We start from the raw sequence: 919,614 nt of genomic DNA on the forward strand, positions 1-919,614 counted from the left end.
GACTACGGCACTGGCGGCAATCTCATCGAGGTGCCCGTCTACCGGGACCGGGGCAGCGCGCCGTCGGTGCGTGTGCAGCTGGGAGACCAGGACGAGCGGGCGGTGACGGTGACGTCCCTTGCGGACGTCGCGCGGCTGCACCTGGACACCCGCATCGGCGGGATGCTGGCCAAGCAGCTCGCCAGCGTGGCGGTGAAGGCGGGCCTGGCGGCGGGCCTCGGCGCCGCGACCAAGAGCGAGGAGCTGGGCGTGCTGGCCTTCCTCCTGCTCAATGCCGGCAATGCGCCAGACCTGCGCTCCTGGCTTTCCTTGCCCGCTGAGTTCCAGGTGGCGCGCTTCCGGGTGCCGGCGGGGAGCCACACGGTCCGTGTAGAGGCCGGGGGACGGGTGTCGGAGCACACGGTGGACGTGAAGCCGGGCCGGGTGGGGTTGGTGGTGGTGCGGCGCTACTGAGTCGGCGGTTTTGTTGTGGCGGTTTTGTTGTAGGGTGCGCGCCCCATGTCGGTCCTGGCCACGGTGGCCCTCTACTCCCTCATCGTCGTCATCGGCGCGCTGCTTGGCGCGATGGTGGTGTTGTGGAATCAGCGGCCCACGCAGCTGGTCCGCTTCCTCGCCTTCGCCGCGGGCGTCATGCTGGGCGCGGCCTTCTTCCACATGTTGCCGGAGGCGTACGAGGGCGGGGGCTGGTGGGCCTTCGCGCTGGTGCCCGCGGGCTTCGTCTTCCTGCTCGTGCTGGAGCGCTACCTGGTGGCGCACGCGGGTGAGGACCTGCCCGGAGACCACATGTCCGGCAGCGGGCGCTCCCCCGCGCAGGCCGGGCAGGTGCTGGGGCTCACCGCGTTCCTCGGGCTGTCCACGCACACGCTGTTCGACGGCATCGCCCTGGGCTCGGCGGTGGAGGAGGGCGTGGGGTTGATGGCGCTCCTGGCCATCGTCGCGCACAAGGTCCCCTCCGCGCTGTCGCTCGCCTCCATCCTGAAGACGGAGGGGCGCTCGCGAAGCTCCATCCTCCTGCTCTCCGTGCTGTACGGGTTGATGGTGCCGGCGGGAGCGCTGCTGTACTTCGCCTTCGACGCGGTGCTGCGCTTCGAGAGCATGGCGCCCAAGGCGCTGGCCTTCTCCGCGGGCACGTTCCTCTACATCGCCGTGTCGGACCTGCTGCCGCACGTGCATCGACACGGCAAGGACCAGCCGGGCCGCAACGTGCTGGCGCTGTTCGTGGGACTGGCCCTGATGTTCGGGCTCGCGCGGCTGATGGGGCATCCGGCGCACTGAGCCTGCTCGCTCGTGCGCTAAATCCTCGCGCTCCGGAGTTTCGTCACAAACAGTCCTTCGGTGCTCTCTCCACCAAGGAGGGGCCGCACGCGCCTGGGCTGACGGCCGGGCGGACGGTGCCTCGACGGAGGGCCGGAAGCGATGAGCACACCCAGTGGCGTGGCGGAGGGCCCGGGCGGGGTCTCCCTCGGCGCGGGGAATGCCCCCACGCACGCGGGCTCGGAGTTCGAGGACGCGGTGCTCCAGGGCCTCATCCATGGAGGCTCCGCGAGTCCGGTGCCTCTCCCGGGAGACAGGCTGGGAGGCCTGGACGGCCGTCGGTACGAGGTCCTCGGTCTGCTGGGCGGCGGCGGCATGGGGCAGGTGTTTCGCGCGGTGGACCACGAGCTGTGGCGCACGGTGGCGCTGAAGTTCCTTGCCGCGCACCGGGGCCTCGCGACGCCCTCGCTGCTGGCCGCATTGCGCGAGGAGGCGCAGGCGATTGCCCGGCTGGACCACGAGAACATCGTCCGCATCCATGACGTGTCCGCTTGGAACACCGGGACGCTGGCGCAAGGCGAGGAGATGCCGCTGCGAGTGCCCTTCCTGGTGATGGAGTTCCTGGAGGGCGAATCGCTGCAGCGAATGCTGCGCCGGGAGCGACCCGACTTGCGGCGCACGTTGGACCTGATGACGGACGTGGCCGCGGGGCTCGCGCATGCGCATGAGCGGCGCCTGGTGCATCGCGACCTCAAGCCCGCCAACGTCTTCGTGCTCGCGGATGGCAGGGCGAAGCTGCTCGACTTCGGCCTCGCGCGCTCACCGGCCGGACCCGCCCTGGCGCCCGAAGCCGCGCGCGCGGGAACTCCCGCGTACATGGCTCCGGAGCAGTGGCGGGGCGAGCCGACGGACGCGAGGGCCGACGTGTGGGCCGCGGGGCTGTTGCTCTACGAGTTGCTCACCGGCGAGCACCCGCTGCCGCGCTCGAAGGCCGCCGAGCTGCGCCTGCACATCCCTTCCTCCCAACCCATGCCCTCGGTGAGCTGGAGATGCCCCGGGTTGCCGGAGGAACTCGTGCGACTGGTGGCCTCGACGCTGGCGAAGGACCCGGCGGAGCGGCCCGCGAATGGAGGCGAGCTGCTGGAGCGACTGCGCGGCCTGCGTCGGCTGCTGGCGCTGGACGTCAACTCGGCCTCGCGCTCGAGCATCTCCGGTCGTCGCTTGGTGACGCTGGTGTCGTGCCGGCTCGCGCAGGAGCGCGGTGGCATGGAGCGCCTGGACCCGGAGGATTGCAGCGAGTTGGAGGGCGCCTTCCACCAGGGCTGCACGCGCATCATCCACGAGCACGAGGGCGCGATGACGCTCGCGGTGGGCGCGGAGGTGCTCGCGTGCTTCGGTTTCCCCGTGGCGCGCGAGGGGGACTCGGAGCGGGCGGTGCGCGCGGCGCTGCGGCTGCAAGAGGTGCTTCCCGGTGAGCTCGCTGGGCTGGGGCCTCCGGGTGTGGTGGTGAAGGTGGGGCTGCACACGGACCGCGTGGCGTTGGCGGATGCCTCGCCGCTGCTGCACGGCACGGCGCCTCCCATGCAGGGCGAGGCGCCCAAGGTGGCCTCATGGCTGGCCGCGCAGGCAGGGCCCGACGCGGTGCTGCTCACCGAGGGCACGCATGCGCTGGTGAGAGGCCGCATCCGCACGCGCTCACTGGGGGCCTGGGCCTTCGAGGGACTGTCGGGCACGTCATGGCTGGACGTGCATGAAGCGCTGGGAGAGCGGCCGGGCGCGAGCCGGTTCGACCGGGCCCTGGTGGTCGGCGCGTTGTCGCCGTTGGTGGGCCGCGAGAAGGAACTCCAGCGGCTCACGACGTGGCGGGCCGATGCGCTGAGTGGACGCGGCGTGGGCGTCCTGGTGCGAGGGGACGCGGGCATCGGCAAGTCGCGACTCGTTCAGGAGCTGCATGACCGGGAGGCACCGGGGACGAGCACCTGGGCGCGTTGTCAGTGCGGCGTGCGGGGAACGGGCAGCGCCTTCCATCCGCTCATCGACTGGTTCCAGCGCTTCCTGGGCTTCGCCCGCGATGACGCTCCCGAGCGCAAGCTCGCGCGTCTGGTGGAGCGTCTGGGCGTGCTGGGCGTGGACGTGGAGCTCTCGTGTCCGCTCGCTTCGTTCTTGTCGCTGCCTGTTCCGGAAGGCTCGCCCTTCCTGCACCTGTCCGGTGAGCGGCAGCGGGCCGCGGTGATGAAGGCCCTGGTGGAGGTGTTCCGTCACGAGGACGTGCGCAGGCCGGTGGTGCTGGTGGTGGAGGACCTGCACTGGGCGGACCCTTCCACCCTCCAGTTTCTCGGAGTGCTGCTGGAGCGGTTGGAGGGGACTCGCCTGTGTGTGTTGCTCACCGCGCGCCCGGGCGTCACGCAGGTGTGGAGCGAGCGCGCGGCGCTCCAGTTCCTGGACGTGGAGCCCCTGCCTCCCGAGGCCACCGCGGCGCTGGTGCGCGAGGTCGCGGGCCAGCGCGCCCTGACGCCGAAGACGGTGGCGCGACTGGTGTCACGGACTGACGGAGTCCCCCTCTTCGTCGAGGAGCTGACGCGGGTGGTGGTGGAGCAGGAGGCCGTGCGAGGGGACTCGGGCGAGACGCTCTCCGCGGTGCCCGCGGTGTTGCACGAGCTACTCCTCGCGCGCCTGGACCAGCTTCCTCCCCGGCAGCGCTCCCAGGTGCAGCTCGCGGCCACGCTGGGGCGAGAGTTCAACTACGAGACGCTGCGCGCGGTGTCCTTCCTCCGGGAAGACGAACTGGAGCCGGAGCTGGAGCGACTGGAAGAGGCGGGACTGCTCTTCCGGCAGGGCCAGCCGCCATGCACCACGTACGCCTTCCGACACGCGCTCATCCAGGAAGCGGCCTACCAGTCGCTCCTGCGCAGCACGCGCCAGCGCTACCACGGTCGTGTCGTGCAGGTGCTCTCCGAGCAGTTCCCCGAGGTGGTGGAGGAGCAGCCGGAGCTGGTGGCCCACCACGCCACGCTCGCGGGGCTGACTCGGCAGGCGGCAGAGTTCTGGCGAAGCGCGGGTCAGCTCGCGGGCGCGAAGTCGGCCTTCCCGGAGGCCATCAGCCACTACTCGCGGGCGCTGGGGCAACTGGAGCTGTTGCCGCCCTCTCGCGAGCGCGATGAGTTCGACATCGTGCTGCGCGTCGAGCTGGGACAGGCGCTGGTGGCCTCGAAGGGCTTCGGAACGCGCGAGGTGGAGGACGCCTTCACGCGGGCCGCCGCGCTGTGTGACCCGTCTCAGTGCATCCCCACGTCCCTCTTCTGGGGACTGTGGAACATCGCGCTGGTGCGAGGGGATGGTGAAGGCATGGACCGCCTCGCGGAGCTCTTCCGCTGTCAGGGAGACGAGCACGCGGACCTGGAGGCGCGCGTGGTGCTGCACGGCGCGCTCAACAGCCAGGCGTTCTGGCGCGCGGACTACACATCGTGTCGAAGCCATGGCCTGGAGGTGAAGGCCATGCTGGGCCGGGAGGGAGTGGCGGAGCAGCTCGCGCAGATTCGCGGTGGGCGGCTGGGTCATGCCTCCGAGCAGTGCCTGCATGCGCTGATGTACCTGGCGGTGAGCGAGCTGGTGCTGGGGCACACCGACACCGCGCTCGCGACGCAGGCGCAGGCCTTCGCCCTCGCCGAGTCCATGAACCATCCCTATGCCATCGCCACGGTGTCCGTCTTCGGAGCGATGCTGGCGCTGGAGCGTGGAGACCCGGCGACAATGCTGGAGGTGTCAGGGCGGGCCGTGGGCCTCTGTGTCGAGTACGGCTTTCCGTTGCCTCTGGTGGGGAGCATCTGCCTGCACGGGCTCTCCCTGGCGGTCCTCGGAGACGTGGAGGGCGGCATCGCGCGTGTCCACGAGGGAATCGCGTTGATGAACTCGCTGGGCGCGACGCTGCTCCAGGGCGCGTGCCTGACGACGCTGGCTCGCGCATACCTCGCGGGAGGGAAGGTCGACGAGGGGCTGGCCGCCTTGAGTCAGGCGCGGGTCCATGTGGAAGGGCGCGTGGCGCGCCATCCCCTGGCGACGTTGTTGCGAGTCCACGGGCAGCTTTTGTTGCTGCGAGGGGACATGGGCGAGGCGCGCGAGTGCTTCCGACGCTCGCTCGCGGTGGCTCGAGACACGGGCGCGCGACTGCATGAGCTGGGCGCGGCGGTGGAGCTGGCGAGGCTTGCGCGGCACACCGACGAAGCGGCGGAGGCGCGCGTGCTGCTGGAGTCGCTGAAGGAGGTCTTTTCAGGGAGCCAGGCGCTCGCGGATGCCTGGGCCGCGCGTGCGCTGCTGGCGGAGTGGGACTGACGGCTCACGCCGCCGATGACAGCTCGGAGGGCGGGTCGCCGTGGGCGAGACTCCGGGAGACACACTTCAAAAGCTCGGACAGCTCACCGGACTTGCGCAGGAAGACTTCATCCGCGGCGCCAGGTCCACACTCCATGCTGCTGTGGACGATGCGCGGAATGCGGCACAGCCGTTCATCGGTGCGCAGCCTCCCGCAAAGCTCCAGGCCGCTCATTCCCGGCATCATCACGTCGGTGAGGATGAGGTCTGGCTTCAGCGACTGCGCGAGCGACAGGGCCACCTCACCATTCGGCGCGGAGGCGACCTCACAGCCCAGTTCCCCGAGAGCCTCGGTGTAGATTTCGAGGAGGGTCGAATCATCGTCGACGAGGAGGATGAGAGGCATGCGGGTGTCTCGGGGTGAGGCGGCCATGCCGCTGTTCCACTGGGATGGGGACGCGACGACATGGATGTGAATTCATCAGGCCCCTGTGTTCGTCACGATGTCGGTGCAAGCCATTCCATCCGCTCGGAGGTGTGAAGAATGTCGCCGAAGGAACGAGAGGCGCTGGAGCAGAGGATTCGCGAGCGCTGCACCCTGGAGGACACGGCGGGCGCCGTGGAAGCCGCGGTGGAGGGATATGGCCCGGAGATACGAAGACTCCTGGGGACGTTGTTGCGAGAGCCGGAGCAGGCGCGAGAAGCCTTCAGCATCTTCTGCGAGAGCCTGGTGAGGGACCTGCCAGGCTTTCGTTGGGAGAGTACTTTCAGGACGTGGGCCTATCGCGTGGCGCGGAATGTCGCGTACCGGATGGCCACCGCCTTCTCGCCGGGGCGGGAGCGGGTGGCGAGCCGGGAGATGGTCGACCTCATGCACGTCGAGCGTTCAGGCACGGCACCCTGGCTCCAGACCCCTGTGAAGGACCGCTTCCGCTCCTTGCGCGCGCAGTTGGAGCCGGGAGAGCGCAACCTCCTGCTGCTGCGCGTGGACCGTCGGATGTCCTGGCTCGACGTCGCTCGGGAGCTGGGGGGCACCCAGTCCTCGGAGGGGCTCCAGCGGAAGGCGGCCGTCCTTCGCCAACAGTTCAAGAGCCTGAAGGAGCGGCTGCGTGAGCTGGCGCGGGATGACCGTCTGATTTCCAGCGCATAACGCCCGGGGCATGAGGGGACGCCGGCCCCCGCCCGCCTGCCCGCCCTGTCGCTGCGCGAACCGGGGCGCGGGCGCACCCTTGAGGGGACTCGGCCCGAGCGGCGCATGGTGCGCGAGAGGCTCGTGGACCGCGGCGAAAGGGGCCTTGTCATGCTCACCGTGGGCGACCTGATGACCCGGGATGTCGTCACGCTGGAAGAGACCGATGACCTGGTCCGCGTGGATGACCTGCTGAAGCTCAACCACATCCGTCACCTACCGGTGGTGCGCGAGGGACGGCTGGTGGGGTTGGTGAGTCATCGTGACTTGATTCGCGCGTTGGCGCGTCAGCTCGCGATGCATCAGTCGGAGCCCATCTCCGTCGCGCGCATCATGTCACGGGATGTGGAGATGGTGAGGTCGGACCTGCCCGTGCGGGACGGCATCTACAAGCTCCTGGACCACCGCTTCGGTTGTCTTCCGGTGGTGGACAGGGACAGGCGGCTGGTGGGCATCGTCACCGAGGCCGACTTCATGCGCATGGCGGCGCGGCTGCTGGATGCGGCCTCGGCGCGCAGGGATGACTCGGCGGGAGTCTCCGCTCCTTGAACGGGAGGGTGGGCGCATGCATGACGGACACGCCGTCTCAGGTGGTGGTCCGCCCTCCGCGTCGGCGGAAGGCTCGTCGCGACATCACAGCGTATGGGGCTGGCTTCCAGGCGTGGTGCTGCTGGGCGCGTTCATCGCGTTCGTGGTGCTGCGCTTCGGGGAGGAGCGACAGTTCGCCCAGATGCTGAAGCGCGCGCGGCCGGAGTGGCTGCTGGCCGGTGCCGTGCTCCAGGTCTTCTCGTATCTCACGATGGCGGGCTGCTGGCTGGTGACGCTGAGCACGGCGGGGGTGAAGGCGCCGTGGATGCGCACCGCGGGGCTGGCCTTGATGAAGCTCTCTTTCGACCAACTGGTGCCCACGGCGGGGATTGGTGGCTCGGTGGTGGTGATGAAGGGGCTCCAGAAGGAAGGGGCACCCCCTCGGGTGGCGACCGCCGCGCTGCTGGTGGACATGGTGTCCTTCTATGCGGCGCATGCCGTGGCCGTGGTCATCTCCATCCTCATCATCTGGTTCCGCGCGCAGCTCCACGCGGCCATCCTGGGGTTGGCCACGGCGTTCGCCGCGCTCGCTTGCGCGGTGCCTTTCGGAATCCTCTGGTTGACGCGGCACGGAGGCTGGCAGCCACCGCGCTGGGCTCGGCGCATCCCCGGGCTCAGTGGCCTGCTGGAGTCCATCTCCCAGGTTCCGTCCGAGTTGGTGCGCGACAAGTGGCTGCTGGTGCGTGCGAGCGCGTTGCAGTTCGCGACCTTCGTGCTGGATGCGCTCACGCTCTCGTGCATGTTCTTCGCCGTGGGGCACCCGGTGGATTTTCCGGATGTATTCGCCGCGTTCATGCTGGCGACGCTGGTGATGACCCTGAGCATCATCCCGGGAGGGGTGGGGACGTTCGAGGCCACCGCGGTGGGGACGCTGTCCTCGCTGGGAGTGCCCGTGGAGGTGGGGCTCACGGCGGTGATGTTGCTGCGAGGTTTCACCCTGTGGTTGCCGCTGCCGCTGGGCGTGGTGCTGCTGCGTCGGATGCTCGGGGTTCGGCTGCGTGACGCGATGTCGAGTCCGGGGTCCGAGTCGTCGGCCTCGCCCGTGGTGTCGTCAGAACAGCGGACCGCGTGAGGGGCTGACACGCTTTGGCTTGGCTTTCGCCGCGCGGGACCTGAGGATGCGCGCGCCCGAGCGGGCACCCATCCATGGAAAAACGCACTGACTGGTACGAGCACCCGGAGTACTACGAGGCCATCTTCGGCACGGACACCGTGCGGGAGGCGGATTTCCTCCAGGCGCTCAGCGCGCGTCATGGAACGGGAGGCTCGCAGTGGCTGGAGCCCGCGTGTGGCGCGGGACGGTTGGTGGCCGAGGCCGCCAGTCGCGGCATGAAGGTGGCGGGCTACGACATCTCCGAGGCCATGCTCGCGCATGCGCGCAAGCGGCTGACTCCGGCGGAGCGTCGTCGGGTGAAGCTGGCCCCGTCGCGCATGGAGGAGTTCTTCGAGCCCGCGCTGGAGGGGAAGGTGGATGTCGCGCACAACCTTGTCTCCACCTTCCGCTACCTGGATAGCGAGGCTGCGGCGCTCGCGCACTTGAAGGGCACGCGACGGCTGCTCAAGCCCAACGGCATCTATGTGCTCGGCTTCCACCTCACCGACTACTCGCGGAGCGTGCCCGAGCACGAGCGCTGGTTGGGGCGCGTGGGCAAGGACAATGTCGTCTGCAACACCCATGAGGGGCTGCCAGACAGGCGCGCGCGGCGCTCGCCCATGCGCAACCGACTGCGCATCACCGGTCCAGGGAAGGACTGGCTCATCGAGACGACGTGGTTCTTCCGCACGTACGACGCGGCGCAGGCGGGCAAGTTGTTCCGCGATGCGGGGCTGAGCGTGGTGGCCGCGTATGACTTCGACTACGACGTGAGCTCACCCGTGGCACGCGGCAGTCGGCGGCTGGACCGTGTCTTCGTGCTGCGGCCGGATGCAGGCTCGGTGGAGCAGGGGGCTTCCGAGAACGCGCCGGCGCGGAAGGTCGTCGCCGCGGCGAAGAAGCCGGTACCGAAGGTGACTCCGGAGAAGAAGGTGGCTGTGCCGAGGAAGACCTCTCCGGCGCGGAAGGTCGCCGCCGCGGCGAAGAAGCCGGCACCGAAGGTGACTCCGGAGAAGAAGGTGGCTGCGCCGAGGAAGACCTCTCCGGCGCGGAAGGTCGCCGCGACGAAGAAGGTGGCCACTGCGCCGGATGCGACTCCTCCGACGAAGAAGCGGGCCACTGCGCCGGATGCGACTCCTCCGACGAAGAAGCGGGCCACTGCGCCGGATGCGACTCCTCCGACGAAGAAGCCGACCCGCCGACGAAGCTGACTCCGAAGCAGGCACTGGCTTCGTCACGGACGAAGCCACCGGAGCAGGCGCTGAAGCCTTGGCGAATCAAGACCCAGCGGAAGGCTGGGTCTGTGTTCAGGCGTCCGCCCCCGCCTTCGCGAGCACGTAGCAGAGCTCACGCAACGCGGCCCGTCGCATGGAGTCCACGTCCGGGAATCCCTCGTCGCGTGCGGCCTGCTGGATGGGACTTGGAACCATCCGTCCCTGATGCTCCTCGAAGTACCAGGCCCACAGGGCGCCCTCGGTGATGCCCGCGTCCTCCAGGCGTGGCGCTGACAGGCCCGCCTCCGTGAGCACTTGCTCCTTGTCTCGGGCCCTCTGTACCAGCGCGCCGTATTCGCCCGTCAGGCGCAGGTGGTCCGCCAGGTGGCGCAGGACATCCGGCTCGAAGAGGGTCTCCACCCAGCGCACGTGAGACTCGTCGCGCAGCAGGCGCGGGGCATCGTCGACGTACTGCTCCGACTTCCATTGCTCGAACGTCTCGGGGGTGAGCTGCCGCTCCTGCCGCAACGCCTCTTCCGTCGCGCGAAGCTCCGCCATGCCCGGCTCGCGGCCCAGCCGTCGCGCTTCCTCCACGGCGAGCGCACGCGCCATGCTCGACCGTTGCGCCTCCTTCAGCCCGCCACGCAGTCGCAGTTCATCGAGCAGCGCCTCGGACGACACTCCTTCCAGGGGATTCGCCGCGTAGCGCAGCGGCTGTCTGCCCGCGCGCCGCCGTGCCTCTTCCCACGCGTCGGTGTGCTGGAAGGGGAAGCGCGTCTGCTTGGGCGAGAGCCCCGCCTCCATCCGTGCCCGAATCTCGCGCAGCAGCGCCACCGCATCCGCGCGCTTCGCGTCCACACGGCCCCGGGGCAGCCAGGCCTTGAGCGCCTCAAGCTCCGCGCCAGGAAGCCCCTCTTGCGCGGCTCGCGTCAACACCGTGGGCCACACCCGCTCCACGTAGAAGAGGGACTTGGCCAGTTGCTCCAACGCCGCGCGAGTGCTCTCACTCACCACGTCGCCCAACCGAGCCGCCGCCAGCGTGGCGCGGATGTTCACCATCGCCTCGGACAGGGGCCGCCAGTGGTCCTCGGCGCTCGCGTGCGCCACCGCCACCTCGTCATCGTCCTCCAGCACGCCTCGCTGGAAGTCCTCGAAGATGGCGCCGACTCCCTCCATTCCGAAGGACGTCAGCTCCGCGGCGCGCAGCGCGCCCATGCTCGCGGCGCCGAAGACGTGGATGCCTTCCGCCAGGGCCCAGAGGATTTCCTTGTGCCACACGGCGGGCACATGCTCGAAGAAGCCGTCGATGATGCCGATGGCCACCGGCTTCTCCAACGTGGCCCGGTAGACGTCACCCTGTTGCACGGGAGGCAGGTACACCACGTCCAGCTCCTGGCTCGCCTCCTCGGGGCGCAGCGTGGGGCCCGTGAAGATGAACACCTTCATGTCCCATCCCCTCGCATGGCGCGCAGTGCGCGAGGGCCCGGGACATAGCCTGGTGCTTCATGCGTGGGCTCCAGTCCGGGTACCACCACGCGCACCACGGGCAACCCCAGCTCCGGCTTCGTCAGGTCCACCACGACCACTTGTGTCACTCCCGCCGCGCGCACCTTCGCCAGCACCCATTCGAGGTCCTCTTCGAACGTCTCCGCATCCTGATGGGGAGCGTCCTGGAAGCGGCGCACCGGCGCTTCCTCGCGCAGCCGAGTCCGGAGCCGCTCCGCCACCACGCCTTCCCGAGCCTCCTCGTACGCCTTGCGGTGCAGGTCATCCCTCGCCCCGCTGATGCGCGTGAGCCGACTCTGCGCCGCCTCTGTCAGCGCCCGCAGCAGCGCCACGCCCCGCGAGGGGTGACAGCCCATGCCGCCCGCCACAGCCACGGGACGCAAGGGCTCCGACTCCCGGTCGACGATGTAACAGGCGAAGGCGGGCACCCCGACATCGCTCGTCGTCTCCCAGACGCCCACGGCCATGCCCGCGCGCTCATAGGTCTCCAGCACCTCGCGACAGGCCGCGTCGTCCACCGTGCCCAGGTCCAACCGCGTGGCGGCCTGGCTCCGTTCTCCACGCGCGTGCCACAGCGCGGTGGCGTCACGCTCCACCACCTCGCACAACCCATGGAGCGTCGCCTCGAGGACGTGATTCCCCGAGGCCAGCCCGTTGCTGCTCATGAGGAACGCGCCACTTCCGGTGGGAAGCGGTAGCGTGAAGTCGGTGTGCACCATGTCGAACGGCACCCACAGCGGACCGCCGCCGAGCAGGTCCACGCCCTCCACCCAGAGCATGCGCCAGTTGGGATGGAACAGGCTCACCGACAGGCGCGGCAGTCCCGCCACGTCGACCACGGGCGAGCGGAAGCGCAGCTCGTTGTACGTGGCCAGCTTCAGGGGCAGCGAGATGTGCTCGGCATGGTAGCCCTCCACGGACTCCATCACCCCGGACGCCTTCGCCGCCGCGAGCGTGAGGCCCTTGCCCTGGGACACCGCCAGCGAGCGCGCATTGGGCCGCGTCACCATGACGACGGGGATTCCAATCGTGTCCAACCCCGTGACGTTGGCGATGCGGGTGATGCCCAGGACGGGCATGAGGCGTCGCACGCGCTCCAGGGTCTGCTCGGGCGACATCACCCGATGTGTCCCGTGTCGGAACGGCTTGGGCGTCCCGGAGGAGACGGACGGGGAAGTGGAGTCGAGGGCGGCGGTGCGCATCAAGGTTTGGAGTCGGAGAGGCGGGAGGAGGGCGGGCGGGAGACGGGGTCCTGCTGGCCAGCCTTGAGCCGCGTGTCCGGCGAGTAGCTGAGGAGGATGCTGTTGAGGTTGAGCAGGAAGCAGGTGATGGGCTCGGCCCTCCCGCCCACGGGGCTCTCGCTGGTCGTGGCGAGGTTCCGTGGCTCGGGCAGGTTGGCCACCACCGCCTCGTTCTCGACCAGCGTCTTGAGGGCACTGCTCAGGCTCTCGCTATCGATGGAGAGTCTCTCCGCGCTCTGCCACATCTCCGGCTTCACCCAGTAGAGATTCCCATCGGGCGCGTAGATGAGCAGGTCCGACTGGTCCACGATGCACTCCGCGCGAGCCTCGATGGGCGGGAACGTGGCGTCCTTGGGCTTCGGCTGGGCGATGACCCACGAGTGCTTCACGCTGGACACCAGGCCGGTGACTTCCACGACGGACGGGTTGGGCTGGGAGATGGCGATGGAACCATCGCCGGTCTCTACCCGGAAGGTCATCTGGTCCGTCACGTTCTCCAGCTTGTCGGGAGACTGCGTGGGGACGCCCCACACCGAGAGCTTCGTGCTGAAGCCTTCCAGGATGGTCACGCTGTCGGGCTTGAAGAAGAAATACGAGTAAGGGCCTGCCATGCGCACCTCGGGAATGGGCCACGGGCCTTACGCCCGCGACGGGGAAGGAGCACGTCGGTCAATCCGTCACAGATAGCAGAGTCGCAGCGCCGACTCACACGCCTGGCGCAACGTCGCCCGAGCATCCTCCAGGCGCCGTGCGTCCTGGTGCTCCAGGGCTGTCGACAGGGGCTGGGTGAGCGCGTCGGGGAGCCGCTGTTGATGGTGGGCGAGCAGCGCCCGCGCGTGCTCCAGTGCCTCGGTCAGCCGGCCCTGCTCCAGTTCCACGGCGAGCAGGGGCCAGCGCGCCATCCACTGGAAGGGAAACACGAGCGAGAGGGGCTGCCACAGGCGCAGCGCCTCGGTGGCCTCGTCTCGCGAAAGCACGGTGTCCCCGGACCGCGAGGCCACCCACGCCCGGTGGGCATGCGCCGCGCCCTGGTAGTCGGCCATGCCGGAGCGCGTCGCCAGCTCGAGCGTTCGCGCCGTCGTCTCGCTCGCGGCGGACACCTGCCCGCGCAGCCGGAGGATGACGGTGAGATAGCTCAGACACCGCGTCTGCAACGTCACGTCACCCAACCGCTCCGCGCCCTTGAGCGCGTCCTCCATCCACGACTGGGCCTCGTCCAGGGCGCCATGGAAGAGCAACACCATGGCGACCACGCACCGGGCTCCCGCGTGCTCCGCGTCCCCCTCTGCCTCCAACGCGGCTTCCGCGTAGGCCCGGGCGTGGGCCACGGTTTCCGTTGATGCTTGATAGCGCTCGCTGCGCAGTTGCATCTGTACCAGCGAGTTGAAGAAGCGCGCGCGTTGCAGCGGCGTGCCGTGGGCCCTCATCACCGGGCGCACGCCTTCCACCAGGGCCCGCATCTCGTCGAGCTGGGCCAGCCAGTAGTGGACGGTGATTCGCTCGCCCTGCAGTTGCACCCATTCATGCCACCAGGCGGCCTCGACCTGGCCGGGGGCGGAGGAGACGCTGTCGGGCATCGGGCCCAGCTCGGCTTGAGCCTGGGCATAGACGCGCAGCGCTTCCTCGTTTTGATGGTGCGTCTGCAAGGACTTGCCCACCTTCCGCAGCACGTTGGCGCGACGGACGGGCTGGCTCTGCTCAATCCGTGCCAGGGCCTCCAGGAACGCTTGTCGCGCTTCCTCCTGCCGTCCGGTGAGCGCGAGCACCTCGCCCAATCCCTCCCAGACGGCGTCCAGGGCCACCGTGCTCGCGTCCGCGGCGGACGCATCCGCGTTCCGGGTGGACGCCACGGCCTCGCGCACGGCGGACTCGTAGAAGGTGATGGCGTCGCCGTTGGCGTAGGCGGCGCGCGCCGAGTCTCCCGCGCGAGCGAACCACACGCTTGCGCGAGTCGGCACGCCGGCGCGAGACCAGTGGTGGGCCAGTGCCGCGGCCTGGGGCGTGAGGCCCCTCGGCGCCCCCGCCTCGCGCAGCTCCAGGCCCTGGGCGCAGCGGTGGTGCAGCACGCGACGCTGTTCGTCGGCGATGCGGGCGTAGGCGACCTCGCGCAGCTTGTCGTGGACGAAGCGCAGCCGGCCGCCGCCGGACTCCTCGAGGACCTGCCGACGGCGCAGCTCCTCCACCGCCTCCAGCCCCGCGCTCTCCGGCAGCGCGGCGGTGGCGAGCAGCAGCTCACCATCCAGCTCGCGCCCCAGCACCGACGCCACCTCCGCCAGCGCGCGCCCGTCCGCGCCCAGGTCGGACAGCCGGCGCTCGATGAGCTCGGCGATGCTGCCCGGCAGGGGCAGGGGACGGCTGCCCGCGCTGCCTCCTGCTTCGAAGAGCCACTCCCCGGACGGCGCGCGGAAGAGCAGCCCCGCGTCGATGGCGGCGCGCAGATATTCGGCGATGAAGAAGGGGTTGCCGCTCGTCTCGCGCACCAGGGCGTCGACGAAGGGGCCGGGCACCTCGCGCAGCGCCAGCATGCCGCGCACCATCTTCCCCGCGCTGGTGGCGTCCAGCCGGCCCACTTCCACGCGCACCGCGTCCGGCGCGCCCACCACCGCGCGCAGCGCCGCGCCCATCTCGTCCATCCGGTACGTGCCGACGAGCAGCACGGGGCGCGACGCCAGGTGCCGCGCGTCCAGCTCCAGGAGGAAGCTCAGCGTCAGCTCGTCCGCCCACTGGAGGTCGTCCAGCACGAGCAGCAACGGCTGCGCTTCCGCGAAGGCCCGGAGCGTCTCGCGCAGCGCGGCCAGCACCCGGGTGCGTGCCTCTGGAGCAGGCAGGGGCGGGGGCTCGGGTTGCTCTGGCTGGCCAGGGAGTTGGATGAGGGATGGCTCATACGCGGCGAGCACGCGACCGCGCGGGCCGAGCAGGCGCTCCGCTTCGGCGGCGCCGCGCTCATTGCACCGGTCCGCGACGGCCAGGAGCAGCGGACGCAGCGGGTGCAGGGGCGAGGCATGCAGGTCCGCGCCGCCCATGGCCACCGGGACGCACTCGCCCGTCACCACCGTCATGCGCCGCCAGCCGGCTTCCGACGCCAGCTCCAGCGCCAGCCGCGTCTTGCCCGCGCCGCTCTCTCCGCCCAGGAAGACGCGGCCTCCCTGGCCTCGCGCCGCCGAATCCAGCGCCTCCGTCAGCCGTCCCAGCTCTCCGCCGCGCCCGGCCAGGTCCGGACGGTACAGGTAGGCCGGCGTCCGGGGCGTGGTGGCGGCGCCTTCCTCGCCTTCCTCAGCGCCGAGCGCCTCCAGCGCGGACGACACATCCTCCGCGTAACCGGGCCGCTCCTGGGGGCGCTTGGCGAGAAGCCGGAGCACCAGCGCGTCCAGCTCCGCGGGCATCCCCTCCACGCGCAGCGACGGGGGAACGGGCGTCAGGTGCAGGTGCTGGTGCGGCAGCGGCCCCTCGCGGCCGGGGATGAAGGGGGGCCGTCCGGTGAGCTGCTCGTAGAGCATGCACCCCAGGGCGTAGAGGTCCGCGCGGGCGTCCACGTAGTCACCCCGGAGCTGCTCCGGGGCCATGTACGTGTCGCTCCCCACCACGGCGCCGCTCACCTCCAGCGTCTCCCGGCCCCGCGAGCCTCCGAAGCGCGCGGCGATGCCGAAGTCCACCAGCACCGGCGTCCCATCAGGACGCAGAAAGACGTTCTCCGGCTTCAGATCTCGATGCACCAGGCCGTTGGCGTGGAGGAAGGCCAGGGCCGAGCACAACCTCCGCATCAGGGTGAGCGTTGCGTTCAACCGGGACGCAGCCAGTGCGTCGGAAGAGGGGGCGCGAGTCGCCCCACGGAGTGTCTGCCCCCGGAGCAGCTCCATGGCGTACCAGGGCAGTCCGTGTGCCACCCCCTCCGCGACGATGCGTACGACTCCGGGGTGCCTGAGGCGGCGCAACGCATGGATTTCCCGACGGATGCTGGCCAACGGCACCTCGGTGGCCGCACGCACCGTCTTGACGGCCACGGCCTCGCCGGTGGCCGGGTTCCACCCTCGGTAGACGACTCCCATGCCTCCCTGGCCGAGCACCTCGAGCAGCTCGTAGGGACCGATTTTCGCTCCCACGCCGGGCAGCTCTGGGAGCATCGCTGGTGCCGTCATAGGGGCTCCGAGCATAGCGACACCCCCTGGCACGTCCCATCTGCGTCGCATCTGGACGCAGCTGCGTTCCACTTGGACGCGGTTTCGGGCCTCCAGAGCCCCCCTCTCCAGTCAACCCCCTGAAAAGACGTGAAACGGGGTGTTGGCATGAACCACGCATGGTGTTTCCGCGTGGCGTCGCGAGCAACCGGGCGCCCAGCCGTCAGCGAGGTTCGGGAACGCGGAAGGAGGGGCCGCTCCTTCCGCGTTCTTCATCTCCGCTACACTGCCTCCTTCCGAAGCGGCCCTTGGCGGGTACTCTCGGATGGCACCGGACGGAGGCGAGTGGATGCACGAGGAGATGCCGCAGCTCATGAGCGCGCTGCGGGGGGCGAAGGATTTCGAGACGGCCGCGGCCACCACCCTGAAGCGCATGTTGGCCGTAGCCCAGGACGCTGTTGCGTCCAGTCGGTACGCAGCCCGCGCCCGAGTGCTCCGAGGAATCGTCCACCTGCGCCCAGGCGAGGCTTATCGTCGCCTTGCCGCGCTCGATGTGGGAGCAACAGAGATTACGGATGCGAGTGTGGGGACCCCGTTCTTCACCTCGGCCACGGCGTGGCGCGCGGTGGTGGAGCACCGCTGCGCGGTGTCCATCGACGTCAACGTGGGCACGGTGCAGCCGCATGCGCCGGACGCGCCCGTGACGGGTGACCCGGGACTGGCGGGCTTCCACAGCAACGAGAGCCGCCAGCGCTTCCTGGGGCGCCATGCGACGCACGTCTGCGTGCTGCCGCTGCGCACGCCGGGCGGCAGCATCGAGGGGATGATTTCCCTGGAGGCTGACTGTCTGGCGGCGATGGGGCAGGAGTTCGTCTGGCGCGAAGCCGGCGAGCAGCTCCAGTTGCTCGCGGACGTGGCCTCGCCGTACCTCGCGGGGCTGCCGCAGCGTCCGGTGGCCACGCCGGAGGTGGACGAGTACCTGCCCGTGGTGGGCCGCTCCATGGCGGAGCTCCTGCCCATCCTGCGCGTCTTCGCGTTGCAGGATGAGACCATCCTCATCAGCGGCGCGACGGGCGCGGGCAAGTCGCGGCTGGCGCGCTGGTGCCACGAGCGCTCCAACCGTCGCGCCAAGCCCTTCGAGACGTTGGACCTGGTGACGGTGCCCGAGGACCTCCAGATGGCGGAGCTCTTCGGTTGGAAGAAGGGCGCCTTCACCGGCGCGGTGAGGGACGCACCCGGCAGCGTGGCGCGCGCGGATGGCGGCACGCTGTTCATCGACGAAATCGACAAGCTGTCGCTGAAGGCTCAGGCGGGTCTGCTGCATCTGCTGGAGTCGCGCAGCTACCGGCCGTTGGGCGAGGGCACCGGCGAGCGACAGGCGGACGTGCGCTTCATCATCGGCACCAACGCGGACCTGCACGCGGAGGTGCGCGCGGGCCGCTTCCGCGAGGACCTCTACTACCGCGTCAACGTGCTGCCAGTGCGCATGCCGGCCTTGCAGGAGCGCCAGGACGAGATTCCGCTCTGGGCCCAGTACATGGTGAACCGGCGGCACCGCGAGCGCTCCCCCGAGGGCAACGCGCGCGTGACGCAGGACGCGGAGCGACTGCTGGTGGGCAGCTCGTGGCCGGGCAACCTGCGGCAGCTCGACAACATCGTCCGCCGCGCCTACACGCTGGCCATGGTGGAGCACGCCGTCTCCGGTGGAGAGCTGGTGCTCCACGAGAAGCACGTCGCGCGGGCGCTGGACTACGAGCAGGCGCCGGGGAGCAAGCCGCTGCCGGAAGCGCTGCGGGCCGCCGCTCAGGCGTTCGTCGCGGAGGCGCGGCGTCGCAACGCGCCTCTGGACCTGGACCTGGCGGACGCGTTCCGCGGGCTGGTGCTGGGCATGGCCATCCGGCAGGTGGGGCGGGACGACGGCTTCAAGCTGTTGGGCCGCGAGAGCCTGGTGAAGAACCGCAACCACCACAAGGCGCTCAAGCGCGAGCTGGAGAAGGTGGAGGCGCTCTACAAGGCCCTCGGCGAGGAGAGCTCGCCCTTCGCGGACCTCCTGTCCGAGGACGAGGCGGCCTGAGTCCGGCCAGTGGCCCGCGGTACAATCCTCGTCGAGAGGAGCCGTTGCTAGCTTCCGGGTCCACGATGCCCGGGGGTGAACCGTGAAGCTCCTCTCGAACAGCGCCATCGTCACGGGTGGCGCGCAGGGAATCGGTCTGGCTGTCGCCTCGCGCCTCATGCGCGAGGGCACCAGCGTGCTGGTTTTCGGACGAACGGAGACGAAGGTGGCGGACGCCGCCGAGCGCCTCAATCGCGAAGCGGAGGGGCGTGCTCGCGCCGTCCCCTTCGCCGGGGACGTGTGTCGGGCGGAGGACGTCGCGCGCGCCCACGCCTTCGCCACGGAGCAGTTGGGGCTGCCCGGCATCCTGGTGAACAACGCGGGCTCACTCTCCCTGACGCTGCTCGTGGACCTGCCCGAGGAGGAGCTGGACCGCGTGCTCGCGGTGAACCTGAAGGGGCCCTTCCTGATGCTGAAGACGTTCGCCCGCGCGCTCATCGCCGAGAAGCGCGCCGGCGCGGTGGTGAACATCACCTCGGTCTGCCAGGAGGTGGTGACGGAGGGGTTCGCTCACTACTCCGCCTCCAAGGCGGCGCTGGCCCAGCTGTCGCGATCAGCGGCGCTGGAGCTGGGGCGCCATGGCATCCGCGTCAACGTCGTCGCGCCGGGCGCCACCCTCACGCCCGTGGCCGCCGCCTTCATCGACGAGCCGTCGGTGCGCCGCGAGCTGCTCGCGCGCACCCCCCTGGGCCGCGCCCATGGGATGCCCGAGGACGTGGCCCGTGCCGTCACCTTCCTGTGCTCGGAGGAGTCCTCCTGGGTGACGGGAGAGAGCCTCTTCGTGGACGGTGGCAGTCACCTGCGGGGTCTGCACAGCTACTGGGACACGCTGAATCCGCCCCGGTAGCCACCGCCCGAAGCGGGGGCGATTCCCGTCGCGCCTCGCGCCAGCTCGTCACACACGAGCGCCTGGAGCCGGAAGGCCATGCGCGCCTCCTGGATGATTTCGCGCGCCTCGTCCTCTTCCAGCTCCAGCCCGTCGATGCGCGAGTGGAGCCGCACGCGGAACTCCGAGAGCTCCGTCGGCGTGGCCGTGCCGTGGAACAGCGTGCCGCGCGCGTCCTCCAGTTCGAAGGCGTTCGAGATGACTCGCGCGCGCTCCGGCGCGGCGAAGAAGTCCAGCACGCACCGCGCATAGACATGCGCCACGAGCAGATGCGGCGCGTCCTCCGCCACCTCGCGCAGCCGCTCCGCGTGCAGGCGCGTCTCCACGCACGCGAAGGTCTCCGTGCGCGTCTCGCCGCAGAAGTAGGCCAGGTCCGCTTCCAGCGCGCTGGCGCGGCGCAGCTCCGGCATCAGCAGCACGGGCGTCAGCGCGGTGCGGGCCACGCGCGGCAGCACGCTCTCGAACGTCGCGTAGAGCACGTGGAGCTGGCGCAGGTAGCTGACGTAGTGCTGGGCCCGGACGAACTGGCCGTAGATGCCGTCCCAGCTGTCGACGAAGAGGGACTGGAGGAAGACGGAGCGCTCGGCCTGCTCGTGGGCCCGCGCCGTGCCTTCCGTGAGCAACACGGACAGGGGCGCCGCTGTCACACGAGGAGCCGCCGGGGCGGCCGCGTCCGCCTCGCTCTCGCTCAGTCGCCGCACGCGCGCGGACTGCTCCGTGCGCGACACCCTCAGGGTGCCGGTGGCGCTCACTGCTTCCACCCGCCCAGCAGCGAAGGCATCGACTCGGAATCGGACTCCTCGGCGTGGCCCTGCTCCGGCTCATCCAGGTTCTGCAGCGCCTCCGCCATCGTCAGGCCAATGGCGCGGAGGACCTCCTCCTCCACCCGAATCGTCACCGGACCCAGCGCCAGATGGATGTGACCACAGGTGCAGCGCGTCACCTCGGCGCATGGCCCCCGCGCGAGCACTCTCTTGCCGCATCCCTGACCGAGCATCTCGTGTCTCCTTGATTTTGATTTTGATTATCGAAATCAACAAGATGATGCGCGAAACCCGCCCGGGAGTCAATCCCGAGAGGGCGCGGTGGGGTTACGGCGTGTCGGTGGGTGCCACTTCCGTGTCGGTGGGAGACGGTGGCGTGTCGTCGGTGGGGGACGGCGCCATTTCGTTGATGAGAGACGGTGGCGTGTCGTCGGTGGGAGACGCTTCCGGGTCGGGCCCGGCGCCGAGCGGCTGGCGTTGCTCGTCCCTGAGTCCGACGAGGACGCTGGAGCCGTTGGTGGCGGCGCGCAGCTCTCCGTAGCGCGCACGGGCGTAGTGGTCCGCGTGACCTTCCTGGAAGAAGAAGGACTCGGCGCCCAGGCGTGTCCTGCCTTTGCGCGTGCGGTAGCTCAGCTTGAACTCGCCGGGGGCGAGGGGCTGGTCGGGGCTGTCCATGCGCACGAAGCGGCCGACGCCGTGTTCATCCAGCTTGAGCACGAGCAGGCCGGAGCTGGGGCCGTCGAGGCCGTCGACGTTGAGGGCGCGGGTGAGGGCGTAGTCGAGCACCATGTAGTCGCCCTGCATCAACGAGCGAGGGTCTCGAGGGGCCAGCTCCAGCAGCACGGTCTGTCCGGTGGCGAGGACGTGCTCCTTCTGGGCGACGAGGCCGAGCGGAACGAGGAGCGCGAGCGCGAGTCCGACGAAGAAGAGGATTGAACGCATCAGCGTGCCTCCGCCGGCGTGGAGGCCGTGGGGTAGCGCCGTGTGAGGACCCATCTGAGCGCGAGCAGGACGAGCCCACTGCCGGCCAGCGCGATGGCCTTGGCCAGCAGGGTGAGGCCCAGGTCGTAGTAGTACCAGGCGCCCGAGGCGATGAGGAACGCGACGGCGATGCCGAGCAGGATGCTGCTGCGGCGATGGAAGCCGAGCGTGAGCAATCCGACGGCGGCGATGACCGCGGGCGTGTGCGGGGTGATGAGGGCCGTCACGGTGAGGGCGGCGAAGACAGCCGCGCCCGCGACGCCGGTGGGGTCCAGCTCCAGCTCCCTCATGACGTTCCAGGCGGTGAAGAGGGTGATGGTGGTGAGGCCCACGGTGAGGGCGGGGATGGGCAGGGCCGCGCGCTCGAAGAGGAAGGTGCCGATGACGTCGGGCAGGCCCCGCGCGAGGAGCACGAGCGGCAGTCCGCTCGCGAGCGCGAAGGCCGCGGGGCCGACGAGCGCGCCCCGGGGACCGGCGCTCAGGCGCGACTGGAAGAGGAAGAGGCCGTGCGCGAGCGCCGCGCACGCGAGGATGCCGAGGTCCAGTCCCACGCCGCCCAGCGCATCCCAGAGGATGAAGAGCGCGGCGCCGGCCATGTTGAACGTGGCGAGGAAGCGCATGACGGGGTCTGGGAAGGTGACGAGCAACGCCGCGCAGACGATGAAGTGCGCGACGGCGGGGATGATTTCGTCACGGGCCATGAAGGCGATGCCGCTGGTCGTCAGTCCCACGCCGGCCAGAGCCAGGGCGAGGGCGAGCTGCTCCAGGAAGGCGCCCTGGCCCGAGCGTCGGAGGAAGGTGGCGCCGACGCACAGCAGGACGCCGAGGCAGAGGAGGGCGGCCTCTTCCTTGTAGAGGCCGGTGCAGCCGAAGAAGCTCAGCAGGAAGGCGGCGGACACCCAGGCACCGAAGCCGGCGAGGGCTTTGACGAACCAGGGTGTGGCGGTGCTGGAGCGCTGGTGGACCTCCAGGGTGGCGAGCGCGCGGGCCTCGGCGTGCTCGTCGAGCTGGTGCTCGCGTTGGAGTTCCTGGATGACGTGTCGCAGGGAGGGACGCAGGGACATGTCAGGACTCCTCGGTGGCGCCGGTGGCGCGGGCCTCGGCGCGCAGCCAGCTGACGGCGAGCGCGACCTGTCCGATGAGGACGAAGGGAAGGATGAAGAGGGTGAGTTCGTCGGCATCCATGTCGACGATGAGGATGCGGCCCGCGACGGTGGTGATGAGCGTGATGAGGCTGAGCACGCCGATGGTGAGCAGGAACAGCTCACCGCGAAGGTGACGGTGGAGCGCGTATTCGGCGGCGAAGGTCGCGACGAGCAGGGCCAGGGCGACGACGGCGCCGGAGCCGACTTCGGAGGGGATGACGATGAACGCCTTCCCGGCGGCGAGCAGGGGAGCGGTGGTCATCGCCGCGAGCACGCGAGGCATCCACCGGTCCGCGAGCCAGGAGACGCGCAGGTTGGCGAAGTGTTCGTAGGTGGCCCAGGCGAAGCCGTTGAGGAGGCCGAGGGCCACCGCGAGCCAGGTGATGAGGCGATCCGTGTCTCCGAGGACCTGCTGTTGGAACAGGATGAGGCCGGTGTTGGCGAGGATGACGAGCAGCATCCACAGGGGTGGGAAGCGCGACATGGCGACCCACGGGAGGATGAGGACGGCCCACCCGATGAACAGCTCGTATGGGTCCGCGCCCGTCTGGTAGGCCTGTCCGTAGACGGCGAGCAGCGCGCCGACGAGGACGGAGGAGGCGAGCAGGCAGAGCTGGCCCGCGAGTCTGTCGCCTAGCTTGCGAGCGCCCAGCGCGGTGCCGGCGATGGCGGTGGCGATGAGGCCCAGCTTGCCGAAGCGGTGCAGGGCGGCCCAGTTGTAGGCGAAGAAGTAGATGACGCCGGAGAGCACCAGCAGCGCGCCGAGTCCCAGCAGCGTGGACGACACGAAGCGGCGCCAGGCATCGGCGGGAGGCGAGGCGGTGGACAGGTAGAGCGCGCGCTCCAGGTTGGATGGAGGGATGACTCTGGCGTCCGTGAGCGCGCGGAGGCGCTCGGGGGTCGCATCGAGGTCGAGCAGGTCTTTCGGCACGGTCGCGCAGTGTAGCCAAGACGCGGGCGTCACGGGGTGCCGCGCGGGTGGGTTGCGAGCCCCGTCGTGTCCACGAAGGCGCGTGGTAGGTTGCCCGCGTCGCGAGCAGTCGAGGTCGGGTGGTGCCGTTCGGGAGGGAGCGGAGTCCATGTCCCAGGTCTCGTCCGCCGTGCTTCGCGCCGTGGCGTGGTGGGTCTGCGTGTTGCTGGCCGGGTGCTCGACGACGAGCACGGGGCGGCACGAGCGGTCTGGTCGCTACGAGCAGACGGTGGACTCGGCGACGAACGCGTGTCTGCGAAATCCCGCCTGTTACACGCAGGTGGGAGACGATGCCGTGTTGCCGTGGCTGTCGCGCGCCGCTTCGGGGGCGCGGACGGTGGTCGCGACGCTCCGGTTCCTGGAGGCGGCGGAACTCGCCCAGGTCGAGGAGATCCTCGTGGACTGCGCGAAGCGGGCCAACTTCGAGGTGAATGAGCGGATGCTGGGAGAAGGGAAGCGACCGACCCGGGAGTGGTGTGAGAAGGAGGTGCGACGCGATGCCAGGAACAACGTGGTGACGTGGGCGATGGAAATGGGGAGTGCCAAGCACGAGGTCGCACTGGAGTGTGCCCGGGCGCGATTGGGTGAGCGGTTCCCAGGGAGCTTCAGCGTGGAGCCGCGTTATTTCCCGGATGCGAGGACGAGTCAGTTGAGGCTGCTCGAACCAGACGAAGTGAGGCAGTGGCTCGCGGATGGACTGTTCCATCTCCTCGCGGGCACGTTGGTTCCCGATGTCGTGATACACGCGCAAGGGGACCCGCTGAAGATGCAGACTGCCTATGACTTCAAGTTTCCCTGTGCGAGTCCGAGCGAACCATCGTGGAGTCCCTATCCGAGGGGTGGTCCACACTCGACGCAGGACCAGGGGGATGCCTACTTGAGGCTGCTGATGCTGCAGATAAAACCGGCGCGTGTCTCTCCCAGGTGGGGAATCTCACGATGAAACGCGCTCCCAAAATCCGCGCGCATCAGGACGTCGAGGGAGAGCCATTCCTGGTCCTTCGAGACAGCGTGAGCATCTCGTTCTATCTCCAGTGCGAGCACTCGCTGATTTCCCATCGGGTCCGACACGCCTTGGAGGTCTATCTCCGTGCGGTGGGGATGGATGCCTTGGATGAGTTCGACACCCAGAAGGGTGAGTGGGACGTCCTCGACGAAAAGGGATGGGGGCAGGTTGATGAATGGCTGTCGCGTCCCCACTCCGCGCGCATTCATTTGAGAGGCCGCGGAGGAGATGAACTGGCTTTCGGATTCAACTATCTGGGAAAGTCACTGGAGGATCCGCTCGCACGGTCTTGGGGCCTTGTGCCGACCTCAGCGGTGGAGTTCTGGCTGCCCACGGAGTTTCTAGAGGCACAGGGTCCAGAGCGGGTGCGCGCACTGGTATTGGAATTGGCGGAGGGGCTTCCATTCAACTCAGGTGAGGTCGGACTCGCATTCCGGATGCGAGGATGGCTCCAGAGCAATATTCAACCGGTGCGTGCCGCCGCGCTTCGTCATCCTGGCATTGGCCTGTCGGGGATGGATGAACTCACCGACCAATTGGGTGCGCTGATTCGTGGACCTGTCTGGCTCACCTTCTTGGGCTCTCCGGTCCTGGACAAACTGGGAGGAAGCGCGGGGCTCCGCGACCGTTTGACGTTTCCGGGGACCACGGTGCGGGAACTTGATGGCTCACGGGCCATGGTGTCCCTGGGCGAGTGGCCCGAGGCGGGAGACCTGGAGGCCGGAGATAGACTGCCGCACTACCGCGAGCTGGCACGCGTGCTGGAGCCGTGGCTCTACAGACACGAAGGCCCATGGGGCAGCCTCACCCCAGAAGAAATCCGTCGCTGGGAGCGCCGCTTCCTTGATTGACTCGCGACCTTAAGGACACCGCCATGCTCCACGTCGGACGCAGTCGCTACAGTCAATTCGTCGCTCGCTGCCTCCTCGTCTTCACCTGGGGCCTCGTGGGCACGGTCCACGCCCGCTCCGCGCAGTCCGCCGCTCCCGCCATGTCCTCCTCTTCTTCCGTCTCCATCCCCGGCCCCCAGGCGCTCGCGGCGCAGTGGGAACAGGTCCACTCGAAGGCGCTCCCGGTGGCGCCGCTCGTCCGGCACCCCGACGTGGAGCAACACCTCAAGGCCCTCCAGGCCCGCGCTCCCGACTTGTTCCAACTGGAGGTCGCGGGGCACTCGGTGGAAGGGCGCGCACTCTACCACGTCACGCTGGGCACCGGCCCGCGCCACATCCTCCTCTGGTCGCAGATGCACGGCGACGAGCCCACCGCGACCACCGCGCTGCTCGATTTCTTCGAGTATCTCCGCACGCATCGCCAGGAACCGTGGGTCGCGCGGCTGCTCTCCAGCCTCACCCTCCACGCCGTGCCCATGCTCAACCCCGACGGCGCCGAGCGCTTCCAGCGTCGCAATGCCCAGGGCATCGACATCAACCGGGACGCGCTTGCGCTCCAGACGCCCGAGGCCCGCACCCTCAAGTCCCTGCGCGACAAGTTCCAACCCTCCGTCGGCTTCAACCTCCACAACCAGAGCTGGCGTCACGCGGTGGGCGACACCGGTCGCCCCGCCTCCATCTCCCTGCTCGCCCCCGCCTTCGACCGCGCCCGGAGCGACAACCCCGGACGCATCCTCGCGAAGAAGGTCTGCGCGGTGATTCGAGACGCCGTGGAGACGCTCGCGCCCGGGCAGGTCGGCCGCTACGACGACTCCTTCGAGGTGCGTGCCTTCGGCGACAACATGACGCTCTGGGGAACGCCCACCGTCCTCATCGAGACCGGCGCGTGGCTGTCCCTGCCGCCAGACGAGCCCCTGGTCCGCCTCAACTTCGTCGCGCTCGCCACGGCCCTGGATGCCCTGGCGAATGGCCAGGCCGAAAAGGCCGACGTCTCCCGCTACGACTCCATCCCCGAGAACGAGAGCTCCGGCCTCGTCCACCTGCTGCTCAAGGGCGTCGGCATGTTCGGCGCGGACGGCAAGCCCTTCACGGGCGACGTGGGCATCGCCGTCAGTCGCGCCGTGCGCGGCCAGGGAAAGAAGCTCCTGCTCGCGCACGTGGGCAAGGTCGAGGAGCTGGGCGACCTGCGCATCCTCGGTGCGGTCGAGACCGTGGACGGCAAGGGACTCTTCGTCGTGCCGCTGACGGGCAAGGGCGCGAAGCCCGGGGACACGTACCGGCTCACCCGTCCCGCGAAGCAGTCCCTGTCACTGGGCCAGCGCGCGGACCTGATGCTCCTGAAGCCGCTGGAGGCGTCCGACACCTTCCGCATCGAACGCATCATCCGCTTCGACCCCTGAGCCGAGCCGCTACGGAGCTTCCGCCTCCAGGAACGCCTTCAGCTCCGGAAGCACGCGCTCGGGGCGCTCCTGATGAGGGCTGTGCGCCGCGTCCACGCGCAGCAACCTCGCGCGCGGAAATCGCCGCAGGGCCTCCTCGGCGAGCGACAGGGGCAGGACGTCCTCACGCTCACCCCAGATGAGGAGCACGGGGACCTTCACTTCGGCCAGCCGCTCGCGGTGGTGGAACACGGGCCCCGTCAGGGGCACCAGTCGATTGAAGGCCCGCGTCGCCTCGTCACGTCCGCCAGGGGCCGCCACCAGCTCGTACTCCAGCTCCCCGAGCCGCATTCCCAAGGGCGTCGGCACCGGAGGCATCATCCGCGCCCAGGCCCAGGGCCCCAGGGAGCGCGCCAGTCGCTCCGGTCCCGCGCGGAAGAAGACGCGGGCCTTGCGCTCCAGCTCCGGACCCAGCCCCATGCTGTCCACGAGCACCAGCCGCTCCACCGGCACACGAGCCCGCAGGCTCAGCTCCAGCCCCACCAGCCCGCCCAGCGAGTGACCCACCACCGCCACGGGCCCAGGGGCGAGCCGCTCCAGGAGCGCCTCCACCGGGTCGGCGAAGAAACGCACCCCCTCCTCGGCCGAGCGGACGGGGCCCTCTCCAGGGGACGACATCCCGAAGCCCGGCAGGTCCACCGCCAGCACCCGGTGCCCCCGCGCGAGGGCCGTCAGGTACGCGAACCACGTCGAGGCCGCCCCGCCACGCCCGTGGAGGAGCACCACCGTGGGGCCCTGGCCCCCCTCCAGCACCCGCAGCGCGCCCCCTCCAGGCACCCAGTGCACCGTCGCCTTCACCCCGGGGGAGAGCTGTGCCAGCAGGCTGGCCTCCACCGGGCCCGCCGTGGGGGACTTCGCCAGGGGAGAGCCCTTCATGGCCCGTCCTGGGGCCCCACCGGGCCGCGCGGGGTGGTACAGAGGGTGGGGGGCAAGAGGGCCATGGGGTGGAGCCCTCCGGGGGGCCGACTCGGAACTTACTGGAATGCCCGCCCTTCTGCGGTGTTGAGCCCGATACCCGGTCAACCCTAGGCTGCCCGCCGCCAGTCCTTACCGAGGCGTCATGAACACGGACATCCGCGCGCTAAACGAACGCGTGCAGCAGGAAAGCAGCTTCGTCGAGGTCCTCAACCAGGAAACCGGCAAGGTCATCGTCGGCCAGCGCTACATGCTGGAGCGCATCCTCATCGGCTTCTTGTGCAATGGCCACGTGCTGCTGGAAGGCGTGCCCGGTCTCGCCAAGACGCTCACCGTGCGCACCGTGGCGGACGCGCTCAGCGCCAGCTTCATGCGCATCCAGTTCACCCCGGACCTGCTGCCCGCCGACGTGGTGGGCACGATGATCTACAACCAGCAGGCGGCGAACTTCACCGTCCGCAAGGGTCCCATCTTCGCCAACATCGTCCTCGCCGACGAAATCAACCGCGCGCCCGCCAAGGTGCAGTCCGCCCTGCTGGAGGCCATGGCCGAGCGACAGGTGACGATTGGCGACCAGACCTTCGGGCTGCCCTCGCCCTTCCTCGTCCTCGCCACGCAGAACCCCATCGAGCAGGAGGGCACGTATCCGCTGCCCGAAGCGCAGGTGGACCGCTTCATGCTCAAGGTGAAGGTGGGCTACCCCACGCGCGACGAAGAGAAGGTCATCATGGACCGCATGTCCGGTGGCACGACTCCGCGCGCGCAGAAGGTCATCGCGGTGGAGCACCTGATCCGCGCCCGCGAGCTCGTCCACCAAATCTACATGGACGAGAAGGTGAAGGAGTACATCCTCAACGTGGTGTTCGCCACGCGCGAGCCCGGCAAGTACGGCCTCAAGGACCTGGCGGACTACATCCAGTTCGGCGCCTCACCGCGTGCCACCATCTCCCTGGCGCAGGCCGCGCGCGCACATGCCTTCCTGCGCCACCGGGGCTTCGTGACGCCCGAGGACGTCAAGGCCATCGCCTTCGACGTGCTCCGCCACCGCATCGCCATGACGTACGAGGCGGAGGCCGAGGACCTCACCCCGGAGAAAATCATCCAGCGCGTGTTTGATCGCGTCGAAGTTCCCTGACCGCCCGACGAGCGACCCGTGCTGCCCAAGGACCTCATCCGCCGCATCCGCAAGCTGGAGATTCGCACCCGCAAGGTGGTCTCCGACATGCTCGCGGGCCAGTACCACTCGGTCTTCAAGGGCCGGGGCATGGCCTTCTCCGAGGTGCGGCAGTACCAGCCCGGGGATGAGATTCGCATCATCGACTGGAACGTCACCGCGCGCATGAACGAGGCCTACGTCAAGGTCTTCACCGAGGAGCGCGAGCTGACGGTGATGCTCCTCGTGGACGTGTCGGCCTCCAAGGAGTTCGGCTCGCGCGAGCGCACCAAGTCGGAAATCGCCGCCGAGGTCGCCGCGCAGATTGCCTTCAGCGCCATCGCCAATAATGACCGGGTGGGGCTCATCCTCTTCTCGGACAGGGTGGAGAAGGTGGTGCCGCCGCGCAAAGGCCGCACCCATGTACTGCGCCTGGTGAGCGACATCCTCACCTTCCAGCCGGTGGGCAAGGGCACGGACCTGGCGACGGGCCTGACGTACCTGACGCAGGTGGCGAAGCGGAAGGCCGTCACCTTCCTCGTCTCCGACTTCCAGGCGCGCGATTTCGAGAAGCCGCTGCGACTGGTGGGGCGCAAGCACGACCTCGTCCCGGTGGTGGTGGAGGACCCGCTGGAAGAGGCCTTCCCGCGCCTGGGGCTGGTGGAGATGGAGGACCCGGAGACGGGAGACCGCTTCGTCGTGGACACGAGCGACCCGGGCGTGCGCGGACGCTATGCCCGGGCGATGCAGGGCGCGCGCGACGAGCGCCGCAAGCTCTTCAAGAAGCTGGAGTTGGACCACGTGGAGCTGCGGGCCGGAGATGACCACGGCAAGGCGCTCGCGCAGTTCTTCCGCGCGCGGGCCCGGAGGATGGCGGCATGAGCCGGTGCATGGTCCTGCTCGCGGTGCTGCTGTGTCTGGGGACGCTTCCGGCGGGGGCGAAGTCCCAGCCGAATCCCCCGGGCGTGCCCGCGCACGAGGTGACGCAGCCCCTGGACGTGTCGGTGCGCGTGGAGCCGCAGCAGGTGCGCATCGGCGACCCGTTCACCTACCACGTGGTGCTCACGCATCCGAAGGACCACCGCTACGAACTGGCGGTGCCCAAGGAGACGGGCGACTTCGAGTTCCTGGACCAGACGCGTCAGCGCCATGACGGGCCCGACTCGGCCACCACGACGTTCGCGGTGCGCCTGTCCGCCTTCGCGCTGGGCACGGTGCAGGTGCCGCCGCTCGAGTTCGACGTGGCGACGCCGGAGGGGCCGCGTCACTACTCGCTGCCAGGTCGCGAGGTGGAGGTGGCCGCCACGCTGCCCCCGGACGCCGAGGGCAAGGGCGCGGACCTGTTCGACATCCAGCCGCCGCAGGAAGTGCCCATCCGCTCGTGGCGGCTGGTGCTGACGCTGCTGGGCGTGCTCGCCGCGGGCCTGCTGGCCTGGGCGCTCGTGCGCTGGTGGAAGAACCGCCCCAAGCACGTGAACCTGCCGCCGCCCTTGCCCTTGGACGTGCGCACGCGCAAGGCGCTGGACTCGCTCAAGGCGGAGAACCTCCCGGGGCGTGGCCACGTGAAGGACTACTATTTCCGCCTGTCCGAAATCGTCCGAGGGTATCTGGGCGAGCGCTATGGCTTCGAGGCGCTGGAGTGCACCAGCTCGGAGCTGATGACCGCGCTGCGCCGCCTGTCTCCGCTCGGGCTTCCCGAGGACAAGCTGATGCGCTTCGTGTCCGAGTCGGACATGGTGAAGTACGCCCGGGCGGATGCGACGCCCGAGACCTGCCGAGACGCGCTGCTGTTCGGCTACGAACTCATCGACAAGACCTACGTTCCGCCCCCGCCGCCTCAGGCTCCCGCCAATGCCGCCGCTCCCCGCGTTCAATAACCCCGAGGCGCTCTGGGGACTGCTACTCGTGCCGCTCCTGCTGGTGCAGGCCTGGCGGGAGCGTCGCGCTCGCGCGCCCCTGCGCTTCTCCGCGGCGAACGTGTTCGCCCGAAGTGGCAAGGGCCTGCGCACGTACATGTTGCCGCTCTTGCCGCTGTTGCGCGCGGTGGCCGTCGCGGCGGCGGTGTTCGCCATCGCCCGGCCCCAGGTGCGCGACTCTCGCGTGCGGGACTTGTCGGTGGAGGGCATCGACATCGTGGTGGCGTTGGACCTGTCCACCTCCATGGAGGCGGGCGACTTCCGGCCGCAGAACCGCCTGCACGTGGCCAAGGAAGTGCTCAGCGAGTTCATCGCCAACCGGGTGAATGACCGCATCGGCCTGGTTGTCTTCGCGGGCGCGGCGTACACGCAGGCGCCGCTGACGCTGGACTACGGTGTGCTGAAGGAAGTCATCAAGCAGCTGCGCACCCGCGTGCTGGAGGACGGCACCGCCATCGGTGACGCGCTCGCCACGTCGCTCAATCGCCTGCGGGACTCGGAGGCGAAGAGTCGCGTCGTGGTGCTGATTACCGACGGCGACAACAACGCGGGGAAGCTGTCCCCCATCGACTCCGCGCACATGGCGGAGGCGCTCCACGTGCCCATCTACACCATCCTCGTGGGCAAGGGCGGCAAGGTGCCCTTCCCTCAGGGGACGGACCTGTTCGGCAACACCGTGTGGCGCGAGACGGAGATTCCCATCAACCCGGAGCTGATGCAGGACATCGCGGACCGCACGGGCGGCGAGTACTACCGCGCAACGGACCCCGAGGGCCTGCGCCGCGGACTCCAGAAGGTGCTCGACTCGCTGGAGCGCTCCAAGCTGATGGAGGGGGGCGCCTCCGCGACGTACCGTGAGGAGTTCCATCCGTTCCTGCTGGCCGCCTTTGGTCTCGTCGCGCTGGAGTTGCTCCTGCGCGCGACCTTCCTGAGGGTCTTCCCGTGACGCCCGTGGAACCCTGGCGCTTCACCGTGCTCGGCTATCAGGCGGGTATCGCCCAGCCGTTGTTCCTGGGGCTCGTGCTGGTGGGCGTGCTGCTGGGATTGCTCGCGCTCACGCTGTCGCTGAGGCGCCGCTCCCGCGTGCGCGCGGTGCTGCATGAGCGGCACGCCGAGCGCTTCACGCCGGGCATCTCCGTGTGGCGTCCGGCGACGCAGGGCAGCCTGTATGGCCTGGGGCTGGCGCTGTTCGGCTTCGCGTTGGCGCAGCCGCAGTGTGGCACCAAGAGCGAGCTGACGAAGCGGCGTGGCATCGACGTGGTGGTGGCGCTGGATGCGTCCAAGTCCATGCTCGCGCGCGACGTGCAGCCCAGCCGGCTGGAGCGCGCCAAGCTGGAGTTGACGACGCTCCTGGACGAGCTGAAGGGCGACCGCGTGGGACTGGTCGTCTTCGCGGGGGATGCCTTCATCCAGTCGCCGCTGACGTCGGACTACTCGGCGGTGAAGCTGTTCCTGCGCGCGGTGGACCCGGAGGTCATGCCCCAGGGGGGCACCAACGTGGGCGCGGCGCTGCGGCTCGCCCATCAGGTGCTCGAGAACGCGGACCGCGGCTCGAAGGAGCGCGTGGTCGTGCTGTTGTCGGATGGCGAGGACCTGGTCGGCGACGTGGGCGAGGCCACCGACGCGCTGAAGGAAGCGGGCGTCCAGGTGCTGGCGGTGGGCGTGGGCTCCGAGGCTGGCGAGCCCATTCCCGTCTATGACCGGCGCGGCGAGTTCGTGGACTACAAGAAGGACTCGGCCGGAGACACGGTGATTACGCGCCTGGACCGCGCGGGGCTGACGGCCATCGCGGAGGCCACCGGTGGGGCCTTCTTCTTCCAACCGCGCGGCGTGGCGATGAGCCAGGTGGTGGAGCGCATCGACCAGATGCAGAAGAGCGAACTCGAGAGTCGGGTGACGGTCCGCTACGACGAGCGCTTCCAGTCCTTCGCGATTCCCGGGCTGGTGCTGCTCGTGCTGGGGATGATGTTGCTGCCGTCCACGCGCAGGAGGTCGTCGCCATGAGCGCGAGCCTCGAGACACGACGACGTCGCGGCGCGCGACTGCTGGCCTGTGTGGCGTGCCTCGTGCTGCCGCTGTCGGCGCTCGGCGCGGGGCCGCTGGAGAGGGACCATCCACGGGTCCAACAGGGACGCGAGGCGTACCTGGCGGGCCGCTACGAGGACGCGCTGAAGGCGTTCGAGGACGCGAAGAAGGAGCGTCCCAATGACCCGGCGGTGGACTTCAACCGGGGCGACGCGCTGGCGAAGCTGGGCCGGGTGAAGGACGCACAGGAGGTCTTCCGCGGGGTGACGGAGTCCAACCGTCCCGACCTGCGACAGAAGGCCTGGTACAACCTGGGCAACCTCGCCGCGACGACGGGGGACCGGGTGGAGGCGCTGAAGTCCTACCGACGCGCGCTGACCCTGGACCCGCAGGACGTGCAGGCCCGGCACAACTACGAGGTGGTGCTGCGAAACCTTCCTCCGCCGCAGGACAACTCGGCGGATGGCGGCTCGGATGGTGGCGGTGACTCCGGGACGGACGGTGGTCGGCCCGACGGCGGCGAGGACGGCGGCACCAAGGCGGACGGTGGGACTCCCGTGGACGGGGGAACCGACGGAGGCCAGGACGGTGGCGCGGATGGCGGTGCCGACGGGGGTGGTGACGGTGGCGCGGATGGCGGAGGCGACGGTGGCGCGGATGGGGGTGGTGACGGCGGCGCGGATGGTGGGGACGGCGGTCAGGAGGGTCCTCCGCAGAAGGGTGATGGCGGCAGCGACGGTGGCTCCGACGGCGGTCAGGATGAGGGCGAGGGCGACCCGAAGGACGGCGGGACGGATGGGGGCAGCGAGTCGGAGGGTGACGCGGAAGATTCGCGCTCGGATGGTGGAGTGAGTCCATCGGAGCTGGACCGGCAGGAGGCGGAGCGCCTGCTGGATGCGATGAAGCAGAACGAGAAGAATCTCCAGCTCTGGCGTTTCCAGCAGAAGAAGAAGCAGAGGAAGGCCAATGAGAAGGACTGGTAGCAGCGGCCCCGTGGCGGTGCTCGTCGGGCTGGCCCTGCTGGCCTCGGCGCCGGCATGGGCGGCGGGCCTCGAGTTCTACCAGACGGTGAACCGCGAGGAGGTGGGCAGCGAGGACACCTTCCTGCTCACGGTGGTGACGGTGGATGCGCCCGCCGACGCCAAGGTGAAGCTGCCGAGGTCGGACGACTTCGAGGTCGTCAACAGCTCACGCAGCACGCAGCGCTCCGTCTCCTGGTCCGGCGGCGGGCCCGCCAACATCCAGGACGTCACCAAGTACGTGATGGTGATGCGGGCCAATCGCGCGGGGAAGCTGACGATTCCTCCGTCGGAGATGACGACCGCGGGCAAGACGCACCGCACGGACTCCGTGCAGATTGACGTGAAGCCGGGACGGCTGGGGCCTCCACCCGCGCAGTCCGGGCGGCAACAGCGACTGCCGGACCCGTTCGCGAGCATGCCCTCACGCCTGCCGGACCCGTTCGCTGATGAGCCGGAGGACGAGCCCACGATTCCCCGAGGAGACTCGGACCTGTTCCTGCGCTCGAGCCTGGACCGGGACGAAATCTTCGTGGGCGAGCAGGTGACGCTGTCGCTCTACATCTACTCGCGCGTGGACCTGTCCAGCGTGGATGCCGTCACCATGCCCAAGCTGGAGGGCTTCTGGACGGAGGAGGTGGAGAGCCCCACGCAGCTGTCCGGTGAGCAGAAGGTCGTCGACGGTGTGCCGTACCGGGCCTATCTGCTGCGCCGCCGCGCGCTCTTCCCGGTGAAGGCCGGCACGCTGTCCATCTCCGCGGCGGAGGCGGACATCACCACGGGCTTCCTCTTCGCGGGCCACCGCGTGCACCGCGTGTCCAACGGGCTCAAGGTGAAGGTGGCGCCCCTGCCGCCCGGTGCGCCGCAGGGCATGTCCAATGCGAACGTGGGCTCCTGGCGGCTCTCCATGGACGTGTCGCAGACGCGCGTGGAGCTGGGACAGCCCATCACGGTGAAGGTCATCCTGGAGGGCTCGGGCAACGTGAAGAACGTCAACCCGCCGAAGCTCACCGGACCCTCCGCGCTGAAAATCTATGACCCCACGACGACGGACAAGGTGGCGCCGCAGCGCAACCGGGTCCAGGGCCGGCGCGTGGTGGAGTACCTGGTGATGCCGCAGCGCACGGGCACGTTCACGTTGCCCGCGCTGGAGTTTCCCTTCTTCGATGCTCGCGCGCGCTCATACGAGGTCTCGCGCACGGACCCCATCACCCTCACGGTGGAGCCCGCGGCGGGCAGCACGGCGCTGCCGCCCACGTCGTCCGCGCACGTGGCGGACTCGGCCAACGAGCAGAAGAACGTGCTGACGTCCGGTGGCTTGCGGCCGGTGCGCTACCAGGCGCGCTTCGTCGCGCCGTCCGAGCCACCGTGGAAGCGGAGCTTCTTCGTGCCGCTGGTGCTGGCCCCGCTGGGACTGCTCGCGGGCGCGGCGCTCCTGGGCGGCGTGCGAGGCCGCATGGCGACGCGCACCGAGGCGGACAAGGGGCGTCAGCAGGCGAAGGCCGCGCGCAAGCGACTGGTGGAAGCGGAGAAGCTCCAGGCCGGCGCCGATGCGGGGGCCTTCTACACCGAGGTGGAGAAGGCGCTGCATGGCTTCCTGGGCGCGCGGCTGGGCGGCCCGGTGATTGGCCTCACTCGCGAGGCCATCGGTGAGCGCATGACCGTGGCGGGCGTGGCGCAGGAGCGACGTGCCCGGGTGCTGTACGTGCTGGAGGCCTGTGACCTGGGCCGCTATGGCGGTGGAGGTGATGCCGCCGCGCGACAGAAGGTGATGGATGCCGCGGTCGCGGCCATGGAGGGCTGGGCGTGAGCGGGTACTACTCGCCTGAAGAGGCGCAGGACGTCTTCCTGAAGGCCAACGAGGCCTACGCGCGCGAGGACTACGCGGCGGCGCAGGATGGCTACGAGAAGCTCCTCTCGCATGGCCATGGCGGCGCGGACGTCCTCTACAACCTGGGCACGACGCATCTGGCGCGGGGGGACCTGGGCCGCGCGGTGCTCTCGCTGGAGCAGGCGAAGAAGCAGGGCGGCCGCGCGCCGGACCTGGAGGCCAACCTGGCCGTGGCGCGCGCGCGGCAGGTGGACAAGGTGGTGGGAGCCACGGCGGAGGAGGAGTTCCTTCCGCGCGTGACGGCGGCCACGGATGGCACCGTGGTGGCGTGGACCTTCCTGGGCACGTGGGTGGCCGCGCTGCTGCTCCTGCTGGTGTGGCGGTGGCTGAAGCCGGGACGCCGCACGGGCCTGGGCATCGTCGCCGCGCTGCTGTTCACCGTGGCGGTTCCCACGGGCGCGCTGCTGGCCGCGCATGCATGGGTGGACGAGACGGTGCACGAGGCCGTGGTGCTGTCGCCCACGCTGGTGGCTCGGGAGCTGCCGCAGCCTGGCGCCCGCTCCATCTTCGAGGTGCATGCGGGCCTCAAGGTGCGGCTCCTGGAGGAGACGGGCCGCTTCGTGCGCATCCGTCTGCCCAACGGACTGGAAGGCTGGGCCGAGCGCGAGGGCGTGGCGGAAATCTGAGCGTTCCGGCACGCCGGGACGAAACCTGGAAGCGCGCGTGACGCCGGGGGTAGACTCTCTGTAAGGGATGGCGGGTTTTCCTTGGAGGTCTCAGCCCCGTGTTCGAAGTCGAGGCCCTTGTCGGGAAGAACCGACTGGTGGTGCGCATCTGGGGTGATATCGCCAGGGAAGAGGCCCAGCGCGTCGGCGACGCGGCGGTGCGGGCCATCGAGCGGTTGCGCCCGCGGTTCGACCTGCTGTCGGACATGAAGGGCGTGACGTCGTTGGACGCCGAGGCCACGGTGCAACTGCGGCGCATCATGGAGGCCGCGAAGGTCCGGGGTTTCCGTCGCGTGGTGCGGGTGGTGGGCCGCTCCGTCGACACGGCGCTCGTCTTCGAGCGCACCAGTCGTGAGCTGGGCTACGACGCGCACCTCGCCTTCTCGTTGGAGGAGGCGGAGCGCCTGTTGGACAGCGGCAGTCCTTGAGTGACGGGCCGCTCAGCTTCGCTTGCCGGTGAGGCGGGCGAAGAGTCCGGGCTTGCGCTCCTTGCCCTGTCCAGCGGAGGCCGCGGACAGCGCTGCGACCTTCAGGAGATTCTGCTGGAAGACGGTGTTGCCCGGCTCCAGCTCCACGGCGCGCTCCAGCAGTCGGGCCGCCCGGACGTAGTCCTTGCGCTGGTGGACGAGGATGAGGGCCAGCTTGCTGTGGAGCGCGGCGGCTTCGGGGGCGCGGTCGATGCCCTTCGTGAGGACCTCGATGGCGCGGTCCACATGGCCTCCGCGCTCCAGCCGCACCGCGCGCTGGAGGAAGTCTTCCGGCGTCTGGGTGGTGGACACCGGAGCGGGCGCGTCCAGGGGCATGGTGGGGCGCATGGGGCGCGGTGCGCGCTCCGGGGGCGCGGGAGCCAGGGCGGGCGGTGGGCTCGCCGCCGACGGGGGGAACGGCGATGCGGGCAGGGTGGGCACCGAGCTCGCCGTGACGTGAGGGGCCGGTGCGGGACGGCTGGCCACTGGTGGCGCGGCGGTGGCCGGGGCGAGGACTCGGGTCGACCCCCCCAGCCCGCTGGGGGCACTGCGTGTCGCCGGAGGAGGCCCGGTGCGCGCCGTGGCGGGCAAGGGGGGCGGACCGGGGCGTGCGGCGGAGGGGTGCTCCTTCGCGGGCGGAGCAGGGGCTCCCGGGAAGGTGACGTGTTCGGTGAAGCCACTGGCGCGCGGGGCCTGGGCGACGCCGGGGCGAATCGCGCGAGTCGGCTGCGAGGGCGCGCTCGGATGCGACCCGCCAGACGTGGTGGACCTCGTGGGACGTGGAGCGGGAGGTGCGAAGGGCTCCTCGTCGCCGAGCGCCATGGGAGAGAGGTCCTCCTCGGCGCCCAGGGCCATGAGCACGGCGGGACGCTCCCCGGTGAGCGTGGGGACCTCGTCGTCCTGAATCGTGGAGGGCTCTTCGTCGTCGAACGCGGGCGCTTCCGGGGTGAGGAACTCGCTGCCGTCGAGCACGGGAAGCTCGTCGGTCCGGCTTCGTCGTGGAGGGCTGCCAGGCGCGCGGCGCAGCTCCAGCACGCCTCGTTCCAGCAGGGCCTTGAGGACGACCTTCACCTCGATTTCAGGCAGCCGCGCCGCGAGGGCGAGCTGGGGCACCGCGTGGACTCCGTCGACGAAGGACGCGATGTGGGCCTCGAACGGGTGGAGGGGCTGCAACGCGATGTTCAGTCCGGCACGAAGGTGCGGCACGGTGTCCGCGTCCATGGGCACGGTGAATCGCGCGGTGGCCAGGTCCTGCGGCGCGGGCCGCTGGGGCGGCGGCCTGGGCACTTCCATGGTCCTGCTGCGCTGGGGTGGGGAGAGCAGGGCCCGGACGATGGTGGGCTCCGTGACGATGTACTCCCCGCTGGCCTGCTCCGGGTCCAGGAGCAACCCGCAGAACTCACACTGGAAGTCGTCCCCTTCCACCGTGCCCCTGCACTCTGGACATTCTAGTTTTGCGGCCATTTCGGGCCCATCATAGCGCTCCGGGACCCCCATCACCTGACGCCTCGCGGGGAGGGGTGAAAATGGGGGCCCGGGGGGCGCGTCTGGAGGGACAAGGCGGCTTCATCCCCCTGTCAGACTGGCTGATGAGCGGGCGGGCATGGAAGTCAGGCATCCCCTGTCCCGTTGGCTTACGTATGGCTGATGCGTGGTGCTCCACACAAATGATGGAGCAACCCTGGTGCGCGTGGTGTCGGCGGGGCTATACCGCGCGCGGCAGGTGGCACCGGCAGTGGGGGTGGCGCGCCCGCGAATCATCGTCCCTCTGAGGTCCAGAGTCGCGCCGGAGAAACATGGTTGGCATGTCCCAGGCACCCTTCCACATCCTGCTCGTCGAGGATGAACCGGTCATCCGGGAGCTGGTGCGCTCGATGTTGAGCGACGGCACCGTGGAGGTGGTGTGCGCGGCCAACGGGCTGGAGGGACTGAAGCTGGCGCGCAGCCGGACCTTCCACCTCATCCTGATGGATGTGGTGTTGCCGCAGCTGGACGGAATCTCCGCGTGTCGCATCCTGAAGAGCGACCCCGTCACCGCGATGGTGCCGCTCTACATGCTCACCGCGAAGGCGAAGAAGTCGGACATGGAGAGCGCCACGCTGGCGGGCGCGGACGGCTACATCCACAAGCCCTTCCGAGGCGCGGAGCTGATGGCGCTGGTGGAGCGCCTGCGAGTGGCCTCGCCTCGCTCGGAACCGGCCTGAAGCGACGGGGACGGGCCTCCCCGCTCAGGGCAGGCGCGGATGGAGGAAGCGCGCCAGGGCGATGAGGTCGTCCCAGTCGAGCTCACCGAACTCCAGGGCCACGCCGTCCGCTTCCCGGCGGCGGATGGTGCAGGTGGTGACGATTTCCTTGTCCCCGGGCAGCGGCAGGCTGAGCGTCAGCTGGCGCTGGGCATCTCCGGGGTGCGCGAGCAGGAACAGCCCCGCCATGGAGACATCGCGGGCGCGGGCCATGACGGCGCGTCCTGGCAGGAGCACTTTCACGGGGAGGGACGCCTCGACGCGCGGGTGGAAGCGCTCGGCGATATGGGGTCCACCATTGGAAGTGTTCATCGGCTCAGCTCCTCACTGCGACAGGGTGCGACAACTCTGAGGCACCTTGCGTGCGAGGCAAGTTTCCGTCCTCGCGCCGCCGTCCCGTGAGACGGACGCTCCTCCCGGCCCCTGGAGTTTCCCTGGCGCGCGCGACGCGGCCAGGAGCGCGGGATTGCTTGGGTTTTCAGCTGGCACGTCGCCTGAAGAGCCCCCCGCGCAACCCGCCGCCGGAGGCAGCTCTTGGACCCGAACCACCGCAGGCTTCAGTCGCTCAGCATCACCCCCACCATGCCTCGGCAGACGCCGCGCAATGACTTCGGCACGGTGCTGGCGCACGCGGCCCACCAGGTGGTGAGCAAGGGGGCGGGGCTCGTGGGCGGGATGATTCCGTCGGGTCCCATCCTGAGCGCGGCCGTCTCCAGTACGAAGATGGCGGTCTCCTCGGTGGTGCCGATGGGCGCGACGACCACGTCGGCCGCGTCCACGTCAGCGGCGGGAGCCTCGCTGGGGACACCGACGGGCAACGGGGATGCGTGGGACCTGCTGGAGGCGCAGAAGGCGCTCAGCGCGGACGGCCAGAAGTTCAACGCGGCCTATCTGCAGCTCCAGAACGAGATGCAGCGGGAGAGCCGCGAGCACAACGCGGTCTCGAACATCATGAAGGTCCGCCACGACTCGGCGAAGGCCGCCATCAACAACATCCGCTGAGAGGGGCGCGGCGAGCCATGAGCGTGGACAAGGTGGGAGCGGTGAGCGGTGCGGGCCTGGCGTCCGTGGAGCCAGGCCGGGAGCGATTCGACAAGGTGCTGGAGGGTGTCCGAGCCCCCGCGCGCGAGGCGAAGACCTCGGTGACGACGGAAGGCGTGGCGCGTCCGCCCGTCGAGGCCACGAGGGGCGTGGCTCGGGCCGAAGGCGGGGGGACGCAAGCCCCGGCGGGATGTTCGGAGGCGAGGACGGGGACGCGGGTGGACTCCGTCCAGACGGCGCGAGAGCAGCAGGCCGCGCAGGCATTGGAGCGGGTGGGGCAGGCGCAGAAGCGCTTGGACCACATCCTGGCGCTGGCGGAGTCGGGTCGCGACTTCACGCCGGGGGAGCTGCTCTCGTTGCAGGCCCAGGTCTACCGGGCGAGCCAGGAGCTCGACCTCGCCGGCAAGGTTGTCGAGAAGGCGACCGGCGGCGTCAAGCAGGTGCTGCAAACGCAGGTTTGAGGAGCGCGCATGTCTTCGAGTTCCCTCCGCTGTCTGCTCTTCCTGTGGCTCTTGTTCGCCACCGCGTGTCGAGAGCGCATCCAACATGGCCTGGATGAGAGGCAGGCCAACGAGCTGCAGTCCGTGCTCATCGAGCGAGGGCTGGATGCTCGCAAGGTGCCGGAGGCGGGCAAGAAGCCGTCCTGGGCCATCGAAGTCACGGGAGACCAGTCGTCGGACGCGGTGCGTGTCCTCGCGGAGCTGGGGCTGCCGAGGCCCGCGGCGGAAGTGGGCTGTGATGTCTTTGGTGGCAGCGGACTGGTGCGCACGCCGGTGGAGGAGGGCGTCTGCCGGGTGCGCGTGTTGGAGCGGGGCTTGGAGAAGACGCTCCAATCCGTGGAGGGAGTGCTGCTGGCGCGAGTCCACCTGGTGGTGCCTCCCGCGCCACGACCCGGGCAGACAGCGGTGCCATCCAAGGCCTCGGCGATGCTGCGAGTGACGCCGGGCAGTGCGGCGAGGGTGCGTCAGTCCTCGGACGTCTTGAAGGCGCTCCTGGCGGGAGGTGTGGAGGGGCTCTCCTCCGACGCGGTGTCGCTGCTGGTGGACGAGGTGCCCGCGCGCGTGGAGGTGGCTTCGGCGGGTGGCCTGTCTTCCCTGTCCAGGCTGCGGGTACTGCTCGCCGTGCTGGGGGTGTTGGTGACGGGGCTGTCGGGAGCCTTGGTGTGGGCGACGCTGCGGATGCGCCACTACCGGGAGCGGAACGTGGTGCCTGCCGCGCCGCCGGTCCCCGCTCGTCCCGTGCTCTCGGCTGGAGCGGCTCGCAAGGTCGCCTGAGCAAGCGACGGAGAGACTCATCATGGATGCGACACGTGTGGGTCGGGCATCGCGCCCGGCGAGGAAGGGTGTGCCCGTTCCGACCCAGGAGCCGATGCCCGCTCCGGTTCCGAATCCGCTGGCGGAGCAGGCGACGACGATTCGTCGTCAGCCTCCAGCGCTCCCGTTGGAGCGCTATGCGCTGGTGGCATGGGTCCTGGGCCGGGAGCGAGCGGGAGAGCTCCTGGAAGGTTTGGGAACGGAGGCCTTGAAGCGAGCCAAGGCGCATTTGCGGCGCATCGCCGCGCTCCCGTCCGCGCAGCGACAGGCGAAGGTCGCGAAGGAGTTCGGCGAGAGGAGCGACGCGGCGGCGAGGCTGAAGGCCTTGATGGACGAGGTTCCGGAGCTGCTTCGCAAAGAGGTGTTCCGTCGTCTCCCTGCCTATCACCGGACCTTGTTTCCGGGTCGCAAGGTGGAGCCCGTGGACCCACTGGCGCCACCGTTGCTGTCGGCGCTCGCCGAAAGACTCATCCGGGAAGCCACGCGCTGAAGTCCTCGCGTGGCGCCGTCCTGGCCCGTGTACGCGGCATCCCAGGCGCGGATGCCCATTCACTCCAAACCCGCGTCACCACGAGCGCCCCTCCTGGCGGGCGTCGTGCACGAGCGGGGTGTCACCCCTTGCCCTTGGCGAACCTTCGATGAATTCAGAGACAGAGCCCTCCCATTCTCCCGAGCCGCGTCGGCTGCGACGGTTGGGGGCGCGCCGGATGAGTCGGGCGCACGTCGTGCTTTCGCGGCGGCCCCGCGTGGCGAGCCTGGGGCGTGAGGCCCTGGACGAAATCTGCGCGGCGCTGGGCCGGGAGCTGAGTTGCTCGGTGACGGCCGAAGCCCGGTTGCTGGATGCCATGGTCTCACCCGTGAATGGGCTGCAGCGGCCTGCGGTCTTCGTCCTGCTGGAGCTGTCGGCGGTGGGGGGAGTTGCGGTGCTGGAGTTGGAGCCCGCGCTGGCCGTTGCCGCGCTGGAGCGAATCGCCGGCCCGGGTGGCAAGCCGGGAGTGGTGACAGAGCTGGCGAGGCTGGAAGAGGCGACGCTGGCGTATCTGGTGCTAGTGGCGCTCTCCGCTGTGCGCTCCAGGTCGCCGTTGTATCCCGCCCTGGCGCCTCGGCTGTCCGCCGTGACGATGCGACGTGAAGACGTCGTGGCGCGGCTGCGGGGGCGGCAGCCCCTGGTGGGCGTGGAGCTGGATGTTTCGGTGGGGCCGGTGCGTGCGGGAGGGCGGCTGTTGCTGCCCTCACCGGTGTTGCAGTCGGTGTTCCAGGAGTTCCCAGTGGAGCGCGGCACGAGCGTCGCGCCGGAAGTGCTCGCCGCGGCTCTGAAGATGAGGTGCCTCATCGGACAGACGCCCCTGTCGCCCCAGGCGATGGACGCGCTCGCGGTGGGGGATGTCGTTGTCTTTGAAGGCGTGCGTCGGGAGGACACGCGCCTCTTCGGCCCCGGACGGCTGGTGGCCCGGGGCTTCTCGCTCGCGGGGGTGTTTCAGCCCGAGGGTTTCTCGCTGTCCCGTGCGCGCGTCCGCGTGCATTTCCAGGAGTCGAACATGGTGGTGGTGAACGAACGAGGCGAGGGTATTCCGCCGCTTCCCGTGGACGTGGAGGTGGAGTTGACGCGGGTGCTGGTTCCGCTCTCGGAGCTGGCGGCGTTGAAGCCGGGCGTCCTGCTCCCGTTGCACATCAATGCCAGTGAGCCGGTGTTGTTGCGCGTGGGAGACCGGGTGGTGGCGCGCGCGGAGTTGGTGGACCTCGAGGGCGAGGTGGGCGCTCGTGTCCTGGCCCTTTTGCCGTGAGTGAGCACATGAATGTCCGGCGCGCGTCGCTCTCTCCTCGCACGCGCCTTCAAGTCGCGACGCTGCTCGTCCTCGGGTTGGCCTTGCTGGGGCCTCTGGGCGGAGTGTCCGTGGTGTCCACGGCTCGGTGGCTCCTGATTCTGGGGACACTCTGTGGCCTGGGGTGGTGGTGGTTTCGACGGGGGGCCAAGGGGCCCCGCGTGGTGAGTGCCGAGCGGATGCAGGTCATCTCCCGGGCAGGCCTGTCGCCTCGTTGTGGCCTTGCGCTGGTGGAGGTCGAGGGGCGGGGCTTTCTCGTGGCCTTCGGTGATGCGTTCGCGGAGGTCCATCCGCTGCCCGAGCGGGAGGAGGTGCCACGGACCTTCGCCCAGGCGCGGCGACCGCGTCCGGGGCGTGGTCTCCGGAAGGGGATGAACTCATGACGGGCGGCCTGGGAATGCTGGCGCCAGTCATGGCCGTGGCGTCGGAGGGGGCGCTCAGCCAGCAGTCCTATGCGGGAAGCCCGCTGTCGATGATGGGCATGCTGGCGGTGATGTCACTGCTGCCGTTCGCGGTGTTGATGTTGACGAGCTTCTCGAAAATAGCGGTGGTGTTGTCGCTGGCGCGCTCGGCCATGGGAACCCAGCAGGCGCCGCCCACGCTGGTGCTGACGGGACTGGCCGCGGTGCTGACGGGCCACATCATGGCCTCGGTGATGGAGCGGACGTACGACGCGGGGCAACGCGCCTATCAGGAGCTGGAGGCCGGCTCGGGCGTGCGGATTCTCGATGCGGCGGCACAGGTGGCGGAGCCGCTGCGCGGGTTTCTCGTGAAGCATGGCAGCCCCGAGGAACGCGCTCGTTTCGTGGACCTGGCGCGAGAACTGCGTCCCCCGGAGGAAGTGGATGCGGTGCGCGAGACGGACCTCTTCGTCATCATTCCCGCCTTTGTCATCACGGAGTTGAAGGAGGCCTTTCAGATTGGCTTCCTCGTCTTCCTCCCGTTCCTGGTGCTCGACATGGTCATCGCCAATGTGTTGCTCGCGCTGGGGATGCAGACGTTGTCGCCTGGCCAGGTGAGCCTGCCTTTCAAGATTCTTCTCTTCGTGGCCGTGGATGGCTGGTCGCTGCTCGCGCGCGGCCTCATCCTCGGTTACCGGTGACTCGATGACCCAGGATGTGTTGTTGACCCTGGGGCGTGAGGCTTTGCTGTTGATGGTCCTCGCGTCCTTGCCACCCATTGGGGCCAGCCTGTTGGTGGGCTTCCTGTCGAGTCTCTTTCAGGCGACGACGCAGCTTCAGGAGAGCACGCTATCGGTGGTGCCGAAGCTGTGCGCGGCGGTGGTGGCGTTGGTGCTCTCCGGGCCGTGGATCGCCGGGCAGTTGACGCGATTCACACAGCAGCTCCTGATGCTCATCTCCGAGGTGTCGGCGTGAGCCTGGAGCTGCTGCGCGCCCAACTGGAGGCGCTGGGGCCGGACGCGGTCGCCGTGGCGCTGTGTGCCGCACGGCTCCTGCCCGTGGCCTTCCTGTGTCCGCTGTTGGGAGGGCAGGCCACGCCCACCACGGTGCGGCTGGGATTGGTGTTGTCGCTCTCGCTCTTCCTGCGGGCGGAAGGTGGCGTTGGACTGGCGGAGCCCGTGACTTCGTCGCTGGAGTTGGGGGGATGGGTGTTGCGAGAGCTGGCCTACGGGGTGTCGGTGGGGCTGGTCGCGGCGCTGCCGTTCGATGCGGCGCGAATGGGGGGGCGATTCATCGACCTGCTTCGCGGAACGTCCGCGGAGGCCAGCCTTCCGCTGGCGGGGAGTCGGGAGTCGGCCACGGGCGAAGGGCTCTATCATCTGCTGGTGGGACTGGTGACGTCGGGGGCGGTGGCTCCGCTGGTCTTCGGCGCGTTGGTGCGGGGCTTTGGCGTGGTGAAGCTGGGGGCCTTCGTGCCCACGGAAGCGGCGACGTTGCATCTCGTCGTGCTCGCGGGCGGCGCGCTGGCCACGGGACTGGCGGTGGGCGCGCCGATGGCGGCCGCGATGCTGACGGTGGATTGCTTTCTGGCATTGGCATCGCGCGCGGCGCCGCAGGTGAACCTGCAGGAATTGGGGGCTCCGTTGCGAATCCTGGGGGGTGGCGTGGTGCTGTGGTTGGGCATCGGGATGCTGTGTGAGCGACTGCTGGCGGGGGTCCTCTCCACGGAGGGCACGCTCTCCTTGCTGGGGAAGCTGGCCCAATGAGTGGAGAGAAGACGGAGTTGCCGTCGGCCAGACGCCTGCGTGAGGCGCGCCGCAAGGGGCAGATTCCCCGCAGCCGGCTGTTGTCCTCCAGCGCGGTGATGTTGGGGGGCGTGCTCGGGTTCATCTCGGGCGCCCCGGGGATGTTCGAGCGTCTCCAGGAGTGGACGTCGCGGCTGTTCCTGGTGCAGCAGCCGGAGGGCGCCTGGGAGGAAGGGCTCTGGATTTTCGTGCGCCTGAGTGCGCCGGTGCTGGGAGGCGCGTTCGCGGCGTCACTGGCGGTCTCCGTGGCCACCGTGGGATTCGAGGTGAACCCGAGCCACGTGGCGCCGAAGCTGGAGCGCGTCAGCCTCTCCTCCGGACTGAAGCGCCTCTTCAGCGTGAGACCGTTGAAGGAGCTGGGCAAGGCGTTGCTGGTGGTGTGGGTGGTGGCGATTCTTGTCTGGGGCGAGGTGGAGTCGGTGGGGCCGGACGCGCTGCGCACCGCCTGGCTGGCCGGGAGTGAGGGGCTGCCACTCATGCTGGAGCAACTCACGGAGCTGATTCGCCGTGTGGCCTGGGTGCTGCTCGTGCTCGGGGTTGGAGACTACGTGCTCGCCAGGCGGAGCCACCTGCGCGAGCTGATGATGAGTCGCGAGGAGCTGAAGCGCGAGCACAAGGAGAGTGAGGGGGACCCACGGCACAAGGGACAACGTCGGGCCTTGCACCGGCAGCTGGCTCAAGGGGGGCCGGCACGAGGGGTGCAAAAAGCCACTGCGGTGGTGGTCAATCCAACGCATCTGGCGGTCGCGCTTCGCTACGACGCGCGGGAGTGTGAAGCGCCCTACCTCGTCGCGAAAGCCCGGGAGGAGGACGCCTTGATGCTTCGGGAGGAGGCCCAGCGGCTTGGAGTGCCGGTGGTCCGAGACATTCCGTTGGCGAGAAGCCTCATCCACTACGACATCGGGGAGCCCATTCCCGAAGAGCTGTACCAGGCCGCGGCAGTCGTCTTGCGCACGGCGATGGAGTCGCGGGACGCGGACGGTGTCCCCCGGAGACAGACCTCATGAAGGTGTTCGCGAAGTGGTTGGTGAAGGCGCGAAGCTCGTCGGACCTCGTGCTGGCGGTGGCGATGGCGGCGGTGCTGGGGGCGCTCATCATTCCCCTGCCGGCGTGGCTGCTGGACGTGGGGTTGGCGGTGAACCTGGCGGCGGCGGTGGCCTTGCTGGTGGCGTCGTTGAGGGCCAGGGACGCGCTGCAGGTGACGTCATTCCCCTCACTGTTGTTGTTCACCACGCTGTTCCGACTGGCGCTCAATGTCTCGTCCACGCGGCTGGCGCTCGCGGAGGGGCACGCGGGCGAGGTCATCCAGGCGTTTGGTGAGTTCGTCGTCCAAGGAGACTACGTGGTCGGCGGCGTGGTGTTCGCCATCCTCTCGCTGGTCCAGTTCCTGGTGGTGGCGAAGGGCGCGGAGCGTGTCGCGGAGGTGTCCGCGCGCTTCACCCTGGACGCGATGCCGGGCAAGCAGATGTCCATCGACGCGGACCTGCGAGCGGGGGCCATTGACCAGGCCCAGGCACGGAAGCGGCGGAGGGACCTGGAGCGGGAGTCTCAGATGTTCGGCGCCATGGATGGCGCGATGAAGTTCGTGAAGGGAGACGTCATCGCGGGTCTCGTCATCGTCGCGGTGAACCTGCTGGGCGGCTCGCTCATCGGCGTCCTGCAGGGAGGGATGACGTTCTCGGAGGCCGCGTCGACCTTCGCGCTCATCGCCATCGGAGATGGCCTCGTGTCCCAGGTGCCGTCCCTGTGCATCACCGTGGCGGCGGGGCTCGTTGTCACACGGGTGGCGTCGGAGCGAGAGGAGGACTCGCTGGGCTCGGAGATTGGCTCGCAGTTCTTCGGTGAGGCCCGGACGCTCTGGGTCGTGGCGGGATTGTGTGTGGCGCTCGCGTTGATGCCGGGCATGCCGCACCTGACCTTCTTGCTGCTGGCGGCGGGACTGGTGGGACTCGGGCGCGTCCTGCAGCGAGGCCTGCCCCGAGAGGGCGCGGCGACGCGCGGCGGGGATGCGACGGGTTCCAAGGAAGGAGCCGAGGAGAAGGCGGGGGCTGCTCCGGAGAGTGCCGTGGTGCCCGTGGGAGTGTCTCCGCTCACGCTGGACCTCGCGCCGGACCTGACGGTGCTGGCGGAGGCGTCGGCTGGGACCTTCGTGCACCAGACCTTGAACGCCGTGCGCGACGAGCTCTTCTTCGAACTGGGCGTGCGCGTCCCTGGCATCCGGGTGCGGACCCAGGCGGCCTACCTGAGCACCGGTGAGTACCGCATCCTGGTGGACGAGGTGCCGGCGGGAGGCGGGCAGCTGAGTGTGGGCGTGCTCTATGCGATGGCGCCTCCCGACGAACTCGGGTTCCTCCAGGTGAAGGCGGAGGCCGCGGTGGAACCGTCGACGGGCAGGACCATCAGCCGCGTCCCTGAAGCGGGGCGGGGACCCGTGGAACTCGCCCAGGTCCAGGTCCTGCGGCCCGAGGAACTGCTGGCGGACCATCTGAGAGGCGTTTTGCGGAGCCGGGCCGCGGACCTGCTGGGCCTTCAGGATGTCCAGGCGCTGCTGGATGGCCTGGAGACTCGTGCTCCCATGCTGGTGAAGGAAGCGCTGCAGAAAGTCCCTCTGCCGCTGCTGGCGGACGTGCTGCGAAAGCTCCTCCAGGAAGGCGTCAGCATTCGAGACCTGCGAGCCATCCTGGAGGCGCTCGTCTCACCCACCACGGAAGGAGACGCCTCCGCGCTCGCCGAGCGCTGTCGTCAGGCCCTGCGCCGCTACCTCAGTCATAAGTTCGCGCCCACCGGGCCGCTGTATGCGTACCTCGTGGACCCGGAGGTGGAGGAAATCCTGCGGTCCACCGGACCTCGGGGACCCGCGCCAGACCCGGACCGGGTGGCGGAAATCCTGGAAGGCGTCCGACAGGTGGCGACGGGAGGAAGAGCGGTGCTGCTCACCGCGCCAGACGTCCGGCGGTCACTGCGAAGGCTTTGCGAGGGAGCGTTTCCGGAAGTGGCCGTGCTCACCTATGGGGAACTGGACGGCGCCCTTCAGATTCGTCCCATCGGCAGGCTTTCGCCCGTGCCGATGGGGTCCTGAGTCGACTCAGAGGCCCGTGCCGGTGCTGCCGGGGCTCTTGCTCTCCGGGGAGGGCAAGTCGCTCTGGGCCTGCTGGGGGGCGGGACGGTTGACCCGGTCCCTCAGCTCCTTGCCCGTGCGGAAGAGCAGGCCCCGCTTGGGCTTCACCGGGATGACCTGACCCGTCTTCGGGTTGCGTCCCTGGTAGCCCTGGTAGTTCTTCACGTGGAAGGCGCCGAGGCCGCGAATCTCGATGTTCTCACCGCGACAGAGGGCATCCTTCATCGACTCGAAAATCGTCTCGATGGTGGCCTCAGCCTGCTTCTGCGTCACGCCCCGCTTGGCCACGAGGATGTTGATCAGATCGGACTTGAGCATCGGACGCTCCCGCAAACCCGGTGACCCCTTGGCGACAGGGCACTCTGGCCCGTGGTGAATCAGGAAAACATAACAGAACGCGCCGGCACTGCAAGCAGGGTGGACTCCCAACCACCTAGAAACTTTACGGATTTCCGCCTGCCGCCACCTTGGTGGGGGCAGAAGGGGCCGTGTCCGCCAATCCGGGCCGCAAGGGGACCACCAGGTCGGTCCACCGTGTCTGACGCAGGCGCTCGACGCCGAGGCAGTCCGCTTCCTGGAAGAAGTGCTCCACTTGCTCGAAGCCCGCGGCTCGCGGTCCATCCCAGGTATCCGCGCCTCCGGAAATCATCACCCCGTGCACGGCGAGGGTGGTGTCCGCGAGGGTGAGGGAGGCCGGATCCCTTGCGGGCCGCAGTCCTCCCCGGCGTTGGCGCTCCAGCAGCCCCGCGGCCTCCATACGGTCCACGACCTCGTGGACGAGCGACTCGGGGACGCGAAGCCGGGTCGCCAGCTCGCGGGGCGTGGGAGCAGGCCCCCCATCCACCCACGTCAGGGTGGTCTCCTGGGCGATGCGGGAGGCCACCAGCTCATGGGCCCGGGGGTGGGTGCCGAACGCGAAGAGGGAGTCGCGGAAGGCGGTGTGCTCGACGGCGTAGGAGAGCCGCGCGCCGAAGAGCAGCAGCAGCCAGCTTACGTAGACCCAGGCGAGAAAGAGGGGAAGGGCGCTCAGCGAGGCATAGAGCAGGTTGTAGCGGAAGCTCCGTGCGGCGAACTCGGCGTAGAGGGACTTGGCGACCATCCACCCGAGCCCGGCGACGAGTCCTCCCGCGAGGGCGGAGCGCACCCGGACGTGCGCATAGGGCGTCCAGAAGTACAGCATCGTCAGCCCCAGCACCGCGACGAGCGTGGTGCCCAGGGCGATGAAGGCTCCGGGATACGGCAGGCTCTGCAAGACGCCTCGTACCGCCCGGGTCCCCGTGAAGGACGCGGCCAGGAAGATGGGCCCCAGCAGCAACAGGCCGGCGTAGATGAGCAGGCGGATGCCCCACGGGCGCTGGCGGCGGATGCCCCACAGCTCGTTCACCGCGCCGTCGATGTGGCGCAGCAGCGAGCCCGCGGACAGGAGGATGGCCAGGAAGCCGATGCTTCCGATGGCCACGGAGTTGCTCTGGTCGAGGAGCCGGTTGAGCACCGCGGCGGACTTCTCCTGGACGCCTGGTGCGAGCAGCTCGCGGACGACGGAGCGCAGCCGTTCCTCGAAGCGGTCCTGGTGGAAGGCATTCAGCAGGACCAGGCCGACCGTCAGCAGGGGCACCAGCGAGAACATGCTGATGTAGGTGAGGGCGGCCGCGCGAAGCCGGAGGTTCTCTCCCCGAAACCCCTGGCCCACGGTCCTCGCGGCGAGCACGGTGTCCGTCGCGAAGCGGCCCACCGGAGTGCCCTCGATGGGGGCCCAGACGCGCAACGCCCAGGCTCGTGCCCGGTCTCGGGTGTTTCGCAGCCATGAAAGCGGAGTCTGGGCCACGGCCGCTCTCAGGTACGCCAGCCCACGAAGGGGCGCGCCCCTCGAAGGCAGGGGAGAAGGGGGCGGCGACAGGAGGTCTGGAGCGAAGCGGAGATGAGGGTCATCCGGAACGGAAGTGGGGCAGGGACGTCGACGACGCTCCGCGACATGGAGCGGCAAGGCTAGTCAAACCCGAGCCTCCTGGGCCAGCCCACCCCAGTGACGAGGGTGACTGGGGCACACCGCCCGACATCCCCGCCCGGCCCCAAGGGTAGGGCCAGGACGTGAGGCCGCCGCTCACATGGCCCTCGAGTCGGAGGTGAGGTGCCTCGGCCGCGAAGGCGTGGCTCCCGGGGGGCACGACGGAAGACCCGGTGCCAGGTTCGAACCCTGTCACCGACGCGCCGTGGACCTTGGTGGGGGACGGCTCGCCCGGATACCTGGCGCCGGTTTGGCGAGAGGACTCACGGGAGTTCTGGGCGCTGGCCTGGCGAAGCCTTGCGTGAAGACTCCTGCCCGCCTTGAGGCGATGCATCTCGCAAGCGACTGGCTCTGGCGAATGAGACCTTGCTGGCTCTCGAACTCGCCCTGACTGCGAGCGCGGGATGCGCCGCCCTCGAGACAGAGGGCGGCGCCAATCTCAAGCCTCACCCCTCAGCGAGGTGAGGGTTCGATGGGGTGGGGATGCGATGGCATCACCCACTCCACCGTGGAGCATCAGGTCGTGCCGCCCGAGGGGTCTGAGCCGCCCTGACCAGAAGCCGGAGGCGTCGAGCCGCCGCCACCGCTCTCGCCGCCACTTCCTCCGGCCGTACCCTGGCCACCGCCGCGCTCACCGCGACGCTCGCCGCGCTCACCACGTTCGCCGCGCTCCGCACGCTCGCCGCGCTCACCACCGCGGTCGGCACGCTCGCCGCGCTCACCACCACGGTCCGCACGCTCAGCACCACGTTCGCCGCCACGGTCCGCACGCTCGCCGCCGCGCTCAGAACCACGGTCCGCGCGCTCGCCGCCACGGTCCGCGCGCTCGCCGCCGCGCTCACCACCACGTTCGCCGCGCTCGCCGCTCCGGTCTCCGCGAGGACGGTCGCCGCCACGCTCCGGGCGTCGGCCGCCACCGCCACCGCTACCCCCGCCGCCACCGCCACCGCCTCCGCCGCGGTCATCTCGCCGGTCGCCGCCCCGGTCCCTGCCACCACCTCGGCGGTTCTGGTCCTGGCGTCCGAAGCCACCGCTGTCCGGCTTGCGATGCTGCATCGCCAGCTCGCCATCACCCGAGCCCGGTGACGACGCCACCTTGTGCTCCGGCCCCGTGGCCGAGCGTCCGTAGATGTCGTACTGCTCGCGGTGGTAGTTCTGCTGCGCCTTGACCTGGATGGACTTGTTGTAGCGGTCCATCAAGTGCCGCAGCTCGTTGCGCTCCTCGCCCTGGAGCAGGCGCGCCACTTCCGCGTTGCAGTTGATGACCAGCGTGGAGTCCTTGTAGCCCGGCGCCTCCCGGCGAATCTCGCGGAAGATTTCGTACGCCACCGTGGTGGCCGTCTTCACGAAGCCGTTGCCGTCGCAGTACGGGCAGTCCTCGTGCAGCACCCGGCCAATGGACTCGCGCACGCGCTTGCGCGTCATCTCCACGAGGCCCAGCTCGGAGATGCGCAGCACGTTCGTCTTCGCCTTGTCGCGCCCCAGCGCCTCCTGCAGCGACTTGAAGACCTTGTCCCGGTTCTGCGCCTTCTCCATGTCGATGAAGTCGCAGATGATGATGCCGCCGATGTTGCGCAGCCGGAGCTGGTAGACGATCTCCTTGGCCGCCTCGACGTTGATCTTGGTGATGGTCTCCTCGAGGCTCTTCTTGCCGACGTAGCGGCCCGAGTTGACGTCGATGGCGGTGAGCGCCTCGGCCTGATCGATGATGAGGTAGCCGCCGCTCTTCAGCCACACCTTGCGCTGAGTGGCGCGCTGCAGCTCCTGCTCGATGCCGTACGCGTCGAAGACGGTGTCGTCGCCCTCGTGCAGCGCCACCCTGTCCCGCAGCGCCGGGTCCTGCGCCGTGACGAAGCCGAGGATGCGCTCGTACTCCTCACGGTCGTCCACGACGAGCTTCTCCACGTCGTGCGCGAACAAGTCGCGCGTGGCGCGCAGGATGAGGTCCAGGTCCGGATGCAAGAGGCCCGGCCCGCCCCGCTTCTCGTTCTTGCGGACGACCTGGTTCCACACCTCGATGAGGAACCGGATGTCGCTCTCGAGCTTCTCCTGCGGCACGTTCTCCGCCACCGTGCGCACGATGAAGCCCGTCCCGGGCGGCCGCAGCCGGTCCACGATTTCCCGCAGGCGCCGGCGCTCCTTCTCGTTGGAGATGCGGCGGCTGATGCCCACGTGGTCCACCGTGGGCATGAACACCAGCTGACGGCCGGGAATCGAGATGTGCGAGGTGAGGCGCGCGCCCTTCGTGCCGATGGGGTCCTTGGAAATCTGGACCACGACCTCCTGGCCCACCTTCAGCAAGTCCTCGATCTTGTCCGTCCGGCGCTGCTTGACCTTCTCCTTGCCGCCGCCTTCGTCGTGCTTGTCCCGGCGCTTGTCGTCCTGCTTGTGCCGGCCCTTGTCCTTCTCCTTCTCGCGGGCGCGCGGCTCACGCGCCTCCCGGGCCTCGCGCGGGGCGCGGCGCTCTCCGGAGACCTCGGCGGGACGCGCGGCGACGGCCGCCTCCTCACCCGTCGGAGGAGGAATCAGCTCGCTCAGCGCGGTGGCCGCGTGCGGCGGCGGCTCGGGCGGAATCATCGCCACGGCCAGCGCGGTGGCCGTTTCGTCGGAGAGGGGCGTGGACTCGGTGGAAGCCTCGGACGTGCCCTCCGCCGGGGATGCCTCGAGCACCGCGATGGCCACGGACGCCGTCTCCACGACGGGCGCCGCCGGCTCGGCGGACACGGTCACCTCGGTCGCGACCACCGTCACGGTGGCCTCGGCGGTGGCCGCGGGGGCCTCCTCGACGGACTCACCGCCCGGGGCCTCGCTGGGGGCTGACGGCACCTCGATGGACGGCGCGTTCGCCGCCAGCTCCATGATGGTGTCGCGCGGCAGGGACTCGGTGCGGTGGGCCTGGTCCTCACCGGCCAGCTCCGCCGCTTCCGCCTCCACGTCCACGCTCGGACCCGCGTCCCGTGCCGCTTCTTCGGCGGCATCGGCCTCGGACTCGGTGGGCACGTCGGGGGCGTCCTCGTGCTCTCCCTCCGTCAGCTCGAACTGGGCCCGGGCGAAGTCCGGGTCATAGACGACGTCGCTGACGTAGAGGAAAGCGGCCTTCTCCAGGCCGATGTCCACGAAGGCCGCCTGCATGCCGGGGAGCACCCGGACCACGCGGCCCTTGTAGATATTTCCGACGACGCCCTTGTCCTTTTTACGCTCGAGGTAGAACTCCGCGATGTGCCCGTTCTCGACGAGCGCCACGCGGGTCTCCCGACCCGCGGCGTTGATGACGAGGATGCTGCTCATGGACGAATCCTGGACGCGCGCGCGGTAGGGCGGACCTCACCGGACGGGAGGCGGCAAGACGCCGCGCCTCCGAGCACGCTGCGAAGGGAGAGGCGGCCTCCGGTGGCCCTCCAGTCAGGACGGCCTTCCCGGTCTGTCCGGGTACGGCTCGCGTCACGCTGTCGAGGGCCAAGGGGACCACCGCCTGCTCCTCCGAATTTAGTCGCTCCGCTTTGCGACCGGCACCCTGCCGGGCGGAGCCTTGTCTTCAACCGCGTTCGAGGTCCTCCACCACGCGCGTGCCGCCCGCTCCTTCCTTCCACACCCGGTCGGTGCCCTTCAGTGGGTCACCTTGGGGGGGCGACTGGAGCCCCGGCGCAGCCGACGCGCCCGGAGGTATCCGGGAACGCAACCCGTCAAAAATTCACGACTGGGCGTGACCTTCGCCAATGCGGAGTGTCACACAAGCGCCCAGAAACACGGGGAGTTTTCCACGCCCCCGGCACACGTGTAAAGCCGAGAAACGGCATCCATCCACTGTCGGGCAGATGCCGGATGCCTCCCTGGCAGGTTCTCAGGCCTGGGCGGGGGCCTGCTTGCCGCCTGACGGCTTGTCCAGTCGCCCACGCGGCCGGCGCACGAGCCTCAGCCCCGTCCAGGTCGAGTCGATGACGCAGATCTTGTTGTCGACCAGGCCGATATCGAGCGCGGCCTGGCGCACGAAGTCCTCGGAGAGGTTCGTCTTCACGCCCTCGCCGCCGGGCCAGCAGACCCAGATGCCACCGGTGAGGGCCATGGCGCGCGCCAGGGCGGGCAGCCGCTGCACCAGCTCCTGCGCGTCCTGGGAGAAGAAGAGGATGACATCCAGGCCCGTCACCGCGGTGATGAGGAACTCCACCCCGTCCGGCAGCGGATTGAGCTTCTGCACGAAGCCGCGCGGCGGGTTGATGACGGAGACCTTGGAACCGGCCCGGATGCCCAGCATGGCCGGCAGGGATGCCAGCGCGTAGGGCGTCATGATGTGCGCTCCACGATGAAGTGACTGTACTCGCCAGTGGCCTCGCCGTCCGTGCGCCCGACGCTTTCGACACGCGCCTGGGACGGACCCCGGTGACACCAGCGGATGAATTCTTCCATCATTCCAGGCTCACCCTCCACCACCGCCTCCACGGAGCCGTCCGAGCGGTTGCGCACCCAGCCTACGAGACCCAGGCGCGTGGCCTCCACGCGGGCACTCTCCCGGAAGAAGACGCCCTGCACCTTGCCCTGGATGCGCAGCGTTGCCCGCCGCGTGCCGCTCATGGACTGAATGCCTCACCCTCTGACGTCCGTCTGCAACAGCTGCAGGAACGCCTGCTCGTCCAGGATTCTTACCCCGAGTTCCTGGGCCTTCTTCAGCTTGGTGCCGGCATCCTCCCCGGCCACCACGAAATCGGTCTTGCGCGAGACACTTCCGGCCACCTTCCCACCCCGACGCTCCACCTCCTCCTTGGCCTGGTCCCGAGTCATACCTGTCATCGAGCCGGTGAGCACCACCGTCTTTCCGACGAAGGGGCCGCCCGTGCTGACCTGGGGCGGGGCGGGGGAGACCCCGGCGTTGAGCAGGGCGAGGATGGCGTCCCGGTTCTGGGGCTCCTGGAAGAAGGCGTGGATGACCTGGGCCATGACGGGGCCCACATCCTTCACCCGGGTGATGTCGTCCAGTGACGCCTCGAAGAGCTGGCGCACATCCGGGAAGCCTTCCGCGAGCGCCTTGGCCGTCGCGTCGCCCACGTGTCGGATGCCCAGCGCGTAGAGGAAGCGGCGCTGGGTGGTTCCCTTGGAGTGCTCCAGCGACTCCAGGAGGTTGTCCGCGCTCTTGTCGCCCATGCGCTCCAGCGTCAGGAGCTTCTGCTTGGTGAGGCTGTACAGGTCCGCGAAGGTCTTCACGGTGCCGGTGGCCACCAGCTGCGCGGCCAGCTTGTCGCCCAGGCCTTCGATATCCATGGCGATGCGGCTGGCGAAGTGGCGGATCTTCTCCACCAACTGCGCGGGACAGGACGCGCCCGTGCAGCGGATGACCGCGCCGTCCTCGTCCTTCACCGCGGCGGCTCCGCAGACGGGGCAGTGCTTGGGGAACTCGAAGGGCTGGGAGCTCTCCGGGCGCTTGGAGAGCACCGTGGAGACGATCTCCGGAATCACGTCTCCAGCGCGGCGCACGAAGACGGTGTCGCCCTTGCGCACGTCCTTGCGGCGCAACTCGTCTTCGTTGTGCAGCGTGGCGCGCGCCACGGTGACGCCGCCCACCTTCACGGGCTTCAAGTGCGCCACGGGGGTGAGCGCGCCGGTGCGGCCCACCTGGATGCCGATGTCGAGCACCTCCGTGGACTCCTCCTCCGGAGGGAACTTGTAGGCCACCGCCCAGCGGGGGCTCTTGGAGACCTGTCCCAGCCGCTTGCGCTGGTCCTCGTCGTCCACCTTCACCACCATGCCGTCCACCTCGAAGGGCAGCTCATGGCGGCCCTTCAGGGAGGCGTCATAGGCCTTTCGCACGCCGTCGATTCCCTCGGCGCGCACGTAGCGGTTGATGGGCAGGCCCAGCGACTTCAGGTACTCGAGCTTCTCGATGTGGGACTTGAAGGCGGGCACGCCCTCGGTGGGGACGCACTCGTAAAGATAGACGGAGAGGGGGCGCGCGGCCGTCTCCTTCGGGTCCAACTGGCGCAGGCTGCCGGCCGCCGCGTTGCGGGGGTTGGCGAAGAGCGGCTCGCCTTCCTCTTCCCGCTTCTCGTTGAGCTTCCGGAAGTCCGCCTTGCGGATGAAGACCTCGCCGCGCACCTCCAGCATCGCGGGCACCTTCACGTCGTCCAGCGGGAACAGCTCCATGGGCAGGCTGCGGATGGTGCGCAGGTTGCCGGTGACGTCCTCGCCCGTGGTGCCGTCGCCGCGCGTGGCGCCCTGGACGAAGACACCCTTCTCGAAGCGCAGGGCGATGGCGAGTCCGTCCAGCTTGGGCTCACACACGTAGGTGACGCCAGGCTGGCCCAACAGCTTGCGCACGCGCTCGTCGAACTCCACCAGCCCCTCGTCCTCGAAGAGGTTCGCGAGCGAGAGCATGGGGACGCGGTGGACCACCTCGCCGAACTCGTCGGCCGCCTTGCCGCCCACGCGCTGGGTGGGGGAGTCCGGCGTCTGGAGGCTGGGGTGTTTCTCCTCCAGGCCCTGCAGCTCGCGCATCAACGTGTCGTATTGCGCGTCGCTGATCTCCGGCGAGTCGAGCACGTAGTAGCGGTGGTTGTGGTGGGCCAGCTCACGACGGAGCTCGCGGGCTCGTGCTTCTGCGGTCTTGAAGTCGTCCACGGTGGGCGGTCCTTACCCCAAATCGCCCCCTGCGAGGGCGTGTCCAATGCCGCGCAATCTAGAGCGTCCCCCCGACATCGCGTCGAGCCCGTTCCCGGACGTCGGGCCCACCCGCTCGAGGACGCCCTGGCACGTAGGCTGTGAATCGCGCCGGGGGTGAGGGCCCGGGAGGACCTGGCACCCGGGCGTCGTGCGGGGATGCCCGGGATGGCACCTGCGAGGGCTTACGGGCCGCGAAGCAACCTCGCGGGTCCTGGTCCCCGGGTCTGAAGTGTCCCTGGTGACGGTGGAAATGTCTGGCGACGGGCTCCTGTTGCTCCAGGAGGAAGAGTCCGTGCCAAAGGCCTCAAGATGCCTTGACAGGCCAGGAGGGGGTCAATAACGTCCCCGCGCGGTTCATTGGCGCAGGAGTTTCGACGGCGCCATCTCTTCCCCAAACCACCGGCCCGCGCCCGCGCAGTCCCGTTCAGGGATTCCGGTAGGGCTGTCCTCCTGGAAGGTGCTTCCGAGGCCGCGCGGAATCTCCCCCGGCAATCGAGCGTCCGAGTCCTCGGGCACCCCACCAATCCCCAAGCGTTCCAGACATGCGCAAAGCCCGTACTTCGAGAGAGAAGGCCGCCGACGTCGTAGTTCCCGTCGAGGCCGACGACAAGCCCCGTCGCAAGCGCGCGGCGGCGAAGACCGCCGAAAGGGAAGATACCGAGAAGCCCTCCCGCGCCCGCCGCCCCCGCCGCGACGAGGAAGTCAGCGCGGAGCCGGAGGCCGAGGTGAGCGCCGAGCCGCCCCGCCCGGTCCTGACCCCCATTTCCCGTCCCGTTCGCGACGACGACATCCAGGAGGCGCGTCTTTCCTCTGGAGAGGACGATTCGCCGGCGGCCACGCTGCCTCCCGCGCCGGAGGTCCCCGACGCGCCCGCGATCACGGAAGTCAGCCGCGACGGCGCGCCGATGCAGGTCATCAAGCTCAATGACCTGAAGCGGATGAAGATCACGGACCTGTCCAAGATGGCCCACGACGTGGGCATCGAGAACTACCAGGGTCTGAAGAAGCAGGACCTCATCTTCGCGCTGCTCGGCGGCATCGCGGACAAGCGCTTCGAGGTCCACGCCGAAGGCGTGATGGAGATGCTCAGCGACGGCTTCGGCTTCCTGCGCAGCTCCGACAGCGACTACCAGCCCAGCCCGGACGACATCTACGTGTCTCCGTCGCAGGTGCGCAGGTTCAACCTGCGCCCGGGCGACACGGTGACGGGCCCCATCCGCCAGCCCCGCGAGGGCGAGCGCTTCTTCGCGCTCCAGAAGGTGGACAAGGTCAACTTCACGGACCCGATGTCGGACGCGGCGCGCGAGCGCATCCTGTTCGACAACCTCACGCCGTTGTATCCGACGCGCAAGCTCAAGCTGGAGCACGAGTCGTCGGAGATGACCACGCGCATCATCGACATGTTCTGCCCCATCGGTCTGGGACAGCGCTGCCTCATCGTCGCGCCGCCGAAGGCCGGCAAGACGGTGCTGCTGCAGAACATCGCGCACGCCATCAGCCGCAACCACCCGGACGTGTACCTCATCGTGCTGCTCGTGGATGAGCGCCCGGAAGAAGTCACGGACATGGAGCGCAGCGTGCGGGGCGAGGTCGTCTCCTCCACCTTCGACGAGCCCGCCACGCGGCACGTGCAGGTGGCGGAGATGGTCATCGACAAGGCCAAGCGCCTCGTCGAACAGAAGTACGACGTCTGCATCCTGCTCGACTCGATTACCCGTCTGGCGCGCGCCTACAACACGGTGGTTCCCGCGTCCGGAAAGATTCTCTCCGGCGGCGTGGACGCCAACGCGCTGCACAAGCCCAAGCGCTTCTTCGGCGCCGCGCGCAACATCGAGGAAGGCGGCTCGCTGACCATCATCGGCACCGCGCTCATCGACACCGGCAGCCGCATGGACGAAGTCATCTTCGAGGAGTTCAAGGGCACGGGTAACTCCGAAATCGTCCTGGATCGGAAGCTGATGGAGAAGCGCATCTTCCCGACGCTGGACATCAACAAGTCCGGCACGCGCAAGGAAGAATTGCTCTTGTCGCCGGGCGATCTCGTGCGCATCACTGCGCTGCGCCAGGTGCTCCACCCGTTCACTCCCATCGATGCGATGGAGTTCGTGCTCAAGCACATGCGTCCGACGCCGACGAACGCTGACTTCCTCGGCTCGATGAACCGGTAAGCCACCGCCCATCGGAGGGTCCATGTCTCGTCCCATGTTCGTCCGTCTGCTTCCCCTCTTCATCGGGGTGTCACTCGGAGGTGGACTGGGATGCGATGTGGACCCCCTGGGGCCGCTGGATGACGCGCCGCCGGTGCTGTCCGACCGGACCTGCTACTCGGATGACGACTGTGTCGCCAATGCCTGCTGCGGGCTGGGGACCGCCGTCACCCACGCGGATGAAGGCCCGAGCTGTGGCGGTGTGAGCTGCACGGGCGGGTGCCCGGAAGGCTCCATCGACTGTGGCCGCTGCATCCCCTTCTGCCGTGGGGCCCGCTGCGACGCCGCCTGTCAGTGAGGCGACTCCCGCGGCCTCACGCCTTTCGTGCCGCTATGCGGGCTGCGAAGCTGGGGCGGTGACGCCGACCGAACTGGAGTGGGAGCGGCGCATCGCGGAGCTGTGGGCCTCTTTCGAGGGGGCTGCTCCCGGTGACTTCCTCGCCCGCGTGGAAGCGCTCTCGGCGGAGCTGCCGGTGGGGCATCCGCGAGCACTGTTCGAGCGGGCGTCGGCCCACGACTCACTCGGACAGGAAGCGCTGGCCGCGCCGCTGTATCGACAAGCCCTGGCCTCGGGACTGAGTGGCGGCCTGCGGCGCCAGGCCGTGATTCAACTGGCCAGCACGCTGCGCAATCTGGGCGAAGTGCAGGAGAGCGTCGCGCTCCTCACCGCCGAGCGGGCCGCCGGGTCCGATGAACTCGATGACGCCGTGGCCGCGTTCCTCGCGCTGTCGCTCGTGGATGCCGGACGCGAGCGGGAGGCGGTGGGGCTCGCGCTCGGTGCACTGGCGCGTCATCTGCCGCGCTACAACCGCTCTCTCTCGAACTACGCGAAGGCGCTCGCGGGCAGGGCTCCGTAGTCGTCTCGCGCGGGAGACGAAGGGCTCAGGCCGCCGGAGTCCGCTGGCCGGTGACAGTGGCTGGCTCGGAGGAGGGGAGCGTCACCACGGGCTGCGGCTGCGCCTTGAGGCGGGCGTAGTCGAAGCAGGCCACGAGGATGGCGGTGATGGGCACGGCGAAGAGCGCGCCCACGAGGCCAAAGAGTCGTTCTCCCGCGATGAGCGAGAAGGCGACGATGACCGGATGGATGCGCGCGGCCTGCCCCATGATTTTGGGGTTGAGGAAGTACGCCTCCACCGCGTGGATGCCGATGATCCACACCAGGATGGCCAGGCCCTTCTTGAAGCCGTCCGCCATCGCGATGAGGACGATGGGCACCGAACTGAGGATGGTGCCGAAGATGGGGATGAGGCTGAAGAACGTGGCGATGGTGGCCAGCAGGAAGGCGAACTTCACCCCGAAGAGCAGCAGACCCACGAAGGTCAGCGCGCCGTTGACGACGCAGATGGTGACCTGACCCCGCACGACGCCGGACAGCGAGCGGTCGATTCGCTCGGCGAGCTGCCTTGCGTCGTGCGCGTACTCGGCGGGCACCAGGGTGCCGCAGTACCGGCGGATGGCCTGACCGTCGATGGAGAAGAAGGCAGCCACCATCAGCACGAAGAACAGCGTGAAGACGCCCGCGGCGACCCCGGCGATGATGCTGCGGGACACGCTGACGATGTCTCCCAGGTTCTCCTGCACCAGCGACGAGACGCGCTTCACCGTGTCACTCAGCAACTGCTCCAGGTCCAACGCGAGGCTGAAGTGCCCTCCGCCCGCGGCGTCCGCGCCCTCCAGCGCCCGGTTCGAGAGCGCCACGGGAATGCCGTAGTCGCTGAGCCACGCCTCCCCGCGCTGCGCGAGCACCTGCACCTGCTCCGGCGTGAGCGTGTTGGCCAGCGCCATCGTGTCCCGGCTGACGCGCGCCATCTCCCGGTAGAGCTGGGGGACCAGCGCCACCAGGAAGAGATACACGCCGACGAAGAAGCCCGCGTAGATGAGCAGGATGGCCGCCCAGTGGGGGACGTTGCGTCCGGCGACCTTCAGCCGGGTGATGCGAGAGACGAGCGGCTGCACCAGGTACGCGATGAGCGCCGCGCCGGCGAAGGGCATTACCACCGAGCGGAACGTCACCAGGGCCGCCGCTACGACGAGCCAGAGTGCACCCAGGATGAGCAGGCGCTTGCGGCGGTCGGTGGTGGGCGTCGGAGGCGGGGTGTCCAGTGGCTGCAACATGCCTCGGGCTTACGGCAGTGCCCGCGCGCTGACAAGGCCCGGCGTCCCTGGTTCTCGTCCGCCCTCCGAGCCGGGGGGCTGCTCCGGTTCCAAGCGAGCGGAAAGTTCGTGGTCCCAGCTTCCTGACGAGGGGACCGCTCACGACTGCTTGTATCGACTGACTTCAAGCCCGGTCTTCAAGCAGACTTCGAGGGGTATTCCGCTGGCTCAGGAGGGGCGTGGTGGCAGGAAAGACCATCAAGTTGTTCTTCGTGGACGGGGACCCCAGTGGTTTGCGGGTTGCGGACGTCATGAACTGGGCGGGTATCGCCCTGGCCGTTCCGCGAAACCATCTGCCCCAGTTCAAGTCGCGCAAGGAGGCCGTGCGCCCAGGGGTGTACATCCTGCTCGGCGATGACCCGGACGCGGTGGGGGAGGTGCGTGGCTACATCGGTGAGGCCGAAGCGCTGGGTCTGCGGCTCGCCCAGCATGCTCGGGACTCCGCGAAGGAGTGGTGGACGGAGGCCGTGGTCTTCACGTCGAAGGACGGCAACCTCACCAAGGCCCATGCGAAGCACCTGGAACTCGCGCTGCACACGCTCGCCAGCGAGGCGGCTCGGGTCAACCTGACGAATGGCGCCGCTCCTTCGGGCGCCGCGCTCCCCGAGTCGGACCTGGCTGACATGGAAGGCTTCCTCGAATACGTGCGGCTCACGCTTCCCCCGCTGTCTGGACGTGCGGGCCAGATGCTCGAGCCACGGAGTGGGACGCGGACGAGCGGGCCCGAGTTCACCTATTTGGTGCTCAAGGCGCAGGCTCGGATGCGGAGGTCCTCCGAGGGCTATGTCGTGCTGCGCGGTTCGACAGCGGTGCGGAAGCTGTCCGATTCCCTCTCGAAGGGATATCGGGCCATCCGCGAAGGGCTCGTTCGCGATGGCACTCTGACTCTTCGGGAATCCGATGACCTGATGGTCTTCAACTCGGATGCCGTCTTCACCAGCTCCTCGGCGGCAGCGGGAGTGGTCGCCGGCTCTTCCCAGAGCGGCCCCGCTGGGTGGCGACTGCCGGATGGGACGAGCCTGGGTGCCGTCGAGGCCGCTGAACTCGAATAGCCGTCGTCCGTGATGGCTCGGTTCGTTGCTCCTCGACTCGCGATACGAGACGTCGGAAGTCGCGCGTCAGGTCGCTTCCTATTGGCGAGACCTGCTTACGCCTGGGCGCCCTGGGCGAGCCGGAGCTTCGTCTCCAGCTTGTCCAGGCAGATCTGCATCTGTTTGCGTTTGACGCGGCCCTCGGTGGCTTCTCCCAGGCTCAGCATCTGCTCCGTGAGCCAGCGCGCGAGGAACAACAGCGACAGCCGGTCCTCCGGCGCCAGTCCTCGTTCAAGGTAGCGCTTGTTGCGCATGTAGTCGTCGAACGCGTCCGTCTCGTGCATCAGCTCCCACCGCGTCAGTCGCAGCGCTTCGGTGTAGACGACCGGCGCGGGGCGCGGATGAGGCTCGGTGAACAGGGGCGCGAAATGGCCTCCCGTGTCCAGGTCGACCTCTTCCACCGGCGGCGGCCACTTCTGGAGGTCCTGCGCCAGCAGCTTCGCCACCTCCTCCACGAAGTGGTCCATGAGCGGCACGGGCTTCAGGTCGAAGAGGCGGTCCCAGCGCGAGGGCATGTTCCCTCTCTACCTCAAGAGGCGGACGGTGGCAGCGACACGGCGCGCAGACCCTGCGCGCATTCGCCATAACCCGCGACCAGCTCGCGCCGGATGACCTCGTAGACCGCCCGCCGGGTGAGCAGCTCTCCGTGGCCCACGTCGGGAAGTTCGTGGTTGAACACCTGCGGCTGCCCCTCCACGTCCAGCCGCGCCGATGCCCAGGGCGTGACTTCATCCATCTTCGAGTAGAGCGACGCCAGCCGCACGTTCCGCGGAAACGCCCCCATGCGCAGCTGCTTCAGGAACGGCGACAAGGGCGTGAGCTGCCACATGCTGCGGCTGAACCACCCGAGCGTCGCGCACCCCAGGTACGCCAGCCGCGAACCCTTGTGCGGAGTGCCGAGCGTGATGAGGTTGCGCACCCGCGCATCTCCGCCCAGGCGCTTCACGTAATACATGCCGATGAGGCCCCCCTTCGAGTGGCCGACGATGCTCAGCGGCCCCATGTGCGGATAGCGCGTGTACATGCGCTCCACCTTCTCACGCACCTTCCGCGCCAGCGCGTCGATGCCGCACGTGTTGAACCGATCCAACGCCCCGCCCAGGTGGATGGACCAGACGGAATAGCCGTCACGCCGCAGCCGCTGCTCCAGCACCTCGAACACGCGGCGCGTGCTGAAGAAGCCGTAGAGCAACAGCACCGGCCGGGGACAGTGCGTGAAGTCCGTCCTCCGGACGATGTGGTTGGCGCGTGCGTCCAGATGCAGATGGCCCGCGAGGTTTCGCAGTCGTCGTGTCCACCGGCGGTAGTGCGGAACGAGAGGATTCATGGCGCACTCGGTCGGCGCGAGGAGCGCCGTCCGGACACAACCTGTGAATCACGGCCTCTTTCCGCCGGGCTCGCGCGGGGGCCTCAACCCGCGAACGCGTGCTGCTCAACGTCCGGCGTCGGACGGCCCCGGCCCAGCGTCCGGAATTCCACCATCCCCCGTGCCTCCGTCCGTGCCGGCATCCGTCCCACCATCGCCCGGCCCCGTCACGCAGCACGCCGGAACCTTCGCGAAGTACAGCGCCGCCTGGGAGCAGAAGGCGCGGATGTCTCGGTGATGCGCGCCGCAGCCGGTGACGAAGCGGCCGTCCTCGCAGACGGGCTCGGGCGCCGTCGCCGGGTCACACGCCGTCAGGCTCCGCGCGCACACGGCCCGCGAGCGATAGAAGCGCGCGTCGCCCCGGTCTCCCGGCACGACGGTGCAGGTGGTGCCCTGGTCGCACTCCTGGAAGATGGCGCCGGTGGAGCAGGGGCCCACCGTGCAGGCCGTCTCGCAGTTGAGCGCCTCCGAGTCGTCACAACGTGGAGCCTGGGAGCACGGGTCACCGTCCGAGCAGGCGGAGACGAGAAGGGCGAGCAGCAGCGACGGCAGGAAGCGCGGCAAGGGGAGCCTCGAAGGGGGTCAGGTGAAGCGCTCCAGGAAGTTCATCAGGATTCGCCTCCCAGCGGGAGTGGGAGTCAGGCCCGCGAGCAATCGGGGCACCTGCGCACCGGGCGGAATCCCCCGCGCCACGGCCTCCTGCTCCAGTCCCTCCTGACGCGCGTGGATGACGGCGCGCAGGGCGTCCGGCGCCGCTTCCGGGTGGAATTGCACGCCTCGGACCTTCGGGCGGAACGCCAGCGCCTGCGCGGCCGTGTTGGCGTTGCCCGCGAGCACCGTCGCGCCCTCGGGCACCTGGGCGACGATGTCCTCGTGCGTGGCCTGGGCGGCGAAGACCTCCGGCACCCCGTCGAACAGCGCGTCCCGACGCCCCGCCTCGGTGAGCCTCACCTCCACCGTGCCCGTCTCCCGGCCCTGCGGATTTCGCGCCACGTGTCCACCGTACGCACGCGCGAGCAACTGATGACCAAAACACACGCCAAGCACCGGCGTGCCCTTCTCACCGGCCTCCACCATGAAGTCCGCGACGCGCTCCATCCACGGCTCCAACCGCGTCACCGACAGAGGGGAGCCCGTCATCATCACCGCGTCGTACGCATGCGCGTCCCGTGGCAACGGCGCGTCGCGGTGCACCGGGAGGATGTCGAAGCGATGGCCCTCCAGTCCGATGGTGCCCAGGAACCACTGCTCGTAATCACCGACGGTGAGGCGCACGGACTCAGCAGCCTCGCCGGCTTTCAGCAACAAGACGTTCTTCACCACCGCAGGTTGCCGCGTCTGGACGTCATTCCTACCCTGTCGTGCCACCTGTGTTCGCTCCTGGCCAATCTGTCTGGAACGCCCCTGTGCGCCCCGAGGAATCCCCATGCTAGACGCCCGCTCGCTCTCCCCCCGGCTGCCCGTCCTGCAACTGCTCATCGATGGGCAGGGCGTGGACCCCCTCGAAGGGGGCTCGCTCCCGGTGGTGAATCCCGCCACGGGTGAGAAGGTGTGCGATGTCCCCAGCGCCACCGCCGCCGACGTGGACCGCGCGGTGAAAGCCGCCCGTCGCGCCTTCGAGTCCGGCCCGTGGAGCAAGATGTCCGCCCGGGAGCGCGGCAAGCTCATCCGCAAGCTGGCCGACCTGCTGTGGCAGCGCCGCGAGGAGTTCGCGCTCGTCGAGTCGCTCAACAACGGCAAGACGTTCCGCGACGCCGTCCGAGGCGACGTGGCCCCGGGCGCTGGCACGCTCGCGTACTTCGCGGACTGGGCGGACAAGATTCATGGCGAGGTGCTCCCGGTGGACGGCCCCTTCCACACCTACGTGCTCAAGGAGCCGGTGGGCGTGGTGGGCCTCATCGTCCCGTGGAACTACCCCACGTGCATCCTCTGCTGGAAGCTGGGGCCCGCGCTCGCCGCGGGCTGCACGGTGGTGGTGAAGCCCTCCGAGATGACGCCGCTGACGGCGATGAAGCTGGGCGCGCTCGCGCTCGAGGCGGGCTTTCCTCCCGGGGTCCTCAACGTCGTCACCGGCTACGGGGACCCCGCGGGCGAGGCGCTCGCGCGGCACCCGGACGTGGACAAGATTTCCTTCACCGGCTCCGGTCGCACCGCGCGCCGGCTGATGCAGGCGTCGGCGGGCAGCAACCTCAAGAAGCTGACGTTGGAGCTGGGCGGCAAGAGCCCGCAGGTCATCTTCTCCGACGCGGACCTGGAGCGCGCCGTGGAGGCGTGCTTCTGGGGCATCTTCGGCAACAAGGGCGAGACGTGCAACGCGGGCAGCCGCGTGCTCGTGCAGGACGGCATCTACGACGACTTCGTGGCCCGGCTGGCGGACCGCGCGCGCAAGCTGCGCGTCGGAGACCCGTTGGACCCGTCCACGGAAATGGGCGCTCAGGTGAGCCAGAAGCAGCTCGACACCATCCTCGGCTACGTCGAGAGCGGCCGTCAGCAGGGCGCGAAGCTCCTGGCCGGTGGTGAGCGCGACACGGAGAGCGTCAAGGCGAAGGGCTACTTCATGCGGCCCACCATCTTCGGCGACGTGAAGCCGGACATGAAGATTGCCCAGGAGGAGATTTTCGGCCCGGTGCTCAGCTGTCTGCGCTTCCGCGATGACGCGCAGGCGCTGGAGCTGGCCAACGGCACGCTCTACGGCCTGGCCGCCTCGCTGTGGACGCGCGACGTGGCGAAGGCGCACGCGCTGGCTCGCAAGGTGAAGAGCGGCGTGGTGTGGATCAACTGCTTCAACGAGTTCGACGATGCCGCGCCGTTCGGCGGCTACAAGGAGTCCGGCTGGGGCCGCGATTTGTCGCACCACGCGCTGGAGGGCTACCTCCAGTGCAAGGCGGTGTGGACGCGCCTGCCGACGGACACCTGAGCTTTCCCTCACCCCAGGAAGGAAGGTCCCGATGCCGACCCGTCCCAAGGCGAAGGTACTCACGCATCCGACCGTGGCTCGCAGGGCTCGCGCGAAGGAGCGCGGTGGCCCCGTGCGCGGCGCCGCCGTGCCCCGGGACTCGGGCGGCACCGACACGCTCAAGCGCTGGCTCGATGACAACGGCGTGAAGAAGGTGAAGGTCGGCGCCATCGACATCGACGGTGTCTGGCGCGGCAAGTACATCTCCCTGGAGAAGTTCCTGAGCGCCGCCAAGGGCGGCCTGGGCTTCTGCGACGTCGTCTTCGGATGGGATTTGGGCGACGAGCTGCTGGACAACACCCAGGTGACGGGCTGGCACACCGGCTATCCGGATGCGCACGCGACGGTGGACGTGACGACGGGGCGGGTGATTCCGTGGGAGCCCGACACCGCGGCCTTCCTGCTGGACTTCGTCAACCCGGACGGCACGCCCTTCGAGGCCAGTCCCCGGCAGTTGCTCCAGAAAATCGCCGCTCGCGCACGGGAGCAGGGCTACCTGCCTCGCTTCGGCGCCGAGTACGAGTTCTTCATCTTCAAGGAGCAGCCGGACACGCTGAAGCAGAAGGGCTTCCAGGACCTCACGCCGCTGACGCCCGGCATGTTCGGCTACTCGTGGCTGCGCACGTCGCAGAACGCGCCGCTGGTGCATGCGCTCATCGACGGGTGCAACGGCTTCGGCCTCAACATCGAGGGCTTCCACACCGAGACGGGCCCCGGCGTCTTCGAGGCGGCCATCCGCTATGACGATGTGGAGCGCTCCGCGGACAAGGCGGCCCTCTTCAAGACGGTGGTGAAGGAGCTGTGCGCGCGCCAGGGCCTCACCGCGTGCTTCATGGCCAAGGTGAACGCGAAGCTGCCGGGGTGCTCGGGGCACGTGCACCAGTCGCTCTGGGACCTGAAGGGCGAGCACAACCTCTTCCACGAGGAAGGCTCGCCGCACGGCATGAGCCGCCTCATGCGCCACTACATCGGCGGGCAGATAGCGCTGATGCCGGAGTTGACGGCGCTCTACTGGCCCACCATCAACAGCTACAAGCGCAGCGTGGAGAACACCTGGGCGCCCACCACCGCGGCGTGGGGTCTGGAGAACCGCACCTGCGCCGTGCGCGTCATCGGTGAGAACGCCAAGGCGATGCGCATCGAGTACCGCCAGCTCGGCGCGGACATGAACGCGTACATCGGCATGGCGGCGAGCCTGGCCGCGGGCCTGTGGGGCATCGAGAACGAAATCGAGCCGCCCCCCGCGTGCAACTCCAATGCGTACGCGTCCCACGAGGCCGCGCCGCTGCCGCGCAATTTGAGAGATGCCGTGGCCCTGCTCAAGCAGAGCGAACGCGCCCGGGAAATCCTGGGCGAGGGCTTCGTGGACCACTTCGTGCGCACGCGCGAGTGGGAGGTGCGCCAGTACGAGCGCGCCGTCACCAGCTGGGAGTTGGAGCGCTACCTGGAGCTCATCTGATGAGCCCGAGGGAGGAACCCGCGATGAAGCCGTTCGACATTCCCGCTGAGCCCCGTATCACCGAGATGGCGTGGCCCACCCGCATCGTCCTGGGCGCCGGCGCGCTCCAGCGACTGCCCGCCCAGGCGCAACGCTTGAACATGAAGCGCCCGTTGCTGGTGACGGACGCGGGCGTGGTGAAGGCGGGGCTCGCCTCCCGCGTGCTCGAAGTCTTGAAGACGGCGGGCCTGGCGTGCGCCGTCTTCGACGGCGTGGAACCCAACCCCACCGAGAAGGACGTCTTCGCCGGCCTGGAGGTCTATCGCCACAACAAGTGCGATGGACTCATCGCGCTGGGCGGAGGCAGCGCGCTGGACGCGGGCAAGCTGGTGCAACTGCTCACCACCCACGAGCCTCCGCTCAGTCGCTATGACGACGCGAAGGGCGGGGACCAGTACGTGAAGGACGACCTGCCTCCGCTCATCGCCATTCCGACGACGGCGGGCACGGGCTCGGAGGTGGGCCGCTCGGGCGTGGTGACGCTGGCGGACACGGGGCGCAAGACGGTGATTTTCAGCCCGGCCCTGCTGCCTCGCGCCGCCATCGTCGACCCGGAGCTGACGCTGGGGCTTCCTCCCGGCGTCACCGCGGCCACCGGCATGGATGCCTTCACGCACTGCCTGGAGGCGTACCTGGCCAATGGGTTCCATCCGCTGGCGGACGCGGTGGCCATCGACGGCATCCAACGCGTGAGCCGCTCGCTGGTGACCGCGGTGAGGGAAGGCACGGACCTGGCGGCGCGCACGGACATGATGATCGCCGCGATGCAGGGCGCCATGGCCTTCCAGAAGGGACTGGGCGCGTGTCACGCGCTGGCGCATGCGCTGACGCCCATCTCCGGCGTACACCATGGCCTCGCCAACGCCGTCGTGTTGCCGGTGGTGATGGAGTTCAACCGCGCTTCGAGCACGACGCGGCTGGCGCGCGTGGCCGTGGCGATGGGGGATACCTCCAATGCCCGTGAGGACGTGCTCGCGAGCAACGCCATCGACCGGGTGCGCAAGCTCAACGCGGCCATCGGCATCCCCACGCGGCTTCGCGACGTGGGCGTCAAGGAAGAGGACCTGCCGAAGATCGCCGACAAGGCCTTCCAGGACGCCTCGCACCTGAGCAACCCGCGCAAGGTGGTGGAGTCCGACCTGCTGGCCATGGCCCGCGAGGCCTGGTGATTCAGCGTCGTTCCGGGGGAGGCGAGCGCCTCCCTCGGGGTGACGGACCGCTCAGTTGCCCTGGTCCGAGGCCGCCGGCAGGACGCCGGTGGTGCCGCCGTCTCCGAGCACCGTGGCGCCCAGGTCCTTCTCGCTCACCGAGCCAGGGCCGGAGTCGGTGACTTCGCCGTGCGAGCCCACCACCGCGCCGGTCATCTCCGCGGTGCCTTCCTCGGGAACGAAGTCCAGCGTCTCCACGTAGACGCGCCCGGGCAGGCGCAGGTCCATCGCGTTGATGCGCTCCTGGCCGCGCAAGTCATAGAGCTGCTGCGCGACGGGGCCCGCGGGGATGCGGTCGTCGGAGAAGAAGATGTAGACCTTCACCTTCCCCTCCTGCGTGGGGACGCGGAAGCTGGTGTTCGCGATGGGCTTGTTCGAGTCGCACCGGATGGAGCGGTTCTCCCGCGTCAGCGTGAGCTGACGGATGACGCCCTTCTGGGACACCGTGTAGAGCATGCAGTAGGGGAGCTGCCCGGCGGAGGGGATGACCTCCATCGTCGCGGGTCCCGTCTTGCGAATCTGCGCGCGCGTGGGCCGGTCGTCCTTGCTGCCGTTCTGACAACCCGCGCTCATCGCGGCCACTGTGAGCCATGTACTCCAGCGCTTCATGTGTCCCTCCCGGGGGCGTGGAAGAACCACCGTTCGCGGCTCCAGCCTACTGCGAGCCTCGTGCTCCAGGGAGGTCCTGGCGTCCGCTCGCGCACTCTCCGGCGGCCCCAACGACCGCCAGTTCACATCCTCGCTCCAAGGCCTCTCCGACGAGCGCCCGGCCCTCACGGGCGCGCCGCGTCTCAGGGGCCTTGTAATTTACGCAGTGCGTCGAGTGCTTCCTGGAGGCCGACGCCGAGGAAGAGCAGCAGCGTGGCGACGAGCGCGGCGTTGGTGAGCCAGCCATTGCGCAGCGAGCCCACCCAGGCGCGTCGGTTGTTCATCCACAGCAGGGTGGCGGCGAGCAGCGGCATGAACAGTGCGCCGACCACGGCGTAGGCCAACTGCGCGCGCTGGAGCGGCGCCCAGAGCATGGGCAGCGGGACGATGGCGAGCGCGACCAGGTACAGCCGCCATGCGCGGGTGGTGCGCAGGTCCACGGCGGGCCCCGGCGGGCCTTTGCGGTGGATGCGCAGGAAGTCCGCGAAGAGGTAGGGGATGCCCTCCCAGACGCCCAGCAGGCTGGAGAAGACGGCGCCCCAGAAGCCCGCGAGGAACACCCAGTAGCCGGCGGGACCGATGACCGCCTCCAGCCGCGAGGCGAGCAGCGACGCCACCTTCAGGCCGGTGCCCTCCAGGCGCAGCGTCGAGCCGATGATGACCATGGCCGCGCCGAACATCCCCGTCAGCGCGTAGCCCACGGTGAGGTCCGCCTGACAGGTCTTCAAGCCGAGTGGACCCTCGCGGCCCTTCTCTCGAATCCAGTAGCCATACGACAGCATCGTCACCGTGCCGCCCACGCCGCCCAGCAGACCCAGCACCCACACGGTGCTCTTGTCGGGCAGGGAGGGAATCACGAGCCCCCGCGCGGCGGCCGCCCAGTCGGGTTGCGAGGCCACGGCGGTGAAGAGGACCGCGCCGAACATCAGCGCGATGCAGGCCGCCATCAGCTTCTCGAAGAGGCGGAACCCGCCGAGCCCGATGAGCGCGAGGCCGACCAGCGAGTGAATCACGCCCCAGATGCGCCGGGACGTCTCCGGGTCTCCACCCAGCGGCCACAGCGCATCTCCCGCCGCGCCACACGCGGAGATGAGCGCGCCGCCCGTGAAGAAGCTCCAGCCCAGCAGATAGATGAAGAAGACATTGCGCAGGCCCGGGCCCAGCCGCGCCCAGCCCTCCAGCAAGGTGGTGCCGGTGGCGAGCTGCCAGCGCGCGACGCCTTCGTTGAGGAAGCCCTTGAGCACCGAGCCCACGACGGCGGCCCACAAGATGGCCACACCCACGGCCGAGCCTCCCAGGCTCGCGGTGAGCAGGTCTCCCGCGCCCACGCCCGTGGCGGCGACGAGGATGCCGGGCCCGAAGCGAGCCATCAGCCCGGGCCTCGCGGGAGCGGCGGACTGCGCGGAGGAAGGTGCCGGGCTTTCCATGGGGGCCCGAAAGGCTACCACCCCCAGATGAGCGACATCGTCATGGAGCCCGAGCAGTCATGCAGCGGCGGGCGTGGACCGCCTCTCATGCCGAGCTGGGCCTGAATCGTCTTCCACTCGTCGATGAAGGATTGGTGTGCCGTCACCTCCTGGCGAGAGATGACGTGCGTGGCCCCCGGCTCGGCCAGCTTGGTCTGGAGGAACTGGGCCTGCTGGTGGAGCTCGTTCGCCGCGTTCGCGAGCCGCTCGGTGCTCAGGGGGCGAGGATGGGGCAGGTGAGGGTCCTCGGTCGCGTGACACTCCTCGGCGCGCGTCAACAGCTCACCCAGGCTCTCGAAGGTGCTCTGGGAGAACGCGACGCGGACGAAGGTGTTGGGGTGGGTGGACAGCTCGGTCATGGACTCCCGCAATCGCGCCAGCGCGGACCAGCCGAGCCAGACGGACGCTTCCGGGTCCTGGGCCTCCAGATTGACGACCCACTTCGAATGGATGTCCCGCGCGTCCATGCCAACGAGTCTGGCACGACTCCTCAGGCCAGGTCTGGAAGGGCCTGCTCGATGAGGTCCGCGGCGCGTCCCGCGCCCCCCGACTTCTTCGCCGGGGAGCGCGGGCTGATGTCCGCTCAGGGCATGTCGGGGCTCATCCCCGGGCACTTGCCAGGCTTCATCTGGTCCGCCGTCTTGTGGACCTCGCTGCTGAGCTGCTTCTGCTTGGACGGGTCCATCGCGGTGTAGACGATGATGACGCCATCCGGCGTGTCCTGGACACTCGCGCTGGAGGGCATGGTCGGCGCGCCCGCCATGCCGGAGCCACCCATGCCGGTGTCGTCCAGGCCGTCCTGCTCTTCCAGCGGGCTGTCGCCCAGGTCCTCGCGCTGGGCCTCCTGCATGGGCGTCTCCTGCTGCGCGCGCTGGGTGCTCTCCGCCTGCTCGTGGAGCATGGCCCGGCTGCGCTGCTGGAGCTCCGCCACCTGTGTCGGCTCCGGCGTGCTGATGATGAGCGCCACGCCTTCGGGCACGTCCTGGGCGCGGGCCATGGCGCCCGAGACGGACATGGGACAGTTGGGCTCGGAGACGCCCTTGTGGTGTTTGCCATGGTGCTCGTCACCCGGCGGTGGTGGCTGTGGCCCCATGTCAGGGGGGACTGCCTCCGCGGTGGCCGGTGGAGGCGGCTGGGCGGGCGGAGGCTGGGTGCTGGCCTGCGGCTCGGCGCCCTGGGATTGAGAGCCCCGCTTGGAGCAGCCGACCGAGAAGCAGAGCGCCGCGGACACGGCGAGAATCGACGGAAGCCTGGACAGATGCATGTGGAAGTCCCCCCGGGCGTAAGCCCTTCTCGCGGAAGGTGGGCAGGGGGACCGGGCGTCGGCAATGCGACCGCATCCAGGGTCGCCCGGTGGCCCCGCCCGGCGGACGGTGGTGTCTATCCAGGGGGAGACGCGCCCCCAGGCGACCTTCGCCATCGAACACGTCGCCAGAGAAGGCCAGGTGCGGTGGATGGGCCGCGTGATGACTCGCCAACGCGGGTGCGGCTCCTGTCTGCTCGCCTCGTTCATTGCGCAACACGCTGTCTTTCATGTCGGCATCCAAATCCATGGCCACCTCCGTCACATCTGGGTGCGTGCGCGGGCCTCCGGCTGGGAGGCTCGACCGCCATGAAAGGTTTGGTATGAGAAGGCTCGCGGTGCTCGACCTGGATGGGACGCTGACGCCAGACACCCTCGGCGCGTTGCTGGTGAGGGAATTGCTGGCACGAGGTGCCTGCGAGGCTGAGATGGGGCAGGGCTTCCTGTCGGCCCTGGCGCGTCACCGTGCGGGGTGTCAGGACTTCTACACCACCGTCGCTGAAGTCTACCAAGGGCTGGGGCGAGCCGTGGCGGGGGTGGCTGTCTCCAGCGTCGAGCGCGCGGCGGAGGAGGTCTGGGCTCATGCCCAGGGGCGAATGTTTGGCTTCGTACGCCCGCTCGTGCGGATGCTCGAGGCGGAGGGCTTTCTGGTGGCCCTCGTCTCCGGCAGTCCCATCGAGGTCGTCCAGTTGGTGGCCAACGACCTGGGCATCGATGTCTTCCGGGGCGCGGTGATGGGCATCCGGCACAATCGCTACACCGGGCGCGTGCTCCAGGGCCCCGGCCTGATGGGCGGAAAGCCGCGCATCCTCCGGGAGCTGGAGGCGCTTCATGAGGTCTGTCTGGCGGCGTCGCTCGCCATGGGCAACTCACCTTCCGACGGGGAGGTCTTCGGGTTGGTCGGGTTGCCGGTGGCCTTCGAGCCTTCCGATGAGTTGGCGGGACTCGCGGCGCGCAACGGGTGGTGCGTCGTGGACCGGCATGACGTGTTGCGAGTCCTCCTCCGGCTCCTGTCGCGCTCCGCGGGTGGGGAGGATTCTCTCGAGCCCGGGTGAGCGTCGTCTGGGCGTGCCCATGGCGCGTGGCGTTGAGGCGCTGGGTGCCTTTGGGATGAATGGGTTTCCGGGTTGCTATTGCAGTGCGATGGAATGATTGCGTTCGTGGCGTGGTGGTGATCGTCTTTTGCGTGTATGTTTTGTGGGGTGTGCTGCTGTCTGGTTAATGTTCGGCTCTCCCTCACCCAAGGAGAGCGTGATGCGCGGAAGAACTGGCGTCCTGGCGGTGGTGCTGTCGTTTGCGGTGCTGTCGGCCTGTGGTGGTCTCGAGGACACGAGCCCTCCGGAGGATGGGCTGGGCCAGCAGGAGGCGGGCATCGACAGGTGTGGCAATGGCGTCTGCTATGCGTCCGAACTGGATACGTGTCCGCAGGACTGCAATTACCCCGGGTACTGCGGTGACAATCTGTGCCGGGGCCCTGAGGGACAGAACTGCCCGTCGGACTGTACGGGTGGCTGCTTCCTCCCTGAGGAGAGCGACCCGAGGGAGTCCGAGTCGTTCATCGACAGGTGTGGCAATGGCGTCTGCTATGCGTCGGAACTCGGGACGTGTCCCCAGGACTGCAATTACCCCGGGTACTGCGGTGACAATCTGTGCCGGGGCTCTGAGGGTCAGAACTGCCCGTCCGACTGCACCGGTTGCTGACCCTCCAGGAGGGGCTTCGGTATTGCCCGAAGCGCTCCTCGCCGAGCGGGTCCCGTGCTTCCGGCACGGGGCCCGTTGTCCCTACCGTGACTCGGGCCGGACGTAGACGACCACTTGGGGTGTCTCGTCCAGGTACAGGCCCGTCGCCGGCGTGCGCGTGCCGAACGCCTGCCACGTCTGGAACTCGTACTCGCGAAACTCCTGGTGGTACTGGTACGCGACGACGTCCGCGTCGAAGGGACTGCCCACCGCGCGCAAGTCGGGCCGGAGCATGCCGTTGCGCTGGTAGTCGCGGAACGAGCCGCCGTGCACCTCATGCAGGAACAGCCGCGCGCCCGGCTTCGCGTGCTCGTTGATCCACGGCAGCACGCCGGTGACATGGCTGGACCAGAACTGGCGCTGCATCCCCAGCGTCGCCGCGCCCGGCGCGCCTCCCGCGAGTTCCGAGTAGGCCGCCGTCCCGTAGGGGAACACGCGCGCCGAGTACACCAGCGCGGGCGTCAAGAGCAGCGCGAACACGGCCACCGCCACGGAGGCACCTGGCAGCGAGGGCCAGCGGCCCCGGAGTCGCTCCACCAGTGCCTCGCAGCCCCGGGACACGGCCTGCCCTGAGAGCAGTCCCAGGAACACCATGGACGGGAACCAGTGCTTCACCCCGCCGAAGTGCGGCACCTGGGGATGGCTGATGATGAGGATGGACGTCACCGCGTTCACCCCGACGAGCGCCTCGGCCATCGTCAAGGGGCGCACCCAGGCGCGCGTCCGCTCCCACTGCCCCAGCACCACCCGCGCCGCCAGCGCGACGAAGCCCGTCACCATGGGCGCCATGAGGCTGGTGGGCACCGTGAGCGCCGTCTTCACCAGCACGTAGGACAGGGGGAAGGGCGGCTCGCGCAGCAGCGTGCCCAGATAGAACCAGGCGTAGTGGTTGTGCTTCGCGTGGAAGGCCAGGTACCACGCGGTGCGGTCCACCGGCTGGTGCCAGAGGTAGGGCCAGTGCAGGTAGAAGATGATGGGGCCGAGCACCGCCATCGCCGCCACCGGCACCAGCGCCCGCGTCACGGGCGCGCTGACCTTCTCCAGGCCCTTGAGCGTCCACGCGCCGCCCGCCGCGAGGCCCACGAACAGCAGCGTGTGGGGACTGAGCAGCAGGAACTTCTTCTGGAAGCCCTCGCCGCCGCCCAGCGACAGCACGAGCAGCCCGTAGAACACCGCCACCGCGGTGAACAGGCCCACGAAGCGAAGCAGCCACCCGCGCGCCTGGGGCTCACCCTCGCTCGCGGTCCACGCCCTCCACAGTGCGAAGGGCGTCAGCACGAAGGGCAGGAACAGCGCGTTGTGCTTGGCGGCCAGCGCCAGTCCGAAGGCCACGCCGCAGGCGATTCCCCAGCGCGTGTCTTCCAACGCCCGCCAGAAGCAATACACGACGAGCAGCCACAGCGCGGCGACGGGCAGGTCGAAGCACGCCAGCTCCGCGTTGAAGTACTGACGCGGCACCAGCATGAAGGCGAGCGCGGCGAACAACCCGGCCGTGCGCCCATACAGCGCGCTGCCGAACAGGAAGCTCAGCGCGGGCACCAGCGCCGCGAGGGCGAAGGCCGGCAGCCGGAACGCGGTGGCCGAGCGCATCCACCCCAGCGTGTCGTGGAAGAGCAGGTGGCTCAGTCCGAACAGCGTCTTCATCAGCGCGGGGTGCTCGTGGTTGTAGTCCCACGCGCGGACGATGGCCGCGTCCGTCAGCGCCTTCGCCGGTGAGTGGAAGAGCTGCCGGAACCAGCCCGCGTAGCCCTCCGCCGCGGCGAAGTAGACGCTCTCGTCGCGCGTGAAGCCCACCGCGGACTCCGTCCACCACAGCGCCACGAAGGCCAGCGCCCACAGCGCCCACGCCAGTCGCTTCTCATCCCGGGTGGCGGGCCTGCCCATCATCCCTTCACCCCCACCGCCGGCTCCACCGCCAGCACGTCCAGACACACCGCCCGCCGGTCCGGATTCTCCGAGCGGACCCAGACCTTCACGGTGCGCGCCTCGCCCGAGGGCAGGTGGACCTCCGACTTCTTCACGCCCTCCTGGCCCGGCGGTATCGCCACTTCCAACAGACGCGCGCCGCTGGCCGCGTCGTCCACGCCCAGCATGGCCGTGGTCAGCCGCGCGTCCCGGGGAAAGGCGTACTCGAAGATGATGCCGCCCTCCAGCCGCAGGCCCACGTCACCGGGCACGCCGTCCAGCTCCGCCACCAGTCGCTTCGCTCCACCCGGAGCGGGCATCCACAGGCAGCGGCGCGGCTCGTAGAGGATTTCGTGCCACTCCCGCGCGACGTACACGTTGCCGGGGCCCGGGCAGCGGTGCGCCGTTCCATCGAAGGGACACTTCTCGCGCGAGCCGTCGTCGGACTCCAGATACACCCGGGCGCGAGCGACGGCGTCCGCGGCATCGAAGCGGCGCGGCCGGTGACGGCCATTCTCGTAGAGCGTCAGCGACAGCGGCCCCTCGCGGGTGGCGGTGCCCACGGCGCGGCGCTCCGGGAGGAAGCCCGCGAGAAAGGCGGCTTCGTCCGAGCGAGGCAGCTCCGGCTGGCCCAGCACCCAGATGCGCGGATGCGCGGAGAGGTCATCCCGGTCCGAGCCCAGGTAGCCGTAGACGGGCAGGGACGGAGGCAGGAAGAGGCGGGCGCGCTCCGCCCACCAGGGGAAGAGGAGGACGGCGTCACCGGGCCGGGCCTCCGTCTTCAGGCGCTCCGCCACCGCGCGGTAGCTCTCCTCGGAGGGGAGCTTGCCCGGCAGCCGCAGGTGGAAGAGCAGACTCAGGAGCGCGACCAGCAAGAGGCCCCCCAGCTCCACGAGGGGCAGCGCGCGTGTGACGCTAGGACTTCGCAAGGCGAATCTTCTGCTCGCTCTTTTCCCGGCAGAAGGTGCAGAAGATGGGCTCGCCCGAGGAGAACGACGGCGTCCAGGGCGGGTACATCGAGCACCGCGGGTCCAGGCAGTGGTGCAGCTCCCAGAGGTGGCCGAGCTGGTGGAGCGCGTGGCGGGCCACGGGCTTGAAGCCGACCTCCAAATCCTTGTGGGGCAGCAGGGTGATGACGGCGCGGTCCTTGCCCTGGCGCGCGAAGCCCGGGGTGGGCGCCACGCCGCTGGGCAGCTCGCGCTCCTTCAGCTTGCGCGAGGTGAGCAGCAGCACCTTGTCATCCTGGTAGGCGCGAATGCCCTTCACCTGGTCCAGCAGCTTCTCGGCGTCGAGCGGCTCGCCGAGCCCGGGAGGAATCTCCGCGGTGCCGGAGTGCTCGCTGCCCACGCCGAACGCCGTGTAGAGCGTGCGGTTGAGCTTGGCGAGCTGCTTGTCGTCGAAGGGGTCCAGCGTCACGACGCGAATCACGGGGCGTCACCTCGGGGCAAAGGGCCCTCGGGAGGGGGCCATGAGCACCGCCCCCGGGACTCGGGTGTCGACTGTCAGTCCTCGCCACCCTCGGCGGGCTTCGCCTTGGGCGGACGGCCACGCTTCTTGGGAGCGGCGGGTTCGGCGCCCTCCGCCTCGGGCGGCTTGGCCTTGGGCGGACGGCCGCGCTTCTTGGGCGCGGGGGCTTCGGCGCCGGGCGGAGGAGCCTCCGGCTTCGGCTTCGGCGGACGGCCGCGCTTCTTCGGGGCGGCGGGCTCGGCGCCCTCGGCTTCCGCGGGCTTGGCCTTGGGCGGACGGCCGCGCTTCTTGGGCGCGTCTTCGTCGGAGGACTTCTCCTCGGACTCCTCGCCCTCTTCCTCGGAGGAGGTCTCTTCCTCGGACTCGGAGGCCTCGGCCTGCGGCTCCTCGTCGGAGGGCAGGTCCAGGTCTCCGTCGAGCCCCAGCAGGTCGCCATCCAGACCCAGGTCGTCTTCTTCTCCGCGCGCGAACTCGGCGGCGGTGCGCTTGGGGCGCTCGCGACCGGGCGGGAAGAGGACGATGTCGATGGCGTCCTCGGCGTTGACCTCGGCGGTCCCGAGCGCGGCGGCGACCTCCGACACCAGCAGGTGCCGGGCGTTGTCGTACAGCTCGCGCTCCTTGGTGGGCAGGGGCCGCAGCTCGCTGAGGATCTGGAGATCCTTGACGACCTCGGCCAGTCCCAGGATGCCGCCCTGGGTCATCCGGTCCAGGTTGGTGCGAGCGCGCTGCTTCCAGTCCAGGTCGGCCTTGTCACCGTCCGAGCGCAGGAAGGCGAAGACGCTCTTCACGTCCTCGGCATTGGCGACCTTGCGCACGCCGATGGCGACGATCTTGGCCTGGGGCACCATGACGACGGCGCCGTCTTCCTCGCGGCGCATCGTGACGAAGACGAGGCTCTGACCGGCCACGACCTTCGTATCGATGGCGGTGACGCGGCAGACACCCTGATTCGGATAGACGACCCGGTCGCCGACCGCGAGCTGGTTGAGTGACGCGGACCCTTCAGGCATGTCCCCCTCACGGGCAGATGGACGTCAAAGGAGGCCCGGGCTTAACACCGAGTCGCGCTCGACGCCACGAGATTACCGGTGAACCGACGCCGTGCGTTCGCCCGTTCGCTGTGCCTCCAAAAGGATGCCCAGAAGCTCCTTCTGCCGCGCGTCCAGCGCCGCCTCCACCTGCGCCTGCGTCGGCTCCGCTTCCGTGCTCCCTGGCCGCGCATCCACGCGACCGGACAGCCCCACCGTCCCCAGCACCACCGCCCCGACCACGGCCACTGCCACCAGTTTCAACATGTTGAGCCCTCCTTGTCGCTCAGGGTAGGGGGAGGGCCCGGAGGATCAACTTTTCGGCGACAGGCCGCTGCACGGCTGTAGCAACCTGCTAGCGGGTGGGGCGCTCGTTTCGCCGCTCCAGTGGAGCGGTGGGGATGACCTCCAGGAGGAGGGTGCCGGTGTTGTCGGCCAGGTTGTCGTCCGGGAAGGCGAGCTGGAGCCAGGATGCTCCCCTGAGCCGCGAGGGCTGGCCCACTTCCAGGAGCGCCAGGCCACTGGGCGAGCCGTCGGGGCCCTGGTCCGTGCCCACCAGGCCGAGCACCCGTCCCACCGGACCGCCACTCAAGCCCCGCGTCCGGGCGGGCTCGGCCGTGTAGCGCAGCACCACCTCGTAGGTGGTGCCCGGGTCCAACGCGTGGAGGGTGAAGCGGTCCGCGCGCGAGAGCTTCACGGCATGGTGGCGCGCATCCAGTCGGAACGGCGGATGGGTGGGGCCGCCCAATTCCCGCACCCGTACCTGGAGCCCGCCACGGTTGTCGTCGCGACGTGCGTCCAGCGCGAAGACATAGAGGACGGAGGCGTGGCGGATGAGCTGCTCCTCGGGGCCGAGCAGTCCGAAGGACTCGTGCGAGGACAGCTCTCCGTCGCCTTCCAGGAAGTAGCCGGCGTGCTCCACGGCCATCGGTCCACCCAGGGACATCCGTCCTTCGGTGTGCACCAGGTAGGTGCGGGCCGGGTCCAACGGCACGCGCGCGGCGGACGTCACCGGGACGCGGAAGGCGTGGCTCACGGCGGACAGACGAAGGGCTCCGGGGGCCCAGTCCGCGTCCTGGAGCGGAGGGGCATGGGGGGCCCTGGCCGCGGCGAGTGCGGCGGCGCCTGAGGCGGGAGTGTTCAGTCGTGGACGGAGGTGCGCGTGGACGGCGAGGGTGTTTCCCCGCTCGGCGCGCACCACCTGGCTCCACGGCACCATGCCGGGGATGTGGACCTCCAGCAGGTGCTCGCCGTCAGCGGGCAGGTGCGTGAGGAGGGCGGGGGTGACGGAGCCCAGCGTCCTGCCATCCACGCGAATGGTGGCGCCGGGAGGCGAGGAGCTGAGCTCCACGGAGAAGGTGCCGTTGCGCCCCATGGCCATCACCACGAGCGCCACGCCCACGGCGGCCAGCACGGGCGCGCCCAGTGCCACGGCGCGGGGCAGCCGGAAGCCAGGACGGGGTGGAGGGGCGGGGTGGGGCGGCTCGGTGGGGGCCTCGCTCTCCGGGGTGGGACCGGGCACCGCGGGGATGGGCTGGGTGGTGCGCTCGCGCCGGCCCTCGCCGGGCGTCGGGGGACGCGGCGGGGGGATGGACTCGGGCGGCGGGGGGAGTTCGAGCGGGGACGGCTCGTGGACCGTGTGTCGCTCGGAGGGGGCCTTTGCCCAGCGGGCCATCTGCGCGAGGAACTCTCGCGGCAGCAGCACGGGCCGTCCATCCGCCACCAGCTCCGTCTCGAACAGGTAGCCCATGAAGTGGGCCAGCGCGCTGGAGGAGACGTCGGGCGTGGCGGTGTGCAGGTAGCGGGTGAGGGCCTCGGCGAAGGCCTCGGCGGTGGGGTAGCGCTGCTCGCGCTCCACGGCGAGGGCGGTGAGGAGGATGCGCTCCAGGGCTGGAGGGATGTCCGGGGCCAGTTCGCGCGGACGCGGAAAGTCGCCCAGGGCGATTTTGCGCATCACGTCCGGGACGGAGCCCTCGAAGGGCAGTCGCCCGCACAGCGTCTCGTATAGCAGCGTGCCCGCGGCGAAGATGTCCGCGCGGGCGTCCAGCTCCCGGCCCCGGGCCTGCTCCGGGGCGAAGTACGCGTACTTGCCCTTGGCCTCCGCCTCGTCGGACTCGTCGCTGACGCCATCGCTGGCGAGCCGGGCCCGGGCGATGCCGAAGTCCACCAGCTTCACCTGGCCCTCGAAGCTCAGGAGCACGTTCTGCGGGCTGACGTCGCGGTGGATGATGTGCAGCGGACGGCCCCGGTCATCCAGCCGGGTGTGGGCGTAGGCCAGCCCCTTGAGCACCTCCACCGTCACCAGCAGGGCCAGCGGTTGGGGTAGGGTGTGGAGCCCCTTCTCCCGGGCGCGTCGCAGCACGCGTGACAGCGGATGCCCGTCCACCCACTCCATGGCGATGAAGTACTGGCCGCCCACTTCGCCAAAGTCGAAGACCTGGGCGATGTTGCCGTGGCTCAGCCCCGCGGCGATGCGCGCCTCGTTGACGAACATGGAGACGAAGGCGCTCTTGTCCGCGTAGCCCGGCAGGATTTTCTTGATGACGACGGGCTTGGTGACCCCCGCCACCGCCGTCATCCGGGCGCGGTAGATCTCCGCCATGCCGCCCGTCGCGATGCGCTCGAGCAACGTGTACTTGCCGAAATCGAGCCCTTCGGACGGGTGCTCCACGTGTCTTCCGGCTCCTCTGGGCGCACCGGGCCGCTGTGCTGCCCCTCCACGACTCCACGACGCCTCTTGAGGCCCGCGCGAAGCTATCATCAGGGCTCCAGGAACGTTAACACGGGAAAATTCCGTTGAACATGCTCACTCGTCTCTTTGTCCTGGGTGTCTTACTCGGGGGCTCCCACGCGGTGGCGGCGCCCGCGGTGCTGTTGGCGCCGGTGTTGGGGTTGCCCGAGCGCGTCATGCTTCAGGGGCGCGTGCTGAAGGAGGCGCCCTCGGACGGCAGCTCGGCGCTGTCGCGGAACCTGCGGCGACTGGCGGCGCCCAACTGGGAGGGCGCGAAGGTGTCGGTGCGCTTCCAGGGCGTCACCGCCATCGTGACGAGCGGGCACGACGGTGGCTTCGAGGTCACCTTGATGCCGCCCGAGGGAGGCCGCTTCAAGGAGGGCGCTTCCGAGGCGGAGGCGTGGGTGGAGGGCGCCATCACCAGCGCGCGCGTGGAGGTGCTGCCGGCGACGACATCGCTGCTGGTGGTCTCCGACTTCGACGACACGCTGGCGGTGACGCAGGTGACGAAGCCGGCGAAGCTGGTGCAGACGGCGCTGCTGAAGGACTCGGACACGCAGGAGGTGGTGCCGGGCATGGCGGCGCTCTACGGATGCCTGCGGGGGAGCGCCACGTCCTCGGCGTTCGCGCTGGTGAGCGGCTCGCCCGTCCAGTACCTGCCGCGCGTGCGCGGGTTCCTGGAGCGGCACCAGTTCCCGGCGGGCTTTGGCGTGTACCTGCGGGACCTGGGCCCGTCGTCGCTGTCCAACTACAAGCAGCCCATCATCCGCCGCCTGCTCACGCAGTTCCCGCTGCCCGTCGTGCTGGTGGGGGACTCAGGGGAGAAGGACCCGGAGGTCTACGCGCAGATTCGCGAGGAGTTCCCGGGGCGGGTGAAGGCCGTCTACATCCGCGACGCGGGGCGCACGAAGGACGTGAAGCGCTTCCAGGACATGGTGCTGTTCAAGGACGCGCGTGAAGCGGCGGAGCACGCCGTCGGCCTGGGGCTGGCGGACGCGGCCTGTGTGGCGAGTGTGCTGCCGAAGCCCTCCGTGTCGCTGCCGGCCACCGCGGGCCCGACGCCTCCATGACGTTCGTGCCGCGTGTCGCGGAGGTTCGAGGCAGCGAGGGGCGGCGGCGACTCGACTGGCTTCGCCTCGCGACCCGGCGGTGCCTCGATGCGTGCACGCGAATCGTATCTCTCGGTGCTCGACGCCTCGTGGTGCTGCTGTGTCCGCTGCTCGCGGTGGTGGGCTGTCGAGAGGAGAAGGCCGCCGAGCCGCTCCAGTCGCTGAAGCCCGCGCCATTGCCTTCGCTCGCCACGGGAGGGAGTCGAGCGTCCGAGGATGGAGGGCCTGTCGCTCGAGGCGACGTGCCCGAGTCCGCGCCCGTGTATGGCGAGGCGCTGCCGTCCAACGCGTTGCGACTGTCGCTGGCGGGTGAGCAGGTGCGGCTCGGGGGCGAGACGTTCGAGCCCTCGCGTTCGGCGTCCATCGCGCGTCTCGCGGAGCGAGTGAAGGGGCACGAAGTGGTGCTGGTGCCCGACGCGGACACGTTCCTGGCGCAGGTCTCCGAGTTGCTCGCGATGCTGCGGGACTCCGCCGAGACGGTGTGGCTAGCGCATCCGGATGCACCCGTGGCGTATCCGCTGGTCCTGCGTGACGAGGACGGTTTTCGTGTGTGGCTGGCGGAGGTGGCGCCGGGAAAGCTGCGCATCATCCAGCGCGCGGACGGCTTCGAGTTGAGCACCAGCGTGGGCAAGCTCCCGGGTCCCGATGCGAATGGTCCCTCGGTGCCGGTGCGCGAGGGGCGTCAGGACCTGGCGACGTTGCGGCACGGGTTGGGGTTGCTCAAGGGCCGCTTCAAGCAGTCCGAGGACATCTGCCTGGTCCCCTCGTTTGGCACCGAGGTCTCCCAGGCCGCGCGTGCGCTCGGAGCCGTATACACGGCCCCGGGCGAGCCCTTGTTCGACACCCTGTGCCTCGTCTTCCCGACGCCTCCTCGCGTCAGGGACGGGGGCTGACGCTCAGGGCTCGAAGCCGAACAGGAAGAGGTCCGACACGCCGCTCGCCGTCCACGTCTGCGAGCCCACCTGGAGCGTGTCGTGGAAGAGGCCGAGGACCGCGGCGCGGCCGTCCTTGGAGACGGCGACGGTGCCCTCGTCGAGACCGGGAGAGCTGCGGTCCAGGTCGCTGGGGAAGCTTTGTACCCAGCGGCGCTGGCCCTGGATGCGGTCGAACTTCGCGACGTAGACGTTGGCGGCGCTCGACGGGTTGCCGGGCAGCGGGCCCAGGATGCCCAGGTCCGAGCTGCCCGCCTGATAGCCCCCGACGACGGTGACGCCGTCGCGCTCGTCCATGGCGACGCTCTCGATGTCGAAGCCGAAGTTGTACGCCCAGCGCTCCTCGCCATCGCGCGTCCAGGCGACGACGAACGCGTCCTGGTTGATGCCGAGGTTGGCGGTGGAGGTGTGGGTCTGCCCGGCAAAGGTGAAGGTGAACGCGTACGTGCCGACCATCACCACGCGGTTGCCATGGGTGGCCAGGCCAAAGGCGAAGCCCAGCGCGCCGAGCAATCGCCGACGCCAGCGCGGCTGTCCCTCCGGCGAGAGCATGACGAGGTAGGGCTCCGAGGAACTCGTGGCCCCGAGGGCATCGCCGCCCACGAAGAAGTTGCCCTCGCTGTCGGCGGTGGCGGTACGGCCCAGGCTCTGGGTGGTGTCCGTGTCGACGAAGCGCCACAGCCGGGTGCCCTCGGAGTTGTGCTTGAGGAAGGTGAGCCTGGGGCTTCCTTGTGACGTCACGCTGTAGCCACCGATGCCGATGTTGCCGTCGCGGTCGGTCACGAGCGTCTGGACGAAGATGTCGGTGGAGAGGATGGGCCGCAGCCAGAGCAGGCGACCGGTGGCACTGAGCTTCACCAGTTGGAGGCCGTCGCTGAACAGGCTGCTGCCGGGGCTGACGCCGATGGCCTCGACGATGATGATGATGTTGCCCTGTCCGTCCACCGCGTGACGAAGCGCGTAGAGCCCGCTGATGACGCGGATGACACTCGGCTGGCCCTGGGCGTCATGACGAACGAGCGCCAGGGCCCGGTCCGTCGGCCCACCCGGTGCCTGGATGGGGCCCGCCCCTATGTCGATGCTGCCGGTGAAGTTGATGAAGGAGATGAAGCTCCCGTCCTTGCCGGAGGCAATCCGTCCGCTCTCGTCCCCGGGACCGCTGAGCTGATGGGCCCATGAGAGGCCCCCTGCGAGCGGCTCGGCGGCGGTCGACCTCGCGCTGCCCGCGATGACACCCACGACGCACAGCCACGACAACACCTGTGTCCTCATCCTCATGACATCCCCCATTCACAGGAGCCGAAGAGGGCTCCTGATTGAAGTGAGGTCGCATGGGTGGGCACTGTGATTGGCGGGGGCTCGTCCCGCCGAACGTGACTGTTTCTCACGTCACAATCTCCCGGGGCCTGGTGACTCATGGAGACGGCGTGACCGTTCCGCTCAGCGGAACGGTCGTGTGCCACCTCGGTACTGCCTGGCGAAACCGCCGGGCTGAACCCGAGAGAAAAGGGCTGGCCTGCTCGCCACTCCTCCTATGATGCGGCGCTTCATAGCTTGCCAAGGATGGGCCGACTCTCCGCTCGACGGACGTGAGGCCCTTCGCGCATCTGGGAGGTCATCGATGGCCGCAGTGAACGAGCCCGCCGCGTCGAAGGAAATTCCCACCGGAGGGGCCTTCCTCTTCCAGGAGGTCGGCACCTCCCGCTTCGTCACGCCGGAGACCTTCACCGAGGAGCAACGCCTCTTCTTCCGCACGGCGCTCCAGTTCAGCCGCGAGCAGGTGCTGCCCCAGGCGGTGCGAATCGAGCACAAGGACAACGTGCTCTTGCGCGAGCTGCTGCGCCACGCGGGAGAGCTGGGTCTGCTCAGCGTGGACATCCCGGAGGCCTACGGCGGCACGGGCCTGGACAAGACCACGTCGCTCCTGCTCGCGGAGGCGATGAGCCTCAACGGCTCCTGGTCCGTGACGTTCGGCGCGCACACGGGCATCGGCTCGCTGCCCATCGTCTGGTTCGGCAACGCCGCGCAGAAGGCGAAGTACCTGCCCAAGCTGGGCACCGGCGAGTGGGTGGCGGCGTACGCCCTCACGGAGCAGGGCAGCGGCAGTGACGCGCTGGGCGCGAAGACGAAGGCGGTGCGCTCGCCGGACGGCAAGCACTGGATTCTCAACGGCTCCAAGCTCTACATCACCAACGCGGCGTTCGCGGACGTGTTCATCGTCTTCGCCAAGGTGGATGGCGACAAGTTCACCGGCTTCATCGTGGAGAAGGACACCCCGGGCCTCACGGTGGGGCCCGAGGAGCACAAGATGGGCATCCGTGGTTCGTCCACGTGCCCGCTCTACTTCGAGGACGCGCGCGTCCCGGCGGAGAACCTGCTGGGCGAGGTGGGCAAGGGTCACAAGATTGCCTTCAACATCCTCAACTACGGTCGGTTGAAGCTGGGCGCGGGCGTGCTCGGGGGCATGAAGCTCCAGCTCGGCAACGCGCTGCGCTTCGTGCAGGAGCGCAAGCAGTTCGGCACGCCCATCGTCCGCTTCCCGCTGTCGCGCGAGAAGCTGGCTCGCATGGCCGCGCTCATCTACGCGTTGGAGAGCATGACCTACCGCACCACGGGCCTCGTCGACGCGCGCCTCGCCGCTCGCGACAAGTCCGCCCCCGGGTACGAGGGGCATCTGCTGGCCGCCGTGGAGGAGTACGCCATCGAGTCCTCCATCATGAAGGTCTATGGCTCGGAGGCCCTGGGGCAGGTGGTGGACGACGCGGTGCAGTTGCACGGCGGCGCGGGCTACATCGAGGAGTACCCCGTCGAGCGCGCCTACCGCGACGCGCGCATCAACCGCATCTTCGAGGGCACCAACGAAATCAACCGCATGCTCATCACCGGCATGCTCATCAAGCGCGCGGTGAAGGGGGACCTGCCGCTGTTCGCCATGGCGGGCAACGTGGCGGAGGAGCTGTCGCGAGGTGAGAAGCCCCGGGCCCGGACCGACGACGCGCTGGCCCCGCAGGAAGTGGCCGCCGAGGTCGCCAAGCGCCTGGCCCTCCACGGCCTGCGCGTGGCGGCGGAGACGTTCGGTCCGGAACTGGAGCAGCACCAGGAGGTGCTCGCCTCGCTCTCCGACGTGGTGATGGACGCCTTCGCCCTGGACTCGCTGGTGACGCGCACCCGACAGGCGGCGTCCGGCGGAACGTTGGATCCGGTGCGGCTGGCGCTGGTGCGCCTGTTCGCGCTCGACAGCATTCCCCGCGCCTACGACAGGACGCGCCGCGCGCTGTGCGCGACGCTCCAGGGTGACGCGCTGGACAAGGAGCTGAAGCGGCTGGCCACGCAGGACATCTTCACGCCCTACAACCCCGCGGAGCTGCGCGAGACGGTGATGGCCGCCATCGAGTCCGCCGGCGGCTACCCCTTCACGGAGTAGCCAGGCGCCGTCACGGCATCCGCGTCACGGCGTCCATGCCAAAGCTCACCCGCGCCTTCCAGGGCGCGGGGGGCAGCGACTCCAGCGCGAGCAGCGCGTCCAGCCGCTGCTGCATGGGCGCCCGCAGCCGGCCGAACGTGGCGCCGAAGCCGGGCGTCGCCTCGGTGGCGTTCTTCCGGGGCACCGACGACGTCCACACCACCTCGCCGTGCAGGAGCAGCGAGCCGCCCGTCAAATCCATCTCCAGCAGGAAGGGCGTGCCCACGCGCACGTGGCGGGGCAGGGTGGGTGCCATGACCTCCAGCCCCACGCCGCCTCGGGAGATGTCCCGGACCAGGAACGTCGGCGACAGGGGCGTGGCCTCCACCGCGCGCAGGTGCAGCGGGAGCCGGGGAAAGCGCCGCAGCCCCTCCTGCTCCTGGGCGGCGAAGATCCGCTTGAGCACGGCGTCCAGCGCGGTGCGGTCCTCGCTGGCGCCATAACGCACGGTGACCAGGTAGTTGCGCTCCTCGCGGGGCTCCACCTGCACGACTTCGCCCAAGACCTCCACGGGCCGGGGTACCCCTCCGGCATGCAGCTCGAAAGTGAAGCGAGTCCCCAGCGGGAGGCTGCGCCGCGTCTGGAGCGTGGCGCCACCTTGACCCACGCTGCGCGTGTACTCCCCCACCAGGGACTGCGGGCTCTTGTAGGCCACCTTCAGTCGCACGTTCGTGTTCACGGAGCCGTCACTCTGCGCTCTTCCCGGAGGGAGCTCAAGTTTGCCCCCTCCCCACGGGTAGGGCGCCGCGGCGCGCCAAACACCTGACCTTCCAGGTGTGACGGGTTGTCTGGATGTCGGGAACCCACTGGCGGCGTGTTCCAACCTGTTGCGCTTTCTTGACCCCCCCTGGGGGGCCGCGTATGAATGCCGCCCGGTAGTGGCAAGAAGTGGGAAGGAGTGGAGCTTCATCCCCTGAAGGGCTGAAAAGGTGGATCGTCCCCCGTGTTCCGAGGCGTCTATGAGCACCAGATCGACGCGAAGGGGCGGACCAGCCTCCCGGCGAAGCTCCGGGAGACCTTGGTGGGGGCCTATGACGAGCGGCTCATCATCACCACGGCCCTGGACCGGTGCCTCCACGCGTACCCGGTGCGGGAGTGGGAGGCGCTCGAGGCGTCCCTCGCGCGGCGCAATCCGATGGAGCCCGGGGTGAAGACGCTGATGCGCCTGTACGTGGCGAGCGCTCAGGAGTGCCCGTTGGACCGGCTGGGGCGGTTGCTGATTCCGCCGTCGCTGCGGACGTACGCGGGGCTGGAGAAGGACGTGGTGTGGGCGGGGATGGTGAAGGTGATCGAGCTTTGGAGCCGCGAGGGTTGGGCGAAGGCCCAGGAAGAGGCCCGCCAGGAAGCGGCCTCCGCGGACGTGATGAAGGTGCTTTCCGAGCTGCGGCACCAATAGCCGGAAAGTCGACAAAAGGTCGGAGTCCCGAGAGGGTGGCACGCGTATGAATCAGGTTCTGGAGGTCCGGCGGAGGGCGACGAGCGCGCTGGCGGGTGCCGAGCGCGTGGAGACGCTCATGCTGGAGGGCGAGCTGAGCGAGCAGGACCTGCTGAAGCTGTGCGACGAGCTCACCCAGCGCATGCACCGGGGCCTGCGTCAGGTGGTGCTGGACCTGTCCGAGGTAGGGCACCTCAACTACCGGGGCGTCAAGCCGCTGATGGCCCGCGCGGAGGCGTTCCGCCGCACGGGTGGAGACCTGAAGCTGTCTGGACTGTCGCCGTACCTGGCCGCCATCTTCCGCGCGGCCGGCGCGCACGACACGTTTGAAATCTACCCGCACATGAACGACGCCCGCGCCGCGTTTTCACTCGCGCGGGCTCCCTTCGTCTGACCGCGTGGGGGACTTGGACTTCCAGCATCAGACCGTCCTTCTACGTGAAGCCGTGGAGCTGCTGCGGGCCGGAGCGGGCAAGGTGATCATCGACGGCACACTCGGGGGTGGTGGCCACACGGAGGCGCTCCTTGCTCAGGGCGCGTCCGTGGTGGGCGTGGACCGCGACCCGGTGGCGCTCGCCGCCGCCTCCGCCCGCCTGGGGCCCAACCCCCGCTTCCAGGGCCGCGCCGGCAACTTCGCGGACCTGCCCCGCGTGGCCGCGGAGCTGCTGCCGGTGGACGGCGTGTTGGTGGACCTGGGGGTCTCCTCCCCGCAGCTGGATGTGGCCGAGCGCGGCTTCTCCTTCATGAAGGACGGCCCGCTGGACATGCGCATGGGCCCGGACGGCCCCACCGCCGCGGAGCTCATCGCGTCCACGGACGAGTCGGAGCTGGCGCTCATCCTCAAGGAGTACGGCGAGGAGCCCTTTGCCCGGCCCATCGCGCGCGAGCTCAAGCGCGCGCTGCCCACGCGCACGCTGGAGGCCGCCGAGGTGGTGAAGCGCGCGGTGCCCCGCAAGGCGTGGCCCACGCGGATCCACGTCGCCACCCGGACCTTCCAGGCGCTGCGCATGGCGGTGAACCAGGAGCTGGAGGCGCTGGACTCGCTCCTGGCCGCGCTGCCGTCGCTCCTCAAGGTCGGTGGCCGCGCCGCGGTCATCTCCTTCCACTCGCTGGAGGACCGCAAGGTGAAGGAGGGCTTCCGCACGCTGGAGGGCCGCTGCACCTGTCCTCCGGGCCTTCCCATCTGCGTCTGCTCCAGCGTGGGCAACTTCAGCGTGGTGACGAAGAAGGCCGTGGCCGCCTCGGACGAAGAGATTTCGGCCAACCCCCGCTCTCGAAGCGCGCACCTGCGCGTGGTGGAGAAAGTGCGATGAGCAAGGCGTCGTCCTCCCAGCGTGGCTCCGTGTCGTTGACGGGGGTGCTGTTGCACCTGTTGCCCGCCGTCCTCCTGTTCTCCCTCTTCGCCGCGGTGGGCATGCTCCATGTCACCAGCCGGGTGATGGTGGTGGACATGGGCTACCGGCTGTCCCGCGCGGAGGCGGAGAGCCGCTCGCTGACGCGGGACAATGACCGACTCAAGCTGGAGCTGGCCACGCTCAAGGCGCCGGGCCGGCTGGAGCGCGTGGCGCGCGAGCAGCTCGGCATGACGATGCCCGCTGGCAGCGCGGTGGTGTCGCTGTCCTCGGAGAAGCCGGCTCGAGGCAGCGCTTCCGCGTCCGCCCCGTCCCCGTCTCAAGACAAGCCCGGCGTACGCGTGGCGGGCCGTGGAGGTTCGGGCCGGTGAGGGATTTCAAGGCGACACGGGCCCCGGAGTCCAACGCGAAGGGACTGAAGCTGCGTGTGCAGCTCCTGTTCAGTCTCTTCCTGTTGCTCCTGGGTGTCGCCTTCGGTCGGGCCGTGCAGCTGCAGGTCTTCGAGCAGGAGAAGCTGCGCGGAATGGCGCAGGACCAGTACGTCCGCCAGATTGAAATCCCCGCCCGTCGCGGCGACATCTTCGACCGTCGCGGCACGCCCCTGGCCCAGAGCGTGGAGGTGGACTCCATCTGGGTGGATCCATCGATGCTGCCCGACGTGCGTCAGGCCTCGCGCTCGCTGGCCAAGGCGCTGAAGGTGGACGCGGACGAGCTGGGCGCCAGGCTGGCGCGCTCCAAGCGCTTCGCCTGGGTGAAGCGTCAGGCCAAGCCCCAGGAAGTCGCCGCGGTGAAGGCGCTGGGCCTGCCCGGCATGGGCTTCACCAAGGAGCCCAAGCGCTTCTATCCGCAGCGCGAGCTGGGCGCCCACGTGGTGGGCATGGTGGGCATGGACGGCAAGGGCCTGGAGGGCCTGGAGCTGGCCTTCGAGGACGAGCTGTCCGGGCAGAACTCCCGCATGTCGGGCTTCCGCGACGCCAAGGGCCGCAAGCTGCTGGTGCAGGGCGCGTTGGATCCGCTGGAGCGACAGGGCGCCGCCGTCACGCTGACCCTGGACCGGCATCTGCAGTACGTGGCCGAGAAGTCGTTGGCCAAGGCCGTGGAAGAGGCCAAGGGCATCGCCGGCATGGTGGTGGCGTTGGATCCGAAGACGGGGGAGCTGCTGGCGCTGGCCAACCACCCCCGCTTCAACCCGAACACTCCGGAGAGCATCGCTCGCGGAACGGTGCGCAACCGAGGCGCGCTGGACACCTTCGAGCCCGGTTCCACCACCAAGCCCTTCGTGGTGGCCACGGCGCTGGAGGAGAAGTCCATCACCGAGGAGAGCGTCTTCTTCTGCGAGAACGGCGCCTGGCGCGTGGGCCGCCACACCATCAACGACACGCACTCCTACGGGTGGCTGGCGCCCCGGGGCATCCTCCAGGTCTCCTCCAACATCTGCATGGCGAAGATGGCCCAGGTGCTGGGCCGCGAGAAGATGGTGGCCGGCTACCATGCCTTCGGCTTCGCCGAGCGCACGGGCCTGGCCCTGCCGGGCGAGGGCCGGGGTGTCATCCCGTTCCCCAAGGCGGAGGTCTCCCTGGCCACCCAGTCGTTCGGGCAGGGCATGACGGCCACCGCCGTGCAGATTGCGGCGGCCTATGGTGCGCTGGCCAACGATGGCGTGCTGATGCGGCCCTACCTCGTGTCGAAGGTGGTGGACCCCGACGGGGTGGTGCTGCTTGAAAACCGTCCCACCGAGGTCCGCCGGGCGGTTTCCGCGAAGGTGGCCCGGCAGGTGGTGGGCATGCTCGAAAGCGTGGTGGTCAAGGGAGGTACCGCGCCCAAGGCCGCCATGGAGGAGTACCGGGTCGCCGGCAAGACGGGAACCGCCCAGAAGGCGGATCCAGTGGCCCGGGGCTACTCGGACAAGCGGATTGCCTCCTTTGTCGGCATGGTGCCGGCCGAGGATCCGCGCATTGTCATCCTCGTGGTGGTGGACGAACCCAAGACAGACGTGTACGGGGGGCTCGTGGCTGCCCCTGCTTTCAAGGAAATTGCGACCGCTGCCATGGCCCACCTGGCCGTGCCCCCGTCTCGGACGGTGGCACCCGGGGTGGCCATGGCCGCCGCAACCCCCGTGCCTGTCGCGGCGAAGCCGGTGGCGAAGGCCACCGAGCCCGCTCGGCCGGTGTTGGAGGAGGCGGTTTCGGAGAGCCCTGAGGCCGGCACGGTGCGTGTGCCGGACGTCCAGGGCGCCGGAGGTCGCGAGGCCGTGGTGAAGCTGCTCGCCGCGGCACTCGAGCCACAGGTGATGGGCAGTGGACGTGTGGTGTCTCAAACCCCCGCCGCCGGCTCACTGGTGGAGAAGGGGGCCCGGGTGACGCTGGAGCTCGCGACGCGGCAATGAGGCCGCGCTCGTTCCAGGCCCCGCGCTTGCAATTCGTGTGAAGGGGAAGAGATGAAGCTGACGGATGTCCTCGCAGGGTGTGGTGCCGAGCAGACCTCGGGTGGTCGTTCCGCGGTCGACGTCACCGGTGTGACCCAGGACTCGCGGCATGTGAAGCCTGGCGACTTGTTCATCGCCATTCCCGGCACCAAGGAGGATGGTGCCCAGTTCATCGGGGAGGCCGTGTCACGCGGAGCCGTGGCGGTGGTCTCCGAGAAGCCGGTGCCTTCCTCGCAGGTGCCCTTCTTCAAGGTGGGCAGCGCGCGCAAGGCGCTGGCCCTCATCGCCGCGAACTTCCATGGCCGGCCGGCCGACAAGCTGACGTTGCTGGCGGTCACCGGCACCAACGGAAAGACGACGACGTCGTTCCTGTTGGAGGCGATGAGCGCGGCGGCCTACGTGTCCACGGGTGTCATCGGCACGCTGGGCTACAAGTTCGGGGGCAAGACGGTCGAGACGGCCAATACGACGCCGGATCCGCTGGAGCTGCACCGCATCTTCCGGGAGATGGTGGACGCGGGTGTGGAGACGGTGGTGATGGAGGTGTCCAGCCACGCGCTCGCGCAGGAGCGCGTGCACGGGCTGACCTTCAAGGCCGCGGGCTTCAGCAACCTGAGCCGCGACCACCTCGACTACCACAAGGACATGGAGGACTACTTCCAGGCGAAGCGGAAGCTCTTCGCGGAGAACCTGTCCTCCACGGGCGTGGCCGTCGTGAATGGCGACGACACGTATGCCAGCCGCATCTACAACGAGCAGCGCGGTCAGAAGCGCATGGCGTGGAAGTTCAGCCGCACCGGCAATGGTGAGATTTCGGCCTCGGACGTCACCTTCACGCTGGCCGGCATCACCGGCACGCTGAAGACGCCCTCGGGCGACATCGCGCTGAAGAGCAAGCTCTTGGGGCCCCACAACCTGGAGAACATCCTCCTGGCGGTGGGCATCGGCATCGGCGCGGGCTTCTCGCGCAGCGACGTGAAGGTCGGCATCGAGCGGATGACGCCCGTGGCCGGCCGTATGGAGCGCGTGGAGAACTACGGCCCCGCCGGGGCGCCCGCCGTGTTCGTGGACTACGCGCACACCGACGACGCGCTCAAGCGCGCGCTGGAGGCTGCGCGCGCGATGGCCAAGGGCCGCGTCATCACGGTCTTCGGCTGCGGAGGAGACCGGGACAAGGGCAAGCGTCCGTTGATGGGCGCGGTGGCCGCGGAGGCCGCGGACCTGACGGTCATCACCAGCGACAACCCGCGCACGGAGGACCCGGAGGAGATCATCAGCCAGGTGACGTCGGGCGTGGAGAAGGGCGGCCTGCGCCGCATCTCCGCGAACAAGGCGAAGTCGGGCGAGAAGGGCTACCTCGTCGAGGCGGACCGTCGCACCGCCATCGAGCAGGCCATTGCACTGGCGAGCGCGGACGACGTCGTCCTCATCGCTGGCAAGGGCCACGAGACCTACCAGCAGGTGGGCAAGGAGAAGCTCAGCTTCGATGACCGCCAGGCCGCCGCCAAGGCACTGGCGAGCCGCACCGCCGGCTGAGAAGGCTCGCGGACGGGACGCCCCACACCCCTATGGCAGCTCGATTCAGCGACGAAGAGGTGGTGCAGGCGACGGGGGCGACCCGGCTCGGAAGTCCCGGGCCGGCCGCCTTCGAGGCCGTCTGCACCGACACGAGGGCACTCACCCCGGGGTGCCTCTTCGTGGCGCTGGTGGGTGAGCGCTTCGACGCCCACGCGTTCGTGGACGTCGCGGCCAGGGGTGGGGCGGCCGGCGCGGTGGTGGGGCGGGGCCGTGCCCTGCCCGCGCTGCCCGCCGGTTTCACGCTCTACGAAGTCGACGACACGCTGATGGCGTTGGGTGCCCTGGGCCGCCACCACCGTCAGCGCTTCCGCATTCCCATCTGCGCGGTGGGCGGCTCCAACGGGAAGACGACCACCAAGGAGATGGTGGGCGCCATCCTCGCCACGCGGGGCCCGGCGCTGAAGACGGAAGGCAACTTCAACAACGAGGTGGGCGTCCCCCTGACGCTGTTCCGGCTGGAGCCCCAGCACGTGGCGGCGGTCATCGAGGTGGGGATGAACCGGCCCGGCGAAATCCAGCGGCTCACCCGCGTGGTGCGGCCGGACGCGGGCGTCATCACCGTCGTCCAGCCCGAGCACCTGGAGGGGCTGGGCAGCCTTCAGGGCGTGGCGGACGCGGAAGGGGAGATGTTCCAGGAGATGGGGCACGGGACGACGATTGTCGTCAACGCCGATGACCCGCTCATCCCCGCGCAAGCCGAGCGCAGTGAAGCGAACCGGCTGACCTTCGGCCGCGCGGAAGACGCGGACGTGCGGCTGGTGTCGGTGGAGACGAAGGGCCGCGACGGCATGGTGGCCACGGTGCGCCACCTGGGCCGCGAGTGGCCGGTGCGGTTGGGCTTCATCGGTCCGCACAACGCGCAGAACGCGACGGCGGCCTTCGCGGTGGCGCTGGCGCTGGGCTACACGGCGGAGGAGTGCGTGAAGGGGCTGGAGGCGGCGAAGCCGTACGCGCGGCGCCTCAACGTGGTGGACGGGTTGGGGGGCGTGACGGTGATTGACGACTGCTACAACGCGAACCCCGCCTCCATGGACGCGGCGCTGGAGACGCTGGGCACGCTGGTGACGCCCGGGGGCCGCGCGGTGGCGGTGCTGGGCGACATGCTGGAATTGGGCCCGGGCGAGCTGGAAGAGCACGCGCGGCTGGGCGGGCAGGTCGCGAGCAAGGCGGCGCTGGTGGCCTTCTTCGGCCCGCGCTCCGCGGAAGGGTTCAAGCACGCGGGGCTGGGTGGGTCCGCGGCGCATTTCACGGAGGTGGAGCCCCTGGTGGCGTGGTTGACGCCGAGGCTGCGCCCCCACGACGTGGTGCTGGTGAAGGCGAGCCGCGGAATGCGGCTGGAGCGGGTGGTGGCCGCATTGACGGGCACGACCGCATCCTCCGGAGGAAACCACTAGTGCTGTATCTGCTCTACGAGCTCATCCAGAACACGGAAGCGGGGCGGGTTCTCAACTTCCTGCGCTACCCCACCTTCCGCATCATCGCCGCCGGGGTCTTCGCGCTCGTGCTGGGCATGTTGATTGGGCCGCGCCTCATCGCGAGGCTGCGCCTGAAGCAGCACGGACAGAGCAACGTCCGCGAGGACACGCCGGACTCGCATCAGAAGAAGAAGGGCACGCCCACCATGGGTGGCGCGCTCATCCTCATCTGCATCGCCGCGGGCACGCTGCTGTTCGCGGACCTGAAGAGCCGCGCCGTCTGGGTGGTGCTGCTCCTGACGTTCGGCTACGGCTTCATCGGCTTCCTGGACGACTGGCTCAAGCTGTCCAAGCGCAACTCCAAGGGCCTGGCGGGGCGCAAGAAGATGGTGCTGCAGACCGTCTTCTTCCTCATCGCCGTCTTCGGCCTGCTGACGACGTGGACGCAGCCGGATGGCTCGTTCGGCCCCACGCTGCTCATCAACACGCGGCTGACGCTGCCGTTCATCCCGTCCCACTGGTTCAACCTGGACCTGGGCTGGTTCTACGTCGTCTTCGCCTGGATTGTCATCGTGGGCACGTCCAACGCGGTGAACCTCACCGACGGCCTGGATGGGCTCGCGATTGTCCCCACCATCGTCTCCGCGATTACCTTCGCGGTGCTCTGCTACGTCGCGGGCACCACGCTGAGCATCGCGGACTCGGTGACGGTGGGCGGCACGACGAAGCTGGTGGCCACGCCGCTGTGGCAATACCTGGGCATCCTCCAGGTGCCGGGTGGCGCGGAGCTGGCCGTGTTCTGCGCGGCCATCGTCGGCGCGGGCATCTCCTTTCTCTGGTTCAACACGTATCCGGCCTCCGTGTTCATGGGGGACATCGGCTCGCTGGCGCTGGGTGGCGCCCTGGGCGGGCTGGCGGTGCTGTCCAAGAACGAGGTCGTCTCCGCCATCATCCACGGCATCTTCTTCGCGGAGGCGCTGAGCGTGATGATTCAGGTGGCCTCCTTCAAGATGACCGGCAAGCGCGTGTTCAAGATGGCGCCGGTGCACCACCACTTCGAGCTCAAGGGCCTGGCCGAGCCGAAGATCATCGTCCGTTTCTGGATCGTCTCCATCCTCTGTGGTGGCGTGGCGCTCCTGTCGCTCAAGCTGCGCTGATTCTCCCGAGGGGTGGAACATCCATGACGTTCGCGCTGTCCGGGCAGAAGGTGCTGGTGTACGGGCTGGCGAAGAGCGGCGTGGCGGCGCTGCGCTTGTTGTGCCAGCGGGCCGCGCGCGTGACGGCGTTGGACGCCCGGAGTGAGGACGCGCTGGGTGACGTGGCCCGCGAGGTGAAGGCGCTGGGTGCCACGCTCGTCACCGACCCCGCGACGCCGGGCCTCTTGGAATCGCAGTCGCTGGTGGTGGTGAGCCCGGGCGTGCCGCTGGCGCTGCCGGAGCTGCGCGCCGCCGCCGCCGCGGGCGTTCCCATCTGGGGCGAGGTGGAGCTGGCGTGGCGCTTCCTGGAGTCGGTGCCGCTGTTCGGCATCACCGGCACCAACGGGAAGAGCACCACCACGGCGCTCACCGGAGAGCTGTTCGTCCAGGGAAAGAAGCGCACGTTCGTCGGCGGCAACCTGGGCCGGCCCTTCAGCGAGGCCGCGCTGTCCCCCGGAGACTGGGACGCGCTGGTGGTGGAGCTGTCCAGCTTCCAGCTCGAGGGCATCCAGACGCTGCGCCCGCGCGGCGCCGCCATCCTCAACCTCACGGCGGACCACATCGACCGGTACGCGGACCATGGGGCGTACGGCGAGGCCAAGGCCCGCATCTTCCACCACCAGCGAGAGGGCGACTTCGCGGTGGTGAACGCGGACGACGCGGACGTGCTCGCGCTGGCGCGCCAGGCGCGAGTGCCCGTGTACGGCTTCAGCGTCACGGGCAAGCCGGTGGCGGACGCACCGACGCTCGCGGGGCTCGCGGTGGCGGAGGCGGGCGGCTTCCGGCTGGATTTCCAGGGCGAGAAGTACCGGCTCGCCAACCGCGCGCTCAGAGGCGCGCACAACGCGCAGAACGCGATGGCGGCCACGCTGCTGGCGCGGCTGGGCGGCGTCCCGGCCGAGGCGGTGCAGGCGGGACTGGACAGCTACCCGGGCCTGCCGCACCGGCTGGAGAGCGTGCGGGTGTTGGACGGGGTGGAGTGGGTGAACGACTCGAAGGCCACGAACGTGGACTCCGTGCTGGTGGCGCTGCGCGCGTTCCAGGGCGGGCTGTGGCTGATTGCCGGTGGCAAGGGCAAGGGCGCGCCGTACGCGCCCATGGTGGAAGAGGGGCGGGGCAAGGTGAAGGGCGTGCTGACCATCGGCGCGGACTCGGACCTGCTCGCCCGGGCGTACGAGGGGCAGGCGGCGGTGCATGCGTGCGGCACGCTGGCGGCGGCGGTAGCGAAGGCGCGTGAGCTGTCGAAGTCAGGTGACACGGTGCTGCTGTCGCCCGCGTGTGCGTCGTACGATCAGTTCAAGAACTTCGAGGACCGGGGCGACAGTTTCAAGCGCCTGGTCGGAGCGCTGTGACGGCATGAAGACCTCTCCTCCGTCGAATGCTCCCGTGCGGTTCGACCCCATCCTCCTGTGCGCCGTGCTGGGCCTGGTGACGATGGGACTGGTGATGGTGTACTCGGCGAGCGCGGTGCTGGCGCAGGACAAGCTCGGCGACAGCCTCTACTTCTTCAAGCGACAGGTCACCGCGGCGGCCCTGGGCCTGGTGGTGATGGCCGTGGCGATGAAGCTGGGCTGGCGCAAGCTGGCGCGCTGGGCGTATCCGCTGCTGCTCGCGGCGATTGTCCTGCTGGTGCTGGTGGCCATTCCCGGCATCGGCTCCACGGCGGGCGGCGCGCGGCGCTGGATTCGGCTGCCGGGCTTCAGCCTCCAGCCGGCCGAGGTCGCCAAGTTCGCCTGGGTCGTCTACCTGTCCTACTCGCTGGCGAAGAAGCGCGAGAAGGTGGCGACGTTCTCCGTGGGCTTCCTCCCGCATCTGGCGCTCTGCGGCATCCTGGTGATGCTTTGCATGCTCCAGCCCGACTTTGGCAGCAGCGTGCTGCTGGTGTTCATGTTGTTCGTGCTGCTGTTCGCCGCTGGCGCGAAGCTGAGCTACCTGGTCGGCTCCGTGTTGCTCGCGCTGCCGCTGGCGTACGTGGCGATTGCCTCCAGCCCGTATCGCATGAAGCGCATCCTGGCCTTCCTGGACCCGTGGGCGCACCGGCATGACGTGGGCTACCAGGTCGCCGAGTCGCTCATGTCCATCGGCTCCGGCGGCGTGGTGGGCCTGGGCCTGGGCGACGGCCGGCAGAAGCTCTTCTTCCTGCCGGAAGCGCACACAGACTTCATCTTCTCCATCCTCGGCGAGGAGACGGGGTTGATTGGCGTGGGCGTGCTCGTCTCGCTCTACGCCATCGTCCTGTGGCGCGGCGTGCGCGCGAGCCTCGCGGCCGGAGAGACCTTCGGCACGTACCTGGGTTTGGGCTTCACCTCCATCATCGCGTTCCAGGCCACGGTGAACATGTGCGTGGCCATGGGGCTGTTGCCGACCAAGGGCCTGACGCTGCCGTTCGTGTCGTACGGTGGCACGTCGCTGGTGGTGCTGATGGGCGCGGCGGGGGTGCTGCTGTCGCTGAGCGCCAGCGCGCAGGGAGCGCCTCGGAGCGCGCGGGCGGGTTCGGACTTGAGGGAGGTGGCGGCGTGAAGGTGCTCATCGCGGGGGGCGGCACCGGGGGCCATCTCTTCCCGGGCATTGCCCTGGCGGAAGAGGTGGTGACGCGTCACCACGCCAACGAGGTCGTCTTCGTGGGGACCGAGCGGGGCCTGGAGGCGCGCGTGGTTCCGCGCGAGGGCTATCCGCTGGAGCTGGTGAAGGTGCAGGGCCTGAAGGGCAAGGGCTTCTTCTCCCTGCTCAAGGCGCTCTTCGCGCTGCCCCTGGCCTTCATCGAGTCGTTCCGCATCCTCGCCCGGCAAAAGCCGGACGTGGTGGTGGGCGTGGGCGGCTACGCGAGCGGGCCCGTCGTCCTGGCCGCGTGGCTGATGGGCATCCCCACCGCCATCCAGGAGCAGAACGCGCTGCCGGGCCTCACCAACAAGCTGTTGGGCAAGGTGGTGCGGGTGGTCTTCATCGCCTTCGATGAAGCGCGGCGCTTCTTCCCGGAGAAGAAGGTGCAGCTCATCGGCAACCCCATCCGCCGCAAGCTGATGGACAACTACCTGCGCAGCCACGTGGCGCACGAGAACTTCTCGGTGCTCGTCTTCGGCGGCAGCCTGGGCGCGCGGGGCATCAACCAGCGGATGTTGGAGGCGCTCGACTCGCTGGGCGACTTGAAGGAAGGCCTGCGCTTCGTGCACCAGACGGGGAAGAACGACCTGGAGATGGTGCGCAAGGGCTACACGGACAAGGGCTTCCACGCGGACGTGGTGGAGTTCATCGACGACATGTCGAGCGCCTACGCGATGGCGGACCTGGTCATCTGTCGCGCGGGTGCCACCACGCTGGCGGAGCTGACCGTGTGCAAGAAGGCGAGCATCCTGATTCCCTTCCCGCATGCGACGGATGACCACCAGACGGTGAATGCGCGGGCGCTGGTGGACGCGGGCGCGGCGCTGATGTTCCAGGAGTCGGAGCTGACGGGCGCGAAGCTGGCGGAGACGCTGCGGACGCTGAAGTCGCAGCCCGAGCGGCTCAAGGGCATGGAGAAGAAGGCGGCCCTGTTGGGCCGTCCCGAGGCGGCGAAGGAGCTGGCCGACGTGTGTGTGGACCTGATGGTGCAGACCTGGGGCCCCACCGGCCGCGAGCGTCCCACCCCCGAGGCGAAGACGGCACCCAGGAGCAAGTCGTGACGAAGAACAAGCCCCCCAGCCTCTTCAAGACGCGGCACGCCGCGCAGGTGCACTTCGTGGGCATCGGCGGCATCGGCATGAGCGGCATCGCCGAGGTGCTCATCAACCTGGGCTACCGGGTGTCCGGCTCCGACTTGAAGGAGAGCGACATCACCCGGCGCCTGACGCGCATGGGCGCCACCATCTTCGAGGGGCACAAGGCGCAGAACCTCGTGCAGGCGGACGTGGTGGTGATTTCGTCCGCGGTGCGCAAGGACAACCCGGAGGTCGTCACCGCGCGCCAGCGGAAGATTCCCGTCATCCCCCGCGCGGAGATGCTCGCGGAGTTGATGCGGCTGAAGTACTCCGTCGCCGTCGCGGGCAGTCACGGCAAGACGACGACGACGTCCATGGTGGCCACCGTGCTGAGCGCGGCGGGCCTGGACCCGACGGCGGTGGTGGGCGGCAAGGTGAACGTGCTCGACTCCAACGCCAAGCTGGGCAAGAGCGAGCTGATGGTGGTGGAGGCGGACGAGAGCGACGGCAGCTTCCTCAAGCTGCACCCGTCCATCTCCATCGTCACCAACATCGACCCGGAGCACATGGACCACTACGGCTCGCTGGAGGTGCTCCAGACGGCCTTCGTGGAGTTCTGCAACCGGGTGCCCTTCTACGGCCTCAACGTGTTGTGCCTGGACAACCCCAACGTCCAGGCGCTCCTGCCGCGCATCGAGAAGCGCTTCGTCACCTACGGCAGCTCGCACATGGCGGACTACCGCCTGGAGAGCATTGCCCTGGACGGCTTCACCACCACGTTCCATGCGTTCCGCCGCGAGGAGGACCTGGGCGAGTTCCGCGTGCGCATGGTGGGCGCGCACAACGCCTTCAACGCGCTGGCCGTCATCGCGGTGGCGGAGGAGATGGATATCCCCCTGGAGACGGTGCGCACCGCGCTGGCCGAGTTCGGTGGCGTGCAGCGGCGCTTCACCGTGAAGGGCGAGGCCAAGGGCATCACCGTGGTGGACGACTACGCGCACCACCCCACGGAGGTGCTGGCCACGCTGGCGGGCGCCCGGCGCGCCTTCGGTCGCCGCGTGGTGGTGGCCTTCCAGCCGCACCGCTACACGCGCACGCACGACTTGCTGAAGGAGTTCACCACGTCGTTCAACGACGCGGACGTGCTCTTCGTCACCAACGTCTACGCGGCCGGCGAGGAGCCGATTCCGGGCGCCACCGGTGACGCCCTGGCGGACGCCATCCGCGCGCACGGCCACCGCGATGTGACGTTCGTTCCCAAGCGCGCGGACCTGCCGGCGGCGCTGCTGCCCCGGCTGCGCGAGGGAGACCTCGTGTTGACGCTTGGCGCGGGCGATATCACCCACGTGGGGCCGGACCTGCTCGGCCTGCTCGGCAACGCGGCTCCGACGAAGGGCTAGCCGACATGGTGGAAGCGGGCGTGAAGACGGCGCTGGCGGCTCGCGTGGAGCGACTGCCGGATTGCGAAGTGAAGGCCGGCGAGCCGCTGGCTCCGCTCATCAGCGTCCGGGTGGGCGGCGCGGCGGAGGCGCTGGTGCGTCCGCGCTCGCCCGATGCGCTCGTCGCCGTGCTGAAGCTCGCGCGGGACGAGGGCGCGCCCGTGGCCATCCTCGGGGGCGGCGCCAACACGCTGGTGGGTGACGGCGGCGTGCCTGGTGTCACGGTGAAGCTGCCGGGAGACTTGTTCCCCGAGCTCATCGAGGTGGGGCCGGAGGACGGGCTCATCACCCTGGGCGCGGGCGCGGCCATCGTGAAGCTCGTCAACGTGATGCGCGGCCAGGGACTGGTGGGCGCGGAGTTCCTCGCGGGCATCCCCGGGACGCTCGGCGGCGCGGTGTCGATGAACGCGGGCACCAAGAATGGCGAGGCGTTTCGCGTCATCGAGGCGGTGGAGGTCGCCACGCCTGACGGGGTGGGGTGGCTGACGAAGGCGCAGGTGCCGCATGCGTACCGGCACTCGGAGCTTCCGCCCGGGGGCGTGGTGACGCGGGTGCGCTTCCGGCTGCCCAAGGGCGATGTCGCCGCCTCCAAGGTCGCCATGGACGCGGACCTGGGCTACCGCAAGCGGACGCAGCCGTTGAGCCAGCCCAACTTCGGCAGCGTCTTCACCAATCCCCCCGGAGACCATGCCGGGCGGTTGATTGAACTCGTGGGCCTCAAGGGGCACACGCTGGGGCGGGCACAGATTTCGACGCTGCACGCCAACTGGATTGTCAACCTGGGCGGGGCGACCGCCCGGGACGTGCTGGGGCTCATCACGCTGATGCGGACGCGTGTGCAAGAGCATTCCGGTGTCGACATGAAACCCGAAGTCAAACGCGTGGGAGAGTTCCTGCCATGACAGCGAATCGCGGCGCCTTCTCGAAGGACGAACTCAAGAACAAGCGCGTGGGCGTGCTGTACGGCGGCCTGTCGTCCGAGCGCGAGGTGTCCTTGCGCACCGGCGCCGCCGTGGCCGGCGCGCTGCGCTCCCTGGGCTACGACGTGGTGGACATCGACGTGGGCAAGGACCTTCCCGCGCGCCTCATCGCGGAGAAGGTGGACGTGGCGTGGCTGGCGGTGCACGGCCGCTACGGCGAGGACGGCAGCCTCCAGGGCCTGCTGGAGTCCATGTTCATCCCGTACACCGGCAGCGGCGTGCTCGCGTCGGCGATGGCCATGGACAAGGTCTACGCCAAGCTCGTCTTCATCGCCCAGGGCATCCCCACGCCCGCATACCGCGCCTTCGCCGACGAGGCGTCCGCGCTGGCGGCGGGGGACTCGCTGGGGTTCGACTTCCCGGTGGTGGTGAAGCCCAGCCGCGAGGGCAGCAGCGTGGGGGTGCACATCTGCAAGGCGCGCGCGGACTACGACGCCGCCGTGAAGGACGCCGCGAAGTATGCGGGCACCCTCCTGGTGGAGCAGTTCGTCAAGGGACGTGAAGTGCAGGGTGGAGTGTTGGACGATGAGGCCCTGGGCGTCATCGAGGTCCGCGCCGCCCGCGAGTTCTACGACTACGATGCCAAGTACAAGGCGGGCACGGGAACGCAGTACCTCTTCCCCGCACCCCTGCCTCCGGATCAGTATGCACGGGTCAACGAGGTGTGCCTGGGCGCGCACCGGGCCCTGGGCTGTGCGGGGGCTTCGCGCTCGGACGTCATCGTCACCGACGGAGGCGATGTGTTCCTGCTGGAAACAAACACGCTGCCAGGCATGACGGCCACCAGCCTCCTGCCCAAGATTGCCGCAGGACGTGGTATCGACTTCCCAGCCCTGTGCGAGCGCCTGTTGCAAGGCGCATGTCTCAAGGCCTGAGACGGCCTTCCCCCTCGTCAAATCCCCCCTCGATGTCCTGGCCTCTCGTGGGGCCGGGGCGCTACAGCGACGTCGCTGTAGCCAAAAACTGGCGTGGAGATCCATCCGCGCGCAGCATGGGTCCCAGCGTTCCCACCATGGCCTTCGGTCGAAGCAAAAACCGCCGCCGTCAAGACACTGCCCAGCGAAATGAGGCCGTGAAGAGCGTGGTGCGCTCGCAGGGGCCGGGCGTGGTGAAGGTGGTGGCGCTGACGCTGGTGACGGGGCTGCTGGTGTGGGGTGGGGTGGAGCTGCGCCGGTGGGCGCTGGTGTCGCCCCGGTTCGAACTGGCGGCGGTGTCCTTCACCGGCCTGCAGCGCGCGTCGCGTGTGGAGCTGCTGCGCCTGGCGGCTTTGACGAAGGGTCAGAACCTCTGGGCGTTGGATGTAGGGGGGCTGGAGCGGGCCATGCTTCAGCACCCGTGGGTGAAGAAGGTGGACGTGACGCGGCGCTTCCCGAACCGTGTCTCCGTGGAGGTGTCCGAGCACGTCCCGGAGGCGTTGGCGGTGATGGGGGAGCTGTACGTGCTGGACGAAGAGGGCGAGCCCTTCAAGCGGGTGACGCCGGGGGACGGGCTGGATTTGCCGCTCGTCACCGGGGTGGACCGTGAGGGCTACGTGACGGACCCCGCCGTGGCGCGCCAGCGGTTCCAGGCGGCGCTCGAGGTGGCGCGGGCGTACGCGAAGGAATCACCGGGCAAGCCGGAGCGGCTGTCCGAGGTGCGGATGGAGGGGCGGGAGGTGACGCTGGTGGCCGCTTCCGGGCAGGAAGTGCGCCTAGGCGAAGGGAATTCCGAGGTCAAGCTGCAGCGGTTGGGCCGTGTCCGGCGCGAACTGGGCGCCAGGGGGCTTGCAGCGGAGATCATTCACCTGGATAACCGGGCCCGGCCCGGTTGGGTGGCGGTGAAGCTTTCGAGCCCCGTGTCCGAGAGGAACGGGAGCGCGAGGCAGTAAGAGGACGCCCCTTTCACGAGAGTGGGGGGCCTGGGAGGGTTGTCATGGCGAAGCAGAAGTCGGGGGAGATTATTGTCGGCCTCGACATCGGCACGACGAAGATTTGCGCCATCGTCGGGGAGCTGACCGACAGCGGTATCGACATCATCGGTATCGGGACGCATCCGTCGAAGGGGTTGCGCAAGGGCGTGGTGGTCAACATCGAGGCGACCGTCTCCTCCATCCGCCGCGCGATTGAAGAGGCGGAGCTGATGGCGGGCGCGGAGATTTCCCACGTCTACACGGGCATCGCCGGTGGCCACATCAAGGGTTTCAATTCCCAGGGCATCGTGGCGGTCAAGGACAAGGAGGTCCGCGAGGCGGACATCGCGCGCGTCATCGACGCGGCGAAGGCGGTGGCCATCCCCCTGGACCGGGAAGTCATCCACGTCCTGCCCCAGGAGTTCATCATCGATGACCAGGGCGGCATCAAGGAGCCCCTGGGCATGGCGGGCGTGCGCCTGGAGGCCAAGGTGCACATCGTCACGGGCGCCGTCTCCAGCGCGCAGAACATCGTCAAGTGCGCGAACCGGACGGGCCTGAATGTCTCCGACATCGTCCTGCAGCCGCTGGCGAGCGCCGAGGCGGTGCTGGGCGAGGACGAGAAGGAGCTGGGCGTGTGCCTCGTCGACATCGGCGGCGGCACCACGGACATCGCCATCTTCTCTGGCGGCTCCATCGTCCACACGGCGGTGATTGCGCTGGGCGGCAACAACCTCACCAGCGATATCGCCATCGGCCTGCGCACGCCGGCTCACGAGGCCGAGCGCATCAAGCAGAAGTACGGCTGCGCGCTGGCGTCGCTCATCAACAAGGACGACACCCTGGAGGTGCCGAGCGTGGGCGGCCGTCAGCCCCGCGTCCTCGGGCGGCAGATTCTGTGCGAAATCCTGGAGCCGCGCGTGGAGGAGATCTTCCAGCTCGTGCACCGTGAGATTCAGAAGTGCGGCTACGAGGACCTGCTGGCCTCGGGCGTGGTGATTACCGGTGGCTCCACGCTGCTGGCGGGCATGCCGGAACTGGCCGAGGAAGTGCTCGGGCTGCCGGTGCGTCGGGGCATGCCGCGCGGCATCGGCGGGTTGGTGGACGTGGTGAAGAGCCCCATGTACGCGACGGGCGTGGGCCTCGTCGTGTACGGCGCCAAGCACCTGGACCGGCGCATGTTCCGCATCCGCGAAGAGAACGTGTACAAGAAGGTGAAGGGCCGCATGCGCGAGTGGCTCGAGGAAATCTTCTAGCGCCTCGGGACGCATCCGCATCCTGGCGCCACGCGAAGGGGCTCTCCGGAAGGAGGGCCCCTTTTGCTTTTTCGACGGGGCGCGTCACGAACCGGCTCGGACGCCACGGTCTGGGCTGACGCGTCAACGAGGACCCGAGGCCCTGGGTTGACGAGTCAATGCGGGCCCGCAAGGCCCCAGTGGGGTGGGTCATCCGGTCCGGTTTCCAGAATCCGGATCCGTGATTCGGATCCGCTGCTTCGTCTCAGAGGCGACGGGAGGGAGAACCCCCCTGGGCCGAGGTAGGACCAGAAGTGGACGGAGGGTGGCTCCTGGATTGCTATGTGCCGTCGATGCCGCCCGGGCCCCACTTCACTCCGCGCGGCCCAGGCCTATGAAACCGAACCCACAAACTCCTACTTCGCTGGTCGAGTCGCGGCGCGTACGTGCTCGCTTGCCCGCCGTCGGCCTGCTGGCACTCCTGTGTGCCGCGCTGGTGGCGCCTTCCGCCTACGCGTCCGCTGACACCTTCCACCTGGGCGATGGCTCGGATGGAGCGCTCACCGTCAACGCGGCTGGCACCATCGTCAACACCTATACGCGGGTGACGGCGGCGGTTCCCGCCGGCCAGAACTTCGTCACGGTGGCCTCGTCGACGGGCTTCGCGATGAACGACCTGGTGCTGGTGTTTCAGGCAGCGGGCCTCACGGCCCCGACGTCGGGCAGCCAGACGCCCATCGACCTGAACGCTCCCGCCAACGTGGCGGTGGGCCGGTGGCAGTTCGGGCGCGTGCAGGCGCTGACGGCGACGCGCCTCACCTTCACCGCGCCGCTCACGGTGGCCTTCGCGGCCAACACTGGGACGCAGGCCATCCGCGTTCCCGAGTACTCCACGGTGACCGTCAACGCGGCGGGAAGCCTCGTCGCCAGGCCGTGGGATGGCACCACGGGTGGCGTGCTCATCTTCCTGGCCACGGGCGCGGTGAACAACGCGGGCTCCATCTCCGCGACCAACGCGGGCTTCCGCGGCGGCATCTTCTGGAATGGTGCCGGAGATGGCTGCACCGGCATCAACCAGGCCTATCCGGGCGGCGCGCCGAAGGGCGAGGGCGTGGCGCTGGGGAGCTACGACAACACGGACCCCTTCGCGGCGGGAACGACGGGCTACGGCAACATCGCGAACGGCGCGGGCGGCGGTATCTGCCACAACTCGGGTGGCGGCGGTGGTGGCAGCGCGGGGGCGGGTGGCAAGGGCGGCCGCACATGGAGTGGCGATACTCATGCCACGACTGGCGCTCCTGCTCCCTCTCGTGACGTGGGCGGTCTGGGCGGCACGCGCATGGACTTCAGCGCGGTGGACCATCTGCTCTTCGGTGGTGGTGGCGGTGCGGGTCATAGCAACGACGACTTTGGCGGCGGCGGCAGCGCGGCGGGCGGCATCGTGTTCATTCGCGCGGCTTCGCTGGCTGGCGCGGGGACGATTTCCTCCAATGGCGTGGCGGGTGAAAACGCTCGCGAGGATGCCAACGACGCGGCGGGTGGAGGTGGCTCGGGTGGAACGATTTATCTGCGCGTCACGGGTGCGTTGACCTGCGGCAACAACCTGGTGTTGGCGCGCGGCGGTAACGGCGGCAGCACGGTCTTCCCTGAGCACGGCACGGGCGGCGGCGGTGGTGGTGGTCACATCCTGCTCCAGGGCGGCACGATGAATTGCTCCCCCTCCGTCGCGGGGGGCATCCCGGGCACGCAGCCCACGGCGGGCGCTCCGGATGGCCTCACCTACGGCGCCATCGCGGGCAGTCCCGGTGTCATCACCACCCTGGCGGGCCCCTTCGTGACGCCGTCGGCCCCGGTGGTCGTGACGCCCGCCAACGGCTCCACCACGGGCGTGCGTCCTCCCATCACTGGCACTGCGACCCCGAACTCCTCGGTCGTCATCTCCGTGGACGGCGTGGTGCTGGCCACCGTCACGGCGGATGCCGCGGGCAACTTCACGTACACGCCGGTCGTGGACCTGACGACGGGCGTGCACACGGTGAATGCCGTGTCCGTGCTGAACGGCGCCTCGAGCATGGTCAGCAACACCAACACCTTCACGGTGCAGAACGCGCTGCCTCCGCCGGTCGTCGTCACTCCGGCGAACAACGCGGTGCTCACGACCGCGCCAACGCAAATCACTGGCACGGCGTCGGGCGGTGCCACGTCCGTGGTGCTCACGCTCAATGGCGTGACGTACCCGGCCATCGCCGTGACCGGCGGTAACTGGACGTTCCCGATTCCCGTCGCGGTGACGGACGGCGTCTACAACATCTCGGTCGTGTCCCAGGATGCGACCCGTACGAGCACGGCCACGACGTCCACCTTCACGGTGGACACGGCGACGTCGGTGAGTGTCACGACGCCGGCCGAGGGTGCGGTGCTGACCAACGGGGTGGTGACGTACTCGGGAACTGCGGAGCCCGGCGCCTCGGTGGCGGTGGTGGTGGATGGCACCACGGTGGGCACGGTGACGGCGGCGGCGAACGGCACCTGGTCGGTGCCGGTGGCGACGCCGCTGGCGGATGGGCCGCACTCGGTGACGGCGACGGCGACGGATGCCTCGAACCACACCGCGACGGACACGAACACCTTCACGGTGGACACGGGCACGTTCGTGAGCGTGACGACGCCGGCCGAGGGCGCGGTGCTGACCAACGGCGTGGTGACGTACTCGGGTACCGCGGAGCCGGGCTCCACGGTGGTGGTGACTGTCGACGGGAATACGGTGGGCACGGTGACGGCGGCGGCGAATGGCACCTGGTCGGTGCCGGTGGCCGCGGCGCTGGCGGACGGCGCGCACTCGGTGACGGCGACGGCGACGGATGCGCTGAACCACACCGCGACGGACACCAACACCTTCACGGTGGACACGGGCACGTTCGTGAGCGTGACGACGCCGGCCGAGGGTGCGGTGCTGACCGACGGAGTGGTGACGTACTCGGGCACGGGTGAGCCGGGCTCCACGGTGGTGGTGCGTGTCGACGGCGCCACGGTGGGCACTGTGACGGTGCCGGCGAACGGAATCTGGTCGGTGCCCGTGGCCGCGGCGCTGCCGGATGGGCCGCACTCGGTGACGGCGACGGCGACGGATGCGCTGAACCACACCGCGACGGACACCAACGCCTTCACGGTGGATGGGACGACGAACGTGAGCATCACCACGCCGGCGGAAGGCGCGGTGCTGGACGACGGCGCGGTGACGTACTCGGGCACCGCGGAGCCGGGCGCCACCGTGACGGTGGTGGTGGACGGCAATACGGTGGGCACGACGACGGCGGCGGCGAACGGCACCTGGTCGGTGCCGGGCAACTCGTCGCTGGGCGACGGTCCTCACTCGGTGACGGCCACGGCCGAGGACGCGAGCGGCAACACCGCGACGGACACGAACACCTTCACGGTGGACGCGTCGACGAACGTGAGCATCACCACGCCCGCGGATGGCTCGACCATCAGCGACCCGATGGTGACGTACTCGGGTACCGCGGAGCCGGGCGCCACGGTGACGGTGGAAGTGGATGGTACGGTGGTGGGCACGACGACGGCGGCGGCGAACGGCAGCTGGTCGGTGCCGGGCAACTCGTCGCTGGGTGAAGGTCCTCACACGGTGACGGCCACGGCCGAGGACGCGAACGGCAACACCGCGACGGACACGAACACCTTCACGGTGGACACGTCGACGAACGTGAGCATCACCACGCCTGCGGATGGCTCGACCATCAGCGACCCGATGGTGACGTACTCGGGTACGGCGGAGCCGGGCGCCACGGTGACTGTCACCGTGGACGGCACGGTGGTGGGCACGGTGACGGCGGCCGCGAACGGCAGTTGGTCGGTGCCGGGCAACTCGTCGCTGGGCGAAGGTCCCCACACGGTGACGGCCACGGCCGAGGACGCATTCGGCAACACCGCCACGGACACGAACAACTTCACGGTGAACACGTCGACGAACGTGAACATCGCCACGCCGGCGGACGGCTCGACGGTCGGCAACCCCGTGGTGACGTACTCGGGTACGGCCGAAGCGGGCGCCACGGTGACTGTCACGGTGGACGGCACGGTGGTGGGCACGGTGACGGCGGGTGTCGATGGCAGCTGGTCGGTGCCGGTGGCCACGACGCTGACGGACGGCTCGCACACGGTGGTGGCCACCGCCGAGGACGGCGACGGCAACACCGCGACGGACACGAACACCTTCACGGTGGACACGGCCACGACGGTGAGCATCACCACTCCCGCCGAGGGCGCGGTGCTGACTGACGGAGTGGTGACGTACGTGGGGACCGCGGAGCCGGGCGCCACGGTGACTGTCACGGTGGACGGCACGGTGGTGGGCACGGTGACGGCGGCGGCGAACGGCAGCTGGTCCGTGCCGGTGGCGGCGGAGCTGGCGGATGGAGCGCACTCGGTGACGGCCTCGGCGGAAGACGCCCAGGGCAACACCGCGACGGACACCAACGCCTTCACGGTGGACGCCACGACGTCGGTGAGCATCACCACTCCGGCGGAGGGCTCCACGGTGACCAACCCGGTGGTGACGTACTCGGGTACGGCGGAGCCGGGCGCCACGGTGACGGTGGTGGTGGACGGCACCACGGTGGGTACGGCGACGGCGGGTGTCGACGGCAGCTGGTCGGTGCCCGTGACGACGCCGCTGGTCGACGGGCCGCACACGGTGACGGCCACGGCGGAGGATGTGAATGGCAACACCGCCACGGACACGAACACCTTCACGGTGAACTCCGTGCCGGACACGCGCATCACCGCGAGCCCGCCCGTGAACACCGCCAGCACCGACGCGGAGTTCAGCTTCAACTCCGTCACGGGAGACCCACGTGACACCTTCGAGTGCTCGCTCGACGGCGCGGCCTTCACCTCCTGCACCAGCCCCATCAACTTCACGGGCCTGCCCGAGGGAACGCACACCTTCCAGGTGCGCGCGGTGGACGCGGACGGCGACGTGGACCCCACGCCTGCCCACTTCATCTGGTCCATTGGCCTGGATACGGACGGCGACGGCCTGACGGACACGGAGGAGATTGCCATCGGCACGGACCCGAACAACCCGGACACGGACGGCGACGGCGTGTCGGACGGCATCGAGGTGGAAGTGGGCGGGACGGATCCGCTCGACGACGACTCGGATGACGACGGTCTGATGGATGGCACCGAAGACAAGGACCACGACGGCATCGTCGACGCGGACGAGACCGACCCGAACGAGGCGGACACGGACGGCGACGGCATCCAGGACGGCACGGAGCTGGGCCAGACCGTGCCCGAGGGCTCGGACACCGACGCGACGGTCTTCATCCCCGATGCGGACCCGACCACCGTCACCAACCCCCTCAACCCGGACACGGACGGCGGCAGCGTGCGTGACGGCGTGGAGGACGCGAACCACAACGGCCGCATCGACCCGGGCGAGACGGACCCGAACCTGGCCGCGGACGACGTGGACTCCGACCTGGACGGCGTGAGCGACGAGCGCGAAATCGAGCTCGGCATGGATCCGCATGACGCGGACACGGACGACGACGGCGTGCCGGACGGCGATGAGGCCCTCACCGACACGGATGGGGACGGCACCATCGACGCGTTGGATCCGGACAGCGACAACGACGGCATCAACGACGGCACGGAGAGCGGTGTGACGCGGGAGACGGCGCCTCCGGGCACCAACGTCGACTCGCCGAACTTCGAGCCGGACCTGGACCCCACCACCACCACCGACCCGACGAATCCGGACACGGATGGTGACGGCCTGAACGACGGCCGGGAGGACGCGGACCACAACGGCCGCGTGGACGCCACGGAGACGGACCCGAACGACGCCGACACGGACGACGACGACCTGAACGACGGCGTGGAAGTCACGGGTACCAATGCGACGAACCCCCTCAACCCGGACACGGACGGAGACGGCCTGAACGACGGCCGGGAGGACGCCAACCACAACGGTGGCTTCGACAACGGCGAGACGGACCCGAACAACCGCGACACCGACGCCGGTGGTGCGAGCGACGGTGACGAGGTCAACGGGGGCTCCAACCCGCTGAACGGCGATGACGACTTCGTCGTCGTGGGCCGTGGCTGCAGCACGGGCGGGGCGGGCACCTTCGCTCCGCTGGCGCTGCTGTTCCTGGCGCTGCCCCTGTTCGGTCGCCTCCGCCGCGTGGCGGGGCGCTCGTCGCGGGGCGTGGCGGCGGCCGTCGCCGGAGGCCTGGTTCTCGCGGGCACGCTCGCGGCCCAGCCTGCCCATGCGCAGGTGACGACGCCGGGGCCCGTGTCGCAGTCCATCGACGTGCAGCGCTTCAAGCCGGGCCCGGGCGCCGAGGACATCCTCGGCATCCACAGCGCCCGAGTGCAGCGCCACCTGGGGTTGAACCTCGGCCTGTCTCTCAACTACGGGAGCAAGCCGCTCAACTTCCTGGACCCTCGCTCGGACCGGTTCATCACCGCGCTGGTGAGCCGTCAGCTGGGAATCGACCTGATGGGCGCGGTGGGTCTGTTCGACCGCTTCGAAATCGGCGTGATTCTGCCCGTGACGATTCAGGGCTCGGACCCGGCGCCGCAGGTGGACTCGTCCTTCTCGCAGGGCGTGGGCGGCGGTGGTATCGGCGACCTGCGACTGGTTCCGAAGGCGCGCCTGATTGATGGGGAGCGCTTCGGCCTCGCGCTGGCGGTGCCGGTGTCGCTTCCCACGGCGGGTGGCAACGACTTCCTCGGCGGTTCCGGGGTGAGCGTGCAGCCCAAGCTGGTGGCCGAGTACGGCGAGAAGGTCCGCTTCGCCGCCAACGTCGGTGTGGACATCCGCGAGAAGCAGGTGCTGCGCAACCTGACGGCGGGCAATGCGTTCACCTACGGCCTGGGCACGGAGATTCCCTTCACGCTGGGCCGCCTGCCGCTGTCCGCCGAGGCGACGGTGATTGGCGCCATCGGTCTGGACGAGCAGGACACGGAGGAGAGCCCGCTGGAGCTGCTGGCCGCGCTGAAGTACCGCGCGGTGAGCGGTTTCACGGCGCACCTGGGCGGTGGACCGGGCCTCACCCGGGGCTACGGCACGCCGGGCTACCGGCTGCTGGCGGGCTTCGGCTACAGCCCTCCGCCCGAGCCGAAGAAGGCGGCGCCTCCTCCGCCGGTGGACACGGACGGCGACGGCCTCTACGACCCGGACGACAAGTGCCCCACGCAGCCCGAGGACAAGGACGGCTTCGAGGACGCGGATGGCTGCCCGGACCCGGACAATGACCAGGACGGCATCCTCGACGGCGACGACAAGTGCGTGAGCGAGCCGGAGACGAAGAACGGCTTCCAGGACGAGGACGGTTGCCCCGACGAGGCTCCGCCCGTGGACACGGATGGCGACGGCCTCTTCGACCCGGACGACAAGTGCCCGAACCAGCCCGAGGACAAGGACGGCTTCCAGGATGGGGACGGCTGCCCGGACCCGGACAACGACAAGGACGGCATCCCGGACGTCGCGGACAAGTGCCCCAACGAGCCCGAGGTCATCAACGGCGTGGCGGACGAGGACGGCTGCCCCGACAAGGGCAAGGTGAAGGTCCAGGTGGATGGCGAGCGCATCCTCATCCTGGAGAAGGTCTACTTCGCCACGGGCAAGGACATCATCCTCCCGCGCTCCTTCCCGCTGCTGAAGCAGGTGGCCGCGGTGCTGCGCGCCAACCCGCAGGTGGAGCTGCTGCGGGTGGAGGGGCACACGGATGACCAGGGCAACGACGCGTCCAACCTGGACCTGTCCAAGCGCCGCGCCGCCAACGTGCGTGCCTTCCTGGTGAAGGAGGGCATCGACGCCGCCCGCCTGGAGTCGCAGGGCTACGGTGAGACGAAGCCCGTCGACACCAACAAGACGGCGAAGGGCCGCGAGAACAACCGGCGCGTGGAGTTCAACATCGTCCGCATTGGCAAGGTGGAAGTGGAGCGCGTGGCCCCCTGATGTCGTCGCGCCGCCCCGGGCGCCCACCGTGGTACCCCGGGGCTGACAGCCAAAGCCGTTGACGCGAGGGTGGTTCCGGCAAGTCGTCCGGGGCCACCCTCGGTTTTTGATGGGAGGTCCGTCCACCACCCGGAGTCGGGGGCGCGTGACGCTCCGTGAAGACCCTCCACGTGTGTCGTGGAACAGGGGGGAAAGGGGTGGCGCCGATGCGGGGAGACCTGCCAGGGTGCTCCATCCAGCGCGAGTCAAGGGGCGAAGTGGACCCGCCACGCCGCGCTGCCTGCTTTCGGGGCCGCTGCGTAAGTCCGCGTCAGGACTCGGCGCCGCGCCATCCCGCTACATGTGCGTAGCGGAATACTTGCCAAAGATCCGGACTTGCTGATGATTGCGGAGGTTGGAGGCTTGCGCGCTGCATCGCGCGACGCCTGCCGAAAGGACCGCCATGGACCAGTTCGATCAGAACAAGCAGGCCGCCAAGATTCGGGTCGTCGGGGCGGGTGGGGCCGGCTGCAACGCGGTCAACACGATGATTCTGTCCAAGCTGGACCGCGTGGACTTCATCGCCGCCAACACCGATATCCAGGCGTTGGCCGCCAGCAAGGCGCCCACGCGGCTGCAGCTGGGCCAGACGCTGACCAAGGGCCTGGGCGCCGGCGCCAACCCGGAGATGGGCCGCGAGGCCGCGCTGGAGTCGCGAGACCAGATTGCCGCGGTGCTCGAGGGCGCCGACATGGTCTTCGTCACGGCGGGCATGGGCGGCGGCACCGGCACGGGCGCGGCGCCCATCATCGCCGACATTGCCAAGAGCCTGGGTTGCCTCACGGTGGGCGTCGTCACCAAGCCCTTCCTCTTCGAGGGCAACAAGCGCCGCAAGCAGGCCGAGCAGGGCATCGTCGAGCTCAAGGCCGCGGTGGACACGCTCATCACCATTCCGAACCAGCGCCTGCTGTCGCTCTCCAACGAGCCGATGCCGCTCCTGGAGACCTTCAAGCGCGCCGATGAGGTGCTGCTGAATGCCGTGCAGGGCATCAGCGACCTCATCCAGTACCACGGCTACATCAACGTCGACTTCGCCGACGTGAAGACCATCATGAGCGACAAGGGCCTGGCGCTCATGGGCACCGGGCACTCGTCCGGCGACAAGCGCGCGCTCACCGCCATGCAGCAGGCCATCTCCAGCCCGCTGCTGGAGGACGTCTCCATCGACGGCGCCACGGGCCTGCTCATCAACATCACCGGCGGTCGGGACATGACGCTCCAGGAGGTCAACGAGGCGTTGACCCTGGTCCACGACGCGGCGGACAGCGAGGCGGAGATCATCTTCGGCTCGCTCATCGACGACCAGATTCAGGATGAGGTGAAGATCACCATCATCGCCACGGGCTTCGTCCACCGCGACGCGCCCAAGGTGCGCACGGTGACGCCGGTGGTGCAGGTTCCCCTGGCGCGGCCCGCGCAGCAGTCGGTGCTCATCCACAGCGTGCGCGAGGAAGTGGCCAGCCTGGTTCCCGCCAAGAGCGGCGCTTCCCGTCCGCTGGCGGCCGTGGACAACAACAAGTCCGTCAGCAACCGGACCGCCGTGGTGAAGGACTCCGCGCTCCCCCTGGACGAGGACCAGTTCGACATCCCCACCTTCCTGCGCCGCCAGGGGCAGACCGAGCTGCCGTAGCCGTCAGGCGACGCGGGGCTCAGCGGGCGGGCAACCGCGCCACGCTCGCCTCGTCACGCCCGGCCAGCTTGTCCGCGCGGGTGAAGAGGGTGTCCAGCTCTTCATACAGCGCGTCGATGCGCTCCTGCTTGCGGGGCGCCGGAATCACGCCGCCACCGGCCAGCTCCTCCAGCCGGGCACTGGCGCGCTGCAGCAACTGGAGCGCCTTGAGGAGCGACAGCCCTCGGCGCGTACCTTCCTGGGTGAAGAGCGTGCCGCTCTGCGTGAGGGCTTCGAGCGTGCCTCGGACGCTGCGGACGCGGTCCGACTGGCGGGTCCGGTAGAGGTCCAACCGACGCGCGCGGCGAGCGCCATGGAGGTCGACCACGCCAACGCCGGTGCCTGAGGAAGAGGTGGGCTTCACGGTGTGGCAAGGTACGTCATGCCTTTGTAGAGCCGCAAATTTACTGGACTGTAGGGACCTGTTGCACGCCTGCCCGCGCCCTTGTCAGGGAGGGGGGCGGGGGTTAGGTTCGCCGCCCTTCCGCACACGAGGGCACGCGCCATGTTCCAGAAGTTGCTCATCGCCAACCGGGGTGAAATCGCCCGTCGCATCGGCGCGGCGGCCCGGCAGATGGGGCTCAAGACGGTGGCCGTGTACTCGGACCCGGACGCGGAGCTGCCGTTCGTGAAGGAAGCGGACGAGGCCGTGCGCATCGGCCCCGCTCCGGCGAAGGACAGCTACCTGAGCATCCCCGCGATTCTCGAGGCCGCGAAGAAGACGGGCGCCCAGGCCGTGCACCCCGGCTACGGGTTTCTGTCCGAAAACGGAGAGTTCGCCCAGGCGTGCCAGGACGCGGGACTCATCTTCGTGGGTCCGCCGCCGGAGGCCATGGCGCGGATGAAGGACAAGAGCCAGGCGCGCAAGCTGGTGTCCGCGGCGGGCGTCCCGGTGGTGCCCGGCAGCGAGGGTCTGGTGCCGGACGTGGCCACCGCGCTGGCCGAGGCCGAGCGCATCGGCTACCCGGTGTTGTGCAAGGCCGCGGGCGGCGGCGGCGGCATCGGCATGGCGGCGGCGAACAACCCCGCCGAGCTGGAGAAGGTGTTCCGCCAGTGCACGGACCGGGCGAAGTCCGCCTTCGGCCGTGAGGGCGTGTACCTGGAGCGCTACTTCCCCGCGCCGCGCCACATCGAGGTGCAGATTCTGGGAGACCACCACGGCCACCTCATCCACTGCCTGGAGCGCGAGTGCTCCATCCAGCGGCGCCACCAGAAGGTGGTGGAGGAGGCGCCGTCCGTGCTGTTCGCGGACGGGAAGAACGCGGAGCTGGCCCAGACGCTCTTCACCGCGGCCGTGACAGCGGCCAAGACGTTCGGCTACGCCAACGCGGGCACGGTGGAGTTCCTGTACTCGGACGGACAGGTCTACTTCATCGAGATGAACGCGCGGCTCCAGGTGGAGCACCCGGTGACGGAGCTGACCACGGGGCTGGACCTCATCGGCTGGCAGCTGCGCATCGCCGCGGGCGAGCACCTCACGGTGAAGCAGGAGGACGTGAAGCGGCGCGGGGCGGCGCTGGAGTTCCGCATCTACGCGGAGGACCCGGTGAAGTTCTTCCCGTCACCGGGGCCGCTGAAGGTGTTCCAGCCTCCCACGGGCGAGGGCGTGCGCCTGGACGCGGGCTATGCCGAGGGCAACACCGTCACGCCGAACTACGACCCGCTCATCGCCAAGCTCATCATCTCCGGCGCCACGCGCGCGGAGGCGATTGAGCGCTCGGTGATGGCGCTGCAGTCCTTCCGCATCGAAGGCATCAAGACGAACATCCCGCTCCACCTGCGAATCGTTCAGGATGCGGCCTTCAAGGCCGGCGAGCTGGATACGCATTTCCTGGAGCATCACGCGAAGCCGGCGTAGTGGCAGGCTCCAACTTCATCACCCCTTTGGAGGAACGGACTTATGGCGGACGTTGCGGCGCATATCACCGGCACCGTGTGGAAGATCGAGGTGCAGGTCGGCCAGCAAGTCAAAGAGGGCGACACGCTGGTCATCCTCGAGTCCATGAAGATGGAGATGCCGGTGGAGACGACCGAGGCCGGCACCGTGAAGGAGATTCGGTGCAAGGAGGCTCAGTCCGTCAACGAGGGTGATGTCCTCGTGGTGCTCGGGTAGTCGTGGTGGAGCCCTCGGTGGAGGTGGAAGACCGCGAGGGCGGCGTACGGGTGTTGACGCTGTCCAACCCGGCCCGGCGCAACGCGCTGAATGACGCGATGCTGGCCCGGTTGGACGCGGCGCTGGAGCCCGCGCCACATGTGCGGGTGCTGCTGGTGCGGGGCGCGGGCGGTACCTTCTGCGCGGGCTATGACTTGACGCACCTGGGGCCACCGGGTGCGGACGGGCGCCTGCCGGATGACGCGCTGGTGGAGTGTCTGCTCAAGCTGGAGCACCACCCCGCGCCCAGCGTGGCGCTGGTGCAGGGGGCGGCCGTGGGCGCGGGCTTCGACCTGGCGGCCTCGTGCGACTTCCGGGTGGGCGCGCCGGACACCGTCTTCCTCATGCCCCCGGCGAAGCTGGGCATCGTCTACTCGCCGGAGGGCCTGGCGCGGGCGACGCGCCTGGTGGGCCTGTCCCGGGCGAAGCAGCTCTTCCTCACGGCGCGGAAGCTGGATGCGCGTGAGGCGCTGGACTGGGGACTGCTCGACGCGTGCGAGGACGACGCGGAGGCCCAGGCCTTCGCGCTGTGCGCGACGCTCGCGGGCCATGCACCGGGCGCGGTGTCGGGGATGAAGGAGTCCTTCGGGCTGCTGTCGCGGGCGCCACTGCGTGACGCGGAGCAGGCGAGGCTCAGAGCGCTTCGCGCGACGGCGTTTGGGAGCGAGGACGCGAAGGAAGGGCGTGCGGCCTTCCTGGAGAAGCGTCCGCCCCGCTTCACCGGCCGCTAGTCACGCGGCCGGCGAGGCGGTGTCGGGGCTTCAGGTGTCGCCGAACAGCTCGCCCATGCGCAGCTGCAGCGCCGAGGCAATCTTGTAGAGCGACGAGATGGACGCGGAGGACTCCGCGCGTTCAATCTGGGACAGCAGTGACACGGACAGGCCGGTGCGTCGCGCGAGCTGCTTGAGCGTGAGCTCCTGCGTCTTGCGCGCGTCGCGGATGGTGCGACCGATGGCGCGGTGCAGGTCCGCCTCCGGGTCCTGGGACAAGCCCTTCTTCTGGAGGGCGTTGCGGACCGCGGTGATGAACTGCTCCGGCTCCATGGGCTTCTTGACGTAGTCAGAAGCCTGGGCCTTGAGCGAAGCGACCGCCGTATCCACCGTGGGGTACGCGGTGGCGACGATGACGGCAACGTCCGTATCGTACTTGCGGATCAGCTCAAGCACCTCGGTCCCCGACATCTGCGGCATCATCATGTCGAGGATGACGAGGTGGAAGTCGGAACCTCGGAGGATCTCCACTGTCTGCGTGGGGTCCGTCGTGGTCACGACCTCGTAGCCTTCGCGGGTCAGCACCAGCTTGAGGTAGTCGCAGTTGTCCTGCTCGTCATCAACCACCAGGATGCGAATCTGCACAGCGTCTCCTCGCTGCAGGTGAACTTCGTCGAGCTGGGGCTCGGGGAGGGGGCGAGCACGCGCAGCCGATGGGGGGATGGTTCTCCTCCCTGGTTTTACTGCTTTCTGCCGTCGTAGTCTTTCAGTTGTGACTCGACGCCCTTGCGATAGGGATGGTCGGCCGGTGCGAGTTCCAGGAACCTCCGGTAGTGCTTCGCGCCGTCGTCAATCTCGTCGAGCCGGGCTTTGGCGATGCCCAGCATGAGATGGCAGTCGGGGTTCTCTCCATCCAGCTTGGCGCATTGGTCCGCGACGGCGAGCGCCTCTCGGTACTTCTGCTTCTTGATGAGCGCGCCAGCACGCGCCACGAGCTGACCGGTCTGCTCGTTGAGCGCGTCCGCGGCGTTGGCGACAGGCGGGGGCTCTTCCTTCCCGGCGGCCGGCACCGCCGCCGGAGGAGGCTTCGCCCTGGCCGCTTCGAGCTCCTTCAGCTTCGCATCGTACTGGGCCTTCAGCGACGTATACCGCGCGGTATAGAGCTTGGTCTTCGCGCTGGCTTCGAGCGGCGCCTTCGCCTCATCGGGCCTGTTCGCATCCAGCGCCTGCTTGGCCTTGTTGAGTTCGGTCTCGACGACCTCTTCGACGGCCACGTCGTCCAGGAGCGTCTTCGCGTCGCGGGGGTACTTTCCGTCCGCGCCGCGGGTCTTCTCCAGCTCGGCCCGGGCGCCCTTGAAGTCCAGGGCTTCGAACGCCTTGCGCGCCGCGGCCATGAGCTCTTCGGTCGTCGGCTTCACCGGCTCGGGCGGGGTCTCCGGTGGGGCCGTCGTCCCGGTCTGCGCCGTTGGCGGAACCCGGGTGTCCTCGGGCGGCTTCACGGGAGGGGCGGGCGGAGGCTCCACGGGCTGGGTCGGCTGAGCGACCACCGGGTCCTGGATGGGCTGATTGCCCGTGCCCTGCTTGGACATCCAGAACGCGACGCCACCACCGCCCAGGAGCAGGGCGATGAGCCCGGCCACCAGCGGCATCTTCGACATGCCGCCTTCGCTGGCGGGAGCGTCCTCGCCGTCGCCGGCATCCCCCGCGCCCATGAAGCGCAGCTTCACGTGACCCAGCTCGACGATGTCGCCGCTGTTCAGGGTGGCCTGGGCGTAGCTCTCGCCGTTGACGGTCATCCCGTTCGCCGACTGCATGTCGATGACGCGCCACTCACCCGTCGCCTCGCGCACCAGCTTGGCGTGGGTGCGTGACAGCGAACGATGGTCCAACGTGATGTCGTTGTCGTCCGTGCGACCGATGCGCAGCTCGGTCCGGATGCACGCGAACTCCTGGCCCCGCAGCTCGTCCGGGGTCAGCACCACCAGCCGGGGCGCATCCTTTGTATCGATGTCCTCCAACTTCCGGGGCCGGTCGGCCTCGACATGATCCAACCGGATGATGGAGGTCGAGTTCCGCCGCTTGTCCGCGGAGGCTTGGGATGGGGGCGTGTGGTCGTGCTCGTCGCCGTCTCCAGGTGCCTCCTCCTCACTCTCCGAGCGGTCAGGCTCCTCGGGCTCGGCTTCCTGCCGGCGTGTGGGTACCTTGGTGGTGATGGGGCCAACGGCATTCGCGGCGCCCTCGGCCTGGAGTGCCAGGTCGTAGTCGCCAATCTGGATCAGATCGCCCTCACTGAGTGGCGACTGACCAGCGATGCGCTCTCCGTTGATCCGGGTGCCATTATAGCTACCCAGATCCTCCACCACGACATGGCCGTTCAACCGCACCAGTCGTGCGTGACGACGAGACACGTTACGTTCGGTCAGGCGGATGGTGTTTCCCTCCTGACGTCCGATGGTGATCTCGTCGCGCACGAAGGGAACAACGGTCTTGCGCCCCTCGTCGTCTTCGATGATGAGCTTCAGCACGGGTCCGATCCGCGTACAGTCATAGCAGAACGGCCTTTCAACGCACAAGTCATGCATCCCCCTCAAATGACAGGGCTTTCTCCCCAGGAGGCGGGGCAGCCGGGTCTGTTGTCCATCGGTCAATCGGCCGGCCAAGGGAGCGCTCGTCCGATTCCCTGGGTCACCCTGGCCCTCGCGGGGCTCCTGGTGGCTGTCCACGGGGTCCTCGTTGCCCTGGGTCCCGTCGACGTGGACGCGCTGGTGCGTTGGGGCGCGAAGGCGGGGCCGCTGGTGCTCGAGGCGGGGCAGGTCTGGCGGCTCTTGTCGGCCAACCTGCTTCACCGGGATGCGCTGCACCTGGCGCTCAATGTCACCGTGCTGGTGGCGGCGGGGACGGCGCTCGAAAGAGCCTGTCGCCGTCGTGACTATGTCGCGCTGCTCATCGCCACCGGACTGACCACGATGGCGAGTTCACTCGCCTGGTCGGGCGCGGTGAGCGTGGGTGCCTCCGGGCTCGTCTATGGATGCATGGGCGCGCTGCTGGTGCTGGGCCGGCGTCACCGCTCGCGCCCGGGTTTCCGCGTGCGGTGGCTCTCCGGGGAAAGCGCGCTTCCAACGGTGCTCGTGTTTCTCTGGATGGGTTGGACCTCCGTGGGCGTGGACAACGCGGGGCACCTGGGTGGACTGGTGGCCGGGTTGCTGGCGGGAGCGTTCCTGGATCCACGCGATTCCGAGCGGGCCTCTCGGACGAGTCTGGCGAGGCCGCTGGCAGGGGTGCTCGCGGCGCTGTTCGTGGCGGGCGGGGTGGTGATGGAGCGCTCGGGCTGGCGCGTGGAGCGGGACGACGGGTTCGGCGTCGCGGTGGCGATGCCCGAAGGCTGGCGGGGCGAGGTGGACGGGCAGGGACGGAGGACCTTCTCCAATGGATTGCCCGGACTGGGGCGCGCCACGTTCTCCGCGGAGGCCATCGAGGCGGGCGAGCCCGTGGATGGTCTGGCGCAGGCCCGGCACTTCCACGCTGAGACGCTGCCCTTGGGCGCGCCCGGACCCGAGGGGCGGACGTTGTCGGTGCAAGGGCCGTCGCGGACGCTGGTGGGAGGACGTGTCGCGCAGCGGCTGCGCGCGGAGCTCGAAGGGCCCGATGGAGGGCGCCACCTGCTCGCCTTCTTCGTGCCTCGGGGAGAGTGGGTCTACCGCCTCGTCTTCACCTGGCCCGCGCGGTGGCCCGCGTATCAGGAGGTCGTGGGCCGGATGGTGGCGGAGCTGCGCTTCGACGAACCCTCGGTGCTGCGCGAGGCGCGAGGGCGGGCGCTGCTGTCGCCCGGAGCGCCTGGACCTCAGCGGGAGCTGGGCGCGGTGTTGCGGCGGCTGGGGTTGTCGCGGGAGGCCGTCACTCCGCTCGCGGAGGCGGTGCGTTTGTCACCCTCGCACGTGGGCGCTCGGGTGGAGTTCGCACGCGCGCTGCTCGATGCCGGTCGCGTGGAGGAGGGGTGTCATGCGGCGGACGAGGCCCAGGTCTATGGCCCCTCGGACACGGGGGCGCTGGAGGCGGGCGTACGGTGCGAGCTGGCCCGGGGCGCGCTTCCCCGGGCGTTGGAGCGACTGGAAGAGGCGCGACGCGTGGACCCACAGGATGCGCGTCTGCGGGCCGCCGAAGCCGCGCTGAGGACGGTGCTGGAAGCGTCTCCGTCCTCGATTCCCCGAGAGACCTCGAGTCCAACGCCGCGCTGACGCGTTGGCTCCGAGGCCTCCTTCGGGAAGCCGTGGGCTCTGCCCGGCCTCAGTCCTCGTCCTTGAGCAGGAAGTCGTTGTTGATGACCTTGAACGACAGCCTGCCGCCCAGCGTGGGCGAGTGCCGCTCGACGAGCGGGCGGATGACGATGCCCTCCTTGCGGTTCTTCGTGCCCGGGTAGAGGCCCTGGGCGAGCCGCAGGTAGTGCTCCAGTCCCTGGTCGAACGTCCGCGCGGCCTCGCCCGTGACGACGTGCTCCACCGGCACCGTGCGCAGCCCGTGCCGCGCGCAGAACGAGACGAAGTCCGCATGGCCCAGGAACTGTCCCGTCCGGGTGTCATGAACGCTGAAGACGAACAGGTCCACCTCGGCGAGTCCCAGGCGGTTCTTCTGGATGCCGGGGCCACACAGCTCCCCCTGGATGGCGAAGCCCGGAGGCAATGTGGTGTCCAGCGAGTACCGCTTCGCCACGGTCCACGCCCGGTTCGTTCCGGGTCGCAGAGACCAGTTCCGGGAGCATGCCACCAGCGGGCCGTCGAGCGGCTTGAAGAACGTCGCGGAAGTCCCATCCAGCTTCGTCGTCACGAAGAAGTCGTGGCCTCGAAGCTCGTCCAGGACGCCGAGCGCCGACTGCAGGCGGATTTCATCCGTCCTCGGCACCTCGCCCGGGAAGGGCCCGGCCACGTCGCTGCCCTCGGGCGGTGCCGGCTCGTACTTCACGACCCCCAGGCTGTCGCGCACGTCCGTGCCCTCGGGGGGCACCGTGCCCTCCAGGATGGACGTGGGCAGCGCGAGCCCCTGGGACAGCACGCCCCGCAGTCGCGCGGTCTTCACGCGAAAGCTCCGGGCCCTGAGGAACTCCGCCCAGGGCGCGCCCTCCGGAAGCTGGCTGTCGATTTCGAAGAAGACGCACGCGTCACCGGGGGCGAACTCGCCCTTCCTCACCACCACGTCCCAGCCCATCACCCGTGCCTTCAGGATGTTGTCGGCTCCAGGGATGGCCTCCAGGTGGTCGATGCGCTGAATCGAGACGAGCTTTCTCTCCATGACGGGACCTCCCTCCTCGCCACCGGCGAGAGCCGGGGCTCCCGAGCGACGCCCTGGAAGGCTCCGGCTGACGGTGCCTCGATATCAGGAATCCCTGGGCTTCGGGCACGGCGGACTCACCACCGCGCGCTGAAGGCTCGCACCACGATGCCCGCGCCGAGCGTCCACTCGTCACGGCGCGAGAGGCCCGCGTCACCCACGACGTAGCCGCCAGAGAGCCGCAGCGCCACGGGTTGGTCCGCCACGGCGAGGAACACGCGCTCCAGGGAGGCATCGGCGCGGGCGCGGAAGTCCGTTCCACCTTCGAGGCCAAGGGTCCACCCCGCGAGCCCCGAAGCACGCAGGGCCCACAGTCCATCTTCGCTCTCCAGGCCCAGGTCGAACATGAGCGAGGTGAAGGGAGACAGCGCGTGCTCGGTGGTGTCGCCAGCGCGGCGCAGCGTGTGGCTCGCCACCGGGCCGAAGCCGAGCCAGGCGCGCCCGGTCTCCGAGCGCAGCGGGTCGACAAGGAGCCCCATGCGCCCCGTCTCCAGCGTCCACCCCGGACCTTCCCACTCGCGCCGCTCCAGGTGCGCCGCGCGCAGCGCCACCGTCACGTCGAACGGGAAGGGGATGCGCACCGGGCGCGCGGTGGGAATCAGGATGAAGCCTTCTTCCAGGTGGCGACGCAGCAGTCCGTCATAGGCGGTGAAGCCCCAGCCTCGCCGCTCGCCATCCCAGAGGTCCACGCCCAGGAGTCGGTGGTTGGTGAACCAGGGCGTGCCCTTGCTGCGGCTGGTGCGCCCGGTGCGGATGCGCACGCTCGAGTGCAGCGTCAGCGCCCCCACGCCGTCGCGCACCGTCGCGCCCGTGCCCACCACCCAGCCATCCCCGGGGTCGAAGCAGGTGGGAAACGGCTCGCCCCGCGAGTCCGTGGGGAGACACGGGTCCGGTGACGGAGGGCCCGCGCCTGGCGCAGAGGCCAGAAGCAATGCGAGTCCAAGCGCGAGCACGTTCAATCCCGGGCCTTTTCGGCGATGGGCGCGGAGCGGCGCGCGGGGGCCCACAGCGAGAAGCGCAGGCCCGCCGAGGCGGACCACTCCCAGCGCTCCGGCAGGAAGGCGATGTCGTTGCGCCACACCCCGCGCGCGTCCGCCACCAGGCTCAGCGGCTGGTCGTTGATGGCCAGCAGGATGAGCTCGTAACCGGCGGAGAGCCTGAGCCGCTCGGGCCTGAGCGGACGACCCTCCACGGCGCGCGACAGGAGCACCTTCTCCGCCTCCACGCCGAAGCGCAGGTGGTGGAACCCATCCCGGTCCAACGTCAGGTTGCCTTCGAGCGCCGCGCCGGGCACCAACGTGCTGATGCCGTTCTCGTAGTCGCGCTCCGCGGAGGGACCCGCGCGCACGCGCACGTAGGACACCAGGTCTCGCGAATGCCACAGGTCCAGGGTGGCGTGCAGGGTGCCCCAGGTGAGGAACCCACCCCGGGCCTCGCCGCGCTCCAGGTCCTCCACGCGCAGCGTCTCCAGCCACACGCCCAGGTTGATGCTGACGTCGTACCGTCGCGGCTCACCGAAGAAGGTCGTTATCCGGAAGAGCGGCTCATCGCGCTCGACGCTGAAGTCGTAGCGCAGCAGCGAGAAGTCGATGGAGGGCTCGCCGAGCGACAGCTCCGTCTCCAGGAAGTGCAGCCGGTGCAGCCGCTTGCGCGCGGCCAGCTCCAGCGCGATGCCGAAGTCCAGGCGCACGCGGTCCTCGCGCGCCTCGTCGCCGGGCCACAGCGGGCTCCAGGCGCCGCCCAGCCAGACGCGCCGGTGCAGGTCGAAGTTGAACTGCATCACCCGACCGCGCTCGTCGCGATACCAGCCCGGCGGCGCGTCCGCGATGGAGGGCTCCAGCCGGTACGTGCGCAGCTCCTCGTTCGGGACGGGCGCGGCCTCCTCGGGGACGCAGGGACGCACCCGCTCCAGGAAGCGCTCCGTCTCCTGGCCGTCGACATCCAGCTCGCGGCGCGGGGTGATGAGACAGCGACGCTGCTCGTGACTGCACTGCGCGCGCCACTGGCCGGAGGGCACGTTCGGCGTCGGCGGCAGCTCCAGGCACAGCGCGGGCCGCTCCGAGTCCTGGAAGGGCAGCGGCACGGCGGGCGGCTGGATGATGGGTGGCGCGACCTCGGCGGGGGCGACCTCAACGGGGGTAACCTCAGCGGGCGGGCCACCCTCCACCTGCCCCAGGAGCAGGGCACAACCCAACGTCACCGCGGACACGAGCATGGAGCCTCCAAATCTGGACGGGGGCGGGCAATACAAGGCCCGTGCCCCCGCTCGCCCGGCGGGCTCCCTCCATGTGGGCCTCCCACCTTCGTGCAGGCTCCTGCACAATGGCGCGCACGCTGCCTCACGGTGTGCCTCCGGCGGAGGTCGACCGGCGAGGGTGGCGGGGATATAAGGCCGCGTCCTGCCCGTGGTGCGCAGGCAACCGCCCGAAACGACTCAAGGAGCCCTTCACCCGTGGCGAGCGACGGCGAACAGCAGGAACAGCAGCAAGAGCAGACCTTCGCCGAGGCCATTCTCGGCAAGGAGACCTTCTCGGCGCGGTGGATGCAGCGGTGGCTCGCGCTCTCCGCCACCACCCGGGTGGTGTTTTCCACGGCCCTCTTCGCGGGCCTGCTCTTCATCCCCTACCTGGGCGCGGTGGGTTTGTGGGACTGCTGGGAGACCCACTACGGCGAAGTGGCGCGGATGATGATCGTCCGCCGCGACTACCTGTATCCCTTCTGGGAGAACGCCTGGTTCTTCTCCAAGCCGCCGCTGACCATGTGGATGCAGGCGCTGGGCATGCAGGTGGTGGGCACGGTGCGCTCGGGAGGCCAGCTCGGGCTGTACACCGAGTGGGGCATGCGCGTGCCCTTCGTGGCGCTGAGCATCACCGCCGTGACGCTCCTGTCCCTGGCCGTGTCGCGCGTGGTGAACCGCCGCGCGGGCCTGGCCACCGGCTTCGTGCTGGCCACCATGCCGCTGTACTTCCTGCTCACCCGGCAGACGGTGACGGACACGCCGTTCGTCACCACGTTCGTCTGCGCGATGGCGTGCGCGCTCATCGGCCAGCTCGATGACACGACGAAGCACCGCGCCGCCTGGTGGTACGGCTTCTATTTCTTCGCGGGCCTGTCCACGCTGGCCAAGGGCCTGTTGGGCGTGGGTCTGCCCGCCGTCATCCTCGTGCTCTACGCGGCGCTGGCCGTCATGCCCTGGGACGGGCCGAGCCTCGATGCGCACCTGCGCTGGCTGACGGACGGAGGCTTCCGCAAGGACGTCCGAGAGGGCCGCCAGCCCATGCCGGTGCTGTGGGCGCAGATGCACAAGATGCACCTGGGCACGGGCATCCTCGTGTTCTTCGCGGTGGCCGCGCCCTGGTACGTGGTGATGTCCCTCTTCAAGAGCGTGGACGACGAGGGCAAGCTCTTCTGGTACCGCTTCTTCGTTCACGACCACCTCAACCGCCTCACCGCGGGCGTGCACACCACCACGCCGGGTGGCACGTTCATCTACTTCATCGAGCAGGGGGGCTTCGGCATCTTCCCCTGGGTGGCCCTGCTGCCCGGCGCCTTCGCCATCATCGCGAAGCTGAAGCTGCGCTCGGAGAAGAAGGCGGACCACCTGGCCATCATCGCCGTGGTGTGGGTGGCCTTCTCCTTCTGGCTCCTGGCCTCCAGCGCCACCAAGTTCCACCACTACGTCTTCCCCGTCCTGCCCGGCCTCGCGGTCCTCATCGCGCTCTTCATCGACCGGCTCTGGGAAGAGGGCATCTCCGCGCACGCGGTGAGCCTCATCTTCGGCCTGGTCCTCTTCGTCCTCGTCGGCAAGGACCTGGCGGAGAACCCGAAGAACTTCACCGACCTGTTCGTCTACAACTACGACCGGCCCTATCCGCAGGACCTGGTCACCAAGCCCATCGCGTTCTTCTCCCGCGCGCTCTGGACGGGCGACCTCGTCACGCTGGTGCTGCTCGCCTTCGGCGTCTACCTGTCGTTCGAGGCGTTCTCGCCCAAGACGCGTGAGAAGGTGACGCCGGGCTCGCGCGCGGTGGCGCTGCTCATGCTCCTGGGTGGCGCGGCCACGCTGGCCGCGGTGGCGTCCGGCGCGAAGGTGTCCGCGACGGGGCTGGTGGGCGTGGCGGTGGCGGTGGTGGGCGGCTTCCTCGGGTGGCAGTCGCTGCGCCCGAAGACGGAAGGTCGCGCGTCGCTCCAGGCCCTGGCCGCGGTGCTGGCGCTGGCGGGTGTGGTGCTGGCGGTGCGCGGCTTCAAGAATCCCGCGGGTGAGGACTCGCTGCTGCGCTCGCTGTCGGAGCCCGTCAACATCAAGGGTGCGCTGGGCTTCGTCTTCGCGGTGGCGGGCGCCATGGCCGTCGTGGCGACGCTGATGCGGGCGCGGGTGATGTTGTTCGGCACCTTCTGGGTGCTGGCCGCCGGCTTCGCCCTCTGGTTCAACTGGAACCACTGGGTGGACCTGTCCCATCACTGGACGCAGCGAGACCTCTTCTGGCGCTACTACTCGCAGCGGCAGGAAGGCGAGCCCATCGTCGCGTACCTGATGAACTGGCGCGGCGAGACGCTCTACTCCAGCAACACCGTGGAGCAGTACCGCAGCGGTGACTACAACGCGAAGCTGCGCTCGCTCGTCGCGCGGCCCGGACGCGAGTGGGTGCTCGCCGAGCAGAAGATGCTCTCCTCGCTGCGCAGCGCGGTGGGCGCGGACAAGGTCGTCACCCCGGTCGACAAGGACATCAACAACAAGTTCGTCCTGGTGACCATCGATTGAGCGGCATCGACGTCCGGGGTCTGGGCAAGCGCTTCGGCGAACGCGTCGCCGTGGAGGGGCTCACCTTCCACGTGCGGCCCGGTGAGGTGTTTGGCCTGTTGGGGCCCAACGGCGCCGGGAAGACGACGACGGTGCGCATGCTCACCGGTCTGTTGACCCCCAGCGAGGGCGAGGCCGTGGTGTGGGGCCACCGCGCGGACCGCGACGGCGAGGGGCTGCGCAAGGTGGTGGGGCTGCTCACCGAACAGCCCGGTCTCTACGAGCGGCTCACCGCCCGGGAGAACCTGCGCTTCTTCATGAAGCTGCACGAGCTGGACGAGTCCAAGGCGTGGCCGCGCACGCAGCACTACCTGGAGCGCTTCGGACTGGGAGGCCGCGAGGAGGAGCCGGTGGGTGGCTTCTCCAAGGGCATGCGCCAGAAGCTCGCCATCGTCCGCACCCTCGTGCATGACCCGCGCGTCATCTTCCTGGACGAGCCCACCAGCGGCCTGGACCCGGAGTCCGCGCGCACGGTGCGCGACGCTGTCGCGGAGCTGGCATCGGAGGGACGCACGATTGTCCTCTGCTCGCACAACCTCTCGGAGGTGGAGCGGCTGTGCGAGCGCGTCGCGGTGGTGAAGCGGCGGCTGCTCCTGATGGGGCCGGTGCGGGAGCTGCGGCGCTCGGGGCAGTCGCTGGACGTGCGGGTGGACGGTGAGGCGGAGCGCTTCCGCAACGCGCTGACGTCGCTGCCCTTCGCGCCCAACGTGCTGGCCGAGGGCATGCGGCTGCGCGTCATGCTGGAGGACGAGGCCCACGCGCCGGACGTGCTGGCGTGCCTGGTGGGCGCGGGCGCGCGCGTGCACAGCGCGGTGCCGGCGCAGCGTCCCCTGGAAGAGGTGTACCTGGACCTGCTTCGCGAAGAGGGCGCTTGAGCCATGGCATTCCGTCCCCGTCGAGCCCTGGCCGTGTTCTGGAAGGACTTCCTGGACCTGCGCAAGAACGTGGGGCTGCTCGTCTCCATGGCGGTGCTGCCGGCCGTCATGGTGCTGGTGCCCATCGTCGTCGTGTGGACGTACGTCAACACGCCCAACAGGGCCGACCTGCGCAGCGTGGCCCAGTTCTATGACCCCACGCTGCCCTTGGGCGCGAGCGCGGCGCGCTTCCTCATCGACAAGACGCTCACCGACTGGTTCGGGCTGTTCCTCGTCATGCCCGTCTTCGTCCCCATCCTCATCGCGTCCCAGAGCGTCGCGGGCGAGAAGGAGCGGCGCACGCTGGAGCCGCTGCTCGCCTCGCCGGTGACGGCCGCGGAGCTGGTGGCGGGCAAGAGCCTGGCGGCGCTGGTGCCCGCGGTGGTGATTACCTGGGTGGCCTTCATCATCTTCTGCGTGGGCGTGGACATCGTCGCGTGGCCGATGGTGCAGGGGCCCCTGATGCCCAACGCCCTGTGGACCTTCGGCGTGCTGGTGATTGCCCCGCTGTTCGCCTTCTTCGGCAACGGCGTCGCGGTGCTCATCTCCGCGCGGGTGAGCGAGGCCCGCATGGCACAGCAGATTTCGGCCCTGGTCGTCCTGCCGCTCGTCGGCATGGTGGGCGGGCAGGTGGCCGGCGTCCTGAAGGCCGGGCTGGGCTTCTACGCGCTCCAGGGCGCGGTGGTGCTGGTCCTGGACGTGGTGCTCCTCTTCGCCAGCATCCGCCTGCTGGACCGCGAGCGCCTGGTCAGCCGCTGGGGCTGAAGTCTCCCCGGGAGGCCTCCCACCCGTTCACCGGCGGCCATCCTAGGGCCGCCTGGCGGGCGAGCGGCTAGGCAATCGCCAGTGAAACTGGCATCTTCCAGGGAGGGCTGCCGGGCGGAAAGCGGGCGCGCTTTCGTCACGGACGCCATGTTCTTAGAGAGGGTCGGGTGGGGGCGCGGATTTGCCGGCCGCCATGGCGGCCACGGAGGCGCTGACTAGCAATGGGTATCTTCGACACCATCAAGGGTGAGGCGAAGCGCAACTTCATCGCTCGCGCGGACACGGCGAAGGGGGAGATCATCTACAAGTATCCGGAGAACAACATCCGGATGCTCACCCAGCTGACCGTCGACGCCGATGAGGTCGCCCTCTTCGTCAAGGACGGCAAGGTCGAGGGCAAGCTGGGGCCCGGCCGTCACCAGCTCGACTCGAACAACATCCCGTTCCTGTCCGCGCTCGTGGAGAAGTTCACGGGTGGCAACCTCTTCGTCACCGAGGTCTTCTTCGTCTCCGTCCGCGAGTTCGCGGGCGTGAAGTTCGGCGGGCCCATTGGCGACGTTCGGGACCCGGAGACGGGCCTGGGCATCGGCACCATGGTGTACGGCGACTTCTCCATCCGCGTGACGGACCCGGAGAAGCTCGTGGTGGGCCTGGTGGGCATGGGCCGCTCCAGCAACGAGGAGCTGCTGGGCTGGTTCAAGAACCAGGTGCTCAAGGTGACGCGAGATCGCATCGCCGAGCTGCTGGTGAAGAAGCGCTGGCCGCTGCTCGACGTGACGAGCGGTGCGTACACCGAGGAAATCGAGACCGAGGTCATCAGCGGCCTGAAGCCCCACGTGGACGGCTACGGCCTCACCGTGGTGCGGATGGGCAACTTCCACGTCAGCATCAAGGAGGAGGACGAGGGGACGCTGAAGAAGCTCTCCAAGGACGTCGCCTACTCCCGGCTGGCCGGTGGCTTCCAGCAGTACGCGCAGGGCCAGGCGATGCTGGGCGCGGCCGAGGGCATGGCCAAGGGCGGTGACGGCAGCGGCTCCGGCAACGCGCTGGGCGGCATGGGCATGGGCATGGGCTTCGGAATGGCCCAGCAGTTCATGAACCAGCAGGGCCAGCAGCAGCGCCCCCAGGAGCCCGCGCAGCAGGCGGCTCCCGCCGACACGCGCAGCCCCGCGCAGCGCCTGAAGGAAATCAAGGAGCTGAAGGACGCCGGCGTCCTCTCCGACGAGGAGTACAACGCCAAGCGCGCGGAGCTGATGAAGCTCCTGTAGTCCGCTCGGGAGGAAGTCCTCCCCGGCACACCGTCAGGGCCTCCGTCCCCATGTGGGCGGAGGCCCTTCGTGTTTCTAGCGGCCGTCGCCGGTGCCCGCCTTGGGCGGAAGCGTGGGGCCCTGCTGCGTCCCCTGCGGCGCGGTGAACTCCTCCAGGCCCGGAGGCGGCGCGGGCTGGGTGAAGCCCTCCAGGCCGGGCGCCGCGGGGAGGATGCTGTCCTCCACGCCCTCCAGGTTCAGCCGGATGGGCACCTGGAGCGTGGTGCCCAGGCGCAACAGCAGCACGTCGGGTTCGATGCCCTTCTCGCCAATGGCCTCGGCCACCTCGCGCGAGGACAGCCCGTTGCCCTTCGCCCACAGCGCCTTGAGGAACTCACCCGACTGCGGCGCGTGCCACCACGCGGGACCGAAGCGCGCCTTGAGCTGCGCCTGGAGCTGGCCCGCGAGGAACCACGCGCGGAAGCTGTCCGCGGACTGGAAGAAGTCCTCCTGGTCCACCAGGTAGCGCGCGGTGTCCTCATCCGTCATCGGGATGTCGTCGGTGCGCGACATGACCTGGCGGTACAGCTCCTTCGGGTCCACCTCCACGCGCCGGTGCAGCTCCAACTGGTACAGGAGCCGGCCCGCGGCGTGGCGGATGAGGTACAGCTTGTGCGCGCTGGAGGTCGCCAGGTACTGCGAGCGCTGGTCTCCACTGACGCCCGCGTGCTCCTCCAGCCACACCGGGTCCTCCAGCAGGTCCTCGAAGAGCGACGAGTACGCCTCGCCCACCGTGGGGTTGCCCAGCCGCGCCAGCTCGAAGCGCGTCTCCTTGGTGAATGCCGAGTGCAGCGCGTGCCCGAACTCATGCAGCACGCGCGCTTGATGCAACACGCCCGAGCCCGGCTTGAAGGACAGCCGCACATCGTCCGGCACGCGCACCGCCAACGCCAGCGGCCGGGTGTTCTTGCGCGGCAACTCCCGCGCGTCGATTTGAACGTTCTTCAGCTCGGCCAGGTCCAGGCCCATCCCCGACAATGTGCCGTGCGCCTTGAGCAGGGACTCCCCTTTCGGGAAGGCGTCCTCCACCTCGCGCGAGCGGAACAGCCGGGGGATGTCCGCGCGGGTGATGTCCTTGAAGGGCACTCCCAGCTCACGCTGCGCGAGCCGCTCCATCACCAACCGGTACGGCGCCTGCGTGGCCTGGAGGATTTCCTCCGCCAGCACGCTCAACTTGCCCAGGTCCGCCTGCCGCAGCTCGCTGCCGAAGGCCTCGTACGAGGGGAAGCCCAGCTCCTTCACCAGCTCCTCGGCGCGCTCCTCCTTGCGGCGCAGCGTCTGGTTGAGTCGCTCCAGCGGAGGCGTCGCCGCCGTGTACAGCGCCTTGCGCCGCGCCGCGCTCCGCTCGTTGGCGAGCAGTCGCTCCAAATCCCGGTAGCGCAGCTCCTTGCCGTCGACGGTGAAGGTGAGTGACGCCTCCAGGTTGGCGGACGCGTCGTTGTACTCGGCCAGCGCGTGCGACAGGTACTCGCCGGCGAAGTGCGAGTGCAACGCGGTGAGGGCGCGCACCTCGCGCGGGTCCTGCGTGAGTTGCCGCAGCCGGTCCACCTTGCGGATGTTGTCGAGCGTGAAGAGGTCCTCCTGCCCCGCGTACGTCCCGGAGACGTCCACGTGGCGGCCCTCCGTCCAGAACACCCAGACGAGCCGGTGCTGCGCCTCCAGCAACGTCTCCGCTCGCGAGGCCAGCGCGCGCACATCCGTCGTCAGGCGCTGCTCCTCCGTGGGAGGCTGCCGGGAGTCGGCGGGGGGCCCCTTGGGGCAGGCGCTGAGGCAGAGGGCAACAGCGAGGAGGAGGGGAATCCTTGGGTGCATGTCGGGCCTCATGTTACTTCCGCCAGGCCCATGCCCAACCTTTCTCAATGGCGGGCCGCCCGGGGACGCCAGGCCCTCTACTCCGCCCTTCGACGTTTCTTCGTCGCCCAGGGGTATCTGGAGGTGGAGACGCCGTTGCTCATCCCCACGCCGGGAATGGAGCCGCACATCAACGCCTTCGAGGCGGGCTTCATCCCCGAGACGGACGTCGGCACCGCGCGCACCCTCTATCTGCACACCAGCCCCGAATACGCGATGAAGCGTCTGCTCGCCGACGGGGCCGGCCCTCTCTTCCAGCTGTGCAAGGTGTTCCGGAACGGCGAGGTCTCCGCCACGCACAATCCGGAATTCACGATGCTGGAGTTCTACCGGCCCCAGGCGGACTACCACGCCATCATGGCGGACCTGGAAGGCGCGCTTGCTGAAGCGGGGCGCTCCACCACGGAAGGCGAGCCCGGCGCCGACCCGGCCTTCTTCACGCGCACGCCCTACGAGCGCCTGACGGTGCGCGACGCCGTGTTCAAGGCGACGGGCGTGGACATCCGCGTGCACTCGGACGGGCCCTCGCTCAAGCGGGCCGCCGAGGCCGCTGGCGTGCGGACGGGCGACGCGGAGAGCTTCGATGACGTCTTCTTCCACCTCTTCCTGCAACGCGTGGAACTCGGGCTGGGCCACGAGCGGCCCACGTTCCTCATCGAGTACCCGGCGTCCATGGCGGCGCTCTCTCGCTTGAAGCCTGGGGACGCCTCGGTGGCGGAGCGGGTGGAGCTGTACGCGAAGGGCCTGGAGCTCGCGAACGGGTTTTCCGAGCTGACGGACGCAGCCGAGCAGCGGGCGAGGTTGCTCGAGGAACAGGACCTCAGGCGCAAGCTGGGGCGTTCCGTGTATCCTTTGGACGAACGGTTCCTTGACGCAGTAGGTCGAATGCCGCCCTCGGCGGGAATCGCCGTGGGGCTCGACAGAATCCTGATGCTGCTGCTCGGGGTCCAGCGCATCTCGGACGTGCTCCTGTTCCCCGCCCACGAGTTCGTGTGATTCGAGACATCGTCCGGACGGCGTTCGCGGGTGTTTCAGCAGTGGGCCTGACGGGGGTGTTCTCCTCGGTCATCTCCGCGTTGTCGGTGGGAGGCGCGCACCGGGAGGCGGACAAGGCCCTGAGGGTCTGGGCGCGGGGCGTGCTGGCGTCGGCGGGTGTGCGTCACGAGGCGGTGGGGCTGGAGCACATTCCCACGGAGGGCCACGTCGTCTTCGTGTGCAACCACCAGTCGCACTACGACGCGCCGCTGAACATGGCGTACGTGGAGACGCACACGCGCTTCGTGGCGAAGGCGGAGCTGTTCAAGATTCCGGTGTTCGGCGCGGCGCTGCGGCGGGCGGGCAACATCCCCGTGGCGCGCAGCGGCGGCAGTGAGGACCGGGCCCGGTTGGAGGAGGCGGTGACGGCGCTGCGCGAGCGGGTGAGCGTGCTCTTCTACGCCGAGGGCACTCGCAGCGAGGACGGACGGCTGCGGCCGTTCAAGAAGGGGGCCGCGACGCTCGCCATCCAGGCGGGCGTGCCGGTGGTGCCCATGGCGGTGTCGGGGACGCGGCTCATCCTTCCCAAGGGAGGACGGGCGGTGCAGTGGGGCCAGCGCGTGGCGCTGGTGGTGGGCAAGCCCATCCCCACGCAGGGCCTGACGATTGAAGACCGCGACGCGCTCACGGGCGAGCTGGAGGACGCGGTCGCGCAACTCTACTCCGAGGCGTGCAGGCGCTCGGGAGACGTACCCACATGAAGAAGTCAGCACCTCAGAAGTCGTTCGCGGCTCATCCCTGGCACGGCATCACCCCCGGGAACGAGTCTCCTGAAATCGTCACCGCCTATATCGAAATCGTCCCCACGGACGCGGTGAAGTACGAGCTGGACAAGGAGTCAGGCATCTTGAAGCTGGACCGGCCGCAGCGGTTCAGCAGCCAGTGCCCGACGCTGTACGGCTTCATTCCCCAGACGTACTGCGACGAGCTGGTGGCGAAGCGCTGCGCCGAGCGCACGGGCGTGAAGAACATCCAGGGCGATGGGGACCCCATCGACATCTGTGTGCTGACGGAGAAGGTCGTCAGCAATGGCAACCTCCTGGTGCGCGCGGTGCCCATCGGCGGCTTCCGGATGATCGACGGCAACGAGGCGGACGACAAAATCATCGCGGTGCTCGAGTCCGACCTGGTCTACGGAGAGCTGCAGCACATCGCCCAGCTCCCGCGTCCGCTGTTGGACCGTCTCAAGCACTACTTCCTCACCTACAAGCAGATTCCCGGTGAGGGAAAGCGCAGCGTCGAAATCGCGGAGGTCTACGACAGGCCGGAGGCGATGGAGGTCATCCGCCGCAGCATGAAGGACTACGACCGCGTCTACGGGCAGTCTCCCTCGACGCCGGTACGCAGCCGCACGCGTCGCCCCGCTCGGAAGTCTCGCGCGTCCTGAAGTCGAAGCCACGCGCGGAAGCGGGAGTGAGTCCCGCTCCGCGTCGTCGGGCCTCGCCGCTCAGGGCTGGTTCGGGTCCGTGCCGATGCCCTTGAACGGGTTGAAGGTGTACGTCGTGGAGAACTGCGACGCCGGGCTGAAGTAGTAGGCCGCGAGCTTCGCCGGATCATTCGCGATTTCGCCTCGGAGGATGGGGCCGTCGTTCTGGTCATCCCAGCCCCAGGGCGAGTTGGCGGAGTTCGAGCCGCAGTTGCCCGCGACGAGTCCGCAGCCGCCGCTGGTGTCTCCCCGGAACGTCCCATACGAGGAGAACAGCGTGGTGAGCTCCCGCCTCGGCCAGAGCCCCTCCGCGCCGTAGATGTCCACGAGCTTGTAGCGCACGTCGGAGTCCGTGGCGGACGAGGGCTGCTCGGCGAGCGAGAGGGACGGGAAGTACTTCACGCCGTCACCGACGATGTCGTACGCGGGCCACGCCTTGAGGCCATGGCCCTTGGCCTCCTGCGCGGTGATGGGGTGGAGTTGTCCCTCGAATGAGGCCAGCGACAGCGTGCCGTCGAGCGACTCCGAGCCCGAGCCGAGCGGACTGCCCGAGGGCACGAACGAGAAGAAGTCCTTGTGCGCCACCGTCACCGCGCCGACGAGCGCGCCGTACTCGCTGCCATCGCGCTGGATGACGAGCAGCACGCCCTCGCCGTCGTTCTCGTGCTCGGTGTCGAAGATGCTGTCGGACCAGTCTCGCGGGTGGAAGAACGTGTAGAGCAGGTACCAGTGCGTGCTCGTCTCCACCACGGACTGATACGCATGCGCGGAGAGCACGCGCGAGCCGGTGTTGTCCCAGTTGTTCGTCCCGCTCCAATCCCCGTCGAAGTCCACGCGGGTGAGGAAGTCGGACTTGCCGCTGAGCGAGTGCGAGCCCGTCACGTCCACGTCCTGGTAGTGGATGGGTGCCCACCGCTTCGTCAGGGCCGCGCGCGCCGCCGTGGAGCCCACGCCATCGAGCAGCGCCCGCCGCGCCTCTCCGAACGGGTCGTCTTCCGAAGAGCCCTCACCGCAGCCGGGCAGCAACGCGAAGGTCAACGCGACGACAGTGAGGACGAGGACATCGGAAACACGACGGAGGAGCGACGTCATGCGGGCCTGCCTTTCGGGAGGCGGACACTCCATGTCATCCAGGATGGGTTGTGAAGACTGTCTTTCGTGAAGAGCGCGTTAAGCCCGAGTGACCTGGTGGTTCCAGGGGGAGGTCCGTCGGGATGCGCATGAGTTCTTGGTGGGTGGTGCCGTCGATGTTGGGGCTGTCGTCGTTCGCTGGGGCGCAGGTGCCCCAGGCAGGGGTGTCCTCGTTACCCCTGGAGCGGCGGGCGAAGTCGTATGTCGATGAGGTGAGCTATTTTCAGACGGAGGCGGAGTTCCAGGCGTGGTTCGAGCTCCGCGCTCACCTGAGGCAGAACTTCGACGACATCTGTGGCGACACGTTCTGTGAGGGGGACTACGCGAACATCGAGTCCATCGTGTTTCGCTGTTCGGTGGAGACGCGGACGGGTGTCATCGGGCAGTGCCTCTGGGTGTTCGGTGGGAGCGCCGAGGACATCGATTCGCGCACGGGAGTCATCTCCACGCAGACGCGGACATGGGCCTGCAGGAGTCCGCTGGCGCGTAGAACGACGATGGCGAAGCTGCTGACGGCGCTCGCGGGGCCGGAGCCGCTCTACGCGACGTTGCCGGGGACGAGCACGACGCTCTACGACGGCCTGGTGGACTGCCTTTAGGTCGCGCTAGCGAAGCTCGACGAGGCGCACGCGCTTGTAGATGCGCTTGTCCAGGGGCAGGCGCGTGTCGATGAAGCCGAGCGCCTCGTCGAACTCGAAGGTGAAGGTGGGGATGGGCGGGCTGATGGAGATGATCAGCTCGAACTCCCAGAGGCTGACGATGCGCTCGCGGCTCCCCACGGCTTCGGCGGGCGGCGGTGGGAGTTTCTCCGCGGCGGAGCGCACGTCCTTCACCGCCTCCTGGTCCACTTGAGGCTGGTGACTGGGCTCCACGAGCAAGACGTCGAGCAGGCGTCCCTGGCGGTCCTGGACGACGCGGATGAGGGCTCGGCGCGTGGAGCGGAAGCCTTCGCGCATCTTCTCGCGCAGCTCGCTGCGCATGCGCAGGGCCGGGTCTCCCACCGTGCTGGTCGGGCGGCGCTTGTCATCCACGGGCTGGTTGTTCGCGACGAACGCGCCCGAGGAGCCGTAGTTGGCGGCGCGCTCGCTCCAGGCGCGGCCATAGGCGCGACTGCGCTCCATGCCCATGTCGAAGTAGCCCTGGAGGCCGTGCTCCTTCACGGAGCGGTCCGCGTCCCACAAGGCGACCAGCTTCTTGCCGAGCTGGCTGAAGTAGGGATGCACGAGCCCTCGGTCCACCTTGCCGCGCCCCACGCTCTCCGAGACGAGGTCCTCCACGAGCGCCTGGGGCGTGGGGGATTTGCGTGCGTCACGGATTCCCACGTCGGGCGCGGCCGTGGTGTCGCTCAGTCGCATCGGCGCCGCCTGGGTCCGAGCCGCCAGGAGCAGTCGCGAGCCGGAGGACTCCGAGAGTCGCGTGGAGTCCGCGGTCCGCGCCATGCTCTCCGGTGCGAGCGCGAAATCCGTGAGGGCGGTGGAAGAGGGCGCCGCCCGCGGAACATCGTTGGCGAGGAGCGGATTGGCGCGGGGGTTGTCGCTCACGGAGCCACGTGGCGCGTGTTCCCTCGCCAGGTCCATGGGCGGCGATGTATCGGCGAGTGCGTCGCTCGGCACGCGGGGCTCGCGTTCCGGTGCCTGCTGCGCGGCGGCGGACGTGTCGGTTCGCGGGCTGCTCCGCTCATTCTCTCGAGCGAAATCAGCGGGGGATGTATCGGTCCGCGGGCTGCTCGGCTCACTCTCTTGTGCACGCTCGGCGGTGGCGGCCGTATCGGCCAGTGGTGTGGTCGAGGCGTGGGGCGTGCTCTGTCGTGCTCGTTCCGTGGCGGCGGACATCTCTGTCGCCGAGTGGCTCGGTGGAGGAGGCCCACTCTCTTCGGCTCGCGGCGTGGAGTCGGGCGCATGGGGAAGCGTCTTGTCTCCACGTGGGCGCTCAGTGAGCGCCTGCTTGTGCGCGCTCGACGCATTCGGGGGACGTGCCTCGCTCTCCTGTGCCGGGTTCGCCACGGCCGACGAGGTCACCTCCACCTCCACCCATTCCAGCGCGGCGGGGCGGGGGAGGGCTGCCGGTGGCCGCGTGGCTGGAGGCATCCCGTCGACGGCCAGCCACAGCAGCCCGTGCACGGCCACACTGGCCGCGAGCGCGGGGAGCAGGCGTCGGGAGGGGGCCGGCGACATGGACTCTGCTTTTAATCGAGTCGACACGGCACGCCCGGGAAAGCGAGCCAGAAGGGTAGGAAACCCATCATGGCGCGCGTAGTCTCAAGAAACACCGGAGGAAGGCACCCAGGATGGCGACCTCGCTGCTCGCGACGGATGGCTACAAGTTCAGCATGGCGGAGGCCGGCTGGCCGTTGCGCCGGGAGACGTTCTATTACTCACACCGCAAGGGCGGTCTCCAGGTCATGCCCCTGGACCTGGCCGCCTACGTGCGCTCGCTCCTCCCCGAGCCGAAGCCCGAGGACTACGACTTTCTCGCGCGCTACGACTACGAGATGGGCGTGGGCTTCAAGGCCGCCATCCTCCGCAAGGAGAAGCTCTCCATCCGCGCCATTCCGCGCGGCACGCTCTTCTTCCCGCGTGAGCCCATCCTCACCCTCACCGGCCCCTCCGCCCTGGTCTCCTGGGTGGAGCCGCTGCTGCTCCAGCTCAACTTCCGCATCCAGGTCGCCACCCAGGCCCTGATGGACCGGGACGTGCTGGCCCGCGCGCTCGCCCGCGTCACCTGCGAGGAGCAGAAGACCATCGCCCTGGAGACGCTCGACGCGGTCGGCGTCAAGCCCGTGCCCATCACCGTGGACTCGGACGGGTATGCCCAGCGCGTGCGCGCCACCGTCCAGGAACTCGTTGACGTGGTGGAGGACCCCGCGCGCATCTTCGAGGTGGGCCTGCGCGCGGCGACCTGTCTGGGGCAGCACGACATCGCCCTGCGCGCCTGCAAGGACGTGGGCGTGACGCGCACCAGCAACGTGGAGGGCGCGCGCTCGCTGGGGATGATGCCGGTGGGCACCATGGGGCATGAACACATCCAGCGCTACGGCTCGGATGATGCCGCGTTCCGCGCCATGCGCGAGCGCCGCCCCCAGCGCTCCAGCTACCTGCTGGACACCTTCGACACGCTCACCTCGGGCATCCCCGCCGCCTTCCAGCTCATCCGCGAGGACCCGGGCTCCGGCGACTCCATCCGCTTCGACTCCGGCAACAAGAAGCTCCAGTACCTCTACGCCGTGACGCGCGCGCGCGACATGGGCATCAAGCCCGTCAACATCCTCGAGGATGGTCTGGACGCGGAGGCCACTCGCGAGTTCGAGGAGTTGCGGCGACAGGTGGGCTGGGATCCGAGCGCGCAGTTCTACGGCTACGGCGGACACATCGTCGCGCGCACCATGGACTGCCCCTTCACGCGCGACAGGGTGGCCGCCATCTACAAGCTGTCGCAGACGGGCCCCCAGCCGGTGATGAAGTTCGGCAACGAGCTGGCCGAGGGCAAGCAGAGCATCCCCGGCACTCCCGTCCTCTTCCGCCGTCGGCATGGCTCCGGCCCCATTGGCCTCGTGGGCCAGGAAGGCGAGCCGGTGCCGGAGGGCTACTTCCCGCTCATGGAGGCCGAGCCGGAGAAGCCGTCCCTGGTGGGCGCGCTGGAGGCGAGCGCGGAGCCCGCGAAGATTGCCCAGACTCCCGCCACGAAGGCGCTCGTCGAGGAGCTGACGCGGCGTCACTTCCCCAAGGGCCGCTGATACAGGCCCACCCCTGGAGGACCGCATGTCGCTGCCCATCCCCCGCTTCCACGAGGACGCTCGCTCGGGTCAGCTCTACCTGGAGCGCACCGCCGAGGTCGCCGACGAGGCCCGCCGCTATGTCGCCGAGCACGGCGTGCGCCCCGCGCGCGAGGACCGGGTGCGCATCGCCGCCTTCGGTATCGACGTGCAGGTGGCATTCTGCACCCCCGGCGCCAGCCTCTTCGTCCCCGGCGCCGTCGAGGACACCCAGCGCACGCTGCGCTGGCTCTACTCGCACCTCAACCGGGTGACGGAGCTGGTGTTCTCGCTCGACACCCATCGCATCTTTCAAATCTTCCATCCCGCCTGGTGGAAGGACGCGGAGGGACGGCACCCCGCGCCGATGACGCAGGTGTCCGTGGCGGATGTCCGCTCCGGCCGCTGGCGGGCCACGCGCTTTCCGGAAGAGAGCCTGGAGTACTGCGAGCGCCTGGAGGCGCAGGCGCGCTACGTGCTCACCATCTGGCCGTACCATGCGCTGCTCGGGGGACTGAGCCACGCGCTGGTGCCGGCGTTCTACGAGGCGAGCGTGTTCCATGCCCTGGCGCGGGACACGGCCACCCACTTCGAGCTGAAGGGCGAGCACCCGCTCACGGAGAACTACTCCGTGCTCATGCCCGAGGTGACGGAGGTGAAGGGGCAGCGTGTGGGCGAATTCAATACGCGCCTCTTCGAGCGGCTGATGACGTTTGATCGCCTCTACGTCTTCGGTCAGGCCAAGTCGCACTGCGTCCTGTCCACGCTGAGGGACCTCCGGGAGCACATCGAGCGGACGGACCGCTCGAAGATGGGGCGGGTCCACATCCTGGTGGACGCGATGAGCCCGGTGCCCGCGCCGCCGCTGGAGCCGCTTCCGCCCTCGCTGGACTTCCCACGACTGGCGGACGAGGCCATCGAGGAGCTGCGGCGGGCGGGGATGCGGGTGGTGCGCACCACGGAGCCGCTGGACGTTTGAGCCGGACTTCCGGCGTGGGGCGTGCGCCGGGATTCACTCGGTGTGGTAGAATTCCGCCTCCGTCCCCGGCCTGCCGTTGATGGCTTGCCGCTGGTGAAGGGGGAGTCATGTCACGACAGAGCTCACCGGCGTTCTCGCTGAAGGTCGGCCCCCATGGCCCGGACGGGTTGGGCGTGTCGGGTGTCTCCGGCTCCGAGGGCCTCAGCCGGCTGTACGACTTCCGTGTGGACTTCTTCACGGTGGACGCCGAGCCGCTCGAAGTGGCGGAGCTCGTGGGCCAGGACGCCCTGGTGACGTTCTCCGTGCGGGATTTCGCCGCCCGGCACGTTCACGGCTGGGTGCGCGAGGTGGAAGCCCTGGGGATGAAGACGGGGCGCAGGCGTTACCGGGCGCACGTGGTGCCGCGGTTGTGGCGACTGACGCAGGCCCACAAGAGCCGCATCTTCCAGGAGAAGACCGTCCCGGACATCCTCAAGGCGGTGCTGAAGGAGAACGGCATCGAGGTGCGCGCGGCCCTGTCCGCCGCCTATGCGCCGCGCGAGTACTGCGTGCAGTACCGCGAGACGGACTTCGCCTTCCTCAGTCGGCTGATGGAGTGGGAGGGCATCTTCTACTTCTTCGAGCACGCCGAGGACGGGCACACGCTGGTGCTGGGCGACAAGCCGAGCGCGCACGCGCCGCTGCCGCAGGGCAAGGCACTGCCCTTGCGTCCCAGTCTGGGCAAGGCGGTGGTGGAGGAGGAGTACCTCTCCGCGTTGGAAGTGGTGCACCGGCTGCGTCCGGGCGCCGTGCACCTGAAGGACTACGACTTCGAGAAGCCCGCGCTGGATGTCTCCGGAAAGACGGAGGCCGCGGAGGGCGTGACGGCGCTGGAGCTCTACGACTATCCCGCAGGCTACGTGACACCGGGCGTGGGCAAGTCCACGTCGAGCGTGCGCGTGGAGGAGGCCACGGTGGGAGGCCGGACGCTCGCGGGTGACAGCGTGGCGCCTCGGCTGACGCCGGGGTTCCTGCTGGAGGTGGAGCTGTCCGAGGAGGACGTCTTCGCGGGCGAGTACCTGGTCACCGACGTGGTGCACTCGGGCCTGCAGCCGGACGTCTCCGGGGGCAGCGAGTCGCTCCAGGGGCTCTATCGCAACCAGTTCCAGCTCCTGCCCAAGGCGGTGCCCTTCCGGCCGCGCCGCAAGACGCCGCCGCCGCGCATCGCGGGCCTGCAGACGGCCACGGTGGTGGGGCCCTCCGGCGAGGAGATACACACCGACGCGCATGGCCGCGTGAAGGTCCAGTTCCACTGGGACCGCGAGGGCAAGAGGGACGAGAAGGCCTCCTGCTGGGTGCGCGTGGGCCAGCCGTGGGGCGGTCCGGCCTGGGGCGACGTGTGGCTGCCGCGCATCGGTCAGGAGGTGGTGGTGCGCTTCCTGGAAGGCGACCCGGACCGACCGCTGGTGGCGGGCGCCGTCTACAACGGCTCCAACATGGCGCCGTACCCGCTGCCGGACGAGAAGACGAAGAGCACTCGCAAGAGCGCGTCGAGCCCGGGCAGCGACGGCTTCAACGAGGTGCGCGTCGAGGATTCGACGGGCGCGGAGGAGATCTTCACCCACGCGCAGAAGGACGAAGACCTGCTCACGGAGAACAACAAGGACCAGCAGGTCGGTGGGTACGAGTCGCTGCTGGTGAAGAAGGACCGCAAGCGCACGGTGGAGGGGTTCCAGTCGTTGCTGGTGAAGAAGCACGACGTGGCGGTGGTGGAGGGCAACCAGTCGCTGCTGGTGGAGAAGGACCGTGAGAGCACCACGCTCGGGAGCCACGACGAGGCGGTCGACGGCAACCAGGTGATGTCGGTGGGCGGCAACCTCTTCGTGGACGTCTCCAAGGCTTCATCGGAGATGGTGGGCGCGGCGAAGGCCACCACGATTGGCGGAGCGCTGGCGGTGTCCGTCGCGCTGGCCTTGAACGAGGCGACCGGAGGTGTGAAGTCGCTTCAGGTCGGTGCCGCGCACTTCGAGAACGTCATGGGTCACCGCAGCGAGACGGTGGCGGAGAAGACGGAGCGGAAGGTCGGCACCGACTGGAAGACCGAGGTGAAGGGCGGCGCCACGGTGACGGTGGGCAAGGACCTGAAGGAAGAGGTGAAGGGCCTGTTCCAGATTGCCGTCAAGGAGGAGACGACCTTGATGGCCAAGACGTACTCGCTCAAGTCCGACAAGCTCTCCGTCATCGTCAACGGGAACCTGGCGTTGCAGGTGGAGAAGTCCGGCAACGTGAAGCTCTACGCCAAGACGCTCACGCTGGATGGCTCCGAGGTGAAGTTCAAGGGCGCCAAGGTGAAGATGGAGGCGGCGGGTTCGGCGAAGAGCGAGTCCATCAGCCTCAAGGAGATTGGAAAGCTGCCGCCGGCCGAGTCGGGCTCGATGAAAATCAAGATGAAGAGCCGGAGCGGCGGGTCCGTGGAGGGGCGCGAGTTCGAGCTCAAGCTGCCGGATGGCAGTGTCCGCAAGGGCACGCTGGACGGGCAGGGCGGCGCGAAGCTCGACAAGCTGCCGGAAGGTGAGTCCGTGCTGTCGTTCCCGAAACCGCAGGGCTGATTCGCTGGAAGGACCCAACTCGCAATGAGCACACGGCACAAGGTCAAGCAGGGGGAGTGGCTCTCGAAGATTGCTCGGCAGTATGGGTTCGCCAAGTGGCAGGAACTCTGGGACCACCCGGACAACGCGCCCCTGCGCGCGAAGCGGACGAATCCGTTCTGCCTCCAGGTGGATGACGAGGTGGTCATCCCGGAGCTGCCGGGACTCAAGGTCTCCGCGGGCTCCAGCTACAGCTTGCAGGGTGGAGACCCGCCGGACCGCATCCGGCTGGGCATGCGACGGGCGAACGCGCCGCTGGGGCTCAAGCGCTACGAGCTGAAGCTGGGCGAGAAGCTGCTGAAGGGGACGCTCACCTTCCAGGGGCTCCTGGACCAGCCGCTGCCACCGGAAGCGACGGAGGCCACGCTCAAGGTCTGGACCTCCGAGGAGCCCGAGCTGTCGTGTGAGTGGCAGTTGAAGCTGGGCCACCTGGACCCGCTGGATGCGCTCAGTGGCGTGCAGGCGCGACTGGCGAACCTGGGTTGGTACAACGGCCCCATCAACAACGAGCTGACGGAGGACACCCGCACGGCGCTGGCCAGCTTCCAGTTGGCGCTGCTCCTGACTCCCACGGGTGAGCTGAGCAAGGAGACGCTCGAGAGCCTCGCGGACCGGCACGAGCAGAACGGAGGCACGGAGGTCCTGCCGCCGTCCTTCGGGTCGGACGATGACGAGGAGGAAGTCGAGGAGGGTGGAGGCTCACCAGGTGGTGAGTCGTCGGCGGGAGCGGGAGCACCTCCGCCCCCTGCGACGGGTTCGGCGAGTGCGAGTCCGCAAGGTGGTGGTTCGAGCACGGGTGGCTCGGCGAGCGGTACTGGCACGGGTGGCTCGGGCACGACGACGGGCGCGACCGCGCAGAGCGGCACGGGCACGGGTGGCTCGGGCACGACGACGGGCGCGACCGCGCAGAGCGGCACGGGCACGGGTGGCTCGGGCACGACGACGGGCGCGACCGCGCAGAGCGGTACTGGCACGGGTGGCTCGGGCACGACGACCGCCGCGACGGGGCAGACTGGCGGAGGGACCGCGACGGGCGGCGTGGCGACGGGTGGCACGGCTGCCGCCGCCACCGCACAGCAGAGCGCCACTGCCGTGGACACGCACCGCTACGGCGGCTTCGTTCTCCAGCGCAGAGACCGTGACGACCAGCACCGCTGGGGTGGCGCGGTGCAGCCTGTCGCCCAGGGCAACAACGGCGCTCCCACCCTGGTCGCTCCCGGTACTGGCACCGTGGGCAATGCCCTCACCGCGCCCACGCACGTGCTCCGGCTCCAGCGTGACCTGCGCGAGTTGGGCTTCCTCATCGGTGGCACTCCGGACGGCGCCTTCGGACTGGGCACCGACTGGGCCGTGCGCGAGTTCCAGATCTACTCGAAGATGGAGAACGTCGCGCAGGAGGACACCGCCAACACCAGCACCAACTACGTGGAGCGGCTGTCCCAGGTGGCCAACACCCAGATCTACCAGGGCGCGGTCAGCGGCATCGTCAACGACGACACCGAGCAGCGCATCCGTCACTGGCTCACCAATCGTTGGCGCTGCCCCGTCATCGTCCGAGCGATGAACGTGGCGAACGGCAACCCCACCACGGTCTTCCAGGACAACCTCTGGCGGCACGACGACTGCGCCAACACGGCGCCGCGCATCTACGTGCGCGACTTCACCGGCTACTACACGCTGCCCACCGGCCGGAACGAGGACGACCTGCGCGTGCTGGGCACGTACACCACCTATCCCAGCTACGGCGGGCCGGTGAGCATGCCCACCCGACACACGTGGGCGACCTCGGAGTTGCTGCCGTCCAACCTGGTGGGCGTCGCCAACTACAACTCGATGACGGCCTCCCAGCGCTCCACCTACAAAGTGGTCCGCGCCGCCGCCGAGCAGGAGAACCTGGGGTACTTCGACTCGCTCAACGCCTACGACAACGCCTTCATCTCACTGGGGCCGTGTCACTGGACGCTGGGCATCCTCTTCGCCGGCAGCGCCGAGCCCTCCGAGGGTGAGCTGTGCGGCTTCCTCGCCTACCTGCGCTCCAGCAACCAGGCCGCCTTCGAGGAGGCCATCGAGTTCTTCGGCCTGCGCATCGACGAGGACTGGGACGCGGGGGCCGGCAACGGCGCCACGCTCTACAGCAGCAGTGGCAAGAAGTACTCGGGTTGGCCCGCGCAGCAGCGCGACGACGCGACCTGGGCGCGGATGGACGAGACGGAATCGGCGGGCAACTACTACAAGACGTATCACTGGTACTACCGCTTCCAGATGGCGGGACGGACCATCGAAGGATTCCAGCGCGCCATGTGGAACGCGGCCCGCATCCGCCTGCGAGACATCCGCGACACGCCCTGGGGCACGGGTGTGGCCAACGTGGGCACCGGCGCCAACGCGCGTGCTCCGACCGTCGGGGACGTGGCGACGTCCGAGAAGCTCATGGGCATCCTGCTGCGCTGGCACATCTTCCGTCCCGGCCATGTCGCGGCGCAGAACTCCGCGGGGCAGCGGCTGCGCAATGCCTTCACCGCCGCGAAGCAGGCGAACCCCACGCTCAATTGGACCCAAGCCCCCAACCTCTGGACCAACGCGCACGAGACGGCGCTCATCACCCACATTCTCGCGGAAGCCTCCAGCGTGAATGACTCGGTGGACAACGTGGCGAACTGGCCGGGCTGGCTGGGGGGCACGGTGCAGACGACGAATCCGCGCAACTACCAGCTCGCGCTGCCCGCGGGCACCACGCTGTTGTCGACGCGCAACTCGTTCAACTTCGACGTGCCTTGAGTCGCCGGGAGGCGGAGTCGCCCGTCAGGGCTTCTCCGTCTCCGTGGATGCGTCCTGGTAGGTGTCGCCCTGGAAGCGCATCGTCACGCGCTTCGTCGTGGGCGCATCGAGCGTGCCGCCCTTTTCCCGGTGCACCACGTCGCGCCAGCCCTGGGTGCGGGTGTCCAGCGGCTTGAGCTCCAGCGTGTACTCGGGGCCCCAGACGGGGGCGTACCGGTCTCCGCTGCAGTGGACGTAGAGGGCCTGCACGGTGGCGCCATCGCTCCCGGCGTCCGTGGGGAAGACGACGTAGAGGTCCTGCTGGCCACGGCCGTCCAGGTCCACTTCCGCCGCGCGCAGGGCCTTTCCATGGCCAGGGTCCGGCTCCACCTGAAGGGCAGGGCGCGTGCCCTTGCCCACCGTGGTGATGCGGAAGGTCTCATCGCGTGCGCAGGGACCCGATGCGGACGCCGTGGGAGCGGGGCTGCCCGCGCCTGGGGCTGTCGCGGGCGGTGTCGTGGACGCGGGGCTTGGGTTGCCTCCCGTGCCCGGAGCCGTGGTGTTGCCAGTGCTCGCGTTGCCTTTTGTGCCAGTGGCCGGCGTGACTCCGGAGTTCGAGCTTCCGCCCGTGCCCTGCGCCGTCGTGGAGGGAGATGCACTCGTGCCTGGCGCATGGGCCGTGCCGCCAGTTCCCTGACCCATCACCGGAGAATCCGCACGGGAGGGCAAAGCAACTGCTTCTCGAGCCTGGGGCGCGGGGGACGCCGAGGCGGTGCGGAGCGAGCCCTCGGTGCAGGCGGACGCAAGGCATGCTGCGGTAGCGGCGAGCAGGACGTGGCGCATGGCCGTGAAGTGTACCGCTCCCTCCCGTGCGTGTGCAGGCGCGCGCGCCCCATCCCCTTGCCGAGCGCCTCGCGGGCAAGCCCCCTGCGCCACAGGACAGGTCTCCTTGTGCGGCGGCCTACATCCCGGGCGAGGCCGAGACTGTCAGCGACCGGACTTGAGTCGCGCCACCGTCCACCGCGCCACGGCTTCACGGAGCACGTCCGCCGCCGAGGCCCCGGGACGCGCCTGGGTGCTCAGGTCCACCACCGTGTGGAACAAGTCCAACTCCAGCCCCTCATCGCGCTGCACCGAGCCAGCGAACAGCTCCACCGGCGTGCCGTGCTCTCGCGCCAGTCGCGCCAGCCCACCAGGCCCCTTGCCCAGGGACGTCTGCCGGTCGAAGCGGCCCTCGCCCGTGAGCACCACCTCCGCGAGCAACACGCGCCGCTCCAGCCCCAGCGCGCGCGACACCAACTCATACCCGGGCACCAGTCGCGCACCCGCGAGCGCCGTCAGTCCGAAACCGAAGCCGCCAGCGGCGCCCGCACCGGGCCAACCCGCCGCCGTGTCGCCCACCACCCGCGCGAAGTGCGCCAGCGCCGCTTCCAGCGCCTCGACCACCTCCGCGTCCGCGCCCTTCTGCGGACTGAACAGGTGCGCGGCGCCATCCGCCCCGAGCAGCGGCGACGTGACATCCGTGGCACCCATCAACTCCACCTGCCCGAGCCGGGGATGACGCTCCGTCGCATCCACCCGAGCCAGCGCCGCCAGCGCGCCTCCACCCGGCGGCAGCGGGTTGCCGTGCACGTCCAGGAAGCGATAGCCCAACGCCGTCAACGCGCCCGTGCCGCCGTCTGTTGTGGCGCTGCCACCCAGGCCGACGATGAGCCGCTCGCAGCCCGCGTCCAGCGCGGCGCGCATCAGCTCGCCCGTGCCATACGTGGAGGCCCGTCGCGCGTTGCTCGGAGTGGGCTCCATCCGCGTCAGCCCGGACGCCGCCGCCATCTCCACCACCGCGGTGCGGCCATCCTCCAGCAAGGCCCAGTGGGCCTCCACCTGCTGACCCAACGGACCATGCACATGGCACACGCGGCGCTCGCCCCGCGTGCCCGACAGCAGCGCGTCCACCGTGCCAGGGCCACCATCCGCGAGCGGGGCGACATCCAGCACCACCTCGGGCGAGATTTCCCGCACGCCCTTGGCCATGGCCTCGGCGGCTTCCGCGGCCGTGAGGGTGCCCTTGAACTCCTGCGGTGCCACGAGCCAGCGAGGAGAAATCACGGCAGCGACTCCCGACTTTTCATCGGGTGGCTTCGATGACCTGTCGCTCCCTGCATCCGACTTCTCCGCAAGCCCACGCCTCCGCATCCGATTGACGCTGCAATCATTGCCCCGTCAGCGGACGAGTTCACCCTGATACATGCGCTCCTGTTATCAAAACTCCCGAATTGCAACGTTGCCTTGACTCCAAGAGCCGGATTCATCGCAGACCGGGTGCGGGCGCGGTACAGACAGACCCGTCAGGGTGTCTGTCGCGACGCCGCCGAGGCGATTGCCTCCGCGTGCCATTCGAGCAGGGGACGCGGCGCTTTCAGCGTGGCATCCCGGCTCTGGGACACGCGCTCCAGGCGCTCGAGCAGCACGCCCACGGTCTCCGCGGGTTGGCGTGCGGGGCCGCGAATGCGCTCGCAGAAGAACGTGCGGCAGCCGAACGGACGGTCCGCGTACACGGTGCAGCGCTTGCCCGCCGCATCCAGGTAGGGGCACCCGCCGTCCGCGCGGGGTGGGGGCAGGGGACGGCCCTTCGTCAGGAGTTCCCACTCGGGCAGCCACAGCCAGGGCTGGCGGCCCGTCGTGGCCAACTGGCAGCACTCGCCGCTGGCGGAACACGAGAAGGGGACGTAGGCGGCGTCCGCTTGACGGTAGATGGTGCGCACTTCCTTCAGTGCGCGCTCCTTCTCGCGAGTGCCCCCTGGCGCGCGCGAGTCCTCGTCTTCATCCCAGTCCCGGGTCCGCATGGTCAGCGCCGTTGTCTCATGCCACCGGAGCGCGGGTCGATGCGGGGGGCCTCACAGGGCGCGCAGCACGTAACACTTCAGGTAGCGGGTTTCCCGCAGGTTGAGCAGCACGGGGTGGTCCTTGCCGGCGCCACGTCGCTCGATGATCTGCATGCGGCGGCGCGCATCCGCGGCGGCGGAGGCGAGCATGTCCTCGAACGCCTGCTCGTCCACGTGGTACGTGCAGCTCGCGGTGATGAGGATGCCGCCGGGCCGCAACAGCTGCATGGCGCGGAGGTTGATTTCCTTGTAGCCGCGCACCGCGGCGGCGATGGCGTCCTTGTTCTTCGCGAAGGACGGCGGGTCCAGGACGATGGTGTCGAACTTGCGACCCTCGTCCACGGCGTCGCGCAGGAAGTCGAAGGCGTTGGCCACCACGACGTTCAGGTTGGAGAGCTTGTTGGCGGCGGCGTTGTCGCGCAGCTGGGCGGCCGCCAGCTCCGAAATCTCCACCGCCGTGACGCTCTGGGCGCGCGTGGCGAGCTGGAGGGCGAAGCCTCCCACATACGAGAAGCAGTCCAGCGCCTCGCCATGGGCGTACTGCGCGGCGACGACGTGGTTCTCCCGCTGGTCCAGGAACGCGCCCGTCTTCTGGCCCTCGAGCAGGTCCGCGCGCACGCGCACCAAACCCTCGTCGAAGGAGACGGGGCCGGGCGCCTCGCCGCGCAGCATGCCCTTCTCCGGCGTCAGGCCCTCCAGGTGACGCACGCTCACGTCCGAGCGGTTGACGATGCCTTTGGGCTGGAACTGCTCCTGCAGCAGGTCCGCGATGAGCGCCTTGCGCTGCTCCACGGCGGGCACCAGGAACTGGACGCTGAGGTAGTCGCCGTAGCGGTCCACCACGAGGCCCGGAATCCCGTCCGCCTCGCCGTGCATCAGCCGGTACGTCGTCTCGCCCGGGAGCGCGCGGGTGCGCAGGGCCTGCGCGGCCAACAGGCGCTGACGGAAGAAATCGTCGTCCACGGCCACGTCGTCGAAGCTGAGCCAGCGCAGGGAGATCTTCGACTGGCGCGAATAGAACGCCTTGCCGATGAACCAGCCGCGCCCGTCCACCACGCGCACCACCTCGCCGCCGACGAGGCCCGGGTCACCGTTGAGGTCCGCGCGATAAATCCACGGGTGCCCTGCCTGCCAGCGGTCCACGCCCCGGCGCACCAGGGAGACCTGGGGCAGCCCGTCCGGGCCAATCTCGGGGGAGGTCCGGTCCGGGGCGACCTTTTCGGGACGGTGGTGGGGGCGGCCACGGCCCGAACCGTGAGGCGGGGAGGAGGGCCTGCCACCGCGATGGGGGCCAGAAGGGGGCTTGGATGAGGTGGGCATGGCGATTCGCGGCGTATACTCGCAACCCGCGTGAGATACGAGTTGCTCCTACAGACGATGACGCCGGGCATGCCCTACGAGGCGGCGCGGGTGGATGGCCTCCTCTCGCAGAAGCGGGTGACCGTCCGTCCGGACGGCAACCGCCTCTGGCATTTCCAGCACGGCGACGTGGAGGTGGGAGTGCTGCGCGAAGGGGGCCGGGTGGTGGCCACCGAGCTGCGAATCCCCCTCGCCGAGCGCTCGGACCTGGTGCGCGAGGTGGTGGCCGAGGCCGCCCAACTGGCCTCCAAGGCTGGCGCCCGGCTCGTGGACCCCCAATTGGGCCGCTCTCTGGTGGCCTCCGACGAGGGCGTGGTGGCGGACCAGTACATGCGCACGGTGCGCTACGCGGGCGGCGCCTCCGGGATGTCGTCCGAGACGATGGGCGCCTCCTCCTCGTACACGCCGCTGACGACGGAAGGGCCGAGGGGCTTCCAGCCGGGCGCGAAGTTCTTCCTCATCGCCATTGGCGCCTTCTTCTTCCTCTACCTGCTCGTGGACTCGATGCTGTCGGGTCTCGGCGGGCGCTAGGTCCTCCGGGCGGGCATGAAGGCGCCTGCTTGCCCGCAGGGTTGTCCGGCACGAGGGAGCGCTCGGCGTTAGGTTGTGGGCGTGTTCAAGTACTTCCTGCTCGCGCTCATCGTTCCCTTCGTGGAGCTGTACCTCCTGGTCGTCATTGGCCGTGAGGTGGGTTTCCTTCCGACGCTCGGCGTGGTGCTGCTGACGGGTGTGGTGGGCTCGTGGCTCGCCCGTCGCGAGGGCGGCAGGGTGATGCGCCGCTGGCGAGACGCCCTGGCCCGGGGGCAGGTCCCCGAGGAGGGGTTGTTCAGCGGCGCGCTGGTCATGCTCGGCGGCGTGCTGCTGGTGATTCCCGGTGTCCTCACCGACGTGGTGGGCCTGTCGCTGCTCTTGCCGCCCGTGCGGAGGTTCGTGACGGCGCGCCTTCGCCGTGCCGTGGAGCGACGCATGCGCGACGGCTCGCTGCGCGTCACCACCCTCGGAGGCGTGGGCTTTCCGGGGCCATTCCCGGGCGAGCCTTCCCCCCGCGCTCCGTTCCCCGAGTCGTGGACGGACGACGCGGCGAGCCCGTCCGCGCGAATGCGCTCCGGGGCTTCGCGGTCCGAGGTCGACGCGGAGTTCACCGAGGACGAGCCGCGACACTGAGCCGCGCGGCTCGGGGCCTCAGCCTCGCGGACTCATCCGGGCGCTGCTGAGATTGGCCTTCAGCGTGGTGGAGCCCGAGCGCCAGGGGCGGGCCTGGTCCGTCAGCCAGCGGCCGAGCCGGGCCACACCCGCGCAGACCAGCAGCAGGCCGAGTCCCACGCCCAACGCGGCGGGAATCCCCAGCGTGGGGCCCACGCGGCTGGCGAGTCCCGCGATGTCCGCCCAGCCGTACACCACCGGCAGGTGCAGGACATAGAGCCACAGTGACAGCCTGCCCAGGGGCGCCAGCAGCCCGCTGAGTCGAACGGGGGCCAGGTTCACCACCCCCAGCACCATGAGCCCCTGGCCCACGCGGTAGGCCACCATCCACGCGCTCGCGGGGCCCCAGTCGGCCACCGTGAGCTGGGTGAGTCCGAGCACCCCCGCGCCCAACGCCAGCAGCGCCAGGCCCTGGGGCCAGCCCGGCTTCAACAGATGAAGCGCATAGGCTGCGAAGGCCCCCGCGAAGAAGAAGCCCGCCCAGGGGAAGAAGGGGAAGCGGCTGCCCTCGCCACTGCCCAGGAACTGTTGGACCGGCGCGGGCAGCCCCACGCCCAGCCGCCACATCGTCGCGCTCGCCAGCGGGACGGCCACGGCCAGGGTGAACAGGACGAGCGGACGGCCTCCTCGCGCGGGCACGAGCGCGAGGAGCACGGAGCCCACGAGCAGCGCGAAGCCGATGCACTGGAGCGCATCGAAGGCGAAGACGCGCGACAGCATCGCGTCCGACCAGCCCATGTCATGCACCGCCGGCCAGCCGGGCCAGTGCAGGACGTAGCCGAGGAACAACAGCAACAGCGACCGACGGACGCGACGACCGAGCGAGTCGCGCGCGGCATTGGGCTTGGTTCCCAGTGCCGCGACCACGGCCCATCCACTCACGAGGAGGAAGAGGGGCGCGGTGATTCCGCGAAAGCTCCAGTAGTGCTGCACCCAGGGATTCAGGCGAGCTTCGGGCGAGAGCAGCGCGTCCAGCGTATGTCCCAGCACCATGGCGAGGACCGCTAGCCCGCGCGCCCCGTCGAGCCCGGGGTGCCGGTTCGATTGCTGCTGGAAGGTGAACGAGGGGCCGAGTCGTTTCACGCGACCCGGAGCATAGGACGACCCAAGGGCCGCGTCTCGAAAAGGCACGGCTTGACGCAGTCTCTGCCACCCTCCGGGCGAGCCACCTGGACGGTCCGTGGGGTGCTACATGCCTGGGCATGCGGACCCTTTCCAAGCGCCTGGTTGCCCCGCTGCTGCTGTTGTCCACCACGACTCCCGCGCGGGCCGCGTCAGGAGATGACTGGCTGGGCTCCGACAAGCCGAAGCACTTCGCGGCGTGCTTCGTCCTGGCGGGTGTGGGTTATGGCGCGGGCGCGCTTCTCTTCGAGCCGCCCGAGGCGCGCTTGTGGACGGGCGCCGGGCTCGCGCTCGGGGTCGGCGTGGGCAAGGAACTGTACGACCTGGGGCGTGGGACGCGCTTCTCGCTCAAGGACCTGGCGTGGGACGCGGCGGGGACGGCGACGGGTCTGGGCGTGGCGTGGCTGGTTGACCGGCTCGTCTTCGGTCCACCGTCGGGTGTGGACGCGGCGGCGACGCTACGACGGGATGTTCCGCTCGTCGTGCTCGTCCCCGGAGGACGTGGCGTCGGCCCGGGTCGACAGGAGGTCTTCGTCTGGACGCGCGCGCGCTTCGATGAGTCGCAGCAGCTTCTCGCGCTCCATGAGCGGCTCCACCGTCATCAAGGCACTGCCTTGTCGCGCGCCTCCTCCGGTGACGAGCACGGTGACCTGTCCTCGGGGGCACTGCCGCAAGCAGCCGGTGGGCATGACCCGGACGGAGTCGGAGAGCCCTCGCTCGCTCAGCGAGCGCTGGAGCCAGCGCGGCAGCTCGATGCCACTCGACCTGGCGCCGCCGCGCATCAGGCACTTGCGACAGACGAGCACCTCGATGTCCTCGGGCGTCTCGTCCGTCTCCCCAGCGCGTTCATCCCGCATCCATCCTCCTCGTCGTCTTCGGAGCCGGGCACTTCCGCCGCGCGTCATGGCGCGGATGCGCCGCTGCGGAATGACCTGGTCCAGAGGAGGAGGTAGCCGCGCCTCCGCGGCCGCGCAGCCCGGACCCGCATGTCCGTGGAGCGAGGCGGCGAGGGGGCGACCGCTGACGGCGGGGCTGATGGACGCTGAAAGAGGGCGTGGGGTGCGTCATCAAGACGCGGGCGCCACGCGGGAGGTGGACTGGTAGCGTGCCGCCCTGTCCACGCCCCTGGAGTGCCTCATGTCGCGCAATCGGTTCCTGACGCTGCTCACGTTGACCTCGCTCGGCGCGGGTGGGCTGACGGCGTGCGAGCGGAAGCAGGAGGTCGCAGCGCCCGTGCCGGTGGTGGCGCAGGCCGCTCCGAAGCCGAAGGGCCCCAAGCCGATGACGCCCGAGCAGCTCGCGCACTTCTTCCGCCCGCTTCCTCCGGCGAAGGATGCGAAGCCCGCGCCCAAGGACACCGAGGCGCAGGTGATGCTGGGCCGCATGCTCTTCTTCGAGCCGCGCCTGTCGAAGAACCACGACGTCTCCTGCAACACGTGCCACGGCCTGGACACCTACGGCGTGGACAACAAGGCGCTGTCGGACGGGCACAAAGGGCAGAAGGGCACGCGCAACTCGCCCACCGTCTACAACGCGGCGGGCCACATCGCGCAGTTCTGGGATGGGCGGGCGGACACGCTGGAGGCGCAGGCGTCCGGCCCCATCCTGAACCCGGTGGAGATGGCCATGCCGGACGAGCGGCGCGTGGTGGCCACGCTGTCGTCCATTCCCGAGTACGTCACGCGCTTCCGCGACGCGTTTCCCGGGGAGAAGCGGCCGGTGTCACTGACGAACGCCGCGCGCGCCATCGCCGCCTTCGAGCGGGGGCTCACCACGACCTCGCGCTTCGACCGCTTCCTCGCGGGCGAACATGCCGCGCTGACCGAACCGGAGCTGCGCGGCCTCCAGCTCTTTGTCGTCACGGGCTGCACCACGTGCCACAACGGCCCGGCGGTGGGGGGCCTGTCGTTCCAGAAGCTGGGGCTGCTGGAGGACTACCCGGGCCTGACGGACGCGGGCCGGTTCGACGCGACCAAGAACGAGGATGACCGGGGCAAGTTCCGGGTGCCCACGCTGCGTGACGTCGAGCGGACGGGACCGTACCTGCATGACGGCAGCGTGAAGGACCTGCCGACGATGGTGCGACTGATGGCGAAGCACCAGCTGGCGCGGACGCTGACGGACGGGGAGGTGGAGGACCTGGTGGCCTTCCTCACGAGCCTCACGGGGGCGCTGCCGCCCCGAGAGCGCATCGCCGCGCCGCCGCTTCCCCCCAGCACGAAGAAGACGCCCGAGGCAGATCCGTCTTGAAACGTGCTTCCCACCCCGTGCGTTGCTAAACCGCGAGCCCCATGGACCGAATGTTCTTCTACGCCCACTCAGGGCTTCGCTATCTGGTGCTGCTCGCGGGCGTGCTGGCCATCGCCTACTTCGCCTTCGGGTTCGCCACGAAGCGTCCGTTCGACAAGGGCGGACGCATCCTCGGCGCTTCCTTCGCGGGGCTGCTGCACCTCCAGGTGTTGCTCGGCATCCTCGTGCTGGTGACGCGCTTCTATTACCCGGCGCTCATTGGCCACATCGTGATGATGGTGCTGGCCGCCGTCGTCGCGCAGGTGCTCCTCTCGGTCAACCGCCGCCGTCCGCAGCCCGGCTATGCGCTGCCGCTGGTGGGCGTGGGGCTCGCCTTCGTGTTCATCATCGGTGGCATCATGGCCATCGGCCGCGGCGTGTTCACCACCACCGCGATGTGAGCCCGTGCCGCGCGGGTGGAGCAACTCGCTCCCCGCGCGGCTCTTTGTTGCTCGATTCCGCTGGAGGGCGTGCACCGCTCCCAGCCGTGAGCAGGGCTGCTCGTCGGCCCTCCCTGCACGGAGGTGCGAGCGAGCCCTGCCGACCTCTCGTGGCGCGGACGAGGCCTCGATTGGGATGCGCGCACCCTGTCGAGGTGGGAGCTGCTCGTTGCCGGGGCATGCGCACCGGCCCGGTAGGTCGCCGCCTTGGAGGCGTGGCTCGGAGCCCGAGTCCGTTCGTGCCCTGGCAAACGGTGCGTCCGCTCGCGTCAAGTGGCGCAAATGCTGCGCTCCCTTCTCACGATTTCCGGTGCTCCGTGCGGCCCTGAGCCGATGAGCCCCCTGGCCTCCTGGTTGCACTGATGCCGCGTGTGCCGAGCAATGGGCTCGGCTTCCCCGTGAGGAGGGGCACGCAGCAATGCGGACACGTGTGCTGGGAGGATGGCCGCGTCAGGAGCGAACGCTCGTCCCCATCATTCCGCTCCTGGCCATGCTGGCCGCGCCGTCCGCGCTGGCGCAGGCCTCGGGACAGGGCGCGCAGCTCTTCATCCAGCGGTGCGCGACCTGCCACTCGGTGGGCGAGGGCGACCGGATTGGTCCGGACCTGCACGGGGTGCTGGAGCGTCGCGACGAAGCCTGGCTCACCCGTTTCATCAAAAGCCCGGGCGCGCTCATCGACGCGGGAGACCCCGTCGCGGGCGAGCTGCTCGCGAAGTTCAACGGCGTGCGCATGCCGGACCAGTCGTTGTCCGACGCGGAGCGTGCCAGCCTCTTCGCCTTCTTCCGCGAGTGCACACAGAAGGGGACGGGCGGCTGCAAGCCCTCGCCCGCGGAGAAGATGGGCACGGATGCCACGCCCGAGGAAATCGCGCGGGGCCGTCGTCTCTTCGACGGCACCGAGCCACTGACTCACGGAGGCGCCGCCTGCATCGGCTGCCATGACGTGCGTGGCCTGGGCATCGCGGGTGGCGGCACGCTGGGCCCCAACCTCACCTTCGCCTTCGCGCGCATGGGCGAGAAGGGAATGCGGCCCGCGCTCGCGAAGCTGGAGGGGCCGATGATGGGCGCGCTGTATGCGAAGGCGCCGCTCGTCGAGGAGGAGCAATACGTCCTCAAGGCCTACCTCGCGGACGCCTCTCGTGACGGCAGCCGTCCGCGCGCGGACCGCGACTTCTTCTACCTGGGCGTCGTCGGGCTGGTCGCGGCGCTGGGCTTCATCGGGGTGGTCTTCACCACGCCGTTCGCGCGAGGTCACTCGTGAGCGCCGCCCTCCTCTTCTCCTTCGTCCCGTACGCTGCGGCGGGCATCGCGCTCGCGGGCATCATCCGCAAGCTGACGCTGCGTGAGACGCCCGCGCCGGGTTCTCCCTGGACTCCCGCCGGTCGCGCCGTGCTCGCGGGCGCCGCCATCGTCGCGTTCAACCACCTGCTGGGCCTCGCCGCGCCTCGCGCGATGCAGGCCTTCAACGCCTCGCCATCGCGGCTGTTCGCGCTGGAGTCGGTGAGCCTGATCGGCGCGCTGCTGCTGGGCTGGGGCTTGTTCTCCCTGACGCTGCGCCGGGCGCGTGAGGGACAGTGGGGCGCGGCGGTCGCCCTGGGGCTGGTGTTCGCCCAGGTGCTCACGGGCGTGTACGTCGCGGTGTCGCTGCGCTGGGGCTCCGCCTGGTACGTCCACGTGGTGGTGCCGTACCTGCGCTCGGTGCTGGCCTTCCAGCCAGACTCGACGCTGATTCGCGCCGCGCCGCTCGTCTTCCAGGTCCACCTGCTCACGGGTTTTGGCCTGTTGGCGCTGGCGCCCTTCTTCCGGATGAGTCGGGTGACGGCACCGGCGCGCGCTCCCGAGCCAGTCGAGCCTGGGCTGCTCGCCACGCCTCGCGAGGAGACGCCATGAGCCGCGTCTCCTTCCGTGCCCTGGGCTCCGCCGGTGCGCTCGCGGCGTTGAGCCTTGGGGGATGCAGTGGCCCGGTGAACAACCAGCAGGGCCACATGCCCGCGCAGCCGGTGGCCTTCTCCCATGCCGTCCACGCGGGCCAGTACGAGCTGGACTGTCAGTACTGTCACGTGGGCGCGGAGCGCAGTCGTCACGCGGGAGTGCCTTCCGCCAGCGTGTGCATGAACTGCCACACGCAGGTGAAGAAGGACTCGCCGGAGATCCAGAAGGTGGCGGCGGCGGAGGCGGCGAATGCGCCCATCGAGTGGGTGCGGGTCCACCGCCTGCCGGACCACGCCTTCTTCAACCATGCGAGCCACGTCACCGCGGGGCTGAAGTGCCAGACGTGCCACGGCCAGGTCCAGGAGATGGTGCGCGTGGAGCAAGTGGAGCCCATGACCATGGGCTGGTGCCTGGACTGTCACCGCAAGACGTCGACGGAGTCGCTGACCGCGCCAACGCCGTCCGCACCGCGCGCGGGTGAGTTGCTGGCCCTGTCTTCCGGCACGCCTCTTCCCGAGCCGTCCAAATCCCCCCGCATCCTCCGGCCGCCCTCGGATTGCTCGGGCTGCCACCGCTGAGGACCTCTCGCCATGTCCGACACCCTTCCCAAGTACTGGCAGAGCCTGGCCGAACAGGCCACCGACGCCGCGTGGCTCGAGCAGAAGCGCGACGAGTTCCCCGAGGAACTCCCGGTGGGCGTCGCGGCCACGCCACCGGACGCGAGCAGCCGCCGCGACTTCTTCAAGATGATGGGCCTGAGCGCCGCCGCGGCCATGGTGGCCTGTCAGCGCGCGCCGGTGCAGAAGCTCATCCCCTACGTGTCCCGGCCGGACGAAGTCATGCCGGGCACGGCGCTCTGGTACGCGTCCACCTGCGAGGGCTGCTCCGCGCGCTGCGGTCTGCTGCTGAAGACGCGCGACGGTCGTCCTATCAAGGTGGAGGGCAATGACGAGCACCCCGTGTCGCGCGGAGGTGTGTGCGCGGTGGGGCAGGCGTCCGTGCTCTCGCTCTATGACGCGAGCCGCGCGCGGTTTCCTTCGCGCGCCTGCAATCGCGTGTCGTGGAAGGACCTCGATACGGAGGTGAAGACCGGGCTGCGCAAGGCGGCCGAGGAGGGCAAGTCCATCCGGCTGGTGCTGCCGTGGGTGATGGGGCCCACCGCCGAGGCGGGAGTGAAGCACTTCCTGGCCGCGCACCCGCTGGCACGCACGGTGCGGTACGAGCCGCTGGGTGAGCTGGCCGCGATAGGTGATGCCTGGCGCCTCACGCACGGCGCGCGCGTGGTGCCCGACTATCGCTTCGACCGGGCACGGGTCATCGCCAGCTTCGGCGCCGACTTCCTGGGCACGTGGGTGTCGCCGGTGGCCTTCACGCGCCAGTACACCGAGGCGCGCGACGCGGCCGGGCGAAGGTCGATGGCGCGGCACTACCAGATTGAGCCGGTGATGACGCTCACCGGAGCTGCCGCCGACCGTCGTTTCGTGGTGGCACCCTCCGAGGTGACGCTCGTCCTGGGCGACGTGGTTCGCCGGCTCGCGGTGAAGGCGGGGCGTTCCGTCCCGGGTTTGAAGGAACTGCCGGCCTCGCGACTGGAGGAAGCCGCGCTGGACGAGCTTGTCGCCGCCCTGTGGTCGCACCGCACGGAGTCGCTGGTGGTGTGCGGCGGTGACGAGGTGGCGTCGCAGGTGCTGGCTGCGACGGCGAACGTGTTGCTCGGCAATGAAGGCACCACGGTGCTGCCGACGGAGGGCGTGGCGCTGGACGAGCAGGCCCTGTCCTACGGCGAGCTGTTGACCGAGCTGGGCGCGGGGAGCGTGGGCGCGGTGCTCTTCCTCGGCGTCAATCCCGCGCATGCGGACCCACGAGGAGACGCCTTAGGCGCGCTGTTGAAGAGCGTGCCGCTCACCGTGGCGCTCAATGACCGGCTGGATGAGACGGCGCTCCTGACGAAGCTGCATGCCCCGGCCTCCACGCCGCTGGAGTCGTGGGGTGACGCGGAGCCTCGTCGAGGTGTGCTCTCCCTGCGCCAGCCCGCGGTGGCACCGCTGCATGACACCCGGGACGCCGTGGAGTCGCTGTTGAAGTGGGCGGACGCCCCCGTGTCCCATCATGACTTCCTGCGGGCTCGTTGGGAGGTGGAGGTCTTCCCGCACGTCACGCAGGCGGGGCCGTCCTTCGGTGCCTTCTGGGACGACGCGGTCCGCCGAGGTGTCGTAACCCTTCCCCAGGCACCGATGGTGCCGCTGTCCTTCCTCGAGGATGCGCTACCGAAGGTGCTGGCCTCGGTGGCCCGTCCGTCCGTGGAGTGGGAGCTGGTGCTGTTCCCCTCGGTGGCGCTGCGCGACGGAGCGCTCGCGAACAACGCCTGGCTCCACGAGGTTCCGGACCCCATCACCAAGGCGACCTGGGGCAACCCCGCGCTCATCGCGCCCTCACGGGCGAAGGAGCTGGGCCTGCGCGACGGCGACGTGGTGCAGGTGCGCGTGGGCGGCGAGTCGCTGTCCCTGCCCGTGCTGGTGCAAGCGGGGACGCACCCGTCCGCGCTCGGCATCGCGGTGGGCTACGGCCGGACGCGAGCGGGGCGCATCGGCGACGGCGTGGGCACGAATGTCTTCCCGCTGGCGGCGGTGGTGGACGGGCGCGTGCGGCGCTCGGTGCCGGGGGCGACGGTGGTGGGGACGGGGGAGCGGCAGAAGCTGGCGCTCACGCAGACCCACTCGAGCCTGGAGGGACGGCCGCACGTGCGCGAGGCGGAGCTGGCCGCGTTCCTGGCGAATCCGCGCGCGGGCAACGAGGAGCACGGCGGGCATGGTGGCAACGGCGCCCATCCGCTCTCCATCTGGTCCGGCCATGAGTACAAGGGCCACCGGTGGGCGCTGACGGTGGACCTGAGTGCGTGCACGGGCTGCTCGGCGTGCGTGGTGTCGTGCCAGGCGGAGAACAACATCCCCAGCGTGGGCCGCGACGAGGTGCTGCGGCAGCGCGAGATGCACTGGATGCGCATCGACCGGTACTACCAGGGCGACGAGGCGAACCCCCAGGTGGTGCATCAGCCGATGATGTGCCAGCACTGCGAGAACGCGCCGTGCGAGACGGTGTGCCCGGTGCTCGCGACGGTGCACTCCAGCGAGGGGCTCAACCAGCAGGTCTACAACCGCTGCGTGGGCACGCGCTACTGCGCGAACAACTGCCCCACCAAGGTCCGCCGCTTCAACTGGTTCGACTATCCGCACGACGAGCCGCTGGAGCGGATGGTGCTCAACCCGGACGTGGTGGTGCGCAGCCGGGGCGTCATGGAGAAGTGCTCGCTCTGCGTGCAGCGCGTCCAGGAGGGCAAGGCGGAGGCTGTTCGCGAGGGCCGGGCCCTGAAGGACGGCGACATCCAGACGGCCTGTCAGCAGAGCTGCCCCGCGAAGGCCATCCACTTCGGGGACGTGAATGACCCGAACAGCCGAGTAGCGAAGCTGGCGAAGGACGGGCGCGCGTTCCGACTGCTGGAGGAGCTGAACATCGGGCCGTCCATCACCTACCTCACGAAGATCCGGAACACCGGGTCGGGAAGCGGAACATGAGCCAACAGCACCTGTCCCCGCTGCGCGTGCCGCTGGTGACCGAGCCGCGCACCCTGGGCCAGCTCACCGAGGAGATCTGCGCCCCCATGGAGCGCGCGCCCACGTGGAAGTGGTGGGCGGCGTTCGCGACAGCGGTGTCCGTGCTGGGCACGGGCGCGGGAATCGTCGCGTACCAGGTGGGCACCGGCATTGGCGTGTGGGGGTTGAACAAGACCATCGGCTGGGCGTTCGACATCACCAACTTCGTGTTCTGGGTGGGCATTGGCCACGCGGGCACGCTCATCTCCGCCATCCTCTTCCTCTTCCGGCAGAAATGGCGCACCAGCATCAACCGCGCGGCGGAGGCGATGACGCTGTTCGCCGTCATGTGCGCGGCGCTCTTCCCCGTCATCCACATGGGCCGGCCGTGGCTGGCCTTCTGGGTGCTGCCCTACCCGAATACGCGCGGCAGCCTCTGGGTGAACTTCCGCTCGCCGCTGTTGTGGGACGTGTTCGCCATCTCCACGTACTTCACCGTGTCGGCGGTGTTCTGGTACGTGGGCCTGATTCCGGACCTGGCCACGGTGCGTGACAGGTTGAAGGCGGGCGTGAAGAAGGCCGTCTTCAAGGTGCTGTCGCTGGGGTGGACGGGCTCGCACCGGACGTGGAGCCGCTACGAGACGGTGTACCTGCTGCTCGCGGGGCTGGCGACGCCGCTGGTGCTCAGCGTGCACACCATCGTCTCGATGGACTTCGCCACGTCGGTGATTCCCGGCTGGCACACCACCATCTTCCCGCCGTACTTCGTGGCAGGAGCGGTGTTCAGCGGCTTCGCGATGGTGCTGACGCTGATGATCATCACCCGCGTGGTGCTGGGCTACGAGCACCTGATTACGCTGCGCCACCTGGAGAACATGACGAAGGTCATCATCGTCACCGGTGGCCTCGTCTCGCTGGCGTATGCGACGGAGTTCTTCATCGCCTGGTATTCGGGCAATCCGTACGAGCGCTTCGCGTTCATGAACCGCGCGTTCGGCCCCTACGCGTGGGCGTATTGGATCATGGTGACGTGCAACGTGGTGTCGCCGCACCTGTTCTGGTTCAAGAAGATTCGCACGTCGCCCGCGGCCATCTTCGCGCTGTCGTTGGTCATCAACGTGGGCATGTGGTTCGAGCGGTTCGTCATCATTGTCACCAGCCTGCACCGCGACTTCCTGCCCAGCAGTTGGTCCATGTACACGCCGACGATGGTGGAGGTGGGGACCTTCATCGGGACGTTCGGCCTCTTCTTCACCCTGTTCCTGTTGTTCGTGCGCGTGCTGCCCATCATCTCCATCGGCGAGGTGAAGAGTGTCCTGGGCTTCGCCAGGAGCCCTCACGAGCACGCCGAGGCGCATCCCCCGACGCATGCCCCCGCGAGGGACGTGTCGCCGGAGCCCGCGTCGCCCCGACTCAACCCGCCGCTGGCCATCGCCACCCGGAAGGACGTCCCCGTATGAGCGCCCCGGTCCTCATCGGCTATTTCGAGCATGAGGCGCAGGTCCTGGATGCCACCCGCGCGGTGCGCGAGGCGGGCCATGATTTGCGCGACGTGTACACGCCCTACGCGGTGCACGGTCTGGATGACGCGATGGGGCTCCGGCCCAGTCGGCTCACCTGGGTGTGCTTTGGCGCGGGGCTCCTGGGCTGCACGCTTGCCTTGTCACTCCAGCTCTACACCAGCGTGGTGAGCTGGCCGCTCAACGTGGGAGGCAAGCCGTTCAACTCGTTCCCGGCCTTTATCCCCGTGACGTTCGAGCTGACGGTGTTGTTCGCCGCGCTGAGCACGGTGGCGGCGTTCCTGGTGAGGGCCCGGCTGTTTCCCGGGAACAAGCGCCAGACATTGCCCAGGGTGACGGATGACCGGTTCGCCATTGTCATCGCGCCGCGCCAGTCCCCGGAGTCGCTGGAGGCGGCCGAGGACCTGCTGCGCCGGCATGGCGCGGTGGCCACGGACTTGAGGGAGGTGGCGCCGTGAGGAAGACCTGGGTGGGACTGGCGGCGCTGGGGCTGGCCGTCGGTGGCTGTGAGCAGGACGAGACACGGCCGAACTTCGAGTACGCGCCGGACATGGTGGCCTCGGTGCCGTACGACAGCTTCGCGCCCAACCCGAACACGGGGGACGGCAAGACGCTGCTGACTCCGGCGAAGGGCACCGTGCCGCGAGGCCACCTCCCGTTGCACCTGCTCGCCGGACCTGACGCGGCCGAGCGGGCCGGGAGCGAGCTGCGCAATCCGTATCCTTCGTCGCCCGAGGTGGTGGCGCGCGGCCAGACGGCGTTCCTGCGCTACTGCTCGCCATGCCATGGGGCCGGAGGGTTGGGGGATGGTCCGGTGACGGCGCGCTTCCCAATGCCGCCCTCGTTGCTGGCGGAGCACGCGGTGGGACTTCCCGATGGACGCATCTTCCACATCATCACCCATGGGCAGGGATTGATGCCGGCCCACGGCTCGCAGGTGGCGCCGGAGGACCGGTGGAAGCTGGTCCACTACCTCCGCACGCTCCAGAACCCCGCGCGCACGGCGCGCAAGGAGACGCCATGAGCGCCCCTATCGATGCAGTCGCTACCGAGTCGCGGGGTGGCTTCGCGGTCTCGCCCGTCTTCCACCGCGCGGCGCAGGTGGCGGCGGGGGCGGGGCTGGGAGTGCTCGTGCTGGGGCTGGTGCAGGCTCCGGAGCGCGCGCTGTCGAGTCTGCTCACCAGCGGCTTCTACTTCCTGTGCCTGGGGTTGGGCGGCGCGGTGTTCCTCGCGCTGATGTACGTGGCGAACGCGGGGTGGTTCACCGTCTTCAAGCGCATTCCCGAGGCGTTCGCTTCCTACGTGCCCTGGGGCGCGGTGACGATGCTGGCGCTGCTGCCGTTCGTCACGAAGCTGTATCCGTGGGCGAAGCCAGGAGTGATGGAGACGGACCACCTGCTGCATGAGAAGGCGGCCTTCCTCAACGTTCCCTTCTTCGCGATTCGGATGGGGGTGATGTTGGCGGTGTGGGTGGGCTTCACGTGGATGTTGCGGCGCAACTCGCTGCGACAGGATGTGGAGCATGGCGAGCCGTTGACCCGGAAGAACGTGACGGTGTCGGCGGTGTTCCTGGTGCTGTTCTCGCTGACTTTCTGTCTGGCGGCGTTCGACTGGTTGATGAGCCTGGAGCCGCACTGGTTCAGCACCATCTACGCGCTCTACAACGTGGCGGGGCTCTTGAGCTCCAGCGTGTGTGCAATCACCGTGGTGGCGGTGTTGCTGCACCGGGCGGGGGCGCTACCTCGGCTCAACTCCAGTCATCTGCATGACCTGGGCAAGCTGATGTTCGGCTTCGCCACGCTGTGGGCGTACCTGTGGTTCTCGCAGTTCATGCTCATCTGGTACGCGAACATTCCGGAGGAGACGGTCTACTTCATCGCGCGGATGCACGGCGGATGGGAGGTGCCGTTCTATGTGAATGTGGTGTTGAACTGGGCGCTGCCGTTCGTGTTGTTGTTGCCGCGTCCCGCGAAGATGAACCCGACGCACTTGCTACGAGTGGCGGGAGTGCTGCTGGTGGGGCGCTGGTTGGATTTGCAGTTGATGGTGGCGCCCGCGCACCAGCCGGAGGGGCTGACGGTGGGGGTGTATGAGCTGGCGGGGTTGGTGGGGGTGGGGGCGCTGTTCACGCTGGCGGTGACTCGGGCGGTGAGGACGTCGCCGATGTTGCCGGTGGGAGACCCGTACCTGGTGGAGAGCCTGCACCACCACACCTGACGCACGACCCGAGAGAATCAAGTCCGTGGTTGCTGACCCCTTCGGGTCGCGATTCAACGCTCCTGGGCCGAGCCAGTCAGCGAGTACCCCTTGGTCCGGAATCCCGTACCGAAGCGGCCGACGAGCCTGTCCATGTGTTCGGGCGAAACAGGTGACGTGACGACCCCTGTCAGACGCGGCATGCCCTTCGCGCTCACGAGCGCGGCGATGACAGCATCCAGATCGGTTCCCGCGACCTCCTCATCCTGACTCATGACCGTTGCGTCGAAGTCGAGGTGTAGCTCGGTGAGGTTGGGCAAGTCGGCGCGGCCGAGGCTGTCCGCGGTCGTGTGGTTGACCTCCAGCCGGAGCTCGCGCAGGCGCGGCAGGCGCCGACCGACGAGACCTTGCTGCGACGCCGTGAGATCGTTGCTCAGGGTCAGAGACTCGAGTGCGGCGAGAAGCGGAGACCGTCCAAACCCGGTGAGGGTCGTGCTCGAAAGATGGCAGCTCCGTAGGTGCAGGTGGCGCAGAGCGGTCAGGTAGGGAGACGCGATGAGGGACGCGAGCTCGTCATCCTCGACTGCCCAGAGAACGAGGTGCTCGACGGTCGTCATGCGTGCCGAGCCGGCGACCACCGCGGCGGCTCCCGGGACGTCGCCCAGATCGAGATGCGCGACGGCCAGGCGCGGCGACGTGATGAGCGCCGAGAAGCCGGGGCCAGGCAAGGCCGAGTCGCCGGCATCGTCGAAGCCGAGACAGCCCTCGAGATCGAGCCCTCGAAGGCGAGACAGGCTCGAGGCCCGGGCCAGGGCGTGGCAGCCCTCTTCGCCGATCTCGGAACGTGCGAGGTCCAACCAGGCCAACGCGGGCAGGTCGAACAGACGACTGAGCCCCGCCGGGCCGATGCCGACGCGGGGGAGCGTGAGGCTCTCCAGACGCTCGAGACCGGCAGCCGCGAGGAGGTCGGCCAGATCATCACCCACGGGGATGTCACCATCCTGGGCGTCGGGCATCGCGAGGCCGAAGCGGCGCAAGTGGGTCATCTTGCGCCGAGCCAGCGGCTCGTATGCCTCGACCGTGTGGAGCCCGGCGGCCAGCTCGAGTTCGTCCAGGTGATGCAGGAGCGGTGACGCAAGCACCTCGGCTACCCCCGTGACACCGAGCCAGTCGCAGTCGAGGCGCAGCTCAGAGATGTCCCGTAGCCGAGAACACCGAGTGAAGGCGGGCACCAGGTCCTCGGACCCGAAACGCTCGTTGAGCCAGCCGCGATGGATGTCGATCCAGGACTCGGCGACTTCCCTCTTGATGCCGCGAGCCATGCGGCCAGCCAGGACTTCGTCGAGTCGAACGAGCCCCACCACGGACAGACGCGACTCGACGGGGACCTCATCGCGGATCAGCTGCCGCGCGGTGAGCTCAAGGGGCCAGGGCCGTTGGAGCATGGTCGGAAAAGTATTGCCGAATCTGGCGTGGCGGCAAATGGTGATCGCGTGGTCGCGCGACGGTGGAGGCGCCGAGGAAGGAGCGCACACCCGGTTTGGACTGGGCCGGGCAGGCGTGTGTCTGCTGGAGATGAAAGGCTTCTGCGCCGGCTCGGCGTGCGGCTCATGGGCTCCCCGTCAGCGTCCGGACCGTCACGGTGAGGCGGTGGTCCCGAAGCCCACCTCAATCACAGTAGTACGTCGGCGCCAGCTCCAGGACGCGCTGCTCGGCCATGGGGGAGAGCGCGCGCAGTCGTGAGAGGAAGAGTGGCGCCTTCATCCCCATTCCGATGAACCCCCAGACATATGAACGCTCCTGGGACTCGGCCAGGTGCTGGTGTTCCTCCGGGGTGAACGCGCGCCCCACCACCTTCTCAAGCGTCTGGAGATCCAACGCGAGCTGGGCGTTCAACGTCCCCCGCAGGGCCTGGAGCAGCTCTGCGTACTCCGTGAGGGCCGCGTCCAGGGTGTCGGGCTCCCGGGCGAGGATCTTCTGCGCCTCCAGGAAGTCCAGCCGGGTGTGCTGCGCCTCTTCGAGCCAGTGGTGCTTGAGCAGGTTGCAGAACAGCGGATCCAACGTCTCGGTCTTGTTTCCCCGGACCGTCTCCAGATAGTGCTGCTGCGTCATCAACTCCAGGTGCAGGTTGAAGATGAGCACCCCCAGGTTCGACTTCGCCATGATGGCCCGCGCCACTTCGACGTGGTTGTCGAGCAGGGCGGGGACGACCTTGAACCCCCGGGCGAACGCGCTGGTGAAGCGCGCGAAGAGTTGCTGGTGCTTCAGCTCTTCCTCTGTGAAGCGCAGGAGCGCGCGCATGTGTGTCGCGTTCCCGTGCAACTCCAGCCCGGCGCGCTGCGAGGCCAGGGCCACCGCGTACTCCTCCAGGAACAGGAACAGGTGCGCATAGCTGTTGGAGCGGATGTGATTCAGCAGCAGCCGCTCCTCGGCGTTCAGGAAGGGAATGGACTCCGCGCCCGTCAGCTCATCCGAGAGGAACCGACGGCTGAAATCCAGGACGGTGTCTTTGGGCAACAGCTCATCAAGACGCCAGGACACCTTCTCCGAACTCTGGATACAGGATTGATACTCAGTGGTTTGATTTAGCACTTGAAAATAGAACAATTCTCTCCATGGAAAGTCAAGCGTTGGCGACATGGGAGGATTTGCCGCGAAACGTCGGCCTTTTTGATGCCGGTGCGCCCCTTTGGAGGCTTGTTAAATCCCCCTGTGTCAGGGAAGAAGTCGCCTCGGCTGAGTTGCCGGCCTGACCCCTGATTTCAGCGGGGTTGACCAAGACCCACTGGAACCGGCTGGTGGGGGCTTTGGGTCAGAGGCGAGCACTGGCCAACCAACGCGGGCCCATTCAGGGGGAATCGGACGCGTGGGTGAGGGCCTTGCCGTCCTTGGGCGCGGTGAACCGCGCCTCCTCCCGTGTGAAGCGAGACTTCCTGATGGATGAGAAGTCGCCCTTCGTCCGGGAGAAGTCGAGGTCCATGACCACCTCGCCTCCCTTCACGAAGACGAGCAGGCACTCCATTTCAGGGACGTCCCTGGCGCCGGACCAATCAATGCCGAGCCACTTCCGGACCTCTTCCGCGCCCACGTAGGGCGTAAAGATGTGGAAGGTGTCCCAGTCGAAGTCCGTCACCTCCGTCAGGAGGACATCGCCCCCCGTCGCCGAGGCGGCCTGGATGCGCTGCTCCAACTTCGTGGCGAGCGCCGCGCGTTCCTTGCCTTTGCCGCAGCCGCTCATCGCCACGCTGCAAGCGAGCCACATCGTCGCCGCAATCACTGATGTGCCTGTCCATCTTCCGTGTCCGCGCATGCGCGACACTCTAAATGAGGGCTACACCAGGGGGAACGGCGTCTGCGGCATCGAGGCGGGCGCGCGGGAGCACTTCGGCGTGTCCGCCTGTCGGGCCGCGCGCCCGTGGTAACGGGCGGCGGTGGTGACGAGGATTGAAGCGCTGTGTCGTGCGGGAGCGTGAATCGAGACGGTGGGTCAGAAGCAGTCGTTGCCCGGATAGGGCGGGCCGAAGCCGTCGTTCACGCTCTCGACGATGTAGTACTTCACCCTGCCGTAGTAGCTCATGTCGCCCAGGCAGGTCTTGAGATGGGCGCTGTAGTAGGGGTCTCCCGAGCGAATCAGCGTGCCGTCGAGGTAGACGGTGAGCCCGCTGCTGAACGTCCCCATCGCGTCACTCGTGCGCAGGTAGCCGTCGAAGATGTTGTTGCAGAAGGCCTTGATTCCGGAGCCATCGGCGCAGTTGAAGTACTCCTTGACGAACGCCGGACCGAAGCCGGAGCGCTGATAGGCCAGCGTGCCATTGACGTAGATCTGGGTCAGGGAGCCGCCGGTGCTCTGTGTCGACCAATAGCTCGCCAGGGCGGCGGTGCTGGCGAACGGACCGTCCTGCTGGGCCAGGGCAGGGGACGCGACGGACATGGAAAGCACAAACACCGCGAGGAACGCTTTCACAAACACTCTCCTTGGGAAGAACCGAGCGAAATGGGCGTCGGTGTGATGGATGTATAGAGGGGGAGAGGGGAGGGGGGCTCGGCCACCAGCGCACAGGAATTCGGCCGGGAGTGCAGGGGGCCGTCGGACCGGGCGGATAATGTGTGCCTCCTTACCTGGGGTGGCCCATGCGCACAGTCTTCTCCACGGACGCGGTCTCCGAGCGGGAGCGACACGAGTACTGGCAGGAAATGGCGAGCAAGGTGCTCCTGGGACTGCGGACGGAGCGGAAGACGTCCAGTCCCTTCTTCGGGCGGCTCGACCACCACGAAGCAGGGCCGTTGGGGGTGACCTATCTCCATTCCTCGGCCCAGAGTGTTCATCGAGGGGAGACGGAGATCTCCCGTGCCCCCCGGGAGTGCTACTTCCTCTGCATGCAGGTGTCGGGGGTCTGCCGACTGCGCCAGGGGCGTGAGGAGCGGATTTCCCACCCAGGAGACGTGGAGCTCTTCGACGGGACTCGGCCAGGAGAGCTTTCGTTCGACGCGGAATACCGCCGCATCGTCATCGTGGCGCCTTATGCCACGCTGCGGCCACGGCTCTCACACCCAGATGAGATGGTCGGGAGTGTGCTCCACACCCGGGAGGGCGTCGGTGCCCTGGTGTCCGCCTACCTGCGCGCCTTCGCGGAGACGCAGGTCGCCGAGCCCGTCGCGGGCTCTGTCTCGGACAACCTGCTGGAGCTCCTCGCGCTGGCCTTCAACACCCAGGGCCGCGATATCCAGACAAACGCCGCGAGCGTGCGAGAGGCCCGGAGGCACGCCCTGCGTGTCTATGTCGAGCATCACCTCGCGGAGCCATCGCTGAGCCCGGCGACGGTCGCCGCCCGTTTCCGCATGTCCACGCGCTACCTGCATGGGCTGTTCGCGGAGAGCGGTGAGAGCTTCATGCGCTGGGTCCTCTCGCGTCGACTGGCTCGCTGCCGCAAGGCGCTCGAGGACCCGGAGATGGACGCGCGGAGCATCGCGGACATCGCCTTCAGCTGGGGCTTCATGGACCTCACGCACTTCGGCCGCGCCTTCAAGAAGGCCTATGGCAGGACTCCCCGGGACTGGCGCTACGAACAAGCCCGACAGCGGTCATGACATCCGCCGAGAGAGGCGCAGGCTCCTTCCTGGGCGGCGGGTATCCGGCGTGCTTCAATCCTTGTCCCCATGAGCGAGCCCGCCACCCCTCCCGCCCCCCTCCGCGTCGCCCTGTTGGGCTACGGCTTCGCGGGCAAGTCCTTCCACGCTCCGCTGCTGCGCACCGTGGAGGGACTGTCATTGCGTACGGTGGCGTCCAGCCGTCCTGATGACGTCCATGCGGACCTGCCGGATGTGACAGTGATTCCGTCCGCGCGCGATGCGGCCACGCTCCCGGACGTGGACCTGGTCGTGGTGGCGACGCCGAACGAGACCCATGTTCCGCTCACTGAAGCCGCGCTCCGTGCCGGCAAGCACGTCGTCGTCGACAAGCCCTTCACCATTACGTTGGCGGAAGCGCGCGCCCTCTCCGCGCTCGCCCATGAGCGGGGCAGGGTGCTCTCGGTGTTCCATAACCGCCGATGGGACAGTGACTTCCTCGCGCTGAAGGCCCTGCTCACGGATGGCACCCTGGGCCGTGTCACCCATGTCGAATCGCGGTTCGACCGGTTCCGTCCAGAGGTCCGCCAGCGCTGGCGCGAGCAGCCCGTCCCCGGGGCGGGCATCTGGTTCGACCTGGGGCCCCACCTCGTGGACCAGGTCCTTCAACTGTTCGGTCTGCCCGACACCGTGGTGGGGATGCTCGCGGCCCACCGGGACGGCGCGGCCGTGGATGACTGGTGTCAGGTGACCCTTGTGTATCCCCAGCGACACGTGGTCCTCCAGGCCTCGATGCTCATCGCCGGAGGGCTGCCGCGCTTCGCGGTGCATGGCACCCGGGGCTCCTGGCTGAAGTACGGGATGGACCCGCAGGCGGACCGGCTCATCGCGGGCGAACTTCCGGGTGCGTCGGACTGGGGCGAGGACGCTACTCCTGGGCGCGTCATCGTCGGAGGCTCCAGCGAGACCCGGACGACGTCGACGCCCCGTGGGGACTACCGCCAGTTCTATGCGGGCATTCGCGACGCCGTGCGAGGCACCAGGCGCAACCCGGTGACACCCCTGGATGCGGTGGCCGTGGCCGCCGTGCTGGAAGCGGCTGTCCTGTCGTCTCGGACCGGCCGCGCATGCACGCTCGACCTCACCTCGGAAGAGCGAGGCGCCTTCTCCGATGGTTGTGATTTGACGACCAGTTGATGGGGGGCCAACACGGACCTGTTAGGTGAGTTGCTCCTGCAATCCTGTGGGACATGCACCGAGGAGGTTCGTGGATGAGAAGCGCATTCGTGGTGGCTTCAGCCGTGGTGGTCTCGATGGTCGCGTGTGGTGGGGCACCCGGCGACGAGGCACGGGACGCCACCGTCCAGCCGGCTCCGGCAGAGGCTCAGTGGACGGAGGTGGAGCGAGGCGTCTGGGAGCGGCCGAGGGTCGGCGGCGGCCATGAGCGTGTCGGCTTTGGCGTCGAGGGCCTCGAGTACGTGCTGCGGAAGACTCGCGCCGAGCGGGAGTCCCTGCTCAAGCAGGCCCCGCGGTCCTCTGCGGCTCGGCTCGAAGCCAACGCGCGGAGCCTCCATGCCCTGGAGGCCCAGCTCCGCGAGGCCTCTGCTCCAGGGGGCTCGCTGCCTCCTCCCGTCGTGCCGCCCAAGGTCTCCAGCCCACCGGGGCGCGCCGCGAGCTTCGGGCTCGATTTCTGCGGGGGCGTCTTCGAGCCCGACGTCCTCTTCAACAACGCGCCTCACCTGTTGGTGGGTGAAGTCACCGCGAAGGGACGCTGGACGGAGCCGGCGCCTTACGCGACCAACATCAAGACGCTGTACACCTATGTCTACGCGGCGGCCTTGGACATGGGGCCGGGCTACTATGACGAGGACTACAGCATGGAAGGCCCGTTCTCCGGCTCGTGCTGTGCCTCTATCGAGACCTTCGGCGGCATCGCTCCGACCGGGATGGCGTACCTGCTGGGACGGGTCACCATCACCAGCACGCATGGTTGCTCGGACCAGCGGGTCTATGAGGCCACGAGTTACTGAGCGGACGCACCGGGCGCGCGAGCGTCCACTGGACGGGGAGGGGAGTTGCCTGTTCGCCCCGACCCGTCCACCTCCTGCTACGGTGCGCGGCGGATTCCACCGCTCGCCCCCGCGAGCCGAGAGGCACATTTCCTTGAGCACGAAGAAGCCCGGCCGCAATGACCCGTGTCCCTGTGGCAGTGGCAAGAAGTACAAGGCCTGCCACGCCGCCGAGGACCGCACGCGTGCCGCGCCTCCCGCCGATGTTTCCAGTCCGCTCGAAGAGGACTTCCGCGCCGCGATGGAGCTGCTCAAGAACCCGGACGTCGGCGACCTGTCCGCCGCGCTGGACCGAGTGGCCCGCCTGCTGGCCGAGTGGGGCCCCGTGCCCGGCCTGCGCTTCGACGCCGAGTCCTTCGACAAGCACGTGGGTGCGGCCCTCGCGCGCATCTCCGAGGACGAGGTCCTGGACGCGTCGAGCGCGCGTCGGGAGCTGTTGGTGAGCACGGTGAAGGCCCTCGCCACGAAGTCCTTCCTGGAGAAGCTGACGGCCACGCTGCACGGCCGCGCTGGAGAGCCGGGGCGTTCCTCGGAGGACCGGCGAGCCCTTCGCGCGGCCAGCCTGCTCGCCGCCGCGTCGAAGCGGGTGGGCAAGACGCGCATGGAGGACAACCCCGTCCTCGACCTCGTGTTCGACGTCCAGTTCCGCGAGTGGAGCACCCACCACAAGGAGTGGATGGCGAAGTACGAAGCGCTGGCGAGCGGGATGGATGAGGCCTCGCTGTCCGAAGAGGCTCGCAAGGCGCTCCAACAGGCCCGCGAGGGTGATGTGGATGCGCTGGTGGACTACGTGAAGGAAGACCCGGGCCTGGCCGAGCGCATCGTTCGCGAAGCCAAGGAGCGCGCCACCCGCGTCGAGATGAAGCTGCGCGAGCCGTCCACGCCGCCCGTGTTCGCGCCCGAGGAGGAGCTGTGGCTCACCTGTGTCCTCTGGGAGCCAATGCAGGCCCTCAAGGGACTGCCCTCGGACTCAGCGCCCCCGGTGCGCCGCGAGGCGGTGACGGCGCTCCTGCGGGGCGTGAAGGGCGCGCTCGACGAGGAGTTCCTCAAGGGAATGCTGGGGCGCATGCGCGAGAAGGCCCAGGATGCCTCGGTGGATGAGGCCCTGCGTGGCTGGTACGCGGATGCCGCCATCGCCTTCGAGGCCGAGCCCGCGCGCATGTCCCTTGCCGCGCTGCTCACCGCGAGGCAGGAAGCGGCGGGGCGCTCCGCCGAGGAGATGGTGGCGCTGGCGGACCTCAAGGCGCTCACCACCTGGACGCCGGAGAGCTTCGAGCCCTATCGACAGCTCCTGCTTCAGATGGGGCTGCCCGCCTCCGCTGAGCGCATCGCCCGCTGCCAGGAATGGCTGCGGACCCATCCCGTGGAGCTGCGCGCCGCTCCTACGGAATGACGAGTGGCGCTCCGCGCCGGAAGGGACGGGCCTGGGGCCAGGGCCCGTCTGCGAACCTCATCACGTGGAGCCGACGAGCAGCTCCCCGCTGGGACTCACGCGCTTGCCCCAGGCTTCGTGACGTCGAGGCGGCGGCAACACCTGCAGGGGCCCGCCCACCCCAGGCGTCGCGACGTCGAGGCGGCGGTTGCCACTGCGGGGCCTCACCACCCACTCCAGGCTTTGTGATGACGTCGAGGCGGCGAGTGGCTCCCGGTGGAGCCTCGCCAGTCCTCCTCACGGCGTCGAGCCGCTGTCTCCCGGGCTCGACGAATCCGCGGCCAGCATGGCGACGCGCCGTGCGGCCTTGAGCAGCTCGTCGGAGACCGCCGTGCCCGCCGTGGCCTTCGCCAGCGTCAGCGTGCCCACGCACAGCGCATACGTCGCCAGCGCCCGCTCCCGTGCACTGGCGCGCTCATCCGAGGGCAGGTGTCTGGCGAACGTCTCCGCCGTCAGATTCAGCTCATGCGCCAGCGCTTCCTTCAAGTCAGCATCGCCGCGCACCACGTCGGACAGCACGGCGGGCAGGGCGCACACGGGGACCTCCGCGTCCCGGTGGGCCCGCGAGAGGTAGCGCCGCACCAGGTGGCTCAGCCACTCCGCGCCCTTCAGGTCCTCCAGCCCCTGCGGCCAGTCCACGCGCTGTCGGCTCATGATTCGCTGGAGTGATTCGATGAGCAGCGCCTGCTTCGAGCCGAAGTGCGCATAGAAGCCGCCCACCGTCAGGCCCGCCGCGCGCATCACCGTGTCCACGCTCGTCCCCAGGAAGCCCTTCTGGCGGAACAACCCTCCCGCCGCTTCCAGGATTCGCTCGTGCGTGGACTGCTTCTGCTCCGGGGGATGGGGCATCCGAATCTCACCTCGCTGTACACCATTATACACGTCATCGCGTCGCCCGCCGCCCTTTGACGGGGACCGCCCGCCTGCCCGCCGCCTTCACATTGCGACCATATTACGAGCATAATATGGTTGCTTCACACTGGCGGGCGTGGAGCCACCCCGCGAATGGAGGGCTCGTCGATGGATGCCTACATCTTGGATGCGGTCCGTACCCCTCGTGCCCGAGCCAAACCCGGCAAGGGCGCGCTCAGCGGACTGCACCCGCAGGAGTTGCTGGCGCAGACGTTGAAACAGCTTCCGCTGCGCACGGGCGTGGACGTCGCGGACGTGGATGACGTGGTGGTGGGCGTCGTGTCGCAAATCGAGGCGCAGGGCGCGAACGTCGCGCGCAACGCGGTGCTCGCCGCGGGGTGGCCCATCAGCATCCCGGGCTTCAGCCTCAACCGCTTCTGCGGCTCGGGCCTCCAGGCCCTGTCGCTGGCGGCCATGGGGGTGGCGTCTGGCGCCCAGCAACTGGTCGTCGCGGGTGGCGTCGAACAGATGAGTCGCTACGGTCTCAACGCGGATGGCGGCGGAACAGATGGCGGAAACGTCGACCTGCGCCGGCGTTTCTTCCAGGTCCCCCAGGGCATCTCCGCCGACCTCATCGCCACGCTGGAAGGCTTCACCCGGCAGGAACTGGATGCCTTCGGCCTGCGCTCGCAACAGCTCGCCGTGCGAGCCCAGGCAGAGGGACGGTTCCAGCGCGGCCTGTTCCCCGTGAAGCATCCCCAGACGGGAGAGGTGTTGCTGGCGGTGGATGACCACCCACGCGCGGACACGACCGCCGAGAAGCTGGCCACGCTCGCGCCCGCCTTCACCCACCTGGGGGCTCGGGCCGAGGGGCCCGACGGTGAGACGCTGGATGCGCTGGCGCTCCGGGCCTATCCCCGGGCAGGCGCGGTGCGCCACCTGCACACGGCGGGCACCGCGAGTGGTATCGCGGACGGCGCGGGCGCCATCCTCGTGGCGTCGAAGGACTACGTGCGCGCGCACGGCTTGAAGCCGAGGGCTCGCGTGCGGGCCGTCTCCGCCGTGGGCAGTGACCCCGTCCTCATGCTGACGGGGCCGGCGCTCGCGGCGCGCAAGGCGCTGGACTCCGCGGGGCTCAAGGCGCGCGACATCGACCTCTGGGAAATCAACGAGGCGTTCGCGGCGGTGGTGCTACAGACGGCGCGGGCGCTGGAGATCGACCTGGACCAGGTCAACGTCAACGGAGGCGCCATCGCCCTGGGCCACCCGCTGGGCGCGACGGGGAGCATCCTGGTGGGGACCGCCCTGGATGAGCTCGAGCGACGGGGGCAGTCGCTTGCGCTGGTGACGTTGTGCACCAGCGGCGGGCAAGCGGTGGCGGCGATTCTCGAGCGCGGCTGAACCGAACTGGCCGAGCAACATCAACAGCATCATGGGTGTATCTCCCCAGGGGGGACCTGGGGCTCCGGAAGGTGACGTCGAAGGAGTCCCAGTCCCTCAGTGGGCAAGTGACGGCGAGGCCGCGCTGGTCTCCATGAGCGCGGACTTCCGCGCCGGGGTCCGTGCGGCGGTCTCCAGGTCCACCAGGCCCTTCTCGAGCTGCTTGCCGATGAAGGACTCCATGAGTCCGAAGGCCATCATCGCCTTGCCCATGAAGGTGTTCGGACCGGACATGCTCCAGGTGACGCGCGTGCCCTTCTCGACGGCTTCGAGCACGAAGCTCGCCTGGTTGACGGCGGCGAAGGGCTCGATGAACTCCAGACGGATGTCGATGCGCTCACCCGGCTTGCTCTCCAGGATTTCCATCCGGCCCACGCCGATGTTCCGGTTCCCCTTGTACAGGTAGCTGGCGCCGACTCCCTCCACGGGGCCTTCGTACGTGCGCTCCATGTTCGGGTCGACGTTCTCGTAGGGCGACCACTGGCGCCACAGGGAGAAGTTGTTGATGAGCGCGTAGACGGCGTCGGGTGACGCATCGAGTTGCCGCGTCCGGGAGATGTGGAAGCTGTCCGGGCGGGTGGCGATGAAGGCAAGCACGCCGACGATGAGCACAACGACAGCGATACCAATGAGCTTGGCCATGTGAACGACTCCTGATGGGGTGTTGGGAAAAGGGGAGGCTCCGGGGTCTCCGGTCAGCCGCCTCGGTGGGTATGAATCCCGGCTTCAATGCGACGACGAATGGGCTTCGAGGGGATCGACACGACCCCTGTTTTTCCCCATTGGAGACGCGCAACCGGCTGGAACCATTGGCGATTTCGCCGTCGGGAAAATGCCCGGATTAATCCAGGGCCGGCCGCGACATCGCGGTCGGACGGGGTCGCATACCCGGAGCGCGGGTGGGTCATGCCGCGGTGTCGATCCGCCGGTGTCTCGTTCGTCGCGAGGATGGAGCTTCGGCTCATGGCGGAGGGGCACGCCGTCGGATGCGTGCCTTTGGGACCGACGAGGAGATGCGACGATGAGATTCATGCTGCTGCTGAAGGCGAGCCAGGACACCGAGGCGGGAGCGCTCCAGGGCGAGGCACTTACCTCCGAGATGGAGCGCTACAATGAAGCGCTGGTGAGGGCGGGGGTCCTCCTGGATGCGGCGGGCCTTCATCCCAGTTCTCGCGGCGCGCGCATTGATTTCTCACAAGGCAAGCGGACGGTGACGAACGGGCCTTTCACCGAGACGAACGAGCTGATTGCTGGATTCTGGATGATTCAGGTGAAGTCGCGGGAGGAGGCCCTGGAGTGGGCGCGGAGATGTCCGCACCCTGAGGGGAGCGCGGATTCGCGAATCGAGCTGCGCCAGGTGTTCGAGCCGTCTGACTTCCCCACGGAGTCCCAGGAGCCGACGGAGCTGGAGTTGCGCGCGTCGCGCTCGCGGTCCTGAGTCGAAACGTGCTCCACTGAGGGGATTCGCGGGACCGAGGTGGGCACATGAAGGTGGTCGCACTCGTGGAGGTCCCGCCGGACATGCAGGCGGCGGCGATGGCCCTGGCATCCGCGACGGGCATGGCGCCGGCGGAGGCTCGGATGCGTCTGGCGCCGGAGCCGCCCGCGTTGCTCGCGCGGTTGGCGCCGGAGGCGGCGGAGGCGCTGGTGGCGTCGCTCAAGCGCCTGGGGCTGGCGGTGCTCGCGGTGGACGAGCAGGGGCTTGGTCAGGGGCGGGTGGTGGCGCGCCGCGTGACGTTCAACGCGGACACCGTGACGTTCACGTCGCGCGCGGGTGAGTCACTCGACGTGGCGTGGGGCGAGGTGGTCGCGGTCATCCGAGGGGCGAGCTCGGTGCGGACGCAGAGCGAGCACAAGGAGCAGCCGAGCAAGTTGGATGTCGCCAAGGCGTACGGCCTGGCGATTGCCACGCACGGGCTGATGCTGCCTCGGACGGGGGCGAAGACGGTGCGCCAGGAGTCCGAGGAGACGTCGCAGCTCATCTATGTCTTCGCGCGAGAGGGTGGGAGCGCGGTGCTGAGCGAGCACGGGATGGACTACTCCTGCCTGGGGCCCGCGATGCAGCCCTCGCGCATCGCGAACATGACGATGCTCATGCGGATGCTGTGTGAGCGCGCGCCGGACGCCTTCCACGATGAGCGCCTGTTGCGCCTGGGCCGGCGTCCGTTGCCCTTCGTCGTGGCGGATTCGACGCAGATGGCGACAGGCGACGTGTCGGTGCGGCGGGTGAACACGCTGCAGGGCATGGACGTGCTCGCCGAGGTGATGCGTCAGGCCGTCGTCCAGGGGCTGCTGGGCTGACGGCCCCGCCAGGAGGACTCGCCGTGGCGAGACGCCTTCGCCGCCGTCGGGTGAGGCGCGCGAGTCCTATTCGTGTGCGGTCGCCTTCGCGGGGCCTTCGCCGAGCAGCAGTCGCCGGACGATGGGCACGGGCGGGTAGCCGTACGACACCACCGCGTCGTGGAAGCGCTGGAGGGAGAAGTCCTGGCCCCACTGCGCCTTCGCGTCCTCGCGCAGCTCCATGAGCAGCTTCTTGCCCAGTGCGTAGACCAGATAGGTGGGGTCCGACGTTCCCCGGCGGGCCTCGCGCTCCGCGTTTGTCTTCGTCATGAACGCCTCCTCCTCGAACAGCCGCACCGCCTGCTCGTACGTCATGCCGCGCGTGTGCAGGGACAGGCCCGCGACGTAGCGCGCCAGCCGCTGGAGGTAGAGCGCGAGCTGGTTCAGTCGCAGCTTGTCGGCCGCGGGCCCCGAGCGCCCACCGTAGCCCTCGTCGAGCATCATCTGCTCCGTGTAGAGGCCCCAGCCCTCGGAGAACGAGCCCGAGCCCAGCAGGCGCCGCACCTTGGACTCCACCCGGTTCGTCCAGAGGAACTGCACGTAGTGGCCGGGGTATGCCTCATGGATGGAGACGAGCGGCAGCGCATGATGATTGTAGAAGCTCATGTGCTGTTCGGTCTGCTCCGCGTTCCACGTCGGGTCCGGCGGCGTCACGTAGTAGTACGCCTCCGTGGCCTGCTTCTCGAACGGGCCGGGCGTGCTCATGCTCGCGAAGGACAATGAGCGATTGAACGACGGCGTCTCCGCCACCTGCGCGCGGACCTCGCTGGGCACGGTGATGATGCGCTCGCGGATGAGGAACGCTCGAATCTCCTCCAGCGTCGCGGTGGTGCTGGACACCAGCTCCGCGGGCGTGGGGTGCTCCTTGCTCAGCTCCCGGTACACGTCCATGGGCGCCTTGCCAGGCCCCAGTCGTCCGGCCACCTCCCGGAACTGGGTCTGGGTGCGCTTCATCTCCGCCTGCCCCCATGCGAGCAGCGAGTCGATGCTCTCCGTCACGCCCTCCTCGTAGAGCAGCTTCTTGCGATAGGTCTCCTCGCCAATCGCGAAGTTCCCCTGGGAGCGGGGCAGCACGTCCTCACGCAGGAACTGGATGTACGCGTCGATGGCCGCGAGGCAGCGCGCCTGTTCCTTCTGGAACGCCTCGTTCAGCGCTGCATCCTTCACCGGCGCGAAGGCCTGGGGCAGCGTCTGAGCGTAGAGCGACCGGGTGCCCTGGGCCTGCTGGAGGGCAATCTCCGTCCACATCTTCGGCGGGTTCTTCAGCGTCGTCCGCGCCGCCGCGAACAGGTCCGGCACCTTCGCCATGCGGCTCACCGCCGAGCGCATCCGCTGTTCCAGGGGCGCGAAGTCCCGGTTGATGAGCTGGAAGACCGAGACGGAGGCCTGGCTCAGGTACGTGTTGGGGTTGCGCTCCCAGGAGCGCACCTCTTCGGAGTCCAGGATGCGCGCGCGGAAGTGGTTCTCCAGGATGTCGTAGTCGGCCCGGTCCAGGGGCGGCAGCGCGTCGCGGTCCACCGCGGTCGGCAGCGCGGCGAGTCGGCCCTTGAGATACGCGAGGTGGGATGCGCGCTCCTCGGCGGTGAAGCCGCGCAGCTCACCGTCGTAGGTGTGGACGCCCGCGGAGGTGGCTGACAGCGGGAAGCGACGGAACTGCTCGTCGAAGTGCGCGTCCACGAAGGCGCGGAGCGCCACCTGCGCGGGCGTGAGCGCGGCAGCGGCCTGGGAGACCGCCGCGGACGGAGACTCGCTCTGTGTCGGAGGGCGCGAGGTGGTGCAGCTCGCGGACAGCAGCAGCAACGCGGCGAGAGTGCTCGAAGTGCGCGGCGCGGTCATCGTTCCTCGGCGGGCGAAAGAGAAGGTGCCGGGAGCCTCGCCGATGCCACCGCGTGCGACAAGCGCACCCCGACGCATCGCGTGGGGACCGCCGACGCTCAGTGACAGCGCGGTGATGTGTCGACCGCGCGGAAGACGAGCACCGCCGCCGCCATGAGTGGCATGGCCCGACGAAGCAGGAACTCCGAGAGCCGGGGCCGCTTGCTCCACAGCCCTGCTTGAAGCTGTGCGCCGAGCAGCGCCGGAACTCCCCCCAGCGCGAAGGCTCCCATCACCAGCGCGCCACCACCGAACGAACCGCTCGCGAGCGCCACGGTGAGCACGCCGTAGAGCAGGCCACAGGGAAGCAGCGGCGTCACCGCACCCATTGCGCCCGCGCGACCCACCCACGAAAACTTTGCGCTCCAGCGTGAGAGGGCGCCCGCCAGCCGCGAGAGCCCAGGCAGAGGGGGCAGGCGCTTTCCCAGCTCCAGGGCGGAGGCCACGAGCGCCGCCGCCATCAGCCACGGAAGGTACGGACGCGTGGATACCGCGAGCGCGCGTGTGACGCCGCCGCCCAGTGCGCCCAGCGCGCCTCCGACCAGCGCGTACGCCCCCAGGCGAGCACCTTGATAGGCGAGCAGCGCCCGGTGTCGCTCGGGCCCGCGCATCGCCGGGAGCCCCGCGCAGGCGAGCGGCCCACACATGAGGAAGCAGTGAACGCTGCCGGTGAGTCCCACGGTGAGTGCGCCGAGCGCGCCCGCCACCAGCGTTGGCGTTGGAGTCAGCGAGGTCAGCAGCAGCGGAACGTCGATGGGCATGAGCGAGTCCTTCGCAACAGGCATGCCGTTCGCAAGGTGACAGCTCGCATGCCCGACTCCGCGCAAACCCGGCCCCATGTGGCCGTCTGCCTCCACTGTGGCAGCCGCGTGCCGGAGGGCACGGCCTCGCGCGAGTTCTGCTGCGCGGGGTGCGAGGTGGTGCATGGCCTGCTGGTGACGCAGGGGCTGACTCGCTACTACCAGCTCACGGGTGGGAAGACGGCGCCCGCGGCGGAGCCTGCTCGAGGTCGAGGACTCGCGTGGCTGGAGCCCCTGGTGGCCCGCGCGGAGGCCACGCCGAGCGCGCTGTGTTCGCTGGAGCTGGACGTCCAGGGCATCCACTGCGCCGCGTGTGTCTGGTTGATGAACGAGTTGTTCCGCCGTCAGCCCGGTGGGGCGGGGCTCACCGTGGACCCCGCCTTGGGTAAGGCTCGCATGCAGTGGAAGCGCGGGGCCTTCGACGTGGGCGGCTTCCTGCGAATGGTGGAGGGCTTCGGATACCTCTTTGGCCCCAGTCGCAAGCGGCCCGCGCCCGCGAGCCTGGACCTGCCCATCCGCCTGGGCATCTGCGTGGCGCTCTCGATGAACGTGATGTTGTTCTCGGTGAGCTTCTACGTGGGGCTCGCGCCGGAGGATGGAGACGTCTTCCAGCTCTTCACGCGGCTGAGCCTGGGGTTGTCCACGCTCGTCGTCGCCGTCGGCGGATGGCCGTTCTTCCGCTCGGCGTGGCAGGGGCTTCGTCGAGGCGTGCCGCACCTGGACCTGCCCATCGCGTTGGGCATCCTGCTGGTGTTCGGCACCTCGCTGGTGCAGGCCCGGGGAGGACGCGGCGACCTCGCCTACTTCGACACCCTCAACACCTTCGTCACGCTGATGCTGGTGGGACGCTGGCTCCAGCAGCGTGTCCTGGAGCGCAACCGGCGCTTCCTGCTGGAGGACGATGGCGCCGACGGGCTCTTCGTTCGCCGGCAGGAGGGCGAGCGGCTCGCCACCGTGCGTGTGTCCCAGGTCGCCGAGGGTGACCTGCTGGTCATCGCGCCTGGGGACCTGGTGCCAGTGGAGGCGGAGTTGCTCGATGCGAGCGCGCGCGTCTCCACGGACTGGATGACGGGAGAGCCGGATGAGCGCGAGGTGGCCGTGGGGGAAGCGCTGCCCGCGGGTGCCTTCAATGCGGGGCGCGAAGCAGTGCGCGCGAAGGCGCGACAGTCGTTCCAGGACTCGCCGCTGGTGGCGCTGCTGCGCCGCGCGCCGGAGGGCACGAGCCGAGGCGCGGGCCACACGCGCTTCTGGGAGGCGGTGTCGCGGCGGTGGGTGGTGACCGTGCTGGCGGTCTCGGCATTGGGGCTCGTGTTGTGGTGGCCATCGGGGCCCGACAAGGCGCTGGAGGTGGCGGTGGCCCTGCTGGTGGTGACGTGTCCCTGCGCCATCGGCATCGCCACGCCGCTGGCCTATGAGTGGGTGCAGGCGCGCTTGCGCCGTGAGGGCTTCTTCATCCGCTCCACGGACCTGCTGGACCGCCTGCCGCGTGTACGTCAGGTGCTGTTCGACAAGACGGGGACGCTGACGCTCGGGCGGATGGAGCTGGTGGACCGGGCCTCGCTCGACACGCTCACGGAGGAGGCGCGCGACGTGGCCTTCAATCTGGCCTCGCGCAGCAACCATCCGGTGAGTCGGTGTCTCTCGGACTCGCTCTCGCGGATGGGCGCCCGCTTCGTTCCGGAGGCGCGGGTGACGGAGCATCCCGGGCAGGGCCTGGAGTGGGTGCGAGATGGAGTGTCGTGGCGCCTGGGCCGCGCGGACTGGCGCCTCGTGCGAGACAGTATCGCGCCAGGTTCCGCGGGGCATGGCCACGGCGCTGAGTTGTTCGAGGAGGGACTCGGAGAAACTGGCTTCACGTCTCGGCTCGATGCGGGAGACGAGACAGCCTCATCGCAAGCAGGCATTGCGTCGCATGGCTCGGAGAGCGGAGCTCCGGTCCTTCCCCGTGCCCTGCTGCGCGCCGACGGCACCGACGGGCCTCGTGGCACCGTGCTCTTTCGCGACGGCTCCCCCCTGGCCTCATTCCCGGTGCGTGAGGCCCTGCGACCGGACGCACGCCGCGAGGTCCTCGCGCTCCAGGCCGAGGGCCATGCTGTCTGGCTCATCTCGGGCGACGCACCCGCGAGGGTGCGCGAGCTGGCGGTCTCCATCGGCGTGCCCCTGGAGCGTGCCCTGGGCGGCCTTCGCCCCGAGGACAAGGCGTGGGCCGTCTCGCGCCTTGGCGCGACGGATTCGCTGTACCTGGGCGATGGCGTCAACGACAGCCTCGCCTTCGAGCGGGCGCTCTGCGCGGGAACCCCCGCGATTGATCGACCGGTGATGCCGGGCAAGAGCGACTTCTTCCTGGTAGGCGAGGGGCTCTCCTCCCTGCGCGAAGCCCTGCGACTGTCGCGCCACCTGCGGCATGTGGTGCGAAGGTTGTTGGTGCTGGCCTTTGGCTACAACGCCGTGGCCGTCGCCGTGTGCCTCGCGGGCTTGATGACGCCGCTGCGGGCCGCCGTGGCGATGCCGGCCACCAGCCTCGCCACCGTCCTGTTCACCTTGTGGAGCCTGTCCGCGCCCCGGGCTCCACGCGGCGCATCGGTGCCCCTGTCTCGTCCCACGGAGGTGCCCGCATGAACGTGCTCGTGCTCCAGGTCTTCGTGAGCCTGATGCTCGTGGCCAGCTCGGTGCTGCTGTTCATCTACAGCATGCGTCACCGGGACCACGAGCAGGCGGACCGGCTCGCGCTCTTTCCGCTCGAGGAGGACAGCGCGGTTCGCCCCGCCGCGTCTTCCGACGGGCCGTCGTCGCCTTCGGCTTCCCAGGAGTGACTCCGTGCAACAACAGCGAATCGTCTACGACGACACCACGGTCCGCCGCTTCATCTTCGCGGCGGTGGTCTTCGGCATCGTGGGCATGGCGGTGGGTGCGCTGGTGGCCAGCCAGCTCGCGTGGTGGCAGGCCAATCTGGGCATTCCCTATCTGACGTACTCCCGGCTGCGGCCCCTGCACACCAACGCGGTCATCTTCGCGTTCGTGGGCAACATGATGTTCGCCGGCGTCTACTACTCCACGCAGCGCCTCTTGAAGGCGCGCATGGCGTCCGACGTGCTCTCGAACATCCACTTCTGGGGCTGGCAGCTCATCATCGTCGCCGCGGCCATCAGCCTGCCCCTGGGCATCACCACCTCCAAGGAGTACGCGGAGCTGGAGTGGCCCATCGACCTGGCCATCACCGTCATCTGGGTCGTCTTCGCCATCAACTTCTTCTGGACCCTGGCGAAGCGCAACGAGAAGAACCTCTACGTCGCCATCTGGTTCTACATCGCGACCATCATCACCGTGGCGGTGCTGCACATCGTCAACAGCCTGGCGCTGCCGCTGGACGGGCTCAAGAGCTACTCCGTCTTCTCCGGTGTGCAGGATGCGCTGGTGCAGTGGTGGTACGGCCACAACGCCGTCGCCTTCTTCCTGACCACGCCGATTCTGGGCATCATGTATTACTTCCTGCCCAAGGCGGCGGAGCGGCCGGTGTACTCGTACCGGCTCTCCATCATCCACTTCTGGGCCCTGGTCTTCATCTACATCTGGGCCGGTCCCCACCACCTGCTCTACACGGCGCTTCCTGACTGGGCGCAGTCCCTGGGCATGGTGTTCAGCGTCATGCTGTGGGCGCCGTCGTGGGGCGGCATGCTCAACGGCCTGCTCACGTTGAAGGGCGCGTGGCACAAGCTGCGCGATGACCCGGTCCTCAAGTTCTTCATCGCCGGCGTGACGTTCTACGGCATGGCGACGTTCGAGGGGCCGCTCTTGTCCATCAAGACGGTGAGCGGGCTGGCGCACTACACGGACTGGATTGTCGGCCACGTGCACGGCGGCGCACTGGGCTGGAACGGCTTCATGGCGGCCGGCATGTTCTACTGGCTGGTGCCCAGGCTGTACGGCACGAAGCTGTACTCCACCCGTTCGGCGGACGCGCACTTCTGGCTGGGGACGGTGGGCATCCTCCTCTACATCGTGTCGATGTGGATCAGCGGCATCAACCAGGGGTTGATGTGGCGGGCCACGCACGCGGACGGGACGCTGTTGTACCCGAACTTCGTGGAGACGCTGCTCGCCATCCGGCCCATGTACATCGTCCGCTTCGTCGGCGGCTCCATGTACCTGGTGGGCTTCTGCATGATGGCGTGGAACCTCTGGAAGACGGCGCGCGCGGGCAAGGCTGTCGACGGAGAGACCACCGTGGTGGTGGAAGACACACCGGCTCCCGTGCCCACCGCGACGACGACGCCCGCGCCGGGCTGGGTGCAGGTCGTCACCGGCCGTCCGCTGGTGTTCGCCATCGCCATCCTCACGGTGACGATGTTCCTGGGCTGGGCGAAGCCGGTGCGCGCGCTGGTGCTGATGGGCGCCATCGTCGCGCTGGGCGAGCTGGCCTGGATTGTCACTCGCAAGGACCGCGAGGCGGGACGGCCGTCGTGGTTCGCGCTCATCGAGGGCCGCCCATTGGCCTTCACGGTGCTGACGCTGGTGGCCATCCTGATTGGCGGCGTGGCGGAGCTGCTGCCCACCATCCTCATCCAGCAGGCCGTGCCCGCGCATGGCGAGGCGCAGAAGCCGTACTCGCCGCTGGAACTCCAGGGGCGAGACCTCTACGTGCGAGAGGGTTGCTACACGTGCCACTCACAGATGATTCGCCCCTTCGTGGCGGAGACGCAGCGCTACGGCGACGTGTCCCGCGCGGAGGAGTTCATCTACGACCACCCGTTCCAGTGGGGAAGCAAGCGCACGGGGCCGGACCTGCACCGCGTGGGTGGCCGGTATCCGAACCTCTGGCACTACACGCACATGATGGATCCGCGAGCCACGAGTCCCGGTTCGAACATGCCGCCTTATCCGTGGCTGGCGGAGAACCGCATCCGCGTGAAGGACGCGCCGAAGAAGCTGTCGCTGATGCGGAAGCTGGGCGTGCCGTACACCAACACGGACGTGGACTCGGCCGAGGCACGGCAGAAATCCCAGGGTGAGGCCATCGCCGCGGACCTGGCGACTCAGGGTGTCCAGGTGGCGTGGGACTCGGAGATGGTGGCCCTGGTCGCCTACCTCCAGCGCCTGGGTCGAGGTCCGCAGGATGTGCCGCCGCCGGAGGTCGCGCCCACCGCGTCGGCGGCGGGAGTCCAGGAAGGAGGCCGCTGATGTACAAGCAATTCTACCAGGGCATGACGTTGGAGGAGCTTCCCCTCTTCGCGCTCGTCCTGTTCATCGCCATCTTCCTGGGCGTCTGCGCCTGGGTGTTCGGAGCTCGCAGGAGCCAGGACTTCGACGCGCTCTCACGGCTGCCTTTGTCGGAGCGCGGGGAGGGCGGTCATGAGTGAGAAGTCACTGGTCAAACACATCTATGACGGCATCGAGGAGCACGACAACAACCTGCCGAACTGGTGGCTGTTCATCCTCTGGACGACGCTCGTCTTCGGCGCGGGCTACTGGTTCTGGTACCACATCGCGGAGGCGGGGCCCGGGCAGTTGGGCGAGTACGCCGCGGAGTCCGCTGAACACGCCCAGCGCATGGCCAGCAACACACCCGCGTCGGACGACCTGCTGCTGAAGCTGGTGAAGGACCCGACGTCGCTGGAGGGTGGCAAGGCCGTGTTCCAGGCCAACTGCGCGGCCTGTCATGGCGCGCAGGGACAGGGCCTCATCGGTCCCAACCTCACGGACGGCTTCTGGCTGCACGGCGGCGCACCCATGGCCATCCACAAGGTCGTGGCCGACGGCGCCGTGGCCAAGGGCATGCCCGCCTGGGAGCGGACGCTGGGGGCCGAGCGCGTCAAGGCCGTCACCGCGTACGTGTTGACGCTCAAGGGGACGAACGCCGCTGGCGGAAAGGCGCCTCAGGGCGAGCCCGAGCAGCCGTAGCGCTCGCGCCGCGAGGACTCCGACATGGCGACAGCCCCCCAGCAGGAAGGCCCCCGCATCGACCAGCTCTCGTCCATCCACGCGGATGGCTCGCGGCGGGCGCTGCATCCGTCGGATGTGCGGGGCCGCTTCATCACCTGGCGCCGCGTGGCGTTCGCGGTGCTCATCGCCATCTATGTGGCCCTGCCGTTGATAGACGTGGGCGGACATCCCGCCGTGCACCTGGACGTGGCGGCGCGACGCTTCTTCCTCTTCGGCGCCACATACAACGCGCAGGATTTCTGGCGGGTCCTCTTCCTGTGCACGGCGCTGGGGTTCGGCCTCCTGTTCGTCACGGCGTGGCTGGGCAGGGTGTGGTGCGGTTGGGCCTGTCCGCAGACGGTGTTCCTGGAGGGGCTCTATCGGCCGCTGGAGCGGCTCATCGACGGGCCTCGCGAGCGGCGGCTGCGCCAGGAAGGGACGTCGTGGACGGCGGGCCGGGTGGCGCGCGCGGTGGTGAAGCATGGCGCCTGGCTGGGCGTGTCGTTGCTCATCGCCCACGCCGCGCTCAGCCTCTTCGTGTCCGCCGGAGGGCTGGTGTCCATGGTTGCCGGAGGGCCGAGCGCGGCTCCAGTGGCGTTCACCTGGGCCATGGCCGTCACGGGCGCGCTGTACTTCAACTTCGCGTGGTTCCGGGAGCAGCTCTGCGTGGTGGTGTGCCCCTATGGGCGGCTCCAGTCGGCGATGCAGGACGGGGACTCGCTCATCGTCGGGTACGACGCGCGACGGGGCGAGCCTCGGGGGCGGTTGTTGAAGGTCCTCCCCACGCGGCCCGCGCCGCCGAAGGGCGACTGCGTGGACTGCCGCAAGTGTGTCACCGCGTGCCCCACGGGCATCGACATCCGCAACGGCCTGCAGATGGAGTGTCTGGCCTGCGCGCAGTGCATCGACGCGTGCGACGAGGTGATGGACCGGGTGGGGCGTCCGCGCGGGCTCATCCGCTACGACTCGCTCAACGGGCTCGCGGGCCAGCCCCGGCGCACGTGGCGACCCCGGCTGGTGCTGTATGCGGTGCTGCTGCTCGCCTCCGTGGGTGGGTTCGTGTGGAGCGTGGCGAGGCGCATCCCGTTCGAGGCGAACCTGCTGCGCTTCCAGGGAACGCCCTACCTCGTGGAGGCGGGCTCGGTGCGCAACCAGTTCGAGGTGCACCTGGTGAACAAGAACCCGGAGGAGTCTACCTTCTCCATCACCGTGCGGGGCCCGCCCTCCGCGCAGGTGGTGATACCGCAGGCCCAGGTGCGGCTCGCCTCGCTGGAGAGCTTCCGGGTGCCGCTGTTCGTCCTCGTCCCACAGGGGAGTGTCGAGGTTCCCTTCACCTTCCTCGTCGAGGTGGCGGACTCCGCTTCCGGCGAGGTGAAGCGGATGGAGGCGCGCTTCCTCGGTCCGCCGTCCCCGCGTCGCTGAGGGAGCAGGGCGGCAGGCTCACGGACACTCCATTCGACGAAAGCCGTGCGTGTCCCCTGAGGCACTCCGCAGATTCTGCGGGCGCTTCCGGGGACCTCGGGCGACAGGCGTGGCACGCGCCTTGGAATGGGGTGGAGGGACATGGAACCGCTGCCAGGTGTCCCCCGGCCCACGCCGGAGCTGCTGAGTCGGTACGACGTCTCCGGACCTCGCTACACGAGTTATCCCACCGCGCCGGAGTGGCGTCAGGACTTCGGGCCGGAGGCGCTGGAGGCCCGCCTGCGGAGCGCTGGGACGCGGGACTCCGCCGAGCCGCTGTCGCTCTATGTCCACCTTCCGTTCTGTCACAGCCTCTGCTGGTACTGCGGCTGCAACGTGGTCATCAGCAGGGACACGAGCGCGGCGGACCGGTACCTCGACCACCTGGTCATGGAGCTGGACCTGGTGACAGCGCGGCTGGGCGCGCGTCGCTCGCTCTCGCAAATCCATTGGGGAGGAGGCACGCCGACGTTCCTCACGGAGCCGCAGCTCGCGCGACTGTGGACCGAACTCACGCGGCGCTTCGTGCCCCTGCCTGACGCAGAGGTCGCCATCGAGGTCCATCCCTCCGTGACGACAGCGGGGCAGCTCACGTTGCTGCGGAGCCTGGGCTTCAACCGCCTGTCCATGGGGTTGCAGGACTTCGACCCGCGCGTGCAGGAGGTGACGAACCGCCTTCAGACGCCCGAGCGGACGCGAGCGTTGCTGGAGCATGCGCGCGCACTTGGCTTCACCGGCGTGAACTTCGACCTCATCTACGGGCTTCCCTACCAGGAGCCGGAGGGCTGGGCGCGGACACTGGAGACGGTGCTGGAGATGCGGCCGGACCGGCTGGCCGTCTATTCGTTTGCCTTCATGCCGGACGTGCTCAAGCACCAGAAGCGGATGCCGGCCGAGGCGCTCCCCACCGCGCCAGTGAAGCTGGAGTTGTTCCGTTCGGCCTATGCGGCGTTCGTGGGGGCGGGGTACCAGGCCATCGGCATGGACCACTTCGCGGTGCCGGAGGACGAACTGGCGCGCGCGCTGTCCGAGCGCCGACTCGGCCGCAACTTCCAGGGCTACACCGTGAAGGCGGCCTCGGACGTGGTGGCGCTGGGCAGCACGGGCATCAGCGACGTGGGCGGCGCGTATGCGCAGAACGTCCGTCCGCTGCCCGCCTACTACGAGCGCGTCTCGCGGGGGCGACTGGCCACCGAGCGCGGCCTGCTGCTCACCGAGGACGACCGGAAGCGCCGCGCGGTCATCACCCAGCTCATGTGCAACGCCTGGGTGGACCTGGGCGAGGATGGAGTCCGCGACTTCGCGCCCGAGCTGGAGCGACTGCGGCGCTTCGAGGAAGACGGCCTCGTGGTCCGCTCGGGCACGCAGTTGGAGCTGACGGCCCTGGGGCGACTGTTCGTGCGCAACGTGGCCATGGTGTTCGACGCGCGCCTGGCGCGGGCCGAGCGGCCTCGCTTCTCCCGAACGGTGTAGCCACCCGGACCACCGAGCAGGCAGGCCCCTCACGGGGCCGCTCCCCTGGCTTCCTCCCGAGGCAATGGCCACTTCACCTGCGCGCCCTCGGGCGACGGAGGTGGTGATGGAGCCGCGACAGTCGCGTGGGTCTGTTCGACGAGGGCTGAGGGCCTCCTGCCTGCTCGCCTCGCTCCTGGTGGCCTCACTGGCGGGCGCGGCGCCCAAGCCAGGGGAGGCCCTGCCGGAGCTGTCCTCGCAGGACCTGGAGGGGAAGACGCACCGCAGTCAGGAGTGGAGGGGACGGCGCACGTTGCTGGTGGTCCTCACCGACAAGGACGGCGGCGAGGAGATGCGGCGCTGGTTCGACACGGCCGCCACCCAGGTGCCGGACTCCGTGCACCGGGCCTCCGTGCTCACGTTCAAGGTCCCCTTCTTCGTCAGCGCGGACTCCGCGAGGGAGCGGGCGAAGAAGAAGGTGCCCGAGGCGTTCTGGACGGACACCTGGCTCGACAAGAGCGGCGATGTGGGCAAGTCGCTGGGGCTGGCCTCCAGTCGCGAGCCCTATGCCATCGCGCTCGATGAGCGGGGACAGGTGCTGGCCGTCGTGCACGGCAACGCGGACTCGCCGGAGGCCAGGGCCCTGCTGGAGAAGCTGTCCGGCCCGTGAGGCTTCCGGTGGTGGAAACACGAAGGGCGCCGCGGGTGGGTTCCCGCGACGCCCCGATTCAGCGTGTCTGCTCGTTGGCGCTCAGCGCTGCGACAAGATTTCCTGGGCGCGCTTCTTGTCGGAGGAGAACGTGAAGGCGTTGTAGAGCTGGTAGTTGTTCTCCGTGTCGAGGATTCGCGACCTCACGGCGCGCAGCACGTTGATCTTGTCGTCGTTGAAGGAGAAGCGGTCCATCAACCGCATCACCTGGGAGACGAGGAGGTAGTTGTTCTGAAGGCCCGTGTTGAGGACGCGGAGCTTGTCGTCGGTGAAGTTCTCCCGGGCGATGGCGTCGTACCAGCGCTGGAAGGCGCCGTCCGCCATCGGGCGAACCATCGGCTCCGGCGGCGGGGGCGGCGGGCGCGGCATCACCGTGGCGAGCAGCGGGGCATCGGCGACCTGGCGCCTCACGTTCTCCAGCGTCTCCTGGGCCTTGCGCACCTTGTTGCGCGAGTCCCGGTCCGCCCGGTCCTCGATGTCCTCCAGCAGGCGCTCCAGGCGCTCCAGGCGCTGCGCCAGGTCCTCGCGGCTGACCACCACCAGGGTGCCGGTGCTGTTCGGCGGGACGAAGGGGCCCGAGTTGTTGTGCGGCGGGTACTGCGGCTGGGAGGGCTGCGACGGCTGCGGACGGCCCGGCGGGGGAGGACGGAGCTTCTCCATCGTGGCGTCGGGCGCCTGCTGCTTCTCGACCTGCGGGGAGGTCTGCGCGAAGGAAGTGGCGGCGGTCAGCAGGGCGACGGCGATTGCGAGGGACTTCATCGGGAGCGTCCTTGTTTGTGTACTCGACAGTTCTGACGGGCCGAGTCTCATGGCATTCAAAGCCCCCAGACGACAAGGGGCCCCCTGTCTCATGTCTCAGGGAGAGGGGTTCGTTTGGACAGCACGGACCCCTCGGCCGACAGCTCGTAGACGAGCGGAATGCCGGTCGCCAGCTCCAGTCCCACCACCTGCTCGCCGGTGAGCTGGTCCAGCTTCATGACGAGGGAGCGGTTCGAGTTGCCGTGGGCGACGACGAGGACGTTCTTCCCCAGGCGGACGTCGCCGGAGATGGCGCGCTCGTAGAAGGGGAGCACGCGTCGGGCGGTCATCTCCAGCGACTCGCCATTCGGCGGCGGCACGTCGTACGAGCGGCGCCACAGCTTCACCTGGGCCTCGCCGAAGCGCTGGGCGGCGTCCGCCTTGTTGAGGCCCTGGAGGTCGCCGTAGTGGCGCTCGTTGAGGGCGGCGTCGCGGATGATGGGCGGGCGCTGGCCGAGGGCCTCCAGGATGATGGTGAGCGTCTCCTGCGCGCGGGTGAGCACGGAGGTGTAGGCGACGTCGAAGCTGATGCCCTGGAGTGCGCGCGCGGCGAGGCGGGCCTCGAGGCGGCCCTTCTCGGTGAGGGGCACGTCCACGAGGCCGGTGAAGCGGTTCTCGTGGTTCCAGAGGGACTGACCGTGGCGGACGAGTGCGAGAAGGGGCATGGCTCTCCCTGCTAGCGCAAGCCGGGCATCACGGCCAAGGGGCCCGCGCGCAGGAGCGCGACGGGGGTGACACCCGTCAGGCTCCGGAAGTCGGAGATGAGGTGGGCCTGGTCGTAGTAGCCGGTGGCCGCGGCGATGGCGCCCCAGTCTGGCGTGGCGGCGCGCGTGGAGGCCCGCATGGCGCGCTGGAAGCGGACGATGCGCGCATAGACCTTGGGGCTCATGCCCACCACGTCGTCGAACGCGCGCCGGAGTTGTCGCTCGCTGACGCCCAGTCCTCGCGCCAGTGCTTCAATCCGGGGCAGCTCCTGTGACTGGGAGATGGCGCGGACCGCGCGGCGGACGACGTGCGCGGAGGCGGGCTCGAACACGTCACCGCGACGCAGGCGCTCGGTGAGCGCGGTCTCCAGCACCTGGACCTTCGCGGCCAGGGTGGTGCTCTCGTGCATCCGCTCACGGAGGCGGGCTCCGTCCTCGCCCCACAGGGTGTCGAGGTTGACGACGCGGTCGGTGAGGTGGGCCATGGGCACACCGAAGAAGGGGTAGGCGCCTCCGGCCTTGAAGCGCACGGCGACGGCCAGGGGCGGCACCTCCGTTCCGCCCTTCTGGAGCACATGCAGGCGCGTGCCGATGACATAGGCGTCGCCCCGGGTGTCGGAGAGGCGGACGATGAGCTCGGCCTCTCCATCGGGAAGGCGGACGTACGCGGGGCCGCCGCCCGCGTCCCGGGGAACGGCGCGGAAGCCACGCACGAAGCCCGCGAGCGCGCCGTGGGCTTCGACCTGGAGCGACTGGGAAGTCACGGGGCCAGCATGCGGCACGCGAGGGGCGGGTTCAATCCGGGGCCAGGGCAGGCGAGCGCTCATGGCCGATTTCTCCAATCGACCCGAGGCCCGCGTTTCTACCTTGGGAGGGCACGACACCCCTGCTTCCCCCGAGGAACCTTCATGCGAGTCCATCACCTCAACTGCGGCACCCTGTGTCCCGCCGGCGGCGCGCGCTTCGTCCTGGGCGAAGGCGGCTTCTTCTCGCGGGCCCGGATGGTCTGCCACTGCCTCCTCATCGAGACGAATGATGGCCTCGTCCTGGTCGACACGGGGCTGGGGCTCAAGGACCTCCAGGACCCGACCCGACTGGGCCAGCGCTTCCTCCGCCGCAACTCGCCCCGGTTGGACCCTCGGGAGACGGCCGTCGCGCAGGTGGAGCGACTGGGCTTCCGGCGCGAGGACGTGCGTCACATCATCCCCACGCACTTCGACCTGGACCACATTGGCGGGCTCGCGGACTTCCCTGGCGCGCAGGTGCATGTCTTCCGTGACGAGCACGCGGCGGCCATGGTGCCGTCGGCGAAGAACGCGAAGTTCGGCTACCGGCCCGTGCAGTGGGAGCACCAGCCGTCTTGGAGGCAGTACGCGGTGGAAGGGGAGCGGTGGTTCGGCTTCGACGCGGTGCGCGTGATTCCGGGGCTGTCCACGGAGGTGTTGCTGGTGCCGCTCGTGGGGCACTCGCCGGGGCATTGCGGTGTCGCCGTGAAGACGGAAGGGTCATGGCTGCTGCACGCGGGTGACGCCTACTTCAACCACAAGGAGCTGAACCCCGTGTCGCCGCGCAGTCCGCCGGGCCTGGCGCTCTTCCAGCGGCTGCGCTCGACGGACAACGCGGCGCGCCTCGCGAACCAGGAGCGGCTGCGGACGCTCGTGCGGGAGCACTCGGCGGAGGTGAAGGTCTTCTCCGCGCATTGCGCCGTGGAGCTGGACCGCTACGCGGTGGCGCAGCCCGTGACGGCGGAGCGAAGTGGCATCGCGTCTCCGAACCTGGAGCCCGCGTCCGGAGCGGGTGGCCGCGCCGCCTGAGGGACGTGCGCGGGACGTGTCAGGCCTGTCGGCGCCGACGGGCCCGGTACAGGTCTTCGTAGAGGCCGAGGAGGAGGTGGCCTCCCAGGATGAGTCCCTGCTGGATGTCGCGCGCGGCCGCGGGTGACGCGTCGTAGGGCGCGTCGAGCTGGCGGTAGAAGCCGTCAGCGTGCTCCTCGTCGAGCGTGGCGTGCGTGGGGTAGTGCACCACCTGGTCCGCGGTCAGCCAGCCTCGCGCGACGATGCCGCGACCCAGCTCCACGGAGATTCCGCTGAACAGGTCCTCGATGATGCCGAACACGGCGAGGCCCGTGTGCGGCGTCTCGAAGCCGGCGATGCCCGTCAGCGCGACGTTGAACTTGCGCACCTCCGGACCGAAGGCGCCATCTTGGAGCCGCTCCCCGGATGCGCCGAGCCGCTCCAGGAGCAACTGGAACGTGTGCTCGTGGCCGTGGGAGAGCGCGCCGCGCCCATGCTCATCGAAGACGTTCTCCACCAGCGGCAGGCGGAGCTCGGGGCGGGGAAGGCGGCTGGCGAGCAGGGCCATGGGCCGCGAGAAGTGCGCGACCGCCGAGAAGAACTGCAGCTGCGTCTCGATGAAGTCGCTCCGCTCGAAGGAGCCGTCTTTCAGCGCGCGCAGGTACGACGACGTCTCCAGGACGTTCCAGCCCGACTTCAGGCCAGCGATGTGGTGACGCAGGTTCAGATTTCGGAGGAGGGAAGGTGCACCCATGCAGGGGTTCCCTTAAGTCGGGTCAGGTCGAGAGAATAGACGGTGCAGACCGTGTCGGGAGAAATGCCGGCGTCCCGCAGCCAGTCGAGCTGCGCTTTCAATCGCTCGTCGAGCGTGAAGCAGGCCAGCGTGTCCGGGTTCCGCCCGGCGAGTTCCCGCCCGCACTCCCGGAGGTAGTGCCCCCAACCCCGGGTCCAGGCGGCGGGAGGCGCCGCGAGGTGCACGAGCGGCCAGGGTTTCTGCGTCGAACGGAGCTGGAGGTCCTTGCTCCCTGAAGTGGTGCACCAGCCCGCCCCTTCGAGCTTCCGGCCAGACGAGGGCCCGAGCACCAGCCCGTCACCTGGGACCTGCGTGGGAGCACCCGCGAGCTCCAGCGCCGCGAGCCGCGCCGGGGGAACGAAGTAGAGCGCGAGCCGGCTCTCCGGCCGGCCCATGCGCAGCGGATTCCAGCCTCGCGCCGTGTGCATGACGTCGCCGCGCGCGCCCCGCATGGCGGCGCCGTACAGGAACCGGATGCCGCGCAGCGCGGGGATGCGGAACAGGTGCGTGAGCCCCTGGAAGATGAGCCTCCGCGCCAGTCCCGTGCCGCGCGCGTGCGGAGCCACCTTGAGATCGCAGATGTAGAAGCCCTGGGCGGCGGTGTCGCTTCGGAAGACCCGCCGGGAGATTCCCGTCACGGAGCCGAGCAGTTGTTCGCCGCGCAGCGCCAGCAGGAAGTACGCGTCCCCCATGGACGAGAAGAAGGGGTGGTACTCGGGCCCGTGGTCGATGAAGAAGTGGTCGGCGCCGTCGGCGATGGGGTACTCGATGCCCCGCTCGAGCTGGCGCAGTCGTTCCACATAGGGGCCGAGCGTGTCCGGCCGGCACACCACGTAGCGCACGCCGCTCATGGTGAGGCGGTCCGTCGGAAGCCGACCTCGACGCGCTCGTAGAACAGGCTGCGGTCTTGGGCCTGGAGTCGCTTGCCGAGCGCGTCGTCGAACACGAAGGCTGGACTGAAGAAGCGGCGGAGGTCTCGCTGGTTGTTGAGCTGTCGCAGCAACACGGCGCAGCCGGGGCGAGCCTCGCGTGACAGCAGCGCGGCCCACTCGGCGACGAGCGTGTCATCCGACCAGTCGAAGATGTTGGACAGCGAGATGACGTCGAAGCGTCCCAGGTCGGGCACGTCGGGGAGCGAGCCCTGCACCAGCGTGACGGGGAGCGGCGCCTCCGCGCGCAGGTACTCGGGACGGTCCTCGGGAAGGTAGGCGCCGAGCAGCACGTGCTGCAGGTAGGGGTTGTGGTGGGCGTCCTCGCGCCGCAGCCCTCGCTCGAAGGTCGCCTGGAAGTAGCCGGGATAGGAGCCGGGCGTCGCGTGCTGGGTCGCCGCCGGGCCGAACATGGCGTGGAGGAACGGGTCCGCGAACGCGAGCTGGAATGCCACCGGCCAGTAGGACGAGGCGAACCAGCCGTCGCGCAGTGCGGACCGCTCGGCGGCGGAGGTCGTGGGCGCGAAGAAGGCCGCCAGCTCGCGCGCTGGGGCCGCGAACTCCTCGAGGAAGTGGCGCAGGGTGCGGAACAGGCCCTCGAACTCGCCGCGCTGATTCAGTCCCGTGGCGTCGGTGGCCCTCACGTTGAAAGCCTCCAGGCTCGCGGTGCCGAGGCTCGCGGCCTTCTCCCGTACGTGGGCGAGCTGTCGAGGGTTGAAGTCGAAGCCCACCAGCTCCAGGGATGGATTGCGCCGGGCCAGGGTCAGGAGCGTGCAGCCTCCGGACGCGACAGTGAGGAGGGCTCGGGCCTGGGTGCGCCCGATGAGTTCCTGCTCCAGCTCCGGGTCTTCACGGACGACGGCGAATTTCAGACGGGGGGGCGTGGTGCTCAAGTCGTCGGCGGGGGCGAGGGTTGCTTCGGCGAGGGGGCGGATTGTAGGGCATGATGTCACCCACAGGAACAGCCCATGCCGACGCTCTCATCGTCCCTTACTCCCCAGCGGTTGCGTGAGCTGGAGCAGGTCGACGCCCGCCATCTGCCTCGGCTCGGGGTGTTCCTCGCGCTCTACGGTGTGGCGGCATGGGGGGCCACTGTGCTCGCGCTGGAGGCCCTGCCGTCTGCTCAGGTCTGGCTCGCGCGCGGGCTGCTCTACGTCGTCGCGGCGGCCTCGCTTCACGGCATCAGCCTGTTCACCCATGAGGCCGTGCACGGTGGGCTCTCCACGCGGCCGTGGCTGAACCGGCTGGGCGGGATGCTGTGCGCGTGGCCCGTGCTGCAGAACCTCGCGGCCTACAAGGTGCTGCACCTGCGGCACCATCGGGACCTGGGCGGTGGGTTGGACCCCGACCACTACGCCAACTACACGGGACGACGCTGGCTGGAGCTGGCGATGCACGTGGGCCGGTTGCTGCTCGGATATCCCGCGTACATCACCATGATTCCCATCCTGGGCTGGAAGCACGGGACGGCGCCCGAGAAGCGGTGGATTGCCTTCGAGGTGTCGATGGTCGTCGCGGGGGCGGTGCTCGCGGGCGTCTTCGTGCCGTGGCCCGTGTTGCTGCATGCCTGGGTCATCCCCATGGTCATCATCAACACGCTGGTCAACATCCGGGGCATGAGTCAGCACACCTTCCTCACGCAGAGCAGTCATCCGGTGCGGGGCTCGCGGACCATCCTCTCCAATCCGGTGACGCGGTTCTTCATGTGCAATGAGAACTACCACCTGGAGCACCACCTGTACCCGCGAGTGCCCTGGTACAACCTGCCGGTGCTGCACCAGTCCCTGCGGACCGAGCTCGTCGAGCAGGGGGCGCCCTTCATCCCGTCGTATTTCTCGTTCGTCCGGGGTGTCTTCAGTGGCGCCCTGATGCGAGAGGCCCGGCGGGTCTCCTCCGCGGATGTCTGAGCGCCCCTTCCTTCACGAAGCGCTGCTGGCGACCTTCGGAGTGACGCTGTCGTGCGCGCTCCTGCTCGTGGCGGGTACGCGGTCCGTCAGCTTCCTCCAGGTCGCGGGGGCCACGGCCCTGTTCATCCTCGCGGTGGTGGTGCTCGCGCGGCTGGACGCCTGGGCGCACGTCTTCCGGGTGCGGCTGGTGCTGGCCTATGTGGCGACGTTCTTCTTCTACGCGTCGGTGAAGACCACCATTCCCGCGCTGGGGCTCGAGACCCAGGACGCGTGGCTGTTCAGCCTGGACGCGCGGGTGTTCGGAGGGAGCACTCCGTCGGCCTGGTTCCAGCGGTGGAGCGCGCCGTGGGTGCATGACGTGTTCAGCGCGAGCTATCTCGCGTTCCATGTGTACCTCCACCTCGCGATGGCCTGGGCGGTGGTGGGGCCCCGGGAGCGGGCGGAGCGCTTCTTCAGCCACGTCTTCTCGGCCTACGTGCCGGGTATCGCGGGCTATTACCTGGTGCCGGCCATCGGCCCCATGGCGGCGTATCCCGAGTTGTTCACCGCGCCCCTCGAAGGAGGGTGGCTGACGCGGCTGAACGCGGCCGTCGTCGCGAGCGGCTCGTCCACCTACGACCTCTTCCCGAGCCTGCACGTGTACATCACCCTGGTGTTGCTGAGTCATGACGCGCGCGCGCATCCCTGGCGTTTCCGGGCGCTGGTGCCCGTGGCGGCGGCGCTCATCCTCTCCACCCTGGTGCTGCGCTACCACTACGCGGTCGACCTGCTCGCCGGTGTCGTGTGGTTCATCGCCTTCAGCGCCGTGTTTCCACGTCTCCAGACATGGTGGGCGTCCTGGCGGTGCGGGCTCCTCGCGGGCTCCGGGTCCGCGGTTCAGCCCCGTCCTTGAGACGTCGCCCGCGTCTCGCTGTCACACGCCTGGCGAGGCATTGACGAATTGTCGCGCGGACGGCCACGGACGGCCCCGCAAGTCCTCGGAATGTCGTGCGGGGTGGCTTGGAACGGCACGTGAAAGGCAAGGGGACAACAGGAGGAAGCCGCCATGGCCCGGTGCCGTCAGTCCCGTTCCCGCTCGTCTCCCGCCACCTTCACGTTCCTCGAGCGCAGCGCGCTCGGGGTGCTTCGACAGGAAGTCCTCGAGCTCATCCTCGACTTTGGACTTCGGACCCGCGCCGCGGGGGTGACACATGTCACCGTGCTGGAGCGCGACCTGCCCTTGCAACTCCAGGACTCGTCGCTGGCACGGCAGGCGCGGGGCTGGATTGTCCTGGTGAGTGATGACGAGCGCCTCATCACCTGTTACCGGCGCGGGGATGCAAGCGGTTTCATCCGCCGCAAGCCCAAGCATCGCCTTAATGGCGGACGCCCGCACCCCAACACGAGGACCCGTCGCGCACGTGACAGACACTCCACGGGCTACAGGGCCGGGTAGGGCTCACTGCTTCACAGTTGGGGTGTTCAATGACAGGCACCCTTGTATCAAGCGCTGCGCGCCGCGACAGGCTTTGGAAGGTGAGAGGGTGCAATCCCTCTCGTTTCTGGAGTTTTGTATGCCCCGCACGCCGCTCTTCGACCTGTTCCGACAAACCACCCGGAAGGCGCTCGCCGCCGCGTCACCGGAGGCGAACGCGCTCGAAGCCCGACGCGTGGTTCGAATGGACCGCCGCTCCGTGTTGAAGGGGGTGACGGCGCTGGGGATGGGAATGGCGGTGCGGGCGGCGCGGGCCGAGGAGGCCCGTCCTCCCGCCTCGCTTCGCGTGGGCATCGTCGGTGCGGGGCTCGCGGGCCTCGCGTGTGCCTATGAGCTCAGGTGCGCGGGTGTGCAGGCCACGGTGCATGAAGCCCGGGAGCGCACGGGCGGCCGGGTGTTCTCGATGGGAGGCGCGTTCGGTGGGCCGGTCATCTTCCCCGGACAGGTGGTGGAGCGGGGCGGGGAGTTCATCGACTCTGGACACTCGACGATGCTGGGCTATGCCCGTGAATTCCACCTGGAGCGGGAAGACCTCCTGCGGGTACCGGGGGACGTCTTCTACTTCTTTGGCGGACAGCTCTATTCCGAGGCGGATATCCTGGAGGAGTACTGCCCGCTCATCGCGGCCATCAACCAGGACCTGAGCAGGCTGTCCGAGGCGCCCACGGCGGCCGACCACACGGAGCTGGACCGGCGGTTCGACCTGCTGGACCTGGTGACCTACCTGGAGGCCCGGAACACGGGGCCCCTGGTGAAGGCCGCCATCATCGCCGCGTACGAGGCGGAGTATGGCCAGGCAGCGGATGAGCTGAGCTGTCTCAACCTGCTGTTCCTGATTCAGACCGAGCAGTGTCGACGGTTCGAGCCGTATGGCGAGAGTGATGAGCGGTATCGCCTGCTCGGTGGCAATCAGCAGATTCCACGCGAGCTGGCGGCGCGTCTGCCGGGACAGGTCCGACAGGGCGAGCGGCTGGAGTCGGTCAGGAAGACTCCGACGGGCGCGCTCTCGCTCACGCTGCGGCGCGGAAGCACGTCGTACACGGCGACGTATGACGTCGTGGTGCTCGCGGTTCCGTTCACCGTCCTGCGACGGGTGGAGCTGGCGGCGTCCCTGGGCCTGCCGGCGTGGAAGACGCGGGTCATCCGGGAGCTGGGGTACGGCACCAACGCGAAGATGATGGTGGGGTATCGCGGGCCGGTGTGGCGGGCGAGCGGGTGCAGTGGGGCGAGCTACTCGGACCTGATGAACCATCAGGCCACGTGGGAGACGAACCCGACGCGGGCGACAGCGGGCGACGCGGTGTTGACGGACTTCGCCAGTGGGCCGCGTGGGGCAGGCATGGACCCAGGCAACGTGGCGGGCGAGGCGGAGCGCTTCGTGGCGGCGATGGGCCGCGTGGTGCCGGGGACGGCGGGCGCGGTGAAGCGGGGCGTGGACCGGCGCATCGTCGCGCACCTGGAGCACTGGCCGAGCAATCCGAACGCCCTGGGAAGCTATTCGTCCTATCGGCCCGGGCAGTTCACGTCACTCGCGGGAACCGAGGGGACACCCGTGGGCAATCTCTACTTCGCGGGTGAGCACACCAGCTCGTTCTACGAAGCCCAGGGCTACATGGAGGGCGCGGCGGCGACGGGGAGGAGCACCGCCCAGGCCGTCCTGGCGATGGCGAACGTGGCGGCGGCGTCCGGGTGACCCGTGGAGTAACAAGGGCGGGCCCGCCGGAAGCGGACCCGCCCTCACGCACTCACGAAGGGAGCAGGTTACTGCGCGCAGTAGACGGCGCGCTCGAACTTGCCCGTCACTTCGACGATGGACGTGGCGCGAACCACGAACTCGCTGGCCCCGACGCGCGTGTCGGCGTTGCACCAGTCATACGTGTAGCCCAGGCCCGTCCACGGGTACTGCGTCTTCTGCCAGAACCCATAGCTGGAGGCGAAGTTGGCGTTGATCCAGTTCTTGTGCTCGGTGGTGGCCGTGGTGGGGAACTGGAGGCCGCACGTGCCGTCGTCGATCTCCGAGTCCGGACAGGGGCGGAACATGTCTCCGGGCTTCACCCACAGCTCGACGATGTAACGCGCGTTGTCGCCTTCGGTCGCCGGGGGCAATCCCAGATACTGATTGACGCGCGGGACGAGGTTCTCCGCGGACACCGTCTTGCAGAATGTCTGGAGTTGGGGAGCGGCCGTGACCCAGACCTCGCGAGAGAGCGTGTTCGCTCCCAGGGTGTAGCCCTGGAAGGTGGTCCAGATGGCCATGCGCACGGCCGTCTTGGTCTCATTCCAGACAAGGTTCGGGTTGGACGGGCTGATGGCCCACAGCTGCGTGGAGATGTCTTCGGTCGTGGGCTCCGCAGCGTGGCGGACGGCCTCCGTATAGGTCTGCGCGTCGCACGCCAGCGGTTCGGGGACAGGGTCCTTCGTGTCGTCGTCACCGCATGCGGCGAGGGACAGGAGCGCGGCGGTGGCGGCGAAGCATCGCAGGGGGCGCGAGAAAGCGCTGAACATCAGGTCAACTCCATGGGGAGGGTAGGTTCACAAGGAGTGTAGAGGAAGGAAGGCGGGGCACCAGCCAAAACGACCGCGCGAGACGCGAGCCCGCGGCGAGGTTCCGTGCATTGAAAGACAGCCATCCTCCCTTGGGGCTCAGGTACCGCCGCCACCGAACAGGCCGAGCTGCTCGACGCTGCCCATGGGGGCGACGGGGCTGTCGTCGGCGGGCAGTTCGCGGCGCACCGGTACGGTCGGGACAGGGGGCGCAAGCACGCGGGGCTCGGGCTCCCGTGGCGCGGGAGGGGGTGGGGCGGGTGTCGCGTAGACCTCGGGACGCCAGATGCCGTCGCGAGCCAGGCGCACGCGCTCACGCAGCTCCGGCAACAGCTCCGGGTCCATGGGCGCGAGGCGCTGGGCCGGGGCCGCCACGAGCGGCTCGAAGACCTGCACCTCCTCCAACCACCACGCCACGGTGCCTCGACAGGACGCACCCGGGGGCCACCACCAGGCGTCACGTCCAAAGGCGCGGGAGTCGTTGCCCACGGTGGACACCTCCGCGAGCCGGGCCATGGCGACATACGCGCCAGCGGGCAGCACGTCGCGGGTGGGGCATTCCAGGCCGTGTGCCCCGCGCAGCCACTCCACGGCCTCCTCGTCGTACTCACGGGTGGCGTAGAGAGCGAGCCAGCAGCCGAGCACGGCCTCGGGAGGGTGGAGCGGGTGGCGTCGCTCGGGGACACCGGGACGCGCGGGCTCCACGTCGTGGACGAAGACGCTCCACATGCCGTGGTGCGTGAGCGCCCACGTCCACGGCCGGCTCAAGGGCAGGTGGAACACTCCCATCCCCTTGCGCGTGTAGCGATAGGCGCCGGCGAGTGGGATGGAACTCATGGGGCCGCACCCTACACGACCGACCCGACATGATGCGCGGGCAGGGTGGCTCTCCGGACGGCCCGCCGCCGAGACGAAGACACCCGCCAGCCATGACGGCCAGCGGGTGCCGGTGCTTCACCTCACTTCGTGGCCGAGGCGCGACGCGGCGCTTCCAGCTCGCGCTGCATGGTGTCGTCGCCCACGAGCAGCCCGTCGGCGAACATGGTCCGCTCGTTGGGGCTCAGCGACTCCAGCTCCTCCGCCGTGCCCAGCTTGAGGTTGTAGACCTTGCCGTCGTACGGCACGCGCTCGGTGGAGGTGATGGTCGCCGTGCCCGTCTGCGTGCGCACGGTGTCCTTCACCTGGACCTTCTCCGCCGCGACCACCAGGCCCGAGGACAGCAGCACCGGGTGCTTCTCCGTCAGCCGCACGTCGTGGCCCTGGTCATCGCGCAGCCGGACCAGCGGCTTGGGCTCACGCCCGAAGATGAAGTCCTGCACCGTGAGCACCCGGCCGGCCGCGTTCGCACGCACCTTGTCACCCACGCGCAGCGTCTCGATGGGCGCCAGCTTCCCGTCCGCCATCGTGATTCGCGTGCCCTCCGCCAGGCAGCTGTTGAGGACGTTGAGGTTGAAGGGGTTTGCGGGCAGCGCCGTGCTCGTGAAGGTCACGATGCGCGGAATCGCCGGGCCGCCACACGTCGACAACCCGTAGAGCGTCATGGACAGCACCACCGGCTCATTCACGATGCGCTCCATGGTGCAGCCCGCGCCGCCGGACGCCGTGGTGTTCTGCGAGACGTTGACCAGCTGCTGAATCGTGCTGGTCCTCGCGCCCACCGGGAAGGCGTCCGAGAGGTCCGCCAGCGTCGTACACGTGCCGCCCGACTCCGTCTTGATGAGGCGAAGCCGCGTCGTCGTCGCGCCGTTCTTCATCGCCTGGATGGTGCAGTCCGCCGTCGCCGAGGCCCCCGCGTCGAAGGTGCCCTGCAGGGGAATGTAGATGTTGGTGAAGTCGAAGGCGGAGCCCGGCTTGAAGGGGAAGTAGGCGGTGGGGTCGCCCGTCCAGGGGGCCCCCGTCTTGCGCAGCGCGAGCCCCGTGGACTGGGCCGGGAAGGGCGCCAGGGTGCCGCCGGCGTTGGCCACCATCGCGTAGTCGCAGTCCGCCCCGCCGCGAAGCTGGCAGGTGGTGAGGTTGATGTCCGGCCGAGGCCCCGGGCCCGCGAAGTGCGGATGGACCAGCGTGAAGGTCTGGGGCGTGGCCACCAGCGACGTCTCCAGGCTGGCGAACGAGACGTGCTCCTCACCCGTCTTGTCGTTGTGCGCCACCATCATCGACTCGATGATGACCTTGCGGTTGGCCTCCATCGACGGAGTCACGGACACGGTGGTGTCGTCGAACGTCCTGCCGTCGTTGTGCTCCTCGTTCGCGCTCGTCGACAGCACCGTCCGCTTCTTGCCCGCCAGGTCACTTTCATACGCGGTGACGTCCGTGAAGACGTGGGTCGAACCACCCGCGCAGGTGGCGTAGGGGCGAATCTGGAGCGTGGGCCGAGGGGCCTGGGCCTGGGCGTTGTCGGCCTGCTGGGCGCCCTTGCCTCCGGCGGTGCGCGAGTCCTCGATGTGGAGGAAGTGGTCGCAGTTCCATTCGGTGGGCTTCGGCTGCGGACCTCCGCGCACGGCCTTCGCCCGGGCGACGTCCAGCGTCTTCAGGGCGCGCGAGAAGTCCTTGGGAGGCGTCTGCTGCGCCACGAGCCCCTTGGCTCCCGCTGCACCTTGCGCCGCGACGGCCTCCTGGAGCCGGTGCTTCGCGTACTCGTAATGGTCGTCGTTCGCCAGATCCAGCTCGACGAAGTCCTCGTGCGGCGTGCGCTTCTCGAAGTGCGCGACGACGGCCTCACGCTGCTCTTCGACAGTCTTGGGCTTGGGTTGGGGTTTGATAACCCAGGGACACCCGGGTAGCAAAGACAGGCATGTAGCGAGAATGGCGAGACGGGTCGCACGACGACCGTGAGTAAAATTCATGACTCCCCCTCTGAGCAGGCCCTCGGTGAGCCCGGATAAGCACTGTCATACGCTCCGTGTTGAAAAGTCAACGTCTGACATATGGCATTGTGTATCGGTCAGGGACGACCCATCCCGTCGCATCGTGATGTTCGCTTCCAATGTGAAGGATTGTCTCGTCGAGCGTAGAGGTCCGGGCGCCCCGTGTTTTCAGGGGTGCTTCAGGGACAGGCTCACGCGCACATTGACTCCGTGCGCCGCATGAGGGACGGGGTGAAGCCATGGCGCTGCAGAAGGTCCCTGTCCCCCACGAGGTCGCCGGAGAGCGGCTGGATCGATTCATCTCCAAGCACGTCCCCGGCTTCTCGCTGGAGCGCGCCCGGGCCCTCATCGAAGCGGGTGGGGTGCGCATCCGGGGCAAGAAGTGTCAGCCCACGCGGAAGCTGTGGGGCGGAGAGGAACTCGAAATCGAGCGGCCGGAACCGCGCGCCTCGCCGCGTTCCTCCGTGGAAGGGCCCACGCTGACGGTGCTCCACGACGACGCGGCGCTGGTCATCGTGGACAAGCCGCCGGGCCTCGTCGTGGAGCCGGAGGGGCGAGCGGCCTCCGTCATCGACCTGCTCGCCGCGCAGCGCCCTCCCTTCGACGTGGAGGGCCAGGCGCTGCCGGGCGTGGTGCACCGCCTGGACCGTGAGACGAGCGGCTGTCTGGCCTTCGCCCGCACGGACCCGGCGGCGGCGGCGCTCCTGCGCGCGTTCCAGGAGAAGCAGGTGGACAAGCGCTACTGGACGCTCGTGCTGGGCCAGCCTCCGGAGCACGGACGCCTGGAGGGGCCCTATGCGCGCAATCCCCAGGACCCGCGCCGCTTCACCACGAAGGTGCCCTCCGCGCGGCGGGCGGCGCTGTCGTTCGAGGTGCGCGAGCGGCTGGACGGAGCGGCGCTGCTGGAGGTGGACCTGGACACGGGGCGCACGCACCAGATTCGCGTGCAGCTCTCCGAGGCGGGCTTCCCGGTGCTCGGCGATACGCTCTACGGGACGGAGGCCGCGCGCGAGCATCCCGCGGCGAAGGCGCTGGGGCGTCAGGCGCTCCATGCGTTCAGCCTGGAGCTGCCGAGTCTCTTGACGGGTCAGCCCGTGCGAGTCCAGGCGGAGCTGCCCGAGGACTTCCAGCGCGCGCTGGCCCTGCTTCGCCGCTGAGCGCGGGCGCGGGGCCGGACTCCACTCGAAGGCGTGGAGTCCGGCGGACGGCGAACTACTTCGGGTCCACCACGAGGACCATCCAGCGGTCCGTGGAGTGGTCGATGCGCACGTTGGCGGCACCGGCCTCCTGGAGCTGCTGCACGATGCTCTCCAGGAAGGTCAGGTGCTCCTTGGGCGCGTCCACGAAGACGTTCTTCGAGCCGGTGCCCTTGGCCTTGGGCTTCTTCGCGGGGGCGGCGCCGTTGAGCGCCTCCGGCGTCGCGGCGGCCTTGAGCTGGGCGGCGGCGTCCTCCACCACGGTCTCCGGCGCGCTCTCGACCTCGACCTCAGGCTCCTCCGCGACGGGAGTGGAAGCGACCTCCTCCTCGGCCTCCGCGCGCAGCTGGTTGAAGGTCTTCAGGTTGATGGTCGCCCCGAACTTCGTCTTGAAGGACTCCAGCGCATCCTTGCTGCTGATGTCCGGTTGCTGGCGGAAGAGGGTGAGCAGGAACGCGTGGCGCTCCTGGGTCTGCTCCTGGGAAGTCCTCGGCATAATCAAAACTCCTTCAACCCTTGGAAATGAAAGGCGGCGCAACCTAGCCGACGCTGTCCCGGGAGGAAAGGTGGTCGGGTGGACGCGGGGGCGGTGACTCTCCTGGTCCCTCGGCGGGCGAGACGGCCCGTGTGCCTGCCAGCCCTGGGCGCCAGCAGGGCGCTTCGTGTCCACCCTGGAGCCTCATGGAGACCGCTGCCGAGACGAACGTGCCCTCCCGTGAGTCCGCCACATGGGTGGACATCTCCGTGCCCCTGCGGGACGGGATGGTGCACTGGCCGGACAACCCGGAGGTCCGCATCACCCGGGTGCAGGCCCTGGAGCGTGGAGACGACGCCACCGTCTCCCACCTGTCCCTGGGGGCGCACACCGGCACGCACGTCGATGCGCCCGCGCACTTCGTCCAGGGCGCGGAGGGCGTGGACGCGCTGGCCTTCGACAGCCTCCTTGGCGTGGCCCGGGTGCTGGAGATTCGAGACCCCCGCGCCATCCGCGTGGATGAGCTGAAGGCGCACGCGGTCCAGCCCGGAGAGCGCGTCCTCTTCAAGACGGCCAACTCCTCGCGGGGCTGGGCCGCGCAGCGATTCCTGCCGGACTTCGTGTACCTGTCCCTGGAAGGCGCGCGCTACCTGGCGGAGCGGAGTGTTCGCACGGTGGGCATCGACTACCTCTCCATCGGCAGTCCGGAAGAGGGCGTGCCCACCCACCAGGCACTGTTGGGCGCGGGGGTTTGCATCATCGAGGGGTTGGACCTGTCCTCGGTGAGCGCGGGCACGTACGACCTCGTCTGCCTGCCTCTGCGAATCGCGGGAGGCGACGGCGCACCGGCGCGCGCCATCCTCCGGCGGCGCTGAGGCTCGGGCCTCACGGTCTTCAGGGGCTCGTCGCGCGGCGCTTGCGGCGCAGGTAGAAGGCGGCGCCGAGCATCGCCGGGAAGAGCAGCGCGCCGCCCAACATCATCAGTCGTTGGCGCTTGCCCAGCGCCTGTTGGGCCTGCTGGTCGCGGACCTTCTCGAAGTCCGGCTCGGGACAGGAGTGCCCGAAGGACCACCAGGGCTCGTCGATGGCGGCGCCCACTTTCAGGTACGTCTGCCACAGCCGCTGGACGCGCTCTGGCTCGCTGCTGGAGACGTAGCGCGCCGCGTGGCAGAGCATCATCGCGTACGCCTGGCTGCGCGGAGGAAGGAGCGCCGCGCCCCGCTGGGCGAGGTCCGCCGCCGTGGAGCGATAGTGGAAGCGCCACGGATACGGGGGCGCATGCGATTGCACGCGCTGCTGCTCCGGCACTCCGAGGAGCGGTGTTCCGGCCAGGGCCTCCCGGGACTGCTCCGCCCCGGCTGAGAGCTCTTCTTGTTCCTCGTAGGTGCCCAGGTCGTAGTTTCCATCCACCCAGCCCCAGTCCGGGGCGACCTCCGTGCCCAACATCTCCAGGCCCAGGCCGCGAGCGAGCTTCGCCGCCGTGAACAGCGCCTCCGCCTGAGTCACGGCGTCGTGGGCCAGGGTGCTCTGCTTCAGCGCGTCGGCGTACTGGCGCGCGGGCCCTTCCCACTGCGTGCCCCGGAAGTGCTCCAGCGCTTCATCGGCGCGCCCGATGCGCAGCAGGCGCCGCGCGAGCAGCAGGCGCAGCCGCTGAGACAGGTCCGCCCCTTCGCCGACGTCATCGTCGTACCAGAGCTGCCCCACCTCGGGCTTGCAGCGCTCCTCGCCGGAGGGCGGGTGGGCCGCGACGAAGCGCTGGAGTTCGTCCACGGACAGCACCCGCTCCGCCACGTAGGCCAGGTCCGGCCAGGAGCAGCTCGCCAGCATCCGCTCGGCGGCCTGGAAGAAGTCACCTCGCGCGAGCGCGAGCACCCCGCGCTCTCCCTCCACGCGGCAGAGGGGACGGCGCGGCACCATTCCCTCGCCCACCCAGTCCTCCGACGCCGGGAGCCCGCGCGCGGCCTCCGACAGATAGACCTCCGCGGACGACGGGTCTCCCCGGCGCAGCGCCAGCTTGCCCTTCACCCACGCCGCCAGCGGGGTCTGCCCGTGCTGGGCGAAACGCTCGGCCAGGTCGAACCGACCCGCGCGCCAGGCGCCCGCCGCCAACCGGTCCGCTCCCGCCAGCCCCTGCACCGACGCGAGCGCTTCCAGCACGGCGGCGAGGCCACCGCCCGATGTGTCCTCGGACCAGTACCACTCCTGGCCACGCGTCCACACGAAGGTGGTCATGAGCCGCTGCGCCATCGGGTCCTTCAGCGCGGCGTGGAGCCGGGCCTCATCGCGGGCGAGCGCGCGTGCGACCATGAGCAACGAGGTCACCGCGCCTCCGCTCCCATGGGCGGCCTGCTCCGCGTACAGCCGGATGGCGCCAGCATCGTCTCCCGCCCGGAGCAGGCCGCGCGCCTGCTCGCCCAGGCTGGCGACCGCGAGGCCCAGCGGGTCGTCGAAGCCCTCGCGCGCGAGCTGCCGCGTGCGCTCGAAGCCGTGCTGCGCGTCCTGCTCGAAGCCCGCGCCCGCGTTGCGGCCCAGCATGAAGGCGGCGAAGGTGGAGTAGTGGCGGCGCTCCCCGGCCGGCAGCGCGAGCACGTCGTTGAAGCGGGCGCGCGCCGTCTGCGCATCTCCGCTTGTGAAGGCCCTGGCGCCCGCCTCGTACAGCTCCGTCTCCCGTGCCCCGCCGCCTGTGCGTGCATCGACGGGCTCGTCTCCACCCTCCATCACCCGGAACGACTCCAGGGGCTTGGGAGCCAGTCGTGTGGCCTCGAGCGAGAAGGCGCCGTCTGGCAGCTCGCCGAGGGTGCCCGCGCGGTCCACGAGGAGTCGATGGGGAAAGTCGGGTCCGCAGGCATCGGCCGAGCGCACCGGCGCGAGCAGCATGAGGACGAGCAGGGAGGCCAGCAGACTACGGAGCCACAAGTGACACCTCGGTTCCCCGCACGAAGCCGATGACGCGTCGTTCGCCAGCGCGCAGGCGGGGAGGCGTGCGCGCCACGAGTGAGGTCCCTCGCGGGGCATAGCCGCCCACGCCGTCGAGGACCTCCAGGTTTCCAGAAAGGGTGAGGCGCGCGGGCGCCTCGGTGTCCACGCGGCCGGTGTTCTCGAGGACGATGTCGAGCGTGCCGCCTCCCGCGTCCACCAGCCGGGGCTCCAGTCGGGGCGTGAGCTTCTCGCCGCGCACCACCGCCGACAGCGTGCTCAGGCTCCAGGACTCCGAGTCGCCCGCGTGTCCAAGCCGGAACCAGACGATGCCCTTCACGCCCTTCACCGGGTGCTCCCTCAGGTGGGTGAGCAGGCGCGACACCTCGTGGGGCTCGGACGTCAGGAGTCGTCCGTCGCGAAGCCGCGCGCGGTAGGTGGGCAGGGCAATCCGGAAGGGATGGGACGAGGCCTTGGCCCACGCCTCGATGAAGCCGCGGGCCTCCTCGGGGGTGAAGAGGGAAGGGGCGCGCACGGCATGCACCTGGACGACGATGTCGTCGGGGATGGACGTCAGGCGCTCCAGGGCGGGCGAGTTCGCCCAGGTGGGTAGCGCGGTGATGGAGAGCGAGAGGTCTCCGAGCCCGCTCCGCTCACGCGCGAGCCAGTCCGCGTAGGCGGGCAGGGAAGAGGTCGCGCAGTCATGGTCCACCTCCACGCCCCGGACTCGCACGCCGCGCGCCTTCCAGTCGCGGGCGAGCGTCGCCACTTCCTGGAGCGACACGCCGTCGAGCGGCGCCGTCCCGTCCACGCGGAGGACGGCCACCACCTCGCGCCCCGTCTTCGCCAGGGCCGGCACGTCCACCGCCACTGTCACTGCGACCCGCGTGGCCCCGGAGCGCTCCCGCGCGAGGACTCGCAGGGCGCCCAGCTCCGAGGGCAGTTGCGTGAGCGCGTGCCCGAGCTCCGGGCTCCAGTCCCGCTGCCACACGTAGACTTCGTGTCCCAGCGGGGGAGCGGGGGCGCGGGCACAGCAGAGCAGGAGGCACAGCCCCACGCTCGCGAAGCTCGCGAGGACTCTTGGCCAGGACAGGGGTGGGGTGCTCATGCGGAAGCGCGGGAGGAGTTCGCGTGGCTCGTCGACAGGCGCGTGAGCCCACGCCTCACCATGGTGCCACAACGGCATGACGTGGGCTGCACCCCCGCGTTCCGCCTGAATGCCAGGCGGGTCCGTTCACGTGCCGCGGGGGCCGTTCCCCCTCTGGACGGACCTTCCTCGGCTCCTAACGGCCATCCACCCAGTAGCGATAGCCGTTGACCCGGTAGGGCACGCCCAGCTCCGTGCACAGCTCGGCGATGACATCCGGGGTGAAGAAGTAGTTGCGCACCCGGACGATGCGCTCGCCGTCCGTCTCCACGGCCATCACGGTACGAACCAGGGGACCCTCTTCGTGCTCGTACCAGAAGACCAGAATGGGCGAGCCGCGATACGCGCGGACTTCGCAGCGAGGGCTGGTCGACAGGTACCCTTCGAGCAGATGGGGCGGGACGCCTCCCCGCTCGTCGAAGGTGATGGGCGCGAGCGTTCCGGCGAAAGACCCGGTGTCCGGATTCTTCGGTGCGTCCTGACCGTACTCAGTGACGACGCCGACGATTTCCACGCTGGCGCTGTCGAGCAGGAGGTCGGTCAGTCGCTCCAGGTTCCGGGCATTGAACGCCGCACAGAACGCGTCCAGCACCGCGGGCGCGGGTGCTCGAGTCATCGGCTCCTCGGGCACCGCCAACAGGCCCCGCCCCCGATGGAGCGCGGACTTCACCGCGCCCACCGTCGTCGAGAGTGCGTCCGCGATTTCCTGGAGCGAGAAGTCGAACACATCCTTGAGGACCACCGCGGCCCGCTCCTGGGGAGACAGCCGCACCAGCAAGGAGCCAGCGGCCTCGCGTGGTGCCCGAGGGTCCGGCTCCGTCGCCGAATCGGCGGGCGCCTCGAAGGTGAGCTCGAGGCGCATGCGCCGCATGCGGTCCACCCAGAGGTTCGAGGCCACCCGGAAGATCCACGCGCGCGGATTTGGAAGCGCCATGAACACCGTCCCGAGCGTCACGAACGCTCTCGCGAGGGTGTCCTGAACCAGGTCCTCCGCGTCCCACGGGCTGCGTGTGAGGTGGCGGCAGTAGCGAAAGAGCTCGGGACGCATCGGCTCGAAGACGTCGAGGAACCGATGCCAGGACGACTTCACCTCGTCGCTCAGCGCGTTGATTTCGGGGGGCGACTTGCTCACGGTGTCATCGGTTCATAGCAGAGGACCACCAGGCCCTGACCGAGCTGGGTCGTTCGGACCAGCTTCAGCTTCTGTCGGGCTTCGATGTCCTTGAAGAGCGGTGTGCCTCGCCCGAGGAGCACCGGATGGATGATGAGCCGATACTCATCGACGAGTCGAAGCCGGGTGAGGGTCGAGACGAGCCCCGCGCCGGCCCACGCCACAATCGGCTTGCCGGGTTGACGCTTCAGCTCGGTGATTTCCTCGGCGATGTGCTCCTTGATGATGCGGGTGTTGTTCCATGCGGCATGCTCGAGCGTCCGCGACAGAACGACCTTCGGCAGTGCGTTCATCTTGCGGGCGAATACGAGGTCCTGGGGAGAACGGGGGGTGAGCTCCGCGTTGGGCCAGTAGGCCAGCATCTCCTCGTACGAGCGCCGTCCGTACAGCGCCAGGCCGACCGAGTCGATCATCTCTTCGCAGTACTGCTCGAACTGAGGATTGCCGTCCTCGAACCAATCGAGCCGCCCGTCGGGGGCCGCGATGAACCCGTCGAGCGAGACGATCATGGAGACAAAAAGGCGACGATTGCTGGGTTCCTGGATTGTCATCCCCGTCAGACGAACCGGCGCCCCAGAAGGATACTTCCCCTCGTCACAAAGGGTCGTTTCCAGCACAGTGGGGTGACGGGCTTCAGCGCGCGTGGGCGCGTGCGGGTCGTGGCGGCTGGCTGTGGTCGCAGTGCAGGAGCGACGGCGGGTCGAAGCAGGTGAACTTCTGGTCGACCAGCCTGCACACGCCCCGAGGCGTGCTGGCGCAGCGCACCTCCGTGCGGGTGGCCTTGCAATCGAAGCCGCAGGCCACGGCCTCCGACGCATTGACGCAGCGGGGCCTGGGTGTCTCGGCGGCGTACTCGTGGATGACGCTCTCCGGCGGGTCCCAGCAGACGAGCTTCCCGAAGTGGGTGCTGCAGACACCGTAGGGCGTGTCGTTGCAGGCCACCTCGCCGTTGAACAGGCGGCAGTTGAAGCCGCAGGCCACCTTGCCCCGGACGGACTTGCACTCGGGGCTCACGGAAGTGAGCGGTGGGTGCTGGATGGCCACCCGTGGCGGGTCCCAACAGTAGACGCCTCCATTGGTGACCTCGCACGTCCCGTAGGGAGTCTGGGCGCAGTCGATGTCGGAGACGCTCGTCTTGCATTGAAAGCCGCACACCGTGCGCCCCTGGGAGCTGATGCATTCAGGGGTGGGCTGAGGTGGTGGCGGTGGCGGTGGCAGCTCGACGCGGGGCGTGGGCGGCGCGGAGGCCAGCAGCAGCAGGGCGAGGAAGGGGAGCATGTGGCCCCCCGACGCAACGCCGCGCGGTTTATTCAAAGCCCCGCGCAATCCCTGTCACTTTCCTCAGCGCGGTCGCGAGCCCTGGCGTCCCGGGCCCCGGGAACCCCCGGAACGAGGCTGCGCGGCGGGGGCCTGCGTGTCGCGCGGTGCGTCGTCGGCGTCGCGTGCCTCGGTGCGCTGACGTCGAGCGGCCTCGGCGGGCGTCTCCGGAGGGACGAGCGCCTGCGGGCCCCGGCCGATGAGGTCCGAGCGGCCTGCCTGCCTCAGCGCCTCGCGCGCCAGCGGCCAGTGCTCCGGGTTCCAGTAGAGCAGGAGCGCCTTCTGCAGCCGCTTCTCGCGCAGACCCTGGGCCGTGTAGACGGGCTCCATCTTCAGCGGGTCGATGCCGGTGAAGTACATGGCGGTGGCCATGGCCATGGGGGTGGGAATGAAGTCCTGCACCTGACGAGGCCGCTTCCCGTTCTTCTTCAGCCACAGCGCCAGGTCCACCATGTCTTCCAGTGTGGAGCCGGGGTGGCCGCTGATGAAGTAGGGGATGTCGTACTGCTCCTTGCCGGCCTCTTCGCTGGCGCAGGCGAACATGGCCTGGAATCGCTCGAAGCTCTCGATGCCGGGCTTCTTCATCTTCTCCAGCACGCGCGGCGAGACATGCTCGGGCGCGACGGAGAGCTGTCCGCCCACGTGGTGCGCCGCCAGCTCCTTCACGTACTCCGGCGAGCGCTCGGCCAGGTCGTAGCGGACGCCGCTGGCGATGAAGACATGCTTGACGCCTTCCTCCTCGCGCACGTCCTTCATCAGGCTGATGAGCGGGCCGTGGTCCGTCTGGAGGTTCTCGCACACGCCCGGGTGAACGCAGGACAGCTTGCGGCAGCGCTTCTCGATGTCCTCGCTCTTGCACTTGAGCTTGTACATGTTGGCGGTGGGGCCGCCGAGGTCGGTGATGGTGCCTCGGAAGTCGCCCATGCGTCGCAGCGCGCGGACCTCGCGCAGCACACTCTCCGCCGAGCGGCTCTGGATGACGCGGCCTTCGTGTTCGGTAATCGAGCAGAAGGTGCAGCCGCCGAAGCAGCCGCGCATGAGGACGATGGAGTGCTTCACCGTCTCGTACGCGGGGATGCCCTCGTTCTTGTAGAGGGGGTGGGGGACGCGGTTGAAGGGCAGGTCGTACAGCTCGTCCATCGCCACGGTCTTCTCACCGGTGGCGGGGTTGCCCACGCCGTCCTCCAGCGGGAGCGCGGGCGCGTTCATGAAGATGGCGCGGTTGCCGTGGCGCTGCGCGAGGGGGCGCGCGTTGCCCGGGTTGGTCTCCATCTGGAAGTCGCGGCTCATCACCGCGAAGGCCTGCTTGTCGGTGACGACGGACTCGTAGGGCGGCAGGACGACCGTCTTGCGGTCCGCGGCGCGTTTGGCCGGGTCGGCCTCGTGGACGCGCATCTGCTCGTCGCTGATGAGGTACGCGGTGCCGCGCACGTCGCGGATGTCCTCGATGCGCTCGCCGTTCCTCATGCGGTCGGCGACTTCCATGATGGGGCGCTCGCCCATGCCGAAGACGAGCAGGTCGGCCTTGGCGTCGAAGAGGATGGAGCGGCGGACCTTCTCGCTCCAGTAGTCGAAGTGGGCGATGCGGCGGAGGCTGGCCTCGATGCCGCCGAGGACGATGGGGACGTCGGGGTAGGCCTCGCGGCAGCGCTGGGCGTAGACGATGGTGGCGCGGTCCGGGCGGCAGTTGGTGCGGCCTCCGGGGCTGTACTGGTCCTCGGAGCGGTTCTTCTTCTGCGCCGTGAGCCGGTTGAGCATGGAGTCGAGGTTGCCGGCGGCGACCCCGAAGAACATGCGCGGCGGCCCCAGGGCCTTGAAGGGCTCGGCCGAGTGCCAGTCAGGCTGGGGGATGATGCCCACCTTGAAGCCTCGGCCCTCCAGGAAGCGGGCGATGAGCACCGGGCCGAAGGCCGGGTGGTCCACGTACGCGTCTCCCGTCACGATGATGATGTCGCACTGCTCCCAGCCACGCGCCTGCATGTCGGCACGGGTGATGGGCAGGAAGGGATGGGCGTAGCGAGTCGGAAGGGCCATAGCGGTGGGGCGGGCTGCGTCGGGGGCGTCTCTCCTAAACACCCCCCGAGCCACGAAGCAAACAGGGCGGAGCGGGGGTGTACACCCAGCGGGGCCTCGTGCCCACCTCGCCTTCCTGGCCCGTGGGCGACTGGCCGGCCGGAGTGGGGGCTGGAGGCGGTATCCTGAAATTCATGGATATGCCGTCAAAGCGGATGGACTCCTGGGTGGTGAAGTGGTGGGTCCTGGGGTTTCTGGTGCCGGTGGCGTGTGCGACGACGGCGGTGCCTCGCTCTGGCCCGAGCGCGTCGAGTCCGGGGACTCCCGCTCGTTACGAGCAGGGCCTGGATACAGTCTCGAACTCTTGTGGGAAGAACCCCGCCTGCTACACGCAACGCGGGAGTGAGGCCATTCTGCCTTCGCTCCCGCGTGCGGTGGGGGTGGCTCGGAGCGTCGGTGCCGCGTTTCGAGTGCTGGAGTCCGCTGAGTTGGTGCGCGTGGAACAACTCCTGGTCCAGTGTGCGAAGGAGGCGGACCGAGAGGTCAATGAACGCGAGTACGGGCTTGGGAAGAGGCCCGATGATGCGGAGTGTGAACGCGTGGTCCGATACGATGGAAAGGGCAAGGAGGTCATGCGCCGCATGGAGTTGGGAATACTGAAGCACGAGGTTGCTTTTGCGTGCGTGAGACGAGAGTTGGTGCGGCTCTTCCCCGACAACGTCTCTATAGAGCCGCGCTACGGGCTCGACCCGGAGACGGGACAGTATGCCCTCACCCAGGTTTGGGCGAAGTCGCTCAGGCCAGACATCGTGCTCCACTTCTCGAAGGACCCCAATCGGGTCCAATGCGTCTACGACTTCAAGTTTCCATGCACGACTGCCAGCAAGAGCAATCCTCTTGGAGGCTCCAAGGTCACGGAGCAGCTCCGCGAGTACGAAGCATTGGGTGAGCATTGCTTTCCAGCCATCGTCACCCCTCAACTTGGAGTCAGCCATGCCCGCGGGTGACCGCTTCCCCCGTATCCGCCATTCCATCTCGAGTCCTCAAGGGGAACGGCTTGTGGTTCGAGAAGGGCTGCGCATCGTGTTTTACATGCCACATGACCATTGGGAAATCGCGGCTGGTATGGAACGCGCCCTCAATGTCTATCGGCAGGCCGTGGGGGAGGGACCTGAAGGCTTGACCCAAGGCTGGGATGATGGAGAGTCCTTCCGTCTCAATTCCAAGGGATGGGAGTCCATTCGGGCCTCGCTACGTCCGAGCCCTTCGAGGTGGTTTTTCGAAGACGTCCCGGAGACCGATCTGTTCTACCGGCAGATGTCCAAGACACAGACAGACCGCTCTGTGCTCCTGACTGGCGGAGACCAGTCTGACGACAACGGGTATCTGTTCTGGTATCAGGCGCGCCTTCCCTCTCGAGATCCTTCCAGGACAGGCGCCAGTCTCCTGAGGGCCACGCTTCCCACCGAGTACGTCGAGGCCCATGGCCCCGGGCACGTGCGAGAACTGGCTATGGAGATGGCCTCTGGATTGCCGCTCTCCTCCGGCCATGCGGGGCTTGCGCTGGCTCTCCATACGGCCCGCTGGCATGCCCTTCCCCGACTGAAGGAGGAACTCGCCCGCTACCCCGGAGTGGATGTGCCCGGAGTCCTGACTCACTGGTACTTGGGCGACCGGGTCGATGGCGTCCACTGGCTGAACTTCCTGGGCCCCTCGCTGCTCGAGTCCCTGGGAGGCCAGGCGAGCTTGCGAGCCCGACTCCATTCACCGGGGACCACCGTTCAAGACGTGGGCACTTCGGGTTCTGCCGTGGTGACGCTCGGTGCGTGGCCCGAAGCCGGAGACCTGTCTCTTGGTGACAACCTCCCTGCCTACCGTGAGCTGGCGCGGGTCCTGGAGCCCTGTCTGGAGGAGTTCCATCCGAGGCATGCAACGGTCTGGAGCGGGTATGACTCCGAACCGGCGTACTCCGAGGAGGACGTCCGTCGCTGGTGGCGGCGCTTCCTCGACTGACGCCAGGGATGTGGGGGCGTGGATGCGTTGACGAGGATCCACCTGTCCCCTACCTTCGCGCGCCCGTACCCGGCCTGGCCGAAGGGCTCGGGCCCGCCGCCATGACGCACCGGACGCACAACGAAGTCTCCGAAGGGCGCCCCGCGCCGCAAGAGGGAGACTCCGTCCGAGAGCTTCACGTCGAGTACGACGATGCTCCCGTCCCGCCACCGTCCTCGCGTTCCAGTGCGTCTACGCGACAGCTCCCACACGCGGACCCGACCGACGACGTATCCTCGACTCCCGCCTCCGTCCTGGACCCGACGGAGGACATCCCCCGGTCGCCCAATCCGTTGCTGGCCCTTTCCCGCTCGAAAGGCCGGAGCCCGAAGCCCGCCGCGCCTCTCGCCGAGTCCTCGACACCCGATGAGCCGCCCGCCCGCGACGTGGCCGCGCCCACCGACGTCACCACGTCCGAGCGCGAGGCCATGCAGGCCGCCGTGGCGACCGGAAAACGCCGCGAGGCCTGGCGCCCTCCCGCCTACCTCCCCGATGACCTGAGCGACGCGCTCCTCTCCGAGCGCAGCCAGTACCGCGCGAAGCTGCTGCAAGACGTCCGTCAGGTCAGCCTCCAGGGCCCGGGTGTCATCTCCCTGGTCCCCGTGCCCGCCGCCGACCCGGACTGGTCCGGTGGCTCCCTGCTCGGCTTCCTGGGCGAGGAGTGCGTCTTCGGCGGCGACGTCGTCCACCTCGACTTCGAGTCCGGCCGAGTCTTCGCCGCTCCCGAGCACGGCGACGACGTGGACCGCCGCGCCCTCTCCGCCGAGCGCTGGTGCTACCGGCCCTATGACTTCGCGGAGGCGCTCTGCACGGCCGCCTCGGCCTACGAGGAACGACAGCCCGCGCTCACCCAGGCCCTGCGTCGCGCCAGCGGCGAAGAGCCCGCCGCGGAGGTTCGCCCCCAGCACGCGGAGTTGATGCCCGCCGACCGCCTGTGGGCCCAGCCCTGGGGCTGCATCTGGGGCCCTCCCGGCACCGGCAAGACGACGGCCATCGCGGACCTCATCGCCCGCGCCCTGCGCGCCTTCCCCGGGGAGCGCATCCTCGCCGTCGCTCCCACCAATCGCGCCGCGGACGAACTGGTCCTTCGCGTCAGCGCGCTCCTGGAGCGCGAGCCCATCCCCCTGCGCCCCCTGGCGCGCAGCATCTTCCGGGGTGGCACCGGCGCCAGTGACGCACTGGCGAAGCTACCCACCGTCACGCTCGAGGACACCAAGGGCGGCAAGCTGCGCGCGAGTATCGAGGAGCGCGAGCGCGAGCTGTACCTCCAACGTGTCCGAGGCGGCCCCGCGCACGAACTCGCCAAACTCCAGGCGGAGCTGCGCGGCCTGCGCGGGAAGATGAAGGACCCCACGCTCAAGGAAGCGGAGAAGGGCGACTGCCCACTCATGGTCCTCACCGTGCACCGCGCCCTGCGACTGGTGTCGGAGCTGGAAGGCAAGAGCACCTTCGCGCGACTCGTGGTCGACGAGGCCGGCATGGTGACTCGCGCCGCCACCGCGCTGATGGCGCCGCTGGCCGAGCGCGTGACGCTCGCTGGAGACCCCAAGCAGATTGGCCCCGTGTCTCGCGCCGCCGAGGGCGCCGGACGCGGCACCCAGAAGTGGCTGCGCGCCAGCGGCCTGTCCCATCTGGAGGACGCGGTGAAGGACGCCGCGCGGGCGGACGTCCTGCTGCTGCGCACCCAGCACCGCATGCACCCGGACATCGCCCGCGTCGTGAGCCACTTCTGCTACGGCGGCGCGCTGGAGGACGGCGACATCGTCAAGGCCCGCGCGCAGAAGGCCCCGCCCGTGCCCGCGTTCGCCGCCACGCGCGCCGGCTGGGTGGTGCTCGACGGCCTCAGCCGAGATCCGAAGCGCCTCACCCACGGCCGGGGCGAGACAGGCTCCGGCTACCAGCGAGAGCTGTCCGCAGAGCTGGCTGTGTCGCTCGCCCGTGAAGCCGTGCGCGCGGGCCTCAGCGTCCTGTGTGTCACGCCCTATCGCGCCCAGGCCGCGCTCCTGCGCAGACTGGGCACGTCCGCCGGGTTTCGCGGTGACGCCTTCAGCGCGTCCACCATCCACCGCCAACAGGGCACCCAGTACGACGTCGTGCTGGTGGACACCGTGGCCGGAGGCCGTCCCTTTCCTCCCCACACGCTGGTGCCCATGCTCAACGTGGCCGCCAGCCGCGCGCGCGACTACCTGCTGGTGCTCGCCTCCCGCGACGAGGCCCGGGGCGCCACCATCCCCCAGCGCTTCCTGTCGCTGCTGCCGCGCCTGAAGGTCCTCCCTGGCATGCCGCTCCGCCTGGAGCCGCTGCCCATGCCGCAGCAGCCCCAGCAACCTCCACCCCCACCTCCACCCAGCGCACCGGCCACCCTGGGCGGCGAAATCGAGGGCTCGCGCCCCACGCGGCCCCTCTTCACCCAGGAGCAGGTGTCCCTCTTCGAGCGGCGCTTCGACGACGGCCACCACCTGGTGCGCGGCGTGGCCGGCAGCGGCAAGACCTTTGTCCTGGCCCATTGGGTGGCGCGCTACCTGCTGGAGCATGAGGACACGCGGGTGCTCGTGTCCTTCTTCAACCGCGCGCTCGCGCCGCTGGTGGACAAGCTGCTGATGGAGGCAATCATCCAGCGCGCCGGCCGGGTGCGCGCGCGAGAGCTGAGAGCCCGGGTGATGGTGAAGCACGTGGGGGCGCTGCGCCGCGTGGAGCCCGCGTCCTTCGACGGCGTCTTCGTGGACGAGGCGCAGGACATGGATGCTCGCGCGCTGGCCATGCTCCACGCGCTGGTGCTCCCGCACACGCTGGCGGACGGACGAGAGGTGCGCTGTCTCCAGTTGTTCATGGATGACTCGCAGAACGTCTACGGCCAGGTGCCCATCGACTCCCTCAAGGAGCAGCTCCCGGAGGGGCTGTCCTTCCGGGGCCGCACCCGCGTCCTCAAGGAGACCTTCCGCGCCACCCGCGACATCCTCGACGTCGCCTTCAACGTGGTGCTGGACCCGCTGCGCCAGCACGCCACCAGCGACCCCGGCATGCGCGAGTACATGAAGGCGGGAGAGCTGGCCCGCGAGGGACTCCTGTGGCTGCCCGAGGAGACGCTGGAGGGCCTGTACCGCGTGCAGTCCACCGAGCGCGGAGGCGTGCTGCCCCAGGTGCGCGGCTTTGCCTCCGGCGCCAGCGAGGCCCGTCAGGTGGCGAAGGAAGTGGCCCGCCTCATTCGCGAGGAGGGCGTCCATCCCGGTGACATCCTCGTCGTCGCGCCCGTCATGCCGTCCCAGTACACGGAGGCGCTCAACCGCGCGGGAGTACCCGCGCATGCCTACGGCGGCAAGGGTGGCCGCGACGTGACGGACTTCCGGGTGAGTGGCGTGGACCACGTGCGCGCTACCACCGTGTTTTCCTGCAAGGGCCACGAGTGCCCCATCGTCTTCTTCGCGGGCCTGGATGCGCTGGACACCGTGGAGAACTGGATGGCTGGCGCCCGGGAGCGCAACGCCCGGGAGAACGAACGCATCCGCCGCGCCATGTTCTACGTGGGCGCCACTCGCGCGATGAAGCGCCAGTACCTCACCGGTGTCCGGGGCGCGCGCTTCCTGCGAGTGGCCACGTCCTACGTGGAGACGCTCGCAGGGCTGTCGCCCACCGTGGACGCGGGCGGCAAGCGCCCCTGAAACGACGAAGGCCCCGGCGCCGCTTCCTCGCGGTGCCGGAGCCTCCGGGTGCCGTGGTGCTCGGGACTACCGCTGGGCGGGCCCGTCCACGCGCGGGACTGACGTCACGGTGGGAATGCCGACATGCCGGGTGGACCAGAAGGCCAGGCCCGCCAGTCGCAGCACCTTCGCCTTGAGGCTCTGGTGGCCGGTGGGGTCGCCGCCGCCGCCCGACACGCCACCCGGGTCACCGTCGGTCAGGTCCGCCAGGTTCAGACAGCCCTCCTTCTCGTCCTTGGGCTTGCAGTCGGTGAGCACCTCGACGGTGCCGACATTCTTCGGCGCGGGGGGAGGGGCCTGCTGCATCGACGACGTGGGGGCGCCTTCCTCGGACGCGGGCGCATCCAGCGCGCTTCGGGACGAGGCGGGCACGTGGTTCGTCTGGCTGACGATTTCGTTGCGGCTCACGTCGACGGTGAAGAGGGTGGCGCGGTCGGGATTCGTCCTGTCCCGCAGGATGACGCGGACGAGCGCCCCTTCGGGCGCGCTGCGCTGAATCTGCTGGGTCGAAGGAACCGTTTCGACGTGGCGGCACGCCGCGACGCTCAGCAGCAGGGGGACCAACAGGAGGCTTTTCTTCATGATGACTTGGAGCTCGGGGTCGAAAGGAGACGACTATTCGAAGAGGAGCACCTGGCGGACCCAGGCACTCCCCCGACTGCGAAGCCAGTCCTGGCGTGCATCACGCAGGACGAGGGCTGCGGGGATTCCCGCGCGAATGCGCTCCAGCACCGGCTCGAAGAAGGCGGACGCCTCGGTGTCGGGAATCTCCTGGGTGGCGGCGAGCACCGCTCGCGCGCCGGCCTCCACGAACGCCACGGGCAAACCAAACGTTTCGTGGAAGTAGGTCGTGCTGTGCGCGGCATGGCAGGCCGCGAGCAGCACCACGGGCCGCCCCAGGAGCCGCTGCCCCTGGACGTCGGCGGCCGTCAGCGCATAGCGCCCGCCCTGCTCCTCGGGAGAGAGCACGAGCAGGGAGCCGTCGGCGACATGCGGGTCGACGACGCCGTGGGCGTGAATCTGCACCTCGGTGGCCTCGTGCATCGCCCGGAGCACCTGGGTCGGCGTGGCCGAAGCCCCCTTCAGGGTCGACAGCGAGCTGTCCTCCGCATCCGGAGGACTCCAGGCGCGCAGCGATGGCAGGCGCAGCTCCGCGGGCGCATTCACGTCAGCCACGACGAGCCGGCGCTGGGCATGTGGCGAGGACGCCGGGGGCGGCGGGGCCACCCGGTACGTCCAGGCGAGGTCCGGCGGCAGCAACCCGGGCTTGCCCAGGACGGGCGGGCGCGCCAGCACGTCCACGCTGGGACAGTCCCGCAGCGCGTCCACGAGCTTCGCGGGCACCAGGCCCTCGACGCCTTCCAGGCGCTGGCGGCGATCCGCGTCGTAGTGACCGAGGAGCCGTCCGGATGCATCCCGGGCCACCAGGGCCGTGCGCTCGTCATCCACCGTGACACCCAGCGCGCAGCGCTCGGGCAGCGCCAGCGAGCGCTCCTCGGCGAAGAGGGCGAGCGCCTTCTCCAGCTCTCCGTGGTGGGCCGCGTCCAGGATGAGCGACGTGTAGCTGTAGACCCGCGCCTTGCGCGCGGTCACATCCGAGGCGAGCAGCGGCGCCGCCTCGGTGATGGCCTGACGCAGCAGGGCCTGTCCCCGGCGCCGGTCCTGCTCGACGAAGAAGCGCCCTTCGATGTGGCGCAGCATGGGGCCATCCCCCGCGGCCTCCAGCGACGCGGGCGTCGTGCGAATCGCCGCCAGTCCGCGCGTGAGGAGGTCCGCGTCCATGTCGCTTCGGGCGTGGGTATGCGCCAGGTCCGCGATGACGAAGGCCCGCGCCAGGGACGGAGGACGGCCGCACTTCGCCGCGCGGTCCAACTGCTCCCGGGCGCCCGCGAAGTCGAAGGTGCGGTAGTACGCGAGCGCGAGGTTCGCGTAGGGCAGCTCATGGTCCTCGCAGCGCTCCGGCGTGCGCAGGATGGCTTCCTCCATGTACGCGCGGGCCAACGACAGGTCCCCATGGAAGATGGCCACCTGTCCCAGCTCCTGGATGAGTCGGAACTCCTTGGACCACTCCCGGCCACCGCGCGCGCGCGCGAGCGCCGCGAGTCCGTGCGTCCGCGCCTCCACGGGGCGGTGAAGCTGCCGCTCCACCAGGGACAGATTCCGCAGGAGCTCCAGGCAGCGATAGCTGAAGCGCTGCTCGGAGTCGCAGGTGCGCAGGGCCACGGTCAATCGCGTCAGGGCCCGCGGCGCTTGTCCTCGCTGGAGGTCCGCCTTCGCCTGACGCTCCTCGGCCAGCAGGGCGAACCAGGGGTCCTTCGTGGCCAGCGCGAGCGCGCGGTACTCCTCCTCGTGCTGACGCGGGTCCGACACGAAGAGCAGCGCGCCCAGCAGGATGTCCTCCTGCCGCGCCTCGCGCAGCTTCGCAATCAGCGTGTCCCTCGCCGCCGGTGCCAGCTCGCCTCGCGTGAGGCGGACGTATTCCTTCGCCAGGGGCGCGCGCGCCTCGAAGTCCACCCGCGCGGCGCGGCGCAGGGCGTCTTCCAGATGCGTGCCTCCGTCGACGCGGTCCAACTGGACGGCGAGTGGACGCAGGGACTCCACGCGCTCGGCGAGGGTGGCGGTGCGCAGGGCATCGTAGAAGCACAGGCGGGACAGGCCCGGGTAGCGCTCCACCTCCGCCGGCGAAAGCACACCACCTCCGAGCACCATGTCATCGCAGCGCTGCTTGGCGCCCTTCCAGCCCTTGCGCTGTTCTTCTTCCTGACGCCGCAGCTCCGTGGCGCGTTGCGCGGCCTCATCGCTCCAGCCGGGCTCCTTCTTCGCCGCCACCCGGTCGAAGGCCTCCGCGGCTTGCAGCGACAGGCCCAGGGCCTTGAGCGCCAGTCCCCGGTTCCACAGGGCCTGCACATGTTCGGGCCGCTGCTTCAGCGCGCGGTCCGCCAGCGCCAGGGCTTCCTCGGGGGCGCCTCGCTGAAGCGCCAGCGCGGCGCGGTCCGAGTCCAGGTCCGGCGATGCGTCGAGCTTGTCCAGGAAGGCGCCAGCCTGGGCCGGGTCTCCGCGCAGCAGGTACGCGGAGGCGATGCCTCGCTCGTCTCCGGCCTCCTCCAGCTTCGCCAGCTCCCGCAGTGACAGCGCGCGGGGCTTGTCGCCGCCACTGCGCATCACCTCGTAGGGGCGGTGCCGGTCCGCGCCTGGATGGGTCAACCGGGCCTCCAACGTGCGCCCGGGCGTCTGCCCCAGCCACAGTTCGGAAGAGTCCGTCGACGAAGCCGGCCGCGTCACGAGCACCCACGCCGCCAGGCCCGCGGCCAGCGCCAGCGGCACCACCATCATCCAGGTCCTTCGCCGCTTCAGCAGGGACGGGGGACGCACGAAGGGGAGCGTGTCACCGGAGGCGTGCAGTGCGTCGTCCGCGATGAGCTCCAGGGCGAGCAGCTCCTTCATCCGCGCCTCACACGCGTGGCAGCGGGTCAGGTGGTGGCGGAAGTTCTCCGCGTCCACCGGCGCCAGCTCGCCGTCGATGAAGGTCTCCAGTGTGTCGCACAGCTCATTCATGGTCTGGCCCTGCCCTCACTCGAGGCGGCGCCGGGGGCCAGCAGCCCTCGCAGAGCCTGCCGCGCCTCGCTGAGCCACCGCCCCACTGTTCCTTCGGGCGCATCCAACTGCCGCGCGATGGCCCGATATCGAAGTCCGGCCACGTGCAGCCGGTACGCCTCCCTCAATTGCGGTGGCCGGAGCTGCTCGATGGCGCGCTGGAAGTCATCCCGAGTGACCTGCTCCCATTGCTCCAGCGGCACCGGCTCCCCGGTCACCTCCTGGTCCTGCACCACGCGCAACGACGGTGCCCCCAACACCTCCGTGCGTCTGCGCCGGCAGTGGTCCAGGAAGCGGTTGCTCAGCGTGGTGCTCAGCCACACGCTCACCGCGCCCGGGTTCTCCGCCACCAACCGGTCGAAGTTCCGGTAGGCGCGCTCGAGTGTTTCCTGCACCAGGTCCTCCGGGTCGATTCCACCCCCGGAGCACAGTCGTCGCGCAAGACGCAGCAGTCCCGGCCGTCGCGAGCGTGCAAAAGCATCGAACTGGCGGTGCTGCCCGTCGTCCATCGTGGCGCGAACCCCTACACCCATCTTCTCATGTCGTTCCACCGGTGGAGCGCCCCCTCCGCTCGTTTGAACGTGGCGGGGAAAATCCCTTCGGTCGGGAACTCATGACGCGGCGCGTTGCGGGTGGGTGCGGGTATGCCCCCCTGGGTCAACCTCGCAGGGAGGTGACGATTGCGGGCCAGTCCGTCCCGGGAGGGAGGCGGCCTTCGGCGTGTTCGGGACGTCCGCCGCCCCGTCCCCCGGCGGCCTCGGCGGCCCGTTTCAGGAAGGCGCCGCAGCCGAAGGAGGAGGTGGCCCCCCGGGAGATGAGCACGCAGAGGCCGTCGGGCGCGCGGCCCGCGAGGAACACCACCGCGTCGGGTCGGGAGGTGAGGCGGGTGGCCACGGCGCGAAGCTGCTCGGGGCCGGCGCCGTCCAGTACCGCGACGACGTGCTTGTCGGCGGAGGCGGCCAACCGGGCGGCGAGCTCCACGGCGGTGTGCTCGGCCAGGCGCGCGCGGGCGGCGCCCAGGGCCTCGCGGGCCTCGGTCAGCTCGCGGCGCAGCTTCTCCACCACGGTGGGCACTTCCGAGGGGCCGCAGGTGAAGGCCCGCCCCATGGCGCGCAGCGTGCCCGCCTCGTCCCACAGCTCGCGCCGCGCGCGCGGGCCCGCGGAGAAGAGGACGCGGCCCTTGCCCTTGTAGCGCTCCACGCCCAGCACCCGCACCATTCCCACCTGTCCGGTGCGAGTGCAGTGGGTGCCTCCGCAGGGGGACACGTCGAAGTCGCCCACCTGGATGACGCGGATGTTGTCCGTCACCTTGGGGGCGCGGCGCAGGGGCAGCGCGGCGAGCTCCTCGGGCGTGGGGAAGAAGGCGCGGATGGGGAGGTCGGCGTCGATGATGGCGTTGACGTGCGCCTCGGCCTCGGCGACACGCTGCTCGTCCAGGGTGTCCTGGTCCGTGTCGATGGTGCACGTGGCGCCCAGTCGAGATGACACGGTGGCCGCGCCCGCGATATCCAGCAGCGCGCGCGACAGCATGTGCTGGCCGGTGTGCAGCGACATGTGCGCGCGCCGTCGCTCCGCCTCCACCACACCCGCCAGCTCCACGCCGGGCGCGGGCAGCGGGCCTGTCCCCGAGACGTCCAGCAGGTGGTGCACCGTGCCGTCGTCATCCACCTGCACGTCGCGCACGGCCAGACCTCCGAGCACGCCGTGGTCGGCCATCTGTCCACCCGCCTCCGGATAGAAGGCCGTGCGGTCCAGCACCACGGAGGTCGCGCCATTCCACGTGCCGTGGGCGACGACGCGCGCGGTGAAGTGGTGGAGGAACGGGTCGTCGAAATAGAGGCGCTCAGTGGACATGGTGCGCGGGAAATAACACGCCGCTGAAACTCGCGCGGCGCTGCTGTCACTCTCGTTCGCGAGGGCGACGAGCCCCGCGACGCCCGGTCCCCGAGCAGGAGGCCCGGCGTCCCCATCCACACTCAAGCGAGGTCCTCCCATGAAGTCCCGGGTCTCCGCCATCATGGCGGCCGCCGTCCTGTTGTCTTCGTTCGCTCCCGCCTTCGCCCACGAGCCTTCCCCGTCGTGTGACGGCAAGTGCCCCAAGTCGAAGCCGGGCGCTGTCGACAACACCCTCATCGCCGCCACGCCGCGCGCCGACGCTCCGTCGCTGGGGCCGCGGAGCGCGTCGGTGACGGTGGAGGTGTGGTCCGACTTCGAGTGCCCCTTCTGTGCGCGGGGCGCGTCCGTCATCGCGGGCCTGCGCGAGCGGTACGGCGACAAGATTCGCATCGCCTTCCGGCACATGCCCCTGCCGACCCATGCGGACGCGAAGGTGGCGGCCGCCGCGTCCATGGCGGCGCACGAGCAGGGGAAGTTCTGGGAGATGCACGACGTGCTCTTCGAGAACCAGCGCTCGTTGGACCGGGCCTCACTGGAGAAGTACGCGAAGGCGCTGGGGCTGGACCTGGAGCGCTTCCGCAAGGCGCTCGACACGAAGGCGTGGAATAACTACGTGGAGGCGGACTTCGTGGAGGCGCAGCGCCGGGGCATCGCCGGCACGCCCACCTTCTTCATCAATGGCACCGGAGTGATGGGCGCCCAGTCGCTGGACGTCTTCGCCGGCCACATCGACGCCGCGTTGAAGCGCTGAACCCGGCGCGTCACTTCGCGCCGCGTCGTCAGGCTGGGTCCCACTCGACGCGCAATTGTCGGGGGCCCCGGTGCAGGAAGTTGGGCACGTAGGTGATGGCGTTGCCCGGTGCCAGTCGCAGGCCGGGCAACCGCTTCAGCAATTGCTCCATGGCCACGCGCACCTCCATGCGGGCCAGGGGCGCGCCGATGCAGTAGTGGATGCCCAGGCCGAAGCCCAGGTGCTTGCCCAGATCCGAGCGCAAGGGGTCGCCCCGCTCGGGCGCGTGGAACGCGGCGCCGTCGCGGTTGGCGGAGGCGTAGAGGACGAGCACGCGCGCGCCCTGGGGCACCTCCACGTCGCCCACCTTCACCGCGCGCCGCGTGGTGCGCATCATCGCCTGCACGGGGGCGTCCAGCCGCAGCGTCTCTTCAATCGCGCGGGGGATGCGGGCGGGTTCCTCACTCAGCTCGCGCAGCCGCTCCGGCTCCCTCAGCACCCACGCGAGCAGGTTGCCCAGCAGGTTCGCCGTCGTCTCGTGGCCGGCGAAGTGCAGCATGGCCAGCAGGCTGATGAGTTCCACGTCGCTCAGGGGCGGGGTGTCCTCGTGGCGCGCCTCGATGAGGGCGCCGATGAGGTCGTCCCTCGGTGCGAGTCGCCGCTCGGCGATGTGGCCCTCCAGGTACTTCTGGATGGAGACGAGCCCGCGCGCGCACTCCACCTGACGGGCCACGGGCGCGTTGCCCGCGGACAGGAGCGACAGGTCCTCCGTCCACCGCTTCAGCCGCTCCAAATCCGAATCCGGCAGGCCGAGGATGGCGCCGATGACGCGCGCGGGGAGCGGATAGCCGAGCTTCTCCACCAGGTCCGCGCGGCCGTCGCGAGCAAAGCCGTCCAGGAGTTCCGTGGCGATGGCGTGAATCCGGGGCTCCATCGCGCTCAGGCGGTGCGGGGCCAGGGCCTTGGTGACGATGACGCGCATGCGCGTGTGGTTGGGCGGGTCGTCGTCCACCAGCGCCGGAACCTGGGGATAGCCCTCCGCGAGCGCTGCGAGCACCTCGGGCGCGGGCGGCACGGGGTTCTTGAAGGCGTTGGCGGAGAGGAAGTCCTCCGGGTTGAGCACCACCGCCTTCACGTCCTCATGCCGGGAGACCACCCACAGGTGCATCTCCTCGCTGAAGTGGACGGGCGCCTCCTGGCGCAGCCGGGCATAGAGCGGGTACGGGTCCTCCACGTGGTGGGGCTCGAAGCGGCTGACGAACGTGGGCGGCGAGGACGGAGACATGCGGCGGACTCGATTCTCTGGCGGGGCGCTTCAGGCCGCGTCTGGACGGGGCTTCGTCGAGGGGGGCGTCAGGGGCCCATCGGAGAGGTCGGCCAGACGCAGACCCAGAGGAGGAACTCGAGGCAGGCGGACGGTGAAGCAGGTGCCATTCCGGGGGGCGCTCTCCACGTGGATGCGGCCCTGGTGCGAGGTGATGATGCCGTGCACCACGGCGAGCCCCATGCCCGTGCCCTCGCCCGCGGGTTTGGTGGTGAAGAAGGGCTGGAAGAGCCTGGCCTGCACCTCGGGCGTCATGCCGATGCCCGAGTCGCGCACGCACAGCACCGCCTCGTCCGCCTCCATGCGTGTGGACAGTTGGATGCGGCCACCGTCGGGCATGGCCTGCGCCGCGTTCATGAGCAGGTTCACCACCACCTGCGCGAGCTGTCCGGGGCGCCCCAACAAGCGAGGCAGGTCCGCCAGCGTCACCTCCACCTCGCAGCGCGACTGCACCTGGGTGCGGGTGATGCGCAGCGCGACGGCGATCTCCTCGTTGAGGTCGTACTCCTCCAGCGCCCCCGGGTCCCCGCGCGCGAAGCGCCGCAGATCCGAGACGATGGCGACGACGCGGCGGATGCCATCCGCGGTGGCGGGCAGCACGTCGTCCACGTACTCCCGCAGCTCCGGGGGCAGTGGCTGCAGGGCGCGCAGGTCCATGAGCAGCGCGTTCACGTTGCTCTTCACGTAGCTCATGGGGTTGTTGATTTCGTGCGCCACGCCCGCCGCCAGCATGCCCAGGCTGGACAGCCGCTCCTGCTCGCGCGCGCGGCGGTGGGCCACCTCCAGTTGCGCGTGCGCCTGGGCCAGCTTCTCGTGTTGGTGCGCCAGTCCCCGCAGGGCATGGTGCGTGAGGAAGACCCGGCCCTCGGAGATGAGGTACGTGAGCACGGACAGCAGCACGAAGCAGGCGGGGAGCAGCGGCGGGCACCCGTCCCAGAGCGCCGCGCCCGCCACCAGCACCAGCAGCAACCCCAGCCGGAGTCGCGCGCCCGAGTCCGCGAAGTAGTCCACCCACAGCGCGTTGAGCGGCAGGTACAGCCACACGGGCAGGGCCCAGTCGCTCGCCATGCCGTAGAAGACGGTGGCCAGCATGTTCATCGTGAAGCGCCCGGCCTCCACGACGCGGGTGTGGCGCGAGAAGAAGTGGCGTGCGAGGACCTGATTGGCCGTCGTCACCGCCGCGAAGCCCGCCGTCACCATGAGGATGGTGCCCCACTGTCCCCAGAGGCTGGAGACGAGCAGGCCATGGATGAGGAGGCACGCCAGGAGGGTGAACCGCTTGAGCCGGCTGTTCACCCAGTCCGCGTCGATTTCGTTGTCGATGGGCTCCGCGGACGGAGTCGGGGTCATGCCTCTCCGAGCCCCCGTCGGACGACGGGCGTCGGCTCCGCCCGCATCGGCAATTCCAGCCGCAGGCGCTGGGGGCCGCCCACCTCCGCGACGAAGGACAGCCGTCCGCCGAAGCGCTCCAGCAGGCCCCCGACGACCTTCAGGCTGTCATCCGCCAGCAGGCCCGCGAAGCGCTCGATGATGGACACGGCCTGCTCCGCCGGGAACGAAGGGTCCGCCACCTGCACCTTCAACACGAGCGCCGCGTCCGTCGGGCTCACCTCGGCGCTGACACCCTGGTGCGCTGAGCGGAACGGAGCGTAGAGCTGGGCGAGCGTCTCGCGGTGGCGCAGAAGGCCTGACAGGTACGTCACCAGCTCCGCGTCGTCCCAGGGCTTGCTGATGAAACGACAGATTTCGCCTTCGTTCACCGAGGCCACCACCGACTTGAAGTCGGCGTAGCCCGAGATGATGAGCCGCAGCGCGAGCGGATGGCTGCGCTTGATTCGCTGCAGCAGCTCGCTGCCCGTCATCCCCGGCATCCGGAAGTCCGTCAGGACGATGTCCGGACTGAAGCCCTTGAGCCGCTCCAGGGCCTCCTCTCCGTTGAACGCGAGCTGGACGTCGAAACCCTCGCGCCGCAGCAGCCGCCTCAAGGCGTGTGCCACCTGCGGCTCGTCGTCCACCACCAGCACCTTGTATGCTTCCATGACGCCTTGCTCCTCTGGCGCGGCACTCTAGTACGGGGTCCCGGAGAAAGTGTCAGGACCTGAATACTGGGTCACACCTGCACCTGCTACAGAGTGGGAGTCCCCGGAATGAATGTGAGTGCAGTGCGGCGCGGTGCCGGTGCCTTGTTCGTGCTCTCGGTGCTGATGACGTCCTGCGTCCAGAGGCAGGAGGTGGGGCTGGAGCGGGTGCGACGGGCAGGCGAGCTGCGGTGGGGCGCGGACGCGCAGGGTGGGGAGCCGTACGCGATGGAGGACCCGGAGGTGCCCGGGCGCATGCGTGGCTTCGAGGTGGAGCTGGCGGACGCGCTCGCGAGGGAGCTGGGCGTGCGCGCCCGCTTCATCCAGAACGACTGGTCCAGCCTGATTCCCTCACTGGAGCGAGGCTCGTTCGACGTGGCGCTGAACGGGATTGAAATCACGCCCGCGCGCAGTGGACGCATCCTCTTTACGCGTCCGTACTTCATCTTCCAGTTGCGACTGCTGGCCCGGCGGGATGACGACACCGTCACGGGCCTTGCGTCCCTGCGAGGTCGGCGCGTGGGGACGTTGGCCAACTCCCAGGCGTGGGATCTGCTCCAGCGCGAGGGCATCCAGGCGGTGCCGTACGAAGGCGTGGAGGAGCCGTACATCGACCTGGAGCAGGGGCGGGTGGACGCGGTGCTGATGGATGACCTCATCGCCCAGCGCTACGGACAGCCCCGGGCCGGGCTGCGCGTGGTGGGAGACGTGGGCGAGGGCTACTACGCCATCGCCGTGCGGCCGGGGGATGAGGACCTGCGCGCGGCGCTGGACGTGGCGTTGGGGCACATCGCCCGCTCGGGAGAACTCCGGCGAATCTTCGCGCGGTGGAACATCGACAGCGCCGCGCAGCAGCGGATGGTGGAGTGGTCGGATGCGCAGACTCGCGAGGTGCTCGCGCAGACGCAGGCGCCCAGGCTGGGCTGGGCGCAGTGGGTGATGTTCCTCCAGGCTTCGCTGGTGACGCTGGTGGTCTCCGTGGGGGCGATGGCGCTCGCGGTGCCGCTGGGCATGGGGCTGGCGCTGGCGCGGCTGTATGGCCCACGCTGGCTGGGGCGGCTGGCGTCGCTGTACGTGGAGCTGTTTCGCGGCACGCCGGTGTTGTTGCAACTCTATGTCCTCTACTACGGCCTCGCGGGCGTGTTGCGACTGGATGCGCTCAGCGCCGCGGTGCTGGGGCTGGGGCTGAACTACGCGGCCTACGAGGCGGAGGTGTACCGGGCGGGGGTGCTGGCGGTGCCTCGCGGGCAGTTGGAGGCGGCGCTTGCGCTGGGCATGTCCACGCCGCTGGCGCTGCGCCGGGTCATCTTCCCCCAGGCGTTCCGCGTCGCGCTGCCGAGCGCCACCAACGACTTCATCGCGCTGCTCAAGGACAGCTCCCTGGTGTCCGTCATCTCCGTTGTCGAACTCACCAAGCGGATGACGATTACCGCGGTGGATGTTCGCAGCTGGTTGTTGCCCGGTGCGCTGTGCGCGGCGCTCTACCTGGCGATGAGCTACCCTCTGTCGCTGCTGGCGAGGCGGTTGGAAGCGAGGTTGGAACGCGGATGATTGAAGTGAAGGACCTGTGCAAGCGCTATGACGGGCGCACGGTACTGGACGGAATCAGCGCCTGCTTCGCCCCCGGTGAGGTGGTGGCGTTGGTGGGCCCCTCGGGCAGTGGCAAGAGCACGCTCTTGCGATGCCTGAATGGACTGGAGCCGTTCGACGCGGGCTCCATCCGGGTGGGTGACGACGTGCTGGCACCTGGAGTTCAACGTGCACGGGGTGCCCAGGTGTCCAACATCCGGCGCCGCGTGGGCTTCGTCTTCCAGCAGTGGCACCTGTTCGCGCACCGCACCGCGCTGGGTAACGTCATCGAGGCGCCCCGGTACGTGAGGGGCCTGGACGCGAAGGCGGCCACCGAGCTGGGGCGCGCGCTGCTGGAGAAGGTGGGCCTGTCGCACCGCGAGGGGGCCTATCCGTCGGAGCTGTCCGGTGGCGAGCAGCAGCGGGTGGCCATTGCCCGGGCACTGGCGATGGAGCCGGAGGCCCTGTTGCTGGACGAGCCCACCAGCGCGTTGGACCCCGAGCGGGTGGGCGAGCTGGTGGAGCTGCTGTCACGACTCCGCGAGGACGGACTCACCCTGGTGGCGGTGACACACGAGATGCGCTTCGCCCGGGAGCTGGCCTCTCGGATGCTGGTGCTGCATGGCGGGCGCATCCTGGAGGAAGGTCCTCCGGCGCAGGTGTTGGAGCGGCCCCGACATGAGCGCACCCGGGCCTTCCTCGGCCTGGAGCGTGCCGTGCGTCAGGAGCCGGCCGTGGAGCCCGAGCCGGGCAGAACCGGCGTCTCCGCGGTGTTCCCCGCGGCCACGGCGAGGGAGTGACATGCGCGCGGAGGTACAGCTCACGGAGGTAGGGCGGGGCGAGGGGCCGAGGGTGCTCCTGCTGCCTGGATTGGGAGCCCGTGGCTCGGGCTTCCGTGCGCTCGCCGGAGTGTTGTCCTCGGTTGCCCGTCCCGTGCTCGTCGAGTACCCGGAGGGTGAGCATGCGGCCCTGGGTGCGGGAGCCCTGGCGCGGCAGGTCCTGCGGGCCGCGGGGCCGATGGACGCGGTGGTGGCCAGCTCGTTCGGAGGCATGGTGGCCGCGCACCTCGCGGCGGCCGGCGTGGTGCGGGGCGTGGCGTTCCTGGGGTCTTTCACGCGCACGGCGCACCTGGGCCCTCGCGGCCTGCTCATCGGGATGATGGGGCCCATCGCCCTGTGGGGTCGGCCCGGTGTGGTCGCCGCGGGGCTGGCGGCGTGGCGGCCCGTTCCCTTCGCCCGAGTCCCGGAGGTGGTGCCCACCACCGCGCTGGAGCGCCGCAGCACGTGGCACCGCGCGCTCGCCATTCACGGCGAAGCGCCTCCGCCCGAGCTGCGTCGGCTGGACGTCTCCTGTGTCTGCATCCAGGGCGACCGGGACATGCTGGTGCCTCCCTCCACGCTGACGAAGCTGGGGGAGTCGCTGCCTCCCGGGACGCCCCGGCATCTGCTGCGCGGGGCGGGACACGTGCCGTACTTCACCCACCCGGAGGCGTGCGCGGAGCTGCTCGGGCCGTGGCTGGCCGGACTGTCGTTCGCGCGGAGTGTGTCGGCGGCCTGACGCGGGGAGGGGCTCCTGTCCAGGGGTGGACGGAGTGAAAGGGGGATGTACGGGACGGCGGCCTGCCGCTACCGTGTGTCCCCGAATGCAGAACCGTTTCACGCGTGGTTTCGTCGTCTTCGTCGCATTCTCCACCGGGTTCGCGTGGGCCGCTCCATCCGCGCAGGATGCCGGCTCCGTGTCCGACGCCGTGCGCGCGGCCCCCGTGTTGCCGTCGGCTCCCGACGCGGCGGCTCCGGTGCCTCCCGTCGCCGAGCGGCCGCGCTCCGTGCTGCTGTTGGGCGACAGCCTCATCGCCACCGGCTTCGGGGACTACCTGCTGGCCCGGCTGGAGGCGCATCCGGAGATTCGCGCGTCGCGCCGCGCCCGGTCGTCCACGGGGCTGGCGCGTCCGGACTTCTTCGACTGGATGGAGGTGGGCGAGGAGGAAGTGAAGCGCCACCAGCCCGACGTGGTGGTGGTCATCCTCGGTGGCAATGATGGGCAGTCGCTGCTGGAGCGCAGCGGTGGCAAGCCGGTCCACTGGGGCAAGCCCGGGTGGGAGGACGCGTACCGTCGGCGCATCGACTCGTTCGCGAGCGTCATCGCCGCGCCGGGGCGGAAGATTGTCTGGCTGGAGCTGCCCGCGACGGGGCTGAAGCGCTTCGAGCAGAAGCTGAGCCTCATCCGGGGACTCCAGCGCGAGGTCATCAGCTCCCGCGCGGATGCGCGCTATGTCGACACGCGCGGGTACTTCACCGATGCGCACGGCAAGGCGCTGCTCCAGGCGCGCGTCGAGGGCTTCCGCAAGCCGATGAAGCTGCGCATGAGCGACGGCGTGCACTTCACCATCGCGGGCGGACGGTACTTCGCCAGCAAGGTGTACCCCGAGGTGCTCGGCGCGCTGGGGCTGCTTCGGGGCTAGGTGGCGACGCGCTAACGGCCGCCTGTTGCCGCTCGCGTGAGGACCGAGCGCGGTGCCGCGCTGGTCCACCTTCCTGCAATGATGTTGCGGCGTTGTTGCTCACCCGCGAGGACCGAGCGCGGTGCCGCGCTGGTCCACCTTCCTGCAAGGATGTTGCGGTGTTGTTGCTCACCCGCGAGGACCGAGCGCGGTGCCGCGCTGGTCCATCTTCCTGCAAGGATGTTGCGGTGTTGTTGCTCACCCGCGAGGACCGAGCGCGGTGCCGCGCTGGTCCACCTTCCTGCAAGGATGTTGCGGCGTTGTTGCTCACCCGCGAGGACCGAGCGCGGTGCCGCGCTGGTCCACCTCCATGGAAGGGTGTTGCCGCGAGGACCGAGCGCGGTGCTGCGCCGGTCCACCGCTCGCGGAGGTGTGAGCCCAGGCGCCGCGAGTACTCGCGGCGCCCAGGGCGTGCTGCTTCAGTGCGGCGCGAGCGCGGTGACGAGCCGATCCGCCTGCTCGCGGATGTTCTTGTCCTCGCTGGCCTGGGCGCGCCGGGCGTGGGTGAGCGCCGTCGCCGCGTCGCTGTCCGCCAGCGCGAGCGCCAGGTTGAGGTGCAGGCCCGGGTCGTCCGGGTTCGCCTTCAGCGCCTCGGAGAGCACCTTCCGGGCGGCGTTGGCGCCTCCGGGCTTGGACAGGTGCAGCACGGAGAGGTCGTTGGCCGCGCCCACGTCGCCAGGAGCGAACGTCAGCGTCTCCTCCAGCAGCTTCTTCGCCTCCGCGTCGTCGCCCAGCCTGCGCCGGACCTTGGCGAGCGCCACGCGCACCTGGGCATTGCCCGGGGCCTTCTCCAGCGCCTCGCGCAGGATGCGGTCGGCATCCTCGTTCTTGCCCGCCACGAAGGCGGACAGGCCATGCAGGTAGATGGCGTCCGCGCTCTCCGGCAGCTTCAGCCGCAGCTCGATGGCCGCGCGCATCGCCGCGTCGGGCGCCCCCGCGAAGAGGCACAGCGACGCGAACTCGCGGAACAGCGACGGCTCCGTGGGCTTGCGCAGGATGGCCTGCCGCAGCGTCACCAGCGCCGGACCAATCTGGCCCTGGAGCACCTGGACACGCGAGGCCAACAGGAAGGGCAGGTGCTCGGTGCGAGTCGCCTCGGCCGCCTCCTGGTACGCCTTGAGCGCCGCGTCCAGGTTGCCCGTCCCCTGGTGCGCCTTGCCCAGGTACGTGAGCGTCTGGGCATTGCCCGGCTGCATCGCCAGCGCATGCTCCAGCGGGCTGACGGCCTGCGCGTACTTCTGGTGCGCGAGCAGCCCCCGGCCGTGGTTGAGCACCTCGAAGAAGCCCGCCGTGGGCTGCGCGGCGAGGGCCGCGAGCAGTTCCAGCGCGCTCGCATCCCCCTTCTCGGCGTTCATCCGCGCCAGGTGGCTCAGCGCTTCGGGATGCGTGGGGTGGAGTGAGACCAGTTGGTCCAGGAGGCCGCGCGCCGCGTCCTCGTCGTGCTGCGCGAGGCGCAGACGCGCGAGGCCGAGCAGCGCGCTCGCGTCCTGGGGGTCCTGGTCGAGTGCGAGCTGGAACTCACGGGCCGCCTCTTTGAGGAGGCCCTGCTTCATCAGTCGCGCCGCGGAGGTAGCCAGCTTGGAGACGGCCATGGGTTCGCCGACTCTAGCCCAGCCCCGGGGGGCCAGGCATCGCCGGAATGCTCCGGATTCGCATTACAGGCCGAGGAAGTCGCCAACGCCCTCGATGATGTCCTTGCCCTTGTCCACCGCGCCGGAGAAGACGTCGCCGGCCGCGTCGACCACCGCGCCACCCGCGTTGATGGCACCCTCGGCCACGTTCTCCAGGACCTCGCCACCCGCGGCGGCCGCCGTCTCACCCACGGCCTTCAGCACGTTGCCCGCGTTGACCGAGCCCTCGATGTCCACACCCAGGCCCAGGCCCGCGGTGGCCTCGACGCCCACGTCGAACTCCAGGTTGCCGTTGTTCAGCCCGACGTTGGCGTGCGCGTCGCCGCTGACACCCGCGCTGGCGCTGGCGGTGATGCTGCCGGAGGCCAGGGTGTCGCCCTCGTGCTTCAACTCGATGGAGCCGGTGAGGCTCGCCTGGGCACCCGCGAAGCCCGACGCGGAGGCGTTGATGGACAGGTTGCCGTCCGTGCCCACGTGCAGGTCCAGGTTGATGTGGCCCTCGGCGCCAATCTTGCCCATGGCCTCCAGGTCCAGCTCCACCGAGTACTTCTCACCGGCGATCTCGAAGTCCACCGTCTTGGAGGCCCCGGCGCCCGCTTCCACCAGCGTGGCGTCGATGTCCACCGCGAGATTCACATCGATGCCGGACAGGCCCACGTCCGCGTCCACCTTGGCATCCGCCGTAAAGGTCGGCCCCTGCGCGTACGCGCGGGTGTCGATGCCACCAGGACCCTTGCCGGTCACCTCGGTCCGCGCGCCACCCGCCTCGAAGCTGGACTGGCCGCTGACCACGTTGCCGCGCGGCTGCTCCACGTTGCCCTGCGTCTGCGTGTCCACGCGCGAGTTGCGCTGCTGGGTGCCGTTCCGGGGCGCCTGCTCCTCGCGCACGGGCGGGGGCGGCTCACGACGCGGAGGGGGCGGAGGCGGGCGGTAGGCAATGCGCGGGGGGGACATGAAGGGCTCCGTCTGGATTTCCGCGACGCCCGAAGTGGCGCCATGTGCCTTCATTCTCTGAAACCCCCGCTACGAGTTTCCTCGCATCCTTCATTTTTTGAGAATCCGTCCGAGGCTCCGCCCGGACGTGGAGTCGACTCGCACGGAAGGTGAAGTCTGCTGCCGGGCCTGGGGCGCGGAATACCCATGCCCGGCTCTCTTCAATGAGAGTGGTGGGAGGAGCCCGGCTCGCCGCCGGACAGGGGCGAGGGGCCACCGGGGCGCAGCCGCCGCACGGCGCGCAGAAGGAGCTGCTCGTCGCGGGGGTTGGCGAGGAAGCCGCGGGCGCCGAGCTTGCGGGCCCGCTCGAAGCCCTCGTCGTCGGAGCTGCCGTGGACGATGAGGGCGCCTTCGATGTGGACCTCACCGGCCAGCAGTCCCTCCATGGCCTGGATGGGCGCGAGCACCACGTCGCCGGGGCCCGTGTGCAGGACGTCCAGGGGCGTGGCGACGCGGGCCTGGTGTCCGTGGCGCGCCAACTGGCGGGAGATGAGGACGGCGGTGACGGGGGGCCAGCCATAGAGCAACAGAGGGCCCCCCGGGGCAGGCGCGGGGGTGGCGGCGGGCTCCGCGGGCTCCTCGATGCCGTACAGCTCCGACAGGGCGCGGGTGATGGCGGTGTCGGAGGCCACGTGCGCCTCGACGCGCGGCTTGCCGGTGATGGCGCGCACGGCGTCGACAGCTTCCAACGAGACGGGCGCGGGCAGGGCGATGTGGAGGACCTCGCGCTCGCCCTGCTCCAGCGGCACCAGCTCCACGCGCAGGGGCACGGCGCGGTGCTGCCGCGCGATGCGAGCGGGGAGGAGGTCCGCCATTCCGCGCTCGGGAGGCGTCAGGTCCAGGTCCACGGCCTCCACGCCGAGCTGGGCCGCGAGGCCGCGCAGCACATCCGCTTCCGAGCACACGCCCTCACGCACCAGCGCGCGTCCCAATGGGACGTGTGTCTCATGGTGGTGGACCAGTCCAACCCGGAGCTGGGCGCGGTTGAGCACTCCCATCTCCAGGAGGATTTCCCCGAGCGGACGCCTGGTACTGGATTCCATACACAGCAATCTTCACGCGGCAGCGCGCTTCGCGAGGCTCGAGCGCGGGTGCGCTTGCCCGCCCGCCCGGCCTTCAGCCTCGCGAGGGGAACACGCGCGCCCAGCTCTCCAGCTGGAAGCCCACGAGGACGGCGGTGGGCGTGACGAGCACGGGCCGCTTGACGAGCTTCCCGTCGGCGGCGAGCCACGCGTGCAGCTCCGCGTCACTCGCCGCGTCGACCTTGGCCTTGCCGAGCGCGCGGTAGCTCAGCCCGCTGGTGTTGAGCCACTTCCGGACGGACACACCGCTACGGGGTATCCACTGCGCCAGCTCCGCGACAGTGGGCGGACTGTCGACGATGGGACGCACGCGGTGGGACACGCCCTGGGCTTCCAGCCACTTCAGCGCCTTCTTGCAGGTGGAGCAGCCCGAGTAGGAGAGGACGAGGACCTCGTTCGACATGGCGCGCGCTTCTAGCAGCCCGGGCGCGGTTTGCGAGTGGCCATGACGCCGTGCTAGCGCGCCGGGTATGGACACGTCCGCCTCCGAGTGTACGAAGCGCTTCCTCATGATGGTGCTGACCCTGGGGGTGCTCGCCACCGCCTGCTTGTCGACGCCGGAGAAGCCCGGAGTCGTCCCCGAGCCGGATGGCGGCACGTCGGGAGGAGGGGACGGAGGGCCCATCATCGAGGTGCCCGAGGACGGTGGGACGATTGTCACCGGCACGCTGTCGGGGACGCTGACGGAGGCGGGCTCTCCGTACCGCGTGCTCGGCGACGCGCAGGGTGTCGTCACCATCCCCAAGGGGCAGGTCCTCACGGTGCAGCCCGGCGTCATCCTCGACTTCAAGGGGCGCCCCGAGGTGACGGAGGCCGACGTGGAGGCGGGCGCGGCCGACAGCGTGATGAACCACCATGACGGGCGCGTGGAGGTGCGCGTGTACGGCGGCATCCAGGTGCGTGGCACGGCGGACAAGCCCGTGCTGCTCACCTCCACCAACCGCTACGGCTGGTGGGGGATGAACTTCTTCGGTGAGAACTCCGTGGGTGACGGAGACCCCGTCTTCGAGCACATGGTCTTCGAGAAGGTCCGCAAGAATGACTACAACGGCAACCGCGACAAGACGCGCGGCGCGCTGTGGGCCTACTACCCGGGGCCGGTGATGATTCGGCACTCGGTGTTCCGCGACAACATGGCGTCGGCCAAGTGTGGCGCGCTGGACTTGATGTTCACCGTGGGCTCGCGCGTGGAGGACACGCTGTTCGAGGGCAACCGCACGTCGGACATCGACCGCTTCGCGCAAGCAGGCACGTCGTCCATGGCGGGCGGCGGAGCGATGTGCGTGACACACGGGCGCGACTCCGTGGTGCGAGGCAACACCTTCCGCGACAACGGCCTGGAGGCGTTCCGGGGCGCCGTCACCAGCTCGCTCGAGCCGCGCCCCATCCTCGCGTGGCCCAACTCCCAGAACACCTATGACCTGGGCGGCGGCGGCGTGCTGCACTACTTCCAGCCGAACAATGACCTGGTCGAGGACAACCTCTTCGAAGGCAACTTCGTGACGCAGGGCCCGGCCGCGGCCATCTACCTGGAGGACATGGGCACGCGCGCCCTCACGCTGCGCGGCAATCGCTTCCTGGAGAACCGCTCGGGCGCGGGCGGCGTGGTGGTGTGCAACCGGGGCAGCGGCGCGGTGGAGCTGGTGGTGGCCGCCGACAACGTCTTCACCGGCAATACCGCCAACGGGCGTCCGGCGCCGAACGTGTCGGGGGACTGCACCACGGCGGCGCAATAGCCGCGTGTCCCCTCACGTCACTGGGGAGGCTCCGTCCCGGTGAGTGTCTTCACCACGCGGCGGGCGGCGCGGCCCAGCCTCACGCCCGCGCGGTGGTGGAGCTTGGGCAGGAAGGCGTGGGTGGAGCCGCTCGAGGGCTTCAGGAGCTTGAGCTCGCCCCGGCGCAGCTCGCGCGAGGCCAGGTGCTCGGGCAGCCACCCGTAGCCCAGGCCTTCCAGAATCGCCGCCTTCTTCGCCGCGAAGTCGTTGAGGTGCACCGTGGAGCGCATCTCCAGGGAGACGGTGCTGAGCTGGAGCCGGGGGTCGGAGCCGCGCACGGTGAGCAGCAGGTGCTCCGACAGCTCCTCTTCCTGGAGCGTCCCGCGCCTGCGCCGTGCCAGCGGATGGGAGCGGTGGGCCACCAGCAGCGCCTTCAGCTCTGGCAGCGCATAGCTGCGCAGGCCTGGTAGCGAGGGCGGAAGCACGGACACCATGAGGTCCGCCTCGTCCCGCACGAAGGCCGCTTCCACCCCGGCCAGGAACTCCGACGACACATGGAAGCGCGTGCCGGCGCCCTCGGCCCGCAGCGCCTTCACCACGCGCAACAGGGGCTCGGCCGGGAAGACGCCGTCGAAGACGATGCGCAGCGTGGGCTCCCAGCCCGCGCGAATCTCCGCGCACGTCGCCTCCAGCTCCCGCTCCGCCGCGAGCAGCTTGCGACAGTGCTCCAGCACGCGCTCTCCAGCGGGCGTCAGCCGCGTCCGATATCCGCGCCTGTCGAGCAGCTCCAGCTCCGTCTGTCCCTCCAGCGTGCGCAGGGTGTAGAGCACCGCCGTGTGCCCCTTTCCCAGCGCCTGCGCCGCGGCGGCGAACGTGCCGTGTCGGGCGAGGGCGTCCAGCGCACGGGCCTGCTCCAAGGTGACGTTCATCGCCCGCATTGTGCACGCCCCTGACAGTCAGCGCTGACCCACCGTCACAACTGCAACTGTGACGCAGTGCGGCTTACTTGTGTGATGGGTGCTGTTCTAGAGTCAACGCTCCACTCGACGGAGGGGTTTATGACGGGAAGGCTGAGTTGGGCCCTGGCAGCGGCGGTCGCATTGGGTTCCGCGGGCGCGAGCGCTCAGGAAGTCGCGACGTACAGCGCGCCGACGGGACTGGAAGTCACGGTCGGCCTCGGGTTTCAGGCGGGAGCGGGTTACGTCTACAAGAACGGTGCACGGTTGGACCGCACCGTGGGTGATGTGAAGTTGAGCGACGCCGCGAACGGCGCCGTGCCCTTCCTGGTGGAGCTGGGCTACCGCGTGACGCCGAACTGGTTCGTCGGCGCGTACGGCAGCTACTCGTACATCATCACCAAGGAGAATCCGTACTCCTGCTTCGAGGGTTGGGAGTGCGCGGCCTCGCAGCTGCGCTTCGGTCCTCAGGTGCAGTATCACTTCTCGCCCACGGCCTCGTTCGACCCCTTCGTCGGCGTTGGCTTCGGCATGGTGATTCTGAACAACGAGAACTCCGGCCCCACGCAGGTTCAGGTGGGACCTGGGGCGCCCGTCACGGCGAACCTGAAGCTGAAGAGCCAGACGCGTGGTCCCGAGTTCGTGAACGTCACCGTCGGCGGCAAGTGGCGCCTGGGGCACTCGCTGTCCTTCGGCCCCTACCTCACTGGCACCTACGCGCGTTACACGACGCGCTCGGGTGACACCACGCTGGCGCTGCCCGCGCCGCTGCCCACCACGACGACGCCGCTGGGCCCCGCCGAGGACGGTCCGTACGGTCTCATCATGCTGGGCATCCGGGGCAGCTGGAACATCTGAACCGTTGAGCTGTTGAACCGGGGGTCTGCTTCGGGCTGACCCCTGGTGTGACGCGGAGTGCCCAACGCTCCGCGTCGCCCCTTCCTCGAGGAAGAGGGCGGTCCTTCCGAGATGATTCAGGCCCGGCAGACGCGTCAGAGTACGGGCGGAGTCGTTCATCTCGATAGGAGTCGCCCATGATTCGGAAGTGGTGGAGTGGCGCGTGTGGTGTCGCGAGCGCGGTGGCCATCCTGGGAGCACTGCCCGCGAGTGCCCAAGCCCTGACGCCGCCTGACTGGCAACGACAGCTGGGAAGTACCGCGGACGAGCTGGCGCTGGCCGTCACCTCCGTGGGCGACGCCGTCTACATGGCGGGCCACACCGGTGGACAGCTCGGCTCCGAGGTGTCGTCGGGCGGTCAGGACCTCTTCGTTTCGAAGCACGGCGTGGACGGCACGCTTCGCTGGGTGCGGCAGCTGGGCACGGCGATGAATGACCGGGCGATATCGGTGACGGCGGACCTGGCGGGCAACGTCTACGTCGCGGGCTACACGTGGGGCAGCTTCCTTCCGTACGTCAACGCGGGTGGCACGGACTTCTTCGTGCTGAAGCTCGACGCGAAGGGCGCGCTGGAATGGGTGCAGCAGTTCGGCACGGAGACGGACGACTTCGCCACCGGCATCGCCGTCACGCGCCGCGCGGGACAGGACGGCCTCTTCGTCGCGGGCTATTCGCTGGGGCGCATCGACGGGACTCCCACGCCGGGCAACTACGACGTGGTGGTGGCCAAGTTCGACACGGGTGGCAACCCGTACTGGATGCGGCAGTTTGGCTCGGCGCGGAGCGACATTGCCCTGGGCGTGGCGGTGAGCCCGCGCGAGGACATCTTCGTCGCGGGGTATACGCAGGGCAGCCTCGACGGTGTCACGGCGACGGGAAACACGGTGGACCTGTTCCTGGCGAAGTATGACGTGCTCGGGAAGGCGCAGTGGGTACGTCAGCTGGGCTCGGCGAGTGACGAGTACGGCACGGGGGTCGCCGTGGATGAAGACGGCGCGGCCTATGTGTCTGGCTATACCTTCGGTGCGCTCGACGGGAACGTCCGAGTGGGCACGTACGACGCGGTGCTGGTGAAGTATGACGAGGCGGGCACGCGACAGTGGACGCGGCAGTCTGGCACGACGACCACGGACTATGGGCAAGGCGTCGCGGTGGGTGTGGATGGCACCGTGCACCTGGTGGGGCACACCTCGGGCGCGCTGGATGGCAACGTGTCACTGGGTGGCAGCGACGTGTTCCTGTCCACGTACGACAAAGCGGGCAACCCTCTTGGCACGCGTCAGGTGGGCTCCAGCACGTCGGACCGCGGGCAGGCCGTGGCCGTCGGCGACGACGGGGCCGCGTACGCGGTGGGCTACACCTGGGGCGCTCTGCCCGGGAGCGACAGAGCGGGTGGCTACGACGCCATCCTCTTTCGCTTCTGAGTGAGGCCGAGCCGGCGAACTCTCTCCGGGGTGGGTGTCGCGAAGCAGGTTCGCGGCACCTGCTTGCTTCGAGGCGGAGGACCTTCGAACTCTCATGATGGGCGGGTGTCGCGAAGCAGGTGCGCGGCGCCCGTTCGCTTCGCGGGAATGCGCTTTCACTCAGTCACTCGGGTCGAGGCGCGGGCGTCGGCACCTGCGGGTTTCGAGGCGGTGGCCTTTCGAGCGCTCGCTGGGGACGGATGTCGGGCGGCAGGCGTCGACACCCGCTCACGCCGAGGCGATGTACCTTTCAATCACGCGGAAGGGCGGACGAAGGAGCGGGGTGATGGAGTTCGATCCAAGCGCGCGGACGGGACGCTACAAACGGGCTGCCGCCGAGGCGGCGGTGGACCGGTTCCTCCTGCCAGGGATGCGCGTGGGCCTGGGCACCGGGAGCACCGCGGCATTCGCGGTGCGACGGCTGGCGACGCTGCGCGGACAGGGACACCTGCTCGATGTTCTCGGCGTCCCCACGTCACGCGCCACGCAGGCGCTGGCGTTGGAGCTGGGAATCCCCCTCACCACACTGGAGGAACACCCCGAGCTGGACGTCACCATCGACGGCGCCGACGAGGTGGCGCCAGACCTGTCCGTCATCAAGGGGGGAGGCGGCGCGCTGCTGCGCGAGAAGATCGTCGCCCAGGCCAGTCGCCGCGTCGTCATCGTCGCGGACGTGGCGAAGCTGTCACCGAAGCTCGGCACCCACTGGCCCGTGCCGGTGGAAGTGCTGTCGTTCGGTTGGCGCTCGCAGCTGCGCTTCCTCGAGTCCCTTGGCGCTCGCGTGACACCGCGCAAGGGCGCCAACGATGCGCCCTTCCTCACGGACCAGGGCAACCTCGTCCTTGACTGCGCCTTCGGTCCCCTCGATGCACCTTCGACACTGGCCGAACGTCTGGGCGCACGTGCGGGAATCGTCGGCCATGGCCTGTTCCTCGGCATCGCCACGGACCTGATGGTGGCGGGCCCCGGGGGCGTCGAACACCGCGTGCGCCCCACCTGAGTCGACCCCTGACATGCGGGGCCCGTGCGAGGGTGCCCATCCGCCCGCATGACGTGCTGGCAGTCGTGTGTCGCGTGGGTGGGCGAGTGTCGCGTGGGTCACGAGCGCTCCACCATTGGGGCTCTCGCACGTGGGTCGCGCGACGTGGACGTAGGCGACTGTCGGGCGCGCTCGGCGGTGATTCTCGCGGGCTTGGAAGAGCGTGGAGCGCGGCCCTCACATGGTGCGTCAAAAAGTGCGAAGGCCACGACAGCGCGCGCGGTTACACTCGGCTGCGTTCCAGCGCTTCAGAGGGGGTTTCTGGGGGCTGCTGGCTCAGAGGGTGCCTTTCGTATGCGAATCATCCGTTACTGCCTCCCCGCGGCACTGCTGTTGGTGACCGCCTCCTGCTCAGGCGACACATCTGGCGGAGACCCTCCCGAGGTATCGGAGGCGTCCCCCGCGCGAGTGCGTCGCATCACCCGCGCCGAATACGACAACAGCGTCTACGGCATCGTGAAGAACCCCACGCTGGTGCCCATGGCGCAGCTCTTCGCGCCCGAGGACGCCATCCTCGGCTACACCACGCATGATCGCCTCCAGGTGACGCCGCTGCTCGCGGACCAGCTGGACTCCGCCGCGGAGCGGAACTGGGGTCCTGTCGCGGTCAACAACCTGGCCAGCGAGTACTCCTGCGCCGCGGGACAGAACGAGGAGGACTGCGCACGCTCCTTCATCCGTGCGCTGGGCGCTCGCGCCTTCCGCCGGCCGGTGACGGCCGAGGACGAGAAGGACCTGCTCGAGCTGTGGAGGTCGGCGCGCAAGGACGCGGACCCGAAGAAGGCGGCCGAGTACGTCATCCAGGCGGTGCTTACGTCGGCGTCGTTCCTCTACCGCACGGAGCTGGGCGAGCCCGGTGGACCGGCGAACAAGGTGGTGTGGCTGACGCAGCAGGAGATCGCGACGGCGCTGGCGTACTCCGTGACGGGTGCGCCTCCTGACGAGGAGCTGACCGCCGCCGCGGCAGCGGGGCAGCTCAAGACAGCCGATGCGCGCGAGGCCCAGGCACGTCGCCTGCTGAAGACGGAAGCATCCCAGAGATACCTCCAGCGCTTCATCATGGAGTGGCTCGGGCTGACCGGCCTGGAGAGCATCAACAAGAACAACCAGGTGTTCCCGGACTTCAGCCAGACCTTCAAGCTCTCCGCACGCGCGGAGACGATGACCTTCATCGACCATGTCCTCATCAACGAGGGTGGCTCCGTGAAGGAGCTGCTGAGCGCGAACTACACCTTCGCGAACGGCCTGATGTCGCTGTTCTACGGCACGTCGATGACGCCGGATGGCAGCTTCGGCCGGGTGCCGCTGCCGGAAAACCGGGTGGGCATCCTCACGCACGCGAGCGTGCTGACGACGTACGCGCTGTTCGACTCCAGCTCGCCCATCCGTCGCGGCAAGTTCGTCCTCACGCGCCTTCTGTGCCGTGAAATTCCGCCGCCCCCGCCGTCCGTCATCATCATCCCGCCCGCCGTCAATCCGGACAGCACCACCCGCGCCCGCTTCGCCGCCCACACCGACAACCCCACGTGCGCGGGCTGCCACCGTCAGCTGGACCCCATCGGCTTCGGCATGGAGGACTATGACGGCCTGGGCAAGTACCGCACGACGGAGAACGGCCTGGACGTGGATGCCAGCGGCTCCGTCGAGCACGCCAACGGCAAGTTCACCTTCACGGGCGGCGCCGAACTCGCGCGCTGGCTCGCCAGCAGCGAGGACGTGGCCGACTGCGTGCCGCTGCAGCTCTTCCGCTACGTCATGGGGCGGGATGAGGACACCGTCGATGGGCCGATGCTCACCGACATGCGCTCGCGCTTCCGCGCGGACCCGAAGCTGAAGCTGGGCGATGCCCTCGTCGGCCTCGTCCGCTCACCGTATTTCGTCCACCGGCGCACCACTTCCCCCGAGTAGCCACCATGCTCCGCGAACTCTCACGACGCTCCCTGATCAAGACCCTGGCGGGCTCGGCGGCGGCGCTGCCCCTGGCCAACCTGCTCGGCACCACGGACGCGTATGCCCAGGGCACCACGCCCCCCATGCGCTTCATCGCCATCTTCACCTCCCACGGGTGCCTGCCGGAGTACTGGAGTCCGAAGGGCGGCGAGCTGGACTTCAACCTCGACTTCCCCAACTCCATGCTGGCCCCACTCCAGCGCCACCGCTCCAAGCTGCTGGTGCTGGATGGCCTGGACTACCAGGTGCTCTACGAGCACGGCCTGACGGGCCACGAGGGCGGTCCCGTCACGTTCCTCACCGGCAGCAAGGTCAACACCGCCAGCGGTGACGACCTTCCGGAGAACGCCTCGTTGGACCAGGTCCTCGCGGCGCAGATTGGCGGCGCCACGCGGTTCCGCTCCCTCCAGCTCAACGCGTGGGAGCAGTTCGGCGGCCAGCACGTCTACAACAGCATCAGCTTCACGCCGAACGGCGGCCGCGTGCCCTTCGAGAGAGACCCCGCGGGCGTCTACCAGCGCCTGTTCGGCGCCGCGCCGTCGCCGACCTCGGACCCGGGGGAGAACGCGCGCACGCTCGCGCGTCGCAAGAGCCTGCTGGACTATCTGGTCAAGGACGCCACCCGGCTGCGCAACCGGCTGGCGGGCGCGGAGCGGCAGAAGCTGGAGACGCATCTGGAGTCGCTGCGGGACATCGAGCGCCGGCTGGGCTCGCTGAGCACGGCGCCCACGCCCTCGCAGGAGCCCGTGCCGGCGGAGGCCGCGTGCAGTGGTGGTGCGGCGCCTCCGGCGTTCGACCTGGGGCAGCTCGGCAACCTGGAGAACATGCCGACGCTGACCAAGCTCCACATGGACCTCATCGTCCGGGCCTTCGCGTGTGACTTGACGCGCGTGGTGACGATGACGATTCCGGGCCCGTCGATGCCGTGGCTCGGCATCCACGAGGACACGCACAACGACCTGGCGCACCGCCTGGACGTGACGGACGAGCCCTTGCGCTCGCAGATTCGCGGGAAGATGGTGCAGGTGCAGCGCTGGTACGCCGAGCAGGTGGCGTACCTCATGGACGGCCTGGCCTCCGTGCAGGAGGGCAGCGGCACCGCGCTGGACAACACCCTCATCCTCTGGGGCAACGAGCTGGGGGATGCGTCCGGCCACATGAACGTGCGCGTGCCCACGGTGCTCGCGGGCGGCGCGGCCGGGAAGTTCCGCATGGGCCGCTTCCTGCGGCTGCGTCCGGAGGGCTCCGACCCGCTGAGCGGCTGGAGTGGCCCAGGCACGCCGATGCCGGATGCGGTGGCCCACAACAAGCTGCTGGTGTCCATCGCCCAGGCCTTCGGGGTGAACGTGAACACCTTCGGCCATCCGGACTTCAAGGGCCCCCTGTCGGGCCTCACCTGAGTCCGGTGTCTCGCGGCGGGGCCGGACGTCCCGCCGTGAGCCTCCCTTCGGGCCTGGAAGACGGGCTCGAAGGGCAGGCGTGTCCCCGCCGCGCGTCAGGGGGACCGGGACTTCGGTGCCGTGTCCCCTCCGCGCCACCGGCGCAGCAGCTCGGAGGCGCTGCCGCCTCGCTCCAGCCGGGCCTCCGTCACCGTCCCCGCCGCATCCACCCGCACCACGAAGGTGAGAGTGGGCTCGCCGTGCAGGTGGTAGCGCAGGTCGGCGACGCGCACCTCTCGCCCCGTCTCCACCTGCGTCACCGTCACCACGGGGAAGCGAGCCCACGCCAGGGCCTCGCGCACGGTGGGCACCTCGCGCAAATCTCCGGGCAGCACGTCCACGGGCGCCGTCACCCTGCGGGCCTCTCGGGGCTCTCCCAGGAGCGTCACGTCTCCGGCGGCCAGGACGTCGCCAGGAAGGCGGGCCACGTACCGCCACGTGCTGAAGGAGAAGGGCGCGGGGAAGACGCGCACGGACTCGGCCCCGGGATGGGCGCCGTCCACCCGCCGCGTCAGCACGCTCCAGGACACGACGCGTGCTCCCACGTAGGCCATGGAGCAGGCGAGCCCCAGGAGCAGCGCGCGCCGCCACACCGCGCGCCGTCGCCACGCCACCACCGCCCCCGCCACCAACGGCAGCGTCACCCACGGGTCCACCACCACCGTCCAGTCCAGGCTCAGCCGCGCATCCGAGAAGGGCAGCAGCACCCGCGTGCCCCAGCCCGTCCACAGGTCCGGCAGCAGGTGCGCGAAGAGCACGGAGGTGAGGCTGGTCAGGAACACCGGGGGCAGCCGGGTGTCGCGGCGGAACACCGCCCAGGCGACGAGCGTGGCGGCCAGGGCGACGACGGGCGCGAAGAAGAGCGAGTGGGAAAGTCCCCGGTGCGCATGCAGCGCCACCGTCACCGCGTCGCCCCTCGCCAGCAGGGTGTCCAGGTCCGGCAGCTCGGCGGCCAGCACGCTCGCCAGCAACACCGCGCGGTCCGTGGATGAAGAGCGCTCCGGAGAGTCGGGGCGTACGTCGGGCTGGCGCAGCGCGCCGACAGCCAGTCCCAAGAGCCCGTGCGTGAGGTTGTCCATGGCGCCCGAGGCTCTAGCGCCTTCCTCCCACGGGGGCCAGCGGCGGGACGCAAGACAACGCCTTGCGCCCCGTCGCCAGTCAGACGACTGCTTCAGCCAGTGGGCCTACGACTACCCGCCCAGCGCGCCGTTGATGAGCGGCGCGACAATGCCCATGCCCGGGTCCTCGGCGTTGTAGCCGTTGGCGGGCTCGTAGATGCGCACGCGCTGGTTGTTGTTCACGAAGCGCGTGAGGAACGTGTCCATGCCCACGAACTCGCTGCGGCAGGTCCACGACTGCCACGGCGCTTCGATGTACTCGTACCACTTCTTCTTCTCCATCCGCTGGCAGGCGTGCGCGCCGATGAAGGTGATGATGGTGCTGCAGTGGCTGGAGTTGATGGCGCGCTCGTGCGGGATGAAGTAGCTGAAGTTGTTGTACTTGTTCAGCTCCGTCACCAGCGCGGCCTCGTCCGTCTTCCAGTAGGCGTGCACGGACTCCTTGTCGTTCGGCGTGTGGAAGCGCTCATAGGAGAAGCGCGAGTAGTTGTAGTCACGCGTGTAGCCCGTGTACGCGAGCTGGTCGTTCGGGAACTCCGTGGCCACCATGCGGTTGATGGTGCCGAAGTCGCTCTGGCTGAACGACGCGGGCAGCAGGCCGAACACGGAGTTCAGGTTCCACGACTCACGAATCTTGTCGTGCAGGGCGCGCGACTTGAAGTTGGCGTTGGGCGCCAGGAAGATGGGGCCGGAGTCGTTGAGCAGGTAGCCCTGCGCCGGGTTGATGATGCGACGCGCGAAGTAGTAGCCCGCCGACGTCGCCGTGCCGCCCGCGCTGTAGCCCGTCATCAGGAACTTCTGCACGTTGGGGAACTGCGTCTTCGCGTAGTTCGCCACCGCCAGCGTGTTGGTGTAGCCGCTGTGGTGCCAGGTGAGCGGCGGGTTGGCGCCCGTCTGGTCCACGTACGTCTTCACGTTGTTGCCGATGTGCACGTCGCCCGTGCAGTACGGCACGTAGACGATGTTCCAGCCGTTCGTCACCAGGTTCGTCTTGCTGCGCAGCGGCAGACCCGGGTCGGCGCCGTTGACGAGCGGCGAGACGTACTTCGCGGTGAACTGCGTGATGTAGTCGTCGGCGATGCCGTTGGGGTTCGCCGCGCCCAGGAGGCCCGCACGGCCGCTACAGGTGTCGTAGTCCCAGCACGCGCCGCCACCTTCGAGCAGCATCAGCAGGTTGGGCGAGTTCGTCTTGTGGATGAAGAACTTGAACTGGGAGCCATTGCCACACTTCGTCCCAGGCAGCTCCACCTTCTGCCAGTTGTAGTTGTTGCCGCCATCCACCAGCACGCTGACGATGGATGAGACGATGACTTCCGAGCGGGCGGCGCTGGGGACCATCAGCGCAGCGACAGCGAGGCACGCCACGAGTACGCGCTTCATGCAGGCTCCTCCGGGTTTGGGGGGAAACCGGTTCTATAGCCCACGTTGACCCGAGAGTCAGTCCTGAATGTGTTGTTTCATGTTTCGAGCATCACAGTGGATTGTGATGCATTGCGGCATGACAAGGGTTGGTTGCCATGTGCGCGAGGCACGCGGTATTCGGACGTCATGTCCGATAATGCTGGGTCGAAGCGTCTGGGCTGGCTGGCGGGGCTCGGGGGTGTGGCGCTGGTGGCCGCGCTCGTGTTCGCCCTGAGCGGAGAGGCGCCGCCCCCGGTGCCCGAGCCAGAGACGGCCACCGCGCCAACCCCGCCGCCCCCCGCCGCGCCCGTGCCCTCGCGGCCCGCCGCGCCCGCCCCTCCGCCAGGAATGACAAGCAGCGTCATTCCGGAGACGCTCCGGGCGCCGGAGCCTGAAGTGGATGGCGAGCCCCAGGCCTATCCATTGGATTTGGAGGTGCTGCGCGCGAAGCTGCCGGACAACCTGTACTGGGAGCTGGGCGCGCCGACGAAGGACCCGGAGCTCTTGCGCAAGCGCGAGGAGGAGACGCGCAAGTGGAATGAAGTCTTTGGCCGGGTGCAGTCAGGTGACGCCACCGAGTCTGAGATTCACCAGTACTACGACCGACGACGCAAGGTGTCAGAGGACATGTTGCGGTTCGCGACCACGGTGCTCGAGGAGCAGGGCGACAAGCTGCCCGAGCGTGACAAGGGTTTGTACGAGCTGAGCATCAACATGCACCGCACGCGGCTGTCGGAGTACCCCCGACAGGAAGAGGAGTCGCTCGCGCACCGCCGCTCGCAGGAGCAGCGCCGCGAGCAGTGGCGTCAGGGACAGCCTCAGCCCTGAGCGCGCCCGCCCGTGTCGGATAGTGAAAACTTGCGGGTGCGCACGGCCGGACGCCGGATTGGAGCGCCCCGCATGCTCCGCTAGAGACGCGGGGCATGGCGGTGGAGACGCGTCGGACGGGTTTGCCCGGAGAGGGCGAACGCGAGGAGGGCTCTTCCGAGGAGGAGTCGCGCCAGCCCACGGGGGAGCTCGAGCAGCGGGTGCTGGAGCGGACGGCCGCCCTGGAGGCGGCACTGCGGGTGCGCGACGAGTTCCTGTCCGTGGCCTCCCACGAATTGCGCACGCCCCTGACGTCGCTGCGGCTCTACGTGGATGGGCTGGTGCGCTCCGCGCAGCTCGGCGCGCTCGGGCCGGAGGATGTGCCTCGGCGTCTGGCGCGGGTCCAGGACCAGTGCGGGCGGCTCGACAGGCTCATCGCCACGCTCCTGGACGTGTCGCTGTTGTCCACGCAGCGGCCCGTGCTGGATTTGGAGGAGGTGGACCTGGGGCAGTTGGTGCGCCACACCGTGGAGCGGATGGAGGAGGACGTGCGGCGGGCCGGCTGTGATTTGTGCCTGCGCGCCCCGCCCGGCATCGTCGGCGCGTGGGACCGCACGCGCGTCGAGCAGGTCTTCACCAACCTGCTCACCAATGCCTTGCGGCACGCCGCGGGGACGGCCATCGAGGTGGCGCTGCGCGCGGAGCCACACTTCGTGCTCCTCTGGGTGAGGGATGAGGGGCCGGGCATCTCCCCGGAGGACCAGGCGCGGCTGTTCCAGCGCTTCTCGCGTCTGGACCCGACGCGGCCGGGCTTCGGGCTGGGGCTGTGGATTTCCCGCCAGCTCGTGGAGCTCCATGGGGGCAGCCTGTCCGTGGAGAGCGCCCCGGGTCAGGGCGCCCGCTTCACCGTGAGACTGCCGTTACCGGCACCCTTGCCGCCGCCGGGCCCTTGAGGGCCTGTCTGGCCCCAGGGCGCCGAGTGTTGTCTGACGAGCAGAGGTGTGGGAGGTAGCGGTGGGCTGACACGAGGGAAGTGCTAAGCGGGAGCTGGGGGCCTTGACCCGCATCCGCACCGAGCGCGTGGACCATCACTTGACCGGACAAGGGTTTGCCAACGCCGCCGCGTCCCCCGTGGACGTGGAGGGACTCGACACCGTTCTGTGGGACCAGTTCCCGGAGAGTGTCGCCGTCTGCGCGACGGACGGTTCGTGCCTCTACGCGAACCCGTCGATGGAGCGTGCCTTCGGAGGCCCCCGGGCGGAGCTGCTCGGCCGCTCCTTGTGGGAGCTGTATCCGCAGGTCGTGCGAGAGCAGCTCCAGGCGCGGTTCCAGCGCGTGGCGGCGGCGGGCGAGCCGGAAGCCTTCGAGTGGCACTTCGCGTCCGAGGACCGCTGGTTCGTGTTGCGCCTGTTCCGGGGCCATGGCCGCGTCTACGTCTTCTCGCGGGAAAACACGGCGGAGAAGAAGCAGGAGGCCATCCTCCGGGGCCTCTACGACGAGACGCGGCGCGCGCAGCGGCATGCGGCCTTCCTGGCGCAGGCCAGCGAGGTGATGACCTCGTCCCTGGAGCACGACGAAATCCTCCAGCGGCTCACCTCGCTCGCCGTGCCTCCCCTGGCGGATGGGTGCAGCGTGGACGTCCCCCTTCCTGACGGGAGCGTGCGGCGGGTCGCCATGGCGCACGTGCGGCCGGAGCTGGTGGAGCGCACGCGTGCGTACCATGAGCGCTACCCCATCCGGATGGATGATGCCCACGGGGTGGGCAAGGTGCTGCGCACGGGGGCCACGGAGTTCGTGGCGGAGCTGCGGCCGGAAGCGCTCGCGCAGGGCATCGCCGACGAGGCCCGGCGCCGCGCGACGCAGGAGCTGGGCCTGACGGCGTACATCATCGTGCCCTTGATGAGTCGGGGGCAGGTGCTCGGGGCCCTCTCGCTCGTCAACACCGAGGGCGGCCGGCGCTATACGCAGGCGGACGTGCGGCTCGCGGAGGACCTGGCGCGGCGCGCGGCCACGTCGCTGGACAACGGGCGGCTCTACACGGAGGCGCAGGAAGCGGTGCGCGCCCGGGACTCATTCCTCTCCGTCGCCTCGCACGAGCTGAACACGCCGCTCACCTCGCTGACCCTCAACGTCCAGGCGCTGCGCCGCCAATTGGAATCTCCCAGGGCGAGCCCCGGGGACGTGGCGTCCGAGTCCGTCTCCAACAAGGTGATGGCCGTGCAGCGGCAGCTCTCCCGGCTGTCCAGTCTGGTGCGCGAACTCCTGGACGTCTCTCGCATCACCGCGGGCAAGCTGCGGCTGGAGCGGGAGGAGCTGGACCTGGCCGCGCTCACGCGGGAGCTGGTGCCGCGCTACGCGGAGGAGCTGTCGCGAGCGGGGTGCTTGCTGCGGCTGGAGGCGCCGGGGCCCGCGACGGGCAGTTGGGACAGGCTGCGCGTCGAGCAGGTGCTCCAGAATCTGCTGTCCAACGCCATCAAGTATGGCCGGGGCCACCCCATCGAAGTGAGCGTGGGCGCGGACGCGGCGCGGGCCTGGCTGTCCGTGCGGGACGAGGGCGTGGGCATCGCCCTGGAGGCGCAGCCGCGCCTGTTCCATCGCTTCGAGCGGCTGGCCAGCGAGCGGCACTACGGCGGCCTGGGGCTGGGCCTGTGGATTGTCCGGCAGATTGTCGACGCCATGGGCGGGCGCATCCTCGTGCGCAGCGCGCCCGGTCAGGGCTCCACCTTCACAGTGGAGTTGCCGCGCCAGCCGCCGGAATGAGGTGCGAGCGCGCGCCCGAGGACACCACCCAGAGCTGATGGGAGGTGCGGGTGATGGCCACGTGCAGGCGGCGGCGGGACTCGTCATCCACGGGCCAGGCGCGCGCGGTGACGTCCGGGAGGATGACGTAGTCGAACTCCAGGCCCTTCACGCTGCCCACGTCCGTGACGTCCACGCCGGGCTCGAAGGAGAACTCACCGTCCTTCACCCGACGCGCCCACGCCTGGTCCGCGACGACGCGATAGACGGCGTCGGCCGACTCGGGGCTGCTGGCGATGACGCCCACGGAGGCGTGGGGCTCGCGTGAGACGAGGTCCCTCAGGGCCTCGCCGACGAAGAGCTGGGCCTGGGCCTCGACGGGGAAGTGGTGGAAGCCCACCGGCGCGCCCGCGCGGGGAGGCTGCGCGGTCGACTCCGCCGGAGCCTGGGTGCCGAGCACCTGTCGCGCCAGCTCGACGACGGACGCCGGACAACGGTAGGAGACCTGCAGCCGGCAGGTGGACGCGTCGCGGATGCCCAGCTCGTCGAGCGCCTCGGGCCAGCCCGCGAAGCCCGCCTCGGTCTGCTGCATCTCGTCGCCCGCGAGCGTGCAGCTGCGGCCCTTGCCCAGCAGCTTGCGCACGACGAACAGCTCGAAGAGGGAGAAGTCCTCCGCCTCGTCCAGGACCATGTGGGCCAGTCGCTCCAGGCCGAGCGGGCCCTGCTGGGCCTTGAGGAACATGAGGATGGGCAGGTCCTCCAGGTCCACCGTGCCGGCCAGGGCGTAGGGCGTGTCGTCCTCGAGCGCCTTGCCGTCCACGGTGATGAGTCGCTCCGGGTCGGTGATGTCCTTGAGCTCCTTCTCCAGCGGCGTGGAGCGCTGCAGGCGCGTGTGCTCCAGCACCTCGTCGATGACGGTGCGCGGCAGTTCGCCCTTCGCCTTGTTCACCACGTCTTCGACGAAGTGCCGGTCCAGGTACGCGTCCGCCAGGCGCCGGTGCAGCCGCTCCAGCGTGGTGCCCGCCTGTGTCTTGGGCGCGCCGATGCGGCCGAGCAGCAGGCGCCGCAGCGCGGGGTGGCGCTTGAAGCGCGACACGAGCGGCGGCGTCTCCGGGCTCAGCTTGATGCCCGGCAGATTGAACGCGGAGCGCGCCGTGGCCAGAAGCCAGTGGTCCAGCGTGTCCACCGAGACGCGGCCCAGGCCCAGGGGCGCCAGCAGTCGACGCGACAGTCGGGCAAGGCCCTCCTCGGGGACGATGAGCTTCATCCGCGCCTGCGGGTACTTCGCCGGGTCGTCGAAGGCAATCTTCGCCAGCCGGTGCAGGGCCACCGTCGTCTTCCCGCTGCCCGCGCTGCCCAGCACCAGCAGCGGGTGTGAGGCGTCCACGCTGACGGCCTCGTACTGCTCGGCGTCCAGGAGGGCGGTGACGCCGAAGGCATCCTCCGCGCGCCGTGCGCCCTTGCCCGTCCCCAGGGCTCCGGGCCGGGCGGCCGACCCCGCGCCACCCGCTCGCAGCGCGGTGACGTCTCGGCCCACGCCATGCCACGTGCCGTCCTGCGCGCGCTCCAGCACGAGGGCGCCGGAGATGATGCGCGTCAGCACTCCTCGCTCGATGACGACGAGGCGGCGCACCTCGACGGTGCCCTCGGCCAGCCGCTCGCCGAACTGTTCCTCGTACGCGTCGCCCTCCTCGTATGAATAGAAGACGCGGGCGATGGGGGCGAAGCGCCAGTCGATGACGCGCACTCCGGCGCTCACATCCGCGAAGGTGGTGCGCCCGAGCAGATAGTCGCGCGGACCGGCGTCGCCAGCCAGGCGCAGGTGCGCGAAGTAGGGAGCCTGGGCGTCCGGGAGCTGCGCGCTCTCCTGCCGGTCCAGCAGGGCCCGCGTCTGGTCCATCTGGAAGAAGAGGTGGGGAAGGTCGGCCTCGGCCGCGCTCGCCGCCTCGTCGCGGAGCGCCTGGAGCTGCGCGACGAGCCCCCGGTCCTCCTGCGCCCGTCCGGCCTTGCGACGCGCGGCCTCCAGCGTCGCCTGGACGCGCGTCAGCAGCGCCTCCTCCTCGGCGATGATGGCCCGGACGTCTTCGGAGAGGTGTCCCTGCGCATGCGTCATGGGCGCCAAGGTGAACCGCGCGAAGGGGCACGTCAACCCGTTGGTTTTCCTGGCGGAAGTGCTACTTTGAATGGCGGTCGGAAGGAGTGGGCATGCGGCGCTTCAACCCTCGCCTGGCGCTGCTGGTGCTGGCCTTCCTGTCGTGCGCGTCCGCCAGTCCGCGCACCGTCCTCCACCAGAAACAGTCGCCCTATACGCTCGTCGCGGTGACGCAGGACGCGGAGGGCCGGCGCTACCTCCAGTTCGACGAGTCGGGCGCGCTCCAGAGTGTCGTGTGGCCGGGGCAGCCGTTGAAGCTGGAGCTGGGCTACACGCGCATGGCCATGGTGGGGCTGGCCTTCGTCTCCCGTCCCCAGCGCATCCTCGTCGTCGGGCTGGGCGGAGGCGCCATGCCCATGTTCCTGCGCGCGGTGCTGCCCGAGGCGCACATCGACGTGGTGGACATCGACCCGGATGTGGTGGACGTGGCGCGGCGCTACTTCGGCTTCACCGAGGACGCGCGACTGAAGGCGCATGTGGCGGACGGCCGGGCCTTCATCGAGGCGAAGCGCCCCGCGTATGACCTCGTCTTCCTGGACGCGTACGGCCCCGACAGCATCCCCGAGCACCTGGGCACGGTGGAGTTCCTCGCCGCGGTGCGCGCGCGGCTGACGGCGCGTGGGGTGGTGGTGGGCAACGTCTGGGAGGACCCGCCCAATCCGCTCTTCTCCTCCATGCTGCGCACGTGGCAGGCGGGCTTCCGCCAGCTCTACACCTTCGAGGTGGAGGACCACGCCAACCGCATCTTCGTGGGGGTGCCGTCTCCCGAAAAGCAGTCACGCGAGGCCCTGGCGTCCCGCGCCCAGAAGCTGGAGCGGGAGCGAGGCGTGCCCTTCGACTTGAGCGCGATGGTGATGGAAGGCTTCGCCGACGTCACCGGGCGCAAGGAATTGTCAGGACAGGTGTTGAAGGACAAACGCCAGGCGCCCCCGGCTCAGGTCCCCTGACGCGCGGAGGAGAGCCCGTCGATTGCGCTTCGATGATGCGCGCGGGATAGACTCCTGTCGCCTCACGGCGTGTCGTGTACCCGTTTCGTTTCGGAGGATGCGATGTCCCCGTCTCACGTCGGGCCGCCCGCGCTGTCGCGTCGGGGCCTGCTCAAACGAGGGGTGTTCGGAGGCGCGCTGCTCGCGCTGGGGGGCAGCGGAGTCCTCATCCTGCGGGAAGGGCTGTCATTGCCCTTGCCCGAGGAAGGGCTGCTCGTCCTCGGGCCGCGCGAGTACGCCACGTTCCAGGCCCTGGCCCGCCGTGCGTTCCAGCCGCGTGAAGGCTGGCCAGACGCGGACACGGTGCGCGTGGCCTTCCTGGCGGACAGGCTGCTCGCGCGGGGAGACCCCTCCATCGCGCGGGAGGTCCGGGACGTGCTGGGAATCTTCGACAACGCGCTGGCCGGGCTGCTCTTCGCGGGCGGCGTCACGCCCTTCTCACGACTGGCTCCCGAGGCGCAGGACGCCGTGCTGGAGGACTGGCGGACGTCGAGGCTGGTGTTTCGTCGCGGCGCCTTTCACGCGCTGCGCTCGCTGGCCCATGCCGCTTATTACTCACATCCGGCGGCCATCGCGGCCACGGGTTATGTGGTGCCACAGGGCTTCCACGTCGCGGACGCTCCGGTGTGGCGGGGGCCTGGAGACGGCTCCTTCGCGGGCAGCGGAGGGTCCACGCCATGAGCGGCCGCATCAGGACGGGAGACGAGCTGACCGAGGACCAGACGCTCACGTGTGATGTCTGCGTGGTGGGCAGCGGCGCGGGCGGCGGGGTGCTCGGGCTGGAGCTGGCGAAGCGCGGGCTGGACGTGGTGATGCTGGAGGAGGGCGGCTACCACACGCGTCGCGACTTCGACCTGAACGAGGCGAAGGCGTACTCGACCTTCTACCAGGAGGCTGGAAACCGGGCGACGGATGACCTGTCCATCGGCATCTTCCAGGGGCGCACCGTGGGCGGGGGCACCGCCATCAACTGGTGCGCCTGCTTCCGCACGCCGCCGGAAATCCTCGAGCGCTGGCGCGACACGCACGGGGTGAAGGGCCTGGATGCCGCCACGCTCGCGCCGCACTGGGACTGGCTGGAAGAGCGGCTGAACATCCGCGAATGGCCCATTGAGCAGTCCAATCGCAACAACCGGATTCTGTGGGAGGGATTGGGCGCGCTGGGCTACAGCCGGGGCACGGTGAAGCGCAACGTCCGCTCGTGCGCGTCGCTGGGCGCGTGTGGCCTGGGCTGCCCCACCAACGCCAAGCAGTCCATGCTGGTGACGCTCATCCCGGAGGCGGTGGAGAAGGGGATGCGGCTGTTCGCCAACGTCAGCGCGCGGCGACTGGAGACCCAGGGCGGGCGCGTGGTGGCCGTCCACGCGGAGGTGCTCAATCCGGGCACGGACCGACCCACCGGCAAGCGGCTCACCGTGAAGGCGAAGGTGACGGCCGTGTGCGGCGGCGCCATCAACTCCCCGGGCTTGTTGCTGCGCAGCGGACTCACCGGCCGGGGCCGCGTGGGCAAGCGCCTCTTCCTGCACCCGGTGGTCGTCTCCAATGCCCACTTCCGGGAGCCCGTGGAGGCGTACACCGGCGCGCCGCTCACCGTGTACTCGCGGCAGTTCATCGACCGGGGGCAGGGCAGGCTGGGGTGGCTCTTGGAGGTGCCTCCGCTGCTTCCCATCCTGAGCTCACTGGCGTTGACCGGCCTGGGCCCGGCGCACCAGGACCAGATGGCGCGGCTGCCGTATGCCAATGCGCTCATCTCCATCTGTCTGGATGGCGTACACCCGGGCGACGAGGGCGGCACGGTGGCCCTGCGAGGCGAGGGGGAGTACACGCGCTTCAAGGTGAACTACCCGCTCAACGACTTTCACTGGGAAGCCTTTCGCGAGGCCCTCAAGGTGTCCGCGCGCATCCAGTTCGCCGCCGGTGCCGAGCAGGTGTCGAGTCCACACTCGCGGCCCGTGGTGATGCGAAGCGAGAAGGACCTCGGCTTGCTGGACGACGCGCCCTATGGCCCGCTCCAGCTCTCGGTCCTCAGCGCGCACCAGATGGGCGGGTGCTCCATGGGCGGCAGCCCGGAGACGAGCGTGGTGGACAGCACGCTGCGCTACTGGGACGCGGACAACCTCTTCGTCGTGGATGGCTCCGTCTTCCCCACCGCGCTGGGCGTCAACCCCATGGAGTCCATCCTCGGCATCGCCCACTGGGGAAGTCAGCACGTGGCCGCGGCTGTGTAACAGTTCATGACGGAACGATGATGGTGTTCACGCCATCAGTTGGTCTATGGAGCACTCGTTGTCTCCCAGGCGCGCATGCCTGTCCTTGCGCGCCGTCCCCCACGAGTCCATTTCATATGAGCTCCCAGATTCTGTCTCGGTCTTCTCCGCGTGCTCGGAGGATGACGGCGGCCGTCGTCGTCCTTTCCGCCGTGCTTGGCGCCTGTTCAACGCTGCCGCAGCGTGGCCAGGTCGTGATGCGCGACGTGTCCTTCCCTCTGCGGGATTTCCGCATGCCCTCGGGGCTGCGCGTGGTGGTGGAGCAGGACACGCGCGCGCCGGTGGTGGCGGTGGTGGCCCTGGTGGGCACGGGCGGCTCCAGCGACCCGGTGGGCAAGGAAGGCCTGGCGCACGTCGTGGAGCACCTGGCGTTCCGCTCGCGTCACGCGGGGAGCCCGTCGGTGTGGACGCGCCTGGAGGACGTGGGCGCCGGCCAGTTCAATGCCTTCACCAGCCTGGACCACACGCTCTACCAGACGCTGGCGCCCAAGGAGTCGCTGGCCGCGCTGCTGAAGATGGAGGGGCAGCGGATGTCCGCTCCGCTCGCCGGTGTCACGCCGGAGGTCTTCGCGGTCGAGCGCGAGGTGGTGCGCAACGAGCTGCGCCAGCGCAACGAGACGGGCTACGTGGGCCAGGTCTTCAGCTGGATGCACGCCGCAGCCTATCCGGCGGAGCACCCGTACTCGCGGCCCATCATCGGCACGCACGAGTCGCTCACGGCGCTCGCCCTGGCGGACGCCCAGCGCTTCGCGCGCAACCACTACCGTCCGGACAACATCACCCTGGTCATCGCCGGGGACGTGGACCTGGCCGCCGTGGAGGCGGTGCTGATGCAGAACCTGCCCCCCGCGTGGGTGGGCACTGGCGCGCCGCTGGCCGTGGGCACGCGCATGCCGCAGGTGACGGAGCCCCCGCTGAAGGCCGCCTCGCCGTCGATTCCGGAGTTCAAGGCGTCCGTCGGCTCGCCCGAGCTGTACCTGTCCTGGGTGTTGCCGCGCTCCTTCGACGAGGCCAGCGCCATCCATGACTTCGTCCGGGTGAACCTGAACCGGAACCTGCAGGGGGCCATGCGCAATGACGGCGACATCGCCGGCATCGGCACGCAGGTGGTGGCTGGCACGCGCTCGTCGCTGCTGGTGGTTCGCGTGGCGCTCACCACGGGGGAGCACCCGCGCAAGTCCGCGGACAAGGTGCTGGACCAGGTCCACGAGACGTGGACCCAGACCATCAATGCCGGAGCGGTGCTCGGCCGCGAGTTCGACTTCCAGTCCATGCGCCGCAACGTCATCACCGGCATGGTGCTGGAGTCCGAGGATTTGATGGCGCGCACCGTCCGCCGCGCGGAGCTGACGCACTTCATGCTCGACGTGCGCGGCTACACCCGCTCGCAGATGGCGCTGATGACCATCGATGGCGGCAAGGTGACGGACTTCGCCTACAAGTGGCTCCAGCGGGACAGGGCTCGCATCATCCTGGTGCGGCCCGGAGAGAGCGCTGGCGTCTCGGTGGCGGCGCCCCCGCCCCTGCCGGTGGAGTACTCCACCCTGACGGCCGAGCAGCGCATCACCCCGTCCATGCTGACGGCCCTGTCCGCGCCCGTGCAGACGCTGAAGCTCGACAACGGCATGGAGGTGCTGCTCGCGCCGAGGCCGGGGCTGCCCGTGGTGCGGGTGGGCGCGGTGCTGGGCGGTGGCTCCACGTACGGTGCCCGTGCGGGCGCGGCGGCGCTGGCTGACTACGGCTCCTTCCGCGAGTCGTGGTTCGAGGGCCATGCCAGCCACTGGGGCCTGCACGTGTGGGACTCCATGCGCAGGGACCACCAGCGCATCGAGGTGTCGGGCACCGCCGGCAACGTCGGCAACATGCTGGCGATGCTGTCCGAGCAGCTGTCCACCACGAGGACCTCTCTGGACGCGGTGAAGTACCTGCAGGAGCAGGTGGTGCCGTGGCGCCGCGCGGTGGATGCGCACCCGGAAGTCAGGGCGGAGCGCGAGCTGATGAAGGCCCTCTACGGGGCGCACGCCTACTCACGGGACGCCACGGGTGAGGAGATGGCGCAGGTGACCTGGGACGAGGTCCAGTCCTGGATTGGGGACGTGTACCGCCCCGCCAACACGGTGGTGGTCATCGCCGGTGAGTTCGACGTGAAGATGGTGGAGCCCCTGGTGCGCGAGTACCTGGGCGGCTGGAAGCACGGGCCGGCCACGGCGGTGAGCGTGCCCGCGGCGCCGTCGCTGCCCGAGCCCTCCGCGAAGGCCCGCACGCTCGTCACGCCCCGCCCGGGTGCGAGCCAGGGCCACCTGCAGTTGGCCTGCCGGTTGCCCACGGCCACCCCCGAGGCGGAGGCGCGCTATTCGCTGATGGCGGAGCTGGTGTCGGCGTATGCGTTCAACGAGCTGCGCTCGCAGCAGGGGGCCTCCTACGGCTTCAGCGCGAGTACGTGGCTGGCCCGCGGCGGCGCCTCCCACCTGGTGGTGGAGGGCGTGGTGGACGCGCAGCGCATGGCGGAGGGAGCGAAGTCCGTCCAGGCCATGCTCTCCAACTTCGCCACGAACGTGGACGAGCGGGAGCTTTCGCGGGCCCGCACGCGGCTGCTCGCGAGGCAGGCGGTGTCGTACATCTCCTCGGAGGCATGGGTGCAGGCGCTGCTGGACGCGCGCGTGCGCGGCTTCCCGCCGGAGTCGCTGGCCCAGCGTCCCGCCCACCTCCAGGCCGTGACGTCCGCCGCGCTGAAGCAGGAGTTCGACGGCTGCTTGAAGCGGCTGGTGGTCGGGGTGGTCGCCGACGAGGGCCAGGCCCGCACCGCGCTCCAGGCGCTGTCGGTGCCGTAATCGCCTGGCTGCTCCCTTGCCTGGCGCGCGGTCGGCCAGGCGAGGGGGCCATGCGGCGCGTCCTTCCGCTCCGGCGCTGACTACCTTGCCCCGACAGAGCATCCGTCGAGGAGGAGGGCAGGCATGCGGTGGCAGGGAGGACGTCGCAGCTCCAATGTGGAAGACCGGCGGGGCAGTGGAATCGGACGTCCGCTGGCGGTGGGCGGTGGTGCCGCCTCGCTGGTGGTGGCGCTGCTGGTGATGCTGCTGGGAGGAGACCCGTCGGTCATCTCCTCGACCAACTCCGGGGGCGGTCAGGGGACCTCTCGCGACTACGGCACGGGAGGCTCGGGTGTGCCCGAGGACCCGCGTCAGGCGGAGCTCAAGGACTTCGTGTCCGTCATCCTCGCGGACACGGAGGACACGTGGCCGGGCCTGTTGGAGCCGCGAGGCGTGAGCTACGTGGACCCCCGGCTGGTGCTCTTCTCCGGTGCGGTGCGGTCCGCATGCGGGCTTCAGGAGAGCGCGGTGGGGCCGTTCTACTGCCCGCCGGACCAGCGCGTGTATCTGGACCTCGACTTCTTCGACGAGCTGGACCGTCGCTTCGGCGCGCCGGGTGACTTCGCCCAGGCCTACGTGGTGGCGCACGAGGTGGGCCACCACGTGCAGAACCTGCTGGGCATCTCCGAGCAGGTGCAGGCCGCGCGGCGCAGGGCCTCGCCCGAGGACGCCAACGCGCTGTCGGTGCTCCAGGAGCTCCAGGCGGACTGCTTCGCCGGCATCTGGGCCCACCATGCGCAGAAGGAGCGCCAGGTGCTGGAAGCGGGGGACGTGGAGGAGGGGCTGGGCGCGGCGACCGCCATTGGCGACGACACGCTTCAGCGTCGCACCCGGGGCTACGTCGTCCCCGAGTCCTTCACCCACGGCTCCTCGGAGCAACGCGTCTCGTGGTTCAAGCGCGGCCTGGCTCAGGGCACCCTGGAGGCGTGTGACACGTTCTCCGAGGCGTCCACGCCGTCGCGCCGTCGTCGCTGACTCACCGGGCGATTGGCGTCCAGACCCCTTCCCGCGCTTGAATGGCCCCCCCGTGGAACGGATCCGCGGCCAGCGATGTCGGAGGGGGCGTGCCTTCAATTCAAGCCAGATGGTGCGCGGGACTGCTCCTGGGCCTGCTGTTGGCCGCTCCAGCGGAGGCCCGCTTCGGCAAGCGCTCCAAGCCGAGCGAGTCGACGTCGGACACCCACGAGGCCACCGCCATCGGCAAGGAAGACGATGCCGATGACGACGACAAGGACTCCGACTCCGACGGTGAGTCCTCCGACTCGGGGAGCGACGACTGTTGCTCGGACTCGCTGGATGACCTGGGCAACGAGGTGGTGGGGAGCGTGGTGGGGTGGATGCTCCAGGGCATGGTCCATGCGATTGCCAACACGGGCACCCACCTGAACCAGCAGGTCGACGCGAGCCTTCCTCCGGGCGTGGCCACCACCGAGCTGAGCACGGAGCGTCGGCACGCGGTGCCGGTGTCCTTCCGCATGGGCGCGCAGAACCTGCTCTGGCGGGGCGACGCGAAGGGCGCCGACATGTTCGTGGGGTTGGAGTTTCGCCGCTTCGGCGTGGAGGGACATGTGCTGCGGCTGTCGTTGCCCACCGATGACGGCTCGGAGGGGCGGGACAGGCTCACGCTGGTGGAGGGGCACGTGACGCATGCGTTCCTCGTGCGCGAGCACCTGCGGCTGCGCGCGGAGGCCGGCGTGAGCACGGCGTATGCGCCGGATGTGATGCTCGTCGGACCCAGCGTGGGGGTGTCCTTCGAGGCCTGCGTGCTGGGCCCCCTGGACCTGGAAGCGCGCACGCAGCTCACGCCGTGGCCGTACCTCCAGCTCGATGGCACGGTGGGGCTGGCCCTGCACCTGGGGAGCCTCATGCTGCGAGGCGGCTGGCGAGGCGTGTACCTGGATGACCAGGGCACGGTGGACGGCGTGGCCCACCAGGACCGGCTCCATGGTCCATACCTGGGCGCGGGCCTCACCTTCTAGCGGCGGAGTCGCCCGCCTAGCGACGTCCCTTCACCTTCCACCAGAGCATTCCGAGGAAGCCTTCCGGCGGTGGCTCTGGCGGGAGCAGTGACTCTTCGTCGTCGCTGCGCGGCCTCGGTGGCGGCGAGTCACGGCGCGGCGACGGTGAGGGCAGGGGCTCCGTGCTGTGAAGCCCTCGCGAGGCGCGGTCCAGTGCCTCCGAGAAGGAGCGCCTTGTCACGTCTCGTGCCTCGATACGCTCGGGGCCGGAGACGCGCTCCAGGGCGCGGACCCGGAGGACGCCATCAGCGCCTTCGACACGGCGAAGGCCACCGACGCGTCCGATGGGTCCCCTGGGTTTTCGTCCGTGATGCATGCCGGACCTCTCGCGGATGAAGCGGAGTCGAGTGGCTCAGGGCTGGCCTTCGGCGGAGAGCGCCGTCTTGCGCGGGATGAACTCCTCGCGGCGCAGCAGCAGCCTCGCGTCGTTCTTGGGGAGGATGCGCAGCTGGAAGCGCCGCTGGTAGGAGTCCCCGGAGGAGAAGACGCCCTTGTCGCTCACCAGCAGCAGCGCGGTGGGGACGGACAGCTTGGGCGCGCGGTGCCCGTAGAAGTGCACCACGACGTGGTAGGGGCCGGGGGCCACCTTGCGCGCGTGGTACAGCTCCGGGCCCAGGCCATCGGTGATGTCCCAGTAGAGCTGGCCACCCAGCCGGGTCTCCTTGTGCTGGTAGAAGCAGCGCTCGCCGTTGGGTTCGATGACCCACAGGTCGATGTCCGTCATGTCCGAGTTCCAGTGGGTGGTGAGCTGGTAGTCGATGGGCGTGGGGGACATGCCGCCGTACCAGACCGTGCTGGCCTCCTGGATTTCGCCAATGCGCGTCTTCAGCACGGACGCGAAGGCCTCCGCGCGGGGATGTCGTGCCAGCGCGGAGAGCAGGCGCCCGTAGTGATACGCCGCGACCAGACGCAGCTCCACGGGGTGTCGCCACTGGCCTCCCGCGAGGACGATTTCGTAGTTGCGCGCGGCGTCGGCGTAGCGCCCGGAGGCATCCAGCGCGAGGGCTTCCTCCAGGAAGGCCTGTCCCTCGAAGGGGCGGTTGAGGCGGACGTGCTCGAACAGCTCCGCCGCGGCGGGGAACTGTCCCATGGCCAGCAGGCCATAGCCGACCAGGCGCAGGGCCTCCGCGTCCTTGGGCCTGAGCTCCACGGGCGAGGACAGAGCGCGCAGCGCGCCCCCGGTGTCTCCGGCGAAGGCGCGCTGGCGAGCGATGCCTTCGTACAGCGTCACGTCGTCGCGGTTCTCACGGCGTGCCTTGCGGTAGGCCAGCTCCGCCGTGAGCCGGGGCTCTCCACCCGCGTAGGGCTCGTCCCGCAGGGGCTGACGCTTCATCAGGGGCGCCAGGGCGGAGCGATGCTCCGTCAGGGACCGCACCACGGCGAGCCCGGACTTGGGCACAGCGTCCATGCCGAGGCCCTGGAGCTTGTCCTTGCGCTGGTCCTGCTCGCGCTTGCGCAGCGTCTCCAGCGCATCCAGCTCCACGCTCTCGTTCTGGATGGCGAAGCGCTCGTAGTCCGCCGTGGACTCGAGCACGAGCATGGACGCGCGCGCGTTGGCCAGCCGGTAGTGCTGACTGAGCGCCACCACCATCCGGTCCAGTCGCACGTCGTCCAGGGATACCATCCGGGTGACGAAGAGGTCGGCCCAGGCGCGCGGCGCGAAGGTGCTGTTGTCTTCTGTGGACAGTGGCACGCTGAGCGTCTGCTCCACGTCGCCCGCGCGAGTCGCCACCACCAGCTCCGGGGTGCCCTTCTCCGGCAGCCGTCCGGCCACCAGCAGCTCCTGGCCGGGGAACACGAGGTGGGGCCGTCCCGCGACGACCAGGTCCTTTACGGCGGCGCCCTTCACCTCCACGCGGGTGAGCACCACGGACATGGCGCGGTGGGCCTTCGCCGCGGCATCCACCTGGGCGCCGGAGAGCACCGTCACGCTCCGTCCGCCGCTGGCCCGGGAGAGCGCGTCGAACAGCTCCGTGTTCACCGCCGACTCGCCGAAGCGGTACGTCACCCAGCGCAGGGCCTCCGTGCTGCCGTGGCGGGAGATGAGTGACTCGATGGTGCTCTGGCCCCAGGTGACGTTGCCGTCCGACAGGAGGAAGGCCGTCACGCGCTCGCCGGGCTTCGCCGGCTTGAGCCACTCACCGGCGGCCCGGTCCAGCTCCGTCAGCATGCCATCCACGTGGGAGGCGCCTTCCAGGTAGACACGCTCCAGCTCGGAGAACGTCTCCTGGCGCCGGGCGGAGTCATTGGTCCGCCAGCCCGTTCCGTGCAGCCACCGGGGCCGCACGTCGAAGAGGAGGACGGCGTACTCCTTCAGCGTGGAGTCCTTCTCCAGGAGCGCGCGAAGGGTGGCGGCCTGGAGCGCCCAGGCGTTGCCGTCCTCCGTGGCCAGCGACGTGTCCACCACGAGCACGGCGCGACCGGTGGGCGGCCCCTCCGCTTCCGACGTCAGGCGCGCGGGCAGGCGCACGCGGGCATGGAACGCGTGACCCGGAAGGCCCGCATCGTCCCGGCCCACCAGGACATCCGCTTCGGCGTTCTTCGGCGTGAGGGCCACCGACAGCGCGCCGTCGCCCGTGAGCTTGGGCAAATCGTAGGTACGCCACGCGCCCAGCTCCCGGGGCTTCTCCTTCGTGTCGGGTGCCACCAGCACGTCTTGCGTGTGACGCGGGTCCACGTGAACGCGCGCGGACACCTGGAGGTCCTTGCCCGCGCCGACGGGCAGGGGCCACGTGTAGCGCAGGCGCTGGCCGTCATGGAGCAGCGTCTGCTCATAGGCGATGACCACGCGCTTCAGGGAGCGGGGCGGCAGCGGGAAGACGCGCGCGCTGAAGGTGGAAGCCCCGGCCCACTCCAGCAGCGCCGGGTCGACGTTGTTGCGGACGATGTCCTCGTAGACCTCGCGCGCGCGCTTCTGCTCGACGACCCGGGCCTCCTGGGGGGCGCCCCACGAGCGCTTGGCACCCGGAGGGCTGGGGGGCGCGGCGGCGGTCAGTTGCTCCACGTTCGAGGTGCCGTCGCCCAGGGGCGGCAGCAGGTCCGACGACTGGAAGAGGGACGGGGCATTCACCGCCACGGAGCCCGAGTAGAGCGCGAAGCCCGCCACGGACGCGCCTCCGGGCAGCGGGTAGTAGAAGGTGCCTTCCAGGTTGTGGTTCGTGTCGTTCTCGAAGAGGTGGTCCACCACCGTGCGCGCGCGGGCGCCCTGGATGTACGTCACCACCCGAATCGCACGCGTCTTCAGCGGCTGATAGCGGCCGGACTCGTCGCGCACCAGCACCTTGGCGGCGCGAGGCGCGGTGTCCACCTTGGGCAGCACGGGGGTCGGCAGGTTCGCGGCGGGCTCCGGGCCATCCTTCATCCGCTTCGCTGGCGAGCCCGGAGCTCCTCCTCCCGCTCTATCCGGACCGCCCTTGATGATCTGGATGACCTCCCTCCGGCGCATGTCCATTTCGCCAGCCGACGAGGCGGCCCTGGCGGCTTCTTCCATGGCGGCATCAGCCGGTCGAGGGGGCGAGGCGGAGGGCGCGGGCGGTGGAGGTGGAGGCGGTATGTCCCCGTGGGGAGCTACCCGCTCCGCCTCGACCGCCGGGAGGCCTTCCACCGGCTCCAGCTCCCCCGTGGGACTCGGGGCACCCTGAGCAGACGCCTGGGCATTCTGGAGCAGCTGTTCCAGGTCCTGCTCACTGAGGGTCCGCGGGTCCGCAACGGCATCGCGAAGCTCCGCGACGTCCACCTCTCCGAGGTCGGGAACGCCGGCGACGGTGACAGGCGCCGCGAGGCCCGCCTTGAGGAAGCTCTCGGGGGCGACCGGTTGCTTCGGCGCGGCGGCCACGGGAGGTGCCGTCGAGCCCCGGTCACATCCGGCGATGGCAAGGGACAGCAACAGCACGGCGGTAGAGAGGCGCGTGAGGTGCATTCCGGGGGACGTTAGCCCAAGACGAAGCGCTCCGTGCATGCCCCCAGGGAGGAGGCCCTCAGTCCAGATAACCCCAGCGGTCTTCCTCGAAGACATAGAAGGGACGTCCGAAGGGAATCCGGTCCGTCCAGCCGAGCACGTGTCGCCCGTTGCTCACGTCGTACGTGAAGCTGAAATGGGGCCCGCCGTGTTTCGCCGGGGGCAGCTCGGGGAGGAACTCGGGAACGAGCTCCGCGAGGGTCTGGGGCAGCTGGCCATGTCGCGCCTGGAAGGCCCGGCAGGCCGTGATGAGGCGTTCGGCGTTGCGCTGGGCTCGCTCGCTCCCCGCGCGGTCAGGTCGCAGGACGACGAACACGGTCACCGCCAGGGCCGCCGCGTTCTGGACGAGCCGGCTGGCGCTGTCGCGGAACTGGCGAAGGGTCCTGCCGAGATACCTGGCCATGCATCCTCCCGATGGCCTCGCATCATCGCTCAGGTCCGCGCCGACCTGGGCCGACACTGCCTATCTTTCACGGAGAGACAGGAGGCCGTGATGCCAGACATCGACGAGCGACAGCGAGGAAGCGAGCCCTTGGGGGATTGGAGGGACCGCGAGTCAGGCTATGAGGACGAGGTGCCCGGCCATACACCCGGCGTGGCCGAGGGAGACGACGACGCGGCACCCCATCGCGCGCACCCTTTTCCAGACCCGGACAAGACACCCGGCTGCGCGGAAGGTTGACCGCTCGGTGGTCCCCGACGGCGCATGCGTCGCTTGGATTTGCCGTGCCAGCCTGACAATGTCCGCGCGAATTCATTCGCGACGAGGGCGCGCTGACATGGGGACGGAAGTTCAGCCAGTGCAGGAAGCGGAAAAGGTGGCGCCCGCTTCGGGAGGCCCCTCCCCCCAGGTTGACGGAGCCGCCGCCGAAAAGGTGTCCGTCGGGACGCGTCTGCTCGCGGTGCTGGGAGGGTGGCACGTCCGGCTGGGCCTGACGTTCCTCTGGTTCGCGCTGCTGTTCGCGGCCTTCCAGCCCGGACTGCTGTCCAGCGACTCACTCGACATGCTGTACCAGGGGCGAACGGGGAATTATTCGGACTGGCATTCGCCCTTCTTCGCCTTCGTCCTGGGCAAGACCTTCCTGCTGACCGGCTCGACGTGGCTGGTGCTCGCCTTCCAACTGGCGGGACTGGCGCTGGGCCCGCTCCTGTTGCTCGGGGGCCTGACCGGGCGACGAGGGCTGGCCGCGCTCGCGTTGCTGGTCGTCTACTGGTTCATTCCCAGCAACTGGGCGGTGGGAGTGACGCTCTGGAAGGACACCTTCAACGGGGTGGCCCTGCTGTGGGCGGTGGTGTTTCTCGCCTGGAGGCGACCCGGCTGGGCCTTCGCCTTCATGGTCGCGGCGACGTTGACGCGCCACAACGCCATCACCGCCAGCATGCTGCTGGTGCCCATGGTGGTGGCGCGCGTGCCCATGCTGATGAAGGGCAGGGTGAGGCCGGTGCTCGCCAGCGTGGGGCTCCTCGCGGTGCTGGCCTCGGCGCCAGGCATCCTCAATCGCGCCGTGGACGCGAAGAAGGACTGGATTGGGGGCGCGCTGTTGGTGTTCGACGTGGTGGGCGTCTACGCGCATGAGCCCGCGGCGATGGAGGGCTCGCCGCTCGTGGCGTTGTGGAAGTGGGATGCGACGCGGATTGCCCATATCTACCATCGGCGCTCGTTGGCCCCGATTCTGTGGGGAGACCCTGAGCGGGGCGCCATCTCCGTGGGGGCGTTCCGCGCGGCGAAGGAGCCCCTGACGCGGGAGTGGCTGCGGGTCGTGCGTGCCTACCCGGGGGCCTATCTGCGGCATCGCTGGGCGGCCTATGTCGCGAACCTCGGCATGGAGGACTTCGCCGGGAACTACTACCGGGAGGAAGGGGGCTTCTTCCAGAGCATCGACAAGAACGACCTGGGCCTGACGCTGCGCAAGCACACGCTGCTTCATCGGGGCTGGGCGGCCATGCGGGCTGCCTGTCCCGATATCTTCATCCGCGGCGGGTCCTGGCTGGTGCTGACCGTGGCGCTGGCCGTCGTGGGCTGGCGGCGTCGCGCGCGCGACGGCGGGTTGATGTTCTGCGTGGCCGCGTCCGGAGTCACCTACGCGCTGGCGTATTTCCCCGTCAGTGTGAGCGCCGAGTTTCGGTTCTACTACTGGACGGTCATCGCCACGTTCGCCGCCGGGGCCTTGTGGCTGGCCCAGCCTCCGTCGCGCCAGACGTGACGGCGTGTGTGGGGCTTCGGGACGACTTCCCAGGGAGACCCGGACTGGCAGTGTCGCGCCCTGCGGGGGCAGTGGTCCCGACTGAATAGCCGGGAGGGGGCCCCGTCAGACTGTACAGAACGCGGCGCAACCCGCTGCGAAGGAGGTCGTCATGTACAGCAAGCTGATGCGAGTCCTGGTGGTGTGCTCCCTCACGGTGGCTTCTCCTGTCCTCGCGCAGTCGGTGCATGGTGCCTCCCCTGTCACGACCCCGGGCGTCACCGAGTGGGTTCGCGACCAGCGCCTGGATTCGCGTTCGAACTCGGAGCGTGCGCGGCTGGAGCGCGACCGGGCGGAGCGGGAGCGGCAGGCGCGGCTGGAGCGCGACCGGGCGGAGCGGGAGCGGCAGGCGCGGCTGGAGCGCGAGCGGGTGCAGCGCGAGCGTGAGCGGCAGGCCCGGGTGGAGCGTGAGCGCATCGAACGTGAGCGGGCTCGAATCGAGCGCGAGCGTCTGGTTCGGCTGGAGCGTGAGCGGGCGGAGCGCGAGCGTCAGGCGCGGGTGGAGCGGGAGCGCCGTGAGCGGGCGGAGTGCGCGCGCTACGGGCATGCGCGCTGCGGCGCATACTCCCGGCATGGTTAGGTGGCACCGCGTCATGAAGACCGAGGGTTGAAGTCACGAGCCCTCGGTTGACGCACGGAAGGAGCAGGCGTCTGCTTGCCCCATGTCAGACCCTGCTTCTTCCGCGCCAGTGCAAGTCGCCGATGCCCGCCCGGTGGACACCTCCGAGCGGGTGACGCTGCTGGATGCGCTGCGCGGGTTCGCCCTGTGCGGCGTCTTCGTTTCCAACAGCGTCTCCTGGTTCAGCGGTCGGGTGATGATGCCCCGAGAGCAGGCGCAGGCCCTGGCGGCGCCGCTCCTCGAGACGGTGACCACGGGCCTCTACCAGTTCTTCGTGAACCAGAAGTTCGTGACGCTGTTCTCGTTCCTCTTCGGGCTGGGCTTCAGCATCCAGCTCGCCCGAGCCGAGGCGCGAGGCTCCTCGATTGTCCGGCTCTATGCGCGACGCCTGCTGGTGTTGCTCGCGATAGGGCTGACGCACCAGTACGCCATCTGGTGCGGAGACATCCTCCACACCTACGCGATGGTGGGCTTCGCGCTGCTGTTGTTCCGGAACCGCGCCAACACGACGGTGCTCATCTGGGCCGTGGCGTTGATGGCGGTGGTGCCGCTGTTGATTCCGGCCCTGGAGCGCTTCGTCCCCATCTGGCTGCACGGCGCGGAGGCGGCGGGCGAGGCGGCGAAGGCGGCGCGGGCCTTGGAGACGGCGTCGCGCACGAGGCTGTTGGAGGCGCTCTCCAGTGACTCGTTCTGGACGGCGCTCGTGGGCACCGCCCGCTTCAACAACGAGTCCTACCTTCGCATCAACCGGCTCGTCTGGATGAGCCTCATCCTGGGGCGGTTCCTCTTCGGACTGCTCGCGGGGCGCCTCCTGTTGCTCCAGGACCTGGACGGCAATCGCCGCCTGCACCACCGGCTGTTGTTCTGGGGATTGTTCCTGGGCGTGATTGGCAATGGGTTGGGGTTGCTCGTCTGGCGGCTGCGCGCGATGGGAATGGGCGACTTCGTGAGCCGCGACTGGATGATGGTGCTGACGGTGGTCCAGGAGCTGGGCTGCTTGACGCTGGCCGCGGCCTACGTCGCCCTGTTCGCGCTGCTGTCCCGCCGTGGCTGGGTTCAGCGCGTCTTCAACGTGCTGATGCCCGTGGGCCGGATGGCGCTCTCGAACTACCTGCTGCAGTCGGTGGTGAGCGTCTGGGTCTACAACGGCTGGGGTCTGGGGCTCATCGGAAAGCTGCCACCTTCACGGAGCATCCTGCTGGCACTGGGCATCTTCGCGGTGCAGATTGTCCTCAGCCACCTCTGGCTGGCCCGCTTCCGCTTCGGTCCGGCTGAGTGGCTGTGGCGCTCGCTCACCTATGGCCGGGCCCAGCCCATGCGACTGCCCGCGGGGCACGGCGAGGTGGGGGCGGCGCCTTCTTGAGCGGACCGGGTGGGACTCGGGCATTCGGGGCGGGTGGAGACATGCTGCTATCGTGTCGGGGCCACCCGTCCTCCCGTCGCCACAGCCAGGCCCGCTCCATGAGAGACGCTCACCCGCGACGCTGCCGGAGCCCGTGACACATCTCATCGTCCCGGCGGCAGGGGGGCTTCTGGCGGGGCGGTTACGGAGAGGTGCGGTGGAGGGCGTGGTGACGCGAGGCGCTTTCCTGGCGCGTCCGGGAGTTCCCGGCGTGCCCTGACGTGGAGGTCGTGCCATGACGCTGCGAACGCGAGACGTGGTGCTGCTGCTGTCTGTCGTGGGGCTCGTTGCGTGTGGAGGCTCGGTGGAGGGGCCTTCCTCGCCTCCGCCCGAATCGCCGGGAGTCATTGAGGCCGCCGTCGTGCCACCCTGCACGGGGACCAATGCGTGGGCCACGATGGGGCATGACGCACGTCGCTCCTTCACCTCGGATGGTTGTGCGTGGCATCCCTTGCGCAAGCTCTGGGAGTTCGCGCCCACTGCGGGGACGGGGCGCTCCGTGCAAGGCGTGGAGCGGGCGGTGGCGGACACCGACGGCGTCTACCTGGCATGGAACTCCAACCCCAACTACGTCGGCTCTGGTGGAAGCCCCGCCCTGGAGAAGATCGCCCCGGCCACGGGCGCCAGCGTGTGGAGCGTCGACCGGCAGCTCAATGACAACCGGGGACATTGGCCCTCCTTCTTCGCGTATGAAAAGCTTGTCGGCGGCGGTGTCTATGAGGCACGCGACGGCGTCGTCCGCAACGACGACGGTATCCGGACCTGGAGCAAGCAGTTCGGCGCGAACTACTATTCCGGTGGCACCACGCCGTACGCGGAACAGGAGCAGGCGAACAACGACAGCTGGGGCCAGTCGCTGTCGGACGGCACGCGCCTGTGGGTCTACAACCAGCTCCACTACCACGGCCCCAAGCTGGGCCTGCGCTCGCTGGACAAGCGTGGCAACCTGCTGCTCGAGCTGAACACCTACGGTTACTACGGCGGCACGCGCGTCTTTCCGCAGCACCAGTGGGACACGGCGGAAGACCGCCTGGGCTCCATCGCCACCGACAACGGCTTCATCTACCTGGCCGCCATCTACAACTTCCAGTGCTCCACGAACTGCGACGCGAACGAGCCCCGTCCCTTCGCCTCGGGCCTGTTCGGCTGGGACCTGGCCACGGGGACGCCTCGCTGGCCTCGAGTCGCGCTGGAGCCCGCCAGCAACATCAGCGTGTCGGGCAATCGCATCTACCTGCTGGAGCGCGATCTGGGCACTGGCACGGTGACGTTCAACATCCGCAACGCGGGCTACAACGGCGCGAGTCTCTTCCGGTCCCCGCCGTTTCCCAGCTCGCAAGTCACCGGCTATCAGGCGCCCGTGCTGGTGGCGGGCCGGGCCATCGTCGCCGCGCAGGAGAGCTCCGGTCCCAACGCCGGCACCGTGCTCTATTCCTTCGATGCCCTCTCCGGTGGCACGCCGCTGACGGCGACTCTTCCGGGCGTCTACGATGTCATCGTTCCCTACTACGGACGTGACCTCCTGGATTTTTCCACGACGCCCTTCGCGGGCAAGCGCAGCACCTCCATCGCCGCGGCCTCGGGGACGAAGGATGCGTCCGGTGTGAGCATCCCCACGCTCGTCATCACCTCGCGTATGGGTTTGCACGTCGTCGCCGTCTCGACGCTCTCCTCGCTGTGGAGCGCCACCAAGCTGGCCCTGGTGGGGACGTCGGATGGCGGCTCGCTCAGGGACCCTGTCATCGTGAAGGACCGGGTCTATGTGGTGGACCGGAACAAGGTATACGCCCTGGGGCTGTAGCCGAGGCGATGTCGCCCGGACGGATGAGAGGAAGCACGATGCGACGGTGGGTGTTGCTGGTGTTCTGTGTCTCCACGCGCGTGTGGGCGCAGGACTATCGGGCTTGCAAGGAGCTGTTCGTGTCCCCGCTGGCGGCGAAGGTCGGGACGACGAACTCCAGTGGCGCGTCCTGGGACGAGGGCTCCGCGCCGGACCCGGAGCTGTCGGCGATGGCCGTCGACGTCGAGGGGGCTTCGCCCACCGTCATCGGTCCGAAGCAGGAGGACGCCGGCACCCTGCTGTGGAACAGCCTCTTCCTGGAAGAGACGCGTTCGGGAGCGTGGCTGCCCGTGGGAGTGGGCGGCTCGCTGAGCCTGCTGCTCACCGACTCGGACGAGGGCATGTCGGACTTCATCGGGGCCTTCACCGTCACGGTGCCGGAGTCGCTCGCGAGCGCGGGCATGGCGTTCCTCACGGTGCCCTCCAGTGGCGCGCAGCAGGTGCCGCTCGCGCTGCGCATCTCCGCCTCCGATGGCAAGCGGCCGTGCGCGGGGCTGGAGAAGGCGGGGCCGGCCCGCTACGAGCTGCCCACGCCTTCGTTCACCGCGCGGGTGGACTCGGCCCTGTTGGAGAAGCTTCGCGGGGCCCAGCGCTGCAAGGCCGGGAGCACCCAGGCCGAGTGCAAGGCGGAGAGCTACGAGGTGCTCTACACGCAGGAGTTGCTCAAGGACACCTGGGTGACGCTGGTGTCCGGGGGGCCGTTCGACGGCAACCCGGGCAAGGTCTTCGCCGTGGCGCTGGGCATCGAGCCCGCGCGTCGACAGGTGGCGCACGTGGGGCGCTGTGACGCGGTGAAGAAGGCGCCCTCGCTGGGTGACGCGCTGGTCTGCCAGTTGGGCACCAAGGGAACGGTCATCTCCGTGGAGAAGGGCAAGGCCCGGACGCGGCCCGCCACCGCTCGGGAGCTGGAGGCGTTGAAGGACGACGCGCCAGCGCCTGCTCCCGCGCAGTGATGTCTTCGAGGTGAGTGCCGGACACGACGGCCGGAGCGAGTGGCTCCGGTCGTCAACGCTCCGTCAGGGTTCAGACGGGCTTCAGGCTTGTGGCCGCATCGTGGCGAGCACCGCGCCGATGCCGATGAGCGCGATGCCTGACAGTCGCTCGCGCCAGACGAGGGCGCGTGGTGAGCTGGACACCCGTCCGCCCGCGACACCCAGCCAGGCGTAGACGGCGAGCACGGGCACCTCCACCACGATGCAGGAGATTCCGTACACGGCGAACTGCAAGCCCGCCCGTGGGCCCGGGTGGATGAACTGCGGAAGCAGCGAGCCGAAGAACAGGATGGACTTGGGGTTGGCGAGTTGTTTGGCGAACCCCTGCACGAAGGCCCCGCGCCACAGGGGTGGCTTCGGACGCTGCTCCAGCGTGAGAGCGTGCTTCGCGGCGAGCAGCGTCCTCACGCCGAGGTAGACGAGGTAGGCCGCGCCCGCATAGCGGATGCCGTAGAAGGCGAAGGGGGAGGCGGCCAGCGCCGCGCCCAGGCCGGCGACGGAGATGAGGAAGTACACGGCATTGCCCGCCTGGATGCCCAGCGCGGCGCTCATTCCCGTGCGAAAGCCTCGCGACATCGCTTGGGAGACCACCAGCAACACGGCGGGGCCCGGGGTGATGGCGAAGAGGGTCATGGTCAGCGTGAAGGTGGCCCAGAGGGTGAGGTCCATGGAGTGGCCGCGTGACCGGAAGACGCTCCGGCCCGGACGAGGCCACCCTACGGACGGGACGGTGTCACGGCAAATGACGCGTGCGTGACGCCCGAAGGGCGGGCTCCACGGTGACACAGGGCCGGCATGCCACCGTCCTTGAAGCGGCGTCGGAATGACGACGTTTCACGGAGTGTCATCCACGGATGACCTGAATCGCCGCGGCGAAATCCCGGCGTTGAATCAAGCCGCACTCATGGTCTGCTCCGGCTTCGGATGAGGCCTGGGCTCGTCATGAGGAGCGTCACACGTGAAGAAGACGTACGTTGGGAGCTGTCACTGTGGGGCGGTCCGTTATGAAGCGGACGTCGACCTGAGCCAGGGCACCTACAAGTGCAACTGTTCCATCTGCACCAAGGCGCGGCTGTGGCACGCCATCATCGGGCCGGAGGACTTCCGTCTCCTGGCCGGTGAGTCCTCGCTCTCCGAGTACCAGTTCCACACCAAGCAGCTCCATCACCTGTTCTGCAAGCACTGCGGCGTTCATTCCTTCGGCTGGGGTGACGACGCGGACCTGGGGAAGTTCTACACCATCAAGGTCAACTGCCTCGACGACGTGGACCTCGACGAGCTGCTGCGCTCCCCCATCACCTACGTCAACAAACGGGACAACGACTTCAAGAAGCCGCCGGCCGAGGTCCGTCACCTCTGAACCTGCTGGCTCGAACGGAACGCTGCGCATGAAGCTCTATGACGAACTGGCGGAGTGGTGGCCCCTGGTCTCTCCTCCGAGCGACTACGAAGAGGAGGCGTCCGAGTACCGCCGCTTGCTTCGTGCCGGCGCGACGGGCCCCTTGGTGACGGTGCTGGAGCTGGGCAGTGGTGGTGGCAACAACGCCAGCTTCCTCAAGCGCGACTTCCGGCTCACGCTGGTGGAGCCCTCGGAGGGCATGCGCAAGCACAGCCGCGAGCTCAATCCCGAGTGCGAACATCTGCCCGGTGACATGCGGACCGTGCGCCTGGGTCGCGAGTTCGACGCCGTGTTCATCCATGACGCCGTCGAATACATGACGACGGAGACGGACCTGCGCTCGGCGCTGGAGACGGCGGCGATGCACCTGCGCCCAGGTGGAGTCGTCCTGGTGGCGCCGGATGCGACGCAGGAGAGCTTCGTGCCGGGCTCGAGCACGGAAGGGGGCGACGAGCCCGAGGCTCCGGGCCGGGGCTCGCGCTCCCTGCGCTACCTCATGTGGACGCTGCCGCCGAAGCCGGGGAGCAACACTTCGGAGACCCACTTCGCGATGTTGCTGAAGGAGCGTGACGGCAGCGTCCGCTCCGTCCACGACGTGCACCTGAATGGCCTCTTTTCGAGGGCGACGTGGCTGCGCCTCTTCGACGAGGTGGGGCTCGACGCCTGCCTGGAGACGCGCACCCTGGAGGGCGCGCCGTACGACACCTTCGTCGCCGTGAAGCGTCGCGAGTCGCGCGAGGCCTCGTCCTCGCCCGGAGTTGGCTCACGGCGCGGGACGTGAGGACGGGGGCATGAAGACCTCTTCGTCGTAGCGAAGCCGGAAGGTACGTCGAGAGAACTTCCAGTGTCCGTCCTGCTTCACGAACTGGTCGGAGTAGGTGCCGACAATCCTCCGGTCCAGCCCGGTTTGTTTGAAGCGCAGGACTTCGTCCAGGGTAGACCTCGCGGTGGCTCGCTCCGGGCTCTCGACGTGGACGACGATGGGGGTCACGCTCTGGACCCGCAGGTCGATTCTCTCGGCATTGCCGGCCATGCCCTTTCGGATGGCGTCGCGTCCCTCGAACGTCCAACCCAGCGGCGGGGGAGCGAGGACCTCCCACACCGCGTCCTTCGCGAACATCTCCTCCGTCGCGGCCCAGTCCTGGTGATTCGCCGCGTCCGCGAAGCGCTCGATGAGCGAGCGCAGGGCGAGGTGGTCGATGGGGTACGCCTCGACATTCGAGACGCCCGCGGTGGCGATGCGCGAGGACATGGCCGAGCCCTCGTGGGTGCTCGCGCAGCCGAGCAGGGTGAGCAACGACGCCGCGAGCGGCGCGAGTTTGTGCGTGTGCATGGAGAGTGTCCTCGGGTCGGTGCGAAAGCCCCGGGGTGGAGCGCGAGGGTGACCCGGACCTCGCGATATCGGGGCAGGCACGGCGGAATATGTGAGGGGGCATCGATTCGGTCGAACGCGTTGTTCCCGTCAGATTGTTAAGGCAGGCTGAATCGATGCCGAGCCCGCTCGTCGAGACCCGACATCTGCTCCTGCTCTCCGCGCTCGAAGAGGTGGGCAGCCTCAACGCGGCCGCACGCAAGCTGCACCTGTCCCCATCGGCGCTCAGCCAGCAGCTCCGGGAGCTGGAGGACCGGCTCGGAGGCGCGCTGTTTCATCGGCAGTGGAGGCGCCTGGTCCTGACGGCGGCGGGCCAGCGGCTCACGGAGGCCGCGCGCTCCGTGCTGGGGGAACTCACGCGCGCCGAGGCCGAGACGCGCGAACTCCTGCGCGGCGCGAGTGGCACGCTGCGAGTGGCGACGGTGTGTCTCCAGTCCTATCGCTGGCTTCCGGAGCTACTGAAGTCCTTCTCGCGGGACTGGCCCGGGACGGAAGTCACTGTGGTGACGGAGGCGGGGGTGGCGCCCGCCGAGTGGTTGCTCGCGCGCAGGCTCGATGTTGCGCTCGTGGCGGGGGAGGTCCGAAAGAGCCCCCGCATCCGCATGGAGCCGCTGTTCCGGGACGAACTCGTCGCGCTGGTGGGACGGGAGCACCCCTGGGCTTCCTCGCGTCAGCGGCAGATCGACGTGCGGACCTTCGCGGACCAGCACCTGTGGCTCGATGAGGGCGCGCTCCGAGCCGATGCACCCCTGGGGAGAGCGCTCGCGAAGGCGGGGGGCCTCTCGCCTCGCAAGGTGACGCTCATCCCGATGACGGGGGGCCTCCCTGTCGAGATGGTGCGTGCGAACCTGGGGGTCACCGTGCTGCCTCGGTGGGCCGTGGCGCCCCAACTGGACGATGGCGGCTTGCGGGCCTTCCGTATCGGCCCGCGTGGGCTCTGGCTGGACTGGGCCGTGGCCACCCGGGAGGGAGAAACGGAGCCCGCGCTCACCGCTTTCGTGGCGGCCCTGCGCGCGCACCACCCGGGGCCTCGGGGCCGGCAGATCCACCGGCGGTGATACATGGCTGAGACAAGTCACTGAAATCACGAGAAAGTGAAACCTTCTCGCAACACGGAACTCCCTCGTGGCGATAATCCCGAAGCGCGCCGTTCACGCTCTCCATCGGGATCCCCCACCATGGCCTCCAAGATCAGCGACCCGCCTCGTCCACTCCCTACCGCGACGACGCGAACCCCGGCCGCGAAGGCTCCCCAGCCCTCGGAGACGAACAAGGTCAAGACGCCCGACCTGAAGTGGAACAAGGACTGCTTCGAGCCGGGCAACGCCCAGCCGCTGCCGCTCCCCAAGCCCCCGGTGTCGCTGCCCCTGCCGCTGCCCAAGCCTCCGTCGCAGCTGCCGACGGACCCGAAGCCGCTGCCGCTGCCCCAGTTGCCGACGGACCCGAAGCCGCTGCCGACGGACCCGAAGCCACTGCCGCTGCCTCAGTTGCCGACGGATCCGAAGCCGCTGCCGCTGCCCCAGTTGCCGACGGATCCGAAGCCGCTGCCCACGGACCCGAAGCCGCTGCCGCTGCCCCAGTTGCCGACGGACCCGAAGCCTCTGCCGACGGACCCGCAGCTGCCGACGGACCCGAAGCCTCTGCCGACGGACCCGCAGCTGCCGACGGACCCGAAGCCTCTGCCGCTTCCCGAGCCCGGCCCCGTGGAGCCCACGCCCGAGCCGAAGCCCGAGCCCTCCATCACCGACTCGGACCCGATGACGCACATCGCGTACCTCGCCTCGGACGAGCTCCAGGGCCGGGACAGCCCGTCGGCGGGACTCGACGCGGCCTCCGCGTACGTTCAGGCGCACGTCGAGAAGTACGGCCTCGTCGGCCCCAACTCGAACAACGCGGAGAACCCCTTCCAGCAGAAGTTCGACGTGTTCTCCTTCGTCGGCAAGCCGGAGACGTCGGCGACGGGTGACGCCGGGGAGCACGACCACGCGGCGCACAAGGAGTTCGGCCACCAGCTCTTCCAGGAGGGGTTCTACCTGGAGGACGGGATGCCCCGCGAGACGCTGGAGATGCTCAACAAGAAGTACGAGAGCACGATGAAGGCGGAAGGGCAGCCGCTCGCGCCCGCTCGCAGCGGAGACCTGCGCAGCGTCGAGGAGCTGCGCGCGCTGGCCACGGCGTCTGGCCAGGCGGTGAACACGATGGCGCTGCTGCCCGGCACCGGGCCGCACAAGGACGAGGTCATCGTGGTGATGGCCCACCTGGACCACGTGGGCACGGACCGTCGCGGCAACGTCCACAACGGCGCGGACGACAACGCGTCTGGCAGCGCGGTGCTGATGGCGGCGGTGCCGGAGCTGGCCGAGGCGCAGAAGCGCGGCGAACTGGACCGCTCCATCCTCTTCATCTGGACGGGCGCCGAGGAGAAGGGGCTGGTCGGCTCGCAGTACTTCGTCGACCACCCGATTCCGGGGCTGAGCACGGAGCAGATCTCCGGCGTCGTCAACGTGGACATGGTGGGTCGCTGGGATGACCAGCGCCTGTCCGTCGTGGACACCGACCGCAGGGGCCAGGCGAACTACTTCCGCGACGTGGTGGACCAGGCCAACGCGCAGCTCGCGGACCCGTTCGACCGCATCAACCGCGACATCAACGTGTACCGCGACCGCCAGGACGGCGCCGTCTTCGGCCGCAAGGGCGAGGACGTCCTCTTCCTCTTCGAGGGCCTGTCCAATCCCAAGGGTGGCGGCGACCTCATCCCCGAGTACCATGAGCCCGAGGACGACATCGACCTCATCCTCCGCGACAACGGCGGCGAGAAGCCGCGCCGGGTCAAGGACCTGATGGTCAACGTCATCGAGCTGGCCGCCAACCGCACCACCGCCAAGGAGTAGCGCCCGCTCGGGCGTGAAGGCGCCGGCCTCGAAGTCCTCGGGGCCCGGCGCACACTCCAGGGGGCTTGTCCCCAGGCCATCACCCGCCGAGACTCGAAGCCATGTCCGCAGGTACTCCTCCGCCGCGTCCGTGGTTCGCCTTCTCCGTCGACCTGTCCCCCGCGACGGCGCGTGAGCGCCTTCCAGGTCTCCCCTCCGCGCCCGCGTTGCCTGATGGCGAGCCGGCCGAGGCGCTGGACGTGGACGTCGTCTACGACGTGCCCTCGCTGGCCTGGGGCGGCAAGGTGGCCCGGCTGGTGGACGCCCCGGGCAAGACACTCCCCGGGCTGCTGCGGCGCGTTTCGCCGGAGACGTGGGACGCCGTGAGTCGCCTGGAGTCGGTGCTCGCCGAGGCCACCGCGTCGCGGCCCGTCAAGGTGCGCACCGCCACCGGCGCCGTGCTCTCCGCCCACGCCTTCACCGCTCCGGCGCGAAGCGGCCCTCCCGCCACGGGCCCCATCAGCGAGGCCTTCCTCGTCACCGTGGCCCTGGCCGCCGAGCGCACCGGCCTCCCCGCCGACTACGTGGAGCGCCTCCAGGCTGAGGCCCACATCGTGGGAACGCTCCAACAGGCGAAGGCGGACGCACGCTCCGTCCCAGGCCCGTCCGCGAAGAAGCCGTGATCGCAACTTTCTGGAAAAAAGGCGGGGCGATGACGCAACCCGGTGTCGTCCCCGACCGACCATAGCTCTACCAGGGCCTCACTCCGTTCCTCCCCTGGGCGGCCCAAGGATGCCTTCCGCATGACGACGCTGCGACCCACTGCTCGTGCCAGCACCCCGTCCCCCGCCACGGTCGCCACGGCGGACGCCGCGCCCACCAACGTCGTGGCGCCCAAGGGGGGCAGCTGGAACCGCTCCACCGCTCGCGAGGTCCCCATCGCCGAACTCCAGGCGAAGTTCGGCTGGACCGAGCAGAGCTGGGAGACCGGGCTGCTGAAGGCGGCGGATGCGGCGGGTACCAAGACGCGCGGTGGCAACGGCCAGGTGTCCGCAGCGGAAATCCAGGCCTACCTCTCCGCGCCCACGGACGGCAAATACCTCACTTCCACGGCGCTCCAGCAGGGTCGCTCCGCGGTGGAGGCGAAGGTCGCCAAGGGCGGCGGCACGCCCGTGGACGTCGACGCTTTCGACACCAAGTGGCAGGACGGGCTCGCCAAGCGCGCCGACCTCCTGGGTGGCAACAGCGATGGCAAGGTCAGCCAGGATGAGCTGGCGGCCTACATCCAGAAGTCCAAGGCCAACCAGGTGGACGGCACGCGGTGGGTGCCGGACCAGCAGATGGCCGTCATCCAGAGCCGCGTCGCCGAGTCCGCCGGAGAGGTAGACCCGCTGCGTCCCACGGGCGGCGACGGCAAGGGGATGGAGCTGGTGAAGCAGTACTCGCGACTGACGCTGGATGAGGGGAAGAACCTCCCCACCTTCGTGAGCTACATGCTGTCCGCCGCCGACATCAAGGAGACGCCCGCCGAGGTGAACCGCACGAAGAGCTCCTTCGTGAGGGACCCGCTGCTGGGCGCCAACGGCGTCTCGGACTCCGACTACGACCACACGGGTTTCGACCGTGGGCACATGAAGCCCGCCGACGACTCTCCCAACCAGGAGGCGATGAACGAGAGTCACCAGATGACCAACATCGCCCCCCAGTACGGCAACCACAATCAGCAGGTGTGGAAGACGCTGGAGCAGGCCGTGACGGGTCTGGTGAAGGAGACCGGTGGCAAGGCGCACATCATGACCGGCAACCTGTTCCTGGACGCGGACGGCAAGCCGCTGCCTCAGGAGTCGGTGCAGACGACGGGCGCCAAGGACCGCAAGATTGGCGTTCCCACGCACAACTTCAAGACGGTGCTGCTGGAGCTGCCCAACGGCAACGTGACGATGTTCGCGTACATGGTGCCCAACCTGAAGGACGGGCCCTCGAAGAAGGACGCCATCATCCCGCTGCTGGAGTCCTCGCGCGTGCCGGTGGACCAGCTCGAGAAGCTGCTGGGTCAGGACCTGTACGCGCAGCTTCCCAAGAGCGTGCAGGCGAAGCTGGAGAAGGACACGTCGGCCCCTGGCGCCTTCCAGCTCCAGGGCAGCAAGTACGAGTCCGCCACGCTGCTCACGAAGCGGTAGCCCCTCCCGAGCACCGGGCCCTCTCTCACGGGCCCGGTGGCGCGCTGTCCGCCTTCAGGGCGCGGGCAGTGAGACGTAGTGCCTGCCCAGCTCGTTCAGGACGCCGGGCGCGCCCAGGAGGCTCGCGAAGCACGGGTCATGGGTCCACCGTCCGGTGAACCACGCGTAGCGGAACACGTCCGCCCGGCGCTCGCAGACGGCCACCATCTCCGTCATCTGCGCCTTCGCCTTGGCGACCGAGTCAATCTGCGCGCCATCCTGTTGCTGGTGGCAGTTGGCGAACTCGGTGACCCAGAACGGCTTGCCGTACTTCGTGAGCCGGTTGAGCTGGCCGTCGAGTCCGTAGTCGTACCAGTGGAACGCCAGGTAATCGATGCGGGGCTCGCGGTTGGCGTTCTCCGCGCGGTAGGCGGCATAGAACGCATCCAGCCAGACCACCGGGTCCGAGTACCCCGACATCGTTCCCCAGTTCATCGCCGGGCCCACGAGCTTCACGCCCGTGTTGGCGGCGACGCTCTCGTACCGGGGCCACAGCCGCGCGGCGGCCTGCGGCGACATGTTCGCCTGATCCGTCAGGTTGGGCTCGTTGAGCAGCAGCAGGTATTCGATGTGGGGATTGTCCCGGAGCATCGTCTCGGTGCGCGCGGCGTCGAAGTCGCCGTTCCAGAGCATCGGGATGAAGTCCATGCCGTAGCGGGTGCGGAAGTCCGTGGGCACGTTGGTATGGGGACGGGGGCTCCAGTTGTACCACCAGCTCACGCCCGGAGAGACGGCCGCCAGGTCCTCGGGCGTCGCCAGGTCGAAGGCGATGCCGCGCTTGGCGCTCTTGATGAGCGGAGGCGTCTGGGTGCCCGCATCGTCCGTGGAAGGGCGGCCGGGTTTGATGGGGTCCGCCGGGTCGCAACCCAGGAGCAGGAACAACGCGATGTAGGATGGCGCGAGCCAGCGTCTCATGTGCCGTCACCTCCGCCCGCGAGGGCGCGTGGAGACGGTCATCCTAGTGCGAGGAATGGCGCGGTGCGGCTCTTCGATGACGCGGCGACCTGGGCGGGTGTGCCGGCCGCGACGATGTGGCCGCCTTCATCCCCGGCGCCGGGCCCCAGGTCGATGACCCAGTCGCTCGCGGCGACGACGCGCATGTCGTGCTCCACGAGGATGACCGTGTTGCCCGCCTCCACGAGCCCATCCAACTGCGCCATGAGCTTGTCCACGTCCGCGGGGTGCAGGCCGGTGGTGGGCTCATCCAGGACGTAGAGGGTATGGCCTCGCTGGGTGCGTTGCAGCTCCGTGGCCAGCTTGATGCGCTGGGCCTCGCCACCGGACAGCTCCGTCGCGGGCTGGCCCAGGCGCAGGTAGCCCAGGCCCACCTCGCGCAGGACGCCCAACGCGCGCTGCACGTGGGGCTCCTCGGTGAAGAACGCATGGGCGGTGTCCACCGTCATGCCCAGCACGTCGGCGATGTTCTTCCCCCGGTAGCGAATCTCCAGCGTCTTCGCGTTGTAGCGGGCGCCATGGCAGGTGGGGCAGGGCGCATAGACGCTGGGCAGGAACAGCAGCTCCACGCTCACGAAGCCCTCGCCCTCGCACGTCTCACAGCGGCCCTTGGCCACGTTGAACGAGAAGCGTCCGACGTCGTACTTGCGAGACCTCGCGGCCGGCGTCGCGGCGAAGAGCTTGCGGACGTGGTCGAACAGGCCCGTGTACGTCGCGAGGTTGGAGCGTGGCGTGCGGCCAATGGGCTTCTGGTCCACCCGCACCATCCGGTGGATCTCCTCCAGTCCCTCGGTGATCTTCCCGCCCGTGGTCAGGACGAGGGTGCGCTCCAGCGGCTCGCCATCCTCCTCTTCTTCGGGAGGCTCGTGGCCCAGGTGCGCGGCCACCAGCTCCACCAACACCTGGCTCACCAGGCTCGACTTGCCGGAGCCGGAGATGCCCGTCACGGTGGTGAAGACGCCCAGCGGAAAGTCGGCGCTCAGCCCCTGCAGGTTGTTGCGGGAGACGCCTCGCAGGCGCAGCCACCCCTTGGGAGTGCGCGGGGGGCGGGGACGAGAGGGCTCGGCTCCGAAGAGGTAGCGCCGCGTCTGGGACGCCTCCACGCCCTTGAGCCCGTCCAACGGACCGCTGTAGAGGACCTCTCCGCCTTGCTCTCCGGCGGCCGGGCCCACGTCGATGACCCAGTCCGCGTGGCGGATGACGTCCATCTCGTGCTCCACCACGAAGAGCGAGTTGCCGGAGCCCTTCAGCGCGTCGAGCGCCCTGAGCAGCGCCTGGGTGTCCGCGGGGTGCAGGCCCGCGGAGGGCTCGTCCAGCACGTACACCACGCCGAACAGGTTGGAGCGCACCTGGGTGGCCAGCCTGAGCCGCTGCAGCTCACCCGGGGAGAGCGTGGGCGTGCCGCGCTCCAGGGAGAGATAGCCAAGGCCCAGCTCCAGCAGGACGTTCAGTCGCTCCACCAGGTCCTTCGCGATGCGCTCCGTGACGAGCGCCTTCTCGGGGTGCTCTCGCGTGAGCTTCTTCAGGGGCGACGCCGTCCCCTCCGCGTAGGGCTGGAGCAGGGTGGCGACACGCTTGAGCGGCAGGCGCGACAGCTCTCCGTAATCCAGTCCCGCGAAGGTGACGGACAGGGACTCGGGGCGCAGCCGCTTGCCGTGGCAGACGCGACACTCGCCGCTCTCCATGTAGCGCGACACCCGCTTCTTGATGAGCGGGCTCTGCGTCGTGGCGAAGGTCTGCAGCACGTAGCGCCGGGCGCCGGTGAAGGTCCCCATGTAGCTGGGCGCCGTCTTGCGCTTGAGCGCCTGACGCGTCTCCGCGGGAGTGAAGCCCGCGTACACCGGGACGGTGGGCTGCTCGTCCGTGAAGAGAATCCAGTCGCGGTCCTTCTTGGGCAGGTCCCTCCAGGGCGTGTCCACGTCGTAGCCAAGCGACACCAGGATGTCGCGCAGGTTCTGCCCGTGCCACGCGGGCGGCCACCCGGCGATGGCTCGCTCCCGGATGGTGAGCGAGTCGTCCGGCACCAGGGTCCGCTCCGTCACCTCGTAGACGCGGCCCAGGCCGTGGCAGTTCGGGCACGCTCCCGCCGGAGTGTTCGGGGAGAAGGCGTCGGAGTCGAGATGCGGCTGGTGCGGCGGGTAGGTGCCGGCGCGCGAGTACAACAGGCGCAGGGAGTTCGACAGCGTCGTCACGCTGCCCACCGACGAGCGTGTCGTGGGGGCGCCCCGGTGTTGCTGGAGCGCGACGGCGGGGGGAAGACCCTCGATCGAGTCCACCTCGGGGATGCCTGCCTGGTCGATGAGGCGCCGAGCGTACGGGGCCACGGATTCGAAGTAGCGCCGCTGGGCCTCCGCGTAGAGCGTCCCGAATGCGAGGGAGGACTTGCCGGAGCCGGAGACGCCCGTGAAGACGACCAGCGCGTCGCGGGGCAGGTCCACGTCCACGTGCTTCAGGTTGTGCTCGCGGGCACCCCGGACGCGGACGAAGCCCGTCCGGGTGTCACCGGACGGTCCTGCGAGGTGAAGACGGCGGGGTCGGCTCATGAGGGACGCTCCTCCGGGCGTCCTACCGAATCTGGTGCCGGGAGGCGCGGAGGAACAGGCTCCGACCGACGGAGCCCGTGCTCGAGTCTCTGCGCGGGCCGCCGGGAACGTGTGCCCTAGCCATGCCGCGGGCGGTCGACGGCGTCCCTCCACCGCCCTATCACCCAGCGGACAAAGATGGCGCCCAGCGCCAGGGCTCCCGAGGCCATGACCGCGCGGATAGGCATGAAGATGAGGGCGATGGCGGCCTGGGCATCCTCGCCCACATGGCTCCAGACCCGAGTCTGTCCGGCGAGGAGCAGCACGGGCGCGCTGACGGCGCCGGTGAGAAGCCCCCAGGTCACCGAGGGAGTCCTGGGCACTCCGTAGGCAACGACGACACCCACGGTGACGAAGCAGACCAGCGGGACGGCGACATACGGGGCGAGCATGAACATGGCGCTCTGGTTCTGAGGACCGATGTCCGAGAAGAGGCGGGCCAGCTCCGCGCCCAGTGGATTGACGATGACGCTGAAGAGCGCGGCGGCGGCCAGTGCGAGCAGCGATTTCATGGGTCCCCCTGCTTCCTTCGGGCGACAGCCACCGTACCGGGCTCCCATGAACTCCGTTGGGAACTAATCGAGCCTCAGTCAATCACTCCCTGTTATCGATGAAGCCGTGGAGGAGGGCGCTCGTGGGGCCACGGCTCCTGACGGAGCCGCCTGTCGTCAGTCGAGCAGCTGCATCAGGTCCGCGCGGGTGATGGCGCCGCCACCGGAGGCTCCACCCAGCGCGGACTCGAACAGCGCGCGCTTCTTGTCCTGGAGCGTGAGGATCTTCTCCTCCACCGTGCCCTGGGACACCAGCCGGTACACCATGACGGGGCGCTGCTGGCCGATGCGATGCGCGCGGTCCGCGGCCTGGTTCTCCACGGAGGGATTCCACCACGGGTCCACCAGGAACACGTGGTCCGCCGCCGTGAGATTCAAGCCCGTGGCGCCCGCCTTGAGCGAGATGAGCATCACCGGCGGACCCTTGGGGTCCTGGAACGACTCCGCCACGGCGCCGCGATTGGACGTGCTTCCGTCCAGTCGGATGAAGCCGATGTCCGCTTCTTTCAGCGCCGGCTCGATGAGGTCCAGCATGGACGTCCACTGCGAGAAGACGAGCGCCTTGTGTCCGTCCTCCACCGCCGTGCCGAGCGCCTCCAGGAGCGCCTGGACCTTGGACGACGTCTTCGCGTGTTGCCCCGGGACGAGCGCGGGATGACACGCGGCCTGACGCAGCCGCAGCAGGGCCTCCAGCGCCTTGAGCACGCTGCCGCCCGCCTCCAACTGGGACACCACCTCCTCGCGGGTGGCGGAGTACACCGCGTCGTAGACAGCGCGCTCGTGCTCGCTGAGCGTGACGTGACGCACGGACTCCGTGCGCGGAGGAAGCTCCGGGGCCACGTCCCGCTTGAGCCTGCGCAGCACGAACGGACGGATGCGCGCGCGCAGTCGCTCGGCGGCGCCCTTGTGGTTGTCACCGACGGGACGGGCCCAGCGCTCCTCGAACTCCTTGCGCCCGCCGAGCAGTCCCTGGTTGGTGAAGTGCATCAGGCTCCAGAGCTCCTCGAGCCGGTTCTCGATGGGCGTGCCGCTGAGCGCCAGTCGGAAGGTCGCCTCCAGCCCGTATGCCGCGCGAGCCACCTGGCTGTCGGGATTCTTGATGGCCTGGGCCTCGTCGAGCACCACCATGTCCCACGTCTTCGCGCCGAGGACTTCCGCGTCCAGCCGCATCAGCGCGTAGGTGGTGAGCGTCACGTCGGCCGTCTCGTCCAGCGAGCGTCCGGGGCCGTGGTACACGGACACCTTCAACGAGGGACGGAAGCGCTTCACCTCCGCGTGCCAGTTGGGGAGCACGCTGGTGGGCGCGACGACGAGCGTGCCCTTGCCCACCATGCAGATGGTCTGCAGCGTCTTGCCCAGACCCATGTCGTCCGCGAGCACGCCGCCCAGGCCCGCCTGACGCAAGAACGTGAGCCAGCTCACGCCCTGGAGCTGGTAGGGCCGCAGCGTCGCCGTGAGGTCCGCCGGGAGCCTCGGGTCGGGGAGCTTCTCGAAGCCTTGCACCAGGGGCGCCAGCCGCTCCAGGCCGGGCGGGGACGGGTGCTCCAGCGCCTCGCACAGGTCCGTGAGCTGGGGGATGGCGTGGTTGGCGAGCCGTCCGTCCGAGCCGCGTGCCGCCAAGAGGTCCGTTACGCGCTGGCCATGTGACTTCAGCCACGCGGTGGGAAGCGGAGCCCAGCCACCTCCCTGCAGCGGCACCAGGCCGAGTCCTTCTTCCCACGCTTTCATCACCGCGCCTGCGTCCACCGTGCGCGGCGCATCCGGCCCCGCGCCCTCCACCTGGAAGTCGAACGAGAAGTCCACGCGTGGGGCACCCGCCTCGGTGGTCCCCGCCTTCACGTCGAGCATGGGGCGCAGCTTCACGTCGGGGCTGACGAAGCGCGCCGCATCTCCGGTGAGCCCGCCCCGCCAGCGCCGCAGCTTGTCGGCGAGCTGCAAGGCCTCCTGGCCCTGCACCGTCACCCGGCGACCGGGGACCATGTTCAGCTCGTCGCGCAGGCCGTGGATGAGCTGCTGCTCTGCGGGCTCGTTGCGCACGGGCACCGCGCCGGTGAGGTACACCATGCGCCCGTTGTCGATGCGCACCGTGGGCGGTGAACCGTACACGAGCGTGGGCAGCACGGAGAGCCCCGTGCCCAGCGGGTCCAGCTCCAGCGAGATTCGCGGCTTGAGCGTGCGGTCGATGCGCGGCAGCCGTTGGCTCTTCACGTCCACGGGCAGACGCCGCGCCATCTCCGGCAGCACCTTGCCGGTGAGGTCGCCCATCTGGTCGGGCGAGAAGACGCGCTCCTGGGGCAGGTTTTCCCACCGCGAGCCGGTGAGCGACTGCTCGCCCATGCGGAAGAGGATGCCACCGCCCACCGCCACGCCGGGGCTGACGACTTCGGTGGCGCGTGGGTCGCGGTCCACCTTCAGCACTGTCTGCTCGCCCCGGTCCTCCACGGTGACGCGAGGCAGGAGCAGCTCGCTGGATATCGAAACCAGGTTACCGTCGAAGAGCACCGTGCGCGCGGGCTCCAGCGCGCGCAGCAGCGCCTCCAGTCGCTCGGGTGGCAGGGCGCCGCGCGTGGGCTTCGCGAGGAGTGCGTCAGCGACGCGGTCGCACGGCTCCACCTGGATGCGAGCGGCCTCCACGGGGTTCGTCAGCAGCGAGGAGAGGCTGCGCGCCAGGAGTCGGGCGGTGTTGTCGGGCCGGACCACCAGGCGCTCGAGCTGGAGGCCCCCGTCCACGCGCTTGAAGCGGTACACCATCCGCTCCGGCTTGGGCGCTGTGCCGGGACGCGGGGCGGAGGGGGCTGTTGCGCGCGTGGGTGCGGAAACGGGTGGACGCGCGGGCGCGACGGGGCGGGCTGGCGCGGCCTTCTGCGAGGAGTGATGGAGGAAGAGGGCGGCGGCGACCACATGCTCACAGGGGTCCACCTTCCCCTTGCAGTCGCACTCCCAGATTTCGTCCTCGGGATAGAGGACGGTTGTCACCGGCGCGGGACGGCCGGTGGCGCGCACGCGCAGCACCGTCTCCTCTTCACCGATGGACTGCACCGAGACGGCGCCAGCACGAGCGAGGCCCATGCCGGCGGACCAGGTCTCCTGGCGCGCTTCCTCCTGGATGGCTTCGAGCAGGTCGGCGGTCGCGGACATACGAGGACCGCCTCCCTAGCTCCGTTGGAGGACCCGGCGCAATGCTCGCCTGCGCCGGGCCTGTAGGCGCGTGGCTACGGGTAGGTGTCCAGGTACGCGCGGTGGCTGTTGGAGAACTCGAAGTTGGTGAACTTGTCCCAGTTGATGGACCAGGTCATCAGGCCCTTGAAGCCGGGGTAGCCCGCGGTGTTGCGCAGGACGTAGGTGCCTCCGAAGGACTGGCCCTTGAGGAGGTAGTCGAGCGCCTTGTGTACGTTGGCCGGAGTGGTGTACCCGCCGCCCGCCGCCTGCGGGGAGGAGGGCAGGCCGATGAGAATCTGGTCGGGCCGGAGCGCGGGGAACATCGCGCTGGTATTGCCGCCGACGGGGAAGCCTCGCAGGAGCATCTCCGCCATCGCCACATGGAAGTCCGGCGTGCTCTGCGCGTAGGCCCGGCCGTCGAGCGCGGTGACAGTCCCGGTGTTGTAGTGCTGCACGTGCAGGTACGTCAGCCTGTCGCGCAGCGCGTGGATGACGGGCAGGTACGCGCCCCAGGGGCCGCCGTATGCGGCCATGCCACCCTGCACATAGGCCGTCTCCGGCGCCATGGTCAGGATGAAGCCGGAGCCATTCTGGTTGAGCAACTGGCGCGTGGCCTGGATGAGGTTGGAGATGCGCGGCGTGGTGGGATTGCGGAAGTCGGTGTCTCCGCCATTGAGCGACAGCGAGCTGCCCTCCAGGTCCAGGTCGAACCCGTCGAAGCCGTAGGTGTCGATGAGGCCCTGCATGGTGGTGACGAAGTTCTGCCGGGCGGCGGCGTCATCCAGGTGCACCGTGCCATTGGCTCCGCCGATGGAGATGAGCACCTTGCGCCCCTGGCTCTTGAGCAGGGCGACGTCCGCCTTGAAGTCCGCGACGCTGGAGTTGTACGGCGTGAAGGCCATGTTGCCGGAGCCGGCGCCGCCCACGGGCTCGGCGAACGCGACCTGGATGACGTTGAACTTCGCGGAGATGTCGCGCAGCCGGATGTTCGTCGACCCGTTGTCGAAGTTGTGCCAGTAGCCGACCAGAATCTTGTTCCCCACCGGCTGCGTGCCCGTCGTCGTCGCGGAGATGCTGTTGCTCGCGGTGGAGCGGTTGCCCGCCGCATCGCGGGCCTTCACGGTGAAGGTGTACGTCGTGTTCGCGGCCAGCCCCGTCACCGTGACGCTGGTGGCCCCGGCGGTGGTGGCGGACGCGGACGCGCCTCCATTGACGAACACCTCGTAGCCGGTGACACCCACGTTGTCCGTGGACGCGCCCCACGACAGCGACACGCTGCTGCTGCTCACGCTGGTGGAGGCGAGGTTGGCGGGACTGGAGGGCGCCACCGTGTCGTTCGCCGGGCGGGGTGACGTCGTCACGCTGTGCGCGGTGCTCGCGGAGGAGCGGTTGCCCGCGGCGTCACGGGCCTTCACGGTGAAGGTGTACGTGGTGTTCTCCGCGAGGCCCGTCACGGTGACGCTGGTGGCACCGGACGTGGACGCGGACGCGGTGGCGCCGCCGTTGGTGAAGACCTCGTAACCGGTGACGCCCACGTTGTCCGTGGATGTGCCCCAGGACAGCGACACGCTGTCGAAGGTCTTCGCCGTGGACGTGAGCGAAGGTGGCGTGGAAGGGGCCTGGGTGTCGGGTGGTGGATTCCCCGTACGCTCCAGCCACAGGGCCAGGACGTTGGGGGGCTCCCAGCCCACGAGGGAGAAATGGGACTGACGGCAGTCGTAGGCCTTGCCTCCATAGGAGGCGATGTCGCCCACGGTGTACTGCGTATTGGGGGCCCAGGCCCCTCGGTCCGCCGCGAAGGCGGTAGCGGGAAGCAGGGTGCTGAGCAGGGTGACGAAGGCCACCAGGGCGATGAGTGCCGCCCGGGGGAGGTGTCCTGGAAGCTGCATGGCGTCTGCCTTTCGGCTGGGAGAGAACGAAGAGAGCGGACCGCCCCATTTTTCGGGTCAATCCCTTCTTTTCGTTCTCTTCCCTCACGCCGCGCGCGGCCTCGTGGTTATCCCTGAGGCGTGAGGGGCTTGCCGGCTTCCTGGAGGTGGTCCCGCATGCGCGCGTTGGCGTCCTTCAGCTCGGGTGTGGGCCCGGTGTCGAAGTCCGACAGCTCGTACACGCGACGCAGCTCCAGCTCGACTTCGCCGCGCCCATCGATGGAGGGCCAGCGCTTCAGCCACTCGATGGCTTCTTCCTTCGACCGCACGTCAATCATGGTGAAGCCCGCGATGAGTTCCTTCGTCTCCGCGAAGGGCCCGTCCAACACCCGGGGCTGCCCGCCCGAGAACTTCACGCGCGCACCCTGAGCGCTCGGATGGAGTCCCTCGCCGGCGACGAGGATGCCGGCCTTCATCAGCTCCTCGTTGTATTTCCCCATCGCCGCGAGCAGCGCCGCGTCCGGCACCTCACCGGCCTCCGTGCTTGCGTCGGCCTTGCGCAGAATCAAGAATCGCATCGTCGTCGGTTCCCTCGTGGCGGGACGGTGGGGCTGTCGGGCCTTCCGTCTCGGGTGGTGCTGGAAGAACGAACGGACGTTGGTGAAATCGACACGCGCTGGCACCCCTCGTTTCAGGGAAGGGATGCGCTCCTCGCCACCGGACCGGGCGAGCGACCGGCTCCATGATTTCTGGCGCCGCACGCCCCAATTTCCAGAGAAGGACGCGGGGCGGCCTGTCATTTCACGGGGTTGAAGGCGGCGCACAGAAAATTAAAAGGCCGTGTCGATCTCCCGCGAGCCTGTTCGACGAAGAAGTAGAGCCCGGGACAACGGGCACGAACGAATCTCGGGAACCCGAAGGAGTCCGACATGCGATTCATGGTGCTGGTCAAGGCGACGAAGGACTCGGAAGCCGGAAAGATGCCGGACGAGAAGCTGCTGACCGCGATGGGGAAGTACAACGAGGAGCTGGTGAAGGCGGGGGTGCTGCTCGCGGGCGAGGGACTCCACCCCAGCGCCAGGGGTGCGCGGGTGCGCTTCTCTGGAACGAGCCGGACCGTGGTGGATGGCCCCTTCACGGAGACGAAGGAGCTGGTGGCCGGCTTCTGGCTGTTCCAGGTGAAGTCGAAGGAAGAGGCCATCGAGTGGGTGAAGCGCTGCCCGAACCCGATGTACGGCGAGTCGGAGATTGAAATCCGCCAGGTCTTCGAGATGGAGGACTTCGGTGCCGAGCTCACTCCCGAGCTGCGTGCGCAGGATGCGCGTCTGCGTGAGCAGGCCGCGAAGAGCTAGGCACCCCGCACCGCTTCCCCACACCCCCGCTGGACACGCACGAGGCCCCACTTTGATGGGGGCTCATGCGAGACATTCTATTCCCCGGCGTGAGTGGCATGGTCCGTGCCGCCGGGAAGGCCTGTCGCGAGAGCCCTCGGCTTGAGCGATGGATGTGTTTTAAATCATTGATGCCACTCCGCCAGGTCTTGTATGGCCATGGAGGGGAGACGTGTGTCTGGAGGGGTTCGCGTGCGTGTGTATTCCGCGGCGTGCTCATTCCCTCGCCGTGGCGTTCTCGAGGAATTCCTCCCAGCGCTGACGAGAGCGAACGCGCGCGGTGAGTGATTCATTTTCGCGGGTGCGTATTCCCGCGAGTCTGTTTGTTCCTGATTGCGTGTCGCATGTGGTGGGTTTGAGAGGCAATGTCAGACCCCTGATGCACAACGCACGTGGCTCATTCATCTCCATGCGGTTCTTGAATTGTGAGGGTTCAGAATGTCCCCGTCATTTCATCAGGGTTCCGGGTCGCTGACTCAGGTCCTGGAGCAGATTCGTCGTTGCGCGGCGAGTGTCACGCGGTATCCGCTCGACATCCTCACGGCGGAGGCCCAGCTCGAGGATGAGCTGGGTATCGACTCGGTGAAGCTCGCTGAGATTGCCGCGGTCGTCGCGCGGGAGTTCAACCTCGCGGCCGACCGGCTGCCGCGCGGAGCGAAGGCGCGCACGCTGGGCGCCATCTCCGAGCGCGTGGTGGAGTTGCTGGCGGAAGGGGCGCCCGCGTCGGTCGTCGCGCCGATTCCACCGGCAGCCACCGTTCCCGTCGCGGCGCCTGCTCCCGTCGCTGTCCCTCCTCGGGTGGTTTCTCCCGCGTCCATGGAGTCGTCGGACCTCGAGTCGCAGGTGCGGTCCGTGTTCGCGCGGGTGACGCGCTATCCGGTGGAGTTGTTGACCTTGGAGGCGGACCTGGAGGACGAGCTCGGCATCGACTCCGTCAAGCAGGCGGAGGTGCTGGCCGTGCTCGTCAAGGAGCTGGGGCTGGAGGTGGGCCCCAAGCCCTCCCAGCGACTGCGGACGCTCTCCGCCATCTGCGAGGCGATTCGTGCGTCGCGAGGGACGGTGACCGCTCCTCGTCACCCGGTAGAGGAGTCCGTGCGGGCCTCGCCGCCGCCTGTCGTGGCTCGGCTTCCGTTCGAGGGGAAGGTCGCGCTCATCACGGGCTCGGGCAAGGGCATTGGCAAGGTGGTCGCCATGCGGCTGGCCAGCGCGGGGGCGACGGTGGTCGTGAACTCGTTCCACTCCCGGGACGAAGGGGAGCGGACGGCCCAGGAGATTGTCGCGGCGGGAGGCAAGGCGCTGCACCTGTGGGGGTCCGTCGCGCAGGAGGAGCACCTGGAGCGGTTGTTCTCCTCCATCGAGGAGCGGCTCGGTGGATTGGACTTCCTGGTGTGCAACGCGTCCAACGGCCTGATTGGACCGTTCGACCGGATTGCGCCGCGCGACTGGGACAAGGCGTTCCGCACGTGCGTCACCGGCACCTACGAGTGCGCCATGCGGGCACGTCCGCTGATGGCGCGGCGAGGAGGCGGGGCCATCGTCACGATGTCCACGTCCATGTCCCAGCGGTACATGCATGACCTGGGCTGCCAGGGGGTCGTGAAGGCGGGCGTCGAATCCCTCACGCGCTACCTGGCCGCGGAGCTGGCGCCCGAGGGCATTCGCACCAACTGCGTGTCGGCCGGGCCGGTGCACGGTGAGCTGCTGGGAATGTTCCCCAACGCCCCTGGCCGCGTCTCGCGCTGGGAGGCGGCGACGCCCGGCGGGCAGCTCTGCACGGCGGACGACGTGGCCGACGTGACGGAGCTGTTGCTCGGACCGAAGACGCAGCGGGTGAACGGAGCCATCTGGGTGGTGGACGGCGGGCTCTCCGGCACGGTGGACGGCCTGTTGCCCGTCGGCCGGCAGCCCTCCAACGGACACGATGTACGGGCGCTGCTCGCCCTCGACTCCTGAACACCTTCGACGGGGAGAACGCCATGGGTTACTTCGCTGTCCCGTACGTCATCCACTTCGATGACACGATGGCCTACGGGAGCCATCACTTCCTCACCAACTTCAAGTTCCAGTGCGCGGGGCGCGAGCACCTGCTGTTCAGCCCGCACTTCTTCGAGGTGCCCGAGTTCCGTCGGGACTTCGACCGGGTGCTCCTGCTCACGTACGAGGGGTACTCGCGCAACCTCGCGCCCGCGAACCTGGGTGACAGGTTGGTGGTGCTGACCTCGTTCGAGGAGCGGGGCGAGGTGTCGGTCCGCTTCTGCTTCCGGACGTTGAAGCAGGACGGCACGCCCGTGGCCTGCGGCTACCAGACGGTGCTCTGCGCCGACAAGGAGACCGGAGCCCTGTGCCCGTTCCCCGAATCGTTCCGTCCGTGCTTCGAGTCGCTGGCTGGCATGTTCGAGCCCTCGGCGGCGATGAGCTTCCGTGAGCGCGCGCTCAAGGGAGGCTCCGCCATCGCGGAGCTGTTCTCGGAAGGCGTCCGGGGGCTGGCGAAGCAGTTGCTCTCGGACGCGGCCACGTTGGGGGCGGCCCGCCTGGTGGATATCGCGCCAGCAACTCCAGAAGGTCGGAAGGACGCGCCGACGTTGGGGCTCCTCGCTGGACCGGTCACGGTGGGTGCGGCCCGCTCGATGGACGTCGCACTGGCATCCGAGAGGTTCGCTCCAGAAGGGCGGAAGGAAGTGCCGACCTTGAGGCTTCCTACGGGGGCCACCGCGTTCCTCTTCGCCGGGCAGGGCTCCTTCGAGCCTGGGTTGTTCGCTCGACTGAGGCTCTTGCAGCCGGAGCTGCGCGATGAACTCGCGGCGGTTGAGGAGGTGGCGAGGCGTCACGGGTTCGACGCAGGGCCCCTGCTCGCGGCGCGCGACGCGGACGAGGTGCGGCGTGCGCTGGAGAAATCGCCCCGGTTGGACCAGCTCGGCATCTTCCTGGCGGGGGTGCTCGGTGCCCGGTGGCTGATGCGCGAGGGGCGGAGCCCCGACATCTTCGTGGGGCACAGCTTCGGGGAGATTGCCGCGATGACCGCGGCCGGAGCGCTGGACCTGCGTGGGGGCGCGGAGGTGGTGTGCCTGCGCAGCCAGGCACTCCAGTTGGTGTCGGACGACCTGGGCACGCTCGCCGCTGTCGCGCTGGGAGAGGCGGAGACCGCGCGCGCCATCAGCGATTGTGGTGCGGCCGGGCTGGTCATCGCGGGACGCAACCACGCGAAGCAGACCGTCGTCGCGGGGGCTCGCGCGGAACTCGAGCGGCTTCGGTCCTGGTTGGAGCAGCGGGGCCAGGGGTTCACCTTCGTCGTCAGTCGGTATCCGTTCCACCATCCAGGGCTACGGCTCGCGGCGGAGGCATTTCGCACCGCGCTCGCACGCGTCGCGATGAAGGAGCCCCGCGGGCCCATCTATTCGCCCATCGAACGGCGTGTGTATGCGGGCGCACCGGGCGAGCTGGCGGAGGCCCTCGCGTCACATCTGGTGCATCCGTTCGATTTCCTGGGCGCAGTGGAGTGGTTGTCTCGCTCGGGCTGCACCCGCTTCCTGGACTGCGGAACGGAGGGGCGACTGGCGCGCATCGTTCAGCGCATCCTGCCCTCGGCATCCGTCACCGAGGTCAGCGCCATTTCCGGAATGCTGCCTTCCGAGGGGGCTCCCGTGGAGCAGGCAGGTGCTCGGGGTCAGGCGCTGATGCCTCTCTCGGAGGCTGCTGCCATGGGGCAAGCCCATGCAGGTGGAGAGGCGCGGATGCCTCCTTCGGAAGGGACTCCTGTGGAGCAGGCTGGTCGTCGTGGCGAGGCGCTGATGCCACCCTCGGGGGCTGCTCCCTCGGCGCAGACCCGCGCGCGAGGTGAGGCGCGGATGCCTCCCTCGGAGGTTGCTGCCATGGAACAGGCCCAAGGGCGCGGCGAGGCCGCAGGGGAAGACCCGGCGATTGCCATCGTCTCCCTCGGGTGTTTGTTCCCAGGCGGCGCGACGGACCCGGAGGCTTACTGGCGCAACATCCGACAGGGCGTGAGTGGCATCGTCGATCCGGGCGCCAACGAGCCTTCCTTGATGACGGACTTCGTCGGACCCACGGGGACGCCGGACCGAGCCTACACACTGCTCACAGGCGCGGTTCGAGACGCTGACCTGGTGGCACCGCGAGGCATCGACCCGGTGCGCTTCCAGCGGTACGTCCGGGAACAGAAGCTCCTGGCCATCGCGCTCGCACAGGGGATGGTGGGGCTGGAGGAGTTCGCCGCGCGCTCACCCGCACGCATCCAGTGCCTGCTCGGCTCCACGGCGGAAGGGTCCTCCGAGTACGACGCGGCACTCAGCCTGGAAGCGGGCGAGTCCCTTCTCCGCGCGAAGGGGATGCTGGGGCCAGACCTCGCGTTGCTGGCACAGGCGGCGCGCTCGGTGATGGGCGTGACGGCCCGGTCCTCTGAACTCGCGCCACATCCGACGCTCCAGACGGTGGTGACGGATGTGGTCGGGCGCGGAGTCTCCACGGTGTTGCTCGATGCCGCGTGTGCATCATCGCTCTACGCCATCGCGCTGGGGATGAAGTCGCTTCAGCAGGGGGATGCGGACCTCGTCCTCGCCGGTGGCGTCTTCTCGCCGGGCCCCGGCAACAGCTGCCTCTTCTCCCAGTTCAATGGACTCTCCGCGACGGGGAGCCGCCCATTCGACGAGCGCGCGGATGGCGTCATCTTCGGCGAAGGCGCGGGCGTGGTGGGCCTGATGCGCCTGTCGGACGCGCTCTCGGCGGGACTCCAGGTCCGCGCCATCGTCCGGGGCACGGGGCTCTCCAGTGATGGTCGCAGCAGCTCCGCGAATGTCCCGCGCGTCGAGGGACAGGTGGCGGCGATGACCGCCTGCTACACGACGGCCGACATCGACCCCGCGACCATCCAGTACCTGGAGGCACACGGCACGGCCACGCCAGCGGGTGACGCCACCGAGCTGAAGTCGATTGCCCGCGTCTTCGGAGGCAAGCGCCAGGGCATCCAACTCGCCAGCGTCAAGGCGCTGATTGGCCATGTGGGCTGGGCGGCGGGAGCGGCCTCGGTCATCAAGCTGTGCAAGGCGCTGGAACATCGACTCATCCCCAGGCAGGCGAACTTCGAGCGACCCGGCGCGGAGCTGCGCGCACTGGGCCCCGACTTCGAGGTGAGCCTGCGTGAGAAGCCCTGGCCGGAGAACGGAGTGCATCCGCGCCGCGCCGCCACGAATGGCTTCGGCTTCGGGGGAACGAATGCGCATCTGGTGCTCGAGGAGTACCGAGGCGGGCCCGTCCTCCCGAGGTTCCCGGCGCGTGCTGGCAAGCGGAGCGAGCTGGTCGTGGTGGCCGCCGAGGGCGTGTTCCCGGACTCGAACGGCGTGGCGCGAGTCGGTGTGCCATCCGAGGTTGGCACTCGCTTCAACGGAGAGGATTTCCGTCTGCCGTCGTCGGTGCGGCTGTTGCCGGATATCTCCGAGGACATGGACCTGACGCAGGGGCTCGCGCTCACCGCGGCCAGCGCGCTCGTCCAGAAGCTGGAGGGCTTCGATGGGCTGCGTACGGGGACGGCCATCGTGCTGGGGCTCGAAGGGAAGACCCGCCGAGGGGTGGAGGCCATCCAGCGCGTGCTGGCCGCATCCACGCGCCGCAAGCTGCGAGAGCGTGTCCTTCAGGCTCCCGAGCAGGCCGCGTTGCTACCGCTGGCGGAGCGCTTCCATGACGTGGTGACGGGAACGCTGCGTCCCTCGGGGGCCTACACGCTGCAAGGGATGATGGCGAACGTCACGCCGGGACGGGTGGCGGGGGCGCTGGACGTCAAGGGGCCCAACTTCGTGGTGGATGCCGGAGGCGCTTCATTGGCCGCCGCGTTGAAGGCCGCGCGCGGAGTGCTGGAGACGGGCTTCGAGCTGGTGCTCGTGGGCGGCGCGCACGTCCTTCGTCCAGGGGCTGTCGCCAGTGGGTCCCAGCCAGAGGAGGGCCTGGCGTTGCTCGCGGTCACCACCGCCGAGAAGGCCGCCCAGCGAGGGCTCAAGGTGCTGTGCCGCCTCCGGATGTCGGAGGCCACGGACTCGCGAGAAGAAGCAGGCCAGTCGTTGCCACCGCATTCGGCACGAGAGGCCCTGGCGGTCCTGCGCGCCGTGCAGACGGCCGCGGAGGGACGCCCCACCACGCTGCGCTTCCATCCCGAAGCCGCGAGCGGTGCCCGCCTGGAGCTTCAGCTCCTTCCGGAAGCGTCCGTCCACCCGGTGGAGTCGAAAGCCGAGGCGCATCTGTCCCTGGCACAACCGCCCCCGAAGCCTGGTGAGGTGGCGACTGACGAGTCGACGAGTGGTTTCGACCACAGCGCGCCGATTGGGTACTACACGCCAGTGCTCGTCGAGCAGCAGGTCCGGTCGACGCGGCCCGTGCGGCTCGAAGGGCGTCGGGTCCTTTTCATCGCTGGGGACGAAGCGCAGGCTCACGAGTTGGAGGCGCAGGCGCGCCGACTGTGTGGGCCCGGGTACTTCGTGCTCTTCGCGGGCGCCTCGGAAGCAACGGGGCGGGTTCGCGGCATCGACCTGACACGCGAAGAGACGGCCGACGCGGCACTGGAAGCGCTGGGCTTCTCGCCCCAGCTCATCCTCGCTGTCAGTCGAATCGAGCCGGACGCGAGCGAGGCCGAGGTGGTCTCCGACACGGCGCTGAGCCATGAGGCGCTGGAGTTGCTCTTCCTCGCGGCGCGGCGCTCCTACGAAGGACTCCTCGCCGGTGAGGTGGAGCTCGCGAGCCTGTGCGTGGGAGGCGTGGGTCCTCGGCGTGTCCTGCACCCGGTGACGGGACTGTTCGCGGGAATGCTCAAGTCGATTGCTCGCGAGGTGCCGGCGCGAAACGTCCGGGCCATCGCCACCTCCCGGAGACTGTTGCCGGAAGCCCTGGCGCAGGCCCTGTCCGAACTGGGCTCGGAAGCAGAGGGTGGTCCGTCGGTCGAGGTCTGCTTCGACGGCGTGACTCGATGTGTCCGGAGACTCCGTCCTTCGGCCATCCCCTCGAAGGGCGCTTCCACGCTCGATGCCAGCTCCGTGGTCCTGCTGACCGGCGGAGGGCGAGGTGTCACGGCGGTGCTCGCCGGGGCGCTCCTGAAGCGGTACGGATGCACGGTGGTGCTCCTGGGACGAAGCGACCCGGAGGCCGCTCCCGAGCGAGTGCTCCACGCCGCGGAGGAACAGCTCCCCGTCGTGGAGCGGGAGTTCTACGCCTCGGAGCTCGCGGCGAAGCCGGGCACGCGGATGCCCGAGCTGCGAGCGCGCTTCGAACGGTACCTCGCGGTCCGGGAGCTGCGCTCCACCCTGGTGGGCCTCGCGCGGCTGCCAGGCCGGATGGTCTACCGCGTCGCGGACGTCACGAGTCCCGGCGACGTCGCGCGGGTGATGGACGAACTCACGCGAGAGCACGGGCGTCTGGACCTGGTGGTCCATGGGGCGGGTACGCAGACGTCCAAGAAGCTGAACCGCCGACGCCTCGCGGAGCTGCGGACGAACCTGGACACCAAGCTGCTCGGGCTCCGCAACCTGCACGCCGCCTGCGCGAGCCGCTTCGCGCGTCCCGTGCCATTCCATGTCCTCACGTCCGCGTTCAGCTTCATCGGCAATGACGGACAGGCGGACTACGGAGCGGCGAACGAGGCCCTGGACCGGCTGTGCGCCTGGTCCAGCGACGCCCATCCCGACGTGCCCTGGTGCAGCGTGGGGTGGCTGGCCTGGGATGGCATCGGAATGACCCGAGGCTCCGAGTACCGCGTGCTCGGCGCCAGCCGGAAGCTGCGTGGGATTCGCGCGGAGGAGGGCGAGGCACTGTTCCTCCAACTCCTCGAAGGCCCCCTGCGTGAGTCCATCCACGTGCAGCTCACGGAGAGCGAGCGTTCCTACTACGGACTGGAGCTGCTGCCCGCGGAGCCCCCGCCGGCGACGGAGCCGTCCGCCGTGCTGAAGGACCTCATGGTCGATGCCGCGAGCGTGCCATGCCTGGAAGACCACCTGGTCCGAGGCACGCCCACGCTGCCCGGAGCCTGGGCGTTGGACTTGATGCTGCGGGCCGCGTTGGGAGACGGACGACCGGAGCTGCGCACCGTCACCATCGAGGACGTGAGGTTCTCCCGCTTCATCCGCGTGAAGCCGGGTGGACATCAGGCCCTGCGGGCCGAGTGCACCCAGCTCACCGACGAGCCCGGTCGTCACTGCGTGCGGGTGAAGCTGCTGGGCGACATCGTCCATGCCTCCGGCGTGGTGCTCGAACGAGACCTCGTCTTCGCGCAAGCCCGCTACACACTGTCGGCCCAGCCGCCCCGAGGCACCCCGGGGCTCGATGCGGCGACCCCCTCGGGGCGTGGGCTTTCCGCGGAGGATCCCCACTGCGCGCGAGGAGGGCCCATCGAGCTGTCGAAGATGTTCGACTGCCTGGAGGACATCCGCCTGGAGCGCTCGGCTCGCTTCGCGAGCGTGGGGCTGCCAGCGCGGCGAGAAGACGCGGGGACCGCTGTGCCAGCGCTCGTCCTGGACGCGGCGCTGCGCCTGAGCGCGATGCACGTGGATGGCGTGTCGAGCGCCGTCTTCGCGCCCATCCAGTTCGAACGAGCCACCTTCGACCGGGGACTGGTGGGCAAGACGGATGCGCCGCTGCGACTGTCATTGAAGGCGCTGAGTCCCCGGCTGGACGGGGACATCCTCCAATGCGGCACCGTCGCGGCGGTCGACGAGGCGGGACGACTGCGAATGCTGCTCGAGGGCGGCCTCGCGCGTCCCATGGCTTGAACCCTCTCTTCATCGGGTGAACACAATGCATTCCACCGCACTTTCGACGGCGACCCTGCCCATCGATGACCCCAAGCCGCTCCGCGCGGAGCTTCGCCGGGTGATGCCTCCCGAGTCCTTCGAGCCACAGCCCCACCGGGGCGTCATCGCACTGGCGCTGGTGCCGGTGATGATGGCCCTGATGGGGCTGTTGGGCTGGGGCGGCCTGCCCTGGTGGCTCTGTCTGCCGCTCTCGTTCCTGCTCGGGCAGATGGTCACCACCGTGGGGCTGGCCGCGCACGAGGCGCTGCACCACGCTGTCTTTCGCAGCCGGCGCTGGGAGGAGGTGCTCGGGTGGGCGGGCTTCAGCCCGTTCCTCGTCACGCCCGGCAACTGGCGCGCCTGGCACGTCCAGGCGCACCACAGCGCCGCGAACATCCACCAGAGGGATCCGGACATCCTCCCGCGTCAGCAGGACCTGGACACCCAGCGGTTCGCGCGCCTGTTCCACGCGATTTCGCCGGGCTCGGGCACCTGGGTCAGCTACGTCAGCTTCGGCCTGTTCTTCACCGCGCAGGGACAGGCGTTCCTGTGGCACCACATCAACCAGCCCCAGCTCCAGCACGTGCGCATGAATCGCACGAAGGAGCGGCTCCTCACGGTGCTCGTGACAGGGGGTTGGTTCGCGCTGGGCTGGGCCATGGGGCCGCGAGGGGCGCTGTTCGCGCTTGTCATTCCCCTCATCGTCGCCAACGTCACGCTGATGATCTACATCGCCACCAACCACTGGCTGCTGCCGGCGTCAGAGGACCGTGACAACCCCTTCGTGAACACCGCCAGCGTGGAGACGCACCCGGTGATGAACTGGGCCCATCTCAACTTCAGCTATCACCAGGAGCACCACATCTTCCCGGCCATGAGCCCGCGCTTCGCACCGCTGTTGCGCCAGCGACTGCGGGAACTCCATCCGGGAGCCTCCGCCGTCTTCCCCCACATCCACGCCTTGCGCACCCTGTACTCACGCCCGGCGCTCTATTCGCCCACGGAGGGGACGATGCTCGTGGGCAGGGACGGAACGCCCGCGGTGAGCACGGACGAGCTTCGAAGGCGGCTCGAAGCACCCCGGGATGCCGCGTCGTGAACAGCGCCACTCCGGTTTCTCCGATACAATAGAATCGCGAGATACTATTTCCCGGTCCGGGAGTGGGGGGCGTTGACGGGCTTGGACTCGGGGCTGCCTTTCTCACGCAACCAGACGGACAGCAGGACGAGGGCGGCGACGGAGAGGAACTCGCTCTGCCAGTTCTGGAAGGACTCGAACCAGAACTGCGAGGAGGCCATGTACTGGAGGACCGTCACGGCGGCCTCTCCGTGCAGTTGGGCCTCCTCGTTCCGGGCCGCGGCCCCGGTGACGGCATGCAGTCCAAAGCAGACGACGAACAACGCGAGCAGGGCCAGGGACAAGGAGTGGCTGTAGAGCTTGAGGGCCAGTCCGCCACGATGGACCACGCGAGGCGCGTCCGGTGTCGGCTCCAGGTCCTTGTCCTCCTCTGCCTTGTGGGCGTCGGGGTCCTTGGACTCGCCGGAGCCGCGCTGATGGAGGAAGGCCGCGAGGATGACGAAGGCCCCCATCTGGAAGAACTCGCTCTCCCAGTTCTCGAAGGTGGCCTCCAGGAAATCGCCCGAGCGCAGATACCTTCCGAACGTCAGGGGTGGCTGGCCATGCTCCCGCTGCTCCTCGTTGTGGTGGAGGAAGCCGGAGATGGCCTGTCCCACCCAGCACAGGAGGAAGGCGGCGAGAAGGACGAGGGAGAGACTGTTGTTCGACAGAAATGAGCGGGGCCCCTTGCCTGGGGCACCCGGCGAGGTCGAGTTCTCCATCCCTCGAAATCTGTCCACGACGCCGCCCCCCGCAGCCGGCATGGGAGGGCACTTGCCTGCCCGGTCGGGTCGCTGGCCTGCTGGCATGCGAAAATCATCGTGAGGGAAGCGACGGCCCCGCGCTCCAGGCATCCGAGGGCCCAGCCTCCTCTGGCCCACACGTGGGAGATGCACCACATGGCAGGACTGTTCGACCCCCTGGCGCTCCGTGAGAATGTCGTCGCGCGCAACCGAATCTGGCTCGCGCCGCTCACGAACCAGCAGAGCCACGCCGATGGCACGCTGTCGGATGCTGAACTCCACTTCCTGTCCCTGCGCGCGGACGGAGGCTTCGGGCTGGTGGAGACGTGCGCGGCGCATGTGGAGCAGGACGGCAAGGCATGGCCGGGCGAGCTGGGAGTTCACGACGATGCGATGTTGCCGGGCCTGCGCCGTCTGGCCGCGCGGATCCACCAAGGGGGCGCGCTCCTGTCCGCGCAGCTCTTCCACGGAGGACTGCGCGCGGACCCCGCCGTCAGCGGGCTGGAGCGCTGGAGCGCGAGCGCGCACACCGACGCGGCGGACCGGTGCCGGGAGGGAACCGAAGAGGACATCCAGGGCGCCATCCGTGCCTTCGCGAACGCGGCGAGCCGCTGCGCCCAGGCGGGCTTCGACGGCGTGGAACTCCACGGCGCGCATGGCTATCTGCTGTCGCAGTTCCTGAGCACCGTCTACAACCGACGTGAGGACCGCTGGGGCGGCTCTCTGGAGAATCGCTCGCGACTCATTCGCGAGACGGTGGCTGCCGTCCGGCGCGCGGTGCCCGAGCGCGTCCTCGCCGTCCGGCTGTCGCCCGAGGACTTCGGGCAGGCCAAGGGCCTGGACCTGGACGAGACGCTGGAGGTCGCGCGGATGCTCGCGGACGGAGGCATGGACGTCCTCCACCTGTCGCTCTGGCGCTCGGCGCTCAACACGAACAAGCGGCCCCAGGAGCACGCGACGGCGCTCTTCCGCGCGGCGGTGCCCTCGCGGGTGAAGATTGTCGTGGCGGGCGCCATCTGGACGAAGGAGGACGCCGAGGCGCAACTGGCGCTCGGCGCGGACGCAGTGGCCCTCGGCCGCTCCGCCATCGCCAACCACGACTGGCCCGAGCGCGTCCGGCGGGGCGATGCCATCCAACGCCCACCCTTCCCTGGAGCCGTGTTGCGCGCGGAGGGCGCGTCAGCGGGCTTCGTCGACTATCTGCGCGGCTGGAAGAACTTCGTCGTCCCCTGAGGGCCGCACCGTCCGGGAGCGCACGGGACGGGGCTCAGGAGGGGCCGGGTCACCTGGAACCCAGCACTTTTGTGGCCTTGTTACTTTAAATATGTGACGAGGACGTGCGTCTTAATGCGCGTCCGACACCTTGAGGGTGTGGGGCTCAACTTCTCACCACTTCTTTTCGGGACCCTCGTCATGAAAAGCCGCACCCAGATGATGCTGTGCTCTCTGTCCTTTGCGCTCGTTGCTTCTCCGGCCCTGGCTGGCGAGACCTTCCAGATGCAGGATGACTCCGCTCAGGAGGGTTACTCCGAGGAAGGTTATTCCAGCGAGGAGTCGGCGGCGGACGACTCTGGGGGCGGCAAGGGCTTCGCGCTGGGACTGAGCTTGGGGTACGGCGCGCCCTACGGCGAGCTGGGCTCGGTTCAAGCGGACGACGACGATACCAACAAGGTGAGTGACCTGGTCACGGGCGTCATCCCGATTCAGTTGGAGGCCGGTTACTTCTTCAACCCCAACGTATACCTGGGCGCGACCTTCCAGTACGGCATCGCGAGCTTCAATGACGAGAATGCCAATTGCGAGGACCAGGGCGCCGTCAGCGTGAGCTGCAGCGCGAGCCAGCTCCGCCTGGGCGTCAACGTGGCCTATCACTTCAACGTCACGCCCAAGATCGACCCCTGGGTGAGCGTGGGTGTCGGCTATGAGTTCCTCAACACGGCCGTCAAGGGTGAGCAGAGTGGCGAGTCCATCACCGCCAAGGCCTCCGTGAAGGGCTTCGAGTTCGTCGCCGCCCAGGTGGGGCTCGACTACCGCATCTCCCCGAAGTTCTCGGTGGGTCCGTTCGCCACCGTCACCGCGGGCCAGTACTCCTCCACCTCGCTGTCCGTCGATTCGAGCGTGGAAATCCCTGGCAGCGACGAGCTCGATGAGACCGAGGACCTGGAGACGAAGAAGATCCACGGCTTCATCTACGGCGGCGTCCGCGCGCAGTACCGCTTCTAGTCGTCAGGTGTGAGACGTCGGGCCGGGACTCACCGGCCCGACGTTCCGCTGTCTGGGACGCGGCCTCAGATGTACTCGTCGAGCCAGTCGAACATGCGGTGATTGGCGACGGCCTGAGCGCCCTCCTGGCAGTGCAACAGTCCGGTGTCCTCCTCCGTGAAGAGCAGGTAGTCCTTGGGGCACGTCAGCGCGTCGTAGAGCTGCTTCGCCTGTCCCCCCGAGTACGCCTCCGCGGTGCCGTCCATGACGAGCGTGCGGCAGCGGATGCGGTGGACGACGGGCTCGTTGTTGAACTCCCGCAGCTTGAAGAGCAGGTCCGACGGTGAGCTGGCGCCGTGCTTGGACATGGCGTCGCGCATGTACCAGCGGTACAGGAACACCTGCGACATGAGCTCGTAGAGCGCCGCGTCGAACGCCGCCGGGTCCGTGTCGAGCAGCTTCATGATTTCAGGGAAGTAGCCGTTGAACTGGTCGAACTGCGACTGGCCCCAGTTGAGGACGCCCGGGTTGGGGATGAGAATCTTGAGGCGCCGCTCGAACGCCGCCGCGCGTGGCACCAGCGCTCCGCCCATGCTCCAGCCCAGCAGCGCGAGCCTCCGGGAGTCCACGCCGGAGATGCGCACGGCGAAGTTGATGACGGGGGTGATGACCTTTTCCCAGTCGGGACGGAACGGCAGGTTTTGCTCCCGGATGGCCATGCCCTGTCCTGGTGCATGGACGATGAGGCAGTGGTAGCCCCGCTCCAGGGCGGCATCAATCACATACTTGGACTCCTCCGGCCACGCGTCGCGTCCCTGCTGGAAGATGAGCAGCGGCGCGGGCCCCCGCGTATGGGGGGCGCGGAAGAAGTAGCCAGGGAGGGTGGTGTTCTCGTAGGGAATCCGCACGGGAGTCGCCGGAATCCGCAGCAGCGTCAGCGCCTTGTCGTAGGCGTCCACGGACTTCCGCCCCGTGGCCAGCACGCTGGGGTGGCCCGGCTCCGGGTGGTGAATCAGCGCGGCGCGGTAGTAATTGGCCGCGCGCAGGTAGGCGTGGCCCGCGCTGCGGGAGTGGTGGCGGGCGAGGCTCGCATCCCCCATGGCCCTCAGGCGGTCCGCCGTGCTGACCCACTCGGTGGGCCAGCTCCATTCGTCCTCGGGGTGGATGCGGCTCGCGGTGTCCAGCACCTCTCCGATATCCGCCTGGGCGCTGTACGTCGCGGCCAGGAAATGCAGGAGCTGGTTCTCCATGACGGGGTCCGACAGCAATCCCAGCTCATACCAGGGCCGCGAGGGCTCCTGGGCGCCGGGGGCCGGGGCCGCGCCGGGTGATGGTGCCGCGAGTGAGGATGGCGCGCGCATCAGCGCGAGACCTCCGGTGAGACCCAGGCTCGCGTGGAGCAGGGAACGGCGATTCAGGGTGAAACCCATGGTGTGCTGCCTCCTGATGAGGGATTGAAGGCTCGAACACCGCGGGTCTTTATTTCTGTCATCGCGGCCTTCAAATCACAGACGCCGAGAGGGCCAGGTCTGCTGAAGACAGACGAAGGGCCGCGCGCCTGAAGCACGAGAGGGCAAGGCCGGGCGTCAGGTCTCGCGCGTGCCCGGCGAACCGCGGGCACACCGAGAGCCTCGTGCAGAAACACGTACGAAACCGGGAAGGCCACGGGGTGTCCCGTGCCTTCCGAGGATGGGTCAATCGTCTGATTGAATCGTGCGATTGGTCCGCGTGATTGTCAAGGGGAGTGGCGCTTCGCGCGGGCCGAACTCACTTCCATGCGCCCGAGGCCGCGGCCTGCGCGGCGTAGGTCTCGAAGGACTTGGGCGCGTGGCCGGTGACGGCGCGCACGGTGTCGGTGGGCGTGGCGTCGCCTCGCTTGAGCAGGGTGCCATACGCCTTGATTTCGCCCTGGATGGCCTCGTCGGGTCGGCCCAGGGCCCGCTGCTCGGAGAGATAGGTGTCGGCGTCTCCGGCGAAGCGCACCTGTCGTCCGGCGGCGCGGCCGATGATGGCCGCGGCTTCGCCGAAGCTCAGCGCGCGAGGTCCGCTCACGTCGTAGCTCTGGCCTTCGTGGCCGTCCTTCGTCAGCGCCACGGCCACCACGGCGGCGATGTCGTCGGCGTCGACGAAGGCCTGCTTCGTGTCCCCGACGGGGAGGGTGATGCGTCCGGCGAGGACCGCGGGCTTGAAGAAGCCCTCGTCGAAGTTCTGGTTGAACCAGTCCGGGCGGACGAGGGTCCAGTCCACGCCCGCGCCGCGCACCAGGCGCTCAGCGGACATGAGGCGCTCGTCTCCCATGATTTCGATGCCCTGACTCGACAGCAGGACGATGCGGCGGATGCCCTTGGACACGGCCAGGGACACGAAGGCGGGGTCGATGGGCTGCTCGTGAGGCGCCATGAGGTACATGCGCGACGCCGGGCCCACGGCCTGTTCCCAGGTGCCGGGGTCCTTCCAGTCGAAGCGCACGTCCGCGTGTCTCGACGCGGCCCTTACCGAGTGACCTTGTGATTGGAGGAGCCGGGTGACGCGTCGTCCGGTGGTCCCGCTCGCGCCCAGGATGAGGATGCTCGAAGTGGTCATGGCGCGACGCAAACACGCACACCTCACCCGGCTGGGGAAAATGCTCGGCGTCCGTGCGGATACTCAACACGTTCCGAGCATCCCCGGCGCCGGAGTGTTCGCTGTCCGTCGTCGCGCCAGCCTCACGCAGGTGCCCGGAGGCTGGCGCCAGGCGTCAACTACGGCGTGGTGAACTGTTTCAGCCAGTCCAGGTTGGTCCGCAGCGACCAGGGCGCGGAGCCGGTGCGCCAGGTCGAGTCGAGGAAGAGCCCGGTGCAGCCTCCCGAGCGCATGTAGCAGTGGTCCGCGTTGAGGTCGCCGAGCTGGATGTCCTTGATGATGTACCAGCCGCTGTTGTTGCTCGCGAAGCAGGACGTCGCCAGGGGGCAGGACTGGCCCGTCGTCTCCGTGTTTTGAGAGCGGACGGAGGACTCGGTGGGGCCGACGAAGATGTCCTGCTCGCCGTTCACGATGCGCAGGCGGCTGCTCGGCAGCGTCCGGTTGCCATTGGCCACGCAGGAGCGCAGGTTGTAGATGGAGTATTGGACGCCGGCGCCCAGTCCGTACGCGGCCTGGACTCGCGAGTCATGGTTCTTGGCGAGGATGGCCATGATGGAGCCCTGGCTGAAGCCCGCCACGACGATGCCCTTGGAGCAGTCCGCCTTGGCGCGAGCACACAGCGTGCCGACGGCGCTGGTGGCCCGGCTGCCGTCGTAGATGCACTTGGAGCGGGCGGTCATCGAGGAGCAGGAGCCGAACGTCGCGTTGTCGTATTCCACGGTGGCGGCGACATAGCCGCGCGACGCCATCTCCTCCACGGCGGCCAGCGCCGAGGAGTGCTCGTACGGCTCCGTGGTGCCCACCGTGTAGATGAACACCGGATACTTGCCCGAGGCCGACGGCTCCTGGCCGCGCAGGTTGTACGTGGAGCTGCACAGCGACGTGCCGCCGCCCCGGTATGTCGCCGTGAAGCTGCTCAGGGACTGCGCTCCTGCGGTGGTCGTCCAGGCCAGGGTCAGGAGCAATCCGAGACGGAAGGTCAGCTCTCTCTGATTCATGACTTCTCCTCGTGGGTGACGTGGGACTTCATGCCCGGGGCATGAGGCACCCGGACCGACGTGAGCCGACGCTGCATTCACAGGCGGCCCCGTTCTCACGATTAAGACTCCGAGGATGTCTTCTCGTCTATCTGATTTTTCGTACTGTTAGGTTTTTCCTCGTTTTGTTCCGCGACGCGAAACATGGTTGTCATTGTTTCGCGGGGCGGAATGTCATTCGAGGTGTTCAAGCTCCAGGGGGGGGCAGGGCCCACGGCGATGGCGAGGAACTCCGGGAGGCTGTCGAACTCCCAGGGCAGGGTCGTTCCGCACCGCGGACAGAAGGGGAAGGTGGCGCGGCCGCCGTTGGCACTCCAGGCAGTGACACAGGGAAGGCGCGATGGGCGGGGAGTCATGATAGACGCGGCGCCCCATGTCTCCTGTGCTCTTGTCTTTGTCGTTGTTTTTCACCCTGGGGCAGGCTCCCGAATCACCCCCGGCGGAGCGGCCCTTCCAGGCGCGACTCTCCTTTCTCGCGGGTGACGAGGATGTCGACACCGCGGGCTCATCCACCCTGTGGAACGCGGCGCTGGACGCACACACGCCCGAGCTGACCTCGGGCCTGCGCGCCGAGGCGGCGCTGTCGTTCTTCCTCTCGTCGAGTGGTGCCAGTCGGGGGGCCACCTTCGTGGACAATGGCAGTGCCTTCCGCCTGCGCTACCGGCCTTCCAGTTGGGCCGCCGATGAAGGCCTGGCGCTGGGTGTCTATCCGCTGAGCTCCATCCGGCTGTACCTGGGCTCGACGTACCCCGTGACGTGGGGGCGGGAGGCCTTCCCGCGCCGCCCGGGGAACGAGCCGGCGCTGGAGCTGCGGCTCGCGCGGCGGCAGTGGGGCGTGTTCGCGGCGCTCAAATCCGCGGTCGTCAACGAGGTGCTGGGGGACTCGGGGCGCTACTACGCGCTGCTCGCGGGTGGCTTCGTGGACGTGTCGCCCCAACTCCAGTTGGAGCTGAAGGGCATGTCCTGGAACCAGGGGGAGAATCCGACCGCCGCGGCGAGCGGGGCGGAGCTTCCCATGACCATGAGGGGCGCCTCACTTCGGGCCTTGTGGCACCACGGCGAGCCCATCGGGAGCAACGTGGACCTGTCGCTCTATCGAGGCGACCCTGTCTTCTTTGAACGGTTCTTCACGGCGGGGACGTATTCCGCCGGGTTTGCCGCCTCGGTCTCCCTGGAAGGCAGCCTGGTGTCGCAGAACCTCCTGGATCCGGAGGTGGGGCCGGCTCCGCGGCTTCGTGCCCAGAGCGCCAGCGCCGCGGCCCTGGAGGTTCGGGTGCGGCACGACTTCCTGCGGGTGTACGGACTGGCCTACTACCGGACTCCGAGCTTCATTCAACTGGACGCTCCGGGGTTCTTCCCGAACCAGGCCTTTCGTCGCTCCGCGGAGCCCCGGGCGGAAGTCTCGGGCTCGCTGGGAGCCGACTACCACCTCGAGCGCTGGGGCCTGACGCCGGGATTCCTTGCCCGGCTCACGCTGCCGGCGGCGCTCAATACGGAGGGACTCCTGGGGCCGAGCCGGTCCAATTACCTGCTGCTCCGAGGGCCCAATCAGATGAGCATCCTCCCGGCAGGCGAGGACCGGATGACGGTGCTGACGTTGAAGGCCACGACCCGGTGGGACCTGGGCTCGCTGGCGGGCGTCGTCGCGGAGATCTCCTACTCGAATGACCCGAACAAGGTGGAGTTCGTCGACGACGAGAACGGCGTGGCGGTGCCTGTCTTCAAGGATGCGAGCACCTTCGGAGCGACGGTGATGCTCCAGGCTCGTTACTGAGCGAGGCGAGTGTTTGCGCGGTGTTCTGGAAATCCAGACGAGATGAACACCGCGCTCTCGGGTCGCGAGAAACACTTTCCTGGTGAGTGATACATGAGACAGGGTGGATGTTTCACTCGGGTTCCGTGGCCCTGGATGTGTGCCTCATGGTCCTCTGTGAAACATGCGTACTCTTCTGTGCATGCTCATCGCGGTTCCCTTGTTGGTGGGTTGTGGTGGTGACGACGGCGAGTCGTGTGGTGATAACGAGTCGCCCGAGACGTACAAGTCGGCCAATCGGGTGCACTGTTCTGGCACCAGCGACGCGGACGTGGCGTGTTGTGGCTATATGGGCGACACGTGCAACTACACGCTGTGTCGCAAGAGTGTCTGTGGGGACTGGACCGAGGAGTCCTGGACCTGCCACTGAGCGCAAAGCCTCTCAGGCGCAGCCGGCTTCAAACCCGGGGGGAGTAAACAGGCTCATCCCTGTCGTGTGTCACGCGGGGATGAACCCCGCGCTCCCCTCGGGGGTCCCGACTCGCGAGGAGCGGGACGTCTGCCCGAGTGCAGCGCGGGGTCCTGAGACAGCCTTCAGCTGCGACGCTTGGTCGCGAGGAACTCCGCGGCCCAACGCTTCACGGTGTCCGCCGCGTCGGCGCCCTCGGCCGGGCGCAGGGTGGGGAGGATGGACGGCGCGGAAGGGCCCTCTTCACCCTGGGGACCCACGGACTGCGTCTGCCCCTTCTTGCGGACCCACACGCGGGGACCGCTCGGAGCGGGAGTCGCGGTGCTCGCGGGGGTCGCCGCCGAGCTGTCCGAGCGACGACGGCGAGACAGGATGACATCCGGAATGGAGTGGGGCGCGGCGTGCTCAATCCAGGCGGCATGGAGCCGACCGGTGGCCACCATCTGCCGACGCTTCTGGTAGTGCGCCGAGCAGTAGCCGAGCGTGCGGACGGGCTGTCGACAACCGATGACCGCGCAGGCGACGGGCTGCTCGACGACGGCCTGCACCTGGGGGGGCGGCTGCGGCGCGGGAGCCTTGCGCTGCTGCACGGGGGGCGCGGAGTAGGGCTGGCCGCTCAGTCGCTCGGAGAGGCGGCGCATGGCCGTCATCAGCGGGGCGAACGACTCCTGCACGGCGCCGTGCACGATGGCTTGGAAGGCCTCATCCAGTGACGGCGTCGCCGAGGAAGCGCCGCGCGCGGGAAGAGAGCGAGGGGTTCGGGGGGAGGGGGTGACGCGACGGGCTCTGGGCATGTAGAGCCCGGCGTAGCACGGCTCAGGTTGTTCGACCATCCGTGAATCCAACTCCTCGGGGCGGAGGGACACTTGCTCCAAAGCCTCTCCAGGAGACGAGCGCCGCCTTCATGATTGTAAATCGCGAAGAGCACCTCTCCTCCGCATGTCGCGTAGAAGTGGTTCGTCGCGCCATGCCTGAGCAGGACGGGCCCGTGTCTCCCCACTCGCTCTCGCGCCGCGTGTTTCGCAGCACGAGCCCGAGGCGTGCCCGGCATGCCTTGTTCGCGTAGCTCGACGGCCCTCCGCTGTGTTCATGGATGGGAAGTCGTCACGACGGACACCCTCGTTGTCGCCGGTGCCCGCGCCGCGTGAGGTCTCGCGGGCCGGTGGGCCGAGTCACCCGAGGTCATCCTCATCGGGTTCGACATCAGGGCCTGTATTGGTGCGAGCGGCATCGCCACGCCTGGCTTCGTCGCATCCAGCCCGTGAATGGGCCGAACGGTTCGGCGGCGATACGAGGGCCTGAAAAAGCGAAAGCCCCCAAGTCTTTTGGACTTGGGGGCCTTCTCTTGGCGAGGAGTACGGGACTTGAACCCGTGGCCTCCGGCGTGACAGGCCGGCGTTCTAACCAACTGAACTAACTCCCCACAACCTTGGGCGGAACAGGGATTGAACCTGTGACCCTCGCCTTGTAAGGGCGACGCTCTGCCGCTGAGCTATCCGCCCGCAGGCGTGTTCCGCGTTGCGACGAGCGGGCTTTTATAAGTGGCTCACTCCACTGTCAAGCACCTGTTTCGAAGACCCAGGATCTTCCGTCACCGGCCGCGCGGAGCGTGAAAACGCTCGTGCGGCCGGTGACTTAGGGGCCTAGGGGACGGTGCCCACGTCGGTGCCCAGGAAGCCGTCGGTGTTCTTGCCGTTGCCTCCGCGGTCTTCCCGTTCCCCGTAGCAGTAGGGGCCGCCGTTCAGAGAGTAGCGGTAGGTGTACGCCGCCCCCGCGGCCACGCCCGTGGGGAGGGTCGCGGAGAACTGGTCGTTGTTGCCCCCTCCCTCTTCACTGAGGAACGGCGCGGAGATCCACGTCCAGCCCGCGACACCGGGATCCTGCTGCAGGGTGCCATGGCCGAGCTCGGCCACGAGGCCGGGGCCAGGGCCCCCCTGGGTCGTGACGCCCCCCTGGTACACCTGCCCGTAGATGGTCGTTCCGGGTGTCGCGGAGAACGGCCACTGCAGGTTGCAGTACTCGATGTCCGAGTGCTTGTTGACCGTGAGGGCATGCTGCTGGCCCTGGGTGTAGCCCCCCACGTCGCTGCCGTCCTTGTCGCAGTAGGCCCATGTCGAACCATCCGTGGTGTAGCGAAGGCTCACGGCACGGCTGCCCTGGTAGGCCGGATGGATGGTCGTGGTGAACTCGTCCGTGTCCGCCTCACCCGAGGCCTCTCCGGCGTACGTCGCCGGCTTCCAGGTGAACGACGCCGGGGTGGTGGAGGCGTCCACGTCCGCGTTGCCCAGGCCGACCTGCACCTGGAGCCCCGTGCCCGCACCGGGGCCGTTGGTGACCCCGGGGATGCGCACGTGGCCCGTCACCATGACGGCATCGCCGCTGCCCACCGTCGTCCCGCTCACGCTCTGCAACCGGCAGACGCCCGTGGCCGCCGCCTGCACCGTCAACGTGCCGGCGTCCGCGATGTCGAAGTCGTCATCCGTGCCGTCCGCGTCGCAGTACACGTAGGGGCCCGTGCCCAGCTTCACGCGGTAGGCGAACCGGAAGCTGCCCGCCGTGCCTGGGTTGGGAAGGGTGGCCCGGTACTCGTCGTTCTGGGTGTTGCCCGTGTCGGCGCCATGCGTCGCGGCCGTCCACTGCCAGCCTCCGCTCGTGTGGGCGGTGCCATCCGGCCCGTAGCCCAGCTCCGCGACGATGCCCGCACCGGCGCCAGCGCCCGGCGTCACGCCCGCCTCGTGCACCTGGACCGCGATGACCTTCGAGGCCGCCTCACCAATGGCGTAGGCCTCGACAGGGGGCGCGGCTTGCGTCTCACCGCCCAGGCGGCACCAGTCCACCTGCGGCGGCACCACCGCGGCCACCGTCAGGACCGACGCCTGCGCCGTCTGGTAGCCGTTGGCGCTGCCGTCCCGGTCGCAATAGGCCCAGGCCCCGGTCTGATACCGGAAGCGCACGGCCACCGCGTAGGTGCCCTCCGTGGCGGGCGCCGTCAGCGACGTCTCATAGGCGTCCTGCGCTCCGCTGTCCGTCTCGCCCGAGAAGCTCGCGGCCTTCCAGTTCCAGCCCGTCCCCGTCGCCGGGTCCGAACTCGCCGGGCCATACCCCACTTCCGAGGTGATTCCCGCGCCCGCCGCGCCGCTGGTGACGTCCGTCACCGTCGTCACAAGCACCTTGCCGTGCACCACCTGCGTGGCGCCGCCCGGCGTCGCGCTCAACGTGGCCGGACCCACCAACTGGCACGCGTCCACGGCCACGGGCTTCACTTCCAGGCCACCGGCCTGGGCGAGCGTGAAGCCGTTGCCGAGGCCGTCCGCGTCGCAGTAGCGGTACGCGCCGCCATTCACGTTGAAGCGGATGGCGAACTTGTAGCGGCCCACCGTCCCCGGGTTGGGCAGGGCGGCCTTCCACTCGTCGTTGCTCCCGCCTCCGCCTGACTCGCGGTTGAAGCTCGCGCCCGTGGAGGTCCACTGCCAGCTCGCCGTCTCCGGCGCGTCCGCCTCCGGGCCGTAGCCCACCTGTCCCTGGATGCCCGTGCCCGCGCCCGTGCCCGGCGTGACACCCTCCATGTAGACCTGGGCGTAGATCTCCTTCGTCGCCTGGCCCACGCGGTACACCTCGCTTGGCGGAGGCTCGATGGCCTCACCGCCGAGCTTGCACCAGCCGATGGAGATGTCCTGCGCCGCGCTCACGGTGAGCGCGCCCATCTTCGTCGGGTCGAAGCCCGTGGGGCCGCCGCTGTTGCCGTCCGAGTCGCACAGCAGATACGCACCGTCGTTCACCTTGAAGCGATAGGCGAAGCGATAGCTGCCCAGCGTGCCCGGGTTGGGCAGCGTGGCCTCGAACTGGTCGTTGTTGCCGACCTCGTCCTTGTACGAAGCCGTCGTCGTCCAGTTCCACTGCGCCGACGTGGCGGGGTCCTCCGCCGCGGGCCCCCAGCCCACCTGGCCCACCAGTCCGGTGCCCGCGCCGGCGCCGCTCGTCACGCCCTGCACGAACACCTGCGCCACCACCTTGCGGTTGGCCACCGCGTCCGTCGCGTACGTCACCGTCTCCGGCGTGTCGTTCCCGTTCGGGCCCAGCTTGCAGTAGCCGATGACCTTGGGGACCACCACTTCGCCCGCGACCGTGAGCTGGCCGAGCTGCGCGAGCTCGAAGTCCTGGCCGCCGTCATCCACGCCGTTGCCGTCGCAGACCCGGATGGGACCGCCGTTGGCGCTGAAGCGCACCGCGTAGCGGTAGTCGCCATTGAGGCCGGGGTTGGGCAGCGTGCCCTTCCACTCATCGTTGACCTCGAAGTTGTCCTTGGCCCAGGCCAGCGGCGTGGCCCAGTTCCACAAGGGCGAGGTGCGTGGGTCCTCCCCCGCGGGCCCCCAGCCGAGCTGGCCGGAGATGCCCGGGCCCGCGCCCACCTTGTCCGTCACGCCCGGCATGTGGACCTGGGCGAAGACCGTCTTGAGTCCCGACGTCTGCGTGGTCTGGTAGTTGATGACCTCGGGGGCCTTCTGGTCCTCGCCAATCTTGCACCAGCTCACGGGCGGCTTCGGCGCCTCGGTGCCCACGGTGAGCGTGCCCAGCTTCGCCAGGCTGAAGGTGAGCTCGCCCTCGACGCTGTCGTTGACGCCGTCCGCGTCGCACACGCGCCACGCGTTCTCACTGATGCTGAAGCGGAAGGCGAGCTTGTACGTGCCCACCGTGCCCGGGTTGGGCAGGTCCGCTTCCCACTCGTCGTTGTTGCCGTGCTCGGCCTTGTAGACGGCGGGGACCCATGTCCACGCGGCGGAGTTTCGAGGGTCCGAGTCCACCGGCCCCATGCCCAGCTGCGCCACCAGCCCCGAGCCCCCGCCGGCGCCCTGGGTGATGCCCGCCGCGTACACCTGGCCGGCCACCTTGATCAGCGTCGAGTCCGTGGGGCGGTAGAACAGCTCCGGGTTGGCGCGGTTCCCGTCGGGACCCAGCTTGCAGTAGTCCACGCGCGGCCGGGTGATGAACACGCGGCGCAGCATGTCCTCCGTCACGCCGTTGGCGGTGCCATCGCCATCCGCCATCACCCACGTCTTCCCGCCGTCGATGGAGAAGCGGATGGTGATGACCCACTCGCGGCTCTCTCCGCCGATGGCCGGCTGCAACAGCACGTTGCCCTTGTAGATGTCCGCTTCACCGCTGTCGGAGTCGCCCTCGTACGTGGCCTCCTCCCAGGTGTAGCTCTCCGTCTTGAGCAGCTCGCCGTTCGCCGGAGCAAAGCCCACCTGCGCGCGCACGCCGCCGCCCTGACCCACGCCTCGGGTGAGGCCGGCCACGGTGATGGCGCCTCGCACCAGCACGCCCACCGGCTGCCCGCCGCTCACCGCGTCGGTGTTGCCGTTGATGATTTCGGCCTGGTCGATGTTCGCCGTCGGGGGCCCCTCGTAGAGGAAGCCCTTCACCAGCACGCCATAGGCGCCGTCCGGGTTCACCACGCGCACATCCACCTGCGCGGTGCTCGCGGAAGGGGAGTAGCCGTAGATGCGGAAGGCGTTGACCACGACGACGCGCAGGGCTTCCTGGTTGCCGAGGTAGAGCTTCGCGCCCGGCTCGAAGCCGGAGCCATAGACGTTGATGAGCGTGTTGCCCGCGATGGGGCCACCGGTGGGGGTGATTTCCCTCACGGTGGGCGGGGTGAGCGAGGGGGGCTGGCCGCCCTCCGGGTCATCACCACAGGCCACGACGAGCAACGACAACACGAGAAGAAGGGACCGCGGACAACGCGACGACATCGGCCATCACCCCTTGACGCCGCCAGCGGTCAACCCGCCGACGAGGTGCTTCTGGAGAGCGAAGAACAACGCCATGACCGGCGCGGAGACAATCAACGCGCAGGCGGCGAACTTGCCCCATTCCACCTTGTACTCGCCCACGTACCGCTGGAGGGCGACGGGCAGGGTGAAGCGGGTCGGGTCATTGATCAGCGTGGCGGCGAGGACGAACTCGTTCCACGCCGTCATGAAGGAGAACAGCGCCGTCACGGCCAGCGCGGGGCGGGCCAGCGGCAATACCACCTTGATGAACACCTGGAAGGGCGAGGCCCCGTCCATCACCGCCGCTTCCTCCAACTCGCGCGGCAGCGTGTCGAAGTAGCCCTTCAGCATCCAGATACAGAAGGGCAGGGCGGTGGTGGCGTACACCAGCACCAGCCCGGTGAGGCTGTCGAGCAGCCGCAGCTTCTGGAGGATGCCGTAGATGGGCACCAGCATCAGCGTCGCCGGGAACATCTGGGTGACGAGCAGGGCCTGCATGCCGCCCTCCTTGCCCGGGAACTTGAAGCGCGACAGCGCATAGGCCGCCGTCACCGCGAGCGTCAGCCCCACCACCGTCGTGGCGCCGGAGACGATGAAGCTCGACAGCACCTGCCGGCCGAACACCCAGCGCCCCTGCGCATCCGAGCCGAGCAGCACGTCCCGGAAGTGGTCGAACGTCACCGCGTCCGGGAACGGGTTGGCGGTGAGCGACAGGCCGTCCGACGGCGACAGCGCCATCTTCACCACCCACAGCACCGGGTAGAGCGTCACCATGCACATCAGGCTCAGCCCCATGTGGATGACGGCCATCTTCAAGCCGGAGGGCTTCTTCATGACGCCTCCTCGGGCTTCATCAGGCGCCGGGTGAAGACGGACCAGCCCATCAGCACCACGAAGATGAGGACCGAGTACGCCGCCGCGAAGCCGTACTGCTCATTGCGCTGGAAGGCCCAGCGGAACGCCTCCGACACCAGGATGTCCGTGGCGCCGCCCGGCTCGCCTCCGGACACCAGGTAGATGATGTTGAACATGTTGAACGTCCACACGCTGCCCAGGATGACGGCGGGCAACATCGCGGGCTTGAGCAGGGGCAGGGTGATGCGCCGGAACTGCGTCCACTTGCTCGCCCCGTCCACCTCCGCCGCCTCGTACAGCTCCGGGGGGATGGACTGCAGCGCGCCCAGCGCCACCACCATCATGAACGGGAAGCCCAGCCACGTGTTGGTCGCCACGTTGGCCGCGAAGGCCGTGGAGAAGCGGGTGAACCAGCTCACCGGCTCCAGGTCCAGCGCGACGAGCAGGCCGTTGATGGCGCCGAACTGCCGGTGGAACATCCCCTTCCACATCAGCGCGGTGATGTAGTTGGGCACCGCCCACGGGATGATGAGCAGCACCCGGTAAATCCCCCGCATCTTGAGCAGCGGGTCCTTGAGCACCAGCGCCAGCCCCAGGCCGATGCTCACGTGCAGCACCACGTTCACCACCGCCCACAGGAGCGTCACCGCGAGCGTGAAGTAGAACGAGAGCGGCTCGGTGATGCTGTAGCCACGGCTGGCCAGGATGTCGACGAAGTTGGCCAGGCCCACGAAGGTGTACTGCCCCGCGTCGTGGTGGAACAGCGACAGCGACAGGCCCACCACGAAGGGGATGAACACCAGCACCAGCAGACCCGCCGCCGCGGGCGCGACATACGCCACCGCGCGCGACACATCCGGATAGCGCTGACGGAATGTCTGGCTCTGTGCCGGCCGCCGCAGCACCCACGCCGTGCCTCCGCCCAGGACCATCACTCCGGCGAGACCCAGCCAGGGCATGGGGCTGGCGTCGGGTGGGCGCTCCCGGTGCAGGGCCCGGTAGCGACGGTCAGCGAGCGCACCCGCGTCCTCGGGCCGCGTTCCGCCCTGGAGCACCGCGCGCAACGTCAGCTTCATCGGCTCCCACACGCGGGCCATCTCCAGCGTGTTGGGCATGGGCGTGGCGTCCTTCGCCGCCTCGCGGAAGGAGGAGATGAGCGTGTCGTCCTTCACTTCCTGGAGCTGGTACGCGGCCACGTCCGCCGGAATCTGCCGGCCCACCGTGGTGCGCACCCGCGACGCCTCGCCCAGCGACAGGAAGCGCGCCAGCTCGTGCGCCCGCGCGGCCTGCTCCGTGCGCGAGGAGACGAACGCCGCCTCCACGCCGAGGAAGGGCTTCATCGGCGTGCCCGTCTCGCTCACCGTGGGCAGCGCCACCACGCGGAACTGCACGGCCGGCGCGATTTCTCCCGTGAACCAGGGGCCGCTGATGGTCATCGCCACGCGGCCGTCGTTGAAGAGCGTCTTCACCAGCGCGCCCGAAACCTCCTGGGGCATCATCCCTTCGTCCTGGAGCCGCTTCACGAAGGCCAGCGAGCGCGCCATCCCCGGCGTGTCGAAGCTCGCGCGGCCCGTGGCGTCGAAGAGCGGCCCGTCGAAGCCGAAGAGGAATGGCGCGTGGAAGTAGAAGTCTCCGCTCTCATACGCCAGCCCGAAGCGCCCCTCTTCGGGCTTCGACAGGGTGGGCAGGAGCGCCAGCAGCTCCGCGGTGGTGGTGGGCGGGCGCGGCACCAGCTTCGTATTCACATAGAGCGCCAGCGACTTGAGCGACATCGGATAGCCGTACACCTGGCCATCCACCTCCAGCGCCTCCACCGTGTTGGCGAAGTAGTCGGCCCGGACGAGGGTCGCCGTCGTGGGCGCCAGCAGGTTCTGTCCCTGGAAGTTGCGCAGCCGCTCGTGGTTGAAGATGAAGACGTCGGGCCCCGCGCCGTGGGGGATGGCGTTGGTCAGCTTGGCCGCGTAGACGTCATAGGGCAGGGCGAGCATGTCCACCCGCACGCCCGTCTTCTCGGTGAAGAGCGTGGTCGCCTGGAGGAGCGCGGCCTCTTCGCCACCCCGGTACGCGTGCCACAGCTTGAGGGGTGCTGTCTGGGGCTCCGCCGCGTGCGCGCTCCACGCCGTCGCGAGCAGCACCAGCGCCAGCAGCCTCTTCAAGACGCCACCTCGAGCGACTCGCGGTCCACCGGGTGGCGAAGGGCCACGGACCCATCCTCGGTGAAGACGTGCAGCGCGTCCGCCACCGGCGACAGCGACACCCTGTCCCCCACCGAGACCTGGGAGCCCTTGTCGAAGCGCGCGGCCACCAGGCCCGCCTCCGTGCTGACGAAGGCATAGCCGTCGAAGCCCAGCCGCTCCACCGCGTCCACCGTGCCCGTCAGGGGCCCCAGCGCCGCCACGCGCAGGTCCTGGGGCCGCAGGCCCACCAGGAGGTTCGTCGCACCCGGGGCGAGGTCCGAGGGGGACAGCAGCGTGAAGCCCTTGCCCACCAGGTTCGCGCCGTCGCGTCGGGCCTCCAGGAAGTTCATCGCGGGCGAGCCGAGGAAGCCCGCGACGAAGCGGTTCGCCGGGCGGTTGTAGAGCTCCAACGGCGGCCCCACCTGCTGCAACACGCCCGCGTTGAAGACCGCCACCCGGGTGGCCAGCGTCATCGCCTCCACCTGGTCGTGGGTGACGTAGATCATCGTCGCGCCCAGCCGGCGGTGCAGCCGCGCCAGCTCTCCGCGCATCTGCACCCGCAGGGCGGTGTCCAGGTTGGACAGGGGCTCGTCGAAGAGGAAGACCTTCGGGCGCCGGACGATGGCTCGCCCCATGGCCACCCGCTGACGTTGTCCACCCGACAGCGCCTTGGGCTTGCGCTCCAGCAGGTGGCCCAGCTCCAGCATCGTCGCGACTTCAGCCACCCGGGAGGCGATCTCCGCCGGGGGGAACTTCCTCAGCGTCAGGCCGAAGGCCAGGTTCTCCCGCACCGTCATGTGCGGGTAGAGCGCGTACGACTGGAACACCATCGCCACGTCGCGATCCCTGGGGGGCACGTCGTTGACGCGCGCCCCGCCGATCCGCACCTCGCCCGAGTCCACCTGCTCCAGCCCCGCGATGAGCCGCAGGAGTGTCGTCTTTCCACAACCCGACGGCCCCACCATGACCAGGAACTCGCCCTGTCCCACCTGAAGGTCCACGCCCTTCACGATGAGGTTCGGGCCAAACGACTTCTTGATTCCGCTCAAGGTGACTTCGGACAAGACGCGCTCGAAAATGAGGGGAGAGAACGGCGGGGCACATTACCCGGAGCGTCGCGCTTTCCCCAAACCTCGCCGGTTGGGCGCGGTGCGTTATTCTCGCGCCGGGCCATCCGGAAGTTTCCGGGGTCCGTAGAGGGACAACTGGGGTGGCCGCCTTGTCAGCCCCAGAAGGCGCTTGTTATGGAAGCTGACATCCGGTCCGTCGAGGTCTACCCCACCGTATGAGCACTCCCCGTTGGTCCCTCTCGAGGGGCGCGACCCTGGTCGCTTTTCTGTTCGCCGTCGGTTGCAGCGAGAGCGACTACGTCCGGCTCTACCACAGCGAGGCCCGCGCCCCGAGCTACACCGTCGAGGACGTCGAGTCGATGAAGCACATGGGCGCGACGTTCACCGACCAGGGGGTCAACTTCGCCCTCTACTCGGAGAACGCGACGCGGCTGGAGCTGCTCCTGTTCGATGATCCGGAGAGCAACCGGCCCTCGCGCACCTACGAGCTGACGCGCTACGGGGACGTGTGGAACGTCTACGTGGAGGGCGTGGGCCTGGGGCAGCACTACGGCTTCCGGGCCTGGGGCCCCAACTGGGAGTTCGATCAACGCTGGTTCCCCGGCTCCATCCACGGCTTCCGCGCGGACGCGGACGTGGACGGCAACCGCTTCAACCCGAACAAGCTGCTGACGGACCCGTACTCGAAGGCGCTGCACCGGGACCACGACTGGAGCAAGGGCAGCACCGCCAGCGGGCCGGCGCGCACGGAGGTGACGTACGCGGCCTCCGCCAAGAGCGTCCTCGTCCAGAGCGACTACCAGTGGGGCGACGGGGAGCGGCAGTGGCGGGACAACCGCCAGAACGAGCAGTGGGCGGGCCACAAGTGGCAGGACCTCATCGTCTACGAGGTCCACGCCAAGGGCTTCACCGCGGACCCCGCCAGCGGCGTGCGCTTCCCCGGCACCTACCGGGGCCTGGGCGAGAAGGCCGACTACTTCAAGGACCTGGGCATCACCGCCGTGGAGCTGCTCCCCATCCACGAGAAGCCGCTGGACGGCGGCTACTGGGGCTACCAGACGATCAACTTCTTCGCGCCCGAGCTGTCCTACGCCGCCTTCAAGCGGCCGAACGAGGTCGTCGACGAGTTCAAGTGGATGGTGGAGGAGCTGCACAAGCGCGACATCGAGGTCATCGTCGACGTCGTCTACAACCACACCGGCGAGGGCGGCCTCTGGCGCGAGAAGCTGGAGTCGGACGACGTGCTGCCCGGTGAGCCGCTGGACTCGTTGGACCCGGCGGAGGTCGCCGGCGTGTACTCGTTCCGCGGCATCGACAATCAGGCGTACTACGGGCTCAACGGGGACCGGCGCACGTACTGGAACAACACGGGCGTGGGCAACCAGACGCGGCCCAACCACCGCCCCATGCGCAAGCTCATCATCGACAGCCTGCGCTTCTACGTCGAAGAGCTGCACGTGGATGGCTTCCGCTTCGACCTGGCGCCGATCCTGGGCGAGAGGGATCAGGACTACAACCGCTGGGACGACCCGAAGAACACGGTGCTTCAGGAGATCGTCGATGACCCGGTGCTCCAGCGCTACAACACGCGCATCATCGCGGAGCCCTGGAGCGCGGGTGGCTGGTACTGCATGCCCATGGGCGAGTTCCCTAACTCGCTCACCCAGCCCGGCAACGGCTGGTACGAGTGGAACGGCCGCTTCCGCGACTGGTGGCGCGCGTTCATCAACCGCGACGACTGGAAGCTCAACTCCAACGAGGGCTCGCTGTGCGGCAGGCCGGGCTCCGCGGACGGCGCCTTCCTGATGTACGGCAGCAAGGAGTGGTACTCGCGCAACGGCCGGCGCCCGTATCACTCCATGAACTTCATCACCGTGCACGACGGCTTCACGATGTATGACTTGTTCACGTACGAGGTGAAGCAGAACAAGTGTGGCCCGCTCAACCCGGTGTGCTGCGACACGCCCAACAGCCCCTTCTGCGACAAGGTGAGCGGCGAGGACCACAACCGCTCGCGCAACTGGGGCCCGGTGGGTGACACGCGCGGGGAGAGCATGCGCCGGCAGATGATGCGCAACGCCTTCATGGCGATGATGATCAGCCACGGCACGCCCATGATTCTGGGCGGCGACGAGTGGATGCGCACGCAGCTGGGCAACAACAACGCCTACTCCACGCGCGCGGACAACCCCTTCAACTGGTACCAGTGGGGCGCCTACCTGGCGCGCGACGAGCGGCACCGGATGTACGAGTTCGTCAAGGCCGCCATCCGCCTGCGCAAGGAGCACGCCTACGCCTTCGCGCCGCCCGACTACGAGAAGGGCTCGCCCCTGGTGTGGAAGAGCGCCCAGAACACCGAGGAGGTGGGCTGGGACACCAAGCAGTTGATGATGCACTACCCCGATACGTCGTTCGGCCCGGAGCTGGTGGTGCTCATCAACATGGAGCCGCGCGCGGTGGAGTTCACCCTGCCTCCGGGGCGCCAGTGGAAGCGGCTCATCGACACCCAGGCGTACTTCGACAGTCCCGAGTACCTGTCCGCCACGGGCCTGGAGTCCCGAGTCACGGGCAACTCCTGGCTGGACGCGCCGTCCCCCGTGACGGGGGTGACCTACGGGGTGCCCGAGCGCACCATCGTCGTCCTGCGCGCGGAGTAGGGGCAGGCAGGCGAGGTGCGCTATAAGCGGGGCCCGTCCATGCGAGTCCTGCCAGCGCGCCTCGGCGCCCTCCTGCTGCTCTTCATCCCGCTCGTCACCCTGGCCGACGCGTCGAGAGATCGCTTCGGCGCCGCGGGTTACTTCCGCATCATGACCCGCCCGGATTTCTCGGGCGGCTCCGGCCAGCTCGGGTACTACTGGCTGTACGGCCGGCTCCTCAACGAGAGCCCCTACGGCGAGCTGAACCTGAGGCTGGACGTGCTCCAGTCCGCGCCGGGAACCGACGAGGCCTGGGCGGAGGTGCACACGCGCTTCTCCGGCACCTCGTTCCGCTCGGCGGACCCGGGCAACGGCTCCTTCGTCAACTTCCGCGCGGACTACCTGTTCGTGCGCGCCGGCAACATCCTGCTCGACAGGGTGACGTGGCAGCTCGGCACGCTCGAGGACCGCTGGAATGACTTGCACATCTACGACCAGCGGCCGGCGACGCTGCTCTGGGACACCGTGGGCCTGTCCGGCACGTACCAGGGAGACCGCTACGACGTGCTGCTGGCGGTGGGTGACAGCGGCTACACGCTGCGTCCCCAGAAGTACAATACGGTGCTCACCGGCGCCGCGTCCTTCCGCTACCGCCTGATTCCGGGGCACCTGGAGCTGGGGGTGCGCGGACAGCTCGGCTACGAGCCGAAGGTGCGGGGCAACCGCAACGCGCTCTACGCGTCGCCCAACACGAACTACGAAGACTACGTGCGGCGCGAGGTGGTGCAGCGCTACTTCGAGCAGAACCCGGGTCAGGCGGACTACGCGGTGGGCAACCTGACTCCGCGCAGCGCGCTGTCTTACCGGGCCATGGGCTACGTGGGCTTCGGCAACGTGGGGCCGCTCATCTGGGACAACCTGTACCTCACCTTCGAGCGCAAGCACCCGGACCAGGCCTACACGGAGCGCGTTCGCGACAGGGAGTTCTCGGTCTTCATCGCGGACCAGACCGACGAGCGCTACGAGGCGGCGCTGGGCAACGAGGCCTACATCAAGCTCATCCCCGACAAGCTGGAGGCCCTGTGGGGCGTCTGGGTGGGGTACGCGTTCAACGAGGACAACGCCATCAAGCCCGGCGACGACGACCGCCTCATCGCGTCCACGGTGCTGCGGCTCCAGTACTTCCTCACCGAGCGCGTCCATCTCCTCGTGGAGACGAGCATCGCCACGGAGCGCAGCAAGAACGGCAACCTGTATCGCAACCACGTGGACTCGGTGTTCACCAACTCCGGGGGCGTGCCGGACTCTCGCGGCCTGGAGTACGGCGACAGCGACACGCGCAACACGTGGCAGGGCAAGGTGGGTGTCGTCCTCAATCCAACGGGACGAGGCATCTACGCGCGCCCCAGCTTGCGGCTGCTGTATGGCTTGCAGCACTCCTCGCAGCACGCGGCGTTCGGCAACTCCTTCGTGGATAGCCTGGACCAGTACAACACGTACATCGGCCCCGAGCGCCACTGGCACTCGGTGGTCGCCATCGAGGCCGAAGGATGGTTCTGAGACAGCGGTGGGTGGTCGTCCTCTTCCTGGCGCTCATGGCGTCGGGCTGCCTGAAGCGGCAGGGGCCGCCGGTGCTGGCGCCCGAGGGCACCGTGGTGGCGGTGGCCTATATCCGGGACGACGCGCAGCGACGCGGCACCGTGGCGCAGGTCCCCGAAGGCGTCCGTCAGCGCGTTCTGGAGGCGCTGGCCAAACGCAACCTCCAGGTGCAGGAGGTGCCCTACGAGCGGTACGCCACCGACTTCGCGAAGGTGACGGATTCGCAGCGCCGCTTCGCGATGCTCAAGGCGCAGGCCCCGGAGGCTCCGCTGCTGCTGCTGGTGGAGACGCGGGTGTCGTTCTTCGGCCAGGTGGGTGGGCGCTTCTCCTGGGACGTGTATGTGAAGACGACGGCGAACCGCGCCACGTCCACGCTGGAGCCGACCAGTGATTTGCAGGACTACGGCGCCGCGCTCCAGTTCGACCAGCAGCGCGAGGACGACGCGCAGAACGAGGTGTCCCGGCAGATTTCGGGACAGGCAGCCGCGCTGTTCGACTCGTTCCTCGCCTCTCCCATGCTCGTGCCGAACACGGAAGGGGGCCCTGGCGTGGTGCCCGGCCTGGACGCGCCAGCCGGCGAGGGAATCGAGCCGGGCAAGAGCACGCCGACGGAGCTGCCGCCTCCCGGGCCCGAGGCTCCTCCCGTGCCGCCTCCCTCTCCCGCGCCGTACAGGGGCCTGTGGACGCCGCCAGCCGGAGACGCCATCTACTTCGTGATGGTGGACCGCTTCTCCAACGGGGACGCGGGCAATGACGGGACGGTGGATGCGAAGGACGCGCAGGCCTTTCACGGCGGAGACCTGCGGGGTGTCATCGACCGACTGGACGGGCTGAAGTCGCTCGGTGTCCGCACGGTGTGGCTTTCACCCGTCTTCCAGATGCGGACGGAGAAGTTCTACGGCTACGGCGCCTTCCACGGCTACTGGGTGGAGGACTTCGGGCGGGTGGAGCCGCGCTTCGGTGACGAGGCCCTGCTGACGCGGCTGTCGGACGAGCTGCGCCGCCGGGATATGCGGCTGGTGCTGGACGTGGTGCTCAACCACGTGGGCCCGGAGACGCGGCTCACGCGCGAGAAGCCCGAGTGGTTCCACGGCCTGGGGCCCATCGACAACTGGAATGACTCGCGCGAGCTGGTGATGCGCGACGTGCACGGGCTGCCGGACCTGGCGGTGGAGCAGGAGGCGGTCTACGCGCACCTGCTGTCGAAGTCGCTGAAGTGGGTGGACGCGGTGAAGCCCGCGGGCTTCCGCCTGGACGCCGTCAAGCACCTGCCGATGGACTTCTGGGCCCGCTACAACGACGACCTGCGCGCGCACGCGGGCAACGACTTCCTCCTCCTGGGCGAGCTGCTGGACGGCGACCCGGTGCTGCTGTCGCGGGTGATGAAGGAGGGCCGCTTCGGGACGATGTTCGACTTCCCGCTGGCCTTCGCGCTGGTGGATGTCTTCTGTCGGGGCCGCTCGCCGGCGCATCTGGGCGCGGTCCTCTTCAACGACCGGCTGAACCCGGCGCCCGGCTCCCTGGTGACGCTGCTGGACAACCACGATTTGCCCCGCGTCATGAGCGAGTGCGGCGGGGACGTGGAGAAGGTGAAGCGGGCGCTGGCGGTGCAACTCACCGCGCGGGGGGTGCCGGCGCTGACGTACGGCATCGAGGAGGGGCTCACCGGCGCGAAGGAGCCGGAGAACCGGGGCGACATGCGCTTCACGCCGGACCACCCGCTGCGTGCGTGGATTGGTCGGCTGTTGGACGCGCGGCGGGGCAGTGAGGCCCTCCAGCGTGGCGAGACCTTGGTGCTCGCCGCCCGGGAGGACCTCTTCGCCTACGCCCGTGTGACTCCCGACGAAGCCGTGTTCATCGGCATCAACTCCGGGACGAAGCCCCGGGATGTGTTCCTGCCGGAGGCGCTGGGCGAGGCCGGCCAGGGCGTGGACCCGCTGACGGGCTCGCAGGGCATGCTGGGGCGGCTCGCCGAGTCCGCGTATTTCCACGTCACGAATCCGCCCGGTCAGGTGACGCTGCGTCGGCTGACGCCGCGCACTCCGGGTGGTTTCGCGGCGCTCGCCCAGAAGGCGCGGGCGTGGTCGCGCGGCGAAGGCGAGCGGCGCACCGTGGTGCTCGCGACGGGCGATGCGTCCGTGCGAGTGGTGGGCGGCGGGCCGGAGCTGGGCGGGTGGAAGGCCGAGCGCTCGCTGCGCCCCGAGGCCGGCGCGGTGACACTGTCGCTGCCCGTGGGGGGCGTCTTCGAGTACAAGCTCGTCCGTGACGACGGCCCGGGGAAGTTCTCCTGGGAAGCGGGACCCAACCGTCTGCTCTACGTTCCCCAGTCGGATGAGTCCGACGTCGCGAGCCAGGAGCCCCTTCGCGTGGAAGTGGCCTGGGAGCAGCGCCCCGCTGCCGCGGCACCGTGGTCCCTCATCCGTCCCATCCTTCTCCGCTCCCGACCGGAGCTTTGACCCAGAGCCCGAAGTGAACGACCGACTCCTCCGCGCCGCACGCCGCCAGCCCACCGACACCACGCCCGTGTGGCTCATGCGTCAGGCGGGCCGCTACCTGCCCGAGTACCGGGCCATCCGCGGCAACATCGCCTTCCTGGACCTGTGCAAGCACCCGGACCTGGCCGCCGAAGTGACGGTGCAGCCGGTGACACGGCTGGGCGTGGACGCGGCCATCATCTTCTCCGACATCCTGATTCCCGTGGAGGCGATGGGAATCACGCTGGAGCTGGGGGACAAGGGCCCGCACTTCCCGGAGCCCGTGCGCACCGCGGCGGACATCGACAGGCTGGGCGTGCCGGACCCGGTGGAGGGCACGGGCTTCGTGGCGGAGGCCATCCGCCGCACCCGCAAGGCGCTCAACGACTCCGTACCCGTCATCGGCTTCGCGGGCGCGCCCTTCACGCTGGCCGCGTACATGGTGGAGGGCGGCGGCTCCAAGAGCTACATCCTCATCAAGCGGCTGATGTTCGAGCAGCCCGCGCTCGCGCACCGCCTGTTCGGCAAGCTCACCGACACGCTCATCCCCTACCTCAAGATGCAGGTGGAGGCGGGCGCGAGCATCGTCCAGATTTTCGACTCGTGGGGCGGCGAGCTGTCGCCGTGGGACTACGAGCGCTTCTGTCTGCCCTACCTGACGCGCATGGTGTCCGAGCTGAAGGCCACCGGCGTGCCCGTCATCGTCTTCGGCGTGGGCATGTCCACGCACCTGCCGCTGCTCCAGCGCACCGGCGCGGACGTGGTGGGCCTGGACTGGACGCTGCCCATGGACGAAGGCCGGCGCGTGCTGGGGCCGGACATCGCCGTCCAGGGCAATCTGGACCCGCTGCACCTGTTCCTTCCGCGTGAGGAATTGGATGGGCGCGTCAAAGACATCCTCCTGCGCGCGGGCCCCGTGGGGCACATCTTCAACCTGGGCCACGGCATCCTCCCGCCCACGGACCCCGAGGCCGCGAAGTTCGCCGTGGAGGCCGTGCACCGCCACGGCTTCGCGCTTCGTCAGGGAACGCTGACGCCGTAAAGCTTCAGGGTCGCTGCGCGCCGTCTGGGAATGCGCGCGGCCCGACGTAACCTTTCACGCCACACGGAGTTCGACTCTTGTGGCGTGAAAGGTCTCTGCGCGAGGCATTGAGCGGTGCGTCATCCCCGCAATGTCTTTGTTTGGTTTTGGGCACGAGCATTGCTCCCTCGCCGGCCGCAGCCCGCCATTCATTCACTCATCTCGATTCTGACCTCTTCGACCCGGACCGGTGCGGCTGAACCCGCGGCACCACGAGGAGCGTATGCAACATCGTCACTCACACCCCCGAACCACCCTTGGCTCAGCCATCACCTTGTTGGCCCTGATGGCCTTCACCTGGAGCGGCACCGCCCAGGCGCAGACCTTCACCCACGGCGTCGCGGACGGCTTCGTGCTGCCCACCGAGCCGGTGTCGCCCAGCACGGGCATGCTCAACTACATCGCGGCGAACTACACCTTCCCCGGCTCGCGTGCCTTCGACGACACGAGCATCGACCGGTGGTTCGCCACCACCTTCACCAACCTGCGTCGCAATGGCCCCATCTGTGGCGCCACCCTGCGCATGTCGGTGCGCAACCTGGGCAGCAATGACTCCATGGGTCTGCTGTTCATGGGCCCCGCGGGCACGCAGGTCGCCACCGGCTTTGGCGACTCCCTGACGAACCTGGGCATCGCCTTTGGCGCCACGGGCACCATCAACCTCAACCTGGCGGCGCTCCCTGGCGCGGTCAACCTCATCCCCACCCTCAACGCGCAGGGTTTCGTGGATGTCATCGTCCAGGACGACTCCGCGGTGGACTTCGTCTCGCTCACCATCACCCAGTGCCGCGTGGACGTGTACTCCAAGGACAACGGCAGCGACTTCGGCCTCACGCCGACGGTGGACCCCATCTGGATCAGCCCCGACATCCGCGTCTGCCAGACGGCCGGCTGCGTGGGCCACCAGAACCCGGAGTTCGGCCAGACGAACTTCGTCTACGTGACGCTGCGCAACAACGGTCCGCTCGTACCCCCGGGCAACCCGGCGAGTGGCACGCTGCTCGTCTATTACACCGGCTCCGGTGGCGCGGCCGTGTGGCCCACGGACTGGGCGCCCATTGGCACCATCGCCGTCAGCATCCCCGCGGGCGCCACTCAGGAGTTCATGGTGCCCTGGACGGGCGTGCCGGCGCCGGGCCACTACTGCCTGCTGTCGCGGTGGGTGTCGACGCAGGACCCGATGACGCTGGTGGAGGTTGCGGGCTCCAACACGCTCAACAACACGCGTTGGAACAACAACCTGGCGTGGAAGAACATCAACGTGGTGAACCTGACGCCGTTCGCGCCCGCGAGCGAGTACGACTTCCGTCTGCGCAACCTGCTGCGTGACGCCCACGGCACGGCGGCCCTGGAGGTTCGCATTCCGGACCGCACCGGCGGCCCGTCCTTCCTGGAGCGCGGCCAGCTCTTCCTGACCCTGCCCGAGGAGCTGTGGGCGCGCTGGCAGCACCAGGGCACGGGCTTCGAGGTGGTGGGCGAGCGCCAGGTGCGCATCGTCAACCCGAACGGCGCGCGGCTGGAGGGCCTGATTCTGGACCCGAACGGCGCTCACCATGTCGGCGTGCGCTTCGTCGCGCAGGTGACTGATGCGGACCAGGGCAAGTTCGCGGTGGACCTGGTCCAGCACTCGGCCAGCGAGGAGAAGCCGGACAAGGTCGAAGAGGCGGGTGGCGTGCGCTTCGACATCACCGTGGGTCCGCAGTCGGACACCGGCGCGGGCACCAACGCGAAGAAGTAGGTGAACGGGGCCTGGCCCCGTGAGTTGCAGGACGAGGGGGTGGAGGTGCCCGTCATGGGTCCTTCGCCCCCTCGCTCTATTGGGAGCCGGACGTGCCTCGCGACAAGTGCTCGCGGATTGACTCTTGAGTCAATCGCGGGTTGACGCGGCGCATCACCGCCCGTTAGATGGGCCTCACTCGTCGTCGCAGGAGGGTGAGGCACACATGGCAAGCGAGAAGCGTAACGGTCACCGCAGGGTGGCCATCGTCCGCGGCCTGCGGACCCCATTCGTCAAGGCGGGCACTGTCTTCGCCGGGCTCACCGCGTTGGACCTGGGCCGCATGGTGGTCCAGGAGCTGGTGCAGCGCTCGGACCTGGACCCGAACGTCATCGACCAGCTGGTGTTCGGCACGGTGATTCCGTCGCTGACCGCGCCGTCCATCGCCCGTGAAGTCGTCATCGCCGCGGGCCTGCCGATGAAGATTGAAGCGGCGACGGTGACGAAGGCCTGCGCGACGTCCATCCAGGCGATGACGACGGCGGCCAACTCGATTGCGGTGGGCGAGGTGGACGTGGCCATCGCCGGCGGCACCGAGGCGATGTCGGACGCGCCCGTGTTCACCAGCCGGCCCCTGGCGCATGCGCTGGCGGCGGCCTCCAAGGGGCGCTCGCTGCCGGAGAAGCTCAGGCCCTTCCAGAAGCTCAAGGCGACAGATCTGGTGCCGGTGCCGCCCGCCATCGCCGAGTACTCCACGGGCCTGTCCATGGGCGAGAGCGCGGAGAAGATGGCCAAGGAGAACGGCATCTCCCGCGACGAGCAGGACCGGATTGCATGGGCGTCGCACCGCAACGCGGCGGCGGCCTGGAAGGACGGGCGCTTCGACAACGAGGTGATGCACGTCTCGGTACCGCCCCAGTACGAGCAGACGGTGACTCGCGACAACATCATCCGCGAGGACTCCACGCTGGAGGCGCTGGGCAAGCTCAAGCCGGTGTTCGACCGCAAGTATGGCACCGTCACCGCGGGCAACGCGTCGCCGCTCACGGATGGCGCCGCCGCGCTGTTGTTGATGAGCGAGGAGCGGGCGAGGGCGTTGGGGTACGAGCCCCTGGGCTACCTGCGCTCGCACGCGTACGCGGCCACGGACCCGGGAGACCAGCTGTTGCAGGGGCCGGTGTACGCGGTGCCCACGGCGCTCAAGCGCGCGGGCATGAAGCTTTCGGACATCGACCTGGTGGAGATGCACGAGGCCTTCGCCGCGCAGGTGGGCAGCAACCTCCAGGCGCTCGCGTCCAAGGCGTTCGCGAAGAAGGCGGGCTGGAGCGAGCCGGTGGGGGAGATTGACCGCGAGCGGCTCAACGTCACGGGCGGCTCCATCGCCATTGGCCATCCCTTCGGGGCCACGGGGGCGCGCATCGTCACGCAGGCCCTCAACGAGCTGAAGCGTCGGAACAAGAACACGGTGATGTGCACCGTCTGCGCCGCCGGCGGCCTGGGCGCCGTGGTGGTCCTGGAGCGTGCGTGATGGCCATCAAGCTTGAAGAGCTGGAGGCGAAGCAGGGCTTCTCCCTCACCGTGGAGGACGGCGTCGCCGTCGTCTCGTTCGATTTGCCGGACTCGGCCGTCAACACGCTGTCCCCCGAGGTGGGCGCGGCCTTCACGCTCCTGCTGGAGGAGGTGGAGCGCGAGGCCCAGGTGAAGGCGGTGGTCTTCATCTCCGGCAAGAAGGACAGTTTCGTCGCCGGGGCGAAGATCGACTACCTGCAGACGCTCAAGACGGCGGAGGACGCCACCGCCATGAGCCAGCAGGGGCAGGTGGGCTTCGACCGGCTGGAGGCGTTCCCCAAGCCCGTCGTCGCGGCCATCCACGGCGCGTGTCTGGGCGGAGGCCTGGAGTGGGCGCTGGCGTGCCACTACCGCATCGCCACGGACAGCCCCAGGACGACGCTCGGCCTGCCGGAGGTGCAGCTCGGCTTGATTCCGGGCGCCGGCGGCACGCAGCGGCTGCCCGCGCTCATCGGTGTGCAGGCGGCGCTGGACCTCATCCTCACCGGGAAGAGCGTCAAGCCGTCCAAGGCGAAGAAGCTGGGCATCGTCGACGAGGTGGTGCCCACGCCCATCCTCCGCGCCATCGCGCTCCAGCGCGCCCGGGAGCTGGCCGCGGGCACGCTGAAGCCCGAGCGCGCGCACGGCCAGGGCTTCAAGGCGGTGGGGCAGAAGAAGGGTGTCGCGGGCTTCTTCCAGGGACTTGCGAACAAGGAGCTGTGGGCGGAGGTGGCCCTGGAGGACAACCCGCTGGGCCGCAAGGTCCTTTTCGACCAGGCGCGCAAGCAGCTGAGGAAGAAGACGCGCGGCAAGTACCCGGCGCCGGAGAAGGCGTTGCAAGTCATTCGCGTGGGCCTGGAGTCCGGGCGCAAGGCGGGCCTGGAGGCGGAGGCGAAGGCGTTCGGCGAGCTGGTGATGTCGGACGTGTCGAAGCGACTGGTGGAGGTCTTCTTCGCGACCACGGCGCTGAAGAAGGAGAACGGCACGGCGGACGCCAGCGTGAAGCCGCGCGAGGTGAAGAAGGTGGCCGTGCTGGGCGGCGGGCTGATGGGTGGAGGCATCGCCTACGTGGCCGGTGTGCTCCAGGGCGCTCAGGTGCGGGTGAAGGACAAGGACGACGCGGGGGCCAGCCGCGCGATGAAGCAGGTGCAGGGCATCCTGGACGAGCGGGTGAAGCGGCGCTCGCTCACCTGGCGCGAGGCTGCGGCGAAGCAGGCGCGGATTACGGCCGGCACCGACTACAGCGGCTTCAAGGCGGCGGACCTGGTCATCGAGGCGGTGTTCGAGGACCTGAAGCTCAAGCACCGCATGCTCGCGGAGGTGGAGGCCGTCACCGGCCCCGACGCCATCTTCGCGTCCAGCACCTCCAGCATCCCGATTACCGAGCTGGCCAAGGGCAGCCAGCGGCCCGCGCAGGTCATCGGCATGCATTACTTCAGCCCGGTCAACAAGATGCCGCTGCTGGAGATCATCACCCACGCGGGGACCGCGGACTGGGTGACGGCCACCTGCGTGGAGGTGGGGCGCAAGCAGGGCAAGACGGTCATCGTCGTGAACGACGGGCCGGGCTTCTACACCTCGCGCATCCTCGCGCCGTACATGAACGAGGCCGCGCACCTGCTGGCCGAGGGCGCGGACATCGCCGCGCTGGACAAGGCGCTGGTGGAGTTCGGCTTTCCGGTGGGGCCGATGACGCTGTTGGACGAGGTGGGCATCGACGTGGCCCACAAGGTGGGGCCCATCATGGAGGCGGCCTTCGGCAAGCGCATGGCGGCGCCGAAGTCGCTGGATGGCGTGGTGGCCGATGGCCGGCTGGGCCGCAAGAGCCAGAAGGGCTTCTACCTCTACGAGAACGGCAAGAAGAAGGAGGTGGACCCCACCGTCTACGGGCTCCTGCCGCACGGCAAGGAGCGCAAGTCGTTCGATGCCTCGGAGATGGCGGAGCGACTGGTGTTCCAGATGGTGAACGAGGCTATCCGCTGCCTGGGTGAAGGCATCCTGCGCAGCGCGCGCGACGGCGACGTGGGCGCCATCTTCGGCCTGGGCTTCCCGCCGTTCCTCGGGGGCCCGTTCCACTTCGCTGACAGCAAGGGGCCCGCGGAGTTGCTGCGGAAGCTGGAGCACTACCAAGACAAGCTCGGTGAGCGCTTCACGCCCGCGCCGCTCCTGGTGGAGATGGTGAAGGCAGGCAAGACGTTCTACCCGCGCTGAGCGCGAGGTGACCGGGGTGGGGGGCGCGACTTCCCACCCCGGTGCTTGACCGGGGCGGTGTTCTAGGAACAGCCTGCCGCCCGCATGGCCCGCTCCGCGTCCCGCACCATCGCCCTGGTCGTCCTCGTCGCAGTCCTGCTCTGCGGCGCAGCCGCGGCGGCGGGGGCGTGGCGCTACTTCCACAAGAATCCGCAGAACCCCGTCGTCCGGTTGGACGAGTACGTCACCATGGGTTGGGTGGCGTGGGATTCGAGCTGGTACATGCGGATTGCCCAGGAGGGCTACCAGTACACGCCGGGCGAGCAGAGCTCGGTGGCCTTCTTCCCACTCTATCCGCTGCTCATCCGCGCGGTGGAGACGCTGGGGCCCAACGTCTATCAGGCCGGGGTGCTGATAACCCTGCTGTGTGGCCCGCTGGCGCTGCTCATGTTCACGCGCTGGGCGAAGCTGCTGACGGATGACGACACGGCGCTGAAGGCCGGGCTGTTGATGGCGCTGTATCCCTTCACCATGTACTTCTACGGCGCCATGTACTCGGACGCGCTGTTCGTCCTGCTGGTGGTGTCGGCCTTCCTGCTTCTGGAGAAGGGGCACCTGGCTCCGGCGGTGCTGGTGGCGGCGGTGGCCACGGCGGCGCGGCCGGTGGCGCCCGCGGTGGTGCTGGGGCTGCTCGTGCGGCGCCTGGAGTGGAAACACGCGCGGGGCGAGAAGTGGGGCGTGGTGGACTTCATGCCGGTGCTCTCGGGCCTGGGCTTCGGTTGCTACATGCTCTACCTGTGGCACCAGTTCGGAGACCCGCTCGCCTTCGTGAAGGTGCAGGGCGCGGCGGGCTGGTCGCAGCAACCCGGCTGGCACACGTGGCTCAAGGTGGGCTGGTTCGAGCGCGTGGTGCTCAATCCCACGGACAAGCGCGAGGCCTTCCGACTGGCCGCGCACGCGTTCTTCACCTTCCTGGCGCTCGCATTGGTGTGGCCCACGCGCAAGCTGCTGGGGTGGGGCTATGCGGTGTATGTGCTGGCGATTGTCGGCCTGCCCGCCTGGTCCACGAAGGACTTCATGGGCATGGGGCGGTATCTGCTGTCCTCGTTCCCGGTCTTCCTCACGGGGGCGCTCTTGTTGAGGCAGCGGCCGCGCGTGCTTCAAGGGGCGCTCGCGGTGGGCGCGGTGTCGCTGCTCGTCCTGTCGTGGGCCTTTGGCGCGGACTACTACATCTCATGAGCACGCTCCTCGAGCAGGCCCTCGCGCTGTACGCCGGACTCCCCGCGGCCGAGCGCTTCCATGTGCATGCGCGGGCGTCCTCCGCGCCGCTGCTCGCGGTGGCCGAGCGGGTGTCGGGTGGCATCGTGGCGGACATCGGCTGTGGACACGGCCTGCTCTCCGCGCTGCTGGCGTTGGCGGAGCCGAGTCGCACGGTGCACGGCGTGGACCCGGACCCCCGAAAGGTGACGTGGGCGCGCGAGGCGCTGTCGGGGTTGCCGCAAGTGAAGCTCGCGGAGGGGACGGTGGAGGACGTGCTGGCCCCCGCGTTGCCGCGCGCGTGTGACACGGCGGTGGTGTGCGACGTGCTCTACCTGCTGCCCGAGGCGAAGTGGCCCGCGTTCCTTCGCACGGTGCATGGCCTGCTCAAGCCGGGAGGACGCTTCCTGTTGAAGGAGGTGGAAGGCGACGGCTCCTGGAAGCACCGCAAGGCGTTGGCGCAGGAGTGGGTGATGGTGTCGCTGCTGCGGCGCACGAAGGCGAGCGGTGGAATGGTGCTCAAGCCTCGCGCGGAGATGATGGCCCTGCTCAGGGACGCGGGCTTCACCGTGCGCGAGGTGGTGGACCTGGGACGGGGCTACACGACACCGCACGTGCTCTACATCGCGGAGGCGAGTGCTCCGTAGGTCGTGCCGCGACGGCGCGAGGCGGCTGTCTTTTGTCGTGCGCCAGGCGAGCGACGCGAACGTTGTGCCGCGATTCAATGCGGGCCGAACTCGGTCGTGCGCGCCATGGCGCTGCGGCGAGGTGAGTGACGCGAGGCGGGTTGCCTTCGCTCGTGTGCTCTACGTCGCGGAGGCGAGCGTCCCGTAGCTGTGGAGCTGGATGCCTCGCTCGTCGAGGCGCGCCCTCACGCGAGGACTGGTGAGCGCCGCCAGCTCCGCCTGCCAGCCATAACGCCACGCCGGGTCCTCTGGCACCTGCGGCTCGCCCTCACCGGGATGACAGCCCAGCTCGAAGTCGCCCGAGGGCAGGGCGTCCAGCGCGGCGAGCAGCGCGGCCTCGTCCAGTCGCCCCGCCTCGAACACCCCTCCCGCGCTCACCCGTCGCACGCCTTGGGGCGCACGAGGCGCGGTGCGCGCCAGCACCGTCAACAGCGTCGTCTTCAGCGCGGGCCCAGGCGTCCGCAGCCACGACACGCGGGGCAGGGCGTCCGGCCAGCGCACGGGGAGCTTCTCGCGCGCGGCCAGTGACTCCACGAGCGGCCTGATGCCCGGCAGCACATGCAGGTGCTGGTGCCCGTCCAGATGGTCCACCGCCACGCCCAGCTCCCGCGCTCGCTGAAGCTGCGCGTCCAGCTCCAGCGCCACCTCTTCGCGTCGCACGTTCCCCAGGAGCCAGTCCCGCGCGAAGTCCGCCCAGCTCCCCCGCAGCCTGCCTCCAGGCGCCACCGTGCTCACTGACTCCGCGGGCGCGGCCGGAGCCAGCCGCGTGGACAGCGCCAGGTGCAGCCCCACCGCGAGCCCCTGCGCCTTCGCGCGGGAAGCGGCCTCGCTGGCCGTGGGCCCCATGGCCAGCAACGTGGCACTGGTGACGATGCCCTCGCGGTGCGCTCGGAGGATGCCCGCGTCCAGCGACGGGTGCAGCCCCAGGTCGTCCGCATTCACCACCAGGCGCGTGGGGCGCGAAGTCACGGCCCGCTCAGCCCCGCGCCGTACGGCCGCCCGAGGACACCGTGCGCAGCGGCTGCACCGACGGAGGCAGGCGCACCGGCTGCGTGGGCGGCGTCGGCGTGCGCGTCTCCGGGTACAGCTTCACCAGCTCCTTCACCATCTTCACGATGACCGAGGGCGAGGCCAGCGTGGACACGCCACGGGTGCGCGGGAAGTAGTCCACGCCCATCTGGAACACGCGGAAGCCCTTGCGGATGGCCTTCACCACCAGCTCCGCGTCGATGAACGAGCCCTGGCTCTTGAGCTCCATCGACTCCAGCACCCGGCGGTGCATCACCTTGAAGCTGAAGTTGACGTCCTTGATCTGGATGTCGAACAGCGCCCGGATGAGCATGTTGTAGACGAACGAGTAGACGATGCGCTTGGGCCCCTCGCTCGTGCGGTCGAACCGGAAGGCGCAAATCATGTCCGCCTCCAGGTACTCCAGCAGGTGCAGCGAGCGCTCCAGCTCCCTCAAGTCCCACGGCAGGTCGATGTCCGAATACACGACGATGTCCTTCGTCGACGCCGCGAGGCCCGTGCGCATCGCCCCGCCCAACTTCAGATTCACCGGATGGGTGATGACCCGCAGCTGCGGAATCCGCTGCGCCATGGCCTCCGCCAGCTCCTGCGTGCGGTCCGTCGACGCGTCGTTGACGACGATGATTTCAAAGTCGTCCGTGAGCTGCGGCAGCACCTCCAACGCCCGACCCACCGCCCGTTCGACGTAGTCCTCCTCGTTCCACGCGGGAAGGAAGAGGCTGATGCTGGGGTACTTGGCCACGGAGGACCTCGGGGTGCGGGGGGACTGCTCGGGCGGTTCGGTACCAAGCCCTGGGTCCTAAATCAATCATGGGGCTCCCACCCGAGAGCACCTGTGTGGTACCGTGGAGTTACCATTTTCCGGGGATACTGTGACCCTCAGGCCCTGCACCTTGTTGGTGGTGGACGAAGCGGAGTCAACCCTGGCCCGGCTGGCGCGGGCGCTCGGGCCGGAGGACTTCTGCCTCCGGCTGGCCTCCCCAGGGCCCGAGGTAGGCCCGCTGGCGCGAGAGGTGGACCTGGTGGTGTGGGTCGCCCGCTCGGCTGGCGAGCCGTCAGCCCTGGAGTGGCTCGACAAGTTGCTGGCCCTGGAAGGACCGCCAGGGCCCCCCGTCGTGCTCCTGGCGGACAGGGAAACCCGGGGCGTCTGGTTGGGCGCGCTGGCTCAGGGGATTGAGGTCGTCTTTGACCCATGGGATGCGGAAGAACTGCGGGCCCGGGTGGAAAAAAGCCTGCGGACCCAGGCCCGGCTGACTCAGCTATCCAACCAGGTGGGTGAGCTGCAGCGGCTGTCCTCGACGGACGGGCTGACGGGGGTCCACAACCACCGCCATTTCCAGGAGCGGCTGCGCGAGGAGTTCCGCCGGGCACAGCGTTACGACGACCCGCTGGCGCTCATCCTGTTGGACCTGGACCACTTCAAGCAGGTGAACGACAGGCACGGCCATACCGCGGGGGACGGAGTGCTCCGGGAGGTGGCCGCCGCCCTCCAGCGCAGCGTGCGCGAGACGGACCTGGTGGCTCGGTATGGGGGCGAGGAGTTCGCCGTCCTGCTGCCTCGCACCCACCTGACGGGGGCCCTGTCCGTCGCGGAGCGTGTCCGCCGGGATTTGGCGACCCTCCGGGTAGGGCCGGATGGAGCACTTCTGGTGACGGCCTCGCTGGGCGTCTCCAGTTTTCCCCACCGCACCGTCCTCAGCCCCGAGCAGCTGCTGCTCACCGCCGACGAGGCCCTCTACCGGGCCAAGGACGAGGGGCGAGACCGCATCTGTCTCCACTCTCAAATGTCCCTCTTGCCGCCCTCCTCCTCGCAGGGCGACTGACCTGGGTCAAAGACCCTGGGTTGGTATTGACCCATGAATAGGGGATGAGTCTAAGATGACCCCGGCCCTCGATTGTCGGGGAGTCGAATCATCTCGTGATTCCATGGGTTTGCAGTGCCCCACCGGCTGGCAAACGCATTGCAAATGTCATGGGACGGAAAGAATCCCATGGGACCCCTCGCCGCACAGCTCCCGAAGCCCGAAGCCGCCCCGCGCGGCCGGCTGCTGCTCGTGGACGACGAGGAGAACATCCTCAAGTCCATCCGGCGGGTGCTGCGTCGGGGTGACTGGGATATCGAAACCGCGACGGACGCCGAGCAGGCGCTGAGGACGGTGGAGGAGTTCCGTCCCGAGGTCGTCATCTCCGACTTCCGCATGCCCGGCATGAACGGGGTGGAGTTCCTGACGCGGGTGAAGCAGCAGGAGCCGCGCGCCCAGCGCATCATGCTCACGGGGCAGGCGGACCAGCAGGCCATTGAAGAGGCCATCAACCGCTCCGAAATCTTCCGCTTCATCTCCAAGCCCTGGAACGACAGCCACCTGGTGCTGACGGTGAAGAGCGCGTTCGAGCAGTACGCGCTGCAGGCGGAGAACGAGCGGCTGTACCGGGTGACGACGGCGCAGAACGCGGAGCTGAAGCTGCTCAACGCGGACCTGGAAGAGCGCGTCGCCCAGCGCACGCGGATGCTCAGCCAGGCCAAGCGCGAGTGGGAGCTGTCGTTCGACTGCATGGAGACGCCGCTGTGTGTCGTCCGCGGTCGCGACTTCGCGGTGCGGCGGGCGAACCTGGCGTACGCGCACGTGGCCGGGCGCTCCATTGAACAGATTCCGTCGGACGTCGCCTGCTACCGCTACCTCTTCGGCCGCAACGAGCCGTGCACGGGCTGCCCGCTGCCAGCGGCGATGGAGAGTGGCAAGGGCGCGCGCGGTGAGGTGCAGCAGGGGGGCAGGACGTACGTGGTGGCCGCGTACCCCATGGCCGGGGATGAGCGGGTGGTGTGCACGTATCGCGACGTCACCGAGGAGCAGGCGATGACGCGCCGGCTCATCGAGACGGAGAAGATGGCGGCGGTGGGGCAGCTGGCGGGGGGCGTGGCGCATGAAATCAACAATCCGCTGGGCGGCATCCTGGCGTTCGCGCAGCTCATGTCGCGCGACGCGGGCCGCGACGACGCGGACCTGGAATCGCTGGGACTGATTGAAGAGAGCGCGCTGCGCTGCAAGCGCATCGTCGAGAGCCTGCTGAAGTTCAGCCGGCACAGCCGCGTGGAGGACCGGCGGCTGTTCGACCTGTCGCGCTGCGTGGAGGACGCCGCGGTGCTCTTCCGCGCGCAAATCAAGGCCACGCCTCGCGCGGAGCTGTCCCTGGGTTTGAAGGAAGGGCTCCCCAAGGTGTACGGGGACCCCGGCACGCTCGCGCAGGTGGTGCTCAACCTGCTCCAGAATGGCCTTCAGTCGCTGCCCCGGCGCGAAGGCAAGCTGACGCTGGAGACGGGCCGCGAGGGAGACCGCTGCTTCTTCGCGGTGTCCGACACCGGCTGCGGAATCGAGGAGCGGCACCTGCCGCGCATCTTCGAGCCCTCCTTCACCACCAAACCCCCCGGTGAGGGCACCGGGCTGGGTCTGTCCATCGCGTACCGCATCGTCCAGGACCACGGGGGCAGCTTCCACGTCGACACCCAGGTGGGCGCCGGCTCCCGTTTCACCGTCTTCCTGCCCATTCCCCTGCAGCTCGAGAGGTTGCCGTGAACCAAGTCAAGCGCGCCAAAGTCCTCGTCGTGGATGACGACTCCGTCGTCCTCAAGGCCGTGACGCAGATTCTCCAGCGCGAGGGCCACCCGGTGGTGGCCATTGATGACGCGGTGGAAGGTCTGACGGCGGCCAAGGACCCGTCCATCGACGTCGTCGTCCTCGACATCAAGATGCCGAACCTGTCCGGCATGGACCTGCTCCGCGGAATCAAGGCGGACCGTCCGGACGTGGAGGTCATCATGATGACGGCCTTCGCCACCGTGGAGACGGCGGTGGAGGCGGTGAAGGCGGGGGCGTACGACTACCTCACCAAGCCCTTCGAGAACATCGACGAGGTGAGCCTCACGGTGGCCAAGGCGGCCGAGCGCAAGGCGCTCAAGGACCGCACCCGCGCGCTGGAAGAGGCGCTCACCGTGCGCAGCCAGTTCGAGGACCTCATCGGCCAGTCGCCGCAGATGCGCTCGGTCTTCAAGCTGGTGGAGACCGTCAGCCACTCCACCGCCACGGTGCTCATCCAGGGTGAGAGCGGCACGGGCAAGGAGCTGGTGGCGCGCGCCATCCACTACCGCAGCTCGCGCAAGGACAAGCCCTTCGTCGCCGTCAACTGCTCGGCGCTCACGGAGACCTTGCTGGAGAGCGAGCTGTTCGGCCACATCAAGGGCAGCTTCACCGGCGCCACGGGCAACAAGAAGGGCCTGTTTGAAGCGGCCGACGGCGGCACCATCTTCCTGGATGAGATTGGCGATGTGCCTCCGGCCACCCAGGTGCGCCTCTTGCGCGTGCTGCAGGAGGGTGAAGTCAAGCGCGTGGGCGCCAACGAGCCCGTCAAGGTGGACGTGCGCGTCATCGCCGCCACCCACGTGGACCTGTCCCGCGCCAAGGAGCAGGGCAAGTTCCGCGAGGACCTCTTCTATCGCCTCAACGTCATCACCATCGACCTGCCGCCCCTGCGCGACAGGCCGCAGGACGTGCCGCTGCTCGCGCACCACTTCCTGAAGCTGTACGCCTCCAAGGCGGACAAGAAGGTGGCGGGCATCTCTCCGCGCGCAATGGAAGCCCTCACCTGCAACCGGTGGACGGGCAACGTGCGCGAGCTGGAGAACGTCATCGAGCGCGCGGTGGTGCTCACCAGCAACGAGGTCATCGACGTGGAGGACCTGCCGCCCGGCTTCCAGTCGGCGCCGCAGGCCGACTCGGCGGTGGAGGTCTTCTCGCTGGCGCACCTGCCGTACGCCCAGGCCAAGCGCCTGGCGATGCGCGCCTTCGAGCGCCGCTACCTGTCCGCGCTCCTGGAGAAGAACAACCAGAACGTCTCCAGCGCCGCGCGCGCCGCGGGCGTGGACCGCTCCAACTTCCGCCGCCTGCTCAAGCAGTACGAAGTCGCCGGCCGCTCCATGAAGCCGCGCGTCCTCAAGGACGACGACGTCGACGGAGTGGAGACGTTGGAAGCAGCCTCCTAGTTCATCCCTCCTCGCCAGGCTCGCGGACGCGCTCCGCGAGCTGGCGTTGGATGGCTTCGTAGCGCTCGGCCAGCTCCGCCTCGTGCCCGTTGCGGGTGGGGGTGTAGAAGCTCCGGGCGCGCAGGGCCTCGGGCAGGTAGTCCTCCGGGACGTAGTTGCCCTCGAAGTTGTGCGGGTACTTGTAGCCGCCCCCGTAGCCCAGGGACTTCATCAGCTTCGTGGGCGCGTTGCGCAGGTGCAGCGGCACCGGCAGCGCGCCCTCCTTCGTCACGGCCTCGCGCACGGCGGTGTACGCGGCGATGACCGCGTTCGACTTGGGTGCCAGGGCCAGGTACGTCACGGCCTGGGTGAGGGGCAGGGTGCCCTCCGGCAGGCCCACGAGCTGGAAGGCTCGCAGCGCGTCCACCGCCACGCTCAACGCGCGCGGGTCCGCGTTGCCGATGTCCTCCGAGGCGAAGATGACCATGCGCCGGAGGACGAAGATGGGGTCCTCGCCCGCCTCCAGCATGCGCACCATCCAGTACAGCGCGCTGTCCACGTCGCTGCCGCGCATGGATTTGATGAAGGCGCTGATGACGTTGTAGTGCTCCTCGCCGCCCTTGTCGTAGAGCAGCGTCTTCTGCTGGAGGGCCTCCTCGGCGACCTTGCGGTCCACCTTCTCGCCGCCATGGGCCGCGGCCACCTCCAGGCCGGTGAGGGCCTTGCGGGCGTCTCCGCCGGCAGTGCTCGCGAGGAAGCTCAGCGCCTCGTCCTCCACCACCACCTTGCCGCCCAGGCCGCGTGCGTCCGCGACGGCCCGGCGCAGCAGCGGCACCAGCTCCTCCTCCTCCAGGCCGCGCAGGGTGACGACGCGGCAGCGGGACAGGAGCGCGGCGTTGACCTCGAACGACGGGTTCTCCGTGGTGGCGCCGATGAGCGTCACGGTGCCCTTCTCCACGTGGGGCAACAGGGCGTCCTGCTGCGACTTGTTGAAGCGGTGGATTTCGTCGATGAACAAGAAGGTGCGCTGGCGATGCAGGTTCCACCGCTCCTGGGCGCGGGCCACCGTCTCGCGGATGTCCTTCACGCCGGCGAGGACGGCGGACACCGAGTCGAAGGCGGCGCCGGTGGAGCGGGCCACCAGCCCCGCGAGCGTCGTCTTGCCCGTGCCCGGAGGCCCCCAGAGGATGAGGCTGGGGACCTGGTCGCTCTCGATGGCCCGGCGCAGGAAGCGGCCCTCTCCGGTGATGTGCTCCTGGCCGACGAACTCGTCGAGGGCGCGTGGACGCATCCGCTCCGCGAGCGGCGCCCGACGGGCCTGCTCCTTCTGGCCGGCATGTTCGAAGAGGTCCATGGAAGCTCCAAACCTAGCGCTCCGAAGGGCTCCTCGCCGGGGCGTCTGTCCGATGGGAGGGCCCTTGCGCAAATCAGGGGAGCGCCCGGGTGCCCGCCTGGATTAAAAAGCCTCCCGCGTGCAGACCCTCGTCATCGTCGCGAAGAAGGACAACCCGGAGGCGGTGGCGCTGGCGGCCCGTATCCGCGAGCACTACCCGCATCTCACCGTGCTGGGGGACCGCTCCCTGGCCCATGTCCTGGGGTGGCCTCGGGTGGAGGACCGGGAGCTGGCGGCCCGAGCGGACCTGACCGTGGTGCTGGGAGGTGACGGCACCCTCATCTACGCGGCGCGGCTCCTGGGAGGGCGCGGCGTCCCCATCCTGGGCGTCAACCTGGGCAGCCTGGGCTTCATGACGGAGATTCCCGTGGAGGAGCTGTTCTCCACGCTGGAGGAGGTGCAGGCCGGCCGCTTCCAGGTGGACTCGCGCATGAAGTTGACGTGCCGGCTCATCCGCAACGGCAGCGTGCTCATCGAGGACGAAATCCTCAACGACGTGGTCATCAACAAGGGCGCGCTGGCGCGCATCGCCGACCACGAGACGTCCATCGATGGGGTGCCCATCACCACGTACAAGGCGGACGGCGTCATCCTCGCCACGCCCACGGGCTCCACGGCCTACTCGCTGTCGGCCGGCGGCCCCATCGTCCACCCGTCGGTGGACTGCACGGTGCTGTCGCCCATCTGCTCGCACGCGCTCACCCAGCGCTCCATCGTCGTGCCGGCGGACCGGACCATCCGAATCACGCTGCGCAGCGAGACGGCGGACACGTACCTCACGCTGGATGGGCAGACGGGCCACGGCCTGCAGGGCGGCGACTGCATCGAGGTGGTGCGCTCCGCCAACCGCGTCAACCTGGTGCGAAACCCCCGCGTGGCCTACTTCTCCATCCTTCGCCAGAAGCTCCACTGGGGCGAGCGCTGAAGGGCCTCCGCGCCACGTGTTCCTGATTCTCTCGAAGGTGCTGGACCTCTTCCTGGCACCGCTCACCTGGGCGTTGCTGCTCCTGCTCGTCAGCGGCCTTGTTCGCCGCGGGCCCCGGCTCTCCCGAGGGCTCGCCGCCGCGGGACTGCTGGTGCTCTACCTCTTCTCCACCGAGGCGGTGTCCACGCTCCTGACGTACGCGGCGGAGTCGGGCGCACAGGACACGTCCGTGCCGGGCGTGACGTACGACGCTGTCATCGTCCTGGGCGGAGGGTTGGACCCTTCCGCCACGGAGCGCTCGGGCCGCATCGAGTTCAACGCCGCATCGGAGCGCGTGCTGAAGGGCTTCGAACTCGTGCGCGAGGGGCGTGCGAGTCACGTCTTCATCTCGGGAGGCTCGTTGGACCCGCGTCCCCAGGCGGTGGTGGAGGCGGACGTGCTGTCGCGCCTGCTCCAGGAATGGGGCGTGCCCTCGGAGCGCATCGTCACCGAGGGCAGGAGCCGGAACACGCGGGAGAACGCGCTGGAGTCCGAGCGCATCATCCGCGAGCGGGGCTGGAAGCGGCTGCTCCTGGTGACGAGCGCGGCGCACATGCCTCGCGCCGCGGGCTGCTTCGCCGCGGTGGGCCTGCGGCCGGACACGCTGCCGGTGGACGCGCGGATGCCGGCCACGCGCCCGGGGCGATTGAGCTGGGTGCCTCGGGCGTCCTCCTTGTCGCAGAGCACGGACGTGCTGCGCGAACTGGCGGGGCGAATCGTGTATCGGCTGCGAGGGTGGACGACGCCGTGACGGTGGCGTCGTCGTCCCGAGGGCTCAGCTCGCCGCGCGGTGCAGGGGCAGGTCTTCCACGGGCGCGGTGCGCAGGACGGCGTCCTCTCGCAGCCAGGCCAGCGTCGTCAGCCGGTCCTCGTCGAGGATGCGCTGGGTGGTGATGCGGTCCGGGTAGCAGCGCATGAACATGTTCGTGAAGTGCGAGCCGTAGTGGATGTACTCGTCGGGCCCGGGCGTCGTCAGGGGGCGGACGCACGCCTCGAAGTGGGGCTCGTGGAAGTAGGCCATCGCGAAGCGCTCGCGCGTGTTGAGCGCCACCTTGTGCGGCGTCGACAGGAGATATCCCCGCGTGAGGAACTGGAGGATGTCGCCCGGGAACACCGTCAGGACATCGGGCACGGGCTTCACGAAGGTCCACGGCTCGTCGTGCTCGTACATGCCCGCGGAGCTCTCACCCGGCAGCCAGTTGCGGCGGCGCTTCTCTCCCTCGACGGGCGGGCGGATGTAGAGCCCGCCCACGTCGTCCTGCGCGGCGATGACCAGCAGCCCGTAGTCGGTGTGCGCGCCGATGCCGCGCGTCGCCGTGGTGGAGCGGGCAGGGAAGCGCAGCACGCGCATGTGGTGCCAGCCATCCCGCGTCAGCGCCGTGAGGGCGCCCACCTCCAGGCCCAGGCCCAGCGCGACCAGTCGCAACAGGCGCTCTCCCGTGGAGCCGAGCTCGTCGGTGTGCTCCTTCATGTCGCGGCGGTACGTCTCGTCCGGCCACGGCGCGGGGCCATGGCAGGGCCAGCGTGCCTGCACGCGCGCATCCGTGAGGGGCACGTCCTTGCAGACGGTGAAGATCTCCGAGTAGTCCGCCTCGCCCGCCGTCAGCTCCTCGCCGGAGGCGACGTAGCCGCTGTACGTCGAATCACTCACGCACCGGGCCTTGTCCTCCAGGGGTTGGCGGAAGAAGCGGCGGCTCGACTCGAAGGCGCGTTGGGTCTTCTCCAACTGGGCCTCACTCATCCGGAGCTGGAAGATGCCGTCGCGTCGCCAGGCTCGAATCATGGTGAGCCCGAGCGCGACGTCGGACTCGCTTCCACTCACGGATTGCGGCAATTGAAACGTCACCAAATCGGCCATGGGAACTCCCGCGTGGGGGTGGTGGGGAGCTCTCCCGGGCCGGGTTTGTCTCGTCGGAGATGAAGGGGTGCTCCGCCGGCGCGCGAGTGGAGCAATCCCTCGCGTTCATTGCCAGACACGGGGCGAAATGCACCCAGGTTTCAAGCAGTCGGATTGTCTGAAACTGGATGCGAGGGCGCGCGAATTCCAGCCAGGGCTATTTCAGCGCAGGTGCGGGTCTGCGCGCGTCCGGGGCGAGCGCGCTTCCGCCCAGGCGGGTGATGCGGCCTTCGGGCTTCGCGCGCGGCGCGGGCTTGCCTGACTTGAACGCGTCCGCGAGCACGTCCAGCGGCGAGCGTCCGTCCTTCAGCGCGGGCGTGGTGGGCTGGCCCTTGAGCACGTCGTAGCCATCCTTGCCGCTGGTGAGAAAGCTCAGCGTGGCGAGCCGGTACGTGGCCTCGGCGTCCAGCGGCTTGCCGTGGACCTTCACGTCCACCACGCGCGCTCCGGCGGGCTTGCGCGGGTCGAACGTGAAGCGCATGCCGGAGACCTGGAGGAAGCGGCCCGGCCTCGAGTCCTCGCGAGCCAGGCTGACGCCATTCTCCAGGGCCGCGCGCAGCGTGGCGCCTCGGAGCTCCACCACCACGAGCTCGTCCGTGTAGGGCATCAGCGAGTGCAAATCCCGGCGCGTCATGACACCCGCGGGCAGCACGGTGTCCGCGCGCAGCGCGCCCCCGTTGACGACGGCCACGTCCGCGCCCGCGGCCTCGCGGAAGGCGTCCGCGACGAATGAGCCCAGGTTCGTCTCCCGCGTGCGCACCTGCGTGCTGCGCGCGTCCAGGGCCACCGGCGTGCGGCCCACGGGCTCCGCCAGCCGGGCGAATAGCGGCCCGTAGGCCTTCATCGCCTCGTTGAACTCCGCGTCCTCCGGCACCTTCTTCGTGACGGGAATCCGCGTCCAGGACACCTTGCGCACCGTGCCCGTCGCGGGGTCCACGTCCAGCGAGAGCCGGCCCAGCTCCACCGCCTCCGCGGGCACCTTGAAGATGGGCGTGCCCGTGGTGCGGTCCGCCGCGCCCACGTGGTCATGCCCGCCCAGAATCACGTCCACCTTCACGCACTTCGCCAGCTGCCGGTCCTGCTCCAGCGGCAGGTGCGTCAGCCCCACGACGACCTTGGCCCCGGCCTCGCGCAGCTTCGCCACCGCGTCCTTCGCCGCCGCGCAGATGTCGCCAAACTGGGTGTCCGGCCCCGCCTTCGTCGAGGTCTTCGTCTCGGTCAGCACCACGCCGAACAGGCCCACGGGGATGCCCCCCAGTTCGCGGACCTCGTAGGCCTTCACGCCCTCGAACAGCGCGCCCGTCTTCGCGTCCGTCACGTTGGCGCCCAGCCACGGGAAGCGCGACTGGCGGATGCGCTCGCGAAGCACGTCGTCGCCGAAGTCGAACTCGTGGTTGCCCAGCACCGCGACATCCAGGCCCAGCGCGTTCCACGCATCCACCATGTGCCGACCCTTGAGCTGCTTGCCGTCCACGTCGAGCAGCGACTCCACCGACGGTGACAGCGTGTCGCCTCCCAGCAGCGTCAGCACATGCGGAGCAGGGGACTCCTTCAGCACCTGCTTGCGCAGCGTGGCCACCCGCGCCAGCCCTCCCCGGTCGCCATGCTCCTGGGGCTGCACCTGGTACACGTCCGCCAGGTGGAGGAATGTCAGTCGTGTCGTGCCCTTGGGGGCCGCGGGGACGGCGGCCCGCGAGTGGCTCGGAGTCAGTGCCAGGAACAGCGCGAGCGGCAGGAGCAGGGCCCCACGTCGGGCCAGCGCTGTCGAGGTCGTCATCGCGAGTCGTTCTCCAGGGGCGCCCGCACGGCGCCGGGGCTCGCGGAAGTAGCGCACTCACGAGGCGAAGGCGAGCACCCCCGCCTTCAAGCCCCGTCTTGATTCGACGTCATCCCTGGAAAACGTGAAACGCTGCTGCGGCGTGTCATGACCGAAAGTTACAGGAATCACACGTAGGCGGTTTGCTCGCACTTCACTGCGGTTGCTAGGACCCGCCTTGACCACAAGAGGAGGTTGTCACCATGCGACACAACGTGTTGAGCGCGTTGCTGCTGGCCGGTTTGTTCGGCTGCGGCGAGGCCGCGCTCGAGAAGCAACAGGGCTCCGGTCAGGAGACAGCGCAGGTCGTCCAGCAGCTCACGTCATCGACGCGACCGGGCATGGGAGCCACTGTCTATTCGGGTGGTACGACGTTCCGCACCTGGGCGCCGCTGGCCAGTCGCGTCTTCGTGGCGGGCGACTTCAGCAGTTGGGGTTGGGTGGAGCTGGGCAACGAGTTCAACGGCAACTTCTCCGCCGACGTCGCGGGCGCGGTGAAGGGGCAGAAGTACAAGTTCGTGACACGCAACCAGTGGGGCAGCGACGCGTGGCGCGCGGACCCGCGCTCGGCGTGGCAGGAGAACTCCACGGGCGCCAGCATCATCTATGACCACGGCGAGTACTGGTGGAACGCGCAGCAGTTCAGCACGCCGGCCTTCAACGACATGGTCATCTACGAGATGCACGTGGGCACGTTCCACGACTCTCCGGGCTTCGGGCCGGGCAACTGGAACAGCGCCATCGCCAAGCTCGACTACCTGCGAGACTTGGGCGTCAACATGGTGAAGGTGATGCCGGCGTATGAGTTCGCCGGGGACTTCTCCTGGGGCTACAACGCGGCCTTCCCGTTCGCGCCGGAGAGCGCGTACGGCTCGCCCAACGACATGAAGCACTTCGTGGACGAGGCGCACTACCGGGGCATCGGCGTCATCTTCGACGTGGTGCACAACCACTACGGGCCCAGTGACCTGCCCATGTGGTGCTTCAGCGGCGACTGCCTGGGCAACGGCGGCGAGTACTTCTTCACCGACAACCGCAAGGTGACGCCGTGGGGCGACACGCGTCCGGACTACGGCCGTCCCGAGGTGCGTGCGTACATCCGCGACTCGATGATGAACCTGCTGGACAACTTCCGCGCGGATGGTCTGCGCTGGGACGCCACGAAGTACATGCGCACGATTGACGGCTCGGGTGACATCCCGTCGGCGTGGCAGGTGTTCCGTTCCATCAACCGCGAAATCAACGCGAACAAGCCCTGGAAGATTTCCATCGCCGAGGACTTCGGCGGCGGTGACTCCATCACCAACGATGCGACGAGCGACTTCGCGGGCGGCGCGGGCTTCGACGCGCAGTGGACGGCGGAGTTCGTGCACCCCCTGCGCACGGCGGCCATCGAGCAGAACGACGCCAACCGGAACATGCTCGCGGTGCGTGACGCGATTACCCAGCGCTTCAGCGGCCGCTCTCACGCGCGCGTCATCTACACGGAGAGCCACGACGAGGTGGCCAACGGCCATGCGCGCGTGCCGGAGGAGATCTGGCCGGGCAACGCGGGGAGCTGGGCGGCGAAGAAGCGCTCCACGCTCGTCGCGGGGATTACGTTCACCTCGCCGGGCATCCCGATGATGTTCCAGGGGCAGGAGTTCCTGGAGGATGGCTACTTCGCGGACGGCGACCCGCTGGACTGGGGCAAGCTGACCCCCTACGGCGGCATCAAGACGCTGTACCGCGACCTCATCCGCCTGCGCCGCAACTGGAACAACAACACGCGCGGCCTGCGCGGTGGCAACGTCAACGTCCACCACGTCAACAACACCAACAAGGTGCTCGCGTATCACCGCTGGGACAGCGGTGGCGGTGGGGATGACGTCGTCATCGTCGCCAACTTCAGCGGCACCTCCTACTCCAGCTACAACATCGGCTTCCCCCGGGCGGGGACGTGGTACCTGCGTTTCAACAGCGACTGGAATGGGTACTCGTCCGACTTCGGCAACACCCCGTCGGCGAACACCTCCACGAACAGCGGCGCCAAGGACGGCATGGCCCAAAACGCGAACTTCGCCATTGGCCCGTACTCGCTGCTCATCTTCTCGCAGTAACGGGTGACTGGGACGTGGGCGCCCGTTGCCTCACCGGGCGGGCGCCCGGTCCTCAGACGGTGTAGCGACGGCCTTGTTGCAGCGGCTCGATGACGCTGGCCGCGGTGTCGAAGTCGTCGGGGTAGTGGATGAGGCGCATTCGGGCGCGCAGCCCCTCCGGCAGGGCGGCGAGCTTCTCGTAGGGCGTGTGCACGCCGTAGTTCGTCTCGTGGATGACCAGGTCTGCGCGTGACAGCCAGTCGATGAGGCCCTCGTCGAAGGCGGTGTCCGCGCTGTAGCCCAGGCACCGGCCTCCCGCGTGGATGCGCAGCGCGGTGGTGGGCACGTGGTGGTACGTCATCCGGGCTTCAATGAGGAAGGGCCCGTGCCGCACGGCCGACTCGGTGGAGAGCGGCGTGTGCTCGAAGTAGTCCTCGAAGTGCTTCGGGTTGGGAGGCTCTCCCCGCTTCTCGATGAGGCACTCCATGCCCGCGGCCAGGTGTCCTTCCCAGAGCCGTTCGGCGACGTCCGGATGGGTGAGCAGCTCCAGCTTCTTCTTGAGCACGAAGAAGGAGAAGTAGCCCAGGCCCTCCAGGCCGGAGGCGTGGTCCGCGTGCAGGTGCGTGAGGGCCACGGCGCTGACGCGGTCCACGTCGAGCGGGACACCGGAGGACAGGGACGCCTCGCGCATCATCTTCCGGATGGGGTGCGGACAGTCCACGAGGAGGACCTGGTCCTCCGCCTCCACCGCCAGACAGGAGGAATAGTAGAGGGCGGAGAAGGCGTCACCGACGCCCAGGGGAGTGAAGGACAGGCTCATGGCTGGCTCCGGAGGGACGGGTCGAGTCGCTCGCGCAGCTTCGCCGCGACCGAGGGAGGACAGAAGGCCGAAACGTCCTCGCCCCGGGCGACGCGCTGCTTGAGGCCGCTGCTGCTCACCTCGGCGAGGTGGGCCTCGGCGGGGAGGAAGAGGGTGGAGATTTCGGGGGCGAGCGCGCGGTTGTTCTGGGCGAGCTCCGTTTCGAATTGCGCATCGGTGGCCCCTCGCACGCCGCGCAGGAGCACGCTTGCGCCGATGGCCCGCGCGTAGTCGACGATGAGGCCTTGCGTCCACGCCACCGTGACGTTGGGGTGCATGGCCACGGCCTCGCGCACCAGCGCCATGCGCTCGTCCTGGGAGAGCAGGGTGTTCTTGGCGGGGTTGATGGCCACCACGACGACGACGTGGCCGAACAATCGCGCGGCCTGTCGCACGACGGACAGGTGTCCCGCCGTGACGGGGTCGAAGCTGCCTGCATAGACGGCGATGGTCACGACGACACCTCGGGTGTCCCGGGCATTGGCTCCCGGGACGGATGGAAGGCGAGTGCCACGTAGAGCGTGCCCGCGAGGCAGAGCAGCGCGGACAGGGCGAAGTGTCCGGGGTAGCCCAGGGCCTGCGCGCTGAAGCCGCTGACGGCCGCCGCCGCGCCGGTGGCGAGCACCACCAGCGAGGCCTGCACGGTGTAGTCGGTGGCGGCGTGCTCGGGCCTGCATGCGTCCATCATCGCGGTGAAGACGGTGGCGGTGGCCATGCCGCTGGCCACGTGCTCCACGGCGCACACGGCGGTGAGCCAGGGCAGCGACGAGGGGAAGCTGGCGACGAGCGCGTACAGCAGCACCGCCGTGGCCTGGATGACGCCGAAGAGCAGCAGCGCCCTGCGCCGTCCGAGCTTCACCACGAGGCTGCCGCCGATGAGCGCGCCCAGGAGCCCCGCCGTGAAGCCCACGCCTCCCAGCAGCCACGCGATGTCCGTCAGTGTCAGGCCCCGGTCCACCAGGAAGGTGCGCAGCATGCCCGTGGCCAGCGCCTCGCCCGCCTTGTAGACGACGAGGAGGACGAGCCACGTCGCGGCGCCCGGGCGTCGCCACCACCATTCGAGGCCCAGGCTCGCGCGGGGGGCGGGCTCGGTGGGCGGCTCGCGGTAGAGGGCCACGGGCACGGTGGCGACGAGCAACGTCAGGCCGAGGGCCAGGAGCGTGGGGCGCCAGCCCGCCTTGTCGAACACGGCGAGCATGACGCCGCCGCCCAGAATCATGCCCACGCGATAGGCGGCCACCTGGATGCCGTTGCCCCAGCCGCGCTCGGAGGGCGAAAGCAGCGTCACCGCGAGCCCATCGGTCGCCACGTCCTGCGTCGCCGCGAGCAGGTTGACGCCGAGCACCGCCGCGAGCAGCAGGCGCGTGTCCACCGTGGAGTCGGGCAGGGCGAGCGACAGCAACAGGCCCGCGCTGAGGCACTGCAACGGGAGGATGTAGCCGCGCCGCAGGCCCCACCGCGCGGAGCCATGCCGGTCCATGAAGGGGGCCCAGAGGAACTTCAGGGCCCATGGCAGCGCGAGCAGATGGGCCAGGCCGATGGCCGGAAGCGACAGACCCTGGTGGCGCAGCAGCACGGGGAGCGCCTGCGTGAAGAAGCCGAACGGCAGGCCCTGCGAGAGATAGAGGCTCGAGAGGAGGCCCAGCTTCGTGGAGGTCTTCATGCGCCCTCCCTCGCCGCAGAGGTATCCAGGAGGCCCGCGGCCATGTGCTTCACGGTGCTCGCGGCGGAGCCCGCCGGCACCAGTCCGGGCGAGCTGGCCGAGAGGACGAAGTAGCCCTGCACCGCCGCGAAGAGACCCGCCGCCAGCGCCCGCGCCTTGCGCTTTCCCACCAGCATCGCCACCAGCGCCTCGAGCTGCTCCAGGTCCGCGCGCACCACCTGCTCGTAGGCGGCGCGGACCTCCGGCTGACGAATCGCCTCCGCGCTGATGGTGACCCAGCCCGCCACCGCGCTCGTGTCCGAGTCCGCGCCCGTCGCGAGGAAGGCATCCAGGAAGGCGTCGATACGGCCGCGCGCATCGTCGGCTCCAAGCCGCTCGAAGCGCTTCGCCACCCGCTCCCGCGCGCGCGCCGCGAGCTGCTGCACCAGCACGAGCAGAATCTCCTGCTTGTCGCTGAAGTGGTAGTGCACCAGCCCCGGACTCAGGCCCGCCGCCTTCGCGATTTCGTTGACGGAGGCCCGCTCATAGCCGCGCTCCGACATGACCCGCAGCAGGCCCGAGACGATTTGCTGTCGGCGCTCCTCGGTGTTGGACGGACGGGGCATGATGGCCTTGTTTATTGGTTGTGTAACCAACTTATAAACAGGCGGAGTCGTGGTGTCAATCGCTCCTGGGGCGGCGGGGGGGGGAGGTCAGCCCCGGGGGCCGAGGTCCGGGTGGGCCGTGCTGACGGCGGTCCTCCGTCCCGAGACGAGGGCCTCGATTCCGACGGCGACGAGCCCCGGTACCTCCAGCGTGGGCAGGTGGCTGACGGCGGGCAGCTTCATGACGTGGAACCACGGATGGGTGGCGGCGAAGGCCACCTGGGTCTCCAGGTAGTCGTGCGTGTCCGGCTGCGAGTACAGGTGCAGCGTCGGCGTCGCGGGGCTCAGTCCGGCGAGTGCGCGAAGCGGTGAGCCCTCCCGCGAGTAGGCGGCGGCGATTTCGCGCGCGGCCCGGGCCCACATCTCCTCGGAGAACTCGAGCATGTCCTCATGGACGGCGCGCAGGACGTCCTTGTTCTCCACGCCCCGGGTCCACTGCTGGAACAGCTCGTCGCGCGTGCGTCCCCAGCGCTCCGACATCAGGCCCCGAAGCGTCGCCAGGAAGGGCGGGGGCGGCTCGGTGACAATCCAGTCCAGCACCACGAGCTGGGGGATTCGCTCCGCGCCCAGCTCGCGCCGCAGCTCCAGCGCCAGGAAACCCGCATGGGAGATGGCCACCGGCACCACCTGCCGCGCGCCGCTGGCGTCAATCACGGCGAGCAGGTCCTCGAGCACGGTGTCGCTGTCGAAGTCTTCGTCACCGTGTTCGGATTCTCCGTGGCCGCGCAGGTCCACGCAGAGCACCCGGTGTCGCTCCGCACAGAGGGTGACGAGAGGACTGAAGATGTCGCGGCGGGTGCACCAGCCGGGAATGAAGAGCAGCGTGAGCGCTCCCTGGCCGACGTCGTCGTAGCGGATGCGGGCACCACCGGTGGAGCGCACCTCGGGCATGTCTCCCCCTGTCGAACGAGGCTTCTTTCCTCAGGTGGACATGCGCCGGAAGCACGGCAGCAGGCGGGCGGGGAAGGGATGGAGGCCCGGGTCGCTCGGACTTGCCGGGGCGTCCCGTCAGAACGTCAGCAGCGCCGTCACCTTGTCGCGCCCCAGGCGCTGGGGACCCTCGAGGAAGTCGAGGCTGATGAGGAAGCTGAAGCCCACCAGCTCTCCGCCCAGTCGCTTCACCAGCTTCGCGGTGGCCTCCGCCGTGCCACCGGTGGCGAGCACGTCATCCACCACCAGCACGCGCTCGCCCTGGAGGATGGCGTCCTCGTGCATCTCCACGCCATCCGCGCCGTACTCCAACGAGTAGCGCTCCACGATGGAGCGGTGGGGCAGCTTGCCCGGCTTGCGCGCGGGGACGAAGCCCGAGCCCAGCGCGAGGGCGATGGGCGCGCCGAGGAGGAAGCCGCGGGCCTCCACGCCGACGACCTTGGTGATGTGCTGGCCCCGGAACGGCGCGGCCATGGCGTTGATGACCCGGCCGAACAGGCGCGGGTCCGCGAGCACGGGGGTGATGTCCTTGAAGACGATGCCCGGCTTGGGGAAGTCCGGCACGTCGCGCAGGCGGGCATTCAGGTCGGCGACGAGGGTGGTGTCGGTGATGCTCGCGGCGGGCAGGCTCATTCGAAGACCTCCGGGTTGACGCAGTGGGGTGGCCGCCGTCCCTCCAGCGCGGCCAGCAGGTTGTCCACCGCCATGGAGGCCATGCGCCCCCGCGTGGCATGTGACGCGCTGGCGATGTGCGGCGCCAGCAGGACGTTGGGCAGGGTCATCAGTGGGCTGTCCGGGGGAAGGGGCTCGGGCTGCGTCACGTCCAGGGCCGCGCCTCCCAGCCTTCCCTCGCGAAGGGCCTCGACGAGGGCGTCCTGGTCGATGACTCCGCCTCGCGCCGTGTTGACGAGCAGCGCCCCCGGCTTCATCGCGGCCAGCTCCGCGCGTCCCACCCAGTGCTTCGTCGCGGGAGTCAACGGGACATGCAGGGTGAGGATGTCCGCTTCGGCCAGGAGCGTGGCCTTGTCCACCTGGCGGGCGCCCGTCTGGGCCTCCAGCGCCGGTTTCGGCTCGCGGCTGACGTACAGGATGCGCATCCCGAAGCCCCGGGCCCGCCGGGCCACCGCCGAGCCGATGGCCCCCGGGCCGACGATACCCAGGGTGGCGCCGTACACATCCGTCCCCAGGAGGAGGGTGGGGCTCCAGGTCTTCCACTTGCCCGCCCGGACGAAGGCGTCCGCCTCCGCCACGCGCCGGGCCAGCCCCAGAATCAGGGCGAAGGCGAAGTCCGCGGAGGTCTCCGTGAGGGCGCCTGGGGTATTTCCCACCGCCACGCGCCGCCCGGTGCAGGCGGGAACGTCGATATTGTCGTAGCCCACGGCCACGTTGCTGACCGCCCGGAGGTTCGGGGCGCAGTCAAGCAGGCGAGCGTCCACACGGTCCGTCAGCAAGGTGACGAGCCCCTCGCAGAGGGCCGCCTGGGCCATCAAGGTGTCACGGGAAGGTGGCAGTTCCTCCTCCCAGACGGACAGGTCCACGAGCCTGCTCAGTCGGCCGAGGGCCTCTCCAGGGAGCTGGCGGGTCACGAAGACACGGGGGCGGACGGTCCGGGCCATGGCGAGCGTTGATGGTCTCATAGCCTGATGTCGGTGGCTGCTTCCGCTGGCCGACTCATCCACATTTCCCGCGAGCGGGAGCCCTCTTGCTGTGCTAGTGGCAGGGGTTCCCCGGCGCTTAGGAGCCAGGGGCCTGTGCCAGCCGTGCAATCCACCGCCGACATCCGAGACGCCCTCCCTCCTCAGGACACCCAGTGGCTCAGGGCCCTGAAGGCTGAAGTCCAACCCACCATCTTCAAGAAGGGCCGAGAAGTGGCGGAGTCCCGCCGCGTCTTCGGGCTCCAACGTGAAGGGGACCACATCCGCGCGCAGGTCGCCTCCTCCACGGGCGAGCGCTATGAAGTCGTGCTCGCGCTCGGAGACGGTCGAGCCACGTCCACCTGCACGTGTCAGTCGTGGAACGTCGATGGTCCCCACTGCAAGCATGTGGTGGCCGCCGCGCTCATCTATGCCGCGCGTTTCCGGCCGCCTCCCCGGCCCCAGCCGGTGGTCGCCGCGCCTGTCGAACCCACCGCGCCCAACGGCAACAACGAGGTGGTGGACAACGAGGTCCCCGTGGAGCCGGAAGGCCCCGTGGTGGACGCCGTCAACCTGCCCGCGCTCGCGAAGGTGGAGAGCTGGCTGGGCCTGTCCTCGCAGCCGGACTATGAGTTCTTCTACCGGCTGACGGCGGCGAACACGAACTCGGGCAGTCGCCAGTGGGTCGTGGACGTGCGCCGGCAGGACGCGCAGACCAAGGGGCCCATCCACGTCAAGCGGACCCTCCAGACGGGGGGACGCATCTCCCCCGCCGACGAGCGCGTCTTCATGGCGTTGTCGCGCCACGAGCATCGCTACGACTCGCGCATCGTCCTGTCGGACGAGGAGTTGAGCGAGGCGATGGACCTGCTGCGCCAGCGGCGGGTCATCTACCGGGGCACGGCGCTCATCAACACGGAAGTGCCCATCCGTCCGCAGATTCGCCTGGAGTCCCGGCCGGACGGCGCCACGGCGCGCATCGAGCTGCTCTTCCCGGACGGGCTGAGCTACTCGCTCAAGGACGTCATCATCCTGTCGGGCCGGCGCACCTGGGTCATCCAGGCGCAGAACCTCCACCCGGTGGAGCCCGACTTCCCGCCCCGGCTGCTGCGCAAGTGGCTGCTGGAGCCCAGCATGTCCTTCCCCTCGGGACAGTTGGACCGGGTGCTGACGTTCTTCGCCGCGCACCTGCCGCGCTTCCGCATGTCGTTGAAGGCGGACGACATCGAGGTGGACGAGGCGGTGGAGCCGCACTTCGTGCTGACGCTCGAGGGCACTCCGGAGCGCGTGAAGGCGCAGTTGGCCGCGCGTTACGGGCAGACGACGGCGCCGGTGTCTCCCACGGCCACGCACCTGGGCTACGCCAGTGGCGTGGGTGGGGACAGCCGCAAGCTGTACCGTCGTCGCGAGGACCTGGAGCGAGCCGCGGGCAAGCTGCTGTTGGACCAGGGCCTGCGCTTCGAGCCGCAGGCGCAGGTGTTCGACGCGACGGGCGACGTGGCGCTGGAGTTCTGGGCGCGCGGGCTCGCCTCGCTGCCGGCGGAGTGGGAGCGCTTCGGAGTGCAGGCGCCCAAGGTGAGGCTGCGCCCGAAGCTCAAGCCGCGCATCCGCGTGGGCATGAGCGGCGTGCAGTGGTTCGACCTGGACGCCGAGTTCGTCACGGACGACCAGGCGGTGGACCTGGGCGCGGTGCGCATGTGGCTGGACTCCGGCCGCAAGTTCGTGCCGCTGAAGGACGGCTCGTTCGCTGAAGCGGACCCGGCCGAAATCAAGCGCGTGGCGGACCTGCTGGAAGAGGCGGGTGCGCTGCCGGGCCGGTCCCGCACGCGGCTGCCGTTGCACCAGGCGGTGGCGTTGGACCTGCTCGCGGACCTGGGTGAGTTCACCGAGGTGGAGGCGAAGGCCCGGCAGGCGATGCTGGAGCTGCGCGAGACGGCGGGCGTGCCGAAGGTCGCGGTGCCCGACGGGCTCCACGCCACGCTCCGGCACTACCAGGAGGCGGGCCTGTCCTGGCTCTGGTTCCTGCGCCGCCATGGCCTGTCCGGAATCCTCGCGGACGACATGGGCTTGGGCAAGACGGTGCAGTCGCTCAGCCTCCTGCAGAAGATGGCGAACGAAGAGGGGCGCAAGCCGTCGCTCGTCGTGGCGCCCACCAGCGTGCTCGCCAACTGGGAGCGCGAGGCGGAGCGTTTCACCCCGGGCCTCAAGGCCATGGTGTGGCACGGGCAGGACCGCAAGGAGCGCGCCGAGGACCTGAAGGGCATGGACCTGGTGCTCACGTCCTACGCGCTGGTGCGAAGAGACCTGGATCAGCTGTCCCAGGTGGGCTTCCGCTTCGTGATTCTGGACGAGGCGCAGAACATCAAGAACGCGGACAGCGCCACGGCGCAGGCGTGCAAGTCGCTTCCGAGCGACACGCGACTGGCGCTCACGGGTACGCCGCTGGAGAACCGGCTGTCGGAGCTGTGGAGCATCTTCGACTTCCTCATGCCGGGCTTCCTCGGCAGCGCGGACAGCTTCAGCGACAGGTACGAGCAGCCCATCCAGGTGGCGAACGACGCCTCCGCGAGGGACAGGCTGCGCCGGCGCATCCAGCCCTTCATCCTGCGTCGCCTGAAGACGGAGGTGGCCAAGGACCTGCCGCCGAAGACGGAGAGCGTCGCCTGGTGCGAGATGGAGCCCGGTCAGGCCGCCCTCTATCGCGAGGTGATGGAGGAGAGCCGCCGCAAGGTCAGCGAGAGCATCGAGAAGGTCGGCTTCAAGCGCAGCCGCGTGTCGATTCTCGCCGCGCTCATGCGGCTGCGGCAGGTGTGTTGTGATCCGCGCCTGCTCAAGATGCCCCCGGGCACGTTGTTGCCGCCCAGCGCGAAGGTCGAGCGCTTCATGGAGCTGGTGGAGGACCTGGTGGCGGAAGGCCACCGGGCCCTGGTGTTCAGCCAGTTCACGGAGATGCTGGAGCTGCTCAAGCAGGAGGCGGACAAGAAGGGCCTGCGCTACCTCTACCTGGACGGTCGCACCAAGGACCGCATGGGCAAGGTGGACGAGTACAACCGCCCGGACGGACCGCCCCTGTTCTTCATCTCCTTGAAGGCGGGTGGCACCGGCCTCAACCTCACCGCGGCCGACTACGTCATCCACTTCGACCCGTGGTGGAACCCGGCCGTGGAAGACCAGGCCACGGACCGTACGCACCGCATCGGTCAGACGCGCGCCGTCATCAGCTACAAGCTGATTACCCGCGGCACGGTGGAGGAGAAGATTCTCTCCCTCCAGCGTCGCAAGCGAGACCTCGCCGCCGGAGTGCTCGGTGGAGAGGGTGACGAGATGGCGAGGACCCTCACCGAGCAGGACATCCAGGAGCTCTTCACCGAGAGCCAGTCCTGAGACGGAGGGGAGGGTTGGGGTTCCAACGGAACTCCGCCCTCCCCCCGCCCGCCATCCGTGCGGCTGACCAGAACGCCTGTGCAGTGTCAGTGGGACCTGCTAGGGTGTTCAGTGCCAGGGCCGTCGTACGGACATTGGAGGGCGCGCGTGCTGCTGGGTCTGCGGATTTCGAACGTGGCGGTGATCGAGGAGGTGGAGGTGGCGTTCGGAGCCGGCCTCACCGTCCTCACGGGTGAGACAGGTGCGGGCAAGTCCATCCTCGTGGATTCATTGGGCTTGCTGCTGGGAGGCAGGGCGGACGCGGATGTCATCCGCGCCGGCTGCGAGGAGGCGTCCGTGGAGGGCGTCTTCGCACGCACGCCGGTGCTGGGCGCGCGCCTGGAGGAGCTGGGCCTTCCAGACTTGGGCGAGGAGGTGCTGGTGCGTCGCGTGTTGGGGCGCACCGGAAGGGGCAAGGTCTACGTCAACGGCGCCCTCGTCACGGTGGGGGTGCTGGCCAAGCTGACGCGGGGGGCGGTGGACCTCGCGGGGCAGCACGAGCACGTCAGCCTCTTCGACTCGGGCCTGCACCGGGTGCTCCTCGACAGGTACGGGGAGGTGGAGGTGGCGCTGGCGTCCTACTTCGGGGAGTACTCCGCGCTGCGGGAGGTGGACGCGCGCATGGAGGCCCTGGGTGGGGACGAGGCGAAGGTGCGGGAGCGCGCGGAGTTCCTGCGCTTCCAGCTCGACGAAATCGCGCGCATCGACCCGGAGTCGGGCGAGGACGTGAAGCTGGACGTCGAGCGCAAGCGCCTGTCGAGCGCGGAGAAGCTCAAGCGCCTCGGGGCGGAAGCGGAGCTCCTCGTGGCGGGGGAAGAGGCCTCGGCGCTGGAGACGGTGGGCCGCGCCCTGGGGCTGGTGCACGACGCGGTGAAGTTCGACGCGACGCTGTCGCCGGTGGCGCAGTCGCTGAGCACGGCCCTGTCGGAGCTGGAGGAGGCGCAGCGGCGGCTCAACCGGTACGTGGAGGGGCTGGAGTCGGACCCGACGCGGCTGGCGGACGTGGACGAGCGGCTGGATGGCCTCAAGCGGCTGTGCCGCAAGCACGGCGCCACGCTGGACGGCGTGCTGAAGAAGCGCGGCGAAATCGAGGCGGAGCTGGGCACGCTGGAGAACCGCCAGGAAGTGCTCGAGGAGCTGGCCACGGAGCGGCGAAAGGTGGAGGAGCGCGCGCGCAAGGCGGCCCGGGGGCTGTCGAAGGCCCGGACGACGAGCGCGGTGGAGTTCTCCGCGCAGGTGCGCGAGGGCCTGGGGCACCTGGCCATGGGCAAGGCGGCCTTCGAGGTGCGCGTGACGCCCGGGGAAACGCTGCGTCCGGATGGCGCGGACGAGGTGGAGTTCTTCTTCAGCGCGAACCCCGGAGAGCCGGCGCGGCCCCTGGCGAAGGTGGCCTCGGGTGGTGAGGCGAGCCGGTTGCTGTTGGCCCTGAAGCGGGCCCTGGCGGGCAGCGACGCGTGTGGCTGCTACGTGCTGGACGAGGCCGACGCGGGCGTCAGCGGCGCGATTGCGGACGTGGTGGGGCGGATGATCAAGGAGGTGAGCGGTCACCGTCAGGTGCTCTGCATCACCCATCTGCCCCAGGTGGCGGCCTACGCGGACGCCCATCTGCTCATCCGCAAGGCGGTGAAGGCGGAGCGAACCGTCTCCCAGGTGACTGTTCTGGCGGCGGGCGCGGACCGCACGCGGGAGCTGGCCCGGATGATGTCCGGCGTGGAGGTGACGCGGGAGGCGCTGGGGGCGGCGGAGGCCCTGGTGCGCTCGGCCCACCGTTCCCTGGGGGCACCGAGGACCCGGCGGGAGTCCGGACCCGAGGGAGGACCCCGTGGCCGCCTCCGAAGATTGGCTTGACGCGCTGCAAGGTCATCCGTGTCCTTGCCCCATCGGTGGGTCTCACATAGCATCATTGGTGTGTCCAACACCGCAGGGCTGACCGCGGCCTCCCGCCTCAAAGTCGTTTCCGCTGGCCTGACGGACGTCGGGCGGAAGCGCAACCACAACGAGGACAGTTTCCTCATCGACGATGAGCTGCAGCTCTACGTCGTGGCGGATGGAATGGGCGGCCATGCCGGCGGCGGTACCGCGTCGCGCATCGCCGTCGAGACCATCGACAAGGAGCTCCGGCGGGCTCGGGAGGGAAAGGACAATCCGTTCCTGTCCGTGCCCAACCTCCAGGACTCACCGATACCGGAGGCCCTGCGCACGGCCGTGGAGAAGGCGTGTCTCGCCATCTACACGGCGGCGCAGGAAGACCCACGGCTGTCCGGCATGGGCACCACGGTGATTTCCCTCGTGGTGCGCGATGAGCACGCCTTCTTCGCCCACGTGGGTGACAGCCGCGCGTACCTCATCCGGGGCGACCTCATCCAGCAGATCTCCGAGGACCACTCGCTGGTCAACGAGCAGATCAAGGCGGGGATGATTACGCCGGAGGAGGCCAAGCACTCCCGCTACAAGAACATCATCACCCGCTCCGTGGGCTTCGAAGAGGAAGTCCAGGTGGACGTGATGGGGCTCGTCTCCGAGCCCGGCGACGTGTTCCTGCTGTGTTCGGACGGCCTGGCCAACATGCTCGAGGACCGCGAAATCCACGAGGTCGTGGCCCAGGCGCAGAGCTTCGAGGACGTGCCCAAGCGTCTCGTCGACTTCGCCAACGAGCGCGGCGGCGACGACAACATCACCGTCATCGTGGTGCGGGTCGCCCCCTGAGGCACCCGGCCCCGTGGCCGACAAACACCTCGTCAGGTCACTGTTGACCTTGACACTCTTGGAAACTGAATGGTAGCTGCCCAAACGTTTCCAACCCTGGCAGACGTCGCCGGGAGACGAAGCAGGCGGGGTGTGGCGGTGGGGGGAGGTGTTGGGCGACACGGAGCGACTTAGCTTCTGGCGCCGGATGTCCCACGCAAGCAGGGAGCTGTCCCGTGGCGAAAAAGTCCTTCACGTTGATGGTGATCCCGGACCATGACGCGCCGGTGAAGCGGTACACCATCCAACGCTCGTTCCTGATGCAGGTGGGGATGGGGTTGATGCTGGTGGTGGGACTGAGCGCGGGTGCGAGCATCCACTACTTCCAGGTGGCGGCGGACGCCTCCGAGAACCGCATCCTCCGCGAGGAGAACCTGACGCTGCGCTCGCAGCTCAAGTCGGTGCGGGAGCGAATCGAGCACATCGGCTCCACGTTGGACCGGGTGGAGCGGTTCGACCAGAAGCTCCGGGCAATGACGCTGCTGTCGGACCCGCAGCGCAACCTGGCCATGGGCCCCACGGAGCCGGAAGCGGGCACCCAGGTGCCGACGACGGACACCCAGTTCACCCAGCTGACCACCACCGAGACGCCCAAGCTGCTGATGGGCCGGTTGGACAAGCTGAGCGCGGAGGCCACCCGTCAGGAGCAGAGCCTCCAGGAGCTGCAGGCGTACTTCCAGGACCAGAAGTCGCTGCTCGCCTCCACGCCGTCCGTCTGGCCCGCGCGTGGCTGGGTGACGAGCGACTTTGGCCAGCGAGTGGACCCGTACACCGCCGACCGCGTCATGCACGCGGGTCTCGACATCGCCGCGCCCCATGGCAAGGAAGTCTTCTCGCCGTCGGACGGCACGGTGGTGTTCGCGGGCCTGGAGGGTGGCTACGGCAACGTCATCGTCGTGGACCACGGCTACGGCATCAAGACGCGCTACGGCCACCTGGCGAAGATGCTGGTGAAGGCGGGAGACCGCGTGAAGCGCGGCTCGCTCATCGCCGCGGTCGGCAACACGGGCCGCTCCACCGGACCGCACCTGCACTACGAGGTCCGCGTCAACGGCATCCCCCAGAACCCGCGCAAGTTCATCCTCGAGGAGTAGTCCTCGGAGTGCGCGGTGCCTCCCGGGCCTGGCTCGGGAGGGTGGTTGCAGGCGCGGGACCCAGGGACGTCGGGCCTTCTGGCTCGCCCCTGGGACGCAAAGCCCCCCCTGGCCTTCCTCAACGAGAGAGCGTGGCGGGCCCTGGGATGGATGCGTCCAGCCGGAGCCGTCGCTGCTGGAGTCCATCGGCGCGTCCGCTGCGCTGCATGACGTGGGCGCGCTCCAGTTCGGCCCAGAGCAGCGGGCCCAGCACCTGCCAGTGCGAGGGCGAGTCCACCGTCACCTCCAGCAGGCTCACCGTCCAGCTCGGGGCGTCCGTGTCGGGCGTGCCCTCGGGGAGCACCCGGCGCACGTCGCGTGAGAGGCGCTCGTGGGTGGGGCCGGCCAGGTCCGCGCTCACGGTGAGCTGTGAGGTGGGCACCAGCAGCGCGGCGAAGGCGTCCGGGTGCAGGCGAATCACCTTGGCGCCCGGGTACTGCGCGGCGAGCGACTCCACGGTGGCGCGCAGAATCGCGTCGCCAATGGCGAAGCCGAAGCGGGCGTTGAGGGAAATCATCTCCTTCACGTCCGCGATGACTGCGCCCACGCGCCAGCCGTCATGGTGCGCATGCGTGGACAGGTCGTACTCCTCCTTCAGGAGACTCCCCTGGGTGAGGGCGGGGACCTGGAGCGCGCCCGTCTTCGGGTCCGGGTGGCCGCGACGGGCCTGCTCGGCCTGGAGGAGCACCTCGACGGCTGCCTGCACGGGCGCCTGGGGGCTGCGGGTCAGCACCCAGGGGTGGAGGGCGATGAGGGCGGTGGCGGTGGCGTCGTCGAGCGGATAGGGCATCTGACTGGCTTCTCTAGCGCGTCGCGAGGCCCCGCGCAGGGGCTTCCCGTCAGCGCAGCCGGTGGGCCGTCACCGTCACCTCATCCCGGTCATGGTAGAGCTGCCGGACGGTGAGGCCCTCCCAGCCGCCCTCCTCGACGAGCGTGTGGCGCACGCGCAGGAGGACCGGGTTCTTGTCCTTCATGGGCAGCTTGATGTTGGCCACCAGGTGGCTTGCCCAGCCCCGGCGCCCCCACTTGGCGAGCAGCTGGGCCACCTCCAGCGGACGCCACGCCATGTCGCAGAAGAGCCAGTCGGCGGGCTCCTCGGGGGCATAGGAGAAGGCGCTCTCCTGGATGTGCTTCACCCGGCCATTCGAGGCCAGCTCGGGCATCAGCTTCGCCGGGTCCACCGCCACCACCTTCGCGCCCCGGGCCACCAGTCGCTGCGTCCAACCCCCGGGCGCCGCGCCCAGGTCCACGCAGACGTCGCCGCGCCCCGGCTCGAAGGCCAGGCCATCCAGCGCTTCCTCCAGCTTCATGGCGGCGCGCGAGGGGGACTCGACCTCCCGGCGCATGCGTCGCCGCCCTCCAGGGGCCAGGGACAGGGCTTCGCGCGCGGAGACCGCGCCCACGGCCGTCACGCCGTCGGGTGCCACGCACAGCGTCACCAGCCGGGCGCCGGACTCCCGCGCCCGCGCCGCGTCGTCGAGCAGCCGCTCCGAGGGCAGCCGCGTGCGCACCGCCGCCTCCAGCGCCTCCGCCACGGCCGCCAGCGTGTTGCCCCGAGGGCTGTCGGGCGTGAAGGACTGGAGGACCCAGGGGGCCGTCCCCGGCAGGGAGACGATGGCCCGGGCCGCCGCGTCCGCCTGGACGTCGGACGTTCCCGGAGGCAGCGAGGCGACCACCCGCCAGGCCGCGCGGGCGAAGGCGGGAGCGAGGCCCGGCTGCGAGTCGCTCTCCACCAGGGCCTCTCCAAGCAGGCGAGGGGCCATGCCCGCCCAGGCCAGCTCCTCGAAGAGGTGGGGCTCGAACCCGGCCCGGCAGGTCCACAGCCAGCGTCCCACCTGGGGCGGCTGCGTCTGTGCGGGCATGGGGGGAACGCGCGCCCTCGGGGGGGCGGGGGGAGGGGGCGGCGCGGTGCGTGCAGGGGCCGACCCACCCTGGGTGGGGGCGGGCTTGCGGTGGGCGGGCGGCGCCGGGCGGCCGGGGCGACGAGGGGACTTCGAGGGGGCGCCCCGGGCAGGCCGGCGGCGGGGATTTCGCGGAGGGGACATTGCGTGGGCTCCGTTCCGCTTTACTCTGAACCGATGCGCGCTGGGCAACCGGCCGAGAGGAAGTTTCAAGAGGCGCGCGTGGTTTCCCACCAAGCCTCCCTTACATCTCCAGGGATTTCCCTTCACTCGCCGCCGTCCTTCGAGGATTCTCCGGCCGCGAGAGAGTCAACGAATGATCGAATGGACGCTGAAGAAGCTCATCGGGACCAAGAATGAGCGCGAGCTCAAGAAGGCCCGCGAGAAGGTCATCCGCATCAACGAGCTGGAGAGCCGGATGCGGGCCCTCAAGGACGAGGACTTTCCTGCCGAGACGGCTCGGCTGAAGCAGGAGATTCAGAACGGGAGGCCGCTCGACAGCATGCTCTTCGAGGCCTTCGCGCTCATCCGTGAAGGCGCGCGCCGCGAAATCGGCCAGCGTCACTATGACGTCCAGCTCATCGGCGGCATGTTCCTGCACGAGGGGTGCATCGCGGAGATGCGCACCGGTGAAGGCAAGACGCTGACGGCCACCTTGCCCTGCTACCTCAACGCCCTGTCCGGGCGCGGGGTGCACGTGGTGACGGTGAACGACTACCTCGCCCGCCGCGACGCGGAGTGGATGGGGCGCGTCTACAAGTTCATGGGCATGACGACGGGCTGCGTGCTCCACGAGCTGTCGGACAAGCAGCGCCAGGAAGCCTACCGCTCGGACATCACCTACGGGCAGAACAACGAGTTCGGCTTCGACTACCTGCGCGACAACATGAAGTTCCGCCTGCAGGACTACGTCCAGCGCGAGCTGAACTACGCGATTGTGGACGAGGTGGACTCCATCCTCATCGACGAGGCCCGCACCCCGCTCATCATCTCCGGTCCCACCGAGGACAGCACGGACAAGTACTACCGGGTGGACCAGGTCATCCCCGGCCTCGTCCCGGACCAGGACTTCACCCTGGACGAGAAGCACCGCTCGGTGTCCCTGACGGATGACGGCATCGAGAAGCTGCAGAAGCGGCTGAGCGTGTCCAACCTCTACGACCCGGGCGAAATCGAGACGCTCCACCACGTGGAGCAGGGCCTGCGCGCGCACACGCTCTACAAGCGCGACAAGGACTACGTGGTGAAGGACGGCGAGGTCGTCATCGTCGACGAGTTCACCGGCCGCCAGATGCCGGGCCGCCGCTGGTCCGACGGCCTCCACCAGGCGATTGAGGCCAAGGAGGGCGTGAAGATCGAGAACGAGAACCAGACGCTGGCGACCATCTCGTTCCAGAACTACTTCCGCATGTACACCAAGCTGTCCGGCATGACGGGCACCGCGGACACGGAGGCGGAGGAGTTCGCGAAGATCTACAACCTGGACGTCCGCGTCATCCCGACCAACCGCACCAACGTCCGCAAGGACCAGCAGGACGTGGTCTACAAGACGGAGCGCGAGAAGTTCGAGGCGGTGGCCGCGCAGATTGAAGAGCTGCACAAGAATGGGCAGCCGGTGCTGGTGGGCACGGTGTCCATCGCCAAGAGCGAGGTGGTCGCCAACTTCCTGAAGAAGCGTGGCGTCCCCCACAACGTCCTCAACGCCAAGCAGCACCAGCGCGAGGCGGACATCGTCGCGCAGGCGGGCCGCAAGGGCGCCGTCACCATCTCCACCAACATGGCCGGCCGTGGAACGGACATCCTCCTGGGTGGCAACGCGGAGGTGCTCGCCAAGGCCTCCGTGGGCCCCCCGCCGGAGGCCCCCGCGCCGCTGCCGCCCCCGGTGGATGGCGCCGCGCCGCAGGTGGACCCGATGGTCGCCTACCAGCAGGAGCTGGCGGACTGGGAGCAGCGGCTCGTCGCCGCCCAGGCCCGGCTGGAGACGGAGACGAAGCAGGAGCGCGAGGAGGTGATGGCGGCCGGCGGCCTGTTCATCATCGGCACCGAGCGCCACGAGTCGCGCCGCGTGGACAACCAGCTGCGCGGCCGCGCCGGTCGCCAGGGTGACCCGGGCGCCAGCCGGTTCTTCCTCTCGCTCGAGGATGACCTGATGCGCATCTTCGGCTCGGAGCGCATCCAGGGACTCATGGAGCGGCTGGGCATGGAGGAGGGCGAGGTCATCGAGCACATCTGGCTGTCCCGCGCGATTGAAGGGGCCCAGAAGCGTGTCGAGGGACACAACTTCGACATCCGCAAGAACCTGCTCGAGTACGACGACGTGATGAACCAGCAGCGGCGCACCATCTACAAGCTGCGTCGTCAGGTGCTGGCCGCGGGCGCGGGCGTCCCCCTGGTGGAGTTCACCGAGGACCCGAAGACGCGCGTGAAGAGCCGCTCCGAGCGGATGGTGAGCTGGGCGGACTTCAAGGAGATGGTCCTGGACGCGCTGGAGGACGTCATCGTCTCCACCGTGGACACGTACGCGCCCACCAAGGGCTCGGACGGGTGGGACCTGGACGCCTTGTCGAAGAACGTGAAGGAGACGTTCGACCTGGAGATGGGCTTCGAGGGCGTGGGCAACCGCGACGAACTCCAGGACCACATCTACAAGGCGGCGGAGAAGGTCTTCCGCACGCGCGACGAGGAGTTCGGCGAGAACTTCCTGCGCTTCCTCCAGTACAACTACCTGGCGACCATCGACCGGCTCTGGAAGGAGCACCTGCTGGGCATGGACCACCTGCGCCAGGGCATCGGCCTGCGTGGCTACGGCCAGAAGGACCCGAAGCAGGAGTACAAGCGCGAGGGCTACCAGGGCTTCATCCAGACCCTGTCCGCCATCAAGGCGCAGTTCGTCTCGCAGCTCATGCGCGTGCAGCCCCGCTCCGCCACCAGCGCGGAGGAAGAGGCCGTCCGCATCCAGCGCCAGCTGGCCCAGCAGCAGCGCAAGGCGGTGGAAGGCCGTGGCACGGCGGAGGGCAAGCTGGACGAGGCCTCCGTGGCCGCGGCGGCCCGTACGCCGGCCGCCCAGCAGGGCCCCCGCGTGGGCCGCAATGACCCCTGCCCCTGCGGCAGCGGTCGCAAGTACAAGAAGTGCCATGGCGCGGCGGAAGCCAGCGTCTAGGCGCCTCTTCGCGGGACGTCGGAAGTAGGGCGCCGGCGCGGCGCCGTCCGGGGTTGTCGGACGGCGGGCCGCGCCGGTCCTCTTTCTGGCGCTCGGCCCGTCCCCGGGGCCCTGGAAAGGGGGCCAGGAGGGCAGGGAGGCGAGCACGAGCCTTCTTCCCGCCACGGGCGGTGAAGCGAAGCTTGCGCCGTCGGGAAGGGTTCTGTTAAGGACCCCCCGCCTCGTAGTCTGGGGCCGGGGGTGTTGACCCCGAGTCGTACCCACTTCACACACGCCCGTGCCGGTCGCCGGTGCTCCCGTGAGTGGAGGACTTCTCCGAAAGGAGGGCCCTCGCTCCCGGCAGTCACGGCCGGAGCAACACCCGGGTGTGGCGGAATAACCGGAGAAACACCATGTCGATCGACACGCAGGAAACGCAGACGCAGCAGCAGGCCATGGCCGCCGCCGGCGGCATCACGATGCGGCAGCTCCTGGAGGCCGGCGTCCACTTCGGCCACCAGACGAAGCGCTGGAACCCGAAGATGAAGCCCTACATCTTCGGTGCCCGCAACGGCATCTACATCATCGACCTGCAGAAGACGGTCTCCATGGCCCGCTCGGCGTTCCGCTTCGTGGCGGACGTGACGGCCCGTGGCGGCACGGTGCTCTTCGTCGGCACCAAGAAGCAGGCGCAGGACGTCATCCGCGAGGAGGCCGCGCGCGCCGGTCAGTACTTCGTCACCAGCCGCTGGCTGGGTGGCACGCTGACCAACTTCAAGACCATCAAGCAGGGCATCGACCGGCTGAAGACGCTGGAGAAGATGGCCGAGGATGGGACGTTCGAGCGCCTGCCCAAGAAGGAAGTCGCCTCGCTGGAGCGCGAGCGCGAGAAGCTCGAGAAGAACCTGGGCGGCGTGAAGGAGATGTCGAAGCTGCCCCGCTGCGTCTTCATCATCGACCCGAAGAAGGAGCACATCGCCATCCACGAGTCGACCCGCCTGGGCATCCCCGTGATTGGCCTGGTCGACACGAACTGCGATCCCGACGGCATCGACTTCGTGATTCCCGGCAACGACGACGCCATCCGCTCCATCAAGCTCTTCACGTCGAAGATCGCCGAGGCCTGCATCGAGGGCGCCGCCCGTTACCGCGCCTCTGGCGCGGCGGAGCGCGACGAGCAGGAGGAGCGCGAGGGCCGTGATGACCGCCGTGACCGCGACGACCGCCGTGGCCCGCGCCGTGACAACCGGGATCGCCGGGGTGGCGACCACCGCGGTGGTGGCGACCGTGGCGGCGAGCGCCGGGGTCCTCTCGTGGAGATGAAGGGCGCGCCGGCCGTGGCCGAGCAGCCCGCGGCCGAGCAGCCCGCGGCGGCCGAGGGTGGCGAGGCGGCGAAGGAGTAGTCGCCTCTCGCTGTACTCCAGTGTTCGTGGCGGCCGGGTGGCGCATCAGAATGCCTGCGACCCGGCCGTCCTTGTTTTTCGCTGTAGCCGTATCCCTTGAAACCGGATGCTCCGCCCGGCGCCTGGCGCCCTCGTGACGGTGGAGACAGGAGACGAACATGGCCGAAATCACGGCCCAGATGGTGAAGGACCTGCGCGAGCGGACCAGCGCGCCCATGATGGACTGCAAGAAGGCGCTCACGGAGACGGGCGGCGACTTCGCGAAGGCCGAGGAGTGGCTGCGCAAGAAGGGCATCTCCAAGGCGGCGGGCAAGGAAGGTCGCGTCGCGGCCGAGGGCCTCGTCGGCACGTACGTCCACGGCGGCCGCATTGGCGTGCTGGTGGAGGTCAACTGCGAGACGGACTTCGTCGCCCGCAACCCTGACTTCCAGGACCTGGTGAAGGAAGTGGCGATGCAGATCGCCGCGACCGGCCCCAAGTTCGTCCGTCGCGAGGAAGTCCCCACGGACAACATGGAGAAGGAGCGCGAGATTCAGCGCGACCTGCTCAAGCAGCAGGGCAAGCCCGAGGCGATGCTGGACAAGATCCTCGTCGGGAAGATGGAGAAGTACTACGAGCAGGTCTGCCTCGTGGACCAGCTCTGGGTGAAGGACGACAAGAAGAAGGTCGGTGACATGATCACCGAGCGCGCCGCGAAGATTGGCGAGAAGGTCTCCGTGCGCCGCTTCGTCCGCTTCGAGGTGGGTGAGGGCATCGAGAAGAAGAAGGACGACCTCGCCGCCGAAGTCGCCAAGACGCTGCAGGGCTGAGCCCCCTCGCGGCCCTTTCGGGGGCCGTGAAATGGTTCGAGCAGGGCCCTGAGGGCCGCGCGCTCCGTACCCTGATGGGGGCGGGGGACGCGGCCCTCGCCTTTGCGGGCCTTTCCAGCCCCTCCAGGCGATTGGCATCTGACGGTGTGAGCAGGGGTGTCCGACTCGGGCGTTGATATGGCGCCAGACGGGGGATAGAAGCGGACGCGCATGTCCTCCGACACGACCCAACCGCTCCGCTTCAAGCGCATCCTCCTCAAGCTCTCGGGTGAGGCCCTGATGGGAGAAGGGAAGTACGGCATCCACCCACCCACCCTCAGTGGCATCGCGGATGAGGTCATCAAGCTGGCGGCGGCCGGCGTGGAGGTGGCCCTCGTCATTGGCGGAGGCAACATCTTCCGCGGGGTGGCGGGCGCGACGGAGGGGATGGACCGGGCCAGCGCCGACTACATGGGGATGCTGGCCACGTGCATCAACTCCATGGCCATGCAGGACGCGCTGGAGAAGAAGGGCATGCACACGCGCGTGCTGTCGGCCATCAAGATGGAGCAGATCGCCGAGCCCTACATCCGCCGGCGCGCGGTGCGCCACCTGGAGAAGGGGCGGGTGGTGATTTTCGCGGCGGGCACGGGCAATCCGTACTTCACGACGGACACGGCCGCGTCGCTGCGCGCCATGGAAATCAACGCCCAGGTCATCCTCAAGGCGACGAAGGTGGACGGCATCTACAACGCGGATCCGAAGAAGGACCCGACGGCGCGCCGCTACCGCTCGCTGACGTACATGGACGTGTTGAAGCAGAACCTCAACGTGATGGACTCCACGGCCATCTCGCTGTGCATGGACAACAAGCTGCCCATCATCGTCTTCGACCTCACCGTGCCGGGAAACATCCAGCGCGCGGTGCTGGGAGGCGGAGAGATTGGTACCGTCGTGGGCGGCAGCGAGACGGTCTGGGCCTGACCGCTCGCATTCATCCCGACTCGTGTTCAAGGAGAGCTCGCATATGAGCGGTGACATCGTCGTCGAATTGAAGGGCCGTATCGACAAGTCCCTCGAGGACCTCAAGCGGGAGCTGACCAAGGTGCGCACCGGGCGCGCCAGCACCGCCATCCTCGACAACATCCGGGTGGACTACTACGGCACGCCCACCCCGCTGTCCGGCGTGGCCAGCGTCAGCGCCCCGGAGCCCCGGCTCATCATCATCAAGCCGTGGGAGAAGACTGTCCTGAAGGAAATCGAGAAGGCTCTTCGCGAGGCCAACCTCGGCATCAACCCGATGAATGACGGGGAGATGATTCGCCTGCCCTTCCCGCCGCTCACCGAGGAGCGCCGCAAGGACATCGCCAAGCAGGTGAAGACGAAGGGTGAGGACCACAAGGTCGCCATCCGCAACATCCGCCGTGACGCCAACGAGGCGCTCAAGGTGCAGTTGAAGGACAAGAAGATCACCGAGGACGACCACAAGCGCATCTCCGAGAAGGTCCAGAAGGAGACCGACGGCGGCGTGGCCCAGGTGGATGAGATCATCAAGAAGAAGGAGAAGGAGGTCATGGAGGTCTGATGGCCTTCGTGCTCCTGGCCGAACCCGCCGCCCTGGTGGCGGGTGTGCTGCGCCGGTTCCTCGAGGGAGCCGGCCACGAAGTGACGTGGGTGACCAGCTCCGACGAGGCTCTGCGAGTCGTGCGAGAGCGGCCACCCGCGGTGGTTCTTGCCGCTGGGCTGGGGTCGCTGGAAGGAGAGGCGATGTGCCGGAGCCTGCGTGCGCAGGGGCTCCAGGTTCCGATGCTGCTGGTGTACCCGCCGGATGAAGAGCGGGCCGACGAGCGCGCCGCCCAGGCCGGTGCGGACGGCAGCCTGGTGGGCCCTCTCAAGCGCGCCACCGTCCTGACGTGCGTCTCGCTGCTGCTGCAACTCGAGGAAGCCCGGCGCGCCTCCGGGGTGGCCTCCGCGCCCGTGTCACCACCGCCATCGCTCGCGCCGGTGGAGCCCGAGGCCCGGCGCGTCACCCGTCCAGAGCCGTCTGCATCCACGGGCGGCACGTCGGCGGACTTCGAGTTCCTCAAGCGGCTGATGCTGATGGAGGTGAAGCGCAGCCGGCGCTACCGCTATCCCATCGCCCTGCTGATGGTGGAGGTGGACCGCTTCACGGAGCGGTCCGCGGCGCTGTCACCCACGGCGAGGCGGGGCGCGCTGGCGGAGACGCTGGGCCTGCTGGTGGAGGGCGTGCGCGACATCGACGTGGCCGTGCCCTTCGCGGACAGCCGCTTCGTCGTCTTCCTCCCGCACACGCCCCGCTCGGGCGCGCGGGTGGTGGCCGAGCGCCTGAGAGAGAAGCTGAAGGCCGTGCAATCCCTGCCCGCGGGCACCGCATCCGTGGGCGTGGCGGTGTCGGAGCCTCCCGCCGGCAACAAGAGCGCGCCGCCGGGCGCCACGGGCCAGCAGGTCAGCTTCGGCGGTCTGCTGAAGGACGCGGGAGACGCGCTGCGACGCGCGCAGGCGGCGGGTGGTGACTGGGTGGAAGTGGCCAGCGATGCCGCCAGCCGCACTCAGGACGGGTAGATGAAGTCCACGTCGCTGATGTCGTGCACGACGTCGGCGACGAAGCGGAACAACTCCAGGCCGCGCGCCTTGTCGTCCTGCCAGGTGCCGCTGGCTTCGTCGTAGTTGAAGTGGATGCCCTGGCCTCGCCCCGCCACCCAGATCTGCTTCACGGCGCGCTGGGTGTTGACGATGCACTTCTCCCGGGAGCGGGCGGTGAGGGTGAGCATGTCACCCGTGCTCTCCGCCTCCAGGAGGTCTGGATCAATGGCGTCCGCGGCGGCAAGCATCCGCTTGAAGACCATGGCCACGAGCTGGTTGTAGCGGGCTTCTTCCATCATGGCCGCACGGGCCTCACTGAATGACGTCAAGCACCTGCTGGCCAGGGGCCGCGTAGAACAGGAACTTGAAGTGCGGCGACGTCTCGCTCTCGACGCGCTCCAGGGCGATGACGGTGCCCGGGTGAACGGACTTGGGGAAGGACTGCATCCCCGTCAGGTGCGCCGCCAGGGCGCCCATGGACGGCTGGTGGCCGACCAGGACGAGGTTCTCATCCGCATGCTCGGCCAGCACCGGCTCCACCGCGCCCACCGGCATGTCCGGCAACAGGCAGCGATGCGCCCGCAGCAGCCCTTCGTGTTTCGTCACGAAGGACAGAATCTGCGACGTCTGGACCGTGCGAACCAGCGGGCTGGTCAGGATGAGGCCGATGGGGCCCATGCGCTCGGACAACGATGCGAAGTGCGCGGCGGTGTTCGCCCGAGCCTTCGCTGTGAGCGCGCGCGCCTCGTCACCGAGACCCTCGGGGATCTCAGCGTCCGCATCGCCGTGCCTAACCAGGAAAATCCTCAAAGTCCCTCCACCGGTACGACAGGACCGCGGTTCGTACATGACCGCAGCCGGGTTGGTCAAAGGTAATGCGGCGATTGTTCAGTGGCCGCAACAACCTCGGCATGACAGACAGGAGTTGGCCGCCCTCCTCCGCACGCGTCCGCGCAGCATACACGCGGGGACTGACGTGCCGTGTCTCTCTGGAAGGAGTCTGGATGCGCAAGGCGCTGTGGGTCCTGGCGGGGCTGTTGGCCTTCTCGGGCTGTAAGAAGGATGGGGCCACGGGTAGCGATGCACCCGGGGTGGCGGATGGTGGTGGTGTCGCCGGCCTGGTGGCCGAGGAGGCGACCGGCGCGGGGCCCTATGTGGTGACGCCCGAGAAGCTGACCGCCTACGTGGCCTACCAGCGGCGGATGCTGGAGGTGTACGGCTCCCAGGTGAAGGGACTCCAGGGGTTGGGCGCGCTGGTGGATGCGGGCACTCCGGAGGCGATGGCGGAAGTCCGCGCGGGCCTCAAGGTGGTGGAGGCGAAGGCCAAGGCGGAGTCGGAGGCGCGCACGCAGGCGGGGCTGAGCGTGAGCGACGTCAACGGCCTGGCCGAAGTCGTCACGGCCGTCATCAGTCAACGGCAGCTCGGGCGCACGCTCCAGTACGAGGAGGAGCTTCGGAAGCTGGAGGAACTCCAGGAGAAGCTGCCGCCCGAGCAGCGCCAGGAGCTGGCGGCGCAGGTGGCCTCCATGCGCCACCAGGTGGAGTCGTTCCAGAAGCTGACGGATGTGCGGCGTGAGTACGGCGACGCCAACGTGGACGTGGTCCTCACGCGCGAGGACGAGCTGATGAAGAACTACCAGGAGATGCTGCGGGTCTTCACCGGCACGCGCCGATGAAGACCCGGGAAGGCGTGCACCTCAGACGCGCTTGAGGTGCGGTGCCTTCTTGAGCAGCTGCGCCAGGTAGAGGTCGGCGACCTTCTCCATCACCGTGTTGCCGCGCAGGCGCTGGTTCAGGTTGACGAAGTCCACCTGGTCCAGCCGCTGGTCCTGGTTGTAGCAGGAGAACACCCACGTCTCCTTGCCGGTGCGCGGGTCCACGTGCCGCTGGAGGCACTGGGCGCAGATCTCCTTCATCATGCACTGCATCGGCGAGTTGATGGAGCCGATGGCCTCGTGGTCCGGCTTCAGGTACGGCTGGAGCACCTTGTGCCGGGCCTCGGCCACCGCGCGCATCATCCGGTCCGAGCCGATGGCGATGATGCGGTCCACTTCCGACAGCGGGATGAGGCCGGGCGTGGCCAGCTTGCCCTCGGCGTATGCCACCATCGCCTGCACCACGTTGCCCCGGAAGGCGGCGTCCTGCGGGCGGCGCGGCTCAATCAAGTCGCCGCTGTCCACGGACCACACAATCTGGTCCGTGCCGGCCTCGATTTCGTCGTGCTTGAAGGAGTCCGACTTGAGGCGGTAGGCGGCGAAGTAGATGACGCGGCAACCCGCCGCCTTGAGCGAGCGGGCGATGGAGAAGAGCACCGCGTTGCCCAGGCCACCGCCGACGAGCACCACCGTCTCGTTGTGGGCAATCTCGGTGGGCGCGCCGGTGGGGCCCATCAGCACCACGGACTCGCCCGGGGTGAGCGCGGAGCACAGGCGCGACGAGGAGCCCATCTCCAGGACGATGGTGCCCATCAGTCCCTTCTCCTTGTCCACCCACGCGCCGGTGAGGGCCAGGCCCTCCATGGTGAGGCGCATGCCGTCGACGACGGGCGCGTTCCGCTCGAAGTTCTGGAGCCGGTAGAACTGGCCGGGCTGGAAGTGGCTGGCCGCGAAGGGCGCCTTCACCACCACCTCCACAATCGTCGGCGTCAGGCGGGTGACGGACACCACGGTGGCGTTGAACGCGGCGTCCAGCTTCGCGAAGTGCGCGGCGCGCAGCTCCTCGCGACGGGCCTGGGCGACCTCGTCGTCGAAGTCGAGCGACGCCACTTCCTTCGCGTACAGGCGCGCCACTTCCGAGTAGCCATCCTTCGCGCTGGCCATGGCCTTCACCACGTTGCCCGCGTACGTCGGGTGGTTGTCTCCGTAGAAGGAGATGAAGCGCCCGTCCTTCGCATACGACGTGAAGAAGCCCACCTTGGAGTCCAGGTCCTCGCTGGCCTCCACGGGCTCCAGCGTGAAGCCCTGCTCACCGTCCACCAGGGAGTAGCCCTGGAAGTAGTCGCCGCCCTCGTCGAGCTTGAAGGTGCCCGGGTACTCGCGCTCGTACGTGACGTTGGGCGAGGTGCCGGCGGCCACGCACACGGTGCGCGCGGGCAGCTCGAAGAACTGGCCGCTGCCCTTGAGCTTGCCGTCCACCGTCACCATGCGCTCGAAGCGCAGCGCTCGCACCGCGCCCGTCTCGTCCTGCAGCGCCTCCACCGGGCTCATGCGCTCGATGAAGCGGATGCCCTCCTCCAGCGCCTTGGACACTTCCTCGTGGTTGAGGCGGTAGGCGGGGGACTCGGTGAGGCCGCGGCGGTAGGCCAGACTGACGCCGCCCCACGCTCGCACCAGCTTGATGAAGTCCGGCGTGCGGCCCTCCGCCTTCGCCTGCTCGCGCTCGGCGCGCACCGCGCGGCCGTGCTCCAGGAAGGTCTGGTAGGTGGCGCGCTCCTCGGCGTCCAGCTTCGCGAGGATGGCCTCGTCGCCCAGCTCCGCGGAGAGCTTCTCGTGGCGGGCGAGCGCCTTCTCCACCTGCACCGGGTAGTACGCCATCAGCTCCGTGGCGGTGTCGACGCCGGTGAGGCCGCCGCCGATGACGATGGCGGGCAGCTGCACCTGGAGGTTCGCCAGCGAGTCCTTCTTGAAGGCGCCCGTGAGCTGGAGCGCCATGAGGAAGTCGCTCGCCTTGCGGATGCCCCGGATGAGGTTGTTCTTCATCCCGATGATGGTGGGACGTCCGGCGCCCGCGGCGATGGCGATGTGGTCGAAGCCCAGCTCCCACGCGTCCTCGATGGTGAGCGTGCCACCGAAGCGCACGCCACCGTGGATGCGGAAGCCGTCCCGCCGCGCCAGCGTCAGGTGGATGAGCGTGAGGAAGTTCTTGTCCCAACGCACGGTGATTCCGTACTCGGACACGCCGCCGAAGCCCTCCAGCACGCGCTCATCCAATTCGCGCGTGAGCGAACGCCAGTCGCGGATGGGCTTGAGGGCGTGGCCATTGCGGCCGGCCAGCTCGTCGGAGAACGGCTCGATCTTCAGGCCGTCCATGCCCGTGACGCCGAAGCCCTCGTTGAGCAGGTAGTGCGACAGCGTGTAGCCGGCGGGCCCCAGGCCCACCACCAGCACGTTGCGACCCACGTAGGGCAGCGCGTACGGACGGCGGATGTTGAGCGGGTTCCAGCGCGTGAGCAGCCCGTAGATTTCAAAGCCCCAGGGCAGGTCCAGCACGTCCGTCAGCGCGGCCGTCTCCGCCAGCGGGATGTTCACCGGCTCCTGCTTCTGGAAGATGCACGCCTTCATGCAGTCATTGCAGATGCGGTGGCCGGTGCCGGGGCACATCGGGTTGTCGAGCGTGATGACCGCCAGCGCCGCGAGCGAGTTGCCCTCGCGCTTGAGCAGGTGCGCCTCGGAGATGCGCTCGTCGAGCGGACAGCCCGTGAGGGGGATGCCCAGCGGGTTCTTCTTGTAGCTGTGGCCCTCGGCCACCTTGTCCTTCGCGGGGAAGCCCGTGGAGCAGGAGTCCTTCTGGCGCTCGTGGCAGAGCACGCAGTAGTCCACCTCGTTCATCACGTCGCGCGCGGTGCCGCGGCGGTCGGTGAGTTTGAAGCCGTCGCGGTGGCGAAGGTGGTGCGGGAGTCCTTCGGTGGCCTCGGGAAGAGCGGCGTCCGGGCGCTGGAGCTGCACGAGCTGGTCGAACACCAGCGGCTTGGGCACGCGGTGGGTGGGCCAGGTGTGGAACTGCTCCTTGGTCTCCGGGTGCAGCGCACGCGCGTACGTCCAGCGGTCCGCCAGCGACAGCAGCGCGCGGACGGACTGCAGCTCCGCGGCATCATCGCCCTGGGTGACGAGGCTGGAGCCGAAGGCCTCTCGGCCCTCCGGTGTGGCCGTCAGCGAGGTGCGCAGCGCCGACCAGCGGGCGCGCAGGGCCTCCGCCTTCGCCTGCTCCTCCGCGGGCAGGTTGCCGGAGAACAGCCGCTCCAGTTCCATGAGCGTGAGGACGGACTCGGCGAGGCCGCGCTCGAAGTCGCCCAGGGAGAGCGCCTCCGGGAAGCCGAGCTGGAGCAGCAGCCGCATGCGCCCATCCAGCGACGGGAACTCGGCCAGCGCCGGACGGTCCGGCGCGCCCTTCTTGAAGACGCGGCGGGTGATGAACTCGCGCTTGAAGTCGAAGAGGGGCAGCTCTCCCTTCAACTGGCCCATCTGCCGCTCCAGCTCCTGGTCGACTCGGAAGAGCCGGGAGACGAAGCGCGACGTGTGCCGGGCCACCCGCACCAACAGGTCCGACTCGGCGGGGCCGGTGAGGCTGGTACCGCCGGACTGGCGGTAGGCGTCGAAGGCCTTGAAGAGCTCGGGCTCGTCCTCGGCGAGCTGCGCGTCGAAGCTCTTGGCCAGCCGGCGCAGTCCGCGCGGGCGGTAGAGGTCTTCGAAGGTGAAGCCCGGCAGACCCAGTTGAAGGGCGGGGCCAGGGTCGGAGGGCAGGTCGGTCAGGGCGCGCATATCACTGAAGGTGTAGGAGGAACCCGGAGCAACGGCTCGCGTGCGGGGCCTATTTCGCGGTGAGCCGCCCGGAAAGCAAGCGGCCTCGCGACGCCGCGTGAAAGCAGGCGATGGGAGGGAGTGGCTCTGCTGGAGTTGTAACGCGGGAGCCCGACGCCAGCCTCCCTGTCGGCCCGGGCCCCGGGGGCAGAAGCTCCGTCCCGGGGTGCGACGGCACACCGCGCCATGTGTTGAGGTGCCCGCACAGGGGGGCGGCTGTGGGCCGACCCGGCTGGATTTCCTCTGGAGCAGCACCCGGAGGCGGCCCCTGACGCCCTGTCGGCCACTCTCCTGGCGAGGAAGGGGGCCCTTCGCCGTGTCGCGGGAGACCCGTGGGTGGCGCGCCGGTCCACGGCGCTGCCGCTGTCACCGGGTATCGATACCCGGCAGCGAGGTGGGTAGCGCCCTTCCTTGCCCGGGGGCGGGCAGGGCGACGTGCTCCAGGCGGCGGCGGAGCTTGAACAGCCCCCAGAACATGCGGGCCGCGTCCAGGCCGGGGATGACCTTGGAGCCACCGAAGTCCTCCCAGTCGATGGGGACCTCGAGACAGCGGGCCCCCTGTCGCTGGAGCAGGGCCAGGAGCTCCACGTCGAGCAGCCAGCGCTCCTCGCGCAGCACGTCCAACAGCGGGCGCAGCACCGAGGCTCTCATGAGCTTCACGCCGCATTGCGTGTCGTAGAAGCGCAGGCCGAAGTGCAGGTCCGTCAGGGTGGCGAAGATGCGGCCCTGGAGGTGGCGGTGGAGATTGCGCACCACGCGGCGGCCAGCCATGAGGATGCGGGAGCCCGCCAGCACGTCCACGCCCTCGGCGTCGGGAGTGTCGGTCAGCCGCACCAGTCGGAAGAGCTCCTCCGCGTTGATGGCCCCGTCCGCGTCCAGGAAGGCGAGCCAGGTGGCTCCAGGAGAAGCGTGGCGCCAGCCGAGGCGGATGGCGGAGCCCTTGCCGCCATTGCGGGGCGCGGCGACATACGTGAACCGGTGGGGCGAACTCGCGGCCAACAGTCGGGCCTGGGCCGCCTCGATGCTGGCTTGCTGAAGCGAGGCGTGCTCGGGCGCGCTGCCATCATCCGCGACGATGAACTCCACCCGGGGCGTCGGCTGGAGCAGGGCGACGCGGGTGAGCGACTCCACGAAGCGAGGCAGTCGCTGCCCCTCGTTGTAGGCGGGGATGACGACGCTGATGGAGGGCGCTTCCACGCGCCGGGTTTGAGCACGGTGGGGGAGGGGCGTCAATGCGAGCGCGCGAGGCCCTCGATGCCTCGGCGCGTGGGGTGCTCGTCAGGTGCGGTTCCCCGGGGCTGGGTGGCCTGACGGCACGAGCGGCGAGGGGGCGTGCCTGCCTCCTGCGTTTTCGAAAGTTCGGACGTGGGGATGCAGGTGCCCAACCGTGTCGTCGACCTGCCGGGCGGCGCGACGGCCAGAGGCGTCCGTCGCGCCGGGTTCTCGGCAGGGGTCGGCGCCCTCGCTACCGCCGCTTCGGACGTCGCGGCTTGGAGGTGTTGGGTCCACGAGGTGGCTTCTCGGGCGGGGACGAGGGCTTCTTCTTCGCCGGGACGCCAGCCGGAGTGGGGGGCGACTGCACCTGCCGAGGCTCCGTCTCGTTCTTGGGAGACCGGGGCTTGGGGAGCACGGCCGCGGCTCCTGTCGATGTCGACGGAGACGCTTCGCCGTGAGCTGCTCCTCGCGCACCGTGGCTCCGCGCAGCGGGGCTCGCCTTCGTCGCGGGGGGCGTCGGTCGCGACTGCTCCGCCTGGGGGCGAGCAGGGCCGGTTGAACTCTCGGCGCGCGGCCGGGGTGCATGCCGCGCGGTCGGGGGCTGTTCCGTGCGCGCCAGTTCCTTCGTCGCCTGCGGAGAAGGGGAGCGCCGTGCTTCCAGCGAGGGCTCGGCGGCTCGTGCCTGAATCGCGCTCGACGAATCACTGGCCTGACGGGCGCGCAGTTGCTCCACCTCGCGGCGCAGGCGGACGACCTCGGCGGAGAGCTGGGCGTACGAATCGCGCACGTGTCCGTTGAAGACGCGCTGTCGACCCAGGGCCTCGTTGATGAACACCTGGCACGACTTGCGGAAGGCCCACTTGGCCACCACCACGAGCTGACCCACGCCACCCCGGTGCGTCTGCAGCGGCAGCGCGCGCGTGGCGTCGGCGTTCTCTTCCAGTGCGTGCAGGTTGAAGGTCAGTGGCTCCACTCGGGGCTCCACGCCTTCGGCGGGCACCTCCACCGCTTCGGAAGTGGGCAGGCCTCGCGTTCGCAGGCGCTCTTCGATGCGGGTCAGCAGCTCCCGCGCCGGAATGTCGCGTCCCAGCAGCTTCATCGATGCTTCTCCTCGAGGATGCGTTGCAGCTCGTCCCGATAGGCGGCCACCACCTGCGGCCACCCTTGTTTCTTCACGTACGCCAGACCGCTAGCGCCCAGCGCGCTTCGCGCCTCGCCCACTTCGCGCAGTCCCTGGATGAACGAATCCAGGTCCGTATACGCGCGGCCCGCGCCACTGCGTTGTACCTGTCCCACCAGCACGTCCGAGCGCCCGTTCACCAACACCGGCGTGCCCTGCGCGAAGGACTCCAGCGTGAGCAGCGACAGGCTCTCGTAGCGAGAGGGCACCACCACCGCCAGGGCACCGGCCAGTGCGTCGTGCTTGTCCTGCTCGGGGATGCGTCCCAGGTAGCGCACGCCATCACCCTCCAGAGGCATGTGCGCGTCACCCGCGAGCACCAGGTCCGGCGCGTCCGCGTACCGCTGCTTCAAGGCCTGGTGGAACTGGAGCAACTCGGGCACACCCTTGCCCGGCTCTTGCCGGCCCACGTAGAGCAGGTAGTCGCGGTGCACGCCGTGCTTCTCGCGGAAGCGAGCCCCATCGGCGGCCGGCCGCTCCACGCCCACGCCCACCACGCGAGTCCTCGCATGGCCCGGGAAGTACTTCTCGATGATGGTCAGCTCCTCCGGCGTCAGGCAGAGCAGCGCGCGAGGGAGCTCGAAGACGTCACGGTACGCATCGAACCGGATGGGCGCTTCGTCATGCGTGGTCGGAACCAGCAGCGCGCGGTCCGCCACCAGGGGCATGCCCCACACCGTTGGCGCGTAGAGGTACGTGAAGAACAAGTAGCCGTCGTACGCGTTTCGCGTGTCGGCCAGATGGCGTAGCAGCCCCGGAGCCAGCGGGCCCTGCTCGGCGATCCACTGCTCCTCGCGCAGCCGCTCGTTGCTCTTGTCGAAGAGCTTTCGCGACAGCCCGTTGAAGCCTCGGATGTTGCGCACCCGCGTCACGGGGAAGCGCAGCACGTCCACGCCGCGCACCGTGTCCGGCCCCGCCGGGAAGTCGTTCTCCCAGGAGAGGTGGTTCTTCGCGCACGTGGTCAGCACCGTCAGGTCCCAGTGCGGCGTGAGGCGCTCGGCCACCTGCGCGGCCAGCATCTCCGCGCCTCCCGTCACCTCGCCATAGCGCTGCACGACTACCGCCACGCGAGGCCGCTTCGGAGGCGCACGACGGGGACGCGGCGCGGGCAGGGACGAACCCAGCGCATCCGACAGCGCCCGCTGCACGGACGCGGCGGAGAAGTGCTCCAGCCTGCGTCGCTGACCGGCGATGACGGGTTCGCGAAGCGACAGGTCCTCGCTCAGGTCCACCGCCAGCTCCGCGAGGAACGCGAAGCGCTTCTGGTCGAACGCGATGCCCGCGCCGCCCAGCGTCTCCGGCACCGCCGCGGCGGCGTACGCCAGCACGGGCACGTCCGACGCCATGGCCTCGATGAGCGGGACGCCGAAGCCCTCGTGCTCGCTCATCGAAACGAACACGGATGCGGAGCGGTACGCGGCCACCAGCTCCGCGTGGCTCAGCCGGCCCAGGAAGCTCACGCCGCTCAAGCCCCGCGCCTCGCGCTTCAGCGAGCGGAAGTAGCGACTGCCCGGTTCGTACCCGCCCACCATCAACAAGCGCGCCTGGGGGCGCAGTCGCAGCACCTCTCGGTGCAGGGCGATGAGGTCCTCGAAGCGCTTGTGCGGCATCACCCGGCTGACGCCGAGCAACACGGGACCGGGGCCCGACAGCTTGCTCAGCAGCTTCGCGTCCGCGCGCTCGGGACCGAAGCGCTCCGGCTCGATGAGCAGCGGCACCGTATGGACGTTGCGGTAGCCCGCGACGCGCAGCTCGGCGGAGTTGTAGTCCGACACGCCGATGGCCACGTCCACGAAGGGCGCCATCGCCGCGAGCTGGGCGCGGCCGGCCACCAGCGCGTTCTCCAGCGACAGTCCCGAGTAGAAGCGCGCGGGGCTGATGTTGTGGAACACGAGGCCGCGCCGACACGGCAGGTGCATGAGTCGGCTGCTCAGCGGAGAGGCGATGCCGTGGTGATAGAGCACCAGGTCGCCCGGCTCCGGCTTCAACGTCGAGGCGGGACTGGCCAGGCCCTCCAACCCCGCGCCGACTTCATCCGCGTACAGGCCGCTCCACACACCCAGCCGGCGCAGGAGGAGCTGCAGGTGCAACGCGGCCTGCCCGGTGGCGTCGCCGGGCACGAAGCTCGCTATCAACTGGTGAATCGCCATGCGCGCCCTGCCTATCACAGGGGCGTGGTATGAGGCGCACCGTGTCCACCGGCCCCATCGCTTTCGACGCGACGCTCTGGGATGAGCCCACCACCGGAATCGGCCTCTACACCCGCTGTCTCGCGGGCGCGCTGGAGGCCAAGGGTGTGCGGTTGGAGAAGCTGGGCGCGCGGGGCTCGGGCGACCATCCGAGGGGAGCCAGCGGCCGCACCGCCTGGACGCTCGCCCGACTCCCTCGGGTGCTGGAGCGCTCGAAGCCCGCGCTGTACCACGCCCTGGGCAACTTCAATCTCCCCCTGACGCGGATACCCGGCACGGCCTACGTGCTCACGGTGCTGGACCTGATTCCGCTCATCATGCCGGACACCGTCTCGGCGAAGTTCCGCTGGCAGTTCCGGCTGTGGCTGTCACGCAGCCTGATGCTGGCCGACCGGGTGGTGTGCATCAGCGAGCGCACGCGGCAGGACCTGCTGGAGCGCTTCCCGGAAGTGGAGTCGCGCGCCGTGGTGGTGCCCATCGGCGTGGACCATGTCCACGCGCCCGTGCTGGACGCGACGAGCGTGGACTTCCTGCGCGCCCTCGCTCTGCCCAAGGACTTCGTCCTCTACGCGGGCTCGCTCGACGTGCGCAAGAACGTGGACCTGGTGCTGGACGCGATGGAGCGACTGAAGGCGCAGGGGAGGCCCGCGTCGCTCGTGCTGGCGGGACAGAGCTGGTTCGGCTCGGGGCGCGTGGAGTCGCGCATCGCGCGGCTGCGCTCGGAGGGGCTCGATATCCGCCCGCTCGGCTATCAGTCCGAGCCGGTGTTCTACGAGCTGATGCGGCGCGCGGCCTTGTTCGTGTTCCCCTCGCGCTACGAGGGCTTCGGCCTGCCCCCGCTGGAGGCGATGCGGCTGGGCACTCCGGCCATCGTCTCGACGGCGGGCTCGCTCCCGGAGGTCTGCGGCAGCGCGGCCCTGGCGGTGAGTCCGGACGACGCGGAGGGGCTCGCGGAGGCCATCCATCGGCTGCTGCGCTCACCCGGAGAGCGCGGTGCCCTCGCCAAGAAGGGCCGGGCCCGGGCCGCGGAGTTCACCTGGGAACGGACGGCGGAAGGAACGCTGGCGGTGTATGAGGCCGCGCTCCGACGCTGAGGGTTGGAGCCTCGCCGTCGGAGCCTCGGCGGTGAATCGAGAGTGGAGGATGCGGATGCGAAAGCTCGTGTGGAGTGGTCTCGTGCTGAGCGGTCTTCTGGTCGGGTGCGCCAGCGCTCCGGCGAAGCAGGACCCCGCGGAGCCGCAGGTGGAGCAGGACGTGGCGGCCTCGCCCGACGCGGAGTCCGCGGCCCCGTCGCCCGGTGAAGAGGCGAAGCCAGCCGAGGCGCTGCCCATCCTGGTGAGGGCCAACCCCCAACCCAAGGACCCCATCAACATCGAGGGGGCGAGGGTGGACGGCAACATCCTGACGCTCAACGTCTCGCACGGCGGTGGTTGCGCGGAGCACTCGTACACGCTGGCCTGGGACGGCACGTTCCAGCAGAAGTCTGGCGCTGCGCCCGTGGCCAATTTGGTGATGATTCACGACGCCAACGGAGACCGGTGCAAGGCCATGAAGTTCGCCGAACTCCGGTATGACTTGAGCACCGTCTCCCAGACCTGGGCCGCGCAGCTCGGCAAGGACTCCGGCACGGTGGAGCTGGCCCTGCCCGGCCTGTCCGCGCCGGTGAGCTACTCGTTCTGAGCCCCATCGAGAACCTGGACGCGACATGAAGCTATCGGAGGCCCTGGCCGTACTGGAGCGCAGCTTCAGCGGCCTGGAGGAAGGAGCCCTTCGGCTCGTCGAGGCGGAGGATGACCGCTTCGCCTTGCGGCCGAGCGCGGTGTGGCTCGAGTACCGCTGGTACGTGCGCGCGGGCGGAATGGCGGAGGTGTTCCTCAAGTCCGAGCGCGTCCGCGCAGGAGTCCGCTTCCACGCGGAGGCCACGGTGCTGCGGGTTCATCTGCTCGGCGCTTCGTCGGAGCTGTCGGAGCGCGCGGCGCAACTGCTCGTCGGAGGGCGCCCCGCGCCGGAGCGGCTCATGGGACTGTTCGGTGACGATGGTGTGCGCCGCGAGGTGGTCGCCTTCGGACGTACGAGCGTCACCGTGGAGCACTGGGACACGCCCGGCCCGCGCCCTGTCCTGGCCGAGGCGCGCTTCCGTGCGCTCGCGGAGCGCCTGGCGGACCCGGCCTCGACGCCGGAGGAGCGCCACGAGGCGGTGCAGCGCCTCGCCGACGAGCGCAGCCCTCGCGTGGTGGAGGTGCTGCTGGAGCTGCTCTCGCGTCAGTCCTCGCTGATGGCGCTGCGCGTGTTGTCCGAGTGGGGCGAGGAGCGCTCCAGGGCGCCTCTCCTGCGCGCCCTGGACGCGGTGCGCCCCGACAACCCCGCGGACTTGTGGACGCTCACCGCCCTGGTGCGGCGGCTGGATGCGTGGACGCACGTGAAGCGCTGACGGAGGCCACGGTGATGCCCTCCGCGATGAGGTCTTCACGCAGGCGCGTCAGCACCTTGCCCAATAGATTCAGTCCCCTCCACTTGGAGGGGTCCTGGATGTTGGGATTGTCCATGCTCAACCCCACACCCCAGATGCGGTCCATGGGACTGGCTTCCACCAGCTCCGTTCCAGCCGTGGCCAGCAGGGCCTCCAGCAGCGAGGCGTTCTGGGTGAACTTCGCGCGATTGCCCTCATGGACGACGCGCTCCCGCTCACGCTCCCACGTGGCGGCATCGAAGTTCCTCACCTTGCGACCCAGCGCCTTCTGCGCCTTGGGCGCCGAGGTCTTCAGGATGCTGGCGAGCACCTCCATGTCACCGAAGACGCGCGCCTTGCCCGCCATCATGTACTGCTCCGTGCAGCCGTAGTGGACCCCGTCCACCACGAACTCGGAGCGGTGCCACTGCGAGAAGGGCGACTCCTCTTTCCAGAAAAAGGTGAACCTGCCCTGCCGCTGAGTGCCAGCCATCGCGAGCCTCCTGGTTGGTGTTGATTGTACACCAACGCTCGGGGCGCGAGGCCCTGACAAGCGCCATGCGGTCAGCCAGCCGCTGGACGGGAGGCGCCCCAGGCGAGGCACCTCCCGTGCAGGGCGATTCAGCCCTGGGCTCGGGCGGCGCCCGGAACCTTGGGGCCGAGCACGTCGCGCAGCGCGTCCGTCACCGTCAGCTTCGGCGTCCAGCCCAGGGCGCGCAGCTTGTCCGGAGCCCCGATGAGGCTGGGGATGTCGGAGGGACGCAGGCGAGCGGGGTCCAGTTCGATGCGCGCATTGACGCCCGCGAGCGACAGCATCTCCTCCAGCAGGCTGCGGATGGTCCGCCCCTCGCCGCTGCAGATGTTGTACGCCTGCCCGGGCTCGCCCTTCACGAGCAGCAGCCGGTAGGCCTCCACCACGTCACGCACGTGGGAGAAGTCGCGCACCGCGTCCAGGTTGCCCGTGCGCAGCACCGGGTCCACCGTGCCCAGCCCAATCGCTCGAATCTGCGAGGCGAAGGAGGGCACGACGAAGGTCGGGTCCTGGCCTGCGCCCAGGTGGTTGAAGGGCCGGGCCATCATGACTTCCAGCCCGTAGCTGCGGTGGAACTGCACACCCGCCAGCTCCGCCGCGGACTTGGAGGCCGCGTAGGGGCTCAAGGGCACCGCGGGGGTGTCCTCGGTGGCGCGAGTGCCTTCGGGCACCGGGCCGTACACCTCACCCGAGCCCACGAGGACGACGCGCGTCTTCGGCGCGTTCTCCCGCAGCGCCGTCAACAGATGCACCACCCCCATGGTGTTCACCGCGAACACGCGCGAGGGGTTGTGGTGGCTCTTGGCCACCGAGCTGAAGCCCGCGAGGTGGATGACGCCGTCCGGCTTCGCCTCGGCCACGGCGGCCTTCACCGCGGCCTCGTTGGCCACGTCGAAGTGCAGGGCGCTGCTGCTGACGCCCTCACCGCGAGGCCCGTGCGCTTCAACCACCTCGTCACCGGCGGCGCGCAGAAGCGCGCACAGATGCCTGCCGACGAACCCATCCGCTCCCGTGACGAGAACCCGCATCTACCGCTGCCCCGCCTTCACGCGCTCCAGGTCCGCGTCGACCATCATCTCCACCAGCTGCTTGAAGCGCACCTTCGGCTCCCAGCCCAGCTTGGCCTTGGCCTTCGCCGGGTCGCCGATGAGCAGGTCTACCTCGGCCGGGCGCACGAAGGCCGGGTCGGTGAAGACGAACTTCTGGTAGTCCAGACCGACGCGGCCGAAGGCGATCTCCACCAGCTCGCGCACCGTGTGCGTCTCGTTGGTGGCCACCACGTAGTCCTCGGCCTGGTCCTGCTGGAGCATCAGCCACATGGCTTCCACGTAGTCGCCCGCGAAGCCCCAGTCGCGCTTGGCGTCCAGGTTGCCCATGGGCAGCTTCTCCTGGAGGCCCAGCTTGATGCGCGCCACGTTGTACGTGACTTTGCGTGTGACGAACTCGAGGCCACGGCGCGGAGACTCGTGGTTGAAGAGGATGCCGCTCACCGCGAACAGGCCGAAGGACTCCCGGTAGTTCACGGTGATGTGGTGGCCGTACGCCTTGGCCACGCCGTACGGGCTGCGCGGATAGAAGGGCGTGTCCTCCGTCTGGGGGACCTCCAGCACCTTGCCGAACATCTCGCTGGAGGACGCCTGGTAGAAGCGCACCTGGGGCCGCGTGTGGCGGATGGCCTCCAGCATCTTCGTCACGCCCAGCGCGGTGAACTCACCGGTGAGCACCGGCTGGTTCCAACTGGTGGGGACGAAGGACTGGGCCGCGAGGTTGTAGACCTCGTCCGGCTTGACCAGATTGAGCAGCGCCGCGAGCGAGAACTGGTCCAGCAGGTCTCCCTGGTGGAGCTGAATCTTGCCGTGCAGGTGCTGGATGCGCTCGAACTTCTCTTCCGACGAGCGGCGCACCATGCCGTGCACCTCGTAGCCCTTCGACAGAAGAAGCTCCGCCAGATAGCTGCCGTCCTGCCCCGTGATGCCAGTAATGAGTGCGCGCTTGGTCGCCATGGTCTTTTTCGCTGTTGGCTGGAAGACGCACTTTGTACCTGACGCGGTTGCCCGGAGCCAACCGTTCCCTCTGGCTTCGTACTTGAAAGGCACACCCCTCGTGCGAAGTTAGGGAGGACCCACCTGCCTGGAGCCTTGGTCATGCGTCACCCTCTCGTCTTCGCCCTGGCGGCTGTCGTCGCCGGCTCCGTTGCCTCCGCTCAACCCACCCAACCCTTGCAGGTCCCCGCCTTCCGGGAGACGACGCCCGGGCCCGCCGCGACAGGTGGTCTCATCCAGGACGTCGCTGTCTGGGTAGGGTCGCCCGTCGCGGGGCAGGGGGATGCGGGCATCGGCCTGCTGCTCACGGCCTATGACAATCAGAACTCCGGCCTCTCCACGTTCGGGTTGGATGGTCAACAACTGGAGCAGGAGCAGGATGGACCCACGGTGAGCGTCGCGGTCCGGGATGGCTTCCGGCTGGGGCCGTCGACGCGTTCCCTGGCGGTGACGGCGAACACCGTCGTCGGACTGTCGGCCTACGTCGTGGATGGTTTCCAGACGACGAATCGGGTGCAGCGGATTGGCGTGGGACCGTTCGTCGCCAACAGCACGACGTTCAACACCGTGGCGCTCTATCGCAGCCCCAGCACCGGTCGCTTCTTCGTGTTCGCGGGGACCGCGGACGGCTCGCTGCAGCAGTTCGAGTTGTCCGGAGAGGATGGCGGGTTGTCCTCCACGCTGGTTCGTCCGGCCATCGACGTGGGAGGCCCCATCACCGGGCTGGTCGCCGATGAGGAGCTGGGCTTCGTCTACGTCGTGCAGGCCGGCGAGGCCATCTGGCGCTACAACGCGGAGCCCAACGGCGGCACCAGCCGAGTCCTGGTGGCGTCCCTGTCGGCGACGGGCAGCAACCTGTCCAGCACCGTCAACCGCCTGGCGCTGTACCGCGCGGCCAACGCGGAGGGTTACCTGCTGGCGGCGGACACGGGCGCGGGCACGTTCGCCGTGTTGGACCGCCGCACGTATGCCTTCCTGGGTTCGTTCCGTGTGACGGCGGGGGATGGAGGCCTCGACGCGGTGGAGGCGCCGCGCGCGCTGGCGGTGTCGGCGCTGCCGATGGGGCTGGAGTTCCCCCAGGGACTCTTCGTCGCGCAGGACTCCAACAATGGCGGCACGGACAACCTGAAGCTGCTGCGGTGGGAGGCCGTGGCCGCGGCCTTCACGCCGCCGCTGCGCGTGGACACCCGACCGTCGACGGGCGACGGTGGCACCGACGCGGGCTCGGATGGCGGCTCGGATGGGGGCGGAATCGGAGGAGGCGGCGGGCGCCCCTCGCCGGGCGGTGGCGGTATCGACCTGGACAACGACACGTCTGGCTGCACGTGTGCCTCCGCCTCCGTGCCCGGTAGTGTGCTCCTCGGCCTGCTGGCCCTGGGGTTGTCGGTGCGCCGACGCCGCGAGCGCTGAAGCGCGTTGCCATGGGGCGCGGGGCACGATGAAGTGCGGCCGCTCATGCGTTCCTCGCGTCCCTTCCTCCTCGCGCTCGTGACTTGTGCCGCCGCCTGCGCCGGCACCCAGCCCTCCGCGCCTGTCTCCTCGCCTCCCGCTTCACCAGTGCGAATCACCCTGGTGGGCCTCAACGACTTCCACGGGCAGGTGGAGCCGCACCGCGCGCGGCTCGCGGATGGTCGGACGGTGGAGGAGGGCGGCGCCGCCACCCTCGCCGCGTATGTCGCCCGGCTGCGCGAGGACAACCCTGGAGGCGTGCTGCTCCTGGATGGTGGCGACCTCTTCCAGGGCACGCTGGCGTCCAACCTCACCGAGGGGGCCATCGTCGTCGACGTGTACAACCACCTGGGGTTCACGGCGGCGGCCATCGGCAACCACGAGTTCGACTACGGGCCCGTGGGACCCGCGCCCATGGCCTCGGGCTCTGGTGAGGACCCGCTCGGCGCCCTCAAGGCGCGCGTGAAGCAGGCGCGCTTTCCGTTCCTGTCCGCCAACCTCCGCGACGCGACGACGGGGAAGACTCCCGCGTGGCTGGGCAACGACGGCACGCACATCGTCGTGGTGAAGGGCCTTCGCGTCGGCGTGCTGGGCCTCACCACCGAGTCGACGCCGAGCGTCACCAATCCGGCCAACGTCGCCTCGCTGCGCTTCGCGCCCCTGGCGTCCTCGGCGCTCGAGGCCTCACGCTCCCTGCGTGAGCGCGGCGCGGACGTGGTGGTGGCGGTGGCGCACGCGGGCGGCCAGTGCTCCGACATGCGCAACCCCCGGGACACGTCGAGCTGCGACAGGGGCGACGCGGAGATTCTCGACATGCTGGCCGCGCTGCCCCAGGGCACGCTGGACGCGGTGGTGGCGGGGCACACGCACCAGACGATGGGCCACTTCTTCGACGGAGTGCCCATCATCGAGACGACGGGACAGGCCCGCTCGCTGGGCGTGGTGGAACTCTTCGTGGACCCCGTGCGCCGCCGCGTGGACCCGTCACTCACTCGCATCCAGGCCGCCATTCCCCTGTGCACCCAGGTGGAAGCGACTCATGGCGGCTGTGATGCACGGCGCCTGCGCGAGCGCGCCGAGGTGAAGCTCGCGCCCGCGGTCTTCCTGGGCACCCCGATGCAGCCGGATGCGGAAGTGACGCGGCTGCTCGCGCCCACGCTGGCGGAGGTCGATGCGTCCCAGGGACGTGCGTCGGGCGTCTCCTGTGCCTCGCCCCTGGCGCGCGGCTTCACGGAGGAGGGCGCCCTGGGCAACCTCATCGCGGATGCGCTGCGCGAGGCGGCCGGCGCGGACGCCGCGGTGATGAACCCCGGAGGCATCCGGGCCGACCTGCCAGGTGGGACGCTGTCCTTCGGCCACGTCTACCAGGCGCTGCCCTTCGACAACACGGTGGCCGTGCTCACGCTCACCGGCGCCGAGCTGCGGCACCTGCTGGAGCTGGCCCATGGGGTGGAGCGCGGCGCCGTGTTCGCGGTGTCGGGACTGGAGCTGACGTTGGCCCGCTGCCCGGGGCCCGGCCGGCTACAGGGTGTCACGCTGGAGGGCGGCAAGCCGCTCGTGCCAGAGCAGCGCTACCGCGTGGCGGTGCCGGACTTCCTCGCCCGGGGCGGTGACGGCGTGGACGGCGTGACGCGGCCGTTGCCCCCCGAGCGCACCGAACTCTCCCCGGTCCGGGGAATGGACCTGCGCCAGGCGCTGATCTCCTACGGCCGTTCCCACGGGGGCGTCCTGCCCACGCCCGCGCTGGGACGCGTGCGCTACAGCGGTGTCGCACAGGTGTGTCCCACAGCCTCTCGCTGAGAGAACCTGGGCTGAAAATTCGACCGCGAGCTGATCCGCTGGCGGTGAATGGGGCCGCCAACCCTTGGAAAGATCAGCGGAAACGCTCCCGGGCCGATTTTTCGGCCTGGGATCAGTTTTCAACGGAAGGAAGAGTCCTTACTCTAGGGCTCGCGAGTGCCCGTGCCGAGGTGGCCCCGTCATCAGGGACTGCGTGCGAGGGCCTCCGAGAGCGGAGGGACTGACATGCTCTACAAAGTGACCCCGATGATGCCGCCGCCGCCGGACAAGGCGAAGCCGCGTGAGCCGGGGCAGGCCCAGCCGCGCAAGCGGCGCAAGTCCGCCGTCTACGACGCGGATGGCCATGAGGTGCTCATCTCGTTGATGTGCATCAAGTGTCGCACCCTGAAGCCCCTGGCCCAGTTCGGCCTGCGGAAGATGGCGGACGGCGCCATCCGCAACCAGCCCTGGTGCCGGACGTGCCGCTCGGGCGCGGGCACCAAGAAGCCCAAGGCTGGCAAGGGCGAGGCCACCGCCGCGCCCACCGAGGCCGCGCCGGTGCTCCAGGTCGTCGAGCGCGCCGCTCCCAAGGCCACCGCCGAGGTCGCCGAGCCCGCAACGCCCGCGCGGGGCTGAAGGCTCCTCGCTCCGAAGTCACCCCTCCGGGTCGACCATGTCCTGGCCGACCTGAAGGGACGTTTTCGAGTCCCTCGTCACGACAGTCGCAGGCCCGCCGGCAGCGTGTCGCCGAGCGCGCGTGCTTCATCCGCGGCTTCCAACGCCACCACTTCGCGCACCATGCGCACCCATGTCTCCGCCGCCTGCGCGGCCACGAGCGCCTGCGCCGCGCGCTCGCGCAGGGCCGGGTCCACGTCTCGCGTGCGGTCTCCCGTGAGGCGGGCGAGCTGCGCGGCGGCGAACGGCGCGCCGTCAATCTTCCGCAAGTCGAGCTCCAGCAGCAGCGTGAGCCACGCCTCCGCGGTCTCCACGTCCACCACCTTGTGGCCGCTGCCGTAGAGGGGCACGCGTGCGCCCAGTCGGCCCAGCGCCCAGGCCCACGGCCCGCCAGATTTTGCCTCGGCCTTCAGCCGCTCGGCGATCCACCGCCCCACCTCCGCCTTGTCCGAGGGCGACAGGTGCTCCAGTGAGGCCGCCGTGCGCACCATCTCCTCCAACCCCTCGGGTTGGATTCCCTTGAGCTTGCCGGGAGGCGGCGCGCCGGGGGGCACCTTCCTCGCGAGGTGCGGCTGGAGGTAGGCGTAGAGCTTCTGCTGCTGCGCCTCGTTGAGCCCGCCGGCGATGCGGCGCCACATCACCCAGAACTCCGTCCACACCGCCTTGTCCGAGTGGTGCTGCACCAGCGCGTCGAAGAGGCTGAAGGTCTGCTCCGCGCGCCAGCCATCCAGCGGGTAGCCGAAGCCCGGGCGCAGGGTGAAGCCCGCGAGGCTGTAGAAGACGCGCTCGTGGTCCTCGCTGCGACGGCGCTTGCTGGCGCCCGCGTACAGGGTGCTCCACATCTCGCGCAGCACCGGCACGCGCCACGTGTCGCGAGGCCCCAGCGCCTTCTCCAGCGTGCGCGAGAGCTGTTTCACGTCCTTGGGGCCCAGCGGCAGCGGCTTGTTGCCGTAGACGCGCTCGATGTTGTCCTTCGCCTCGGCGAAGCGCGCGGGCATGGACTCGGTGACGGTCAGCTCGTGGGAGCCGCCGGTGCCGCGCAGCTCGAACTCCAGCCGCCACCGCTCGTCCGCGACGTCGGAGACGCAGTACAGCTCCAGTGTGCCAATCTCCGTCAGCGCCGCCTGGAGGTGCACCGGCACGTCCGCGACTTTTCCCGCCGCGCCCTTGAGCAGCGTGTGGATGGGCGGCAGGGGCTTCAAGTCCTCCGCCAGCGGCACCAGGTCCCCGGGCTTGTCGATGCGGTCGCTCGTCGTCGAGTAGAGCTGGAACTGCACGGGCCGGCCCAGCGTGAGGGTGAAGGGGCGCTCACCCAGGTCGACCTTCTGGCCCTCCTCGAAGCCTCGGGGAATGAGGCAGAGGGCGGGCTGCTCCGCGCTGTCCGCCGCGCGCTGCAGGCCCACGTAGTACGCGCGCGCCGCGCCACCGCCGATGCGCAGGCCGTGCCCACGCCGCACCAGCCCGTAGTACGCCGCGCCCCGCGCCACGGCCAGCTCCAGCGACTCGTGGCGCAGAAGGGAGATGGTCGGCGCGTCCGGCCACCACGCGGACACGGCCTCCACCAGTCGCTGCGAAATCCAGGGCGAGTTGAAGACGCCGCCGTTGAGGAGGATGGCGTCAGGGCGGGGGAGGGCGCCCTCGAAGGCAGGCGTCTCTCCCAGGGCCGCGAAGCCCGCCGCCGCGTGCTGCGCGAGGAAGGCCGCCAGGTGCCGCGTCACCGCCGCGTCCTGTACGTACGGCAGGCCCAGCTCCTGGAGCGCCATGCGCGCGGCGCGGCGAGGCCGCTCGGTGGGTGGGGTGCGCGGGAAGAAGCCGTCCAGCACCAGCGCGTGGGCCTCCTCGCGCGTCAGCTCGGACGACAGCGTTCCGCCCAGCAGTCGGCTGCCCTCGCCCGCGAGCGACACGCCGTACTTCTCCGGTGGCGCCTTGCCCAGCAGCGCTTCCTTCGCGGTGCGCGCGGCCTGAATCGCCTGCGTCCACTGCGTGGCGGACAGGCGGCGTCCGTCCGTCAGGAGCTTCTCCTCGACGCGCCGGGCCAGCGCGGCGTCCATGTTGTCGCCCCCCAGCATCAGGTGGTCACCCACCGCGAGGCGCCGCAGCATGGGACCTTCGGGCGACACTCCCGCGTGCACCAGCGTGAAGTCCGTGGTGCCGCCACCCACGTCCACCACCAGCACCAGCCGGACGTGGGCGAGCGTCTGCTCCAGCTCCGCGCGGTGGCGCGCGGTGTAGTCGTAGAAGGCGGCCTGGGGCTCCTCGAGCAGGGTGAACTTCTCGAGCCCCGCCTTGCGCGCGGCGCTCACCGTGAGGGCGCGCGCGGCCTCGTCGAAGGAGGCGGGGACGGTGATGACCACCTCCTGCTTCGACAGGGGCTCATCCGGGTGCGTGAAGTCCCAGGCGCGCGCCAGGTGCGTCAGGAGCAGGGCGCTGGCGTCGACGGGGGACAGCTTCTGGACGTCGGCCGGAGCGCCCCAGGGGAGGATGGGCGCGGAGCGGTCCACGCCCGGGTGACAAAGCCAGCTCTTGGCGCTGGCCACCAGTCGCCCCGGCACGCGAGCGCCCTGCCAGCGCGCCAGCTCTCCCACCACCCACGGACCGCCGTCATCGCCCCACGGAAGCCGGAGGGACTCGGCGCTCAGCTCGTGCCCCGCTGGCACATACACGGTGGAGGGAAGCAGCGCGCGCGGCGCCACCTCCCCCTGACGGACCAGCTGAGGGACGGGGAAGTCCTCCACGGGCGCGCTCGCGCCCCGGGCGGGGTCCACGGACGCCACCGCGCAGTGGGTGGTGCCCAGGTCGATGCCAACGATTCGCATACACCTCCGTTTGCCGGCCGGCGTTCTACTCCTTCATGCGGACGTTGAGCTCCAGCTTCCAACGTCCGGCGCCACCTTTCTCCAGGCACCGCAGCTCCAGCGTCCCCACCTCCGTCACCGCGGCCTGCAGGTTGACGGGGGTCAGGTCGCCAAAGGCCGAGGCCTGTCCGGGCATGGTGGTCTCGATGGGGGCCAGCTCCTCCATCTCCCCCTTGGCCAGCTCGTCCGCCACGTCATCCACCATGACGCCGACCTTGTCGTCGCGCCGCATGGAGGAGGAGAAGAAGCGGAAGCTGGTGGGCTCGCCGGTGACGAGGCCGAACTCCTGCGGCGGCACATCCGCCTGCGTGCCTTCCTCCATGCCGAAGGGCGCCACGCACAGCGCCTTCACCGGAGGCTCGAAGCCGGGCACCGCGGGCATCGCCGACTCCACGCCCACGTAGTATGCGCGCGCCGTGCCACCGCGGATGCGCAGGCCGTTGCCCTGGCGCACCCAGCCGTAATACGCCGCGCCGCGCGCCACCGCGAGGTCCAGGTCCGCGCCCTCCAGCTCCTTGGCGGGCTGGCCCCCGTCCGCCTTCAGCCACATGTTGAGCACCTCCATGACGCGCTCCTTGAGAGGGCCCGCCTTGAAGACGCCACCGTTGAAGAGCACCGCCGTCGGGTGGAGGAAGGACTTGTCGCCCACGTCCACCGGCGCGTCGTGGCTGGCCGCCAGCGCCTGGGCCTGCCGCGTGAGGAAGGCCGCCAGATGTCGTGAGACGCCCGGGTCCTGCGCGTAGGGCAGCGCCATCTGCGCCAGGCCCATGCGCCGCGCGGTGCGGGGCAGCTCCGCCAGGGGCGTCACGGGGAAGAAGCCGTCGGTGAGGACGCGGTCCAGCTCCTCGCGCGTCAGCTCCGTGCGCAGCGTGCCGCCGATGAGCGACGAGCCCCGTCCAGGGATGGAGATGGGCACCTTGTCGAGCGAGGTGTCGCCGTACAGCGTCTCCTTCGCCTGCCGGCAGCCGTGGGTGAGGGCGTTGAACTGCCACGGGTCCAGCTTCTTTCCGTCGGCGGCCAGGCGCTGGTTGAGCGTGTGCGCCAGCGCCAGGTCCATGTTGTCGCCGCCCAACAGGATGTGGTCGCCCACCGCCACGCGCAGCAGCTCCACCTCGCCGCCGCTGTCTCGCACGGTGATGACGGAGAAGTCGGAGGTGCCTCCGCCCACGTCTACGACGAGGATAACCTCGCCGGGCTTCACCTGCTGCCGGAAGTTCTCCCCCATCGCCTCCAGCCACGCGTACAGCGCGGCCTGCGGCTCCTCGAGCAGGGTGAGGTGCTCGATTCCCGCCGCCTTCGCTGCCTCCAGCGTCAGCTCGCGCGCCGCCGCGTCGAAGGACGCCGGGACGGTGACGATGACGTTCTGGGAGGCCAGCGCGTTGCCGGACTCGTCATCTCCCTGGGCGAAGGTCGTGTCCCATGCCTCCTTGAGGTGGCGTAGGAAGCGCGCGGACGCGTCCAGCGGGGACACGCGCTGCACGTCCTCCGGGGCCTGCCACGGCAACAGCGCCGAGCGCCGGTCCACGCCGGGGTGGGACAGCCAGCTCTTGGGGGAGGAGACCAGCCGGGTGGGGACCTTGGCCCCGTGGGAGCGGGCGAACTCTCCGATGATGGAGGTGGCGTCCTTGTTCCACGGCAGGGCGAGGCTGCCCTGGGGAAACTCCTGGGCGGAGGGCAGATAGAGGAAGGAGGGCAGCAGCGGGCGCGCTTCCAGCGTGCCGGGCGCGGTCAGCTGGGGGATTGGCAACATCGACTGCGCGCGTCCCCGGGCCTTGCTGTCCTCGAGGTTGAAGTAGGACACCGCGGAGTGCGTGGTGCCAAGGTCGATGCCGATGGAATAGCGGGCCATATCGGGCTTGAACTCCTTGAGGGCTCCCTTTTGTCCGGTCTGCGCGTCCGCTGAGCGACGCTCAGGCGAGCTCGACTTCCGCTGGAGCGAGCACTCGCGGGTCCATGGCGGGGCTCACGACCGGAAACTTCACCTCCGACGTCACCCACCCGTGGTGGCGCAGCGTGCCGGTGTGCGGAGGCTGGCCCGTCACGTTGCCGATGAGGCGGATGCGCTGGGCATCGAAGGACACGGGCACGGTGACCTGGTCCCCCTCCGACTGGGGGAGCACTGCCTGGAGCGTGAAGTACTGACCCATCACCTTGCGGCACCCCTCATGGACGGTGCGGCAGGCGGCGCCCACCTCGGCGTCCGAGAAGGCGGCCACGTTCTCCTGGAGGAAGTCCACCAGCCGACCTTCCCGCTGGAGCATGGCCAGCAGCGCCAGGGCGCTGGCGTGCTCGCGCTCGGGCGGCAGGGCAGGGGGGGGCGGGGGGGCCTTCTCCACCGTGGGGGTGGGGGACGGGGTCCCGGAAGGCAGGAGGTTCAGCTGCCCGGCGTCGTAGGCCCGGCTGGCGGGCAGCACGGCGCGAGCGAAGTCGCCGGACACGAGGCAGCGCCAGAAGCAGAGCCAGGCGAGCCAGAAGCGCGCGAAGAACGACAGCGAGGCAGACGGGTCAGTCATCGACTCCGGATAACAAAGCCCGCCTGCTTTGCAATTCGGCAGTTGCCCGAAATGCCCCCAAATGCAAAGGGCCTCACGGTTTCCCGTGAGGCCCTTCGTTTTCAACATGGTGGAGGTGGACGGGATCGAACCGACGACCTTCGCATTGCGAACGCGACGCTCTCCCAACTGAGCTACACCCCCATTACGGGCCCTGCGCGCTGCGCCCCGGCGTTTGGGCCGCCGAGGTGAACGGGCTAGTACCGGACCCCTTTCTTGCTGTCAAGCGCAAGCCTTCGCAACGCATCCGTGCGATTGACGTGCCGCGCAGCGGATGCCATAAAAACCCTTCTTCTCAGGCGTACCCTTCCCGCCCGGTGTCCCTCCCCCCGGTAATGTCTACCTCCCCTTCAAAGACGTTGAGCCCGGCCGAGCTCGCGAAGCTCGAACACGCGTTCGCTTCAGATCCTTCGTCCGCCGCCTATAAGCCCTTGGCCGAAGCGTACCTGAGCATGGGTCGCTTCATGGAGGCGATGGTCGTCTGCAAGAAGGGCGTGAAGGCGCATCCCAACGCCGCGGACCCGCGCGTCCTCCTGGCCCGTGTCTATGCCGACCAGGGCAAGGACAAGAAGGCCCTGGAAGAAGCGCTCGGCGCGCTCCAGGTCCAACCCGAGGACAAGGCCGCGCTGCGGCTGGCTGGCGCCATCCAGCTCAAGACGGGTGAAGCCGAGCCCGGCAAGGCGAACCTCCTCAAGGCCTACAGCGTGGATCCGGGAGACCCGGACACCGTCACGCTGCTGCAGCAGCACAAGATCGAGCCGCCGCGCCCCGCCGCGCCCGCGCCGGTCGTCGCGCCGCCGGTGCTGACTCCGTCCGCCACCCAGCAGTCCGCGTCGGCCCTCTCCAACGTCGCCGCCACGGCGGGCGCGGAGGCGCAGGCTTCCGTCGCGCCCACGCCGAGGCCCCCGTCGACTCCGCGCCCTCCCTCGGGCCCTTCCGCCCCGGTGCGCAACGAGGCGCCCCAGCGCGCCACCCCCCAACGCCGCCCGCAGCAGGTGGTGGTGGAAGAGGTGGACGACGAGGATGACGACTCACCCCGGCATCGCGGCAGTGGGCGTGCCTCCAGTGGACGCGGCAAGCTGGTGACGCTGGCGCTGCTGGTGGCCATCCCGGTGTTCGCCGGTGGCTACGGCTGGTACACGGCGCACACCCGGAAGATCTCCCGCGAGCTGAAGAAGCACCTGGAAGGCTCCGCGGAGCTCCTCAAGCGCGACTCCTTCGATAGCTACAAGAAGGCGTGCGAGGAGGCCGACAAGGCGCTGGAGGTGAACTCCGACTCCGGTCTGGCCCATGGTTACCTGGCGTACGCCTACGCCATCCGCTGGGGTGAGCACGGCGGTGGTGACGATGCACGCCGTCGCGCCGAGGAGCATCTGGCCGCGGGCATGAAGGCGGGCGACGTCAGCTCGCACCTCATCGCGGCCGAGGCGCTCGTCCAGACGTACGGCGGCAAGGGCAAGGACGCGCTGGGCAAGCTGGAGGAGAAGGTGCGGGCCCTGGACTCACAGGGACGCTCCAGCTCGCTCCTGTACCTGACGCTGGGCCTCATCCAGATGAACGCGGGAGACCTGGACCGCGCGCGGGACACCCTGGAGCGCGCGCAGACGCTGGCGCCGGACGACCCGCGCGTCTACTCCGGCCTGGGCGCCGTCTACCGCCGGCTGGGCCAGGACAACACCGCCTGGAAGAACTACGACCTCGCGCTGCGCTACGCGAAGGACCACCCCGAGTCGCTCCTGGGCCGCTCCCTGCTGATGCTGGAGCAGGACGAGCCCAACTTCGGCCTGGTCCAGACGATGCTCAAGAAGCTGCTGGAGGCGGAGCCGCCGCCGTCGCCCCGTCAGCTGGCCGCCGCGCATCTGGCGCGCTCGCTGCTGGTCAGCCGCGTGTCCGCCGAACTGCCGGAGCTGAAGCCGGACGTGCAGCAGAAGCTGGTGGAGGCCACCGCGGTGCCGCTGGAGAAGGACAAGGCGCGCGCGGAGATGCTCAAGAGCGAGGAGACGGGCTTCTCGCTCGACAAGCAGAACCCGGAGCTGCACCTCATCAAGGGCCGCCGGCTCCTGACGGAAGGCAACTTCGAGCAGGCAGCCGAGGAGATTCGCAAGGCCATCCGCGTGGACTCCTCGCGCGCCCAGTTCCACGTCGAGCTGGCCAAGGCCCTCATGGGCAAGCAGGGTGGCGAGAAGGAAGCCGCCGAGGCGCTGCAGACGGCCCTCAAGACGATGGGCGACAGCCCCAAGCTGGTGGTCATGCTGGGCAACGCCCTGCGCCGCCAGGGCAAGCTGGATGACGCCCTGACGCAGTACCAGCGCGCCGTGAAGGACCCGAAGGCGAAGAACCCCGAGGCCCGCCTGGCCATGGGCACCATCTACCGGGAGCGCTCCGACTGGCCCAAGGCCCAGGAGCAGCTGGAGAAGGCGAGCCAGGAGTTCGTCGGTCAGCCCGAGCGGTCGGCCGTGGCGCTCACCGAGCTGGCGCGCGTCTTCCAGGGCAAGGGCGACGCGGCGAAGGCGGACGAGACGTACCAGCGCGCGCTCAACGCCGACGAGGGCTTCACCCCGGCGTACTACTACTACGCCACGCTGCTCTCGAAGGACGCCAAGCAGACCCCGAAGGCGAAGATGCTGGCGCAGGAGTACCTCAAGCGCGAGCCGAGCGGTGAGCACGCCAACGCCGCTCGCTCCCTCTCCGGAGGGTGAGCGGGGTCCGACTCCGTCGCCGGGGTCGGACAAGCGGGGCTGATGCGCGCGGGCAGCACGGCGCGCATCGTGCCCGCGGGCCTGGGTTGATGTGGCCCGGGCCCGAGGCTATGCCCCAGGTGTTTGCCTTCCCACGATTGTCAGGACACGAAGACGCGGACCCGAGCACCCCAAGGGTGCCGGGCGGGCGGCCGTTCGCGAGCGCCCTGTCGCGGTGACGTGTCCTTGCCCACCCCCGGGTGGTGCTTGTATGGGAGGGCCGTCAACGCGTCGGCAGTGCCCCTGTCACGCCCTCCCCTGGAGTCCGCTTGAGCGCGCGTGCAGAGTCCATGTCGACGACCGCGTCCGACCTGATCTCCCTGATGAAGCCGAGGCTGTCGAGCCTCGTCCTCATCACCACCGCGGGCGGCATGTGGCTGGCGCCTGGGCCCCTGGCCACGGGAAATGCCCTGGTGACGTTGCTGGCCACGGCCGGCACGGTGGGCGCGGCCAACGCGCTCAACTGCTACTGGGAGCGTCACAGCGACCGGTTCATGGCCCGCACGCAGAACCGGCCACTGCCCTCCGGGCGGATGGAGCCGGCGGTGGCGCTGTGGTTCGGCATCTCCCTGGCGGCGGTGTCCCTCCCTGCGCTCGCGCTGGGGGCCAACGTGCTGACGGCGGCGTTGGGCCTGCTGGCGCTGCTCAGCTACGTGCTGGCGTACACGCCGCTCAAGGCGCGCACCTCGGCGGCCATGCTGGTGGGCGCGGTGCCGGGCGCGCTGCCTCCGCTCATGGGCTGGACGGCGGTGACGGACCGGCTGGACGCGGGCGGCTTCTCGCTCTTCGCCATCCTCTTCCTGTGGCAGATGCCGCACTTCATCGCCATCGCCCTGTTCCGCAAGGAGGAGTACGCGGCGGCGGGCCTCAAGTCGGTGCCCCTGGAGCGCGGGGACGAGTCCAGCCGCGCCCAGATTGTCCTCTACCTGGTGGCGCTGGTGCCGATGACGCTGTTGCCCTTCCAACTGCACATCGCCGGCTCCTGGTACCTGGCGGCGGCGGTGGCGCTGGGCCTGAGCTTCCTGGGCCTGGGAGCGTGGGGGTTCTTCCGCCGACTCGGGAAGCCCTGGGCGCGGCAGGCGTTCTTCTTCTCGTTGATCTACCTTACCGGACTGTTCGCGGCGCTGAGCCTGGACCGCGTTCCGCGCGGCTAGCGCGCGGGTGCCGGCGGGACACACCGCCCCATGCCTGATACCTCGGTCTCCACCCCTCCGGTTCCGCTGCTCCACCTCGAGGGGCTGACCCGACGTTTCAAGGGCCGCGTCGCCGTGGACGGTTTGACGCTGTCCGTGCGGCCCGGCGAAATCCTGGGCCTCCTGGGCCCCAATGGCGCGGGCAAGTCCACCACCTTCCAGATTCTGGCGGGCCTGCTGGCCCCGGACTCGGGTCAGGTGCGCTTCGCGGGGCGGGAGCTGTCGCTCAGCGACCCGGCCCTGCGCCGGCAGATGGGCATCATCTTCCAGCGCGGCAGCCTGGATGACCTGCTGACCGCGCGGGAGAACCTGATGCTCGGGGCCCGGCTGTACGGGCTGACCGGGGAGCGGGCGCGCGAGCGGGTGGAGTCGATGCTCACGCTCATCGGCCTCGCGGACCGGGGTGATGAGCGCGTGGGCACGTGGTCCGGTGGCATGCGCCGCAGGCTGGAGCTGGCGCGAGCGCTGGTGCACCAGCCGCGCGTGGTGCTGATGGACGAGCCCACGCAGGGCCTGGACGAGGCGGCCTTCCGCACCTTCTGGGCGCACCTGAAGCGGCTGCGCGACGCGGAGGGCATCACCGTGCTGCTGACCACGCACCGGGCCGACGAGGCGGAGGTGTGTGACCGGCTGGCGGTGCTCGACGCGGGCAGGCTGGTGGCGTGCGACACGCCGGCCGCGCTGGCCTCGCGCATGGGTGGGGACATCCTCACCGTGGAGGCGGCCGACCCCGAGACGCTGGCGCGCGAGGTGCGCGAGAAGTTGGGCGTGGACGCGAAGGTGGTGGAGGGGAAGGTGCAGGTGGAGGCCCGGCAGGGGCATGCGCTGGTGCCTCGGCTGGTGGAGGCCTTTCCGGCAGGCAGGTTGTCGTCCGTCTCGTTGCGCCGGCCCACGCTGGCGGACGTGTTCCTCCAGCTCACCGGGCGCGCGCTGGGCGCCGATGTGCCGGCCGCGGAGCCCGCGCCGAGGAAACGCCGATGACCGCCGAGATTTCCACCGCGCAACCCCCCGTGACAGCCGTCGCTCCGGCGCCATCCCTTCCTGGGACGCTCGCGCTGCAGTGGGCGACGGTGCGCGTGCTGATGGCGCGCGACGTGGTGCGCTTCTTCCGTCAGCCCAGCCGTGTCGTCGGCGCGCTGGCGCAGCCCATCCTGTTCTGGTTCGTCATCGGCTCGGGCTTCGCAGGCTCGTTCCGCGTCGAGGGCGCGCAGGGGCTGGGCTACCAGCAGTTCTTCTTCCCGGGTGTCGTCACCATGGTGCTGCTGTTCAGCGCCATCTTCGCGACGATTACCGTCATCGAGGACCGGCGCGAGGGCTTCCTCCAGGCGGTGCTCGCCGGGCCGGGCTCGCGGCTGGCGGTGGTGCTGGGCAAGGCGCTGGGCTCGTCTGCCATCGCGCTGATGCAGGCGTCGCTGTTCTTGCTGCTGGCGCCGCTGGCGGGCGTGAGCGCGGCCACCGTCAACCTGCCGCTGCTGTTCTCGGTGATGGTGCTGTCGGCGCTGGCGCTGACGGGCATGGGCATGTCGCTGGCGTGGTGGGTGCGCTCCAGCGCGGGCTACCACGCGGTGATGAGCATCGTGCTGCTGCCCATGTGGGTGCTGTCCGGGGCGATGTTCCCGCTCAAGGGCGCGGGGACGTGGCTGTCGTGGGTGATGGTGCTCAACCCCATGCGCTTCTCCGTGGAGGGCGTGCGTCGGGCGCTCTACGGCGCGGAGGCGTCGGTGGTGGTGGGCTCGCCCATGTCGGGGACGGGGCTGGAGGTGCCGGTGCTGCTCGCGTTCGCGACGGTGTTCGTCGGACTGGCCGCGGTGAGCGTCAGCCGTCGCGAATAGCGCGGACGCGCCGTTGGACAGGTCGGCGTCCTTTGACTACGAGGGGACGCGGACGATGAACTGGTTCACCGAGGAGATTGCACGATGACGCTGCGCACGCTCGGCCTGTCGATGCTGGGAGCCGCGGGGCTGCTGGCCCTGCCCGCTTGCAAGAAGGAGGAGGCTCCCGCCACTCCGCCACCTACCACCCAGGCACCGCCTCCCTCGGCGGCCCGCGCGACGGAGCCTGGCGCCGAGCACGCGGCGACGCCGATTCAGGCGGACAAGGACCCGGGGAACGAACAGGGGAAGGTCGCCGCGCCCGCCGGCAACGGTGCGGTGAAGGGGACTGTGACCTTCACCGGCACGCCTCCCGCCGCGGCCGACCTGCCGCCGAACACCGACCCGGCTTGCGAGGGGCGAGGCTCGAAGGAAGAGGCGGTGCTGGTGAAGGACGGCAAGCTCCAGAACGTGCTGGTGCGCGTGAAGGGGAGCGTGGCCGGGGCTCCGGCCGCGCCGAGTGCTCCGGTGGTGGTGGACCAGACGAAGTGCACCTATGTGCCTCGCGTCCAGGGCGCGGTGGCGGGGCAATCGGTCGTCTTCAAGAACAGCGACGGCACGTTGCACAACGTGCGCGGCGTGGTGGGGACGAAGGCGGCCTTCAACGTCGCGCAGCCGCCCTCGGGCGCGCCGGTCCAGAAGCCCGTGCCTCCGGCGGATGACGTGTTGAAGCTCAAGTGCGACGTGCACCCGTGGATGACCGCGTTCGTGGTGAGCAACCCGAACCCGTACTTCGCCACGACGGGCGCGGATGGCGCCTTCGCGCTCCAGGGGCTGCCCGCGGGCACGTACACCGTGGAGGCGTGGCACGAGACGCTCGGGACGAAGACGACCGAAGTCACGGTGAAGGACGGTGCTCCGGCCGAGGTCTCCTTCGCGTTCTCCTCCGAGGACACGTCCGCGAAGAAGTAGGCCCGCGCCTGTCTCCGCGATGCGGGCCTGAATCCAGGCCCGTGTCGCGTGCCGCGAAGAAAGAGCCCCGTGCCTTTGATTGGGGGTCCACTCCCCCAGGGCCCGCCTACGCCGCCGGCCGCTCGATGGCGTCCGGTGGCCCCGCCTTCTTCACCGTGAAGCCCACGCGCGCGCCGCCGCCGTCGCGATTCTCCGCGAACGTCTCTCCGCCGTGCGCCCGGGCAATACGCTGCACCAGCGCGAGCCCCAGGCCCAGCGAGCCCGCCTCGCGCGCTTCGCCACCCCGGTCCTTCCGGTAGAAGGGCTGGAAGATGCGAGTCTCCTCGCCCGGCTGGAGTCCTGGACCCCGGTCCTCGACGCAGAACGCGAGGTGCTCTCCCTGCTCCTGTACCCGCAGCTTCTCCACGCCACCCCCATGCCGCCGGGCGTTGTCGAGGAGGTTGGCCAACGCGCGCCCCAACAGCGTCGCGTCTCCCACCAGCCCTGTCTCCGGCGCATCCACGTCGAGCATCTCCAGCGCGAGCCCCGCGCGCTCCATCGCCTGGGTCGCGAGCGTGCGCCCATCCAGAACGCGAGGCGTGAGCTGACCGAAGTCCAGCCGTGAGCTGGCGAGCAGCTCGCCCACCAACGCGTCCAGCTCCACCACCTCGCGGTCCACCTGGTCCAGCGTCTTGGGATTGCCACCGCCGTCGCGCAGCAGCTCCGTCAGCACGCGCAGCCGAGCCAGCGGCGTGCGCAGCTCATGGGACACCGCCGCGAGCAGCTCCCGCTGGTCCGCCACCTGTTTCTCGATGCGCCCCGCCATGTGGTTGAAGGCGACGGCCAGCACGGTGAACTCCCCCGTCGCATGCGGGAGGACCTCCGCGCGCGCGTTGAGCCGTCCCGCGCCCAGCGCCTCGGTGGCCTGCACCAGCGCATCCACGGGCTTGGCGAGCCTGCGCGCCATCTTCCCGGACGCCATCCACAGCATGAGACACGCCGCGAGCAACGGCAGCATCACCTTCAACGGAGTCTTGCCGCGCGCCAGCCCGTTGCAGACGCGCACCTGTCCCAGGGTCGTGCCCGCGCGCATGACGGGGAGGGTGAACTCAGCGTGTTTGCACAACCCACCCGCCAGCACGAGCAGCTTGCCGCTCGCGTCCGTCACCTCCACTTCGATGTCCAGGTCCTTCGCGAAGGACTGCGCCAGGGCGTCTCGCCGCGCCGGCTCGCTCCACACCTCCTCGAAGCGGTGGCTCGCGAAGTCCTTCAGCCGCATCATCTCCTGCTTCCACGTGTTGCCACCCACCAGGCTGAACACCGTGGCCACCACGACGCCCGTCATGAAGATGCTCAGGCCGAACCACAGGAACAGCCGCCGATGCAGGCGTGAGCGCACGAAGTGCCCGAGCCGGCTCATGCCCCAGTAGTGGTGCCGCCAGTGCGCGCGCTGCTGGCGCTTCCAGTGGAGATGCGCGCGGCGGTGATGTGCCTCCCACGCTTCCAGGGGGTTGGAGAACGGGCCTCGGCGGCGGTCCTTCGCCTCCTTGCCCTCGTCCTTGTCGGCCTGGGTCCACTCTCCCTGGGGCGGGCACGCGCCTTCGCGTTCCCCCTGCAGCCACCGCGCGATGGCGTCGGGGTCGTCCGACTCCGGACCCCAGGAGGGTTCGCACGGGTCCTTCTGATTCCAGGGCCCTCGGCCTCGCTTGCCGTCGCGGCGGCCCATCAGAGTCCCTCTTTGGCGAAGACGTAGCCCACGCCGCGCACCGTCTTGATGAGCCGGGAGCCCACGTCGCCCAGCTTCTGGCGCAGATGCGAGATGTGCACGTCCACCGTGCGCTCGCCCACCACCGTGTCGCTGCGGCCCGCTTCACCCAGCAGCGCGTCGCGGGGGATGACCCGCCCGGCCCGGCGCACCAGCGCCACCAGCAGGTCGAACTCCAGCCCCGTGAGGTCCACCAGCTTTCCTTCCGCGCGCACCTCGCGCCCGGCGACGTCGATGGACAACCCTCCCGCCTCCAGTCGGTCCGCCACCGACGAGGGCTGCGAGCGGCGCAGCACCGCGCGCAGGCGGGCCAGCAGCTCACGTGGACTGAAGGGCTTGGGGAGGTAGTCGTCCGCGCCCAGCTCCAGCCCCACCACGCGGTCCGTCTCATCGCCCTTCGCGGTGAGCATGACGACGGGAATGCGGCTCTTGGCGCGGATGCGCTTGCACACCTCCAGGCCGTCCATGCCCGGCATCATCACGTCGAGCAGCACCGCGTCGTAGGCGCTGGCCTCCAGCGCCGCGAGCCCTCGACCACCGTCGGCGGCATGGGTGACGTTGACGCCGTTTTGCCCCAGGTACTGCGCGAGCAGCTCGTAGAGGCGGGAATCATCGTCGATGAGCAGGACACGTGTGGACATGGACGGAGTGGAGTCTAGCGCGGCCCCGGCGCGGGGGCCTGGGCCGTTGAGGAAGACGGCGACTCGGGCTGCGCGGGGGCGGCCGAGTGGAACGTGGGCGAGTTGCCCCAGGGCCCTCGAGAATCCCAGCGCTCCGCCCACCCGCCAGCATGGCAGTGGCGGCGGTGGCGGGCGATGCTGGCGAAGCCGGAGGCATAGCCTCCGAGGGTTCCCAGGGCGAGCAGGACGATGAGCAGGCGACGGCGCATGGCGGAGTTCCTCTGACGTTTGTTCAGGGAAGGGGAGCGGCTCACACCATCCGCTGGTCGTCACCGCGCCAGCCGCCACGCCCGCCGCAGTGACGCCCGTGCCAGCCCGGGCCGCCGCGCCAGCCATGGCCCCAGCCGTGCTCGAGCATGTCCGCCAGTTCGCGCCGCTGGCGCGCATCCAGCGCTTCATGCACCTGCGAGAGCGCGCCCTGGAGTGAGCGACGGGCGTTCTCCAGCGCCACGTCGTGCCGCGTGAACAGCTCGCGCAGCGCGGCGCCATCGAAGTGCTCTCCGCGCAGCGCGTTGCCCAGGGCCGAGCGGCTGGGGCCCACCTCATCGCGCAGCTTGTCGAAGGCCTCCGTCACCTCCTCGGTGGCCTGGATGATGACCTTCTCCTGACCGGGGGACGTCTCCAGCCGCTCGAACAGCCAGCGCAGCCTCATCCGCCAGCCAAACCGGCTGCCTCGCCTGTGAGCGTGGTGATGCCAGCGACGTCCGCCCTTCACCGTGTAGACGAGGCCGGCGAGGCACGCGGTACCCAACAAGAATCCGAACATGGGTCCTGCTCCTTCAAGAGTGCGGGCCCGAAGTAGGGCGCGCACCGGGTTTGATGGGCAGGAAGGTAGAGAACGGGTGTGAAGGGCGCGCCGGAGCCGCATGAAGAAACGTGAAGGACCCGGTGCGGGTTCGGCGCGTTCGGGATGAAGAGGCGAATGTGGCCTGTTCATCTCCCGAGCGATTTTCAGCCTCTCGGATTGTCCTCTGGTCGACGGCCGCCTGCCCGCTGGGCGGAGGTCGGGTGGACAAAGGAAATCGGGAGGTAGATTGTCGCGGCAGTGTCGGAGCGATGTCCGCCCCGCACTGGTGGTCCGGCTGGTCCCGGGTCGCCGTCTAGCAGAAAGAAGAAGGTCACATGGCAATCGGTACTGTGAAGTGGTTCAACGACGCCAAGGGTTTCGGCTTCATCGCTCAAGAGGGCGGCGAAGACGTGTTCTGCCACCACACGGCCATCAATATGGATGGCTTCCGCACCCTCCAGGAGGGTCAGCGGGTGGAGTTCGAGGTGACCCGTGGCCCCAAGGGGCTGCAGGCCCAGAACGTTCGCGCTTACAACGGCTAGCGTCATTCCTGGCCACCCTTGAGTGAGCCCGAGGCCCGGTCTTCCCACAGGGAAGGCTGGGCCTTCGTCTTTGGTGCGAACAGGCCCGTCGAGCAGGCGAGCGCCCGTGCGGGCCACGTCGAGACTCGCCCCCTTCCTTACCTTCATGGCTGAGCGCGGCGCACCCGCCGCCTGACGCCCGAGGGCGAAGGAGACCAAGGCATGGGGGATACCAGCGTGAAGAAGGTGGAGAGCCGGCACTCGCCCCGGGGAGACATGGGGCAGAAGTACCTGGCCTCCGGCGTACGAGTGTCCATGCGGCTGTGGGAGGACGAGCCACCCGGGGAGCCCCGGCCCGCGTCCCCTCGCGACTATGAGACGGTGGGCTTCGTGCTGAAGGGCCGCGCGGAGCTGCACCTGGAGGGGCAGGTCATCCTGCTCAACCCCGGTGACTCGTGGCTCGTGCCGCGAGGCTCCAGCCACACGTACAAGATTCTCGAGACGTTCTCCGCGGTGGAGGCCACCAGTCCTCCCGCGGCGGTGCATGGCCGTGACGAGGGCGCGGAGAAGGAGAAGAAGCCCGCGAAGGCCTGAGGGGTTTCGCGAGGTCGGGAGTCGACGGGGTCGCCACTCGCGATTGAGGCGGGCGGTGACCCCGTCGATGCCAGCTCAGGTGTCGCGAAGGGGCGGAAGCCTGGCGCGGGTCCACATCTCGCGAAGTCGTGCGCGGAGCGCCTCGGGTGTTTCGGTCAGCAGCCGCGCGAAGTCCGCGGTCGCATCCCCCAACAGCTCGGGCTCCCGGTCGCGCACGAAGCCCGTGGCGGCCTGGACGAGCCATGAGGCCGACTCCTCCCTCTGCCCGCACTCCAGCTCCAGGAGGCCCAACTGGAGGCGGGTTTCAGTGGAGACGCGCCGTTTGCCAAGCTTCTCCCGGAGGGCGAGCGCCTTGAGGTACCACGTCCGTGCTGCCTCGAACTCCCGCTGCTCCCGGGCGAGCCCCCCGAGCCGGTGGCAGACCATGGCCGCGTGGTCCTCGCTTCCCAGCTTCTCGTCGAGGACGAGCGCCTGGAGGAACCACGTCTGGGCCGCCGCGAAGTCCTTCCGCCTCCGGGCATTCGCCCCGAGCCGGAAGTAGCCGCTCGCCACGTCCCGCTGGTGGCCCCGCTTCTCGTCGATGGCGAGCGCCTTGCGGTACCACGCCTCGGTCTCCTCGAAGTCCTGCCGCTCCCGAGCAACTCTCCCGAGCTTGGTGCATGTTCGAGCCACCGCATTCTCGTCACCCTGCTTCTCCTGGCTCGCGAGCGCCTTCAGGTACCAGGATTGAGCCGCCTCGAAGTCCTCCCGGTTGAGGGCGACCCTTCCCAGGTCGGAACAGGTGTTGGCCGCGTCGTGCACGTACTCCTGTTTCTCTTCGAGGGCGAGCACCTTGAGGAGCCACGTCTCGGCCGCCGCGAAGTCCTCCCGGTCCTCCGTCACCGTCGCGAGCTGCTCGCAGGTGTGGAGCACCGCGTCCTCGTCGCCTTGCTTCTCCCGGATGGCGAGCAACGGGAGGTACCACGCCTCGGCCGCCGCGAAGTTCCGCCGCGCACGGGCCAGGGTGGCGAGCCGCGAATACAGGCCGGCCATGCCGCGCTCATCGCCCAGGCGTTGGTAGAGGGCGAGTGCCTTGCGATAGCACGTCTGGGCGGCCTCGAAGTTCCTCCGCTTGCTCGCGACGATGCCGAGCTGGGTATAGCTGATGGCCGCGTCGTGCTCGTTGCCCAGTCTCTCCTCGATGGCCACCGACTTGCGGTACCACGCCTCGGCCGCTTCGAAGTTCCGCTGTTCGTGGGCGAGCCTCCCCAGTTGATAGGCGGTGCCCGCGAGGGTGCGCTCCTCGCCCCGCAGCTCATCCAGGGCGAGCGATTTGAGGAACCACGCCTCGGCGACCTCGAGGTCTCTCTGCGCCCAGACCACCCTCCCGAGTTGGTGGCAGTACGCGGCGGTGCTGGCCTCGTCGCCCTTCGCTTCCACGAGGGCGAGCGCTTTGAGGTACCACGTCTCCGCCTCCTCGAAGTCCTTCTGTGCCTCGGCGACCTCCGCGAGCAGTTTGTAGGTGGCGTCGTCGTACGCGTTGCCCTCTTTCTCCTCGAGGGCCAGTGCCTTGCGGAACCAGGTCTCGGCCGTGTCGAGGTCCTTCCTCGACCGCGCCACCTTCCCGAGCTGGTGGTAGGCGTAGACGGTGCCGTACAGCTCGCCCGTCTTCTCGACGATGCCGAGCTGCTTGAGGTACCACGCCTCGGCCGCGTCGAGGTCCTTGCGCTTCCGGGCCAGGTCCCCGAGCAGACCGCAGGTGCTCTCCGCGAGGGACTCGTCGCCCCGCGCTTCCGCGTCGGCGAGGGCCTTGAGGTACCAGACCTCCGCCGCCTCGAAGTCTCGATGGTGGTACTCGGCGGCTCTCCCGAGCGACTGGTAGAGGTTGGCCGTGTCCTGCGCTCCCTTGCAAGAGCGCTCCTTGCGGTGCCACATCTCGGCCGCTTCGAAGTCCCGCCGCTTCTCCGCGAGCCTGGTGAGGGAGCCATAAAGACTGCCCTCTCCGTGCGTATCTCCGCGAGCCACTCTGATGGCGAGCGACTTGAGGTACCACGCCTCGGCCGCCGCGAAATCGGACAGCTTTTCGGCGACGCCTCCGAGCCAGAAGCAGGTCCGGTCCAGGCCGTCCGCGTCGGGTGTCTGCTCCTCGATGGCGAACGCCTTGAGGAGCCAGGTCTCGGCCTCCTTGAAGTCCTGCTTCTGTTTCGAGATATCCGCGAGCAGGTGGTAGAGGCGGTTGTTCGCGTGGCCGTGCTGCTCTTCGAGCGCCAGCGCCTTGAGATACCAGGCCTTGGCTGCGTCGAGGTCACGTTGCTCCAGGGCGGCATCTCCGAACTGGTGGTAGGTCGCCACGGCACGGACTTCGCCGCCTGGCTTTCCCTCGAGGGAGACCTCCTTGCGGAACCACGTCTCGGCTGCCTCGAAGTCACTCCGCTTCTCAGCGAGCCTCCCGAGCTGACGGCAGGTTCTCGCGGTGCCGTACGCGTCGCCCTGCTTTTCCAGGAGGGCGACCGACTTGAGGAACCATTGCTCGGACGCCTCGAAGTTCCGGCGCACCCAGGCAATCTCTCCGAGCTGGTGACAGGTGTTGCCGACGCTGAGTTCGTTGCCGTGCTTTTCTTCGAGGATGAGCGCCTGGAGGAACAACGTCTCGGCCTCCTCGAACCGACAGCGCACGTGGGCGAGCCTCCCGAGCAGATGGAGGGCTACCGCCATCCCCGCCTCGTCGCGTTCGGCGGCCCATTCGAGCAGGTCCTTGGAAAGACGCTCCGCCTCGGCGAGGTCGCCCAGGTTCAGGGCATGGCGGGTGAGCGCGTGGGTCAGCGTCGAGCGCATCGCCGCCAACCCGTGCGCCTTGGCGAGCTCCAAGGCGTGGTGGAAGTTGGCGCCGTGGACGAAGAAGGGGTCGCGTTGCTCGTCGAGCGACCAGGGTTTGAGCTGGCTTGCGACCTGACCCATCCGTTCGACGAACGCCCGCTCCCAGTCCTCCCGGTTCTCGCGGACGTGGGTTCTCAAGTACCGGGTGAGGACGGGCTGGAGCGCATGGACGCCCGGCTTGTGTGGGGACACCAGCCCCGCGATGGTGAGGAGCCCGAAGAGCCGCTCGACCTGTTCGGAGTCACTGGCCCCGGGGACCGACGCCCCCATCCGGACGATGTCCGCGGACTCCGCGAAGCGCTCATGCACGCCGAGCGGCACGAGCAGCGAGCGCAGCTCCTCGGGCAGCCTCGCGGTGAAGAGTCGCAGCGTGGCCACCACCTTCGCGAAGGATGCGTCCCCATCGAGTCCCGGCCCGGCGCTCGCCTCACGCAGGATCTTCAAGAGGACTTCCGCTGCCGGGTCCTCCAAGTGGGGCAGGGCCATCCGCATCATCAACGGGTGGCCCTCCATCGCCTCCATCACTGCGGCCTCGTCCGGGGTCCTCTGGTCCGGTGTCCCGACGGGGGCGCGAAGAAGGGTGGCTCGAAAGCGCCATCGCTCCTCTTCCGGCAGGCCATCCAGGCGGATTCGGGTGACGAGCGACTCGTCGAGCCACTTCTCTTCATCGTGGCTGAGGATGAGCACCCGGGTCTTGCCGCCCCGCAGTTGCTCCAGGAATCGCTTGAGCCACGCCCGGTCCTCGGCGGGAAGCAACCCTCGGGTGGACTCGAACTGGTCCCACACCACGACGTGTGGCTTGCGCTTCAACTGCCGCGACACGATGACCTTGGCGCCCATCGGTTGCGACAGTGCGTCGTGGTCCTGGAACTCCACCACGAACGGGTTGATGACATGCTCGGCGCTGCGGATGTCGCTGAAGTCGAACCAGAACGCCTTCTCGCGGAGCTTCTCCTTCGTCGACAGCCCGTGCAGGAAGGCGCGGACCAGCGTGGTCTTGCCGATACCCGCGGGTCCGTGAACGAGGATGCCCACCGGGGACGGGCGCATCGCGCGCCACAGCTCGCTGAGTCGGTCTTTTCGGCTGTGCAATGCGAGGAGGCTCTCGCCGACATTCGCCTCGTCGTTTTCAGTCATCAATGGCGGGTATTTCAACCCGATGGCATCTGTATGGGAAGTACAGCGTGTCCCAGAGCGGCATGCGACGCAAGGCCGCGCCACTTCAAGGTCCGTCAACTCCGAGGCTGGATGGGGGCTCGGGAGCGTCGCCCCCAGGCGACGAAGAGAGAGAGGCCGACGAGCAGGAAGTTGAAGGGCGTATTCGCGGCCTCTCCGCGTGAGAGGTGGAAGAGGATGGCGGAGACCTGGAGCGCCGCGCAGCCCAGTGCGGCGAGGACTGTCAGGCCCGGCTTGATTCGAGTGAGCGAGGGCAGGACGACGCCAATCCCGCCGAGCAGGTCGAACAGCGCCGTTGTGTACAGGAACGCCACCGGAACCTGACCTGCCCACGGAATCATCGCGGCGAGCGCTGCGACTGGCGTCAGGAGCTTCCAGAGGCCGGTGCCGGCGAAGAGGATTCCCAGGAGTGCCTGAACGAGCCACAGACTGGCGGGGAGCGTCTTGGATGGACTCGTGCTGCCGGTGATCGCCGTGGTCATGGAATTCCTCGGGTTCTGCTCTGGTGCTACCAATCGCGCTCCCAGCCTACGACGCGGGGATGGGCATCGCGGTTGAAGAAGACCTGGAGACGTCCCCCCAGAAGGTAGAACGGCAAGGGCTCGTACTCCCATGTAACGGTGGGGCCCGACGAGGGCACACTGATGCTGGAGGGGAGTCCAAGGACTCGCTCGACTTCGGCCTGTGTGCGCCCTTCCAGCGCCGCTTGCCGTGCCCGTTCCACCAGTGCATCCACCCGCGCCGAGTTGATGGGCTCCAGCACTGCTGCCTGCATCCAGGGGTTGACGAGGATGATGAGTCCCACGAGTCCCCACGCGAAGCGCAGCTCGCGCAGCTTTCGGTCGCGCAGCCACGTCAGCAGGATGAGGTAGCCCACCGCGAAGCCGGAAGGGCAGAACCCGAAGAGGAAGATCCCGGTGAGCGGCACATCACGATAGAAGGATGCCAGTGAAGTCATGCGTGTCGCTCGTCTCCGATGAAATTCGTGCCTCCGGCGCTGGCGCCGTGAAGCCTAGCAGAGCGCGCTTCCAGTGCCTCTTGTGGGGCGGAGGCGAGAGCCGCTCAGGATGGCGCGAGGCATGCTCCAGGACAAACAGGAACCCGCCCGGGCGTGCGTGTCCGGGCGGGGGCGTCTGATGGCCCTACGGCGACCGGCGAATGCGCCTGACGCCGCCGTGGTTCGAGCACCTGCCCTGGGCCCCGTCGCGGCCGTTGCCGCATACCTGGTAGGAACTGGCCACGTCGCCGTCACAACACCGGACCTCGCACGTGCGCCATCCTGGAACGCACGCACGACCCACAAGGCATGACGACGCGGCTCCACGACTCTCATGGCCTCCTCCACTTCGTTCCGCGTCTGCAGGGTCCTGAATTTCAGACGCAGATAGGAATACGCCCCGGTGTCTGTGAATTAAGCGCCGTCGTACTTGGGGCGGGGTCCGAGTTGGCCAGTGGTCGTTTGCCGTTGATTCCAGATGGAATCATCCCATGCCGCCACGAGAACCCCTCGGTCGAATGCGAGCACCGCGAACGGACGTCCGAGGCCGCGCCGGGCCGCAGGGCCCCCGTGCATTGCAGGGGCCTGTCCGTGCTTCCACCTTCATCCAGGGCGTGCGACGCGAGGCCCCGGGGCGGAGGCGCGGCACATGGCGGGCGCACGGACGTTCGGACACGGGCTCGAAAGGCTGCCTGCCCCGAGGCTCGTGGCGGCCCACGACTTCCACCGGAGCCGCTGGTGGTTGCGCCAGTCACTCTGGTGGATGCCCATCGTGGGCGCGCTGCTGGGCGGCCTCATGGGCGTGGTGCTGGTGCGGCCTCCTTCGGGGCTCTCGCCCGTTTTGCGGGGCGTGGCGTGGGATGCCTCTGTGGTCGAAGCCCGGACCATGCTCTCCACGGTGCTGGGCATCGTCCTGACCTCGCTGAGTGTCGTGCTGTCGCTGTCCATGATCGTGGTCCAGAACGCCGCCGCGCAGTACTCGCCACGCTTGCTGCGCATGTACCTGCGGGGCCCGGGCATCCGCTTCATCATTCCCATCTTCATCTCCACGAGCATCTTCTGCCTCGTGGCGACGGAGATGCTTGGGTTCACGCCCACCGATGGACGGTATCCGCGGCCCGCGCTCGGCATGGCCATGGTGCTGCTCATCCTCTGTGAGGCGGCGCTGGTGTTCCATGTCCTCAACACCTTCCAGTTGATGCGCGTGGAGAACATCGTCCGGCAGATCCGCCAGGATGCGTTGGACGGCGCCCGCGCGCTGGCGCGGCGCCGGAGGCACGACGTGGAGCCGCCCCAGCCGGCGCGGACGTCCTCTCAAGACACCGTCGTGTTCCGGGCTCACGGACAAGGCTTTGTCGTGGACGTGGACGGGGCCTCGCTCTTGTCGTGGGCCGAGGCGCGGGGACTCGAGGTGCATGTGGACGTGGCCATCGGCGAGCCCGTGACGCGGGGCGCGGTGCTGGGGCGGGTGGCGCCAGGACGGCCCGAGGTCTTCCCTCATCTGGAGAAGGCCATCCTGCTGGGCCGCTGGCGCGAGCAGGGCTCGGACGTGGCCCTGTGCATGCGGCAGCTCGTGGACATGGCCGTCAAGGCGCTCTCCCCCGCCGTCAACGACCCCTATACGGCCCTGGAGGTCGTGGACCAGCTCACCTTCCTGCTGTGCGCGCTGGAGCCGATGCGACTGGGGCCGCGCGTGCTCGCGGATTCCTCGGGGCGCCCACGGGTGTTCCTCCGCGCCGCCACGTTCCGCGACTACCTGTCGCTCGCCACCCGGCAGATCCTCCGCTACGGCGCTGGCGAGCCCATGGTGGTGCTCCGCCTGCAGCGGCTGGCGGGAGAGGTCGGCCAGCGCGCCACGACGGAGGAGACGCGGCAGGCGGTGCGGGACGCCCTGCACCTCATCCAGGCCGAGGCGGAGCGTGCCCAGGTGGGCATGCCGGACCTCCCGGAAGTCAGACGCCATGGCGTGGCGATGGAGCGCTTGATGGAAGGGGGCGGCATGCCTCCGGTTCCGATGCTCGCCTTCTAGTCCCTCGGGTGGATGGCGGACGGCTCAGGGCCGTACGTCTTCCTCGAGTCGACGCAGGGCGCTGGCCAGGTCCGCGCCCAGGGCGAGCACCTGAGCCCGTGTGTCCGGGAGGTCCTGGCCCGTGCGGGAACCGGAGAGGTCGAGGGAGAGGCGCGCGCTGGCGGACTGGGAGCCGCACCGCACCTCGAGTTGTCCCTGGAGTCCGAGCTGGAGGGCGCCATTCACGGGCCGGGAGCCGCTGCCTCCGTTGAACCTCACCGTGGACGTGCAGCCGCTTTCAGGAGGAAGCGGGCAGGAGCCCTCGTTGATGTTGAAGGTGGTCTCGCCCGTCATCGTCGCGAGGATGCCGGTGCCACAGTTCATGTCGTTGAGATGGACATGCACCCTGCTGCGGACGCTGTGGGTGGCGTCGATTCGGACGACATCCCGGATGGGGGTGAAGTCCGTCCGACCATTCAGCTCGGTGCCCAGGGTCCCCGTGACGTCATACGTGCCCGTGACGTTGGGACGATGGTCGGGCTGGTTGTCGTCCGGAGGCTCCACGTACCCCGGCTCCTCCGGGGACTTGGAATCACTCTCACCACACGCACTGAGTGCCAGCAGGGCAACAGCCATCAAGAGGCGCGAACGCAGCATCTGGGTTCCCTTTCAAGGGGACGAAACGCGAGACATCACTGCCGGCCTTGCTGCCCCGCGTTCAGGGAACCCCGGAGGTCTATTTCCCGCGCAACGAAAGTTGCAGGTGTGCCCATGCCCGGCCACCCGTTCGTTCCGTGCTGACGTCGCGGGGGGCCGACTGTTAGAGCGCTGATGCATGCGAATCGCCATCTCCGGGACTCATCGCGCGGGGAAGTCCACCCTCATCGAGGAGTTGTCCGACCTCCTCCCCACCTACGCGACGGTGGATGAGCCGTACCACCAGATGGAGGAGGAGGGGTACGCGTTCGCGGAGGCCCCATCGGTCGAGGACTTCGAAGCGCAGCTCACGCGCTCCATCGACAACCTGGAGGAGGGCACCCGCGACGTGTTGTTCGACCGATGCCCGGTGGACTTCATCGGATACCTGTTGGCCCACGAGGACAGCGACGCGTTCGACCTCGATGCGTGGCTCCCGCGCGTACGCGGCGCGCTCCAGAAGCTGGATTTGGTAGTCCTCGTCGGCATCGAGCAGCCGGACCGGGTCTCGCTCTCCGCCTCGGACGACAAGGCGCTGCGTCTGGCTGTCGACGAGAAGCTGAAGGAGCTCCTCCTCGAGAATGCTCACGGCTTCGAAGTGGAGGTGCTCGAGGTCGAAGGTTCTCCGAGAGTGCGTGCGAAACAGGTGCTCGCGCATCTCTCTGAAGCAGATTGATAATGAGACGCTCCTGTTGACTGACGCATGTGACCTGCCGTTAAAGTGTCGCTCGCAGGGGCCGAAGAGAGCGCTGACGTGGTCAAGGTGGAGTGGTTGCGATGCGTCGTGAAGGCGGCCCTGCTGAGGGGCGGCCCTGCCCGTGCTGACTCCGATGTGCCTGGCTGGGGAGCACCTGCGTCCGGGCGTGCCCCGTCAGACGTGTTGAGTCCCCCCAAGGACCTCCTCGTGGCGGGTGGCCCAGGAGTCTGTCCTTGACCCACGGACTTCCTCGGAACTCCCCGGAATAGCTCGCATCCCCTGGGCAGCCCCTGGCGCGAGAGCTCGTCGGCTCGCTCCGGGTCCGTCGCTGTTTCACGCATTTCTCCTCCTTCGCCAGAACTCCATGCTCTTGCCTCAATCACAAGCGCGGCTCGCGCTCATTCTCTTGTTTTGTCTGGGCCTTCTGCCACTCGAAGAAGCCCATGCCGCCTGTATCGACGGGGAGACGGTTTCCTGTTCGTCCGGCGCGTGTCAGGGAACCCGAATCTGTGAAGGAACCGCCTACGGGCCCTGCACCTATTCACTGGAGTCCACCACCTCGTGCTCTGTCTGCGGGCGCAACGGAAAGCTCCAATGTAGTGCCACGGGAAGCACCATTCCCGGCTCCTGCACCGCGTTGCGGGACGAGCTCTGCAACAGCTGTGACGACGACGGCGATGGCGCCGTGGACGAGGGCCTGTCGGGGCTGTCGTGCACCACGGCCAATGGCTGTGGTGGCGTCAGCGTGTGCGCGTCGGGGGCGAGCACCTGTGCCTGGACCGCGGGCAGTACGAAAGCCTGTGACTGGTGCGGGCCGAGCGGCCGCTCCGTCTGTGGCCAGGACGGCTCCGTTGGACCGTGTCAGCCCGTGTCTCCCTCTCGCGAGGTCGAGTGCAACCGCTGTGACGACAACAAGGACGGCATCCCCGACGGGGCCACGGGCAACGCGGAGTCCTGCAACGGGCAGGACGACGACTGTGACGGTGCCATCGATGAGGGGAGCAGCGGCATCGAGGGGGATGTGTGCCAGGTGGATGTCGTGCAGGCCTGCTGCGAGCCCACGACCTGTCAGGCCCAGGGCAAGAACTGCGGAGCCCTCGCGGATGGCTGTGGTGGGACGCTGAACTGCGGGACCTGCCCGAGCGGCCAGTCCTGTGGCGCTGGAGGGGTGGCCAACGTCTGCGCGTGTACCCCCATTCCGCAGGCTACCGCGTGCAACGGCAAGTGCGGCCTGGTGCCCAACGGGTGTAACGGCTCGTGGAATTGCGGCGGCTGCGCCGGCACGCAAACGTGTGGAGGAGGTGGCACGCCGAACGTCTGCGGCTGCACCGCGCTCCCGCAGTCCACCGTCTGTGCCGGAAAGAACTGCGGCACGGTGTCCGACGGCTGCGCTGGCTCCTACTCCTGTGGCGGCTCCTGCTCGGGCGCCAACACCTGCGGCGGCGGCGGTACGCCCAACGTCTGCGGTTGTGCTGTCTACGAGGACGCCTGCGACGGCAGGGAGTGCGGAACCGCGAGCAATGGCTGCGGTGGGACGGTGAACTGCGGCAGTTGCTCGGGAGGTGCCTACTGCCGAGCGGGCGTCTGCACGGGCGGCTCCGAACCCATGAAATCAGAGCAGCGGCGATGAGGCGCACTTCGGACGTCGTCTCTCGGGACCTCCAGGACATCGACATGACATCAGAGCCACTTCAGAAGAAGGATGGTCGGGCGAAGCGCGCCCTTTCGCTGTGCATGCTGGGCCTCTATGGCGCGAGCCTTCTCGGGTCGTGTGGCCCCATTCCGGGCAGCGGCGAGGGACTGACCGAGGCCGAGGTCTCGGAGAACCGCCTGAGCGGGGATGAGCGGCTGCTGCCGCCCGTGGGAACGGTGGTGGACACCAATGCCCTGGCCGGGCTCGCCGCGGGTGCCACCGAGGGAGCGTTCTCTGTCACCCCGGATGGCGCGGCGACCTACCGTCTGCCCTTGTGGGTGCCTCCGGGCCGCGCGGGGATGCAGCCGGAGCTCGCGCTCAGCTACCACAGCCGCTCCGGGATGGGGCTGGCTGGGATGGGCTTCACGCTGACAGGGACGCTCTCCCGCATCACCCGTTGTCGCAAGACGCTGGCGCAGGACAGCGCGGTGGCGCAGGTGCGCTTCGACGCGACGGATGCGCTGTGTCTGGACGGCGCCCGGCTCATCCATCTCAACCCCGAGACGACGCAGTACGGCGCCCACGGGAGCGTGTATCGCACCGAGGTCGACACCTTCGCCCGGGTGATGCTCTCCACCAGCACCCAGAATGGTCCGCCGGATTCCTTCGAGGTGCGTCAGAAGGACGGGCGCATCTTCACCTATGGCGCCGTGCTGGCGGGGATGCGCGTCCTCCCCACCCAGGCGCTGCCCACGGGTGTGAGCACGGCGAACGTCCAGGCGGTGCGCTACGCCTGGGCCTTGTCCGAGGTGAAGGACCGGCAGGGCAACTACCTGCGGCTCGGCTACGACCTTCTGGGCGACCAGGAGACGGGCTACGAGCAGCGGTTGAAGAACATCGAGTACACGGGCTCCTACACGGACGCGACCGTGGCCGCGCGTCTGCGCCGCGTGGAGTTCCACTATGAGCCGGGGGACCTGGATGTGTCCTACGTGGCGGGCCTCAAGATGCGCTCGGCCTCGCGCCTGGACCACATCGACATGTTCGCGCCGGACGTGCCTGTCTCCCAGTGGGAGTCGGGTCCGAGCACCCTCTGGCGCAGGTACGCGCTCGAGTACCGGAACGACAGTGTCTCCGGTCGGAGCCTGCTCAAGTCCGTGCAGGAGTGTGACGGCCGGAACGCGTGCAAGGAGAAGACGACGTTCGACTGGGAGCTGGGCTCCGAGCAGTTCCTCACCCTCAACACGGGCATCGCGGACGTCGCGGCCAACAGCGACGTCCCCGACACGTCCAGCACCCTCCATTACAAGGCCCGCGACTTCTGGAACCTGCACGTCGCGGACGTCAACGGAGACGGTAAGGACGACCTGCTCTACCGCTTCATGCGGTTCTCCTCCACCGCGGGCTACTCCCCGGCGGAGTGGCGTCTGCGGTTGAGCAACGGCTCGGGGTTCGGCGGCTATACCACCGTCAGTCTGCCTGCCTCGCAGGTCGGTGACTCGCAGGATGACCTGTCGGCCGTCGACATGGACATGGACGGAAAGACGGACATCGTCGCCCTCAACCGGACCGACTGCGACAACAACATCAGCGGCCACTTCCAGGTCTACCGCTACAACGGCTCCAACTTCACTCCCGCCGTCCTGGACGGCCATGAGACGTATGCGGTGTGCGGCACGTCGACCGCGACGGTGAAGCCCCCGGGCCTCCAGGTGGCCGACCTCAGTGGCGACGGCCTGCCGGACCTGCTCCGCTCGTGGCGCCCCAGCAACGCGGGCACGAGTGTCCCCACGGAGTGGGCCTGGCGGCTCAACCAACTGGGCACCACCGGCACCCTGGGCTTCCCTGGCTATACCGCCATTGGCGCGCGCTCCGGCGTGGACCATTCCGGCTTCGTGGCGGACGTGGACGGCGACGGCGCCGCCGAGGTGCTGCTGCGCAAGCCGAACACCCTGCCCACCACCCAGTCACGCAGCCCGGATGGGTTCGCCGGGTACTACACCGCGGTGGGCATCAACCCGGATGGCAGCCGTCGCGAGACGGAGACGACGCTGACGGCCCTGCCATGGGACTACGAGTTCAGCGGGCCCTTCCACTACCGCGACATGTGGATGGTGGACGTGACCGGCGATGGGCTGCCGGATGCACTCACGCTTCACAAGGAACGTCAGCCGCATGACGGCGTCCCGCGCGAACTCCGCCTGGCCATCAACAACGGCAGTGGCTTCCTGCCTCCGCAGACGCTCTCCATTCCAGCGGGGGCCATGCCTGGCCCCTCGCAGGGGGGACCGGTGGGGCGCTTCATCGACAGCGGCGTGCGCCTCCTCGACTACAACATGGATGGGCGGCAGGACCTGCTGCTGGCGGACAACTACAATGACCGGGGCACCATCCGGACGAACCTCACCGTGCTGTTGTCGACGGGGACTGGCTTCACCTCGAAGGTGCTGACCGGCCTGCCGGTGGGGCTGTCCACGGGGCTGGGCTTCACCTCGCCCCTGGGCTCCACCACGGAGCTGGAAGGGGCCGGCTGGGGGCAGAAGCTCACGCGGGTGGGCGACATCAACGGTGACGGCCTGCAGGACATCATCCAGGTCGTCGGGAACGTCTTCACGAGCCAGCTCGTGGTGCACCTGCGCCAGGGCCTCAAGCCGGACCTGCTCCGCCGGGTCACGGATGGCAATGGCAAGTGGGCCTCCTTCGAGCACCGCGCGCTGGGGAACTCTCCGGGCCACTTCACGGCGGGCGGGTGTACCTATCCCCAGTACTGCGGGGTGCGGGGCATGTGGGCCGTCAATGCGTACATGACGGACAACGGGCTCGACGGCCCGGATGCCTTCTTCCACTGGTCCATCCTCGCCTACGAGGGGGCTCGCACGGACCTCCGCGGCCGTGGCTGGCTGGGGTTCTCCCGCCGCACCGTCACCGACCAGATAACGAGCAAGGTGACGACGACGGTCTATGACAACACCACGCGCACCGGCTCGCTGTATCTGCACGCGTTCCTCCCCAAGCAGGAAGAGGTCGCCACGCCCCTGACGGGACGCACCCATACCGTCACCAGCACCTTCACCCGCGAGCCGCGCTTCGCTCCGGAAGGACGCACCCGGTTCCTCTGTCCCTCGGTGACGACCCTCTCCGAGAAGGACGGAATCTTCGGCACCGTGTCGTGGAAGCTCCAGTCCCAGGACTGCGACGGCTACGGCAACGCCACGCGGCTCTTCACCGTCGTGCGCACGGATGAGAACGCCGTCGAGGGCACCTGGACGGAGCGCGTCCTGGAGGTGGAGAACCATCCATCCACCTGGGTACTGGGCCTCACCCGGCGGGAGACGGACACGTCCTACACTCCTGCCTCGACCCGCCATCCCGGCGGACAGCAGAGCACTCGCGCCACGACGTACCAGTACTGCCCCGGAGCCTCCTGCCCGGAGTCCAACGCCCTGTGGCGCGTCACCCAGGAGCCAGAGGGCACCGCGGACACGAAGCTCTTCACCACGTACTCACGCGACCTCACCGGCCAGGTGACGTCCATCGAGACCTCGGACACGCAAGGGGTGCTGCCGCGTCTGGAGCAGATCTCCTACGAGGGCCTCGAGAAGATCTTCCCCACGGTCATCATCAACGCCGCCGGGCACCGCACCGACGTCGCTCATCACCCGGGGTTGGGAGTGGTGGCGCTCACCGAGGACCCCAACGGGGTGCGGGTGCGCAACGCGTATGACGGCTTCGGTCGCCTTCGGATGGAGACGGCTCCCTACCGGGAGGGAGGGGCTTCTGGGGGTGCCACGGTTTGGATGGAGTACCACCGGGAGGCGCCGGGAACCCGCATCACGGTCCAGCGGGACGGCAGTCCCTCCCTGACTCACAGGCTGGACCGCTGGGACCGGGAGATCTACACCCTTGTCCAGGCCGCCGACGGCTCCTGGAGTCGCGCGACGATGGCCTATGACTTCTTCGGCCGCACCTTGCGCATCACGCAGCCTCGGTACGACCGCGAAGCCGAGAAGGCCACGACCTTCACCTACGACAACCTGGGGCGGAAGCTGAAGCAGACGAACCCGGACGGCACCTTCCGGGAGTGGGTCCACGAGTGGCGCACCACGACTGTCTATGACGAGAAGCGGAACAAGACCTACGTCAACCGCAACCCACTGGGGCAGGTGGTGCATGTGAGCGAGCTGCGGGAGCCATCCGCTCCCTGGCTGGTGACCGAGTATCTCCACGGGCCGTTCGGCGTGCTGGACTCGACGAAGGACCCGAGCGGCGCCGTCACGGTGATGGAGTACGACGTGCGGGGGCGTCGCACGAAGCTGCTGGAGCCCAAGCTGGGCGCGCTCATCACCCTCTACGACGCCTACAGCGATGTCCGTGAGGAGACGGACGCGGCGGGCGTCCTGACGCGCTATGCCCACGACACCCTGGGGCGCGAGGTGTTCATCCGGAACCCGGATGGCCAGACGCACCTGTTCTGGGACACCGCTCCCCAGGGCAAGGGGGTATTGGCCAAGGCGGAGAACGACCGGAACACCGTGGCGACCGCGGATGACGTCGTCACGACCTATTCCTACGACACGCTGGGGCGCTTCACGCAGGAGTCGTTGTCGCTCAATGGCGCGACGTACCCCGTCGACCAGAGCTACGACGGGTACGGGCGTCTGGACAAGACCTGGTATCCGACGGGCCCCGGTGGCACCCGCCTGGGCGTCCAGCAGACGTATACGGCCACGGGTTACCCCGAGGCCGTGCGAGACGCGGCCACCAGCGCCGAGTACTGGCGCGTGAAGGACCGGGATGCCGCCGGCCGCCTGCTCGTCGAGGCGCGGGGAGGCAATGTCCTCACCAACTGGAACCGCTACGACGGCCAGGGGCGTCTGCGCTTCATCGAGTCCCGCAAGGCGGCCGGACAGCTCGTCCAGTCGCTGGCGTACAGCTACAACGCGGATGACAGCCTGCGCAGCCGTCACGACAACCTGAACCAGGTGACGGAGTCGTTCCAGTACGACGGCGTGGACCGCCTGACGCGTTGGACGGTGCAGGCGGGCTGCGACAACACCGTCACCAACTACGGCTACGACGACCTGGGCAACCTCAACGCCAGGCGGGTGGTCCGCAATGGCACACAGACCGAGCAGCTCTACTTCCAGTACGGGGCCCTCACCGCGTCACGGCACGCCATCACCGGCGTGAGCACGGACCCTGCCTTCGGCACACTGGCTGAGACGTTCAGCTACGACACCGGGGGGAACCAGACCCAGGCGAACGAGCCCGCGACGGGGCGCTTCCGCAACATCACCTATACCGCCTTCAACCTGCCCTCGACGCTGGTGACGCAGCAGGGAACGCTGACGTTCACCTACGACGCGCTCCAGCGCCGCACGCTCAAGCAGCACAGCAACGGGGACTCCACCCTCTATGTGGCGGGAGGCCTCTACGAGAAGCGCAAGAAGGCGGGCGTCGAGTCGCACGTCTTCCAGGTGATGGCCAGTGGGAAGGCGGTGGCGCAGGTGACGCTGGCCGCGAGCGGCGGCGCCACGCCTGTCACCACGTACCTGCTGCACGACCACCTGGGCTCGGTGGAGACGGTGACGAACGACGCAGGCAACGTGCTGGAGCAGCGCAAGTACCAACCCTTCGGGGCGCAGGGCCGGGCGGACGACCCGACGCTGGCGCCGGCCTCCACCGCCAGCGACGTGCGTCTGGGCTTCACCAGCCACGAGTGGGACGACGAGGCGGGGCTGGTCAACATGAAGGGGCGGCTCTACGACCCGAGGGTGGGGCGCTTCCTGACGCCCGACCCGGTGGTCAAGGCGCCCTATTCCAGCCAGGCGTTCAACCGCTACAGCTACGGCTTCAACAACCCCCTGCGCTACGTCGACCTCAGCGGGTTCACGCCCACCGAGTCCTCGAGTGTCGTGGGCACCTGGCACACGGCGGACGGCGAACTGATGGAGATCTGCGGCTCGGCGAACCCCGGTGATTGCGGCGCTCCCAGCGTGGGAACGGGGACTGGTGACGGAGTCGGACAGGGTGACAGCACTCCTTCGGCCGTCGCGGGTGGGGCGGACCAGAACGGCAGCATGGAGACGGGCTACGTCGAGTCCTCGTGCAAGTACTGCGTGGGAGATGGTCGCGGCCTGTTCGCGATGAACGACCAGCAGATGGATTCGCTCCAAGGATGGCTGCGGGAGACCAAATGGTCCTACGTCCCCTTCGTGGGGCTCGGCACCACGTCGCTCAACCTGATGCTGTCGTTGATGCGAGGTGACAACGATGAGCTGGCCAGTGATGTGACTCAGGTGGTCATCTCACTTGCCTCCGCGAAGGTGGTGGGGTTCGCGTTCAAGACCGCGGCACCCATCGTCACCTCGGCGACCCGCAGTTTGATCAACAGGGCGGGGCTCGCCCTCGCCCCCAGATTCCCGCTCGGCGGCTGCTTCGTCGCGGGAACTCCCGTGCTCACCGCGGAGGGACTGAGGCCCATCGAGGAAGTCCTGGCGGGAGACTGGGTGTGGGCCTGGAACGAGAAGACGAAGGAGCCGGGCTGGCACCGGGTGACGAGGACCTTCATCAAGCCGGAGAGGGTGGTGCTCCGCGTCGTCCTCGAAGCGCCTGATGGCACTCGTGAAGAGCTCGGAGTGACGGCGGAGCATCCGTTCGGCGTCGCCGGCCAGGGCTGGACGGAGGCTCAGGACCTCCGCGCCGGGGATGAGGTCGAAAGCGCCACGGGACAGCTCCTGCGCGTCCTCTCCGTCGCGACGTCCGCCGAGCAGCAGGTCGTCTTCAACTTCGAGGTGGAGTTCGCCCACACGTACTTCGTCGGGGAGTTCTCCTCGTGGGTCCACAACAACTCGGTGAGCGGGCTTGCCGTGAAGGAAGCTGTGTCCTTCACCTACGGCGAGCTGCGCAAGGCGGGCCTGCACCTCACCGACCGGATGTCCGGAAACCAGTTCGTGAAGCTGGTCAAAGACATCCAGAAGGACGGCATCAAGGACAAGCTCATCAACTTCGTCAAAATCGCGAACGAGAACTACGTCGTGCTCGGAAACAACAGGTTGCAAGCCGCGCGAAAGCTGGGCCTCGCCGATGAGTTGATCTTCAAGGAGGTGCAGCTGCCGTTCCGAGGATTCAAGACGGAGGATGATGTCATCGAGGCCGCCGCCGATTTCCTGAGCGGAGGCTGAGACAGCAGGACTGCGTGAGGGTGGTGCCCCGGGTGGAGCGGGTGCCACCGCACAGGCCCTGCCGGCGGCGGAATGCCGGCAGGGCCTGCGTCCCTTCAAGTCTGGCGGAGCGTGGGCCCGCTCACTCCATGACCATCGCCTCTGGATTGGCGATGGTCTTCAGCATGGGCCCGCTGGGGCCGCCGTTGCGGATGCACTCATTCGAGTATTGCGTGACGATGTTGAGGCAGCCATCTGGCGGATTGCCCCACTGGAGGATGGAGTCCATCCACGCCGGACCGTTCGTCGACGTGTAGGTGCCCAGCGGCTGCCAGGGGATGATGACGGGGCGGTCCCACCCAATCCACGGCGTGCCTCTTCCTGTCTCGTCGCTCAGGAGCTCGCCGTTGAAGAGCGTCTTGTACACATGCGAGCCGGTGTCCGGATAGGCGCCGTGTGAGCCAAAGGCCACATAGGTCTCGGGATGGAAGTTCAATAGGCCCAGCGCTTTGTCTCCATAGACGAAGAGCTGCCCTTCGGCATGCTGGGCCATGAAGACATGGGTCGGTCTCCCGTCGACGAAGCGCACGGTGACGTGCTCCCAGTCGCCCACGTGGTTGCCGAAGGTCGAGAACTTCCCGAGGCAGGAATGCACGGCATTGTAGAATCCCACGCAGACGCGCTTGCCTCCGTTGTAGGGGTAGAACATCCAATAGACGACGTCGGTGGTCTGGGTTGGGGCTCCGGCCTGGGTGCGAGGGATGATCTGCGCATACATCGGCACGTGGGTCGTCGGGTCCGGACGCTGGCCGTGCAGGAACGCGGGGTCCGTACAGGAGGCGCAGCCCAGTGGCTCGCGGGTCTCCATGAAGTACCCGACAGGCGTCACGTTCGCGAGGAAGAACTCGGCGGAGGACGGCCAGTAGTATTCGTCCGGATGGAGCCAGACCAGGGGCGCGTACTGGAGGACGGTGAGGTCATCGACCGGGGCACCCTGGAGTTCGGCGTTGGCGAGGGCGCTCTTGTTGAGGGCCCAGAAGAGACTGGCATTGGCGGCGCCATAGCCGACCTGGCCCACCATGGATGAGGCGGTCAGGGACCGGTGGTCCGTGGCATTGGCCTGGAAGACAGTGCCGTCGCGATAGGCACTCGAGCCCCTGTCGTCCCACAGCCAGGCAGGGCTCGCGGGCAGGACATACTCGCTGCGGACACACCGGATGAGCTGGGTGGACGGCTTGTCATAGCCCAGGGTGGCCACCGAGCCGAGGCAGGTATAGCCAGGAGCGGGCCTGGGGTGCCAGAAGCTGGCATCGTGAGAGCCGCGGGTGTGTTTGTCATCCCAGACGAGGTCATAGTCGATGGGAGGCGCCAGCACGTCCCCCTCACCGGAGACCACGAAGGTCATCCGGGGCGGTGAGCCATGGGAGGGCATGGCCACGTCGCCCAGGGAGTAGTGGCCCGGGAACCGGTCGAGCCTGGGCCGCCAGACGGAGATGTTGTCGTGCGCTCCGGTGTTGTGGTCGTCGTAGACCCAATCGAAGTGGGTCTCTGCCTGGACCGAGAGGCGCAGCGGATAGCGGAGCCGGGCCTTGTCGGAGCGCAGGGTGAAGTCGGCCGTCTGCCCGGCCTGGGTCGTCGCGGCGACGAGCTTGTAGCTGCCGGGCTGGAGGTCATAGGCGATGCGCGCGCGTGAGCCGCCAAGGAGGTCGTTCGCCTCGGCGAGCACGTTTCCGCTGGAGTCGAGGAGGTAGAGGTAGGGGCCGGCGTTGTTGGCGTCGAGGTCGAAGGTGACGATGTCGGGCGGGCCGGAGTGCTCGACGAGGAACTGACGGTTGGCGGGACTGGTTCGGCTCTGGCCTCCGGAAGCGAGCCACTGGCCATGGAGGATGTTGTTGTTGCGGGAGGTGGTGGACTCGACGACGAGGCTGGAGGTGACGGCGTTGAGGAGGCTGCCGGTGAGGTCCGTGTCCTGGGCGAGGACGATGCGCTGGCCGGAGAAACCCGAGTCCGCGTAGAGGGTGACCTGGAAGCCGTCGGGCACCTTGAGGGAGCGGAGGGTGTCATTGCCCAGCGTGAGCTGGTTGATGTCATACCGGCCCGCGCGCAGGGATTGACGAACTCCTCCGAAGTTGTGCTGGGAATAGACGGACACGGGGGCTTCCACCTTGATGCTGGAGGCCCGTTTGTCCCAGCCATTGCCCGTCAGGAGGGTGTCGGAGGTGAAGGTGATGGAGCTGCCGGAGAAGCGCGAGTGCTCGTAGAGGGTGACGGCCCAGCCCCTGGGGACGTGGACGGAGCTGATGGTGTCGTTGCCGACGGTGAGCTGGTGCTGGTCATACCAGCCGGGCTGGAGCGCCTGGGCGGAGGGCTCGGCGCCACCGGAGGGGTAGACGCGTGCGACAGGCGTCCAGGCGACAGGTGGAGCGGCGTAGAAGAGGGGGAGGGCGCCGCCGAGCGCGGGGTCGGCGCCGAGTGGAGCCGTCCAGCCGCAGTAGCCGCCGCCGGTGATGGAGACGACCTGGTCGACGAAGCTGTAGGACGCGGCGCCCAGTTGGCTGAAGCCACTCGTCACGAAGTAGTCGGCGGGCAGCTTGAACGGGGTGCCGCGCAAGTCGACGTTGGCCCTGCCGGAGCCGCCCCAGTCGCAGGACATGGCGGTGGCGTAGGGCATGGTGGAGATGTTGGCCTGGCCATTGTGTGAGAGCGCGCCGGTGGACGTCGCGAACCGCCGGTCGGACGTATCGACCTCGAGCGTGACGGGGTTGATGCGCAGCTTGGAGAAGACGGTGCGGACGTTGCTGCCGGGGGCCGCGCCACCCGCGGTGTATTGAGAGAAGTTGGAGTGGAGGCCATTCTCGGGGAGCGGGAGATACTCGGTGGGAGTGCCGGCCATGTCGTGGCACCAGGCCTTCCAGGGCCGGGCGGCGTCCCCCATGAGGTGAAGGGTGTACTCACCATCTCCGGCCTGGGGTCTGGCGTTCTTGATTTCCCGGCAGGACTTCTCGCGCAGCGGGGCCAGCTGTTGCTGGAGGACGGGCAGGGCCTCTGTCTCTCCGGGCAGGGATTCGGAGTGCCCGTCCGACTCGATGCCTTCGCCCTGGCAACCCGTGGAAAGCGCGAGGAGTCCCCCGAGGAGCACTGCGCGCCATGCCGCGGATTTCAATGAAACACCCAGACTCATGTCGTGAACCCTTCGCTTGATTCAAGGCGGGGGTGGACGCAGGTCGTGGTCACCCCTTCTTGAATGAGGACTGCCCACGAGCGGGGTCCTCGAAGGATGCCGCGCGGTGGGGCCGCGAGGAGGCTCGAGGGGGTTACTCCGTGGGTGGAGTGCGTCGTCTCCGGGCTGGAGACGGCGAAGGGTTTTCGCGTGTGATTCCCGGGGATTTATCCGGCGCGCCCTTTCGGAGGGAGGCACAGGCGGAGAACCCGCATCACGTCCTGACCCAGGAGGGTCATAAGCGGCCCGTTCGGTCAGGGCTGAAGTGTCTCTGGAGTAGAAAAGTACGCCAGTCGAGACTTTTGAAGATTCGCGGTTTTCCTGAGACAGTCGAGGGGCCGGCTCACGCGTGGGTGGCCCGGTCATCCCGTCATCGTGGAGACATCATGAAACTGCTATCGAAGTCCCTGTTCGCAGGAGTCGCGGCGCTCGTGTTGGCCCCGCTGTCCGCGTCGGCCCTGCCTCCGGACTGCTCCCAGGACCGTTGCAATGAGAGCACGCCGTGCTGGCTGGTCTGTGCCATTCCCTGGAGCATGCAGGTCGTCACCTGTGAGGAGTGGGTGACCGAGTGGGAGTACGGCACCTGTGGCGGCGCGGCCCTGGGGACCGAGGAGGAGGAGCTGTCGTCGTCGGAGTCCTCGCGTGATGACGCCGCGCTCGTGGCCCCCATCTGCGCGCCGCCGATGCTGGCTGCTCGGGCCGTGACGCTGTAGCGCCGGTTCATCCTGAGCGGTCGAGTCCATCACTCGCATGCTGGCGGGTGATGGACTCCCATCAAGGCTTCCGGCGACTCAGGGCTCCCTGCCTCGCCTGGCGGTTCGCGGTGTTTGATTTCAGAGAAACAAGAAGCATCGGCGGCGCTTCGGTCCGTCCTCGGAAGGTGCATTGTTCCGCGGCGGGTTGGATGACGAACAGCCAGGTGCTCCGCGGCACGGGGAGGAATCCAGCTCAAGAGGACCATCGTAAGGGCTCGTGAAAGCAATCCGGTCCATCCTTCGGGAGAACCCATGACCCTTATCAGGAAGCCGCACCCGTTCCTCGCCGCGCTCGCTACCGCGCTCTTCCTCACGGCCTGTGGTGACGACGACGACCCGAACCCGGCTCCCGGCACGGGGCTGGATGGCGCGCCGGAACCGGTCATGGTGGGAGAGGTCGTCGCCCTGACCGCATCGGACACGCTCGTGTCCTTCAATCGCGCGACGCCCGATGTCCTGGTGGGCTCCATCGCCGTGACGGGTCTGGACGCGGGAGAGTCGCTCTTGGGCATCGACTACCGTCCCGCCGACTCACAACTGTATGGCCTCACCAGCGGGGCGCGAATCGTCACCCTGGCCCCGGACACCGGCGTCGCCACCGTGAAGGCCACGCTGTCCGCCATGACAGGGGACGACAATCCGTTCACGGACCTCGTCGGCACCGACTTCGCCGTGGACTTCAATCCGGTGGCGGACCGCCTGCGCGTGGTGAGTGACAGCGGGCAGAACCTGCGCATCAATGTCGACACCGGCGACACCATCACGGATGGCGCCATCAATGGCGGCAATGGCGGCGCGCAGGTCAGCGGTGCGGCCTACACCAACTCCTTCGCGGAGACCGCCACCACCCGCCTCTTCGTGCTGGATGCGGCGACCGACACTGTCTACCTCCAGGATCCGCCGAACAACGGCACACTCTCCGCCCCGGTAGCATTGGGCGTGGATGCCTCGGGGGTGAATGGCTATGACATCGATGCGCGGACCAACGTCGGTTATGCCGCGCTGACGGTGGGCGGTACGCAGCGCCTGTATCGCATCACTCCGGAGAATACTTCGGCCCCCGCCACGGAAGTCGCGGCCATCGGCTCGACGGAGCCCCTCAAGGGGCTGGCCCTGAAGCAGGAGTCGGGTGCCACGGTCTACGGTCTCACCACCGACAACCAGCTCGTGCGTGCCGCCGTCTCAGCGCCCAACACGCTGACGGCGACAGTGGCGCTGACGGGGGTGCCAGCCGGGGAGACGTTGCTCGGCATCGACCTGCGCCCGGCGGACCGGATGATGTATGCCCTGTCGTCCGCCGGGAAGCTCTACACGGTGGACACGCAGACGGGCGCGGTCACCGCGAAGGCCACCCTGAACGCGGACCCCGCCGACACCACGGAACCCTTCACCGCGCTGTCGGGGGCTCAGTTCGTCATCGACTTCAATCCCGTGGCGGACCGTTTGCGCGTGGTGAGCGACACGGGGCAGAACCTGCGCATCAACGTCGATACGGGCGCGACGACCACGGACGGCGCTATCAACCGGACGCCGGGTGCCGTCGTCTTCGGTGTGGCGTACACGAACAGCGTCATGGGTGCGACGGCGACGACGTTGTTCGACCTGGAGCGCAACAGCAACGTGCTGACTCAGCAGGCGCCCCCCAACGATGGCACGCTGGTGAACGTGGGGGCGCTGGGCGTGACGTTTGTCGGCGCGACGGGGTTTGATATCGCTGGCGGCGACAACGGGCTGCCGCTGGCGGCGGGCCGCACGGCGGCCAGTGGTCCCTATGTGCTGTACCAGGTGAATCTGCTGACGGGCGCCGCGACGTACTTTCCGCGCACCGCCACGACAGCGGAACAGGCGGCCATCGGTGGGGCTTCCGGTCCGGAGCTGCGAGACATCGCCATCGTGTACTGACGCAGGCACCTGAAGGGTGGGCGCGCCGCCATTCCCTGCCTTGCGCGCAGGGGTGGCGGCGCATCTGCGTGGAGAGGTACGCACCTCGCCCTTCCCGGTCGGGCTCGTAGTGCGCGCCGCTGTTCACTGCGGCCCGCCGAGCCGTGGGGCATCTGGGAGGGGCTTCAGTCCGCTCCGCGCTTGCCAGACACCGCGCTCCGCACGGGCTGCTCCGGCACCGAGGGGCCTTCCACGACACCTGTTTCCGATACCTGCGCCGTGGCGCGCGCCTCCCTGCGCTTGCGCCAGTAGAGGAACACAGGCACGCCCGCGCCGAGCAGCAGCGTGCCCTTGAGCGCGTTGAGGGGATTGGAAGCCGTGGACCCCACCACGACGTAGAGCGCCGCCGCGATGAAGAGCAGGGGCGTGACGGGATGGCCGGGCACCCGGTACGTCACGCGGGGCACCTGTCCCTGACGCTCCCGGGCCCGGTAGACGAAGAGCGTGGCGGCCGTGGCGCCGAAGACGAGCCAGTCCGCGAAGACGACGTAGTCGAGCAGCTCGCCGTAGGTCCCCGTGCTCGTGAGGAGGATGGCCCAGACCGCCTGGAAGACGATGGCCGCCGAGGGCGTGTGGTAGCGCGGATGCAGCCGCGCCATCCACGGGAAGAACAGCCCATCCGCCGCCATCGCCTGATAGACGCGGGGCGACACGAGGATGACGAGGTTGAGGAACCCGAAGGTGGAGAGCGCCACGCCGGCGGTGATGAAGGTACGGCCCGTGGGCCCCAACAGGAGCCCGAGCGCATCCGCCGCGGGAGCGTTGCTCGCGGCCAGCCCCTCCGCGCCGAGCGTGCGCAGGTAGGTGAGGTTCGCGAGCAGGTACACCGTCACCACGCCGATGACGCCCCAGAGGAGCGCGCGGGGCAGGTTGCGCTCCGGATTCACCAGCTCCTCGGCCACGAAGTTGGTCTGTTGCCAGCCGCCGTAGCTGAAGAGGACGGGAACCAGCGCGGCGCCGAGAGCCAGCACGATGGAGTCCGGAGGCGAGGGGGGCGTAGTATTCCCCACCGAGGGAGAGGCCCCCGCGAGCAGTAGTCCCGCGCCCACGAGCACCGCGAGCGCCACCAGCTTGAGCACCGTGAAGACGTTCTGCGTGAGCGCCCCGGGCCGCACGCCGAAGTAGTTGATGCCGGAGAGCAGCACGATGGCGCCGACGGCGAACGGAAACCGGTAGCCGTCCGCGAGGCCCGTCAGCGCCAGCGTGTAGTTGGCGAAGGTCACCGCCACCGCGGCGATGGCGCCGGTGGCGATCATCAGCAGCATTCCCCAGGCATTGAGGAAGGCGGGCAGCTCGCCAAAGGCATCTCGCAGGTAGACGTAGCTGCCGCCCGCCTTGGGGATTCGCTGTCCCAGCTCGCCGTAGATGAAGGCGCCGATGAGCGCCACGCCACCGCCGAGCAGCCAGGCCCCCAGCGTGAGAGCGGGGGTGTGCACGCGCTGGGCGACGATGGAGGGGTTGAGGAAGATGCCCGAGCCGATGATGCCGCCGATGACGAGCATCACCCCCGAGAACAGGCCCACCCGCCGCGAATAGCCTCCGCCCGGCGTGCCTGACGGAACTCCAGCTTCATGCTCGAGAGGAGGGCTCATGGCCGCCGAGCATAGTCCGAGGGCGGACGCCGACCAGAGTCAGGCGCGTGAGAGCCCTGCCCAAAGCCGCTGCGCGGGAATCGCTGGAACGCGAAAGAGGGCCGGTGGACGACCCGGCCCTCCTCCGCGATGGACTCACGCCAGATGTCGCTACCTGTGGTCCTCGTAGAACTCCTTCAGCTCCTGCTCCGCGCTCTCCAGGTTCTCGGTCGCCTTGTCGATTTTCTTCTGGAGGGCGCGGTCCTCGGCCGCCAGCTCGTTGATGCGCTGGTGGACGTAGTCCATGCGCTCCTCATCCGGCAGGGACTGGCTCGCCTCTTCGAGGTAGCTGCCCAGCTCCTGGTGGAGGGCGGCCTGCTGCTGCGCCATCTCCTGGAGGGCCTCGCGGATGAAGCGGGCCCGCGACTGCGCCACCGGCTCGCTGAAGAGGGGATTGGTGCCGTTGATGCAACCGCCGATGAACTTCACGACCTTGATGGCGGCGTTGGCCTTGCGGACCCCGGAGACCACCGGGTTGTTCAAGAACCGCTTGCCCATGTCGTACCCGGCCTTCACGCCCGAGACGACCTTGGGACCGCCGACCTGCACGCCCGCGGCGATGGCGATGGGCGCACCCACGCTGACCGCGTTGCCGACCGCGTCCCCCGTGGGAACGTTCTTCTCCTCGGTCCCCGTCGGGTCCACCAGGTCCAGCGGACGGTTGCTCACGTAGCTGTAGAGGTTGCATTCCACGGGGCTGGCGCGGCACTTCTCCAGGTCCTCGAGGAACAGCGGGTCCGGCGTGGTGAAGCGATTGATGCGGGCGTCGTAGTCGCGGACCCCCATGCGCACGAAGCCGAGGTCCGCGTCGTAGGCCTTCTCCACGTAGTCCAGCGCCGCCGAGCCCGTGGGGTGTGTCGCCCGGTCACCGAACGGCGAGGCCACCCGCTGCGTCCCGTCCGCGTCCGCCATCACCGTGCCACGGCGGTCGGTGGACAGCAGGCGGAAGGCGCCATTCTCCAACGCGCCCACCAACTGCGCATCCACGCGCACCGGCTGGGTGAGTCCCGCGCCATCCAGATACGCTCGGCCCTCCAGATATGCCGCGAGCGGTGCCCCGGACGCATCACGCTTCAACAGGCGCTCTCCGTCCTCGTCGTACACGAAGCTCCAGCTCTGGGCGCCCTTCTGCGCGGAGGCCACCTGACCGTCCGGCCCATAGGTGAGGCTCAGGTCGTCCCGGGCCACCGTGCGGCCCAGCCCGTCCCGCGTGTACGTCACGCCACCGACCACCCACGTGTTGGCGCCCGTGACGAGGTTGCGAGTCCCCGAGGCATCGGAGATGAACGTGGACAGGCCCAGCGCGTCGAAGCCGTAGTCATACGCATGCTGCGCGTCCTGGGCCGAGGCCAGGAAGCCCTGGGGTGAATAGCCGTACTGCCGCGCGAGCGTCGTGCCACCGAAGCCCATCACCTCGCTGTCGGTGAGCCCGCGAGCATTCAGCTTCCAGGCGATGGAGGAGCTCCAGGCCGGCGTCGTGTGCGAGAGGCTGGTGCGCTGCCGGGTGAGGACGTCGTAGCCCAGCGACACCGACGTGCCGCCACCGAAGTCCACCATCGCCGTCTTGCCCAGGGCGTTGTACTGCACGCTCGCCCAGGGCTGACCGTTGCGCGTCAGTGCGCTCATCCGGCCCCAGGCATCCCAGACGTAGCCGAGCGACGTGGTGGACAGGACACCGCCACCCGCGTCCTTCACGCGCGTGACTTCCTGCCGCACCTCTCCGCTCTCCGCGTACGTCAGCTCGCTCTCCACCGTGCGCCAGCCGGTGAGACTGAGCGTCGACTTCGTCAGCGTGCCGTCCGTCCGGTACTCCATCCGCTTCGTGTACCCGTCACCCGACGTCGCGGTGAGCAGGCCCGGCACGCTCGTATTGGCGGGAGCCGCCGGCGAGGCACCGTCGTAATAGAGCTGGTACGACTTCACGCCCCCCGTGCTCGTGTGGGTGATGCCGGTGCGGCGGCCAATGCCGTCGTACTGGTAGCCCTCGCTGCGCACCAGCGTGTTGCTCGGCGTGCGGAAGCGCTTCGCGGACACGAGCCAGGTCCCGGGGGCGTACTCGAAGTCCACGTTCGCCACGCCATCGCGCTCCACGCGGTCGACGCGACCATAGGCGTCGTAGGACAGCCGGTGCCCCTGATTGTCCGGCATCGTCACGACTCGCAGGCGCCCCAGCGCGTCGTAGGTGTACGAATAGGCGAAGCCGAGCTCATCCTCGTACCGCGTCATCCGCTTCGCCGCGTCCAGGAACTGCCGACGCGTCTGCGTGCTGTTCTCCTGCGTCTCCACGACGAGCCGCCCGCCCGACAGCGCCCAGGAGGTCGCCAGGGTCTGCTGGACGTCGACGTGGTGGCGCAGCACCTTCTCCACGTCGTAGCCGAAGACGGCGGTACGCACGCTCGACGTCTGCTCGATGCCGCCCAGCAATGTGGCGTAATCCAGGGCCGCCATGTCGGCGTTGGCCGGCAGGTTGGGACGCACGTACCGCGTCTTCTCCCGCTGCTGGCGGCTGTGCAGCGTCAGGCCGTCCACCACCCAGCCCTCGGGGGCCAGGCGCGTCCTGGCCACGTCTTCCCCGGCGGCGGTGGAGTACTCCTCCGTGTAGCGCCGGGCATTGCCGCCAGCGTCCACCAGCGCCGTCGCGGCGATTCCCGCGGGGCGGGTGGCGGTGGCGAACCGGTAGCTGAGCGTCTCGTTGGGGTTCACCTCGCTCGCGGCGCCCAGGGCGTCCCACCGCTTCGCCAGCCGCTCCATTCCGTCGTAGCGGAAGCGCTCCACATGGGTGCTCGCGCCGCGTCGGGTGGTCATCGTCAGGAGTCCGTCATGCAGCGGGTGCCGCTCGGTGACCTCCAGCGCCACGCCGTCCGGCTGGGTCACCTTGGAGAGCAGCAGGCGGCCCGGGGTGTACTCGAACGACGTGCTGCCCCGGCCCGGCTCGCTCACCGTCTTCACGGTGAAGTCCGGCCAGTAGCTCACCGTCTGGAGCGGCATGGCGCCCTGCGGCCCCTGGGCGACGACGCTCTGCACGAGCCCCACGGTGTTGCGGGTGATGACCCCCTGGTACGAGAAGTTCAGCGAGGACTGCGGATGCGTGCCCGCATACGTCAAGGTGGCGGGCAGGCAGTGCAGGTGCTTGACGAGCGCCGGCAGGCTGGCGCGTCCCAGCGTGGTGGTGAGGGTGCCCCACGGGGTGGCGCGCACCTGCTGCTGCGGGCACAGGCCGTCGAAGGCGACCGTCTTCGTGGACTCGGTGAGCGTCACCGCCGGCAGGCTCGCGTCGCGGAAGCCCTGCCCCTCTTCCTTCAAGCGCTTGAACGTGACGCCCTGGTGCGTGGCGTCCTCGTACTCGCGGAAGGAGACCTCGCGGACCTGGGGCGTGAGCGCGTCCGTCCGCGTGTCGGAGAGCAGCAGGCCGGCGAAGTCATCTCCATTGAGGAAGTTGACCGCGTGGCTCTCCTGCGGCGCGGTGCGCACGACGCTGTCGAAGCCGACGAGGAAGCCGCCCAGCGAGTGGTAGTTGGCGCCGAAGTACTGGTAGGCGTAGGTGATGGTGTCGTAGCCCGAGGACGCCGACGTCAGCGACGCCAGCACGGGCTGGCGGAAGCGGGCCCCGGGGGCGGCGGGCAGGCGCGTGTACGTGAAGCCCAGCAGGGTGCCCTTGCCGTCGTCCGCCGACTTGAGCAGGCCTGTCTCCGGGCCATCCAGCGACGTGCTGTAGGCATCCGAGCCCTTCGTCACGGTGAGGCTGGTGTTGCCGCTGCCCGCGAAGTCGCCCTGAGTCAAAGCGCTCGTCGTCCCGTTGAAGAAGGTGAGCGCGGGGACGGTGACCTCGCGGAACTCGCTGCCGTTGTTGACGAAGAGCAGGGCGAGGCCCGCCTTCGACAGCAGCACGTCCGACATGCCGTCGCGATTCACGTCGACGAACATGGCCGAGTACGTCGCGAGCTGCGCAAGGCTGGTGCCGTTCTTCGTCAGCACGGGGAACAGCTTGCTGGACGCCGAGTCGAACGCGTACCTGCCGGTGCCCGGCCACACGTGCAGCCCGTTGGAGAGGCGCGCGACGATGTCCGGGATGCTGTCGCCGTTCATGTCGTGCACCCACGTCGCCGTCGCCGACACGCTCGGCGTCAACGTGCCGTTGAGGGTGGCACCGAACTGCGTACCGGGCGCCGCGCTGCTCGTATTGGGACGCACCTGGAAGCCGCCCGGGACGACGCGGATGAAGTCCGGCTGCTGGTCGCTGTCCAGGTCCACGAAGCGGGTGTGCGGGCCCAACTGCCACGCGCCCGTCAGGGACTGCTGGGACAGCAGCGTGCCTGCGCGGTCACACACGCGGATGTCCGTGGTGGAGCCGCTGGTGTTGGTGATGGCCACGACTTCGGGCTTGAGCTGGTTGGGCCGCAGACGGGCCAGCAGACGCGGCTCGTTGCTCACGTGGGCCGTGGGACGGCACACGGACTGCGTGCCGGCGTTGGCGGGAGGCAGGGCCTCGGCGCGGAAGCCGGAGTCCTCCTGGACGTAGAGCATCTGGGCCTGGGCATGCTCGAAGTCGAGCCGTCCGTCCTCGTCCTCATCCAGCAGCGAGGCGCGCCAGGGCTGGATGGCGTCCTGGCCCGCGGTGGCGAGCGTCGCGTCCAGCTTCGTCACCCGGCTGAAGGTGGCGGTGGCGAGCGCGTCCGCGGACGTGTGGTAGGTGTAGCGGGCCGTGGGCGCCACCGTCACGTCGGGCGCGGTGCCGTAGGTCTGGTCCACCTGGGACAGGTAGAAGGCCACGCCGTCCACGGGCTCCGTGTAGGCGAGCTGGTACTGCCACCGCGCTTCGAAGAGGCCCGTGCTCGCGCTCTTCGCCTTCACCGACAGGGTGGACACGCGGCGGTCCAACCGCAGCTTCTTGCTCGAGCGGAAGTCGTCCACTGGCTTCGCGAGCGTCGCGTAGCCCAGGTCCACCTGGTACTGGAAGTCCGTGCCGGTGCCGCCGTACCGCACCGTCTTCAGGAAGAGGCGGCCCGTCGCATTGGCCTCGTAGGTGAAGTGCGTCTTGCGCCCCGTGGCGCTCACCACCTCGCGCAGGGACCAGGAATAGGTACCCTTCACGGTGTTCACCTGCGCCGAGCCCGCGACTCCACCCGCGCCATCACCGAAGCTCCAGACGCTGCCGTCGGGGTGATAGGCGGTGAGGCCCGTGGCGGACTGCTCCACGCGCACGGCGGGGTTCATGTCGGCGGGGTACCAGGCACCATCGGCGCCGAGGACGAGCCGTCCCCAGGGGCTGGTGAGCTCGTCCGTCGCGTAGTCCAGGTCGCCACGAACACGCCACCGGCGAATCTCCAGCCGCGTCTGCCAGCCATGTCCCCACTCCGACTGGCCAGCATCGGAGGAGTAGGTGGGGAAGGGTGAGCCGAGCACCTCGCCCCTGTCCTTCGGAACTGCGAAGGGGGAGGCGAGCGCGAAGCCACCGCGCGCCACATCCGCCGCGCCGAAGGCCGTCTGCGCATAGGTGCCGATGAGGGAGCCCCGCTGCGGAGCGGCGAGCTGGGGCGGTTGAATCTTGGCGTCCGTGAAGCCGGCGGGCTGCGCGAGCGCGAGAGGGGAGACGAGCAGGGCGGTGCCGCCCAGCATCCTTCGGAAGAGGGATAGCGGTTTCATGTTCCTACCTGATGGGTGAAGTACGAAAGAGAGAGTCGCTGCGAGATGACTGGGGAGGGCGGAGCGCGGGGCGTTCCCCACGTCGCTCCACCCTCCCCGTTGAATGGGCGCTGGCTACTGGCAGACGGTGACGCCAGAGACCGGCGTCGCGAGCTCCAGCACGTCCACCTTCATCGTGATGACCAGCGCGGAGGCCTCGGCGAACAGCGCGGGAGGCACGTTGCCCAGTCGGATGTTGAAGGTGCCGAAGGGCGACAGGCCATTGCCGGCGATGGTCGCGAACGGCTGCTGGAGGTCCTGGGCGAAGAGGGTCAGCACCTCGATGTCATTGCCGAACAACAGGTGCGGAGCCCCCACGAGGAAGTCCTGGTTGAGCATCACGTAGTTCTTGATGCCCGCCGTGGAGGGGTACGACAGCACGTCGCCCCACCGCACGGGCACGGTCAGGCCCGCCTGGGAGTCGGACGCGTTGGTGCTGCTGAAGGGACGGACCACCTGGACGCCCAGGTTCTTGATGATGGGCATGTGGTGCTGGCAGAGCAGCGCGCCACCCTGGCCTCCCACGCTGTACAGGTCATCCGGCGTGAGGGTGATGCTCACCTCGCCCGTGCCCAAGAGGAGCGTGTTCCACAGCGTCTCCGAGCGCTCCGGGTTCGCCGCGTGCCACTGGGTGGGCATGTTGAACGCGGGGTTGGGGAAGGCGAAGGCGAGCGCCACGTCCTTGGGCAGCTTGTCGGTGATGCGTGCCTGGGCCAGGGCTCCCTCGACGGCGGTGACGGCCGCGAGCGCCTTGTCGGCGAGCACCGTGAAGTCGTCGGACCAGTTCGCCTGCAACAGCGCGTTGATGTCCGCGTTCGTCTTCAAGCCCACGAGCGAGCTGGGGTGGCGCAGGTCCAGCGTCGGGTAGAGGTACTCGGTGACGAGCCCCGTCAGCGCGCGCGACTTGTCACGCAGCTCCTCGCCATCCAGGTTGCGCAGGCGCCACAGTGGGAGGAGGCGCAGCAGCCGTGCCTGGTTGGCGCCCATCGTCAGGTCATCCGCCAGGGACTGGATGTCGAGCAGTTGGAGTTCGATGGCGCGCTCCACGGTGCGCAGTTGCACCAGTCGCTCCAGCCGGGCGAGCTCCTGGGTGGCGAAGGAGACGAAGAGCGCGCTGAAGATGTCTGGCATGCCGCTCATCTGGCAGCCCGGGCACTCCACGCTGTACTGCTGGAGCAGCCGGGACTCGGCGGTGACGCGCAGGGCCTCCAGCTCGCTGCTCGTCACGCGCCCCTGTTCCACGTAGGCGGGCGTCGCCCCGCGCAGCTCGGTCATCACCGTGGCCATGGCCTTGCCCAGCGCCCGGGCGGCTTCGCCGGTGGGCATGAGGCGCACGCTCTTCACCGTGAGCCGGTGCGACAGGTCGTCCGCGCAGGAGCCCACGTCGTTCACCACCAGGAAGTAGTCGGTGTCCGCCTCCACGACGACGCCCGTGTGGGGCGACTGGAGCACCTGCACGTCGCGGATGTGGTTGCGGCCGGTGCCTCCCGGCGTCATCGCCACCAGCAGCAGGCTGCCCACCGGCGCGCTCGGGAAGGGCGTGTTCGGCAGGCGCAGGCCCATGGAGAAGCTGGCGGTGCTGCGCTGCTCGCTGCCGGACTGCTGGTCGAACGTCCCTTCGATGCCCGTCGAGTTGTTCACGCAGGCCTCGGCCGACACGTAGGCCGTCGTCCCGTTGCCGAAGAACTCCGCGCCGGCCTCCGTCTTGACGCCCGCGCACAGCCGGGTCTCCACGGAGCTCTTCGAGAACATGGACAGGTTCGCGCTCTCCGCTTCGTAGCCACTGCCGGAGAAGGTGACGGTGTAGCCCCCGGGTCCCGTGAGGGCCTGGCCGTTGCCCAGGTTGATGGCGGACGGCGTGCCGCTCGAGGGATGGGGCAGCATCGCTCCGGAGATGGCGCAGCTCGGCGTGTACTCTCCAGACACCTCGAAGTTCAGCAGCTCGCCGCGCAGCGCGGGGATGCCGAAGGCCTGGGGACCGCCGACGCCGCCCGGCCCCGGCTGACGCACCGCGAGCGAGAGGATGTTGAACGTCCCACCCGGCGACCAACGGGCCTCATCCGCGCCGATGCTGAGCACCTGCACCGGGCCGCGCTGGATGTCCGTGCCCAGGTTCGGCGACTCGTTCTCCAGCGTGGTGTTGAACGCCGCCGCGAAGTCGCTGAACTGCATCCGCTGTATCTCCAGGTTGTCCTGGAGCCCGACGAGGTCCGCGTTGAGCGAATAGAACTCGTTGAGTTTGCGCGCCAGCGTGGTCCGCACCGTCTTCTGGTTGGCGGCGTTGGCCACCTCGCCGAGCACCTCGTTGATGAGCGCGGCGCGGTGCTGGGTGAACTCGTTCAGCGCCGTCGTGAGCGCGCTCTTGCGCGTGGCCACCACGTCGTTGATGAAGTTGGCCTTGTACTCCTCCGTGCCTGTCTTCAGCGTGTCGCGCGTGGTGCTGACGAAGAAGCCGGACTTGGCGTAGCTGCTGGAATACGCATCCGCCTTCTCCACCAGTTGTGCCCAGCGGGCCAGCGGAGGAGGCGCGCCAGCGGCGCCGCTCTTGAGCAGGGCGGGGCTGTACGTCGTCTCGCCCGTGGCGGAGAGGACCGCCTGGGTGAAGGTGACGTGGTTCGAGTGCAGCAGGCCGAACACCGAGACCCAGCCCGCGTGGTCCTCGCCAGCCGTGTTCAGCTTGTTGGCCGCTGAAATCGCCGCCTGGAGGGTGGTGGCCTCCGGCACGGCGCCGAAGAGGGCCCACAGCTCCCCCGTCTCGGTGTCCACGGTGCCCGCCGCGCAGCCCTTGAAGCGGCAGCCCAGGTCATGCAGGTAGCTGAAGTCCTCCATGCGCTGGAACAGGCCGCTGAAGCCATCACCCAAAAGCATCAGCAGGGGAGGGCCGCTCATTGCTGGCGTCCCCGTCAGGGTGGCCTTGAGCACCGCCTGGTCCACGAGCAGCCCCGCATTGAGCGGCTGGGCGTGCAGGGGCAGCCCGTTCACGTTCAAGAGGGCGTTCTCGTAGGCGACCTTCCAGAACATGCCGAACGTCTCGCTGAGCTGCTTCATCAGCGTCGGGCTGTTGAGGGCCCCGGGGAACATCTGCGCCTGCTGCACCGCGTACCAGTCGCTGATGGACTTCAGGTGGGTGCGCACGTCGTCCGCGTTGGGGACCTTGCGCTGGAGCGGGTCGTTCGGGACGTCATCGCGGCGGATGTCGGAGAGGGTCCGCTCGTACAGCTTCAGCCACATGGCGTGGTACTTCTCGCGGTACACGTCACCCTGGCAGACGCCCGCGGGCACCGCCGCGACCTGCGAAGCCAGGCCCACGCAATAGGCCGCTTGCGAGCGCGCGGAGATACCGGGGACGTGGGACGAGGACAGTCGGGTGCAGAGGTCCATCGACGCGTTGAGCGCCGTCAGGCTGGTGCCGCAGCCGGGCGTGGACGGCGGGATGAAGCCCGCGCTGCAGTTCGTGTTGGCGGCCGGGTCGGACAGGTACAGGCCGCGAATGAACTGCACCTGCGCGGGCGTCAGTTGGTGTCCATGGAGTTCGAAGAGCAGCTTCAGCCGGGAGACGACCTCCGTGCGGAGCTGCGCGCCACCGGCTCCGGCCGGGAGACCCGAGGCGAGCCCCTGCTGCACCAGACAGTCGTACTTGGCGGTGACCTGCACGGCGGTGGAGGCGGCGGTGAGCGTCAGATGGTCACACGTGCGGCAGAGCGGCTGCTGCACATAGAGCGGCGAGGGCTCGTAGTTCTTCGGCGTCATCGCCGCCCACTTCGCGGCCGCCGCGAGCTTCACGGAGTTCAGTGACGTGTCCGCGGGGTGGAACAGCGGGTTCGCGTTGCAGGCGGTGGCCACGTCATTGCCGAAGTTGTTGTGACGGCACGTGGGGTAGATGGGCTTGGACGGGTCCGGGCACGGGTGGTTGCCCGTGGACGCACCACAGGCCGGGTCCGCCTTGGCGATGTACGTGGGCCACAGGGTCAGCGTGAAGGTGCACGAGCCGGAGTTGACCTCCCGCTCGGTGGCCCCCTGGACTGACTGGATGACGACGAGGTTGCGGTCCGCGAGCGGCAGGCTGTTGCGCTTCGCGTTCGCCGCGGCCAGGCACTGGGTGGCGCAGTTGAAGCGGGTGACGTCCGTGCAGAGCTCCACGTCGGGCGTGTGCGGCTTGGGCCTGCACTCCTGTTCCGTGTACGCGGTGCAGGAGGTGACTGTCTGGCTGAAGTTCGTCGTCGCGCGGCCCTGGACGCCGAACTGGGGCAGCCGGCACGTCGGGTAGTCGTAGCAGGTCATCGTCTCGAAGCCGGTGGACGGGCCACAGGTGACGTTGGTTCCGGACTTGTTGCAGTCCAGCCCGTACTGCCACGGCACCGCGCAGATGTTGGACGGGTCTCCGGCGGAGGCCCAGGCCAGCCGCGTGTCATCACACGCGCCATTGAGGGACTGTGAGGCCTCCGACAGCGCCTCCTCGTCGTTCAACTCCTCCTCGGTGGCCTCGCCGCAGGCCACCAGCGCACAGAGGACTGCGAGACACCACGGGCTCGACGGACGCATGAAACACACTCCTCCCGTGGAGCACCCGCGTGTGCGCGGCTCCCGGGTCTCCGGGCGCTTCCAGGGCGCCCTCTGTCAGGGACTGCGATGGGAACCGCGCGGGCCCAGGCTCTGACGGGAGCGAGGGCCCTCGGCGGGGTCGTGAAGGCTGTCAGCGATGGGAACGGAGCCCGCGCCGGATATTCCCGGGGATTATTCCGCTCCCGGTGCTCCCGGGCTCAGCGTCGAACCTGGCCCACGGGTCAACGGGTCCAGGTCTTCGTCACTTCCGCCACGGGTTGCGCCGTGCCGCGGCATGGGGCAGGGAAGGAACCATGCACAGTCCCATTCTCGCTCCCGTCGTCGCGCTCGTGTCCTGGTCCATGGTCATGTGGGCCTGGATGTACGCCACGCGCTTGCCGGCCATGTTCAAGGTCAGCATGAAACCCGACCCGTATGCACCGCGCGGCGAGCAGATGAGTCAGCTGCCGGCCCAGGTGCGCTGGAAGGCCGACAACTACAACCACCTGATGGAGCAGCCCACCATCTTTTACGCCATCACCCTGGCCCTGGCGCTGCTGGGCGAAGGAACGGGCCTCAACCTGATACTGGCCTGGAGCTACGTGGGCCTGCGCGTGGTGCACAGCCTGTTGCAGGCGCTCATCAACAAGATCGAACTGCGCTTCTTGCTCTTCGTGCTGTCGTCACTGGCGCTGGTCGGGCTGACGTTCAGGGCGGCCATGGCCGTGCTCTGAGCAGGTCATCGCGAGCCGGGCCCCAGTCCGGCTCCCAGCGCGAGGGTCACCACCTCGGCGATGGCGACCTTCTCGAGCAGCTCGACCTTCGGAATGCCGGGGATGTTTCCCAGCACCCTCGCGGCCCGGAGCGACGCGAACCCATGGCATAGGGACAACGCGGCGATGGCCCGGGCGACGATGGCGTCGGGCGGCAGCCCCGGGTTGCCCTCGGCCACCACCTCGAACAGGGTCAGCAGGGAGCGGTCGGACGCCTCGTGGACGGACGCGAAGCGCACCCGGTCCTCGATTTCGGGCAGGAACATGATGCGGTAGTGCGAAGCGTGCTCCTTCGCGAACGAGAGATACGCGGTGGCGATACCCGTCAGCTTGCCCGCCACGGTGGGCTCACTCGCCACGGCCCGTGCGACGCGCTCCGCGAGCAGGTCGTAGCCCTCGGTGGCCAGCGCCGCCAGGAGGGACTGCTTGTCCGGGAAGTGGTGGTAGGGCGCTCCGGGAGACACGCCCGCGGCCCGCGCGAGGACCTGGATGGTCAGCCCCGTGACGTCGCCTTCCCTCAGGAACTGGATGGCCGCGTCCAACAGCGCCCGGCGCAGGTCCAGGTGGTGATAGCCGCGAGGCTTCGCGGCTTTCTTGGCCGTCTTGGCTGCCGGCTGACGCGTCTTCGGTGTGCTCACCACGTGACTCCCATCTTCTTCGTGGGGAGCATAGGCCGCGACAATACGAGTCGTCAGTCCCGCCGTGCCGTCAGGTCGAGCGTCGACTCCTTCTGGATGTGCCCGATGCCGACCTTCATATAGGCGGCGAAGTCCTCCTCGACGAAGTCCTTGAGGATGCCCTGCGTGGGCCACCCATTGCCCCGGAAGCGATAGGTCCAGGTCAAGTGCGTCCCCGTCGCGGTCGGCGCGAAGCGGAACTCGCCCACCGCGTACTGGACGGCGCGCCGTGCCTCGTTGGTGAAGTTCCAGACGACGTACTGGAACCGACGGCCCTCCTCGACGACGAGCAGTTCCTCGAGGGAGGTGTTCCCATCGCGCAGCACCACGCGCCGGCGCGCTCCAGGGCTGCCCCAGGAGGCGGAGAGGACATCGGTCCGCTCGATGCCGGCGAGCTTCTCGGTTCCCAGCAGGATGCGCTCCAGCGGGACATTCACCAGCCAGTGCAACAGCACCTCTGGAGGCGCGGCGATGTCGGTCTCGACCGTGTGCGCGATGAACGGCGCCTCAGGCTCCACGGTGGGGGCCGGCGTCGAGCGGTGCAGGGTGTCTCGCTCCGTGACGGAAGTCCCCGACGCATAGCCGACGGGCGTCGCGCAGGCGCTCAGGAACACACCACAGGCAAGGGACAGCAGGGTGACGGCAGGTGTCGCGATCCGCGGCATGGCTGTTCTCCTGGAAAGACGAATCTAAAAGATATTTAGATGTGAGGGCATGGGTTGTCAAGGCGACCACGAGTCGCCGGTTGAGCGGGGACCTGGTTGCATCCGTCCCAGCCCATTCGAGGCCAGGGCGCCTCGGAGCTGACGCGAGTGAAGCGATTGCCTCGCGGCCCTGTCGCTCAGAGCGCGGCGAAGACATCGCCGAGCGTGGCGAGCATCGATTCCGAGCTCCTCACGCGGAACGTCGACTCGGTGACGCGCGCCGCCTCGATGCGGTCGACGCGGAGCATGCGCACCGCGCCTCGCAGGTGGTCCCAGACGAGGAGGAACCAGGCGGGCCAACTGAGCAGCAGGTAGTGCGGCTCCACGACGCGCACCGTGCTCGCGTCGTTCGAGCGGTAGGTCAGCTCCAGCGCGCGTTGCTCGAAGAACGACTCATGGATGGGACGGAGCACCGCGAGACTGGGGGCCTTCCACGTCGCGGCGACGTTCCGCGAGCTGGGGCCGACCAGAATCCTCCGGCGCAGCCCGCTCACCCGGGTGCGCTCCTCCGGTGGAAACGAGGCGGAGAGCTTCTGCCGCAAGCCCTTGAGCGTGGAGAGCAACAGGGGGGAGCCCAGTTGCTCCGCGAGCGCCAGGGCGAGCATGAGGTCGAGGACTTCCCGAGTGTCGAGCTGAACGCGCCCCAGCCCCGTCCGTGGCGGCACGCGCACGCCACCCCCTCGCCCCGCGTCGGACTCGATGGGGACACCGCGGGCCGCGAGCCGGGACAGGTCTCTGCGGATGGTCCGCACGCAGACGCCCAACTCCTCCGCCAGTTCTGGTGCGGTCCACGATGGGCGTGAGGCGAGGAGGCCGAGGACGCGGTCCAGGCGGTCGATGACGGGTTCGCGTTTCAAACGTGACTCATTCTGTCACCTTTAGGGGGGATGGTCACTGTGTCGCGAACGAACGCGGCCCCGGACACGAGAGACCCATGACCTTCATGCGCGGAATGAGCACCATCAACCTCTGGGCGGACGACCTCCGGGCGGCGACCCGCTGGTACTCGGAGTTGCTGGGCGTGGAGCCCTACTTCAGCAGCGAAGCCGCCGGGCGAGGCCCCGGTTACGTCGAGTACCGCATCGGTGACTATCAGCACGAGCTGGGCATCATCGACCGACGGTTCGCGCCCCCTGGAATCGCCACGAGCCGGGGTGGGGCCGTCGTCTACTGGCACGTCGATGACGTCGCCGGAGCGCTCTCACGACTGCTCGCGCAGGGGGCCGAGCTCCTCGATGGCGTCACCGAGCGGGGCCCCGGTTTCGTCACGGCGTCGGTCATCGACCCCTTCGGCAACGTGCTGGGTGTCATGTTCAATCGGCACTACCTGGACGTCCTCGGAGCCCGCGATGCCGCGCGCTGAGCGAGGTGCCATCGCCGAGGCCCCGGTGAGGGCGTTTCGCGGCGCGGCGGAGTTCGAGGCGTGGCTGGAGGAGAACGGCGGCGCGCCCGAGGGGGTCTGGTTGAAGCTGGCCAAGAAGGGGACGGGCATCACCTCTCTGACGGACGACGAGGCGGTCGACGTGGGGCTCTGCTTCGGCTGGATATCGGGCCTGAGGAAGTCCCTCGATGACCGCTTCTATCTCCAGAAGTACGTGCCGCGCCGGCCGCGCAGCCGTTGGTCGCGCGTGAATGTGCGGAAGGTGGAGGCGTTGCTCGCCGAGGGCCGGATGCGACCGGCGGGGCTCGCCGAAGTCGAAGCCGCCAAGGCCGATGGGCGCTGGGCCGCCGCCTACGAGTCGCAGCGGAACGCCACCGTCCCCAGCGACCTGACGGCCGCGTTGTCCGCGAACCCCCAGGCCGCGCGAGCCTTCGAGGCGCTCGGGAAGACCCGGCGGTATGCCCTCATCCTGGAGATCGTGACGACGCGCACGGAGACGGGCCGCACGAAGCAGGTGCGGCGCATCGTCGACTCGCTCGGTTCCGAGGACCCTTGAGTCGTCTACACGCCCCCCGGGAGTTGCCGCACCCCCGGGAGGTCCATGTCCGCGATGAAGAGCCGGTGGCGCTTCCCCTCCCGACCCGCCTCCATGCCTTCAGCCAACGTGGCGATTATCTGCCCAGGGAGAAGCTCCCTCCCCAGGCGCCGTAGGAGAGCGTGGTGATGCCGTTGCGAGTGGTGCCCGTGTAGCTGCTCTGTCCCGGCTGGATGGTGACGACCATCGTGCCTCCCGTGGCGGGAATCACACCCGCATGCACCCCGGCCGCGCAGGCATCCGAGTCATCGGTATAGAGGTCCGTGCCCCACACGACGCCTCCGCTCACAGCCGGGCAACCGCACCGGATCTGCGTCCCGTTCTGCCCACGGTAGGACGTGAAGTTGTAGCTGGAGCAGCTCTGCGCCGGTGGAAGCTGGAATGAGAAGCTCCCTCCCCAGGCGCCGTAGGAGAGCGTGGTGATGCCGTTGCGAGTGGTGCCCGTGTAGCTGCTCTGTCCCGGTTGGATGACGACGACCACCGTGCCTCCGGTGGAGGGAATCGCGCCCGCATGCACCGCGGCGGCGCAGGCATTCGAGTCGTCGGTATAGAGGTCCGTGCCCCACACGACTCCCCCGCTCACGGCAGGGCAGCTGCATCGAAGCTGCGTCCCGTTCTGCCCACGGTAGGACATGAAGTTGTAGCTGGAGCAGCTCGGGACCGTGCCTCCGTAGAGGGCGTCCAGCGCGGTGTTGTCGGAGCTGGTCCACTCGCCAGTCTCGGTGGAGCGGAAGCAGGAGTTCATGACGGAGCCGCCCACGACGGCCGTGGTCGGAGTCCCGGGGATGTGGATGGCGCCCACGCCCGCGTCTCCCTCGTCCCCGCCAGCGCCGCAGCTGATGCTGCGATTGTAGTAGTCCGAGTGGCGGAAGCCGACCGCGTGGCCCAGCTCGTGGGTGATGACGTGCTCGTTCACATCGGCGCTGTAGTCGTTCAGGCCGGTGCCGATGTTGATGATGCCGTAGGGCAGCCCGCCCGAGGGGAAGCCGGCGGAGCCTCCGGTGCCAGACGTGGTCTGCGCGGTGATGTTCGCGGTGCAGCCGGTGGCCGGTCCGCGCGCGAAGGTGATTCGCAGACCCCGCTCATTGTAGTTGGCGATGGCCAGGTCGAGCCCCTGGCTCAGCATGGGGTAGCTGTCGAAGGTGGCGGTGGAGTTGACGCAAATCCTGGTCACGCTCGAACCGACGAGGTTGGTCGTGCGGTACTGCTCCTCGCTCTCCAGGGGGACCTGAAGCATCTCCCGGGATGCCGCGAGCGTCACATGCGCGTCACGGCCCACATACACGGCGTCGTCGGCGACCAGGATGTCGTCGGCCGGAAAGCCAGCCTCCAGCAAGTTGGAGATGATCTCCTCGTTCTCTGCCTGCGGGTCCGGGCCACAGCCGACCAGCAACGCGCCACAGCTCACCACGAGGACTGCTGCTTTCTTGAACATGGGGGCTCGTTTCGCGGACAGCGGGGGATGCGCCGTCCGCCTGACAGGCCAGGCGACACGGCGCTACGGCCCACCAAGCATTTCCCTGTTCAAGGTCGGCAATGTCTCAAAAGCCTGACTAACTGTTGATGTCTGGATGGATCGCGAGGCGAATGCCTCGCCGCCCTGACGCGGGTCATCCGGACTCGGAGCGCGGAACGTCGGACTCGGGACGGTCCCTGTCTATCGCAGCCAGAGGAGCATGGATGCGATGGTGAAGCCCAACGAGACCTGGACGCTCCATCCGCGCGAAGTAGGATTCGCGCATGCTCAAGGTCTACGGCTTCTCCCGAGTGAACAAGATGGCCCGTGGCAAGACCCGAGACCTGCGCGTGCTGTGGGCGCTGGAGGAGATGGGGCTGCCATACGAAATCGTGGGGATGGATCATCCGCGGCACGACCTTGATGCGCCCGCGTATCGCGCGCTCAATCCGTTCGGACAGATTCCGGTCATCGACGACGACGGCGTGGTCGTCACCGAGTCGGGCGCGATCCTGCTCTACCTCGCGCGCAAGAGCGGCAAGCTGATGCCGCGCGACCTCGCCGGCGAAGCGCAGGTGCTGCGCTGGTGCGTCGCGGCGCTGAACACGATCGAGGTCCCGCTCCTGACCGCGTGGTTCGTCGACCTGAACGGCGGCAAGGGTACCCAGGGAAGCGATGCGCTTCACCGGTGGGGGGCCATGCGCCTGAAGCAGCTCGACGGCTGGCTCGAGGGCAGGGAGTTCATCGCGACCGACGAGTTCACCGTCGCGGACCTCTTGATGACGCATGTGCTGGGCGCCGGCATCGACGAGAGTGTCGTCAAGGACCATCCCAACGTGCTCGCCTTCCAGCGGCGCTGCATCGCGCGCCCGGCCTGGAAGAAGGTGTTCGACGCCTACTGCGACCGCGTCGAAGCGGGCTGAGCGCAAGGCGCGTCGTCATCACCGTCGGAGCGGAAGCCTAGGGACCTCCGTCGCGGGTCGCGGGGTTCGAGGTCGCGGGTCGCGGCGGCGGGAAGACTGGCGAGTAGCAGGCGCCCTTGTAGACGTAGCTGTCGTCGTCACAGTCCTTCAGCGGGACATCGAGCTTGAGCCAGCACCCACCCCGCAGGGCGACCTGGGAGCGGCGGGGACATCGGCCGCTGGAGTCCGGACGAAGTTGCCCCGGAAATGGTGTCGTGGGCATGTCCGTGGCGAGCGTCATCCAGATGGACGGCAGGTCCAAGGTGGACACGGGAGAGGTCATCGCGGAGTCGCCGACCGCCACCGTGTCGGCGTCGTCCATGCGCTGATTCGCTTTCGTCCACTCCTCCAAGGACTTGCTGTCGGACACGGTGCGCCAGCGCCAGATGACACCCGAGCCAAGTGCGCAGCACAGGCCCACGGCCGCGAGCCAGGGGCGCCAGGACAGCGGGGCGACACGGCGTCGGACGGGCGGCAGTTTCCAGAGGTGGAGTTGCGCATCCGCCTCGGGCCCCAGTTCCCTGGCCGCCTGTTCCAGGGCTTCAGCCAGTTCGCGGGCACTGCCACGCGCGGCGGGCTGGAGGGAGAGCATCCGGGTGATGAGGCGACTGAGCTCATCGGGGCATCGCGGGTTGAGGGCATGAGGAGGGCGGGCGCCCGTCGCCTTGTCGGACGTGTCGTACCAGCAGCGGGAGGCCGCATCGCGCGGGTCACACGAGGCCGGGTACTGCTCGGTGACCAGCCGATAGGCAGTCACCCCCAGGGCAAAGACGTCATCCGCCGGGCCCGCTGTGTAGGGGTCGTCCCTGGAAGGGGAGGTCTCGGTCGCGAAGCGCCAGGCCTCCGGGGAGCGGTAGGCAGAAGTTCCCGGGGGAGGCTCACGCCACGTCAGGCGGGAAGCGCCCCGGTGTGTGCTGGAGCCGAAGTCGGTAAGGAAGACGTGCTCATCAGCGGAGCGCACCAGGACATTGGTTCCCTTCACGTCCCGGTGCACGCCACCCACGGCATGAACGGCCTCGAGTGCGCGAGCGAGTGCCGCGAGGACTCGGAGCACGCGGCGAGGTGTCGACGGCACGAGCCGTGCCCAGGAATAGAGCGACGGGCCGTCCACCAACTCCATGGCGAGGTACGGATGGGGCCGCCCCTCGGGTGACACCCAGGTTCCATGCCCCAGCAGTCGCGGGACGCTGGGGTGATGAAGGAGGCCGAGGAGTTCAACCTCACGCTGGAAGCGAGGGTCCTGTGGTGTCGCGGAGAGCTTGACGGCACAGGGGCAGGGCTCTCCTGAGTCCATGGACACCGCGCGATAGACGGTGCCGTGGGCGCCGCGTCCAAGCTGCTCCAGCACGAGCCAGGGCCCCACGCGTGCCCCCACGGGCAGGTACGCCGGATTCAGGTCGCCCAACGCCATGTCGGTTCTCGCGAGGAGGCGCGGTTCATCCCGCGTGTAGAGAGCCTAGCTCGACAGCTCGCCTCCCGAGGCCTGGGGGCGTTCACGCCTTCACGCGGGTGAACTCCATCACCCAGTTGGTCTCCCAGCTCTGGCCTTCGTCGGGAGAGAAGGCCTGCTCCCAGCGAGCGGTGTCCTGGCCCAGTCGGGTCCACGTGAAGCGCACACGGATGGCGCGGCCCTCGAACGTGTCGTTCGTCTCGAACACGCCCACGTCACCCGAGAAGCAGCCCAGCACGGGTGGGTCGATGGTGTGGTTCCGGTTGTCCACCCAGGTGATGGCCCACTGCTTCGTCGCGGGGTTGTAGACCCGGAGCGCCAGGCCCACGAAGCCGGGCCAGAACTCGCTGCGATAGGTCTCCTGATTGCCGAGCCCGCCCGGAAGGGGATGCTCCTCGGCGGTGGCCTCGAACGCGACCCACTCCGTGCATCCCTTCAACCGCTCCTTGATCCGACGGTTGTGCACCCGCCAGGTTCCCATGAGGAAGTCGAAGTCTCCCGCCCCGTCGTTCTGTCCCTGTGTCCGCACGCGCGCCGCTCCGTTCAGGATGTCGAGGCCCCACCTCGGGGCCACTGAACGCGCACGGTAGAGAGCATATAGGGCGAACCCCGCCCTGATTCGGACAGGCTCCGACTCACTCCTTCCGGGAGGTCTTGCGCCGTGTGAGGCGCGCCTCGAGCCCGGCGAGCATGGCCTCGAGCCCGAACTCGAATTCCTTCTCGATGTCGTGTCGGGCGAGGACGGCCACGAGCTCATGGACGCGGGGGAAGTCATGCTTGCTGAGCTGCTCGTAGGCGGGCCGGGACTCCTCCTCGGGCCGGGTCGGCGAGTAGCCCGCGACAGTGTGGCCGACGACGAAGGCCACCATCACCTGCAAGGTGCAGAGGGCCTCATCGGCACTGAAGCCCGCCTTCCGGAGCAGTTCGAGCGCCGCTTCGACGTGGATGATGGACGCAGGCGTGACGGCGGGGCGCGTCGCGAAGAGCGGCAGCGTGTGCGGATGGGCGCGGAGCACGAGCCTCAAGGCCCGCGCGTTGTCTCGAAGGGCGACTTGCCAGGTCGCCGCCTTCGTCGCCGCGGGCATCTCGGCGAGGACGATTTCGAACAGGCCGTCGAGGATGGCCGCCTTGTTGGCGACGTGGTTGTAGAGGGACATCGCCTCCACGCCCAGCTCCTGCCCGACACGCCGCATGGAGATCGCCTCGAGCCCTTCGCTATCAACGACGCCCAGTGCCGCCCGCAGGATGCGCTCTCTCGAAAGGGGTTCGCGTTTGTTGGACTGTCTCATGGCTTCCTTGACAGACTTACGTCATAAGCTTACGTTGTAAGTCAATCATGTGGATTCGAGAGCGAGCGGTCGAGGAAGCCACTCCGTTGCCCCACGGCGCCACGCAGTCGGATGAGGTTCGCCTGCGCCAGTGGGTTGAACATCTCGCGGTTCCCCGGCACCTCTTCGCGAACGCCCGGAACAATGCCTGGGTGCGCGACGAGCTCGGGGCGGCCTTCGAGCGCTACGGCCTGTCGGTGCGAATCCAGGGTCGATATCGGAACGTCGTGGCGCTGCCTCGACACGCGAAGGGCAGGCCGGTGACGTTCGTGGCCGCCCATTACGACAGCGTTCCGGATTGCCCCGGTGCCGATGACAATGCGAGCGGCCTGGCGGTGATGCTGGAGTGTGCGCGGGTCCTCGCGCAATCCGACGCGGGCCCGCACGTGGGCTTCATCGGGTTCAACGCGGAGGAGGATGGACTGTTGGGCAGCCGTGACTTCGTCGCCCATGGACTGCCGGCGCTTCCCTGCCAGCTGGGTATGGCGCACGTGCTCGAGATGGTCGGCTTTCGCAAACGCTCAGGCCCGGTCCAGGCGCTGCCGTTTCCGTGGGTCCCCCAGAGCCTCAGGGCGCCCGACTTCCTCGGGCTCGTGGGGAAGGGCCGCTCCAACGCCATCATGGACCGCGCCATCAACTCGACCGAGTCGCCAGGGCTGCGGTTGCTGACGGCGAAGACGTGGGGACCGCTCCACGTCCTGCTGCCCGACCTGATGCGCAGTGACCATTTCCCGTTCTGGACCGCCGGGAAGCCCGCTGTGCTCTGGACCGATACCGGGAACTTTCGCAACCCGCACTACCACTGCTCGACGGATACGCCGGACACCCTCGACTACGGGTTCATGCGAGAGGTGTCCGTGCTGCTCAACGCGGTGGTCTCCAGGGGAGTCGTCTGACCTTCGCGCCGCGCGCAAGCAACCCCTTGCGCGCGGGCGCCCCTGGGACTTGCTCCCTCAGGGCTTCCCTGCGGCTTCGGCGGGGCACCCGGCCGTCGCGGTGTCGCGCTGGATGCGTCCGAGCGCGGGAGCCGCCAGCGGCTTGCCCCGGGTCTTCCAGTGCTCCACGAGCGCGTCGCGCAGCGTCAGCGCCTGACGCTCACCCAGGTCGATGCTCCCGGGCGCCAGCGTCTTGAGCACGTCCTCCAGCCCCCCACCGCCGCGCGCCAGGAAGTCCGGCATGGCCACGCGGAATCGCTTGTTGGCCGGGAGCGGCTTCCCATTCGGCAGGGTGACGGAGGTGAGCCGCGAGGCCCCGTTGCACAGCTCCACCCGCACCTTCAGCCCCGACACCTGGAGGACGCCCTTGCGCCCAAAGCCGGCCTCCAGCAGCTTGCGCAGCTCCGCCGCCGAGACGGTGATGACGGCGAGGGTGTTGTCGAAGGGAAGCACCTCGTAGAACGCGCCGTAGGTGAGCTCGCCCGCCGGCAGGTCCGCGCGCAGTCCACCGCTGTTGATTACCGCCACGTCCGTCGCGGAGACCTCGCGCAGCGCGTCCGCCAGCACGTTGCCGAGCGTGCTCTCCGCGTCATAGTTGCGCGTGAGCGCGGTGGGAACACGCACGCCCAGCGAGCGCTTCTGCTCCTGCTCCACGCGGGCGAACGCCGCGGTGAGCTGTGACTCCATCGCCGCGTCGGCCACCACCGGGCGCCCCCGGAAGGTGGCGGGGACCAGCTCCAGGCTCTTCGCCGCCTTCAGCTTCCGCTCGTCACACGTGCCCAGCGTCGCGTCCATGCGCGCGCACACGGGGATGGAGCCCTGAAGCACGGTCTGCTCGGGGAGCACCTTGCGCGTCACCGGGTCCACGAAGAGCTCCACGAGCCCGAACGCGCGGCCCCGGCCCGACGTCTCGATGACCGGCGTGCCGCGAATGAAGTGGCCCACGGGCTGGTGCGTGTGCCCGGCCACCACCGCGTCCAACGTCCCCTCGGGCAGGGTCTCCAGCAGCTCCACAATCTCGCTGTCCCCGCGGTCGCAAGAGGAGGCGTCGCGAGGGTCGTCCTGGCGCTTGCACACCGCCCCCGCGTGCGCCACCGCCACCACCACTTCGGCCCCGCGCGCGCGCAGGGCCTGGGCCGCGGCGAGCGCCGACTGAGCCAGGGGCGCGAAGCGCAGGCTCGCCACATTCACGGGGTTGGTCACCTGCGGGGTGTGGGGCGTGGCCAGGCCGAGGATGCCGATGCGCACCCCGCGCCGCTCCACCAGCCGCATGCCCTCGTTGCCGAGCCAGGTGGGAATCGCGCCCGTCTGGCTGTCGGTGACGTTGACCCCGAGCACCGGGAAGCGCGCCTGGGCGATGCGCGCCTTGAGCGCGCCGAACGGGTCATCCCCGTCGAGTGCCACCGAGCGGGGCCCCACGGGCCCGTAGTCGAACTCGTGGTTGCCGAGCGCCGAGGCGTCATACGCGAGCGTGTTCATCGCGCTGATGACCACCTCGCCCTCGGTGAGGTTGGAGGCGAGGGTGCCCTGGAAGAGGTCGCCTCCGTCCAGCAGCAGCACGCCGTCCGGATTCTCCGCCCGAAGGATGGACACGTAGCCCGCGAGCGTCGCCAGGCCGCCCTGGTCCACCCCGGTGCCGTCGGGCAGCGTGGCGCGGGAGGGCATCACCCAGCCGTGCAAGTCGTTGGTCCCCACCACGGTGATGCGCAGGGGGGCCGGCGCGGCTTTCACCTCGCTCGGGGGCGCGGGCGCCACCGGAGCGGCCTCCGGCACGGGCGGAGTGGACGAGGCGCAGGCGGCGAGGAGGGCGGACAGCAGCCCGAGGCGGAAGGGACGGATGGCGGAAGTCACACGCCCGTCTAGAACGGTGTCCCCGCCGGATTCAAGGGCCCTCGCTTCCGAAGCAGGACTTCCGGAAGCGAGGGCCCCAAGTGCGCGGGTGTGGCTAGTTGCGCACGCGCAGCAGCAGCTCGGCCTGCATCGGGCTGCGGCGGCTGGTCGCCGTGCCGAAGCGGTTGTTCGTGGGGCGGTACTGCTCCTGCACGAAGGTGACGTCGCTGTTGTTCAGGACGTTGAACATGATGAGCGTGAGCTCCATCTTGGTCTCCTTCGTCTTCACGATGCGGTTCAGGTCGTAGCGGGCCTGGACATCGAACAGGAACTGGCTCGGCTGGCGCAGCTCGGAGATGGCCGCCGGGTCATTGAAGTCCGGCAGGCCGGTGTTGGTGTTGGAGGAGTGGCCGGTGCCGCGCTCCGAACGAGACACGCGCTGCCGGTCCACCGTGCCCTCCGTGAACATCCACATGGGCGCGCCGGTGCGGTAGTTGAACCGCACGCCGAAATCGAGACCGAACCGCGTGGTGTACCCGATGGCGCCCTTGATGGTGTGGCGGATGTCCTCGGGGGACGGACCCTCGAAGAAACGCTTGAAGCGCGGGTTCACCCCGTAGCCGTCGAAGTAGTCGCCCACCGTGCCGTTGCTGTAGGCGAGCGTGTAGCTGGCGAGCAGATCCCACGGGCCCGTCCTGCCCTGCGCCCACAGGTCCATGCCCTTGTAGTCGCGCCAGGCGTCATCCGGGTTGTGGATCTTCACGATGGTGTGGTTCACGCCGTCCACGTAGTCCACCACGCGCGTGCCGGACGGATCCCAGACGCGGTTCATCTCCTCGTCCACCCACATGTTGGCGTACTTGCGGTAGGTGAGGTCGACGCCGATGACGGAGCCCTCGGTGATGGCGTGGTGCAGGCCGAGCGCGAGCTCGTCCACGTGCGGCGGCGTGTGGCTCGTCTTGTCGAAGTAGCGGCCAGACGCGCCACCGGACACGCTGCACTGGGGGTTGCCGACGGTGTCCGGCGCACAGTCCGCGAAGGCGCCACCGGCGAAGGTGGACCGCACCGTGGTCAGCTCCGGGTTGGCGTGCTGCGCGATGAAGACGTCGCCCACTTCGTTGGAGCGGCCGTAGTGCACCTTGACCAGCGTGCTGCGGTTGCCGAACAAGTCGTACGTGGCCGACAGACGCGGGCCCACGCCCACCAGGTTGGTGATGAACTGGTTGTCGTCGCCATACAGACGGCCCACGTCAGCGCGGAGGCCCGCGACCAGCGTGAGGTAGCGGTTGACGTTCCAGCGGTCCTGGAGGAAGGCGCTGGAGATGAGGGTGCCCGCCTCGGTGGTCAGCGGGGCCTGCGCGCCGTCGGTGTTGTAGAAGTCCAGGCGCTCGTTGCAGAACTGGAAGGTCGACGGGTCCTCGGGGTTGCACTCGCCGTTGCGGTCATTGAAGCGCTGGTTGCCAATCACCTGCGTGGTCTTGTCGCCGCTCAGGTAGCTGAACTGCAGACCCGCCTTCATCTGGTGGTTCTTGAGCTTGAAGAGCAGCGTCGGGTCGAACTGGTAGCGCATGCGCTGCTCGGTGACCAGGTTGCCCACTTCGTTGCGCAGCGCGCCGGCGTTCCGGTACGTGACGCTGTTGTAGGTGTGGGAAATCTCCTGCGAGTCCTCGTCGATGGGGCCCTGCCAGATGTCCTTGAAGGTGGTGCCCGCCTGGAGCTGGAAGAGGATGTTGTCGGAGATGCTGCGGTCGTAGTTGACGATGGCGAAGAAGCCGCCGCGGTCGATCTGCGTCTCCGCCTCCGGGGCGGCGAACGTCGAGGCGACCTGGTTGGTGATGGTGTTGTTGTCGTAGTTGAACGCCAGGGACAGGCGGTCCTTCGGCGTGGGCTGCCAGGTGAGCTTCAGGCGGGCCAGGCGCGTCTGCGTGTCCGTCGTGCGGCTCTCCTCACCCAGCGGCGTGTCGCGCTGGGAGAAGTTCCACTGGCCGGAGACGTAGAACCACAGCTTGTCCTTGATGATGGGGCCGCCCACGCCCACCAGGGGGCTGTAGAAGGCCGTCTCGGACAGCGGCACCTCGTTCTGCGTGTAGTTGGCCACGTTGGGGTTCTGGTTGGCCGCGCCCCGGTACTTCGCGTTGGCCCACGCGGGCGAGAGAATCATCGTCACGTCGTAGGTGAACTTGTTGGAGCCGCTCTTGCTGACGACGTTCTGGATGAGGCCCAGCGAGTTGTACTGCGCGTCCAGACCGCCGGTCATGACCTCGAAGTTCTCCACCGCGTAGAAGCTCATCGGCGAGCTGATGCTGCCGTCCACCACGTCGGACGTGTCCATGCCGTCGATGAAGAACTTGCCGTAGCGCGAAAGGCCGGCGCGCAGGCTGGGCGCGTTGCCGTTGCCCACGCCCGCCACCAGCTGGGGCATGGCCTGCACCTGCGTGAAGACGGGCGAGGTGGCCGCCTTCTCCGCGTTCATCACCGCGCCCATCTGCGCGGAGTCCGGGTTGATGATGGGGTTGACCTTCTCGACGATTTCGTAGGTGGCCACCGCCGTCTGCTCGGTGAACACCTCCAGCTTCACGTCCACCTGCGAGGCCTGGCCGAGCAGGACGGTGATGCCCGTCTTCTTGATGGGGGCGAAGCCCGGGACGTTGACCTCCAGGGTGTAGTTCTCGCCCGGGGGCAGGGTGTCGAACTCGAAGCGGCCGTCCTCGCCGCTGGTGCGCGACTGGGGCTGCAGCAGCGCCGGGCCCGTCACGGTGAGGGGCACCTCGGCGAGCGGGGCGCCCGTCGGGTCATAGACGTAGCCGGCCATGCGGCCGTAGTTCTGGCCGGCGGCGAGGGCGGGCACGGGGAGGGCCGCGACGAGCGCGAGCAGCAGCGCGAGCGCGCCGCCGCCCCGGAAGAAAGGCGTCTTCATGGAAGGGCTCTGGGAAGAAAGGGTGGCGCTCACAGGGTGCTCCCCACGACGAAGAGCACGCCGGCGTACCGGGTGACGGTGGAGAGGTTGAGCTCGGTCTCCGCGCAGGTGTCGACGCACAGACCGGTGTAGCTGGAGGCGGGCTTCGCCGCGGTCGCGGTGAAGGTGCGCAGGCGCACCACCGGCGACCAGCCTTCCTCGCCGGGGAGGGCCGAGAACAGGTACACGGGCGTCTCCGTGGTGGGCGCGCCCGTCGGCGGGCTCACCAGGACGCCGTCCATCACCCGCACGTTGCCGGTCTCATCCACCTGCACGGGACCGCCGTCCAGGTAGGCCAGCTGCAGGCCGCGGTACCAGCCGCCCTGGGCTTTGAACTCGGAGCCCGTGCGCAGGGGGTTGAGCTGCGCGGACACGTCGATGATGGCGCGCAGGGCGAGCGTCGTCTCTTCCTCGGCGGCGCCACCGAAGGCACCCTTGGTGAGCGAGGCCACGTCCTTGATGGAGTTGCACTGCTCGGCGCCCGTGCCCGTCCAGCGCGCCACCTTCATCAGGGGCAGCACGGGGGGCGTGGTGTTGCCGGTGACGGTCAGCGGTAGCGCCGCGAAGAGGGGCCACTGCACCGTCTCCGGGTAGCTGTCGAGGCGGAAGTCAAAGTCCGCCTTGCCCGTCTTGCAGCCGTCCGCGAAGTCGTACGAGGTGGCGACCACCCTGCTCGCGGGCAGGAACGGACGTCCGGTCTCGTCCACGGGGACGCCCGAGTTGGTGAGCACGCCGCGGTCATCCTTGCGCTCGGTCGCGACCTGTCCCAGGTTGTAGAAGGGCACGTTGGTGCCCCTCACCCGGGCCGCCGCCGGCCGGTAGATGCCGCTGGTGGGCCTGAACTTGGAGTCGAGGTTCGTGGCGTCGATGACTCCTTGGTACTTGTCACCGACCTCCTCGTTCGACTCACCACACGCCACCGCACTCAGGGCTGCCGCGAGCCCGAGTACGCACTTCATTTTTGTCTGCACGGAAAAAACCTCTGGGGATGGGACGAGGTGGCGGCCCTCTAGCACGAGTCTCAGGTCCTCAGGTATCAGTTGAGTGGCGTCCTCGTGACAGACCCCCCGTTCTGCTGGCGCAGCACGATTACATCCCGAGGACTCTTCCCCAGCTTGTGGTATGCCCTGCCCCGGCATGTTCGCGCAGCAGACCGACCCTCCCTCGCGCATCCTCGGCTTTGCCGCCTTCTCGATTGCCGTGCACGTCGGCATCGTGGCGGTGCTGATGTTGCTGGTGAAGCCCATCGCCCTCGAGGCGGAGCAGCCCATCGAGGTGGTGCTCAACCTCGTCAAGGCCCCGCCTCCGCCGCCTCCGCCGCCCCCACCCGCGCCGAGCAGGACGACGCCCCGTCAGGTGGAGAAGAAGCCCCGGACGGAGCTCCGCACGCCCGTGGAGGTCAAACCCGTCCCCGTGGAGGCGCCCGTCGAGCCGGAGCCCGCGGAGCCGGAGCCCGAGGCGCCCCCCGAAGAGGGTGGTGTCGAGGGAGGTGTGGCCGGCGGGGTAGCGGGTGGGGTTGTTGGAGGAGTGGTGGGAGGCGTCGTGGGCGGGGTGGTGGGTGGAACGGGCCCCGCCGAGCCGGTGAAGCCCAAGAACGTGCCGCCCTTCGTCATCCAGCGTGACGTGGTGCGCCAGACGTCGCCGCGCCTGTCGGAGGTGTTCAAGCAGTCCCACCGCGGTCAGACGCTGCAGGGCATCTACAAGGTGTGCGTCTCCACCAGCGGCAGCGTGTACGAAGTGACGCCGGTGAAGTCCGTGCCTGGCGCGGACGAGGACATCATCCAGGGACTCAAGGCGGGCTGGGAGTACAAGCCCCAGAAGGTCCCGGTGTGCTTCCTCTACAACATCCCTATCACCATCCAGTAGGCGCGCTCCCGCCTCCAGCCCGCCGCGAAGCCTCGCGGCGCTGGAGGTGGTGTCCGGGGCGGCTTCAGAGCTCCAGCGCGTAGGCCGCGTCGTGAGCCGATGGACGTCGGTGCCAATCCGCTCCACCGTCCGGAGGGTCGTGACGGGGTGTTGGCCATGACGTGATGTGCACGGCACGCCGCCGTGACGGGTGCATGCGACGGTCCTGCTCAGGTGATCGCCATGCAGACCGAATCGCACCCCTCGACTTCGCCTCTTTCGCCGGTGGACCCACTCCTCGGCCAGGTGCTCCACGAGCGCTTCCGGGTGCTGGCGCCGCTGGGGGCCGGGGGAATGGGCCGGGTGTATCGCGCCCTCCAGCTCCCGCTCGAACGGATGGTGGCGCTCAAGGTGCTGAGCCCCACGTTCCCCTTCGCGAACGACCCGGAGTTCCAGCGGCGCTTCTTCCTGGAGGCCAGCGTCACGGCGAAGCTTCGCCACCCGAACACCGTCACCCTCATCGACTACGGGAAGACGGATGACGGGACCTTCTACATCGCCATGGAGTACCTGGAGGGGCGCACGCTGGCGGAGCACCTCACCGCCGGGCCGCTGCCCTGGCCGCGCGCGGTGGACATCGCCCAACAGGTGTGTCGGTCCCTGCGCGAGGCACACCGTCTGGGAGTGGTGCACCGCGACCTGAAGCCCGCCAATGTGATGCTGTTGGCGGAGGAGGGGAGCGCGGAGCGCGACCACGTGAAGGTGCTCGACTTCGGACTGGTGAAGCCCTTCGTCGTGGAGGGCGCCAGCCACCTGTCGGTGCCTGACATCACCCAGGTGGGAACCTTCCTGGGCTCGCCGACGTACATGGCCCCGGAGCAGGCGCGCAACCTGGCGGACGCGCGCAGCGACGTCTACGCGCTCGGGGTGGTGCTGTACCAGATGCTCATGGGGCGGCCGCCCTTCCTGATGCAGGACCCGCTGGAGCTCATCTTCGCGCACCACAAGGAAGTCCCACCGCGCTTCCAGGCGGTGCGCCCGGACGTGGCCATTCCCGCGTCCGTGGAGACCGTCGTGCGCCGCTGTCTGGAGAAACAGCCCGCGCACCGCTACGACTCCATGGAGGCGCTCCTGGAGGCATTGCGCGGAGCGGCGGGTCTGGGCACGGCCATCTCGCTGGATACCGGCCCTGGAGAGGCGGTGACCGGGCCTGTCGGCATGTCCCTCGCGCCATCGATGCGGTCCACCACGAGCGGTGTCCAGGGCACCCTGGTCCTGGACATCAGCCTGGACGAGTCCTCCGTGCTCCGTCCGGACTCTCCGCGTCCGGACTTCCGCCGAAGGGCGCTCAGAATGGGAGCGGGCCTGGGCGTGTTGCTCGTCTGCGGAGCTGGCGCCTATCTGCTCGGGGCCCGCCGTCTGCGAGCGCCCGTGCAGTCGCCGCCGTTGGTCGCGGTGTCCTCGCCTTCCGAACCGGTGCGGCAGGCATCTCCCTCCGTGACGGCGCCAGTTGCGCCGCGGCCCGTGCGCTTCCACATCTCCAGTCAGCCGGAGGGCGCGCGTGTCTTCTGGAAGGGAGTGGAGCGGGGCACCACGCCGTTCGTGTTGGAGGTGCCACCCGACGCGGGCGGCATGGCCACCGCGGAGGTGACGTTCGTGCGGGAGGGGTATCGCTCGGACCGCATGCTCGCGGGAGGCTCGGGTGAGGTGCTCTTGAGTCAGCGGCTGCAGCGTGAGCGCGGAGGACGCTCGTCGTCCCCGGGTACGTCCTCTGCCAGCGCGGAGGGCTCGGGGAGCTCCGAGTGGATGTCGGGAGCGTCCCTGAGCGCGCCCATGCCCCTGGATGTCCCCGGGGCCGCGAAGCCCATGGCGGAGCAGCCAGGCGCGGTGGCCGAAGGCACGCTCCAGGTTTCGGCTCCCACGGGGCCCATCCAACTGCCGGAGAACGCGAAGCCCCCCGTGGAACGTGCGGGCAACCTCCAGCCGGAGTTCCCCCAACATGCGCGTGCCGCGGGGCGCGAGGGACTGGTCGTCCTCAAGCTGGTCGTCACGGAGCGCGGCGAGGTGCGCGACGTCTCCGTGATGCGAGGTGAAGAGCCCTTCGTGTCCGCCGCGATGCGCGCGGTGAGCGCCTGGCGCTACCAGCCCGCGTTGCTCGAGGGTCGGCCTGTCGCTGTCTACCGCGTGGTGAAGGTGCCTTTCCGTCTGCGGCCCTGACGCCCGCGCGAAGGGGACCCGCGCGGGCTCCTCTCTCCACGGAGATGCTGGGAGGTGCCTTTTCGCCCCGCGTGCGCCCAGGCGAGTTGGCGCTTCATCTGGGCCACCTTGATGCAGCCTGACCGCATCTCCAGGCAGGGGACGCGGACACTATGCCGAGGCTCCCACCGCCTCGCTGTAGTAGGTTTCCCTGAATGGTACGTACTTCAGTGCTGATGCTTATCGGGTTCCTTGTCTTCGCCTCCACCGATGCCCCGGCCGCGCCTCCTGCCGCTGGCGCCGCGAAGTCCATCGAGGAAGCCTCGAAGCGTTTGGAGAATGCGCGCGCGGCCCTGACGACGGCCGTTCAGCGCATCGAACAGGAGCCGCCGCGTGGCGCCGACCTTGATGCCGCCCTCGCGGCGGTGGAAGCGCTGAAAGAGGCGCTCAATGCGGGAGCGAGCTTCGAGACGGAAGATCTCGAATACGCCAAGAGCGTCCTCGCCGCGCGCAAGCAGCTCCGGACCGACCGCGAGTACGTCGATGAGCGGCGGGCGAAGGTCCACATCCACGATTACCGCCGGCGCATCGACAGCGCGCTCGCGCCCCTGAACGAGCGCATGTCGAAGCTCGGTCAGGGCGACCCGGGCTCCAAGGCGATGGACGAGGCGCGTGCCGCGGTGGACGCGCTCGAGAAGCTGACGGAGGAGGGCCGGCCCCTGAAGAGCCAGGACCCGAAGTTCTCCTCGTACCTCACCGACGTCGAAGCGACCGTCGCCCGTCACAGGAAGACGCTGGATGAGCGGTGGCTGCAACTGTCGGCTCAGAAACAGCGCGGACTCCTGGATGCGAGCCGCAAGTCACTGGCGAGCGCGCTCGCCGACCTGGGAAAGGCCTGGTCGGATGAGAAGTTCACGGCCGCCGACAAGGCGACGGCCGCGCTGCAGAAGCAGCTCGAGGAGGGCAAGCCGCTCGAGGTGCAAGACAAGGCGTACCGCGCGGACGCGGACAAGGCACGCGCCGAGGTCACCCAGGCCCGGCGCCAGATGGATGAGTCCGTGGTGCAGGCGGGTGTCTCGCGGGTGAAGGTGGAGCTGGAGCCCGCCCATGAAGAGCTCCGCGCGTCCGCCAAGGCGCTCCGGGTGAAGCGGCCCACGCCCGAGCAGCTCGCCGAGGCCAAGACGGCGGCGTTCGTCGGCCGGAAGCTGGTGGACAAGTACGAGCCTCAGGCGGCGAGGAGTCAGGCCATCGGTCAGTACCTCGCCGAGGTGAAGAACACGCTCGTCGAGGTGGAGGTGGTGCTCCAGGTCCGCACCCTCGATGCGGCTCGCGCCGAAGTCATGCAGGCCCTGCGCAACATCGAGAAGCGGGCCGCGACCGCCGAGCAGTTCGAGGAGGCGAAGACGGCGCTGGTCGTCCTGGAGAAGACGCTGGAGACGGTCCACGTGAAGAACCCCGCCATCAGCCCCGCCGCCGCCGACGCGCGCCAACTGCTCAGGGATGGGCGGGCGACGATGGAGCGGCGCCGGTACGAGGTCGACCTGCAGCAGCAGCGCGTGAAGGTCGACGAGGCGCGGAAGAACGCGGCGGCGCTGGTCATCCAGATCCAGAAGGAGACGCCGTCGCCAGCGCAGCTCCAGGAGGCGGAGAACGCGGTCAAGCAGATTGGCGCGGTGCTGGAGGTCGGTGCTCCGTTCGTCAAGAAGGACCGCGACTACGCCCTGTACGCGAAGGAGACCAAGGAGCGCATGGCGGACCTGGGCGAGCGCATCAACCGGCGGAAGATCGTCCTGGCCGCGGCGGATGCCCGCGTCCAGCTTGCTTCCCGGCTGACCACGACGAAGGAGAAGCTCGAAGCCGCGAAGGGCATCTCATCGACCGATGGCGACGTCGAGACCGCCTCGAAGAGCGTGGATGAGGTCATGCAGATGTTCGAGGCGAACGCGGCGTTGGAGCGGCAGGACGCGGGCTACGCGGCGTCCGCGGAGCGGGCTCGCGCCGAGTGGCTGAAGCTGGTCGAGGCGCTCGAGTTCGCGAAGCAGGCGCGGGCGTTGCGTCGGTTGACGGGTGAGGCCCTGGGCGTCGCCAGCAAGGCGTCGGAAGCGGCCGCGTCCTCCACGGACCTGCGCAAGAAGAAGGAGCTGTACGCGAGCGCGCTGGAGAAGCTCACGGCCTGCCAGGACGAGGGGGCCAGGATGGTGAAGGAGAACGCCAGCCTCGCCACGGTCGACGTGCTCGTGGGCGGCACTCCCACCCAGCCCCAGGAGGTGATGGCTCAGTGCGCCCAGAAGGCGGAGGCGCTGCAGGCGCCCCAGAAGAGGGCGGACGTGGAGCTTCGGTTCCAGGATGGCCAGAGGAAGGCCTACGACTCGGCGAAGTCGCTGCTCTCCAAGGGACGCAAGAGCGAGGCGCTCTCGCAGCTCAATGACTGCATCGCGGAGGGGCGAATCCTGGAGAACCGATACCCCGACTTCAAGGAGCAGAAGTTCGACATCGGCGGCGCGAGCATGAGCATGCTCGAGCTGATTCAGGTCTGCGCCAAGGAACGCAAAGCGCTGCAGCCCGCCCCCTGACGCGCCGGTGCATCAGGTGACAGACGTGTGAGGTCCTGGGGTGGCCGAGCCGCGCGTGCCTATGCTCCGCGCGGCTCACCTGGGAGGGCAGGGCGGCGGCGGCGAACAGGGGTGTGCCATTCCCCGTTCCACGAGGCCATCGCCAATGCTCCGTTCCCTCAAGTCGCTCCGGTGGGTGTCTGTCTTTCTGCTGGCCGCCTGTGGTTCCTCCGACCTGCCCGCGGGTGAGGCGCCGCCCGCCGTCGACACCGTGGAGCAGGGGGTGCTCTTCCCTCCGCCCACGCCGTCGAGTGGCAACGTCCTGGACAGCACCACGTTCCTGGGCAGCGTGGCGCTCCCCGGCGCGGTGCAGACGTCCTTCACCACCCCCCTCCAGTACTACTCCTTCGCCATCAACGTCGCGGCCGGCTCGAGCGCGAAGCTGGAGGTGACGCACCTGGGCAGCAGCATGTCCCTGGACACGGGGCTCTTCGTTTACGGCCCCAGGGATGCCAGCGGCAGCTACGGCACCACCGTGCGGGCCCAGGACGATGACGCGGGTTATGGCCAGCTCAGCAAGGTGGCCTCCGTCACCTTCGCCCAGGGCGGCGAGTATCTCGTCGTGGTCAGCAGCGGTGAGGGCGCGGGCAAGCGCTTCCGCCTCCAGCTCGACTGTCTCAGCGGCAACTGCGAGCCGGTGGACCCGTCCGTCTACGCCACGTGTGACGACGCCCGGGTGGGTCCCCGCGTCGAGGACTGCATGGCCCACTGGGACGCGGAGGGCCTGCCCGTCAACGAGGCCTTCGCCCTGTGCTTCGACGCGGATGACGCGCACGCGCTCTACGAGGGCGCATGTGCTCCGTCGGCCTCCGCCAAGCCCGTCTGGTGCGCGGGCGGCGAGGCCACGTGGACGCAGCGGATGTGGCCGGTCTGCGTGTCCGACTACACGGTCGCCTATGGGCTGTATTCCGTGTCGCTGGGCTCGCGGCCGGTGAGCACGGGCCTGCAGTCCAAGCTGTCGGCGGCCAACGCGGCCTGTGGCACCTCCTCCGCGTGCTACGGCGAACTGCGTGGCTACTCCTTCCCCTGGAGCCACTCGACTCCCGCGAGCCTGGACAAGGTCGCCGAGGCCGTCTCCTTGACGGAGCAGAGCAATGCGCTCTTTGGCGCGCGCCTGGCGAATACGACCTACACGCAGTTCGCGCAGTCGCGGCTGCTCTCCAGGCTGTCTTCCCTGCATCCGGCCCTGGGCCAGGAGTACAGCAACGGCTCCGAGGCGGTGCAGGTGACGGGCTGGCACTACAGCCGGGAGATGTGGCCGGACGCCTGCATGATCTGGGAGCTGTATGTCATCTACTTCCCGGAGTCGCGCGGCGTCCTGGTGTTCGAGCAGGACTACGCCCGGGACTGCTGACGTCCGCGGTGACAGGCTTCGTCCGGGGTGGCCCTCGTCGCTGGAGGGCCCCCGGCCGAGGATTCTCTGTCGCCGTGGCCGCCGCGCGCGGGCCCGCGCGTGCCCTCATTTGACAATGTACGATTCGGATCGTACTTTGTCGTCGCCATCCTGATGTGGTGGGTGATTGCCTTTGATTCGCCATGGTGTCCCCGAAGGGGGGGCGGTCGGGGTGGTGTGTCGTATTGATGGAGTATCGCGGGCCTGCCGCCTTGCCTGGACTGTTCCGGGGAGGGATGGCAGCGCATTCCTCTCGATCTGGAGTGTCAGCCATGACGAAGTTGATGAGAATCCTGAGCATTGTCCCGATGGTCCTCGCGCTGGCCCTGTTGCCGGCGTGCGAGACGACTGTCTCGGGCTCGACGACCATGACGTACAACCCGAGCACTGGGAAGTTCGAGGGCACGGCGACAGTCACGGTGACCATCAAGAAGAAGTCACTCAGGGCGGGCGCCGTTGCTGGAGGCGCCTCGGGCCTGGAGATGGCCCTCGCCGGCATTGGCGGGGCGGCTCCGACGCTCATGAGTCCTTTCATGAACGTGGCGGTGCTCGGCTCGCGCGGCGAACTTCTGGGCGCGGACCCGTTCGAAGTGGTTCAGACCGAGGCGGGCACGTACGCGTTCAGGGATCCGGAAGCGGTGGATGCGTGGCTGGCTCAGCTCGGGGAAGCCGCGTCCGTTGTGATGGCTTTCGATATGAGCGGTGATGGCAACCCCTTCCAGGCCACGGTGTACAGTGACGGCGTGAGCCTGGGCTCGGACATCATCGGCGAGTAGCGCGAGTCTTTCGGTTCTCGTGCCACGCGCGGGCCGTGCCGCTCTCTCAGGGGCACGGTCCACCGTGGTTCATTCGCATTCCACTGGAACGTCAGCGGCCGGGTTTGTTCGTCTGAGGAGGGCGGGGCTTCAGCCCACAATCACTCGCAAGCATAGATAGGGCCGGTAGCGACGTTGGAGACTTCCTGTGCGGCCGTCACCACGCGGTAGCGGAACCGGATGGAATAGCCTGGCGGGTTCCCAGACGTCGGCGTGACGCAAGACTCACTATACGTGGCGCTGCCATCTCCCCAGGGGGAGTTGAGGACCTCGCCGTCGAAGTACATCGTCCGCGACCACTGGCTCCGGTAAAGCGGGCTGCCACCCGTTGCGCCGCCAATGCACGTGATGTCAGTGGAGGTGCTCGAGCAGGAGATGGAGGCGGTGGGAGCAACCAGAGCGGCGTGACTGTCTTCGAGTGTGGGCAGTCCAGCGCCTTCCTGTTGGGGGGCGCCCTCACCACAGGCCATCAGCAGGCTCGTGGCCATCAGCGAAATGCTGCGCAAGGTGCTCTTCATGGGAGTGCCCTCGTAAAGTGGTGGGTGCATGCAATTCATAACATGCCGCGCGCCTTTCAGGGACGCGCCCAAGGTCTTCCCTGGCGGCCCCGCATGGGGCCCTCTTGCCATTGCAATCCAAGGCAACCTAGGTTCGAGGGCGCGGTTCTTCCCCTTGGAGGCATTCAATGAAAAGGCTGCTCTTGGGCGTTGTGCTTGCGGTTCCCGCGTTCGTGGGCCTCGGAACGTCCACCTATGCCCCGAAGGCCGAGGCGGCTCCAGCCCAGAGCTGTGAGTGGGACTACTTCTCGGATGACACCTATTCGGAGATGGTGGGCAACGAGACCCAGACATGCAGCGGGCGGCGGTACCTCTCGGGCGTCCGGACGTCGTACTCCCGGCTGGTGTTCTGCTTTCCCTGTTGAGGAGTCTGGCCCGCGGTGTCCCACGCGGCGGTTTCCTTCCCCCCCGAAGAGCGGCCTCTTCAGGGGGGAAGTGGAGTGGGCCCTCCTCCTCCCAGGTCGTTTCCCGGGCGCGTGAGCCGCTCAGCAGCCCACGCCGCCCTGGCAGTACGGGACGACACCCAGCTCGGCCTGCACGCCGCCCAGGGGCGAGAAGCCGAAGTTCCACGGGCTGGCGCCCGCGCCCCACATCAGGCCCGTCAGCGTCACCCCGTTGCCGTTGAGGAAGAACACGGGGGAGCCACTGTCACCGCCGGCGCCGTTCTGCGTGGCGCTGGTCGCGATGTAGTTGCAGTAGAACGTGTGTGGCGTACCGCCCGAGTTCACCGTGGCGCACGCCCACTGGATGGTGCCGCTGGTGGTGCCCGTGGTGCGGCCCGTCTTGAACACCGTCTGTCCCTGGGAGGGGTACAGCACCTTCCCCGTCACTTCCGGCCAGGCGGAGATGTTCAGGTCGAACGCGCCCGGCGTCTGCACGACGTAGGTGGCGATGGCCGCTTCCCCGCGGAAGAAGGCGCTGTCGCTCGAGCGGCAGATGCGCCCCGCCGGGCAGCTTCCTCCGCTGGCGTAGCCGGGGTCCGTCGTCTCCGTCCCCACCAGCCACGGCGCCACCGCCTGGTACGCGGGCGTTGACTCCACCCCACCCTGGACCTGGGTGCAGTGCGAGTTGCTCACGAAGCCCAGCGTTCCGCCCTGGAGCGCGGGGAAGCCGAGCGTGCAGTACTTGCCCGGCGTCTCTATCTGCAGTCCGCCCCCCACCGGTGTCCATCCGCTCTGCACGTTGGTGGGGTTGATGGGCCCCCACTCGACGATGTCCACCGCGTCCCGAGCCACCGCCAGGCGCGCGATGGCCCGCTCGACGCTGGCCCGCGCCTCGGCCTTCTCGACGCCAATGGCCACCCGGTTCGACTTCTCGTCCACATCCGTGAAGACGGTGCCCGGCAGCGCGAGGACGTCCGGCGTGAGTCGCTCCTGCAGGGCCTTGAGCTGGGAGAACGTCCGCGTGGCGGGCTGAGTGACGACGCCCGCCTGGGGAATCCTCTCCGCGCCGAACACGGAGGTGATGGCACGGCGCGCGGCCGGCGCCGCGGTGGCATTCACCAGGCGCACCACGAGCCGACCCTTCTCATCGTGATACATGCCGCCGAAGCCCGGCACCTCGCGCTCCACCTCGAGCAGCGCTTCATCCAGCGTCCGGGGACGCGCGGCTCCACTGGCGGGCTCCGCGAGGACTCCCACGGGGCCTTGCGCGGGCCCACCGGCCCACGCTGCTTCACTCCAGCCTCCCAGACACAGCGAGGCACTCCCCACCACGACACGAAGAATCGCTTGCTGGCGCATGACGTTCGCCCCCCATGACATCGAGTGATTCCCGGCCAGTCACGGCGGACACATGCCGGGCCCTGCGGACCGGCACTCCATCACTTCATGCGGAGGACTTGAAGAGGCATTGCGGCTTTTTCTGGAATTTCATGACAAGGTCGCCAGGTCGTCATCCAAGTCCAGGCGCGTGCATCCGGCAGCTGCGTGGAGAGAGACCGAACGCTCGCGTGAAGGTCATCGTGATGCGGGACAGGTCACCGAAGGTGGACTCCAAGCAGGACATCCTCGGTGAGCGAGTTCGCACCCTGGGATTCCACGAGACGCCGCTCCGGGCGGTCATCGCGGACAACCTGCCCTGAGTCGTGGGCTGACCTCGCGCACCGGGTGTTAGCGTGCCGGCATGCCCACGCGCCTTCACCTCTCGCGGCTCGGCCTTGTGACTGCAATGACCGTGGGCTGCGGCTCTCAGGAATATGCCCGCCCTCCTGTCGACGACGCCGTCGGACACATCACGGTTGTCCGTCCCGCTGAGCGCTTGACCCTCGCTCCCGGCGTACCGGTGTCCATCGAGTGGGTGTCGACCGTCGCGGGGGCGGCCACGGTGGACCTGCTCGCCGACGCGGATGGTGATCCGGAGACGACTTCGGATCAGATTCCGCTCGTGCTCGGCACCGCGGCGGCCACGGCGCTGACGGTATTCGACTGGCGGACCGCCGACGTGCCGTTGGGCCGGTATCGCGTGCTCGCGCGCATGCATGACCGGAAGGGTACGCACGTCAGCATGGCGCCCGGCGTCGTGGAGATTGTCGAGCCGCTCCTCAAGGTGGAGAACCTCGAGGAAGGTGAACGGCTGAGGTACCCGCTGGCGTTGCTCACCGGAACGGTTCCCGCGGAGACCGTGAAGGTGTCCGCGGGACTGCGAGACGGGCCAATGCGCGCGTGGCCGGCGCTCGGCGGCCGGTTCAAGACGCTGGTGCCGCTCGTCCCCGGTGCGAACGACGTCCTGCTCGAGACGGGCGGTGTGCTGCACCGGTTCTCCGTCCATCACGAGCCCATGACGAACCCTCGCTTCGTTCGCTTCGTCTACATCCTTCCCGCCGACGGGGACGGGCATTTCGACGCACCCGCGGGCGAGCCGAACGACGTCGCGAGCGCACTGCGTCGGATCGGCACGGCGGCCGAACTCATGCAGACCTTCACGGCGGAGGCGCTCGATGCTCAGGGCCTGGGCCGCCGGACGTTCCGCATCGCGCGCGACAGGTCCGGCGCTCCCATCGTGGAGACCTTCCGCAGCAAGCTGACCACGGCGCGGGCGCGCGCCATGGATGACAACGTTCTGTGGAACTACTTCCACAGCGAGCTCAGCTCATTGTTCGACCGCGACTTGACCCTCGACGTGGTCATCATGTCGATGACGCATTTCGACCCGGCGCAACAGAAGGTGCTCGCGCATACGGCGCTCGGCGGCAACCGGCTGGCGCTCTTCGGGAGCGGCGCGTTGCATACGTGGGCCGAGTCGCTCGACGAGGTCGCCGCGCGGTTTCTCGACGGACGTCGCATCGACACGGCAGTGCTGCTCGACGACAGCAATGGGCGCGGCACCCACTGGGCGAATTACGCCACCGGTGTGGGCGCAACGCTGCATGAGCTCGGTCACTGCCTCAGCCTGCCGCATCCAGCCAACGGCAAGGGTGTGATGTCGCGCGAGTTCGATTTCTTCAACCGCACGTTCATGGTCGAGGAGCCCGAGAGCAGGACCTCGCCGCGCCTCGCGCCCGTGCTGGCCGAGTACGAGACCGGCTGGGATCGCAGCGGCGCGATGCGTCTGGGATTCCACCGCTGGCTCGAGCCCAACAACGTCCGCTATCGGGTCAACGGGAGGCCCAAGGTGACCGAGACGGCGACCCACGTCGTGCTCTCCAGCGCGGCGGGGGTGCGGCACATCGCCTGGAGCGTGAACCGCGACGTCGCCGGGCATGACGAGTTTCGCGATGCTCCGCCGCTGTTGATGAAGGAGATGAAGAGCGCGCTCAGGGAGCGCTTTCCGGGCGCGGCCACGCTCGGCGTGAGTGTGATTGACGCCGATGGCAACATCGCTGAGCGAGAAATCCAGCTGGGGGAGTGAAGGGGGATGCGTGCATCCCCAGGCGCCGACCTCACCTGGGGATGCTTCATTCCTACGAAGAGCCGAGGAAGCTCACAGCTCGTTGAAGATCATGAGCCCTCGGGAGGATTCGGCGGTGTAGACGTAGCCGTCGCCCGGGATGCGCACGCCGAAGAGGCCCTCGAAGACGTTGTCACCCCGGAGTGGGTCTGTCTCGCGGAAGACGTGGTGGTGCGCCACCTGGCGAAGCTGGGTGGGGTTGGAGACGTTCAGCACGCGCAGGCCCTCGTGGTACCACGCGACGTAGAGCAGGTTGCCGCGCAGGATGAGGTTGTGCATGGACGTGACCCGCCGCATCTTGAAGGTGCCAATCTTCACGATGTTCGCCGGGTCGGTGACGTCGAGCGCGCGCACATGGGAGCCGGGGAACTCGCCGCCTTCGAAGGCGATGGTCTTCCCCGCGAAAGTGCCTACCGCGTTGTGGTGGGCGAAGCCAAAATTGGGACGGACGAACCGGCCCAGCTCGCGGACGTCATCCATGTTGGTGATGTCGAAGATGGCGTAGCCGTCGCTGGAATCGCTGATGTACAGGCGCCCCTCGTAGACGAAGGAGTCGTGGGGGCCACTCGGGATGACGGTGCGCAGCACCGGGTCGAGTGGGTGGGTGAGGTCATAGACGAAGGTGCCGGAGATGGGGTCCATGGCGAAGAGCCAGTTGTCGTGGACCAACACCGTGTGCGCGCCTCCCGAGTTGCCCGTGGGCACGCTGCGCACGAAGAGCGGCTCGGCGGGCTGGGAGATGTCGTAGACGACGAAGCCCGAGGCACTGCTCGCGACGTAGAGCGCGTTGTCCTTGGCCCACACGCTATTCCAGAAGTTGTCCCCGGGCAGGCTGATGGAGGTGGTGCGCAAGGGGTTGCGCGGGTTGCTCACGTCGAAAACGGCGAGCCCACCCAGCTGGTCCTGGTGGGGGATGGAGACGACGTAGGCGTGCCCCTTGGTGACGTGGACGTCCACGGCCATGCCCGTGGAGACACGGTGCTCGGACAACAGCTCGAGCCCGCCCGAGGACTCGGGTTCGGCTTCCTGCCTGGCGACGCGGTGGGCCTCGAAGGTGCCGCCCAGGGAGAACTGGCCTCGGCGGCAATAGGCGAAGCAGCCGGTGAGGATGTTGGGGGACTTCGCCGCGCAGCCCGTCATGTTCATGACGAAGCCGGTCCGCGTCTGCTGGCCCTGCAGGACGAAGCGGTCCCCCTCCATGTCGAGCTTGAGCAGGGGCTGGTCATACATGGTGCTGGTGCCGCCGTTGTCGCGGAGTTGGAACCCGGCCGAGAAAGGGACGATGCGGATGCCGCCGTCCGGCAGGGCGCGCTCGCCCCGGAGGTCGGCCTGGTAGATGCCCTCCTGGGGCAGCGCGCCGAGCGACGGCATGTCGCACTGGGACAGGTCGAAGAGGTCGGCGCGGTCCAGCTCGTTGCAGATGGTGGGAGAGACGTTCCGGGGGTCGAACTTGCAGGCGGCCATGGCGCCGTTGTCGTCGAAATCCCCATGCTCCTCGAGCGGTACATAGGTGCCATCCCAGACATAGGGACCGGCATCGGCGCCCGCATCCGGTCCCGCGTCGGGGCCCTCATTGGGACCGGCATCGGGGCCCGCGTCGGGGGTCTCATGGGGGCCCGCGTCGCTGCCCGCGTCCGGTCCCGCGTCGGGAGTGGATGGGGAGGGTGGGTCGTCGTCGCAACCCGTCAGCGGCGAGAGACACAAGGTCGAAAGAATGAGCCCTAGGGTACGAAGGGAGCGTGTCAAGGAGGGACCTCGGAGGTAGGGGGGACTCCATGTGGCGTGTGGAGTGTGCCTGCCAACGGGGGGCTCAGGTCGTCGTACTTCCGGGGCGTGCGGGTCCTTGCTCCACGAGGGGAACTCAGGACTGGTGGCCGTCCAATCCCGGGTTTCCGGACACCCTGGTCGCTGATTTGCATCGCAACCGTCGCGCCCTCCGGAGCACGGACTCACGGAGGCTGGCGGGAACGGCCTCCTATCCCGGGAGGACACCCGCGCAGGTGCGCGTCGGCCCGTAGGGACTCAGGCCGCGCGCTCCTCGCGCACCGTGAAGTAGGCATGGCGTCCGGTGCCACAGCCGGAGCATGTCCACTTCGCCAGGACGAGGTGCTGCTCTCCGAGGACGACCTCCTCCAGCTTCGGTGCCCCGGCACCGGCCAGGCCGCACGCGCAGCGCACTCCGGACAGCCGCGCGTGCAGCTCGCCCACGGTGGCGAGCGACATGGCCTGAGCGGGGCTGTCCCCTTCGACGGAGGCGAATTTGCGCGAGAACGCCCGCTTGCGCCGCCGCGCCTGCATGTCCCGGAGGAACGCGCGCGGCCCGTCACCCATGAACATGAGGAGCCCGCCCAGCGCGAGGCCCCCCAGCCCCATGGCCACGCCGAACCAGGTGAACCCGGACTGGCCTCGGCCTTGGTTGCCGTGAGTCGTGCCGAGCGTCACCTGGTAGCCGGCGTGGGTCTCCATCCGCTTCAGGGCTTCCAGGTGCGCCATGAACCGGGCGGGCTCCACCGCGTCCGCGAGGCTGTGGTAGCGGTACTCGAGGAAGAGCACCTTGTCGCTGTCCTCCGTCCAGAACCGGTAGTCGAGTGCGCTGGCGGGTCCTTGGACGGTGTCCCGTTGGTGCCTGATGCGCATGGGATGGAGCGACTCGAAGCGGATGCGTTGCAGCACATTCACCGGGTGCATGATGGCCAGGGGCATGGTGCGCTGGCCGATGCGCGGTCGGGTGAGGTAGCGGGTGATGGTGGATGCGGTGAATTCGCGCTGCTGCTCCAACCAGAAGGACTCGATGACGTAGCGCTCCACCAGGGTGATGACGTTGTGCTCCGGGTCGTCCTGCACGGAGAGCGGCGCGGTGGCGCGAATCGTCGGGTCATCGCGCGCATGGAAGTTGAGGTACTCACGCTCCACGTCCTTCAGTGACGCGGTGGAGAGGTTTCGGCGCATTTGATTGGCACTCGGACCCTTCCAGTGCGTCGTCACGGTGAGGGTCACGGGTTGGCCGTCGGCGCTCTCCGTGTAGGACTCCTCCCGTTCCATCACGGGCTCCAGCCTGAGCGGCTCCGGAATCTCCACCAGTCCCGTGGTGGCCTCGTCAATCGGCAGGGCGCGGCGGAACGGCGGCGGCTCGAAGGACTCCAACGGACCGCGCTCGTGTGATGCCGTGGGGTCCAGCCAATAGTCATGCCCCTCCAGGCGCGCCTGGACGATGACGTGGTCGAACACGACGGGAGACGGATGCATCGACTCCACCGTCTGCTTCCAGGCGGAGTGGACGAGCGCCGGCCGGGCCTCGATGCCGAGCGCTCGCAGCAGCGTGACGAGCAGCAGCGTCTTGTCCTTGCAGTCACCAAAGCGCCGCGCGAGCACTTCCTCCGGAGCATGGGGGCGGTGCGAGTTGGGGCCCAGCTCCATCCCCAGGTAGCGCACTTCGTCCTGCACGAAGCGCAGCGCCCCGAGCAGGCGCGCGGAGGGGGAAGCGTGTGCCGCGCGCAGTCGCTTCACCTCTTCCTGGAGCGTCGGGGGCAACCTCGGGGGCGCCTGGTAGAGGGGCACGGCCCAACGCGCCACCGCGGCCCAGCTATCGAACTCGCTGAGCTGCAGCCAGGGCCAGGGCTGGTACCAGGAGGGGAGCGAGTCATCGATGCTGAGCGCCGGCACGTCGTGCTGCTCCCAGACGTACTCGCGCACACCGCCCGCCTCCTTCACGGAGGGAGACACGTCCGTGCCGTGTTGCTTCACATGCAGCCCGCGCGCGGAGGGCCATAGCAACCGGTAGCGCCAGTGGCCCAGGGGCGTGCCGTAGCGCGTTTCCACGGAGGCGAGGAAGCGGCCGTCGAAGACAGGGTTGTCGCCCTCGACGGTGAAGTCGTACTCGATGACGTCACCCACGCGCACGTCGCGCACGAAGATGAGCGCGGAGAGGGTGCCGTTGTAGAGCCGCTGCTCCAGCTCGCGCTCCTGCTGGATGACCTTCACGGCCTGGGGCTCCAGCACATCCTTGCGTTGCCCGCCGCGGTGCAACCAGACGCCGTGCAGGGTGAGACGCTCGAAGGATGGGTCGAACGTCACGTTGATTTCAGCGGCTTCCTCGATGCCGCCCTCGGTGAGGACGCGTCGCGCGTAGTGGGCATAACGCTCGACCCTCGGGCGCTCCGCGCGCACCTGGATATCGGCGAGCGCGTAGTGAACGCCCCCGGTTTCGCCCAGGGGCCGCGAGTCCCTCGTCTCCAGTGCGACCGGGCGCACCCAGGCCGCGGGAGGCTGGACCCGGAAGGAACGCTCTGCGTCCTTGGGGGCCGCGCTGGAGGGGAGGGTGAGGCCGAGCAGCAGGGCGGTGAGGGGCGCGAGGAGATGAACGGAGCGCATGCGAGGAGGGCGAGAATGGAGGCATGCCCCATGGGCTCGCAAGGACTCCGGGCGGGAGTCGAGCCATGCGCCGACGGGCGGGCCCGGAGCCATGCTTGCTCCGGGCCCGCGGTGGTCCCAGGGGTTACAGCAGGGAGATGCTGGGAGTGATGCCGTCGGAGGGGGCGCCATGGCCCAACTGGCCATCGGCGTTGTGGCCCCAGGCCCACACGGTGCCGTCATCACGTACGGCCAGCATGTGGTCGCCTCCCGCGGCGGCCGTGACGACCGCGCCGCCCAGCCCCTGCACCTGCCCCGGCGCGAGCGGATTGGACGTGGTGCCATTGCCCAATTGCCCCGATTCGTTGGTGCCGCCGGCCCACAAGGCGCCGGTGGCGCTCAAGGCCAGCGAGGTGTCCCCGCCACCGGCCAGCTCCACCAGGCCCGTCATCCCCACCTGTGCCGGTCGGGTGCGGCTGTACCAGCCAGCGGCGAGCAGCAGCGTGCCCCGCCCGCCGTCGCCCCAGGCCCACCCGGTGCCATCGAAGCGCACCGCCAGCGAGTGCGCACTGCCTCCCGCCACACTCACGACCCCGGTCAGTCCCTGCACCTGCACGGGCGTCAAGCGACGGTTCTTGGAGCCATCCCCCAACTGGCCTTCGTTGTTTTCGCCCCAGGCCCACAGGGTTCCGTCGGAGCGCACCGCCAGCGAGTGCGCGCCACCCGCCGCCACCTTCACGACGTCACCGAGTCCCGCCGCCTGCACCGGCGTGACGCTCTCGTAGCCGGCAGCGGGATTCCCCAACTGCCCGTTGGAGTTGTTGCCCCAGGCCCACACGGTGCCGTCGGAGCGCACCGCCAGGGCGTGGACCCAGCCCGCGGCGATGGACACGACTCCGCTCAGCCCCTGCACCTGCACCGGCACGGCGCCGCCGTTGCCCCACTCCCACACGGTGCCGTCGAAGAGCAACGCCAGCGAGCGGTCGCCACCCGCGGCGACAGCCATGACGCCAACAAGCCCCGGCACCTGCACGGGCGCGGGCCGGCGCGTCGTCGTCCCATCCCCGAGCTGGCCGGCGTAGTTGGCGCCCCAGGCCCACACGGTGCCGTCGTACCGCAGCACCAGGGAGTGGGACAGGGCCGCCGCCACGGAGGACGCCTCGCTCATCCCCTGCACCGCCACCGGAAGGAACCTCCCCGCGGGCGTCCCATCTCCACGCTGCCCCACGTCGTTGTTGCCCCAGGTCCACACGGAACCATCGGAGCGCAGGGCCATGGCGTGGTCCCGCCCCGCGGCGATGGCGGTGACCCCGGTCAGCCCTTGCACCACCGCGGGCGTGGTGCGGCCAGTCTTGGTGGCGTCGCCCAGTTGACCGCTATCGGCGTTGTAGCCCCAGGCCCAGACGGTGCCATCGGAGCGCGCCACCAGGGAGAACAGATTGCCCGCGGCCACGTCCACGGCTCCGGTCAGCCCCTGCACCTGCACGGGCGTGGAGAGCGGCCACGGAGTCATGGGCAGGTACGCGTTGCCCCAGGCCCACACGGTGCCGTCGGACTTCACCGCCAGCGCGTAATCCTCGCTCGCGGCGACAGCCGTGATGCCGGTCAGCCCCTGCACCTGCACGGGCGTGGAAGAGGAGGTGGTGGTGCCATTGCCCAGTTGGCCAGAGCCGTTGTAGCCCCAGGCCCACGCCGTGCCGTCGAAGCGCAGGGCCAGGGACATATTCCTGCCCGCGACCACGGCCACGGCCCCGGTCAGCCCCTGCACCTGGACGGGCGTGGAAGAGGAGGTGGTGGTGCCATTGCCCAGTTGGCCAGAGCCGTTGTAGCCCCAGGCCCGCACGGTGCCATCCGCCATCACCGCCAGGGAGTGATCCGTGCCCGCGGCCACCGCCGTCGCCCCCGTCACCCCTTGCGCCTGTACGGGCACAGGGCTGGATGTCGTGGAGCCATTTCCCAACTGACCGCTGCCATTGTATCCCCAGGCCCACACGGTGCCGCCAGAGCGGAGCGCCAGCGAGTGAATCGAGCCCGCGGCGACCGCCGTCGCCCCTGTCAGTCCCTGCACCTGGAGGGGCGCGGCGCTGTTCGTGGTGGAGCCATTGCCCAACTGCCCGTATTCGTTCGAGCCCGCCGCCCACACGGTGCCGTTCGGACGCACTGACAGGGAATGGTCCCTTCCCGCGGCGATGCGGGCGCGCGGCTTCGTGCGCGTGATGGGCGAGCCCACCGATGCTTCCTCGACAGACTCCCCCGTCGGTGGTTGGCCACAGCCCACCGCGAACCACAGTCCGAGGCAGACTCCCAGCCATCGGCTCATCCGCTGACCTTCGCTCCGTTGCATGTATCGCTCCTGATGTAATTGCCTGTCCGGCTGCACTGGCATTGCTCTGTTTGTCATGGTGAAACATCGGGTCTGCCGCGATGACGGCACCCGCCGCACCCGCATCGGGCGCGCCGGACCCTCCGCGGTCATCCACCGCGCGCTTCCTGGGGGACACGAGCGCGCGGCCCCTGACGTGCCCGGGCTTCGGTTTATTCTCGACCTCGTACAAAAAGCGGAACAGGGCTGCCGGTGACTCGCGGTGCTCGGATCGGGGCGGGATGTGCGGGGTGAACCGGTTCCAGGGCAGGCCATGGAATGATGGGCCGATGAACTCCGCATTCAAGGGTGAGCAGGCGAAGGCGGTCCTTTCCCGGTGGCATGAGCACTTCCGCGGCCGCCTGCGGGTGCCCACCGAGAGCCGGACGGTGAAGACCCGAATCGGGGACACGCATGTCCTGGTGGGCGGTCCAGAAGCCGGCCCCGATGTCGTCGTCCTCCATGGCGCGCTCGCGAGTTCCTCGCACGTCCTCCACGAGCTGGCTCCGCTGCTGGAGCGATTCCGTCTTCACGCGGTGGATGTCGTCGGCCAGTCGGTGAAGAGCGCGGATGTGCGGCCCTCGGTATCGAACAACGAGTATGGCGAGTGGCTACGAGATGTTCTTGACGGGTTGTCGCTCCAGCGTCCCCATGTGGTGGGTGTGAGTTGGGGCGGCTTCGTGTCCATCCGGCTCGCGGCCATCGCGCCCGAGCGCATCGACAGGCTCGCTCTGCTCTTCCCCGCGGGGGTGGTGAACGGCTCTCACTGGGAAGGGCTCACGAAGGTGGCCATCCCGATGATGCTCTATCGAATGTCCCCGACGGAGCGGCGCCTGAAGGCGTTCGTCCGGCACCTGCTCACGACCACGGATGACGACTGGGCGCCATTCCTCGGCGACGCCGTCCGCGCGTGCAACATGGACATGCGAGTCCCCGCGCTCGCGAAGCCGGAGGAGCTTGCGAGGTTGAAGGCGCCCACCCTCGTGCTGGCCGGGGATGGGGATGTGAGCTTTCCGGGAGAGAAGCTGCTCGCTCGCGCGCGGGCGCTCTTTCCGACCCTCAGTGACCAGGAGCTCGTCAAGGACTGTCGCCATTGTCCGCCCACGACGGACGCCTTCCGGCAATGGCTGGCGGGGCGCATCAGTGACTTCCTGCGGGCGAGCTGACGGTCCTTCGAGTCGCCGCTGACGCGTCAAGCACCCTCCTGACGCGTCAGGAACCCTGCTGACGCGTCAAGCGACTGATGCGAACCCTGACGTGCGTGTGATTGCCTCGGGGACTCGCGGCAGGGCGTACTGGCATGCCTTCTGCTTGGGTTTCTGACCGAATCATCACCACAAAAGGGAGGCTCGTTCGTATGAGCATCGTGCAGCCAATCTATACCGGCGGAAGCTACAATATCATCCAGACGGTATACCAGCTTTCGAGGTTCTCCGGCCTGGGGGACAGCCTGGAAGATACGGCCTCCAACATCGCGCAGCAGCTTGGGCCGATCATTGACGCTGCGTTGACGAGTCATAGTCAACAGTTGGGGGTGTGGACACGTGTGTGGGGGCCTTGCGTCTATCAAACCGACACGGACTGCAGCGGCAAGGGCAGGGTGTCCAAGGTGGCCGACAATGTCATGTACGCGGTCCACAATGCGCAAGCGGACTGCTATGTCGTGGCGATAGCGGGCACCAACGGGAACAGCGACACCGCGCACAATTGGTACGACACGGACTGCCTGGACAATAGCGTCACGAACACGGTGGCCTTCCCGGTGGGAATCACCCCGACGAACAGCACCAGTCCCAGTCAATTCAACGTGGGGAACGTTTCGCAGGGGGCGGCACGGGGGACCACGAATCTGCTGAACATGCTGGATTCGCAGACGAATCAATCGCTTCAGACCTTCCTGGGGGAGAAAGCGTCCTATCAGGCGACGCTGATCTTCGCTGGGCACAGCCTGGGTGGCTCGCTCTGCCCGACCTTGGCCCGCTGGCTCTATCAGAACGTCTTCGATGTGAAGCGGTGGGCCGCGCTCTATGTGCTGCCGACGGCCGCCCCCTCGACCGGAGATCAAGGATTCGTCAACGCCTTTACTGCGCTCTTTCCGCCGACGGCGATCTCCGGTATCGCGAATTATGGCTATTGGAACCAGGTCATCTGGAACCAGTACGATGTGGTGCCGCACGGCTGGACCAACTTGATGAACGTCCAGCCGTACAATGTGCAGAACGACGTGGTGTGGGATTACGTCGAGAACAAGTCGTGCCAGACGCTCTACGGCCCGCTCAGCGGCTTCCTGGGGCTCGATGCCAACCTTGTTTATGGCGCGATCAACCAGATGTACCAATTGCTGCCGAGCCCGAATCCCTACGTCAGACTGCCTTCGCAGAAGTTCACGCCGTCGCCGCTGCCTCCCCATCCGGGTAGCTTCAATGATTTCATGACGACGGTGGGGCAGCAGCACCTCAACGCCTATGATTCCTTCTTCGGGGTGACACCCAACGTGGCGAAATTGAAGGTCAGCCTGATGCCCTCGGTGCCCGGCGACGCATCCGCGACGGAGGAGCGTTCCGCGCCAGTGCGAAGCACCGCCTGATTCACGGCTTCCCGTGGGGCGGAAGTGTCCGGGAGCCACCCAGCACGGACTCGCCGCGCCACCGGTGTCCGCGGGGGCGCGTGTTGGCTCCCGTGGACTCCCCGCGAATCTGGCACGCGGGGCGGCGAAAAAATCCGGGGCCCTGAATCCTTTCTGGCGCGACGTGACTTCTCCTGGTGAATGGAGGGCGTCATGAAGCGAAATGTCGGGAAGGTGGAGCGGCTTTTCAGGGCCCTGGGCGGGTTGATGCTGGTCACGTGTGCGGTCCTGGCGCCGCTGCCGCTGGCCATCCGGGTCGCGACCTTCGGAGTGCTTGGGGCGTATCTGCTCTTCTCGGCCCTGGCGGGGAGCTGCCTCGGCTATGCCCTGATGGGCCGTTCGACGTGCCCCCTGGAGCCGGGGCGCTGATGGGCGCGGGGCACGGAGGGTTGCTCACTGCGGCGGCCCGGGGTGATGACGAGGCCCTCGCCGCGCTGGTGCGCACCTACCACGACCGGGTGTACCGGTTCGGCCTGCGCGTGTGCCGGGACGGTTACGACGCGGACGATGCGGTGCAGGAGGCCTTCACGAAGCTCGCGAAGCGCCCCGAGGTGCAGCGGGACGCCAGCGTCCTCTCGTGGTTGATGAGCGTGGTGCGCAACACGTGCCTGCGCATGCTCCGTCCCTTCGTCCGCGAGCGGCAGTCCCTGGGCGAGCATCTGGGGGAGGACGCTGGCCTTGTGCCTGACGCGCTCGACCCGCAGAAGGCCCTGGAGCGATGGGAGCTCATCCAGTCCGTCCATGCGGCCATCGCGGGCCTGTCACCGGCCTATCGCGAGGTGCTCATCATGCGAGACCTCGAGGGACTCTCTGGTGAAGAGGTCTGTAGGGCCCTGGGGCTTGAGCTGGCCGCCATGAAGACGCGGCTGCACCGTGCGCGGACCCAACTGCGCGAGGCGCTGCTGCGCCAGGGTGAATGGGGTGAGCACGGGAAGCACCTGAACTGAAGTTCGCGAGCAGGTGCCTTTCGCGGGCACCGGGTGTGTGGCGCCATCGGGCTTCATCGAGTGGGTGCGGGGACTGGATGGGGCCGGGCCGCTGCGCGGGAGCGCGACGCTCAACGAGGTCGCGCTCCCGGACAGCGGGCTATTGCAGGTTGGTGCCCGAGGTCAGTTCACGCCCCAGGAGGACCAGGTTCCCTCGTGACCGAGGTCGGCGTAGTTGAGCCAGACCTGCTGCCCCGCGGCGGTGTTCATGAGGGCGGTGTTCTCCGCCTCATTCCTTGGGGCCTTGAACTCGTAGCCCGTGGGGCACGTCCCTCCGGAGGTCGACGGGTCCCATGCTCCGGGGAAGGAGCTGAGCGCCCAGAGATTGCTCGGGCAGCCCGATGTGGTGCAGGCCGTGTTGGCCTTCCGGCAAGCGCGCTTGTGCGTCGTCCCGCAGGTCTGGTCCCACCAGGTGCCGTCAGCGATCATGGCGGCGCAGTGCTCGTTGCCATTGAAGTTGTTCGGCTCGGTGCTGTCCCAAGCCGTATATGCGCCGGGTGCCCAGCGACCTCCGCTCACGTTGTTGGAGCGATTGAGCCAGACGCGCTCGCCGCCGGCGACCGCGAACAATTCGGCATTTTCAGTCGGGTTTTCGGGGGCCGAAAAAGTATATCCAACCGGGCAGTTCTGCCACCACCAGCTTCCGACTGGGGAGAGGACCCACTTCGCGGGGCAGGCGCCGGAGGCACACGCCTCCAGTCGCTCACAAGCATGGCGTCGGATATCCGAGCATGGCGTGTCGTTCCAGGTTCCAGTGGGCGTCATCTCCACGCAGTGCTCGTTGCCGCCCGAGTTGTTGGGTTCGCCGATGCCCCAGTTGTTGTACCCGTCAATGACCCAGGTCCCTTCCTGGTAGCGGTCCGTGAAGTTGATCCACACGCTGTTCTCCGTGCCTGAGATGATGTTGGCGAGCTTCTTCGCCTCCCATCCATTGACCGGCGGAAGGAAGGAATAGCCCGCGGGACAGGCGGTGAGACCACCCCACCAGTTCCCGCTCGCGCTCGTGACGTGCCAGAAGGTGGAGTCGTATGGGCTGTTGGGGCCGTACTCGGTCGAGCTCGTCTTCCGGCAGGCATACTTCCGGGTGACGTCACAGGCGAGGTCGTTCCACCGCCCCGTGCCCGCCATGAGTTCCGCGCAGTGCTCGGTGCCGCCGGTGTTGTTGGGCTCGCCTTCGGAGAAGGACCAGATGGCGGGACCCATCGTGCTGTTGTAGTAGTTGTAGCCGTTCTCCGCCTCGCGGTCCGGGTCCGCCTCGACGTGATCCAGTGTGACGCTGAAACCACACGCTACCGCTCCAGCGACGTCGAGTTCGTTCCATGCGAGAGCGGGCTGGGGCAGCTCGAAGTGGTCCGTGATCTTGAGCTCGGAGAACTCCGTCCAATCGAGGCCCAGGGCGGAGGCGTTGCCCTCATATGAGCAGGCGTAGTACCCCGTGAACTTGCCGTTGTTGGGCCAGCCGGGTTTGTCTACTTCCGACTCCGAGAAGACAAGCTGACTGACCTGCTGGCCCCCCGCGGAGATGGAGGTGTAGTGGGAGCTGTGCTTGACGGAGACGATGACCCGCTTGCCCATGGCGACGAGCTGGCGCGGCGTGGGCCACTGGGAGGGGAAGAAGGCCTGCTTGAGCGCGGGGCCGAAGATGAGGTCGCCCGTCAGCGGCTTCGAGGTGTCCGGATAGTCCTTGTCGATGTACTGGACGAACTCGTTGAAGAACAGCGTTCGGGAGTGATCGCTGCCAAAGGTGTCTTCAATCCAGATGAGCAGCACTTCATTCTGGGTCTCGGGGTCCGTCAGCCATCTGCCGACGTGTTTGAGGACGTCGTCGACCGTGGTGGAGAACAGCTCGCCCTCGTGGTGGAAGCAGGGGATGCCCTCCTCGTTGGGGTCGTTCGAACAGGCCCGTGCAGTGTCAGAACCGCTCCAGGCGTCGATGGCCAGGTTCCTCACGCCCGATACTTGATGAAAATCGTCGACTCCCGAAAAAGGGGGGCGGACCCTAAGGGTTTCCCCCACGGGAAGTCAAACCGGCTCTTCCGTGGCTTGTCCGCGCATCCCAATGATGCTGGGCGAGTGCTGTCGGCCGACGAGCCTGATACACACGGTCCATCCTTGAATGGAGGGCGTCTGGGCGATGAATGCTGACGAGGCGACTGATGCGGCGCGGCGTTTTGTCGCGCGAGAGGTGAGGGCGGTATTGCGGCTGGCTTCAGGAGCGCGGAAGCACCCGAGGATGGCCGATGAATGGGTCGTCTTGTTTGACCGGAGTGGTGAGGATGGCTCCGTTTTCGATGGGCCGTTGATGGTGCTGGTCAATGACAAGACAGGGGTTGCCCGATTTCTTTGAATGCAGTGTGGTGTTGGCCGCCCAAACCCTGTCGCCTGGGAGGATGGGGCTGGAGCGACGGAGGCCCAACGCGCGGACTATGTTGCGGAACGGCGGAGCCACTCCTCGAACCGCGTCGGCCCCACACGAACTCCGTCGCCCGGCGTGAGCGACTGGTCGTCCAGCTCCACGCCAAAGTAGAGCGCGTGAGCATCGGCGATGACCTTGCGCCCGTCCTGCTTCGCGGTCATGAAGCGTTGGACCACGTCGACGAGTCGCACACGCTCCGGCCCGGCCACTTCGACGATGCCATTGACCGGCGCGCCCAGCGCCGCTTCGGCCACCGCGTCCGCCACGTCGTCCGACGAGATGGGCTGTATGAGCGCCGTGGAAACGCGCACCGTCTCGCCTTCCGTTCCCGCCTTGGCGATGCCGCCCATGAACTCGAAGAACTGCGTCGAGCGCACGAGGGTGTACGGAATCCGGCCGGCAGTGATGAGCTTTTCCTGCGCCATCTTGCCGCGAAAGTAGCCGCTGCCCAGAAGCCGCTCGGTGCCGACCACCGACAGCGCGACGTGGTGCTTCACGCCAGCCTTCTCTTCCGCCGCGAGGAGATTGCGCCCCGAGGTCTCGAAGAACTCCAGCACGGCCTTGTCCTCGAACGACGGCGAGTTCGCCACATCGACGACCACCCGCGCGCCCGCGAGCGCCTCCTCCAGGCCTTCACCCGTGAGGGCGTTGATGCCCGAACTGGGCGCGGCCGCCACCACCTCGTGGCCCTGCCCGCGAAGCCTCGTCACCACCTTCGTTCCGATGAGGCCGGTGCCACCGATGACCACGATCTTCATGTTTGCCTCTCCGTTGACGACGAGAATGTAGGCATGAAAGGGTCTGGCAGCCATGACAGATACCCCGGAATTTCTGCCAGTTTCGGGCGGGCAGCGCACCGTGCTCTTCGTCGCCTTTCCCGACATGGGGTTGCTGGACCTGACGGGGCCGCAGACCGTGTTCTGGGCCGCCTCAAAGGCCCTGGCGGAGTGCGGCTTGCCGGGGTACCTCCGCCACACGGCGAGCCTTGACGGTGGGCTGGTGCAGTCGGCGGAAGGCGTCGCGTTGCAGACGGTGCCGCTCGCCGCGTTCGCGAGAGTCCCTGTCGACACCGTCGTCGTTCCTGGCTCGCCGAACATCGAGCAGGTGCTGGCCCGCTCCGAGCCGCTGATTGATTGGCTGCGGCTGAAGGCGGCAGCGACCCGCCGCACCGCATCGGTCTGCAGCGGCACCTTCCTGCTGGCCCAGGCCGGGCTGCTTCACGACAAGCGCGCGGCGACACACTGGGCCATGTGCGACCTGCTGCGCGAGCGCTTCCCTTCAATCAAGATCGACCACGACGCGCTCTTCGTCCGTGAAGGCCCTGTGTGGACCTCGGCCGGCGTCAGTGCGGGAATCGACCTGGCCCTCGCACTGGTGGAGGCGGACCATGGACATGACCTGGCCATGAAGGTGGCAAGGGAGTTGGTCGTCTTCCTGAAGCGGCCGGGTGGGCAGTCGCAGTTCAGCGAGCTGCTGAAGTCGCAGACGAAGGACGGCGCCGCCTTCGATGAACTGCACCTGTGGATCTCCGACAACCTGGGCAGCGACAACCTCACCGTCGAAGCGTTGGCCGAAAGAGCCCGCATGAGCCCGCGCAACTTCGCGCGTGTCTACAAGCAGAAGACCGGCCGCACTCCGGCGAAGGCCATCGAGGTCCTGAGGCTGGAGGCAGCCCGGCGGATGCTGGAGGATTCGAAGCGAAACGTCGACCAGATCGCCCGCGTGTGCGGCTTCGGAAACGAGGAGAGGATGCGGGTGACCTTCCAGCGCAATCTTTCCATCTCGCCAAGCGACTACCGGAAGCGGTTCGCGACGTGAAGTTTTCCCGAAGAGATGCAGGAGGGGGACATCCACCGCGATGACACCGCTCCCTCCAGCAGCCGCGGAGGAGGGGCCCTTGGCGCGACGTCAGACACCGTGTGCGCCGCCCAGCCGCGTGGCCCTGGAAGAGGCGCGCGGACAGGGCAGGGGCGTGCCGTGCCCGCCGAGCTCAATGCGGTGGCGAGCGCTGTGTACTCAGTCCAGCCAAAATTCAGCCGTTTTCGTGACAACTTTTCCGTCTTCTCCAAATCGGACGGTCCGGATTCGATAGTTGTCCTTCTTTGCACTCTTTGAATACGACCAAACCGCGCCATAGGGTGGATCAAGCTCTTGCACGCGCAAGGGTTCACCTAGCGCATGTCGGACCTGCTCCTCGGACATGCCTGGCAGGATCGTACGAAAACCTCTGTCCGAATACCTGGCTGAATAGACGGTATCTTCGCCAACAATACAGGCCAGCAGCGCACCAGAAACACCATCCAAAAGAAACGCTCGCACCAACACCACCGCCGAAAGGACGACAACCACACCAACAGCCACACAGCCAAGGCGTCGTCCTCCGGAAGCACCTTTGGCCATTGCGTCATTTTCTCCGAGCGGACTCACGCAGCCGCCCCCAGTTGTTGTCTGCCTTCTCGTCCTTGAGGTATTCGTACCACGCGGTTTCCCTCCGACCAGAACCAAGTTGTTTGATGCCGGGCACTGTCCCTACGGCGAATCCAACGATCTGCTGGGTTGTCATCCATATCGCGCCCGAGCTGGGACTCTCCTGGAATCCGTTCGACTCCCTCGAGTGGGGGCAGAGCCGAGAGAGGAAGAGGCGAGCCCTCCGCGTGAGGCAGTTGAGAAGGCGGAACGGATAAAGAAGCGGAGGCCGCGACGGGATGGGGCCGGGCTGCTGGGCAGGACATTCGCGTTGGATGTCTTCGCCTGTGCCGGGTGTGGAGGCAGGTGCCGAGTATTGGCGTACCTGACGGCACCTGATAGGGGCGCGGACTGGGCAGGCGTGTGCCCAAGGGAGGTGCGCCGCGTCTGCACCGGCCCGTGGCACAGCCCGAGCGGCACCCGCCAGCGGCACTCCTCGGCGCCTCTGCATCTGCCACCACTCTCAACAGGGCCTCCATCTCTCCTATATGCTCTCCGACAGTCGACAGTGGAGACCATCGTGCCGGGAAGCAACGCCGTGGCGTCGTTCTCTCGCGGAAGCTTGCGCTCCATCCCGCATGGGATGAGTCTGAAGTCTTCATGCTGTAACGGCGACGGGAGGGTCTGGTGAAACGCCTGGGAGCCGCGGTGTTTGGACTGATGCTCGCGGGGGGGACGCTGGCGGCGTCTCCGCGCTCAGAGAATCCGGAAGGCTTCGTCCTCGAGCCCTTCCAACCCTGCGCGCCTTCCGGAGCCGGCTACCTGGCCTTCACCCCGGGTGGGCGACACATGCTGCTCGAAGAACCGGAGGATGCTGGAACGAGGCGCATCTGGGCCGTCGAGCCGGGCACCCGGACTCCCCCGGTACTCCTGACGGGCGCCGCGGTCTCCAACGAGCATCTCGCCTGCGGCGGTGATGCGTTGAGCACCTGTGTCGGCTGCCGGGGCCTGACTCCGGATGGCGGGAGCGCTCGGACCCTCGGCGTCGCGTGCCGATGGTACCGGGGTGACGGAGGCTCGGACGAGGTCCGGTTCCAGGGTGACTGGGCCCAGGGACTGGAGGGACCGTACTCCTTCGAGGTCCATCCGGAGCGGCACTCGGTCGCGTTGCGGAGCTCCGACAATGCAATCCGTGTCATCGAGCGTGACGGGGGAGTGTCCCCATCCCTTCGGATACCCGAGCTGCGGTGGGTGACGCCCATGGGCTGGGAGAAACAAGGAGCGCGCTACCTGCTTCGATTCGGGGTCTCCACGCTCCCTGGCGTGCAGTATTTCGCCGGTGACTACAATCCACCCGCCGAGAGGGAGCTCCTCAGCGCGCTGTGGGATCCGAGCACCGGTGTGGTGGGCGCGACGCAGGTGTGGCCGGACGATGGCGAGAGTCGCTCCTTTTCGCCCAGCCGTCGGCATGCCCTGGACCTCGACCCGAGGGATGGACGGGCGCCGGTGCTCGAGGAGGTGTCCTCCGGGGCCATCCGTCGGCCGAAGTTGCCCGAGCGCGTGCGGGATGCGGTCCTGGGGGCATCCGGAGGCATTCCGGCCTCCTGGGCGGGTGGTTCGCGGTGGCTCGGCGAGAGCTGGGTGGCCCTGAGCCTCGACCCGCTCGTCATCCTCGATGCCCGGACGCTGAAGCTCTTCTATCCGATGGCCCTGCGGACGCCCGTGACGCTCGAATCCTTCAGTCCGGACCTGCGCTGGGCGGTGGGTCGCGCGCCGGACGGAAGCTGCCAGCTCGCGAGCCTCCGACCGACGAACGGAGCGCAGGTCCCCAGACGTCCCTACCCGGCATCGTGGTGGCCCGAGGCGACCGCGGAGTAGCGGAGGAATGGCTCAATCCCACTCAGGTGCCGTGCCCCGTGTCACCGTGATGGCGCCGGGGCTATCCTCCCGGCATGTCCCACGTCGACTACGTGAAGATTCGTGGCTGCGAGGCCTCGGAAGAGGTGCGGCCAACACTCCTGAGGCGCGGCATCACCGCGGGCCCGGACCTTCACGAGAAGCAGAAGGTGGAGCAGGTGTTGCTGGCCGCCCTGGATGACTTTCCGGAGGCGCTCATCTGCGTGGTGTTCCAGGACACGTTCCTGGAGTTCGAGCACGGCGTGTTCCTGGCCTCCGATGACGGGCTCGACGAGGCGGAGGTCTGCTGGTCCTTGAAGGAGGATGAGCGGGTCGGGTTCTCGGTGCCGAAAGGGGAGGAGGCCCAGGTTCCGCTCTCCGTCGGCGCGGACAGCCTGCTCGACCTCTTCGACGGCACGACGAAGGATGCTTCCGCCGAGGAGCACCTGCTGCGTTTGCCCGAGCGCTTCTTCGAGCTCCCGAAGGCACTGCGGATGCTGGCGCATATCGCCGCGGTGCTCGAACCCGACCGGTTCCAGGTCCTCGTGGACATCGCCGGGCACTACTACGTGGCCACGCTGGAGCGGAAGAAGGGGGTCGTCCTGGCGCCGCTCTACCCCTGGGTGGAGGACGCCGAGGTGCGGAAGCTCATGCGCTCGGCGGTGGGCACTCCGGCGCCGGGGACGTTCGAGCCCTGCCCGAAGAAGGAGCGGGCTCGGGGCGGCTCGAAGCGGGACCCCCAGCAGCCCTTTACGACGGGCTCACTGAAGGCGCGCATGGACAGCGTCCAGGACGCCCCCGTCATGGTCCGCGCCGCGTATGGCAGCAAGACCTTCGTGGAGACTCCCGAGGCCTTCGAGCAGCTCGTGGCCGCGCTGCGGGCCTCGGAGAATGGGGGACCCCGGTTCGCCCCGGTGCGGAGCGCGCTGTACCAGGTGCTCTTCAATCACTGGCCGGAGAAGACTCGGCCGCTGCTCTTCTCCGGGCTGGAAGCGGAGCAGGACGACGCGGTGCGCGGGCGGCTCTACGCCTGCCTGTCGAGGGTGGAGGACCCGGCCGCGTACCACGCCCTGGCGCGAGGCATGAAGGTGGAGCCGCCCGGGGTGCTCGAGCGGCTGTCCCAGGTCATCTGGCGGCAGACGGCCACGGTGGAGCTGCTGGTCCGTGAGTACCTCGTCCCTTCATGGCCGGAGGACCGCGCGCTGGCGGACCGCCTCGTGAAGGTGCTGCGTGACGAATACGTGGAGATTCCGCCCGCATGGGTGTCCGAGGCGCCCGAGGAGCTGCTGAAGGTGCTCGGCCCCGTCCTCGCGAAGGCCTAGGGACACGGGGCATCACGCCCGCCACTCCGGGTCGAGGTCCGCCAGGTTCGCCATGCCCCTCCGCTGCATGTGCCGAGATGAAGGCTCACTGCAATCCACTGGACTGTCGCGCGATATGTCGCGGGGATTTTGAATCTCCGCGACGCCGTTGCGTACATTGCGCATCCAGCCACTCAAGGGGTCCACCGCAATGCACAACCCATTCAAATCGAAGGCCTTCATCGTCATCGCATGTGTCCTGGGGTCCATGACGGCCAGTGCCCAGGATGAGGACGAGGCCGCGTCGGTCAAGGTCGGCAAGGACGGAAGCGTGAAGGTGAAGGCGCAGGGGAATACCGTCGAGACGCGCGGCGGAACGACACGGGTACGCTCGGGCGGAGGCGTCGACGTCCAGGTCGATGGCGCCATGGCGCATGACGATGACGACGAGGCTGACACGTCGTCGCGGCGCAGCGGCTCGCTCGAACTGGTGGACTCCGAGCGCACGGTGACGCACGACTGTGCCGACGGGGGCAAGGTGGAGATTGTTGGCTCCGACAACAAGGTCACCCTGACGGGGACCTGCGAGCTCGTCGAGGTGACGGGCAGCGACAATCAGGTCGTGGTCCACACCGCGCACCGCATCGAGACGACGGGCAGCGGCAACAAGGTCTCCTGGAAGCAGGGCGCGGAGAAGGGCAAGAAGCCGCGCGTCAGCAACACCGGAACCAACAACCGCATCGCCCAGGCGCGCTGAGCCGGGACATTGCGAGGAGGTGGGGCAGGCAGACCTTCGCCCCCCCTCCCGTTCCCACGGGGATGGCCCGAGGCCGCGCCTGCCTCCATTCAGGCGCGCGGGTGGCGTGGCCTTCGCCCGCCGGACAGGCCTGGCAATCGTCACATTTAATTGTGATTAATCCCGGTTAATCAGCACGACAAGCAGAGTGGCCTCTACCTGCCGCCGAAAGGGTCACGGCAGGGCTGACAATCCAAGAGGTCAATCCATGTTGAAGCAAGTCATGCGGCCGTTGTTCCTGGGGGCGATGTGGTTGGGCGCCGCTGCCTGTGGTGGAGCGCCGATGGACGAGGCGTCCGCCGAGACGGTGGAAGTGGGCGAGGTGGAGCAGAACGTGTGTCAGCCCGGGACGTACCAGGGCGCTTGTCGCGACTACGGCAGCGGTGGGTGGCTGGATTCGAGCTGTCCGAGCGGGACGCCGTACAAGTGGAGCTTCTGGAACTGCTCCCAGTACATGTATGGCTCCGGAGCGTCAGCCCAGTACTACCGCCAGTACTGCTTTGACCTGCAGCTCTACACCTGCCACAGCAGCATCAACACGCCTCCTGCCGGGAGCCCTCCGCCCGTCGGCCCCCCGCCGCCCTGCAGGCAGAACTGCTAGTCCGTGTCTGGCTAAGGCGGGGTCGCGCGAGGGATTCGCGCGGCCCACGCCGCGCGTGACGCCAATCATGCGCGCAATCATGCCATGTGTGGAAAATAGGACAAAGTGGACAGATTGGTGAAGGCGCTCGCGACAAGTCCGCGCGTCTGCCGTTGAGTCCAGTGCATGGGTGGACCGACTCGTGGTCCGTCGGTCCACACGCGCCATTTCAGCCAGGACTGAAATGCCATTGCAGGCCTATCACCCATACAAGGACTCCAGGCGTGTCCGGTGGTGCCGCGCGGGCACACGCGTCTGGAGCGAACGGGAGGCATCATGGCGTCGCACGTTGGAGCGGCTTCGACTGTGAAGGGTTTGCGTTGGGGCGTGGTGTTGCTCGCGGGGCTGGTGGGCTGTGAGCCCACGGCGAAGAAGGAGCCCGCGACGCACCACGAAGAGGTGCGCTCCATCGAGGAGCAGTCCCGGAAGCTGTCTCCTCCCGCGGGCTGTGAGGAGATCACCATGGGGGAGCTGGCCAACGGCGTGGAGCTGACGCCCATCATGTATACCAATCAGCCCATGCTGCGCGGCAACTTCGGCAGCTTCGGGGACCCGGCCGCGCCAGACCTGGCGCGCATCCGCTTGGATGTGAATACGAAGCCGGGCCTGTACGACCTGTCCATTGGGGGTGGGAACACCTTCGCCTGTGACCAGTGCGTCCTGGGCTACAAGGACGCGGGGACGGCCGCGGAGAAGTACCTGGTCGCCAATTCGGGGACGATGCTGGTGGCGCTGAAGGTCTCGCCCGACCAGACCATCGGGGCGCTGGCCAACGTGGTGCTGCGCGAGGCGGTGAATGCCCCGCCGCTCAACGCGCCCTTCCGGGGCTCCGCCCTGGTGCCGGGCGGGGAGTGCAAGTGGCTGCGCTTCGCGACGTGGAACACCGTGCGCCAGGACGGGTGTGATCCCCGCCAGGGCTCGCTGACGGCGAACCTGCCGGACACCACCTGCGTGCCCACCAACTACGTGGGCTCGGATGGCACGCTGGAGCGCTCGCTGGGGACCAAGGCGCAGGGCGAGGCGTGCACCACCACGCCGGCCGCGAGCGAGTACGAACTGGCCTCGACGGACTGCGAGCAGGGCTACGCCTGCACGGACCTGCTCACGCAGAACGCCCAGTGCACGAAGACGTGTGACTTCATGGCCGACAATCCCGGCTGCCCGTCGGACATGGTGTGCGGCGTCTACGGACTGTGCACCGAGCAGAGCGTGCTGGAGTCCTTTGGCTTCACGTTCGACACCGCGCCCATCGGGACGTCGTGCACCGCGGGGGTGACCTTTGCCGAGTACTGCGGCAGCGAGGGCGCGCGCGGCATGTGCCTGGACCTGGGCCGTACGGGCACCGCCACCTGCCTGCGCAACGAGCGCGCCCGCACCGACTGCGGTCCGGGCGAGGATCTGGGCTACCTGGGCTTCGTCCTCCCGGGCAACGGCTTCGACCGCACCTACGGCTTCTGCTACCACGACGGACTGTGAGCGGCTCGAGGTGAGCTTGTCCAGGCCCCCGAGGTGCCCCTCGTGGGAGGGTGGCCTGGACAGGTGTTTCCCACGGGGCCCGGCCCGGTACGTGCTCAAGCGCTCCGCGACGCGATGAGCGCGAGGTTGCGCGGAGACAGGCGCGGATCGAAGAGCTGGAGGAGTTCGACCTGGAAGCCCAGCTCCTCCAGGAGGATTGCGCGATCAAGCAGGAGCACGACTTCCAACGCCCTCGCGAAGCGGTCCCTCAGCAGATGGCAGAGCAAAAGCTCCCGCGTCTCGGCGCGAACGGACACCTCGAAGGCATTCAGCTCGGCGTCCGTCATGCGGGGGTCGAGGCCCAGGCGCTCCAGGCGGTCGAGTGCGTAGACGGCGAAGGGGCCGTCATAGAGCGCTCGGGGCGCGTCCCCGGCCCTCACGAAGCCGCGCTCGGGGAAGTGCCGCTTCGCTAGGAGATCGAACGCGAAGCGCCACGCGTAGACCCGCTTCATCCGCGCGAACTCCACCTCGGTCTTGTGATGCCGTCCCCGCGTCGTCAGCGCCAGGGCGTGCGAGGTGAAGGGCAGTGGGTGCGCGCCCCCGAAGCCGGACACGGGGTAGTCCCGAGGGACCTCCAGCTTGTCGTAGCAGCAGCCGATGTTCAGGACGAAGCCCGCCCCCTGGCTCTTGCGGAGCTGCGTGAGGGCGAGCGGCCCGCAGGTGTGCAGGCCGATAGAAGCCCGGTCCAGGCCGGAGAAGAGCGGGTCGATTCGCGGTTGGAGTCCGTCCTCGACGGAGGCCAGGATGAAAGACAGGGTGTCCCCGACCGGGGAGTGGGTTCTCGTCAACCACCGCCGGCCCTTGTCCTGCAATGCGGCGTCCCTATCGATGCTGTGGAAGGTCCACCCGAACGTCCGCGCACAGAGGCGGGCGAGATGTCCCATGCCGCCGCCGATATCGACCGCCTGGTGGATGAAGCGCGTTCTCGGCGCGAGCAGGGCGAGCACCCGCTCGAGTTCGTGGGTCTTCTTGGCGCTGAGTCCCTGCGTCTGCGCGACTGTCAGCGGATGAATGCCCTCGTGCCAGGGCAGCGCCGTCAGTTCCTGGAGCGCGCCGAGGAGCGCGCCCAGGGACGGAGGAGGGACGCCCACGAGCACCCCCTGGTCCAGCCGCCGCTCGCCCGCTTCATCGAGCGACCGGGCATAGGCAAGCCAGTCCTCGGGATAGGCGGCGCCGGACTCGGGCCAGCCCTGGAGGATGGAGCGGGACCAGAGTGGGGACCAGGGCCTGAGCAGGTGCGTGAGCGCCTCGAGTCGCGCCTGGAAGTCCATGGCGGCGCATCCTATGCGCCGCTGCTCCGCCCGTGGGTGATGACGAGGGCCCTCCCTCGGCAGCCGTGCTCGGCAACGCATGGGCGCACGCTCGCCCCCAGGCGTTGTTCCTCGTCGGAGGCGAGCGCGAAAGCCCGGCCGCCGTCAGTCGCCGCGGTAGGTGGTGTCGAGGATGCCGACGCCCGCGCCTTCCACGTACAGGGTGACCTGCGTGCCCTGGGTGGCGGCCTGGGTGGCGCGCTCGAACAGGCCCAGGCGCTCGGCCTCGCTGTACTGGTAGCCGGCGGACGAGGCGCCCGAGCCCAGATAGTAGTAACTGCCGACGAAGCTCCCCGTGCAGTTCGCCCCGGTGTTCACCTGCACGACCACGTAGCCCTGGCCGTAGACGACATTGGGTTGCCGGGTGTACTTCGCCGCGCAGACATAGCCATTCACGGTGATGGGGGCCGCCAGGGCCGTGCTGGAAAACCCGACCGACATCATCACCGCCGAAACAACGATGGACGCTCGCTTCATGGTGTTGTCCCCTTGTGCTGTGGATTGAGGCCTCCGCACCCAGGCTGGGTGTGGGGCTCCGGAAAGCGTCTCTGCCTTTCCTCGCGAGATAACGTGCGAAGGGGGATTTCTTCCTCACCTCCTGTTCGCGTTCGAGCGTGGGATGAGGTGGGAACTGGCGCGCGCACGCAGGGGGAGGTGGATGGCGCGGCGCGCTCTTGATGTGTCCCAGGAGGGGTCAGAAGGTGACTTCTTCGATGACTTTTGTGTGGTCGCCTGGCAGCCGGGGTGCCACCTGCCCGGCGAGCTCCTTGATGCGCGCCGCGGAGCAGCCGCCGCAGCCCAGGGCGTCCTTGAGCTTCTTCCCTCCCGGACCGGCCCGCAGGTTCTTGACGGCGTTCCACGCGTTGATGAGGCCGAACTTCCGGGTGCGCACGGTCTCCCCTCGGATCGCCTTGCAGATCAGCTCGAGGTCCGCGTCATCGAACTCGGTGAGGTCGCGGGCTTTGTCATCACTCGGGTGGTTGGCATAGAACACCCTGCGTTGCCTGGAGAACGTGGGCCGGGTGTTCAGCGTCTGCATGAGCGCGCTGCCTGCGGTGAGGTCTCCCGGTCCGGGAACGCAGTCGGAGACAATCAGCGGAGCATCCGTGAACCCCTGGAAGACAGGGTCGATCAGCGTCATCCGGAGGTCGAGCTGACTCGGGCTGGGCGCCGGTTCGAGCACGAAGCCCTTGCGATGCCGGCCGCGCACCTTCTTCGTGAACCCGCAGTTGGTGGGGACCTCCGTCGGCATCCATTCTTCGTCCGCGAGCGAGTGGTCCGCGCCCGTCGCGATGATTGCGCCGAGTGAATGCGCCACCACCTGCACGGTCGTCCCCGAGTGCGCTCCCCGCGCCTGAACGATGGCGTTGCGCAGGCAGTCGGCCGTCTCCATAGGGTGCCGGTTGTCCGGGTAGAAGAAGTCGTAGACCTGCGCATTGGACGGGAAGTTGTTGATGGCCGGGTCCATCACCTCGGGCCCGGCGCCGATGCCATGCACGGAGATGTAGGGCACCTTGTTCGGATCGATGGGCCCCCTGGGGCGCAGCTCGCACATGCCACAGCGCGCGCGCATCCGGGACCGCTCCGCGCCATTCGTCCGGTCACCCGCCGTGGTCGGCGTGGGATTCAGGACGGGGGTTGGCGCAGGCGCGGCCTGGGGTGCGAAGGAGGCTTGCACTGGCGGCCCCTCGGTCAGGGTGGCGCCCGCGTCGGTCCCTGCATCGGCGCCCGCGTCCACGACAGGCCCCGTCCCCGCATCCCGCCCTGCGTCCGAACCCGCGTCGGCGCCTCCGTCCGAACCCGCGTCTGAACCACCACCGCCACCGCCGTCCGAACCTGTGTTGGAACCCGCATCGGTGCCTGCGTCGTCGTCACAGGTGGCTGTCTCAGTGAACTCCTGCTCAGGAGGAGGACAGCCGGCGTCTCCGGCGTCACCCGCATCTCCAGCGTCCCCGGCGTCAGCGCCTCCGTCACACTCGTCGCAGACCTCGGGCTCCTCCTCGTCTTCGGTCGACATCCCTTCGCGCCACTGTTCCGTGCTTCCTGTGCCCTTGTCCTCCGAGAGGCAGGCCGACATGCCGACGGCAAGCACGAGCATCGCCAGGAAGAGCGCGCGGGCAGCGAGGGGACTGGCGGTCGGGGGTGGCGGTGGCTGGGAAACCAGCATGGGATGTCCTGGATTGAGAAGGAGTTGCGAGCCCTCCTCGCGAGCCTAGGACAAACAGCGGCACCTGAACAGGTTTACCTGGAAATCCACGAGAATCGGAATGGGCCTCCAGTCGCTGATGCTGGGGCTGACGGCACGCGGTATCGGAACCTGTGTCCAGGCTGACGATGTATCCCGAAGTCATCCGCCGTGAGCTTTCAATCCCAGATGAGTTCATCCATCCGCTCGGGCGGGAGTGGAGTTGATGGGACGAGGAGGGCGGCCAACCCGAACACATGTTCACGGTTTGCGGGGGCATTGTTTTCATGTAAGCAAACCAAGACAGAGGGGGATATCCATGCAGCGGTTCTTGAGAGTGCTGGCTGGCGCGGTGTTACTTGTTTCGTGCGGAGAGTCCGCGAGCGAATCGGTGAAGACTCCGGTGCGTCTCGAGGTCGAGCGCGAGTTGACGGCACGCGGCTTTGATTTGCGCGAGATGTCCGTGGTGCCCCGGAAGGAAGGGGACGACACGTACCACCAGCTTCGTGTCGACGAGCTGCCCGTGTGGGGCGTGGGCGCGAAGACCGCGAACGGGAAGACCCGCGTCACCCCGGTTCGCGTCGAGCCCACGGCGAAGGTCGAGACCCAGGCGCGCGTCACCCGGGGCGAGGCCGAGGCGGCGGCCCTCTCGGCGCTGGGCGACCCCACTGGGACGGTGTTGCGCGGCGGAGAGCTGATGCTGCGTCCGCACGAGGAGCGGCGGCTCAAGCCGGGTGTGCCGGTGGCGGGCTCTCACGATGCGACGCAGTATGAGCGTGTCATCACCGAGCTGACGCCCATCTACCGATTGACGCTCTCCACCGGCGGCCCGGGTTCTCTCTGGGCCTTTCCGCGTGAGTGGGTGGGCGAGGTAGACGCGCTTTCGGGCAAGGTCCTGCGGGTGGCTCCGGCGGAGGTACACGTCACCTACGCCAACGCGTCCTTGAAGGGGCGCTACTCCGGCACCAACACCTTCTCGGTCGTCGTCAACACGGCGAAGGCGCTGTACAAGCTCGAGGACAAGCGGGGCAACAAGTTCCTCGCCACGCGCCCGAACGGCGACGGCACCATTACCTATCTCGACTACTCGAGCCCCGATGCGTCTTTCGGAGATGGCGCGCTGTTCAACGTCACCTCCGAGGCTCGGAGCACGAACGGAGAGACCGCCGCGGTCGACGCCTTCTTCGCCTCGAACATGACGTCGACGATGTTCGAGTACTTCCTCGGCCGGACGGGGTCCAAGGCGCTCCCCCCGATGGAATTCAAGATGCACTATCCATGGGACAACGCGGGCTACATCGCGAGCAGCAATGACCCAAGGGTCTTGATTGGCTATGAGACCTATCCGGCGCCGACGGGGGTGACGACGCTCGTCCACCTCGCGGCCACCGACATCGTCGCCCACGAAATCACCCACGATTTCTTCATGCGTGAGGTGTGGGGGGATCCGAGCCTGGGCTCCGGGGCGTCCGGAGAGATTGCTGCCCTCAATGAGGGCACCGGCGACATCATGGGCTCCTTCACCGAGCTGGGGCGCGACACCCTCAAGCGGCGCCCCCTGAATGAGATTGACCAGGTGCTCCTGCGCCCCGCCAATCTGACGATAGGCGAGGACACCGGAGTTGCAGGACGCAGCCTCCTGACGCCCTCCAATCCGGAGTGGACCCCGGACCTCGTCAACTGGGATGAGCACGAGAGCTGTGGGCCCATCGACCGGATGTTCCTGCTCCTGGCCTATGGCTGTCAGCCGCTGGCGCAGGGCCAGTCTCCGGGGCCCTGGAACTGCCCGAGGGTCCCCGAGGGCTTCACGGGCATCGGGCCGTCCACCGCGGCGGTCATCTGGACCCGCACGGTGGAGGCGCTCCCGGTCGGGGCGGACTACGCCCAGGCCCGAGACGCCGCGCTCATGGCGGCCGGGGTGATTGACGGCGCCTCCTCCTCGACGAAGATGCGCGCAGTCGCCTCTGCCTTCGCGGCGATCAACGTCGGCGCGGTGCCGGACAACCAGCCGCCGCAGGCGACGCTGTCCTGCCGGCAGCGCGGCTCGGACATCGAGTGCACTGGGACAATCACCGACGCGGAGACTCCCAATCAGGCCCGCCAGGCTCCGCGCCTCGTGGTCGACGGCGGCGTGCAAACGGTCGTGCTCCCAAGCTTTCAGTTCACCCAGCTCATCCCCGCGGGCGCGCTCTCCACGGGGCCCCATACGATTGTTCTCGAAGCATGGGACCTCTGGAACAATCAGGTGACCAAGAGCGTGACAGTGACGCTGGACCGGACGCCGCCCACCGCGTCGCTCACCGTCACGGGCTCGTTGAAGCAGCCTTGGTTCTTGATCACCGCGAACGACGCTTCGGGGATTGATTCGGTCGACTTCATCCGGAACGGACAGTTGATTGTCTCGCTCATGGCGCCGCCGTTCGATCACCAGTTCGACACCACCACCTGGGCCGATGGTACCTACCCGCTGACCATCAATGTCTCCGACCCGGCCGGTAACGTGACGACGCTCACGCACACGCTGAGGGTCGACAACACACCGCCGTCGGTGTCGATGGCCGTGAGCTCCGCCGGGCCGCCGTTCACCGTCAACGCTTCCGTGAGTGATGCATCCGTGATTACCCGGGTGGACTTCAAGGTGGACGGTGTGGTGTTCGCCACGAGGACGAACTCCGCGACGACCTACTCCGCCAGTTACTCACCGACCGACGGTCTGGCGCACAACCTGATTGTCGAGGTCACTGACGCGTTCGGGAACAAGGGTGTCGCGACCCGGGCCGCGCCGCTCGACAGCACTCCGCCCGCCGTGACGTTCAGCGCGTCCCAGTTGGGCACCACGATGACGCTCAGCGCGAACGTCACCGATACGTGCGGCATCCAGTACCCATACTCGCTCTTCGTGGACGGCACCCTGGTCGCCCAGCCCACCACGTCGGGCTACGTGCTGACGTTCGGCTCGGAGATGGCGTCTGGAACGCACGTGTTCCAGGCGCTGGCGCAGGACCGTTGCGGCAACACGGCCAACTTCGTGGCCTCGTTCGTCAAGTCGAACTCCGTGCCGGTGATTGTCTCCATCACGCGCAACGACACCCAACCCAAGAAGCCGAAGTTCACCGTGGCCTGCAACGACCCGGAGGGAGTCCACCACGTGGAGATGCGCGAGAATGGCGTCATCCTCCAGTCCGACACCACCGCGCCGTACGAGTTCGTCGTCGACACCTCCTCGCGCACGGACGGCGATTACATCGTGCTGTTCCAGTGCTCGGACAACGCGGGCTTCGCCAGCAGCCCGGAGACCCGGACGGTGATCGCGGACAACACGGGCCCGACGTTCAACTTCAGCGTCCAGGGCTCACGTCGCGCGTATCTGGTGTCGGCGGGTGCGGTGAGCGACTCGCACGGTGTGCAGTCGGTGACCCTGAGCGGAGGCCTGATTGGAGGCTTCACCGTGACGCTGCCTGTGGCCCCCTACGCATACGTGTGGAACATCGCTGGCACAGCCCCGGTCCAGAGTGACATCCCATTCTCTATCTCGGCGCGAGACACCTGGGGCAACGAGTCTTCGCTCAGCCGCATCTGCTATGTGGACACCGCCTCGACGCAGGACGTCGTCCTGAATTGTCATTAGGTGTCCTGAACCCCAGGCAGGCGGCCGGGCCCGGAGAGTTTTTTCCAGGCCCGGCCGTAAATTCTCAGTCGGTCAGACAGACCCACCTGTTGTGCGGAATGGCCTGGCAGAGACAATAACCCGGGGTGCCGTTGGCGAAGGTACAGCCAATCTCCCGGTCCGGGCTGCAGACCTTGCCCTGGAGGGACTCGCAGGTGGCGGCCTGCGCGGACACTTCCTGCTCGGGAAGGGCGCCAGTCTCGGTGCCCTCCGGGACTTCTGCTCCGCCACAGCCAACGATGGAAACGAGCGCTGCGAGTGCCAGTACACGAAGAATCATGTTGGAAACCCCGTTGCAGTTGTAGCCCTCGAATCCAACTGCGGGCCCTGGGCTTGGGTCAAGCGCCACCCTTCTGACGCGTTGCGCCCATTGTCCACCCCACGTCAGTGGATGTGTGGGAACTGGCGGCACCGGAGGTCCCCCGGTCCGAGTGGCTTCCAATGAGTGACTGGCTTCAAGTGAGGGATGGCTCAGCTGTCCATGGGGATGCGGCTCCTGCCTTTCCAGCGAACCCTCTCCAGGGAGCGAAACACCTCGTGGAGACGAATGTGTCGGTGCTCGGCCATGCTATGGAAGAGACATGAGTGATTCGACCACGCTTCTGGGGGCCCGCAACGTGCGCATCAGCGCGGACTTCTGGAAGAAGTGCGCGCCCCTGCTGGGCAATAACGTGTTCCTCGACCTCGCCCTGGTGAGGCGCACGGCCTGGGGAGACCTCGACTTGTCGCTGCCGGAGGGGACGCGGCTGATTGGCTATGTGAAGCAGGAGAAAGACTATCTGGTCTTCTTGAAGACGCTGGAGTCGTTCCTGCCGAAGTCACCCACCACTGGCCTCAAGTCCTGGGGCGAGGCTGTCTTTGAATCCACAGGAGGGGGCCGCTGGCGCGTGCTGTTCCGGTATGGCCCGAAGCCGGAGATTCGCGTTCGCTACCAGGTGTGGGCCGTCAAGCCTGTCTCGTCCATCCGTCCGCTGTCGCGCGCGAAGGCGACGCGGGCCGCGCGCCCCGACAAGGAGCGGCTCTTCGTGGACACGGAGACGGACTTTCGAGGCGTGGCGCTGGTGGGCAGCGAGCTCTGGGTGCGTGCGGGCAGTCTGGGCGAGCCGGGGCGCGGCAAGCGCACTGCGTTCAAGGACGCGAAGCAGGCCCGCGCCGCGGCGGACGCGCTCATCGCGAAGCTGCGTAAAAAGGGCTTCGTCGAGAGCAAGGTCTGACAGGAGGCCGCCGGACCCGTTCCTCGGATTTCGATGCCCGGGCTTGAAGGCTTGCTCGGGCGAGGTTGTCGGGTTGGGGTTCGGGCCCTGGCGCGGGGGCTGATGTGGGTGGGCTGGGACTCCACGCGCGTTCGGAGGCATGATGATGGGAGCCGCCGAGGGGTGACCCGGTCCTCGCGGGTGACGCACGAGCGCCAGGAACCAGGATCGTCGCAGGGGGAGCGCGGGAATGTCGGAGTCGGTCGAGCAGAGGTGCCTCCGGTGTGGTGCTCCGGATGCGGGGAGCGTGGCGCGCTGTGTGTGCGGCGCCAGCCTCCGGGTGGACGTCGTGTTGCGGGACGCGGTGGCTGACGAGCGGACGCGCTTCGCGTTGGCCCGGGCCATCTCGCTGCTGGGCCCTCCCGCGCCCTCGTTCTCCGAGGCGCGAACCCTGCTCGCGACGGCGGGGGCTCCCCTGGCCCGTGGTGTCTTTCGCGCCTTCGCGGAGAAGCTCCTGGAGGTGCTGCGCGCCCAGGGCGCCCGCGCGGATTTGCGGCCGTTCGTGGAGTCGGTGGTGCCCGTCCAGGAGTCCTCGCGTGGACTCCTGAGGGCGCTTGTGGGTGCCTGCGTCCTGGTCGGGTTGGTGGGCGGCATCTGGATGGCTCGCTCTCCGCGTTTCGAGCGCACGCGCTCGAATGTCCTGGCCCTCGCCACGGGTGAAGACACTCCGGGCGAGGCGGCCCCCGTGCCCTCGGCCCTCTCCACCGCGGAGATTTCACGCCGCGCCGGCCCGAGCACGTTGACGCTGCGGTGTGGGAGCAAGACGGGCTCTGGCTTCTTCGTGGACTCCGAGCTGGTGCTGACCAACCAGCACGTGGTGTGTCCACCGGGCAAGATGATGACGGCGGTGCTCGCGGACGGGCGGGAGTTGCTCGGTGAGACGGTCGCCAGTGACGTGGACCTGGACCTCGCCACCGTCCGCGTCGTGGGCGCGAAGGCAGTCCCGTTGCCACTGGGGGACGTCACGCGCCTGGAGCCCGGTGACCCGCTGGTCTTCATCGGCAGCCCCAAGGGCCTGGACTTCACCGTGCACGAAGGGAAGGTGGGCTTCGTGGGCCGGCAGTACCTGGGCACTGGCTATGTGCAGTTCAATGCCTCGGTGAATCCGGGCAACAGTGGCGGACCGCTGTTGAACGGACGCGGCGAGGTGGTGGGCGTCGTCTCGATGAAAATCGAGAACGCGGATGGGCTGGGGCTGGCGCTGCCCATCGCCTATGCGAGCAAGCTCGTCTCCGTGCCCACCACGCCCGAGTCCACGGAGCGCTGGAGTCAGTTGCTCAAGCGCGTGGCGCGCGACGAGGAGCGCGAGGTGCGGCGCTTCCAGGTGGACACCGAGCAGCAGGTGGTCCTCTCGGTGCAGCGGGTCGACGGGCTGGGGCTCATCGTGCTGGTCGTCGAGCGGTTCGACTCGCCACCCACGGCCGTGAAGCGCCGCATGGAGCTGGAAGCGGAGGGGAAGACGTGCACGCTGGATCTGGAGTTCGAGGACTGGCGGCCCCTGAGCCAGTCCCTGGCGGCGCAGGAGGACTCGCGGCGGCTGCGCTGGTTCCTCTCGCGAGGCCTCACCCTGGGCATCCACATCGGTGGGGCGCGGCTGCCCGTCGAGACCTGCTCGCTGCCAGAGGTCGGCACGGCATGGCTGAAGTCAGGGCAGGGGAGTGGTGAGAACGAGGAGCGCATCGAGGTGTCGCTCAAGGACGTCAGGGAAGCCCGTGAGACGTGGACCCGGAACCCCGCGGGCATCCAGCGCTGGGAGCGGGAGCGCTTCAAGCAGAGGCTGGCGGGGAATCGCACACGGGAGGAGGAGGAGCGGTGGCGCACGTCCTTCGGCAAGGCCCGCGCGCGTGTCGCCCGCTTCGAGGAGGAGCGCGCGCGTTTGCGCAAGGACGAGTCCTCCGGCAAGCCGGTGGCGAAGCGCCAGCAAGAGGTGGAGGCGGAGCTGAAGCTGGCGAGCCAGCAGCTCGCCGAACTCGAGCGCTACGCCGTGGAGAAGAACGTTCCCCCGGAGTGGCGGCGGTAGGCCCTGGGGCTTCGGGAGCCGGCCGCGAAGCTCTTGCCGAGGTGCTCCGGCTAGGCGGCTGCCTGGGACGCCGGTGGTGCGGAGTGCGGCGGAATCGGCTCGATGCGCAGACGCCTTCGGGGAGAATCCCGAGGCGCTGCGAGGCTTTGAGGGGAGTGGGCCCTCCTGGATTCGAACCAGGGACCAATCGGTTATGAGCCGACAGCTCTAACCGCTGAGCTAAGGGCCCTCATGCGTGAACAACCCGCGTGTCCGGTGGCATATCGCCGCGCATGCGTCGGTGGCAAGGGCCACCCGAGAGGGTCCGTTCTCCGGGCTTGGAGCCGCACCCTCGCCAGCGTGATGCCTTGCACCACCGTCAGCGCTTCCGCTTCGACGTGGGAGCGCCCGTCTTGCGTGAGGCCTGCTGCTTCGCGGGCATCGCGGGCTCCTGGGCCACCTTCACCCGGAACACCTGCCCACGCTGCTCCACCGTGACGCCCTCGGCGCGCAGGCGCTTCGCCTGCTCATGCGCCACCGTGGACGCCAGCGTCCCTCCCGCCTTCGTCACGCGCCACCACGGCAGCTCCTGTCCCGGCGGCAGCTTCGTCATCTCGCGCCCCACGCCGCGCGCCGCCCCGGGACGTCCCGCGTACAACGCCACCTGCGAGTACGAGCGCACCTGGCCTCGCGGAATCGAGCGCACCGCGCGCCATACCGCCTCGGAGAAGGGCGGACGCTTCGGCGGAGCCGACGCCTCGGGTTCCGCTCGGGACTTCGTCTTCGTCGTCGTCCTGGACTTGGAGAGCGCCACGGCGCCCGACTCTAGAAACACGAAGGCCCCCGGTCCATGAAGGAGCGGGGGCCTCGGGACTTCCCGTGACGGCTCATGGTGGAGCCGTCAGGAAGGCGTCAGCTCTCCACGAAGGAGCGCAGGCGCTTGGAGCGGCTGGGGTGACGCAGCTTGCGCAGCGCCTTGGCCTCGATCTGACGGATGCGCTCGCGCGTCACCTCGAAGTCCTGGCCCACCTCTTCCAGCGTGTGGTCGCTCTTCTCGCCAATGCCGAAGCGCATGCGGAGCACCTTCTCCTCGCGCGGCGTCAGCGTGGCCAGCACCTTGCGGGTCTGCTCCGCCAGGTTCATGTTGATGACCGCGTCCGCCGGCGACACGAGGCTCTTGTCCTCGATGAAGTCGCCCAGGTGGCTGTCCTCTTCCTCGCCAATGGGCGTCTCCAGGGAGATGGGCTCCTTGGCGATCTTCAGGACCTTGCGCACCTTGTCGAGCGGCAGCTCCATCTTCTCCGCGATTTCCTCCGGCGTCGGCTCGCGGCCAATCTCCTGCACCAGGTAGCGGCTGGTGCGGATGAGCTTGTTGATGGTCTCGATCATGTGCACCGGGATGCGGATGGTGCGGGCCTGGTCGGCGATCGCGCGCGTAATGGCCTGACGAATCCACCAGGTGGCGTAGGTCGAGAACTTGTAGCCGCGCTTGTACTCGAACTTGTCCACGGCCTTCATCAGGCCGATGTTGCCCTCCTGGATGAGGTCCAGGAACTGGAGGCCGCGGTTCGTGTACTTCTTCGCGATGGACACCACGAGGCGCAGGTTCGCCTCCACCAGCTCGCTCTTGGCGCGCTCGGCCCGCTTCTCGCCCAGGCGGATGGCGTCGTAGTTGCGGCGCAGCGCATCCACGGGGAGGTTGGCCTCCTCCTCCACCTTCTTGATCTTCCGAACCGCCGTGCGCACGTCGCGGTCCAGGACCTCGAGCTGCTCGGGCGTGAGGTTGAGCTGCTTCTGCAGCTTCTTGCCGATGTTCGGATTCTCCCGCGACTCCTTCAGCTGCGGGCGCAGCTCCTTCATGGAGATGCCGTAGCGGCGCTCCAAATCACGAAGCTCGTCCTCGGCCTTCTCAACGCGCTCGATGAGCCCCTTGAGATTCACGACGATGCGGTCGACCTGCTTCTTGTTCAGCCGCATCTCCTCCAAGACCTCCATCATCTTGGTCCGGAGGTCCTTCATCTCCTGCTTGAGCTCCTTCTTGCGCACCTCGGTCAGCTTCTTCTTGGAGATGAGCTCCTCTTCCAAGACATCGCAGTCCTTGGCGAACTTGCGGAAGCGCTCGATCTGCTTGCAGATCTGCTCAATCTTGTTGAGCTCGCTCTGCGCCAGCTGCGCCGGGGCGTCACCCTCGCCGACCTCCTCGGGAGCCTCCTCGGCGCCCTCGGCCTGGGCCTCCTCGGGCGCGTCCTTGATGACGTCGCGCACGCGCAGCTTGGCCGTCTTCAGCTTGTTGCCGATGTCGAGGATCTCCTCGACGGCGACCTTGCAGGCGAGCAGGGCGCGCAGCACTTCCTTCTCGCCCTCTTCGATTCGCTTGGCGATTTCGACCTCGCCCTCGCGCGTGAGCAGGCTGACGCTGCCCATCTTGCGCAGGTACAGGCGCACCGGGTCGTTCGACTTGCCACCCGGCTCGTCGTCTTCGTCCTTCTCGTCCTCGTCGACGTCTTCCTTCTCCTCCTCGACGGTGACGGTGGGCTTGATCTCGTTGTTCTGAGCCGCCTTCTGCGCATCGACAATCTCGATGTCGTTGTCGCCGAACATGCTCATCACGTCGTCGATTTGATCGGACGACACGATGTCGGCGGGCAGCGCGTCATTCACCTCGTCGTAGGTGAGGAAGCCCTTCTCTCGCCCCTGGGCGAGCAGGTCCTTCACTTCCTTGCGCTCGGCGACGGGGTCCTCCTCGACGTCGTCCTCGACGGCGTCCGGGTCCACCTCGACGGCGGCGGCGGCTTCTTCAGCGGCCTCCTCGGGGTCCACGTCCGCGGAGACGACGCCCTTCTTCTTCTTCTTCGTCTCGACCTCGGCGGGCGCCTCCTTGGCCTCCAGGGGCTCCTGCTCCTCGGTCCCAGCCTTCACCCCAGCACCCTTCGCCGCGGGACTGTCCGGTGCCTTCTTCTTGCGGATCACCGGATCCACCTTCTTCTTGGTGGGCTTCACGGACGCCTTCGAGGGCTTCTGCGTCGGCATTCGGGTACTTCTCCTTAAGAAATTCAGGGGCTTGAGGCCTGGGGCGAGCCGGCCGATCTACCGCAAAGTCAGGGTTTCTTACAAACGCGAAGTCAAACCGGTTGCATGGGCGCCTTTGTTCCCGGGGAAGCGGGCTTGAGCTCCTCCAGGACACGCTTCTTGAGGGCCAGCAGTTCCACGCGCTCCGACAACAGTTGCCGCGTCTCTTCCGTGAGGTCGAACGCTCCCGGCGTCTGCTCTGTCGCGCGCTTTATATAAGTGAGCCGCTCATCGATGCGCCGCACCATGATTTCCCGGCAGATGGCGAAGAACGCATGCTCGAGCTCCTGGCCTTCCGAGGGGAGCTGGCGCCAGGACGTTTCGATGGCGCGCTTCACGGACTCGGCTGCTTCGAAGAGCGCATCCTGGGTGCCCTGGCCCGACGTGGCATGCGCGAGCGCCATGCGCAGTCCCATGTGGGACAGCTCGTCACAGACACGAAAGACATCCCTGCCGAGCAGGCGAGGCTCCCTCAGCACGGAGGCCACGTAGAGCGCCTCCATGGGCGGGGGCGGCTTCTCGGGCAGCGGGCGAGCGGGCGCGGCGGGGCCGCCCTCATGCGAGGCCGAAGCGGCGGGCTTGGGCGTGGGGGGCACCTTGCTGCGCAGCGCGGCCTCCACGTCCGCGGAGCGCCAACCGAAGTGCTCCGCGAGGGCGGAGAAGAGCGACGAGCGCACCAGTCCCACGGGCACCTGCGCCGCCACGGGCTTGAGCCGCTCGAGTGCCGCCATCTTCTCCTCGAAAGACGCCCCCTTGCCCTGGGGCAGCAAGGAGGCGAACAGGTAGGCGGTGAGCGGTTGCGCGCCTTCCAGCAGCCGCTCCACACCCTCCGCTCCCTCTCGACGCGCGAAGACGTCTGGATCATCCCCCTGGGGCAGCAGCGCCACCCGGGCGGTCGCCCCGGCGGCGAGCAGCGGACCGGCGAGTCGCTCCACCGCCGCGATTCCCGCCGAGTCCCCGTCCAGGAGCAGCACCAGCTCCCGGGCCTCGCCGCGCTTGAGCACCTGCATGTGGCCGGGGGTGAGGTTGGTGGAGCACAGCGCCACGGCATGGCGCACGCCCACCTGATGCAGGCCGATGCAGTCGAAGTAGCCCTCCACGAGGACGGCGGCCTTGCGCTTGCGGACCTCGTCGCGCGCCTGGTCCATGCCGAACAGCGTGTCGCTCTTGTTGAAGAGCCGGGACTCGCGCGAGTTGAGGTACTTGGGCCCTTCCTCGGCGCCGACGAGGCGGCCACCGAAGGCGATGGGGCGGCCCTCCGGCGCGCGGATGGGCACCATCAGCCGGCTGCGGAAGAAGTCGTAGCAGCCGTCTCCCGTGTTTCGCTTGAGCACCAGCCCGGCCTTCATGGCCCAGTCCAGCATGCCTGTCTTTTGAAAGCGCTCCGCGAGCGTGCTCCAGGCGTTGGGCGCCCAACCCAGGCCGAAGGACTGCGCCGTCTCTTCCGACACGCCACGACTGGCGATGTAGGCCCGCGCGGAGCGGCCCTCGTCCTGCCAGAGGGTGGCGCGGAAGTGCTCGGCGGCCAGGTCCGTGGCCTCCTTGAGCTGCTGGCGCTCGCGCATGCCCGGGTCCTGCTGCGCCTCCAGGTCGATGCCCAGCTCGCGCGCCAGATCCCTCACCGCGTCGAGGAACGTCTTGCCCAGGTAGCGCTGGACGAAGGACACCGCGTCCCCGCTCGCCCGGCAGCCGTGGCAGAAATAGAAGTGCTTCTCCGGCACCACGTAGAAGGAGGGGGTCTTCTCCTGATGGAAGGGACAGCGCCCCTTCCACTCGCGGCCCGCCTTCTTCAGCTCCACATGTCGGGAGATGAGGCCCACGAGGTCTACACGCTCGAGGACTTCCTGGATCTTGTGTTCCGGAATCACGTCGGCCACCCCTCGTCCCGCACCTGGGCGGGCGCACTCCCGACATCCTGGCAGCCGGGCCTGACGTCGCCCGTCTGGTCGCCAACCCGCTGGATCACCCCGCCCACGAGGGCGAAGGACCGGCGGCGGGGGGCGGGAAGGATGGCTGGGGACACGTTGGGGCTCCTACGGCCCGGACGGCGCCTCCCTGGAAGGGGTGGGGCGCGCGCGACGGACTGGCCCTGGCACTTAATGACGGGGAGACGGGGGAGCAAGTTTCCGCTCACCCCAATCCCATCCACCCGAGGGGCCGCGGGAGCAAGCGAGCGACCCCGAACGGGTGGGAGACGGCTTCAGGAGAGCTTCGCCAGCTGGGCCTTCACGGCCTCGGAGATGGCTCGGCCCTCGGCCTTGCCCTGGATCTTGAGGGTGAGGTTCTTCATCACCAGGCCCATGTCCTTGGAGCTCGTGGCACCCACCTCGGCGATGGAGGCCTGGACGGCGGCGGCCAGCTCGTCGGGGGTGAGCTGCTGGGGGAGGTAGCTCTGGAGGATGGCGATTTCGGCCTCTTCCTTCTCCGCCATCTCCGGCCGGTTGCCGGCCTTGAACTGCTCCACGGAGTCGCGACCCTTCTTGATGAGGCCGGCGACGACTGTCAGCACACCCGCGTCATCGAGGGCGGAGGCACCGGGCTCCACTTCCTTGTATTTGATGGCGCTCTTGATGGCCCGAATGACGGTGGTGCGCGTCTCGGTCTTGGCCCGCATCGAGTCCTTCAGGTCCGCGTCGAGCCGTTCCTTGAGGGTTGCCATATATGCGACTCCGCTGGGGTGGTGGTTCGGGGGGGACTGGACGACGGGAGCCAGGGCACCTGACTGCTCGAGGGCGCCCCGGCTCTCACGCCGGCCTCGCAACTAGAACGACTTGCGGGCCTTCTTCACCGCGCGCTTCTTGGCGGCGAGGGCCTTCTTCTTCCGCTTCACGGAAGGCTTCTCGTAGTGCTCGCGCTTGCGGATCTCGGAAAGGATTCCGGCCTTTTCAGTGGCCTTCTTGAAGCGCTTGAGAGCGCTTTCAATGGATTCTCCCTCTTTCACTCGGATACCGGGCATGAGTTCACCTCCTTCCGCCATGCGTCAATGTGTGTGTACTTCAAAAGGGGAGCGGGTATGTCCCAGCGAGAGGCAAAACGCAAGGACGCAGGAGGGAAAAGCCCGGGGCGGATGCACTAGAATGTCCGCTGCGTGAGCCCTGCCCTCCTCCTGATGTTACTGCTGGCGACCGGTCAGCGTGGCGGCACCGGGACGACCGACTGCTGGAACTCCTGCCAACGGCACGTGGCGGACCGGGCCCTCCGGGGCCGCGTGTGTGGCTCCTGCCTGTCCGGGGGACGGGTCGACTCCTGGGTGGCGTCCCTGGGCACGGTCCGGCCGACTCCCCGCGACGCGCTCGCGTCTTCCCGCAAGGACGAGGACTGGCGGGTGCGGTGGGCCTCGGTGCGGGCCGAGGCGAAGGGGAAGGGGATTGCCGAGCGCCGCGTGCTCGCGGAGTGGGTGGCCAGCACGCCCACGTCGGCGGATCTGCAGGCGTGTCTCACGGCGGCACGCGCGGCCGCGGAGGCGGATCAATCCTCGGCGACGTTCCTTCGAGAGGCCGGAGCGCGGGGGCCCGAGGCGGCGGCTCGGGTATGGGCTCGCCGCGAGGCCATCCGGCAGGCGTTGGAGGTGGAGTTGTACTCGGAGGACCCGCGCGCGCGAGGATCGGCGCTCGCCCACCTGGGGACGTTCATGGGGCGCAAGCCGGCGCGGCTGTTGCTCGATGCCACGGCCTCCAGGCCGGAGAGCACGGACGTCATTGGCGCCAGCGCGTTGAAGGCCGTGGCGCTGCGACAGCGCACCTCGGTGGGGCGCCTGTTGCTGGAGGAGGCGAAGCCCGCGGACGCGGTGCTCGTGAACCGACTCTTCGCCGTGTACTCGCGGGAGCTGGAGGAGCTTCAGCCGGAGCTGACGGCGCCCGAGCCCCGTCGCCGGGATTCGGCGGTGCTGTCGTTGGGCGTCTATGGACCGCTGGCCCGCAGGGAGATGGAGCGCGCGCTGGAGGACGCGGACCCCAAGGTGCGTGGCTCCGCGGCGCGGAAGATGGCGGAAGCGGAGGGCACGTCGCTGCGCGTGGCCGCCGAGCGTCGGGTGGAGGGGCGCGACGCCGCCGTGTCCCGGCCGTGGCTGGAGGCCATGGTGCGGGAGAAGGGCTGCGCGGGCTTCTTCCTGGATGTGGCGGGCAACCCGAGGATGCCCGCGGAGCTGAGGGGCCAGGCGCTGGCGTCACTGGCGGACTGTCGTGAGAGCGAGAACGAGCGGGTGGAGACGCTGTCGCCCTATCTGCGCGACTCGCAGCCCGTGATTCGGGCCGGGGCGGTGCGCGTGTTGGGCTCGATGTCCGTCCGGAGACCCGAGGTGATGGATGCCACCACGCGTGCGCTGGAGGACGACGCGCCGGAGGTGGTGGCCGCCGCGCTGGCGGTGGTCGCGGGGCAGCGCCAGTCGACGCGGGGGGACGCGGCCGCGGAGCTGCTGGGCTCGGAGCACCCGGTGGTGCGCGCCGCCGCCGCCCGGGCGCTGGAGGCCATTGGCCGCGCCGTCCACGTGAAGGTGCTGGCGTCCTGCCTGCGCGAGGACCCGGTGCCGGATGTCCGGGTGGCCGCCGCGCTCGCCCTGGGCCGACTGGGCGGGCCGCATGCCGCCGCCGCGCTGTCCGACGCCGTGGCTCGGGACGGGGATACCCACGTCCAGCACGTGTCGCGCGAGGGATTGCGGCGGCTGGGCTTCGGGCCCTGAGCCGAACTCAGGGGCCGCTGATGGCCTTGGCGTCCGAGCGGTTCCGACCCGCGCGCTTGGCCCGGTAGAGGTACTTGTCCGCCGCGGCGATGAGGTCCTCGGGCTGGGAGAAGTCCGAGTCCAGCAACGTCGCCACGCCCAGGCTGATGGTCACCTTGATGGGCGTGCCGCCGAAGACGAAGTCCGCCTTGTCCACCGCGTACCGGCAACGCTCGGCGCAGGCGAGGGCCTGGTCCTCGGCGGACTCGCGCAGCATCAGCGCGAACTCCTCGCCGCCATAGCGCGCCAGCAGGTCCTCGGTGCGCACGGTGTCGCTGACCCGCTGGGCGATGCGCGTCAGCACGTAGTCACCCGCCGGGTGCCCGTACGCGTCGTTGATCTTCTTGAAGTGGTCCACGTCGAACAGCACCAGCGACAGGTTCACCCGGTGGCGCAGGCAGTAGCTGAACTCCTTGCGCACCGTCTCCAGGAAGTACTTCTTGTTGTAGACGCGGGTGAGGCCGTCGCGCGTCGCCGACTCGTAGATGCTGCGCTGGTACTGCTCCTCCAGTTCGTCCTGGATGGAGAACTTGAGGACGGTGTTGGAGCCAATCTGGATCTTGTCGCCGTCGTAGAGCGGCGCGGCGTTGACCTTCAGGCCGTTGAGGTACGTGCCGTTGGTGCTCGCCAGGTCCACCACCTGGAAGCGCCCGTCGCCCAGCGCCACCACCTTGGCGTGCTTGCGCGAGATTCCGTCGTCCTCCACCTGGAACTGCGCCTCGGAGCTGCGCCCCAGCACCACCTCGGAGCGGTCCAGCTTGAACATCCGGCCGATGCCCGCCGCGGACTTGGCGCTGATGACGATCAGATAAGCGCTCTGCCGCTGGCCGTTGCCCAGCAGGTCCGAAATGGAATGGACGGAAGTTTTCTCCTCGGACATCGCGCCACCCATCTTACGGGCCGTTTTTTCATGGCGGCAAGCATGCTGCCGGCTTCCTTGCCGGCAACCCTCGCCTGGATTGGACTCACCGCGTTGGTTTGTGGCTCCGGCGACCCGGGGGTTCCACTGTCTTGCGTCCGACGGTCAGCTCCCCGGCCACCGGTGTCTGGATGAAGCGCGCGAGCGCCTCCGGAGAGCGGGGGTGATAGGCCAGTCCCTGCATCAGCTTCACCAGCGCCGCCGAGGGCGTCAGGTCCGCGCCGCCCACGGCCCCCTGGGCCAGGGCCGCCGCTCCAGATTCGTAGAGACTGAGATCCACGCCGTTGCGGTGGGCCTGACTCACCACCACAACGGGCACGCCGCGCTCCCGGGCCTGGGTGAACAGGGGCAGGAGCGAGCGCCCGAGGGCCGGGTCGATGGGGAAGTTGCCGGCTCCGTACGCCTCCAGGACGAGTCCCCGGACATGCGGCAGCAACTGCAGGGGCAGGGCGGGGTCCAGCCCGGGGTAGACCTTCAAGAGGAAGACGCGCGGATCCAGCTTCTCGTACAGGCGGAAGGGGCCCTTCGACCGCAGTCCCGGCTCGAATGTCGCGTCCACGCCCAGGGTGCCCAGCACGGGGCAGTTCGGACTCTCGAAGGCGTCGTACTCGGACACCTTCACCTTGCGCGTGCGGTTGCCCCGGTAGAGGTGCGAGTCGAAGCAGATGGTGACCTCGCGCGGCCCCTGCAGCGCGGACAACACCGCGTCGATGAGGTTGAGCCGCGCATCCGAGCGGACCTCCCCCAACGGCCGCTGGGAGCCCGTCAGCACCACGGGGCAGGGCGGGTTGCGCAACATGAAGGACAGCGCGCTGGCGGTGTAGGCGAGCGTGTCCGTCCCATGGGTCACCACGGCCCCGTCGAAGTCCTTGAGCTGCTGGTGCAGGTGGGTGGCCATGCGCTGCCACAGCTCCGGCTGCATCTCCGAGCTGTCCACGTTGCTGATCAGCTGCAGCTCGATGTCCGCGAGCTGGAAGAGCTCCGGGACGCGGGCCTTGAGCGTCTTGAAGAAGGCAGCGGGGCGCAGGGCGGATGGCCGACCTCCGGCCATCCCCAGCGTGCCACCGGTATGCAGGAGCAGGACTCTGGGCATGATGGGCAAGGGTGCTTCCCTGCCAAGGCTTGCGTTGCTTTACAAGCCCCGCGAGCGTGGCTAAGACCCGCCGCGTGCTCCTCTCCTGCTGGAAGCGTGTCATTCCCCTGCTGGCCGCCGTGGCGCTGACCAGCTCGGGCTGCAAGAACCCGGAGGGCTCCGCGCCCGCCTCGAACCCGGCTCCGGCCGCCGCTCCGGCTCCCGCCGCGACTCCGCCGCCGCCCCCGGCCCCTCCGGCCGCCGCCCCGACGGACCCCGCCGCGGCCCTCTCCGGCATCCCGGGCATGGACTTCTCCTCGCTCTCCGCGGCCTCCAAGCGGGAGCTGGCCACCGTCCTGAGCGACGAGTTCTGCTACTGCGGCTGCCCGCACACCCTGGGCGCCTGCCTGAAGTCGCACAACACCTGCCGCCACGCCAAGCGCATGGCCCGGGTGGCCGCGCGCATGGTGTCCGAGGGCAGCCCCGCCACCGAGGTCATCGTCCAGCTGTCCCAGTACTACGGCGCCTTCCGTGAGCAGCGCGCCCAGTTCAAGGTGGACGACCGGATGTGCATGGGCGCTGTGTCCGCCCCGGTGACGGTCGTGGAGTTCTCCGACTTCGAGTGCCCCTACTGCGCCAAGGCCCGTCCCGTCCTGGAGGCCTTCGCGAAGAAGAATCCGGCCCAGGTGCGCTTCTGCTACCTGCCGTTCCCCCTGTCCAACCATGTCAACGCGGTGCCCGCGGCGCAGGCGGCCCTGTGGGCGAGGGATCAGGGCAAGTTCTGGCAGATGCACGACGCCCTCTTCACCCACCAGGAGAACCTCAAGCCGGAGGCGCTGCCCGCGCTGGCGAAGGGGCTGGGGCTGGACGGCGCGAAGCTCGCGGCGGTGCTCAAGTCGGACGCCTACAAGCAGGAGCTGGAGGGCTTCCGCAACCAGGGCCGCGCGGCGGGCCTGTCCGGTACGCCGACCGTGTACTTCAACGGGCGCGCGCTCGACCTGAGCTTCATCCAGGAGGACCTGCTCAACCACAGCCTGGAGGATGAGCTGGAGTGGGTGAACAACAAGAACGCCTGGGCAGCCGACTGACACGGAGATGACGCAAAGGTTCCGCATCGACGCGGGGCAACTCGTCCCCGAGGATCGCCAGAGCCCCTCTCCATTGACGGGGCGCTCGGGGACGTACGCGCTGATGCCCACGTCCCCGGACCTGCTCGTCTTCTCCCGGGGCCCGAGCGAGGGTGGCACCATCGCCGCGCCGCGCGTGGTGCTCTCCGGTGACGCGGGCGGCTTCCCGCTGTCGGACCTGATGGCCTTCCTCAGCCAGTCGCGGTGGAGCGGCATCATCCGCGTCCACTCCCCTGGCGGCGAGCGCTCCGTCACCTTCCGGGACGGCGAGGTGCGCGGCGCCTCGTCGGACGACCCCGCGGACCGGCTGGGCGAGGTGTTGGTTCGCCTGGGCTACGTGGACCGCACGCAGGTGGAGGCCGCGCTCAAGGGCCAGCCCCCGTCCAAGGTGGGCCGCGCCCTGGTGGAGAAGGGCTTCCTGCAGGCGCACGACCTCTTCAAGTGCGTCACGCATCAGGTGAGCGAGATCTTCCACGCCATCGTCCTGTGTCGGGAGGGGAGCTTCTTCCTCATCGACCAGCCGGTGGATGAGAAGGCGAGCCACTCCATCCAGCTCTCGACCCAGAGCCTGTTGATGGACAGCATCCGGAAGATCGACGAGATGGCGCACTTCCGGAAGCGCATCCCCCATGGCCGGCTGTACGTGGCGCGCAAGCGTGCCTCGGATGGGAAGCTGGAGGAGGATGAGGACCGGGTGCTGGGGCTGCTCGACGGCCGGCGCACCATCCTGGAGCTGGGCCACGCCGCCCGCCTGTCCGAGTTCGACATCACCAAGGTCGTCTTCCGGTTGCTGGAAGGCGGCTTCGCGTCGCTGACGGACAAGCCGCTGCTCGTGCCCGCCGGCCCCGTGCCGACGGTGGGGCCCACCGGGGCCCAGACTCCGGCCACGCCCGTGCCCGCGGGCCCAGGGCGTCCGGTCGCGAGCGCCGCTCCGGCGGTGGACCCTCGCCCCGTGGCGCGCGTGTTCAACTTCATCTTCCGGGAGATTCGCGACGAGGTGGCCAAGCAGGGCATGGACCGCGAGTTCATCGCCGCCGCCAACGCCGCGTTGTCCGGACAGGCCTTGTCGTCCTCTCCCGTGCTGGAGGGCCTGGCCTTCCAGTCGGATGGGAGCCTGGCCGAGCCCCGATTGATGGATGCCTTCGAGCGGCACCGCGCCCAACTGGGCAGCGAGCCGCTGGCGTCCTTCAAACAGGCGCTCAGTGACGTGATGTTCTTTTTGCTGTTCCAGGCCGGTGAGCTTCTGGAGTCGCGCGCGGACGAGGACCTCGCCCGTCGCGTGAAGGAGCTGCTGGCGACGCTCGAGGGGCCGTGACGACGGATTCGGATTGGCCGCGGTTGACGGCGGATGTGCCTGGTTGTGGTGGTGCCTTCAAGCTGGTTCCCGAAGACTTCGAGGTCGAGGAGCTTCCCGCCTACCAACCGTCGGGCGAGGGAGAGCACCTCTACCTGTGGCTGGAGAAGCGCGGCCGGGACACGCGCGAGGTGGTGCGCGCGCTGGCCTCGTCGCTGGGCGTGTCCGAGGACGACATCGGCGTGGCGGGGATGAAGGACCGGCAGGCCGTCACGCGGCAGTTGCTCTCGGTGCCCGCGCGCGCGGAAGCGCGACTGGGGGAGTTCGCGCTGGAGGGTGTGCAGGTGCTGTGGTCGAAGCGGCACGGCAACAAGCTGCGCACCGGCCACCTGCGGGGAAATCGCTTCAAGCTGCGCCTGCGGGGCGTGCGTGACGTGGAGGCCGCGCGAGAGTGCTTCTCTCGACTGTCCGCGGGCGGTGTTCCCAACTACTTCGGCGAGCAGCGCTTCGGCCGTGCGGGAGACAACGCGGACCTGGGCCGGTTGCTGGTGCTGGGGCAGCGGCTTCCGAAGCGGCCCGAGCGCTTCCAGCGCAAGCTGTACCTCTCCGCCTTCCAGTCGCGCATCTTCAACCGGGCGCTCGCGGAGCGCGTGCGTTCCGGCACGCTGTCCACCGCGCTGCTCGGTGATGTGCTGCGCAAGGAAGAAACGGGCGGCCTCTTCGTGTGCGAGGCGCCGGACGTGGATGGTCCTCGCGTCGCGTCGTTCGAGGTGAGCCCCGCCGGGCCGTTGTTCGGCCCGAAGATGACGGCCGCCACCGGCGCGGTGGGCGAGTTCGAGGCGAGCCTGCTGGTGGGAGAGGGCGTCACGCCGGACGACTTCAAGCGCGGTGGGGGCGAGACGGAAGGAGGGCGCAGGCCGTATCGCGTCCGCCTGGGCTCGCCCGAGCTGACGCCGGAGGGCGAGGACCTGTGGCTCGCGTTCGAGCTGCCCCGGGGCGCGTACGCCACCGAGGTCCTCCACGAGCTGCTGAAGGACGACTGACGTCCTCTCGCCGGGGTGATGCCCTGGCGCGAAGCCTGATGGGGCTCGCCCGCGCGGGCCCTTTCGTCCGCGACTCCTCTGGGATGTTGTGCGCGCGCGTGACGTCGAGGGCAGTGGATGCGCTGAAAAGCAACGCGCCATCGGGGCACTTCGCGGAGGCGCTGGCCGTGCATGCCCCGGCCTTGGGGGGGCTGCGTACGCGGGACACCCGTCGCGCGCACCGTGCGCGGCGAGCGTGAATGCCCCTGCCTTGGGGTGGGGGACCGCCTGCTGCCTGACTTCGGCCGGGCGGAGAGAGGCTCGGTGTGAAGCCCTGGCGGGCCGCTTGCCCGTGCCTGCCGCCGAGGACAACCCACGCGCTGAAAAGCGAAGCGCCTCCTCGGGACGGAAGCCCGGGAGGCGCTGGTCCTGCTTGCCCCGGCCTTGAGGTGGCCGGGGCGGGGCTGCCTACTGCGTGACGATGTTGAACTCCGTGCGGCGGTTCTGCGCACGGCCCGCCTTGGTGGTGTTCGGCCCGATGGGACGCGTCTCGCCGAAGCCCACCGCCTCCATGCGGCCCGGGTCGATGCCCTTGCGCAGCAGCTGCGCCATCACCGCGTCGGCGCGCTTCTGCGACAGCTTCAGGTTCGACTCGTCCTTGCCGAGCGAGTCCGTGTGGCCCTCGATACGGACCTTCTGGATCCACGGCGCATCCCTCAGGGCCGATGCCACGTCCTCGAGGATGGCGGTGCTCTGCTTGCCGATGATCTTCGCGGAGCCGGACCCGAAGAGGATCTGCTTCTTGATTTCAATCCGGTCCTTCTTGATGACGACGTTCTTGTACTGCTTCGGGCAGCCGCGCTCTTCCTTCGTGCCAGGCGCATCCACGCACGCATCGAGTCGGTCCACCACGCCGTCATTGTCCGTGTCCTTGTCCGCGCAGCCGCTGTTCTCCGGCGGACCCGCCTCGGTCGGGCACTTGTCCTGCGCATCCGCCAGGCCGTCCGCGTCGTTGTCCAGGTCCGGGCAGCCGTCCTCATCCTGGAAGCCGTCCTTGTCCTCGGGCTCGTCGGGGCACTTGTCCTGCCCGTCGTTGACGCCGTCGCCGTCCTTGTCCGGGCAGCCCATGTTCTGCATGGAGCCCGTCTCGTTGGGGCACTTGTCCTGGGCGTCGACGATGCCGTCGTTGTCGTTGTCCAGGTCCGGGCAGCCGTCCTCGTCCTGGAAGCCGTCCTTGTCCTCGGCCTGGTCCACGCACTTGTCCAGCGGGTCGACGATGCCGTCGCCGTCGCGGTCCTTCGGCGCCTCGGCCGGGCAGCCCTGGTTGTCGGCGACTCCCGCCAGCACCGGGCACTTGTCGTTGGCGTCGAGAACGCCGTCGTTGTCGTTGTCCGCGTCGGGGCAGCCGTCCTCGTCCTGGAAGCCGTCCGTGTCCTCGGCCTGGTCGGGGCAGGGGTCGTCCTTGTCCAGCACGCCGTCCCCGTCGCTGTCCGTCTCCTCGATGCGGACCACCACCTGGGGCTGCTGCGGCTTGGTCTCCGTGGGCTGCTGCGGCTGCTGCGGGGCCTCCGGGCGCTCACGCACCAGCACCTGGCGCGGACCGCAGTTCTTCGACAGCTCCAACGCCCGGTCCACCGCCGTGTCGGCGACGCGGACGTGCGAGGCGGCGCGGCCGCTGTTGCCCTGGCTCAGCTCACCCTTGGCGAAGTCGAGGTAGGCCTCGGCGGTGGCCAGTTCCACCGGGGCGCAGCGCAAGGCGCCGCTGCGGCGGGCCCGCTCGACATCCGCGGCGAGCACCTGGGTGTCCGCGCGAATCTTGCTGCCGCTCACACAGCCGGCGACCAGGAGGAGGGACAGCAGCGCTGCAAGGGAGGGACGCGTCATCGGGAGCGCTCGGTGCGTCACGGGTTCGGGGTCCGTTCGCCAGTGCCAGTGTCGGAATCGCTGCCAGCCACGGACATCGCCTTCTCGCGGGCTTCATTGGCGAAGCGGGAGGCCTTCACCGCGAAATCCACACCGGCTTGATAGTCGGAGTAGCCAACCTCCTCGCGAGCCTTCTCCAGATACAGGTTGGCGGCGGTCCACTCGTACGGGGCCAACTTGTCGGCCCCAGCCGTGCGCGCTGCCTGAATCTGGACTTCGGCGTCGAGGATGTTCGCGGTGGACTTCACGGGGCCGCACGCGGTGAGCGCCCCCGCCACCGCCACCAGCACCGTCAGGTTCTTCATAGGGTGGCGCCTCTAGAGGAGGGAAAGAGGCATCGGTCGTATCAATCGCCTCTTGGGGGGTCAAGAATCGGGCATACCCCGTTGAGGAGGGGGGCCGGCCGGCGCCTGGGACTTTGACGACCGGCGCCACCCTTGCCATCGTCCCCCTCCCGTGCGCCCGTCCGTCCTCTCCGCCCGCTTCCTGGTGTTGCTCGCGCTGCTCCTACCCCCCCTGGCCCTGTCCGCCCAGGCCTCCGCCGCCAAGCGCGGCGAGCGCCGTGCCGAGACGGAAAAGGTCATCCAGACCGTCATCCAGGGAGGAGCCGTCCCCGCCGCCGTCTCCCGGCTGCGCTACCTGCGCGAGGAGCCCTATGCCGCCGACCTCATCAACGAATCCATGCGCCGGGTGCTGGAGGAGCGGGTCCGCCGCAACCTCGTCGCGGTGCTGGCGGGACTGGACACGCGTTCCGCGGAGCCGGCCCTGGTCCGCTTCGCCGGCGACGGCGACAGCACGGTGCGCATGTACGCCGCGCAGGGCCTGGCCCGGCTGAAGAGCCGCAACGTCCAGGTGCTGCTGCCGCTGCTGGATGACAAGAGCAGTGGGGTTCGCCGGGACGCGGCCCGGGCCCTGGGCGCCTCGCGCAACCCGAAGATGGGCAAGGCGCTGATGGCGGCCGCCAAGCAGGAGCAGGAGCTGGAGGTGCGCGCCATCATGCTGGCCGCCGCGGGTGAGACGGGCGACGCCAAGCAGGTGAAGCCCCTCAAGGAGTACCTGACCAACGACTCGGAGAGCACCCGCTTCGCGGCGGCGCGCGGCCTGTGCCGCCTGGGTTCCCCCGAGGGCTTCGCCTTCGCCAACAAGCTGCTCGGCGCGCAGGACCGCTTCGTGCGCCGGCAGGGGCTGGAGCTGTTCGAGGGAGTCGCCGCCAAGAAGGCCACCCCCGCGCTCAAGCCGCTGCTGGAGGACAAGGACCGGGGCCTGGCGGCCGGCGCCGCGCGCATCCTCTACCAGGGCGGAGACAGCGCCATGCTGGACTGGCTGGTGCTGGCCTCGTGGAACGCCAAGGGCGAAGAGAAGCTGTCGTACGAGAAGGAACTGGAGACGCTCCAGCTCCAGGATGACCGGCGCAAGGCCATCCTCCGAAGGGCGGGCGTGGCGCAATGACGTGGGCGGTGGTGCTGGCCGCGGCGCTCGCCACCCAGGCGACCCCGGCCTCCTCGACGAAGGCCTCCGCCACGCCCGGCGCGGCGCGGATTCTCGACTCCGGCTCGGCGGCGGCCCAGGCGGCCACGGCCACCCCCGCGCGCCCCAACGGCTGGACGGGCATGGACGCGAGCGCCTTCGCCGCCCTGGTGTCGGAGGCGTCCAACGCGCCGTTGACCGAGCGGCTGCTGTCCATGAGCCAGCGCTTCGTCAACACGCCCTACGTCCTGTCTCCGCTGGGAGAAGGCGCGGGCGTCGATCCTGATCCAACGTTCCGCCTGGACGCGGTGGACTGCCTCACCTTCGTCGAGCAGTCCCTGGCGCTGGGGCTCGCGCGCACGGAGCCGGAGGTCGCGCCGCTGCTCGAGCACATCCGCTACGCCCAGGCCCCGGCCTATGAGGACCGCAACCACCTCATGGAAGCGCAGTGGCTGCCCAACAACATCCGCAAGGGCTTCCTGCGCGACGTGACGCGGCGCTTCGGGGGCGAGGACGCGGTGGCCGTCACGAAGACGCTGACGCCCGTGACCTGGCAGTCCCGCTCGTCCCAGGCGCTCCAACTCCCCAAGGCGCGTCAGCCGGTGGGCACCTTCGCGATGAACATGATTCCGCTGGAGCGGGTGATGGAGCATGCGCGCTCCATCCCCTCCGGCACCATCCTCGTGGTGCTGCGCGAGGACCTTCCGCTGAAGGCCACCCGCGTGACGCACCTGGGCTTCGTGGTGCAGCGCAAGGGCCGCACCTACCTGCGCCATGCGTCGCGCGGGGGCTACAACCGTGTCGTGGACGAAGATTTGGAGACCTTCCTCGGCCGCAACTCCCGCTATGCGAAGTGGAAGGTCACCGGGGTGAGCCTCTTCGAGGCCCGCCGTCCGGAGTCCTCCGCGCCCGGCGCCGTCGTCCGCTCGCCCTGACGCTCAGAGGGTGGATGGGGGGGCGGCCGACTGCTCGGTCTCCCGCTCCTCGTCCTCGGCGGCCCTGACGGCCTCGTCGGTGGTGGCCGCTTCCTGGGCCCGCTCCCGCTCGATGAGGGCGGCGGCGCGCTCCTGCTGCTCCTCGGGCACCAGGATTTCCCACCAGGGAAGCAGGGTGCCCGTGGTCAGCTTGTCCACCACGCCGGAGCGACCCGCGCGCACCAGCACCGGGATGTCCGTCTCCTGGAGCAGCTCCACGAAGACCTCCACCATCAGCGGGTTGTCCGTGGTGCCCGCGCGCACGAAGACGCGCTTGTCCAGCTCATGCGGGAGCGGGAGCCCCCGGCTGCGCATCTCTCCTACGTCCACCAACCGTGGGTTGCCTGGACAGTCCGAGCATTGCTCGATGTCGTCCCGGTATTCCGATCCGCACCTGGCGCAGTACTTCATGTCTGTCCCTCCTGCCCGTGGATGTCCTGGAGGGACATAGTAGGTCTGGTGTCCTGCCGCGGCACCGGGGGCCAGTCCTTCCGTTCACTGCCGGGCGTCGTCGCCCTGCCAGCGGCGGGCCTCGTCTCCCAGGCTGCCGACGGCGCTGCTCAACCGCTCCACGTCGATGGGCTTGCGCAGCACCAGGTCACAGTGCTCGGCGCCGTCCACCTGGGTGTAGCCGGAGACGAGGATGACGCGGGTGCGTGGCGCGCGAGCCTTCACCCGCCGGGCGAGCTCCGTGCCACACAGCCCCGGCAGCGACTCGTCCGTCACCACCACGTCCGGGAGCGTGCTCTCGAAGGCCCGCAGGCCCGCGAGTCCGTCGTGGGCGGTGACCACGTCGAACTCGAACTCGAGCAGCTCCGCGAGGAGCTCCCGGCTGTCACCATCGTCCTCTACGAGGAGGACCTTGATTCGCTCGGCACCCATGCGTCTGGGTAACTCTGGCCCTTGTCGGATTCGTCCGCCGCGAGGACGCGGGGACCGGTGCCTCGTTGCCTGGAGGGCAGGCGGGTGGAAGAGCCCCCCTCACCGGCGGGCGGGAGGCTGTCCATCTTCGAGCCTTGGAGGTGATGCCATGAAGGTGTTGATGCGGGGCGTGCATCTGACCCTGACGGAGTCGCTGAGGGACTACCTGCAGGAGCATCTGGTGCGCCACATCGAACGGTATGCGGACGACGAGGCGGCGGAAATCGACATCTCGCTGGTGGACATCAACGGTCCGAAGGGTGGGGTGGACAAGGAGTGCCGGGTGACGGTGCGCATGCCAAACTTCGCTTCCGTGCATGTCACCGAGCGGGCGGAGACGCTGTTTCCCGCCATCGACGCGGCGCGTGACCGGCTGGAGCGCACCCTGCGCAAGGCCGTGGACAAGCGCCGTGACGTGCACACGGACGGGCTGCCCGACGACGTGGCGGCGAACGTTCCGAGCTATTAGCCGGGGGCCTGCCTCGGTGTAGGGCCCGGTCTTCCCGGTCGTCCACCGGGCGGCCGGGCCCGCGTTGTCCGCTGCCCGAATCTTGCTGGGTCCGAATGGTGAACGCTATAAGCGGAACCCTTCACCCATGGGCTAAAGGACGGCGATGGTCCGCCTCAAGTTCCTCCTCTTCGCGTTCCTGGTCATTGGACTGGGGCTTGCTCATCTCCCGATGCTGTCGGGACCGCTTCGCGCGCGCGCGGTGGACGGAGCCACGGCCCAGTCCGCCTCGGGTGTTGCCGAGGTGGCGCGTCGCGTGGACGCGCGTCGCGCGGAGGTGCAGGCGCTGGCGCTGAAGCTGGCCGCCACGCCGGACGTCGCCTCCGCTGTCCACGCGCTGCTTCCCCCCAAGCCCGTCGCCTCCGTGCGGCCCCCATCGCGGGACAAGGACAAGGCCGACGACAAGGACGCCCTCCAGCCGCTGACGGCGGAGCGCTTCACCGCTGTGCGGACGGCCGTCGAGGCCGTGCTGCCCAAGGAGCTCAAGGGCGCGGTGGTGGCGCTGGCCGCTCCGGACGCCGCGTTCCATGCCGTCGCGGGCGCGGAGCCGTCCTCGGATGCCACGAAGCTGGACGTCGCCGCGCTGGCGAAGGCCGGCACCTCGGTGGTGGACGCGCTCGGTGCGGCGCACGTTTTCGCCTCGGTGCCCGTGCTGTGGGGCGGGGACTTCGGCATGCAGCCGGCGGTGACGCTGGTGGTGGGCGCGCCGCTGCTCGACGAGGGCGCGCTGGAGGCCGCGGTGCAGGCCACCGGCGTCTCCGCGCTCGGGTTGGTGAAGGGGGACTCGGTGACGGCCGTGGGGCCGGACAAGTTGCTCGCGGAGGGCTCGCTGGCGCAGGTGGCGGCCAACACGAGCGGAGTGGTGCTGCGCCGCGGCAGCCTCCAGAACCTGGGCCCGCTGGGCCTGCCTCTCATGACGGAGGGCGATGCCATGGGAGGCAAGGCGCCCCTGTCGGTGGGCTCTCGTCGCGCGCTGGAAGGCACGCCGCTGGAAGTGCTCGCGGTGGCCGGGACGCAGCCGGTGCTGGGTGCTCTGGCGGACTACCAGCAGAACGCGCTCGTCGCGCTGGCGGGGCTCCTGGGCCTGACGCTGGTGTGGACGGTGCTGATGGGGGGCTCCCGTTCGGGCTCTGGCGACGACGTGCAGGGCACCTCCGACACGCTCAGCCTGTCGGCCGCGATGGCGGCGAATGCGCAGATGCACGCGCAGGTTCCTCACGCGCCGCAGCCGGTGGCGGCCACGCCGACGCCAGGTCCGCTGCCAGACCCGTTCGCCTCGGCTCCGTTCGCCGCCCCGCCGACGCCGGGCCCGTTGCCGGACCCGTTCGCGCGTGGGGCTCCTCCTCCGGCGGTGGCTCCCCTGTCGGATCCGTTCTCCATGGCGCCCCCGCCTCCGGCGGCCCAGCCCTTCGGCTCGGCGGACCCGTTCTCCATGGCGCCTCCGCCTCCGTCGGCCCAGCCGTTCGGCTCGGGGGACCCCTTCGCGCTGCCGCCTCCGGCCCCCGCGCCGGTGTCGAACCCGTTCGCTTCGGCGGATCCGTTCGCGCAGGCGGATGCGTTCCCGTTCCCCGCGCCGCCTCCCGCGATTCCGCCGCCTCCCGCGGCCAGTCCGTTCGGTTCGTCGGGCGCGTCCATGCCCTTCGAGCCCGAGCCGGGTGGCTTCTCCGCCTCGGGTGAGCCCCTGTCGACGGCGTCGCCTCGTCGCGGCGCTTTCGCCTTCGAGGACCAGCCCACGGCGGCGTACACGCTCCAGCAGGCGGCGAACCCGTTCGCCCTGGCGGCCGCTCAGTCGCCGGACAACCCGGAGACGACGCGCGTCGCGGCCATTCCGCGCGAGCTGCTCCAGGCCAGCGCCCGGCCGGCCGAGGTACCCATTCCGTTGCCGCCTCGCGCGGGGGGCCCCGCCGCCATTCCTCTCCCGGGCGCGGGCCCGTCGGGCAACTCCGCGGTGGCGCTCTCCGAGGAGCAGCACTTCCAGGAGGTCTTCCGCGAGTTCGTCACCACCCGTGAGCGGTGTGGCGAGCCGGCCGATGGCCTGACGTACGACAAGTTCGTGCAGAAGCTGCGCAAGAACAAGGAGCAGCTCGTCCAGAAGTACGCCTGCAAGACGGTGCGCTTCCAGGTCTACGTGAAGGAAGGCAAGGCCGCTCTCAAGGCCACGCCCGTCAAGGACTGAGCGCGGCTTCCACCGCGTGACGACATCCGGGCCCGGGGCGACACATCGCCTCGGGCCTTGTGCTTTTCATGCGCGGGGACTGAAGCGGGCCCGGGCGCTGGCCCCTGGTGATGCTGCCTACGGGGCGCTCGCGGCGCCGGTCGCCATGAGGTCCGCGCGTGGGAGCACCACGCTGAAGCGCGCGCCCTGGCCCGGCTCTCCGCCGACCTCGAGCTTGCCGCCATGCTCCTGGAGGATGCGCGCGGCGATGGCCAGCCCCAGGCCCGTTCCGCCGTCCTTGGTGGTGAAGTAGGGCTCGAAGATGCGGGCGCGGTGCTCGGCGGGGATGCCCGGGCCGCTGTCCTCGACTTCGATGATGGCGTCCGCGTCGGTGCCCTTCACTCGCACGCGCAGGGGGCCGCCCTTGCCGGCCATGGCCTCCTCGGCGTTCTTCACCAGGTTGACCAGCACCTGCGTCAGCATGTCCCGGTCCACGCGCGCCACCACGCCCGTCTGGAGCGCCGGGAGTATCTGGATGCCCTCGGGAGGTGTCGCGTAGAGGGCCAGCACGCTCTGCGTCAGCTCGGACAGATCCACGGGCGCCAGTTGCGGCTTGGGCATCCTCGCGAAGCGGCTGAACTCGTCGACGATGCGCCGCAGCCGGTCCACCTCTTCCAGCACCACGCCCGCGCTCTCCTTGAAGAACTCCGGGAAGCGAGGGTGCCCGGCCTCCTGCGCCGCCAGCAGCGTCTCCAGCGACATGCGGATGGGCGTCAGCGGGTTCTTGATTTCGTGGGCCAGTCGCCGCGCCACTTCCTGCCACGCGGCGATGCGTTCACTGGCCACGAGTCGCTCCGTCGTCGCCTTCAGCTCGGACGTCATGTGGTTGAACGTCCGGACCAGCTCGCCCACCTCGCCCGTGGCGGCGGCCGTCACCTGGACATCCAGCGCGCCTTCCGCCACGCGCCGGGCACCCTCGGTGAGCGCCTCCACCGGCCGGGTCATCCACCGCGACACCAGCAACCCGAGCAGCATGGCGAAGGCGCCGCCCAGTCCGGCCAACAGGAGGAAGGCGCGCATGACGCCTTCCTCGGCCTCGCGCGCGGCGGCACGGCTGAAGACGAGTCGCACCGTGGCGGCGTCGCCCAGGGGCAGCTCGCGCGCCACCGTGGGAGGCAGCGCCGTGCCGGCCCGGGCCAGCTCGGTGTCACCAGAGACGAGCGAGACTTGCGCCTGGGTCAGCCGCGCGAGGTGCTGGGCCAGACTGTCGTCGAGCAGCACCCCGCCCACCGCCCACAGGCGCAGGTCCCCGTAGTCCACCGGGCGCGCGGTGACGAGCGCCGGCATCTGTCGCAGGCCCGAGGAGGTGCGCACCTCCACTCGCACCGGGACGGGCTTCGACGAGGCCACTTTCGTGACGGCGAAGAGGGCCGGGTCCGGGTCTCCGCGCCGCGCGGGCAGGTGTCCGGAGGACAGCACCGTGCCGCCCCGGTCGAAGAGGGCGAGCACCGTCAGTCCCCGCGTCTTCATCAGCGCTTCCGCCGTGCCTGCTTGAATGGCTCGGGTGGGGCGCTCACGGGCCTCGCGGGCGAGGTCCTCCATGGCGGCGCTGTCCACCAGCTCCTCCACCGCGCGTCGGGCGGTGGTGGCCGAGCGCTCCAGTGACTCCTGGGCGCTGGTGGTGGCGGCCTGCATGCGTGCGTCCAGTTCACGGGACAACGTGTCGCGCAGGCGCGAGAGGGTGGGCAGCACCACCACCGCGAGCGGCACCAACGCGAGCAGGGCGAAGGCGAGCGCCAGCCGGGTCCTCAGGCGCAAGGGGCCATCCTCCAGACCGCGCCCCGTGGCCAGGAACTCAAGCGGTCCTTGACGCCCTCCCTCGCACGCGTCACGGGCGCCCCCCGGTCCCCGCTCCCTCGGGTGGAAGCATGAAGGCGCCGTCCAGCATGGGCAGGCCCTGCGCATCCATCACCAGTCCGCCCACTTCCGGCACCACGCGCAGCCCCAGTCCTTGCGCGTACAGCGGGAGCAAGGGCAGCGATGCGGCGAGCGCCAGGGCCCGCTCGCGAACTCGAGCATCCCGCGCCGCCGCGTCCGACAGCGCGCCGATGGCGGGCAGCTCCACGCCCAGCAGGTCCTTGCGCCCCCCCGCGTCCAGCACCACCGCCAGGGCGGGGCCAGGAACAGGCGGAAGGAGCAGCGCGTGCAGCATCAGCTCGAAGTCGCCCTTGGCCCAGCGGGCGCGCAGCGCGGAGCGCGTGAGGGGCTCCAGGGCCACGGTGTAGCCCCGCTCGTGCAGCTTCACCTGGATGCGCTCGGCCACCGCGCGCTGGTCCTCCAGCGCCGCGTCGTAGACGAGCGTCACCGTGCGCGCCGGACCCGATGCGGGCGCCGCCGGGCGAGGCTTGGGCCCCTGTTGCATCAGCGCGGGCGGCAGCAGGTGCGGCATGGGCACCGCCGGACCGCGCACGAAGAGGCGCGTGAGGTCCTCGCGGTCGATGGAGCTCTCCACCGCCTGCCGGAAGTCCGCCGGAACGCGCCGGGGCGAGAAGGCGAGATAGGTGGCGTAGAGCAGCGCGCCCGACGCGTTGTCCGTCTCCGAGGCGACCCCCAGCTCCAACTGTGCCTGCCGGGTGGACCAGAGCCGGGCCAGTCCCCGCTCATCCGTGGAGGTGAGCAGCAGTCGGTCCAGGTACGGGCGCCCACGTGGCCAGCCGAGCTGCGCATCCAGCGTCCCACGCCCCGCCGAGGAGAACGGGCCCGGAGTCGACGAGGCCACGGGCGCGGCCAGGGCCGGGTGGCACAGCGCGCGCTCCAAATCGGGCCACGGAAACGAGAGCGCGAGCTCCAGTGAGGCACCGCTCGCGTTGACCTGCCGTCCCTCGCCGCGCAGCGGATAGAGCAGGGCACGGTAGGGCGAAGCCCCATCGGTGCTGGACAGTCGCATCCACGCACGCGCCAGGGCACCCGCCGTGGCGGCATTGGGGAGCATCACCCGCGCGGATTGCGGAGTGGGGCGCGACAACTCACGGGCCAGCGTGGGGCGCGCCTCGCCTTCCGGTGTCACAGCGCAGACTGGCCGGGACAACAACCCCAGCAGCGTGGCTTCGAGAGGAGTGTCGGCGAGCGCGGGCTCTCCAATCTCGGGCGGTCCGGCATGGGCCACGCGCAGCTCTCCGCCATAACGGGGCCGTCCGGCCGCGAGCGCGGACGCGGAGCCCAGGAGCACGAGACTGGCGAGGGCGATGCGGCGGGACTTCATGGAGCACCCTGGCGAAGGAGGAACAGCTCACCGGTGCCATCCGGCTTCCACAGGCCCACGACCACTTCACGGCGCTCGTCGCCATCCAGGTTGGCCGTCACCACGAACAACGCGCGCCCCGCGGGCAGCGCGCCCTGCCACAGCGGCTCGTGCACCGTGGGGTCTCCTCCGTTGAGGGAGTGGACGCGGAGCACGTCCGGCGAAGGCTGGAGCAGGGTGGACGTGGTGAGCAGCTCCGGCGTGCCGTCTCCGTCCAGGTCGCCCAGGGCACTGCCCGCGCCCAGCGCGCTCAGCCGCGTCGGCGCCGCCCCCGCGCGCGGATAGAGCGAGCCGGTTCCATCCGCGTGCACGAAGAGCATCCTCGGCGGAGCAAGGCTCGCGGTGGTGAAGGGCGCGGAGAGTGTCACGGGCTTGCCGTCCGCGAGCCGCACCTCGGCCTGGAACGCGGTCTGCCCGGGGACGAAGCTTCCTCGCTCCACGGGCCCCAGCGGCGCGCTGTCCAGCGTGCCCACGGGTCGCAGCGTGCTTCGACCCTTCTCCAACACGAGCACCTCACCGTGCGCGCGACGCGTACTCCACGCGGCCAGCCGGGGCGGCCCCGACAACACGGCCAGCGCGCCAAAGGGCTCCCGCGTGGTGGCGTTGCCGAAGGGCAGGGCGCCCAGCTCCCTGCGGGCCAGCAGCCGTCCATCCGCCGCGAAGACGGACACGTCCGCCTCCGTCAGCACCGCGATTTCGTCGCGGCCATCCCCGTCCAGGTCTCCCGCCGCGAGCGCCGCCACGGGCTGCTCCATCCGGACCAGCGTCGCGCCCAGAAGTCGGATGCCCCGAGGACCACTCGTGGGAGGCGACGTCGTCGAGGGGGCCACCGAGGCCAGGGCGAGCACCTCCGCGTCCGCGTCCACCGACTCGACGAGCGCGCCCGACGGCCGAGCGGGACGCGTCGGCGCGCGGCCCGACCAGAAGTTGACCCACGTGCCCAGCGCGTCCCCTCGGGCCCGCAAGGCGCCTGCCTCCACATCCAGCGTCAGCCTCACCAGCGTGCGTGCCCCCTGCGCGCGCGCCACGCCCTCGGCGGCCTCGGCGCTCGCGGCGTCCACCACGGTGGGCGCCAATCCCTCCGCGGACAGTCGCGCCGCGAGCACGCTGCCCACGGCGCGTCGCAGCTCGGCCGAGCCTCCCGAGAAGTACAGCGCCACGGGCGCCTCGGCGGGCAGGGCGCGCACGGAGGCGGACAGCTCCCGTGCGAGTCGCTGGACGGCCGAGGCGGTTTCGTCGGGCGAGGTCTGCGATGCGGCACTGGCCGCGAAGGCGAAAAGCAGCGGTGCGAGGACCCGGGCTCGGCTCACAGACCCTTCCTGTTGCCTTCGTTGAGGAAGAACTCGTCGGTCGTCACCTGGCCCGGAGGCGGGGCCTCGGCGGTGGGCTGGGTGCCCTCGAGGAACGGCTCCAACCGGCCTGGGACGGAGGCGCCGGCCAGCAGCCCGGTAACGGGGTCGATGCGAACCTGGAGGATGCCGGCAGGCACCTCGAAGTCGCGCGCGGGCAGGCCCTCGTGGGCCACGCGCATGAACTGGAGCCAGATGGGCAGCGCGGCGCGCCCACCCGTCTCACTGCTCCCCAGCGGCGAATTGTCGTCGAAGCCCACCCACGCGCTGGCCACCCAGTCCATCGTGTAGCCGGAGAACCACGTGTCCTTGGACTCCTGCGTGGTGCCCGTCTTGCCCGCGGCGGGGCGGTTCAGCTCGCGCACCGCCTTGGCCGTGCCTTCCTCCACCACGCTGCGCATCAGGGACGTGGTGAGGTACGCGACGGCGGGAGCAAGCGTCTCCTCGAAGGCCGGCTGATGCTCCTCCAACACCTTGCCGCGCGAGTCGCGCACGCGCAGCAGCATGAGCGGCTCCGCGTAGCGGCCATTCGATTGGAGCGTGGAGTAGGCGTTCACCGCCTCCAGCATCGTCACCTCGCCGGTGCCCAGCGCCAGCGTCAGGTTCTCCGGCAGCGGCGAGTGGATGCCCGCCCGGCGCGCGAAGTCGATGACGGTGGGGGGCGTGAGCGCCTCGATGAGGCGCACGGACACCGTGTTCTTCGACTTGGTGAGGGCCGTGCGCAGCGTCATCGGCCCTTCGAACCGCCGGTCGTAGTTCTGCGGCTTCCACGCCTTGCCCGTGTACGGGTCCCGGATGGACTCCGGCGCGTCGTTCACTTGAGACAGCGGCGTGTAGCGTCCGCTGCCCAGCGCCGCGGCATAGAGGAAGGGCTTGAATGACGAGCCCGGCTGACGCTTTGCCTGCGTCGCGCGGTTGAACGACGAGCGCGCAGCGTCATACCCGCCCACCAGCGCCACTACGTTGCGGTTCTCCGGGCGGATGACCACGAGGCCACCTTGCACGAGCGGCACCTGGTCCAGCGTGGCCTCCACGAACGCCGGCGCGGGAGGCGCCTTCAGGATGCGCACGTAGACGAGCTGCCCCTTGGCGAACACATCCGAGATGTTCTTGGGCGCGCCCTTGCCCTTCTGCCGGGCCCACGTGACGGTGGAGTACGCAATCTCCGCGGTGCGTCCCACCAGGTCCACGCGCGCCACGTTCCGCTTCTCGTCCAGCTCGGTCACGTAGCCCGTCAACCGCAGCCCTTCCGACAGGGGCTTCAGGAGCACGGCGCGCACCATCAGCTCCTCCTCGGAGGGAGGGGCCTCGTCCTCGGGCGTGAGGTCCGGGCGCTGCTCCTCCGCGCCGTCATCCTCGGTCTCCCCCTTCGGCTCCGGCGCCGCCGCCTTCTCCGCCTGCGCGAGCGGCGCCAGGTCCGCCACGTAGCCCTGGTCCTTCAGTCGGCGGCCCGCCTCTTCGATGCGCGTGGCGACCATGCCGCGCAGGCGAGCCCACTTCTCATCTTCCAGCGTGCCGCGCGGCCCCCGGTAGCCCTGTCGCCTGTCCACGGCCTCCAGGCCTTCACGCACGGCCTGCTCGGCGGCGACCTGGAGCTTGGGCACCATGGCGATGTCCACCCGCAGGCCACCATTCATCACCGCGTGCTCGCCATAGCGCTCGATGAGCGTGCGACGAATCTCCTCCGCGTAGTACGGGCCCACGCCCCGCTCGGGACGCGGGGCCAGGACGATGGGCTTGTCCAGCTCCGCTTCCGCCACGTCGCGTGGCACGAAGCCGTGGTTGGCCATCTGCCCGAGCACGTACCGCTGACGCGACTTCGCCCGCGTCATGTTCGTCTCCGGGTTGATGCGATGGGGAATCTGCACCGTGCCCGCCAGCACCGCGGCCTCGCCCACACTCAGTTCCTTGGCGTGCTTGCCAAAGTAATAGAGCGCGGCCTCCTCCACGCCGTAGCGGCGCTTCCCGTAATAGGACTGGTTGATGTAGAGGCCGAGAATCTGGTCCTTGGTGAGCGCCTCCTCGACGCGCGGGGTGAGGATCCACTCGCGAATCTTGCGCGACAGGCTGCGCTCGGGCGTGAGCAGCAGGTTCTTCACCACCTGCTGCGTAATCGTGGACGCGCCGGACTTGCGACTGCCGGGGATGAGGTTCTTGATGGCGGCGCGGGCGATGCCGAACGGGTCCAGGCCCACGTGCTTGTAGAAGTCCGCGTCCTCGGCGGCCAGGAAGGCGTCGCGGACATGGGGCGGCAGGTCGGCGACGCGCACCACCGTGCGCTTCTCGAACGCGTACTCGGCGCAGATGCTCCCATCCGCGCACGTCACCTTGGTGACCTGGGGCAGCTCGTAGTGCTGGAGCGCGTCCACCGAGGGCAAATCCCGGCTGTAGTAGACGTACGCCCCCACGCCGACCAGCACGACGAGCAGCAGGCCCACGGCGCCGGTGATGAGCAGCCGCCGGGTCCACTTCCAGAGGCGCGCGCCAAACCCGGGGCGTGGCGGAAGGGGCGCGGGCGCCGGGGCGGGAGGCGGGGGAGCTTCGGGCGGAGTGGGCATCACAGGGGCCAGGGTCATGTGCTTCTCGACGGGGGCTGCACGTTAGACCAAGTCCGATTCTGAATTCGGGAATCGGACCGGGCCGCACCTGGAGGCTGTCCTCCAGGCAGGGGAGCGCTACGGCGCTTCGGGCATCGGGGAGAGCGCCTCCCGTGCCCGAGGCTCGGGCGAGTCCAGGTCCACCTGGGCCACGCGGCTCAGGCGGTCCGCGTTGACGCGGGCCTGCACATAGCGCGGGGACAGCCGGGTGGCGGTGCCGTACGCGGCGCGGGCCTCTTCCTTGCGGCCCAGTCGCTCCCACGCCACGCCGAGGTTGTTGTGCACGTAGGCCACGTTCGGCAGCAGCTCCGCGGCTTGCGTGAGCACCTCGGCGGCCTTCGCGTTCTCTGCCGCGCGCAGGTACGCGAAGCCCAGGTTGTTGAGCGCGTAGCCATGCTCGGGGTCCAGGTGCACGGCCTGCTGGAAGCGGAGGATGGCCGACGCCAGCTCCCCGCCCACCAGGTGCGCGCGGCCGAGCACCTGGTACGCCTCCGCGTCCTCCGGAGCGCGCAGCACCGCCTCCTCGCCCACGCGCACCGCCTCTCCGTGGCGCCCCAGGGACACGAGCAGTCGGGCCTGCTGGATGAGGGCCCCCGCGTCCTCGGGCACCAGGCTCCCCAGCCGCGCGTACGCCAGCAGCGCGACGTCGGACTGGCCCTGGAGGCGGGCGAGCCGGGCGGCCAGCGTCAGCGCGTCCGTGTCGGCCGGGTCGTCATGCAGCGCGCGACGCACCTCGGTGAGCGCGCCGGACACGTCGCCCAGCTCGCGCAGGGAGCGCGCGCGGCCCAGGTGGTCCACGCGTCGACCGTGCTCGTGGGTGAGCGCCAGGACATCCTCGGGCGCCGGGCGGGGAGGCTGCCCGACGGTGGGGCTCGGGCCTTCCGGCGGGGCGAGGGGAATGGGGAGGGGAGCCTCGGTGAAGCCCTGGACCGCCTCATGGCCCGTGCCCGCGTCGCGGGTGCGCGCCGCGTGCTGGTCGGCGAGGGCGAGCCACGGGCGCCACGTGGCCGGCAGGGGCACGTCGCTCCACGCGGCCAGGCCGAGCGCGGCGAGGCAGGTGGGCAGCAGGGACTTCTTCAGCGCGGGGGGCAGGGTGAAACCCAGGGTGCGGCGGGTGGCCTTCCTCGTCCTCGGGCTCATGGCGACCTCGACTCCAGGCGGGGCGTCCGAGAAGGACGCTCCGGGCGGACACCTGTGGGCGTCCTCCCACCCGGGGCTATTGCGATGGCCGTGCCAGGGGCCTGCCCCGAGGGCATGAGACAGGGTGTGTCCCTGGGGCCGCACGCGAGGGGAAAACCGTGGCGGGGGCGTGGGTGTCGTGCGACGGTGCCCGCGATGAAAATCGCCACCTGGAACGTGAACTCGGTGAGGGCCCGTCAGGAGCGGCTGCTCGAGTGGCTGAAGAGCGCGCAGCCGGACATCCTCTGCCTTCAGGAGCTGAAGTGCACGGAGGACGACTTCCCGATGGAGGCCGTGCGCGACGCCGGCTACCACGCGGCGGTCCACGGGCAGAAGACCTACAACGGCGTGGCCATCCTCGCGAAGGAGGAGCCGCGCGACGTGGTGAAGGGGCTGTCGGACGGCGTGGATGACACGCACGCGCGCCTCATCGCCGCGACGGTGGCCGGCATCCGCGTGGTGAGCGCGTACGCGCCCAATGGCCAGACGGTGGACTCGCCCCAGTACGAGTACAAGCTCGAGTGGTACGGCCGCCTGCGGCGCTACCTGGACACGCGGCACAAGCCCGACGAGGCGCTGGTGCTCGGCGGCGACTGGAACGTGGCGCCCGAGGACATCGACACCTACGACCCGAAGCTGTGGGAGGGCCAGACGCTCTTCACGCTGAAGGAGCGGGATGCGCTCCAGCGGCTGCGCGCGTTCGGACTGACGGATGCGTACCGGAAGCTGTACCCGGACACGCAGCGCTTCTCGTGGTGGGACTACCGGATGCTCGGCTTCCCGAAGAACCTGGGGCTGCGCATCGACCACCTCTACGTGTCGGCGCCGCTGGTGCCCAGGCTGACGGGCTCGGACACGGACCGCGAGGCGCGCAAGGGCAAGCAGCCCTCGGACCATGCGCCGGTGTGGTTGGAACTGCGGGACTGAAGTGGGGAGGACAGGCGTGATTCAGCTGCGATGGCCGATGTTGTGCGTGGGGCTGGGGATGTTCCTCGTGGGCTGTGCGTCCGCGGGCAAGCCGCCCGAGGCCGCGGAGGCGCCCGAGCCCGTGCCCGCGCACCAGTCCTTCACGCTGGAGTCCGCGAAGCTGAAGGAGGTCCGCCACATCGCCGTCTACACGCCTCCTGGCTACGACGCGGCGAAGGACACGCGCTTCCCGGTGCTCTACATGCCCGACGGTGGGCTCAAGGAGGACTTCCCGCACGTCGCCTCCGCCGTGGACGCGGCCATTCGCGCGGGCGAGCTGCGGCCGCTGCTCGTGGTGGGCGTCGAGAACACGGTGCGGCGGCGCGACATGACGGGCCCCACCACGGTGGCCACCGACAAGGAGGCCGCGCCCATCTCGGGAGGCTCGGACGCGTTCCGGGCATTCTTTCGCGACGAGCTGATGCCGGAGGTCCGCCAGCGCTATCGCGTGACGGAGGAGCGGGCCATCATCGGGGAATCGCTCGCGGGACTGTTCATCATGGAGACGTTCTTCCTGGAGCCGGAGCTGTTCGGCACGTACCTCGCGCTGAGCCCCAGCATCTGGTGGAACGCGGAGTCGCTGGTGCGTCAGGCGGGTGAGCGACTCACGGCGCGCTCGGACCTGAAGGCCGCGCTGTACGTGTCCTCCGCGAACGAGGTGGATGACATCGTCCCCGCCGTCGAGCGGCTGCGCGAGGTCCTCCGGGTGAGCGCGCCCGCGGGCTTGAAGTGGGAGGTCGAGCCTCGGCCGGACCTCCGCCACGACAACATCTACCGGTCCACCGCGCCGGCTCTGCTGCGCAAGTGGCTGCCTCCGGTGGCCGCCGAGACCGCGCGGTAGGGCCGTTGTCGCGGGGGACCGCCGAGAGCGCCCCGCCTTCACTCCTGGCCTGGATTAGAGTCGGCGCCCCATGCCCGTCATCCGACTCGATTGTACGAAGTGCGACCGGACGTTTGCGCCGGGCGCCGTGCTGAACCTGTGCACGTCCTGCAGTGCTCCCCTCTTCGCGCGCTACGACCTGGAGCGCGCGGCGAAGACGCTTCGGCCCGAGGCCCTGGCGACGCGGGAGCGCTCCATGTGGCGCTATCACGAGGTGATGCCCGTGGAGGACCCCGCGCAGCGGCTCAGCCTGGGCGAAGGCTACACGCCGCTGCTCCATGCGCCGCGCCTGTCGGAGTGGCTGGGGCTGAAGCGCGTCATGGTGAAGGACGAGGGCGGAAATCCCACCGGCTCGTTCAAGGCGCGCGGCCTGTCGGCGGCGGTGTCCATGGCGAAGGTGCTGGGGGCGAAGGCGGTGTGCCTGCCCTCCGCGGGCAACGCCGGGAGCGCGCTGGCGGCCTATGCGGCGCGGGGTGGCCTGGAGGCGCATGTCTTCGTGCCCAAGGACATCGCGAGCCTCTTCCTCATGGAGACCCGTGCCTACGGCGCGCACGTCGAGACGGTGGACGGCCTCATCACCGACGCGGGCAGGGTGTGCGCCAGCCTCGCGCGTGAGCATGGCTGGTACGAGTGCGCCACGCTGAAGGAGCCCTACCGCGTGGAGGGCAAGAAGACGATGGGCTACGAGCTGGCGGAGCAGCTGGATTGGACGCTGCCGGACGTCATCCTCTACCCGACGGGCGGAGGCACCGGACTCATCGGCATGTGGAAGGCGTTCGAGGAGATGGAGACCATGGGGCTCATCGGCTCGAAGCGTCCCCGGATGGTCGCGGTGCAGGCGGAGGGCTGCGCGCCCATCGTCAAGGCGCATGCGGAAGGCCAGCCGGATGCGCCCATGTGGCCCGGGGCGACGACGCACGCGCACGGCCTTCGCGTGCCGAAGGCGCTGGGCGACTTCCTCATCCTCAAGGCCGTGAAGGACAGCCGGGGCACGGCCATCTCCGTCACCGAGGAGGAAATCGTGCAGGGCACCAAGGAGCTCGCCGCCTCCGAGGGACTCTTCGCGGCGCCCGAGGGCGGGGCCTGCGTGGCCGCGCTGCGCAAGCTCCAGTCCGCGGGCCAGGTGGCGCCGGACGAGTCCGTGGTGGTCTTCAACACGGGCACGGGCTTCAAGTACGTGGAGAACATGGCCCCGCTCTGGTGATCGCGGCCACGAGCCCCGTCGACAGCGGCGTCGCCTCCTTCGTCGAGGTGCGCCGCGATTCCCAAGCGGGCTTCGCGGCAAGGTGCGGTGCGTCAAGGCCCGGCCGAGTCCCTCAAGGGGCAACGAGTCGCACCTGAATCGCGGTGCGGCGCCCAGGATGAGCGACGCGCTCGATGCGCCACTTGAACGGCGAGCACCCGTGCAGGAAGCGCCGCGGGTGGTCCAAGATGGGGAGTGCGCCCAATAGAAGCCACGCTCGACTCGTGACGCGCCACGGGTGCGCCTCGAACGGTGAGGAGTCTCCCTTGAATCATGTCCCGCGCCGCCCGCTGAGAGCCGCACCCCGCGATGTTTCCTCCAGCGCGAGCAGTCCCTCGCCCGGAGAGCCCGCCCTCCTGTGTGAGGGCACTGGCCGCGCGAAGGTGCGCCGGGAGGTTTGGGGGGGCTCGGGGCGGCGGGTGCGTGTCTTCGTGGGTGGAGTACTGGCCCTGTGCCTTACCCACTGCGCGACCTCACCCACGGCCTCGCGCACGGCCCCACCGCCACAGGCCCCTGAAACGCCCACCGTGGCCTCGGATGGCCGCGTGCATGCCCGCCCCCATGCGGCGACCACCGAGCCAGGGCCGCTGGGGCTGCATCCGCTGGGCCTTGGTGGCGCGCGGGACGGACTGCTCTACGTGCCCCGCTCCTATCGCCCGGAGCAGCCCGCGGCGCTGATGCTGGTGTTGCACGGCGCGAGGGGAAACGCGGGACAGATGCTGGAGGCGATGCAGGCGTTCGCGGAGGCCGAAGGCCTCATCCTGTTGATACCGGAGTCGCGAGGCGTGACGTGGGACCACAAGCTGGCCACCCCGGGCGCGGACCTGGCATTCCTCGACCGGGCCCTGGCCCACGTCTTCGCGCGCTATGCCGTGGCAAAGGAACGTCTCTCCGTCGCGGGCTTCTCGGATGGGGCGTCGTATGCGCTGGCGCTCGGCATCCTCAACGGAGACCTGTTCCCGCGCATCCTCGCCTTCTCACCCGGGTTCGTTCACGCGGCGGAGCCTCGGGGTGTGCCGCGCGTCTTCATCTCCCACGGGGACAAGGACGCGGTGCTCCCCGTCGAGCAGGCGGGCCGGCGCATTGTCGCCGAGCTGGGCGCCGCGGGCTTCGACGTGCGCTACCACGAGTTCGCGGGCGGCCACTCCCTTCCCGCAGACGTCCTCCGCGTCGCCGCACAATGGCTTCGCGAGACGACCGCGCCCGTGAGCGCGGAGTGACTCACGGGCGGGGCTTCCGTTCAGCTCACAGCCACTTCGGACGAACCCAGTCCAGGAGGCCATCCTTGGCGCGCTTGAAGGGCTCCGTCACGTTGTCCCAGACCTCCTTGCCCGCGTCCTTCACGCCGTCGACAATCTTGTCCTTGAGTTCCTTCAACTCCCCCGTGGCCTTGGAGAAGTCCCAGTTCGGGTCGCCCTTGCCCTCGCGCAGTTGCTTCACCGCGTCGTCGAGGTAGGCGGTGTGGTCCTTGCCGCCTTCGCCGACGAAGGGACGCTTGCCGTCGAAGTAGCCCTGTTTGACGGCGTCCTGGATGAGCTCGCCCTGCTGCTCGGGGTTGAGGTCTCCCCACTTCTTGCCGGACTTGATGCCCTCTTCCCAGTTGTAGCCCTGCCCCGCGCTCTGGGCGACCAGGGCCTTGGCCGCGTAGTCCGCGCCATGGTTCTGGTATTGCCAGACGTGGGTGGCCTCGTGGGTGAGGAGGTCCTTGGAGGGCGGGAAGTTGGACGAGCCGTCCTGCTTCGTCGGGTTGACGAGAATCTTGTTCCCCACCGTGAAGGCGGGCGTGTAGCGCGTGAGGTTGTCGAAGAGCGCGGCCGGGCCGTTGACCACGCTGACCTTGTCCAGGTCCACGCTGTCGCCGAAGACGCCCTTCAAGTCCTTCTTCTGCGCGTCCGTCAGCGCCTGACCCTCGACCTTGTCGGCCGCATCCTGGACCTTCTTGAGGATCTCCTTGCCGGGAATGGGCACGGAGGGAATGAAGTCATCCACGATGTTCCGGGTCACCGACTGCGCCACCGGCTTCGCCTGCGGCTTGGGCGCTACTTCTTCCTCGGGCCGGCGGTAGACAGGCTGTCGCTTCTCGATACGAACAGGGGCCATCGCGTGACTCCTCTTGGGGAGGGGGGCTGAGTCATTTGAATTGTCTGAAGTCGCCTCCGCTTTGTTTCCTCAAATTGTGAGATGTGTGAGTCCATGACGACGCCACCGCCCGAGCCCCTCCCTTTTCCGGAGAGCCTCTGCCATCGCTGCGCGGCGCCCCCGCGCTATGTCCAGACGCGGACATCCGTCTTCATCATGTGCCCGCTGTTGCCTGGGAAGTATCCGCCGCAGCCGGTGCGGGCTTGCGCGCTCTTCCGCCCCGCGGAATCCAATCCCAGTTGAAAGGGATGAGGGCAACGGAGGGAGCAGGCCCTCGTTGTCGCGGGCAGGTGGGCGAGGAGGGCGATTGCGAGTGCTTCTGGCCGTCCCCAATTGTGGCGCGCAGTCCAGTCACTGGGAGGAGGGACTTGATGGTCGCCAGGAAGAGCACGCGCGCCTCGACGCGCACCCGTACGATGACGCCCCGGAAGAAGCGGACCGTTTCCCGCACGAGCCGCGCCAAGCCGCGTCGTGTCAATGCGACGAGTCGGCGCCGCGTGGGGGCCCGAGTCACCACGGCCAGCAGCAGGTACACGCGGCCCGCGCTGAGGGAGCGCATCAAGAAGCGCCTCATGGCGGGCACCCGAGGCGGACGCGCGGGCCAGTGGAGCGCTCGCAAGGCGCAGCTCCTGGCGACGGAGTACGAGAAGGCCGGGGGCGGCTATCGCGGCCGGAAGACGGGCACCCAGAAGTCGATGGTGGCGTGGACCCGCGAGGCGTGGGGGACTCGGACCGGCGGCACACGTGCGCGTCGCGGGGCCACCACTGCTCGCTACCTGCCGAAGGAGGCCTGGGGCCGGCTCAGCGCGCGGCAGAAGCAGGCAACGGACCGCCGCAAGCGGATGGCATCGCGTCGCGGGCAACAGTACGTGGCGAACACGCCTGCCGCGCGTCGCGCTCGCAAGATGGCGTCACGGCGATGACGCCCAGGAGTCCCGCCGTGGGGTGATGCACGGCGGGCTCCCGGTTCAGTGGCACCGCCACGAAGTTCCCTGGAAACGCCACTCGAGGCGACGGGCGCGGTGCCACTTCGGGAGGAGGCGTGTTGGCTTCTCTCCACTTGTCCTCCGAGCGGCCGTGTTGTTCGCGGACGTGGAGCCTCAGGCCGCCTCGGGTGAGGAGGGCTGGAAGTTTGGCGCGACGATTCGGGCGAGCTGGGGCATCCGGCCGTGTTTGCACTCCACGAGGAACGCGTGGAGCGACTCCGCGGACAGTCCGTGCAGCATGAGGCGGAAGCCCGCGCGCAGCGTGGTCAGGGGCACCATGGGGTGGCGGTTGTTCACCAGGGCGACGAGTCCCGGGGCCTGGAGCAGCGTGGCCACGTAGATGGCGATGGTCTCGTCCAGTTGCAGCGAGTTGCTCGCGCGCCAGAAGTCCCGGTCGGTGAGGAACAGTTGGTAGACGGGGGTGAAGACCTCAATCGCGGACTGGAGGTCGAGGAAGTTCGTCCACCGGTTGGGCAGCTCCTCCAGGGGGAACTCGTCCGACACGCCGCTGAAGTCCAGCCGCGTGGGAGGGGTGAGCGTCTTGCCCTGGTCTCTGAGCGCGCGGTTCAGGCGGATGACGAAGTTGAAGAGGTTGAGGTCGTGGTTGAGGAAGATCTCATCCTTGACGTGCTCCAGGTTCGTCGGACGGATGGGGCTGGTGGGGACGTTCAGCTCCTTCGTGTTCCGGGCGATGAAGTCGAGAATCTCCGAGCCCACGTGGAAGTGACGCAGGATGAGGAAGTTCGCCTCGGGGCTGACCCAGACGCGCAGGCCCCAGGCGAGCAGCCGGTGCAGCCACTTCGACGAGGTGAAGCGGTTGGGGATGAAGATCTTCATCACCTGGAAGAGGACGATGTACATCCGGGCGAGTGGCCGGACGACGGGCAGCAGGAACTGTCGTGAGCGCGAGCGCTGGTCCACGAGCAGGGCCGCCTTGGTGCGCTCATGCATGGGCAGGCTGCGGTCCAGGAACAGCGCCACCCAGGGGTCCGGGTCCCTCGGGTCATGCGGTTGATTGTTCAGCAGCTCGATGGGGTCCATGGTGTGCCTCTCGCAAGGAGCTTAGCGGGTGGGCAGCTCGCGGAAGATGAGACCGTCGAGCCCCAGCCTGCTGACTGTCTCCCTGAAATGCTCAGTGCCGATGACCATGGAGGCGAAGTTCCCCACGCGAAACAGGTCCAGCTCGGACGGGAGTGAAGCCGCGTCGAGGATGGGGTCCTCGGGGCGACTGAATCCATGTCGCCCGCAGGTGGGGCAGGGTGGAGGTACCTCTGGGGGAATGCAGTCAGGATGAAGTCGACCGTGTGGTTCGACCTGTAGCTCAAGGAGGTCCGGTCCGTTCTTGCTTCGGAAGCGCAGTTCGGTGGGGCAACCGAGCAATCCACGCACCCGTTCCGCGACCAGCGCATCAAGGACATCGCGCTGCACGAGAGGCTTGAGCCCCGCCACCCAGGAGATGCGAGCGAACTGGCCGCTGGCCCTGCCCGTCAGCGGTCCGAAGCCTGTTCCGGGGGGCAGCAATGCATGCGGCGGCGCAAGGGGGCGCACCAATTCTCGCAGTCGAGCGAACTCGGGGATTGGCTCGGGCCTGGCCCTCTCGAACTCCCGATGCTCTGGCAGTCGCGAGAGGTCAACTGCGGGGTACTCGTATCCCACGTCACTCCAGTTGGCGCCGCAGTCGTGGCAGCTCACACCGGGCAGGGCCCACTTGTGCCAGCCGTCCACGTCTCCGCTGTACTTCGCCCTCAGCGCTTTGTCCTCGCGCACCCAGAAGAAACGCCTCATCCGTCTTCACGCTCCCGGGCGGGAATAGTAGGGCTGGATGGGGCCGCCGACGAGGTCGAACCGATGAATGAGCTCCCCCGCGTGCTTGAAGATCTCCGGAGGAGCGGCTCGTGGGTTCTGCTCCTTGAAGTCACGCCACGCATCGTTCCACGCGCCCCCTCGTGGGGTGCCATCGTGAATCCTTCGGTGGACAGCCACCGGAATGGGCATGGTGTAGTGGTGAATCTTCACGCCTTGCTGCTCGAACCACTCCGCCAGATCTCTCGACTGCGGAAAGATGTGGTGCTTTTCCCAGCGTCCCTGTGTGAGCTGCCGCGACGGTGGGATGACCTGTGCGCGAGCGCCATTCCAGTTGGGGAACGTCATGATGGCGCCGCGGGGCAGATTCTGGGCCCCGGCCCAATTTCTCCGGGGCCCACTTCCGGGGGCCGCTGCTGCTGCTGGAGGTCTTGAGGGAGGAAAGCGCGCCAGCTCCACCTCGCTGGGCATGTCCTCGCAGCGATAGAGCCCGCAGGTCTCTCGTAGGCACAGAAGCGTCACGCACTGGTCGTCCTCCGGTGTGTGGCACTCTTCCTCCGCCTCATCCCATGCCTGTTGAATGGATGGCTTGCCGACGGTGGTGCAGCCCAGCCATCCCACCGCGACCAGCAACAGCCAGAACGAGTCAGGGATTCGCATGGGCCACGACGGTACTGTCCCAGCCTGTCATGACGAAAGACGTGGGGGTTCTGCCCAGCGCCCCCTCCGTGCCTCAGACATTCCCCAACTCCTCCAGCTGAAGCAGGTACAGGCGCGCTGTCACCTTCGCGGTCTTCACGATGCGCGCGGCCAGCTCCGGAGTGAGGATGCCCGAGCCGAGCGCTCCGTCCAGCCTGTCCAGGTGCGTGGCGTCGTTGTCGCCGTGGTAGAGGAAGAAGCGCACCTGCTCGTCTTCCAGCGAGAGCTGCTCCCGGATGGCCATGCCCCAGCGCCGCGCCACGCGACTGCCCAGGCCCTCGATGATGAACATCGCGCCCAGCAGGTCGAACGGATTCTCCTGGCTGGCGCGATGGAACATCCACGCCGACAAGGCCTCACTGCCGATGTTCTTCGGCGCACGGGTGATGGCCTCGTGCGTGCCCCCCACCGACACGTAGTGCCGCTCCAGCATCTCGTAGTCCCGATGCTCATCCCGTGCATGGCGGATGAAGGACGAGCGCAGCGCCAGGTGCTCGGCGGTGATGCTCGATGCCGCGCGGGCAATCCAGCGCGAGCCCTCCACCACCTGCTGCCGCATGTTGATGAGCAGCTCGCGGTAGTCCTCCACCGTGAAGACGCCACGTGACAGCTTGTCGAGCACCGACACACGCTGGAGCTTCGCCTCGAAGTCCACCCAGACACGCGTCAGCTCGCGCACCAGCTTCTCTCGGACCGGGTCTCCGCCCTCCTTGGGGCTCAGGGGCAACGGCCCCAGCTCCTCGGTGGCTCCGTTCGCCGGTGTCTCGGGGCCCGACACGATGTTCTGCGTGTTGGCCGCCGGAGTCGTGACGCCCACGTCGGGGACGACGGCTCGGCCCGGGGCGACGACGGTGAGCATCGCATAGCAGGCGATGAAGCCGCCGCTCTCCGGGACCATGCAGAAGATGCGCTGACCCGGGCGCACGCGGCCTTCGTTCACCAGCTCCTCCAGCATGAGGAAGATGGACGCGCAGCCGGTGTTTCCGCGCGTGGAGAGGTTGGAGAACCAGCGCTCCTCGGGGATGCGCACGCCGCCCCGCTCCAGCAACTTGACGATGGGCTGCTTGAAGAAGTGCGAGGAGTAGTGGATGCAGAACCAGTCCACCTCGTCCGGCTTGAGCCGGCCCTGGTCCATCAACGCGAAGAACCCATCCACGCCCAGCCCTACCAGCGACTCCAGCCGGCGGATGTCCTGCTTGATGTTGAAGGCCCCCGACGCGGCGGCCTCGGCGAACGTGGGCGAGTCAATCCACCCCGGCCCGAAGCCTCCATCGACACCTCGGTTCGCACCCACGTACATGCCCAGCTCGTGCCGGTTCGCATGGGAACGAATGTCCATCCACTCCACCTTGAGGCTGGGCCGGGTGGGGTGCGGTCGGTCCTGCACCACCGCGGCGCCCGCGCCGTCGGAGAGCATCCAGCGCAGGAACTCCGCCTCGAACGGCACGGTGTCCTCACCCGTGACTTCCTCGTAGTGGCTGGCCTTCAGCAGCCGGCTCACCAACTCGCTGGCGCAGACGACGGCGCGTCGAGCCTCTCCGCTGGCGACCTGAAGGGTGGCCGCCCGCAGCGCCTGCATCCCGCTGGAGCAGATGCCCTGAAGCGAGGCCACCTCGCACGCGGGCCCGCCCAGTGCACGGTGCACCTGACTGGCGAAGCCCGGCAGCACCAGGTCCGCCTGCGTGGTCGCGGTGACCAGCAGGTCCATCTCGTTCAATGAAATGGGCGAGCGCGACAGCGCATCATGGATGGCGTGGACCGCCAGGTCCCAGTTCCTGAACAGGCTGCGCTGCTCACGGTCGATGGCGTAGTGGCGCTGGGTGATGCCGTTCTGCGACAGGACGCGGGCCCGGGCCCGGGAGGGACGTCCTCGAACCTTGCCGAGATAGTCCTCCATCTGCTCGTTGGAGATGGGCTCGCCCGGCAGGAACTTGCCGAGGCTCGTGATGAAGGCGTCGTGGGGCATGGCCGGACCATATGTCGTCATGCCACGGGAGTCCCTGGGGCTCCTCCTGTGCTGGGCAGGTGGCGCTTCAGGTCAGCCGGGACTTGAGCCGCGCCGCATATCGACGGCTCATGGAGAGCGGCGCCCCCGCGCCCCGGACGTGGACGCGAAAGCCCTCATCACCTTCGCTCTCCACGCGCTCCACGCAGCCCAGGTTGATGATGGTGCCCCGGTGGATGCGGACGAAGTGCTTCTCCGGCAGCCGCGCTTCCCACTCCGAGAGCGGGCGGGGGAGCAGATGGCGCTGACCGTCACGCGTCACCAGCTCCGAGTAGTCCCCGGCGCTGCACACGGCCGAGAGGTCCGAGACTTGAATGAAGCGCACCCGGCGCTCCCCGGACAGGAAGAGGTGGTCATCGAGCGCCAGCGGCCGAGGCGCTTCCACCGGTGTCGCGGGCATCGCGCGTTGGAGCACCCGGTCCACCGTGGCGCGCAGGCGCTGCGGGTGCACGGGCTTGAGCAGGTAGTCCAGGGCGTTGACCTCGAAGGCTCGCAGCGCGTGCGCGTCGTACGCGGTGACGAAGACGACCTGGGCACGGACCTCCACGCGCGACAGCAGGTCGAAGCCCGAGGCTCCCGGCATCTGCACGTCGAGGAAGAGCACGTCGGGGTCCAGCTCCGCGATGCGCTGCGCGGCCTCGTCCGCGTCCGCCGCTTCGCCCACCACCTCCAGCTCCGGGTGGGGCTTGAGCAGCTTGCGCAGTTCGTTGCGCGCCAGTCGCTCGTCATCCACCAGCAGCACTCCGAGCTTCGCGCTCACGCCGCCTCCCGCCGTGCCAGCTCCACATGAAGGGAGGCCCTCACCCAGCCGCCATCCGCGCCCACGGTGAAGCGATGCCGGCCCGGGTACGCGTGCTCCAGTCGCTCGCGGACATTGGCAAGGCCTGTGCCGGTGCTCTCGGGCCGAGACGTCGGCTCGCGCCAGGAGCCGGTGTTGGCCACCTCGACCTCCAGCGTGTCGCCCTGTCGCGACGCTCGAATGCGCAGCTCCAGCGGTCCCTTCTGACTGTCGAGTCCGTGCTTCACCGCGTTCTCCACCAGGGGGTGAATCAGGAAGCCCGGCAGCCGTGCCCCTTCCGCGCCGGGCCCCACGTCGAACGTGACGCGCAGCCGTTCCTCGAAGCGGATGCGCTGAATCTCCAGGTAGCTGCGAATCGCGCGCAGCTCCTCTCCGAGCGGCACCTCCCGCTCTCGCGTCTCCAACAGTGAGTAGCGGAAGAAGTCGGCCAGCTCCGTGATCATCTGTCTCGCGCGTCCGGGTTCCTCGTCCACGAGCGCGCGGATGGAGTTGAGCGCGTTGAAGAGGAAGTGGGGGTTCACCTGATAGCGAAGCATCTGCCAGCGTGCCTCGGTGGCGAGCGACAGGGCTCGCAGCGCGCGCTCCCGCTCCGCCTCCAGGTCGAGCCGGTAGGCATTGCCCAGGAACAGCGCGCTCCACGCCAGGAGGACGATGGTGCAGTTGAGCGCATCGTGAGTGAAGGCCGGATGGAACACGGGGACCAGCCCGAAGCTCCAGCGCAACAGCCCCAGCCACACCACGGCCAGCAGCGAAGAGAGCGTCAGGCCCACCGTGCCCAGCACCCAGGCCGGTGCGCGCCGCGCCCACAGCCGTGAGAGCACCCTCGCCATCGTCAAGCTGATGCCCAGCCCCAGCAGGGAGCGCACCAGCTTCAGTCCGATGACGAAGAGGTGCTCCTTCGTGCCGCCATGCTCCAGGTTGGGGATGGACAGGACATAGCCGGCGAGCGCGTACGCCCCCCAGCCCCAGAGCTGGACCTTCCAGAACCGAGCACCAAGCCGCATGCTCGGGGTTCTAGCGCTTCTGGATGTGAACCACCTTGTTGATGATCTTCCAGGCGCCGTCGGTCTTGATGACGGTGAGGTAGTCCGTCATGAACGCGTCGGGGTGGTCGAACTCGACCTTGGCGACGCCCACGTCACCGGTGACGTCCAGGCTGACCAATCGGCGCTTGCGCTTCGCTTCGTCCGCGGCGGGCTTCCCGTTCACGCCCGCGAGGTACTCGGCGGTGGTCTTCCTCACGAGCGCTCCATTCCGGTTGAGGAACATCTTCATCTCGTCGTGCATGGCCTCCCGAAAGGGGGCCACCTGTCCGGTGGCGTGGCCTTTCAGATAGAGCTCCACTGCGCGTCGCGCGCCAGCCTCGTCTTCCGAAGGGGCGGGCGTGCCGAGCGCGCTGCCCGAAGCGAGTACCGCTCCCACGATGACCGAGCCCACGGCGACCGCGTTCCTGAGGTGCTGCTTCATGGGTGTCTCCTGTTTGCGTCGAGGTGTCGGCGACAGGGGTAACGGAGACTCGCCTGTCCGCACAGCGCGCTTCTTCCAACGGCGTCAGACACCGCCGGACGGTGCTCGCAGGCGACGAGCGGCGCGCCAGGAGCCGCCGGGTCCCACGGAAAGCGCACCGAGAAATCCCGATTTATGTCTCCTACCTGCCAGACGGGCGGGCAGCGCGGAGCGGTACGCCTGCTTCTCGGGGCCCTGGTGGTGGAGGTGTTTCGCATAGAGTGCTGCCGCCCGAGCAGGTCGCCCCGGTTGCGACGGTTCGGGATGGTGGCGCATCGGAACATGAGGACGGGAGACGCATGGACTGCGACTGGCTCATCATCGGCTCGGGCTTCGGCGGCAGTGTCAGCGCGCTGCGGTTGACCGAGAAGGGCTACCGCGTGGTGATGCTGGAGAAGGGCCAGCGTCTGCTCGCCGCCGACTTCCCGAAGACGAACTGGGACCTGAAGCGCTGGTTGTGGATGCCACAGCTCGGCTGGCGCGGCCTGTTCAAGATGACGTTCTTCCGCCACGTCACCGTGCTGTCCGGCGTGGGGGTGGGCGGAGGCTCGCTCGTCTACGCGAACACGCTGCCCGTTCCGAAGGATGACTTCTTCGAGGCCACCTCGTGGGGGCACCTCGCGAACTGGAAGGAGGAGCTGTCCGGGCACTACCGCACCGCGCGACGGATGCTCGGCGCCACGCTCAATCCGCTCACCACGGTGCCGGACCGGGTGCTCGCGGAGGTGGGCAAGGACATCGGCCGTCAGGGCTTCGAGCCCGCCACCGTGGCGGTCTACTTCGGCGAGCCGGGCGTCACTGTGAAGGACCCCTACTTCGGAGGCGAGGGCCCGGAGCGCACCGGCTGCATCGCGTGCGGCGGCTGCATGCTCGGCTGTCGCCACGGCGCGAAGAACACGCTGGACCGGAACTACCTCCACCTCGCGGAGAAGCGCGGCCTCACCCTTCACGCCGACACCGAGGCGACGTGGGTGCGCCCGCTGCCGGAGGGTGGCTACGAGGTGGAGGCGCGCCAGGGCACCGGCCTGTTCTCCCGGAAGACGCTGCGCTTCACCGCGCGCAACGTCGTCTTCGCCGGGGGCGTGCTGGGCACCGTGGACCTGCTGCTGCGCTTGAAGGAGCGTCCGGACGGACTGCCCCGGCTGTCGGAGCGACTGGGTGACAGCGTGCGCACCAACTCCGAGGCCCTGGTGGGCATCGTGAGCGGGCACAAGGACCAGGACCTCTCGAAGGGCATCGCCATCGGCTCCATCCTGCACACCGACGAGCGCTCGCACCTGGAGCCGGTGCGCTACTCGGCGGGGTCGGGATTCTTCCGCCTGCTGATGGCGCCGCAGGTGCGCGGGACGACGATGCTCACGCGGGTGGCGCGGCTCTTCGCGCTGCTCGCGCGGCATCCATTGCGCTTCCTCAAGGCCTGGTTTGTTCCGGACTTCGCGCGGCGGACGATGATTCTCCTCTACATGCGCACGCTGGAAGGTCACCTGCGCATGCGGCGCGCGAGAGGGCTGACCACCGGCCTGCGCAGGGGCCTCACCACGGGCCTCCAGTCCGGCCCCGCGCCGACCTCCAACATGCCGGAGGCGTTCGACCTGGCGAAGCGCGTGTCCGACAAGCTCGACGGGTATCCCATGACGATGGTGAGCGAGACGGTGCTGGGCATCCCCACCACCGCGCACATCCTGGGTGGCTGCTGCATGGGAGACTCGGCGGAGACGGGCGTCATCGACCATCGCCACCGCGTCTTCGGCTACGAGGGCCTGTACGTGGTGGATGGCTCGGCCATCTCCGCCAATCCGGGCGTCAACCCTTCGCTCACCATCACCGCGCTCGCCGAGCGCGCGATGACGTTCATCCCAGCCGCGCACGCAGGCAACGAAGTGAAGAGGACCGTGTCGCCGGGTGTGTCGGAGACGGCGCCGCAGCTCACGCGCTGAGTTTGGGTTCAATCCCGGCAGTGCATTCGGACGACAGTGCCGTCGGTGGAGTGACGGCACCGGCCTTCGTAACTGAGGCGCTGAAGACGGCTACACGCGGATGACGGCGCGGAGGGGACAGCGCCGTCGATGGAGTGACGGCGCCGCCCTCCCGCAACTGATGCGCTGACGACGGCTACAGGCGGACCTGGAGCTCGTAGCGGCGGTTCTTCGCCTTCTTCGCCTCGGTGTTGTCCGGCTTCACCAGGGGGCGATCCGCGCCCAGCCCCACGGCGGTGATTTCGCTCCGGGAGATGCCTCGGGCGACCAACTCCTTGACGATGGCCTCCGCGCGCTGCTCGCTGAGCTGCTTGTTCTTCGCGGCGTCACCCGTCGAATCGGTATGGCCAGAGACCTCGAACTTGTAGGTCTTCACTCCCGCGGCGGTGAGCTGCTTCTTGGCGTCGACGAGGGCGTTGGCGAGCTTCTTGAGCTTCGCGTCGCAGCCAGGGGCCAGCTCCGCGGTGCCCGTCTTGAAGCTGCACTGGTTCTTCTTCGCCTCGTCCGTCAGCTTGGTGTTGACTTTCTTCTCGACGGTGGACTTGCCCGCGTCGCCCGCGGCCTTCTTGATGGAATCGAAGGGGCTCTGCGCGGCGGCCACGCTCGGGACGGCCAGCAGCGACACGGCGATGCACAACGCCTTGAGCTTCATACGTGGGACTCCTTGGGTTCCAATGGGGAAGGGAACCGGGGACGCAGGCTGCCCAGGGACTCCTCTCCCGTCCAGCACCACGATGCCTCCCGGCCGGTGGAGCCGCCGCCCGCCTGCCGGGGTGGGAGGGAGTACCCTCGGGCTGGAGGTCCCGGGAAAACTTGCCTCGGCGTGTGGGCGGAGCAGCATGGACACCCGGAGTCCTTCCACGCAGCGACAGTGAGGCATCCGTGGGCAGCGGCAGTCGGACGGAGCGGTGGCGGCAGTTCCTCTCGGGGCACCGGGTAGGCTCGGACGTGAAGCCAGCGGAGGCGTTGGTGGAGAAGGCGCCCACCAGCTACGAGCATCTCCCGTTGGACGAGCGCACGCCGTACGACGTGGACTACGACCGCATCGTCTTCTCCAGCGAGTTTCGTTGCCTGCATGACAAGACGCAGGTCTTCCCCCTCTCGTCGAGCGACTACACGCGCACGCGACTGACCCACAGCATCGAGGCGTCCTGCGTGGGGCGCTCGCTGGGCCAGCTCGCGGGCCGCGGCCTGAAGATGCAGGACGTGAAGGTGGAGCCCTCGCACCTGGGCACCATCGTCGCGGCGGCGTGCCTGGCGCACGACATCGGCAATCCGCCCTTCGGCCACTCCGGAGAGGCGGCCATCCAGCACTGGGTGGAGCAGCGACTCACGGCCCCGGGCAGCGCGCCTTCAAACCGCCCGAGTCCCTTCGGTTCTCCGGAGGAGTGGAAGGACCTGGAGAGCTTCGAGGGCAACGCGCAGGGCTTTCGAATCCTCAACCGGCTCCAGTCGCGCGAGCGGCGGGGCGGGTTGCGCTACACGGCGGCGACGCTCGGCGCGATGAGCAAGTACCCGCGCCCGTCCGTCCTCCCAGGCGGCCGCGAGCCGGTGAAGGGGCGCGTGTCGGAGAAGAAGTTCGGTTACTTCCAGGACGACCGTGTGCTGGCGCTGGAGGCCTATCGCGCCGCGGGCCTGCGAGAGCGCGAGGAGGGAGTCTTCTCCCGGCACCCGTTGGCCTTCCTCGTCGAGGCGGCGGACGACATCTGCTACGCGGTCATCGACCTGGAGGACTCCGCGAAGCTCGGCCTGATTCCGACAAAGGACGCCTGCGAGCTGCTGGACAAGGTGCTGCCGTCACCGGTGAAGGGCGAGGTCCGGCCGCCTCCGGCGCACCCGGAGACGCGGATGGCGCAGGCGCGGGCTCGGGCGATTGGCGTGCTCATCCAGGCGTGTGTGCGCGTGTTCCTGGAGCACGTGGAGGCGATGGAGGCGGGGGAGTGGGAGACGCCACTGGTCTCCGCGCGGGACGAGGTCCGCGTGCCGCTGAAGGTCATCAAGGAGCTGACGCGGCGCCAGGGCTACGAGAGCGAGCGCGTGCTGCAAATCGAGAGCGCGGGCTTCAAGACACTGGGTGGCCTGCTCGACATGTTCGCGGGGGCGGTGGTGACGGACACGCCCAATCGCGAGGAGAAGAAGCTGCGACAGCTTCTCCCCCTGGAGCTGTTTCAGCGGCCAGACAATCCGCTGAAGAGCGAGGACATCGGTGAGGCGCTCGCGAGGTTGTCCATGTACCAGCGGCTCCTGTGCGTCACGGACTACATCTCCGGGATGACGGACGGCTTCGCGGTGGAGCTGTACCAGCGGTTGTCCGGCATCAAGCTGCCGACCTAGCGGCGCCCTCTCCGTGCCTCAGGCGTGCAAGTCCTCCGAGCGTGCCCCCGTGCGGCGGTCGCGTGCGCGCTGCTCCAACTGGGAGAGCGAGTTGTCGATGGCCAGGATGTTGCCCGACGGGTCCTTGAACCACGCGGACTTGATGTCCCCCATGGTGGCGATTCCATTGCGCGTCTGGATGCCCATCTCTGGAATGTCGTAGTCCTCGAGCTTCACGCCGGCGCTCCGCAAGCCGTCCACCGTCGCCTCCACGTCCTCCACGGCGAATGAGCACGCGGTCGCGGTGGAGCCGGAGGGCGTCGAGCGCTCATAGAGCAACAGGTAGGAATCCCCGCTCGAGCGGAACATGGCCGCGCCTTCCTCTCCCAGCTCCGACACTTCTTCCAACCCCAGCACTTCGCTGTAGAACCGCCGGGCCGTCTTCAGGTCCGTCACCGCCAGGGTGGGCACCGCCTTCGTTCGTCCAAGTCCCATGGGCCTCGAGCCTCCTTCCGGGACAGGTGGGCACCAGGCGCGAGGCTCGCAAGCGATACCCCCGCCCGAGCCCCGGCTCTCCGAGGTGGCGAGGGAGGTGCGTCTCCCGGGTACCCCTGGCGCGACGTCGACGTAGGTCTCTCCTGGGGGCTCCGCTACACTCGGCGGCATCGTGACACCGCTGGAAGAAGAGACGCCGTCCTCCCCATGGCGGCGATGGCTGGGCCAGGTCGCGGTGTGGACCGTGCCCGGGACGCTCTCCGCGCTGGAGACGTACTTCTTCAGCCTGTCGAGCCCCAAGCCGCTGGAGCCTTGGCGCGCCTTCGTGTCACAGCTGCCAGCCTGGTACGTGTGGGTGCCCGCCACGCCCATCGTCTTCCACCTCGCGCGCAGGTGGCGGCTGGGGCGGCCCTTTCGTGCGCGCGCCTGGGCGAGCCACCTGTTGGCCTGCCTGAGCGTGGGGTGTCTCTTCGCGCTCGTGTACACCGTCTTTCAGCGCGCTTTCGTGCCAGCGATGGGCGCGGGTGGGCCTTCCTTCGCGATGATGCTGCTGCGCTACTCGCTGGGCTGGCTGCCGATGATGGCGATGACCTACGCGGCGGTGGTCGGTGTGGCGCAGTCGCTTGCCTCCCAGCAGAGGGCTCGGGAGAAGGAGCGTCAGGCCGCGGCGCTGGCCATCGAGCTCTCCGAAGCCCGGCTCCAGGCCCTCCAGGTCCAGCTCCATCCGCACTTCCTGTTCAACACCCTCAACGCCATCGTCGTGCTGGTGCGCGCGCAGGAGACGGACACGGCCGCGAGGATGCTCGTGCTGCTCGGTGACATCCTGCGCGGGTTGTTGAAGCAGGGCGCCACGCAAGAGGTCTCGCTGCGAGAAGAGGTGGCGGTGCTGTCGCGCTATCTGGAAATCCAGCAGCTTCGCTTCCAGGACCGCTTGCGCGTCGACTGGGACGTGGACGATGCGCTCCTGGACGCGCGGGTGCCGCACCTGGTGCTCCAGCCGCTGGTGGAGAACGCCATCCGCCACGGGGTCTCCGCGCGTACGGCGGCGGGCGTGCTGCGCATCCGTGCGCGTCGCCAGGGAGACGCGTTGTCGCTCGAGGTGGAGGACGACGGGCCGGGGCTCCCGGCTGGCTTCGACCTGGAGCGCAGCCCGGGAATCGGCCTGTCCAACACGCGGGCACGCTTGTCGCAGCTCTATGGCGACGCGGGGCGTGTCGTCGTGGCTCCACCGAGGGAGGGTGTGGGCACGGTGGCCACTGTCACGCTGCCCTTCCACGCCGTCGTCACGGTGTCCGAGGCGGGAGTCGCGCGTGGCTGAGCTGAGCGTCCTGCTGGTGGACGATGAGCCGCTGGCCCGACGGGGACTGCGGCAGGCGCTGAGCCGACACGCGGACGTGACGGTGTGTGGCGAGTGTCGTGACGGACGCGAGGCGGTGTCCGCCATCCACTCGCTGCGGCCTCACCTGGTGTTGCTCGACGTGCAGATGCCGGAGCTGGATGGCTTCGGCGTCATCAGGGAAGTGGGCGCGGCGCGGATGCCCGCGGTCATCTTCGTCACCGCATACGACACCTTCGCCGTCCGCGCGTTCGACATGCACGCGGTGGACTACCTGGTGAAGCCCTTCGCGGACGAGCGCTTCGACGAGGCGCTGCACCGGGCCCGGCAGCGGCTGCGGCAGGGCGAAGCGGTGGAGCTGGGGCGGAAGCTCGCGGCCCTGCTGGCGGACGCGGCGGGCCCCGCTGTTCCCGCGCAGGGGACAGGGGCTGCCGAGCCACCCCCTTCGGAGCCCGCGCGTCCGGGCGAGCCCATGGATCGGTTGCTGGTGAAGGTGGGCACGCGCTCGGTGCTGGTGCCGGTGGCGGACATCGACTGGATTGGGGCTGACGACTACTGCGTCACGTTGCACGTCGGGGACCGGGAGCATGTGCTGCGAGAGAGCCTCGCGGCCCTGGAGTCCCGTCTGGATGCGGAGCGCTTCGTGCGCATCCACCGCTCGGTCATCGTCAACGTGGAGCGCATCCGTGAGCTGCACCACGACTCGCCCACGGAGACGGTGGTGGTGCTGAGCACTGGCCAGAGGCTGCGGGTGAGCCGCACTCGCAAGGACGTGCTGGAGCGCAGGCTCGGCCGGGCCCGCTGAGCGGACCCTTCACGCGAACGCTTGCGGCATTCTTCCGGGGCAACAGGGGAGGGTGGTCATTCAGTCTCCGAAGCGGGCGCGGCGACAGGTGAACCCATCGACCTGTCCGCCGCGATGCCACCCCGGTGACCTGCCTGGGGCGACGTCAGACGTCGGCGACACGCACCACGAGCTTGCCGAAGTTGCGTCCCTGGAGCAGGCCGATGAGCGCTGTCGGCGCGTTCTCCAGGCCGTCGACCACGTCCTCACGCAGCTTCACCTGTCCGGCGGCGACCCACTCGCCCATGTCGCGGAAGAAGGCGTCGAAGCGGTCGGCGTAGTGGTCGAGGATGACCAGGCCCTGCACGGTGATGCGCTTCTGCAACACGGCCGTCATCACCCCAGGCAGCAGGTTCGGCCCCGCCGGCGGCGTCTCTTCGTTGTAGTGCGAAATCAAACCGCACACCGGCACGCGCGCGCCGACGTTGAGCAGTGGCAGCACCGCCTCGAACACCGCGCCGCCGACGTTCTCGAAATAGATGTCGATGCCGTTCGGGCAGGCGGCCGCGAGGTGTTCGGCCAGCCGAGGGTCTCTGCGGTCGAGGCAGACGTCGAAGCCGAGCTCCTCGACCGCGTAGCGGCACTTGTCCGCGCCGCCGGCGATGCCGACCACGCGCGCGCCCTTGAGCCGGGCGAGCTGCCCGACCACCGCGCCGACCCCGCCGGATGCGGCGGCCACGACCACGGTTTCGCCCCGCTGGGGGCGGCCGATGTCGAGCAGGCCCACGTAGGCGGTGAACGCGGGCATGCCGAGCACGCCCAGCGCCAGTGACGGCTGCGTCAGCGCGCCGAGCGGGACCAGGTCTTGCCCGTCCGACAGCGCGTAGTCCTGCCAGCCCGCTCTGCCGAGCACCAGGTCACCGGCGCGGAATCGCGGATGCCTGGACGCGACGACGCGGTTGACCGTGCCGCCCGCCATGGGGTCACCCAGCGGCACCGAGGGCGCGTAGACCGGAGGGATTTCGTCCATCACCTGGCGCATGTACGGGTCGAGCGACAGGTACAGCGTGCGCAGCAGCACCTGTCCTTCGGCGGGCGTCGGTACGGCGACTTCGTCGAGACGGAAGTCCCGGGGCGTCGGCGACCCGCGTGGACGCGCGGCGAGGACGACACGGCGATTGACGGCGGCATCTGGCTTCATGGGCTTGCTCCTGGGGTGTGGGGAGACGTTCTGCTGGAGCGCTCTGGCGTCGCCGCATGCACATGCACGGACGTCGCGAGAGCGGTGTGCGGACCGGAATAGACCGGTCGTCTAGTGAGCTGGCAAAAAAAGGGGCACACCCGTGCCCCGTTCCCGTTCAGCGGGCTTTCGTGAGACCCAGCTGCTTCCGTGTGGCGGCCATGACCGCGTCCAGTGGCGCGCGGTCGCGAGAAATCTTGGCGAGCAGGCTGGCGCCAAGCCAGCTCTGGTAGAGCGAGGCCGCGACAGCGTGCGAGTCCAGTGGGGCAGACAGAGAGCCGTCCGTCCTGCCCGCTTCGATGCAGCGAGCCAGGCGTTCGACGACTCCACGCGTCCCCTGTTCCAGCTCCGCGCGCATGCTCTCGGACAAATCGCTGACCTCCGCGCCGAGCTTGACCACGAGGCACCGGCTCTTCGCGTCGTCACCAGTCTGCGAGTCGAGCCAGTCGCGGAAGTAGGCGGTCAACCGCCGTGCGGCCGTGCCCCGCTGCGACAGCAGTGCGTCCATTCGCCCCAGGTAGTCGGTGAAGTACGCCTCGATGACCGCCTGCCCGAACGACTCCTTGGATCCGAAGTAGTGGTAAAACGAGCCCTTTGGCACCTGCGCCGCCGTGAGCACCTCGGTCAGGCCGACTCCCGTGAAGCCCTTGCGCAGCAACAGTGGCTTGGCCACATCGAGGATGTGCTGGCGGACGTCGGTCGCGGCGGCGGGCGCGGTCATGCGTCGAACATAACGGCGAATTAGACCGGTCGTCTACTGAATCGGAACCCCAGTCCGTAGAACTCCACCCGCGCCGCGACGTCATCCACGGTCACGGTCCGCTCCTGGAAGACGCCGCGCTTACGAAGGAAGGTCTCGACCCTGGCATCCAGCGCCCCCATCCACGAGGGGATGGGCTGCGCGGTCTCCCAAGTTCTTCCAGGTGGCGTCAGTCCTCGCACACCCGTGGCCGGCGGGCGTGGAGCGTCACGGGGCCGGTGCGCGCACCTTCTCCACGGCGGTGGTCACGTCGGACCACTCCCTGGCGCTCAGGTGCATACCGAAGACGCGACCCACCTCCAGCTTCTCGCGCGCGACGACCTCCACCGTCTCGGCGAGCTGTTGCACGTTGAAGAACGAGCCGTCCGGCATCGGCTGCACCAGGTCGCTGGTGTACAGGAGGCGGTGCTCGGGGAGTCCGACGAAGAGCATGCGCTCGCCCGTCTCGGTGCGCACAGGCACCAGTTCCAGGCGGTTCTTCCCGGAGCCCAGCGTGGTGCGCGTGCCGACGGGACGAATCGCACTGGAGCGAGGCGACTTCGCGAGCGCATCCGGCGTGAGGGTGCGGGGCGACTTCAACAGGCGCTCCACCAGCGGACGGTTGAGGTCCAGCACGTGGAGGGGCACCCCGCGAGCGACGTACTCCCGCAGTCCGCCGATGTGGGGCCACGCATCGCTGGTGGTCACCACGGCCTTCACCTTCACGCCCGGGAAGCGCCGCTGGGCCTCATCCATCACTCGCGCCGAGTAACCCGAGGACAAGGGTGCCTCGATGATGACCAGACCGTCGTCCTGCTTCACGAGGACGACGTCCCAGGCGCCGGGCAGGTGCACCACGCCAGGCACCAGCTCGACGGCGGGCCGGTCGGGCCGGCCCAGTGGAGCGGTCTCCGCCGTGGTCTTGCTCCGCGCCGCGAAGCCCTTGCGCACGTCCTCGGGAATGGAGAAGTCGGACTCGGACAACTTCGGCTCCAGCTCCAGCCGCGTCACCGTGAAGGAGTGATAGGCGTTGCCATTGCGCTCCCATTCCCAGTGCCGCGGGTAGCGCAGGCCCCCGGACTCCAGGGACCAGGACTGGAACGACAGCCGGGTGCGCACGTCACCCCAGACGCTCCAGAAGAAGTCACCAGGGTGCGCGTCCACGGTCTCCACCTGCGTGGGCAGCCCGGTCCGGGCATTGAGGAACAGCCTCGCCGTCGCGCTCCCACGGTGGAACGTCACCACATGGTGGGGCACGTCCTGCAACATGGTGTCGGGAAGAGCGCGCAGGTCGGCGGCTTCCAGCGCGGTGAAGAGGACCCGCTCGGGAGCGAAGTCCAGGCGCTCCTCCATGTCCTGGAGCTGCGCGGCGCCGGCGGGGAACAGCTTTCCACCGCGCTCCATCGCCACGACGCCGTCGGCCAGCATCATCGTCACGGCCTGCCAGGAGTCGAGGCCCGCGGCCCCTCGGCTCTCCGTCTTCTGACGCAGGCGCCGGTGGCGCAGGTCCCGAACCTCTTCGAGCTGCTCGTACATGACGAGCCAGGGCGCGGCGGGGCGCTCGGACTGCTCCAGCAGGTTCCAGTGGCCGATGCCGTGAATGCGCAGGCTGGAGAGGGCCCGCAGCCGTGCTTCACCGCCCATGGCCTCCAGGGCGGCCTGGACGCGGGGCCGGGCGGTGTCTTCGGCGGAGCGCGCGGTGGAGGCGAACAGCAGCGTGGCGAGCACGAGTGACAGTGGAAGTCTTCTCATGCCCGCCAGGATGTCGCCGCGCGCATCGCCCTTCCGAGGCGTGCAGGGAATGGCGTGAAACGCGCGGCGAGTGGTGAGCCCGGTGCGGCGAACGGCGTCGCGGGCTTCAGTCTCCGGAGACGGCGAGCTGCCAGTCACCCGTCTTGCTGATGCCCACGCGCAGGCCGTAGTAACTGTCGCGCGTCTCCCGCATGCCCTTCAACTCCGCCTCCGAATAGACGTCGGAAAGCGCCTTCCAGTCCTCCGGGTTCTTGACGCCGGTCACGTGAAGCCAGGGCCAGTAATAGATGCCGCCTTGCAGCGCGTAGGGCAGGTCCAGCACGTTGACGAGGCGCGCGAGGATGGGCTCGCCCTCGGCCTCTCGTTCCTTCCAGTACGCCGCGACGTCGTCGCCATCGCCGAAGGTGAAGCGCACGCTCTTGCCCTTTTCGTCCGCCAGCTTGGAGAGCTGCGCGTAGTCACAGGCCCTGGCGGCGGCGATGATGCGGCGGCGCATGTCCTCCACGGCCTTCGGCGGCGGCGGCGGGCCCGTGCGCGGCTCCGGGAGAGGCAGGTCCATCGCGGAGCACTTCACGGCGCCCGCATCGCCAGGACTCCCAGCCAGGAGGCCCGCGTCCGTGGTGCCCGCGTCCTCCACGCGCGAGCCAGAGTCGGAGCTTGCGACAGTCCCATCACCCTCGGCTCGAGGACTCGCGGGCGCGGCGGGGGGCTGAGTCTCCGTGGACGGAGGAGGTGTGCTGGCATCCTCCCCCGACGGCGGAGTGGAGGCGCGCGGGGTACAGGCGAGGAGCGAGGCCGCGGCGTAGACGGACAGGAGCGTGAACCGGTTCATGGCCCGCCTATGTAGACCAGGGGCGGCGGGCGAAGGTCCGGTTTCAGTGCGCCGTGTCGTTCAAGTGCCGCCTTCTGGTGACTCGATGACGACCGCGAAGGGGTCGAAGGGCTTGTCGCTCTTCTTCTTCGTGGACGTGTTGGGCATGCCGTACTCGCCGGTGGGGTGCTCCGGGCGCACGGAGGTGTACGGGTCGATTTTCACGGGGACGCCGAACACCTTCGGGTTCTTCTTCGGCTCCGACGGCCCGCCAAAGTTCGAACGGTTGTCTTCGCTCATTCCCGCAGTCTACCGCGTCGGCCGGCCGGTTGCTTTCGGGCCGGCCCTGCACGGACTGCTTGGGTCTCGCCGTGGACAGGGCGATACTCCCGGCCCATGTGTGGCCGTGTCACCGTTCGGACTTCTCCAGACCAGCTCGTGGTGGAGCTGGGGCTTGCTGGCATTCGCGCGGCGGTGGATCGCCCGCGCTTCAACCTGGCGCCCACGCAGTTGATGCCCGTGGTGCCCAATGACGGCGCGCGGATGTTGGATGCGTTTCGTTGGGGACTCATCCCTTCGTGGGCGAAGGACGCGAGCATCGGCAACAAGCTCATCAACGCACGCGGTGAGACGGTGGCGGAGAAGCCCAGCTTCCGCAGCGCGCTCAAGCGGCGGCGGTGCCTGGTGGTGGTGGACGGTTGGTATGAGTGGAAGCAGTCCACGAAGCCGAAGACGCCCTTCCTCTTCCACCGTGAGGACGACAAGCCCCTGGCGCTCGCCGGGTTGTGGGAGGAGTGGACGGCGCCGGACACGGGTGAGGTGCTGCGCACGTGCACCATCATCACCACGGGCCCCAACGCGCTGATGGCGCCGATTCACGACCGGATGCCCGTCATCCTTTCGCCACAGGCGCAGGAGGTATGGCTGCGTCCGGAACCCCAGGAGGCGGCGGTGTTGTTGCCGCTGCTGGTGCCCGCCGTCGACGGCGGGATGGAGGCCTACGAGGTCTCGCGCGTGGTCAACATCCCCACGAACGACGTGCCCGCGTGTGTGGAGCGCGTGGCCGCATAGCGCGAGTGCCGCTACGCCTTGCGCCGCACGCGTGAGTCCAGGCTCCAGGGCCCTCCGCCGATGAGGGCCACCGCCACCATCACCGTGAGATAGAGCAGCGCCAGCTCCATGCGCCCGAACGGGTCCGCGCGGTGGCGGAACAACGCCACCAGCATGGTGAAGCCCGCCATCGCCGCGGCCGGCCGTGTGAAGAGCCCCACCGCCACGAGCACCCCGCCCACCAGCTCCGCCAACGACGCGCACCACGCGAAGAAGAGCGGAAAGGGGAACCCCAGCTCCGCCACGCCCGCGGCGAATCGGGACATGTCTCCGGTGACTTTCGGCAACCCATGCCCCAGTCCCAGCACGAGCCCAAATACAGCCCGCACCAGCGTCCAGCCCAACGCCATTCTTCCCACCATGTCGTAGTCCTCCAAAGCGTTGCCGCATCCTCGCATGACGTCGTCGTGCCTCGAACCGAAGGATTCCCAGCGAGGCGTTCATTCCCTGTCGCGTCGCGAATCGCGGCGGACATTCCAGAAGGAAAAGGGGCGCCCTATGAGCGAGCAGCGAAGGTCGTCGTGTGTCCAGCGCAAGGGGATGCGACTGGGGCTCATGTCATGGCTGTGTCTGAGCGCGGTGGGCTGTGGCGGAGTCGCCGAGCCCGAAGTCGCGGGGCCCGAGCAGTCGTCTTCCGCGTCCGCGATGCAGGTGGAGCGCGTGCGCGATTCGGCGGAGCTCGCGAAGATGCGGGACTACGTCGATTCGCTCTACGACGCGAAGTCCGTGGTGCACCGCTTCACCAGCAAGGGAGGAGATGGCATCGACTGCGTGCCGTTGTACGCACAGCCCGCGCTGCGGCAGCCTGGCATGGAGAATCACCGCATCCAGCTCGCTCCGGGAACCGAGCCCGTGCTCCCGCCCGAGCGCCTCGCTCCGTCCCCCACCGCGCCCTCTGAGAAGTGGCGGGCTCAGCCCGCGGCGCTGGAGGGCCTCGAGACGGCTCCAGACGACCTGGACGCCACCGGCGCGCTGCGCCGCTGCCCCCTGGGCTCCGTGCCCATTGTCCGACTGACGCTCGACACGCTCAAGCGCTTCGAGTCGCTGGAGGACTTCCGTCAGAAGGTGCCCGGCCACCTGCGGGGCAACGTCTCGGTGGAGACCGACAAGCTCCGCTCGCTGGCGAGCGCCACGCCGTCCGCGCGCTCGGGCCCCACGGACCTGCACCAGTACGCGCACACCGCGCAAGGGGTGAGCAACTGGGGCGCGGAGGCCATCTTCAACATCTGGAGCCCGTACACGGAGCTGTCCAGCGAGTTCAGCCTGTCGCAGATGTGGGTCGTCCGTGGCTCGGGCTCGAACCTGGAGACGGTGGAGGCGGGCTGGCAGAAGTACCGCGACCTCTACGGCGATGACCGGGCGCGCCTCTTCATCTACTTCACACCCGACAACTACGGCAGCGGCGGCTGCTACAACTTGAGCTGCGGCGCGTTCGTCCAGGTCAACAACACCGTCAGCATCGGCGGAGGCTTCAACAACTACAGCGTCACCAACGGCGCGCAGTACGAGTTCAAGTTGATGTGGTTCAAGGATGGCACCACGGGCGCATGGTGGCTGAAGTTCCAGGACATCTGGGTGGGCTACTACCCGCGCACGCGCTTCGACGCCGCGGGGTTGATGGACCGGGCCGACGTCATCGACTACGGCGGTGAAATCATCGACAACCGCAATGGCAACCTCCACACGTCCACGGACATGGGCGGTGGCGCCTATCCCGGCGTGGGCTGGGCCAATGCCGCCTACACGCGCAACCTGCTCTACGTGGACACCACCAACGTCTATCGGGAGCCGACCTCGCTGGGGGCCTGGCGCAATGACAGCAACTGCTACGACATCATCCAGTACAACAACCCCGGTGGCTGGGGCCGGTACTTCTACTTCGGTGGCCCGGGCTACAACGCCAACTGCATGTAGTCGCCCCGCGTGACGGGGGCGGGGAGCGGGCGCAAGGCGGGCCCGTTCCCCATCGGGGTGCTCTGTTGGAGGGTGTCGGGGCAGGGGCGCGGGCCATGGCTGGCCCAGGACACGCGTCGAGGTCAGGTTGAAGGCTGGATGGGGGCCTCCTCTCACCGTGTCGGCCGGGCAAAGGGGCTCGGGCTTGCCCGGTGGTCAGGGTGGAGCCGAGCGGGGAGCCTCCGGAACGGGAGCGCCATGCAGACCGAGAACCCAACCCTGGACTTGGACAAGGTGGACGAGGCGGTGAGTGGGAACATCGTCGACGCGGGGCCGGACCACCTCACGGTGCACGACATCGGCGCGGGCGAGGACCTCACGCTGCGCATCGACGACCGCACCACCTACGGCTGGACGGATTCGCGCTACCGGGGGCAGTTGACCGACGCGGCCCAGGTCCGGGTGGGCTTCTATATCGCCGGAGGCGTGCACACGGCCGCGGAGATCATCGTGATGGACCCGGGGCAGGGCGAATCCATCGCGGCGGAGGTCCTGCCCAGCCAGTACCAGTGAGCCCGCGCCGGAAGGGGCGGGTGACGCCGCCTCCAGTAGACCCTGGCGCTATGACGCACGCTTGGGGGCGCGCAGGTCGGTGATGGCCAGGGGGTGGCGCGCGCCCTGGGGTGAGACGAGGGCCGCGTTGAGGATGAAGTCCTGGCCCATGCGCAGCTCCAGGGTGGTGGGCCCCTTGTGCGTGGTGCGCCAGTCCAGCTCGATGCGCACGGTGCCCAACAGCTCGCGCTCCACGGTGGTGGTGTCGAGCGACTCGAAGAGGGCGACGGAGATGGGGCCGGGGATGAGCGGCAGCTCCAGCGTCACGGACTTCGTCGCGGGAACCGGCGTGTTGGCGGGGATGACCTCGTGCTGCGCGCCGCCGGGCACCATGATGCCAATGGGCATGGGCACCACGTCCGCCAGCCCGTTGATGCCTCGCGCCAGGTTGCGTCCGAGGATGGCCGCGCCGACGGCGACACCCAGCTCCGGGTTGACCTCCTTGTCGGACGACAGGCGCTTGAAGTGGGAGAAGCGCTCGCGGATGACGGGCATGCGCGTCTGGCCGCCCACCAGCACCAACTCGTCGACGTGCTCGGCCTTCAGCTTCGCGCGCTCCAGCACGTCGTCGCACGCGGACGCGGCGCGCTCGATGAGCTGGAACACCATCGACTCCAGTTGCTTGCGCGTGAGCGTGTAGTCGAAGTCGACGAAGCCGCCGTCCTTCTGGGCGATGCAGGGCACGCGCAGCACGGTGGAGTCACGCGAGCTGAGCGTCATCTTCGCGGACTCGGCGGCGAACACCAACCGCTGCATCACCACCTGGTTGCCGCGCAGGTCGATGCCGTGCTGACGCTGGAAGTCCGCCACCAGCATCTCGACGATGCGCTCGTCGAAGTTGGCGCCACCCAGGAACGCGTCGCCGCCGGTGGCCAGCACCTTCACGATGCGGTTCTGCACCGCGAGCAGCGTGGCGTCGAACGTGCCACCGCCCAGGTCGAACACCATCACCGTCTGCTCGGGGTTGCGCAGGTTGGCGTAGTAGAGCGCCGCCGCGGTCGGCTCGTTGATGATGGCGCGCACCTGGAGCCCGCACTGCTCGGCGGCCTGTCGCACCGCCTCGCGCTGACGGATGCTGGCGTGCGCGGGCACGGTCAGCACGCACTCGCGGAAGGGCTCTCCGGCCGCGTGGGTCGCCAGCGTGAGAATCTGCCGGATGACCAGCTGGGTGACGTCCGTCAGCGACGTCACCTTCCCGTACATCTTCACCGCGGTGTAGCCGTCGGGTGCCTCGACGAGTTCGAAGGCGTACTTGTCCTTGTGCTGCGTCACGTACTCGGACTGGTAGCGGCGTCCGAGGAAGCGCTTGGCGCCGAAGACGGTGTGCCGAGGGTCGTCGATGATTTGCCGCCGCGCCGCGTAGCCGACGATGGCCTTGTCCGCCGCGTGGAACCACACCACTGAAGGCAGCGTGAAGCTCTTGTCCGTCACGGGCACCAGCCGCAGCTTGCCCGTCTTGTCGAAGAACGCCGCCGACGTGTTGGTGGTCCCGAAGTCGATTCCGAGGATGGGGGCCGTGCTCATTCGCCCCCGACTCTCCCACGTCCTGAGCAACGGTTCAGCTCCGGAGATTCCATGCTCTCCGGGCTCGCGGATTATTGCGCCCACGAGCTGTCCGTTCCACCACACCCGGGGTGGGTGTCCCTACACGTGCTCCATCACCATGACAGCGACGGTGTGGGGTGCGAGCGCCTCGTAGATGTGGGGCACGTCGCCGGAGAAGGTCGCGTAGTCGCCGGGGTTCAGCTCGACGGGTGCGTCGCTGGGGCCCGCGCGCAGGCGGCCCTTGCTGACGACCAGGTGTTCGACGCTGCCCGGAATGTGGGGCTGGGCATGGCGGGCGGCGCCGGGCTCCAGGTTGATGACGTAGAGGTCCCTGCGCGCGCCCGGGGGGCAGGCGGACAGCATGATGCCGGTGAAGTGGGCCTGCTCGGAGCGGATGGCCGCGCCCTCGCCTGCTCGGATGATGCGCACCTCGCGGGTGGGCGGGTCGACGAGGCGGCTGAACGGCACACCCAGGGCCACGGCCAGCGCCCAGAGCGTCTCGATGCTGGGGTTGCCGGTGCCGGCCTCCAGTTGGGACAGCGTGGACTTGGAGAGGTTGGCGCGCCGGGCCAGCTCCGACAGCGACACGTCCGCGCGCTCACGCTCCCGGCGCAGCGCGATGGCGATGGCGTCCAGGGGACGGGGTGGCTTGGGCGTTCGTTTTACCGGCATGGTCGTTCTTATTGACGAACGACAGGCTTCTGTCCACATTGATGCGCATGGGAAATGTGGATCGCGCCCTCGTCCGGGATGTGGGCGCCGTGGCGCTGGCGTCCGGAGTGGTGGGCGTGTCGTTTGGCGCGCTCGCGGTGGCGGCGGGGCTGTCGGTGTGGATGGCCCTCTTCATGTCGGTGGTGGTGTTCGCGGGAGGCGCGCAGTTCGTCGCGGTGGGCATGGTGGCGGCGGGAGCCACGCCGGTGGCGGCGGTGTTCGCGGGGCTGTTGCTCAACGCGAGGCACCTGCCGTTTGGAATGGCGGTGGCGGACGTGTTGGGGAAGCGGTGGCCCACGCGGCTGTTGGGCGCGCACCTGATGGTGGATGAGTCGGTGGCGTTCGCCCTGGCGCAGCGTGAGCCCGCGCGCAAACGCGCGGCCTACTGGTTGTGCGGCGGCATGCTGTTCGTGGCGTGGAACCTGGGCGTCGTGGTGGGCGGGTGGGCGGGACGCGCGGTGGGCAATCCCGAGCTGCTGGGGCTCGACGCGGCGTTCCCCGCGAGCATGCTCGCGCTGCTGCTCCCGTCGCTGCTTCCTCCCAAGGAGGCGGACGCGTCCGATGCGGCGAAGAGCAGGGCCACGAAGGCGCGTCGGGTGGCGCTGGTGGGGGCGCTCATCGCGCTGGTTGCGACGCCGCTGTTGCCCGCGGGTGTGCCGGTGTTGTTGTCGATTCTCGCCGTGGGAGTGGCCCTGCGATGACCCTGTTGCCCATTCTGGTGCTGGCCCTGGGGACGTTTGGTTTTCGCATCGCCGGGCCGCTGTTGAGCGAGCGGCTCCAGTTGTCCGCGAGGGTGCAGGAGTTGATGTCCATGGCGACCATCGCGATGCTGGCGGCGCTCGTGGCCACGTCGACGTTGGTGGCGCAGGGAGGCTTCGTGGGGTGGTCGCGGCCGGCGGGGGTGTTCGTCGGCGCGCTCCTGGCCTGGCGGAGGCTGCCCTTCATCGCGGTGGTGGTCGCGGCGGCCGTCACCGCGGCGGGGCTGCGCCTGCTCGGAGTGCGGTAACTCCGAGGGGAAGACGGCCCGCTCCCGGACAGGGAGCGGGCCGTGAGCCACTCAGGGACAGGTGCCCTGGTTGTACCGCTTGGGATAGGGCGTCAGGGTGCCCGTGAAGACTGGATCCGCGCCACAGGCGCACTGCATCGTGCCGAGCACCGTCGTATAGGTCTTGTCGTAGTACTTGATGACGTACTGGCTCTCGCAGATGGCCTGCGCGGACACCTCACCCTCGGGCGAGGGGACTTCGTCTCCGCCTTCGTTGCCACCACCGCAGCCCACCAACAGCGCCGCCGCCAGCAGTCCTCCGAGAATGCTTCGCATGCGTCCTCCAGGAACGGGTCTCAGGTGCGTGTTGCACTTCGAGACTAGGTCATTGAACTCATCGCTGAAACCACGCCTCCGATGACGCAGCGCGCGCCCAGGCTTTCAGACAACCGTGGACGAAAGCTTCAGCCTGTCTAGACGACAGCGTCCCGATAACTCCCCGCCCTGAGTACGCTCCGAAGGCGAAGTCCTCACGAGTTTGTGCGCGTGCTTCGAGTGGGAACGGTTCGTGATTGACGAATCGGGCCACCGTCGTGGAGCCAGACACCGTGGGTCGTGATAGCTGCGACACATGCGAACCAACGGACGATGGCTCGAATTGACGTTGCTGACGACAGCCCTCTGCCTGGCGGCCTGTGACTCGGATGACGACAACCCGGGTCCGGATGATGCGGGCGTGAGTGACGCCGGCACGGCGGACGCGGGTGGCTCGGATGCGGGCGTCAGCGACGCGGGCCCTGACGGCGGCCCCACGGACCCCGGCTTCGAGCAAGGTGACGGCGTCTCTCGCGAGTCCACCACGGTGGGAGGAATCGCGGTGGACCGCTACACATGGACGGACTCGCAGGGCCGTCCGCGCACGGTGTCGCTGAAGCGGCAGACGTCCGCGGGCAATGGTGGCTATGCCGTCCAGGTGACCTATCAGGTGCGGGCCGGCGGAGACTGGCGCACCGTGACGGTGGATGGCACGGCCGGCGGTGAGAGTGGCTTCGGCTACTTCGTCGGGCACGAGCTGTACCGGCAGTTCGACAACGGCTCGTCCGGCACCATCGCGGGGCTGCATGGAGAGGATGACTCACCGCTGGGGTATGGCTTCGCGGTGCAGGGCACGCACTCGGCCATCCTCCCGGGCTCCACGTTCGCGAGCCACACCTTCACCACGGCCTATCCAAAGTGGGGCACCCGGGTCGCCATGGCGGATGTGACGGCGAGCACTCCCGCGGCGTCGGCGGCCCATCAGAAGTTCATGGTGCCGCTCACCCTCCGGTGGGTCTTTCAGAAGGGCATGGACTTCCCGCGCCTCGACACCCGGATGGACCTGGGCGAGGCGGTGGCGGGGCAGCTCTCGTTCGACATGCGCGGGCCCTACGGTGTCGTGGAGTTCGCGGACTCGGACACCCAGGCCGCGCTCAGCAACGTGCAGTGGGGTGACACGCGCAACCACTTCACGACGCAGGCGCCCGTGGCGAACCCGCTGACGACGCAGGCGGGCTGGACGTGGAACGAGCCCATCGGCACCACGCGCAAGTATCACAGCCTGCTCGCGCGGCACTCGAGCACGGGCGTGTTGTACGAATTGGGCCTCGTCGAGCTGAAGCTGGGGCAGGACCCGGGACTCGTCTATGGCGGCTACAGCACCAACAACGGAACGACGAAGGCGGCCACGGGACGGGCGCTGTTGAGCGGGGACTTCTCCGCGGGCGAGTGGCCCTTCCAGTCCGCGCAGTACAGCGGGCTCAACGCGAACACGGGCGTGACGGGAAAGAAGTTCGCATGGGGCTCCAGCCCGTTCTACGGCTCGGCGCTCTCCTCCGTGTACTTCAACCCCGACTTCAGCACGTCCATCAACGCCTTCCCCGTGGGCAAGACGCTGCTCTACCGGACGTGTCTGGTGCTGGGCGTCTCCCCCTTCACCGACGCGAGCAGGAAGTCACTGACGCGCGGGGTGGCGGAGAGCGCCTCTCCGAGCTGCGCGACGGCCGAGCCGCTCTGAGCCTTTCCTTCGAGGCCCCGTGACGAACGTCCGTCACGGGCCTCCAGCGGGGGCGGGCAGCAGCACGTCGACGACCTTCATGGCGAAGTTGTCGGCGTGGCCGTTGCCCCGGTTGGACAGACACACGACGGTGAGCCCGTCGTCGGGGAAGCGCACCATGTCGCTGCTGAAGCCCCAGTCCCCACCGGCGTACCAGAGGATGCGACGTCCGGCGTGACGTCCCCAGACGAGTCCGAAGGCATCATTGGCCTTGGGGTGCTCGAGTTCTCGCGGACGCCGCTACTCTCTCGGCCGCGTCTCCGGTGCTCCATCGCGGCAGGCGGAGGTGGTGTACGTCTCATGTCGTGAGCGGACACCCCAGGAGGCGTGTTGGCCCTGGCAGTTCTGGCTGCGCCAGCCGACCAGGACGGTGTGGCCCTGGTCCGCGAAGTATTGATAGCGCTCCTCCCTGCGGGCACTCCCCGCCGTCGGCCGCTCCTGTCTGACTTCAAGGGCTCCGGCTCCCTCCTCGATGGGGGCGCTGGTGCACGCGCTCAGCAGGAGTCCGGACACGAAAACCAGGGGCAGGGCGCGGCGCTTCCTGTCGAACGTCATCGTGCTTCTTCCTCCCGGGGGTTGAGTCCCGAGGTTCGCGTTCAGGGCGTTGATGACGGTTCCAGTGTGTTTCCCGGTGTTGCCCCTGTTGGTCGCTCGCCAGCAGGCGCTCGAAGGCGGAGCGATGGATGTTCCACTGCTGAAAGGGACTGGGCTGGCAGTCCGCCCGGAGGGTGATGCGCGCGCCGTCAGCGACAGGCTCCGGAGCACCCTCCACGCACGCGCCTGTCGCCGCGTTCTTCAGTTGGACCCCTCGAAAGCCCGGCGGAGGCGCGGCCCCCTCGGCCTCGAAGGGCGTGAGGACCCACTGCTGCTCCAGCCCGCCATTGCAGCTCACGGCGGTCAGACGTCCGCCTTGTGCGCTCAGGCACAACCCGCCCTCCCGGATGACCTCCCAGCGCGCGGGAGCGCCAGACACGGGCGCGAGCTCCCAGTCGAGCGCGGGGGCATGGCAGGGCGCCGGGCCCACCCCGCCGGGGCGCTGCGTGGGGGGCATCAAGCAGTACTGCTGTTTTTGCTGATGGAGGACTGTCAGCGGGCCTTCGCCCGCACGCGCGGTCCGGGCCTCGGCAAGCAGCACCCCGAGAGCGATGACGCGGACAGTCAGGCGACCACGGGTTCGTGTCTCCAAGGGGCCCTCCCCACGCGCCAGGACAGTGCCGAACGCGGACAGGGTGGGCGGGACGAGCCGGGCAGGTCCATCCCAGAAAAGTGGGATTCTCTGGAATAAGTGGCCGATGGGTGTGATTGGCTCCCGGCATGGTGACCCGTTCGCGGATGGAGCGTGAGTTGCTGGGTGTGCTGCGGGACCTGGCGGCGGCGGAGCTGCCGTTGGGCAAGCTGTTCACCCAGCTCAACCTGTTGCTGAAGGAGCCGCTGGGCATCGATGCGAGTTGTTGGCATGGGACGGACCCCGCGTCGGGGATGGTGACGTCCACGGTGATGGAGAACCTGGACCCGCGAGGCTTCGAGCGCGCGGCCTATCTGGAGCTGTGGGCGCCGGAGCCGCTGACGTTCGCCGGCCTGCGGGCGCTGGGGAAGCGGGTGGACTCGCTGAGTCACGCGGCGAAGGGGAAGCTCGACGACAGCGCGCGCTACCGGGAGCTGATCGCCCCGTTTGGCTTTGGCGACGAGATGCGCGTCAACTTCGACCTGCCGTCGGGGTGCTGGGGCGCGGCGACGTTCCTGCGCGCGAAGGACCGGGGCGCCTACACCGAGGCAGAGGTCGGGATGATGGACCGGTTCTCCTCGCACATCGGTCAGATGTTGTGGCGGTCCTACCGGGGCACCGTGCCCCAGGGCGAGGGGCAGCCGCTCCCGGGCATCGCGGTGCTGGGGCCGCGAGGGCAGTTGATGTCCGCGGACCCTCGGGCCGAGGCCGTGCTGGCGGAGCTCGCCGAGACGTCACCCTCGTCCACGGGCGTGCCGTCCGGACTCATCACCGTCGCCGAACATGCGCGAGGACTGGGCGCCGCGGGGCGCAGGGACGTGCCGTCGCGCTCCCGGGTGCGCACGAGCACGGGGCAGTGGCTCACGCTGCATGCCTCGTTGCTGGAGGGACGCCCCGATGGTCAGGTCGCCATCGTGGTGACGCCCGCCACGCCGGCGGAGGTGCTGCCCATGGCGTTGATGAGCCTGGGGCTCACCGCCCGAGAGCAGGACGTCGCCATCCTCGTTGCCCGAGGGAACAACACCAGCACCATCGCGCAGAGTCTGTTCATCACCCCCGCGACGGTGCAGGACCACCTGAAGTCCATCTTCACCAAGGCGGGGGTGCGCAGCCGTCGTGAGTTCATCGCCCGGCTCGTGGGCACCTCTGCGGGCCAGGCTCCGGCGGGTGTCACGGCGCGAGGAGCATGAAACGCGCCGTGTCCCGTGTGGCTTCCGTGTGAGGATTTCGAGCCCGCCTCCGCCACGGAGCAGCCGCTATGTCTCGGATTGGCCGCGCCGCAGGCCCAGGGCCTTCATCTTCTTGTAGAAGTGGCCCCGCTCGAGGTCCAGCAGCCGGGCCGCCTCCGTCACGTTGTCGTGCGTATGCGCGAGCACGTACAGGATGATCTCCCGCTCGGCGTCCTCCACCTGCTCGCGGAAGGTCTTGTCCGCGCGCGGATGGAAGCCCGCATGCACCGGGGCCGACAGCGGGGGAGGGGGCGCCACCAGGGCCGGAGCCGGAGTGCTGGCCGCCGCCACCACGGCAGAGTCCAGGGTGGGCGGAGGCGGAGTCCACGCCGTTGACGTCTCCACCACTGGAGGAGGCACGCCCCCGCGTCCCCGAGGCAACAGCTCCAGCGCGTCCGTCCGGGTGACGATGGGGCCCTCGCAGAGGATGGCCAGGCGTTCGACCAGGTTGCGCAGCTCGCGCACGTTGCCCGGGTAGTCGTAGGCGCTCATCACCGACAGCGCATCCGGCGACAGCGTCAGCGGGCGGCGCCCGTTCTTCGCGCAGGCCTCGCGCAGGAAGGTCCCGATGAGGTCCGGCAGGTCCTCGCGCCGCTCGCGCAGGGGCGGCGAGTGAATCTGTACGACGTTGATGCGGTAATACAAATCCTCGCGGAAGCGCCCGGCGGAGATCTCCTTCTCCAGATTCTTGTTCGTGGCCGCGATGACCCGCACGTCCACCTTGAGCGTCTCCGCGCCGCCCACCCGCTCCAGCTCGCCTTCCTGCAACACGCGCAGGAGCTTGGCCTGCATGGCCGGCGGCATGTCCCCAATCTCATCGAGGAACAGCGTGCCTTCGTGCGCCAGCTCGAACTTTCCGCGCCGCACGCTCACCGCGCCGGTGAAGGCGCCCTTTTCGTGGCCGAATAGTTCGCTTTCAATCAATTCGTGGGGCACCGCCGCGCAGTTGAGCTTCACGAAGGGATTGGCTTTGCGCCGGGAGTGCTGGTGCAGCGCGCGGGCGATGAGCTCCTTGCCCGTGCCGTTCTCACCGGTAATCAACACCCGCCCCTCCGAGGGCGCCGTGCGTTGGATGAGCGAGAAGATGCGCTGCATGGCCGGGCCGCTGCCCACCATGTCGTAGCGGCCCAACTGCTCGCGCAGCTCCCGCAGTTCCTCCATCGCCGCCTGGTGCTTGAGCACGTTGCGCAGCGCGACGAGCAACCGCTCCCGGGCGATGGGCTTCTCCAGGAAGTCGCGCGCCCCCAACTGCGTCGCCTTCACCGCAGTGTCGATGGTGCCGTGTCCCGACATCATGATGACGGGCAACTCCGGCTTGAGCTCCGTGAGCCGGGCCAGCGCCGTCAACCCATCCATGTCCGGCATCTTCACGTCCATCAACACCGCGTCCACCGGACGCGCGCTCACCACGTCGAGCGCCACCTGACCGCTGGCTGCCAGATGTGTCTGATACCCCGCCAGCTGCAACGACTGGCTCAGTGTCAGCAGAATGTTCTTCTCGTCATCGACGATGAGGACGGATGCGGGCATGTGGGGCGCTCCCGGCCTGGGGCCACGTCACGCGGCCACTCACGGGCAAGGGTCACAATCTCATGGAAATTATTTGGACATTCAAGGGTTTCGGCGCGCCGAGGCGTGTCTCGAAAGGGACAAATGCTTTGACTCACCCTGGCGACTGCGACTACACGCGACCCGAATACCCGCCCCCTGCGGGTGCTTATTTCGTCTTCAAGATTTTCGGGAGGAATGATGCGTCGGATTTCTCTTTGGGCGGGCCTCGGCCTCGCCATGGCCGTGCTGACCGGCTGCCCCCCCAGCTACCCCAACTGCAACGATGACTCGACCTGCTCCGAGAAGGGCGAGGTCTGTGTCCAGGGCCAGTGCCAGGAGTGCGCCACCGACGCGAACTGCAAGGAGGGCTTCACGTGCCAGGGCAACAAGTGCGCGCCCAAGCCCCCCGAGTGCACGGTGGACAACCAGTGCGGTGATGGCCGCATCTGCGAGGCCGGCAAGTGCGCCGAGGCCCAGTGCAAGGACGACTCCAGCTGCCCCTCCGGCGGCAAGTGCCAGGCGGGCCGTTGCCAGGCCCCCACGGACACCTGCGCGTCCAACTCCGACTGCGGTGAGGGTCAGGAGTGCAGCGCCGGCCGTTGCGTGACGGCCTCCGCGGACAAGTGCGACTGGAGCCCGGTGCGCTTCGGCTTCAACGAGTCCTCGCTGACCTCCGAGGCCCAGCAGCGCCTGTCCGACCTGGCCACGTGCCTGAAGACGGGCCAGCAGGGCAAGCTGACCCTCGCGGGCCACGCCGACGAGCGCGGCACCGAGGAGTTCAACCTCCAGCTGTCCAACCGCCGTGCGCAGGCCGTCAAGCGCTACCTGACGGACCTGGGCGTGAAGTCCAACGCGGTGACGACGGTGGGTTACGGTGAGACCCGGCCGGCGAACAACACCTCGTCCGAGGACGCCTGGTCCGAGAACCGCCGCGTCGAGTTCCAGCGCTAGTTGAGGCTGGGGTAGGCTGTGCGCCACATGGCCGTCCACGAGCCGGAAGCGCGGCAGTCCTATCTCGTTTTTGCCTGCGGTAGCAGCTGGTACGCGGTGCCCGCGGAGAGCGCGGCGGAGGTCGTTACCTTCCCCGAGCTCACGCGGGTACCGGGCTCCCCTGCCCATCTGCTGGGCGTGTTCGCCCACCGAGGAGAGGTCATCCCGGTGGTGGACATGGGCCTGCTGGTGGCGGGGGTGAGCCAATCCTCGCGGCGGGCCGTGCTGGTGCGGCTGCCGCGCGGCACCCTCGGCCTCACGGCGAGCACGGTCGCGGGGGTCTCCCCGGTGACGGGCGCGCTGGAGCCGCTGGGCTCCGCTGGCGTCCAGGTCCACCTGAAGGGCCCCGCCAAGAGTGGTCCCCGGGATGTGGCCGTCATCGACCCCGAAGGGCTCTTCGACCATCTCAGCCAGGGGGCTTGACCCATGGCTCCAGCCAGTCCCGTCCGGGGCATGCTGTTCTGCCATGCGGGCCCGCATCGGCTCGCCTTCTCCGCGCATGAGGTGCTGTCCATCACCTCGCCGGGCGAGGAGGCGGACGCGGCCTCCGCCGGGCTGGCCTTCCACGCGCCGGCGGGTGCCACCCGGGTGTTGGTGGCGATTTCGGGCGGCGCGGTGGGGGTGGACACGCTCGAAATCGACGCGGAGTCGCATCCGGTGCTGCCCGCGCCCTGTGTGACGGTGCATGCCTCGGGCGGCAGTCTGCGGGGCTTCGTGCTGGCGCGCGGGGTGTTATGGCCGTTGTTGGGGCTGGCGGACTTCGAGCGCTTCCTGCGGGGCGTGGCCCGGGGGGCGGCATGACGGCGCCCACGGACCTACGGGGCCTGGCCCGGTGGCTGGCGCGTCCGGTGGCGCCGGCCAGCACCCTGGGCATCTCCCTGGCGCTGCTGCATGGCCTGCTCACGGATGCGCTTCCTGTCGCTTCGTGGATGCGCTTCCTGGTGCTCGTCGTCGTCGTCACCGCGCTGTCGCTGTGGCTCATCCAGCAGCACGCGAGGCGCTCGCTGCGGGTGCTGTATGCCGTGGGGGCCGGGCAGCTGCAGGCCACGCCGGAGCATCTGAAGTCGGCGCTGCTGGAGGCCCGGGGTTTTCCCGAGCGGTGCTTCTCCTTCGCCCTCCAGAGCTGGCTCGTGGGCGCCGTCGTCGTGGCCTTCGTCTTCATTCCCTGGGCGGATGCGCCGCTGTCGCTGGGGCCGCGCATCCTGCTCGTCGGTGCGTCGCTGGGCTCGCTGACGGCGCTGCTCATCTATCTGCTGGTGGTGCGTCGCTGCCGTGAGGCGGTGGAGCTCATCGCGGCCCGTGGCCTTTCCCCGCTGGAGGTGGTGGCCACGGCGCCGCCCCGGCGGTTGCACATCCGCCGCCGCATGGTGCTCTTCACCGCCATCGCGGTGCTCACGCCGTCGCTGTTCATCCTCGACGCCACCGTCACCCGCACCCTTCGCGCCATGGATGACGTGGTGCTGGCCCGCTCGCCGCTGGAGCAGGACGCGGCCCTGCGGCGGGCGGATGACGGGCGGGGGCTGGCGGTGGCGGGGCTCGTCGCCATCCTCGTGCTGCTGACGGCGCACCTCGGGGGCACGGTCATCGCGGCGCCCCTGCGCGCCATCACCGAGGACGCCACCCGTATCGCCCAGGGCGACCTGCGCCCCCCTCGGGTCATCGCCGCCGAGGACGAGGTGTGGGCCACGTCCGCCGCCTTCGCGCAGATGCAGGCGCAGCTCGGGCAGGCGCTCACCCAGCTGCGGCGCGCGGGCCTCCAGATTTCCACCACGACGGAGCAGCTCGTCGCCACATCCGGCGAGCAGGAGTCGGGCGCGGACGAGCAGGCCAGCTCGCTCAACGTGACGAGCGCGACGACGGAGGAGCTGGCGCGCTCGGCGCAGCAGATCGCCGGCAACGCGGAGTCGGTGTCCACCATCGCCGAGTCCACGTTCGCCGCCGCGCAGACGGGCCAGCGGGGCGCCGCCGCCTTCCTCGGCGCCATGCAGCGCATGAAGCAGGACAACCAGGCCATCGCCGACGCGGTGGTGCGGCTCAACAAGCGCGTGCAGCAGATTGGCAAGGTGGTGGAGTTCATCAACGAGATCGCCGACAAGTCGGACCTGCTGGCGCTCAACGCGGAGCTGGAGGGCACCAAGGCGGGCGAGGTGGGGCGGGGCTTCTCGCTGGTGGCCGCGGAGATGCGGCGGCTGGCGGAGAACGTCATCCGGTCCACCAAGGCGATTGAGCAGCTCATCGCGGAGATTCGCGACGCCACCCATGCGGCGGTGATGGCCACCGAGGCGGGGCTGAAGGCGATGGATGCGGGCACGGTGCTGGCGGCCGAGGTGGACGAGAGCCTGAGCCTCATCCTGGAGCTGGCGCGGCAGACGTCCCACGCGGTGCGCAGCATCTCCCTGGCCACGCAGCAGCAGCAGACAGGCACCGACCAGCTCGCCGCCGCCATGGGGGACATCCTGCGTGTCACCGAGCAGAACTCGGCGGCCACCAAGCAGATGGCGGTGGCCAACGCGGACCTGTCCACCCTGTCGAGGGACCTCAAGCGCGTGGTGGAGCGCTTCCACGTCGTGGCCGGGGAGGACGCATGAGCGCGCGCGGTGGCTCCCGGCGGGCCTCGTTCAGCCGGCACCTGATGCTCCCCGTGCCGCTGGCCAACCTCATGGGCGCGGCGCTCGGGCTGCACTACGCCCGGCTCACGCTCTCCGATGCGCTGGCGGAGGAGGGGCGGCTGTCATGGCTGCTCCAACTGGGCGGATTGTTGTGCGGGGTGGCCATGGCGGTGGGCGCGGCGGCGGCGCTGGGCCGGCTGCGCACCCTGCGCGGGCTGGAGCGCGGGGATGTCCCCGTGACGCCGGAGTCCCTGAAGGCGGCGGTGCTGGAGGTGACGCGCGCGCCGGACGAGGCCTTCCTGGGCTCGCTGGGGCTGTGGCTGCTCACCACCGTGGGCCTGGGGGCCTCGCTGTGGGGGCTGGCGGGCGCGGACATGGACATGTCCCGACGTATCGCGGGGCTGGGGCTGTTGTTCGGCCCGCTGACGGCGCTGCTCGTCCACTGCCTGGTCATCCTGCGCTCGCGCAAGGTGGTGCTGTGGCTGGCGGAGCTGGGCATGACGCACTCGCAGCTCATCGCGGCCATGCCCCGGCGGGCGGAGATTCGCGCGCGACTGGTGGCCTTCGCCTTCATCTCCGTGGTGACTCCGGCGGTGTTGTCGGTGCAGCTCTCCTCGGCGCTGGGGGAGCGGGCCCTGGCCCAGTTGGTGGCGTATGGCGAGCCCACGGCGGCGCTGGCCTCGGCGCTGCGTCTGGAGGCACTGGCCTCGGGAGGGCCGCTGGTGCTGCTCGTCTTCGGACTGGCGCTCACCACGGCGTACCTGGGAGGCACGCTGCTGGGGCGGCCTTTGCGAGAGCTGTCGAGCGAGGCGCGGCGCATCGCCGAGGGTGACCTGGCGAGCCCGCGCGTGGTGCCGGCGGAGGATGAAATCTGGGACGTGTCCGCCGCCTTCACGACCATGCGCGCGCACCTGGCGGACGTGATGTCGCAGTTGCAGCGGGCCGGGGCGCAGATTTCCGCCACCACCGAGGAGATTCTCACCACCTCCGGGCGCTACGAGATGGGGGCCGCGGAGCAGGCCAGCTCCCTGGACCAGACGAGCGCGACGACTGAGGAGCTGGCACGGTCGGCGCGGCAGATCGCCGAGAACGCGGGCTCGGTGGCGCAGATTGCCCAGCGCACGTTGGGGGCGGCGCAGCAGGGGCAGCGCAGCGCGGAGTCGTTCCTGGGGTCGATGGAGCGGATGCGCCAGGACAACGGTGCCATCGCCTCCGCGGTGGTGCGGCTCAACAAGCGCGTCCAGCAGATTGGCAAGATTGTCGAGTTCATCAACGGCGTGGCCGACAAGTCGGACCTGCTGGCGCTGAACGCGGAGCTGGAGGGCACCAAGTCGGCGGAGGTGGGCCGGGGCTTCTCGCTGGTGGCCGCGGAGATGCGGCGGCTGGCGGAGAACGTGCTGGAGTCGACCAAGGAAATCGAGGGGCTCATCGAGGAGGTCCGCGAGGCCTCGGCCGCGGCGGTGTCCGCCACGGAAGGCGGCGTGCGCGCGGTGGAGACGGGGACGACGCTGGCGCAGCAGGTGTCGGAGTCGCTGCGGCAAATCACGAAGCTCGCGGGGAAGACGTCGGACGCGGTGCGCAGCATCTCCCTGGCCACGCAGCAGCAGCAGACGGGCACCGACCAGCTCGCGGAGACGATGGCGGACATCCTGCGCATCACCCAGCAGAGCCTCAATGCCACCAAGCAGGTGAGCAGCGCGAACACGGACCTGCTCGTGCTGGCGCGTGACTTGCGGGAAGTGGTGGAGCGGTTCCAGATTGGTCAGGAGACGCTGAGGGAGGAGGGCGGGTGAACCCGAGCGAGCGCCTCCTCAGGCAGTTCCGGGACCTGGTGACGGTGCGCCTGGAGCGCATCAACCGGGCGCTCATGGAGCTGGAGGCGGGGGCGAGCGTGGAGGCGGGCCGGGGCGCGCTGCGCGAGCTGCACGGGCTCAAGGGCGAGGCCCGGATGATGGGCTTCGACGACATCAACGTGCTGGTGCACGAGATGGAGGAGTTGGTCCGCTGCACGGAGCCTCGGCGGTATGCGTTGTCGGCCGACTCCACGGACGCGTTGCTCAGCGCCGCGGACGTGGTGCTGGTGCTGTCGGGTGCCCAGCCCTCGGCCGAGGCGTCGCCCGAGGTCGGGCGGCTCGTGGTCTGGCTCCAGACGTGTACTCGCGCGGAGGCGGAAGGGCTGCCAGCCGTGGGGAGCCCGATGGAGGCCGCCAGGCAGGAGTCCTCGGCGTCCCGTCGAGTCGACGCGGGCGAGTCGCTGGCCGCGCTGGCCCGCGCCGCCGCCGTGGCTTCCGAGTCGAGCTCCGCGAGTTCATTTCCGGGGGGCGCGGAGGGCAAGGGCGTTGTGACTCCTGGGGCACCTCGCGACACACCGTCTTCGAGCACTGGGATGGGGCGTGTTGGAGGAGCGCCCTTCGCGGGGACTCCTCGAAGCGAGTTGGCGGGCACCGGGATGGGGAGGGCGGGCGGCGATGCCTTTGCTTCCGTCGATGAGGCTGTTCGGAGTGGCATGGGCGCTGGGATGGGGCGTGTCGGAGGAGTGTCCTTCGATGGACCTCCTCGGAGCGAGTCGACGAGCACCGGGATGGGAAGAGCGGGCGGCGGCGCTTCCGTCGATGGGACTGCGCGGGGCGAGTCGGGCAGCGGAATGGAGCGTGTTGGAGGAGGCGCTTCCGGAGAGGGAACTCCTCGGCGTGGCTCGGGCACGGGGATGTGGCGGGTCAGTGGTAGCGCGCCCCTGGAGAGCCCGCCTCGGACCACGGCGGGAACCCAGCTGCCGACGGGCGGCACGTCTGCGTCGTCGCGCGCACGGAACTGGCCTTCCGTGCCCCGTCCGGAGGGTGCTCCCGCCGCGAGCCCTTCTCGGGCCGGTCCCGGCGCAGGGGCCTTGCTGACGGCCTCGCCGGCAACTTCATCCAGCACGGGAACTCGTGCTCCTGTTCCCGCTGGAGGGCAGCAAGGCGGTGCCACGGCGGTGTCCCGTCAGCCCGAGACGCGCATGGACGCGGTGCGCATCGATGTGGCCAGCCTGGACCTGTTGACGAGCGCGGTGACCAACCTGGCCCAGGTGGCGCGGCGACGTGAGCGCGCCAACGCTCGGCGGCTGGCCCTGGCCCGGGAGCTCGGGCAACTGGCCCGCGCGGCGGAGGACCTGGGCCCGGCGGCGGTGGCCCTGGTGGCCCGTCTGGGCACGGCCAAGGAACTGGCCGCCGACCTTCATCGCGAGTCCAAGCTCCTGTCCAACGAGGAACTCCGAGACCTGGGCCTCGTGGTGGAGGAGGTGCAGGGCCTGCGGATGCTGCCGCTGTCCGTCCTCTTCGAGCCCTACCCGCGCATGGTCCGCGACCTGTCGCGCGCCCTGGGCAAGGAAGTGGAACTCGTCGTCGACGGAGAGGACACGCGCGCGGACCGGGCCGTGGTGGAGGCGCTGCGCGAGCCGCTGATGCACCTGGTGCGCAACGCCCTGGACCACGGCCTGGAGACGCGAGTGGACCGGGTGACGTCGGGCAAGCACCCTCGGGGGTGCCTCACGCTGCGCGCCGCGCGAGAGGGCAGTCGCATCATCCTCCGCGTCGAGGACGACGGCCTGGGCCTGGACCCCGCCGAGCTGCGCCGGGTCGCCGTGCGCCGGGGCACTCTGGACGAGAGCGCCGCCAACGCCCTGTCGGATGCCGCGGCCCGCGAGCTCATCTTCCTGTCCGGCTTCACCTCGCGCGAGGTCGTCACCGACGTGTCCGGTCGGGGCGTGGGGCTCGATGCCGTGCGCGCCTCCATCCAGGGGTTGGGCGGGGACGTGGGCGTGGAGTCCGCGCCCGGGTGGGGCACCATCTTCGAGCTGCGCGTCCCGGTCTCCCTTACCGTGGCTCCGCTGCTCTTCGTCCAGGTGGGCCAGGAGACGCTCGCGCTGAGCGCCACCCACGTCTCGCGAGCGCTCAAGGTGGAGCCCGTGCACCTGTGCGAGGTGGCCGGCCGGCCCTCGCTGCTGGTGGAGGGCAGGGTGCTCCCGCTGGCCTCCCTGGGCTCGCTCCTGGGGCTTGCTCCGGAGCGGGAGGTGCGCGAGGGCGAGCTTGTCCTGGTGGTGCGCAGCCAGAGCGGCGCCGCCGCCGTCGTGGTGGACCGGGTCCTGGAGGAGCGTGTCCAGGCCATCCTCCCCCTGCGTGGCGTGCTGGCCCGGTTCGGCCACCTGGCGGGGGCCACGTCCCTGGCGGACGGGAGGCTCGCGATGGTCCTGTCCGCCGCCTGGCTCACCGCCAGCGCGCATGGGACCTCCCCCCTGAAGCTGCCCCGCTCGGCCGTGCCCGGGGCCGAGTCCCGGCGACGCCGCATCCTCGTCGTGGACGATTCGCCGCTCACCCGGGAGCTCATCTCCAACCTCCTGGAGGCCGTGGGGTACGACACGGTGATGGCCGCCGACGGTGCGGACGCGCTGGACGCCCTGGAAGGGGCGTCGGTGGACCTCGTCGTGACGGACCTGGAGATGCCGGGGATGGACGGCCTGGAGCTGACCCGGCGCCTGAAGGGGCACCCCACCCAGGCCCGGCTACCCGTCGTCATCCTCACCACCCGTGGTGGCGAGGAGGACCGGCGGCGTGGGCTGGCGGCCGGGGCGGACGGCTACATCACCAAGGGCGATCTGGTGCGCCAGGACCTGGTGGATGTGGTGGGCCGGCTCTTGTCCTGAAGGGTCCCCTCTCAACCTCCTGAGGACAGGGCGAGCATTGGCTATACTCGCCACCTCGCGTACGGGGTATGGACAGGGCATGGGCAAGAAAGTGTCGGTGCTGGTGGTCGATGACTCACTCATCTGCCGACAGCTCATCTGCGAGGCGCTGAGCAAGGACCCCGACATCGAGGTCGTCGGTTCCTGCGCGGACGGCAAGCAGGCCGTGGAGATGACCAAGGAGCTGCGCCCTCACGTCATCACCATGGACGTGGACATGCCCGTCATGGACGGGTTGACGGCCACCGAGCACATCATGGCCGAGTGCCCCACCCCCATCCTGGTGCTGACGGCCGACCCGCGCTCGCAGGCGCCGGAGCTGACGTACCGCGCGCTGGAGCTGGGCGCGCTCGCGCTGCAAATCAAGCCCGCCATCGACGCCGGCCCCGAGGCGTGGAACCTGGTGCGGGAAATCAAGCTGCTCTCCTCGGTGCGCGTCATCCGCCACCTGCGCCGCTCCCAGAAGGGGAACATCACCCCTCCTCGGGTGACGACGTCGGTGCTGCCCGCGGTGTCCATGGGCGTGGTGGTGGTGGCCGCGAGCACGGGCGGGCCGCAGGTGCTGTACCGGATGCTCTCCGAGTTGCCGCCGGACTTCCCGGCGCCCATCGTCATCGTCCAGCACATCAACGCCGCCTTCGCGGAGTCGCTGGCGGGGTGGCTGGGCAACACGAGCCGGTTGAAGGTGCGGCTGGCGCAGGACGGCGAGCCGCTGATGCCGGGGCACGTGCTCATCGCCCCGCCGGGGTTGCACACCATGATTCCCTTCCGGGGGCGCGTGGCGCTCAAGGCGGGCGTGGAGCGGGACGGGCACATGCCGTCCGGGACGACGCTGCTGGAGAGCGCGGCCAGGACCTACGGCCGCCGGGCGGTGGGGTTGGTGCTGACGGGCATGGGCGCGGACGGCGCGGAGGGGCTTCTGGCCATCCGTCAGGCGGGAGGGCTGACGCTCGCGCAGAACGAGGAGTCCTGCGTGGTGTTCGGCATGCCCGGCGCGGCGGTGGAGCGCAAGGCGGTGGACCACCTCATCCATGGGGACGAAGTCGCCGCCACGCTGGCGCGACTGGCCCGGGGTGAGTCGCTCGCAGTGGGGCGCTGAGCCGCCAGTGCGTGCTCCGGGCGCGCCATGGGCTTCCGTGCGCGCCTTCCTCACGGCGCGTACGGGCATGGCCTTGAGCGGACCTCAGATTCGCCGCCTGGATGATCGGCTGGCGGAGCGGTGTCGCGGGCTGACGCCGCACCAGTACCTGGCCTTCCTCAAGTCGCCGTCGGGCGCGGCGGAGCTGGAGGGGCTCATCTCCGCGGTGGTGGTGAACAAGACGGACCTCTTCCGAGACGAGGTCCAGCTCACCGACTTCCGGGAGCGGGTGCTGGCGCCGCTGGTGGCGCGCGCGGGGGGACGGCCGCTCCGAATCTGGAGCGCGGGCTGCTCCACGGGCGAGGAAGTGGCGACGCTGCTGGTCCTCATGGCGGAGGCGGGCGCCAGTCCTGGCAGCACGGTGTTGGGGACGGACATCTCCGAGGCGGCGCTGCGGAGGGCGTGCGCGCTCTCGTTCGCTCCGGAGCATCTGCGCCGGGTGCCCGCGGGGCTGCGTGAGCGCTACTTCGTGCCCATGGGCTCGAGGCTGGCGCTGGTGTCGGCGCTGCGTGAGCGCGCCAGCTTCCAGGTCCACAACCTGATGGACGTGCCCTATCCCCGGCCGGTGGGCGAGGGGCGCTTCGACGTCATCTTCTGCCGCAACGTCCTCATCTACTTCACGGTGGAGTCGTTCCACCGGACGGTGGCGACGCTGGCTGACAGCCTCGCGCCCGGGGGGACGCTGGTGCTGTCCGCGTCGGAGCCGTTGCTCCAGGTGCCTCCGACGCTGCGAGTGGAGCGCACGGCGGCGGCCTTCTTTCACGTCCGCGTCGAAGAATCCGGAGCAGGGCAGGGTGCGCCGCATCCTGGCAACGAGGTCCCGGTGGCTTCCCTCGGAAAGGCCGCGGCCCCTGGTGTTCCAGGCCGGTCATCGGCGGCCGAGGGCCCAGCGCGGTCTGGAGCGCGGGATTCCGGCCAAACCTCGGCGTCGGGAGCGAGCCGAGCGTCGTTGATTCCCATCGAGGTGGGGCGGGCCTCGGCGTCGAGAGTGGGCCGGGAGCCTGCGAATCCCAGCGACGCGAGGCGTACTTTGGTGTCGGGAACAGGCCGCGAGCCTGCGAATCCTGGCGACGCGGGGCGCTCTTTGGCGTCGAGAGTAGGCCGGGAGCCTGCGAATCCCAGCGACGCGGGGCGCTCTTCGGGAGCGGGCCGCGAGCCGTCGAGCCCCCTCGACTTGGGTCATGCTACGGCGTCGGGAGCGGGCCGCGAGCCGTCGAGGCCCCTCGACTTGGGACGGACGTCCGCGTCGGGAGCAAGCCGGGAGCCTGCGAATCCCAGCGACGCGGGGCGCTCGTCGGCGTCGGGAGCGGGCCGCGAGCCGTCGAGCCCTCTCGACTCGGGACGGACGTCCGCGTCGGGAGCAAGCCGGGAGCCTGCGAATCCCAGCGACGCGGGGCGCTCGTCGGCGTCGGGAGCGGGTCGCGAGCCGTCGAGCCCTCTCGACTCGGGACGGACGTCCGCGTCGGGAGCGGGTCGGGAGCCCTCGAATCCCCTCGACGCCAGCCGTGTCACCGCACTGCCCTCGCCAGCCTCCGTCGAAGCCGATCTGCTCTTCGCCTGTGTCCTCGACGGAGCCGCCTCGGGTGTCTCCGATGCGGTGGCGGAACGGGACTTGCGCCGGTGCCTCTCGCTGGACCCGGACCACGCCGCCGCGCGCTACCTGCTGGGGCTTCTCCTGGAGCAGTGCCGTCGCCCCCTCGAGGCCGCCGTCGAATACCGCCGGGCCCTCGAATCCCTGGAGGAAGGCAGGGCCCGCACGGTCCCCTTCTTCCTCAACCCCGGCCGGCTCCGCGTGGCCTGCGCACACGCCGCCGGACGCCTGTCCCCCCTCGGCGGCAGTCGCTGACAGGGCAGGCGGCCGGGCCGGGATGCCAGGGGCTTGCGAGAAGTCCGGACGAAGCGCCGATTTGGCCGTAAGATGCCGGCCCCATGCGAAGGCTCGTCCTGCTCGCGCTGCTGGCGCTCCCTGGTTGCTTCTATCCCGCTGACCGTGGCCGCGCCCTCGAGGCGAAGGTCGACCGGCTCGGCACCGACTCCGCGCAGATGCAGGCGGAGCTGAAGGAGGCGCGCGAGCAGCTCGCCGCCACCCTGCCGAAAATCGACGAGAAGGTCGCCGAGGTCACCAAGGCCCTGGATGGCCTGGACACCGCCGCGCGCCGCAAGGACGCGGACATCGGCGTCCAGCTCCAGAAGACGATGGAGGACCTGTCCCAGCTGCGAGGCCAGGTGGAGACCTACCTCCACAAAATCACCGAGCTGGAGACGGCCCTCGGCGCCCAGGACCAGAAGCTGCTCGCCCTGCAGGGCACGGCCGCCGTGAAGGAGGCCGAGGCCAAGAAGAAGGCCGAGGAGCTCCAACGTCCCACCAACCCCAAGGACTTCCTCGCGCTCGCGCAGGAGCGGGCGAAGGCCGGCGAAGTCCTCGTGGCGCGCCAGCTCTTCACCGAGCTGATGAAGAAGTGGACCAAGGACCCGCTCGTGGGCGAGGCCCACTACGGCCTGGGTGAGACCTACTTCACCGAGTCCAAGTGCCGCGAGGCCCTCTTCGAGTACGGCAAGGTGGTGCAGGACCACCCGAAGACGCCGTCCGCGCCGGACGCCTACCTGCGCTCCTCCGAGTGCTTCGCCCAGCTCAAGATGAAGGACGAGTCGCGGATGGCGCTCGAGGAGCTGGTGAAGAGCTACCCCAAGGCCTCCGCGGCCAAGACGGCCAAGGAGCGCATCGCCGAGCTGGACAAGGCGAAGACCCCCGCCAAGAAGGGCGGCAAGAAGTGAGCTTCCGTCCCCTGCGGCTCGCCGCGCTGGCGCTCCTGCTCGTGCCCTTGGTCGCGGGCGCGGCGCCCAAGCAGTTGGTGCTGCTCTTCACCGGAGACAATGGGGGCGAAATCGCCCCCTGTGGTTGACGACACAACCCGTCTGGCGGTCTGGCCAGAAGAAAAGTCACGATAGAGCAGGAGCGCGCCAAGGGCGTACCGGTCCTCGTGTTGGACGCGGGCAACGCGCTCTTCAGGAGCCGGGACAGCGGCGGCGCCCCGGACGCACGCGCACGCGCGGAGCTGTTGCTCGCGCAGATGGACGCGCAGGGCACCACCGCCATGGCCGTGGGCGCGCGAGACCTCAACCTCGGCGTGGACTTCCTGCGCAAGCAGACGCGCAAGTCGAAGCTGAAGCTCTTGTCGGCGAACCTCGTGGACGCGAAGGGCACGCTTCTGTTCCCCGCCTCCACGGTGGTGGACGTCGGCGGGCTCAAGGTCGGCGTGGTGGGCGCCTCCCCGGCGACGACCCAGCCCGAGCCCATGGAGCCGTTGGCCCAGGGAAAGGCGGCAGGGGTGATGCGGCAGGGCCTTCCGGTGGCTCCCGCCGTGGCCGCCGAGGCGAAGCGGCTGCGCCAGAAGGAGCGCGTGGACCTGGTAATGCTGCTCGCCGCCGTGCCCTACGACGAGGTGCTCAAGCTGGCCAACGAGGTGGAGGGCGTGGACTTCGTGATGCAGTCCCACGAAGGCCGGGGCTCCGGCATCCCCCAGCGCATGGCGATGACCACCATTGTCCCGCCGGGAGACCGGGGGCGGCAGCTGGCGAAGCTGGAGCTGTCCATCAGCGGCCCCGGCCGGTTCGTGGACAACTCCGAGGTGGCTCGCACCCGGGACGGCCTGCGAATCGTGGAGACGAACCTGGCCAAGGCCAGGGAGCGGCTCGCGAAGTCCACCGACGAGGTCCAGAAGCGCTCGCTCGAGTCAGCGGTCGCCAGCCTGGAAGCCCGGCGCACGGCGCTGGAAAAGACGGTGGCGGGGGGCGCAACGCCGGCGGCCCGGACGCATCTATTGTCGTACATCCAGCTTGGGAGCGACGTGCCGGCGGACCCGGCCGTTCAGAAAGCGGTGGAACGCATCGAGCCTTCCGGCTCGGCGGCCCACTAGCCCGGGCGGATCTTGTGCCCCGGTCGGCGCGCCGTTATAAGCGCCGGCCATTACAGTGTCGGACCTCCCAGCCGTTGGCGGTTGGGGGCAAGGCACCTTGGAGAGCGTCATGAAGCCGGAACTGCACCCCGTCTATCCGCCGTCCCGCATCACCTGTGCCTGTGGCAACGTCGTCGAGACCCACTCCACCCGCGGCTCGTTCTCGGTGGAAATCTGCTCGAACTGCCACCCCTTCTTCACGGGCAAGTACAAGCTCATCGACACGGCCGGTCGCATCGACCGCTTCAAGAAGAAGTACGCCGCGAACCCCACGAAGGGCGCCGACGCTGCTCCTGTCGAGGGCAACATCGCGGTCCCCGTCGCCAAGGCCAAGAAGGCCAAGGCCTGAGTCGGGCCGTCGCGCTTCGTAGCCACTGAAGCAGCACCGTCGAGCAGGGTGTCGGAGAGCCTCCACGAGAGGCGCTCCCGCCCTGCTCGCGGTGTTTCTACGACTTGAGTCACTCGTCAAGTTTCAGGGTGCTACAGGTCAGAAAATTGCTGTAGCAGCCTGTTGAGGCACATTCCGCCGCGTCCCACGACGAAGAGTCCGACGGAGGCGTGATGTTCGCGGAAGCTGCTGCCCCAAACCTGAAGGTTGTCCGGCGCTCCCTCAACGAGAGCGTGCACGCGAAGGGCGACGCCTGGACGCTCCTGCGAGGGGACAGCCTGGAGCTCCTGAAGCAGTTCGAGCCCCAGACGTTCGACATGATTTTCGCGGACCCGCCGTACTTCCTCTCCAACGGCGGCACCACCTGCAAGGGTGGCAAGCGCGTGTCGGTGGCGAAGGGCGGTTGGGATGTGTCGCGCGGGGTGGAAGAGGACCACGCCTTCACCACCGCGTGGCTCGCCGCCTGCCAGCGGCTGCTCAAGCCCACCGGCACCCTCTGGGTGAGCGGCACGCAGCACGTCATCTTCAACGCCGGCTTCGCCATGCAGAAGCTCGGCTACAAGCTGCTCAACACCGTCACCTGGTTCAAGCCCAACGCCAGCCCCAACCTGGCGTGCCGCTACTTCACCCATTCGACGGAGTTGCTCATCTGGGCCTCCCCGAAGTCGGGCGGCAAGCTCCAGCACGTCTTCAACTACTCGAAGATGAAGGCGGACAACGGCGGCAAGCAGATGCGTGACGCCTGGGCGCTTCCTCCCTCTGGCGACGCGGAAGTCACCGCCGACGGCGAGGGCCGCCTGTGGACGCTCACCGTCCCGCGCGGCGGCGAGGAGAAGGCCTTCGGCAGCCACCCCACGCAGAAGCCCGTGGCCCTGCTGGAGCGCATCATCGAGGCGAGCACCCCCGAGGACGCGCTGATTCTGGACCCCTTCAACGGCAGCGGCACCACGGGCGTGGCGGCCCTCAAGCTGGGCCGCCGCTACGTGGGCATCGACATGGACGAGAAGTACCTGGACCTCGCCGAGAAGCGCCTCGTGGCGCAGTCGGCGAAGTAGTCCCCGTGCCGCGAGTCCCCGCGCCGCTTCTCAGGCGCGGGACAGGATGAGCTCCACGCCCTGACGGGCGATGGGGTGGTAGCGCTCCCCGTACTGCTTGAAGAGCGAGCGCGCCAGGGCCCGGTGCTCCCGGGACGCGGCGAGCACGCCGTACAGGGGCTTGAGGTACTTCATGCGCCCCACCTCGCCCAGGAACGCCTCGGTGCGCCCCACCGCCGGCTCCCAGCCCGCGCGCAGCGCCGCTACCAGCCACGCCACCAGCACCTCCGAGTTACGGCTGCGCGTGAAGGCGAAGCGCTCGTCGAGCTGACGGAACAAGTCCTTGGGCGCGTCCGAGGGCATCCACTCCAGGAAGAGCTGCCACTCCGCGGGCGTCCAGTCCTTGGCCGCCTCCACCGACGGCACCGTGCCCCGGGCGCGTTGCAGGGCCTCCAGCCGGCTGGAGCGCGGCGAGGGCGCGCTCGCGGGCACGCCGGGCCGCTGCAGATAGGCCTCCGCGTCGACCTTCGCCAGCACCCCGGGCAGCTCCCGCTCGGTGAAGGCGATGAACTCCTCGGTGGTGAGGGCGCGGAAGCGGTACGTGGCCAGATAGCGGCGCAGGAAGCCGTCGAAGGCCTCTCGCCCCACGGCGTCCTCCATGGCCCGGAGGAACAGGTAGCCCTTCTCGTACGGAATCTGGGAGAAGGCCTCGTCCGGGTCCACGCCCGTCAGGTGCGTGCGCAGCGCCGTCAGGTGCGGGTGCTCGCGGAAGTGGTGCAGCGCCTCGTCCAGCGCCCGCCGCCCCAGGGCCGCGTTCAGCGCGGCGACCTCCGGCCCCGCCAGCGCCTCCAGGATGCGGCGCTCGGCGAAGACGGTGAAGCCCTCGTTGAGCCAGAAGTGCTCCGCGGACGCATTCGTCACCAGATTGCCCGTCCACGAGTGCGCCAGCTCGTGCGCCACCACGTTGACCAGGCTCTTGTCCCCGGCAATCAACGTGGGCGTGAGGAACGTCAGCCTCGGGTTCTCCATGCCGCCGTACGGGAAGGACGGAGGCATGGTGAGCAAATCGAACCGCTCCCAGTCGTACGGCCCGAAGAGCGACTCGGCGGCGCGCAGCATGTCGTCCACGCCGGAGAACTCCTCGGCCGCGTCCTCCAGCAGCTCCGGCTCCGCCCATACGCGCGAGCGGGGGCCCAGCTCCTTGGGCGCCAGGCTGCCCACCGCGAAGGCCAGGAGATATGGAGGCACCGGCTGCGGCATCTCGTAGTGCTCCTCCGCCTCCACGCCGTGCTCCTCGCGGCGCACGAAGCTGGCCGCCATGACGGCCTTGAGCGCCTTGGGCACTCGCAGCGACGCGCGGTAGCGGATGCGGATGCGAGGCGTGTCCTGCAGCGGCACCACGCTGCGCGCGTGGATGGCCTGGCATTGGCTGTACAGGAACGGGTGCTGCCCGCCCGCCGTCTGCGAGGGCGTCAGCCACTGCAGCGCGCTCGCCGTGGGCGAGGTGCGGTAGTGCACCGTGAGCTGTCGCACCCCCGAGGGCAGCTCCACCCTCAGCCGGCTGCCCAGAATCGGCTCTGGTGGGGCGAGCATGTAGGGCAAGGGGCGACCATTGCCGTCTACGACTCTGAGAATCTCCAAATCCCGCGTGTCCAGGTCCAGGGGACCCGCGGACGCTTCCTTCAGCGTCAGGGTGGCCTCCGCGTGCAGGCGGCGGGTCCGGAAGTCGACGCGAGCCTTCCAGTCCAGGGTTTCCGTCTCAGGCTGCGTGCTGTCGTTGTAGGAGTGCGGGTCGGGGCGAGCCATGGAGGTCCGGTTTGTAGTCCTTGGGACGACCCATGGCGAGTGCTCCCACCTTCCGAACAGATTGACTTTCGGGTCAATCGCCTACATTTGTGCAGTCCCTTCTTCCCTCAAGGGAGCCTCTTCCAATGACGACGCGGATCCGCAAGGTAGCTGTGCTGGGCGCCGGAGTGATGGGCAGCGGCATCGCCGCCCATCTGGCCAACTCGGGCGTGCGCGCGCTCCTCCTGGACATCGTTCCGCCGAAGGCCGCACCGGGCGAAGACACTTCGACCAAGGCCTTCCGCAACAAGTTCGCCCTCGGGGCGCTGGCCAACATGCGCAAGCAGAAGCCCAGCCCCATCATGTCCGAGCAGGTGTTCACCGCCATCGAGGTGGGCAACTTCGATGACGACATGGCGAAGATCGCCGACTGCGATTGGGTCATCGAAGTCGTGAAGGAGGACCTGACCGTCAAGCAGGCCCTCTTCGAGAAGGTGGAGAAGCACGCCCGCAAGGACGCCATCATCTCCTCCAACACCTCCGGCATGTCGATTGTCGGGATGACGCAGGGCCGGGGCGCGGCGTTCAAGAAGAACTTCCTCGTCACGCACTTTTTCAACCCCGTCCGCTACATGAAGCTGTTGGAGCTGGTCGCCGGCACGGAGACGGACCCGGCGGTGATGAAGACCATCCACCGCTTTGGCGAGGAAGTGCTCGGCAAGGGCATCGTCTACGGCAAGGACACCACCAACTTCATCGCGAACCGCATCGGCGTGTACGGGATGATGCGGACCATCGCCGCCATGGGCCCCGCGGAGCTGTCCATCGAAGAGGTGGACAAGATTTTCGGTCCGGCCATGGGCCGCCCCAAGTCGGCCGTGTTCCGCACCGCGGACATCGTCGGTCTGGACACCTTCGTCCACGTGTCGAAGAACTGTTACGACACGCTGACGCAGGACGAGGAGCGTGAGGTCTTCGCCATCCCCGGCTTCCTCCAGAAGATGGTGGAGAAGGGCATGCTCGGCGACAAGAGCGGCGGCGGCTTCTACAAGAAGGACAAGAGCAGCGGCGGGAAGGAAATCCTCGCGCTGGACCTGAAGACGCTGGAGTACCGCGCGCAGGGCAAGGTGCGCTTCGAGTCGCTGGGCGCCGCCCGCGAAGTCGAGAACGTCAAGGAGCGCGTCGCCGTCGTGCTGAACGGCACGGACAAGGCCGCGAAGTTCGCCGAGCAGGTGACCCTGGACGTACTGGCGTACACCAGCCGCCGCATCCCCGAGATTGCCGACGACGTGGTCAACGTGGACCGCGGCGTGCGCTGGGGCTTCGGTTGGGACCTGGGGCCCTTCGAGGTCTGGGACGCGTACGGCGTGAAGAAGGGCCTGGCGCGGATGAAGGAGTTGGGCCTCAAGCCGGCGAAGTGGGTGGAGGACATGGTGGCCACGGGCCGCGAGTCCTTCTACGGCGTGGAGGGCGGCAAGGACACGTACTGGGACATCCCCACGAAGTCCGTGAAGGTTGTGCCGGAGAACGCCCGCACGCAGCGCGTGGAGTACCTCAAGCGCGGCAACAAGAAGGTGGCCGGCAATGACTCCGCCACCCTGTGGGACCTGGGCGACGGCGCCACGCTGCTGGAGTTCCACACGAAGATGAACTCCATCGATGACCAGATCATCGAGATGATGAACACGGCGCTGGACGAGACGGAGAAGAACTTCAAGGGCCTCGTGATTGGTAACGACGGCTCGAACTTCTCCGCGGGCGCCAACATCGTCGCGCTGGTGTGGGCGGCGAAGAGCGGCCAGTACGAGGACATCCGCAAGCTCGTCACCGGCTTCCAGGCGGTGAACCAGCGCATGCGCTACAGCCCGGTGCCGGTGGTGACGGCGCCCTTCAACCTCACCCTGGGCGGCGGCTCAGAGGTGACGATGGGCGGCAACGCGGTGCAGGCGAGCGCGGAGCTGTACATGGGCCTCGTCGAGGTCGGCGTGGGCCTCATCCCCGGCGGCGGCGGCAACATGCAGCTGCTCCGCAACGTCTACGGCGCGTACTCCACGGACAAGGACTTCGATCCGCTGCCCTTCCTCAAGAAGGTGTTCCTGGCCATCGGTACGGCGAAGGTCGCCACCAGCGCCGAGGAGGCGCGGGAGCTGGGCTTCCTGTCCCTGACGGACGGCATCAGCGCCAACCGGGACTTCCTCTTGTCGGACGCGAAGGCTCGGGTGCTGGGCATGGCGGACGCGGGCTTCCGCGCGCCGCGTCCCACGCGCTTCCGCCTGGGCGGCCCCAGCGGCTACGCCACCATCGACATGATGCTGTACGACATGGAGATGAACGGGCAGGTCAGCGCGCACGACCGCAAGATTGGTCAGAAGCTCGCGCGCGTGCTCACCGGCGGCGACACCAGCACCTCGGCGCTCGTCACCGAGGAGAAGCTGCTGGAGCTGGAGGCCGAGGCCTTCCTGAGCCTGTGCGGCGAGGAGAAGACCCAGGACCGCCTGACGTTCATGATCGAGAAGGGCAAGCCGCTGCGGAATTGACGGCCGGCCGGTATCCATTGGCTACGACATAAATTTCGCTGCATGCCCGGGTGCTCCCCGGGCAAGGAGACATCAAGATGCCTGGTCGAGTCGTGATTGCCAGCGCGGTCCGCACGCCGTTCACCCGCGCGCACAAGGGAGAGTTCAAGGACACCCGGCCGGATACGCTGGCCGCCATCGCCATCAAGGAGGCCGTTGCCCAGGTCCCCGGCCTCAAGCCGTCGGACGTGGAAGACGTCGTCCTGGGCTGTGCCATGCCGGAAGCCGAGCAGGGGATGAACGTGGCGCGTCAGGCCACGCTCCTGGCGGGGCTGCCGGTGGAAGTACCGGCGATGACCATCAACCGCTTCTGTTCCTCCGGGACGCAGGCGATTGCCCAGATTGCCGCGGCCATCCAGGCGGGGCACATCCAGGTCGGCATCGGCGGTGGTACCGAGTCGATGACGATGGTGCCCATGGGTGGCAACAAAGTCAGCGCCAACCCGGACATCATGGCGAACCACCCGGAGATCTACTCGTCCATGGGTGTGACGGCGGAGAACATCGCCTCCCGTCACAACGTGTCGCGTGAGGACTCCGACAAGTTCGCCGCGGAGAGCCAGCGCCGCGCGGCCAGCGCGCGGGAGACGGGCAAGTTCAGCGAGGAGATCGTCCCCGTCACCACCACCGTCTACGACGAGGAGGGCAAGGCGCAGACGGTGACGGTGTCCGTGGACACCATCCTGCGTCCGGAGACGACGGCCGAGGGCCTGGGCAAGCTGCGCCCGGCGTTCAACGCCAAGGGCGTGGTGACGGCCGGCAACGCGTCGCCGCTGACGGACGGCGCGGCGGCGGCGGTGGTGATGAGCGAGGAGAAGGCGAAGGAGCTGGGCGTCAAGCCGCTGGGCTACTTCGTGGACTTCGCCGTCGCCGGTGTGGCTCCGGAAGTCATGGGCATCGGCCCGGTTCCGGCGGTGCGCAAGCTGCTGGCGAAGAACAAGCTCGAGGTGAAGGACATCGACGTCTTCGAGCTGAACGAGGCCTTCGCTCCGCAGGCGCTGTACTGCATCCGTGAGCTGGGCATCCCCATGGACAAGGTGAACCCGAACGGCGGCGCCATCGCCCTGGGCCACCCGCTGGGCGTGTCCGGTGCGCGTCTGGTCGCGACGATTCTGCGCGAGCTGAAGCGCCGCAACGGCCGCTACGGCGTCGTCACCATGTGCATCGGTGGCGGCATGGGCGCCGCGGCGCTCATCGAGCTGGCGAAGTAGTCGCCCGCTTCACCGACTGAAAGTTCGCGGGCCCCGGGGAAGTGCTTCCCGGGGCCCGTGTCGTTGCGGGGCTCGGCCAGGCGCCGGCCCTTCATGCTCGACGTCAGGAGACGGGGGCTTCGGGGTCGTCCACGGGGACACCGGCGAGGCGCAGGACTCGCAGCGCGTTGGTCGTGTCCACCACGCCCTCGCGCAGCTTGTAGTCGAACACCATCTCCCCAGCCTCCAGGTGGTCCCTGAAATGGACGTTGCGGACGTGCGCGTCACGCGTCTCTTCCGCCAGGGACGTCAGCGACAAGTCGTGCGTCGTCACCGCGCCCGAGGCCCCGGTGGACAGCAGCAGCCGGAGCACCTCGCGCGAGGCGAGCTGCCGCTCTCGCGTGTTGGTGCCGAGGAGGATTTCGTCGAGCAGGAACAGCGCCTGCCCGTTCGCCGCGCGCGACGCGTCCAGCACGGCCTTGATGCGCTGCACCTCCGCGTAGAAGTACGACACGCCGCGCTCCAGTGAGTCCTTCACCCGCATGCTGGTGAGCACATGCAGCGGAGACAGGCGGAACGACGCCGCGGACACCGGCGCTCCGGCGAGCGCCAGCACCGCGTTGGTGCCCAGCGCTCGCATCAGGGTCGTCTTGCCGCTCATGTTGGAGCCGGTGATGAGCAGTGCCTGTCGGGGGCCCGGCAGGGACACGTCATTGGGCACGGGGGCATCCAGCAGCGGATGGCCCATGACCTTCGCCTCGACGAGGGGCCCCGTCGCTTCCAGCGTGGGCCAGGCGAAGGCGGGTCGGTCATGCGCGAGGCCCGCCACGCAGGAGAGGGCCTCCATCTCCGCGAGCGCTTCGAACCAGTGCCGCACCTGCGTGCCATGCTTCGCGCGCCAGCGCTCCAGTGCGAACAGCGCATGGATGTCCCAGAGCGTGAGCCAGTGCACCAGTGGGTGGAACTGGTGCCGCTTGAACTCGATGAGCGAGAACAGTCGGCTGAAGCGCTGGAAGTGTTTCGAGACGGGCGGCTCGCCCTGCTGCTGGAGGCCCGACTGGAGCTGACGCAGGAGGGGATGCTCGAAGCGCTGGCCCTCCACGCGCTCGAAGATGGGCGCATAGCGGACGAAGCCCTGCTCGCCCTTCTCCACGCCCTCGTCCATCTTCCGCAGCGTGCGGCGGGTGGCCACGGCCACCGCGAGCTGCGCGGCAAGTCCCGCCCACACCGAGGAGCCGGGCAGCACGCCGACTTCGCCCAGGATGAAGAGCGTCAGCGTCACCGGCGGCAGGATGATGGCGAGCGGGAGGGACCAGCGAATGGAGTCCAGCGCGGGCCCGGCTTCCGACCACTGGATGAAGAGGCTCGGGTCGGCCTTCTCCTTCGCCACCGTGCGCGCTTCCACGCAGAGGTCCTGTCGGAAGTCCACGAGCGGTGCCAGCTCACGCGCCGCGCCCTGACGTGCTTGCACCACGTCCACCGGAGCAGGCGCTGACAGCCACGCGGCGAGTCGCTCCTCGCCCGCGCGGGTGGCCGTCTCGTTCAGGAGCTGGAAGAGGCTGCCCTGTCCGAAGACGTCCAGGTCCGGCGTGTAGAGGTGGGCGGGGGAGGCGAAACGTTCGCCGCGCTCGGTGAACTCGTGCCAGCCGTGGCCCAGGCGCGCGAGGCCCCGCTCGTTGAGCGTGACGTACAGCCGCTGACGCGCCTCGCGGCGGAAGATCTGGTGGTGGAGGACCGCGAGGAGGCCGTAGACGACAACGGCGGCCACCGTGCCCCACCACCAGGTCTTGGGCAGTCTGCCCGTGACGATGAGCCCCGAGACGACGGCCGCGACGAGGAAGGCCAGGGTGCGCAGGTTGGCGTAGCGGGCGCTGACGCGGTCCAGGGCGGCCAGCTCCGCCTCAGCGGCGGCACGGCGCTCGGTGTACGTGTGGTGGGGATTCGGGCTCGGGGCGTTCGCGGACACTGTGGCCGCGCATGCTGTGCTTCCGGCCCGTTCAGGGCAAGGGCCGCCTGTCTTCAGATGGTGTCGGGATGACGGAGGTGGGCTGGGAGTCGTTGCCCGAGGGGGCGGTGGCCTCTGGTGCGCAGGCCCGAGGCGAGGCCCTCCGGGACGGGCGCTTCATGGGTCAGCGGAGGGTGGGGGTCCAACGAGGTAGAACGGCCCAAGGCCATCCCGGTGGTTCACCCCTGAGTTGAACCGGCGGGAGGGTGTTCCCGAGAGTTTCGCGTCCATGTCGAACCCGGCCCCGGCGAGGACACTCGCGACCAAGAGTCGTTCCTCGCGTGGGCGGCACTGGTGGAGGAAACGTCGGTTCCTCCACCGGTGTGCCGTGGCTCGATGTCACGCGACGCGTAACCGCCACGAGGCCCGTGATGGCGGGTCAGCCCCAGAGTTCGCGAGGCGGCCAGAAGAGGGTGTTGCCCTCGAAGTGGATGCCAGGCTCACGGTCCTTCGCGAGCAGCAGGGGGCCGTCCAGGTCCACCACCTCCGCGCCTTGGGCCACCAGGGCGGCCGGGGCCATGGACAGCGAGGTCGCCACCATGCAGCCGACCATGAGTTGAAGCCCGTGCCCACGTGCATCGCGCGCCAGGGCCAGGGCCTCAGTGAGCCCTCCCGTCTTGTCGAGCTTGATGTTGAGGGCGTCGTACTTGCCGACGAGGGTGGCCAGCCCGTGCCTGTCGTGCGCGGACTCGTCGGCGCAGACAGCCACGGGGCGCCGCAGGCCTCGCAGGGCCTCGTCATCCGACGCGGGCAGCGGCTGCTCCACCATCACCACGCCCAGCTCGGCGCAGGCCGCGAGCAGTGACGGGAGCTCGTCGGGCTTCCAGCCCTCGTTGGCGTCCACGATGAGGCGACTGGCCGGCGCTCCGAGGCGGATGGCGCGCAGTCGCTCGATGTCACCCTCGCTCCCGCGTCCCAGCTTCACCTTGAGCAGTGGCCGGTGCGCGGACTTCTCGGCGGCCCGGCCCATGGCCTCGGCGGTGTCCAGGCTCAGCGTGTACGCGGTGACCAGCGGCTGGGGCTCCGACATGCCGAGCAGCTCCCAGATGGGCTTGCCGGTCTTCTTCGCCTCCAGGTCCCACAGCGCGCAGTCCAGCGCGTTGCGCGCGGCCCTCGGCTCCAGCGCCTCCGGGACCTCGTCGCGTCCCAGTCCGCCCTCGATGCGCGGACGCGCGGCTTCCAGCGCCCGCAGCACGCCGTCGACCGTCTCCCCATAGCGACCATAGGGGACACACTCGCCGCGCCCCACGGCGCCGTCTTCCTCCAGCGTGACGACCACCACTTCGGCGATGGTCTTCGAGCCTCGGGAGATGGTGAAGCTGCCCGCGATGGGCCAGCTCTCGTGCTTGACGGTGAGCTTGCGCATGCGCGGTCAGCCCTTCGCCGGGAAGCGGCGCACCAGCTCGTCGACCAGCGGGCCGACACCGGTGCGGATGGGGTCGACACAGGGCAGGCCGTACTCGCGGCCCGTCCGCTCCAGCAGCGCGAGGGCGTCCTTCTCCTCAAGGTGCTCGGTATTGATGGCGAGCCCGGTGCATTGGATGCCCGGGTTCGTGAGCTGCCCCTCCAGCACGGTGCGGTCGATGACGGCCTGGATGGAGGGCAGGGCGTGCTGGACGCCGCGCATCTTCGTACGGGTGGGCTCGTGGCAGACGATGAAGGAGTCGGGCTGCGCACCGTGCAGCAGACCGAGCGTCACGCCCGCGAACGAGGGATGGAACAGCGAGCCCTGGCCTTCCACCAGGTCCCAGTGGTCCGAGTCATTGGCGGGTGACAGCCATTCCGCCGCGCCCGCGACGAAGTCAGACACCACCGCGTCGATGGCCACACCCCGGCCGGAGATGAAGATGCCCGTCTGTCCCGTGGCGCGGAAGTCCGCCTTGAGTCCCCGCTCGCGCATCTCCTTCTCCAGCGCGAGCGCCGTGTACTTCTTGCCCACCGAGCAATCCGTGCCCACCGTCAGCAGGCGCAATCCCTGGCGCTTCGTGCCCTTGCCAGTGGCGAAGTCCATGTCGGGGATGCGCACGTCGTGCAGCTTGCGGCCATTGCGCGCGGCGGCCTCGGCGATGGCGGGGAAGGAGGCCAGGCGCTTGTGCAGCCCCGTGGCGACGTCCATTCCCGCGTCCAGGGCCTCCACCAGCTTGCTCACCCAGTGCTCGGGGAGCACTCCGCCCGCGTTGGCCACGCCGACGATGAGCGTCTGGGCGCCCCGGGCCCTGGCCTGGGCGATGTCCAGGTCTGTCAGGCCGCAGTCCGCCCCGCAGCCCGGCAGTCGGAGCTGGCCCACGCACCACTCGGGCCGCCAGTCGACGATGCCGTGGGCCGTCTTCGCCGCGAGCTGGTCGGGTACATCCCCCAGGAACAACAGGTAGGGCTTCTGGATCTCCACCAAGGTCCTCCCCGCGCCCCGGTCTGGGGCTGTGGCGAGGCTTTTCAGCACGCCCCCGACAGGCCCGCAAGGACATCGCTGAAGCCTGCTGGGAGGGTTTCTTCCAACCCCTTGGAACCACCCCACGCGTAGGCCCTCCGGGAGGCCCGAAAATGTCAGACCCGCCCCGTATTCTTCTCTCCGTCGCCGCACACGAGGGGAACGAAAAATGGCCGCGTCAGTGATTGATAATCGCGTCGAGATTGTCTTCAGCTTCGACACCACCGGCAGCATGTATCCGTGTCTCGCGCAGGTGCGAAAGAAGCTGCATGGCACCGTGTCCCGATTGATGAAGGAGATTCCGGGCATCCGCATCGGCGTCATCGCGCACGGCGACTACTGCGACGCGCGCTCGACGTACGTGACGAAGATTCTGGACCTCACGGACGATGCGAAGGCCGTGGTGCGGTTCGTGGACAAGGTGGGTCAGACGGGCGGCGGTGACGCGCCGGAGTGCTATGAGTTGGTGCTGCGCGAAGCGCAATCCCTGTCATGGACGGTGGGCTACACGCGGGCCTTCGTGCTGATTGGTGATGACGTGCCGCATGCGCCGTCGGACAACCCGAAGCGCCTGGACTGGCGCAAGGAAGTGGACGCGCTGGGTAGGATGGGCGTCCCGGTGTACGGGGTGCAGGCGCTGGCGCGACGCCATGCGACGCCGTTCTACAAGGAGCTGGCGGAGAAGTCGGGCGGCTTCCATCTGAGCCTGGACCAGTTCGCGCACGTCACCGACATGCTGCTGGCCGTCTGTTACAAGCAGTCGTCCGACGCGCGGCTCCAGGCCTACGAGACGGAGGTCGCGAAGGAGGGGCGGATGAGCCGCGGGCTGAACGCCATGTTCAGCACCATGCTCCAGCGAAAGACGTCGTCGGATTACGCGGAGACGGACCTGCGCGCCGTTGCTCCCGGCCGGTTCCAGTCGCTGGAGGTGGACGATGACATGCCCATCAAGGCCTTCGTCCAGGAGAACGGGCTGGGCTTCAAGACGGGACGGGGCTTCTACGAGTTCACCAAGACGGAGACCATCCAGGGCCACAAGGAAGTGGTGCTGATGGACCGCAAGACGGGCGACTTCTACAGCGGCGAGCGGGCGCGGGAGATGCTCGGGCTGCCGCCGGGGGAGACGGTGCGTATCCGTCCCGCCAGCCTGGAGAAGTACGTCGTCTTCGTGCAGAGCACCTCGGCGAATCGCAAGCTCGTGAAGGGCTCGAAGTTCCTCTACGAGGTAGAGGACTGGGACGGGGCCAAGGCCCTCGCGGCCTGAGTGCTCCGGCGAAACGGGCCGGGGGCGAAGGAGACAACAGCGTCAACGGCCTGGGGTTCTCGTTGCGTGCGTGTCGACTGTTGGTCACGTGATGAACTCCATGAGCGGATGTTTCATGCGCCATGGAGCGCCCGACCCAAGGGTTGAAGAGGTGGCACCACGTCGTTACCTCGGACGACCGTGAGGTCCTGGGTCCCATGTCTGCTGCTGCTGTTGCTTTGCGTCAGCTGCGACGTCTTCGAGCTGCACCCCTATGAGATTCGAGGGGGCGTGCGGGACACGAATGCCCGGGCGCTCGAGCGGCTCCAGCGGAACGTCAGCGGCGGGTCCTTCCGCTTCGCGGTGCTGGGAGACATTGGCGTCTACCAGGACGATTCCGTCGACGCCGTGAAGGACCTGGCGCGGCGCGATGTCGACTTCGTCGTGCAGATGGGGGACCTGACGGAGTTCAGCTCCGCCCAGGAGTACGACTGGGTGGCGGGGCTGCTCGAGGATGCGTCAGTGCCCGCGCTGGCGGTCATCGGCAACCATGACCTGCTCGGCAAGGGGCGGGAGCTCTACCTCCACCGCTTCGGGCCGACGTTCCTGGCCTTCGAACATGGGGGGAGCCGGTTCGTCCTCTTCGACTCCAACTCCCGTGAGTACGGGTTCCCGGGCAACGTGCCGGACCTGGAGCAACTGCGCTCGGCACTGGGCGAAGCGCCGGGTGGCGGGCACCTGTTCACCTTCTCGCATGTGCCACCCGGACACCCGGACTTCGATGGGTCGCTGACGGAACCGCTGGAGCAGCTCCAGGCGGAGCACGGAGTCACGGTTTCGTTTCACGGCCACACCCACCGCTTCAGCACCGACGCGCGGCGGGGCGTGCGCTACTTCATCGCGGACTCCATAGAGCTTCACAGCTACCTGCTCGTCACCGTCGAGGGCGAGTCCGTGGCTGTGGAGCAGGTCTTCTTCTGATGGCTCGCACCTGGCTCGTGGGTGGACTGCTGGCGTCGATGCTGCTCGCGGCGCATCCCGTGCGCGCGGCGCCGAGGGAGGCGGGGGCGCCGTGGTACGTGCCGGACCACGCGGCGCTCCAGTTCGCCGGCTCCATTGGCATGTTGGCCGCGGGGCCAGGGTGGGCCTTCCTGGACGAGCAGTTGGAGCTGGAGGTGCTGGTGGGCTGGGCGCCTCGGGCGGTGGCGGGGGCGGACTTCGTCACCCTGACGCTCAAGGGCCAGTGGCATCCGTTCCACGTTACCCACCGCGAGTGGAGCTTTCGTCCGTTCACCGTGGGCGCGGCCTTCAGCTACACCTTTGGCGACGACTACTTCCTCACGCTGCCGGACCGCTATGTCTCCGGCTACTACTGGTTCAAGACGGCGCTGAGGCCCGCGCTGTTGCTGGGCGGGAGCGCGGGCCGGCCCGTGCCGTCGCTGGGACTGAGGCACCTGGAGGGGTACTACGAGTTGGTGGCCACGGACTACCGCATCGTCCAGTTCCTCCAGAACCCGAGCACCGTGAAGACGGGCCTGTTCACGCTCGCGCTCGGTGCGCGGGTCCGCTTCTGAAGCGCGCGGTGTGAAGCGGCGGCCGCGTGGATGCGGCCTTCAGCGTGGATGCGGCCTTCAGCGTGGAGGCTGCGTCGCCGTGGCGGGAGGTGAGGTCGGCTCGGCCTCGGTCTGCGCGCCACCGCCCCGGAGCCGACGCAGGATGCGCGGGGCTTCGGCGGCGAAGCGTTCCTGGGCGTCCGGAAGGGGGCGGTCCCACAGGTCGCTGAGCTCCGTGCCGGGGAGTCCCGCGCCGAAGCGCACCTTCAAGTCCCGGCCGATGAGCGCATAGCGCGCCTCCCAGCCAATGGTGGTGAGCAGGTAGCGCCGAGGGTCTGGGCGGCTCATGGGAATCCCGTCACCGAGCTGCTCCGGTGAGTGGGTGTCACCCAGCAGGTCGAACAGGGTGGGCACCAGGTCGATGTGGCCGGTGACGGCCTCGACCTGCCCAGTCGGAAGCTTCTCGTCGAAGACGAGCATGGGGACATGGAGCTGCAGCTCGGTGACGTCGCTGGCGTGGCCGACCCGGCCGTGCTCGCGGAACTCCTCGCCATGGTCGCCAGTGAAGATGACCAGGGGGCGCGTTCCGCGTGTGGCCTCCCACTGGCTCAAGAGCTCTTCCACCTTGGTGTCCACCTCGTAGGCGGAGTTCCAGGCGCGGGCCTTGAGGTGCTCGGCGGGGACTCGCGCGGTGGCCAGGCCTCCCTTGCCGTCCCAGGCGGGGGTGAACACCGCCGAGCGCGGCGGGTAGTCGTAGTCGAAGTGCGTGCCCGCGAAGAACACGAAGGTGAAGAGCGGCGTGTCCTTGGGTGTCGTGCGCACCATGTCCAGCGCGTCCTTCACCATGGCGGTGTCTCGCAGGTGGCTGCGGCCCTCGTAGTCCGTGCGCAGGCCGCCATGCACGTCGCGGAACACGGTGTCCTTCAAGCCCATCCAGTCCACGGAGGACGCGGCGAAGAAGGCCTGGCGATAGCCATTCTCCCGGAGCGCCGGGAAGAGCAGGGGCGAGCGCCCGGCGCCGACCACCGCGTCGCGGCGCTGTGCTTCCAGTCCGAAGAAGAGGCTGAAGAGAGAGTAGTCCGTGGAGCTCGCCGCGCTGTGGTGATGGAGGAAGCGTGTGCCGTGCTCCGCCCTGCGCCAGAGGTGGGGCATGACGTCCGGGCGGAAGAAGTCGTCGCGTAGACTCTCCACGAGGATGAGGACGATGTCGGGCCGGCGCGTGAAGCGCACCGAGGCGGGGTCGATGGTCGACGCGGGGACGCCGGCCTCGGGGCTCACGCCCAGCCGCAGCCCGGATGCGGGGGGCCTGTCCGTCAGCCGTGTGAGCAGGGTGTTCATGCGCACGGGGGGTTGCAGGGGCAGGGTGGTGGCCGCGTGCAGCACGGCGCCACCATGGGCGAAGACGAGCCATGCGCTCGTCAGTCTCTCCACCGCGGTGACGAGGACGAGGATGGCGATGAGCCGGGCGACGTGGCGCGGACGGGGGACTCGCCGCAGGAAGTGGACGCCCGCCCAGACATCGAGCGCGAGGACGCCCAGTGTCGCCGCGCCCAGGAGCGCCAGCTCATGGGGAGCAAGCCCCGTCTCCGCGAGCGCGCGCGGCTGCATGGCCACCGCTAGCACCAGCCCGTTGATGTGGAAGCCCAGGGAGGACAGGACGAGCGCGTCCACGCCGAGCATGGCCACGCCCAGCGCCACCATCACCGGCAGGGCCAGCGCATAGCGCCGCCCGAGCAGTATCAGGGGCAGGGTGGCCACGAAGGTGAGCAGCCCCAGGAACAGCGCCTGGACGATGCCGCCCACCAGGAGCACGGGGCGCAAGGAGCTGGCCAGCCTCCCCACGGAGTCGAGCAGGGGGGCACCGAAGAAGAGCAGCGCGAGCAGCCCATGCAGCGTGCACCAGAGCAGCGCGGGGCCGAGCAAAGGCAGGGCGTCGGCCAACCGCGGGCGGAGCCTCTCGGCGGGAGTGACGGTGGCGGGAGGCATCCGAGACATCGCGCCTCCTGCTAGCCCGCCGCAGGCTGATGTTCAAGGAAGACAGGAACGCCCGGCCGCCCCCTCGCAGTGGATGCACGCCCACTCACGCGACGCGTCGGATAGAGCCTCACATGTCTCGTGTCCGGCGGCTTAGCGGTGCCGGGAGCGGAGGTGAAGCGCCACGTGCACGAGGTGCCGGGTGGAGCCGCACCTCATGTCTCGTGTCCGATGGCTCGGCGGTGCCAGGATGGGAGCATGCCGCCACGCAAGCTCGTGCGACACCTCGTCTGGCTGGAGTCCTTCACCGCGGCGGTGGAGGCGGGCAGCATTGAATCGGCCGCCGAGCACCTGGGTGTGGCCCGCTCCGTGGTGAGCGAGCACATCCGCGCGCTGGAGATGGCGCTGGCGGAGGGCGCCACGCTGCTGGAGCGCGGACCCGGCCGACGCCTCCAGCTCACCGCTCGGGGAGAGCGTCTTTTCGCTGGCACCCAGACGCCCCTGCACCAACTCGACATGAAGCGGCTGCGCGACCTGGCCAGCGCGGAGCCCGTGGTGCGCCTGGGCCTCAATCCCACCCTGTCCATCTCCTTGCTCGGGAAGGTCGCCCGCGACGCCGCCGCCACCGGACTCAAGCTGGTGCTCAGCTTCGGCGGACCGCACGAATTGACGCGGCAGGTGCAGACGCGACAGCTCGACCTGGCGCTGGACTTCACCCCGCTGCCGCCCCACGAAGGCGTGGAGTCGGAGTCCCTGCTGCGCATGTCCTTCGTCGTGCTCGCCGGCCCGGGGAACGCGCTGGCGAGCATGGCCTCGTCCCGGCGGACGCTGCACGTGAAGGACCTGGACGGTCAGCCCTTCGTGGACTGGCTGCGAGACGACCCCTACGGCGGCGCCAACAGCGCGCGCTTCGCCGCCCATGGGGTCAAGGTGGCCGAGGTGGCCCGAGTCGAAAGCTTCCTGCTGCTCTACGAACTGCTGCGCGCCTTCAGCGCCTGCGCGATTACGCCCGACCTGCGGCCGATGCACCCCTTTCCCCCCGACATGCACGCCTGGCCCCTCAAGGAGGACGAGCCCCAGGCCGTGGAAGTCGTGGCCCTCTGGCCCTCCGGCGCGCTCAGTCCCGGTGCCTCCACCGTCCTCGACGGACTGCGTCAGCGCGTATGAGTGCTCGTCGTTAAATCGACGAAGGCGTCGAATTCTGCCGGTTTTCCGGAGCCTCCTGCGCCTGTATCTTCTCTGGGCTGAAAGTTTTCACCAGGAGTGCCCGGATATGACGCCAACGGAACTGACGATATCCCGCCTGCCCGCGCATCTGCGGCGCTACGTGGTGAGCCAGGACTACGACGCGTATACGCCGAGAGACCACGCCGTCTGGCGGCACATCCTGGGCAAGCTGCGCGGGCACCTCGGGGAGCGGGCGCACTCCGTCTATCTGGAGGGGTTGTCGGCGACGGGCATCAACCTGGAGTCCATCCCCAGCCTGGACGAGATGAACGAGCGGCTGTCGCGGCTGGGCTGGGCGTGCGTGGGCGTGCGCGGCTTCATTCCGCCGGCGGTCTTCACCGAACTCCAGTCGATGGGAGTTTTGGCCATCGCCTCGGACATCCGCACGCACGAGCACATCGAGTACACGCCCGCGCCGGACATCGTCCATGAGAGCGCGGGGCACGCGCCCATCATCGCCAACCGGCGGTACGCGGAGTACCTGAAGGCGTGCGGCCTCGTGGGCTTCAAGTCCATCGCGAGCGTGGAGGACCAGGCCGTCTTCGAGGCCATCCGCAACCTGTCGGTGGTGAAGGAAGACCCGGACGCGAGCCCGGAAGAGGTCGCTCACTCAGAGGCGCGACTGGAGGCGGCGAGCGCCAGCCGTCGGTACGTGAGTGAGAGCACGCGGGCGACCCGGCTGTACTGGTGGACCGCGGAGTACGGCCTCGTCGGGGGCCTGGAGTCGCCGCGCATCTACGGCGCGGGGCTGCTGTCGAGCATCGGCGAGGCGGCACTCTGTCTGACGCCGGCCGTGCGGAAGCTGCCGCTCGGCGTGGCGTGCGCGGACATGGACTTCGATATCACCCGGATGCAGCCGCAGCTCTTCGTGGCGCGGGACTTCGAGCACCTGTTCGAGGTGCTGTCGGAGTTCGAGTCCACGCTGGCGTGGAAGCGCGGCGGCGACTTCGGGCTGGAGGTGGCCCGGCAGGCGCGCACGGTGAATCACCTGGTGCTGGCGGATGGCCGCGAGGTGACGGGGCGCGTCCTGGAAACGGTGGCCGCGCCCGCCGAGGTGGCCCCGGGGCTCACCACCGCGCTGGTGCGGATGGAGGGTCCGGTCCTCACCTCGCGCGGTGGCAAGGGGGACGGGAGTCGGCCGTGGAACGGTCCGGCGCTGGTGGCCTTCGGTGCGGGCAGCCTCCCGGAGCGTGGAACGTTCAAGTTGTCACTGGCCAGTGGGCTGGAGCTGGAGGGCTTCGCGGCGGGCGGAGGCGAGGTGCTGGCGCTGCGGGCTCGGCTCGCGGGCCGCGCGCTGGACGTGCCCGCGGTGACGAAGCTCTTCGTCACCACGCACCTGCCCTCGGTAGCGGGTGGGCCGGCGGACCCGGAGACGTGGGACCGGTGGTTCGGCGAGCTGGGGGCGTTCGCGGAAGGTGACGGCGAGTCGAAGGCGCGCGAGCGCAAGGCGCTGGCCCTGCACCCGTCGCTCGCGGCGCTCTACCGGGAGGTGCGCGGCCTGCGCGATTCGGGGAAGGCGAAGCCGGAGCGTCTGGCGCAGATCGCCGCCGCCGCGACGGACTTCCAGGACGACTGGCTGCTGCGCGCCGAGGTTGACGAGCTGAAGGCCCGGGCCTGAGGTCGCGTCCCGGGGAGTGAAACGTTCCATCGAGTGCCGCGCCTCCCCGCGTGGCCGCTCCTTGCTTGCCGTCACCCATGAAAACGACGCGGGCCCGACCACGTAGAAGTCACGTGGTCAGGCCCGTCGTTGACGTCAGTGCTCCCGCGACATCCGCGGGGGACGACCGCCGTGCTCACTTCTCCTTGGAGGCAATCTTCCGCAGCGCCTTCTGGTCCCTCACGCAGAGGATGCGGCCGACATTGCCGAGCACGCCCTCGCGCTTCATCTCGTTGATGAGCGTGGACACGAACGAGCGCGACGCGCCCACCAGGTCCGCCAGGTCCTGCTGCGTGATTCCGCGCAGGTCCGTCTCACCGCCGTGGGGGCAGCGCTCACCGTGCGCCTCCACCAGCGTCAGCAGGGTGTCCGCCAGCCGCGCGGGAACTTCCTTGAAGGTCAGCCCCAGCACGCGCTTGCGCAGGGCACGCACGCGCTCGGCGTAGGCGCGCACCACGTCCACCGCCAGCGCCGGCCGGGCCTCGAGCTGCGCGCGGAAGTCGCGGCCCTCGATGCTCCACACCTCGGCCTCGCCCGCGGCGATGGCCATCTCTTCAATCGGCGTCCCCTCGGGGCGGAACAGCTCGCCGAACAAGTCGCCGGGGCGGAGGATGGACACCACCGAGCGGGTGCCATTCTTCCCGATGCGCATCAGCCGGACGCGGCCGGACTTGAGCAGATAGACGCGGTCCGTGTTGTCGCCAGGACGGTAGATGGTCGAGTTGTGCGGGAAGGACTCGACCTTGAAGTAGCCCTTGAAGTCGATGGCCTCCTGCCCCGGAACAAGCTTGTTCGCGGTGACCATCATCCCGGAGCTGGTTGCCTGGAGCGGCGCCACGACGTTGGAACCGATAGGGCCGAGGGGGCGATTGAAACCGTGCATGGCATTCACTCCGTGGAAAGCAATCGGGGGTAGGACCGGCCGCCTGCTTCAGCGGCAACGGGGCTTACCTTTTCCAAGGAACGTGCCAGTGGGGAATGAAGTGCTCCGGGGGGAACACATCCAAGAATGCCGGGTACTTAGCGCTAGAGGCCCGTAGCACCCACCTGTCTGTGTCCGAAACCTGAAACAGAACGTTCAAACAGTCTGATCATGTTGAACGAAACGTTCAAAGGGTGGGGCCCTTTGTCGTGGCCCGGACAGTGTTCAGGGGTCGTCTTTCACGGTGAACCCGTGCCCTAGAGGGTTCTGTCCCTGTGAAAGATTGTACTTCTGCAGTTTGCGCTCGAGGGTGGGGCGACTGATTTTAAGAATCTGGCAGGTGCGACCCTTGTGCCCCTTTGTGACGGCCATGGCACGGGCGATGAGCATCCGTTCAGCTTCCTCGAGCGTGGGGATGAGGCTGGCGTCATCCACCGCGGGGGCGGTGAACATGAGGGTATTGCTGGCGGCGCGGCCCGACTCCGGGGAGGGCGGGATGTCCAGCGTGGGCAGGTCATCCCCGCGCAACACATCGCCCGGCGCGAGCACCACGGCGCGGGTGAGCACGTTCTCCAGTTCGCGCACGTTGCCCCGCCAGGGCAGGCGCGTCAGGCGCTCCATGACTTCGGTGGGCACGCGGGTGACGCGCTTGTGCACCTTCTCGTTGATGCGCTCGAGCAGGTGCTTGACGAGCAACTGGATGTCCTCGCGCCGCTCGCGCAGCGGGGGAATCAGGAGGGTAATCACCTTGAGGCGCTGGTAGAGGTCCTCGCGGAAGCGGAGGTGCTCCACCTCCTCGGAGAGGTTGCGGTGGGTGGCGGCGATGACGCGGGCGCGCAGCTTGATGCGCTTGACGCCGCCCACGCGCTCGAACTCGCGCTCCTGGAGCACGCGCAAGAGCTTGGCCTGGAGCATCATCGACATGTCGCCAATCTCGTCGAGGAAGACGGTGCCTTCCTCGGCCAGCTCGAACTTGCCGGGCTTGCCCGCCGTCGCGCCGGTGAAGGCGCCCTTCTCGTGGCCGAACAGCTCGCTCTCCAGCAGCGTGTCGACGATGGCCGAGCAGTTGATGCCGATGAAGGGCCGGGGCTCGTCGTACGAGTAGTTGTGGATGACGCGGGCGATGAGCTCCTTGCCGGTGCCGCTCTCACCCGTAATCAGCACGGTGGCGTGGCTGCCCGTCACCTTGCCAATCTCCTTCACCAACTGCTGCATGGAGGGGCTGGTGCCGACGATGTCGCCCAGGCGCACCGCGGCGTTCTCCCGGTTCACCTCGTCCGCGCGGCGTGACAGCTGGCGGTACTCCAGCGCGCGCTCGACGACGAGGTCCAACGCGGCCGGGTCCGGGAAGGGCTTGTGGATGTAGTCGAAGGCCCCCGCCTTCATCGCCCGGATGGTGGTCTCCATGTCGTGGTAGGCGGTGACGAGGATGATGCGCGCGTCGCCGCACAGCCCCTTCATCTCCTCGATGATCTCCAGACCGGTGCGGTCCGGCAGCATCATGTCGAGGATGACCACGCTGGGCATGGAGTCCTGCGCCGCGCGCAGCCCCGCCGCGGCGCTGGTGGCGGTGGCCACCTGGTAGCGTGGCTGGCCGTCGTGTTCGATCTCCTCGAAGTGCATCTTCAACGTCTCGAGGAGAGACACGTCGTCATCGACGATGAGAAGGGTCTCCATCATGGCTTCCTTCTCAGGTGGCGAATGTGAGCGTGAAGACCATGCCGGGCTCGGCGCTGCCTTCGGCGGCGACGTCCCCTCCTTGTCCCATCATCACCCGGCGCAGCGCGGCGAGTGACAGTCCCGCGCCGCGCGCCAGCCTCGAGCCGAAGGGCTCGAAGAGGGTGCCGTTCTCCTCCGGAGGCAGGGCGGCGGCGGGGTCCTTGAGTACCATCAGCACGCGGCCCGGCGGGCCCCGGCGAAGGGCCACCTCCACCGGACTGTCCTCGGGTCGACCCATGGCCACGTTGAGCAGCACCTGGGCCAGCACGGGCCGCAGGCGGTTGGGGTCCACGCGCACGCGAGGCAGCTCCGCCTCCTCGTCCACGCGCACCTCGATGCGGCGCTCGGCCAGTTCGGGCGCCACCATGCCCGTGGCCTCTTGAATCACCGAGCGCAGCACGTGCGCGTCCAGGTTGGGCGTGGTGTCGCGGCCATACTCGGACAGGAGCCAGAGCATGCGCTCCATGGTGCGAATCTCGCGGTTGGCGATGGTCAGCCGCCGCCTGTCCCGGTCCGACAGGCCCGTGTTCCGGGCCAGCGTCTGCACCGCCATCTTCACGGAGGACAGGGGGTTGCGAATCTCGTGGCTGAGGGAGCTCGACAGTCGGGAGATCTGCACCGGCGGGGCGCCTTCCAACAGGACGTTGAGGTCCTGGGCGCACGCTCCGGCCTCGCCCTCGTCCAGGCCGAGCGTCAGCCGCAGGGGCGTGGCGTCCTCGTTCCCCAGCGCCGAGGAGATGAACTCCACGGCGCGGCGGTCCTCGCGGGCCCGTGCGTCCAGCTCGCGGGCGCGCTCGGCGGAGACACCGAGGACCTGGTGGAGAGGACGGTCGAGCAGCTCCTCGACGGGGCGGCGGAGCACGGCGGCGCAGTCACCCTGCGCGCGGGTCACCCGCAGGCCTGGAGACCAGGCGAGCAATGCGGCTTGCAGGAGGTGGGCGTTCATTGGTGGGTCCCGAACATAACGAGTAAGGTTCCGCGCTGTCCCCTTATGTCCCTCATCGCGCGTTTCCCGAAGAACCTTGTGTCGGCCCTCCTCTTCCTTTCAGGAGGTACGGCGCTGGTCTACGAGTTGGTCTGGTCCAAGTATCTCGGGAACGTCCTGGGCAACAGTGGGCAGGCGCACGCGGTGGTGCTCGCCACCTTCATGGGCGGCCTGGCGCTCGGTGCATCTGTCTTCGGGAGGACAGCGGACCGGGTGAAGAGCCCGCTGGCCTTGTACGGAGTGCTCGAGTTGGGCGTGGCGCTGTACGCGCTGGCCTTCCCGTACGTGCTGGATGCCCTGGGGGCCCTGTGGCTGGCGGTCGCGCCCGGCGTGCCGGATGGGTGGCGGGTGGGGCCCCGGCTGCTGGTGGCGGCGGTGTCGCTGGTGGTGCCCACGCTGCTGATGGGCGGCACGTTGCCGGCGCTGGTGCGGCACTTCGCGGACAGCCTCTCCGGGGTGCAGCGGGAGCTGGCGCGGCTGTACGCCGTCAACAGCCTGGGCGCGGCGCTGGGCGTCTTCATCGCGGGAACGAAGCTGGTGCCGGTGCTGGGCCTGTCCGCTTCCGCGAAGCTGGCCGCGGGGCTCAACCTGCTCCTGGCCGTCGCGGCGCTGCTGCTCGCGCGCAGGCATCCTCCCGCCCTGGCGCCGGGACAGGCCGCGCCGGTGTCCGAGAGCACGGCGAACCTGGCCTATCCCCGCGTGGCGGTGCGAGCGGCGCTGGTGGGCGTGGCGCTGTCGGGCTTCACGTCCATGCTGTACCAGGTGACGTGGATTCGGCTCTTGTCCATCGTCCTGGGCGCGTCCACGTACGCCTTCACGCTCATCCTCACCGCGTTCATCCTGGGCATCGGCCTGGGCAGCTTCTGGCTGATGACGCGCGCTCAGAAGTCGGACCCGCTGAAGCTGTACGGGCAGATGCAGGTGGCGCTGGTGGCCAGCCTCTGCGTGGCCCTGCCGCTCTACGTGCGGCTGCCGCACCTGTTCCGCTCGGCGCAGTGGATGATGACGCGCTCGGTGGACACGTGGCCATTGTTCCAGTTGTTGACGTTTGGCTTCTGCTGCCTCGTCCTGCTGGTGCCCACGTTCTTCATGGGCGCGGCCTTCCCGGCGGCGGCGCGCGTGGCCACGGCGAAGGTGTCCGAGGTCGGCCGTGAGCTGGGCGGCGTGTACCTGTGGAACACGGTGGGCACGATTACGGGCTCCGCGCTGGGCGGCCTGGTGCTGATGCCGTGGTGGGGCATGGAGGGCAACTTCGTGGCGGGCGTGGTGGCGAACCTCGCCGCCGCCGCGCTGGCCTTCCACGCGCTGCCGGGCCGTCCCTCAAGCCCCGTGCGAGCGCTGTGGCCGGTGGGCGCCGTGGCCCTGTTGGCGGCGGTGGTGCTGGGCGGCATGAGCGGCTGGTCCGTCCGGCTGTCGGGCATCGCCTCCATCCGCTCCCACCAGAAGCCCCCGGAGAGCTACGCGAAGCTGGTGGAGGAGACGGAGAAGAACATCCACCCCATCTTCTACCGCGACGACACCTTCGCCACGGTGATGGTGGCCGACTACCCGCAGGACCACCTGCGCTTCATGAAGCTCAACGGCAAGATTGACGCCTCCAACGGCAGCGACGTGGAGACGCAGGTGATTGCCGGACACCTGGGCGCGCTGCTGCACCCGCGCGAGCCCAAGAATGTGCTCCTCGTGGGCGCGGGGGCGGCGATTACCGCGGGCAGCGTGCTGGCGCATCCGGTGGAGCGGCTGGACATGGTGGAGATCGCCCCGGCGGTCATCGACGCCGCGCGCCTGTTCAAGGAGGACAACCGCAACGCGGTGGATGACACCCGCACCCGCGTCCACATCGACGACGCGAAGACGTTCATGGCGCTGGCCGAGCGCAAGTACGACCTGGTGGTGAGCGTGCCCTCCAACCCGTGGGTGGCGGGCGTGTCCGGCCTCTTCACGCGGGACTTCTTCCAGACGGTGGACCGCCACCTCGCGGATGACGGCGTGCTGGTGCAGTGGATCCACACCTACGAGAGCAACGACGAGCTCATCCGGCTGGTGGTCCGCACGCTGCGCGACACCTTCCCGCATGCCACGACGTGGCTGGGGCCGCATGACCTGGTGCTCGTGGCCAGCCGCAAGCCGCTGGCCTTCGACGCGGAGCGCCTGGCCCAGCGGATGGCGGTGCCGGAGGTTCGCGCGGACATGGGGCGCGTGGGGCTGACGGACGTCTTCGCGCTCCTGTCCAAGCAGGTGCACAGCGAGGATGGGCAGCTCGCCTTCGCGGGTCCGGGCCCCATCAACACGGATGACCACAACCTGCTGGAGTACGCCTCGCCCATCGCGTTCTTCGTCGCGAACATCGACGTGCGCGTGAAGGACGAGCGCCGCTCTCCCGAAGGCGGCTCGCGGCTGTTCCTGGAGGACTACCTGCGCCAGCACCCGCCCACGGCCGAGGAGGCCGCGCGGCTGTACCGCAACATGGAGCGCTACCACGCGGCGAATGATCCACTGGTGCGCGGCGTGGCCACGCTGTGGCGCTCGGTGGCGCCCGACAGCCGCGAGGCGACGGTGGCGCTGGGCAAGGCCGCCCTGGCCCAGAAGGATTTGACGCTGGCTGCTTCCCTCCTGGAGCCGGAGGTGGCGAAGGGCGGGCGTGAGCCGGAGCTGGTCGCCGCCTACCTGAAGCTCGTCGCCGAGCGGGCCTGGGCGACCCGGACGGTGTGGACCCCCGTGGACGCGGCCCCCGCGCTGGCGCTGGGCCGGCAGGTGGCCTCCGAGTTCCCCGCTGACGCGGAACTCGCACGCGCCGTGCGAAACCTGTGCGATGCTCTCCCCGCCTCGGCGTGCGCCCCCTCGAAGACGCCTGTCGCAGCCCCGGTTGGCCCCTGAGCGGCCTTCCAGTCTCTGAGAAAAAGAGCTATCCGCCGGGAATTACAGGGGATTGGCCCCATCCTCCCGATGACGGATGGAGGTGCAGGTGGGATCTCCCGTACTGTGCTTTTCAACCCCGAGTAACAGGGTGTCTTTCCCGTTCTGAACCCCAGGAGACTTCCCATGAAGGCGATCTCGAAGAAGAACCAGCTCCGCAAGGCTCGTGGTCAGGGCATGACCGAGTACATCATCATCGTTGCCCTCATCGCGATCGCCGCCATCGGCGTTGTGACGCTGTTCGGCGACAACATTCGCAAGCTGTTCGGCGCCTCCGCGGCGGCCCTGGCGGGTAACTCCAACGTCGCCAACGACGGCCAGAGCTCCAACGTCGCCCTGAACAAGAAGACCATGAAGAGCTTCGGCGAGAACAACGCCTACTAAGCTTTCGTGTCTTGGATGCATCGCCTCACGGCGGTGCCTCTACTCACGTGGCGGGTGTCCTCTTCATCGAGGGCCCCGCCATGTTTCTTTGTGCGCTCGTGCTCGGCGGCAGGGCAGGTGGCCGGGGCGCGGCGCGAAGTCCAGGATGCCCCCGTGACCGAGCCCTCCTCCGCGGACCTCTTGCTGCTGCGTCGCCGGGTGGTGCTGTACCGGGTGCTGTCGCTGGTGCTGACGGTGTCCTTGCTGGGCGTGTTGTTCGCCGTGAAGCGGGCGATGACGGTGCCCGAGGACCCGGAGGTCGAGGTCTTCGACGTGCCCGCAGTCTTCGAGTCGCTGGCGAAGAAGAACCCCGACGCGGCGGACATCTCCGACACCTTCTTCTTCTCGGACAGCGCCACGGTGCATCTGCACGTCATGGGGCGCGGGCAGGCGTGTCCGCTGCACATCCACCGCCGGACGCATGAGGCCACCGTCATCGTCGCGGGGCAGGCGGAGGTGCATCAAATCTGGGGGCGGGAGGGGGTGCTGGCGGAGCGGCGGGGGATGCATCATCCCGGTGCGTTGATTGCCTCCGAGCCCTTCACCGGCCACGCGTGGTTCAACCGCGCGGAGGACCAGATGCTGGGCAACCTCGTGTTCGCCACGCCGCGCTTCGACGGAAACCTGTACGTCGAGCCGACGGATGCGCGACTGGCGCAGGGGCCCGAGCCCTTCACCTACGCGCCGACCCGCGCGCTCGTCATGCTGGCGGAACAGGCAGGGGGCGTGACGGTGGAGACGTTGCCGGCGCTGGAGGGGAAGATGTCCAGCGTGGTGCTCGCCAAGGGGGAGCATGCCCTGACGGCCACGCGCGCAGAGCCCGCCATCGTCTACGTGGCGGAGGGCTCGGGCTCGTTGGAAGCGGCGGACGAGCGGCCGGTGAAGCCGGGCCAGCTCTGGGTGCTACGCCGCGACGCGACGGTGCGCGTGGCGGAGGGGGCCTCGCTGATGATGTATGTCTTTCGTCCTCCCGTGGACGCTCCGCCAGACGTGGCGCGCGCGCCCTGAGGCGCCCGAGGCTTTGTTGCCTCGCGATGAACGCCCGAGACTTCGCGGTGGATGGCCCGAAGGTCCACTCCACAACGGCCGGTGCCGAGGCGCGTTGCATGAAGGACTCGAGGGGCGCGACTCGCACGGAGACCGTGCGCCCAACCCGCCCGATGATGTTCGGAGGGCCGCCCGAGCCCCCATTTGAGGGAGCCCGTGACAGGTTGCCCGCTTCATTCGTGGCGTCTCGACGTGGCGGGGGTTGACCCTCACGCGGCGTGAGGCCTTAGACATCTCATCCGAGGTGAAGAGATGGCTCTGACGGTCAGCCAGGTGGCCCGATTGGCGAAGGTCAGCGTTCGGGCGCTGCATCACTACGACGAGCTTGGCCTGCTGTGTCCTTCGGGGCGCAGCGAGGCGGGGTATCGGCTGTACACGCAGGCGGACCTGGAGCGGTTGCAGCAGGTGCTCTTCTTCCGGGAGCTCGCCTTCCCGCTGGAGGAGATCCGCCGCATCCTGGGTGACCCTCGCTTCGACCTTCGCGCGGCCTTGCTCATGCAGAGGCAGTTGCTGACCGAGCGGGCCTCGCGGCTGGACGCACTCCGCCACGCCGTGGACGCGGCGTTGGACGCACTGGACCAGGGGAAGACGATGGACAGCGAGAAGATGTTCGAGGCGTTTGGGGACTTCGACCCCTCGAAGTACGAGGCCGAGGTGAAGGAGCGCTGGGGCGACACGGAGGCCTACAAGGAATCGGCCCGGCGGACCTCGCGCTACAAGAAGGAGGACTGGAGCGCCATCAAGGCGGAAGGGGACCAGCTCATGAAGGCGCTCGCGGAGCACCTCGGAGCAGGACGCGCGCCGACGGAGCCCGAGGTGCTGGCGCTCGCGGAGGCGCATCGTCAGTACATCTCGAAGTGGTTCTACCCGTGCTCATACGTCATCCACCGGGGGCTCGGGGAGATGTACGTGAGTGACTCTCGCTTCACGGAGAACATCGACAGCGTGAAGCCCGGGCTCTCGCGGTACCTGCGAGATGCCTTCGTGGCCAACGCGGAACGCAACGGCGTGGAGTCGTGACGTCCGTCACGCCCGGGCGACTGGACGTCGTCTCGCCCTGAGCCACACGAAGCCGAGCCCCGCCCAGCCGAGCAGGGACAGCAGGAGTCCCGCGCGGAAGCTGAGCGGGGTGTAGTCGAAGCGGACGTGGTGCTCACCGCGTGAAAGGCGCACGGCTCGCAGCGAGTGGTCCGCGCGGTGGATGGGGGCGTCCTTGCCGTCCACTGTCGCGCGCCATCCCGGGTAGTAGCTGTCCGAGACGATGAGGTAGCTGTCGTCGCAAGCCCTCACGTCCAGTGCCAGGTGCTGGGCTCCGCTGCTGGAGGGACGCACGGAGCCTTCGCAATCGGGACGTTCGAGTGGCTCGCCCGAGGCGAGGAAGGCAATCTCCCGGAAGGGCTGGTCGGCATCCAGCACCGCCTCCAGGGCTTCGTCATCCGTGACGACGCGGGCGCGCTGGACGAGGAAGGCTCGGGGCAGGGCGGTGCGCGAGCGGGAGAGCGTGGTGCCGTCCTCGGCGCGGTGGAGCAGCTCCAGGTCGTCGAACGGGGGCGGGCCCTGGCGGAGATAATGTGTGACGCCAGCCAGGTCATAGACGCTGCGCTCTCCGGCGAGGTGGAAGCGGTCCGAGCGCACGGGCTCCGGGGCGCCGTAGCCTTCGAGCGCGGGCAGTCGCTCCTCGACGAATCTGTTCGGCATGAGGCGGTCGAGGCTGCGCTCGATGGTGTTCGTCACCACGGCGCGAGTGGGGTCCTCGGGGCCTTCGATGTCAGCGCTGATGCGTCCCTGAAACGGCTGGGGCAACAGCGTGCGTATGGAGAAGGGCTGTCGAAGCGAGTCCCAGGGCGTGTACTTGGGAATCCCCAGCAGCGAGTGTGCCGCCGCGAGTTCGAGGACGGCGAGAGCCGCGAGTCCATGGCGAACGCGGCGCGGGCGCACGAAGGACCACGGCAGGAGGAAGAGGATGAGGGTGGCGAGCCCGAGCGCGAAGGGCACCCAGGGTGCACCGGCCTCGGCGGAGGCGCGCATGGGGAGCATGCGCACCACGGGGCCGATGGCTGCGATGGCTGCGCCCATGGCGACGAAGGCGATGGCGGCCTTCAGTCGGGAGGGAGGCAGCTTTCGTGCGAGCCGGCCCAGCGCATCCAGCCCGAAGGCCGAGAGCACCGCGAGGCAGAAGGCCGCGCCCACGAAGTACTTCGCGGGGTAGCGGAAGAGCGAGAACGGCGGCACGGACTGGAGGACCCAGGCCGAGGGAGGAAAGTGCCGCCCCAGACTCAGCATCACCAGCGTGAGGGCCCCTACGACGAAGGGCCGTGCGCGACGCGGGCCATGGAGTCCGCCGACGATGGCGAGCGCACAGGGCAGGGTGCCAAGAAAGAGGTTGAGGATGAACCACTGGTCCTCGCCCCAGTACCTGTCACGAGGCCAGTCCGCGAGCGGCCACACAGAAGACAGCACTTGCGGCCAGGACACGGACCAGGCGAGCTGCTCGGCCCAGCCGCGCTGGGAGCGCAGGGAGTTCCGAGCGAACTCCGCCGCAGGGAACAGCGCCACCGACGCGAGCACGGCGGACAGGATGAAGCCCCCGGTGATACGCGCCACCGCGAGTCCCCGGGCCCGGAGGCGGGTCCGTGCGTCGCGCGTGCTCGAAGGCGCTACCGACGAAGGAACGCCGTGGAGCTGAGAACGGGGGACCGCTTCGCGACCCATCGATGGATTCCGCGCGGCCGTACCGTGCTCGGCGATGTGCTCATGCGCGAGGAGGTGAGGTTGCTCGACTCCCGCGTCCGAGGGCCTCGCGGCTCTGGCGACAATCAACTGTTCCGCACGGAGTGGTCGATGGCCCTCCTTCGTCAGTTCCGAGGTGGCGCCGAACGGAGGCAGGCTCGACTGCCCGACTTCGGAGTGATGCGACGCGGCCGCGGGCAGTACCGCGTGGGGCTGAAGTGCTCGGCTCGCTACTTCCGAATCGGAGCGGACCTGGGTCCCTTGCTCGCTCGCGGTCGATGTGTCGGCGTGTGGCCCCGCCAACGTCGCGACCGAAACAGGGGGAGGCGCGCCAACGGGTAGCGGCTGAGCGGCTGCATGCGCCTCGGGCGTGGGCAACCCGCGTGTCGCCGAGGGCCCTTCATGCGCCCGACGCCTCGACGAATCCGTGAGGAATGCCACCAGCACCGCGACGATTCCCTGCCACAGCGTGGTCTCGGGCGAGCCCGCGAAGAGAGACAGGGCAGAGAAGATGGAGAGGCGAGCGAGCGGACCGGGTCCGGGCCGGTGCGCGAGGTCATGCGCCGCGAGGAGGATGAACCCGCTCCATGCTGCCGCGTCCACGACGTTCTGCTGGATGCCCAGGTCCGTCATCATCGGTGACAGGCCGAACATCGCCCCCGCGACGAGTGACGCGGGCCACGAGGCTCGCAGCTTCCTGGCGAGCAGGAACACTCCCACCGAGGCGAGCGCCGCGTGCGCGATGTGCAACACCGTCATCGAGACGATGGGACCGGAGACGAGCACCGCCACCCATCGCGGTGGATAGAACACCTGCGAGTAGAGTGTGGCCGCGAACGGTTGCCCCAGTCGCAGGTACGGCGTCCACAGCGGCAGTTCGCCCGCGCGCAGGGACTCCAACAGGAAGGCGGAGTCAGGGAAGAAGATGCGGAACACGTCTCGACCGGCGAGCAGCTCTCCGCGCAGCACCGGGCTGTAGGCGAAGGCGAGCATCGCCACGAGCCCCGCGATGGCGAGCCCCGCCTTCCGCGCTTCCGTCCGCCGCGCGGTCATGGATGGCCCGTCGCGGTGGTGCGCTCACGAATCCACAGCACGTAGTTGCCGTCACGAGCTTCCTCGCGCCAGCCGCCGAGCACCTTCAGGTTGTCGAGCAGGATGTTGCCGGGGTTCTCGATGTCCCAGAGCAGGTAGTCCGGGTCATAGCGCGTCAGGGCTTCTTCCCAGCCGGGCTCGCCCCAGACGAGCTTGTCGTAGTCCTCGTGGACCGACATGGGGAACGGGTCGTTCCGGCTGTCGATGAACACCTTGTAGTCGGCGCCCGCGAAGAACGAGATGGGCCCGCCGATGACGAAGGGGTTGAGCACCTTGCCCGGAGGGTGTTTGCGCAGCGCCTCGAAGACCGGGATGGGGATGACGGAGCGCTTCACGCCCTGCTCGAACGGCAGTGGGCTCTGCGCATGAATCAGGACGAGTCCCAGCAGCGCCAGCGTGGGCCAGAGCCCGCCGCTGGCCTTGTCGTTCCAACCGGCCGTCAGTCCATCGAACCGTGCCCAGAAGCGCTTCCACGCTCCGACCGGCGCGTCCGTTGCCACGGTGGTGTCCCGGCTCAACGCGACATGCTCCAGGAGGGCGAGCGCCAGCAGCACGGCGGCGAAGGGGGCATGGCGCTGCACCTTGATGGCGGCGAGGCCGAGCACGAAGGTGGGGAGGAGGATGGCCACTTTGCGCACGCGAGCCTGTCCCACGGCGAAGCAGGCCGCGCCGCCGAGCGCGAGGTAGGCCCAGCTCGAGGCGAGGTCCAGGTTGAGCGGGCGCCACTCGACGATGGTCTGCGTGGACGGCAGCAGCGAGTGATGGAGCGGGTACAGGTAGATGTTGAGCCCGTCCGGACCCAGTCCCGCCATGAGGAACGCGGCGACGCTGAATCCGATGGCGCGCAGCGAGCGCCGGCGCGACTCCGGGGTGCCCTCGTCCAGGGCCTGTCCGACAGCGGTCGCGCCGAGCAGCGCGGGGCCGAGCAGCCAGCTCCCGTGGACGTTGGCCCAGACGGCGCCGAGGAAGGGGAACACCCAGAGGATGCGGTCATTGCCCGCGCGCCAGGACTGGATGGCGAGCACCGCGAGGGTGAAGAGCAGGTGGCCCAGATGGTAGGGGCGCTCTTGAGGCCACGTGGGCGCGTAGACGACGAGGAGGGCCGCGAGCGTCGCCACGGCGAGCAACCCACGTCGCCCCGAGGCCGCGCGCTCCAGGACGGTCCACAGGAGCATGAGGTTGAGGGCGACGAGGCCGGCGACCAGGAGAGCGGGCCCAGCGGCGCCGAGCCAGCGGACCAGGGCGACGCAGAGGACGCCGAAGCCCCACTCATGAGGGACCCAGCCGGCGGTGCCGGTGACGCTGAAGGGGTCGATGCGAGTGAAGCCGTTCTTCAAGACGAACTGTCCACCGGCGAGGTGGAAGAACAGGTCGAAGTTCTTGAGCGGCGACATCCCGAGCCGCACGGTGAGCACCAGTGCCGCCAGGGCCGCTGGACCGGGAAGGAGGAGGGACCGCGTTCTCATGTGGGCCGCAGGCTACTTCGCTCCTGGCGCCCTGCGAAGGCATGCCTGCAGGGAAGGACAGGGGGCGAGTAGGGTCCTGGGCGTGGCAGGGTGCTGCCTGTGCCTCGAAAGCCGTCGGGATGCGGCAGGACGAAGTCCCCGGGGCTCCTGCGAGGAGCGGTCCGAGATGGAGATCACATGAGTCGTGCCTATCGGCTGTCGTGGAGTGCGGTGACGCTGCTCTTGCTGACCTGGGGGTTGGCAGGCTGCAAGTGTGAGGCGAATGGGAGCGACCCCGACGCGAAGATGCTCGCGGTCATCGGCACTCGTTGCGCGGCTCCGAGCGATTGTGGCCCAGGCCTGGTGTGCGCCGGCGGGACGAACTTCGCTCACACGGATGGGGGCTCGACCTGTGAGCTTGCCTGCGACCCGAGAGGAAATGACTCGTGTCCTGAAGGATGGAGCTGCGTCATCTCCAGCGATGGCCCTGGCTCCACTCTTCCAGGACATTGTCGCGACATTCGTCCGTGAAGTTGCACGTGGGAGGGACTCGATTCGCGAGGTCTGGGGTGGGTTCAGTCCACGCGTCCAGTGAGTCGTTGTTCCAAGAGGGTGTCGCCAGCCAGTTGTGCGTACCGGTGAAGGCGCTGCATGATTGCAATGTTGGTTCGTTCATCACGAATCAACCAATCAACAGCGTCCGTCAGCGACTCATGTGCGAGGTCATTCTCGACGGCCAGCGCCAGCAGTGCATAAGCCAAGGTTCGTGCGGCGTCGGGGTCACCATGGCCAAGGGCGATTCGGATCTCACGGGCGAGCGACTGCACTCCTTGGCGAGGCTCGACCATCGCTTGATGAATCAGTTCGCGAACGTCCAGGGTCATGGGTCGCTCAATCCTATGGGGGGCTCCAGGCACCTTCGCCCTTGGGACCCCTGCGAAGAAGGATGGTTGCTGGGGCGCAGGAGGAGATTGAGGAATCGCAGGTCCCGAGGCCTGGTGGGGCAGCGGGGTCAGTGCTCGCAGGTGCTCCGTTCCTCGTTCCAGGCGCCACCCGAGTCGAGGCACATGTCGATGCGCCACCACCGCCCGCAGTACGGCACTCCGAGCGACACAGTCAGCCCCAGGAGCACGGCCATGGTGGCATATCGCCAACGGGTCGCGAGCCAATCACCGAGGGTTCGTGGGTTCATGATCGTCAGGTGCTTCGAGATAGGGAAAGGGCATTGGAGCGAGGACTGGGGCTTGTCGCAAGCCTTTGGCTCTAGTTTGCGGACACTCCCCTAGCGCATGTTCAACGCGGCGTTCAGGGCCGCCGCCGCCGCGCAGGCCCAGCGCCGGCCGATGGCGACATAGCCTGGCGCGTGGATGAAGGGCGGAAGATCCTCCTGGGACCTGCGGTCGACGTCCATGTTCAGGGGCCAGGCGTCCTGCGAGGCTCTCGCCAGTCGCACCGCCCGCCACGACGCGCCCGCGGCCTCCAGGACACTCAGATAATCGTCCCGCACCAGCCAGCGTGCGGCATTCTCCAGGATGACGGGCCGCATCGCCCTCGTCGCCGGTTGGACGGGGTGCCACTGCTTGGCCCGCCGGCGATATTCCTTCAACTCCTCCTGGCGCAGCGCGATGAGCCTCTCCCGAAAGGAGTCCTCCGTGTCCTCCAGGAGCTCCAACGTGGTGCGCCCTTGCTTCGCGTAGAACATGTCCGTCGCGTCATCCGCTCGGGCCCTGGCTTCCACGAACGCGACATAGTCCCGGGTGGCCACAAGCAGCTCCCGCTCCGCCTCTTCCAGAGGGGTGATCGTCGCCGGCCGCGACTCCTCAGGCACCTCGACGAAGCACTCCTCATAGGGTCCGCTCAGGCCTCGCGGGTCGAGGCTCGAATGCTTGTAGCGGTACCAGGCGACGCGATCCGGGAAGACGAGGGCGAACTCCGGCAACGGGGGCTGCCGTGGTGGCGGCGTGTGGAGCGCCCAGTCACCGGGATCGACGGTGCACAGCGTCCGGATCGCTTGCAGGCCCCGCACCCGCTGGAGATCCAGCCATGCATAGAACGAGGGCTCAAAATCCCCCTCGCAGGCGAAGCCGCGAAAGACGTCCCCCTCCCTCTTCGTCACGCCCACCCACGGGTCGTCGAGCACTGCCGCTCGCAGGTCGCGCCCCCCGAGCCGCGCATTGCCGACGATGACGGCCTGCCATGCATAGAGATGGACCGAAACGAGCATCCCCCTACCTTCCCGAGCCCGCACGCCGGTGACAAGCCCCCACGCGTCGTACGGTTCCGGTAGTCGCGGAGGTCACTGTCGCGTGAGAAGGTTCAGGTGGCGCCCCGCCCCCACGGCCCAGCGCGCCGGGCGGCGGCAGGTCCACCTTCACCAGGTCCATGGATACAGGACCGCCGACGCGGTTCATGCGGATTCCCTTCCTCCGTTGCTCATTTGTGCCGCGCGTTGCTCGAGTTGAGTCAACACCAGATGTGCGGACGCCACGTTGGTCGCGCACGGCGTATTGTGCACTTCGCAGGCGCGGACCAGGGCGTTGATGTCCGGTTCGTGCGACTGCGGTGTCATCGGGTCGCGCAGGAAGATCAAGCAGTCGATCTCACCCTCCACCAACAGCGAGCCGATCTGCAAGTCGCCGCCAAAGGGGCCGGAGTGCTTGCGGTCCACTTCCAGCCCCAGTTCTTTGGTCAGGCGGCCGCCGGTGGTGCCGGTGGCGGTCAGCGTGCAGGTTGAGAGGAAGGCTTTGTATTCAGCGGCCAGGGCGAGCATGTCGTCTTTTTTCGTGTCGTGAGCAATCAATGCAATGCGGAGTTTCATTCGGGATTCCCTAGGTTTCTAGACGGCGGATAGAGGCAGGCCCGCACGAGGGCGATGTTGGATATCCCCGCGATACCCAGAACCTACCCACCATCCATCTCGGCTCAACCCCCAACATCGTCCTCCGCGAATCCGCGAGTTATCACCCGCTCCCCTCGCACAAAAAAGACATCGACACTGTCCCTCCGGACAATGGGCCTCATGTTCACGAAGACAGCGGATATGCGGGATAGACGCCCTGTTGAAGGGAGAGGGTGGAGCGGGGTTGAGGAAGTCCCCTGAGTGATGCTCCCGGCCGGCGTGAGCGGGCTGACCTGCGGGGCCGCATGTCCCCCCAGTGAGCCCCGCAAACGGGGACCAGAGCGGGGCAAGACGGGACGGGCGGCACAACGAACCGATGTGAGCCCAAGGCGATAGTGGATAACGCGCGCATGCCCGGATCGAGCATCCTCGGCCCATTTCTGAAATGCCTGAGGGGTCGAAGGGTACGCGCTTCGATGCACTCACCTCGCGAAGCAACGGGCACGGCCGTATGTGAAAGGCCCGTCGAGTTGGCCTCCGCGGAGGCGGTGACGGTGGCTCGCATCAAGCAGGACGAGGAAGCCTCGCGTGTCGTCACATTGACTCGGCGATTCTGTGAAGTCGCGCGCTCGCGAGGCGCTTCACAGGGCGCAAGACCCACGAGGTCTTGCAGGCCCTGTGAAGGTTTCACCATTACGCTCCAGGCCCGCTACCGTCTTCGGGGTACCTCGGTCAGTTGAGCCACTTGCTCGAGGGAGCGAGCTTCACGATCGCGGCCTCGATTTCGCCATCCAGGTCGCTGCGCAGTTGTTCGCGATCAGCATCCACGGTGGCGGTCGTGGTCGTCTCGGTGACCGTGGTGCGGTTGCGGTTACCCACCCGTCGCGTGCTCACGCTCTTCGTGGTGTTGCTCACCTGGTCGCGGCGGCCTTCGCTGGTGAACGAGATCGGGAAGCCTCCGATGGGCTTTCCGTCGGCGAGGTCGAAGGCGACGACGTCGCCCTCGAAGGAGCGCCCCTTCACCTCGCGGGTGCGCAGCACGAAGACGTAGGCGAGGTTGGCGCAGGCATCGAGGTACTCAATGGCGACGTTGGCGTGCACGTTGGCGGCGGTCTGCATGCCGTAGGTGCCCTTGGCGAGGAGCTGGCCGCAGGCCTGAATCAGCCCCGCCTGCCTCACGCGCATCTTGTAGTGCGGAGGCTCGTCCTTGAAAACCGAGAGGTCGTCGAGGTCCTCGGCGTAGACCACGGTGCCGGTGCGCAGCGGCGTGGTCGTGAGGAAGGCCATGACGAGGGGCGCCGCGCCGAGCGTGAGCGAGCCCTCCTTCACCGGCGGCAGCGCCCGCGCCTGGTCCGCGATGGATGTCACCTTGGCGAGCTTTGGGGCCACGGCCATGCGGCGCTGCTCGATGGCCTTCTTGGCCTCACTGCCGCAACCCGCGGCCAGGACCGCCGCCAACAAGAGTGCTCTCTTCGTCACGCTCAATCTCCTGTCTGCTGCACCGCGGGACCGGCGGGATGTCGGATGAGCAAGATGACCTCGCTGGTGCGCGACCTTGAAGATCCGCGTTCCACGACGCATGGCTCATGCGACAACTATAGGCAGCCCCGCCGCCGCTCGGATAGGGCTCCAGGAACACAAACCAGCCCGTTGTCTTCTTGTCTCGTGCAGCGTCCTGGACTCCTTCCCGCCGCCGACCTCGCCCCGCTACGAGAAGCCGTTCCGCCACCCCCTGGCGAAGCAGGGACCGTCCGCCGCGTCCGCTCCACTCCAGCACTCTCCTGTTCCTCGAATGAAATTCGCTTCGAGGCAGCTTTCGGAGACGTGAGCCCAGGCTCGGCGTTCAGATGGAGGCCGACGGAGCATATCGAATGGACGCACGGTCTAAATCATGGCGACGTCATGGTTCGACGTTGCTTGCGTGGAACGTGTTTCTCTCGGTGCGGTGGAGGTCAAGGGTTAGGATGGCCTCTCACGAGAAGCCCCAGGGAATGGAGCGGAAATGTCTGTCCGGAGAAGCCTCATTCACGGCGCATGGGCGGTGATGCTCATCTCTGGTTCTGCCCTGGCCGAGGACGCTTCAGGAAAGAGGTGCGTGCCCATCCATGTGGCGGGGCGCGTCCTGACCGAAGTCTGCCCGGAACCCAGCGGAAGCGCGTTCGGGATTCCCCCCACGGGAACGGCGGTGCTGGCGAAGCGGGCAGGGAGTGTCTGGCTTGATTTTGTCTCGGTTGGACAACTCGCTCTGATGACCTGGGGCCGTGCTGAGTCCAGCGCTTCGTGCGAATCGCTGTCCGAGGTGCTTGCTCATGTGCGGCGTGAGACGGGTGTTGTCCTGAAGGGCCCCCGCATCGAGCATTGGGGTCGCTGGCCCAACTTCTCCTGGCGGGAGTGCCATGACGGTGCTGTGGCTGGAGACAGATTGAGCGTTTGCTGCGAGCGGAGGGCTGGCGCCAGCAAGGGTGCCGTCGTCACGCTCCAGGTCTTACTGCGGACCCGCCACCATGAGCGATGGATGGAAACTCAGCCTCAATCCCAGGGGGAGCAGGTCATCCCTTGAGTGTCATGACCAGGGGGAGGACCGTGATTGGGGACATGAAGATTCTCCAGGACATGGGGCTTCTCCTCGTGCTGGCTCTATGGGGGTGTTCACACTCGGTGGTGCCTCGCGATGTCGCGCATGCCAGGAAGATATCTGAGTGCCTTGTGTCTGCTGGCCGTGAGGAACTTCTCGACCCGAATGATAATTGGGAACTCTCGCCTGAATGCCGCGAGACATGGTGGGCCGCCGCCGCGGAGATCGAGGAACTCTCAACCTGCCAGGCCGATGACGACTGCTCGCTCGTTGCGTTGCAGCCAGTTCCGTATGATGCGTGTTGGCTGGTCGGTTCGAAGAAGGTGGTGAATGAGGAACTGCCACGTATCAGCCATCTCGTACACGCTGCCTGTGGCTACTACTGCGTCATGTGCTCGGACTCGCCTCGAGTTCGCTGTGTCGCAGGGAGGTGCAGGGCACCGGGATACCCTCGGATACCCGTCCCCTCTGAGACGGGATGTGATGCGACGACTCCCTGATTCGCCGGCGGGTGCAATGCCCCACTCCGCGGAGAGGGGACGGTACAGAGGCGGTGGCCTGTCCGGTCCGTGGACCCCTTGGCTCGGCGGAGCGGGGCGCCCTGCCCTGAGTCGCCTCCTCTGGCAAGTCCTCGTTGCCGACCCCGGATTCCTGGACTTACCCCGCTCCCACCCCCATTGACCCGTGCTATGACAGTTGCCGGACATGGAAGGTCGCCTGCTGTTGAAAAACTGCGCTGTGTTCCGGGCGGATGGCCGGGTCAGGCGCGGTATGGCCGTGGTCGTCGAGGGTGGTGTCATCCGCCGCGTCGCTCCGGACGCGCAGGTGCCTGTCCTTCCAGGTGACTGGGAAGTGGCCTGTCGAGGCCGCCTCGTCGCCCCCGGGCTGGTGGACAGCCACTCGCACCTCGTCAACGGCCAGCTCCTGCCGCCCAATGGCCAGTTTCTCCTCCTGCCGCCTCGCGAGCGACTGGAGCGCATGCGCCGCGTGGCCCGCCTCGTCTCCTCCGAGGACATCGAGGCCCTCACGCGCTTCGCCGCCGCCCGCGCGCTTCGAGATGGTGTCACCCTCGTCGTGGAGCACCTCGCATGCGCCGACGTGGCCGGAGGGCTCACCGCCCAGGCCCGCGCGGCCGAGAGCGTCGGCCTCCGACTGGTGACGAGCCACGCCACCCACAGCATGGATGGCGCCGCTCAGGCTGATGCATGGCTCGACGCCAACGCGGACTTCGCCCGCCGCTACGCGAAGCACCCCCTGGTGCGCGGGGCCCTGGGCTTCCACGCCTCGTATACCTGCGAGGATTCGCTCCTCTCGCGCATCTCCCGGCTCAGCGCGGAGCTCGAAGTCCCCACCGTCTTCCACCTCGCGGAGAACGAGGACGACCTCAGCACCACCTACGCTCGTCACGGTCAGCGGGTGGTGCCCCGGCTCGACGCGCTGGGCCTGCTGGGTCCTCGCGCCATCGCCGGCTACGCGCGTGCGCTGGACAGCTCCGAGGCCGCGCGCCTGGAGCAGACCGAAACCTTCGTCTCGCTCGCGGCCCGTGGCGTGCGGACCCTGGAGCGCGGCACGGACCCGATGGAGGCCATCCTCCTGCGGCTGCACCTGCTTGGACTGGGCACGGGCGGCCACGGCACCCTTCAGGACGAACTGCTCGCGGCCCTCGTGGGCGTGCTGCGCATCTCCCGCGCCGGGCACCTGCCGGACGTGGACAGCACCCTCGCGCACCTGCTCGTCAGCGGCCCCGCAGAGCTGTGTACCCGCCTGTTCGGCCTGCCCTCGGGCACCGTGGAGGAGGGCAGCCTCGCGGACCTCGTCGTCTACGACTCCGTGCCCGCGGCCGACCCCGAGACGGGCTACTCGCCGTATCTCATCGGCCAGCTCGCCCGCTCGCCCGCGGCCTGGACCATCGTCGATGGACGCGTCCGCGTGCGCGAAGGCCAGCTGTTGGGTTCCGACTACGTGGACCTGTCCCGCGCCGCCACCGAGGCGCTCGAGCGCGTCTGGTCTCGCGCCCGACTGGGAAGCTGATACAGGGAGGGCCCATGCCCACCCTCGTGGACACGCTTCGGACCGCGCAAGCCCGGCGCGGCCCCCTGTTGACCGACGCTCGCACCACCGCCTTCCGCGTCCTCCACGGCGAGGCCGATGGCGTCCCCGACGTGACGGCGGACCGCTTCGGTGGCCTGTATGTCCTCAGCCTCTACCGCGACTTCTCTCCCACGGAGGAAGAGGCGCTGCTCGACGCCGCGATGACAGCGTGGGCGCCGACGAGCCTGTATCTCAAGCGCCGTCCCCGCGAAGCACGGGTCCTCGCCAACGTGGCGAAGGAGACGCTGGCCCCGGAGACCTCCGCCCGGGGCGAGCCGGTGGAGTCCCTCACGGCCCTTGAGAACGGCCTGTCCTTCCTCATCCGCCCCGGACAGGGCCTCTCGGTGGGGCTGTATCTGGACATGCGCGACACTCGCGCGTGGCTCTTGAAAGAGGCGAGCGGCCTCACCGTGCTCAACCTCTTCGCCTACACCTGTGCATTCGGAGTGGTGGCGAAAGCGGGCGGCGCGAAGCGGGCGCTCAACCTGGACGCGAGTCGCCGCGTACTGGAGTGGGGTGAGGAGAACGCCCAGCTCAATGGCCAGCCCGTGGACCGCTATGACTACGTGGCCGGTGATGTCTTCGACTGGCTCAAGCGTCTGGCGAAGAAGGGCGAGACGTTCGACCTCGTCATCGCGGACCCTCCGTCGTTCTCCAACACGAAGGAGGCCCGCTTCTCCGCCGCCCGTGACTACGCCCGGCTGGCCGAGGCCACCGCGCGCGTCGTCGCCCCCGGGGGACGGCTGGTCGCCTGCTGCAACCACGCGGGCCTGCCCGCCCGGCGCTTCGAGGCCATGGTGTCCGAGGGCCTCTCCCTCGCGGGGCGGCAGGGCAGGGCGGTGGATTCCTCGGGTCCTTCTTCCCTCGACTTTCCGAGCCCTCCTGGCCAGGAGTCGGCCTTGAAGGTCCACGTCGTCCAACTTCGTTAGCACCAGGGCCCCTGGCGCGGGTAAGGTCAGGACGCCATGTCTCCCGCCGCACCGCAGCAGCGCGAAACCGGTCGCTTCGGCAAGTACCGGCTCATCGACCGCATCGCCGTCGGAGGGATGGCGGAGATCTTCCTCGCGCACCAGGAAGGCGAGGACGGCCGCGAGTCGCCCGTCGTCATCAAGCGCATCCGCCCGCACCTCTCCAAGCACGCGGCCTTCGTGAAGATGTTCCTCAACGAGGCCCGGCTCGCCTCCCAGCTCAACCACCCCAACGTGGTGCAGATTCACGACCTGGGGAAGATCGCGGAGAGCTACTTCATCGCCATGGAGTACGTGGCCGGCCGGGACATGCGCCGCGTCGTCCCCAAGGCGGAGGCGCTCGGGATTCCCTTCCCGTTGGTGTACGCGGTGAAGATTGCCTCGTGTGTCTGCGCGGGCCTGCACCACGCGCACACGAAGGCGGACCTGTACGACAGCCCGCTCAACATCGTCCACCGGGACGTGTCGCCAGAGAACATCGTCGTCGCCTTCGACGGCTCGGTGAAGATTCTCGACTTCGGCATCGCCAAGGCCGCCAACCAGGTGGGCCAGACTCGCACGGGCGAAATCAAGGGCAAGCTCAGCTACATGAGCCCGGAGCAGTGTCTGGGCAAGGCGCTGGACTGCCGCAGCGACGTGTTCTCGCTCGGCGTGGTGCTCTACGAGTGGCTCACGGGCTTCAAGCTCTTCACGGGCGAGTCCGAGGTCGCCGTGATGCGCAGCATCACCGAGGGGAAGATCTACGCGCCCTCGTACTTCCGCGAGGACCTGCCCGAGCGCGTGGAAGTCATCCTGATGAAGGCGCTGGAGCGAGACCGCGACAGGCGCTACCAGACGGCGGCGGAGATGCAGAAGGACCTGGACGCGTTCCTGGACGCGTACGACTTCACGCCCACGCCGCTGCACCTGGCCAACTTCATCAAGCAGCTCTTCGAGGAGGAGCTCCAGGAGGAGCAGCGCCGGCTGCGCAGCCGCAACGCCACCGCGCCCACCGCCGAGGAGGCGCTGGAGCTGTCGGAGGTCGTGGCATCCCTGGACCCCGGGATTCCTCCGGCCCCGGTGTCCGAGCCACCTCCCGCCGTCACCGCGCCGCTCACCATCCCCCCGGGCATTGCCGCCCTGGCGCCGGGGGGGCCCGACGAGCGCACCGAGCCGCGCATGCTGGTCGTGCCCCTCTCCATGGAGGTGCTGGAGGCGGTGGAGGCGGTGGCCCGGCGCAACGGTGTCCCCGCGGGGCGCATGGTGGCGGAGCTCCTCGAGTCCTGGCTCAAGTACCGCTGACATGCCTCGGCTGAAGCTGACGCTCGAATACGAGGGCACTCGCTACGTGGGCTGGCAGGTGCAGCCCAATGGGCGCTCGCTCCAGGCGGTGATGGAGGAGGCGCTGTCGCGGCTCTTGAGCGAGCCCGTGTCCGTCCGGTCCGCCGGGCGCACGGACTCTGGCGTCCACGCCACGGGGCAGGTGATCTGCTTCGACACGGAGCGGGTGCTGCCCATGAAGGCGTACGTCATGGGGCTCAACGGCCTGCTTCCGCACGACGTGGCGGTGGTGGACGCGGTGGAGGCACCCGAGGGGTTCGACCCGCGCCGCTGGTCCCGAGGCAAACGCTACCGTTACCGTCTGAACAATCGCCGCACGCGCTCCCCGCTGCACCGCACGACGCACTGGGAGGTCTTCGCGCCGCTGGATGTCGAGGCGATGCGCAGGGCGTCAGCGCACCTGCTCGGCCGGCATGACTTCTCCGCGTTCCGGGCCGCGGACTGTCAGGCGAAGCACGCGGTTCGCGAGGTGCGGAAAATCACGGTGGAGGGGGAGGCCGGGGGCGCCATCTCCATCGTGGTGGAGGGCACGGCCTTCCTGAAGCACATGGTGCGCAACCTCGTGGGGACGCTGGTGGACGTGGGCAAGGGGAAGCGGCCCGAGGCGTGGGTGGCGGAGGTGCTGGCCTCGCGCAACCGGAAGCTCGCGGGACAGACGGCGCCGCCCCAGGGGCTGGTGCTGGAGCAGGTCTTCTACGCGGATGGCCCGCCTCCTCGGACTCCGGGGGGGGAAGCGGACGTGGACGAGGACGAGGGCTGAACTGGGGTAGGCTGCCTGCCCGTGAGCCCCAAGCCGAGTGTCCTCGAGCCGCTGCGTGTTCGAATCCGCCGTTTCCAGTTCATCGTTGGACTGGGTTTCATCTCGCTTGTCCTGGGCTCGGCCCTCAGCGTGTCGCTGACGCTGCGGCTGAATCTGCGCGTGCAGGCGCTGCCCTTCCACTCGTTGAAGGTGCTGGTGGCGGTGCTGCTGGAGAACGTGTGGTTGGTCGGCGTGCTGCCGGTGCTCTGCTACGGCGCGGGCCGGGTGATGGAGCTGAAGCCCTGGCAGACGGCGGCTGGCGCGGCCGTGTCCGGCGCGGTCTTCGTGCTCGCGCTGGGCTACGTCCAGGGCGGCGTGGACTCATTGTGGCTGGGTGGGCTGGGCTCGGTGCTGAACGTCGCGGTGTTCGGGGCGGGCATCGTCGTCAGTGCGCGCGCGCTGAAGGCCGGAAGGGCCGCCGCCGCGCAACAATCCGAGAAGACCCAATCCAAGGCCGAGGAGCGCAAGTCCGAGTACGACGAGTTCCTCCGAGCGGCGGAGCAGGGCGGCGCGCGGCTGGAGCAGCGCGAGGCCGAGTCAGCCGCCGGGGCTCGAGTCGATACGTCCGCCGAGGCGCCTGGAGCATCCGCGAGCGTCGCGGGACATGTCGAGACGTCGAGTCCCGCTCCGGGCGAATCCGCTGCGAGCGCCGAGGGACGCGTGGACACGTCGATTCAACGCCCGGTGTCGTCCGCATCAGGGGCCGAAGCACGGGTGGACCCATCGGTCGATGGTTCGTCATCGAGCGCCGAGGGACGTGTGGACACGTCCGTGTCCGCGGTGGAGTCCCTCGGGGCCGCGACCGCGAGCGCGGTGCAAGCGGTTTCCTCCGAGGTGGAGCGTCCGGACCCGGTGATTCGCCTGCCCGAGCAGTCGCTCTCCGAGGTGCCGCCCGCGACTTCGGATACCTCCAAGACGCCAGCGGTCTGAAGGCCCGTTGAGCCCGCGTCACGGGAGCCCGTGAAGGCCGCCCGTGACGCGAGGACCGCCTGACGTCAGGTCCCGACGGCCCCGGCGGGCGTGGCGGGCACCGACGTGTGGATCTCCGCGGCGTCGGCATGGGCGATGCGCTCATCCAGCTCCGCGGTGAGTCGCTCGAAGGCTTCCTTGCCGATGGCGGCGGATTGGTACGCCTTGAGCAGCGACTCCTTCTCCACGATGAGCATGCGGCGGACGGCCTCCTGGTGCTCCTCCTCGTGGAAGCGCATCGACTGCTGCTTGAGCTGCGCCAGCTCCGTCTCCGTCACGCGCTCCTTCTCCTGGTAGTCCTTCTCCAGCTGGGTCAGCACGTCGGCGGGAATCTCACGCGTGCGACGCAGGGCCTCGAGCGCGGCCATCGCGGCGTGGATGGCGCCCAGCCGGCCGCGCGCCAGTTCGTACTGCTCCTGGTACGCGTCCTTCAGGCCGGTGATGCCCAGCTTGCGCAGGAGCGGCGCCATGGAGAGGCCCTGGAAGACGATGGACAGCACCACCACGCCGAACGTCATGTTCACCAGGAGCTCGCGGTGGTCGAAGTCCGCCGGAAGACTGAGCACCAGCACCATGGAGATGGCGCCGCGCAGGCCGCTCCAGGTGAGCACCGCGCTCCAGGACCAGGGCATGCGCTCCGACGTGAGCCTCAGCAGCGCGGACACGCCGTACACCACCACCGCCCGTCCAACGATGACCGCCACGTAGGCCGCCAGAATCGGCTTCCACGACGCCAGCAGCGACGACAGGTTCACCTCCAGGCCGATGAGGAGGAACACCACCGAGTTGAGCGCGAAGGACCAGTACTCCCAGAAGCTCTCCACCGCGACGCGCGTGGTGGGGCTCATGCCCTCGTGCGTGGCCCAGTTGCCGCAGAGCATGCCGGCCACCACCGTCGCGATGACGCCCGAGTAGTGGAAGTTCTCCGCGATGACGAACGAGCCGTACGCCGCGATGACCGTGCAGGTGATTTCCACCATCGCGTCATCCACACGCTTGATGACCCGCGCCGCCGCATACCCCACCGCGCTGCCCACCAGCACGCCCATGCCCGCGACCTTGATGAAGTCCATCACCGCGCCGCCCACGGTGAACTGGCCTCCCATCGCCACTCCCACCACCAGCGTGAAGAGCACCACGGCGGTGCCGTCGTTGAGCAGGCTCTCTCCCTCCACCAGGATGAGCAGGCGCTTGGGTGCGCCCAGCGTCTTGAACAACCCCACCACGGCAATCGGGTCCGTCGAGACGATGACCGCCGCGAACACCATCGCCGGAATCATCCCGAAGCCGCTCACCACGTTCATTCCCTCGACCCACTCCGAGAGGATGAGCGCCGTCAGGCCCGCCGAGGCCGCCACGCCCGGAATCGCCATGGCGTGGATGGTCAGCTTGTTCTTCCAGAACTTGCGGAACTCGACGTGGAACGCCGCCTCGAACAAGAGGCCCGGCAGGATGATGGCGAAGAGCAGTTCCTTGGTGAGATGCGGTGGCTCGAACAGATGCACCGCACCCAACGTCAGCCCCGCCACCACCAGGGCCACCGTGTAGGGAATCTTGAAGTACCGCGCCGCGATGGCCACCGCGGTCGCGACTGCGAAGATGAGGACGAAGGCCAATTCGAAGTGCATCGTTCCTTGCCTGTTTTGACGTCAAACCTTTGCGCACCATAACCCAGGAGCGCGTCGCGAAGGTTGCTCCTGGGCGGGGCCGGCGTGGCGGGTGCCTGGCTACCCGGCCCCCAGGAGGGGCTCGAAGAGGGCGCGAGGGTCCAACCCCGGAGGCAGGCCGGAGACGCCGCCGTCATTCACCTCGACGACGGCCCAACCGCCGTCCTCCAGCATGGCGACGTCGAGGGAGAAGAAGGGCGAGTCGATGCGGCGGCCCAGGGGCTCGAAGGCGGTGAAGTCCGGAACCTCGACGTCGAACTCGTGGTACGGCTCGGCCGCGAGCAGGCGGCCGTGTCCGAAGAAGAGGCGGAACTCCAGGTGCGCGGGGCCGGTGGGCGTCCTGCCGTAGACCTTGAGGGGCAGGTACTTCCGGACGACGAGTCCCCGCTCGAAGCGCTCACCGCGCTCCTCCACGAGGTTTGTGCACGTTCGCTCGAAGTCCTCGCGCGTGGCGCCAGCCGGGACGAAGCAGGCCTCCTCCCAGCGCTCCTTGGCGGACTTCACGTGGTCCTTGAGGATGTATGGAGCAGGCCCGAGCTCCTGGGCGGCGCGCCAGGCCTCCTGGGCGTCCGTGCCTTCCGTCCAGACTGAGCGCGCGGTGTAGCGGGCGAGGCGGGGGTACCAGTTCGGCAGGTACATTGCGGCGGCGTACTGCGTGGGGGTGGTCAGCAGCCGGTGGCCGCGCTCGGAGAGGGCCTCGTCGAGCGCGCCGTACTCCTCTTCCGTGAGCATCCAGCCCCGGTAGAGCAGCCGGAGTGTTCCGTGTTCCGGCACCGCGTCGAGCGCGCGCTCCAGGTTGCCGTGGAGCAGGGCGGCCAGGTCCACCTGATACGTGTCGAGGCCCAGGGACTCCGCGGCTTCGGCCTCCACGTCGAAGGTGTCGTACTGAGAGGGATTGCGACCGAAGACGAGGGCACTTGCAGGACGGGAGCGTCGAGGCATGGGCACCGCTTTCGTGGAGGGCGCACGGCGGGGATTGCCGGGCGGGCCTCCTCCGACGCGAACTCGAGCGCGGCCTGACGTGCTCCCGGCGGGACGCTCGCCCGAGAATGGGCGGTGCCTGGGAGGAAGTGGGGGCGTTGAGTGAAACAGACGCGAGCCCCAGGTGGTGTCTGACAGCGCTGATTGCGGGCAACGTCATCGCCCGCATTCTCGGCGCGGCGTTGGTGTGCCCGTACCCTCAGGTTCAATTGCTGACGGCATTCCCAGTCGCCAGAGTGGCGCTGGGCTGGATGACAGTCATTGGGAGGGCGTCTGCTTTCGCGTGGGTGTCTTGGCCGGCCTGAACCCAGTCATTGGAGACATCATGAAAATGGACGATGTGGTTGCCGGTGGAAACGTGCGCCGTCTCGGGAGCGTGCTGCTGAGAGGCGCGTTCCTGGCGATGCTGGCCTCTCCGGTGGGCTCGGCCCTCGCCGTCGAGCCGGTGAGCGTCATCTGTGAGTTGGGGACGTCCACCCGGACCTTCTCGCCGGCGGCGACGATGAATCCGCAGAACATCAACGTGTCGACCGCCTCGGCCTTCAGCAACTGCCTGACGGTGCTCGGACAGGTGGTCCTCAACGGCAGCGTATCGACGGGCCCCAACCTCCAGACGGGGCTGACCTGTTCGAGCCCGCTGACGACGGGGGCCGGTGAGGCCACCATCACCTGGAACACCGGAGAGACGTCCCGGTTCGACTACACCTCGGTCGAGGTCGGCGTCGTGGGCCTGACGACGGTGGTGACCTATGCGGGCACGGTGCTGCACGGGAAGTACTACGGCTCCACCGCGACCTGGTCGATTGTCTACACGACGGCGCTGTTGAACCTGGCCTGCCTGAACCCCGCGGGAGTGTCCTCGCTGGGGGGCATCGCTCAGCTCACCATCACCCGCGTCCTCTAGCCCGCGCGGCGAAGCAGGCCGTGGGCCACCGCGCCCGCTCCGAGGCCACCGGAGCGGGTGCGGCGTCGTTCACGGGTAGCAGGCGGCCTGACGCAGCCCGGTGTCCTCGGGAAAGCCGAGGGACACGTTGAAGTTCTGCACGGCCTGGCCGGCCATGCCCTTCACCAGGTTGTCCAGCGCGGCCATGACGGCCACGGAGCGGCCCTTCGTCGCCACGGAGATGTCGCAGAAGTTGCTGCCGGTGACGGCGGCGACGCGCGGCGTGCCCTCGACGATGCGGACGAACTTGGAGCCCTCGTAATAGCGGCGGAACTTGTCCGTCAGCGACTGCGTCACCACCGCGCCGCCGTGCTCGGGCCACTCGAACTGCACGGTGGCGAAGATGCCGCGCACCATGGGCGCCGAGTGCGGCACGAAGGCCAGCCGGTGGCGCTGCGCGCCGTGGGCCACCAACATGACCTCGACTTCGGCCTCGTGCTGGTGCTCCAGCGGCTTGTACGCGCGGAAGTCATGCGCGCGCGTCGGGTGGTGCGTGCCCTCGCCCGGCAGTGAGCCGGAGCCGGAGGAGCCCGTCACGCCCGAGACGGCCAGCAGGCCCAGGCCCGGCGTGGACGCGATGGGCAAGAGCGCCAGCTGCACCGCGGTGGCGAAGCAGCCGGGGTTGGCGATGCGCCGGGCGCCCTTGATCTCCTCGCGCTTCCACTCGGTGAGGCCGTACGTGAAGGTGCCCAGCAGGTCTGGCGCGGGGTGCGGCTTGCCATAGGCGCCCGCGTACCGTCCCGGGTGGTCCAACCGGAAGTCGGAGGACAGGTCCACGAGCAGCAGGCGGTCGGCGAGCCCCACCTCGGCCCACTTCTTCTCCAGGCCGAGGAACTGCGTGGCCAGCTCACCGTGCCCCAGCGCGCTGAACAGCACGGGCTGCTGCGAGTCCGCGAGCCAGCGCCAGTCCGGCTCCGCCTCGAACTTCGCGTCGACCAGGCCGCGCAGATGCGGATGCACCTTGTGGACGGGCTCGCCCGCGTGGTGCCGGGACACGACGCGGATGCCGGCCACGGCCGGGTGCCCGGAGAGAATCCGCAACAGCTCGCCTCCGCCGAAACCGGAGGCCCCCAGGATGTAGATATGCGCCCGCGTCATGACTTCCTCCCCGCGCCCAGCTTCGGCGAGAGCTTCTCCAGGATGAGACCACCCAGCGCCGCCGGGTCCGCGCGAGCGTTTCGCGCCGGCACGCCGACAACCTGCTCCACGAAGCGCACGCCCACCGCGTTGTCCGTGGCCGGACCGGCCAGCACGTCCACGTCGATGCCGTACGTCTCCTTCAGGTGCCGCACGCCGCCGGCCGCGCCCACCGGGTCGTTGGCGCACATCACCCACGCGCCCGCGAGGGCCTTGAGCTCCGGGTCCGCCAGAATCGCCTGGACGCCGTACTCACCCATGATGCCGTCGCCCGTCTCCGCGACGATGACGTCCACGTCGGACACCGCCAGCTCGGAGAACAGCACCCTGGCCACGCGCGCCGCCGTGCGCGGCCCCGTGCAGACGATGCCCGCGTCGGTGAAGTCCATCACCACGTCCGCGCCGGAGTCCTGCATGCTCAGCGTGTCCCGCATCAGCGACACGCCCGTGAGCTTCGCGCCGCCCACGCGGTAGCCCGCCTGCGCCAGCCTGCGCACCATGGCGCTGGCGGCGAACGTCTTGCCCGCGTTCATGCACGTGCCCACCACGTAGACGACGGGGCACTTCACCGCCACGTTCGTGCCCTTGAGCGCGCCGGACATCACGTGCGCCGGCTGCCCGTTGCGCGACATCAGCTCCGGGAACTCGAGCACCTGGCCCAGCACTTCCGCCTCGAAGGGCATGCCCACGCCGGGGTTGTGCGACGTGCACTTGCCGATGACGCCGCCCATGTTCAGCACGTGCAGCCGCTGACCCACGGTGACGGACTCCGGCACCACGCCCTCGTAGCCGTGCAGCGCGTTGCGGTGCCCCAGGGCGCCCACCATGATGTCGCCCGCGTGCAGCGTGACGAGGCGCCCGTGGACGTCCTCGAGCTGGTTGTAGACCGTCTTCTCCCCGTGGATGCGGATGGCGATGACGGCGCCTTCCTCGGCCTTGACCTCGGGCGTGAGGTGCACGGTGCGCCCCAGGCCCAGGTTGCGGGTGACGCTTCCCACCTTGTCGACGAAGACCTTCATGTCAGCCTCCCTTCGCCCGGTGCGAGAGCATCTGCGCGACGCCGTACAGCTTGGCGAAGCCAGCGGCCTCCGAGCCCGTCCACAACACGTTCGCTTCCCCGTACGTCGCCACCTTCGCGTCCATCAACGAATAGGGCGAGCGCACGCCTTCCACCACGATGGAGCGAGGGTGCAACACGAGCCGCACCTCGCCCGTCACCCGGTCCTGCGAGGAGGTGAGGAACGCCTCCAGGTCCTTCACGAGCGGGTCGAAGAAGTGCCCCTCGTGCAGCAGCGAGCCGTAGAGGTTGCCCACGGTCTCCTTCCAGAAGAGCTGCTTGCCGGACAGCACCAGCTTCTCCAGCTCGCGGTGCGAGGTGATGAGCAGGTGCGCGGCCGGCGCCTCGAAGCCCACGCGGCCCTTGATGCCGAGGATGGTGTCGCCCAGGTGGATGCCCCGGCCGATGCCGTACTGGCGCCCCAGCACGTTGAGCGCCTCCACCAGCTCCACCGGCCCCAGCGCCTTGCCGTCCAGCGACGCGGGGATGCCTTGCTCGAAGCCCACCGTCAGGGGACGAGGCTTCAAGTCGGTGGGAATCTCCCCGGAGGGGAAGGCCGCCTCGGGCAGCGCGCTCCACGAGTTGAGCGTCTCGCTGCCGCCCACGGACGTGCCCCACATGCCCTCGTTGACGGAGTAGGAGCCCAGCTTCGGCGGCATGTGGATGCCGCGCTCGGCCAGGAAGGACAGCTCTTCCTTGCGGCTCAGGCCCAGCGTGCGGATGGGGGTGAGCAGCTCCAAATCACCGGCCAGCGAGCGGAACGCGACGTCGAAGCGCACCTGGTCATTGCCCGCGCCGGTGCTGCCGTGCGCCAGCGACTGCACGCCCTTCTCGCGCGCCACGCGGACGACCTCCACGGCCTGGCACGCCCGCTCCGCGGACACGCTCAGGGGGTAGAGCTGCCCGCGCAGCACGTTGCCGGCGATGAGGTAGCGCAGGTAGCCCTGGAAGAGGGTGCCGCGCGCGTCCACCTTGATGTGCTCCACGGCGCCCAGCTTCGCGGACAGGGCCGCGATGCTCGCGAGCTGCTCGGGCGGGAAGCCGCCCGTGTCCACGGTGACGGTGGTGACGGCGTAGCCCTGCTCGCGCAGGTACACCGTGCAGAAAGCGGTATCGAGTCCGCCGGAGAAGGCCAGCACCACGTTCTTCTTGCTCATGTCGTCACTCCTCACGGGGAAGGCGTTCATACGTCCCACACGCGCGCGGTGGCCGTGGCCAGGGCGCGGTGGGTGTCGTCGAGCCAGGCGCGCGCGGCGGCCAGCTCCTCACGGGCCTGGGGCAGCCCCAGGTTTCCGGCGCCACCCAGGTGGGTGGCCGTCAATGCCTCGCGGTCCGGGTGGAACGTGCCGTCCGAAAGCTCCCGGCCCACCTGCCGGTAGGCGTCGCGGAAGGCCTGTCCTCCGGCCACCAACGTGTAGGCGTGGTGGGCCGCGTACAGCGTGTCGTCGCAGGCGCGCGCGGCGGCGTCCGCCTTCACCTGGAGCACCGGCACCAGACGGGAGAGCACGTCCAGGAGCGCACGGCTGGAGGCCAGCGCCGCGAAGGTGGGGCGCTTGAGCAACTGGAAGTCGCGGTGGTAGCTGGAGGGCAGGCCGCCCGCCACCGCTTCCACCTGGTGCGCCAGTCCTCGCAGCTCGCGGCATCGCCCGCGCGCCAGCTCGACCACGTCCGGGTTCTTCTTCTGCGGCATGATGGAGGAGCCGGTGGTGAACGCATCCGGCAGCCCGAGGAATCCGAACTCGTCCGTGCTGTAGAGCTGCACGTCCCACAGCCACTTCTCCAGCGTGCCCGCGACGCTGCAGGCCCAGCCCAGCACCGCGGACTCGTGACGGCCGCGTCCGTTCTGCGCGTCGATGGGGCTTCTCTGCACCCGACTGAAACCGAGCAGCTGAGCGACGTATTCGCGGTCGATGGGCAGCGGCACGCCGAAGCCCGCGGCGGCGCCGAGCGGGCAGCGGTCCAGCCGTCCCCACACGCCGCGCAGCGCCTCCAGCTCCTCCAGCAGACCCTCCGCGAAGGCCATGCCCCACATGCCGAACGTCGACGGCATCGCGCGCCGCAGATGGGTGTAACCCGGCATCGCCACATGGGCGTGCGCCTGCGCGAAGTCCAGGAAGGCCTCCGCCAGCTTCACCGCGCCCGCGCCGAGCGCGAGGACCTCTTCACGCAGGAAGAGGCGCACCGCGAGCAGCACCTGGTCATTGCGCGAGCGCGCCAGGTGGATGCGCTTGCCCGGCTCGCCCACGCGCTCCACCAGCGCGGCCTCCAGCGCAGTGTGTCCGTCCTCCTGCTCGGGGCGGATGGTGAAGTGGCCCGCACGCGCCTCGTCGTGCAGCGTCTTCAGCGCGCCGACGAGCGCCCGGGACTCCTCGGGCTTGAGCAGGCCCACCTTGCCCAGCATGCGCGCGTGCGCGGCGCTGCCCAGCGCGTCGTGCGGGGTCAGCGCCAGATCCACGACGGGGTCGTCGCCCACGGTGAACCGGTGGATGACCGCGTCCAGCGCGGCGCCCTTGCCCCACAGAGTCTCAGCCACGGGCCACCTCCTCGAAGTAGCCGCGCAGAAGGCGCGTGTAGAAGGCGGCGCCAGCTTCCAGCTCCGCCAGGGTGATGAACTCGTCCGCCAGGTGGCTTCTCAGCGTGTCGCCCGGGCCCACCTTCACCGTGGGCAGCTCGCCCAGGAAGGCCCAGTCGGACGTGGTGCTGGAGCCCACGGGCTCTTCGCCCGACGCGGCGATGGCCGCCCGGACGATGGGCTGATGCGACAGCGTCGCCTTCGGCAGATACCGCGCCGAGTGCACCTTCACCTCGCTCTTCAACACGCCACCGAGCTGGGTCGCCACCTGCGCGTGGTCCATGCTCGGCGTGGTGCGCAGGTCCACGAAGAACTCGCAGGCGTCCGGCACCTGGTTGCGCGCCAGCCCTCCGGAAATCTGCGTCACCTGGGCCCGCGCCTCACCCAGCAGCGGGTGGGACGGGAAGCGCAGCTCCGCCAGCGTGGAGATGTCTCCGGCCGCGACGTGGATGGCGTTCACCGCCTGCGCGTTGTGCGCGTGCGCGACATGCGAGCTGCGGCCGTGCGCGGTGCAGCGCAAGAGCAGCATGCCCCGCTGGGCCGTGCAGGGCTTGAGGCTCGTGGGCTCGCCCACCACCGCGGCGTCCAGCGGCCCCAGGTCCGGCAGCAGCGTGCCCAGGCCCTGGCCTCCGGTCTCCTCCTCGGCGGTAAAGGCGAAGACGATTTCTCCACCCGCGGGCGGACCTTCCTTCAGGAGCGTCCGGGCCGCGACGAGCATCCCCGTCACGCAGCCCTTGGCGTCGTTGCTGCCCAGGCCGTACAGGCGGTCCTCTCGCCACTCGGGCGCGTGGGGCGCGTACGTCCACCCGGCGCACGGCTTCACCGTGTCCAGGTGCGAGTTGACGAGCAGTCGGCGTGGCCCGCTTCCCACGGAGAACCACACGTTGTGGCCCTTCCGCTGGACGCGCGCACCCCAGCCCTCCGCCCACCCGGACACCGTGTCCGCGATGAGTCGCTCGTCACCCGAAACGCTGGGGATGGCCACCAGCGCCTGGAGCAGCTCCGCCGCCTTCATCCCCCGTTCCCCGCGTTCTTCGGCGCCTTCTCGCGCACCACCATCGTCCCGCTGCCCTCGTTGGTGAAGACCTCCTCCAACAGCGCGTTGGGCGCCACGCCGCTCACCAGGTGCACGCTGCCCACGCCGCCCACCAGCGCGTGGCGGATGGCGTGCGCCTTGGGACGCATGCCGCCGGAGATGGCGCCCGTGTTCTCCATGGTCGCCAGGTCCGTCAGGTTCGCCAGCGTCACCAGCGACGTCGGGTCATTCAAGTCGCGCAGCAGGCCCGGCACCTGGACGAGGAAGAAGAGCTTCTCCGCCGACAGGGCCACCGACAGCGCCGCCGCCACGGTGTCCGCGTTGGTGTTGTAGACGGCGCCGTCCGCGCCGCCGGAGAGGGGCGCGATGACGGGCACGTAGTCGGCCGAGCGCAGGTGCTCCACCACGCGCGTGTCCACCGCCTCGATGTCGCCGACGAGGCCGTAGTCCACCAGCCGGCCCTCGGTGGCCCCCGGCTCCGTCACCATGACGGGAGGACGCTTGCGCGCCTTGATGAGCCCGGCGTCCACGCCGCTCAGGCCCACGGAGGGCACGCCCGCCGCCTGCAGGTCCGCGAGCAGGTCCGTGTGCAGCTTGCCGGCGAGCACCATCTTCGCCGCGTCCAGCACGGGTGCGGACGTCACGCGACGGCCGGCCACCTTCTCCACCGGAAGGTGGAGGGCGTCACACAGCGTGTCCAGCTCGGGCCCGCCGCCGTGCACGACGACGGGGCGGATGGAGAACGTCCACAGCAGGGCAATCTGCTCGCACGCGGAGCGGCGCAGACGCGGGTCGCTCAGCATGGCGCCGCCGAGCTTCACGACGAACGTCTTGCGGCGGAACTGCTGCACATAGCGCGCGGCGTTGCGAAGCGCGGAGTACGGGTCGGGTGACAAGGGCACGGGAGACCTCGAAATGAAGAGAAGGGGAGAGGCGCGCCTGGGTGGCGCCGCTCAGCGGGACTGCGAGCGCATCCAGTGGAGCAGGGCGCGCTGGACGTGGAAGCGGTTGCCCGCCTCGTCCACCACGCGACTGCTGGAGTGGTCCAGGACCTCATCGGCGACCTCCACGTTGCGACGCACGGGGAGGCAGTGCAGGAAAGCGGCATCCTTCGCCGCGTTCGCCATGGTGCGCAGCGTGGGCATCCACCCGGAATACGACGCGAGCAGCGCGGTGACGTCGTTGGGGGAGAAGGCCGCGGCGGCCGTCGGGCCCCACGACTTGGCGTAGACGGCGCGGCTGCCGGCGAGCGCCTCGTCCTGGTCGTGGGTGTAGGTGATGCTGCCGCCGGTGGCCTTGGCGTACGCCTCCGCCTCCGCGCGCACCGCGGGGTGCAGCTCGAAGCCAGGAGGATGCGCCACGCGCACCTCACAGCCGGCCGCCGCCGCGCTCAGGAGGAACGAGTTCGGAACCGCCTTGGGCAGCGGCTTGATGTGCGGCGCCCACGTCAGCGTCACGGGCAGCTTCTTCGTGGTGCCGAACGTCTCGCGCAAGGTCAGCATGTCCGCCAGACCCTGGCAGGGGTGCTCGCGCGCGGACTCCATGCTGACCACGGGAACGGTGGCCCACTTGCGGAACGCGTTGATGATGGGGTCGACCTCGTCCTCCTCGTCGCCGCCACCCTGCGAGAAGGTCCGCACGCCCAGCATGTCCACGAAGCGCGAGAGGACGGGCGCGGCCTCCTTGAGGTGCTCGGCCCGGTCCAGGTTCATCACCGCGCCCTCGCGGTGCTCCAGCTTCCACACGCCCGAGCCGACATCCAGGATGATGGCGTTGCCACCCCCGCGCAGCATCACCGCCTCGAACGAGGTGCGCGTGCGCAGCGACGGGTTGAAGAACACCATCCCGAGGATGCTCCCCTCCAGATGACGACCCGGAGGCGTCTGCTTCCAGGCCGCGGCCTGCGCGAGGATGGCCTCTACACCCGCGGGGCCGAGATCCTTGATGTGCGTGACGTGCTTCATGGGCCTGCGCTCCCCGGCCTGGACCGGATGCATAGGTGGATGAATATGCACCAGCATGCGTGCATTTCCGCGAATGGGGCGCGGATATTATGCAGAAAGACGCGACGCGCAAGGGTAATGTTCCCGCAATCTTTCATGCGGGTTCCTTGCATGGAAATTCACGCGCATGCATGGTGGTGGGAATGAACCTGGACGACGAAATCCTTCGGCTCATCTCGGAGCGGGAGATCAGCGATCAGGCGGTCTTGCAGGAGCTGCTGGAGGCGGAAGGGCAGGCCCCGAGCCAGTCCACGCTGTCGCGGCGGCTGAAGAAGCTGGGCGTGCAGAAGGTCGGCGGGCGCTATCAGCGCGCGTCGATGGAGCCGGTGGTGGCCACCGAGCGGCAGCGCGTCAGCATCATCGAGGCTCCGCCGAACATGCTCGTGGTGAAGACGGGGCCTGGCTACGCGCCCGCCCTGGCGTTGGCGTTGGACCGAGAACCGGAGGTGCCGGGGCTCGCTGGCACGGTGGCTGGCGACGACACCATCTTCGTCGCCGTGACGGACCCCGCGCGGCTGCGTGAGGTGCGCTCCGTCGTGGAGCGGCTGATGCTCCGGAGCGCCTGAGTCGGCGGTGCCAGGGCCGTGGCGCTCACTGGCCGCGTGATTGCACGACGTGCGCATGCGTGGACCGAGTCGCGTGGCGGTGCTTCGCCCCCTTGCGTCCGCTGTCCAGTCGATACAACCTGTGAGGGAGGCTGCTGAATGGACACCCTCACACGTCAGACCCCCGTGTTATTCCCCTCGAATGACCATGGAACTGGGGTTGGGCGGCGAGGCTGTTGGATATGGGGACGTCATGGACAAGAAACCGGCCACCTATGCGGACCTGGAGGCACTTCCCGAGACGGTGGTCGGGGAGCTCATTGATGGGGAGTTGCACGTCAGCCCTCGGCCAGCGCCGCGGCACGCGCTGGCGGCATCCCGGCTGGGGGGAGAGCTGAGCGGACCGTTCGACCGGGGACGAGGCGGGCCCGGAGGTTGGTTTCTCCTCTTCGAACCGGAGCTTCATCTGTCCGGGGGCAATGTCCTCGTCCCGGACTTCGCGGGCTGGCGACGTGAGCGGATGCCAGAACTTCCGCAGACAGTGGGCTTCACGGTCGTCCCTGACTGGGTCTGCGAGGTGCTGTCCCCCTCCACGTCACGACTGGACCGCTCCCTGAAACTGCCCCTGTATGCCCGCGAAGGCGTGCGCCATGTCTGGATCATCGACCCGATAGCCCGGACGTTGGAGGTCCATCGCCTCGAAGGTCGAAGCTACGCCCCGCCTGTGATTCACGAGGCGCTCGCCAGGGTTCGCGCGGAGCCCTTCGAGGACTTCGAGCTGGAGCTGGGTTTCCTCTGGGACGCGCGGTAGCCACGCACCTGGTTACACGGCGGTTACACCTTTCGGACGGTCTCCATCGTTACTGTCCCAGCGTGCTCTTCAGGGCACCGCCGTACGAAAGGACTCACGATGAAACCGGCCCTCAAGCTCCCTGTCATCCTTGGCTCGGCCACGGTGCTCGCGCTCTCCGCGCTCCTGCTGGGCAAGCCCGCGTCCACCCCGCCTCCTCCCGAGGTGCCGCGTCCCGCCCCCGTGGCGGTGGCCCCTCCTCCTCGCGTGGAGGTCCCCACCCCGACGAAGCCCGCGCCGGCCGATGCCTCGGCCCCCGTCATCCAGATTGCCCTGCTGCTGGACACCAGCGGCAGCATGGACGGCCTGTTGGACCAGGCCCGCACGCAGCTGTGGAACATCGTGAACCGCTTCTCTCAGGCCCGACGTGGGGGCGCCGCTCCGAGGCTCGAACTGGCCCTCTACGCCTACGGCTACGCCGGGGAGGGCGCGGGCTCGAATGAGATTCGCCTGCTGACGCCCTTCACCACGGACCTGGACGCCATCTCCGAGCGCCTCTTCGCCCTGAGGACCTCCGGTGGCTCCGAGCACTGCGGCGAGGTCATCCAGGAGGCCAGCCAGAAGCTCGCGTGGAGCACGAACCCGGACGCGATGCGGCTCATCTTCATCGCCGGCAACGAAACCTTCACCCAGGGCCCCGTCGACTTCCGCGAGGCCGTGTCCGCCGCCAGCAAGCGGGGCATCACCGTGAACACCATCCACTGCGGTGGTTACGAGCAGGGCATCTCGGACCAGTGGAAGGCGGCCGCCACGCTCGCCGATGGCAGCTACATGAACATCGACCAGAACCAGAAGGTGGTGGAGTTGCCCGCGCCGCAGGACGAGGAGATTGCCCGGCTCGGCACCGAGCTGAACAAGACCTACGTCGTCTATGGCGGCGCCGCGGGCAAGGCGAGCCAGATGCGGCAGCAGGAGCAGGACAGCCTCTCGCGCGGCGTGTCGGTGCAGAACATGGCGGCGCGCTCGGTGGCGAAGTCCTCCGGGAACTACTCCAACGAGAGCTGGGACCTGGTGGACGCGGTGAAGAAGAACAAGGTGGACCTGGGCGCGGTCGCCGCCGATGACCTGCCCGAGCCGATGCGCAACCTGGACGGCGACGGGCGCAAGGCGTGGCTGGAGGCCCGGGAGAAGGAGCGGGCGGCGCTGCAGCAGCGCATCCAGGAGCTGGGCCGGCAGCGTCAGGAGTTCCTCGCGGAGGCTCGCAAGAAGAATCCCACGGAGGAGGAGTCCACGCTGGACGGGGTCATCGGTCAGGTGGTGCGTCGCGAGGCGACGAAGCGTCAGTTCACCTTGGAGTAGGATGCCGTCATGGCCGCGCGCCGAGTACTCGTCGTCGAGGATGACCCCGCCATCCGGCGCGGAATCGTGGATGCGCTTCGCTTCGAGGGCTACGAGGTCCTCGAAGCGGGCGTGCGGGAGGAAGGCCAGCGGCTGGCCGAGCGCACGCCGGTGGACCTGGTGCTGCTGGACCTGGTGCTCCCGGACGGTGACGGGCTGGACCTGCTCCGGGCCGTGCGAAAGAGCCGGCCGACGCTGCCCGTCATCATCCTCACCGCCCGGGGCCAGGAGGAGGACCGGGTGATGGGGCTGAAGCTCGGCGCGGACGACTACGTGGTGAAGCCCTTCTCGGTGCGTGAGTTGCTGGCACGCGCGGGCGCGGTGCTCCGACGCTCGGCGGAGCGGCCCCAGGGCGCCTCCCGCGTGGACTTCCCCGGAGGCCACTTCGTGGTGGAGCGCCGGGAGCTGAGCTTCGACGACGGCTCCCGGACGGACCTCTCCGAGCGCGAGGCCGAGGCGCTGCGCTACCTGGGCGACAACGCCAACCGGGCCATCTCCCGGGAAGAGCTGCTGGAGCGCGTCTGGCACCTGCCCGCGAGGAGCGTGCAGACGCGCACGGTGGACATGACGATGGCGCGCCTCAGGGAGAAGCTGCGCGACGACTCGGCCGAGCCCCGCGTCATCCTCACGGTGCGAGGCAAGGGCTACATGTTCTCCGCGCCGGGCGGCCCGGGATGATTCGCTCCTGGCGTGTCTGGCTCGCGGTGAGCGCCTGTCTGCTGCTCGCCCTGGCCGGAGTGGTGTGGCTGTCCGTCTTCGCCTTGCGGTTGGACCGCACGGACCGTCAGGCACGTGAGAGCGCGGCGCGAGAGGAGAACGTGCGGCTGGCGCTGTGGCGGCTCGACTCGGAGCTGCTGCCGCTGGTGGCACGTGAGAGCGCGGTGGCGGTGGAGTCGTATGCGGCCGTGGCTCCCGCGCGCGGCATCCTGGACGGACAGCGGCGTCCCCTTGCCAGGGGACAGGCCTGGGTGGCCTCGCCCCTGCTCTCGGGCCCGCCGGAGCACGTCCTGCTTCACTTCCAGATGGGGCCTGATGGCGAGGTGTCCTCGCCCCAGGTGATGGAGCCCGAGCTGCGGAGCCTGGCCCACCTGGCGCACCCGGGGGTCGACGCGGACGTCCTGCGCGAGCGGCTGGAGCGCGTGTCGCTGCTACTGCGGAGCGCCAACGTGAGGGAGGCGCTGGCGATGCGTGCGCCCTCGGATGGGGAGCCCGTGGCGCGGCGGGCGAGTGGGAACAAGCTGGGGGACGCGCTCCAGTGGACGAAGAACGCGAGCGAGTTCGATGCGCGCTCCCGCAGCGCGCGCCAGGCCGCGAGCCAGAACCTGGTGGGCTACGGCAACATGGCGCCGGCGGAGAACGTGGCCGCACGCGAAGTGGTCGAGGAGATGCGGGCCATCTGGGTGGGGGATGCCCTGCTGCTCGGCCGGCGTGTCCAGGTCGACGGTCAGGAATATCTCCAGGGCTGCTGGCTGGACTGGCCCGCGCTTCAGCGCTGGCTGCAGGGGAAGGTGGAGGACCTGCTGCCGGGCGCGACGCTGGAGCCGGTGAAGGGCTCCGAGACAGCGAAGGGGGAGGGGCGGCTGCTGGCGTCGTTGCCCGTGCGGCTCGTGCCGGGCGCGGCACCCGGCGAGGAGGGCTCATCCGGCGCGCTGTCCTCACTGCCCCTGGTGTTGATGGTGGCGTGGAGTGGCGTGGTACTCGCGGGCGTGGCCGTGGTGTCGCTGCTGGGCGGGGTGATGTCGCTGAGCGAGCGGCGGGGCGCGTTCGTCTCGGCGGTGACGCATGAGCTGCGCACGCCGCTGACGACGTTCCGGATGTACACGGAGATGCTGTCGGCGGGGATGGTCCCCGACGCGGAGCGCCGCCAGGAATACTTCGACATCCTCCACCGCGAGGCGGAGCGGCTGAGCCACCTGGTGGAGAACGTGCTGGCCTATGCCCGCATCGAACGGGGACGCACCCCCGCGAGGCTGGAGCGGGTGGCGGTGGGCACGCTGCTGTCCCGGATGGAGGAGCGGCTTTCTCAGCGCGCGCTCCAGGCGGGCATGTCGCTGTGCGTGGAGGTGCCTGCCGACGTGGTGGTGCTGACGGACCCGTCGGCGGTGGAGCAGGTGCTCTTCAACCTGGTGGACAACGCTTCCAAGTACGCGGCGAGCGCGGTGGACAAGCGCATCCTCGTGCAACTGGAGCGGCGTGGCGCGACGGTGGGGCTGGTGGTGAGGGACCACGGGCCGGGCGTGGACGTGGCCACGGCGCGCAAGCTCTTCGAGCCGTTCTCCAAGTCCGTGCAGACGGCGGCGAAGTCCGCGCCCGGCGTGGGACTGGGGCTGGCGCTCTGCCGTCGGCTCGCGCGGAGCATGCGCGCAGACCTTCGCCATGAGCGGGTGCGCGGGCGCGGCGCGCGCTTCGTGCTCTGGCTTCCCGCCGCCTGACGTCCGCCGCGACGCGACTCCCTGGGGGCCGCGGGCGCCTGCCCGGTGCGGGAGGCGTTCGCCTGTCGGGCGGTCGACGTCGTCCTCACGCCCGCAGCGGAGCCCGCATGGGCGCCCGCGTCGCGAACGTATTCCAGTCATCCTTGGAAATGTAGATAAACAAGAAAAATAAGAAATACTTGCGAGCGCGCATTGCGCCAACCCACCTTGAGAGCACAGGTTGGGTCATCCCACCGGGCAGGGAATTGTCGGCATCCTCGAAAAACAATTCTTTGTTCTCAAGATTTGCGGGCGTCCTCGTTCGAAATCGTAGGCAGACGTGGCGAAGCGACTCGATGGGATGTGAGACCCAGGAGGACACCATGGGCATGTCGGAGATGACATCGCTGCTGGACGGCGCTCGCAACGGGAACGCGGAGGCTCGGGATGCACTGCGGTGGGTGGCGTACCAGGAGCTCCGAGAGATGACGCACTCGGACATGAATGGTGAGTCACCCCGCCTTTCCATGCGTCCGATGATGCTCCTGCGAGACATCTGGCTGCGTCTCGCGGGAGACGTGGCGGATGCGGACCGGCGCAAGCACTTCCTGGGCGCGGGAGCCCAGGCGATGCGCCGGGTGCTGGTGGAGGGCGTGCGGGTGCGCAATGCCCGGCGGAGCGATGCGCGGCGCGAGCCGCTGTTCCTTCGCGACGAGGTCTTCGAGGTTCCGGTCGGCGTCGACATCGACGTGCTGGACCTGGAGCGGGTGCTGGTGGAGCTGGAGGCGTTCAAGCCCCGGCTGGCCCGGGTGGTGGAGCTGCGCTACTTCGCGGGCCTGGGCATCCAGGAGACCGCGGCGGTGCTGGGCGTGGTTCCCGCCACCGTCCGACGCGACTGGACCTACGCGCGCCTGGGCTTGTGCGAGCGCGTAGGCCACTGATTCCCTGAACCCATGCGTGGCTGGCGGAGCCCGGGCCCTCGAACCGAGAGGCCCGGTGCCCACTCATGTCGTCGAGGCCTGGTGCCTCGTCACGCGTGGGGTGTTGCCTCGCAGGCAACGGCCCCCATCGCCTTGTTGTCCCGGGGTCCTCGTCTGGCCCGCGTGTCTCCTCGTGTCCCCGAGTGAGAAGCGCGCGGCACAGCGTGTGCTCTCTGGCTGCGCGGGCCGTGCCCGAAGCCGGCCTCACACCAAGGACGAAGCTGCATATGACCAAGGGGATGAAGGTGGGTCTGTTGGGGAGCCCGCTGCGTTGGGCCGGATTGTCGGCGACGATTCTGGCGGCGCCCGCGAGTCTCGCGGCCGACTGCCCGACGCCGGTGCTCGAGCAGTGCGCGAACGTGGACTACCGCTCGAGCAGTTGCGGCCAGGCCCACGACGCGTATTGCCAGGACCTCACGGAGTCGGAGTGGAAGGCGCGCTGGGAACTGGCGGCCAAGAAGGTAGTGCTGTTGCCGGAGGAACTCGGTGGCAAGACGGCGACGGTGGCGACCCAGCCCGTCAAGCTGGGCACCACCCGCTTCACCGGCATGGACCAGGGGCTCGCGGGCCAGGTGCTCAAGGGCCAGGTGCTCTACCGCAAGCGGCTGGAGAACCTGACCAAGGCGGAGAAGGCGTACCTCATCCAGTTGGAGGCCTGGGACAAGAACGGAACGCAAATCACGTCGTGCCAGGAGTTCGTGGACGAGAAGTACCTGGGCTACAGCCGCTTCGAGCGGCTGGCGGGCCAGTACGGTGATGACTACCGCGCGCTCTTCAACGCGGCGTACGGCGCGAACGGAATCGCCAACCGCACGCTCTACAGCCGCGACCAGAAGAAGCTGGCGCCCATCTGGGCGGACCAGGCGGTGGCCAAGAACGCGTACTTCGAGTTCGCTCCGGGCCCGTACCCGGACGGCATCAATGGCTACGAGTTCACCAGCGAGGCCGCGTCCCTGGCCAACAACGAGGAGGCCCGCAAGTGGGCCACGCCGACGGACGCCTGGCACGAGTCGATGAGCAAGCAGCTCAGCAAGACCCCCGATGACGTGCTCACCGTGCGTCAGGAGGAGCAGGAGGTCTTCACCGCCCTGCTGCGCCGGCGCGAGGCCGTCTACGCCGAGTGGCAGCAGGCCGTCCTCATCTTCAAGAAGCAGGACCAGGACCCGAAGGAGCTGAACAATCAGGTGGGCGAGCACCTCTACATGCTCGACAAGGCCATCGAGGAGCGGCTGGTGAAGGCCCAGGAGCAGGGCTGCCTGGACACTTCGAACGTGACGTCCTGCGACTGGAGCCCGCGCCGCTACAAGGGGCAGCTCGAGGCCGCCATGGCGCCGCGCCGCGCCGCGGACCTGCAGGCCTGTCTGAACCTGACGGGCAACGACTTCAGCGAGCAGAGCTTCGTTCGCAACGCGGACCTGCTCAAGCTCTCCACGCTGAAGCAGAAGGACTACACGCTCAGCTCCTCGCTGCTCACCCAGTACCTGAACATCTACGGCGCGCACATCGCGGCGCTGGATGTGCCGGTGGACCCGTCCTCGGGCCTGGTGCGTCACGGCGGTGAGCACGGCGACAGTGGCTACTCCGGCGACAGCATGTTCGGCGGTGGCTACGACTACAAGGCGGGCTGGGAAATCACCGCGCCGGGCGCGGACCTGAAGGCGAAGGGGTTCGGATTCGCGGGCCCGTGGTGTGACTACAACGCGCGGCTCTACGCGGAGTTCAACGCGTATGTGAACGTGTTCAGCCCCACGCCGTTCGAGGTCGTCCACGTCCACGGCGGCGCGGGCACCGAGGGCAACGGCATCCGGCTCCAGCTGGGCGCTCGCGTGCTGGGCCTCAGTGTCTACAACCACGACATGCACTACCCGCTGCGCATCACCTTCGCGGAGGACAAGCCCTTCTTCAAGAGCGACGCCGCCCAGGCGTCCACCACCTTCCTGGTGTGGTTCATCCCCGTCACCGTCAAGGGCGGCGTCTCCGCGGAGACGGGCATCAAGATTTCCCTCGGCGGGGCCGTCACCCGTGACTGCGCGGCGGACCTGCTGGGCGTGGACCTGTTCGGCACCGTCACCCCCTACCTCACGGTCAACGGCTTCGCCTCCGTGGGCATCGGCATTCCCCAGTTCCAGGTGGCCGTGCGCGGCGAGGTGGTCCTCACCCGCGTGAACCTGCCGCTCTACAGCGACATCGGCCTCTACCTGAGCTCGGGCTCGCACCCGACGAACCCGAACACGCTGTTCCTGCGGCTCACGTCGAAGCTCGACATCGAGGCGCGCTTCCTCGACGGCCGCATCATGCTCTACGCCGAGCTGGGGCCGGCCCACGCGGAGTTCCCCATCTTCAGCTGGAGCGGGTTCGGCATGAAGCACAACATCTACACCCAGCAGGTGACCGTGCCGGTGGCGCAGCTCTTCTAGCCACACGTGCGGGTCCGGGTCCGGTCCCTCCCTTCGAGAAGGGGCCGGACCCCCTTCCATCCACCCCGGTGCGGGCATGCCGGGGTGGCTCCTTCCCAGTCCTCTTCAGTCTGATTCCTGGAGTCCTTCATGCGTCGCCCGAGGCTCGCCGTCCGCACGGCCGTGCTGTCCACCCTGCTGCTCACCGGCTCGCTGTCCGCCTGGTACTTCACTCGCCCCACCACGCCTGGCGCCGACACCGCGTCCGTGGTGAGCGACTCTCGGCTGCCCCTCTACCAGTGGACCCAGGGCGAGGAGCGCGTCTACCGCTTCGTCTGGGACGACCTCCAGCGCGTGTCGCTGCCACTGCCCTCCGCCGGCGAGTCCTCGACGCTCGATGGCACGCTGCACCTGGAAGGCTCGCTGACGCTCCAGGCGCTCGAGGTGCGCCCCACCGGCACGCGCCTGCACCTGGCGCTGAAGTCCCTGGAGCGACACGAGGCCGTCCTGTCCGGCCAGGTCCTCCTGCCCGACGCGGCCGCCGTGGCGGCGCACCTTCCCCAGACTGCCTCCGCGTGGGTGGAGCTGGATGCGCGGGGCGCGCTGCTGGCCGTGCGCTTCTCGGAGGCCGAGCCGCCGATGTTCCGTCAGCTCACGCAGACGCTCGCCGCCGAACTGTTCCCCACCGAGCTGCGTGACGCCGCCGAGTGGAGCGCCGTCGAGTCCACCCAGACGGGCGACGTGGAGGCCCACTTCCGCTTCGAGGGTGACGGTGACGCGCGACTGACGCGCCGTCGCTCGCGCTACCAGAAGCTGCGGGCCGCGGGTGGCAACGCCCCCTTCCAGCAGGACCTCCGCTCGCTCACGCGTTTCGAGCGCACCCCGGAGGGCCGCATGGCCGGCGTGTTCCACGACGAGTCCCTGGATGCCTCGCGGACCGACGGCGGCGCGCTGATGTCGCGCCGGATGCGGCTGCGCGTGGAGTTCGCCTCCCGCCAGCTCAAGCCGCTGCTGGCGACGGGTGGGGAGAAGACCATCATCCGCCAGCCCGCGCAGATTGCGTTCGAGGGAGACCCGGAGGTCGCCCTGCTGCGCAGCCAGGCCGATGGCATGACGATGGACCGGGTGCTCCAGGTGCTCTCCTCCGCGACGAGCGCCGAGGCCATCGCGGGCCTGGACGGCTTCGTGCGCCGCGCCATCGCCGCGCTCAAGCTGGAGCCCGAGCGTGTGCGGGAGCTGGCGGTGAGCTTCCAGCGCAAGGGTGTGTCGCCAGGACTGCGCGAGCTCACCATGGACCTGCTGGCGGGGGCGGGCCACGCGGAGGCCCAGGCCACGATGCGCGCGCTGCTCCAGTCGCCGGCGGCCCGTGAGCACGAGGCTTCCTTCGGACTGATGGTGCAGCGCGCCGGCTTTCTCCGCGAGCCCGAGCCGGAGACGGGGCGGATGCTCACCGCGATGAACGCCCAGGCGCGCGCGGCGAACGACGTGGGAACCGAGCGGGCGTCCGCGTACGCGTTGGGGGGCGTCATCTCGCACCTGTCTCCGGGTGACCCGGAGGTGGCGACGTACGCACGTCCGCTGGAGGCCGCGCTGCGCGATGCACGCAGCGACGAGGACCGCACGCATGCGCTGCGCGCGCTGGGCAACACCGGCCTGGAGTCCGTGCTGGACCAGGCGGGGCCCCACCTGCGCGCGGAGTCGGCGGAGGTGCGCGCCGCCGCGGCGGAGTCGCTGCGTCGCGCGCCGCAGGAAGTGGCCACGCGCATGCTGCTGGACTCGCTCGGCTTCGAGAAGGACCGCGCGGTGCAGTCCGCGCTGCTCGACGCCCTGGATGCGCGCGCGCTGGACGCGGCGGACCTGGAGCGGCTGCGGGCCTGGGTCGTCTCCGGCCAGCTCGCGTCCGGCGCGGAGTCCACATTGCTGAACGTCATCACCCACCGGCTCGATGGCAGCGCGCCCATCTACCAGATGCTCCAGGCCCTCGCGCTGCGCCCGGGGCAGCAGTCCTCCCTGCGTGCTCGCATCATGTCCCTCATGGCCCAGTCCTCCGCGCAGCGCGACGGCTGAGCCTCGGCCTTTCTCTCCCTGTCTCAATCACTCCACGCATTCGAGGTCTTCATGAAACGCATTTTGAACAGGCTGGGCCTGCTGGCCTTGCTCGGCCTCTGGTTGACTCCGGTGGCCCAGGCGGACGTCCTGGATGACGTGCGGCGCGGGACGAACGTGCGCCTCAACGCGGCTCGCATCCATGTGAAGGGCAATGACTACGCCACGGGCTACTGGCTGCTGCCCAAGGCGTCCGGATCGTTGAACCTCAACGTCCCCGCGCGCGACTTCGGCATCAACTCGGACCTGGTGCTGCACCTGTACGGCTCGCGCTCCGGCAACGTGCTGACCTGGACCTTCGACGACACGCTCCCGAGCCCCTATTACCTGGGAGGCGCCAACAGCGTCACGCGAGTGCGCGGCACGCTGAAGGCCTTTGCCCGGCAGGTGCGCGGCGCGGATGACCCGTTCTGTGCCCACTCCTCGTGTCCGCACAACGTGGAGCTGGTGCTGACCTCCGGCAGCCAGGTCTGGGTGGACGGCTACACGGACATCATCATCAAGGTCGGTTGGACGGAGCCGGTGACGGTCCGCCAGTTCGTGGCCTACGCGGGTGTGCCCCGTCCGCGCCTGGCCTCGGTTCGCGTGCTGACGTCCACCAACCGCTGCCAGTCGCCGGACCCGACGGAGCTGATTGGCGAGGTGACGCTGAGCAGCCCCGCGCCCACGGGAGGGGCGCTGGTGGAGTTGCTGAGCGTGGACGCGAGCGTGGGCGTGCTCAACGTGCGGGTCCCCGAGGCCCAGCGCACCGCGCGTTTCACCATGCGGCTGCCCCCGGACTGGTCCGGTCCCACCGTCATCCAGGCCTCGTCGGGAGGAATCCGCCAGACGCTCAAGGTCGCGGTCTTCAAGTGCATCGTCGAAGTGTTCCCCTTCAAGTACTGGCAGTTTCTGCCAGCGTCCTCCATTCCGCGCTTCCTGCTGAATGGGGGCGCGTTGGTGGCGCGGCTGGCGAACCAGGAGTCGGACACGCTGATCACCGCGAAGTCGGTCGCATATCCGCTCCAGGAGGTGCTCAATGCGGACCGCGTGGAGGTGAAGGGCGTCAACGGCAGTGGCGATGTCTTCGGCACCGCGTACACGTCCAAGGGCCCGAGCGCGTTCCGCCTGAAGTCCAGCACGGTGAAGTCAGGCGCGGAGCTGTGGGTGGACGGCTACGAGGCGCTCCTGGGCAATGCCCATGGCACGCCGCTGGTGCGCTGGCCGGATGACAAGGACACCGTGTACCTGGTGGACGAGGTGGGCCCCATGAAGCACGAGGGGCTGGCGGGGCTCGCGTCGGGCCGCATCTTCTTCAACGCCCTGGGCGAGTCCGCGTCGACCGTGGCGACCAGCAAGGGCGCTCGCGCGGTGCGAATCGTCCGCAAGGAGCAGCAGGTCCTGGTGGACGAGGAGTCGGAAGTCACCGCGCTCAACGACGTGGGCCATGTGCTGGGAACGGTGCGCGGCTCCGACAAGAAGCTGAGGCCCTTCCGCTGGTCCTCGAAGGAGGGCGTGCAGTGGCTGCCCCTGCCCGAGGGCTTCGTGTCGGGGAAGGCCGTGTCCCTCAACACCAGCGGCTGGGCCGTGGGCACCGCTACCTCCGAGGATGGCAAGACGCAGGCGGCCTTCATCTCCACGCCGGACGGCAAGAAGAGCGTCCCGCTGTCGCAGGTGGCACCCGAGGAGCTGACCAAGGCGGGCTATCGCTTCGTGGAGGCGCTGGCCGTCTCTGACGACTTCGAGGTCCTGGTCCGCGCCATCGATGGCCAGGGGCAGACCGTGCATCTGGTGCTGCGCCCATGAGCCCCACCGACACCGTTCTCCCATCGACTCTGCGAATGAGGAATCCCATCGTGAACCTGAATTCACCCCTGCGGGGGCTGTTGATGCTGTGCATGGTCGTCATGGCGGGCTGTGGAAGCTGCCAGGGGAGCACCCCGAGCTGCGACCCCAGCCAGGCGGGGACCCAGGGCTGCGCGTGCCGCACCGACTCCGCGAGCTGCAACGCGGGGCTGGTGTGCAACAGCGGGGCGTGCGTCCCGTGTGGCGCCGAGGGCCAGGAGTGCTGCGTCAGCGGCGCCTCCGGGGTCTGCAGCGGCTCGCTGATGTGCGTGATGGAGTCGGCCGGCGAGGTGTGCCGCAACTGCGGTGACCTGGGTGAGGCGTGCTGCAACTCGTCAGGCGGTCAGGTGTGCAACGCGGGGGGCAACTGCGTGGGCGGCGCTTGCCAGTCCGTGACGGGCGGGGCGTGTGACCCGGGGGGCTCGATTTTCACCGTGGGCATCCAGGACATGAACCTGTGCGCGGTGCGCGTCGTGGAGGTCCGCGCGACGACGGCCGCGAACGCGATGACGTGCGCGACCACCAGCGGCATGCTCAATCCGGGCGAGTCGTTCTTCGAGGTTCCGAACACGCCCATTGTCGACTTCGACATGTGCGTGGAGACGGAATCGGAGGGGCGCCGCTCCACCTCCGTGAGGGCCTTCGGCGACTTCGAGGCCCGGCGCTGCACGCTCTTCACCCGCTGCGGAGCCGCGGGCTGCGTCAGCGTCCGTCCGGGCATGTGCACCTAGCCCGAGGGGCGTGAGGAACGCGGGCGTCTTGGGGGACGCTCGCGCTCCCGCGCGTCGCGGCGAGGGTCTTCCGGCCCGAGGCCCTCGTCGCGGCACGCGGTCTTCAGCGCAGGAGCAGCCGCCGCACCAGCGGCAAGGGGAGGCTGCCCTGGGCGACGAAGGCGTCATGGAACTGCTTGAGGCCCGGACCCTTCGCGGCCTGGTAGTCCTGGGCCAGCCGCTGCACCTCCAGCTTGCCGAACGTGTAGTAGAGGTACGTGGGGTTGTAGGCGCCGCGCCGGGCCTCTTCGTAGGCATTGGCCGGCTGCTGGAAGCACTTCTCGCGGAACAGGCGCGCGGCGTCCTCCACGGTCCACCCGGCGGTGTGCAGCTTGATGCCGGCCACGTAGCGGCAGTCACGCAGCAGGGCCTCGGACAACTGCGCCAGACGCGGCTTCGGGTCTCCGTTTCCGAAGCCCTGGTCCAGCATCATCTGCTCGGCGTAGTGCGCCCAGCCCTCCGCGTTGCTGCCCACGGCGACCAGCTTGCGGACCTTCGTGGGGAAGCGGGGCGCGTAGAGGAACTGGAGGTAGTGGCCGGGCCACACCTCGTGGATGTTGATGACCGACACGACGGGCGCGTTGTAGAGGCTCAGGTGCTCCTCCTGGTGCTTCGCGTCCCATTCGGGCTCCACGGGCGTGACGTAGTAGAACGCCTCGGTGGCCTTCGTCTCGTAGGGCCCGGGCGTGTCCATGGAGGCGAACGAGCCTGAGCGTGCGTAGGGCGGCGTCTCCTCCACGCGGGGGCGCACCTCGGAGGGGATGGTGACCAGGTCCTTGGCGACGAGGAACTCGCGCACGCCTTCCACCGAGCGGCGCACCGACGGGATGAGGTCCTGGGCCGTGGGGTGGTCCTCTTCCATCCGAGCCATCACCTGGGCCGGAGTGAGGCGCGCGTCGATGCGCTTCGTGGTGGCCACGAAGTCGCGGAAGTCCTTCTCCAGATTGGCCTCTCCGCGCGCGAGCAGCTCCGGCAGGGGCAGGTCAATCATCTCCTCGTAGCGCAGCTTGGTCAGGAAGCGCTCCTCGCCCAGCGCGTACTTGCCGGTGGAGCGCGGCAGCAGGTCCGTCTCCAGCCAGCGCGCGTAGTCCTTCACCGCGGCCACGGCGGCGCGGTTGGCCGCGAGGAACGAGGACTGGAGCACGGCGTCGTTGCCCGCGGCGTCCTTGGCCCACGTCGCCACCGAGCCCTCGAAGAAGCCCACGGAGCCCTTCGCCATGCGGAGGGCCAGGTCGGTGAACTCGCGCGGCGGCGTCTGGACGTTGGCCTTGCCGGCGGCGAAGACGGCGGGCACGGCCTTCAGGCGCGCAATCACCGAGCGCAGCCGCTCGGCCTTCGGCGCGAAGTCGCGCTTCATCAGCCCGTCGATGGCGCCACCGGGCAGCCCCGCGTACAGCATGGGGTTGTGCTCCCAGCCGCGCACGACGCTCAGCTCGAAGTGCTCCGCGAGCAGCTGGCTCTCCACGGCCTCCGCGTCGATGGTGTCGTCGAAGGAGAGCGAGGCCCGGTCCACGGCGCGCAGTCGGGCGAGGAGCGTTTCCAGCTCGCGGATGCGGGCCTCGACGCGAGGCCGGCTCAGGTCCTCCAGCTTGCTGTCATAGGCATGCAGCCCCACCGCCGTGCCGTTCGACGGAGAGAAGTCGAACGAGGCCTCGAAGATGGTGTCCACCAGCTTCGCGAAGCTCTCGGGCGGATGGGCACTCCCCGAGGGCGACTCAGGGGTGGTGGAGGGCACCTGCCGCGCGCAGGCGCAGAAGAGCCAGCATGCGGTGAGAAGCAACGCGCGAGCGGGAACGGCTTTGAGCATTCCGCCGTTCTAACAAGGCGATTCAGGGCTTGCCCAACAGCTCCATCGCCGACGTTGTCAGTGCGGTGACACCCGTGCGCAGCGTGCGCTCGCGGTCCGGGATGAAGCCGGAAGAGTGGAGAGAGGGGAGCGGCTCGCCCCCCGAGCGGGACTGGGTGAAGCGCTGGGGTTCCACGGCTCCGAGCCAGAGCATCACCGCGGGGACTCCCGCGCGGCCGTACTCGGAGAAGTCCTCGCCGCCCATGACGGGCTGGGCCTCGCCCACGTTCTTCTCGCCCAGCACGCGCACCACGGCGTCGGTGAGTCGGCGGGTGAGCGCCGGGTCGTTGTACGTGGCGGGCGTGCCCTCCGTGACTTCGACCTTGGGAGGACGGGGGGCGCCCGAGGCGAGGGCCTCTGCCTTCGCGACGCGGTCGATTCCGTCGAGCAGCGCCTTGCGCACCTCCGGCTTGTACGAGCGCACGGTGAGCTGGAGGCGCACCTCGTCGGGGATGATGTTGTGCTTGGTGCCGCCCTGGATGGAGCCCACGGTGATGACGCCGGGCTCCAGGGGATGCTTCTCCCGGCTGACCACCGACTGGAGCGCGAGCACGGTGCGCGCCGCCATGACGATGGGGTCCACCGTGGTGTGCGGATACGCGCCGTGGCCGCCCTTGCCGTAGAGGGTGATGTCCACCGAGTCCACATGCGCCATCGCGTAGCCGGACACGTACTCCACCCGGCCGGCGGGAGCGGCGGTGGTGTTGTGGAGGGCCACCGCGAAGTCGGGCTTGGGGAAGCGCTTGAAGAGGCCGTCGGCCAGCATCTTCCGCGCGCCCGCGCCAATCTCTTCCGCGGGCTGGCCCACCAGCATCAGCGTGCCGCGCCACTGGTCCTTCTTCTTGGACAGCAGCGTGGCGGTGCCCAGCCACACCGTCATGTGCACGTCATGTCCGCACGCGTGCATCACCGACACCGTCTGGCCCTCGCCGTTCTTCACCGTCACCTTGCTCGCGTAGGGCAGGCCCGTCTTCTCCTCCATGGGCAGCCCGTCCAGGTCCGTGCGCAGCATGACGGTGGGGCCCGGCCCGTTGCGCAGCAGCGCGACGACACCCGTGCCGCCGACGCCGGTGGTGACGTCGAAGCCCAGCTTGCGCAGTCGCTCGGCGAGCTTCGCGGCGGTCTTCTCCTCCTGGAACGACAGCTCCGGGTTCTGGTGCAGGTCCCGGTAGAAGATGTCCAGCTCCGGATAGAGGCCATCCAGGCCCCCCAGCACGGTGGAGGGCTGCGCCGCGAGTGCACGCCCCACGGGCGCGGTCAGGAGGACGACGAGCAAGGCCAGCAGGGAAGGGCGGTTCACCAGGAGGTCTCCGGTCCGTGTCGAGAGCCGCGCCACTACACCACAGGACGAGGCTTTCGGTGGGAGGCGCGCGCGGCGCTCCTGGCTCCGGTCGGCTGGGGTCAGGCTGGACGCACCGATGCGGTGCGGGCCCGCGCGACATCGGGGGCGAAGTCCGTGGCGCGCAGGAAGTCGAACCAGCGGTCCAGCACCGTGGCGACCGGAGGCAGCTCCACGCCCATGCGCTGGGCCAGCGCGAGCGCCGGTTCCACCGGGTAGCGGGCCGTGTCGAGGAAGTCGAGCGACTCCGTGGCCGCGCCGAGCAGGCGCTCCGGCAACCAACGCACCCACGAGACGGGCAGGGCGAAGCGGGGTGCTCGTCGACCGGAGCGCTCCGCCGCCCAGCGCACGAGCTGGTGGAGTGGAGGAGTGCTCGGGTCCAGCAGCGTGTACTCCTGTCCCTGGCTCTCCGGCAGCTCCGCCACTCCGGCGAGGAAGCGCGCCAGGGTGTCCACTGCCACCACGGGAACGAAGGTCTCCGGCGTGCCCAGCAGCACGGGCATCGTCCCCGCGTGGACGCGCTGCAAGGTGTCTCCGAGGCCCAGGCTCTGCACCGTCGCTCCGGTGCGACTGTCTCCGATGACAGTGGACGGATGCACGGTGGTGACGGGAACACCGAGTCGCGTGGCGGTCTCCAGTGCCACCCGATGCGCGAGCGCCTTCGAGGCCTCATAGGCGCCCGAGCCCGTGAAGCCCAACGTGGGCGCGGGGACGACTTCGCCCGAGGCATCGAGTCGAGGACCGATGCGATATCCGCCCACGAGCACGAGTCGTCGCAGCGAGGGCAGTCGGGAGGCCAGCTCCACCACGGCGCGGGTGCCCTCGACGTTGGTGCGCCGAGCCGCATCGGCGGACAGGTTCCAGGCGAAGCGAGCGCCCAGATGGAACACGTCGCGCACGCCCTGAAGCACGTGCTCATCCCCGGCGCTCAGCCCCAGTCGAGGAGCATCCAGGTCGCCCTCCAGGAACACGAGCTGCTCGGGTGCGCCTCCCAGCCCGGCCACCCAGTCCCGGTACTCCTGGGCCCGAGCCCGCGCGTTGCGTGACAGCAGGGCCACCCGCTGGCCCCGCCGCGTGAGCTCCGGCACGAGCCAACGCCCTATCAAGCCCGTGGAGCCGATGACGAGCGCATCCGGTGATGTCGCCTTCATGATGACCTCGATATATCTAGACCAGTCTACATATTCTGGAGTCGAGCCCACGCGGCCCATCCGCGTCGGCTCGGGGCCGCTGTCAGTCCAGTGAGAGCAGGCGCTCCAGTTCCTTCGAGAGCTCCTCGACGGGAGCCCGACTCCGGTGGGCGCGCATCAGCAACAGGGCGCCTTCGATGGAGGAGAGCAGCAGGGCCGCGCGTCGCCGCGACTCGGTGGGCGTGAGGCCCTCCGCGCGGAGTCGCTCGGTGAGGAGCTGTTGCCAGGCGCGCAGGGCCTCGGCTGCCGCCGCGCGCACGGGTTCAGGGGTGGCGCCCGACGAGAGGACCACGGCCGAGACAGGGCACCCCTTCTCGAAGCCGGACGCCTCCGCCCGGTCCGCAAGCGTCGCCAGCGCGCGACGCAGCCCGGAGACGAGTCCCCGCTCCGTGGCGAGGTGCGCGTCGAGCAGCCGGGTGACTTCCGAGGCGGAGACCTGGAGCGCCTCCACCGCGAGCTGCTCCTTGCCGCCAGGGAAGTGGAAGTAGAGCGAGCCCCGAGGCGCCTTGCCGGCCTCCAGCAGCTCCTGGATGCCCGCGCCCGCATAGCCCGAGCGCTCCAGCATCTCCGCCGCCGCGGCAATCATCCGCCGGCGTGTGTCTTCTCCCTTGCTCACGAGGAGATGAATATACCGGTCATCATATTCTGTCGAGCCCTTCTGGGGCCGGACTTCAGCGGCGGCTCCTGCCCAGCTTGCCGATGAAGAGGACGTGGCGAGGGCCCTTGGTGCCGTGGGCGTGGGGGTGGAGGACCTCGACGGTGAAGCCGCACTTCTCCATGCGGCGCTCGAAGGCGGGGGCGGGGCCCGCGCTCCAGACGGCGAGCGTGCCTCCGGAGCGCAGCGCCCTGGCGGCGTTGGAGAGCCCAGGCAGGCCGTAGAGGCCTTGGTTGTCCGGGTGGGTGAGGGCGCTGGGCCCGTTGTCCACGTCGAGCAGGATGGCGTCGAAGGTGGCGGAGTGGTGGGCCATCACGTCGCCGACATCTCCCTCGATGACGGTGACGCGCTTGTCCTCGAGGGGGGCGCCGGCGAGAGGCGCGAGGTGGGGTCCCCGGTTCCAGGCGACGACAGTGGGCAGCAGCTCCACCACGGAGACGCGGACGCCCGGGCCCACGGTGTCCAGCACGGCGCGCGCGGTGTAGCCGAAGCCAAGCCCTCCGACGAGCACCCGCCCGGTTCCGGAGGTCACCACGCCAGCGCAGCCTGCCTTCGCGAGCGCTTCCTCCGAGCCGTGCATCCGGCTGGACATCAGCGTCTGTCCGCGCACGCGCAGGACGTACTCGTCCCCTCTGCGGACCAGGGTCAGCTCGCCCACGTCCGGAAGGTTCGCGCTCTCGAGTGTCTCCCAGGGCTTCATGGGCACGGCTCTTCGCCCGGAGCCGGCCCGGGGTCAAGCACTCCGCACGACACCTCGTGCCCTCGTGCCGTCGCCTGTGCCCGACGCCAGGGGTCATCCGCATCCATACCCTCGCGAGCCGCCGCCACGGAGCGGCGCGGCCCAGGAGGAACCCAGACCATGAACGAGCGCGAGGCTTACCTGCAGAAGATGGACGCCGAGAAGAAGCGAATCGATGCGCGAATCGCCGAAGTCGAGGCGCAGTCCGACATCCGCAAGGCGGACGAGGAGGTGAAGGAGCTGCATGGCGTGAAGCAGCGGCGCGAGGCCTTCCGCGGCAAGCTGGAGGAGTGGCGCCAGCGCGGCACGGAGGACTTCGAGCGGGGCAAGAAGGAGCTGCTCCGGGCCTGTGATGACACGAACAAGTCTCTCGTCGACGCGGAGGAGAAGGCGGGCGTGAGGCGCGCGACGTACGAGCGCAAGCGCGAAGCCGAGCTGCGTGAACTTGGCGCCCAGTTCGACGGTTGGGAGGCGAGCATCTCCCAGTCGCGGGCGGAGGACTCGCTGCTCACGAAGCAGGAACTCCAGTTCCTGCGCGGCTCCTTCAAGAGCACGGGGGATGCCCTGCGCCGTCTGATGTCGGCCAAGGGCGGTGAGTGGTCCAGGCTGCGCGGGGAGTACGAGGCCTCCTGGAAGGAGCTGCTGGACAACTCGCGCAAGATTCGCGCGGACGGCGCGGATGCGTCGCAGGCGCCGCCCTCTCCGTCCTGAGCGGACGCGCTGGGACGTGGGCACTCCACCCTCCACGTCCCATGCGGGGAGGAGACGTGCCCCGGTGTGACGCCGGCTGACGCGCGCGACACCCGGGGCATCCTGTCAGCCCCTGATGCGTGCACGCTACATTGCGTGTCTCCAGGAGAGACATCGCATGGGCGTGTTCGTGCAGGAGTCGCTGTCCACGCGGGACGAGTCACACGCCGCCTCCTCCTCCGGCGCCACCGAGGGAGGAAACTCCCGGACGCGCGCGCTGGGCCAGCTCCAGCAGACCTTTGACGCATCGCCCCGGGTGGTCGCCCAGGCGAAGCAGGCCCAGACGCTCCAGCGCCGTGCCTCTCCGAGCAACGACACCGGACTGCCCGATGGCTTGAAGTCCGGAGTGGAGGCGCTCTCCGGGATGGCGATGGACGACGTGCGCGTCCACTACAACTCGTCAGCGCCCGCGCAGCTCCAGGCCCTGGCGTACACGCAGGGCTCGGACATCCACGTCGCGCCAGGGCAGGAGAAGCACCTGGCCCACGAGGCCTGGCACGTCGTGCAGCAGAAGCAGGGGCGCGTGCGTCCCACGACGCAGCTACAGGGCGAGTCCCTCAACGATGCGCCGGGCCTGGAGTCCGAGGCCGACCTGATGGGTTCGCGCGCCTCGGGCCTGAAGCTGACCGGGCCCACCCTCGACTCCGAGCCCTTTCAGCGCAAGGTCGCGCCCGTCTCGGGCGACACGTCGCTCGAGCCCATTCAGCGCGTGGCGGTTCAACTGGGGATCAACGGGGCGGGGAACATCAACAACGTAAACGTGGGCGGACGCGCGGGCTCCCTGTGGCCCCAGGAGCGTCACCACACCACTCCCTGGCAGACGTACCTGGACACGCTGGACCGGGCGTTGCTCAACCGGAACTTCGCCCAGGCCCTCAACAACATGAACACCCTGGATGCCCACCTGCGGAATCTGCCGGGCTGGGACCTGGTCGACAGCCTGGAGGCTGGCAAGCAGGAAGAGGCCGAGGCTGAGATTGACGAGCTGGCGGCCCGACGCGCGGCGGCCAACGCCGCGGCTGCGGACACACCCGCGCAGGCCTTCGCGATACAGGCCTACGCCCAGCAGTGGATTGTCGTGCGCAGCAAGCTGCCGCTGTCCCAGGCGAACTTCGGAGGTGGCGCGGGGGCGGTGGCGGGCGACGCCGCGATGGCCCGGGCGGGCAACCAGGTCGGTGGTGGAGGCGTCACCAACGCCGAGCTGCGGGGCGCCCTGCTCGGACTCTTCGACTTCGACACCGTGACGGACGTCCAGACGGACGAAGACGGGAACAGCGCCACCGCGGAGTACCGGGCCTTCGGCTTGAGTCCGGACGACACGACCCAGGACCTGGATGAGCTCCGGGCGCTCATCTTCGAGCAGCATGCCCGCTCCATCCGGCTGGCCTATCCCCGGGCCTTCGCGAGGCTCTACCCGGACATCCCGTCGATGGTGGCCAACATGGAGGCACATTGGGGGCGTGGCGACCCCGACGACTCGGATGCCGAAATCACGGACGCGTCCGGCTCGGAATCCGACTGAGGCAGGAGGGCCGTGGGGCGCCCCCGCCCGTCCAGGATGACGGGGCGGGGGGCCGGCTCGGTCCGCGCTACTCCGCGCGCTTCACCTTCTTCGAGTTGTCCACCAGCACCTTGGCGAAGGTGAGCCCGGTGGGGCCCGCGTCCGCCTGGATGGTGTCACCCGGGAGGAACTCGCCGCTGAGCACCTTGAGCGCCAGCGGATCCAACAGGTTCTTCTGCACCGCGCGCTTCAGGGGCCGCGCGCCGTACGTCGGGTCGTACCCGCGTTCCGCCAGCATCTCGCGGGCCGCGTCGGTCAGCTCCAGCGACAGCCGCTTGTCGGCGAGCAGCTTGTCGAGCTTCGCGAGCTGGATGTCGACGATGCGGTAGATGTCCTTCTTGCGCAGCGGCTCGAAGATGACGATTTCGTCCACGCGGTTGAGGAACTCCGGGCGGAAGTGGCCGCGCAGCGCGTCCATGACGTCCTCGCGCGTCTTGTCGTCCAGTTCCTCCTTGCCCGCCATGCCCGCCTGGATATCGGCGGAGCCCAGGTTGGACGTCATGATGAGCACCGTGTTCTTGAAGTCCACGGTGCGGCCCTGGCTGTCCGTCAGCCGGCCCTCGTCCAGAATCTGGAGCAGGATGTTGAAGACGTCCGGGTGTGCCTTCTCGATTTCGTCGAAGAGGACCACCGTGTAGGGACGGCGGCGCACCGCCTCCGTGAGCTGACCGCCCTCCTCGTAGCCGACGTAGCCCGGAGGCGCGCCCACCAGTCGGGCCACGGCGTGCTTCTCCATGAACTCGGACATGTCGATGCGGACCATGGCCGTGTCGTCATCGAAGAGGAACTCCGCCAGTGCCTTCGCCGTCTCCGTCTTTCCCACGCCCGTGGGGCCCAGGAAGATGAACGAGCCGATGGGCCGGTTCGGGTCCTGCAATCCGCTGCGCGCGCGGCGCACGGCGTTGGACACCGCCTCAATGGGGCTGCGCTGACCAATCACCCGCTGGGCCAGCCGGTCCTCCATGTGGACCAGCTTGTGGACCTCGCCCTCCATCAGCCGCGAGACGGGGATGCCCGTCCACTTGGCCACCACGGCGGCGATGTCCTCGGAGTCCACCTCCTCCTTGAGGAACTTCTGTTTCTTCTGCAGCTCCAGGAGCTTGCTGTTCTGCGTCTGGACCTCCTTCTCCAGGGAGGGCAGGACGCCGAACTTCAGCTCCGCGGCGCGGTTGAGGTCACCCTGGCGCTCGGCGGCGACCTGGTCGTTCTTCACCTTCTCCAGCTTCTCCTTCAGCGTCCGGATGGCGCCGATGGCCGTCTTCTCCGCGTCCCAATGGACCTTGAGCGCGTCGAAGCGCTCGCGCAGGTTGGCCAGCTCCTTCTCGATGGCCGCCAGGCGCTCTTGCGAGTGCGGGTCCGTCTCCTTGCGCAGGCCCTCCTTCTCAATCTGGAGCTGCGTCATCTTCCGGCGCATGTCGTCCAGCTCGGTGGGCATGGAGTCGATTTCGATGCGCAGGCGGCTGGCGGCCTCGTCGATGAGGTCGATGGCCTTGTCCGGCAGGAAGCGGTCCGCGATGTAGCGGTGGCTGAGCGTGGCGGCGGCCACCAGCGCGGTGTCCTGGATGCGCACGCCGTGGTGCACCTCGTAGCGCTCCTTCAGCCCGCGAAGGATGCTGATGGTGTCGTGCACGCTGGGCTCGCCCACGAAGACGGGCTGGAACCGGCGCTCCAGGGCCGCGTCCTTTTCAATGTGCTTGCGGTACTCGTCCAGCGTCGTCGCGCCGATGCAGTGCAGCTCGCCGCGCGCCAGCGCCGGCTTGAGCATGTTGCCCGCGTCCATGGCCCCCTCGGCCTTGCCCGCGCCGACAATCGTGTGGATTTCGTCGATGAAGAGGATGACCTGACCGGACGCGTCGGCGACCTCCTTGAGCACCGCCTTGAGCCGCTCCTCGAACTCACCGCGGAACTTGGCGCCGGCCACCAGGGCGCCCATGTCCAGTGTGATGAGCTGCTTGTTCTTCAGGCCCTCCGGCACGTCGCCGTCGACGATGCGCCGCGCCAGCCCCTCGGCGATGGCCGTCTTGCCCACGCCCGGCTCGCCGATGAGCACCGGGTTGTTCTTCGTGCGCCGGCTGAGCACCTGGATGCAGCGGCGAATCTCCTCGTCGCGACCGATGACGGGGTCCAGCTTCCCCGCGCGCGCCGCCTCCGTGAGGTCCCGCCCGTACTTCTCCAGCGCCTGATAGGTGGACTCCGCGTCCTGGCTCGTCACGCGCCCGGAGCCGCGGACCTCCTTGAGGGCGGCCACCACCCGCTCGCGGGTGATGCCGGACGCCTTCATGACCTCGCCCGTCGTGCCCTTGTCCTGGGTCAACGCGAGCAGCAGATGCTCGGACGAGATGAACTCGTCCTTGAGCGCCTTGGCCTCGTCCTCCGCCTTGTCGAACGTCTTGAGCAGGCGCTGGCCCAGCATGGCGCTCTCGCCGCCCTGCATCTTGGGCAGCTTGCCCAGGGCTTCACCCAGGCGGGACGAGAACAGCTTCACGTCGGCGCCAAGCTTGCGCAGCAGGGGGTCGACGATTCCGTCCTTCTGTCCCAACAGCGCCGCGGCCAGGTGCTCAGGCTCGTACTGGGGATTGTCGGCGCGGCGGGCCAGCGTCTGGCCTTCCTGGATGGCTTCCTGCGCCTTCACCGTGAACTTATCGAGTCGCATACACTCAACGTAAGAGTTGGCTCGACCTTGGCAATCGAGCTCAGGAAGTTAACGCGCGGTGTCATGACTGCGCCAGAAGCGGAATACTTTGGACTCCTGGTAGCGGCTGGATTTTCGAGGTGCTTGAGTTGCCATCAGGGGCAAGGCTCGGTTATAGGCGGCGCCCACCCTCGGGGGGCTGACTCTGGAAGCGCACGGCGGCTATCTCATTCGACTCGAAAGCTTCGGCGGGCTGGATTTGCTCCGGCAGGCCCGTGAAGCGCTGCGGCTGGACGGCGCATCGGGCGCCACGGGCCTGCAGGTGTCGGTCAATCGGCGCCGCAAGGTGGTGCGGCTGGCCTACGTGGGCCCCTTCACGCAGGGCCGGCCGGGCGCGCACTGGTATGCCGCGCACCATGCGCTGCCCCGGCTGCTGTCCCGGGCGGCCAACGCCACGGTGCATGCCTACGTCTATGACCCGGACGAGGGTGAGGAAGTCCTCGCCTACGGCAACGGTCGGCGCGTGGGTGGCGAGCGGGTGGTCTACGACAACGTGGAGCTGCCCGAGGGCCGTCCCGAGGACCTGGACGAAGCGGCCTTCACGCACATGCAGTCGCGCTGGCCCATGGGGCACCTGGCGCACGTCTTCGGCCTGTCGCGCAAGGAGCTGCTGCGGCTGCCTCGGGCGGGGCTGGGGCGGGTGCTGTCGCTGGAGGAGGACTCCTCGGCGGACGTGGAGTCCGCGCTGGAGGCCCTGTTGCCGGGCGGCGTGGCACCCCACGCCCACTGACGTTCCGGGAGGCTGCTAGCCGTCCGCCGGGCTGTCCTGGGCGACGAGCGCGTCTCGCACGGTGTCGCTGCGGAAGTACTGGCCGAGCAGGGCGAAGGTGCCCGCGATGACGGCCGTCCCCAGCACCGTCAGTCCCAGGGCCATCCAGGGGGCCACGCTGGTGACGACCTCGGCTGTCGTGGGGTCCTGGTACTCGGGGCGCTGGGTGAGTGTCTGGGCGAGCGTGACGCCCACGCGGCGGGACACCACGGCCCACTGGGCGCCGTCGATGGTGCGCAGCACCGCCACCGTGAGCGCGGCGCGGCCGAGCATCTTGCGCAAGGCGTCCCGAGGCAGTCCGCCCGAGCGCAGAATGTTGGACGCGGAGACGAAGACGAAGGCGCACGCCACGGCGAGCACGCCCATCAACACGGCGCGCGGCTCTCGCATGGGCTCCAGGGCCTGGTACTGCACCTCCAGCAGCTTCTGGAGGACAGCGGGGTCGCTGCCCAGGAGGAACGGAGGGCTGGCCTCCATGTGCCGGGAGCGGACCTCGTAGAAGTGGGCCATCTCCATGGCCTCGTTCAGCGCGCCCCAGCCCGTGAAGATGGCGAGCACGACACACGCGAGGGCCGCGAAACGAATGCGCCCGGGAAGCCTGCCCGAGCGGGGAGCCGACGCCATCACCGCTTGCTTGCCTCCACGAAGCGCAGGCGCAGATCCGCGAGCAATCCGTCGAAGAGCTTCTCCTCGTCCGGCGTCAGGTTGCTCCGCGTTTTCTGCCGCAACATCGACAACAGGTCCAGGTTCTGCCGGGCCAACGGCAAGTCCTTCGACGTCTGGCCCGTCTCCGGGTTCGGCGCGTCACCGAGGTGGATGAGCACCGCGGTGCCCAACCCCACGATGAACGTGCTGAAGGAGATGGCCTCCTCGGACGCGGAGCGCGCTTCCCCCCGCATCACGAAGGTCTCGCCGCGCTTCTCGTCCACGGGGCTCATGGGGTGCCAGGCTCCTCGCCCTCGGGCTCATCCTTGCCCTCTGCCTCATCGGAGGAAGAGGCCGTCTCATCGGCCGCGTCGGAGGACTCATCCTCGTCGTCCGCCTCGTCCTCTTCGTCGAGGTCATCCTCTTCGTCGTCGTAGTCGTCGTCGACGTCGTCATCCATGAAGGTCTCCACCGGCGTGGCCTTGTCCGCCACATCCGGCAGGCCCTTGAGGTGGCGCTCGTGCGCTTTCTCGTCCAACTGGCCCGAGCGCAGGTACCGCTCCGCGGTGCGCTTATCGAGATACTTGGGGTCCACCGTGTCCGCCATGTTTCAAATCCTCGGAATTGCTTGGAAAATAGCGCGCTACCTTATAGCAGAGGGGGCGACTGTCAACGCCGCCGTCCCGCCTTCCTGGTGCCGATGAACGCCCCGCCCCGTCCGCTGCTTCCCCCGGGACTGTATCTGCTGTGCGATGACACCGTGCGGGTGGACATGCCCCTGATTCTCAAGGCGGAGCGGATGCTCGCGGGTGGAGCGCGGGTGGTGCAACTGCGCATGAAGCGAACGCCGGTGCGCGAGGCGCTGTCCGTGGCTCGGGAGGTCGTCCGGTTGTGTCGGCGCGCGGGCGCGGTGTGCCTGCTCAACGACAGGGTGGACCTGGCGCTGCTGGCGGACGCGGATGGCGTGCACGTGGGCGATGAGGACCTGCCCGCGGAGGCGGCGCGCGCGCTCCTGGGGCCTGGTCGCCTGGTGGGCGTCACGGTGCGAGACGCCGAGGGCGCGAAGGCGGCGCGAGAGGTGGGCGCGGACTACGTGGGCGTGGGGCCCGTCTTCGGCACGACGACGAAGCAGGTGCCCGCACCGGTGCTGGGGCTGGAGGGGCTGGCGCGGGTCGTGACTGACAGTCCGCTGCCGGTGGTGGGCATTGGTGGCGTGGGGCTGGAGAACGTGGGGCGGGTGGCCGCGTCGGGCGTGCATGGCGCGGCGGTGGTTTCGGACGTCCTGCTCGCCCAGGATATCGCCGAGCGGGTGCGCCTGCTGACGGCTGCGTTTGAACGGGGACGTGTGGGGGGGTAGGTTCGACCGACGGACCCCCCCCATGAACAATCATCCGCGTCACCATGGCCAGCCGCCCCGGCGGCCCAACATCGGCATTACCCCGGACTGGAGCCAGCCCGAGGATCAGCCCTTCGCGCGGTACGAGCTGAAGGTGCCCTACGCCGACGCGGTGCTGCGCGCCGGGGGCCTTCCGTTCGTCCTGCCGTACGCGGACGACCCCACGTGTGTGGACGCGTATCTGGACCGCGTGTCCGGACTGCTCGTCACGGGCGGCGCCTTCGACATTCCTCCCGAGGCGTATGGGGAAACGGCGCGCGAGGGACTGGGCGCGCTGAAGGAAGGGCGCACCGCGTTCGAGGCGGCGCTGATGCGCGGGGCGCTCAAGCGCAACATGCCGGTGCTGGGCGTCTGTGGCGGCATGCAGCTTCTCAACGTGGTGTTGGGTGGCACGCTGTTCCAGGACATCGGCCGTGAGGTGCAGGGCGCTCGTGAGCACGAGCAGAAGCATGACCGCACGCAGCCGCAGCATCCGGTGGACGTGCGCAGCGGCTCGCTGCTCGCGGAGGCGGTGGGGCACGGCCAGCTCATGGTGAACTCCACGCATCACCAGTCGGTGCGCAGCCCCGGGCGCGACGTGAGCATCTGCGCGATGGCGCCCGACGGCGTGGTGGAGGCCATCGAGTCCACCACCCACGCCTTCGCTGTGGGCGTGCAGTGGCATCCCGAGTACATGGCGACGACGATTCCCGTGCACGTGGGGCTGTACAAGTCCTTCATCCAGAAAGCGCGAGAGCATCGGCGGTGATTCCGCGCGTCGTCCTGTTGGCGGGGCTCGAGCCCACGGGAAGAGCGGGGCTGCTGGCGGATGTGGCCGTGGTGCGTGCGCTGGAAGGGCAGCCGGTGGCGGTGCCCCTGGCGCAGACGGCGCAGGGCCGTGTCACCTTCTCCTGGGTGGCGTCTCCGCCCCGCGTGGTGCGTGCGCAGCTGATCGCCGCGCGCGAGCTGGGTGAGGTGCACGCGGTGAAGTGGGGCATGGTGCCGGGCCTCGCGCAGCTCGAGGCCGCGAGCGCCGCGCTGGCCGGGACGCGGGCCTGGTGGGTGGTGGACCCGGTGGTGCGGACGTCTCGGGGGCAGGTGTTGTCCCGTTTGTCTGCCCGGCGCTACCTGTCGCTCGCGGGCCCGCGTGTCGTGCTCACCCCGAACCTGGACGAAGCCGGGTGGCTCCTGGGCAGGCCCGTACCGGACACGGTGGGGGCGGCGCGTGAGGCGGCTGTCGCGCTGGTCGAGCACGGCTTCGGCGCGGTGCTGGTGAAGGGCGGGCACCTGCCGGATGCGCGGGGGTTGGCGGATGTGCTGGCCACGCCCGAAGGCGTCCGTGTGTTGAAGGGCCAGCGACTGGCGCGCGCGCCCGAGCGTCGTGGCACGGGGTGTCGGCTGGCCTCCGCGCTGGCGACGGAGCTGGGGCGGGGCCGCACGCTGGAGGCCGCCACGCGCGTGGCTCGGGCCCTGGTGGTGCGCTACCTGCGCACGGGCGCGGAGTAGGGCGGGCCGGGCACGTCGCACGGTACTCACGCGGCCCGGAGGTAGGTGGTGCGCTACTGGCGCACGGGCTTGGAGCAGGGCGGGCCGGGCACGTCGCGCGCTGGTGTTACTCGGCCCGGCTGCGGCTTTCGAAGCGGGTGTACTCGGCGAGGAACACCAGGGAGATTTCGCCGATGGGCCCGTTGCGCTGCTTGGCGATGATGAGCTCGACGGGGATGACGGTGTTTGACTGCGACTGAGGCGGCGCCTCGCCCCCTTCTTCCGTCTCCTCGCGGTGGATGAACATCACCACGTCGGCGTCCTGTTCGATGGAGCCGGACTCACGCAGGTCCGACAGCATGGGCTTGCCGCCCTTGCGCTCCTCGACCTTACGGCTGAGCTGACTGAGCGCGATGATGGGGACCTCCAGCTCCTTGGCCAGTTGCTTGAGCGCGCGGGAGATTTCGGCGACTTCCAACTGGCGGCTCTCCACCTTGCCCTTCTGATGCATCAACTGGAGGTAGTCGATGATGAGGAGAGACAGGCGCGGGTCCTTCTGCTTCACGCGGCGCGCCTTGGCGCGCAGGTCGAACGGAGACAGGCCACCCGAGTCGTCGATGTAGATGGGCGCGTTGTAGAGGGCACCCGCCATCTCCTGGAACTTCTCCTCGTCGTGCGGAGAGAGCCGGCCGCCACGCAGCTTCTTCATGTCCACGCGCGCGGTGGACGCGAGCAGACGCATCAGGAGCTGGTCGGCGGGCATTTCCAGGCTGAAGATGCCAACGGCCTTGTTCTCCTTCAGCGCCGCGTTCACCGCGATGTTCATCGCGAAGGACGTCTTGCCGACGCCAGGACGCGCCGCGAGGATGATGAGCTCACCGGCGTGCAGCCCCGTGAGCTGGTTGTCCAGGTCGATGTATCCGGTGGACAGGCCCGTGATGCCCGTCGACGCCGCCTTCATCTTGTCGAGCAGATCGAGCGTGTGCTCCATCAGCTCGCTGACGGGCCGCAGGTCTCCCTCGCGCTTCTTCTCCGCGAGGAGGAACACCTTGCGCTCGGCCTCGTCGAGCAACACCTCCAGCTCGCCCGTCTCCTGGCTGGCGAGGTCCTGGATTTCGCGGCCGACGTTCGCCAGCCGGCGTCGCAGCGCCTGGTCCTTGACGATGTTCGCGTACTGGACGGCGTTGGAGGCCAGCGGAACCACCTGGTCCAACCGCATCAGGTACGCGGGGCCGCCCACGGCGACGAGGTGTCCCAGGACCTTGAGTTCTTCAGCCAGCGTCAGGTGGTCGACCTGTTGCTGCTTTCCGTCCAGGCGAATCATCGCCGCGAAAATCTGCGCGTGCGCGGGGCTGGAGAAGTCGTCCGCGTGGACCACTTCGCCTACGGCAGCGATGAGCGTGTTGTCCGCGAGTACGGCGCCGAGCACTGCACGCTCGGCGGCCAGGTCCTCGTGGACCTTTCGCCCATCTCTGAGGTCTAGGGAGTTCTCCATGGCTGCCCGCCCACTCTACAGGCGGCTCTGACATGGCAGAAATATTCCGCCACAGACCTGTAGCGGCGGGTGGGCGGAGGAAGGTGGACCTACCCGCAATCAGCCTTCCATTCCCCAACGCTGGAGGAATGCTTCACGCCACGTGCGGCTGAGCACCACCGTCGTGCCGTTCCTCAGCACGAGGATTCCGTCTCCGTGGCTCCAGGGCTCCAGCTTCGCCACCGCGTCCAGGTTGATGATGTCTCCGCGGTGGATGCGCACGAAGCGCTCCGGGTCCAACCGCTCCTCCAGCGCGCGCAGGCTCTGGCGCACCAGATGCTCACCCTGGGCGGTGTACACGCGCACGTACTTGTCCTCGGCTGACAGGCGCCACACGTCCTCCAGGCGCAGCGGCACCCACGCCTCGCCCGACTTCACCACCAGCCGCTCCAGCGCGCGTCGTGGCGTCGCCGAGGCCACTTCCCGCAGGAGCGCCTGGATCCTCGCGGCCTCCGAGCCTCCACCGAGCAGCAGCGCATGGGCCTTGTCCAGCGCGCGGGCGAAGCGCTCGCCGTCGTAGGGCTTGAGCAGGTAGTCCACCGCGTGCGCCTCGAAGGCCCGGAGCGCGAAGCCGTCATACGCGGTGGAGAAGATGACCGCGGGGCCCGTTCCCGGCCCGAGCGCCTCCAGCACCTCGAAGCCCGTCAGTCCTGGCATCTGCACGTCGAGGATGACGAGGTCTGGCTTCAGCGACTCGATGCTCGCGAGCGCTTCCGTTCCATCCGCGGCCTCGCCCACCAGCGTGAAGCGCGACTCGCCTTCCAGAAAGCGCCGCACCTTGGCCCGGGCGGGTGTCTCGTCGTCCACCGCCAGCACGCGGAAGGTCGTCATGGCTTCGCTCCCAGGGGCAGCGTCAGCGACACGCGCGCTCCGCCCTCGGGCCCCTGGCCTCTCTCCAGCCGGGCCCGCCCGTCGTGCAGGAGCGCGAGGATCTGCTCCAGGTGCGCCAGTCCCACGCCCGTCCCCGAGGCGGGCGACTCACCGCCGAAGCCTCGGCCCGTGTCCTCGACCTCCAGCCGCCACGTGCCCGCCGTCTCGCTGGCGCGGATGCGCACCTCTAGCGGCTGCACGCGGTCCTGGTTGTGCTTCACCGCGTTCTCCACCAGGGTCTGCAACGCGAAGCAGGGCACGCGCGCCGAGTCCAGGCCCGGCTCCACGCTCCAGTGCACCGCGAGCCGGTCCCCGAAGCGCGCGGACAGGAGCCCCACGAAGCGCGCGGTATGCGCGCGCTCCTCGGCCAGTGTCCACGTGGGCTCCGCGCGCTCCAGGCTTGCGCGCAGCACGTGCCCCAGGTCGCTGAGCAGCCGGTCCGTTCGCGCCAGGTCCTCGTACATGACCGAGCTGATGGTGTGCAGCGAGTTGAAGAGGAAGTGCGGGTGGAGCTGACCGGTGAGGGACTGGAGCTGCGCGCTGCGAAGCTCACCCTCCAGCTCCGCTTCGCGCAGCGCCCGCGCATGTTGATTCCGCCAGGCCGTGAAGAGGCTGATGAAGGTGACGGCGAGCCCGTAGGCAATCAGGTCCTTCGACACCTCCATGGGCAGTCGGAAGGCCATGGGCCCGTACTCGTACTCACCCCAGCCCAGCAGCGGGTAGAGCAGGTAGCGAATGCCCAGCATGACCAGGATGTGCACGGAGGTGTAGAGCGCGAGTCCCACCACGTGCAGGCCCAGGAAGCGCGCCCACCCCGAGGCGCGCGGTGACGGGGCGTTCAGCGTCGCGGTCTGGATGAGGGGCAGCGTCACCCAGGCCGAGAGCGCACCGGTGATTTCCCAGAAGAAGGCCCGCGATGCGGGGAGGGAGGTGTGTCCGTTGGCGAGCTGATCCAACCTCACCGCGGCGCCGTACGACACGCCCACGACGAGGCAGAAGGCCAACACCCCGAGCACCGGGCGCAACCGGAAGCGGGGCCACCGCCAGGACCGGGACTGCGGCACCTCGAGGGCGGACGTCGGGAGGGTGTCAGCCATGGCTCTCCGTCACGCAGTATGCCCCGTGGGCGCGCCCTGGAGCGTCGCTTCGGGACGGGACACCACACGGGCCTTCAACCCGAAGAACGGCCTCAACCAGGGCAGGCGGGCCACCAGCTCGCTCAAGCCCCAGCTGACCACGAAGGTCGTGACGAGCACGCAGCCGAAGAGGCTCCACGGCCCCACGGGCAGCCGCAGCATCGCGAAGCCGACGACGATGATGACCGTCTGGTGGAAGATGTAGAACGGATACGACAGCTCCTGCGCGTGCCGGACCCATCGGCTTTCCGTCCGCACGCACCGGCGCGCCCAGCCCAGCGCGGTCAGGATGAACAGCCACTGGGCCGACGTGCCCCCGAGCACCTCGGGCACCAGGTCGAACTCGCTCTCAGGCGCCATGATGGCGAAGAGGACCGCTGACACGCCCAGCAGCCACCACCGGCGCTCCACCAGGACGTCCCAGACCCTGGGCGCGCGGCCGAGCAGGTGCCCCATGAGGAACAGCAGGCCGTAGTGGCCAAAGGTCCTCGGGTCGTCGAACAGCGCGTGCGTCTGCGGGAAGCGGTGCAGCAGCAGGTCGTTGACGAAGAGCGGGATGAACAGCCACAGGAGATTCGGACCCCGGCACAGCCAGGCCTCGGCCGTCGCGAGCCAGGCCTTCCCGCGCGTTGTCCCCAGCGCCCAGAACAGCGGCAGCGCCAGGAGGCAGAAGGCGAAGAGGTAGACGACGAACCAGAGGTGGTGCCAGCTCAGGCTGCCCGCGGGGTAGGGGACGAGGCCGAAGACTGAGGGATAGAAGTCCGCGTAGCTTCCCTGGAACCGCCCCGTGAACACGCGCTCCACGTAGATTTGCGGCGGCACGATGACGAACATGCCGAAGACCACCGGCAGCAGCAGCCGCCGCGTCCGGTCCCCCGCGAAGCCACGCAGCGAGCGACGCCGCAGCGCGAGCGCCGTCCCCACGCCGGAGATGACCATCAACAGCGGCATGCGCACGTGGTGCAGGATGTCCATGGGCAGCTCCAGCACCGGCAGCAGCGTGGGCGCCTTGATGTGCCAGTCCCACCGGTTGAACATCATCCCCGTGTGGAACAGGTGCAGCACGAGGATGGCGACGACGCGGAGCCAGTCCAGGTCAGGGCGATGGGCGTCGGCGGGGGATGTCGGGGTGGGTGCGGGCGTGCTCATGGGTGAGCCTCCTGTGCCTCCCGCGATACCCACCCGCCTCGGAAGCCTCCACGCGCCTGTCGTAGGACGGACTGGCCACGGCGCGAGCCGGACGCGAGACACGGCGCCCATCCCCAAATGAAAAGGCCGCCCGGGTTGCCCCGGACGGCCTTCTCGAACCCGCTTGAGGCGGAGTCGAGCCGCTACTCGGCGGCGACTTCGACCTTGATCTTCGCCGTCACGTCGCGGTGCAGGCGCAGCTCGACTTCGTAGCTGCCAATCGCCTTGATGGGCTCGGGCAGGTGCAGGGCGCGACGGTCCACCGTCTGACCCTGGGCCGCCACGGCCTCGGCGATGTCCAGCGCGGTGACGGACCCGAACAGCTTGTCCTGATCGCCGACCTTGCGCTTGATGACGACCTTGATGGAGCCGACCTTCTTCGCCTGCTCCTCCGCGGCGCCCTTCAGCTTGGCATTGCGGGCGGTGATGACCGCCTTCTCGTGCTCGAGCTGACGGAGGTTCTGCTCGCTCGCCAGAACCGCCTTCTTGCGCGGCAGCAGGTAGTTACGGCCGAAGCCGTCCTTCACGGTGACGAGCTCCCCGGACTTGCCGAGGTTCTCGATGTCCTCTCGCAGAATGACCTTCATGTTCAGTCTCCTGAGCGGACCCGGCGGTTAGCCGACCACCGCGTTGTAGGGGAGCAGGGCGATGCCGCGCGCGCGCTTGATGGCCGTGGCCACCTCACGCTGGTGCTTCGCGCAGTTGCCAGAGATGCGGCGGGGAATGATCTTGCCGCGCTCGGTGACGAAGTACTTCAGCGTCGCCTGGTCCTTGAAATCCACCGACGCGTTCTTCTCCGCGCAGAACCGGCAGACCTTCTTGCGGCCGAAGCCACGGCCACCGCCGCGCTTCTCGTCATCGCCGCCCATGCCACCGCGGTCGCCGCGATCACCACCGCGGTCGCCGCCACGGTCGCCGCCGCGATCACCGCGAGGCCCACCGCCGCCGCCGAAGCCGCCACTGCGGCCGCCCGACGACGAACCGCCCGTCTTGCTGTCCGTACCGTTGCTCATGAACTTTCTCGTTTCCTGAAAAGGTCCCTAGAGAATGTCCCAGGTGGCGCTCAGGCCTCCTCGGACGACTCCTCCTCCGCCTCGCCCACGGACTCCTCGGCGACATCGCCTCGGAAGCCGCCACCCTCGCGCTCCGCGGGAGCACCCGGACGGGTCTCCTCCACGTCGCCGGCGAGCTTCAGGTCCTCGAGGACCGGACGCGTCTCGGGGTCCACCTCATCCGCCAGCTTCACGGAGATGTAGCGGGTGACCTCATCGAGGTTCTTCAGGTTGCGCTCAATCTCGGCCACCAGCTTCGCGCCGCCCAGGTAGCTGGCGTGCACGTAGATGGCGCGGGGCTGCTTCGCCACGGGGAACAGGGTCTTCTTCTTGCCCCACACCGTGAAGCGGAGAACCTTGCCTCCCTCGCGGTCGACGATGCCACGGACGCGCTCCTTGAGCTTGTCCACGTTGTCGTCCGTCAGGTCCGGCTTGACCAGGAAGATGGTCTCGTACTCACGAAGCCGCTTGGCGGCCTGCGTCTCTGCCATGTTTTCTCTCCCCTTGGGGTCGAGTGCCCCCCGGACAATCCGAGGAGCGGGGAAACGGCGATTGGCCCCATGGCCACCACCGGGAACGGGAAACCGCGCGCCCGTCACCCTCGCGCTACGTCCCGTGCACCAACACGGGAAGCTGAAAAAGAACATCCCACTGGATCAACCACCCAGCGAGCGAACGGGCCTTCTAGGAGGGCCCCCCGGGCAAGTCAAGCTCCCGGAAAGCTCGCCTGTCCGCTCCCCCCGTCCCGGGCGCTCCGAGGGGCCTCAGGCCTTCCGGTTGAAGCGGTTCATCGCCACCGACAGCCCCTCGCGCACCCAGCACTCGGTCATGTCCATGGCGCGGTCCTTCAGCTCGTCCAGCTGGCGGCGCTCCCCGTCGTCGAAGTTGGACAGGACGTAGTCGGCGACGCGCTCGCGGGCGTTGGGGCCCTCCGGCTTGTCGATGCCGAAGCGCAGTCGGATGAACGCCTCCGAGCCCAGGCTCGCGACGATGCTCTTCAGGCCGTTGTGGCCCCCGCTGCCGCCGCCCGCCTTGAGCTGCAGCCGGCCCAGGGGCAGGTCCAGTTCATCGTGGATGACGAGCACGTCCTCGGGAGCAATCTTGTAGAAGCGCGCCGCCTCGGCCACCGAGCGGCCCGACAGGTTCATGAAGGTCTGCGGCTCGACGAAGAGGATGCGCTCGCCCGCCAGGGTCCCCTGGCCCACCTTCGCGGCGAACTTCTCCTGGTTCAGCTCCGCGCGCGCCCGCGACAGCAGCGCCTCCACCACCATGAATCCGATGTTGTGCCGGTGCCGCTCGTACTCGCGCCCCGGGTTGCCAAGCCCGCAGATGAGCTTCATGGGAGGCTCCAAAAAGAAACGGGGCCAGCCTCAGGGAGGCCGGCCCCGTGTCCAGGGTACACCGGAAGACGACTACTTCTTCGCGGGGGCCTTGGCCGCGGCCGCGGGGGCCGCCGCCTTGTCGCCAGCCTTCGCCGCGGGAGCCGCAGCGGCGGGAGCCGCCGCAGCCGCCACGGGGGCCACTTCGGCCGCCTCGGGCGCGGCGACGACCGCCACGGTGTAGTTGACGTTCGACTTCACCGACACGCCGGCCGGGAACTTCACGTCGTTGATGTGCAGCGCCTCGGCGATCTTCAGCGCCGTCACGTCCACCTCGATGCGCTCGGGGATGGCGTTCGGCAGCGCCCAGACCGTGATTTCACGGCGAATCTGGCTGAGCAGACCACCCTCGGCCACGCCCACCGACTTGCCGACGAGCACGAGCGGCACGTCCACCTTGACCTGCTCGTCCGCGCGCACGCCGATGAAGTCCACGTGCAGGATGTCCCGGGTGACGGGGTCCATCTGGTAGTCCTTCAGGAGGACCTGCTGGTCACCGCTGGCCAGCTTCAGCTGGATGACGGTGTTGAACTTGTGCGGGGTGTTGATGGCCGCGCGCACGGCCTTCGGGTCCACCGAGATGTGCACGGGCGTCTTCAGGTGCTTGCCGTACACCACGGCGGGCACCACACCCTGGGCGCGCAGCTTGCGGGCAAAGCCCTTGCCAGAGCCTTCACGCGACTTCGCCTCGAGGGTGTTCTTGTTTTCGGACATGGAAATACCTTGGGAATGGGTACCGCGGTGACCACCGGCCACCCTGGCGCCCTCGGCATCCCGCCCCAGTGGCGGGCCCCGAAGACGGCGCCGCGAAGGGGACCGTTGGAGGAGGCCGGACATGCCAGCCCCCGAACATGGAGTCAAGTCGCCCGGCGGACGGGCGACCCGAGCCTCAGACGAACAGCGAGCTGAGCGAGTCGGCCCGGTGGATGCGGGCGATGGCCTCGCCGAAGAGGCGCTCGGTGGTGAGCACGCGAATCTTCGAGCACGCCTGCGCCGCGGGCGACAGCGGCACGGTGTCCGTGAAGACGACCTCTTCCAGCACGGAGTCCTGGATGCGCTGGATGGCGGGGCCGGAGAGGATGGGGTGCACCGCGTAGGCGACCACGCGGCGGGCGCCCTTGGCCTTGAGCGCCGCGGCGGCCTGGGCGAGCGTGCCGGCGGTGTCCACCATGTCGTCCACGAGGACGGCATCCTTGCCGGACACGTCGCCGATGAGGTTCATCACCTCGGAGGCGTTGGGACGCGGGCGGCGCTTGTCGATGATGGCCAGCCCCGTGTTGAGGCGCTTGGAGTAGGCGCGCGCGCGCTCGACGCCACCAGCGTCCGGCGACACGATGACCAGCTCCTGCGACTCCGGGAAGCGCTTGCGCAGGTCCTCCAGGAACACCGGCGAGCCGTACAGGTGGTCCGAGGGGATGTTGAAGAAGCCCTGGATCTGCCCGGCGTGCATGTCCATGGAGACGACGCGCTCGGCGCCGGCCACTTCCAGCAGGTCCGCGACGAGCTTCGCGGTGATCGGCGTGCGCGGGGCGACCTTCCGGTCCTGCCTGGCATACCCGTAATACGGGATGACGGCGGTGATGGAGCTCGCGCTCGCCCGCTTCAGGGCGTCGCAGATGATGAGCATCTCCATCAGGTGGTCGTTGGTCGGCGGGCTCGTCGACTGGAGGATGAAGACGTCGTGACCGCGGACGTTCTCGCCAATCTCGACGTGGATTTCTCCGTCGGAGAAGCGACCCACCTCCGCCTTGCCGAGCGGACGCTTGAGGTACTCACAGATTCGGTGAGCCAGGCCGGGATTCGAGCTCCCGGCGAAGATCTTGAAGTCGCGCGGCTGCATGATGGGCCCGCTGACTAACCTGGACACGCGCGGATGTGAAGGCGTTAGTCGAGATCTGCTGGCATCGGACCGAGCATCCCGGCTTGCGCCTGATGGAGGTGCCGCTCGTACTCCATGAGAATGACACGCTCCATCTGGCTGCGTGTGTCCGCGTTGAGCGGGTGGGCTATATCCTTGTACGTTCCATCCTTGCGCTTCTTCGCCGGCATCGCGATGAACAGCCCCGAGGAGCCGTGGATGACCTTCAAGTCGCGTATGACGAAGCAGTGATCCAGGGTGATGGTGACGTACGCCTTGAGCTTGTCCTCTTCGACCGGAAACACCCGGACGTCGGTGATGTTCATGGTCCCCCCCCGAACCCGAAAGGTCGGAGCTGGCGGGAAGCCTGGGACATACCGGGTGCAAAATGCAAGGGTATGGTGAAGGAGTTCCCTCACCATTGTTCCACTCGCGCACAGTCCAGAGCGTGAAAGGGACTACCCAAGGGCTCCTGGCCAGTGCAGGACCAGGTGGGTCAGAAAAGCCAGATGGTAGACGACGATGATTCCGTAGACGACGGCGCCTGCTCGGATGGCGAGGCGGCTGGCGCGCAGACGCCTGTGCAAGCACAACAGCCACAGGCCGGCGTTCACGATGAGCAGCTTGGCGAACATGAAGAAGAGCGGTGACTGCTCGTAGGCCAGCCGCATGAGAGGGTTGAGTTCCTCCGCCACGCCCAGCTGGAGGAAGAGCAGCGTGAACAGCCCGTCCATGAGGTTGAGCATCAGCAACGCCACCGAGGCGGGTGACGCATAGAAGGAAGCCATTCCACCGCGGACCGCGCCCCGAACCTGCTCCATCGTCGTCGTCGCCACGCCCTGCCTCCCAGTCCCGACCTTCCGGAGGCGGTTCCTTTCAAGCGGCTTGCCAGCGCCCGGATGGAACTTGGAGGGGCGGGCGGGCAGGCGGGCCCCGGCACGCCCGGGCGGGCTGTCACGAGGACGCGGTTGGCGGTTGACTCCCGCGGGGGGGTGACAGAGTATCCGCGCCCCTCCGCCCCCAGGCCAGGCGAGCGTCCCTTGCACCAATTCCCCAAAGATATCGGGTGGATAGAGGTCATCTGCGGTTCGATGTTCTCCGGTAAGACGGAGGAGTTGATCCGCCGCGTCCAGCGCGCCGTGTACGGCAAGCAGAAGGTGCAGGTGTTCAAACCTCGCATCGACAACCGGTACGACGAAACGCAGGTGGTGAGTCACTCGAAGCTGAAGGTGACGTCCACGCCGTTGGAGCGGGCTGAAGAGATTTTTTACCGGTTGGAGCCCGACACGCAGGTGGTGGGCATCGACGAGGTGCAGTTCTTCGGCGCGGAGGTCGTCGCGGTGGTGGAGGCGCTGGCCAACAAGGGGCTGCGCGTCATCTGCGCGGGACTGGACCAGGACTACCAGGGCCGTCCCTTCGAGCCGATGCCGCAGCTGATGGCGGTGGCGGAGTACGTGACGAAGGAGCTGGCCATCTGCGTGGTTTGCGGCAATCCGGCCAATCGCTCCCAGCGCCTCGTCTCCAGTGGAGAGCGCGTGGTGGTGGGCGCGGCGGGCGCGTACGAGCCGCGGTGCCGCAAGTGTCATGTTCCGGAGCCCACCGAGGGCACGCCGCCGCAGACGCTCGAACTGTTCGACTGACCCCGCTTCGCCCGCGGGCATCAGGGCACGAGAGGAACCGACCGAATGCGTGACACCCTGTACGCGAACGTGCCCTTCCGGCTGAACGAGATGACCCACCACTATGGACCCAACGTCCACCTGGTGGGCAATCCGTTCCTGCTCTCCCAACTGGCCACCTTGTGCGCCAAGGGCGTCATCCAACCGCAGATCAACCGGCTGGTGGAGACGCTCTACAGCGACCTGGTGAAGACGGTGGTGAACGCGGAGTTCCCGCGGAAGATGGTCAGCCTGCCGACACGGATGATCGACTCCACCCCGCAGGGGCTCTATCAGGGCGAGGTCATCGACCCGCACGTCCGGGTGGTGACGGTGAACATCGCGCGGGCGGGCACGCTGCCGTCGCAGGTGACGTATGACCTGCTCAACGCCACGGTGGACCCGTCGGTGGTGCGCCAGGACCACATCATCATGAGCCGGATGATCGACGCGGCCGAGACGGTGGTGGGCTCCCAGATTGGCGGCGCGAAGATTGGCGGGGACGTGGACGACGCGCTCGTCCTCTTCCCGGACCCCATGGGGGCCACGGGCGGCAGCCTCTCCACGGCCATCAAGCTCTACAAGGAGAAGGTGCCCGGCACCCCCCGGCGCATCATCACCCTCAACCTCATCGTCACGCCGGAGTACTTGCGGAAGATGACGACGGACCATCCGGACGTGATCATCTACGCGCTCCGGTTGGACCGGGGTCTGTCTCCTCCGGAGGTCTTCGGCACGGCGCCGGGAGCGCTCTGGGAGAAGGAGCGAGGCCTGGATGACCGGCAGTACATCGTCCCCGGTGGCGGCGGCTTCGGGGAGATCATGAACAACGCCTACGTGTAGCGCGGAGGAAGCCTTGGCGTTCTACGAGCAGGAAGTTGGCGTCCATATTTCGGAGGACAAGCTGCAGGCGCGCGTGCGGGAGCTGGGCGCGCAAATCACCCGGGACTACGCGGGCAAGGAGCTGACGCTCGTCTGCGTGTTGAAGGGCTCCACGTTCTTCGCCATGGACCTGGCGCGGGCGGTGGACCTGCCGCTGACGTTGGAGTTCCTGGGCGTGTCCAGCTACCAGGGCGGCACGGAGACGACGGGCGAGGTGCGCATCACCACCGACGTCAGCAAGCCGATGGCGGGCAAGCACCTGCTCATCATCGAGGACATCATCGACACGGGGCTCACCATGAGCTTCCTGCTGGAGAACCTGCGGGCCCGGCACCCGGCGTCGCTGAAGCTCTGCTCGCTCCTGGAGAAGCCGGCGCGCGCGCGGACGAAGATCGACATCGACTACAAGGGCTTCGTCATCGAAGACCTCTTCGTCGTCGGCTACGGCCTGGACTACGCGGAGAAGTACCGGAACGTGCCATTCATTGGCGTGATGAAGGGCAAGTAGCCCTCCGGTTTCCTCCAGCCGCGCGGGGAGTGGGTCGCCTTCCCGCCGGCTTGAAGTCCCGCGTCAGGGGTGGCGGAGCATCGAGCGCCTCGCGTGGATGCCGCTCTCCTGGCGTGGAGGGCAGTGGACTGTTGTCGAAAGGAAGAGCGTGCGCAGCGTCCCGGGTGGGACTGTTTGCGCCGCGAGGCGCCGGACGCGAGTGCTCGTGTCCTGGTGCGTGCGGCCGGAGAGGGTGCGCATGCGTTCAGCGACAGACAAGAGAATCCCGGCTGCTACAGCGGCCGGGGGCAATGATTCGATGAGGAGGTACCTGGCGGAGTTCATCGGGACGTTCGTCCTGGTGCTCGGCGGCGTGGGTGCGGCCGTGCTGGCGGGGGACCGCATCGGTTTCCTGGGCGTGTCCTTCGCCTTCGGCCTGTCGCTGCTGGCCATGGTGTATGCGATTGGCCCCATCTCCGGCTGCCACGTGAATCCCGCCGTGACGGTGGGGTTGTCATTGGCGGGCAAGTTCGAGAACAAGCACATCCTCGGCTACATCGTGGCGCAGTGTCTGGGGGCCGTGCTGGCGGCGGGCGTGGTGCTGCTCATCGCGAAGGGCGTCCCCGGGGGCTACCAGGCCTCGGTGGCGGGGCTGGGCTCGAACGGATACGGCCTCGCCTCGCCCGAGGGCTATGGCGCGGGGGCGGCGTTCCTGGCGGAGGTTGCGCTCACCTTCCTGCTCGTGCTGACGGTGCTGGGGGCGACGGACGCGAAGGCGCCGGTGGGCTTCGCCGGTATCGCCATTGGTCTGGTGCTGACGCTCATCCACCTGGTGGGCATCCCCGTGACGAACACGTCCGTGAATCCCGCGCGCAGCCTGGGGCCGGCGGTGTTCGCGGGCGGGCAGGCGCTCACCCAGCTGTGGATGTTCATCATCGCGCCGATGCTGGGCGCCGGCCTGGCCGCCGCCGTGTACCGCTCCGTGTTCAGTCCGGCGGGGGCCATCACCGCGCGCACGGCCGAACGCTCGCTGGATGCCGAGCGTGCGGAGCGCGTCGCCCAGGACCGCAGCCACACGCGCTCGCCGGTGTAGGGCGAAGAAGGCCGCACTGCGTGGACGGGCCTTGCTCCCCCGAGCAGGGCCCGTCGCGCGCGGGGCCCCTGCCCGTGGCTTTCCTGGCGGTGCTTCCGGGCGTATACGAGGGATGGGAGGGGGCCGTGCCTTCCCGTTCCCTGCTCCGGGATGACGGAGCGAAAGCCCTTCGACATGCTCTTCGAGCCGACGCGCCTGGTGGCCTTCATCCTCGCGGGACTGGTCCTCAACCTCACGCCAGGGCCGGACACGATGTATGTGCTGGCCCGGAGCATGGGACAGGGCCGCGCCGCGGGCTTCGTCTCCGCGCTGGGCATCTGCGTCGGGTGCCTGTTCCACATCGCGGCTGCGGCCCTGGGACTGTCGGCGCTGCTGGCGACCTCCGCCATGGCCTTCCTGGTGGTGAAGTGGGTGGGCGCGCTCTACCTCGTGTGGATGGGCGTGCGGATGCTGCGCAGCAAGCAGGGGCCCGAGGCGGTGCGGGAACTCCAGCCCGCGAGCCTGTGGCGAATCTTCCGCGACGGTGTCGTCACCAACGTGCTGAACCCGAAGGTGGCCTTGTTCTTCCTGGCCTTCCTGCCGCAGTTCGTGGACCCGTCGCGAGGCTCCCCGGGCCTGCAGTTCGTCCTGCTCGGGCTCTTGTTCGACGTGACGGGGACTCTGTGGCTCGCGTTCCTCGCGGGCGTGGCGGGCGCGTTCGGCGGCTGGCTGCGGCGCAACCCGCGCTTCGCGGCGTGGCAGCAGCGGGTGACGGGAGGCGTCTTCGTCGCGCTGGGCGCGCGGCTGGCGCTCCAGGAGCGCTCCTAGCCGCCGTGACGTCGCGGCCTTCAGCGGAAGATGGCCGCGCCGAAAAGGTACAGGGCGTAGCCGGCCCAGGGCAGGAGGATGAGCAGCGTCACGAGGTTCAAGCCCGCCGCCCACACCGGGAGGCGCTCTCTCTGGTGACGCCAGGGGAGCGCCAGCAGCGAGCCACCCGCGAGGATGGGCATGGGCAGCAGGTTGATGGCGGCCACCTTGGCGCTCGCCAGCCCCCAGGCCTGTAGCAGCTCGCCGTGGCGCAGCAGGGCGACGAAGCGCTCGATGCGGTCCGGCAGCCGTGAGTACTGGAATGGGACGGTGAAGCCGGTGAGGAACTGGCTCAGTCCCTCGCCGGCGCCGAGGCATGCCATGGCGACGACGACGAGCAGCGCCCAGGGAACGATGATGGTGGCCGCGTGCAGGACCAGCGGGAGCCGGTGGAGGCGGTTGTCGGCGGGGGCTTCCGTGGGTGCGTCTTCCGGAGGCCCGTTGAAGCGCACCGAGCTGCCCAGGGGGATGAGCGGGTGCAAGGCCCACTGGATGCCGCCCAGCGACAGCGTGACGAGGTTGGGGCCGTAGCCCAGCTTCACGAGGGTGGGCCTGACGCCGAACGAGCTGGCCACGGCGGCCTGACTCAACGCCCAGAGGGCGGTGACGGCGAAGGCGAGCATCCAGAGCCAGAAGAGCAGGGCGGCACGTTCCATGGGTGTGCCCCCTGTTTATCACGCGGAACCGTCGGCCTTCACCGGGCCCCGCTCAAGGGCGCGGTCTGGTGACGTCCTCCGGCACGCGAGGCACGTCCAGGGTGATGGACTTGGAGCCCGGGCCCCAGGTTGAACCACGAGACTCATGGTGCCCGTTGCCTGTCCAGGTGGGGTTGGTGAAGTCCGCTAGCAGATGGGCCGCGCCGGAGCCGTCCACGTGGCTCAGGTCGGCCTTGCTGCCGCCCGAAAGGCCCGGCGCGACGGTGGAGTCACCACCGCGACGAAGGCGGGCCACCGGGACACCTTCGCGTGGAACCGAGGGGCGCTCCCCTCGTTGACCATCAGTCGCCCCGTGCTGTCTGTCATTGTCTGCTTCGTGTGCCGCGTGGCTGAAGCCGACACGGCCGCGGCGCGTGCTGGGATTGAGTGGGGCCAGGACTTTCGACGAGGCCGGTCTTTTCCCAGACATGAGTGCACGGGGTTCGTCCGTCGGAGGTGACGAGCCCGGAGTGGGGTGGTGTCTGGTTTGGGGAGTGGAGGAGGGGCAGGCGAGGAGGCAGGCCAGGGATGCGCGCGGGAGGTGCCTCCCTCGGGGGAAGGCCCTAGCTTGAGAAGGAGGAGAGACGCATGCCCACTCGCAGGACTTCACGCGGGAGTGCTGCTTCAGCGCGGAGTGTGACTCGGCGTTCGACGGCGAAGCCACGCTCGTCCGTGGCGCCCTCGGGACGGTTCACCACGCACGAGGTGGACGCGGAGCGCTGGCGCGACTTCGCGCGGCTGTTCGAGAGCCAGGGCGGGCCCAAGTACTGCTGGTGCATGGTGTGGCGGGCGGAGGGCGCGGAAGCCCGGCTCGCGGACAACGCACACCGCAAGGCGGCGATGCATCGGCGGGTGAAGCAGGGGACTCCGGTGGGGCTCCTGGGCTATCTCGGGGACGAGCCCGTGGCCTGGTGCTCCATCGCGCCTCGGGAGACGTACCGGAAGGGGCTCGGGGGGCTGGAGGCTCCGGATGAAGCGCCGGGCGGCGTGTGGTCCCTGGCGTGTTTCTTCGTCACCCGTGAAGCGCGAGGGCAGGGAGTGTCGCGGCGACTCATCAAGGCCGCCATCACCCATGCTCGCAAGCGGGGCGGCAAGGTCCTGGAGGCATACCCCGTGGACCCCGACTCACCGAGCTACCGCTTCATGGGTTTCGTGGAGACGTTCGAACAGCTCGGCTTCCAGGACGTGGGGCGAGAGGGAAGTCGCCGCCACGTCTACCGGTACGATTTGTCCGCGTGACACGGGAGGCGGGCCCGGGAAGGGGCCCGCCCGGGAGCATCAGAACGTGGCGTCGAGCACCACGTCGTTGGCGGCGCCCACGCCCACGGCGACCTGGTAGGCGGACACGCGACGCTCGAAGAAGTTGGTGAGCTCCTGCACGTCCTGCAGGTCCATGAAGGACAGCGGGTTCTTCGTGCGGAACACCGGCGTCAACCCCAGCATCTGGAGCCGCTGGTCCGCCGTGTACTCCAGGTAGCCGCGCATCTCCTGCACCGACAGGCCCGCGACACCGCCGCTCAGAAGGTCCTGGGCGAACTGCGTCTCGCACTCCACCGCCTCGCGCAGCATCGCCTCCACGTCGCGCTCCATCTTCGCGTCGAAGAGGTCTGGCTCTTCCTTTCGAGCCACCTGGATGCACTCGTAGGCGAAGGCCATGTGCGCGCTCTCGTCGCGGAACACCCAGTTCGTCCCGGCGGCGAGCCCGTTGAGCAGGCCCTTGCTGCGCAGGAAGTAGACGTAGGCGAAGGCCGCGAAGAAGAAGAGGCCTTCGATGCAGCCCGCGAAGCAGATGAGGTTGAGCAGGAAGGCGCGACGGTCCTCCTTCGTCTTCAGCTCGTTCAGCCCGTTGACGCTGTCCATCCACTTCATGCAGAAGCGCGCCTTGCGCTGGATGGAGGGGATGTTGTCGATGGCGGCGAACGCCTTGGCGCGCTCGGCCTGGTCCGGCACGTACGTGTCCAGCAGCGTCAGGTAGAACTGGACGTGCAGCGCCTCCTCGTAGAGCTGCCGCGACAGGTACATCCGCGCCTCGGGGGCGTTGATGTGCTTGTAGAGGTTCAGCACCAGGTTGTTGCCGACGATGCTGTCGCCCGTCGCGAAGAAGGCCACCAGGCGGTGGATGAGATGTCTTTCCGCATCCGTCATCTTCGAGCGGAGGTCCACGAGGTCCGTGGAGAAGTCGACCTCTTCGACAGTCCAGGTGTTCTTGATGGCGTTCCGATACATCTCGAAGAAGACCGGGTATGCCATCGGGCGCAGCGTCAGGTTCAGTCCGGGTTCCAGCAGCATGGGCGCGATCCATACCATGCTCGCGAAGGCGTCAAAGCGGCTCGCGCGGCGATTCCTTTTTGTGTTCGCTCACGTCTCAACAGCCCTGGAAAAAACAAAGCGAGCACGCGTTTTCACGCGTGCTCGCCAGGACGAAAAAATCAGTGAAACAGGAGTTCTTTACTGACAGGCCTCGCACGCTTCCGGGTTTTCCAGCGAGCACGCGACAGCCTCGGCGTCAGTCACCGAGGAGGCGGACGCGACGGGGGCGGGAGCGGACTGCGCGGGGGCCGTCGCGGTGCTGTTGCCCACCGTCGCCTTGGCGATGCGCGTGGCCGGACGTGAGCGCATGTAATACGTCGTCTTCAGCCCCTTCTGCCATGCGTAGAAGTACATGGAGGAGAGCTTGCCGATGTTCGGCGTCTCCACGAAGAGGTTGAGCGACTGGCTCTGGTCGATGAAGGCGCCGCGGTCGGCCGCCATGTCGATGAGCGAGCGCATGGGCAGCTCCCACGCGGTCCGGTAGATGGCGCGCAGGTTCTCCGGCAGCTCGGTCAGGTCCTGGATGCTGCCTTCCGCCATCTTGATGCGATTGCGCACGCCCTCGTTCCAGATGCCAATCGCCTGGAGGTCTCTCACCAGGTAGCGGTTCACCTGGAGGAAGTCACCCGACAGCGTCTCGCGCTTGAACAGGTTGGACACCTGCGGCTCGATGCACTCGTAGCAGCCGGCGATGGACGCAATCGTCGCGGTGGGCGCAATCGCAATCATCAGCGAGTTGCGCAGGCCGTGCTTCACGATGCGAGCGCGCAGCGCGTCCCAACGCGCCGTGTCCTCCGGCGTCACGCCCCAGCTTTCGAACTGGAGCTCGCCCTTCGCCGCCCGGGTCTCCGGGAAGGAGGGATGCGCGCCGAACTGCTCGGCCATCTCGCACGACGTGGTCAGCGCCGCGAAGTAGATTTCCTCCGAAATCTTCCGCGACAGCGCGCGGGCCTCGGGCGCGTCGAACGGCAGCCGGAGCTGGAAGAAGACATCCTGCAGGCCCATCAGGCCCAGGCCCACCGGACGCCAGCGGCGGTTGGAGTCCGCCGCCGTGGGGATGGGGTAGAAGTTGAGGTCGATGACCCGGTCCAGCTGCTTCATCGCGAGCTGGGCGTTGGCGCGCAGGCGGTCGAAGTCGAACTTCCCGTCCGCCACCATGCGGCCCAGGTTCAGCGAGCCCAGGTTGCACACCGCCGTCTCACCCTGGCTCGTCACCTCCAGGATTTCGGTGCACAGGTTGGACAGGTGGATGACGTTGCCGGGCAGGCCCGTCTGGTTGCTCTTGCGGTTGCTGATGTCCTTGAAGGTCATCCAGCCGTTGCCCGTCTGCGCCAGCGTCTTCATCATCTTGGCGTAGAGGTCACGCGCCTTCACCTTGCGCATGGCCAGCCCGGCGCCTTCCGCCTCGACGTAGGCCTTCTCGAACGCGTCGCCGAACAAGTCGGTCAGGTGCGGCACCGTCTTCGGGTCGAACAGGCTCCAGTCGCCCTCCGACTCCACGCGCTTCATGAACAGGTCCGGCACCCAGTTGGCCAGGTTCAGGTTGTGGGTGCGGCGCGCATCGTCACCGGTGTTCTCGCGCAGCTCGAGGAAGTCCTCGATGTCCGCGTGCCATGTCTCCAGGTACACGCAGCACGCGCCCTTGCGCTTGCCGCCCTGGTTCACCGCGGCGACGGACGCGTCCAGCGTCTTCAGCCAGGGGACGATGCCGTTGGAGTGGCCGTTGGTGGAGCGGATGAGCGAGCCGCGCGCACGCACGCGGTGGTAGCCCACGCCGATGCCGCCGGAGAACTTGGACAGCATCGCGATGTCCGAATACTTCCGGTAGATGGCGTCCAGCTCGTCCGTCGGCGAGTCCAGCAGGAAGCAGCTGGAGAGCTGCTCGTGGCGGGTGCCCGAGTTGAAGAGGGTGGGGGAGCTGGGCAGGTACTCCAGGGAGCTGAACAGCCGGTACAGCTCGATGGCCTCCTTCGCGTTGTCGCCGCTCAGGGCGCACGCGACGCGGAGGAAGAACTCCTGCGGCGTCTCCAGCACTTCGCGCGTCTGCGGATTCTTCAGCAGATAGCGGTCATAGACGGTGCGCAGGCCGAAGTACTCGAACAGGTCATTGCGTGACGGGTCGATGGCCGCGTTGAGCTTGCGTGCGTTGGCCTGGACGAACTGGAGCAGCCGGTCCGCGATGAGGCCGTGCTTGTGGCCGGCGGCGACCGACTGGCTGAAGGAGTGGATGTCCTGGTTGCTGACCTCCTTCTGGATGAAGGTGGCCAGGAGGCGCGCGGACAGGCGGGCGTACTCGGGCTCCTCGACGATGAGGGCGGCGGCCGTCTGGATGGAGAGGCTGTCCAGCTCGCGCGTCGTCGCGCCGTCGTAGAGGCCGGAGATGGTCTTCGTGGCCACGCGCATGACGTCCACGCGGGACAGGCCCATGCAGCTCTTGCCCACCGCGCGGACAATCTTGTTCAGGTCCACCGGCTCGGCCGTGCCGTTGCGCTTGCGCACGCGCATGGTGGTGGGGGCGAACTCGCTCTGCGTGGGCTCGGCCACGGGCGTCACGCTCGCTGTCGTCGGCCCGGGTTGGGCGTGGGTGGCGGGCGGGACATGCATGGGCGCGGGGGCGGGCTTCACGGGCGTTTCGAAGTTCACGAGCGGCTCACTCCAAACGAGGGCAATGGCGTGGCCACGAGGGCAAGCGGAGAGCTTGCCCTGGGATGGGTTCCCGGGCCACAAGAATACTGAACTTTTGGGCAGGTATCAGGCTCTCGCGGATACGCGCGAGGTGGGTCTCAAGGAGAGCCCGAGGCACAGGGGGCAAGCGTGGCTTAACAATGTACGTATGTCTGCCACAACCCCTCCTGCACCTCTGGATGGCGCCTCACCGGACGGTGGGGCGTCGTCGACCGGGCACAAGGTATTGGGGGCTCCCGTTGGTGTCAACGCGAGATCTAGTGCCTGAGTAGGTCCGTCCTTTGCAATCTATGATCGATCTCCAACGCCCCACGTCACGTTCTGCTCACAACAGTGCGTGACAGAATGGACGACACTCCGTACGTGGGGGCTGGAATCGAACCTGGGAGGATGGACGCGCCGGACCCTGCTCAGGGAGTCGTGCCCGAATCCATCCCCGAATCCACCGGGGGCGTCGGCGTGGCACCCTCCGTGGGGGCCTCCGGCGAGGTCGGTGTAGGGACAGGTGGGGGCGACTGGACGGGGGGCGCGGGAGGCGTCTCACGAGGCGTCTCCTGGGGTCCACTCAAGGTGTGGACGGCGCGGCGGAGGGCCTCCTCGAGCTCGCGGGCGGGGGGCGAGACGGTGGAGAGCATCTGGTTGGCGCTGCGCGCGTGGCGGCTCTGGCTCTCCGCGGCGAGCTTGAGCTGGACCAGGGCGTCGCTGACCAGCCTCCGGGCATCCTCGAGCTTCTGGCGGGCCTGGAAGTAGGCCACCTCGGTCATGAGCTTCTGGAGGGTGAGGCGCTGCTCCTCGGTGACTCCGGCGAGCTTCTCCGCGCGGCGCAGGTAGTACAGGCCCTGCTCCACCTTGGGGGGCTCCTCGGAGGCGATGCGGGGGCGGGCCATGGACTCCAGGAGGGGGAACAGGGCCCGGTCCAGCTCGTCACGCTCGGTGAAGCTGCGCAGGATGAGGGAGCCGACGTCCTGGCCCTCCAGGGGGATGGGGGCGTAGGCGTCCGCCAGCCGGGGGTCTCCGGGCCGGTAGGGGACGGCGCCCATGGGGGCCATGCGGCCCTTCATCACCACGAGCTGGCCGTCCACGGGGGCCAGGGTGAAGGTGCGCGAGTTGAGCTGGGACAGGAGGAAGACGACTCCGCCGCCCAGTCCGAGAATGAGGAAGAAGACGAGCAGCCTGATGAAGGTCCGCCGTGCCCGATAGCCAAAGCCCTGCTGTGCCGATCCGTTCATGTCGCCTGCTCTCCTGACGTCCGGGCGCCGGGCTGATTTCGGTCCCTGGCGCTTTCCTTGGGGCGCGGAGGCCCACGGCTATACTCCCACCCCCGAACACACCCATGCATCACACATTCCGTCGCATGGGGCCCAGTGAACTGCTGCCCCGCTACATTTTCGCCGAGAGCCTCTTCGCGCGCCGCCGCGTTCTGGAGGTCGACGCGGTGGCCTCCACCGGTGGAGAGAGCGCGCGTTTCCTGCTGGAGCGGGGAGCGCGGGCTGTCGTCGCCTGTGACGAGGACCTCAAGGCGGTCCAGGCCGCGCAGAAGGCGCACGGTGGGCCCACGCTGCGTTTCCGCGCCAACATCTACGACGACTTCGAGCCGGGAAGCTTCGATGTCGTGCTCGTGGCGGACCTGGCGCCGTACGTCCGGGCCCCGGAGCTGCTGGCGGAGCTGGCGCGGCTGGTCGCGAAGCAGGGCTTCCTGGTGGGAGGGCTGCGCAACGTCGCGGGGCTCGCGCTGCCGCAGCTCATGGAGGCGGAGGAGGGTGGCGCGCCGCCCACGTATGGGCTGCTGCTGGATGCGCTCAACGTGCACTTCCCGCACGTGGAGGTGGCCACGCAGTCGCCGGTGCTGGGCTACCAGCTCGCCTTCGAGCGCGGCGAGGGGCTCCAGGTGGACGGCTCGCTCGTGCAGAACGGCGAGGCGGCGTACTTCCTGGTCGTCGCCGGACAGGAGCCCTCGCGTTCGGTGGACCCCACGTGGGTGCAGCTGCCGCCGGAGCCGCTCGCCTTCACCCGGGGCAAGCTGGACGAAGTGGTGGCGCGCGCGAAGTCCTGGGAGGAGCGCAGCACGCGGCTGAAGGAGTCGCTGACGCGGCTGCGCACGGAGCTGACGGACCGGGAGGCGGAGGTCGCCGCGCTCAAGCCCGTGTTGGAGGTGACTCGGGACGAGGTGGCGCGGCTCACCGCGCAGCTCGAGCAGGCGCGGGGCACGCCGGAATCGCAGCGCGAGCGCGACGACCTGACGGGACGGCTGCGACGGCGTGAGCTGGAGCTCCAGGTCGCGCACGAGCGGCTGGGAGATGCGGACCGCCGGTTGACGGCGCAGCGCCTGGAGGTCGAGGCCGCGCAGCGCGTGCAGGCGGAGGCCGGAGTCCAGGTGCTCGCGGGCCAGGAGACGCTCCGGCTGGAGCGTGCGCGCCGCGAGGAGCTGGCCACGTCCCTGGAGGAAGCCCGGGAGCGGCTGACGCAGACCTATACCCAGGTGCGGGAGCTTCAGGATGAGCTGACCACGCTGCGCATCGACCGGGAGAAGGACCGGTTGTTGGCGGAGCGCGCCGGGGAGCAGTCCGAGGATCGGCGCCGCGCGGCGGATGCGGCCCGCGAGCGGGAGCTGCGCATCGCCGAGCAGTACTCGGCGGCCCTGGCGGCGGTGGAGCACCTGAAGGGCGGGACGACCCGCGCGGAGGAGTTCGCGCGTGAGGCCGCGGCGGCCCTGTCCCTGAAGGAAGCGGAGCTGGCGCGCGCGGCTCGCGAGCTGACGGAGGCGTCCCTGCGCGTGGCGTCGGCCGAGGGTGCTCGACGCGACGCGGAGGAACAGCTGGCGGCGCTCCAGGCCGAGGGACGCGGTCAGGAGACGGAGCTGGTCGCCGCGCGTGAGCGTGAAGCTCGGTTGCGGAGCGAACTGGAGGCGCTCACCGAAGGTGAGGCGTCCGCTCGCGCCACCGCGCGGAAGCTGGAGGAGTCACTCCACGAGGCCAGCCAGCGCATCACGGAGCTGGAGGCGGAACGTGCTCGCGTCGAAGCGGGGCTGACGGGGGCTCTGGAGACAGAGCGCTCCGGGCTCCAGTCCCGGCTGACGGCGCTCGAGGGCGTGCTCGCGTCGGAGCGTGTGCGGGCGGAGGCGCTCGCGGAGGAGGCTCGCACCGAGGCCGCCATTCGCGCGGAGACGGAGGCGCGCAAGCTCGAGTTGGAGGAGGAGCGCCAGGCGCTGGTCCGGCGCGTGGTGGAGCTGGAGGCGGAGGTCTCCACGCTGAGTCGCTCCCGTCGAGAGGAGTCGGCGCGCGCGGAGGAGCTGGAACTCACGCTCCAGTCCGTGCAGTCGGACCTGGAGACGGCGCATCAGGAGCGGGACTCCACGGCGGCCCTGGCCTCTCGCGTGGGCGGAGAGCTGGACCAGGAGCGGGAGTCGCGCGCCGCTGTCGAGGATGCTCTGCGGATATCGCGGGGCAAGCTGGAGAGCGCGGCTCAGCGGCTCGTCGAGGCCGAGGCCACGCTGGCGCGGACTCGCGAGGCGGTGGACGCGGAGGTGGCGCGCCGTGCCGCGCTGGAGACTTCGCTGGCGGAGGTCCAGGCCACGCTGGAGGCCGAGCGCGATGGTCGCGTGAAGTCGGGCTCCGCGCTGGAGACCCTGCGCGCGGAGCTGGAGGCGGAGCAGGCGCGTCGGGAGTCCACGGAGTCGGCGCTCGCGGAGGCCCAGTCGGGACTGGCCGAGGCACGACAGGCGCTCACCCAGTCGAAGGAGGCACTGGACGCGGAGACGGAGCGACGTGCTCGCTGGGAAGCGGTGCTCGCCGACGTGCAGGTCCAGCTCCAGGAGGAACTCCAGCGACGCACGCGCGCCGAGGAGGCGCTGGCGGAGGCGCGAGGACAGCTTCATGGCGAAGGTCAGCAGCGGACCCATGTCGAAGGCACCCTGGCGGAAGCCCAGGCTCGCCTCCAGGCCGAGGCCGAGCGGCGGGGCCGCGCAGAAGCGACGCTGACGGAGGCGCAGGAGCGCTTCGAGGTTGCACTGGCCACTGCCCAGGCCCGTATCCAGGAAGAGACCGAGGCGAAGGCGCGCGTCGAAGCGACGCTGGCTGAAGCCGAGGCTCGCATCCAGGAAGAGGCCGAGGCGAAGGCTCGCGTCGAGACGGCATGGGTCGAGGCCCAGGCTCGGAGCGAGTCGGAAGCCGAGGCGAAGGCGCGTGTCGAGTCTGCGCTGGCCGAGGCGCAAGCCCGGAGCGAGTCGGAGACCGAAGCGAGGGCGCGTCTCGAGACGGCGCTGGTCGAGGCCCAGGGACTCCTCAAGGAAGAGACCCAGGCACGGGCGCGCGTCGAGACGGCGCTGACCGAGGCTCGGAGCCGTGGTCACGAGGACGGCGAGGAGAAGGCTCGCGTCGAGACGGAGCTGGCCGAGGCCCGGACCCAGCTTCAGCGTGAGGCCGAACAGCGGTCTGTCGCCGACGCGGCAGTGGCCGAGGCCGAGGCACGCCTGTTGGCGGAGACCGAAGAGAAGGCTCGTGTCGAAGCCGCACTGAGCGAGGCTCGAGCGCGCCTCGCGGAAATCGAGGCGCTGCGGACACGCGCCGATGAGGCACTGTCGGAGACGCAGCTTCGACTCCAGTCGGAATCGGAGCAACGCGCAAGGACTGACGCAGCCCTGGCGGAGGCCCGCGAGGCGCTGGCCACGGAGCGAGAGTCCTGGGGGCAGGGTGAGGTTCAGGCCCAGGCCTCGTTGGCGGAAGCACGCCAGTCCCTAGCTTCCGAGCGTGCGGCGCGTGAAGCACTGGCCGCGGAGCTGACCGACGCCCGAGCGCGAGTCTCCGACGCGGACGAGGTCGTCACCCGACTCCAGTCGGAGCTTGTCTCGGAGCGAGAGGGTCGGGCTCGAGTCGAGACCTCGCTGACGGCGGAGCGAGAGGCGCTGAGTGCGGCTCGCGCGGAGCTGGAGACCGAACGTCAGGAACGCAGCGATGGCCAGGCCGGACTCGCGCGTGTTCATGAGCGATTGGAGGGAGAGCAGCGCGCGCGTGCCGAGGTCGAAGCCTCGTTGGCTCAGACCCGAGACGCGCTGGCGACGGAACAGCAGGGCGCGGAAGCAGCACGTGCCGAGCTGGCCCGTGAGCGCGAAGCCCTGGCGCAGGTGCGTGCCGAGCTGGCGGCCCGAGAGCAGGCCCTGACAGAAGTGCGCGAGACCTCCGAGTCCCGCGAGCAGGCGCTGCGCGCCAGCGTGGAGCGACTGGAGGGAGAACGCGCCCAGGCCGAGGACTCGGCGCGGGAGCTGAAGTCGACCCTGGATGCGCGGCTGTCCGAAGTGGAGTCCATGGGGGCGCGACTGGCGTCCGTGGAGCAGTCGCTGAGCGAGGCGGAGTCGGCGAAGCGCACGGTGGATGCGACACTCTCCGAGCGGGAGTGGGCCCTGCAAGAGCTCCAGGCCCAGGCCACTCGACTCACCGAGACCGCCACGGCGCGCGAGGTGGAGCTGGGTGAGCTTCGCGAACAACTTCGGACGCAAGAGGCCACGGAGACCGCGCTGGAGGCCACGCGCCAGGAAGTGCTGGACCTGCGAGGCGAGCTGACCCACTTGATGGCGGCGCGGCAGGAAGTGATGCGCCTGGGGATGGAACTCCAGCGCGCCATGGCCGCGCTGCACGACCGGGGAATGCACCTCTCCCGGCTCGACGCGGAGCTGGTGGACGCACGGGAACGGCTGGTCGCCCAGCGCGAGAACGCCGAGCTGCTCATGGTGCAGCTCGAGACGGCGCGGCGCTTCGCGGGGAAGGCCACCGCGATGGAGAACTCGCTCGAAAGCGAGCGCGCCTCGCTGGAGAGCACGCGTGCCGACCTGGAGGCCGCGCGGTCTGAGCTGGCGCGAGTCACCGAGTCGGCGCGGGCCGAACAGGAGCGGTCCACGACCCTGCATGCGCGACTGACGGAGGCCACCGAAGCACTGGGACAGGCCCGGGCGGACTGGGAGGTCCGGCTCGCCGACTTCACCGCGCAGCTTGAACAACAGCGCTCCGAGCTGGAGTCCAATCGCGCGGAGAAGTCCGAGCTGGAGGCTCGCCTCTCGGAGAGCCTGTCGCAGCTCGAAGCGCAGCGGTCGGCGCTGGCCGCGCTGGAGGCCCGGCTCACCGAGTCGGACTCGCTGCTCCAGGCACACCGTGCGGACCAGTCCGCGCTGGAAGCCCGGCTCACGGAGTTCAGCACCCGGCTCGAAGAGCAGCGCGTCGAGCGTGCGGACCTGGAGTCGAAGCTCACGGAAACGGTGGCGCAGCTCGAGGCGCAGCACTCCGAGCGCACGGACCTGGAGTCGAAGCTCACGGAAACGGTGGCGCGGCTCGAGGCTCAGCACTCCGTGCGCACGGACCTGGAGTCGAAGCTCACAGAGAGCGTGTCGCGACTCGACGCACAGCGCGCCGAACATGCGGACCTGGAATCGAAGCTCACGGAGACGGTGGCCCTGCTGGACGCTCAGCGCACGGACAGCGCCGACCTGGAATCGCGGCTCGCGGACACGGTGGCCCTGCTCGACGCCGAGCGCACGGACAAGTCCGAGCTGGGCGCGCGGCTCGCCGAGTCCTCCGCTCATCTCGACGCCCACCGCACGGACAGGACCGAGCTGGAGTCTCGGCTCACCGACGCCGAGGCACGCCGCGCCGAGCTGGAAGCCCAATTCTCCGACCTCCAGGTTCGCGCTCAATCCATGCGCGAGGAACACGGCGCCAGGCTCGTCGAGGCCACCACGGACTTCGAGGCCCGGCGCACCGAACTCGAAGCCCGCCTGTCCGACCTGGAATCCTCCACGACGGAGAGCGCCACCGCGCTCCAGTCCTTGCAGGACCGCCTGACCCGCGCCGAGTCGGAGCGTGAGCGACTCCAGTCGGACCTGACTGTCGCTCGGGCCGCCCGGGTCCGGCTGGAAGGCCGCATCACCGCCCTGGAGACAGCTTCCACGGATGCGGTGCGCCTGCTCGACACCGAGCGCGCCGAGCGCACCCGCGTCTCCGAGTCGTTGGAAGAAGCCCGCCGCCAGCTCGCGCAGCGTGACGGCACCACGTCCGACCGTCTCACCACGCTGCGGACCGAGCTGACGCGCCTCCAGGAGCAGGCGCAGGCCCTGACGACGGAGAAGCAGGACCTCCTGAAGGATCGCTTCGAGCGGGAGCGCCTGGAGCCGCTCGTGAAGGAGCAGCAGGCCCGACTCACCGCCCTGGAGGCCGAGCGCAACGAACTGCTCAAGGCCACCGAGGAGCTCAAGGCCGCCTCGCAGACGGACGCCGTCCTGGAGATGGCCGCGGAGATGGAGCAGCTCCAGTCGGAGGTGGACTCACTCCAGGAGAAGCTCCAGGCCCAGGAGACGGAGCTGGGCACCCTGCGCCGTCAGGTGGCCCGAGCCGGGGCCAACCCCGTCCAGGACATCTACGAGCGCGCCAACGCGGAGCTCAACGCGGTGAAGAGCGAGCTGTCCCGGCGCACGGGCGTGGCGCTGACCCCGCCCGGTGGCACGCCCGTCCGGGCCCCCACCATCCCTCAGGCCAAGCCCCCGCGCACCGCCGTGCCCGCGCTCGACATGCCCGACCCGCCGCCTCCGACGAAGAAGGCGGACGAGCGCGAGTGACGTTCCACGGCTAGGATTGCCACCGTGGACGTTCGCGAGCGCATCTTCAAGTACCAGGGGCTGGGCAACGACTTCGTGGTCCTGGACCGTCGCCGGTCCGGCGTGGACATCGACGCGGAGACCTCGCGTTGGATGTGCGACCGCCGGCTCGGCATCGGCGCCGACGGAGTCCTCGCGCTGCTCCCCTCCGAGCACGGCCTGGCCCGGATGGTCGTTCACAACGCCGACGGCAGCATCGCGGAGATGTGCGGCAACGGCCTGCGCTGCGCGGTGAAGTACCTGGTCGACCAGTCCGGGGACAACCCGGGCCGCATCGACGTGGAGACAGGCGCCGGAGTGCTCACCTGCATGCCCGGCTACGGTGACGGCGGGGTGGTCGCGGTGGACATTTCCATGGGGCCAGCACGGCTCGTGGCCCCCAACCTCCCGTCCGGTGTCACCGGGCGTGCGTTCCTGGACACGCCGCTGCCGGGGCACCCCGAGCTTCGCGCGTCCGCGGTGAGCATGGGCAATCCCCACCTGGTCCTCCTGGACCAGCCGCTGGAGGACGCGCCTCGACTGGGGCCGGTGCTGGAGCGGCACCCTGACTTCCGGGACCGTACCAACGTCGAGTTCGTCCGGGTGGAGGAGGACGGACTCACCGTCGTCGTGTGGGAGCGGGGCTGTGGGCTGACCCAGGCGTGTGGCACGGGGGCCTGTGCCTCGGCGGTGGCGGCGGTGCTGGCGGGGCGGTTGCCCTCGGACACCTGGCTGCGCGTCACCCTTCCGGGAGGCAACCTGCGCATCCGCGTGCCCGCCGACCTGTCCGACATCCGCCTCCGTGGTCCTGTCGCCTTCGTCTTCGAGGGCGTTGTCGCGCTTGCTGGGGGCCGGTAACCTCCGACCTCCCCCTTCGCACCCGGGTCAGACAGCGCGTGGCCGGTCCCATTCTCGTCGTCGACGACGACCTGTTCTTCCGCCAGCTCGCCAGCGACATGCTGTCCCGTCATGGGCACCGCGTAGTCTCTGTGGAGAACGGCACGCTGGCGCTCGAGGAGGCTGCTCGCACGCCCTTCGACCTGGTCATCACCGACGTGGTGATGCCGGGCGTCGACGGCTTCGCACTCACCGCGCGCCTTCGCGAGAGAGACCCGGACCAGGAGGTCATCCTGGTCAGCCATCGCACCGACGTGAAGGGCTCGGAGATGGCCCTGCGCTCGGGCGCGGCGGACTGTCTGGCCAAGCCCGTGGAGGAAGCGGACCTGGTGCTCGCGGTGGACCGCGCCCTGGAGCGCGCCGCCCTGCGCCGCGAGCGCACCCAGCTGCGCGACGAGAACATCGAGTTCGCCCGCTTCCACAACCTGCACCAGCGCTGCCTGGAACTCATCTCCCAGTCTGATTTGGAGTGGCTCCAGGAGCGCATCATCTCGGAGCTGTCCGCGGTGTGCGACGCGCAGAGCGCCGCGCTGTGGGTGCTGGACGACCGGGGAGACCTGGTGCTGCGTGCGTACCGGGGGCTGCTCGACAAGCAGTTCCTCGCGGAGAAGATGAGCCCGGAAGGGCCGCTGGCGGGGCGCCTGCGGGACGCGCAGCCGTGGTTCGCGCGGGATGAGCGCTCCGCGGTGCTGTACGTGCCGCTGATGGTCTCCGGCGAAATCGTCGGCCTCGCGCAGCTGTCGGACCCGCTGGCCGGTGACTTCCGCGCCGAGCATTCGAGGGACGCCCGTGTGCTCGCGGACTTCGCCGCCGTGGGCGTGAAGAACGGCCGGCGGATGATGGCGCTCCAGCGCCTGGGCCTGAGAGACCGCGAGACGGCGGCCTACAACCTCAGTTACTTCACCGACTACGCGTCGAAGGAGATCTACAAGGCGCGGCGGTATGGGCGGACGTTCTCGCTGCTGACCTTCTCCATCGACAACCTGCCGCTGGTGCGCGTGCGCCAGGGCGCGGCGGACGCGAAGAAGGCGGTGCGCGGCATCATCCGCGCGCTGAGCAAGATCATCCGCGACTCGGACGTCATCGCGAAGGCGAGCGACCAGGAGTTCTATCTCCTGTTGCCGGAGACGGACTTCTTCGGCGCGATGATGTTCGTGCGTCGCGCGGTGGCGGCGGTGCGCGAGGAGCCTGAAGTCCAGGACGTGGAGTCCCGCCTGCCGCTGGCCCTGGTGGGCGGAGCCAGCACCTTCCCCAAGGACGGGGAGGACTTCGACGAGCTGGTGCACCGCTGTCGTCGCCGCATGGACGAGCGCCGTGCGTCGCTCCAGCGGCGGCTGATGCTGGACGGGCTGCCGTTCTGGGACGAGGTGGACCTGCTCTTGGGCACGCCCAACAGTCCCCGACTGCCCGTGGACGAGCGCGCCGAGCCGAGCCGCCGAGGCAAGGTCGCGGATGTCCTCTTCGACGAACTCCAGGCGGAGATCGCGCGCGAACTCACCCGAGACCCGGGCACGCGCGGCCTCCTGTACGTGGGCGGGCCGGAGATTCGCGCGGACCTGCCCATCGCGGCCGGTCTGGAGTCGGCGCCGCCGGACCTGTCCTCGCGCATCTACCTGCTGGGACGCCGGGTAGACCTCGAGTCGCATCCCGCGCTGACGCCCGTGTTCCTGGAGGGCGACGAGCGCGTGTCCCGGCATGAGTTCATCCTCTGGCTGTCGGAGAGCGCGGCCTACGCGCTCATCCAGCGGCGGGGGCGGGGCGCGACGTGGGGCTTCCACACCTCGGACACCGCCGTGGTGGACGGGCTCATCTCCAAGCTGCAGGCCGAATACGACCTGCAGCCCTACTGACACGAAGCGGAGCGACCCATGGCCCAGGTCCGGAAGATCCTCATCGCCGACCCCGACCTGGAGTCCGTGCGCGCGCTGTCCCGCGAGCTGCGCACCAAGGGCTATCAGGTGCACTACGCGCCGGATGGCTCCCGGGCGCTGGAGGTGGCGGTGCTGCGCCACCCGGACCTCACGCTGTTCGATGAGAACTGCCGGCTGCTGGAGGCGCGCACCTTCATCCAGATTCTGCGCACCAACCCGCGCACCGAGGACATCCCGGTGGTGCTCACCACGTCGAGCTTCGACGGGGACCGGTATCGCGGCCTGCGGGATGGCTACCTGCGCAAGCCCTTCAACCTGGACGAAGTGCTCAGCCGCATCGAGCACATCTTCCGGCGCAACGAGGCGGCCAAGGACCTCAAGGTCGAGCAGCAGGAAATCGAAGGCTCCCTCAGCCAGCTCAGCATCCCGGACCTGATGCAGCTGCTCGGGATGAACCGGCGCAGCGGGAAGCTCTCGCTGGAGCGGGGCAACGAGCGCGGCGAAATCCACGTGGTGGAGGGCCGCCCGGTGAATTCGAAGCTGGGGCGGGTGGAAGGTGAGAAGGCGCTGTTCCGCCTGCTGGCCTGGGGCGATGGGACCTTCACGTTCTCCCCCGGCGCCAGCGCGGCGAAGGCTCGCATCAACCGCGCCATGGACGACGCGCTGCTGGAAGGCATGCGCCAGTCGGACGAGGTGAATCGCCTGATGCCGGGCCTGCCGCCGCGCCACACGCGGCTGATGCTGGCGCCGGACGTGGAGCTGCAACAGGACCAGCACCCGGTGACGGCGCAGGTGGTGGACCTGCTGCGCCAGCCGCGCGCGCTGGGCGAGGTGCTGGACCTGGCGCCCGCCACGGACCTGGAAGTGCTGGGGGTGCTGTCCACCCTGATGCAGCGGGGCGTGGCGAGGCCGGCGGACGTACATGGCATGGACGCGAACGCCAACGAGCTGCTGGGCGCCGCGGAGGTGCATGCCCTGCGAGGCCGCATCCTCCGGACGAAGGCTCCGTCGAGGGTGGCGACCGCCAAGATTTTCGTCTGCGGCAGCGGCTCATCGGCGGCGCGGCGGGTGATGGCCCGCGTGCCGGGCCTGGAGGCCTTGTCCGCGGAGCCCACGGCCGTGAAGAGCGGCTTCGGGACGCTGGGGCGACTGGTGCTCAGCGAGGTGCTGCGGCTGGACTTCTGCACGCTGCCCCCGGCCGAGGCGGCACGGCCCCTGTGGCGCCCCTTCAGCGCGGGCGCGGTGGGCGCGTTGCTGCTGGACGTGTCGGAGCCGGCGGTGGGACTGGCGCACTACCTGGCGTGGGAGGCTCGGATGCCGATTGTCGTCGTGGGCGCGGAGGTGCCCGCGGCGCTCCAGGGCGCCCCCGCCGGGGCGCTGAGCGTGGTGGACGACCTGGGCGAGGCGCTGAGGTCGCTGCTCGTGCAGGCCCTCAACCCCGCGCCCATGCTGCCCGGCGTGCCCCAGGTGCAGCGGGCCAGCGCCTTTGTCGCGTAGTCGCTGCTAGGCGGCGGGCGCGGCGGGCCTGGCCTCGATGCCGAGCGCCTCGTTCGCGAAGCGGTACATCCGGGCCCGGAGTTGGTCCAGCGCCGCGAGGGTGTTTCGGCCGCCACGGTTGGCCTCATCCTCCAGCTTGTCCTTGCAGCGCAGGTCGACGCAGAGGCTGATGCCCACGCGGCGCTTGCTGTTCACGTCGGTGGTGAGCAGGTCCACCGCGTGCGACGAGCCGTAGTTGTGGCACCACTCGCACATGCGGGCGACATCGAGACCTCCTCCGGTATCGCGCCGGAAGATGATGCCGATGGGCTGGTGGCTGCCGGGCGCGGAGAAGACCAGGTACACGCGCGCGCCGGACGTCTCCGTCCAGGCCAGGTAGTCACGCACGAACAAGGGGAAGGTGAGACCCGGCGGCATTTCCATGACGCGGCGGTCTCTCGGACGAAAGGACTGGATGAGGTCCCGGTCGGTTTCGAATCGGAACACGGCTGCTCCTTGGAGAACGTCTCGACCTAACAGCCCGCGGCCCCCGATTCTACCCAAACCCACCAGGAAGCCAGGCCCCTCGTCCCCTGGTCGCCAGGGGAGAAGGGGGCCCGTCCCACGCGACTGTGCATGCCTTTGCACACGGCGAGTCGCGTCATCTGGGTCCATTCGCACGTCGTTTCAACGGCTGACCCGCGCGTGACATGGCGATGGGAGAACCATGGCGCTTCATCCGGCACAGGGCCGGACACACCCCACTCGTAGGAGCCCCTCTCAATGGAACGAGTCGCACCGCCGTCGAGCAAGGAGCTCATTGCCCGGACACGTCCCTTCGCCGTGCAGGATGTGGCGCGTTCGGGTTGGAACCTGGCGGCCACCTATGCCGCGCTCGCCGCGGCCGTGACGCTGGCGGTGGCCGCGCCCTGGTGGCCCCTGCGCGTCGTGGGCGGCGTGCTGGAGGCGCTCGTCCTCATCCGCGCGTTCATCCTCTTCCATGACGCCATGCACGGGGCGCTGCTGCCCTCGTCGCGCTGGGCGAAGGTCCTCTTCCAGGTGCAGGGCATCCTGACGCTCACGCCCGCGCGCATCTGGAACGACACGCACAACCACCACCACGCGAACACGGCGCGCATCGCCGCGGACTCCGCGGGCACGTTCGCGACGTGGACCACCGAGCAGTGGCGCAAGGCGTCCGGCTGGCAGCGGCTGGGCTATGCGGTGGAGCGCCACCCGGTGACCATCCTGTTCGGCTACGTCACCGCGTTCCTCATCAGCCTGTGCCTGGTGCCCTTCGTGAAGGACCCGAAGCGCTACTGGACCTCCGGGCTCGCGCTCGGCGTGCACGTGGCCCTGTCCGTGGCGCTCTGGGTCTTCTTCGGCCCCGCCGTGTACCTGTTCGCCTTCGTGGGCCCGCTGCTCCTCGCCTACGCGCTGGGCACGTACCTGTTCTATTCGCAGCACAACTTCGACGAGGTCCGCATCCTACCGGAGGGGCAGTGGACCCACGCGGATGCCGCGCTGGAGGCCTCCAGCTACCTGCGCTGCGGCAAGGTGATGGCGTGGTTCACCGGCAACATCGGCTACCACCACGTGCACCACCTGAACCCGCGCATCCCGTTCTATCGACTCCCGGAGGCGATGGCGGCCATCCCCGAGCTGCAGAACCCCCACGTCACGACGCTGAGCCCGCGCGACATCGTCCATTGCCTGCGGCTGAACCTGTGGGAGCCGTCGCTCGGGCGGATGGTGCGCTACCGCGACGCCAACGTCCGTGCCTGGGCGGCGCGGGCCGATGTGCCTCCCCGGAGCGCGGTCTCCTCCGAGGGGCACGCGGTGTCGTGACGGCTCAGTTGTTGAGCATGGGCTGACCCTGGTGCGCCACCAGCAGGTCATGCATGTCGTTGGCGTGCTCCTCTTCCTTGGCGAGGATGTCCTCGAGGAGCCGCCGCGTGGTGGGGTCCTTGTCCGAGAAGTAGCGAATCAGGTCGCGGTACGTCTCGATGGCGATGCGCTCCGCCACCAGGTTCTCTCGAATCATGTCCACCAGGTTCTGCCCCTCGACGTACTGACTGGAGCTGCGTGACAGCAGGCCGTCGGGGTTGAAGTCCGGGCGCCCCCCGAGCTGGTTGATGCGCTCGGCGAGCCGCAGCGCGTGCTCCTGCTCCTCGCGCGCGTGCTCCCCGAACTCCTCCTTCACCGCCTCGCTGTGGATGCCCACCGCGGACACGTAGTGGTACGTGTAGCGCAGCACGCAGACGATTTCCGTGGCGAGCGCGTCGTTGAGCAGCTTGAGCGTCGTGTTCACATCGCCCTCGTAGTTCTCGGTGAGGGCGCCTTCCTCCAGGTGCTCACGGGCTCGACGGCGGATCTCCTGGAGGTCGCTGACGAAGGGCTGCGTCTGGGGCATGTCCTGGTCTCCTTTCGGCGAATGCGTGACAGGAAGCTGGGACCTCGGGGGCGGGGTCGACCACCCTCGCTCATGACGTCCCGGGCCTGCCCGTCCCGCCCCTCGGAAGGAGCTTTCTGTTCGCCGTGGCGCGGCGTGCCCGCTACCGCGCCGCCGAGTGTGGCCCCGCGATGGGAGGCTGCCCCGTGGGCGGTGCTATCGGGCCCGTGTGGGGCACGGGTGCTCCGGTGGCGCTCGCCACCTCGTCGGGCTCGGGGCCCACGTTCCACTGGCCCGTCCGCCCTGTCACCCGCGCGCCCACCGGTTGGGTCTTCGCCACCAGCGCGGCCTCCTGGTCCGGTGGAACCAGGTAGCGGCTGACATCGGGTTGCACCAGGTCGCTCGTGGCGACGAAGGTCCAGGGGCGGCGGACGTTCATGCCTGGCAGGGGCATGGGCTGCCAACCGGCGAGGCCCTCCCCCCAGCGCCAGTCCACCCAGGAAGGGGCCCACTCGTCGTCGGGCCACCAGACCCAGCCCTCCGAGGGAGCGACGAACCACCTGCCGTAATGGAAGGGCGCCCAGCCCCAGTCCCAGTCGCTCTGGAACGTCCAACCCCAGTCGCTGAACACCCACTGGCCGGAGGTGGCGTAGGGCACGAAGTCCAGGCCCACGAGCTTCGCGTCGGGGCGCCACACCCAACCCACCTCGGGGAGCTGGAGCCATTCGCCATGCGGCGCCATCACATCGCGGAAGATGGAGATGTTGCTGCCCAGCGTCGTGGACGTCGACTTCAACTGGGGACCGAACTCCTCGGGCCCCATCGCGCAGCCGAGCCCCGCCAGCAGCGCGCCCGCGCTCACGCCACCCAGGCGCAGCCAGCGCCAGGTTTCATTCCAGGTGCGCATCGTCGGCCCTCCGTGATGGATATCCGTCACGCCTCAGGATGTGCCTTCTCCTTGAACGCAGAGACCCTCGGGGGCGATGCCTGGAAGGCTCGGCTGCTCAGCGCGCGCCGGCCCCCTGGTTGACTTCCTGTCACCCGAGCGAGGCAGACTGCCCTCCGTGCGCGTGAACAAGCTCCTCCTCTCCGTCGTGCTGCTGACCCCAGCGGTGGCCCTGGCGGGCATGCCCAGCTTCTTGTTCACGGAGATCGCCGAGCAGCGCTTGGAGGCCATCTCCTTCTTCATCGCCGTCTTCCTGCTCGTGTCGCTGGGCGTCTGGAGATTGTGGAACTGGCTGCGACGGGATGTGCCCCGGTTGCCGAGGCTGAGCTACAGGGCCTCGCTCGCGCTGGTGTTCCTGGTCGGGCTGGGCCTTCAGCTCGTCCTGTCGATGATTGCCGGTGGCCGCGAGCTGATGACCCCGGGAGCCTGGGAGAAGAAGGGCGCGACCTACCAGGTCATCCCCGCGCCACCTCCCTCGGATGCGGACCTGCTGGTCCAGGCGCGGCGTCAGCGCCTGGATGAGCTGCGCGAGGCGCTGTGGGCCTATGCCGCCGAACATGGGCGCGACTTTCCGAAGAGCGACCTGGGCACCGAGCTTCCCGCGGCGCGCTGGAAGGTGCTCGGGGACTCCGGCCTGCACTTCATCTACATCGGAGGGCAGAAGGCGGACGCGCCCGCGACGCCACTGGCGTACGAGCCGGGCATCTTCGGCCGTGAGCGCTGGGTGCTCTTCACCGACGGCGACCTCCGGCGCCTCCCCGTCGAGGACATCCATCGCTCGTTCGTGGCGGAGGGCGCGCCGTGAAGTCGAAAAAGGGCGTGACCTTCCTGGGCGTCATCTTCGTGATGATGATCTTCCTGTGCATGGGGCAGGTCTGGGTCATGAAGGTGCCCTTTCTGCTCGCCTTCGGCTGGCTGTCCTTTCTCCAGCAGGTGTTGCCGGAGGTGACGTTCCGCTGGGGCGCCATCGCCGAGTTCCTGCTCGTGGCGGCGGTGCTCGCCGCGGGCTCGCATCTGTTCCTCCGGTGGTTGTGGCGTCAGCTCCACGCCGAGGCGCCAGGGGCCTCCGCGTGGCGCCCGCGCTGGAGCGTGTCGCTGCTGCTGCTCGGGGTGTTGCTCTTCGCCGCGACGATGGCCTCGGTGGGAATCGGACACCACGTGGGCTGGCTGATGTCGGGGCGCGCGCGCCTGGTGCGCAGCTCGTGGCCAGGGATGGAACCGGAGGGCACGCGGACCGCGCGCTGGCTCTGTGAAGAGGCCCGGGACCAGCTCAAGGCGGGGACCCCGGACGGGCAGCTCACCCGGAAGCTGCTCGCGGATCCCTCTCTTCGCCCCATCGTGGAAGCGCAGTACGTGGTTCCGCACGTGAGCCCCGAGGGAAAGCCGGTCATCATGGTGTTCGCGCGGGACCCACTCGTTCGCGAGCGGGATGGCGGCGTGCGCTGTGGTCCGGCATCGTTTGGGGTCGAGACGCTCGATGCGAAGGTCCTGGCGCAGTGGCTCGCCGAACCACGCGCCGTCGCGAGCCCTACTCCCTGACGCTCGAAGTGCTTCAAGTGAAGCCGCGCGCTGAAGGCCTCGTCGCGGGGGTGCTAGGCTCGTACTCCCCGTGCGGGCCTTGAAATGAAGCCCGGCGGGTCACCTGGAGGAGCCGCTCATGTCTTCGCGTCGCTTGTCGCATCCCTGGAGCCTTGCCGTGGTGCTCACCTTCGCGCTGGCCGCGCCGCCCGCGCTGGCGGAGTCGGTCGAGGAGGAGCTGGTCTCTCGCGAGGACTCCAGCTCACAGGCTTCGTTGCTCACCTGTGGGCCGGCTCGGTGTGGCGGAGACTGGACCTGCGAGGCGAACTGCCCCGAGGCGGCGACCGCCGTCTGCGTCGACTTCTACTGCGTGTACACGTACCCGGATCCTGGCGGTGGTGGCGGTGGCGGTGGCCCGGGCTCGCAGTGCACGGGTTACCGCTGCGGCGGCGACTGGAACTGCGTCTGCGAAGGGCTGCAAGGCACCTGCGGCGCGAATGGCATGTGCGTTTTCTGAGTGGAAGCCCGGCGGTGAGCACTTGGCAGTCCGCGCGTCGTGACTAGTTTCCCGCGCACAAATGCGACGCCGGGGCGAAAGCCCGGGCGTCGTCACGCGAGGAGCTGACGGTGCAGGCGAAGATGCTGCTGGCCCTGGTAGTGGGTTCCCTGACGTTCGGAGTGGGCTGCCACCGCAACACCCGTGAGAGCGCGAAGGATGATGCGGAGCGCGCCGCGGACAAGACCGAGGACACCGCCGAGAAGGTGGGCGACAAGGTCGAGGACGCCGCCGAGGAGGCGGGCGACAAGATTGAGGACGCCACCGACAAGTAGCTCGGCGTGTTGTAGGCCTCTGGCCTTCCCGGACGCCGCACCGCGTTGGTTCAGCAGTCGCGTTTCGGGAAGGCCGTGGGTTGCCGTCAGCGTGGGGACTGGCTGAATAATCAGTCCCATGGGAACGCTCACGCTCAGCGCCTCCGCGCACCTGTGGGAGCAGTTTCTCGTCGGCGCGCTCGACGAGGACGTGGCCTCGGTTCCAGAGGCACCGCCGATACTCTCCCGCTGGCAACGCTCACGCGCGCTTGGCGCTCCGAGCACGGGCCTGCCCGACGAGGGGCCCAGTGTCGCCGGCGTCGCGCTCATCGAGCGGCGAGCCCGCCTGGAGCCGGTGTGGCACGAGGTTCGTGACATCCTGGACGTGCTCGCCGCCGCGCCCATGCCGTCAGGGCGGGTGGCGCTGCTGGCGGACCGGGAGGGCGTCATCCTCGCGACGCGCAGCTCGGGGGGCGACTTCAGGGACCACGCCGACTACGTGCGACTGGTGGCCGGGGCCTGTTGGGACGAGGTGTCGCGAGGCACCAATGCGATTGGCACCGCGCTGGTGGAGTCCTCGGCCGTGGCGGTGGTGGGGCCCGCGCACTATGCGCAGCGGCACCATGGGCTGGTCTGTTACGCCGCGCCCGTGAGAGACCCGTTCGGCGAAGTCGTCGGCGTGTTGGACGTCACCGGGCCCGCGAGTGGCGCGGACCCGCTGGTGCTGGTGGCGGTGGCGAGCATCGCCCACTCGGCGGAGGCGCGACTGCGCGAGGTGGCGTGGGCGCGTGTGGCGGCGGCCGCGCGAGGGGGAGTGGATGCCCACCTGTCGCGCGAGGACGGCCCGGTGCTGCTCGTCGAGCCGCCGGGTCGCGTGCGGCGTCTCAATGGCGCGGCGCGCTCGCTGCTCGGCCTGGAGTCATCCCCGGGGGACGTGTCGCCGACTCGGATGCTCGGCTTGTCCTGGCGGGCGTTGAAGGAAGCGGCGTTGAGAGGCCACGCGCTGGAGGCGTGTCATCAGGCCTCGGGTGCGACGTGGCGGGTCCACGCGGAAGCGGTGGGGGAGGGGGACTCGGCGCTCGCGGTGCTGGTGCGGCTGGAGCCTCGTGCGACGCGCGTCACGGCGCGGATGCCGCCCGAGGTGGCCGAGAGCGGACCCGATGGAGGGGCCTGGGCCGCGCTGAAGGGGAGTGACCCCGAGCACCGCGCGACGCTGCGAGAGGCCGCGCGCTTCGCTCCCACGACGCTGCCGGTGTTGCTGCTCTCGGAGACGGGTACGGGCAAGGAGTTGCTCGCGCGCGCGGTGCATGCCGCGAGCGCGGTGGCCTCCGGACCCTTTGTCGCCGTCAACTGTGGCGCTCTCTCCGCCGCGTTGCTGGAGAGCGAGCTGTTCGGTCATGCGCCGGGAGCCTTCACGGGGGCTCGCGCGGGTGGGGCCGAAGGAAAGCTGGCGGCGGCGGACGGAGGCACGCTCTTCCTCGATGAACTCGCTGAGATGCCCGCGGCGCTGCAGGTGATGCTGTTGCGTGTGCTGGAGGATGGCGGGTACTCGCGTGTCGGCGAGTCGCGCGTGCGGCACTCGCGCTTCCGACTCATCGGCGCCACGTGTCGGGACCTCGAAGCGGCCGTGAGCGCGGGCACCTTCCGGAGCGACCTCTACTATCGCCTCCAAGGCGCGGTCCTTCGCTTGCCGCCGCTGCGAGAGCGGGTGGACCTGCCGGAGCTGGCCCGGTCGTTGTTGAGTGGGCTGTCCGCCGAAGGAGGCCATCCCGCGAGCACGCTGTCCGCCGAGGCGCTGGCTCGCCTGCGGGCGCACGCCTGGCCGGGCAACGTGCGGGAGCTGAAGACGGTGCTCCGCATGGCCCTGGTCCGAGCAGGAGGAGAGCCCGTGGTGAACGCGGTCGCGCTTCCGCCCGAGCTGGGGCGAGCACCCGCGCACGTGCCACCGGTGTCCTCGCCACCCGTCGAGCCCGTGGCCTCCCCGGGCCTCAGGGAGCTGGAGGCCCACGCGATTCTCGACGCGCTGTCTCGCAGTGGTGGGAACGTGGCCCGCGCGGCGCGGCTGCTGGGGATTGCTCGCAGCACGCTGTACCGGATGGTGGAGCGCTTCGGGTTGGTGCTCCCTCCGCGCTCGTGATGCGAGCTTTCCCGTAGGCGCGCCGTGGGCCCGCGAGGGGACGGTGGCGCGTCCTCATCGGAACATTCCATCCGTGCGGTGGCACACCCGCGCGCGACACTGTCGCGAGGTGCTCCACGCGGAGCGGACAGAGGTGTCGCATCGCGGGACACGACGCGCCGCGACGTCGGTGGTGCGGGGCGTGGCATGCGCGCTGCTCTGGGGGCCACGGCTTCCACCCGCAGCCCCACCCGCAAGGAGAGCGTTCATGATCTACGCCGCCCCCAATCAGCCTGGCTCGAAGGTGAAGTTCAAGGCCCGCTATCAGAACTTCATCGGCGGTCGCTGGGTCGAGCCGAAGCGCGGGCAGTACTTCGAGAACATCTCGCCCGTGACGGGGCAGGTCTTCTGCGAGATTCCTCGCTCCACCGCGGAGGACATCGACCTGGCGCTGGATGCGGCGCACGCGGCGCGCGTCTCGTGGGGCCGCACGTCACCCACCGCGCGCTCGAACATCCTGCTGAAGATCGCCGACCGCATGGAGCAGAATCTGGAGATGCTCGCGGTGGCGGAGGCCTGGGACAACGGCAAGCCGGTCCGCGAGACGCTCGCGGCGGACCTGCCGCTGGCCATCGACCACTTCCGCTATTTCGCCGGCTGCATCCGCGCGCAGGAAGGCACGGTGGGCGAGTTGGACCACGACACCGTCGCGTATCACTTCCACGAGCCCCTGGGCGTGGTGGGGCAGATCATCCCGTGGAACTTCCCCATCCTGATGGCGGTGTGGAAGGTGGCGCCGGCGCTGGCGGCGGGCAACTGCGTGGTGCTCAAGCCCGCGGAGCAGACGCCCGCCAGCATCCTCGTCCTGGCCGAACTCATCCAGGACCTGCTGCCCGAAGGTGTCCTCAACATCGTCAACGGCTTTGGAGTCGAGGCGGGCAAGCCGCTGGCGAGCAGCCCTCGCGTGGCGAAGATCGCCTTCACCGGTGAGACGACGACGGGCCGGCTCATCCTCCAGTACGCGAGTGAGAACCTCATCCCGGTGACGCTGGAATTGGGCGGCAAGAGCCCGAACATCTTCTTCGACGACGTCATGGCGCACGACGACGACTTCCTGGACAAGGCGATGGAGGGCTTCTCCATGTTCGCGCTGAACCAGGGTGAGGTCTGCACGTGTCCGTCGCGCGCGCTGGTGGGCGAGGGCATCTACGGCCAGTTCATCGAGCGGGCGCTGGAGCGCGTGAAGAAGGTCAGCCCGGGCAACCCGCTGGACACGGAGACGAAGCTGGGCGCGCAGGCGTCGAATGATCAGCTCGAGAAGATTCTCGGCTACATCGACATCGGCAAGAAGGAGGGCGCCAAGGTCCTCATGGGCGGCGAGCGCGTGAGCCTGCCGGGCGACCTCAAGGGCGGCTACTACGTGGCGCCTACGGTGTTCCAGGGCCACAACAAGATGCGCGTGTTCCAGGAGGAGATCTTCGGACCGGTGGTGAGCGTCACCACGTTCAAGGACTTCGACGACGCGATGCGCATCGCCAACGACACGCTGTATGGCCTGGGCGCCGGCGTGTGGACGCGTGACACGAACACCGCGTACCGCGCGGGCCGCACCATCGAGGCGGGCCGCGTGTGGACCAACTGCTACCACCTGTACCCGGCGCATGCGGCGTTCGGCGGCTACAAGCAGTCGGGCATCGGCCGCGAGACGCACCGGAAGATGCTGGACCACTACCAGCAGACGAAGAACCTGCTCGTCAGCTACAGCCCGAAGGCGATGGGGTTCTTCTGATGAGTGACACCCGTGCCGGGCCCGGCGCGGGTGGGCAGACGGAGCAGGAGGTGGCCCGGGTGGCGGTGACGCCCGAGGCCGCCGCCGTCATCCGCTCCCTGCGTGCCGCGAATGGTCCGCTGATGTTCCACCAATCCGGCGGCTGCTGCGATGGCAGCGCTCCCATGTGTTATCCGGCGGGGGAGTTCCGTGTCGGTCAGCGGGATGTCTTCCTGGGCGACGTCGAGGGCTGCCCCGTCTACATCGGCGGCGCGCAGTTCGAGGTCTGGCAGCACACGCACCTGACGCTGGACGTGGTGCCTGGAAGGGGCGCGGGCTTCAGCCTGGAGTCGCCCCTGGGCGTGCGCTTCCTCACGCGCAGCCGTGTCTTCACGGATGAGGAATACGAGCGCATGAAAACCCAGCCACCGCCGAGGCGGGGACCACCGGAGTGAGCAAGGGCCCCGGGCTCGAAGTCGGGCCCGGGTCGCCCGCCACCCGACCGTAACTCTTCATGTTACGGCGCGGCCAATGACAATCATCCCCTCAAATCAGACCCATGCGGTGTCATGAATACACCATTTACACTGCGTGAGAGTACTTATACAGAGTGCGGGCCCCAACACAGGGGCAACTCGAAATGAGGGGGAAGTCATGAAGCTGTTCAATACGTTTGGAGTTGTGGGAGTGGTGTCTCTGATGGCCGTTGGGTGCGGCGGGGAATACACGCCGGAAGAGGCCGCTCAGAACCCGGAGATGGGCGAGGCGACGCAGGCCGTGGAGAGCGCGTTCATCGCTGGCGGTCAGACGCGTGACTTCTCGACCTGGCTGTTCGGCACGACGCCGTTCTATGTGCGGAACATGTCCAGCACCCGCTCCACGCGGTTCAACGCGTACTGCGGCGCCAACAACATCTCCATCCTGCTGGCTCCGAATCAGGTCTATCCCACGAGCCTGAACTGCGCCTGGCCCGGCGCGCGCCTGTATGTCCAGAACCAGGGCCTCAGCCCGACGCTCGATCAGATCTACGTCGAGACGCACTGAGTCGCGGCAAAAGCGCGCTCTTTGAGGTCGTGCTTGGGGGAGCCTCCGCGAGGGGGCTCTCCGAGACGGCCCGCACGAAGCTGCTCCGCTGGGGCAAGTAGCCCCGAGGTGCGCGAGCGTCTCCGGGCCCGATACAGGGCCCGGAGACAGTCGTGCCCGGGGGAACCTCAGGAGGACTTGTACGCGTCCGCGATGCGCAGCAGGTCCACGATGGTGAAGTCGCCGCCCGTGCCGTAGGTGGGCTTCCAGCCCTTGTTGTGCAGGAAGGACTGGGGGTCGTTGATGAGCACGCTGAAGAACGTCTCGCCCACGATGCGACCGCCCACGGGCCCGAGGAAGCGGCCCTGGTTGGCGAGCTTCGCCTCCTTGAGGATGTAGTACCAGAGCGGCGCCAGCGTGCTCCCCCAGTTCGTCGGCAAGCCCAACTGGGAATTGGAGTACTGGGTCGTCCCCAGCGCCTTGGCGACCGTCTGTCCCGCCGGCAGGGTGAACTCATTCTGGCGCAGCAGGTTGCGGCCCGGCAGCGACAGGTAGAGCGGATCCGGCTTGCCCTGATACTGGGGATTGTCGAAGCCGGGGATGAGCGCCTGGGGCAGCTGAAGCAGCTCCGACGCCACCAGCGTGTCGAACAGCTTGGCGCCCTGGGGCGTGACGCGGGAGTCGGTGTTGAAGAAGTACTTCCAGTCCACGCGCTTCTCCGGGCTCAGGAACGTCCCGGGCTGGTGCAGGTCGAAAATCTGCGCGCCCTTGTAGTTGTCATTGACCTGGTAGAACTCGCGAATCGTCGCGTGGCCCATGCGGTAGGCGGCCGCGGAGAACTCGATGGGAATCGCCTGGAGGTTGGGCGGGAAGTACTGCGGGCCCTGACTCATCAGCTTCCCATACAGCTCATCCCCGACGAAGCGGCGCACGAAGTCGTGGTAGACAATCCACTGGTAATGCCAGCGCACGCGCTGCGACGCCTCGGTGAAGAGCGCCCCTCCGGAGAACTGGCTCGACAGGTCCTTGACCACCTGATTGTGGAACTTGATGACGGCCAGGTGGAGCTGGTCGACGAACATGTTGTCGTCATTGCGCGGGTCTCCGATGATGGCCGTGCCCTGTGAGTTGCGGAGCACGTCGCCGTCCGGATTGTCGGGCCGGCCGAACAGCAGCGTGGCGCCGTCCTTCTGGTCGAAGAGGAAGGCGTCCTGCACGGGCCCCCGGCCATAGATGTTGCCCAGGTCCAGGGTGGGGGTGATGGCATCCCGCGTCTGGTTGGGTTGGGTGTCCCGGCCATTGATGTTCGAATAGACGTCGAACGTCAGGTCATGGTCCAGGAACTGGCCCAGGAACGTGTAGCCCGCGGGGATGGTGGGGTTGTCCTGGGGGAGGCCCGGGCCCTGGTTGGCCACATCCATGGGGCCTCCAGGCAGGGTGAGCGCCCGGAGGTCCTCCACGTTGAAGAGGGAGGGGCCCAGGTCCGGGAACATGCGGAAGAAGTCGGAGACGACGGGGCCGTTGTCTCCGCTCAGCGACTGCGCGGACTTGCTGGAGACGGTCGTGCCCACGCCGCCGTGGGGGCGCACCAGGTTTCCGGAGGGCGTCTTGGACAGCATCGCGTTTCCCGCACCCCGGTGGAACGGACAGCCGCTCCCAGGCAGCGCGGTGTGGCCCGAGGGCCGGTTCTTGTCACTCATGATGGGTCTCCTCGTGAATGGGAAGCGCGGCCTATGACGTGATGGTGATGTACGGGTCCCACGAGTAGGTGCCCACCTTGTTGCCCTGGTTGTCCGTCACCTGGAGATAGAGCTGGTAGGTCACCCGCCCGCCGGGGAGCGTGGCGGTGGGCAGCATCGCGGTGGACTGGAAGAAGAAGTCCACGTAGGGCTGCACGTTGAAGCCGCTGCTCTGCCCGCCCGACACCTCGGGGACTGGCACCTTGATGTGGGACACCAGGGGCTGGGGCTGGGTGATGCACTGCGCGTTTCCGGAGACATTCATCTTGTAGAGCAGGGCGCTGTAGCGCGTGTTGAGCGTCAGCGACGCCAGCCGCCACCGGAGGTTGTCGTTGGTCTTCGCGGCGACCGTCAGCTCGGATATCGCCTCCGCCCCCACGGCCGAGTCCCGCCGGACGAGCATGTACACACAGTCCGCGATGGCCACCCCGGGGTTGTCGAGCGACGCGTTGGGGCCGTACTTGCCGATGACCTTGTCCACGTCCACCACGGTGAGCACGTCGATGAAGCCGTTATCCTGTCCCATATCGCATCCAATCCTTTCGGAAGAAGAAGTCAGACACCGTCGGCGAGCCCGCCGGTGACGTCATGAGGTGATGGAGATCTGCGGATCCCACGAGAAGTAGCTCAGGATGTTCCCGTCGTTGTTCGCCAGGACGAACGAGAACTGGTACGAGACATTGGGCGGCGAGGGGTTCACCGCCGTCGCCTGGAAATAGGCGTCCGTATAGGTCTGCGTCTGGTTGATGGTCACCTGGAAGCCATTCACCGACGGGAGGGGCACCGTCACCGTGGGCTCGATGAGGCCGGGCTGGGTGATGAGCCCCACGCCCCGGAGGATGTTGCACTGGCTGAGCGCGACGCTGAAGCGCGTGTTCCCCGTCAGCGAGGTGATGCGCCAGCGGATGTTGTTGTTGGTGTTGAGGGTGATGACCAGGTCATCCGTGGCCTGTCCGGAGAGCACCTCGTCCTGACGGACGAACATGTAGATGTAGGGCGTGCTCTCGCCCAGGGACACGGGCCTGTTGGAGTCCGTGCTGAACTTCCCCTGGTAGGCCTGGTAGATGCTCTCCGCATCCACGACGACGAGGACGTTGGCTGTCTTTTCAGTATCCGGCATGGACCACTCCTGATTGAGACGGGGTGAGAGGGCTCAGCGGGGCCGCAGGATTCCGGGGCGCTGGATGGAGAAGGGCTGGATGTTGAACTGGGTGACGCCCGTCAGCGCGAGCTCGGCGAGAATCTTCCCGAGCAGCGGGGTGAACTTGAACGCCTGCCCCGTGTCACCGGTGAACAGGAGGATGTCCGGATGGCCGGGCAGGGCATCCAGGACGAAGTTCAAATCGGGGGTCATCGTGTAGAGGCAGCCGACGGCGTCCTGTGCCAGGGATTGAAGGCCCTGGAAGTGCGCGCGCATGAAGTTGTTGAGCAGTTCCACCATCCGAGGGTCCGCCTGGGGCGGCGAGGTGGGCGGCAGCGGGGACTTCTGGAAGGTGAAGTCCGTGCCCACCTTGAGGCGCCCGGGCGTCAGGAGCGGGGGCAGACCGTAGTAGGTCGTCTGGTCATCGCCAGGGAACTGGGGCGCGCCAAAGTAGAACCAGAGCGGGTAGTTGTACTGGGATTGGGCCACTGTGAAGTAGGCATACGTCATGGTCCAGATCTCCAGCTCCAACTGGAGGTTCAGGCTGTCGAGCACCGGGTTCGTCCAGGCGGACGGCACCAGGATGAGCTTCTTGCCGGTGTAGTCCCCTTGCGCGGTGGTGACGGTGACCTGTCCCGGCGCGTCCTGGATGCGGCTGACCGTCCGGCGGGGAATCATGGTGACGCCCTGCTTGCGACAGAGCTGGGCGAGGGCCTGAAGGGCCCGGTCCGCCGCGATGACGCCCGCCTGGGGCTGCACCAGTCCGACGACGTCGTCACTCAGCCCCTTGAGCGCGGGGTAGCGCTCCGGGAAGTCCGCCGCGGTGAGGCGGGTGAAGGGCAGGCCCTGCTCCTCGAGGACGGCCTGGGAGTCCTTGAGGTCACCCTCGGGTGTGTTCACCCCGCTGGGCGGGCCGAAGAACAGCAGGGACGTGTCGTTGAGGATGCCGTCCAGGCCGCTGTCGTCCTCCAGCTCCCGCCAGAGCGGATAGGCGGACTGCGCCAGCAGGGACAGGTGCGGATTGGAGTACATCACCCGGAAGAAGCGGGACTCTCCCTTGGAGGAGAAGAAGTCGTTGTCGAAGTCGAACTGGTCCAACAGGAGGACCTTCTTGCCGGCCTTCGAGCACCAGTAGGCGGCGGACAGGCCAATGGCGCCCGCGCCCACGACCACCACGTCATAGGAGTCCATGTTTGCGTTGCTTTCGTTCTGGAGGGACGAAGGTGTCTGGCTTTACCAGCCGAGGTAATATTGGCTGTCCAGCCAGGAGGGCCACGCGAGCCCGAAGTGCGCCTGGAGCATCTTCTCCGCCTCGCAGAAGGCGCCTTCCACCCAGCCCTGCTGGTCCGAGTACGCCTCGCCGCAGATGTGCAGGCGCTCCGCGGGGTCCGGGCGGCGCATGAACGGCATCACCTCGCGCACGCTCACCCCGGCCTGCCACGCATGGTAGCCGCCGCCGTAGGGGTCCTCCGTCCAGTTACGGAAGTAGGAGACATACGGGTCAGGGACGGGGTTCTCCGGGCCGTGCAGCTCCCGGAGCTGGTGGACGGCCTCCTGGACCATCACCGCCGGGGCCTGGAGAGACTCCACCTGGGCCAGGGACTCCGGGGACGCCAGTCGCGTGGCCCGGGGCTTGAAACGCTTCAGGTTCCGCTGGGGAGAGGCCATCAGCGCGGACCAGAAGGGGGTGGTCCGCATGTCGTTGTAGCTGGCCAGCAGGATGGAGTGGCTGTTCGAGGGGTCGGTGCCGAAGTAGTAGCACTGTCGCATCGGCAGGTCGGTGATGGACTCGCCCGCCAGGGCGTTGAACTCCGCGTGCCACCAGGGAGACTCGAAGCCCATCAGGAGCTTGAACGACGGCTCGGAGATGACCGAGTCGAGGTTCTTCCGGACCTGCTCGCTCACCTCCGGGGTGGCGAAGAAGCGGTCTACCTCCAGCAGCTCCAGGGCGCGGCGGGGCATGGCGAGGACGACGGCCTTGGCGTACACCGTCCAGCTCTTGCCGCTCTGTGCATTGGCCACGGTGAGGATGTACTTGTAAGGGCTGCCGCCCGGCGCCGGGTCGATTCGCCGCAGGCCATTCTGTCCCCAGAGATGGGCGCGCTTGCCGCCGGGGTCCTGCGCCAGGAAGCGCTGTGCGAGGACATTGCCGACCTGGTCATAGCCGCCCGCCAGCGTCTGGTACTTCACCTCCGCGTTGGAGAAGTCTCCCACGAGGTAGGGGAAGGCCTCCGCGGCGTTCCAGTTGATGGTGTTGGAGTAGTACCCGCCGGCCACGGACAGGAACTCGTAGGCCTCCTGGCCCACCTGGTCCTTGATGAGGTTCCAGAAGCCCAGGTCGTTGACCTTCAGGCCGTCGTATGGACCCGATTGGTGATAGGTCAGGTTGGGTTTGACGTCATCCCATTCGCGGGCCGTCAGGGTGAAGGCATAGTCATAGGGCGCGGTGAAGGTGGCCTTGCCCGGATAGCGCTCCCGGAACCACGGGTCCGCCATGAGCACGTCGTAGATGATTTTGTTGAAGAGCTGGTCCGAGGTGAAGCCCACCACCGCGTCGGGTAGGAAGTAGCGCGTCTTGTACGTGCGGCGGTCGGCCTGGGCGTTCTCCCATTCGTTGGCCTTGAAGCGCTGCCCGCGCAGATAGCGGTAGTGATTGCCGTCGTCACCGAGGGGGAAGTCGATAGGCGTCACCTCCTGCTCGAAGACCTTCGTGATGAGCGAGTTCACAATCTCATGCGATTGCAGATAGCGCATGCCGCCAATCTCCGCTGCCAGGGAGATGCCAGGGAGGAAGACGGATTCGATGCGTCCACCCAGGCGCTCGCTCAGCTCGAAGATGTGGACCGTCTCGGGGCGGGTGCCCTCGGGGGCCAGGTCTCCCACGAGCAGTCTCCAGCCCGCATAGAGGCCGGAGACTCCGGCGCCGATGATGGCCACGTCGAGCTGGAGCCCATCGTCCATTCCGGTGTCCATCGCTGGTGGGTTGACTCGCGACATGTCTGCCTCATGGGGGGAGAGGGGATTCGCCTTGCGTCGGCCCGATTCGCTGCAATTGGTGCACCAAGGTCCTTTCCGGTCCTGGGTGTCTGTCTTCAAGGACATGCGAGGCCGGGGATGTGGCCTTGACGCGTCAGGCGAATGGATTTGGGAGGTCCCGGGGCGTCGTCGCTGGGGAATCGCTGACGTGTCAGGCTTCGGGCGGACGCGTCAGCGCCCGCGGACCGTGGCGGCGTCGGCGGGGGAGCGACTGGGGGAGCGGCGACCGGACGGGCCGGTCCTTCACCTATGTCGCTTTTCGATGAAGCTCGAATTTCGTCATATTATAGTCATCATATGGTGGACAGGGGCTCTCGGGAGCCCGCCTGTCCGTCCATTTGACGTTCCTCAATGGGGCCGCCCGGAGCTTTCCGTCCGCCTCGTCACGCCGGAGTCGAGTCATGCAGGTCAAGGATGCTGTCGCCCTGGTCACTGGTGCCAATCGCGGGTTGGGGCTCGCCTTCGCGAAGGCCTTGTTGGAGCGGGGGGCTCGCAAGGTGTACGCGGCGGCTCGTGAGCCCTCGAGTGTGACGATTTCAGGCGTGGTGCCGGTCCGCCTGGACGTCACCCGCCCCGAGCAGTTGGAGTCGCTGGTCCGCGAGGCAGGTGACGTGACGCTGCTCATCAACAACGCGGGCATCCTGAAGGGCACGAGCCTCTTGGGGACGGACACGCTGTCCGCCGCGCGCGCTGAACTGGAGACGAACTACCTGGGTCCCCTGGCGACGAGCAGCGCGTTCGCGCCGGTGCTGGCGAAGAACGGCGGGGGCGCCATCATCAATGTGCTCTCGGTGCTCAGCTGGATGGCCTTCCCGGGCTCGGCCAGCTACAGCGCCTCGAAGGCCGCTGCCTGGGCGCTGACCAACGGTCTGCGCAAGGAGCTGGGCGCCCAGAAGACGCAGGTGATGGCCCTGCACGTCGGCTACATGGACACCGACATGGCGGAGAAAGTCACGGCGCCGAAGACGAGCACCGCCGAGGTGGTGCGCCTGACGCTGGATGCGCTCGAGGCGGGCCAGGACGAGGTGCTCGCCGATGAGGTGAGCCGCAACGTCAAGCAGGGGTTGTCCGCGGGCGTCTACCTCCAGCGCTCGTGAGCGAGCTGGTGGCGAGCTGCGGAGCTTTCTCCGAGCCCTCCACCGCGCGCGCCGTGTCCAGACCGATGGAGTGAGAGCGGGCCCACGCGCGGGGCGAAGTGTCATGCGCTGTGCGGGGAAGGCTATGGTGTCTCCAGGCTCGAACGTGAGCCTGGAGACTTCGCATGCCGCAGTGTCGCCTGGTGTGGAGCGTGGTGATGGTCGTCCTGATGGGGGCGACTTCGGCCTGGGCAGACGAGCCTCCCGTTGAAGCGCTGGTGCCACCGCCGCGCACGGGGTGGCGCGTCCAGGGACTGCCGCTGCTCAACTTCAACAGCGACGAGGGGTTCGGCTACGGCGCGAGGCTCCTGCTGGTGGATGCGGGAGATGGCACGTACCGGCCTTATCGACACTCCCTCATCGCGCAGTTCTTCCAGACGACGCGGGGTGTGGCCACCCATCGGCTGATGATGGATTCGCCGCGCTTCTTCGACTCGGACTGGCGGTTGGGGTTGGACCTGAGCTTCATCAACGAGCGGTTCTCGCCCTACTTCGGCCAGGGCGCCGCCGCCGGATACGAGCCGGACTTCGCCCGGTGTGATGACCGGGAGCAACTGGAGGACGCGCGGGATGTGTGCGCGGGCAATCCCTCATTCCGGGGCCTGCGCTACTACAGCTTCGAGCAGCGCACGCTGCCGAGCGTCGTGTTCAACGCGCGGCGCACCCTGAGAGGGCCGCTGCAGGTGTCCGTGGGCTATCGCTTCCGCCTGACGCGGATTCGCTCGCGCTACAGCGCGAAGGACCTGGGGCAGTCGCGGGACTCTCGGCTCGAGGAGGATGCTCGGGCGGGGCTGTTGACGGGGCTGGAGGCTGGAGGAGGGGAGGGGACGTTCCGGACAGCGGAGGTGACGGCGGGGCTTTTGTGGGACTCGCGTGACAACGAGCCCGCGCCCGTGCGCGGCATGTTCCACGAGCTGGCGGCACGCGGCGCGGTGGGGGCGACGGGCAGCTCGTTCAGCTACTGGGGCTCCACGGCGAACCTGCGTTTCTACCACCCCCTGGGACATGAGCGATTGGTGGCCGCGTTGCGCCTGATGGCCGACGTGCTTGGAGGGGATGTGCCCTTCTTCCTGCTCAGCGGCTTTGGCGGAGTGGAGTGGCGTGATGGCTGGGGCGGCGTGGGCGGCCTGTTCACCGCGCGAGGGCTGCTGAAGAACCGCCTGCAGGGCGAGGTGAAGACGGTGGGCAACGGCGAGCTGCGCTGGCGCTTCCTCGACGTGCGGCCGTGGGAGCAGCCGTTGGAGTTCACGCTGGTGGCCTTCTTCGATGCGGGACAGGTGTGGACGGACCTTCGCTTTCGGGACAAGGGGTTGTTCCGGTACGCGGGAGGTGGGGGCCTGCGAGTGGCCTGGGACAACACCTTCATCGTCCGAGCGGACTACGGCGTGAGTCCTCGGGATGGCACGTCCGCCTTCTATCTCGACTTCAACCACATGTTTTGAGTGGCCGATGTCATCCGGTGGCATTGACGCCCGCGGAGGGTGCCAGCTAGCGTGACGCCACGATGATGCTCTTGAACGCGAGCTTCCTGACGACCGCCACCGGCTGCTGTTGCCGCGGCGCGTGTTGTTAGTCGAGCTGCTTCGAGCGTCCTTCGTTCCACCGGTTCGTTTCCGCTGAGTCCCGGGCCTTGGGCCTCGGACTCGTTGCTCCGGTGGTGTTCCGCGCCCCTGCGATGAGGCCCTGAACTCGTCGCGCGTGCGTGGCCTCGCGTCCCTCCGCCGGAGTCTTGCGCATGCCCATCACCCGCTTCGCGCCGCATGACGATTTCCTGCGTGTCTACTTCGCTGGAGACGGTGTTCCCCGGCACGCGGACTTCCACTGGTTCTGGTTGCGGCACAACTCGGAGCTGGACCGTCATCCGCTCACGCGCGAGCGCATCGTCTGTTCCTCGGAGCTGCCGCTGGAGCTGCGGCCTCGCGGGGTGCGGGTCTCGGAGGATGCCTCTGGCCTCGATATCGACTGGGGGGACCGTGCCGATGGGCAGGTGAGTCGGTACGCGGCGGACTGGTTGCTTGCGAATGCCTATGCGGCAGAGCGTGTCGCCGTGCCTCGGCCGCCCTCGGACAGTGTGTTGCTCACGGTGGAGGCTTCCCAGGTGCGCGAGCCGCTCGTGCCGTTCGCCTTGAAGCGACTCCAGGAGTCCGGGGCGGTCATCGTGCGGGGCTTCGAGGCGGACACGGAGGCGCTCATCGACCTCTTCGGTGGTGCCGGGCTCTCTGTCATCGAGACGCACTTCGGCCGCATCGAGGATTTGCGCACCGACAACACGACGAATCGGAACACGGACCAGCTTGGCTATACGGACAGCGCGGTGCAGTTGCACACGGACCAACCCTTCCTGGACCGACCGCCGCGCTACCAGCTCCTGCATTGCCAGCGGCCCGCCGAGACGGGTGGGGGGAACAGTGTCGTGGATGGGCTCGCGGCGGCACGCTACCTGGCGGACCAGGACGCCGCTGCCTTCGAGCTTCTGCGCACGGTGCCGGTGACGTTCCATCGCAAGCAGGCGGCGTTCGAGCGGGTGCTGGTGTCACCCGTGCTCGACTTCGATGCGCCTGAGGGCTTTCGCATCCGGTACAGCTACTTCACGCTCGCGCCGCACCGGGTGCCGTTCGCCCGGATGGAGGCGTGGTACCGCGCCTACAACCGCTTCGCGACCCTGGTCAGGGACGAGCGCCACCAGTTCCGCTTCCGACTCGGGGCGGGTGACTTCCTCCTCTATGACAACTGGCGAATGCTTCACGCTCGCACCTCGTTCACGGGTGCCCGCTGGGTTCGCGGTGTGTACTTCGATGCGCGTTGAACCCCGGAGAACACCATGCCCGCTTCGCCTCGACTGGCCCCCCACGGAGTGAGTCACCAGGAAGTCCTCGACCAGATGCGCGAGCTGCGCGCCGATGATGCGCGCTGGAAGGAAGGGAAGACGTGGAGTCTCGTCTACCACGCGGGGGATGACATCCGCCGGCTGCTCGCGGACGCCTACACGGAGTTCATGTCCGAGAATGGCCTCAGTCCGTTGGCGTTCCCCAGCCTCGCGCGTTTCGAGTCAGAGGTGGTGGCCACGGGCGCGGAGTTGTTTCACGGAGACACCGCCGCGGGGACGCTGACATCGGGAGGAACGGAGTCCATCCTGATGGCGGTGAAGACGGCCCGGGATTTCGCTCGGGAGGAGCGGGGAATCATGGCGCCGGAGATGGTGCTGCCCGCGTCCGTGCATCCGGCCTTTCAGAAGGCCGCGCACTACTTTGGCGTGAAGCCCGTCAATGTGCCACTGGGGCCGGACTTTCGCGCGGACGTGGCGGCGACTCGGGCCGCGTTGACGGCGAACACGGTGCTCGTGGTCGGCTCCGCGCCGGCCTATCCGCACGGACTGGTGGACCCGATTGCCGAACTGGCGGCGCTCGCACGGGAGCACGGTGTTCTCTTTCACGTGGATGCGTGTCTTGGGGGCTTCCTGCTGCCGTTCGCGCGGAAGTTGGGGCACGACGTGCCCGAGTTCGACTTCGCGGTGCCTGGCGTCACGAGCCTGTCGGCGGACCTGCACAAGTATGGTTATGCGGCGAAGGGGGCGTCGCTCGTGCTGTACCGCACGCCGGAGCTGCGTCGGTATCAGTTCTTCACGTACGCGGACTGGTGTGGCGGCATCTATGCGTCGCCGTCGATGGCGGGGACCCGGCCGGGAGGCGCCATCGCGGCGGCCTGGGCAGTCCTGAAGTATCTGGGGGAGGAGGGATATCTGCGGCTCGCTGGGACGGTGCTCGATACGGCGAGGGCATTGCGCGAGGGCATCACGGCCATTCCAGGCTTGAAACTGGTGGGCGAGCCGCGGCTGAGTGTCTTTGCCTTCGCGTCTGACACGTTGGATGTGTATGCGTTGGGGGATGCGATGGAGGCGCGAGGGTGGAAGTTGGACCGGCAGATGGGGCCGCCAGCGCTGCACCTGATGGTGACGCCCGCGCACGAAAAGGTGGTGGAGCCGTTCCTTGCGGACTTGAGAGAGTGTTCCGCGAGTCTGGAGCGCGGAGAGCCTGCGCCCGAGGGAAGCGCCGCCATGTACGGCATGCTGGGCGCAATCCCAGACCGGCGCGAGGCTGCGGACTTCATCCGCCAGTTCATGGACTCCATCTACGGATGAGCGCCCTCATCCAGATTCGCGCGGTGCCCTCATCCTGGTTCGGGCTCGTGGGGTCTCTCCGATGAGCGCGCTCATTCATCGTCGCACGCTGGTCTCATCCTGGTTCGGGCTCGTGGGTGCCCTCCGATGAGCGCGCTCGTCCAGGTCCTTGTCGTAGTGGGGCTTCCCGGGCTCGTGCTGCTGGGGACACGAGTCTTCAAGCCTGTGGCATGGGTAGGGCCCGTGGTGATGTGTTACGCGGCGGGCATCCTCCTGGGGAACGCACCGGGGTTGTCGCTCCATACGGGCGTGAGCCTCTCGGTGAGCGAGGCGGCGGTGCCGCTGGCGATTCCCCTCCTGTTGTTCTCCACGGATGTGCCGCGCTGGACGAGGCTGGCCCGCACGACGTTGCTGTCTTTCGCCCTCGCCTGTGTGTCCGCCCTCGTGAGTGCCACGGTGGTGGGACTCGCCTTCTCGGGGCGGATGGACGAGTGGTGGAAGATGGCCGGCATGTTGGTGGGTGTGTACGTCGGCGGTACCGCCAACATGAACGCCGTGGGCGTGGCGCTCCAGGTGCGCGAGGAGACCTTCGTGCTCCTCAACACGGCGGACATTGTCGCGGGAGCGGCCTACCTGCTCGTGCTGATGACGGTGGCACAGCGCATCGCGCTGGCCTTCCTTCCTCCGTTCCCGAATCCGACGGGCTGGGATGGTTCAACCGCGGAAGAGGAGACGCGACAGGAGGGCTTCTCCTGGCGGTTCGCACGAGGTCTGGCTCTGTCGCTGCTGCTGGCCGTCGCCATCTGCGGCGTGTCCGCAGGAGTGAGCCTGGGGCTCGCGGGTCGACTGGAGGCGACGGTGGTGCTGCTGCTCATCACCACGCTGTCGCTGGCGGCGTCCTTCATCCCGGCCGTCCGCTCCCTTCCTGGGAGCTACGCGCTGGGGGACTACGCACTGCTCGTCTTCTGCGTAGCGGTGGGGACGTTGGCGGATGCGAGTCAATTGGGGAGCGCGGGACTGTCTGTCTTCGTCTTCTGCGCCAGCGTGATGGTGTTGGCCATCGTCCTGCATTTCGGTCTGGCGGCGCTGTTCCGCATCGATGCCGACACGGTGCTGATTACCTCCACGGCCACCATCTTCGGCCCGGCCTTCATCGCCCCCGTGGCCCGAGCGCTGCGTAACCGCGAGCTGATGGTCTCTGGCATCACCACGGGGCTGATGGGCTTCGCGCTGGGGACGTACCTGGGGCTCGCCCTGTCCTGGCTCCTGCGGCCTTGACTCAAAGAGAAGCCCCCGTTCTCCAACTTCAAGAGTGCTCCATGCTACCTGTTCGTCCTGTCTCTTCTCAGGTTTGGGGTGAGCGCATGGCCGTATACATCTCCATTCGGAAGATTTCGGAAAATGCCGAAACGGCGGAGTACGCGTTCGGCCTTGATGAAACTGCCGAGGGACGGCTCGTCATGAGCAAGGCCACTGGTCAAGTTGATCTGCTCTCGGCGCATCCGGCGGATTCAAAATCCAAGGGCTTGTTCGAGCGAGCTGCGCACAAGGTTCGAAGCCATTGGCGAAAAGGCGAACTGCCCGATCGAACCTGTTGGGCGTCCTAAGGTCGCTTCGTACTTGCTGCCTTCACCCCATGGGCTCGAAGGTACTGCACGTCCATCTCCAGGCTGGGTCGGCCCACCGCGGCCTTGCGCGCTCCCAGCTCGCGCCCGAAGGCTGAACACGTCGCGTGCACACCCAATCGCGTGGGGACGTGGGACACTACGTACTTGCGCGGCCCGGTGAAGGGGCTCTTCTTCCTGTACCTTGACACTCACCGCGCTCGAAGGACATGACCGGAGAGCCCACGCTCGCCCCATGAGTGAACCGGAAGCACGCTTCCGAGGCTCCTCCACATCCAGATACTGCACCTATGATTGGAAAGGCAGCACGAGGTCGTGGACCTCGCTGAACTGGGACCAGCAGCAGCATGCGATCAACTACATCTTGGATGTCGGGGGAGTCCGATGACCGAGGCTGAAGTTCGGCGAAGCGCAGAGGCTTTTGTCGCCGCGCATGACACGAAATCATTCAGGTTCACCCTGGCGGAGGTTTGGAAGCGTGCTTTAAATCCTGGAGAGTGGGCCGTCGTCTTCGATGTGACGGACGCTGACGGTGCGTTGGTTGATGGGCCTGTGGTTGTCATTGTGGATGACGAGACTGGACGGGCTCGTTTCTCGTGATAGCCGTTTCCGTGCTGCTGCGGGTGCGGGTGCGGCCCGTGGCCTTCACCCGGGCCAGGCCGGCGCACACTCGGTCGCGGAGGCGGGCTGGTTGGTGAGGGTGGGCTGGAGTCCAGGGGGGCGGTGCCACCCCGTCAGGCCGCCTCTTCCCGAATCTCCAACGCCTCCCGGACTCCCGGGAGCGCGGAGAGCAGCTCCAGCTCCGCCGACTGGAGCACGGAGACCCGCTTGCCGGAGATGCGCTCCATCGTCAGCTCGATGCGGTGGTCCCCCGCCGCGTTGACGCGCCGGAAGATGCGGGCCCGCCGGCCCTCCGCCCGACAGGCGAGGATGTCCTTTTGGAGGCTGCGCAGGCGTCGGAACACCTTCAGCGCCATCCGCCCCTCGGGGGTGTCGAAGGTGTGGAAGTGCCGATTACGCGACAGTGGCTTGCTGGGGTCATGGAGCCTCTCCACGAGGCGCCGAACGAATGGGTCCATCGACGAGGGAGGATAACATCCGGTACCCTCCCGCTCAGCGATGCCCTGGCGAATTCGAACCCTTCCCTGGACCCTGGCGCTCCTCCTCCCGCTTGCTTGCAAGGAACCGGAGGTGGCCGCAGTCCAGAACCGTGCCCAACAGGCCCAAGCCGCCCTGGGGGAAGCCCGCGCCCAGCTCGCCAACGGGCAGCCCGGCCCCGCCCTCGTGGCCCTCAAGAAGGCCGCCACCGCCGCCCCCGACAGCGCGGAGCCCTATCTGCTGATGGCCGATGCCCACCTCATGAACAACAACATGGGCGCGGCCATCATGTCCCTCAAGCAGGCCGAGGCCCTCATCCCCGGCACGGACCCTTCCATCCAGAAGCAGCTCTCCGAGCTGTACCTGGGCAACGGCAACACCCAGGAGGCCCTCACCATCCTCTCCACCCTGCGCGACTCCGGCCTGCTCACGGAGTCGGACGTGCTCGGCCTGGCCCGGCTCCAGGCCCGCGAAGGTCAGATTGAAGCCTCCTTCGCCACGCTGGAGAGCGTCCTGCGCGACAGCCCGGACGACCCGGAGGCCAAGGCCATGGAGGCGGAAGTCCTCCTCATGAAGGGCGACGAGCTGCTCGCCGCCAACCTCATGGACAAGCTGCTCCAGCAGAACCCCGCGCACACCACCGCGCGCCTCCTGCGGGCCCGCTACTTTCTCGTCAGCGGCGTGCCGCAGATGGCCGAAGCCGACCTCCAGGCCGTCGAAGGCAAGGACGCCAACCGCGGCGACGTCGTCATGCTGCGCGCCCGCGCCCTGCTGGCCCAGGGCCGCGCGACGGACGCCGAGGCCGCCCTCAAGCCCCTGGTCGACGCCGAACCCCAGAACGCCGAGGCCCTCGCCTGGATGGCGGAGACGGTGCTCGCCCAGGGCCGCCGCGCGGATTCACTCGCCCTGGTGGACCGTGCCCTCCAGTTCCGACCCCGCCTCGCCCGCGCCCTCTATGTGCGCGGCCGTGCCCAGGAGGAAGCCAAGGATTTGAAGGGCGCCGAGGAGAGCTACCGCTTCGCCCTCAGCGCCGAGCCCCGCTTCGCGCCCGTGCACACCCGGCTGTGGCGCCTGTTCCTCCAGTCGGAGCGCAAGGTGGACGCGTACTCGTCCCTGGAGCGCCTGCTGGCGCTGGGCGAGGCCTCCCAGGAGGAGAAGGTCGCCCTGGCGAAGCTCTCCGCTCAGCTCCAGACGCAGATGGCTCGGGGCATGAAGCTCATCGACGAGGCTCTCACGCGCGAGCCCGACAACGTGGAGTACCAGGAGGTGAAGAAGGCCCTCCTGGCCGTCGCTCCCAAGCCGAAGAAGAAGTCCACCGGCCCCGTCATCATCCGTGGCGGGCGCCGCTGACCAGCAACGGCGCGGCGGGCGCTCCGGGCAGTCCCGGCGCCTCCGCCACCACGCGCTCCAGGGCCTTGAGCCCCTTGCGCTGACCCACCGCGACGGCGATGAGGTTGTCCCGGTGGAAGTAGCGCCGCGCGACTTCACGCACGCGCGCGGCGGACTGTGAGTCCACCAGGTCCGCCCGGTGCTCGAAGGTCTCCGGAGCGCGGAACAGCTCCGTGCCGCCGAACCACCCGGCCAGCTCCCCCGGGGAGTCCTGGGAGAACTCCAGCAGCATGCGGTGGCGGCGCTTGGCCCGAGCCAGCTCCTCCTCGCCAATCTCCTCGTCGCACAGCGCGCCCAGCACGCGGAACGACTCGGCCACCACCTGCGCGGCCTTCTCCGGCGCGCTGGCTGCCTCAATCTCGAACAGGCCCGAGTCGTGGTAGCCGTCCAGCGACGCGTGGACGGAGTACGCCAGTCCGCGCTTCTCCACGATTTCGAAGGGCAGCCGGGAGGACAGGCCGTCATCCAGCACGCGCCGGATGATTTGCAGCGCGGCGTAGTCGTCGTGCTGCTCGGGCACGGTGCGGAAGTTGAGGCGGAACTCCGTCTGCGACTCGTCGTGAGAGACGAAGTGCAGGCGGGGACCGGGCGCGGCCGTCGGCGGGGGCGCCTCCGTGCTGGCCGGGCCTCGCGGCAGGTGCGCGAAGGCGCGCTCGGTCAACTCCAGCACCTCCTCGCGGCGCACGCGGCCCGCGGCCGTGACGACCAGGTTGCCGGTGACGTAGTGCTGCGCGAAGTGCTCCAGCACCTGGTTGTGCGCGAGCGCGGAGACGGACTCGCGCGTGCCCGCGATTTTCAGGGCCAGCGGGTGGTCGGGGAAGAGCAGGCGCTTGGACAGGTTGTCCAGGTCGATGTCGCGCCCCTTCTCGTCCACCTCGTCCAGCATCTCCTCCAGGATGATCTGCCGCTCCACTTCCATGTCCGTGAGACGCGGACGGGTGAGCATGTCCCCGAGGATGTCCATGCCCACGCGCATGTGCGCGGGGTGCAGCGGCGTGTAGTAGTACCCGTGGTCCCGGGTGGTGACGCCGTTGAGGTTGCCGCCCACTTCCTCCACGGCGGCGTTCATCTTCACCGTGTCCGGCCAGCCCGCACTGCCCCGGAAGAACAGGTGCTCCAGGTAGTGGCTGACGCCGTTGTTGGCGAGCGTCTCGTGGCGGCTGCCCGTGCGGACGTAGATGGCGAGCAGGGCGGTGTGGAGGTGGGGCGTCTCGACGGTGACGACGCGCAGCCCGGAGGGCAGCACGTCCCGATACGATGTGAAGCTCATGCGCGTGGAAGCCTTAACACGAAGGCCGTGCCCTGGCCGGGAATACTCTGGCAGGAGAGCGAGCCCCCGTGGGCCTGGAGGATCTGCTGACTCACCGCGAGCCCCAGCCCCGTGCCCCCCTCCTTGGTGGTGAAGAACGGCTCGAAGAGGTGACGGCGCACCTCCTCCGTCATCCCCTGACCTGTATCCCGCACCGTCACCTCCACGTCCTGCTCCAGGGGGCGGGTGGCGATGGTGAGCTGCCCTCCGTAGGGCATCGCCTCGCGGCTGTTGCGCAGGAGATTGAGGAAGACCTGGCGCAACTGCCCCTCGTCGGCGAGCACGGGGGGCGTCGTCGGGGAGAACTCGCGCACCACCTCCACGCCCGCGCGCATCAGCTCCTCGCGGGAGAAGTCCAGCACGCCGTCCAGCACCGCCGTCACGTCGCGCGGGTCCAGGTCCGGCCGCTGGGGCCGCGCCATGCGCAGGTAGTGCTCGGTGACGTCCGCCAGCCGGTCCACCTCGCGGGTGACGGCGGAGAGCAAATCCTTCACCTCGTTGGCCTCGTCGGGCGCGGGGAACGTCGCGCGCTCCACCGCGTCCCCGAGCAGCTCCACGTTGAGTCCGATGGACGACAGGGGATTGCGCACCTCGTGAACAATCTGCGCGGAGATGCGGCCCACGGCGGCGAGCTGCTCGGCGCGCATCAGCGCCTCCGCCTGCGCCTTGATTTGCGCCTCGCGGGCCTGGAGCGAGCGGGCCATCTGGTCGAACGCTCGCGCGAGCACCGCCACCTCGTCGTGGCCGCGCACGCCCAATTGCGCGCTGTAGTCACCCTTGCCGATGCGGGACACGCCCTCGATGAGCGTGCGCACCGGGCGCAGCGTGCGCGCCGACCACGCGGTGGCGCCCAGACCCAGGAGGATGGCCGCGACGGAGAGGCTGATGATGGCGAGGCCCGTCTGGCGCTCGCGCTCCTCCGCGCCGTCCACGCGCTCGCGGATGCGGTTGGACAGGGACAGCCGGAGCAGTCGCAGCTCACGGCCGATGGCGTCCTCCATGGTGAGCACGTCGGCGGTGGCGCGGTCCACCTGGGCCTTGTCCGGCGCCTGCGTGGAGAACGCGTCGAACACGCTCTCCGCGGCGCGGCCATATTCGCGGTAGCGCGAGTCCAGCTCGAGGAGGCGCGCCTCCAACTCCTCGATGAAGGGCACCTCGCTCGCCGGGGCCATGTCCCGAAGCTGGGTGGCCCGCTCGCGCGTGGTGGCCAGCCGCTGGGAGATGAAGGCCGTGGGCACGTAGACGCGGGCCAGGCGGATGATGGCGCGCCGTATCTCCGCGCTGTCCTCCTCCAGCATGCGCGCGGTGTGCCGCTGCTGGTTGGCGTGGTTCATCTCCATCTCCGCCGCGTCCTGGGAGAGCTGGAGATAGCCCTGGCTCAGCAGCCGGATTTCGAGCCGGTTGCGGTGCAGCTCCGCGACGCTGAAGAGGGACACCAGGCCGAAGGTGACGAGCACCACCGCGTAGCCCAGGAAGATGCGGGTGGCGAGGGAGAGCTTCATGCGCGCAAGGACCGTGCAGCGGCCGGAGCACCATCGCTACGCGGCCCGCGCCCGGGGTGCAAGCAGCGCTGTCCTCCCGCCAGCCCCCCGGCGGGGCGACCGGCCGTCCTGGCCTCCTGACTCATGGCCCCAGAGGATAGCCCGGGGGACCGCGTCCCGCCCGGGGACATTCGTGCAAGTGGATTGCAATCGGCGTGGAGGCTCCCGCGTAGGAGTACGGGTGGTGAACCCCCTCGCTCGTCCACCAAGGAATCACGCCATGTCCCCCTCGGCCCGTGCCCCGCTGGGCGCCCTGCTTGCGCTGCTCGCGTTGCCCTCCCACGTCCTGGGCGCGGAGCCCGCGAAGGCCTCCGTCGAGCCCGCGAAGGTCGAGGCCCCCGCTGACGCCGCGACGAAACTCCTGGGCATCTGGGCCGGAGAGCCCGTCTTCGGGCCCGAGCTCCAGGGTGAGCTGACGGTGTTCCGAGAAGGGGACACGTGGCGCGCGCGCATCGCCGGGTACGAGGCACCGGGGCGCCTGGAGAAGAACGCGCTGACGGTGACGATGCCGGGAGGGCTGGGGACGTTCCGGGGTGTGGTGGGCATCGACGGCAAGCTCATCCGGGGCCACTGGGTGCAGCCGCGCGTCGTGGTGGGCGGCGTTCAGTACGCCACGCCCGTGGAGCTGCGCGTGCTCCAGAAGGGCGTGTGGCGGGGCCACGTGACGCCGTGGGCGGACCGCTTCACGCTGTACCTCGTCGTGTACGCGCGGCCTGACGGCACCATCGCCGCGTACCTGAGAGACCCGGAGAAGGGCTTCGGCAAGCAGTTCGCGTTCAACGTCTCCATGCAGGGCAACGCGGTGAAGCTGGTGGACCCGCGCGGTCCGACGACGTTCGAGGGCACCTTCGACCCGCGCTTCGGTCGGCTGACGGTGCCCATCCTCTTCCTGGGCCCCATCAACTTCACGAAGAAGGAGCGCGACCAGGCCGTGGGCCTCTATCCGCGCACGCCCGCGTCCGGGCCCTACACCTACCGGCGACCTGTCGCGGAGCAGGATGGCTGGGCGACGGCGTCGCTCTCCGACGTGGGCATGGACCCCGCCCCCATCCGCGCGCTGATGCAGCGCATCCTGGACACCGAGCCGGGCCCGTCGGCGGGGCCGCTCATCCAGGGCGTGCTCATCGCTCGCAAGGGCAAGCTCGTCGTCGAGGAGTACTTCCACGGCTTCGACAAGGAGCGCCTGCATGACCTGCGCTCCGCGTCCAAGACGCTGGCCCCGGTGCTGGTGGGCACGGCGATGGAGCAGGGTGCGAAGCTTTCACCCGAGACGCCCGTCTACTCGCTGTTCCCCTCGTACAAGAGCGCCGCGCCCGCGGATCCGCGCAAGGCCCAGCTCACGCTGGAGCACCTGATGACGATGACGTCGGGACTGGACTGCGACGAGAACAACGACGAGTCCCCCGGCAACGAGAACGCCCTCCAGGAGCAGGAGGGGGACTGGTACACGTACACGCTCGACCTGCCCTTGGGCCGGGCGCCCGGAGAGCCGCAGGCGGTGTACTGCTCGGCGGGGATGAACCTGGTGGGCGGCATGGTGCGCAACGCGACGGGCACGTGGCTGCCCGAGCACTTCGCGCGCACCGTGGCCGAGCCCCTCCAGTTCCGCCGCTACGCGATGAACCTGATGCCGGATGGAGAGGCGTACCTGGGCGGCGGCCTCTACGCGCGTCCCCGTGACGCGCTGAAGCTGGGGCAGCTCTACCTGGCGGGCGGCGTGTGGAACGGCAGGCGCGTGGTCAGCAAGCGCTGGGTCGAGCGCTCCATCACCCGCCACTCCGTGATGAGCCCGGACCGGCCCTACGGGTACGCGTGGTGGCGTCACGAACTGCGCGTGGGCGAGCGCGTCTACGCGGAATATGAAGCAGGAGGCAACGGCGGGCAGTACGTCATGGTCATCCCCGAGCTGGAGCTGACGGTGATGTTCACCGGCGGCAACTACGGCCAGTTCAACCTCTGGAAGACCTTCCGGGAGGAGCTGCTGCCCCGCTACATCCTCGCGGCGGTGCGTCGGTAGGCGGGGGTGGGAGCCCGGGCCGTGTCTTGGCTCGACGCCCGGACACAAACGTGGGTAGAAGGCCGGTCCAATGGAGCCCGTCTCGACGAAGAAAGCCTCGCTGGTGACCGAGATCTCGAAGGAGTTCACCTTCGAGGCCGCGCACCGCCTTCCCAACGTCCCCCCTGGCCACAAGTGCTCGCGCGTCCACGGGCACAGCTACCGCATTGAAATCACCGTGCGGGGGCCGGTGGACCCGCACTTCGGCTGGATTGTCGACTTCGCGGAGCTCAACGCCGCGTGGCAGCCGCTGCACGCGCTGCTGGACCACCGGCTGCTCAACGACGTGCCCGGCCTGGAGAACCCCACCAGCGAGCTGCTGGCCGCGTGGGTGTTCGAGCGGCTGAGCTTCGCCACCGCGCGCGTGGTGAAGCTGCGCGTGTCGGAGACGTGCACCTCGCAGTGCACCGTCTATCCGGCCGAAGGCTAACGCCCTCAGGTCTCCACCTGGCCCAGGTTGGCGTGGAGCACCGCGCCATTCACCGTGGGCGTGGTGGCGCAGAAGTAGAGGACGTGGGCGATCTCCTCCGGGGTGATGAGGCGCCCGAAGGTCGACTTGGCGGCGATGGTGGCGGTGCGAGCCGCGTCGTCGCCCAGGTGCTCGCGCAGCATCTCCGTGTCGGTGAAGCCCGGGCACACGCAGGCGGTGTGGATGCGCGTGCCCGCCAGGTCCTGGCAGGTGGAGCGCATCAGCCCGACGAGCGCGTGCTTCGACGTCACGTAGGAGGCATTGCCCCGCACGGCCTTCTCCGAGAGCGTGGAGCCCACGTAGAGGATGGAGGAGCCGTCGCCCAGGTAGGGCCGCGTCAGCCGGTTGAGCACGGCGGGCGCGACGACGTTGACCTCCAGCACCCGGCGAAGCTGCGCCGCCGTCAGCGTCAGCGCGTCGTCGTGGTCATAGATGGCCGCGTTGTGCACCAGGCTGACGCGCCCCTTCGCCTGTCCCACGGCGTCGCGCAGCGCGGCCTCCACGCGGGGCTCCCAGTCGCCGGAGCCCAGGTCCACGCTCAGGTCCACGACGCCCGGCACGTGGCTCGGCTGGCGCGCCAGGTTCAGCACGCCCCAGCCCTCCTGGCGAAAACGCGCGGCCAGGGCCTGCCCGATGCCCCGACTGGCGCCCGTGACGATGGCCCAGTCGTTCGTCACGGAGCCACCCACTCCCAGGAGGACGACTGCCCCGGACCGGAAGCGCACTTCACCACCAGCCGGGTGACGCCGTCCTTTCGCAGGGCGGTGCCGTCGCCCACCAGCTCCTCACCGAAGACGCGCGCCAGCTCCTCGAGCGTCACGTTCTCCACCGGGAGCACGGTGATGTCGCGCGCGAGGAAGCGCAGCTCCTCGCCGTTGAAGCGCGCCAGGACATTGCCCTTCGCGTCCCGCTCGAGCTTCAGGTGCGGGGAGTGCTCCGGGAGGAAGAACGTCTCGTTCCATGTGCGGCAGCGGGCGATGATGGTCTGCTTCAGGGGGCCGTAGTCGGACAGCATCCCGTTGTCGGCGACCTCGCCCGTCAGCGCGACGTAGACAGTGAAGTTGTGGCCGTGCAGGTTCTCGCGGTGCGTCGCGGAGAAGATGGTGAAGTGCCCGGCCGAGAACTTCATCTCTTCCTTGTAGAGCTCCAGGGTCGTCGTACGTGGCATGGGCGGCCATGGGGTTAGCACCAAGCCCCATCCACCTCAACGGGCCTGCCGAGCCTCCGGGCGGGAAGTGTCACGCCGCGGGACGTCCTGGCCCCGTCCCTGGGAAATGCGCGATTCTGGAGCGCCCATGCTCCTGCCCCTGCTCACCCTGGGTGTGCTCCTGTCCGCCCGGCCACCGGCGGACGAGAAGGTCTTCGCCCCGTGTCCCGAAGCCTCGCCCGAGTGGACGGCCGCACGCGAGCGCCTGCTGGCGCTGGATGCACGACTGGAAACCCTTCCGGACGGGGGTGACCGGAAGGCAGGCGCCAAAGCCCTGCGCGAGCTGCTCACGTCGCGCTGCTTCGCGATGAGCCGCGAGGAGCGCGAGCCGGTGCCCGAGGACGTGTCACCGCTGGCCCTGAAGGCCTGGTGGAAGCAGGGTGGACGGACCTGGGTGGAGTCCTATCTGGAGCTGGGCAAGCCCGGCGCGCGCACGGTGGTGCTGCCACCCGAGGCGCGCGAGACGCTGACGCGGGACTCCGTGAAGCCGGACCACCGGCTCGCCTCGCTGCTGTGCGCCGCGTCGGACACCGTCTGCGCGAAGGAGATGGAGGGCCCGTACACCCGGGTGGACGCGGCCTTCCTCCGCGCGCTCGACCGACCGGACGAGTCCTCCGTCGCCGAAGCGGAAGCGGAGTCTCGCAAGGGGTGCGAGGAGGATGCTCGCACCCGGCCCCAGCGCTGGCGCTACACGGCATGGCGCGGCTGCGAGGGGGGCTGGACGTCGTTCGACAAGGTGCTCCCCGTGGTGCGCATGCGGATGCCGAAGGACGGATGGCTGGTGTTGAGAGGCCGCCGGGGGCACCACGGCTTCTGTGACGAGGTGCGCGCCTACCACCTGGGGACGGGGGCGGCCTGGGTGTCGCAGAGCTGCAGCGACCTGGCGTTGTACGACGACGCGAAGCGAATCGGTCAGGTGGATGTGAAGACCACGAACGCGAACCGGCTCGCGCGAGTGAGGGTGGGCACGCTCTCCGTCGATTCGCTGCGGGAGCTGACGTGGGTGCTCCTGCTCGCCGATGAGGCCATCACCGTCGACCGTGCTCGCCCGCTCACACGCACGGTGCCGGCGGGCTACCCCATCGAATGGCGGGAGCGGCCCTCCGGAATCACCACGCGGGGAGGAGGGGGTGGAGGCAGCTTCTGGGGCAACACCGGCCAGACGACGCTGCGGTGGACGTGGTTTCCCCCCGAGAAGGCCGAACCCCTGTCCGGCGAGCTGACGTGGCCCGAGTCCGCCGACCCGGCCGATGACCACGCGGACCGCCTGCTCGTCGACGCCGAGAAGTCCTTCAAGGAAGGCTGCCCGTCACGACCCGCGCCCGTGGACCTGCTCGACTTCACGCGCCCGGCCAGCGTCAACAAGCGCGACGCACCCGAAGGTGTCACCTCCCAACAGGACGACCTCGTCACCGCGCTGCGCGACTGGCGGCCATCCCCGGGCTGCTCCGTCACCGGCAAGTGACGCCCCACCTCGGGGCGGACGCTTCAAATTGCGTTGCGCGTCAGGCCTCGGGGTAATTAGTAAGAGGCAATGTTGCAAATTACCTCCGCGGTGAGGCGTGCCCAGCCTCGAGCGTCCCGTCCCCCGGTGCGCTGTTGTCGCTCCATGTCTCGCTAGCACCTCACGGGCCCTGACGCGGGGGCCGAGCCTGTCTCCAGGCTCGGTGCGCCGCGCTCCCGCGCCCGTCCCAGACACCCACACACCCTGTCTCCCGGCGGTGCCACACCGACCGACCGGGCGACGTTCGCGCAGTCGTTCCTCGTCCTGTTTTTCACGGGCCGCCGGAGGTGCACACGCATGCGTGCGAGCGCCACCGGTGTGTCCCGACCCCTGAATGGAAGTTGGAGTCAGCCATGAATTGGAAACGTGCAGCGGTGGGAGGGGCTCTGGCCCTCCCGCTGGTGGTGGGCGGTCTTGTCCTCGCGCGCGACGAGGGTTCGGACGCGCAAGGTGGAGCAGGCCCGGCGAAGCCGGCGGCGGCTCCTGTCGTCGCGGCGGAGGTCGTCACCCGACAGGTGGCGGACAGCGCCGAATTCACCGGCACCCTCGCGGCGGTGCAGAGCGTGGAGCTGCGGCCTCGCGTCGGTGGCTATATCGATGCGGTGCGCTTCCAGGAGGGGGGCCTCGTCACCGCGGGACAGGTGTTGTTCCAGCTCGACGCGCGCACCTTCGAGGCGGCGAACGCCCGGGCCCAGGCGGACCTGCGTCAGGCCGAGGAGCGGCGCACGTTGACGGAGAAGAAGTTCGAGCGCGGTGAGAAGCTCGTGGCCGAGCAGGCCATCTCCCGGGGCGACTTCGATGTGTTGATGGCGGAGCGCGCGGAGGCCCGCGCCCGGGTCGAGTCCGCGAAGGCGGCGGCTCGCTCGGCGGAGATCGACCTGCATGACACCCGCGTGCGTGCGCCCGTGAGTGGTCGGGTGGGGCGGGCGCTGGTGACGGCGGGCAACCTGGTCAGCGGCGGCAGCGCCAACGCCACGTTGCTCACCACCATCGTCTCGGTGGAGCCGTTCTACGTCTACTTCGACGTGGACGAGGCGACGTACCTGCGCTTCGCGGGCACGGCCTCGGGGGCGCGCGGCAAGGACGGCCGCGTCAACGCGGTGCCCGTGCGTGTGGCGCTGACGGGTGAGGAGGGCTTCCCACGTGAGGCCCGGTTGGACTTCCTGGACAATCAGGTGGCGGCGGTGACGGGCACGGCGCGAGCGCGCGCGGTGTTGCCCAACCCGGATGGGAAGCTGACGGCGGGCCTGTTCGCCCGGGTGCGGTTGGAGACGGGCACGGCGCGGCCCACCATCCTCATCCAGGACCAGGCGGTGGGGACGGACCAGAAGGGGCGCTACGTGCTCGTCGTCCGTCCGGACCAGACGCTGGAGCAGCGGCGCGTGGAGCTGGGGACCACCGAGGGCGGGCTGCGCGTGGTGCGCGAGGGCCTGTCGGCGGGTGAGCGCGTGGTGCTCAAGGGCATGGCGCGGCCGGGCATGGCGGTGGCGCCGACGATGGTGGCCATGGCCGGCTCCGAGCACGCCGAGGGGGCGCGGCCGTGAAGTTCGCGCATTTCTTCGTGGACCGGCCCATCTTCGCGGCCGTGTTGTCCGTGCTGCTGCTGATTGGCGGTGGCCTGTCCCTGATTCAGCTTCCGTTGAGCGAGTACCCGGCCGTGTCACCGCCCACGGTGGTGGTGCGCGCGGCCTATCCGGGCGCGGACCCGGGCGTCATCGCGGAGACGGTGGCCGCGCCGTTGGAGCAGGAGATCAACGGCGTGGAGGGCATGCTCTACATGTCCTCGCAGGCGACGAGTGATGGCCGGGTGGCCGTCACCATCACCTTCGCCATGGGCGTGAATCCGGACACCGCGCAGGTGCAGGTGCAGAACCGGGTGGCCCGCGCGATTCCCCGCCTGCCCGCGGAGGTGCAGCGGCTGGGCGTGCTCACCGAGAAGTCGAGTCCGGACCTGCTGATGGTGGTGCACCTGGTGTCGCCGGACGAGTCGCTGGAGCCGCTCTATCTCTCCAACTACGCGGTGCTCCAGGTGCGCGACGTCCTCCAGCGCGTCCCGGGCGTGGGGGGTGTCAGTGTGCTGGGCGCGGGCGAGTACAGCATGCGCGTCTGGTTGGACCCCCAGTTGCTCGCCGCGCGCGGCCTCACCGCGAGCGACGTGGTGGGCGCAATCCGTGAGCAGAACGTGCAGGTGGCGGCGGGTGTCATCGGCCAGCAGCCGGATGAGCGCTCCGCCTTCCAGCTCACCGTCACCACCCAGGGACGCCTCACGGACGAGGAGCAGTTCCGCGACATCGTCGTGAAGGTGGGCGAGAGCGGACAGGTGACGCACCTGCGCGACGTGGCCCGGGTGGAGCTGGGCGCCAACTCCTATTCCGTGCGCGCCCGGTTGGATGGGAAGTCGGCGGTGGCCATCGGCATCAACCAGGCCTCGGGCTCCAACGCGCTGGACGTGTCCGCGGGCATCCGCGCCCGGATGGACGAGCTGAGCCAGGCGTTCCCCAAGGGCATGGAGTACCGCATTGCGTATGACCCGACGCTCTTCGTGCGCACGTCCATCCGCAACGTGGTGACGACGCTGCTGGAGGCGGTGGTGCTGGTGGTGCTGGTGGTGTTGCTGTTCCTCCAGACGTGGCGCGCCTCCATCATCCCGCTGGCGGCGGTGCCCGTGTCGCTGGTGGGCACGGCGGCGGTGATGCACATGTTGGGCTTCTCGCTCAACACGCTGTCCCTCTTCGGACTCGTGCTCTCCATCGGCATCGTCGTCGACGACGCCATCGTCGTGGTGGAGAACGTGGAGCGACACATCGCCCAGGGCGTCAATCCCAAGGAGGCGGCCCGTCGGGCGATGACCGAAGTGACGGGCCCCATCATCGCGATTACCTCCGTGCTGTCGGCGGTGTTCGTCCCCACGGCGTTCCTCGGCGGACTCACGGGCCAGTTCTATCGGCAGTTCGCGCTGACCATCGCCATCTCCACCATCCTCTCGGCCTTCAACTCGCTGACGCTCAGCCCGGCGCTCGCCGGGGTGCTGCTGCGCGGGCACCACGGACCCAAGGACGGCCTCACGCGCTTCATGGACAAGGCGTTTGGCGGCTGGCTCTTCGGGCCCTTCAACCGCTTCTTCGACAAGGCCTCCGCTGGCTACGTGTCGCTGGTGAAGCGGGTGGTGCGCGTCAGCGCGCTGGCGCTCGTCGTATACGGAGGCCTGCTGCTCCTGACGTGGGTGGGCTTCGCCAAGGTGCCGGCGGGCTTCGTGCCCATGCAGGACAAGTACTACCTGGTGGGGCTGGCGCAGCTTCCTCCCGCGTCCTCGCTGGAGCGGACGGACGACGTGGCGAAGCGGATGTCGGCGCTGATGCTGGCGGAGAAGGGCGTGGCGAGCGTCGTGGCCTTCTCCGGCATCACCATCAACGGCTTCGTCAACTCCCCCAACTCGGCCGTCGTCTTCGCGGTTCTCGACGACTTCGAGCAGCGCAAGACGAAGGACTTGTCGGCGAACGCCATCGCGGGCCGGCTCCAGGCGAAGCTGGGCGGCATCCAGGAGGGCTTCGCGGCCATCTTCCCTCCGCCCCCGGTGCCGGGCATGGGTTCCATGGCGGGCTTCAAGCTCCAGGTGGAGGACCGCGCGGGGCTGGGGCCGGAGGCGCTCTACGCCGCCACGCAGGCGCTGGTGCAGAAAGCTTCGGCCGAGCCCCAGTTGATGGGCCTGATGTCGGGCTTTGAAATCAACGTGCCTCAGCTCCAGGCGGACGTGGACCGGGTGAAGGCGAAGCAGCAGGGCGTGCCGCTGGGCTCGGTGTTCGAGACGCTCCAGATTCACCTGGGCTCGCTGTATGTGAATGACTTCAACCGCTTCGGGCGCACCTACCAGGTGAACGTCCAGGCGGACGCGAAGCACCGCATGGAGCCGGAGGACATCGGCCGACTCCAGGTTCGCAACCCGCAGGGCGGCATGGTGCCGCTGGCGTCACTGGTGACGGTGAAGCCCTCGTTTGGTCCGGACCAGGTGCTGCGCTACAACGGATATCCCTCCGCGGATATCAACGGCGCGGCGGCGCCCGGGGTGAGCACGGGACAGGCGGTGGCGGCGATGGAGCGCGTGGCGGCCGAGACGCTTCCGGCCGGCATGAGCTTCGAGTGGACCGACCTGACGTACCAGGAGAAGCTCGCCGGCAAGGAAGGCCTGTTCGTCTTCCCGCTCGCCATCCTGCTGGCCTTCCTCATCCTGGCGGCGCAGTACAACAGCTGGTCGCTGCCGCTGGCGGTGTTGCTCACGGTGCCGCTGGCGTTGCTCAGCGCGATTGCCGGAGTGTGGTTCGTGGGTGGGGACAACAACATCTTCACGCAGATCGGGCTCGTGGTGCTCGTGGGCCTGGCGGCGAAGAACGCCATCCTCATCGTCGAGTTCGCGCGGGCGCAGGAAGACGAGGGCGTGGGCGTGGTGCAGGCGGCGCTCGAGGCGTGCCGGCTGCGGCTGCGGCCCATCCTGATGACCTCCATCGCCTTCATCATGGGCGTGGTGCCGCTGGCGCTGGCCACGGGCGCGGGCGCGGAGATGCGCCAGGCGATGGGCGTGGCGGTGTTCGCGGGCATGCTCGGCGTGACGCTGTTCGGGCTGGTGCTGACGCCCATCTTCTACATCGTCATCCGGAAGTTCGCGCTGCGCGGGGCGGAGCGAGAGGCTCCCGTGATTCCTGCGGGAGCGACGGGCGCCGAAGGGCACTGAGCGCCGCGTCATCCGACGGATGACACCAGGTTGTCGAAGAGGGCTGCCTCCACCGCGGGGCGGCCCTCTTTGCTTTTGGGAGGAGACGCGCGGCTCGCTCAATCGCGACACGGCGGGGGCCAGCGTGACGCGTCAGGTGCACTCCCGGGGCGGGGCCTGACACGTCAACCGCTCACTTCAGTCCAGACTCCTCGCGCGGCTTCCCTCGCCGCAGTCCCTTCGCGCGCGTGGTCTTCGGCTTGCACAAGGCGTCTCGAACTTGAAATCCGAGGGGTCGATGCGCTTCGTGCTGGGAGTCGTTGTCGCGGTGGGGCTGGTGGGCTGTGGTGGTCCGGACGTGCAGGGTGTCGATGCGGTGGAGAGCATCGGCCAGGAGATTGTCGGAGGGGTGGAGGCACGCCAGGGGAGCCACCCCTGGAACGTCAGCATGCAGCAGAACGGGAGCCACTTCTGTGGCGCCTCGATCATCCGGGTCAGCGCGACGAAGAATGAGTCGGACATCGTCGTCACGGCCGCGCACTGCGTCTACGACGGCACGTCTGGATTGACGGTCTCTGCGGGCGTGCACGACCTTGGGAGGCCCGGGGCGGGTGCCCAGACGGTTCGAGGAGTGAGGACGGTCTACCATCCGGCCTACGACCCGGACACGACGATGAACGACATCGCCGTGGTCAAGCTCGAGAAGCCTCTCAAGTTCTCCGCCACGGTCCAGCCCATCCTGCTCCCGCTCGCGGGAGAGACCGTCCCGGACAATGTCGAGGCGACGGTGGCGGGGTGGGGCCTCACGCGCGAGGGCGGATATGACACGTCCCCTGTGCTGATGCAGGTGGGGGTCCCCACCATCGCGCATCGGCAGGTGGCGGCGTCCTACCGTTCCCAGGGTATCCACATCGACCCATACGCGATGCTCGGGGCCGGGTACAGCCAGGGGGGCAAGGACGCCTGTCAGGGCGACAGCGGGGGACCGCTCTTCATTCTCGGAGCGCAGGGCAAACCCGTGCTTCAGGGCGTCGTGAGCTTTGGCGTGGGCTGCGCGAGGCCCGGCCTGCCCGGCATCTATGCCCGGGTCTCCAACTACATCCCGTGGATCAATACCCAGGTTCGCCTCCTGAGCGTCACGGCGAGGCCGTAGTCCGCCCGGGCGCGCGGCGTTCGCGCCCGTGTCCCTGGGGGACTGCTCAGTCGCCTGGGCCGTGGCTACCTTGACGTCCCGGGAGGTCCACGTGGCGAAGCCGGTCCTGAAGTCGGGGAAGGGGACGCGCTCGAAGTCCTTGAGGGGCGCGGACACCGCGCTGCTCATCATCGACGTCATCAACGACCTGGACTTTCCCGGGGGAGAGCATGTGCTCCCCTGGGCGTCGCGGATGGTGGAGCGATTGGCACCCTTCGCCGCGCGGATGCGCAAGGCGGGGGTTCCGGTCATCTACGTCAACGACAACTTCAACCACTGGCGCAGCAACTTCCGGGACGTCTACCGGCATTGCACCCGGGCGGGCAGCCGGGGCCGAGGCATCGCCCGGGCCTTGCGGCCACATGCCACGGACTACTTCGTCCTCAAGCCCAAGCACTCGGCCTTCTTCGCGACGTCGCTGGTTCCCCTGTTGGAGCACCTGGGGACGAAGAAGCTGCTGATGGCGGGCATCGCCACGAACCTGTGTGTCTTCTTCAGCGCCCACGACGCGCACATGCTCGAGTACGACATCACCGTGCTGAGCGACTGTTGTTGCGCGGAGAGCGACACGGACCACGACCTGGCGTTGGACCAGCTCCAGCGCTTCCTTGGGGTGCGCGTGTGCAGGGCCGACGAGGTGAAGCGCAAGGGGCGCTTCCGTCGACCCGCGCATCCCTCGAAGGGGTCCGGACGCTTGTAGGCGAAGGGCTCCTCAGGCGCGGTGGAAGCGCTGGCGCAGGGCACGGAGCGTCGCCCGAGGACCCATCAACGTCAGGTCGAGCTGCGTCTGTCCGCGCTCTCCGCGGATGCTCGCGCCCGTGAGCCGGTCCTCGGGCAGGGGCTCCAGGATGTTCGAGACGTTCCTGTACCGCTCCGCCTGGGCTCGCAGCGTCTGTTCGCTCATTCCCAGCTCGCGCAGGGCGGCGAAGAGGTCGTCGTGGAGTTCCGGGGGCACCTGGAGGTGGGCCGCGACAGGCTCGTGGATGAAAGGGGAATGTTTTGTGACCAGGTAGCTGATCCTTCTCGCCCCGTGCCCTCCGAGTTCGACGTAGGAGAACATGACGCGGCTGCTCCGGGTGTCGCGATAGAGGTCGCAGCCGTTGTAGGGATAGAAGCCCAGCGCGAAGTGGGTCCAGGCGCGATAGCTCACGGACGTCGTCGCTCCGAGGACGTCGTCGTGGATGCCGCCAATCCATTCCCAGTGGGTAGGGACCTGCATGGGGACGTCGTCCAGCTCCTTCACGGCATCCTCGAGGCCGGGCTGGTTCCGGAGGTACTCGACGAGCGTGTCGTGGGTGATGGACATGGTGTCTCAATCTACCAGGAGGCCGAAGCTCCTGCGTCCGGCCGCGCGTTGCGCCTAGACTGCCGCCCCGTGTCCAGGTCCTCCGAGCAGAGCCCCCAGGGTGGTTTCCGCGCCCGTCTCCACACCATCATCTTCGAGGCCGACACTCCGGCGGGAAAGGCGTTCGACGTGGCCCTGCTGTGGGCCATCGTGTTCAGCATCGCGGCGGTGATGCTGGAGAGCGTGTCCTCCATCCGGGTCCGGTATGCGTCCGCCCTGCAGGTGGCGGAGTGGTTCTTCACCATCATCTTCGCGCTCGAGTACGTGTTGCGGCTCATCGCCGTGCGCCGACCGCTCGACTACGCGCGCAGCTTCTTCGGGCTGGTGGACCTGCTGGCCATCCTGCCGTCCTTCCTGAGCGTCATCTTTCCGGGGGCGCAGACGCTGCTCGTGGTCCGGGTGCTGCGCCTGCTGCGGGTCTTCCGGGTGCTGAAGCTGGGGCACCTCTTGGGGCAGGCGGAGGTCCTGCTCACCGCGCTGCGCGCGAGCCGGGGGAAGATCATCGTCTTCCTCGGCTTCGTGTTGACCGTGGACGTGGTCATGGGCGCCATCATGTATCTGGTGGAAGGGGAGCAGCACGGCTTCGACAGCATCCCCCGGTCCATGTACTGGGCCATCGTGACGATGACGACGGTGGGCTTCGGCGACATCACTCCCAAGACGGTGCCCGGTCAGTTCATCGCGTCGGTGTTGATGATCATGGGCTACGGCATCCTCGCGGTGCCCACGGGCATCGTCTCCGTGGAGCTGGCCGCCGCCACGAAGCAGCGTCCGGACACCCAGGCGTGTCCCGGCTGTGGCGCGCAGGGGCACGACCTGGACGCCCGTTACTGCAAGACGTGCGGGACCGCGCTGGACTGGACGTCCGCGAAAACCGCCGGGTGATGTGGGCCGCGGGTGTTCAGTGTTCACCGCGAGGCGGAAAAGCCCCGCCGGGGAGCGGCTTCATTCGCGAGCATGCGGTGCGCACGTTGCGCCTGCCCTGTTCCCTGGAGACCTCGCGATGAACCTCTTCATCACTGGCGCCACCGGCTTTATCGGCGGCTCCCTGGCGTTGGAATTGAAAGCCCGGGGGCATGTCATTCGTGGGCTCGTGCGCGACGACGCGAAGGCCCGGAAGCTGGCGGCGCTCGGAATCGAACCGGTGCGTGGAGACCTGGGCGACAAGGCCCTGCTCATGGCCGAGGCCCGACGCGCGGACGGTGTCATCAACGCCGCCAGCAGCGACCATGAGCAGGCCATCCTGGCGTTGATTGACGGCGTGCGAGGCTCCGGCAAGCCGCTGATCCACACCAGCGGCTCCAGCGTCATTGGTGATGACGTGAAGGGCAATGCCCTGTCGCCCAACGTGTTCGACGAGGAGACGCCGTTCCTCGTCGAGCCGGAGAAGCAGGCGCGGCATGCGCTCGACAACCGTGTCCTCGCCGCCGAGGGCGCGCGAGGCATCGTCCTGTGCAACACGATGATCTACGGCACGGGGAAGGGGCTGAGCCGCGACAGCGTGCAGATTCCGCCGCTCGTCGCCCAGGCGCGCAAGAGCGGGGTGGTGCGAATCGTCGGCAAGGGCATCAACCGCTGGTCGAACGTGCACCTCGACGATGTCACCACGCTCTATGCGCTGGCCCTGGAGCGGGCGCCGGCGGGAGCCTTCTACTTCGTGGAGAATGGCGAGGCGTCCTACGCGGAGATTGGCGACGCCATCGCGGCGCGGTTGAAGCTGGGCCCGGTGCGGTCGTGGACGGTGGAGGAGGCCTCGCGCGAGTGGGGCGAGGGCCACGCTCGCTACTCGTTCGGCTCCAACAGTCGGGTGCGAGCGAAGCGGGCACGGCGCGAGCTGGGCTGGGCGCCGCGACACGACTCCGTGACGGCGTGGATTCGCGACGAGATGCCCGTCGACTGAGCGACGGTGCCCATCAGGCGGGGGCCAGACGTCCACTTCTGCTCGTTGCCGGGTGTTGGACGCATCGTTCTTCCACCCCGCAGCGCACTTCGGGTTTGCTGCACGCCGGCAGAGCTTCGTTTCCATCCCAGCTCGCGGAGTGACTTCATGCGTACCCTGCTGACGACCCTGGCCTGCACCACCCTCCTGTCCTTCGCGGGGGCCGCCCACGGGCAGGCTCCCGCCAAACCCACGAAGCCCAGTGGCAACATGGCCCCCGGTGGTGCCGCGGGCAGCCAGCAGTCCGAGCCCCGCCAGGGACCGAATCCCACCGGTGCGCCCGTCGAGACGGCGCCGCCCAACGTGCCCGAGTTCAAGCCGGCCTTCCCGGGCCAGACGCGCGCGCCGGGCGTCCAGACGCGCACGCCGTTCCGAGTCACGGAGGTGGCCTCGGGCTTCAACAAGCCGTGGGCCATCGCCTTCCTTCCGGACCAGCGCATGTTGGTGACGGAGAAGCCTACCGGGAAGATCTTCATCGTCACGCCGAAGGGCGAGAAGTCGCAGCCCGTCGCGGGTGTGCCGCGCGTGGATGGGCGCAACCAGGGCGGGCTCCTCGACGTGGAGGTGGGGCCGGACTACGCCACCAGCGGCCTCATCTACTGGAGCTATTACGAGCCGCGCGAGGGCGGCAACGGGCTCGCGGTGGCGCGCGCGAAGCTGGTGGATGGGGCGAAGCCCAAGGTCGAGGGGCTGAAGGTCATCTTCCGGATGGAGCCCACGCTGGAGTCGACGCTGCATGCCGGTGGGCGTCTGGTCTTCGCGCCGGATGGGAAGCTGTTCGTCACGTTGGGTGAGCGCTCGATTCTCCAGGGCCGCGTCCAGGCGCGCGACCTGAAGAGCGACTTCGGGAAGATTGTCCGCATCAACCCGGACGGCTCCATTCCGCAGGACAACCCGTTTGTCGGTCGCAAGGATGCGCGGCCTGAAATCTGGACGCTGGGCCACCGAAACATCCTGTCCGCGGCGCTCGACAGCAAGCATCGGCTCTGGGAGGTGGAGATGGGGCCGCGCGGTGGCGACGAGCTGAACCTCATCGAGAAGGGCAAGGACTACGGCTGGCCCACCATTGGCTATGGCGAGGAGTACTCGGGTGCGCCCATCCACAAGTCCACGCAAGGCCCGGGCATGGAGCAGCCCGTGTACTACTGGGACCCGGTGATTTCGCCCTCGGGGATGACCATCTACTCGGGAGATCTGTTCCCCGAATGGAAGGGCAACTTCTTCATCGGCGGTCTGTCGAGTCAGGCGCTGGTGCGGCTGGTGCTCAAGGACGACCGCGTGGTGGGCGAGGAGCGGTTGCTCCTGGACCAGGACTCACGCATCCGCGAGGTCGTCCAGGGCCCCGAGGGCGCGCTCTATCTGCTCACCGACGACGACAACGGGCGACTGCTCAAGCTGACGCCGCGCTGAGCGGTTGTCGGAGGCTCCATGCGCTCGCGTAGGGTGCGGTTCGGCCCGATACTCGAGCGCATGCGGCATGCAGCCTGAGTGCGTCGAGTAGGTCGCGGGGTGAGAGGGTGGAAATCCCATGGCGGGCCTGAAGTACTCATTTGTCTTCGGTGTCTTCGCGGCGCTGCTGATGGTCCTGGCCTTCCAGCTTCGGGGCCTGGGGTGGGGGTTGCTCTGGCCCGCGCTGAGCTTCGCGCTCGTGGCGGTGGCGTATGCCGGGGCGTGGCCGGCGGTTTTTGGTAAGCGCTCTGATGGACGGATGCATCCCTGGGCGCTGGTCGTCTTGTTGCCCTATCTGCTGATGACCTGGGCGACGTGGCGACTCGCGCGGCGCCTTTCGCGCGAATCAGTGCATGACGAGGTCGCGCCCGGCATCGTCATCGGGCGTCGGTTGTTGGCGGGGGAGTTACCGGCGGGAACTCGGACGGTGGTGGACCTGACGTCCGAGTTCATCGAGCCCGAAGGCATCCGGAGTGTCGAGTACTACGTCTGTCATCCCATCCTCGACGCGACGGCGCCGTCGGTGGAGCGTCTGGCGTCCTGCGTCGAGTCTTGGGCGATGCTGCCGACGCCGCTCTACATCCACTGCGCGCAGGGACATGGGCGCACGGGCATGGTGGCTGCCGCGCTCCTCCTGGCGCGTGGACTGGCTCCTGATGCGAAGCAAGCCCTGGCCATGGTGCAGAAGGCGCGACCGGGCGTGAGGCTGTCGGTGGCGCAGGCGGCCGCGTTGGAAGCACTGGGGGCGCGATTGCTTCGCGTGGGGAGTGTGACAGCGGGGATTTGCGGCACGTAACTGGAAGCGGCGCCCCGGAGCCGTCCGTTCGCAGCAACAACCGGGTCGCAACCTGCTCCCCGGTGCGCCATCTCCTGTGTCTGTCCGGTGTGCTGACTGCGCCGCCGGAGACAAGAGGGAGTGTCTGTATGGCGTGGCGACCGAAGCAGCGAACAATGTCAGCTCAGGTGTCCGTGGAGGGGGGGACCTCATGACCACGCCTGTCCGGAGGATGCGTGCGTCGAGCCCTCCCAACGTGGAGCAGCGCCTGGAGGCGCTCGACTGGGCGGCTCTCGGCTCGGAGCTGGATACACGCGGGTGCGCCACGCTGGCTTCCATGCTGACGCCTGACGAGTGCGCGGCCCTCGCGGCGCTCTACGCCTCCGATGCGCCGTTCCGCAGTCGCGTCGTCATGGCTCGGCACGGCTTTGGTCGGGGCGAGTACAAGTACTTCGCCTATCCGCTCCCTGACCTCGTCGCCCGTCTACGCAGCGGGCTCTACCCCCAGCTCGCCGCCATCGCGAATCGCTGGAACGAGGCCATGCGCATCGACACGCGCTACCCCGACACGCACGCCGCCTACCTCCAGCACTGTCATCAGGCCGAGCAGCTCCGGCCGACGCCACTGCTCCTCCAGTATGGCGAGGGCGACTACAACTGCCTCCACCAGGACCTCTATGGAGAGGAGGTCTTCCCGCTCCAGGTGGCCTTCCTCCTGTCAGAGCCGGAGCGAGACTTCACGGGAGGCGAGCTGGTGCTCACCGAACAGCGCCCCCGCATGCAGTCCCGCGCGGAGGTGGTGCCACTTCGCCAGGGAGATGGCGTCATCTTCCCCGTCCACCACCGCCCCGTGCAGGGCACGCGAGGCATCTACCGCGTCAACATGCGCCACGGCGTCAGCCGCCTCCGTTCGGGCCACCGTCACACGGTGGGCATCATCTTCCACGATGCCCGCTGACGGGCCCCACGCCCGGCTGCCTCAGTCACCCCGGAGCGCGACCGAGGGCGACACCTGTGCCGCCCTCCGCGCGGGGAGCAGGGCCGCGGCAAAGGCCACCAGTCCCAGAACCACCAGCACCACCGCGTACGTGAGTGGATCCACGGGTTGAACCCCGTTGAGCAGATGCGCGAGCGTCCGACTGGCCCCCGCCGCGAGCACGAGCCCGAGTCCCAGCCCCATCGCCGTCAATCCCAGGTACCGACGCAGCACCAGGTTCGTCACCTGGTGTGTCCTCGCTCCTAGTGCCAGGCGGATGCCCAGCTCCCGTGTCCGCTGGGATACCGCATAGGCGACGACGCCATAGAGCCCCACCGCGGCCAGCAGCAGTGCCACCCCGGCGAAGACTCCGACGAGCAGCAGGTAGAAGCGCAGCGGCGCCACCGTGCGGTCCACGACCGAGGCCAGCGTGCGCACGCTGCCGAGCGCGAGGCTCGAGTCGAGCGACCGGACCTCCGCGCGCACCGCCGAGGCGAGCGTGAGCGGGTCCGCCGACGTCCGCAGGACCAGCGTCATCTGCGTGCTGCGTGCCTGCTCATAGGGGAGATAGACCTCCGCGACAGCGGGCGCCGCCAGCCCGTCGATGGCGACGTTGTCCACCACGCCGACCACGACTCCTCCGAACGCACCGTTTCCCCAGTTCATGTCGGTGCTCAGCGTCCGCCCCAGCGGGTCCTCGTTCGGCCAGAACCGGCGAGCGGCCTCCGCATTGACCAGCACGGCGCGCCTGCCCTCACCTCGGTCCCCGGCGCTCAGCCCCCGGCCACTCAGGAGCTTCACGCGCAGGGTCTCCAGGGCGCCAGGACTGACGATGCGCACGCTGGCCTTCCAGGGGGCCGCTCCAGGTGGCACCGGACGCTGGGGGTCCTTCAGGTCGAGCGGCATCTTGCCACCGTCCATCGGCAGGCTGGCGACGATGCCCGCGGCCTCGACGCCGGGCAGGGCGCGCAGCCGCGCGAGGAGTTGGTCGAAGAAGGCCTCGGGCGCGGCGGTGCCGAAGCCATACCGATTGGGCGGCAGGTCGAGCTTCACCGTGAGGACTCCCTCCGAATCGAACCCCGGCGCCGCTCGCTGAAGATGCACGAAGCTGCGCAACAGCAGTCCGGCGCTCACCAGCAGCAACACCGCGAGCGCGGTCTCCCCGACGATGAGCAAGGCGCGCGTCTTGTGGTGGTGTGCGCCACCACCACCCCCCGCATGCGCCATGCGCAGCCCACCCCCGAGCGACACGCGCGTGGCCTTCAGCGTGGGAACGAGTCCGAACAACACCGTGGTGAGCATCGCCAGCGCGGCGGTGAAGGCCAGCACGGTGCCGTCGATGGAGGCATCCTCGAGGCGAGGAATGTCCTGGGGGCCGAACGCGGTCAGGACATCCATGGCCCACATGGCCGCGAGCAGTCCCATCGCGCCACCCGCGAGCGCCAGCAGGCCGCTCTCCGCGAGCAGCTCGCGAGCCAGCCGGCCCCGGCTCGCGCCCAGGGCGAGGCGAATCGACAGCTCTCCCTCACGCGAGGCCGCACGTGCGAGCAACAGGTGGGTGAGGTTCGCGCAGGCGACGAGCAGGACCAGCCCCACCGCGCCCATCAACATCAGCAGGGACGGACGCACCTTTCCCAGCAGCACGTCGCGCAGGGACTCCACGCTCGCGCCCACATCCCGGTTCGTCCGGGGATGCTGCTCGGCCAGTCCTCGTGCAATCGCGGCCACCTCGGCGGTTGCCTGCTCCACGCTCGCGCCGGGCGCGAGGCGGCCATACACCTCCAGCCAGTGGGCACCGCGTGCTTCCGGCGTCAACGACTCCGGGCCCAGGACCAGGGGCAACCAGAGATCCGAACGCGCCGGGAAGTCGAAGCCGGGCGCCATGACTCCCACCACCGTGGCGGGCACGGGGGCTCCCGTGCTCAGGGTTCGCCCCAGCACCGTCGGACTTCCGCCGAAGCGACGCTGCCACAAGGAATGAGAGATGACGGCGACCGGAGGCGCGCCTGGAGCATCGTCTCCTGGCTGGAGCGCTCGGCCCAGGTGCACGCGCGGGCCGAGCACCTGGAAGAGGTCGGCCGTGGCGAGGGTTCCCTGGACCTTCACGGGGAGCGACTCGGCGTCATGCGCGCCCAGGGTCAGCTCGGTGCTCGCGAGCGCGGCCAGTCCGGTGAAGGAGCGCGCCTGCTCGCGCAGGCTCACCAGGTCAGGAGGTGAAGTGGGACCCGGGCCCTGCTTCCCCACGCTGTACAGCCGCACCACGCGCGCGTCGTCCTGGAGAGGGAGGGGACGCAGCAGCACGGTGTGCACCACGCTGAAGATGGCCGCGTTCGCCCCGATTCCGAGCGTGAGCGTGAGCACCGCCACCAGGGTGAACGTGGGACTGCGTCGCAACCGGCGCAGCGCGTGACGGAAGTCCTGGCGGAGAAAGTCCATGCGTGTGCCCGACAGCACGGAGCGTGCCATGAGGCGCACTCTCTGTCGTCAGACGCACGGTGCGACGAGTCACCTGGCGCGGTGGCCGGAGCTGGGACAATCGGTTCCCGGCTCCGGACACTCGCGTCTCATGAACGTGTCTTCGAGGCTCAGTTCTTGGGGAAGCAGCCCACGGAGAGGGCCCACGGCTCGCTATTGTGGATGCCATCACTCGCCACCAGGTACACCCAGTCGTGGGTGGCGCGGAAGGCGACCGGACTGGACGAATCCGGGCCTGGATTGATGTCCGCAACACGGGTTCCCGACGCGGTGCCGTCGGTCCACACCAGCTCCACGCCTACGGCCTCGTTGTAGTAGGGGAACGTCGCTCCACCGCCCACGACGAAGGGCGGGAAGGGGTCTCCGGAGATGGAGGGCTCGGGCCCAGGGCGGAGGTCCTTGATGAGCCGGGTGCCCGAGGGCGTGCCGTCGGTGACCCAGGGCTCTTTCCCCGTGTCGGGCGTGGTGGCGTAGAAGAAGACCTTGTTCTTGCCGGCGACCAGGCTGGTGGGCCCGTACCCCGACGGTGGCGAGGTCGGGTGGGTGTCCGCGAGCATCAAGGTGCCCGCCGTCGTGCCGTTACTCCTCCAGGGCTCCCGACCATGGGTGCCGTCGTCGGCGAACAGGATGACATTGCCCTTCAGCGGCACCAGCTCATTAGGCGCCGAGCCCATGGCACCGGGACGGATGTCCTTCACGAGGCGCGTGTCGTCCTCGCAGCCCATCGAGGTCCACAGCTCCGAGCCGTGGACGCCGTCGTTCGCGGTGAAATAGAGCTTCTTCTTCCCCGACGTCAGCCAGGCGATGTCCGAGCCCGCCGAGCCCGCACGGATGTCTTCCACCAGCTCGGTGTCCTCCTTCGTTCCATCCGTCGTCCAGAGTTCCCGACCGTGGGTGCCGTCATCCGCCACGAAGAACACGGTGCCGTCTTCCAGTCGGAAGAGCTGGTCGGGCGACGACCCCATGGCACCAGGGAAGATGTCTCGCACCCGTCGAGTCCCCCCGCTCGTGCCGTCGGACTTCCACAGCTCACGACCCTTGCTGCCGTCGTCCGCAGCGAAGAGCAGCCGCTTGCCATCCAGCAGGGGCTGCCCGGGTGAGGAGCTCGGGAGGCCGGGGAAGATGTCCTTCACGAGGCGCGTGCCTCCCGTCGTTCCGTCACTGCGCCACAGCTCCGTGCCGTGCGTGCCGTCATCGGCGGCGAAGTAGAGCGTCTTGCCCACGGCGACAGGGTTGAGGGGATTGTCGGAAAAGGCGCTCCCAAAGGAATTGATGTCCTCGACCAGTCGAGTCCCGCCGGGAGTGCCATCCGTCTTCCACAGCTCGCTGCCATGGATGCCATCATCGAGGATGAAGAAGACCTTGGAGCCCACGACGGTCATCCTCTTGGGAGCGTCGGAGAGGTTTCCGAGCAGCAGCGTGGCCTTCCATCCGGAGTGGAGGTCCTGCCCGCCCGACTTCTCCTCCAACTTCCATAGGTAGTAGGTGTCGAGGCTCGGACCGTAGACGATGCTCATGTAGACGACGCCGTCCACTTCGGCGCTGTCGAGCAGGTTCGTCGAGCCGGTCCCCGGCGCGAGGTCGGCGACGAACCTGGGGCCGGTGCACTGCGGTGCGTTGTTGAGGTCCTGGCTCAGCTCAAGCTCGGAGTCGCTGTCGGTGGTCGGTGGGTCCACCGACTCCTCCATGGGGCCGCAGGCGCAGAAGAGCGCACAACTGCCTGCGAGGAAGTATGAACGGGAGTGACGCATGGATTCATTTCCTTTCCCCGGACCCATCGTTCATCCGGGTCCGCGGAATGTGGAGGGTGATTGGCGAATGCCCAGTGCTCTGGGGCCTGAGGTCAGGTTCGCTGGTTCACCGATGTGAATGAGGCGACATTCCCCCGCGCGGCTATCATCCGGGGCCACGGTGGACGGGGCGCGCGATGGACGACTTCCAGGCGATTCTGAATGAAGTGATGGCGGCCATCCGGCCGACGGTGGGGCAAGGGCGGGTGGCGAACTACATCCCCGCGCTGGCCGCGGTGGACCCCGCACGGTTCGGCATGGCGCTGGCGACCGTCGATGGCGAGGTGTTCGGCGTGGGGGATTGGCGGGTGCCCTTCTCCGTGCAGAGCATCTCCAAGGTGTTCGCGCTGGCGCTGACGCTGGCTCGCGATGGGGATGCGCTGTGGCGCAGGGTGGGCAAGGAGCCCTCGGGCAATCCGTTCAACTCGCTGGTGCAGCTCGAGTACGAGCAGGGTGTGCCCCGCAACCCGTTCATCAATGCGGGGGCGCTGGTCGTCACGGACCGGCTGCTGAGTCTCACGGGTGATTCGCGCGGAGTGTTGCGGGAGTTCCTGCGGGCGGAGAGTGGCAACGCGTCCGTGGACTTCGACCCGGTGGTCGCCGCGTCAGAGGCCGAGCACGGCCACCGCAACTCCGCGCTGGCGCACTTCATGGCGAGCTACGGCAACATCCAGAACCCGGTGCCTCGCGTGCTGGAGCACTATTTCTGGCAGTGCTCGCTGTCGATGAGCTGCGCGGACCTCGCGCGGGCCTGTGGCTTCCTGGCGCGTCATGGGCAGGGCGCGAAAGGGGAGCGGTTGCTCACGCGCAGCCAGGCCAAGCAGGTCAACGCGGTGATGCTCACCTGCGGCACGTATGACGCCGCGGGCGAGTTCGCCTATCGCGTGGGTCTGCCATGCAAGAGCGGTGTCGGTGGCGGCATCATCGCCGTCATCCCGAATTGCTGTGGATTGTGTGTGTGGAGTCCGGGGCTGGATGCCCACGGCAACTCCGTTGCAGGTGTGGAAGCACTGGACCGGTTCACGACGCTGACCGGGCTCTCGGTGTTTTGAGGGGGATGGGTGGCGTTGAAGGTGAACCGGTCCTCGCGAAGATGTTCTTCCGCTGAGGACCGGCCCCCACCGCCCATCCCTCACGCCCGAGCCGTCCCGATGTGAAGCGGATCTCCCGCTTCGCTTGCTGCAACCCGCCCGTCCAACCCGCCCGTCCTGCGTGCTGCCCCGTCCAACCCGCCGCCCGTACCACCCCGTGCTGCCCGTCCTACGTGCTGCCCCGTCCGACCCGCCGCCCGTACCGCCCCGTGCTGCCCGTCCTACGTGCTGCCCCGTCCGACCCGCCGCCCGTACCGCCCCGTGCTGCCCGTCCTACGTGCTGCCCCGTCCGACCCGCCGCCCGTACCGCCCCGTGCTGCCCGTCCTGCGTGCTGCCCCGCCCGACCCGCCGCCCGTACCGCCCCGTGCTGCCCCGTCCTGCGTGCTGCCCCGTCCAACCCGCCGCCCCGTCCTGCGTGCTGCCCCGTCCGACCCGCCGCCCGTACTGCCCCGTGCTGCCCCGTCCTGCGTACTGCCCCGTCCAGCCCGCCGCCCGTCCTGCGTACCGCCCCGTCCAACCCGCCGCCCTTGCTGCCCAACCCCTGCGCCGTGCCGCCGCGCTTCGATGCGGCATCACATAGCAGGGCGCGTGCCGCCTCCTTCGCCTCGTTCGATCCAAGCGTTTCCAAGGACTTGCGACGAAGCCACCGCGAGTGATCCACGCAGGTCCGGTAAGAAGTCGGGTGAACCCCTTCCGGAATACGGTGCCCTCGGCACCGGGTTGCCCCTCGATGCCCATCAAGACCCGTCGCTGGTGTGTTCCAGGAGAGCCCGATGATGGCTTGCGTCTCCTCGTCTGCCGCTACAGGCCGCGCGGCCTCCCCAAAGCCAAGGAGACCTGGGACGAGTGGCGCCGCGAACTGGCGCCCAGCCCCGACCTCTTCGAGGCCTTCTACGGCAAGGGCCAGACGCCGATAACCCTCGATGCCTACCGAGAGCGGTACATCCAGGAAATGCAGTCACAGCGGGAAATCATCGCAGAGCTGGCCGCGAGGGTGGACCGGGGAGAGACGGTAACGCTCCTCTGCTCCAAGGACTGCATCCTGGAGCCCGTCTGTCACCGCACGCTGCTCGCGGAGCTCATCGAAGCCGCCCGCCGCTCCTGACCTTCTGGAGCGTGGGCGGCCGCACCGCCGGGACAGGGGAGCCCATGGCTCCCGCGTCCACCAGCGGTGTCCTTCAATGGCTCACGGCGCCGGAGCCGCCGCCGGGAGTTCGTCGTCCGCCGCTTCCCGCCGGGACTCGCCGCGCACCTTCTGCATCAGCACGTAGAGGCCCGGGATGAAGATGAGGTTGACGATGGTGGACACCAGCATTCCGCCGAACACCGTCGTGCCCAGCGAGTTGCGTGCCGCCGCGCCCGCGCCCTGCGCCGTCATCAGCGGCACCACGCCCAGGAGGAACGCGATGGAGGTCATCAGGATGGGCCGCAGGCGGACCTCGGCGGCCATCACCACCGCCTCCAGCGCGTCCTTGCCGCTCTCCCTCAACTGCTCGGCGAACTCCACGATGAGGATGGCGTTCTTGCTGGCAAGACCCACCAGCATCACCAGACCCACCTGACAGAACACGTCGTTGGCGTACCCGCGCATGAGCTGCAGCGCCAGCGCGCCCATGATGGCCAGGGGCACCGAGAGGATGATGACGAACGGCAGGCTGAAGCTCTCGTACTGCGCCGCCAGCACCAGGAACACGAACAGGAGCCCCAGGCCGAAGATGATGAGCGTCTGACCACCGCTCTCCTTCTGCTCCAGGCTGATGCCCGTCCACTCCGCGCTCATGCCCTGCGGCAGCGTCTCCGCCGCCAGAGACTCCATCGCCTCGATGGCCTGACCGGAGGACACGCCCGGAGCCGCCGCGCCGTTGACCTCCGCCGAGCGGAACAGGTTGTAGTGGCGGATGACCTGCGCGGACACCGTGGGCGTCACCTTCACCAGCGACTCGAGCGGAATCATCTCCCCGTTGTCGCTGCGCACGTAGAACGCGCCGATGTCCTGCGGGCTGTCGCGGTACTGCTGCTCGGCCTGCACGTAGACGCGGTACGTCCGGTTCGCGTAGTTGAAGTCGTTGACGTACTGGCTGCCCATGTAGACCTGCATCGTCCCGAAGATCTGCTCGATGGGGATGCCGAGCGCCTTGGCCTTCTGCCGGTCCACTTCCACGTCCAAGAGCGGGGTGTCCGCGTTGAACGCCGTGAGCACGCCGCGCAGCCGTCCGTCCGCGTTGCCCTTCGCCACCAGCTCCTGCGTGGCCGTCGCCAGCTCATCCAGCGTGCGCGAGCCCGCCGTGTCCTCGACGATGTACTGGAAGCCGCCCACGCTGCCCACGCCGCGGATGGCCGGGGGCTGGAAGGGGATGACACGCGCGCCACCGATGCGGCTCAGCGGCCCACGCAGCCGCTCCACCAGCCCCGCGACGGACTGGTTCTTCCCCGGACGCTCCTCCCACGGGATGAGGCTGGAGAACACCGTCGCCAGGTTGGGGCCGGTGCCCTGGAAGGAGAAGCCGCCGATGGCGAACATGGCGCGCACCTCCGGCTGCTGCTTGAGCACCTCCTCCACCTGGGCCAGCACCTTCTCCGACTGGGCCAGCGACATGCCCTCCGGGCCCTGGATGGAGATGATGACGTAGCCCTGGTCCTCGTCGGGGATGAAGGCCGTGGGCGTCACCCGGAACAGCACCACCGTGGCGCCGATGCAGGCCAGGAACGCAACCAGGACGATGAGCGGGTGCTTGAGCAGCGCCCGCAGGCCTCGGCCGTACCAGGCGCGCGTCGCGTCCAGCACCTTGTCCACCCAGCGGAAGAACACCCACTTCTCACCCACGTGGTGCTTGAGCATCCGAGCGCTCAGCGCCGGGGTGAGCGTCAGCGCGCAGAACGTGGACAGCGCCACCGACGCGGCGATGGTCAGCGCGAACTGGCGATAGATGGCGCCCGTCGTTCCAGGGAAGAGGGCCACCGGGACGAACACCGCCACCAGCACGACGGAGATGGCGATGACGGCGCCGGCCACTTCCTTCATGCCCTCGCGCGCGGCCTGTCGCGCTGTCAGGTGCCGCTCCACCATCAACCGTTCGATGTTCTCGATGACGACGATGGCGTCGTCGACGACGAGGCCCGTGGCCAGTGTGAGGCCGAAGAGGGTGAGGGTGTTGATGGAGAAGCCCATCAACTGGACGAAGGCGAAGGTGCCCACCAGCGAGACGGGCAGGGTGAAGGCCGTAATCAACACGCTGCGCCAGCCGTGCAGGAACAGGAAGATGACCAGGATGACCAGGGCGATGGCTTCCACCAGCGTCTGGAGCACCTCGTGGATGGAGGCGCGCACCGCGAGCGTGGTGTCCGTGCCTGTCTGGAACGTCATGCCCGGGGGGAACTGCGCGGACAGGCGCTCCAGCTCCTTGAAGACGCCGTCGCGCACGTCGAGCGCGTTGGCGGTGGGCAACTGGAAGATGGCCAGACCCACGCCCGTCTTCCCGTTGAAGCGCAACAGCGTGCCGTAGCTCTCCGCGCCCAGCTCCACCCGGCCCACGTCCTTCACGCGCACGCTCTTGCCGCTCGCGTCGCGCATGAGGACGATGTCGCCGAACTCCTCCGGGTCCACCAGACGGCCGCGCGCGCGGACCGCGAGCTGGTAGGGCTGCTCTTCACTGGAGGGCGGCTGGCCCACCTGTCCCGCGGCCACCTGGAGGTTCTGTTCCTGGAGCGCGCGCGTCACGTCCTGGGGCGTGAGCTTGCGGCGCGCCAGCTCCGTGGGGTCCAGCCACAGGCGCATGGAGAACTTGCGCTCGCCGAAGATGCGGACCTCGCCGACGCCGCGCACGCGCTTGATGGCGTCCTTGAGATTCACGTCGGCGTAGTTGCTGAGGAACTTCGCGTCGTAGCGGTTGTCCGGGCTGGACAGACCCACCGTCAGCAGCATCTGGCTGGAGGCCTTGTTGACGACGATGCCCGTCTGGTTCACCTGAGAGGGCAGGCGCGCGGCAGAGCGGCTGACGCGGTTCTGCACGTCGACGGCGGCGACCTCGATGTCGCGCGTGGGCTCGAAGGTGACGGTAATCTGGCTGGTGCCGTCATTGCTGCTGGTGGAGGTGATGTAGCGCATGCCCTCCACGCCATTGAGCTCCTGCTCGATGGGAATGGTGACGGCGCTCTCCACCACCTCGGCGCTGGCGCCCACGTAGTTGGCCGTCACCGTCACCTGCGGCGGTGCCAGGTCCGGGTACTGGGAGATGGGCAGGGTGGGGATGGCAATGGCCCCCACCAGCGTCAGCAAGATGGAGCAGACGATGGCGAAGACGGGTCTGCGGATGAAGAAGTCGACGAACACGGCGTTCAGGCCCTCATTCTCATGGCGGTAGCCGAGCCTCGCGATGCGACTGGCGAGGCCCGGTCCATCCCTTGGCTCAGCGGCTGCCCGCCGTGGCGGCACCGGCCCCGGCGGCCGGAGCGGCGTCGGGGGACTTCACCTTCACGGCCATGCCGTCGCGCAGCGCCTGCAGCGAGGACACCGCCACCCGGTCGCCCTGCTTCAGCCCGCCTTCGATGACGTAGGACAGGTCGCCCAGCGTCCCGAGGACGATGGGGCGGCGCTCCACCACCGTCTTGCCCTCCTTGTCCTGCACCACCATGGCGAAGGGCTGACCACTCAGGCGCACCACCGCGAGCGCGGGAATCTGCAGCGCGTCCCGCTTCGCGTAGACGATGCGCGAGCGCACCAGCTCGCTGGGGCGCAGGCCCACGGTGTTCTGGAAGGCCGCCTTCACCTCCACCAGCTGCGTGCGCGGGTCCGCCTGCGGCGCGACGAAGAACAGGGGGCTGGTGAGCAGCACCTTGCCCTGCGAGTCCAGGACCTCCAGCGCGGTGTCCGGCTTGAGCGCCCGCGCCCGCTCGGACGGCAGCGCCACGCTGACCTCCAGGACATCCGCCTGGGCAATCGTCGTCAGCGGCGTCGTCGCGCCCACGAAGTCACCCATGCGCACCAGCACGTCGCCCACCGTTCCCGCGAAGGGCGCGCGCACGGCGTGGAACTGCAACTGCACCTGGCGCTGGGCCACCTGCGCGGCGGCGGAGCGCGAGGCGGCCTCGGCGGCCTCCACCTGGGCGCGGCCCTGCTCCAGCTCCTGCGCGCTGGCGAGGCCTTCCTTGTAGAGCGCCTCCGTGCGCGCCAGGGTGGTGCGCGCCAGCTCCCGGCTGACGTGCGCGGAGCTCTGCTGCGCCTGGGCGCTGTCGAGCGCGGCCGTCTCCGTGCGGGAGTCGACCTCCAGAATCGCAGCCCCGGCCTCCACCTTCTGACCGGGCTTCACGTGGATGCGGCGCACGTAGCCCGCGACCTGAGGCAGCACGGTGATGTTCTGCCGCGACAAGAGCGAGCCCAGATACTCCCCGGTGTCTCGCACCTCGCTGGGCGCCAGCGTCAACACCTGCACCTCGCGAGGAGGCGGCGCGGCCGGAGGGGCCGCCTTGCCCGAGCACCCCGCCGCCATCAGCAGGGCGGAACTCCACAACGTCATCTTCAGCGCCTTCAGGGGGCGCACCCGCATCACCAATCGCACCGGGCCTCCGTCAAGAATGCGTCCAGGCGCGCCTGGACAAGCTCGAATTCACGCAGCGCCAGCGTCAGCTCCGCCTGGCGCAAGGCCGCTCCGCTCTGCACCAGCTCCAAGCTGCTGCCGCGGCCCACTTCAAAGGAACGGCGCGTGAGCCGGTCCGTCCGGTCCGCGAGCTCTCGCGACTCGGACGCCGTCTTCACCAGCGCCTGTGCCACCTCGATGCTGCGTCGGGCCTGCGTCACCTCGACGGACACGTCGCGGCGGCTGCCCTCCAGCGTCTCCGCCGCCTGGCGTTCGATTCCCTCGCGCTCCTTCACCAGTCCACCGCGCAGGCCGCCTTCCCACAGGGGGACGGACAGCACCGCGGCGATGCTCCATGAAGAGAAGCGCCCGAAGCTCGGGTCCGTCGTCACCGCTTGCAGGTTGCTCGTCAGGCCGAGCGTCGGCAGGTAGCCCGCGGACGCCTGCCGCCGGCTGTCGCGCGACGCATCCACCTGCGCGCGGGCGGCCGCCAGGTCCGGGCGGGTGTCCAGGTCCTCCAGCGGAGTGCACACCTTGCGCGTGTCCTCCATCAGCCCGCCCAGGTTGAAGGACGTGTCCACGCCCACCGCGTTGCCAAAGCCCAGGGCGATGCCGAGCGCCTCGCGCGCCCGGCGAAGCTGCTCGTCACCGGAGACGAGCGCGCCGCGCGCCAGCGCCACATCCTGGTTCACCCGCACCACGTCGAGCTGGTTGCTCGCGCCCAGGTCGAACGAGCGCGTCGTCAAGGCGGAGCGCTCCAGCGCCTGGAGCAGACCCACGCGGTTGATCTCCGCGGCCCGCTCGGCCGCCACGGTGGCGACCAGCGTGCGGGCAAGCCCCAGCGTGAGGCGGCGACGCAAATCTTGAAGGCTGGCCACCGCGCCGCGCTCGGAGGCGGATGCCGACGACAGGCCGCGCCACGCGCCCACGTCCACCAGCGACTGGCTCAGGGACGCGGAGAGGGTTCCGACAATCGGCGAGGTGGGCGTGCGCCCGTCCAGCGCGGGCGTGGGAAACACGCCCACCGCGGTGTCCGGGTTGAGGAGGTCATGGGCGGCGCTCGCCGACGCGCGTGCGTTGGGCAAGAGCGACGCCAGGGCCTGACGCCAGCGCCCCTCGGCGCGTTGGACGCCGGCTTCCGCGGCCCTCAGATTCGTCGAGCGCTCCCGCACGAGCGTCAGCGCCTGCTCCCAGGTGCTCACCTGCTGAGGCGCGGCGGGGACCGGCGCCAACATCGGGTCCTCCACCTTCGGCTGAAAGGGGACAGGGGGAGGAACAGGAGTACTCGGCGCGGCCGGCGTCGAGGCAGCGACGAACGCCAAGAGGAGAGCGGTGGGTGCGGACATACCAATCGGGTAGGTAAGGGTGACTGCAGGTGCGACTCGACTCCCCCCATCCGACGAATTGCGTCAGGCAGATGTAATTGACAACCATTGTAGGCGACAACTATTTCTTCAGAGGAATGACTTTCGCGGAGCACCTCGCCTCGTTGCGTCGCAGCATTCGCCGCCACCTCACCGAGAAGCTCGGGGCGCGGACGACGCGGCCGTTCAATCAACTGCTGGCGCTGAAGGCCATTTCCGAGGGCATGCGAAGGCAGTCCGCGCTCGCCGAGCGGCTGATGGTGGACGCGCCCGCGGCGAGCCGGCTGGTGGATCGGCTGGAAGAGGATGGGCTGGTGCTGCGGCAGGCCGGGGAGGACCGGCGCTGCTTCCGGCTGGAATTGACCGCCCAGGGAGAGCGCGAGCTGTCCCACCTGCTCGATGCGCTTCGGGAGCTGGACGGCGAGCTGGGGGAGTACCTTCCGGAGCCGGAGCTGTCGGAGCTGAAGCGGCTGATGGAGAAGCTCCAGACGGGCCTGAGCCTGCGGTCAGTCGGTCCGGACGTGCCTGGCACCGACGGCTGCGGGGAGTGAGCGGGGCCTGGAACGACGAAGGGCCCGGCCTCCGGAAGTGATTCCGGAAGACCGAGCCCCTCGGCTCGAAGCGGCGAGGCGGCCTGTCAGGCCTGCTGCGCGGGCTTCGGCTCTGCCTCGGTGGTGGCGGCGGGAGCCTCGGCGGGCGCCTGCTGCGCGGCGGACTGGGCCTCCGACTCGGCGCGCACGCGGGAGGTCTCCTCGGTGCGCTGGTCGCTGGCGGCCATCTCCTCCGGGGTCAGCTCGGTGCGGTCGGCCAGGATGCCCGTCTTCTTCTCCAGGTCCTTGATGGCGCGGCGCATGAGGTCGCGCTCGAGCAGCGTGCGGTTCAGCCGCTTCTCCAGCGCCTTGTACTTGTCCTTCATCAAGTCCAGGTCGCCCTTGGTCGCGGCGTAGACGCGCTGCTGCGTCTCGTTGCGGCCCTTGATGCGGCGCACTTCCTTCTCCAGGTCCACGGCGCGGTTGCGGTCCTTGTTCGCCGCCTGCTCCAGCCGGTCCATCTTCTCGCGGTCCGCCTCGCTCAGCTCGCGGATGACGCGGCGAGGAGTCCGGTCCTCGCGAGCGGCCTCGGCCACCGGCGTCACCGACACGGCCGCGGCCACCACCTGCTCACCCTCCTTGGCGGGGGCGGCGATCTGCGGGGCCACCACGGGGGCGGCGGCGGACACCGGGGCGGGGGCCTGCGGCTCACGGCGACGGCCGCGACCACCCTCGGACTCCGCCTTCAGCCGCTGGTTCTCGGTCAGCACCTGCGCGAGCTCCAGCCGGGTCTGCTCCAGCTGCAGCGACGCGTTGCGCTCCACCTCGGCGCGGGCCTTGGCCAGGTCCTGAGAACCCTTGTCGCCCTCCTTCTGCTCGAAGACCTTTCGCTTGGCCTGCTTGAGCTGATCCTTCACTTCCTGGAGCTGGTTTCGCTGCTCATCCAGTTCCTTCTGCTTGCGTTGCAGCTCCGCTTCCGCCCTGGCGCGCGCGGCCTTGTGGTCCGCTTCCAGCTCGACGCGGGGCGTGTTGGAGGAGGAGGAAGAGGACGGGAGCGCCGCCTGCTTCGCGCCGCCGAAGAGGTTGAAATACAGCGAGATGGCGAGCCCGACTGCCAGGGCGATGACCAAAGGAACCACGGGACGACCTCCACGGGAGGGATATGCAAAAAGCGGGGCAGCCTAACCTCCAGCGCGGGCCCGTCAAGAGTGCGCTGGGGGTGCGGCCCCCTTGTACCCCGCCTCCATGCCCTGTTCGGAGGAAGGGTGCACGTGCGAAATCGAAGCCTCCCTTGGAGGGCATTCGCCCAGACGGGGTCTTCCCCGCCCCGCCGGGAGCCGCGATGCTGCGCCGCCCCGAAGAGCCCCGAGGAGCACGTGTGACATGGCTCACCTGGAGCTGAGACCCAAGCAGCGCGTGTCGAGCTTCCGCAAGCTGGCCATCGGCAGCTGGGGGGCGGCGTATGACCCCACCGTCTACGGCACGCTGACGGTGCGCATGGACCGGGCGCTGGCCTACATGGAAGCCTTCCAGCGGAGCACGGGCCTGCGGCTGACGGTGACGCACCTGGTGCTCAAGGCGCTGGCGGAGGCGCTGCGGCGCTGCCCGGATGCCAACGCGGTGCTGCGCTTCCACCGAATCTATCTGCGCCAGCGCATCACCGTGTCCGCGCTCCTGCGCTCGGCGGACGCGGCGTCGGGGTGGGCGCCGGTGCGGGTGGTGGACGCGGATCGCCTCGGGTTGCGTGACCTGGTCCTCGCGCTGGACGCGGCGCACGAGGATGCGCGGGCGCGACGGGGCTTCCGGTGGGTGGAGAAGGTGCCCGCGCCGTTGATGCGGCTGTTCACCAGTGGGGTGTCGTTCCTGGCGGTGACGCTCAACCTGGACCTGGGCCGCTTCGGCCTGCCGAGGGATGCGTTCGGCGCCGCGGTCGTCACGGACGTGGGGGAGCTGGGCCTGGACTCGGCCTATCTGCCCCTGGTGCCCTTCACGCGGGTGCCGGTGTTCCTGGCGCCCGGCGCGGTGCGCGACACGCCGGTGGTGGAGGAGGGGAAGGTGGTGGTGGGAAAGGTGATGAGCCTCAACGCGTCCATCGACCATCGCTTCATCGACGGCTTCCACGCGGGCGTGCTGGCCAACACCTTGAAGGAGCTGCTGGAGGACCCCGAGGCGGCGTTCGGTCCGCCGGACGCGGCGGCCTCGGGGGGCTGAGCGCGGGAAGCGATGGGGTGCTCCCCGCGCCCGTTCGTCACGTCAGTACGCGTACTCCCAGCCGCCACGGCCCCCACGGGCAGGCGAGCCACCGGTTCGAGCGCTCATCGCTCGCAGCCGGCGCACCCGCTCCGGAATGGGCGGGTGGGTGGAGAACAGCGCCATGACGCCGCCCCGGTGCAGCGGGTTGACGATGAACAGGTGCGACGTTGCTGGCGCCCTGTCGTATGGCATCACCTCCGCGCCGCGCTCCATCTTCAGCAGGGCATCCGCCAGCGCATCCGGGTCCCCGCTCAGCTCGGCGCCCGTCGCGTCCGCGCCGTATTCGCGCGAGCGGCTCACGGCGAGCTGCAACAGCGTCGCGGCGATGGGGGCGACGAGGAGCAGGCCCAGGTTGGCGAACGCGCCGCCGAGGCCGCCCTCGTCGTCATCGCTCCGGCTGAGCATGGAGCCGCCGAACCAGAAGAGCATCTGCGCCGCGTAGCTGATGATACCGGCCAGCGTGGCCGCCACCGTGCCGATGAGCGTGTCGCGGTTGCGCACGTGCCCGATTTCATGCGCGAGCACGCCCTCCAACTCGCGCTGGTCGAGGATGTCCATGATGCCCGCCGTCACCGCGACGGCCGCATGTTTGGGGCTGCGGCCCGTGGCGAACGCGTTCGGCGAGCGCGTGGGCAGGATGTAGACCTTCGGCTTGGGCATGCCCGCGCGGGTCGCCAGTCGCTCCACCATCTGATGCAGCCACGGTGCCTGCTCATAGGGCAGTGGCTTCGCGCCGTGGATGGCCAGGGCGATCTTGTCGCTGAACCAGTAGGAGCCGAAGTTCATCACCACGGCGAAGAAGCCGGCGAACATCAGACCCTGGGCTCCGCCCAGTCGCTGGCCGATGACGAGCACCAGCGCGGTGAGGCCCGCGAGCAGCACCGTCGTCTTGAGCGCGTTGCCCAGGCGGTGCCACCCACCGCCGCCGTGCAGCGCCGGACGTCCGCCGCCGTTCCGGGAAGTTTCGTGGGTGCCAGTGAGTGCCATGTCGTCTCGTTCCTTTCCCCCGTTCAGGGGCTTCAGAAACGTAAACAGGCGGGCCGGCTCGTCAACGAAAGCCCCTGGATGTGTCCATGAATCCAGGGGGTTACGTCACCGCTCGGAAGCCAGGCAGGAGGGCAGGCAAGCCGTCGCCCGATAGCGCGCCGCGCGGGCTCGCGAGCCCTCTTGAGGCCGGAAGTGTCGTAACTCGCGGCCCAATGGCAGGGGGCCGGGCGAGCCTGCGCGGGGACGGTTGGCGCGCCGCGAGCCGAGCACGTCCCGAGGTTGTCAGGGCGAATCAACGCGCGCGGTGCGCATGGTCGGGCGCAGCCGGATGGGCGGTGAGTCGGGCGCTGGGAGAATCCACGCCTTGGGCGCGAGCCCATCCCGCTCTCGCGCCAGGTCCACGTTTGGATCCACGAGCACCTCCGCGGAGCGCCCGTTCAACGAAACGCGGACATCCGCACGCACCTCCACCGCGCCATGGCCTCGGGACTCGAAGTCGCGGGCGATGTGTCGGGCGAGCTGGAGGATGAGGTCGGGCTGCACGGACATCTCCCGCTCCTGAAGGCGGGTGAGGTGCTCACTTGGCGAGACGTGCCACTCGCGTCCCGTGCCCGGTGCGCGAACGATGAACGTCACGCTGCCATTCTTCTCCCGCGCCATCACCCGCCAGGAGAAGCGCATGCCCTGCTCGTGCCAGAGCACGTTGCCGCCGTACAGGTGCGTGCGCAGCGGGACGGCAAGCTGCACCACGCCGTACGCCACCGCCGCGCCGAGCGCTACCCAGGCCTTCCATCCCGGCGACGCGAGCCCCGTGGTGCGGGGAGTCCAGGAGCCCGCATCGCGCCATGGCAGTCCGCGCAGTCGCGCCACCATGCGTCGGGGCCAGGAGGGCTCGAAGAATACGAGCGCCGCCGTCACCATGATGAAGGGGAACATCCCGATGGGGAACAGCACGGAGGTGGCCGCGTGGAACACGATGACCACGACGTAGGCGAATGGGCGCAGCCGGCGCGACAACAGGAACGCGACAATGGTGGTGTCGAAGAGGAAGCCGGACCACGCCGCGGCATAGGCCACCCAGCGCTGCTCCAGCAGGGGCCCCACCCACGGCAGGCTCGTTCGGGCCGACAGCCAGATGTTGAGCGGCTGCGCGTGCACCAGCCAGTCGGAGGTGAGCTTCGCCAGTCCGGCGAACACGTAGACGACGGTGACCTGGAAGCGCAGCAAGAGCGTGCACCACGCGGGCAGCGTGTCGCTCCGGAGCGCGGGCCTGCGCCATGCGTCGACGGAGAACGCGCGGTGCGCTGGCACGAAGACGAGCAGCCCGAGCAACAGGCTCACCAGGTAGTAGTGGTTCAGGTAGTTGCTGACATCGACGAGCTGCACATACGTGAAGGCCACGAAGAGCAGGACGGCCGTCGCCCGATAGAACAGGCCCGCCGCGAGGAACGCGCCCAGCACCGCCAGCGCGGCGAACACCAGGTGCATCCACGGCGCGGGCAGCGCCGGCACCCAGTCGAAGCCCCAGTAGGTGAAGTGGAAGCGGGGACGCACGAACAGCACGTCCACCCAGCCGTAGGCGAGGAAGCGAATCGACGAGACGGTGATGAGCACCCCGAGCGCCACCCGGAACGCCGCCAGCGCCGCGATATCTCGCGGCGCCAGCAGCAGCTTCCAGAGGCGCTCGTTTCGGGAGCCGAGGGCCTGCTCAGTCATTGTCCCCTTCGACGGACTGGGGCAGCTCCAGGTCCAGCACCGTGACGAGCTCCGTCTTGAGCACGTCCGTGACGCCCTTGAACGCGTCATGGAGCGCGCGCACGGACGGCTTGTCCTGGGCCAGCGCCTGCTTCAGGTCCTCTTCCTCGATGGTCGCGAAGGTGGCCTCGGCGGCGACGATTCGCTCACGGAGCTTCTGGGCCAGCGCCTCCGCGCCCGCGGCCACCAGCACGTCATCGAAGCCCGTGCCCGTGTAACCCTCACCGCAGCCCTCCGCGAGCAGCCGGAAGCCCCGGACATTGGCGCGCAGGTTCGCCTTCGAGCGGTTCGCGAACTGCGATTCGAAGTGCTCAGGGCACGATTCCGTCGAGCACTCCCGCATGCCCAGGGGGCGCGCCAGCTTCAGGTCCTTGCCCTCGCGCTCGAAGTAGAACATCGCGTCGCTCACCGCGTTGAGCGCGGCCTGGCTCGTCGGGAACACCGTGTTGCCCGAGCCCGCGGACGCCAACGTGTTGGCGAAGTTGTCCTGGTCCGCCGCCCACGCCTTCACCAACTGCGTCGCTCGCTGGTTCACGTCCTGCGCCACCGCGAGCGCATAGGCGCGCTTGCGCGTTGCCCGCTCCGTCGGTGACAGCGCCGCCCAGGTACCCTGCGCGACGATGGGCGAGGTGCTCTGACACGCCGTCTCTTCTCCCTCGTGGAACAGCAGGTACTCCAGTGCGTACAGCCCGCGCCGGCTCACCAGTGACGTCGGGAAACCCGCCGTCTCGTAGCTCTTGCTGACGACCTGCTCCTCCACGGCGCACCGACTCACGAGGGGCCACGAATAGACGTTGTCGCGCAGCTCCGCGCCGCCCGCCGCGCTGCGAGGCGCCGCCGGTCCCACCTGCATGACCTCCGCGACCTGCCACACGTCCATGGCCGCGTGGAACGCCGCGCGCGCCTCCGCCTGCGTCGTGGCATCCGGCTGACCCGAGTACCGCGACACCGCTCCCGTCAGTGCGGTGCTCGCCTCCAGGAACTGCCGCGCCGTCTTCTCCACGCAGGCGCCCGTCGCCTTCAGGAGGTCCGCGCGCGTCGTGTCCGTGCCGCCCGGTCCCGCGTCCTCCTTGCCTTTGTCGGACTCCTTGCAGCCCGGAAGGCACGTCAGGGCGGTGAGGAGCAGGAGCGCGCTGGTGCGGCGTGCGCGGAGGGGGCCCGGCGACTGGGTCTTCATGAGGGTCTCGATCATCTCGGGGGAAGTCAGGTTGCTCAGGAGTCGCGCGCTTGACAGCGCGTGTGGATCCGTTTTAGGAGCCGCACCCTGATTTTGAGAACGATTGTCATTAGCAGGTTACGAAATATTGCAGGGAGAGGGGCATACGATGAAGAGCGGGATGCAGCAGCGTAAATCGTTCGCGGGCGTAGCGGTCCTTTCGCTCGCACTGGCGGTGTTCAGCAGCGCCTGTGGCGACGACGACGAGAAGGACCCGCAGAACACGCCGGACTCTGGCACGCCTGACTCCGGAACGCCCGACTCTGGCACGCCCGACTCCGGAACGCCCGACGCGGGCCCGGTGACGACGGTGTCGGACGCCGACATCGCGCTGGCTCGCTTCAACACGGACGGCACCCTGGACACGACGTTCGGCGCCAGTGGCACGACGCGCGTGGACCTGAGCACCGTGGCGGGTGGAACGAAGGACGCCGTGTGGGGTCTGGCGGCGGATGGGACCAACCGGCTCGTCGTCTTCGGCTCGCGCCGTGGCGAGGGTGACCGCGTCGACGCGGACCGCGTGGTGGTGCGCTTCGCGGCCAACGGTGCCCGCGACACGACGTTCGGCACCGAGGGCGTGTACACGCTCAACGTCTCCAACCTGAGCGACGGCGCGCGCCACGGCATCGTTCAGACGGACGGCAAGATTGTCGCGTCGGGCTACACCAGCCAGCCGACGGGCGCGGGCACGCAGGCGGCCAACCGCATCGTGCTGCTGCGCCTGGATGACGCGGGCAAGGCGGACAACACCTTCGGCTGGAAGGGCGTGGTCAACTCCGCGCCGTTCGGAGCCGTCAACCCCCCCACCAACCCCGAGTGGGGCATGGCGGAGGCGTACGCGGTGGGCCAGTTCAGGGACGGCAGCTACGTCACCACCGGCTACGGCCGCAGCGCGTCCTCCGGCACGGTGGACGTGGTGAACTTCAAGTACTCGGCCACGGGCGAGCGCGACCTGAATTGGGGGTCGAACGGCATCGCCCTGCTGGACCTGGTCAGCGACAACGACCGCGGCCGCAACCTGCTGGTGCTGAACGACGACCGCGTGTGCACGGTGGGCAGCGCGACGCCGGTGGCGCAGAAGATCTCCGCCCTGGTGTTCATGCTGGACAAGAACGGCGCCCGCGACACGACCTTCAACACGGAGGGCTACAAGCTGTACGACTTCGAGCGTCCGGAGCAGGCGTTCTTCGGCGTGGCGAAGTCCGCGGACGGCAACTGGGTGGCGGCGGCCGGTTACCGCGCCGGTGGCAGCGAGGATGACGACGGCGTGCTGGCCATCATCCCGGTGGGCGGCTCGGGCACCGAGGTCTTCAAGGCGGTGCCCATCTCCGAGACGGACCATGACCGCTTCTGGTCCGTGGCCTTCGACGCGTCCAACCGCGTCTACGTGGCGGGCTTCGTCACCGAGGGCGGCGACAACAAGATGGTGGTGGCGCGTTACACGACGGCTGGCGCGCTGGACACCACGTTCGGCACGGGCGGCGTCGTGAAGCACAACTTCATCGTCGGCAAGACGGAGGAGGCCGTGCGCGGCATCGTCGTGCAGTCCGACGGGAAGATCGTCGTCGCGGGCACGGCCGACAAGTAGTAGCAGCACGGTTTCGAAGCACCCAGTCCTGGAGCCGGGGAGTCGGGTCCCTTCATGGGCCCGGCCACCCCGGCTTCCTGGCGTCTGGCGCAGTGCCACCGCACATCATCGAGACAAGGGCGTACTTCGCAGATGGCATGGTTCAAGGACAGGCTGAGGCGGGCGCGGAGCTGGACGGCTCCGGTGCTCATGGTGGGGTTCGTGTCGTCGTCGGCCGCCCAGTCCGTGCCGAGTGCTCCCAGCGAGGCTGCGACTCCGTCAGAGGCGGCTCCTCCGGTGGCCCCATCGCCCGTTGGACCTGCCGAGGAGCCCGCGCTTCCATCGACGTCCTCTCAGCCAGAGCCCCTCGTCGACGTGCCCGTGCCTTCGGAGTCGGTGGCCACACCCTCGGCGCCGGAGGACGCGCCGCTGGCTCCGGAGCAGGCCGGCAACGTGCCCGCACAGGCGCCCACCGCGCCGGACGCGGTGCCCGAGGCGGGGCAGCGGAAGTTCGAGAGCGTGGTGGTGGGGACCTCGGAGACGCGCACGAGCGGCTCGGTCCACATCCTCAAGCCCGCGCAGTTGGAGCGCTACGAGAAGGACGACCCGAGCGCGGTGTTGATGAGCGTGCCCGGTGTCTACGCGCGTGGCGAGGACGGCTTCGGGCTTCGGCCGAACGTGGGCCTTCGCGGCGTGAATCCGGACCGCAGCAAGAAGGTCACCCTGTTGGAGGACGGTGTCCTCTTTGGCCCGGCGCCATACTCCGCGCCCGCGGCCTACTTCTTCCCGCTCGTCACCCGCATGCAGTCGGTGCGCGTGCTCAAGGGCCCCTCGGCCATCCAGCATGGTCCACAGACTGTCGCGGGCTCCGTGGAGTTCCTCACGCGCGACATCTCCGCGTCGGAGTCCGCGTGGCTGGACATCGCAGGAGGTGGCTACCTGTACGGCAAGGCGCACGGCGTCTTCAGCGCGAGCACCGAGCGCGCGGGCTTCCTGGTGGAAGGCATCCACCTGCGCAGCAATGGCTTCAAGGAACTCGACGGTGGAGGCACCACGGGCTTCCGGCGCAACGAGTGGATGGCGAAGGCCCGCTACCGCCTGGTGACCGAGGGGGAGATTCGCCAGAGCCTCAACCTCAAGCTGGGCTACTCCGACGAGCTGTCCAACGAGACGTACCTGGGCCTGTCCGACGCGGACTTCCGCGCCAACCCGCTGCGCCGTTACGTCGCCAGCGCGCTGGACCGGATGAAGTGGCACCGCACCCAGGTGGCCCTCAGTCACGTGCTGGAAGCCGGCTCGCTGGCCATCACCACCACGGCCTACCGCAACGACTTCGCGCGCGTGTGGCGCAAGGTGAACCGCTTTGGCGGCGCCGCCATCGCCACCGTGCTCGCGGACCCGACGAGCGCGCGCAACTCCATCTACTACGGCGTCCTCACCGGTCAGCTCGACACGTCGTCGACGCAGGACACGTTGCTCATTGGCCCCAATGACCGCAGCTTCGTGTCGCAGGGCCTCCAGAGCGTCGCGCGGTGGACCACGACGACGGGCCCGCTGAGCCACAGCCTGGAGGTCGGCGCGCGCTTCCACTACGACAGCATCGACCGCAAGCACACCGAGGACGCGTACCGCATGGCGGGCGGCGAGCTCGTCTCCGCTGGAGCGCCCACGGCCACCACCGCCGACAACAAGGACGCCACCCACGCCCTCGCGCTGCACGTGACGGATGCCATCGCCTGGGGACCGCTGGTCCTCACGCCGGGCGTTCGCCTGGAGGTCATCCGCTCCCGCTCGTATGACCGAATGACGGGGGAGGACACGGATGGCTCGCTCGAGGTGTTGATGCCGGGCCTGGGCGCCTATGGCGCGCTGACGCCGAACCTCGGCCTCTTCGCGGGCGCGTATCGGGGCTTCTCGCCGCCCTCACCGGGCCAGCCCGACACGGTGAAGCCGGAGAAGAGCATCAACTACGAGTCGGGCGCCCGCTGGACGCGTCGGGGCGAGCGCTTCGAGGTCGTCGGCTTCTTCAACGACTACTCGAACCTCACCGCCATCTGCACCTTCTCCAGCGGCTGCGTGGATGACGACCTGGACCGACAGACGGACGCGGGACAGGCCCACATCTACGGACTGGAGGTCTTCGCGGAGAAGACGTTCCGTCCCGGAGGCGGCGTGACGTTTCCGCTCTCGGCTTCCTACACCTTCACGCGCACGGAGTTGCTCACCGACTTCCGCTCGGCGGATCCGCAGTTCGGCGACGTGAAGGCCGGCGACGAGCTGCCCTATGTGCCCAGGCACCAGGTCTTCGCGTCGGTGGGCGTGGAGGGCGCGCTGGGCGGCGTCATCCTGAGCGCGCTCTACATCGACAGCATGCGCGAGAAGGCGGGGCAGGGTGAGGCGGCGCCCGGCGAGCTGACGGACTCCCAGCTCACGTTCGACGTCAACGCGAACTGGAACTTCTCCCGCTGGGGACAGCTCTACTTCAGCGCGCGCAACGTGTTCGACTCGGCGGACATCGTCTCCCGTCGTCCCTATGGCGCGCGCCCCAACGCCCCCCGCACGGTGATTCTCGGCTTCAAGCTGTCGCACTGACGCAAGGACCCCAGGTGCCCCGGAGGAACCCGGCCGGGGCGGGGGAGGGTCAGAGGTAGAAGCGGTCCGTCACGCCGGCGGTGCGCTGGAGGATGGCGCTCCAGCCGAGCCACAGCTCGATGCCGCTCTTCGCGGTCTCCGACTCGCCCCCCAGCGCTCCGAGCGAGCCCGTGCAGCCCGCGAGCGTGCACAGCCCGGACTCGGTCAGGTGCTCCAGCAGCGCGCGAAGCGTGGGCATGCCTCGTGATTCGAAGCGGTCAGAGATGTCCGTGCGGCCCTCGAAGTCGGGCTCATCCAGCGCGCCCCGCAAGAAGCGCTCGAGCGCCCACCAGAAGAGATACACCTCCGCACGACGCCCCGACGCGGTCGCCGCGGCGGCGATGGACAGGCCCTGGTGCACCCGGTCGTAATCTCCGCTGTGCAGGAAGATGACCACCTTGGATGACGCGGGCGCGCTCATGCGGGCCTCATACCGTCCAGCAGCCTCAGCCGTCCATTGAGTCGCCAGGGCGAACCGCTCGGGCCCTTTGGCTTGCGCCCGTCCCCTTGCGCTTGCTAGGAAACCCGCGAGCCATCGGGCACTTACACGCCCTGACGGGCACTTGGGACGGGCTGCTTCTCTCATGGTCGAGGACATCACAGCGCGGCGCAAGGACGCTCACCTCGACCTGTGCGCCACCGGTGACGTCGAGCCGGGCGGAAACAGCACCCTCCTGGAGCACGTCCACCTGGTCCACTGCGCCATGCCAGAGATGGCCGTGGAGGACGTGGACCTGTCCACTCCGTTTCTTGGAAAGCAGTTGCGCCACCCGCTGCTCGTCACCGGAATGACAGGCGGCACCGAGCGCGCGGGCGCGGTCAATCGTGACCTCGCATTGCTCGCTGAGCGACATGGTCTGGCGTTTGGCGTTGGAAGCCAGCGTGCCATGTCGGAGGACGTTTCGCGGGCCGCATCCTTCCAGGTGCGGCAGGTCGCGCCCACGGTGGCGTTGCTGGGCAACATCGGGCTCTATCAGGCGGTGCGGCTGGGCGTGGACGGGGTTCGGCGGTTGATGGAGGACATCGGCGCGGACGGCATCGCGTTGCACCTCAACGCGGGCCAGGAATTGACCCAGCCCGAGGGCGACCGGGACTTCCGGGGCGGCTACGACGTGGTGGGGGCGCTGGTGAAGGCCTTCGGCGACCGGCTGCTCGTGAAGGAGACCGGGTGTGGCATCGGTCCGGATGTGGCCCGGCGGCTGGTGGCGCTGGGGGTCCGGAACCTGGATGTCTCCGGCCTGGGCGGCACGTCGTGGGTTCGCGTGGAACAACTTCGGGCCACGGGCGTACAAGCTCAGGTGGGCGCGGAATTCAGCGCGTGGGGAATTCCCACGGCGGCCGCGGTGGCGACGGTGCGCGCGGCCGTGGGGCCGGAGGTTCGGCTGGTCGGCAGCGGCGGGGTGAGGACGGGGCTGGACGTGGCGAAGGTGCTCGCGCTGGGCGCGGACCTGGGCGGAATGGCGCTGCCGCTGTTCCGGGCGCAACAGGCGGGTGGGGTGGAGGCGGCGGAGCAGGCGCTGGCGGTCATCCTGTCGGGATTGCGACAGGCGCTCGTGCTCACGGGAAGCAGAAGCTGCGCTGAGCTGAGGCAGCGGCCGCGGGTGGTGACCGGAGTGTTGAAGGATTGGATTGCGGCGCTATAGCGGCCGTGCGCGTCGACGCAGGAAGAGGGAAGACTCAACATGTCTGAGACGGTGACGTCCCGGCTCTCCGGGTTCCACAAGCTGCCGATGGATGAGCGCCTCGCGCAGCTCGCTCGCATGTTGCGGCTTTCGCCCGCGGACCTGGAGCAGCTTCGCGGCACGGAGGCTTTGCAGCCGGTCCTGGCCAACCAGATGATCGAAAACGCGGTGGGAACCTTCTCCCTGCCGCTGGGGTTGGGACTCAACCTCCAGGTCAACGGGCGCGACTACCTGGTGCCCATGGCGGTGGAGGAGCCGTCGGTGGTGGCGGCGGTGTCGTTCGCCGCGAAGATCGTCCGCGAGGCGGGCGGCTTCATCGCCGAGGCCGACGAGTCGATGATGATTGGCCAGGTCCAGGTGACGCGCTACGGCGACCCGACCGAGGCCACGCAGAAGATTCTGGCGCACAAGGAGCAACTGCTGGCCCTGGCCAACAGCTTCCACCCCGCGATGGTGGCGCGCGGTGGAGGCGCGAAGGACGTGGAGGTTCGCGTGTTGCCGGCCCCCGAGGGCCCGCGCGGCGAGCCGCTGCTCGTGGTGCACATCCTCATCGACACGCAGGAGGCGATGGGGGCCAACCTCATCAACACCGTGGCGGAGGGCGTGGCGCCGCTCGTGGAGCAGATCACCGGCGGCAAGGTGTACCTGCGCATCCTCTCCAACCTGGCGGACCGCCGGCTGGCGCGCGCCACGTGCCGCATCCCCCTGGCGATGCTCGCCGACTTCGAGATGCCCGGCGAGACCATCGCCGAGGGCATCGCCCAGGCCAGCCGCTTCGCGGAGGCGGACCCGTACCGCGCGGCCACGCACAACAAGGGCGTGATGAACGGCATCGACTCGGTGGCCATCGCCACGGGGCAGGACTGGCGCGCGATTGAAGCCGGCGCGCACGCGTTCGCCTGCCGTGGCGGTCAGTACCGCCCGCTGTCGACGTGGTACCTGGAGGAAGGCCATCTGGTGGGCCGCATCGAGCTGCCCATGGCGCTGGGCCTGGTGGGCGGCCCCATCAAGGTGCACCCCGGCGTGCAGATGGCGCTCAAGCTCCTGCGCGCCTCGAGCGTGCGTGAGCTGTCCATGGTGTTCGCGGCGGTGGGGTTGGCGCAGAACTTCGCGGCGCTCCGGGCGCTGGGCAGCATTGGCATCCAGAAGGGCCACATGGCGCTGCACGCGCGCTGCGTGGCGGTGACGGCGGGCGCGCGCGGTGACTGGGTGGAGAAGCTCGCGGACCTGCTGGTGAAGGCGGGGCACGTGAAGGTGGAGAAGGCCCGGGAGATTCTCGCCAGCCTGTCCGCCGAGGACGCCGCTGCCGCCACTGGCACGACACTCTGAGCGCCGTGGCCACCCAGTCCTCCCTGTCCACGTTCGGCGCCGGCAAGGTCATCCTGCTGGGCGAGCACAGCGTCGTGTACGGCCATCCCGCGCTGGCGGGTCCGCTGTCGCAAGGCGTGAAGGCTCGCGGCGTGCCGTCCAAGAAGTGTCAGCTCTCCTTGCCGTCCACGCTGAGCCGGGGACAGCGGGCGCTGCTCACCCTGGCCTTCGCGCGCGCGGCGAAGCTGGTGGGCGAGCCTCCGGTGAAGGTGTCGTTGGACCCGGAGCTGCCGCTGTCCGTGGGACTGGGCAGCTCCGCCGCGCTGTCCGTGGCGTGCGCGCGGCTGTTGCTGCTGGCGGCGGGCAAGGAGGCCACGCCGCGAGAGGCCGCGCGGGTGGCGTGGGAGATGGAGCAGGAGTTCCACGGCACACCTTCCGGGGTGGACCACACCACCAGCGCGGAGGAGCGGCTGTTGCTCTATCGCCGGACGCCCAACGCGGCGGCGGTGGGGCGCGGCAGGACGGTGGAGAGTCCCCGTCCGCTCAAGGTGGTGGTGGCGCTGGCGGGTGAGCGCAGCCCCACGAAGAAGACGGTGGCGGCGCTGCGGGAGCGGCAGGCGCGGTGGCCCGAGCGCTACCGGCGGCTCTTCACGGAGATGGGGCGGCTGGCGTCGGAAGGCGCGAAGGCGGTGGAAGCCGGAGACTTGGAGGCGCTGGGTGACGCGATGAACGTCAACCAGGGCCTGCTGGCGGCGCTGGGCCTGTCCTCGCCGCCGCTGGAAGAGATGGTGTATCGACTGCGTGGCCTGGGGGCGCTGGGCGCCAAGCTCACCGGAGCGGGTGGGGATGGTGGGGCCGTGGTCGGTCTGTTCCTCGAACCGGAGGCCGCGGTGGTCCAGCTCACCCGACTCGGTGTGCGCTGCTTCAGCAGCCAGCTCGCGGGTCCGCGAGCGCCGTGAGTGTTCCCATGAAAGCCACAGCCCTGGCGCATCCCAACATCGCCCTCGTGAAGTACTGGGGGAAGCGGGACGACGCGCTCATCCTTCCACACCAGTCCAGCCTGTCGCTGACGCTGTCGCCGCTGTCGGTGACGACGACGGTGGAGTTCGGCGTCCCGACTGACGCGGTGGAGATCAACGGCCACACGTCCAAGGGCAGCGAGCGCGAGCGCGTGTTGCGCCTGCTGGAGTCGGTGCGCGCCCAGACGAAGGACGCGCTGGGGCCGGCGAAGGTCGTCTCGCGCGGAGATTTCCCCATGGCGGCGGGGCTCGCGAGCAGCGCGGCGGGCTTCGCGGCGCTCGCTGTCGCGGGACGCGCGGCGGCGGGCCTGCCGTCCGACGCGAGGGCGGCGAGCATCCTGGCGCGGCTGGGCAGCGGCTCCGCGTGTCGCAGCGTGGAGGGTGGCTTCTGCGAGTGGCAGCGCGGCGAGCGCCCGGACGGAGACGACAGCTTCGCGGTGCAGCGCTTCGACGCGGCGCACTGGCCGGACCTGCGCATGGTGGTGGCGGTGCTGGACCGGGGCGAGAAGGACGTGAAGTCGCGCGACGGGATGAAGCAGACGGTGGAGACCAGCCCGTACTACGCGGCCTGGGTGCGTGACGCGGAAGAGGAAGTGCCGCGTGCCCGCGCGCACATCGCCCGGAGGGATTTGCAGGCGCTGGGGGAGCTGTGTGAGCGCAACGCGTGGCGGATGCATTCCACGTCGCTCGCGGCCGACCCGCCGCTCTGCTACCTGAACGCGGGGACGCTGGGCCTCATCCAGCACCTGCGCGAGCACCGCAAGAAGGGCATCCCCGTCTGGTTCACGTTGGACGCGGGCCCCAACCCGGTGCTGCTGACGGACGCGGCGAACGAAGTCGCGGCGGAGGCGCTGGCCCGCGCGTGTGGCGCGCTGGACGTGATTCGCTGCGTGCCGGGCGGGGACGCGGTGCTCAAGCAGGAGCACCTGTTCTGATGGAGCGCGCCCTCTCCGCACCGGGCAAGCTGTTCGTCTCCGGCGAGTACGCGGTGCTGTGGGGCGGGGTGGCGCGAGTGGCGGCGGTGGCGCCTCGCACCGCGGCCTATGTGCGGCGGCGCGAGGATGCGCGCGTGCATGTCTGCCTGGAGGAAGGGTCGCTGGGCGGCAGCGTGACGCCTCGGGGCGTGCGCTGGGAGCGCGAGGTGCCCGCGGGCTTCTCCTTCGTGGCGCGCACGCTGGACGAGGCGCTCCGAGCGCACGGCCGCGCGAGCCAGGGCTTCGACTTCGCGGTGGCGCCCTCGGCCGTGGGGCCCAACGGGCAGAAGCTGGGCATGGGTGGCAGCGCGTGCGCGACGGTGCTGGCGGCCGAGAGCGCGCGTTATGTGCTGGAGGAGCGCTACGACGCGCTGAAGCTGGCGTTGCTGGCGCACACGCAGGGGCAGGGCGGCAAGGGCAGCGGTGGGGATGTGGCGGCGAGCTTCGCGGGCGGCGTGCTGCGCTACCGGCGCTATGACGTGACGCCCCTGGTCGACGCGAGCAACGGCGGACGGCTGAGCGCGGCGCTGACGGAGTCGGCCTCCGTGGACGTGTGGCGACTGCCCGTGCCCCGGGTGTCCATGGCGTATGCCTTCACGGGTGAGAGCGCGTCCACGCGCGTGCTGATTGGTCAGGTGGAAGCGCGACTGGAGGCGGCGGGGCGCCAGGCCTTCGTCGAGCGCTCCAACGTGGTGGGGCAGGTGATGGAAGACGGCCTCGCGGGCTGGGACTTCCGGGGCTTCTCCGAGGCCGTGAAGGCGCAGCACGCGCTGCTGTTGGAGCTGGGCCCGCTGGAGACGGAGGGCATGCGCCGCGTGTTGTCCATGGCGGCGGCCTACGGCTGCGTGGGCAAGCTGTCCGGCGCGGGGGGCGGCGACGGCTGCATCCTCTTCGCACCGGACGCGGAGGCTCGCGCCGAGCTGTGCAAGGGCCTGGAGTCGCGCGGCTTCCACACCCTGCTGCTGGAGGCCGAGCAGGGCGTCCGGGGCGAGACGCAGGTGGATGCGCGGCTGCGCGCCTGGGTGGACGCGCTCGTCTGAGTCACGCGATGCCCCTGGTTCTCACTCACTCACGAGCGAGCGAGACTGGGGCATCGGCTCCGTTCAGAACATGTGGCCGAAGGTGATGTAGATGCGCTGGCGGCCCGTCTCGGTGGAGCGGGCGTAGTCCATGCGCACCACGGCGGCGCGACGGGTGAGGCGCAGGCCTCCGCCGATGCCCGGGTGCCACTCGTGCCACTTCCCGTCCGTCACGCCCGGGTGCCACACGCGCCCCAGGTCCAGGAACATCACCGCGCCCACCTTCATGCTCTTGCCGAACACCTGCATCTGCGCGGCCTGGAAGCGCAGCTCCGTGTTGCTGAACGCCTTGATGTTGCCGGAGAAGCGGTTGCGCTCGATGCCGCGCACGCTGCTCATCCCGCCAATGCCCTCCGACACATTCACGCCGCCCGTGTTGCTCCACTCGAAGAACGGCACGTCGCCGAAGAGCATGTCCAGCGTGAGCCGCTGCGCCAGCGTCAGCCGTGACGACAGCCGCAGGTATCGCCGCTCGCTCAAGGTGATGCCCACGTACTGATAGCGGCTGCCCGTCGCCTGGCCGGACACGCGCAGCGCCAACTCCTCCACGCCGCCCTCCAGCGGGTCCGTCTCATCGTCGCGCGTGTCCCACAGCGCGCCCACGAGGAGCTGACCGGTGGAGCCACCCTCGATGCCGATGGGCTGCTGCTGCGTCAGCATGGACTGGTCTTCCGCGCTCACGCTCGTGTTGCGCCACGCGTAGCCCACGTAGGACTGGAGTGGATGCGTGGGACCGAAGGGCCGGCCACGAAGGCGCAGCCACGCGCCGGGCGAACCCTTGTCGAACGTGAAGCGCTCGTTGTCCAGGTCACCCTTGAAGTCCGGCGCCGACTGGTTGCCCGCGCCGAAGAAGGGGCTGCGCAGCTCCCTGCGGTACTCAAGCCCGGCCTCCAGGCGAAGCGGTCCGATGAGGCGCGGCCCGTCGTAGCGCAGGTAGTGGCTCTGCACGCCTCGGCTGCTGAAGAGCACCTGCGCACCGATGCCGTGTGCATACGGCGTCTTGCCGGGGCCGTACAGGTAGATGCCGCCCACCGCGCCGTAGCTGATGCCGTGGTCCGAACTGAACGTCATCATCGGCAGCGCGATGATGTCCGAGCCGGAGTCCGTCTTCGCGGGAGCCAGCCCAGGCGCCGGCCGGGAAGGCGGCGTCACCGGAGCGGCACTCAGGAGGGCGAGGAGGACAGCGGGAATGATCATGGGGACCGTGGTGACGCCTCTCTGAGTCGGATCCATCCCGACTGAAGGACGGCGCTACCTGCCCGCCTGCTTTCCAGGAGGGCTGCCTTCGACTGAAGGCGGCCGTCCCCCCAAGTGCTCATTTTGCCTGCCGAAGGAGGGGAGGCGTCAACGTGAGTGGAGTCATTACCCCAGCTTCATGGATGTGGGCCCACGGACTTGCGCGGAGGGTGCGCTCGAAAGTTCCGCCCGCAGCGGCGCATCGGCGCCGGAACCTCTTGATTGTCCATTTAGACGGGGTGCCGAAGGCCCTGCTGGATGAGGCGATTGTCGCCGGGAAGATGCCGTTCTTCTCACGACTCATCCGCTCGGGGGCGTTTCATCTGGAGGACGCCTTCTGGGGCGCGCCCACCTCCACGCCCTACTTCCAGGCGGGCTTGCTGTACGGCATGCGCGAGTCGAACCTGCCTGCCTACTCCTGGTACGACCGGGAGCTGGGTCGCAAGGTGCAGATGAACGTGCCCGCGGACGCGCTGGAAATCGATCACCGGTTGCGAGGCGCGGGGCGCGACAGCCTGCTGGATGGCGGTGGCCACGGGTACTTCTCGCTGTTTCGCGCGGGCGCGGACAACGCGCTGAGCATGAGCACGCTGGGCAGCTTCAAGCTGATGTCGCGCTCGCTCTCCTACGAGCTGATGGGTTTGTCGGCCGGTCGCACGCGGGGAGCGTGGGACTTCCTGCGCTCGTTCGGAATGGACACGTGGCAGTCGGCGCGCGAGGTGGTCCGCTGGTCTCGCGCCCTCCACGACTGGCGCCACGAGCAGTCCTTCCTGCTCAGTCGCGTGCTCTTCCAGCGCCTGGGCTGGAGCTTCGCGCACACCAAGGCCCTGGTGGACATGGTGCGCGGCGTGCCCGCCATCTACCTCGTCTTCGGCAACTACGACGAGGTGGCCCACCGCCGAGGGCCCCGCTCGGAGATCGCGCTGGCGGAGCTGCACCGGGTGGATGCGTACCTCTCGGAGCTCTACGCCATGGCGCGCTCGGTGGAGCGCCCCTACGACGTCGTCATCCTCTCGGACCACGGACACGTGGACAGCCTGCCGCTGGAGCAGCGCCAGGGCGTTCGACTGGAGTCCATGTTGTTCGAGGGCGCTCACGTCCCGCTGTCCGACGACGTGGCGCGGGGCCTGTGTGAGGGACGTTCTCTGCCCGAGCCGGACACCGTCGCGCGCGCGCCTTTCAAGCCCGTCGTCGTCGAGTGCGGCAACTTCGCCCATGTCTATCTCTCCGGCTCGAGCGAGCCGCTGGAGGCGAGGACGCTGCTGGCGCGGCATCCGGAGGTGTTGGCGCGCGCCACGCGGAGCCCGGACATCGGCATCGTCGCGATGCGCCGGGGGAACTCCGCGGTGGCCGTGGTTCGCGGTGGCGTCTACGGCCCGGATGAAATGGAGCGCGCGCCCCTGGCACCCGAGTACAGCCGCCGCGCGGTGGCGGACTTCCTCAGGGGCCTGCCGGCGATGAAGACGGCGGGAGACCTGGTCCTCTTCGGTGAGGCGGTGCGGCGCGGAGGCACCGTGGGCTTCGCGTGGGAGTTCGGCTCGCACGGTGGGCTGACGCGCACGGAGGCCAACAGCCTGGTGTGCTGGCCCGCGGACGCGCCCGTGGACCTGTCCGGCCTGGGCCACTGCGCGGACCTGCACGAGCGGCTCGCGGAGGCCTATCTGGAGCCCGCGCTCCGACTGCGGTGGGTCCAGTGAAGCAGGACTCCATTCGGTCCACGACGGGCAGGTGGCCCAGTCCCTCGGCTCGCGGCGTCAGCGTGCCCAAGGTGCTGCTCGCCGTGCTGGGGCTGGCGCTGTCCGTCGTCCTTCTCTCCACGGCGTTCTTCCGGTGGCACCTTCAAGGCCCGGGGCCCCTGCTCGAGCCGCGCTTCCCCCTGGACGAGTTCCTGAGGGACCTGCCCGGCCACCTCGTGTGGCTTTTGCCCTTCGTGCTGCTCCAGGCCTCCATCATCCCGCTGCGCGCGGTGCAATGGCAGAGCACCTTGCGCAAGCGAGTGCCCTTCCGCGAGCGCTACCACCTGGTCGCCATTGGCGCCTTCGTCCACAACGCGCTGCCGGGGAAGCTGGGCGACATCCTCCGCTCGTTCCTCCTGTCGCGCACCGAGCGCATTCCCTTCCTGCGCTGCCTGGGCACCGTCGGCGTCTGCAAGCTGATGGAGTTCGCCGCGTTGATGTTGCTGGTGACGCTCTCCCTCTTGGGGCCCTTCGGCGCCACGCTCTCCCGCTTCCAGGGGCAGCTCAAGGTGGCGGTGTCCCTGTGCGTGGGATTGGTCGCCCTCGTCGTGCTGCTGGCCCACTGGTCCGCTCCGCTGGCGAACTCGCTGCACCGCCGTCACCGCTTCCCGCGCCTGGAGGGCTTGCTCCACCACGTCAGCGACGGCCTGGGCTCCGCGCGCTCCTTCCGGGGCATGGGCAAGGTGCTCTTCTTCTCGGTGGGCCCCGTCCTGGCGTCCGCGCTCGCCTACGGACTGGCGCTGCACGGCATTGGAATCCAGGGGGGCCTCTTCGCGGGGGCGGTGATGCTGGGGGCCATCTCCCTGGGACAGGCGCTCCCAGGTGTCCCGGCCGGCATGGGCATCTACTACTTCGTGACGAGCTGGGCGGCCCGCAGCCTGGGGGCCTCGCCGGAGGACGCGGCGGCCTTCGCCACGCTCACCCACCTGGGGACGGTGCTCAGTCAGGCGGGAGTGGGGGCCATCTCCGTCTACGTCCGGAAGATTCGAATCAGGGACTTGCGCAAGGGCGGCAGCCTGGCGCGCGAGGCGGCGCACCACGTGGCCCACGAGTCCGTCGAGCCGGCGCCACCGTGAGCGCGCGGGGGCAATCCGAGCCCTGAAAAGCGAAAAGGGGCCCTGGTTTGAAACCAGGACCCCTTCTCAACTTTGTGCCCAGGAGAGGACTCGAACCTCCATGCCCTTGCAGGCGCTAGACCCTGAATCTAGTGTGTCTACCAATTCCACCACCTGGGCAGGTGGTTCCTCGCGGCGCTGCGGCGTTGCTGCGTTGGGGCGGACATATAGAAGTCCTGCCCCGCGCCGTCAAGAACTACGTAACAAGCTCACTTCTTCAGCGGCCATTTCCCCTCGGCTTCGAGGGCGCGGCGGATGACGGGGTTCTCATCCATGAACGCGGTGAGGGACTCCTCGGTGATCTCCACCGTGACGTCCTCCTGGCTGACCTCCGTCTGGCAGCTCAACCGCGAGTACGGGCGCACGTCGAACCCCATGTCCAGCCGGTCCGCCTCCGCGTCCGATTGCTCGCTCAGCGAGTCGAGGCCCTTGCGCACCCAGATGTGACAGGTGGAGCAGCCGCAGACACCGCCACAGCTATGGCCCACCTGGGCACCGCCCTGCTCGGCCGCGTCCAGGAGGATGGTCCCCGGGGGCACGTCCACGCTGACCTCGGCCAGGGGGCTCTTGAAAGTCACCTTGGGCACGTCAGTAGTCCTCCACCGACTGGCCGGCCACCACCTGGGTGATGGCCTGGTTCATCACCCGCTCGATGAAGGGGCGGCACGTCTCGTCCAGCGCGTGCACGGCCTCCTTCAGCTTCAGGTAGTCGTTGCCCTGGGCCGTCTCGCGCACCTTCGCGAGGGCCGCGTCGATGGCGGCCCGCTCGTCGCCCTGGACCAGCGCGCCGTGCTCGCGCAGCTGCCGGTCCGCCTCGGCCAGCACGCGCTCGGCGTCCACTCGCTGCTCGCGCAGCTGTCGGGCCTGGATGTCGTCCTCGGCGTACTCGATGGAGTCGAGCAGCATCCGCTCGATTTCATCCTCCGTGAGGCCGTGGCTCGGCGTGACGGTGATGGACTGCGCGGCTCCGGTGCTCTGCTCCTTCGCGGAGACGGAGAGGATGCCATCGGCGTCCACCTGGAAGCGCACTTCCACGCGCGCCATGCCCGCCGCCAACGGAGGGATGCCGGAGAGGGTGAAGCGCGCGAGGCTGCGGTTGTCCTCCACCAGCTCGCGCTCGCCCTGCACCACGTGCACGTCCAGGCCGGTCTGCCCGTCCTTGAACGTGGTGAACACCTGCGCGGCCGCCGTGGGGATGGTGGAGTTGCGCTGAATCAACTTCTCGGTGATGCCGCCCATCGTCTCCAACCCGAGCGACAGCGGAATCACGTCCAGCAGCAGCACCTCGTCCTGCCGGTCCTCGTTGGTGAGCAGGTCCGCCTGCACCGCCGCGCCCAGCGCCACCACCTGGTCCGGGTCGATGTCGCCCAGGGGCTCGCGGCCGAACATCTCCGCCACGAAGCGCCGCACCGCGGGCACGCGCGTGGAGCCGCCGACGAGGATGACGCCGTCCAGCTCCCCGGCCACCACGCCCGCGTCCTTCAGCGCCCGACGGCACACGAGCCCCGTCTTGTTCACCAGCGGCTGAATCCACGCGTCGAAGTCCGCGCGCTTCACCGTGTGCGACTGGCCACCCACGGTGACGGTCGCCTCGGGCGCGTCGGTGAGGGCCTCCTTCGCCTTGCGCGAGGCAGCCAGCGTCTGGGCCACGAGGGAAGGGGAGGGCTCGGTGATGCCGAGCGCCTGGAAGACCTGTGACGCAATGGCCCGGTCGAAGTCGTCGCCACCCAGCGCGGAGTCGCCGCCGGTGGACTTCACCTCGAACACGCCGTCCACCAGCTTGAGGATGGAGATGTCGAAGGTGCCGCCGCCCAAATCGTAGACGGCGAAGGTGCCCTGGCTGCCCTTGTCGAGTCCGTACGCCAGCGCCGCCGCCGTCGGCTCGTTGAGCAGCCGCAGCACCTCCAGCCCCGCGAGCCGGCCCGCGTCCTTGGTGGCCTGGCGCTGGGCGTCGTCGAAGTACGCTGGCACGGTGATGACGGCCTGCTCCACCTTCATGGAGAAGTGGGCCTCCGCGCGGCGCTTCAGCGCACGCAGGATTTCGCCCGAGACTTCAATGGGCGTCACCGGGTTGCCGCCGGCCACGTCGAAGCGCACCACGTTGGCGCCGGGCGCGAACTTGTAGTGCCCCAGCTTGCGCGTCTCCGCGTCGTCGGGGCCGCGCCCCATGAAGCGCTTCACGGAGGAGATGGTGTCGGTGGGGTGCTCGCCAGCCTGGGCGCGCGCGCGCGCGCCGGTGACCACGCCGCCGTCCTTGCCGTAGTGCACGACGGAGGGCAGCAGCAGCGAGTCGCCCTCGTCCACCGGGACGCAGCGGGGCTTGCCCTGCGCCACCGCGGCGACGAGTGAGTGCGTGGTGCCCAGGTCGATGCCCACGGCCTGGCCCTTGGGCTTCAGCGGGTCGTGGATCTGCAGGTAGCCGTTCTTGCTCACGACAGACTTTCCTCCTCGAACGCGTCCACCTGCTCGAGGAAGCGCGTGAAGTAGCGCACCCGCCCCAGCGCGTGCGATGCCTTTCTCACCTGGGCCGGCGCTTCCTCCGCTGGCCCCCCACCTTCCAGGGTCCTGAGGACACCGGCCGCCTCGTCGAGCGCCGCCTTGCTCCGGCCCCGCACCTGGCTGCCCATGGCCTGCACGCGGGCGAGGTCCTTCTTCTCCATGGCCCCGTCGAGCGCCTCGCGCAGCTCCATGACCTCCTCGAGGAACTCCAGGGGCATGTCCTTCTGCGCGCCCGCGTCCTCGCGGTCCAGGTCCACCCCGTGCAACTTCAGGAGGTAGAAGGCGCGGCGCACCGGGTCCTTCAGCGTCTTGAAGGCCTCGTTGAGGGCAGTCGTCCCCTCCAGGGCCTTGAGGCGCTCGCGCGCGTCGGCCTGGGCCACGCGGTCCGGGTGCAGCTGGAGCGAAAGCTCGCGGTACTGCTTCTCCAGCGCGGGCACGTCCACGTCATAGGCGCGCGGCAGCCCGAAGACGTCGAAGTGGGTCCTCACTCGGTGTGCTCCATGGGGGTGTGGGGCGGACAAACGAAAGGGGCCCGGCGGCTGGCCGGACCCCGCGTGACGGTGTCCCTTCCGGAAGGGAAGGGACGAGGACTGTCCCCACTCAGACGGAGAAGCTCTCTCCGCAGCCGCAAGCGGCCTTGATGTTGGGGTTGTTCAGCTTGAAGCCGGAGGCCATGAGCGTCTGCTCGAACACCAGCTCCGTGCCAATGAGGTACAGGTAGCTCTTCGGGTCCACGAAGACGCGCACGCCGTCGCGCTCGAAAATCTTGTCGCGCTCGCGGGACTTCTCGGACCACTCCATGGAGTATTGGAGGCCCGAGCACCCGCCGCCCTTCACGGCCAACCGCAGACCCGCCTCGGGCGTCTGCCGCTGCTCCAGCAGCTCCTTCAGACGGGCCACGGCGCTGTCCGCCACGACGATGCCCTTGGGAGCGGGCTTGGCCACGGGCGCGGGGCCAGGCACCGGGCTCTGCGTCGTCTGCTGGGTCGCCTGTTCGCTCATGGTTTCGCCTCCTGGAGTCGTGAAGTTCGCCGTACCAACAGCCCTTAGGATGCCTGGGCCTTGCGCGCGGCGCGCTTCTTCTTGAAGTCCTCGATGGCCGCCTTGATGGCGTCCTCGGCGAGGACCGAGCAGTGGATCTTCACCGGCGGCAGCGACAGCTCCCGGGCCACGTCCTTGTTGGAGATGGTCATCGCCTGGTCCACCGTCTTGCCCTTCACCCACTCGGTGACGAGCGACGAGGAGGCGATGGCGGACCCGCAACCGAACGTCTTGAAGCGCGCGTCCTCGATGAGCCCGTCGTCGGAAATCTTCAGCTGCAGGCGCATCACATCGCCGCACGCCGGAGCCCCCACGAGGCCCGTGCCCACGTTCGGGTCTTCCTTGTCCATCGTCCCGACGTTGCGGGGGTTCTCGTAGTGGTCGATGACCTTGTCGCTGTAAGCCATGCCAACTCCTTCAACGGATGCTTCTCACCAAAGGTTCCGGGGAGCAATGCCCACCGGTCGAGGGGCCATGCGCCCCGCTGATTGCCTGGAAAGACGCGCTAATGCGCCGTCCACTCGATGCTCTTGAGGTCGATGCCTTCCTTGGCCATCTCGTAGAGGGGGCTCATGTCGCGCAGCTTGCGGACCTTGTCCACGACCAGGTTGACGACGAAGTCGACCTCCTCCTCGGTGGTGAAGCGGCCCAGGCCGAAGCGGATGGAGCTGTGCGCCAGCTCCTCGTCCACGCCCAGCGCGCGCAGCACGTAGGAGGGCTCCAGCGAGGCGGACGTGCACGCGGAGCCTGACGACACCGCGACGTCCTTGATGCCCATCATCAGGGACTCGCCCTCGGCGTGAGCGAAGGAGATGTTGAGGTTGCCCGGCAGCCGGTGCTCCAGCGAGCCGTTGAGCACCGTCATGTCCAGCGCGTCGGTGAGCCCCTTCCGGAGCTTCTCGCGCAGGCGGAGGATGCGGGCGGCCTCGTCGGCCAGCTCCTCGCGGGCAAGCTGCGCCGCGTGGCCGAAGCCGACGATGGCCGCGACGTTCAGCGTGCCGGAGCGCATGCCGCGCTCATGGCCGCCACCGTCGATGATGGGGGCGATGCGCACGCGCGGCTTGCGGCGCACGTACAGCGCGCCAATGCCCTTGGGGCCGTACATCTTGTGCGAGGTGATGGAGGCCAGGTCCACCTTCATCGACTCCACGTCGAAGGGCACCTTGCCGATGCCCTGCACCGCGTCGCAGTGGAAGAGGATGCCCTTCTTGCGGCACAGCGCGCCAATCTCCGCGACGGGCTGCACCACGCCAATCTCGTTGTTGGCGAACATGATGGAGACGAGCACCGTCTTCGGCGTCATCGCCTCCTCGAGCTTCTCCAGGCTCACCCGGCCGTCCTGCTCCACGTCCAGGTACGTCACGCGCGCGCCACCGGTGGGCAGCTCCGCCCACTTCTTGTAGGTCGCGTCGTTCTCCAGGTCGTGCTTCGCGGCCAGCTCCGCCACTTCCTCGGGCGACACGTCGCGCTCGGCCAGCTGCCCCAGGCGCAGGAGCTTCAGCTCGTCCAGCCGCTCCTGCCGCACGCGCTCCAGGCGCTTGCAGGTATCCAGGATGGCCTTGTGCTCGGTCTTCAGGGTGATGATGTGGTCACCCTTCGACTTGTAGTACTCGATGACGCCCTTGATCGCGAGGTTGTCGGACTCGGTGGCGCCGGAGGTGAAGACAATCTCCTGGTCCGTCGCGCCGATGAGCTCGGCCACCTGCTGGCGGGCCTTCTTCACGGCGGCTTCCGCCTTCCAGCCGAACACGTGGTTGCGGCTGGACGCGTTGCCGAAGTCCTCGCGCAGGTACGGGAGCATCACTTCCAGCACACGCGGGTCCAGCGGCGTGGTGGCGTGGTTGTCCATGTAGATCGGCAGCTTCAGCATCGCTTCCCACACCTTCCTGAAGGGGCTTACGACTGCCCCCGCACCCCGGCGCCACCCAAGGGGCGCGCTGCGGCGGGCATACACCGTCACACATGAATGTGGACCGGACTGGTCAATTATAAAATCGGGTGCCCTCGGGTCAAGCGAACATAAGGCGGACGAGAGACCTGTTGGGACTGGCCGGATGGAGGGGATGTCGGCGGTGGAACGGCTGGGCCAGGGTGGATCAGTCCCAGGTGCGCCGTCCTGGAGCGGGGTGCTCCGAAATGGCGCGGTACCCTGGCTACTGTCGCCTGTAAGCGTCTGATTTCCCGTGGGGTCCGCGCTGGCTGGGGGGCTGCAACCTGGGTGGTCCATCAGGAGGCAGGCATGAGCGCGAACGCGAAGCAGACGGCCCGGTCGAGGGAGCAGGCGGAGTCCACGGAAGCCGGTCGGACGCAGCTGGTCCGGGTGGAGGGAGGCTCCGGGGGGATGGAGCGCAACCGGTACTCGGACGGCTGGCGCGCGGGGAAGCCGGCGGAGGACCCGGAGAAGGTGAAGCGCTGGGGCCTCATCACCGCGCGGCCCAGCGAGTTCCTCGTCCACATGCGTCGAGGCCGCGTGCGCGAGGTCAGCGGTCAGGGTGCGAGCTGCTTCAAGCTGCCGGGTGACTCGGTGGCGATTGTGCCCACCAGCATCCAGCGGCTCCAGTTCACCGCGGACCAGGTGACGAGCGAGAAGGTGGGCGTGCAGGTGACGGGCCTCGCGGTGTACCGAATCGCCGACCCGCTGGTGGCCTTCCGCATGCTCAACTTCTCCTTCCCGGAGCGGGCGCAGGAGAAGCTGGCGGAGCTCTTGCGGGAGATGTTCGTCGGCGCGGCGCGGCGCCTCGTCGCCAACCTCTCCATCGAGGAGTGCCTGTCGCGGCGCAAGGAGGGCATCGCCGCGGAGCTGATGCGCGAAATCGGGCCCGTGCTCGCGGGCCGGGGTCGGCTGGAAGACTCGGTGGACGCGGGCTGGGGTGTGCTGCTGGACACGATTGAAATCCAGGACGTGCGAGTCCTGTCGTCCACCGTCTTCGAGAACATGCAGGCGCGCTTCCGTCGCGAGCAGGAGCGGCAGGCGCGCGAAGCGGAGCTGGCCAAGGAGCGCTTCGTCCACCGCGAGGAGACGGAGGCCGAGCGGCAATTGAACCTCCAGCGTCTGGAGGCCGAGGACGAGGTCCGCCAGCGCAAGCAGACGGCGGACGAACAATCCCAGCTGGAGACGCTGTCGGTGGCCGCGCGCGTGGCCGAGGCGAAGCTGGCCCAGGAGCGCACGCTGAAGCAGGAGCAGGTCACCGTGGAGCGCGAGGTGGCGCTCACCAAGCTGGCCGCCGAGCAGGAGGTCCGACAGAAGAAGCAGGTCTCCGACGAGCAGGCCAAACTGGAGACGCTCAACGCCGAGGCGCGACTGGCGGAGGCGAAGATTGTCTCCGAGCGGGCGCTCGCGACGAGCCGCGCGCAGGTGGACATGGAGAAGCTGGCGCGCGAGCAGGAAACCGAGGTGGCGCGCGCGCGCATCGCCCTGGAAACGCTCAAGCGCGAGCAGGACGCGGACGTGGGCCGCGCGAAGCTGGAGCTGGAGAAGCAGAAGCTGGCGCAGGAGGCCGAGGCCGCGCAGGCGAAGTTCGAGCTGGTGCGCCTGCAGCGGGAGCAGGAAGCGGAGCACGCCCGCGCGCAGATGGAGCTGGAGCGCCTGCGCCGTGAGGAGGAGCAGGAGAACGCCCGCGCGCAGATGGAGCTGGAGCGGCTGCGTCGCGAACAGGAGCAGACGGCGGCGAGGCACGAGGGGCAGCTGGCCGAGCAACTCCAGGAAGTGGAGAAGCTCAAGGCCCAGCTCCAGGTGGTGCAGTCCCGGCGCTCCATCGCCGAGGCTGAGGTCGCCATCGCGGAGTTGGAGGTTCGCCGGGAGAACGCGCGCCAGGGGCTGGAGCTGTCGCGAGCCCGCGCGCTGCGCGACATCGAGAACACCATCAGTCCGGAGGTCATCCAGATGACGCTCGCGCAGCAGCTCCCGCTGGTGGCGGCGGCCTTCCAGCAGAAAATGGGCGAGGTTCACGTCACGGCGGTGGATGGAGCGAATCCCTTTGGTTACATCGCCGCCGCGGTGGAGGGCGTCATGGGGCTGGCGCGCTCCGCGGGCTTGAAGGTGCCCGCTTCCTCGCTTGCCCCCACGGCGCAGTAGCCCGCTGACCGGGGCCTGCGTATACAAGGCAGGCCCTTTCGGGAAGACGGAGTGAAGCGCGCATGAATGCCAAGAAGCTGGGATTGATGGCCGTGCTGGCCGGCGTGGCGGTGGCCGTGGTGCCGTGGCTGCTGCCCACCGGGCCGAGCACGGAGCTCGACGCGGCGCGTTTCCTCGAATCCGGCAGCCTCTTCGTGGGCGCGGCCGTCGTCTTCGGCGGCGGTCTGCTCACCGCGCTGACGCCCTGCGTCTACCCGCTCATCCCGATTACGGTGTCCGTCTTCGGCGCCCGCAAGGCGGACAGCCGGGGCAAGGCGCTGCTGCTCACCACGTCCTACATCGTCGGCATGGGGGTGGTGTTCAGCGCGCTGGGCATCCTCGCGGCGAAGACGGGGCAGGCGTTCGGTTCGATGCTGGGGCACCCGGCGGTGGTGACGGGGCTGGCGGTGTTCCTGCTGCTGCTCGCCTCGTCCATGTTCGGCGCGTTCGAGCTGGCGCTGCCGTCGAGCCTCCAGACGCGGCTGAACTCGGTGGGCGGCGCGGGCGTGGCGGGCGCGTTCCTGATGGGCAGCGTGTCCGGGTTCCTGGCGGCGCCGTGCACGGGGCCGGTGCTGACGGGCCTGCTGGCCTTCGTGGCGAAGACGGCGAACACGACGCTGGGCGCTTCGTTGCTGTTCATCTACGCGCTGGGCATCGGCGTGCCGTTCTTCGTCCTCGGCGTGTCCACGGTGCGGCTGCCCAAGAGCGGCGTGTGGATGGAGTGGGTGAAGAGCGTGCTGGGCATCGTCCTCGTCGCGCTGGCCTTCAGCTACCTGAAGGACGCGTCGCCCTGGGCGCGCGGCGTGGTGAAGATGCTGGGCGCGGAGCTGGGCCGGGTGCCGGGCGCGGCCGTGGCGGCCGGGCTGGCGGTGGTGGGCGTGCTGGTGGGCGCGGTGCACCGCTCCTTCAAGGAGGGCGCGCGGGAGTTCTCGTTCAAGGCGTTCGGCGTGGCGCTGGTGGTGGTGGCGCTGGTGATTCGCGGTGGCGCGCTGGATGCGGGCCCGGTGGGCGAGCTGTGGGTGCGCCTGGGTGTGGCCGAGCCGCCGCGCGCGCCGTCCTGGCAGTGGCACCACGTGATGCCCGCCAAGCACGCGACGTTCTCCGCGGATGCGTTCGAGAAGGTGCTGGCCCAGGCGAAAACGGACGGGCGCCCGGTGCTCATCGACTTCTTCGCGGACTGGTGCGCGGCCTGCAAGGAACTGGACCGCGAGACGTACCCGGCGGCCGAGGTCATCTCGCAGTCGTCCGAGGGGCAGTTCCTCACCATCAAGATTGACGCGACGAACAGCGAGGACGCGCTCGACGCGTTGATGGAGCGCTTCGGGGTGGAGGGCCTGCCGACGGTGGCCTTCGTGGCCCAGGACGGCAAGGTGCTCACGCGTCCGCGCATCACCGGCTTCCTGGAGCCCACGCCCTTCGCCGCGGAGATGCGCAAGGCGCGCTGCACCGACGGCGCGTCCTGCTGAGCCGCGATCAGTCCCCGTCCTCGTCACACGAGGTGCCGGGCCTGCGTCCCCGGCTCGCGAGCACGCGGTCGATCATCAGCTCATGCAGCGCGTAGAGGGGCCTCGCCACGTCCTCGCCTTCCAGGTGCGCGAAGGCACCGGCGATGGCCTCCAGCGTGGACATGCCATCCGGATGGGGCGGCCTGCGCAGCCTGCGTGAGTCGGGTGGCGGCGGAGGCAGCATCAGGCTCGGCAGCCGGCGCAGCTCCGGCACCCGCTGCACCATGCGCTTCGCCTGCCCCCAGCTCCCATCCAGGACGATGAGTCGCTTCGGAAGCGCGGCATCCGGCGCGGGCGCCTGCTGGGTCGTGGGGAACAAGAGCCACGTGGCGCCGTCGTCCTCGAGCGTCGACACATCGAAGCGCTCGCTCGGCGAGCCATACGAGACGATGCGACAGCGAGGCATCGCGAGCGCGGCCATGCGGGCCGTGTTCGTCGACTTCAGCGTCTCCTTGTGGTGACGGATGATGAGCAGCTCGGTGCGCGTGGAGATGACGGGCAGCTCGGCGCACAGGCACAACACGGTGGGCAGAAAACAGCGCGGACAGCGACCCGCGAGGTCCTCCGGAGTTCGAGACCTCATTTCCCCTGACGGTATCGCTCCATCAGCACGCGCGCCTCACGAAGCTTCTCCTCGACGTAGCGGTCATCCGCGTCCGGCTCGTAGTCGGCGTCCGGCACGTCGAGCTGGAAGATGGCGGACAGGAGGATGGGCGCCACCTCCAGCCACTCGGCCGTGCGGTTGAGCGCCGCCTGCCTCCGGCCCGCGAAGGTCTCCGGCCCGTCCTCCGGCCCGCAGCGGCAGATTCGCGCCGAGTCACCGGATACGTCCACGTAGAGCCCCAGCACCTCCGCGTCGACCTCGGCGGCGAGCGCGCACGTCGCCTCGCTCACGTACGCGGCCATGGCCTGGGCCGCGGAGCGCTCGGTGAGCGAGCGCACCAGGTACACCTGCCAACCGGCCTCGGAGAGCGCGCCCGACTCCTGGATGGGCGTCAGCTCCGCGGGGGGCGCCTGGATGCGTGACAGCAATCGCCGCACGGGTGCCTCCAGCCGCTCCAGTCGCGCGTTGGACGCGGGACAGAAGAAGAGGACGCGATACTCACGGCTGTCTGCTGCGGTTTCCATGGGCATACGGCGTCGCCAGGCGCTGCACTGCAAGCAAGAGCTTCGTTCACCCAAGAGGACCAAAGGATTCCCCGACCTTGCAAGTGGGGAGTTCGGCGGAGGGTTCAAGGCGCGGCGGACGGGAGGGGCACGCCTGACGCGGCGCCCCTTCGCTCGGAGGCGACCCAGACCCCCGCCGCCAACACCAGCAGTCCGCCCGCCACCCCCACCGGGGTGAGGGCCTCCGCGAAGACGGCCCAGCCCACCAGGGAGGCCGTGAGCGGCTCCAGATAGGTCAGGGCCCCGGCCGCCGCCGTGGGCACATGGCGCAGTCCGGCATTGAAGAGGCACGTCCCCAGCAGGCCACATACCGCGCCCCCGGCGAGCACCTGGAGCGTGGCCCCATCCAGCGCCGGGGGCAAGGCATCCGCCCCGGCGATGAGCAACAACACCCCCGCGGACACCGGCGCATGGAGCGACGCGACCGCCACGGGAGAATATGCCCGTGTCGCCGCTTTCGTCCCCAGGACGATGGCCGCGTAGAACAGGGCGCTCCCGGCGCCCAGCGCCGCCGTCATGCCCGCGCCGCCCGTCCCATCCGGCCGGCCGATGAGCAGCACCAGCCCCAGCAACGTCACGGGCGCGGCGACCAGGGCCCGGAAGGAGCGCCGCTCGCCCAGCACCCAGGGGGCCGCGAGCGCCAGCAGCAGGGGGGCCAGATAGTGCGTGAGCACGGCCACGGAGACGGGGCCGCGCTTCATGGCGGCGAAGAAGAGGCTGATGTTGGCCGCGTCCGCCAGGCCGACGACGAGCAGGGCCGCGGTGGCTCGCTTGTCGCGCCAGGGGGCGCCGCGCAGCAGGAAGGGCACCGGCAGCGACATGGCGATGAGAGCCAGGAGCGCGTTCTGGGCCCAGGACAGGCCCGCGGGCCGGAGGAAGAGGGACCAACACCCCCAGAGGGTGGCCCCGGCCGCGACCATGGCGAAGTGCCGCACTGCTCATGACTCCTGGTGACGCCGAATCGCCCGGAGGCGCCGACGGGGCGCGCAGCCTAGGAACATCTGCCACACTCCGTCCATGGGGCCCTTGTTCGCCTACAGCCTCGTGCCCGTCCTCTCGGTGTCGCTCCTCCTGTGTTTCACCGCCGCGCTGCGCGGACGTGACGCCCGGGGCTTGACGCTGTACTGCCTGGCCACGGCCTTCTGGAGCGGCTCGTTGCTCTTGATGTGCGTGCCCCAGGGCGCGTGGCTGGGGTCGCGCTTCGCCGCCAGCGGTGCCTTCACCGCCGCCGCGTACCTCCACGTCGCCTACGACGTCACCCGGCAGCGCTCCTACCGGCAGGTGGTGCTGGCCTACTTCGTGGCGGCGGTCGTCACCATCGTGGGCGCGCTCTTTCCGGATGCGCTGTACGGGCCGCTCGCGATGAAGCGGGGGCCGTTGTTCTGGCCCGTCATCGGGCTGTCGGTTTCCGCGGCCGTGGTGCCGCTGCTGCATCTGGCCCGCTCGTATCCGCGCGAGACGCCGGAGCGACGGCCGCTCTTGCGCAGCCTGGGCACCGTCGGCGCGCTGGCGTACTCGGGCGGGCTGGGCACGGCGCTGCTCCTGTCGGGTGGCTACGCGCTGCCCTTCGGGCTGTACGGGGTGCTGGCCTCGCTGCTGGTGCTGGTGCACGTGGTCAACGCGCATCAGCCTCCCGGGGAGCGAAGGCTCCTGGAGCGCAGCCTCGTCTACTCGGCGATGGCGGCGGTGCTGTCGGCGGGCTTCCTCTTCGGCGTGTTGACGCTGATGGCGGGCAGCGGACAACCCTTCCTGCGCGAGTACCGGGTGGGCGCCTTCTTCCTGCTGGCGCTGGCGGCGCTCGCCTTCGAGCCCCTGCGTCAGGGGCTCCAGGAATGGCTGGGGCGCCGGTTCCTCAAGGGCCGGGCCACCGGCACCGAGCTGGTGGCGGCCCTGGCCGAGCAGGAGACCCGCGCGGACCAGGCGGCGCGGCTGGCGGAGCTGGGCCAGTTCACCTCCGCCGTGGCCCACGAGGTGCGAAACCCGCTGGGCGTGCTGGCCGCGCACCTGAAGCTCCTGGAGCGCCAGGGCGTGGATGCGGACTCGGTCGCCGCCATGCGTGAGCAGATCTCCCGCGCCGGGCACTTCGTGGACGAGCTGCTGCGATATGGCCGGCCCCGGCCGCTGGAGCTGCGCCGGGTGGATATTCACGCCACCGTGGAGCTGGCGTATTCCACCGCGAGACAGGGATTGGGAGCGCTGGCGCCGGACGTGGCCTTCGAACTCGCGGACAGCGGACCGCTGGAGCTGGAGGCGGACCAATCCCAGCTCTCGCAAGTGTTTGTGATTGTCCTGGAGAATGCCTTGCTCGCGCTGCGCGAGACTCCCACGCCACGCCTGCGCGTGCGCTGCGAGCGTTCCGAGGCGACCCTCCAGGTCATCGTCGAGGACAGTGGCCAAGGCATCCCTCCGGAGCTGCTCCCCCGGCTGTTCCAACCCTTCGTCACGGGACGTCGCCGTGAGGGACCTCGCCCGGGGACGGGCCTGGGGCTGGCCATTGCCCGGGGAATCCTGGAGCGCCACGGAGGCGCGGTGCGGGCTGGACGCTCCGAGTCCCTGGGAGGCGCGAGCTTCGTCGTGACGCTCCCTTTGACGCAGCCCGTGCCCCTGGCCGCTGCCGCCTCCTGACGTCATACTGTCTTCACGTAGACAATTTCTCCACAGGGCTTTCGGATGTCGCTCGAATGCCGTGTCTGTGAGGAAAAGAGCGTGTCGGCAATAAAGCAGACCTGACGCGTTCTCTGGTGAAAGGGAAGGAGGGGGCCATGAGAGCACGGCCGAGATTGAGGGTGGTGGAGCCTCCGTCTGGAGAACCGAGGGCGGACTTCGAGGTCTTCGCTCGCCAATTCCAACCCGCGTTGTTTGCCATTCTTAGAAAGTATTGCGTGGGCATCGAGCACGAGGTCGAAGACCTGGTGCACGATGTGTTGTTGCGTGCGCTGCTCCAGTGGGAACACCTACAGCATTGGGAGTCGTACAAGCAGCGCTTCTGGTTGGGGCGGGTGGCGGAGAATTGCTTTCTGGACCGGTGTCGGCGCCGCAAGAGCGAGGCGGACCGGCTGCGCAACCTGCTCGAGCTCCACGAGGAAGCGGAGCACATCGACGAGGCCGCGCAGGACGAACTGTGGTGTCACGTCGGTGAAGAGGACGTGAAGTGGGCGCTGACCTTCCTCAGCCCCAAGCTGCGATTGACCTTCGAGCAGTACCTCCAAGGGATGTCCTATGCGCGCATCGCTCGAGAGACAGGCGTACCGCAGGGGACGGTGGGCGCGCGCCTGCATCACGCTCGACTGGAGCTTCGAGAACTGCTGCGTGAGACGGCCGAGCGTCGACGCCGGGAGCGGGGACGATGACGGGCGACTGCAAGGACCTGCCTCGATTCCTCGATGGCCAGATGAACGCGGCGGAGCAGTGCGGGTTTCGTCAGCACCTGGGCATGTGCTCGCTTTGCGAGGCTCGCTTCCGGGAGAGCCTGCAACTGGAGTTGCTGGCGCATCGGGCCTTTCCCTCGCATGCGCCTTCATCCGCGAAGCGGCCTCCTTCCACCGGGCGTTGGTTCGGCGAGAGCGGGTCTGGCTTCAAGGTCCTCGTCGCGTGTCTCGCGGTGTTGTTGTTCTTCCCGAGCGCCGGCCACTGGGGCGGCGAAGACCTGTCCTGGCTCGTCAAGGACGGCCCGCGCACGCTGGAGGCGCGGGTGACGTATCGCGCGGTGGATGCGCGCTACCAGCCCTATGTCCCGAACCGGAGCGGGGCCTGGTCACGTCCCGCCGTGCCCTCGCTGCCGCTGCAGGAGCTGTCGAGGATGGAGGCGCGGGGAGACCTGCACGGCATCGCCACCGCGTACCTGCTTCACGGTGCGCCCCGACAGGCCCTGGCCTTCCTGAAGCGGCTGCCTCCCTCGGTGGACAGGGACTGTGACCTGGCGCTCCTGGCGCTGGAGCAGGCGCGACAGGGCGGGCCGCTCGACACGCGTCACGCGCACCTGGAAGAGGCACTGGAGCTGCTGGCGGGCGTGCTGCGCGTCTCACCGAGACATCCCCAGGCCCTGTGGAACAGGGCGCTGACGCTGGCGGAGCTGGGGCTGACGCTCCAGGCGGCGGACTCGTTCGGAGAGGTCGCGAAGCTGGGAGAGGTGGGCTGGAGCGAGGAGGCCTCGGCCCGGGAACGGGCCCTGCGCGAGTCCACGCTCTGGCGCGGTCGAGCCTGGAAGGACGCCTTCGCCGCGACGCGGGACTTGCTGACGGATGCGTCCGCGCCGCTGCCCCTGGTGGCGGTGAGGGACCATCCGGGCATCCTCCGACTGGCCTTTTACGACGCGGTGCGAGCGGCACCCCGGCGACAGGATGTGCTGCGGTTGCTTCCACTGGCCCGGGCACTGGACGAGCGCTATGGCGGAGCCGTCCTCCAGACGTGGCTGTCTCGCGTGGCGGAGCGGGACTTCACACGAAGGGGGCCTCTGGCGCGGAGGTACGCCCAACTCGTGCTGGGCGCGCTGTCGCCTTCCGGGGCGGTGATGGAGGAGCTGCGCCGCTCGGGAGAGGATGACCTCTATCTGGGCGCGCTCGTGCTCGCGGGCTCCGCGCGACAGCCGGTGGACCCGGAAGCGCTGGTGCGACTGGCGCAGGCGTCCGAGGACCCGTGGATGCGGGTGCTCGGCGAACTGGAGCTGGCTCGCGCGGACCAGCGGGACGGTCGCTGGTGGAACGCCGAGCAGCGGCTGCTGGAGGCGCTGGACACCTGCCAGAAGCAGGGCCTGGTGTATCGCTGCCTGGGTCTGGAGCATGCGCTCACGGAGCTGTACCTGGACCTGCACCGCCCCGCGGACGCCTTCCAGCATGCGTGGAACGGCTGGGGCCGCGCGCAGGAGTCTCGCGAGTGGAGGTACGAGCAGTTGTTCCTCCAGGAGCTGGCGGACGTGGCGCGCTATCAACATTCCTTCACCAGCGCCCGCGCCTATCTGGAGGAGTCGCTGGTCCGCATGCCGGAGGACTGCGCCCAGCGCACGCACGTGCACAGCAACGTGGCCCTGCTGGAGTGGCAGCGCTTCCGTCCGGACGCGGCGCGCGAGTCGCTGGAGCGGGCGCTGGAATGTGAGCGACCTCTGGGGATGACAGGCGCGCGGGTGTTGTCGGAGATGGCCCGCTCCAATCCCAGGCCCCATGACGAGCATTGGCTGCGCCGGGCCCTGGCGGACCTGCGGCGGGAGGGAGGCTCGCCCGGGCGCGAGGCGTTGCTGCTCGTCTTCGAGGGGCAGTTCGCGCTGGAGCAGTCGCGAGACGCGGGCCAGGCGTTGCTCTGGAGGGGCGTGTCGATGGCGGAGCACACGCCGGACAGCGTCGACGCGCGCAAGGCGCTCGCCTTCGGCTACTCGGCCCTGCTCTCCGAGGCGGGGCGCGCCGGTGCCTGGAGTGAGGCCCTCGCGTTGATGGGCCGCGAGCTGCGCGTCGAGTCCGTCCCCGCGAGTTGCCTGCTGGTGGTGTCGCTTCAGCACGAGCGCACCCTGGTCCTCGCGCGCGGGCCTCAGGGCGAGCTGAAGGGCGCGTATTCCTCCGACCGTCGGGAGCCGCTGCGCGACGATGCCTCCGGACTGGTTCCCGCCGAGCTCGTGAAGGAGCTGACGGGCTGCGAGCACGTGGAGGTGCTCACCCGGCCGCCCGTGCATGGTCTCACCGGTCTGTTGCCGGACTCGCTGGCGTGGAGCTATCGCGTGGGGCGAGGCGCGCGGAGCCCGCCCGCGCAAGGAGGGCAGTCCAGTCACCTGGTCGTCACCGAGGTGGCGAGCCCGCCCGCCCTGCGGCTGCCGAAGTTGGGGGCGCTGACGCCGCCGCGCGTACCGGACCCGTGGCGCGTGGAGCTTCGAGGCGCGGAGGCCACGCCGTCACGGGTGCTGCGGGAGATGGAGGACGCGTCCGAGGTCGAAATCCACACCCATGGGTTGTTCAGCGCCTCCCTGTCCGACGCGTCGATGGTGGTGCTCGCGCCGGACCCGGACGGACGCTACGCGCTGACCGCCGACAAGGTCCGTCAGACAAAGCTGAAGCATGCTCCGCTGGTGCTGCTGGCCACGTGTGGCGCGGCGAAGACGGCGCCGTTTCCGCATGAGTCCTTCAGCCTGCCCGTGGCCTTCATCTCGGCGGGCGCGAGTGCCGTGCTGGCGGCCTCCGTGGAGATTCCCGACACCGCGGGCGGCTTCTTCGAGAAGGTGCGCGAGCGTATCCGCGCGGGGGCTCGTCCGTCCGTGGCGTTGCGGGACTTGCGCGCGCTGTGGTTGCGCGAACACCCCGATGACGCGCGGTGGCTGTCCCATGTCCTCCTCTTCGAGTGAGCGCTTCGCGAGAGCGCTCCTTGTCGAGGGATGTGACGTGAGGGGTTTCCGGCAACAAGCAGGACGTCGTGCGTTCTATGGCATGAGGGCCGCCAGCGCCCCGCATCCAGCGGGGGAGCGGATGGCGGACCCCAGGAGCCGTGCGACATGACGAACTGCTTGAGCGACGCGAAGCCGACGGAGGAAGCGCCCGCGCTGCAAGGGCCCGCGGTGAGTGGGACCGCTCCGGAGCAGGAGCCGAAGGTGGACGGGGATGTCCACGGAGACGAGTCCGACACTCCTCCGGCGACCGCCCGTCCCGACGTGAGGGACCCTCCTCCCACCGGTCCTCCGGGCTGAGTGGGACGAGCGCGGCGGCCGGAACGCTTCGCGGATGTCTCCCGTTCGTGGGGCGTCCAAGCAAGTGGTGGGGCGGAGCAGACGCGGTGTCCTTCCGGTGGCGGGTCGACTCCGCCCTGGGGGCTGCACCGATGTCCGGGAGCTGGCGGAAACCGGCGTGGTTGCGTCGGTTTCCAGACGGCGACCCAAGGATTCCGGGTGGCTGCGTTTCGAGTGGGCGTGGAAGGAGGGCGAGGGGTCGATGAAGGACCATCGCAATGCCTCGGTGAAGCGATTCACCGTGGCCTACAGTGCCGCCGTGGCACACGAAGGTTTCGAGGAGTTCGCTCAGCGCGTCAGGCCCATGCTCGTGGCCCTGGCGAGGCGTCTGTGCGGCCAGGGTGGCATCGACCCGGAGGATCTGGCGCAGGAAGCGCTTGTCCGGGCGCTTGTCCACCATGCCACCTTGTCCTCGCAGCCAGAGCCCGTGTACCGGGCGTGGCTGTGCAGGGCGCTCACCAATCACTTCCTGGACCAGTGCCGCAGGAGGCGGACGGAGCTGCTGGAGCAGGAGCGCCGGGATATCCGCCTGGTGCGCGAGGACGTGGAGTCTCCCGACGCGAGAACGGGCGAGATGTGGGAGCGCATCACCGACGCGGACCTGGTCCAGGCCATTTCCCGGCTGCCCAATCCGCGCGTGCGTGAGGCGTTCGAGCTGCACGCCACGGGACTGCGCTACCGGGCCATCGCCCATCGCATGGGCGTGCCCGAGGGCACCGTGGGCAGCTGGCTGTTCCAGGCGCGCAAGGAGCTGCGCGAGCTGCTGATGCCGCTGACGGATGGTGGGGGGATGGCATGAGCCCTCCGTGTCATCGGTTGTATCTGTTCCTGGATGGCGAGTTGCCCCCGGTGGACGAGGAGAACTTCCGCCACCACCTGGCTCGCTGCGGAATGTGCGCGTCCGGGCTGCACGAGGCGATGCAACTGGAGCTGCTTGGCTTCCAGGCACTCCACCCGGAGGGGTTGCCCCTCGACGAGGAGGCGGCAGAAGCGCCGCGCTTCGAGACGTCCCCGGCGTGGCCCTCGCCGCCCTGGCCGAAGCCCGCGTGGCACCAGCGGCTGCGCTCGGTGTTGCCCGCGCGGAGGGGCCCGGTGGGCTGGTGGGCCGCGGGAGCGGTGGCGCTGGCCGCGGGGCTCCTGGTGTTGGTGCTGGCCGTGCCTCGCGCGAGGGACACGTCGCCCGAGGTGTGGGTGGCCCATGCGACGCAGCGCGCGCTGGAGGCGCGGGTCTCCTATTCACGGGCGGACGGGTATCGCCCCTACGTGCCGATGCGCGCCGGGCCCGAGGCTCCCGTGGTGACGGCGCCCCTGCCGCTGCGCGAGCTGGCGGAGCTGGAGGACCGGGGCGACCTGCATGGCATCGCCGCCGCTTACCTCGTGCGCAGGGATGTACGGCAGGCGGCGGACTTCCTGCGACGGACGCCCGCGTCGTTGGACCGCGACAGCGACCTGGCGGTCATCGCGCTGGAGCAGGGGCGGCGCGAGGACGCGCTGGAGCAGTTGGAGACCGTGCTGCGAAAGTCGCCGGACCATCCGCAGGCGCTGTGGAACCGGGCGCTGGTGTTGCGGGAGCTGGGGTTGACGCTCCAGGCCGCGGAGGCCTTCGACGCGGTGGTGAAGCTGGGGGAGGCCGGGTGGAGCGAGGAAGCCCGGGTGCGCTCCCAGGCGCTGCGCAGCGAGACGTTGCTGCGCTCGCGGGACTTCCAAGACGCAAGGGCGGCGGCGCAGAACCTGACCACGATGCAAGGCGCGCGTCTGCCGCTGGCCGAGGCCCGTCGCTTCCCGGGCGTGGTGAGGCTGTCCTTCTACGACGCGTTGAGGACGGCGACCACGCGCGAGGCGGCGCTGCGGCTCCTGCCGCTCGCGGAGGTGCTGGACGAGGTGCAGGGCGGCTCCACGCTGCGCGACACCGTGCAGGCCGTCGCGCGCGCGGACTTCCAGCGCAGAGGGCCGCTGGCGCGAGACTATGCGCGACTGCTGAGGGGTGAGCATCCCTCGCCGGGCGCGTTCCTGGAGAGCCTGCGGCGCTCCGGAGAGGACGACCTGTACCTGGGCGCGCTCGTGGCGCTGGACATGGTGGCGCGCCACCTGGACGACTTCGAGCGCATCGCCCGGGCCGGAGGCGACCCCTGGTTGGTGCTGCTGGCCGAGCGTGAGCTGTCCGTCCGGGAGGAGCACGCGGGCGAACCGTGGAAGGCGGAGCAGCGGCTGCGCGCGGCGCTGTCGTCGTGCTCGGGGCGGGGGTTGGCGTACCGGTGCGCGATGCTGCGACGACGGCTGGCGGACCTCTTCGTGCGACTGCACCGGCAGGCGGACGCGCTGGAGGAAGCGCGTGACGGCTGGCGCCTGACGCGGGAGCTGGGGGAGTGGAACCTGGAGCAGCAGTTCCTCCAGGAGATGGCGCAGATCGCCCGCCTTCGCCACAACGCGGCCAGCGCGCGGGCCTTCCTGCGCGAGTCCCTGTCACGCATCCCGGATGACTGCGAACAGCGCACGTATGTGCACCGCAACCTCGCCATCGTGGCCTGGTCCGACTTCCGCCCGGACGAGGCCCGCGAGGAGCTGGAGCAGGCCACCCGCTGTGGACGCCCCCTGGGCATGTCGGGCGCATGGGTGCTCTCGTATCTGGCCCGCCATGGCGCGGAGGTCCGCGACGAGGACCTGCTACGGCGCACGCTCGACGAACTGCGCCGCGGCTCGCGCACGCCAGGGGAGCTGGCGCTGCTGACGTTCCTGGACGGTCAGTTCATGCTGGAGCGGGAGCGGGCGTCGGGGCGGGAACTCTTGCATGGCGCCATCGACGCGGCGGAGGCGCTTCCTCGGGACGTGGACGCTCGCAAGGCCCGGGTCTTCTCGTACGGCGTGTTGGTGAGCGACGCGGCCCGCTCCGGTGTCCAGGAGCAGGTGCTGGCGCTGATGGGGCAGGCCCTCCGGGTGCCCGTCCCGGAGCGCTGTGTGCTCGCGGTGTCCGTGGACCACGAGCGCACGGTGACGACCGTACGCGACGCGGCGGGCGCGCTGTCGGGCGTCTATGACGACCGGCGTTCCTCGTCCCTGCACGGGACGGCCGACGGGCTCGTTCCATCGAGGCTGGTGGCGGCGCTCCGCGGATGCGAGCACGTGGACGTGCTGGCCTTGCCGCCCGTGCACGGCCTGCCGGGATTGCTGCCCGCGGACCTGGCCTGGAGCTACCGCGTGGGGCGCCCCGGGCCCGTTCCCGAGGCGCGGGTCCAGGGCGGCCGCCACCTGGTCGTCACGGGCGTGGACGCGCCGCCAGCGCTCGGGCTGGAGAAGCTTTCGCCCCTGGAGGCGCCTCGTGTGCCGGACCCGCTGCGAGTGGAGCTGCGCGGCGCGGCCGCCACCCCGTCGCGCGTGCTTCGTGAGATGGCGGAGGCGCGCGAGATTGAACTCCACACGCACGGCCTCTTCAGCTCGGAGCTGTCGGACTCCTCGCTGCTGGTGCTCGCGCCGGAAGAGGATGGACGGTACGCGCTCGCGGCGAACCAGGTGCGGGAGCAGCCGCTCGCCGGCGCCCCCCTGGTGTTGCTCGCGGCGTGTGGGGCTGCTCGCGCCGCGCCCTTCCTTCACGAAACGGTGAGCCTGCCGGTGGCCTTCATCGAGGCAGGGGCGCGCACCGTGCTCGCCTCCACCGGTGACATTCCCGATACGGCGGGGCGCTTCTTCGAGTCCGTACGCGAGCGCATCCGCGCGGGGGCCCCGGCCTCCCGGGCCCTGCGCGACGAGCGCCTGGCGTGGCTGGCCCGCGAGCCGGCGGCAACCTGGCCCGCACAGGTCCTCCTGTTCGAGTGACGTGTCGACACGTCATCAAGGATTCCGACCCCCCGCGTTCTGGAGGTGACGCTCCGTCGACCTGACGGCGCGTCGCGTCTTGAAACATCGAACAGGGGGGGATTCTCACATGCTGAATTCAAATTCGGGGAAGACCAGCGCGGGCCTCGTTGCCCAGGAGATTCCGGATCCACCGCCGGAGAAGGATCGGGGCCTGCGCGCGCCGACCGGGGAGGAGGCGACGCCCGTTTTCTCCGCCAGGCTCTCGTTGCCCCCGCCTCCTCCGGCGGACGAGCCGGCCGCCAACGACGAGCGCTGAAACACGTAACAGCCGTTTCATGACTCTCCTGAATTACTGGAGAGTTGCTTGTTTTTCGGGGCGTTTCCGGGGGGAGGCGCCCCGATTTTTTTTGAACAAGGACGCTCAAGGAAAAAGGCTCGGAACGTATTTCAGAAGGAAGAGGGCGGCGACGGGGGAGTACGGCTGCTTCGACTGCATCGCGACAGGGGGGAGTGATGTTCCGAGGTGACGCGCGGGGCCATGGTGACACCCATGGGATGTGGGCACCGGAGGATGGGCGTGGAGCGGGTGGGGGGACCTGGGGGGCGTTGGCGGACGGGGGCGAGTGGGAGGCGGGTCGGGCGGGGGGGAGCGTTTTTGGGGGGGATGAGCAGGACCAGGAGGAGGCGCGGACCGAGCTCCTCCTGGGTGACGACCTGGATTTCCAGATCGCCAGTTATTGAGATTCACGGCGCGAGGGTTCGGGGAAACGCATCATGCTGGCGGATGGCGTCGGGGGACGACCATCCACCTCAATCGGATGGCGTCGTAGTGGTGGGGGAGACGACGCGCAGGACCAAGTGGGTCGTGGGGGGCGTCATCCGAAGAGGGCCAGGTGCGGCGGACGAGGGAGCAGGTGGCAGGACGCGCCCCAGGTCCTCCGCCTCCGGAGTCTCCAAGGGCTCCGGGGGTGGGGGACTTCGGCGTTGGAGGGACGGGAGCTAGGGTGTGACTCCAGCTCGACTCGGAGTCCCCCATGACCCTGCTGAAGTGGGCGGCCTTGCCGCTCTTGTTCTTGGCCGCCTGTACCGGACCGCGGTGCGCGGCACAGAAAGCTGAAACGCCCAAGCTGTTGTCCCTGTCCCAGCAGATTGCGCTGCGGGAGGACTGGCTGGACAAGCGCCATGGCCTGCTGCTGGAGATGATGCGGCGGCACGGCGTGGGCATGTGGATCATCGTCAACGAGGAGTTCAACGATGATCCGCTGACGCAGTTCGTGGCACCGCCGCGTCCGTACGCGGGCAACCGGGACATCTTCGTCTTCGTGGACGCGGGAGCGGAGGGTCTGAAGCGCGTGGCGCTGACGGGCTACGCGGAGGAGTCCATCCTCAAGTTCTTCGAGGCACCCGAGGAGGGCCAGTCCGCCCCCGAGGCCTTGAAGTCGCTGGACTCGCGCTACCAACCCAAGGCGATTGCGCTGGGCATCGGCGGCAAGCGGGGCGTGACGCGCAGCCTGACGAAGGATGGCTATGCCTACCTCCTGGACGCGTTTGGCGCGGAGGCGGAGGCTCGCTTCGTGAGCGCGGCGCCGCTCATCGAGGAGTACCTGGACACGCGGCTGCCCGAGGAGTGGGAGCCCTACAAGGGGATGGTGGAGTTGACGGACGCCATCGTGAAGGAGGCCTTCTCCTCGAAGGTCATCGTGCCGGGGAAGACGACGGTGGGGGACGTGCGCCGCTGGCTCTACGACAGGCTGGGCGCGCTGGGCGTGGGCACGTGGTTCCAGCCGGACATGCGCGTGCAGCGCAAGGGTGGCATCCCCGCGAAGTCCCGAGGCTTCCTCGCGGTGGCGAAGGAGGACCTGGTCATCGAGCGCGGCGACCTCATCCACGTGGACTTCGGCATCAGCTACCTGGGGCTGCACACCGACTGGCAGAAGATGGCCTATGTGCTGCGCGACGGTGAGACGGACGCGCCCGAGGGCCTGAAGAACGCGCTGGCGAACACGAACGCGCTCCAGGACGTGTTGATGGTGCAGGCCTCCCGGCCGGGCCGCTCGTCCGCGGAAGTGTATGACGAGACGATGGCGGAGATGACGGCGCGTGGCATCGAGGCGCAGGTGTACAGCCATCCCCTGGGCAACCACGGCCACGCGCTGGGCGCCTCCATCGACTTCCGCTCGTCCACGCGCAAGGACACACCGAAGCCGTTGCGAGAAGGCTCATACATCGCCATCGAGCTGAACACGGCCACGCCCGTGCCGGAGTGGGACGGACAGAAGGTGGCGGTGATGGAGGAGGACCCGGCCTACCTCACGCAGGAAGGCTGGAAGTTCTTCGTGCCGCGTCAGGAAGCCTTCTACCTCATCAAGTAGAGGGGCTTCAGAACGCCACGCCCAACCCCATCCCCAGTGCCCACATGCGTGAGGCGCTGGGCGCGGGGCTCGACTCGGGAGCGCCCAAATCGATGCGCACGCCGGCCCGAGCGAACGCGGGGCCGAGCCGCACGCGGACGAAGGGCTCCAGGGAGAGCTGGGAGTCCTCTCCGTCCCACGTCGCCTCGGTGAGGTGGGGCGAGACGACCTGGGCGCGCACGCCGGGCTCGAGCATTCCAAGTCCGAGCGAGGCCTCCACGCTGGCCTGCGCGACGAAGTGGGTGTCGCGCGCGGAGCGGGACACGGGCATGAGCATGCCAAGCGCCACGTCGGCGCGGGCCTGGAAGCCGGGCAGGTCCACGCCCACGGCCATGGGCAGCACCACGGATGTGGTGTCGAGCGCCCACAGCCACGGGTCCGCCAGCCCCCGCACGGCGGCGGCGGTGGCGTAGTTGACGCCCTCCGTCTCGACCCTCCGGGAGCCGATGATGTCGGCGTCCTCATGGCGGGCCAGGGGCAGGGCGACGCCCGCGCCGATGCGGACGAACAGGCTGTCATCCGCGAACGTGCGGACATGGTGCAGGCCCACGAGCAGGTTGGACGAACCAACGTGGCTCGTCGTGCCCTCCACGCCACCCTCGGGTTTCAGCGCGGTGTAGGGCAGCCCCCAGTCGAGCCGGAGCTGACCGTGCTCGGAGACACGGAAGCCGGCGGCGAGGGTGGGCGAGAAGTGGCGCGTGGAGACGTGCCGCAGTCGGGGCGCGGAGGAGAAGGTGACGGAGGTGGCGAGGAAGTTGTCGGGCTCGCGCACCTGCGCCCCGGCGCGCATCCCGGTCAGGAGCAGGGCGGTGGCGACGAGCCACGCGGCGCTCCAGCGGTGAAGCACGAGGGTGCGGTGAGGCGTAGGCATGGCGGTGGTCCCGTCGAAGGCCCGTCCGGCTCACGGCCCCCCTTCTTCGTGGAACACCGATGAAGACGCCGAGCGTCACCACCCTTGACGCATGGGCGTGCTTTTTTCCGTGCCGCCCTCGGCTTCGTCAGTCCGGGCCCGCCGCCCCGCTGACGTCGGCCCAGGTGAGGCCGAAGCGCGCGAGGTACTTCTTGAGGCGGTCCGCGTCATTGACGCTCGCCTTCCTCGCGCGGGATTGGGAGAAGAGCACGCGCCCGGCTTCGGACAGCGAGCGCACGCCCTGGCAGACCCCCAGCACGTCCGCGAGCTGCACGCGGTCGAACCTGTCCAGCTCCTGGGCCAGCGCTTCACCCAGCACCTCGGCGACGCGGTCTGCGGAGCCCACGGGCTGCAAAGGCCCGGGGCGCGAGCCTCCCGTGCGCCACTGCGCGCGCAGTCGCTCCAGCTCCTCGTCGACCACGTCGCGGGTGATACGGCCTCCGGGCGCGAGCGTGGCCATGCGCAGCACGGCGGCGTTGAGGTCGCGGAAGTTGCCGGACCACCGGGCATCGGGTGAGGTGGCGAAGCGCAGGAAGCGCTCCTGGGCTTCCTTGTTGAAAGTGATGCGCGCGCCCATCGCCTCCGACGCCTTGTCCAGCTCGTAGAGGAGGTTGGGCGGGATGTCCTCCGGACGCTCGCGCAGGGCGGGCAGCCGGAAGGTCCACAGGTTGATGCGCGCGAGCAGGTCCTCTCGGAAGCGCCCCTGCTCGACGTCCCCCTGTAGGTCCCGGTTGGTGCCGGCGATGAGCTGGAAGTCGCTCTCCACTTCCCGGTCCGAGCCCACGGGCAGGAACCGCTTGTCCTCCAGCGCGCGCAGCAGCATGGCCTGCTCGTCCGCGCCCAGCTCGCCAATCTCGTCCAGGAAGAGCACGCCGCCGTGGGCCTGTCTCAGCAGGCCGGGCCGGTCCTGCAGCGCTCCGGTGAAGGAGCCCTTCACGTGGCCGAAGAGTGCGGACATGGCGCCGTCACCGCGCAGGGTGGCGCAGTTGAGGTCCACGAACGGCCCGCTGACGGTGCCGCGAGTCTTCTTGAGCGTGTAGACGCGCCGGGCCAGCTGGGATTTGCCCGCGCCCGTGGGGCCGGTGATGAGCAGCGGCGCTCGCGACTGGGTGGCCACCTGCTCGATTCGCTCGATGATGCGGTTGAAGGCGGCGTTGCGAGTGTCGATGCCGGCCTTGAGGAAGGACAGGCCCTCGCGTTGCTCCTGTTGGAAGCGCGTGGCCAGCGTGTCGTAGCGCGACAGGTCCAGGTCGATGAGCGTGTGCGTGCCCGCGCCCGTGCCCGTCCTGTCCCGCCCGGCCGGTGAGAGCTGCACCAGTCGGCCGGGAATGAGCCGGCTCTCCACCAGGAGGAACATGCAGATCTGCGCGATGTGCGTGCCCGTGGTGATGTGGACGAGATAGTCCTCCTCCTCCGGGTTGAAGGGGTAGGCGCGCACGTAGTCGAGCAGCGCGCCGTAGGTCTCCTCCAAGTCCCACGGGTTCTTGATGTCCAGCGGCATGGCGCGCACGGACGTCTCCGGAGACACCTGGCGGATGTCGCCCACCAGCGTGCCCGCGAGCGCCGCCGCTCCAGGCGGGTGCAGCAGCTCCAGCCGGTGAACGACGAGGTCGTCCTGCTGGCACAGCGCCACCGTGGGCCGCCACTTCGTCCACCGCCCGGGGCCCTGCCCCGTGTCCAGCGTCGTCCCGAGCATCCCCAGGACCACCGTCTGCTTCGCCCGTGTCTTCGCCATTCGAATAGGACTTTATCCCAAGGGATAGGGATGACCAGCCGCCTCGGGGCGCTTCCCTCGGAGAAAGGGTTGGCACGCCGGCTGCTCTACGTCCCTCCGTGCCCGGGAAACAGAGCCCGGGCGAACGACCGAAAGGTGAAGGCCATGGAGCGCAACAAGGTGAGCTACGAGGTGCTGTCGGACGAGGCGGGTCGCCCCATCAAGTCGTGGACGATGGGAGTGCCGTTCGAGGACGAGGCCAAGAAGCAGCTCCGGAACCTGCGCGGCCTGCCCTTCATCCACAAGTGGGTGGCGGTGATGCCGGACGTGCACCGCGGTTACGGCGCGACGGTGGGAAGCGTCGTCCCCACGGTGGGCGCGGTGGTGCCGGCGGCGGTGGGGGTGGATATCGGCTGCGGGATGATCGCCGTGCGCACCACGCTGCGCGCGGACCAGCTGCCGGACTCGCTGCGTGGGGTTCGCTCGGCCATTGAGCGGGCGGTGCCGCATGGCCGCTCGGACAACGGGGGCCGCAACGACGTCGGCGCGTGGCGCGTGGCTCCGGCCTCGCATCAGCAGGTGTGGTCGCGGTTGATGGAGGGGTATGACCGCGTCGTCGCCAAGCACCCTCGCATCGGCCGTGGGCCGGACCTGGCGCACCTCGGTACGCTCGGGACGGGTAACCACTTCATCGAGCTGTGCCTGGACGAGTCGGATGGCGTGTGGCTGATGTTGCACTCCGGTTCGCGTGGCGTGGGTAACCGTATCGGCAGCTACTTCATCGAGCTGGCGAAGGAGGACATGCGCCGCTGGCATATCAACCTCCCCGACGCGGACCTGGCGTACCTGCCGGAGGGTACGGAGCACTTCGATGACTACGTCTTCGCGGTGAGCTGGGCGCAGGACTACGCGGCGATGAATCGCGAGCTGATGCTGCGAGGCGCGGTGGATGCCCTGCAGTTGAGCGGTGAGCTGCCTCCGTTCTCGCTGTCCGAGTCGGCGGTGAACTGCCACCACAACTACGTGGCGCGTGAGCACCACTACGGGAAGAACTGCTTCGTGACGCGCAAGGGCGCGGTGCGGGCGCGCGAGGGTGACCTCGGCATCATCCCCGGCAGCATGGGGGCGCGTTCGTACATCGTCCGAGGGAAGGGAAACGCGGACAGCTTCCATTCCTGCAGCCACGGCGCGGGCCGGGTGATGTCGCGTGAGGCGGCGAAGAAGCGCTTCACGCTGGAGGACCACGCGAAGGCGACGGCGGGCGTGGAGTGCCGCAAGGACGTGGACGTGATTGACGAGACGCCGGCGGCGTACAAGCCCATCGATGCGGTGATGGCGGCGCAGTCGGACCTGGTCGAAGTGGTCCACACGCTCAAGCAGGTCGTCTGTGTGAAGGGGTAGCCGAAGGACCACGACAACCCCCAACACGCGAGGTGGCCATGCCGGGATGACGACACCGAGGCGCCCGTTCCCCCCAAGAGGCCGAAAGGCCGCCAGTGGTGGGGGAGCGGGCGCCGCTATTTTGGGAAGGGTGTCAGAATGCCCGGGTGGGGCCGTGAGGCGTGGGAAAAGCAGGAGACGAGACACATGCTGAGCATCGATGGTTCAAGGGGAGAGGGCGGCGGCCAGGTGCTGCGCACGTCGCTGGCGTTGTCGCTGGTGACGGGGACGCCTTTCACGATGACGAACATCCGCGCGGGCCGCGCGAAGCCGGGCCTGTTGCGCCAGCACCTGACGGGCGTGAAGGCCGCGGAGGCGGTGGGCGCGGCGGAGGTGTCCGGCGCGGAGCTGGGCTCGAAGGAGCTGACGTTCCGTCCGCGCGCGCTGGCCGCGGGCAACTATCACTTCGCGGTGGGCACGGCGGGCAGCGCGACGCTGGTGCTGCAGACGGTGCTGCCCGCGCTGCTGGCCGCGACGGAGCCGTCCACGTTGAGGCTGGAGGGCGGGACGCACAACCCGGCGGCGCCGCCGTTCGACTTCCTCGCCCGGGCGTACCTGCCGATTCTGCGCAAGCTGGGGCCGACCGTCACGGCGACGCTGGAGCGTCCCGGCTTCTTCCCGGCGGGTGGCGGGAAGTTCCACGTGGACGTGCGGCCGGCGCCCATGAAGCCCCTCTCGCTGCTGGAGCGGGGGCGGGTGCTGCGCCGCGACGCGAAGGCGGTGGTGGCGATGATTCCCTTCGATGTGGCGAAGCGGGAGATGGAGACGGCGGGGGCACTGCTCAAGTGGCGTCCGGACGAGCTGCGGGTGGAGGAGCTCAAGCGCACCACGGGCCCGGGCAACGCGCTGGTGGTGGAGGTGGAGAGCGAGCACGTCACCGAGGTCTTCACGGCCTTCGGAGAGCGAGGCAAGCGCGCGGAGGTCGTGGCGGAGGAAGCGGTCGGCGAGGTGAAGCGCTACCTGAACGCGGAAGTCCCGGTGGGCGAGCACCTGTGCGACCAGCTGCTCCTGCTGTTCGCGCTGGCGCGGGGGGGGGAGTTCCGCACGCTGCCGCTGGACGGGCACTCGGTGACGCAGCTGGAGACGATGGCGCACTTCCTCGACGTGCAGGTGGACGTACGCGAGGTGTCCCGCGAGGTGCGCGAGGTGGTGGTGCGCGGCTGAGCCCTCTGTCGAGGGCGTCCTCCAGGTTCCGGCCGCACCTGGAGGACGCGCGTGTCACGTGAGTGATGCCGACGCCGTGGCAGCGCTCCTGACTCTGGGAGAGGAGCTCCATGTCGGTGAAGGCCGCCCACGCGGACTCCTGGGGAAGGGCACCCCGGGTGTCGGTGACTCACCCGGGGGGCCCGATGCGTCAGGGGCGTCGGCGGACGATTTCGTTCTGACTCGAGATGCCCCAGACGGTGCCGTCCGAGGCCGCCGAGATTTGTTTCAAGGTGCCGGTCCTGGGCGTCCAGGCGGAGCCGCTCCACTGGAAGACATTGCCCGCGGGGTTCAGGGCCCAGATGACGGACGCGCTGCCGACGGAGACGTAGTTCATCCCGGGCGGGATGTTGAACGTCCACTCGGTGCCGTTCCAGCGCAGCACGCGCAGGCCATCCGGAGGATTGGTGGCCCACAGCTCGCCATCGGTGCCGACGGAGATGTGCTCCACGCAGCAGCGCTTCGGGGACCAGGCGGAGCCGGTGTATTGGTACAGGGTGTTGTCATTGCCCAGGCCCCACACCGTGTTCGCATTGGCGATGGTGACCTGCTTCATCCCAGCCGGGATGTTGAAGGTCCACCGCGTGCCGTCCCACCGCAACACCCGCATGCCGTCCGGAGGGTTGGTGGCCCACAGTTCGCCATCGGCCGCGGCGGCCAGTTCGGTGACGCAGCAGCTCTGATTGACCCACGTCGAGCCATCCCACTTCCAGTGTCGCCCCGTGGTGTCCAGCAGCCAGACGATGTTCGACGCGCCCACGGCGACCTGCTTGGGCGTCGTCTGCGGCGGCGCCGGGATGACCACGTATTCCGAGTCGGGCGGGACGATGAGCGAATACAGCATCTTGTTGGGCGAGCCCTTCACGTCCTGGATGACGTTCGCCGTGCCTCCATTCAGCACGGCCTGCGACACCTGCGTGGGTGTCGCGGTGGGGTTCTTCTCCAGATAGAGCGCGGCCACGCCCGCGACATGGGGCGACGCCATGGAGGTGCCGCTGAGGTCCCGCGTTCCGGTGTCGGACGTGTTGCTCGTGGACCGGATGCCCACGCCGGGCGCGAAGAGGTCCACGCACGCACCCCAGTTGGAGAACGTGGCGCGCCGGTCCTGGATGTCGGAGGCCGCCACCGTGAGGGCCTCTGGCGTGCGGGCCGGACTCGACTGACAGGCATCCGCATCGCTGTTGCCGGCCGCGAGGACATACGTGATGCCCGCGTTGATGGAGGCCCGCACGGCGTCGTCCAGCAGGGAGTAGGCGCCACCGCCGAGGCTCATGTTCGCCACCGCCGGCTTCTGGTGGTTCTTGGTCACCCAGTTGATGCCGTTGATGATGCCGCTGTAGCTGCCTCGGCCGTCACAGGCCAGCACCCGCACCGGGTGCAGCCGGCTGTTCTTGGCGACGCCCCACGTCATGCCGCCAATGGTGCCCGCCACATGGGTGCCGTGGCCCTGGCAGTCATTGGTGCCGTTCCCATCCGCGATGGCCGTCATGCCTCCACTGACACGGCCTCCGAAGTCCGCGTGTGACGCTCGGATGCCGGTGTCGAGGACGTACACGTGCACGCCCTGGCCGGTGGTGGTCTGCTCGTAGCGCTGGTCCAACGCCAGAGGATGGGAGTCGAGCCGGTCCAGGCCCCAGGGCGCATTGGTCTGCACGGCCTCCACGTCGACATAGCCATCCTGGCCGAGCGCGATGACGCGCAGGTCGCTGGCGATGACGGTGGCGGAGGCGTCGGTCAATCCGTTGGCCGAGAAGCCGAGTGAGCCCGCGTCGAAGTAGGCGAGGATGGTGCCACCGAAGCGTTGCGTCAGGTATTGCGCCACGGTTTGGACCTGGTCGGGTGTCACCAGGGTTGGGTCGAAGAAGAAGAGGTATTGGCCCGCGATGGCGTTGGCGGGACGGACGATGGGGGGCGGTGGATGGGTGGGCGGCGATGGGTCACAGTCGTGGAACTGGGTGCCGGTGACCAGCATGGCCCCCAGCATGAGACGCGAGGATGCCTGTCGAAACGAGAGCAGCATGGCGAGTCAATCCAATGGGGTGCGGGTTGACGCGAGCCGAGCCGCGCTCGCGCGGAGACTCCGCATTCCAAGTCCCGGGCCATGCGGCGCGCGGTTTCGCGTGCGAGGGATTGTGAGTGCTTGGCGCGTGCTCACGCCTGGCGCGACATGCGTCATCCCGAATGGACGCGTCATTCCTGGGGCTCGTGGTGAACACTGACGCGTCAGTCGTGAAATGAGACATCCTCGGTGTCGCGTGGCTCGCATTTCCCAGCCTCCTGGGGTGGTGAGTGAGCGCTTGCGCCCAGGGGACGCGCTCGCCTGAAGCCCTGCCGGGCATGCGGGAATGAAGCGGTCCTGGCTGGCTCGGGGCCTTGGCCGCGCGACAGGGGATGCGCGGAGGCATCAACCCAAGATGGCCGAGGTTCCCGAAGTCGAAATCATCGCCCGGGACTTGCGACAGGCAGTCGTGGGGCGCCGAATCACTGACGTCGAAGTGCTCCTCCCGGAGGCGGTTCGTTTCCCGTCGCCGCCGGAGTTCATCGCCTCGCTGCGGGGTCGGTGCATTACCGGTGCGCGTCGTCGGGCGAAGTTCATCCTGCTGTCGCTGGACGACGGACAGACGCTCGCGTTGCACTTCATGCTCTGGGGCACGTTGTCGCTGCGGCCCGTGGGAAGTGAGTCGCCACCCGAGAGTCTGGTTGTCATGACACTTGATGGGGAGGAGGCGCTCTGGCTCACGGACACGCTGGGGTATGCGCGTGTGGCGGTGGCCCGCACCGCCGAGCTGACCTCGCGTCTGAAGCTCGAGGAGCTGGGACCGGAGGTGCTCGACGACGACTTCACCTCGGACCACCTGGCGCGTCGGTTGTCACGTCGCAGAAGCCCGCTCAAGACGGTGCTGCTCAATCAGCGTGTCGTCGCGGGGCTGGGGAATCGGGACGCGGACGAGAGCCTGTGGAAGGCGGGGTTGGATCCGCGTCGCCTGGCGGCTTCCCTCTCTCGTGACGAAGTGATGCGGTTGCATCGTGCCATGCGCGTGGTGCTCGAAGAGGGGCTGTCGCTCCGGGGCACGCAGCGGGATTTGTTCGGCGTGAAGGGACAGGCGAAGCACCGGCGCAATGTCTTCGAGCGCACCGGCGCGCCGTGTCCCAGTTGCGGCACGCCGATTACCCACGCTCGGGTCGGCGGCCGGAACACGCATTGGTGCGTCCGGTGTCAACCCGAGTCAGGGGCACCCTCGGGACCGACGCAGGGGGTGTTGCTGTGACACTGGGGCCACGGTGTGGCAGAGCCTGCGGCGCGAGTCGGTCATTCGGGGTCGGATGACAGCTCCGCCACGGCGGACCTGGCCTGCTCCAGGAAGGCCCGCGTCCGCTCTGTGGCTGTCGTCTTCCGTGTGAAGGCAGTGCTCCGCTCCGCGACACGGCCAGGGCGCCGAACCTTCAATCCCACCCAGTCACGGAGAAGGATCACTTCGATGAGCCACTGATGGCGACTCAGGCGCAGCTCCCTGAAGGCGAGCTCGGTGAGTCCCTCCTCCGTGAGGGTTTCTTGCGTAGGTCGACTCATGGGGCGTGAACCGAATCGGCTTGAGCGGTCTCCTTGCGAGTGTATCCCCAGAAGACTCGCTGGGGGCCATCGGCGCCGCTTCTCTCGCGCGGAAGAGGCGCCTTGGACGTGCGCGGCCCCAGCTGCACTCCCCACCGCTCCGCTGTTATGAAGCAGGTGTGTCCGACGTCACCGAGTCCACACCGTCGCCGCTCGACTCCGCGCTGGCCCGCGCCAGTGAGGAGCTGGGCCTGCCCAGCTACTACCAGTCCTGTGTGCGCCCTCTGCTGCGCAACCCCGAGGGCCGCTGGCCCCGGTGCTGTGGCGGCGGCTGTGAGCCGTGCGCCCAGACGCTCATCCAGGTGGCGCTGCGCACCCTGGAGATTCTGGGCACACCGCGACAGGCCCCTCTTCCGGACTGAGTCCACACATGGCTTCCGCCCCTCCGCTGTTGCTCGTCGACGACGACGCCGCCTTTCGCAAGGTCTACGGCAGCCTGCTGCGCGACGCGGGCTATGAGGTGGTGGAGGCAGCGGACCGTCCCTCCGCCCGCGCCGCCTTCGACGCGAGGCCCTTTCCTCTCGTCCTGCTCGACTTGATGCTGCCTCCGGATGGCAGTGTCTCCTCGGGCCTGGCGGGACTGGCGGCGTTGCTCGACGCTCGGCCGGGCACCAAGGTCATCGTCGTGTCCGGGGTGGGCGATACGCGCCACTCGCTGGAGGCGATTCGCCTGGGCGCGTACGACTTCCTCACCAAGCCCGTGGACCCGGACGTGCTGCTCGTCGTCGTGCAGCGAGCGCTGGCCCGTGTGGCGCTGGAGCGCCAGGTGGAGGCGCTGCGCACGTCCCTGGAGCGGGCCGCGGGCGACGCGGCCATGGTGGGGCAGAGCGCTTCGTTCCTCGCCGCCCTCTCCCTGGCGGAGCGCGTGGCCGCCAGTGACTTGCCCGTGCTCGTCACCGGCGAGAATGGCACCGGCAAGGAGCTGCTCGCGCGCATGGTGCACCAGAAGAGTCGGCGCCATGCGGGCCCCTTCATCCCCGTCAACTGCGGCGCGCTGCCGGAGACCTTGCTGGAGAGCGCGCTCTTCGGCCACGTGAAGGGCAGCTTCACCGGTGCGACCCGAGACCATCGGGGTCTCTTCGCGGAGGCGGACGGAGGCACCCTGTTCCTGGACGAGCTGGGGGACATGACGCCGTCGCTCCAGGTGAAGGTGCTGCGCGCGCTGGAGACAGGAGACATCCTGCCGGTGGGCGCGGACCTGCCCGTGCACGTGGACGTGCGCCTCGTCTCGGCGACCCATCGAGACCTGGGACGCATGCTCCAGGAGGGTGCCTTTCGCGAGGACCTCTACTGGCGCGTCAAGGGCGTGGAGCTCCGCCTGCCGCCGCTGCGCGAGCGCGCCTCGGACCTGCCGCTCCTGGCCAAGCACTTCCTCAACCAGTGCGCGCACCTGTGTCCGGATGGCCGGGCGAGGTTGCTGTCGGATGCCGCCGCGGAGTCGCTCGCCGCGCACGGTTGGCCGGGCAACCTGCGCGAGCTTCGTCACGAGATGCAGCGCGCGACGGTGTTGGCCGGAGAGCGCCGCGAGCTTCAGCCCGAGGACCTGTCCTTCACCGGCAGCGAGCGTCCTCGCGCGAGCACCCCGGGCGCCACCACGCTGGCAGCCAAGGTGGAGGCGCTGGAGCGCCGCGAAATCGAGGACGCGCTGAAACGCTTCGGTGGCAACCGCACGCACTCCGCGGAGGCCCTGGGACTGTCGCGACAGGGCCTGCTCAAGAAGCTGGAGCGCTTCGGGCTGACGTGAGTCAGAAGAGGCGTGCGCCCAGGCCCGCCTTCAGTGCCCAGCCCAGCCTCGTGTCGGAGAGGCCCGCGCGCTCCTGGAAGGTCTCCGTGCCCAGCTGCCCCGCGATCAGCACGGACACGTTGTTGCCCAGGTACACCTCGACGCCGCCACCGCCGAGCGCCTGGAAGCGCAACGACTTTGACTTCGAGATGCCGATGTCCAGGGGCAGGTCCACCAGCCCCAGGATTGTCACCGTCTCGGCCACCCGCCAGCCGGCGATGAGCCCCGGAGACAGTCGCAGCATCACGCCCGAGAAGTTCTGGTCGTCCATGTACGTGGAGCCTGAGTTGAACACCACGCCCAGCCCCAGCGTCGGCGCCAGCGACACCGAGCCCCGCTCCAGCACCTTCAGCCGCCCCACCAGCTCTAGCGCGGCGGACAGCTGGAACCAGTTGAGCCGCGCTCGCGCCTCCAACTCGAAGCTGGAGATGCCCTGGCGAAACCCCACGCCAATCTCCGGCGCCCCCGCGTAGCCGTACAGCGCTGTCGTCCCGGCCGGCAGCGTCACCGGCGCAATCACCGCCCCGAGCGGATCCTCCTCGGACGAGACGGGCGCCTGCTCGACGGTGACGCGCCCCTCCTCTCCGGGTTGCGCGGCCGTCGCCTGCTGGGCGGCGGAAGCGGAGGTCAGCAACAGCGCGGACACCAGGAGCCAGGAAGAGACCGAGCGCGTCATGCCGCGCACCCTACCGCGACCTGTTTGTTACCGAAACTCAACGATTCCGAGGACTTGTGTCCAGGTTGCCAATCTATCAAGCTTCGCTGGAATAATTCGGTATCCATGACTCCCGCGCTTACACAGCTCTCCGCGCGCAATGACCCGACGGCGTCGGTGCCGTCGGAGGTTGGCGCGCGTCGTCGAGGGGGGCGGAGTCGGGCGCGGGTGCTGCTGGTGGACTCGGACGCGGGCGCGCAGTCGGCGCTGGCGGCGGCGCTGGTGGAGGCGGGCTTCGAGGCGCTGCTGGTGGGTGGGGCGCAGGCGGCGCTGGATGCGCTGGCTCCAGACGGCCCCTTGCCGAGGCTGGTCATCGCGGACGTGGAGCTGCCGGATGGCGATGGTTTCAGTCTGTGCGGACAGATTCGCGCGGACGTGCGCACCGCGCACCTGCCGGTGTTGTTGCTGGCGCGGCGCGAGGAGGATTTCCACCGCGACCTGGCCGGTGGCGTGGGCGCGGACGACTACCTGACGCGCCCGTTGGACGTGGAGGACGTGGTGTCGCTCGCGCGGCTCAAGTCGGGGTATGCGACGGGCGCGGCGACGTTCGAGTCACATACCGCGAGGCTGGCCCTGCCGAGGGTGACACGGGCGCTGCTGGCGGGCGTGCGCTCCGGGCGGCTCGTCCTCGCGGAGGGCGAGGGCTGGTTCTCCTTCCGCCATGGCCTGGTGGTGGACGCCATGTTTCATGGTGAGCGCGGCAGCCTCGCGTTTCGCCGGCTGCTGGGCTTCGCCAGCGGCGCGTACGCGGTGGCCCTGGGGCCCGAATTGCACAAGGGCTCGTTCACCATGGACCGCGCGCACCTGTGCGAGACGGTGTTACCTGCGCTGGAGCGCTTCGAGGCGCTGAGGGCGCGCGGCCTGCCGCTGGCCTCGCGGCTGACGGTGGACTTCGCGCGGCTGGCGGAGGAGCTGCCCGCGCTGCCCGAGGACGTGGGCGAGGTGGTGCGTCTGTTCGATGGGCGACGCACGGTGCGCGCCGTGCTGCTGGAGTGCCTCTACCCGGAGGCGGTGGCGTACGAGGCATCCACGCGCCTGTTCGCGCTGGGCGTGCTGGTGCCCGCGTGTTTCATCGAGGAGCGGGAGCGGGCGCGCGGAGGCTCGGGAGTGCCTGGCTTCTTCGAGCCTGTGCCCTCGGTGGACCCGGTGCCCGGGGTGTCGCGAGGAGATGCGGACTGAGGGTTTGACTCCGCGCCCCGGGCTGGGAGACAAGGCCGCCCAGAGGCGACACCTTCCATGTCCGGTCACAATCGGTGGTCGAAGATCAAGCGCCAGAAGGCCGCGATGGGCGCGACCAAGGGCAAGCTCTACTCGAAGGTCGTGAAGGAGATCACCGTCTCCGCGCGACTCGGGGGAGGCGACCCCGCTGGCAATCCGCGTCTGCGTGTGGCGCTGGGCCTGGCCCGTGAAGCCAACATCCCCAAGGACACCGTCGAGCGTGCCATCAAGAAGGGCACCGGCGAGCTGGAAGGGGAGCGCTACGAAGAGGTGATGTACGAAGGCTACGGCCCCGGCGGCGTGGCCGTCCTCGTCGAGTGCGTCACCGACAACCGCAACCGCACCTCGGCCGACGTGCGCTCGACGTTCGGTCACCACGGCGGCAACCTGGGCGCCGAGGGCGCGGTGGCCTGGATGTTCCAGAAGAAGGGAATCGTCACCGTCAAGCCCGGCCCCGAGGAGGACGCGGTGCTGGAGAAGGCGCTGGAAGCGGGCGCCGAGGACGTCGTGCCCCAGGGCGCGGACGGCTTTGAAGTTCGCACCGCGCCGGTGGACCTGCATACGGTGGCCACGGGCCTGGAGTCCGGGGGCCTGCCGGTGGGCGAGCAGAAGTGGGCGTACCTGCCGCAGAATACCGTCCAGCTCGACGGCGATAATGCGAAGAAGATGCTCAAGCTGATGGACGCGCTCGAGGACAACGATGACGTGCAGAACGTCCACGCGAACTTCGAGATCGACGAGTCCCTGATGGAGTCCCTGTCGCAGTAGCGGCGGGGCGAACGGAGCGAACGGTGCGCGTTCTCGGAGTAGACCCTGGCAGCCGCTTCATGGGCTACGGGGTGGTGGAAGAGAAGCGAGGCCGACTGGTGCATGTGGGCCACGGCGTCATCAAGGTGGATGAATCAGCGCCCCTGGCCTTTCGCCTGAAGGAGCTGCATGCCGCGCTGAGCGCGCAGCTCGCGATCTTCCGTCCGGAGGCGGTGGCGGTGGAGGGCCTGTTCACCTTCCGCAATGCCCGGAGCGCGTTGGTGCTGGGGCACGCGCGCGGCGTGGCGCTGCTGGCGGCGGCCCAGGTGTCGCTGCCCGTCTTCGAGTACGCGCCCGCGAAGGTGAAGAAGTCGGTGGGCGCCGGCGGCGCGGACGGCAAGGACGCGGTGGCGCGGATGGTGCGGACGTTCCTGCAACTGGAAGCCAAGGACCTGGGGCGCGCGGACGCGAGCGACGCCCTGGCCGTGGCGCTGTGTCACCTCAACCATGGTCGCGCCGCCGTTCCCACGGCGAGCACGGCTGGCAAGAAGCGCAAGGGCGCCGCGGCGCTGCTCGCGGACAGACTGGCGCCGTCCTATCGGCGCCCGGAGGCGGGATGATCGCTCGGCTGCGTGGCGTGGTGCTGGAGAAGGATGCCGAGGGCGCCGTCATCGACGTGCAGGGTGTGGGCTACCTGGTGAACTTCTCCACGTTGGCTCTGGGGAAGCTTCCGCCGGAGGGCCAGACGGTGGACGTGCGCGTGCGCACCGTGGTGCGCGAGGACGCCTTCGACCTGTTCGGCTTCCTGACCCGGGCGGAGGAAGAGCTCTTCCTGCTGCTCAACGGCGTCTCCCGCGTGGGGCCGCGCATGGCGCTGGGCGTGCTGTCCGGCATGGAGGTGCCGGAGCTGGTGGCGGCCCTGTCTCGCGGTGAGGTGGCGCGCCTGGCGAAGATCCACGGCGTGGGAAAGAAGACCGCCGAGCGACTGGTGCTGGAGCTGAAGGACAAGATGAAGAACGTCCACCTGGAGGCAGTCTCCCGGGGGACGGCGCCCATTCCGGTGAGCGGGCCTCAATCCGACCTTGTCTCCGCCCTGCTCAACCTTGGCTACAAGCCCCCGCAGGCGGAAAAAGCCGCGGAGCTGGCCACCAGCAGGCTGGGTGCCGATGCGTCCTTCCAGGTCCTCTTCCGCGAGGCCCTCAAGTCCCTCAGGGCAGGCGCCTGACGTCTTCTGGACGTCCGCCGTCGCGGGTGTAGTCGGGTGGCCAAATCCGGACCTCCCTGACCAGCCCGCACAAGCTTCTTTCCTCTGAGAAATCGAAACGGTCCAGGGTCCGACGGGCCCTGTGTCGGCTCGGCGGCAAGTGTCGGCGCCCGTCGCAGGATGCCGGACAGCCTGGGCCGCTCCCTACCCGCAGTGGGTAGCCAGTTTCATCGACGGTGACACTTTCCAGCCACAGCGGTGGAGCCGAGTGCCCCACCCAGGACAAGGAGTTGCTCACATGAAGGCATGGCGTGGCGTCCCGGTGCTCGTGTCCGTTCTCGTCGGAAGTCTGGGCGGGGTGGGGTGTGGTCCGGCCTTCGAGTCGAGTGACGAACGGGGAATCGAGCGCGTGGCGTCCGCCCGGGCCTCGGTGGATGCGGCGCCGGAGGAGGCGGACGCGGAGGTGACGGCGCGTCGGGCCTGTGGGACGGACCCGGTGGGGCCGCCGGGTTCAAAGCCGGAGTGGCTGGCGCGGGGCGACGGGCGGCTGTTGTTCAGCGCGGAGGCGGTGGGTCAGGGGCGCGAGCTGTGGAGCAGTCCGGGTCGCTCGGGCTGCGCGGGCGTGGTGAAGGACATCCGTCCGGGGACCATGGGCTCGGTGCCGCGCTTCCTGACGCCGCTGGAGCCGTGGGTGCTCTTCGTCGCGGATGACGGCCAGCACGGGCCCGAGCTGTGGCGCACGGACGGCACGGAAGCGGGCACGGTGATGGTGAAGGACCTGCTGCCCGGCGAGCGCGGCTCGGCCCCGCGGGCGCTCACGAGGGTGGGCGACTGGCTCTACTTCACCGCGGAGGACTTCGAGCACGGCCTGGAGCTGTGGCGCACGGACGGCACGGAGTCAGGCACGCGGCTGGTGCACGAGTTCGTCCCGGGGCCCGGCTCGCTCCAACTGGTGTCGCTGACGGCGTGGGGGAAGCGCCTCGCCCTGGTGTCGTACTCGCCCGAGGCCGCGGTGCTGTGGGTGGTGGAGGCGAATGGCCAGGCGCGCGTGCTCTACCAGTCGGCGGTGGGGGTGCTGCTGTCGCTGACGGCGTCGGAGCGGCGCCTGTTCTTCCTGCGGGACACGGGGATGGATATCGCGGAGCTGTGGGTGACGTCGGAGCGGCCGGGCTCCGCGACGCGGGTGCGGGACTTCACCGGAGAGTTCCCCTCGTACCTCACGGCGATGAATGGCTCGGTGTTCTTCCTGGCCGGCGCGGATGGCTACTTCGGAGAGCAGGGCGACACGCTCCACGGGGGCGAGCTGTGGCGCAGCGACGGCACTGTGTCGGGCACGCGGCTGGTGCGCGACATCTGGCCGGGGCCCAAGGGCTCGCTGCCATCGCACCTGGTGGTGATGGATGGCGTGCTGTACTTCGCGGCGGATGACGGCTGGCGCGGGCGCGAGCTGTGGCGCAGCGACGGCACGCTCCTGGGGACGTGGATGGTGTGGGACCTCCAATGGGGCCCGGAGGGCAGCGAGCCGGAGCAGTTGGTGGCGGAGAACGGCTGGCTGTTCTTCTCCGCGAAGACGGCCCTCCACGGGCGCGAGGCGTGGTCCAGCGATGGGTGGCTGTGGCGCACGCGCCGGCTGACGGACATCGCGCCGGGGACGTCGTCGTCGGACCCTCGCTCGTTCGTGCGCTCGGGCTCGGAGGTCTTCTTCCTGGCCGGAGAGGCGCCGGCGGACGAGGCGCTGTGGGCGGTGCCCCTGCGTCCCGCCTGGCCCTGCGCCACCGGGGCGGCCGCGGACGCGCGAGGCTGCTGACGTCAGGCCGCGCGCCGGCTGGCGGGTGTGGGCCGCACGTCGCCGAAGTTGGGCGCGGGCAGGACGATGGTGGGGGCAAGCCCCGGCGACAGCAGGTGCGAGGTCAGAAGCGAGGAGGGGTGGAAGTTGATGAACGCCCCCTCCACCGCGGAGTGCCCGGCGAAGAGCTTCTCCACGACCATGGACGAGTACTGCGAAAGCGAGTCCTCGCGCGTGTTGCCGTTGAGCACGACTTCCCAGCCCATGTGCTCGGCGAAGCGGCGCACGCCGGGGATGGCGGACAGGAGCGGCGTGTAGCTCTCCGTGGCCACGCCGTTCTCGCTGACGACGAACACCTCGCGCGAAGTGGCCACCGCCAGCGACATGTTGCCGCGCGTGTGGCCCGGCGTGCTGAGGATGGCCGCGCCCACGCCCAGCCACGTGTCCCCGTCGAGCAGCACCACGCGCTCGGCGGGGATGTCTGCGCCACCGGGGACGAACCACACCGTCTGCATGGGGTGCAGGTCCTTCACCATCTCCCACTCCGCGCGCTGCACCAGCAGCTTCGCCCGGGGGAAGTACGCCGACACGCCGTCTCCCCCCAGCCACCCGCGCAGGTCCTGGATGTGCAGATGGTCGAAGGCCAGGTAGTCCACGTCCGCGGGCGTCAGCCCCAGCGAGGCCAGGTGGCTCTGCACCGTGCCGTGCCGGGTGGACATGAGCTTGTCGGAGACGAAGCCGCCGTAGCGCTCGCGCAGCGCGTGGTAGAACGGCGCGGCCACGCCCCGCTCGTAGTCGGACGGGTTGAAGAGCAGCGTGCGTCGCTCGCCCTTCGCGTCGACGAACTGCACCACCTGCATGCGGTTGGTCATCATCACGTACGGCGCGGGTGACAGCGCCGCCCCGCTGAAGGCGAACTGCGCGGGATAGGGAAACGTGACGAGCTCGCAGGTGGCCACCGCCGCCACGGGACCTTCCTGGACGAAGCGCTCGCGGGCCTCGAGCGCCGCGCGGCGCAGCCTCTGCAGACGCAGCCCCGGCAGGGGCTCGGAGTGGGCCTCGGCGAGGAAGGGCAGGGGGCGGAACGCGGGGCTCTGGCTCATGGTTTCACCGTGACAGCGAGAGGTCGAAGACCGGCGCGACGAACGGAGCGCACGGGCCATGTTCTCCGGCCCGGCGGCGGGGATGCCAGGCAACGTCGGCGTGTTTCACTCGAGCGTCCGCCAGTCCACACGCCTGCCCAGGCACCAGGGAACGCGGCGTCGAAGCCCGTCATGACGGTGGGTGCTCCCTGGCCTGCTGGGCGTCCCCGAGCCCAGCCCGAGGATGTGGGCGACACGCGCGGCCTTCCTGTATAGGGTCCCATGGTCATGGCGAGGAAGTCCGACACTCTCTCCGAAGAGGTCCTCCCGGAGGACGTCCGGCTCGAGGCCTCCCTGCGTCCGCGCTCGTTCCACGAGTACGTGGGACAGGGGCTCGTCGTCGAGAAGCTCAAGGTGTACGTGCAGGCGGCTCGCAGTCGGGGCGAGGCCCTGGACCACTGCCTGTTCTCCGGCCCCCCGGGCCTGGGCAAGACGTCGCTGGCGCACATCATCGCCAACGAGCTGGGCGTGGGCATCCACGTGACGAGCGGTCCCGCGCTGGAGCGCAAGGGCGACCTGGCGGGCCTGCTCACCAACCTGAACGAGCGCGACGTCCTCTTCATCGACGAAATCCACCGGCTCAACGCGGCGGTGGAGGAGTACCTCTACCCGGCGATGGAGGACTTCCGGCTGGACATCACCATCGACACGGGGCCGGCCGCCCGGGCGATGAAGATTGATCTGCCGCCCTTCACGCTCATCGGCGCGACGACGCGCACGGGCCTGCTCACCTCGCCCTTGCGTGACAGGTTCCAGATTCAGGAGCGGCTGGAGTACTACGACGCCGCGTCCCTGGAGCTCATCCTCCACCGCTCCGCGCGCATCCTCGGCATCCCCCTGGAGAAGGAGGCCGCCCACGAGGTGGCCACCCGCTCGCGCGGCACGCCCCGCATCGTCAACCGGCTCTTGCGCCGGCTGCGCGACTTCGCGGAGGTGGAGGGCAACGGGAAAATCACGCTGGAACTGGCGAAGAAGTCCCTGGACCGGCTGGGCGTGGACGCCAGCGGCCTGGACTCCATGGACCGCAAAATCCTGCTCACCATCCTGGACAAGTTCGGCGGCGGTCCGGTGGGCGTGGAGACCATCGCCGCCAGCGTGGGCGAACAACGCGATACCATCGAGGACGTGTACGAGCCCTTCCTGATGCAGGAGGGCTTTCTGCAGCGCACGCCCCGGGGCCGGATGGCCACCCACCGCACCTACCAGTATTTCAAGAAGCAGCCACCGCCCACGCCCCAGGGCAGCCTCTTCTGAAACCCGCGAGCCATGAGCCAGGCCACCTCCCCCGCGTCTCCCGCTTCCGGACCCACCACCCTCCGCGTCGCGCGTGACTTCTACGCGGACCTGATGCGGGCCTCCCAGACGTCGCGCGCGGGCTTCCTCGCCGAGCGTGAGCGCTGGCTTCGCGGCGTCCCCGTGGACGGCCGGGAGGAGCTGCTCTTCGAATTCGAGATGCTCCTGCGCGCGGTGGAGCGCTACCTCAACCTCACCGCCGTGGTGGACGCCAAGGACCGGCCGCTCGTCACCCGCGACTTCCACGAGGAGCTGGTGGACGTGCGCGACGCCATGGACCGCGCCATCCGTGTCGCACGTCACCTCCAGGACCCGGACAGCGACCAGAAGATGGTCTTCCGCAAGTACGTGGAGACCCAGCTCGCGGATGACCGGGTGCGTCGCGCACTCATCGAGGAGGAGCTGGACCAGGAGACGCCGTCGGAGAGCCTCTTCGTGCTGCGCGAGGACCTGGACGCGCTGCGCAACCTGCTGGACCACCTGCTCCAACTGCCCACCGCGCGGCTCAACCTCTTCCAGGACCTGGGCAAGCTGGCCCTGAAGGAAATCGTCCTCAACCGCTACTTCCGGCCCTTCCGGCCGCTGGAGTTCCGCGTCGAGTACGACCGGCTGCGCTCGGTGCGCCTGTTGGATCTGCTCGTGGGGATGCCGGAAGAGCAGCGCGCCGGCTTCTCCACCGCGTTCCTGGGGCTGTTCCGGCTGCTGCACTACCTGGCCTACGTGGACGCGGAAGGCACGCCGCCCGTGCCCCGGCGGGTGCGCGTGCTGCTGGCGCTGGTGCGCAGTGAGACGCACGCGCTGGCCACGTGGCTGCACGCGGAGCTGTCGCCCAAGGCGGGCTCCAAGGCGCTCCAGGCCGCGGCCCTGCGGACGGCGCGGGATTTGGCCAAGGAGTCGGAGCGCATCGGCCGCGAGGTGCTGGCCCACGTGGACAAGGAGCCTGACGCGCCCGCGCGCGCCACCGCCGCCTTCAGGTCGCTGTTGCGCACCCAGGTCGTCGCGCTGGTGGAGGCCCTGGCCCCCAATGGCGGCCTGTCCGACGACGTCTTCGACGCGCTGGTGAGCCCCCAGGACGCCGCGCTGCGGCTGCGCAAGGACCTGTGGGTGTACGCCCAGCTGTGCCGCTCCGCGGAGGGGTTCCTGCGCGCGGAGGACGTGCCCGCCGCGGAGCGCTCCCTGGACGCGCTGAAGACCTTCCTCGCGTACTTCCACGACGGCGGCTACCAGCTGCTGCGCTACTCGGATTACGACGCCTTCGACCGCTTCACCGCGCTCCTGGTGGAGCTGCCCTGGCCGCCCGAGGGTCCCGGCATCCGCAGCCGGCTCGCCGAGGACCTGCGCCGCTTCAGCCAGACGCTGGAGTCCACCTTCCACTCCGTCAGCCGCCGCACCCTCCTCCAGGGCAGGGGGTTCGACCGCCAGGAAGCCGAGGCGCTCCGCGATCGCTTTGTCGCGGTCCCGACTCGCTGACCCTCACGTGGGGGGAGAAAATCGACCCACGCCCACTCGCCCCGTATGACGCAACCCCCCACGGGGTGTGCTCGTACGGGGCGTGTTTGCTTCCAGCCAGTTCCTTGCGCTATGGACGCCCCCGTGTTGCATGGAAGACACGCTTCGTTGCGAAGCGCGTCACGGGGCAGGGCGGCGGGTGAGGCGGTGAAGAATTCCCGGACACCAATGTCACGGTTTCGGGTGAATTCACCAACCCTCGGACGGGGGGAGGGTGGCTGGCCACGATGGGCACCCACCGCGATGTCAGAAAAAATCCAACCGTTCCAAGGGGTTCGAGTCACTCGAACCCCCCACCACGGAAGGCGGGATGTCACGCTGTCGTGGCATGCCACTTGCTGAATCTGCGCGTCGCGTCAGACCACTGTTGAACGATTCCGGCGCCATCTGGCCAGATGACCGTTCGGAAGTCCCGCAGCACGAGCAGCCACGAGGCGACACCGACATGCCCCCGTCTTCCTACAACCAGCGCACCCTCTCGAAGACCGCCAGCCTCCAGGGCATCGGGCTCCACTCGGGCGCGAAGGTGACGCTCACGCTGCGTCCGGCGCCCGCGGGGCACGGCATCGTCTTCGTGCGCACGGACCTGCCTCGCCCGGTGAGCATCCCCGCGCTGGCGGAGTACGTGGTGGACACGGCGCTGGCGACGACGCTGGGCCGCGACGGCGTGAAGGTGGCGACGGTGGAGCACTTCATGTCCGCCATGGCGGGCCTGGGCATCGACAACGCCCGGGTGGAGCTGGACGGCCCCGAAGTGCCCATCATGGACGGCAGCGCCGCTCCCTTCGCGGCCCTCATCCAGGACGCGGGCATCCGCGAGCTGGACGCGCCCAAGGAGCTGCTCGTCATCCGCAAGCCCGTGTCCGTGGTGGATGGCGACAAGCAGGCCTCGCTCACCCCCTCGCGCCACTTCCGCATCAGCTGCACCATCGACTTCGAGCACCCCGTCATCCAGGGGCAGGCGTTTGATTTGGATTTCAGCGACCGGGACTTCTCCCGGGAGATTTCCCGCGCGCGCACGTTTGGCTTCCTGCGTGACGTGGAGAAGCTGAAGAAGCTGGGCCTGGCTCGCGGCGGCTCGCTGGACAACGCCATCGTCGTGGACGAGGTGTCCATCCTCAACCCGGAAGGGCTGCGCTTCACCGACGAGTTCGTGCGTCACAAGATCCTCGACGCCATCGGTGACGTGTCTCTGTTCGGCCGTCCCGTCATTGGCCACCTCACGGCCTACAAGACGGGCCACGCGCTCAATCACAAGCTGGTTCGCAAGGTCCTTTCAGACCCGAGCTGCTATGAGATTGTCCCCGCGCGTCGTCGCGACGTGGAAGGCTTGGAGCTGGGCCTGCCAGGATTGGCCGGCGCGCTGGAGCTGGAGCCGCTCGTCGCCTGATGTTGGTTTGGCATTTCCTTGCAGGTCGGGGCTGGCTCGACTAAGTCGCGGGCTCATGCCCATGCGTCCAACCACCGTCATCCTCGCCGCGCTGCTGGCGGCTTCGTTCACCGCCGGTTGCAACAAGGAGAAGGCGCCGGTCACCGCGCAGGCTCCCGCCGCCGCCCAGGCCCCCGCGGGTGAGCCCACCCCGGACACCGTGGTCGCCACCTTCGGTGACGGCCAGAAGATCACCTACAAGGAGCTCAACGACCGCGTCCAGGAGCCGATCGCCAACCTGGAGAAGCAGAAGTTCCAGCTTCGCAAGCGCGGCCTCGAGGGCATGGTGACGGAGAAGCTGGTCGATGCGGAGGCCAAGAAGCGCGGCATCACGCAGGACCAGTTCCTCAAGGCGGAGATCGACGACAAGGTTCCCGCGCCGACCGAGGAGAAGATCAAGGAAGTCTTCGACGGCGCCAAGGGCCAGCTGCCGCCCGGCTCGACGTTCGAGCAGATGAAGCCGCAGATCCTCGACTTCCTCACGCAGCAGCCCAAGCAGGAGCGCGCCCAGGCCCTCTTCGCGGAGCTGCGCAAGAACGCCAACGTGCAGATCACCCTGCCGGAGCCGCCGCGTGCTCCCGCCGAGCGCAAGACGGTCTCCGCCGTCGGCCCGTCGAAGGGCCCGGACAACGCGCCCATCACCATCGTCGAGTTCAGCGACTTCCAGTGTCCGTTCTGCAGCCGCGCCATCGGCGCGGTGGACCAGGTGATGAAGGAGTACGACGGGAAGATCAAGCTGGTGTTCCGCCAGTTCCCCCTGGACTTCCACAAGGAGGCGCAGAAGGCCGCCGAGGCGTCGCTGTGCGCCAATGACCAGGGCAAGTTCTGGGAGATGCACGACAAGCTGTTCGCCAGCCAGTCCGCGCTCCAGCTGGAGAACCTCAAGAAGTACGCGGGCGAGCTGAAGCTGGACCAGGCCAAGTTCGACAAGTGCCTGGACTCCGGTGAGAAGGCCGCGACCGTGAAGAGCGACATGGCGGACGCGCAGAAGGTCGGCGTCAGCGGCACGCCGGCGTTCTTCATCAACGGCATCATGCTGTCGGGTGCGCAGCCCGTCGAAGAGTTCAAGAGCATCATCGACGCCGAGCTGAAGCCGACGGCGCAGAAGTAATCACGCGGTTCGGAGGGCACGGGCGGTGGCCCAGAAACCCAAGGCCACGCCCCGTGTCGGTGGTGAGGCGACTTCGCTGGATTTGGAGAAGTCGCTCGCCGCTGGCCTGTCCTCCTCCCGTCCCCTCTCGGCCTGGTTCCACGGGCCGGAGGGGATGGTGCTCCTCCAGGAGCCCATGGGGTTCGCTGGCTTCCTGGCCGGCACGCTCGGGACGCTCTCGGTGGAGGAAGTCTTCGCCCACGTCCTGACGGGGATTCGCAGCGGGTTGCTCGCCGTGCAGCACGGCGCCGTCCGCCGCACGGTGTCCTTCCGGGACGGGCAGGTCGTCTTCGCCACGTCCACGGAGCGCTGGGAGCGGCTGGGCGCGGTGCTGGTGCGGCTGGGGCTGGTGACGCAGGCGCAGCTCACGCAGGCGCTCTCACGCGTGATGCCGTCGCGGCGCATCGGCCAGGTGCTCACCTCCGAGGGACTCGTGTCCGAGGCCCATCTCTACAGCGCCATGACGTACGTGGTGCGGGAGGTGGTGCTGAGCCTCTTCGAGTTGACGGAGGGCAGCTTCCTCTTCGTCGAGGGCCCCGCGCCCATGGCGGACGTGGTGAAGCTGCCGGAGCGCACGCGTGATTTGGTGCTCACCGGAATCAAGCGCTCGGAGGAGCTGTCGCGGTGGCGGCGGCGCTATCCGGAGGACATGCGCGCGGAGACCGGGCCGAAGGGGCCTCGCCCGGGTGAGGAGCGCCTCTTCCGGCTGCTGGGCACGGGCACGACGCTGGGCGAGCTGCGCACGGTGCGCGAGAGCGGGCACCACGCGTTCTTCGCGTGGCTGGAGGAGTGTGTGCAGGGCGGCCACCTGACGGTGCGGCCCGCCACGCCTCCCGCGCCGCCCGTGCCCGCCGTGGAGGGCATGGCGTGGGAGCTCTTGTCCGCGGAGGAGCGCTACAACCTGCTCTTGTCCCTCATCCACCGCGCGCTGCGCGACGCGGGGGAGGACGTGGACCTGCTGCGTGGCTTCCTCGATGCGCCGCCGTCGGGGCTCGAGGATGCGTATGCCGGCGTGGTGTTGAGCGCGGAGGGCCGGGTGGATGTGGCGCGGCTGCGCGCCAACCTGTCCGGAGGTGGCGAGGCGGTGGCGCGGGCGCTGACGCTGGAGGCGCTGGACGCCATCGTGTCGTACGCGTTGTTCTCCGCGCGAAACGTCCTGCCGTCCGAGGTGGCCGAGCGCTTGTCCAACACCTACCGCACCCTGCAGGGAGGGCTGGCCTAGCAGGCGGCACATGCCCACGTTCGCGGCCACGGCGTTCGTGGTCGGGGGACGATGGTCATGGGTGTGTTGCGGAAGCTGGCGTGGGGGTTCCTGGTCGTGAGCGCGGGGTGTAGCGGCTCGCGTCAGGCCGTGAAGGCGGACGCGGCGCAGCCTGGAACGGGCGGCTCGGGACAGGGACAGGTGGAGGCGATGAAGGCCTCCGTGTCTGGACCGTACGTGGACGAGGAGCTGGGGTTCGAAATCATCCGGCCCAGTGACGACTGGCAGTTGGACGCGACGAACGAGCGCACGCCGGAGGGGCTCGCGATTCCGGTGGTGCTGCGTCACCCTCCGTCAGGTGCGCAGGTGGTGCTCCAGGTGGCGCCCGCGGTGGCCACGCCCACCCAGTTCGCCGAGCGGCTCACGGAGGGACTGCGACAGCAGCCGGGCTTCATCACCACGGACCCCGTGCCCCTGGCACTGTCCGATACGGCGGTGGGCTTCAACTTCCAGGTGGGTGACAACGTGCATGGCCGAGTGGCCGTGCGCGAGGGCCAGGAAGGCCGGGTGCTGATGATGCTGGCCACGTGGCCCGCTCAGGCCGTGGCGGGCGACATCCAGAACGTGGATGCGCTCATCGCGGGCATCCGACCGCTGCCGAATCGCAAGGCCGTCCCGAGCAAGGTGCCGCAGGCCGTTAGGCCCTGAGCCGGAGGGCCGGTGCTCGGCCACTGGCTCCGAGCGGAACCCTCGGCCCGATACGCGCGGCCAGGGTCCTCTCCTAGAGAAGGGGACGCGGGCCTCGTCCGCGCCCTCTCGCGGCCCGTCGTCGGTGGACGGGCCGCGGAGGCGTGCTGCTCAGCTCCGCGCGGATTTCCGGGCGCCGCGAGCCGCGCGAGCAGGCTTCGCGGGGGCCTCGGCGGCCTCGGTGGCCTGCGTCTCCGTGCGCAGCCGCACCCACTCCACCAGGGTGCGGACGCCCACGCCGGTGGCGCCCTTGGCGTTGTAGCCGCGCTCCTTGGGGCTGTTGGACGGACCGGCGATATCCAGGTGCACCCACGGCGTCTCGCCGACGAACTCCTTGAGGAACAGGGCGGCGTTGATGGAGCCACCCCAGCGCTCGCCGGAGTTCTTCATGTCGGCGACCTCGGAGCGCAGCGCGTCCTTCTGCAGCTCGCTCACCGGCAGGCGCCACATCTCCTCGCCGGCGGTGCGCGCGGCCTGGAGGACCTCGTTCACCGTGCCGTCGTTGTCACCGAAGGCGCCGACGATGTAGTTGCCCAGCGCGACGATGCACGCGCCCGTGAGCGTCGCCAGGTCGATGACCGCGGACGGCTGGTGCTCGCAGGCCCAGGTGAGCATGTCGCCCAGGACGAGGCGGCCCTCGGCGTCCGTGTTGGTGATTTCCACCGTCTTGCCCAGCCGCGACGTGAGGATGTCGCCCGGCTTGTACGCATTGCCCGCCGGCATGTTCTCGCACGCGCCGATGAAGGCGTGCACGGGGAAGGGCGGCTTGATGGAGGCGATGACCTGCATGGCGCCCAGGACGGCCGCCGAGCCCGCCATGTCCGTCTTCATGTCCACCATGCCCTCGGTGGGCTTGAGCGACAGGCCTCCCGAGTCGAAGGTGATGGCCTTGCCCACCAGCGCCAGCGGCGGGCGCTTCGCGTCGCGCGCGTTCTTCGGCGTGTAGACGACGTGGATGAGCCGCGGCTCCTCGGTGCTCCCGGCCGTGACGCCCAGGAACATGCCCATGTCGAGCTTCTCGATTTCGCGCTTGCCGCCAATCGTGATCTTCAGCCCGTGCTCCCGCGCGGACTTGCGGGCGGCCTCGGCCAGCACCGTGGGCGTCACCGCGTTGGGCGGCTCGTTCACCAGGTCGCGGGCCCAGTTGGAGGCCTCGGCCACGCGCTTGCCCAGGGCCAGGGCGTCCTCCACGTCGCGCGACTTCTCCGTGCCCTCGGGCAGCGCCAGCGCGACCTTGACGGGCTTGGGCGTGCCCTTCTCCTCGCGCGCGGAGGACTTGTACTTGTCGAAGCGGTAGGCGCCCAGCACCAGGCCCTCCACCACCGCGCGCACCGCGTCCGCGGGCGCCTTCGTGGCGGGCAGTGCCACGACGAGCGACGTCACCTTGAGCCGATGGGCCGTCTTCGCCGCGCGACCCGCCGCCAGCCGCAGGACTTCCGGGTGGAACCGCGCGCGGTTGCCCAGTCCCAGGAGCAACACGCGGCCCGCCGTCGTCCGGCCGAGCGTGTGCATCACCAGGGACTGGTCGGCCTTCGCCTTGAAGCCCTCCTGGGTGGCGGCCCCGCGCAGACGGCCGTCCAGGGACTTGTCCGCCGAAGCCAGACTGGCCGGGGCGCCCTCACCCAGCTCGCCCTCGAAGAGCGGAATGACGAGCAGGTCGCCATTCGCGAGGGTGGCGTCGCCGGAGACGAAGGTGAAATTCATGGGCCGATGAACTCCTGAACGGGAGAGGGGAAATACGGGAGGGCGCGGACTGTAACGCCCACCCTGTTGCACGCAAAGCGTTGGATTTCATTCGAGCGTTGCATTGCAGCAGGGGGCTGGGTAGCAGTCAGGCAATGCCCACCTTGCTGATGCATCTGACCGCCATCGAACGGTTGGCCGCCAACCCCGGAGAGCTGCCGGCGGATTGGGTGCGCGCGCTCTCCGAAGACCTGGCCTACGCGCGCTTCGGAGTGGCGCTGCCGGACCTGCCGCTGTGCGAGGGCGTCCGAGGGGGCCTCTCCGCGTTCCTGCCCGAGCGGGAGATGCCCCTGTTCGCGAGGCTGTATCACGAGCGCGCGCCGGTGGGCTTCGGGCTGAAGATGGCGGAGCTGGTGGCCACGGGCGCGCTGGTGGGAACCGAGCCAGGGCTGGCCCTGCTCGCCGGCTACTTCACGCACCTGTGCCTGGACCGACGGCTGCACCCGGTGGTGGACAACCTGGTGGTGCGGCATCGGCGTCGCGGCGAGCGGGCCCTGGCGGCGCACCGTGACATCGAGTGGGCCCAGACGCTCTTCTACCTGCGCGAGCTGCACGGCGTGGACCTGCTGGGCACGCCCCGGCTGCGCGAGAAGTGTCAGGTGGTGAAGAGTCCCGGCTTCCCGTGGCGAGGCATTGGCCGGGGCATCTACGAGCTGGTGCGGCTGTCCTCGCAGGAGCGCGTGGGGCAGGCGCCGTCCAAGGCGGAGGTGGATGGCTGGGTGCGTGGCCTCTATGTCTCCGGCCTGTTCCTCTCCAGCCCCATGGGGCGCACGCGCGCGCTGCCGGCCTTCGCCCACCTGTCCTTCCAGGAGCTGTACCGCAACGACACGTTCGACTTCTCCCAGGAGGTCGAAGGTGCGCTGGAGTCGGCGTGTGGAGTCCTTCGGAGGTTGCACGGCTACATGGCGAGGGGCACCTTCACACCTCGTACGCGTGCCCGCTTCCTGGAGGCCTTCCCAGAGGGAAACCTGGGCGTACGTGCCGCATAGCGCGCCGCGCATCGCCCTGAAGTGCTGGGCTCTTTCGCGCGCAGAGCAACCGTCCTGCCGAGCCTGTCTCCTAGAGGGGAATGGCGCTGGGCGCGGCGATGGCCCGCTCCTATTCTCGTGAAGGAATGACGGTTCTTCTCCTCATGGTGGTGGGCGGGCTCGCGGGAGCACTGGGTGCGATGCTGGGCATCGGAGGTGGCATCGTCCTGGTGCCCGCGCTGGTGCTGGGCTTCGGGTTGCCGCTGGAGGAGGCGGTTCCGGCCAGCTTGATGTGCGTGGTCGCCAACTCGTGCGCCGCCGCGGCTGGCTACGTCGACAACCACCTGAGTGACATCCGGCTGGGCCTGACGCTGGAGCTGGCCACGGTGCTCGGCGCCATCGCCGGAGGACTGGTGGCGGCGCTCATCGCACCGGCGATGGTGGCGGTGGTATTCGGCCTGTTCACGCTCTATGTCGCGCTGCAGATGATGCTGCTGCGCTCGCCTCGAGGTGAGCCCGCGACGCTGGACGACTACCAGCCGACGAACTACCCGCTGGGCATCTCCGGCTCGTTCGTGGCGGGTGGCCTCTCCGCGCTCCTGGGCGTGGGCGGTGGGCCGCTGAAGGTGCCGCTGATGAGCTACGGCATGCGGGTGCCCTTCAAGGTGGCCAGCGCCACCAGCAACCTGATGATTGGCGTGACGGGCGCGGCGAGCGTGGCCGCCTACGCGCTGCGCGGACACCTGAAGCTGGCCCTGGTGTCTCCGCTGGTGGTGGGCGTGCTGGCCGGCGCGTATGCCGGGAGCCGGCTGATGCCGAAGGTGCCCACGGCCGTGCTCAAGAAACTCTTCGCATTGGTGCTGCTGTCGGTGGCGGGGCAGATGTTGTGGAAGGGAGGGGCGGGACTGTGGCCGAGCGTGTGGGAGTGAGTGAAGGGGACCCGGACGGCGCCGAACCGCCGCGGGTCTCCGCGGCGATGATGGCGGACCCGGCGGCACTGGGTTCCAACACGATGGTGGCGACCCCGGCGCAACAAGCCGAGGCGCCCGAGCTGGAGGCGGAGCCCGTCACCGCGGGCCTCGCCGAGGCACCGTCCCAAGGCGTCACGCGCGTCCGCGACAGGACGCTCGCGGGAGACCGGTGGATTGCCCGGGTGTTGCGCGTGGGCGCGGTGCTGAGCGGTGGCATGTTCGTGCTGTCGCTGGGCCTGGAGGCGCTGCCAGGCACGGAGAGCACGCACGTGGCCATCGACCAACTGCGCAAGGCCGCGGCGTCGCTGCTGCTGGTGACGCCGGTGGCGCGGCTGGGCGTGGCGGGCACGCTGCTGGGACTGCGCGGTGAATGGCGCTACGCCGTCATCGCCGCGGGAGTGCTGGGGCTTCTGGCCCTGGCGGTGGGCGCCGGCATCCAAGCGTGATGCGGCGCCCGGGGCAGGGCGGTGGGTGGGCGCCTCAGGCGCCTCGCGCGGCGAAGTGGGCGAGGATGTTGCGCACCTTGGCGACCTCGTCCGCGCGGCCCTGCTCCTCGTAGAGCGGCAGCACGGCTTCGAGCTGGGAGCGCGCCGCGGGCAGGTCCTGCGAGTAGTAGCAGGACAGGCCCAAATCCCACCGGGCGCGGGCCTCGTACACGTGGTCGTGCAGCTCCTGGTACAGCTCCACCGCGCGCAAGAGGTGCGTGCGCGCGCCCTCGTGGTCGCCGAGCAGTCCCTCGGACTCGCCCAAGAGCAGGTGGCCCAGCGCGAGCGCCTCCGCGTCGTCGCCCTTCTCCAGCAGGGGAAGGGCTTCCAGGAAGCGCTTGCGAGCCGGCTCGTACTCGGCCTTCTCCATGCGGATGTCGCCGATGTCCAGCAGCAGCCGCGCGGTGCGCTCCGTGTTGCGCGTCTGGCGGTAGAGGATGAGGGCCTCCTGGTACTTCTCCTCGGCGGCCTCCGGCTGTCCCAGCGCGCGCAGGGACTCACCGATGCAGGCGCGGGACAGGGCCTCTCCGTCGCGGTCCTTCGTCTCGTTGAAGAGCCGGGCGGCCTGGGCGATGAGCTCCACCGCGCCCCGGTGGTCCTCGAAGTTCGCCTTCACCACGCCCAGTCCGAAGCAGGCCTGGGCCTGGCCCGGCTTGTAGCCGGCCTCCTGGAACATCGCGAGGGCCTCCTCGTAGCACTGGCGACTGGCGGCATGGTCTTCCAACATGCCGTGCAGCTCCGCCAGGCTCACCAGGCCCTGACCCACCTGGGTGGGCGAGCCGGTGATGCGCAGGGTGGCCAGCTCGTTCTTCTGCTTCTGGAGCGCCTGGAGGAAGTGGGCGCGTTCGGTGTCGTCGGGCGGGTGCATGCTCACGCGTCGCCACCCTTGCGGCGCCGGGCCGCCTTGTCCAACGAATCGTGCTTCTCGCTCCGGTCAGTGCCATTGACGTCCGGGGGGACGGCGGCGCCCGCGGGGGGCGGGGCGTGGTGCCGGTCCTTCTCCACCTTGTCGGCCTGCTCGTAGCCGAGCAGCGGGGAGAAGAAGCAGTCCTTCTTGGTGTACTCGTCGAAGGAGAAGGCGAAGCGGTAGCTGGCCGCCGCGCGCTGGTTGCAGTCGGTGCGCTCGCAGAAGCGGCACGAGATGCCGGAGGGGATGGCATCCTTGCGCAGGTCATTGGTGGGCAGGCCATAGGCCAGGTACTTGGCGTTCTCCGCGTGGGTGCCCAGGCCGATGGAGTACGCGGTGCCCTTGACGATGGAGCCCTCGGTGGGCTGGAGCTGCACCTTGGCGAAGCAGAAGTACGTCGTGCCGTCCGGCATGATGGAGTACTGCCGGGTGAGCTGCGACGGGTTGAGGAAGGCCAGGTGCACGGCCCACTTGCCACAGCTCCCGCCGCCGCTGGCGAAGCGGATGCCGGTGCCGCTGTAGCGCTTGGAGATGTTGCCGGCGATGTCCGAGCGCAGGAAGTGGAAGGGAATGCCCGGGCGCTTGGGGTCCGACAGGTTGCACAGCCGGTGGGCCACCGTCTCGTAGGTGGAGCCGAAGATGCTCGACAAGAGCTCCACGTCGTAGCGCGTGCGCTGCACTTCCTTGAAGAAGTCCCCGTACGGCAGCATCAGCGCACCGGCGAAGTAGTTGGCCAGGTTCACCTTGATGAGCCGCGTCGTCTCCCCGTGCCGGGTGCGCCCCGCGCCGAGGATGCGCTCCACCAGCTTCTCCTTGTCCAACATCAACAGGCCAATGGACGCGGCGATCTGGAACTTCAGCGGCTGCTCGGTGAGGTCCGGGGACAGGGTGAGCGTCTGCTCCTCCGGGTCCAACCGGCGCACCACGGACGAACCGCTGGGCGAGGCGTCGATGAGCACGCGATAGCCGAAGCGCTTCTCCAACAGCTGCATCAACTGGCCGCTGGTGAGCTGGCGCTCGATGCTGATGTCCCGCCGCAGCTCCTCGGCCTGCTCCTCCAGCTCCGGGAAGTAGTTGCGGTGCGTCTCCAGGAAGTCGCTCACCTCGTCGAAGGGTGAGTAGTCGAAGCGCACGCCCGGCACGGTGCCGTTGCCCGCGCTGCCGCCCTGCGTCCGCGTGCGCTCCTCCACGTTGAGCTGCGCGAGCACGTTCTCCAACTGCGTGCGCGTGTTCTTGTAGAGGTTGAAGAGCGCGGCCACGGTGCCCGCGAGCTTCGGCTCCGCGGACAGCGACTGGAGCGACTCCGGGTCGATGTCCAGGCTCTTGAGCAGCGGCTCGTCCAGGAGCTTCGCGAGCGCTTCGTCCACGCGCCCCTCGCCCAGCGTGGACATGAACTGCTCGGGGTCCTGATCGAAATACCGCAGCGCCTTCCAGAGCAGCGGGAAGGGCATCACCCGCTTGCCCTTTTCGATGAGGTTCAAATACGCGGGGGAGACCCCCAGGTCCTTCGCCGCGTCCGCCTGCTTGATGTTGCGGGCGAGTCGCAGGCCCCGGAGCTTCAGGCCCACGTTGGCGTTCAGTGCGTTGTCGTTCATGGCTGAGTCGGGTCCCGTCGGAGTGCGCCTGGCCTCTTGCGCCCTCGCCCCTCTGAACCACTCTGCAAATCGATTTACCGATTTGCAATCAACGTTTTTCTTGAGGCTGCTCCCTGTGTGGCGGGCGACGGAACGGTCGTCGTCCACAGGGCGATTGGCCCCTGAGTATGTGCAACCACATGTAATCGCTGCGCTTTATCCGCGCGCGGATGTGCGTTCCGGGCGCTGTTCGACGCACGTTGTCAAAAGTTTACCGCCGCGGCGCGCCAAGCCCGCTTCACATGCTGGTAAACCAGCATTCACGGTTTACAGAGCAGAGCCGGCGCCGGTTCAGGCGATCAACCGGTGGAAGATGAGGGAGACGTTGGTGCCGCCGAAGCCGAACGAGTTGCTCATCACCGCGTCGACGTGGGCCTCGCGCGCGGTGTTGGGGACGCAGTCCAGGGTGATGAGCGGGTCCTGGTGCTGGAGGTTGATGGTGGGCGGCAGCAGGCCTCGGGTGAGGGCGAGCACGCTGATGACGGCCTCGGCGGCGCCCGCCGCTCCGTTCATGTGGCCCGTCATGGACTTGGTGGAGGAGACGGCCACGGTGCTGGCGGCGTCGCCGAAGATTCGGGCGATTCCTTGAGTCTCCATCAGGTCGCCGACGTCGGTGGAGGTGCCGTGCGCATTCACGTAGCCGATGTCCGACGGGGAAAGCCCCGCGTCCTTGAGGGCGGCACGCATGCTGCGCTGGGCGCCCTCGTGCTCGGGGGCGGGCGTGGTGATGTGGTACGCGTCGGAGCTGGCGCCGTAGCCGGTCAGCTCCGCGAGGATGCGCGCGCCGCGGGCCTTCGCGTGCTCCAACTCCTCGAGGATGAGCATGCCCGCGCCCTCGGCGAGCACGAAGCCGTCGCGGTCCTTGTCGAAGGGGCGGCTTGCGGCCTGGGGCGCGTCGTTGCGCAGGGACAAAGCGCGCATGGCCGCGAAGCCGCCGACGCCGAGCAGGGAGATGGGCGCCTCGGCGCCTCCGGCCACCGCCACGTCGAACTCTCCGCGCTGGATGCCGCGCATCGCCTCGCCAATGGCGTGCGCGCTGGTGGAGCACGCGGAGTTGGGGGCCCAGGACGGGCCCTTGAGGCCATGGCGCAGGCTCACGTAGCCGGGCGCCATGTTGATGATCATCTGGAGGATGAAGAACGGGCTGATGCGGTCCGGGCCCTTCTCCAACGTGCGGCGGTGGGTCTCCTCCAGGCTGGCGATGCCGCCGATGCCGGAGCCGATGATGGTGGCGATGCGCTCGGCGTTCTCCGGCGTCACCTTCAGGCCGGAGTCCTCCAGCGCCATGTCCGCCGCCACCACGGCGAAGTGGGCGAAGCGGTCCATTCGCCGCGACTCACGCCGTTCGATGTAGTCGTCGACCTTGAAGTCCTTCACCTCGCCGGCGATTTGACAGTCGAGCGCGCTGGCGTCGAACAGGGTGATGGGCCCCACGCCGCTCTGGCCTCGCACGAGCGCCTCCCAGCTCTTCTCCACGCCCGTTCCCACGGGGCTGATGAGCCCCATTCCCGTCACCACGACGCGCCGCTTCTGCATCCGCCGCTCCCTTGGATGGCACGCCAGGAAGACGAACGGCCCGGCCGCTCGTGCGCCTTCCTTTTCGTGGCGTGCGCTGCATGGCCCTTTGTATTATGGGCATCATCCCATCTGGCAAGCCTGATTGTCAGCAATACGGAATATCTGGAATCCGGATGATGGTGTCCACCACTGCATGAGGGAGGAGCGAGGCCCATGAGCGACGGGAAGGCCGAGACGCGCACGAGGACGGTGACGTGGAGAGATCCTCGGGAGGGCGTGGCGGCGGCGAAGTCGCTGTCGGGACTGGAGTACCTGCGCGCCATCGTCCGGGGCGAGGTGCCTGGGGCGCCCATCGCGGCGTTGATGGGCTTCGCGCCGGTGGAGGTGTCGGAGGGGAGAGCGGTGTTTGTGGTGGAGCCAGGGGAGCACCACTACAACCCGATTGGCACCGTGCACGGGGGCCTGGCGGCCACGCTGCTGGACTCGGCGCTCGGGTGCGCGGTGCACTCCACGCTGCCGGTGGGTGCGGGCTACACCACGCTGGAGCTGCACGTGAACATGGTGCGCGCCATCTCCCATGACACCGGTCTGCTGACGTGTACGGGTGAGGTCATCCACGTGGGAGGCCGCGTGGCGACGGCGCAAGCCCGGCTGACGGACGCGGACGGCAAGCTGTACGCGCACGGCACCACGACGTGCATGGTGTTCCGGCCCCCGGTTCCGGGCGGCCGGGAGTAGAGGGCGCGACGATGCGGTACGCACCCGAGCACAAGCAGGCCACTCGCGAGCGAATCCTCACGGCGGCGCAGACGCTCTTCCGGAAGGAGGGCTTCGCGGGCGCGAGCGTGGAGCGCGTCATGCGGGCCGCGGGCCTGACGGTGGGAGGCTTCTATGCCCACTTCGCCTCGAAGGAGACCCTGCTCGAGGAGTCCGTGCGCGTGTTCTTCCGGAACCAGCAGGTGCGCTGGTTCAGCGGACTGGAGAAACTGCGCGGCGCGGAGTTCCTCGACCTCTTCGTGCGGCGCTACCTCAACCCCCACATCCGCGACAACATGGAGACGGGCTGCATCATGCCGTCGGTGCTGTCGGACCTGACGCGCGGGACACCGGAGGCCCGCGAGGCGCTCGCGCAGGGCCTGGAGACCCTGGCGGAGGAACTGGGGGCCCATGTCCCGGGTGGAGAGGGCGTCACCGACCGACAACGGGCGCTCGCCACGGTGGCGTTGCTGTTCGGCGCGATGACGCTCGCGCGGGTGACGAAGCACCTGCCGCTCTCGGATGAAATCCTGGAGGCCGCGCGCGCCTTCCTGCTGGCGGGGGGCGCGCCGCCTCCGAAAAAGCGACACTGAGGGCGCGGGGGCGCGCGTGGTGCTCGCCTCCCATCACCTTGCCTTCGGGCCGGGGTGGAGGTGGCGATGTCCTTCGCGCGCGGCCGTCCGATGCTGTGGGGGCTCGCCCTCGTGGCGCTGTCCTGCCTGGGTGTTCCGCGCCCGCGCCCCGCGAAGGACCCGGCGGCGCTGCGCTACAACATCACCTACGTGCGCGAGCCCACGCACGCGCTCGATGTCGAGGTGGTGCTGGTGCGAGGCACGCCGCGCGCGTTCCGCTTCACCCAGCCGGGCGGCGTGCACACCGTGAGCGCGTTCCGCGAGGATGGCGAGCGACTCGAGTTGAGCGTGAAGGATGGACAGGTCCTCCTTCCCTCGAACATCCGCTTCCTGCGCTATCGCTATGAGCTGGACGCGCGCATCGGCGCGCGCGGACCCGACCTGTTCTCGGGTGGGGGAGAGGGAGACGCGCGGCATCTCGCCGGACGTGCGTACCTCATCCGCCCCAACCAGGCGCCGCCCGACCTTCGCGTGGAGCTGGTCGTCGAGGGCACGGAGGCGCTGCTCCCGTGGCAGCCCGATGACACCGGCCTGTATCGGCTGCGCGCCGAGGACCTGGTGGACTCCGGGTTCCATGGCTTTGGGGGGCGCCGCTGTCAGGTGGTGTCGCCGGATGCGGTGCTGGACGTGGCGGTGCTCGGCCACTTCACCTCGGTGGACGACACCCAGGTCTGTGCCTGGTTGAAGCAGGCCGCGGAGGAGGTGCGCACCGTGCGCCGCGCGTTTCCTTATCCGCGCGTCACCGTGCGGGTCATCCCCGTGCCCGGACGCGAAGGTCCGAGCCTCTTCGGCATGGTGCTCTGGAGCTCCCCGCCCAGCATCTCCCTGCTCGTGGGCCAGGACGCGAGCGCGGCCTCCTTCGAAAGGGACTGGGTGGTGCTCCACGAGATGCTCCACCTGACGCATCCCGCGTTCCTGCCGCGCGTGCCCTGGCTGTCCGAGGGCCTGGCCACCTACTTCACGGAGCTGGCCCGCGCGCGTTCGGGAAGGCAGAGCGCCGAGCGCGCATGGGAGGAACTGGTGGACGGCTTCGCGCGAGGTCGTCGCGTGGCGGGAGCCCGCACGATGGAAGAGGTCGTCACCGACGGTGACTTCGCGCTCGGCACCTATTGGACGGGCGCGCTCTTCGCGCTGCATCTCGATGTGGAAATCCGCCGTGTCACTGGAAACCGGCGCCACCTGGAGGATGTGTTGGAGTTGCTCGCGGAGCGGGGGCCCACTTCCACGTTCGGTGCTTTTGGCGTGGCGGTGGACGCCGTCGCGGGGCAGCCGCTGTTCGACGCGTTGCTCGCGCGGCACCTGCGGCGCGTGGCTTTTGCGGAGCAGGAAGGTCTGCTAGAAGCGCTGGGTGTGACGGCGGGAGCCGAGGGCATCGAGCTGGTGTCTGCCCGGGACAGCTCGTTGCGTGAGGCGATGGAGGGTCGGCGTATCCGCGATGTGTCGCGGTGAGTGGCGCGGCTCGCGGGATGTAACCGGTGGGCAGGATGTTGCGTACCGGATGCATCCGCGAACCCCTGACATCCGTAAATGAGGTCCGCCACATCCAGAACCCCGTGGGTGCCTGTCGCGCTCCTGGGGTCTGGGGCTTCATGTAGTTCAACCTGTAGTTCCCCCTCAACGCAGCACCGAAAGGAAGCAACACCATGAACGCGAAGGCTCTTGCGGCGATCGTCGGCACCCTGTCCCTGGCCTCCCTCGCCACCGGCTGTGCGTCCACCAAGTCCGCGGAGGCCACGCCGGCCGCCGCCGAGAAGGGCGCCGAGGGCTCCTGTGGCGCGGCGAAGGCCGACGGCAAGGGCGCCGAGGCCGGCTGCGGCGCGCAGAAGCAGGAGGGCACTGCCCCCGCCGCGACCCCTGAGAAGGGCGCCGAGCACGGCTGCGGCGCTGGCGGTTGCAACGGCCAGAAGAAGTAGTCCGCGGCGCACCGGAAGCGGGTGACGACACCTGCCTCCTCGCGCCGACTTCCGGGCGGTGGGAAGAGCACCTCCCGCCGCCCGGTTCATTTGTCTCCCAGGAGGTGGCTGGCCGTGGTGGTGACGTACGCGCGAAGACACGGGCTTCAGCCCCTGGGCGTGGGCATTGGCCTGCGCAGGAGCTTCTACGAGGAGCTGCCGCGCACCGAGCGGGCGCTCGACTGGGTGGAGATCATCCCGGAGAACTTCTTGTCGCTCGGAGGCCGCCCGCAGCGCGCGTTGGACGCGTGCAGGGAGCGCTGGCCGGTGTTGCCGCACGGCGTGGGGCTCGACATCGGCGGGCCGGATGCGCTGGACGTGGACTACGTCACGGGGCTCGCGGCGCTGGTGAAGCGCGTGGACGCGCCGTTCTTCTCGGACCACCTGTGCTACTCGCGGCTGGGCGGCGTGTACCTGCATGACCTGCTGCCGCTGCCCTTCACCGAAGCCGTCGTCGAGCACGTGGTGCCCCGCGTGCGTGAAGTCGTGGCGCGCGTGGGCCGGCCGTTCCTGCTGGAGAACCCGAGCTACTACGCGAACATGCCCGGCGGCACGCTGTCCGAGGCCGACTTCCTGCGGCACGTGGTGGAGGAGGCCGACTGCGGGCTGCTGCTGGACGTGAACAACGTCTACGTCAACGCGCGCAACCACGGCTACGACGCACGCGCCTTCATGGACGCGCTGCCGCTGGAGCGCGTGGCGCAGATCCACCTCGCGGGCCACACCATCTACCCGGACGTCATCATCGACACGCACGGCGACCGCGTCTGCGACGACGTGTGGTCGCTCTATCGCTACGTGCTGGAGCGCACCGGCCCGGTGTCGACACTCATCGAGTGGGACCAGGACATCCCGTCGATGGAGGCGGTGCTGGACGAGGCGGACCTGGCGCGCGCGGCGCTGCGGGAAGGGGCAGGGCGATGAAGCCTTCGCTGAAGCACTTCTTCGACAGCATGGGCACCTACGTGGCGCGCCCGGGCGGCGAGTCGCTGGAGCGGCTGTACACGGCGCATCCGGAGTGGCGCGCGCCCTCCTCGCGCGTGTCCATCTACGGCGACTTCGTGCGAGGCCATGTGCGAAGCGCGCTGGAGAAGCTCTTCCCGATGCTGCGAGGCGCGGTGGGCGCGGAGGCGTGGAACGCGTTGGTGGAGGACTACACGCTGACCCGGCCCGCGCGGCACCACGAGGTGAATCACATGGGCGAGGGCTTCCCGGCCTTCGTCGCGGACGGGGTGTCGTCGCGCGGACTTCCTCCCCATGCACCCGCGCTGGCGCGGTTCGAGTGGTCGGACTTCGCGGTGTTCTCGTCCCAGGCGGAGTCACCCGAGCGGGTGGAGCGCCTCACGCCGAATCCCACGCTGATGGTGCTGGAGCAGCCGTACCGCATCTGCGCCTACGTGCGCGCGAAGGGCGAAGTCGCGGTGCCCCAACCCGGTGATGAGCTGGCGCTGTTGTGGCGTCATCCGGCGCACCTGGTGACGTACTACCAGGAGGCCACGCCGCACGCGCTGCTGGTGCTGAAGATGGCGGTGGAGGGGCTGTCCGCGCCGGACGTCGCGGTGGCCACGGGGATGCCGGAGGCCGACATCCTAGGCGCGGTGGCACGTCTGTCGCGAGACGGCCTGGTGCTGTCGCCCGACGCGTGACTCCGTCGCGGGGCCTCGGTGCGACTCAGTTGCGGACCGAGCACACCTGTCCGACGGCGGAGTCCTCGCAGCGCGACACCCCCGGGCACTCCTGGTCCTGGGTGCACGCCACGGTGCACTGGCCCTCCAGACACAGCCCGCCTGACAGGCCGAGCTTCTGGCAGCGCACGTCGTCCGCGCACTCCGCGCCCAACTGGAGCAGCGCCCCACAGCCCACGAAGCGCGCGGGGTCCGGCAGGCAGTTGCCTTGCTGGCAGGTGAAGCCCGCCTCGCACCGGTTCGCCGCGATGTCCTCCTCGTTCACCGACTCACTGCACTGCTTCACGCAGGCGACGCCGCCCTCGGCCTGGGGCTGGCACGCGGCTCCCACCTGGCAGCTCCCGTCGTCCTCGCACGCGCCACAGCGAGGCCCGGCCGCCGCACAGCGGAAGCCCTTGCACATCATCCCCGCGCCACACTGGCCATCCAGCACGCACTCGACGCAGCTTCCGCCCGGGCCACACACCAGGCCGTCCGCGCAGCCCGTCAGGCCGCAGCGGTTGAGCAGCTCCTCGTTGGCCTCCAACTGGACCTTGAGCTCCTTCTTCTCGCCAGAGCCCACGCACGCCTCGGCCTGGACCTCCGGAAAGCCCACCCCGGCGATGCTCAGCGCGTAGCACCCATCCGGCAGGGGGCCCACGCGCAGTCGGCCCGCGCCATCCAGGACGAGCCGCTCGAAGGGCGTGTCCCGCACCGAGACCTGCACGCCGGCCACCCGCTCGCCGTGCGAGGACTTCACCCGCATCTCGAAGAAGCCCGCGTCCCGAGGGGCCACGCGCTGGAGCTTCACGGACTGGCCGCCGGTGACCTTCACCGAAACCCGCGTCGCCTTCTCCGCCGTGGCGACCACGAACAGCTCCGCGGGCCCGGTGGGCACGCCTTCCAGCTTGAACCTTCCCTCCGCATCCACCGCCGAGCGCACCTCATGGGCCCCGACGAGGGACACCACGGCGACCTCCGGGTCGAACTCCGTGAGCTGGCCTTCGATGGTCCCCACGCGCAACGGAGCGTTCTCCAGATTGCCGCACGCTCCCAGGCCCAGGACCAGGAAGACACCCAACGCGATGTGTTGTCTCGAGCCCATCAGAAGCGATACCCCACACCGGCCCAGCCGCCGGTGAATCCCACGGCCTGTCCCTCTCCATCCACCACCACGTAGGTCAGCATGAGCTGCGCCTGGGTCATCAGTTCCAGACGTTCACCCACCCTCACCACCATGCCTCCCACCACGCCAGGGCTGACCGTGAAGAAGCGCTGGCCGCCGGGGAAGGTCTCCACATCGAAAGACCGCCCCAGGTACAGGGCGGCCACGCGGGGACCGGCGAACAGCGTCAATCGTTCCCATCTCCACAGGTAGGGCAGGGCCACCCCCGCGGAGAAGGTGGTGTAGCGAAATGGCACCTCGTCCCCGGGTTGGAGCTGGAGCGCGCGCCGGCCCGTGCTGAAGCCCACATCGAACAGCAGTCCGAAATCGCGCAGCGGCCGGTCCTCCAACCGCAGCGACACGGCGACCTCCGGCGCCAGGGGCAGCAGCTCCGCTCGGCTGCGCGCGTCCGCGAAGGTGAACATTCCCCCGAGCAGTGACAGCGAGCGCCGGGGGAACGCCTCCGACAAGAGCTGCTCCAGGGGCAGCCGCTCCCCCGCGCTCACCTCCACGTCGCGGCGCATCAGCACCGCGTCGCCCTTGGTCAGCTCCACCGTGCGCTTGCCGGGCACCACCGCCGCGCCGCCGGGCAGCTCCGTGCGCGCCTCCCCGTCGACCTTCAGCGTGAAGCCGTCCAGCCGGGGGTTGTAGGAGAACAGCTCCGGCCGGCCCGTTCGGGCGATGGTTCCCGACAACACCACCGGGTCCGCGCCCACTTCCAGGATTTCCGCCGAGGGGCGCTGACGGCCCTCGGTGAAGGCAAAGGTGCGCCGGCGCGCGTAGTCATGGGCCTCCGTCGCGGTGACGGCGCCGTCCGTGTTGCGGTCCGCGCCCCCGCCCAGCCCCTCGACGAGGAAGTGCGTGTAGATGTCGTTGCGCAGCCCCTCGTCCTCGCGCGCCGTCTCGCCCCAGTCGCAGGCGGCGAACACCATGGATGCTCGCGAGGACTCCTCCAGCGGGCGCGCGTAGAAGCCGGACTTGACCCCGGACAGCTCCTTCTCCAGCTCCTTGGGCAACAGCGACTTGCCGTTGCCGCTGTGACAGGAGGCGAGCACCAGCAACCGGCGCCGACTGGAGAGCGCGTCGAACTCCGCTTTCAGCATATCCATGGACAACGCCGTCTGGGCGATGGCGCGATAAGAAGCGTCCCTCGTCACCAGGAAGCGGCGCAATTCGCCCGTGGCATCCCGGGCCAGGGTGCCGTGCGCGGAGAAGTAGACCACGACGACGTCGTCCGGCCGGTGGGCCTGCTTTCGCAGCTCCCGCAGCGCCGCGAGGATGGCCGCGCGCGTCGTCTCCTCGGGCCGCGTGAGTACACGCACCTGGTCGAACCGCCCGCGCGCCGGGTCCAACATCGCCGCCGCCAGGTCCGTCGCGTCCTTGGCGGGGTAGCGCAGGCCGCGCCAGTGGGGGTCGTCGAACTCGGAGATTCCCACCAGCAGCGCCATGCGCCGGGGCGTGTACGCGCTCGACAGGGCCTCCTCGTCGAGCCGCAGCGGCACCAGTCCGCCCTTCTCCGTCCCCAGGGACGAAGGACCCGCGCACGCCGTCAGCGCGGCCAGCAGGATGGGAAGAAGGCGCCTCACATTCACCTGATCAGCGGGGATTCTGGCTGCTTCGAACGCGGACGTCGAACCTCGTCACCGCCAGCATGCCTTGTTCCCATCGCTCACCTTCTCCCACCAGCACGCGCTTCACCTCGTCGACCGAGGGTTGCAGGCCCGTGGGGGAGGCGGCCAGCCACAGCGTCAGCGGGCCGGACTCGCCCTCCAGGCTGACGCCGGAGAGGCCCTGGGGGTCCTGCAGGTCATGCGTTCCCGCCTCCAGGTCGAACGGTCCGAGCAACTGGGGCTCCTCGCCCGCGCGCTGCTGGAAGAGCAGGGCGGTGCCCGCCTCGGTGGCGTGGTAGCGAAGGAGGAGCACGTCGCGCGAGTCCACCTGGGTGTCCGGGTCCAACCGGCGCAGGCTGCCATCCGCGCCCCGAACCACCACCGCCAGCTCCAGCGCGATGCGCCCCACCTGGCCCTTCACCCCGGGCTCCTGGGACGCGGTCCCCACCTCCACCCCGGTGCCTCCCTGACGCAGCCGGGGCACCACGACCACCGCGAGCAGGCCCGCGGCCACGGCCCCGGCGATGAGGCCCCACCGTTGGGTGTCCAGCCGGGGCGCGCGCAGCCGCCGTCGCACCCGGGCGAAGCCCACCTCGTCCAGCGGCGCGTCGCTCCGGGGCGGGGCCAGGGCGAGGAGCACCGCGTCCACCTGTCCATCCAGGACGTCGGGGCCGGAGTGGGTGGCGAGGAAGCTTTCACACGCCTCACACGCGGTGGCCAGGTGCTCGCGGAAGTACTTCACCGCGTCCGGCTCACGACGGGCAAGAGCGTGTAGCGCCTCGTCATCCAGGTGTCTCATGACCTCTCACTCCCACCGACCGGCGAGCACTCGCCGCAGCAACTCTCTTTTGATACGGCCCCGGAAGCGCTCGAGTCTCATCGTCACGGCGCTTTTCCCCACGCCCAGCTGCTCGGCAATCTCGCGCGCGGACAGCTCTCCTTCGATATAGAAAAGCTGGACTGTCCGCTTCTCTTCGCCCTCGGGCAGCTCGGAAATCAGCTGGCGGACCACCTCGATGTCGCGCTCGAGCTGGAGGGCCTCCGGAAGGGCCGGGACTGTCTCCGGTTCCGGGTCCGCGATGTCGTCTTCCAGGCGCCGCACGCTCGCCTTGCGCTCCAGCCGGGTCCGGGCCCGGTTGCGTGCGATGGACAGGAGCCACGCCTCGAAGGCCCCGGCTTCCTTGAGTCGGGGGAGGGCTCGGAACGCCCGGACGAAGGTCTCCTGGATGACGTCTTCCACCTCGTCCGGGTCCAGCGGGGCGAACCCCGCCATCAGCCTCGCCACGAGGGGGCGAGTGCGCCGGTACAGCTCACTGAAGGCGGAAGTCTCCCCACTCGCCGCGCGCCGCACCCACTCCGCCAGTCCCTCCGTGGAACCCACCTGTCCTCCAAGACCCCCGGCGGTGTCCGGTGGCCACGCGACTGGCTCGACTGGCCCCTGCCCACTCCAGGAAGCGGGCGGGGCGGGCCGCTTCCTACTGGCTCCCAGGGGGGGCTTGGAGAGAAGAATGCACCTCGCCGTTTCATTTTCGCGAAGGACCCCGCCATGCGCGTCATCAACTTCAACCCTGGCCCCGCCGGCCTGCCCCTGCCCGCCCTGGAGCGCGCCCGGGACGAGCTGCTCGACTTCCAGGGCTCCGGCATGTCCGTGATGGAGCACAGCCACCGGGGCAGGGAATACGAGGCCGTCCACGACGAGGCCATCGCCCTGCTGACCGAGCTGACGGGACTGCCGTCCACCCACCAGGTGCTCTTCCTCACCGGCGGCGCGTCGCAGCAGTTCGCCCAGGTGCCGATGAACTTCCTCACCCCCGACACGAGCGCGGACTACCTCATGACGGGCGTGTGGAGCGAGAAGGCGCTCGACGAGGCGAGGTACTACGGCAAGGCCCGCGTCGCGGTGACGACGGTGCGGCCCGACAAGCACTACACGCGGGTCCCCCGCCAGGACGAGCTGAAGCTGGACCCCCAGGCCTCGTACGTCCACCTGACGAGCAACAACACCATCTACGGCACCCAGTGGCACACGCCGCCGGACGTGGGCACCGTCCCGCTGGTGGCCGACATGAGCTCCGACTTCCTATGGAAGAAGATGGACCTGTCGCGCTTCGGGCTCGTCTACGCCGGCGCGCAGAAGAACCTGGGACCTTCCGGCGTGACGCTGGTGGTGGCGGACAAGGGCTTCATCGCGCGAGGGCGCAAGGACATCCCGAAAATCTTCCGCTACTCCGTCCACGCGGAGAACAACTCGCTCTACAACACGCCCCCCACCCTGGCCATCTACCTGGTGCGCAACGTGCTCGCGTGGATGAAGAGCGTGGGCGGCCTGGAGCAGGTGGAAGCGTGGAACCGCCAGAAGGCGGAGCTCTTGTACGGCGCGCTCGACAGGCTCTCCGGCTTCTACCGGGCGCCGGTGGAGCGCGAGTCCCGCTCGGTGATGAACGTCGTGTTCCACCTGCCCACGCCGGAACTCGACGCGGCCTTCGTCGCTGACGCGAAGCAGCAAGGAATGGTGGGGCTGAAGGGGCACCGGACGGCGGGCGGAATCCGGGTTTCCACGTACAACGCCGTGACTGTGGAGAATGTGCGCACCCTTGTCACCTTCATGGAACATTTCGTGAAGACCCGCGGGTAGTCTCCGTCGAACTCGCGGAACAACTCATCTGGAGGGTTTCATGAAAGCCACGCTGCCCGCCGTCGCGCTCTGCCTGCTGTTCGCCGTGCCCGCATTCGCCAAGGAAGTGGCCGGGGTGAACTATCCGGACACCGCGAAGGTGGGCGACAAGGAGCTGAAGCTCAACGGTGTGGGCCTTCGCAAGAAGGTCGTCTTCAAGGTCTACACGGTGGGGCTGTATCTGGAGACGCCGTCGAAGGACGCGGCGCAAATCATCGCCGCGGACGAAACCAAGCGCGTCCGCATGTACATGCTGCGTGACCTGGACAAGAAGACCATCACCGAGGCCATCTCGGACGGCTTCAAGAAGAACGCGGGCGCCAAGCTCCCCGCGCTCCAGCCCAAGCTGGACTCGTTCAACGCGTCCATCCCGGACCTGAAGAAGGGTGACGAGCTCATCCTGACCTACGTGCCGGGCAAGGGCACCGAGGTGAAGAGCACCAAGGGTGGCGAGGACATCTCCGTGGAGGGCAAGGACTTCGCGGACGCGCTCTTCTCGGTGTGGCTGGGCAAGGACCCGGTGGATGGCGGCCTGAAGGACGGAATGCTCGGCAAGGACTGAGCGAGTCGTCACACCTCGCGTCACCTCGGGCGCCCCGTGTCTCGGTGAGAGGCACGGGGCGTCTTCGCGTTTTCGGGCGCCCTGGGTGACGCTTGAAATACGTGGATGCGTGGCGCGTAGTAGGAACGTGCCCGGCTGCACGGCGACGCCGGGTCTGATAGCAACCGGCCGGTCAGGAGGACGACATGGGTGGTATTTGCGCGTGGCTGGTGCTGGGTGGAATCGCCGGCTGGTTGGCGAGCATCATCAAGGGCACGAATGCGAAGATGGGAATCTTCGCCAACATCGCGACCGGCGTGGTCGGTTCGATGATTGGCGGCTGGCTGTTCAGCCTGCTGGGCGGCCGGGGCGTGACGGGGCTCAACCTCTATTCGCTGGCGGTGGCCACGGTGGGGGCGGTCATCCTCATCAGCATCGTCCAGGCGATACGCAAATAGCGGCCGGGGCCCCTCACGCCTTCAGAAGAGGCTGAGCTGGGGTGACGGCGGGGGCTTGCGCGGCGGACGCCGGAAGGTGTCCGGCGCGTCCTCGGTGATGTAGGAGGTGCGCAGGCCGACCTTGCGCGCCGTCGTGTCGAAGAGGCGGTGGATGGTCTCCGCGTAGAGGCCTTCGCCGCGCATGCGGTGCTTGAAGCGGGAGTCGTTGAGCTCCCCACCGCGAATCTCCCGGATGCGGTGCAGGACGCGCTCGGCGCGCAGGGGCAGCTTGGCGCGCAGGCGTTCCTCGAAGACGTCCTTCACGGGCCCGGGCAGGCGCACCAGGGTGAAGTGCGCGCGGCTGGCGCCGGCCTCACGCACGGCGGTGAGCACGCGGTGGATGTCCTCGTCGTTGAGCCCCGGGATGATGGGGGCCACGGAGACGGCCACGTTGAGGCCGGCCTCGGCGAGGCGGCGAATCGCGAGCAGCCGCCGCTGGGGGGAGGCCGCGTAGGGCTCCATGGCGCGTGCGACTTCCGCGTTGTGGAAGGGCAGGCTGATGCTGACCCAGAGCCGGGCGTCGCGCGAGATTTGCTGGAGCACGTCGAGGTCCCGCTCGATGAGCACGCCCTTGGTGATGATGCCCACGGGGTTGCGGTACTCGGCGCAGACCTCCAGGCAGGCGCGGGTGAGGCGCATGGAGGCCTCGAGCGGCTGGTAGCAGTCGGTGACGCCGCTGAAGACGACGGTTTCGCCCTTCCAGGACGGGCGCTCGAAGTGCTCTCGCAGCAACTCCGCCGCGCGGGGCTTCACGACGAGCTTCGTCTCGAAGTCGGTGCCCGCGCCGAAGTCGAGGTACTGGTGCGTGGGCCGCGCGTAGCAGTACGCACAGGCATGGAGGCAGCCCCGGTAGGGATTGACGCTCCAGCTGAAGCCCACGTCCGGGCTGTCGTTGTGCGAGACGACCTGCTTGCTGTGGTCTTCAAAGACTTCCAGCCGCGAGGGGGGGATTTCGTCCAGGTACTCCACCGCGGTGCTCGCCCACGGGTTGGGCGGATTGTCGATGGGGCGTGCCTTCACGCGCACAGGGTGGGGCTGAAAGTGCGTTCAGTCAAGGGTTAGAGTAGCGAACGATTTTTTCTGGCCGCGGTTGAGGTGGAATGCGCTCCGGGTCCGTTTCCTGTCGGTAGCATCAACGTCAAGCAGGAGCTCTCGCGCATGAAGTCTCTTGGAATGAAGCCGCTTCTGACAGTCCTGTCAGTGCTGGTGGTCTCCCTGGTGGGATGCGGGGTTGCGGAGGAAGCGTCCCACGTCCCTCCTGGTTCCACGTCCCAGGCCCTGGCCGGACCCTATGATGCGTGGGTTGCCCGCCACGCGCTCACCGCCGCCCAATACCAGACGGAGTTCAATACCTGGACCGGGCAAGGCTATCGCCTCTCCTATGTCAGCGGCTACGAAGACGGAGGCAGTGTCCGTTACGCGGCCATCTGGGAGCAGACGAGCGGCCCGGCCTGGCGGGCCTTCCACGGGCTGACCTCCGCGCAGTATCAGACCACCGCCGTCAATCAAAACGCGCAGGGATACCGCCCGGTGGTGGTCAACGGCTACAGCGTCGGAGGCGTCGCCTACTTCGCGGTCATCTTCCATTCGGACGGGGTCGCCGCGTGGGTGGCCCGCCACGACCTGACCGCGGCCCAGTACCAGACGGAGTTCAACACCTGGACCGGGCAGGGCTACCGGCTCGTGCACGTCAGTGGTTACACGTCCGGTGGCGCTGAGCGCTATGCGGCCGTCTGGGAGCAGACCAGCGGGCCGGCCGCGCGGGCCTATCACGGGCTGACCGCGGCCCAGTACCAGTCCACGTTCAATACCAACGCGTCCCAGGGCTACCAGGTCGCGAAGGTCAGCAGCTACAACGTGGGCGGCACGGACCGGTATGCGGCCATCTTCCATGCGTCAGCGGGGATTCCGATTGCCGCGCGTCATGGCCTCACCTCCGCTGGCTACCAACAGGCCGCGACGGACCTCAAGAACCAGGGATACCGCCCCGTCGTGGTGGCGGCGCACAACAATGGGAGCCAGCCCGAGTTCGCGCTGGTCTGGCAGAACCTGACGTTCAGCGCGGCGGACCTGCGGCACATCGACACCACCGTCCAGCAGGCGATGTCCAACACGAACACCGTCGGCCTGTCGCTGGCCATCACGCGCCGCGGGCGTCTCGTGTTCGCCAAGGGGTATGGCCTGGCCGACCAGGCCAACAGCACCCCGGTCAACTCCTCCCACCGCTTCCGCGTCGCCAGTGTGTCCAAGCCGATGACTTCCATCGGCATCATGAAGCTGATTGAGAACGGCCAGATTCAACTGACGGACCGCGTCTTCGGCCGGGGCGGATTGCTCGGTGAGACGTACGGCGCGCAGGGCTCCTACCGGGACAGCCGCGTCCTGAACATCACGGTCCAGCAACTGCTGGAGCACACCGCGGGCGGCTGGGACAACGACGGCGCGGATGGGACGGGTGACCCCATGTTCATGAACACGAGCATGACGCACGCGCAGCTCATCCAGTGGGTGTTGCAGAACGTGTCGCTCGAGTTCGCGCCGGGGACGACGTACCAGTATTCGAACTTCGGCTACAGCGTCCTGGGTCGCATCATCGAACGCGTCACGGGGATGACCTATGACGCCTATATGCAAAGCCAGGTGTTCACGCCCAGCGGCGCCACCAGCTTCGCCGTCGGAGGCGATACACTGGCCGCGCGTCTGTCGAACGAGGTCGTCTACTACCAGCTTGGCGCGGGGGCCTTCAATCCATACGGCATGCCGGTGCGTCGCATGGATGCGCACGGCGGCTGGGTCGTCACGCCCATCGACTTGCTGCGCGTCTCCGTTCGAGCGGATGGGTACTCGACCGTCCCGGACCTGCTGAGCACAAGCTCGCTCACCACGATGACCACGCGCACGACGGCGCCCGATACCTTGGGCAACCCCGTCAACTATGCGAAGGGCTGGTCCGTGAACAGCCTCCCCAACTGGTGGCATGGCGGCTATGTCCCGGGCACCCTGGCCCTGCTGGTGCGGACCGATGACCGCTATGGGCCGAGCCGCGCCGAGGAGTTCACCTGGTCCGCCATGACCAACTCCAACAACAGGGCCGGCTCGGGCACGTCGGACATCAACCTCGACAGCCTCATGTGGAGCGTCGTGAATGGCGTCAGCGCCTGGCCCGCGCACGACCTGTTCTAATCACGGCTCGTGGGACCGGCGGGGCTCGCAAGCGCCTCCGCCGGTCCGTTGGTGCGCTATCCCGCGGGAAGGACCTTCCTCCCGTCGGGGCGTCCGATAGTCCGCGGCCAAGGTCAAGACCGGGGAGCAAGAGCCGGCGGCCCGCTCACTCCGAGTGGCCGAGCCCCGTCCATGTCGTCAGCGTGACGCCCGAGTACGCCGAGTATACGCGGAGGCCGACGAAGTACGTGCCCGCCGTCGGCGCCGTCAACGTGCAGGTCTCGGTGTTGCCGCCGAGATAGGGCCGACATTGGTAGGCCGTCGTCGTCGGGGCCGTGCCGAAGTTGACATAGAGGTCCGCGTCACCCGTGCCGCCGCTGAGCGCGAACGTCACGGCCGATTGGCCCGAAGGGACATCGACCGTCCAGTAGTTGAAGTGGCCGACGATGCTGTCCGCGATATTGATGATCGGGTCCCAGGGCGGTGGGGGAGGAGGAGGAGGGACCACGGGGATGGGCCAGGGCCAGGGCCAGCGCCAGGGCGGGCAGAGGGGTGGATCGTCGAACGTGCCGGTCAGGTTGACTCCCGAGAACACTGACCTCCCATAAAGGCCGACATGGTACCTGCCTGCCTGCGGCAGCGTGAACGTGCAGGTCTCGTTGTTGCCGCTGAGGTTCGGACGACAGTGGTAGGTCGTCGTGGTCGGCGGCGCGCCGAATCTGGCGTAGAGGTCCACGTCACCCGTGCCGCCGCTGACCTTGAAGGTCACTTGCGACCTGCCGGCGGGGACATCGAGACTCCAGTGCTGGAAGGAGCCCGCGCTACCCGAAAGGCCGGTCATCGACAGCCAGGGGGTGGGCCCGGGGCCCTCCACTTCAACGCCGATACATACCGCCTTCCAGGCGTTGCTCACCGAGGTGATGGTAGCGGCGTCGTAGCCCAGCTGTGCGGCGGCCTGCTCGGTCGCGGTCTTGGCCGCCTCGAAGTTGGAGCTGGCGATGAGGATGTCCCTGTTGGCCTTGTAGAAGATATTCGCGGCCTTCTCGATGCCGATGCCCGCGACCACCGTCGTCGTCTTCGCGCGTGGGTGCGTGCCGCCCTGAGACAGCAAGTAGAACGCCAGATTGGAGATACCCGAGCTGTAGTGCACATCCACGCCGGAGGAGTAGTCGCTGTAGCAGTCGAGTGAGTCGCCATCCTGTGTGGGATTGGCCATGTATCGCAGGGCGTCGTTCGGGATGTGCGGCGTCCAGATGCCGTCGCCGATCTCCCACGTGTGAGGGCTGACGACCTTGCCGTCGCCGTACCACTCGCAGACCGCACCGAAGATGTCCGACAGGGACTCGTTCAGACCGCCGGACTCACCCGAGTAGATGAGCTCGGACTCGTAGTCGGTCACGGCGTGGGTCAGTTCGTGCGCGGTCAAGTCCAGCGAGTTCGCCAGGTTGCTGGCGTTCACGCCGTCACCGTCGCCATACACCAGTTGCGTGCCGTCCCAGAAGGCGTTCACATAGGCGACACGGTGGTGCACGGTGCTGAGGAGCGCCGCGCCCGCGTTGTCGATGGAGTCACGGCCAAACAGCTCGCTGTAGCAGTCATACACCGTGCCCAGATGGTCGTAGTTGGTGTTGACGACCGGGTCGGGGTGCTCAGCCTGACCCTCGCCGCGGACCAGCGTACCGGGCAGCGTGGAGGCGTTGTTTCCGTTGTAGATGCGCCGGTTGAGCGCGGAGTGGATGCGCGGATGCACGGCGAGCAATTCGCCATCATGCGCGTCCACATAGACCAGGCCTTTGGAGGGGATGCCCGCGCGCTGGCCTTCGACTTGGACCTGCCATGCCAGATGCATCTCCTCGTCACCTTCGGGACGGAGGAATACCTGCTGCGGGGAACCCACGGCCGTGGCGGGCTCCGCACGCGAACCACGTACCGCCACCTGGGCGGCGTTCTCGGGCGGTATCACGCCCGCTCTCGAAACGCGGCTGCCACCCCGTGCGTTGCCGTTGACCGCGTAGACGGCTCCCTGGGAATCCACGTGGAGCACCAGGGCGCTACCGATGACGGGCAAGCCCCCGTGGAACTGCTGGAAGCGCAAGTGCCGGTGGCCCTGCTCGTCCACGTTCTGCTTGCGGAACACCAGGTCCTCGCCCCGGATGCGGAACTCCGACGCCACGTCATTCAACACTCCACGGACATCCTCCCCCGTGGCCCGTGACTTCTCGGTGAAGACACGCGGGACGCGGCCGAGGTCGCGGCGGACGAAGTAGTGGCCATCTGTCCTGGAGCCGGCGTGTGGCCTGGCCGCGGATGCCGGCGCGGTCGCCTCCACGTGTGTGGCCACCGAGGGGGCCATGGCAGGTGGCACCTCTCCGGACGGGGCATCGCACGCCGTGATGCTGGCGCAGAGGCAGGTGGTCCATATGACGAACGCAGAGGGAAACTTCATGGCTTCTCCTTGGCTCTCGCCTCGATGGAGGAACTCCGGGTCGGGTCCGGAGCACCTCCCCATGGCAATCCGACTCCGCCGGACGGCCGCCTTGTCACACGCGCTCTGATCCAACCGATGGCATCCGCCAAGCGTGCTCGAGGCCAGGGGTTTTGGGGATTCCCTAAAACGAGGGAGAGGAGTGTCCAGCGTGTCGTGAATCTGAAATTCATTGCTCCAATCGCGCGCAGGAAAGACCTCGCACGACATTGCTGCCCTCCGCTTCGGTGGTGGATTCCCCCTATTTCTCCGGGTTTGTTGTTTTTGTATCTAATGAACGCGCGTCATCCACATCACCGCATTGCAGAAGGGATAGACCATGATGCGTGGCATCCGCTGGCTCGCCGCATGTTTGTCGTTCTTACTCTCTGGCTGTTCCGCCGGAGAGCTCGAGCCCTCCGAGGCCTCACAGCCAGAGCAGAGCGTCCTCACGAGCGATGCCCGCCTCCAGGACATCGCGACGGCGCTGAGCGCGCTCCCCGACGTCCAGGTTCTGGGCTCACACGGTGACGGCGTGCCGTACATGATTCATGGAGAGCTGGGATGGGTGGGCCAGAGCCTCGCGGACGTCACGGTCTGGCAGGCCCACGGGCTGGTGACCACGGCACTGGAGCGCATCGCCCCGTCTTTCCGCCTCGACGCGCGCGACCTGGTGCCTCGGCGAATCGCTCGTGACACGCAGGGACGCACCCATCTCCGGTACTCGCAGACCAAGGACGGCCTGCCGGTGGTCGGTGGTGAGTTGGTGGTGCACCTGGATGCGTCTGGACGGGTGTACGCGGTGAACGGCTCGGCGCGGGATGGGGAGCAGGTCCCCTCCAGGCCCGGCATCGCGCTGGAGGCCGCCCAGCAGGTGGCCTTGCGGAAAACGCCGGGCGCCAGCGCCTTGGAGGGCATGCCTCGCCTCGTTTACGTCCGTGCGACCGCGAAGGACCCGCTGCGGTTGACCTGGGAGGTGCGGGTGACGGGCACCGCCGCCGCTACGCCCCTGCGGGACCGTGTCTACGTGGACGCCTCGGATGCCTCCATCGTCCTGCGCGCGCCGGAGATCCACGATGCGCTCAACCGCAGGGTGTACAGTGCCAACAACGCCACCAGCCTCCCCGGTACGCTCAGGCGCGGCGAGGGGCAGAGCGCCACGGGCGATGCCCACGTGGACGGCAACTTCGACGTGCTGGGAACCACGTACGACTGCTTCAACACACTGTTCGGGCGTGACTCGATTGACAATGCGGGCCACACGCTCACCAGCACCGTGCATTACTCCACCCACTACGTGAATGCCTTCTGGGACGGCACGCAACTGGTGTGCGGCGATGGAGACGGGGTCAACGCCGGGCCGCTGTGCACGGACCTGGATGTGGTGGCCCACGAGCTGACCCACGCGGTGACGGATTTCGAGTCCGGCCTCATCTATACCGGCGAGTCCGGCGCGCTGAACGAGTCCCTGTCGGACATCTTCGCCTCCGTTTGCGAGAGCTGGTCGAACTCGTGGTCCATGGGCCCGGACATCTGGAAGATTGGCGAGGACATCTGGACGCCCGCCACGCCCGATGACGCCCTCCGATACATGAACGACCCGGTCCTGGACGGCGCCTCGTTGGACTACTACGGGGACTACTCGTCCGACACCGACGTGCATTACGCGTCGGGCATCTCGAACCTGGCGTTCAAGCTGCTGGCCACCGGCGGTGTGCATCCGCGCGGGCGCACCCCGACGGAAGTCCCAGGCATTGGCGTAGAGGCCGCTGCTCGCATCTTCTACAAGGCCAGCACCGACTACTTCACCGCCAGCACCACCTTCGAGCAGGCCAAGACCTATACCCAGTTCGCGGCGCAGGACCTCGGCTTCAGCGCGGCCGTGCTGGAGTCCGTGAGCCTGTCCTGGCAGGTCGTGGGCTTCCCTCTCTACTTCCCGACGTTCTGCACGACCCTTCCTCGCTTCAGCGGTACAGTGACGAACCTCAACGGCGCGGTGGGTTCGAACCGGTACTACTGCGCGGACGTCGGCGCATTCACCTCCCCGTACTTTACCCTGGGCGGAGGCACGGGTGACGCGGACCTTTACGTGCGATACGGCGCTGCTCCAACGAAGAGCGTCTACGACTGCCGCTCCTACTCGACGACCAACACCGAGGTGTGTACGGGCACGTCACGGCCCGTACCGGGCAGGTTCTGGGTCATGATCAACGGGTACCGGGCCTACTCCGGCGTGACGTTCAGCTATTCCTTCTGAGCGGTGCGCGGGCAGGGATGGCGGGCGGCTGCCCGCTCCGGGGACAGGGCCATCCCAGACTGAAGACGAGTACGCGGGACTGAAGGCGCGTTCAGTCAGGTACTGGATGCGTGCGAGGTTGAGGGGAAGGCGCGCCCAGGAGCGTTACACCGCGACATTCCTCCGCATGGAAGGGCCGCGAATGAGATTCCTCCTGCTCCTGCTCTCTTTGTTTCTTTCGAGCTGTGCCTCCCCGGCCCGAGGCGTGGCCGCGCAAGGGGACGCGGTGGCCTCTGATGCCGACCGGATTGTCCGTGACCTCTGCGACAAGCAACTCGCGCTGCTCGGCGAGGAGTCCCACCATGGCAATGGCAGGACCATCGCTTTCAAAGCGGAACTGACCCGCAGGCTCGTGGAGGAATGCCAATACGATGCCTTCTTCATCGAGACAGGCATCTATGACTTCCTTCACCTCCAAGCGCTGAGAGAGGCGGGCCAACCCGTCAGCGAGGACCTGGTCGCCACTGCGATTGGTGGGATGTGGGCCAATCAGGAGATGGCGCCCCTGATTCCGTTCCTGTCCGAGCGACTCAAGGCGGGGACCCTCATCGCGGGTGGGATTGATGACCAGATCAACCGAGGCACCTACGCCCAGCGCGAGATGACGCGTGACCTCATTCCCTTTCTGGAGGGCCCGAGGCAGGCCGCGTGCGGAGAGGAAATCGAGAGGAACATGTCCTGGAAGTACGACGACGCCCACCCATATACGGCGGAGCACATGAAGTTCATCCTGGGCTGCTGGACGGAGCTGGGGGCGGTGCTCTCCAGGCCCGGAGTGGCTGTGACGCCGAGGGCTCGAGGCCAGTTGCAGATGGTCCGCAGCCTTGAGCGGAACTACACCCGTCAGGTCGCCGCGATGTCCCGGGCTCCGGACGCGTCTGGAGGGACCTGGAGCTGGAGCGATTTCGATGACCGCTCCCGCTCCATGTTCATGAATCTGGAATGGCACCTGGCCCAGTCAGCCAGGCCCCGAAAGGCCATTGTCTGGCTTGCCACCGTTCATGCGGCGAAAGACCTCAAGGGCCTGGATGCGGACACCCGGCACGGGACGTCCTTCGGGTCCTACGTCCAGGAGAAGTTCGGGGCGCGGGCCTTCGTGTTGGGCTTCTCCGCGCGCTCCGGGAGCTATTCCATCGGCAGCACCCCTCGCACGAATTCCCTCGCGCCCGCGCGGGACGACTCCCTGGAGGGCTGGGCGTTTTCGGGCCACACCGGGGACACGCGGTATCTGGATGGGAGCCAGCTGCGTGACTTCGGGCCCCGAGTGGCGCGTCCCTTGAACTACGCGTGGATGACGGCTCCCTGGGCCACGGTCATGGATGGGCTGCTCATCTTCCGGGAAGAAGCCCCACCGCGCCCGGTGACCCGGGCGAGCCCAGCGCCGCATTGACCCCACCAGCGAGTCCCGGAGGGGTCAGGGGCGCTCCATCTTCAGTACCACTGTGAGAGTCATTGTCACCCCAGTCATCCAAGGACTGGCGCTCAATCAAAACCGAGACAAGCATGGTGGCGCCGTGCCCCGCTCCTCGACTGGCCCCAGGTCCTGGGGCCCCGGAGTCACCATGCAGCCTCATTCGCTGTTCTCCCGCGTCGCCTGTCTATTTTCACTCGTCACCCTGGGTTGTGGCGCTCCTGATGCAAAGGAGCCCGCGGCCCAGGCGGACCAGCCCTCCGCGGTAGGTCACTACCGCTGCATCCCGCTCTCCGCGGAAGCGCTGCGCGTGACGGCACCGTCCACGGCCCTCGTCGTGGGAGACTCACGGCAGGAAGCCCAGGTCACCACGGCCCGGCTCTGCCCCAGCGGGCAGGTGCCCCAGGCGGTGTACAACCCGGCGCCGCCGCGCCCGCTCGCGTCCTGGCTGCCCGCGATGCCCGGCGCGTCCGAAGACAATCGCCCCGTCCATGCGAGCGCCGACTCCATCTTCTACGTGGGGGTGTACAAGCCGACGTCAGAGACGGGTTACTCGCTGGGGGTGGGCGCGCGTCTTCAGATCAACAACCCCCAGGTTGCCCACACCTTGGACCAGGCCAGCACGGTGGTGTCGATGGTCCGGGGCGCCAGCACGTCGATTGTCGCGACGGGCTACCGCAAGTTCCAGACGTCGTATCCCACCCTGCTCGTCGGCCACACGGTGGGAGGCGTCTTCCAGCACGTCACGGGATGGGTGCAGGTCCACCCGAGCTACTACCCGGGGATGGACCTGAGCGGCTACATCGGCGCGAAGCCGCGTTTCTTCGTCCTCTATTCGGGAACCGACTGGTGGGTGTATTTCAATGATGCCTGGGTGGGCTACTTCCCCGGCTCACGGTGGGGCGGCGCCTTCACGTCGGGCGACATGGCCCACTGGTACGGTGAGGTGTTCGACGCGGGTGCGCGCCTGCCGCCGGTGACGGACATGGGCAACGGCCTGTTCCCACCGAACGCGGCCTCCGGCGCCATCGACGAGATGTGCACCCACTCGGGCACCAACTGCTACAGCATTGGTGCCGGGCAGACGTATGTCTCCAACGCCGCGTACTACGGCCTGTACTACCCGGGCCTTTCGAACCTCCGTTACGGCGGAAACGGCGGCGGGTAGCCTCCGCTCGGAAGCTTGGGACACGGGCGGGTCCTCGCTCTGGGGGCATCGCCCGGTGTGTAGATTCAAGGGGTTGACGCGCCGCTCGGGCATCGGGCGGCGCGGTCGCGAGAAAATCGTCGAGGTCGCGAATCCGTTCGTCGGGTGCCCGCCTCTTAGTGGGCGAGGCAGGGCATTTTCCCCGCCGCCGTCTTCCAGGGACTCGCATGGCCGCCGCCCACCCGTTGACCGCTGCTCCCGACGCGATGCTGCTCGCGGCCCACGCGGGTGATCGCGACGCGATGCTCCGCCTCCTCCAGGTGCTCCAGCCCAACCTCAGGCGGTACGCGCAGCAGCGCTGCTTCATCAGCGACATCGACGACGCGGTCCAGGAGTCGCTGCTCTTGCTGGCTCGCCACCTGGGCTCGGTCCGGAAGCTGGCGTCCCTGTCGGGCTGGTTGTTCCGCATCGTTCAACGCGAGTGCCGCCGCCTGGGACGAGTGGCCCTCAAGCAGGACCCCTACGAGGAGGCGCTCGTCGACCAGTGGATGGTCTCGCACACGCCGGACTCCGCTCGGCTCGATGTGGCCTCGGCGCTGGAGTCATTGCCCCCGCACTACCTCGAGGTTGTCCTGTTGCGCGACTTCGAGGAGCTGTCCATCCGCGAAATCTCGGAGCGCCTGGGCGAGGACGTGCCCGCCGTGAAGAGCCGGCTGCACCGGGCCCGCGCCATGGTGCGCGAGTACCTGCTGGCCTGACCTTTCATCCCCGCCTCATCGACATCCGAAGAAGGAGACCCGTCATGGCCAATCCCATGTCCACCCTCGGCATCATCCACACCGTGCTCAGCCTTCCCCCCATCGTCTTCGGTGTCTGGGGCTTCCTTCGCGACGGACGCATCGACCCCGGCACCCGCGTGGGCAGGCTGTATCTGCTCGGCATGGTGGCGTCGATTCTCACGTCGTTCGGTCTCTCCAGCACGGGCGGCTTCAACCCCGGCCATGGACTGGGCCTGCTCGCGCTCGTGCTCATGGCGGTGGGCGTCGTCGCCTCGCGCGTGGGGGGATTCGGCCGCGCCACGCCCTACGTGCAGACGCTGTCGCTGTCCGCCAGCTTCATGGTGCTGCTGGTGCCCGGCATCAACGAGACGTTGACGCGCCTTCCCGCGGGCCAGCCCATCGCCAGCAGTCCGGAGTCGCCGCCCGTGCAGACCGCCCTGCTCGTGCTGGTGGCCTTCTTCTTCCTCGGTGCCACGTACCAGGTGCTGAAGCTGCGGGCGCTCGCGCGAAGGAGCCCGGTGGTCGGCTCGGTGGCGTGACGCGTGCTTCGCCTGAGTCATTCCCCCTGCCGCCGTCGCGGGAATGGGTGACGGCGCCTACGCCTCCAGCCGCTTGCGCAGCACTCCAACACGACTGCGGCCCACAGGCAGTCGGGTGCCGTCTCGCAGCTCCACCGAGGTGCGCGAGCCCTCCGTGGAGATGAGCTCGCGGATGTCTGTCACTCGGATGAGATAGGAGCGGTGGATGCGGAAGAAGTCGGCGGGGAGCAGTTGCTCGAGCCGCTCCAGGCTCTTCTCGCTCAGCTCCGTGCCGCCTCCTCGCAGGACCAGCTCGGTGTAGTCGCCAGCGCCCTGGATGTACGCGACGGAGTCCAGGGGCACGAGGACCACGCCTCCGCCCTTCCTCACCGCGAGAGCCCGCAGGGGCGTGGCCGCGCGGCTTCCCACCCGGGCGAGCGCGAGGGCGAGCCGCTCCGGCGTGTATGGCTTGGGCACGAAGTCCAGCACCCCCAGCTCGAAGGCGCGCAGCGCCTGGTCTGTGTTCGCGGACACCACCACAGTCTGGAACGCGCCCGCGGCCACCTCCTCGAGCAGCGCGAAGCCGTCTTCCCCCGAGAGGTTCAGGTCCAGCAGCAGCACGTCAACGGTGCGCTCGGCCAGCAGCTCGCGTGCTTCGTCCAGACTCGCGCACACGCGCGGGGGCGGAGCGTCCGGCCCCAGCTGCTGCTCGCACAGCCGGGCGAGACGGCGCGCCGCCAGCGGTTCGTCCTCCACGATGAGCAGTCTCACGCCGGCACCTCCACCCGCGTCCTCCAGCCCGCATCCGTAGGCCCATCCTCGAGCCTCCACGCGCCAGGGAAGGCCTCCTCCAGACGCGCGCGCAGGTAGCGCGAACCGGTGCCCTCACCACCCCCCGGGCGCGTCCCCGTGCCCGGAGGCGCGAGGAAGACGTAACGCCGACGGGGCCCCGTGCCTTCGGCGACGAGGCTGCTTTCGAGTCGGAAGGTGTGGGGCGAGACGTAGCGGTTGTGACTGAAGGCGTTCTCCAAGAGCGTGTGCAGCAGGGCAGGGGGGACGGGGGCCGACAGGTCAACGCCCTCGGTCTCCAACTGGAACGCCGTGCCCTGTCGGCAGCCCATGACCTCCAGATGGGCGCGGCACAACTCCAACTCGCGAGCGAGCGGGATGGTGCGCTCACCGGAGACGGCGAGCAGATGCCGGTACACCGCGCCCAGGGCCTCGATGAAGCGCACGGCCTGCGCGGGCTCCGTCTCCACCCACTCGCTCAGCGCGCCCAGCGTGTTCATCAGGAAGTGCGGCTGCAGGCTGCGCTTGAGCAACTCCAGTTGCAGGCGCTCCGCGGCGCGCGTCGCACTCTCGAACCGCTCCTGCTGACGGCGCTGCCGCCGGGCATGTATCGCCGTGAGGCAGACCAGGAGCCCTCCGAAGGCGACGAAGAAGCCGCGCTCGGAGAAGCCCCAGGGTTCCAACAGGTAGAGCGTCCCGGCGAAACAGAGCCCCGCCAGCGCGCCCAGGGCTCCCCCCGGTTCCCCTCTCCGCCACGCGCGCACGGCGAGCGCCGTGGAGACGACGAGCGAGGCCCCGAGCGCCACGCTGTTCTTGGCATCGAAGCCCGGAACGAAGACGAGCGCGAGCAGCCCCATTCCCAGTCCCATCCACCGCAGCCAGCGGAGTGGCTCGCCGAAGGCCGCGTGGACGGTCGCTGGCAGCAGCGCCGCCACCGCCAGCACGGCCGCCGCTTGCAGTCGCAGCCGCAGCGCGTGCTGTGGGTAGGGATAGTTGGCGAGCCCGCGCCACGACTCCATCAGGACGAGCGCCGCGGCGGCGAGGCACAGCACGCCGAGCAGGAGCGTGGCGAGCCCATCGTGAGCGAGCCGCACGCGCACGAGGTGGTAGAGCCCCATCAGCACCAGCGCGCCCAGCATGCAAAGGGCTGGCACCAGGCCGAGCATCCGCATCTGAGCGAGTGACGCGGCCTCGCCCACCAGCATGTAGTGGACGGTGCCCACGGGTTGGAAGCCGAGTCGATGCGCGGAGATGCGCATCGTCAGCACGTGAGGGCCCGGCGCGCTGAGTCCGGTCGGAAGCGGGAGCAGGGCATCGACCCGTCCTGGTACCTCCTCCGAGGGCGTCCGCCCCACCTGTCCATTGCGGCCCAGCAGCCCGCCGTCCCACCACGCCTCCCATGACCCGAGCACCGACAGGGCGAGGGCAGGTGTCGGGGCTCCGGCTTCACGCGGGGGCACGTCCACCTGTGTGCGCAGCCAATAGGGGCCCGTCCCCTCGTTCACCTGGTCGGCCGCCACCGTGCGCCAGCCCCGTGCGTCTCCGGAGAGCGCGACCTCCGGGGAGAGATCCTCCGTGTTCACCTGCACCAGTCCCTGCCGCGCGGAGGGCAGCGCGGCCGAAGCGGTGAGCGAGAGCGCGAAGCATCCCGCGAAGAGGGCGGAGGACATCATGGGCCTCAACATACGCGGCCCGGCGCCGCCCCACGCGCATTCCGGCGACACCGCGAGACGTTGGGCGACCGGCACCCCACGTGCCGTGCAGGCCACCGCATTCTCCTCCCTGAAGACCTTCTCGGAGGAACGCCATGCGTGCCGTGCTCCTGCTTGCCCTCATCCTTCCGTTGTCCCTCGCCCAGGCCCAGGGCCTCCAGCTGCAGCCCCACACCTTCCAGGCCCGCGACGGTCGCACCGTTCAGGCGGAGCTGGGCACCCTCACCGTGCCCCTGCGCCATGCCCACCCCGAGGGCCCGGGCTTGCCCCTGCGCTTCGTGCGCTTCAAGAGCACGAGCGCCTCGCCCGGGGCGCCCATCGTCTACCTCGCGGGTGGCCCGGGAGGCTCCGGCATCGATGCCGCCCGTTATGGCCGCTTCGATTTGTTCCTCGCCTTGCGCGAGGTGGCGGACGTCATCGCGCTGGACCAGCGCGGCACCGGCGAGTCGAACCCGCATCCCGAGTTGAAGCAGTCGTGGGCCATCCCGCTCGACCAGCGCATGGACGAGGCGCTGCTCACCTCCACGGTGAAGAAGGCCGCCGCGGAGGCGAGCCGGACCTGGACCGCGGCCGGCGTGGACCTGGGGGCCTTCACCACAGTGGAGAATGCCGACGACCTGGAGGTGCTGCGCAAGGCGCTGGGCGCGCCGAAGCTCAACCTCTGGGGCATCAGCTACGGCACCCACCTGGGCCTCGCCTACGTGCGGCGCCACGCGGAGCGGGTGGACCACATCATCCTCGCGGGCATCGAGGGGCCTGATGACACCTGGAAGCGGCCTGCCCACGCGGAGGCGCTGCTCGGGCGCTGGGAGGCCGTGTTGCGCGCCGAGGGTGAGCGCGGGCCCGGCCTGAAGGCACGGCTGGCGAAGCTGTTGAAGTCGTTGCGGAGCAAGCCGCTCACGGTGGAGTTCACGGACGAGGAGAAGGGTGACCGCCGCACCTGGAAGGTCAGTCCCTTCGACCTTCAGTGCCTCGCCTTCGAGTCCCTGCGGGACCCGGCCACCTTCCGGCGCTTCCTCCCCCTGCTCACGGCGTTGGAGTCCGGGAACCATGAGGCGATGGCGCCCTTCGCGGGCAGGCTTCGCGAAGGCTTGCTGCGTCCCATGTCGCTCGCGATGGACGCGGCCTCCGGTGTGAGCCCGGCGCGACGCGCCCTCATCGAGCGGGAGGCGGCAAAGGCGGTGCTCGGTGGCAGCGTCAACCCGGGCGCCCTGCTGGCGGAGGATGTGGCCGGCGTGAGCGACCTGGGCGAGTCCTTCCGTGGCCCGCTCAAGGCCGACGTGCCCGTGCTCCTCATCAGCGGCACCCTGGATGGGCGCACGAGCCCTGACAACGCGGAGGCCCTGCGCCCTGGACTCTCCCGGGCCGTGCACCTGGTGCTGGAGGGCGCGGGACACGATGGCCTCTTCCAGTCGGACCCGCGCATCCTGGAGCGGATGAAGTCCTTCCTGAAGGGTGAAGCGCTCCGCGACGAGCGCATGGAGATCAAGGCGAAGCCCTGAGGTCTCCCGCTCGCCCCGCGTTCGTGTGGGGGACGGGCCGCCGCCTCGCGCTCGTCGAGGAGGCGGCCCGACCTCCGCCTGCCGCCGGGCCGGTGCACCGCTCTTGCACCGGCCGCACCTTCAGCGCGCAGCGGCACTCGAACGCGGAGGCAAGACGATGAAGCAGCGCAAGCTGGGTCGGCAAGGGCTGGTGGTCTCGGAGCTGGGGCTCGGGTGCATGGGGATGAGCGAGTTCTACGGCGCCGGGGACGAGGCGGAGTCCCTGCGCACCATCCACCGCGCCCTCGAATTGGGCATCACCTTCCTCGACACCGCGGACATGTACGGGCCCTTCACCAACGAGGAACTCGTGGGCCGCGCCATTCGAGGCCACCGCGAGCAGGTGGTGCTGGCCACGAAGTTCGCCAACGTGCGTGGCGCCAAGGGCGAGTTCCTGGGCATCCGTGGCGACCCGGCCTATGTGAAACAGGCGTGCGAGGCCTCGCTCAAGCGCCTGGGCGTCGACCACATCGACCTCTACTACCAGCACCGCGTGGACCCGAAGGTGCCCATCGAGGACACGGTCGGCGCGATGGCGGAGCTCGTGCGCGCGGGCAAGGTTCGCTACCTCGGTCTGTCCGAGGCCGCGCCCGAGACGATTCGCAAGGCGCACGCCGTCCACCCCATCTCGGCGCTGCAGACCGAGTACTCCCTGTGGACGCGCGACGTGGAGGAGGACGGCGTACTCGCCACGGTGCGCGAGCTGGGCATCGGCTTCGTCTCCTACAGTCCACTGGGCCGAGGCTTCCTCACCGGCCAGTACAAGCGCTTCGAGGACCTGCCCGCGGACGACTTCCGACGACAGAACCCGCGCTTCCAGGGAGACAACTTCCAGAAGAACCTGGACCTCGTGCAGCGCGTGGAGCAGCTCGCGAAGCAGAAGGGCGTGACGTCCGCGCAGCTCGCGCTCGCGTGGGTGATGTCCCGAGGCCCGGACGTAGTGCCCATCCCCGGCACCAAGCGCGTGAAGTACCTCGAGCAGAACGCGGGTGCCGCGCGCGTGGAACTCTCGGGCGCGGACCTCGCCCAGCTCGACTCGGTGTTCCCGGTGGGCGCGGCGACGGGGCTTCGCTACCTGGACATGAGCAGCGTGCACCGCTGACGCGTTCGCACGAAGGCGCTCACCGGCGCTGGGGCGCCCAGGAAGTCACGGGCGATGGGATGGCCGCATGACGCCGTGAACGGCTCCGGGGTGGCGCGGCTTGCGCGAAGAATGGCAAGCCGCGCCCGTCCGGCATCAGGGCACGGTGGTGCGCCGGCGCAGATGCGCCACGCCCACGGAGGGGATGCGGCGCGCGTCGCGTCCGGCCTCGGCGATGAAACCTCCCAACCAGATACCGTCGGGTGTCAGCGCCACGGCATCGACGCTGATGGCGTTGACGCCCCCTCCAATGGGCAGCAACCGTTCGCCATTGAAGACATACGCATGAGTGGGGCCCCCGCCTTCGGGAATGATGGTGCCCACGGCGACGAGGTCGCTCCCGCTGGGGACGAGCTTCCGGAAGCTATGGACACCGCCCCGGCTCTCGTTCATGGGCGGCGGCAGCCCGTTTTCAGCCGTCGCCAACTCCACCCAGGCGGTGCCGTCCCAGTGTCCGAGTGTGATGCGGTCTGGCACGGGCAGGCCCTCCGGCCCCAATTCCATGTTGGTGCTCGCGAAGATGCCGCGCTCCCCGTAGGCGACGGTGATGACGGAGGTGCTCAGGCCTTCGCCCAGGGGCTCGAAGGCGGTGCCATTCCAGTGGACGATGCGCCGCGCCGCCAATGTGCCCACGTGCGTGAACTCCCCCGCGGCGACGAAGGCGGGGTGGTCGGGGTCCTCGTTCTCGGGACGAAGGGCCAGCGCGGACACGGGGCTGTCGAAGCCGTCCGCCACCAGCACGAAACGCTCGCCATCCCAGCGGACCACGCGCCCGGTGGTGTCCAGCAGGGTCGACAGCCAGGGTCGTCCGAGCGAGTCCAGGGTCATGTCGAAGATGAAGCCGTGTGCGCTCAGGTCTCCGAGTGACCGCCACGCTTCCCCGGTCCACGTGAGCACGTGCGACTGGAGGGCGTTCCAGTCAGTACACGAGACATAGATGTCGCCCCGGGCATTCACAGCCAGGTCCGAGCACTCCATCTCCGGCAGTGCCGCCAGCGGCTTCCAGCCCGCGTCACTGAATTGCAGCACGGTGCGCGGAACCGCCTCGCCACCCGCATGGGAGATTTCGCCCAGGATGTGGACGGTGCACTGGGGGCCTCCCGTCGCCATCACATCGGGTCGCCCGCTCAGTCCGTCGCCGGACTCGCCGCCCTCGGTCCGCCACTGGCCGTCTTCGTAGGAGACGAGGCTCTGGGATGCCGCGCCGTTGACGCTGGGGAAGGTGCCCGCGACATAGAGGCGCTCACCGTCGAGCAGGAATCGCTGGATGGGAACTTCCCACAGGGGGAAGGCGGAAGGGCCCTCATCGCCACAGTAGAGCGGCGCGAACCAGACGGTCCGGTTGGGCAGCGTGGCATTGGGCCACGGCTCCCATCCGGTGGTGGGCGACCACTGCGCCAGGGCATTCGCGGGGATGGCCTTGGGGTCGTTCCAGGCATGGCCGTTGACGTGGGAGAAGCATCCACCCACGTGAAGCTTGCCGTCGTTGAACACCAGGTCCGTCACGACGCCTGGGAACTGTCCGGTGCTGACGCCTTTGTTGAGCATCTCCCACGCGGTGCCATTCCAGCGGGCGATGGAGCCCACGCCATCCATGCTGAAGTCGTAGGCGAACGTGCCACCCGCATAGGGCGTCCCGTCGTCTCCGAGCGCGAGCGCGAAGACGCCGTTGCCGATCAGAGGGAGGTCGTACGCCTCCCACGTGCTCCCATTCCACCGGGCGACCATGTTGCTGGAGATGCCACCCACCTGGGAGAAGCCGCCGCCCACCCAGACGGCATCACCGTCGACGAGCAGCTCGTAGACGGGGCCATTGGCGGGGCCTCCGGTGGGGAACCGCCAGGTGCTCCCATCCCAGATGGCCAGTCCGATGGCCCCGTTCTCCGCGAGCTGGAACTGCCCCGCGACCCAGAGCTCTCCCTTGATGAAGGCCATGGTGCGAACCAGTCCGTCGAACCTGCCGATGACGCGAACACCTTCGGGCGTCGCGAGCCACACCTCACCCGAGCGCGCGCCGAACGTGTCGTTCGTCGCCAGGGCGAGCGTGGTGTCGTCCTTCGCCGCGACTGAAGAGAAGCCCGCGCCGGGAAGCCCTTGCTCCCATGTCCTCTGGAGGGGTTGCCACTTTCCGTCGTGGCGCTGGATGAGTGGAGGCGTGGCCTGCGTGCCGAGCCAGCGGAAGTACCCGGCGGCGACGAGGTCACCCGAGGGCGTCTTCGCGAAGTCATACACATGGGGCACATGGCCATCCATGCCGGAGACGCCCGCGATGGAGAAGCGGGGGTCCCATTCTCCGTTCTGGAGGACGTCCGTCACCGTCGGCGCGCAGGAGGTCCCCGCATCGGGTTCACCTCCGCCCGCATCGGGCTGGCCTGCGTCAGGAGTGCCGGAGTCAGGCTCGCCAGCATCCGCGGGGCCCGCATCCGGACGAGGGCCTCCGCCAGAGTCGGGGATGCCAGCGTCAACAGGGCCCGCATCGGGCGTGGGCTTCGGCGGGTCATCACTACAAGCGGTGAAGAGGAGTGCCACGACGAGGAACAGGGAAACACGATGCGTCCAGGAGTTGATCAGGGGTGTGCGCATAGGGGGTCACACACGACTGCAATTGCCGGACCTTTTCTCGTCTCATGATGTTTCAAGTATTTCAGATGACTTCGAGCGACGCCGTCGCACCGAGAGCCTCGAACCCCTGAGGTTCTCTCAGGAATTTGAGGCTCTCGGTGCGCCTGAGTCCGTCATCGGAGACACACGGACAGCGCGTACCCACATCGGCCCTTCATCAGGAATGGTGTCGAGGCCTCAGCGTCCCGGGGGGCCCGCCTTCGCGAGCAGCTCCACGAAAGAGGTGAGGTGGGGTGTGGGGCGCACGGCGCGGGGCCACACGGCGTGCCAGTGCCTGCGCAGTCCCTTGCGTGTCACACGCACCGCGACCAGCGTCCCGCGTGAGAGCTCCGGGGCCACTGCCCAGCGGGCCAGCACGGAGATGCCGAGCCCGGCCTTGGTCAACTCGACGAGCGCCTCGGTCAGCTCCACATGGGACACGCGCGCGGGGGAGACGCCGGCGGGAGTGAGCACCTGTTGGAACAAGGTGCTCTCGGTGAGAGGGATGCTGTAGAGCAGCACGTGCTCGCGCGCGAAGTCGGCGGCTTGCAGGATGCCGCGGCTGGCCAGGGGATGCTCTGGTGCCATGACGGCGACGAGCTCGTCCTCGAAGAGGGGGGCATGTGCGAGTCGCCGGTGCTGTGTCGGCGCGCTGACGATGCCCAGGTCCAGCGTCCCCGCCAGCAACGCCTCCACCGGACGGCGCGTGGCCTCCACGGCGATGCGCACCTCCACCTGGGGATGGCGGGTGGAGAACCGCCGGAGGACCGCCGGCAGCCAGTGGTAGGCCGTGTAGCACTCCGTGGCGAGCCGGAGGATGCCCTGCGACGTGTGCGCGAGCCGTGCAACGTCCGCTTCGGCGGCTTCCACCTCGGCCATCACCTTGCGTGCGGCTTCGAGGACGCGTTGGCCGGGGCCGGTGAGCACCATGCGTCGGCCCTCGCGCTGGAACAGCTCGGTGCCCAGCCGCTCTTCCACGTCGCGGAGTTGGTGGCTCAGCGCGGGCTGGGACAGGTGCAGCACGCGCGCCGCCGCCGTCACCGAGCCGGTGTCCACCACGGCCGCCACCAGTCGAAGGTGTCTCACGTCCAGGGTCATCCATTCGATTCTCGCATGGATGGATGCGGAGGATGCGTTGGACGCATGGAGGAAACTTCGGGAGAACCCACGCCTGCTCGCTGACGAGAGGTGCCGGGATGGGCTTGAAGACGCTGCGGTTGGCCCCTGAGGTCTGGGTCGTCACGGGGGAGGCATACGACTCGAATGCCACGCTGTTCCTCCGGGAGGGTGAGGTGCTGATGGTGGACGCGCTCGCGAGCCGGGCGGACGCGGAGGCGCTCCGGGAGTGGGTGGATGGCTCACTGCGGGCCCGGGTGCGGCAGGTGGTCTGCACGCATGGCTTCAGCGACCACCTGGCGGGGCTCCAGGTGTTCCCCGAGGCGTCGGTTTGGGCTCACGCGCGGTTCGAGGAGACCTTTCGCCTGGAGCGCTTCCGCTCGGACGAGGAGACGGGCTTCTACCGTGCGCCGGACCGGTGCGTGGACGCGCCGTTGTCGCTGGAGTGGGGACGGTACACGCTGGACGTGTTCCCGAATCCCGGGCACACGGCGAGCACGCTGAACCTCGACGTCCCCGCGTTGGACGTGTTGCTCAGCGCGGACATCGCGGTGGGGCACATGGCCTACGTCGCGTATGGCGAGCCGGCCGACATTGATGCCGCGCTGGCCCGGGCCGAGGCGAGGGGGCGCACGAGGGTCATCCAGGGGCACGGCGGGGTGTCCTCCGCGCGCACGCTGGGGGCCGCGCGACACTACCTGCGGGCGCTGGAGGCGGCCGTGCGCGAGACGCGGGGCGTGCCGGAGCGTGTCCGCGCGATTCCGCTCGGAGCCTGTCTTCCGGAGGACGTGGAGGGAGGCGACTTCGAGGCGTTCTTCCACCGGAGGAACCTGGACGAGGTGCTCTCTCGGGGGCTGTGGTCCGCGTCGCCCCCGGGGGGGAGGACAGGACGGAGCGGATGAGCGCGACGGGGGCTGTGCGCGGCCAGTAAGGTGGCTGCATGGCTCTCACCTCCCACCTGCGCGTCGTGCTGCACCAGACGCAGGGCCCGGACAATCTCGGCGCCGTGGCGCGCCTGGCTGCGAACTTTGGCGTGGCGGAGCTCGTGCTCTCCGATCCTCAACTGCAGGAGATGGACGGCGCCCGGCGCATGGCGGTGCACGCCGGCCATGTCCTGGAGGCCGCGCGAATCGTTCCCACCCTGCCCGAGGCGCTGGAGGACGTGGTGCTCGCGGTGGGGACCACTTCGCGGCAGAACCTGCGCGGCATGCCCACCCTCTCTCCCGAGGATGCGGTGGCGCTGCTGGCGCTGCACTCGCAGCGGGGGAAGGTGGCCCTGGTGCTTGGGGGCGAGAAGCGCGGCATGTCCGATGAGGACCTCAGCCACTGCCAGCAGGCGCTCGTCATTCCCACGCGGCCCGAACAGCCCTCCATGAACCTGGCGCAGGCGGCGGCGGTCCTCCTGTACCTCTGCGCGCGCGAGCAGGTGGAGGTGGCGTCACCGGGTGCGGTGGAGGGCGCGCCGCTGCGGCTGGTGCAGGCGCTTCAGTCCTGGATGCGATTGGTCCTCCTGGAGGTGGGGTTCCTCAATCGGCAGGGACCGGATGCACTGCTCGCGGAGATGACCCACTCGCTCACCCGCTCGGCCTTGACGAGGCGGGAGGTGGAGCTGTGGCTGACCGCCTTCAAGCAAATCTCGCGTCTCGTGGTGGGCCCGACGGCGCGTCCGGAATCCGACAAGAAGGGCTGAGGCGTGCGGAGGACTCCAGGTCCACGAGCACTGCCCGGGGGCCGTCGTCATCCAGGACGGGTGGGTGGTGTACGGTGCCCGCGGGATTCAGCCCTGGAGCGAAGGAGCGATATGCGCATCACTCGGATGGCCGTCGTGTTGTTGTCCACCCTCGCTGTCCTCTCCTTGGTGGGAGGGGCGGGTGAAGCCGTTGCCCAGACGAGCCCCAAGCTCGTCGCCAATGGCATGAAGATCATCTTCAACCCGGCCTATCCGGAGGCCTTCTGCACAATGGGCCCGGTCGGAACCGACAGCTATGGCAACCGTGTCGGCATCACCGCGGGACACTGCCTCGATGGTGGCGACACCTACGAAGGTGTCCTGATTCCCTATGGTCTGGCGCCCATCTACGACGCCAACGACGTGGCGTTTGGTCCCATCGGATACATGCGATTCATCAAGCCGAAGGCACTCCAGCCGTTTCTGGACTACGCCATCCTCCAGTTCGTCGAGGACGTGCAGCTCTCGGCCCAGGGCCCGCACCTCAAAATCACCGGGGTGCTCGTGGTCGAAGGCAGCCGGGAGAACCTGCTGGGTGCCGCCTGGTTCAACAACAACGAACTGGTGACGTCGGCGCCGTCCGGCACCTACTACGGCCGTATCACCAACAACAGCAATGGGCTGTACCAGTGCTGGGCCCAGCACGCGGCGGGCGACTCGGGAGGCCCTGTCATCTGGCATGTTCCGGGGAGCGCGTACCCGTCGTCGTCGAACAACTTCCAGTCCGAGGGCCCGTGGGCCGGCATCACCACCCGTCGGTCGATTGCCATTCCGCCGTACGTCTACACCTCATCGGCCAACATCCTGAAGGACCTCCGCCTTCGGGACGTGGCCAGCGGGTTCGACGGCACGGTGATGGGGGCGGGATTCCAGACGACGCCCTGAGCGCAGTGTGTCGCGGCTTCGTTCCTGGGGCCGTCACTCGCGCAGCCAGGCGAGGATGACGTCCTTGTCGCCCGTCGCCAGCATGTATGGCGTGCCTGGGGCGATGACGCCCTTGCGGGCCGCGACACCTTCCACCGCGTCCTGCGCGTGGGTGAGCTGCACGCCGGCTCCACCTCCGCCGAGAACGAGGGGCGCACCCATCTTGAGGTCGAGCACCACCACCTGGCGCCGCGCGGGTCGCGGCTCCGCCATGTCCACGACGACGAAGTCACCCGCGAAGCGGCGTTGGTCGCAGCGGAAGACCCACAGGTTCGGCTTGCGGCCGAGCAGCTCTCGCGCGAAGGGCTTCTCGTCACTCTTCATGGCGTAGCGCTCGGAGAGCAGGCTGGCGGTGGAGAGCGGATAGCCCTCCTCTTTCGCGAGGAGCAGCGCCCACGGATTCGCGAGCCGGAGCTGCGACAGCAAGACGGGCAGGACGATGGGAGGCTCGCGAGGCATGGATGGGCGTGCTCGACGGGCGGGGTTGCTCGTGTCGGACAGTCATTCAAACACGTCGCGGCACCCCTGGGTTCCAGCGTGCCCCCTGGCTCTGGTAAGGGGACGCGGTTGTCAAACCACACCCTGGAGTCTTCGCATGTCCCGAATTTCCCGCCACGCGCTCGTGCTCGCCCTGATGCTCACTTCCACCTCTGCTCTCGCGGGTTCGCAGTGGGTGCAGGCGCGCACGGTGCTCAACACGTGCGGCTACTTCAGCACCTCCCAGGCGGAAATCACCCTCACGTACCGCAACGATGACCTGCCCTGGGGGACGAGCGTGTTCCTCATCTACGGCTGGGGCGGGAGCACCGGCCCCACCAGCACGTTCGACTGGGCTCCGGCGCCGCAGACCGTCGAGGCGCCGGCGGTGGCTGCGTACCACTGGGGCACCACGGTGACGGGTGTCATCCGCGCGCGGTCGTCCACGCAGTACACGAGCATCAACTACGTCTGGAAGGTGGTCCTCCCGGACGGCCAGGAGTTCTACGAGAAGGGCAATGGCTCCGCCTACGGCTACTACGCCGCGGACTTCTCGCAGGTGCCCATGCCGTGCACCAACACCGCTGGCAGCTTCATCGGAACTCCGACTCCGCTGATCATCACCACCGTCGTCAAGAACTGACGGTCCTTCCGAGCACGGGCGTCCCGTGCATGGCGAGGATGGCCCCTCACCCGTCGGTCATCGATGGGGTGGGGGCCATCGGCGCAACGCTGGAGGAAACGGCGGCCACGGTCACCCGATACAGCCCTCTGCGATACTCAAGGCTTGTTTCAGCCCGCGAGGTCCTCGGGTGTTTGTCTGCGAATGATTGTCAGGGGCCAGGACTGGGGAGTGACGCCAGTTCGCTCACCAGTCGATGCGCGCGCCCCGGAAGTCGAAGAAGCCCCCGCTGTCCTGCGTCGTCACGCGGTCCAGCACCGCGAGCAGCCCCGCGGCGGACTCGGACACCTGCGTCGGCGCGCTCGCGCCGCCCATGTCCGTCTGTACCCAGCCGGGACTGATGGTCACCACGATGAGTCCCTCGCCGCGCAAGTCCGCCGCGAGCGAGCGCGTCGCCATGTTCAGCGCCGCTTTCGACATCCGGTAGCCGTAGCCTCCGCCCGACGTGTTGTCCGTGATGGAACCGAGCCCCGAGCTGAGGCTGGCGATCTTCGCCCCGGGCGTCCCGCGCAGTCGCGGCAGCACCGCGCGAGTCACTCGCAGGGCACCGAGCGCGTTCACCTGCAGCATCTGGAGCGCGTCCTCGAGCGAGACGTCCTCGAGGTCGTCTCGCCGGGTGCGCCGGCCCGCGTTGTTGATGAGCAGGTCCACTGGCTCCGTCAGCGCGGCGGCGAACGCGCGCACGCTCTCGTCGCTGGTCACGTCGAGGGCATACACCCGCAGCCGGCCGCCGGAGGCATCCGCGAGGGTGGTGAGTTCGCGGGCCTCCGCCGGTTCTCGGGCTCCCGCGTGCACGGTGTCGCCGCGCGCGAGGTACTGCCGGGTGAGCTCCAGGCCGATGCCACGGTTGGCGCCTGTGATGACGAGATTCATGGCGCCGGACCATAGACCTGGACTTCGTCTGATGGGGGGACTGTGGGGCACGTGGGCCACACGATGGGGGGTTGTCCCCCCTGTCTCCGCGCCAGTGAGCCCGTGTCGCTGATCGCATCCGTGGAGGAGTTCGTGTGAGCGCCCATGGCATGTCACTTGCCTGGGCCCACGCGCGGGCGTTCAGCCATCTTGTCTCGGAGCAGTGCATGACCACGGGCCGTCTGAGCCGACGTTTGTCTCCTTGGATTCTCTTCGTGTCGCTCTCACTCGTCGTCGCGGGATGCGACTCGTCGGACCCCTCTCCTGGGGAGCAGCCCTCACCCGACGGCGGGACGACGTCACCGGATGGAGGAGGGCCGCGGCCCGACGGCGGGACGACGTCACCGGATGGCGGGCAGCAGCCTCCTCCCGAGTTCACCTGGGGCCATGGCACGGAGACTGGCACGCTGGTGGGCAACGTGTGGACGCCGGGGCGCGACGCGATGGGGCTCGTGAACGAGGTGTCGTGGGCGCTCGTCCCGAAGGACCGGTGGATTGAAGTCGCGGGGACGCCGCTCACCACGCTCGATGCGGAGGTCAGGGCGGCGCTTCCTGGCTTCCGGGACCTTGGCTCGCAGGGAATCGCCGGGGTCCTCAACGCGTACTCGGGGGTGGCGTTGGATGCGCCACGCGCGCGTTGGTGGGCCTTCGGTGGAGGCCACGCGGACAGCTCCAACAACGGCATCTATCGCTTCGACATGGCGCAGATGCGCTGGAGCATCGAGCAGCTCCCGGACCACTCGGCGAACTGGGCGGAGGTTCCCTGGGGGAATACATACAGCAGCTATCCTCCCGCCTCGGAGTACGCCAGGTCGCATCCGGACAGCGACGTCACCGGGGACGAGTTCTTCGACCCGGCCCGGCCCGCTGCCTCGACAGGCAACCCCACGGCCCGTCATACCTACAACGGGCTCGTCTACAACCCGGACCTCGATGAGGTTGCCTTTGGCGTCCGGCGCATGTGGCGCTACAGCCTGACGACGCGCAAGTGGACGCGCCACAACCCGTTCAACACCCCGGGTGCCTCCTACAATGGAGAGACGGGTTACGGTGGCGCGGCCGGGTGGACGTTCTGGGACGAGGTGGCGGGCCGTTATGTGTTCGGCCCCACGGAGAACGGCAACTATTCGCGGTGGTGGTCGTTCGGAACCGCGGACAAGTCCTGGAAGTGGGAGGTCATCACGCCTCCCACCTGGTTCTTCGCGCAGATGGCCAGGGTGGGGCGCACGCTGGTGAGCTTCCCGGCTCCAGGGCACGAGGAGTCGCACGTGCACTTTCCCCGACTGATCACCTACGACCTGGACACGACGAAGTGGGGCGAGCTGAAGCTCACGAGCGACCTGGTGCGTGCGCGCTGCTTCAGCGAATACTTCGAGGGCCAGGTGTTCGCCTACGTGCCTCCGCTCAATCGCTACATCGCCGCGTTCCGGTATGACCGCGATGGCGATGGGAGCTTCGAGTACCGGACCTACGAGGTGGACCCGGTGGCCCTCACGCTGCGCGAGGCCCCCGAGTACGAGGCTGGCGCCTTCGGTGGTTGGCATGAGCTGGTCAAGAATCGCTTCTTCTACCTGGCGACGCACCACGCCCTCGTCTACGTGCGCAGGGGCGAAGAGAACCTGCGTGTCTTCAAGCTCCCTTGAGCCGGGGCGGATTCCTGGCGCATGTGAACACGTGCTGGGGGCGCTGCCATCGCGCAACGCGGCACAGTCCCCTGGCATGAGGGATTTCTTCCCCAACTTGCATCAATAGCTGAAAAACACGTAAATCGACAAATCGCCGGGGAGGGCCCGCATGCGTCGATCAATCCAGCGCCTCATCGCTGTCACACTCTTCCTGCTCGCCATGGATGTGCTGGCGAGCAATGACGTGAGAGGCAATCTCGAGGGTGTGTATTGGAGGAACACGACCTACTTCGTGGAGGGGTGGGCGTGTGCGTACGGGTTCTCCGAGTCGGTCGACGTCGACGTGTACGCCGGAGCGCCCTGGCCCACGGGCACGATGCTGGGCGGCACCCGGGCGGATGTGCTGTCGGAGCCGGGGGTGTCCACGGCCTGTGGCAGCACCCTCAACCGGCACCGCTTCCGGTTCCAGCTCCCCCAGTATCTGCTCAAGCAGCACGCGGGGAAGCCGCTCTATGCGCATGCCCATCTGGCCGCCCACGGCATCAACAACCTCGTCCCGGGCTCGGGAAACATCTCCATCCCCGCGGCTCCCTACAATGGACAGGTCAAGGGCTCCGTCGAGGGAGTGTACTTGCGGAGTGATGGCTATTACCTGGAAGGCTGGACCTGCGCGTATGGCATCAACCAGTCGGTTGAGCTGAACGTCTACGCGGGCGGGCCCTGGACCACGGGAACCATCTTCTACGGGGGGCTGGCGGACATCGCTTCCGAGCCCGCGGTGAGCTCCATTTGCAACACCACGCTGGCCCGACACCGCTTCAAGATTCGCCTGTCAGATTCGGTCCTCGCCCAGTTCCAGGGTCAGCCCCTGTATGTGTATGCCATGTTGTCCGGCACGGATGTCTCGGACCAGGTCGCCGGAACGCCGACCGTGCCCACCGTCGCGACGGTGCAGGCTCCCGTCCTGTCCCCGTCGGGAGGCACCCATGCCAGCCCCATCAACGTGGCGCTGACCTCCGGCACCAGCTCGGCGAGCATCTACTACACGCTCAACGGCTCGGCTCCGACGTGTGGCGGTGGGAACCTCTACGGCACGCCCATCGCGCTCTCCTCGGCGACCACCGTCCAGGCCATCGCCTGCAAGAGCGGCATGACGCCGAGCTCCGTCACTTCGGCCCAGTACAGCTTCGTCGCGGCGCCGCCCCAGTTCTCGCCACCAGGAGGAATCTACAGCAGCGCGCGGAGCGTAACGCTGACGACCACGACCCCTGGCGCGACGCTCTACTACACCCAGGATGGAAGCTCGCCTGTCTGCGGCGCCCCCGCGCTTACCTATACGGCGCCCTTCACCGTGGACACGACGAGGACGGTCCGCGCCATCGCCTGCCGCGCGGGCTTCACCAGCAGCACGCTGGTCAGCGCCACCTATACGCTCTCGACGTCCAATTGGACGGGTCCCGCCGCCACCATCGTCACCGTCAACGGAGGCAAGCGCATCTCCGTCAACGGCCAGGTGCTCAGCCCGCTGCACCACGCGTTCAACCTCCAGGCGTGTCTGAGCAACTGCGTGGCGGAGGATGCCATCATCGACACCCAGCTCGCCGAGCTGGCCAGGACACAGGCCTTTGGCACGCGCTTCATCGTCGAGGTGGCCGCCATCGCCTACCGGGGCACGCCCGCGGTCCAACGACTGGGCGCCCGGCTCAAGAAGGTCCGGGAGGCCTACCCGGGGTTCGACCCGTACCTCATCATCCGGTTCGACCTCTATGACTATGAGGAGAGCGCCTTTACCTGCGTGGACGGAGAGGACTTCCTCTCCCCGACGTACATGGCGCTCTACAACAACCAGGGGGCCCGCTTCGACGCCAATGCCCTCTGCGACGCTTCCGTCGACGGCAAGTTCAGGAAGCCCTACAAGCGCATCAACGAATCGTGGATTCTGTCCCGGGAGGTGGAGATCGGCACGGTCGCCAACCTGCTGGAGGCCGAGCCGGAGACCCGGGGGCGGGTGATTGGAATGACCTTCACCTACCTCTCTGGGGGAGAGTTCTTCTTCTCGCCCCTCTACGTCACGGGCAAGGACCCGGCAGCGAAATTCCCTTGGGAGCCGCTCCACACGTCGAGTTTCTTCTTTCAAGACGACTCCGGCAGTCCCGCCGCCACTCTCACGAATCGGATGTCGGAGAACTTCGGCATCTTCCTGGCGGGGAGCACGAAGGCCGCGGCCGTCCAAGCCTCCCGCGCCGAGGTGGACAACCTGGTCGCCGCCATCTCCCGGCTCGCGGCCCGGGTGAAGCAGGTGACGGGCGGCAAGGCGTTGAACAAGATCTTCTACGGCTATTCCTATGGCCTCACTGCGCGCCGGGCGTTCTCTTTCCACCACGGGCTCGCCACCCTGTTGCGCGACCCGAACATCGACATCCTCGCCTCTCCCTTCTCCTACGAACTCTCACGCAGGCTCGGCTTCGGCTTCTCGCCGCAGGTCTCCATCGAGGCGATTACCAAGAGCGGGAAGCACTTCGAGTTCGAGGACGACAGCCGGACGCACTTCGCGGAGGTCGACGACTGGCGGCATGCCACCAACATCGTGGAGACCAATCGGCTGGTGGTGCGCGATGGCCTCACGGCGGCCATCCATGGCATGGGGCTCTACTACTTCGACCTGCCCGCCAAGGGTTGGTTCGGGAATCCGGACCAGACCGCGGAGACGACCTCGCTCTGGAACACCCTCAAGAACACCAGCACGGTGGCCTCGTCCGTGGTGAGCACGGGGAGCGCGTATTCGCCGCAGATCGCCGTCTTCGTGGATGAGCAGTCCGTGGCGCATTATCCGCTCGACGGGCTGGGGGGCGCCAAGGCCTTTCCATTCACGACGGCCAGCATGACGGGGCAGATTGAAGCGCTCTCCCGCGTCGGAGCGCCAGCCCGGCACTACCTCCTTTCCGACCTCGCGACGCTCGATACGTCCAACCTCCGGCTGGCCATCTTCCTGGACGCCTACAAGCTGACGGAGTCCGACAAGCAAATCATCCAGCAGAAGCTCGCGGGCAGCGGGCGCACGCTCCTCTACCTCTACGCGCCCGGAGTGATTGACGGCAGCGGCAACGCCGCGGACAGCAACGTCTCGAGCGCCCTGGGGATGCCGGTGTCGCGGCGAGCCACCACGTCGGCCTTCGCCGCCGCCTCGTACATCGATGGGCGTGAGTACCCCGACAATGGACTGGGAGCCCCTCTGTCGATAGGGAGCTTCGAGCTCCAATACCGCATCGACGTGGGCGCCACCGGGGGCGTGCTCTGTCCCAATGCCTCGGCAGTGAACTGCATCGACTCCCGTATGCTCTCCCGCTATGTGAACAGCGGAGAGGTGGCCTTCGCCGTCAAGCGGGTCTCGGACGGCTCCGGGAGCTACAAGGTCGGCTTCGCCGCGGTCCCCGGCCTGCCGACGTCGGTGCTGCGAGACGTGGCCCGGGACGCGGGGGTCCACGTCTTCTCCTGCACCAGCGGTGGGAGCTGCGTGGACGCCGTCGTCGAGGCCTCCGACAACACCCTGATGTTGCACACCGTGGGGCCCCTCCCCACGCTGAACATGCCGCTGGCCCGGAACGGCTGTGGCTTCAATGTCTCGGAGTGGGTCGGCATGACGACGTCCACAAGCCCCTCCCTGGCCCCTGTCTCCTGTCCGGGCAATCAGTGCCAGGTCAACGTGGGCGAGAGCCTGGACGTGCGCGTCTATCAACTGACGCCGTCGTGCTGAGGGTGCATTCGAGGGCCTGACCTCACGTCGACGCCGGGGGACGCGGCACACGCGCATCGTGCCGCGCCCCTCGCCCGGGTTCACCGCGTCGCGGCCGGACTTCAGAGTCGCTGGAGGAAGCGGAGCAGGTCCTGTTTCTGCGCGGGGCTGAGGGACTCGGGGAGCCCGCCTGGAGTCTCCGGTGGATGAACGGGCGGCAGGTTCAGGGGCGCCGTGAAGGCCAGGACGAACTGGCTGTAGATGTCGACGACGTCCTCGAGATTCTCGAGGCTGTTGTCGTGATAGTAGGGCGCCGTTCGCGCGACGCCGCGCAGCGTGGGGATGTCGAAGGCCTCGAAGTCCAGGGGGTTGCCGGTGACGAGCGCCCGGCCAGGGTCCGTGGAGAACCACTGCGGGAAGAGGTTGGGCCCGACGATGGGCGCTCCGTTCTCGTCCACCGCCGGAATCGGGTCATACGGCTCTCCGCTGGCCGTCACGGGGTTGGGCGGAAGGTCCGTCACCTGCTGCTGGCGCGTGCCGTCCGTATAGAAGCGGAACCGGTAGCGCGGCAGCTCGATGCTCGCGTTGTACAGCGTGGGGAACTGGCCAATCTGTCCCAGGTAGGAGAAGCCCGAGAACCCGATGTTCAGGATGTCTGGCGTCGAGCGCTGGCCCTGAACGGGCACGGGCCCCACGCCGGGGACATGGGTGAACAACACGTTGCCATCGGCCTTCGTCACCGGGAACTGGGAGGCGACCTCTCGCATCGCCGGGGTTGAAATCCGGCTCAGCGTCGCACCGCCATGGCAGGGCTCGCAGCCGACCTTGAAGACCTCTCGCCCCCGTCGCTCCTCGGGCGTGAGCCACATGAAGTCCTCGGGGAGGGGAATCCGAGCGAGCGGAACCCCCGCGTTGCTCAAGTCGGCGACGAACCGCGCGCGGGCCGACGTGAACTCTCCGCGTTGGAAGTCCGCCACCTGGCGCAGCTGGGCGTGCGGCACGGCGGCTCCCTCGCTGTGGCTGGTGATGGCGGCCTGGGCCTGGTCCTCCAGGTTCGACTCGCGGCCGTCCAGTTGGAAGAAGGGGCCGGAGATGGCGATGTCCTGGATGCTCGGCACGCCTCTCCAGACGGCAATCTTCCGGTCGGCGGGGGTGACGATGTGTCCCTGGGCGTCGATGACGTCCATGTTGGCGGGCAGGGGAAGGACGACGCGGACAAGCCCTCTCTTCAGATGTTCGTACGTGGGGACCGCCGCGTTCGGGTCATCCGCATCGATGCGGTTGAACAGCGGGTCCGTTGGATTCGAGGCGAGACGGGCCTGGACGTTCTCGGGCCGCAGGGCCGTGCTGTCCTCGAAGACATGGCAGGTGGCGCAAGAGCGCCCATTGGTGTTCGGGAAGGCCTCGCTGAACAGCTTCTTTCCGCGGGGGTCGTGGTGCAGGGCGGCCTGGGCCTCGGCCGTCTGGGAGATGGGATTCACCTCGCCGTCGACTTCGTCCTGCTCCGGGGCCGCCGGGGTGCAATGCGTCAGTCCGCCGAGTGCGAAGGCACCGGCGAGACACGCGACAAGGCGCGTGGGAACCATGGGAATGTCTCCGGGGTGTGGGGCTTCCCACGAAACACCGGTGACATTCGCAAGTGTCACCCGGTTGTTGTCGTCCGTCGCCGCGCACAAAAACAAACCGGGGGCTCCTCGTGAGAGAAGCCCCCGGTCCGGTGCGTCGGTGTGTCAGGAATTACAGGCGCGTCTCACCGTCGAGGGCCGCGGGGCAGGTGGAGGGCAGCGTGAAGCCGTTGGTCGGCGTGGTGCTGGTCGAGCCTCCGGAGACCGCGTTGAAGCCCAGGCCGTAGGCGGCGAACGCCTTCCACAGCCGGCACACGTCCTCGCCACCGTGCAGGGTGGTGGCCGCGTTGATGATGCCGTCACGCACCTGGGTGAAGGTGGGGCTGCAGGCCGTGCGCTTCAGGCCCTCCGTGAAGTACAGCATCATGCGCTGGTTACCGGCGTTGCCATTGGCGTTGTACAGGTTGGCGTCGAAGCCCCACTGCGTCACCAGGGCCCAGTAGGCCTCCCACATCGCCTGGGCGAAGACGGAGCCCACGCCGTGCGGAACGGCCATGCCGTTGATGCTCGCGTACGTCCAGGTGTTGAGCGTGGAGTTCAGCGTGTACGGCTGCGTGCGGATGCCGTTGCCGGTGGTGGGCTGGTTCAGCGCGTAGGTGCCCACGCCCCGAACCTTGTTCGCCGTGTCGCCGACGCGCGCCGTGTAGAACAGCGAGAGGAAGTCGCTGATGCCCTCGCCCGGCTGCTGACGGTTGCTGAGGCACGACACATTGCTGGGGCCACCGACGAGGCGGTTGGAGATGCCATGGCCGAACTCGTGGACGATGATGCCGCTGTCCAGGTCGCCGTCCTTGTCCGGGGTCGGTGCCGTCCAGACGTACATCTGCATGCGCGGGCGGCTGCCGTCCGCGGGCGTGGAGAAGTTGGCGTTGTTGGTGCCGCCGCCGTCCTGCGCCTCGGCCTGGACGTAGTCGTTGCCCGCGCCGCCGCGGCCGTAGTTGTTCTGCTGGAAGTTGCCGGCCACTTCGTTGAAGCCGTACTGGTACTGCACGTCGTGGATGATGTTGTTCCAGTAGAACAGGTTGGTGACGGCCGCCGAGATGTACGTGGACGGGGCGCCCGCGAGGTTGATGGTGAAGACGCAGTTGAGCGCCGCGCCGCAAGCGGGCTGGGTCGCGGGCGGGGCGTTGTTGGCGTCGCGGTCCTCGTACGCGTGGACGTTGTTGCCGCGCGTCGTCGTGTACTCCGCGCCAGCGACCCCGTTGGTGTCATGCCAGCCGTAGGGTGAAGCCGTGGTGTTGGCGGGGTTGGACACCGTCACACGGCCGTCCGAGGGGGGCAGCGGCGTGGTGTGATTGGGGCTCTCCACGGGCACCGGATAGACCTTGTAGGAATCCGCGGCCACCCAATCAAAGCGCGTCAACACCTCGCCCGTGCCGGCGTCCACCGTCACGTCGTAGTCGTGCTGCGAGTCCAGGGTGTAGACCTGGAAGTGCCACACCAGCCGCGCCTCGCCACGGCGCATGGGCAGCACGGCCAGCTCCGCGACGATGGGCTCGCGCGACAGGCCGTCCACTTCCACGCCCGTGCGGCGCTTCACACCGGACTCGGGCTTCAGCGAACGAGGGGCGGTCGGCAGGCGCACACCCAGATGCCGGGCCAGGCCCGCGACGGCCTCGCCAGCGCTCAGGCGCGGCTCCACGCCAGCGATGGCGTTCTCGATGGAGGGCAGGAAGTCGCTGTGGACGCCCAGGACGCTGCCGTCCTTGCCGATGTTGATCTGCAGCTGCGCGTTGTAGACGGGCAGGCCCTTGAACGTCTGGCGCAGGTGCAGGTGCGTGGCGCCGCTGACCTCCGAGAAGACGCGGTCGGTGACTTCGAGGTTCGCCAGGTCATTGAGTCCCAGGCCGAGCGCCTCGTGGTGCTTCTGGACGAAGTCCAGCGCGATGGCCATCGGGTCACCGCTGCTGGGGCCGGAGAGCGCGCCCACGGGGTTGGTGAGCGAGCGGACCAGGCCGTTCGTCTCGTCCACTTCCACCAGCAGATCCGGGATGCCCTGGCGCAGCGCCGCGACGTGCGCCTTCTGGGCCGTCGAGAAGCCGAACCGCGCCTGCGCATTGTAGGCGGCGCGGGCATCGAAGTTCCGCTCGCCTTCGTGGGACTCCGGCGCCACTGCCAGCGCCGTGGACCCCGTGAGGGTCGCCGTGAAAACCACCGCCTGGAACAGCCGCCTTCGGTATGCACCTACGGACATGTCGTGCTCCTGCGCTGCGGGTCAGCCGCCCGTTGCGGGGCGGTACTGGGCGTGCGATGAAACACGTATTCTCCGTATAATGCAAATGATCCGAAATATACGAAAAATATGATTTAAATGTAGTTGTGATAGGGCCGCGTGGACCCCTGTGCGCGGGTGCGGGATGACCTCCAGAGGAGGGCTTCTGGAGGCTCGGAGTGGGGGGCGCCGCGAGCGAGACTTTCTCTGGGATGAGAGGCGTTTCATTCCGGTGGGTCTTGGGTGATTCCTACCAGCCGGGTGCCAGAAGTGAGTTCATGGCGGGCTGTGTCAGTTTCACGGGTGCATGCGGACCCTGGCTGGCATGAACAGCCGGAGCCGAACTTCTCGGCTCGCCGGTACGGCGTTCCGGGACGAGACTTGGGGGCTCCGTTGGAGTCGCGCTGTCTTGGTTGTTTGGATTCATGTGTATCTGAATGGCGTTATCGGAGTCGTTCGGAGATGCGGCGACGTTGCCTGCGTCTGGGGGCGGGACGTGGGCTCCCTCGCCTTCCGAGCCGGCGGGTGCCTTGGGCCCGGTCATGCCGCGGGTGCGGGTGGGGAGGAGGTCAGGGGAGGGGCTCGTCACGTCCTCCTGGGAGCCCTGAGTCCCTGTCCGGGCCCCCTGGCGACGCCTCGTGGACGTCGTGGGGGAGGGCGCTGGCAACGTCCTTGACGCTCGCTGGGGCCTGCGGTACATCCGGCCCGTTGGTTCGCGGTGGTAGCTCAGTTGGTAGAGCACGAGCTTCCCAAGCTCGGGGTCGAGGGTTCGAATCCCTTCCGCCGCTCACGCATAAAGGCCGGTAGTTCTTGAGGAAACTCGGGACTACCGGCCTTCGTGTTTCCAGGCCTCGGGACGGGGGCGCGAACCGCGGCTTTGCCCACGAAGGGGTGAGGACTCAACGGACCCGAGATGAGGCCGGCGGCATGGCGCGGCGCTGGTGGGCGGCCAGCCTGGCTCGGCCTCACTGGGAGCGCAGCGAGGGGGCCGGAAGGCCTGCCTTGTCCCAGACCCACTCGGCATGTCGTTGAATGGGGCGCGGTCGCGGCGGACGATGCGCCTCATGTCCGAGCGCTCCTCTCCACCGCGACACTTCTCCGACGACCCCATCGAGAGTGAAAGTGAAGACTTGTTGGCGCGAACTCAGTTCGCACGACAGGTGGTCCAGGTCCTCTCGCGGGTCCAGTCGGAACAGTCCAGCTCCGTGCTGGCCCTGATGGGGCCCTGGGGCAGTGGCAAGTCCTCCGTGCTGAGGGTTGTCACGAAGCAACTCCAGGCACCCAAGAGCCCGTGGACCGTCGTTCACTTCAATCCCTGGGAATTCTCCGGCGTCCAGACGCTCGCCTTCGCCTTCTTCGATGAGATTGCGAAGGTGTTGTACGACTTCGAGAACCAGACGGCCTTTGAGACGTTTCAGTCGTATGCCAGCAAGTTGCTCTCGTTCGGCGGCGCGGTGACCGACTCGCCGCTGATGGAGTGGATTGGCATCAATCCCGGCAAGCTCGCCGAGAGCGCGGCGAAGCTGATAGCTCCCCAGCGCTCCGTCACGGAGCTGCGTGCTCGGCTTGAGACGGCGCTCCGTGAGCGGGCGCGTCCGACGCTGGTGGTGCTCGACGACGTCGACCGCCTCATGCCGAGTGAGCTCCTGATGGTGTTCAAGCTCATCCGACTGCTCGGGAGGCTTCCGAACATCTGCTACCTGCTCGCCTATGACGAGGCCACCCTTCTCTCGGTGCTCCAGGAGACCGAGCTCGCGCGCGGCAATGCGGAGCGCGCGCTGGCCTACCTGGAGAAGATCGTCCAGGTCCGGCTCGACCTTCCCATCGTCCACCAGCGGCAGGCCCGGACGATGATTGACGAGTCCCTGCGCGCCCTGGCTCCGCCCCGGATGAGCGCCGAGGCCACGGATCGCGTGAAGCGCCTGTTCGACAGTCAGGTCCTTCGCAGGCTGACGGAGCCTCGCAGCATCAAGCGATTCTTCGCGCAGCTTCGCTCCTACCTGCCGCTGGTCACCGGGGAAGTCGACTTCGCCGACTTCATCGGCGCGACCTATCTACGGACCTACCATCCCTTGGTCGTTCGCGGGCTCTATCACCTCAAGGAGGAGCTGTTCGAGCACACGTACTCCGCCACCGCGACACCCGACGCGGCGACCTTTCTCGTCGGACACCGGCTGTGCGAGCCGAGAGAATCGGTCGAGGTCGGTCGCGTCCTTGCTCACCTCTTCCCGCAGGTCATCGGCCTCGATACGAGCATCGTCGAGCGCCACGCCGCCGCAACCCGGCGCATCGCGAGCAGGGAGTGTTTCGACCGCTACTTCTACTTCGGCATCCCCCCGGAGGCATTCTCGGACGAGAAGCTCCGAACGCATGCCAGCAACCTGGGTACGCCTCGGAACGCGGACGCGATGGCGGCGATCAAGGCGCTCCTTGACGCGGACTTCGACCTGACGATTTCCCGTCTCCTTCAGCACGCGGACGGGCTCTCGCCGGGGAACTGCGCACGATTGTTGGCACTCGTCAGCGCCAGGATTCAATCCATGCCACCGCATCGGATGAAGAAGGGGGCGCAACGCTATCTGCTGGGAGCCTCTCTTCTGGCGAAGTTGGACCGCGAGTCCGCGCGGACATTGCTCGCGGACCTCGCCTCAGTCGATGACAGGGACTACCTCCTGTACTCCGCCTGGCACCATCACGCACAAAGGGCCACGCCCGGCGCGCTTGCGTCCGAGCAAGGCCAGCCCGCGGGGCTGGAGGAGGTCATTAATCCCGCGCTGCGCGTCTATGCTCCCCAACGGCTCGCACGGTTGCTGGCGGTCCCGCTCGAGGTGGCCGACGGGTCCATGGGCGTGCTGTTCTGCTGGAGTGAACTGGGAGGACGTGAGGACGTCCAGCGCTGGCTGGAAGAGAATATCGCCACCCCTTCAAGCGCCTGGACCCTGCCAGACCTCCTCGCCATCTGTGTTCCCGCGGATACGTCGAGACAGAATCGAGACAATGAAACCAGCCGTTTGCTCCTCTCGAGTCTGCGGGAGATTCTCCCGGAGTCACTCCGAAGCGCCCTGGATGACATCGTCACCGAGCTGACCTCCACGAAAGGGCCCGTATTCCTGAGGAATGAACTCCTCGGCGACGAACCAGAACGAATCGTCTGGGCAGCGTTCAGCCTGAATCAACTCTGAGCGCAATCGACGGCCCAGGGCGGCGGAGATTCCGCCGTGCTCGCTGGAGACACGGCGTTTGGCACCTGGATGTGCGCCCAGCGACGTGCCACGGTCCATGTCGACGTCTACGGTTCTTTGAGTGTCAGGGATTTCGATAAAGGGAGAGGTGTCATGGACATCAATGGGGCTTTGCAAGATGGGATGCTCATCGCGATCCGCGAGATCAAGGCGCAACTGGATGCTCCTCATCCTCCCGAAAGGGTGGGTGACGCCAGATTCTCCCCCGACAGCCTCAGAGGCATGGCGCTCAAGGCGAAGAGTCGCATCGGGCTCAACGACGGGGTTCCGTACTCGGAAGCGCAGCAGAAGAAGCTACTGGAGACCTTTGGTGGTCTCCTGAATACCGTCACGAATACGCAGGCGTTCAAGGTCTCGAGTGGGCTGTCGAAGCAGAATGTGAGCCTGGTGCGAGACCTGGTCGCGATCTGCACGTTCATCCAGAACGGCATCCCTATCTACCCCTGTATGATCAATCTGCTTCAGACCCGGGAGCTCGCGTCCCCTGCGCGAATCGTGGCGGAGGAGGTGGATGTCACCGAGATGATACAGACAGAGGAGCGTCGGTTCTGGGTCTGGGACGGTCAGGACAAAAGGGTGAAAGCGGACGGCGATTATCCGTTCGTCGTCCCGCTGTCGTATCTCTGGAAGAGAGCCGTGAAGAGCAGTCCAGAGGCCGTCATGGGCGGCACGGTGGCGAATCCGAACCACGCGGAGGGGCACTCGGCCATCTCCACGAAGGACAAGCCGAGCAACAGGCCGACGAAGTCCGAGAAACCGGTGCTCTTCGCCGGCACGGCCAGGTTCGCCGACGGCTTCCTGGTCTACTGGGACAATGACTCGGGGCACTACACGCCAGGCAGTCTGGCAGGGGTCGGAATTGGCGCGGTCACGCGCGAGTTGCTGACGGAGCTGCGGTTCCCGTTTCCCATCGAGCGCTATCGAGACCACCAGTAGGCGCCGTGGTCGCAGCGGAGGGCGCCCGCAGCGGAATCTTCACGTATTCGTCGGGGCGCCCGGGAAGATTTCAAAATGCCTTCGTTCTGGGTCCGAGGCTGAAAACAGGGAGCTCGGCACGCTCCCTCCCGGCCATGGCGTGCCATTCCGGCACACCGACTTCTAGGGGGACCTGGACTATGAAACTCCGGACGCAAACCAAGCAGTGGCTGAGCAGCGCGCTCGCGGGAGCCCTGCTCCTGCCGGCGGCGGCGCTGGCGAATGAGACTCACGTCTACGGCATCGCCAACTTCGGCGGAGCCTCGCAGTGCTCGGGCTCGTCGCACTCCGTCCACACCCAGACGGCGGCGACGTTCGCGAATTACTTCAACTGGCTCAGGAGCCTTGGCCTCTGGTCGGACGTGCGCACGCACAATAACTCCAACGCGGCGCGGGACCTCTGGACGGACCCGGCCAAGGGCGCGGTGGGTGAGTCCAACGACGCCGCCATCAACGCCGGCGTGGACGACGCGGATGTCCTCTTCGTCCACACGCACGGCAGCCACAGTGTGTCGACGCCGCGCAGCTCACTCGTCATGGGCAGCAATGACCCTTCGTGCTCGGCGCGAACGAATGAGCACATGCGGTTGGGGAACGGGAAGCTGGACATCGCCGTCATCAAGGCGTGCCAGTCCGGCAACATCGAGGTCTGGGAGAAGGGGGGCTACCGCCAGCAGCTCGTGACGGCCACCAGCGGCTTCAGTGTCTGGAATGCCTTTCACGGAGACTCCTCGTGCGGCAACTTCGTGAAGGGCTACCTGGAGGACTACACGGCGAACTCGATGATGGATGGCGTGGGCGAGAACTGGATTGATGAGGCCTACGACTGGGGGCTCATCTATGACGACTGCCCCGTGTCCATCGTCTTCGGCGACACCAAGGCGAAGCGCAAGAGCATGTACGAGGCGGGCGGGTGGAGAGACCGCAAGAACACCGGCAGCAAGACGGGCTCCACCTACTTCTACGTGAGCGGCTGCAACCCGGACAACGGTCGCAAGCTGCCCTGAACGCATCGTTCTTCCACACCTTCCCCTGGACACCGAAACCATGAAGACCCAAATCATCCGATACCTGGCCGTCCTTCCGCTCACCGCGATGCTGGGCTGCGACAGCGTGACACCCCTGGCGGAGGAGCGCCCCGACACTCAGTCCGCGCAGGTCGCAAGGGCAGCGACCGCCGTCAGCTTTGAATTCGACACCACCGGCATCGCGACGCCTCCGTCCGGTGGGCTGCCCACCCAGTTGCTGCCGGCCAACGCCTTCAACGACGCGATTCTCCAGCGGGGGCTGATTGGCACGACGGAGCCCTTCACCGTGGCGAGCGAGCTGGGCACTCGTCTTGAACTGGAGTCCGCGAACTGGAAGCTCGAGCGGGATGGTGCCTCGGGCCGTGCCCTGGTGCTGAACAAGGTGGAGAGCGGGCCCGCGACGAGGCTGGAGCCCGCTGTCTTGCAGCGCAACGCCCTGGCCCGGCTGCAGCGCTGGGGCATTCCCACCACGGAAGTGGGAGACGTCCGCCAGGTGGCGTCCTTCCTCCAGAGCGAGGACGTGGGCACCTACGAGCCCGCGGAGCTCCACCGGCACAAGACGTTCGTGCTGCGAGCCATCAATGGCATCCGTGTGCAGGGCCACCGCGCGGTGGTGACGCACGGCGTGGATGGCAGCTTCCAGCGAGCACTCATCTCCTGGCCCGCGCTGGCCCGTGAAGGCCACCTCCTGCGGACCCGGCTGAGCACGGCCGAAATCGAGCGGAAGGCCACCGAGGCTCTCGTGGCCGAGGAGCTGACGACGGGGCGGGTGAGGCTTTTCTGGAAGTACGTGCCGAACCGACTCACCGACGGGAGCTGGGCGCTGACGCTCCAGGTGGGCGCCGCGCTGGCCTCCGTCGCCACGGAGACGCACACCGAGGAGCCGCGTGTGATTGATGTGGATGTGAACGCGGTCCCGTAGTCGCGCGCTTCCCGGCACCGCCGCCTCCGGCCAGGGGTGCCGGAGGCGGGCAACGGACCCGCGGACGGGGGCGGCCTGGTGCCCTCGAGAGGAATTGAGCGCCGCCGAAACCCTCTTGGAGTACGCCGCATCTGTGATTGCGCGAATGCCCCCGACGCCTCGAAGTCATCATCACGGGTGGCAGGGAAGTGTCGCACGCACATATCTCGCCAGCACCCGCGAGCAAGTGGTTGAGGTCACTCGGGAGTACCAACGTTGGCTCCTGCCGGAAAAGCCTTCCGGTCCAGACGGAGCTGATCGATGAAGACACACGGGTATCTCCTGACGCTCGTGGGGGCGCTGGCTTCTGGCGCCCTCCCGGGATGTGCCGCGCCGCCCCCTGATGAGGGCGAGACGCCGCCCGAGGAGCTCGTGTCCGAAGCTGGAACTTCCTGGGAGCCCTGCGGTTCCACCGCGCGCCGGGTGAAGGACATCGCCCCTGGCGCGCCGGGCTCGGAGCCACGCGAGCTGGTGCACGGACCGGGGATGCTCTTCTTCACCGCCAATGACGGAAACACCGGCCGCGAGCTGTGGCGCAGCAGTGGCGAGCGCCAGAAGACGGTCCTGGTGAAGGACATCCTCCCGGGCGGAGCGGGCTCGGAGCCTCGTTTCCTCACCCTGTGGGACGGGGTGCTCTACTTCTCCGCCGATGATGGCGTGCATGGCCGCGAGCTGTGGCGCAGCAACGGCACGGCGAAGGGCACGTGGATGGTGGCGGACGTGCTCCCCGGCGCCGCGAGCTCGAGCCCAGAGGACCTGGCCGTCTTCAAGAACAGGCTCTACTTCTCCGCGAGGCAGGCGGACGGCCTGCGCACGCTGTGGCGGAGTGACGGCACCGGGCCTGGCACCCTTCTCTTCGGGGATTTCGCCCTGAAGCCCATCAGCAGTAGCCCACGCCTGGTCCCGATGGGCGATGAACTCTTCTTCGTCGCCGCCGACTCCGTCGACTCCCTCCTGTGGAAGACCGACGGGATGCCCGGCGGTTTCACCTTCGTCCTCTACCTCGTCGAGGATCTCTTCTTCCGCGCCCTCGTTCCGGTGGGCGACCATCGCCTGTTTTTCTCGTTCGAGGAGGATGTGATCGGCGGCTTGATGGTGACGGATGGGACTCCGATTCCAGGAGTGCCGACGACTCTTCGCTCCTTCGAGGTCTACCCCACCGAGCTGACCGCGGTGCGCAAACGGCTCTTCTTCAGGGCCGCCACGGAGGGTGAAGACACCTTCGCGCCCCCCGAGGATCCCCGCTCCGGGACCGAGTTGTGGGTGAGCGACGGGACACCGGGAGGCACGCGGCAGGTGGTGGACCTTCGTCCGGGCTTGCTGGGCTCGGGCTTGTCGGACCTGGAGGCGATGGGCGGACGGGTCTACTTCTCCGCCAATGACGGACAGACCGGCCGCGAGCTGTGGACGAGCGATGGCACCGTGGCGGGAACCTTCCTGGTGAAGGACCTCGAGCCCGGGCCAGGGGGTGCCTCTCCTCGGGAGCTGAAGGCCATTGAAGGAACGCTCTTCTTCAGCGCGGAGACCTCCGGAAATGGCCGTGAGGTCTGGCTGAGTGATGGCACCGCGAAGGGAACGCGGCGGCTCCACGACATCGCGCCAGGCGGGGCTTCCTCGGCCCCGCGCTCCTTCGTGCGCTCCGGCTGGGATGTTTTCTTCGTGGCCGACGATGGAACCACCGGCCCCGAGCTGTGGGCCCTGCGCTTCCGGCCCCATGGGCAGTGCAAATCCAGCCAGTGAGGCGGCTCCCGTGGCGCGTTCTCATCCATCGGCTTCGGGGACGTGGGCGTACACGTGAAGCTCGGGGCCGGTGGTTCCATCGACGGTCTGTCACGCTCCTGAAAACAGACTGTGTCTCGGTTCCGCGGAATGCGTAAGGCATCCGTGCGCGAATCCAGACGTCCTCACGGCGAGAATCCCACGGACCCGCAAGGGCTTTCACTCAAAGCGAGACTCGCTCTGGATTCACTCCTTCACCGGGTAGCAGACCCTGGGCCGCGCGCGAGAACACTCAGTCCCGCGCGCAGCCCCCAGCCCTGGATGCCAGAGTCCTGTGCGGGGATCGCAAGGGGGGTCACGAGGCGCGCCTGGGGCCGCAGGCACTGAAAATCTGCTTCACCTGCTCCCTGACGACGAAGGGGAGTGCGGCCGGGTCCGCTTCGATGGACTGCGCGAGTGCGGAGACGTATCCGGCCACGTCAGTGGTGCGCTGGGGACTTTGGATGATCTCCTGCAACCGTCTGAGTTCGACATCCCACTTCGCCTGGTCCTCGCCAAGCTCCTCGATGCAACGGAGCGCCCCCATGTATTCAGCGAGTGGGTCGAGTGTGAACTGAAGCTCCGCGTTCGCGACCCCCGCATTCTCGAGGAGCCGCAGTTCGTCGACGCAGCACGTGAGGAATTCACGGGCGTTGTCCAGCGCCTCGGCTCCCTCGCCAAGGCTTGCTCCACATGCCTGCACCAGGGCCGCGATTGCTTCGTCGACGCCAATCTTGTCGGAATGAAAGCCATACGTGCATCGGCGCGCGAGGACGCGGATACCGCGCGCCGCGTCGATGTGTGCCCACTTCGCGGTGACCGCGGGAGAAATCACCTGGGCGACGTACAGCGCGAAGAGGTTGGGGATGGAGGTCGGCTGTGGCACGGAGGGCTCCGTGCCGGCTTTGCTGTCTGTCGCGAGCGCCTTTGGGACCCTCAGCTCGACGAACAACGTTGCCAGCAGCGGGGTACTCCCTCGCTCTCGGGCGAGGTGCTCGATTTCGAAGCACAAGTGGTGGGCTTCGGTGGAAGGAAATCTCGCGGTGTAGCCCTTCTGGTCGACATAGGTCTGGACAAACCCGGTGAGCGCCGCGCCCCGGAGGCGATCCAACTTGAAGCGCTTGCGGCCTGGGCAGTCGGCATACTCATCCGCTCGGGACGTCACGAGCAGCTTCGCGACCGGGAAGTCTGGAGCGCACGGGTTGAAGGTCTGAGCGGTGGAGTCGGGTCGCTCCGAAAGCCGGTCGAGAATCACGAGGAGGCGCCCCTTCAGGAGCATCTGCGTTACGAGCGTGGGAGACAGGTCCGTCTCCCCGGAGATCGACTGGAGCGCGCCTCGGGCGAGCTCGACAATCTTCCTGGGGCCGTCGTCCTCCTTGACGCCCGTATCCGTGATGAAGAGGGGAACGATGCCGAACCGGGCGAGTGCGCGCTGTGCGATGCCGACGGCCAGGGTCGTCTTCCCGGCGCCTCCTTCACCCATGAGGAGCAGGCAGCGGCGACCGGAGGCGCCGACCTCCAGATCGAAGAGGTCTGGAGTGAGCGACATGGCGCGGTTGTTGTTGTCCCGTCCTGGAACAGGGAGGCACACGGACCGCGCGGAGACGACGGCGAGCGAGTCGAGGTTCGCGGTGATGGTCTTTGAAAACCGCTGGGTCCAGGCACCGAGTACGCGGGGGTGATAATGGAAGAATCCGACGACAAGCAGGTGGCGCGCCGGAATGGGAATCTCTGTCAACCCGAAGAGCTTGAATGGAATGCTGAAGTTCAGCTTGTCATTGATGAGGAGGAGCCACAGCGGCCTGTACTTGAGGACGAGCAGCACGAGCAAAGTGAGGGCGATGTAGCAGGCAACGCCCCAGGCAATGGACTGGCGACCGAGGATCCAGAGCTTCAGGGCGAGGAGTGGGTGAGCAATCTTGTAGTTCGTTAGGGTCTCCAGTTGCTGTTTCGCATGTGCCACGTCGATGGGAGGCCGCGGGTCGGAATCGAGTCGCGCGAGAATCCCCTGTAGGAGCGGGATCAACTCGATGCTGTTGGAGATGCCGATCTCGGACGCCAGGGCCCTGAAGGCGTTGCGCGCCGCGGTCTTGAGCGTGGGGGACTTCGCGGTGGAGGCCACGGTGAAATAGGCGTCGAGCAGTGCACCCGCATGGGCGGACGACCGTCCGACGACGACGGGATTGATGCTCCCGATGATGAGCTGTTTGACAGTCTCGTTCCTCGTCTCGCCCTTCAGGAACTCCGTTGTCTGCTGGGCGTTTTCGGAGAAGCGGGTCCCGACGAGCCTGGCGATGGCGGGCTGAACGTCGTGCTGCTCCTCGTCCGTACTGTGGAGCAGCGTCCAGAAGGTCATACCGACTGTCTCCCGGTCGTTCTGCGTGTCCAGGAACTCCGCGAAGGTGCTGCGCGTTCTCTCGCCCAGGAGCGTGGGATCCACGAGCACCTCCAGGCAGGTTTTCAACTCCGCTTTCGAGAGCTGGGAGAGGTGGGTACGGATTGCGCGCGACGCCGCCAGTCGCAGGGAAGGGGGGCGGGACCTGTCGGAGAGAAGCTTGATGATTCGCTCCCGTTCACCTTGTGGGAGCGGGGTCAGGTCCGCCGAGGACGCCAGTCCCAGCACGGCATCCTCGAGGAATTCGTCATCGTTGCTCTCGCGGGCCACGCTTCGGAGCAGCTCAAAGGCCTCGTGTGCGAGCGAGTCCTTGTGGTCGGAGATGATGATGCGCGTGAGCATGCGGATTGCCATGGCACGTGCGAGTGTCGTTCGCGAGGCATCCTCGACGATGCGGCTGACCGGGGCTGCGAGTTGCTGCCGCAGGGATGCGTCCACTTCAGGGATTCTGAGGATGGCGATGACGACGTCGGGATGGGTATCCTTGCGAGACAACCATTCGACCAACATCCCCTCATTCGAACTGCCACTCAATTGATTCTTGGCCGCGGCCGCAATGGCTTGAGCCGCCAGGTGTGGCGTCGCGAGCAGGTTTCGTGCTTTTTCGACGAGGGTGTCCTGGAGGGCGGTTCGCCGTTGTTGATGAGAAGGGTTGTCGCCGACGTTCCCGCCCATGAGGTCCTCGATGACGCTCAGGAGCGCGCTCTTCCGGCGAGCATGAAGTTGCGGCTCATCGAGCAATGCGATGGCCTTCGTCGCGACTCCCAGCCTCTCTTTGACGGGCAGGTCGGAGAGGTCCTTGCCCCTGAACGATATCCCTGACAAGGATTCGATGGCGAAAGCGGAAATCATCGGGTCGGCGATACGTTCAAGCGACTGGATGACCTTGAGGGGCTCCGCGGAGCAGAAGACGCCGAGGCTCATCGAGAAGAACTGCCGCACGGTCAGCTCTTCCGAGTCATCCGTGCTCCGGGAGATGCTTGTGTCGCAGAAGATGGCGCTGTCTGGAGCAGAGGAGAGTGAGTAGCGCTGGCCCAGCATGAGGGCAACGATCCGGATTGATGCCTTGTCAGTCTTGTCTTCCAGGATGTTCTTGATGATGGACACTTCCCCTGCGCGGGTCACCGGGGGAAGACTCGTGGGGTCATCCATGTCCTCTTCGGAGAAGATCAGGCGCATGGCTTCGGCGAAGCGTTCGTCGGCGGGCTTGCTCTTGTCGGCGACGGCCTGGAACAGGGCCGCGCGTTCTTCTTGGGCTTCGGCGGTTGCGCCGCGGAAGAACACCAAGGCAAGCGCCAGGGACACCCACCAGCGAATGATTGCCCTCTCAACGCCGTGCCGCATGCTTGCCCCCAGTTGCTCAAGTCTGGTGCCGGCTGCTCCAACTGATGCGTTCAATAATCATACTGCTGGCATGATGTCGAATGTGAGTGCGTTACCACCCCGCACGGCGAGAGCGGCAGTTGATGGGCTCCTGTCGGACAGTGCCCCCGACCCGCATCGCTCGCTTGCGCGGATCCATCTCGTCGCCGCGTGGCTTCGACGCGCTCTGCCCGGCGAAGGCGGGACATGTCATTGGTTCTATCCAGCCGATCCAGTTCCGCGGCTGAGCCACATCATTCAAGACGCGACCCATGATAGGTTTTTTGTGACTCACGCGAGTCAAGGAGCACCGGGAAGCGGTGTCGACGCCAGACGTTTCTGTCTGTCGGGCCAATCCCTGAAAGTGAGCGGGTTTGTGGCTCGCGTGTCGCGGGGCGGGTCACGCCGCATCCCGCTCCGCGAGGAGGAGGAGGGCCCTGAGCGTCGGACGCCTCGGGTGGGGGTGGTGAGGACGAAGCGGTGGTGGCCTTCCGCGTGGTGGGCGGAGCCGCCCGCAGTCACACGCCACGGTCCTCGGCCGAGCCGGTGCTGACACCCGTCCCCTGGAGCGGCGCTGCTCCAGGTTGTTGATGAACCGGGTCTCGACGTTCCCGGTGAGAGTGTCCTCGATGATGTTTTCGAATCGGCTCATGAGCGGCGGTGTTGCCGCCGCCCTGGGCCCGCGTTCCCCAGTCTGACTACTCGCCCTCTTCGACGGTGAGCTGGTACGAGTCCTGGAAGTTGGCCTCGCGGTTCTTCGCGTCACGGACCTCGAAGATGTAGACGCCGGGCTCCGCGCTGTACCGGATGCTCTCCGGCTGGTCGCCCTTGGCGCGGTCCGCTGTCTGCACGAGCGACAGCTTCCCGTCCGGCTGCACGCGGTGCAGGTACAGGCCCACGTCAACCTTGAGGATGCCCAAGAGCGTCGCCCTCAGCGGCGTGCGCACCGGCCGGTCCGACAGGTCCACGCGGTAGTAGTCCGAGTCCTTCACCGGGAACACCGTGCCGCGCACCGCCTTGCCGAGCGCGAGCTCCTGCGCGCGGTCCACCGTGTTGTTCGGCTCGCGCTCCTCGCCACCGTTGTCCGGCACCGTGGAGACGCTGATGCGGTAGGGCTGCTCCGCGTTCTCGAAGTCCTTCACCCACTTGCCCTCCACCTTGCGCGACGCGCCCTCCACGCGGAAGTAGCAGGCGCCGGTGCACGAGACGTTGTTGAGGCGCTCGGGCTCCTTGAGCGCGCCGTCATTGGCGCGCAGGAGCACCGTCTCCGTCTGCCCATCACCCTGGGCTGGCTCCACCATGGACAGCACCAGGTCCAGCCGCTCCACGCCGGACAGCTCCACCTTCGCCAGCACCGGCTCCGTCGTGCGCAGCACGAAGTGGTCCACGTCTCCCTTGGGCGCCAGGAACCCCTCGCGGTACCCACCCGCCGTCAGCGGCGTGGCCTTGTGCAGCTCGTCATTGGGCTCCAGCTCCGCGTTCGCTCCGGCCTCCTCCTGCGTCACGGTGAGCGTGTACGGCGTGCTCGCATTGAACGTGCGGCGCGCTTCCTTGCCCGCCCCCGTCCAGCCGCCCTTCACCACCACGTAGACGACCCGGTCCGTCGCACGCACCCCGATGTTGCGCAGCGACAGGGCCTCGCCCTCCTTGCCACGCAGCGAGAACAGCGGCGCCTCGGCCGCGGACAGCACCGAGATTTCCGGCCGCACGCCCTCCACCGCGGACAGGTCGATTTTCAGCGCCACCGAGGGAGGCTCGGGCGGAGGCGCCGCCACCCCCGCATCCGTGATTTGCGCCACGCCCGTCTCCGGAGTCGGCGCGGCGGCGGGCTCACCTCCACCGAACGTGCCCGTGGGGGAGGGGGGCGTGTCCAGAGGAGCCGCACCTTCCTCGGGCGTCCCCGTGGCCGCGCCGCTCTCGGAGCCAGGCACCGGGCTCGGGGGAGGCGTCGCTCCCTGGGTGGGCGCTTCCCCTGGAGCCGCAGCTCCGGGGGGCACCGTGCCCTCGGCACCCGAGTCCGCGTCGTTCGCCGCGGGCGCGCTCGTCGGCGCGGCGGTCTCCGGCAGCTCCACCCGGTACCAGTCCTCGTCGCCCGCGTGGCCCAGGAACGCCGTCACAGTCTGGCCCAGGGGGAGCGCAATCGCGTCCACCGCCCTGTCGTTGGGCTCGTGCTCCTCGCCGTCATTCGCGGCGCGCATCTTCACGCTGAGCGTGTAGGCCCCGCCCACGCCCTTGCGCGCGGGCGCCACGCGCACCCAGCGCTCGCCGTCCACGTAGAGGTTGGGGAAGCGCTCCGGCTTGCCGTCGCCCTCGCTGTTGATGGAGGCCAGCCGGTTGCGGTCCCGGTCATAGACCTCCAGGGTGATGTCTCCGCCCGGCAACCCGGACACGGTGACGTCCGCCACGCGGGGGGCAGGGGGCGCGAGCCGATACCAGTCCTCGTCCGCCTTGTTCGGCTGGGCCGCCAGGTCCGCCGTCACCGTGCTGTCCCGCGTAATCGTCAGGGCCTGCTCGGGCCGCTCGTTGGGCTCCTGCTCCGTGAGGGCGGATGGCCCCGTCTCCACGGGCCCCGCGTCGGGCACCTCGCTCGGCTTGTCGTCCTTGCAGGCGACCAGCGTCGCGGCCAGCACACAGACCCACCCCCAGCGTCGCATCACGTTTTCTCTCCGCATCGGGCCGCATCACTTCCCCGCGGCGTCCGGGTGTCAAGCACCCCAACACCCGGGCCCGTGCTTTCATCCGTGATGAAAGGCCCACCCCGGGCCCCTCCAGACGGCCTTCCCGGTCGGGGACTGGAGCCACCCTCACGGTGCGATCAAAGATGGGCGCATGAGCCGCCTCCCCCTCGCCTTGTTGCTGCTCGCGTCCGCCGCCCCCGCCGCGTCCAACGCCCCGCCGGGGTATGCCCAGGCCGCCGACTACCTGGAGCGCGAGCGCCAGCCCGAGCGTTACTCGCCCCTCCACCTGCTCGACGGTCGCGACTCCACGGCCTGGTGCGCCACGGGCGCCACCCCGGCCCCCGTCACCATCGGCTTCAAGGACGTCGTCACCATCGACGAGGTGCGCGTCTACACCGGTGATGGGACGGACAAGGCCTCGTACAAGGCCCACGCCCGCGCGAAGAAGCTCACCCTCACCAGCGTGGACTCCGCCAAGAGCCTCAAGGTGGAGGACAAGCGCGGCCTGCAGGTCGTCCCCATCAGCCCGTCCCTGAGGGGCAACCGCTTCACGCTCGAGGTGGCGGAGCGCTTCCCCGGTTCCGGCGAGGCCGCCCCTGTCTGCGTCACCGATTTGATCTTCTACTCGGGGGGCAAGGCGCTCAACGGGACGTGGCTCGCGCCGCGCCTGCGCTACGACTCGCGCCTGGCGCCCCTGTTGGGGACGTGGTTCAGCGGCCTGGACGGCGCCCCGGACCGCTTCCTCTCGTTCTACGTCGACGGGACGTACCGCTTCGCCCACGAGCCGCTGGAGGGCGGTGAGCCGAGCGCCGTGACGGGCACCTATGCCCTGTCGGGTTCTCGACTCACGCTGGAGGTGCCCAAGCGCGGAAAGGTGACGGCGCGCCTCCAGAAGGCCGCCCCGGAAGGGGCCACCTCGGCTGGAGCCACACTGGAACTCGACGGCGCGGTGGCCGAGGAGTGGGGCCGCGCCTTCCGCGGCCAACCCTGAACCGGCTGCGACTGCCCGGTGGGCCGTCTAGAGGGAGGCCGCCTTCTTCTTGCCACCGAAGTGGCGGAAGAACGCGATGATCTCCTCGACGGCGACCTTCACATCGGTGGCGTCCTCGAACTCCGACTCCAGGAAGATGCCACCGCAGGATTCGCAGGTGTCGTAGTGCAGGGGATGCTGGCGGTCGCCGCCATCCACGCGGACCAGATCGACCAGACATTCAGGGCACTGACCGGTCAATGCCTGTGCATCTACCTTGCCGCCCTGGCTCTCCAGCCCGGGGAGGTTGTTGTGGAGGAGGACCCGGTTCAGGTCCGCGACGTCAATCCACAGTCCGCCGCAATCTCCACACCTTCGCAACGTCTGGTCATCCCCCTCGAGATCAACCATCTCGACGTTGCAGCTGGGGCAATCCATGGCGCGGGTCAATCTCCTTCAATGGGGGACACACGTCCCCAGTGGTTCGGAGAATGATAGGTCGTGCGAATTTTGGGATGCAACCCGGGTTGCCGCTTCTGTTGGCAACGCGCCTTCTGGGGTCGTTCGGCCCCGTGTCCCTCGGTCCCTCAGGCCTTCGCTTTCACGCGCCGGATGTCCGCCCCCAGGGCACGCAGCTTGCGCTCCAGGCGCTCGTAGCCGCGGTCCAGGTGGTAGACGCGGCTGACGTCCGTACGCCCCTCGGCGCGCAGGCCCGCCAGGATGAGCGAAGCGCTCGCCCGCAGGTCTGTCGCCATGACGGGGGCGCCACTGAGGGTCTTCACGCCCTTCACCACCGCCGTGTGCCCCTGAACAGTGATGTCCGCCCCCAGTCGGTGCAGCTCCGGAACGTGCATGAAGCGGTTCTCGAAGATGTTTTCGCTGATGACGGATGTCCCATGGCTCACACACATCAGCGCCATGAGCTGCGCCTGCATGTCGGTGGGAAACCCAGGATGTTCGGTGGTGGTGATGTTCACCGAGTTGAGGGTGCGAGGGGCCTTGCAGCGCAGGCCCCCGGCCTCGGCGGTGAGGGTGCACCCGGCCTCGCGCAGCTTGTCGATGACGGCGTCCAGGTGTTCAGGGACGGCGTGTTTCACCAGGACGTTGCCGCCGGAGATGGCCGCGGCCACCAGCAGGGTGCCCGCTTCGATGCGGTCCGGGAGGATGGCGTGGTCCACGGGCGTGAGGCCCTCCACGCCTTCGATGGTGATGATGGACGTCCCGGCGCCTTCAATCCGGGCGCCCATCTTGTTGAGCACCCGGGCCAGCTCCTCGATTTCGGGCTCGCGCGCGCAGTTCTCCATCACGGTGCGGCCCTTGGCCAGCACGGCCGCCATCAGCACGTTCTCCGTGCCGGTGACGGTGATGACGTCGAAGTTGACGGTGCCGCCCTTGAGCTGCTTGGCCCGGGCCTCCACGTAGCCTTCCGTCAGGGTGATGTCCGCGCCCAGGGCCTTCAGTCCCTTGAGGTGCTGGTCGATGGGGCGCGCGCCGATGGCGCACCCGCCGGGCATGGACACCCGGGCGCGACCGAAGCGCGCGACGAGCGGGCCCAGCACCAGCACGCTGGCGCGCATCGTCTTCACCAAGTCGTAGGGGGCCTCCGGGGTGATGGCCCCGTTGACGCCCACCTCGCACACGTCCTTCTTCCGGCCGGTGAGCCGCTCCGCGTCGCAGCCCATGGTGCGCAGCACCTTGAGCATGGTGACCACGTCGGCCAGGTCCGGCACGTTGCGGAAGGTGGAGGTGCCATCCGCCAGCAGCGCGGAGGCGAGGATGGGCAGCGCCGCGTTCTTCGCGCCCGAGACGACGACCTCGCCGTGCAGCTCGGCGCCGCCCTTCATCACAATCTTGTCCATGCTGTTTCCGGCCCTCAGCCCTGTGGCCCGCTGGCCGCGGGCTGTGTCCCAAATGCCATGCGCTCCCGCCGCTCCAGGTCCTTCTCCACCCGCGCGTCCTCGTAACCGGCCGCGCGCAGCAGCTCCAGGACCGCGGCGCCCTGCGTCTCACCCATCTCCAATGCAAGGAGGCCGCCAGGCTCCAGCCACTTGCGCGCCTCCGTCACCACCCGCCGGAGGGCGACCAGGCCGTCCTTCCCGCCGTCGAGCGCCAGCCTGGGCTCGCGCCGCACCTCCGCGGACAGGCCGGGAATCTCGTGCGAGGCGATGTAGGGAGGGTTGGAGACGATGACGTGGAAGCTCGCGTCGGCGGGCAGCGGGGAGAACAGGTCTCCCTGGAGCACCGTCACCCGCTCGGAGACCTTGAGCGTCTCCGCGTTCTCACGCGCCAGGGCGCACGCATCCGGAGACAGGTCCGTGGCCGTCACGGCGAGCTGGGGGCGCTCGGCGGCGAGGCTGATGGCGATGCAACCGGAACCCGTGCACATGTCGAGCGCGCGAGCAGGCGAGTCCTTCGGCAGCACGCGCAGGGCCGCCTGGACGAGCAGCTCTGTCTCCGGCCGGGGGATGAGGACGCGGGCGTCCACCTTGAAGGCGCGGTTGTAGAACTCGCGCGTACCCGTGAGGTACTGCGTGGGCTCTCCCGCCAGGCGCCGTTCAATCAGCGCGCGGAAGGCGGTCAGCTCCTCCTTGGACAGGGGGCGGTCCAGGTCCACATACAGCCGCACGCGCCCCGTCTTCAGCACGTGCGACAGGAGGATTTCCGCCGTGAGTCGCGGCGCATCCACCTGCCGCTTCTCGAAGTGCTGTGTCGTCCAGGTGAGGACCTTGCGGATGGTCCAGGTCTCGCTGCTCATGCTTCGGACTGGGGCCTCGGGCCGCCCATCTGAGCCTTGAGCGCCTCCGCCTGGTAGAAGGTCCGACAGGCGGTGATGATGTCCTCGATGTCGCCCATCATCACGGCGGGCAGGTTGTGCACCGTGAGGCCGATGCGGTGGTCCGTCAGCCGGTCCTGCGGGAAGTTGTAGGTGCGGATCTTCTCGCTGCGGTCGCCGGTGCCCACCTGCGAGCGGCGCGTGGAGTCGCGCTCGGCGCGGATGCGCTCCTGCTCCATCTCGTAGATCTTCGCGCGCAGCATGCGAAGGGCCATGTTGTAGTTCTTCAGCTGGCTCTTCTCCTGCTGGCACTTCACGACGATGCCCGTGGGCCGGTGGGTGAGGCGCACCGCGGAGTCCGTGGTGTTGACGCTCTGCCCGCCCGCGCCAGTGGAGCGCATCGCCTGGCGGTCGATGTCCGCCTCGTTGAGCTTCACGTCCACTTCCTCCGCCTCCGGCATGACGGCCACGGTGATGGTGGAGGTGTGGATGCGGCCCTGAGTCTCCGTCGCGGGCACGCGCTGGACGCGGTGCACGCCGGATTCGTACTTCAGGTTGCTGAAGACGGCGTCGCCGGACAGCGTCACGGTGGCGTCCTTCACCCCGCCCGCGTTGCCAGCGCTCATGTCGATGATGTCCGACTTCCAGCCCCGCTGATCCGCGTACCGGAGGTACATCTGCATGACCTCCTCCGCGAACAGCGCCGCCTCGTCGCCGCCCGCGCCCGCGCGAATCTCCAGGATGACGTTCTTCTCGTCATTTGGATCCTTGGGCAGGAGCAACAGCTTGAGGCTGCTCTCCAGGCTGTCGCGCTGCTCCTTCAGTCCGGGCAGGGCCTCGCGCGCATAGCTCTTCTCGTCGGCGCTGCCGGCGTCGAGCCACACATCCACTTCCTTGAGGTCGGCGAGCACCTGGCGGTACGTGCGGAACGTGTCCACCAGCTTCTCCAGGCCCGCCCGCTCCTTGGAGACCTTCTGAAGCCTCGCCGAGTCGGCGAGGACGTCGGGGTTCGACAGGTCCGCGGTGAGGCGTTCGAACCGGCGCTCGACGTCTTCAAGTTTGTCAATCATCGTCGTTCCAGGGGGTATTGCCCCTTTGTCCGGCTGCTGGCAAGGGAGGACGGAGTCAAGAAATTCCTTGGCCGCTCGGGCGGTAGCATGAAAGAAGGGCCGCCCTCACCGCCGGATCCACTTGGCGGTCGGTTTCACATCACCACACGGAGTCCTTCCACATGCCCGCCCAGAAGGGAAATCGTTCCAAGAAGAAGGTCGCCAACCGTGCCAAGGGCCGGAAGGCCCAGCTGAAGCGCCGCCGTAGCCGCGCCAAGAAGGGCCAGTCCAACAACAAGGTCTGACGCTCCGGTTACTCCCTCCCGCCAGTCGCGGGGGAGGGAGACGGCCTTGCCCACGGCGCCAGCTCGGGGAGCATCCGCTCCACCCCCGAAGAGCTGTTGGCCAGCAGTCGCAGCACCTCCTCGGCCGCCTCCCCGGTGACGGGCACGGGCTGGAAGGGGAGCTCCGGGAAGCGGTCCGTGCGCAGCGGCAAGACCTCGCTGGAGAGGTAGCCCCCCGGACCGAAGCGGCCCTTCCACAGGGCGCCCCGCTTGTCGCGCGGGTTCCAGTTGCCTCCGAAGACGAAGTTACCCAGCGAGTAGACGACGGGCGCCCCCCGGTGCAGCTCCATCGCCTGGAGCACGTGGGGGTGGCTGCCCAGCACGCCCGCCGCGCCCGCGTCGATGGCGGCGTGGGCCAGTCGCACCTGGTAGGGCTCCGGCACGTAGGTGCCCTCGCGGCCCCAGTGGAAGAAGGGCAGCACCACGTCCGCCTGATGCTTCGCGGCGAGGATGTCCTCGCGCAGCATGCGCTCCATCACGTCCACGTCGGAGAAGTGGCCGGCGACCCCGGGCGTCGTCTCCGTGGCGTAGACCTCTGGTGGCTCGATGTTTCGCTCGCCCAGGAAGAAGTACCCCAGGAGGGCCACTTTCACGCCTCCCACGGTGATGACAGCGGGGCGGCGCGCCTCGGCGAGCGTCCTGCCCGCGCCGAAGTAGGGGATTCGAGCGGCCTCCAGCGTCACCAGCGTGTCCACCAGTCCCTGGGCGCCGTAGTCCATGAGGTGGTTGTTGGCCAGGCTGACGACGTCCACGCCGCCGGCGACGAGCGCTCCCACCAGCTCCGGCCGGGCGCGGAAGTTGAAGTTCTTGGCCAGCTTCTCGCCGCCCTCGGTGAAGGGGCACTCCAGGTTGACGACGAAGAGGTCGGCCGCGTCACCCAGGGCCCGGACCTCCTTGAAGCCGTAGGCGAGCATCTCCTCGCGGGAGCGGCCCTTGGCCACCTGGTCGTCGAAGTACTTCTGGTGGTTGTGACCCAGCGTCACGTCCCCGCCGACCACCAGGGTGATGGGGCGAACGGGGGGCCCGGCGTCCGGGAGGCCGGCCAGTGGAACGGTCGCTTCCGGGCTTTCGGGAGGCCCTGCGTCCTCTGGAGAACGGGGCTCCACGGAGGGGGGAGGGGCCTCCGCCACGGGGGCGGGGCGGGGATGACAGGCGGAGAACAGGAAGAGCAGGAGGGCGGCGTGGCGCATGGACGGAGGGAAACTCTACCTTGCACCCTTTGTTGCGCGACGCGTAGATTGCCCGGCGCTCTCATGGCCCGGGAAAAGGACAACATCGCGCTCTCCGACGAGCACAACACTCGCGGAATCGAGCTGGCGGACCGGGGTTGGCTCGATGAGGCCATCAAGGAGTTCAAGAAGGCCATCGACCTGGACCCGAGCTCGGCGCACGCGCACGACAACCTGGCCACCGTCTACGCGGAGAAGAAGCTCTTCCGCGAGGCCCTCACCGAGTACCTCACCGCCCTGAAGCTGGAGCCGGAGAGCGCCACGGCGCACTACAACCTGGCTTGCTTCCTCTCCACGCATGCCGGGGAGATGGCGGTGGAGGAGTACAAGGAAGCCATCGAGTTGGATCCGGAGTACCCGGACGCGCACCTCAACCTGGGCCTCACGTACGCGGACCAGGGGCGGGTGGAAGAGGCGATGCGCGAGCTGCAGGCGGCCATCGAGCTGGACCCCCAGGACGCGTTCCCTCGGCACGAGCTGGCGGCGCTGATGATGGACGAGGGGGACTACCGCTCGGCGATTACGTTGCTGAAGGACGTGGTGCGGCTGGAGCCGGACAACTTCGAGGCGCAGCTCGATTTGGGCATCTGCTACGCGCAGAAGGGCTTCTACGCGGAGGCCGAGCGCGCGTATGAGCGGGCTCGCGCGCTGAACGCGGAGGACCTGCTGCTCAACTACAACCTGTCGGCGCTGTACGCCCTGTGGGGCAGGCCGAAGGACGCGGTGCAGTACCTGAAGGCGGCGCTCACGGCGGACCGTCAGAAGGTGATGGGGTGGCTGTCCACGGACCCCATGTTCGACGCGCTCAAGGGCGACGCCGACTTCGACGCCTTGTTCTGAGCCATGGGAATGGAATGGGTGTTCCTGGGGCTGGCGATCCTCCTGGTCTTCGCCAACGGCTTCTTCGTGGCGACCGAGTTCGCCATCGTGAAGATTCGCGCCACGCGCCTGCAGTCGCTCGTGGACGAGGGCACGCCGGGCGCCGCGCAGGCGCTGCGGATGGTGGAGAAGCTGGACGCGTACCTGTCCGCCACGCAGTTCGGAATCACGCTGGCCTCGCTGGGCCTGGGCTGGCTGGGTGAGCCCGCCTTCGCCAAGCTCCTGGAGCCCGTGCTGACGCGGCTGGTTCCCGAGGGCGCGAGCCCCACGCTGGCTCACACCGTGTCGGTGGTCATCGGCTTCAGCATCATCACCTTCCTGCACATCGTCCTGGGAGAGCTGGCGCCCAAGAGCCTGGCGATTCAGCGCGCGGAGGCGACCACGCTGGCCGTGGCGCTGCCGATGCGGGCGTTCTACTTCCTGTTCTATCCGGCCATCATCCTGCTCAACGGGCTGGCGGCCTGGGTGCTGCGCATCTTCGGCCTCCACTCCGTGGGAGAGGCGCACGAGGCGCACAGCGAGGACGAGCTGCGCGTCATCCTCCACAGCTCCGCGCAGGCGGGGGCGATTACGACGGCGCGCGCGGAGCTTTTGGAGCGCGCGCTGGAGATGGCGCAGAAGACGGCGCGGCAGGTGATGGTGCCGCGAAACCAGGTGAAGTTCCTGGACGTGGAGGAGCCGCTGGAGAAGTGCATCGCGGACGCGCGCGCCGCGGGGCACACGTGGCTGCCGGTGTGCCGGGGCAACCTGGACGAGGTGGAGGGCGTGGTGAACGCCAAGGACCTCTTCTTCCTCCTGTCTCGCGGTGAGCTGCGCAGCCTGGCGCAGGTGCAGCGGCCGGTGCTCTTCATCCCGGAGAACGCGACGCTGGAGCAATTGCTCGCGGAGTTCCGCCGCCGCCGTCGTCAGACGGCCCTTGTCGTCGACGAGCACGGCGGCACGTCGGGCCTGGTGACGATCGCGGACGTGGTGGCCGAAGTCGTGGGCGACGTGGCGGAGCTGGGCCGGCGGGTGGATGAGGTCCGCTCGCTGCCGGGCGGGCGCTTCGAGCTTCCCGGCACGGCGCAGTTGGATGACCTGGAGGAGCGGCTCGACGTCAGCTTCGACCTCGATGAGGACGAAGAGGGCGAGGTGACGACGATTGCCGGCTTCCTGATGGCGAAGCTGGGGCGCGTCCCGGAGAAGGGGGACTCGCTGCGGCTGGATATGTGGCGAATCCTGGTGGAGGAGGTGGACGGGCCCCGCGTGGTGCGCGTGACGGTGGAGCCCCAGTCCCGCGCCGCCCCTCGCTCGGCCACGGAGTCGTCGTCCTCGTCCGGCCCGGGAGAGCCGTCCCAGGGCTCTCCAGGAGAGATACCCCCCGCCTCGTCGTCGGGCGGCGAGTCCACCTAGCTGTCTGCCCCGGCCGCCGGGTTCAGGGCGCCGAGGGCACCTTCATGTCGGCCGCGGCCTTCTTCACGGGCCGGCGCGCCTTGCTGGAGGACTTGGCCTGCACGGGTTGGGGACGCTCCACCTTGAGCAATTCCAGGTCCGTGCTCTCCGCCGTGGCGAACTTGAGGATGCCCACGCCCGGCGCGAACCAGACATAGCTCTCCATGGAGCGGCCCTCGGAGCCAGGGCGGCTGGCGCGCGCGGTGACGATGTTCTTCACCTTCAGCGCCTTGAACGTGCCGGCCGCCACGGTGACCTCCTCCTCGCCCACGACAGTCGACTCCTTTTCGAACGTGGTGGCGATGATGGGCCGGATGCCGCCCGTCTTGCCCGCGGGGGGCTGGAGCTTCACCGACAGGCTGTTCTTCCACGAGCCGCCGGGCACCATGCTCGTCAGCGCGGGCACCGCCATGCCTTCCGAGCTCACCACCTGCACATCCATGCCGGACGCGGACAGCAGCGTGCCTTCCAGGCCGCCCAGGCCCGTGCTCATGCCCTCGGCGGTGCAGGTGGCGTCCGTCTCGCCCTGGCGGCCCTTGAGCTTCACGGCGACCTTGCCGCGCAGCCCCTCGGGTGTGGGTGTCACGCCGTGGGTGCTGATGACCATCTGCGACGACTTGCCCGCCCGGTAGGTGAGCGTCAGCCCTTCCTCCAGCGGGAAATACGGGTGGGGGCAGGGGGCCGGGGCTTCCACCGCCTGCGTGTCAGACCGGGGTGTTACCTCCGGCGTAGGGGACGCTCCCATGAGGAGCGTCAGGGCAAGAAAGGGCTGGTACGTACGCAACCTCCAGGAATGTCAATGGGAAGGTAGGGTGGGGCGGCCAGGGCGCAAGTCCAAGAGAGGACCCTCCTGCCCGCCTCTGGCCCGTTTGAAGGGCAAGCAGCCGAACGTATGGCCACGCGTGGCATGGTCACGCTTGATCGCCTGGATGGCGGCTGGTACTCCTGCTGATCGTTCCGAGGCCGATTTTTCGGCCTCGCGCTCACTTTTCACCTCGTACCTCGCGCCTCTTCCAGGAGCCCGCTGGCATGCGTATCAAGCGGTTGGACATCACCGGCTTCAAGTCGTTCATGGAGCGGAGCGTCTTCACTTTCGACGAGGGCGTCACCGGCATCGTCGGCCCGAACGGCTGTGGAAAGTCCAACGTCGTGGACGCCATCCGCTGGGTGATGGGTGAGCAGAGCGCGAAGAACCTCCGTGGCCGTGGCATGGAGGACGTCATCTTCAACGGCTCGGAGAACAAGCCGCCCCTGTCCATGGCGGAGGTGTCGCTCACCTTCCTGGTGGATGACACGGACCAGCTGTCGCCCCAGTACCAGGGCTACTCGGAGATCACCGTCACGCGGCGCCTGTTCCGCAACGGGGACTCGGAGTACCTCATCAACAAGACGCTGTGCCGGCTCCTGGATATCACCGAGCTGTTCCTCGGCACGGGCGTGGGCACCAAGGCCTACTCCATCATCGAGCAGGGCCGCGTGGGCCTCATCGTCTCCAGCAAGCCGGAGGACCGGCGCCACCTGCTGGAGGAGGCCGCGGGCGTCACCAAGTACAAGGCCCGCCGCAAGGCCGCCGAGCGGAAGATGGAGGCCACCGAGGCCAACCTCCTGCGCGTGACGGACATCACCAGCGAGCTGGAGAAGCGGCTGGACGCGCTGTCGCGCCAGGCGAAGAAGGCGGAGAAATACAAGAAGCTCAAGCAGCGCATGCGGGACATCGACCTGCACGCGGCCAGCCACCGCCACCTGGAGCTGTTGGCGGAGAAGCAGGTCCTCCAGTCACGCCTGCAGAACCTGGGCTCCGAGGAGCGAGAGAGCCTGGACCGGGTGAAGGAGCTGGAGGAGGCCATCACCCGGCGCCGCGCGGAGCTGGACGCGGAAGCCGCCGCCCTCCAGACGCTGGCCGCGGAGGTGCACGCGCTCGAAAGCTCCGTGCAGCGCGACACGCAGGAGCTGGCCTACGGCCGCCGTGACTACGACGAGACGAACAGCCGCGTGATGCAGGCCCGGGCGGAGCTGGACGGGCTGCTGGCGCGGCAGGCGGAGATGTCCGACGCCATGGCCGCCCGCGAGGCGGAGCTGTCCGGCATCGCCGGCTCGTGGAAGGAGGACGAGGTGGCGATGCAGGTGGCGCAGGAGGAGCTGCGCCGCGTCAACCACCTCCAGACAGAGGTCGCCCTGCGGCTGGAGCAGGAGCGCGCCGGGCTGGTGGCGGTGGCCACCCGACTGGCCAACCACGAGAGCAACCTGGTCAACCTGGCCCGTCAGCGCACCGACCTGGAAGCGCGTCGGGCCAGGCTCCAGGCGGAGCTGGACGGGCTGCGCGCGCAGGAGACGGAGCTGGAGTCGGTGCGCGGCGACGTGGCGAAGCGGGTGGAGGACACCCGGCACCTCGCCGCGGAGCTCGCCGAGCGCAAGGGGCAGGAGGAAGAGGCCCTCACCCGCACGCGCGCGACCTTCACGGAGAACGAAATCCAGGTCATCGCGCTGCGCGAGGAGCTGAGCGACAAGCGCAGCCGCCTGTCGTCCCTGGAGGACATCCAGAAGAACTACGACGGGTTCGACCGGGGGGTGCGCGCGGTGATGATGCGCGCCGGCACGGTGGCCCGGGAGCAGGGCATCTTCGGCCTCGTGGCGGACGTGCTCACCGTCACCCAGCGCTACGAGCGCGCCGTGGAAGCGGCCCTGGGTGAGCGGCTCCAGCACGTCATCGTGGAGAGCCGCGACAAGGGCGTGGAGCTGGTGGAGTACCTCAAGGGCCACGCGGAGGGCCGCGGCAGCTTCCTGCCCGTGCCCATGCTGGACACCCTGCAGCCCGTGCTGGAGCCGGACTTCGAGCGCCCGGGTGTGCTGGCCCACGCGCTGCGCGAGGTGACGTGCGAGGAGGCCCTGGCGCCCGTGGTGCGGATGCTGCTGGGAGATGTGGTCATCGTCCAGGACCTGGCGTCGGCGCGTGCGTACTCGGAGGCCGGTGGTCCCCAGTGCACGCTCGTCACCCAGGAGGGCGAGGTCTTCCGCGCGGACGGGACGATTGTCGGCGGCGAGCGCGAGGGCGCGGCGGTGGGCGCGCTCCAGAAGAAGCGTGAAATCGCCGAGCTGGCCACCGAGGTGGCCCGGGTGGAGGAGCGCTACAACGAAATCCTCACCCGGCACTACACGCTCCAGAAGCAGATGGGGCACACCGAGGGCGTCCTCAAGGGGCTGGCGAAGAACCAGCACACCGAGGAGGTGAACCTCGCCAGCCAGGAGAAGGACCTGCACAAGGCGGGCGAGGACCTGGCGAAGGTGCGCGAGCGCCTCCGGGCCCAGGAGCTGGAGGACGGGCAGCTGGGTCAGAGCCACATGGCGCTGGCGAACGAGGAGGAGACGAGCCGGGGCGAGGTGGCCCACGGCCAGACGGACCGGGAGTCGCGCGAGGAGCGCGTCCGGCAGCTCTCCTCCGAGCAGGAGTCGCTGCGTCAGCGCTCCGAGTCCGCCAATGGCGAGCTGACGGGCCTGCGCATCAAGGTCGCCGCGGGCAGCGAGCGCGGCGAGTCCGCGCGCAAGGAGCTGGACAGCCTGGTGACGCAGCGCCGGGAGATGGAGACGCGCGTGGCGCGCCTCCAGGCGACGCTGGCGGAGGGGGGCTCGCGCACGGAGGAGCTGGCGCGGCGCACGGCGGAGACGGAAGCGGGGCTGGCCCAGCGCGTGGAAGAGCACCGCGTGGCCGCGGAGGGCCTGGAGACGCGGCGCACCGCGCACACCACGGCCTCGACAGAGGTTCGTGAGCAGGACGCCCAGTTCCGCGAGCTGCGCGGTCGGGTGGAGGAGCTGATGCAGGGGCTGTCGCAGATTTCGCTGCGCGAGCGCGAGATTGCCCTGGAGCTGGAGCACCTGTCGGCCGGCATCCGCGAGCGGCACCAGGTGGACCTCTCGCTGGAGCTGCACCGCTACCACCTGCTGCCTTCCCTGGCGCCGGAGACGGAGGCGGAGCTGAAGGACCTGCGCGCCCAGGTGGAGAAGATGGGGGAGATCAACCTCACCGCCATCGACGAGCACGCGGAGCTGTCCAAGCGCTTCGACTTCCTCATCGCGCAGAAGACGGACCTCCAGGCCTCCATGGGTCAGCTGCGCGAGGCAATCACCCGCATCGACGCCACCAGCCGCGAGCGCTTCAAGCAGACCTTCGACGTGGTGAACGAGAAGTTCCAGGCCATCTTCCCCCGCCTGTTCGGCGGTGGGCGCGCCAGCCTGGTCCTCACCAACGACGGCCCCAATGGCGAGCCGGGCGTGGAAATCGTCGCCCAGCCGCCGGGCAAGAAGCTGCAGAGCGTCAACCTGCTCTCCGGTGGAGAGAAGGCCCTCACCGCCGTGGGCCTCATCTTCGGCATCTTCCTCATCAAGCCCACGCCCTTCTGCCTCCTGGACGAGGTCGACGCGCCGCTGGATGAGGGCAACGTGGGCCGCTACAACGACATGGTGAAGGAGATGAGCAGCCAGTCGCAGTTCATCCTCATCACCCACAACAAGCGGACCATGGAGGTCTCCAACACCCTCTACGGTGTCACCATGGAGGAGCCGGGCATCTCCAAGCTCGTCAGCGTGCGCATCAGCGAGGCCAGCGCGGCCAACGACGACAAGATCAGCGCGTAGTCGTCCTCACGACGCTGGAAACACAGAAGGCGCGGGTCCCGGAAGTTCGGGTCCCGCGCCTTCGTGCGTTTCAGCCCGCTGGGGACTGCTTACCGACTACTTGCCCTTGTAGGACTTCTTCGGGCACGCCTTCTGGTCCGCGTCCGCGCGGGCCTGGGCGGCCGTCAGGTCCTTCTGGGTGTTGGTCAGCGCCGTCTGGCTGGCCGTCTCCACCGGCGTCCAACCCTCGGCGTCCGTCGTCTTCAGCTCCTGCACCAGCGCCACGGAGGCCTGGTCCACGGCCTGCTGGGCCTCCAGCGCCTTCACCCAACCCTGCGCGGCCTCCACCAGGGCGTTGCACTTGCCGGCCAGCTCGTCGAACAGCTTGTAGTCCTTGGTCTTCTGGTACTTCGCCACCACGGCCTCGAACGACTCGGCCGCCGCGGCGCGGGCGCCGAAGGCGATGGCCGCGTCCGCCGCGCGCTGGTTGCGGACGACCTCCAGCTGGAAGAAGCGCAGCTGGGGGGGCAGGGCGCTGGCGGCCTCGGTGGCTCCGGAGTTGAAGTGGACGAAGCGGTGCGGGTAGCTGAGCTTGTCCGTGGACAGCTTCGCGGGCACGGCGACAATCTTCGTCTTGAGGCACGCGGCGAGCTGGTCACCCTCGGTGCTGCCGGAGGCGTCGAACGTCACCTCGGCGACGGGCTGGCCCTTGGTGAGCGTCATGTGGGACGTCAGCACCGGCGGCGTCTGCGCCTTGTAGGTGGCGTAGCAGTCGCACCAGCCCTGCTGGGCCAGGCGGACGGCGCCGGAGAAGTCCGAGCCGTCGTTGACGCCGAACTTCACCGTGGCGCTGGCCGTGGTGTCGTGCTCGAAGGTCGCCGTGGACTCCAGCGGCTGGGCGCCCTTGGCCAGGGGCTTGGGCTGGACGAGCTTGTCCACCACGGCCTGGATGCACTGCGTGCCCGTGGGGGTGAGGTTCTCACCGGTGATGGTGTGGGTGCCGCCCGCGTCCGTCACGGTGGTCTTCACCGTCGCCACCGTCTTCTCGGCGGGGCCCCGGTTCTGCGGGGACACGAGGCACTCGAGTACTTCCGGCCGGGTGGTGAGCATGGCGCCCACCAGCACGCCCTGATTGGACGCCGGCAGGGTCAGCTCGCGCGGGAAGCAGGTGGCCACGTCGAACGCGGGCTGGTTGCCAATGCGCACGCGCTCCTCGGTGGTCTGCGGCTTGGCGGCCGTGTCGGCGCTCTCGGCGGGCTTCTGCTGACCGGCGCAGGCGGCGGTGAAGACGACGGAGGCTACGACGAGACGACGCAACATGCGGTTGTTCTCCATGGGGTGGAACTGCGAGGGGGCACTCACTTCTCCAGGCCCTCGGCGTTCTTGAGGTCCTTGAGGCGAAGCCCGTTCTTCTTGAGCAGACGATAGAGGCTCTGCATGGACAGCCCGGTGCGCTGCTCGGCGGCCTTCATGTCGAAGCCCACCGTGCGCATCACCTCGGCGAAGTAGAGGCGCTCGAAGTCGGCCAGCACCCTGTCCTTCGCCTCGTGGTACGGCATGCCGGTGACGAGCGTGGCCACGTGGGTGCCGGGCGGCTGACCTTCCGGGCGGCGCGAGGGCTGGGCGAGGAAGTCCAGCCAGCTGGTGTTGCCCGTCTCCTCCATCAGCGCGCCGCGCTCGAGCACGTTGCGCAGCTCGCGCACGTTGCCCGGCCAGTCATAGCCCTCGAAGAGCGCGAGCGTCTGGGGCGTCAGCGTCACGCTGGCGCGCAACGTCTGCGACAGGGCCTGCGCCAGCGAGGGCAGGTCCTCGCGGCGGGTGCGCAGGGGCGGCAGGCGCACGCGCGCCACCGCGAGGCGGAAGTACAGGTCCGCGCGGAAGCGGCCCTGGCGCACGTCCTCCTCCAGGTTGCGGTGCGTGGAGGCGATGACTCGCACGTCCACCGGCACGGGCTGGCCGTCCAGCGAGGGCACCTCGCGCGCGTCCAGCACGCGCAACAGCTTGCCCTGCACCATCAGCGGCAGCTCGCCGACCTCATCCAGGAAGAGCGTCCCTCCCCGGGCGGCCTCGAAGACGCCGCGCGCCTCCTTGTCCTCCGGGTCGCTCGCGCGCAGACCGCCGAACAGCTCCCGCTCCGCCTTCTCCTCGGAGATGAGGTTGCAGTCGACGACCTTGAACGGGCCATGCCGCCGCGACGAGTGCTGATGCACCGCGCGCGCCGCCAGCTCCTTGCCGGTGCCCGTCTCGCCCTCGATGAGCAGGCTCATGTCCTCGCGGGCCACGCGCCGCAGCTCCGTGAAGACCCACCGCATCTTCTCCGAGGAGCCCACCAGCGCGCCGAAGGACTCGGCGCCCGCGAGCTCCACCTCGGTGGGCTTCGCCGCCACCTTCACGGCCAGCTTCGTCTTGCCGAGCTCGACCTTGTCTCCGCGGCCCAGGTACGCCTGAAGCACCTGTCGCCCGTCGAGGAAGGTTCCGTTGCGACTGCCGGTGTCGCGCAGCAGGAGGCCTCGCGGCGTGCGCTCCACCTCGAGGTGACGGCGGCTCACCGTGGTGTCCGTCAGCACCAGGTCGCTTGCGGGGTCCGAGCCCACGCGTACCAAGCCATCCTGGGTCGTCACCTTCTTGCCCTTGTCGGGGCCAGACACCACCTCCACGGTCCATTCGTGAATGGGGATGCGGGTGGTGCGGCCTTCTTCTTTGTCCGTCTGGGTGGTCTGGGTGACCTCGGGCCTGGGCTCCATCATGGGTCCTCTTTAGGTGCGAGGGGACCGGGCGGGCAAGCCCGACGCACCATGTGCTCGTGCCCGAACTGGTCAGGGCAGCATGAGTGGAAGAATCTTCCCGGAAGGCTGTTGCACGTCAGCCTTCTGCGGAAGGAGCGCCCCGTGCGCGTGGACCGGGGCGGGGGTGGCGCGTCGGAGTGTCCCCGCTCGGGCCTCCGGGCGAACGACTCCCCAGCGCGCGGTGGCTTCGGAGCGGGGCCTGGGCCCTCGTCCGTGCTTTGCGCGATGGGGATGCTGGCGTCCTTCCCGGTGACTTCCGGGAGGACGCGTCGGAGGGTGGGGTGGCGCACGTCCACGTGGCCCCAGTACGCCATGGACGCCTGGGGACCTCGTGCTGGGGTGTGCCTGGGACTGTCCACCAGCGCACGTTCGTCGCCGTGCAGGCGCCGCGTCGTGTCGCGGTGCGGCCCTCGGGCGTTCCGCAGCCGCGCCTGCGCCGGCGGAGGTCGTCCAGGAGGATGGGAAGGGCCGTTCCAGAAGCTCACGGCCGGCATCCAAGACGAACACCCTCCGCGAATCCAGTGTCACGCGTGGGCGAGGTCCAATCAGTACGTCGAGGGCGAGTCGCTGGCGGGGAATGACTCCTTGGAAAGCTCGTCGACGAGATCATCCGAGCTGGTTCCTCCGGACTTCACCCCCGCGTTGCTCTGGTCCCTGACCACCGGTCCCTTTGGGGAGGACTTGCCCGAGCCCGCCGCGCGCTTGCGTCCGGCGCTGCCCGTGGCCGCGGCCCTTTCCGTCGTCCCCAGTCGCGCGCCCAGGAGGTTCTTCGCCCGCTCGGCCAGGTGGCGCTGCTCGTCCCGCCAGTCGCGGAAGAACTGCGCCAGCTCCGGGTCTCCCGCCCGCTCCGCGTCCTGGATGAACTGCTCCGCGGTCGAGGCGCCCTTGAGCAGGTGATACAGCGTGCTGATGACGTTGTAGTGCGCGTCTTCACCTGCCATTGCCGCCTCCCGAGAAGGGGTGGTGTTCCATGGCGGTAAGGTAGGCACGGCGCGGCGAGCGGCCCCGTGAAGGGCGCTCGCCCGCCTGCTCGCGACTCAGGCCTGGAGCATGGGCTCCAGCTTGCCTTCCTTGTCGAGCTGGGCCAGGTCCGAGTAGCCGCCGACGTGCGTGTCACCGATGAAGATTTGGGGCACGGTGCGCTGGCCTCCGCTCATCTCCACCAGCTTCTCGCGCGCGTCATCGTCTCCGGTGACGTCCAGCTCCTGGTAGTCCACGCCCTTGCGCTTGAGCAGGTCCTTCGCGCGGACGCAAAAGCCACAGTAGTTCGTGGTGTAGATCTTCACGGGTTTCACGGTGTCGCCTCCTTCATTCCCAACGTAAGGGCGTGGCCTTTCGCGCGCCACCGGGCGCATGAAAGCACGACGGCCCCCGGCTCCTTGAAAGGAACCGGAGGCCGCCAGTGAAGCGTCCACCCCGGACGGACCGGGGTGGGGGGCGACTACATGCCCATGCCGCCCATACCGCCCATGCCGCCCATGCCGCCACCGCCGGCGGGGGCGTCCTTCTCGTCCTTCGGACGCTCGGCCACCATCGCCTCGGTGGTCAGCATCAGGGACGCCACGGACGCGGAGTTCTGCAGCGCCGTGCGGCTCACCTTGGCCGGGTCGATGACGCCCGCGGCCAGCAGGTCCTCGTACGCGCCCGTCGCGGCGTTGAAGCCGAACGAGCCCGTGCCTTCCTTGACCTTGTTGACGATGACGCTGCCCTCGAGGCCGCCGTTGCCGACGATCTGGCGCAGGGGCTCCTCGACGGCGCGGCGGATGATGTCCACGCCGAACTTCTCACCCTCGGCGAACGTCTGACCCTCCAGCGCCTTGAGGCACCGGATGTAGGCCACGCCACCGCCAGGAACCACGCCCTCCTCGACGGCCGCGCGGGTCGCGTTGAGCGCGTCCTCCACGCGGGCCTTCTTCTCCTTCATCTCCGTCTCGGTGGCCGCGCCGACGTTGATGACGGCCACGCCGCCCACGAGCTTCGCCAGACGCTCCTGGAGCTTCTCGCGGTCGTAGTCGCTGGTGGTCTCCTCGACCTGGGCGCGGATCTGCTTCACGCGCGCCTCGATCTCCGGCTGGCTGCCCGCGCCGTCGACGACGGTGGTGTTGTCCTTGTCGACGGTGATGCGCTTGGCCTTGCCCAGGTCCTGCAGGGTCAGCGTGTCCAGCTTGATGCCCAGGTCCTCGGCGATCATCCGGCCGCCCGTCAGGGTGGCGATGTCCTCGAGGATGGCCTTGCGGCGGTCGCCGAAGCCCGGCGCCTTCACCGCGCACACGTTCAGCACGCCGCGGATCTTGTTCACCACCAGGGTGGCCAGGGCCTCGCCCTCGACCTCCTCGGCGATGATGAGCAGGGGCTTACCAGCGCGAGCGACCTGCTCCAGGATGGGCAGGAGGTCCTTCATCGAGGAGATCTTCTTCTCGTGGATGAGGATGAGCGCGTCGTTCAGCACCGCCTCCATCCGCTCCGGGTCCGTCACGAAGTACGGAGACAGGTAGCCGCGGTCGAACTGCATGCCTTCGACGACGTCCAGCGTCGTCTCCAGGCCCTTGGCCTCCTCCACCGTGATGACGCCCTCCTTGCCGACCTTCTCCATCGCGTCCGCGATGATCTGGCCGATGGTGGCGTCGCCGTTGGCGGAGATGGTGCCAACCTGCGCGATTTCCTTCTTGTCCTTCGTCGGCTTCGCCAGCTTCTTCAGCTCCGCGACGATGACCGCGACGGCCTTGTCGATGCCGCGCTTGATGTCCATCGGGTTGTGCCCGGCGGCCACCAGCTTCGCGCCCTCGCGGAAGATGGCCTGCGCCAGCACCGTGGCGGTGGTGGTGCCGTCACCGGCGACGTCGGAGGTCTTGGACGCGACCTCCTTCACCATCTGCGCGCCCATGTTCTCGAACTTGTTCTCCAGTTCGATTTCCTTCGCCACCGTCACACCGTCCTTGGTGATGGTGGGCGAGCCGAAGCTCTTCTCGATGACGACGTTACGGCCCTTGGGGCCGAGGGTCACCTTGACCGCGTCGGCCAGGATGTTGACGCCACGGAGAATGGCCTCGCGGGCGCGTACGTCGAAAAGCAGTTCCTTCGCCATGATGGGAATTCCTTGAGTGAAGGGGTGGGGGACGGATTACTTCTCGATGACGCCGAGCACATCCTCCTCACGGAGGATGAGGTGCTCCTCGCCGTCGAGCTTGATCTCGGTCCCGGCGTACTTGCTGAAGAGGATGGTGTCGCCGGCCTTGATGTCGAGGGGACGCACCTTGCCGTCCTCCTGCACCTTGCCGTTGCCGACGGCGATGACCTTGCCCTCGAGGGGCTTCTCCTTCGCCGTGTCCGGGATGAAGAGGCCGCCCTTGGTCTTGTTCTCCTCGGCGACCCGCTTGACGATGAGCCGATCCTGCAGGGGACGAATCTTCATGGTCTGCTCCTTGATGGGCGCCCACCGTCCGGGATCTCCGGACGGCTCTCGGCGCCACTGGGGGTTGAAAAGGGCCGTGACGACCCGCGGCATTTAGCACTCACACCTTGCGAGTGCTAACGCCTAGGCGCGGCGGATAATAACCAGCGAAGTCGACCCGTCAAGCGACGCTGACTGCCCGTGCCCCGACATGCCAACCGTCTGGCATTGCTGCTCTTTTCCCCGCCGCGCACGCCGCCGTGGAAGGACGCCCGCTCGTCGCCCCGCACGTGGAAATTGGCACTCGGGGTGGTCGAGTGCCAGCGCAAGTGCCTGGAATCATTGAAAGCGGGTTTTGCGACGGGGAGGGTCGATTGCTACCGTTCCCTTATTCCCGAAGGCGCCGTTGGCCGGGTGGAAGGACGGGAGTGTCGATGAGTCAACTGGTGGCGTCCCTGTCGCTGAAGGAGTTCTTCAAGTCGCTCCTGGACGAGGTCACTTCGCGCCAGCGCGTCTCGCTGGAAGAGGTGACGGAGTTCTATCTGGTGAACCTGCTGGCGGACTTCGCCAGCACCGACATGCTGTTCGACCGCCAGGAGGACGGCCGCAAGGGCCGCGAACCCCTGGCGCTGCTCTACCACCAGGCGCTGCAACAGGAGCGCGAGGCGCGCATCCGGACGCTGCGGCGGCTGGGGGATGTCTCCCTCTACACCGTGGGCTTCTTCTCCGGCGCGCTCCAGGGCGGAGTGGTGGGGCCGGACTACTACATCCAGATGGGAGGCACCGCGTACGGCCAGGTGGCGGACCTGTCCCCTCGGGCGGGCTTCGCGGGGGTGTACCGGGAGCTGCACGACAAGTTCCGCTCGGTGGTGGAGGTGCTGGAGGAAATCTCGGCGCGAGGCATGGTCCGGGCCGGGCCCTCCGGGGCGTTGAAGGTCTACGAGTCGTGGGCGCGCACGGGCAATGACCGGCTGGAGCGCGTGCTGGTGGACGCGGGGATGATGCCGAACGCGAAGGGACAGCTCCCCAACTAGCCGTGGCACGGAGGTCGCGATGATTGGCCGCGTTCAGGACCACCTGGAGGCCATCTATGGCTTCACGTGCGAGGCTCGGGCGGAGGTCTTCGTGGTGGACACGGAGGCCGCCGTCCAACTGGGCGCCACGGGGCGCAGTGACGAGGAACTCCTGGTGCACGAGTCGGGGGACGCGCTGGAGATGGCGCTGTACCTGTCCCCCGCGCTGCTCGACAGGCTGAAGCCCTACGAGGCCGGGCCGCTGGGGTACCTGCTGGATGGAGACCTCGCCGGCTACTGCCAGGTGGCCGAGGGCGTCAGCCACTTCCTCTACATGGCGCACACGGCGGCGCACGGGCGGACGGTGTCCCTGCTGGAGCTGGAGGCCCAGGCGGAGGTGGACAAGTTCGCCATCTGCCTGTTGCACCGCTGGGGGGAGGGGGTGGGGGCGTGGGCCCAGGAGCTGCTCACCCGGCTGTTCGACAGGGTGTCCTACCGGGACAAGCTGTCGTCCCAGGAGCGCTGGCGGTACGAGGAGGCCAACCGCGTCTCCCGGCGCTTCTGCTCGCGGATGATGGGGCACGTCTCCGGAAGGCGGTTGGACAGGCTCCTGGCGGACCTCCGGTATGCCTACCGGCTGGGAGCGGAGGCGAAGCTGAGTCACTTCGTCCACGGTGGTTGAGTCCCCGCGGCCCGCCTCCTTCGGTTAGGGTAGGTGGGCATGCCACGCGAGGCGTCCGCAGGCGGGATTGTCATCCGGGAGAGTGACGGCACCTGGGAGGTGGTCGTCATCCGTCCGCATGGCCGTCCCCTGTGGGCGCTGCCCAAGGGGCACGTGGACCCGGGGGAGACTCCGGAGCAGACGGCGAGCCGCGAGGTCCACGAGGAGACGGGGCTCACCGCCGCGCTCATTGCGCCGCTGGGTGAGATTCGCTACGTCTACCAGTTCCGGGGGCAGCGCATCTTCAAGCGCGTCCACTTCTTCCTCTTCCGCTACCAGGAAGGCGCGCTGGGGCCGCTGCCGGGGCCGCGCGTGGAGGTGGACGAGGTTCGCTGGGTGCCGGTGGGACAGCTGGTGCCCCTGCTCGGCTACAAGGGAGAGAAGGCCGTCGCCGCGCGCGCCGTGCGGTGGATGCGCGCCCAGGGGCTCATCCCGGAGGCCCCTTCCCCGGCCGTAAGGCCCGAGGGGAAGGGAACCTAGGACCTACGACTACTTGCGGGCGTCTTCGGGGGTGTACTTCCCGGACAGCGCCTCGCGCACGTCGCGGTCGAACTTCACGCGGCCCGTGGCCACCTCGCGCAGGGACAGCACGGGGGGCTTGTTCTTGGAACTCTCGATGATGGGGCGGGCGCCGGCCATCAGCTGACGCGCGCGCTTCGCACCGAGCAGCACCAGCGCGAACCGGTTGTCGACGAGGGGGAGGCAGTCTTCGACTGTGACGCGAGCCATGGAACGTCCTTCGGATTTCGGTGGGGCTACCTGAAACGGTGAAAACTAAAGACCGCCCCGGGGGGAGTCAAGGAAGGACGCACGGGCAGGGCCGCCGGGCGGACAGGCGCTGTCCCACCATGGAAGCCTGGATTCCGTGGATCAGGTGTACCACCAGGCCCAGGCGATGAGGACGACCTGGAGGGGCAGCCGGGCCCAGAGCAGGGGGGCGGGGACCTTCTTGAAGCGCTCGGGCTGGAGGGCCATCTGGAGGTTGGCCGGGAAGATGGCGACGAACAGGGCGATGAGTCCCCAGGCGGACACCGCGCGCGTGGCGGGAACCAGCAGGCCCACGCCCAGCAGGACTTCCGCCACGCCGCTCAGGAAGACCAGGGGCCCGTGCCATGGCAGGTACGGCGGCATCATCCGCACGTAGGGGCGCGGGTTCACGAAGTGATTGATGCCACCGGCCACCATGAACAGGCCGAGCACGTACATCAGGACGGTCTTCACCATGTGCCGTGAGTCCTACGCCCCCGCGAAGGCCGTGTCGACGATGGCGCGGGCTTCCTGGAGGATGGCCTGGAGGTGGGCGTCGTCGCGGAAGCTCTCCGCGTAGATTTTGTACACGTCCTCGGTGCCCGACGGCCGCGCGGCGAACCAGCCGTTCTGCGCCACCACCTTGAGCCCGCCGATGTCCGCGTCGTTGCCAGGCGCGCGCGTGA

General features: G+C 68.9%; 747 protein-coding genes and 6 tRNA genes (2 of these 753 only partly in view). 417 read left to right on the forward strand and 336 right to left on the reverse strand.

Going from position 1 to position 919,614, the window contains the following annotated elements; genetic code table 11:
* From HUA75_RS02820 to HUA75_RS02830, 3 genes are all read left to right on the forward strand, one after another.
* Positions 1–453, forward strand: partial view of a COG3014 family protein gene (locus HUA75_RS02820; protein ID WP_174485464.1) — the 3' portion only. 801 nt of this gene lie to the left of the window's left edge; the window shows 453 of its 1,254 coding nt (coding positions 802–1,254); its start codon lies beyond the left edge, outside the window; the stop codon is at positions 451–453.
* A 45-nt stretch (positions 454–498) separates the two neighbouring features.
* Entirely contained in the window at positions 499–1,275 is a 777-nt protein-coding gene (locus tag HUA75_RS02825; RefSeq protein ID WP_141647885.1) for a ZIP family metal transporter, read from the forward strand.
* 141 nt (positions 1,276–1,416) lie between these two features.
* A complete protein-coding gene (locus HUA75_RS02830) occupies positions 1,417–5,583 on the forward strand; it encodes a protein kinase (RefSeq protein ID WP_174485465.1) in 4,167 nt (1,388 codons plus the stop codon).
* A 4-nt stretch (positions 5,584–5,587) separates the two neighbouring features.
* Here the strand turns inward: HUA75_RS02830 and HUA75_RS02835 are convergent, their stop codons facing one another.
* Entirely contained in the window at positions 5,588–5,968 is a 381-nt protein-coding gene (locus HUA75_RS02835; protein WP_174453087.1) for a PleD family two-component system response regulator, read from the reverse strand.
* A 138-nt stretch (positions 5,969–6,106) separates the two neighbouring features.
* Here HUA75_RS02835 and HUA75_RS02840 point away from each other — a divergent pair, with 138 nt between their 5' ends.
* From HUA75_RS02840 to HUA75_RS02855, 4 genes are all read left to right on the forward strand, one after another.
* The gene (locus tag HUA75_RS02840; RefSeq protein ID WP_141647888.1) at positions 6,107–6,712 is read left to right on the forward strand and encodes an RNA polymerase sigma factor; all 606 of its coding nucleotides are present in this window, start codon (positions 6,107–6,109) and stop codon (positions 6,710–6,712) included.
* Between the two features lie 150 nt (positions 6,713–6,862).
* Complete coding sequence (locus HUA75_RS02845) at positions 6,863–7,300, forward strand: CBS domain-containing protein (protein WP_174485466.1); 438 nt, start codon at positions 6,863–6,865, stop codon at positions 7,298–7,300.
* A gap of 16 nt (positions 7,301–7,316) precedes the next feature.
* Positions 7,317–8,411 (forward strand): lysylphosphatidylglycerol synthase transmembrane domain-containing protein, encoded by a 1,095-nt coding sequence (locus tag HUA75_RS02850; protein ID WP_254627346.1) that lies wholly within the window; start codon positions 7,317–7,319, stop codon positions 8,409–8,411.
* Between the two features lie 74 nt (positions 8,412–8,485).
* On the forward strand, positions 8,486–9,643 hold the full coding sequence (locus HUA75_RS02855) for a methyltransferase domain-containing protein (RefSeq protein WP_371746042.1): 1,158 nt from the start codon (positions 8,486–8,488) through the stop codon (positions 9,641–9,643).
* A 96-nt stretch (positions 9,644–9,739) separates the two neighbouring features.
* Here HUA75_RS02855 and HUA75_RS02860 read toward each other — a convergent pair whose 3' ends face one another.
* The 4 genes from HUA75_RS02860 to HUA75_RS02875 all read right to left on the reverse strand — a co-directional run bounded on the left by HUA75_RS02860 (position 9,740) and on the right by HUA75_RS02875 (position 16,529).
* Positions 9,740–11,092 (reverse strand): TfuA-like protein, encoded by a 1,353-nt coding sequence (locus HUA75_RS02860; RefSeq protein WP_174485468.1) that lies wholly within the window; start codon positions 11,090–11,092, stop codon positions 9,740–9,742.
* A complete protein-coding gene (locus HUA75_RS02865) occupies positions 11,089–12,270 on the reverse strand; it encodes a YcaO-like family protein (protein WP_305794723.1) in 1,182 nt (393 codons plus the stop codon). Before HUA75_RS02865 ends, HUA75_RS02860 begins: the two co-directional genes overlap by 4 nt.
* A gap of 83 nt (positions 12,271–12,353) precedes the next feature.
* Entirely contained in the window at positions 12,354–13,004 is a 651-nt protein-coding gene (locus HUA75_RS02870; protein ID WP_174485470.1) for a hypothetical protein, read from the reverse strand.
* Between the two features lie 66 nt (positions 13,005–13,070).
* Entirely contained in the window at positions 13,071–16,529 is a 3,459-nt protein-coding gene (locus HUA75_RS02875; protein WP_254627347.1) for a serine/threonine-protein kinase PknK, read from the reverse strand.
* A gap of 352 nt (positions 16,530–16,881) precedes the next feature.
* Here HUA75_RS02875 and HUA75_RS02880 point away from each other — a divergent pair, with 352 nt between their 5' ends.
* Both HUA75_RS02880 and HUA75_RS02885 read left to right on the forward strand, forming a co-directional pair.
* On the forward strand, positions 16,882–18,582 hold the full coding sequence (locus HUA75_RS02880; protein WP_305794724.1) for a sigma-54 dependent transcriptional regulator: 1,701 nt from the start codon (positions 16,882–16,884) through the stop codon (positions 18,580–18,582).
* Between the two features lie 82 nt (positions 18,583–18,664).
* Positions 18,665–19,468 (forward strand): SDR family NAD(P)-dependent oxidoreductase, encoded by an 804-nt coding sequence (locus tag HUA75_RS02885; protein ID WP_141647960.1) that lies wholly within the window; start codon positions 18,665–18,667, stop codon positions 19,466–19,468.
* Here the strand turns inward: HUA75_RS02885 and HUA75_RS02890 are convergent.
* From HUA75_RS02890 to HUA75_RS02910, 5 genes are all read right to left on the reverse strand, one after another.
* Positions 19,438–20,259 carry a biliverdin-producing heme oxygenase gene (locus tag HUA75_RS02890; RefSeq protein WP_174485901.1) on the reverse strand — a complete coding sequence of 274 codons (822 nt, stop codon included), beginning with the start codon at positions 20,257–20,259 and terminating at the stop codon, positions 19,438–19,440. The two genes, HUA75_RS02885 and HUA75_RS02890, sit on opposite strands and share 31 nt — an antisense overlap.
* On the reverse strand, positions 20,256–20,504 hold the full coding sequence (locus HUA75_RS02895) for a hypothetical protein (RefSeq protein WP_141647962.1): 249 nt from the start codon (positions 20,502–20,504) through the stop codon (positions 20,256–20,258). Before HUA75_RS02895 ends, HUA75_RS02890 begins: the two co-directional genes overlap by 4 nt.
* A gap of 94 nt (positions 20,505–20,598) precedes the next feature.
* Positions 20,599–21,213, reverse strand: coding sequence for a GDYXXLXY domain-containing protein (locus HUA75_RS02900; RefSeq protein ID WP_141647963.1), 615 nt, complete (start codon positions 21,211–21,213; stop codon positions 20,599–20,601).
* Positions 21,213–22,316, reverse strand: coding sequence for a DUF4401 domain-containing protein (locus tag HUA75_RS02905; protein WP_174461518.1), 1,104 nt, complete (start codon positions 22,314–22,316; stop codon positions 21,213–21,215). Before HUA75_RS02905 ends, HUA75_RS02900 begins: the two co-directional genes overlap by 1 nt.
* Position 22,317: 1 nt before the next feature.
* The gene (locus HUA75_RS02910) at positions 22,318–23,328 is read right to left on the reverse strand and encodes a DUF2157 domain-containing protein (protein ID WP_174485472.1); all 1,011 of its coding nucleotides are present in this window, start codon (positions 23,326–23,328) and stop codon (positions 22,318–22,320) included.
* 148 nt (positions 23,329–23,476) lie between these two features.
* Between HUA75_RS02910 and HUA75_RS02915 the strand changes: the two genes are divergently transcribed.
* The 3 genes from HUA75_RS02915 to HUA75_RS02925 are packed head-to-tail and all read left to right on the forward strand — an operon-like array spanning position 23,477 to position 26,663.
* Entirely contained in the window at positions 23,477–24,310 is an 834-nt protein-coding gene (locus tag HUA75_RS02915; RefSeq protein ID WP_174485473.1) for a hypothetical protein, read from the forward strand.
* Entirely contained in the window at positions 24,307–25,224 is a 918-nt protein-coding gene (locus tag HUA75_RS02920) for a type VI immunity family protein (protein ID WP_217445892.1), read from the forward strand. Before HUA75_RS02915 ends, HUA75_RS02920 begins: the two co-directional genes overlap by 4 nt.
* Before the next feature lie 23 nt (positions 25,225–25,247).
* A complete protein-coding gene (locus tag HUA75_RS02925) occupies positions 25,248–26,663 on the forward strand; it encodes a M14 metallopeptidase family protein (protein ID WP_174485475.1) in 1,416 nt (471 codons plus the stop codon).
* Between the two features lie 9 nt (positions 26,664–26,672).
* On the opposite strand, the gene HUA75_RS02930 is transcribed toward HUA75_RS02925, so the two are convergent.
* Positions 26,673–27,578, reverse strand: coding sequence for an alpha/beta fold hydrolase (locus tag HUA75_RS02930; RefSeq protein WP_174485476.1), 906 nt, complete (start codon positions 27,576–27,578; stop codon positions 26,673–26,675).
* A gap of 184 nt (positions 27,579–27,762) precedes the next feature.
* Here HUA75_RS02930 and HUA75_RS02935 point away from each other — a divergent pair, with 184 nt between their 5' ends.
* The 9 genes from HUA75_RS02935 to HUA75_RS02975 all read left to right on the forward strand — a co-directional run bounded on the left by HUA75_RS02935 (position 27,763) and on the right by HUA75_RS02975 (position 36,714).
* Positions 27,763–28,752: a MoxR family ATPase gene (locus tag HUA75_RS02935; protein ID WP_141648836.1), complete on the forward strand. Its 990-nt coding sequence runs from the start codon at positions 27,763–27,765 to the stop codon at positions 28,750–28,752.
* Between the two features lie 18 nt (positions 28,753–28,770).
* Positions 28,771–29,652: a DUF58 domain-containing protein gene (locus HUA75_RS02940; RefSeq protein WP_141648835.1), complete on the forward strand. Its 882-nt coding sequence runs from the start codon at positions 28,771–28,773 to the stop codon at positions 29,650–29,652.
* Complete coding sequence (locus HUA75_RS02945) at positions 29,649–30,647, forward strand: BatD family protein (RefSeq protein WP_174485477.1); 999 nt, start codon at positions 29,649–29,651, stop codon at positions 30,645–30,647. The genes HUA75_RS02940 and HUA75_RS02945 overlap by 4 nt, the downstream gene beginning before the upstream one ends.
* Entirely contained in the window at positions 30,622–31,632 is a 1,011-nt protein-coding gene (locus HUA75_RS02950) for a VWA domain-containing protein (RefSeq protein WP_141648833.1), read from the forward strand. The genes HUA75_RS02945 and HUA75_RS02950 overlap by 26 nt, the downstream gene beginning before the upstream one ends.
* Positions 31,629–32,690 carry a VWA domain-containing protein gene (locus HUA75_RS02955; RefSeq protein WP_141648832.1) on the forward strand — a complete coding sequence of 354 codons (1,062 nt, stop codon included), beginning with the start codon at positions 31,629–31,631 and terminating at the stop codon, positions 32,688–32,690. Before HUA75_RS02950 ends, HUA75_RS02955 begins: the two co-directional genes overlap by 4 nt.
* Positions 32,687–33,694, forward strand: a complete 1,008-nt coding sequence (locus HUA75_RS02960) for a tetratricopeptide repeat protein (RefSeq protein WP_174475696.1) — start codon at positions 32,687–32,689, stop codon at positions 33,692–33,694. The genes HUA75_RS02955 and HUA75_RS02960 overlap by 4 nt, the downstream gene beginning before the upstream one ends.
* Positions 33,678–35,540, forward strand: coding sequence for a BatD family protein (locus tag HUA75_RS02965; protein WP_174485478.1), 1,863 nt, complete (start codon positions 33,678–33,680; stop codon positions 35,538–35,540). Before HUA75_RS02960 ends, HUA75_RS02965 begins: the two co-directional genes overlap by 17 nt.
* Entirely contained in the window at positions 35,537–36,247 is a 711-nt protein-coding gene (locus tag HUA75_RS02970) for an SH3 domain-containing protein (RefSeq protein ID WP_141648830.1), read from the forward strand. The genes HUA75_RS02965 and HUA75_RS02970 overlap by 4 nt, the downstream gene beginning before the upstream one ends.
* A 98-nt stretch (positions 36,248–36,345) precedes the next feature.
* Entirely contained in the window at positions 36,346–36,714 is a 369-nt protein-coding gene (locus HUA75_RS02975; RefSeq protein ID WP_141648829.1) for a hypothetical protein, read from the forward strand.
* 12 nt (positions 36,715–36,726) lie between these two features.
* Here the strand turns inward: HUA75_RS02975 and HUA75_RS46420 are convergent, their stop codons facing one another.
* A complete protein-coding gene (locus tag HUA75_RS46420) occupies positions 36,727–38,178 on the reverse strand; it encodes a lipopolysaccharide assembly protein LapB (RefSeq protein WP_254627348.1) in 1,452 nt (483 codons plus the stop codon).
* 371 nt (positions 38,179–38,549) lie between these two features.
* Between HUA75_RS46420 and HUA75_RS02990 the strand changes: the two genes are divergently transcribed.
* The gene (locus HUA75_RS02990; protein WP_174485479.1) at positions 38,550–38,957 is read left to right on the forward strand and encodes a response regulator; all 408 of its coding nucleotides are present in this window, start codon (positions 38,550–38,552) and stop codon (positions 38,955–38,957) included.
* Between the two features lie 24 nt (positions 38,958–38,981).
* Here HUA75_RS02990 and HUA75_RS02995 read toward each other — a convergent pair whose 3' ends face one another.
* Positions 38,982–39,308 (reverse strand): PilZ domain-containing protein, encoded by a 327-nt coding sequence (locus HUA75_RS02995; protein ID WP_141649449.1) that lies wholly within the window; start codon positions 39,306–39,308, stop codon positions 38,982–38,984.
* A gap of 270 nt (positions 39,309–39,578) precedes the next feature.
* On the opposite strand from HUA75_RS02995, the gene HUA75_RS03000 reads away from it, so the two are divergent.
* The 11 genes from HUA75_RS03000 (at position 39,579) to HUA75_RS03050 (ending at position 48,458) form a co-directional block, all read left to right on the forward strand.
* Positions 39,579–39,998, forward strand: a complete 420-nt coding sequence (locus HUA75_RS03000) for a hypothetical protein (protein ID WP_174453648.1) — start codon at positions 39,579–39,581, stop codon at positions 39,996–39,998.
* A 17-nt stretch (positions 39,999–40,015) separates the two neighbouring features.
* Positions 40,016–40,498: an ATP-dependent helicase HrpB gene (locus HUA75_RS03005; protein WP_174485480.1), complete on the forward strand. Its 483-nt coding sequence runs from the start codon at positions 40,016–40,018 to the stop codon at positions 40,496–40,498.
* 9 nt (positions 40,499–40,507) lie between these two features.
* Positions 40,508–41,311: a flagellar M-ring protein FliF gene (locus tag HUA75_RS03010; RefSeq protein ID WP_174485481.1), complete on the forward strand. Its 804-nt coding sequence runs from the start codon at positions 40,508–40,510 to the stop codon at positions 41,309–41,311.
* Between the two features lie 94 nt (positions 41,312–41,405).
* A complete protein-coding gene (locus HUA75_RS03015) occupies positions 41,406–41,840 on the forward strand; it encodes a hypothetical protein (protein ID WP_306440945.1) in 435 nt (144 codons plus the stop codon).
* 217 nt (positions 41,841–42,057) lie between these two features.
* Entirely contained in the window at positions 42,058–43,134 is a 1,077-nt protein-coding gene (gene sctQ / locus HUA75_RS03020) for a type III secretion system cytoplasmic ring protein SctQ (protein WP_254627349.1), read from the forward strand.
* 8 nt (positions 43,135–43,142) lie between these two features.
* Positions 43,143–43,556, forward strand: coding sequence for a flagellar biosynthetic protein FliO (locus tag HUA75_RS03025; protein ID WP_174485483.1), 414 nt, complete (start codon positions 43,143–43,145; stop codon positions 43,554–43,556).
* Positions 43,553–44,275, forward strand: coding sequence for a type III secretion system export apparatus subunit SctR (gene sctR / locus HUA75_RS03030; RefSeq protein ID WP_174485484.1), 723 nt, complete (start codon positions 43,553–43,555; stop codon positions 44,273–44,275). Before HUA75_RS03025 ends, sctR begins: the two co-directional genes overlap by 4 nt.
* A 4-nt stretch (positions 44,276–44,279) precedes the next feature.
* Positions 44,280–44,549: a flagellar biosynthetic protein FliQ gene (locus HUA75_RS03035; protein WP_141648564.1), complete on the forward strand. Its 270-nt coding sequence runs from the start codon at positions 44,280–44,282 to the stop codon at positions 44,547–44,549.
* On the forward strand, positions 44,546–45,340 hold the full coding sequence (locus HUA75_RS03040; protein WP_174485485.1) for a flagellar biosynthetic protein FliR: 795 nt from the start codon (positions 44,546–44,548) through the stop codon (positions 45,338–45,340). Before HUA75_RS03035 ends, HUA75_RS03040 begins: the two co-directional genes overlap by 4 nt.
* Positions 45,337–46,386, forward strand: coding sequence for a flagellar biosynthesis protein FlhB (locus HUA75_RS03045; RefSeq protein ID WP_174475693.1), 1,050 nt, complete (start codon positions 45,337–45,339; stop codon positions 46,384–46,386). The genes HUA75_RS03040 and HUA75_RS03045 overlap by 4 nt, the downstream gene beginning before the upstream one ends.
* On the forward strand, positions 46,383–48,458 hold the full coding sequence (locus HUA75_RS03050; protein ID WP_174485486.1) for a flagellar biosynthesis protein FlhA: 2,076 nt from the start codon (positions 46,383–46,385) through the stop codon (positions 48,456–48,458). Before HUA75_RS03045 ends, HUA75_RS03050 begins: the two co-directional genes overlap by 4 nt.
* 6 nt (positions 48,459–48,464) lie before the next feature.
* Here the strand turns inward: HUA75_RS03050 and HUA75_RS03055 are convergent, their stop codons facing one another.
* The 6 genes from HUA75_RS03055 to ligA form a co-directional block, all read right to left on the reverse strand.
* Positions 48,465–48,815, reverse strand: a complete 351-nt coding sequence (locus HUA75_RS03055) for an HU family DNA-binding protein (protein WP_141648560.1) — start codon at positions 48,813–48,815, stop codon at positions 48,465–48,467.
* A gap of 124 nt (positions 48,816–48,939) precedes the next feature.
* Positions 48,940–50,322 (reverse strand): YhjD/YihY/BrkB family envelope integrity protein, encoded by a 1,383-nt coding sequence (locus HUA75_RS03060; protein WP_371746043.1) that lies wholly within the window; start codon positions 50,320–50,322, stop codon positions 48,940–48,942.
* Between the two features lie 696 nt (positions 50,323–51,018).
* The gene (locus tag HUA75_RS03065; protein ID WP_174485487.1) at positions 51,019–53,790 is read right to left on the reverse strand and encodes an Rne/Rng family ribonuclease; all 2,772 of its coding nucleotides are present in this window, start codon (positions 53,788–53,790) and stop codon (positions 51,019–51,021) included.
* 553 nt (positions 53,791–54,343) lie between these two features.
* A complete protein-coding gene (locus HUA75_RS03070; protein ID WP_141645932.1) occupies positions 54,344–54,787 on the reverse strand; it encodes a DUF3052 family protein in 444 nt (147 codons plus the stop codon).
* On the reverse strand, positions 54,784–55,071 hold the full coding sequence (locus HUA75_RS03075; protein WP_141645931.1) for an acylphosphatase: 288 nt from the start codon (positions 55,069–55,071) through the stop codon (positions 54,784–54,786). Before HUA75_RS03075 ends, HUA75_RS03070 begins: the two co-directional genes overlap by 4 nt.
* 12 nt (positions 55,072–55,083) lie before the next feature.
* Entirely contained in the window at positions 55,084–57,108 is a 2,025-nt protein-coding gene (ligA, locus tag HUA75_RS03080) for an NAD-dependent DNA ligase LigA (protein ID WP_174485488.1), read from the reverse strand.
* Positions 57,109–57,692: 584 nt separating this feature from the next.
* On the opposite strand from ligA, the gene rho reads away from it, so the two are divergent.
* Genes rho through HUA75_RS46425 form a run of 3 tightly spaced genes read left to right on the forward strand, consistent with a single transcriptional unit; the run spans position 57,693 to position 60,214 of the window.
* Positions 57,693–59,318 (forward strand): transcription termination factor Rho, encoded by a 1,626-nt coding sequence (gene rho / locus HUA75_RS03085; RefSeq protein WP_174485489.1) that lies wholly within the window; start codon positions 57,693–57,695, stop codon positions 59,316–59,318.
* Between the two features lie 22 nt (positions 59,319–59,340).
* Positions 59,341–59,655, forward strand: a complete 315-nt coding sequence (locus HUA75_RS03090) for a hypothetical protein (RefSeq protein ID WP_174453116.1) — start codon at positions 59,341–59,343, stop codon at positions 59,653–59,655.
* Positions 59,656–59,713: 58 nt separating this feature from the next.
* On the forward strand, positions 59,714–60,214 hold the full coding sequence (locus HUA75_RS46425; protein WP_174485490.1) for a tetratricopeptide repeat protein: 501 nt from the start codon (positions 59,714–59,716) through the stop codon (positions 60,212–60,214).
* A gap of 25 nt (positions 60,215–60,239) precedes the next feature.
* Here the strand turns inward: HUA75_RS46425 and HUA75_RS03100 are convergent, their stop codons facing one another.
* Positions 60,240–61,472 carry an AI-2E family transporter gene (locus HUA75_RS03100; RefSeq protein WP_174467071.1) on the reverse strand — a complete coding sequence of 411 codons (1,233 nt, stop codon included), beginning with the start codon at positions 61,470–61,472 and terminating at the stop codon, positions 60,240–60,242.
* Positions 61,473–61,693: 221 nt separating this feature from the next.
* On the opposite strand from HUA75_RS03100, the gene HUA75_RS47850 reads away from it, so the two are divergent.
* Positions 61,694–62,563, forward strand: coding sequence for a GIY-YIG nuclease family protein (locus HUA75_RS47850; protein WP_174485491.1), 870 nt, complete (start codon positions 61,694–61,696; stop codon positions 62,561–62,563).
* A 95-nt stretch (positions 62,564–62,658) separates the two neighbouring features.
* Here HUA75_RS47850 and HUA75_RS03110 read toward each other — a convergent pair whose 3' ends face one another.
* The 4 genes from HUA75_RS03110 to HUA75_RS03125 all read right to left on the reverse strand — a co-directional run bounded on the left by HUA75_RS03110 (position 62,659) and on the right by HUA75_RS03125 (position 65,336).
* Positions 62,659–63,117 carry a hypothetical protein gene (locus HUA75_RS03110; RefSeq protein WP_141645926.1) on the reverse strand — a complete coding sequence of 153 codons (459 nt, stop codon included), beginning with the start codon at positions 63,115–63,117 and terminating at the stop codon, positions 62,659–62,661.
* A 14-nt stretch (positions 63,118–63,131) separates the two neighbouring features.
* On the reverse strand, positions 63,132–63,929 hold the full coding sequence (locus HUA75_RS03115; RefSeq protein ID WP_174485492.1) for a permease: 798 nt from the start codon (positions 63,927–63,929) through the stop codon (positions 63,132–63,134).
* Between the two features lie 105 nt (positions 63,930–64,034).
* Positions 64,035–64,532: a hypothetical protein gene (locus tag HUA75_RS03120; protein WP_141645924.1), complete on the reverse strand. Its 498-nt coding sequence runs from the start codon at positions 64,530–64,532 to the stop codon at positions 64,035–64,037.
* An 18-nt stretch (positions 64,533–64,550) separates the two neighbouring features.
* Positions 64,551–65,336 (reverse strand): glutamine amidotransferase, encoded by a 786-nt coding sequence (locus tag HUA75_RS03125; protein ID WP_246137498.1) that lies wholly within the window; start codon positions 65,334–65,336, stop codon positions 64,551–64,553.
* A gap of 58 nt (positions 65,337–65,394) precedes the next feature.
* Between HUA75_RS03125 and HUA75_RS03130 the strand changes: the two genes are divergently transcribed.
* From HUA75_RS03130 to HUA75_RS03140, 3 genes are read left to right on the forward strand one after another with little or no spacing between them, the layout of a single operon-like run.
* Positions 65,395–66,885 carry an aldehyde dehydrogenase family protein gene (locus HUA75_RS03130; RefSeq protein WP_141645922.1) on the forward strand — a complete coding sequence of 497 codons (1,491 nt, stop codon included), beginning with the start codon at positions 65,395–65,397 and terminating at the stop codon, positions 66,883–66,885.
* 31 nt (positions 66,886–66,916) lie between these two features.
* The gene (locus HUA75_RS03135) at positions 66,917–68,383 is read left to right on the forward strand and encodes a glutamine synthetase family protein (protein WP_174453125.1); all 1,467 of its coding nucleotides are present in this window, start codon (positions 66,917–66,919) and stop codon (positions 68,381–68,383) included.
* A 23-nt stretch (positions 68,384–68,406) separates the two neighbouring features.
* Positions 68,407–69,591: an iron-containing alcohol dehydrogenase gene (locus HUA75_RS03140; RefSeq protein ID WP_174485493.1), complete on the forward strand. Its 1,185-nt coding sequence runs from the start codon at positions 68,407–68,409 to the stop codon at positions 69,589–69,591.
* A gap of 51 nt (positions 69,592–69,642) precedes the next feature.
* Here HUA75_RS03140 and HUA75_RS03145 read toward each other — a convergent pair whose 3' ends face one another.
* From HUA75_RS03145 to HUA75_RS03160, 4 genes are all read right to left on the reverse strand, one after another.
* Positions 69,643–70,239, reverse strand: a complete 597-nt coding sequence (locus tag HUA75_RS03145) for a hypothetical protein (RefSeq protein ID WP_246137497.1) — start codon at positions 70,237–70,239, stop codon at positions 69,643–69,645.
* A gap of 182 nt (positions 70,240–70,421) precedes the next feature.
* A complete protein-coding gene (locus HUA75_RS03150; protein WP_174485494.1) occupies positions 70,422–71,705 on the reverse strand; it encodes an Nramp family divalent metal transporter in 1,284 nt (427 codons plus the stop codon).
* A gap of 14 nt (positions 71,706–71,719) precedes the next feature.
* Entirely contained in the window at positions 71,720–72,211 is a 492-nt protein-coding gene (locus HUA75_RS03155; protein WP_174485495.1) for a hypothetical protein, read from the reverse strand.
* 116 nt (positions 72,212–72,327) lie between these two features.
* On the reverse strand, positions 72,328–73,008 hold the full coding sequence (locus tag HUA75_RS03160) for a hypothetical protein (protein ID WP_174467066.1): 681 nt from the start codon (positions 73,006–73,008) through the stop codon (positions 72,328–72,330).
* A 362-nt stretch (positions 73,009–73,370) separates the two neighbouring features.
* Between HUA75_RS03160 and HUA75_RS03165 the strand changes: the two genes are divergently transcribed.
* Positions 73,371–74,102 (forward strand): HAD family phosphatase, encoded by a 732-nt coding sequence (locus HUA75_RS03165; protein WP_174467065.1) that lies wholly within the window; start codon positions 73,371–73,373, stop codon positions 74,100–74,102.
* Positions 74,103–74,301: 199 nt separating this feature from the next.
* Positions 74,302–74,748, forward strand: a complete 447-nt coding sequence (locus tag HUA75_RS03170) for a hypothetical protein (RefSeq protein ID WP_174485496.1) — start codon at positions 74,302–74,304, stop codon at positions 74,746–74,748.
* 81 nt (positions 74,749–74,829) lie between these two features.
* Here the strand turns inward: HUA75_RS03170 and HUA75_RS03175 are convergent, their stop codons facing one another.
* From HUA75_RS03175 to HUA75_RS03200, 6 genes are all read right to left on the reverse strand, one after another.
* Positions 74,830–76,674 (reverse strand): glycosyltransferase family 39 protein, encoded by a 1,845-nt coding sequence (locus tag HUA75_RS03175; RefSeq protein ID WP_174485497.1) that lies wholly within the window; start codon positions 76,672–76,674, stop codon positions 74,830–74,832.
* Entirely contained in the window at positions 76,671–77,621 is a 951-nt protein-coding gene (locus tag HUA75_RS03180) for a hypothetical protein (protein ID WP_174485498.1), read from the reverse strand. The genes HUA75_RS03175 and HUA75_RS03180 overlap by 4 nt, the downstream gene beginning before the upstream one ends.
* Positions 77,608–78,120 (reverse strand): hypothetical protein, encoded by a 513-nt coding sequence (locus HUA75_RS03185; protein ID WP_141645914.1) that lies wholly within the window; start codon positions 78,118–78,120, stop codon positions 77,608–77,610. Before HUA75_RS03185 ends, HUA75_RS03180 begins: the two co-directional genes overlap by 14 nt.
* A 74-nt stretch (positions 78,121–78,194) precedes the next feature.
* Positions 78,195–79,169, reverse strand: coding sequence for a CarD family transcriptional regulator (locus HUA75_RS03190; protein ID WP_141645913.1), 975 nt, complete (start codon positions 79,167–79,169; stop codon positions 78,195–78,197).
* 72 nt (positions 79,170–79,241) lie between these two features.
* Entirely contained in the window at positions 79,242–79,454 is a 213-nt protein-coding gene (locus HUA75_RS03195) for a hypothetical protein (RefSeq protein ID WP_141645912.1), read from the reverse strand.
* A gap of 88 nt (positions 79,455–79,542) precedes the next feature.
* Complete coding sequence (locus HUA75_RS03200) at positions 79,543–81,858, reverse strand: serine/threonine-protein kinase (RefSeq protein WP_174485499.1); 2,316 nt, start codon at positions 81,856–81,858, stop codon at positions 79,543–79,545.
* Between the two features lie 131 nt (positions 81,859–81,989).
* Here HUA75_RS03200 and HUA75_RS03205 point away from each other — a divergent pair, with 131 nt between their 5' ends.
* Both HUA75_RS03205 and HUA75_RS03210 read left to right on the forward strand, forming a co-directional pair.
* Positions 81,990–82,988 carry an App1 family protein gene (locus HUA75_RS03205; protein ID WP_174453133.1) on the forward strand — a complete coding sequence of 333 codons (999 nt, stop codon included), beginning with the start codon at positions 81,990–81,992 and terminating at the stop codon, positions 82,986–82,988.
* 128 nt (positions 82,989–83,116) lie between these two features.
* Positions 83,117–83,920 carry a hypothetical protein gene (locus tag HUA75_RS03210; RefSeq protein ID WP_371746044.1) on the forward strand — a complete coding sequence of 268 codons (804 nt, stop codon included), beginning with the start codon at positions 83,117–83,119 and terminating at the stop codon, positions 83,918–83,920.
* A gap of 3 nt (positions 83,921–83,923) precedes the next feature.
* Here the strand turns inward: HUA75_RS03210 and HUA75_RS03215 are convergent, their stop codons facing one another.
* The gene (locus tag HUA75_RS03215) at positions 83,924–85,237 is read right to left on the reverse strand and encodes a hypothetical protein (RefSeq protein WP_141648208.1); all 1,314 of its coding nucleotides are present in this window, start codon (positions 85,235–85,237) and stop codon (positions 83,924–83,926) included.
* 343 nt (positions 85,238–85,580) lie between these two features.
* Between HUA75_RS03215 and HUA75_RS03220 the strand changes: the two genes are divergently transcribed.
* A complete protein-coding gene (locus HUA75_RS03220) occupies positions 85,581–87,383 on the forward strand; it encodes an acyl-CoA dehydrogenase family protein (RefSeq protein ID WP_141648207.1) in 1,803 nt (600 codons plus the stop codon).
* Positions 87,384–87,393: 10 nt separating this feature from the next.
* On the opposite strand, the gene HUA75_RS03225 is transcribed toward HUA75_RS03220, so the two are convergent.
* The gene (locus HUA75_RS03225) at positions 87,394–88,101 is read right to left on the reverse strand and encodes a PilZ domain-containing protein (RefSeq protein ID WP_141648206.1); all 708 of its coding nucleotides are present in this window, start codon (positions 88,099–88,101) and stop codon (positions 87,394–87,396) included.
* Between the two features lie 264 nt (positions 88,102–88,365).
* Between HUA75_RS03225 and mraZ the strand changes: the two genes are divergently transcribed.
* The 18 genes from mraZ (at position 88,366) to ftsZ (ending at position 115,704) form a co-directional block, all read left to right on the forward strand.
* Positions 88,366–88,818, forward strand: a complete 453-nt coding sequence (mraZ, locus tag HUA75_RS03230; RefSeq protein WP_141648205.1) for a division/cell wall cluster transcriptional repressor MraZ — start codon at positions 88,366–88,368, stop codon at positions 88,816–88,818.
* Positions 88,819–88,864: 46 nt separating this feature from the next.
* The gene (locus HUA75_RS03235; RefSeq protein WP_141648204.1) at positions 88,865–89,251 is read left to right on the forward strand and encodes an STAS domain-containing protein; all 387 of its coding nucleotides are present in this window, start codon (positions 88,865–88,867) and stop codon (positions 89,249–89,251) included.
* A 4-nt stretch (positions 89,252–89,255) separates the two neighbouring features.
* Positions 89,256–90,170 carry a 16S rRNA (cytosine(1402)-N(4))-methyltransferase RsmH gene (rsmH, locus tag HUA75_RS03240; protein WP_141648203.1) on the forward strand — a complete coding sequence of 305 codons (915 nt, stop codon included), beginning with the start codon at positions 89,256–89,258 and terminating at the stop codon, positions 90,168–90,170.
* The gene (locus HUA75_RS03245) at positions 90,167–90,580 is read left to right on the forward strand and encodes a cell division protein FtsL (RefSeq protein WP_141648202.1); all 414 of its coding nucleotides are present in this window, start codon (positions 90,167–90,169) and stop codon (positions 90,578–90,580) included. The genes rsmH and HUA75_RS03245 overlap by 4 nt, the downstream gene beginning before the upstream one ends.
* Positions 90,577–92,595 carry a penicillin-binding protein gene (locus HUA75_RS03250; protein ID WP_141648201.1) on the forward strand — a complete coding sequence of 673 codons (2,019 nt, stop codon included), beginning with the start codon at positions 90,577–90,579 and terminating at the stop codon, positions 92,593–92,595. Before HUA75_RS03245 ends, HUA75_RS03250 begins: the two co-directional genes overlap by 4 nt.
* 51 nt (positions 92,596–92,646) lie before the next feature.
* On the forward strand, positions 92,647–94,170 hold the full coding sequence (locus HUA75_RS03255; RefSeq protein ID WP_141648200.1) for a UDP-N-acetylmuramoyl-L-alanyl-D-glutamate--2,6-diaminopimelate ligase: 1,524 nt from the start codon (positions 92,647–92,649) through the stop codon (positions 94,168–94,170).
* Between the two features lie 32 nt (positions 94,171–94,202).
* Entirely contained in the window at positions 94,203–95,606 is a 1,404-nt protein-coding gene (gene murF, locus HUA75_RS03260) for a UDP-N-acetylmuramoyl-tripeptide--D-alanyl-D-alanine ligase (protein ID WP_174453136.1), read from the forward strand.
* Positions 95,606–96,784 carry a phospho-N-acetylmuramoyl-pentapeptide-transferase gene (gene mraY / locus HUA75_RS03265; protein WP_141648328.1) on the forward strand — a complete coding sequence of 393 codons (1,179 nt, stop codon included), beginning with the start codon at positions 95,606–95,608 and terminating at the stop codon, positions 96,782–96,784. The genes murF and mraY overlap by 1 nt, the downstream gene beginning before the upstream one ends.
* A 23-nt stretch (positions 96,785–96,807) precedes the next feature.
* Positions 96,808–98,175 (forward strand): UDP-N-acetylmuramoyl-L-alanine--D-glutamate ligase, encoded by a 1,368-nt coding sequence (gene murD, locus HUA75_RS03270; RefSeq protein WP_174485500.1) that lies wholly within the window; start codon positions 96,808–96,810, stop codon positions 98,173–98,175.
* A 4-nt stretch (positions 98,176–98,179) separates the two neighbouring features.
* On the forward strand, positions 98,180–99,343 hold the full coding sequence (gene ftsW, locus HUA75_RS03275; protein WP_141648326.1) for a putative lipid II flippase FtsW: 1,164 nt from the start codon (positions 98,180–98,182) through the stop codon (positions 99,341–99,343).
* Positions 99,340–100,485 (forward strand): undecaprenyldiphospho-muramoylpentapeptide beta-N-acetylglucosaminyltransferase, encoded by a 1,146-nt coding sequence (gene murG, locus HUA75_RS03280; protein WP_141648325.1) that lies wholly within the window; start codon positions 99,340–99,342, stop codon positions 100,483–100,485. The genes ftsW and murG overlap by 4 nt, the downstream gene beginning before the upstream one ends.
* Positions 100,482–101,900, forward strand: coding sequence for a UDP-N-acetylmuramate--L-alanine ligase (murC, locus tag HUA75_RS03285; RefSeq protein ID WP_174485501.1), 1,419 nt, complete (start codon positions 100,482–100,484; stop codon positions 101,898–101,900). Before murG ends, murC begins: the two co-directional genes overlap by 4 nt.
* A gap of 5 nt (positions 101,901–101,905) precedes the next feature.
* Positions 101,906–102,841, forward strand: coding sequence for a UDP-N-acetylmuramate dehydrogenase (gene murB, locus HUA75_RS03290; protein WP_174453139.1), 936 nt, complete (start codon positions 101,906–101,908; stop codon positions 102,839–102,841).
* On the forward strand, positions 102,838–103,794 hold the full coding sequence (locus HUA75_RS03295; RefSeq protein ID WP_141648322.1) for a D-alanine--D-alanine ligase: 957 nt from the start codon (positions 102,838–102,840) through the stop codon (positions 103,792–103,794). Before murB ends, HUA75_RS03295 begins: the two co-directional genes overlap by 4 nt.
* 137 nt (positions 103,795–103,931) lie before the next feature.
* Entirely contained in the window at positions 103,932–104,786 is an 855-nt protein-coding gene (locus HUA75_RS03300; protein WP_174453140.1) for a cell division protein FtsQ/DivIB, read from the forward strand.
* Between the two features lie 44 nt (positions 104,787–104,830).
* Positions 104,831–106,063, forward strand: a complete 1,233-nt coding sequence (gene ftsA / locus HUA75_RS03305; RefSeq protein ID WP_141648320.1) for a cell division protein FtsA — start codon at positions 104,831–104,833, stop codon at positions 106,061–106,063.
* A 373-nt stretch (positions 106,064–106,436) separates the two neighbouring features.
* On the forward strand, positions 106,437–114,035 hold the full coding sequence (locus HUA75_RS03310) for an Ig-like domain-containing protein (protein WP_174485502.1): 7,599 nt from the start codon (positions 106,437–106,439) through the stop codon (positions 114,033–114,035).
* 442 nt (positions 114,036–114,477) lie between these two features.
* The gene (gene ftsZ / locus HUA75_RS03315) at positions 114,478–115,704 is read left to right on the forward strand and encodes a cell division protein FtsZ (protein WP_141648353.1); all 1,227 of its coding nucleotides are present in this window, start codon (positions 114,478–114,480) and stop codon (positions 115,702–115,704) included.
* Positions 115,705–115,723: 19 nt separating this feature from the next.
* On the opposite strand, the gene HUA75_RS03320 is transcribed toward ftsZ, so the two are convergent.
* Positions 115,724–116,107 carry a hypothetical protein gene (locus tag HUA75_RS03320; RefSeq protein ID WP_246137771.1) on the reverse strand — a complete coding sequence of 128 codons (384 nt, stop codon included), beginning with the start codon at positions 116,105–116,107 and terminating at the stop codon, positions 115,724–115,726.
* A gap of 141 nt (positions 116,108–116,248) precedes the next feature.
* Between HUA75_RS03320 and HUA75_RS03325 the strand changes: the two genes are divergently transcribed.
* The 3 genes from HUA75_RS03325 to HUA75_RS03335 are packed head-to-tail and all read left to right on the forward strand — an operon-like array spanning position 116,249 to position 118,626.
* Positions 116,249–117,601: an acetyl/propionyl/methylcrotonyl-CoA carboxylase subunit alpha gene (locus HUA75_RS03325; protein WP_174485503.1), complete on the forward strand. Its 1,353-nt coding sequence runs from the start codon at positions 116,249–116,251 to the stop codon at positions 117,599–117,601.
* A 42-nt stretch (positions 117,602–117,643) separates the two neighbouring features.
* Positions 117,644–117,856 carry a biotin/lipoyl-binding carrier protein gene (locus HUA75_RS03330; RefSeq protein WP_141648351.1) on the forward strand — a complete coding sequence of 71 codons (213 nt, stop codon included), beginning with the start codon at positions 117,644–117,646 and terminating at the stop codon, positions 117,854–117,856.
* A gap of 5 nt (positions 117,857–117,861) precedes the next feature.
* Complete coding sequence (locus tag HUA75_RS03335; protein WP_174485902.1) at positions 117,862–118,626, forward strand: enoyl-CoA hydratase-related protein; 765 nt, start codon at positions 117,862–117,864, stop codon at positions 118,624–118,626.
* 30 nt (positions 118,627–118,656) lie between these two features.
* Here HUA75_RS03335 and HUA75_RS03340 read toward each other — a convergent pair whose 3' ends face one another.
* Positions 118,657–119,250, reverse strand: a complete 594-nt coding sequence (locus HUA75_RS03340) for a response regulator (protein WP_141648350.1) — start codon at positions 119,248–119,250, stop codon at positions 118,657–118,659.
* Between the two features lie 95 nt (positions 119,251–119,345).
* Positions 119,346–121,130, reverse strand: a complete 1,785-nt coding sequence (locus HUA75_RS03345) for an FHA domain-containing protein (RefSeq protein WP_371746045.1) — start codon at positions 121,128–121,130, stop codon at positions 119,346–119,348.
* A 186-nt stretch (positions 121,131–121,316) separates the two neighbouring features.
* Here HUA75_RS03345 and HUA75_RS03350 point away from each other — a divergent pair, with 186 nt between their 5' ends.
* A complete protein-coding gene (locus tag HUA75_RS03350; protein WP_371746046.1) occupies positions 121,317–122,840 on the forward strand; it encodes a rhomboid family intramembrane serine protease in 1,524 nt (507 codons plus the stop codon).
* Between the two features lie 49 nt (positions 122,841–122,889).
* On the opposite strand, the gene HUA75_RS03355 is transcribed toward HUA75_RS03350, so the two are convergent.
* From HUA75_RS03355 to HUA75_RS03365, 3 genes are all read right to left on the reverse strand, one after another.
* On the reverse strand, positions 122,890–123,888 hold the full coding sequence (locus HUA75_RS03355) for an RNA ligase family protein (protein ID WP_174485506.1): 999 nt from the start codon (positions 123,886–123,888) through the stop codon (positions 122,890–122,892).
* A 116-nt stretch (positions 123,889–124,004) separates the two neighbouring features.
* On the reverse strand, positions 124,005–124,859 hold the full coding sequence (locus HUA75_RS03360; protein WP_254627351.1) for a hypothetical protein: 855 nt from the start codon (positions 124,857–124,859) through the stop codon (positions 124,005–124,007).
* A 23-nt stretch (positions 124,860–124,882) separates the two neighbouring features.
* Entirely contained in the window at positions 124,883–126,142 is a 1,260-nt protein-coding gene (locus HUA75_RS03365) for a hypothetical protein (protein WP_174465911.1), read from the reverse strand.
* A gap of 237 nt (positions 126,143–126,379) precedes the next feature.
* Between HUA75_RS03365 and HUA75_RS03370 the strand changes: the two genes are divergently transcribed.
* The 4 genes from HUA75_RS03370 (at position 126,380) to HUA75_RS03385 (ending at position 131,675) form a co-directional block, all read left to right on the forward strand.
* Entirely contained in the window at positions 126,380–128,689 is a 2,310-nt protein-coding gene (locus HUA75_RS03370) for a glycosyltransferase family 39 protein (protein ID WP_141645502.1), read from the forward strand.
* Positions 128,686–129,603, forward strand: coding sequence for an ABC transporter ATP-binding protein (locus HUA75_RS03375; protein ID WP_141645501.1), 918 nt, complete (start codon positions 128,686–128,688; stop codon positions 129,601–129,603). Before HUA75_RS03370 ends, HUA75_RS03375 begins: the two co-directional genes overlap by 4 nt.
* A 3-nt stretch (positions 129,604–129,606) precedes the next feature.
* Positions 129,607–130,407 carry an ABC transporter permease subunit gene (locus tag HUA75_RS03380; protein WP_141645500.1) on the forward strand — a complete coding sequence of 267 codons (801 nt, stop codon included), beginning with the start codon at positions 129,607–129,609 and terminating at the stop codon, positions 130,405–130,407.
* A gap of 221 nt (positions 130,408–130,628) precedes the next feature.
* Entirely contained in the window at positions 130,629–131,675 is a 1,047-nt protein-coding gene (locus HUA75_RS03385; RefSeq protein ID WP_141645499.1) for an SPFH domain-containing protein, read from the forward strand.
* 75 nt (positions 131,676–131,750) lie between these two features.
* On the opposite strand, the gene HUA75_RS03390 is transcribed toward HUA75_RS03385, so the two are convergent.
* Positions 131,751–133,526 (reverse strand): chromosome segregation protein SMC, encoded by a 1,776-nt coding sequence (locus HUA75_RS03390; protein WP_174485507.1) that lies wholly within the window; start codon positions 133,524–133,526, stop codon positions 131,751–131,753.
* 30 nt (positions 133,527–133,556) lie between these two features.
* Here HUA75_RS03390 and epmA point away from each other — a divergent pair, with 30 nt between their 5' ends.
* Genes epmA through HUA75_RS03405 form a run of 3 tightly spaced genes read left to right on the forward strand, consistent with a single transcriptional unit; the run spans position 133,557 to position 135,987 of the window.
* Entirely contained in the window at positions 133,557–134,561 is a 1,005-nt protein-coding gene (epmA, locus tag HUA75_RS03395) for an EF-P lysine aminoacylase EpmA (protein WP_174485508.1), read from the forward strand.
* On the forward strand, positions 134,558–135,301 hold the full coding sequence (locus tag HUA75_RS03400) for a 1-acyl-sn-glycerol-3-phosphate acyltransferase (RefSeq protein ID WP_141645496.1): 744 nt from the start codon (positions 134,558–134,560) through the stop codon (positions 135,299–135,301). The genes epmA and HUA75_RS03400 overlap by 4 nt, the downstream gene beginning before the upstream one ends.
* A complete protein-coding gene (locus tag HUA75_RS03405; RefSeq protein ID WP_141645495.1) occupies positions 135,298–135,987 on the forward strand; it encodes an inorganic pyrophosphatase in 690 nt (229 codons plus the stop codon). Before HUA75_RS03400 ends, HUA75_RS03405 begins: the two co-directional genes overlap by 4 nt.
* A gap of 60 nt (positions 135,988–136,047) precedes the next feature.
* On the opposite strand, the gene HUA75_RS03410 is transcribed toward HUA75_RS03405, so the two are convergent.
* The gene (locus HUA75_RS03410) at positions 136,048–137,118 is read right to left on the reverse strand and encodes a hypothetical protein (RefSeq protein ID WP_174485509.1); all 1,071 of its coding nucleotides are present in this window, start codon (positions 137,116–137,118) and stop codon (positions 136,048–136,050) included.
* A gap of 122 nt (positions 137,119–137,240) precedes the next feature.
* Between HUA75_RS03410 and HUA75_RS03415 the strand changes: the two genes are divergently transcribed.
* Positions 137,241–137,756, forward strand: coding sequence for a hypothetical protein (locus HUA75_RS03415; RefSeq protein ID WP_174485510.1), 516 nt, complete (start codon positions 137,241–137,243; stop codon positions 137,754–137,756).
* Positions 137,757–137,762: 6 nt separating this feature from the next.
* On the opposite strand, the gene HUA75_RS03420 is transcribed toward HUA75_RS03415, so the two are convergent.
* Positions 137,763–138,698 carry a TonB C-terminal domain-containing protein gene (locus HUA75_RS03420; protein WP_371746047.1) on the reverse strand — a complete coding sequence of 312 codons (936 nt, stop codon included), beginning with the start codon at positions 138,696–138,698 and terminating at the stop codon, positions 137,763–137,765.
* Between the two features lie 746 nt (positions 138,699–139,444).
* Between HUA75_RS03420 and HUA75_RS03425 the strand changes: the two genes are divergently transcribed.
* The 4 genes from HUA75_RS03425 to HUA75_RS03440 all read left to right on the forward strand — a co-directional run bounded on the left by HUA75_RS03425 (position 139,445) and on the right by HUA75_RS03440 (position 147,292).
* Entirely contained in the window at positions 139,445–140,890 is a 1,446-nt protein-coding gene (locus HUA75_RS03425) for a nicotinate phosphoribosyltransferase (RefSeq protein WP_141645492.1), read from the forward strand.
* 25 nt (positions 140,891–140,915) lie between these two features.
* Positions 140,916–141,887, forward strand: a complete 972-nt coding sequence (locus HUA75_RS03430) for a nicotinamidase (RefSeq protein ID WP_141645491.1) — start codon at positions 140,916–140,918, stop codon at positions 141,885–141,887.
* Positions 141,888–141,994: 107 nt separating this feature from the next.
* Positions 141,995–144,475 carry a type VI secretion system tip protein VgrG gene (gene tssI, locus HUA75_RS03435; RefSeq protein WP_141645490.1) on the forward strand — a complete coding sequence of 827 codons (2,481 nt, stop codon included), beginning with the start codon at positions 141,995–141,997 and terminating at the stop codon, positions 144,473–144,475.
* Positions 144,476–144,499: 24 nt separating this feature from the next.
* Positions 144,500–147,292 (forward strand): peptidoglycan-binding protein, encoded by a 2,793-nt coding sequence (locus HUA75_RS03440; RefSeq protein ID WP_174485511.1) that lies wholly within the window; start codon positions 144,500–144,502, stop codon positions 147,290–147,292.
* A 24-nt stretch (positions 147,293–147,316) separates the two neighbouring features.
* Here the strand turns inward: HUA75_RS03440 and HUA75_RS03445 are convergent, their stop codons facing one another.
* The 4 genes from HUA75_RS03445 to HUA75_RS03460 form a co-directional block, all read right to left on the reverse strand.
* Positions 147,317–147,973, reverse strand: coding sequence for a hypothetical protein (locus HUA75_RS03445; RefSeq protein WP_174485512.1), 657 nt, complete (start codon positions 147,971–147,973; stop codon positions 147,317–147,319).
* A gap of 285 nt (positions 147,974–148,258) precedes the next feature.
* Positions 148,259–149,377 (reverse strand): glycerate kinase, encoded by a 1,119-nt coding sequence (locus HUA75_RS03450; protein ID WP_174485513.1) that lies wholly within the window; start codon positions 149,375–149,377, stop codon positions 148,259–148,261.
* Between the two features lie 239 nt (positions 149,378–149,616).
* Positions 149,617–150,114, reverse strand: coding sequence for a YkgJ family cysteine cluster protein (locus tag HUA75_RS03455; RefSeq protein ID WP_141645486.1), 498 nt, complete (start codon positions 150,112–150,114; stop codon positions 149,617–149,619).
* Positions 150,115–150,165: 51 nt separating this feature from the next.
* Positions 150,166–151,473 (reverse strand): class I SAM-dependent rRNA methyltransferase, encoded by a 1,308-nt coding sequence (locus HUA75_RS03460; protein WP_174461468.1) that lies wholly within the window; start codon positions 151,471–151,473, stop codon positions 150,166–150,168.
* A gap of 30 nt (positions 151,474–151,503) precedes the next feature.
* Between HUA75_RS03460 and HUA75_RS03465 the strand changes: the two genes are divergently transcribed.
* A complete protein-coding gene (locus HUA75_RS03465) occupies positions 151,504–152,043 on the forward strand; it encodes a hypothetical protein (RefSeq protein WP_141648065.1) in 540 nt (179 codons plus the stop codon).
* A gap of 81 nt (positions 152,044–152,124) precedes the next feature.
* Positions 152,125–152,676: an FxsA family protein gene (locus HUA75_RS03470; RefSeq protein WP_174485514.1), complete on the forward strand. Its 552-nt coding sequence runs from the start codon at positions 152,125–152,127 to the stop codon at positions 152,674–152,676.
* Between the two features lie 18 nt (positions 152,677–152,694).
* Here the strand turns inward: HUA75_RS03470 and HUA75_RS03475 are convergent, their stop codons facing one another.
* The gene (locus HUA75_RS03475; protein WP_141648063.1) at positions 152,695–153,846 is read right to left on the reverse strand and encodes an acyltransferase; all 1,152 of its coding nucleotides are present in this window, start codon (positions 153,844–153,846) and stop codon (positions 152,695–152,697) included.
* A gap of 71 nt (positions 153,847–153,917) precedes the next feature.
* Here HUA75_RS03475 and HUA75_RS03480 point away from each other — a divergent pair, with 71 nt between their 5' ends.
* From HUA75_RS03480 to HUA75_RS03530, 11 genes are all read left to right on the forward strand, one after another.
* Complete coding sequence (locus HUA75_RS03480) at positions 153,918–154,790, forward strand: YfiM family protein (protein ID WP_174485515.1); 873 nt, start codon at positions 153,918–153,920, stop codon at positions 154,788–154,790.
* A gap of 184 nt (positions 154,791–154,974) precedes the next feature.
* Positions 154,975–156,087 (forward strand): cytochrome-c peroxidase, encoded by a 1,113-nt coding sequence (locus tag HUA75_RS03485; RefSeq protein ID WP_174485516.1) that lies wholly within the window; start codon positions 154,975–154,977, stop codon positions 156,085–156,087.
* Between the two features lie 41 nt (positions 156,088–156,128).
* Entirely contained in the window at positions 156,129–156,527 is a 399-nt protein-coding gene (locus HUA75_RS03490) for a hypothetical protein (RefSeq protein WP_141648060.1), read from the forward strand.
* 457 nt (positions 156,528–156,984) lie between these two features.
* On the forward strand, positions 156,985–157,827 hold the full coding sequence (locus HUA75_RS03495) for a c-type cytochrome (protein WP_174485517.1): 843 nt from the start codon (positions 156,985–156,987) through the stop codon (positions 157,825–157,827).
* Positions 157,824–158,456 carry a respiratory nitrate reductase subunit gamma gene (locus HUA75_RS03500; RefSeq protein WP_174485518.1) on the forward strand — a complete coding sequence of 211 codons (633 nt, stop codon included), beginning with the start codon at positions 157,824–157,826 and terminating at the stop codon, positions 158,454–158,456. Before HUA75_RS03495 ends, HUA75_RS03500 begins: the two co-directional genes overlap by 4 nt.
* The gene (locus HUA75_RS03505) at positions 158,453–159,076 is read left to right on the forward strand and encodes a cytochrome c3 family protein (protein WP_174485519.1); all 624 of its coding nucleotides are present in this window, start codon (positions 158,453–158,455) and stop codon (positions 159,074–159,076) included. Before HUA75_RS03500 ends, HUA75_RS03505 begins: the two co-directional genes overlap by 4 nt.
* 12 nt (positions 159,077–159,088) lie before the next feature.
* Positions 159,089–162,070 (forward strand): TAT-variant-translocated molybdopterin oxidoreductase, encoded by a 2,982-nt coding sequence (locus HUA75_RS03510; RefSeq protein ID WP_174485520.1) that lies wholly within the window; start codon positions 159,089–159,091, stop codon positions 162,068–162,070.
* Positions 162,067–163,548 carry an NrfD/PsrC family molybdoenzyme membrane anchor subunit gene (nrfD, locus tag HUA75_RS03515; protein WP_174485521.1) on the forward strand — a complete coding sequence of 494 codons (1,482 nt, stop codon included), beginning with the start codon at positions 162,067–162,069 and terminating at the stop codon, positions 163,546–163,548. The genes HUA75_RS03510 and nrfD overlap by 4 nt, the downstream gene beginning before the upstream one ends.
* On the forward strand, positions 163,545–164,066 hold the full coding sequence (locus tag HUA75_RS03520; protein WP_174485522.1) for a DUF3341 domain-containing protein: 522 nt from the start codon (positions 163,545–163,547) through the stop codon (positions 164,064–164,066). Before nrfD ends, HUA75_RS03520 begins: the two co-directional genes overlap by 4 nt.
* Complete coding sequence (locus HUA75_RS03525) at positions 164,063–164,632, forward strand: cytochrome c (protein ID WP_174453171.1); 570 nt, start codon at positions 164,063–164,065, stop codon at positions 164,630–164,632. Before HUA75_RS03520 ends, HUA75_RS03525 begins: the two co-directional genes overlap by 4 nt.
* Complete coding sequence (locus tag HUA75_RS03530) at positions 164,629–165,825, forward strand: hypothetical protein (RefSeq protein ID WP_174485523.1); 1,197 nt, start codon at positions 164,629–164,631, stop codon at positions 165,823–165,825. The genes HUA75_RS03525 and HUA75_RS03530 overlap by 4 nt, the downstream gene beginning before the upstream one ends.
* Before the next feature lie 53 nt (positions 165,826–165,878).
* Here the strand turns inward: HUA75_RS03530 and HUA75_RS03535 are convergent, their stop codons facing one another.
* The 4 genes from HUA75_RS03535 to HUA75_RS03550 form a co-directional block, all read right to left on the reverse strand.
* On the reverse strand, positions 165,879–167,249 hold the full coding sequence (locus HUA75_RS03535; protein WP_174485524.1) for a hypothetical protein: 1,371 nt from the start codon (positions 167,247–167,249) through the stop codon (positions 165,879–165,881).
* 223 nt (positions 167,250–167,472) lie between these two features.
* Entirely contained in the window at positions 167,473–168,396 is a 924-nt protein-coding gene (locus HUA75_RS03540; RefSeq protein ID WP_141649300.1) for a hypothetical protein, read from the reverse strand.
* Positions 168,397–168,652: 256 nt separating this feature from the next.
* Positions 168,653–169,081: a hypothetical protein gene (locus HUA75_RS03545; RefSeq protein WP_371746048.1), complete on the reverse strand. Its 429-nt coding sequence runs from the start codon at positions 169,079–169,081 to the stop codon at positions 168,653–168,655.
* Positions 169,082–169,291: 210 nt separating this feature from the next.
* On the reverse strand, positions 169,292–169,735 hold the full coding sequence (locus HUA75_RS03550) for a hypothetical protein (RefSeq protein ID WP_141649297.1): 444 nt from the start codon (positions 169,733–169,735) through the stop codon (positions 169,292–169,294).
* A 200-nt stretch (positions 169,736–169,935) separates the two neighbouring features.
* On the opposite strand from HUA75_RS03550, the gene HUA75_RS03555 reads away from it, so the two are divergent.
* From HUA75_RS03555 to HUA75_RS03570, 4 genes are all read left to right on the forward strand, one after another.
* Positions 169,936–170,892 (forward strand): helix-turn-helix domain-containing protein, encoded by a 957-nt coding sequence (locus HUA75_RS03555; protein ID WP_174461458.1) that lies wholly within the window; start codon positions 169,936–169,938, stop codon positions 170,890–170,892.
* 69 nt (positions 170,893–170,961) lie between these two features.
* Positions 170,962–172,068, forward strand: coding sequence for an oxidoreductase (locus HUA75_RS03560; RefSeq protein ID WP_174485525.1), 1,107 nt, complete (start codon positions 170,962–170,964; stop codon positions 172,066–172,068).
* 74 nt (positions 172,069–172,142) lie between these two features.
* The gene (locus HUA75_RS03565) at positions 172,143–172,901 is read left to right on the forward strand and encodes a hypothetical protein (RefSeq protein WP_141645457.1); all 759 of its coding nucleotides are present in this window, start codon (positions 172,143–172,145) and stop codon (positions 172,899–172,901) included.
* 133 nt (positions 172,902–173,034) lie between these two features.
* A complete protein-coding gene (locus HUA75_RS03570; RefSeq protein ID WP_174485526.1) occupies positions 173,035–174,333 on the forward strand; it encodes an SEC-C metal-binding domain-containing protein in 1,299 nt (432 codons plus the stop codon).
* 60 nt (positions 174,334–174,393) lie between these two features.
* On the opposite strand, the gene HUA75_RS03575 is transcribed toward HUA75_RS03570, so the two are convergent.
* Both HUA75_RS03575 and HUA75_RS03580 read right to left on the reverse strand, forming a co-directional pair.
* On the reverse strand, positions 174,394–174,540 hold the full coding sequence (locus HUA75_RS03575) for a hypothetical protein (RefSeq protein ID WP_174485527.1): 147 nt from the start codon (positions 174,538–174,540) through the stop codon (positions 174,394–174,396).
* 69 nt (positions 174,541–174,609) lie between these two features.
* Entirely contained in the window at positions 174,610–175,221 is a 612-nt protein-coding gene (locus HUA75_RS03580) for a TetR/AcrR family transcriptional regulator (RefSeq protein WP_141645459.1), read from the reverse strand.
* A 171-nt stretch (positions 175,222–175,392) separates the two neighbouring features.
* On the opposite strand from HUA75_RS03580, the gene HUA75_RS03585 reads away from it, so the two are divergent.
* On the forward strand, positions 175,393–176,625 hold the full coding sequence (locus HUA75_RS03585; RefSeq protein ID WP_174485528.1) for an acetyl-CoA C-acyltransferase: 1,233 nt from the start codon (positions 175,393–175,395) through the stop codon (positions 176,623–176,625).
* Positions 176,626–176,721: 96 nt separating this feature from the next.
* Here the strand turns inward: HUA75_RS03585 and HUA75_RS03590 are convergent, their stop codons facing one another.
* Entirely contained in the window at positions 176,722–177,306 is a 585-nt protein-coding gene (locus HUA75_RS03590) for an SRPBCC family protein (RefSeq protein ID WP_141645461.1), read from the reverse strand.
* 379 nt (positions 177,307–177,685) lie between these two features.
* On the opposite strand from HUA75_RS03590, the gene HUA75_RS03595 reads away from it, so the two are divergent.
* Both HUA75_RS03595 and HUA75_RS03600 read left to right on the forward strand, forming a co-directional pair.
* The gene (locus HUA75_RS03595) at positions 177,686–178,102 is read left to right on the forward strand and encodes a YciI family protein (protein WP_141645462.1); all 417 of its coding nucleotides are present in this window, start codon (positions 177,686–177,688) and stop codon (positions 178,100–178,102) included.
* 47 nt (positions 178,103–178,149) lie between these two features.
* The gene (locus HUA75_RS03600) at positions 178,150–178,965 is read left to right on the forward strand and encodes a hypothetical protein (RefSeq protein ID WP_174475650.1); all 816 of its coding nucleotides are present in this window, start codon (positions 178,150–178,152) and stop codon (positions 178,963–178,965) included.
* Positions 178,966–179,031: 66 nt separating this feature from the next.
* Here the strand turns inward: HUA75_RS03600 and HUA75_RS03605 are convergent, their stop codons facing one another.
* Complete coding sequence (locus HUA75_RS03605; RefSeq protein WP_174485529.1) at positions 179,032–180,840, reverse strand: DUF885 domain-containing protein; 1,809 nt, start codon at positions 180,838–180,840, stop codon at positions 179,032–179,034.
* A 98-nt stretch (positions 180,841–180,938) separates the two neighbouring features.
* Positions 180,939–181,640: a sulfite exporter TauE/SafE family protein gene (locus tag HUA75_RS03610; RefSeq protein ID WP_174485904.1), complete on the reverse strand. Its 702-nt coding sequence runs from the start codon at positions 181,638–181,640 to the stop codon at positions 180,939–180,941.
* 48 nt (positions 181,641–181,688) lie between these two features.
* Here HUA75_RS03610 and HUA75_RS03615 point away from each other — a divergent pair, with 48 nt between their 5' ends.
* From HUA75_RS03615 to HUA75_RS03650, 8 genes are all read left to right on the forward strand, one after another.
* Positions 181,689–184,298 carry a heavy metal translocating P-type ATPase metal-binding domain-containing protein gene (locus HUA75_RS03615; protein ID WP_174485530.1) on the forward strand — a complete coding sequence of 870 codons (2,610 nt, stop codon included), beginning with the start codon at positions 181,689–181,691 and terminating at the stop codon, positions 184,296–184,298.
* Entirely contained in the window at positions 184,295–184,492 is a 198-nt protein-coding gene (locus tag HUA75_RS03620) for a cytochrome oxidase (protein ID WP_174485531.1), read from the forward strand. Before HUA75_RS03615 ends, HUA75_RS03620 begins: the two co-directional genes overlap by 4 nt.
* Positions 184,493–184,496: 4 nt before the next feature.
* Positions 184,497–186,857, forward strand: a complete 2,361-nt coding sequence (ccoN, locus tag HUA75_RS03625; protein WP_174461449.1) for a cytochrome-c oxidase, cbb3-type subunit I — start codon at positions 184,497–184,499, stop codon at positions 186,855–186,857.
* On the forward strand, positions 186,857–187,036 hold the full coding sequence (locus HUA75_RS03630) for a CcoQ/FixQ family Cbb3-type cytochrome c oxidase assembly chaperone (RefSeq protein WP_141645468.1): 180 nt from the start codon (positions 186,857–186,859) through the stop codon (positions 187,034–187,036). The genes ccoN and HUA75_RS03630 overlap by 1 nt, the downstream gene beginning before the upstream one ends.
* Complete coding sequence (locus HUA75_RS03635) at positions 187,029–187,577, forward strand: cbb3-type cytochrome c oxidase N-terminal domain-containing protein (RefSeq protein ID WP_141645469.1); 549 nt, start codon at positions 187,029–187,031, stop codon at positions 187,575–187,577. Before HUA75_RS03630 ends, HUA75_RS03635 begins: the two co-directional genes overlap by 8 nt.
* A gap of 24 nt (positions 187,578–187,601) precedes the next feature.
* A complete protein-coding gene (gene ccoG / locus HUA75_RS03640) occupies positions 187,602–189,020 on the forward strand; it encodes a cytochrome c oxidase accessory protein CcoG (RefSeq protein WP_174485532.1) in 1,419 nt (472 codons plus the stop codon).
* 141 nt (positions 189,021–189,161) lie between these two features.
* A complete protein-coding gene (hemN, locus tag HUA75_RS03645; protein WP_174485533.1) occupies positions 189,162–190,532 on the forward strand; it encodes an oxygen-independent coproporphyrinogen III oxidase in 1,371 nt (456 codons plus the stop codon).
* A gap of 106 nt (positions 190,533–190,638) precedes the next feature.
* The gene (locus tag HUA75_RS03650; RefSeq protein WP_141645472.1) at positions 190,639–191,181 is read left to right on the forward strand and encodes a hypothetical protein; all 543 of its coding nucleotides are present in this window, start codon (positions 190,639–190,641) and stop codon (positions 191,179–191,181) included.
* An 81-nt stretch (positions 191,182–191,262) separates the two neighbouring features.
* Here HUA75_RS03650 and HUA75_RS03655 read toward each other — a convergent pair whose 3' ends face one another.
* The 3 genes from HUA75_RS03655 to HUA75_RS03665 all read right to left on the reverse strand — a co-directional run bounded on the left by HUA75_RS03655 (position 191,263) and on the right by HUA75_RS03665 (position 193,549).
* Positions 191,263–191,979, reverse strand: a complete 717-nt coding sequence (locus tag HUA75_RS03655; RefSeq protein ID WP_254627353.1) for a DUF4476 domain-containing protein — start codon at positions 191,977–191,979, stop codon at positions 191,263–191,265.
* An 89-nt stretch (positions 191,980–192,068) separates the two neighbouring features.
* On the reverse strand, positions 192,069–192,683 hold the full coding sequence (locus HUA75_RS03660) for a 2,3-diphosphoglycerate-dependent phosphoglycerate mutase (RefSeq protein ID WP_174485536.1): 615 nt from the start codon (positions 192,681–192,683) through the stop codon (positions 192,069–192,071).
* Between the two features lie 11 nt (positions 192,684–192,694).
* Positions 192,695–193,549 (reverse strand): AraC family transcriptional regulator, encoded by an 855-nt coding sequence (locus tag HUA75_RS03665; protein ID WP_217445897.1) that lies wholly within the window; start codon positions 193,547–193,549, stop codon positions 192,695–192,697.
* 81 nt (positions 193,550–193,630) lie between these two features.
* Here HUA75_RS03665 and HUA75_RS03670 point away from each other — a divergent pair, with 81 nt between their 5' ends.
* Positions 193,631–194,536, forward strand: a complete 906-nt coding sequence (locus HUA75_RS03670) for an MBL fold metallo-hydrolase (protein WP_141645475.1) — start codon at positions 193,631–193,633, stop codon at positions 194,534–194,536.
* 19 nt (positions 194,537–194,555) lie between these two features.
* On the opposite strand, the gene HUA75_RS03675 is transcribed toward HUA75_RS03670, so the two are convergent.
* The 3 genes from HUA75_RS03675 to HUA75_RS03685 are packed head-to-tail and all read right to left on the reverse strand — an operon-like array spanning position 194,556 to position 197,130.
* Positions 194,556–195,269 carry a TenA family transcriptional regulator gene (locus HUA75_RS03675; protein ID WP_174485537.1) on the reverse strand — a complete coding sequence of 238 codons (714 nt, stop codon included), beginning with the start codon at positions 195,267–195,269 and terminating at the stop codon, positions 194,556–194,558.
* Complete coding sequence (locus tag HUA75_RS03680) at positions 195,239–196,159, reverse strand: GNAT family N-acetyltransferase (protein ID WP_174485538.1); 921 nt, start codon at positions 196,157–196,159, stop codon at positions 195,239–195,241. The genes HUA75_RS03675 and HUA75_RS03680 overlap by 31 nt, the downstream gene beginning before the upstream one ends.
* Positions 196,156–197,130 carry a DUF3419 family protein gene (locus HUA75_RS03685; RefSeq protein ID WP_174485539.1) on the reverse strand — a complete coding sequence of 325 codons (975 nt, stop codon included), beginning with the start codon at positions 197,128–197,130 and terminating at the stop codon, positions 196,156–196,158. The genes HUA75_RS03680 and HUA75_RS03685 overlap by 4 nt, the downstream gene beginning before the upstream one ends.
* 75 nt (positions 197,131–197,205) lie before the next feature.
* On the opposite strand from HUA75_RS03685, the gene HUA75_RS03690 reads away from it, so the two are divergent.
* The 4 genes from HUA75_RS03690 to HUA75_RS03705 all read left to right on the forward strand — a co-directional run bounded on the left by HUA75_RS03690 (position 197,206) and on the right by HUA75_RS03705 (position 201,311).
* The gene (locus HUA75_RS03690; RefSeq protein ID WP_174485540.1) at positions 197,206–198,144 is read left to right on the forward strand and encodes a fatty acid desaturase; all 939 of its coding nucleotides are present in this window, start codon (positions 197,206–197,208) and stop codon (positions 198,142–198,144) included.
* Positions 198,137–199,036, forward strand: coding sequence for a phosphatase PAP2 family protein (locus HUA75_RS03695; protein WP_174485541.1), 900 nt, complete (start codon positions 198,137–198,139; stop codon positions 199,034–199,036). The genes HUA75_RS03690 and HUA75_RS03695 overlap by 8 nt, the downstream gene beginning before the upstream one ends.
* A gap of 153 nt (positions 199,037–199,189) precedes the next feature.
* Positions 199,190–199,579 carry a hypothetical protein gene (locus HUA75_RS03700; protein WP_141645481.1) on the forward strand — a complete coding sequence of 130 codons (390 nt, stop codon included), beginning with the start codon at positions 199,190–199,192 and terminating at the stop codon, positions 199,577–199,579.
* 118 nt (positions 199,580–199,697) lie between these two features.
* Positions 199,698–201,311: an NAD(P)/FAD-dependent oxidoreductase gene (locus HUA75_RS03705; RefSeq protein ID WP_174485542.1), complete on the forward strand. Its 1,614-nt coding sequence runs from the start codon at positions 199,698–199,700 to the stop codon at positions 201,309–201,311.
* Positions 201,312–201,379: 68 nt separating this feature from the next.
* On the opposite strand, the gene HUA75_RS03710 is transcribed toward HUA75_RS03705, so the two are convergent.
* The 3 genes from HUA75_RS03710 to HUA75_RS03720 all read right to left on the reverse strand — a co-directional run bounded on the left by HUA75_RS03710 (position 201,380) and on the right by HUA75_RS03720 (position 204,945).
* Entirely contained in the window at positions 201,380–202,123 is a 744-nt protein-coding gene (locus tag HUA75_RS03710) for a hypothetical protein (protein ID WP_141645483.1), read from the reverse strand.
* Positions 202,124–202,261: 138 nt separating this feature from the next.
* On the reverse strand, positions 202,262–202,999 hold the full coding sequence (locus tag HUA75_RS03715) for a hypothetical protein (RefSeq protein WP_174453199.1): 738 nt from the start codon (positions 202,997–202,999) through the stop codon (positions 202,262–202,264).
* Positions 203,000–203,121: 122 nt separating this feature from the next.
* Positions 203,122–204,945, reverse strand: a complete 1,824-nt coding sequence (locus HUA75_RS03720) for a Hint domain-containing protein (RefSeq protein ID WP_174485543.1) — start codon at positions 204,943–204,945, stop codon at positions 203,122–203,124.
* A gap of 320 nt (positions 204,946–205,265) precedes the next feature.
* Here HUA75_RS03720 and HUA75_RS03725 point away from each other — a divergent pair, with 320 nt between their 5' ends.
* Positions 205,266–206,183, forward strand: a complete 918-nt coding sequence (locus HUA75_RS03725; RefSeq protein ID WP_174461439.1) for an RluA family pseudouridine synthase — start codon at positions 205,266–205,268, stop codon at positions 206,181–206,183.
* A 55-nt stretch (positions 206,184–206,238) separates the two neighbouring features.
* Here the strand turns inward: HUA75_RS03725 and HUA75_RS03730 are convergent, their stop codons facing one another.
* Entirely contained in the window at positions 206,239–206,718 is a 480-nt protein-coding gene (locus HUA75_RS03730; protein ID WP_141645077.1) for a hypothetical protein, read from the reverse strand.
* 185 nt (positions 206,719–206,903) lie between these two features.
* On the opposite strand from HUA75_RS03730, the gene HUA75_RS03735 reads away from it, so the two are divergent.
* Positions 206,904–207,572, forward strand: coding sequence for a cyclase family protein (locus HUA75_RS03735; RefSeq protein WP_141645076.1), 669 nt, complete (start codon positions 206,904–206,906; stop codon positions 207,570–207,572).
* 19 nt (positions 207,573–207,591) lie between these two features.
* On the opposite strand, the gene HUA75_RS03740 is transcribed toward HUA75_RS03735, so the two are convergent.
* The 6 genes from HUA75_RS03740 to HUA75_RS03765 form a co-directional block, all read right to left on the reverse strand.
* Complete coding sequence (locus HUA75_RS03740) at positions 207,592–209,613, reverse strand: hypothetical protein (protein WP_174485544.1); 2,022 nt, start codon at positions 209,611–209,613, stop codon at positions 207,592–207,594.
* On the reverse strand, positions 209,600–210,721 hold the full coding sequence (locus HUA75_RS03745) for a DUF3142 domain-containing protein (RefSeq protein ID WP_174485545.1): 1,122 nt from the start codon (positions 210,719–210,721) through the stop codon (positions 209,600–209,602). Before HUA75_RS03745 ends, HUA75_RS03740 begins: the two co-directional genes overlap by 14 nt.
* A 175-nt stretch (positions 210,722–210,896) precedes the next feature.
* On the reverse strand, positions 210,897–211,892 hold the full coding sequence (locus tag HUA75_RS03750) for an RNA polymerase sigma factor (protein WP_371746050.1): 996 nt from the start codon (positions 211,890–211,892) through the stop codon (positions 210,897–210,899).
* Positions 211,889–212,440: a dihydrofolate reductase family protein gene (locus HUA75_RS03755; RefSeq protein ID WP_254627354.1), complete on the reverse strand. Its 552-nt coding sequence runs from the start codon at positions 212,438–212,440 to the stop codon at positions 211,889–211,891. The genes HUA75_RS03750 and HUA75_RS03755 overlap by 4 nt, the downstream gene beginning before the upstream one ends.
* Before the next feature lie 124 nt (positions 212,441–212,564).
* On the reverse strand, positions 212,565–213,209 hold the full coding sequence (locus HUA75_RS03760; protein ID WP_141645073.1) for a hypothetical protein: 645 nt from the start codon (positions 213,207–213,209) through the stop codon (positions 212,565–212,567).
* A 63-nt stretch (positions 213,210–213,272) separates the two neighbouring features.
* Positions 213,273–215,282, reverse strand: coding sequence for a YgiQ family radical SAM protein (locus tag HUA75_RS03765; RefSeq protein WP_174461435.1), 2,010 nt, complete (start codon positions 215,280–215,282; stop codon positions 213,273–213,275).
* A 476-nt stretch (positions 215,283–215,758) separates the two neighbouring features.
* Between HUA75_RS03765 and HUA75_RS03770 the strand changes: the two genes are divergently transcribed.
* The 3 genes from HUA75_RS03770 to HUA75_RS03780 all read left to right on the forward strand — a co-directional run bounded on the left by HUA75_RS03770 (position 215,759) and on the right by HUA75_RS03780 (position 220,972).
* A complete protein-coding gene (locus HUA75_RS03770) occupies positions 215,759–216,268 on the forward strand; it encodes a hypothetical protein (protein ID WP_371746051.1) in 510 nt (169 codons plus the stop codon).
* Between the two features lie 118 nt (positions 216,269–216,386).
* The gene (locus HUA75_RS03775; protein ID WP_371746067.1) at positions 216,387–217,274 is read left to right on the forward strand and encodes a type VI immunity family protein; all 888 of its coding nucleotides are present in this window, start codon (positions 216,387–216,389) and stop codon (positions 217,272–217,274) included.
* 101 nt (positions 217,275–217,375) lie between these two features.
* Positions 217,376–220,972 (forward strand): AAA family ATPase, encoded by a 3,597-nt coding sequence (locus HUA75_RS03780; RefSeq protein WP_174485548.1) that lies wholly within the window; start codon positions 217,376–217,378, stop codon positions 220,970–220,972.
* Between the two features lie 66 nt (positions 220,973–221,038).
* Here the strand turns inward: HUA75_RS03780 and HUA75_RS03785 are convergent, their stop codons facing one another.
* The 4 genes from HUA75_RS03785 to HUA75_RS03800 form a co-directional block, all read right to left on the reverse strand.
* Positions 221,039–221,593 (reverse strand): hypothetical protein, encoded by a 555-nt coding sequence (locus tag HUA75_RS03785; protein ID WP_141645068.1) that lies wholly within the window; start codon positions 221,591–221,593, stop codon positions 221,039–221,041.
* Positions 221,594–221,626: 33 nt separating this feature from the next.
* Positions 221,627–224,566, reverse strand: coding sequence for a CHAT domain-containing protein (locus tag HUA75_RS03790; RefSeq protein WP_174485549.1), 2,940 nt, complete (start codon positions 224,564–224,566; stop codon positions 221,627–221,629).
* Positions 224,563–225,156, reverse strand: a complete 594-nt coding sequence (locus HUA75_RS03795; RefSeq protein ID WP_371745478.1) for an RNA polymerase sigma factor — start codon at positions 225,154–225,156, stop codon at positions 224,563–224,565. The genes HUA75_RS03790 and HUA75_RS03795 overlap by 4 nt, the downstream gene beginning before the upstream one ends.
* A gap of 106 nt (positions 225,157–225,262) precedes the next feature.
* Positions 225,263–226,624 (reverse strand): alanyl-tRNA editing protein, encoded by a 1,362-nt coding sequence (locus tag HUA75_RS03800; protein ID WP_254627356.1) that lies wholly within the window; start codon positions 226,622–226,624, stop codon positions 225,263–225,265.
* Between HUA75_RS03800 and HUA75_RS03805 the strand changes: the two genes are divergently transcribed.
* Positions 226,599–227,252 carry a DsbA family protein gene (locus HUA75_RS03805; RefSeq protein WP_174485551.1) on the forward strand — a complete coding sequence of 218 codons (654 nt, stop codon included), beginning with the start codon at positions 226,599–226,601 and terminating at the stop codon, positions 227,250–227,252. The two genes, HUA75_RS03800 and HUA75_RS03805, sit on opposite strands and share 26 nt — an antisense overlap.
* 28 nt (positions 227,253–227,280) lie before the next feature.
* Here HUA75_RS03805 and HUA75_RS03810 read toward each other — a convergent pair whose 3' ends face one another.
* Genes HUA75_RS03810 through HUA75_RS03820 form a run of 3 tightly spaced genes read right to left on the reverse strand, consistent with a single transcriptional unit; the run spans position 227,281 to position 230,594 of the window.
* Positions 227,281–228,516 (reverse strand): cytochrome P450, encoded by a 1,236-nt coding sequence (locus HUA75_RS03810; RefSeq protein WP_174485552.1) that lies wholly within the window; start codon positions 228,514–228,516, stop codon positions 227,281–227,283.
* A gap of 30 nt (positions 228,517–228,546) precedes the next feature.
* Entirely contained in the window at positions 228,547–229,905 is a 1,359-nt protein-coding gene (locus HUA75_RS03815; protein WP_174485553.1) for a sensor histidine kinase, read from the reverse strand.
* Positions 229,902–230,594, reverse strand: coding sequence for a response regulator (locus tag HUA75_RS03820; RefSeq protein ID WP_141645062.1), 693 nt, complete (start codon positions 230,592–230,594; stop codon positions 229,902–229,904). Before HUA75_RS03820 ends, HUA75_RS03815 begins: the two co-directional genes overlap by 4 nt.
* A 108-nt stretch (positions 230,595–230,702) precedes the next feature.
* Here HUA75_RS03820 and HUA75_RS03825 point away from each other — a divergent pair, with 108 nt between their 5' ends.
* The 4 genes from HUA75_RS03825 to HUA75_RS03840 all read left to right on the forward strand — a co-directional run bounded on the left by HUA75_RS03825 (position 230,703) and on the right by HUA75_RS03840 (position 234,663).
* Positions 230,703–232,184: an ABC transporter substrate-binding protein/permease gene (locus HUA75_RS03825; RefSeq protein ID WP_246137394.1), complete on the forward strand. Its 1,482-nt coding sequence runs from the start codon at positions 230,703–230,705 to the stop codon at positions 232,182–232,184.
* The gene (locus HUA75_RS03830; RefSeq protein WP_141645061.1) at positions 232,181–233,002 is read left to right on the forward strand and encodes an amino acid ABC transporter ATP-binding protein; all 822 of its coding nucleotides are present in this window, start codon (positions 232,181–232,183) and stop codon (positions 233,000–233,002) included. Before HUA75_RS03825 ends, HUA75_RS03830 begins: the two co-directional genes overlap by 4 nt.
* A 1-nt stretch (position 233,003) precedes the next feature.
* Positions 233,004–233,759, forward strand: coding sequence for an alpha/beta fold hydrolase (locus HUA75_RS03835; protein ID WP_141645060.1), 756 nt, complete (start codon positions 233,004–233,006; stop codon positions 233,757–233,759).
* Between the two features lie 85 nt (positions 233,760–233,844).
* Entirely contained in the window at positions 233,845–234,663 is an 819-nt protein-coding gene (locus tag HUA75_RS03840; protein WP_174485554.1) for a DUF459 domain-containing protein, read from the forward strand.
* 458 nt (positions 234,664–235,121) lie between these two features.
* Here the strand turns inward: HUA75_RS03840 and HUA75_RS03845 are convergent, their stop codons facing one another.
* The 4 genes from HUA75_RS03845 to HUA75_RS03860 all read right to left on the reverse strand — a co-directional run bounded on the left by HUA75_RS03845 (position 235,122) and on the right by HUA75_RS03860 (position 238,811).
* A complete protein-coding gene (locus HUA75_RS03845) occupies positions 235,122–236,294 on the reverse strand; it encodes a tetratricopeptide repeat protein (protein WP_141645058.1) in 1,173 nt (390 codons plus the stop codon).
* Between the two features lie 63 nt (positions 236,295–236,357).
* Positions 236,358–237,287 carry a Circumsporozoite protein gene (locus HUA75_RS03850; RefSeq protein WP_174485555.1) on the reverse strand — a complete coding sequence of 310 codons (930 nt, stop codon included), beginning with the start codon at positions 237,285–237,287 and terminating at the stop codon, positions 236,358–236,360.
* 200 nt (positions 237,288–237,487) lie between these two features.
* Positions 237,488–238,369 carry a general secretion pathway protein GspE gene (locus tag HUA75_RS03855; protein ID WP_141649195.1) on the reverse strand — a complete coding sequence of 294 codons (882 nt, stop codon included), beginning with the start codon at positions 238,367–238,369 and terminating at the stop codon, positions 237,488–237,490.
* Positions 238,370–238,442: 73 nt separating this feature from the next.
* On the reverse strand, positions 238,443–238,811 hold the full coding sequence (locus tag HUA75_RS03860; RefSeq protein ID WP_174485556.1) for a Spx/MgsR family RNA polymerase-binding regulatory protein: 369 nt from the start codon (positions 238,809–238,811) through the stop codon (positions 238,443–238,445).
* Positions 238,812–238,917: 106 nt separating this feature from the next.
* Between HUA75_RS03860 and HUA75_RS03865 the strand changes: the two genes are divergently transcribed.
* Positions 238,918–240,144 carry a right-handed parallel beta-helix repeat-containing protein gene (locus tag HUA75_RS03865; protein ID WP_254627357.1) on the forward strand — a complete coding sequence of 409 codons (1,227 nt, stop codon included), beginning with the start codon at positions 238,918–238,920 and terminating at the stop codon, positions 240,142–240,144.
* A 17-nt stretch (positions 240,145–240,161) separates the two neighbouring features.
* Here the strand turns inward: HUA75_RS03865 and HUA75_RS03870 are convergent, their stop codons facing one another.
* Positions 240,162–241,052: a LysR family transcriptional regulator gene (locus HUA75_RS03870; RefSeq protein ID WP_246137871.1), complete on the reverse strand. Its 891-nt coding sequence runs from the start codon at positions 241,050–241,052 to the stop codon at positions 240,162–240,164.
* A 129-nt stretch (positions 241,053–241,181) separates the two neighbouring features.
* On the opposite strand from HUA75_RS03870, the gene HUA75_RS03875 reads away from it, so the two are divergent.
* The 5 genes from HUA75_RS03875 to HUA75_RS03895 all read left to right on the forward strand — a co-directional run bounded on the left by HUA75_RS03875 (position 241,182) and on the right by HUA75_RS03895 (position 247,828).
* Positions 241,182–241,937: an outer membrane beta-barrel protein gene (locus HUA75_RS03875; RefSeq protein WP_174485558.1), complete on the forward strand. Its 756-nt coding sequence runs from the start codon at positions 241,182–241,184 to the stop codon at positions 241,935–241,937.
* Positions 241,938–242,113: 176 nt separating this feature from the next.
* Entirely contained in the window at positions 242,114–243,400 is a 1,287-nt protein-coding gene (locus HUA75_RS03880) for an SBBP repeat-containing protein (protein ID WP_174485559.1), read from the forward strand.
* A 325-nt stretch (positions 243,401–243,725) separates the two neighbouring features.
* Complete coding sequence (gene rpiA / locus HUA75_RS03885) at positions 243,726–244,439, forward strand: ribose-5-phosphate isomerase RpiA (protein ID WP_174485560.1); 714 nt, start codon at positions 243,726–243,728, stop codon at positions 244,437–244,439.
* A 333-nt stretch (positions 244,440–244,772) separates the two neighbouring features.
* The gene (locus tag HUA75_RS03890) at positions 244,773–246,386 is read left to right on the forward strand and encodes a DUF1592 domain-containing protein (RefSeq protein WP_174485561.1); all 1,614 of its coding nucleotides are present in this window, start codon (positions 244,773–244,775) and stop codon (positions 246,384–246,386) included.
* A 5-nt stretch (positions 246,387–246,391) separates the two neighbouring features.
* The gene (locus HUA75_RS03895) at positions 246,392–247,828 is read left to right on the forward strand and encodes a DUF1552 domain-containing protein (RefSeq protein WP_141649145.1); all 1,437 of its coding nucleotides are present in this window, start codon (positions 246,392–246,394) and stop codon (positions 247,826–247,828) included.
* A gap of 95 nt (positions 247,829–247,923) precedes the next feature.
* Here the strand turns inward: HUA75_RS03895 and HUA75_RS03900 are convergent, their stop codons facing one another.
* Positions 247,924–248,946 (reverse strand): metal-dependent hydrolase, encoded by a 1,023-nt coding sequence (locus HUA75_RS03900; RefSeq protein ID WP_174485562.1) that lies wholly within the window; start codon positions 248,944–248,946, stop codon positions 247,924–247,926.
* 111 nt (positions 248,947–249,057) lie between these two features.
* The gene (locus HUA75_RS03905) at positions 249,058–250,365 is read right to left on the reverse strand and encodes a pectin acetylesterase-family hydrolase (protein WP_141649147.1); all 1,308 of its coding nucleotides are present in this window, start codon (positions 250,363–250,365) and stop codon (positions 249,058–249,060) included.
* Between the two features lie 168 nt (positions 250,366–250,533).
* Between HUA75_RS03905 and HUA75_RS03910 the strand changes: the two genes are divergently transcribed.
* The 3 genes from HUA75_RS03910 (at position 250,534) to HUA75_RS03920 (ending at position 253,953) form a co-directional block, all read left to right on the forward strand.
* Positions 250,534–251,214, forward strand: coding sequence for a hypothetical protein (locus HUA75_RS03910; RefSeq protein WP_174485563.1), 681 nt, complete (start codon positions 250,534–250,536; stop codon positions 251,212–251,214).
* A 95-nt stretch (positions 251,215–251,309) separates the two neighbouring features.
* Positions 251,310–252,146 carry a sensor histidine kinase KdpD gene (locus HUA75_RS03915; protein ID WP_141646897.1) on the forward strand — a complete coding sequence of 279 codons (837 nt, stop codon included), beginning with the start codon at positions 251,310–251,312 and terminating at the stop codon, positions 252,144–252,146.
* 103 nt (positions 252,147–252,249) lie between these two features.
* Complete coding sequence (locus HUA75_RS03920) at positions 252,250–253,953, forward strand: PAS domain-containing sensor histidine kinase (RefSeq protein ID WP_174485564.1); 1,704 nt, start codon at positions 252,250–252,252, stop codon at positions 253,951–253,953.
* Here HUA75_RS03920 and HUA75_RS03925 read toward each other — a convergent pair.
* Positions 253,919–256,045 carry an ATP-binding domain-containing protein gene (locus HUA75_RS03925; RefSeq protein WP_174453659.1) on the reverse strand — a complete coding sequence of 709 codons (2,127 nt, stop codon included), beginning with the start codon at positions 256,043–256,045 and terminating at the stop codon, positions 253,919–253,921. The genes HUA75_RS03920 and HUA75_RS03925 overlap by 35 nt on opposite strands.
* Positions 256,046–256,137: 92 nt before the next feature.
* Between HUA75_RS03925 and HUA75_RS03930 the strand changes: the two genes are divergently transcribed.
* The 6 genes from HUA75_RS03930 to HUA75_RS03955 all read left to right on the forward strand — a co-directional run bounded on the left by HUA75_RS03930 (position 256,138) and on the right by HUA75_RS03955 (position 264,186).
* On the forward strand, positions 256,138–257,031 hold the full coding sequence (locus HUA75_RS03930; RefSeq protein ID WP_174485565.1) for a spermidine synthase: 894 nt from the start codon (positions 256,138–256,140) through the stop codon (positions 257,029–257,031).
* A gap of 102 nt (positions 257,032–257,133) precedes the next feature.
* Positions 257,134–257,751 carry a gluconate 2-dehydrogenase subunit 3 family protein gene (locus tag HUA75_RS03935; protein ID WP_141646901.1) on the forward strand — a complete coding sequence of 206 codons (618 nt, stop codon included), beginning with the start codon at positions 257,134–257,136 and terminating at the stop codon, positions 257,749–257,751.
* Positions 257,748–259,298, forward strand: coding sequence for a GMC family oxidoreductase (locus tag HUA75_RS03940; protein WP_141646902.1), 1,551 nt, complete (start codon positions 257,748–257,750; stop codon positions 259,296–259,298). Before HUA75_RS03935 ends, HUA75_RS03940 begins: the two co-directional genes overlap by 4 nt.
* 116 nt (positions 259,299–259,414) lie before the next feature.
* Positions 259,415–262,168: a pitrilysin family protein gene (locus HUA75_RS03945; protein ID WP_174485566.1), complete on the forward strand. Its 2,754-nt coding sequence runs from the start codon at positions 259,415–259,417 to the stop codon at positions 262,166–262,168.
* Between the two features lie 123 nt (positions 262,169–262,291).
* Entirely contained in the window at positions 262,292–263,182 is an 891-nt protein-coding gene (locus HUA75_RS03950; RefSeq protein WP_174485567.1) for a neutral zinc metallopeptidase, read from the forward strand.
* Positions 263,183–263,271: 89 nt separating this feature from the next.
* Positions 263,272–264,186: a hypothetical protein gene (locus tag HUA75_RS03955; protein WP_174485568.1), complete on the forward strand. Its 915-nt coding sequence runs from the start codon at positions 263,272–263,274 to the stop codon at positions 264,184–264,186.
* A 391-nt stretch (positions 264,187–264,577) separates the two neighbouring features.
* Here the strand turns inward: HUA75_RS03955 and HUA75_RS03960 are convergent, their stop codons facing one another.
* Together HUA75_RS03960 and HUA75_RS03965 are read right to left on the reverse strand one after the other, a co-directional pair.
* Positions 264,578–268,144 carry a hypothetical protein gene (locus HUA75_RS03960; protein ID WP_174485569.1) on the reverse strand — a complete coding sequence of 1,189 codons (3,567 nt, stop codon included), beginning with the start codon at positions 268,142–268,144 and terminating at the stop codon, positions 264,578–264,580.
* Positions 268,145–268,202: 58 nt separating this feature from the next.
* Positions 268,203–268,586, reverse strand: coding sequence for a hypothetical protein (locus HUA75_RS03965; RefSeq protein WP_174475617.1), 384 nt, complete (start codon positions 268,584–268,586; stop codon positions 268,203–268,205).
* Positions 268,587–268,676: 90 nt separating this feature from the next.
* Between HUA75_RS03965 and HUA75_RS03970 the strand changes: the two genes are divergently transcribed.
* The 6 genes from HUA75_RS03970 (at position 268,677) to HUA75_RS03995 (ending at position 275,240) form a co-directional block, all read left to right on the forward strand.
* Complete coding sequence (locus HUA75_RS03970) at positions 268,677–268,865, forward strand: hypothetical protein (protein ID WP_141646908.1); 189 nt, start codon at positions 268,677–268,679, stop codon at positions 268,863–268,865.
* A 97-nt stretch (positions 268,866–268,962) separates the two neighbouring features.
* Complete coding sequence (locus HUA75_RS03975) at positions 268,963–270,387, forward strand: hypothetical protein (RefSeq protein WP_174485570.1); 1,425 nt, start codon at positions 268,963–268,965, stop codon at positions 270,385–270,387.
* Positions 270,388–270,538: 151 nt separating this feature from the next.
* Positions 270,539–271,006, forward strand: a complete 468-nt coding sequence (locus HUA75_RS03980) for an ATP-dependent DNA helicase (RefSeq protein ID WP_174485571.1) — start codon at positions 270,539–270,541, stop codon at positions 271,004–271,006.
* An 82-nt stretch (positions 271,007–271,088) separates the two neighbouring features.
* A complete protein-coding gene (locus tag HUA75_RS03985) occupies positions 271,089–272,408 on the forward strand; it encodes a DUF418 domain-containing protein (protein WP_174485572.1) in 1,320 nt (439 codons plus the stop codon).
* A 274-nt stretch (positions 272,409–272,682) separates the two neighbouring features.
* On the forward strand, positions 272,683–274,248 hold the full coding sequence (locus tag HUA75_RS03990) for a hypothetical protein (RefSeq protein WP_174485573.1): 1,566 nt from the start codon (positions 272,683–272,685) through the stop codon (positions 274,246–274,248).
* Between the two features lie 38 nt (positions 274,249–274,286).
* Positions 274,287–275,240, forward strand: a complete 954-nt coding sequence (locus tag HUA75_RS03995; RefSeq protein WP_174475613.1) for a hypothetical protein — start codon at positions 274,287–274,289, stop codon at positions 275,238–275,240.
* An 81-nt stretch (positions 275,241–275,321) separates the two neighbouring features.
* Here the strand turns inward: HUA75_RS03995 and HUA75_RS04000 are convergent, their stop codons facing one another.
* Positions 275,322–275,948, reverse strand: coding sequence for a LysE family translocator (locus HUA75_RS04000; RefSeq protein ID WP_141641013.1), 627 nt, complete (start codon positions 275,946–275,948; stop codon positions 275,322–275,324).
* A 289-nt stretch (positions 275,949–276,237) separates the two neighbouring features.
* On the opposite strand from HUA75_RS04000, the gene HUA75_RS04005 reads away from it, so the two are divergent.
* Both HUA75_RS04005 and HUA75_RS04010 read left to right on the forward strand, forming a co-directional pair.
* Positions 276,238–276,639 (forward strand): GFA family protein, encoded by a 402-nt coding sequence (locus HUA75_RS04005; RefSeq protein ID WP_141641014.1) that lies wholly within the window; start codon positions 276,238–276,240, stop codon positions 276,637–276,639.
* 28 nt (positions 276,640–276,667) lie between these two features.
* Positions 276,668–277,459 (forward strand): trans-aconitate 2-methyltransferase, encoded by a 792-nt coding sequence (locus HUA75_RS04010; RefSeq protein ID WP_174475612.1) that lies wholly within the window; start codon positions 276,668–276,670, stop codon positions 277,457–277,459.
* On the opposite strand, the gene HUA75_RS04015 is transcribed toward HUA75_RS04010, so the two are convergent.
* The gene (locus HUA75_RS04015) at positions 277,442–278,011 is read right to left on the reverse strand and encodes a nuclear transport factor 2 family protein (protein WP_174467630.1); all 570 of its coding nucleotides are present in this window, start codon (positions 278,009–278,011) and stop codon (positions 277,442–277,444) included. The two genes, HUA75_RS04010 and HUA75_RS04015, sit on opposite strands and share 18 nt — an antisense overlap.
* Before the next feature lie 155 nt (positions 278,012–278,166).
* Here HUA75_RS04015 and HUA75_RS04020 point away from each other — a divergent pair, with 155 nt between their 5' ends.
* The 4 genes from HUA75_RS04020 (at position 278,167) to HUA75_RS04035 (ending at position 283,100) form a co-directional block, all read left to right on the forward strand.
* Complete coding sequence (locus tag HUA75_RS04020) at positions 278,167–279,108, forward strand: LysR family transcriptional regulator (protein ID WP_174485574.1); 942 nt, start codon at positions 278,167–278,169, stop codon at positions 279,106–279,108.
* A 120-nt stretch (positions 279,109–279,228) separates the two neighbouring features.
* The gene (locus HUA75_RS04025; protein WP_254627358.1) at positions 279,229–280,941 is read left to right on the forward strand and encodes a M28 family metallopeptidase; all 1,713 of its coding nucleotides are present in this window, start codon (positions 279,229–279,231) and stop codon (positions 280,939–280,941) included.
* Positions 280,942–281,042: 101 nt separating this feature from the next.
* On the forward strand, positions 281,043–281,603 hold the full coding sequence (locus tag HUA75_RS04030) for a gamma-glutamylcyclotransferase (RefSeq protein WP_141641019.1): 561 nt from the start codon (positions 281,043–281,045) through the stop codon (positions 281,601–281,603).
* Between the two features lie 120 nt (positions 281,604–281,723).
* Positions 281,724–283,100 (forward strand): DNA/RNA non-specific endonuclease, encoded by a 1,377-nt coding sequence (locus HUA75_RS04035; protein WP_174485575.1) that lies wholly within the window; start codon positions 281,724–281,726, stop codon positions 283,098–283,100.
* Positions 283,101–283,154: 54 nt separating this feature from the next.
* Here the strand turns inward: HUA75_RS04035 and HUA75_RS04040 are convergent, their stop codons facing one another.
* From HUA75_RS04040 to HUA75_RS04065, 6 genes are all read right to left on the reverse strand, one after another.
* Entirely contained in the window at positions 283,155–284,054 is a 900-nt protein-coding gene (locus HUA75_RS04040; protein ID WP_141641021.1) for a glycosyl hydrolase, read from the reverse strand.
* Between the two features lie 38 nt (positions 284,055–284,092).
* Complete coding sequence (gene uvrA / locus HUA75_RS04045; protein ID WP_174485576.1) at positions 284,093–286,636, reverse strand: excinuclease ABC subunit UvrA; 2,544 nt, start codon at positions 286,634–286,636, stop codon at positions 284,093–284,095.
* Positions 286,637–286,752: 116 nt separating this feature from the next.
* On the reverse strand, positions 286,753–287,187 hold the full coding sequence (locus tag HUA75_RS04050) for a hypothetical protein (protein ID WP_174485577.1): 435 nt from the start codon (positions 287,185–287,187) through the stop codon (positions 286,753–286,755).
* A 156-nt stretch (positions 287,188–287,343) separates the two neighbouring features.
* A complete protein-coding gene (locus HUA75_RS04055) occupies positions 287,344–290,364 on the reverse strand; it encodes a DEAD/DEAH box helicase (protein WP_174485578.1) in 3,021 nt (1,006 codons plus the stop codon).
* A 74-nt stretch (positions 290,365–290,438) separates the two neighbouring features.
* On the reverse strand, positions 290,439–292,274 hold the full coding sequence (locus HUA75_RS04060) for a fibronectin type III domain-containing protein (RefSeq protein WP_174485579.1): 1,836 nt from the start codon (positions 292,272–292,274) through the stop codon (positions 290,439–290,441).
* A 107-nt stretch (positions 292,275–292,381) separates the two neighbouring features.
* Entirely contained in the window at positions 292,382–292,831 is a 450-nt protein-coding gene (locus HUA75_RS04065) for a YciI family protein (RefSeq protein ID WP_174453253.1), read from the reverse strand.
* A 351-nt stretch (positions 292,832–293,182) separates the two neighbouring features.
* On the opposite strand from HUA75_RS04065, the gene HUA75_RS04070 reads away from it, so the two are divergent.
* From HUA75_RS04070 to HUA75_RS04090, 4 genes are all read left to right on the forward strand, one after another.
* On the forward strand, positions 293,183–293,605 hold the full coding sequence (locus tag HUA75_RS04070) for a YciI family protein (RefSeq protein ID WP_174453254.1): 423 nt from the start codon (positions 293,183–293,185) through the stop codon (positions 293,603–293,605).
* A 477-nt stretch (positions 293,606–294,082) separates the two neighbouring features.
* Positions 294,083–295,597 carry an SDR family NAD(P)-dependent oxidoreductase gene (locus tag HUA75_RS04075; RefSeq protein ID WP_174485580.1) on the forward strand — a complete coding sequence of 505 codons (1,515 nt, stop codon included), beginning with the start codon at positions 294,083–294,085 and terminating at the stop codon, positions 295,595–295,597.
* Between the two features lie 23 nt (positions 295,598–295,620).
* The gene (locus HUA75_RS04085) at positions 295,621–302,403 is read left to right on the forward strand and encodes a type I polyketide synthase (RefSeq protein WP_254627359.1); all 6,783 of its coding nucleotides are present in this window, start codon (positions 295,621–295,623) and stop codon (positions 302,401–302,403) included.
* 25 nt (positions 302,404–302,428) lie between these two features.
* A complete protein-coding gene (locus tag HUA75_RS04090) occupies positions 302,429–303,523 on the forward strand; it encodes a fatty acid desaturase (protein WP_141641029.1) in 1,095 nt (364 codons plus the stop codon).
* 44 nt (positions 303,524–303,567) lie between these two features.
* On the opposite strand, the gene HUA75_RS04095 is transcribed toward HUA75_RS04090, so the two are convergent.
* Complete coding sequence (locus HUA75_RS04095) at positions 303,568–304,263, reverse strand: DUF6766 family protein (RefSeq protein WP_141641030.1); 696 nt, start codon at positions 304,261–304,263, stop codon at positions 303,568–303,570.
* 177 nt (positions 304,264–304,440) lie between these two features.
* Between HUA75_RS04095 and HUA75_RS04100 the strand changes: the two genes are divergently transcribed.
* The gene (locus HUA75_RS04100; protein WP_174485581.1) at positions 304,441–305,517 is read left to right on the forward strand and encodes an NADH:flavin oxidoreductase; all 1,077 of its coding nucleotides are present in this window, start codon (positions 304,441–304,443) and stop codon (positions 305,515–305,517) included.
* Positions 305,518–305,697: 180 nt separating this feature from the next.
* Complete coding sequence (locus HUA75_RS04105) at positions 305,698–306,507, forward strand: outer membrane beta-barrel protein (RefSeq protein ID WP_174485582.1); 810 nt, start codon at positions 305,698–305,700, stop codon at positions 306,505–306,507.
* A gap of 65 nt (positions 306,508–306,572) precedes the next feature.
* Here the strand turns inward: HUA75_RS04105 and HUA75_RS04110 are convergent, their stop codons facing one another.
* The 3 genes from HUA75_RS04110 to HUA75_RS04120 all read right to left on the reverse strand — a co-directional run bounded on the left by HUA75_RS04110 (position 306,573) and on the right by HUA75_RS04120 (position 310,106).
* Positions 306,573–307,916, reverse strand: a complete 1,344-nt coding sequence (locus HUA75_RS04110; RefSeq protein ID WP_174485583.1) for a S9 family peptidase — start codon at positions 307,914–307,916, stop codon at positions 306,573–306,575.
* A gap of 337 nt (positions 307,917–308,253) precedes the next feature.
* A complete protein-coding gene (locus HUA75_RS04115; protein ID WP_174485584.1) occupies positions 308,254–309,069 on the reverse strand; it encodes an SDR family oxidoreductase in 816 nt (271 codons plus the stop codon).
* 158 nt (positions 309,070–309,227) lie between these two features.
* On the reverse strand, positions 309,228–310,106 hold the full coding sequence (locus tag HUA75_RS04120) for a S9 family peptidase (RefSeq protein ID WP_141641035.1): 879 nt from the start codon (positions 310,104–310,106) through the stop codon (positions 309,228–309,230).
* 412 nt (positions 310,107–310,518) lie between these two features.
* On the opposite strand from HUA75_RS04120, the gene HUA75_RS04125 reads away from it, so the two are divergent.
* Positions 310,519–311,919 carry a hypothetical protein gene (locus tag HUA75_RS04125; protein WP_174485585.1) on the forward strand — a complete coding sequence of 467 codons (1,401 nt, stop codon included), beginning with the start codon at positions 310,519–310,521 and terminating at the stop codon, positions 311,917–311,919.
* Positions 311,920–312,082: 163 nt separating this feature from the next.
* Entirely contained in the window at positions 312,083–312,328 is a 246-nt protein-coding gene (locus tag HUA75_RS04130) for a hypothetical protein (protein WP_141641037.1), read from the forward strand.
* Between the two features lie 164 nt (positions 312,329–312,492).
* Here the strand turns inward: HUA75_RS04130 and HUA75_RS04135 are convergent, their stop codons facing one another.
* From HUA75_RS04135 to HUA75_RS04165, 7 genes are all read right to left on the reverse strand, one after another.
* Positions 312,493–313,053, reverse strand: coding sequence for a cell wall protein (locus HUA75_RS04135; protein ID WP_371746053.1), 561 nt, complete (start codon positions 313,051–313,053; stop codon positions 312,493–312,495).
* Positions 313,054–313,713: 660 nt separating this feature from the next.
* A tRNA-Asp gene (locus tag HUA75_RS04140) sits at positions 313,714–313,790 on the reverse strand.
* 7 nt (positions 313,791–313,797) lie between these two features.
* Positions 313,798–313,869: transfer RNA gene (locus HUA75_RS04145), tRNA-Val, on the reverse strand.
* Positions 313,870–314,010: 141 nt separating this feature from the next.
* Complete coding sequence (locus HUA75_RS04150) at positions 314,011–318,120, reverse strand: IPT/TIG domain-containing protein (protein ID WP_254627360.1); 4,110 nt, start codon at positions 318,118–318,120, stop codon at positions 314,011–314,013.
* 6 nt (positions 318,121–318,126) lie between these two features.
* Positions 318,127–318,975: a sugar ABC transporter permease gene (locus tag HUA75_RS04155; protein ID WP_141641038.1), complete on the reverse strand. Its 849-nt coding sequence runs from the start codon at positions 318,973–318,975 to the stop codon at positions 318,127–318,129.
* The gene (locus tag HUA75_RS04160) at positions 318,972–321,152 is read right to left on the reverse strand and encodes an extracellular solute-binding protein (RefSeq protein ID WP_174485587.1); all 2,181 of its coding nucleotides are present in this window, start codon (positions 321,150–321,152) and stop codon (positions 318,972–318,974) included. The genes HUA75_RS04155 and HUA75_RS04160 overlap by 4 nt, the downstream gene beginning before the upstream one ends.
* Positions 321,149–322,237 carry an ABC transporter ATP-binding protein gene (locus tag HUA75_RS04165; protein WP_174475604.1) on the reverse strand — a complete coding sequence of 363 codons (1,089 nt, stop codon included), beginning with the start codon at positions 322,235–322,237 and terminating at the stop codon, positions 321,149–321,151. Before HUA75_RS04165 ends, HUA75_RS04160 begins: the two co-directional genes overlap by 4 nt.
* A gap of 221 nt (positions 322,238–322,458) precedes the next feature.
* Between HUA75_RS04165 and HUA75_RS04170 the strand changes: the two genes are divergently transcribed.
* The 9 genes from HUA75_RS04170 (at position 322,459) to HUA75_RS04210 (ending at position 337,392) form a co-directional block, all read left to right on the forward strand.
* Positions 322,459–324,900, forward strand: coding sequence for a glycogen-debranching protein (locus HUA75_RS04170; protein WP_174485588.1), 2,442 nt, complete (start codon positions 322,459–322,461; stop codon positions 324,898–324,900).
* A gap of 39 nt (positions 324,901–324,939) precedes the next feature.
* The gene (locus tag HUA75_RS04175) at positions 324,940–326,439 is read left to right on the forward strand and encodes a hypothetical protein (protein WP_141641042.1); all 1,500 of its coding nucleotides are present in this window, start codon (positions 324,940–324,942) and stop codon (positions 326,437–326,439) included.
* Entirely contained in the window at positions 326,430–328,934 is a 2,505-nt protein-coding gene (locus tag HUA75_RS04180; protein WP_174485589.1) for an alpha-amylase family glycosyl hydrolase, read from the forward strand. Before HUA75_RS04175 ends, HUA75_RS04180 begins: the two co-directional genes overlap by 10 nt.
* A gap of 13 nt (positions 328,935–328,947) precedes the next feature.
* Positions 328,948–329,994 (forward strand): uroporphyrinogen decarboxylase, encoded by a 1,047-nt coding sequence (gene hemE, locus HUA75_RS04185; protein WP_174465923.1) that lies wholly within the window; start codon positions 328,948–328,950, stop codon positions 329,992–329,994.
* Positions 329,995–330,319: 325 nt separating this feature from the next.
* Positions 330,320–331,771 carry a hypothetical protein gene (locus tag HUA75_RS04190; protein ID WP_254614256.1) on the forward strand — a complete coding sequence of 484 codons (1,452 nt, stop codon included), beginning with the start codon at positions 330,320–330,322 and terminating at the stop codon, positions 331,769–331,771.
* Positions 331,772–331,976: 205 nt separating this feature from the next.
* Positions 331,977–333,278, forward strand: a complete 1,302-nt coding sequence (fadI, locus tag HUA75_RS04195) for an acetyl-CoA C-acyltransferase FadI (RefSeq protein ID WP_141641046.1) — start codon at positions 331,977–331,979, stop codon at positions 333,276–333,278.
* Positions 333,278–335,509 carry a fatty acid oxidation complex subunit alpha FadJ gene (gene fadJ / locus HUA75_RS04200; protein WP_174485590.1) on the forward strand — a complete coding sequence of 744 codons (2,232 nt, stop codon included), beginning with the start codon at positions 333,278–333,280 and terminating at the stop codon, positions 335,507–335,509. Before fadI ends, fadJ begins: the two co-directional genes overlap by 1 nt.
* Positions 335,510–335,593: 84 nt before the next feature.
* The gene (locus tag HUA75_RS04205; protein ID WP_174485591.1) at positions 335,594–336,727 is read left to right on the forward strand and encodes a mannosyltransferase family protein; all 1,134 of its coding nucleotides are present in this window, start codon (positions 335,594–335,596) and stop codon (positions 336,725–336,727) included.
* Positions 336,724–337,392, forward strand: coding sequence for a bifunctional 2-polyprenyl-6-hydroxyphenol methylase/3-demethylubiquinol 3-O-methyltransferase UbiG (locus tag HUA75_RS04210; protein ID WP_174485592.1), 669 nt, complete (start codon positions 336,724–336,726; stop codon positions 337,390–337,392). Before HUA75_RS04205 ends, HUA75_RS04210 begins: the two co-directional genes overlap by 4 nt.
* A gap of 159 nt (positions 337,393–337,551) precedes the next feature.
* Here the strand turns inward: HUA75_RS04210 and HUA75_RS04215 are convergent, their stop codons facing one another.
* Together HUA75_RS04215 and HUA75_RS04220 are read right to left on the reverse strand one after the other, a co-directional pair.
* Entirely contained in the window at positions 337,552–338,400 is an 849-nt protein-coding gene (locus HUA75_RS04215; RefSeq protein ID WP_174485593.1) for a ChbG/HpnK family deacetylase, read from the reverse strand.
* 7 nt (positions 338,401–338,407) lie between these two features.
* On the reverse strand, positions 338,408–339,202 hold the full coding sequence (locus HUA75_RS04220) for a glycosyltransferase family 2 protein (RefSeq protein ID WP_141641051.1): 795 nt from the start codon (positions 339,200–339,202) through the stop codon (positions 338,408–338,410).
* Positions 339,203–339,332: 130 nt separating this feature from the next.
* Between HUA75_RS04220 and HUA75_RS04225 the strand changes: the two genes are divergently transcribed.
* The 3 genes from HUA75_RS04225 (at position 339,333) to HUA75_RS04235 (ending at position 343,495) form a co-directional block, all read left to right on the forward strand.
* Positions 339,333–340,283, forward strand: coding sequence for a diguanylate cyclase (locus HUA75_RS04225; protein WP_174485594.1), 951 nt, complete (start codon positions 339,333–339,335; stop codon positions 340,281–340,283).
* Positions 340,284–340,451: 168 nt separating this feature from the next.
* Positions 340,452–342,032 (forward strand): ATP-binding protein, encoded by a 1,581-nt coding sequence (locus tag HUA75_RS04230; protein ID WP_174485595.1) that lies wholly within the window; start codon positions 340,452–340,454, stop codon positions 342,030–342,032.
* Complete coding sequence (locus HUA75_RS04235; protein ID WP_141641054.1) at positions 342,029–343,495, forward strand: sigma-54 dependent transcriptional regulator; 1,467 nt, start codon at positions 342,029–342,031, stop codon at positions 343,493–343,495. Before HUA75_RS04230 ends, HUA75_RS04235 begins: the two co-directional genes overlap by 4 nt.
* A 1-nt stretch (position 343,496) precedes the next feature.
* On the opposite strand, the gene HUA75_RS04240 is transcribed toward HUA75_RS04235, so the two are convergent.
* Positions 343,497–344,828, reverse strand: a complete 1,332-nt coding sequence (locus HUA75_RS04240; protein ID WP_174485596.1) for a replication-associated recombination protein A — start codon at positions 344,826–344,828, stop codon at positions 343,497–343,499.
* A gap of 118 nt (positions 344,829–344,946) precedes the next feature.
* Here HUA75_RS04240 and HUA75_RS04245 point away from each other — a divergent pair, with 118 nt between their 5' ends.
* Together HUA75_RS04245 and HUA75_RS04250 are read left to right on the forward strand one after the other, a co-directional pair.
* Positions 344,947–345,792 (forward strand): NAD(+)/NADH kinase, encoded by an 846-nt coding sequence (locus HUA75_RS04245; protein ID WP_141641056.1) that lies wholly within the window; start codon positions 344,947–344,949, stop codon positions 345,790–345,792.
* Positions 345,793–345,808: 16 nt separating this feature from the next.
* Entirely contained in the window at positions 345,809–346,582 is a 774-nt protein-coding gene (locus HUA75_RS04250) for a YdcF family protein (protein ID WP_174453319.1), read from the forward strand.
* A gap of 24 nt (positions 346,583–346,606) precedes the next feature.
* Here the strand turns inward: HUA75_RS04250 and HUA75_RS04255 are convergent, their stop codons facing one another.
* Both HUA75_RS04255 and HUA75_RS04260 read right to left on the reverse strand, forming a co-directional pair.
* The gene (locus HUA75_RS04255; protein WP_174485597.1) at positions 346,607–347,689 is read right to left on the reverse strand and encodes an isopenicillin N synthase family oxygenase; all 1,083 of its coding nucleotides are present in this window, start codon (positions 347,687–347,689) and stop codon (positions 346,607–346,609) included.
* Between the two features lie 196 nt (positions 347,690–347,885).
* Positions 347,886–349,505, reverse strand: coding sequence for a bifunctional UDP-sugar hydrolase/5'-nucleotidase (locus tag HUA75_RS04260; protein ID WP_174485598.1), 1,620 nt, complete (start codon positions 349,503–349,505; stop codon positions 347,886–347,888).
* Between the two features lie 242 nt (positions 349,506–349,747).
* Between HUA75_RS04260 and HUA75_RS04265 the strand changes: the two genes are divergently transcribed.
* The gene (locus HUA75_RS04265; RefSeq protein WP_174453322.1) at positions 349,748–351,643 is read left to right on the forward strand and encodes an alpha-amylase family glycosyl hydrolase; all 1,896 of its coding nucleotides are present in this window, start codon (positions 349,748–349,750) and stop codon (positions 351,641–351,643) included.
* 52 nt (positions 351,644–351,695) lie between these two features.
* On the opposite strand, the gene HUA75_RS04270 is transcribed toward HUA75_RS04265, so the two are convergent.
* From HUA75_RS04270 to HUA75_RS04300, 7 genes are all read right to left on the reverse strand, one after another.
* On the reverse strand, positions 351,696–352,442 hold the full coding sequence (locus tag HUA75_RS04270) for an MBL fold metallo-hydrolase (RefSeq protein ID WP_174485599.1): 747 nt from the start codon (positions 352,440–352,442) through the stop codon (positions 351,696–351,698).
* Positions 352,439–352,936: a pantetheine-phosphate adenylyltransferase gene (gene coaD / locus HUA75_RS04275; RefSeq protein ID WP_141641062.1), complete on the reverse strand. Its 498-nt coding sequence runs from the start codon at positions 352,934–352,936 to the stop codon at positions 352,439–352,441. The genes HUA75_RS04270 and coaD overlap by 4 nt, the downstream gene beginning before the upstream one ends.
* The gene (locus HUA75_RS04280; protein WP_174485600.1) at positions 352,933–354,144 is read right to left on the reverse strand and encodes an MFS transporter; all 1,212 of its coding nucleotides are present in this window, start codon (positions 354,142–354,144) and stop codon (positions 352,933–352,935) included. The genes coaD and HUA75_RS04280 overlap by 4 nt, the downstream gene beginning before the upstream one ends.
* The gene (locus HUA75_RS04285; protein WP_174485601.1) at positions 354,141–354,749 is read right to left on the reverse strand and encodes a TetR/AcrR family transcriptional regulator; all 609 of its coding nucleotides are present in this window, start codon (positions 354,747–354,749) and stop codon (positions 354,141–354,143) included. The genes HUA75_RS04280 and HUA75_RS04285 overlap by 4 nt, the downstream gene beginning before the upstream one ends.
* An 87-nt stretch (positions 354,750–354,836) precedes the next feature.
* Positions 354,837–355,679, reverse strand: a complete 843-nt coding sequence (locus HUA75_RS04290; protein ID WP_174485602.1) for an alpha/beta fold hydrolase — start codon at positions 355,677–355,679, stop codon at positions 354,837–354,839.
* 117 nt (positions 355,680–355,796) lie between these two features.
* Positions 355,797–356,351: an adenine phosphoribosyltransferase gene (locus HUA75_RS04295; RefSeq protein ID WP_174485603.1), complete on the reverse strand. Its 555-nt coding sequence runs from the start codon at positions 356,349–356,351 to the stop codon at positions 355,797–355,799.
* Positions 356,348–357,334, reverse strand: a complete 987-nt coding sequence (locus HUA75_RS04300; RefSeq protein WP_174485604.1) for a D-glycerate dehydrogenase — start codon at positions 357,332–357,334, stop codon at positions 356,348–356,350. The genes HUA75_RS04295 and HUA75_RS04300 overlap by 4 nt, the downstream gene beginning before the upstream one ends.
* A gap of 135 nt (positions 357,335–357,469) precedes the next feature.
* Between HUA75_RS04300 and HUA75_RS04305 the strand changes: the two genes are divergently transcribed.
* The 4 genes from HUA75_RS04305 (at position 357,470) to HUA75_RS04320 (ending at position 364,614) form a co-directional block, all read left to right on the forward strand.
* Positions 357,470–360,736, forward strand: coding sequence for an SNF2-related protein (locus HUA75_RS04305; RefSeq protein WP_246136977.1), 3,267 nt, complete (start codon positions 357,470–357,472; stop codon positions 360,734–360,736).
* Between the two features lie 147 nt (positions 360,737–360,883).
* Entirely contained in the window at positions 360,884–362,623 is a 1,740-nt protein-coding gene (gene recN, locus HUA75_RS04310) for a DNA repair protein RecN (RefSeq protein ID WP_174485605.1), read from the forward strand.
* A 60-nt stretch (positions 362,624–362,683) separates the two neighbouring features.
* The gene (locus HUA75_RS04315; protein ID WP_141641069.1) at positions 362,684–363,481 is read left to right on the forward strand and encodes a Stp1/IreP family PP2C-type Ser/Thr phosphatase; all 798 of its coding nucleotides are present in this window, start codon (positions 362,684–362,686) and stop codon (positions 363,479–363,481) included.
* Between the two features lie 215 nt (positions 363,482–363,696).
* The gene (locus HUA75_RS04320; protein ID WP_141641070.1) at positions 363,697–364,614 is read left to right on the forward strand and encodes a M23 family metallopeptidase; all 918 of its coding nucleotides are present in this window, start codon (positions 363,697–363,699) and stop codon (positions 364,612–364,614) included.
* 118 nt (positions 364,615–364,732) lie between these two features.
* Here the strand turns inward: HUA75_RS04320 and HUA75_RS04325 are convergent, their stop codons facing one another.
* Both HUA75_RS04325 and rlmM read right to left on the reverse strand, forming a co-directional pair.
* Entirely contained in the window at positions 364,733–365,443 is a 711-nt protein-coding gene (locus HUA75_RS04325) for a diguanylate cyclase (protein WP_174453328.1), read from the reverse strand.
* 49 nt (positions 365,444–365,492) lie between these two features.
* Entirely contained in the window at positions 365,493–366,515 is a 1,023-nt protein-coding gene (gene rlmM, locus HUA75_RS04330) for a 23S rRNA (cytidine(2498)-2'-O)-methyltransferase RlmM (protein WP_174485606.1), read from the reverse strand.
* 355 nt (positions 366,516–366,870) lie between these two features.
* Here rlmM and secA point away from each other — a divergent pair, with 355 nt between their 5' ends.
* From secA to HUA75_RS04360, 6 genes are all read left to right on the forward strand, one after another.
* Complete coding sequence (gene secA, locus HUA75_RS04335) at positions 366,871–369,714, forward strand: preprotein translocase subunit SecA (protein WP_174453330.1); 2,844 nt, start codon at positions 366,871–366,873, stop codon at positions 369,712–369,714.
* Positions 369,715–370,106: 392 nt separating this feature from the next.
* Positions 370,107–371,096 (forward strand): 30S ribosomal protein S2, encoded by a 990-nt coding sequence (rpsB, locus tag HUA75_RS04340; RefSeq protein ID WP_141645589.1) that lies wholly within the window; start codon positions 370,107–370,109, stop codon positions 371,094–371,096.
* Between the two features lie 158 nt (positions 371,097–371,254).
* On the forward strand, positions 371,255–371,905 hold the full coding sequence (gene tsf, locus HUA75_RS04345) for a translation elongation factor Ts (protein ID WP_141645588.1): 651 nt from the start codon (positions 371,255–371,257) through the stop codon (positions 371,903–371,905).
* Positions 371,906–372,115: 210 nt separating this feature from the next.
* Positions 372,116–372,868, forward strand: a complete 753-nt coding sequence (pyrH, locus tag HUA75_RS04350; RefSeq protein ID WP_141645587.1) for a UMP kinase — start codon at positions 372,116–372,118, stop codon at positions 372,866–372,868.
* Positions 372,869–372,911: 43 nt separating this feature from the next.
* Positions 372,912–373,469: a ribosome recycling factor gene (gene frr, locus HUA75_RS04355; protein ID WP_141645586.1), complete on the forward strand. Its 558-nt coding sequence runs from the start codon at positions 372,912–372,914 to the stop codon at positions 373,467–373,469.
* A complete protein-coding gene (locus HUA75_RS04360) occupies positions 373,469–374,467 on the forward strand; it encodes a diguanylate cyclase (RefSeq protein WP_174485607.1) in 999 nt (332 codons plus the stop codon). Before frr ends, HUA75_RS04360 begins: the two co-directional genes overlap by 1 nt.
* Here the strand turns inward: HUA75_RS04360 and cyaY are convergent.
* Both cyaY and HUA75_RS04370 read right to left on the reverse strand, forming a co-directional pair.
* Positions 374,455–374,787, reverse strand: coding sequence for an iron donor protein CyaY (gene cyaY / locus HUA75_RS04365; RefSeq protein ID WP_141645584.1), 333 nt, complete (start codon positions 374,785–374,787; stop codon positions 374,455–374,457). The genes HUA75_RS04360 and cyaY overlap by 13 nt on opposite strands.
* 13 nt (positions 374,788–374,800) lie before the next feature.
* Positions 374,801–375,298 (reverse strand): histidine phosphatase family protein, encoded by a 498-nt coding sequence (locus HUA75_RS04370; protein WP_174453334.1) that lies wholly within the window; start codon positions 375,296–375,298, stop codon positions 374,801–374,803.
* 194 nt (positions 375,299–375,492) lie between these two features.
* Here HUA75_RS04370 and HUA75_RS04375 point away from each other — a divergent pair, with 194 nt between their 5' ends.
* The gene (locus HUA75_RS04375; protein WP_174453335.1) at positions 375,493–376,164 is read left to right on the forward strand and encodes a hypothetical protein; all 672 of its coding nucleotides are present in this window, start codon (positions 375,493–375,495) and stop codon (positions 376,162–376,164) included.
* A gap of 21 nt (positions 376,165–376,185) precedes the next feature.
* Here the strand turns inward: HUA75_RS04375 and HUA75_RS04380 are convergent, their stop codons facing one another.
* The 4 genes from HUA75_RS04380 to HUA75_RS04395 form a co-directional block, all read right to left on the reverse strand.
* Positions 376,186–379,965, reverse strand: a complete 3,780-nt coding sequence (locus HUA75_RS04380; protein WP_174485608.1) for an FAD-dependent oxidoreductase — start codon at positions 379,963–379,965, stop codon at positions 376,186–376,188.
* Between the two features lie 405 nt (positions 379,966–380,370).
* Positions 380,371–381,201 carry a glycosyltransferase gene (locus tag HUA75_RS04385; RefSeq protein ID WP_174485609.1) on the reverse strand — a complete coding sequence of 277 codons (831 nt, stop codon included), beginning with the start codon at positions 381,199–381,201 and terminating at the stop codon, positions 380,371–380,373.
* 268 nt (positions 381,202–381,469) lie between these two features.
* Positions 381,470–382,318, reverse strand: a complete 849-nt coding sequence (locus HUA75_RS04390) for a hypothetical protein (RefSeq protein ID WP_141645579.1) — start codon at positions 382,316–382,318, stop codon at positions 381,470–381,472.
* A complete protein-coding gene (locus HUA75_RS04395) occupies positions 382,315–384,549 on the reverse strand; it encodes a glycosyltransferase family 4 protein (RefSeq protein ID WP_141645578.1) in 2,235 nt (744 codons plus the stop codon). The genes HUA75_RS04390 and HUA75_RS04395 overlap by 4 nt, the downstream gene beginning before the upstream one ends.
* A gap of 29 nt (positions 384,550–384,578) precedes the next feature.
* On the opposite strand from HUA75_RS04395, the gene HUA75_RS04400 reads away from it, so the two are divergent.
* From HUA75_RS04400 to HUA75_RS04410, 3 genes are read left to right on the forward strand one after another with little or no spacing between them, the layout of a single operon-like run.
* A complete protein-coding gene (locus HUA75_RS04400) occupies positions 384,579–385,682 on the forward strand; it encodes a glycosyltransferase family 1 protein (protein WP_141645577.1) in 1,104 nt (367 codons plus the stop codon).
* A 55-nt stretch (positions 385,683–385,737) separates the two neighbouring features.
* The gene (locus HUA75_RS04405) at positions 385,738–386,268 is read left to right on the forward strand and encodes a hypothetical protein (protein ID WP_174485610.1); all 531 of its coding nucleotides are present in this window, start codon (positions 385,738–385,740) and stop codon (positions 386,266–386,268) included.
* A 25-nt stretch (positions 386,269–386,293) separates the two neighbouring features.
* Positions 386,294–387,019: a hypothetical protein gene (locus tag HUA75_RS04410; protein ID WP_174485611.1), complete on the forward strand. Its 726-nt coding sequence runs from the start codon at positions 386,294–386,296 to the stop codon at positions 387,017–387,019.
* Here HUA75_RS04410 and HUA75_RS04415 read toward each other — a convergent pair.
* The 3 genes from HUA75_RS04415 to gmd all read right to left on the reverse strand — a co-directional run bounded on the left by HUA75_RS04415 (position 386,970) and on the right by gmd (position 389,572).
* The gene (locus HUA75_RS04415; RefSeq protein ID WP_141645574.1) at positions 386,970–387,530 is read right to left on the reverse strand and encodes an NADAR family protein; all 561 of its coding nucleotides are present in this window, start codon (positions 387,528–387,530) and stop codon (positions 386,970–386,972) included. The genes HUA75_RS04410 and HUA75_RS04415 overlap by 50 nt on opposite strands.
* Before the next feature lie 128 nt (positions 387,531–387,658).
* Positions 387,659–388,597 carry a GDP-mannose 4,6-dehydratase gene (locus tag HUA75_RS04420; protein WP_141645573.1) on the reverse strand — a complete coding sequence of 313 codons (939 nt, stop codon included), beginning with the start codon at positions 388,595–388,597 and terminating at the stop codon, positions 387,659–387,661.
* A complete protein-coding gene (gmd, locus tag HUA75_RS04425; RefSeq protein WP_141645572.1) occupies positions 388,598–389,572 on the reverse strand; it encodes a GDP-mannose 4,6-dehydratase in 975 nt (324 codons plus the stop codon).
* Positions 389,573–389,713: 141 nt separating this feature from the next.
* On the opposite strand from gmd, the gene HUA75_RS04430 reads away from it, so the two are divergent.
* The 3 genes from HUA75_RS04430 (at position 389,714) to HUA75_RS04440 (ending at position 393,475) form a co-directional block, all read left to right on the forward strand.
* Complete coding sequence (locus HUA75_RS04430) at positions 389,714–391,021, forward strand: myxosortase-dependent phytase-like phosphatase (protein ID WP_174485612.1); 1,308 nt, start codon at positions 389,714–389,716, stop codon at positions 391,019–391,021.
* Positions 391,022–391,066: 45 nt separating this feature from the next.
* The gene (locus HUA75_RS04435; RefSeq protein WP_174453345.1) at positions 391,067–392,860 is read left to right on the forward strand and encodes a bifunctional UDP-sugar hydrolase/5'-nucleotidase; all 1,794 of its coding nucleotides are present in this window, start codon (positions 391,067–391,069) and stop codon (positions 392,858–392,860) included.
* A 225-nt stretch (positions 392,861–393,085) separates the two neighbouring features.
* Positions 393,086–393,475, forward strand: coding sequence for a hypothetical protein (locus HUA75_RS04440; RefSeq protein WP_141645569.1), 390 nt, complete (start codon positions 393,086–393,088; stop codon positions 393,473–393,475).
* 77 nt (positions 393,476–393,552) lie between these two features.
* Here HUA75_RS04440 and HUA75_RS04445 read toward each other — a convergent pair whose 3' ends face one another.
* From HUA75_RS04445 to HUA75_RS04460, 4 genes are all read right to left on the reverse strand, one after another.
* Positions 393,553–396,330 (reverse strand): Hsp70 family protein, encoded by a 2,778-nt coding sequence (locus HUA75_RS04445; protein ID WP_174485613.1) that lies wholly within the window; start codon positions 396,328–396,330, stop codon positions 393,553–393,555.
* 25 nt (positions 396,331–396,355) lie between these two features.
* Positions 396,356–398,218: an Hsp70 family protein gene (locus HUA75_RS04450; protein WP_174485614.1), complete on the reverse strand. Its 1,863-nt coding sequence runs from the start codon at positions 398,216–398,218 to the stop codon at positions 396,356–396,358.
* A 61-nt stretch (positions 398,219–398,279) separates the two neighbouring features.
* Positions 398,280–398,882 (reverse strand): DUF2760 domain-containing protein, encoded by a 603-nt coding sequence (locus tag HUA75_RS04455; protein WP_174485615.1) that lies wholly within the window; start codon positions 398,880–398,882, stop codon positions 398,280–398,282.
* A 107-nt stretch (positions 398,883–398,989) separates the two neighbouring features.
* A tRNA-Ala gene (locus tag HUA75_RS04460) sits at positions 398,990–399,065 on the reverse strand.
* 308 nt (positions 399,066–399,373) lie between these two features.
* On the opposite strand from HUA75_RS04460, the gene HUA75_RS04465 reads away from it, so the two are divergent.
* The 5 genes from HUA75_RS04465 to HUA75_RS04485 all read left to right on the forward strand — a co-directional run bounded on the left by HUA75_RS04465 (position 399,374) and on the right by HUA75_RS04485 (position 405,635).
* Complete coding sequence (locus HUA75_RS04465) at positions 399,374–401,620, forward strand: tetratricopeptide repeat protein (protein ID WP_217445900.1); 2,247 nt, start codon at positions 399,374–399,376, stop codon at positions 401,618–401,620.
* A 308-nt stretch (positions 401,621–401,928) separates the two neighbouring features.
* Complete coding sequence (cyoE, locus tag HUA75_RS04470; protein ID WP_141642756.1) at positions 401,929–402,813, forward strand: heme o synthase; 885 nt, start codon at positions 401,929–401,931, stop codon at positions 402,811–402,813.
* 30 nt (positions 402,814–402,843) lie between these two features.
* On the forward strand, positions 402,844–403,833 hold the full coding sequence (locus tag HUA75_RS04475; protein ID WP_174453350.1) for an ABC transporter ATP-binding protein: 990 nt from the start codon (positions 402,844–402,846) through the stop codon (positions 403,831–403,833).
* The gene (locus HUA75_RS04480) at positions 403,830–404,684 is read left to right on the forward strand and encodes an ABC transporter permease (protein WP_141642754.1); all 855 of its coding nucleotides are present in this window, start codon (positions 403,830–403,832) and stop codon (positions 404,682–404,684) included. The genes HUA75_RS04475 and HUA75_RS04480 overlap by 4 nt, the downstream gene beginning before the upstream one ends.
* A gap of 84 nt (positions 404,685–404,768) precedes the next feature.
* Positions 404,769–405,635, forward strand: a complete 867-nt coding sequence (locus tag HUA75_RS04485) for a carboxypeptidase regulatory-like domain-containing protein (protein WP_174485617.1) — start codon at positions 404,769–404,771, stop codon at positions 405,633–405,635.
* Between the two features lie 106 nt (positions 405,636–405,741).
* Here HUA75_RS04485 and HUA75_RS04490 read toward each other — a convergent pair whose 3' ends face one another.
* The 4 genes from HUA75_RS04490 to HUA75_RS04505 are packed head-to-tail and all read right to left on the reverse strand — an operon-like array spanning position 405,742 to position 408,825.
* Positions 405,742–407,340: an ATP-binding protein gene (locus tag HUA75_RS04490; RefSeq protein WP_254627361.1), complete on the reverse strand. Its 1,599-nt coding sequence runs from the start codon at positions 407,338–407,340 to the stop codon at positions 405,742–405,744.
* A complete protein-coding gene (locus tag HUA75_RS04495; RefSeq protein WP_141642752.1) occupies positions 407,340–408,020 on the reverse strand; it encodes a response regulator transcription factor in 681 nt (226 codons plus the stop codon). Before HUA75_RS04495 ends, HUA75_RS04490 begins: the two co-directional genes overlap by 1 nt.
* Before the next feature lie 14 nt (positions 408,021–408,034).
* Entirely contained in the window at positions 408,035–408,268 is a 234-nt protein-coding gene (locus tag HUA75_RS04500; RefSeq protein ID WP_141642751.1) for a hypothetical protein, read from the reverse strand.
* 41 nt (positions 408,269–408,309) lie between these two features.
* Positions 408,310–408,825, reverse strand: a complete 516-nt coding sequence (locus HUA75_RS04505; RefSeq protein WP_141642750.1) for a periplasmic heavy metal sensor — start codon at positions 408,823–408,825, stop codon at positions 408,310–408,312.
* A 356-nt stretch (positions 408,826–409,181) separates the two neighbouring features.
* Between HUA75_RS04505 and HUA75_RS04510 the strand changes: the two genes are divergently transcribed.
* Together HUA75_RS04510 and HUA75_RS04515 are read left to right on the forward strand one after the other, a co-directional pair.
* The gene (locus HUA75_RS04510; protein ID WP_141642749.1) at positions 409,182–409,388 is read left to right on the forward strand and encodes a cold-shock protein; all 207 of its coding nucleotides are present in this window, start codon (positions 409,182–409,184) and stop codon (positions 409,386–409,388) included.
* A 201-nt stretch (positions 409,389–409,589) separates the two neighbouring features.
* The gene (locus tag HUA75_RS04515; protein ID WP_141642748.1) at positions 409,590–409,961 is read left to right on the forward strand and encodes a cupin domain-containing protein; all 372 of its coding nucleotides are present in this window, start codon (positions 409,590–409,592) and stop codon (positions 409,959–409,961) included.
* 75 nt (positions 409,962–410,036) lie between these two features.
* On the opposite strand, the gene HUA75_RS04520 is transcribed toward HUA75_RS04515, so the two are convergent.
* The 3 genes from HUA75_RS04520 to HUA75_RS04530 all read right to left on the reverse strand — a co-directional run bounded on the left by HUA75_RS04520 (position 410,037) and on the right by HUA75_RS04530 (position 414,951).
* The gene (locus HUA75_RS04520) at positions 410,037–413,954 is read right to left on the reverse strand and encodes a tetratricopeptide repeat protein (RefSeq protein WP_174485618.1); all 3,918 of its coding nucleotides are present in this window, start codon (positions 413,952–413,954) and stop codon (positions 410,037–410,039) included.
* Between the two features lie 95 nt (positions 413,955–414,049).
* The gene (locus tag HUA75_RS04525; protein WP_174453353.1) at positions 414,050–414,475 is read right to left on the reverse strand and encodes a DoxX family protein; all 426 of its coding nucleotides are present in this window, start codon (positions 414,473–414,475) and stop codon (positions 414,050–414,052) included.
* A 26-nt stretch (positions 414,476–414,501) separates the two neighbouring features.
* On the reverse strand, positions 414,502–414,951 hold the full coding sequence (locus tag HUA75_RS04530) for a hypothetical protein (protein ID WP_141642745.1): 450 nt from the start codon (positions 414,949–414,951) through the stop codon (positions 414,502–414,504).
* A 688-nt stretch (positions 414,952–415,639) separates the two neighbouring features.
* Between HUA75_RS04530 and HUA75_RS04535 the strand changes: the two genes are divergently transcribed.
* Positions 415,640–417,019, forward strand: coding sequence for a DUF2254 domain-containing protein (locus HUA75_RS04535; RefSeq protein ID WP_174485619.1), 1,380 nt, complete (start codon positions 415,640–415,642; stop codon positions 417,017–417,019).
* A 24-nt stretch (positions 417,020–417,043) separates the two neighbouring features.
* On the opposite strand, the gene HUA75_RS04540 is transcribed toward HUA75_RS04535, so the two are convergent.
* A complete protein-coding gene (locus HUA75_RS04540; protein ID WP_174485620.1) occupies positions 417,044–417,655 on the reverse strand; it encodes a hypothetical protein in 612 nt (203 codons plus the stop codon).
* Between the two features lie 178 nt (positions 417,656–417,833).
* Between HUA75_RS04540 and HUA75_RS04545 the strand changes: the two genes are divergently transcribed.
* The 3 genes from HUA75_RS04545 (at position 417,834) to HUA75_RS04555 (ending at position 427,208) form a co-directional block, all read left to right on the forward strand.
* Entirely contained in the window at positions 417,834–418,370 is a 537-nt protein-coding gene (locus tag HUA75_RS04545) for an AAA family ATPase (RefSeq protein WP_174485621.1), read from the forward strand.
* A 658-nt stretch (positions 418,371–419,028) separates the two neighbouring features.
* Positions 419,029–420,021: a hypothetical protein gene (locus HUA75_RS04550; protein WP_174485622.1), complete on the forward strand. Its 993-nt coding sequence runs from the start codon at positions 419,029–419,031 to the stop codon at positions 420,019–420,021.
* 44 nt (positions 420,022–420,065) lie between these two features.
* Positions 420,066–427,208, forward strand: coding sequence for an FG-GAP-like repeat-containing protein (locus HUA75_RS04555; RefSeq protein ID WP_174485623.1), 7,143 nt, complete (start codon positions 420,066–420,068; stop codon positions 427,206–427,208).
* A gap of 121 nt (positions 427,209–427,329) precedes the next feature.
* On the opposite strand, the gene HUA75_RS04560 is transcribed toward HUA75_RS04555, so the two are convergent.
* On the reverse strand, positions 427,330–430,368 hold the full coding sequence (locus HUA75_RS04560; protein WP_174485624.1) for a Vps62-related protein: 3,039 nt from the start codon (positions 430,366–430,368) through the stop codon (positions 427,330–427,332).
* 425 nt (positions 430,369–430,793) lie between these two features.
* On the opposite strand from HUA75_RS04560, the gene HUA75_RS04565 reads away from it, so the two are divergent.
* Both HUA75_RS04565 and HUA75_RS04570 read left to right on the forward strand, forming a co-directional pair.
* Positions 430,794–431,120 carry a hypothetical protein gene (locus HUA75_RS04565; protein WP_174485625.1) on the forward strand — a complete coding sequence of 109 codons (327 nt, stop codon included), beginning with the start codon at positions 430,794–430,796 and terminating at the stop codon, positions 431,118–431,120.
* A gap of 294 nt (positions 431,121–431,414) precedes the next feature.
* A complete protein-coding gene (locus HUA75_RS04570) occupies positions 431,415–433,064 on the forward strand; it encodes a DUF4394 domain-containing protein (protein ID WP_174485626.1) in 1,650 nt (549 codons plus the stop codon).
* Positions 433,065–433,228: 164 nt separating this feature from the next.
* On the opposite strand, the gene HUA75_RS04575 is transcribed toward HUA75_RS04570, so the two are convergent.
* From HUA75_RS04575 to HUA75_RS04585, 3 genes are all read right to left on the reverse strand, one after another.
* The gene (locus HUA75_RS04575) at positions 433,229–434,695 is read right to left on the reverse strand and encodes an APC family permease (RefSeq protein ID WP_174485627.1); all 1,467 of its coding nucleotides are present in this window, start codon (positions 434,693–434,695) and stop codon (positions 433,229–433,231) included.
* Positions 434,696–434,845: 150 nt separating this feature from the next.
* On the reverse strand, positions 434,846–440,377 hold the full coding sequence (locus HUA75_RS04580) for an RHS repeat-associated core domain-containing protein (RefSeq protein ID WP_174485628.1): 5,532 nt from the start codon (positions 440,375–440,377) through the stop codon (positions 434,846–434,848).
* 114 nt (positions 440,378–440,491) lie between these two features.
* Positions 440,492–444,958 (reverse strand): hypothetical protein, encoded by a 4,467-nt coding sequence (locus HUA75_RS04585; protein WP_174485629.1) that lies wholly within the window; start codon positions 444,956–444,958, stop codon positions 440,492–440,494.
* Between the two features lie 314 nt (positions 444,959–445,272).
* On the opposite strand from HUA75_RS04585, the gene HUA75_RS04590 reads away from it, so the two are divergent.
* Entirely contained in the window at positions 445,273–445,692 is a 420-nt protein-coding gene (locus HUA75_RS04590) for an MAPEG family protein (RefSeq protein WP_174485630.1), read from the forward strand.
* 5 nt (positions 445,693–445,697) lie between these two features.
* Here the strand turns inward: HUA75_RS04590 and HUA75_RS04595 are convergent, their stop codons facing one another.
* The 3 genes from HUA75_RS04595 to HUA75_RS04605 form a co-directional block, all read right to left on the reverse strand.
* The gene (locus HUA75_RS04595) at positions 445,698–446,369 is read right to left on the reverse strand and encodes a TetR/AcrR family transcriptional regulator (protein WP_141642732.1); all 672 of its coding nucleotides are present in this window, start codon (positions 446,367–446,369) and stop codon (positions 445,698–445,700) included.
* Positions 446,370–446,422: 53 nt separating this feature from the next.
* Positions 446,423–447,073, reverse strand: coding sequence for an SRPBCC family protein (locus HUA75_RS04600; protein ID WP_174485631.1), 651 nt, complete (start codon positions 447,071–447,073; stop codon positions 446,423–446,425).
* A 176-nt stretch (positions 447,074–447,249) separates the two neighbouring features.
* Positions 447,250–447,969 carry a YafY family protein gene (locus HUA75_RS04605; RefSeq protein ID WP_174453372.1) on the reverse strand — a complete coding sequence of 240 codons (720 nt, stop codon included), beginning with the start codon at positions 447,967–447,969 and terminating at the stop codon, positions 447,250–447,252.
* Between the two features lie 77 nt (positions 447,970–448,046).
* Between HUA75_RS04605 and HUA75_RS04610 the strand changes: the two genes are divergently transcribed.
* Both HUA75_RS04610 and HUA75_RS04615 read left to right on the forward strand, forming a co-directional pair.
* Positions 448,047–448,475, forward strand: coding sequence for a VOC family protein (locus tag HUA75_RS04610; RefSeq protein WP_174485632.1), 429 nt, complete (start codon positions 448,047–448,049; stop codon positions 448,473–448,475).
* Entirely contained in the window at positions 448,462–449,049 is a 588-nt protein-coding gene (locus HUA75_RS04615; protein WP_174485633.1) for a YdeI family protein, read from the forward strand. Before HUA75_RS04610 ends, HUA75_RS04615 begins: the two co-directional genes overlap by 14 nt.
* A 115-nt stretch (positions 449,050–449,164) precedes the next feature.
* Here HUA75_RS04615 and HUA75_RS47670 read toward each other — a convergent pair whose 3' ends face one another.
* Positions 449,165–450,523, reverse strand: coding sequence for a M57 family metalloprotease (locus HUA75_RS47670; protein WP_174485634.1), 1,359 nt, complete (start codon positions 450,521–450,523; stop codon positions 449,165–449,167).
* Positions 450,524–450,828: 305 nt separating this feature from the next.
* Here HUA75_RS47670 and HUA75_RS04625 point away from each other — a divergent pair, with 305 nt between their 5' ends.
* The gene (locus tag HUA75_RS04625; RefSeq protein WP_141642726.1) at positions 450,829–451,467 is read left to right on the forward strand and encodes a glutathione S-transferase family protein; all 639 of its coding nucleotides are present in this window, start codon (positions 450,829–450,831) and stop codon (positions 451,465–451,467) included.
* Between the two features lie 37 nt (positions 451,468–451,504).
* Here the strand turns inward: HUA75_RS04625 and HUA75_RS04630 are convergent, their stop codons facing one another.
* From HUA75_RS04630 to HUA75_RS04640, 3 genes are all read right to left on the reverse strand, one after another.
* The gene (locus HUA75_RS04630; RefSeq protein WP_254627362.1) at positions 451,505–452,917 is read right to left on the reverse strand and encodes a serine/threonine-protein kinase; all 1,413 of its coding nucleotides are present in this window, start codon (positions 452,915–452,917) and stop codon (positions 451,505–451,507) included.
* 82 nt (positions 452,918–452,999) lie between these two features.
* A complete protein-coding gene (locus tag HUA75_RS04635) occupies positions 453,000–453,485 on the reverse strand; it encodes a hypothetical protein (protein ID WP_371746055.1) in 486 nt (161 codons plus the stop codon).
* Positions 453,486–453,591: 106 nt separating this feature from the next.
* Positions 453,592–454,245 carry a TetR/AcrR family transcriptional regulator C-terminal domain-containing protein gene (locus HUA75_RS04640; RefSeq protein WP_217445901.1) on the reverse strand — a complete coding sequence of 218 codons (654 nt, stop codon included), beginning with the start codon at positions 454,243–454,245 and terminating at the stop codon, positions 453,592–453,594.
* A gap of 47 nt (positions 454,246–454,292) precedes the next feature.
* On the opposite strand from HUA75_RS04640, the gene HUA75_RS04645 reads away from it, so the two are divergent.
* Positions 454,293–455,180 (forward strand): M28 family peptidase, encoded by an 888-nt coding sequence (locus HUA75_RS04645; protein ID WP_174485636.1) that lies wholly within the window; start codon positions 454,293–454,295, stop codon positions 455,178–455,180.
* Positions 455,181–455,237: 57 nt separating this feature from the next.
* Here HUA75_RS04645 and HUA75_RS04650 read toward each other — a convergent pair whose 3' ends face one another.
* The 3 genes from HUA75_RS04650 to HUA75_RS04660 form a co-directional block, all read right to left on the reverse strand.
* Complete coding sequence (locus tag HUA75_RS04650) at positions 455,238–457,070, reverse strand: bifunctional UDP-sugar hydrolase/5'-nucleotidase (RefSeq protein ID WP_141642722.1); 1,833 nt, start codon at positions 457,068–457,070, stop codon at positions 455,238–455,240.
* A 94-nt stretch (positions 457,071–457,164) separates the two neighbouring features.
* Complete coding sequence (locus HUA75_RS04655; protein ID WP_174485637.1) at positions 457,165–459,966, reverse strand: TonB-dependent receptor; 2,802 nt, start codon at positions 459,964–459,966, stop codon at positions 457,165–457,167.
* Between the two features lie 29 nt (positions 459,967–459,995).
* Positions 459,996–460,964, reverse strand: a complete 969-nt coding sequence (locus tag HUA75_RS04660) for a hypothetical protein (protein WP_174485638.1) — start codon at positions 460,962–460,964, stop codon at positions 459,996–459,998.
* 178 nt (positions 460,965–461,142) lie between these two features.
* On the opposite strand from HUA75_RS04660, the gene HUA75_RS04665 reads away from it, so the two are divergent.
* The 5 genes from HUA75_RS04665 (at position 461,143) to HUA75_RS04685 (ending at position 468,827) form a co-directional block, all read left to right on the forward strand.
* Entirely contained in the window at positions 461,143–461,871 is a 729-nt protein-coding gene (locus tag HUA75_RS04665) for a PaxA (RefSeq protein WP_174453381.1), read from the forward strand.
* A 222-nt stretch (positions 461,872–462,093) separates the two neighbouring features.
* The gene (locus HUA75_RS04670; RefSeq protein WP_174485639.1) at positions 462,094–464,067 is read left to right on the forward strand and encodes a TonB family protein; all 1,974 of its coding nucleotides are present in this window, start codon (positions 462,094–462,096) and stop codon (positions 464,065–464,067) included.
* 194 nt (positions 464,068–464,261) lie between these two features.
* The gene (locus HUA75_RS04675; protein WP_141645285.1) at positions 464,262–466,619 is read left to right on the forward strand and encodes a hypothetical protein; all 2,358 of its coding nucleotides are present in this window, start codon (positions 464,262–464,264) and stop codon (positions 466,617–466,619) included.
* Positions 466,620–466,764: 145 nt separating this feature from the next.
* Positions 466,765–468,012 (forward strand): hypothetical protein, encoded by a 1,248-nt coding sequence (locus tag HUA75_RS04680; protein WP_174485640.1) that lies wholly within the window; start codon positions 466,765–466,767, stop codon positions 468,010–468,012.
* Positions 468,013–468,323: 311 nt separating this feature from the next.
* Positions 468,324–468,827 carry a hypothetical protein gene (locus HUA75_RS04685; protein ID WP_174485641.1) on the forward strand — a complete coding sequence of 168 codons (504 nt, stop codon included), beginning with the start codon at positions 468,324–468,326 and terminating at the stop codon, positions 468,825–468,827.
* Between the two features lie 140 nt (positions 468,828–468,967).
* Here HUA75_RS04685 and HUA75_RS04690 read toward each other — a convergent pair whose 3' ends face one another.
* Positions 468,968–469,384: a hypothetical protein gene (locus HUA75_RS04690; RefSeq protein WP_141645282.1), complete on the reverse strand. Its 417-nt coding sequence runs from the start codon at positions 469,382–469,384 to the stop codon at positions 468,968–468,970.
* Positions 469,385–469,551: 167 nt separating this feature from the next.
* On the opposite strand from HUA75_RS04690, the gene HUA75_RS04695 reads away from it, so the two are divergent.
* Complete coding sequence (locus HUA75_RS04695; protein WP_141645281.1) at positions 469,552–469,788, forward strand: DUF6289 family protein; 237 nt, start codon at positions 469,552–469,554, stop codon at positions 469,786–469,788.
* Positions 469,789–469,908: 120 nt separating this feature from the next.
* Here HUA75_RS04695 and HUA75_RS04700 read toward each other — a convergent pair whose 3' ends face one another.
* Complete coding sequence (locus HUA75_RS04700) at positions 469,909–471,165, reverse strand: hypothetical protein (RefSeq protein ID WP_174485642.1); 1,257 nt, start codon at positions 471,163–471,165, stop codon at positions 469,909–469,911.
* Positions 471,166–471,374: 209 nt separating this feature from the next.
* Here HUA75_RS04700 and HUA75_RS47460 point away from each other — a divergent pair, with 209 nt between their 5' ends.
* Together HUA75_RS47460 and HUA75_RS04705 are read left to right on the forward strand one after the other, a co-directional pair.
* Positions 471,375–471,506, forward strand: a complete 132-nt coding sequence (locus HUA75_RS47460) for a hypothetical protein (RefSeq protein WP_256433092.1) — start codon at positions 471,375–471,377, stop codon at positions 471,504–471,506.
* Between the two features lie 41 nt (positions 471,507–471,547).
* Complete coding sequence (locus HUA75_RS04705; RefSeq protein ID WP_174485643.1) at positions 471,548–473,272, forward strand: hypothetical protein; 1,725 nt, start codon at positions 471,548–471,550, stop codon at positions 473,270–473,272.
* A 72-nt stretch (positions 473,273–473,344) separates the two neighbouring features.
* Here HUA75_RS04705 and HUA75_RS04710 read toward each other — a convergent pair whose 3' ends face one another.
* From HUA75_RS04710 to HUA75_RS04720, 3 genes are all read right to left on the reverse strand, one after another.
* The gene (locus HUA75_RS04710; protein WP_254627363.1) at positions 473,345–475,015 is read right to left on the reverse strand and encodes an LVIVD repeat-containing protein; all 1,671 of its coding nucleotides are present in this window, start codon (positions 475,013–475,015) and stop codon (positions 473,345–473,347) included.
* A 318-nt stretch (positions 475,016–475,333) separates the two neighbouring features.
* On the reverse strand, positions 475,334–477,682 hold the full coding sequence (locus HUA75_RS04715) for a DUF3857 domain-containing protein (protein WP_174485645.1): 2,349 nt from the start codon (positions 477,680–477,682) through the stop codon (positions 475,334–475,336).
* A gap of 124 nt (positions 477,683–477,806) precedes the next feature.
* On the reverse strand, positions 477,807–480,005 hold the full coding sequence (locus HUA75_RS04720; RefSeq protein ID WP_174485646.1) for an RCC1 repeat-containing protein: 2,199 nt from the start codon (positions 480,003–480,005) through the stop codon (positions 477,807–477,809).
* 308 nt (positions 480,006–480,313) lie between these two features.
* Here HUA75_RS04720 and HUA75_RS04725 point away from each other — a divergent pair, with 308 nt between their 5' ends.
* The 4 genes from HUA75_RS04725 to HUA75_RS04740 all read left to right on the forward strand — a co-directional run bounded on the left by HUA75_RS04725 (position 480,314) and on the right by HUA75_RS04740 (position 483,596).
* The gene (locus HUA75_RS04725) at positions 480,314–481,189 is read left to right on the forward strand and encodes an alpha/beta fold hydrolase (RefSeq protein WP_174485647.1); all 876 of its coding nucleotides are present in this window, start codon (positions 480,314–480,316) and stop codon (positions 481,187–481,189) included.
* A 191-nt stretch (positions 481,190–481,380) separates the two neighbouring features.
* Positions 481,381–482,610 (forward strand): hypothetical protein, encoded by a 1,230-nt coding sequence (locus tag HUA75_RS04730; protein ID WP_174485648.1) that lies wholly within the window; start codon positions 481,381–481,383, stop codon positions 482,608–482,610.
* Between the two features lie 192 nt (positions 482,611–482,802).
* Positions 482,803–483,018 (forward strand): DUF2892 domain-containing protein, encoded by a 216-nt coding sequence (locus HUA75_RS04735; protein ID WP_141645275.1) that lies wholly within the window; start codon positions 482,803–482,805, stop codon positions 483,016–483,018.
* Positions 483,018–483,596 (forward strand): RNA polymerase sigma factor, encoded by a 579-nt coding sequence (locus HUA75_RS04740; protein WP_174485649.1) that lies wholly within the window; start codon positions 483,018–483,020, stop codon positions 483,594–483,596. The genes HUA75_RS04735 and HUA75_RS04740 overlap by 1 nt, the downstream gene beginning before the upstream one ends.
* Positions 483,597–483,758: 162 nt before the next feature.
* On the opposite strand, the gene HUA75_RS04745 is transcribed toward HUA75_RS04740, so the two are convergent.
* Complete coding sequence (locus HUA75_RS04745) at positions 483,759–485,585, reverse strand: lectin-like protein (RefSeq protein ID WP_174485650.1); 1,827 nt, start codon at positions 485,583–485,585, stop codon at positions 483,759–483,761.
* A gap of 184 nt (positions 485,586–485,769) precedes the next feature.
* On the opposite strand from HUA75_RS04745, the gene HUA75_RS04750 reads away from it, so the two are divergent.
* Complete coding sequence (locus HUA75_RS04750; protein WP_141645272.1) at positions 485,770–485,982, forward strand: hypothetical protein; 213 nt, start codon at positions 485,770–485,772, stop codon at positions 485,980–485,982.
* A 77-nt stretch (positions 485,983–486,059) separates the two neighbouring features.
* Here HUA75_RS04750 and HUA75_RS04755 read toward each other — a convergent pair whose 3' ends face one another.
* Positions 486,060–486,809 carry an SDR family oxidoreductase gene (locus HUA75_RS04755; protein ID WP_174485651.1) on the reverse strand — a complete coding sequence of 250 codons (750 nt, stop codon included), beginning with the start codon at positions 486,807–486,809 and terminating at the stop codon, positions 486,060–486,062.
* Positions 486,810–486,861: 52 nt separating this feature from the next.
* Between HUA75_RS04755 and HUA75_RS04760 the strand changes: the two genes are divergently transcribed.
* Positions 486,862–487,869, forward strand: a complete 1,008-nt coding sequence (locus tag HUA75_RS04760; protein WP_174485652.1) for a GlxA family transcriptional regulator — start codon at positions 486,862–486,864, stop codon at positions 487,867–487,869.
* Between the two features lie 198 nt (positions 487,870–488,067).
* Here the strand turns inward: HUA75_RS04760 and bamE are convergent, their stop codons facing one another.
* Positions 488,068–488,478: an outer membrane protein assembly factor BamE gene (bamE, locus tag HUA75_RS47465; protein ID WP_174485653.1), complete on the reverse strand. Its 411-nt coding sequence runs from the start codon at positions 488,476–488,478 to the stop codon at positions 488,068–488,070.
* 666 nt (positions 488,479–489,144) lie between these two features.
* Between bamE and HUA75_RS04770 the strand changes: the two genes are divergently transcribed.
* The 5 genes from HUA75_RS04770 to HUA75_RS04790 all read left to right on the forward strand — a co-directional run bounded on the left by HUA75_RS04770 (position 489,145) and on the right by HUA75_RS04790 (position 494,566).
* Positions 489,145–490,335, forward strand: a complete 1,191-nt coding sequence (locus tag HUA75_RS04770) for a hypothetical protein (protein ID WP_174485654.1) — start codon at positions 489,145–489,147, stop codon at positions 490,333–490,335.
* 74 nt (positions 490,336–490,409) lie between these two features.
* Entirely contained in the window at positions 490,410–491,675 is a 1,266-nt protein-coding gene (locus tag HUA75_RS04775) for a hypothetical protein (protein WP_174485655.1), read from the forward strand.
* Positions 491,676–491,865: 190 nt separating this feature from the next.
* Positions 491,866–492,411: a DUF3060 domain-containing protein gene (locus tag HUA75_RS04780; RefSeq protein WP_174453397.1), complete on the forward strand. Its 546-nt coding sequence runs from the start codon at positions 491,866–491,868 to the stop codon at positions 492,409–492,411.
* Between the two features lie 247 nt (positions 492,412–492,658).
* Complete coding sequence (locus HUA75_RS04785) at positions 492,659–493,051, forward strand: hypothetical protein (protein ID WP_141645266.1); 393 nt, start codon at positions 492,659–492,661, stop codon at positions 493,049–493,051.
* A 345-nt stretch (positions 493,052–493,396) separates the two neighbouring features.
* Positions 493,397–494,566, forward strand: a complete 1,170-nt coding sequence (locus tag HUA75_RS04790) for a hypothetical protein (RefSeq protein WP_371746056.1) — start codon at positions 493,397–493,399, stop codon at positions 494,564–494,566.
* Between the two features lie 95 nt (positions 494,567–494,661).
* On the opposite strand, the gene HUA75_RS04795 is transcribed toward HUA75_RS04790, so the two are convergent.
* From HUA75_RS04795 to HUA75_RS04805, 3 genes are all read right to left on the reverse strand, one after another.
* Positions 494,662–495,876 carry a methyltransferase gene (locus HUA75_RS04795; RefSeq protein ID WP_174485657.1) on the reverse strand — a complete coding sequence of 405 codons (1,215 nt, stop codon included), beginning with the start codon at positions 495,874–495,876 and terminating at the stop codon, positions 494,662–494,664.
* Between the two features lie 144 nt (positions 495,877–496,020).
* Positions 496,021–496,392, reverse strand: coding sequence for a hypothetical protein (locus tag HUA75_RS04800; protein ID WP_174485658.1), 372 nt, complete (start codon positions 496,390–496,392; stop codon positions 496,021–496,023).
* Between the two features lie 217 nt (positions 496,393–496,609).
* Positions 496,610–497,932: a triacylglycerol lipase gene (locus HUA75_RS04805; protein WP_174485659.1), complete on the reverse strand. Its 1,323-nt coding sequence runs from the start codon at positions 497,930–497,932 to the stop codon at positions 496,610–496,612.
* 487 nt (positions 497,933–498,419) lie between these two features.
* On the opposite strand from HUA75_RS04805, the gene HUA75_RS04810 reads away from it, so the two are divergent.
* Positions 498,420–501,728 (forward strand): Ig-like domain-containing protein, encoded by a 3,309-nt coding sequence (locus HUA75_RS04810; RefSeq protein WP_174485660.1) that lies wholly within the window; start codon positions 498,420–498,422, stop codon positions 501,726–501,728.
* Between the two features lie 64 nt (positions 501,729–501,792).
* Here the strand turns inward: HUA75_RS04810 and HUA75_RS04815 are convergent, their stop codons facing one another.
* Entirely contained in the window at positions 501,793–502,047 is a 255-nt protein-coding gene (locus tag HUA75_RS04815; RefSeq protein ID WP_141644129.1) for a hypothetical protein, read from the reverse strand.
* 301 nt (positions 502,048–502,348) lie between these two features.
* Here HUA75_RS04815 and HUA75_RS04820 point away from each other — a divergent pair, with 301 nt between their 5' ends.
* Together HUA75_RS04820 and HUA75_RS04825 are read left to right on the forward strand one after the other, a co-directional pair.
* A complete protein-coding gene (locus HUA75_RS04820) occupies positions 502,349–502,981 on the forward strand; it encodes a hypothetical protein (protein WP_174465856.1) in 633 nt (210 codons plus the stop codon).
* A 229-nt stretch (positions 502,982–503,210) separates the two neighbouring features.
* Positions 503,211–505,040, forward strand: coding sequence for a S1C family serine protease (locus tag HUA75_RS04825; RefSeq protein WP_174485661.1), 1,830 nt, complete (start codon positions 503,211–503,213; stop codon positions 505,038–505,040).
* A 156-nt stretch (positions 505,041–505,196) separates the two neighbouring features.
* On the opposite strand, the gene HUA75_RS04830 is transcribed toward HUA75_RS04825, so the two are convergent.
* The 6 genes from HUA75_RS04830 to rpsU form a co-directional block, all read right to left on the reverse strand.
* A tRNA-Ile gene (locus HUA75_RS04830) sits at positions 505,197–505,269 on the reverse strand.
* A gap of 129 nt (positions 505,270–505,398) precedes the next feature.
* A complete protein-coding gene (locus tag HUA75_RS04835) occupies positions 505,399–505,833 on the reverse strand; it encodes an MGMT family protein (RefSeq protein ID WP_174485662.1) in 435 nt (144 codons plus the stop codon).
* A gap of 98 nt (positions 505,834–505,931) precedes the next feature.
* Positions 505,932–508,049: an RNA polymerase sigma factor RpoD gene (rpoD, locus tag HUA75_RS04840; protein ID WP_141644122.1), complete on the reverse strand. Its 2,118-nt coding sequence runs from the start codon at positions 508,047–508,049 to the stop codon at positions 505,932–505,934.
* A 92-nt stretch (positions 508,050–508,141) separates the two neighbouring features.
* Entirely contained in the window at positions 508,142–509,956 is a 1,815-nt protein-coding gene (dnaG, locus tag HUA75_RS04845; RefSeq protein WP_174485663.1) for a DNA primase, read from the reverse strand.
* Positions 509,957–510,288: 332 nt separating this feature from the next.
* On the reverse strand, positions 510,289–510,747 hold the full coding sequence (locus HUA75_RS04850) for a GatB/YqeY domain-containing protein (RefSeq protein WP_174485664.1): 459 nt from the start codon (positions 510,745–510,747) through the stop codon (positions 510,289–510,291).
* A 102-nt stretch (positions 510,748–510,849) separates the two neighbouring features.
* Complete coding sequence (rpsU, locus tag HUA75_RS04855) at positions 510,850–511,044, reverse strand: 30S ribosomal protein S21 (RefSeq protein ID WP_002614080.1); 195 nt, start codon at positions 511,042–511,044, stop codon at positions 510,850–510,852.
* Positions 511,045–511,197: 153 nt separating this feature from the next.
* Here rpsU and HUA75_RS04860 point away from each other — a divergent pair, with 153 nt between their 5' ends.
* Entirely contained in the window at positions 511,198–512,766 is a 1,569-nt protein-coding gene (locus HUA75_RS04860; protein ID WP_174485665.1) for a HEAT repeat domain-containing protein, read from the forward strand.
* Positions 512,767–512,773: 7 nt separating this feature from the next.
* On the opposite strand, the gene HUA75_RS04865 is transcribed toward HUA75_RS04860, so the two are convergent.
* Positions 512,774–513,685, reverse strand: a complete 912-nt coding sequence (locus tag HUA75_RS04865) for a GGDEF domain-containing protein (protein ID WP_141644120.1) — start codon at positions 513,683–513,685, stop codon at positions 512,774–512,776.
* Between the two features lie 85 nt (positions 513,686–513,770).
* Positions 513,771–514,817 (reverse strand): asparaginase, encoded by a 1,047-nt coding sequence (locus HUA75_RS04870; protein ID WP_141644119.1) that lies wholly within the window; start codon positions 514,815–514,817, stop codon positions 513,771–513,773.
* Positions 514,818–514,873: 56 nt separating this feature from the next.
* Between HUA75_RS04870 and HUA75_RS04875 the strand changes: the two genes are divergently transcribed.
* The 3 genes from HUA75_RS04875 to truD are packed head-to-tail and all read left to right on the forward strand — an operon-like array spanning position 514,874 to position 518,260.
* Entirely contained in the window at positions 514,874–515,884 is a 1,011-nt protein-coding gene (locus HUA75_RS04875; protein WP_371746057.1) for a DsbA family protein, read from the forward strand.
* Positions 515,885–515,891: 7 nt separating this feature from the next.
* Positions 515,892–517,238, forward strand: a complete 1,347-nt coding sequence (locus HUA75_RS04880; protein WP_141644118.1) for a DUF4388 domain-containing protein — start codon at positions 515,892–515,894, stop codon at positions 517,236–517,238.
* Positions 517,235–518,260 (forward strand): tRNA pseudouridine(13) synthase TruD, encoded by a 1,026-nt coding sequence (truD, locus tag HUA75_RS04885; RefSeq protein ID WP_141644117.1) that lies wholly within the window; start codon positions 517,235–517,237, stop codon positions 518,258–518,260. Before HUA75_RS04880 ends, truD begins: the two co-directional genes overlap by 4 nt.
* Before the next feature lie 447 nt (positions 518,261–518,707).
* On the opposite strand, the gene HUA75_RS04890 is transcribed toward truD, so the two are convergent.
* On the reverse strand, positions 518,708–520,123 hold the full coding sequence (locus tag HUA75_RS04890; RefSeq protein WP_174453407.1) for an OmpA family protein: 1,416 nt from the start codon (positions 520,121–520,123) through the stop codon (positions 518,708–518,710).
* Positions 520,124–520,140: 17 nt separating this feature from the next.
* Positions 520,141–520,467 carry a DUF4398 domain-containing protein gene (locus tag HUA75_RS04895; RefSeq protein WP_141644115.1) on the reverse strand — a complete coding sequence of 109 codons (327 nt, stop codon included), beginning with the start codon at positions 520,465–520,467 and terminating at the stop codon, positions 520,141–520,143.
* 151 nt (positions 520,468–520,618) lie between these two features.
* On the opposite strand from HUA75_RS04895, the gene HUA75_RS04900 reads away from it, so the two are divergent.
* Together HUA75_RS04900 and HUA75_RS04905 are read left to right on the forward strand one after the other, a co-directional pair.
* Positions 520,619–521,611 carry a HEAT repeat domain-containing protein gene (locus tag HUA75_RS04900; RefSeq protein WP_141644114.1) on the forward strand — a complete coding sequence of 331 codons (993 nt, stop codon included), beginning with the start codon at positions 520,619–520,621 and terminating at the stop codon, positions 521,609–521,611.
* Positions 521,608–522,564, forward strand: a complete 957-nt coding sequence (locus HUA75_RS04905) for an N-acetylmuramoyl-L-alanine amidase-like domain-containing protein (RefSeq protein ID WP_141644113.1) — start codon at positions 521,608–521,610, stop codon at positions 522,562–522,564. The genes HUA75_RS04900 and HUA75_RS04905 overlap by 4 nt, the downstream gene beginning before the upstream one ends.
* Before the next feature lie 3 nt (positions 522,565–522,567).
* Here HUA75_RS04905 and HUA75_RS04910 read toward each other — a convergent pair whose 3' ends face one another.
* Together HUA75_RS04910 and HUA75_RS04915 are read right to left on the reverse strand one after the other, a co-directional pair.
* Entirely contained in the window at positions 522,568–523,014 is a 447-nt protein-coding gene (locus HUA75_RS04910; RefSeq protein ID WP_174485666.1) for a putative signal transducing protein, read from the reverse strand.
* Positions 523,015–523,098: 84 nt separating this feature from the next.
* Complete coding sequence (locus tag HUA75_RS04915; protein WP_174475543.1) at positions 523,099–523,485, reverse strand: response regulator; 387 nt, start codon at positions 523,483–523,485, stop codon at positions 523,099–523,101.
* Positions 523,486–523,633: 148 nt separating this feature from the next.
* On the opposite strand from HUA75_RS04915, the gene hpf reads away from it, so the two are divergent.
* Together hpf and HUA75_RS04925 are read left to right on the forward strand one after the other, a co-directional pair.
* Positions 523,634–523,993: a ribosome hibernation-promoting factor, HPF/YfiA family gene (hpf, locus tag HUA75_RS04920; protein ID WP_141644110.1), complete on the forward strand. Its 360-nt coding sequence runs from the start codon at positions 523,634–523,636 to the stop codon at positions 523,991–523,993.
* 145 nt (positions 523,994–524,138) lie between these two features.
* Positions 524,139–526,208, forward strand: coding sequence for an MXAN_5187 family protein (locus HUA75_RS04925; protein ID WP_174485667.1), 2,070 nt, complete (start codon positions 524,139–524,141; stop codon positions 526,206–526,208).
* Between the two features lie 117 nt (positions 526,209–526,325).
* On the opposite strand, the gene HUA75_RS04930 is transcribed toward HUA75_RS04925, so the two are convergent.
* The 5 genes from HUA75_RS04930 to HUA75_RS04950 form a co-directional block, all read right to left on the reverse strand.
* Positions 526,326–528,005, reverse strand: coding sequence for a PAS domain-containing sensor histidine kinase (locus HUA75_RS04930; protein ID WP_174485668.1), 1,680 nt, complete (start codon positions 528,003–528,005; stop codon positions 526,326–526,328).
* A 70-nt stretch (positions 528,006–528,075) separates the two neighbouring features.
* Positions 528,076–529,449, reverse strand: coding sequence for a peptide ABC transporter substrate-binding protein (locus HUA75_RS04935; protein ID WP_174485669.1), 1,374 nt, complete (start codon positions 529,447–529,449; stop codon positions 528,076–528,078).
* Positions 529,446–530,798: a VCBS repeat-containing protein gene (locus HUA75_RS04940; protein ID WP_174485670.1), complete on the reverse strand. Its 1,353-nt coding sequence runs from the start codon at positions 530,796–530,798 to the stop codon at positions 529,446–529,448. The genes HUA75_RS04935 and HUA75_RS04940 overlap by 4 nt, the downstream gene beginning before the upstream one ends.
* The gene (locus HUA75_RS04945) at positions 530,795–533,413 is read right to left on the reverse strand and encodes a penicillin-binding protein 1A (protein WP_174485671.1); all 2,619 of its coding nucleotides are present in this window, start codon (positions 533,411–533,413) and stop codon (positions 530,795–530,797) included. The genes HUA75_RS04940 and HUA75_RS04945 overlap by 4 nt, the downstream gene beginning before the upstream one ends.
* Positions 533,414–533,512: 99 nt before the next feature.
* Complete coding sequence (locus HUA75_RS04950) at positions 533,513–534,574, reverse strand: tetratricopeptide repeat protein (protein ID WP_174485672.1); 1,062 nt, start codon at positions 534,572–534,574, stop codon at positions 533,513–533,515.
* Positions 534,575–534,769: 195 nt separating this feature from the next.
* On the opposite strand from HUA75_RS04950, the gene xth reads away from it, so the two are divergent.
* The 4 genes from xth (at position 534,770) to HUA75_RS04970 (ending at position 538,922) form a co-directional block, all read left to right on the forward strand.
* Positions 534,770–535,540, forward strand: a complete 771-nt coding sequence (gene xth / locus HUA75_RS04955) for an exodeoxyribonuclease III (RefSeq protein ID WP_141645701.1) — start codon at positions 534,770–534,772, stop codon at positions 535,538–535,540.
* 37 nt (positions 535,541–535,577) lie between these two features.
* Positions 535,578–536,420: an alpha/beta hydrolase-fold protein gene (locus HUA75_RS04960; protein ID WP_174485915.1), complete on the forward strand. Its 843-nt coding sequence runs from the start codon at positions 535,578–535,580 to the stop codon at positions 536,418–536,420.
* Between the two features lie 70 nt (positions 536,421–536,490).
* Positions 536,491–537,663 (forward strand): threonine synthase, encoded by a 1,173-nt coding sequence (locus HUA75_RS04965; protein WP_174485673.1) that lies wholly within the window; start codon positions 536,491–536,493, stop codon positions 537,661–537,663.
* Positions 537,664–538,229: 566 nt separating this feature from the next.
* Entirely contained in the window at positions 538,230–538,922 is a 693-nt protein-coding gene (locus HUA75_RS04970; protein ID WP_174461622.1) for an alpha/beta hydrolase, read from the forward strand.
* A gap of 25 nt (positions 538,923–538,947) precedes the next feature.
* Here HUA75_RS04970 and HUA75_RS04975 read toward each other — a convergent pair whose 3' ends face one another.
* The gene (locus tag HUA75_RS04975; protein ID WP_141645703.1) at positions 538,948–539,802 is read right to left on the reverse strand and encodes a DUF4157 domain-containing protein; all 855 of its coding nucleotides are present in this window, start codon (positions 539,800–539,802) and stop codon (positions 538,948–538,950) included.
* Between the two features lie 93 nt (positions 539,803–539,895).
* Here HUA75_RS04975 and HUA75_RS47855 point away from each other — a divergent pair, with 93 nt between their 5' ends.
* Both HUA75_RS47855 and HUA75_RS04980 read left to right on the forward strand, forming a co-directional pair.
* Entirely contained in the window at positions 539,896–540,084 is a 189-nt protein-coding gene (locus HUA75_RS47855; RefSeq protein WP_141645704.1) for a hypothetical protein, read from the forward strand.
* 128 nt (positions 540,085–540,212) lie between these two features.
* Complete coding sequence (locus HUA75_RS04980; protein ID WP_141645705.1) at positions 540,213–540,764, forward strand: hypothetical protein; 552 nt, start codon at positions 540,213–540,215, stop codon at positions 540,762–540,764.
* A 177-nt stretch (positions 540,765–540,941) separates the two neighbouring features.
* On the opposite strand, the gene HUA75_RS04985 is transcribed toward HUA75_RS04980, so the two are convergent.
* The 7 genes from HUA75_RS04985 to HUA75_RS05015 form a co-directional block, all read right to left on the reverse strand.
* On the reverse strand, positions 540,942–541,868 hold the full coding sequence (locus HUA75_RS04985; protein WP_174466777.1) for a hypothetical protein: 927 nt from the start codon (positions 541,866–541,868) through the stop codon (positions 540,942–540,944).
* A gap of 21 nt (positions 541,869–541,889) precedes the next feature.
* A complete protein-coding gene (locus HUA75_RS04990) occupies positions 541,890–542,612 on the reverse strand; it encodes a double-CXXCG motif protein (protein WP_174485674.1) in 723 nt (240 codons plus the stop codon).
* Between the two features lie 6 nt (positions 542,613–542,618).
* Positions 542,619–543,290 carry a TIGR02269 family lipoprotein gene (locus HUA75_RS04995; protein ID WP_174485675.1) on the reverse strand — a complete coding sequence of 224 codons (672 nt, stop codon included), beginning with the start codon at positions 543,288–543,290 and terminating at the stop codon, positions 542,619–542,621.
* Between the two features lie 73 nt (positions 543,291–543,363).
* Positions 543,364–545,316 (reverse strand): 3-oxoacyl-[acyl-carrier-protein] synthase III C-terminal domain-containing protein, encoded by a 1,953-nt coding sequence (locus HUA75_RS05000; RefSeq protein ID WP_254627364.1) that lies wholly within the window; start codon positions 545,314–545,316, stop codon positions 543,364–543,366.
* Positions 545,317–545,362: 46 nt separating this feature from the next.
* Positions 545,363–546,094 carry a LytTR family DNA-binding domain-containing protein gene (locus HUA75_RS05005; RefSeq protein WP_174453419.1) on the reverse strand — a complete coding sequence of 244 codons (732 nt, stop codon included), beginning with the start codon at positions 546,092–546,094 and terminating at the stop codon, positions 545,363–545,365.
* Positions 546,091–547,137: a sensor histidine kinase gene (locus HUA75_RS05010; protein WP_174485676.1), complete on the reverse strand. Its 1,047-nt coding sequence runs from the start codon at positions 547,135–547,137 to the stop codon at positions 546,091–546,093. The genes HUA75_RS05005 and HUA75_RS05010 overlap by 4 nt, the downstream gene beginning before the upstream one ends.
* Positions 547,138–547,147: 10 nt before the next feature.
* The gene (locus tag HUA75_RS05015; protein ID WP_174485677.1) at positions 547,148–547,600 is read right to left on the reverse strand and encodes a nuclear transport factor 2 family protein; all 453 of its coding nucleotides are present in this window, start codon (positions 547,598–547,600) and stop codon (positions 547,148–547,150) included.
* Between the two features lie 338 nt (positions 547,601–547,938).
* Here HUA75_RS05015 and HUA75_RS05020 point away from each other — a divergent pair, with 338 nt between their 5' ends.
* Positions 547,939–549,576 (forward strand): GMC family oxidoreductase, encoded by a 1,638-nt coding sequence (locus tag HUA75_RS05020; protein WP_174485678.1) that lies wholly within the window; start codon positions 547,939–547,941, stop codon positions 549,574–549,576.
* A gap of 175 nt (positions 549,577–549,751) precedes the next feature.
* Here the strand turns inward: HUA75_RS05020 and HUA75_RS05025 are convergent, their stop codons facing one another.
* The gene (locus HUA75_RS05025) at positions 549,752–550,267 is read right to left on the reverse strand and encodes an OmpA family protein (protein ID WP_141645711.1); all 516 of its coding nucleotides are present in this window, start codon (positions 550,265–550,267) and stop codon (positions 549,752–549,754) included.
* 230 nt (positions 550,268–550,497) lie between these two features.
* Here HUA75_RS05025 and dgt point away from each other — a divergent pair, with 230 nt between their 5' ends.
* Positions 550,498–551,949 (forward strand): dGTP triphosphohydrolase, encoded by a 1,452-nt coding sequence (dgt, locus tag HUA75_RS05030; protein WP_174466778.1) that lies wholly within the window; start codon positions 550,498–550,500, stop codon positions 551,947–551,949.
* Between the two features lie 18 nt (positions 551,950–551,967).
* Here dgt and HUA75_RS05035 read toward each other — a convergent pair whose 3' ends face one another.
* Positions 551,968–552,423 (reverse strand): VOC family protein, encoded by a 456-nt coding sequence (locus HUA75_RS05035; protein WP_174466779.1) that lies wholly within the window; start codon positions 552,421–552,423, stop codon positions 551,968–551,970.
* Between the two features lie 172 nt (positions 552,424–552,595).
* Here HUA75_RS05035 and HUA75_RS05040 point away from each other — a divergent pair, with 172 nt between their 5' ends.
* Both HUA75_RS05040 and HUA75_RS05045 read left to right on the forward strand, forming a co-directional pair.
* A complete protein-coding gene (locus tag HUA75_RS05040) occupies positions 552,596–553,741 on the forward strand; it encodes a histidine kinase (protein ID WP_174485679.1) in 1,146 nt (381 codons plus the stop codon).
* On the forward strand, positions 553,734–554,564 hold the full coding sequence (locus HUA75_RS05045; RefSeq protein WP_174485680.1) for a response regulator: 831 nt from the start codon (positions 553,734–553,736) through the stop codon (positions 554,562–554,564). Before HUA75_RS05040 ends, HUA75_RS05045 begins: the two co-directional genes overlap by 8 nt.
* A 145-nt stretch (positions 554,565–554,709) precedes the next feature.
* Here HUA75_RS05045 and HUA75_RS05050 read toward each other — a convergent pair whose 3' ends face one another.
* The 5 genes from HUA75_RS05050 to HUA75_RS05070 form a co-directional block, all read right to left on the reverse strand.
* Positions 554,710–555,744, reverse strand: coding sequence for an NADP-dependent oxidoreductase (locus HUA75_RS05050; RefSeq protein WP_174466782.1), 1,035 nt, complete (start codon positions 555,742–555,744; stop codon positions 554,710–554,712).
* A gap of 157 nt (positions 555,745–555,901) precedes the next feature.
* A complete protein-coding gene (locus HUA75_RS05055; protein ID WP_141645716.1) occupies positions 555,902–556,504 on the reverse strand; it encodes a TetR/AcrR family transcriptional regulator in 603 nt (200 codons plus the stop codon).
* A gap of 246 nt (positions 556,505–556,750) precedes the next feature.
* Positions 556,751–558,274 carry a hypothetical protein gene (locus HUA75_RS05060; RefSeq protein WP_174485681.1) on the reverse strand — a complete coding sequence of 508 codons (1,524 nt, stop codon included), beginning with the start codon at positions 558,272–558,274 and terminating at the stop codon, positions 556,751–556,753.
* A 106-nt stretch (positions 558,275–558,380) separates the two neighbouring features.
* Positions 558,381–559,106, reverse strand: a complete 726-nt coding sequence (locus HUA75_RS46450; RefSeq protein ID WP_246137467.1) for a hypothetical protein — start codon at positions 559,104–559,106, stop codon at positions 558,381–558,383.
* Between the two features lie 60 nt (positions 559,107–559,166).
* On the reverse strand, positions 559,167–559,385 hold the full coding sequence (locus HUA75_RS05070) for a hypothetical protein (RefSeq protein WP_174453428.1): 219 nt from the start codon (positions 559,383–559,385) through the stop codon (positions 559,167–559,169).
* Positions 559,386–559,481: 96 nt separating this feature from the next.
* On the opposite strand from HUA75_RS05070, the gene HUA75_RS05075 reads away from it, so the two are divergent.
* Positions 559,482–560,156, forward strand: a complete 675-nt coding sequence (locus tag HUA75_RS05075) for an SOS response-associated peptidase (protein ID WP_141645719.1) — start codon at positions 559,482–559,484, stop codon at positions 560,154–560,156.
* Positions 560,157–560,167: 11 nt separating this feature from the next.
* On the opposite strand, the gene HUA75_RS05080 is transcribed toward HUA75_RS05075, so the two are convergent.
* A complete protein-coding gene (locus HUA75_RS05080; protein WP_174485682.1) occupies positions 560,168–560,557 on the reverse strand; it encodes a DoxX family protein in 390 nt (129 codons plus the stop codon).
* A gap of 136 nt (positions 560,558–560,693) precedes the next feature.
* Here HUA75_RS05080 and HUA75_RS05085 point away from each other — a divergent pair, with 136 nt between their 5' ends.
* Positions 560,694–562,109: a neprosin family prolyl endopeptidase gene (locus HUA75_RS05085; protein ID WP_174485683.1), complete on the forward strand. Its 1,416-nt coding sequence runs from the start codon at positions 560,694–560,696 to the stop codon at positions 562,107–562,109.
* Between the two features lie 237 nt (positions 562,110–562,346).
* Positions 562,347–562,661, forward strand: coding sequence for a hypothetical protein (locus HUA75_RS05090; RefSeq protein WP_141645722.1), 315 nt, complete (start codon positions 562,347–562,349; stop codon positions 562,659–562,661).
* 48 nt (positions 562,662–562,709) lie between these two features.
* Here HUA75_RS05090 and HUA75_RS05095 read toward each other — a convergent pair whose 3' ends face one another.
* Together HUA75_RS05095 and HUA75_RS05100 are read right to left on the reverse strand one after the other, a co-directional pair.
* Positions 562,710–564,224: an Hsp70 family protein gene (locus tag HUA75_RS05095; RefSeq protein ID WP_141645723.1), complete on the reverse strand. Its 1,515-nt coding sequence runs from the start codon at positions 564,222–564,224 to the stop codon at positions 562,710–562,712.
* 120 nt (positions 564,225–564,344) lie between these two features.
* Positions 564,345–564,917 carry a helix-turn-helix domain-containing protein gene (locus tag HUA75_RS05100; protein WP_141645724.1) on the reverse strand — a complete coding sequence of 191 codons (573 nt, stop codon included), beginning with the start codon at positions 564,915–564,917 and terminating at the stop codon, positions 564,345–564,347.
* Between the two features lie 47 nt (positions 564,918–564,964).
* Here HUA75_RS05100 and HUA75_RS05105 point away from each other — a divergent pair, with 47 nt between their 5' ends.
* Positions 564,965–565,657: an AzlC family ABC transporter permease gene (locus tag HUA75_RS05105; RefSeq protein WP_174485918.1), complete on the forward strand. Its 693-nt coding sequence runs from the start codon at positions 564,965–564,967 to the stop codon at positions 565,655–565,657.
* Entirely contained in the window at positions 565,654–565,962 is a 309-nt protein-coding gene (locus tag HUA75_RS05110; protein WP_174453431.1) for an AzlD domain-containing protein, read from the forward strand. Before HUA75_RS05105 ends, HUA75_RS05110 begins: the two co-directional genes overlap by 4 nt.
* 51 nt (positions 565,963–566,013) lie before the next feature.
* Here HUA75_RS05110 and HUA75_RS05115 read toward each other — a convergent pair whose 3' ends face one another.
* Positions 566,014–566,277, reverse strand: a complete 264-nt coding sequence (locus tag HUA75_RS05115) for a hypothetical protein (RefSeq protein ID WP_141643875.1) — start codon at positions 566,275–566,277, stop codon at positions 566,014–566,016.
* A 295-nt stretch (positions 566,278–566,572) separates the two neighbouring features.
* Between HUA75_RS05115 and HUA75_RS05120 the strand changes: the two genes are divergently transcribed.
* On the forward strand, positions 566,573–567,994 hold the full coding sequence (locus HUA75_RS05120; protein ID WP_174485684.1) for a hypothetical protein: 1,422 nt from the start codon (positions 566,573–566,575) through the stop codon (positions 567,992–567,994).
* A 33-nt stretch (positions 567,995–568,027) separates the two neighbouring features.
* Here HUA75_RS05120 and HUA75_RS47470 read toward each other — a convergent pair whose 3' ends face one another.
* Together HUA75_RS47470 and HUA75_RS05125 are read right to left on the reverse strand one after the other, a co-directional pair.
* Positions 568,028–568,153 carry a hypothetical protein gene (locus HUA75_RS47470; protein WP_256433093.1) on the reverse strand — a complete coding sequence of 42 codons (126 nt, stop codon included), beginning with the start codon at positions 568,151–568,153 and terminating at the stop codon, positions 568,028–568,030.
* Positions 568,154–568,273: 120 nt separating this feature from the next.
* A complete protein-coding gene (locus HUA75_RS05125) occupies positions 568,274–568,588 on the reverse strand; it encodes a DUF6289 family protein (protein WP_141643877.1) in 315 nt (104 codons plus the stop codon).
* A gap of 759 nt (positions 568,589–569,347) precedes the next feature.
* Here HUA75_RS05125 and HUA75_RS05130 point away from each other — a divergent pair.
* Positions 569,348–570,448: a helix-turn-helix transcriptional regulator gene (locus HUA75_RS05130; protein ID WP_141643878.1), complete on the forward strand. Its 1,101-nt coding sequence runs from the start codon at positions 569,348–569,350 to the stop codon at positions 570,446–570,448.
* 66 nt (positions 570,449–570,514) lie between these two features.
* Here HUA75_RS05130 and HUA75_RS05135 read toward each other — a convergent pair whose 3' ends face one another.
* Complete coding sequence (locus HUA75_RS05135) at positions 570,515–572,017, reverse strand: sigma-54 dependent transcriptional regulator (RefSeq protein WP_174485685.1); 1,503 nt, start codon at positions 572,015–572,017, stop codon at positions 570,515–570,517.
* Positions 572,018–572,236: 219 nt separating this feature from the next.
* Between HUA75_RS05135 and HUA75_RS05140 the strand changes: the two genes are divergently transcribed.
* The 13 genes from HUA75_RS05140 (at position 572,237) to HUA75_RS05200 (ending at position 586,891) form a co-directional block, all read left to right on the forward strand.
* The gene (locus HUA75_RS05140; RefSeq protein WP_141643905.1) at positions 572,237–572,989 is read left to right on the forward strand and encodes an OmpA family protein; all 753 of its coding nucleotides are present in this window, start codon (positions 572,237–572,239) and stop codon (positions 572,987–572,989) included.
* 27 nt (positions 572,990–573,016) lie between these two features.
* Complete coding sequence (locus HUA75_RS05145; protein WP_141643880.1) at positions 573,017–573,451, forward strand: chemotaxis protein CheW; 435 nt, start codon at positions 573,017–573,019, stop codon at positions 573,449–573,451.
* A 3-nt stretch (positions 573,452–573,454) separates the two neighbouring features.
* The gene (locus HUA75_RS05150; RefSeq protein ID WP_174485686.1) at positions 573,455–573,829 is read left to right on the forward strand and encodes a protein CrdC; all 375 of its coding nucleotides are present in this window, start codon (positions 573,455–573,457) and stop codon (positions 573,827–573,829) included.
* Entirely contained in the window at positions 573,826–575,616 is a 1,791-nt protein-coding gene (locus tag HUA75_RS05155; RefSeq protein ID WP_141643882.1) for a methyl-accepting chemotaxis protein, read from the forward strand. The genes HUA75_RS05150 and HUA75_RS05155 overlap by 4 nt, the downstream gene beginning before the upstream one ends.
* Positions 575,613–577,430: a methyl-accepting chemotaxis protein gene (locus tag HUA75_RS05160; RefSeq protein ID WP_141643883.1), complete on the forward strand. Its 1,818-nt coding sequence runs from the start codon at positions 575,613–575,615 to the stop codon at positions 577,428–577,430. The genes HUA75_RS05155 and HUA75_RS05160 overlap by 4 nt, the downstream gene beginning before the upstream one ends.
* Positions 577,427–580,315, forward strand: a complete 2,889-nt coding sequence (locus HUA75_RS05165; RefSeq protein WP_174485687.1) for a response regulator — start codon at positions 577,427–577,429, stop codon at positions 580,313–580,315. The genes HUA75_RS05160 and HUA75_RS05165 overlap by 4 nt, the downstream gene beginning before the upstream one ends.
* 79 nt (positions 580,316–580,394) lie before the next feature.
* Entirely contained in the window at positions 580,395–581,453 is a 1,059-nt protein-coding gene (gene cheB, locus HUA75_RS05170; protein ID WP_141643885.1) for a chemotaxis-specific protein-glutamate methyltransferase CheB, read from the forward strand.
* 37 nt (positions 581,454–581,490) lie between these two features.
* Positions 581,491–583,338, forward strand: coding sequence for a CheR family methyltransferase (locus HUA75_RS46455; protein ID WP_371746058.1), 1,848 nt, complete (start codon positions 581,491–581,493; stop codon positions 583,336–583,338).
* 83 nt (positions 583,339–583,421) lie between these two features.
* Positions 583,422–584,267 carry a tetratricopeptide repeat protein gene (locus HUA75_RS05185; RefSeq protein WP_141643886.1) on the forward strand — a complete coding sequence of 282 codons (846 nt, stop codon included), beginning with the start codon at positions 583,422–583,424 and terminating at the stop codon, positions 584,265–584,267.
* Positions 584,264–584,395: a hypothetical protein gene (locus HUA75_RS47475; protein WP_256433094.1), complete on the forward strand. Its 132-nt coding sequence runs from the start codon at positions 584,264–584,266 to the stop codon at positions 584,393–584,395. Before HUA75_RS05185 ends, HUA75_RS47475 begins: the two co-directional genes overlap by 4 nt.
* A 78-nt stretch (positions 584,396–584,473) precedes the next feature.
* Entirely contained in the window at positions 584,474–585,409 is a 936-nt protein-coding gene (locus tag HUA75_RS05190) for a 5'-nucleotidase (protein ID WP_174485688.1), read from the forward strand.
* A gap of 109 nt (positions 585,410–585,518) precedes the next feature.
* A complete protein-coding gene (gene rpmE, locus HUA75_RS05195; protein WP_141643888.1) occupies positions 585,519–585,797 on the forward strand; it encodes a 50S ribosomal protein L31 in 279 nt (92 codons plus the stop codon).
* Between the two features lie 212 nt (positions 585,798–586,009).
* Positions 586,010–586,891, forward strand: coding sequence for a site-specific DNA-methyltransferase (locus HUA75_RS05200; RefSeq protein ID WP_141643889.1), 882 nt, complete (start codon positions 586,010–586,012; stop codon positions 586,889–586,891).
* Between the two features lie 30 nt (positions 586,892–586,921).
* On the opposite strand, the gene HUA75_RS05205 is transcribed toward HUA75_RS05200, so the two are convergent.
* Entirely contained in the window at positions 586,922–588,676 is a 1,755-nt protein-coding gene (locus HUA75_RS05205) for a M1 family metallopeptidase (protein ID WP_141643890.1), read from the reverse strand.
* A gap of 125 nt (positions 588,677–588,801) precedes the next feature.
* On the opposite strand from HUA75_RS05205, the gene HUA75_RS05210 reads away from it, so the two are divergent.
* Both HUA75_RS05210 and HUA75_RS05215 read left to right on the forward strand, forming a co-directional pair.
* On the forward strand, positions 588,802–591,192 hold the full coding sequence (locus HUA75_RS05210; RefSeq protein WP_141643891.1) for a 3-hydroxyacyl-CoA dehydrogenase/enoyl-CoA hydratase family protein: 2,391 nt from the start codon (positions 588,802–588,804) through the stop codon (positions 591,190–591,192).
* Positions 591,193–591,269: 77 nt separating this feature from the next.
* On the forward strand, positions 591,270–592,442 hold the full coding sequence (locus HUA75_RS05215; RefSeq protein WP_141643892.1) for a thiolase family protein: 1,173 nt from the start codon (positions 591,270–591,272) through the stop codon (positions 592,440–592,442).
* Between the two features lie 103 nt (positions 592,443–592,545).
* Here HUA75_RS05215 and HUA75_RS05220 read toward each other — a convergent pair whose 3' ends face one another.
* The 3 genes from HUA75_RS05220 to dgcN form a co-directional block, all read right to left on the reverse strand.
* Positions 592,546–594,387, reverse strand: a complete 1,842-nt coding sequence (locus HUA75_RS05220) for a DNA mismatch repair protein MutS (protein ID WP_174485689.1) — start codon at positions 594,385–594,387, stop codon at positions 592,546–592,548.
* A 418-nt stretch (positions 594,388–594,805) separates the two neighbouring features.
* Positions 594,806–595,792, reverse strand: a complete 987-nt coding sequence (dgcA, locus tag HUA75_RS05225) for an N-acetyl-D-Glu racemase DgcA (protein WP_174485690.1) — start codon at positions 595,790–595,792, stop codon at positions 594,806–594,808.
* 6 nt (positions 595,793–595,798) lie between these two features.
* A complete protein-coding gene (gene dgcN, locus HUA75_RS05230; RefSeq protein ID WP_174485691.1) occupies positions 595,799–596,815 on the reverse strand; it encodes an N-acetyltransferase DgcN in 1,017 nt (338 codons plus the stop codon).
* A gap of 208 nt (positions 596,816–597,023) precedes the next feature.
* Here dgcN and HUA75_RS05235 point away from each other — a divergent pair, with 208 nt between their 5' ends.
* The 3 genes from HUA75_RS05235 (at position 597,024) to HUA75_RS05245 (ending at position 599,671) form a co-directional block, all read left to right on the forward strand.
* Entirely contained in the window at positions 597,024–598,118 is a 1,095-nt protein-coding gene (locus tag HUA75_RS05235) for a vWA domain-containing protein (protein WP_174485692.1), read from the forward strand.
* A 180-nt stretch (positions 598,119–598,298) separates the two neighbouring features.
* Entirely contained in the window at positions 598,299–599,078 is a 780-nt protein-coding gene (locus tag HUA75_RS05240; RefSeq protein ID WP_371746059.1) for a metallophosphoesterase, read from the forward strand.
* The gene (locus tag HUA75_RS05245) at positions 599,078–599,671 is read left to right on the forward strand and encodes a hypothetical protein (protein WP_174461279.1); all 594 of its coding nucleotides are present in this window, start codon (positions 599,078–599,080) and stop codon (positions 599,669–599,671) included. The genes HUA75_RS05240 and HUA75_RS05245 overlap by 1 nt, the downstream gene beginning before the upstream one ends.
* A gap of 57 nt (positions 599,672–599,728) precedes the next feature.
* On the opposite strand, the gene HUA75_RS05250 is transcribed toward HUA75_RS05245, so the two are convergent.
* Positions 599,729–601,645 carry a sulfatase-like hydrolase/transferase gene (locus HUA75_RS05250; RefSeq protein WP_174485693.1) on the reverse strand — a complete coding sequence of 639 codons (1,917 nt, stop codon included), beginning with the start codon at positions 601,643–601,645 and terminating at the stop codon, positions 599,729–599,731.
* Positions 601,646–601,882: 237 nt separating this feature from the next.
* On the opposite strand from HUA75_RS05250, the gene HUA75_RS05255 reads away from it, so the two are divergent.
* Together HUA75_RS05255 and HUA75_RS05260 are read left to right on the forward strand one after the other, a co-directional pair.
* The gene (locus HUA75_RS05255) at positions 601,883–602,791 is read left to right on the forward strand and encodes a LysR family transcriptional regulator (protein ID WP_141643900.1); all 909 of its coding nucleotides are present in this window, start codon (positions 601,883–601,885) and stop codon (positions 602,789–602,791) included.
* Between the two features lie 106 nt (positions 602,792–602,897).
* The gene (locus HUA75_RS05260; protein ID WP_141643901.1) at positions 602,898–604,469 is read left to right on the forward strand and encodes an aromatic amino acid hydroxylase; all 1,572 of its coding nucleotides are present in this window, start codon (positions 602,898–602,900) and stop codon (positions 604,467–604,469) included.
* A gap of 175 nt (positions 604,470–604,644) precedes the next feature.
* Here the strand turns inward: HUA75_RS05260 and mrpC are convergent, their stop codons facing one another.
* The 3 genes from mrpC to HUA75_RS05275 all read right to left on the reverse strand — a co-directional run bounded on the left by mrpC (position 604,645) and on the right by HUA75_RS05275 (position 608,095).
* Positions 604,645–605,391, reverse strand: a complete 747-nt coding sequence (gene mrpC / locus HUA75_RS05265; RefSeq protein ID WP_015351149.1) for a Crp/Fnr family transcriptional regulator MrpC — start codon at positions 605,389–605,391, stop codon at positions 604,645–604,647.
* A 264-nt stretch (positions 605,392–605,655) separates the two neighbouring features.
* A complete protein-coding gene (locus HUA75_RS05270) occupies positions 605,656–607,107 on the reverse strand; it encodes a sigma-54 dependent transcriptional regulator (protein WP_174485920.1) in 1,452 nt (483 codons plus the stop codon).
* A 13-nt stretch (positions 607,108–607,120) separates the two neighbouring features.
* Positions 607,121–608,095: a sensor histidine kinase KdpD gene (locus HUA75_RS05275; protein WP_141643902.1), complete on the reverse strand. Its 975-nt coding sequence runs from the start codon at positions 608,093–608,095 to the stop codon at positions 607,121–607,123.
* A 45-nt stretch (positions 608,096–608,140) separates the two neighbouring features.
* Between HUA75_RS05275 and HUA75_RS05280 the strand changes: the two genes are divergently transcribed.
* From HUA75_RS05280 to HUA75_RS05295, 4 genes are all read left to right on the forward strand, one after another.
* A complete protein-coding gene (locus HUA75_RS05280; protein WP_174485694.1) occupies positions 608,141–611,011 on the forward strand; it encodes a fused MFS/spermidine synthase in 2,871 nt (956 codons plus the stop codon).
* Positions 611,012–611,176: 165 nt separating this feature from the next.
* Positions 611,177–611,434, forward strand: coding sequence for a hypothetical protein (locus tag HUA75_RS05285; protein ID WP_141643904.1), 258 nt, complete (start codon positions 611,177–611,179; stop codon positions 611,432–611,434).
* 153 nt (positions 611,435–611,587) lie between these two features.
* Entirely contained in the window at positions 611,588–612,481 is an 894-nt protein-coding gene (locus HUA75_RS05290; protein WP_174485695.1) for a hypothetical protein, read from the forward strand.
* A 291-nt stretch (positions 612,482–612,772) separates the two neighbouring features.
* Positions 612,773–613,540: a MerR family transcriptional regulator gene (locus HUA75_RS05295; protein WP_174465320.1), complete on the forward strand. Its 768-nt coding sequence runs from the start codon at positions 612,773–612,775 to the stop codon at positions 613,538–613,540.
* A 6-nt stretch (positions 613,541–613,546) separates the two neighbouring features.
* Here the strand turns inward: HUA75_RS05295 and HUA75_RS46460 are convergent, their stop codons facing one another.
* The 7 genes from HUA75_RS46460 to HUA75_RS05335 all read right to left on the reverse strand — a co-directional run bounded on the left by HUA75_RS46460 (position 613,547) and on the right by HUA75_RS05335 (position 622,105).
* On the reverse strand, positions 613,547–616,303 hold the full coding sequence (locus HUA75_RS46460) for a YfhO family protein (protein ID WP_254627365.1): 2,757 nt from the start codon (positions 616,301–616,303) through the stop codon (positions 613,547–613,549).
* Entirely contained in the window at positions 616,300–617,808 is a 1,509-nt protein-coding gene (locus HUA75_RS05310; protein ID WP_174485696.1) for a hypothetical protein, read from the reverse strand. Before HUA75_RS05310 ends, HUA75_RS46460 begins: the two co-directional genes overlap by 4 nt.
* Positions 617,809–618,362: 554 nt before the next feature.
* Entirely contained in the window at positions 618,363–618,671 is a 309-nt protein-coding gene (locus HUA75_RS05315; protein WP_174475513.1) for a hypothetical protein, read from the reverse strand.
* 128 nt (positions 618,672–618,799) lie between these two features.
* The gene (locus HUA75_RS47480) at positions 618,800–618,925 is read right to left on the reverse strand and encodes a hypothetical protein (protein WP_256433095.1); all 126 of its coding nucleotides are present in this window, start codon (positions 618,923–618,925) and stop codon (positions 618,800–618,802) included.
* Between the two features lie 144 nt (positions 618,926–619,069).
* Positions 619,070–620,011: a hypothetical protein gene (locus HUA75_RS05325; RefSeq protein WP_174485698.1), complete on the reverse strand. Its 942-nt coding sequence runs from the start codon at positions 620,009–620,011 to the stop codon at positions 619,070–619,072.
* Positions 620,012–620,194: 183 nt separating this feature from the next.
* Complete coding sequence (locus HUA75_RS05330) at positions 620,195–620,605, reverse strand: methylglyoxal synthase (RefSeq protein WP_174485699.1); 411 nt, start codon at positions 620,603–620,605, stop codon at positions 620,195–620,197.
* A 753-nt stretch (positions 620,606–621,358) separates the two neighbouring features.
* On the reverse strand, positions 621,359–622,105 hold the full coding sequence (locus HUA75_RS05335) for a hypothetical protein (protein ID WP_174485700.1): 747 nt from the start codon (positions 622,103–622,105) through the stop codon (positions 621,359–621,361).
* Between the two features lie 1,801 nt (positions 622,106–623,906).
* Between HUA75_RS05335 and HUA75_RS05340 the strand changes: the two genes are divergently transcribed.
* From HUA75_RS05340 to HUA75_RS05360, 5 genes are read left to right on the forward strand one after another with little or no spacing between them, the layout of a single operon-like run.
* Positions 623,907–625,232, forward strand: a complete 1,326-nt coding sequence (locus HUA75_RS05340; protein ID WP_141643562.1) for an amidohydrolase family protein — start codon at positions 623,907–623,909, stop codon at positions 625,230–625,232.
* A gap of 14 nt (positions 625,233–625,246) precedes the next feature.
* Positions 625,247–626,221: a class I SAM-dependent rRNA methyltransferase gene (locus tag HUA75_RS05345; protein ID WP_174485701.1), complete on the forward strand. Its 975-nt coding sequence runs from the start codon at positions 625,247–625,249 to the stop codon at positions 626,219–626,221.
* A 36-nt stretch (positions 626,222–626,257) separates the two neighbouring features.
* Positions 626,258–627,541 (forward strand): serine/threonine-protein kinase, encoded by a 1,284-nt coding sequence (locus HUA75_RS05350; protein ID WP_174453457.1) that lies wholly within the window; start codon positions 626,258–626,260, stop codon positions 627,539–627,541.
* Between the two features lies 1 nt (position 627,542).
* A complete protein-coding gene (truA, locus tag HUA75_RS05355; protein WP_141643559.1) occupies positions 627,543–628,340 on the forward strand; it encodes a tRNA pseudouridine(38-40) synthase TruA in 798 nt (265 codons plus the stop codon).
* A 21-nt stretch (positions 628,341–628,361) separates the two neighbouring features.
* The gene (locus HUA75_RS05360; protein WP_174485702.1) at positions 628,362–629,309 is read left to right on the forward strand and encodes a hypothetical protein; all 948 of its coding nucleotides are present in this window, start codon (positions 628,362–628,364) and stop codon (positions 629,307–629,309) included.
* Between the two features lie 65 nt (positions 629,310–629,374).
* Here HUA75_RS05360 and HUA75_RS05365 read toward each other — a convergent pair whose 3' ends face one another.
* Together HUA75_RS05365 and HUA75_RS05370 are read right to left on the reverse strand one after the other, a co-directional pair.
* Positions 629,375–630,976, reverse strand: coding sequence for a Na+/H+ antiporter (locus HUA75_RS05365; protein WP_141643558.1), 1,602 nt, complete (start codon positions 630,974–630,976; stop codon positions 629,375–629,377).
* Between the two features lie 99 nt (positions 630,977–631,075).
* The gene (locus tag HUA75_RS05370) at positions 631,076–631,957 is read right to left on the reverse strand and encodes an ATP-grasp domain-containing protein (RefSeq protein ID WP_174485703.1); all 882 of its coding nucleotides are present in this window, start codon (positions 631,955–631,957) and stop codon (positions 631,076–631,078) included.
* Positions 631,958–632,321: 364 nt separating this feature from the next.
* On the opposite strand from HUA75_RS05370, the gene HUA75_RS05375 reads away from it, so the two are divergent.
* Positions 632,322–632,900: a hypothetical protein gene (locus HUA75_RS05375; protein WP_174485704.1), complete on the forward strand. Its 579-nt coding sequence runs from the start codon at positions 632,322–632,324 to the stop codon at positions 632,898–632,900.
* 69 nt (positions 632,901–632,969) lie between these two features.
* On the opposite strand, the gene argC is transcribed toward HUA75_RS05375, so the two are convergent.
* From argC to HUA75_RS05410, 7 genes are read right to left on the reverse strand one after another with little or no spacing between them, the layout of a single operon-like run.
* A complete protein-coding gene (argC, locus tag HUA75_RS05380) occupies positions 632,970–634,037 on the reverse strand; it encodes an N-acetyl-gamma-glutamyl-phosphate reductase (RefSeq protein ID WP_141643555.1) in 1,068 nt (355 codons plus the stop codon).
* Positions 634,034–635,095, reverse strand: a complete 1,062-nt coding sequence (locus HUA75_RS05385; RefSeq protein WP_141643554.1) for a hypothetical protein — start codon at positions 635,093–635,095, stop codon at positions 634,034–634,036. Before HUA75_RS05385 ends, argC begins: the two co-directional genes overlap by 4 nt.
* Before the next feature lies 1 nt (position 635,096).
* A complete protein-coding gene (gene argG, locus HUA75_RS05390) occupies positions 635,097–636,290 on the reverse strand; it encodes an argininosuccinate synthase (protein WP_141643553.1) in 1,194 nt (397 codons plus the stop codon).
* Between the two features lie 26 nt (positions 636,291–636,316).
* The gene (gene argH / locus HUA75_RS05395; RefSeq protein ID WP_174485705.1) at positions 636,317–637,666 is read right to left on the reverse strand and encodes an argininosuccinate lyase; all 1,350 of its coding nucleotides are present in this window, start codon (positions 637,664–637,666) and stop codon (positions 636,317–636,319) included.
* Positions 637,659–638,720: a M20/M25/M40 family metallo-hydrolase gene (locus tag HUA75_RS05400; protein ID WP_174453463.1), complete on the reverse strand. Its 1,062-nt coding sequence runs from the start codon at positions 638,718–638,720 to the stop codon at positions 637,659–637,661. Before HUA75_RS05400 ends, argH begins: the two co-directional genes overlap by 8 nt.
* Entirely contained in the window at positions 638,717–639,643 is a 927-nt protein-coding gene (argB, locus tag HUA75_RS05405) for an acetylglutamate kinase (RefSeq protein WP_141643550.1), read from the reverse strand. Before argB ends, HUA75_RS05400 begins: the two co-directional genes overlap by 4 nt.
* Positions 639,644–639,694: 51 nt before the next feature.
* Positions 639,695–640,705 carry an N-acetylornithine carbamoyltransferase gene (locus HUA75_RS05410; protein ID WP_174485706.1) on the reverse strand — a complete coding sequence of 337 codons (1,011 nt, stop codon included), beginning with the start codon at positions 640,703–640,705 and terminating at the stop codon, positions 639,695–639,697.
* A 170-nt stretch (positions 640,706–640,875) separates the two neighbouring features.
* Between HUA75_RS05410 and HUA75_RS05415 the strand changes: the two genes are divergently transcribed.
* The 10 genes from HUA75_RS05415 (at position 640,876) to HUA75_RS05460 (ending at position 653,925) form a co-directional block, all read left to right on the forward strand.
* Entirely contained in the window at positions 640,876–641,310 is a 435-nt protein-coding gene (locus HUA75_RS05415; protein WP_141643548.1) for an arginine repressor, read from the forward strand.
* 232 nt (positions 641,311–641,542) lie between these two features.
* Positions 641,543–642,100, forward strand: a complete 558-nt coding sequence (locus tag HUA75_RS05420) for a Uma2 family endonuclease (RefSeq protein ID WP_174485707.1) — start codon at positions 641,543–641,545, stop codon at positions 642,098–642,100.
* A 99-nt stretch (positions 642,101–642,199) separates the two neighbouring features.
* Entirely contained in the window at positions 642,200–643,438 is a 1,239-nt protein-coding gene (locus HUA75_RS05425) for a VWA domain-containing protein (protein ID WP_174485708.1), read from the forward strand.
* Positions 643,439–643,447: 9 nt separating this feature from the next.
* Positions 643,448–644,155, forward strand: a complete 708-nt coding sequence (locus HUA75_RS05430) for a response regulator transcription factor (protein WP_141643546.1) — start codon at positions 643,448–643,450, stop codon at positions 644,153–644,155.
* Positions 644,152–645,909 carry a sensor histidine kinase KdpD gene (locus HUA75_RS05435; protein WP_174485709.1) on the forward strand — a complete coding sequence of 586 codons (1,758 nt, stop codon included), beginning with the start codon at positions 644,152–644,154 and terminating at the stop codon, positions 645,907–645,909. The genes HUA75_RS05430 and HUA75_RS05435 overlap by 4 nt, the downstream gene beginning before the upstream one ends.
* A gap of 368 nt (positions 645,910–646,277) precedes the next feature.
* Positions 646,278–646,829, forward strand: a complete 552-nt coding sequence (locus HUA75_RS05440; RefSeq protein ID WP_141643544.1) for an ECF-type sigma factor — start codon at positions 646,278–646,280, stop codon at positions 646,827–646,829.
* A 266-nt stretch (positions 646,830–647,095) separates the two neighbouring features.
* The gene (locus HUA75_RS05445) at positions 647,096–649,285 is read left to right on the forward strand and encodes a hypothetical protein (protein ID WP_174485710.1); all 2,190 of its coding nucleotides are present in this window, start codon (positions 647,096–647,098) and stop codon (positions 649,283–649,285) included.
* A 129-nt stretch (positions 649,286–649,414) separates the two neighbouring features.
* Positions 649,415–651,331, forward strand: coding sequence for a HEAT repeat domain-containing protein (locus HUA75_RS05450; protein WP_174485711.1), 1,917 nt, complete (start codon positions 649,415–649,417; stop codon positions 651,329–651,331).
* 51 nt (positions 651,332–651,382) lie between these two features.
* A complete protein-coding gene (locus tag HUA75_RS05455) occupies positions 651,383–653,155 on the forward strand; it encodes a hypothetical protein (protein WP_174485712.1) in 1,773 nt (590 codons plus the stop codon).
* 50 nt (positions 653,156–653,205) lie between these two features.
* Complete coding sequence (locus tag HUA75_RS05460; protein WP_371746060.1) at positions 653,206–653,925, forward strand: hypothetical protein; 720 nt, start codon at positions 653,206–653,208, stop codon at positions 653,923–653,925.
* Between the two features lie 103 nt (positions 653,926–654,028).
* Here HUA75_RS05460 and HUA75_RS05465 read toward each other — a convergent pair whose 3' ends face one another.
* From HUA75_RS05465 to HUA75_RS05485, 5 genes are all read right to left on the reverse strand, one after another.
* On the reverse strand, positions 654,029–655,771 hold the full coding sequence (locus tag HUA75_RS05465) for a DUF885 domain-containing protein (protein WP_174485713.1): 1,743 nt from the start codon (positions 655,769–655,771) through the stop codon (positions 654,029–654,031).
* Positions 655,772–655,793: 22 nt separating this feature from the next.
* Positions 655,794–657,110 (reverse strand): amidohydrolase, encoded by a 1,317-nt coding sequence (locus HUA75_RS05470; RefSeq protein WP_174485714.1) that lies wholly within the window; start codon positions 657,108–657,110, stop codon positions 655,794–655,796.
* Positions 657,111–657,211: 101 nt separating this feature from the next.
* Positions 657,212–658,300 carry an SDR family oxidoreductase gene (locus tag HUA75_RS05475; protein ID WP_174485715.1) on the reverse strand — a complete coding sequence of 363 codons (1,089 nt, stop codon included), beginning with the start codon at positions 658,298–658,300 and terminating at the stop codon, positions 657,212–657,214.
* An 82-nt stretch (positions 658,301–658,382) separates the two neighbouring features.
* Positions 658,383–658,955, reverse strand: coding sequence for a TetR/AcrR family transcriptional regulator (locus HUA75_RS05480; protein ID WP_174475502.1), 573 nt, complete (start codon positions 658,953–658,955; stop codon positions 658,383–658,385).
* 55 nt (positions 658,956–659,010) lie between these two features.
* A complete protein-coding gene (locus tag HUA75_RS05485) occupies positions 659,011–659,694 on the reverse strand; it encodes a spermidine synthase (protein ID WP_141643536.1) in 684 nt (227 codons plus the stop codon).
* 159 nt (positions 659,695–659,853) lie between these two features.
* On the opposite strand from HUA75_RS05485, the gene HUA75_RS05490 reads away from it, so the two are divergent.
* Together HUA75_RS05490 and HUA75_RS05495 are read left to right on the forward strand one after the other, a co-directional pair.
* The gene (locus HUA75_RS05490; RefSeq protein WP_174485716.1) at positions 659,854–660,444 is read left to right on the forward strand and encodes a hypothetical protein; all 591 of its coding nucleotides are present in this window, start codon (positions 659,854–659,856) and stop codon (positions 660,442–660,444) included.
* A 157-nt stretch (positions 660,445–660,601) separates the two neighbouring features.
* Positions 660,602–662,005 (forward strand): DUF4157 domain-containing protein, encoded by a 1,404-nt coding sequence (locus HUA75_RS05495; protein WP_217445904.1) that lies wholly within the window; start codon positions 660,602–660,604, stop codon positions 662,003–662,005.
* Positions 662,006–662,072: 67 nt separating this feature from the next.
* On the opposite strand, the gene clpB is transcribed toward HUA75_RS05495, so the two are convergent.
* Positions 662,073–664,697 carry an ATP-dependent chaperone ClpB gene (gene clpB, locus HUA75_RS05500; RefSeq protein WP_141648526.1) on the reverse strand — a complete coding sequence of 875 codons (2,625 nt, stop codon included), beginning with the start codon at positions 664,695–664,697 and terminating at the stop codon, positions 662,073–662,075.
* A 238-nt stretch (positions 664,698–664,935) separates the two neighbouring features.
* On the opposite strand from clpB, the gene HUA75_RS05505 reads away from it, so the two are divergent.
* Positions 664,936–665,466, forward strand: coding sequence for a hypothetical protein (locus HUA75_RS05505; RefSeq protein WP_141648525.1), 531 nt, complete (start codon positions 664,936–664,938; stop codon positions 665,464–665,466).
* A 15-nt stretch (positions 665,467–665,481) separates the two neighbouring features.
* Here the strand turns inward: HUA75_RS05505 and HUA75_RS05510 are convergent, their stop codons facing one another.
* From HUA75_RS05510 to HUA75_RS05520, 3 genes are read right to left on the reverse strand one after another with little or no spacing between them, the layout of a single operon-like run.
* Complete coding sequence (locus HUA75_RS05510) at positions 665,482–666,129, reverse strand: hypothetical protein (RefSeq protein WP_141648524.1); 648 nt, start codon at positions 666,127–666,129, stop codon at positions 665,482–665,484.
* Positions 666,129–666,443, reverse strand: a complete 315-nt coding sequence (locus HUA75_RS05515; RefSeq protein ID WP_141648523.1) for a DUF1844 domain-containing protein — start codon at positions 666,441–666,443, stop codon at positions 666,129–666,131. The genes HUA75_RS05510 and HUA75_RS05515 overlap by 1 nt, the downstream gene beginning before the upstream one ends.
* On the reverse strand, positions 666,440–666,757 hold the full coding sequence (locus tag HUA75_RS05520) for an RNA polymerase subunit sigma (protein WP_141648522.1): 318 nt from the start codon (positions 666,755–666,757) through the stop codon (positions 666,440–666,442). Before HUA75_RS05520 ends, HUA75_RS05515 begins: the two co-directional genes overlap by 4 nt.
* 93 nt (positions 666,758–666,850) lie before the next feature.
* Here HUA75_RS05520 and thiE point away from each other — a divergent pair, with 93 nt between their 5' ends.
* From thiE to HUA75_RS05535, 3 genes are read left to right on the forward strand one after another with little or no spacing between them, the layout of a single operon-like run.
* Entirely contained in the window at positions 666,851–667,507 is a 657-nt protein-coding gene (thiE, locus tag HUA75_RS05525; protein ID WP_174485718.1) for a thiamine phosphate synthase, read from the forward strand.
* Between the two features lie 22 nt (positions 667,508–667,529).
* Positions 667,530–668,294, forward strand: coding sequence for a gamma-glutamyl-gamma-aminobutyrate hydrolase family protein (locus HUA75_RS05530; protein ID WP_141648520.1), 765 nt, complete (start codon positions 667,530–667,532; stop codon positions 668,292–668,294).
* Entirely contained in the window at positions 668,291–669,031 is a 741-nt protein-coding gene (locus tag HUA75_RS05535) for a bifunctional hydroxymethylpyrimidine kinase/phosphomethylpyrimidine kinase (RefSeq protein ID WP_174485719.1), read from the forward strand. Before HUA75_RS05530 ends, HUA75_RS05535 begins: the two co-directional genes overlap by 4 nt.
* Before the next feature lie 106 nt (positions 669,032–669,137).
* Here the strand turns inward: HUA75_RS05535 and dnaB are convergent, their stop codons facing one another.
* The 12 genes from dnaB to HUA75_RS05595 all read right to left on the reverse strand — a co-directional run bounded on the left by dnaB (position 669,138) and on the right by HUA75_RS05595 (position 678,863).
* Entirely contained in the window at positions 669,138–670,505 is a 1,368-nt protein-coding gene (gene dnaB / locus HUA75_RS05540; protein ID WP_141648518.1) for a replicative DNA helicase, read from the reverse strand.
* A gap of 99 nt (positions 670,506–670,604) precedes the next feature.
* Positions 670,605–671,375, reverse strand: a complete 771-nt coding sequence (locus HUA75_RS05545) for a LytTR family DNA-binding domain-containing protein (RefSeq protein WP_174485720.1) — start codon at positions 671,373–671,375, stop codon at positions 670,605–670,607.
* Positions 671,372–672,511: a sensor histidine kinase gene (locus tag HUA75_RS05550; RefSeq protein WP_174485721.1), complete on the reverse strand. Its 1,140-nt coding sequence runs from the start codon at positions 672,509–672,511 to the stop codon at positions 671,372–671,374. Before HUA75_RS05550 ends, HUA75_RS05545 begins: the two co-directional genes overlap by 4 nt.
* 9 nt (positions 672,512–672,520) lie before the next feature.
* Positions 672,521–673,699: an acyltransferase gene (locus HUA75_RS05555; protein WP_174485722.1), complete on the reverse strand. Its 1,179-nt coding sequence runs from the start codon at positions 673,697–673,699 to the stop codon at positions 672,521–672,523.
* Positions 673,700–673,881: 182 nt separating this feature from the next.
* Positions 673,882–674,325, reverse strand: coding sequence for a 50S ribosomal protein L9 (gene rplI, locus HUA75_RS05560; RefSeq protein WP_141648008.1), 444 nt, complete (start codon positions 674,323–674,325; stop codon positions 673,882–673,884).
* Positions 674,326–674,352: 27 nt separating this feature from the next.
* Complete coding sequence (gene rpsR / locus HUA75_RS05565) at positions 674,353–674,751, reverse strand: 30S ribosomal protein S18 (protein WP_141648007.1); 399 nt, start codon at positions 674,749–674,751, stop codon at positions 674,353–674,355.
* 50 nt (positions 674,752–674,801) lie between these two features.
* Positions 674,802–675,281, reverse strand: a complete 480-nt coding sequence (gene rpsF / locus HUA75_RS05570) for a 30S ribosomal protein S6 (RefSeq protein WP_174485723.1) — start codon at positions 675,279–675,281, stop codon at positions 674,802–674,804.
* Positions 675,282–675,554: 273 nt separating this feature from the next.
* Complete coding sequence (gene pth / locus HUA75_RS05575; protein ID WP_141648005.1) at positions 675,555–676,130, reverse strand: aminoacyl-tRNA hydrolase; 576 nt, start codon at positions 676,128–676,130, stop codon at positions 675,555–675,557.
* A 72-nt stretch (positions 676,131–676,202) separates the two neighbouring features.
* A complete protein-coding gene (locus HUA75_RS05580) occupies positions 676,203–676,883 on the reverse strand; it encodes a 50S ribosomal protein L25/general stress protein Ctc (protein WP_141648004.1) in 681 nt (226 codons plus the stop codon).
* A gap of 175 nt (positions 676,884–677,058) precedes the next feature.
* A complete protein-coding gene (locus HUA75_RS05585; protein ID WP_141648003.1) occupies positions 677,059–678,009 on the reverse strand; it encodes a ribose-phosphate pyrophosphokinase in 951 nt (316 codons plus the stop codon).
* A 44-nt stretch (positions 678,010–678,053) separates the two neighbouring features.
* Positions 678,054–678,353 carry a septation regulator SpoVG gene (gene spoVG, locus HUA75_RS05590; RefSeq protein WP_046715132.1) on the reverse strand — a complete coding sequence of 100 codons (300 nt, stop codon included), beginning with the start codon at positions 678,351–678,353 and terminating at the stop codon, positions 678,054–678,056.
* Positions 678,354–678,485: 132 nt separating this feature from the next.
* Positions 678,486–678,863, reverse strand: a complete 378-nt coding sequence (locus HUA75_RS05595) for a DUF5658 family protein (RefSeq protein WP_371745468.1) — start codon at positions 678,861–678,863, stop codon at positions 678,486–678,488.
* 204 nt (positions 678,864–679,067) lie between these two features.
* On the opposite strand from HUA75_RS05595, the gene HUA75_RS05600 reads away from it, so the two are divergent.
* From HUA75_RS05600 to HUA75_RS05620, 5 genes are all read left to right on the forward strand, one after another.
* Complete coding sequence (locus HUA75_RS05600) at positions 679,068–679,667, forward strand: thymidine kinase (RefSeq protein ID WP_141648002.1); 600 nt, start codon at positions 679,068–679,070, stop codon at positions 679,665–679,667.
* Positions 679,668–679,712: 45 nt separating this feature from the next.
* Positions 679,713–680,528: a uracil phosphoribosyltransferase gene (locus HUA75_RS05605; protein WP_174461252.1), complete on the forward strand. Its 816-nt coding sequence runs from the start codon at positions 679,713–679,715 to the stop codon at positions 680,526–680,528.
* 13 nt (positions 680,529–680,541) lie between these two features.
* On the forward strand, positions 680,542–681,075 hold the full coding sequence (gene hpt / locus HUA75_RS05610; RefSeq protein ID WP_141648000.1) for a hypoxanthine phosphoribosyltransferase: 534 nt from the start codon (positions 680,542–680,544) through the stop codon (positions 681,073–681,075).
* Positions 681,076–681,313: 238 nt separating this feature from the next.
* A complete protein-coding gene (gene aqpZ / locus HUA75_RS05615; protein ID WP_141647999.1) occupies positions 681,314–682,147 on the forward strand; it encodes an aquaporin Z in 834 nt (277 codons plus the stop codon).
* Positions 682,148–682,321: 174 nt separating this feature from the next.
* Positions 682,322–682,954 (forward strand): LysE family translocator, encoded by a 633-nt coding sequence (locus HUA75_RS05620; RefSeq protein ID WP_141648010.1) that lies wholly within the window; start codon positions 682,322–682,324, stop codon positions 682,952–682,954.
* Positions 682,955–682,974: 20 nt separating this feature from the next.
* Here the strand turns inward: HUA75_RS05620 and HUA75_RS05625 are convergent, their stop codons facing one another.
* Positions 682,975–683,649 carry a site-2 protease family protein gene (locus HUA75_RS05625; protein WP_174485724.1) on the reverse strand — a complete coding sequence of 225 codons (675 nt, stop codon included), beginning with the start codon at positions 683,647–683,649 and terminating at the stop codon, positions 682,975–682,977.
* A gap of 52 nt (positions 683,650–683,701) precedes the next feature.
* Entirely contained in the window at positions 683,702–683,944 is a 243-nt protein-coding gene (locus HUA75_RS05630) for a hypothetical protein (protein ID WP_174485725.1), read from the reverse strand.
* 416 nt (positions 683,945–684,360) lie between these two features.
* Between HUA75_RS05630 and HUA75_RS05635 the strand changes: the two genes are divergently transcribed.
* Entirely contained in the window at positions 684,361–684,927 is a 567-nt protein-coding gene (locus HUA75_RS05635; RefSeq protein WP_217445905.1) for a GNAT family N-acetyltransferase, read from the forward strand.
* A 39-nt stretch (positions 684,928–684,966) separates the two neighbouring features.
* On the opposite strand, the gene HUA75_RS05640 is transcribed toward HUA75_RS05635, so the two are convergent.
* The 3 genes from HUA75_RS05640 to HUA75_RS05650 all read right to left on the reverse strand — a co-directional run bounded on the left by HUA75_RS05640 (position 684,967) and on the right by HUA75_RS05650 (position 689,912).
* A complete protein-coding gene (locus HUA75_RS05640; RefSeq protein ID WP_141647995.1) occupies positions 684,967–685,977 on the reverse strand; it encodes a ribonucleotide-diphosphate reductase subunit beta in 1,011 nt (336 codons plus the stop codon).
* Positions 685,978–686,136: 159 nt separating this feature from the next.
* Positions 686,137–688,641 (reverse strand): ribonucleoside-diphosphate reductase subunit alpha, encoded by a 2,505-nt coding sequence (locus HUA75_RS05645; RefSeq protein ID WP_174485727.1) that lies wholly within the window; start codon positions 688,639–688,641, stop codon positions 686,137–686,139.
* Between the two features lie 452 nt (positions 688,642–689,093).
* Entirely contained in the window at positions 689,094–689,912 is an 819-nt protein-coding gene (locus HUA75_RS05650; RefSeq protein ID WP_174485728.1) for an IF-2 protein, read from the reverse strand.
* 104 nt (positions 689,913–690,016) lie between these two features.
* On the opposite strand from HUA75_RS05650, the gene HUA75_RS05655 reads away from it, so the two are divergent.
* The 4 genes from HUA75_RS05655 to HUA75_RS05670 are packed head-to-tail and all read left to right on the forward strand — an operon-like array spanning position 690,017 to position 700,563.
* Positions 690,017–696,280 (forward strand): methyltransferase domain-containing protein, encoded by a 6,264-nt coding sequence (locus HUA75_RS05655; RefSeq protein ID WP_174485729.1) that lies wholly within the window; start codon positions 690,017–690,019, stop codon positions 696,278–696,280.
* A gap of 24 nt (positions 696,281–696,304) precedes the next feature.
* Positions 696,305–697,156 (forward strand): diaminopimelate epimerase, encoded by an 852-nt coding sequence (dapF, locus tag HUA75_RS05660; RefSeq protein WP_174467681.1) that lies wholly within the window; start codon positions 696,305–696,307, stop codon positions 697,154–697,156.
* Between the two features lie 38 nt (positions 697,157–697,194).
* Positions 697,195–699,045: a response regulator gene (locus HUA75_RS47860; RefSeq protein ID WP_141645815.1), complete on the forward strand. Its 1,851-nt coding sequence runs from the start codon at positions 697,195–697,197 to the stop codon at positions 699,043–699,045.
* Between the two features lie 18 nt (positions 699,046–699,063).
* Positions 699,064–700,563: a DUF4388 domain-containing protein gene (locus tag HUA75_RS05670; protein ID WP_174453491.1), complete on the forward strand. Its 1,500-nt coding sequence runs from the start codon at positions 699,064–699,066 to the stop codon at positions 700,561–700,563.
* A gap of 6 nt (positions 700,564–700,569) precedes the next feature.
* Here the strand turns inward: HUA75_RS05670 and HUA75_RS05675 are convergent, their stop codons facing one another.
* Positions 700,570–701,049: an FBP domain-containing protein gene (locus tag HUA75_RS05675; RefSeq protein WP_141645813.1), complete on the reverse strand. Its 480-nt coding sequence runs from the start codon at positions 701,047–701,049 to the stop codon at positions 700,570–700,572.
* A gap of 276 nt (positions 701,050–701,325) precedes the next feature.
* Here HUA75_RS05675 and HUA75_RS05680 point away from each other — a divergent pair, with 276 nt between their 5' ends.
* On the forward strand, positions 701,326–702,390 hold the full coding sequence (locus HUA75_RS05680) for a fatty acid desaturase (protein WP_141645812.1): 1,065 nt from the start codon (positions 701,326–701,328) through the stop codon (positions 702,388–702,390).
* 4 nt (positions 702,391–702,394) lie between these two features.
* On the opposite strand, the gene HUA75_RS05685 is transcribed toward HUA75_RS05680, so the two are convergent.
* The gene (locus tag HUA75_RS05685) at positions 702,395–702,955 is read right to left on the reverse strand and encodes a bacterioferritin (protein WP_174485730.1); all 561 of its coding nucleotides are present in this window, start codon (positions 702,953–702,955) and stop codon (positions 702,395–702,397) included.
* A 142-nt stretch (positions 702,956–703,097) separates the two neighbouring features.
* Entirely contained in the window at positions 703,098–703,841 is a 744-nt protein-coding gene (locus tag HUA75_RS05690) for a DUF6600 domain-containing protein (protein ID WP_141645810.1), read from the reverse strand.
* Positions 703,842–704,004: 163 nt separating this feature from the next.
* Between HUA75_RS05690 and HUA75_RS05695 the strand changes: the two genes are divergently transcribed.
* The 8 genes from HUA75_RS05695 (at position 704,005) to HUA75_RS05730 (ending at position 711,136) form a co-directional block, all read left to right on the forward strand.
* Complete coding sequence (locus HUA75_RS05695; protein ID WP_174485731.1) at positions 704,005–704,685, forward strand: hypothetical protein; 681 nt, start codon at positions 704,005–704,007, stop codon at positions 704,683–704,685.
* Positions 704,682–705,419 (forward strand): hypothetical protein, encoded by a 738-nt coding sequence (locus HUA75_RS05700; protein WP_174485732.1) that lies wholly within the window; start codon positions 704,682–704,684, stop codon positions 705,417–705,419. Before HUA75_RS05695 ends, HUA75_RS05700 begins: the two co-directional genes overlap by 4 nt.
* 118 nt (positions 705,420–705,537) lie before the next feature.
* Positions 705,538–705,915, forward strand: a complete 378-nt coding sequence (locus tag HUA75_RS05705; protein WP_174485733.1) for a hypothetical protein — start codon at positions 705,538–705,540, stop codon at positions 705,913–705,915.
* A 110-nt stretch (positions 705,916–706,025) separates the two neighbouring features.
* Complete coding sequence (locus HUA75_RS05710; protein ID WP_141645806.1) at positions 706,026–706,229, forward strand: YtxH domain-containing protein; 204 nt, start codon at positions 706,026–706,028, stop codon at positions 706,227–706,229.
* 118 nt (positions 706,230–706,347) lie between these two features.
* Entirely contained in the window at positions 706,348–708,345 is a 1,998-nt protein-coding gene (locus HUA75_RS47675; protein ID WP_174485734.1) for a sigma-54-dependent Fis family transcriptional regulator, read from the forward strand.
* Between the two features lie 247 nt (positions 708,346–708,592).
* The gene (adh, locus tag HUA75_RS05720) at positions 708,593–710,113 is read left to right on the forward strand and encodes an aldehyde dehydrogenase (protein ID WP_141645804.1); all 1,521 of its coding nucleotides are present in this window, start codon (positions 708,593–708,595) and stop codon (positions 710,111–710,113) included.
* The gene (locus tag HUA75_RS05725) at positions 710,113–710,547 is read left to right on the forward strand and encodes a DUF779 domain-containing protein (RefSeq protein ID WP_141645803.1); all 435 of its coding nucleotides are present in this window, start codon (positions 710,113–710,115) and stop codon (positions 710,545–710,547) included. Before adh ends, HUA75_RS05725 begins: the two co-directional genes overlap by 1 nt.
* Positions 710,548–710,746: 199 nt before the next feature.
* Positions 710,747–711,136 (forward strand): hypothetical protein, encoded by a 390-nt coding sequence (locus tag HUA75_RS05730; protein ID WP_174468035.1) that lies wholly within the window; start codon positions 710,747–710,749, stop codon positions 711,134–711,136.
* A gap of 167 nt (positions 711,137–711,303) precedes the next feature.
* Here HUA75_RS05730 and HUA75_RS05735 read toward each other — a convergent pair whose 3' ends face one another.
* The 5 genes from HUA75_RS05735 to HUA75_RS05755 are packed head-to-tail and all read right to left on the reverse strand — an operon-like array spanning position 711,304 to position 716,992.
* Positions 711,304–712,815, reverse strand: coding sequence for a peroxidase family protein (locus HUA75_RS05735; RefSeq protein ID WP_174485735.1), 1,512 nt, complete (start codon positions 712,813–712,815; stop codon positions 711,304–711,306).
* Between the two features lie 31 nt (positions 712,816–712,846).
* Positions 712,847–713,380, reverse strand: coding sequence for an AidA/PixA family protein (locus HUA75_RS05740; protein WP_141645800.1), 534 nt, complete (start codon positions 713,378–713,380; stop codon positions 712,847–712,849).
* Positions 713,381–713,440: 60 nt separating this feature from the next.
* Positions 713,441–713,974, reverse strand: coding sequence for an AidA/PixA family protein (locus tag HUA75_RS05745; RefSeq protein ID WP_174485736.1), 534 nt, complete (start codon positions 713,972–713,974; stop codon positions 713,441–713,443).
* A 33-nt stretch (positions 713,975–714,007) separates the two neighbouring features.
* Positions 714,008–715,186, reverse strand: coding sequence for an FAD-dependent oxidoreductase (locus HUA75_RS05750; protein WP_174485737.1), 1,179 nt, complete (start codon positions 715,184–715,186; stop codon positions 714,008–714,010).
* Positions 715,187–715,228: 42 nt separating this feature from the next.
* Positions 715,229–716,992: an FAD-dependent oxidoreductase gene (locus tag HUA75_RS05755; protein ID WP_174485738.1), complete on the reverse strand. Its 1,764-nt coding sequence runs from the start codon at positions 716,990–716,992 to the stop codon at positions 715,229–715,231.
* A 440-nt stretch (positions 716,993–717,432) separates the two neighbouring features.
* Here HUA75_RS05755 and HUA75_RS05760 point away from each other — a divergent pair, with 440 nt between their 5' ends.
* The 6 genes from HUA75_RS05760 to HUA75_RS05785 all read left to right on the forward strand — a co-directional run bounded on the left by HUA75_RS05760 (position 717,433) and on the right by HUA75_RS05785 (position 723,891).
* Entirely contained in the window at positions 717,433–718,128 is a 696-nt protein-coding gene (locus HUA75_RS05760) for an SDR family oxidoreductase (RefSeq protein WP_174485739.1), read from the forward strand.
* A gap of 164 nt (positions 718,129–718,292) precedes the next feature.
* Positions 718,293–719,609, forward strand: coding sequence for a BamA/TamA family outer membrane protein (locus HUA75_RS05765; RefSeq protein ID WP_174485740.1), 1,317 nt, complete (start codon positions 718,293–718,295; stop codon positions 719,607–719,609).
* 293 nt (positions 719,610–719,902) lie between these two features.
* The gene (locus HUA75_RS05770; RefSeq protein ID WP_174485741.1) at positions 719,903–720,973 is read left to right on the forward strand and encodes a TauD/TfdA family dioxygenase; all 1,071 of its coding nucleotides are present in this window, start codon (positions 719,903–719,905) and stop codon (positions 720,971–720,973) included.
* Between the two features lie 15 nt (positions 720,974–720,988).
* Positions 720,989–722,305 (forward strand): aspartate aminotransferase family protein, encoded by a 1,317-nt coding sequence (locus tag HUA75_RS05775; protein WP_174485742.1) that lies wholly within the window; start codon positions 720,989–720,991, stop codon positions 722,303–722,305.
* 126 nt (positions 722,306–722,431) lie between these two features.
* The gene (locus HUA75_RS05780) at positions 722,432–723,562 is read left to right on the forward strand and encodes a DUF819 family protein (protein ID WP_174485743.1); all 1,131 of its coding nucleotides are present in this window, start codon (positions 722,432–722,434) and stop codon (positions 723,560–723,562) included.
* A gap of 86 nt (positions 723,563–723,648) precedes the next feature.
* Positions 723,649–723,891 carry a hypothetical protein gene (locus HUA75_RS05785; protein WP_174485744.1) on the forward strand — a complete coding sequence of 81 codons (243 nt, stop codon included), beginning with the start codon at positions 723,649–723,651 and terminating at the stop codon, positions 723,889–723,891.
* Between the two features lie 752 nt (positions 723,892–724,643).
* Here HUA75_RS05785 and HUA75_RS05790 read toward each other — a convergent pair.
* Positions 724,644–724,886 (reverse strand): hypothetical protein, encoded by a 243-nt coding sequence (locus HUA75_RS05790; RefSeq protein WP_254627366.1) that lies wholly within the window; start codon positions 724,884–724,886, stop codon positions 724,644–724,646.
* 214 nt (positions 724,887–725,100) lie between these two features.
* Here HUA75_RS05790 and HUA75_RS05795 point away from each other — a divergent pair, with 214 nt between their 5' ends.
* Positions 725,101–726,357 (forward strand): lipopolysaccharide assembly protein LapB, encoded by a 1,257-nt coding sequence (locus HUA75_RS05795; RefSeq protein WP_246137310.1) that lies wholly within the window; start codon positions 725,101–725,103, stop codon positions 726,355–726,357.
* Here HUA75_RS05795 and HUA75_RS05800 read toward each other — a convergent pair.
* On the reverse strand, positions 726,335–727,666 hold the full coding sequence (locus tag HUA75_RS05800; RefSeq protein ID WP_141644188.1) for a pitrilysin family protein: 1,332 nt from the start codon (positions 727,664–727,666) through the stop codon (positions 726,335–726,337). The two genes, HUA75_RS05795 and HUA75_RS05800, sit on opposite strands and share 23 nt — an antisense overlap.
* On the reverse strand, positions 727,663–729,207 hold the full coding sequence (locus tag HUA75_RS05805; RefSeq protein WP_141644189.1) for a HAMP domain-containing sensor histidine kinase: 1,545 nt from the start codon (positions 729,205–729,207) through the stop codon (positions 727,663–727,665). The genes HUA75_RS05800 and HUA75_RS05805 overlap by 4 nt, the downstream gene beginning before the upstream one ends.
* A 259-nt stretch (positions 729,208–729,466) precedes the next feature.
* On the opposite strand from HUA75_RS05805, the gene HUA75_RS05810 reads away from it, so the two are divergent.
* A complete protein-coding gene (locus HUA75_RS05810) occupies positions 729,467–731,263 on the forward strand; it encodes a serine hydrolase (RefSeq protein ID WP_174485745.1) in 1,797 nt (598 codons plus the stop codon).
* Positions 731,264–731,363: 100 nt separating this feature from the next.
* Positions 731,364–731,732, forward strand: coding sequence for a 6-carboxytetrahydropterin synthase QueD (gene queD, locus HUA75_RS05815; RefSeq protein WP_275902352.1), 369 nt, complete (start codon positions 731,364–731,366; stop codon positions 731,730–731,732).
* Between the two features lie 5 nt (positions 731,733–731,737).
* Here the strand turns inward: queD and HUA75_RS05820 are convergent, their stop codons facing one another.
* Both HUA75_RS05820 and HUA75_RS05825 read right to left on the reverse strand, forming a co-directional pair.
* Positions 731,738–732,448 carry an SDR family NAD(P)-dependent oxidoreductase gene (locus tag HUA75_RS05820; RefSeq protein ID WP_141644192.1) on the reverse strand — a complete coding sequence of 237 codons (711 nt, stop codon included), beginning with the start codon at positions 732,446–732,448 and terminating at the stop codon, positions 731,738–731,740.
* Positions 732,445–732,939 (reverse strand): 6-carboxytetrahydropterin synthase, encoded by a 495-nt coding sequence (locus HUA75_RS05825; RefSeq protein ID WP_141644193.1) that lies wholly within the window; start codon positions 732,937–732,939, stop codon positions 732,445–732,447. Before HUA75_RS05825 ends, HUA75_RS05820 begins: the two co-directional genes overlap by 4 nt.
* 127 nt (positions 732,940–733,066) lie before the next feature.
* Here HUA75_RS05825 and HUA75_RS05830 point away from each other — a divergent pair, with 127 nt between their 5' ends.
* The 5 genes from HUA75_RS05830 to HUA75_RS05850 all read left to right on the forward strand — a co-directional run bounded on the left by HUA75_RS05830 (position 733,067) and on the right by HUA75_RS05850 (position 741,079).
* Positions 733,067–734,443, forward strand: a complete 1,377-nt coding sequence (locus tag HUA75_RS05830; protein ID WP_174485746.1) for a hypothetical protein — start codon at positions 733,067–733,069, stop codon at positions 734,441–734,443.
* Positions 734,444–734,835: 392 nt separating this feature from the next.
* Entirely contained in the window at positions 734,836–736,026 is a 1,191-nt protein-coding gene (locus HUA75_RS05835; RefSeq protein ID WP_141644195.1) for an efflux RND transporter periplasmic adaptor subunit, read from the forward strand.
* Positions 736,023–739,208, forward strand: coding sequence for an efflux RND transporter permease subunit (locus HUA75_RS05840; RefSeq protein ID WP_141644196.1), 3,186 nt, complete (start codon positions 736,023–736,025; stop codon positions 739,206–739,208). The genes HUA75_RS05835 and HUA75_RS05840 overlap by 4 nt, the downstream gene beginning before the upstream one ends.
* A gap of 277 nt (positions 739,209–739,485) precedes the next feature.
* Entirely contained in the window at positions 739,486–740,340 is an 855-nt protein-coding gene (locus HUA75_RS05845; protein WP_174485747.1) for a serine protease, read from the forward strand.
* 91 nt (positions 740,341–740,431) lie between these two features.
* Positions 740,432–741,079 carry a cysteine hydrolase family protein gene (locus HUA75_RS05850; protein WP_371746062.1) on the forward strand — a complete coding sequence of 216 codons (648 nt, stop codon included), beginning with the start codon at positions 740,432–740,434 and terminating at the stop codon, positions 741,077–741,079.
* Positions 741,080–741,091: 12 nt separating this feature from the next.
* Here HUA75_RS05850 and HUA75_RS05855 read toward each other — a convergent pair whose 3' ends face one another.
* Positions 741,092–741,685, reverse strand: a complete 594-nt coding sequence (locus tag HUA75_RS05855; RefSeq protein WP_174485748.1) for a hypothetical protein — start codon at positions 741,683–741,685, stop codon at positions 741,092–741,094.
* A gap of 69 nt (positions 741,686–741,754) precedes the next feature.
* Here HUA75_RS05855 and HUA75_RS05860 point away from each other — a divergent pair, with 69 nt between their 5' ends.
* The 5 genes from HUA75_RS05860 (at position 741,755) to HUA75_RS05880 (ending at position 746,845) form a co-directional block, all read left to right on the forward strand.
* Entirely contained in the window at positions 741,755–742,609 is an 855-nt protein-coding gene (locus HUA75_RS05860) for an ion transporter (protein WP_141644199.1), read from the forward strand.
* Between the two features lie 118 nt (positions 742,610–742,727).
* The gene (locus HUA75_RS05865) at positions 742,728–743,624 is read left to right on the forward strand and encodes an NAD-dependent epimerase/dehydratase family protein (RefSeq protein ID WP_174485749.1); all 897 of its coding nucleotides are present in this window, start codon (positions 742,728–742,730) and stop codon (positions 743,622–743,624) included.
* 147 nt (positions 743,625–743,771) lie between these two features.
* Positions 743,772–745,073: a PQQ-dependent sugar dehydrogenase gene (locus tag HUA75_RS05870; RefSeq protein ID WP_141644201.1), complete on the forward strand. Its 1,302-nt coding sequence runs from the start codon at positions 743,772–743,774 to the stop codon at positions 745,071–745,073.
* A 118-nt stretch (positions 745,074–745,191) separates the two neighbouring features.
* Entirely contained in the window at positions 745,192–745,908 is a 717-nt protein-coding gene (locus tag HUA75_RS05875) for a tyrosine-protein phosphatase (RefSeq protein ID WP_174485750.1), read from the forward strand.
* A 190-nt stretch (positions 745,909–746,098) separates the two neighbouring features.
* A complete protein-coding gene (locus HUA75_RS05880) occupies positions 746,099–746,845 on the forward strand; it encodes a 2OG-Fe(II) oxygenase (protein WP_174485751.1) in 747 nt (248 codons plus the stop codon).
* A gap of 21 nt (positions 746,846–746,866) precedes the next feature.
* On the opposite strand, the gene HUA75_RS05885 is transcribed toward HUA75_RS05880, so the two are convergent.
* Both HUA75_RS05885 and HUA75_RS05890 read right to left on the reverse strand, forming a co-directional pair.
* Positions 746,867–749,329 (reverse strand): ABC transporter permease, encoded by a 2,463-nt coding sequence (locus HUA75_RS05885; RefSeq protein ID WP_254627367.1) that lies wholly within the window; start codon positions 749,327–749,329, stop codon positions 746,867–746,869.
* A gap of 119 nt (positions 749,330–749,448) precedes the next feature.
* Entirely contained in the window at positions 749,449–751,089 is a 1,641-nt protein-coding gene (locus HUA75_RS05890; protein ID WP_174485752.1) for an ELWxxDGT repeat protein, read from the reverse strand.
* A gap of 176 nt (positions 751,090–751,265) precedes the next feature.
* On the opposite strand from HUA75_RS05890, the gene HUA75_RS05895 reads away from it, so the two are divergent.
* Positions 751,266–752,180, forward strand: coding sequence for a glutaminase (locus HUA75_RS05895; RefSeq protein WP_174485753.1), 915 nt, complete (start codon positions 751,266–751,268; stop codon positions 752,178–752,180).
* Positions 752,181–752,950: 770 nt separating this feature from the next.
* A complete protein-coding gene (locus tag HUA75_RS05900; RefSeq protein WP_141649104.1) occupies positions 752,951–753,325 on the forward strand; it encodes a DUF488 domain-containing protein in 375 nt (124 codons plus the stop codon).
* 81 nt (positions 753,326–753,406) lie between these two features.
* Here the strand turns inward: HUA75_RS05900 and HUA75_RS05905 are convergent, their stop codons facing one another.
* From HUA75_RS05905 to HUA75_RS05915, 3 genes are all read right to left on the reverse strand, one after another.
* Positions 753,407–756,550, reverse strand: a complete 3,144-nt coding sequence (locus HUA75_RS05905) for a multidrug efflux RND transporter permease subunit (protein WP_174485754.1) — start codon at positions 756,548–756,550, stop codon at positions 753,407–753,409.
* A 76-nt stretch (positions 756,551–756,626) separates the two neighbouring features.
* The gene (locus HUA75_RS05910; protein WP_371746063.1) at positions 756,627–757,775 is read right to left on the reverse strand and encodes an efflux RND transporter periplasmic adaptor subunit; all 1,149 of its coding nucleotides are present in this window, start codon (positions 757,773–757,775) and stop codon (positions 756,627–756,629) included.
* Positions 757,763–759,139 (reverse strand): TolC family protein, encoded by a 1,377-nt coding sequence (locus HUA75_RS05915; protein WP_174485755.1) that lies wholly within the window; start codon positions 759,137–759,139, stop codon positions 757,763–757,765. Before HUA75_RS05915 ends, HUA75_RS05910 begins: the two co-directional genes overlap by 13 nt.
* Before the next feature lie 116 nt (positions 759,140–759,255).
* Here HUA75_RS05915 and HUA75_RS05920 point away from each other — a divergent pair, with 116 nt between their 5' ends.
* Positions 759,256–759,708, forward strand: coding sequence for a MarR family winged helix-turn-helix transcriptional regulator (locus HUA75_RS05920; RefSeq protein ID WP_141649107.1), 453 nt, complete (start codon positions 759,256–759,258; stop codon positions 759,706–759,708).
* A gap of 86 nt (positions 759,709–759,794) precedes the next feature.
* Here the strand turns inward: HUA75_RS05920 and HUA75_RS05925 are convergent, their stop codons facing one another.
* Entirely contained in the window at positions 759,795–760,826 is a 1,032-nt protein-coding gene (locus HUA75_RS05925; protein ID WP_174453527.1) for a cell envelope biogenesis protein TolA, read from the reverse strand.
* A gap of 244 nt (positions 760,827–761,070) precedes the next feature.
* On the opposite strand from HUA75_RS05925, the gene HUA75_RS05930 reads away from it, so the two are divergent.
* On the forward strand, positions 761,071–761,898 hold the full coding sequence (locus HUA75_RS05930; RefSeq protein WP_174485756.1) for a 2-oxo acid dehydrogenase subunit E2: 828 nt from the start codon (positions 761,071–761,073) through the stop codon (positions 761,896–761,898).
* A gap of 42 nt (positions 761,899–761,940) precedes the next feature.
* On the opposite strand, the gene HUA75_RS05935 is transcribed toward HUA75_RS05930, so the two are convergent.
* From HUA75_RS05935 to HUA75_RS05945, 3 genes are all read right to left on the reverse strand, one after another.
* On the reverse strand, positions 761,941–762,927 hold the full coding sequence (locus HUA75_RS05935) for a zinc metalloprotease HtpX (protein ID WP_141644236.1): 987 nt from the start codon (positions 762,925–762,927) through the stop codon (positions 761,941–761,943).
* 282 nt (positions 762,928–763,209) lie between these two features.
* Positions 763,210–764,643 carry an HTTM domain-containing protein gene (locus HUA75_RS05940; RefSeq protein ID WP_174485757.1) on the reverse strand — a complete coding sequence of 478 codons (1,434 nt, stop codon included), beginning with the start codon at positions 764,641–764,643 and terminating at the stop codon, positions 763,210–763,212.
* Entirely contained in the window at positions 764,636–765,859 is a 1,224-nt protein-coding gene (locus HUA75_RS05945) for an imelysin family protein (RefSeq protein WP_174485758.1), read from the reverse strand. Before HUA75_RS05945 ends, HUA75_RS05940 begins: the two co-directional genes overlap by 8 nt.
* 160 nt (positions 765,860–766,019) lie before the next feature.
* On the opposite strand from HUA75_RS05945, the gene HUA75_RS05950 reads away from it, so the two are divergent.
* Both HUA75_RS05950 and HUA75_RS05955 read left to right on the forward strand, forming a co-directional pair.
* Positions 766,020–767,486, forward strand: coding sequence for a hypothetical protein (locus HUA75_RS05950; protein WP_254627369.1), 1,467 nt, complete (start codon positions 766,020–766,022; stop codon positions 767,484–767,486).
* A 132-nt stretch (positions 767,487–767,618) separates the two neighbouring features.
* The gene (locus HUA75_RS05955) at positions 767,619–770,057 is read left to right on the forward strand and encodes a TonB-dependent receptor domain-containing protein (RefSeq protein WP_174485760.1); all 2,439 of its coding nucleotides are present in this window, start codon (positions 767,619–767,621) and stop codon (positions 770,055–770,057) included.
* Positions 770,058–770,106: 49 nt separating this feature from the next.
* On the opposite strand, the gene HUA75_RS05960 is transcribed toward HUA75_RS05955, so the two are convergent.
* On the reverse strand, positions 770,107–770,517 hold the full coding sequence (locus tag HUA75_RS05960; protein WP_174485761.1) for a hypothetical protein: 411 nt from the start codon (positions 770,515–770,517) through the stop codon (positions 770,107–770,109).
* A gap of 163 nt (positions 770,518–770,680) precedes the next feature.
* Between HUA75_RS05960 and fni the strand changes: the two genes are divergently transcribed.
* From fni to HUA75_RS05985, 5 genes are read left to right on the forward strand one after another with little or no spacing between them, the layout of a single operon-like run.
* On the forward strand, positions 770,681–771,739 hold the full coding sequence (gene fni / locus HUA75_RS05965) for a type 2 isopentenyl-diphosphate Delta-isomerase (RefSeq protein WP_174485762.1): 1,059 nt from the start codon (positions 770,681–770,683) through the stop codon (positions 771,737–771,739).
* A gap of 39 nt (positions 771,740–771,778) precedes the next feature.
* Positions 771,779–773,107 (forward strand): hydroxymethylglutaryl-CoA reductase, degradative, encoded by a 1,329-nt coding sequence (locus HUA75_RS05970; RefSeq protein WP_141644230.1) that lies wholly within the window; start codon positions 771,779–771,781, stop codon positions 773,105–773,107.
* Between the two features lie 5 nt (positions 773,108–773,112).
* Complete coding sequence (gene mvk, locus HUA75_RS05975; RefSeq protein WP_141644229.1) at positions 773,113–774,045, forward strand: mevalonate kinase; 933 nt, start codon at positions 773,113–773,115, stop codon at positions 774,043–774,045.
* 8 nt (positions 774,046–774,053) lie between these two features.
* The gene (gene mvaD / locus HUA75_RS05980) at positions 774,054–775,040 is read left to right on the forward strand and encodes a diphosphomevalonate decarboxylase (protein WP_174485763.1); all 987 of its coding nucleotides are present in this window, start codon (positions 774,054–774,056) and stop codon (positions 775,038–775,040) included.
* Entirely contained in the window at positions 775,040–776,119 is a 1,080-nt protein-coding gene (locus tag HUA75_RS05985) for a mevalonate kinase (RefSeq protein ID WP_141644227.1), read from the forward strand. Before mvaD ends, HUA75_RS05985 begins: the two co-directional genes overlap by 1 nt.
* Positions 776,120–776,182: 63 nt before the next feature.
* On the opposite strand, the gene HUA75_RS05990 is transcribed toward HUA75_RS05985, so the two are convergent.
* Complete coding sequence (locus HUA75_RS05990) at positions 776,183–777,355, reverse strand: BamA/TamA family outer membrane protein (RefSeq protein ID WP_141644226.1); 1,173 nt, start codon at positions 777,353–777,355, stop codon at positions 776,183–776,185.
* 182 nt (positions 777,356–777,537) lie between these two features.
* Here HUA75_RS05990 and HUA75_RS05995 point away from each other — a divergent pair, with 182 nt between their 5' ends.
* Complete coding sequence (locus HUA75_RS05995; RefSeq protein WP_174485923.1) at positions 777,538–779,091, forward strand: alkaline phosphatase family protein; 1,554 nt, start codon at positions 777,538–777,540, stop codon at positions 779,089–779,091.
* A gap of 71 nt (positions 779,092–779,162) precedes the next feature.
* Positions 779,163–780,206: a lysylphosphatidylglycerol synthase transmembrane domain-containing protein gene (locus HUA75_RS06000; protein WP_141644238.1), complete on the forward strand. Its 1,044-nt coding sequence runs from the start codon at positions 779,163–779,165 to the stop codon at positions 780,204–780,206.
* A 75-nt stretch (positions 780,207–780,281) separates the two neighbouring features.
* On the opposite strand, the gene HUA75_RS06005 is transcribed toward HUA75_RS06000, so the two are convergent.
* The 7 genes from HUA75_RS06005 to HUA75_RS06035 all read right to left on the reverse strand — a co-directional run bounded on the left by HUA75_RS06005 (position 780,282) and on the right by HUA75_RS06035 (position 785,652).
* A tRNA-Leu gene (locus tag HUA75_RS06005) sits at positions 780,282–780,365 on the reverse strand.
* A gap of 89 nt (positions 780,366–780,454) precedes the next feature.
* Positions 780,455–780,832 carry a 2Fe-2S iron-sulfur cluster-binding protein gene (locus HUA75_RS06010; protein WP_174453538.1) on the reverse strand — a complete coding sequence of 126 codons (378 nt, stop codon included), beginning with the start codon at positions 780,830–780,832 and terminating at the stop codon, positions 780,455–780,457.
* A gap of 1 nt (position 780,833) precedes the next feature.
* Positions 780,834–782,678, reverse strand: coding sequence for a Fe-S protein assembly chaperone HscA (gene hscA, locus HUA75_RS06015; protein ID WP_174485764.1), 1,845 nt, complete (start codon positions 782,676–782,678; stop codon positions 780,834–780,836).
* Positions 782,675–783,232 carry a Fe-S protein assembly co-chaperone HscB gene (hscB, locus tag HUA75_RS06020; RefSeq protein ID WP_174485765.1) on the reverse strand — a complete coding sequence of 186 codons (558 nt, stop codon included), beginning with the start codon at positions 783,230–783,232 and terminating at the stop codon, positions 782,675–782,677. Before hscB ends, hscA begins: the two co-directional genes overlap by 4 nt.
* A 112-nt stretch (positions 783,233–783,344) precedes the next feature.
* Positions 783,345–783,746 (reverse strand): iron-sulfur cluster assembly accessory protein, encoded by a 402-nt coding sequence (locus tag HUA75_RS06025; RefSeq protein WP_141644222.1) that lies wholly within the window; start codon positions 783,744–783,746, stop codon positions 783,345–783,347.
* Positions 783,747–783,790: 44 nt separating this feature from the next.
* Positions 783,791–784,192 (reverse strand): Fe-S cluster assembly scaffold IscU, encoded by a 402-nt coding sequence (iscU, locus tag HUA75_RS06030; protein WP_141644221.1) that lies wholly within the window; start codon positions 784,190–784,192, stop codon positions 783,791–783,793.
* A 98-nt stretch (positions 784,193–784,290) separates the two neighbouring features.
* Positions 784,291–785,652: an IscS subfamily cysteine desulfurase gene (locus tag HUA75_RS06035; protein WP_254627439.1), complete on the reverse strand. Its 1,362-nt coding sequence runs from the start codon at positions 785,650–785,652 to the stop codon at positions 784,291–784,293.
* Between the two features lie 372 nt (positions 785,653–786,024).
* Here HUA75_RS06035 and HUA75_RS06040 point away from each other — a divergent pair, with 372 nt between their 5' ends.
* Both HUA75_RS06040 and HUA75_RS06045 read left to right on the forward strand, forming a co-directional pair.
* The gene (locus HUA75_RS06040) at positions 786,025–787,860 is read left to right on the forward strand and encodes an SPFH domain-containing protein (protein WP_174453540.1); all 1,836 of its coding nucleotides are present in this window, start codon (positions 786,025–786,027) and stop codon (positions 787,858–787,860) included.
* Between the two features lie 62 nt (positions 787,861–787,922).
* Complete coding sequence (locus HUA75_RS06045; protein WP_141644218.1) at positions 787,923–789,365, forward strand: protein-disulfide reductase DsbD; 1,443 nt, start codon at positions 787,923–787,925, stop codon at positions 789,363–789,365.
* Between the two features lie 7 nt (positions 789,366–789,372).
* Here the strand turns inward: HUA75_RS06045 and HUA75_RS06050 are convergent, their stop codons facing one another.
* From HUA75_RS06050 to HUA75_RS06060, 3 genes are all read right to left on the reverse strand, one after another.
* A complete protein-coding gene (locus HUA75_RS06050) occupies positions 789,373–789,987 on the reverse strand; it encodes a tRNA-uridine aminocarboxypropyltransferase (RefSeq protein WP_174485767.1) in 615 nt (204 codons plus the stop codon).
* Positions 789,984–790,532: a hypothetical protein gene (locus tag HUA75_RS06055; RefSeq protein ID WP_141644216.1), complete on the reverse strand. Its 549-nt coding sequence runs from the start codon at positions 790,530–790,532 to the stop codon at positions 789,984–789,986. Before HUA75_RS06055 ends, HUA75_RS06050 begins: the two co-directional genes overlap by 4 nt.
* Positions 790,533–790,636: 104 nt before the next feature.
* Complete coding sequence (locus tag HUA75_RS06060) at positions 790,637–791,506, reverse strand: DMT family transporter (protein ID WP_174485768.1); 870 nt, start codon at positions 791,504–791,506, stop codon at positions 790,637–790,639.
* A gap of 82 nt (positions 791,507–791,588) precedes the next feature.
* On the opposite strand from HUA75_RS06060, the gene HUA75_RS06065 reads away from it, so the two are divergent.
* From HUA75_RS06065 to HUA75_RS06100, 8 genes are all read left to right on the forward strand, one after another.
* A complete protein-coding gene (locus HUA75_RS06065) occupies positions 791,589–793,196 on the forward strand; it encodes a sensor histidine kinase (protein WP_174485769.1) in 1,608 nt (535 codons plus the stop codon).
* A 137-nt stretch (positions 793,197–793,333) separates the two neighbouring features.
* A complete protein-coding gene (locus HUA75_RS06070) occupies positions 793,334–793,921 on the forward strand; it encodes an RNA polymerase sigma factor (RefSeq protein ID WP_141644213.1) in 588 nt (195 codons plus the stop codon).
* Positions 793,918–796,893, forward strand: a complete 2,976-nt coding sequence (locus HUA75_RS06075) for a CHAT domain-containing protein (RefSeq protein ID WP_174485770.1) — start codon at positions 793,918–793,920, stop codon at positions 796,891–796,893. Before HUA75_RS06070 ends, HUA75_RS06075 begins: the two co-directional genes overlap by 4 nt.
* A 147-nt stretch (positions 796,894–797,040) precedes the next feature.
* The gene (locus HUA75_RS06080) at positions 797,041–797,232 is read left to right on the forward strand and encodes a hypothetical protein (protein ID WP_141644211.1); all 192 of its coding nucleotides are present in this window, start codon (positions 797,041–797,043) and stop codon (positions 797,230–797,232) included.
* 241 nt (positions 797,233–797,473) lie between these two features.
* Complete coding sequence (locus HUA75_RS06085; RefSeq protein ID WP_174453546.1) at positions 797,474–798,070, forward strand: RNA polymerase sigma factor; 597 nt, start codon at positions 797,474–797,476, stop codon at positions 798,068–798,070.
* Complete coding sequence (locus tag HUA75_RS06090) at positions 798,067–801,081, forward strand: CHAT domain-containing protein (protein ID WP_174485771.1); 3,015 nt, start codon at positions 798,067–798,069, stop codon at positions 801,079–801,081. Before HUA75_RS06085 ends, HUA75_RS06090 begins: the two co-directional genes overlap by 4 nt.
* 109 nt (positions 801,082–801,190) lie before the next feature.
* Positions 801,191–801,379 carry a hypothetical protein gene (locus tag HUA75_RS06095; RefSeq protein WP_174453548.1) on the forward strand — a complete coding sequence of 63 codons (189 nt, stop codon included), beginning with the start codon at positions 801,191–801,193 and terminating at the stop codon, positions 801,377–801,379.
* Positions 801,380–802,097: 718 nt separating this feature from the next.
* Positions 802,098–803,435, forward strand: coding sequence for a M24 family metallopeptidase (locus tag HUA75_RS06100; RefSeq protein WP_174485772.1), 1,338 nt, complete (start codon positions 802,098–802,100; stop codon positions 803,433–803,435).
* A 7-nt stretch (positions 803,436–803,442) separates the two neighbouring features.
* On the opposite strand, the gene HUA75_RS06105 is transcribed toward HUA75_RS06100, so the two are convergent.
* Both HUA75_RS06105 and rtcR read right to left on the reverse strand, forming a co-directional pair.
* Complete coding sequence (locus tag HUA75_RS06105; RefSeq protein ID WP_174485773.1) at positions 803,443–804,345, reverse strand: hypothetical protein; 903 nt, start codon at positions 804,343–804,345, stop codon at positions 803,443–803,445.
* Positions 804,346–804,472: 127 nt separating this feature from the next.
* Positions 804,473–806,119, reverse strand: a complete 1,647-nt coding sequence (gene rtcR / locus HUA75_RS06110; RefSeq protein WP_174485774.1) for an RNA repair transcriptional activator RtcR — start codon at positions 806,117–806,119, stop codon at positions 804,473–804,475.
* Between the two features lie 144 nt (positions 806,120–806,263).
* Here rtcR and HUA75_RS06115 point away from each other — a divergent pair, with 144 nt between their 5' ends.
* Both HUA75_RS06115 and rtcA read left to right on the forward strand, forming a co-directional pair.
* Complete coding sequence (locus tag HUA75_RS06115; RefSeq protein ID WP_141643494.1) at positions 806,264–807,499, forward strand: RtcB family protein; 1,236 nt, start codon at positions 806,264–806,266, stop codon at positions 807,497–807,499.
* A gap of 186 nt (positions 807,500–807,685) precedes the next feature.
* On the forward strand, positions 807,686–808,702 hold the full coding sequence (gene rtcA, locus HUA75_RS06120; RefSeq protein ID WP_174485775.1) for an RNA 3'-terminal phosphate cyclase: 1,017 nt from the start codon (positions 807,686–807,688) through the stop codon (positions 808,700–808,702).
* Between the two features lie 190 nt (positions 808,703–808,892).
* On the opposite strand, the gene HUA75_RS06125 is transcribed toward rtcA, so the two are convergent.
* Complete coding sequence (locus HUA75_RS06125) at positions 808,893–810,761, reverse strand: S8 family serine peptidase (protein WP_254627370.1); 1,869 nt, start codon at positions 810,759–810,761, stop codon at positions 808,893–808,895.
* Between the two features lie 394 nt (positions 810,762–811,155).
* Here HUA75_RS06125 and mutM point away from each other — a divergent pair, with 394 nt between their 5' ends.
* The 3 genes from mutM (at position 811,156) to HUA75_RS06140 (ending at position 814,095) form a co-directional block, all read left to right on the forward strand.
* A complete protein-coding gene (mutM, locus tag HUA75_RS06130) occupies positions 811,156–812,010 on the forward strand; it encodes a bifunctional DNA-formamidopyrimidine glycosylase/DNA-(apurinic or apyrimidinic site) lyase (RefSeq protein WP_141643532.1) in 855 nt (284 codons plus the stop codon).
* 460 nt (positions 812,011–812,470) lie between these two features.
* Positions 812,471–812,713, forward strand: a complete 243-nt coding sequence (locus tag HUA75_RS06135; RefSeq protein WP_141643496.1) for a hypothetical protein — start codon at positions 812,471–812,473, stop codon at positions 812,711–812,713.
* A gap of 8 nt (positions 812,714–812,721) precedes the next feature.
* Positions 812,722–814,095: a sigma-54 dependent transcriptional regulator gene (locus HUA75_RS06140; RefSeq protein WP_174485776.1), complete on the forward strand. Its 1,374-nt coding sequence runs from the start codon at positions 812,722–812,724 to the stop codon at positions 814,093–814,095.
* Position 814,096: 1 nt separating this feature from the next.
* On the opposite strand, the gene HUA75_RS06145 is transcribed toward HUA75_RS06140, so the two are convergent.
* Positions 814,097–814,810 carry a hypothetical protein gene (locus HUA75_RS06145; protein WP_174485777.1) on the reverse strand — a complete coding sequence of 238 codons (714 nt, stop codon included), beginning with the start codon at positions 814,808–814,810 and terminating at the stop codon, positions 814,097–814,099.
* Positions 814,811–814,915: 105 nt separating this feature from the next.
* Here HUA75_RS06145 and HUA75_RS06150 point away from each other — a divergent pair, with 105 nt between their 5' ends.
* The 5 genes from HUA75_RS06150 (at position 814,916) to HUA75_RS47680 (ending at position 819,825) form a co-directional block, all read left to right on the forward strand.
* Positions 814,916–816,028 (forward strand): PleD family two-component system response regulator, encoded by a 1,113-nt coding sequence (locus HUA75_RS06150; RefSeq protein ID WP_217445908.1) that lies wholly within the window; start codon positions 814,916–814,918, stop codon positions 816,026–816,028.
* A gap of 57 nt (positions 816,029–816,085) precedes the next feature.
* A complete protein-coding gene (locus tag HUA75_RS06155; protein ID WP_141643500.1) occupies positions 816,086–816,835 on the forward strand; it encodes a YebC/PmpR family DNA-binding transcriptional regulator in 750 nt (249 codons plus the stop codon).
* A gap of 23 nt (positions 816,836–816,858) precedes the next feature.
* The gene (ruvC, locus tag HUA75_RS06160) at positions 816,859–817,434 is read left to right on the forward strand and encodes a crossover junction endodeoxyribonuclease RuvC (protein ID WP_174453554.1); all 576 of its coding nucleotides are present in this window, start codon (positions 816,859–816,861) and stop codon (positions 817,432–817,434) included.
* A complete protein-coding gene (gene ruvA / locus HUA75_RS06165) occupies positions 817,431–818,039 on the forward strand; it encodes a Holliday junction branch migration protein RuvA (RefSeq protein WP_141643502.1) in 609 nt (202 codons plus the stop codon). Before ruvC ends, ruvA begins: the two co-directional genes overlap by 4 nt.
* Positions 818,040–818,316: 277 nt before the next feature.
* Complete coding sequence (locus HUA75_RS47680) at positions 818,317–819,825, forward strand: ELWxxDGT repeat protein (protein WP_174485778.1); 1,509 nt, start codon at positions 818,317–818,319, stop codon at positions 819,823–819,825.
* Positions 819,826–819,827: 2 nt separating this feature from the next.
* Here the strand turns inward: HUA75_RS47680 and HUA75_RS06175 are convergent, their stop codons facing one another.
* Entirely contained in the window at positions 819,828–820,907 is a 1,080-nt protein-coding gene (locus HUA75_RS06175) for a hypothetical protein (protein WP_141643504.1), read from the reverse strand.
* Positions 820,908–821,168: 261 nt separating this feature from the next.
* On the opposite strand from HUA75_RS06175, the gene ruvB reads away from it, so the two are divergent.
* From ruvB to HUA75_RS06205, 6 genes are all read left to right on the forward strand, one after another.
* The gene (gene ruvB / locus HUA75_RS06180; protein WP_141643505.1) at positions 821,169–822,200 is read left to right on the forward strand and encodes a Holliday junction branch migration DNA helicase RuvB; all 1,032 of its coding nucleotides are present in this window, start codon (positions 821,169–821,171) and stop codon (positions 822,198–822,200) included.
* Between the two features lie 12 nt (positions 822,201–822,212).
* The gene (locus tag HUA75_RS06185; protein ID WP_141643506.1) at positions 822,213–823,709 is read left to right on the forward strand and encodes a hypothetical protein; all 1,497 of its coding nucleotides are present in this window, start codon (positions 822,213–822,215) and stop codon (positions 823,707–823,709) included.
* Between the two features lie 484 nt (positions 823,710–824,193).
* Positions 824,194–825,138, forward strand: a complete 945-nt coding sequence (gene lpxC / locus HUA75_RS06190) for a UDP-3-O-acyl-N-acetylglucosamine deacetylase (protein WP_141643507.1) — start codon at positions 824,194–824,196, stop codon at positions 825,136–825,138.
* Between the two features lie 61 nt (positions 825,139–825,199).
* Positions 825,200–826,288, forward strand: coding sequence for a thioredoxin domain-containing protein (locus HUA75_RS06195; protein WP_371746068.1), 1,089 nt, complete (start codon positions 825,200–825,202; stop codon positions 826,286–826,288).
* 25 nt (positions 826,289–826,313) lie between these two features.
* A complete protein-coding gene (locus HUA75_RS06200; RefSeq protein ID WP_174485780.1) occupies positions 826,314–827,549 on the forward strand; it encodes a DUF4388 domain-containing protein in 1,236 nt (411 codons plus the stop codon).
* Positions 827,550–827,606: 57 nt separating this feature from the next.
* Positions 827,607–828,236 carry a hypothetical protein gene (locus HUA75_RS06205; protein ID WP_141643510.1) on the forward strand — a complete coding sequence of 210 codons (630 nt, stop codon included), beginning with the start codon at positions 827,607–827,609 and terminating at the stop codon, positions 828,234–828,236.
* Positions 828,237–828,386: 150 nt separating this feature from the next.
* On the opposite strand, the gene HUA75_RS06210 is transcribed toward HUA75_RS06205, so the two are convergent.
* Positions 828,387–829,979: a leucyl aminopeptidase gene (locus HUA75_RS06210; RefSeq protein ID WP_174485781.1), complete on the reverse strand. Its 1,593-nt coding sequence runs from the start codon at positions 829,977–829,979 to the stop codon at positions 828,387–828,389.
* 134 nt (positions 829,980–830,113) lie between these two features.
* On the opposite strand from HUA75_RS06210, the gene HUA75_RS06215 reads away from it, so the two are divergent.
* From HUA75_RS06215 to HUA75_RS06225, 3 genes are all read left to right on the forward strand, one after another.
* Positions 830,114–831,007 (forward strand): hypothetical protein, encoded by an 894-nt coding sequence (locus HUA75_RS06215; protein ID WP_174485782.1) that lies wholly within the window; start codon positions 830,114–830,116, stop codon positions 831,005–831,007.
* 125 nt (positions 831,008–831,132) lie between these two features.
* Positions 831,133–831,915, forward strand: coding sequence for a sulfite exporter TauE/SafE family protein (locus HUA75_RS06220; RefSeq protein ID WP_141643513.1), 783 nt, complete (start codon positions 831,133–831,135; stop codon positions 831,913–831,915).
* The gene (locus HUA75_RS06225) at positions 831,894–832,403 is read left to right on the forward strand and encodes a hypothetical protein (protein ID WP_306440885.1); all 510 of its coding nucleotides are present in this window, start codon (positions 831,894–831,896) and stop codon (positions 832,401–832,403) included. The genes HUA75_RS06220 and HUA75_RS06225 overlap by 22 nt, the downstream gene beginning before the upstream one ends.
* 34 nt (positions 832,404–832,437) lie before the next feature.
* On the opposite strand, the gene HUA75_RS06230 is transcribed toward HUA75_RS06225, so the two are convergent.
* The 3 genes from HUA75_RS06230 to fabF form a co-directional block, all read right to left on the reverse strand.
* A complete protein-coding gene (locus HUA75_RS06230; protein ID WP_141643533.1) occupies positions 832,438–833,310 on the reverse strand; it encodes a tetratricopeptide repeat protein in 873 nt (290 codons plus the stop codon).
* A 2-nt stretch (positions 833,311–833,312) separates the two neighbouring features.
* Entirely contained in the window at positions 833,313–834,944 is a 1,632-nt protein-coding gene (locus HUA75_RS06235; protein WP_141643514.1) for a short-chain fatty acyl-CoA regulator family protein, read from the reverse strand.
* A 330-nt stretch (positions 834,945–835,274) separates the two neighbouring features.
* Positions 835,275–836,519: a beta-ketoacyl-ACP synthase II gene (gene fabF / locus HUA75_RS06240; RefSeq protein WP_174485783.1), complete on the reverse strand. Its 1,245-nt coding sequence runs from the start codon at positions 836,517–836,519 to the stop codon at positions 835,275–835,277.
* Between the two features lie 195 nt (positions 836,520–836,714).
* Here fabF and HUA75_RS06245 point away from each other — a divergent pair, with 195 nt between their 5' ends.
* The 6 genes from HUA75_RS06245 (at position 836,715) to HUA75_RS06270 (ending at position 841,487) form a co-directional block, all read left to right on the forward strand.
* Positions 836,715–837,239, forward strand: a complete 525-nt coding sequence (locus tag HUA75_RS06245) for a PaaI family thioesterase (protein WP_174453560.1) — start codon at positions 836,715–836,717, stop codon at positions 837,237–837,239.
* Positions 837,240–837,250: 11 nt separating this feature from the next.
* A complete protein-coding gene (locus HUA75_RS06250) occupies positions 837,251–837,850 on the forward strand; it encodes a TetR/AcrR family transcriptional regulator (RefSeq protein WP_174464620.1) in 600 nt (199 codons plus the stop codon).
* Positions 837,851–837,916: 66 nt separating this feature from the next.
* A complete protein-coding gene (locus HUA75_RS06255; RefSeq protein ID WP_174485784.1) occupies positions 837,917–839,338 on the forward strand; it encodes a hypothetical protein in 1,422 nt (473 codons plus the stop codon).
* A 194-nt stretch (positions 839,339–839,532) separates the two neighbouring features.
* A complete protein-coding gene (locus tag HUA75_RS06260) occupies positions 839,533–839,802 on the forward strand; it encodes a hypothetical protein (RefSeq protein ID WP_141643519.1) in 270 nt (89 codons plus the stop codon).
* A gap of 117 nt (positions 839,803–839,919) precedes the next feature.
* Positions 839,920–840,765, forward strand: a complete 846-nt coding sequence (locus HUA75_RS06265) for a DUF692 domain-containing protein (protein WP_371746069.1) — start codon at positions 839,920–839,922, stop codon at positions 840,763–840,765.
* On the forward strand, positions 840,762–841,487 hold the full coding sequence (locus tag HUA75_RS06270) for a DUF2063 domain-containing protein (RefSeq protein WP_174485786.1): 726 nt from the start codon (positions 840,762–840,764) through the stop codon (positions 841,485–841,487). Before HUA75_RS06265 ends, HUA75_RS06270 begins: the two co-directional genes overlap by 4 nt.
* A 25-nt stretch (positions 841,488–841,512) precedes the next feature.
* Here HUA75_RS06270 and HUA75_RS06275 read toward each other — a convergent pair whose 3' ends face one another.
* The 4 genes from HUA75_RS06275 to HUA75_RS06290 are packed head-to-tail and all read right to left on the reverse strand — an operon-like array spanning position 841,513 to position 845,661.
* Positions 841,513–842,610: a carboxypeptidase-like regulatory domain-containing protein gene (locus HUA75_RS06275; protein ID WP_174485787.1), complete on the reverse strand. Its 1,098-nt coding sequence runs from the start codon at positions 842,608–842,610 to the stop codon at positions 841,513–841,515.
* Complete coding sequence (locus tag HUA75_RS06280) at positions 842,610–844,256, reverse strand: caspase family protein (protein ID WP_141643523.1); 1,647 nt, start codon at positions 844,254–844,256, stop codon at positions 842,610–842,612. Before HUA75_RS06280 ends, HUA75_RS06275 begins: the two co-directional genes overlap by 1 nt.
* Before the next feature lie 10 nt (positions 844,257–844,266).
* Positions 844,267–845,079 (reverse strand): hypothetical protein, encoded by an 813-nt coding sequence (locus HUA75_RS06285; RefSeq protein WP_174485788.1) that lies wholly within the window; start codon positions 845,077–845,079, stop codon positions 844,267–844,269.
* Between the two features lie 6 nt (positions 845,080–845,085).
* Positions 845,086–845,661, reverse strand: coding sequence for an RNA polymerase sigma factor (locus HUA75_RS06290; protein WP_141643525.1), 576 nt, complete (start codon positions 845,659–845,661; stop codon positions 845,086–845,088).
* A gap of 165 nt (positions 845,662–845,826) precedes the next feature.
* Between HUA75_RS06290 and serC the strand changes: the two genes are divergently transcribed.
* The 3 genes from serC to HUA75_RS06305 all read left to right on the forward strand — a co-directional run bounded on the left by serC (position 845,827) and on the right by HUA75_RS06305 (position 847,953).
* On the forward strand, positions 845,827–846,915 hold the full coding sequence (gene serC, locus HUA75_RS06295) for a 3-phosphoserine/phosphohydroxythreonine transaminase (RefSeq protein ID WP_141643526.1): 1,089 nt from the start codon (positions 845,827–845,829) through the stop codon (positions 846,913–846,915).
* A 40-nt stretch (positions 846,916–846,955) separates the two neighbouring features.
* A complete protein-coding gene (locus HUA75_RS06300) occupies positions 846,956–847,516 on the forward strand; it encodes a chalcone isomerase family protein (RefSeq protein WP_141643527.1) in 561 nt (186 codons plus the stop codon).
* A 185-nt stretch (positions 847,517–847,701) separates the two neighbouring features.
* The gene (locus HUA75_RS06305; RefSeq protein ID WP_141643528.1) at positions 847,702–847,953 is read left to right on the forward strand and encodes a GlsB/YeaQ/YmgE family stress response membrane protein; all 252 of its coding nucleotides are present in this window, start codon (positions 847,702–847,704) and stop codon (positions 847,951–847,953) included.
* A 21-nt stretch (positions 847,954–847,974) separates the two neighbouring features.
* Here the strand turns inward: HUA75_RS06305 and HUA75_RS06310 are convergent, their stop codons facing one another.
* Complete coding sequence (locus HUA75_RS06310; protein WP_141643529.1) at positions 847,975–849,012, reverse strand: PA0069 family radical SAM protein; 1,038 nt, start codon at positions 849,010–849,012, stop codon at positions 847,975–847,977.
* 153 nt (positions 849,013–849,165) lie between these two features.
* On the opposite strand from HUA75_RS06310, the gene HUA75_RS06315 reads away from it, so the two are divergent.
* Complete coding sequence (locus tag HUA75_RS06315) at positions 849,166–851,175, forward strand: serine hydrolase (RefSeq protein WP_254627371.1); 2,010 nt, start codon at positions 849,166–849,168, stop codon at positions 851,173–851,175.
* Positions 851,176–851,320: 145 nt separating this feature from the next.
* Here the strand turns inward: HUA75_RS06315 and HUA75_RS06320 are convergent, their stop codons facing one another.
* Positions 851,321–853,507 (reverse strand): M4 family metallopeptidase, encoded by a 2,187-nt coding sequence (locus HUA75_RS06320; protein ID WP_217445909.1) that lies wholly within the window; start codon positions 853,505–853,507, stop codon positions 851,321–851,323.
* 451 nt (positions 853,508–853,958) lie between these two features.
* Here HUA75_RS06320 and HUA75_RS06325 point away from each other — a divergent pair, with 451 nt between their 5' ends.
* From HUA75_RS06325 to HUA75_RS06345, 5 genes are all read left to right on the forward strand, one after another.
* Positions 853,959–855,875: a M4 family metallopeptidase gene (locus HUA75_RS06325; protein ID WP_254627372.1), complete on the forward strand. Its 1,917-nt coding sequence runs from the start codon at positions 853,959–853,961 to the stop codon at positions 855,873–855,875.
* 181 nt (positions 855,876–856,056) lie between these two features.
* The gene (locus tag HUA75_RS06330; RefSeq protein WP_174485790.1) at positions 856,057–857,304 is read left to right on the forward strand and encodes an erythromycin esterase family protein; all 1,248 of its coding nucleotides are present in this window, start codon (positions 856,057–856,059) and stop codon (positions 857,302–857,304) included.
* A 172-nt stretch (positions 857,305–857,476) separates the two neighbouring features.
* Entirely contained in the window at positions 857,477–858,493 is a 1,017-nt protein-coding gene (locus HUA75_RS06335; protein ID WP_174475454.1) for a neprosin family prolyl endopeptidase, read from the forward strand.
* Positions 858,494–858,699: 206 nt separating this feature from the next.
* Positions 858,700–859,230: an RNA polymerase sigma factor gene (locus HUA75_RS06340; protein WP_217445910.1), complete on the forward strand. Its 531-nt coding sequence runs from the start codon at positions 858,700–858,702 to the stop codon at positions 859,228–859,230.
* Positions 859,231–859,274: 44 nt separating this feature from the next.
* Entirely contained in the window at positions 859,275–859,790 is a 516-nt protein-coding gene (locus tag HUA75_RS06345; protein WP_174485791.1) for a hypothetical protein, read from the forward strand.
* 57 nt (positions 859,791–859,847) lie between these two features.
* Here HUA75_RS06345 and HUA75_RS06350 read toward each other — a convergent pair whose 3' ends face one another.
* Complete coding sequence (locus HUA75_RS06350) at positions 859,848–860,540, reverse strand: LytTR family DNA-binding domain-containing protein (protein WP_141645347.1); 693 nt, start codon at positions 860,538–860,540, stop codon at positions 859,848–859,850.
* A complete protein-coding gene (locus tag HUA75_RS06355; RefSeq protein ID WP_217445911.1) occupies positions 860,537–862,231 on the reverse strand; it encodes a histidine kinase in 1,695 nt (564 codons plus the stop codon). The genes HUA75_RS06350 and HUA75_RS06355 overlap by 4 nt, the downstream gene beginning before the upstream one ends.
* A 134-nt stretch (positions 862,232–862,365) precedes the next feature.
* On the opposite strand from HUA75_RS06355, the gene HUA75_RS06360 reads away from it, so the two are divergent.
* Entirely contained in the window at positions 862,366–863,772 is a 1,407-nt protein-coding gene (locus tag HUA75_RS06360) for an alpha/beta fold hydrolase (protein WP_174485793.1), read from the forward strand.
* Positions 863,773–863,929: 157 nt separating this feature from the next.
* Positions 863,930–864,913 carry an aldo/keto reductase gene (locus HUA75_RS06365; RefSeq protein WP_174463093.1) on the forward strand — a complete coding sequence of 328 codons (984 nt, stop codon included), beginning with the start codon at positions 863,930–863,932 and terminating at the stop codon, positions 864,911–864,913.
* Positions 864,914–865,048: 135 nt separating this feature from the next.
* On the opposite strand, the gene HUA75_RS47685 is transcribed toward HUA75_RS06365, so the two are convergent.
* Together HUA75_RS47685 and HUA75_RS06375 are read right to left on the reverse strand one after the other, a co-directional pair.
* Complete coding sequence (locus tag HUA75_RS47685; RefSeq protein WP_174485794.1) at positions 865,049–867,535, reverse strand: hypothetical protein; 2,487 nt, start codon at positions 867,533–867,535, stop codon at positions 865,049–865,051.
* A gap of 216 nt (positions 867,536–867,751) precedes the next feature.
* A complete protein-coding gene (locus HUA75_RS06375; RefSeq protein ID WP_371746064.1) occupies positions 867,752–868,639 on the reverse strand; it encodes a LysR family transcriptional regulator in 888 nt (295 codons plus the stop codon).
* A gap of 110 nt (positions 868,640–868,749) precedes the next feature.
* On the opposite strand from HUA75_RS06375, the gene HUA75_RS06380 reads away from it, so the two are divergent.
* The 3 genes from HUA75_RS06380 to HUA75_RS06390 all read left to right on the forward strand — a co-directional run bounded on the left by HUA75_RS06380 (position 868,750) and on the right by HUA75_RS06390 (position 871,283).
* Positions 868,750–869,571 (forward strand): MBL fold metallo-hydrolase, encoded by an 822-nt coding sequence (locus tag HUA75_RS06380; protein WP_174485796.1) that lies wholly within the window; start codon positions 868,750–868,752, stop codon positions 869,569–869,571.
* Positions 869,572–869,609: 38 nt separating this feature from the next.
* The gene (locus tag HUA75_RS06385) at positions 869,610–870,359 is read left to right on the forward strand and encodes an RNA methyltransferase (protein ID WP_174453577.1); all 750 of its coding nucleotides are present in this window, start codon (positions 869,610–869,612) and stop codon (positions 870,357–870,359) included.
* Positions 870,360–870,470: 111 nt separating this feature from the next.
* Positions 870,471–871,283, forward strand: coding sequence for a S1 family peptidase (locus tag HUA75_RS06390; RefSeq protein WP_217445912.1), 813 nt, complete (start codon positions 870,471–870,473; stop codon positions 871,281–871,283).
* Between the two features lie 33 nt (positions 871,284–871,316).
* On the opposite strand, the gene HUA75_RS06395 is transcribed toward HUA75_RS06390, so the two are convergent.
* Positions 871,317–871,781, reverse strand: coding sequence for a hypothetical protein (locus tag HUA75_RS06395; RefSeq protein ID WP_141645355.1), 465 nt, complete (start codon positions 871,779–871,781; stop codon positions 871,317–871,319).
* Between the two features lie 136 nt (positions 871,782–871,917).
* Here HUA75_RS06395 and HUA75_RS06400 point away from each other — a divergent pair, with 136 nt between their 5' ends.
* Positions 871,918–872,442, forward strand: a complete 525-nt coding sequence (locus HUA75_RS06400) for a hypothetical protein (RefSeq protein ID WP_174485797.1) — start codon at positions 871,918–871,920, stop codon at positions 872,440–872,442.
* A 225-nt stretch (positions 872,443–872,667) separates the two neighbouring features.
* Here the strand turns inward: HUA75_RS06400 and HUA75_RS06405 are convergent, their stop codons facing one another.
* Positions 872,668–873,354 carry an SDR family oxidoreductase gene (locus tag HUA75_RS06405; RefSeq protein WP_174485798.1) on the reverse strand — a complete coding sequence of 229 codons (687 nt, stop codon included), beginning with the start codon at positions 873,352–873,354 and terminating at the stop codon, positions 872,668–872,670.
* Positions 873,355–873,560: 206 nt separating this feature from the next.
* Between HUA75_RS06405 and HUA75_RS06410 the strand changes: the two genes are divergently transcribed.
* Both HUA75_RS06410 and HUA75_RS06415 read left to right on the forward strand, forming a co-directional pair.
* Positions 873,561–875,036 carry a hypothetical protein gene (locus HUA75_RS06410; RefSeq protein WP_174485799.1) on the forward strand — a complete coding sequence of 492 codons (1,476 nt, stop codon included), beginning with the start codon at positions 873,561–873,563 and terminating at the stop codon, positions 875,034–875,036.
* 151 nt (positions 875,037–875,187) lie between these two features.
* Positions 875,188–878,772, forward strand: coding sequence for a chitobiase/beta-hexosaminidase C-terminal domain-containing protein (locus HUA75_RS06415; RefSeq protein ID WP_174485800.1), 3,585 nt, complete (start codon positions 875,188–875,190; stop codon positions 878,770–878,772).
* Between the two features lie 101 nt (positions 878,773–878,873).
* Here the strand turns inward: HUA75_RS06415 and HUA75_RS06420 are convergent, their stop codons facing one another.
* On the reverse strand, positions 878,874–880,337 hold the full coding sequence (locus HUA75_RS06420) for a cytochrome-c peroxidase (protein ID WP_174485801.1): 1,464 nt from the start codon (positions 880,335–880,337) through the stop codon (positions 878,874–878,876).
* 151 nt (positions 880,338–880,488) lie between these two features.
* A complete protein-coding gene (locus HUA75_RS06425; RefSeq protein WP_174485802.1) occupies positions 880,489–882,570 on the reverse strand; it encodes a M36 family metallopeptidase in 2,082 nt (693 codons plus the stop codon).
* 733 nt (positions 882,571–883,303) lie between these two features.
* Here HUA75_RS06425 and HUA75_RS06430 point away from each other — a divergent pair.
* The 6 genes from HUA75_RS06430 (at position 883,304) to HUA75_RS06455 (ending at position 890,534) form a co-directional block, all read left to right on the forward strand.
* A tRNA-Gly gene (locus HUA75_RS06430) sits at positions 883,304–883,376 on the forward strand.
* Between the two features lie 276 nt (positions 883,377–883,652).
* Positions 883,653–885,770, forward strand: coding sequence for a P-loop NTPase fold protein (locus HUA75_RS06435; protein ID WP_217445913.1), 2,118 nt, complete (start codon positions 883,653–883,655; stop codon positions 885,768–885,770).
* A 153-nt stretch (positions 885,771–885,923) separates the two neighbouring features.
* On the forward strand, positions 885,924–886,766 hold the full coding sequence (locus tag HUA75_RS06440; protein ID WP_174485804.1) for a hypothetical protein: 843 nt from the start codon (positions 885,924–885,926) through the stop codon (positions 886,764–886,766).
* Between the two features lie 179 nt (positions 886,767–886,945).
* Entirely contained in the window at positions 886,946–887,812 is an 867-nt protein-coding gene (locus tag HUA75_RS06445) for a DUF6345 domain-containing protein (RefSeq protein ID WP_141646551.1), read from the forward strand.
* A 40-nt stretch (positions 887,813–887,852) separates the two neighbouring features.
* Complete coding sequence (locus HUA75_RS06450) at positions 887,853–888,755, forward strand: hypothetical protein (protein WP_174485805.1); 903 nt, start codon at positions 887,853–887,855, stop codon at positions 888,753–888,755.
* Positions 888,756–889,055: 300 nt separating this feature from the next.
* A complete protein-coding gene (locus tag HUA75_RS06455) occupies positions 889,056–890,534 on the forward strand; it encodes an ELWxxDGT repeat protein (protein ID WP_174485806.1) in 1,479 nt (492 codons plus the stop codon).
* Between the two features lie 334 nt (positions 890,535–890,868).
* Here the strand turns inward: HUA75_RS06455 and HUA75_RS06460 are convergent, their stop codons facing one another.
* Together HUA75_RS06460 and HUA75_RS06465 are read right to left on the reverse strand one after the other, a co-directional pair.
* Positions 890,869–894,291, reverse strand: a complete 3,423-nt coding sequence (locus tag HUA75_RS06460; protein ID WP_217445914.1) for a hypothetical protein — start codon at positions 894,289–894,291, stop codon at positions 890,869–890,871.
* A 716-nt stretch (positions 894,292–895,007) separates the two neighbouring features.
* On the reverse strand, positions 895,008–896,963 hold the full coding sequence (locus HUA75_RS06465; protein WP_174485929.1) for an ABC transporter substrate-binding protein: 1,956 nt from the start codon (positions 896,961–896,963) through the stop codon (positions 895,008–895,010).
* A 175-nt stretch (positions 896,964–897,138) separates the two neighbouring features.
* Here HUA75_RS06465 and HUA75_RS06470 point away from each other — a divergent pair, with 175 nt between their 5' ends.
* On the forward strand, positions 897,139–897,978 hold the full coding sequence (locus HUA75_RS06470; protein ID WP_174453588.1) for a hypothetical protein: 840 nt from the start codon (positions 897,139–897,141) through the stop codon (positions 897,976–897,978).
* Between the two features lie 27 nt (positions 897,979–898,005).
* Here HUA75_RS06470 and HUA75_RS06475 read toward each other — a convergent pair whose 3' ends face one another.
* The 4 genes from HUA75_RS06475 to prfA form a co-directional block, all read right to left on the reverse strand.
* Positions 898,006–898,395: a zf-TFIIB domain-containing protein gene (locus HUA75_RS06475; RefSeq protein WP_141646542.1), complete on the reverse strand. Its 390-nt coding sequence runs from the start codon at positions 898,393–898,395 to the stop codon at positions 898,006–898,008.
* 149 nt (positions 898,396–898,544) lie between these two features.
* Positions 898,545–899,816 (reverse strand): UDP-N-acetylglucosamine 1-carboxyvinyltransferase, encoded by a 1,272-nt coding sequence (gene murA, locus HUA75_RS06480; RefSeq protein WP_141646541.1) that lies wholly within the window; start codon positions 899,814–899,816, stop codon positions 898,545–898,547.
* A gap of 14 nt (positions 899,817–899,830) precedes the next feature.
* Positions 899,831–900,712: a peptide chain release factor N(5)-glutamine methyltransferase gene (gene prmC, locus HUA75_RS06485; protein ID WP_174485808.1), complete on the reverse strand. Its 882-nt coding sequence runs from the start codon at positions 900,710–900,712 to the stop codon at positions 899,831–899,833.
* On the reverse strand, positions 900,709–901,800 hold the full coding sequence (gene prfA, locus HUA75_RS06490; protein WP_141646539.1) for a peptide chain release factor 1: 1,092 nt from the start codon (positions 901,798–901,800) through the stop codon (positions 900,709–900,711). The genes prmC and prfA overlap by 4 nt, the downstream gene beginning before the upstream one ends.
* Before the next feature lie 161 nt (positions 901,801–901,961).
* Between prfA and HUA75_RS47495 the strand changes: the two genes are divergently transcribed.
* On the forward strand, positions 901,962–902,084 hold the full coding sequence (locus tag HUA75_RS47495) for a hypothetical protein (protein ID WP_013941470.1): 123 nt from the start codon (positions 901,962–901,964) through the stop codon (positions 902,082–902,084).
* Between the two features lie 8 nt (positions 902,085–902,092).
* On the opposite strand, the gene HUA75_RS06495 is transcribed toward HUA75_RS47495, so the two are convergent.
* Positions 902,093–903,313 (reverse strand): CapA family protein, encoded by a 1,221-nt coding sequence (locus tag HUA75_RS06495; protein WP_174485809.1) that lies wholly within the window; start codon positions 903,311–903,313, stop codon positions 902,093–902,095.
* A gap of 63 nt (positions 903,314–903,376) precedes the next feature.
* On the opposite strand from HUA75_RS06495, the gene HUA75_RS06500 reads away from it, so the two are divergent.
* Together HUA75_RS06500 and HUA75_RS06505 are read left to right on the forward strand one after the other, a co-directional pair.
* Positions 903,377–904,192, forward strand: a complete 816-nt coding sequence (locus tag HUA75_RS06500; RefSeq protein ID WP_141644800.1) for a lipopolysaccharide assembly protein LapB — start codon at positions 903,377–903,379, stop codon at positions 904,190–904,192.
* Positions 904,193–904,195: 3 nt separating this feature from the next.
* The gene (locus HUA75_RS06505; protein ID WP_174485810.1) at positions 904,196–905,623 is read left to right on the forward strand and encodes a hemolysin family protein; all 1,428 of its coding nucleotides are present in this window, start codon (positions 904,196–904,198) and stop codon (positions 905,621–905,623) included.
* A 22-nt stretch (positions 905,624–905,645) separates the two neighbouring features.
* On the opposite strand, the gene HUA75_RS06510 is transcribed toward HUA75_RS06505, so the two are convergent.
* Positions 905,646–906,356 carry a hypothetical protein gene (locus HUA75_RS06510; protein ID WP_371746065.1) on the reverse strand — a complete coding sequence of 237 codons (711 nt, stop codon included), beginning with the start codon at positions 906,354–906,356 and terminating at the stop codon, positions 905,646–905,648.
* 335 nt (positions 906,357–906,691) lie between these two features.
* Between HUA75_RS06510 and smc the strand changes: the two genes are divergently transcribed.
* Positions 906,692–910,291 (forward strand): chromosome segregation protein SMC, encoded by a 3,600-nt coding sequence (gene smc, locus HUA75_RS06515; RefSeq protein WP_174485812.1) that lies wholly within the window; start codon positions 906,692–906,694, stop codon positions 910,289–910,291.
* Positions 910,292–910,387: 96 nt separating this feature from the next.
* Here smc and HUA75_RS06520 read toward each other — a convergent pair whose 3' ends face one another.
* From HUA75_RS06520 to groES, 6 genes are all read right to left on the reverse strand, one after another.
* On the reverse strand, positions 910,388–911,590 hold the full coding sequence (locus tag HUA75_RS06520) for a hypothetical protein (RefSeq protein WP_141644803.1): 1,203 nt from the start codon (positions 911,588–911,590) through the stop codon (positions 910,388–910,390).
* Positions 911,591–911,628: 38 nt separating this feature from the next.
* Positions 911,629–913,014: a sigma 54-dependent Fis family transcriptional regulator gene (locus HUA75_RS06525; RefSeq protein WP_141644829.1), complete on the reverse strand. Its 1,386-nt coding sequence runs from the start codon at positions 913,012–913,014 to the stop codon at positions 911,629–911,631.
* Positions 913,015–913,601: 587 nt separating this feature from the next.
* Positions 913,602–913,997: a hypothetical protein gene (locus HUA75_RS06530; RefSeq protein ID WP_174453592.1), complete on the reverse strand. Its 396-nt coding sequence runs from the start codon at positions 913,995–913,997 to the stop codon at positions 913,602–913,604.
* A 96-nt stretch (positions 913,998–914,093) separates the two neighbouring features.
* Complete coding sequence (gene grxC / locus HUA75_RS06535) at positions 914,094–914,351, reverse strand: glutaredoxin 3 (protein ID WP_141644805.1); 258 nt, start codon at positions 914,349–914,351, stop codon at positions 914,094–914,096.
* A gap of 146 nt (positions 914,352–914,497) precedes the next feature.
* The gene (gene groL, locus HUA75_RS06540) at positions 914,498–916,141 is read right to left on the reverse strand and encodes a chaperonin GroEL (protein ID WP_141644806.1); all 1,644 of its coding nucleotides are present in this window, start codon (positions 916,139–916,141) and stop codon (positions 914,498–914,500) included.
* Positions 916,142–916,177: 36 nt separating this feature from the next.
* The gene (gene groES / locus HUA75_RS06545) at positions 916,178–916,468 is read right to left on the reverse strand and encodes a co-chaperone GroES (protein ID WP_002640434.1); all 291 of its coding nucleotides are present in this window, start codon (positions 916,466–916,468) and stop codon (positions 916,178–916,180) included.
* A gap of 413 nt (positions 916,469–916,881) precedes the next feature.
* Between groES and HUA75_RS06550 the strand changes: the two genes are divergently transcribed.
* From HUA75_RS06550 to HUA75_RS06560, 3 genes are read left to right on the forward strand one after another with little or no spacing between them, the layout of a single operon-like run.
* Positions 916,882–917,481, forward strand: coding sequence for a hypothetical protein (locus HUA75_RS06550; protein WP_174453593.1), 600 nt, complete (start codon positions 916,882–916,884; stop codon positions 917,479–917,481).
* A gap of 19 nt (positions 917,482–917,500) precedes the next feature.
* Entirely contained in the window at positions 917,501–918,142 is a 642-nt protein-coding gene (locus HUA75_RS06555; protein ID WP_174453594.1) for a hypothetical protein, read from the forward strand.
* A gap of 39 nt (positions 918,143–918,181) precedes the next feature.
* Entirely contained in the window at positions 918,182–918,661 is a 480-nt protein-coding gene (locus HUA75_RS06560; protein WP_141644809.1) for an NUDIX hydrolase, read from the forward strand.
* 9 nt (positions 918,662–918,670) lie between these two features.
* Here HUA75_RS06560 and rpoZ read toward each other — a convergent pair whose 3' ends face one another.
* From rpoZ to pgm, 3 genes are all read right to left on the reverse strand, one after another.
* Complete coding sequence (gene rpoZ / locus HUA75_RS06565; RefSeq protein WP_141644810.1) at positions 918,671–918,910, reverse strand: DNA-directed RNA polymerase subunit omega; 240 nt, start codon at positions 918,908–918,910, stop codon at positions 918,671–918,673.
* Positions 918,911–919,051: 141 nt separating this feature from the next.
* On the reverse strand, positions 919,052–919,405 hold the full coding sequence (locus tag HUA75_RS06570; RefSeq protein WP_174453596.1) for a DoxX family protein: 354 nt from the start codon (positions 919,403–919,405) through the stop codon (positions 919,052–919,054).
* Positions 919,406–919,417: 12 nt separating this feature from the next.
* Positions 919,418–919,614, reverse strand: the 3' end of a protein-coding gene (pgm, locus tag HUA75_RS06575; protein WP_174485813.1) for a phosphoglucomutase (alpha-D-glucose-1,6-bisphosphate-dependent). The gene runs 1,444 nt beyond the window's last position; the window shows 197 of its 1,641 coding nt (coding positions 1,445–1,641); the start codon falls outside the window, past its right edge — the gene reads right to left on this strand; it ends in the stop codon at positions 919,418–919,420.

Source organism: Myxococcus sp. CA040A (genome assembly GCF_013336725.1).
Classification (GTDB): Bacteria; Myxococcota; Myxococcia; order Myxococcales; family Myxococcaceae; genus Myxococcus; species Myxococcus llanfairpwllgwyngyllgogerychwyrndrobwllllantysiliogogogochensis.

What these genes read in the sequence shown, in the direction of transcription:
- HUA75_RS02825 (WP_141647885.1), top strand. Translation starts at nt 499, where the DNA reads ATGTCGGTCCTGGCCACGGTGGCCCTCTACTCCCTCATCGTCGTCATC.
- HUA75_RS02830 (WP_174485465.1), top strand. Translation starts at nt 1,417, where the DNA reads ATGAGCACACCCAGTGGCGTGGCGGAGGGCCCGGGCGGGGTCTCCCTC.
- HUA75_RS02835 (WP_174453087.1), bottom strand. Translation starts at nt 5,968, where the DNA reads ATGCCTCTCATCCTCCTCGTCGACGATGATTCGACCCTCCTCGAAATC.
- HUA75_RS02840 (WP_141647888.1), top strand. Translation starts at nt 6,107, where the DNA reads ATGTCGCCGAAGGAACGAGAGGCGCTGGAGCAGAGGATTCGCGAGCGC.
- HUA75_RS02845 (WP_174485466.1), top strand. Translation starts at nt 6,863, where the DNA reads ATGCTCACCGTGGGCGACCTGATGACCCGGGATGTCGTCACGCTGGAA.
- HUA75_RS02850 (WP_254627346.1), top strand. Translation starts at nt 7,317, where the DNA reads ATGCATGACGGACACGCCGTCTCAGGTGGTGGTCCGCCCTCCGCGTCG.
- HUA75_RS02855 (WP_371746042.1), top strand. Translation starts at nt 8,486, where the DNA reads ATGGAAAAACGCACTGACTGGTACGAGCACCCGGAGTACTACGAGGCC.
- HUA75_RS02860 (WP_174485468.1), bottom strand. Translation starts at nt 11,092, where the DNA reads ATGAAGGTGTTCATCTTCACGGGCCCCACGCTGCGCCCCGAGGAGGCG.
- HUA75_RS02865 (WP_305794723.1), bottom strand. Translation starts at nt 12,270, where the DNA reads ATGTCGCCCGAGCAGACCCTGGAGCGCGTGCGACGCCTCATGCCCGTC.
- HUA75_RS02870 (WP_174485470.1), bottom strand. Translation starts at nt 13,004, where the DNA reads ATGGCAGGCCCTTACTCGTATTTCTTCTTCAAGCCCGACAGCGTGACC.
- HUA75_RS02875 (WP_254627347.1), bottom strand. Translation starts at nt 16,529, where the DNA reads ATGACGGCACCAGCGATGCTCCCAGAGCTGCCCGGCGTGGGAGCGAAA.
- HUA75_RS02880 (WP_305794724.1), top strand. Translation starts at nt 16,882, where the DNA reads ATGAGCGCGCTGCGGGGGGCGAAGGATTTCGAGACGGCCGCGGCCACC.
- HUA75_RS02895 (WP_141647962.1), bottom strand. Translation starts at nt 20,504, where the DNA reads ATGCTCGGTCAGGGATGCGGCAAGAGAGTGCTCGCGCGGGGGCCATGC.
- HUA75_RS02900 (WP_141647963.1), bottom strand. Translation starts at nt 21,213, where the DNA reads ATGCGTTCAATCCTCTTCTTCGTCGGACTCGCGCTCGCGCTCCTCGTT.
- HUA75_RS02905 (WP_174461518.1), bottom strand. Translation starts at nt 22,316, where the DNA reads ATGTCCCTGCGTCCCTCCCTGCGACACGTCATCCAGGAACTCCAACGC.
- HUA75_RS02915 (WP_174485473.1), top strand. Translation starts at nt 23,477, where the DNA reads ATGTCCCAGGTCTCGTCCGCCGTGCTTCGCGCCGTGGCGTGGTGGGTC.
- HUA75_RS02920 (WP_217445892.1), top strand. Translation starts at nt 24,307, where the DNA reads ATGAAACGCGCTCCCAAAATCCGCGCGCATCAGGACGTCGAGGGAGAG.
- HUA75_RS02925 (WP_174485475.1), top strand. Translation starts at nt 25,248, where the DNA reads ATGCTCCACGTCGGACGCAGTCGCTACAGTCAATTCGTCGCTCGCTGC.
- HUA75_RS02930 (WP_174485476.1), bottom strand. Translation starts at nt 27,578, where the DNA reads ATGAAGGGCTCTCCCCTGGCGAAGTCCCCCACGGCGGGCCCGGTGGAG.
- HUA75_RS02935 (WP_141648836.1), top strand. Translation starts at nt 27,763, where the DNA reads ATGAACACGGACATCCGCGCGCTAAACGAACGCGTGCAGCAGGAAAGC.
- HUA75_RS02945 (WP_174485477.1), top strand. Translation starts at nt 29,649, where the DNA reads ATGAGCCGGTGCATGGTCCTGCTCGCGGTGCTGCTGTGTCTGGGGACG.
- HUA75_RS02950 (WP_141648833.1), top strand. Translation starts at nt 30,622, where the DNA reads ATGCCGCCGCTCCCCGCGTTCAATAACCCCGAGGCGCTCTGGGGACTG.
- HUA75_RS02960 (WP_174475696.1), top strand. Translation starts at nt 32,687, where the DNA reads ATGAGCGCGAGCCTCGAGACACGACGACGTCGCGGCGCGCGACTGCTG.
- HUA75_RS02965 (WP_174485478.1), top strand. Translation starts at nt 33,678, where the DNA reads ATGAGAAGGACTGGTAGCAGCGGCCCCGTGGCGGTGCTCGTCGGGCTG.
- HUA75_RS02990 (WP_174485479.1), top strand. Translation starts at nt 38,550, where the DNA reads ATGGTTGGCATGTCCCAGGCACCCTTCCACATCCTGCTCGTCGAGGAT.
- HUA75_RS02995 (WP_141649449.1), bottom strand. Translation starts at nt 39,308, where the DNA reads ATGAACACTTCCAATGGTGGACCCCATATCGCCGAGCGCTTCCACCCG.
- HUA75_RS03000 (WP_174453648.1), top strand. Translation starts at nt 39,579, where the DNA reads ATGCCTCGGCAGACGCCGCGCAATGACTTCGGCACGGTGCTGGCGCAC.
- HUA75_RS03005 (WP_174485480.1), top strand. Translation starts at nt 40,016, where the DNA reads ATGAGCGTGGACAAGGTGGGAGCGGTGAGCGGTGCGGGCCTGGCGTCC.
- HUA75_RS03010 (WP_174485481.1), top strand. Translation starts at nt 40,508, where the DNA reads ATGTCTTCGAGTTCCCTCCGCTGTCTGCTCTTCCTGTGGCTCTTGTTC.
- HUA75_RS03015 (WP_306440945.1), top strand. Translation starts at nt 41,406, where the DNA reads ATGCCCGCTCCGGTTCCGAATCCGCTGGCGGAGCAGGCGACGACGATT.
- sctQ (WP_254627349.1), top strand. Translation starts at nt 42,058, where the DNA reads ATGAGTCGGGCGCACGTCGTGCTTTCGCGGCGGCCCCGCGTGGCGAGC.
- HUA75_RS03025 (WP_174485483.1), top strand. Translation starts at nt 43,143, where the DNA reads ATGAATGTCCGGCGCGCGTCGCTCTCTCCTCGCACGCGCCTTCAAGTC.
- sctR (WP_174485484.1), top strand. Translation starts at nt 43,553, where the DNA reads ATGACGGGCGGCCTGGGAATGCTGGCGCCAGTCATGGCCGTGGCGTCG.
- HUA75_RS03035 (WP_141648564.1), top strand. Translation starts at nt 44,280, where the DNA reads ATGACCCAGGATGTGTTGTTGACCCTGGGGCGTGAGGCTTTGCTGTTG.
- HUA75_RS03045 (WP_174475693.1), top strand. Translation starts at nt 45,337, where the DNA reads ATGAGTGGAGAGAAGACGGAGTTGCCGTCGGCCAGACGCCTGCGTGAG.
- HUA75_RS03050 (WP_174485486.1), top strand. Translation starts at nt 46,383, where the DNA reads ATGAAGGTGTTCGCGAAGTGGTTGGTGAAGGCGCGAAGCTCGTCGGAC.
- HUA75_RS03055 (WP_141648560.1), bottom strand. Translation starts at nt 48,815, where the DNA reads ATGCTCAAGTCCGATCTGATCAACATCCTCGTGGCCAAGCGGGGCGTG.
- HUA75_RS03065 (WP_174485487.1), bottom strand. Translation starts at nt 53,790, where the DNA reads ATGAGCAGCATCCTCGTCATCAACGCCGCGGGTCGGGAGACCCGCGTG.
- HUA75_RS03070 (WP_141645932.1), bottom strand. Translation starts at nt 54,787, where the DNA reads ATGACGCCCTACGCGCTGGCATCCCTGCCGGCCATGCTGGGCATCCGG.
- HUA75_RS03075 (WP_141645931.1), bottom strand. Translation starts at nt 55,071, where the DNA reads ATGAGCGGCACGCGGCGGGCAACGCTGCGCATCCAGGGCAAGGTGCAG.
- rho (WP_174485489.1), top strand. Translation starts at nt 57,693, where the DNA reads ATGCGCAAAGCCCGTACTTCGAGAGAGAAGGCCGCCGACGTCGTAGTT.
- HUA75_RS03090 (WP_174453116.1), top strand. Translation starts at nt 59,341, where the DNA reads ATGTCTCGTCCCATGTTCGTCCGTCTGCTTCCCCTCTTCATCGGGGTG.
- HUA75_RS03100 (WP_174467071.1), bottom strand. Translation starts at nt 61,472, where the DNA reads ATGTTGCAGCCACTGGACACCCCGCCTCCGACGCCCACCACCGACCGC.
- HUA75_RS03110 (WP_141645926.1), bottom strand. Translation starts at nt 63,117, where the DNA reads ATGCCCTCGCGCTGGGACCGCCTCTTCGACCTGAAGCCCGTGCCGCTC.
- HUA75_RS03115 (WP_174485492.1), bottom strand. Translation starts at nt 63,929, where the DNA reads ATGAATCCTCTCGTTCCGCACTACCGCCGGTGGACACGACGACTGCGA.
- HUA75_RS03130 (WP_141645922.1), top strand. Translation starts at nt 65,395, where the DNA reads ATGCTAGACGCCCGCTCGCTCTCCCCCCGGCTGCCCGTCCTGCAACTG.
- HUA75_RS03135 (WP_174453125.1), top strand. Translation starts at nt 66,917, where the DNA reads ATGCCGACCCGTCCCAAGGCGAAGGTACTCACGCATCCGACCGTGGCT.
- HUA75_RS03140 (WP_174485493.1), top strand. Translation starts at nt 68,407, where the DNA reads ATGAAGCCGTTCGACATTCCCGCTGAGCCCCGTATCACCGAGATGGCG.
- HUA75_RS03145 (WP_246137497.1), bottom strand. Translation starts at nt 70,239, where the DNA reads ATGAAGCGCTGGAGTACATGGCTCACAGTGGCCGCGATGAGCGCGGGT.
- HUA75_RS03150 (WP_174485494.1), bottom strand. Translation starts at nt 71,705, where the DNA reads ATGGAAAGCCCGGCACCTTCCTCCGCGCAGTCCGCCGCTCCCGCGAGG.
- HUA75_RS03155 (WP_174485495.1), bottom strand. Translation starts at nt 72,211, where the DNA reads ATGGACGCGCGGGACATCCATTCGAAGTGGGTCGTCAATCTGGAGGCC.
- HUA75_RS03160 (WP_174467066.1), bottom strand. Translation starts at nt 73,008, where the DNA reads ATGCATCTGTCCAGGCTTCCGTCGATTCTCGCCGTGTCCGCGGCGCTC.
- HUA75_RS03165 (WP_174467065.1), top strand. Translation starts at nt 73,371, where the DNA reads ATGAGAAGGCTCGCGGTGCTCGACCTGGATGGGACGCTGACGCCAGAC.
- HUA75_RS03170 (WP_174485496.1), top strand. Translation starts at nt 74,302, where the DNA reads ATGCGCGGAAGAACTGGCGTCCTGGCGGTGGTGCTGTCGTTTGCGGTG.
- HUA75_RS03175 (WP_174485497.1), bottom strand. Translation starts at nt 76,674, where the DNA reads ATGATGGGCAGGCCCGCCACCCGGGATGAGAAGCGACTGGCGTGGGCG.
- HUA75_RS03190 (WP_141645913.1), bottom strand. Translation starts at nt 79,169, where the DNA reads ATGCCTGAAGGGTCCGCGTCACTCAACCAGCTCGCGGTCGGCGACCGG.
- HUA75_RS03195 (WP_141645912.1), bottom strand. Translation starts at nt 79,454, where the DNA reads ATGTTGAAACTGGTGGCAGTGGCCGTGGTCGGGGCGGTGGTGCTGGGG.
- HUA75_RS03205 (WP_174453133.1), top strand. Translation starts at nt 81,990, where the DNA reads ATGCTCACTCGTCTCTTTGTCCTGGGTGTCTTACTCGGGGGCTCCCAC.
- HUA75_RS03215 (WP_141648208.1), bottom strand. Translation starts at nt 85,237, where the DNA reads ATGAGGATGAGGACACAGGTGTTGTCGTGGCTGTGCGTCGTGGGTGTC.
- HUA75_RS03220 (WP_141648207.1), top strand. Translation starts at nt 85,581, where the DNA reads ATGGCCGCAGTGAACGAGCCCGCCGCGTCGAAGGAAATTCCCACCGGA.
- HUA75_RS03235 (WP_141648204.1), top strand. Translation starts at nt 88,865, where the DNA reads ATGAATCAGGTTCTGGAGGTCCGGCGGAGGGCGACGAGCGCGCTGGCG.
- HUA75_RS03245 (WP_141648202.1), top strand. Translation starts at nt 90,167, where the DNA reads ATGAGCAAGGCGTCGTCCTCCCAGCGTGGCTCCGTGTCGTTGACGGGG.
- HUA75_RS03255 (WP_141648200.1), top strand. Translation starts at nt 92,647, where the DNA reads ATGAAGCTGACGGATGTCCTCGCAGGGTGTGGTGCCGAGCAGACCTCG.
- murF (WP_174453136.1), top strand. Translation starts at nt 94,203, where the DNA reads ATGGCAGCTCGATTCAGCGACGAAGAGGTGGTGCAGGCGACGGGGGCG.
- murD (WP_174485500.1), top strand. Translation starts at nt 96,808, where the DNA reads ATGACGTTCGCGCTGTCCGGGCAGAAGGTGCTGGTGTACGGGCTGGCG.
- ftsW (WP_141648326.1), top strand. Translation starts at nt 98,180, where the DNA reads ATGAAGACCTCTCCTCCGTCGAATGCTCCCGTGCGGTTCGACCCCATC.
- murB (WP_174453139.1), top strand. Translation starts at nt 101,906, where the DNA reads ATGGTGGAAGCGGGCGTGAAGACGGCGCTGGCGGCTCGCGTGGAGCGA.
- HUA75_RS03295 (WP_141648322.1), top strand. Translation starts at nt 102,838, where the DNA reads ATGACAGCGAATCGCGGCGCCTTCTCGAAGGACGAACTCAAGAACAAG.
- HUA75_RS03300 (WP_174453140.1), top strand. Translation starts at nt 103,932, where the DNA reads ATGGCCTTCGGTCGAAGCAAAAACCGCCGCCGTCAAGACACTGCCCAG.
- ftsA (WP_141648320.1), top strand. Translation starts at nt 104,831, where the DNA reads ATGGCGAAGCAGAAGTCGGGGGAGATTATTGTCGGCCTCGACATCGGC.
- HUA75_RS03310 (WP_174485502.1), top strand. Translation starts at nt 106,437, where the DNA reads ATGAAACCGAACCCACAAACTCCTACTTCGCTGGTCGAGTCGCGGCGC.
- ftsZ (WP_141648353.1), top strand. Translation starts at nt 114,478, where the DNA reads ATGGACCAGTTCGATCAGAACAAGCAGGCCGCCAAGATTCGGGTCGTC.
- HUA75_RS03325 (WP_174485503.1), top strand. Translation starts at nt 116,249, where the DNA reads ATGTTCCAGAAGTTGCTCATCGCCAACCGGGGTGAAATCGCCCGTCGC.
- HUA75_RS03330 (WP_141648351.1), top strand. Translation starts at nt 117,644, where the DNA reads ATGGCGGACGTTGCGGCGCATATCACCGGCACCGTGTGGAAGATCGAG.
- HUA75_RS03355 (WP_174485506.1), bottom strand. Translation starts at nt 123,888, where the DNA reads ATGGAGAGAAAGCTCGTCTCGATTCAGCGCATCGACCACCTGGAGGCC.
- HUA75_RS03365 (WP_174465911.1), bottom strand. Translation starts at nt 126,142, where the DNA reads ATGCTCGTGTCCGCGGTGACGTTGGGTTGTGCCCTGCTCCTGGGGCAG.
- HUA75_RS03380 (WP_141645500.1), top strand. Translation starts at nt 129,607, where the DNA reads ATGGCATTCCGTCCCCGTCGAGCCCTGGCCGTGTTCTGGAAGGACTTC.
- HUA75_RS03385 (WP_141645499.1), top strand. Translation starts at nt 130,629, where the DNA reads ATGGGTATCTTCGACACCATCAAGGGTGAGGCGAAGCGCAACTTCATC.
- HUA75_RS03390 (WP_174485507.1), bottom strand. Translation starts at nt 133,526, where the DNA reads ATGCACCCAAGGATTCCCCTCCTCCTCGCTGTTGCCCTCTGCCTCAGC.
- epmA (WP_174485508.1), top strand. Translation starts at nt 133,557, where the DNA reads ATGCCCAACCTTTCTCAATGGCGGGCCGCCCGGGGACGCCAGGCCCTC.
- HUA75_RS03405 (WP_141645495.1), top strand. Translation starts at nt 135,298, where the DNA reads ATGAAGAAGTCAGCACCTCAGAAGTCGTTCGCGGCTCATCCCTGGCAC.
- HUA75_RS03410 (WP_174485509.1), bottom strand. Translation starts at nt 137,118, where the DNA reads ATGACGTCGCTCCTCCGTCGTGTTTCCGATGTCCTCGTCCTCACTGTC.
- HUA75_RS03415 (WP_174485510.1), top strand. Translation starts at nt 137,241, where the DNA reads ATGCGCATGAGTTCTTGGTGGGTGGTGCCGTCGATGTTGGGGCTGTCG.
- HUA75_RS03425 (WP_141645492.1), top strand. Translation starts at nt 139,445, where the DNA reads ATGGCGACCTCGCTGCTCGCGACGGATGGCTACAAGTTCAGCATGGCG.
- HUA75_RS03430 (WP_141645491.1), top strand. Translation starts at nt 140,916, where the DNA reads ATGTCGCTGCCCATCCCCCGCTTCCACGAGGACGCTCGCTCGGGTCAG.
- tssI (WP_141645490.1), top strand. Translation starts at nt 141,995, where the DNA reads ATGTCACGACAGAGCTCACCGGCGTTCTCGCTGAAGGTCGGCCCCCAT.
- HUA75_RS03440 (WP_174485511.1), top strand. Translation starts at nt 144,500, where the DNA reads ATGAGCACACGGCACAAGGTCAAGCAGGGGGAGTGGCTCTCGAAGATT.
- HUA75_RS03445 (WP_174485512.1), bottom strand. Translation starts at nt 147,973, where the DNA reads ATGGGTCAGGGAACTGGCGGCACGGCCCATGCGCCAGGCACGAGTGCA.
- HUA75_RS03455 (WP_141645486.1), bottom strand. Translation starts at nt 150,114, where the DNA reads ATGCGGACCCGGGACTGGGATGAAGACGAGGACTCGCGCGCGCCAGGG.
- HUA75_RS03460 (WP_174461468.1), bottom strand. Translation starts at nt 151,473, where the DNA reads ATGCCCACCTCATCCAAGCCCCCTTCTGGCCCCCATCGCGGTGGCAGG.
- HUA75_RS03480 (WP_174485515.1), top strand. Translation starts at nt 153,918, where the DNA reads ATGCGGACCCTTTCCAAGCGCCTGGTTGCCCCGCTGCTGCTGTTGTCC.
- HUA75_RS03485 (WP_174485516.1), top strand. Translation starts at nt 154,975, where the DNA reads ATGTCGCGCAATCGGTTCCTGACGCTGCTCACGTTGACCTCGCTCGGC.
- HUA75_RS03490 (WP_141648060.1), top strand. Translation starts at nt 156,129, where the DNA reads ATGGACCGAATGTTCTTCTACGCCCACTCAGGGCTTCGCTATCTGGTG.
- HUA75_RS03495 (WP_174485517.1), top strand. Translation starts at nt 156,985, where the DNA reads ATGCGGACACGTGTGCTGGGAGGATGGCCGCGTCAGGAGCGAACGCTC.
- HUA75_RS03505 (WP_174485519.1), top strand. Translation starts at nt 158,453, where the DNA reads ATGAGCCGCGTCTCCTTCCGTGCCCTGGGCTCCGCCGGTGCGCTCGCG.
- HUA75_RS03510 (WP_174485520.1), top strand. Translation starts at nt 159,089, where the DNA reads ATGTCCGACACCCTTCCCAAGTACTGGCAGAGCCTGGCCGAACAGGCC.
- nrfD (WP_174485521.1), top strand. Translation starts at nt 162,067, where the DNA reads ATGAGCCAACAGCACCTGTCCCCGCTGCGCGTGCCGCTGGTGACCGAG.
- HUA75_RS03520 (WP_174485522.1), top strand. Translation starts at nt 163,545, where the DNA reads ATGAGCGCCCCGGTCCTCATCGGCTATTTCGAGCATGAGGCGCAGGTC.
- HUA75_RS03530 (WP_174485523.1), top strand. Translation starts at nt 164,629, where the DNA reads ATGAGCGCCCCTATCGATGCAGTCGCTACCGAGTCGCGGGGTGGCTTC.
- HUA75_RS03535 (WP_174485524.1), bottom strand. Translation starts at nt 167,249, where the DNA reads ATGCTCCAACGGCCCTGGCCCCTTGAGCTCACCGCGCGGCAGCTGATC.
- HUA75_RS03550 (WP_141649297.1), bottom strand. Translation starts at nt 169,735, where the DNA reads ATGTCCGTCGCGTCCCCTGCCCTGGCCCAGCAGGACGGTCCGTTCGCC.
- HUA75_RS03555 (WP_174461458.1), top strand. Translation starts at nt 169,936, where the DNA reads ATGCGCACAGTCTTCTCCACGGACGCGGTCTCCGAGCGGGAGCGACAC.
- HUA75_RS03560 (WP_174485525.1), top strand. Translation starts at nt 170,962, where the DNA reads ATGAGCGAGCCCGCCACCCCTCCCGCCCCCCTCCGCGTCGCCCTGTTG.
- HUA75_RS03565 (WP_141645457.1), top strand. Translation starts at nt 172,143, where the DNA reads ATGAGAAGCGCATTCGTGGTGGCTTCAGCCGTGGTGGTCTCGATGGTC.
- HUA75_RS03580 (WP_141645459.1), bottom strand. Translation starts at nt 175,221, where the DNA reads ATGCCCCATCCCCCGGAGCAGAAGCAGTCCACGCACGAGCGAATCCTG.
- HUA75_RS03585 (WP_174485528.1), top strand. Translation starts at nt 175,393, where the DNA reads ATGGATGCCTACATCTTGGATGCGGTCCGTACCCCTCGTGCCCGAGCC.
- HUA75_RS03590 (WP_141645461.1), bottom strand. Translation starts at nt 177,306, where the DNA reads ATGGCCAAGCTCATTGGTATCGCTGTCGTTGTGCTCATCGTCGGCGTG.
- HUA75_RS03595 (WP_141645462.1), top strand. Translation starts at nt 177,686, where the DNA reads ATGAGATTCATGCTGCTGCTGAAGGCGAGCCAGGACACCGAGGCGGGA.
- HUA75_RS03600 (WP_174475650.1), top strand. Translation starts at nt 178,150, where the DNA reads ATGAAGGTGGTCGCACTCGTGGAGGTCCCGCCGGACATGCAGGCGGCG.
- HUA75_RS03605 (WP_174485529.1), bottom strand. Translation starts at nt 180,840, where the DNA reads ATGACCGCGCCGCGCACTTCGAGCACTCTCGCCGCGTTGCTGCTGCTG.
- HUA75_RS03610 (WP_174485904.1), bottom strand. Translation starts at nt 181,640, where the DNA reads ATGCCCATCGACGTTCCGCTGCTGCTGACCTCGCTGACTCCAACGCCA.
- HUA75_RS03615 (WP_174485530.1), top strand. Translation starts at nt 181,689, where the DNA reads ATGCCCGACTCCGCGCAAACCCGGCCCCATGTGGCCGTCTGCCTCCAC.
- HUA75_RS03620 (WP_174485531.1), top strand. Translation starts at nt 184,295, where the DNA reads ATGAACGTGCTCGTGCTCCAGGTCTTCGTGAGCCTGATGCTCGTGGCC.
- HUA75_RS03630 (WP_141645468.1), top strand. Translation starts at nt 186,857, where the DNA reads ATGTACAAGCAATTCTACCAGGGCATGACGTTGGAGGAGCTTCCCCTC.
- HUA75_RS03635 (WP_141645469.1), top strand. Translation starts at nt 187,029, where the DNA reads ATGAGTGAGAAGTCACTGGTCAAACACATCTATGACGGCATCGAGGAG.
- ccoG (WP_174485532.1), top strand. Translation starts at nt 187,602, where the DNA reads ATGGCGACAGCCCCCCAGCAGGAAGGCCCCCGCATCGACCAGCTCTCG.
- hemN (WP_174485533.1), top strand. Translation starts at nt 189,162, where the DNA reads ATGGAACCGCTGCCAGGTGTCCCCCGGCCCACGCCGGAGCTGCTGAGT.
- HUA75_RS03650 (WP_141645472.1), top strand. Translation starts at nt 190,639, where the DNA reads ATGGAGCCGCGACAGTCGCGTGGGTCTGTTCGACGAGGGCTGAGGGCC.
- HUA75_RS03655 (WP_254627353.1), bottom strand. Translation starts at nt 191,979, where the DNA reads ATGAAGTCCCTCGCAATCGCCGTCGCCCTGCTGACCGCCGCCACTTCC.
- HUA75_RS03660 (WP_174485536.1), bottom strand. Translation starts at nt 192,683, where the DNA reads ATGCCCCTTCTCGCACTCGTCCGCCACGGTCAGTCCCTCTGGAACCAC.
- HUA75_RS03665 (WP_217445897.1), bottom strand. Translation starts at nt 193,549, where the DNA reads ATGAGCGCTCGCCTGCCCTGGCCCCGGATTGAACCCGCCCCTCGCGTG.
- HUA75_RS03670 (WP_141645475.1), top strand. Translation starts at nt 193,631, where the DNA reads ATGCGAGTCCATCACCTCAACTGCGGCACCCTGTGTCCCGCCGGCGGC.
- HUA75_RS03675 (WP_174485537.1), bottom strand. Translation starts at nt 195,269, where the DNA reads ATGGGTGCACCTTCCCTCCTCCGAAATCTGAACCTGCGTCACCACATC.
- HUA75_RS03680 (WP_174485538.1), bottom strand. Translation starts at nt 196,159, where the DNA reads ATGAGCGGCGTGCGCTACGTGGTGTGCCGGCCGGACACGCTCGGCCCC.
- HUA75_RS03690 (WP_174485540.1), top strand. Translation starts at nt 197,206, where the DNA reads ATGCCGACGCTCTCATCGTCCCTTACTCCCCAGCGGTTGCGTGAGCTG.
- HUA75_RS03695 (WP_174485541.1), top strand. Translation starts at nt 198,137, where the DNA reads ATGTCTGAGCGCCCCTTCCTTCACGAAGCGCTGCTGGCGACCTTCGGA.
- HUA75_RS03700 (WP_141645481.1), top strand. Translation starts at nt 199,190, where the DNA reads ATGGCCCGGTGCCGTCAGTCCCGTTCCCGCTCGTCTCCCGCCACCTTC.
- HUA75_RS03705 (WP_174485542.1), top strand. Translation starts at nt 199,698, where the DNA reads ATGCCCCGCACGCCGCTCTTCGACCTGTTCCGACAAACCACCCGGAAG.
- HUA75_RS03710 (WP_141645483.1), bottom strand. Translation starts at nt 202,123, where the DNA reads ATGTTCAGCGCTTTCTCGCGCCCCCTGCGATGCTTCGCCGCCACCGCC.
- HUA75_RS03715 (WP_174453199.1), bottom strand. Translation starts at nt 202,999, where the DNA reads ATGAGTTCCATCCCACTCGCCGGCGCCTATCGCTACACGCGCAAGGGG.
- HUA75_RS03725 (WP_174461439.1), top strand. Translation starts at nt 205,266, where the DNA reads ATGGCGCTGCAGAAGGTCCCTGTCCCCCACGAGGTCGCCGGAGAGCGG.
- HUA75_RS03730 (WP_141645077.1), bottom strand. Translation starts at nt 206,718, where the DNA reads ATGCCGAGGACTTCCCAGGAGCAGACCCAGGAGCGCCACGCGTTCCTG.
- HUA75_RS03735 (WP_141645076.1), top strand. Translation starts at nt 206,904, where the DNA reads ATGGAGACCGCTGCCGAGACGAACGTGCCCTCCCGTGAGTCCGCCACA.
- HUA75_RS03745 (WP_174485545.1), bottom strand. Translation starts at nt 210,721, where the DNA reads ATGAGCACCCCACCCCTGTCCTGGCCAAGAGTCCTCGCGAGCTTCGCG.
- HUA75_RS03755 (WP_254627354.1), bottom strand. Translation starts at nt 212,440, where the DNA reads ATGATCGTCTCGCTCGACGGGTTCATCGCGGCCCCCGACGGGCGGCTC.
- HUA75_RS03760 (WP_141645073.1), bottom strand. Translation starts at nt 213,209, where the DNA reads ATGCTCCCCTTCCTCGCCCTGCTGCTGCTGGCCTCCGCGCCGCCCACG.
- HUA75_RS03765 (WP_174461435.1), bottom strand. Translation starts at nt 215,282, where the DNA reads ATGGCCCTTCCGACTCGCTACGCCCATCCCTTCCTGCCCATCACCCGT.
- HUA75_RS03775 (WP_371746067.1), top strand. Translation starts at nt 216,387, where the DNA reads ATGGAACGCGCCCTCAATGTCTATCGGCAGGCCGTGGGGGAGGGACCT.
- HUA75_RS03780 (WP_174485548.1), top strand. Translation starts at nt 217,376, where the DNA reads ATGACGCACCGGACGCACAACGAAGTCTCCGAAGGGCGCCCCGCGCCG.
- HUA75_RS03785 (WP_141645068.1), bottom strand. Translation starts at nt 221,593, where the DNA reads ATGAAGAAAAGCCTCCTGTTGGTCCCCCTGCTGCTGAGCGTCGCGGCG.
- HUA75_RS03790 (WP_174485549.1), bottom strand. Translation starts at nt 224,566, where the DNA reads ATGAATGAGCTGTGCGACACACTGGAGACCTTCATCGACGGCGAGCTG.
- HUA75_RS03805 (WP_174485551.1), top strand. Translation starts at nt 226,599, where the DNA reads ATGAAGTCCCGGGTCTCCGCCATCATGGCGGCCGCCGTCCTGTTGTCT.
- HUA75_RS03800 (WP_254627356.1), bottom strand. Translation starts at nt 226,624, where the DNA reads ATGATGGCGGAGACCCGGGACTTCATGGGAGGACCTCGCTTGAGTGTG.
- HUA75_RS03810 (WP_174485552.1), bottom strand. Translation starts at nt 228,516, where the DNA reads ATGTCTCCGTCCTCGCCGCCCACGTTCGTCAGCCGCTTCGAGCCCCAC.
- HUA75_RS03815 (WP_174485553.1), bottom strand. Translation starts at nt 229,905, where the DNA reads ATGACCCCGACTCCGTCCGCGGAGCCCATCGACAACGAAATCGACGCG.
- HUA75_RS03820 (WP_141645062.1), bottom strand. Translation starts at nt 230,594, where the DNA reads ATGGAAGCATACAAGGTGCTGGTGGTGGACGACGAGCCGCAGGTGGCA.
- HUA75_RS03825 (WP_246137394.1), top strand. Translation starts at nt 230,703, where the DNA reads ATGAATGTGAGTGCAGTGCGGCGCGGTGCCGGTGCCTTGTTCGTGCTC.
- HUA75_RS03830 (WP_141645061.1), top strand. Translation starts at nt 232,181, where the DNA reads ATGATTGAAGTGAAGGACCTGTGCAAGCGCTATGACGGGCGCACGGTA.
- HUA75_RS03835 (WP_141645060.1), top strand. Translation starts at nt 233,004, where the DNA reads ATGCGCGCGGAGGTACAGCTCACGGAGGTAGGGCGGGGCGAGGGGCCG.
- HUA75_RS03840 (WP_174485554.1), top strand. Translation starts at nt 233,845, where the DNA reads ATGCAGAACCGTTTCACGCGTGGTTTCGTCGTCTTCGTCGCATTCTCC.
- HUA75_RS03845 (WP_141645058.1), bottom strand. Translation starts at nt 236,294, where the DNA reads ATGGCCGTCTCCAAGCTGGCTACCTCCGCGGCGCGACTGATGAAGCAG.
- HUA75_RS03850 (WP_174485555.1), bottom strand. Translation starts at nt 237,287, where the DNA reads ATGTCCCCCCCGCGCATTGCCTACCGCCCGCCTCCGCCCCCTCCGCGT.
- HUA75_RS03855 (WP_141649195.1), bottom strand. Translation starts at nt 238,369, where the DNA reads ATGGAATCCAGTACCAGGCGTCCGCTCGGGGAAATCCTCCTGGAGATG.
- HUA75_RS03860 (WP_174485556.1), bottom strand. Translation starts at nt 238,811, where the DNA reads ATGTCGAACGAGGTCCTCGTCCTCTCCTACTCGGGCTGCTCCACCTGC.
- HUA75_RS03865 (WP_254627357.1), top strand. Translation starts at nt 238,918, where the DNA reads ATGATGGTGCTGACCCTGGGGGTGCTCGCCACCGCCTGCTTGTCGACG.
- HUA75_RS03870 (WP_246137871.1), bottom strand. Translation starts at nt 241,052, where the DNA reads ATGAACGTCACCTTGGAGCAGGCCCGTGCGCTGGACGCCCTCGCCCGA.
- HUA75_RS03875 (WP_174485558.1), top strand. Translation starts at nt 241,182, where the DNA reads ATGACGGGAAGGCTGAGTTGGGCCCTGGCAGCGGCGGTCGCATTGGGT.
- HUA75_RS03880 (WP_174485559.1), top strand. Translation starts at nt 242,114, where the DNA reads ATGATTCGGAAGTGGTGGAGTGGCGCGTGTGGTGTCGCGAGCGCGGTG.
- rpiA (WP_174485560.1), top strand. Translation starts at nt 243,726, where the DNA reads ATGGAGTTCGATCCAAGCGCGCGGACGGGACGCTACAAACGGGCTGCC.
- HUA75_RS03890 (WP_174485561.1), top strand. Translation starts at nt 244,773, where the DNA reads ATGCGAATCATCCGTTACTGCCTCCCCGCGGCACTGCTGTTGGTGACC.
- HUA75_RS03895 (WP_141649145.1), top strand. Translation starts at nt 246,392, where the DNA reads ATGCTCCGCGAACTCTCACGACGCTCCCTGATCAAGACCCTGGCGGGC.
- HUA75_RS03900 (WP_174485562.1), bottom strand. Translation starts at nt 248,946, where the DNA reads ATGGACAACCTCACGCACGGGCTCTTGGGACTGGCTGTCGGCGCGCTG.
- HUA75_RS03905 (WP_141649147.1), bottom strand. Translation starts at nt 250,365, where the DNA reads ATGAAGCGCGTACTCGTGGCGTGCCTCGCTGTCGCTGCGCTGATGGTC.
- HUA75_RS03910 (WP_174485563.1), top strand. Translation starts at nt 250,534, where the DNA reads ATGTCCGATAATGCTGGGTCGAAGCGTCTGGGCTGGCTGGCGGGGCTC.
- HUA75_RS03915 (WP_141646897.1), top strand. Translation starts at nt 251,310, where the DNA reads ATGGCGGTGGAGACGCGTCGGACGGGTTTGCCCGGAGAGGGCGAACGC.
- HUA75_RS03925 (WP_174453659.1), bottom strand. Translation starts at nt 256,045, where the DNA reads ATGACGCATGCGCAGGGACACCTCTCCGAAGACGTCCGGGCCATCATC.
- HUA75_RS03930 (WP_174485565.1), top strand. Translation starts at nt 256,138, where the DNA reads ATGCGGCGCTTCAACCCTCGCCTGGCGCTGCTGGTGCTGGCCTTCCTG.
- HUA75_RS03935 (WP_141646901.1), top strand. Translation starts at nt 257,134, where the DNA reads ATGTCCCCGTCTCACGTCGGGCCGCCCGCGCTGTCGCGTCGGGGCCTG.
- HUA75_RS03940 (WP_141646902.1), top strand. Translation starts at nt 257,748, where the DNA reads ATGAGCGGCCGCATCAGGACGGGAGACGAGCTGACCGAGGACCAGACG.
- HUA75_RS03945 (WP_174485566.1), top strand. Translation starts at nt 259,415, where the DNA reads ATGAGCTCCCAGATTCTGTCTCGGTCTTCTCCGCGTGCTCGGAGGATG.
- HUA75_RS03950 (WP_174485567.1), top strand. Translation starts at nt 262,292, where the DNA reads ATGCGGTGGCAGGGAGGACGTCGCAGCTCCAATGTGGAAGACCGGCGG.
- HUA75_RS03960 (WP_174485569.1), bottom strand. Translation starts at nt 268,144, where the DNA reads ATGCACCTCACGCGCCTCTCTACCGCCGTGCTGTTGCTGTCCCTTGCC.
- HUA75_RS03965 (WP_174475617.1), bottom strand. Translation starts at nt 268,586, where the DNA reads ATGGCCAGGTATCTCGGCAGGACCCTTCGCCAGTTCCGCGACAGCGCC.
- HUA75_RS03970 (WP_141646908.1), top strand. Translation starts at nt 268,677, where the DNA reads ATGCCAGACATCGACGAGCGACAGCGAGGAAGCGAGCCCTTGGGGGAT.
- HUA75_RS03975 (WP_174485570.1), top strand. Translation starts at nt 268,963, where the DNA reads ATGGGGACGGAAGTTCAGCCAGTGCAGGAAGCGGAAAAGGTGGCGCCC.
- HUA75_RS03980 (WP_174485571.1), top strand. Translation starts at nt 270,539, where the DNA reads ATGTACAGCAAGCTGATGCGAGTCCTGGTGGTGTGCTCCCTCACGGTG.
- HUA75_RS03985 (WP_174485572.1), top strand. Translation starts at nt 271,089, where the DNA reads ATGTCAGACCCTGCTTCTTCCGCGCCAGTGCAAGTCGCCGATGCCCGC.
- HUA75_RS03990 (WP_174485573.1), top strand. Translation starts at nt 272,683, where the DNA reads ATGACGCTGCGAACGCGAGACGTGGTGCTGCTGCTGTCTGTCGTGGGG.
- HUA75_RS03995 (WP_174475613.1), top strand. Translation starts at nt 274,287, where the DNA reads ATGCGACGGTGGGTGTTGCTGGTGTTCTGTGTCTCCACGCGCGTGTGG.
- HUA75_RS04000 (WP_141641013.1), bottom strand. Translation starts at nt 275,948, where the DNA reads ATGGACCTCACCCTCTGGGCCACCTTCACGCTGACCATGACCCTCTTC.
- HUA75_RS04010 (WP_174475612.1), top strand. Translation starts at nt 276,668, where the DNA reads ATGAAGCTCTATGACGAACTGGCGGAGTGGTGGCCCCTGGTCTCTCCT.
- HUA75_RS04015 (WP_174467630.1), bottom strand. Translation starts at nt 278,011, where the DNA reads ATGCACACGCACAAACTCGCGCCGCTCGCGGCGTCGTTGCTCACCCTG.
- HUA75_RS04020 (WP_174485574.1), top strand. Translation starts at nt 278,167, where the DNA reads ATGCCGAGCCCGCTCGTCGAGACCCGACATCTGCTCCTGCTCTCCGCG.
- HUA75_RS04025 (WP_254627358.1), top strand. Translation starts at nt 279,229, where the DNA reads ATGGCCTCCAAGATCAGCGACCCGCCTCGTCCACTCCCTACCGCGACG.
- HUA75_RS04030 (WP_141641019.1), top strand. Translation starts at nt 281,043, where the DNA reads ATGTCCGCAGGTACTCCTCCGCCGCGTCCGTGGTTCGCCTTCTCCGTC.
- HUA75_RS04035 (WP_174485575.1), top strand. Translation starts at nt 281,724, where the DNA reads ATGACGACGCTGCGACCCACTGCTCGTGCCAGCACCCCGTCCCCCGCC.
- HUA75_RS04040 (WP_141641021.1), bottom strand. Translation starts at nt 284,054, where the DNA reads ATGAGACGCTGGCTCGCGCCATCCTACATCGCGTTGTTCCTGCTCCTG.
- uvrA (WP_174485576.1), bottom strand. Translation starts at nt 286,636, where the DNA reads ATGAGCCGACCCCGCCGTCTTCACCTCGCAGGACCGTCCGGTGACACC.
- HUA75_RS04050 (WP_174485577.1), bottom strand. Translation starts at nt 287,187, where the DNA reads ATGAAATCGCTGCTCGCACTGGCCGCCGCCGCGCTCTTCAGCGTCATC.
- HUA75_RS04055 (WP_174485578.1), bottom strand. Translation starts at nt 290,364, where the DNA reads ATGTCCGCGACCGCCGACCTGCTCGAAGCCATCCAGGAGGAAGCGCGC.
- HUA75_RS04060 (WP_174485579.1), bottom strand. Translation starts at nt 292,274, where the DNA reads ATGCAGCTTCCAGGACACCTCCCCCGGGCGGCACTCATCGCCCTGGTG.
- HUA75_RS04065 (WP_174453253.1), bottom strand. Translation starts at nt 292,831, where the DNA reads ATGCGATTCTTGATTCTGCGCAAGGCCGACGCAAGCACGGAGGCCGGT.
- HUA75_RS04070 (WP_174453254.1), top strand. Translation starts at nt 293,183, where the DNA reads ATGCGATTCATGGTGCTGGTCAAGGCGACGAAGGACTCGGAAGCCGGA.
- HUA75_RS04075 (WP_174485580.1), top strand. Translation starts at nt 294,083, where the DNA reads ATGTCCCCGTCATTTCATCAGGGTTCCGGGTCGCTGACTCAGGTCCTG.
- HUA75_RS04085 (WP_254627359.1), top strand. Translation starts at nt 295,621, where the DNA reads ATGGGTTACTTCGCTGTCCCGTACGTCATCCACTTCGATGACACGATG.
- HUA75_RS04090 (WP_141641029.1), top strand. Translation starts at nt 302,429, where the DNA reads ATGCATTCCACCGCACTTTCGACGGCGACCCTGCCCATCGATGACCCC.
- HUA75_RS04095 (WP_141641030.1), bottom strand. Translation starts at nt 304,263, where the DNA reads ATGGAGAACTCGACCTCGCCGGGTGCCCCAGGCAAGGGGCCCCGCTCA.
- HUA75_RS04100 (WP_174485581.1), top strand. Translation starts at nt 304,441, where the DNA reads ATGGCAGGACTGTTCGACCCCCTGGCGCTCCGTGAGAATGTCGTCGCG.
- HUA75_RS04105 (WP_174485582.1), top strand. Translation starts at nt 305,698, where the DNA reads ATGAAAAGCCGCACCCAGATGATGCTGTGCTCTCTGTCCTTTGCGCTC.
- HUA75_RS04110 (WP_174485583.1), bottom strand. Translation starts at nt 307,916, where the DNA reads ATGGGTTTCACCCTGAATCGCCGTTCCCTGCTCCACGCGAGCCTGGGT.
- HUA75_RS04115 (WP_174485584.1), bottom strand. Translation starts at nt 309,069, where the DNA reads ATGACCACTTCGAGCATCCTCATCCTGGGCGCGAGCGGGACCACCGGA.
- HUA75_RS04120 (WP_141641035.1), bottom strand. Translation starts at nt 310,106, where the DNA reads ATGAATCAGAGAGAGCTGACCTTCCGTCTCGGATTGCTCCTGACCCTG.
- HUA75_RS04125 (WP_174485585.1), top strand. Translation starts at nt 310,519, where the DNA reads ATGTCTCCTGTGCTCTTGTCTTTGTCGTTGTTTTTCACCCTGGGGCAG.
- HUA75_RS04130 (WP_141641037.1), top strand. Translation starts at nt 312,083, where the DNA reads ATGCGTACTCTTCTGTGCATGCTCATCGCGGTTCCCTTGTTGGTGGGT.
- HUA75_RS04150 (WP_254627360.1), bottom strand. Translation starts at nt 318,120, where the DNA reads ATGTCGTCGCGTTGTCCGCGGTCCCTTCTTCTCGTGTTGTCGTTGCTC.
- HUA75_RS04155 (WP_141641038.1), bottom strand. Translation starts at nt 318,975, where the DNA reads ATGAAGAAGCCCTCCGGCTTGAAGATGGCCGTCATCCACATGGGGCTG.
- HUA75_RS04170 (WP_174485588.1), top strand. Translation starts at nt 322,459, where the DNA reads ATGAGCACTCCCCGTTGGTCCCTCTCGAGGGGCGCGACCCTGGTCGCT.
- HUA75_RS04175 (WP_141641042.1), top strand. Translation starts at nt 324,940, where the DNA reads ATGCGAGTCCTGCCAGCGCGCCTCGGCGCCCTCCTGCTGCTCTTCATC.
- HUA75_RS04180 (WP_174485589.1), top strand. Translation starts at nt 326,430, where the DNA reads ATGGTTCTGAGACAGCGGTGGGTGGTCGTCCTCTTCCTGGCGCTCATG.
- HUA75_RS04190 (WP_254614256.1), top strand. Translation starts at nt 330,320, where the DNA reads ATGGCCTTCACCTGGAGCGGCACCGCCCAGGCGCAGACCTTCACCCAC.
- fadI (WP_141641046.1), top strand. Translation starts at nt 331,977, where the DNA reads ATGGCAAGCGAGAAGCGTAACGGTCACCGCAGGGTGGCCATCGTCCGC.
- fadJ (WP_174485590.1), top strand. Translation starts at nt 333,278, where the DNA reads ATGGCCATCAAGCTTGAAGAGCTGGAGGCGAAGCAGGGCTTCTCCCTC.
- HUA75_RS04205 (WP_174485591.1), top strand. Translation starts at nt 335,594, where the DNA reads ATGGCCCGCTCCGCGTCCCGCACCATCGCCCTGGTCGTCCTCGTCGCA.
- HUA75_RS04210 (WP_174485592.1), top strand. Translation starts at nt 336,724, where the DNA reads ATGAGCACGCTCCTCGAGCAGGCCCTCGCGCTGTACGCCGGACTCCCC.
- HUA75_RS04230 (WP_174485595.1), top strand. Translation starts at nt 340,452, where the DNA reads ATGGGACCCCTCGCCGCACAGCTCCCGAAGCCCGAAGCCGCCCCGCGC.
- HUA75_RS04240 (WP_174485596.1), bottom strand. Translation starts at nt 344,828, where the DNA reads ATGGACCTCTTCGAACATGCCGGCCAGAAGGAGCAGGCCCGTCGGGCG.
- HUA75_RS04255 (WP_174485597.1), bottom strand. Translation starts at nt 347,689, where the DNA reads ATGGCCGATTTGGTGACGTTTCAATTGCCGCAATCCGTGAGTGGAAGC.
- HUA75_RS04260 (WP_174485598.1), bottom strand. Translation starts at nt 349,505, where the DNA reads ATGACGACCTCGACAGCGCTGGCCCGACGTGGGGCCCTGCTCCTGCCG.
- HUA75_RS04265 (WP_174453322.1), top strand. Translation starts at nt 349,748, where the DNA reads ATGCGACACAACGTGTTGAGCGCGTTGCTGCTGGCCGGTTTGTTCGGC.
- HUA75_RS04270 (WP_174485599.1), bottom strand. Translation starts at nt 352,442, where the DNA reads ATGAGCCTGTCCTTCACTCCCCTGGGCGTCGGTGACGCCTTCTCCGCC.
- HUA75_RS04280 (WP_174485600.1), bottom strand. Translation starts at nt 354,144, where the DNA reads ATGAAGACCTCCACGAAGCTGGGCCTCCTCTCGAGCCTCTATCTCTCG.
- HUA75_RS04285 (WP_174485601.1), bottom strand. Translation starts at nt 354,749, where the DNA reads ATGCCCCGTCCGTCCAACACCGAGGAGCGCCGACAGCAAATCGTCTCG.
- HUA75_RS04290 (WP_174485602.1), bottom strand. Translation starts at nt 355,679, where the DNA reads ATGCCCGAGGTGCGCTCCACCGGTGGTGCCCGCATCCGCTACGACGAC.
- HUA75_RS04295 (WP_174485603.1), bottom strand. Translation starts at nt 356,351, where the DNA reads ATGAGCCTGCCCGCCGCGAGCATCACCGACACCACCCTCGTCGCCGAC.
- HUA75_RS04300 (WP_174485604.1), bottom strand. Translation starts at nt 357,334, where the DNA reads ATGGCCCGGACCGTCCGCCCCCGTGTCTTCGTGACCCGCCAGCTCCCT.
- HUA75_RS04325 (WP_174453328.1), bottom strand. Translation starts at nt 365,443, where the DNA reads ATGCCCTATCCGCTCGACGACGCCACCGCCACCGCCCTCATCGCCCTC.
- rlmM (WP_174485606.1), bottom strand. Translation starts at nt 366,515, where the DNA reads ATGCCCGCACAGACGCAGCCGCCCCAGGTGGGACGCTGGCTGTGGACC.
- secA (WP_174453330.1), top strand. Translation starts at nt 366,871, where the DNA reads ATGATCGAATGGACGCTGAAGAAGCTCATCGGGACCAAGAATGAGCGC.
- rpsB (WP_141645589.1), top strand. Translation starts at nt 370,107, where the DNA reads ATGTCGATCGACACGCAGGAAACGCAGACGCAGCAGCAGGCCATGGCC.
- tsf (WP_141645588.1), top strand. Translation starts at nt 371,255, where the DNA reads ATGGCCGAAATCACGGCCCAGATGGTGAAGGACCTGCGCGAGCGGACC.
- pyrH (WP_141645587.1), top strand. Translation starts at nt 372,116, where the DNA reads ATGTCCTCCGACACGACCCAACCGCTCCGCTTCAAGCGCATCCTCCTC.
- frr (WP_141645586.1), top strand. Translation starts at nt 372,912, where the DNA reads ATGAGCGGTGACATCGTCGTCGAATTGAAGGGCCGTATCGACAAGTCC.
- HUA75_RS04360 (WP_174485607.1), top strand. Translation starts at nt 373,469, where the DNA reads ATGGCCTTCGTGCTCCTGGCCGAACCCGCCGCCCTGGTGGCGGGTGTG.
- cyaY (WP_141645584.1), bottom strand. Translation starts at nt 374,787, where the DNA reads ATGATGGAAGAAGCCCGCTACAACCAGCTCGTGGCCATGGTCTTCAAG.
- HUA75_RS04375 (WP_174453335.1), top strand. Translation starts at nt 375,493, where the DNA reads ATGCGCAAGGCGCTGTGGGTCCTGGCGGGGCTGTTGGCCTTCTCGGGC.
- HUA75_RS04380 (WP_174485608.1), bottom strand. Translation starts at nt 379,965, where the DNA reads ATGCGCGCCCTGACCGACCTGCCCTCCGACCCTGGCCCCGCCCTTCAA.
- HUA75_RS04390 (WP_141645579.1), bottom strand. Translation starts at nt 382,318, where the DNA reads ATGAAGCTGCTGGGACGCGACATTCCGGCGCGGGAGCTGCTGACCCGC.
- HUA75_RS04395 (WP_141645578.1), bottom strand. Translation starts at nt 384,549, where the DNA reads ATGGCGATTCACCAGTTGATAGCGAGCTTCGTGCCCGGCGACGCCACC.
- HUA75_RS04400 (WP_141645577.1), top strand. Translation starts at nt 384,579, where the DNA reads ATGAGGCGCACCGTGTCCACCGGCCCCATCGCTTTCGACGCGACGCTC.
- HUA75_RS04405 (WP_174485610.1), top strand. Translation starts at nt 385,738, where the DNA reads ATGCGAAAGCTCGTGTGGAGTGGTCTCGTGCTGAGCGGTCTTCTGGTC.
- HUA75_RS04410 (WP_174485611.1), top strand. Translation starts at nt 386,294, where the DNA reads ATGAAGCTATCGGAGGCCCTGGCCGTACTGGAGCGCAGCTTCAGCGGC.
- HUA75_RS04415 (WP_141645574.1), bottom strand. Translation starts at nt 387,530, where the DNA reads ATGGCTGGCACTCAGCGGCAGGGCAGGTTCACCTTTTTCTGGAAAGAG.
- HUA75_RS04420 (WP_141645573.1), bottom strand. Translation starts at nt 388,597, where the DNA reads ATGCGGGTTCTCGTCACGGGAGCGGATGGGTTCGTCGGCAGGCATCTG.
- gmd (WP_141645572.1), bottom strand. Translation starts at nt 389,572, where the DNA reads ATGGCGACCAAGCGCGCACTCATTACTGGCATCACGGGGCAGGACGGC.
- HUA75_RS04430 (WP_174485612.1), top strand. Translation starts at nt 389,714, where the DNA reads ATGCGTCACCCTCTCGTCTTCGCCCTGGCGGCTGTCGTCGCCGGCTCC.
- HUA75_RS04435 (WP_174453345.1), top strand. Translation starts at nt 391,067, where the DNA reads ATGCGTTCCTCGCGTCCCTTCCTCCTCGCGCTCGTGACTTGTGCCGCC.
- HUA75_RS04440 (WP_141645569.1), top strand. Translation starts at nt 393,086, where the DNA reads ATGCTCTACAAAGTGACCCCGATGATGCCGCCGCCGCCGGACAAGGCG.
- HUA75_RS04445 (WP_174485613.1), bottom strand. Translation starts at nt 396,330, where the DNA reads ATGCGAATCGTTGGCATCGACCTGGGCACCACCCACTGCGCGGTGGCG.
- HUA75_RS04450 (WP_174485614.1), bottom strand. Translation starts at nt 398,218, where the DNA reads ATGGCCCGCTATTCCATCGGCATCGACCTTGGCACCACGCACTCCGCG.
- HUA75_RS04455 (WP_174485615.1), bottom strand. Translation starts at nt 398,882, where the DNA reads ATGACTGACCCGTCTGCCTCGCTGTCGTTCTTCGCGCGCTTCTGGCTC.
- HUA75_RS04465 (WP_217445900.1), top strand. Translation starts at nt 399,374, where the DNA reads ATGGGTCGCTTCATGGAGGCGATGGTCGTCTGCAAGAAGGGCGTGAAG.
- HUA75_RS04475 (WP_174453350.1), top strand. Translation starts at nt 402,844, where the DNA reads ATGCCTGATACCTCGGTCTCCACCCCTCCGGTTCCGCTGCTCCACCTC.
- HUA75_RS04480 (WP_141642754.1), top strand. Translation starts at nt 403,830, where the DNA reads ATGACCGCCGAGATTTCCACCGCGCAACCCCCCGTGACAGCCGTCGCT.
- HUA75_RS04485 (WP_174485617.1), top strand. Translation starts at nt 404,769, where the DNA reads ATGACGCTGCGCACGCTCGGCCTGTCGATGCTGGGAGCCGCGGGGCTG.
- HUA75_RS04490 (WP_254627361.1), bottom strand. Translation starts at nt 407,340, where the DNA reads ATGGGCCGCCGCGACGGCAAGCGAGGCCGAGGGCCCTGGAATCAGAAG.
- HUA75_RS04495 (WP_141642752.1), bottom strand. Translation starts at nt 408,020, where the DNA reads ATGTCCACACGTGTCCTGCTCATCGACGATGATTCCCGCCTCTACGAG.
- HUA75_RS04500 (WP_141642751.1), bottom strand. Translation starts at nt 408,268, where the DNA reads ATGCGCCGTCGCCTGCTCATCGTCCTGCTCGCCCTGGGAACCCTCGGA.
- HUA75_RS04505 (WP_141642750.1), bottom strand. Translation starts at nt 408,825, where the DNA reads ATGTTCGGATTCTTGTTGGGTACCGCGTGCCTCGCCGGCCTCGTCTAC.
- HUA75_RS04510 (WP_141642749.1), top strand. Translation starts at nt 409,182, where the DNA reads ATGGCAATCGGTACTGTGAAGTGGTTCAACGACGCCAAGGGTTTCGGC.
- HUA75_RS04515 (WP_141642748.1), top strand. Translation starts at nt 409,590, where the DNA reads ATGGGGGATACCAGCGTGAAGAAGGTGGAGAGCCGGCACTCGCCCCGG.
- HUA75_RS04520 (WP_174485618.1), bottom strand. Translation starts at nt 413,954, where the DNA reads ATGACTGAAAACGACGAGGCGAATGTCGGCGAGAGCCTCCTCGCATTG.
- HUA75_RS04525 (WP_174453353.1), bottom strand. Translation starts at nt 414,475, where the DNA reads ATGACCACGGCGATCACCGGCAGCACGAGTCCATCCAAGACGCTCCCC.
- HUA75_RS04530 (WP_141642745.1), bottom strand. Translation starts at nt 414,951, where the DNA reads ATGACTTCACTGGCATCCTTCTATCGTGATGTGCCGCTCACCGGGATC.
- HUA75_RS04535 (WP_174485619.1), top strand. Translation starts at nt 415,640, where the DNA reads ATGGCGGGCGCACGGACGTTCGGACACGGGCTCGAAAGGCTGCCTGCC.
- HUA75_RS04540 (WP_174485620.1), bottom strand. Translation starts at nt 417,655, where the DNA reads ATGCTGCGTTCGCGCCTCTTGATGGCTGTTGCCCTGCTGGCACTCAGT.
- HUA75_RS04545 (WP_174485621.1), top strand. Translation starts at nt 417,834, where the DNA reads ATGCGAATCGCCATCTCCGGGACTCATCGCGCGGGGAAGTCCACCCTC.
- HUA75_RS04555 (WP_174485623.1), top strand. Translation starts at nt 420,066, where the DNA reads ATGACATCAGAGCCACTTCAGAAGAAGGATGGTCGGGCGAAGCGCGCC.
- HUA75_RS04560 (WP_174485624.1), bottom strand. Translation starts at nt 430,368, where the DNA reads ATGAGTCTGGGTGTTTCATTGAAATCCGCGGCATGGCGCGCAGTGCTC.
- HUA75_RS04565 (WP_174485625.1), top strand. Translation starts at nt 430,794, where the DNA reads ATGAAACTGCTATCGAAGTCCCTGTTCGCAGGAGTCGCGGCGCTCGTG.
- HUA75_RS04570 (WP_174485626.1), top strand. Translation starts at nt 431,415, where the DNA reads ATGACCCTTATCAGGAAGCCGCACCCGTTCCTCGCCGCGCTCGCTACC.
- HUA75_RS04575 (WP_174485627.1), bottom strand. Translation starts at nt 434,695, where the DNA reads ATGAGCCCTCCTCTCGAGCATGAAGCTGGAGTTCCGTCAGGCACGCCG.
- HUA75_RS04580 (WP_174485628.1), bottom strand. Translation starts at nt 440,377, where the DNA reads ATGAAACCGCTATCCCTCTTCCGAAGGATGCTGGGCGGCACCGCCCTG.
- HUA75_RS04585 (WP_174485629.1), bottom strand. Translation starts at nt 444,958, where the DNA reads ATGCGTCCGTCGAGCCCGTGGTGTCTCGCAGTCCTCTGTGCGCTGGTG.
- HUA75_RS04590 (WP_174485630.1), top strand. Translation starts at nt 445,273, where the DNA reads ATGCACAGTCCCATTCTCGCTCCCGTCGTCGCGCTCGTGTCCTGGTCC.
- HUA75_RS04600 (WP_174485631.1), bottom strand. Translation starts at nt 447,073, where the DNA reads ATGCCGCGGATCGCGACACCTGCCGTCACCCTGCTGTCCCTTGCCTGT.
- HUA75_RS04610 (WP_174485632.1), top strand. Translation starts at nt 448,047, where the DNA reads ATGACCTTCATGCGCGGAATGAGCACCATCAACCTCTGGGCGGACGAC.
- HUA75_RS04615 (WP_174485633.1), top strand. Translation starts at nt 448,462, where the DNA reads ATGCCGCGCGCTGAGCGAGGTGCCATCGCCGAGGCCCCGGTGAGGGCG.
- HUA75_RS47670 (WP_174485634.1), bottom strand. Translation starts at nt 450,523, where the DNA reads ATGTTCAAGAAAGCAGCAGTCCTCGTGGTGAGCTGTGGCGCGTTGCTG.
- HUA75_RS04625 (WP_141642726.1), top strand. Translation starts at nt 450,829, where the DNA reads ATGCTCAAGGTCTACGGCTTCTCCCGAGTGAACAAGATGGCCCGTGGC.
- HUA75_RS04630 (WP_254627362.1), bottom strand. Translation starts at nt 452,917, where the DNA reads ATGGCGTTGGGCGACCTGAATCCGGCGTACCTGCCCGTGGGGGCACGC.
- HUA75_RS04640 (WP_217445901.1), bottom strand. Translation starts at nt 454,245, where the DNA reads ATGAGACAGTCCAACAAACGCGAACCCCTTTCGAGAGAGCGCATCCTG.
- HUA75_RS04645 (WP_174485636.1), top strand. Translation starts at nt 454,293, where the DNA reads ATGTGGATTCGAGAGCGAGCGGTCGAGGAAGCCACTCCGTTGCCCCAC.
- HUA75_RS04655 (WP_174485637.1), bottom strand. Translation starts at nt 459,966, where the DNA reads ATGAAGACGCCTTTCTTCCGGGGCGGCGGCGCGCTCGCGCTGCTGCTC.
- HUA75_RS04660 (WP_174485638.1), bottom strand. Translation starts at nt 460,964, where the DNA reads ATGAAGTGCGTACTCGGGCTCGCGGCAGCCCTGAGTGCGGTGGCGTGT.
- HUA75_RS04665 (WP_174453381.1), top strand. Translation starts at nt 461,143, where the DNA reads ATGTTCGCGCAGCAGACCGACCCTCCCTCGCGCATCCTCGGCTTTGCC.
- HUA75_RS04670 (WP_174485639.1), top strand. Translation starts at nt 462,094, where the DNA reads ATGCAGACCGAATCGCACCCCTCGACTTCGCCTCTTTCGCCGGTGGAC.
- HUA75_RS04675 (WP_141645285.1), top strand. Translation starts at nt 464,262, where the DNA reads ATGGTACGTACTTCAGTGCTGATGCTTATCGGGTTCCTTGTCTTCGCC.
- HUA75_RS04680 (WP_174485640.1), top strand. Translation starts at nt 466,765, where the DNA reads ATGCTCCGTTCCCTCAAGTCGCTCCGGTGGGTGTCTGTCTTTCTGCTG.
- HUA75_RS04685 (WP_174485641.1), top strand. Translation starts at nt 468,324, where the DNA reads ATGACGAAGTTGATGAGAATCCTGAGCATTGTCCCGATGGTCCTCGCG.
- HUA75_RS04690 (WP_141645282.1), bottom strand. Translation starts at nt 469,384, where the DNA reads ATGAAGAGCACCTTGCGCAGCATTTCGCTGATGGCCACGAGCCTGCTG.
- HUA75_RS04695 (WP_141645281.1), top strand. Translation starts at nt 469,552, where the DNA reads ATGAAAAGGCTGCTCTTGGGCGTTGTGCTTGCGGTTCCCGCGTTCGTG.
- HUA75_RS04700 (WP_174485642.1), bottom strand. Translation starts at nt 471,165, where the DNA reads ATGCGCCAGCAAGCGATTCTTCGTGTCGTGGTGGGGAGTGCCTCGCTG.
- HUA75_RS04705 (WP_174485643.1), top strand. Translation starts at nt 471,548, where the DNA reads ATGCCCACGCGCCTTCACCTCTCGCGGCTCGGCCTTGTGACTGCAATG.
- HUA75_RS04715 (WP_174485645.1), bottom strand. Translation starts at nt 477,682, where the DNA reads ATGCGCTCCGTTCATCTCCTCGCGCCCCTCACCGCCCTGCTGCTCGGC.
- HUA75_RS04720 (WP_174485646.1), bottom strand. Translation starts at nt 480,005, where the DNA reads ATGCAACGGAGCGAAGGTCAGCGGATGAGCCGATGGCTGGGAGTCTGC.
- HUA75_RS04725 (WP_174485647.1), top strand. Translation starts at nt 480,314, where the DNA reads ATGAACTCCGCATTCAAGGGTGAGCAGGCGAAGGCGGTCCTTTCCCGG.
- HUA75_RS04730 (WP_174485648.1), top strand. Translation starts at nt 481,381, where the DNA reads ATGAGCATCGTGCAGCCAATCTATACCGGCGGAAGCTACAATATCATC.
- HUA75_RS04735 (WP_141645275.1), top strand. Translation starts at nt 482,803, where the DNA reads ATGAAGCGAAATGTCGGGAAGGTGGAGCGGCTTTTCAGGGCCCTGGGC.
- HUA75_RS04740 (WP_174485649.1), top strand. Translation starts at nt 483,018, where the DNA reads ATGGGCGCGGGGCACGGAGGGTTGCTCACTGCGGCGGCCCGGGGTGAT.
- HUA75_RS04750 (WP_141645272.1), top strand. Translation starts at nt 485,770, where the DNA reads ATGAATGCTGACGAGGCGACTGATGCGGCGCGGCGTTTTGTCGCGCGA.
- HUA75_RS04755 (WP_174485651.1), bottom strand. Translation starts at nt 486,809, where the DNA reads ATGAAGATCGTGGTCATCGGTGGCACCGGCCTCATCGGAACGAAGGTG.
- HUA75_RS04760 (WP_174485652.1), top strand. Translation starts at nt 486,862, where the DNA reads ATGACAGATACCCCGGAATTTCTGCCAGTTTCGGGCGGGCAGCGCACC.
- HUA75_RS04775 (WP_174485655.1), top strand. Translation starts at nt 490,410, where the DNA reads ATGTCCCACGTCGACTACGTGAAGATTCGTGGCTGCGAGGCCTCGGAA.
- HUA75_RS04780 (WP_174453397.1), top strand. Translation starts at nt 491,866, where the DNA reads ATGCACAACCCATTCAAATCGAAGGCCTTCATCGTCATCGCATGTGTC.
- HUA75_RS04785 (WP_141645266.1), top strand. Translation starts at nt 492,659, where the DNA reads ATGTTGAAGCAAGTCATGCGGCCGTTGTTCCTGGGGGCGATGTGGTTG.
- HUA75_RS04795 (WP_174485657.1), bottom strand. Translation starts at nt 495,876, where the DNA reads ATGGACTTCCAGGCGCGACTCGAGGCGCTCACGCACCTGCTCAGGCCC.
- HUA75_RS04800 (WP_174485658.1), bottom strand. Translation starts at nt 496,392, where the DNA reads ATGAAGCGAGCGTCCATCGTTGTTTCGGCGGTGATGATGTCGGTCGGG.
- HUA75_RS04805 (WP_174485659.1), bottom strand. Translation starts at nt 497,932, where the DNA reads ATGTCGACCGAAGACGAGGAGGAGCCCGAGGTCTGCGACGAGTGTGAC.
- HUA75_RS04810 (WP_174485660.1), top strand. Translation starts at nt 498,420, where the DNA reads ATGCAGCGGTTCTTGAGAGTGCTGGCTGGCGCGGTGTTACTTGTTTCG.
- HUA75_RS04815 (WP_141644129.1), bottom strand. Translation starts at nt 502,047, where the DNA reads ATGATTCTTCGTGTACTGGCACTCGCAGCGCTCGTTTCCATCGTTGGC.
- HUA75_RS04820 (WP_174465856.1), top strand. Translation starts at nt 502,349, where the DNA reads ATGAGTGATTCGACCACGCTTCTGGGGGCCCGCAACGTGCGCATCAGC.
- HUA75_RS04825 (WP_174485661.1), top strand. Translation starts at nt 503,211, where the DNA reads ATGTCGGAGTCGGTCGAGCAGAGGTGCCTCCGGTGTGGTGCTCCGGAT.
- rpoD (WP_141644122.1), bottom strand. Translation starts at nt 508,049, where the DNA reads ATGCCGACGCAGAAGCCCTCGAAGGCGTCCGTGAAGCCCACCAAGAAG.
- HUA75_RS04850 (WP_174485664.1), bottom strand. Translation starts at nt 510,747, where the DNA reads ATGGCAACCCTCAAGGAACGGCTCGACGCGGACCTGAAGGACTCGATG.
- rpsU (WP_002614080.1), bottom strand. Translation starts at nt 511,044, where the DNA reads ATGCCCGGTATCCGAGTGAAAGAGGGAGAATCCATTGAAAGCGCTCTC.
- HUA75_RS04860 (WP_174485665.1), top strand. Translation starts at nt 511,198, where the DNA reads ATGTTACTGCTGGCGACCGGTCAGCGTGGCGGCACCGGGACGACCGAC.
- HUA75_RS04865 (WP_141644120.1), bottom strand. Translation starts at nt 513,685, where the DNA reads ATGTCCGAGGAGAAAACTTCCGTCCATTCCATTTCGGACCTGCTGGGC.
- HUA75_RS04870 (WP_141644119.1), bottom strand. Translation starts at nt 514,817, where the DNA reads ATGCCCAGAGTCCTGCTCCTGCATACCGGTGGCACGCTGGGGATGGCC.
- HUA75_RS04880 (WP_141644118.1), top strand. Translation starts at nt 515,892, where the DNA reads ATGACGCAAAGGTTCCGCATCGACGCGGGGCAACTCGTCCCCGAGGAT.
- HUA75_RS04890 (WP_174453407.1), bottom strand. Translation starts at nt 520,123, where the DNA reads ATGACGCGTCCCTCCCTTGCAGCGCTGCTGTCCCTCCTCCTGGTCGCC.
- HUA75_RS04895 (WP_141644115.1), bottom strand. Translation starts at nt 520,467, where the DNA reads ATGAAGAACCTGACGGTGCTGGTGGCGGTGGCGGGGGCGCTCACCGCG.
- HUA75_RS04905 (WP_141644113.1), top strand. Translation starts at nt 521,608, where the DNA reads ATGACGTGGGCGGTGGTGCTGGCCGCGGCGCTCGCCACCCAGGCGACC.
- HUA75_RS04910 (WP_174485666.1), bottom strand. Translation starts at nt 523,014, where the DNA reads ATGAAGTACTGCGCCAGGTGCGGATCGGAATACCGGGACGACATCGAG.
- HUA75_RS04915 (WP_174475543.1), bottom strand. Translation starts at nt 523,485, where the DNA reads ATGGGTGCCGAGCGAATCAAGGTCCTCCTCGTAGAGGACGATGGTGAC.
- hpf (WP_141644110.1), top strand. Translation starts at nt 523,634, where the DNA reads ATGAAGGTGTTGATGCGGGGCGTGCATCTGACCCTGACGGAGTCGCTG.
- HUA75_RS04925 (WP_174485667.1), top strand. Translation starts at nt 524,139, where the DNA reads ATGGTCCGCCTCAAGTTCCTCCTCTTCGCGTTCCTGGTCATTGGACTG.
- HUA75_RS04935 (WP_174485669.1), bottom strand. Translation starts at nt 529,449, where the DNA reads ATGAAGTCCCGCCGCATCGCCCTCGCCAGTCTCGTGCTCCTGGGCTCC.
- HUA75_RS04945 (WP_174485671.1), bottom strand. Translation starts at nt 533,413, where the DNA reads ATGACCCTGGCCCCTGTGATGCCCACTCCGCCCGAAGCTCCCCCGCCT.
- HUA75_RS04950 (WP_174485672.1), bottom strand. Translation starts at nt 534,574, where the DNA reads ATGAGCCCGAGGACGAGGAAGGCCACCCGCCGCACCCTGGGTTTCACC.
- xth (WP_141645701.1), top strand. Translation starts at nt 534,770, where the DNA reads ATGAAAATCGCCACCTGGAACGTGAACTCGGTGAGGGCCCGTCAGGAG.
- HUA75_RS04960 (WP_174485915.1), top strand. Translation starts at nt 535,578, where the DNA reads ATGTTGTGCGTGGGGCTGGGGATGTTCCTCGTGGGCTGTGCGTCCGCG.
- HUA75_RS04965 (WP_174485673.1), top strand. Translation starts at nt 536,491, where the DNA reads ATGCCCGTCATCCGACTCGATTGTACGAAGTGCGACCGGACGTTTGCG.
- HUA75_RS04975 (WP_141645703.1), bottom strand. Translation starts at nt 539,802, where the DNA reads ATGGCCCCTGTTCGTATCGAGAAGCGACAGCCTGTCTACCGCCGGCCC.
- HUA75_RS47855 (WP_141645704.1), top strand. Translation starts at nt 539,896, where the DNA reads ATGACGACGCCACCGCCCGAGCCCCTCCCTTTTCCGGAGAGCCTCTGC.
- HUA75_RS04980 (WP_141645705.1), top strand. Translation starts at nt 540,213, where the DNA reads ATGGTCGCCAGGAAGAGCACGCGCGCCTCGACGCGCACCCGTACGATG.
- HUA75_RS04985 (WP_174466777.1), bottom strand. Translation starts at nt 541,868, where the DNA reads ATGGACCCCATCGAGCTGCTGAACAATCAACCGCATGACCCGAGGGAC.
- HUA75_RS04990 (WP_174485674.1), bottom strand. Translation starts at nt 542,612, where the DNA reads ATGAGGCGTTTCTTCTGGGTGCGCGAGGACAAAGCGCTGAGGGCGAAG.
- HUA75_RS04995 (WP_174485675.1), bottom strand. Translation starts at nt 543,290, where the DNA reads ATGCGAATCCCTGACTCGTTCTGGCTGTTGCTGGTCGCGGTGGGATGG.
- HUA75_RS05000 (WP_254627364.1), bottom strand. Translation starts at nt 545,316, where the DNA reads ATGACGACATATGGTCCGGCCATGCCCCACGACGCCTTCATCACGAGC.
- HUA75_RS05010 (WP_174485676.1), bottom strand. Translation starts at nt 547,137, where the DNA reads ATGCGGCTTGGTGCTCGGTTCTGGAAGGTCCAGCTCTGGGGCTGGGGG.
- HUA75_RS05015 (WP_174485677.1), bottom strand. Translation starts at nt 547,600, where the DNA reads ATGAAGCAGCACCTCAGGAACGCGGTCGCCGTGGGCTCGGTCATCGTG.
- HUA75_RS05020 (WP_174485678.1), top strand. Translation starts at nt 547,939, where the DNA reads ATGGACTGCGACTGGCTCATCATCGGCTCGGGCTTCGGCGGCAGTGTC.
- HUA75_RS05025 (WP_141645711.1), bottom strand. Translation starts at nt 550,267, where the DNA reads ATGAAGCTCAAGGCGTTGTGCATCGCCGTGTCGCTGCTGGCCGTCCCG.
- HUA75_RS05035 (WP_174466779.1), bottom strand. Translation starts at nt 552,423, where the DNA reads ATGGGACTTGGACGAACGAAGGCGGTGCCCACCCTGGCGGTGACGGAC.
- HUA75_RS05050 (WP_174466782.1), bottom strand. Translation starts at nt 555,744, where the DNA reads ATGAAGCCAGATGCCGCCGTCAATCGCCGTGTCGTCCTCGCCGCGCGT.
- HUA75_RS05055 (WP_141645716.1), bottom strand. Translation starts at nt 556,504, where the DNA reads ATGACCGCGCCCGCCGCCGCGACCGACGTCCGCCAGCACATCCTCGAT.
- HUA75_RS05060 (WP_174485681.1), bottom strand. Translation starts at nt 558,274, where the DNA reads ATGAGAAGACTTCCACTGTCACTCGTGCTCGCCACGCTGCTGTTCGCC.
- HUA75_RS46450 (WP_246137467.1), bottom strand. Translation starts at nt 559,106, where the DNA reads ATGAACCGGTTCACGCTCCTGTCCGTCTACGCCGCGGCCTCGCTCCTC.
- HUA75_RS05070 (WP_174453428.1), bottom strand. Translation starts at nt 559,385, where the DNA reads ATGAGCGAAGACAACCGTTCGAACTTTGGCGGGCCGTCGGAGCCGAAG.
- HUA75_RS05075 (WP_141645719.1), top strand. Translation starts at nt 559,482, where the DNA reads ATGTGTGGCCGTGTCACCGTTCGGACTTCTCCAGACCAGCTCGTGGTG.
- HUA75_RS05080 (WP_174485682.1), bottom strand. Translation starts at nt 560,557, where the DNA reads ATGGTGGGAAGAATGGCGTTGGGCTGGACGCTGGTGCGGGCTGTATTT.
- HUA75_RS05085 (WP_174485683.1), top strand. Translation starts at nt 560,694, where the DNA reads ATGAGCGAGCAGCGAAGGTCGTCGTGTGTCCAGCGCAAGGGGATGCGA.
- HUA75_RS05090 (WP_141645722.1), top strand. Translation starts at nt 562,347, where the DNA reads ATGCAGACCGAGAACCCAACCCTGGACTTGGACAAGGTGGACGAGGCG.
- HUA75_RS05095 (WP_141645723.1), bottom strand. Translation starts at nt 564,224, where the DNA reads ATGAGCACGGCCCCCATCCTCGGAATCGACTTCGGGACCACCAACACG.
- HUA75_RS05100 (WP_141645724.1), bottom strand. Translation starts at nt 564,917, where the DNA reads ATGCCGGTAAAACGAACGCCCAAGCCACCCCGTCCCCTGGACGCCATC.
- HUA75_RS05105 (WP_174485918.1), top strand. Translation starts at nt 564,965, where the DNA reads ATGGGAAATGTGGATCGCGCCCTCGTCCGGGATGTGGGCGCCGTGGCG.
- HUA75_RS05110 (WP_174453431.1), top strand. Translation starts at nt 565,654, where the DNA reads ATGACCCTGTTGCCCATTCTGGTGCTGGCCCTGGGGACGTTTGGTTTT.
- HUA75_RS05115 (WP_141643875.1), bottom strand. Translation starts at nt 566,277, where the DNA reads ATGCGAAGCATTCTCGGAGGACTGCTGGCGGCGGCGCTGTTGGTGGGC.
- HUA75_RS05120 (WP_174485684.1), top strand. Translation starts at nt 566,573, where the DNA reads ATGCGAACCAACGGACGATGGCTCGAATTGACGTTGCTGACGACAGCC.
- HUA75_RS47470 (WP_256433093.1), bottom strand. Translation starts at nt 568,153, where the DNA reads ATGGTGCGCTTCCCCGACGACGGGCTCACCGTCGTGTGTCTGTCCAAC.
- HUA75_RS05125 (WP_141643877.1), bottom strand. Translation starts at nt 568,588, where the DNA reads ATGACGTTCGACAGGAAGCGCCGCGCCCTGCCCCTGGTTTTCGTGTCC.
- HUA75_RS05130 (WP_141643878.1), top strand. Translation starts at nt 569,348, where the DNA reads ATGGTGACCCGTTCGCGGATGGAGCGTGAGTTGCTGGGTGTGCTGCGG.
- HUA75_RS05135 (WP_174485685.1), bottom strand. Translation starts at nt 572,017, where the DNA reads ATGCCCGCATCCGTCCTCATCGTCGATGACGAGAAGAACATTCTGCTG.
- HUA75_RS05140 (WP_141643905.1), top strand. Translation starts at nt 572,237, where the DNA reads ATGCGTCGGATTTCTCTTTGGGCGGGCCTCGGCCTCGCCATGGCCGTG.
- HUA75_RS05145 (WP_141643880.1), top strand. Translation starts at nt 573,017, where the DNA reads ATGGCCGTCCACGAGCCGGAAGCGCGGCAGTCCTATCTCGTTTTTGCC.
- HUA75_RS05150 (WP_174485686.1), top strand. Translation starts at nt 573,455, where the DNA reads ATGGCTCCAGCCAGTCCCGTCCGGGGCATGCTGTTCTGCCATGCGGGC.
- HUA75_RS05155 (WP_141643882.1), top strand. Translation starts at nt 573,826, where the DNA reads ATGACGGCGCCCACGGACCTACGGGGCCTGGCCCGGTGGCTGGCGCGT.
- HUA75_RS05160 (WP_141643883.1), top strand. Translation starts at nt 575,613, where the DNA reads ATGAGCGCGCGCGGTGGCTCCCGGCGGGCCTCGTTCAGCCGGCACCTG.
- cheB (WP_141643885.1), top strand. Translation starts at nt 580,395, where the DNA reads ATGGGCAAGAAAGTGTCGGTGCTGGTGGTCGATGACTCACTCATCTGC.
- HUA75_RS05185 (WP_141643886.1), top strand. Translation starts at nt 583,422, where the DNA reads ATGCGAAGGCTCGTCCTGCTCGCGCTGCTGGCGCTCCCTGGTTGCTTC.
- rpmE (WP_141643888.1), top strand. Translation starts at nt 585,519, where the DNA reads ATGAAGCCGGAACTGCACCCCGTCTATCCGCCGTCCCGCATCACCTGT.
- HUA75_RS05200 (WP_141643889.1), top strand. Translation starts at nt 586,010, where the DNA reads ATGTTCGCGGAAGCTGCTGCCCCAAACCTGAAGGTTGTCCGGCGCTCC.
- HUA75_RS05205 (WP_141643890.1), bottom strand. Translation starts at nt 588,676, where the DNA reads ATGGCTCGCCCCGACCCGCACTCCTACAACGACAGCACGCAGCCTGAG.
- HUA75_RS05210 (WP_141643891.1), top strand. Translation starts at nt 588,802, where the DNA reads ATGACGACGCGGATCCGCAAGGTAGCTGTGCTGGGCGCCGGAGTGATG.
- HUA75_RS05215 (WP_141643892.1), top strand. Translation starts at nt 591,270, where the DNA reads ATGCCTGGTCGAGTCGTGATTGCCAGCGCGGTCCGCACGCCGTTCACC.
- dgcA (WP_174485690.1), bottom strand. Translation starts at nt 595,792, where the DNA reads ATGCGCAAGCTCACCGTCAAGCACGAGAGCTGGCCCATCGCGGGCAGC.
- HUA75_RS05235 (WP_174485692.1), top strand. Translation starts at nt 597,024, where the DNA reads ATGGCCGCGTCAGTGATTGATAATCGCGTCGAGATTGTCTTCAGCTTC.
- HUA75_RS05245 (WP_174461279.1), top strand. Translation starts at nt 599,078, where the DNA reads ATGGCTCGCACCTGGCTCGTGGGTGGACTGCTGGCGTCGATGCTGCTC.
- HUA75_RS05250 (WP_174485693.1), bottom strand. Translation starts at nt 601,645, where the DNA reads ATGTCTCGGATGCCTCCCGCCACCGTCACTCCCGCCGAGAGGCTCCGC.
- HUA75_RS05255 (WP_141643900.1), top strand. Translation starts at nt 601,883, where the DNA reads ATGCCGCCACGCAAGCTCGTGCGACACCTCGTCTGGCTGGAGTCCTTC.
- HUA75_RS05260 (WP_141643901.1), top strand. Translation starts at nt 602,898, where the DNA reads ATGACGCCAACGGAACTGACGATATCCCGCCTGCCCGCGCATCTGCGG.
- mrpC (WP_015351149.1), bottom strand. Translation starts at nt 605,391, where the DNA reads ATGCACGGTTTCAATCGCCCCCTCGGCCCTATCGGTTCCAACGTCGTG.
- HUA75_RS05270 (WP_174485920.1), bottom strand. Translation starts at nt 607,107, where the DNA reads ATGGAGACCCTTCTCATCGTCGATGACGACGTGTCTCTCCTCGAGACG.
- HUA75_RS05275 (WP_141643902.1), bottom strand. Translation starts at nt 608,095, where the DNA reads ATGAACGCCCACCTCCTGCAAGCCGCATTGCTCGCCTGGTCTCCAGGC.
- HUA75_RS05280 (WP_174485694.1), top strand. Translation starts at nt 608,141, where the DNA reads ATGTCCCTCATCGCGCGTTTCCCGAAGAACCTTGTGTCGGCCCTCCTC.
- HUA75_RS05285 (WP_141643904.1), top strand. Translation starts at nt 611,177, where the DNA reads ATGAAGGCGATCTCGAAGAAGAACCAGCTCCGCAAGGCTCGTGGTCAG.
- HUA75_RS05295 (WP_174465320.1), top strand. Translation starts at nt 612,773, where the DNA reads ATGGCTCTGACGGTCAGCCAGGTGGCCCGATTGGCGAAGGTCAGCGTT.
- HUA75_RS46460 (WP_254627365.1), bottom strand. Translation starts at nt 616,303, where the DNA reads ATGACCGCGCGGCGGACGGAAGCGCGGAAGGCGGGGCTCGCCATCGCG.
- HUA75_RS05310 (WP_174485696.1), bottom strand. Translation starts at nt 617,808, where the DNA reads ATGAGAACGCGGTCCCTCCTCCTTCCCGGTCCAGCGGCCCTGGCGGCA.
- HUA75_RS05315 (WP_174475513.1), bottom strand. Translation starts at nt 618,671, where the DNA reads ATGACCCTGGACGTTCGCGAACTGATTCATCAAGCGATGGTCGAGCCT.
- HUA75_RS47480 (WP_256433095.1), bottom strand. Translation starts at nt 618,925, where the DNA reads ATGGCCGTGCTCCTGGGGCTGACTGTGTCGCTCGGAGTGCCGTACTGC.
- HUA75_RS05325 (WP_174485698.1), bottom strand. Translation starts at nt 620,011, where the DNA reads ATGCTCGTTTCGGTCCATCTCTATGCATGGCAGGCCGTCATCGTCGGC.
- HUA75_RS05330 (WP_174485699.1), bottom strand. Translation starts at nt 620,605, where the DNA reads ATGAAACTCCGCATTGCATTGATTGCTCACGACACGAAAAAAGACGAC.
- HUA75_RS05340 (WP_141643562.1), top strand. Translation starts at nt 623,907, where the DNA reads ATGGAAGGTCGCCTGCTGTTGAAAAACTGCGCTGTGTTCCGGGCGGAT.
- HUA75_RS05345 (WP_174485701.1), top strand. Translation starts at nt 625,247, where the DNA reads ATGCCCACCCTCGTGGACACGCTTCGGACCGCGCAAGCCCGGCGCGGC.
- HUA75_RS05350 (WP_174453457.1), top strand. Translation starts at nt 626,258, where the DNA reads ATGTCTCCCGCCGCACCGCAGCAGCGCGAAACCGGTCGCTTCGGCAAG.
- truA (WP_141643559.1), top strand. Translation starts at nt 627,543, where the DNA reads ATGCCTCGGCTGAAGCTGACGCTCGAATACGAGGGCACTCGCTACGTG.
- HUA75_RS05365 (WP_141643558.1), bottom strand. Translation starts at nt 630,976, where the DNA reads ATGCACTTCGAATTGGCCTTCGTCCTCATCTTCGCAGTCGCGACCGCG.
- HUA75_RS05370 (WP_174485703.1), bottom strand. Translation starts at nt 631,957, where the DNA reads ATGCCTCGACGCTCCCGTCCTGCAAGTGCCCTCGTCTTCGGTCGCAAT.
- HUA75_RS05375 (WP_174485704.1), top strand. Translation starts at nt 632,322, where the DNA reads ATGAAAATGGACGATGTGGTTGCCGGTGGAAACGTGCGCCGTCTCGGG.
- argC (WP_141643555.1), bottom strand. Translation starts at nt 634,037, where the DNA reads ATGACGCGGGCGCATATCTACATCCTGGGGGCCTCCGGTTTCGGCGGA.
- HUA75_RS05385 (WP_141643554.1), bottom strand. Translation starts at nt 635,095, where the DNA reads ATGAAGGTCTTCGTCGACAAGGTGGGAAGCGTCACCCGCAACCTGGGC.
- argG (WP_141643553.1), bottom strand. Translation starts at nt 636,290, where the DNA reads ATGAGCAAGAAGAACGTGGTGCTGGCCTTCTCCGGCGGACTCGATACC.
- HUA75_RS05400 (WP_174453463.1), bottom strand. Translation starts at nt 638,720, where the DNA reads ATGAAGGCGGCGGAGCTGCTCCAGGCGCTGGTGGCCATCCCCAGCGTT.
- HUA75_RS05410 (WP_174485706.1), bottom strand. Translation starts at nt 640,705, where the DNA reads ATGAAGCACGTCACGCACATCAAGGATCTCGGCCCCGCGGGTGTAGAG.
- HUA75_RS05415 (WP_141643548.1), top strand. Translation starts at nt 640,876, where the DNA reads ATGGTGGTGGGAATGAACCTGGACGACGAAATCCTTCGGCTCATCTCG.
- HUA75_RS05420 (WP_174485707.1), top strand. Translation starts at nt 641,543, where the DNA reads ATGGACAAGAAACCGGCCACCTATGCGGACCTGGAGGCACTTCCCGAG.
- HUA75_RS05425 (WP_174485708.1), top strand. Translation starts at nt 642,200, where the DNA reads ATGAAACCGGCCCTCAAGCTCCCTGTCATCCTTGGCTCGGCCACGGTG.
- HUA75_RS05430 (WP_141643546.1), top strand. Translation starts at nt 643,448, where the DNA reads ATGGCCGCGCGCCGAGTACTCGTCGTCGAGGATGACCCCGCCATCCGG.
- HUA75_RS05435 (WP_174485709.1), top strand. Translation starts at nt 644,152, where the DNA reads ATGATTCGCTCCTGGCGTGTCTGGCTCGCGGTGAGCGCCTGTCTGCTG.
- HUA75_RS05440 (WP_141643544.1), top strand. Translation starts at nt 646,278, where the DNA reads ATGTCGGAGATGACATCGCTGCTGGACGGCGCTCGCAACGGGAACGCG.
- HUA75_RS05445 (WP_174485710.1), top strand. Translation starts at nt 647,096, where the DNA reads ATGACCAAGGGGATGAAGGTGGGTCTGTTGGGGAGCCCGCTGCGTTGG.
- HUA75_RS05450 (WP_174485711.1), top strand. Translation starts at nt 649,415, where the DNA reads ATGCGTCGCCCGAGGCTCGCCGTCCGCACGGCCGTGCTGTCCACCCTG.
- HUA75_RS05455 (WP_174485712.1), top strand. Translation starts at nt 651,383, where the DNA reads ATGAAACGCATTTTGAACAGGCTGGGCCTGCTGGCCTTGCTCGGCCTC.
- HUA75_RS05465 (WP_174485713.1), bottom strand. Translation starts at nt 655,771, where the DNA reads ATGCTCAAAGCCGTTCCCGCTCGCGCGTTGCTTCTCACCGCATGCTGG.
- HUA75_RS05475 (WP_174485715.1), bottom strand. Translation starts at nt 658,300, where the DNA reads ATGAAGGCGACATCACCGGATGCGCTCGTCATCGGCTCCACGGGCTTG.
- HUA75_RS05485 (WP_141643536.1), bottom strand. Translation starts at nt 659,694, where the DNA reads ATGAAGCCCTGGGAGACACTCGAGAGCGCGAACCTTCCGGACGTGGGC.
- HUA75_RS05490 (WP_174485716.1), top strand. Translation starts at nt 659,854, where the DNA reads ATGAACGAGCGCGAGGCTTACCTGCAGAAGATGGACGCCGAGAAGAAG.
- HUA75_RS05495 (WP_217445904.1), top strand. Translation starts at nt 660,602, where the DNA reads ATGGGCGTGTTCGTGCAGGAGTCGCTGTCCACGCGGGACGAGTCACAC.
- clpB (WP_141648526.1), bottom strand. Translation starts at nt 664,697, where the DNA reads ATGCGACTCGATAAGTTCACGGTGAAGGCGCAGGAAGCCATCCAGGAA.
- HUA75_RS05510 (WP_141648524.1), bottom strand. Translation starts at nt 666,129, where the DNA reads ATGGCGTCGGCTCCCCGCTCGGGCAGGCTTCCCGGGCGCATTCGTTTC.
- HUA75_RS05515 (WP_141648523.1), bottom strand. Translation starts at nt 666,443, where the DNA reads ATGAGCCCCGTGGACGAGAAGCGCGGCGAGACCTTCGTGATGCGGGGG.
- HUA75_RS05520 (WP_141648522.1), bottom strand. Translation starts at nt 666,757, where the DNA reads ATGGCGGACACGGTGGACCCCAAGTATCTCGATAAGCGCACCGCGGAG.
- thiE (WP_174485718.1), top strand. Translation starts at nt 666,851, where the DNA reads ATGAACGCCCCGCCCCGTCCGCTGCTTCCCCCGGGACTGTATCTGCTG.
- HUA75_RS05530 (WP_141648520.1), top strand. Translation starts at nt 667,530, where the DNA reads ATGAACAATCATCCGCGTCACCATGGCCAGCCGCCCCGGCGGCCCAAC.
- dnaB (WP_141648518.1), bottom strand. Translation starts at nt 670,505, where the DNA reads ATGGAGAACTCCCTAGACCTCAGAGATGGGCGAAAGGTCCACGAGGAC.
- HUA75_RS05545 (WP_174485720.1), bottom strand. Translation starts at nt 671,375, where the DNA reads ATGACGACCTTCCGCGTGCTGGCGGTGGACGACGAGACACCCGCCCGG.
- HUA75_RS05550 (WP_174485721.1), bottom strand. Translation starts at nt 672,511, where the DNA reads ATGGCTGACACCCTCCCGACGTCCGCCCTCGAGGTGCCGCAGTCCCGG.
- HUA75_RS05555 (WP_174485722.1), bottom strand. Translation starts at nt 673,699, where the DNA reads ATGAGCACGCCCGCACCCACCCCGACATCCCCCGCCGACGCCCATCGC.
- rplI (WP_141648008.1), bottom strand. Translation starts at nt 674,325, where the DNA reads ATGAAGGTCATTCTGCGAGAGGACATCGAGAACCTCGGCAAGTCCGGG.
- rpsR (WP_141648007.1), bottom strand. Translation starts at nt 674,751, where the DNA reads ATGAGCAACGGTACGGACAGCAAGACGGGCGGTTCGTCGTCGGGCGGC.
- rpsF (WP_174485723.1), bottom strand. Translation starts at nt 675,281, where the DNA reads ATGGCAGAGACGCAGGCCGCCAAGCGGCTTCGTGAGTACGAGACCATC.
- pth (WP_141648005.1), bottom strand. Translation starts at nt 676,130, where the DNA reads ATGAAGCTCATCTGCGGGCTTGGCAACCCGGGGCGCGAGTACGAGCGG.
- HUA75_RS05580 (WP_141648004.1), bottom strand. Translation starts at nt 676,883, where the DNA reads ATGTCCGAAAACAAGAACACCCTCGAGGCGAAGTCGCGTGAAGGCTCT.
- HUA75_RS05585 (WP_141648003.1), bottom strand. Translation starts at nt 678,009, where the DNA reads ATGCAGCCGCGCGACTTCAAGATCTTCGCCGGGAGCTCGAATCCCGGC.
- spoVG (WP_046715132.1), bottom strand. Translation starts at nt 678,353, where the DNA reads ATGAACATCACCGACGTCCGGGTGTTTCCGGTCGAAGAGGACAAGCTC.
- HUA75_RS05605 (WP_174461252.1), top strand. Translation starts at nt 679,713, where the DNA reads ATGCGTGACACCCTGTACGCGAACGTGCCCTTCCGGCTGAACGAGATG.
- aqpZ (WP_141647999.1), top strand. Translation starts at nt 681,314, where the DNA reads ATGCGTTCAGCGACAGACAAGAGAATCCCGGCTGCTACAGCGGCCGGG.
- HUA75_RS05620 (WP_141648010.1), top strand. Translation starts at nt 682,322, where the DNA reads ATGCTCTTCGAGCCGACGCGCCTGGTGGCCTTCATCCTCGCGGGACTG.
- HUA75_RS05625 (WP_174485724.1), bottom strand. Translation starts at nt 683,649, where the DNA reads ATGGAACGTGCCGCCCTGCTCTTCTGGCTCTGGATGCTCGCCTTCGCC.
- HUA75_RS05640 (WP_141647995.1), bottom strand. Translation starts at nt 685,977, where the DNA reads ATGCTGCTGGAACCCGGACTGAACCTGACGCTGCGCCCGATGGCATAC.
- HUA75_RS05650 (WP_174485728.1), bottom strand. Translation starts at nt 689,912, where the DNA reads ATGAACGGATCGGCACAGCAGGGCTTTGGCTATCGGGCACGGCGGACC.
- HUA75_RS05655 (WP_174485729.1), top strand. Translation starts at nt 690,017, where the DNA reads ATGCATCACACATTCCGTCGCATGGGGCCCAGTGAACTGCTGCCCCGC.
- HUA75_RS05670 (WP_174453491.1), top strand. Translation starts at nt 699,064, where the DNA reads ATGGCCCAGGTCCGGAAGATCCTCATCGCCGACCCCGACCTGGAGTCC.
- HUA75_RS05680 (WP_141645812.1), top strand. Translation starts at nt 701,326, where the DNA reads ATGGAACGAGTCGCACCGCCGTCGAGCAAGGAGCTCATTGCCCGGACA.
- HUA75_RS05685 (WP_174485730.1), bottom strand. Translation starts at nt 702,955, where the DNA reads ATGCCCCAGACGCAGCCCTTCGTCAGCGACCTCCAGGAGATCCGCCGT.
- HUA75_RS05690 (WP_141645810.1), bottom strand. Translation starts at nt 703,841, where the DNA reads ATGCGCACCTGGAATGAAACCTGGCGCTGGCTGCGCCTGGGTGGCGTG.
- HUA75_RS05705 (WP_174485733.1), top strand. Translation starts at nt 705,538, where the DNA reads ATGTCTTCGCGTCGCTTGTCGCATCCCTGGAGCCTTGCCGTGGTGCTC.
- HUA75_RS47675 (WP_174485734.1), top strand. Translation starts at nt 706,348, where the DNA reads ATGGGAACGCTCACGCTCAGCGCCTCCGCGCACCTGTGGGAGCAGTTT.
- adh (WP_141645804.1), top strand. Translation starts at nt 708,593, where the DNA reads ATGATCTACGCCGCCCCCAATCAGCCTGGCTCGAAGGTGAAGTTCAAG.
- HUA75_RS05725 (WP_141645803.1), top strand. Translation starts at nt 710,113, where the DNA reads ATGAGTGACACCCGTGCCGGGCCCGGCGCGGGTGGGCAGACGGAGCAG.
- HUA75_RS05730 (WP_174468035.1), top strand. Translation starts at nt 710,747, where the DNA reads ATGAAGCTGTTCAATACGTTTGGAGTTGTGGGAGTGGTGTCTCTGATG.
- HUA75_RS05735 (WP_174485735.1), bottom strand. Translation starts at nt 712,815, where the DNA reads ATGAGTGACAAGAACCGGCCCTCGGGCCACACCGCGCTGCCTGGGAGC.
- HUA75_RS05740 (WP_141645800.1), bottom strand. Translation starts at nt 713,380, where the DNA reads ATGGGACAGGATAACGGCTTCATCGACGTGCTCACCGTGGTGGACGTG.
- HUA75_RS05745 (WP_174485736.1), bottom strand. Translation starts at nt 713,974, where the DNA reads ATGCCGGATACTGAAAAGACAGCCAACGTCCTCGTCGTCGTGGATGCG.
- HUA75_RS05750 (WP_174485737.1), bottom strand. Translation starts at nt 715,186, where the DNA reads ATGGACTCCTATGACGTGGTGGTCGTGGGCGCGGGCGCCATTGGCCTG.
- HUA75_RS05755 (WP_174485738.1), bottom strand. Translation starts at nt 716,992, where the DNA reads ATGTCGCGAGTCAACCCACCAGCGATGGACACCGGAATGGACGATGGG.
- HUA75_RS05760 (WP_174485739.1), top strand. Translation starts at nt 717,433, where the DNA reads ATGCAGGTCAAGGATGCTGTCGCCCTGGTCACTGGTGCCAATCGCGGG.
- HUA75_RS05765 (WP_174485740.1), top strand. Translation starts at nt 718,293, where the DNA reads ATGCCGCAGTGTCGCCTGGTGTGGAGCGTGGTGATGGTCGTCCTGATG.
- HUA75_RS05770 (WP_174485741.1), top strand. Translation starts at nt 719,903, where the DNA reads ATGCCCATCACCCGCTTCGCGCCGCATGACGATTTCCTGCGTGTCTAC.
- HUA75_RS05775 (WP_174485742.1), top strand. Translation starts at nt 720,989, where the DNA reads ATGCCCGCTTCGCCTCGACTGGCCCCCCACGGAGTGAGTCACCAGGAA.
- HUA75_RS05780 (WP_174485743.1), top strand. Translation starts at nt 722,432, where the DNA reads ATGAGCGCGCTCGTCCAGGTCCTTGTCGTAGTGGGGCTTCCCGGGCTC.
- HUA75_RS05785 (WP_174485744.1), top strand. Translation starts at nt 723,649, where the DNA reads ATGGCCGTATACATCTCCATTCGGAAGATTTCGGAAAATGCCGAAACG.
- HUA75_RS05790 (WP_254627366.1), bottom strand. Translation starts at nt 724,886, where the DNA reads ATGGCGCTGAAGGTGTTCCGACGCCTGCGCAGCCTCCAAAAGGACATC.
- HUA75_RS05800 (WP_141644188.1), bottom strand. Translation starts at nt 727,666, where the DNA reads ATGAGCTTCACATCGTATCGGGACGTGCTGCCCTCCGGGCTGCGCGTC.
- HUA75_RS05805 (WP_141644189.1), bottom strand. Translation starts at nt 729,207, where the DNA reads ATGAAGCTCTCCCTCGCCACCCGCATCTTCCTGGGCTACGCGGTGGTG.
- HUA75_RS05810 (WP_174485745.1), top strand. Translation starts at nt 729,467, where the DNA reads ATGTCCCCCTCGGCCCGTGCCCCGCTGGGCGCCCTGCTTGCGCTGCTC.
- HUA75_RS05825 (WP_141644193.1), bottom strand. Translation starts at nt 732,939, where the DNA reads ATGCCACGTACGACGACCCTGGAGCTCTACAAGGAAGAGATGAAGTTC.
- HUA75_RS05830 (WP_174485746.1), top strand. Translation starts at nt 733,067, where the DNA reads ATGCTCCTGCCCCTGCTCACCCTGGGTGTGCTCCTGTCCGCCCGGCCA.
- HUA75_RS05835 (WP_141644195.1), top strand. Translation starts at nt 734,836, where the DNA reads ATGAATTGGAAACGTGCAGCGGTGGGAGGGGCTCTGGCCCTCCCGCTG.
- HUA75_RS05845 (WP_174485747.1), top strand. Translation starts at nt 739,486, where the DNA reads ATGCGCTTCGTGCTGGGAGTCGTTGTCGCGGTGGGGCTGGTGGGCTGT.
- HUA75_RS05855 (WP_174485748.1), bottom strand. Translation starts at nt 741,685, where the DNA reads ATGTCCATCACCCACGACACGCTCGTCGAGTACCTCCGGAACCAGCCC.
- HUA75_RS05865 (WP_174485749.1), top strand. Translation starts at nt 742,728, where the DNA reads ATGAACCTCTTCATCACTGGCGCCACCGGCTTTATCGGCGGCTCCCTG.
- HUA75_RS05870 (WP_141644201.1), top strand. Translation starts at nt 743,772, where the DNA reads ATGCGTACCCTGCTGACGACCCTGGCCTGCACCACCCTCCTGTCCTTC.
- HUA75_RS05875 (WP_174485750.1), top strand. Translation starts at nt 745,192, where the DNA reads ATGGCGGGCCTGAAGTACTCATTTGTCTTCGGTGTCTTCGCGGCGCTG.
- HUA75_RS05880 (WP_174485751.1), top strand. Translation starts at nt 746,099, where the DNA reads ATGACCACGCCTGTCCGGAGGATGCGTGCGTCGAGCCCTCCCAACGTG.
- HUA75_RS05885 (WP_254627367.1), bottom strand. Translation starts at nt 749,329, where the DNA reads ATGGCACGCTCCGTGCTGTCGGGCACACGCATGGACTTTCTCCGCCAG.
- HUA75_RS05890 (WP_174485752.1), bottom strand. Translation starts at nt 751,089, where the DNA reads ATGCGTCACTCCCGTTCATACTTCCTCGCAGGCAGTTGTGCGCTCTTC.
- HUA75_RS05895 (WP_174485753.1), top strand. Translation starts at nt 751,266, where the DNA reads ATGGACGACTTCCAGGCGATTCTGAATGAAGTGATGGCGGCCATCCGG.
- HUA75_RS05900 (WP_141649104.1), top strand. Translation starts at nt 752,951, where the DNA reads ATGCCCATCAAGACCCGTCGCTGGTGTGTTCCAGGAGAGCCCGATGAT.
- HUA75_RS05915 (WP_174485755.1), bottom strand. Translation starts at nt 759,139, where the DNA reads ATGTCCGCACCCACCGCTCTCCTCTTGGCGTTCGTCGCTGCCTCGACG.
- HUA75_RS05920 (WP_141649107.1), top strand. Translation starts at nt 759,256, where the DNA reads ATGACTTTCGCGGAGCACCTCGCCTCGTTGCGTCGCAGCATTCGCCGC.
- HUA75_RS05930 (WP_174485756.1), top strand. Translation starts at nt 761,071, where the DNA reads ATGGCTCACCTGGAGCTGAGACCCAAGCAGCGCGTGTCGAGCTTCCGC.
- HUA75_RS05935 (WP_141644236.1), bottom strand. Translation starts at nt 762,927, where the DNA reads ATGGCACTCACTGGCACCCACGAAACTTCCCGGAACGGCGGCGGACGT.
- HUA75_RS05940 (WP_174485757.1), bottom strand. Translation starts at nt 764,643, where the DNA reads ATGACTGAGCAGGCCCTCGGCTCCCGAAACGAGCGCCTCTGGAAGCTG.
- HUA75_RS05945 (WP_174485758.1), bottom strand. Translation starts at nt 765,859, where the DNA reads ATGAAGACCCAGTCGCCGGGCCCCCTCCGCGCACGCCGCACCAGCGCG.
- HUA75_RS05950 (WP_254627369.1), top strand. Translation starts at nt 766,020, where the DNA reads ATGCAGCAGCGTAAATCGTTCGCGGGCGTAGCGGTCCTTTCGCTCGCA.
- HUA75_RS05955 (WP_174485760.1), top strand. Translation starts at nt 767,619, where the DNA reads ATGGCATGGTTCAAGGACAGGCTGAGGCGGGCGCGGAGCTGGACGGCT.
- HUA75_RS05960 (WP_174485761.1), bottom strand. Translation starts at nt 770,517, where the DNA reads ATGAGCGCGCCCGCGTCATCCAAGGTGGTCATCTTCCTGCACAGCGGA.
- fni (WP_174485762.1), top strand. Translation starts at nt 770,681, where the DNA reads ATGGTCGAGGACATCACAGCGCGGCGCAAGGACGCTCACCTCGACCTG.
- HUA75_RS05970 (WP_141644230.1), top strand. Translation starts at nt 771,779, where the DNA reads ATGTCTGAGACGGTGACGTCCCGGCTCTCCGGGTTCCACAAGCTGCCG.
- mvaD (WP_174485763.1), top strand. Translation starts at nt 774,054, where the DNA reads ATGAAAGCCACAGCCCTGGCGCATCCCAACATCGCCCTCGTGAAGTAC.
- HUA75_RS05985 (WP_141644227.1), top strand. Translation starts at nt 775,040, where the DNA reads ATGGAGCGCGCCCTCTCCGCACCGGGCAAGCTGTTCGTCTCCGGCGAG.
- HUA75_RS05990 (WP_141644226.1), bottom strand. Translation starts at nt 777,355, where the DNA reads ATGATCATTCCCGCTGTCCTCCTCGCCCTCCTGAGTGCCGCTCCGGTG.
- HUA75_RS05995 (WP_174485923.1), top strand. Translation starts at nt 777,538, where the DNA reads ATGTGGGCCCACGGACTTGCGCGGAGGGTGCGCTCGAAAGTTCCGCCC.
- HUA75_RS06025 (WP_141644222.1), bottom strand. Translation starts at nt 783,746, where the DNA reads ATGAGCGAACAGGCGACCCAGCAGACGACGCAGAGCCCGGTGCCTGGC.
- iscU (WP_141644221.1), bottom strand. Translation starts at nt 784,192, where the DNA reads ATGGCTTACAGCGACAAGGTCATCGACCACTACGAGAACCCCCGCAAC.
- HUA75_RS06040 (WP_174453540.1), top strand. Translation starts at nt 786,025, where the DNA reads ATGAGCGCGAACGCGAAGCAGACGGCCCGGTCGAGGGAGCAGGCGGAG.
- HUA75_RS06045 (WP_141644218.1), top strand. Translation starts at nt 787,923, where the DNA reads ATGAATGCCAAGAAGCTGGGATTGATGGCCGTGCTGGCCGGCGTGGCG.
- HUA75_RS06050 (WP_174485767.1), bottom strand. Translation starts at nt 789,987, where the DNA reads ATGAGGTCTCGAACTCCGGAGGACCTCGCGGGTCGCTGTCCGCGCTGT.
- HUA75_RS06055 (WP_141644216.1), bottom strand. Translation starts at nt 790,532, where the DNA reads ATGGAAACCGCAGCAGACAGCCGTGAGTATCGCGTCCTCTTCTTCTGT.
- HUA75_RS06065 (WP_174485769.1), top strand. Translation starts at nt 791,589, where the DNA reads ATGGGGCCCTTGTTCGCCTACAGCCTCGTGCCCGTCCTCTCGGTGTCG.
- HUA75_RS06070 (WP_141644213.1), top strand. Translation starts at nt 793,334, where the DNA reads ATGAGAGCACGGCCGAGATTGAGGGTGGTGGAGCCTCCGTCTGGAGAA.
- HUA75_RS06075 (WP_174485770.1), top strand. Translation starts at nt 793,918, where the DNA reads ATGACGGGCGACTGCAAGGACCTGCCTCGATTCCTCGATGGCCAGATG.
- HUA75_RS06080 (WP_141644211.1), top strand. Translation starts at nt 797,041, where the DNA reads ATGACGAACTGCTTGAGCGACGCGAAGCCGACGGAGGAAGCGCCCGCG.
- HUA75_RS06085 (WP_174453546.1), top strand. Translation starts at nt 797,474, where the DNA reads ATGAAGGACCATCGCAATGCCTCGGTGAAGCGATTCACCGTGGCCTAC.
- HUA75_RS06090 (WP_174485771.1), top strand. Translation starts at nt 798,067, where the DNA reads ATGAGCCCTCCGTGTCATCGGTTGTATCTGTTCCTGGATGGCGAGTTG.
- HUA75_RS06095 (WP_174453548.1), top strand. Translation starts at nt 801,191, where the DNA reads ATGCTGAATTCAAATTCGGGGAAGACCAGCGCGGGCCTCGTTGCCCAG.
- HUA75_RS06100 (WP_174485772.1), top strand. Translation starts at nt 802,098, where the DNA reads ATGACCCTGCTGAAGTGGGCGGCCTTGCCGCTCTTGTTCTTGGCCGCC.
- HUA75_RS06105 (WP_174485773.1), bottom strand. Translation starts at nt 804,345, where the DNA reads ATGCCTACGCCTCACCGCACCCTCGTGCTTCACCGCTGGAGCGCCGCG.
- rtcR (WP_174485774.1), bottom strand. Translation starts at nt 806,119, where the DNA reads ATGGCGAAGACACGGGCGAAGCAGACGGTGGTCCTGGGGATGCTCGGG.
- HUA75_RS06115 (WP_141643494.1), top strand. Translation starts at nt 806,264, where the DNA reads ATGGAGCGCAACAAGGTGAGCTACGAGGTGCTGTCGGACGAGGCGGGT.
- rtcA (WP_174485775.1), top strand. Translation starts at nt 807,686, where the DNA reads ATGCTGAGCATCGATGGTTCAAGGGGAGAGGGCGGCGGCCAGGTGCTG.
- HUA75_RS06125 (WP_254627370.1), bottom strand. Translation starts at nt 810,761, where the DNA reads ATGCTGCTCTCGTTTCGACAGGCATCCTCGCGTCTCATGCTGGGGGCC.
- mutM (WP_141643532.1), top strand. Translation starts at nt 811,156, where the DNA reads ATGGCCGAGGTTCCCGAAGTCGAAATCATCGCCCGGGACTTGCGACAG.
- HUA75_RS06140 (WP_174485776.1), top strand. Translation starts at nt 812,722, where the DNA reads ATGGCTTCCGCCCCTCCGCTGTTGCTCGTCGACGACGACGCCGCCTTT.
- HUA75_RS06145 (WP_174485777.1), bottom strand. Translation starts at nt 814,810, where the DNA reads ATGACGCGCTCGGTCTCTTCCTGGCTCCTGGTGTCCGCGCTGTTGCTG.
- HUA75_RS06150 (WP_217445908.1), top strand. Translation starts at nt 814,916, where the DNA reads ATGACTCCCGCGCTTACACAGCTCTCCGCGCGCAATGACCCGACGGCG.
- HUA75_RS06155 (WP_141643500.1), top strand. Translation starts at nt 816,086, where the DNA reads ATGTCCGGTCACAATCGGTGGTCGAAGATCAAGCGCCAGAAGGCCGCG.
- ruvA (WP_141643502.1), top strand. Translation starts at nt 817,431, where the DNA reads ATGATCGCTCGGCTGCGTGGCGTGGTGCTGGAGAAGGATGCCGAGGGC.
- HUA75_RS47680 (WP_174485778.1), top strand. Translation starts at nt 818,317, where the DNA reads ATGAAGGCATGGCGTGGCGTCCCGGTGCTCGTGTCCGTTCTCGTCGGA.
- HUA75_RS06175 (WP_141643504.1), bottom strand. Translation starts at nt 820,907, where the DNA reads ATGAGCCAGAGCCCCGCGTTCCGCCCCCTGCCCTTCCTCGCCGAGGCC.
- ruvB (WP_141643505.1), top strand. Translation starts at nt 821,169, where the DNA reads ATGGTCATGGCGAGGAAGTCCGACACTCTCTCCGAAGAGGTCCTCCCG.
- HUA75_RS06185 (WP_141643506.1), top strand. Translation starts at nt 822,213, where the DNA reads ATGAGCCAGGCCACCTCCCCCGCGTCTCCCGCTTCCGGACCCACCACC.
- lpxC (WP_141643507.1), top strand. Translation starts at nt 824,194, where the DNA reads ATGCCCCCGTCTTCCTACAACCAGCGCACCCTCTCGAAGACCGCCAGC.
- HUA75_RS06195 (WP_371746068.1), top strand. Translation starts at nt 825,200, where the DNA reads ATGCGTCCAACCACCGTCATCCTCGCCGCGCTGCTGGCGGCTTCGTTC.
- HUA75_RS06205 (WP_141643510.1), top strand. Translation starts at nt 827,607, where the DNA reads ATGGGTGTGTTGCGGAAGCTGGCGTGGGGGTTCCTGGTCGTGAGCGCG.
- HUA75_RS06210 (WP_174485781.1), bottom strand. Translation starts at nt 829,979, where the DNA reads ATGAATTTCACCTTCGTCTCCGGCGACGCCACCCTCGCGAATGGCGAC.
- HUA75_RS06215 (WP_174485782.1), top strand. Translation starts at nt 830,114, where the DNA reads ATGCCCACCTTGCTGATGCATCTGACCGCCATCGAACGGTTGGCCGCC.
- HUA75_RS06220 (WP_141643513.1), top strand. Translation starts at nt 831,133, where the DNA reads ATGACGGTTCTTCTCCTCATGGTGGTGGGCGGGCTCGCGGGAGCACTG.
- HUA75_RS06230 (WP_141643533.1), bottom strand. Translation starts at nt 833,310, where the DNA reads ATGCACCCGCCCGACGACACCGAACGCGCCCACTTCCTCCAGGCGCTC.
- HUA75_RS06235 (WP_141643514.1), bottom strand. Translation starts at nt 834,944, where the DNA reads ATGAACGACAACGCACTGAACGCCAACGTGGGCCTGAAGCTCCGGGGC.
- fabF (WP_174485783.1), bottom strand. Translation starts at nt 836,519, where the DNA reads ATGCAGAAGCGGCGCGTCGTGGTGACGGGAATGGGGCTCATCAGCCCC.
- HUA75_RS06245 (WP_174453560.1), top strand. Translation starts at nt 836,715, where the DNA reads ATGAGCGACGGGAAGGCCGAGACGCGCACGAGGACGGTGACGTGGAGA.
- HUA75_RS06250 (WP_174464620.1), top strand. Translation starts at nt 837,251, where the DNA reads ATGCGGTACGCACCCGAGCACAAGCAGGCCACTCGCGAGCGAATCCTC.
- HUA75_RS06255 (WP_174485784.1), top strand. Translation starts at nt 837,917, where the DNA reads ATGTCCTTCGCGCGCGGCCGTCCGATGCTGTGGGGGCTCGCCCTCGTG.
- HUA75_RS06260 (WP_141643519.1), top strand. Translation starts at nt 839,533, where the DNA reads ATGAACGCGAAGGCTCTTGCGGCGATCGTCGGCACCCTGTCCCTGGCC.
- HUA75_RS06270 (WP_174485786.1), top strand. Translation starts at nt 840,762, where the DNA reads ATGAAGCCTTCGCTGAAGCACTTCTTCGACAGCATGGGCACCTACGTG.
- HUA75_RS06275 (WP_174485787.1), bottom strand. Translation starts at nt 842,610, where the DNA reads ATGGGCTCGAGACAACACATCGCGTTGGGTGTCTTCCTGGTCCTGGGC.
- HUA75_RS06285 (WP_174485788.1), bottom strand. Translation starts at nt 845,079, where the DNA reads ATGAGACACCTGGATGACGAGGCGCTACACGCTCTTGCCCGTCGTGAG.
- serC (WP_141643526.1), top strand. Translation starts at nt 845,827, where the DNA reads ATGCGCGTCATCAACTTCAACCCTGGCCCCGCCGGCCTGCCCCTGCCC.
- HUA75_RS06300 (WP_141643527.1), top strand. Translation starts at nt 846,956, where the DNA reads ATGAAAGCCACGCTGCCCGCCGTCGCGCTCTGCCTGCTGTTCGCCGTG.
- HUA75_RS06305 (WP_141643528.1), top strand. Translation starts at nt 847,702, where the DNA reads ATGGGTGGTATTTGCGCGTGGCTGGTGCTGGGTGGAATCGCCGGCTGG.
- HUA75_RS06315 (WP_254627371.1), top strand. Translation starts at nt 849,166, where the DNA reads ATGAAGCCGCTTCTGACAGTCCTGTCAGTGCTGGTGGTCTCCCTGGTG.
- HUA75_RS06320 (WP_217445909.1), bottom strand. Translation starts at nt 853,507, where the DNA reads ATGGCCCCCTCGGTGGCCACACACGTGGAGGCGACCGCGCCGGCATCC.
- HUA75_RS06325 (WP_254627372.1), top strand. Translation starts at nt 853,959, where the DNA reads ATGATGCGTGGCATCCGCTGGCTCGCCGCATGTTTGTCGTTCTTACTC.
- HUA75_RS06330 (WP_174485790.1), top strand. Translation starts at nt 856,057, where the DNA reads ATGAGATTCCTCCTGCTCCTGCTCTCTTTGTTTCTTTCGAGCTGTGCC.
- HUA75_RS06335 (WP_174475454.1), top strand. Translation starts at nt 857,477, where the DNA reads ATGCAGCCTCATTCGCTGTTCTCCCGCGTCGCCTGTCTATTTTCACTC.
- HUA75_RS06340 (WP_217445910.1), top strand. Translation starts at nt 858,700, where the DNA reads ATGGCCGCCGCCCACCCGTTGACCGCTGCTCCCGACGCGATGCTGCTC.
- HUA75_RS06345 (WP_174485791.1), top strand. Translation starts at nt 859,275, where the DNA reads ATGGCCAATCCCATGTCCACCCTCGGCATCATCCACACCGTGCTCAGC.
- HUA75_RS06355 (WP_217445911.1), bottom strand. Translation starts at nt 862,231, where the DNA reads ATGATGTCCTCCGCCCTCTTCGCGGGATGCTTCGCGCTCTCGCTCACC.
- HUA75_RS06360 (WP_174485793.1), top strand. Translation starts at nt 862,366, where the DNA reads ATGCGTGCCGTGCTCCTGCTTGCCCTCATCCTTCCGTTGTCCCTCGCC.
- HUA75_RS06365 (WP_174463093.1), top strand. Translation starts at nt 863,930, where the DNA reads ATGAAGCAGCGCAAGCTGGGTCGGCAAGGGCTGGTGGTCTCGGAGCTG.
- HUA75_RS47685 (WP_174485794.1), bottom strand. Translation starts at nt 867,535, where the DNA reads ATGCGCACACCCCTGATCAACTCCTGGACGCATCGTGTTTCCCTGTTC.
- HUA75_RS06380 (WP_174485796.1), top strand. Translation starts at nt 868,750, where the DNA reads ATGGGCTTGAAGACGCTGCGGTTGGCCCCTGAGGTCTGGGTCGTCACG.
- HUA75_RS06385 (WP_174453577.1), top strand. Translation starts at nt 869,610, where the DNA reads ATGGCTCTCACCTCCCACCTGCGCGTCGTGCTGCACCAGACGCAGGGC.
- HUA75_RS06390 (WP_217445912.1), top strand. Translation starts at nt 870,471, where the DNA reads ATGCGCATCACTCGGATGGCCGTCGTGTTGTTGTCCACCCTCGCTGTC.
- HUA75_RS06395 (WP_141645355.1), bottom strand. Translation starts at nt 871,781, where the DNA reads ATGCCTCGCGAGCCTCCCATCGTCCTGCCCGTCTTGCTGTCGCAGCTC.
- HUA75_RS06400 (WP_174485797.1), top strand. Translation starts at nt 871,918, where the DNA reads ATGTCCCGAATTTCCCGCCACGCGCTCGTGCTCGCCCTGATGCTCACT.
- HUA75_RS06405 (WP_174485798.1), bottom strand. Translation starts at nt 873,354, where the DNA reads ATGAATCTCGTCATCACAGGCGCCAACCGTGGCATCGGCCTGGAGCTC.
- HUA75_RS06410 (WP_174485799.1), top strand. Translation starts at nt 873,561, where the DNA reads ATGACCACGGGCCGTCTGAGCCGACGTTTGTCTCCTTGGATTCTCTTC.
- HUA75_RS06415 (WP_174485800.1), top strand. Translation starts at nt 875,188, where the DNA reads ATGCGTCGATCAATCCAGCGCCTCATCGCTGTCACACTCTTCCTGCTC.
- HUA75_RS06420 (WP_174485801.1), bottom strand. Translation starts at nt 880,337, where the DNA reads ATGGTTCCCACGCGCCTTGTCGCGTGTCTCGCCGGTGCCTTCGCACTC.
- HUA75_RS06425 (WP_174485802.1), bottom strand. Translation starts at nt 882,570, where the DNA reads ATGTCCGTAGGTGCATACCGAAGGCGGCTGTTCCAGGCGGTGGTTTTC.
- HUA75_RS06435 (WP_217445913.1), top strand. Translation starts at nt 883,653, where the DNA reads ATGTCCGAGCGCTCCTCTCCACCGCGACACTTCTCCGACGACCCCATC.
- HUA75_RS06440 (WP_174485804.1), top strand. Translation starts at nt 885,924, where the DNA reads ATGGACATCAATGGGGCTTTGCAAGATGGGATGCTCATCGCGATCCGC.
- HUA75_RS06445 (WP_141646551.1), top strand. Translation starts at nt 886,946, where the DNA reads ATGAAACTCCGGACGCAAACCAAGCAGTGGCTGAGCAGCGCGCTCGCG.
- HUA75_RS06450 (WP_174485805.1), top strand. Translation starts at nt 887,853, where the DNA reads ATGAAGACCCAAATCATCCGATACCTGGCCGTCCTTCCGCTCACCGCG.
- HUA75_RS06455 (WP_174485806.1), top strand. Translation starts at nt 889,056, where the DNA reads ATGAAGACACACGGGTATCTCCTGACGCTCGTGGGGGCGCTGGCTTCT.
- HUA75_RS06460 (WP_217445914.1), bottom strand. Translation starts at nt 894,291, where the DNA reads ATGCGGCACGGCGTTGAGAGGGCAATCATTCGCTGGTGGGTGTCCCTG.
- HUA75_RS06465 (WP_174485929.1), bottom strand. Translation starts at nt 896,963, where the DNA reads ATGCGACGCTGGGGGTGGGTCTGTGTGCTGGCCGCGACGCTGGTCGCC.
- HUA75_RS06470 (WP_174453588.1), top strand. Translation starts at nt 897,139, where the DNA reads ATGAGCCGCCTCCCCCTCGCCTTGTTGCTGCTCGCGTCCGCCGCCCCC.
- HUA75_RS06475 (WP_141646542.1), bottom strand. Translation starts at nt 898,395, where the DNA reads ATGGATTGCCCCAGCTGCAACGTCGAGATGGTTGATCTCGAGGGGGAT.
- murA (WP_141646541.1), bottom strand. Translation starts at nt 899,816, where the DNA reads ATGGACAAGATTGTGATGAAGGGCGGCGCCGAGCTGCACGGCGAGGTC.
- prmC (WP_174485808.1), bottom strand. Translation starts at nt 900,712, where the DNA reads ATGAGCAGCGAGACCTGGACCATCCGCAAGGTCCTCACCTGGACGACA.
- prfA (WP_141646539.1), bottom strand. Translation starts at nt 901,800, where the DNA reads ATGATTGACAAACTTGAAGACGTCGAGCGCCGGTTCGAACGCCTCACC.
- HUA75_RS47495 (WP_013941470.1), top strand. Translation starts at nt 901,962, where the DNA reads ATGCCCGCCCAGAAGGGAAATCGTTCCAAGAAGAAGGTCGCCAACCGT.
- HUA75_RS06495 (WP_174485809.1), bottom strand. Translation starts at nt 903,313, where the DNA reads ATGCGCCACGCCGCCCTCCTGCTCTTCCTGTTCTCCGCCTGTCATCCC.
- HUA75_RS06500 (WP_141644800.1), top strand. Translation starts at nt 903,377, where the DNA reads ATGGCCCGGGAAAAGGACAACATCGCGCTCTCCGACGAGCACAACACT.
- HUA75_RS06505 (WP_174485810.1), top strand. Translation starts at nt 904,196, where the DNA reads ATGGGAATGGAATGGGTGTTCCTGGGGCTGGCGATCCTCCTGGTCTTC.
- smc (WP_174485812.1), top strand. Translation starts at nt 906,692, where the DNA reads ATGCGTATCAAGCGGTTGGACATCACCGGCTTCAAGTCGTTCATGGAG.
- HUA75_RS06520 (WP_141644803.1), bottom strand. Translation starts at nt 911,590, where the DNA reads ATGTTGCGTCGTCTCGTCGTAGCCTCCGTCGTCTTCACCGCCGCCTGC.
- HUA75_RS06525 (WP_141644829.1), bottom strand. Translation starts at nt 913,014, where the DNA reads ATGGAGCCCAGGCCCGAGGTCACCCAGACCACCCAGACGGACAAAGAA.
- HUA75_RS06530 (WP_174453592.1), bottom strand. Translation starts at nt 913,997, where the DNA reads ATGGCAGGTGAAGACGCGCACTACAACGTCATCAGCACGCTGTATCAC.
- groL (WP_141644806.1), bottom strand. Translation starts at nt 916,141, where the DNA reads ATGGCGAAGGAACTGCTTTTCGACGTACGCGCCCGCGAGGCCATTCTC.
- groES (WP_002640434.1), bottom strand. Translation starts at nt 916,468, where the DNA reads ATGAAGATTCGTCCCCTGCAGGATCGGCTCATCGTCAAGCGGGTCGCC.
- HUA75_RS06550 (WP_174453593.1), top strand. Translation starts at nt 916,882, where the DNA reads ATGAGTCAACTGGTGGCGTCCCTGTCGCTGAAGGAGTTCTTCAAGTCG.
- HUA75_RS06555 (WP_174453594.1), top strand. Translation starts at nt 917,501, where the DNA reads ATGATTGGCCGCGTTCAGGACCACCTGGAGGCCATCTATGGCTTCACG.
- HUA75_RS06560 (WP_141644809.1), top strand. Translation starts at nt 918,182, where the DNA reads ATGCCACGCGAGGCGTCCGCAGGCGGGATTGTCATCCGGGAGAGTGAC.
- rpoZ (WP_141644810.1), bottom strand. Translation starts at nt 918,910, where the DNA reads ATGGCTCGCGTCACAGTCGAAGACTGCCTCCCCCTCGTCGACAACCGG.
- HUA75_RS06570 (WP_174453596.1), bottom strand. Translation starts at nt 919,405, where the DNA reads ATGGTGAAGACCGTCCTGATGTACGTGCTCGGCCTGTTCATGGTGGCC.